Origin of the sequence: Rathayibacter sp. VKM Ac-2759, assembly GCF_009834225.1 — a bacterium.
In the GTDB taxonomy this organism is placed as follows: Bacteria; Actinomycetota; Actinomycetes; order Actinomycetales; family Microbacteriaceae; genus Rathayibacter.
Window position 1 is genome coordinate 1,469,437 of the sequence record NZ_CP047176.1, and the last position, 916,526, is coordinate 2,385,962.

Consider the following 916,526-nt stretch of genomic DNA (forward strand, 5'->3'; position numbering starts at 1 on the left):
CGAGGTCGGCGACCGCCTCGCCGTCATCGAGGGGATCGACACGATCCCCGACACCATCCCGGCCGACATGGTCGCCGGATTCGACGCGGACCTCATCGCCCAGTAGGCGGTTCCGCACCCTCCCCCTCCACCCACCGCACCCCGTTCCGCTCGCAGGGCGTCCGAGTCTCGACTCGGACGCCCTGCGGCGTTCCCGGCCGTTCTCCGGGCCCGTTAGCGTGGGGGGATGCGATTGAGCGAGTTCCGTCAGCTGGTCGACGACGAGTTCGGCCCCGCCTACGCCCGCGTCCTCGTGTCGGATCTCGTGCTGACCGAGCTCGACGGCCGCACCGCCGAGCGGGCGCTGCAGGACGGCGCAGAGGCGCGGGAGGTGTGGCAGGCCCTCTGCCGCGCCAACGACGTGCCCGAGGCGCGCTGGCACGGGATCGACCCGAAGAAGCGGCGCGACTGAGCCGTCCGGGTCTCGGCGCACCGAAGTCGTGTTCGACACGCCGCGCCACCGTGCTCGAACCCCTGTTCGATCGGGTCTAGGCTCCTCAACAGAAGCAGAAGCCGCTCGTTCTCCACTGAGCGGCTCTCGCTCGGCCCCGATGTCGGAGGTCGGGCGTACCGTCGAGAACAAGTCAACGGACCTGCTTCACCGCCTTGTCGCATCCGGCCGGCGCACCGATCGGAGACACCGATCGGCCAGCACCGGCACGACGCGACAGCCTGTAGGCGATACCACCACGAGCACGAGAGCGAGACGGCCATGCCCAGTTCTTCAGACCGCGAGAAGTCCCTCGAGACAGCACTCGCCCAGATCGACCGCCAGTTCGGCAAGGGCGCTGTCATGCGCCTCGGCAGCGACGACCGCGCCCCGGTCGAGGTGATCCAGACCGGCTCGATCGCGCTCGACGTCGCGCTCGGGATCGGCGGGCTCCCGCGCGGCCGCATCGTCGAGATCTACGGCCCCGAGTCCTCCGGAAAGACCACGCTGACCCTGCACGCCATCGCGAACGCGCAGCGCAACGGAGGCATCGCCGCCTTCATCGACGCCGAGCACGCCCTCGACCCCGAGTACGCGAAGAAGCTGGGCGTCGACATCGACTCCCTCCTCGTCTCGCAGCCCGACACGGGTGAGCAGGCGCTCGAGATCGCCGACATGCTCGTCCGCTCCGGCTCGATCGACCTGATCGTCATCGACTCCGTGGCCGCGCTGGTGCCCCGCGCCGAGATCGAGGGCGAGATGGGCGACTCCCACGTGGGTCTCCAGGCCCGCCTGATGTCGCAGGCCCTCCGCAAGCTCACCGGTGGTCTCAACACCACCAACACCACGATGATCTTCATCAACCAGCTGCGCGAGAAGATCGGCGTCTTCTTCGGAAGCCCCGAGACCACCGCGGGCGGCAAGGCGCTCAAGTTCTACGCCTCCGTCCGCCTCGACATCCGCCGCATCGAGACGCTGAAGGACGGCACCGACGCGGTCGGAAACCGCACCCGTGTCAAGGTCGTCAAGAACAAGATGGCCCCGCCGTTCAAGCAGGCCGAGTTCGACATCCTCTACGGCATCGGGATCTCCCGAGAGGGCAGCCTCATCGACTTCGGTGTCGAGCACGAGATCGTCCGCAAGTCGGGTGCCTGGTACACCTACGACGGCGACCAGCTCGGACAGGGCAAGGAGAAGGCGCGCCAGTTCCTCATCGACAACGCCGACATCGCGGCCGAGATCGAGAAGCGCATCCTCGTCAAGCTCGGCGTGATCGCCGATCCGAACGCGAAGGCCGAGGCGGCTCCCGTCGCGATCGAGACCAAGCAGCCCGTGCGCAAGGGCGCGTAGATCGTGCGCGAGAAGGCCACGGAGGGGCCAGGAGGCCGCCCCGTGGCCTTCCTGCCCTGGGTGAAGGACGAGTCGGCCACCGAGCCGGACGTCTCCGCCGAGACATCCGCTCCGGTCAGCGCGATCCGGCGGTCCGAGCCGGGTGCCGGCGATGCCGAGCGGATCGCGGAGCTGTCCGCTCATGTGGCACGGCGGTCGACGACCGATCCGCGCGAGGCGGACCCGCACGAGGCGGACCTCGAGATCGACGCTCCCGAGGAGCCCGATCCCGAGGAGATCGCCGATCGGATCGTCCGCGGGCTCTCGCGCAAGAGCCTGTCGATCGCCGAGGTCGAGGCGCGTCTCTACACCGAGGGCGTCGCCGAGAAGGACGCGCTCGAGATCGTCGAGCGGTTCACCCGGTTCGGCTACCTCGACGACTACAAGATGGCCGAGCAGCTCGTGCTGTCCCTGCGCGAGCGGAAGAAGCTCGGCCGCTCCTCGATCCAGCAGGAGCTGCGCGCCCGCAAGCTGGACGCCGACGCGATCGCCACGGCGCTCGACGAGTTCGACGGCGACGACGAGTACCGCACGGCGCTCGAGCTCGCGCGCAAGCGCCTCCCGAGCCTGCGGTCGCTGTCCGACGAGGTCGCGGAGCGCCGGTTGACGGGGTTCCTCGCCCGGCGCGGGTACTCGGGGGCGCTCGTCCAGCGTGTCGTGCGCGAGACGGTCCGCCGCCCCGGGTCGGGCGTCCGGTTCCACTGAGCCGAGCGGCCTGCCCGTCGGTCGGTGGCGCGTAGAATCGCCACCCATGAGCACGCTCGGCCCGATCCCCACCACCTCCGAGGCCCGACCGCGGACCTACGAGGTCCGCACGTTCGGCTGCCAGATGAACGTGCACGACTCGGAGCGGCTCAGCGGATCGCTCGAGGCGGCGGGCTACGTGCCCGCCGACGGCGCCGAGGCCGATGTCGTGGTCATCAACACGTGCGCGGTCCGCGAGAACGCCGACAACAAGCTCTACGGCAACCTCGGTCACCTCGCCTCGGTGAAGCGACGGCACGAGGGCATGCAGATCGCCGTCGGCGGCTGCCTCGCGCAGAAGGACAAGAACGTCATCCTCGACCGCGCGCCGTGGGTCGACGTCGTGTTCGGCACGCACAACATGGGCGCGCTGCCGAGCCTGCTCGAGCGGGCGCGGCACAACGAGGAGGCGCAGCTCGAGATCCTCGAGTCGCTGGACGTGTTCCCGTCCACCCTGCCCACCAAGCGCGACTCGACCTACAGCGGCTGGGTCTCGATCTCGGTCGGCTGCAACAACACCTGCACCTTCTGCATCGTCCCCTCGCTCCGGGGCAAGGAGAAGGACCGCCGCCCGGGCGACGTCCTGGCCGAGATCCAGGCCCTCGTGGACGACGGCGCGATCGAGGTCACGCTGCTCGGCCAGAACGTCAACTCCTACGGCGTCGAGTTCGGCGACCGGCAGGCGTTCTCGAAGCTGCTCCGCGCCGCAGGGGCCATCGACGGCCTCGAGCGCATCCGCTTCACGAGCCCGCATCCGGCGGCCTTCACCGATGACGTCATCGATGCGATGGCCGAGACGCCCGCCGTGATGCCGCAGCTGCACATGCCGCTCCAGTCCGGGTCCGACCGCATCCTGAAGGCGATGCGCCGCTCCTACCGGTCCGACCGCTTCCTCGGCATCCTCGACCGGGTCCGCGCCAGGATCCCGCACGCCGCGATCAGCACCGACATCATCGTGGGCTTCCCCGGCGAGACCGAGCAGGACTTCGCCGAGACCCTGCGCGTCGTCGAGGAGGCGCGGTTCGCCTCGGCCTTCACCTTCCAGTACTCGATCCGCCCCGGCACGCCGGCCGCGACGCTCCCCGACCAGGTGCCCAAGGCGGTCGTGCAGGAGCGCTACGAGCGCCTCACCGCGCTGCAGGACGCCATCAGCGAGAGCGAGAACCGCACCGTCGTCGGTCGCGACGTCGAGGTGCTCGTCGCCACGGGCGAGGGTCGGCGCGACAGCGAGACCCACCGGTTGAGCGGACGCGCCGAGGACAGCCGGCTGGTGCACTTCGACGTGCCGGCCGGCTCGGAGCTGCCCCGCCCCGGCGATGTGGTCTCGGTGCGGATCACGCGCGCGGCTCCGTTCTACCTCGTGGCCGACTCGCTCGACGGTGCACCGCTCCGCATCCGGCGCACGCGCGCCGGCGACGCGTGGGACCGCGCCCAGGCCGAGTCCTGCGGCGTCCCCGCGACGACACCGGCGGGTGCCGCACCGCGGGTGTCGCTCGGTCTGCCGGGTCTCCGAGTCCGCACCGCGACGCTCACCACTCCGATCTACGACACCGCCGATGGCGAGCGCTGAGGCCGAGCGCCCCGAGATCCTCGTCGTCGTCGGTGCGACCGGTACCGGCAAGTCCGAGCTCTCCCTCGATCTCGCCGACGCGATCCGGGGGGCCGGGGGAGCGGCCGAGATCGTCAACGCCGACGCGATGCAGCTGTACCGCGGGATGGACATCGGCACCGCGAAGCTCCCTCCCGCCGAGCGCCGCGGAGTGCCGCACCACCTCCTCGACGTCCTGGACGTGACCGAGGAGGCCTCGGTCGCGCGCTACCAGCAGGAGGCGCGACGGGTGATCGACGAGGTGCTCGCGCGCGGCGCGACACCGATCCTGGTCGGCGGCTCCGGCCTCTACGTCTCGAGCGTCGTCTTCGAGTTCACGTTCGCGGGGACCGATCCCGAGGTCCGCCGCTCGCTCGAGGAGGTGGGCGAACGGGAGGGCCCGGCCGCACTGTTCACCCGTCTGCGGGCGATCGACGCCGAGGTCGCCGAGCGGATCGGCCCGTTCAACCTCCGGAGGATCGTCCGCGCCCTCGAGATCGCCGAGCTCACCGGGTCGCCGCACAGCGCGCTGATGTCGGACGAGCCGGTCCCCTGGCGCCCGGCGGGCATCCTGATGCTGGAGGCGCCGCGCGAGATCCTCGTCGAGCGCCTCGATCGCCGGGTCGAGCGGATGTGGGCCGACGGGATGCTCGACGAGATCGAGCGCCTCGTCCCGGAGGGGCTCGAGCGCGGCGTCACCGCCGGTCGCGCGATCGGCTACGCCCAGGCCCTCGCGCAGCGCTCGGGGGCGCTGAGCCGGGAGGAGGCGATCGCCGCCACCCAGGCGCTCACCCGGCGCTACGCCCGCCGTCAGAACAGCTGGTTCCGGCGCTACGGGCAGGCGCACCGGATGCCGTTCGACGCGCCCGATCTGGTGGCGCGGGCGCTCCGTGCCGCACAGGTCCGAGCCTCCGCCCCTCGGTAGGCTGTCGGCCATGACGATCGAGCTGCACTTCACGAAGGGCCAGGGCACGGGGAACGATTTCGTGCTCTTCAGCGACCCGGACGGTGAGGTGGACCTCTCGCCCGCGCAGATCGCGATGATCTGCGACCGCCACTTCGGCGTCGGAGCCGACGGCATCATCCGCGCCGTCCGCTCCCGCGCCCTGCCGGAGGGCGCCGCCGCCCTCGAGCAGGAGCCGGAGGCCGAGTGGTTCATGGACTACCGCAACGCCGACGGCTCGATCGCCGAGATGTGCGGCAACGGGATCCGGGTCTACGCGGCCTTCCTCCTCGCCGGCGGTCTCGCCGAGCTGGAGCCGGGAGACACCCTCCCCATCGGCACGCGCGCCGGAGTGCGCGATGTCACGCGCAGCGGCGTCGGCTTCCAGGTCGACCTCGGACGCTGGGAGCTCGCCGGCGGCGAGCCGCTCGTGCGTGCCAAGGAGCTCAAGGTCGCGCGTCCCGGCCTCGGCATCGACCTCGGCAATCCGCACGTCGTCGTGGCGCTGAGCAATGACGAGGAGCTGGACTCCGCCGACCTGGTCTACATCCCGCAGCTCGATCCCGAGCCCGAGGACGGCGCGAACGTCGAGTTCGTCGTGCCCGGCGAGCCGCTGATCCACGACGGCATCGGCCGCATCCGGATGCGCGTCCACGAGCGCGGCAGCGGCGAGACGCTGAGCTGCGGCACGGGCGCCGCCGCGGCCGCCCTGGCCGTGCGCTACTGGGCGGGCCCGCGCGCGCCGCAGTCGTGGCGCGTGGACGTCCCCGGCGGCACGCTCGGCGTGACGATGTTCCCGACCGAGGAGGGCGAGCACGTCGGCCTGTCCGGCCCCGCCGATCTCGTCTACACCGGCACGATCCGCCTCGACTGACGCGGCGGGCGGCGGGCTCAGACCCGCGTGGTCCGCAGGATCCGGAAGCCCTTCGCGGAGGAGACCCGCTCCACCTCGAGGCGGCCCTCGAAGGCGTCCGTCATCCACGCCTGCAGCGAGTCGGAGCCGAGGTTCCGCTGCACCACGAGCCAGGCGTCCGCGCCGTCCTCGAGACGGGGCAGCCAGCGCTCCAGCAGAGCGTGCAGCTCCTCCTTGCCGACGCGGATCGGCGGATTCGACCAGACGGTGCGGAATCGCAGGCCCTCGGGAACATCCTCGGGCAGCACGGCGTTGACGTTGGTGAGGCCGAGTTCTGCGCAGTTGCGCCGGACGAGCTCGAGCGCCCGCTGGTTGACGTCGACCGCCCACACCCGGGCGTCGGGGGATTCGAGGGCGAGCGTGAGCGCGACCGGCCCCCACCCGCAGCCGAGGTCGAGCAGATCGCCCTCGGCGGGGACGTCGGGAACGGCGTTCAGCAGGACGCGGGTGCCGAGGTCGATGTGGCCCGGGCTGAAGACGCCTCCGGCGGTGGTGACCTCGAGGTCGCGACCGGCCAGACGGACCGCTATCCGGCGGGGCCGGAGATCGCCGTCGGGAGTACTCGTGAAGTAGTGCTCGCCGGCCATGAGAAGAGAACTTATCAACACCCGAGGAGTTTGTGTTATCCGGATGACCGAAGACCTGAACGAGACCGACACGACCGACGCCGTGGATGTCGTCTCGCGGGTCCTGGCGAACGCGCAGTCGCGTTCGGCGGGCTACTCGCGCTTCGTCTCGGGCGGCGCACAGGCGCTGCAGACGAGCGGGCACGGAGGCGAGAACTCCGACGGCGAGCAGTTCGACCGCGAGGACCGGCAGGCGCTGCGCCGGGTCGCCGGGCTCTCGACCGAGCTCGAGGACGTCACCGAGGTCGAGTACCGGCAGCTGCGTCTCGAGAACGTCGTCCTCATCGGCGTGTACTCGCAGAACTCGCTCGAGGACGCCGAGAACTCGCTCCACGAGCTCGCCGCGCTGGCCGAGACCGCCGGAGCGACCGTCCTCGACGGGCTGCTCCAGCGACGACCGCACCCCGACCCGAGCACCTATCTCGGCAAGGGCAAGGCCGAGGAGCTCGCCTCCCTCGTCGCCGCTCTCGGCGCCGACACCGTCGTCGCCGACACCGAGCTCGCTCCGAGCCAGCGGCGCTCGCTCGAGGACGTCGTCAAGGTGAAGGTGATCGACCGCACGGCCGTGATCCTCGACATCTTCAGCCAGCACGCCACGAGCCGCGAGGGCAAGGCGCAGGTCGAGCTCGCGCAGCTCGAGTACCTGCTGCCCCGCCTCCGCGGCTGGGGCGAGTCGATGTCGCGCCAGGCCGGTGGACAGGTGGGCTCCGGTGCCGGCATGGGCTCGCGTGGTCCGGGTGAGACCAAGATCGAGCTCGATCGTCGTCGCATCCACACGCGGATGGCGCGGCTGCGCAAGCAGATCACCGCGATGAAGCCGGCCCGCGAGGCGAAGCGCGCCAACCGCAAGCGCAACGCGGTTCCCTCCGTGGCGATCGCGGGCTACACGAACGCCGGCAAGTCGAGCCTCCTCAACCGGATGACCCACGCCGGGGTGCTGGTCGAGAACGCGCTGTTCGCCACGCTCGACGCGACCATCCGCAAGTCGCAGACCAGCGACGGGCGGGTCTACACGCTGGCCGACACCGTCGGCTTCGTGCGCGCGCTCCCGCACCAGCTGGTCGAGGCCTTCCGCTCGACGCTCGAGGAGGTCGCCGACTCCGACATCATCGTGCACGTCGTCGACGCGTCGCACCCCGACCCCGCCGGTCAGATCGCGACGGTCAGGGACGTCATCGGCGAGGTCGGCGCGCGGGGCATCCCCGAGATCATCGCGTTCAACAAGTCCGATCTGATCGACGAGGGGGCGCGCCTCGTGCTCCGAGGGCTCGCTCCCGACGCGGTCTTCGTCTCGGCCCGCAGCGGCGAGGGGATGGACGAGCTCCAGGCGAGGATCGCCGAGATCCTCCCGGAGCCCGAGATCGAGATCGATCTGCTGGTGCCCTACGACCGCGGCGACGTGGTCTCGCAGCTGCACCGCAGCGGCCGGATCCTCACGACGCAGTACGTCGAGGGCGGCACGCACGTGCGCGCGCTCGTGCACGCCGAGCTGGCGGGCTCGCTCGGCGAGTTCGCGGCGCCTCCGGCGGTCCTGGAGGCGTAGCAGGAGGCACGATCGAGCGCCCGCTCCCGGGGACACCCGGGGGCGGGCGCTTCGTCGTCCGACACACTCCGTCACGGCCGTTCACATCGCGTCACGCGAGTCGACGGCGCACCGGGGCGTTCCTACTGTGGACCGCGAGGCGCCGCCCGGCGCCCGGAGCGGGCCCGCAGCGGCCCGTGCTCGCGCTGAGGGACGGAGGGCCGCGTCGTGTCGACGAGTCGTGCGGAGTCGCCCCCGGAACCCCACTGTCCGAGTCCCGTCCCCTTCTCCTTCGAGATCTACCCGCCGCGCACCGCCGATGGCACCGCGGCGCTCCTGGGCACCGTGGACCGTCTGGCCGAGGCGGGGCCCTCCTTCATCTCGGTGACGTACGGCGCGGGCGGCTCCTCCCGGAGCTCCTCGCTCGAGATCCTGCGTCACATCCACCGGAGCACCCCTGTCGAGGCGCTCGCGCACCTCACCTGCGTCGGGTCGACCCATGCCCAGGCGAGCCGGCTCGTCCACGAGTTCCTGGAGGCGGGGGTCACCCGCTTCCTCGCGCTGCGCGGCGACCCGCCCGCCGGTACCGCCGAGGGCGAGGAGGTGCCCGGTGACCTCGGCAGCGCCGCCGAGCTCGTGCAGCTGATCCACCGCGTGCAGGCCGAGCGCGAGCCCTACGGAGCCGTGACGATGCCCGGACGGCCGAACGCTCAGCGGGTCGACATCGCGAGCCGGCCCCGCGCGCAGGTCGCCGTCGCGGCGTTCCCGAACGGGCACCCGCGCTCCCGGTCGCTCTCGCAGGACATCGACGCGCTGCTCGCGAAGGAGGCGGCGGGAGCGTCGTTCGCGATCACGCAGCTGTTCTTCCATCCCTCCGACTACGTGCGCTTCGTCGAGCGCGCCCGCATCGCGGGGGTGCGCATGCCGATCATCCCGGGAGTGATGCCCGTCACCAGCCCCGGCCGGCTCCGGCGGATGCTCGAGCTGAGCGGCGAGGACCTGCCCGCCGAGCTCGCGATCGCCCTCGATGTCGAGCCCGACGACGAGGGCCGCCGCCGGATCGGCGTCGCGCACGCCGCCGCGATGGTCAGGACCCTCCTCGAGGCCGGCGCCCCGGCGATCCACCTGTACGCCTTCAACCGCCACGAGGAGCCCCTCGCCGTCCTCGCCGAGAGCGGCCTCCTGCCTCGGGAACCCGCACTCGCGGGCGACCGGAACCCGTCACCACCCCTCACCACGGAGAGACCATCATGAGCACGACCGCAGCCGTCTTCCCCACCGGAACCGTCCTGGGCTACCCCCGCATCGGCCGGCGTCGCGAGCTCAAGAAGGCGATCGAGTCCTTCTGGGCCGGGACCCTCGACGCCGCCTCGCTCGAGGAGTCGGCCGCGGGCCTGCGCGCCGCGACCCGGGAGCGTCTGGCCGCCCTCGGGCTCGGCCGGGACGACTCGTCGATCCCCGAGGCGCACTCGTTCTACGACCAGGTGCTCGACACCAGCGTCGCGGTGGGCGCCGTCCCCGAGCGCTTCGCCGACCTGGTCGTCGACGGCTCGCTCGATCTCGCGGGCTACTTCACCCTCGCCCGCGGCGACGGCGATCGCGCCCCGCTCGAGATGACGAAGTGGTTCGACTCGAACTACCACTACCTCGTCCCCGAGATCGGGCCCGGGACGCGGTTCACGCTCGCCGACACGCGCCGCGTCCGCGAGGTCGAGGAGGCGCGCGAGGCGGGCTTCACGACGCGGCCTGTCCTCGTCGGCCCGGTCACGTACCTCCTGCTGGCGAAGCCGTCGGAGTCGGCGCCCGAGGGCTTCGAGCCGCTGTCGCGCCTGGCCGACCTGCTGCCCGTCTACGTCGAGCTGCTGGGGCGCCTCCGGGAGGCCGGGGCCGAGTGGGTGCAGCTCGACGAGCCGGCTCTGGTCTCGGAGTCGATCGAGGTCGACCGCGAGCGGGTCCTCGAGGCGACCGCCGAGGCGTACCGCGTGCTCGGCGGTGCCGAGGAGCGACCCGCGCTCTTCGTGGCGGCGCCCTACGGCGACCTCGGTGACGCGCTGCCGATCCTGGCCGCCTCGGCGGTCGAGGCGGTGGGAGTCGACCTCGTGAAGGGCTCGGCGCCCGCCTCGGCGGTCGGGGACACCGTGCTGGTGGCCGGCGTGATCGACGGCCACAACGTCTGGCGCGGCGACCTCGCGGCCGCACTCGACTCCGCGGAGGCGCTGCGGCCGCTGGCCGCGCAGGTCTCGGTCTCGACGTCGACATCGCTCTTCCACGTCCCGCACGACGTCACCGACGAGCCCGACCTCGATGCGCGCCTCGCCTCGTGGCTCGCCTTCGCCGATCAGAAGGTGGAGCAGATCGCGGTGCTGGCGCGGGGGCTCACCCAGGGTCGCGACGCCGTCGCCGCCGAGCTCTCGGACGCCGCGGCGGCGCTCGAGGACCGCCGTGCGGCGCCGGGCGTGCGCGACGGTGCCGTCCGCGCCCGCGCGGCGGCTCTCCGGCCGGAGGACTACCGCCGCGCCTCCTACGAGGAGCGCCTCGCCGCCCAGGAGGAGGCCCTCGGCCTTCCGCCGCTGCCGACGACGACCATCGGATCGTTCCCGCAGACGCGCGAGATCCGCACGGCGCGAGCGGCCGTGGGGCGGGGCGAGCTGACCGAGTCGCAGTACGTCGAGCGCATGCGCGCCGAGATCGAGCGCGTCGTGCGGCTCCAGGAGGAGATCGGGCTCGACGTCCTCGTGCACGGCGAGCCCGAGCGCAACGACATGGTGCAGTACTTCGCCGAGAACCTGGACGGCTTCGCGGTGACGCGGAACGGCTGGGTGCAGTCGTACGGCAGCCGCTGCACGCGGCCGTCGCTGCTCTGGGGCGACGTCTCGCGCCCGGCACCGATCACGGTCGAGTGGTCGAGCTTCACCCAGTCGCTGACCGAGCGGCCGGTCAAGGGCATGCTCACCGGCCCGGTGACGATCCTCGCGTGGTCGTTCGTGCGCGACGACCAGCCGCTGAAGGAGACCGCCGAGCAGGTCGCACTGAGCCTGCGCGACGAGATCGCCGACCTCGAGCGCGCGGGGATCCGCATCGTCCAGGTCGACGAGCCGGCGCTGCGCGAGCTGCTGCCGCTCGAGAAGGCGAACCAGCCCGCCTACCTCGACTGGTCGGTCGGTGCGTTCCGGCTCGCTACCGCGGGAGCCGCGACGGGCACGCAGATCCACACCCACCTCTGCTACTCCGAGTTCGGAGTCGTCATCGACGCGATCGACCAGCTCGACGCGGACGTGACCAGCATCGAGGCGGCGCGCTCGCGGATGGAGGTCGTCACCGACATCGAGCGCTCCGGCTTCGCGCGGGGCATCGGCCCCGGTGTGTACGACATCCACTCGCCGCGCGTCCCGAGCGAGGGGGAGGTGTCCGATCTGGTCGGCACGGCTCTCGGCTCCATCCCCGCGCGCCAGCTCTGGATCAACCCGGACTGCGGTCTGAAGACCCGGGGCTACGAGGAGACGGTGGCGTCGCTGCGGTCGATGGTCTCCGCGGCCTCCGGCGCCCGCGCGGCGCTCACGGGAGCGGCGGCCGTCTAGGAGGCGCGGGCCCGGACGAGCGGACCCCGGCCCGTCGAGGCGCCCTGCGCGAGCAGGCAACCTCGACGGACCGGGGTCTCCTCGTCCGCGGTCAGACGGAGCGGAGCACCGCGACGATCTTCCCGAGCACCTCGGCCTCGTCGCCGAGGATGGGCTCGAAGTTGGAGTTGCGGGGGAGGAGCCAGGTGTGGCCGTCGCGCTGGCGGAGCACCTTCACGGTCGCCTCGCCGTCGAGCATGGCCGCCACGATCTCGCCGTTCTCGGCGGTGCGCTGCGACCGCACCACGACCCAGTCGCCGTCGCAGATGGCCGCGTCGATCATCGACTCGCCGACGACCTTCAGCATGAACAGCTCGCCCTTGCCCACCAGCTGCCGGGGGAGGGGGAACACCTCGTCGATCTGCTGGTCGGCCATGATCGGGACGCCCGCCGCGATCCGGCCGACGAGCGGCACCATCGCCGCGTCACCGACGGTCACGGTCGACTCGAAGGAGCCGTCGTCCTCGGTCGAGCTCGGGACGTCGATCAGGATCTCGAGCGCGCGGGGCCGGTTGGGGTCGCGGCGGAGGTAGCCGCTCAGCTCGAGCTGGTTGAGCTGGTGCGTGACGCTCGAGAGCGAGGCGAGGCCGACGGCGTCGCCGATCTCGCGCATGCTCGGCGGGTAGCCGCGGCTCGACACCGAGCGCTGGATCGCATCGAGGATGGCGAGCTGCTTGGCGCTCAGGTTCTTGCGGCGGCGACCGGCGCCCGGCTTGGTCTTCGGCGTCTGCGCGTCGCTCACGGTGCTCCCTCTCTCGGCGCGCACCCCGCGTGCGCACCCTCCCGGCTGCGGTCCGACGTCGAATGTCGGTGGTCGCTGCTGTACTACCTCCGGGCTCTCGAAACTGTATCCGCCGCGGGTCCCCGTTCGAAACATTCGTTCGAGTGTGTCGCGAGCCGTCATCCGGAGGGCGGCACAGCGGATACGACGCGACAGGCACTTGTCCGCCGCGAAGTTCGAAGATATATTCGGAACAGAGATTCGGGGCGGCCCTCCCGGCCGAGGTCCGCCCCGAGTCCCTGCTGAGAGGAGCGATCACCATGACCGCACGGAATTCCCGCACGACACACGACTCGCACGCGACCCGGCGTCCGATCGATCCGGCGACGCCGCAGAAGTCGCACCTGCGCCTCACGCGGCGCGGGCGCGCCGTGCTCGCCACTCTCGGGGCGCTGCCGATCGTCGCCGGCGCCTTCGTCTTCGGCCTGAACGGCGGGGGAGCAGTCGCGTCCGCCGATCAGTCGGGCGTCGAGTTCCAGTACGTCACCGTCCGCGCGGGCGAGTCCCTCTGGTCGCTCGCCGAGGAGCTCGCTCCGGAGTCCGACCCCCGCGACGTGGTCGACGACATCCTGTCGCTCAACCAGCTCCCCAGCGCCGGCATCGAGCCCGGGCAGCGCCTCGCGGTCCCCTCCCAGTACGACGTCGTCCGCTGACCGGCACTCCGGCCTCGACGGGCGGCGCCGCTAGCATCTTCTGGTGACGACTCTCGATGATCTGCCCCTGCGCGACGACCTCCGCGGCAAGCACCCCTACGGTGCGCCCCAGGCCGTCGTGCCCGTCGCCCTGAACGTCAACGAGAACACCCACCCCGTCCCGGACGACGTCGTCTCGGACATCATCGAGCGGGTCGGAGTCGCGCTCCGCACCGTCAACCGCTACCCCGATCGCGAGTTCCGCGAGCTCCGCGACTCCCTCGCCGGCTACCTCGGCCACGGTCTCACCGCGGACGGCGTCTGGGCGGCCAACGGGTCGAACGAGGTCCTCCAGCACGTGCTGCAGGCCTTCGGCGGTCCCGGGCGGTCGCTCCTCGGCTTCGCGCCGACCTACTCGATGTACTCGATCCTCGCCTCCGGCAGCGGCATGGAGTGGATCCCCGCGCCGCGCGAGAGCGACTTCCGCGTCGGAGCGGCGCACGCGGCCGAGCAGGTCCGCCTGGCGCAGCCCGACATCGTGTTCCTCTGCGCCCCCAACAACCCCACGGGCACCCCGCTCGACCTCGAGACCGTCGCCGCCGTCTACGACGCGACCGACGGCATCGTGGTCGTCGACGAGGCCTACGCCGAGTTCGGAGGCCGCGGAGCTCCCACCGCGCTGAGCCTGCTGCCGGGCCGCCCCCGCCTCCTCGTCTCGCGCACGATGAGCAAGGCCTTCGCCTTCGCGGGCGTCCGCCTCGGCTACCTCGCCGCCGACCCGGCCGTGATCGACGCGCTCCGGCTCGTCCGCCTGCCCTACCACCTCTCGGCGCTCACGCAGGCGGCGGCCACGGCCGCGCTCGCCCACTCCGACGAGATGCTCGCCATGGTCGGCGACATCATCGTGCAGCGCGACCGGATGGTCGACGGGCTCCGCGCTCTCGGCTTCGACGTGCACGAGACCGGGAGCAACTTCGTCCTCTTCGGCGGTGTCGACGATCCGCGCGCGGTGTTCGAGGCGCTGCTGGCCCGCGGGGTCCTCATCCGCGACGTCGGCATCCCGAACCACCTCCGGGTGAGTGCGGGAACGGAGGCCGAGACGACGGCGTTCCTCGACGCGATGACGGAGGTCGTGGCGGCCCGAGCGGACGCACGCAGCGGGTCCTGAGGCCCGTCCCGCCACCACGGAGCGTGCGCCCCGCCGCGAATAGACTGGGTGCATGACCTCTCCGAGCGCCGCACCCGGGCGCACCGCCTCCCTCAGCCGTGCCACCAGCGAGTCGAGCATCGAGCTGTCGATCGACCTCGACGGCACCGGCGTCGCCGATCTCGAGACCGGCGTGCCCTTCTTCGACCACCTGCTGACGGCGTTCGCGAAGCACTCCCTGACCGACCTCACGGTCCGGGCCACCGGCGACATCGAGATCGACATCCACCACACCGCCGAGGACATCGGCATCGTGCTCGGCACTGCGATCAGGCAGGCGCTCGGCGACAAGGCCGGGATCTCCCGCTTCGGCGACGCGCTCGTCCCGCTCGACGAGGCACTGGTCCAGGCCGTCGTCGACATCTCCGGTCGCCCGTACCTCGTGCACACCGGCGAGCCCGAGGGCTTCGCCCTGCACCTCATCGGCGGGCACTTCACCGGATCCATGGTGCGGCACGTCTTCGAGGCGATCGCGTTCAACGCGGGCCTGACCGTCCACGTCACCGTCCTCGGCGGGCGCGACCCGCACCACATCGCCGAGGCCGAGTTCAAGGCGTTCGCCCGCGCCTTCCGGCAGGCGAAGGCCTTCGACCCGCTGGTCGCGGGAGTCCCGTCGACCAAGGGCGCGCTGTGACGACCGGCCGCCCCTCCGTCGTCGTCTACGACTACGGCTCGGGCAACGTGCACTCGGCGGTCAAGGCCCTCGAGCTCGCCGGAGCCGATGTCGAGCTGACCTCCGACCGGCAGCGCGCGCTCGAGGCCGACGGCCTGCTCGTCCCGGGCGTCGGAGCCTTCAGCGCCGTGATGGACGCGCTCACGAGAGCCCGCGGCGGCGAGATCATCGACAAGCGCCTCTCCGGCGGCCGTCCCGTCCTCGGCATCTGCGTGGGCATGCAGGTGCTGTTCGAGAAGGGCGTCGAGCGGGGCGTCGAGAGCGAGGGGCTCGGCGAGTGGCCGGGCGTCGTCGACCTCCTGCCGGCCGACGTGGTCCCGCACATGGGCTGGAACACCGTCTCGGCCCCGGCCGGCTCGGTGCTGTTCGACGGCATCGCCGACGAGCGCTTCTACTTCGTGCACTCCTACGGTGCCCGCGAGTGGTCGCTCGACGTGATCCCGCCGTTCCCGCAGCCGCACGTCACGTGGGCCGAGCACGGCGGGCCCTTCATCGCCGCGGTCGAGAACGGCCCGCTCTCGGCCACGCAGTTCCACCCCGAGAAGTCGGGAGCCGCGGGGCTGCGCCTGCTCTCGAATTGGCTGGGCAGCCTCCGCACGAACTAGGATCGGCCGGTGGTCGGCCGCCCCTGGCGATCGGCCTGCACCAGGCTCCGAGACTGAGGATGACGATGAGCGAGTTCACCAAGGCCCCGGGCCTGGTCCTTCTCCCCGCGATCGATGTGGCCGGCGGCAAGGCCGTCCGCCTGACGCAGGGCGAGGCGGGCACCGAGACCAACTACGGCGACCCCATCGACGCCGCGCGCGACTGGGCCGAGCAGGGCGCCGAGTGGATCCACCTGGTCGACCTCGACGCCGCCTTCGGCCGGGGCGACAACCACGGGATCATGAAGAAGGTCATCCGCCAGGTCAAGGGCGTGAACGTCGAGCTCTCGGGCGGGATCCGCGACGACCGCAGTCTCGAGTCCGCGCTGAGCGCCGGCGCGAAGCGCATCAACCTCGGCACGGCCGCGCTCGAGAACCCGGAGTGGGCGGCGAGCGTCATCGGGCAGTACGGCGACCAGATCGCGGTCGGGCTCGACGTGCGCGGCACAACCCTGGCCGCCCGCGGGTGGACCAAGGAGGGCGGCGACCTCTGGCAGGTGCTCGAGCGCCTCGAGGAGGCGGGCTGCACCCGCTACGTCGTCACCGACGTGACGAAGGACGGCACCCTGAAGGGTCCGAACCTCGAGCTGCTCGAGCAGGTCATGGCGCGCACCCGGCGCCCGGTCATCGCCTCCGGAGGCATCTCCAACCTCGACGACATCGCGGCTCTGCGCGACCTCGTCCCGCAGGGCCTCGAGGGCGCCATCGTCGGCAAGGCCCTCTACGCGGGCGCGTTCACGCTCGCGGAGGCGCTGGATGTCGCGTCCGAGTGACGGACGTCCGCTCCCCTCGCACCTGACCGACTCGGCCGGGACCCCGTGGGCCGGCCGGCACTTCGAGCCGAGCACCGCGGGCGACGACGACGGCAGCGCCCCCGAGAACCTGACCCGGGCGCTCGCGGGCTTCGCGGCCGGCGAGACGGGCCCCGAGGCGGTCGTCGACGCCCTGCGCGAGGCGCGGCTCCTGATCCCGCTGATCGCCCGCCTCGGCGAGGAGGCCGAGGGCGTCGCGGGGCTCCGCGCCGACAAGTCGCAGGAGTTGTCGATCGTCACGGTGGCCGGTCCCGACGGACGGAGCGTCCTCCCGGTCTTCAGCAGCGTCGACGCGATGCGGCGCTGGGATCCGGCGGCGCGGCCCGTCCCGGTCGACGGCCGGCGGGCCGCCCTCGCGGCGGTCGCGGAGAGCACGGAGCTGATGGTGCTCGACCCGGTCTCCGACCACGAGTTCGCCGTGCGGCGCCCCGCGCTGTGGGCGATCGCCGAGGGATCGCCGTGGCGGCCGAGCCCCGAGGACCCGCAAGTGCTCGAGGCGCTGCGGTCGGCCGCGCGGGCGGAGCCCTCGGTCGCGGCAGTGGAGGTCCGGTCGGGAGACCCGCGTCAGCGCCTCGTCGGCCCCGAGCTGGTCGTCGTGCTCGAGATCCGGCCGGGTCTCGACCGGGCCGCGCTCGACGCCCTCGTGGCGCGACTGGGGGAGCGCTGGGCCGCCGACCGCGTCGTCGCGGCGTGCGTCGACTCCCTGTCGCTCAGGCTCGCGGCCTCGCCGGCGGAGTGAGCGTTCGCGAGACCGTGTCCGGCAGGGCCTAGGTGACCGGCCCGGTCCACTTCTCGCCCGGGCCCTTGCCGATCGGGTCCTGGATCGGGGACGCCTCGCGGAACGCGAGCTGCAACGTCCGGAGTCCGTCGCGCAGGCTCCTGGCGTGCATGTCGCTGATGTCCGGAGCGCCGGCGGTGACGAGACCGGCGAGGGCGTTGATGAGCTTGCGCGCCTCGTCGAGGTCGATCTCGGCACCGGGCTCGTCGGCGAGCCCGCACTTCACGGCGGCGGCGCTCATCAGGTGCACCGCGGCCGTGGTGATGATCTCGACCGCCGGGACCTCGGCGATGTCCCTGGCGGCCTCGATGTCGGAGGCGTCGCCTCCGTCGCCGAAGCGGCGTGCGTAGTCGTCGTCGTACTGAGCCATGGGTCCTTCGTTCGGTGGGGTGCGGGTGCGGGTGCGGAACGCGCACGCGGAGGGCGGCGGCCGGGGAGCCGCGGCACTGCCTCCGCCGCTCTGTCGCCCGGGCCGGGAGTCTGCTATGGTGATCCGGGCTCCGGGGCATGTCCCCGGTTCGAAAGTGGAGATTCTCCCACCCGCGCTTGACCGCTTCACTAGGTTACCGGGTCAGAAGCACTCCGCCTCCGGCAACGGGGGCAGGGCTGCGGTTCCCGAGGCACGCCTCGGGATCGCGTCGTAGGGTGCGAGCGATGTGCGTCGAAAGCACCTCGCGCAAGGGAATCACCTCTCTCGGGATGCGCCGGATCACTCCGGCCGCAGAGCAGCAACTCACCGAGATCAGAGGAGAAACGCAATCAGCGATCCCCGTACCAACGACCGAATCCGCGTCCCCGAGGTCCGCCTCGTAGGTCCCGCCGGAGAACAGGTCGGCGTCGTGAAAATCGAGGTCGCCCTGCGACTCGCGCAGGATGCAGACCTGGATCTGGTCGAGGTTGCTCCCAACTCCAAGCCTCCCGTCGCCAAGATCATGGACTACGGGAAGTTCAAGTACGAGCAGGCTCAGAAGCTCAAGGAAGCCCGTCGCAACCAGGCGAACACGATCCTCAAAGAGGTCCGTTTCCGTCTGAAGATCGACAAGCACGACTACGAGACCAAACGCAAGCGCGCCGAGGGCTTCCTGAAGGCCGGCGACAAGGTCAAGGCGATGATCCTCTTCCGAGGCCGCGAGCAGTCCCGCCCCGAGATGGGCGTCCGACTCCTGCAGCGCTTCGCGGAGGACGTGGCCGAGTTCGGCCAGGTCGAGTCCACACCGACCATCGACGGTCGCAACATGGTGATGGTCATCGGCCCCCTGAAGAACAAGTCCGAGGCCAAGGCCGAGGCGAACGCCGTCCGCGCCGCTCGCCGCGAGGCCAACACGCCCGACGGCCACCCCTCCGACGACTCGGTCGAGGCCGAGACCGTCTAGTACTTCGCCGCCCCGACCTCGGGGCCGGTGCACTCCCCGCTCGCGGGGCACCCCAGCTTCGCCCCGCCCCGTGCGGGTGCGACGTCGACAAGGAGAGAACATGCCCAAGATGAAGACCCACTCGGGTGCCAAGAAGCGCTTCAAGGTGACCGGTTCCGGCAAGCTCATGAAGCAGCAGGCCGGTATGCGTCACAACCTGGAGTCCAAGTCCAGCGTCCGCACCCGCCGTCTCAACCAGGACCAGGTCCTCGCCCCGCAGGACGCGAAGGTCGCCAAGAAGCTGCTCGGCCTGTAGTCCTCGACACAGCCGACCAGAACTTCACCGACCAGGATCGATAGGAAGAAAAAGAAATGGCAAGAGTCAAGAGGGCGGTCAACGCCCACAAGAAGCGTCGCGTCATCCTCGAGCGCGCGAAGGGCTACCGCGGCCAGCGTTCGCGTCTGTACCGCAAGGCGAAGGAGCAGGTCACCCACTCCCTCGTCTACTCGTACCGCGACCGCCGCGCCAAGAAGGGCGAGTTCCGCCGCCTCTGGATCCAGCGCATCAACGCCGCGTCGCGTGCGAACGGCCTGACCTACAACCGCTTCATCCAGGGTCTCGCCCTCGCTGGAGTGCAGGTCGACCGCCGCATCCTCGCCGATCTCGCGATCACCGAGCCCGCGACCTTCGCCGCCCTCGTGGCGACCGCGAAGAACGCGCTGCCGGCCGACACCTCGGCTCCGAAGGCCGCGTAGTCAGCACTGCTTCCCGGAGGGGGTCACGACCGAGGTCGTGGCCCCCTTCGTCGTGTCCGCGACGTGTCGCAGAAGGCGGCGCGATCCGCGCCGATAGGCTCGCCGCATGCTCGACAACCCCCGTTCTCCGCGCGTCCGCTCCGTCGCCAAGCTCACCCGGCGCCCGGCGCGGCAGGAGACGGGGCTCTTCCTCCTCGAGGGTCCCCAGGCGATGTCCGAGGCGCTGCAGTACCGCCCGGAGCTCCTCGTCGAGTCGTTCGCGACTCCGACCGCTCTCGAGCGACACCCCGAGATCGTGGCGGCCGCCGAGGCCGCGGAGGTCGAGATCGAGTTCGTCACCGAGGACGTCCTCGACTCGATGGCCGACACCGTGACGCCGCAGGGCTTCGTCAGCGTCTGCCGCCAGTTCCCGACCTCGCTCAAGGACATCGTCGCCTCCGAGCCCCGCCTCGTCGCGGTGCTCGAGGAGGTCCGCGACCCGGGCAACCTGGGCACGATCATCCGGGCGGCCGACGCCGCGGGCGCCGACGCGGTCGTCCTGACCGGCCGCTCCGTCGACCTCTACAACCCCAAGGTCGTCCGCTCGACGACCGGCTCGCTCTTCCACCTGCCCGTCGCGGTCGACGCCGAGCTGGCCGACGTGCTGCAGCGGCTGCGCAGGGCCGGGCTGCGCGCCGTCGCGGCCGATGTGAAGGGCGAGGACCTGCTCGCGATCCGCGACCGCGGCGACCTCGCCCAGCCGACCGTCTGGGTGTTCGGCAACGAGGCGCGCGGGCTCGAGGACGAGTCGCTCGAGCTCGTCGACGCCGTCGTGGCCGTGCCCATCTACGGGGCCGCGGAGTCGCTCAATCTCGCGACCGCGGCCTCCGTCTGCCTCTACGAGAGCGCCTTCGCCCTGCATTCCTGAGAGAACGAGCACCCTGCCTGAGGGCAGCCTGGGCGAATCACGCGGTTGTTACTCTCTGATTAAGAAAACGCTCATGATTTGACCCGCCCATCCGCGTGTGATTCTCTGACGACATGGATGCAGCTCACGCCGGTGAACCCCTGGTCGTCCTCGACGGCGTGCAGAAGCACTACGGAGAGTTCCAGGCCCTGAAGGACATCGACCTCACCGTCCACCGCGGCGAGGTGGTCGTGGTCCTCGGCCCCTCGGGCTCCGGCAAGTCGACGCTCTGCCGCACGATCAACCGCCTCGAGACGATCTCGGGCGGCACGATCTCGATCGACGGCCAGAAGCTGCCGGAGGAGGGCAAGGGCCTCGCGGCGCTCCGGGCCGACGTCGGCATGGTCTTCCAGTCGTTCAACCTCTTCGCGCACAAGACGATCCTCGAGAACGTCACGCTCGGGCCGATCAAGGTCCGCAAGCTCGCGCGGAAGGCCGCGGAGGCCGAGGCCCAGGCGCTCCTGGATCGCGTCGGAGTCGGCCACCAGGCGGCGAAGAGCCCCGCCCAGCTCTCGGGCGGGCAGCAGCAGCGCGTGGCGATCGCCCGCGCACTCGCGATGAAGCCCAAGGTGATGCTCTTCGACGAGCCGACCTCGGCGCTCGACCCCGAGATGATCAACGAGGTCCTCGACGTGATGGTCGGCCTCGCCAAGGACGGCATGACGATGATCGTCGTCACCCACGAGATGGGCTTCGCCCGCAAGGCCGCCGACCGCGTCGTCTTCATGGCCGACGGCGAGATCCTCGAGGACACCGATCCCGAGACCTTCTTCACCGCTCCGCGCACCGACCGCGCCAAGGACTTCCTCTCGAAGCTGATCACGCACTAGTCGATCAGCCCTCCGCGCCCGAACATCCGACAGGTCGACCCCCGCAACCCTCGGGGCCGACCGGACATCGCCCGCTCCGGCGGGCCGAACCCCAGGAAGGACGATCATGCGCACCAAGCTCATGTTCATGACCGCAGGACTCGCCGCCGCGGCACTCACCCTCACCGGCTGCGCCGGCGACTCCGGCTCCGGCGAGTCGGGCTCCGGCGAGGCCGGCGGCACCTCGACCTTCGAGGTCGCCACCGACGTGACCCTCGAGGGCAGCCCCACCTTCGACGCGATGACCGACGCCGGGGGAGTGACCATCGGCGTCAAGGAGGACCAGCCGGGTCTCGGCTACCTCGACGCCGCCACCGGTGAGCGCTCCGGGTTCGACATCGAGATCGCCCAGTGGATCGCCGCGTCGCTCGGCTTCTCCGAGGACGAGATCACCTACACGTCGATCCCCTCGGCCAACCGCGAGGCGTCGATCGTGAACGGCGACATCGACTACTACGTCGGCACCTACTCGATCACCGACAAGCGCAAGGAGCAGGTCGGCTTCGCCGGACCCTACTTCGAGACCGGCCAGCAGCTGCTGGTCGCCGCCGACAACGACACCATCGAGGGTCCGGACGACCTCACGGCCGACACCACGGTGTGCTCGGCGACCGGGTCGACCCCGATCCAGAACATCCGCACCAACTACCCCGACGTGCCCACCGAGGAGTTCGACACCTACTCGCAGTGCGTGGACGCCCTGAACGACGGCCAGGTCGACGCGGTCACCACCGACGGCGCGATCCTGATCGGCTACGCGGCGCAGAGCCCCGACGAGCTGAAGGTCGTCGGCGAGCCCTTCAGCACCGAGCTCTACGGAGTCGGCCTCGCGAAGGACGACGACGCGCTCCGCGGCTTCATCAACGACATGTTCACCGAGGGTGGCGACACCTGGTCCGCCATCTACGACGAGACGCTGGGCGAGTCCGGCACCGAGGTCGAGCAGCCCGCGGTCGACGCCTACTAGGAGGCGAGCCGGGCGGCGCGAACCGCCGCCCGGCCCCTCCCCGCTGACCGCTCCCACCTCCCGATGAAAGGGCCCGCCGCATGGATGTTCTGCTGAGCAACCTCGACGTGTTCGTCCCGGCCTTCGGCAACACGCTGTTGCTGTTCGTCGTCTCGCTCGTGTTCGCCCTCCTCATCGGGACGGTCGTGGGCGCCATGCGCGTCTCCCCGGTCCCGATCGCCCGCGCGGTCGGCACCGTCTACGTCAACACCATCCGGAACACGCCCCTCACGCTCCTGATGTTCTTCTTCGCGTTCGGCTACCCCAAGCTCGACCTGCCCGACGTCGACTACACGAACCTCGCCATCTGCGCGCTCAGCCTCTACACCGCGACCTACGTCGCGGAGGTGCTGCGCTCGGGCATCAACACCGTGCCGATCGGCCAGGCCGAGGCGGCCCGCGCGATCGGCCTCGACTTCGGTCTCACGATGACCCAGGTGGTCCTGCCGCAGGCCTTCCGCTCCGTGATCCCGCCGCTGATGAGCGTGCTGATCGCGCTGCTGAAGAACACGACGGTCGCCGCCGGGTTCTCCGTCGCCGAGGCCGGCACGATCGTCCGCGAGCTGAACGAGCGCGGCGAGAACAGCCTGGTCGTGCTGCTCTGGGTCGCCCTCGTCTTCGTGGTGCTGGTCTCAGTGCTCTCGGTGATCCAACGCCAGCTCGAGAAGAAGTGGAGGGTCGCCCGATGAGCTCCGTCCTCTTCGACAACCCCGGTCCCCGCGCGATCGTCCGCAACCGCGTCCTCGGCGCGGCGGTCATCCTGCTCGTCGTGGCGCTCTTCGCCTTCATCCTCTGGCGCTTCGCCGAGTCGGGGCAGTTCTCGGCCGAGAAGTGGCGGGCGTTCCAGTACCCGCTGGTCTGGCAGAGCATCGGAGCCGCGCTCGGGCAGACGCTCGGCGCGTTCGCCGCCGCCGGCGTCGCGAGCCTCGTCCTCGGTCTGGTCCTCGCGGTCGGCCGCCTCTCGGACCGGCGCTGGATCAGCGTCCCCGTCACCGTCTTCATCGAGCTCTTCCGGGCGATCCCGGTCCTCATCCTGATGATGCTGATGTACTACGGGCTGCCGTTCGTCGGGCTGAAGCTCACTCCGTACCTCGCCGTGGTCATCGCGCTGACGCTCTACAACGGCTCCGTCTTCTCCGAGATCTTCCGGGCCGGCATCGAGGCCCTCCCGCGCGGTCAGAAGGAGGCGGGCTACGCGATCGGCCTCCGCAAGGCCGGGGTCATGCGCCTCATCCTCTTCCCGCAGGCGATCCGCTCGATGCTGCCCGTGATCATCGCCCAGCTCGTCGTCGCCCTGAAGGACACGGCGCTCGGCTCGATCATCACCTACAACGAGCTCCTCTACTACGCGAAGTACCTGGGCAACCAGTCGAGCCTCGACAGCCCGATCATCCCCGCGGCGATCGTCATCGGCGCCATCTACATCGGCATCTGCCTCCTGCTCTCGGGCCTCGCGAAGTGGATCGAGATCCGCACCAAGAGCAGCGGCCGCGGGGGCACGGGACACCCGGCCGCCCGAGCCACCACCAACACCGCCCTCATCGCCGCCCAGGACTGAGCTGATCCGTCGAGATCGCCCGAGGGCGATTTCGACCGCGGTCGGCTTCTCGGGATGATGCGTTCCGCTCTTCGCACATCACCACCCCTGGGAGCCGACCGCGGTCTCCGTCGCCCCCGGGCGATGGAGACGATCTAGACTCATGCATCGTGTCTGACAGCAACCCGATCACCGACGAGGCCGTCTCGGCCGCGGTCGCCGAGGCGCTGACCGCGATCAGCGCGGCCGGCGACTCCGCAGCCCTGAAGGCGGCCCGCGCCGCGCACCTCGGTGAAGGCTCCGCCCTCGCCCGGCTCAACGCGCAGATGCGCTCCGTCCCGCCCGAGTCCAAGGCCGCCTCCGGCAAGCTCGTCGGCGGTGCGCGCAAGCAGGTCGGCGACGCGTACGCCGCCCGCGAGGTCGAGCTCGTCGCCGCCGAGGAGGCCGCCGCCCTCGACGCCGAGCGCGTCGACGTCACCGCCGGCGCCTCGTTCGTGCGCCAGGGTGCGCGCCACCCGCTCTCGCTCCTCCAGGAGTCGATCGCCGACGTCTTCATCGGCATGGGCTGGGAGATCGCCGAGGGGCCCGAGCTCGAGAACGAGTGGTTCAACTTCGACGCCCTGAACTTCGACGAGGACCACCCGGCCCGCGCGATGCAGGACACCTTCTTCGTCGATCCGGTCGACTCGCACCTCGTGCTGCGCACGCACACGAGCCCCGTGCAGATCCGCTCGATGCTCGAGCGCACGCCTCCGCTCTACGTGATCGCGCCCGGACGCGTCTACCGCACCGACGAGCTCGACGCCACGCACACCCCCGTCTTCACGCAGTTCGAGGGTCTCGCCGTCGACCGCGGGCTCACCATGGCGCACCTGCGCGGCACCCTCGAGCACGTCGCGCGGATCATGTTCGGCGACGAGGCGAGGATCCGCCTCCGCCCCAACTACTTCCCCTTCACCGAGCCGAGCGCCGAGCTCGACATCTGGCACCCCACCTTCGTCGGCGGCGCGCGCTGGATCGAGTGGGGCGGCTGCGGGATGGTCAACCCGAACGTGCTCCGCGCGGCCGGGATTGACCCGGAGGAGTTCTCCGGCTTCGCCTTCGGCATGGGGATCGAGCGGACCCTGATGTTCCGCAACGACGTGAAGGACATGCGCGACATGGTCGAGGGCGATGTCCGCTTCAGCAAGCAGTACGGGATGGTGATCTGATGCGCATCCCGCTGAGCTGGCTGGGCGAGTACGTCGACCTCGAGCAGGGCGTCACGACCGAGGCCGTGCACGCGGCGCTCGTGTCGGTCGGGCTCGAGGAGGAGGACGTCCACCGCTTCGAGGTGTCCGGCCCCGTCGTGGTGGGCGAGGTCCTGGATCTCGTGCCCGAGCCGCAGAAGAACGGCAAGACCATCAACTGGTGCACGGTCCGCGTGGCTCCGGAGGGGGCGCTCGCGGCCGACGGCGGCGGCGACGTCCGGGGCATCGTCTGCGGTGCGCACAACTTCACGGCCGGAGACAAGGTCGTCGTCTCGCTGCCCGGTGCGGTCCTCCCCGGCCCGTTCCCGATCTCGGCGCGGAAGACCTACGGTCACGTCTCCGACGGCATGATCGCGTCGAGCCGAGAGCTCGGCCTCGGCGACGACCACGACGGCATCCTCCGCCTGGCGAGCCTCGGTATCGACCCGGAGGTGGGCGCCGACGCGATCGCGCTGCTCGGGCTGGACGACGCGGCGGTCGAGGTCAATGTGACCCCCGATCGCGGCTACGCCTTCTCGATCCGCGGCATCGCCCGCGAGTACGCCCACGCGACGGGAGCCTCCTTCCGCGATCCCGCCCAGGCGGTCGCTGTCCCCGAGCGCGCCGAGTCGGCCGCGGTCTTCCCCGTCTCGATCCAGGACGACGCCCCGATCCGCGGTCGCGACGGCGCCTCCGTCTTCGTCACGCGGGTGGTGCGCGGCGTCGATGCGAGCCGTCCGACGCCGCCGTGGATGGTCGCACGCCTGCGCCTCGCCGGTGTCCGCTCGATCTCGCTGATCGTCGACATCACCAACTACGTCATGTTCGAGCTGGGGCAGCCGCTGCACGGCTACGACCTCGACGCCCTCCAGGGCGGCCTCGTCGTCCGCCGCGCCTCGGCGGGGGAGACCCTCGAGACCCTCGACGGACAGACCCGGCGCCTGCACCCCGAGGACCTGGTCATCGCGGACGCGGGCGGAGCCGTCGGCCTCGCCGGCGTCATGGGCGGTGCGCGGACCGAGATCGGTGCGAGCACCACCGACGTCCTCCTCGAGGCCGCGAACTTCGATCCGGTGTCGATCGCCAGGACCGCGCGCCGGCACAAGCTGCCGAGTGAGGCGTCCAAGCGCTTCGAGCGCGGAGTCGACCCGCGCGTCGCCGCCGTCGCCGCAGCGCGCGCGGTCCAGCTGCTGGTCGAGCTCGCCGGCGGCACCGCGGACGAGCTGGGGTCGGCGCTCGTCGATCCCCGCGAGGCGACCGCCATCGAGCTGCCCGACGGCTACGTCTCCCGGCTCATCGGCGTCGAGTACACGGACGACGAGATCCGCGGCTCGCTCGTCGAGATCGGCGCCTCGGTGGCGTCCGGCGACGCCGGCCTCGTCGTCACTCCGCCGAGCTGGCGTCCCGACCTCACCGACAAGGCCACCCTCGCCGAGGAGGTCGCCCGCATCACCGGGTACGACCGCATCCCCTCGGTGCTGCCGGTCGCGCCTCCGGGCCGCGGACTCACCACGGGTCAGCGTCTGCGGCGCAGGGTCGCCCAGACGCTCGCGGCGAGCGGCCTGACCGAGGTGCTGTCGTACCCGTTCCTCTCGCGCGCGGTCAACGACCGCTTCGGCTCCGTCGACGGCGAGCCCCGCGAGCAGATCACGCTCGCGAACCCGCTCGACGCGACCGCTGCGCAGCTGCGCCTCTCGCTCGTGCCCGGGCTCGTCCAGATCGCCGCCCGCAACCGCTCCCGCGGGCTCACCGATCTCGCGCTCTACGAGCTCGGGTCGGTGTTCGTCCCCGAGTCCGGTCGTCCCTTCGGCTCCGGGCCGCTGCCCGAGGGTGCGGCCCGTCCCTCCGCCGAGGTCGAGGCCGAGCTCAACGCGGGGATCCCGGCTCAGCCGCTGCACGTGGCGGCGCTGCTCACCGGAGCCGCCCTCGAGCGTCAGCCCGGCGTGGCCGCCCGCGACTTCGACTGGCGCGACGCGCTCGACGTGGTCCGCGAGGTCGCCACTGCCTCCGGAGTCGACCTCGTCGTCCGCCAGGGATCGCACGCCGCGCTGCACCCCGGCCGGACCGCCGAGATCGTGCTCGACGGCGCGGTCATCGGCCACGCCGGCGAGCTGCTCCCGTCGCTGGCCGACGAGCTCGACCTGCCGCGGCGCGTCGCCGTCGTCGAGCTGGACCTCGACGCCGTCATCGCGCACGCGGGCCGGGTCGTCGTCGCCCGCCCGGTCGGTGCGCTGCCCGCGGCCACGCAGGACCTCTCGCTGGTCGTGCCGGTCGACGTGCCCGCCGGATCGCTCGCCGAGGCCGTCGCGGAGGGGGCGGGTGAGCTGCTCGAGGCGATCCGCCTCGTCGACGACTACCGCGGCTCCGGCCTCGAAGCCGGCACCAAGTCGCTCACCTTCGCTCTGCGCTTCCGGGCCGCCGACCGCACGCTGACCGCGGCCGAGGCGACGGAGGCGAAGGAGAGCGGCGTCGCCGTCGCCGCCGAGCGGTTCGGCGCGCAGCTGAGGGAGTGACGCCTGACCGGCCCGCGCCCCCGCACGGACTAGGCTCTCGGGCATGACTTTTTCCGTGGCGGTGGCCGGGGCGAGCGGGTACGCGGGCGGCGAGCTGCTGCGCCTGCTCGCCGATCACCCGGAGTTCGAGGTGCGCACGGTGACGGCGCACGCCAACGCCGGGCAGCCGCTCGTCGCGGTGCACCCGCACCTGCGCTCGCTGCGCGATCTCGTCCTCGTCGACACCTCGACCGAGAACCTGCTGGGGCACGACATCGTCTTCCTCGCCCTCCCGCACGGCAAGTCCGGTGAGATCACGGCGACCCTGCCCGACGAGGTGCTCGTCGTCGACTGCGGTGCCGACCACCGTCTGACCGACGAGCAGGACTGGGCCGACTACTACGGCGGCGAGTTCGCGGGCGCCTGGCCGTACGGCCTCCCCGAGCTCCTCCTCGCGGGGGGTGGCCGCAAGCAGCGCGACGTCCTCGCGGGAGTGCGGCGCATCGCCGTCCCCGGCTGCAACGTCACCGCGATCACCCTGGGGCTCGCGCCGGGGCTCCACGCGGGCGTCATCGAGCCCTCCGATCTGGTGTCGGTGCTGGCCGTCGGCCCGTCGGGCGCGGGCAAGAGCCTGCGCACCGACCTGCTCGCGAGCGAGCTGCTCGGCTCCGCGCACGCCTACGGGATCGGAGGCGCGCACCGCCACAATCCCGAGATCCGGCAGAACCTGGTGCTCGCCGGTGCCGGACCGGTCTCGATCTCGTTCACCCCGGTCCTCGTGCCGATGTCCCGCGGCATCCTCGCGACGTCGACCGCGCGCCTCGCGCCCGGAGTCTCCGCCGCCGATGTGCGCGCGGCGTGGGAGGCGGCGTACGGCGACGAGACGTTCGTGCAGCTGCTCCCGGAGGGGTCGTTCCCGCGGACCGCGGACGTGGTCGGCGCGAACACCGCCCTGATCGGCCTGGCCGTCGACGAGCGCGCTCGGCGCGTCGTCGCGGTGACGGCGATCGACAATCTCGTGAAGGGCACGGCGGGAGCCGCGATCCAGTCGACCAACATCGCCCTGGGACTCCCCGAGTCGCTCGGCCTCAGCGTGAACGGAGTCGCGCCGTGAGCGTCACCGCAGCAGCAGGATTCGAGGCGGCGGGGGTCGTCGCGGGCCTCAAGTCGACCGGAGCCCGCGATGTCGCGCTCGTGCGCAACCTCGGTCCGCTCCAGAACGCGGCGGCCGTCTTCACGAGCAACCGCTGCAAGGCGAACCCGGTGCTGTGGAGCGAGCAGGTCATGCGCGACGGCACCGTCGCGGCGATCGTCCTCAACTCCGGCGGCGCGAACTGCTACACCGGCGCGAAGGGCTTCCAGGTCACCCACAGCACGGCCGAGCTGGTCGGCGAGACGCTCGGCGTGTCGGCCGGAGACGTCCTCGTCTGCTCGACGGGTCTCATCGGGGATCAGCTCGACCTCGGCAGGATCACGAACGGGGTGACGGAGGCGGCGGCATCGCTCCCCGGCGCGACGGGCGTCGACGACGGCGAGGCCGCGGCGCGCGCCATCATGACGACCGACACCGTCCCGAAGCAGTCGACCGTGCGGTCGGAGCAGGGCTGGAGCGTCGGCGGGATGGCCAAAGGCGCGGGCATGCTCGCTCCGGGCCTCGCGACCATGCTCGTCGTCATCACCACCGACGCCGATCTCGACTCCGCCGACCTCGATACGGCCCTGCGCGCCTCGACGCGCGTGACGTTCGACCGCCTCGACTCGGACGGGTGCATGTCGACGAACGACACCGTCGCCCTCCTCGCGAGCGGGGCGAGCGGCGTGCGGCCGAGCGCGGACGACTTCACGGCCGCCCTCACCGAGGTGTGCCGCGACCTGACGCTGCAGCTGCAGGCCGATGCGGAGGGCGCCGCGCACGACGTCGCCATCCGCGTCGTGAACGCCGCCTCGGAGGACGAGGCGGTCGTCGTCGCGCGCGCCGTCTCGCGCAGCAACCTCTTCAAGGCGGCGATCTTCGGCAACGACCCCAACTGGGGCCGGGTCCTGGCCGCGGTCGGCACGACCGACGCGGAGTTCGACCCGTACGGGATCGACGTCGCGATGAACGGGGTCCAGGTCTGCCGGGCCGGCGAGCCGTTCGAGAGCCGCGACCTCGTCGACCTCGCGCCGCGGAAGGTGGCGGTCGACATCGATCTGCACGCCGGCGACGCGACCGCGACGATCTGGACCAACGACCTCACGCACGACTACGTGCACGAGAACTCCGCCTACTCGAGCTGAGCGAGCGATGACCGACGAGAATCACACGGAGGCCGAGAGCCTGGCGCTGCGCGACGCCGCGGCCGCCAAGGCCGGCACTCTGATCGAGGCGCTGCCGTGGCTGCAGCGCTTCCACGGCCGCACGATGGTGATCAAGTTCGGCGGCAACGCCATGGTCTCCGAGGAGCTCCAGCGCGCCTTCGCGCAGGACATCGTCTACCTGCGCTACGCCGGGATCCGGCCGGTCGTCGTCCACGGCGGCGGCCCGCAGATCTCGAGGATGCTCGACCGGCTCGGGATCGCGAGCGAGTTCCGGGGCGGCTACCGGGTGACGAGCCCGGAGGCGATGGAGGTCGTGCGGATGGTGCTCACGGGCAGCATCAGCCGCGACATCGTCCGGAGGATCAACGAGCACGGCCCGCTCGCCGCGGGGATCTCGGGGGAGGACGCCGGCCTCTTCGTCGGTCGCCGCCGCGGAGTGCTCCTCGACGGCGTCGAGCACGACCTGGGGCTGGTCGGCGACGTCGTCGCGGTCGACCCGGCCGCCGTCCTCGCGCAGCTCGAGGCGGGCCGCATCCCGGTCGTCTCGTCGATCGCGCCCGACTCCGACGACCCGACGCAGTCGCTCAACGTCAATGCCGACGCCGCGGCCGCTGCCCTCGCCGTCGCCCTCGGCGCCGAGAAGCTCGTGATCCTCACCGATGTCGCCGGCCTCTACTCCGACTGGCCGAACCGCGACTCCCTCGTCTCGCGCCTCGATTCGGACGAGCTGACGGCACTGCTGCCCTCGCTCGAGTCGGGGATGATCCCCAAGATGACGGCGTGCCTGGACGCGGTGCTCGGCGGCGTGCCGAAGGCCGCGATCATCGACGGCCGCGTGCCGCACTCGATCCTGCTCGAGGTCTTCACCTCGGAGGGGATCGGCACCGAGGTCGTGGCGTCCGAGAACCGGGAGCGAATGTCGGGCCGCTGATCCGCAGCGGCCCCGGCTCCGAGCGCCCGCCCGACAGGGGAGGGGCGCACCGACGGCCCACGAGGCCGGACCGCTCCGATCGAAAGGCTCGACAGATGACCACCGATACCGCCGACACCGCGACCGATCGGACCGACGCGGCGCGCGGGCGCTACGCCTCGGCGATGATGCGGACGTTCGCTCCGCCGCTCGCGGTGCTGGAGCGCGGGCAGGGCTGCCGGGTCTGGGACGTCGACGGGCGCGAGTACCTCGACTTCCTCGGCGGCATCGCCGTCAACTCGCTCGGTCACGCGCACCCCGTCTTCGTCGAGGCCGTCAGCCGTCAGGCCGGCAGCCTCGCGCACGTGTCGAACTACTTCGCGACGGCACCGCAGATCGAGCTCGCCGAGACCCTGCGGAGGCTGACCGGCGCCGGCGACGCGGGTCGCGTCTACTTCGCGAACTCGGGCACCGAGGCCAACGAGGCCGCGTTCAAGCTGGCGCGCCTCAACTCCGGCGGCGGCCGGCACCGCCTCCTCGCGCTGCACAACGCCTTCCACGGCCGCACGATGGGTGCGCTCGCGCTCACCGGCAAGGCCGCGATGCGGGCGCCGTTCGAGCCGATGCCCGGGGGAGTCGAGCACATCGACGCGACCCTGGAGGCGCTCGAGGCGGCGATCGACGACTCCGTCGCCGCGCTCGTCGTCGAGCCGATCCAGGGGGAGGCGGGTGTCATCCCGCTGCCCGACGGCTTCCTCGAGCGCGCTCGCGAGCTGACCCGGGAGCACGGCGCGCTCCTGATCGTCGACGAGATCCAGACGGGTGTCGGCCGCACGGGCAGCTGGTTCGCCTACCAGCGCTCCGGCGTATCGCCGGACGCGGTGACCCTCGCCAAGGGGCTGGGCGGAGGATTCCCGATCGGCGCGCTGGTGACCTTCGGCGAGGCGTCCGCGCTGTTCCAGAAGGGCCAGCACGGCAGCACCTTCGGCGGCAACCCGCTGGCCACGGCGGTCGCCGGCGCGGTGCTCGGCGAGATCGAGCGGGCGGGTCTGCTCCGCAACGCGAGCGAGCGCGGCGAGCAGATCACGCGCGCCGTCCTCGCGATCGGCTCGCCGCTGATCGACTCCGTCCGCGGCGCCGGGCTCCTGCTCGGCCTCGCCCTCACCGAGCCGGTCGCCGGCGCCCTCGCCGCGGCGGCTCTCGAGGAGGGCCTCATCGTCAACGCGGCGAACGACTCGAGCATCCGGCTCGCCCCGCCGCTCATCGTCTCCGCCGCCGAGGTCGACGAGTTCGCCGACCGCCTCGCCCGCGCACTCCGCGCGCTGAGCCTCTGACCCGACCGACCACCCCGATCGAAAGCGAACCGCACCCGTGACCCGCCACTTCCTCCGTGACGACGACATCAGCCCCGCCGAGCAGGCCGAGATCCTCGATCTCGCGCTCGAGCTCAAGCGCGACCGCTTCTCGCGCACGCCCCTCGCGGGCCCGCAGACCGTCGCGGTGATCTTCGACAAGTCGTCGACCCGCACCCGGGTGTCCTTCGCGGTCGGCATCGCCGACCTCGGCGGGAGCCCCCTGATCATCTCGACGGCCAGCAGTCAGCTCGGCGGCAAGGAGACCGCGTCCGACACGGCGCGGGTCCTCGAGCGCCAGGTCGCGGCCATCGTCTGGCGCACCTACGCGCAGTCCGGTCTCGAGCAGATGGCGGAGGGGACCCGCGTCCCGGTCGTCAACGCGCTGTCGGACGAGTTCCACCCCTGCCAGCTGCTCGCCGATCTGCTCACCATCCGCGAGCACCGCGGGCGGCTCGCCGGCCTGACGCTGACCTTCTTCGGCGACGGAGCGAGCAACATGGCGCACTCGTACCTGCTGGCCGGAGCGACGGCGGGCATGCACGTCCGCATCGTGTCGCCCGACTCCTACGCTCCGGACCCCGCCGTGCTGGCCGACGCCCAGCGCATCGCCGCGACCACCGGAGGATCCGCGACGACCACCACCGACCCCGCAGCGGGTGCCGCCGGCTCCGACATCGTGATCACCGACACCTGGGTGTCGATGGGCAAGGAGGAGGAGAAGGCCGCCCGCGTCGCGACCTTCGGCGACTACCGCGTCGACGCGGCGACGATGGCCGCGGCCGAGCCCGACGCCCTCTTCCTGCACTGCCTCCCGGCCGATCGCGGCTACGAGGTGACCGCCGACGTGATCGACGGCCCCCAGAGCGTGATCTGGGACGAGGCCGAGAACCGCCTGCACGCCCAGAAGGCGCTGCTGGTCTGGCTCCTGGAGCGGGCCGGCCGGCCGGACGCCGCTCACTAGACTCGACAGCCGATTCCGACGACGACCACTCGCGGCCTCGCGCTCCGGGGACGCAGACACCGAGGAGAACCATGACGGAACGACCCTCCGCCCGCGCAGGCGAGGCCGGCGCGCTCTGGGGCGGCCGGTTCGCCGGCGGCCCGTCGCCGGAGCTCGCCGCGCTCTCGAAGTCGACGCACTTCGACTGGCAGCTCGCCGAGTACGACATCGCCGGGTCCAGGGCCCACGCCCGAGCCCTCTCGGCGGCGGGCTACCTCGACGAGACCGAGCTGGCCGGGATGCTCGATGCGCTGGAGCGCCTCCGGATCGCCGTCGTCGACGGGAGCTTCCGCGCCGAGGAGTCCGACGAGGACGTGCACGGCGCTCTCGAGCGCGGACTGATGATCGAGGCCGGGCCCGAGCTCGGCGGCAAGCTGCGGGCCGGCCGCTCGCGCAACGACCAGATCGCGACCTTCGTGCGGATGTACCTCCGCGACCACGCCGCCGTCATCGCCGAGCTGGTGGTGCAGCTCATCGACGCCGTCGCCGCGCAGGCGTCGGCGCACCCCTCGGCGATCATGCCCGGGCGCACGCATCTGCAGCACGCGCAGCCGGTGCTGCTCGCGCACCACCTGCTCGCTCACGCGTGGGCGCTGCTGCGCGACCTCGAACGGCTCCGCGACTGGGCCGTGCGCGCCGACGTCTCCCCCTACGGGTCGGGCGCGCTCGCCGGCTCGACCCTCGGCCTCGATGCCGAGGCGGTCGCCCGCGAGCTCGGCTTCGCCGCGAGCGTCCCCAACTCGATCGACGGCACCGCGAGCCGCGACCTGGTGGCCGAGTTCGCGTTCGTCGCCGCGATGATCGGCGTCGACGTCTCGCGGATCGCCGAGGAGATCATCCTCTGGAACACCCGCGAGTTCGCCTTCGTCACGCTCGACGACGGTTACTCGACCGGGTCGTCGATCATGCCGCAGAAGAAGAACCCCGACATCGCCGAGCTGGCGCGCGGCAAGGCGGGACGGCTCCTCGGCAACCTCACCGGGCTGCTCGCCACGCTGAAGGCGCTCCCGCTCGCGTACAACCGCGACCTGCAGGAGGACAAGGAGCCGGTCTTCGACTCGGTGACCACGCTCGAAGTGCTGCTGCCCGCGTTCAGCGGCATGATCGCGACCCTCACCTTCCACACCGAGCGCATGGCGGAGCTCGCCCCCCAGGGCTACTCGCTCGCGACGGACGTGGCGGAGTGGCTCGTGAAGAAGCACGTGCCGTTCCGGGACGCGCACGAGATCACGGGTGAGCTGGTGAAGGCGGCGGAGTCGCGCGGTCTGGGTCTCGAGGAGCTCGACGACGCGGCGCTCGCCGCGGTGTCGCCGCTGCTGACGCCGGACGTCCGCTCGGTGCTCAGCATCGAGGGCTCCGTCGCCAGCCGGGACGGAGTCGGCGGCACGGCTCCGGCCCGCGTGGCGGAGCAGCTCGCGCAGCTCACCGAGCGCGTCCGGGTCGTCCGCGCCGCAGTCCGGGGGGACGCCTCGTGACGCTCCGCAAGGACGACGGCCAGGACGACGGGCGTCCTCCGCTGCGCCCCTGGGCTCAGCGCACCCTCGTCGTCGTCGCCGCGGTCGTCATCATCGCGGTGATCATCGTCACGATCGTCTCCGGGCAGAGCTTCTTCTAGCGTGGTCGGCTCGGGCGGGATGCTGCCGGATCTGTCGCGGTCGGCCGTCGAAGCGGCGCCCGAGCTGCTGGGCTGCACCCTGCTCCACCGGACGGAGGACGGCGTCGTCGGCGTGCGGCTGACCGAGGTGGAGGCGTACCTCGGGCCGGGAGCGGATCCGGGATCGCACAGCTTCCGCGGGCCGACCGCGCGCACCCTGCCGATGTTCGGTCCTCCCGGCACCGTGTACGCGTACTTCACCTACGGGATGCACACCTGCCTCAATCTCGTGTGCGCTCCGGAGGGGTCCGCCTCGGCGGTCCTGCTGCGCGCGGGGGAGATCGTCGTGGGCGAGGAGCTGGCCCGCGCGCGCCGGGGCGACGTGCCGCCCCGCGACCTCGCGAAAGGGCCGGCACGGCTGGCGAAGGCGCTCGGGGTGCTGCTCGCCGAGTCGGGCGACCCGATGGAGCGGAGCTTCGAGCTGCTGCCGCCCGAGCGCCGGGGCACGGTCGTCGCGACCGAGCGCACCGGTGTCTCGGGCCCCGGGGGCGGAGCCGAGTACCCGTGGCGCTTCCACCTGCAGGGCGAGCCGACGGTGTCGCCCTACCGCCGGGCGGTGCCGCGCCGGCGGGCCGGGGATCAGCCGGCGAGGTAGAGCCGGGCGAGCGTCCCGAGCGCCGCCGACCAGGTGAGGCTCGCCAGGGTGCCGATGATGAACCGCTCGCGCGCCTCGGGTGACGCCAGCTCGCTGAACCGGCCGACGCCCTTCACCGCCACGACGACCGCGACGCCCTCGGGCAGCCCGCTCATCAGCGCGCCCGCCGTCGCGATGCGCTCGAGCACGCCGATGGTGGTCCCGCCCCGCAGCACCTCGATCGGCTGGCCGATCGCGGTGGGGGAACCGGGTGCGGCGGAGGGGCGCTGCAGCGGGCCGGCGATCATGATGCCGCCGTGCGTGCCGCTCCGGGAGTCGGTGGTGGCGAGGTCGAGGGTCATCAGGACGACGGGGCCGCCGCCGAGGACGGCGGTCGCGAAGGCCAGCACGGCGACGGTGAGCGCCAGGACCGGGGGAGCGGCCGTGCCGGCGAGGCCGGTGAGGAGGAGGGCCGCCGCGGTGGCGCCCACGCTGATCCAGGCGAGGTGGGGACGGCTCGACCGGAGGGCGAGCACCGCCCCGACGACTCCGGCGACGAGGGCCAGCACCACACCCGTCCAGGAGGCGGACTGCACAGCGGCGGCCAGGGCGCCGGTCAGGGAAGCGGGGAGCACCGTCATCGCTCGTTCCTCTCGTCGATGGGGTCGAGCGTACGGTCGACCACCGTCAGCAGGCGCGCGAGAGCGTCGGCGGCGGGCCGGTCGAGTCGCGCATCGGCGGCGCGCACCCGGAGGCTCACCGCCTGGGGGCTGATGGACAGGTGCGCCGCCGCGTCCTTCTGCGACTGACCGGACTCGAGCAGGTCGACGATCTCCCACCCCGCAGCGGTGCGCGAATCGCGCAGTCGCAGCAGCGGGTCGAGCAGCGCCTGCGCGTCGGCGACGGAGGGGAACGGCGCGGCGGGGGAGTCGGGGTCGAGCGACAGCCGGCTCGGCCGGGTCTTCGCCGCCTCGACGGCCCGCCGGGCGGCGAAGTACGCTTCGCCGCGGGCGGCCCGCGTCGACGTCGGCAGCGGACCCTCGATGCGCCCGATCCCCAGCCCGATGCTCCAGTGCGCCTGCCGGTGCAGAGTCAGGAGCACCTCGACAGCGGCCTCGGCCCGGTCGAGCACGAACTGGAACTCGTCTCCCGCCGTCCGCTCTGGCGGGAGGACGAACGCGTCGCGGTGCTCGGCGAGCAGCCCCGCGATCGCGCGCTCGACGCGGTCGTCGTCGTGACGGCTGTCCCGCTGGTCGGCGGTGATGACGAACATGGTCGACCTCCTCCATCAAGTATCAGGACTTGATCTCAGACAATCAAGCCTCTGAGCTTCATTCGAACCCGGGCGGACCGCTGCGCCGCGCTACCCTCAGAGGGTGACAGACGAGCAGACCCGAGGATCCTCGACGACTCCCGCCCTGGACGAGTCCTTCGACACCGTCTGGGACGAGCTGCTCTGGCGGGGCTCCGTGCACGTCTCCACCGACCCGGTCGCCCTGCGCGCCCTCCTCGCCGGCGAGCCGATCACCTACTACTGCGGGTTCGACCCCACGGCGCCCAGCCTGCACCTCGGCAACCTCGTGCAGCTGATCCTGATGCGCCGCCTGCAGCTCGCCGGCCACCGGCCCCTCGGTCTCGTGGGCGGATCGACCGGGTTGATCGGCGATCCCCGGCCCACGGCCGAGCGCACCCTGAACTCCCGCGAGACCGTGCACGACTGGGTGGTCCGCCTCCAGGCGCAGGTGTCGCGCTTCCTGGCGGTCGACGGCGAGAACGCGATGCGCCTGGTGAACAACCTCGACTGGACGGCTCCGCTCTCGGCGATCGACTTCCTCCGCGAGATCGGCAAGCACTTCCGGGTCGGCACGATGCTGAAGAAGGACGCGGTCAGCGCCCGCCTGAACTCGGACGCGGGGATCAGCTACACCGAGTTCAGCTACCAGATCCTGCAGGGGATGGACTTCCTCGAGCTGTACCGCCAGTACGGCTGCGTCCTGCAGACCGGCGGCAGCGACCAGTGGGGCAACCTCACGAGCGGGACGGATCTGATCCACCGCGCGGAGGGGGTGTCGGTCCACGCGATCGGGACGCCTCTGGTGATGAACAGCGATGGGACCAAGTTCGGCAAGAGCGAGGGCAACGCCGTCTGGCTCGACCCGGAGCTCACGAGCCCGTACGCGTTCTACCAGTTCTGGCTCAACACGGACGATCGCGATGCGGTCGACCGCCTCAAGACCTTCACCTTCCTCACCCGCGCCGAGATCGAGCGGCTCGAGCAGGCCGCCGTCGAGGCTCCGTTCAAGCGGGAGGCGCAGCGCGCCCTCGCGTGGGAGGTGACGTCGCTCGTCCACGGTGACGCGGTGACGCAGGCCGTGGTCGACGCATCGGCCGCGCTGTTCGGGCGCGGTTCGCTGAGTGGGATCGACCCGGTGATCCTCCGGGGTGCGCTCGACGCGGTCCCGACCGTGGAGGTCGAGCCCGGCACGCCGGTGCTGCAGGCGTTCCTCGAGACGCGACTCGTCGCGAGCCTCGGGGAGGCGCGACGCGCACTGGCCCAGGGCGGGCTCTCGGTGAACAACGAGGTGGTCGCGGAGGAGTCGCTCGTGCTGGGCGACCTCCCCCTGATCGACGGCATCGCGGTGCTGCGCCGGGGCAAGAAGAGCTTCGCCGGCGCGTTCGTCCAGTAGGAGCCCCGCGGCGACACGCCCGGGACGCGAGCGATTTGCAGCCCCGCGAAACATCGACGTAATGTAACTCCTCGTCACCCCAAAGGAGCGGCGAGCGAGAGTCGGACGCAGAGCGTCGAGACCCGCTGGCCCACCTCAAGCGGGGACCATCCCCTCACTCCACATCCTGTTAGAGGTTCGCCTCTTGATGGTGACGGATCGTGAGCGTACGATGTAAAGCCTCCGCTGGACCTCTGGTCCGGGCTTCGGTGCGGCACGCAGAGCTTCACGCTCCTCGTTCAGCACGATGCGGCGCTCAGATCCTCGGATCGCGGCGCTGAGCATCACGAAGACGCCGACTTGACACGGCCTGCGGATGTGCTAACTTATACAAGTTGCCACGGCGGCGCAAAGAACTTCGGTTCTGACAAACGTAGCCTGAACGGCAGCCACAATCAAATCAAGAGCCTCGGCTCCTGATGCAACACTCTTCGATCACTCTCGTTGTGAAGCGCTTTCTTTGGGCGTGGAGGCGGGGTGTGTCCGATTCTTGAGAACTCAACAGCGTGCACTATGTTCAATGCCAAATTATATAACCTCGGCCATTGATTCTGTTTCAGCCTTTCGGGGTTGATTCGGTTGATTGGTTGGGTTCCTTTGGAAATTGATGTCAGTAATGACGTCTTATTTGCTAGAGGTCAAACTTGACTTCCTTCTCTTCGGGGTTGGTTGTCGTAATTTTTTTACGGAGAGTTTGATCCTGGCTCAGGACGAACGCTGGCGGCGTGCTTAACACATGCAAGTCGAACGATGAAGCCCAGCTTGCTGGGTGGATTAGTGGCGAACGGGTGAGTAACACGTGAGTAACCTGCCCTTGACTCTGGGATAAGCGCTGGAAACGGCGTCTAATACCGGATACGACCTGCCCCGGCATCGGGTGCGGGTGGAAAGTTTTTCGGTCAAGGATGGACTCGCGGCCTATCAGCTTGTTGGTGAGGTAATGGCTCACCAAGGCGACGACGGGTAGCCGGCCTGAGAGGGTGACCGGCCACACTGGGACTGAGACACGGCCCAGACTCCTACGGGAGGCAGCAGTGGGGAATATTGCACAATGGGCGAAAGCCTGATGCAGCAACGCCGCGTGGGGGATGACGGCCTTCGGGTTGTAAACCTCTTTTAGTAGGGAAGAAGGACTTCGGTTTGACGGTACCTGCAGAAAAAGCACCGGCTAACTACGTGCCAGCAGCCGCGGTAATACGTAGGGTGCAAGCGTTGTCCGGAATTATTGGGCGTAAAGAGCTCGTAGGCGGTTTGTCGCGTCTGCTGTGAAAACCCGAGGCTCAACCTCGGGCCTGCAGTGGGTACGGGCAGACTAGAGTGCGGTAGGGGAGAATGGAATTCCTGGTGTAGCGGTGGAATGCGCAGATATCAGGAGGAACACCGATGGCGAAGGCAGTTCTCTGGGCCGTAACTGACGCTGAGGAGCGAAAGCATGGGGAGCGAACAGGATTAGATACCCTGGTAGTCCATGCCGTAAACGTTGGGCGCTAGATGTGGGGACCTTTCCACGGTTTCCGTGTCGCAGCTAACGCATTAAGCGCCCCGCCTGGGGAGTACGGCCGCAAGGCTAAAACTCAAAGGAATTGACGGGGGCCCGCACAAGCGGCGGAGCATGCGGATTAATTCGATGCAACGCGAAGAACCTTACCAAGGCTTGACATATACCGGAAACTTCCAGAAATGGTTGCCCCGCAAGGTCGGTATACAGGTGGTGCATGGTTGTCGTCAGCTCGTGTCGTGAGATGTTGGGTTAAGTCCCGCAACGAGCGCAACCCTCGTTCTATGTTGCCAGCACGTCATGGTGGGAACTCATAGGAGACTGCCGGGGTCAACTCGGAGGAAGGTGGGGATGACGTCAAATCATCATGCCCCTTATGTCTTGGGCTTCACGCATGCTACAATGGCCGGTACAAAGGGCTGCGATACCGCAAGGTGGAGCGAATCCCAAAAAGCCGGTCTCAGTTCGGATTGAGGTCTGCAACTCGACCTCATGAAGTCGGAGTCGCTAGTAATCGCAGATCAGCAACGCTGCGGTGAATACGTTCCCGGGCCTTGTACACACCGCCCGTCAAGTCATGAAAGTCGGTAACACCCGAAGCCAGTGGCCTAACCGCAAGGAGGGAGCTGTCGAAGGTGGGATCGGTGATTAGGACTAAGTCGTAACAAGGTAGCCGTACCGGAAGGTGCGGCTGGATCACCTCCTTTCTAAGGAGCATCTGGACACGGCGCTCCTCGGAGCGTGTCGGTTCCAGGCGCCAGATCAAAGCGAATGTCTTTGCTGGTAGCTCATGGGTGGAACATTGAACTAGGTGCTCGGTGAGATTCGTCTCGTGTCAGTACAGCCTTCGGGTTGGGAACGCACGGACGGGTGGAGTCGGGTACATGCACGCTGTTGGGTCCTGAGGGACCGGGCCGGCTGCTTCTTCGGGAGCAGCTCGGGTCTGAACCTTCTGGATCCTTTTCTCATGCCTGGGTGCATGGGGGAGGGATACCGCCCGTATTTTGAGAACTACACAGTGGACGCGAGCATCTTAGATTCGGCACCCTTGCAGGTGTCGGATCGACAAGATTCGCATGGCGCGGCTTTCGGGCTGCGGTCATGCAAATCATTGGATCTGCAACTTTTCGAGTTGTAGTTTCTTAACTCATGTGATTAGCAAGTTCATAAGAGCAAACGGTGAATGCCTTGGCATCTGGAGCCGAAGAAGGACGTCGTAATCTGCGATAAGCCTCGGGGAGCTGATAAACGAGCTGTGATCCGAGGATTTCCGAATGGGGAAACCCCGCCAGGCCCCTTGTGGTGACCTGGTGACTCCCGCCTGAATATATAGGGCGGGTAGAGGGAACGTGGGGAAGTGAAACATCTCAGTACCCACAGGAAGAGAAAACAACAGTGATTCCGTTAGTAGTGGCGAGCGAACGCGGAAGAGGCTAAACCGAGCCATGTGTGATACCCGGCAGGGGTTGCATGGTCGGGGTTGTGGGACTTTTCGTCGTGTTCTGCCGAGCACGGAACGTTACAGCGCATCATAGACGAACAGGTTTGAATGCCTGGCCAGAGCGGGTGCGAGCCCCGTAGTCGAAATGGTGTTATGGCGTGAAGAGTATCCCAAGTAGCACGGGGCCCGAGAAATCCCGTGTGAATCCGTCAGGACCACCTGATAAGCCTAAATACTCCCAGATGACCGATAGCGGACAAGTACCGTGAGGGAAAGGTGAAAAGTACCCCGGGAGGGGAGTGAAATAGTACCTGAAACCGTTTGCTTACAAACCGTCGGAGCCTCCTTGTAGGGGTGACGGCGTGCCTTTTGAAGAATGAGCCTGCGAGTTAGTGCTCTGTGGCGAGGTTAACCCGAGTGGGGCAGCCGTAGCGAAAGCGAGTCCGAATAGGGCGATTCAGTCGCAGGGTCTAGACCCGAAGCGAAGTGATCTATCCATGGCCAGGTTGAAGCGACGGTAAGACGTCGTGGAGGACCGAACCCACTTCAGTTGAAAATGGAGGGGATGAGCTGTGGATAGGGGTGAAAGGCCAATCAAACTTCGTGATAGCTGGTTCTCTCCGAAATGCATTTAGGTGCAGCGTTGCGTGTTTCTTGCCGGAGGTAGAGCTACTGGATGGCCGATGGGGCCCAAAAGCTTACTGACGTCAGCCAAACTCCGAATGCCGGTAAGTGAGAGCGCAGCAGTGAGACTGTGGGGGATAAGCTTCATAGTCGAGAGGGAAACAACCCAGACCACCAACTAAGGTCCCTAAGCGCGTGCTAAGTGGGAAAGGATGTGGAGTTGCACAGACAACCAGGAGGTTGGCTTAGAAGCAGCCACCCTTGAAAGAGTGCGTAATAGCTCACTGGTCAAGTGATTCCGCGCCGACAATGTAACGGGGCTCAAGCACGCCACCGAAGTTGTGGCATTGACATTAGTGGTAGGCCTTCGTGGTCCAGCCGTGTTGATGGGTAGGAGAGCGTCGTGTGGCGAGTGAAGCGGCGGTGTGAACCAGCCGTGGACGCCACACGAGTGAGAATGCAGGCATGAGTAGCGAAAGACGGGTGAGAAACCCGTCCTCCGGAAGACCAAGGGTTCCAGGGTCAAGCTAATCTTCCCTGGGTAAGTCGGGACCTAAGGCGAGGCCGACAGGCGTAGTCGATGGACAACGGGTTGATATTCCCGTACCGGCGAAGAACCGCCCAAGACAATCCAGTAGTGCTAAGTATCTGAATCCCTTTGATGGATCCCTTCGGGGTGAAGCGTTGGGCCTAGCGTACGACCCCATGCTGGTGCGTTTAGCGTATTAACAGGTGTGACGCAGGAAGGTAGCCGAGCCGGGCGATGGTTGTCCCGGTCTAAGGATGTAGGGCGAACGATAGGCAAATCCGTCGTTCACACAGCCTGAGATCTGATGGGTAGACGCAAGTCGAAATCGGTGATCCTATGCTGCCAAGAAAAGCATCGACGCGAGGTTCTAGCTGCCCGTACCCCAAACCGACTCAGGTGGTCAGGTAGAGAATACTAAGGAGATCGAGAGAATCGTGGTTAAGGAACTCGGCAAAATGCCCCCGTAACTTCGGGAGAAGGGGGGCCTGAGGCGTGAACGGACTTGCTCCGGGAGCGTTCGATGGCCGCAGAGACCAGTGGGAAGCGACTGTTTACTAAAAACACAGGTCCGTGCTAAGTCGCAAGACGATGTATACGGACTGACGCCTGCCCGGTGCTGGAAGGTTAAGAGGAACGGTTAGCCGCAAGGCGAAGCTGAGAATTTAAGCCCCAGTAAACGGCGGTGGTAACTATAACCATCCTAAGGTAGCGAAATTCCTTGTCGGGTAAGTTCCGACCTGCACGAATGGCGTAACGACTTCCCAGCTGTCTCAACCGCGAACTCGGCGAAATTGCATTACGAGTAAAGATGCTCGTTACGCGCAGCAGGACGGAAAGACCCCGTGACCTTTACTATAGTTTGGTATTGGTGTTCGGTGTGGCTTGTGTAGGATAGGTGGGAGACTGTGAAGCGGGCACGCTAGTGTTCGTGGAGTCATTGTTGAAATACCACTCTGGTCACTCTGGATATCTAACTTCGAACCCTGATCGGGTTCAGGGACAGTGCCTGATGGGTAGTTTAACTGGGGCGGTTGCCTCCTAAAGAGTAACGGAGGCGCCCAAAGGTTCCCTCAACCTGGTTGGCAATCAGGTGGCGAGTGTAAGTGCACAAGGGAGCTTGACTGTGAGACTGACAAGTCGAGCAGGGACGAAAGTCGGGACTAGTGATCCGGCAGTGGCTTGTGGAAGCGCTGTCGCTCAACGGATAAAAGGTACCTCGGGGATAACAGGCTGATCTTGCCCAAGAGTCCATATCGACGGCATGGTTTGGCACCTCGATGTCGGCTCGTCGCATCCTGGGGCTGGAGTAGGTCCCAAGGGTTGGGCTGTTCGCCCATTAAAGCGGTACGCGAGCTGGGTTTAGAACGTCGTGAGACAGTTCGGTCCCTATCCGCTGCGCGCGCAGGAAATTTGAGAAGATCTATCCCTAGTACGAGAGGACCGGGATGGACGAACCTCTGGTGTGTCAGTTGTTCCGCCAGGAGCACCGCTGATTAGCTACGTTCGGAACGGATAACCGCTGAAAGCATCTAAGCGGGAAGCCGGCTTCGAGATGAGATTTCCATCCCTTCGGGGGAGAGGCTCCCAGCCAGACGACTGGGTTGATAGGCCGGATGTGGAAGACAGGACTAAAGACTGTCGGAGCTGACCGGTACTAATAAGCCGATAACTTGATAATCACTACACTCATACCGTTGTAAAGGCTGGTAGGAGTGGTCAGAGATTGCTTGCGTCCACTTTGTGGTTCCCAGAAGACGGGCACCCCACACAACCCTTTGCGGGAGTGTGGAACATAATTGAATACACGCACGGCGTGTAACCCCAGATTTGACCATCGGCCTTTGGGGCTGGTGTGTCGCCAGGGTTACGGCGGCCATAGCGAGAGGGAAACGCCCGGTCACATTCCGAACCCGGAAGCTAAGACTCTCAGCGCCGATGGTACTGCAGGGGGGACCCTGTGGGAGAGTAGGACACCGCCGGACACCATTCACGATGGCCACCCAGAAATGGGTGGCCATCGCTGTTTAACCAGCGATTCCGCGCGACCGACTCCGCACTCGATGACGAGCGCGGAAGGATGGAGCGGGACGTGGTTCTCGAAGAGACGTGGTTCTCGAAGGGCGAGGTGCGATGACGGACGAGCAGGAGACTCCAGCGGACGCGATCGACGGTCTCGTCGACCGCCTCGAGGTGATCGAGGACCAGCCTCTGCAGAGCAGAGCCGCCTCGTACTCGGAGCTCCAGGAGAGACTCCGCGTCCGCCTCGAGGGCGGGGACTCCCGACGATGAGCGAGTCCGATGACCTCCGTCTCGACACCGCTCTGGCCGAGCGCGGGATCGCGCGCTCCCGCACCCATGCGGCTCGCCTCATCGCCGACGGGCTGGTCACCGTCGACGGCGTGCCGGCGCCCAAGGCGTCGGTCCGCGTCCGCGCCGACCAGGACGTCGCCGTCGCCGGCCTCGATCACTACGTGAGCCGGGCCGCGCACAAGCTGCTCGGTGCGCTCGAGAGCTTCCCCACGGTGCGCGTCGCCGGCTCCCGCGCTCTCGATGTCGGGGCCTCGACCGGCGGCTTCTCGCAGGTGCTCCTGGAGCGCGGCGCCGCGTCCGTGATCGCTCTCGATGTCGGACACGCGCAGCTCGCACCGCGGATCAGGTCGGACGATCGCGTCCACGTCGTCGAGGGCTTCAACGCCCGGGACATGACGGCGGAGTCGCTGGCCGCCGCCTCGGGCTCGTCCGTGCCTCCCGACCTCGTGGTCTCGGACGTCTCCTTCATCTCGCTGGCGATGATCCTGCCGGCGGTCGCCTCCTCCGTCGACCCCGGCGCCGACTTCGTCGTGCTGATCAAGCCGCAGTTCGAGGTCGGCCGCACCGGGATCAAGGAGGGGATCGTGCGCGATCCGGAGCTCCGCAGGGAGGCGCTCTCGGACGTGCTCTGGTCGGCCTGGGACGTCGGGCTCGGTGTCGTCGGGCTCGCCGCCTCGCCTCTGCTGGGGAGCGCTGGGAATCACGAGTATCTCGCGCACCTCCACCGCGACCGCGGAACGATTCCGACAGAATGGAGGGACGCGGTCTCCGCGCTCACCACCGGATGACGCGACCGTGTCCGCCGCCGTCGACCCCCACCGTTCGACCAGTACCGAAGGACACCCTCTCGATGCAGTCCCCTCCTGACGAGCGCCACATCCTCGTCGTCGCCCACACCGGTCGGGCGGACTCCCTCGAAGCCGCGGTCCTCGTCGTGCGCCGCCTCCGGAACTCGGGTGCTCACCCGGTGCTCTGCGGAGACGACAAGGGCGACATCGTCGCCGCGTCCCCCGAGCTGTCCGACGTCGCCGTGCTCGGTGTCGATGTGGAGCTGGCCTCCGTCGAGCTCGTGTTCGTCCTGGGGGGTGACGGCACCATCCTGCGCGCGGCCGAGATCGCCCGCTCGGGGACGGCCCCGCTGCTGGGCGTGAACCTCGGGCACGTCGGATTCCTCGCCGAGAGCGAGAGGGACGATCTGGACGACGCCGTGGCGCGCGCGCTCGACGGCGACTACCGCGTCGAGGAGCGCCTGGCGCTGCAGGTCCGCGTGAAGATCGACGACATCGTCGTCTACGAGACCTGGGCCCTGAACGAGGCGACGGTCGAGAAGGGGAGCCGCGAGCGGATGCTCGAGGTCATGGTCGGCGTCGACGGCCGTCCGCTCTCGAGCTTCGGCTGCGACGGGATCGTCGTCTCCACTCCGACCGGATCCACCGCGTACGCCTTCTCGGGCGGGGGGCCGGTGGTCTGGCCGACCTTGGAGGCGATGCTCCTGGTGCCGCTCAGCGCTCACGCGCTGTTCGCGCGCCCGCTCGTCGTCGGGCCGGAGTCGAGTCTCGCGGTCGAGGTGAAGGAGCGCACCGACGGGGTCGGCGTGCTCTGGGCCGACGGCCGGAGGACGTACGAGCTGCCCCCGGGAGCCCGGGTCGTCTTCCGCCGCTCACCCGAGCCGGTGCGCTTCGCCCGCCTCCACGACGCACCGTTCACCGATCGCCTCGTGCACAAGTTCCAACTGCCCATCCGCGGCTGGCGCGGGTCGGCCGAGACGGAGTAGAGCCGTGCTCGAGGAACTGCAGATCAGGGATCTCGGCGTCATCGCCGAGGCCACCCTTCCGCTCGGCCCGGGGTTCACGGCCGTCACCGGTGAGACCGGCGCCGGCAAGACCATGGTCGTGACCGCGCTCGGGCTCGTGCTCGGTGCGCGGTCGGACGCCTCCGCCGTCAGGGCGGGGAGCGCCCAGGCCTGGGTGTCGGGCCGCTGGCTGGTGCCCGAGGACGGTGCCGTCGCCGATCGCGTCCGCGACGCCGGCGGCGACCTCGACGGGCCGGAGCTGCTGCTGGCCCGCTCCGTCTCGGCGGAGGGCCGCGGCCGCGCGGTGGTCGGCGGTCGCAGTGCGCCCGTCAGCGTGCTGAGCGAGCTCGCGGACCAGCTCGTCGTCGTGCACGGGCAGTCGGACCAGATCCGGCTGCGGTCGGCGGCGGCTCAGCGCGACGCGCTCGACCGCTTCGGCGGTCAGGAGCTCGCGGCGGCGCTGCGCGATTACGGATCCGCCTTCGAGCGCTGGCGCGCCAACCGCGAGGAGCTGGACGAGCTGACCATGGCACGGGAGGCGCGTGCGCGCGAGGCGGAGCGCCTCCGGAGCGCCCTGGCCGAGATCGAGGTCGTCGCCCCGCAGCGCGGGGAGGACGTGGAGCTCGCCGCGCAGTCGGAGCGGCTCGGCAGCATCGAGCAGCTGCGGCTCTCGGCGGGCGAGGCCCGCGAGGCGATCTCGTCGGAGGAGCTCGACGGCCGCGACGCCGTCGGCCTGCTCGACGCCGCCCGGCGGGTGCTCGAGCGCGCCGCCGAGCACGACGCCGCCCTGCTGCCGACCGTCCAGACGCTCGACGAGGCCTCCGTGCTGCTTGTCGACGCCGCGGGGAGCCTCTCGTCGTACCTGGCCGAACTCGATCTCGACGGGGCGCACGATCTCGAGCTGATCGAGAACCGGCGCGCCGAGCTCTCGGCGCTGGCCAGGACCTATGGGCCCACGCTCGACGACGTCCTCGACCTCGTCGACTCCTCGGGACTGCGCCTGCTGGAACTCGACGGCGACGACGAGCGGATCGCGGCCCTCGAGTCGGACACCGCGGCCGACGCCGATCTGGTCGAGCGGCTCGCCGACCGGCTCACCGCTCTTCGCACCGCCGCGGCCCAGGAGCTGGGGGAGCGGGTGAGCGACGAGCTGACCGCGCTCGCGATGGCCGATGCGCGCCTCCGCGTGCAGGTGACCAGCACGAGCGAGCCGACCGCGCACGGCCGGGACGCGGTCGAGATGCTGCTGCAGCCGCACAGCGGGGCGACGCCCAGGCCGCTCGCGCGCGGGGCCTCCGGGGGCGAGCTCTCGCGGGTGATGCTCGCGATCGAGGTCGTCGTCGCGGCCAACGACCCCGTGCCGACGTTCGTCTTCGACGAGGTGGACGCCGGAGTCGGCGGAGCGGCGGCGATCGAGATCGGGAGGCGCCTCGCGCGGCTCGCCGAGACCTCGCAGGTGATCGTGGTGACGCACCTCGCGCAGGTCGCCGCGTTCGCGACGAACCATCTCCGCGTCGAGAAGGGGTCGGACGGCTCCGTGACCTCGAGCGCGGTGACGCAGCTGGAGGCCGAGGAGCGCGTGTCCGAGATGGCGCGCCTGCTCTCGGGCCTGACCGACTCCGAGAACGCGCTCGCCCATGCCCGCGAGCTCCTGGAGACGAGTCGGCTGCGCTGATTCGGGCGCCGTCGGCGACCCGCCTGCGATTCGCTGTTAGGGTGGAAGCCCGTGGTGGACATTTCGAACTCGGGCCCTTCCTCTTCTACTCCTGACGCCTCCGGCTCCTCTTCGGCCGGATCGACGAAGGTCACGAAGCACATCTTCGTCACCGGCGGAGTCGTCTCGTCGCTCGGCAAGGGGCTCACGGCCGCCAGCCTCGGCAACCTGCTCACCGCGCGCGGACTGCGCGTCGTGATGCAGAAGCTCGACCCCTACCTCAACGTGGATCCGGGGACGATGAACCCGTTCCAGCACGGCGAGGTCTTCGTGACCGACGACGGCGCCGAGACCGACCTCGACATCGGCCACTACGAGCGCTTCCTCGACATCAACCTCAACCAGGCCGCGAACGTCACGACCGGGCAGATCTACTCGCGCGTCATCGCCCGCGAGCGGGCCGGCGAGTACCTCGGCGACACGGTGCAGGTCATCCCGCACATCACCGACGAGATCAAGCGCCGCATGCGCCTCCAGGCCGAGGACGACCCCCAGCCCGACGTGATCATCACCGAGATCGGCGGCACCGTCGGCGACATCGAGAGCCAGCCGTTCATCGAGTCGGCGCGCCAGGTGCGCCACGAGCTCGGCCGCCGCAACGTGTTCTTCGTGCACGTCTCGCTGGTGCCGTTCATGGGCGCCTCCGGCGAGCAGAAGACCAAGCCGACGCAGCACTCCGTCGCGGCCCTGCGCTCCATCGGCATCCAGCCCGACGCTCTCGTGCTGCGCAGCGACCGCCCCGTCTCGGAGTCGAACAAGCGCAAGATCGCGCTGATGTGCGACGTCGACGAGCAGGCCGTGGTGAACGCGAAGGACGTCGCCTCGATCTACGAGATCCCGGAGATGCTCAACGAGCAGGGGCTCGACTCCTACATCATCGACCAGCTCGGACTGCCCGCCGGCGAGGTCGTCTGGGACGGCTGGTCGAAGCTGCTCGAGGCGGTGCACGAGCCCAAGCACGAGGTGACCATCGGCCTGGTCGGCAAGTACATCGACCTGCCCGACGCCTACCTCTCGGTGACGGAGGCGCTGCGCGCCGGCGGCTTCGCCCAGCAGACGAAGGTCGCCATCCGCTGGATCGCCTCGGACGGACTCGAGGACCCGGAGGCGGCCGCGAAGACCCTCTCCGAGCTCGACGGCATCTGCGTGCCCGGCGGCTTCGGCATCCGCGGCATCGAGGGCAAGCTCGGAGCCCTGCGGTTCGCCCGCGAGAACGGCATCCCGACGCTGGGCCTGTGCCTCGGGCTCCAGTGCATGGTCATCGAGTACGCGCGGAACGAAGCGGGACTCGAGGGCGCCTCCTCGTCGGAGTTCGACCCGGAGACCGAGTTCCCCGTGATCGCGACGATGGCCGAGCAGGTCGAGATCCTCGCCTCCGGCGACATGGGCGGAACGATGCGGCTCGGCCTCTACACCGCCGACCTCGCCGAGGGGTCGATCGTCGCCGACGTCTACGGCGCCCCGCAGGCCGCCGAGCGCCACCGCCACCGCTACGAGGTCAACAACCGCTACCGCGACCGCATCGCCGAGGCCGGACTCTGGTTCTCGGGCACCTCGCCCGACGGGCACCTCGTCGAGTACGTCGAGCTGCCGCGCGACAAGCACCCCTACTACGTCGGCACCCAGGCGCACCCGGAGCTGCGCTCGCGCCCGAACAACGCCCACCCGCTGTTCCGGGGACTCGTGACGGCGGCGCTCGAGCGTCAGGAGTCGTCGCGCCTGTTCCCGGCGTCCGAGGCCGGCGCCGATGAGTGAGCCGCTGGCCGACGAGCGCGTCGAGCCCGAGATCCTCACCAGCGAGCGCGTCTTCGACGGGATGGTCTGGGGCGTGCGCGCCGAGACGTTCCGCTACGGCGCAGACGTGTTGCGCCGGGAGTTCCTCGACCACACGGGAGCGGTCGCCGTCCTCGCGATCGACGAGCGCGATCGCGTCGCGCTGATCAAGCAGTACCGCCACCCCGTCCGCTCCCGCGAGTGGGAGATCCCCGCGGGGCTCCTCGACATCGAGGGGGAGGACGCCCTCCTCGCCGCCCAGCGCGAGCTGGCCGAGGAGACCGACCTGCAGGCCGGCCGCTGGGATCTGCTCTCGGAGTTCGCGACCTCGCCCGGCGGCAGCGACGAGGCGATCCGGATCTACCTCGCCCGCGACCTCTCTGCCACCGACTCCGTCTTCGAGCGCGAGGCGGAGGAGGCCGACATGGAACTGCGCTGGGTCGACCTGGACGAGGCCGTCGACGCCGTGCTCGCGCGCCGCGTGCAGAACCCCTCGCTGACGATCGCGGTCCTCGCCGCCCACGCCTTCCGCGCCCGCGGCTGGGCGGGGCTCGGGGACGCCGCCTCGCCGTGGACGCGGCACCCGCGGGCCCGCCGGGGGTGACGCCTCGCGCGTGCGCCGACGCGTTCCTGCGCCAGTCGAGCGTCGAGCGCGGGCTGTCGGCCCACACGATCGCCGCGTACCGCCGCGATCTCGAGCTGTACCTCGGCTGGCTGGGCGAGCAGGGTGTGGACGATCTCGCGACCCTGCGGCGCGCGGACGTCGGCGCCTTCGCCTCCTGGCTCGCGGCCCGGACCGAGCGGCCGCTCGCCGCGTCGTCGCGGGCGCGGATCCTCTCGAGCGTGCGCGGGCTGCACCGGTTCGCGCTCGAGGAGGGGATCGTCGCCGACGACGTCGCCCACGACGTCGTGCCTCCGAAGCTCCCGATGACGCTGCCGAAGGCGATCACGGTCGAGCAGATGGCCGCACTGCTCGACGCGGCCCGCGGTGAGGAGCTCGCCGACCTGCGCGACAGGGCACTCCTCGAACTGCTCTACGCCACGGGCGCGCGCATCTCGGAGGCCGTCGACCTCAACGTCGACGACGTGTTCGACGCCGAGGTCGTGCGGCTGACCGGCAAGGGCTCGAAGCAGCGGATGGTGCCGCTCGGCCGCTTCGCGCGCGAGGCCGTCGACGACTACCTGGTGCGCGCTCGGCCCGAGCTGTCGCGGCGCGGGCGCGCGACTCCGGCGCTGTTCCTCGGTGTGCGGGGGAGCAGGCTGTCCCGGCAGAGCGCGTGGCTCGTGATCCGCGCAGTCGCCGGGAAGGCGGGGCTCGACCGCGAGATCTCGCCGCACACGTTCCGGCACTCCTTCGCGACGCACCTGCTCGCGGGCGGGGCGGACGTGCGGGTGGTGCAGGAGCTGCTCGGGCACGCCTCCGTCGCGACGACGCAGATCTACACGCTGGTGACGGCGGACTCGCTGCGCGACGTGTACACGACGGCTCATCCGCGGGCACGGCGCTGAGGCCCTCGGCCGGGCACGGCGGGGCGGAACGGCGGGCGGCAGGGGCGCCGGTACACTCGATGCAGGCCGCGCGGGAGCGCATGCCGACACGGAAGCGAGGCGACGCAGGTGACACGCAAGACGGACGACAAGGCCGAGCTCACCGGTCTCGAAGCCCCGACGCTCGGCCCGACGGGCCGCCCCCTGCGCGACTTCCCGCTGCCGGTCGAGCTCACCGGGCACGGGCCCGCGCGCATCATCTCGCTCTGCAACCAGAAGGGCGGCGTCGGCAAGACGACGACGACCATCAACCTGGGCGCGACGCTGGCCGAGTACGGCCGCCGCGTGCTGGCGATCGACTTCGACCCGCAGGGCGCGCTCTCGGCCGGCCTCGGCGTCGCGACCTACGACGCGATCACCGTCTACGACCTCCTCCTCGGCACGGTGAAGGACCCGGCCGAGGCGATCCAGTCGACGAACGTGCCCGGGCTCGACATCATCCCGGCCAACATCGACCTCTCGGCCGCCGAGGTCCACCTCGTCAACGAGGTCGCCCGCGAGCAGATCCTCGCCCGGGTCCTCCGCAAGGTGAGCGCCGACTACGACGTCATCCTCATCGACTGCCAGCCCTCGCTCGGCCTGCTCACCGTGAACGCGCTCACCGCGAGCCACGGCGTGCTGATCCCGCTCGAGTGCGAGTTCTTCGCCCTGCGCGGTGTGGCCCTCCTGATCGAGACGATCGACAAGGTGCGCGACCGCCTCAATCCGGTGATCGAGCTCGACGGCATCCTGCCCACGATGTACGACTCGCGCACGCTGCACTCGCGCGAGGTCCTCGACCGCGTCGTGGACGCCTTCGGCGACAGCGTGCTCGAGACCGTCATCGGGCGCACGGTCAAGTTCCCCGACGCCAGCGTCTCGGGGGTGCCGATCACGCAGTTCGCGCCGGAGCACAACGCCGCGAAGGCGTACCGCAAGCTCGCCAGGGAGCTGATCTCGCGTGGCGCGGTCGCCTGAGGTCGTCCTCGAGGCGCCGCCGGCCGAGGGCGGCTTCCGGGTCGCACTGTCCAACTTCGAGGGGCCGTTCGACCTGCTCCTCAGCCTGATCGCGAAGCAGCAGGTCGACATCACCGAGATCGCGCTGAGCGCGGTGACGGACGAGTTCCTCTCGTACCTGCACGGGATCGACACCCTGGAGGGCCTCGACCGCGCCTCGGAGTTCCTGGTCGTCGCCGCGACCCTCCTGGACCTGAAGATCGCCGGGCTCCTGCCGCAGGGCGAGCTCGTCGACGCGGAGGACGCCGCCCTGCTCGAGGCGCGCGATCTGCTGTTCGCCCGGCTCCTGCAGTACCGCGCGTTCAAGCAGGTCTCGGCCTGGATCGCCGAGCGGATGGAGATCGAGACGGCGCGGCACGTGCGCCAGGTCCCGCTCGAGGAGGAGTTCCGCGCGAAGAAGCCGGAGCTGGTCTGGACGCTCTCGGCGGAGGACTTCTCGGCCCTCGCGGCCCTCGCCCTCGCGCCCCGCGAGATCCCGACGGTCGGACTGGATCACCTGCACGCTCCGCTGATCAGCATCCGCGAGCAGGCCGCCCACCTCGTCCGCGTGCTCCGCGAGCGCACGACGGCCACGTTCCGCGAGCTCATCGCGGACGCAGGGGAGAAGGGCGTCGTCGTCGCCCGCTTCATCGCGGTGCTCGAGCTCTACCGTCACGCGGCGATCGCGTTCGAGCAGCCGGAGCCGCTCGGCGAGCTCACGCTGCAGTGGGTCGCCGAGTCGTGGTCGGACGCGAGCCTGGCCCACCTGGGGGCGGACTATGACGGCTGACACAGGCGCCGGCACCGTCGCGTTCGAGATCGATCGCGCGATCGAGGCGATCCTCATGGTCGCCGACGAACCGCAGTCGCTCGTCGCGCTCGCGACCGCGCTCTCCCGTCCGATCGCCGTGGTGCGCCAGTCGATCGAGCGGCTCGTCGCCGACTTCGACGGGGAGACCGGGGGAGTGCGTCGCGGCTTCGAGCTGCGCGAGGTCGGCGGCGGGTGGCGGGTCTACGTCCGCCGCGAGTACGACCCCGTGGTCTCGGACTTCGTGCTGACGCAGAACCCGACGAAGCTGTCGCAGGCGGCGCTCGAGACCCTCGCCGTGATCGCCTACAAGCAGCCGATCTCGCGCGGTCAGGTGGCGCAGATCCGCGCGGTCAACGTCGACTCCGTGGCACGCACCCTGCTCGGTCGCGGTCTGATCGCCGAGATCGGCAACGACCCGGAGACGGGCGCGATCCTCTACGGCACCACCGAGCAGCTGCTCGTGCACCTCGGCCTCACCTCGCTCGATGAGCTGCCGAAGATCTCACCACTTCTGAGCGACGGACGGGACGGATTCGATGGTCAACTCGGCTAGCAGCGAGGGCGAGCGCCTGCAGAAGGTCCTCGCCGCAGCGGGGGTCGCCTCCCGGCGCGTCGTCGAGGAGATGATCGTCGCGCGGCGGATCCGCGTGAACGGCGAGGTGGCCGCCGAGCTCGGTCGGCGCATCGATCCCGCAGCCGACCTCATCGAGGTCGACGGAGTCGCCGTGCAGCTGGACACCTCGCGCCGCTACGTGATGCTGAACAAGCCGATCGGGGTCGTCAGCTCGCTGGCGGACGAGAACGGCCGGCCCGACCTGCGCACCTACACGCAGAACTTCGAGGAGCGGCTGTTCAACGTCGGCCGACTCGACGCCGAGACCTCGGGGCTGCTGGTGCTCACCAACGACGGCGAGCTGGCGCACGTGCTCGCGCACCCGTCGTTCGGCGTGACGAAGACCTACATCGCCAAGGTGCACGGCCAGGTGCTGCCGCAGACGATCGCGGCGCTGACCGCCGGCATCGAGCTCGAGGACGGCCCGATCGCGGCCGATAAGGCGCGCCTGCTCGGCCGGCCGGAGGGCCGCTCGAACGCGTCGCTCGTCGAGATCACACTGCACTCGGGGCGCAACCGCATCGTCCGCCGGATGATGGCCGAGGTCGGCCACCCGGTCATCGAGCTGGTGCGGCGCCAGTTCGGGCCGCTGCACCTCGGCACCCTGCGCTCGGGGGATCTGCGCGATCTCACCCGGGCGGAGCTCGGCGCACTGCTCACGATCTCGCGGCAGGGCGGCGAGGCTCCGTCGACGAGCCGGCAGGCGAGTGCCGAGGAGAAGCCTCGGGCAGCTCGGCCGGCACGTTCCGACCGGCCTGCGCGGGACGACCGGCCTGCACGGGACGATCGGCCTGCACGGGACGATCGGCCTGCACGGGACGACCGGCAGCGTGCTCGGACCTCCTCCACAGGCGGCGATCGGCGCGACTCTCCTCCGCGTCGCTCGGGCGTCGACAAGCAGCGACGACCTGATCGGTAGGCTGTCGGGGTGAACGAGCTGCTGCACCCCGCCCCGCCCGCGATGCGGACGACGGGGACGGTGCGCGTGGTCGGCTCGGGACTCCTCGGCGCCTCCATCGGCCTCGGTCTCGCCTCGCGCGGCGTCGACGTCGTGCTCGACGACGCCTCCCCGGCCAGCCTCTCGCTCGCCATCGACTACGGGGCCGGCCGTGCCGCCTCCGCCGAGGACGAGCCCGCTCTGATCGTCGTCTGCGTGCCGCCCGACGTGGTCGCGAGCGTCGTCGAGCGTGAGCTCGCCGCGCACCCGACCGCGGTGGTCACCGACGTCGCCAGTGTGAAGATGCAGCCGCTGCGCGAGCTGCGGGCGCGCGGCGTCGACCTCGTCCGCTACATCGGGTCGCACCCGATGGCCGGTCGCGAGCGCGGTGGCCCGGTCGCCGCCCGCGGCGACCTCTTCGTCGGGCGGCCCTGGGTCCTGTGCCGCGACGGAGAGACGACTCCCGAGGCGCTCGCGCGCGTGGAGGCGCTCGCGCTCGACCTGGGTGCGGCGATCGTCGAGATGGACCCGGAGGAGCACGACCTCTCGGTCGGACTCGTCTCGCACGTGCCGCAGGTGATCTCGTCGCTGCTGGGGCAGCGCCTCCTGGACGCCCCCGACGACGCCCTGCGGCTCGCGGGTCAGGGCGTCCGCGACGTGACGCGACTCGCCGCGTCCGCCCCCGAGCTGTGGGTGCAGATCCTCGGAGCGAACCGCGACCACGTCGTCTCGGTGCTCGACGCGTTCCGCGACGACGTCGCCGCCGTGGCCGATGCGCTCCGCGAGCTCGACGCGCCCGGTGCGCGGCGCCTCCTCGCCGAGCACCTCGCCGCGGGCAACGCCGGCGTCGCCCGCCTCCCGGGCAAGCACGGGCAGGCCCAGCGCTTCTCGACCCTGATCGTCCTGATCGACGACCTCCCGGGGACGCTCGCCCGCCTCCTGGTCGAGATCGGCGAGGCCGGCGTCAACCTCGAGGACGTGCGCCTCGAGCACGCGGAGGGGCGCCGGGTGGGACTCGCCGAGATCTCGGTGGTGCCCGAGGCGGTCGGCCCGCTGACGGACGAGCTGACCTCGCGCGGGTGGCGGATCGCGGGATGAGCGCCGCGCCGCATCGAGGATCCTCCGGCATCGACCGGGCGAGCACAGAGCAGACGAGCACAGAGCCGACCAGCACCGAGCAGACCAGCACCGAGCAGATGAGCACCGAGAGCGTATGAGCACCGAGCAGAACAGGCAGGACGGCGGACTGAACCGGATGACCCCGGCCCGCCGCGCACAGCAGAGCATCCCGGAGGACGGCGGCTCCGCCGTCGAGCGGACGCGCGGCACGCGGATCGACGAGGCCGCCGACTTCGGCGCCGCGACCGTCGTCGCCGTCGACGGCCCCGCGGGCAGCGGCAAGTCGAGCGTCTCGCGGGAGGCCGCGCGCCGCCTCGACTTCGAGTTCCTCGACACGGGCGCCGCCTACCGCGCGCTCGCGTGGCACGGTCTCGACATCGGTCTCGACTTCTCGGACCAGAACGCCGTCGTCGACGCGCTCGACGGCTTCGACTACTCCATCGGCACCGACCCCGAGACCTACTCGGTCTGGGTCGGGCGGACCGAGGTCACGGCCGCGATCCGGGAGCCGCGCGTCACCGCCCAGGTGTCGGCCGTGGCGAAGGTGCCCGAGGTGCGCCGGAGGATCACGCTGCTCTTCCGCCGCATCATCGGCGAGACCCGCAAGGCCGGGATCATCGTCGAGGGACGCGACATCACCACGGTCGTCGCACCCACCGCTCCCGTCCGGATCCTGCTCACCGCGAGCGAAGAGGCTAGGATGGCGAGGCGTTCGCGCGAAGTCACCACGGAATCCGCTGAGGCTACGGGTCTGGCACTGCGGTCGAGGGACCGCGCCGACTCCCAGGTGGTCGACTTCATGAACGCCGCAGAAGGAGTCACTCTTCTCGACTCCACTCACCTCGACTTCGAGCAGACCGTCGATGCGGTCATCGCCGAGGTCCGATCTTCGAGAGCAAGGGCCGATCATGGCACAGGACACACGCGCCGGTGACGACGAGCTGAACTACCCGGACGACGACCTCGTGGAGCGCCTCGGCGACCTCGACGAGCAGCTCGCCGCCTCCCGCGCGCAGGCGCTGCGCAGCGGACTCCAGGACTACGACCTCGACGACGAGGACCTGACCCTCCTCGAGTACGCGGGCGGCGACTCCGACGAGGTGATCTACCTGCCGGCGCTGCCGGTCGTGGCGATCGTCGGCCGCCCGAACGTCGGCAAGTCGGCGCTCGTGAACCGCATCCTCGGCCGCCGCGAGGCCGTCGTCGAGGACACCCCCGGTGTCACCCGTGACCGCGTCTCGTACAAGGCCGAGTGGCTCGACCGCGCGTTCACGATCGTGGACACCGGCGGCTGGGAGCCCGACGCCCGCGGCATCGACGCCTCCGTCGCGATGCAGGCCGAGATCGCGATCGACCTCGCCGACGCCGTGATCTTCGTCGTCGACGCGAACGTCGGCGCGACCGCGACCGACGAGCACGTCGTGAAGCTGCTGCGCAAGACCAAGAAGCCCGTCTTCCTCGCGGCCAACAAAGTCGACGACGCCCGTCAGGAGCCCAACGCCGCGTCGCTGTGGTCGCTCGGCCTCGGCGAGCCGTACCCCGTCTCGGCCGTGCACGGCCGCGGTGTCGCCGACCTGCTCGACACGGTGCTGAAGAAGCTGCCCCTCGAGTCGGCCGTCGCCAAGCGCGAGATCGGCGGCCCCCGCCGCGTCGCGATCCTCGGCCGACCGAACGTCGGCAAGTCGAGCCTGCTGAACAAGGCCGCGGGGGAGGAGCGGGTCGTCGTCAACGAGCTCGCCGGCACCACCCGCGACCCGGTCGACGAGCAGGTCGAGATCGCCGGCAAGGTGTGGCGCTTCGTCGACACCGCCGGCATCCGCCGCCGCGTGCACCTCCAGCAGGGCGCCGACTTCTACGCGTCGCTGCGCACCTCGACCGCGCTCGAGAAGGCGGAGGTCGCGGTCGTCGTGATCGACGTCTCGCAGCCGATCTCGGAGCAGGACGTGCGGATCATCGACCTCGTCCTCGAGTCGGGTCGCGCCCTCGTCCTCGCCTTCAACAAGTGGGACCTCCTCGACGACGAGCGCCGCCGCTACCTCGAGCGCGAGATCGAGAAGGACCTCGCCCACGTGGCGTGGGCGCCGCGCGTCAACATCTCGGCCCGGACCGGACGCCACCTCGAGAAGCTGGTGCCCGCGCTCGAGCTCGCCCTCGAGTCGTGGGACACCCGCATCCCCACCGGCAAGTTCAACGCGTTCCTCGCGGAGCTCACGGCGGCGCACCCGCACCCGCTGCGCGGCGGCAAGCAGCCGCGCGTGCTGTTCGGCACGCAGGCGTCCTCGCGTCCGCCGACATTCGTGCTGTTCACGACCGGCTTCCTCGACCCGGGCTACCGCCGCTACATCCAGCGCCGCCTCCGCGAGATCTACGGATTCGAGGGGTCGCCGGTGAACGTCAACATGCGCGTCCGCGAGAAGCGGGTGCGCTGAGGGCTCCGGCTCTCGCCGGCCTGCTCCGGCTCGTCGTCCTGCGTCCGGCTCGCGGGGATCCTCGGATCCCGCGAGCCGGACGCATTTCTGCGCGCCGGCAGTGCCTGCGCCGGAGTCGATCCGTCACGAACGGTCGTCCGCGGCCGGCTGAGGCAGCCCGCCGTGACGGATCGGCCGGTTCCCGGTCAGCCCTGAGTGGCGAACGGCCACCACGACGGCAGGAGGCGGCGGTAGGCGGCGAGGTACGTGTCGGGGGAGCGGGGCGCGGGGAGGCGCAGCCACTCCTCCATGAGGCCGGTCGAGCCCGCCGCGAGGAAGGACGCGGTCCCGTCGGCGAGGAAGGTGCCGAGGACCTCGCTCTCCGGGAGGTCGAGGGTGCCCGTCTCGAGCGTGGCGATCACCGCGGCGCGGAAGTGCACGGCGAGCATCGCGCGCAGTCCGGAGTCGCCGCCCGGTGAATCGAAGGCCCGCATGTACAGGTCGCGGTGGAGCTCGAGGTGCGCGAGGATCCTCGCCGTGCCCTGGCGGATGGTCGTATCGGTGGCCGCTCCACCGCGGAGGGTGTCGAGGTAGTCGTCCCGGATCGCGTCGAGCTCGGCGTTGAGGGCGGCACAGAGCAGCTCGGCCGCCGAGGAGGCGTGCGCGTAGAAGGTGGAGCGGTTGACGCCTGCGCGATCGGTGATGTCGGAGATGGTGAGGCCGGACACCTCCCCGGCGGTGGCCAGGTCGATGATGGCTCGGTGCAGGGAGACCTGCGATCGCTTCTGCCGCGCGTCCACTACTGCTTCCTCCGTCGTCCGCGCCACCCCCGCCGGTCCGGACGGACCCACGCGCTCCGTGATTCTACGGGCGCGGGCGGAGGCTCGTTTTCACTTCCGGGACCGCGATCCGCTAAGGTAGTCGAGTTGCCCGGGCCACGGTCCGGACTGCCACGGGCTGTGGCGCAGCTTGGTAGCGCACTTGACTGGGGGTCAGGTGAGTTGGAGCGGCAATATGGCTCGAAAACTAAACAACGGGATGTGGCGCAGCTTGGTAGCGCACTTGACTGGGGGTCAAGGGGTCGCAGGTTCAAATCCTGTCATCCCGACAAAAAGCCCTGGTGAGAGGTAACTTTCACCAGGGCTTCGTCGTTTCTGGATGTGGTCACTGGCTGGTCCACTTGCTCGATCTGCTCGAGCCTTCCGCTGACTAAGTGGACCAATCCCTTTCGAGCTCGTCGCCCGTGGGGTGCACCAATAGGTGCCCATGAGGTGGACCAGAATCCGGGCAGGCCGATGCTCCGGCCCGTTCTGGAAGGGTCGGAGCGGCTGTTCAGCGGTGGTCATAGGTGGGGTCCGTCGCGGCGGATTGGGTCCCTTCTCGTGGGTGCTGCGGAGAGGAACTGGTTGGCCTGTCTGGCGGCTTCGGCGAGGTGCCGGTGGTCGGGGTGCAGGTAGCCCTTGGTGGTCTCGATCGACTGGTGTCCAAGGATCTCTTGGAGCACGTGGAGGGCGATGCCGGCGTCGGCCATCCAGGTTGCTCCGGTGTGGCGGAGCCCGTGGCGGGTGAGGTTGTCGAAGCCGAGCTTTGCCACGAGGTCGTCCCAGTGGGTTGCGTCGCGGACGGTGGCTGTGGTGAGGACTCCGCCGCGTGGCCCCCGCAGGAGCGGGTCGTCGGGCTTCTTGTCTGCGGTGAGACGCCCGAGAATCGGTTCGAGGGCGTCGAGCATCGGGACGGGGCGGTCTCGGCGACCTTTGGTCTGTTTGATGACGAGACCGCCTCTGCCGGGGTAGTGCTGGCGTCTGATCCAAACGATGCGGTTTTCCCAGTCCACGTCACCTGCCCGCAGTCCTGCGACTTCGGAACCGCGGGCTGCCAGGAGGGCGGCGAGCATGACGTGATCGGAGTAGGACTGGTGCACTTCCCCGCAGGCTGCCGCGAGCTTCTGCAACGTCTGGAGGTCTGGGAGCGCGTACTGTCGGAGCGCTCCGGTGGTCTGGGTGACGTTTTTGCCGAGGTTCCGGCGGGCGCGGTGCTTGGCGGGGTTGATGGAGATGAGGTCGTCGCGGACGGCTTCGTCTAGGACCCGGACGAGTGGGGCGATGGAGTTCTTGATGGTCGAGGCGGAGTGCTCCGTCTCCCAGGTGTCGATGGTGCGGTCGATCATTCCGGCGGTGATCTTCGCGACCCGGATGTGCCCGAGCGCTGGCAGTACGCGAAGCCGGAGCCCGGTGTCGTACAGCTCGGCGGTGGAGGTGGGGTCGAGGCCCCGCTGCCACCTCTCGCCGATCGAGGCCGCATAGTCGGCCAGCGTCACGGTGGTGTCGGTGCCGGTTTCGGTCGCCGCCCGCATCTGCTCGAAGAACTCCTCAACCTCCTCCGCAGTTCTTACATGGCTGACACGGCCGACTCGTTTATGAGTTGAGGGATCGGTCCAGCGCACGCGAGCCCGATATCCATCGACGCGGCGCTCGACGTCGGTGGTGAGTTTCACTCCAACCGGCGGCATGCGGCGGTTGCGTGGATCAGCCATGAGCCTGCTCGTTCGCTTTGACCCACGCGCGCACCGATGACGGGTTGTAGCGGGAGATGCCGCCGACCTGGAGAAACGGCGGCCCGACCTTCGCCCTGCGCCAACGCGAGAGCGTTGCCTGGGAGACGTTCAAGAACTCGGCGACGTCCCTGGCACACCACAGCGTTTCGACGTTGCCGATGCCGTCGTCAATCCTCGGTTGGACGTTCATCGTCGAGACTCGCGTAGAACTCATCCTCAGCCGCCTGCCGTTTTGCGACGTCGGCGGTCACGAACGCTTCGAAGTCTGCCGAGCGGTCTGCGAGCACGACATCATCGATCGCGGGTCCGGGTTCCTCGCCGGGCCAGGTGGTCTGCCGAGTGGGGCGATCACGATCCAGGCGGGTCCCAGAAGCGGCAACCCAATCGCGGAGCCGTTGCCGAGTGTCAGCGAAGTCGCGATGCCACCCGAGAGGCGCAGACCCGTTCTGGTCGGGGTCGTAGGCGCACAGCCAATGCAGGTGCAGAGCCGACAGTTCCCACAGCAGTTCAGGGTGTCGGTACCAGAACGGTGGGATCACCGAAGCTGGAAGGCCGTACGTGCGACGGAGCCAGTGCACCCATTGGTCGAGTTCGATCCATTCGGCGCCGGCTTCGTCGGCGGTGAGCAGATTCCAGTTCACCGGATGCGGCGGCTCGGCGATCAGGCCGGTGTCTACCAGGCGATGCTTGTCGTAGTCGTCCTCATTGAGTTGGCGCGGCTCTGGTTCGTCGAACTCGGGAGCCTCGTTGATGTCCTCCATGGCTGTATTCCTCACAGCCCGATCGCGGGCGCGTTGTCCGGGGATGTTCGTCGAGCGTTTGCGTGTTCAGTTGCGGACCGGTCGGCGGGCTCGCGGTTAGGAGCGACTTGTTCGACGGCGGTCGGGGCACGTCGTGTGCGGTCGACTTCGTAGGTGGTGCGGGCGAGGTCGTGACCGATCTTCTTGGCGACGAACTCTTCAACGTCGGTGCTCTGCCCGTCGCGCTCGCTCGTGTAGGGGTGGACGTATCCCTCGGCGACGAAGCTGTCGCCCTTGGCGAATCGTTCATGGGCTCGCTCGGCGGTGGCACGGAACGCGACGAGATCGTGGAACGTCGGCTCTAGCCGGGTGAATGTCCCATCGGCTTCTCGGCGGAAGTGTTCCTGCCCGATCCGTGCGTAGAACCTCGCCTCACCCTTGGACGTGTAGTTGAGCTGCGGATCGGACGCGATGAAGCCCGAGATGGACTGCTGAGTACGGATAGCCATCGGGCTCTCCTCCTGGTGTTCGTGGCGACCGCCGGTGCGAGGTCGCTCGTATAAGGCAGGTGCACAGCAACGCCCAGGCGCGCTTTCGTCAGGAGCCGGCTGGGCGTCGTAGCCGCGCCTCGATGCCGGCCCGCTCCTCTTTGAGTTGGGCGCTATCAGGGCGCGAGGTCCAGGCCCGCAAGTCGGTGATGATTGGTGGCGCGGAGCGGAGCAGGGTGACGCCGGTGCCGAACGGCAAGGTGCGTATGCGGTCCGGCGGAAGGATCGGCACTCGGCGGATGGAGCGCTGGTTCGAGCGGCTGCCGTGGTCGCCGAGGGTCACGCTGTCGGTGTATTCGTCGCGTTCGCCGATGAGCGTGGAGAGGTCTTGGAGGTCACGAGAGTTGGAGGCGCCGCCAAGGATGATCTTCACGATGGACGCGTCCCAGATCGCACCGGCGGCGTTGTCCGACCATTTGTCCCGAGCTTGGGCCAGTGACTGAAGGACAGGCATAGTGGTGATGCCAGTGCCGCCGCCCTCCGCCATTAGCGTGGGCAGGGACGGTAACGGGGCGAGGTTGCCGATCTCATCGAGTGCGAGCAGCAAGGGTGGGTCGAGGCGTGCGCCGGGTGACCGCGCGGCGATGCGGCGAGCGGTCTCGATGAGGTCTTCAACGAGCGCTGCCACGAGTGCGGCGGATGCGCCGGCTCCGGCGCCGGTAGCGAGGAGATAGAGGGTGCCGCGTTCTCGGATGAACGTCTCGGGGTCGAAGCCTTCGCCGGGTCCGGGTGAGACGGCGTCGAGGACGCGGGGGTCAGCGAGGGCGCCGAGGGCGAGGGCGACGCCCTGCCAGATCGAATCGCGGGTCTTGGGGTCGGAGTCGATCATCGCCCCGAGGGAGTCCGCCCAGCCTGTCGCCGCTTGAGCACTGTTCGTGAGGATCGCGACGGCTTCGGCGGCAGCCGTGGGGTCGAGGGTCCACCGGAACAGTTCTGATGGTGGCCGCTGGTCGAGGGCTGCGGCGTGGAGGAGCGCTTGGAGGGCGGTGCGGGTTTTGCCTTCCCAGAATCCGCCAGATTCGACTCCGCCGGACGAGAGTCCGGTGGCGGCGGCGAGGCCGGTGGCGCGGATCATCGCGGTTAGCGGGTCGTCGCAGCCGCGGATCGGTGACCAACGCATGCCTGCTGGGATGCCTTCGGCGAGGTGCTGGGGGTCGAACACGGCTATCGGGCGTCCGTCACGTTCCCGCGCGCGGAGAGTGGCGGTGAGGTTGTCTGGGCGTGTACTGGTGGTGACGACAGCGCCCGGCGCATCGAGGATGGCATTGATGACGAGGTGGAGGCCTTTGCCAGAGCGGGGTGGCCCGATGAGCAGGATTGAGTCCTCGACGCTGGCCCAAACATCTCGCCCCTTGGACGTGCCGATCCGGTAGCCCACATCGCCAGGGGCGGGTCTGTCGAGGGAGGGGCGGAGCGTAGATGCCCGGCGGAGAAGCGCCTTGGCTGAGGCAGCCTTGGTGACGTCGTGGGCGGTGGCGGTGCCGATCAGACGCCGCGGGTCGGCGTCGACCTTTCGGGTATGCCGTCGAAACCGGACCCACACCCAGGTCCCTGCGGTGGCGAGGCTCGCGAGCAGGATTACGGTCGTACCCCAGTACACGATCGGACTGAGGCTGTGGGCGCCCAGCGCAGTGGCCGGGTCGCCCGGATTGGCGAGCACCGCCAATCCGGATGCTAGCCCCGATGCGGGTTGCGGCGTGCCGGAGAGGAACGCTGCCACGCTTCCGGCGGCACGCAGAATGAGCGCGACGCCGAAGATCCCCACCAACCCGATGAGTGCGGCGTTGGTCAGCTCATCGCCCACCGACCCACCCTGACGTTGCTGGGATGGGTTCATGGCAGCCGCCGAACGTGAACGGTGCCGGAGATTCGCCCGAGGAGCACAACCTCGCCGGTGCCGTCGCGTAGGACGGGGTCGAGGTGAGTCTTGTCGAGAAGGGTGCGGGCGCGGCCGGTCCAGGCGGCATCGGTGTGGGAAGCGATGACGGCGACGGCAACGTCCTCGCCCGGCACGTACCCGTCCGCTGTCACCTCGATCAGCTCGGGCGTTCGCGTCCTCGTGGCGTGCTTGCCGCCTTGTTTCCCCGACTCGGGTGCTGCCGGTCCTGGCGTGATGCGCCGGCGGGTGCGGATGATGTCGGTGAACACGCTCCCGTCGGTCTCACGGACTTCGATGCGTACTGCGGTCGCCCGGGCTTCGCTGATGGCATCCAGCAGGGTTCCGAAACTGCTTCGCGTCCACGCCTGCCCGTCGGTCGGCGGCGGGAATGCGGTTCCGTCGACAGTGACGTCCAGTTCGCCATCGTCAGTGACGGTGACGACCGCGCGCGGAAGCGCGATCGGGGTCTGCTCGGGTTCCTGCCAGGTCGAACGGCGGAGGGGCTTGCGGTGCATCACTTCACCCCCTGCGTGAGCCTGGAGCTGGTGTCGAACAACTCCAGCTCGGCGGGATGCAGTTGGTGTTGGGTCACGAAGGCCCGGTCCTTGATCCGCCACAGTCCTTGCCCGACACCTAACGAGGGGAGAAGCTTCTGCTCGGTGCCAGTGAGCCCGAGGGCCTGTGCCGTGGGGCCGAGCTGGTCGGATTCCTGCCGGTAGACGATCCTGGTCTCGGCATTCGCTAGCAGCGAGTTCGCCAAGGACCGCATCGCGGAGCCGGCATCGCCGACGTTGTCGAGGTCGCTCAGCTTGTGGAAGATCAGCATGTTCGCGATTCCGTAATGCCTAGCCAGCCGCCAGTGCGCGTCCATCCTGCGCAACAGTGCCGGATGGGACATGAGCCGCCACGCCTCGTCGTAGATGACCCAGCGTTGCCCGCCGTTGGGGTCCAACAAGGCGGATTCCATCCACGCCGAAGAGCACGTCATCAGCACGGAGATCAGGGTGCTGTTCTCGGTGACACGGGACAGGTCCAGGCTAATCATCGGAAGGGACGGGTCGAATGTCACTGTGGACGGGCCATCGAACAAGCCGGCGAGGTCACCGGCGACCAGGCGGCGCAGGGCGTGGCCGGCGAGCCGTCCGTCATCTGCCAACCGGTCGTCGACATCGGCAGTAGGGCGGAGGATGCGGTCAACGACCATGGGCAGGATCGGCACGGTGTTCTCCCGCACCGTCTGCGTGAGTGCCAGGTCGATCGCGGTGTGCTCCAACGGCGTCAACCCGCGAGCCAGGACCGTCTCAGCCAGTGACCCAATCAAGTCGCGGCGGCGGGACGCAACGGTGATCGCCCATTGCTCATTGGACAGACCGGAGGGCCGGTGGCCCTCGTCGAGCGGGTTCAGGCGGGTGTTGAGTCCGTGGCCCAGGACGATCGCCCGACCACCGACGGCCTCCGCGACCGCGGTGTGCTCGCCCTTCGGATCGCCCGGAACGTACACCCGGCGGCCGAACGGAATGCTCCGCGTGTAGAGCGACTTCGCGAGGCTGGACTTGCCAGAACCGACGATCCCCGCGAGCACCACGTTCGGTGCGGTAATGATGCCTCGGGCGTAGAGCACCCAGGGGTCGTACACAAACGACCCTCCCGAGTAGAGGTCTTGCCCGACGAACACCCCGTCGGCGCCGAGCCCACCTTCCGCGACGAACGGATACGCCCCCGCCAACGTCGCAGAGGTGTCCTGATGCCGAGGCAGACGGAACCTGCCAGGGGAGCGCAGCGCTGCCGGGCCGGGCTCACCCGCGGCAGGCAGGTAGGCGGTGGCTCGTCGTTCGGCGCGCTCGGCCTCCGCTTTCGCCTTCACTTCGGCGATCTCGGTACGGCGCTGTTCAGCCTGGAGGTGGGCGGCGGCCTGCCGGCGCTGCTTACGGAGCCGGCGGCGCTCGGAGGCTGGCGCGACGAGTACGGAGGTGTGCAATTGCTCGCGTTCGTTCACAGCGACAGCTCCCGCCCAACAGAGGCGGTCCCGCCGGCAGGACCGGCGAACCAGTCCCGATCCGCCACCGGCGACGTCCGCGTCGCCTCGCGACGGTGCGTTGCACTCGATCCAGCCAGCGGCGGATCAGGCGGAACCGGGAGCGCGCGTAGCAGGCTTACGTGCCCCATCGCTCCGTTCGAAGTGAGGATGTAGTCCCCATCGGCAACCACACGGTCCAGCGGCCCCGCCGGGGGCTCCTCGTAGACGTACCCGTTCTCCATCGCGGCTGAGGTGGTCTCGTCGCCGTAGTCGAATCTCTTCAGGTGTTCGATCGCCGCGTCCGTGCCGTCCCGGTCGATCAGGTCGAGCACCCCATCGGCGTCTTCGCCTTGGAGGAACACGACAGAGACCCACCGCCGCGCGGCGGGCTCGCTCAGCGGCGCTCCTTCGAGGGCGGGTTCGGGGTGCCAGGCGATCTTTCCCGAGTGACCGAACGCTGCATCGAGCCGGTCGTGCACCTGATCCAGCAGAGTGCCCGCCTGGTGCAGCTCATCCGCAGAGGTCAGGGCACTTTCTGCTCCGGCAGCGTGATTGCCGGAGTCGTCGTGGGCGCGTTCGCGGTGGGTCAGATGAGCGTCCGCGAGCTGATCGAGGACCTGTCGCAGCGACCGCACTCCGGAGATCACATCACCGAAAACGGCGTACGTGTCGGCGGGGTTGTCGAAGGTCCGGCTGGCGTGGGCGAGGCCGCGCAGCGCTTCTGATGCATCGGCGGCATCTGCGAGTGGATCGTTGAATGTCGGCATTGCGAGTCTCCTTGGCATGTGGCGTGTCAAGCAGGTGCGCGGTGATGAGCCAAGGGTGTCCGTGGTCGGGCGTAGCGTGGCTACGAGTGGACGCAATGGAGCGAGGGGGAGTCAGATGAGCGCGAGTCAGTACCGGGGTCAGCTTGAACGGAAACGCAAGCAGCGGATCGAGGCCGAGAAGAAGGCCGGTGAGTATCGGACGAAGGAGTCCAAGAAACGTGCCGAGGCTGCCAAGGCCCGACAGTCCGCTTCGAAGACCAAGAGCGAGACGACTGCGAAGAGCAAGCTTCGCGAAGCTGATCGCAAGGACCAGGAAGCCGAAACCGCCGGTAAGGAAGCCGGCCGGTTGCAGTCGAAGGCCGCCGGGTACTCGAAAGAAGAGTCAGCATTGCTGACCAAGCTGACGCGAGCCGAGCAGTCTGAGGCAGATGCCGCGGAGCGCCGCCGTAAACGCGAACAGCAGCAGGCGGACCGGCGGACTGCCGCCGATCGGGCAACACTGGAGTCACGAATCAGTGGAACCGAATCAGCCGTCGACCAGGTTCTTCGCCAGCTTCCTTCCCCAAAACCGGAAAAACTTCGGGTACTGATTCTCGGGGCATCCTCGGAAGGAGACCTCCGAGTGGGAAGGGAACAGAAACGCATCCGGGCGGCCGTCGAATCCGCTTTGCACCGCGATCAGATCGAACTCGACGTCCGTCCGGCGGCGACCACCCATGACCTCCTCGACGGAATTACCAAGTTCCGCCCCCACGTGGTGCACTTCTCAGGCCATAGCAACGAGGACCTCATCGTGTTCGAGGACGAGCGGGACGCGCCGCACACCGGCGTGATCGTCACGGCCCGCGCGTTTGCCAACGCCATCCGCGCCACCGATGAGCCGCCGCTGCTGGTGCTGTTGAACTCCTGCAAGTCCGCAGCCCAGATCGATGACCTGGTGGACCAGGTCGTGCCGTTCGCGATCGGCATGGCCGACAGCATCGACGATGCCGACGCGATCAACTACGCGGCCCAGTTCTACGCCGCTATCGCCAACGGGCAGTCGGTCAACTCAGCCCACCTGGCCGGACAGGTCCGTCTCGAACTCGACGGACTGGACAGTGCCGATCTGCCCACGCTGGCGTGGGCAGCCGATGTCGACCCGACAACAACCATCCTCGTCAGGCCCACCGACCCCGCCTGAGCTTCACACGGTCCGGCATAGCGGCAGTGCGGCGGCCGTGAATGCGGCGGCCTGCTGACCGACGAGCGGTCTGGTCTCGCAGGAGGCTTGGATCGCTGCCTGTTCAATAGCCGCGACCGCGGCCTCCAGCTCGTCGACGGTGGGGGCCGAGACGCTGATGAGACCGGTGTAGCGCAGTACCCCGTGGCCCGCGGTGAGGTCGGCTTCCTGCTGGAGAACGTCCTGGTATTCGGCAGTGAGGGCGGCGTCCTCGATCTGGCCGATCTTTGCCCGCTGAGCGGCGTCGCTGATGTGCTCGACCTTCTTCTTGCGGATGTCCCGGGCAGCTTGGTCCGAGCGCATCGGAGTGCAGATCAGTGAGAAGCTGCGTTTGATGCCGGTGGACAGCAGCACCGGCGACAGGAATCCGGGATAGACCATCGAGCGGGGCCACTCACTGATCCACAGTGTCGTGTGGTGGGCGGAGTCGGTGCGCAAGCGTGTCCAGGACTCGTTGACTGCGACCGGGCCGGCGGTGGCGAGGTTCTGTCCCAGCTCGCCGTGACGTTCGAGGGTGGCGGCGATCGCCGGGTCGTAGGCACCGCGGAGGATGACGGCGATTTGTCCGGGGGTGAGCCATCTGGACGGTGTGAGGTCGGCGGAGCGCAGCGCTGCAACGAGGGTGGACATCTCCTGGCGGAGTACGGCCGCGCCGCCGCGGATGCCGCCCCCGGCGGTCCTGATCTGCCGGGCGGCGGCTTTCATGTCCAGTGAGAGAGACAGGGTGGTGGCGTGTCGTTCTCCGGCGGGCCCGGCGCGGTCAATGAGTTCGGCGTAGGTGGTCGCGGCCCAGGAGTCGTTGGAGATCCCGTGGGAGGCCCACCATTCGGCAAGCCCGGTCCCGGAGTCCGGAAGAGTGCGTTCGAGTACTTGCAGGGTCGCGATCCGTCCCGACCGGCAGACCGTCGCCAGGACGCGCCCCCAGGAGGTGACGCGGCGTTCCTGCTCGCCCGGGTCGAGGAGCACGAACGCGGGATGGCTGACTTCGCAGACGACGGTAAGGGTCTGCTGGTGGGGGTCGTGAATCATCCCGGCATTCGTGTCGGGGTCGGTGTATTCGCGGAGCCGCGCCGTGTCACCAGGCAGGGCGAGAGTGCCGACCGGGCGTGGTGTCACCACGCGCCGCCGGTAGAGGAGCTGCCCGCCGGTGGAACGCCACAGCCACCAGAACGCGACCGGTAGCCATTCGACAGCGGGGCGTCCGGCGATAGGTGTCCAGGTCAGGGCGGCGGCAAGGACCCAGACGGGTGCGGTGTAGGCGAGGAGAATGCCGCCGCCGGCGTACAGTGCGCCGACGATGCTCAGGATGCCGGTGGCCAAGGTGATGAGCTGGGACAGAGACAGGCCCAGCAGCACTCCCCGGCGGGTGAGGCGGGAGAACTTCACTGGTACCAGTTCCGACGACATGGCGCGCTCGTTCTTGGTCGTCATGGTTCTCACTCCTTCCCGGTCGGCTTCGGAGCCGGAGATGGGGTCTGTTTCGGTGCGGACGGTGTCTTGGGCGCCGGGGTGGATGGCGGGGGTGTCTGTGACGGTGGGGGTGTGCTGCCTGCCTGGGAGGCGGAGTCGGCGGCGGTCTCGCCGTGCCCGCCGAGCGCGGCGCCGGCTTTGGGCCCGGCGGTAGCTGCATCTTTGGCGACCTTCGCTCCGATCACTGCCGCTGCGACTGGGCCTGCTGCCGCAGCACCCGCACCGGCGGAGCTGCCGCCCGCGGCGGCAGCCTTCCCGGCTCCGGCTCCGGCAACGCCACCAGGGTCCTGGGGTGCCGTGTCCTTCGGTGGCGGCGGGGTCTTTCCACCCCCACCGCCTCTGGAGTTGTTGCCGCCGTCGAGAATCTTCTTTGGGTCGCCGCCCTGTGGCTTCGACGGTGTAGGGATGGGCCGGTTGAGGGCGTTTTTCGCGTCCTGCTCGGACCCGATCGCGTGGTACATGTCGAAGCCCACAAAGGACAGGAACTTGTACGTCAGGTAGGGAGCGAACGCGGCCATCGCCATCAGCACGATCCCGGCGATCGGATCGGCGACGGAAGATAGATCCCCGTCGATCGGCGCGGAGACTTGGGTGATGGCGACGAGGAACATGACGACCAGGACGAGCTTGGAGACGATCAGGGCGATGACGAACATCGCCCATTTGCTGATCCACCCCTTCGTGGCGTCCCATGACGCACCGGAGAACGCCAGCGGCGCGAGAACGATCGCGACCAGCAGGAGGGCTTTGCGGACGAGGAGGGAGAGCCACACGATGGCGGCGGCGGCGATGGCGAGGCCGGCGAGGAAGATCGTGATGATCGCCCCGACCCCGGGGGCGGCGATGTTGATCCCGACCAGTCCCGCAGCCAAGAGCGTGATCTTGTCTCCCATCGACTCGGTGGTCTCGCCGGCGGCTTGGACGATGCCGATGCAGAGCTGATCGACGATCTCCAAGAGCAACGCGGTCAGGGTGATGACGACGAACGATCCGAGGACGGATTTCGCCAGGCCCAGTGCCGCCCGGGACAGGGCGGTCGGATCTCGACGGATGAGGCCGGTGATGAGTTGGAGGCAGAAGAAGATCAGCATCACGAACACGGCGATGCCGAACAGGATGTTGTAGACCGCCACATACTCCGGCCGCGTGATATCGACCAGGGTGGTGGTGTCGAACACGGTCCAGACGGCCTCGAACAGCCAGCCCGCGGCGGCGCCCATCGCGGAGGCGAGCCAGTCGAACGGTGCAGCCACGAGGGACGCGGCGGCTTCGCCGGCCGTGTCGCAGACGGACGAGATGATGGGGACATCGCACACACCCACCGCAATCACTCCTCACACATAGGGTTCGAGTCGGGTGGGTGGGGTCAGACCTGCTGGCCGACGTTCCAGAAGAAGTTGATGAGCGTCACCGACGCTCCGCAGATCACTGCCGCACCGCAGGAGACGAGGACGCCGACCTTTCCCCGTCCGGCGAGGTGAGGGTTGGAGGAGTTCGCGCCGAAGCCCCACACGATCGCCGAGATGATCAGCGCCAGGACGGACAGGATCAGGCCGACGGTCATGACGGCGCCGACGATGGTGCGGAGCTGTGCGATACCGGGCAGGCCGTCGCTGTTGGGATCGATGTTGATGTCCATCGGCATGAGCGCGGGCAGGGCGGTGATGAGATCGAACACGGTGGGCCTCCTGACGAATGACCTCCGCCCCTCGGCGGAGAACATGGATGGGTTCGTCGGTCAGGTGCGCGGCCCAACCCGTGAAGCCGCGAACACGACAGGTTCGGGACGTGGGCGGCAGGGCGTCGTCAGAGTTGCTGGCCGAGGGTGATGAGCCAGTTCATCCACGCGACCCCGCCGCCGGCCACGACTGTGGTCGCGAGGGCGGTCCACGCGCCGATGCGTGCCTTGGACGCAGCGGTGTGGTTGCCGTTGGCGGTAGCGATGGCCCAGATGATGGCGGAGACGATCAGCATCAACACGGCGGTGATGAGCACGAACGTCAGTAGTGCGCCGATTACTTCGCGTAGGTCGCCGATGCCGCTCAGGCCCTCGAAGTCGGGGAACACGTCCATGGTCGTCAGCTTCCGGCCCGGACGGTGACGTGGAGGTGGTCGATGTGACGGGTGGTGATATCGGTGCCGTGGGTGTAGTCGCGCCATCCTTCGGCGTCTCGGGCCAGGGACCAGATCTTGTTCTGCCAGATCAGGTACTCGACGCCGAGGCTTTCGGCGTGGTCCTTCATCCAGTTGGTGACCTGCCATCCGGCCTCGAGCTGCGGGGGAGTGGGTGGGGTGCCGATGGCGTTGCCGAACGTGAGATCGCACGCCCGCCCCAGAGGGTGTTCGGAAACGGTGCCCGGACGTGGCGAGTAGCAGGACCACGAGGTCTCCGGGAACGCTGCGGTGGCCTGGGTGTGGAGGTTCAGGAGGCGGGCGGTGATTTGCCCGCCGGTGGTGGGGTCGTCGACCATTCGGTCTGGGTCGCCATCGACCGGTTCCGGGTCGCCGCCGGGTGTTCCGGTGGCGGGGTCGCAGCCGGCGGGTGCGCCGGTTGCAGGCTCGGGCAGGTCGGCGGCGTTGTGGGCGTTGAGCCAGGCTGCCGGGTCGGTGTGCTGGCCGTTGGTGCCGCCGTCACGGACCTCGAAGTGCAGATGTGGGCCGGTGGAGTTGCCGGCGGAGCCGACGTCGCCGATGTGCTGTCCGGCGGTCACGGTGTCGCCGGCGGTGACGTGGATGCCGGTCTCCCACATGTGCGCATACGCCGTTGCGACGACTGCTCCGTCGATGTGGTGTTCGATGACGACGAGTCCGCCGTAGCCGCCGGAGAACTCGGCGACGGTCACGGTTCCGTCTGCCGCGGCGAGGATGGGAGTGCCGTCGGGGGCGGCGAAGTCAGCACCGGTATGGAACGAGTTCTCCCCGCTGATCGGGTGGACCCGGGGCCCGTAGTCCGAGGAGGGAACCCAGGTGCCCTCCGGCAGCGGGAACACCACCCGCGACGACTCCGCCGCGGTCATCACTAGTGGCGCTACTGTGCCGCCGGTCGAAGTGCCCGCAGTGGTCGTGGTGGTGGTGAGGGTGGTCAGGATGGTCTCGGCGACGGGCTCGTAGTTGCGGTACCGGTCGGGGTAAGCAGATACCTCGACGGCCTGGGCGGCTTCGCCCTTGTCCATCGACTCCCAGCCGGGGATGTCCAGCAGCCCTCGGGGACTGGGGTAGTTCGGGCCGTGTGGTCCTCCGAAGAACGCCCGCGCCTGATAGGTGGGGTCCATGAGGTCGGCGACCGTGCCCCACCCGGACTGTGGCCGCATCTGGAACAGGCCCAGCGAGTCGTGGTCGGAGCCGTCACCGTCGTTGGGGTAGTTCCCGGACTCGGGGTAGCTGCCCGTGTTGGCGAGCATGCGCAGGGTGGATTCGGTGAGCGCGGCCATCAGCGCGATCTGGAGCCCGTCCCGGGTAACCCCGTCGATGCTCGCGCCGGTCTCGATGATCGTTGCGGCGTGGGTGAGTTGCTGGTTGTTGAGGGTGAAGGTCTCTCCGTTCGCGGTGGTCACGGTCAGCGACTCGGGGATCTCGCCGATCGTGATGTCCTTCCCGGGCAGGGTGCACGCGGCTGTGGAGGCAGGGTTCATCAGGGCCCCGATCCCGACCAACGCGAACGACGGACCGAGCAGGATTAGAGCGAGAGCGGCAGTGACGAGCTTCTTCACGAGTGATTCCCCCCGGCCCTATCGGAGGGGGTTGTCGAGCTGGGAGAGCCGCAGCAGATGGCAGGTGTCGTAGGTCGGGCCGCAGACGATGAACACCGTGAACGTCACCGGATGTTCGGAGGCGACCGGTTCGTTGTTCCAGAGGCCAGAGCGGTGGCGGGTGCCCTCGATTGTGTAGGCGGTCGTTCCCGCAGCGAGCTGTCCCGGGTGAGCCTGGCCGATGGCGGTGTCCCAGGCATCGGGGACGAACAGGGTGTCGATGGTGAGGTGCTGGGTCGTGGCGTACTGGCGCAGCTCGACCCACGCTTCCCGGGTGGGCAGGTAGGTGGCGATGTCGGAGGCAAGCCCGGCTTGCTCGGCGCCAGTGGGGTCGCCGACAGCAAGGAGAACTGAGGTGTAGTCCAGGGGCATGAATCCGGACGCGGTGTCCCAGGCGAACAGGGCGGTTGCAACGTTGCGGGCGAAGGTCTCCGGATCGTCCGACCCGGCTACGACGGGCAGGTGTGGTGTCGCAGTCGGCGCCGGGGCGGTAGGTGTCGTGGCGATTGGCCCAGGACCGGTCGAGCCGCTGTCGGTGCCTGCTGGCGTGGGTGGTCCGGTGATCAGGCCGTAGACGCCGACACCGGCCAGCACGAGAACCGCCGCGACTGCGGCGAGCACGGCGATCCACCGGCGACGGATACGGGGGTCAGTGAGGTCGGGTGTCTTCATGCCCCGTAGGTGCACTACCGGAACCCAGCGGCGCGGAGTAGTCAGAGGGCGCGCAGGTGACCGCCGACGGGCGCGAGGTCGCCGCTGGTCTGTCTGTCGTGGGCGGCACGCAGCTCGTCTGCGAACCGGCCAGTCCCGGCGACAGTGTCCAGGAAGGACTCAATCTGTTCGTCGCTGAGTTCGGCGGCGAGATGATCGGCGTCGTAGTGGGTCCACCAGTCGACCAGTTCGCCCCAGGTGAGCACGAACGCCCGTACCGGATACCGCACTGGCTCACCACCTCCATCGGAGGGCGGGATGGGGCGGGGTGTGTGTTTCTTCGTCTTGCTGTTCTTGGCTCGGGCGAGTGCGTCGGAGGCGAGTTGGTGCAGGTCAGTCTCGCGCTGATCTTGAGCGGTGGTCGCGGTGGCGCGGACGGATTCGTATATGGGATGCACCGGTGCGCCGGCATCGATGCGTGCCAACTCAGCGGTGACGTGCGCGCGGAGTTCGGTCGGTTGGGCGGGGTCGGCGGCGATCTGCTCCAGGTAGCCGATCTTGTCGAGGGTCTTGTAGGAGGCCCCGCCCGGGATCATCGCCGCGGCCTGCTCGCGGGTCTTGCCGCGAGGGCCGGGTGACGGTGGTGGAAATTTTCCACCACCGTCAGCTCCCGGCTGGTGGTCGCTGCTGAACATGGTTGCTGCTTGTCGCCGTTCGGCGTCTTCGGCCATCAGGGTTTTCAATTCCCGGTAGAGGGCGGCGGCCTCGGTCTGCGTCAGTGGCTTGTGCAGCGCGTTGTCGTCCTGTTCGGCCAGGAGATGTCCGAGGCGGTCGGATATTCCGGAGCGGACCCACACGTTGACTTTCTTCCATCCGAGACGTGTGATTGCCGCCAGTCGGCGTGCACCGCACACCAGCATCCCATCGGGGGTGATCGTGATGGGTTGCAGGAGCCCGTCGCGCTCAATAGACGCAGCAAGTTCATCGATGTCGCCCAGCTCGGTGCGATGCCGGCGTCCGACCCGAATCGAGGCGACCGTCCGCTCCAACTCGATGAACCCCGATGGCGCTCTCACCGCGACCCACCCCCGCCAGGTTCGCGAGGTGCGGCGAGAGAGACGGCGAGGACGAGGTCGTCATCACGCAGCAGCACCGCGACGGGCTCGCCGATCAGCAGCCGTAGCAGCACGCCCCGCCCGGCAGCGGTCGCGGCATAGGCCGGGTGGGGATTGCCCAGCGCCGCTTTCAATAGGGCAGTCCAAGAGGTCCGGGGGATGTCGAGCTGGGCGCGAGCGTGCTTGTCGCGTCGCAGCGCCTCGTAGGTGGCCTGGCGGGTGCCAGCCCTGGTCAGTGCCCCGCAGACGTGTTCGATCCCGGCTCGCGCGGTCGACGGCGGCCAGTCCAGCAGGGTGAAGAACGCGATGGCATCCTCTACCGCAGCCGACGCCGAGGTGGACGCCCCCGCCGAGGGCTCGTCCTCATCCTGGCTCTTGCCGTCGCCGGTTGGCGTTGGATCGGTGACGTGGAACGCGGGATCGTAGTCGATCAGGGGATTGTCGCGGTCGCTGAACCGTTCCGGGTCATGGAACGCCGACACATGCGGGCGTCGTGCCTGATGCACTGAGCACAGCAAGCCTTGGGCACGTTCCTCGAAGATGCAGGTGATCCGTACCGCATGAGTGACCACCGCCCACGGATCGATCGCGGTCCGGGCGGCCCGGGTGCGCATCACGTCGAACGCTGCGGACGCGGCCTCCCACGGGTCCAACCCGTGCTTGCGCGCCAAGGGCGCGTACTTCTCGGCTACGAATACCATCAGCTCCGCTGCCATTGGGTCGCGTCGCCATCCGCCCGGCCCTGAGTCGTGGAGCCGGTGCAGCAGGACCCGTAGGCCTTCGCTGGTTGTGTAGTCCTCGACGCTCTTGGTCGGGCGCTTGGTGGTGGTGTGCGTGTTCTCGGTCATGGTCAGGGCACCTCCTGACACACAGGTGCGCACGCGTCCCCAGCAGACGTCATCGGCGACGTGTTGGTGCTGGGGGCGCGCATCGTCAGCTCACCCCAACCCGATCCCCGAACGCGTCACCCACGACTGTGACCCACCCGAACGACCGAAGTCCGACACCGGCGGTAAACGCCGTGCCCGCTCGGCCTCGACGGCTTGTTCGTCGCTGATCCGGCGTCTGCCCGCACGGACGGCCTGTCTCGGGAGGCTACGGGTGCGGCGGGCCAGCTCGACCTCGAAATCGATACCCCGACCCGCCAACGCGGCACCGTGACGAGCCATCAAATCGGTAGGCCGCACCCACTCCACACCCCGCACACGGCTGACGGACGCTCCTGCCGGCGACGTGTCGCTGCCCGGACGGCTGACTCTTGCGGCCTGCACCGCCTCCGGGGTTTCTGTCCTATCGGCACGCTCCGATGAGGCGGGCGTCGTATCCGGTTCGGGCGCGTGTTGATGGCGCTCGTCTGGCTGGGCGAAATGGCTGCTCATGAGTTCTCCGCCTCCTCGACGTCGGCATCTTCGGTGTCGTCGGGAAGGTGCGCGCTGGCGAACCACCGGCCCACAGTCGAGGGATGCACCTGGAGCTCGCGGGCAATCTTCTTGTTAGACCACCCCCGGCCATGGAGCTCCCGGGCATGGTCGCGCCGATCCGCGGCAGCAACCGTGCGGAGCGGTGCTTCCTCAACAGCGGGGAGTCGTTTCAAGAGCGTGCTCCCAACGCGCGGCGGTGCGACGGGGCTTCGTTGCGCGGTCGTGGTGCCTGAGACTTGCGGCGTCTCCTCAGCGGTTGACGGCTCCCCAGCGGTGGGGAGGGGGCGGGTGAGGATGACGGTCAGATGGGTGATCGCCAGCAGCACAACCGGCGGGACTGCCGCCACACTCGCGGCCAGCACACCTGGGACATCGGCGTCGGCGGCGACGACGGCGTGAATCGCGTTCGCGGTCACAGACACGGCGGCCCCGCCGACCAGCAGCGCCCATGGGTACCAGGCCGACCGCTGTCCGGCCAGAGCGACGACGGCGACCGTGGCGACCACGATGATCCCGTCCACGATCAGCGGCCAAGCCCACGCTTGTTCCTCACCGATCCCGGACCGGGCGGCGAGATCCGACAACGCCGTGAAGCTGAGCCAGAACGCCCCGGCGGCGATGAACACCGTCCCGGCCACAGCCGTCACTACCGCCCAGTGCCGGCCCGCCTGCTTGTCGAGAACGGAGGTGGCCATCACAGGACCCGCGTATTCGACGGACCCACAGCAGCAGGATCTCCGGCAAACCAGATGTCTGCCTCTGAAGGTGCCAAGGCTCGCACCGAGGCCGAGGCCGCCTCCCTGTCGGGATGAGCGGCACGGTAGGCAGAACGGATGGTTGTGATGATCTCCCGTTCACCCAAACCCGCATCCGAAGCAGCAGCGCCCAGTACGTCGAGGGCATTGGAGGTTGGCAGGCCGTTCTCCGCAAGCCGGCACGCGGCCCAGAACAGGCTGCGGTTCCGCTCACCCTCCGCGCGTCCAGCGACCCACGCCGCCAACCGCGACACATCCGCACCTTGCCGCCGAGCTGTATTCATGGGCTCGCGAACTGTGGGGCGCGGGTCGAGGAAATCTCGCAACCGATCCGAGTCGAGCACCGAGGACGTTCCGGCCTCGACCCGCCGCACCCGATAACCGACAACGTCTCCGGCGATGGACATCCGTGAGGGTGGGACGACGATGTATCCGCCGTCGCCACGGAAGTCGATCCCCGCGCGCGCCGCCTGCCAGGACCGTTGCACCTGACCAGGCGTTGATCGGTAGTAGGCGTGCATCCCGCCGGACGGCGTGGATACCAGGAGCTGCCACCCGTCCAGCAGATCCGCTCGATGGGCGCGCGAGAAACCACGAAACCCATCGATAGGGCCATGGACATCGACATCCACCACGACCATTCCCGAGGGTGCGCCGGTCGGGACGCCGATGTTCGCCCCGGGAGACCGGCCCCACCATGCGGCTACTCGGTCGGCGTCGGTGGTGGCGTCGTGGAAGCCGTGCTCGGTCAGCGGTCGCTTCCCGCCCGGTATGCACGGGAACACCGGTACTCCCACGCGGGCCAGCTCTTCGGCGGCAGCAGGCAACGACTGCGGGGCGGATGGTCGCGTCAGCGCACGGGCGAACACGTCTGGAAGGGCCATCACATGCCTCTCTCTCGCGCCGTTGCGGTTGCTACGGTCGTGACCCGCGCGCCAGCGTCATGTAGTAACGCTGCGCGTTCGGGCGCTGACCGTTCGCTACCGGGCTGGGTCCGTTGCGGTGTCTCGCGGTCCAAACCCGGTGGGGTGCCGTCCCCGATCTGGGTGGTATCGAGCTGGTCGAGGATTCCCATCGCGGTCTTGCGAACCCGCTCACCGGTGGTCTTGACGATCTCGACCGGCTCCTTTCCGTCGACCCTGGCCGCCCACGTCGACACGTACGGAATCGTGTAACCAGACGTGTCCATGCCGTGGGCAGCGCCGATCATCAGCGCGACCGACTCTGCCTCGACCTCCCCGATTCCACGATGCTGGCGAGCGTTCTCGGCGTCAGGGACGTGCATGAGCACATGACCGAGTTCGTGAGCGAGAGTCTTCACCTGCGAGGCCGGGTCCATGTTTTCTCGCACCGCCACCGTCTTCGCGGTGTAGTCCGTCATCCCGTTGGCACCGTGGATCATCCCCTCATGCGGGACCCGCAGCACCTCAAACCCGCGCTCCTCGACCACGGTTGCCAGTCCGCGCCATAGACCGGCAGGTGCCTCGCCTTTCAGCAGGCGTGGTGAGGGCGGTTCCGGGATCGGGTCTCCAGCCGTCTGCGCGACATCCCACACGTAGGCAGGGCGGGCGGCGATCATCTTCGACCGCACGACCTCGCCCGGCCGGGGCCTATCGCCCTTCCCAAGCCGACGCCATGAATCGGAGGCAGCGGGATTCGATGAGGCGAAGCGTCCCGTTACCGGGGCGAAGATCATGTACCCCGACTGGCCCTTCTCCACCTGACGGCCCAACCCCTGCCACTGCCTGTAACCCGCGACAAAGGACGGCATCGGGTCGGGCACGCGACCTGCCTCGTAGGCGGCCTCATGCTGCGCCCAGATCAGCAACGTGTTGGAAAACGATCGCGCCCGAAACCGTGCCGCGAACGCGAGCGCCCGAGCCCAGTCATCACCGGAGACGAGCTGTTCCACAGCGCCGGTCAGGCGCTCATGCAGCTCGTCGAGCTTTGCCTCCCGCGCCTCCTGGGATTGCTCCCGCGTTCTGGCCATGGCCTGGTCTCCTCCCGATACCCTGAGCACCGGGCCGATCGGGCTCGGTGACCATCAGGTACGCCGGGACCACCAGCAATGAGACGGACAGCGAAACGAGCGATGTGACCGTCGGGCGCGGCGGTGAACCCAACGAGTCTTCACCGGATTACCAGCCAATTAGCCACCTCGGGCGAAGCATCGGGCGAGGATGCGGATGCATGTACCGCCGATGCGCACATGTGTATCGCGACTCAGACTGTGAACGTTTGTCGGCTCAGTTGTCGGTACCTGACCGGAGTTACTCCAACGGCTTGGCGAAACATCCTTGCGGCATGGCCCCGGCTCTGCCAGCCCACCTGCCGCATCGCCACTTCGACGGGTAGGTCTGTGTCTCGCAGCAATCGCGCTAAACCCTCGGCGCGCACGGTCGACAGGTAGGTCATTGGCGTCTTACCGTAGGCATCCACAAACACTCGGCCGAGTTGCGACGGCGACAAGTGCACAGCAGCGGCGAGAACTTGGAGTGTCCACTGTTTCTCGGGGTGGTTGTGGAGCAGTTCGAGCGCCTCTCGGGCTTCGGCGCGCAACGGTGCAAACCGGCGAAGCGACGGAGGGCCAGGCCGGCGGGTCGTCTTCCGATCGCTAGGAATGCGGCGCACTGGGGTGGTCCTCATATAGGGAGTAATCACGTCGAGCACCGCGAAAAGTAGGGCTTGCATCCGAAAGAACCGATCCGAATCTGCGCCGTCGATGCTCAGTGCCACTAGTTCGTCCAGCCAGGGCATGAGCATCCCGGCGCGCTCCTCGCCGAGGCGCACTATTTGGGCTGGTTCGGAGTACAGCTCGTTAGCGAAGCCTTGCGCATCCCATCGGTCGGCGAGCAGCGCGGCGTGCTGCCAAAACACCTGGTCGATGATGTATTCATGGTCGAGGTAAAGGGTGCTGACAGTGATTGAGCCTTCGGGCTCGCTTCCACACAGCGTGTCGGCAGCAAGAGCGATGACGTCACCGACTTTTACGGGTTTCTCGCCGAACTCACTTCGCACGATCGCGGAGCCATGACGAACGAAGATCACCTTGACACAGTCGTAGGCCACCGGCTCCATGGGGTGATGTATCGTCCGGGTGCGTGCCACTATCGGACTGAACGGACGCGCCGGACCAAGGTTGGCGTGATTCATGACGGCGGCGGTTTGTGATATCCGGACAAGTGCGGCAACTATCTGCCGGAGGCGCGTCGACGATTCAGGCCGAGTTGCCCGCGGAGGCGCGTCACGGTGCGAGCGCTGATTTGGACCTGGACTTGTTGGAGTTTGAAAGCGGTTCGAGATGCCGACAATTTGTGTTCACGGCGCATCCCTTCGATCTGCGTCTTCGCATCGCCGCCCGTCCCAGGGGGCTTCCGGTCGAGCTCGCATGATCTGTCGAGAAGTCCGGCCGCGCTGAACTGCCGGTATCGATTCACCCGCTTGGACGCGGTTGCCCGCGAGATTCCCATCTCGCGGGCAACTTGAGCGATCGGGCGGGATCGGCAGCGTTCGAGGAGCCGATGGCGGCCCTCAACCGTGAGCGGAGCGTTCGCGTGCGTGCTCGACTTGCGACGCCGTGGAGCCGGCGCCCTCTCAGTCAACGACTCAGCCGAGATGGCGGGCGAAGAAGCGGACGGCATCCTCACCTGCGAATCGCGGGACGCCTGTATGACCACCCATATTGGCGCAGAGCGTCTTCTCAGTCGATGAGAAGGCGTCGAAAAGATCGAGAGCCATTCCCCGGTCATTCCCCTCGTCATCCCACTGGAGGAGAACGTGCAGCGGGATGGTGACCTGGCGCGCCTCTTCCATCGTGACACGCGGCACGTAGCTGCCAGCGAAGAGTCCCGCTGCCGCGATACGCGAGTCGATGGCCGCGAGGCGTGTGCCAATCGCGATCACGCCGCCCGAGAAGCCAACTTTCTCGCCGATCTCGGGGAGGTCGAGGACCTCGTCGAGAGTGATCTGCCACTCTGGTACAGCCTGGTCGGTGAGCGGAAGGATCAGTCGGTCTACAAGGTCCGCTCCGGGCTGGTCGCCCGTGGAGATTGCACGGATGAGGTCTGCTCGAGCCTGCTCTACGCCGGGTAGCGGGATGCGGGTGCCCGCCCCAGGCAGCTCTATGGAGACCGCAGCGAAGCCTTGCGCTGCGGCGCTGAGCGCCCGTGCAACGAGGCGGGGATACATCCGTCGAATCCCAAACCCGCCGGGCTGGCCCAACAAAATGAGTGGAACTGGCGTGGACGAGGAAGCTGCTGCTGGCGTCCACAAAATGCCGGAGAAATCACCGAGAGTGAACTCACGCTCGGTGGTGCCGTCGTCGAGAATCTGTTCAGAAGTGAGGTGCATGGTCGTGCCTTTCGGGAGTGCTGCAAATATGCGGCGCTCCCAGACGACCTATCGCCCGACCGTGACTCCCCAGAGGAGCACCAACGTCAATTCGTTCACGGGTACCACCTCCTCAAATTCCTGCACGGACGCCTCAGCATATCAGCACCCAGCTCAGCAACAACTAGCAGTTCAGTGACGAGCCGTCGCGCGGCGAGAGTCGTAGGCGCACCCGCGCGGAGCCGCCCGGAACAAGTCCTGTCCCGGCGCTGCCAGATCCATTCACAGAGCTGCCAGATCCATTCACAGAGCTGCCACGCCTCTTGCAGGTCGAGGAGCGGCACCCGTGCCGGAGAATGGGTGAATGCCTGAATCTTGTGCTTTCTGCGGGTCGGTGGGGCCCCTGACCCGCGAGCACGTTTTCGGTCAGTGGGTGAGCAGGACTGGCTTGGATCTCGCTCCGATGCGTCATCACGCAGGCCCGTTGAATGCTCTGCCGCGCGACATGGGGGAGCAGCCCGCATTCCGGCTGACAGTGAAGAGCTTCTGCGCCTCTTGTAACAACGGGTGGATGAGCAACCTCGAAACGGTCGCGCAGCGAGTGCTCACCCCGTTGATCCTCGACGAGTCCGGGACGATCGCGCTGGAAGATCAGGCGGCGATCGCAACGTGGGTGCAGAAGACCGCGCTGACAGCGATGCTCCTCTCCAGCAAGGAGCAGCGGGAAAACGGCTACGGGCTCGCCCCGTCGGAGTACAGGGCACTCTACGAGCGCCGCGAGCTGGTGCAACCGCTGGATTTCAGCCAGTTCTGGGTCGGCCGATTCGAAGGAGTCCAGGGATTCTCGGCTGTACGCGTCACGCCGCTGACAGTTCGCATCCCAGGCTTTCCCGAGCCGCCGCGGCCTCAGGGCTACGCGATGACGATCGTCCTTGGAGCGCTCCTCCTGCACGGCGTGCGGTTCACCACTCCAGGTCTTCAGGCGGACTCGAAGACGGAGCTGGGGATGCCACCGTTGTGGCCGTCGGAAACGTCGTTGATGTGGCCGGCGGGGCAGACGTGCACGGAGAAGTCTCTGCTTGCTCTCGCGGATGGGGGGACGTTGCGTGCAACGGGTGGGGAGGTGCGACTGCAACCCTGGTCTCACGCAGCTCACCTGCCGCAGAGCGCCTTCGAGAATGGTGCAGTCAAAGTTCCGGCGCTGTGCCGTAAGCACGACATCTACTACCCCGCGGCGCTTTTGCAAGAAGCGCAGCAGGGGCGGTTCTACGCATTCATGACTTCGTGCGAGTGCAGTGCCTATCTGATCCATACGGATTCTGACCGCATCCGCTTCCGAGCCGCGGGCGAACCGGAAGGCATCGGGGCCATGTACGTGGACATGGTTGGCGACGAGTTCCTCATCGAGGACCATATCGGGGAGTTCGCCTGCAAGAGACTGCCCGCCTGACGCGACCGGCAGCGCCAAGCGCGGGCAGGTGCACCTGCTGCATGTGACGGTCTCGATGCGAGTGATGTCCGCAGGTGACGGCTACAAGTACCTCCTGCGTACGGTCGCCGCCGCAGACGGCGACAGGTCGTTCTCGACGCCCTTGACTCGCTACTACGCCGAGGCGGGAACCCCTCCAGGCCAATGGCTCGGGTCGGGCGTAGCGTCCCTCGGGAGCGGTCAGCTCGCGGTGGGTGATCGAGTGTCCGAGGCGCAGCTCCAGCTCCTCATGGGGATGGGCCGTGACCCGATCACCGGAGATCCCCTCGGGCTAGCGTTCCCGGCCTACAAATCCACCTCAGAGCGGATCGAGGCGCGGATCGCAGACCTCGCCCCAACGATGTCTCCCGGTGCAATGGGAGACGCGGTCGCGCAAATCCAGGCCGAGGAGACCGAGCGCGGGACGCGACGGGCGGTGGCGGGCTTCGATTTCACCTTCTCGATTCCGAAGTCTGCATCCGTGTTGTGGGCGGTCGCGGATGCGGGGACGCAAGCGTTGATAGGGGAGGCGCACCACACGGCGGTTGCGGAGGTAGTTGCATTCATGGAACGCGAGGTTGCAGCCACTCGCACCGGCGCGACCGCCGGCGACGGGGCCGTTGCGCAGGTCGATGTCACAGGCCTGGTCGCGACGGCCTTCGACCACTTCGACTCCCGTGCCGGTGATCCCCACCTGCACACCCATGTCGTCATCTCCAACAAGGTCCGAACCGCTCTCGACGGGAAGTGGCGGAGCCTCGATGGACGGCCGATGCACGCCGCCGTCGTCGCGCTATCCGAATTGCACGAGGCCGTGTTCGCCGACCACATGACCCGCACGTTCGGTGTCAAGTGGGAAGCCCGTGACAGGGGTCGTGACCGCAATCCCGCATGGGCGATCAGCGGCGTGCCGGAAGAGTTGGTGGCCGAGTTCTCGACTCGCGCCCGGCACATTGATACCGAGACCGACCGCCTCATCGCCGACTACGTGAGCAAACACGGCAGGCGGCCAGCCCCGGCGACGATCTTGAAGCTGCGCGCCCAAGCAACCCTCTCCACACGGCCCGACAAGGAGGTCCGATCGCTGGCTGACCTCACTACCGAGTGGCGGTCGCGCGCCACCGCCGTTCTCGGTCAGGACGCCACGACCTGGGCACGCAACCTCACAAACAACAACAGCCCGCTCCTGCTGCGCGCCGACGACGTGCCGCTGGAGAGCATCGAAGAACTCGGTACCGCGGTGGTAGAAATTGTCGGCGAGAAGCGGTCGACCTGGCGGCGATGGAATCTGATGGCTGAGGCCTCGCGGCAGACGATGCGCTGGCGCTTCGCGTCCATGCGGGATCGAGAGGCGATCGTCGGGATGATTGCTGACGCTGCCGAACAGGCGTCGCTGCGGCTGACCCCACCGGATCTTGCCACCAGTCCAGCCGCGTTTCGCCGTGTTGACGGAACCAGCGTGTTTCGGCCCAAGCACTCGACCGTGTTCTCTTCCGAGCTGTTGCTGGCCGCCGAAGACCGACTGGTCGACCGCTCTCGCACGCTGACGGCACCCGCGGTCTCGGTGGGCTCGGTCGAGAAGATCACCTCTCGCCCCGACTCCGAGGGCCGGGTTCTGAGTGAGGACCAGGCCGACGCGCTCATGAAGATTGCTGTCTCTGGCCGGATGCTCGACGTACTGGTCGGCCCCGCTGGCGCGGGCAAGACGACGGCGATGAATGCCCTGCGCCGCGCGTGGGAAGTCGAACACGGGACAGGGTCCGTGGTCGGGCTCGCGCCGTCCGCGGTGGCCGCGCAAGTGCTGGCGGACGATCTTGGCATCCAGACCGAGAACACGGCGAAATGGTGGCAGAACCACCTTGTGCACGGGACCTCGTTTGACGCAGGTCAGCTCGTCATCATCGACGAGGCGTCGCTGGCTGGCACCCTGTCCTTAGATCGGATCACGCACCTGGCTGAGCGGGCAGGAGCGAAGGTGTTGCTGGTCGGCGATTTCGCCCAGCTCCAGTCCGTAGACGCAGGCGGCGCGTTCAATCTCGTGGTGGCCGACCGGGACGAAGCGCCGGAGCTGGTTGACGTTCACCGCTTCACGAACGCGTGGGAGAAGTCAGCATCGCTGGCTTTACGGCACGGACGTACGGAGGTAATCGGCACCTACCTCGACCATGACCGCATCCGAGGCGGTGAGGCCGATCTGATGACCGATGCCGCCTACTCGGCATGGCGAGCCGACAGAGATATAGGACTGGCATCGGTGCTGGTCGCGGAGACCCGCGACCAGGCGACCGCGCTCAATACCCGCGCCCGCGCAGACCTCATTCTCGACGGCACCTTGATGCCAGGCCCAGAAGTCGAACTCGCTGACGGGACGATGACCGGCGCGGGGGACACGATCATCACCCGCCGCAACGACCGCAGACTGCGCAACGGCAAGGACTGGGTCCGCAACGGCGACACCTGGGCCATCAACGACGTCCGCGACGACGGGTCGGTCACCATCCGCCGGACTGGACGCCGCTTCGGCGGGGCGATCGTGCTTCCGGCTGCCTACGTGGCTGAGCACGTTGACCTCGGCTACGCAGTCACGGCCCATCGTGCACAGGGCATCACCACCGATACCGCGCATGTCTTGGTGGAGCCGACCACGACGAGGGAGAACTTCTACGTCTCGATGACCCGCGGCAAGCGTTCCAACCACGCATATGTGGTCCTCGACCGAGCCGACGACGGCCACGCCGCCCCGCACCCGGGCGACAACCCCGATGCCACAGCACGTTCCGTGCTCTACGGCGTCCTGCAACACGTCGGTGCCGAGCTGTCCGCGAACGAGACCATCACCAACGAACATGAACAGTGGGGCTCGATCGCCCAGATCGCCGCGGAGTACGAGACCATCGCGGCGGCCGCCCAACGAGACCGCTGGGCCACTCTCATCCGCGACTCTGGTCTCACCGACGATCAGGCAAGCTCTGCTGTCGACTCCGATGCATTCGGGGCTCTGACTGCCGAGCTACGCCGGGCCGAGGCAAACCATCACGACCTCGACCGCTTGCTCCCGCGTCTCGTGGCCGCGCGGGGATTCGGTGACGCCGACGACATCGCCTCGGTCCTCCACCACAGGGTGGCGCGGGCAACCGCACGGCCGGCACGCTCGGGCCGCGTACGCGAGGCACCGCGGCTGATTGCCGGACTTGTCCCGGCTGCGAGCGGTCCCATGGCCGACGACATGCGCCAAGCACTCGACGAACGACGCGATCTGATCAAACAGCGAGCCGATGCCGTGCTCGACAGCGCCCTGAACGATGGGGCCACGTGGACGAAAGCTCTCGGCTCGCCACCTCGCCCGCAGGCGAAGCGACAGGCCTGGTTCAGAAACTCCCGCACTGTGGCCGCCTACCGCGACCGATACGGCATCACCGACGACACTCCTCTCGGCCCCACCCCGGTGGCGACCGCGCAGAAGATCGATGCCGCCCGTGCGAAGGCGGCGCTCGACGGGGCACGTAGTGTCACAGCCGGCCAAGAAGAGGCGCTGGGGCGGCAACGTGGACGCGAGCCGTTGGGCCGTTCGTTCTGATCGCCGGCCCTTCCCGGTGTCGCCGCGAAGTCGTATCGTAGATGTCGAGGCGGCCTCTATATTGGCGCTGTCGCTCCTCGCGACAGTATGACCTTCCCGGCAACGGGCAGTCCTTTCAGGTTCTTGTCGCCGAACCCTTGAAGAGGACTGTCCATGTTCCGAATCATCTGGGCCATCAGCGTCCGCACCCGGTACTTCCTGCGCCGCTACATGCCCACCAACATCCTGCTCGACGCCATCCGCACCAGACGCGGCCTGCGATGGGGAGTCCCAGCGATGGCGCTGGCGATCCCGTACCTGTACGCCGCGAGCATCAGCGCACAGCTCGCTGAAGGTGGCGGTCCCGGGTGGCTGCACCTCTTCGTGATGCTGTTCATCTGGAACGCGCTGAAGTTCGCCTTCATCGGGCCCATCAGCCTCGCCCTGCTGATTCGTGTTCGCCTCAAGGAGGACTCACGCTCACATCGTGCCGTGGATGTCGGCGCGGCTCAGTAGCCTAATGACCGCCACCGGTAGGATTGGCGAAGGATGTCAGCACTCAACTGAGGGAGGCGAGAGATGGCGCGCGCCGACCTGCTTCTTGACCTCGTTGAGGCCGAGCGTCACGGGGACCGTGATCGGTTCCGCACCCTCGTAGAAGCGGTGATCGCCGAAGAGCGTGCCAACCAGCACCACCTCGTGGCGGACCGTCTCTCTGAGCTGATTACCACGACCGGGCAAGGGCTTGTCCGCGATGATCGCGCCACCGCGATTCGAGACCTGGTTCACGAAATCGTCCCCAGTCGTCGCCTCGATGACCTTGAACTCGCCCCCGTTCCACGGCGGGTCGTCACAGAACTGATTGAGGAGCAGAAGCGCGCTGAGCTGCTCCGCAGCTACGGGATCGAACCTCGCAACCGGCTCCTACTGTCCGGCCCCCCGGGCAACGGTAAGACCAGTGTCGCGGAGGCGATTGCTTCCGAACTGATGCTCCCCTTCTACGTGATTCGTTACGAAGGCGTCATGTCCAGCTTCCTCGGCGAGACAGCCGCCAGGCTCGACAACGCCTTCGAGTTCGCGCGCACGCGACGATGCGTATTGTTCTTCGACGAACTCGACACCATCGCGAAGGAGCGGTCAGATCAGCACGAGACGGGCGAGATCAAGCGCGTCGTGTCCACCCTGCTGCTCCAGATCGACCGGCTCCCTGCGCACGTACTCTTCGTCGGCGCGACCAACCACAGCGAACTACTCGACCGCGCCGCATGGAGGCGCTTCCAGATTCGGGCCGAACTCGAACCCCCGAGCCGCTCCGAAGCAACGCGGTTCCTAGAACGGCTCGCCGCACGGCTCGGCGGTGACCTCGGCTTCGCTCCACGCACATTGGCAGACAAACTCGCTGGCGCCAGCTACTCCGAACTGGAAGAGTTTGCTCTCGACGTGCGCCGCCGAGCGGTGCTGGAACTGCCGGACAGCAACCTACGGCGGATTGTGCAAGAACGTCTTGAGCACAGGCGCGGTCAGGCCACTGCGTGACCGCGGAGCGCCGACCGCTCCTGGCATTCGGTCCGCCAGTCGTCGCCGAACGGCCCACGCAGACTCCGCGAGACATGCCGCGCCTATCCAAACCCAGTGCGGGCAGGCAGGGAGAGCGGTTAGCGCCTCAATTCGGTGACCTGACCGCAGCGTTCGACGCCGAGCGGGTGCGTCTCTCCGCGGAAACCCCCGACGAAGTCGATCCGGCGCTGGTGGTTGTTTTCGACCTCGCAGGCAGCATCAAGGACTTCCGCAACGCGATCGACCAGATCGACGGCCTTGAGTTCCTGTCGGAGTTGCTGGGGGACCAATCCGATCCAGACGACGACTTCTACATGGCCGAACGGGAAGCTGGGCGCACGGACAAACCCATCACGCACTCCCTCTACCTCGTGATGTCGAACGCCAAGGCGATCGAAGAACTCTTGAGATTGTTCACCCTGTGGCAAGAGGATCCATCGGCCTCATTCGTGCACGGCCTTGGCAAGTTCAAGTCGGCGTTCCAACAGTTGACCGCGATCCGACGATGGGGCCCAGAGGACCGCATCCGTGAGACAGGGCTACGCGAGCAGTGGCAGGAAACCCTCGACCTCGTCGGACAGTCCGTCAGCACGGTCACGGTCGAAATCGAACTCTGGTACCGACGCGACGCGGTGCAGCGCGTCAGCGCCCAGACCCACATTGAACAAACCATCACTGCCAGCGGTGGACGGGTTATCGACCAATCGCAGATCGGCGACATCGGCTATCACGCAGTGCTCGCGGAACTTCCTATCCAACAAGTTCATTCCGTACTCAACAATGGCGCGGAATCCATCCGACTGCTCACAACCGACGAGGTCATGTTCGTCAGCCCGTTCACGCCCATGAGTGTCGCGCCACCTACCCTCGAACCCGTCGCCGAAGTTCGACTCCCACCCGGAGATCGAGTGGACGGCCTACCACGCATCGCACTCCTTGACGGGCTTCCGTTTCCGAACCACGACGCCCTCGCAGGCCGGCTAGTGGTCGATGACCCTGACGGCCTTGCTGAGCGCTACCCGCTGTCATCACGCAACCACGGCACTGCGATGGCGTCACTCATCGTGCAAGGCGACCTCTCCATCGGCGGCGAACCGCTGGACCGCCCCTTGTACGTGCGACCCATCATGCGGCCCCACGAGTTTGCCGCAGGGTACGAGCAGATCCTCCCCAACAGACTCCTCACCGACCTCCTACACCAGGCCATCAAGCGCATTGTCGAGGGCGAAGGGGGAAGGGCAGCAGTCGCACCCAGCGTCCGAATCGTCAACCTCTCCATTGGTGCCCAAGCGAGAGCCCTCGTGAGAAGGATGAGCCCCGTCGGACGTCTGCTCGACTGGCTCGCCCACTCCTACAACCTGCTTTTCATCGTCAGCGCAGGCAACCACAGCGACCCGATTATCATCCCCGCCGCGGCCCTTACGGATTCCGACGCCGCGCGGTCAGCGGCAACCCGTTCCGTCTACGACGCCGCGCTCCTGCGGGGCATCTTGCCCCCGGGCGACGCACTCAACGCACTCACCATTGGCGCTACTCACGAAGACGGACTCGGAGACATCGACGTGCCCGACACCGTCTGGGACATCACCCACCCACGCGCGCCGGCTCACTACGGTGCGACAGGTCCCGGTGTCGATCGATCCGTCAAGCCGGACCTCCACCACACCGGCGGAAGGGCGCTCTACACCCGCCCGATCACCACGCCCGGTGACGAAACAGTCACCATCGAGCCGGCCCATACAGCAATCGCGGGCCCCGGCCTCCAAGTAGCCGCTCCCGGACGAGCGGGCGCGACCAATAACACCGTGTTTACGGTCGGCACCAGCAACGCCACCGCATTGGTGACGCGCGAGGCGAGTCGCCTGTTCGACATCCTGGAAGCAGGCGCACCCGATGCTCAGGACGCAGCATTGCCCGATCCGCAATACCACCCACTGCTCGTACGCGCCCTCCTTACCCACGCAAGCAACTGGGGCGACTGGGAACCGAGACTTCGCCGCGAACTTGGACTCAGCAATCAGCAGGCCCGCCGGAGCCTGACAGCGCTTCTCGGATATGGGCGGCTCGACGCCAGCCGGCTCGGAACCGCCGCAACAAACAGAGCTGTACTCGTTGGCGGAGGACTGATCGCGCGGAACCAGCGCCACACGTACGACTTGCCGCTGCCGCGGTCTCTTCGCGCGCGAGCGGAGTGGCACCGCTTCACGATCACCCTCGCATACATGGTTCCGACCGTGGGTCAGCTCACAAGGTATCGAGGTGCCAAGGTCTACTTCGCGACACCCGATACCAGCCTCGCCGGCGGAGACCGAACGGACGCTGAGCACAACGCGGTTAGGCGGGGGAGTCTCCAGCACGAGATCGTCCAAGGGACTCGAACGATGGTCTTCGGCGACGGAGACGCGTTCCCCATCCACGTCGAATGCATGGACGATGCCCAACGGCTCCGTGCAGGCAAGACCGTCCGGTACGCGCTCGTGGTCTCCGTTGAAACGGCCGAGGAAACTTCCACGACCATCCACGATGAGGTTCGCGCGCAGCTCCGGCAGCAGATTCGCGAGCGTGCCCGCGGGCGTGTGCAAAGTTGACCCGGGAGACGGACCACGATTCCGGCGGCAGGAGTGCCGTGTCAGCGTACGAAGAGTGGTACCAGCGGGTTCTTGCCAGCCACAGCGAATCTGCGGATCTTCGTGTCGCCTCACAGAGAGTGTTGTCCATCGCGGGGGAGATCGACGGCTCACCACTCGTTGGCGACGAAAAGGCTGCGCTGAGATACGTTTGCTCGTCACTCGTCATCAACGCGGGGGCCGACCTTGCCGATGTCGGGCTCCTCACCGAAGGCCAAGAGCTTGCGTCACGCGCGCGCAGCGACACTACTCCCGAGCAGCCGCTGCACTTTCAGTGCATGTACAACGTCGCTAACGCAATCGTCACAGCATCTGACCTCGGCTTGCCCACGCAGGCAACCTCCGAAGAACGAGCGAGCGACCTTGCGGAAAATCGTCGCGCCAACCGAGTAGAGCTTCGCCGTGCGAGGCAAATGTTTCTCACCGTCGGATCTTCGCCGTACGCAGATCCACACACGCGGTCGGCTGCATACTGCAATCTTGCGAACTGTCTCGACCACTCCGGGCGATGGGCTGAAGCCTACGACTTCTACCTACATGCGCTCGAAGCCGATCCATCGAACGGCAACGCCGCAGGAAATCTTGCCCAGCTCCTCATGAACAGAGTCCAATCAGGAGTCGGACAGACCGGTCACATCGCAGCAGTCTTCGACAAGTACGTGAAGATGGCCCAGTCCCTGCGCGACGGCACCATCAGCTTCGCCGGCGCGGACACGGCCAACCGATGGGATGGACTCGAGCCCACCGAAAGCCCAGGACACCTTTCGCACGGCTTGGATGGCGTCGAGGACGAGTACCTCAAATGGATCGCCGCGTACAGACTCGCCCTGTCACCGGCCGTTGAAGGACTCGGCACCGAGGACCCACACTGGGACAGCGCCTCGATCGAAGTTTTATACGGCGGTTCTCCAGAGGAAATGTCTCCGCCGATTCTCGCCGAGATGAATGTCTTGAAATCTGACTTCCTCGTCTCGCGTCAGTTGGCGTACGAGGGGTATGTGCAAGTCGCCGAAGGCCCGGAGCAGAAGGATGACGACTCCGGATACTACGTTGAGACGCTCGACTATTCGCTCTACGGCCTTCAATATTCGAAGCTCCTTCTCGCTCAACGATCCGCCCTCGACGTTCTGGATAAAACAGCCGTCGTCGCCAACGATCACTTCGAGGTGGGAGACGAGGCGCGTCGAGTTTCCTTCCGGAAGTTCTGGGCAACCAAGGACGGCACTGTGCGGCCTGAGCTGGTGAAGGCCCCACGACACGCATTGCCCCCGTACGCGCTTTCCGAACTTGCATACGACATGGAAGATGCAGGCATGTATGCCCCCTCGCAGGCTCTTCGCAACGCCGGCACCCATCGAATCGTCCATGCGGCATTCCTAGACCCGACGGGTGTGACGGTTGACGCCCGCAGCCGGGTTGATCTCTTCGAACTCGTTGACTCAACGATGCTCGCACTCCAAGTAACTCGGTCCGCTTACCTCTACCTCATCGACCTTGTCGCGAGCTGGAACCACCCCGCCGATCATCCTGGTACGTACATGCCCTTCCCCTCCTTCGAGTACATGCAGTTCCCCGAAGACCCCGAACAAGATCCGCAGGCCGACGCGCACGAATCCAGGGAATCAGCTGGGGCACAACCAGGCCCGGACACTGACAGAGATGCAGGACCGGACTCGTAGGTGCACCCGACTCGGCGAGCCAGCGTACGGAGCACGCTAGGACAGGTCGCCCACGTTGATAGATCGCTCGGCACGCAGAATCGCTTCCAGCACCACATTCGGATTACACCGGTGCCCGGGCTCAAAGAGATGCTGGCGCAGACCGACCTACGTGCCCGAGCGGATGCCGACACGACGGTCGCGCGTCCACGCTTCGCCGAGGCGACCTGACCGCGGTGCGATATCCGCGGCACTCGTCTATGCCTGCTTCCCCCTGCTGGAGCCCGCCCCGTACAAGATGCGGTCAAATCATGCTCGTACGGCGGGGTCAGATCGGATTGGCTCGATGTGCGGAGCATCATGGGAATGTGAGTCCTCGCCACCACCTCGTTCCGCAGTTCTACCTGCGAAACTTCGCCGATAGCAACCAGCAACTGGCACTGGTCGATCGCGACCGACCAGACCGCGTCGTACGAAGCGCTGTTCGGAAAGCCTGCGCCGAAGTCGGCTTCTACCGGATTGAGACCGAGGTCCTTGCTCGCGACGAAGATCGTGCCGGCCACGACCCAGAGTCGATCGAGCACCACCTGAGCCAGTTCGAACAGGCCGCGGCTCCCGCCGTGTACAAGCTGCTCCGTACAGGCTGGGCCGACTTCACCACGGAGGACTGGTACCACCTGATCAATCACATCGCTCTCCAGACCATCCGCGGACATCGGTGGCGTGAGGACTTCAACGCGATGGCCACCCACCACATGCGGCTACAACTCGGAGAAACAGTCACAGACGACAGCGTCCGGACCTGGCTTCACGCGAACGGCCGCCCCGCCTCCGCGGATGACGTGGGCATCTTCAAGGCTGAGATGCTCGGCCCGTCCGGGCCCAAGTTGGTGGCACCCGACGCTGTGATGATCCAAGAGGGCATCAAGCTCGCTTTGGGCGAACTCGGAGAACGTCTGGCCCACCAGATGACTTGGTCACTGATCCTGAGCGACACCGAGCCCGTCCTCACCTCAGATGAACCAGTGTGCTGGTGGTCACCAGGTGATGCGCCAGTTGGCTATCTGACGGCAAGCATCGTGTGGCTTCCTTTGAGTCCGCGCGTGATACTCCAGTTGCGTGACCGCGAGGCTGAGCATGAGGAGTTGGGCCTTCCTCCGTGTTCCACTCCCGCTGGCCGCGATGAACTCGTCCGCCTAGTCAATAGTCAGATCGCGAACCAAGCACACCGATGGGTCGTCCATCACCCAGACGACCGTCCGCTCGACGGCCTCCAGATAGCGCTGCGAACAACGTGGGGCGACCAGTTCATCAGCGCTAAGAAGGACGGAAGCACGAGTCATGAGCTTTGGGTCCACCGACGGTTACCCGCGCAATAAATGATCATGTCGACATGATTGTGTCGGCCGCCGCGACAATACGGGAGGCGCATTGTCTGATCGAGATACGCTGGCTGACCAGGAACTGATGACCGCCCCGAAATCACGTTCATGTGCAGAGATCCCAGACACGGCGTCCGAGACTGCGTCTCGACGCGCGCGGTACAACCACGCAAAGACGCACCTCTCCGCCAAGATGGGCAGATGGACGATGATCCTCCTGCAGCCTTGAATCCCGACGCGCTCGCCGATCGCGCATGGGACGAGGCGCTCGCCGCGGCGGTGGCGGCGGGTGGTGACTACCACGACTACTGGACGGCTATCGGCAGTGCTGCCAAGGCGGCTCGCGAATCGGCCCCCGAGCTAGAGCGGACCTTTGCACTGTTCGCGAGTATTGCATCGCTTATGCTGCAACCCGACAAGCCGGCCGAGCCATACACCCCAGCAATCGTGATGAGCACGGGCAGGACCATGGCCGAAGAGGACTTGGGGCAGGAGGAGTTGGTGTTCCTCGGGTCGGTGGTCAGCACGCTCGAACCTCCGAAGTTACGTGCAAGGGTGGGGGACATTCTGTGGCGAAGGAGCGAGCGTGAGAGTCGATATAGGTTTGGGGTGATCGCGCTTGACGCTTTCCTGCTGGTCGACCTGACCCCTGACTCTTGGGCCGGTGATGGCGAAGACTGTTGGGCGCGGGCGATCGAAATTGCCTATCGCAGTAACGCGAAAGAGAAGCTAAGCCAGATCTGTCAGCACCTCCTGACTCTCTTCGACGAGGCCACAGTCAACGACGGCTACTACTTCATGGCGCTTGCCACCCTCCTGTTCCGGTCGCGGGTTCCGGAGGCAGACACCCACAAGGTTGCCGATCGCTTGCACGCCCTAAGCAGCGAGCTGGAGGAAAGCGGCGACCTCTGGCGCGCGAGAGATTTCCTACTTGAAGCGGAGCGCTGGTATCGCAAGCTCGGGGCGCGCGACACAATCCTCGACATCCACGTTCGCGAAGCGGACCTATGGCAGCGCGAAGCCGCCATGGCGTCGTCGGGGGAGGCAGCAAGGCCCGCGTTTGTAGTGGCAACCTATCTGGAGAGCGCGCTCAAGGCATTGCTGAAGGTTCCGCGGGCGCAGCGGGGACCACGCGGACTCGACCCCAGGATCGAAGTGATTAGGTGGGAGATCCGAGACGCACACGCCGCCGCGGTGCAGCAGATGGTTGCCTTCGACTCACCGGTCATCGACCTGACCAAGGCAGCACAGCAGGCTCGCGCCCGGGTCAAAGAACTCGACGTGATCACCGCCTTGAAGAACTTCGTGACTCTCGCACCGTATGCCTCAGACGCGGAGAGCAGGCAACAGGCGACCGCAGCGGTGAACGAGCCACGCATATTGAACCTGGTAAGCCGTGTCGTCTACACCCCGGACGCCCGAGTCGCGGCACGAAGCACGCCAACGCTCGGCGAGGAGAACCAAAACGAGCGGATCTGGCATGTCATGGTCTCAGAGTTCAGCGAACGCGCGACCCGGATAGCGCACGGGGTGATCTTGCCGGCTTTGTCCCAGCTTCACGTCGATCATGGTCTCTCACTTCGAGACTTTAAAAACATTGCTCAGTCCTCCGCCGTGGTGCCGGCCGACCGCGAGGGACTGTTTGCGCTTGCGCTGTTCCACGGGTTCAACCGAGATTTCACGTCGGCTCTGTACATCTTGGCGCCGCAGATGGAGAACCTTGTCCGGCAAGTACTGAAGTCAGCGCGGGTCTCCACCAGCACCTTCGACGCCGACAATCTCGAGACCGAGAACAGCTTGAACGCGCTGCTGGAGCGTCCTGAGGCGGCCGAAATCTTTGGCCCGGACCTCGTATTTGAGTTGCGGGCGCTCTACTGCGAGCAGGTCGGACCGAATCTGCGCAATCAGGTAGCCCACGGTCTGCTCGACGACGATGAGTCGGCCTCCTCTCACGCGGTGTATGCCTGGTGGCAAGCGCTGCGGCTGGTCTACATGCCCTACTGGAATCAGTACCGGGCAGAAGCGGTACCCACAGACGAAGACCGAGATGACCCAGATCAATAGGGCAAGCAGCGATGTTCAGGACGGAGCACGTCAGAATGGCTGAGCAACACGCACCCGACCCGGAGCAGGAGTTCGGTGTCAACGTCCTTGAGAACTTTTTTGTGACGTGGGTCGAGCCGGAGCTCGCCCGACGTCGACTGCCCGCCGATCGGAGCTTCGTGTGGGCAGCCGTCGTGGAGCTCCTTCCTGGTGGTGGCTCCAAGACGACGCTCAATAGTGAAGCCAAGATCGCCGCAAAGGCGGCCCCCTCCGCAGGGATCGCGCCGGGCACGCCGCTGACCGAGCAGAACATCGAAAGCCTCGAAAGTTTCCAACCGGCCGGAGTCGGGGCCGACAGCGGTTGGATCGTCTACGTCGTGTTCGCAGGGGCTCCGTACCTTGCGTTTGACTTCCGCTACAACAAGAGCCGCGTCGGCGAGCTACTCGATCTCGCCGACGACTACATCACGACGGCCCGGGCGTCCCACGCGACGGCCGTTCGTCCCGCTATCGATAACCTGTACTCCGCGGCCGAGCTCACCGTCCAAGCGCAGATGCTCGGCGAGTCCCAGAAGACCACCTTCCACCGAGTCCGCGCGGAGTGGCTGAAGAACGCGGCCGACATGGCGAACGTTCCGCCCACGCACAACGACGTACTCGACCGCCTGCATGGCCAGCGGGCAGCAGCCCGCTACGCAGATGGCCCACTGCACATGACGGTCACCGACGTCGCCGAAGCGCTTGAGGCAGTGACCCAGATGATCGACTTCGCGCGCCAGCGCACCGGCGTTCCTCGCCAGGATTAAGGATGCCGTCGGCTCCGCATACGGCAGCGCGGACGGGAAGCGGCGCGAGATGACGAGTCGCCGCGGCGTGTCGTCAAGGCCAAGCTTGACTGGGAGCGCGGACGGCTTTGCTTGCCCCTCGCTAGCGGCATGACACCGCCTAGTCATGTAAAAGATGAGCAGAATACCGAGTTGTGGTTCGGATTGGTTACTGGTCTGAACTGAAACCCGACTACGGCATCGCGAGGGGTTACCGGACTGCCGCACGAGTTGAGTTCATCCTCGCGCTCGTATGCTGGAACCGCGGCTCGGGCGCGGGGCTCTGCCATTTCGCGCCCGACTCGACCTGGGTGATCCTCCGCGACTCTGCCAACAAAGTGGAACGTCAGTCTGTGTAGGAAGATGAGGAGGCTTCGGTGGCTCGAGAAATCGGTGCGCACATGATGCTGGCCGAGTGGCTGTTCGTGGAGACGGTCGCCGATCTGCGCAACCGCAGCCGTGACCCAGCGTCTCGGCGCCGGTACGAGCTGCTTGGCATTGCACCGTTGCTTCGGAAGCTTCTCACCGATCGCGGTGACCCCTTGCTCGTAACCGTCAGGCGGGCACGACACGAAATCACGCCGGGATTCCGGATTCGACCGTGGCAGGTTCCTGGTAGCGCAGACGAGTCGCTCAACTATCTGATTCGCTTGAGCGGTCCTGAGCTTGTTGGCGACGCGGCGACTGACGCGCTGATGGCGGATCAATTCCTTGCGGCGAGAGTTGGGATGATTGAGGGTCAGGACCTGTCCGTCAAGCAGGTCATCCGCTACTACGCCCATGTCGAGGGTGGCGTCCACTTCGGTGACCCGGACGAAGACGGTCAAGAAGCGATGAGCAGTATGGCTCCCGTGCTGCTGGGGCACACTACGGGGCAGATCGAGATTCTTGGATACCTCGGGCAGGTCGTCGTCGACGCTCTGACGCCGCTGTGCGATTCGATTCTCACTTCGCCCACGATCGTCCCGGAGATGCACCGCCTCAACCGCTCGGGCTTCTACGACCATCACTGGACCACGGAGCACCACGCGAAACGCCAACCAAAGACAATTCGATGACAGGCCTCGCAGAGAGAGCCGAGCGGATTGCAGCACATTTGGTCGGCTACGAAACCGGTGCCAAGGTCGTTCCTCATGACATCGACGGTCGACAAAGTGCTGTCGACTATTTACTTGTCTGGCCGGACGGACGCCGTGGCGCTCTTGAAGTAACGCTCGTCATAGATAGAGCGTCAATCGCATGGCAAGGCATGGCGATGAAAGAGGGCTGGCGTTGGCCGGCGGCCAGCTCGTGGGAGTTCCGCTCAGCTGGGCCAAATTTTCCCTACAAGTTCGTACGGCGAGCGGTTTTGCGGGCAGTCGCGCTCTGCGACGCCCACGGTGCAGACCGGCCCGAAGAGCTGCCCCTGGCGGTACTTGAAGACGAGCTAGAACTGGCGCAGTTCCTCGCCGAGGAGCTCGGCACGCTCCGACGTGCGAAGCTCGATCCTGGCGTGGTGATTTACCAGTCCATGCACGCAGAGTTCGTCGACAATGCTCCTTCCGATTTCGCTCGGGTCGTCGAGACCTTGCATGGAGAACCCCACATGGCGTCGCATCTCAAGAAGCTGAGGCGCACGGCAGATGTTTCAGAGCGCCACCTGTTCTTGGTTCCGACGGACGATGTGCTGCCGGCCCGATTCTTCACCGATGATTTCCAGCCGCCCATTTCTGCTCCAGCGGGCTTCGGCTCCGTTGATGCGCTTTGGATCTGGTCGAACTACTGGCACCGGTACCTCGCGTTCCGGAACGATTCGTGGGCTTGGGTCGACTTCCCGCCCCGTGTTCAAGCACCAGCGGGTACTACATAATCGGCGGGATGAAACTCGAATTCATCCGCAAGTCGGGGAACTGAGATCACGAATATGGCAGTTCTGTGGCCCGGGAAGTGAAGTGGACCAATCAGGTGACCAACAGTCTGCAAATTATGCAAAACGTGACGCGCAGAGCATGCCGTGAAAGGTGAAACCCCAGATCAGGTGGCCCGGGAGTTTTGTTCCTGGCACCTGGGGGTCAAGGGGTCGCAGGTTCAAATCCTGTCAGCCCGACAGAAAGCCCTGATGAGACACTGTTCTCATCGGGGCTTCGTCATGTCCGGGGTGGGATCGCGCGCCTCCTGCCCGGCTGCCGGGGGATCAGCGTGCTCGAGCACCGCGACCTCATCGGCACCCGCTCCCGGCACTCTGCTCGGGCTGACCGCTCGCGGGAGTCCCTCGTGGAGAGGGCCCGAGGCGACGGACAGGACGTGCGCCCAGCGGCCAGGCCGCGCACCAGCCGAAGGCGCCCGTGGGTTCCCTGCCGGAGCCGGAGGCGCCGGGAGGCCGGCGGTGCCGCCGCGACGATCCGCCACAATCGACGCATGATCACCATCCACCTCCGCTACCAGATCGATCCCGAGCAGCTCGACACCTTCACCGAGTACGGCCGGCGCTGGATCCGTCTCGTGAACCGGCTCGGTGGTGACCACCACGGCTACTTCCTCCCGGCGGAAGGCGACAACGACGAGGCGTTCGCCCTGTTCAGCTTCCCGTCGCTCGCCGCGTATGAGCAGTACCGTCGTGCCGCCGAGACGGACCAGGAGTGCATCGACGCCTACGAGCTCGTGCGGGGCACGGGCTGCATCGTCCGCTTCGAGCGTCGCTTCCAGACGCCGCTGTTCGGTGACGCGGCGGTCATGGGCGAACCGGCCTGACCGCCCCTCGGCTGCCGCCGGCGGGCGCAGGAGGCTGCGCTGCCCGCCGTGAGACGACCTCGGCGACGCCGCAGCCGATCGGGACGCCCGAGACCGCCGCCGGGAACTCGGCCGTCCGAGTCGATCGAGCGACTCCGATCGCAGGAGCACGTCCGCGATGATGGGCGGATGTACGGGAACCGTCTCGCGCGCTGGGAGCGCGCTGCCGAGTGGCCGCTGACGATCTGCGCGTCGGTGTTCCTCGCCGCCTATGCGACCCAGATCCTCGCGCGACCGGATGGACCTCTCGAGGCCGTCGCAGAAGTACTGCTCTGGGGAACGTGGGCCGTGTTCCTCGTCGACTACCTCGCGCGCCTGGCGCTCGCGGAGGATCGCGGGCGGTGGTTCACGCGGCATCTGCTCGATCTCGCCGTGGTCGCCCTGCCGATGCTCCGGCCGCTGCGCCTCATGAGATTCCTCACGATCATCTCGCTCATCCAGCGCAACGCCGGGTCGATGCTGCGCGGCAAGGTGGTGGTCTACACCGTCGGCGCGACGGCCCTGACGATCCTGGTGGCGGCACTGGCGGTGCTGGACGCGGAACGGGGAGGCGGTGGTCCGATCCGGGACTTCGGCGACGCGATCTGGTGGGCGTTCGTCACCGTGACCACCGTCGGCTACGGCGACTTCGTGCCGGTGAGTGTGACCGGGCGCGTCGTCGCCGTCGGCCTCATGGTCGGCGGCATCGCGCTGATCGGTGTGGTCACGGCGACGCTCGCTTCATGGATCGTCGAGCAGGTCTCGCTCGAGACGGAGAAGACGGCGGCGGCGACGGAGGAGCAGGTGGAGGCGCTCCGCGACGAGATCGCGCAGCTCAAGGAGTTGATCCGCGACCTGCGTCCGTCGCTCTGAGCTCCGCCGCTTCAGCGCTCCTCTACCGACCGATCTTCGCGTGACTCCGCGAGTAGGCGAAGTAGATCGCGAAGCCGATCGCGAGCCAGATCAGGAAGCGCAGCCAGGTCTCGATGGAGAGGTTCAGCATCAGGTAGGTGCAGATCAGGGCGGAGAGGCCGGGCAGCCACGGGTTGAGCGGGACGCGGAAGCCGCGCTTGAGCTCGGGGCGCTTGCGGCGCAGGACGATGACGCCGACCGAGACGAGCACGAAGGCCGAGAGGGTTCCGATGTTCACCATCTCCTCGAGGACGCCGATCGGGGTGAAGCCGGCGAGCAGGGCGACGATAACGGTCACGACGGCGGAGGTGACCCACGGGGTGCGCAGGCGCGGGTGCACCGTCGCGAGGCTCTGGGGGAGCAGGCCGTCGCGGGACATCGCGAAGATGATGCGCGTCGCTCCGATGAGCAGGGTCAGCACCACCGTGGTGAGGCCCGCGACGGCGCCCGCCGAGATGACCGTCGCCATCCAGGTCTGGCCGTGGTACGCGAAGGCGTTGGCCAGGGCCGCGGAGGGGTCGAGCTCGCGGTAGGGGACCATCCCGGTCACGACGAGGGCGACGGCGCAGTAGAGCACGGTGCAGATGACGAGGGAGGCGATGATGCCGATGGGCATGTCGCGCTGAGGGTTGCGGGTCTCCTCGGCGGTCGTGGCGACCACGTCGAAGCCGATGTACGCGAAGAAGACCAGTGAGGCGCCGGCGATGATGCCGCCGACACCGAAGGTCGCGGGCTCGATGCCCGACACGAACTGCAGGAGCGGCTGGGTGAGCCCCGATGCGGCCTGCGTCGCCTCCGCCGGCGGGATGAAGGGCGAGTAGTTGGCCGTGTTCACGAACTGCAGGCCGGCGATGATGACGAACAGCACGATGAAGAGCTTCACGGCGACGAGCACGAGGTTGACGCGCAGCGACTCCTTGATGCCGAAGGTCATCAGGGCGCCGAGCACCAGGACCAGCAGGATCGCGGGGAGGTCGACGACTCCGCCGTACGAGACCGCCGCGGGCAGAGTGATGCCGAGCTGCTGGAGGAACGAGCCGAGATAGGCGCTCCAGCCCTGCGCGACCACGCTCGCACCGAGGAACAGCTCGAGAATGAGGTCCCAGCCGATGATCCACGCGAAGAGCTCGCCGAGCGACGCGTACGAGAACGTGTAGGCCGACCCCGAGACGGGCACGGTGGAGGCGAACTCCGCGTAGCACATGGCCGCGAGGGCGCAGGCGAAGGCGGCGACGACGAAGCTCAGCACGATCGCGGGGCCTGCGATGTCGTGGGCCGCGCGCCCGGTGAGGGTGAAGATGCCGGCGCCGATGACGACTCCGACGCCGAACACCGTGAGGTCGAGCGCGCTCAGCGACTTCTTGAGGCGGAACTCGGGCTCATCGGTGTCGGCGATCGACTGCTCGACGGACTTGGTGCGGAGGAGGCTCACGGTGGTTCTCTCTGTGTGCGGTGGATCGAGGCGCGAGGGCCACTCCGGGAATATAGCGGCGTCGGCGCCCGGAGCCCGCGAGAGCCGCTCACCGACGCGACGGCGCGCTCCACGCCTCCCACAGTCGCGCGTAGCGACCGCCGGACGCGAGCAGCTCGGCGTGGGTCCCCTCCTCGGCGATGCGGCCCGCCTCCATCAGGACGACGTGGTCGGCGGTCTCGGCCTGGGTGAGGCGGTGCGCGACGACCAGCGCGGTGCGGCCGCGCAGCACTTCCGATGCGGCGCGTTCGAGGCGCCCGGCGTCGATCGACCCCGCCTCGGCGGTGGCCTCGTCGAGGATGACGGTCGCGGGGTCGGCCAGCAGCACCCGGGCGAGGGCCAGCTGCTGCGCCTCGGCGGGAGTGAGCGCCGAGCCGGAGGCGCCGAGCACGCCCTCCAGCCCGATGCGTCTCAGCAGAGGCGCGGCACCGACTCGGCGGAGCGACTCCGTCAGGTCGGCGTCGGTCGCGGCGGGAGCGGCGAGCGTGAGGTTGTCGCGCAGTGTCCCGTCGAAGAGGTGCACCTCCTGCGTGACCAGCACCACGGGGTCCCGGCGCGCGACGGAGCCGACGGTGGGCAGGTGCATCCCGGCGGCGAGCGCCGCGAGCGTGCTCTTGCCGGCACCGGAGGCGCCGACCACCGCGACGGTTCCCCGGGCGGGCACGGTCACCGAGACGCCCGAGAGCACGGGATGCCCCGGCAGGTGGGCGTAGCCGAGATCCGTGAGCCGGAGTGCGCCGGAGGAGGCCGGGGCGGGCGCCTCGGCACCCGCCTCCTCCGCGGCGATCACGCCGACGATCCGTCCGAGGGAGGCGAGAGCCGACTGCAACTCGTCGACGATGAAGAGCAGCTGGTTGATCGGCCCGAACAGGCGCAGGAACAGCAGCATCGCGGCGGTCGTGCCGCCGAGCGTGCCGGCTCCGCTCGAGACCAGGACGAAGCCCACCACGAGCAGTGCGCTCATGCCCAGGTACTCGGCGAGGTTGAGCCGGGCGAAGAAGCCGTTCTGGATCGCGCGGGCGCGCATCGTGAGCCGCACGACCTCCCACGAGGCCGCCGCGATGAGCTGCAGATGCCGGTGCCCGAGACCGTAGGCGCGCACCGACTCGAGACCGCGCAGCGAGTCGAGGAGGTGCTGCGCGCGGTCGGACATCGCGGCGCGCTCGCCGGCGTAGACCTCGGGCGCCTCGCGGAGGTACCAGCGGACGGCGAGCACGTGCACGGGGACGACGACGAGCATCGCTGCGGCGTAGCGGAGGTCGAGGGCGGCCATGCCGACGAGGGTCACGGCGATCGTGACGAGCGCGCCGCCGAGGGCCGGGACGACGCTCGGGACGGCGCTCGAGACCTCCGCCACGTCGTCGCCGGCGCGCGCGATCAGGTCTCCGGTGCCCGCTCGCTCGACGCGCGACGGGGGGAGGCGGAACGCGGCCTCGACCATCCGCTCCCGCACGTCGGCCAGCATCCGCTCGACGAGGCGCGAGGCGGCGACGACCCCGATCGCCGACAGCACGGCGCCGGCGACGACCGCTGCCGCCATCACGAGACCCAGCCGCCCGATCAGTGCGGGGTCGTCGGCGCCCGTGCTGAGGGAGTCGACGACGAGGCCCAGCGCGACGGGCGGCACGATGCCGGCGACGGCCGCAGCGACGAGGACGAGCGCGAGCGGCAGGAGCAGCAGGCGACGACGGCCGAGCGCCCGCCACACCTCGCGGAGGACGACGCGGCCCCGCGCGACGGGGAGGCGATCGGAGGCGGCGGTCACCGGCGCGCCTCCGCGAGGCCGTCGACCACGCGGTCGGCGACGGCGAGGAGAGCGGGGGAGCGCGAGACGACCACGGTGCGGTGCTCGCCGCGCACGGAGCGCAGGCGGGAGGCGATCGCGGACTCGGTCACCGCGTCGACCGCGGTCGTGGGGTCGTGCAGCACGAGGACGGGGGCGTCCTGTGCGAGCGCGCGCGCCAGCGCCACCCGCTGGCGCTGACCGCCCGAGAGCGAGGATCCGCCTTCGCCGACGTCACCGTCCAGTCCTCCCGGGAGGATCTCGGCGAGCTCGTCGCACCCTGCGGCGGTGAGTGCCGCCGCGGCGCGGGCGGAGTCGACGCCGTGCAGTCGCACGTTCTCGAGCACGCTGCCCGAGAACAGGTGGGAGGCGTGCGGAGCGAACAGGGCGTCGGGATGCGCCGCGCGGATCCCGGCCAGGACCGCATCGGCCGCTGCTCCGTCGGTCGCGACCGCGACGATCTCGACCGCCGACATCCCGTCGATCAGCGACCGGAGCGGTAGCGAGGGCGGTTCTGGCCCGGTCGGCACGGACGCGATCGGCTCCGACTCGGTCGGCTCGGACTCCGGCAGCAGCTCGAGGAGGCGCGCGGCCGACGCGGTCGCCGTCGCCCACCACGAACCCGCCTCCCGCGCCGCGTTCTGCAGCGGGTCGACGAGGAACTGGGTCAGCCCGACCACCGTCACGAACTCACCGAGACCCAGTCGTCCCGCCACGGCCAGGAGGGCGGCCGCGACGGCGACGGCCGTGAGGAGGAGTCCCGTCGCGAGGTCCATGACCCCGCCGAGCACGCCCTCCGCGCGGCGAGCGCGCACCGTGCTCTCGAGAGCCGCCCGGCTCGCGCTGCGGTAGCGGCGGGACGCCTCCTCCTCGGCGCCGATGCCGCGGAGGACGCGGTAGCCGGCCATGAGGTCGGCCGCCCTGCCCGCCGCGGTCGCGGCCGCCTCCTGCTCGTCACCGCTGCGACGTCGCAGACCGCGACCGGCGAGCTCGGTCGCCCCCAGGAGCAGCGGCGCGCCCAGAAGCACCGCGAGACCGAGCGGCCACGACAGGGTGAGCAGCACGGCTCCTCCGAAGAGCACCGCGGCGAGCTGACCGACGGGGTGCACGCCGATCTCGACGGCCAGCGAGAGCCGGTTGACGTCGGAGGTCGCCAGCGAGAGGGCGACACCCGGCTGATCGGAGCGCCTGCCGGTGCGCGCCGAGCGCAGCAGCAGCCGCTCGGCGACGAGACTCCGGAGGCGGTGCTGCACCACGAGCATGCCGAGCTCGCCGAGACGCGAGCCGAACCGCCACGAGAACGAGAGGAGCGCGAAGTCGGCCGCGAGCAGGACGAGCCAGAGCAGCAGCTGCGCCGGGTCCCCGGTGGAGACGGCGCGTTCGATGGCGAGGCCGATCAGCACCGGGACCAGTGCCTCGCCGATCTGATGGCTGATCGAGAGAGCGGCGGCGGGCACGGTGAACCGGCGGGCGCCGGTGAGGACGCGGAGGGTCAACCGCGCCGGAGTCGTCGACGCGTCGATGCGTATCGTCCGCGCAGGGATCGGCTCCGGCGGCGCCTGGAGGAGCATGCGGCGCGTCATCGCGGCGCCCGCACCCGCGCGCGACCCCGAGGCGCCACCAGCGGGGTCCCGGTCACGGGGTCGGGGACGACCACGCAGGGCAGCCCGAAGACGTGCTCGACGAGCTCGGCGGTCACGATCTCACCCGGGGCTCCCTGAGCGACGACAGCGCCGTCCTTCATCGCGATCAGATGAGTGCCGTACCGGGCCGCCTGATTGAGGTCGTGCAGGACGGCCACCAGGGTGGTGCCCTGCTCGTGCAGATCGGTGAACAGCTCCATGAGCTCGATCTGGTGCGCGATGTCGAGGAAGGTCGTCGGCTCGTCGAGCAGCACGAGCGGGGTCTGCTGGGCCAGCACCATCGCGACCCAGACGCGCTGTCGCTGCCCGCCCGAGAGCTCGTCCACGAGTCTGCCGGCCAGCTCGGTGACGCCGGTCGCCGCCATCGCCGCGGCCACCGCCTCCTCGTCGGCGACCGACCACTGGCGGAGGAAGCCCTGGTGCGGGTACCGGCCGCGCCCCACGAGATCGGCGACCGTGATGCCGTCGGGTGCCAGAGAGCTCTGGGGCAGCAGCCCGAGCACCCGGGCGACCTCCTTCGGGCGCGAGGAGGCGATCGAGCGCCCGTCGAGCAGCACCTGGCCGGCGATCGGGGCGACGAGGCGCGAGAGCGCCCGGAGCAGGGTCGACTTGCCGCAGGCGTTCGGTCCGACGATCACCGTGAACGAGCGGTCGGGGATCTCGACCGAGAGCTCGCGCGAGACGACGCGGCGGTCGTAGCCGATCGTGAGGTCGACGGCGGCGAGGCGGGGCGAGGGGGTCATGAGCGTCTCCGTGCTTCGTGGATGAGGAGCCCGACGAGGTAGAGGCCGCCGACGACGACCGTGACGACGCCGACCGGGAGCGATCCGGGCACGACGTGCTGCGCGAGCGTGTCGGCACCGAGCAGCACCAGCGCGCCGACGAGGGCCGACGGCGCCAGGGCGAGCCCGGCGGTGCGAGTGAGGCGTCGCGCGATCTGCGGGGCGGCGAGGGCGACGAACGCGATCGGCCCGGAGGCGGCGGTCACCGCGGCGGTGAGCACCACGGCGCCGACCACGAGGAGCAGGCGGGTGCACTCGACCCCCGAGCCGAGTGCCCGCGCCGCGTCGTCGCCGAGCTCGAGCTGGCGCATCGCACGGGCGAGCAGCCCCAGCCCCACCAGGGCGACGCCGATCGCCACGGCGGCCGGGAGGAGCTGATCCGCTCCCACGGGGTTCAACGACCCCGCACCCCAGACGGAGGCGGTCATCGCGATCTCGAGCTTCGCACGCAGCACCAGGTAGGTGCTGAGCGCCTCGAGCATCGCCGAGACGCCGATGCCGATGACGATCAGCCGGAAGCCCTGCACTCCGCGTCGGTAGGCGAGGAGGTAGACGAGCGCCGCGGCGGCCAGTCCGCCGACGACGGAGCCCGCCGCGACGGGCACCGACCCGGCCCCGGCGCCGAGGACGATGATCGCGAGCAGGCCGCCGGCGTACGAGCCCGCGGTCAGCCCGATGACGTCGGGGCTCGCGAGCGGGTTGCGGGTGAGGGACTGGAACACGGCGCCCGAGGCTCCGAGTGCGGCACCGAAGACCGCTGCGGCGAGCACCCGGGGGAGCCGCCACTCGACGACGACGGTCCGTGCGATGCCGCTGCGCTGCCCCAGCAGGGTCGCGACGACGTCGGGCGCCGACAGCGGGAGGTCGCCGAGGCCGAGGGCCACGACCGAGAGGGCGACCACGCAGGCGGCGAGCGCTGCGCCGACGACGACGGTGCGCCTCCGGAAGCGCACGGAGAACGGGCCGCCCCGCAGGACGATCGCGTGCGGGCCGAGGGTGGTGCGGCTCACAGGGTGCTCACCTTCGCCCGCCGCACCAGGTGGATGAGGACGGGAGCGCCGACGAAGGCGGTGACGACCCCGACCGGCACCTCGCCCGGCCGGAGCACGATGCGGCCGACGACGTCGGCGAGCAGCAGGAGAGTCGGCGCCAGCACGATCGACAGCGCGAGGATCCAGCGCTGATCGGGTCCGGTGATCCACCGCGCGATGTGCGGGACCGCCAGCCCGACGAACCCGACCGGGCCGGCGATCGCGGTGGCCGCCCCGGCGAGGAGGGTGATCGCGAGCACCGCGAGCAGCCGGGTGCGTCCGAGGCGCGTGCCGAGGGAGGCGGCGAGATCGTCGCCGAGGCCCATCGCGGTGAGCGAGCGGGCGGAGAGCGCCGCCACGACGACTCCCGCGACCACGAACGGAGCCGCCGGGACCACGACGTCGAAGCCGCGCTCGACGAAGGAGCCCGCGTTCCAGCCTCGGAGCCTGGTGAAGGTCACGGGGTCGAGCAGCATCATGGCGGTCGTGACGCCGGTGAGGACGGCGGCCAGCGCGACGCCGGCGAGCGTCAGCCGCACCGGATCGGGGCCGCCCCTGCCGACCGAGCCGATGACCGAGACCACCCCGGTGACCACCAGGGCGCCGACGAACGCGAAGGGCAGGTACTGCACCGGCGAGCTCGCGCCGAGGGCGACTCCCACCGCGACGAAGAGCGCCGCGCCGGCGTCGACGCCGAGGATGCCCGGGTCGCCCAGAGGATTGCGGGTGAGCGCCTGGATCACGGCGCCCGAGACTCCGAGCCCGACGCCCACGACGAGACCGGCGACCGTGCGCGGGACGCGGAGGTCGACGACCACCTGGTCGGTCGTCGATCCGTCGTAGGCGGTGATCGCGTGCCAGAGCTCGGCCGGGCCGAGCGGGTTCGACCCGACGAGGATGCTGAGCGCGCACGCGAGCAGCAGGGCAGCGACGGCGGCGAGGAGGCCGAGGAGGCGGTACCGGCGCACGGTCGGCACCGCCGCCTCGAGGATCGGCGTCACGGGGAGGTCAGCCCTCGACGGTCTGCGGGGCCTCGCCGGCGACGGCGTCGACCAGGCGCGGCACGAGCTGCTCGAGCACGTGCTTCTGGCTGAGCGGGGTGAGGAAGTAAATCGCACCCGCGAGCTCGGCGTCGGTGTAGACGGCGCGGCCGCCGGTGACCGCGGAGAGGCTCGAGGTGGTGCCGAAGCCGAGCAGCTCCTGGACGGCGTCGGGCGACTCCGTCGCGAAGACGATCACGTCGGCGTCGATCAGACCGACGTTCTCGGCCGAGATCTGCGCCTGACCGCCCTCTTCGGGGACGAAGTCCTCGAGGCCCGGCGTGATCGTGAAGCCGAGATCGGTGAGGAAGTCGGTGTTGAGGCCGTCGGGATAGACCCAGAGGTCGCCGTCCCAGGGGCCGCCCTGCGAGAACGTCGCGGTGAGCCCGGCGAACTCGGGATGCGCGGCGGCGGCCTCGGCGTAGGCGTCCTCGACTCCCGTGATCAGGGCGTCGCCCTCGGCGGAGCGGCCGACCGCGCGCGCGACCTGGCGGGTCTGGTCCTGCCAGCTCGAGAAGTAGAGGCCCGACCCCTCGACGCTCGTGACGGTGGGCGCGATGTCGGTGAGCTTGTCGTACATCTCCTCGGTCATGCCCGCGTTCGTGCCCACGATCAGGTCGGGCTCGAGGGAGGCGATCTTCTCGTACTCCGGTCCGTCGGTCGCGTCGAGGACGGTCGGCTCGGCGTCGCCGAGGAGATCGGTGGCCCACGGCCAGACGGCGTGGGGCTGCTCTCCGTACCACTCGGTCGTGGCGATCGGGGTGACGCCGAGTTCGAGCAGGATGTCCTGCTCGGTGAGTCCGACGACCACCACGCGCTGCGGCTCGGCGGGGATCACCGTCTCGCCGTACTGGTGCTCGAGCGTCACCGGGAAGGAGTCGCTCGGCTCGGTCGTGTAGTCGGGGTTCTCGGCGCTCGCCGTAGCGGCGGTGCTGCAGCCGGAGAGGGCGGCCACGCTCAGGGCGAGCGCGGCCGAGGCGGCGAGGAGGCGGGATGCAGGGGTCATGGCTCTTCCGGGATCGGTCGGACGGGGGAGGCGGTCGTCAGGTTAGCCTTGCCTTACTACGCTCGCCATCACCGCGAGCGGACACCGATCCGGAAGGGAGGACGCCGCTGTGTCCGACCGCGAACATCTGCAGTCCCTTCTCGCGTCTCGCGCCGGAATCGATCACCCCGAGGGGACATCCGCCGTTCTCACCGCATCCCGGTCGAGGGTCGTCCGCGGAACGGGCTTCGACTCGCACGTGCACCAGGAGGATCAGCTCGCCTGGATGGCGACCGGGTCGATGGAGCTCGGCGTGCTCGGCGACCAGTGGCACCTGCGCCGCGAGCACCTGGCGTGGATCCCCGCGGGAGTGCCGCACGAGATGACCTTCGTCGAGCAGGGAGACCTGATCAGCGTCTACGCCGACCCGACCCTCCGACCGCCCGGCGACCGCTGGGGGAGCGCACGCACCCTCCGTCTCGAGGACCTCGCGGGGTCGCTGCTGCTCCACCTCGCCGATGCGCACCCCTCCGCGGTGCGGCGCCGGCAGTGCTGGCTGCTGCTCGCCGAGCTGCTCGCCGAGGCGCCCGACCACGACGCCGCGGTCGCGCTGCCCCGCGATCCGCGAGCGCGGACGGTGGCTGCCGCCCTGCTCGACGATCCGGCCGACCCCCGTGAGCTCGCCGACTGGGCCGCCGAGATCGGGGTGAGCAGCAAGACCATCGCGCGCGCGTTCTCGGCCGAGACCGGCAGCACGTTCCGGGAATGGCGGGTGCGGGCCAGGGTGCACACCGCGGTGGGGATGCTCGTTCGCGGAGACGCGGTGCAGGCGGTCGCGCCCGCGGTCGGCTACGACTCGGTGAGCAGCTTCATCGCCGCGTTCCGGGCCCGGCTGGGGACGACTCCCGCGGTGTACGCCGCGCAGGCCCGGGGAGAGGTGCCGCCGGTCTCGACTCGGCGTTAGCCTCCGTCGTCGCTCCGGTCTACCCTTCGACCCATGCACAGGATCTTCACGACGAGCGTCGCTTCGGTGTACCCGCACTACGTGGCGAAGGCGGAGCGGAGGGGCCGGACCCGGGCCGACGTCGACGCGGTCATCGAGTGGCTGACCGGCTACTCCGACGCCGAGTTGCGTGAGCACCTCGAGAGCGGCACGACCTTCGAGGAGTTCTTCGCTTCGGCGAGGATGAATCCGAAGTCCGATCTCGTCACCGGAGTGGTCTGCGGGGTCCGCGTCGAGGAGGTCGACGATCCCCTGATGCAGAAGATCCGCCGGCTCGACAAGCTCGTCGACGAGCTGAGGACGAGCCGCTCGATGGAGAAGGTGCTGCGCGCCTGAGCCGTCGCGGCGTGATCGGCACGCCGCTGAGGGGTCAGGAGTCGGGGTGCTCGGCGCCGCCGGCCGGGGGAGTTCGCGTCGGCGGACCCCGGCGGCGGCGGACGGCGACGACGACCAGCGCGACGACTCCGATCACCACGAGCCAGGGGAGCAGGAACCCGATGCCGATCAGTGCGCCGTTCGCGGCGACGATCAGGCCGTTCCAGCCGGCGAGGAGGCCGTCGAGGAAGCCGGCCGGCTCGGCGGTGGTGGCGGACGACTCCGGGACCACGGTGATGGTGAGGGAGGCGAGCGAGACCTGGCTCTCGAGAGCCGTGAGCTGCTGCTGGGTGGACTCGAGCGTGGCCTGACGTTCGGCGAGCGCGGACTCGGCGGCGAGCAGATCGGCGAGGCTGCCGGCCTGGGCGATGAGCTCGGTGAGGCGGTCGACCGAGGCCTGTGCCGACTCGACGCGTGCACGCAGATCGATGGCCTGCGTCGTGACGTCGGCGCGGTTGATCGAGCTCGCCGTCACGGTGCCGAGGGAGGCGAGGGAGTCGCGGGCCTCGGCCAGGCGGTCGGCGGGGACCCTGAGCGTGATCACTCCGGAGCCGTCCGGGACGGGCGCGGGGAACGACGGGTCGACGGCCATCGCGTCGGTCGTCGCCTGCAGGGCGGAGGTGGTCGAGCTCTCGACGTAGCCGCCGAGGGTGGAGGCGGAGGCGGAGAGAGCGTCGAGGGCGTCGGAGACGGAGGCGACCTCGAGCGTCGCCGACGCCGTCGAGACGATCTCGCGCGCAGACGAGTCTCCCGCAGCGGGATCGGGCGCCGCCTGCGGGTTCGACTCGAGGCCGCCGCCGGCGAAGGCGGGCGCTTCGTCGGCCGCCGAGGACCCGGCGCTCGACGACACGACCCCGGCGGAGCCGACGACGGGACCGATGACCACCGCGAGGACGAGGAGACCGGCGGCGACGCCTCCGATGCTGACGGCGCGTCGACGGCGCGCGGCGCGGGCCGCGCGCGACGCCGCGATCGAGCGGAAGACCCGGGACTCCAGGGCGGAGACCCGCTCGTCGTCGAGGGGCGCGAGGGTGATGGGGTCGGTCATGGCTGCTCCGCTCCTCGGAAGTCGTCGACCACGAGGCGCAGGCGGCGGCGCACCCGCGACAGTCGATTGCGGACGGTGGCGTGCGAGACGCCGAGGGTGGCGGCGGCCTCGTCGTAGCCGCGCCCCTCGGTGGCGCAGAGGCGGAAGATCGAGCGGTCGAGCTCGGCGAGCCCCTCGGTCTCGCGCAGGATCGCCTCGGTGAGCGCCGCCGTCACCATCTGCTGCTCGAGGTCGTGCGGCGACGCCAGCTCGTCGTCGGCCTCGACCGTCTGCTCGCGATCGCGGCGACGCGAGCGGACGCGGTTCGCCGCCTGGAAGCGGCAGATCGTCGCGAGCCACGGCAGGAGCGAGTCGCTGGCGAGCTCGAGCTCGCCGAGCTTGCTCCAGGCGACGACGAACGTCTCCTGGGTGACGTCCTCGGCCTCGCCCGCATCGTGGAGCATGCCGTGCGCGAGCCAGTAGACCGGCCGGACGTAGGCGCGGTAGAGGCTGCGGAAGGCGAGCTCGCTGCCGGCTGCGGCGCGACGCACGAGTTCGGCGTCCGTCTCCTGTACCGCTGTCACGATCCCACCTCCTCTCGCCCTCACTCTGACAGTGTCGGCGAGAGGGCGATCGTCTCAGGAAGGACTCGATCCGATGGCGGAGGCTCGTCAGCCCGGGTGGACGATCTGCTGCAGCGCCCAGGTGTTGCCGTCGGGGTCGGCGAAGTAGACGAACTCGCCCCACGGCTGCGAGTCGATCTCGGAGACCTCCGCGCCGCGCCCGCGGAGCTCGGCGTGCGCCTCCGCGGCGTCGGCGACGACCATCTGCAGGCCCTTCTGCGACCCGGGCTCCATCTCGGTGATGCCGACGCCGATCACGATCGAGCACGCCGACCCGGGAGGGGTCAGCTGCACGAAGCGCAGGCCCTCGTGCACGACCTGATCGTGGTCGGCGACGAAGCCGATCGTGTTCGTGTAGAAGTCCTTCGCGCGGTCGACGTCGGTCACCGGCACGGGGATCAGTTCGAGCTTCATGTCCACGGTGCTCTCCTCGTTCTCTTCTCGGAAGCGGTGGTGCCCCCGGACGACGACGCTAGGAGTCGATCAGGTCGCTTCCTGTCCTGATGCGGGAGCAGACTCGGCGCATGTCCCGGACGACCTCGCGCGTGCTCGCGCTGCTGGACCTGCTGCAGACCCACCAGCAGTGGACCGGGCCGGTCCTCGCCGCCCGGCTGGGGGTGACCGAGCGGACGCTGCGCCGCGATGTGGAGCGCCTCCGCGAGCTCGGCTACGAGGTGGTGGCGGCGCGCGGTGCGACCGGCGGGTACCGGCTCGAGGCCGGTGCGCGGGTCCCGCCGCTCCTCCTCACCGACGACGAGGCGGTCACGGTGGCGGTCGGGCTGCGCCTCGCGGCCGACGAGGGGCTCGAGGACGGTCAGCGGACCACCTTGAGCGCGCTGGCGAAGTTCGAGCAGGTACTGCCGGCGTCCCTCCGAGAGCGGGTGGACGCGGTGAGCCGGCTGCAGCGGTGGCGGCGCCCCCGGGAGACGGCGGTGCCGCAGGAGGTGCTGGGGCGGCTGGCTCTCGCCTGCCGCGATCAGGAGAGGATCCGCTTCCACTACACCACGGCGGACGGGAGCGAGTCGGATCGTCTGGTGGATCCGCACGCCGTCGTCTCCACCCACCGGACGTGGCTCCTGGTGTGCTGGGACCTGCGCCGAGAGGACTGGCGGACCTTCCGGCTGGATCGGATGAGCCGCCTCTTCGGCACGCGGGTGCGCTTCGAGGCCCGGATCGGCCCGGAGGCGGAGGTCGAGGCGCCGGGTGAGGGGCGCCTCCGGCTGGAGGTGCTGCTGTCGCTGCCGCTCGAGGAGGCGACCGAGATGCTCGGCCGCTGGTCGGCGGGTGCGGTCGCCGTCGGGAGCGGGCTCACCCGCTGGCCTGTCGACGCCGAGACAGCGGAGGGTCTGCTGTCGGCGCTCGTCTGGATCCCGGCGGAGGTGGACTTCCGTCTGGAGGGGCGTCCGGAGGTGCTGGAGGTCGTCTCCACCGCGCTGGAGAGGCTGCGCGGCGCCGTCGCGACGGCTGCTCAGGTCTCCTCCCCAGGCCGATCCTGACGGTGCCTCTCCACTGATCCGGACGTCGGCCGCCCACGTGCGGGAGGGACGGACGACCGTGTGGGCCATGACAGCACACCTCCGCTCCTCCGCCACCGTCCGCGAACCGGAGCTGCTCCGCGCCAGCGGCTTCGCCGACCTCCTCGCGGTCGTCCCCTCGTTGATCGGGATGAGACCCGAGAACTCCGTCGCGGTCGTCCCGTTCCGAGGAACTCGTGCCGCCGGCGGCTTCCGGCTGCCGCTCCCCGGGCGACTGCGCCGGGTCGAGATCCAGGCCGTCGCCCGCGGCTGCGTCGAGATGATGGAGGCGGTGCCCGAGGCGGACGCGGCGCTGGTCGTCGTCTACCCGGAGGCGACCTACGAGCAGTCGCGGGGGATCCCGCTGCTCGAGCTGGGCCGGGCCGTCCTCCGGCGATTGGAGAGGACGGGGCTCGGCATCGTCGGGGTGGCCTGCGTCGCGCCGGACGGCTGGGGGAGGTACACCGACCCCGCCGAGAGCCGCGACCCCCGGCCGCCGGCCGAGATCGACGACAGCGAGGCGGGGGTCCTCGCACGGGCGACGTCTCCCGACCCGCTCGACGTCGCGGTGCTCGCCGAGCTGCCGGAGGTCGCGCCGTCCGACCGCGCGGTCGTGGCGGCGATCCTCGAGCGCGGGCCGGGCGCCGTGCGCGACGTGGTCTCGATGGTCGAGCGCTGGCTGATCTCGCCTCCGGCGGCAGGAAGGGACGGCGGGATCGTCCGCATCCTGCAGTCGCCGGCCCTCCGCGACCAGGTCACCGTGCAGATCGCGCTGGGTCGCGCCGCGGCCGAGCAGTCGCGCCGGCTGCAGCACCGGCTCGAGGCGGTGCAGAGGAGGACCGGCGAGACCATGGACGAGATCGTCGCGCGGGAGACGGCAGCCGGCGAGGTGGACGATCTCGACCGCTCCTCGGCGGCCCTGCTGCTCGGGACGGGCACCGGCCCCGATCGACCCCGGGTCGAGCACGCGACCGCGGCGCTCGCCCGTCTCGCGGCTCTCGCGCCCCGGGAGGCGCGGCCTCCCGTCCTGACCGTCCTCGCGTGGTGCTGGTGGTCGCTCGGCGTGACGAGCCTGGCGGCGGTCCACCTCGAGTCGGCTCTGCGGATCGATCCCTCGTACTCGATGGCGCGGCTCTACTCCACCGTCTTCTCGTACCGTGCGCTCCCGGACTGGATCGTCGGCGCCGCCTCGCGGTCGCTCGTCGCCGCGTCGGAGCGACCGTGAGAGGCGCTGAGGCGTGGGGCCGCCGATCACGACGGCCGCGATCCGCTGCTGCGGACCCGCCGAGGTCAGCCCCTCCGCTCCCGCGTGGCGGCGCGGAGGCGCTCGCCGCCGTCGGGCAGCACCGCGAGCAGCGCCCGGAACTCGGCGTCGTGGGCGTCCTGGATGCGGCCGACGTCGAGCGGGCGATCCGTCAGCGTCTTGGCGTAGCCGTGCAGGACGACGACCTCGGGCGGCTGGGTCGCATCGAAGAGCGGCGTGTACCCGGCGGTCAGGTACAGCCGCTGGGCCTCCGGCTGGAGCGGTCCGGTCGTCAGGTAGGCCGTCGAGTAGCCGAGGCGGCGCGCCTCGGCCTCGAGCTCCGCGACCACCCGGAGCGCGAGACCCTGACGTCGATGGGACGAGGAGGTCCAGATGCGCTTGAGCTCGCAGGTGCTGTCGTCGAAGGCCTTGAACGCACCTCCGGCGATCGCCGTCCCGTCGCGCAGGAGCAGGACGAACCCGCCCTTCGGCGGGGCGAAGTCCTCTGCCGGGTACCGGCTCAGCTCCGTCGAGGCCGGCCCGCCCCAGCTGGTCCCGTACCGGGTGTCGTACTCGAGCTCGAGCTCGTCGAGCAGCGGCCTCGCCCGCGGATCGTCGGCCCGGACGTGGACGAACCCGTCCGCCGACGGCTCGGCGTCAGTCGAGGACATCGGCGGTCCGAGCGGCGGCGGCGTCGCGACGGGCGACCTCGGCGCGCACGAGCGGGATCACCTGGCGGCCGACGGGGTCGGGACCGGCGCGAGGTCGGCGGCGTACGCGGAGACCGAGCGCTGATAGCGCGGGAGTGTCGGCACGAGCGCCTCGAGGGCGATGCGCAGGGCGTCGTCGGGCCGCCCCGCGCTGTGCAGGGCGAGCGCGAGGAACACCTCCCGGGCCGCGCCGATGGCAGGATGCGGCGGCGCGGCGGTGAGCAGGTCCACCGCCTCCTCGGCCCGGCCGAGATTGCGGAGGGTCGAGGCGTACTGGATGCTCAGGCGGGCGCGGCGCTCGTCGTCGAGTCCGGCGGCGAGGGCCTGCTCGTACTCCTCGGCCGCCTCGGCCTCGTGGCCGGCGCTGTCGAGTGCGCCGCCCAGCTCGAAGTGCGCCGAGCCGTCGGAGCCGGGGAACTCTGCGGCGAGCTCGCGCATGCGGGCGAGGACGTGCTCCGGGTCGTCGTGCGCCCAGAGGGCGTCGACCGCGGTCTGCCAGGAGGCGGTGGGGTCGGAGGTCATGGTGCGACGGTAGCGGGGGTCTGCGCACGCACGACGCCCGGACGACGGTGGGTCTCGATACGCCCCCTGCGGGGCTGCTCGACCAGCAGGCAGTGGGCGGGCACAGTGGCCGGCGGCGGCCCTCCGGGTGCTGCCCGACCAGCGGGCAGCCCGAGAGCCCGGTGGGGCCGACAGGAACCGGCCGGGCGCGGCGGACGCGCGACCGGCCGGGCCCGCAGGTCAGGCCGTGCCGTCGGCGGCCGAGGTGGGGGACTCGGGGGAGGAGCCGAGCGGCGCGGCGCGGCGGCCTGCCTCGATCGCGGCGGTCGAGGCGGCGGCTCCGGCGACCAGGGCGAACAGGGCCCAGCCGGCGCCCCACTTCTTCTTGCCCAGCAGCGCGTCGAACGAGAGCGCGCCCGGTCCGTCGGCGACGATCGCGGCCGACGCGGCGACGAGCAGGCCGTTGAACTCCCACCCGCCGCCCGCGTTCCACAGGCCGTTGCTCCAGTGCACCTTGCGGACAGCGGTGACCATCGTCGCGATCAGACCGGCAGCGGCGAGCGGAGTGGCCGCTCCGAGAGCGAGGGCAGCGCCTCCGGCCGTCTCGGTGACGGCGGCCGCGACGGCGTTCCGCCTCGGCGGGTGCATCTCGAGGCTCTCCATCATCTGCTGGGTGCCGTCGAGGCCGGGGCCGCCGAACGAGCCGCGGAGCTTCTGCAGGCCGTGGCCGACGAAGAGCCCGCCGACGGCGAGACGGAGAATGAGCGAGCCGACCTTCATGGGGGACCTCCGGGGTAGCGGGACGTTGTGGACGAGCGTGACCCCGCCGTCTTGGTTGGTCAAGGGCTCGCGCGCTCCGCGATCGCGCAGTATCCGAGGGCTGCGGTCAACCGGTTGTCCTCCTATGATCAGAGCAGATCGACTCGAAGGAGAGAACGCATGACCGGTCGCCTCACTGGCAAGAACGCCCTCGTCACCGGAGCCGGCTCCGGCATCGGCCGTGCCGTCGCCGAGCGCTTCGCGCGGGAGGGCGCCCGTGTCGCCTTCTCCGATCGCGATCTCGCTGCGGCCGAGAGCGCCGCCTCCGCATTCCCCGAGGCCGTCGCCGTCGCGCTGGACATCTCGGACGAGTCGAGCGTCGAGGCCGCGTTCGCCCGGCTCGCCGACGAGGGCCGCTCTCCCGACGTCGTCGTCGCCAACGCGGGAGTGCAGCTGTTCGGCCAGGACGCGAAGGTCGCCGACCTCGACCTCGACGTCTGGCGCCGCACGATCGACATCAACCTCACGGGCACCTTCCTCACCGTCAAGCACGCGGTGCGGGCGCTCCGCGGTCGCGGCGGCTCGATCATCCTGACCGGCAGCCCGACCGGCCTGAACGGCGAGGGCCAGGACTTCACCGCGTACAGCAGCTCGAAGGCGGGCATCCACGGCCTCGCCCGCACGGTCGCCGCGGCCTACGCGGGCGAGGGCGTCCGGGTCAACACGGTCGTGCCCGGCTACACCGAGACTCCGCTCGTCACCGCGATCTCGGGCGACGCGGAGGCCCGCGCCGCCATCACCTCGCGCATCCCGCTCGGCCGCCCCGGCTCGGCCGCGGACGTCGAGGGGATCATGGTCTACCTCGCGAGCGACGAGTCCAGCTATGCGACCGGAGCGCTCTTCCGTGTCGACGGCGGCATGACCACACTCTGAGGATGGCCGCTATCCGGATCCTGACGGCGGAGCTCTCGCTCCCCGCCGACCTCCTGCTTCCGGTCGAGCGCGATGAGCAGCTGATCCGGGCGGGTCAGTGGTCGCTGCGCCTCTCGGACGGCCGCCTCGACGACCTGCGCTACGGTTCGACGCTGATCCTGCGCGGCATCCGGTTCGTGGTGAGGGACCGCGACTGGGGCACACTGCCGACCACACGCACGACCGCGGTCGCGGCGACGGGCGGCCTGCTGATCGAGGGCGAGAGCTCCGACGGCGCCGCGCGCGTCCACTGGACGCTCCGCGTCGGCGTCGAGGAGTCTGCGCTCACGGTCGCGCTCGAGGCGGTCGCCGCGTCCTCGTTCCTCCGCAACCGGCTCGGGCTCATCGTGCTGCACGCTCCGGAGGTGGCGGGCACGCCCTTCGAGGCGCGTCACTCCGACGGGTCCGTCGAGTCCCTGGCCTTCCCCGGGCGGATCTCTCCGCACCAGCCCGCGCGGGACCTCGCCGGCCTGTCCTTCCGGGCCGGCGACGTGCCGGTCGACCTGGTCTTCGAGGGCGACGTGTTCGAGATGGAGGACCAGCGCAACTGGACCGACGCCTCGTTCAAGACCTACTCCACTCCGCTCGATCTGCCCTTCCCGGTGCAGGTCGACGCGGGCGACACCGTCCGCCAGAGCGTCCGCGTCTCGTGCGCCGCGGCGCCGCGTCCCGTCGAGCAGCGGGACCCCGCTCCCGAGAGCGCCGCCGTGGTCGTCGTGGAGGTGGGAGGGGAGTCGCATCCGCTCCCCGAGATCCGCACGTCCGCGTCCACCGCCCCCGGCGCTCACCCCCCGGGGTACCGGAGCGGCCTCGGGCTGATCGTCGAGGCCGATCCGCGCGGAGCGGGCTGGCGCCGCGCACTGCGGCGCGCCGTCGAGGACGCTCCCGGCGCGATCGATCTGCGGATCGTCGCCACCGACCCCGGCGACGTCGACGCCGTGCTCGCCGAGCTGGGCGACGCTCCGCTCGCGCGGCTGGGCGCCTTCGCGGCCGTCGGGCACCGCAGCGAGCCCGACCTGCTCGCCCGGGCCCGGCGCGCGGCCGAGGAGCGCGGCATCGGACTCGTCGGCGGCGTGCGCTCGCACTTCACCGAGCTGAACCGGGGGGCGGAGGCGCTGGCCGACGTCGACGCTCCGCTCGCCTTCAGTCTCACCCCGTTCATGCACGACAGCTCCGGGCACCAGCTCGTCGAGTCGCTCGGCGTGCAGCGCACCGTCGTCCGCGATGCGTCGGTGATCGCCGCCGGTCGTCGCCTGCACCTCGGTCCGGTGACCCTCGGACCGCGGATGAACGCCGTGTCGACCTCGCCGTTCGACCCGGGCGACGCCGACATCGACCGGTTCGGCCACGGACCCGAGCTGCTGCCCGGCGCGACCGACGAGCGGCAGAGTTCACCGGCGCTCGCGGCCTGGGTGGTCGGCAGTCTCGACGCTCTCGCGCAGGACGGCGTCGACTCCCTCGCCTACTTCGAGCAGTGGGGGCCGCGGGGGATCGCCGGCCCCGACGGGCCCACGCCGGCGGGACGGGTCCTGGACTGGGCCGCGGAGCTGACCGGAGCGCCTCGGCTCGCCGTGCATGCGCCGGGTCTGCATGCGCTGGGCGCGGCCGTCGGAGGCGGTGCCGTCCTCCTCCTCGGCAACCTCGGCGGCGAGGCGGTCGAGGTCGCCGTCGACGGAGTCGTCGAGTGGCGACGAGCGGACGGAGGCGGTGCCGAGGGTGGCGCGCTCCGGCTCGCCCCGGGCGACGCCGTCAGGGTCGTGCTCGCCGGTCAGCCGAGCAGCGTGTAGGTCGACGCCTCCATGAAGACCGTGCCGTCGGTGCAGACCTCGATCGAGGCCGGTGCCCGGACGGCGGGGTCCGCCGCGTCGACGACCTCGGCGACGAGGTAGGCGGAGGTCGCGACGGGGCAGCCGAAGGCTCCGGGGGAGTGCCAGGTCACGCGGACATCGGCCTGCCCGCCGGGGATCAGCGAGAACAGCCCGTCGGGGTTCGGCCCGGTGGCGGCGGCGACTGCTCCCAGCCGGACGCCGTCGGCGTCGGTCGCGTAGACGCCGGGGATGCCGGCGAGCGTGCAGGTGACGGCGGTGGTGTTCGTGAAGACGAGGTCGAAGGCGCTGCTGCCCGCGCCGGACGCGTCGGGGTCGGGGCGGTACTCGAGCGCGAGGTCGGCGCCGGTGCAGCGCTCGATCGAGGGGACGGTGCCCGGCTCCGGTGCGGCGGTCGGCTCCGGGGCGACGCTCGGCTCCGGAGCCGCGGCGGGCGACGCCTCCGTCGGTGAGGTCTCGGGGGTGGCCGTGGGCGTGGCAGTCGCCGTGGCCGTCGCCGCGACGGTCGGAGTCGGCAGCGGCGTCTGCGACGAGGCCACGTCCGCGCGCCCCGCGCACCCGGTGACGAGGAGCGCGGTCGCCACGGCGGCGATCGTGGCGGTGCGGCGCAGGATCGGGCTCATCACCCGATCCTGCCACCGCGCATCAGCTCCCGGTGTCGGCGAGGCGCCGCGAGGCCGTGCTCATGTGCGACTCCATCGCGCGGGCCGCGGCGGCGGGGTCGCCCGCCTCCAGCGCCTCGAGCACGGCGCGGTGCTCGGTGAACGCGTCGAGGGCCTGCTGCGGGCTGCTCAGCGCGCGCTCGACCCAGAGCCGCAGCAGCGAGCGGATCGTCTGCAGCAGATCGCGCAGCACCACGTTCTCGGCGCTGAGCGCGATCTGCAGGTGGAAGCGCACGTCGGCGTCCACGAACGCGCTCATGTCGTCGAGGTGCGACTCCATCGCGGCGAGGTGCGCGCGCAGCTTGTCGAGCCCCTCGGCGTCGATCCGGATCGCGGCGAGCATGGCGGCCTGGATCTCGAGGCCGCTCCGCACCTCGATGAGCTCGGCGGTGCGCCCGGCCGAGAGCATGAGCCCCCAGCTGAGCGTCGTCGGCAGCAGCTCGGAGGTGCTGTCGCGGAGGTAGGTGCCCGAGCCGGGGCGGACGGACACGATGCCGAGGATCTCGAGGGCGGCGAGCGCCTCCCGCACGGCCGAGCGGCCGACTCCGAGGCTCTCGGCCAGCTGGCGCTCGGGAGGCAGCCGCGAGCCGGGCACGAGGTCGCCGCGGGTGAGGAGAGAGGTGAGCTGCTTCGCGACCTCGGCGACCGCCGTCCCGCGGGGCAGGGTCTGCAGCTCGAGGCGCACGAGGGACGGATCGTCTTCGGGGTACGCCGGCATGCTCCGACGGTAGCAATCACCGGCCCTGGCGCAGGGCAGCGACGCGAGACGCGAACCGGTTGACAGGAGATCCCCCGGGGGAGCATCATCTAATTGGTCAACCGGTCAGCCAATTCCCGCTGACGGCGCCCGGTGGCCCCAACACAGTCGTTGACATGGATCAGGAGATCGACGTGGACCTTCCCCCTCAGACCGGCGCTCGGCCGAACGCCGACGCCGCCGTCGAGAAGAGCACGATCAGGAAGATCTCGGTGCGCCTCGTGCCGTTCGTCGCCCTGATGTTCTTCATCAACTACCTCGACCGCACGGCGATCGGCTTCGCCGCGCCGAACGGCATGGAGGCGGACCTCGCGCTCTCAGCCGCGCAGTTCGGCTTCGCCTCGGGCGTCTTCTTCATCGGCTACATCCTCCTCGAGGTGCCGAGCAACCTGGCGCTGCACCGCTTCGGCGCCCGCCGCTGGCTCGCCCGCATCATGGTCAGCTGGGGCATCGTCGCGCTCCTGTTCACCTGGGTGCAGAACTTCGAGCAGCTCGTCGTGCTGCGCTTCCTGCTCGGAGTCGCCGAGGCCGGCTTCTTCCCGGGCGCCATCCTCTTCCTCAGCCTCTGGGTGCCCGCGAAGCACCGCTCCAAGATCCTCGCGCTCTTCTACCTGGCGCAGCCGCTCACCACGGTCATCGGAGCCCCGCTCGCGGGCCTGCTGATCGAGCAGGACGGCATCTTCGGCCTCGAGGGCTGGCGCTTCATGTTCCTCGGCGTCTCTGTCCCGGCGATCATCGTCGGCCTCATCGCCTGGTTCTACCTCAAGGACAAGCCCTCCGACGCGAAGTGGCTGACCCGCGAGGAGCAGGTCTGGCTCACCACCGCGCTGCAGCGCGAGGAGGACGTCAAGACCAAGGGCGTCACCACGCACCCCAAGATGTCGTCGGCGTTCAAGAGCGGTCGCGTCTGGATGCTGAGCTTCGTCTACTTCGGCTTCATCTACGGCCTCTACGCGCTGGCCTTCTTCCTCCCCACGATCATCGAGGGCTTCCAGGAGCAGTACGGCACGACCTTCGGCATCTTCGAGAAGGGCCTGATCACGGCGATCCCGTACGTGCCCGCCGCCATCGCGCTCTTCCTCTGGTCGCGCGACGCCACCCGCCGCGGAGTCCGCACCTGGCACATCGTCATCCCGGCGATCGCCGGCGGCCTGAGCATCCCGCTCGCCCTCTTCGCCGGCTCGCCCGCGGCGACGATCGCGGTCATCACCGTCACCGCGATGGCGATCTTCTCGGCGCTGCCCAACTTCTGGACCTTCCCGACGCGCTTCCTCACCGGAGCCGCGGCGGCCGCGGGCATCGCGCTCATCAACACGGTCGGCAACCTCGCCGGCTTCTCGGCCCCGTACATCACGGGTGCCCTGAAGGACGCGACCGGCGGCTACGAGGTGCCGATGTTCATCGTCGGGTTCTTCCTGCTGCTCTCGGCCCTGCTGATGTCGCTGCTCGCCCGCAAGTACAAGGACGCCCCGCTGGACGCGCCGACGGTCGACGTCATCGCGCACTAGCCGTCCGCCTCCTCCGCCGACACGACACCGAACAGGACCGAACGCATGACCCGGCTCTACAACGACCCGTCCGACTTCGCCGACGAGATGATCGACGGCTTCGTCGCCGCGAACCGCCGCTTCGTGCGGCGGGTGCAGGGCGGCGTGGTGCGCTCCACCGCGAGCGCCCCCGGCTCGGTCGCCCTGGTCGTGGGCGGCGGCTCCGGCCACTACCCGGCGTTCGGCGGGCTGGTCGGCCAGGGGCTCGCGCACGGTGCGGCGATGGGGAACCTCTTCGCCTCTCCGTCCGCGCAGCAGGTCCACTCGGTCGCGAAGGCGGCCGAGCACGGCGGCGGCGTGCTGCTCAGCTACGGCAACTACGCGGGCGACGTGCTGAACTTCGACGCGGCCCAGCGGCGCCTCCGCGACGAGGGGATCGACGTGCGCACCGTGACCGTGACCGACGACATCTCGAGCGCGGCGCCGCACGAGAAGCACAAGCGCCGCGGCATCGCCGGCGACCTCACGGTCTTCAAGGTCGCCGGAGCCGCGGCGGAGGAGGGCGCCTCGCTCGACGACGTCGAGCGGATCGCCGCCCTCGCCAACGAGCGCACCCGCTCGTTCGGCGTCGCGTTCTCGGGCTGCTCGCTGCCCGGAGCCTCCGAGCCGCTGTTCGAGGTGCCCGAGGGCCGCATGGCGGTCGGCATGGGCATCCACGGCGAGCCCGGCATCCGCGAGGACGACGTCCCGACGGCCGACGGTCTCGCCGAGCTGCTGGTCGAGTCGCTCCTGGCCGAGCGGCCCGACGGGGTCGAGGAGCTCGAGGGCGCCCGCCTCGTCGTGATCCTCAACGGGCTCGGCTCGGTCAAGTACGAGGAGCTGTTCGTCGTCTACTCCGGCATCGAGCGGCGCCTCCGCGCGCACGGCGTCGAAGTGCTGGAGCCGGAGGTCGGCGAGCTGGTCACGAGCTTCGACATGGCGGGCGTCTCGCTCACCTTCTTCTGGGTCGACGACGAGCTCGAGCGGCTCTGGGCGGCCCCGGCGGAGGCCCCCGCCTACCGCAAGGGCGCCGTGCGCCCCGCGGCCCCGCTCGAGGACACCGCGGAGGAGACGGCCGGCCCGGCCGCGATCGCGGAGGCGTCCGAGCACTCCCGCGCCGCCGCCGCCACCGTGCTCGCCGCCCTCGAGGCGACCGAGCGCGTGATCGACGAGAACGCCGACGAGCTCGGCCGGATCGACGCGGTCGCGGGCGACGGCGACCACGGCATCGGGATGCAGCGCGGGGTGCACGCGGCCGTCGCCGCGGCCCGCGCCGCGGTCGAAGCGGGCGCGGGCTCGGGAACGGTGCTCGCCCACGCGGGCGACGCCTGGTCCGACCGCGCGGGCGGCACCTCCGGAGCCCTCTGGGGCGCCGCGCTCGACGCGATCGGCGGGGCGCTCGGCGACTCCGATGGCCCCAGCGCCGAGTCGGTGCTCGCGGGAGTCGAGCGGGCGCGGACCGCGATCCTCGCCTTCGGCGCGACTCCGGGCGACAAGACCATGGTCGACTCCCTCGTGCCCTTCGCCGACGTGCTCGGCACCCGGGTCGGTGCCGGCGCGCCGCTCGCCGTCGCGTGGCGCGACGCCGCCCTCGCCTGCACCGAGGCCGCCGCCGCCACCGCGCAGCTGCTGCCGAAGATGGGCCGCGCCCGCCCGCACGCCGAGAAGAGCCTCGGCACACCCGACGCGGGAGCCCACTCGCTCGCGCTGATCGTCACGGCCGTCGGCGCCGTGCTGACCGAGAACGACTCCAGCACCGGCGCGTAGCGTCGACACCGCCACTTTCCCCAGACAGCACGAGGAGAACACCCATGAGCGCACCGTTCCGCCTGGTCGTCGGCTCCGACGACGCCGGCTTCGACTACAAGCAGATCATCAAGGCCGACCTCGAGAAGGACTCGCGCGTCGCGAGCCTGGTCGATGTGGGCGTCGATGCCGAGTCGCACACGCCGTACCCGAGCGTCGCCATCGCGGCCGCCGAGATGGTGGCCCGCGGCGAGGCCGATCGCGCGATCCTGATCTGCGGCACCGGGCTCGGAGTCGCGATCGCCGCGAACAAGGTCGCCGGTATCCGCGCGGTGACCGCGCACGACTCGTTCTCGGTCGAGCGCTCGATCCTCTCGAACGACGCGCAGGTGCTCTGCATGGGCCAGCGCGTCGTCGGCATCGAGCTCGCCCGCCGCCTCGTGAAGGAGTGGCTGGGGTACGAGTTCGACACCTCCTCCGCCTCGGCCGAGAAGGTGCGCGTCATCGAGGCCTACGAGGCCGGCCACCCCGCCGACGGGGTCGCCGCGTCGCCCTCGTCGTGCTGAGCCCCATCGCGGGTCCGGCCCCCGCGTTCACGATCGGCGTGAGCCTGAAGATGTACTTCGGGCACGCGCGGACGCTCGACTGGGCGCGCAGCGTCGCCGAGCTGGCGCGGACGCATCCGGCGATCACCTCCGGCGCGGTCGAGCTGTTCGTCGTGCCGACATTCCCCTCGCTGGTGCCGGTCAGCGCTCTCGTGGCGGAGGCGGGCCTCGCGCTCGGCGCGCAGGACCTGTTCTGGGAGGACGCGGGAGCGTTCACCGGCGAGGTCAGCGGTGCCGAGCTGCGCGAGGTCGGCTGCCGGCTGGTCGAGATCGGCCACGCCGAGCGCCGCGCCCTCTTCGGCGACGACGACGAGCGGATCCGCCTCAAGGTGGCCGCCGCGTTCCGCCACGACCTCGTGCCGCTGCTGTGCGTCGGCGAGACCGAGCGCGGCAGCGTCGAGGACGCGGTCGAGCTGGTGCTCGCGCAGATCATCTCCGCGCTCGAGGCGGCCGACGCGGCGGGAGCCCTCGGGCCGATCCTCGCCGCGTACGAGCCGGTCTGGGCGATCGGCGCCCCCGAGCCCGCCGAGCCGGAGTTCATCGCCGGAGTCGTCACCGCCCTCGAGGAGGCGCTCACCGCGCTCCCGGGCCGGGCCGGCAGCCGCGTGATCTACGGCGGCAGCGCCGGTCCCGGACTGCTCACCGCGCTCGAGGGCCGGGTGCCCGGGCTCTTCCTCGGCCGCTTCGCTCACGATCCGGAGGCGGTGCGCACGATCCTCGACGAGGCGCTCGCGCTCGCAGGGGCCGGCTCGTGATCGGGCTGAGCAGCTACGCGTTCTTCTGGCGCTCCTCCGACCGCGTGCCCGAGCCGCTCGGCATCGAGGACATGGTGCGCGAGACGGCCGCGCTCGGCGTCGGCCTGCTGCAGCTGTGCGACGTCCCCGCCGTCGAGGAGTTCGACGCGGAGCGGCTCGAGTCGCTGCGTGCGCTCGCCGCGGCGGAGGGCGTCGCCCTCGAGCTCGGCACGCGCGGCACCGACCCCGAGCACCTGCGGCGCTACCTCCGCCTGGCCGCCGCGCTCGACGTGACGCTGCTGCGCAGCATGTGGACCTCGGGGGCGGACCGGCCGGACCGCGAGGAGACGCTGCGGCGGCTCGGCGAGATCGCCCCCGAGCTCGAGACCGCGGGGGTCACCCTCGCACTCGAGACCTACGAGCAGGTGAGCACCGCCGCCCTCGTCGACGTCGTCGAGACGCTCGATCACCCGCGGGTCCGCATCTGCCTCGACCCGGCGAACACCGTCGCGAACCTCGAGCTGCCGGGCGACGTGACGGCGCTCTGCGCCCCCTGGGTCGCCAACTGGCACGTCAAGGACTTCGACTTCAGCCGCAACCCCGGCTGGGTCGGCTTCGTCTACACCGGCACCGCGCTCGGCGACGGACGCCTCGACTACGACGGCATGCTCGCGCTGCTCGACCCGGATGCCCGCGGCATCCACCAGATCATCGAGTTCTGGCTCCCCTGGCAGGACACCGTCCCCGCCGCGGAGCAGGCACTCGTCACCACTCGGCTCGAAGCCGAGTGGACCGCCCGCACTCTCGACCACCTGAGGAGAAGGAACCCATGACCGACACCGCTGTTTCCGAATCGGGCACCGCCGCCCCCGCCCTGACCGTCGCCGTGATCGGCGCCGGCGGCAAGATGGGCATGCGGGTCTCGAACAACCTGCAGAAGTCCGCCTACACCGCGCTCTACTCGGAGGCGTCGCCCGCCGGCCAGGAGCGCACCCGCGAGGCCGGGCGCGAGATCAACTCGACCCCGGACGCCGTCGCGGACGCCGACGTCGTCATCCTCGCCGTCCCCGACGTCGTGCTCGGCGCGGTCTCGGAGGACGTCATCCCGCAGATGAAGTCGGGCGCGATCATCCTGACGCTCGACCCGGCGGCGGCGTACGCGGGGCTGCTCGCGAAGCGCGAGGACATCCACTACGCCGTGGCGCACCCCTGCCACCCCTCGGTGTTCCTCGAGCGCACCACTCCGGAGGAGTGGGCCGACACGTTCGGAGGCATCGCGGCCCCGCAGGAGGTCGTCGCGGCTCTCGAGGAGGCGGACGACGACGTCCGGGCGATCGCCGAGGGCGTCATCTCGACGATCTACGCACCCGTCATCGCGGTGCACTGGGTCACCGTCAAGCAGCTGGCCGTGCTCGAGCCGACGCTGGTCGAGACCATCGCCTGCATGATCGGCGAGTTCCTCAAGGAGGCGCTCGAGGAGACCGTGAACGGAGTCGGCGTGCCCTACGAGGCCGCCCGCGCCATGCTCTACGGCCACACCTGGATCGCGCTGACGAACGGCCTGCGCGGCTCGAACCCCTTCTCGGAGGCGTGCCACATCGCGATGGGCTACGGCCGCGAGGCGCTCATCAAGGACGACTGGAAGAAGATCTTCGACGACTCCGAGCTCGACTCGGTCATCGCGAAGATGCTCAAGATCGACGCCGTCAAGCGCTGATCCCGCACCGCGGGAACCGCGGACCGTCGAGAGAGCCCGCTGCAGCGGGCGGTCTCGACGCTCCGGGGTTCCCTCGGTCGTGCCGCTAGAGGCGGACGACCATCTTGCCGGTGTTGCCGCCGCGCATCATCGAGAGGAACGCATCGACGGCGTTCTCGATGCCGTCCACGACCGTCTCGTCGTAGGCGATCCGGCCCTCGGCGAACCAGCCGGACATCAGGCGGTTGAATTCCGGCGCGTGGTCGAGGTAGCCGCTCAGGGTGAAGCCCTGCAGGGTGAGCCCGCGGGTGATGATGTTCGCCATGTTGTCGGGCCCGGCCGGCTTCGCGGTCGAGTTGTAGCCGGCGATCGCGCCGCACAGCGCCGCCCGCCCGCCGTCGCGGAACGCGTCGAGCGCGGCCTCGAGGTGGTCACCGCCGACGTTGTCGAAGTAGACGTCGATGCCCTCGGGCGCCGCGGCGGCGAGCTGCTCGCGCACGGGCGCCGCGTGGTAGTCGAACGCGGTGTCGTAGCCGTACCTGCCGGTGAGCAGCGCGACCTTCTCTGCGGAGCCCGCGGATCCGATCACGCGCGAGGCGCCCAGGAGGCGCGCGATCTGCCCGGCGGCCGAGCCGACGGCTCCCGCGGCACCCGAGACGAAGACGGTGTCGCCCTCCTTCATCCCGGCGATCGCGGTGAGGCCGACGTAGGCGGTGAGCCCGGTCATGCCGAGGACGCCGAGCCGGAGCGACAGCGGGACCCCGGGGATCTCGTCGACGACGCGGAACTGCGACGCGGGCGCCTGCGCGATGTCGCGCCAGCCGAGCTGGTGCAGCACGACGCTGCCGACCGGCACGGCGGGGTCGGCGGAGGCGGTGACCCGGCCGATCGCGCCTCCGGTCATGGTCTCGCCGAGCGCGTAGGGCGGGGTGTAGCTCTTGACGTCGTTCATGCGGCCGCGCATGTAGGGGTCGACCGAGAGGAACGCGTTCGCGACGCGGACCTCGCCGTCGGCGGGATCGTCGTAGCTCACCTGAGCGGTGCGGAAGTCGTCGGCGACGGGCCAGCCGTCGGGACGGCGGACGAGCTGGATCTGGGTGCTGGTGACGGTCATGGGGGCCTTTCGGGTGGAGCGGTGGATCAGGAGGCGAGCAGGCCGATCGCGAGGGCGATCACCGCGAGCAGACCCGGAGCCATCTGGGTCAGGGCGGCGCGGCGCTTCGCGGGGGCGGAGAGCAGCAGCACCAGCGCGGCGCCGACCATCGAGCCGGTGCCCGTGAAGACCAGCGCGGCGCCGACGGCGGTCGCCCCGGAGGCGAGGGCGATGATCCCGACGATCGTCACGATCGCGAGGAACAGGTTGTAGAAGCCCTGGTTGAACGCCAGCTCTCGGGTGGCCTCGGCCTCGCCCGAGGTCGTGCCGAAGGTCGTCCGCGCCCGAGGAGTCGTCCAGAGGAGCGACTCGAGCACGAAGATGTAGACGTGCAGCAGCGCGGCGAGGGCCGCGAGCACGAGTCCGATGACGATCACGGCGCCTCCTGATTGTGTAATGGCTGGTCCACAATATACTGGATCGAGCGTTACACAACCAGGGGAGGCGCGATGGGCCGGCTGCAGGGCTTCGAGACCGACGCGGTCGTCCGCTCCGCGCGCGCCGTCTTCTGGGAGCGCGGCTTCGAGGAGGCGTCCCTGCCCGAGCTCGAGAGCGCCACGGGGGTCGGCCGCTCGAGCCTCTACCACGCGTTCGGCAGCAAGCGCGGGCTGTTCGACGCGGCGGTGCAGAGCTACCTCGACGAGGTGGTGCGGCCGCGGCTGGCCCCTCTCGTGTCGGGAGCCGTCTCCTCCGGCGCACTCGAGGCCTACTTCGGCGGACTGCGCGGCGCTCTGGCCGACGCGGCGTCGATCTCGGCACGGAGCGGCTGCCTCCTGCTGAACGCGGCGGGAGCGCCGATCGCGCGGGACGACGCGGTGCGCGAGGAGATCGCCGACTACCGTGCGGAGCTGCTGGCCGCGATGCGCGCGGGAGCGGCGGCGCGCTGGCCGGGCGCCTCCTCCGCGTGGCGGGCGCAGCAGGCGGACGTGCTGGTGTCGCTGCTGGTCGCGGCGCTGGTGCTGGCGCGCGTCGACTCCGCGCAGTCGGTGGCGACGGTCGACGCGGCGCTGGCCCTGGTGCGGACGCCGCACGCCTCCTGAGACACCTCCGGCTCGTCGAATCGCGTTCGGCTCGCGCGATCCGGCGATGTCTGCGAGCCGAACGGGTTCTTGCGAGCCGGAGGTCGCCGACGCTGAGGTTCGGCTCGTGAAGTCGCGTTCGGCTCGCGGAATCCGGCGGATTCGACGAGCCGAACGGTTTCCCGCGAGCCGGAGGTGACACCGGACCCGCAGACGGAACAAGCCCACGGGCGCGCCCGGCTCCGAGGAGCGGCGTGCCCGGGGGCTTCCGGTGTGCAGGGTGTCAGTCGGTGCCGGCGTCGAACGCGGCGCCCTCGGACGCGAGGTCGGTCGCGCGGCCGAGCGCATCGGCCGCAGCGGTACCTCCGCCCTCGGTGATCGCCTCGCCCTCGCCGATCTCGAGGTGCCCGACGAGCTCGGCGGTCGGCCCGCCGACGAGACCGGCGGCCGCGTACTGCTCGAGGCGCGAGCGCGAGTCGGCGATGTCGAGGTTGCGCATCGTGAGCTGGCCGATGCGGTCCTCGGGGCCGAAGGCGGCGTCGCCGACGCGCTCCATCGACAGCTTGTCGGGGTGGTAGCTGAGCGCCGGTCCCGACGTGTCGAGGATCGTGTAGTCGTCTCCGCGGCGCAGGCGAACGGTGACCTCGCCGGAGACGGCCGAGCCGACCCAGCGCTGGATCGACTCGCGCAGCATCAGCGACTGCGGGTCGAGCCAGCGGCCCTCGTACATCAGGCGGCCGAGGCGGCGGCCCTCGGAGTGGTACTGCGCGATCGTGTCCTCGTTGTGGATCGCGTTGAGGAGGCGCTCGTAGGCCAGGTGCAGCAGCGCCATGCCGGGGGCCTCGTAGATGCCGCGGCTCTTCGCCTCGATGATGCGGTTCTCGATCTGGTCGGAGTTGCCCAGGCCGTGGCGTCCGCCGATCGTGTTCGCCTCGAGGACGAGGGCGACCGGGTCGGCGTACTCGACGCCGTTGATCGCGACGGGGCGGCCGGCCTCGAAGCGGACCGAGACCGTCTCGGCGGCGATCTCGACGTCCTCGCGCCAGGCGGCGACTCCCATGATCGGCTCGACCAGCTCCATGCCGCTGCTGAGCTCCTCGAGGCGCTTGGCCTCGTGGGTCGCACCCCAGATGTTGGCGTCGGTGGAGTAGGCCTTCTCGGTGGCGTCGCGGTAGGGGAAGCCGCGGGCGACCAGCCACTCCGACATCTCGGTGCGTCCGCCGAGCTCGTTCACGAACTGCACGTCGAGCCAGGGCTTGTAGATGCGCAGGCGCGGGTTGGCGAGCAGGCCGTAGCGGTAGAACCGCTCGATGTCGTTGCCCTTGTAGGTGGAGCCGTCGCCCCAGATGTCGACGCCGTCCTCGCGCATCGCGCGCACCAGCAGCGTGCCGGTGACCGCGCGGCCGAGCGGGGTGGTGTTGAAGTAGGTCTTGCCTCCCGAGCGGATGTGGAAGGCGCCGCACTGCAGGGCGACGAGGCCCTCCTCGACCAGCGCGCTCTTGGCGTCGACGAGGCGCGAGATCTCGGCGCCGTACTGCGCGGCGCGCGAGGGGACGCTCTCGATGTCGGGCTCATCGGCCTGGCCGATGTCGGCGGTGTAGGTGCAGGGGACCGCACCCTTCTCGCGCATCCAGGCGACAGCGACGGATGTGTCGAGGCCTCCCGAGAATGCGATTCCGACACGCTCGCCCACGGGCAGACTGCTCAACACTTTCGACATGGCTCCGATTTTAGGAGACTCCGCGGGGGTGCTTCGACGCACGCGCCCGTCGGGCCGGGGAACCGCCCGTCACTCCCCGCCCGGCAGCCCGACCGCGGGCAGCAGGATGTCGTCGATGAGCGACACCAGGTAGGCCCGCTCGACCGGCTCGCGCAGCAGCAGCACACGGTAGGCGACCATCGCCGGGGTGATCAGCGCGATCAGCTCGACGTCGATGTCCTCGCCGATCTCGCCGCGGGCGATCGCGCGGCGCAGGAGGAAGCCGTTGGCCCGCGCGCGCGGCTCGACGATCGCGGCGCGGACGGCGTCGGAGAGCTCGGGCGACTTGGAGACCATGGCCACGACTCCGGCCATGATCTGGAGCTTGCGCTCGGCGTCCTCCATCGTCCGGGGCTTGATCAGGGCGACGAGATCCCCCCGCAGCGTGCCCGTGTCGGGCAGCGCCGACTCGGTGAGATCGGCGCCCTTCATGCACGCGAGCGCCTCGACGACCAGCTCGGCCTTCGAGTCCCAGCGGCGGTAGAGCGTGGCCTTGCCGGCGCGGGCGCGGGCGGCGACCATGTCGATCGTCATGCCGTCGTAGCCCGTCTCGGCGAGGACGTCGAGCGCCGCGGTGAGGATCTCGACGTCGCGGGACGGATCGCGGCGGCGGCCGGGCCGGCTGGGCGCGTCGGGCTCGAGCAGGGGGGAGGGGGGCGGCGTCATCGCAGCGTCTCCTGTCGATCAGAGACCGCCCGGATGACGGCCACGTGAATTCTACGACGAATACAGAACCGAGCAGTTCCGAAACTCGCGAGTCTCGTATATGGTCTCCTCCATGTCGCAGACCTCCTCACTGCCGGTCGTCACCGCCCCCGCGGTCCCGGTGCCCTCGAACCGCCGCTGGTGGACCCTCGTCGCCGTCGGACTCGCCCAGCTCATGGTCGTGCTCGACTCCACCGTCGTGAACATCGCCCTCCCCGCCGCCCAGGCCGATCTCGGCTTCTCGGACGGCGACCGCCAGTGGGTGGTCACCGCCTACTCGCTCGCCTTCGGCAGCCTCCTGCTGCTCGGCGGACGCCTCTCCGACCTCATCGGACGCAAGCGCACCTTCGTCATCGGCCTGATCGGCTTCGCCATCGCCTCCGCGCTCGGCGGCGCCGCGCCGAACTTCGAGCTGCTCATCGCGGCCCGCGCTCTGCAGGGCGTGTTCGGCGCTCTGCTGGCCCCGACCGCGCTCGCGGTCCTCACCACGACCTTCACCGTGCCGAAGGAGCGGGCGCGCGCGTTCGGCGTCTTCGGCGCGATCGCGGGGGCCGGCGGCGCCGTGGGCCTCCTCCTCGGCGGCCTGCTCACCGAGAGCTTCGACTGGCGCTGGAACCTCTACATCAATGTGATCATCGCGGTCGTCGCGGTCATCGGCGCGATCGTCTTCGTGCCGGCGATCGACCGCTCCGGACCCCGCCCGAGGCTCGACGTCCCCGGAACGGTCCTCGTCTCGGCCGCCCTCTTCGGCCTCGTGTTCGGCTTCGCCAACGCCGAGACCGACGGCTGGGACTCGCCGATGACCTGGGTGCCGCTCGCCGCGGCCGTCGTGCTGCTCGTCGGCTTCGTGCAGCGCCAGCGCACCACCGAGCACCCGCTGCTGCCGCTGCAGATCGTGCTCGACCGCGACCGCGGCGCCGCCTACCTCTCGGTGCTCATCGCGGGAGCCGGGATGTTCGGCATCTTCCTGTTCGTCACCTACTACCTGCAGGTGTCGCTGGGCTACTCGCCGATCCAGACCGGTCTCTCGTTCCTGCCGATGATCGGCATGCTGGTGCTCGCCGCCCAGCTGTCGACGAACCTCCTCCTGCCGCGCTTCGGCCCGAAGACCATGGTGCCGTTCGGCATGGTGCTCGGAGTGATCGGCATGCTGCTGCTCACCCGCCTCGACCTCGACAGCGGCTACGCGGCCGATGTCCTGCCGGCGCTGATGGTGCTCGGCTTCGCGATGGGCTCGATCATGCCCGGGTCGATGCAGACGGCGACCCGCGGAGTCGACGTGCGCTTCGCCGGAGTCGCCTCGGCGATGGTCAACACGAGCCAGCAGGTCGGCGGATCGATCGGCACGGCGCTCCTCAACACGCTCGCGGCCACCGCGGTCACCGACTACCTCGCCTCCCACACCCCGGCGACGGCGGCCACGGCGGCGGAGGCGGCGGTGCAGAGCTACGCGGTGGCCTACGGCTGGGGCGCGGGGTTCTTCGCCCTCGGCGCGGTGCTGTCGGTGCTGCTGTTCCGCCGGAGGTCGGACGCGATCGCGGCGACTCCGGGAGCGGAGCCGGTGATCGCGCACTGAGACCGATCCTCCGGAGCGGACGGGGCCTTCCGGGGTCCCGTCCGCTCCGTCGTCTGCCGCGACATGTCGGCGTGTTGCGGCCGCGGTCGAGGCCCGAGTGGCCCGTCAGTAGCGTCGGGGCATGCCCGAGACCCTCGACATCGTCCACCTGCGCACGCTCGTGGCGATCGCCGACTGCGGTGGTTTCGGCCGGGCGGCGGTGGCGCTGCACATCAGCCAGCCGACGGTGTCGCAGCACGTGCGCACCCTGGAGCGCCGGCTCGAGCGCACCTTCATCGAGAAGGCGGGCAGGAAGGCCCGCTTCACTCCGGCCGGCGAGCGCCTGCTCGTGCAGGCCCGCCGCATCCTCGCCGTCCACGACGACGCGCTCGAGACCCTCGATGCGGCGAGCGAGAACCCGCTGGCCCTCGGCCTGACCGAGCCGGCCGCCGAGCAGCTGCTGCCCCGGCTGCTCGAGACCCTGCGCCGCGCCTTCGACGACCGGCCGCTGAGCTTCTCGCTCGACCGCTCCACGCATCTCGCGGAGGCGGTGGCCCGCGGAGTCGTCGACCTCGCTGTCATCCTCGGCGTCGGCGGCGACCTGCCGGGCCGCCAGGTCGCCACGCTGCCGCTCGACTGGTACGCGGCCCCCGGCTGGCAGCCGCCGGAGGGCGCGCCGATCCCGCTCGTCGCCTACTCGGAGCCGTGCGGGATGCGTCAGCGCGCCCTCCAGCAGCTCGGCGCGTTCGGGCACGAGGTGCGGGTCGTCGCCGAGTCCGCGGGGCTCGAGGGCGTCATCGCCGCGGCCAGAGCGGGGATCGGAGTCGCGGTGCTGCCGACCTCGCACCAGGGCCCCGTCGCCGAGGGCCTCGAGGCGCGGCACGACCTGCCCGCGCTGGGCTCGGTGAACCTCCGCCTGGTCTCGCGCCGCGGCCTCGCACCCGATGTCGAGGACACGGCGCTCGCCGCGCTCGCCGAGCTGTTCGGCCCCTCCCGCGGCAGGACGGCGCTGCGCGAGGTGCGCTCGTGACGCCGCGCGGACATGACGGATTCTTACCAACGATCGGGTTCGCCGATCGGAACGCATCCGGAATCATCGTTGGACGCCGGGAGCGGGCCGCCCGTAGCGTCGATGACATGACCTCCCCGCACGCCCTCGTCGAGACCGCGCCCACCGGCGCGGTCCGAGCGGCGCGCGTGGACCCCGCGGCCGGCGAAAGGCGCCCCCGGGTGCTCCCCGGCCGAATGCCGGTGGACGGGAAGCTCTCCGCGTCGGTGCGCGGGTGCTCCTGTCCGCTCTCCCGCTGACGCCTCGGCGTCGCCGGCACTGACGCGGCGGACTCCGCCGCACGCGACCCGCGCTCCTCGACGAGCGCCGTCGCCCCCTCTCCTCCGGGCCGCTCCGCCGTGCCCGCGAGCCCTCCTCCGCGCCCTCGCGCACCTCTCCTGCCGAAAGGACCGCCACCATGGCCGTCGAGTTCATCTCCGCGATCAACGTCAACAGCTCCAACGAGGTCAACGGCCTCGCCCGGTCGGCCATCGACGTCGCCCACCTCCGCCGCTACTCGCGGATCCTCGAGGACGGCGGCTTCGACTACACGCTCGTGCCCTACGGCTCGGCCGGGCACGACCCCTTCACCGTCGCCTCCGCGGTCACGCAGTACACCGAGCACCTGAAGCCGATCGTGGCGCTGCGGCCGAACACGGTCTACCCGACGGTGGCGGCCAAGGCCCTCGCCACTCTCGACCAGCTCTCCGGCGGCCGGGCCGTCGTGCACTTCATCGCCGGGGGCGACGACCACGAGCAGGCGCGCGAGGGCGACCGCCTCGGCAAGACCGAGCGCTACGCCCGCCAGGAGGAGTACATCCGGATCCTGCGACAGGTCTGGTCGGCGACCGAGCCGTTCGACCACGAGGGCGCCCACTACCGGTTCGAGGACTTCGTCTCGCGGGTCCGGCCCGTGCGCGGGAGCATCCCCGTCTCGGTCGGCGGCTCGAGCGACGAGGCCTACCGCCAGGGCGGCGCGCTCGCCGACATCTTCGGGCTGTGGGGCGAGCCGCTGGCCGACACCCAGCAGCAGATCGACCGGATCGCCGACGCCGCCCTCGCGGCCGGCCGCGCCGACACTCCGCGCACCTGGGTCACCTTCCGGCCGATCATCGCGCCGACCGAGGAGCTCGCGTGGGAGAAGGCGCACCGGATCCTCGGGATCCTGCAGAGCCGCTCGGCGACGACCGCGAACCCGCGCAAGGGCGAGAAGGGCCTCTGGGTGCAGACCCCCGGCGCGAAGGGACCTGCGAACGTCGGGTCGCAGCGCCTGCTCGACATCGCGCGCCGCAAGGATCTGCACGACCGGGCCCTCTGGACGCCGACCGCGACCGCGACCGGCGCGCAGGGCGCCTCCACCGCCCTGGTCGGCACTCCCGAGACCGTCGCCGCCGCGATCCTCGACTACGTCGACCTCGGCGCCGATCTGATCTCGATCCGCGGCTACGACAACCTCAACGACGCGGTCGACTACGGGCGCTACCTCATCCCGCTCGTCCGGGAGGAGCTCGCGCACCGCGAGGCCACCGGCCGCCGCGGCGAGATCGTCGCGCAGCCTCCGCTCGAGAGCACCGAGCTGGTCGGAGCGACCGCGTGACGCTGCTCGACGCCCCCGCCCGCGTCGTCCCCGATCTCTCGGACCGGGCGCTCGCCCGGCTCACCGCCCGCCTCGCCGAGACCGCGGAGCACTACGACCGCACCGCCGAGTTCCCGTGGGAGGGGATCCGCGCCGTCCACGACGCCGGGCTCCTCACCCTCGCGGTCGGCTCCCGCTACGGCGGCACCCCGCCCTCGACGGTCGATCTCGTCCGGATCTTCGGCGCGCTCGGGCAGGGCGACCCCGCGGTCGCGCTCATCTCGGCGATGACCGTGCTGCAGCACACCGCTCAGGACCGCGCTGCGACCTGGCCCGACGAGCTCTACCGCGCGGTCCTCGCCGACTCCGCCGAGCGCCCCGTGCTGCTGAACGCCGTGCGGGCCGAGCCCGAGTGGGGCGCCCCCGCCCGCGGCGGACTGCCCGCCACCACGGTCCGCCGCGACGGCGACGAGTGGGTGCTCGAGGGGCGCAAGGGCTTCGCCACCGGCTCCGAGGGGCTCGCCTACCACCTCGTCTGGGCGGTCGACCTGCAGGGCGCCTCGGGTGAGCCCGAGCTGGCGCACGCGATCGTCCCGGGAGACGCTCCGGGCGTCCGGATCGAGAGGACCTGGGACCACCTCGGCCAGCGGGCCTCGAGCACGCACGACGTGGTCTACGAGCAGGTGCGTCTGCCGCTCGAGCACTTCCGCGGCACGCCGCGCTCGCAGCTGCCTCCCGAGGCGGGGGCGGGCGGAGGCTTCGGCCTCGCGGTCGCGGCGCTGTACGTGGGCGTGGGGCGGGCGGCGCAGAGCTTCTTCGTCCGTTTCGCGAATGACCGCGTACCGACCTCGCTCGGGCGGCCGATCGCCACGACGGAGCGCATCCGCTCGGTCGCCGGCGAGATCGAGGCGCAGCTCGTGCAGGCCGAGGAGGTGCTGCTCTCGCTCGCCGGCCGCGTCGACGCGGGGGATCCGCGGGCCGCCGAGCGCCTCGTCGTCGGCAAGCTGCTCGCCACCCGCTCGGCGATCGCGGCGGTCGAGACCGCCGTCGCCGCCCTCGGCAACCCCGGACTCACGCGGCACCACCCGCTCGAGCGCCACCTGCGCGACGTCCTCGCCTCGCGGGTGCACCCGCCGCAGGACGACGCCGCCCTCCTGATCGCCGGCACACGCACCCTCGCCGCGCACTGACTCCTCCCGACACCCCCTGCACTGAAGGAACACCGCCATGACTCGTCGACGATCCCGCTGGGCCGGCGCCGCCGCGCTCACCCTCGCCGCCTCCCTCGCCCTGACCGCCTGCTCCGGATCCTCCGACGCGGGGACCGCCTCCGACGACGCGACCCCGGTGGCCGGTGGCCGCCTCTCGCTCGCGTTCTTCCCCGACAACGCCGCGTTCTCGTGCGTCGACCCGTTCCAGACCTACTGGATCGAGCACCGCACGGTCATCCGCAACGTCGCCGACTCCCTGACCGATCAGGACCCGGAGACGGGGGAGATCGTGCCGTGGCTCGCGACCGGCTGGAGCGTCGACGACGCCGGCACCGAGTACACCTTCGACCTGCGCACCGACGTGACCTTCTCGGACGGCACCGCGTTCACCGCCGAGAGCGTGAAGACCGCCTTCGACAACGACGCGGCGACCCTCGCGCAGCTGCCCTCGGCCTACGGCGGCGTCTACCTGGCCGGCTACTCGGGCACGGAGGTGGTCGACGCCGACACGGTCACCGTCACCTTCTCGACGCCCAACGCCGCGTTCCTCCAGGGCACCTCGACGACCAACCTCGCGATCCTCGCCGCCTCCTCGTACGAGAAGACGCCCGAGGAGCGCTGCCTCGGGGCCGTGGTCGGCTCCGGGCCCTTCACGCTGACGGACTACACGCCCGGCACCGGCATCACGCTCGACAAGCGCGTCGGCTACGCCTGGGGCTCCGCGCTCCGCGACAACGCGGGCGAGGCGTACCTCGACGGGATCGACGTCAGCTACGTCGCCGAGGACAGCGTCCGCGTCGGCCAGCTCACGAGCGACGAGATCGACATCGCCTGGGGCCGGAACCCGGTCTCCGAGAACGACCAGGCGGTGATCACGGGCAACGGCGACACCGTCGAGAGCCGGTCGCTGCCGGGCCCCGCGAGCAACTACTACCCGAACGTCTCGGAGGGGAGGATCCTCTCGGACCAGAGGGTGCGCGAGGCCGTGCAGAAGGCGATCGACCGCGAGACCTACGCGTCGACGATCTTCGGCGCCGACTACCCGGCGGTGACGAGCGTCTACACCACCACGACGCCGTTCTACGAGGACGAGTCCTCGGCGCTGGCCTTCGACGCCGACGGCGCAGGCGAGCTGCTCGACGAGGCGGGCTGGGCGCTCGGCGACGACGGCTACCGCTACCGGGACGGGCGGAGGCTCACCCTCTCGGTGCCGATCGTGGCGCAGTTCGGAGCGGGCGACCAGCTGATCCAGGACCAGCTCAAGCAGGTGGGCATCGACCTCGAGCTGAACGTGATCACGAACGCGCAGCGCGCCGACGTGCTGGGCAGCGGGGACTACGACCTGATCTCGACCTACTACACCCGTGCCGATCCGGGGGTGATCCAGTGGATCATCGACTCCCGGTACGCCGGATCGAAGGCGCAGGCCGTGAACAACTTCACCGCCGAGCAGGCCGCAGAGGTGCAGGCACTGCTCGACGAGGGCGTCCAGACCATCGACACGACCGCCAGGGCGGCGGTCTACGCCGAGCTGCAGGACCACCTGCTCGAGAACGCGCTGGTCTTCCCCTTCGCCGAGCGGGTGCAGCTGGCCGGCGTCTCGTCGGCGGTGCACGGCTTCCGCTTCACCTCCGAGGCGTTCGGCGACTTCTCCGGCACCTGGATCCAGCCGTGACGACCCTCGCGGCACCGGCGGCACCGCGGAGGCCGGGCACCCGCTCGGCCCCCTCGGGCCTCGGCCGCTACCTCGCCGGCCGGCTCGGCCAGGCGGTCCTCGTGCTGTGGGCCGCGTACACGGTGACCTTCGCGGTGCTGTGGCTGCTGCCGAGCGATCCGCTCGCGCTCCTGCTCTCGGCCAACAACGTCGAGGTCGACTCGCTCACCCCCGAGCAGCTCGCCGAGGCCCAGGCGCGCTACGGACTCGACCAGCCGGTCTGGCAGCAGTACCTGCACATGCTCGGCGACGCGCTCCGGGGCGACTTCGGCACCTCCATCACCAAGGGGATCCCCGTCAGTCAGCTGATCGCCGAGAAGCTGCCGGGCACCCTGCAGCTCAGCGCCCTCGCCATCGGACTCGCGCTCGTCGGCGGCACGGCGCTCGCCTCCCTGGCGGCGTACGTGCAGTGGCGTCCGCTCAAGATCCTGCTGAGCCGGCTGCCCTCCGCGGGAGTCGCGTTCCCCGGGTTCTGGATCGGCCTGCTGCTCATCCAGTTCTTCGCCTTCACCCTGCACGTGCTGCCCTCCACGGGCAGCGCGACACCGGCGAGCCTGATCCTGCCGGCGGTGACGATGGCGATCCCCACCTCGGCGATGCTCGCCCAGGTGCTGACCCGCAGCTTCGCCGACGTCGAGAGGGAGGCGTACATCACCACCGCCCGCGCCGCGGGGCTCTCCCGCGCCGCCGTGCAGTGGCGGCACGCGTTCCGCAACGCCTCGCTGCCCGCCCTGACGATCCTCGGCATCCTGGCAGGCAACACCGTCACGGGCGCGATCGTCGCCGAGACGATCTTCGCCCGGCAGGGCATCGGGACGCTCGCCCAGGAGTCGGTGCTCACCCAGGACGTGCCGGTGGTGCAGGCCGTCGTGGTGCTGGCCGCGGCCGTCTTCGTCGGGATCAACCTCCTCGTCGACCTGCTCTACCCCCTCCTCGATCCGCGCATCACCACGACACCGAAGGCGAGCCGGCCATGACGCTCGAACTGACCAGGACCGCGACCGCCCGGGCGCTCGCCCCGGAGACCCGCGAGCGCGCCCCGCACGGCAGGACCGCGCGGCGCCTCAGGGCAGTGAGGCTGCTCCTGCGCCGCCCGGGCTTCGTGATCGCGCTCGCCTTCGCCGTCTTCGTCCTGCTCTCGGCGATCGCCCCTGCGCTGTTCACCGGGTACGACCCGTACGCGACGGCGCCGGCCGACAAGCTCCAGGCGCCCGGCCCGGCCCACCTCTTCGGCACCGACGAGCTCGGCCGCGACCTGTTCGCGCGGGTCCTGCACGGCGGGGCGCTGACCATCCAGGCCACCGTGATCGCGATCGCGATCGCCCTGGTCGGCGGTCTTGCGCTCGGCGTCGCCTCGGGCTACGCGGGCGGAGTCGTCGACGCGGTCGTCATGCGGATCGTCGACGTTCTGCTCGCGATCCCGGGCCTGCTGCTGGCGCTCGCCATCGTCACGGCGATCGGCTTCGGCACGCTGCCGGTGGCGCTCGCCGTGGGCATCGGGATCCTGCCGGGCTTCGCGCGGACCACCCGCGCCGAGGTGCTGCGGGTCAAGACGCTGCCCTACGTCGAGGCGGCCCGCACCGGAGGCGCCACTCGCCTGCGCATCCTCGTGCGGCACGTGCTCCCCAACTCGTGGGGTCCGGTCGCCGTCCTGGCGGTGCTCGATCTGGGCACCGCGATCATCGCCGTGGCTGCGCTGAGCTTCCTCGGCTTCGGAGCGGCGCCGCCCGCCGCCGAGTGGGGGACGCTCATCTCGAGCGGACGCAACTACCTGGTGACCAGCCCGTGGCTCTCGCTCCTGCCCGGACTCTTCGTCGGCCTCCTGGTGCTGTCGCTGAACCACGTGGCCAAGACCGTCGAGGAGGTCCAGCGATGAGCGCGCTCGTGCGGCTCGAGGGCCTCTCGGTCGCCTACGGCGGGCAGGACGTCGTGCACGGGGTCTCGCTCGAGATCGCACCGGGCGAGGTCGTCGCCGTGGTCGGCGAGTCGGGGTCGGGCAAGTCGACGACCGCGAACGCCGTCCTCGGGCTGCTCCCCGCGAACGGGCGCATCACCGGCGGCTCGATCGAGATCGCCGGCGACGACGTGACGCGCGCCGGCGAGAAGGAGCTGCGACGCCTCCGCGGTCGGTTCGTCGGCCTGGTGCCGCAGGACCCGATGGTCGGACTCGACCCGACCCTCCGGATCGGCGCGCAGATCGCCGAGGCGGTGCGCCTGCGCGGCGTCGACCGCCGCTCGGTCGACGCCGAGGTGCTCGACGCGCTCGCGCAGGCGGGGATCGACGACCCGGAGCTGCGGGCACGGCAGTACCCGCACGAGCTCTCGGGGGGTCTGCGTCAGCGCGCGCTGATCGCGCTCGCGCTGGCGGGGAGGCCGCGGCTGATCATCGCCGACGAGCCCACCTCCGCCCTCGACGTCACGGTGCAGAAGCGGATCCTCGACCACCTGCAGTCGCTCGTGCGCGAGCAGGGGATCGCGCTGCTGATCATCACGCACGACCTCGCCGTCGCGGCCGACCGGGCCGACCGCGTCCTCGTGATGCGGGCCGGCCGGGTGATCGAGCAGGGTCCGCCGGCCGAGATCCTCGTCGCGCCGCGCGAGGAGTACACCCGTGCTCTGATCGACGCGGCGCCCGGCCTCGGGCACGGCGGCGCGCTCGTCCCGCGCTTCGAGCGGGTGCAGCCGGCTCCCGAGATCCTGCGGATAGAGAACGTCGTCAAGGACTTCCCGCTCCCCGGGCGGCGCGGCGGCTTCCGTGCACTCGACGACGTCTCGTTCTCGGTCCGCGCCGGGCAGACGCTCGCGCTGGTGGGCGAGTCGGGCTCGGGCAAGACGACGGCGCTGCGGATCGCCCTCGGGCTCGAGCGCGCGTCGAGCGGCCGCGTGCTCGTCGAGGGCGCCGATCTGACGCGCGCGGGCGAGACGCAGTGGCGGCCGCTCCGCCGGCGCATCCAGCTGGTGCACCAGAATCCGTTCGCCGCCCTCGACCCGCGGTTCACCGTGCTCGAGTCGGTCGTCGAGCCGCTGGTGTCCTTCGGAGTCGGCGATCGCGCCTCCCGGCTCGCCCGCGCCCAGGAGCTCCTCGACCGCGTCGGCCTGCCCGGCTCCTTCCTCTCCCGGCTGCCCGCCGAGCTCTCGGGTGGACAGCGGCAGCGGGTGGCGATCGCCAGGGCGCTCGCGCTGGGCCCCGACCTCGTGCTGCTGGACGAGCCGGTGTCGGCGCTGGACGTGTCGGTGCAGGCGCAGATCCTCGCGCTGCTGGTCGAGCTGCAGCACGACCTCGGAGTCGCCTACCTCGTCGTCTCGCACGACCTCGCGGTCGTCGCCGACGTGTCGCACGAGATCGTGGTGCTGAACCGCGGCTGGGTGGAGGAGGCGGGCACCACCTCCCGCGTCTTCCGCTCGCCCGAGGCGGAGTACACCCGGACGCTCCTGGCCGCCGTCCCCGGGGCGACGGCGGTGGCCTCGTGAGCCGGCGCTTCCTCGTCATCGGCGGCGGCGCGGTGGGCTCGGTCGTCGCCGCGCAGCTGCACCTCGCGGGAGAGGACGTCGTCCTGATCGCGCGCGGCGAGCACCTCCGCCTGCTGAGGGAGCGCGGGCTGCGCCTGCGGCGGCCGGGCGGCGACCGGACGGTGCGCGTGCCGGTGGCCGGCGGGCCCCTCGAGGCCGCGCCGCGACGAGGGGACGTCCTCGTGCTGACCGTGAAGGCGCAGGACGCCGAGGCGGCGCTCGCCGAGTGGGCGTGGACGCCGCTGGCCGACGGGGGAGCGGGCAGCGAGCTGCCGGTGCTCACCCTCCAGAACGGACTCGCGGCCGAGGATGCGGCGCTGCGCCGGTTCGCCGATGTCTTCGGCGTCTCGATCGGCATCGCGGCCAGCTTCCTCACCCCCGGCGAGGTCGTCTCGCCGTCCTTCCCGACCGTCGGCGTGCTGTGGATCGGCCGGCACCCCGACGCCGAGGATCCTCGGGCCGCGGCGTTCGCGGAGACGTTCCGCGGCGCGGGCTTCGCGGCCCGCGCCGTGCCCGACATCGGCGCGTGGAAGGCGCGGAAGCTCCTCGCGAACGCGGTCAACGGCCTCGACCTCTTCTCCGGCACCGACGCCGAGCGGGCCGCCGCCCGCGAGGCCCTCGTGGCGGAGGCGCGCCTCGCGCTCACCGCGAACGGCCGCGCGATCGCCGACGACGACGGCACCCGCCTCCGGGTCGACCCCGTCGCCGGGCACACCGCCGGCCGCCTCTCGACCTGGCAGAGCTTCGCCCGCGGCGCCGGCAGCGAGGTCGACCACCTCACGGGCGAGGTCGTGCTCCTCGCCCGCCGAGCCGGTGTCGACGCTCCCGTGAGCGAGCGCCTGCAGCTCCTCCTCGGGCTCCGCGGGCGGGAGGCGGCCGTCGCGCCGCTCCCGCTCGCCGAGCTCTCCGTCCCCTCTCCCGAAGGAGTCCCCGCATGACCCTGACCACCCCCGCCGCCCTCGCCCGGCACTTCGACGAGCCGGAGGGCATCGCGCCCCGCGGCACGCTGATCGTCCTCGGCGGCCGCGGCGAGACGCCGGCCGTCTACGAGCGCTTCGGCACCCGCCTCGCCCGCGACGCCTACCGCGTCCGCGCGCTCGGCGATGCGACCGCCGAGGGGATCCGGGAGGCCGCGCTCGAGCTCCTCCGCGACCCCGGCGCCGTCTCCCCGCTGGTGCTGGTCGGCTCGGACGCGGGCGCGGCCGTCGCCCTCGAGCTCGCCGCGACCCACCCCGACGTGGTCGACGCGGTGATCGTCGCCGGTCTGCCCGTCCGCGCCGGGGGAGGCGAGGGCATCGCCGAGCGGACCGCCTGCCCGACCCACGCGGGGGTGCTCGCCCGCGAGGCCGACGCCGGTGCGCGCGACGCGGTGCTGCCCCTGGAGCTGCTCGCCGTCGCCGCGAGCGCCGTGCGGGCGCCGCTGCTCGCGCTGCACGGTGAGGCCGATGCGATCAGCCCCGTGGCGGAGGCGGTGGCCGTCTACCGCACGGCCCCGCGCGCCGAGATCCACCTCCTCGCCGACGGCCGGCACGACGCCCTGAACGACGCGACGCACCGCTCGGCCGCGGCGACCGCGGTGCTGTTCCTCGAGCGGGTGAAGGCGTCGGCGGCGACGGCCGCGATCATCACGCGGGTGGAGGCGTGAGCGTCGCCGCGCCGGCCGTGGCCGTCGCGCCCGCCCCGGCCGTCGTACCGGCCATCGCACCGGTCGTCGCCCGCGCCGACCGCTCGGGCTGGTCGCCCGCCGGCGACCCCGTCGGAGTGGTCCGCGCCCGCGACGTCGACGAGGTCCGCGCGACGCTCGTGCACGCCTCCGCCCACGGCATCCCCGTGGTGACCCGCGGCGCCGCCTCCGGACTCGCGGGTGCCGCGAGCGCGGGGGAGGGCGCGATCGTGCTCGACGTCTCCGGGCTCGACCGCATCCTCTCGATCGACCCGGTCGACGGTGTCGCACGGGTGGAGCCCGGGGTGATCACGGCCGACCTCGACCGCGCCGCCGCCCGCCACGGCCTCCTCTACGCGCCCGACCCCGGCAGCGTCGAGATCTCGACCATCGGCGGCAACATCGCCACCAACGCGGGCGGTCTGCGCGGCGCGAAGTACGGGGTCACCCGCGACGCCGTGCTCGCCCTCGACGTCGTCCTGGCCGACGGCTCCCTGGTGCACCTCGGCCGGGACACCGTGAAGGGCGTCGTCGGCCTCGACCTGACCGCCCTCGTGGTCGGCTCGGAGGGGAGCCTCGGCGTCGTCGTCGGCGCGACCCTCCGCCTCCTGCCGCGCCCCCGCCTCACCGCGACCGCCGCGGCGTTCTTCGCCGATGTCGCCGCGGGGGCCGAGGCCGCCGTCGCCCTCGCGCTCGCCGGGCTCCGCCCGAGCGTGCTCGAGCTCGTCGACGACCGCACCCTCGAGGCGATCGACGCCCTGCGCGGCACCCACCTCGCGCAGCGGGGAGGCGCGTTCCTCCTCGTCCAGACCGACGGGTTCGGCGCGGCGGACGAGATCGAGGCCGTGCGGGCGGTGCTGGCGGAGACCGCGACCAGCGTCGAGGCGACTCTCGATGCGGCGGAGGGGCTCGCCCTCGCGTCCGCGCGCCGCGACGCTCTGCCCGCCATCGAGGCGCGGGGCCGGGTCCTGATCGAGGACATCGCCGTGCCCCGGTCGCGTCTCGCCGAGGCCGTCCGCCGCATCCACGCGATCGCCGCGGACACGGGAGCCGACGTCTACGTCTTCGCGCACGCCGGCGACGGCAACCTGCATCCGATCATCCGCCTCCGGAGCGACACCGACGAGGCGCGCGCGCAGGCCGACGCCGCGGCCGAGGCGGTGTTCGCCCTCGCCCTCGAGCTCGGCGGGACCGTCAGCGGCGAGCACGGGGTCGGCGGGCTGAAGCGCGAGTGGGCGCGGCGCGAGCTCGGCCCCGACGTCGTCGCCCTGCAGCGCGCTGTGCGGCGGCTGTTCGATCCGCAGGGCATCCTGAATCCCGGAACCGCGCTGTGAGCGCACTCGAAAGGACCGACATGACCGGCACTGCTCCCTCCGACACCGATCTCCCCGACCGCAGCGACGTGCTCGTGACCCCCGAGGAGCTGGAGGCGGCACTCGCGTCGCCCGAGCCCCCGCTCGTCCTCGACGTGCGCTGGCGCCTCGACCGCCCCGACGGACGGCCCGCGTACCTCGAGGGGCACCTGCCGGGAGCGGTGTACGTCGACCTCGACCACGAGCTCGCCGCGCACGGCGACCCGGCCGACGGGCGGCACCCGCTGCCTCCGATCGAGGCGCTCCAGGAGGCCGCACGCGGCTGGGGCCTCCGGCGGGGCCAGTCGGTGGTGGTCTACGACGACTTCAAGAACCTCTCGTCGGCCCGGGCCTGGTGGCTGCTGCGCGCGGCCGGAGTCGCCGAGGTGCGCCTGCTCGACGGGTCGCTCCGCTCCTGGACCGGGTCGGGTCGCGCCCTCGAGGCGGGACCCGTGACTCCGGTGGCCGGCGACGTGGAGCTCGCGTACGGCGCCCTGCCGGTGCTCGACATCGACGCGGCGGCTGCGCTCCCGTCCGTCGGAGTGCTGCTCGATGCGCGCGCGCCCGAGCGCTACCGCGGCGACGTCGAGCCGATCGACCCGCGCGCCGGGCACATCCCGGGAGCGCTGAACGCGCCGGCCACCCGGAACGTCGACTCCGACGGCCGCTTCCTGCCGTCGTCCGAGCTGCGCGCGCGCTTCGAGGAGGTCGGCGTGCGGGCCGGGGCGCCTGTCGGCGTGTACTGCGGCTCCGGAGTGACGGCCGCCGCCGACGCGGTCGCGCTGACCCTCGCGGGCTTCGCGCCGCGCCTGTACCCGGGCTCGTGGTCGCAGTGGTCGAACACCCCCGGCCGCCCGGTGGCGACGGGCCCTGCGGCGTAGGCCCCTCTCGAGAACGCAGGAGTTGTCGTACTCGAGGGTCGAGTGCGACAACTCCTGCGTTCTCGCTCGCCTGCGCGCCCGTTCCTCAGAGGGTGCGGAGCACGTGCGCTGCTGTCGCAGCGCGTCTCGGAGTCCGCGCCTCCCGGATCCGCTCGCGCCGCTACCCGCACTCGCCGAGAACGCAGGAGTTGTCGCACTGGAGGGTCGAGTGCGACAACTTCTGCGGAGTCGAGGTGCCGGTCGGCCCGTTCGTCAGACGTCGCCCGTCTCGACATGCGGGAGCGTCACCGGGTTCCGGGGCGGCCTCGCGGTTCGCCGTTCTCGCGCGCATCACTACTAGAGAACGCGAGAGTCGTCGTACTCGACGGTCGAGTACGACGACTTCTGCGGGCTCGCGCTGCGAGTCCGGGGAGCGGCGCGCGTCAGCTCAGGCGGGAGTGCTCGCCGAGGTGGTGCCAGGTGCGGTTGTGGTAGACGAGCGGAGCGGTCGTGTCCGAGTCCTCGGGCACGTGGGCCTCGAGCGCGTGGACGGCGACGATCGTCGACGACCCCGCCTCCATGCGGTTGATGACGGTGCCGCGGATCCACGCGGCGGCCGTCGGGAAGTACGGCTCGCCGGTGGGCAGTCGCGACCAGATCGACGTGTCGGCGAAGCGGTCGATGCCGCTGGTCGAGCCCAGTCGCGCGAGATCGAGCTGGCCGGCGCCGAGCAGGTGCACGACGAGCGTCTCGGACGCCTGGATCGCGGGCGAGCTCGACGACGCCGACGACAGGGAGAACACGAACAGCGGAGGCTCGGCGCTCACCGAGAAGACAGAGGTCGCGGTCAGCGCGACGGGGCCGGTGCCCGGGTCGGCGGTGATCAGCGCGACTCCGGCGGCGTGATTGCGGAACGCGAGCTTGAACTCCTCCGGCGACAGCCCGGCGAACGCGGCACGCGGATGCGGATCGGCGCCCGCCTCGGAGGTGGCGAGGTTCTCACGGCTCATCGGAGGCTCCTGATCGATCGGGGATGCGGCGCGGGGTCGGCTCGCCTTCGCGCCGCAGCACTGCCCCTCCAGCCTGTCGCACTGCCGGGGGAGCCCTCGCCGCATTGCGGAGTATGACACCCGAGCCTGCGGTCGCTCCCGGACTCCGCGGTGCGGTCTGCAGGAGCCCGAGGTGCGATCTGCAGGAGCCGCGGGCCGAAGAGCGCTCTCCGCTGCGCCGATCCGGGATCCGGGTCCCGACCACCTGCAGACCGCACGATCTCCTGCAGACCGCACGCGCACCCCCGCGCAACCCGTCGCGCCACGGCGCCCCGCGCGCGCACACTCGAGGCATGGCCCACCGCGTCCGCGAATCCTCCGCCCGCCCCGAGAGCAAGACCTGCGCCTCCTGCGGCCGCGAGATCGAGTGGCGCGCGAAGTGGGCGCGCGACTGGGAGAACGTCCGCTACTGCTCCGACGCGTGCCGCCGTCGCGGCGTCGGCCCCGAGGAGGCGCTCCTCGAGGACGAGATCCGCCGCGTCCTCCTCGCCCGGGCGGCCACGTCCACCGCGTGCCCGTCCGAGGTCGCCCGCACGGTCGGCGGCGAGGAGTGGCGCCCCCTGATGGAGCCCGTCCGCCGCGCCGCCCGCCGGCTCGTCGATCGCGGCGAGATCGACATCGTGCAGGGCGGGCAGATCGTCGACCCGTCGCGCGCGAAGGGCCCGATCCGCCTCCGCCGCCGCCCCGGCGGGCCCCTGTCGCCGAACGGCACCGCGGGCTAGCCTCGCAAGATGCCCAGCAGCGACGCCGTCGTCCTCACCGTCCCCGGACCGCACGGCGACCGCGAGGTCCGCCTCTCGAGTCCGGGGCGCGTCCTCTTCCCCGAGTCCGGCATCACCAAGCGCGAGCTGGCCGAGTACCTGATCGCGGTCGGCGACGCGTTCGTCGCGGCGAACGGCGACCGGCCCGTGTCGCTGCAGCGCTTCTCCTCCGGGATCGACGGCGACCAGTTCTTCTCGAAGAACCCTCCCAAGGGAGCGCCCGACTACGTCCGCTCCGTCCCCGTCACCTACCCGAGCGGGCGCGTGCATCCGCAGCTCGTGATCGACGAGCCCGCCGTGGCCGTGTGGGCTGCGCAGATGAACACGATCACCTTCCACCCGTGGGCCTCGAGGGCCGGCGACCCCGATCGGCCCGATCAGCTCCGCATCGACCTCGACCCGCAGCCCGGGACCGACGTGGCCGACGCCGTCCGTGCCGCGCACGCCCTCCGCGAGGTGCTGCGGGAGGCGGGTCTGGAGTCGTTCGTCAAGACCTCGGGCAACCGCGGGCTGCACGTGTTCGCCCCGATCGAGCCCGAGCACGAGTTCCTCGATGTGCGGCACGCCGTGATCGCGGCCGCCCGCGAGCTCGAGCGCCGGCTGCCCGAGCAGGTCACGACGGCCTGGTGGAAGGAGGAGCGCGGCGAGCGCATCTTCGTCGACTTCAACCAGGCGAACCGCGACCGCACGATGGCCGGCGCCTACAGCCCGCGACCGCTCGCGCACGCTCCCGTGTCGTGCCCTCTCGAGTGGGAGGAGCTCGACGGAGTCGACCCCACCGCGTTCACCGTCCGCACCGTTCCCGGGCGGCTCGCGTCGCAGGGCGACCCGTGGGCGCGGATGCACGAGGCTCCCGGCCGGCTCGACACCCTGCTCGGCTGGTGGGAGCGCGATGTCGAGGAGGGGCTCGGCGAGCTGCCGTTCCCGCCCGACTTCCCCAAGATGCCCGGCGAGCCGCCCCGCGTGCAGCCGAGTCGCGCGAAGAAGCCCGCCGCCGACTGACCGGCGCTCAGCCGAGCACGTCGTCGAGGTCGTAGGCGGTCGGCCGCTCGAGCTGGTCGAAGGTGCACGAGGCCGCCTCGCGGTCGGGCCGCCACCGCTCGAACTGCACGGTGTGGCGGAAGCGCGCCCCCTCCATCTGGTCGTAGCGCACCTCCAGCACCCGCGTCGGCGCCAGCCGGACGAAGGAGGTGTCGCGGCTCCCCGAGAAGCGGCTCCGCTCGCCGTCGCCGCGCACGGGCTCGCCCTCGGCGTCGCGCTCGACCGCGTCGGCGAGCTCGTCGACCAGCTCCACCCGTCGGGCGTCGGTGAAGGCGGAGGCGCCTCCCACCTGCCGCACGGTCCCGTCGGCGTCGTAGAGGCCGAGCAGCAGCGAGCCGACGCCCGGCTTCGAGGTGTGCTCGCGGTAGCCGATCGCGACGACGTCGGCCGTGCGGTGGTGCTTCACCTTCAGCATCGACCGCTTGCCGGGGGCGTACGGCGCGTCGAGCGCCTTCGCGACCACTCCGTCGAGTCCCGCTCCCTCGAACCGCTCGAGCCAGTCGCGCGCGAGCGCCTCGTCGGAGGTGGTCCGCCCGAGGTGGAGCGGAGGCGCGACACCCTCCAGCAGGTCGGCCAGCGCCGCGCGCCGCGCCGAGTACGGCTCGTCGAGCAGGCTCCGCCCGCCGACGGCCAGCAGGTCGAAGGCGACGAGCATCGCCGGAGTCTCCTCCGCCAGCATCGCGACGCGGCTCGCGGCGGGGTGGATCCGCTGCGAGAGCAGCTCCCAGTCGAGTCTCTGAGCACCGCGGTCGCCGGTGGCGAGCACGATCTCGCCGTCGAGGACGCAGCCGTCGGGGAGCAACTCGAGGAACGCGGTCACGAGCTCGGGGAAGTACCGGGTGAGCGGCTTCGAGCCGCGGCTCCCGATCTCGCACTCACCGCCGGACCGCGAGACGATCGCGCGGAAGCCGTCCCACTTCGGTTCGTAGGAGAGTCCGCCCGGCACACTGCCCTGCGCGGGCACGGTCAGCACCGCCTTCGCCAGCATCGGTGCGATCGGGAGGGCGAACGGGAGGTCCATCCCCCGATCATCGCGGGCGGATGCGGCGCCCGCACCCCCGTTCTGCGACCCTTCCGGGGGCGACACGCCGTCTCACGCGGCAATGACGGTTCGTTTCGCGCCATCGCAACCGGGAGACTGGGGCGATGCACAGGTGGGGACGACGATCCGGATCGCAGGGTGGACCAGACCGGACAGCCGGGGGGCTCCGAAGAGCAGGTATGACCAGCTCCAGTCGGCGCGCGCACGGACGGGACTCCCGCTGATGGCGCGGGGGACCACCGGCGTGGCACGCCGGCTGTTCGGACGCGGTCGGCACGACGACGGCCCGGCCCTGCACGACAACGGCTCTGCCGTGCGCGACGAGGCGATCGATCTCGATCGGACCCTCCCGCGCGCTCCCGCCGAGAGTGCGCCCGCCTGGTCGTCCGGGCTGCCCACCTTCGAGGTGCCCGCACCGTCGATCGGCCGGTACTGCGAGCTCGACCCCGACGCGATCGAGTTCCCCCACCCCGCTGTGGCCGACTTCGATCCGGACCTCCCGACCCCGATCACCTCCGTGCCGCAGGCGGTCGCCGCGCCGCCCGCCGCGGTGCCGCCTCTCGCCGCGCCGCCCGCCGCGGTGCCGCCTCGCGCCGCGCCGGCCCCCACGGTGCCGCCTCTCATCGCGCCGGCCTTCTCGCCCGAAGCGTCGCCGCAGCCCGACTCGTCGCAGCCCGCGACGACGGTTCCCGACTTCGCACCCGACCCCGTCGCGGCTCCCGTCGCGACAGTCCCACCCGTGGTCGAGCCGCTGTCGAGCTTCGCACCACCGCCCGCGCCGCGATCGGCCCTCTCCGCCGTCTCGGCTCAGGAGCAGGCGGCGGCCGCCGAGCGCGCCGCCGTCGTCGAGCGCATCGCCGAGGCCGAGCGCCTGGCGGAGGCCGAGCGTGTCGCGGAGGCCGAGCGTATGGCTGAGGTCGAGCGTCTGGCTGAGGTCGAGCGTCTGGCTGAGGCCGAGCGTCTGGCTGAGGTCGAGCGTCTGGCTGAGGCCGAGCGTCTGGCGGAAGCGGAGCGTCTCGCCGAGGTCGAGCGTGTCGCGGAGGCCGAGCGTGTGGCTGAGGTCGAGCGTCTGGCTGAGGCCGAGCGTCTGGCGGAAGCCGAGCGTCTCGCCGAGGTCGAGCGTGTCGCGGAAGCCGAGCGTGTGGCTGAGGTCGAGCGTGTGGCTGAGGTCGAGCGTGTGGCTGAGGTCGAGCGTGTGGCTGAGGCTGAGCGTGCCGCTGAGGACGAGCGTCTGGCCGAGACCGAGCGTGTTGCCGAGGTCGAGCGTCTGGCGGAGTCCGAGCGCGTCGCCGAGGCCGAGCACCGTGCCGAGGCCGAGCGCCTCGCGGAAGCCGAGCGCCTCGCCGAAGCCCAGCGAGCCGCCGCTGTCGAGCGCGACGAGCGCGACGAGCCCGCCGCGCCGTCCGCCTTCGAGCGTCCCGCGACCACCCCCCTGAGCGCCCCCTCCCTCGCCGCCGTGTCGACGTTCGGGGTCGCTCCGGCGATCGGGGAGGTCTGCGCGCTCGACCCCGACGCGATCGAGTTCCCGCACCCGGCGGTCGCCTCGTTCGTCCCGGAGACCATCCACCACCGGCCCTCCGAGCCCTCGCGCTCCTTCGTGTCGCGCCAGCGCTCCGCCGCGCCGGCTCCCCGCGCCGAGACCTCCGCCGACCCGTTCGACGCCCTGCTCGCCGACGACCGGCCGCCGGCCCCGCCGACCTATCCCGAGCACCTGCTGAACCTCGCCGACGCGCCCGACAACCGCAATGACTCGCCGCCCGTCGAGGAGCGCGCCCCGCGCTCGCGTCGCGGCCTGCTCCTGGTCGGCATCGGGATCGGTGCCGCGGTCCTCGTCATCGGCGGGACTCTCGTCGCCGTCCCGCTGCTCTCGCAGGGAGACTCGGGAGACGCCGCACCCGCCGCCGACCCCGGCCTGACGGCCGCCGCCGTCTCGTGGATCGCCTCCTCCCTCGACCCCTCGTCGGTGCTGCTCGTGCAGGACGACCTGGTCGACCAGGTCAACGAGGGGGGATTCCCGGCCGACACCATCGTCTCCGAGTCCACTCTCGCCGCCGCAGCCCCCGACTCGGCGTGGCGAGCGGCCGACTACGTCCTGGCCACGCCCGCGCTGACCTCCACGGCGACCGGCGAGGTCTCGACCGCCCTCGAGAACTCGGAGCCCGTCGCCCGGTTCGGCGGCGGCGACTCCGGTGTCGAGGTGCGGCGCGTGCTCGACCAGGGGCCCGACGCCGCCGCCGCCCAGGAGGTCGTCCTGACCGCCGCACGCGCCTCCGCCGGAGCACAGCTCGCCGCGAACCCGGCCCTCACCAGCACTCCGGCCGCGCGCGCCCTGCTCGAGGAGGGGCGCGTCGACTCCCGGCTGCTCCTGCTCCTCGGCCAGCAGCTCGCCGCCGCCCCGCTCTCGGTCGCCGACTTCCCGCTCGGCACCAACGAGACGGAGGGAGTCCGGCACCGCCTGCTCCTCTCCGGCTACAACGGCGCGAGCATCCCCTCGGACGCCACCGCGACCGCCGAGGCGACGGCCTGGCTCGGCAGCCAGACCGGCGACTTCGTCCCCCGCTCGGTCGACTCGAGTGCTGCGGGACTCCTCGTGACCCTCGACCTCGACGAGCCCGCCGGACTCCTCCCGAACGCCCCCTAGCGCCACCCACCGAAGGACCACTCATGCACCCGCTCGCCCGCTCCGCCCGCACGCCCCGACGTCTGCCGCGGATGGCGATCGGCCTGGTCGCGGCGGCCGCGCTGGCGGCGCTGGGTGCGGCGCCGGCGTCGGCGGAAGAGGCGGCGCCCTCGACGGGCTGGGTGCGGGTCGCGCACCTGTCGCCCGACACGAAGTCGGTCGACGTCACACTCACCGCTCTCGCGGGCGGAGGCGCGGCCTTCGAGCTCGACGACGTCGCCTACGGTGCGGTCTCGCCCTACTGGACCCTGCAGCCGGGCACCTACGTCGTGTCGATGGTCCCCTCCGACGCTCCCGACGGCACGGCTCCCGTGATCCAGCAGTCGGTCGACGTCTCGGCGGGGACTCCGCTGACCGTCGCCGCCCTCGGCCGGAACGCGGTCCTGTCCACCACCGTCTTCACCGACGACCTCACGCCGCCGGCCGACGGCCAGGCTCGCGTCCGCGTCGTCCAGGCCTCGACCACCGCCTCGCAGGTCGACGTCGTCACCACCACGGGAGCGGTCATCGCGAGCGATGCGCAGCAGGGCACCGCCACCTCCTACAAGAACGTCCCGGCCGGCCCGTGGACGCTCGACGTCAGCACCACGTCCGCCACGGCGAAGGCGGATCTCGACCTCGCTCCCGGATCCGTCGCCTCCCTCTTCGTGCTCGACGACGCGTCCGGCGGTCTCGTCGTCTCGCCGGTCCTCGACTCCGCCGCGGTCGGCGATCTGCCCACGGGCGGCATCCAGACCGGAGGAGGCGCGACGGCCGTCCACGTCTCGTCGACCGGATCGCCGGTCGTCCCCGGCCTCCTCGGCGTCGGCTCCGTGCTCGCCCTCCTCGCCGCCGCGGTGGTCGTGTTCGCGCGCCGGAGCGCCGCGCGAACGCACTGATGCGCGGGACACCGGCGGTCGCGGCCGCCGCTCTGCTGCTCGCGGTGCTCGCGGGCTGCGCGTCGGCGCCCGCCGCGGAAGCTCCTCCGGCGCCGGCGGAGACGACGGCCGTCGCCACGCCGGTCGCGACCCCCGGTCCTGCCGACGCCGGCCGCCTGCAGGACCCGGTCGCCGCTCCCGCTCCTGCCCGCTCCGCCCTCGTCCCCGAGCGCGTGATCATTCCCGCACTCGGCGTCGACTCGACCCTCGAGTCGCTGACCCGGGACGACACCGGCTGGATCCAGCCGCCCGAGCTCGTGGACGAGGCCGGCTGGTACCGCGACGGCGTGGTGCCCGGCGACATCGGCCCCTCCGTCATCGCCGGCCACGTCGACTCGCGGATCGGCCCCGGCGTGTTCCTCCGCCTGTCCGAGCTCGCCCCCGGCGACACCGTCGACGTCGTCCTCTCGGACGGCAGCACGCGCACCTTCTCGGTCACCGGGTCCGTGACGGTCCCGAAGGAGGACTTCCCGACCGAGGACGTCTACGGTCCGGCTCCGACCGCGCAGCTGCGGCTGATCACCTGCGGAGGCGTCTTCGACGATTCCTACGGCCACTACGTCGACAACGTGGTGGTCTCGGCCGTGCGCGTGGCGTGAGGCGCGGCGCGCCACGATTCGCAGCCGTCTCGACGTTTCGGCGCGTACCCTCCCCGGGTATGAGCACCTCCTGGAAGCGCTGGACCCCGTTCGCCGCCGTACCCCTGGTCGTCGTCGCGGCGGCCGTGGCGCTTCCCCTCTCGGCCAGTGCGGCCGGAGACCTCCCCGAGAAGTCGGCCGCTGAGCTGCTGGCCTTCGTCGCGGAGAACGACGTGACCGCGTTCTCGGGCGAGATCGAGCAGACCTCCGACCTCGGCCTCCCCGATCTCTCCGCGCTCGGCGGGTCGGGTGCCTCCACCGGCTCCGGTGAGACCTCGAGCACCGATGCGCTCCTCGAGCTCGCGACCGGCTCGCACCAGGCCCGCGTGTTCGTCGACGCCGAGCAGGGCGCCCGCCTGCAGATCCTCGACCGGCTCGCCGAGCGCGACATCGTCGCCTCGAAGGGCGAGGGCGTGTGGATCTACGACTCCTCCGAGAACACCGCCACCCATCTGCTGCCCGCCGAGGGCGACGGCACCGCTCCCGAGTCCGCTCCCGCCGCCGAGGTGCCCACCCCGTCGAGCGCCGCCGAGCAGATCCTCGCGTCGATCGACCCCACCACGACCGTCGCCGTCGGCTCCGACGTCAGCGTGGCCGGCCGCGACGCCTACGAGCTCGTGCTGACCCCGCGCGACTCCGGCACTCTGGTCGGCTCCGTCACCGTCTCGGTCGACGGCGAGACCGGACTGCCCCTCGGTGTCGCGGTGACCGCCGTCGGTGCCACCTCGCCGGCGTTCAGCGTCGCCTACTCGAGCATCGACTTCGAGGCGCCCGACGCCGCCATGTTCGACTTCACCGCCCCCGAGGGCGCCACCGTGACGGAGGAGACGGCTCCCGCGCACGACGACACCACCGCTCCCGAGGCCACCGATCCCGGCGCCACGGCGCCCGACGCCTCCGCCGACGACTCGGGTGTCACGAGCACCGGCACGGGCTGGGGCACCGTCGTCGAGCTGCCCGCGGGCGACGCCGAGGCGCTCTCCGCTCTCGACTCGGTGACCACCCCCGTCGCCGGTGGCCGAGTGCTCTCGTCCGCGCTGCTGAGCGTGCTGATCACCGACGACGGCCGCGTCCTCGCCGGGGCGGTCCCGACCGACGTCCTGCTCGACACGGCCGCCGGGCGGTGACGACGGCCGAGCTCGCGGTCGAGACCCGCGGTCTCACCAAGCGCTTCGGGCGTCAGGAGGCCGTGTCGGGTCTCGATCTCGCGGTGCCGCGCGGGGCCGTCTTCGGCTTCCTCGGCCCCAACGGCTCGGGCAAGACGACCACCATCCGGATGCTCCTCGCCCTCGCCGCGCCGACGGAGGGGAGCATCACGGTGCTCGGCTCCGCGATGCCGCGCCGTGCGGCCGACGTGCTCCCGCGGGTCGGCGCGCTGGTCGAGGGCCCCGGCTTCTACCCGTTCCTCTCGGGCGCCGCGAACCTCCGCCGCTTCGACGCGGCCGAGTCCGGCACCTCCTCCCGCACCCGTGGCGCCCGGACCGCGGAGGCGCTCGCCCGCGTCGGACTCTCGGCCGCAGCCCGCAAGAAGGTCGGCTCGTACTCGCTCGGCATGAAGCAGCGCCTCGGCATCGCCGTCGCCCTGCTGTCGCCGCGCGACCTGATCGTGCTCGACGAGCCGACCAACGGACTCGACCCGCAGGGCACCCGCGAGGTGCGCTCGCTGGTGCGCGGGCTCAACGAGGACGGCACCACCGTGCTCGTCTCGAGCCATCTGCTCGCCGAGATCGAGCAGCTCTGCACGCACGCCGCGGTGATGCGGACGGGCCGCCTCGTGGCGCAGGGCGGTCTCGACGAGCTCCGCGGCGACGCGGCGTCCGTCGAGCTGCTCACGCCCGACCCCGAGCGCGCGCTCGGCGAGCTCGCGGCACGCGGACTCGAGCCGCGGGTGGCGGCGGCCGCGCATCCGACCGATCCGCCGCTCCTCGTCGCGGCGCTCCCGCCGGGCACGGCACCGGAGGCGCTCGTCGCCGCGCTGGTCGCCGCCGACGTCCGCGTCCGCGGCTTCGCGGTCCGCAGGCCCTCTCTCGAGGAGCGCTTCGTCGAGCTGACGGGGGAGGGCTTCGATGTCGAGCGCTGAGGCGGTGCGGGGGCGCGGAGGCGTCGGCGCGCTCCTCGCCTCCGAGCTGGCCCTGCTCTTCCGCCGCCGGCGCACGTGGGCGCTCCTGGCGGCCCTCGCCGCCATCCCGGTCCTGCTCGCCGTCGCGGTGCGCCTGTCGGGGAGCGAGGGCGGCGGCCCCTCCTTCGTCGGCTCGATCGCCGGCAACGGGCTGTTCGTCGGCTTCGCCGCGATCACCGTCGCGGTGCCGCTCTTCCTCCCGCTGACCATCGGTGTCGTCGCGGGCGACGCGATCGCGGGGGAGGCGTCGCTCGGCACGCTCCGCTACCTGCTCGTCACCCCGGTGGGCCGGGTGCGGCTGCTCGCCGTCAAGTTCGCCGCGTCGGTCGCGTTCTGCCTCGCCGCGGCGCTCACGGTCATGGTCGTGGGCATCGTGATCGGCCTCGCCCTGTTCCCGGTGGGGCCCGTCACCCTGCTGTCGGGGAGCAGCGTGCCGCTCGGGGCCGCGATCGGGCGTGCGCTCCTGATCGCCGTCTACGCGGCGCTGTCGCTGGTCGGGCTCGCCGCGATCGGCCTCTTCATCTCGACCCTCACCGATGTGCCGGTCGGAGCGATGGCCGCCACGGTTGTCGTGTCGATCGCCGCGCAGATCGTCGGCTCGCTCTCGCAGCTCGACGCTCTGCACCCGTTCCTGTTCACCGACCGCTGGTTCGACTTCGCCGATCTGCTGCGCGATCCGATCGCGTGGGGGTCGCTCGGCGAGAACGCGCTCCTGCAGCTGGCCTACGTGCTCGTGTTCGGGTCGCTCGCGATCGGCCGCTTCACCACGCGGGACGTGCTGAGCTGACGGCAGCGGCCGCCCTCCCGTGACGGGAGAGCGGCCGCGGTCCTCGCCCGGCGTCAGTCCTGCGGGGCGACGCCGAAGCTGACTGAGCCGGCCTCGTCGACCTGCGCGTCGAGCACCTTGTCCTCGAGCGCGACCGAGGCGGCGACGTCGAGGAACACCCGCGCGCCGTCCTGCACGACGACGGCGTCGGTCGTCTCGGGCGCCGCCGCGACGGCGACGGCGAAGTTGCGGGCGTCGAGGTCGTCTCCGCTGATGCGGAGTCCGCCCTCGGCGGGGGTCTCGGTCTGGCTGGTGATGGTCGTGACGATCGAGCGGGCACTGTCGGTGAGAGTGAGCATCGCGTCGTTCCTTCCGTCGGGGTCGATGAGGGGGCCACGATGCCGGGATCCGGCCCCCGTCTCAACCCGTGCCCCGGGACACGGAGGCGATGCACACCTCCCCGCAACACTCGCGCTCCTCAGCAACATCCGGCAAACCTTTCCTTGACGCGGCAAATTGCCGCAAGCTACCGTGGGCGCATCGCGGCGATCGCCTCCGACCCGGCCGCGTCTCGACGACGAGAGGACGAACCGTGAGCTTCCCCGCCCGCCGCGTCACGCTCAGCGACGTCGCCACCGCGACCGGCGTCTCGGTCGGCACCGTCTCGAAGGCGCTGAACAACCGCGGGCAGCTGCGCGAGGACACCCGCGACCGCATCCTCGCGGCCGCCCGCGAGCTCGGCTTCGCCCTCCCCGCCGCCGCTCTCGGCCCGGTCGCCGAGCAGCGGCTGCTCACGATCGGCCTCGTCACCTCCGACGACATCGGCCGCTTCAGCATCCCCGTGATGTGGGGGCTCGAGGACGCGTTCCCCGCCGAGCAGGCCTCGGTGCTCCTCAGCAACTCCCGCGGCGATCGCGTGCGCGAGCGGCACTGCGTCGAGATCCTCGCGGCCCGCGGAGTCGACGCGATCGTCGTCATGACCAACCTCACCGGCCCGCGGCCCGCGCTGCCCGCGAGCAGCGTGCCGATCGTCTACGTGATGGGCTCCTCCGACGACCCGGCCGACATGTCCGTCGTCGTCGACCAGACCCAGGGCATGCTCCTCGCCCTCGAGCACGTCGCCGCCCTCGGCCGCCGCGACATCGCCTACGTCGCTGGACCCCGCCTCGACTACTCCGCCCGGATCCGCGCCGAGGCCGTGCAGGAGCACGCACCCTCGTTCGGCCTGCGCCTGGTCGGCGACCGCTCGCTCTACGGCACCTGGACCGAGACCTGGGGCCGGCAGGCGGCGCAGATGCTGCGCCAGCGCGTCGAGCCGATCGACGCCGTGCTCTGCGGCAGCGACGAGATCGCCCGCGGAGTCTCGGACGGGCTCCGCGAGGCCGGCGTCGTCGTGCCGCACGACGTCTCGATCGTCGGCTTCGACAACTGGGCGGCGGCGGCGCTGAACGCGCGCCCGGCCCTCACGACTGTCGACATGAACCTCGAGGAGCTCGGCCGGGCCGCCGGCGCCCGCGCCCTCGAGGCGATCGAGGGCCGCTCCCGCCCGGGCATCGACGCCCACCCGTGCCAGCTGATCGTCCGCGACTCCACCTGACCCGCTTCCGCCCACCGACCGATGAGGGATCGATGATGCACTCTCCTCTGCTCCTCCCCGACGTCTCGCGGCGTCGCGCGCTCGCCCTGGGCGGCGCCGGCCTCGCGAGCGTCCTGGGACTCGCCGGCTGCTCCGCCGTGCTCCCCGAGGCCGACGTGTCGGCATCCTCCTTCGCCGCGGATCCGCAGGGCACCATCCGCTTCTGGTGCCGCAGCGTCGCCTACAAGCCCGCCCAGCTGATCGTCGAGAAGTACCACGCGGCCCAGAGCGCGGTGCGCGTCGAGCTGACGGTGCTGCCCGAGGGGCAGATGGTGACCAAGCTCGCCACGGCGATCCGCGCCGACGCGGTGCCCGACGTGGTCGCTCCCGACTCGGTGACGACCCCCGTCTTCAGCTCGCGCGAGGCGCTCACCGACCTCACTCCGCTGATCGACGCCCTGCCCTACGCGGCGCAGCTGAACCAGCCGCTCGTCGACGTCGCCTCCTACGGCGGCCGGAAGTACGGCCTGCCCGCGCTGTCCAACGTGTCGCAGCTGTTCTGGAGCAGGTCGCTCTACGAGCAGGCGGGACTCGACCCGGACACGGGCCCCGCCGACTTCGACGAGTACCTCGCCCACGCCCGAGCACTCCAGCGCCTCGACGGCGTCTCGGGGGTGACCTTCACCGGCAACTCCGCGGGCATCCTCGGCTACGTGATCCAGCCGCACTTCTGGGCCGACGACAGTCCGTTCTACGACGGCGAGGTCGGCCGCCAGCGCGCGACCGTCACCGGCAACGACGCCCTGCGGCGCACGCTCGAGCTGTACCGGACCTTCGAGCAGGAGGGACTCGCGCAGCCGGGGGCCTCGGCCGACAGCGGCGCCGCGTGGGGCAAGGACTTCCTCGACGGCACCGTCGGTCTCTTCCCCGGCTCCTACGACCTCATCGTCGGCGGCGCGACACCCGAGTTCCTCGCCGACCTCGGTGTCAGCGCGTTCCCCGGCCCCGACGGAGGCGTCTCGCAGTTCTCGGGAGGCGCCGTGCTGTCCATCCCGCGCGGGGCCCGCAATCCGGAGGCGGCCTGGGACTTCATGCGCTTCGTCACCGAGCTCGAGCAGCAGTCCGAGCTCGCCGCCCTCGGCTGGTACCCCGTCCGCAGCGACGTCCTCGACACCGACTTCCCCGAGCGCTTCCCGCTGATGGTGCCGGGGATGGAGCGGATGAACGAGGGCTTCGCCGCTCCCACCACCCTGTACACCCAGCTCACCAACACCGTGCAGTCCCCGTGGCTCGCGATGTTCCGCGGAGCGGTCTTCGGCGACGAGGACCTCGGTGCGGTCCTCGATCGCGGCCAGGAGGAGACGGCCCGCGTCCTCGAGGTGAACCAGGCATGACCACGACGACCGACCTCCGCTCAGCCGCCGCGCCGGCGACCGAGACGCCCCCGCCTCCGCCGCGCCGCAGCAGCCTCGGCCGCAAGGACGCCCGCACCGGCCTCCTGATGATCCTCCCCGCCCTCGTGCTCGTCGTCGTCTTCGTCGTCGTCCCGCTCGTGTTCGCGATCGTGATCTCGGTCACGAACTGGCCGCTGGTCGGCTCCGTCGACTTCGTCGGCGCCGACAACTACGCGACCGCCTTCTCGGACACGACGTTCTGGGCCTCCGTGCTCTACACGCTCGGCTTCGCCGTCGTCTCCACCGTGCTCGGCATCGTCGTCGGCTACCTCCTGGCCGTGCTGGTGCGCTCCAACCGTCGCGGCTCTGGCATCATCCGCACCGCCGTCTTCGTGCCCTACGTCATCGGCATCACCTCGCTGAGCTTCGTGGCGCTCCTCGAGTTCCGCCCCGACAGCGGGGCGCTCGACCAGGTGCTGATGGCGGTCGGGCTCACCGATGCGCCCACCGCCTGGCTGCTCGACGCGACCAGCGCGACCACTCTGATCGTCCTGCTCGGCGCCTACGTCGGCTCCGGCTTCACGATGATCATCCTGATGTCGGGCATGCAGGGCATCGACGAGGCCCTCTACGAGTCGGCCGCGATCGACGGCGCAGGACGGTGGAAGCAGGAGTTCCTCGTGACGGTGCCGCTCGTGAAGCGCTACCTCGGGCTCCTGAGCGTGCTCGGCTTCGTCGGCGCGATCCTGGCGTTCACGCAGTTCTACATCATCACCGGCGGCGGTCCCGGCACCGGGACGCTGACCGTGATGCTCTACGTCTACAACAAGGCGTTCGGCGACCTGCAGGTGGGCTACGCGACCGCGCTCTCGTTCGTGGTCGTCGTGATCGCCGCCGTCCTCACCCTCATCCAGTTCCGCGTCATGCGGGACGACTGACCGCGCCGCGTCTCGAAGGAGAGAACCGTGACCACCACCCTCGCCGCGGCGCCCCGCCGCCCCACCACGCCCGCCCAGCGCGTGCGGACCGCCCTCTACGTCGTCCTCGGCGTCGTCGTCTCGGTCGCGTTCGTCGCCCCGGTCGCCTGGTCGATCCTCCGCTCGTTCCAGCCGGGTGCGCAGATCACCGCGCCCGCCGCCGAGCAGTCGTTCGCGAACCTGACTCTCGACAACTACATCGGGCTGCTCGGCTCGATCGGAGCGGGCACCTACGTCGTCAACTCGCTGATCATCGCCCTCGGCACCGCGGTGCTGAGCGTCGTGGTGACGACGTTCGCGGCCTACGCGCTCGTCCTGTTCCCGTTCCGCGGGTCGAACGTCGCGTTCGGGCTCATCCTGCTGACGATGATGGTGCCGTTCCAGGCGGTGCTGACGCCGCTGTTCCTCGAGATGAACGCGCTCGGACTCACCGACACGCACCTGGGCATCATCCTGTTCTACCTGACATTCAACCTGCCGTTCGGGGTGTTCCTGATGCGCAACTCCTTCGCGCAGATCCCGAAGGAGGTGTCGGAGGCGGCGCGGATCGACGGGGCCGGCCCGTTCCGCATCCTGTTCTCGGTGCTGCGGCCGATGATCGTGCCGGGGGTCGCGACGGTGTTCCTGTTCGCGTTCCTCGGCGCCTGGAGCGACTTCCTCGGCGCGCTGACCTTCCTCACCCGGCAGGAGCTGTTCACGCTCCCCGTCGCGATCCAGAACATCTCCTCCGGAGCCTTCGGCCAGACCGACTTCGGCTACGTCATCGCGGGCGCCGTGCTGCTGATGCTGCCCTGCCTGCTGCTCTACGCCGCCATCCAGAAGTACTACGTCCGCGGGCTCGTCGCGGGCGCCGTCAAGGGCTGAGAGGTCACCCGCATGCTCCGACGCTTCCCGCTCGGCTCCGTCCGCCTGCTCCCCGGCGAGTTCGCCGACGCCCAGGCGACGGGGCTCCGCTACCTGCTCGACCTCGATCCCGACCGTCTGCTCGCGCCGTTCCTCCGCGAGGCCGGGCTGCCGGCGGGGGAGGGGTACGGCAACTGGGAGTCGGGGGGCCTGGACGGCCACATCGCGGGCCACGCGCTCTCGGCCGCCGCCCTGATGCTGGCGGCCACGGGCGAGCCGGCGGTGCGCGAGCGGATGGAGACCCTGCTCGACGGGTTCGAGCGCGCGCAGGAGGCGGACGGCACGGGCTATCTCGGCGGCATCCCCCGCGGGCGCGCCCTGGGCGAGGAGCTGTCGCGCGGAGAGGTCGACGCCGATCTCTTCAGCCTCAACGACCGCTGGGTGCCCCTGTACAACCTGCACAAGACCCTCGCCGGGCTCCTCGACGCGGCGCAGCACGGCGGATCCGCGCGCGCGCTCGACATGGCCGTCCGCCTCGCCGACTGGTGGCTCGGGGTCTCGGCCGGGCTCGACGACGCGGCCTTCGAGACGATGCTGCACACCGAGTTCGGCGGCATGAACGACGCCCTCGCGAGGCTCGCGGAGGCGGTCGATGATCCGTCGCGCGCCGCCGCCTACCGCGCCGAGGCGCACCGCTTCTCGCACCGCGCGCTCCTCGATCCGCTGCTCGCCGGGCGGGACGAGCTCGACGGTCTGCACGCGAACACCCAGATCCCGAAGGTGATCGGCTACGCCCGCCTCGCCGGAGAGCTGCTGCCCGCCGCGCGCTTCTTCTGGGAGACGGTGACCCGCGACCGCACCGTGGCGATCGGCGGCAACAGCGTGCGCGAGCACTTCCACCGCGCCGCGGACTTCACGTCGATGGTGACCGACCGCGAGGGCCCCGAGAGCTGCAACACCTCCAACATGATCGCCCTGAGCGGCAGCCTCTTCGAGCAGAGCGGAGACGCGCGCTACCTCGACTACATCGAGCGGGCGCTCTACAACCACATCCTGTCGACCCAGCACCCCGACGGCGGCGTCGTCTACTTCACGTCGCTCCGGCCCGCGCACTACCGCGTCTACTCGAGCACGCACGAGTCGATGTGGTGCTGCGTCGGCTCGGGGCTCGAGAACCACGCGCGCTACGGCGAGCACGCCTACGCCCGCGACGGCGACGACCTGGTGATCGGCCTCTACCTGCCCTCGACCCTCGACTCGGCCGAGCACGGCGTCCGCGCGCGGATCGAGACCGCCTTCCCCGCCTCCGACGAGGTGGTGATCACGGTCGAGCTCGAGCGTGCGTGCCGGGTCCGGCTGCGCCGCCCCTCCTGGGCCGAGACGTTCGACGTGAGCACCGCGGTCGAGGAGGCGGGACCCGGCTTCGTCAGCACGGGGCCGCTCGCTCCCGGTCGGCACGAGCTGCGGGTGCGCCTGGGGCTCGAGCTCCGGGCGGAGGCGCTCCCCGACGGATCCGCGTGGTCCGCCTTCTCGTTCGGCCCGGTCGTCCTCGCGGCGCGCGCCGACTCCGACGACCTCGACGGGCTGCGCGGCGGCGGCGAGCGGATGGGCCACGTGGCGGCGGGACCGCTCCGCGACCTCGCGGCCACCCCGGTCGTGACGGCCGAGCGCCCCCTCGACGCCGTCGCCGTGCTCGACCGCCACGCGCTGACCGCGACCCTCGAGACCGACGCCGGCTCCGTCCTCCTCGAGCCGTTCGTGCGGATCCACGACACCCGGTACACCGTCTACTGGCCGACCGGCGCGGATCCGCTCGCGCGCCGGGCCGAGCTCGCCGCGGCCGACCGCATCGCCGCCGACGACGCGGCCGTGATCGACTCCGTCGCGGCGGGGGAGCAGCAGCCCGAGTCGGACCACGCCCTGGTGGGGCACGGTTCCCGCGCCGGCGGCTCCGGCGGCGGACACTGGCGGAGTGCTCAGGGCCCGGACGGCTGGTTCGGCTACACCCTGACCGACCCGGAGCAGCTCGCCGCGATCCTCCGGGTGCGACTGCGCTCCACCCACGGTGAGCAGGAGTTCCGGATCGACGACCGCCCGCTCGGCGAGCCCGTCGCCCGCGTCGAGGGCGACGGAGTGATCGCCCTCGACTTCGCGATCGAGCCGGAGCCCGGCCGCGACGGTCCCGTCCGCTTCTCGGTGCACGCGGTCGGAGCGGGCCCCACGCGGGAGCTGCTCGGCGTGTCCCTGCTGCGCGCCGCCGGCCTGCCACACTGACCGGATGCACCCCGCCGACGCCTGCCCCTGCGGAAGCCGCAGCCACTACGCCGACTGCTGCCGGCCCGCGCACCTCGGCGAGACCCCGTCGCCGACCGCGGAGCGCCTGATGCGCAGCCGCTACAGCGCCAACGTGCTCGGCAGCGCCCCCTACCTGCTCGCGAGCTGGCACCCCTCGACGCGCCCGCCGAGGGTCGACCTCGACGACGATGTCCGCTGGCGGCGCCTGCAGATCGTCGACACGGCGTTCGGAGCCGAGGACGACGACGAGGGGCTCGTCGAGTTCCGCGCGTCGTACCGCTCGTCGACGGGTGCGGGCCTCGTGCACGAGCGCAGCCGCTTCCTCCGCGAGGACGGGCGCTGGTACTACGTGGACGGCGATCTGCTCGACGGAGTCTGACCGCAGCCGCCCGACGCCGCCGGCTCCGATCTACGCTGGAGTCATGGCCAAGGAGTTCCGCCGGGCGGACGACGCGTCGCGCTACGAGCTGCATCTCGACGGGACGCTCGTGGGCGTCCTCGACTACCGCGAGAACGACGAGAGCGTGTCGCTCGTGCGCTCCTTCACATCTCCGCCGTTCCGCGGCCGCGGCCTCGCGGGCGAGCTCGTGGCGTTCGCGGTCGACGACATCGAGTCCTCGGGCGAGCGCGCGGTCGTGCCGATGTGCTGGTACGTCGGCCAGTGGTTCGAGCAGCACCCCGAGAAGTCCGGCCTGCTGAGTCGCGGGGCCTGACGCCGGGCGGTCCCGACCGTCGGGCAGTCCCGGCCGTCGGGCAGTCCGGACCGTCAGACGGTGACGAGCGGTTCGACGCCGGCGAGGTCCGGGCCGAGCCCGAGGTCGACCAGACGGATCCGGCCCGCGTAGGAGGAGCCCGGCGGCAGCAGCAGTCCCGCCTTGATCGCGCCGAACGTCACGGTGAGATCGGCCCGCAGCACCGTCGGATCGGGGACCGCGCCGTCGTCGGGGCCGATCCCGCTCGGCAGGTCGACCGCCAGGACGGTCGGCGGAGACTCGCGCCGGGCGACGTAGTCGATGACGACGGCGACCACGTCGCGCGCCCGGCCGCGCAGCGCGGGAGCCGCCGTGCCGATCCCGAGGATCCCGTCCACGACGACGTCGGCCCGGGCGACCGCGGCGGCGAGGGCGTTCGCGTCGCCGGCGCTCACCGTGCTGCAGCCCTCGTCGAGAGCGACGGCGAAGCCGCGCGGGTGCGCCCGGTCGCCGGTGAGCACCAGGGTCACGTCGCTCCCGGAGGCGGCGATCTCGGCGGCCGCGTACAGAGCGTCGCCGCCGTTGTTGCCCGGCCCGACCAGGACGAGCACGCTGCCGGCGCCCCGGCGGTCGGGCCGCGCCGCGAGGACGGCGCGCAGCTCGCGCGCGAGACCGCGCGCGGCCCGCTGCATCAGCGGTTCGCGCCGCGCCAGATGCGGCGCCTCGGCGGCCCGCACCTGCGCCGCGGAGTATCCCTCGACCATCCCTCCAGTCTCTGCCCGTGCCGTCCGATCGGCAACCGTGTGCGCCTCCGCGGCTTCCACGGCGAGTCACGGGCCCTGGCGGTCGAGCAGCCCGCAGGGGCGGATCGAGACCCGCAGGCGTCAGCAGGAGCGTCGGCGGGCTCGGCCCCGGCGGGCCAGTGGATCTCCCAGCGCCGCGCTGCGTGATCAGCGGGCGGCCGGCGCCGCGGCCGTCAGGACTCCTGGACCGCGCGGTCCGCCTCCTCGACGATCGCCCGCATGGCCCGCTCGGCGGCCTCGGCGTCGCCGTCCGCGACCGCTGTCGCGACCGCCCGGTGCAGCCGCACGGCCTCGGAGTCGGCCTCGCGCGGCATCAGCGCGTTGCGCGTGCGGCCCGCGAGCACCTCCGACACGAGGTCGGCGAGCTGGGCGAGCAGCGGATTCCCGGACGCTGCGAGCAGCGTCCGGTGGAAGGCCGTGTCGGCGGCGAGGTAGGCGGCCTGATCGGCCGAGTGCGCCTCCGCCGCCATCTCGCGCACCGCCTCCACCAGCGCCGAGCGGTGCAGGGCGGTGGCGTTCACCGCGGCGAGGCGCGCCGCGAGCGGCTCGACGCCCAGGCGCAGCTCGCTCAGCCGGTGCAGCTGCAGCTGACGATCGGGGCCGTCGAGACTCCACGCGATCACGCGCGGGTCGAGCGCGTTCCAGAGCTCCTGCGGCTGCACCCGCGTCCCGGCGCGCCGGCGCGAGACGACCAGTCCGAGCGACTCGAGGACGCGGACCGCCTCGCGCATCACCGACCGTGACACTCCGCTGCGCTCGGCCCGCTCATCGGCGCTGAAGGCGGTGCCGGGCGCCAGCTCGCCGCGCACGATCTGCGATCCCAGCTCGTCGAGGATCGAGGAGTGCAGGGAGCGGGGTGACGGCGCGGTCATGCGATCAGTATTCACGACGGAGGGTGGCGAAGCTGCAAATCGTCCGACATAATCGAGCAGCAATCTGGTTATGTCGGACATATCGTCCGCTGACCGTCGGACCGACCAAGGACGCTCATGACACCGACTCTCCCCACCCTCCTCCGCGCCGCCGGCGAGACAGAGGCCACGACCACCGCGCCCCAGGGGCAGCTCATCGCCGCCGCGATCCTGGGCATCGCCGTGATCGTCGTGCTGATCACCTGGCTCAAGCTGCACCCGTTCGTCTCGCTGCTGATCGGCGCGCTGACCACCGGCCTCGTCGCCGCCATGCCCGCCGCCGACGCGGTGGCGAGCTTCGCCCTCGGCTTCGGCAACACGATGGGCGGCGTCGGCATCCTGATCGGCCTCGGCGCCATGTACGGCAAGCTGCTCGCCGACTCCGGCGGCGCCGACCGCATCGTCGACACCCTGATCGCCCGCTCCAGCACTCGGGCGCTGCCCTGGATGATGGGCTTCGTCGGCGCGCTGATCGGCCTGCCGATGTTCTTCGAGGTCGGCCTCGTCCTCCTCATCCCGGTGGTCATCCTGGTCGCCCGCCGCAGCGGACTCCCGCTCATGAAGATCGCGATCCCGACCCTCGCCGGCCTCTCGGTCATGCACGGGCTCGTGCCGCCGCACCCCGGTCCGCTCGTCGCGATCGACGCGCTCGGCGCGAACCTCGGCGTGACCCTCGCGTTCGGCGTGCTCGTGGCCATCCCCACGGTCGTCGTCGCCGGCCCGCTCTTCGGCCGCCTCGCCGCGAAGTGGGCGCCCGTCGAGACTCCGCCGCTCTTCGGCGAGGGCGCGGGCGACGCTCGCGAGCACCGCCCCGGCTTCGTCGCTGCCGTCGCGAGCATCCTGCTCCCCGTCGTGCTGATGCTCGGCAAGGCGATCGCGGACATCGCGGCGCCCGGATCGACCGACGCGTGGAAGTCGCTGCTCGACTTCCTCGGCACCCCGACCATCGCGCTCGGCATCGCCCTGCTGGCCGGCCTCGTCCTCCTCGGCCGCGGCGGGCGGATGAACCGCGCCGAGCTGCAGACCTCTCTCTCGAGCTCGCTCCCTCCCATCGCCGGCATCCTGCTGATCGTCGGCGCCGGCGGAGGCTTCAAGCAGGTCCTCGTCGACACCGGCATCGGCAGCGTGGTCGCCCAGCTCGCCGAGGGCAGCGGCGCGTCGGCCCTGCTGCTCGCCTGGCTCGTCGCGGTCGTGATCCGCATCGCCACCGGTTCCGCGACCGTCGCCACGGTGACCGCAGCGGGCATCCTCCAGCCGCTCACCGAGACGATGGACGGTCCGATGGTCGCGCTGATGGTCCTCGCGATCGGCGCCGGATCGGTGTTCCTCTCGCACGTCAACGACGCCGGCTTCTGGCTCGTCAAGGAGTACCTGGGACTGAGCATCGGCCAGACACTGAAGACGTGGACAGTGATGGAGTGCCTCGTGTCGGTGACCGGTCTCGCCGGAGTCCTGATCATCGGCCTGTTCGTGGGAGGCCTCTGATGGCGCGGGAGGGCGCGGGCACCGTCCGCGCGATCGTGGTCATGGGCGTCTCCGGCAGCGGCAAGTCGACGGTCGCCGCCCTCCTCGCGGGCCAGCTGGGCTGGAGCTTCCTCGAGGGCGACGACCTGCACCCGCAGGCCAATGTCGCCAAGATGGCCGCCGGCACGCCGCTCACCGACGACGATCGCGCGCCGTGGCTCGCCGAGATCGCCCGCACCGTCGATGAGCGGATCGACGGGGGCGGATCCGTCGTGATCACCTGCTCGGCGCTGCGGCGCCGCTACCGCGACGTGCTCCGCCGGCCCGACCTGGTCTTCGTGCACCTCGCCGGCTCGCGCGAGGTCGTCGCCTCCCGGCTCGCCTCCCGTCTCGACCACTTCATGCCGACGACGCTGCTCGACTCGCAGTTCGGTACCCTGGAGCCGCTCGGCGCCGACGAGCGCCACCTCACGGTCGACGTCGGCCGTGCTCCCGAGGAGGAGGTCGCCGAGATCGTCGAGACGCTCGGGCTGCGCTGATCCTCGCTAGGCCAGGAGGTCCTCGAGGGCGGTCGCGGGCAGGCCGAACGCCTCCGCCACGGCGGAGTTGACGACCTGGCCGTCGTGCGTGCTCAGGCCCTTCGCCAGGGCCGGGTCCGCCGCCAGCGCGGCCTTCCAGCCGCGGTCCGCGAGAGCGACCACGTAGGGGAGGGTCGCGTTGGTCAGCGCCCGGGTCGAGGTCTCGGGCACCGCGCCGGGCATGTTCGCCACGCAGTAGTAGACGCTGTCGTGCACCGCGAAGACCGGGTCGTCGTGAGTGGTCGGGCGCGAGCCCTCGAAGCAGCCGCCCTGGTCGATCGCGATGTCCACGAGCACCGAGCCGGCCTTCATCGTCGCGACCATCTCGTCGGTCACGAGCTTCGGCGCCTTCGCACCGGGGATGAGGACGGAGCCGATCACGAGGTCGGCCTCGGCGATCTGCGCCGCGATCTCGTACGTCGAGGAGGCGCGGGTCTGGATGCGGCCGTCGAAACGGTTCTCGAGCTCGCGGAGGCGGGGGAGGGAGAGGTCGACGATCGTGACGTCGGCGCCCATCCCGAGGGCGTTCGCGGCGGCGTGCTCGCCCGCGACGCCTCCGCCGATCACGACGACCTTCGCCTTGGGGGTGCCGGGCACGCCGCCGAGCAGGGTTCCGCGGCCGCCCGCCGCGCGCATGAGGTGGTACGCGCCGACCGTGATCGACAGGCGGCCGGCGACCTCGCTCATCGGCGAGAGCAGCGGGAGCTGGCGGTTCGGCAGCTGGACCGTCTCGTAGGCGATCGCGGTGGTGCCGGCCGCGAGCAGCGCCTCCGTGCACGGCCGCGACGCGGCGAGATGCAGGTAGGTGAAGAGGATCTGGCCCGAGCGCATCCGCGGGTACTCGGCCTCGATCGGCTCCTTGACCTTCACGACGAGGTCGGCCTCGGCCCAGACCTCGTCGGCGTCGGCGGCGATCCGCGCGCCGGCTGCAGCGAAGTCCTCGTCCGACAGGCGGGAGCCCAGGCCCGCGCCCGACTGGACCAGCACCTCGTGCCCGCGGCGGACCAGCTCGTGCACGCCGGCCGGAGTGGCGGCGACGCGGTTCTCGTTGTTCTTGATCTCGGTGGGGATGCCGATGCGCATGACGACTCCTTGTCCTCGCGACCCGCACTGCGGCGGTCGGCGCCGATCCTGCGCCGGCACTGCCCCTATCGTGCGAAGATCGTGTTTCCTGCGCGTGACATTCCGCAGGATCGGTGGATTCGGCGTCCTCTTCCGCAGGATCGACGAACCGGAGGCGGGAGACGCGCATGAGAGCGAAGGATCTGCACGACCTCGGCGACCTCGACACCGTCGACCGGGCGCTCGTGCGCCTGCTCCGCGCCGACGCCCGCACGCCCAACAGCCGCCTCGCCGAGCAGGCGGGCATCGCCCCGTCGACGTGCGTCGCGCGGGTCCGCTCGCTGATCGACCGCGGCATCATCACCGGCTTCACCGCCGAGCTCGACCCGGCCGCTCTCGGCCTCACGCTGCAGGCCCTGATCAGCGTCGGCATCCGCGTCGGCCAACGGCAGGCGATCACCCGCTTCGCCGACGAGATCCGCGCCCTCCCCGAGGTGGTGCAGCTGTTCTTCCTGGGCGGATCCGAGGACTTCATCATCCACGTGGCCGTCCGCGACTCGAACGACGTGCGCGACTTCGTGGTGTCGAACCTCTCGGCGCACCCGGCGGTCGCGTCGACGCGCACGAGCATCGTCTTCGACCATCACCGCAAGGGGCCCGCGGTCCCGGAGTAGCGGCGCGCACCGCCGGCTGACTGCGGGACGTTCGGCCTGTCCGCCGATCACCGTGCGGGCGACTCTGAGGGGAGCCGGAACCGGCTGCCAGCAAGGGATGCCTGATGAATGCACAGCTCGTCGTCGGATGGGACGGGTCCGCCTCGGCGCGACGCGCACTCGAGTGGGCCCTGGACCAGAAGGCCGCGTCGCTCCTGCTCGTCGAGGTCGTCGACGGTCTCGACCGCTTCAGCGGCGACGACCTCAGTGCGGACCCGCGCGCCGACGGAGCCGTCTCCGTCGAGACCGCGGCCGCCGATGGGGAGCGGGCGCACCCGGGCGCCGTCGTCGACACCCGCGTGCTCGTGGGTCACCCTGTCGAGGAGCTCGCGCGCCTCTCGGGACCCGGCATTCTGCTCGTCGTCGGCGACCGTCGGCGCAGCCTCCTGCCGATGCGCGGTGGCTGGAGCGTCGGCGCCCGCCTCGCGGCGAAGGCCACCGGACCCGTCGCGATCATCACCGAGGACGCCCCGAGCGACGGATCCGGCGTGCTCGTCGGGATCGACGACTCCGACGACGCCCGCGCCGCCCTCGAGTTCGCCGCCGCCTGGGCGGCCCGCACACAGCAGACGCTGCACGTGCTGCACGCCTGGCGCACCCCGTACCTCTTCAACGACCGCGTGCCGCAGGAGGTCCTCCTCGAGGAGATCGCGACCGAGCACGCCGAGCTCCTGGCCGACGCGGTCGCCGAGGCCCGCGGGCTGCACCCGGAGCTCGCGGTCGAGGGCCACGAGGTCGACGGAGTGGCCGCGCGGTCGCTCCTGGAGGCGGCTGCCGGTCGGGCGCTGCTCGTGGTCGGCGACGGAGGCGTCTCGCGCCTCGAGCGGATGCTGATCGGCTCCGTCGGTCACGACATCCTGGTGAACCTCGCCGTTCCCACCGTGATCATCGGCCGGAAGAGCCGTGCGCCGAAGCCGAAGCCCGCCGCCGCCGCGCCCGTGCCGCCGCCGCGTCCGCCGACGCGGACGATCGTCGCCTGGGGCGGCGACGAACCGTCGCGGTCCGCGGTCGAGTGGGCGCTGGCCCGCCAGTCCTCCGGCAGCATCGAGGTGGTCATGATCGCCGACGAGTCGGCCGTGGTCCCCGGTTCGGAGGCCGCCGCGGAGTCGGTCGCCCTCGACGAGCGCGCGGTCGCCCGCATGATCGAGCAGGTCGGGACCGGCGGTGTCGCTCTGCACGGCCGCGTCGTGCGCGGCTTCGTGCTGCACACCCTCGCCGGGCTGACGGACCCCGACACCCTCCTGGTCGTCGGCACCGAGGACCGCCGGGGCCCGCGCCTCCGCTTCGGACTCTCGGTCGGCGCCCACCTGCCGGCTCTCGCCCGCGGTCCGATCGCGATCGTCCCGCAGACCGTCGACACCTCGCTCGTCGGAGTCGCTGTCGGAGTCGACGGATCGCAGTCGTCGCACGCGGCGGTCGTGGTCGCGGCCGCCGAGGCCGCCCGCCGCGGTGAGACGCTGCACCTCGTGCACGCCTGGACCGAGCCGGCCCTCTACGATCGCGCGTTCCTCCTCGACGAGGAGTTCCTCCGCTCGCTCGAGACCGAGCACCGGCGGATCCTCGACGCCGCAGGGCTGATCGCCTCGACGAGCGGCTTCGAGGGGAGGATCGAGACGCATCTGGTCGGCGGCGACCCGGTCCGGGCCCTCGTCGAGGTCGGGGCGGCGATGATCGTCATCGGCACTCGCGGCCTGACGGGATGGCGGCGCCTCCTGCTCGGCTCCGTCGGTCGCGGCCTCGTTCTGAACCTCGGCGTCCCCCTCATCGTGGTGGCCCATCCGGAGGCGGCGCAGCCGATCGCCCGTCCCGCCCGCGATCTGACGGTGACGGCATGAGCGTCCTCGATCTGCCCGCGGTCGCCTGGCCGGCCCGCCCGCCCGAGCCGCTCTCCGAGCGCTCGCTCGACGAGCTCGACGCGTGGTGGCGGGCCGCGAACTACCTCTCCCTCGGGCAGATCTACCTGCTCGACAACCCGCTCCTGCGCGAACCGCTCGCAGCACACCACATCAAGCCGCGCCTCCTCGGGCACTGGGGGACCACTCCGGGACTGAACTTCGTCTACGCCCACCTCAACCGGGTGATCCGCGAGCGCGACCTCAACGCGATCTTCGTGACGGGACCGGGACACGGCGGTCCGGGGATGGTCGCCAGCACCTACCTCGACGGCACCTACGGCGAGGTGTACGACGACATCGACCGCAGCGTCGAGGGCCTGCGGAAGCTCTTCCGGCAGTTCTCGTTCCCCGGCGGCATCCCCAGCCACGTCGCTCCCGAGACGCCCGGATCGATCCACGAGGGCGGCGAGCTCGGCTACTCGCTCTCACATGCCTACGGCGCCGTGTTCGACAACCCCGACCTGCTTGTCGCGGCGGTCGTCGGAGACGGCGAGGCCGAGACCGGCCCGCTCGCGACGAGCTGGCACTCGAACAAGTTCATCGACCCGCTCCACGACGGAGTCGTCCTGCCGATCCTGCACCTCAACGGCTACAAGATCGCCAACCCGACCGTCCTCGCCCGGATCCCCGAGCGCGAACTCGAGCAGCTGATGCGCGGCTACGGGCACACGCCCTACCTCGTCTCCGGAGGCTTCGACGGCGAGGATCCGCGCGCCGTCCACCGCCGACTCGCCGCCGCGATGGACCTGGCGTTGAACCACATCGCCGAGATCAAGGCCGATGCCCTGTCGGGGCGGCTCGACGGCCGGCCCGCGTGGCCGATGATCATCCTCCGCACCCCGAAGGGCTGGACGTGCCCCGCGGTCATCGACGGCCTGCCCGCCGAGAACAGCTGGCGCTCGCACCAGGTGCCGCTGGCGAACGTGCGCGAGCGGCCCGATCACCTCGCGGTCCTCGAGCAGTGGATGCGCTCGTACCGGCCCGAGGAGCTGTTCGACGAGGCGGGTGCTCCCGTGCCCCTGGTCACCGCACTCGCCCCGGTCGGGGCGCGCCGCATGAGCGCCAACCCCGTCGCCAACGGCGGGCTGCTGCGGAAGCCGCTGCACCTGCCCGACTTCCGCGACTACGCGGTCGACGTGCCCTCGCCCGGAGCGACGACCAGCTCGGCGACGACCGTGCTCGGCACGTGGCTGCGCGACGTCATCGCCGCCAACCCGCACGACGTCCGCCTGTTCGGGCCGGATGAGACGGCGTCGAACCGGCTGCAGGCCGTCTTCGAGGTCACCGACAAGCAGTGGGACGCCGAGGTGCGCGTCGCCGACGCCGACAACCACCTCGCCCGCTCCGGCCGTGTCGTCGAGATGCTGAGCGAGCACCAGTGCCAGGGCTGGCTCGAGGGCTACCTGCTCACCGGCCGCCACGGGCTGATCAACTCCTACGAGGCGTTCGTCCACATCGTCGACTCGATGGTCAATCAGCACGCGAAGTGGCTGAAGTCCGCGAAGGAGGTGCCGTGGCGCAGCCCGATCTCCTCGCTCAACTACCTGCTCAGCTCCCACGTCTGGCGGCAGGACCACAACGGAGCGTCCCATCAGGATCCCGGCTTCATCGACTTCGTCGCGAACAAGAAGGCCGGCATCGTGAGGGTGTACCTGCCGTTCGACGCGAACACGCTGCTCTCCACCTACGACCACTGCCTCCGCTCGGTCGACTACGTCAACGTCGTCGTCGCCGGGAAGCAGCCGGAGGCGAACTGGCTCTCGATGCCCGCGGCGATCGAGCACTGCACCCGCGGCCTGGGCGTCTTCGACTGGGCCGGCTCGGAGACCGCGGGGGAGGAGCCCGACGTCGTGCTCGCCTGCGCCGGCGACGTGCCCACCCTCGAGGTCCTCGCCGCCGCGGCTCTGCTGCGGGCCGAGGTTCCGACGCTGAGGGTACGGGTCGTGAACGTGGTGGACCTGATGCGCCTGCAGAGCGAGAGCGAGCATCCGCACGGGCTGAGCGACGCCGACTACGACGCCGTCTTCACCACCGACAAGCCCGTGATCTTCGCGTACCACGGCTACCCGTGGCTGATCCACCGGCTCACCTACCGCCGGCACGGTCACGCGAACCTGCATGTGCGCGGCTTCATCGACGAGGGCACGACGACGACTCCGTTCGACATGGTGATGCTGAACGACCTCGATCGCTACCGGCTCGTGCTCGACGTGCTCGATCGCGTGCCCGGGCTCGCTGCGCGCGAGGCGGCCTTCCGTCAGCGGATGCAGGACGCGCGCCTCGAGGCCCGCGCCTACACGCGGGAGCACGGCGAGGACATCCCCGCGGTCGCCCGGTGGAGCTGGACCGGGAGCGGGCCGCAGGGCGCGGCGTACCACCTCGTCGACGCGCGCTCGCACGAGCACGAGGCAATGGAACGCGCGGCGGCGCTGCAGTGACAGGGCACGCTGTCGATCGGCGCCTCAGCGGCACGGCTCGCTGAGGGCGGGCTCGAGCGTCAGAGCGGAGGCGGCTCGTCGTCCGCCCGGGGTGACGGGGGCGGCGCGGGCGGTCGTCCGGGGAGCGCGGGTGGTCGGGTGGTGACCCGCCGTCCGGTCGGAGTGGTCCACTCGGCGGTCCCGTCGGGGTGCAGGCGGTAGGTCCAGCGGTCGCCGTGGCGCACGTGGTGGTGGGCCGTGCAGAGGCAGGCCAGGTTCTCGAGGGCCGTCTCGCCTCCGTTCCGCCACTCCACCGTGTGGTCGCTCTCGCTGGTGGAGGCGGGTCGGGTGCAGCCCGGGAAGCGGCAGGTCTGGTCGCGCAACTGGAGGTGGAGGCGCATCCGGTGCGGGGGCACGCGGTGGGTGCGGCCGACGGAGGCGACGGCACCGGTGTCCGGGTCGGTCAGGATCCGCGTGAAGGAGGCGCCGACCCCGACGAGTTCTCGAGCGGTGTCGGCGGGGATGCGTCCGTACCCGTCGAGGTGCGCGGGGGCGTCGTCGACCTCGGAGGCGGTGCTCGCGGCGACGGTCAGCCGCACCTCGGCGCGGACACCCGGCACGAGCGTCGGCGGCGTCTTCGGGCCGTCCCCGGCAGGAGTCGTGCCGGCGACGTCGCCGTCGCAGAGCAGGTCGGCGAGCGCGTCGGCCCGCAGTTGCGCGAGGGTGCGCGCGTCGCCCGTGCCCTCGGCATCGCCGTCGCGGAGGGTGCGGGCGATCCGGTCCAGACGGTCGTAGGCGCCCATCGCGGCCGGTGCCGGCAGCAGCGCGCACAGCGTCGCCATCCCGTCGATCTCCGGCGAGACCCACACCGCACGGTCCTGCCGAGCGCGCAGGTGCCGCACGGCCAGGGGCTCGTCGTGCAGTTCGTCCCGCATCCGCGCGACCGCTCGCCGCAGCTGGGTCAGGTTCGATGTCGACGCCGCTTCGACCGCGCGCTCGTCCAGCGCTCCGCGGGCCGCGGCCGGCAGGGTGGCGGCGGCGTCGCAGATCGCCTCGACCGCCTCCCACAGCAGCCGCCCCTCCGCGAGCGCCGTGCGGGTGCGGGGAAGGTCCTCGAACAGCAGCCTCGCGAGCTCGAGGTTCCGCTTCACCATCCACTCCGTCATGCCCTGACCCACCGCCAGCTCGGCTCGGATCGACCGCCCCACCAGCTCCTGCGAATCCCTGTGCGACGAACGGCCGCCGCGCGCGAACGCCTCCGGGATCTCCGATGCCACCCGATACGCGAGGTGCAGCGCCGTGGCCCGCGTGAACTGGAGCTGCGCCGACGAGAACCCCGCGCGCGCCGCCAGATCGGTGAGCGACCCGACCGCGCCGAGCTGCGCCTTCACCGATCCTGTTCCACCCGTTCCGTCCATACGGGAATCGAAGCAGGGACCCGCGGCAGCCGACCGGCCCCGCGGCCCGAACCGGACGACTCGACCCCGGGACGCACCTGTGGAGGAGGACCCGCGCCGGTCACCGACGCCCGGACGCCCCGCCCCGGGCCAGTGCCGCCCGCGTGCTCTCGCTCGGACGCAGGTCCAGTCGCCGCAGCAGCTGCGCGTTCACCGCGACCACCACGGTGGAGGCCGACATCAGCAGCGCCCCGACCGACATCGGCAGCACGAACCCGATCGGCGCGAGGACCCCGGCCGCCAGGGGGACCGAGAGCAGGTTGTAGCCGGCCGCCCACCACAGGTTCTGCGACATCTTCCGGAAGCTCGCCCGCGACAGATCGATCACCGACAGCACCGAGCGGGGATCGTCGGAGGCGAGGATCACCCCGGCCGAGGCGATCGCGACGTCGGTTCCCGCGCCGATCGCGATGCCGACGTCGGCCTGCGCGAGCGCAGGGGCGTCGTTCACGCCGTCGCCGACCATGGCGACCCGGCGGCCCTCCTTCTGCAGTGCGGCCACCGTCGCGGCCTTGTCCTCGGGCTTCACCCCGGCGAAGACCCGGCCGATGCCGAGCTCCGCGGCGACGGAGGCGGCGACGGCCTCTGCGTCCCCCGTGACCATCACGACCTCCACGCCGACGGCGTCCAGGGCGCGCACGGCCTGGCGCGACTCCTCCCGCACCTCGTCGGCGAGACCGAGAGCGCCGATCACCGCGCCGTCCCGGAGCACGTGCAGGATGATCATCCCCTCCGCCTCCCACGCCCCGGTCTGCTCGAGCGCGGACGCTCCGTGAGCGTGCAGCAGGCTCGGCCCGCCGACTCCGATCGCGACGCCGTCGACCACAGCGGTGACCCCCACCGAGGTCGACGCCTCGAACGCCGTCGCGACCGGTACCCGCAGGCCGCGCCTCGCCGCCGCGGAGGTGATGGCGCGCGCGAGGGGGTGCTCGCTGTCCGCCTCGACGGCCGCCGCGATCGCGAGGACGTCGTCCTCGGTCAGCGGTCCCTCGGCGAGGACGGCGGACACGGTGGGCTCGCCCTTCGTGAGCGTGCCGGTCTTGTCGAAGAGGACCGTGTCGACGGTGCGCATGCTCTCGAGCGCGAGCCGGTCCTTCACCAGGACCCCGCCCTTCGCCGCCCGCTCCGTCGCGATCGACACGACGAGGGGGATCGCGAGGCCCAGCGCGTGCGGGCAGGCGATCACGAGGACGGTGATGGTGCGGATCACGGCGTCGTCGGGGCGTCCCAGGAGGCTCCACACGAGCGCGGTGATCGCGGCCGAGCCGAGCGCGAACCAGAACAGCCGGCCGGCGGCGACGTCCGCGATCCGCTGAGCACGCGAGGTCGAGTCCTGGGCCTGCGTCACCAGGCGACGGATGCCCGCCAGGGCGGTCTCGTCGCCGACCGCGGTCACCTCGACCCGCAGGGCGGTGTCGGTCGAGACCGTGCCCGCGACGACGGAGGCGCCCGGGCCGCGGCTCACGGGGCGCGACTCGCCCGTGATCATCGACTCGTCCACCTCCGCGGTGCCCTCGACGACTCGGCCGTCCGCCGGGATCCGCCCGCCTGGACGGACGACGACGACGTCTCCCCGCTCGAGAGCGGAGGGGGCGACCCGTTCGACGGCGCCGTCGCGCAGCCGTTCGGCCTCGTCGGGCAGGAGTGCGGCGAGGGACTCGAGCGCGGTCGAGGTCTGGGCGAGAGAGCGCATCTCGATCCAGTGCCCGAGGAGCATGATCACGATCAGGAGCGCGAGCTCCCACCAGAAGTCGAGTGCGTGGTCGAGCACGCCGACGCTCGCGCCCCACGAGGCGACGAACGCGACCGTGATGGCCAGGGCGATCAGCAGCATCATCCCGGGAGTCCGCGCCCGCAGCTCCGACACCGCCCCCTGGAGGAACGGCCGCCCGCCCCAGAGGTACATCACGGTCCCGGCGACCGGTGAGATGCACGCCGTCCACGCCCCCGGGAGGGAGTAGCCCACGATCATCGCGAACATCCCGCTGAACCCGATCACCGGCGCCGCCAGCGCGAGCATGATCCAGAACAGGCGCCGGAACTGCGCGACGTGGTCGCCGTGCCCGCCCGCGTGTCCGTCGCTCATCGTGTGACCCGAGTGCACGTCCGTGCTCCCGGTGTGCTGCACCTCGTGCTGCGTCATGGTCGTCCTCCCGATCGCCGTGCGGGGCACTGATACCCCCGGGGGGTATAGCGTCCACCGGGCTGGAACATTCCCGCAGCGACCGATCGACGTCACGGGCGGGCGTGTCGCCGCCCGGGACGCTCCCCGCTCCGAGCTGGTCGACGGAGAAGACGACGGAGCGGACCGCGGAGCCGACGACGGAGGAGCTCGCCGAGCGATCCCTCCGTCACACCCGGTCGTCGGCCCGCGGCCGCACGAGGATCTTCACCGCGGTCTCCCTGTGGTCGATGAGGGTGTGGAAGCCGCCGTCGATGAGGCGGTCCAGCGGGATGCGCGCGGTGATGAAGGGAGCGAGGTCGACCTTGCCGGACTGCACCAGGGCGATCGTCGCGGGGTGGTCGTCGACGTAGGCGATGGTGCCGCGGAGGTCGATCTCCTTCAGCACCAGCTTCTGCATGTCGATGCTCGCGCGGCTGCCCCAGATCGAGACGTTCACGATCACCCCGGCGGGCTTCACGGCGTCGATGAGCTGGTCGAGGACGGCGTTGATGCTCGAGCACTCGAAGGCGACGTCCACTCCGTTCCCGCCGGTGAGCTCGTGCACGCGCGCCAGGAGGTCCTCGGTCATCGGATCGACGACGACGTCGGCGACTCCGGTCTCTCGTGCCATCGCCTGCCGCGCGGCGCCCGGCTCGGAGATGATCACCCGGACGCCCTCCGCGGTGAGGACCGCGGCGAGCAGGAGCCCGATCGGCCCCGCTCCTCCGATGAGCGCCGTGTCGCCGCGCCGGGCGCCGCTGCGGGTGAACGCGTGGTGCCCGACCGCGAGCGGCTCGATCAGCGCCGCCTGGTCGAGCGGGATGTCGCCGATCGGATGCACCCAGCGCCGGTCGACGACGACCTTCTCGCTGAGCCCGCCTCCGCCTCCGGCGAGCCCGATGAAGCCCATGCTCGTGCAGAGGTTGTAGTGGCCGGCCAGGCACGGAGCGCAGTGCCCGCAGACGAAGTAGGGCTCCACGACGACGTTCGCGCCGACCTCCAGGTCGGTGACCCCGTCGCCGAGGGCGCTGACCGTGCCGCTGAACTCGTGCCCCATCGTGACCGGCACCTGCTCGTGCGTCAGCGGATGCGGGTGGCCCGCCGGCGGGATGAAGATCGGGCCCTCGAGGTACTCGTGCAGGTCGGTGCCGCAGATGCCGCACCAGGCGACGTCGATGGCGACGGCTCCGGGGCGGAGCTCCGGCTCGGCGACGTCGTCGATGCGGATGTCGTGGGGGCCGTGGAAGCGTGCTGCTCTCATGAGGGTCTCGTTCCGGGTCGTGGGGCGTGGGGTGGTCCGGGAGTCGCGACGACGGCTCGACGAGGACGACGACTGCCTCCGACGCTAGGTCCCTCCCGGCGCGGCCCCGGTGCCGAAGGTCCCCCCCTCGTGACGAGGCGGGACCTTCGCCTCTGCCGCGCCACCCCGCGGGCGCGCAGACTCGACGCAGGACCCCACCGCCGCACCGCGCGGCACCGGGCCGGAATCGAGCGTCGTGAACGCGCCCATCGTCGTCGGACTCTCCGACTCCTCCCACAGCCGCGCCGCCCTCGACTGGGCGCTGCACCGCGCCACGCGCTCCGGCGCTCCGGTCCTGGCCGTCTTCGTCTCCGACACGGACGCCGCGGCCGGCCACCCCGGCGCCGCCGCCGTCCAGGCCGCCCACGGCGAGGTCGTCCTCGCCCGTGACGCGTTCGGCTCCGCGGCGAAGGCGCCCGACATCGAGGTCACCACGGCCCTCCGCCGGGGCCGCCCCGTCGATGTGCTGACCGAGGACGCCCGCGGCGCCCGGATGATCGTCGTCGGCACCCACGACGACCACGGCGGATCCGGGACCAGCACCCGGCACTCGCCCGCCGTGGATCTCGCGGCCCGCTCCACCGCGCCGGTCGCGGTCGTCCCGCTCCCCGAGTCGGGGCACCACGGAGGCGTCCTCGTCGGCATCGACGGATCGCCCGCCGCCCGCGCGGCCGTCCTGTTCGCCGCCCGCGACGCCGCCGAGCTCGACGAGCCGCTCACCATCGTCCACGTCTGGACGCCGCTGCAGGCCTGGGTCCCCGGCTTCGTGCCGGATCAGGGCTTCTACGATCTGCTCCGCGTCGCCAGCCTCGACATGCTCGCCGACGAGGTCGCGGCCGTCCGCGAGCAGTTCCCGCGGCTGCTCGTGCACACCGTGTCCGAGACGGGCGACCCCGCGACCGTCCTCACGCGTCTCGGCAGTCACGCCCTCGAGATCGTCGTCGGCGCGACGGCACGGCACGGCCTCGAGCGCCTCCTGCTCGGCTCCGTCGCCCACGACACCCTCCGCGGCGCCTCCCGCCCCGTGATCGTCGTCCCCGACCCCGCCGTCGCCTCGTGACTGCGACCCGGACACCCCGGAAGGGCCCCATGACCACCGACTCCAACACGACCCTGCGCGAGCTGACCGCCGACGAGTGCTGGCGCCTCGCGCGGTCGAGCGACATCGGCCGCCTCGCGGTCATCGATCACCGCCCCGCCCCCCGCGGCCCGAGTGCCGCGATCGTCCCCGTCAACTTCCTCGTGCACGACGGAGCGATCTACTTCCGCAGCGGTCCGGGCAGCAAGATGATCGACATCACCCAGCACCCGCGTGTCGCCTTCGAGTTCGACGGCCACCGGGGTCGGCGCCACTGGAGCGTCGTCGTCCACGGCGACGCCCACCGCCTGAACTCCGACATCGACATCGAGAACTCCGGCATCCAGCAGCTCGAGGCGTTCCACGATGACGACAAGAACAACTTCGTGCGCATCGACGTCGAGTCGATCACCGGACGGTCCTTCTTCCGCTGGCCCGTCTACCGGCTTCGCCGGGCACTCCGCGAGTTCCGGGCGCGCCGCCCCGACCCGGCCAGCCTGCGCACCGCGGAGTAGGCGCGACGACCCCCGGACGGCGGCGCTCGAGAACCTCGGCGTCGCCGTTCGGCGTGCCAGGACGCTCCCGCGGCGCGTCGCCCGCACCGGGATCGTCGAGTCCTCGGCCGCGAGCGGAGGCGGTCCTGCGGGACGGCCGCAGAGCCCGGGCGCAGGAGACTCTTGCGCGCCTGGTACTCAGCGATACTATGTACCGGTAGTCAGCATCGCTGAGTAGCAGTCGCCCAGGAGGATCCGTGCCGAAACAGGAGACCGAGATGCTCAAGGGCATCCTCGAGGGGATCGTCCTCGCCGTGCTCGTGGACCGTCCGGCCCACGGGTACGAGATCACCGCCTGGCTCCGGGAGCAGGGCTTCGCCGACATCGCCGAGGGCACGGTCTACGCGCTGCTCGTCCGGATCGAGCAGCGCGGATTCGTCGATGTCGAGAAGGTCCCGTCCGAGAAGGGCCCGCCTCGCAAGGTGTTCTCCCTGAACGCCCGGGGCCAGGAGCAGCTCGACGGCTTCTGGCAGGCGTGGAGCTTCCTCGCCGCTCGACTCGACCACCTCAAGAGCCGCACGAACGGACAGGACTGATCATGGCCATCTCCTTCTCTGACATCACCACGAAGCTCATCGGCGACAAGAAGCGCTGGCGGGCGTACAAGGCACGGACGGCCTCGCTGCCGACGAGCCACCGCACGGCGATCGACGGCGTCGAGCGCTACCTCATGGTCACCGGCCCCGCCGACGGTGAACAGCTCATGAGGATGCTGGACGACCTCGCCGATCTGTTCGAGCAGAGTGCCGCGGACGGCACCACGGTCCGGGCGGTGGTCGGCGAGGACGCCGTCGCCTTCGCGGAGGACTTCAAGGCGAACTACGGTCTGGGCGCCTGGCTCGGCAAGGAGCAGCAGCGCCTCCTCACGGCGATCGACCAGGCCGACGGCGCTGAACGCAGCGGTGAGCCGTCATGACCTCCGCCGTCCGCGTCCGCGGGCTCGAGAAGTCCTTCGGTGCCCTCCACGTCCTCCGCGGTGTCGACCTCGATGTCGAGTCCGGGAGTGTCCACGCCCTGCTCGGATCCAACGGCGCAGGCAAGACGACCCTCATCCGGATCCTCGCCACGCTCGCCAGGGCCGATGCGGGCACCGCGAGCGTGGCCGGCCACGACGTCTCCGCTGAGCCCGGAGCCGTTCGCGAGGCGATCAGCCTCACGGGCCAGTCCGCCGCCGTCGACGGGATGCTCACGGGGCGCGAGAATCTCGTCCTGGTGGCCCGCCTGCGCCACCTCCGCCGGGCGGGCCGGATCGCCGACGACCTGCTCGCCCGCTTCTCCCTGACGGGTGCGGGCCGGCGCCGCGTCTCGACGTACTCGGGAGGCATGCGCCGTCGGCTGGACATCGCGATGAGCCTGATCGGCGCACCCGCCGTCGTGTTCCTCGACGAGCCGACGACCGGGCTCGATCCCGAGGGGCGTCTCGAGGTCTGGGACGCCGTCCGCGCTCTCGCGGCCTCGGGCGCCGCCGTCCTGCTGACCACCCAGCTTCTCGACGAGGCCGAGCAGCTGGCCGACCGCCTCTCGATCCTGCACGAGGGCCGCATCATCGCCGAGGGAACCCTCGCCGAGCTCCGGAGCCTCCTCCCGCCCGCCGAGATCGAGTACATCGAGAAGCGGCCCACGCTCGAGGACGTCTTCCTCGCCGTCATCGGGCACCGGTCCGACACCGACAGGAAGGACGTCGCGTGATGTCCGCGCATCCCCTCCGCGACACGGCCGTCCTGACCGGCCGCTCGCTGACCCACATCGTCCGCAGTCCCGACACGATCATCACGACGGCGGTGATGCCGATCGCCTTCCTGCTGCTGTTCGTCTTCGTCCTCGGCGGCGCGATCGACACGGGCGCCACGCCCTACGTCGACTACCTGCTGCCGGGGATCCTCCTCATCACGGTCGCCTCCGGGGTCGCGTACACCTCGTACCGGCTGTTCCTCGATCTGCAGTCCGGCATCGACGAGCGCTTCCGCTCGATGCCCATCGCCCGCCCCGCCGTGCTCTGGGCGCACGTCCTCACCTCGCTCGTCGCGAACCTGGTGTCGCTGGTCGTCGTCGTCGCGGCCGCGCTGCTCATGGGGTTCCGGAGCCCAGCGGGAGTCGGCGAGTGGCTGGCCGTCCTCGGGATCCTGGTCCTGTTCACGCTCGCACTCACCTGGGTCGCGATCATCGCGGGACTGTCGGCGAGCTCGGTGGACGGCGCGAGTGCGTTCTCCTACCCCCTCATCCTCCTGCCCTTCATCAGCTCGGCCTTCGTCCCGACGGAGACCATGCCGGCGCCGGTGCGCTGGTTCGCCGAGCACCAGCCTGTGACGCCCCTCGTCGACTCGCTCCGTGCGCTGCTCGGGGGCCGGTCGCCCGACAGCGACCTGTGGGTCGCCGTCGCCTGGTGCGCCGGCATCCTCGTCGTCGCCGTCGTCAGCGCGGTCCTCCTCCACCGGCGTCGCACCGGCTGACGCTCTCACCCTCGTCGCCGCCGTCCGCACCGACCCGCACGGCGCCCGGAAGGCGTTCTCCGCGCGCCGCGATCGCGCTCGGACAGGCGAGCCGACCGGTCGGATCCCGATCCCGAGCCCGCCACTCGCGTCCGTCTCCCGCCTGTCCTACCCTCGGCCCATGGCCGAGCTCCTCCGCACTCCCGCCGCGGGACCCGTCGGCCACGGGACGAACGGACGCCGGACCAGGGACGATGTCATCCACTCGCCGATGCGCGTCCGCGACCACGGCGTCACCGAGGTCGATCCGGAGGCGCGGTGCGGGGTCGAGCGAGTGCCCGGATCGAGTCCGCAGCTCCTCGTGCTGCGACGGGAGGCGACGTGACCGAGGCCCCTCAGGTGCACGCGGAGACCCGGGAGGACTGGCGCCGCTGGCTGGTCGAGAACCATCGATCGGAGCGGGCGGTGTGGCTGGTGTCGTGGAAGAAGGCGACCGGACGGCCCGCGGTGAGCTACGACGACGCGGTCTCCGAGGCGCTCGCCGTCGGGTGGGTCGACAGCCGGCCGCGCAGGCTCGACGACGAGCGGACGATGCTCTCCTTCACCCCGCGGAAGCCCACGAGCGCCTGGTCCCGGCCCAACAAGCTGCGCGTCGACCGGCTCCGGAGCGAGGGAGCGATGCTCCCGTCTGGCGAAGAGGTCATCGCCGCGGCGATCGCCAACGGCGCCTGGGCGCTCCTGGACGACGTCGAGGATCTGGTGATCCCTCCGGACCTGGCCGTCGCGTTCGCCGAGCACGAGAACGCGGAGCGGCACTGGAACGCGTTCCCCCGCTCGGCGCGCCGGGGGATCCTCGAGTGGATCGTCCAGGCGAAGAGGCCCGAGACCCGGGAGCGCCGCGTGCGCGAGACCGCTCGGCTCGCGGAGAGCGATCAGCGCGCTGCGCAGTGGAGCCCGAAGGAGCGTCCCTGAGGGGAGCGGTGCCCGGCGGTCGGGCGGGCGCTCAGTGCGCCCCGGGGCTCAGATCCCCACCGCCGCGCTGCGTCAGCCCGGGGATCCGCTTCGCGAGCCCCGGGATGCTCTCCTCCGCGATCTCGATGCGGGTGTCGCGCAGGCGCTGGCGCAGCAGCGCCTCCACGTCCTCCTCGGGGCGCAGCTGCGAGTCGCCGGCGACCTGCAGCAGCACGCCGCGGAGCTTCTCGTCGAGCACCGCGTCGTCGCTGCCGTGCTGGATCGGGTGGTCCTGGGATGCGTTCGTCATGCCCCCATGCTCACACTCCCGCCGGGCACCGGAGAGACCTTGCGGGCAGGATGGACTCATGCCCTTCAGCCGCGCCGAGCTCGCCTCGTACCGCGACCGCACCGTCGAGGATCTCCTCGGCGACGACGTCCGCCTCCTCTTCGTCGGCATCAACCCCGGCCTCTGGACGGCGGCGACCGGAGCCCACTTCGCGCACCCCGGCAACCGCTTCTACCCGGCGCTCGTCGCGGCGGGCATCCTCGAGGAGCCGTTGCGGGTCTCCGAGGGGATGAGCGCGGCCGATCGCCGCACCCTGATCGACCGCGGTGTCGGCATCACGAACCTCGCGTCGCGGGCGACCGCGCGGGCGGACGAGCTCACTCCCGAGGAGCTGCGCGAGGGCGCCGACCGCCTCGTCCGCACCGTCGAGCGCGTCCGCCCGCGCGCCGTCGCGATGGTCGGCATCACCGCCTACCGCGCCGCCTTCGGGCGAGGGAGGGCGCGGCAGGGCCGGCAGGAGGAGCCGATCGCCGGGGCCCCGCTCTGGGTCCTGCCGAACCCCAGTGGCCTCAACGCCCACGACACCGTCGCGTCGCTCGGCCGCGCCTACCGCGAGCCCGCCGTCGCGGCCGGCATCGTGCCCCAGGAATAGTCGGCGTCCGGCCGAGGTTGGAGAAGTCCATGAGTACGCATGAAGTCAAGTTCGGTGTCGACACCTTCGGAGACGTGACGGCGGGGCCCGACGGCACCCCGCTCCCGCACGGCCAGGTCCTCCGCGACGTGGTCGAGGAGGGGGTGCTCGCCGACCAGGTGGGCCTCGACTTCTTCGGAGTCGGCGAGCACCACCGCGCCGACTTCGCCGTGAGCGCGCCCGACGTGGTCCTCGCCGCCATCGCCGCGCGGACCGAGCGGATCCACCTCGGCTCGGCCGTGACCGTCCTCTCCTCGGACGACCCGGTGCGCGTCTACCAGCGCTTCGCCACCCTCGACGGCATCTCGAACGGCCGCGCCGAGGTCATCCTCGGCCGCGGCTCGTTCACCGAGTCCTTCCCGCTCTTCGGCTACGACCTCGCCCAGTACGAGCTGCTCTTCGAGGAGAAGCTCGAGCTCTTCCACGCCCTCGTGCAGGGCGGCCCGATCACGTGGCAGGGCACGACCCGGCCCGGCCTCACGGAGCAGAACGTCTACCCCACGGTCGAGAACGGTCCGCTCCGCACGTGGATCGGCGTCGGCGGCAGCCCCGAGTCGGTCGTCCGCGCCGCCCGCTTCGGCTTTCCGCTGGTCCTCGCGATCATCGGAGGCTCGCCCGCGCGCTTCCGCCCCTACGTCGACCTCTTCGGCCGCGCCCTCGACCAGCTCGAGCAGCCCCGCCTCCCGGTCGCCGTGCACTCTCCCGGCTTCATCGCCGACACGGATGAGGAGGCCCGCGAGCTGTACTACCCGCACCACAAGGCGATGATGGACGCCATCGGCCGCGAGCGCGGCTGGTCGCCCATGACCCGCGACCGCTTCGAGGAGGAGGCGGGCCCCGACGGCGCCCTGCACCTCGGCTCGCCCGAGACCGTGGCGCAGAAGATCGCGAGCACCGTCTCCGCGCTGGGGATCGACCGCTTCGACCTCAAGTACAGCGCGGGCACGCTGCCGCACCCGGCGATCATGCGCAACATCGAGCTCTACGGCACGCAGGTGATCCCGCGGGTGCGCGAGCTGCTCGGCTGAGCCCCGGCGCGCGCTGAGCGTCCTCCCACCGGGCGCTCGGCGCGCGCCGATATGCTCGAGGGCCCGGTGCCCGCACCGCCCCCGACCCTCCGGAAGACCATGCCCGACAGCCACGCCGCCCGCACCCCCTACGAGGTGCTGGGCGTCGCCCCCTCCGCCTCCGACGACGAGCTCCGCCGGGCCTACCGGCGACTCCTGCGCGAGACGCACCCGGACACGGGAGGCGACGCCGCGTCGTTCCACGCCGTTCAGCTCGCGTGGGAGCGGATCGGCAGCACCTCGGCACGCGTCGACTACGACCGCGGCGCCCCCGCCGCCGGCCACGCCTCGCCGCAGCAGCCCTACACCGGCTCGCCGCGTCCGCAGAGCGCGTCGGCGGTGCGCGCCCGGTCCTACGGGCACCCCGGAGGCGCCGCGCGCGAGTACTACCTGCGTCTCGTCCGCGAGTGGGTCGGCCGGGGAGTCGAGATCGACGATCCGTTCGACCCGGCGCTCGTCCGCTCGGCGCCCCGCGAGGTGCGCTCGTGGCTCGCGAAGGCGCAGGCCGAGGAGGCCACCGCCTCCCTGGTCGGCGCGCTCGGCATCGCCTACACGATCTGGAACGACGTCGCCGTGGGCGACGGCGGCCTGAAGATCGACCACCTCGTGCTCGGGCCGTCGGGCCTGCTCGCGCTCACCTCCGCCGACTGGGGCGACCCGGTGCGCCTGCGCAAGGGCGAGCTCGAGGGCGCGGGCATCGCCGACGACGAGAAGCCGTTCGCCTCCCTCTCCCGCGCCGCCCGCCGGCTCGGGCGTGAGCTCGGCGTCCGCTTCTCGGCCTGCGTCGTCGTGGTCCCCGACGACGCCCTCGAGCAGCCCTACGAGCAGGTGGAGCGCGGCCGGCACCAGGGCGCGGTCGTCATCCGCCGCTCCCTCCTGCCCCAGCTGCTGCGCTCGGGGACGGACGACCCGCGTCTCGGCGGCTACGGCGAGTCCTTCGAGGTCCGCACCCGCGTCCAGAGCCGCGTCCGCTTCGTCTGACCCGCGCCGATCCCTTCCGCGAGACGCCTCTCCGGTGCGCGGCACTCCGGAGAAGGCGTACCGGAGAGGCGTCCCGCCGAGGCCGATAGCCCGACCCCGCCCACCGGGCAAGGGGCTACCCGCCCCGGCCGAGGCCGCTCACGATGAAGTCGTACCCCCACGACGAACGGAACGAGGACGGAACGATGGTGCGATTCGGCTACACCCTGATGACCGAGCAGAGCGGGCCCAAGCAGCTGGTCGGCTACGCGGTCGACGCCGAGAGGCTCGGCTTCGAGTTCGCGGTCTCGAGCGACCACTACTCGCCGTGGCTGACCGAGCAGGGTCACGCCTCCTACGCCTGGACGATGCTCGGAGCCGTCGCGCAGGCGACGTCGAGGATCGACCTCGCCACCTACGTCACCGCGCCGACCATCCGGTACCACCCGGCCGTCGTCGCGCAGAAGGCGGCGACGCTCGCGATCCTCTCGGACGACCGCTTCCTGCTCGGCCTCGGCTCGGGCGAGAACCTCAACGAGCACGTGGTCGGGGAGGGCTGGCCGGCCGTCGCCGCGCGCCAGGACATGCTCGAGGAGGCGGTGCACATCATCCGCGCCCTGCACTCGGGCGAGCTCGTGACGTGGGAGGGCGAGTACTACCGCGTCGACTCCGCGCGCCTCTGGGACCTGCCGGAGAAGCCCCTGCAGATCGGCCTCGCCGTGAGCGGCGAGAAGTCGATCGAGCGCTTCGCCCCGCTCGGCGACCACCTGATCTCCACCGAGCCCGAGGCCGAGCTCATCACGCAGTGGACCGCGACCCGCGGGGCCGACGCCGCGCCGTCGCGCACCATCGGCCAGATCCCGATCTGCTGGGCGCCCGACAAGGAGCAGGGCATCGCCCTCGCGCACGAGCAGTTCCGCTGGTTCGCGGGCGGCTGGTCGGTCAACGCCGATCTGCCCACGACCGCGGGCTTCGCGGGCGCGAGCCAGTTCGTCCGCCCGGAGGACGTGGCCGAGACCATCGCGTGCGGTCCCGATCTCGACGAGCTCGCCGAGAGCTTCGTCCCCTACATCGAGGCGGGCTACACCGACATCGCCCTCGTGCAGGTCGGCGACGCGCTGCAGCAGCGCTTCCTCGACGAGGCGGCGGAGGGGCTCCTCGAGCGCCTGCGCGCCCTCGTCCCCTGAGCCGCCGCGGTCAGAACCCGCGCAGCCGCTCGATCTCGCGCCGGTCGCGCTTCGTCGGGCGGCCCGCACCGCGGTCGCGCACCAGCACCCCCGGAGCCGCCTCGCGGGGCGGCGGCGGGGGAGTGCGGTCCTCGACGCACTCGGCCGCGACCGGGGCGCCGACGCGCTTGACGATCAGGCCGCGCACGACGAGCTCGCGGTCGAAGCCGCCGATGCGCGCGCGCACCTCGTCACCGACGCGGACGGTCTGCGCCGCCTTCGCCCGCTCGCCGTTCACCCGGATGTGGCCGGCACGGGCGGCGGTCGTCGCGGCCGAGCGGGTCTTGTACACGCGGACCGCCCAGAGCCACGCGTCGACCCGCACCGAGCCTGTCGTCGGGATCTGCATCCGATCAGTCTACGAAGCCCTCTCCCGGCGGTGCAGCACCCCGGGAGGCCCACATCACGCGGTCCTACACTGGCCGCCGACAAGGAGGTCCATCCCATGACCACAGACGACACGACGGACGGCATCGCGAGCGGCAGCTCCTACACCGGTGCGGACGACGACGAGAGGATGCTGGCGGCGAACGGCACGAGCGCCCCCGGGGGCACCCGCGGCGACGTCGGCATGAGCGCGGCGAGCGGGGCCGAGGCCGACGGGACGTCAGGAGTCCCGACCCGCGGAGCACCCGCGCACAGCGGCTCCCCGTCGGAGCTGCGCGACACGGCCTTCCCGCACGCCGGCCTCGAGTTCGCGCTCGTCCCCTCCGGCCACGAGGAGTGGCGCATCCAGCACCCCGACGGCCGCACCGTCGGCCTCCTCGCCGTCATCTCGCACGCGGGCGAGGAGTCGGAGGCGGTCTTCGTGACCCGCCGCGTCGGCTCCGACGACGCCGTCGCCGAGGGCACCGACTGGCGCGGCATCGTCTCGGCCGTGATCAACGACGAGGCCGCGGATCAGCGCGATCCCGTGCAGCTCGATCCCACGGTCGACCACGTGCGCGGCGGACTGATCAGCCGCGGTCCGGCCGACCTGACCGGACTCTCCTGACCGGCACCCCTCAGCGGGCGAGCAGCGCCGCGTTGATCCGGGCCGAGAGCTCCTGGTCGACGCGGCGCTCCCGTCCGTCCACCGCGCGGATCGGTGCCGCGTTCCGCGCGCTCGACACCAGCCAGGCGGCGTCCGCCCGCTCCAGGTCCTCGGCCCGCAGCGCGCGGTAGGCGCTCTCGAGACCGAGTCCGCCCGCCAGGGCGAAGAGGTCGGCCTGCGTCGTGCCGGGCAGCAGCCCGAGGCTCGGCGGAGGCGTCACCAGCGTCCCCGAGACCAGCAGCACCAGGTTCGAGGTCGGCCCCTCGAGCAGGAACCCGTCGCTCGAGACGAAGAGCGCGTCGTCGGCCCCGCGCCGCACCGCCTCCCGCGACGCCGCCCGGTTGACCGCGTACGAGAGCGTCTTCGCTCCCGCCAGCAGCCACGGCGACGTCTGCTGCACGTCCGAGCGCAGCCCCCGGTCGAGCAGCACGACCCGGACGCCCTCGCGCCGCGCGGGGCCGAAGTCGGGGCTCGTCTGCACGAACACCAGCCCGGTCGGCCGGCCGTCGCCCTCGACGCCGCGGGTCAGGATCGTCTTGACCATCGCCTCCGGGACCCGCGGGTGCTCGGCCACGGCCAGGGCGATCGCCTCGAGCCAGGCGTCGCGGTCCGGGGCGGGCAGCTCCAGCATCCGCGCCGACCTCGCGAACCGGTCGAGGTGCGCCTCGAGCGCCTGCAGCCGCCCGTCGACGAGGTTGATCGTCTCGAAGACGCCGTCGCCGCGCGTGAAGCCGAGATCGGTCGCGTCGACGCCGCCGGTGCCGGTCGGGTCGACGGCGGGCCCGCCGCCGTGCCCCTCGGTCTCGAGCGAGGGGCGGGCGAGGCGGACGAGGGTCTCAGCGGGCATGGGCGGTGCGGTCCTTCCGGAGGGGGCGGCGGGGGAGGAGGACCACGATCAGCAGTGACCCGAGGAGGGAGCCGGTGCCGTTCGAGACGAGGTCGCGCATATCGGCGACCCGCGAGGGCAGCCAGAGCAGCTGCACCGTCTCGACCAGCACCGAGACGCCGAGCCCGATGAGCGCGGCGAGCAGGCGGCGCCGCGGAGGCAGCTGCGCGGCCACGAGCGCTCCGAGCGGCACGAACATCAGCACGTTCGCGGTGAACTCGGCGACGTCGTAGTCGAACCAGCCGGTGAGGGGAGTGGACCCCAGGAACGCGATGATCGCGCGCACGAGGTCGGAGGACTCGCCCGGAGGACGCGGGTTCGGTGTCAGCGTGATCAGGGCGATCACGCCGAGCCAGGCGAGCGTCGCGAGGAGGAGGACACTCGAGCGGCGCATCGTCCGATTCTGCCATCCGCCGGAGCGGCCGGCCGTCGGGGCCGCTCCGTGCGGTGTGGGAGGCTGGAGGGCATGACGCGCGAGGACTCAGGCGGCGGCCCCGTGCCCCCGCGCCCGCACTTCGACCCCGCGCTCGGCGACGGCTGGGTCGAGATCGGCGACGGACGGCGCTTCTGGGGACGCTTCGGCGCGGCGGGCCTGCTCCTGCGCGACCCGGCGGGCCGCGTCCTGCTGCAGCACCGGGTCAGCTGGAGCCACTTCGGCGACACCTGGGGGCTCCCGGGCGGCGCCCGGCACCCGGAGGAGACCGCCTTCGAGGCGGCGCTGCGCGAGTCGGCGGAGGAGGCAGGGGTCCCGCCCCGGCTGGTGCTCCCGGTGCTGTCCAGCGTCGTGACCATCGGCCCGTGGAGCTACACCACCGTCGTCGCCTCGGCCGTCGAGCACTTCGAGCCGCGGATCATGGACGCCGAGAGCAACGAGCTGCGCTGGGTCGCCCCGGACGAGGTCGACGCGCTGCCGCTGCACCCGGGCTTCGGCGCGTCCTGGGCGGGCCTGCGCGGGCTCGACTCCGCGATGCCCGTGCTCGTCGTCGATGCCGCGAACGTCGTCGGCTCGCGACCCGACGGATGGTGGCGCGATCGCCCGGGAGCCGCCCGGCGCCTCCTCGAGGGCCTCGGCCGCCTCGCCGCCCTCGGCCTCCCCGGCGACCTCGTGGGGCTCGAGGCGCACACCGTCTGGCCGCGCCTCGTCGTGGTCCTCGAGGGCGAGGCGCGAGCGGCGGACGCTGCCGGCGCCGTCGCCTCCGCTCCGCAGGGCCGCCTGGTCGTCGAGACGGCCGCCGGCTCCGGTGACGACGCGATCGTCGACGTGGTCGCCGCGCTCGGCCCGCTCGCCCGCGTCGTCACCGCCGACCGCGGCCTGATCGCGCGCGTGCAGGAGCTCGGCGCCTCCGCCGTGGGCCCGCGCACTCTGCTCGACCTGCTCGACCGCGGGGAATAGCCCGCGTCGCGGCCCGGTTGCATCCTCCATGGCCACGACCACGATGACTCTCGACACCCACGACCAGACCGTCTCCGACGGCATCGTCCTGATCGACTTCTGGGCCGCCTGGTGCGGTCCGTGCCGTCAGTTCGCCCCCGTCTTCGAGGCGTCGAGCGAGAAGAACGCCGACGTCACCTTCGCGAAGGTCGACACGGAGGACCAGCAGCAGCTCGCCGCGAGCTACGGCATCTCCTCGATCCCGACCCTCGTCGTCTACCGCGACGGCATCCCCCTGATGGCCCAGCCCGGCGCGCTGCCGGCCCCGGCCCTCGACAGCCTGATCGAGCAGGTCCGCGGCCTCGACATGGACGAGGTCCGCAAGCAGTACGACGAGGCGAAGGCCGCGCAGGAGTCCGGCGCCCCGCAGACCTTCGACGACGGCGCGCAGATCTGACGCTGATCCCGACACGACGGAACCCCCGGCAGCCGCACTGGCCGCCGGGGGTTCCGTCGTTCGAGGGCTCCGATCAGCCCGTGTTCTGAAGGCCCGCCGCAACGCCGTTGACGGCCAGCAGCAGCAGCCGCTGGTTCTGCTCGGTGCCCGATCCGCCCGGGTCCGTGCGCAGCGCGCGCAGGGCGCGCAGCTGCAGCAGCGAGAGCGCGTTGACGTACGGGGTCCGGAGGCGCACGGCCCGGCCGAGCACCCGGTGGCCGGTCAGCAGGCTCTCCTCGCCGGTGATGGAGAGCACCCAGCGGCGGGTGAGCTCCATCTCCTCGAGCACGAGGTCGGCGAGATCGCGGCGCTCGTCCAGTGCCAGGTAGCGGCGCGCGATGCCCTCGTCGGTCTTCGCCAGCGACATCTCGACGTTGTCGATCATCGTCGTGAACAGCGGCCACGAGGCGTAGGCGTCCCTCAGCACGTCCAGGTCGCCCACGGCCTCGAGCGCGCTGCCGAGGCCGAACCAGCCCGTGAGGTTCACGCGAGCCTGCGTCCACGCGAAGACCCACGGGATCGCCCGCAGATCCTCGAGCGACTCGACCGAGAGACCGCGGCGCGCGGGGCGGGAGCCCAGGGCGAGGAGCCCGACCTCCTCCTGGGGCGTCACGCGAGCGAACCACGGAGCGAAGCCGGGGGCCTTCACGAGGTCGAAGAAGCGGCGGCGCGATTCGCGGTCCATCGTCGCCGCGACGTCCTCGAAGCGCTCGGCGGCCGACGCGTTCCGCTCGCCCACCGAGGGGGAGGAGGCGAGGAGCGTCGCCCCCGCCACCTGCTCGATGTGCCGCGTCGCGATGTCCGGGTTGCCGTAGCGGGCGAAGATGACCTCGCCCTGCTCGGTGAGCTTGAAGCGGCCGTCGACCGATCCGGGCGGCTGCGCGAGCACTGCTCGGTTCGCCGGCCCGCCGCCGCGGCCGAGGGCGCCGCCGCGGCCGTGGAACAGCGTCAGCACGATGCCCTCGTCGTCGGCCCACTTCGCGATGCGCGCCTGCGCGTCGTAGAGGGCGAGCGTCGCCGAGACCGGTCCGACGTCCTTCGACGAGTCGGAGTAGCCGAGCATCACCTCGAGCCGGTTGCCGGTCGCCTCCAGGCGCGCCCGCACCTGGGGGAGGCGGATCATCTCGGCGAGGATGTCGACCGAGGCGTCGAGGTCGGCGAAGGTCTCGAACAGGGGGATCGCGTCGATGATCGGCGGGTGCCCGTCGGTCGCCGCCTCGGCGAGCTCGAACACCGTGCGGAGGTCGTCGGCCGACTGCGTGAACGAGACGATGTAGCGCCGCGCGGCGTCCGTGCCGAAGCGCTCCTGCACCGTCGCGATCGCGCGGTACACCGCGAGGACCTCGGCGCTGCGCTCGTCGAGCTCGCCGCCGGCGCGCACCGCCGCGAGGGTCTCTCGGTGCACCTGCGAGTGCTGGCGCACCTCGATCTCGGCGAGGTGGAAGCCGAAGGTCTCGACCTGCCAGACGAAGTTCTGCAGGTCGCCGTAGGCCGAGCGCACGTCCCCGGCCTCGACCAGCGACTCCTGGAGCGTCCGCAGATCGGCGAGCAGCTCGGCGGCCGAGCCGTACGCCAGCGCTCCACCGGAGCGGGTCGCCGCGAGCCGGTCGGCGGCGAAGAGCAGCACGCGCCGGTGCGTCTCGCTCGGCGAGCGCTCGGCGATCACCGAGGCGAGGTGCGCGTCGCGCGCGGTGCACGCGTCCCACAGCGCGAGGGCCTCGGCCGAGGGCGGAGTGGTCGCCGCGTCGAGGGTGAGCGCGCGGCCCACGCGGCGGGCGACCCGTTCCAGGCCGATCAGCACGTGCTCGGAGGCGATGTCGACGGCCTCGAGGGTGGTCGCGGCGGTCACGAAGGGGTTGCCGTCGCGGTCGCCGCCGATCCAGGTGCCCATGCGCACGAAGGCCGGTGCGATCGGCGCCCGCGTCCCGGAGGCGTCGCCCAGCAGTGCGTCGTCGAGGCGGCGGTACACGCGCGGCAGGACCGAGAACAGCGACTCGTCGAAGACGCTCATCGCCGTGCGGACCTCGTCCAGCGGCGACGGCTTCGACTCCCGCAGCGGCGCGGTGCGCCAGAGCGTGTCGACCTCGGCGAGGAGCCGGCGGCGGTTCTCGAGGAGGACCACGCCCCCGGTGCGCGGGTCGTCGCGCTGCTCGAGCAGGGCGCTGATCCGGCGGATCGTCGAGGCGATCGCCCGGCGGCGCGCCTCCGTCGGGTGCGCGGTGAGCACGGGGCGGAACTCGAGGCGCGAGAGGCGCGCGAACGCCTCGTCCTCGCCGAGCTCCTGGGTGAGCCGCGCCATCGAGGCGGTGATCGAGTCCTCGGGCGACTGCGCACCCGCCTCGGCCTCGCGGCGGCGGAGGACCCGCACGCGGTGGAACTCCTCCGCCACGTTCACGAGGTGGAAGTAGCAGGTGAAGGCCCGCGCCACCTCCTCGGCGCGCTCGAGCGAGAGCGCGGCGACGAACTCCTCCGCCGTCGCCATGTCCTCGGGCGCCGCGCTGTCGTACGCGCCGATCGTCAGCGCGCGCAGGCGCTCGACGTCGTCGTAGAGCGAGGGATCGCCCGACTCCCGGAGGACCTGGCCGAGCAGCTCGCCCAGCAGGTGGACGTCGCCGCGGATGCGGTCGTCCATCGGGGGAGCGACGGTTCCGTCGGCGGAGGGGGCGGGTGCTGCGGTCGCGTCTGGCGCGTCGGAGTACGGAGGCACCCGACAGACTTTAGCGATGCCGTGTATCGGGCGGATGACAGGCCCGTCATCGACCGTCCCTCGGGCCGCCCGGCCCTCCCGGCGAGCGGACCTGGGATGATCGAGAGGTGACCGTGACTCCTGCACCTCCCGCACCCGCCGTCCAGACCGAGCAGGCGGCGCCCCACGTGGTCGTCCTGTTCGGAGCGGTCGGCGATCTGGCCCGGCGCAAGCTCATCCCGGGCATGGCGCACCTGGCGCTGTCCTCGCTCGCGCCCGACCTCCAGATCGTCGGCACCTCGCTCGAGGAGCACGACGACGAGTCCTTCCGCGCCTTCGCGAAGCTCGCCTACGACGAGTTCGGCAGCCGCTCGCTGACCCCCGCGCAGTGGGACGAGTTCGCCTCGAAGCTGCGCTACGTCCCGCAGTCGGCGGGCCCCGCCGCGCTGGCCGAGGCCGTCACCGAGGCCGAGAAGGTCCTCGGCCCGGACGTCAGCCGCCTGCACTACCTCAGCGTCCCGCCGAAGGCCGCGCTGTCCGTGGTCCGGATGCTCGCCGAGGCGGGCCTGGTCGAGCGCTCGCGGATCATCATGGAGAAGCCCTTCGGCGTCGACCTCGAGAGCGCCGTGATCCTCAACGCCGAGCTGCACGAGACGTTCGACGAGGAGCAGATCTTCCGGATCGATCACTTCCTCGGCAAGGAGCCGGCGCAGAACATCCTCGCCTTCCGCTTCGCGAACGGCCTGTTCGAGCCGATCTGGAACCGCAACTTCATCGACCACGTCCAGATCGACATCCCCGAGAAGCTCACCCTCGACCGCCGGGCCGAGTTCTACGAGTCCACCGGCGCCTACAAGGACATGGTCGTCACCCACCTCTTCCAGGTGCTCGCGTTCATGGCGATGGAGCCGCCGACGGCGCTCGAGCCGAAGGCGATCAGCGAGGAGAAGAACAAGGTCTTCCGCTCGATGCGGCTGCTGAACCCCGAGAACGTGGTGCGCGGGCAGTACATCGGCTACCGCGAGGAGCCGGGAGTCGCGCCCGACTCCGAGACCGACACCTTCGTCGCCCTCAAGTGCGAGATCGACAACTGGCGCTGGGCGGGCGTGCCCTTCTACCTGCGCACGGGCAAGCGCATGGCGGAGGGGCAGCGCATCATCTCGATCGCGTTCCGCGAGCCTCCGAAGAGCATGTTCCCGCAGGGCTCGGGAGTCGGCGCCCACGGACCGGACCACCTCACGTTCGACCTGGCCGACGCCTCCAAGGTCTCGCTCTCGTTTTACGGCAAGCGGCCGGGGCCGGGGATGCGCCTCGACAAGCTGAGCATGCAGTTCGCCCTGCAGGAGACCGATCGCGCCGGCGACGCCCTCGAGGCGTACGAGCGCCTGATCCTCGACGCGATGCGCGGAGACCACACGCTCTTCACCACGGCCGAGGGCATCGAGCGCCTGTGGGAGGTGTCGGCGCCGCTGCTGCAGGACCCGCCGCCCGTCCGCCTCTACGCCCCCGGCTCCTGGGGCCCGAACGCCATCCACCAGCTGATCGCCCCGCACGCCTGGCGCCTCCCCTTCGAGCGCGTCTGGCGCGACAAGCGCTGACCGCGCCCCGCCTAGGCTGACGGCATGGTGCGCGCGGGCGAGGATCGGATCTGGACGGTCCCCAACGTCCTGAGCATGGTGCGCCTCGCACTGGTGCCGGTGTTCCTGGTGCTCGTCGTGCAGGGCGAGGACGCGCTGGCGCTGGTCACTCTCGTCGTCTCGAGTCTCACCGACTACCTCGACGGCTGGATCGCGCGCCGGTTCGACCAGATGACGCGCCTGGGCCGCATCCTCGACCCGGCCGCCGACCGGCTCTACATCTTCGCTACCGTCATCGGCCTGGCGTTCCGCGACCTCGTGCCCTGGTGGCTCGTGGCGGTGCTCGTGGCGCGCGACCTGCTGCTGGTCGTGCTCGCCGTGATCCTCGCGAACCACGGGTACGGCCCGCTGCCGGTGCATCACCTGGGCAAGTTCGCGACCTTCTGCCTCTTCTACGCCCTGCCGCTGATCATGCTGGGCCAGGCGTTCCCCGCGATCGCCGCGGCGTCGATGCCGATCGCCTGGGCGTTCGCACTGTGGGGAGCGTTCCTCTACTGGTGGGCGGGAATCGTCTACGCCGTGCAGACCCGGGATCTGATCCGCGGCGCCGGGAGCGCGATTCCGGCGTCCGAGGGCCCCTCCGATTCGGATACGCTGGACAGGTAGGAGGTACGTCTTGGTCGAGCCCGTGCGTGGAGCATCATCCGCCGAACCGCTGAAGTCCGAGTCCGTCGAGCCGTCGACCGACACGACTCTCACGTTCACCGACGACATCGGTGCGCAGCTCGCTGCGCTCGACAACCGCGCGTCCCGAGAGGAGGCGGAGGCGGTCGGCGCCCTCCCGTCCGGATCGGCGCTCCTGGTCGTCCGCCGGGGTCCCAACACCGGTGCGCGGTTCCTGCTCGACATCGACTCGACGACCGTCGGCCGTCACCCCGATGCGGGCATCTTCCTCGATGACGTCACCGTCTCGCGCCGTCACGCGGAGTTCGTCCGCCGCGGCACCTCGTTCGAGGTCCGCGACCTCGGCTCGCTCAACGGCACCTACTTCGACGGGGTCCGGATCGAGTCCGCGATCCTGACCGACGGCTCCGAGGTCCAGGTCGGCAAGTTCCGCCTCACCTTCTACGCGTCCCGCGCCGACCTCGTCGCCGCTCCGGACGCGTAGACCGTGGGTCGTTCCACCGCGCGGGCCCTCCCGTCCGGCTCGACTGCCCTCCTCGGCATCGGTCAGGTCCTCGCCCGGCTGACGACCGAGTTCCCCGACGTCACGCCGTCGAAGCTGCGCTTCCTCGAGGAGCAGGGACTCGTCTCGCCGGCGCGCACCGACTCCGGCTACCGCAAGTTCTCCTCGGCCGACGTCGAGCGGCTGCGGATGATCCTCGCGCTGCAGCGCGACCACTACCTGCCGCTCAAGGTGATCCGCGCCTACCTCGACGACGTCGACGCCGGCCGCGAGCCCTCGCTCCCCGCGGGGGTCGGCGGCGCGCCCGCGTCGCTGCTCGCCCCCGCCACCCGTCTCACCCGCGAGCGGCTCGCGGCCGAGTCCGGCGCGAGCAGCTCCCTCGTGCAGGAGGCGATCGCGGTCGGCCTCGTGCGCGGAGGCGAGTTCTTCGGCGAGGAGGCGGTCACGACCCTCCGAGCGCTCGTCGAGCTCGGACGCTCGGGCGTCGAGCCCCGGCACCTGCGCCCTCTGCGCGTCGCGGTCGAGCGCGAGATGTCCCTGATCGAGAGCGTCGTCGCCTCGAGCGCTCGGCGGCAGGACGCCTCCGGATCCGTCGGCGCCGCCGAGACCGCGATGGCGCTCGCCTCGCAGCTCGGCACCATCCGCGGCGCCATGGTGCGCAGCGCCCTCTCCCGGCTCTCGCGCTCGTGAGGCGCGCCGGGCGCTCGGTCGGCGCGGGATCCGCGCGACACGCCACCTCCGTGGACCGGATGTCGTTTACTCGGCACCCGGCGGTGGGTACCTTAGGGAGCGCGTTCGGAGGATCCGGCGATCGGAACCGAGAGGCAACGGAATGAGAGAAGTCAGCCGCGACACCAGCGGCCAGCGCGACCTCGTCCTGTTCACCGACGGTCTGCCCGACCTCGACGCCCACGCCGGCTACCGCGGTGCCGTCGCGGCTCGTGCCGCCGGCATCACCTACCGCCAGCTCGACTACTGGGCCCGCACCGAGCTCGTCGCCCCCACCGTCCGCGGGGCATCCGGCTCCGGCACGCAGCGGCTGTACGGCTTCCGCGACATCCTGGTGCTGAAGCTCGTCAAGCGCCTGCTCGACACCGGCATCTCGCTCCAGCAGATCCGCACCGCGGTCAACCAGCTCCGCGAGTCGGGAGTCGACGACCTCGCGCAGACGACGCTCATGAGCGACGGCGCGAGCGTCTACCTCTGCACGTCGAACGACGAGGTCATCGACCTCCTCAGCCGCGGCCAGGGCGTCTTCGGCATCGCCGTCGGCAAGGTCCTCCGCGAGGTCGAGTCGAGCCTCGTCGACCTCGATCACCAGACGCTCGACCCGATGGACGAGCTCGCGCAGCGCCGGGCCTCCCGCAAGGTCGGCTGACCGCACCCTCCTGCCCGCCCGCAGGAGGACGTCGATCTTGATGCACCCGTTGCGCGGGCTGGTCGATCAGAGGGCCGCAACGCCTGTTGCACGCCTCCCGGTCCAGCAGCCACCGCGGGCGGCGCATCGATCCCGCCGTCGTCAGCACGCCGGCGACCGGTCGGCGCGTCGCTCACCGAACGACAGCGGCGCCGCGGCTCCCGCCGCGACGCCGCCCGATGCCGTGCGTGCTACTTGGCCGCGGGGACCTGCTCGCCGATGCGGCCGGTGCGGATGACGCGGTCGAGCAGCAGGTCGAAGTTGTGCGCCATCTCCTGCGCGCTCTCGCCCGGCCAGACGTGCACGGGCTTCGCGGCGCCCTGCGCCTGCTGCAGCGACGTGCGCTCCGGCAGCTGGGGGCTGAGCACGAGCGGTCCGAACATGTCGCGCAGCTCCTTGATCCGGAACTGGTGCTCGAGCGACTGCACGCGGGCGCGGTTGACGATGATGCCGAGGGGCTGGAGGCGCGGGCTGAGTCCGCGGCGGATCTCCTCGATCGCGCGGAGGGCCCGGTCGGCGGCCGCGACCGAGAAGAGTCCCGGCTCCGTGACGACGGCGACGCGGTCGCTGGCCGCCCACGCGGTGCGGGTGAGCGCGTTGAGCGACGGGGCGCAGTCGATGAGGACGAGGTCGTAGTCGGCCTCGACGCTCGCGAGCGCCTCCTCGAGCTTCCAGATGTCGCGGATGCTGGGGTGCGGTCCGTCGAAGTTGATCGCCGACGGGCTCCCGATCAGCACGTCGATCGTGCCGTGGTGCTCCTTCGTCCAGCCGGAGGGGGCGATCGCCGAGCGGACGATCTTCTCCTTGGGGGAGGTCAGGACGTCCGCGATGTTGAGGTGCCCGGCGACGTTGATGTCCATCCCGGTCGACACATCGGACTGTGGATCGAGGTCGACGACCAGCGTTCGCAGACCCTTCGAGAACGCCGCGGAGGCGAGGCCGAGGGTCACCGTCGTCTTGCCGACGCCGCCCTTGAGGGAGCTCACGCTGAGTACATGCATGGCTGACTACTTTACGTTCACTAGGGTGGAGAACCTAACCGTTCCCTGCGTGCCCACCCGGCCCGGGATGCGGAGGCGGGAATCGCACGGTCGCGACTCCGGCTCCCTCGTCGCCCGCGGAGGACCCACCCGAAGGACTGCCATGTTCTCGAAGATCCTTGTGGCCAACCGCGGCGAGATCGCGATCCGGGCGTTCCGCGCCGCCTACGAGCTCGGCGCCCGCACGGTGGCGGTGTACCCCTACGAGGACCGCAACTCGATGCACCGGCTGAAGGCCGATGAGGCGTACCAGATCGGCGAGCGGGGGCACCCGGTGCGCGCGTACCTCGATGTCGCCGAGATCGTCCGGGTCGCCCGCGAGAGCGGTGCCGACGCGATCTACCCGGGCTACGGCTTCCTCTCCGAGAACCCCGAGCTCGCGCGCGCCGCCGCCGATGCCGGCATCGCCTTCATCGGCCCGCCCGCGCGGGTGCTCGAGATGGCGGGCAACAAGGTCACCGCCAAGGAGCACGCGACGGCGGCCGGCGTCCCCGTCCTCCGCTCGACCCCTGCCTCGCGCGACATCGACGAGCTGATCGCGGGCGCCGAGGCGATCGGCTTCCCGATCTTCGCCAAGGCCGTCGCGGGCGGCGGGGGACGCGGCATGCGGAGGGTCGGCACCGCCGAGGAGCTGCGTCCCGCGCTCGAGGCGGCGATGCGCGAGGCCGACAGCGCCTTCGGCGACCCGACCATGTTCCTCGAGCAGGCGGTGGTCCGGCCCCGCCACATCGAGGTGCAGATCCTGGCCGACGGGACGGGCGAGACCGTCCACCTGTTCGAGCGCGACTGCTCGGTGCAGCGGCGGCACCAGAAGGTGGTCGAGATCGCGCCGGCGCCGAACCTCGACGAGGCGACGCGGCAGGCGATGTACCGCGACGCGATCGCCTTCGCGCGCTCGATCGGCTACGAGAACGCGGGGACGGTGGAGTTCCTCCTCGACACCGCGGGGGAGCGGGCGGGGGAGCACGTCTTCATCGAGATGAACCCGCGGATCCAGGTCGAGCACACGGTGACGGAGGAGGTCACCGACGTCGATCTCGTGGCCAGCCAGATGCGCATCGCCTCGGGGCAGACGCTCGCCGAGCTCGGGCTCACCCAGGGGGAGCTGCGACTGCACGGAGCGGCGCTCCAGTGCCGGATCACCACCGAGGACCCGGCAGCGGGCTTCCGTCCCGACACCGGCAAGATCACCACCTACCGCTCGCCGGGTGGCGGCGGCATCCGCCTCGACGGCGGCACCATCAACCCCGGCGCGCAGATCAGCCCGCACTTCGACTCGATGCTGGCCAAGCTGACCTGCCGCGGTCGCGACTTCCCGGCCGCGGTCGGCCGCGCCAAGCGCGCGCTGGCCGAGTTCCGCATCCGCGGCGTGTCGACGAACATCCCGTTCCTGCAGGCGGTGCTCGATGATCCGGCGTTCGCGGCGGGCGATCTCAGCACCTCCTTCATCGACGAGCGCCCCGGCCTGCTCGCGGGCCGCGAGTCGCGCGACCGCGGCACGAAGCTGCTGACCTGGCTCGCCGAGGTGACGGTCAACCAGCCCAACGGGGCACGGCCGTCCGGCCTCGCGCCGGTCGAGAAGCTGCCGGCGGTCGACACCGCGGCACCCGCTCCGGAGGGATCGCGCCAGCGCCTGCTCGAGCTCGGCCCGCGCGGGTTCGCCTCCGCCCTCCGCGCGCAGACCGCCCTGGCGGTCACCGACACGACCTTCCGCGACGCGCATCAGTCGCTGCTCGCGACGCGGGTGCGCTCGCGCGACCTGATCGCGGTCGCACCGGCGGTCGCGCGCCTCACTCCCGGGCTGCTCTCGGTCGAGGCGTGGGGAGGCGCGACCTACGACGTCGCCCTGCGCTTCCTCGGCGAGGACCCCTGGGAGCGCCTGGCCTCCCTGCGCGAGGCGCTCCCGAACGTCGCGATCCAGATGCTGCTGCGCGGGCGCAACACGGTGGGCTACACGCCGTACCCGACCGAGGTGACCGACGCCTTCGTCCGCGAGGCGGCCGGCACCGGGGTCGACGTCTTCCGCATCTTCGACGCCCTCAACGACGTGTCGCAGATGCGGCCGGCGATCGACGCCGTCCTCGCCACCGGCAGCACGGTCGCCGAGGTCGCGCTCTGCTACACCGGCGATCTGCTGGACCCCGCCGAGGACCTCTACACGCTCGACTACTACCTGCGGCTCGCCGAGCAGATCGTCGAGGCCGGAGCGCACATCCTCGCCGTCAAGGACATGGCCGGGCTCCTCCGCCCCTACGCCGCGTCGACTCTCGTCGCGGCGCTGCGCGAGCGGTTCGACCTCCCGGTGCACGTGCACACGCACGACACCCCCGGCGGTCAGCTGGCGACCCTCCTCGCCGCGGCGGAGGCCGGAGCCGACGCGGTCGACGCCGCCTCCGCCCCGATGGCGGGCACCACCAGTCAGCCGTCGCTGTCGGCGCTCGTCGCCGCCCTCGCGCACACGCCCCGCGACACCGGGCTGAGCCTCGCCGCCGTCTCGGACCTCGAGCCCTACTGGGAGGCCGTCCGCGCGCTGTACCGCCCCTTCGAGTCCGGGCTGCCCGGACCGACCGGCCGCGTGTACCGGCACGAGATCCCGGGAGGACAGCTCTCGAACCTGCGCCAGCAGGCGATCGCGCTCGGCCTCGCCGACCGCTTCGAGGTCGTCGAGGACCTTTACGCCGCGGCCGACCGGATCCTCGGCCGGGTGCCGAAGGTCACCCCGTCGTCGAAGGTCGTGGGCGATCTGGCCCTGCACCTGGCGGCGGTGGACGCCGATCCGGCCGACTTCGCCGAGAACCCGCAGAACTACGACATCCCCGACTCGGTGGTCGGCTTCATGGCGGGCGAGCTCGGCGAGCTGCCCGGCGGCTGGCCGGAGCCGTTCCGGTCGCGCGTGCTCGAGGGTCGCGACGTCCGGATCGGCGTCACCGCGGTGTCGGACGAGGACGGAGCGGTGCTCGCGGGCGAGGACTCGGCCGCCCGTCGCGCGACGCTGAACCGGCTGCTCTTCCCCGGCCCGGCGAAGCAGTTCGACCAGGTGCGCGAGACCTACGGGGACGTCTCCGCGCTCGGCACCGCCGACTACCTCTACGGGCTGCGCCAGGGCGAGGAGCACGTCGTCGAGATCGCCCGGGGCGTGCGGCTGTTCGTCGGCCTCGAGGCGATCGGCGACGCCGACGACCGGGGCATGCGCACGGTGATGACGACCCTCAACGGTCAGCTCCGCCCCGTGTTCGTCCGTGATGCGACCATCACCGTCGACACGGTCAGCGCAGAGCGCGCCGACCGCGCCGACCCCGGCCAGGTCGCGGCCCCGTTCGCCGGAGTGGTGACGCTGAAGGTGGCGGTCGGCGACCGGATCGAGGCGGGCGCGGCGGTCGCCACGATCGAGGCGATGAAGATGGAGGCGGCGATCACCTGCTCCGTCGGCGGAGTCGTGAGGCGCCTCGCCGTGCCGCTCACCCAGCAGGTGGATGCGGGCGACCTGCTGGTGGTCGTCGAGCCGTCCTAGCGCGTGGTGGACGAGAGAACGCCGAGGCGGGCACGGTCGACCGGACCGGGCGGAGCACGCGAGATCGTGCTCGACACGTCCTAGCAGGACTCCTTGGCCGGGCTCCAGCCCACGGGCCCGCCAGGAGGCCCTCGGTAGACTGACCCCAAGCGGAAGGAGGCTCGTTCGCATGGATGAGCGCAACGACGAACAGCCCGACACCGACACCGGCCCCACGCCCCGTACCGCGCTCGACGCGGCCCGGGAGTCGGCGCAGTACGTGCCGCGGGCGAGCGACACCGCTCCGACGCGCATCCCGGACGGCATCCGCCTCGATCCGCCGCCGATGCGGCGGTCGAGCGCACCCGCTCCCGTCGAGGACGAGTCGATCGACGTCGGCACGCTCGGCATCCCGTCGACCCGGCCGGTGGACGTCGCTCCCGCTCCTGCGGACGCGTCCGGCGCCATCCGCCCGGTCTCGGCCGGCTACCCGTCGCGCGACGACGTCTCGGTCCTGCCGGAGGACACGGGGGAGCGTCCGAGGGGCCGCGGCGAGAACCGCGAGTCCGAGCCCGCCGACACCGAGACCGCCCGGGGCGAGACGCGGCGCGACCGGCTGCGGGCCGAGCACGGCGCCGCGGGATCCGGCGCGCCGGAATCGTCCTCGATGCTCACCCCCGACCGCCTCCTCGAGGTCAACCGCAAGACCCGGCCGGCGCCGACCGGAGGCTGGAACCGCTTCGTCTACGGCCTCACCTTCCACGCCGTCAACCTCGGCGACTCCGCCAAGGTGCAGGCCTACAAGGCTCTCGACGAGCGGATCGGCCGCCAGTTCGAGGGCGGGACCCGCTTCGTCCCGGTGATGACGCGCAAGGGCGGGGTCGGCAAGACCACCGTCACGACCCTCCTCGGCATGGCCCTCGCCGACGCGCGCGAGGACCGCATCATCGCGGTCGACGCCAACCCCGACCGCGGCACGCTCGCCGAGCGCGTGCCGAAGCAGACCCGCTCGACCGTCCGCGACGTGGTGAACCGCGCCTCCGGAGTCACCGGGTTCACCGACTTCTCGACCATGGTGTCGCGCGACGAGACCCGTCTCGACGTGCTCGCCTCCGACACCGACCCGCAGCTGTCCGAGGCGTTCGACGAGGACGACTACAACGTCGTCGCCGATCTCGTCGAGCGCTTCTACTCGATCATGCTCACCGACTGCGGGACGGGGATCGTGCACTCGGTCATGCGCCCCACGCTGCAGCGCGCCGACACCGTGGTGATCGTCTCCGGCGGCAGCATCGACGAGGCCCGGCTCGCCTCCGAGACTCTGACCTGGCTGGACGCCAACGGCCACGGCGACCTGGTCAAGAACGCCGTCGTCGCGCTCAACACGGCGACCGACAGCGCCAGCCTCGTCAAGCTCGAGGAGATCGAGTCGCACTTCCGGTCGAGGGTGCGCGACATCGTCCGCATACCCTACGACCCCGTGCTGGCCGCCGGCTCCGTCGTGAAGTGGCAGCAGCTGCGCCCGGCGACCAAGGACGCGGCGCGCCGTCTCGCCGCGCTCGTCGTCGAGGGCATGCCGGTCCGTCGTGCCTGAGGTCCTCGACTCCCGCGGAGTCGAGGCCGACGGGATCGACGCCCCGCGCTCGTTCGACCTGATCGTCATCGGTGCGGGATCGGGCAACTCGATCGTCGGGCCCGAGTTCGCCGGCCGGCGGGTCGCCCTCCTCGACGACGGCGAGTGGTTCGGCGGCACCTGCCTCAACGCGGGCTGCATCCCGACCAAGATGTTCGTGCACGTCGCCGACGTGGTGACCGATGTCGACCAGGCCGATCCGATCGGGCTGCACGCCTCGGTCGCCCGCCCGAGCTGGCCCGAGGTGCGCGACCGCGTCTTCGGGCGCACCGACTCGATCAGCGAGGGCGGCCTCGACTACCGCGCGCACCGCTCCGAGAACGTCACCCTCTACCGAGAGAGCTTCGGCTTCGAGTCCCTCGGCGACGGCACGACGCCGCACGTGCTCGCGAGCGCGAGCGGCACCCGCATCAGCGCGCCGACCGTCGTCGTCGCCGCGGGCTCCCGCCCCCGCCCGCTCCTGGCCGCCTACGATCCCGACCCGCGGATCCACGACTCCTCGTCGATCATGCGGATCGGCGAGCTCCCGCGGCGGATGGTGATCCTCGGAGGCGGTGCCGTCGCCGTCGAGTTCGCCCACGTGTTCGCGGCGTTCGGCACCGCGGTGACGATCGCCGTGCGGAGCGACCGCCTCCTCCGCGCGCTCGACGAGGACATCGCCCGGCGCTTCACCGCGCTGGCGCGCGAGCGCTGGGACGTGCGCACCGGAGTCTCGGCCTCGGGCATCGACGCGGTGGGCGACTCCCTCGTGGTCGCCTTCGACGACGGATCGAGCGTCGAGACGGACGTCGTGCTGGTCGCCCTCGGACGCGAGCCCAACAGCGACACCGTGGCGGCGGCCTCCGTCGGCATCGACCTGCACGACGACGGCCGCATCGCGGTCGACACCGAGCAGCGGGTGCTCTCGGGAGGGCGGCCTGTGCCCGGGATCTTCGCCCTCGGCGACGTCTCGTCCGAGTGGCAGCTCAAGCACGTCGCGAACCACGAGGCCAGGATCGTCGCGCACAACCTGCTGCACCCCGCCGAGCTGCTCTCGAACACGCTCTCGCCCGTCCCGTCCGCGATCTTCGCCCACCCGCAGCTCGCCTACTTCGGCATGACGGCGGCGGAGGCGGCGGAGGCGGGTGTCGAGGCCGTCTCGGTCACGCAGGAGTACGGCTCCACCGCTTACGGCTGGGCCCTCGAGGACGACTCGAGCGTGTGCACCCTCGTCGTCGGTCTCGACGGCGCACTGCTCGGCGCCCACCTGATGGGGCCGCAGGCGAGTATCCTCATTCAGCCGCTCGTCCAGGCCGCCAGCGCCGGGGTCGGCATCCGCGGACTCGCCCGCAGCCAGTACTGGCCGCACCCCGCGGCGAGCGAAGTCATCGAGAACGCCCTCCTGTCGGCGGAGGAGGCCCTGAGGGAGCGCACCACATGACCGAACGCCAGATCCGACTCTTCGGGGACCCGGTGCTCAAGACCGTCTCCGACCCGATCGGAGCGATCGACGACGGCATCCGCGGCCTGGTCGAGGACCTCGTCGACAGCGTCCGGCCCGACGGCCGCGCCGGCGTCGCCGCTCCCCAGATCGGCGTCAACCTCCGCGCGTTCAGCTACAACGTCGACGGCGTCATCGGCTACATCCTCAACCCCGAGATCGTCGAGCTCAGCGGAGAACCGCAGCCCGTCGACGAGGGCTGCCTCTCCGTCCCCAACCTCTGGTACCCCGCGATCCGCTACCCGCACGCCAAGGTGCGCGGGACCGACCTCGACGGCAACGAGATCGTCCTCGAGGGCGACGGCCTGATGGCCCAGGCCCTCCAGCACGAGTGCGACCACCTCGACGGCCGCCTCTACCTGGACCGCCTCTCCAAGGAGGACCGCCGGGCCGCGATGAAGTCCGTCAGGGCCCAGCCCTGGTTCTGAGTCCGCATGCCTTCTTCTGAGCCGGAGGCCGGCTCAGCGCGGCGCCGCCCCCGGACGTCGGGAGCCCACGCCGCACCTATCGGAGCGAGATGCCTTCGGTAGCCGGCGCCGCCGAGTACACCGCCGCGATGGTGTCCGCGTAGTCGGCGAGGATCACGCTGCGCTTGATGCTCATCTTCGGGGTGAGGTGTCCGCTCGCCTCGGTGAACTCGGTGGGCAGGATGACGAACTTGCGGATCGACTCCGCGCGGGACACGGTCGCGTTGGCGGCGTCGACGGCGCGCTGCACCTCGGCGAGGACCGCCGGGTTCACGGCCGCGTCCTCGAGCGAGAGGCTCGAGCTCTGTCCGTTGTTGCCGAGCCACGTCGGCAGCATCTCGGGGTCGAGAGTGATCAGCGCGGCGATGAACGGCCGCTGGTCGCCCACGACGACGACCTGCCCCACGAGCGGGTTCGCGCGGATCGGATCCTCGAGGGCGGCCGGGGCGACGTTCTTGCCGCCGGCGGTGACGATGATCTCCTTCTTGCGCCCGGTGACGCGGAGATAGCCGTCCTCGTCGAGCGTCCCGAGGTCGCCGGTGCGGAACCACTCGCCGTCGAAGGCCTCGGCCGTCGCCGCCTCGTTGTTCCAGTAGCCACCGAACACGTCGATCCCGCGCACCTGGATCTCGCCGTCGTCCGCGATGCGGATCGACACTCCGGGCATCGCCGGGCCGACGGTGCCGATCTTGAAGCGCTCGGTGCGGTTGACGCTCGCGGGCGCCGTGGTCTCGGTGAGGCCGTAGCCCTCGAGGATCTTGATCCCGAGGCTGTGGAAGAAGTGGCCCAGGCGGTCGCCCAGCGGAGCGGATCCCGACACGGCGAAGCGCACGTTGCCGCCCATCGCCGTCCGCAGCTTCGAGTAGACGAGACGGTCGAAGAGGAGGAACTGCAGCTTGAGCGCGAGCGGGACCGATCCGGCCTCCACCGCGATCGAGTGGGCCACGGCGACATCGGCCGCCCGCCGGAAGATCTTGCCCTTGCCACCCGCCTCGGCCTTCTGCTCGGCGGAGTTGTACACCTTCTCGAAGACCCGCGGCACGGCCAGGAGGAAGGTCGGCTTGAACGATCCGAGCGAGGGCAGCAGCTGCTTGGTGTCGGCCTGGTGCCCGACCTTCACTCCGCCGTGCACGCAGAGGATCGAGATGAAGCGGGCGAAGACGTGGGCCGTCGTGATGAAGAGCAGCGTGGAGGCGCCGGGCTGGTGGATCAGCTCGGTCAGCGCGACCGCCGAGTTCCGGCTCAGCTCGACGAAGTTCGAGTGGCGGATGATGCAGCCCTTGGGGCGGCCGGTGGACCCGGAGGTGTAGATGATCGTCGCGATGTCGGAGCCCGTGGCGAGCGAGCGTCGGCGCTCGATCTCGGCGTCCGGGACGTCGACTCCGCGCCGCGCGAGCTTGTCGAGGTCGCCCAGTCCGATCTGCCAGGCGGTCCGCACCTCGGGCAGGTCGGCGCGGACCTCGTCGAAGCGGGCGAAGTGGTCGGCCGTCTCGACGATGACGGCGTGGGCTCCGGAGTCGGCCAGGTTCCACTGCACCTGCGCGGGGGAGGAGGTCTCGTAGACCGGCACCAGGACGCCGCCCGCGAACCAGACGGCGAAGTCGATCAGCGTCCACTCGTACCGGGTCTTGCAGATCAGCCCGATCTTCTCGCCCGGCTCGATGCCCGAGGCGACGAAGCCCTTGGCGAGCGCGACCACCTGGTCGAGGAACTGCTGAGCGGTGACATCGCGCCAGCCGTCGCCGTCGGGGAGGGCGAAGAGGGGGCGGTCCGGACTCTCGCGCACGCGGTCGAGCAGCAGCGCCGTCGTGTTCGCATGCGGGTCTGCGGCCACCACGAGGGGGGAATCGAACTGTTCCACGGCAACTCCTTCGTAACCTGAACGAACGTCGGCTCCAGCCTACCTGCGGAGCCGAAGCTGTACATCCACTCAGGCTGTGCGTCACGGTCGCGCTCGTGGACGGCGGCGGCCCTGCTCCTCCGACACGATCACCCGACCGCTTCGGGGCGTCACCCGGTCACTACACTCGTTGTGGTCGCCGAACGAGGCGGATCGACGGCGCTCCGGCGTCGACGGGGCGAGGGAAGGGCGGTTCGCGTGCACGCGATCGGTATCGACATCGGCGGCACGAAGATCGCGGGAGCGCTCGTCGACGAGTTCGGGGGGATCCTCCGGGAGGACCGCCAGCCGACGCCCGCCGGTCATCCCGAGCTCATCGTCGACGTGGTGGTCGAGATGGTCGAGCGACTGCGCGAGGGTCTGCCGGCCGGCGACGTCGCGGCCGTCGGTGTCGCGGCCGCCGGCTTCATCGACGCCTCGCAGTCGATCGTCTACTACGCCCCCAACATCAACTGGCGCAACGAGCCGTTCCGCGAGAAGCTCTCGGCCCGGATCGACCTGCCGATCATCATCGAGAACGACGCGAACGCGGCCGGGTGGGCCGAGTTCCGCTACGGCTCCGGCCGCCTCGTCAGCGACATGCTCATGCTGACCATCGGCACCGGGGTCGGCGGCGCGATCGTCATCAACGACCGCCTCCTGCGCGGCGGCTTCGGCGCCGCCGCCGAGATCGGCCACATGCGGGTCGTCCCCGGCGGCCTGCCGTGCGGCTGCGGCGCCCGCGGCTGCATCGAGCAGTACGGCTCCGGGCGGGCCCTGCAGCGCTTCGCCGGCGAGCTGGCCGACGCCGGCGGCATCGGGCAGGGCATCGCCGACGCGCGCACCCGCAACGGCGGCACGCTCGACGGCCGCGTCATCTCGGAGCTCATCACGAGCGGCGACCTCGGGGCCCTCGCGGCGCTGCGCCAGCTCGGCCACTGGCTCGGCGAGGCCGCGGCCAGCCTGAGTGCCGTGCTCGACCCCCAGATGTTCGTGATCGGAGGCGGAGTCGCGCAGGCGGGCGACCTCCTGCTCGACCCGATCCGTCAGGCCTATCTCGACAACCTGCCCGCCCGGGGCTACCACCCCGAGCCGGAGTTCCGGATCGCGGAGCTGGTGAACGACGCAGGCGTCGTGGGGGCGGCCGACCTGGCCCGCCTGCACGCCAGCACCCTCTGAGCGCCGCTCGAGATGCTGCACCGACAGATTCGCTGAGGAGTCGACCGTTGTTCTACTGGTTCATGAAGCACATCGTCGCGGGACCCCTCCTGAAGACGATCTTCCGCCCCTGGGTGGTCGGCGCCGACCGCGTCCCGCCGACGGGAGGCGTGATCCTCGCGAGCAACCACCTCTCGTTCATCGACTCCGTCTTCCTGCCACTGGTGATCGAGCGCAACATGGTGTTCCTCGCCAAGAGCGACTACTTCACCGGCAGGGGCCTCAAGGGCTGGGCGACGAAGATGTTCTTCACGGCGACGGGGATGCTGCCGATCGACCGCTCGGGCGGCAAGGCGTCGGAGGCGTCGCTCAACACGGGCCTGCGCGTCCTCTCGCGCGGCGAGGCGCTCGGCATCTACCCGGAGGGCACCCGCAGTCCCGACGGGCGCATGTACCGCGGCCGCACCGGAGTCGCCCGCATGGTCCTCGAGGCGCGGGTCCCCGTGATCCCCGTCGCGATGATCGACACCGCGCGGATCATGCCCATCGGCAGCCGCCTCCCCAAGCTCGGCCGCATCGGGATCGTCTTCGGCGAGCCGCTCGACTTCAGCCGCTTCGAGGGCATGGAGGGCGACCGGTTCATCCTGCGCTCGATCACCGACGAGATCATGTACGAGCTGCTCGCCCTCAGCGGTCAGGAGTACCTCGACGTCTACGCCACGTCGGTCAAGGAGAAGCGCGCGGCGCTCACCCGCTGAGCACGCGCCGAGCGCTCCGGCCGACGCCCGGGGGAGCCCCTCGCGAGGCGATAAGCTCGTCAACCGCTGCCGTCCGTCCGGACGGCCGTATCCTGCGCCCCGCGCGCCCGTCAGAACCAGGACACCCTCGTGGTCATCGATCCGAACGAACCGTACGTCCAAGCCGCCCCCTCCGTGGTCGCCGGCCTGGACTATTGGCGCGAGCTCGAGATCAAGCAGCAGCCGCAGTGGCCCGACGCCGACGCGGTGAAGGCGGCGTCCGCCGAGGTCGCGGGGCTGCCTCCGCTGGTCTTCGCGGGCGAGGTCGACCAGCTGCGCGAGCGCCTCGGCAACGCGGCCCGCGGAGAGGCGTTCCTCCTGCAGGGCGGCGACTGCGCCGAGACCTTCGCCGGCGCCACCGCCGACCAGATCCGCAACCGCGTCAAGACGGTGCTGCAGATGGCGGTCGTCCTCACCTACGGCGCGAGCATGCCCGTCATCAAGATGGGGCGCATGGCCGGCCAGTTCGCCAAGCCGCGCTCGAGCGATCTCGAGACGCGCGGCGACGTGACCCTGCCCGCGTACCGCGGCGACATCGTGAACGGCTACGAGTTCACTCCGGAGTCGCGCACCGCCGACCCGCGCCGCATCGTGCAGGGCTACCACACGGCCGCGTCGACGCTGAACCTGATCCGCGCGTTCACCCAGGGCGGCTTCGCCGATCTGCGCCTCGTGCACTACTGGAACAAGGGCTTCACCGAGAACCCGCAGAACCAGCGCTACGAGCAGCTCGCCCGCGAGATCGACCGCGCGGTGAAGTTCATGGTCGCGTGCGGCGCCGACTTCGAGGGGATGAAGCGCACCGAGTTCTACACCGGCCACGAGGGCCTGCTCATGGACTACGAGCGCCCCATGACGCGGATCGACTCGCGCACCGGCACGCCCTACAACACGTCGAGCCACTTCATCTGGATCGGCGAGCGGACCCGCGAGCTCGACGGCGCGCACGTCGACTTCCTGTCGCGCGTCCGCAACCCGATCGGCGTGAAGCTCGGCCCCTCGACGACACCCGAGACGATGCTCGAGCTGATCGAGAAGCTCGACCCGGACCGCGAGCCCGGCCGCCTCACCTTCATCACGCGGATGGGCGCGGGGAAGATCCGCGACGCCCTCCCGCCGCTGCTCGAGGCGGTCAAGCGGAGCGACGCACTGCCGCTCTGGGTCACCGACCCGATGCACGGCAACGGCCTCACGACGCCCACCGGCTACAAGACCCGTCGTTTCGACGACGTCGTCGACGAGGTCAAGGGCTTCTTCGAGGCGCACCGCGCCGTGGGAACGCACCCCGGCGGCATCCACGTCGAGCTCACCGGCGACGACGTCACCGAGTGCCTCGGCGGCTCCGAGCAGATCGACGAGGCCGACCTCGCCACCCGCTACGAGTCGGTCTGCGACCCGCGCCTCAACCACATGCAGTCGCTGGAGCTCGCGTTCCTCGTCGCGGAGGAGCTGCGGCAGCGCTGAGCGCTGCCGTAGCGCCTCCGCGACGAGGGTGCCATTCGGTGAGGGGGGCGCGAGCGCTCCCCTCACCGCGGTCGGCTCCCAGCGTGGTTGCGTCCCGGAGAGCGTCCCGCGTTCGGCTAGGGCGAATCGCGGTCACGCGATTCACCCGTTCGCCTGAGACGGGGTCGGCTGGTCGGGCGGCGGCGTGTCCGAACGTTGTGGCGTCCGACGCTGGACGTCCGGCCCGCGTGACGCTCGCTGCCGGCCTGCCGGTCGAGTGAACCCGCGGGGTTCAGGAGGAGGGGACCGCAGCCCTCGCCTTCCGGGGACGGTGGATCTCGATACGCCCTCTGCGAGGGCTACTCGATCAGCAGGGGTGGCGCGCCGGCGAAGCGCCCGGGACTGGGCGCCCGTCATGTCGCTGCCGGCCTGCTGGTCGAGTAGCCCCGCAGGGGCGTATCGAGACCCCACCCCCTCAGCAGGACGGTCATCAGCCTCAGCCCTCTGAGGGGCGGGATCTCGTTACGCCCGCTCCACGGGCTACTCGATCAGCAGGGATGGTGCGATGGGACCTGCGGCGTTTGCGGTGACCCGCCGGCCTGCTGGTCGAGTAGCCCCGCAGGGGCGTATCGAGACCCCACCCCCTCAGCAGGAGGGTCATCAGCCTCAGCCCCCTGAGGGGCGGGATCTCGATACGCCCGCTCCCCGGACTACTCGATCAGCAGGGGTGGTGCGCCGGAGAAGTGCCCGGGACTGGGCGCCCGTCACGTCGCTGCCTGCATGCTGGTCGAGTAGCCCCGCAGGGGCGTATCGAGACCCCACCCCGTCCGCAGGAGGGTCATCACCCTCAGCCTTCTGAGGAGCGGGATCTCGATACGCCCGCTCTGCGGACTACTCGATCAGCAGGGGTGGTGCGCCGGCGAAGCGCCCGGGACTGGGCGCCCGTCACGTCGCTGCATGCCTGCCTGCTGGTCGAGTAGCCCCGCAGGGGCGTATCGAGACCCCACCCCGTCCGCAGGAGGGTCATCAGCCTCAGCCCTCTGAGGGTCGGAATCTCGATACGCCCGCTCCATGGGCTACTCGATCAGCAGGGATGGCGCAGCGGCGAATCGCCCGGGACTGGGCACCCGTCACGTCGCTGCATGCCTGCCTGCTGGTCGAGTAGCCCCGGAGGGGCGTATCGAGACCCCACCCCCTCAGCAGGAGGGTCATCAGCCTCAGCCTTCTGAGGGTCGGGATCTCGATACGCCCGCTCCACGGGCTACTCGATCAGCAGCTGGGGCGTATCGCGATCGAGCTGTCAGCGGCGCACCTGCAGACCACCCGCCCTCTCCGAGGCGAACGGGTGAATCGCGTGCCAGCGATTCGCCCTAGCCGAACGCAACACGCTCTGCGGATCGCGACCACTTCGGAGCGCTGACTGCGGCGGAGGCGGCGCCCGCGCCGGCTCCGCGTGGAAGCACTGCCGAACGGGTGAATCGCGTGCCAGCGATTCGCTCTAGCCGAAGGCGACACGCTCTCTGGAGCGCAACCACCTCGCCCGCCGACTGCGGTGGAGAGGGCGCTCGCGCTCTCTCCACAAGACGATTCGGACTCAGATCGTGATGGTGATCGAGAGCTGGACGCTGGTGCCGCGCTGGACGGGCGCGCCGGCCGCGTACGACTGCGCGGTCACCTTCGTGGCCGCGTCGGGCACCGCGTCGATCAGCGAGCTCGACAGGAGGTAGCTCCACGTCAGGTCGACGGCGTCGAGGGCCGCCTTCGCCTGGTCGCGGGTCATGCCGACGACGTTGGGGACGGCGACGGGCTCCGGTCCCTTCGACACGACGACCGAGATGGTGTCGCCGGTGGTCGCCGGCGCCTCCGGGTTCGCCTGCGTCAGCACGACGCCGGCGGGGACGGTGTCGCTCCAGTCCTCGCCGCTGCTGTCGATGGCCAGTCCCGCCTTCTCGGCGGCGTCGGTCGCCTCCTCGAGCGACAGGCCGACGACGTCGGGGATCGAGCCGAGGCTGACGACTATCGCGATGGTGCTGGTCTCGGACATGGTGGCGGGCAGGGCCGAGCCGTCGGGCAGCGACGCCGAGATGACCACTCCGGCCGCCACGTCGGCGTCGAAGATCTTCGTCACCTCGCCCGGGGTGAACGAGCCGTTCGTGATGGCGGCCGTCGCCTCGTCCTGCGAGAGGCCGGCGAGGGCGGGCACCTCGAGCTGCCGCGGCCCGCTCGAGACGGTGAGCGTGATGACCGATCCCTTGTGCACGCCCTGGCCGCCGGGCGGATCCGAGCTCATCACGAGACCCGCGGGCACGGTGAGGTCCGGCATCTGCTGAGGGGAGACCTCGAAGCCCTGCGCCTGCAGCTCCGCCGTGGCCTCGTCCTGCGACTTGCTGACGACGTCCGGGATCGACACGATCGCGCCCGGTCCCTCGCCGAACCACCAGGCGGTTCCTCCGCCGAGGAGCGCCAGGAGCAGGACGACGACGGTCAGGAGGACCCCGCGGCGGCGGCGCACGCGGCGCCGAGCGGCGAGCCGGGCGACGGCGTCCTCGTCGGCGGCCTCCTCGACCGGCTCGTCGAGCACGGTCGTCTGACCGGGGGTGGCCGGATCGAAGATCGCGGCGGTCGCGGGGCCGGGGTCCGCCGGCAGCGGGGTGAGGGCCTGGGTGTCGCCTCGCCTGTCGGTCGGAGTGATGCCCATCAGCCGCTCGGCCTCGAGCAGCTGCGAGAGCATGACGCCCGCGTCGCGGGGGCGCATGTCCGGGTCGCGCTCCGTCGCCCACAGCACGAGCTCGTCGAGGGAGGTGGGGACCGAGGGGACCTTGGCGCTCGGGTAGGGCACGGAGTCGTTCGCGTGCTGGTACGCGATCTGCATCGGCTGCTCGCCCGTGAAGGGCTGCTCGCCGGTGAGCATCTCGTAGATCATGATGCCGATGGCGTAGATGTCGCTGCGGGTGTCGGCGGTGCCGCGGGTGACCAGCTCGGGGGAGAGGTAGGCGATGGTCCCGAGCAGCGCCTGACCCGAGGCGGTGTTGGCGGAGGCCGCGCGCGCGAGGCCGAAGTCGCCGATCTTGATGCGGCCGTCGTCCGCGAGCAGGACGTTCTCGGGCTTGAGGTCGCGGTGGAGGATCCCCGCCCGGTGCGCCGCCGCGAGCCCCGACAGCACGGAGTGCATGATGTCGACCACCTGCTGGGCCGTCAGCCGCCCGCGCTCCTTGAGCAGGTCGCGCAGGGTGAGACCCGGCAGGTACTCCATGACGAGGTACGCCATGTCCGAGTCCTGGCCCTGATCGAAGACGCTGACCACGTTGGGGTGCGCCAGACGTGCGGCCGAGCGCGCCTCCTGGACGAAGCGGTTCTTGAAGACCTGGTCGTCCGAGAGGTGCCCGTGCATGATCTTGATCGCGACCCGGCGGTCGAGGCGCTGGTCGTTCGCGAGGTAGACCGTCGCCATGCCGCCGCGGGCGATCTTCGAGCGCACCTCGTAGCGGCCGTCGACGAGACGGCCGAGGAGGGGATCGAGCTGGCTGGTGGTCACGCGACGAGTCTAGGCAAGAGCGTTCGGCGAACCCGTGAGCAACGCGGGGGAGCGGCCTCTCCGGCGGCCGGGTGAGCTTGGAAGGCCCCTGGGAGCGTGGCACTCTTGACGGGTGACCGACTCGTCCGCTTCCGCAGCCCCCTCGCCCGATTCCGACACCGAGTGGCTGACGATCCCCGATCTCGTCGAGCTGACCGGGTTGAACGTGAGCCGGGTCCGCCGGCTGCTCGACGAGCGGCATCTGATCGCCACCCGCCGCGACGGGGTCCTCAAGGTGCCGTCCCTGTTCCTCCGCGACGGCGAGCCCATGAGCGAGATCCGGGGAACGGCGATCCTTCTCGGCGACTCGGGCTTCTCCGACGACGAAGCCGTCCGGTGGATGCTGTCGACGGAGGAGAGCCTCGGCACGAGCCCCGTCCTCGCCCTCCGCGCCGGCCGCAAGGCCGAGGTGCGCCGGGTCGCGCAGGCGCTGGCCTGATCAGCGCCGGCTGACGAGACGCACCCGGGTCCGATCAGGCCGCGCGGACGCTGACGCGCTCGGCGAGCTCGCGCAGCTCGGCCACGCCCTCCTCGCGCAGCGGAGCACCGGGCAGCACGTCGAGCGCGCTGTCGACCTCGCGGCGGATGCGCTCCTCGAGCAGGTCGAGCGCTCCGCTCGCCGAGACGATCTCCTGGGCGCGGGCGATGTCGGACGCCGAGGCGTCGGTGCGACCCACGACGGCGTCGAGCTCGGCCCGCTCCGCCTCCGATGCCGCCGCCCTGGCGAGCCCGAGCAGCACGGTGCGCTTGCCCTCGCGGAGGTCGTCGCCGGCCGGCTTGCCGGTCACGGCCGGATCGCCGAAGACTCCGAGCACGTCGTCGCGGAGCTGGAAGGCGATGCCGAGCGGCAGGCCGAAGCGCCGGAGGGCGTCGAGCTGCGCGTCGTCCCCTCCGCCGAGGGAGCCGCCGATGGCGAGGGGGGCCTCGATGCTGTACTTCGCGCTCTTGTAGACGACGACCCGCTCCGCCCGGGCGAGGTGCTCGTGCTCGGGGTGCCCGACCCAGGCGTTCTCCTCGAGGATGTCGAGGTACTGGCCGAGGGTCACCTCGGTGCGCATCAGGTTGAACTCGGCTCGCGCTCGCGCGGCGCTCGCGCGGTCCTCGAGCGACCACTCGGCGTCGGCGAAGATCTCGTCCGACCAGACCAGCAGCAGATCGCCGAGCAGGATCGCGGAGGAGCGGCCGAACTCGTCGGCGGAGCCCGTCCAGCCGCCGGCTCCGTGCAGCGCGGCGAAGCGGCGGTGGGCCGCCGGGGCCCCTCGGCGGGTGTCGGAGTTGTCGATCACGTCGTCGTGGACGAGGGCGGCGGCGTGGAAGAGCTCGAGGCTCGCGCCCACCCGGGCGATCGGGTCGGAGCCGCTCGGATGCTGCTCGCTGGGGACGGCCGAGACAGCGGTCCAGCCCGCCTCGCAGAAGCGCGCCCGGAACCGCTTCCCCCCGCTGAGAAAGTCCCGCGAAAGGTCGCCGAGGGCCCGGACGTCCTCTCCGAGGGAGCGCAGAATTGGCGTGCGCCCGGCGAGGAAGTCTTCGATTCGGAACTGGACGCGATCGACCAGACGAGTGCTGTGGTTCACCCGACCAGCCTATGCACGACCGGGCGTCGCCCGAGCGGCGTCTAGCGCCCGTGCAGAGCCCCGGTCTACACTGAAGCGCTACCCGCGCGGTCGTGATCAGTTTCCGCACACCCGCCGACGCACTCCCGCCGACGCCACACCCTGAGAGGGTAACGATGCCGCTTTCGGAACACGAGCAACGGCTCCTCGACGAGATGGAGCGCAACCTCTATCAGAACGACGCCGATTTCGTGGCAGCGGTCAGCAAGGGGCGCGGCGGTACCAACTACCGGGCGCTCGTGCTCGGCATCCTCCTCGCGATCGTGGGCCTCGCGGTCCTCGTGACCGGAGTCGCGATCCGCCAGCCCCTGGTGGGCGTCGGGGGCTTCGCCCTCATGCTCGCGGGTGTCGTCGTCGCCATGCGCCCCGCCGCCGGCGGCTCCGCCGAGTCGGGACTGCCGACCGCCGGACGCACGGCCAAGCCGCGACCGTCGAGCGGTCGCCAGGGCTCGGGTTTCATGGACCGCCTCAACGAGCGGTGGGACAACCGCGGGGACGGCCGCAGCTAGCCCCACTCCGTACCACCCACAGGGTCGATCCTCACGGATCGGCCCTTTTTTCGTGCCCGGATCCTCCCTGGGCGGCTTCTCCTCCTCCACTCCGCTCCACCGCTGGAGTCCCGCGGAATCTCGCGGATGACGGGGCACTCTTCGGCGCGCCGCGGCGCGCGCCGGGGTTGTGGGTGGGGGGAAGTGGAGTACTGTGGAGGACACACCATCCTTGGCCGGAAGAAGTGGGGGGCAGCCAGTGTTCCTCGGCACCTATTCCCCCAAGCTCGACGAGAAGGGCCGCGTGATCCTCCCCGCTAAGTTCCGCGACGAGCTCTCCTCCGGAGTCGTCGTCACGCGCGGGCAGGAGCGGTGCCTCTACGTGTTCAGCCAGAGCGAGTTCGAGGTGATGCACGAGAAGATCCGCCAGGCGCCCGTCACCAGCAAGCAGGCTCGCGACTTCCTCCGCGTCTTCCTCTCCGGCGCCAGCGCCGAGACTCCCGACAAGCAGAACCGCGTCACGCTTCCGGCCCCGCTGCGCGCCTACGCGGGTCTCGACCGCGACCTCACCGTCATCGGTGCGGGCAACCGCGCCGAGATCTGGGCGCAGGGCGCCTGGGAGACCTACCTGCAGGAGCAGGAGTCCGTGTTCTCCGACACCCAGGAGGAGGTGATCCCCGGCCTGTTCTAGCTCCTGCCGCGCGACTCCCAGCCACTCGGCGCCCGGACGCACCTTCCCCGGTGTCCGGTCGTGAGCTGGATGGGGATCGGGCGGCAGGAACGGGACGACGGGACCACCATGACCGAAGACTCCGAGAAGCCCGAACGCTCCCAGAAGAAGGGCGTGCGCCCGACCGAGGAGCGCCACGTCCCGGTGCTGCTCGAGCGCTGCATCGAACTGCTCGCTCCGGCGCTCGAGCGCGACGGCGCCGTCCTCGTCGACGCGACTCTCGGCATGGGCGGGCACTCGCTCGCCCTGCTCGAGCGCTTCCCCCGGCTGCACCTCGTCGGGCTCGATCGTGACCCGGAGGCGCTCGAGCTCGCGGGGGAGCGGCTCGCGGCCCACTCGTCGCGGATCGACCTCGTGCACGCCGTCTACGACGAGCTGCCCGAGGTGCTCGACGGGCTCGGCATCGACGAGATCGACGGCGCTCTCTTCGACCTCGGCGTCTCGTCCCTCCAGCTCGACGAGACCGAGCGCGGCTTCTCCTACTCCAAGGACGCGCCGCTCGACATGCGGATGGACGCCACGGCGCCGCTCACGGCGGCGAGCATCCTCGCCGACTACGACGAGATCTCCCTCCGCCGCATCTTCCACGAGTACGGCGAGGAGCGCCTTGCCGCCCGGTACGCGAAGCGGATCGTCGAGGCGCGGAGCGCGGCTCCGATCGAGCGCTCTGGGCGGCTCGTCGAGATCATCCAGGCGGCGACCCCGGTCGCGATCCAGCGCAACGGGCACCCGGCCAAGCGGGTGTTCCAGGCTCTGCGCATCGAGGTCAACCAGGAGCTGTCGGTGCTGGAGCGCGCGATCCCCGCGGCGCTCGAGCGCATCGCCGTCGGCGGGCGGATCGTCGTCGAGGCCTACCAGTCCCTCGAAGACCGCATCGTCAAGCGCGCGCTGCACGCCGCCTCCTCGTCCACAGCGCCGGAGGGGCTCCCCATGGAGCTCCCCGAGCACCGACCCGAGTTCCGGCTCGTCATCCGCGGCGCAGAACTCGCGTCCGACGACGAGAAGGCACACAACCCCCGAGCAACACCCGTGCGCCTGCGCGCGGCCGAGAGGATCAGGAGGACCGCATGAGCGCCACCGCAGTCATCGAACCCGTCATCGACATCGAGCACGCCGCACGGCCGGCCCGGACCGGTGCTCCCGCCGAGCGGCCCCGCATCGAGGCCGTGCCCGACGCGGCCAAGACCCCGCGCCCGAAGCTCGTCTACGGGATCGTGGCCGTCGCCGGCCTCTTCGCGATCATCGTGGTCCAGCTCCTCGTGAGCGTCGGGCTCTCGCAGGGCGCGTACCAGATCTCGGCGCTGCAGACCGAGCAGAAGACGCTCACCCGCAGCAACGCCGAGAAGCAGGACGCGGTCGACACCCTCAGCTCGCCGCAGAACCTGGCCACGGCCGCGCAGGGGCTCGGGATGGTCGCGAACACCGCTCCCGTCTACCTCCGGCTGTCGGACGGCGCCGTGCTCGGCGACCCGACCTCGGCGGCCGCGAGCGAGGTCGGCACCACGGCCGCCTCGACGCTGGTGCCGAACGCGCTGATCGCGCCGGCGGCGTCCGTCGACGCGAGCGCGTCCTCCGCCGCCTCGGCGACCTCGGCCGTACCGTTGCAGGGCGAGCTCCCCGCTCCGATCACCCACTGACCACCGCCCGCTCGATCCGCCGCGACCCGGTCCGGCCACGACGAAGGACGGCGCCGCCGCCCGGAGGAAGAAGGACAGCTCCGCAGTGAGACACCACCGGTCAAGCAGGCGACGCACCGCCGTCACCTTCGTCATCATCATCGCGATCGTCGGCCTCTTCATCGGCAAGCTGGTCGACATCCAGATCGTCCGGGCGAACGAGCTGACCGACGAGGCGGCGCAGAACCAGTCGAACAGCGTCGTCACCTACGGCACGCGCGGCACGATCGTCGACCGCTCGGGGACCGTCCTCGCCGACACGACCACGCGCTACCGGCTCACGACGTCGCCGAAGAACGTGGCGCCGTTCCTCCGCGAGATGGCGGACGGCCAGGAGGTCGTCGTCAGCGTGGAGCAGGCCGCCTCGGAGATCGGCGCGATCACGGGCCAGACGGTCGAGCAGATCACGGCGGCCGTGAACGGTGCGCTGGCGCAGGACGCGAAGTCGAACTACCTGATCCTCTCGGAGGGCCTCGACCTCGAGGCGTACCAGAAGCTCATCGCGCTCGACATCCCGTGGACCTACTTCGAGACGCAGCAGGGCCGGACCTATCCCAACGGCGCGGTCGCGGGCAACCTCATCGGCTACGTCGGAGCGGACGGCGCCGCCCAGGAGGGCATCGAGTACGCGGACAACACCTGCCTGGCCGGCGCGAACGGCTCCGAGAGCTACGAGCGCAGCGCCGACTACGTCCGGATCCCCGGCAGCACCGTCTCCGAGACGCCCGCCGTCGACGGCGGACAGGTGCAGCTCACCATCGACGCCGATCTGCAGTACTACGCCCAGCAGGTGCTCTCGGCCCGCGTGGCCGAGGTCGGCGGCAGCTACGGGATCGTCGTCGTGCAGGAGGTCAAGACCGGCAAGCTGCTCACCGTCGCCGAGACGCCCACGGTCGACCCGAACAACGTCTCCGGCAGCGCGGCGGCCGACCGCGGCTCGCGCGCGTTCCAGAGCCCGTTCGAGCCCGGATCGACGTTCAAGCCGATGACCGCGGCCATGCTCATCGACCAGGGTCTCGCGACTCCCACCACTCAGGCGGTCATCCCCGACACGTTCGAGAAGGACGGCGCCTCCTTCAGCGACGACTTCGCGCACACTCCGACGAACTACACGCTGACGGGGATCCTCAAGGACTCGTCCAACGTCGGCATCGCGACGCTCGGCTCGAAGCTCTCGGCCGAGAAGCGCTACGACTACATGACGAAGTTCGGCCTCGGCACCGCCACCGCGGTCGACTTCCCCGGCGAGTCCGGCGGCCAGCTGGCCGACTACCAGGACTGGGACAACCAGACGAACTACACGACCATGTTCGGCCAGGGCGTCTCGGCCACGGCCATCCAGGTCGCCGGGATCTATCAGACGCTCGGCAACGGCGGCGTGCGCCTGCCCGCTCAGCTCGTGTCCGGCTGCACGATGGCCGACGGCTCCGTCGTCGACGTGCCCGACTCGACGGGGACGCAGGTCGTCTCCGCGTCCGCGGCGGAGGACGTCGTCGACATGCTGCAGACGCACTACAACGAGGGCTGGCTCGCCGACTACATCCACGTGGACGGCTACAACATCGCCACCAAGACGGGCACGGCGCAGCAGCCGGACGGCAACGGCGGCTACTCGTCGAGCTACACGGTCTCGCTCGCGGGTCTCGCGCCGGCGGAGGACCCGGAGTACGTCGTGACGGTCACCATCGCCGATCCGGTTAAGATGAACACGTCCCAGGCGACCGCCCCCGTGTTCCAGCAGGTCATGACGCAGGTGCTGAAGACGAACAGGGTGGAGCCGTCGACGGTGCCGCCGGTGGAGTACCCCACCACGTGGTGACCCCTCCGGACACCCACGCACCACACGCACCACACGCACCAGATCGAGAGAAAGAGCGGGCATTGCACGACACTCGCCCGCAGACCTCCCTCCGCCCGGAGCACCCGGTGCCCCGCTCGCTGTCGCAGCTGGTGACGGAGTTCTCGCTCGGCCCGGTCCGCGGAGTCGAGGGCGTCGAGGTCAGCGGTGTCACGCTCGACTCGCGCCGCGTCGAGGCGGGCGACCTCTACGTGGGAGTCGCGGGACGGTCGGCGCACGGAGCGGCGTTCGCCGCCGACGCCGCCGCCTCCGGAGCGGTCGCGGTCCTGACCGACCCCGAGGGCGCGGCCCTGGCGGGCGCGTCCGGACTCCCCGTCCTCGTGACCCCCGACCCTCGCGCGGCGCTCGGCGACGTCGCCTCCTGGATCCACCGCACCCGGGAGGACGTGCCCACGCTGTTCGGCGTGACGGGCACCAACGGCAAGACGAGCGTCGTCTACATCCTGGACGCGCTGCTGCGCCGCCTCGGGGTCGTCTCCGGCCTCAGCTCGACGGCGGAGCGGCGCATCGGCGACCTCGCCGTGGCGAGCTCGCTGACGACACCGGAGGCCAGCGAGCTGCACGGCCTGCTCGCCCGGATGCGGGAGTCGGCCGTGCGGGCCGTCTCGATCGAGGTGTCCGCTCAGGCGCTCAGCCGCCACCGGATCGACGGCCTCGTCTTCGACGTCGTCGGCTTCACCAACCTCAGCCACGACCATCTCGACGACTACGCCGACATGGAGCACTACTTCGACGCGAAGGCCGACCTCTTCCAGCCCGATCGTGCGCGTCGCGGAGTCGTCACGGTCGACAGCGTCTGGGGCAGGCAGCTCGCGGAGCGCAGCCGCATCCCGGTCGCGACCCTCGCGAGCTCGCCGGTCGTGGGCGCTCCGCCCACGACCGACGCCGACTGGTCGATGACCGTGATCCGCAGCACCTCCGAGCAGACCACGTTCCGCCTCGACGGCCCGGAGAACCGCTCCGTCGAGGTGAGCGTCCCCCTGATCGGCTGGTACATGGCGGCGAACGCCGCGCTGGCGATCGTGATGCTCGTGGAGTCGGGCTTCGACCTCGACGCGATCGCGCACGTGCTCGAGGAGGGACGGCTCGACGTCTACATCCCCGGCCGCGCCGAGCGGGTGTCGGGCGATCGCGGACCGAGCGTCTACGTCGACTACGGGCACACCCCCGACGCCTTCACGAATGCGCTCGAGGCTCTGCGCGCCCTCACCCCCGGCCGCCTGATCATGGTGTTCGGCGCCGACGGCGACCGCGACACGACGAAGCGCGCCGACATGGGCGCGATCGCGGCCCGGCTCTCCGACGTCGTCGTCGTCACCGACTTCCACCCGCGCTGGGAGGACCCGGCGGCCATCCGCGCGGTCCTCGTCCAGTCGGCGGCCTCGGCCGTCCCGGATCGGGAGATCCACGAGATCCCCGACCCGCGCGCCGCCGTGCGCGCCGCCGTCGCGCTCGCGCGCGAGGGCGATTCGATCCTCTACGCCGGACCCGGTCACGAGGACTACCAGGAGATCGCAGGAGTGCACATGCCGTATTCGGCCCGAGACGACGTCCGTCAGGCCCTGCGTGAGGCGGGCTGGCTCTAGATGATCGCCCTGACCCTCACCGAGATCGCCGCCGCCGTCTCCGGTCGGCTCCACCTCGCCGGCGCGTCCTCGAACGCGTCGACCGTCGTCAGCGGAGCGACCGAGACCGACTCCCGCGAGATCGCGCCGGGCGGGATCTTCGTCGCCAAGCGCGGCGAGCACACCGACGGCCACCTCTTCGCGCCGGTCGCCGTCGAGAACGGCGCGGCCCTGCTGATCGTGGAGCGCCCGCTCGACCTCGACGTCCCGCAGGTGCTGGTCGAGGACTCCGTCGAGGCGCTCGGCGCCCTGGCGACCGAGGTCGTCCGCCGCGTGCGCGCCCTGGGCGGCCTCACCGTCGTCGGCGTGACCGGCTCGAACGGCAAGACCACGACCAAGAACCTGCTGCGCACCGTGCTCGAGCGGGTCGGCGAGACCGTCGCGCCCCGAGGCTCCTTCAACAACGAGGTCGGTGCGCCGATCACGATGCTCCAGGTGTCGGAGTCGACACGGTTCCTCGTCGCCGAGATGGGCGCCAGCGCCGTGGGCGAGATCCGCCGCCTCGTGCGGATGGCCAAGCCCGACGTCGGCGTCGTCCTCGCCGTCGGCCTGGCGCACGCAGGGGAGTTCGGTGGGATCGAGCGCACCCTCGAGGCCAAGACCGAGATGGTCGCCGACCTCACGGCCGACGACGTCGCCGTGCTCAACGTCGACGACGGCCGTGTCGCGTCGATGGCGGGCCGCACCGCCGCCCGCGTGCTCTGGTTCGGGCGCGGCGAGGGCGCCGATGTGCGCGCCGTCGATGTCGAGTCCTCGGCTGAGGGCACGCGCTTCACCATCGAGGTCACCGCCGGCGAGGGCCGCGAGGCGGGCCGGGCCGAGCTGTTCCTCCGCGTCCTCGGCGAGCACCACGTCATGAACGCCCTCGCGGCGACGGCTGCGGCGCTCTCGGTCGGCGTCCCCCTCCCGTCGATCGTCGAGGCGCTCTCGACGGTCACGCTCGCCGAGCGCTGGCGGATGCAGGTCCTCGGCGGCCCGGACGTGACCGTCGTCAACGACGCGTACAACGCCTCGCCCGACTCCACCGCCGCCGCCCTGCGGACCCTCGCGCAGATCGCGAGGCCCGGCGGCCGCACGGTCGCCGTGCTCGGCGAGATGAGCGAGCTGGGGGAGTGGGCCGACGAGGAGCACGACCGCGTGGGACTCCTGGCCGTGCGCCTGAACATCGCGCAGATCGTCGTCGTCGGCGCCGGAGCGCGCCGCATCCACGTGGCCGCCGAGCGCGAGGGGTCCTGGAGCGGCGAGTCCGTCTTCGTCGAGACCGCCGACGAGGCGTACGCGCTCCTCGAGGGCTACCTGCAGAGCGGTGACACCGTGCTGGTGAAGTCGTCCAACTCCGCCGGCCTGCGATTCCTCGGCGACCGACTCGGGGAGCGTCACCGATGAGAGCACTCCTGCTGGCCGGGGCCTTCTCCGGCGCCTTCACGCTGCTGCTGACGCCGCTGTTCATCCGGCTCTTCCACCGGCTGAAGTGGGGTCAGTTCATCCGCGAGGACGGACCGCAGTCGCACCACGTCAAGCACGGCACGGCGACGATGGGCGGCATCGTCATCATCATCGCCACCGTCGCGGGCTACTTCCTCGGGATGCTGTTCGGCAACCGGGCGGTCGCCCCCTCGGCGCTGCTCGTGCTGTTCATGATGGTCGGGCTCGGCTTCGTCGGCTTCATCGACGACTTCCTGAAGACCCGCAACCAGCGCAGTCTCGGCCTGGGCGGCTGGGCCAAGATCGCGGGACAGGTGATCGTCGCGGCGGCCTTCGCCGTGATCGCGATCATGGTCCGCGACTCCAACGGCCTGACTCCGGCCTCGACCTCGATCTCGTTCATCCGCGATCTGCCGCTCGACTTCGCCTCTCTCGGCTGGATCGGCATCGGGCTCTTCGTGCTCTGGATCTGCGTGATCGTCACGAGCACCTCGAACGGCGTGAACGTCGCCGACGGCCTCGACGGCCTCGCGACCGGATCGTCGATCCTCGCCATCGGCTCCTACGTCATCATCGGCTTCTGGCAGTCGAACCAGTGGTGCTACGACGCGCAGCTGAACCCCGAGGTCGCCGACAAGTGCTACCAGGTCAGCGACCCCTTCGACCTCGCGATCATCGCCGCGGCGATCTCGGGCGCGCTCGTCGGCTTCCTCTGGTGGAACACCTCTCCCGCGCAGATCTTCATGGGAGACACCGGGTCGCTCGGCCTCGGCGGCGCGCTCGCGGCCCTCGCGATCCTCACCCGCACCGAGCTGCTGGTCATCCTGATCGGCGGCCTCTTCGTGATCGTCACCGGCTCGGTCATCCTGCAGCGGATCTACTTCAAGATCACCCGGGGCAAGCGGATCTTCCTGATGAGTCCGCTCCACCACCACTTCGAGCTCAAGGGCTGGGCCGAGATCACGGTGGTGGTCCGCTTCTGGATCATCGCCGGCATCCTCGTCGCCGCAGGCGTCGGGCTCTTCTACCTCGAATGGCTCTCCCTGGCATGACCGATCCCGCTCTCGTCGCCCGCCTCGATGCCCTCCGCAGCTGGCACTCCGACTGGCGCGGTCTCCGCGTCGCCGTGCTCGGACTCGGCGTGACCGGGTTCTCGGTCGCCGACACCCTGACCGAGCTCGGCTCGGACGTGCTCGTCCTCGCCGATCGCGCGGACGAGCAGCGCGAGCGCCTCCTCGAGGTGATCGGCGCCCGACTGCACCGCGCGGAGCACCTCGACGCCGTTCCCGCGGAGCTCACCGGCTTCGACCCCGAGCTCGTGATCGTCTCGCCCGGCTTCCGCCCGACGCATCCGATCGTCGAGTGGGCCGTCTCGGCGGGCATCGCCCTCTGGGGCGACGTCGAGCTGGCCTGGCGGGTGCGCGACAAGGTCACCCGGGCCGACGGCACGCCCGCGGAGTGGGTGGCCGTCACCGGCACGAACGGCAAGACCACGACGGTGCAGCTGACGGCGAGCATGCTCGTCGCGGGCGGTCTCCGCGCCGCCCCGTGCGGCAACATCGGCGTCCCGGTGCTCGACGCCGTCCGCGATCCCCAGGGCTTCGACGTGCTCGTGGTCGAGCTCTCGAGCTACCAGCTGCACTACCTCGGTGCCATCGAGCCGATCGCGAGCGCCTGCCTCAACATCGCCGACGACCACCTCGACTGGCACGGCTCGTTCGAGGAGTACCGCGCGGCGAAGGCGAAGGTCTACGCGAACACGCGGGTCGCCTGCGTCTACAACCGGTCCGACGCGGCGACCGAGCAGATGGTGCTCGACGCCGAGGTGATCGAGGGCGCGCGCGCCATCGGCTTCGGGCTCGGCGTCCCCGGTCCGAGCGACTTCGGCGTCGTGGACGGCATCCTCTGCGACCGCGCGTTCCTCGAGGACCGGCGGACCAGCGCGATCGAGATCGCCACGGTCGAGGAGCTGGCGGCCCGTCACCTCGCCGCGCCCCACATCGTCCAGAACGTCCTCGCCGCGGCCGCCCTCTCGCGCGCCTGCGGCATCGAACCGGGCGCCGTCCGGCGCGCACTGGCCGTCTTCGAGCTCGACGCGCACCGCATCCAGGTCGTCGCCGAGAACGCGGGAGTGACCTGGGTCGACGACTCCAAGGCGACCAATCCGCACGCCGCGGACGCCTCCCTCCGCGCCTACCCGTCGGTGGTCTGGCTGGTCGGCGGGCTGCTGAAGGGCGTCGACGTCGGCTCCCTGGTGGCTGCCCACGTCGGCCGTCTGCGGGGTGCCGTGGTCATCGGAGTCGACCGCGCGGCCGTCCTCGAGGCATTCCGGCGACACGCGCCCGAACTCCCCGTGACCGAGGTGGTGGCGGATGAGACTGGGGCGGTGATGCAGGCGGCCGTCGAGGCCGCGGCGACTCTCGCCCTGCCGGGTGATGTCGTGCTGCTCGCGCCCGCCGCGGCGTCGATGGACCAGTTCCGCGACTACGCGGCCCGAGGCCGCTCGTTCGCGGCCGCGGTGACGACGTATCTGGGAGGAGGGGCCGATGACCGCTCCGACGACGAGCAGGCTCCCGGGTCGCTCCCGCACTGAGTCCGGCAAGGCCGCGGCGAAGGGCTCCCGGAAGGGCGGCGCCCGCACGGCGCGGATCGTGCTCTCGCGCGTCTTCGCCTCGGAGTCGCCGAACTTCTACCTCCTCTTCGGCACGACGCTCTTCCTCGTGCTCTTCGGTCTCACGATGGTGCTCTCGTCCTCGTCCGTGACCTCCTACGTCAGCAGTGACGACTCGTTCGGCGGCTTCTACCGCCAGGGCGGCTTCGCGCTGCTCGGCGTCCCGCTGATGCTGGTCGTCTCGAGGCTCCCGGTCGCCTTCTGGAAGAAGGCGACGCCGGCGATCCTCGCGGTCGGCTGCTTCTTCCAGGTGCTCGTCGTCTTCACCCCTCTGGGCTGGTCGGTCGGCGGCAACACCAACTGGATCCGCCTCGGCGCCTTCACCATGCAGCCCTCCGAGGTCATCAAGCTCGGTCTCGCACTCTGGCTGGGCCTGCTCCTCGCCCGTCGCTACCGCGGTCCGAAGGACTGGAAGGACGCGCTGATCCCGGTCGGGATCGTCGCGGGCGGCTCGATCGGGCTCGTCCTGCTCGGCGGCGACCTCGGCACGGTCGTGATCATGGCGGGCATCGTCCTCGCGGCGCTGTTCTACGCGAACATGCGGATGCGGGTCATCATCCCCATCGTGCTCATCGGCGCCGTCGGAGCCGTGCTCTTCGCGGTCTCGAGCGAGAACCGGCTGACCCGCATCATGTCCTTCCTCGGCGACTGCTCGAACATCGAGGACTACCAGAACTCGTGCTGGCAGCCGGTCCACGGCACCTGGGCGATGGCGTCCGGCGGGATCTTCGGGGTCGGTCTCGGCAACTCGAAGGCGAAGTGGTCGTGGCTCCCCGCCGCGGACAACGACTACATCTTCGCGATCATCGGCGAGGAGCTCGGCCTGATCGGTGCGATCGTGGTGCTCGCGCTCTTCGTCGTCCTGGCCGTCGCCTTCTTCCGCGTGATCCACGCCTCGACGGATCCCTTCGTCCGCATCGCCACCGGCGCGGTCATGGTCTGGCTCATCGGCCAGGCGTTCGTCAACATCGGCGTCGTGCTGGGGGTGCTCCCGGTCCTCGGGGTCCCTCTGCCGCTCATCTCCTCGGGAGGCACCGCCCTGGTCAGCTCGCTGATCGCGATCGGCGTCGTCCTCTCCTTCGCGCGCACGCAGACCGCGCCTCTCCCCGTGCTCGGCGCCGGTCGCCGCCACGGCGAGGCGGTCGCGAAGTGACCCGCTTCCTCCTGGCCGGCGGAGGCACCGCCGGGCACGTGAATCCGCTGCTCGCGACCGCCGACGAGATCCGCGCCCGCCGCTCCGACGACGAGGTCCTCGTCCTCGGCACCGCGGAGGGGCTGGAGGCGCGGCTCGTCCCGCTGCGCGGCTACGAGCTCTCGGTGATCCCGCGCCTGCCCTTCCCGCGCCGGCCGAACGCCGCCGCGCTGCGTTTCCCGGCCGCCTTCCGGTCGACGGTCGACGGCATCGTGCGGACGATCCGCGAGCGCCGGATCGACGCGGTCGTCGGCTTCGGCGGCTACGCGGCCGCTCCCGCGTACCTCGCCGCCCGGCGCGCCCGGGTCCCCTTCGTCGTCCACGAGGCGAACGCCCGCCCGGGCCTCGCCAACCGCCTCGGCGCCCGCTCCACGCCCTGGGTCGGCGTCGCCTTCGACGGCACGCCGCTCCCGCACGCGCGGACGGTCGGCATGCCGCTCCGCCGCGAGATCGCCGGACTGGATCGCGCGGCGCAGCGCGACGCGGCCGTGCGCGAGTTCGGGCTCGACCCCGGGCGCCCGACCCTCCTCGTGACCGGCGGCTCCCTCGGAGCCCGCCGGATCAACGCCACGGTGCACGCCTCCGCCCCGGCCGTCCTCGCGACCGGCTTCCAGATCCTGCACATCACGGGCGACCGCGCCGAGATCACCGACCCCGGGCTCGAGGGCTACCACCTCCTCTCGTACTGCGACCGGATGGATCTGGCGCTCTCGGCCGCCGATCTCGCCGTCTCGCGGGCCGGTGCCGCGACGGTGAGCGAGCTGAGCGCGCTGGGCCTGCCCGCGGTCTACGTCCCCTACCCGGTCGGCAACGGCGAGCAGCGCTTCAACGCGCGAGGCGTCGTCGATGCGGGCGGGGCGGTCCTCGTCGAGGACGCCGCCTTCCTGCCGGCCTGGGTCGACGCCTCCCTCGTCCCCCTGCTCCACGACGCGGCGCGGCGCGACGAGATGGGTCGCCGAGCGGCCTCGGTCGGCGTCCGCGACGGCTCCGAACGGCTCGTCGACCTCGTCGAGCTCGCGCTGCAGTCGCGCCGATGACGCTCCTCCGCGCGGCTCGGAGAACCCCTCCCGGTCACCGTCTACACTGATCCGGCGCAGGGCGCGCGGCACCTCTCGCGCCCCGTCGTCCACCCGAAAGCGAGAGCCCCGTGATCAAGCCCGACCTCGGCATCACCGTCCCCGACGAGCTCGGCTCGGTCCACTTCATCGGCATCGGCGGATCGGGGATGAGCGGCATCGCGCGCCTGTTCCACCACGCGGGCCACCGCGTCACGGGCTCCGACGTCCGCGAGTCCCACCCGATCGAGCAGCTCCGCGAGCTCGGCATCCCGGTCGCCATCGGGCACGACGCCGCGCACCTCGGCGACGCGGAGGCGGTCGTCGTCACCTCCGCCCTCTGGCAGGACAACCCCGAGTACGTCCTCGCCCAGCAGCGGGGTCTGCCGGTGCTGCACCGCTCGCAGGCGCTCGCCTGGCTCGTCCGGGGGCACCGCCTCGTCGCGGTCGCCGGTGCGCACGGCAAGACCACCTCCACCGGCATGATCGTGACCGGTCTGCTCGGAGTCGACGCGGACCCGAGCTTCGTGAACGGCGGCATCATCGAGAGCCTCGGCACCTCCTCCGCCGCGGGCTCCGGCGAGGTCTTCGTGGTCGAGGCCGACGAGTCGGACGGCAGCTTCCTCCTCTACGACGCCGCGGTCGCCCTGATCACCAACGTCGATCCCGATCACCTCGACCACTACGGCTCGCTCGAGGCGTTCGAGGAGGCGTTCGTCACCTTCGCCTCGAACGCGGGCGAGCTCGTGGTCATCTCCTCCGACGACCCCGGTGCCGTCCGGGTCTCCGAGAAGCTGTCGGGCAAGCGCGTGCTGACCTTCGGCGAGGCGGAGGGCGCCGATGTGCGCGTCGTCGACCTCGAGCTCGTCGGACCGGTCGGCTTCTCGCTCGAGTACGAGGGCCGTCGCTACTCCGCGCGCCTGCGCATCCCCGGCCGCCACAACGCCGTCAACGCCGCCGGGGCCTTCGCGGTGCTGGTCGGCCTCGGCTTCGAGCCCGCCGCGTCGCTCGAGGCGATCGCCGCGTTCGGAGGGACCGAGCGGCGCTTCGAGCTGCACGGCTCGGTGCGCGGCGTGAGCGTCTACGACGACTACGCGCACCACCCGACCGAGGTCGCCGCGGCACTCTCCGCCGCGCGGACCGTCGTGGGGGAGGGGCGCATCATCGCCGTCCACCAGCCCCACCTGTACAGCCGCACCCGGCTCTTCGCGCAGGAGTTCGCCGAGACCCTCGAGCGCTTCGCCGACGAGACCGTCGTGCTCGACGTGTACGGGGCGCGCGAGGACCCGGAGCCGGGCGTCACCGGCGCCCTCGTCAGCGGCCGTTTCGCCGACCCGTCGCACGTCTCGTTCATCGCCGACTGGCAGGAGGCGGCCCGCCGCACCGCCGAGATCGCGCGAGAGGGCGACTTCGTGATCACCCTCGGCTGCGGCGACGTCTACCGCATCATCCCGCAGCTGCTCGAGTCGCTCGGGGCGAGCGAGGGCGCCCCGGTCGCTCGATGACGGCGAGCCAGGCCTGCGGGAGCCGCGCGTGAAGCGCCCCGACGGAGTCCGGCCGGCCCGGACCGCGAGCCGCCCCGCACCGGCGGAGCCGGACGCGACCGGCGAGCCCACGGAGCCGATCCGCATCGTGTCGCCGCTCGCGGCGAAGAAGGGTCCGGCGAAGAAGAGTCCGGCGCCGAAGAGCTCGGCGCCGGGGAGCTCGGCGAAGAAGAGCCCGGAGCCGAAGGGCTCTGCGCCGAAGAGCGAGGCCCCGACGCCCGAGGCGCCCGCCCGACCGTCGGCGGCAGCGCGGGTCGGTGCCCGGCTCGGCGCGATCCGCCTCCCGGGCGGTGAGCGGCGCGACATCGCGCGAGCGGCGAGGGAGCGGCGCCGCTTCGAGCGCGGCGAGGTGCGGCGCTTCACCAAGCGCGCCCGCCGCCGGCGCATCATCGCGCTGGTCACAGCCGGATCGCTGGCGCTCCTCGCGCTCGTGGTGGCGATCGCGGCCTACTCGCCCCTGATGGCGGTCCGGACCATCGAGGTCACCGGGACGCAGCGCGTCGACGCCGCGGCGATCCAGTCCTCCCTCGCCGACCAGGTCGGCGTCCCGCTCACGCTCGTCGACCGCTCGGAGGTCGGTGCCGTCCTCGGCGCGTACCCCCTCGTGCAGAGCTACTCGGTGCAGACGCGCCCGCCGAGCACCCTCGTCGTGACCGTCGTCGAGCGCACCCCGCTCGCCGTTCTCGCGAACGCCGGTCGATTCGACCTGGTCGACGCGGCCGGAGTCGTCATCGAGACGTCCGACACCGCGCAGACCGGGTACCCGATCGTCACGACGCCCACGGGAGGGGCGTCGGGCGCGGCGTTCCGCGTGATCGCCCAGGTGCTCCGCACCGTGCCCGCGAGTCTGGCCGGCACGGTCACCGCCGCGGGCGCGACCACCGGCGACGACGTCTCGCTGACCCTCTCGAACGGCTCCGTCGTGATGTGGGGCGGCTCCGACGACTCGGCGCTCAAGGCGGTCGTGCTCGAGAAGCTGATGGCGGCCACCGATCCGGCGACCGTCGCGACCTACGACGTGTCGTCCCCGCAGGCCGCCGTGGTGGCACCCCGGTGAGCGGATCCGCTCGGCTCTTTGCCGAATGCGGGCGTGTCTGCTGGGGGCAGCGCCGCAACCCGCCTACCGTCAGACGAACCCCACATGCATACTCAGTATAACTTTAAGCCTCAACTACAGGTTTAAGGTTCAGCCCGGAGGCCGGAGACGTGACGTCAAACCAGAACTATCTCGCCGTGATCAAGGTCGTCGGCATCGGCGGTGGCGGCGTCAACGCCGTGAACCGCATGATCGAACTCGGCCTGCGCGGCGTCGAATTCATCGCCATCAACACCGACGCACAGGCGCTCCTTCTCAGTGACGCGGACGTCAAGCTCGACGTCGGACGCGAGCTCACCCGCGGACTCGGCGCCGGCGCCGACCCCGAGGTCGGCCGTCGCGCCGCCGAGGACCACGCGGAGGAGATCGAGGAGGTGCTCGCGGGCGCCGACATGGTCTTCGTCACCGCGGGCGAGGGCGGCGGAACGGGCACCGGCGGTGCTCCCGTCGTCGCGCGCATCGCGAAGTCGATCGGCGCGCTGACCATCGGTGTGGTCACGAAGCCGTTCGGCTTCGAGGGCCGCCGTCGCCAGACCCAGGCCGAGGCGGGTGTCGCGACCCTGAAGAACGAGGTCGACACCCTCATCGTCGTCCCCAACGACCGCCTCCTCGAGATCAGCGACCGCGGCATCTCGATGCTCGAGGCGTTCGCGACGGCCGACCAGGTCCTCCTCGCCGGTGTCCAGGGCATCACCGACCTGATCACCACCCCGGGCCTGATCAACCTCGACTTCGCCGACGTCAAGTCGGTGATGCAGGGCGCGGGCTCGGCGCTGATGGGCATCGGCTCGTCGCGGGGAGCCGATCGCGCCATCAAGGCCGCCGAGCTGGCGGTCGCCTCACCGCTGCTCGAGGCGAGCATCGACGGTGCCCACGGCGTGCTCCTCTCGATCCAGGGCGGATCGAACCTCGGCATCTTCGAGATCAACGACGCCGCCCGCCTGGTCCAGGAGGCGGTGCACCCCGAGGCGAACATCATCTTCGGTGCCGTCATCGACGACACGCTCGGCGACGAGGTGCGCGTCACCGTCATCGCCGCGGGCTTCGACGGCGGCGAGCCCGGTGCGCAGGCGCCGGCCCAGGTCGCGGCTCCGCGGGCGCAGCAGAGCGCGGCCGTCGAGAGCGCGGCCGAGCCCGCGCCCGTCCCGATCGCCGCCCCGGCCACCGGCTCCATCTGGTCGAGCACCCCGGTCGCCGCCCCCGCTCCGGTCGCCGACCCGTCGTTCGACGACGACGAGAGCGACCTGGACATCCCCGACTTCCTCAAGTAGTCGTGGCCGACCCGGGGCTGTCCGAGCGCTGGAGGACCGTCTCCGAGCGGGTCGCCGACGCGGCCCGCTCGGCAGGGCGGGATCCGTCCGAGCTGACGACGATCGTGGTGACGAAGTTCCACCCCGTCACCCTCCTCCGCGACCTGCTCGAGCTGGGCGTCGTCGACTTCGGCGAGAACCGGCACCAGGAGGCGCAGGAGAAGGCCGCCGTCCTCGACGGCACCGCTGCGCGCTGGCACTTCATCGGGCAGCTGCAGAGCAAGAAGGCGCGGCAGGTTCGGCGCTACGCGCACGCCGTGCACTCGGTCGACCGCCTGGCGCTCGTCCCCCTGCTCGATGTCGAGGGCGACCCGCTCGACGTGTTCCTGCAGGTCGATCTGAGCGGCGATCCCGACCGCGGCGGGGCCGCTCCCGGCGACGTCGACGCCCTGGCCGAGGCGATCGTGGCGGCTCGCGGCCTCACTCTGCGCGGCGTGATGGCGGTCGCTCCGCTGGGCGAGGAGCCGCGACCGGCCTTCGCCCGCCTCCGCGCTCTCTCGGAGCGCGTCCGCGCCATCGACCCGGCGGCCTCCGCCATCTCGGCGGGCATGTCGAACGACTTCGCCGACGCGATCGCCGAGGGCGCGACACACCTGCGAATCGGGTCGGCAATCACCGGCAATCGGCCCGCTCGCCCGTAATCTCATCACGACCCACCGTGCACGAACACCTGTGCACGATCGACCCGTGGGAGTGACGACGACACGGAGGACACTCATGGCCAACCCGCTGAAGAAGACGATGGTCTACCTCGGACTCGCCGACGAAGAGATCGAGTACGAGCGCGCCGACACCGTCGAGGCGGCCCCGGCCACAGCCCACCGTGCACCGGTCTCCCCGGTCCAGCCCGTCCCCCCGGTCGAGCAGACCCCGCAGCCCCGCGCGACGGTCACCCCGCTCCGCAAGCCCACCCCCCAGACTCCGAAGGCGACGGCACACGCCGAGATGAACGAGATCCTCACCGTCCACCCCAAGCAGTACCGAGACGCCCAGGTCATCGCCGAGAACTTCCGCGACGGCATCCCGGTCATCATCAACCTCTCGCAGATGAGCGACGCGGACGCCCGCCGCCTCATCGACTTCGCGAGCGGCCTCTCGCAGGGCCTCTACGGCCGGATCGAGCGCGTCACGAGCAAGGTCTTCCTGCTCTCGCCGTCGCACATCACGGTCGCCGGCGATTCGGCCTCCGCCGAGAGCGACGCCGACGCGTCGTTCTTCGCGAAGTCCTGACCCCGGGAGCACTGTTCAGAGGTGACCTCCGCCGTCTCGCTCCTCGGGAGCGTCCTCTACTTCCTCCTCCTGCTCTACTTCTTCGCCATGTGGGCGCGGTTCGTGCTCGACCTGGTCCGCGTGATCCGTCGCGACTGGCGCCCGCGCGGTGCCGGTCTCGTGGCGGCGGAGACCGTCTACACGGTCACCGACCCTCCGATCTCGTTCTTCCGCCGGCTGATCAAGCCCGTCTCGATCGGGCCGATCGCGCTCGACTTCGGCTGGAGCCTCACCATGCTGTGCGTGATCGTGGGGATGTACATCGCCACATGGCTCCAGGCGGCGTGACGGCCCTCCCGGGTGGGCCCGCTTCGCGTGCCACAGCCCCCGCGCTGTCGCCGTCGGTGCGGTTGCCCCGGTAAGATCGGTGGTCGTGCAGGCCACCCTGCAGCGTCGGCGCCGAATCGTCGGCGTCGATCAGACGTTGTCCGCGGTGCTCGCACTGCGCCGCGCGCTCGAAGTTGCTAGCTTTAGTCGAACGTTTGTCAACGTGTACCTACTTGAAATCGAAGGTGGAAAGCCATGGCGCTCACTCCCGAAGATGTTGTCAATAAGCGGTTCCAGCCGACCAAGTTCCGTGAGGGATACGACCAGGACGAGGTCGACGACTTCCTCGACGAGGTCGTCGTCGAGCTGCGTCGCCTGAACCAGGAGAACGAGGAGCTGCGCCAGCGCCTCTCCGCCGGCGACTCCCGCATCTCCGACCTCCAGCGCGACGGCGGAGCAGCCGCCGCGCCGGCCCCGGTCGTCGACGAGGCCCCCGCACCGGAGCCCGAGCCGGAGCCCGAGCCCGAGCCGGCTCCCGCCCCGGTCGCCGCTCCCGCCGCCTCGCAGGCCGCTCCGGTCGACGAGGCCGAGAGCTCCAGCGGACTGCTGCAGCTCGCGCGCCGTCTCCACGAGGAGCACGTGCGCGAGGGTGCCGAGAAGCGCGACGCGCTGATCGCCGAGGGGCGCGCCACGGCCGCCCGTCTCGTCGCCGAGGCCGAGGCCAAGCAGCGTGCGCAGATCGCCAAGCTCGACGAGGAGCGCGCCGCGGTCGAGGAGCGCATCGACGGTCTCCGCACCTTCGAGCGCGAGTACCGCCAGAAGCTGAAGAGCTACATCGAGGGCCAGCTCCGCGACCTCGACACCCAGCCGGTGTCGGCCGAGGCGTCCTCCTTCCCCGGTTTTGGGGCGTAGTTCCGCCGCAGCGAACGTCAGGCCGAGGGTGCTGGTCACCCTCGGCCTCGTTGCGCTCGCGGTGTTCGCGATCGACCAGATCGCGAAGCACCTGGTCACGACGAACCTCGTCCTCGGCGAGGACGTCCACATCCTGGGCGACGTCCTGATCTTCCACTACGTGAAGAACCCCGGAGCCGCGTTCTCGCTCGCGAGCGGCTCCACCTGGATCTTCTCGATCATCGCCGCGTGCGTGGTCGTCGCCGTCCTCTGGTTCTCTCGGCGCATCCGGTCGACGGCCTGGGCGGTGTTCTTCGGGCTGCTGCTCGGAGGCACGCTCGGCAACCTCTTCGACCGCCTGTTCCGCGAGCCGTCGTTCGGCCTCGGGCACGTGATCGACTTCGTCTACACGCCGTGGCTGCTGCCCGCGATCTACAACATCGCCGACATCTCGATCTGCACGGCGATGGCGATCTTCGTGATCCTCAGCCTGCGCGGGATCGGGCTCGACGGCACGAAGGCGTCGCACACCGACGACGCTCCGCCCGCCGCGGTCGACGCCGGGCCCGAGGGCAGCGACTCCGACCCGCGCGGCGGCGCCTGATGGTCCAGTCCCGCTCCCTCCCCGTCCCGGACGGGCTCGAGGGCCTGCGCGCCGATGCGGCCGTGGCGAAGCTGCTCGGTTTCTCGCGCACCTTCGCGGCCGAGGTCGCCGAGGCCGGGGGAGTGACGGCCGACGGCCGTGTGCTCGACAAGAGCGACCGCGTCTCGGCGGGCTCCTGGCTGGTCGTCGAGTGGTCGCCGAGGGAGGAGCCGCGGATCGTCCCGATCGCGGTCCCGGAGCTCGGCATCGTCCACGACGACGACGACATCGTCGTGATCGACAAGCCCGTCGGCGTCGCCGCCCACCCCGCCGTCGGCTGGGAGGGTCCGACCGTCCTGGGCGCCCTCGCCGCGGCCGGCTTCACGATCGCCACTTCGGGAGCCGCGGAGCGGGCCGGCATCGTCCACCGCCTCGACGCGGGCACGAGCGGACTCATGGTCGTCGCCAAGTCGGAGCGGGCGTACACGCACCTCAAGAGGGCGTTCCACGACCGCACGGTCGAGAAGGTCTACCACGCCGTCGTGCAGGGGCACCCCGATCCGCTCGCGGGCACGATCGATGCTCCGCTCGGCCGCCACCCCTCCTCCGACTGGAAGTTCGCGGTGCGCGCCGACGGCAAGCCCTCGGTCACCCACTACGAGACCATCGAGGCGTTCCCCTTCGCCTCCCTGCTCGAGATCCACCTCGAGACGGGTCGCACCCACCAGATCCGCGTGCACATGGCCGCACAGCGACACCCCTGCGTGGGCGACGCGATGTACGGCGCCGATCCGACGCTCTCGAAGCGCCTCGGTCTCACCCGGCAGTGGCTCGACGCCGTCCGCCTCGGCTTCACGCATCCGGGATCGGGGGAGTGGGTGCAGTTCGAGGCGTCCTACCCCGACGACCTGGACCACGCGCTCGAGGTCCTGCGCGGCGAGTGACACGCCCGGTGACGGCGTCGCCGGGGAGCGGATCGCGCGCTCCCGGCCGATGCCTCCCTCGGCGCGGTTAGACTTTCTGCCGCCCCGGTCGCGACCCTCCCCAGGTCCCCGGTCCCCCCGCCCGCAGTCCGTCGGAGGCGCATCCTTGCCGAGTAACGATTCCTTCGTCCACCTGCACGTGCACAGCGAGTACTCGATGCTCGACGGCGCGGCCCGGGTGAAGCCGCTCATCGAGGCGGCGGTGGAGGAGGGCATGCCGGCGATCGCCGTCACCGACCACGGCAACGTCTTCGGCGCCTTCGACTTCTGGCGGACGGCCACGGCGGCGGGGATCAAGCCGATCATCGGCACCGAGGCCTACCTCACGCCCGGGACGCACCGCTCCGACAAGACCCGCATCCGCTGGGGCGACGGCGGGCAGGACGACGTGTCGGGATCGGGTGCCTACACCCACATGACGCTGCTCAGCTCGACGACCACCGGGATGCACAACCTGTTCCGGCTCTCCTCGCGCGCGTCGATCGAGGGCTACTACTTCAAGCCGCGGATGGACCGCGAGATCCTCGCCGAGCACTCGGAGGGCCTGATCGCCACGACCGGCTGCCCGAGCGGCGAGGTGCAGACGCGCCTGCGTCTCGGGCAGTACAAGGAGGCGCGTCAGGCCGCCGCCGACTACCGGGACATCTTCGGCAAGGAGAACTTCTTCGCCGAGATCATGGACCACGGCCTCGACATCGAGCGCCGCGTCATCGGAGACGTGATCCGCCTCGCGAAGGACCTCGACCTGCCGCTGGTCGCCACGAACGACCTGCACTACACGCACGCCCACGACGCGACCTCGCACGCGGCGCTGCTGTGCGTGCAGTCGGGCACGACGCTGGACGACCCGAAGCGGTTCAAGTTCGACGCCGACGAGTTCTACCTCAAGTCGCCGCGCGAGATGCGCCAGGTGTTCCGCGACCACCCGGAGGCGTGCGACAACACGCTGCTGATCGCCGAGCGCTGCGACGTGCAGTTCGACACCTCCGCCAACTACATGCCCCGCTTCCCCGTCCCCGAGGGCGAGACCGAGGACACGTGGTTCGTGAAGGAGGTCGAGGCGGGCCTCAACGAGCGCTACCCCGACGGCATCTCGCAGGAGGTGCGCGACCGCGCCGACTACGAGACCCGCGTCATCCTGCAGATGGGCTTCCCTGGCTACTTCCTGGTCGTCGCCGACTTCATCAACTGGTCCAAGCGCAACGGGATCCGGGTCGGCCCGGGCCGAGGCTCGGGAGCCGGCTCCATGGCCGCCTACGCGATGAAGATCACCGACCTCGATCCGCTGCGCCACGGGCTGATCTTCGAGCGGTTCCTCAACCCCGACCGCGTCTCCATGCCCGACTTCGACGTCGACTTCGACGACCGTCGCCGCGGCGAGGTCATCCGCTACGTCACCGACAAGTACGGCGACGAGCGCGTCGCGCAGATCGTCACCTACGGCACGATCAAGGCCAAGCAGGCCCTGAAGGACGCCTCGCGGGTGCTCGGCTTCCCGTTCGGCATGGGCGAGAAGCTCACCAAGGCCATGCCGCCCGCGATCATGGGCAAGGACATCCCGCTCACCGGGATCAACGACCCCGAGCACCCCCGCTACAAGGAGGCGCTCGACGTCCGGAACGTGATCGCCGAGGACCCGCAGGCGAAGCTCGTCTTCGACACCGCCCTCGGGCTCGAGAACCTCAAGCGCCAGTGGGGCGTGCACGCCGCGGGCGTCATCATGTCGAGCGACCCGCTCAAGGACATCATCCCGATCATGAAGCGGGAGCAGGACGGCCAGATCGTCACGCAGTTCGACTACCCCGCGTGCGAGTCGCTCGGCCTGATCAAGATGGACTTCCTGGGGCTGCGCAACCTCACGATCATCGACGACGCCCTCGACAACATCCGGGCGAACCGCGGCGAGGACCTCGTCCTCGAGGACCTCGAGCTCGACGACACCGCCGCCTACGAGCTGCTCGCCCGCGGCGACACCCTCGGCGTGTTCCAGCTCGACGGCGGGCCGATGCGCGGGCTCCTGCGGCTGATGAAGCCCGACAACTTCGAGGACATCTCGGCCGTCCTCGCGCTGTACCGGCCCGGCCCCATGGGCGCCGACTCCCACACCAACTACGCGCTGCGCAAGAACGGCATCCAGCAGATCACCCCTATCCACCCCGAGCTCGAGGAGCCCCTCGCGGAGGTGCTCGGCGGCACCTACGGCCTGATCGTGTACCAGGAGCAGGTGATGTCGATCGCGCAGAAGCTCGCCGGCTTCACGCTCGCGCAGGCCGACCTGCTCCGCCGCGCGATGGGCAAGAAGAAGAAGTCCGAGCTCGACAAGCAGTTCGAGGGCTTCTCGGGCGGCATGGCCGACAACGGCTACTCCATGGCCGCGGTGAAGACCCTCTGGGACATCCTGCTGCCCTTCTCCGACTACGCCTTCAACAAGGCGCACTCGGCGGCGTACGGAGTCATCTCGTACTGGACCGCCTACCTCAAGGCGCACTACCCCGCGGAGTACATGGCCGCGCTCCTCACGAGCGTCGGCGACTCCAAGGACAAGATGGCCGCCTACCTCAACGAGTGCCGGCGGATGGGCATCAAGGTGCTCCCGCCCGACGTGAACGAGTCGATCGGCTTCTTCACCGCCGTCGGCACCGACATCCGGTTCGGCCTCGGCGCCGTGCGCAACGTCGGCACCAACGTCGTCGAGGGCATCCGCGCCTCCCGCGAGGAGAAGGGGCGCTTCGAGAGCTTCCACGACTTCCTCCGCAAGGCGCCGCTGCCGGTGGCCAACAAGCGCACGATCGAGTCGCTGATCAAGGCGGGCGCGTTCGACTCGCTCGGCTCGACCCGGCGCGCGCTGGTCGAGATCCACGAGGCCGCCGTCGAGGCCGCGGTCGGCGACAAGCGCAACGAGGCGAACGGCCAGGTCGGCTTCGACTTCGACAGCCTCTGGGACGAACCGCAGGCGGCGATCCAGGTGCCGGAGCGACCCGAGTGGGCCAAGCGCGACAAGCTCGCCTTCGAGCGCGACATGCTCGGCCTCTACGTCTCGGACCACCCGCTCGCCGGGCTCGAGACCGAGCTCGCCAAGCACTACAGCACGACGATCGTCGACCTGCTCGGCTCCGACACGATCGCCGACGGAGAGACCGTGGTCGTCGCCGGGCTCGTGACCAGCGTCCAGCACCGGATGGCGAAGACCTCCGGCAATCAGTACGGGATGATCCAGGTCGAGGACTTCGGCGGCGAGATCACCTGCATGTTCATGGGCAAGGCGTACCAGGAGTTCGCACCGGCCCTCACGAACGACTCGATCGTCGTCGTCCGAGGCCGGGTGAGCATGCGCGACGACGGGATGAACCTGCACGCGTTCAGCCTCTTCGCCCCCGAGCTCAACCAGGACGGCGACTCCGGGCCCCTGACCGTCTCGATGCCGGAGTCGCGCGCGACGACCGACACGGTCTCCCAGCTCAGCGACGTGCTCATCCGGCACTCGGGCCGCACCGAGGTCCGCCTCAAGCTGATCAAGGGCGACACCGCCCGCATCTTCGAGGTGCCGTTCCCGGTCCGCATCACCCCCGACCTGTTCGGCGAGCTCAAGTCCCTGCTGGGGCCGAACTGTCTGTATTGATGTGAAGCCGGTCCCTGCCCGGCTTCGCGCGGTCGGCTCGTCGAGGTGGTCGCGTTCGGTGGAGCGTGGTGCGAACGGCTAGGCCGATTCGCTGGAACGCGAATCGACCGTTCGCCTCGAAGGGGGGCGCCGGCGCCTGCTGAGGAGGGTCCGGCTGCGCCGAGACATGCGTGGGGGAGCAGGGCGCTGGGGGAGGTCCGGCTGCGCCGAGACGGGCTCCGTGTGTTGAGTCCGCTGAAGGGGGTCCGGCTGCGCCGAGACAGGCTTCGTCCGATGTGCCTGCTGGAGGGGTAGCCGCGGAGGGGTGTGTCGAGACCCGTGGGTGTCGGCAGGGCCGTCGGAGAGCACGCGGCGGCCTCGCCTGCCTGCTGGTCGAGTAGCCCCGGAGGGGCGTATCGAGACCCCGCCGGCTTCGGAGACGGGTTCTGCGCGCCGTCCCCTACGCGGTACCGAGGGAACCCGGGACCGTCGAGGGAGCCCGCCCTCTCGGGCGGCCTCGACGGTCTAGGGCTCCCTCGCTGAGGCGGGGGTGAGAGGAGAGCCGTGCCCGCCGGAGGGGGCGGGGGCGGGCCGGTAGACTGGGGCGGCCATGATCCAGACTCTCGACCTCCGGGGCCGTCGTCCGTCCGCGACCGAACTGCTCGCTCTCGTCCCCCGCAATCCGGGCACCAGCGCGAACGTGGGGCCGATCGTCGCCGAGCTGATCGCCGACGTCCGCGCCCGCGGTGCGGAGGCGCTGCTCGAGCAGTCCGAGCGCCTCGACGGAGTCCGCCCGCCGCACCTGCGCGTTCCCGCCGAGCACATCGCCGACGCCGTCCGCGACCTCGACCCGGCGATCCGCCGCGCCCTCGAGGAGGCCATCGACCGGGTCCGCCGGGCGAGCGCCGCGCAGATCCCACCCGCCCGCACCACGCGCCTGGACGACGGGGCCACCGTCACCCAGCGGTGGCAGCCGGTCGGGCGCGCCGGCCTCTACGTCCCGGGCGGCAAGGCCGTCTACCCCTCGAGCGTGATCATGAACGCCGTCCCCGCGCAGGCGGCCGGAGTCGCCTCCGTGGCGATCACCTCGCCCCCGCAGAAGGCGTTCGGCGGCAGCGTGCACCCGACGATCCTCGCGGCCGCCGGTCTCCTCGGCGTCGACGAGGTCTACGCCGCCGGGGGAGCGGGTGCCGTCGCGGCCCTCGCCTACGGCGTCGACTCGATCGGCCTCGAGCCGGTCAACATCGTCACCGGTCCCGGCAACGTCTGGGTGACGACCGCGAAGCGCCAGGTGCTCGGCCAGGTCGGCATCGACTCCGAGGCCGGGCCCACCGAGATCCTCGTGATCGCCGACTCCTCCGCCGACCCGCGACTGGTCGCCGCCGACCTGATCAGCCAGGCCGAGCACGACGAGTCCGCCTCGGTCGTGCTCGTCACGGACGACATCGACCTGGCCCGCGCCGTCGAGCGCGAGGTGGAGGAGCAGGCGGCCCGCACGCACCACGCCGAGCGCGTGGCGATCGCCCTCGGCGGGCCGCAGTCGGCCCTCGTGATCGTCGACGACCTCGACATCGCCTGCGCCTTCAGCGACGCCTACGGCCCCGAGCACCTCGAGCTGCACACCGTCGACCCGGAGGCGACCGCCGAGCGGATCCACGACGCCGGCGCGATCTTCCTCGGCCCCACCTCGCCCGTGAGCCTCGGCGACTACCTGGCCGGCTCGAACCACGTCCTGCCGACCCTCGGTCAGGCGCGCTTCTCGTCCGGACTCGGCGCCTACACGTTCCTCCGCCCGCAGCAGCTGATCTCGTACGACCGCGCAGCCCTCGAGCGCGTCGCCCCGCACATCCGCGCGCTCAGCGACGCCGAGGCGCTGCCCGCGCACGGCGATGCGGTCGACGCTCGCTTCGCCTGACCTCGAGAGGCCCTTCCGATGTTCTGCCCCTTCTGCCGGCACCCCGACTCGCGGGTCATCGACTCGCGCACGAGTGACGACGGCCTGTCGATCCGCCGCCGCCGCCAGTGCCCCGCGTGCGGCCGGCGCTTCTCGACCACCGAGACCGCCAGCCTCGTCGTGATCAAGCGCAGCGGAGTCGTCGAGCCCTTCAGCCGCGAGAAGATCGTGAGCGGAGTGCGCAAGGCGTGCCAGGGCAGGCCGGTCACCGACTCCGATCTCGCCGTCCTCGCGCAGCGGGTCGAGGAGAGCATCCGCTCGACCGGCGCGTCGCAGATCGACGCGAACGACATCGGCCTCGCGATCCTCCCGCCGCTGCGCGAGCTCGACGAGGTCGCGTACCTGCGGTTCGCCAGCGTCTACCAGGCGTTCGACTCGCTAGACGACTTCGAATCGGCCATCCTGCTGCTCCGCGCCGAGCGCGCCGGCGTCGCCCCGAGCGCGGACGAGGTCTGATCGCCGTGTACCCGCTGCTGTTCTCGACCGTCCTCCGCCGGATCGATCCGGAGCGTGCCCACCACCTCGCGTTCCCGGTCATCCGGGCGCTCGGAGTCGTCGCGCCGCTCGTGCGCCGCCTCACGGTGCCGCGCGAAGACCTCTCCGTCGAGACGCTCGGCCTGCGCTTCGAGACGCCCTTCGGAGTCGCCGCAGGCTTCGACAAGGACGCGACCGCCGTCCTCGGGCTCGGGGCGCTCGGGTTCGGCCACGTCGAGGTCGGCACGCTCACCGCGCAGGCGCAGCCCGGCAACGACCGGCCCCGCCTCTTCCGCCTCATCGCCGATCGCGCCGTGATCAACCGGATGGGATTCAACAACCACGGGGCCCGTGCCGCCGCGGGGCGTCTCGCCCGCCTCCGCAACGCCCGCCGGCGCCCGGTGATCGGCGTGAACATCGGCAAGAGCCGCGTGGTCGCCGTCGACGACGCGGTCGAGGACTACCTGATCAGCGCGCGGATGCTCGCGCCGCTCGCCGACTACCTGGTCGTCAACGTGAGCTCGCCCAACACGCCGGGCCTTCGCGGACTGCAGGAGATCGACAAGCTCGAACCCCTGCTGTCCGCCGTGAAGGACGCGGCCGACACCACTCCGCTGCTCGTGAAGATCGCCCCCGACCTCTCGGACGACGAGGTCGCGCGCGTCGCCGGGCTCGCGGTGCGCCTCGGGCTCGACGGCATCATCGCCACCAACACGACGCTCTCCCGCGACGGTCTGCAGACCGATCCCGCGGTCGTCGAGCGCGCCGGAGCCGGCGGACTCTCGGGCGCGCCCCTCGCCGCCCGCTCGCTCGAGGTCCTGCACCTCATCCGCGCCGTCGTCCCGGCCTCGTTCTGCGTCGTCTCGGTCGGTGGAGTCGAGACCGCCGCTGACGTCCAGGCCCGCCTCGACGCCGGCGCCACCCTCGTCCAGGGCTACACCGCCTTCATCTACCGCGGGCCCCTCTGGGGACGTGCCGTCAACCGGGGGCTGCGCGAACTCCGCGGCGCCGTGCGCTGAGTCCGTCCCCGCCGCTGGCACGCGAATCCCTGGTTCGGCTCGCTGAACGACGCTGATACGGAGTCTCCGGACCGAGCGGGAGTCGGTACCCGCTTTCCGCGACCGGGGCCCGTCGGGCGCTCAGCCGTCGTCAGCGGTTCATCGAGCGGAGAAGCCGCTTCGCGTCGGCTTCCGCTCAGGGGAACGGCCCCCGCAGCTGCACGACGGCTCGCTCCCGAGCATCGGGCGGACGGACCTGCACGGAGCGAGGTGCAGCCGAACGCCGGAATGGCGTGCCAGCGATTCCGGCCGGGTGGTCACAGGACCGGAATCGCCTGCCAGCGATTCCGGCCGGGCGGTCGCAGGACGCTCTGTGGAACGCGACGACCTCCGCGAGCCGACCGCGCTGAGGGCGGCAGGGACGCCCTCAGGCTGATCGCGGCTCCGCCGCGATCAGGACGGGTACTGCCGGCGCTTGACCTGGGGCTTCGGGAGGCGCATGACGCGGAGCTGGAGGGCGCGCATCGCGGCGTACCAGCGGATGCCCTTCTCGACCTTGTCGGCTCCGTAGCGCTCGGCCAGCTTCTTGCGCAGGCGGATGCCGAGCAGGATGCAGTCGATGACCGCGAGGAGGAAGAAGAGCCAGAGGATGACGAGCGTCGCGTACTGCAGCTCGGGCTGCGGGAAGAAGCTCAGCAGCAGCACGACGACCATGACCGGGATGAGGAACTCGCCGAGGCTGAAGCGCGCGTCCACCCAGTCGCGGACGAACTTGCGCTGAGGGCCCTTGTCGCGCAGCGGAAGGTAGCGCTGGTCGCCGGCGGCCATGCCCACGCGGGCCTGCTCGCGCTGGACGGCGGCCTTCTCGCGGGCGTCGCGGGCGGCCTGCTTGCGGTCCGTGACGACGAGGGGGCGCTTGCGGGCCAGCTCCTGCTCGCGACGCGTCGGCGTCGGCCGGCCCTTGCCGGACGCAGCGGGGGTCGCGTCGTCGGGGCTGTCGGTTGCGATCGGGGGCTTGGCCACGGGGAACGTCCTTGGTATCGAGGGAGTTTCCTAAGATTACCTCCATGGTCCACGACGCTCCGACTCCGCCGTCCACACTCTCCGCCGACGAGGAGGCGGTGCTCGCCGCCGTCCGCGACGACCTGCCCCGCTCGCTCGCCGAGCTCGGCCGGCTCGTGCGCATCCCCTCCGTCTCCTGGGACGGCTTCGACGCCACGCGGGTGGCCGCCAGCGCCGAGGCGATCGCCGAGCTGGCACGCGAGACCGGTGCCTTCGACGACGTGTCGATCCGCCGCTCGACCATCGGCGACTCCGGAGTCCTGGGCCAGCCCGCGGTGCTCGCGACCCGTGCCGCCCGCAACGGTGCGCCCACGGTCCTCCTCTACGCGCACCACGACGTGCAGCCGCAGGGAGCCGAGTCGTCGTGGGACACCCCTCCGTTCGAGCCGACCGTGCGGGGCGACCGTCTCTACGGGCGCGGTGCCGCCGACGACAAGGCCGGGGTCGTCTCGCACCTCGCCGCGGTGCGGGCGCTGCGCGAGGTGGCGGGCGAGGATCACGACCTCGGGCTCGTTCTCTTCATCGAGGGCGAGGAGGAGTTCGGCTCGCGCTCGTTCCCGACCTTCCTCCGCGAGCACCACGACGCGCTGCGCGCCGACGTGATCGTCGTGGCCGACAGCGACAACTGGGACATCGACACTCCGTCGCTCACGGTGGGTCTGCGCGGCAACGTCACCTTCACCCTCAACGTCCGCACGCTCGACCACGCGTCGCACTCGGGCATGCTCGGCGGTGCGGTCCCGGACGCGATGCTCGCGACCCTCCGCCTGCTCTCGACGCTCTGGACCGAGACGGGCGCCGTCGCGGTCGAGGGCCTCACCGAGCACGACGGTGCCGTGCCGGACGTCGAGGAGGCCGAGTTCCGGCGGGACGCGGGAGTCCTGGAGGGCGTGTCCCTGATCGGGGGCGGGCCGATCCTCTCGCGCGTCTGGTCGAAGCCGTCGATCACGGTGACCGGCATCGACGCGCCGAGCGTCGTCGACGCGTCGAACACGCTCAGCCCGGCGATCACCGTCAAGATCAGCGCCCGGATCGCTCCCGGTCAGGCCGCGCCGGAGGGCTTCGCCGCTCTCGAGCGCCACCTGCGCGCGCACGCGCCGTTCGGTGCCCACCTCGAGATCGACGACGTCGACACGGGGGAGCCCTTCCTCGTCGACACCTCGGGCTGGGCCGTCGGACTCGTGAAGGACGCGATGGCCGACGCCTGGGGGCGCGACGCCCTCGAGACGAGCGCGGGAGGCAGCATCCCCTTCATCGCCGACCTCGTCCGCGAGTTCCCGGCCGCGCAGATCCTCGTCACCGGAGTGGAGGACCCCGACTCGCGGGCGCACAGCCCGAACGAGTCGCTGCACCTCGGAGTCTTCAAGCGGGCCGCGCAGACGGAGGCGCTGTTCCTCCTCCGTGCGGCCGCGCACCGCGACGAGTGAGTCACCGGATCCGGAATACCCGGGTCCGTCCGCCGGTTGCCACCGTAGAATCGGAGGCTCACGCCGTCCGATCCGGCCCGTTCCCCGAGGAGTGACATGTCCGACACGACACTGACAGCCGAGACGACGCCCGCGACCAGCGCGCACGGCGTCTCGATGACCGAGACGGCCGCGGCCAAGGTGAAGAGCCTCCTCCAGCAGGAGGGCCGCGACGACCTGCGCCTGCGCGTCGCCGTCCAGCCCGGCGGCTGCTCCGGTCTCATCTACCAGCTCTACTTCGACGAGCGCACGCTCGACAACGACGCGGTGGTCGAGTTCGAGGGCGTCGGCCTCGTGGTCGACAAGATGAGCGTCCCCTACCTCGACGGCGCCTCGATCGACTTCGAGGACACCATCCAGAAGCAGGGCTTCACGATCGACAACCCGAACGCCCAGGGCAGCTGCGCCTGCGGCGACAGCTTCCACTGATCGGCGACACGCCGCACGGATCACGGCGCCCGACAGCCCCCTCGAGGGGCCGTCGGGCGCCGTTCGTCGTCCCTGCCACTGCGAGCCCCGGGCGTCAAGAGCGGGCTCGTTGCACCGGGGTCCGGGACCGGCAGAGTAGACTAACGACGGTCTAATACAGTTTCGTGTGAACTGGTCCCCAGTCTTCCGAAAGGTCACCGGTGCGCTTCAATCGCCGTATCCGCAGATGGGTCGCTGCCCCCGTCGCAGGAGCCCTCGCCCTCGTTCTCGCGGGCTGCACGCAGGAGCAGCTCCAGGGCTGGCTCCCCACCGAACCCGGGACGACGAACCACGTCGACCGCGTCATCGGACTCTGGGTCACCTCCTGGATCGTCCTGCTGGCGGTCGGTGTGATCACGTGGGGTCTCACCATCTGGGCGGTCGTCGTCTACCGCCGCCGGAAGGGCCAGACCGGCCTTCCCGTGCAGCTGCGGTACAACATGCCGATCGAGATCTTCTACACGATCGTGCCCCTCATCCTCGTGATCGGCTTCTTCGCCTTCACCGCGCGCGACCAGGCCGCCATCGAGCAGCCCTACGACGACCCCGACGAGACCATCCAGGTCTACGGCAAGCAGTGGGCGTGGGACTTCAACTACGTCGACGAGGACGTCTACTCCGCCGGCATCCAGGGCCAGTACGAGGGAGGCGGCGACGCCGCCGGTTCGCTCGTCGAGTCCGAGGTGCCGACCCTCTACCTGCCCGTCGGCAAGAAGATCACGATCCAGCTCGATGCTCGCGACGTGATCCACTCCTTCTGGGTCGTGGACTTCCTCTACAAGAAGGACATGATCCCCGGCAAGACGAACTTCATGTACGTCACGCCGCTCAAGGAGGGGACCTACGCCGGCAAGTGCGCCGAGCTCTGCGGCGAGTACCACTCCGCGATGCTCTTCAACGTGAAGGTCGTCTCCGAGGGCGAGTACGAGGACTACATCCAGTCGCTGCGCGACGCGGGCCAGACCGGCCAGCTCGGCGCGGAGTACGACCGCAACAGCAACCTGCCCGGCACCGACGCGCCGGTCCGCACCGAGAACGAGGAGTAAGGGAGCATGAGCACCGCGACAGCACCCGCACCGTCCCGCGCGTTCGGTACACCACCGGTCGAGCGCAAGGCGAACGTCCTCGTTCGCTGGATGACGTCCACCGACCACAAGGTCATCGGGTACATGTACCTGATCACCTCGTTCATCTACTTCTGCATCGCGGGAGTGATGGCCCTGGTCATCCGCGCGCAGCTCTTCGAGCCCGGCCTCGCCGTGGTCGAGACGCGCGAGCAGTACAACCAGCTCTTCACGATGCACGGCACGATCATGCTGCTGATGTTCGCGACGCCGCTCTTCGCCGGCTTCGCCAACGTGCTGATGCCGCTGCAGATCGGCGCCCCCGACGTCGCCTTCCCGCGCCTCAACGCGTTCGCCTACTGGCTCTACAGCTTCGGCTCGCTCATCGCGGTCGCCGGCTTCGTCACCCCCCAGGGAGCGGCGTCCTTCGGCTGGTTCGCCTACGCGCCTCTGTCGAGCACGACGTTCTCACCGGGCCTCGGCGGCAATCTCTGGGTCTTCGGGCTCGCGCTCTCGGGCTTCGGCACGATCCTCGGCGCCGTGAACTTCATCACGACGATCATCACGATGCGCGCGCCGGGCATGACCATGTTCCGCATGCCGATCTTCACGTGGAACATCCTCGTGACGTCGATCCTCGTCCTGCTGGCCTTCCCCGTCCTCGCCGCCGCGATGTTCGCCCTCGGGGCCGACCGCGTGTTCGACGCGCACATCTACGACGCGGCCAACGGCGGCGTGCTGCTCTGGCAGCACCTGTTCTGGTTCTTCGGCCACCCCGAGGTGTACATCATCGCGCTGCCGTTCTTCGGCATCGTGTCCGAGGTCTTCCCGGTGTTCAGCCGCAAGCCGATCTTCGGGTACAAGACGCTGATCTACGCGACGATCGCGATCGCGGCCCTCTCGGTCACCGTCTGGGCGCACCACATGTACGTGACCGGCTCGGTCCTCCTGCCGTTCTTCTCGCTGATGACGATGCTCATCGCGGTTCCGACCGGCGTGAAGATCTTCAACTGGATCGGCACGATGTGGCGCGGATCGGTGACCTTCGAGACCCCGATGATCTGGGCGATCGGCTTCCTGATCACCTTCACCTTCGGCGGCCTCACCGGCGTCATCCTCGCCTCGCCCCCGCTCGACTTCCACGTCTCCGACTCCTACTTCGTCGTGGCGCACTTCCACTACGTCGTCTTCGGAACCGTCGTCTTCGCGATGTTCTCGGGCTTCTACTTCTGGTGGCCCAAGTGGACCGGCAAGATGCTGAACGAGACGCTGGGCAAGTGGCACTTCTGGCTGCTCTTCATCGGCTTCCACACCACGTTCCTCATCCAGCACTGGCTCGGCGTCGTGGGCATGCCCCGTCGCTACGCCAGCTACCTTCCTGAGGACGGCTTCACCTGGATGAACCAGCTGTCGACCATCGGAGCGATGATCCTCGCGGTCTCGCTGATCCCGTTCTTCCTCAACGTGTACATCACGGCACGGAAGGCGCCGAAGGTCACCGTGAACGACCCGTGGGGCTTCTCGCGGTCGCTCGAGTGGGCGACCTCCTGCCCGCCGCCCCGGCACAACTTCACGTCGATCCCGCGCATCCGCAGCGAGGCTCCGGCCTTCGACCTCAACCACCCCGAGGCCGGCATCCCCGTCGGAATCGGTCCGGCCAAGGATGCGCCCGACGCCCCCACGTACGACAAGTCCGAAGGCACGGTGAAGTAGGGCCATGCGCGCGAACGTCAATCTCTTCTGGCTGCTGGCAGGCTTCTTCCTCCTCGCCGACGCCATCTACGTCACCTGGTCCCTGATCGACACCGGTCAGGTGGAGTGGGTCGGCACCGTGGGCATCGCGCTCTCGGCGGTGCTGGGCGCGTTCATCGCGTTCTACGTCGGCCGCGTGCACAAGGCGCAGGGCGCCGAGCTGCCCGAGGACCGCCTGGACGCGGACATCGACGACGGCGACCCCGAGCTGGGCTTCTTCAGCCCGTGGAGCTGGTGGCCGCTGATCCTCGGCGGGTCCGCTGCGCTGGCCTTCCTCGGCCTCGCAGTCGGCTTCTGGATCACCTACATCGCGGTCGGGCTGTTCCTCGTCGCGATCGCCGGCTGGGTCTACGAGTACTACCGCGGGTACTTCGCCCGCTAGACACGACGCACGGCCTCGAGGGCCGGGTGCGGAGGATCCACTCCTCTGCACCCGGCCCTTCGTGGTTTCCGCCGCGGCGACTGCTCCGGGGCGCGGACTCCGACGGGCGCATCGGCGGGTGACGGCGGAGGCGGGCCTGAGTAGCCTCGTCGCATGACCGACCGCGCCGTGCCGAACCTGCCGTCCCGCGACTTCGACGTCACCACGGAGTTCTACGGAGCGCTCGGGTTCGCCCCGGCGTACCGTGACGACGGCTGGCTGATCCTGCTCCACGACGGGCTCGAGCTCGAGTTCTTCCGATTCCCGGGCCTCGAGCCGGAGACGAGCTCGTTCCGCTGCAGCATCCGCGTCGACGACGTCGACGCTCTGTACGCGCGCCTTCTCGCTGCCGGTGTCGCGGAGACGGACATCGGACGACCGAGGCTCCAGCCCGTGCGCGCGCAGCCCTGGGGGCAGCGCGTGGGCTTCCTCGTGGACCCCGATGGGACGCAGCTGCAGCTGATCGAGGAGAGCGCTCCACCCGTCTCCTCGTCGCTGTCCGGACGCGCTCCCGGCGCGATTCCCTACCTCTTCCTCTCCGGTTGCGCTCGGGAGGCGCTGGAGTTCTACCGCAGTGTGTTCCGCGGCGAGCTCGAGGTGCACACGCGCTCGGAGTTCGGACGTCTGGACGGGTCGCCCGAGGCCATCGCCCACGGTGCGCTCCACGGGCCGGTCCCGCTCTTCGCCGCGGACGAGGACGCCTCCGCACCGATCCGGACGTCCGGGATGGCCCTGTCGCTGCTCGGGGCCGCTGATCCGGAGACGACCGAGCGGTGGTTCGCTCTGCTGTCGGAGGGAGCGACCGACACGGATCCGCTCCAGGAGCGTCCGTGGGGCGACCACGACGGCCAGCTGACCGACCGGTTCGGCGTCCGCTGGCTGCTCGGCTACTCGGGGTGACCGGCGGCACCGCGGGAGAGGCAGGAGGAGCCCTCTCCTCGAACTCGTCGACTCAGCCTGACCGGCTGAGGTGTCGCTGCTGACCTCCGCGGTGCGCAGCGTCGAAGCGCGACTCGCCGCGCTCGTGCATCCGGTCGTCGTCGGGATCGGGCGCTCAGGGCGCCTGTGGGGCGTGGAGAGCATCTGACGCACTCTCGCTGCCGCGGGTCAGCGGTCGCATCCGATCGTCGATGAGGAGGCCGGTCAGCGGGTCGCGGATTCGCTCCTGCTGCTCACCTACCGCGTGGACCGCGGGGGAGCCCGGAGCCGGCACTCGTCGCTACAGGACCACTCGGGCGGCTCTCCGCGCCTCCGCTTCCTCCAGGGGATGTCGGTCGCGGACCGCGACGGCTGAGGCCCCTCCGCAGGCAGGGGCGAGCATCACGGGACGCGAACGCCGAAGGGCCCGGACGACGGATCGTCCGGGCCCTTCGGCGAGAGGGAGTGTCAGTGCTCGCTGTGCGAGGACTCCAGCTCCTTCTGGGTGACGGGGGTGATGCGGTCCTCGAAGAACCAGCGCGAGAGACCGGCACGCACACGCTGCGGGGCGGTGATGCGACCGCGCGCGTCGGGACGGATCATCAGCGGCTGGTACTCGTCCTGGCTGACCAGCTTCCAGCGCTCGTACTCGTCGAGCTGCTGGTGCACCTCGATGAACTCCCCGCCGGGGAGGCGGACGATGCGGCCCGACTCGAAGCCGTGCAGGGCGATCTCGCGGTCCTTCTTCTGCAGGGCGAGGCAGATGCGCTTCGTGATGAAGAACGCGATGAAGGGGCCGACGATGACCGCGAACTGCAGGGCGTGGATGACGCCCTCCATCGTGAGGTGGAAGTGCGTCGCGATGATGTCGGACGACGCGGCGGCCCAGAGGCCGGCGTAGAACGTGACACCGGCGGCGCCGATGGCGGTGCGGGTCGCGGCGTTGCGCGGGCGGTCGAGCAGGTGGTGCTCGCGCTTGTCACCGGTGATCCAGGCCTCGATGAACGGGTAGAGCATCACCAGGACGATGAACAGCCCCAGGCCGCCGAGCGGGATCAGGATGTTGAACGACAGCGTGCCGATGCCCGGGATGGCCCACTCGAGTCCCGGCGGGATCAGGCGCAGAGCGCCGTCTGCGAAGCCGATGTACCAGTCGGGCTGGGTTCCCGCGGAGACGGGGGAGGGGTCGTAGGGTCCGTAGTTCCAGATCGGGTTGATCGTGAATAGCGACGCGATGAGGACCACGACACCGAAGACGATGAAGAAGAATCCACCGGCCTTCGCGGCGTAGACCGGGAGCACCGGGTAGCCGACGACGTTCTGCTCGGTCTTGCCCGCACCGGGGAACTGGGTGTGCTTGTGGACGACCACGAACACGAGGTGCAGCGCGATGAACGCGAGGACCAGCGCCGGCAGCAGCAGGATGTGCAGCGTGTACAGGCGTCCGACGATGTCGGTACCGGGGAACTCGCCGCCGAAGAGGAGGAACGAGATCCAGGTGCCGACGATCGGGATGCCCTTGACCATGCCGTCGATGATGCGGAGGCCGTTGCCCGAGAGCAGGTCGTCGGGGAGGGAGTAGCCGGTGAAGCCCTCGGCCATCGCGAGGATGAAGAGGACGAAGCCGATGACCCAGTTGAGCTCGCGCGGCTTGCGGAACGCACCGGTGAAGAAGATGCGGAGCATGTGCAGGCCGATCGAGGCCACGAACAGCAGGGCCGCCCAGTGGTGGATCTGGCGCATCAGCAGGCCGCCGCGGATGTCGAACGAGATGTCGAGCGACGAGGCCATCGCCGCGGACATCTCGATGCCCTTGAGCGGCAGGTAGCTGCCCTCGTAGTGCGTCTCGACCATCGAGGCCTGGAAGAAGAACGTGAGGAAGGTGCCCGACAGCAGGATGATGACGAAGCTGTAGAGCGCCACCTCACCCAGCAGGAAGGACCAGTGGTCGGGGAAGATCTTGCGACCGAACTCCTTGACGACCGCGGAGATGCTGGTGCGCTCGTCGATGTAGTTCGAGGCGGCTCCGACGTAGCCCTTCTGCAGCTTGCCGCTGCCGAGGATGACGCCGTCGCCCTGCTCGGCGGGGGAGCCGGCGGGGCGGGAGGGGGTGGTGGTGGACATGTGAGTCATCGCTCCCAGAAGGACGGACCGACGGGCTCCGTGAAGTCGCTCTGCGCGACCAGATAGCCCTCGTCGTCGATGGTGATGGGCAGCTGCGGAAGCGGGCGCTTCGCGGGTCCGAAGATCACAGCGGCTTCACGCGTGATGTCGAACTGCGACTGGTGGCACGGGCACAGCAGGTGGTGGGTCTGCTGCTCGTACAGCGCCACGGGGCAGCCGACGTGCGTGCAGATCTTGGAGTAGGCGACGATCCCGTCGTAGTTCCAGGTCTCGCGACCCTCGCTGACGATCAGGTCCTCCGGCTTCAGGCGCATCAGGAGGACGGAGGCCTTGGCCTTCTCCTCCAGCTTGCCCTCGACCTCGTCCAGCCCCTCGGGGATGACGTGGAAGGCGGAGCCCAGGGTGACGTCCGACGCGAGGATCGGGGCACCGGAGGGGTCCAGGGTGAGCCTCGTGCCCTCGCGCCACATGGTGGTCTTGAGGAGGGCGACGGGGTTCTGGTCCTGCGGGCCGAGGCCGCGGAACAGGATCACGGCGGGCAGGGGGAAGACGACCAGGGCGCCGATGAGGCTGTTCCGGACGAGGGAGCGGCGGCCGAAGCCGGACTCCTTGTCGGACTGGTCGAAGATCTCGAGCGCACGGGCACGGGTGTCCTCGGCGCTGCGGACGGGGTGGCGGATGTCGATGCCCTCGTGGTCGGACATCAGCTGCTTGCCCCAGTGGACGGCGGCGATGCCGATGCCCAGCAGCGCGAGCGACATGCCGAGCCCGATGAACAGCGTGTTCAGGCGGACCGACGAGACGTCCTCCGTGATCGGGAAGGCCATGTACGCGGCGACCGCGAAGATGGAGCCCGCGAACGACAGGTAGAAGAGCGTGTACACCGTGCGCTCGGCACGCTTCTCGACCTTGGGGTCGAGATCGGTCATCCGGGGGCGGTGCGGCGGGAGACCCGGGTCCTGGACGCGTCCCCGCGTCACGACCGCGGTGCCGGCCGGAGCCGTCCCGTGCCCGGTGGCCGACGAGGTGGCGAGGTCCGTGCCACCCTCATCGTGCTCTGCCATGGTTCTCCTTCTCACGCCGTGGTCTCCGGCGCCTCATCGGCACGGTCGGTGCCTGTCTTCAGTTCGATGCCGTGCGGGGAGCGCCCGTCGGGGCGCAGGTGCTCGCTAGTTCGATCGGGCGGTGATCCAGACCGTCAGCGCCACGATGGCGCCGAGGCCGAAGATCCAGAGGAAGAGGCCCTCTGCGACCGGTCCGAGGGAGCCGAGCGCGAATCCGCCCGGGGAGGGGTTGTTCTCGATGTACTTGAGGTACGAGATGATGTCGCGCTTGTCTTCCGGCGAGATGTTGAGGTCGTTGAAGACGGGCATGTTCTGCGGCCCGGTCACCATCGCCTCGTAGATGTGCGCCTCGGTCACGCCGCCCAGCGGGGGAGCGAACTTGCCCTCGGTCAGCGCGCCACCGGCACCGGCGACGTTGTGGCACATCGCGCAGTTGATGCGGAAGAGCTCGGCGCCGTTGGCGGTGTCGCCCTGGCCGTCGAGGACCTCGCCCTCGGGGATCGCGGGGCCGGGAGCGAGGGAGGCGACGTAGGCGGCCAGCTCGGCGACCTGCTCGTCGGTGAACTGGACGGGCTTCTCGAGCGCCTGCGGCCCCTGCATCTGCATGGGCATGCGACCGGTGCCGACCTGGAAGTCGACCGAGGCGGCGCCGACGCCGATGAGCGACGGGGCGTTGTCGGTGCCGGCGGCGTCGAGACCGTGGCAGGTCGCGCAGTTCGCGGCGAAGAGCTTCGAGCCCTCGTCGATCGTCTGCTGGCTGTTCGCCGACGTCTCGGCGGAGGCCGAGGTGGCGACGCCGACGGCCGCGTAGGTGCCGCCCGTCAGGCCGAGGCCGATGGCGATCAGGGCCAGCGTGGCGAGAGGGTGGCGGCGACCCTTCTTGGCGCGGCTCTTCGTCTTCGGGGAGGCCATCGAGGCAACCTTCCTGCGGGGATCGGGGGTGGAGTCCATCGGTGCCACTCGGGTCACTTGAGGAAGTAGATGACGACGAACAGGGCGACCCAGACGACGTCGACGAAGTGCCAGTAGTAGGAGACGACGATCGCGCTGGTCGCCTCCTTGTGGCCGAAGTTCTTGACCGCGAAGCCGCGGCCGATGACGAGGAGGAAGGCGATCAGACCGCCGGTGACGTGCAGCGCGTGGAACCCGGTGGTGATGTAGAACGCGGAGCCGTAGGCGTTGCTCGAGAGGCTGACGCCCTCGGAGACGAGGGTCGCGTACTCGAAGACCTGACCCGAGACGAACACGGCGCCCAGCGCGTAGGTGAGGAAGAACCACTCGACCATGCCCCACTTGAGCGGGCTCATGCCCGTGGCGCGCGGCTGGAGGCGCTCGGCGGCGAACACTCCCGCCTGGCAGGTGAAGGAGGACGCGACCAGGATGATCGTGTTCACCGTCGCGTAGGGCACGTTGAGGATGCCCGTCTCGGCCGCCCAGAGCTCGGGCGACGTGCTGCGCAGGGTGAAGTAGATCGCGAAGAGGCCCGCGAAGAACATGACCTCGCTGCCCAGCCAGACGATCGTTCCGACCGCGACCGGGTTGGGTCGGTTCACTACGGGCGCGGAGGCCGTGGGGGAGAGAGAGGTGCTCGTCACACAGACCATTATGGCCGATGGCAGGAGGGTGAACTCGCACTTCCCGTACCGCCTTCGCCGTCGCATAATCTGAGAGCCATGTCGGAAACCCTGTCTTGGCCGCGCATTCTCAGCTCGCTCCTCGAGTCCTCCGATCTCAGCGTCTCGGAGGCCACCTGGGCCATGGAGCAGGTCATGCAGGGGGCTGCGACCCCCGCGCAGGTCGCGGGCCTCCTCGTGGCGCTGCGGGCGAAGGGCGAGACGGTCGACGAGATCGTCGGCTTCCGCGACGCGATCCTCGAGCACGCGGTGCCGCTGGCCGTGGACCCGATGGCGCTGGACATCGTGGGGACGGGCGGGGACCGCTTCGGCACGGTCAACATCTCGTCGACCGCGTCGATCATCGCCGCGGCTGCCGGGACACCGGTGATCAAGCACGGCAACCGCGCGGCGTCCTCCTCCTCGGGGTCCTCCGACGTCCTCGCCGCCCTCGGGGTCGACCTGACGCTGTCGTCCGAGCGGGTCGCCGAGGCGTTCCGGCGCACGGGGATCGCCTTCGTCTTCGCCGCGATGTTCCACCCGGGCTTCCGCCACGCCGGCGCCGTGCGCGCCGAGCTCGGAGTGCCCACGGTCTTCAACCTGCTCGGGCCGCTGTGCAACCCGGCCCGCCCGGAGGCGTCGGCCGTCGGCGTGGCGCACCTCGACCGGGTCCCGCTCTTCGTCGGCGTGTTCCAGACGCGCGGGGCGACGGCGCTGGTGTTCCGCGGCGACGACGGCCTCGACGAGCTGACCACCACCGGGCACAGCCACATCTGGGAGGTCTCGCGCGGGTCCGTCGTCGAGCACGACCTCGATCCCCGCGATCTCGGGGTGCGCCGGGCGCGCATCGACGAGCTGCGCGGACGGGACGCCGCCTACAACGCGAGCGTCGTGCGCGCGGTGCTGGGGGGAGAGGAGGGAGCGGTGCGGGACATCGTCCTCCTCAACGCGGCTGCGGGCCTCATCTCCTTCGACCTCGCCCGCGACCCCTCGCTGATCAGGACGCCGATCCTCGACCGCTTCCGCGCGGCGATGGAGCGGGCCGCCCAGGCCGTCGACTCCGGAGCCGCGACCGCGAAGCTCGAGGAGTGGGTGCAGGAGACGCGGCGCGTCGACTGACCGGCGGTCCGAAAGTCCCGATCCCACGGGGAGCCAGGGCGTAACGTGGGAGCGCTGTCCGCGACGGTGCGGACCGCGCTCCACCACGCGCCGGATCGCCCGAGGACAGGGCCGCCGACCGCGGTGGGCGGACCCTGGAGGAGACCTCGATGAAGAAGCTCATCAACGACCCGAAGAACGTCGTCACGGAGTCGGTGGCCGGATTCGGCCTCGCGCACGCCGACCTGGTACGGGTCGAGACCGACCCGCTGTTCGTCGTGCGCAGCGACGCTCCCCGCTCGGGGAAGGTCGGGATCGTGAGCGGCGGCGGCAGCGGGCACGAGCCGCTGCACGCCGGCTTCGTCGGTCACGGGATGCTCGACGCCGCCGTGCCCGGAGCGGTGTTCACCTCGCCCACCCCCGACCCGATCGTGGCCGCCACGCAGGCCGTCGACGGGGGCGCGGGCGTCCTGCACATCGTGAAGAACTACACGGGCGACGTGCTCAACTTCGAGACGGCGGCCGACCTCGCCGGTGCCGAGGGCATCGAGGTGCGCTCGGTCGTCATCGACGACGACGTCGCGGTGAAGGACTCCCTCTACACGGCGGGTCGCCGCGGTGTGGCCGGCACGGTGCTCGTCGAGAAGATCGCGGGAGCGGCCGCCGAGCGGGGCGACACCCTCGACGAGGTGGCGTCGATCGCCGAGGCGGTGAACGCCGGCGTCCGCTCGATGGGCGTGGCACTGACGCCGTGCATCGTGCCGCACGCGGGCGAGCCGAGCTTCGAGCTGGGCGAGAACGAGATCGAGATCGGCATCGGGATCCACGGCGAGCCCGGGCGCGAGAAGATCGCTCTCGAGCCGGCCGACCGGATCGTGGACCGCATCCTCGGGCCGATCCTCGAGGATCTGCCCTTCTCCTCCGGCGACGAGGTGCTGCTCTTCGTGAACGGCATGGGCGGCACTCCGCAGATCGAGCTGTACATCGCCTACCGGCGCGCGGCCGAGGTCCTCGAGGAGAAGGGGATCCGCGTCGTGCGCAGTCTCGTCGGGAACTTCGTCACGTCGCTCGAGATGCAGGGCTTCTCGCTGAGCGTGCTGAAGCTCGACGACGCGCTCACCGAGCTGTGGGACGCCCCGGTGCAGACCGCGGCGCTGCGATGGGGACGATGACGGGCCGGGAGCGACCCACCACGGACGACACCGGTGCGGATGCACCGCACAGCGAAGGAGCGACGATGCAGGACGGACACGGAGCCCCGGCTCTCGATGCGGGATGGGCGACGGCCTGGATGCGGAGGGCCGCGGACTCGATCGCGGAGCACCGCGTCGAGCTGATCACCCTCGATCGGGCGATCGGCGACGGCGACCACGGCGAGAACATGGACCGCGGGTTCCAGGCGGTGCTCGCGAAGCTGGACGCCGCCTCCGTCGCGACCCCGGGCGACGTGCTGAAGCTCGTGGCGACGACGCTGATCTCGACGGTGGGAGGCGCCTCCGGACCGCTGTTCGGGACGGCGTTCCTCAAGGCGTCCGGGGCGATCGCGGGCAGGGACGCCCTCGAGGGCGCCGATGTGGTCGCCCTGCTGACCGCGGCGCGCGACGGGATCGTGCTCCGGGGCAAGGCCGAGGTCGGCGACAAGACGATGATCGACGCGTGGACGCCGGCCGTGGACGCGGCCGACGCGGTGGTCGCGGCCGGCGGGTCGCCGCAGGCCGTGCTGGCCGCCGCGGTCGAGGGCGCCGAGCGCGGGTCGGAGTCGACGGATCCGCTCGTCGCCCGGAAGGGTCGCGCGAGCTACCTGGGGGAGCGGGCTATCGGGCACCGCGATCCGGGCAGCGTCTCGACGGTCCTGCTGCTGCGCGCCGCGGCCGAGGCCGCCGCGTGAGCGTCGGGCTGGTCCTCGTCTCGCACAGCTCCCTGATCGCCCGCGGGCTGGTCGAGCTGGCGGCGCAGATGGCCCCGTCCGTCGCCCTCGTGGCCGCGGGCGGCACCGACGACGACGGCATCGGCACGAGCTTCGAGAAGATCGCGGCGGCGCTCGAGGAGGCCGACTCCGGTGACGGCGCCGTCGTGCTCTGCGACCTCGGGTCGGCCATCATGACCGCCGAGACCGCGGTGGAGTTCCTCGACGACGAGGCGCGGGAGCGGGTCCGCATCGTCGACGCCCCGCTGGTCGAGGGTGCGGTGGCCGCGGCCGTCGCCGCCGCGACCGGGGCGTCCCTCGACGAGGTGGTGAGGGCGGGGGAGTCGGCGCGGGGGTCCTCCGCCGAGGAGCCGGTCGCGCCGGTCGAGCAGTCGGGAGGTGTGCGGCGCAGCGTCCGGCTGATCAATCCCAACGGACTCCACGCCCGCCCCGCCGCAGAGTTCGTGACGCTCGCGACCACCTTCGACGCGCGGATCGATGTGAACGGCAAGGACGCCACGAGCCTGCTCGGCGTGATGTCGCTCGGACTCGACCGCGGCGACGACGTCCTGATCTCGGCGACCGGTGCCCAGGCGGACGAGGCCGTCTCGCGGCTCGCGGGGCTGATCGAGTCGGGGTTCGGCGAGGTCTGAGCTCGGGCTCGGCGACCTCTCGGCGGTGACTCCTAGTCTGGGGCGATGGCTCTCCGCGGCACCCGTCCTCCGACCGTCCTGCTCCGGAGGATCGGAGCGATCCCGAGGCGGGTGCGGCGGATCGACGCGCGGGCGGCTCGGCGGCTCAACGCGCGCCGTCCCTCCGCGGTCGTGGACGGCGTGCTGGTCGCGGCGTCCAGGGCGGCCGACCACGGCGTGCTGTGGTTCGGGCTCGGGGCGCTGCTGGTGCTCGCAGGACGGCCCAGGGAGGCGCTGCGCGGCACGGGGTCGCTGCTGGTCGCGAGCGCTCTCGCGAACGCCATCGGCAAGAACGTCTTCGGAGGCGCCCGACCGCTGATCGTGGACGTGCCGGTCGGCCGGCGGTTGGCGACGGTGCCGTCCTCGCCCTCGTTCCCCTCCGGTCACGCGGCGAGCGCCGCCGCCTTCGCGGTCGGCGTCGCCCTCGAGTCGCCGCGTGCCGGCGCGCTGGTCGCGCCGCTCGCGGCCACGGTCGCGTTCTCGCGGCTGCACGTCGGGGTGCACTGGCTGTCGGACGTCGTCGGGGGCGCGGCTCTCGGCGCCACCGTCGCCGGGCTCGGGAGGCTCCTGGTTCCGGCGTCGCCGCGGCACGTCCCCGTGTCGGAGCGGGCGGGTCGGCCTCCCGTCGACCGGCGCCCCCTCGGCGACGGCGCGGAGCTGCTCGTCGTGCTGAACCCCAGCGCCGGGCGCGACTCGCACCGGCCGGATCCGGAGCCGATGATCCTCGGGCGCTTCCCCGCGGCGACCGTGCACCGTCTGACGGAGGGGGAGGACCTGGCGGAGGTCGTGCGGGCCGCGCGAGCCGGCGACGCGCCTCCGGAGGTTCTCGGGGTCTACGGAGGCGACGGCACGATGGCGGTCGGCGCGGCCCTCGCGCGGAACGAGGGGATGACGCTCCTGGTGCTCCCCGGCGGGACGATGAACCACTTCGCCAAGGCGCTCGGGCTCGTCACCGTCGAGGACGCCCTCGACGCCGCCGCGTTCGGCGAGCGGCGGGACGTGGACGTGGCCGAGGTGCGCGCCGGCGACGGGGAGCCCGTCACGGTGCTGAACACCGTGTCGATCGGGATCTACCCGGAGTTCGTCGCCGCTCGGGAGAAGCACGAGAAGGTGATCGGGAAGCCGCTGGCAGCGGTCCTCGCGGCGTTCCGGGTGGTGCGCGGCGCCGATCCGTTCGATCTGAAGCGCGATGAGGGCACCGACCGGGTCTGGTCGTACTTCGTCGGGGTGAACCAGGAGCACCCGCGGACCGCCGCGCCCCTCGCCCGCCGGCGCCTCGACGACGGCCAGCTCGACGTGCGGATCCTGCACGCCGGGCGCTCTCCGCGCACCCGCGGCGCGCTCTCGCTCGTCCTCGGACGCACCGCCACGCCCGTCGTCAGCCGGGTGCCCGGCTGGCGCGCGCCGGTCGTCGAGTCGTTCTCGACCGACCGGCTCACCGTCCAGGCCCGCCGACCCGGCGGCGACGACCCGGGCTGGGCGCACGACGGCGAGACCGAGGAGTTCGACGGCGAGCCCGACGGCTTCGAGCGCACGAGCGTCCGCATCGTCCCTCTGGGACTCCGGGTCTACTCCGCGGCCGACTGACGCCGGGCCGCGCACGCCCGGCCGTCGCTGTAAAGCCCCCGTCGGATGTCCGCCCCGCCGCCGCCGGGCGGGTGGCCGCGTGCGACTCTGGAGTGCAGGCAGGGGCACGGATCCCGCCGCAGAGGGGCAGACCGTGAGACGCATCCACTACGCGGAGGAGAGCGTCGTCACGGGCGACGACATCGCCCTCGCCGTGATCGAGTACGCGCGCGTCCTCGCGATGACGTCGACGGCCGACACGGTCGACGTGCCGGCCCTGCACGAGGGCGCTGTCGGCCACGTGCGGCTCCTGCTCGGCCCGGCGAGCCAGATGCTCGTGTCGGAGGAGCACACTCTCGCCGACGAGATCGTGGACGAGACGCTCGTCGCCGAGCTGCGCGCACGCACGGGCCGCCTCAGCGGACCGTCGCCGGTCTACTCGGACGACGACGTGTCGGTGCCCCTGACGCCGGCGGACCTCGACCTGTACTGAGCTGTCGAAGGGCCGGGACCTCGAGAAGGGGCGCCCGCTGGCGGCGACCACCGGTGTTCTTGCTGCCGCGGCTCTCCAGGGGCTTCGCCGGGATCTGGCGTCGGTGGGGGCTGCGGGGTCCGGCTGTTGACCGTGCGGGATCCCGATGCGCGCGCTCCTCGATCGGCGGGGTGGGCGAGCGTGCAGCCGGGTCCGCGAACGCGGGCCGCAGGCGGGGACGACCGGACCCGCCGCGTCAGCTCTCCGGAGGGCAGGAGCCGCGGGTCCTACCCGGCGGGCAGGGACGACTCGAGGGCGTCGAGGGCGGGGAGCTGCCCGGCGACCAGGAGGGTGCGGGCCTCGGCGAGGGGGACCCAGCGGGCCGTCTCGATCTCGGGGAAGTCCCGGACGACTCCGGAGCCGCGCGGCCACTCGAGCGCGAAGGTGTTGCTCGCGACGAAGACGACCCGGTCGTCGCCGGGCCCGGCGAACACCGTCACGAGCTTGCCGCTGCTCTGGCGGAACGTGCCGAGCAGGGCGTAGTCGACATCGGGCGGCGGGGCGCCGATCTCCTCCTCGAACTCCCGGCGGGCCGCGGCGAGCGGCTCCTCCTCGGGGGTGTGCAGTCCCTTCGGGATCGACCAGGCGCGCGGACGGCGGACCCAGAAGGGGCCGCCCATCCTGCCGAGGAACACCTCGGCACCGCCCGGCCCCGCCCGGTGCAGGAGCAGGCCCGCGCTCGTGAGTGCCGTCATCCCTCCATCCTGCACCGCCGCCGTGGAAGGATCGGGGGACCCGACCGCGAGCACCCGGAGTGGACCATGAGCACGCAGATCCCGGCGAGCACCGACCTCCTGGCGCTGCTGCGCGACGAGCTGGGGGAGGCCGTCTCCACCGACGGACCCGGCTTCGAGGCCGTGCACACCGACAAGTCCGGCTGGACGAGCGAGGGGCGAGCGCTCGCGCTGGTCACCGCGCGCTCGATCGGGGACGTGCAGGCGACCCTCCGGTTCGCGACGCGGCACCGGGTGCCGGTCGTGCCGCGCGGAGCGGGGACGGGGCTCGCCGCGGGCGCCGTCGCGACCGCCGGGGCGATCGTGCTCTCGACGGCGCGGATGGACCGGATCCTCGAGATCTCGCTCGAGGACGAGCTCGCGGTCGTCGAGCCCGGCGTGCTCAACCAGGCGCTCTCGGACGCCGTCGCCGCCGACGGGCTGGTCTTCTCGCCCGATCCCGCGAGCAAGGCGATCTCGAGCATCGGCGGGAACATCGCGACGAACGCGGGCGGGCTGCTGTGCGCGAAGTACGGGGTCACCCGCGAGGCCGTGCTCGGGCTCGCGGTGGTGCTCCCCGACGGCCGCCTGGTCCGCACCGGGCGCCGCAGTGTCAAGGGAGTGACCGGCTACGACCTCACCGCGCTGCTCACCGGCTCGGAGGGGACCCTCGGCGTGATCGTCGAGGCGACGGTGAAGCTGCGGCCGATCCCGGTCGGCGCCGTGGTGACGATCGGCGCCTACTTCGAGAGCGTGGTCGACGCGGCCTCCGCCTCCGCCGCGATCACGGCGGCGCGCCTCCGCCCGGCCGTGATGGAGCTGATGGACGAGGCGGCGCTCGCGGCGATCTCGCGGCACACCGGCGTCGCGATGGACCGCGGACGCTCCTACCTGCTCATCCAGACCGACGGCGGGGGAGCGGCCGAGGAGGCGCGGCGGATCCTCGACATCGTGACCGGGGCCGGGGGCGTCGCCGAGTCGACCGACGACCCCGTGGCGGGCGAGGCGCTGCTGGCGGTGCGGCGCGGATTCCATCCGGCCCTCGAGGCCGTGGGCGAGGTGCTGATCGAGGACGTCTGCGTGCCGCGCTCGGCGCTGCCGGCGATGTTCGCCGCGATCCGGGACATCGAGGCGCGCACAGGACTCAGCATCCCGACCGTCGCCCACGCGGGCGACGGCAACCTGCACCCGAACTTCGTCCTGCCCGCCGGTGCCACGGTCGTCGGCGAGGAGGTCTGGGAGGCGGCCGCCGAGCTCTTCCGCACGGCCGTCGCCCTGGGCGGCACGCTGACGGGGGAGCACGGGGTGGGGCTGCTCAAGCGGCGCTGGCTGGCGGAGGAGCTGGGCGAGGACTCGATGGCGCTGCAGCAGGGCATCAAGGCGGTCTTCGACCCGCTCGGGATCATGAACCCGGGGAAGGTGTTCTGAGGAGCGCGTCGAGCCCTCAGGAGAGAGCGGCGGTGACGCCGGCGGCGGTCAGGACGATCGTCGCGCCCGACATCAGCCAGTAGAGGATCGTCTCGCGCCAGGAGCCCGCCGATCCGAGCACGGGGACCGCGGCGTAGCCGCCGGAGGTCCAGAGGTGGCGCAGCGGCGTGCGCCGCACCCAGCGCGGCGAGCGGATGCGGAGGGGCCAGAGCCAGTTGATCCCCTCGGTCGTGAGGGCGTCGCCCGCCACGTGCACGAGGTAGCCGAGGGTCGCGGCGACCCGGAGCCACGCCCAGGTGCCGTCGGCGAGGCCGATCAGGAGGGCCGTGACGACGACCGCGCCCGCCCAGGCGATCGGCCAGGACGGTGCCGCCCTGATCGCCTTCGCGGCGAACGCCAGGGCGGGGAGCGTCAGGAGGGCGGCGAGCGAGACCGGTCCGACGAGCGGCACCGGGAAGCGGAGCTCCGTCAGGACCGGCACCAGGTACCAGACCACCGCGATCGCCAGGAGCGAGTGCATCCCGTGCCGGTGGCCGCCGCTGATGCGCCCGGCGGTCGCTGTCAGCAGCGAGGCGCCGGGCGCCGAGCGGGAGATCGTGGCGCGCGCGTGGTCGGCATCCGGTGCGAGGGCCCAGCCGGCGGTGACACCGAGGCCCACGAGCTGCAGATCGAGGGGCAGGGAGCCGAGCCCGAGCGGCCCCGCGATCGCCGGCACGGAGGTGGCGATCGCCCAGGCGAGGGCGCCGGAGACGGCGTGCGAGCGGCCCATCATCGCGGGGTCGACCTCCGGGGGCACGAGAAAACCCCCGGCGGGAGGCCGGGGGTGAGGGTGGGCGATACCGGACTCGAACCGATGACCTCTTCCGTGTGAAGGAAGCGCGCTACCAACTGCGCCAATCGCCCAGGAGGCCGTCTTGTGGACGACCCGAGTAAGGATCGTAGCGGATCCGCCGGGGCGCGATGCACCACTCCGGGGCACCACGCCCGGGTGAACGGGATGTGTCGGGCGGGTTTCGCGCGGAAAGACGGGGAAGGCGCCACCGCGGCCGAGATCGGCGCGCGCTCGATTTGGATTCTCGTGCGGCCGTCGGATACAGTCTTCTAGGTCGAGCCGGGGAGCGAAAGCGCCGGGTGAGACAGGCAAGAAGCAAGACAGGCAAGAAGCAAGACCGGCGAAGTGCACGACAAACCAGCAAGACCAGCAAGACCTCCATGCGGATGTGGCGCAGCGGTAGCGCATCACCTTGCCAAGGTGAGGGTCGCGAGTTCGAATCTCGTCATCCGCTCGAATACCGGCCTCCGGGCCGGTATTTCTGAAGAACAGTGGTCGGGAGCACCCCAGGGTGTCCTCCCGCCTGGTCGGCCCTCGGGCCGCCGACACCGAATCCCGTACACGGTGGATTGGCCGAGAGGCGAGGCAGCGGCCTGCAAAGCCGTATACACGGGTTCGAATCCCGTATCCACCTCGATCGTTCACCGAGCGAGGCGCTCTTCACGGAGCAACGGGCGATTGGCGCAGCGGTAGCGCGCTTCCCTGACACGGAAGAGGTCACTGGTTCGATCCCAGTATCGCCCACCACCAGAACCCCCGGCCCCCGCGGCCGGGGGTTCTCTCGTTCCCGGAGGTCCCCGACCGAGGAGTGGCGGGAGCCGGCTGCTCCGGCGACGGCGCCCCTTCTGCCCGGTTCCGCGCGAGCCGACCGGGTAACGACTACTCTCGTCGCGATGACCGCCCCGATCGCACTCGACGACTCCACCTGGCTCCGGCTGATCGCCCGCGAGGACGGTCCCGCGCTCGCGAGCGCCTACCGTCGCAACCGCCGGCACCTCGAGCCCTGGGAGCCCGTGCGCTCGGTGCGCTTCTTCGAGGCGGGCGGACAGACCGACGCCATCGCCGACGTCCTCTTCGCTCACCGGGCCGGCAGTGTGCTGCCGCTGGTGCTCGAGCGCGGCGGCGAGATCGTCGGACGCCTCACGCTGTCGAACGTGGTCCGCGGCGCCTTCGACAGCGCCGACCTCGGCTACTGGCTCGACGCGTCCCTCCAGGGCCGCGGGCTGATGACGCGGGCCGTCGGGGAGACGCTCCGGATCGCGAGGGACGAGCTGCGGCTGCACCGCGTGCAGGCCGGGACGCTCCTGCACAACCGCGGATCGCAGACGGTGCTCGAGCACAACGGGTTCGAGCGGATCGGTATCGCCCGCCGGTACCTCCGGATCGCCGGCGAGTGGCAGGACCACGTGCTGTTCCAGGTGCTCCTCGAGGGCGAGCAGCGACTCGACCCGCCGCATCCGGCGAGCGACGATCCGGGCATCAGCCCCGCCAGGGGTCGGCTCGTCTAGGGTGGGCGGCGCCGACGACCGATCGGCACGGGGATCCCGAGAGGACGACTGGACGATGACGCGCATCATCGGCGCACGCGAGTTCGACTTCGAGCGCGAGGTCGCCGTGATGGCGGTGGTGAACCGCACTCCCGACTCGTTCTACGACAGGGGGTCGACGTTCGCGCTCGACCGGGCGGTCGACGCCGCCGTGCGGGCCGCCGAGCTCGGGGCCGACTGGGTCGACATCGGCGGAGTGCCGTTCGGCCGGGGACCGGCGGTGTCGCTGCAGGAGGAGATCGACCGGGTCGTGCCCGTGGTCGCGGGCATCCGCGAGCGGAGCGACGTGGTGATCTCGGTCGACACGACCCGCTCCGAGGTGGCCCGAGCGAGCATCGACGAGGGCGCCTGCGTCGTCAACGACACCAGCGGGCTGCACGATCCGCGGATGCTCGAGGTCGTCGCCTCCTCGGCGGCTCAGCTGGTCGTCACGCACAGCATGGGCGCGCCGCGGAGCGAGCCGACCCGGCCGGAGTACGACGACGTCGTCGCGACGGTGGTCGCCTTCCTCCGGGACCGCGTGGAGCGCGCGCTGGCCGCGGGAGTGCCCCCGGAGCGGATCATCGTGGACCCCGGGCACGACCTGAACAAGAACACCCTGCACACCCTGGAGCTGACCCGCCGGCTCGGCGAGGTGGCGGCGCTGGGGTACCCGGTGCTGGCGGCGGTGTCGAACAAGGACTTCATCGGCGAGACGCTCGACCGGCCGCAGGGGGAGCGGCTCGAGGGCTCCCTCGCGGCCGCGGTGATCTGCATTCTGAACGGGGCGCGGATCGTGCGGATGCACGACGTGCGGCAGGCGGTCGACGCGGTGCGGCTGACGGAGGCCGTGCTCGGCTGGCGCGCGCCGGCCTACCTGCGGCACAACATCGAGGAGGCGGGCGCGTGAGCGCGGCGATCGACCTCCTGCACCCCTCTGCGGGCGCGGACCTCGACGACGACGCGCTGCTCGCGCTGTACTCCCGGGAGGCGGCCGAGCGGTGGCTCCGCGTGAACTTCGTCTCGAGCATCGACGGAGCGGTGACGCACGACGGAGTGTCGGGCGCCCTCGGAGGCGAGGCCGACCTGCGCGTCTTCGATCTGCTGCGCCGGCTGGCCGATGTGGTCCTGGTGGCCGCGGGCACGGTGCGCGCGGAGGGCTACGGCCCGATGGTGCTGGGCGAGGAGGCCGCGACCGCACGCGCGGCGGCGGGGCTGCCTCCGCACCCGGTCTTCGCGATCGTCTCCGGCTCGCTCGAGCTCGACGCGGGGTCGCGGATCTTCACCGAGGCGCCGGTGCGGCCGGTGGTGGTGACCACGGGGCGCTCACCCGTGGGCCGGCGCGACCGGCTCGCGGAGGTCGCCGAGGTGCTCGTCTGCGGCGAGGACGCGCTGGACGCCCCGCGGATGCGCGACGCCCTGGCCGAGCGCGGGCTGGCCCGGATCCACTGCGAGGGCGGACCGGCGCTGCTCGGCGCGCTGCTGGCGGACGACGCGGTGGACGAGCTCGACCTGACGCTGAGCCCGACGCTCGAGTCGGGCGACGCCGGCCGCATCGCGCGCGGGGCGCTGCCGGGTGCCCGGGATCAGCGGCTGGCGCACGTGCTCGCCTCCGGCGACACCCTTCTGCTGCGCTACCTCCGGCGCCGCTGACCCGCGCCCGCCGACGGGCTCCGCGAGATGCCACTCCGGTACGCCCCGCACGGCGTGCGGCGTACCGGAGTGGCATCTCGCGGAGGGGATCAGAGGGTCAGCTGAGGGGAGAGGGCGCGCGGGGCCAGGCGCTGGAGCTGGGTGACGTGCTCGGGGGTCAGCTCCTCGAGCGAGGTGACGCCCAGGAGGCGCATCGTGCGGGTGATCTGCTCGGAGAGGATCTCGATCATCCGGTTGACGCCCGCCTCGCCGCCGGCCATCAGGCCGTAGAGGTACGCGCGGCCGACGAGCGTGAACCGGGCGCCGTGCGCGATCGCGGCGACGATGTCGGCTCCCGACATGATGCCGGTGTCGAGGTGGACCTCCATGCCCGACGAGCCGACCTCGCGGACCACCTCCGGGAGCAGGTGGAACGGGATCGGGGCGCGGTCGAGCTGGCGGCCGCCGTGGTTCGAGAGCACGATACCGTCGATGCCCAGCTCGGCGACGCGGCGGGCGTCGTCCACCGTCTGGATGCCCTTGACGACGACCTTCCCGGGCCACTGGTCGCGGATCCAGGCCAGGTCGTCGAAGCCGACCGTCGGGTCGAACATGGTGTCGAGCAGCTCGCCGACGGTCCCCGACCAGCGGTCGAGGGAGGCGAACGAGAGCGGCTCGGTGGTGAGGAAGTCGATCCACCACCAGGGGCGCGGCAGAGCGTTGACGACGGTGCCGCGGGTCAGCTGCGGGGGGATGGAGAAGCCGTTGCGCTTGTCGCGGAGGCGCGCGCCGGCGACGGGGACGTCGACGGTGACCAGCAGGGTGTCGTAGCCGGAGGCGGCGGCACGGTCGACGAGCGCCATCGAGCGGTCGCGGTCCTTCCACATGTAGAGCTGGAACCAGTTGCGGCCGTGCGGATTCGCCGCCTTCACATCCTCGATGGCGGTCGTGCCCATCGTGGAGAGGGAGAACGGGATGCCCCACTTGGCGGCGTTCCGGGCTCCGGCGATCTCGCCCTCCGTCTGCATCATCCGGGTGAAGCCGGTCGGGGCGATGCCGAAGGGGAGTGACACGGGGGCGCCGAGGACGTCCCAGCCGGTGCGCACCTGGGACACGTCGCGCAGCACCGCCGGGTTGAACTGGATGTCCTCGAAGGCCTGGCGGGCGCGACCGAGCGAGATCTCCGCCTCCGCGGCCCCCTCCGTGTAGTCGAAGGCGGCCTTCGGCGTGCGGCGCCGGGCGATGCGCTGGAGGTCGTAGACGGTCAGCGCCTTGTCGAGCCGGGCCTTCTTGAGATCGAGCTCGGGCGTCTTGAACTGCATCAGGGGCGCGAGATCGCGCACCTTCGGGATTCGGCGGTCGACCATGGTCAGTCCTTCTTCGCGGTGAGGTGGGTCTCGGCGTAGTAGCCGGAGATGTGGCGGTGGACGAGGGAGCGGGCGAGCTCGGGGTCGGCGGCGTCGATGGCGTCGACCAGGGCGCGGTGCTCGCGGCGGAGGCGGTCGCGGGTGCTCGCCCAGTCGGGCAGCGAGCGGGCCGCCTCGAGCACGTAGCTCTCGACGGCGTCGCGGAGACCCGCGGTCATCGCGGCGATCACGGCGTTGCCCGACGCCTCTGCGAGCGAGAGGTGGAACTGCTGGTCGAGGGCGAGGAAGGCGTCGTGGTCGAGCGTCCCGGCGTCCATCGCGTCGAGGAGCTCGCGGCTGTCGTCGAGCGCGATGCCCACGGTGCGGGCGAGATCGTCGACGACGGCCGTCTCGAGCACGAGGCGGGTGCGCACCACGTCCTCGACGGCGAAGCCGCTCGCGGCGACCTGGAGGCGCAGCAGCGCGCTCATGCCGCCGGTGGGGCGCGCGACGATGACGGCGCCCGCGGTGGGCCCGGAGCCGGCTCGGGTGCGGACGAGGCCCATCACCTCGAGGACGCGGACGGCCTCGCGGACGGAGGAGCGGCCGACTCCGAGCTCGAGGGCGAGCACGCGCTCTCCGGGGAGGCGGTCGCCCGGCGAGAGGACGCCGGTGAGCAGCAGGCCCTCGACGTGCGCCAGCACGGTCTCCCAGGCGCGGTCGCTCATCCGCCTCACCCCTCTCTGTGGTCGGACCACACGATATCCTGTGGTCCGACCACAGACAAGACCGTTCGGTAGCCTGGCGCGATGACCGGTCCGGATCTCTCGCGGCAGTGGTCCCTCGGCGACCTCGCTCTCCCTCCGATCGCGCTCGCGAGGAACGGCGGTGCCGCTCCGCGGCTCGTCTGGCGGAACCAGCTCGACGGGCTCACCTTCCGCGTGCGGGACGGCTACCTGAAGTGGAGCCCCGACTCGGCCGGCGTCGATCTCGGCCGGGAGGCGGAGCGGCTGCGCTGGCTCGAGGGCAGGATCCCGGCTCCGGTGCTGCTCGAGCACGGGCGCGGGGACGGCGGGGAGTGGCTGCTGACGCGGGCGCTGCCGGGGGAGAGCGCGGTCTCGCCGCGGTGGATCGCGGAGCCCGGGACAGCGGTGCGGGCGATCGCGGCGGGACTGCGCGCGGTGCACGCGCTGCCGGTGGCCGAGGTGCCGGCCTCGCTGCGCGGGGGCTCGTGGTTCGATCGCCGCGTCGAGCGGCTGGGCGCGCCTCCGCTGCCCGCCGACCCCGTGGTGGTGCACGGCGACGCCTGCGCGCCCAACACGCTGCTGGACGACGACGGGCACTGGAGCGGGATCGTGGACGTCGGAGACCTGGGGGTCGGCGACCGGTGGGCCGACCTCGCGATCGCGGCGATGAGCCTCCGCTGGAACTACGGCGACGGGCTCGAGCCCCTGCTGCTGGAGGAGTACGGCATCGCGCCGGACGACGAGCGCGCGGCCCGCTACCGCGCCCTGTGGGACGCGGAGTCGTGAGCGGTCAGCTCTTCGCGGCCTCGTCGTCCTGGGCCGGGGCGTCGGAGGAGCGGTTCTCGTTCGAGAGCCGGATCCACTTGCCGTCGCGGACGTCCTGCTCGTGCACGGCCTGCTTCTTCTCGCTCGCCGCGGTGTCGCGGGGCGGGAGCTGCAGGGTCTCCTCGGCCTCGATGCCGGCCTGGAGCTGACGGCCGCGCTCGAGCTCGGCGTCGAACTCGGCGCCGAAGAGCAGGGCGATGTTCGTGATCCAGATCCAGAGGAGGAAGACGATGACCGCACCCAGCGAGCCGTACGTCTTGTCGTAGTTCGAGAAGTTCGCGACGTAGAAGGCGAAGCCGACCGAGGCGATCAGCCAGATCGCGAGGGCGAGGAACGCCCCGGTGCTGATCCAGCGGAACTTCGGCTGCCGGATGTTCGGCGCGAAGTAGTACAGGACCGCGATGATCACGACGGCGATCAGCAGGAGGACCGGCCACTTGACGATGTTCCACACCGTGAGCGCCGCCGGGCCGAGGCCCACGACATCGCCGACGGCCGAGGCGACCGGGCCGCTCAGCACGAGCAGGAGTGCCGCGACGACGATGAGGACCACGGTGACGACGGTGACGCCGAGCATGGTGGGACGGAGCTTCCAGAAGGGGCGGCCCTCGTCGATCTCGTAGATGCGGTTCATCGCCCGGCCGAACGCGCCGACGTAGCCGGATGCGGACCAGATCGCGCCGACGATTCCGGTGATGAGGGCGAGGCCGGCGGCGGGGGAGCTGGTCAGCGACTCGATCGGGTCGCGCAGCAGGTCGACCACCTGGGCCGAGGCGAGGTTGCCCACGAGCTCGAGGACGGTGTCGGTGGTGGCCTGCGCCTGGCCGAAGACGCCGAGGACGGAGACGATCGCGAGCAGCGCCGGGAAGAGGGCGAGCACGGCGTAGTACGTGAGTGCGGCGGCGAGGTCGGTGCACTGGTCGGCGCCGAACTCGCGACCCGTCTTCTTCAGGACGTACAGCCAGGAGCGCTTGGTGATGTCGCTGACCTCGTCGGGCTTGCGCGCGTCATCGGGCTCGGGCGCGGTCTTCTCACGGGTCGTGCTCTTCTCGGCCATGCCGACACGCTATTGCCCCGGGGGCGCCGGCGGAGGGCCTTGACGGGGGTCAGGCGGTGCGGGAGTGGCGCGCCGCGGCGAAGACGCCGAAGAGGAGGAACGAGATCGTGGCGCCGAGCACCACGGCGAGCGGCGCGTCCCAGCCGCCGCTCGCGTCGTGGGCGAAGCCGAGCACGGTGGGGGCGGTCGCGGCGACGGCGTAGCCGATGCCCTGCACGGTCGCGGACAGGCGGGAGGCGTGCGCATCCGACTGCGAGAGCCGGACGACGAGGACGAAGACGACGGTGAATCCGCCGCCCTGCGCGATGCCGCCGAGGATGCACCAGAGCGCCCAGAGCTGTGGTGCGAGCAGCAGCCCGGCGGGGACGGTGCACCAGAGCACGCCGACCAGAGCGATGCTGCCCAGAGGCCGGAGGCGCTTCACGAGCAGGGGGACGCCGATCGCTCCGACGACCGCGGCGAGCTGGAAGACCGACGAGCTGGCGCCGGCCGTCTCGATCGTGAAGCCGTTGCGGTCGACGAGGAGCGTGGGCAGCCACGCGGTGACTCCGTAGTACGAGAACGCCTGGCTCGAGAAGCACACGGCCAGGGCCAGGACGGTGGCGCTGCGCCAGATGCGCGGAGCGGGGGCGGCGGGACCGCGATCGGCGGTGCGGCGCGGGGCGGGCTTCAGCGCCCGGGCCGGACCGACGGCGAGCAGCCAGCCGAGCAGCGCGAGGGCGTTCAGCACGAGCCAGACGAGCAGGGCGCCGCGCCAGCCGATCGCGAGCGCGAGGGGCGCGGTGCCGAGCGAGGTGATCGTCGAGCCGATGTTGAGCGCGGCCGTGTAGACGCCGGTCGTGAGGTCCACGCGCTCCGGCGAGACGTCTCGGCGGATGACGACGGGCACCACGACGTTGCCGATGGTGATGAACACGCCGATCACGACGGTACCGGCGACCACTGCGACCACGTCTCCGGCCGAGCGGAGGATCGTGCCCAGCGCGACTCCGAGGACCGTGACGACGACCGCGGCGTCGGGCCCCGCCCGGCGGATCACGACGAGGGCGAGCGGTGTCGCCAGGGCGAAGCAGAGCACGGGGATGCTGGTGAGCACGCCCGCCTGGCCGGAGGAGAGGGAGAGGTCGTCGCGGATCGCGTCGATCACCGGCGCCAGAGCGACGATCGGTCCGCGCAGGACGAAGGCGACCAGGGCGACCGCGACGACGAAGAGCCAGGGGGCGCTCCGGCGCGCGGTCATCGGCGCATCGACTTGGGACCCCCGGCTCACCCCGCGAGCCCGGCGAGATCGGACAGGTTGGAGAGGAAGGAGAGGACGCCGGTGACGATGCCGACGATGCCGGTGATGAGGCCCGCGGTCGCCAGACCGCGTCCGCCGCCCAGGCTCTCGGCGGCCGCGCGTCCACGAACGCCGAACACGATCGCGAGGATCGAGGGGACCAGGAGCGGGTTGATCAGGATGCTGATGATGCCGAGCACGAGGCTCGCGATCGCCATCGGATTGCGGCCGGCGGACGAGGACGGGGCCGACGGGTAGGCGTAGAGCTCGGGCTGCTGGGCCGGCTGATCGGGAGCGCTCGGCGTGCCGTAGAGCGGGACGGAGGGCGCCGGCGCGGCGGCGGGGCGGGAGCGGTCCGTCCACGACGTGCCGTCCCAGTAGAGCTCGGATCCGATGTCGGCGGGGTGCGGGTACCAGCCGGGCGCGGGAACGGGAGCGGAGTCGTCGGGCATGCGCCGATTCTAGAGCGGGCGGGCGGTGCCGACGGGCGCCCGGGAGAATGGCCGGGGCTCCGCGCGGCGGAGCGGAGAGGCGGAGCCGGATGGACTGGAGCATCGAGGACGTGGCGTGGACGCATCCGGCGGCGGAGGAGCTGCGGGCCGCCCAGCGCCGCGAGCTCGACGAGCGCTACGGGAGCGACGACCACGAACCGGGGCAGGCGCCGTCGGCCGAGGACGTCCCGGTGTTCGTCGTGGCGCGCGACTCGGGCGGTGAGGCGGTGGCGTGCGGCGGACTGCGCCCGCTCGACGACTCCGTGCTCGGGCCGGGGTCGATCGAGGTGAAGCGGATGTTCGTGGCGCCGGGAGCGCGAGGCTCGGGGGTGTCGACCGCGGTCCTGCGGGCGCTGGAGGAGCGGGCACGGGCCAGGGGCGCGGCGCGGCTGGTGCTCGAGACGGGCACGCTGCAGCCGGACGCGATCCGCTTCTACTCGCGCGAGGGCTATGCGCCGATCCCGCTGTTCGGGGCCTACGAGGGGTCCGATCTGTCGGTCTGCTTCGGGCGCGAGCTGTAGGGCGCGCGGGGCGCTGCGGTCCGGCCGAGGACACCGCCCGCAACCATCCGTCCGCCGACGTCGACGCTCGCGCCGAGGTGGGGGCCGGGACGACCAGCGTGCCGCCGAGCGCAGCTGTGGCGGCACCGTCGAGGAGACCACGGCGAGCTCGATCGGGTGGGCGGTGGTGCCCGCCGGCCGGGTGAGGCCGGGGCGGCCGGGGCGGCGCGTCGGGTGTCGTCCCGCGCCCTCTCCGCTCGGTCGGTCGTCGTCCCGAGGGCGACTAAAGTCGAGGGGTCTGCGAAGCCTGAGGAGTGTCCGCGCGTGTCGAACGAATCGTCGAATCCCCCCGAGAACGAGTCGTCCCTCGAGGTGACCGAGGCCGGAACGGGGTTCACGCACTTCACCGATCGGGCCGTCGTCGCCCTCCGGGTCAACGGGGAACTGCGCGATCTGGCCGCCGACGTCGTCCCGGGCGACCGCATCGAGCCCGTCCTGATCTCCTCGCCCGACGGGCTGGACATCCTCCGCCACTCCGCCGCCCACGTGCTCGCCCAGGCCGTGCAGCAGATCAACCCGGAGGCGCGGCTCGGCATCGGCCCGCCCGTCACCGACGGCTTCTACTACGACTTCGACGTCGAGGAGCCCTTCACCCCCGAGGCGATGAAGGCCCTCGAGAAGGCGATGGACCGCATCATCCGCCAGGGCCAGCGCTTCGTGCGCCGCGTCGTGACCGAGGACGAGGCCCGCGCCGAGCTGTCGGCCGAGCCCTACAAGCTCGAGCTGATCGGGCTGAAGGGCGGAGGCTCCGACGGCGAGTCGGTCGAGGTCGGCGGTGCGGAGCTGACGATCTACGACAACGTCGACCCCCGCACCGGCGACACCGTGTGGAAGGACCTCTGCCGCGGCCCGCACCTCCCGAACACCCGGATGATCGGCAACGGCTACGCCCTGACCCGCAACGCCGCGGCCTACTGGCGCGGCTCCGAGAAGAACCCGCAGCTCCAGCGCGTCTACGGCACCGCCTGGCCGACCAAGGACGAGCTGCGCGCGCACCAGGCGCGGCTCGAGGAGGCGGCCCGCCGCGACCACCGCAAGATCGGGCACGAGCTCGACCTCTTCTCCTTCCCCGACGAGATCGGCTCCGGACTCGCGGTCTTCCACCCCAAGGGCGGCATCATCCGCTACGAGATCGAGCAGTACATGCGCGAGCAGCTGCTCGCCCACGACTACGAGCTCGTCTACTCGCCGCACATCACCAAGGGCGACCTCTTCATGACGAGCGGCCACCTGCAGTGGTACTCCGAGGGGATGTTCCCCCCGATGCACCTCGACGAGCTGCAGGACGAGGACGGCACGATCACGCGCCAGGGCCAGGACTACTACCTCAAGCCCATGAACTGCCCCTTCCACAACCTGATCTTCCGTTCGCGGGGCCGCAGCTACCGCGAGCTGCCGCTGCGTCTGGCCGAGTTCGGCACCGTCTACCGCTACGAGAAGAGCGGAACGCTGCAGGGCCTCACGCGTGTCCGCGGACTCACCCAGGACGACGCGCACATCTACGTCGCCCAGGAGGACGTGGCGGCCGAGCTGACCCGCAACCTCGAGTTCGTGCTGCAGGTCCTGCGCGACTACGGCCTCGACGACTTCTACCTCGAGCTCTCGACGAACGAGGAGGGCAACCCCAAGTTCGTCGGCGACCCCGAGCAGTGGGAGGCGGCGATCGAGTCGCTGCGCGCCGTCGCCGTCGCCTCCGGCCTCGAGCTCGTGCCCGACCCGGGAGGAGCCGCGTTCTACGGTCCCAAGATCTCGGTCCAGGCGCGCGACGCCATCGGCCGCACCTGGCAGATGTCGACGATCCAGCTGGACTTCAACCAGCCCGAGCGCTTCGAGCTCGAGTACACCGCGTCCGACGGCACGAAGAAGCAGCCGGTGATGATCCACCGCGCGCTGTTCGGGTCGATCGAGCGCTTCTTCGCGATCCTCACCGAGCACTACGCGGGTGCGTTCCCGGTCTGGCTCTCGCCCGTCCAGGTGATCGGCATCCCGATCGCCGACGAGTACCTGCCCTATCTCGAGGGCGTCATCGGCGAGCTGAAGAAGTCCGGCGTCCGCGCCGAGATCGACTACTCGAGCGACCGGATGCAGAAGAAGATCCGCAACGCGACGCTGCAGAAGGTTCCCTTCCAGCTCATCGTCGGCGAGAAGGACCGCGACGCCGGAGCCGTCAGCTTCCGCTTCCGGGACGGCACGCAGGAGAACGGGATCCCCGTCGCCGACGCCGTCGCCCGCATCCGGGAGGCCATCGCGTCGAAGGCGCAGGTCTGATGGCCGGCGATCCCCGGGCGGCGGAGTCCGCCGCCGAGGAGCGCGTCCCCGAGGGCGCGGAGGGCTCCGCGCACCTCGCGGGCGTCCCCGACGAGTTCCAGCGCCTGTGGACCCCGCATCGCATGGTCTACATCCAGAAGGGTCAGCCCGGTGCCCACGACTGCCCCTTCTGCGTCGCTCCCACGCTCAGCGACGAGGAGGCGCTCATCGTCGCCCGCGGCGAGCACGCCTACGTGCTGCTCAACCTCTTCCCCTACAACTCCGGCCACCTCCTGGTCTGCCCGTACCGCCACATCCCGCTGTACGACGAGGCCACCCCCGAAGAAGTGGCCGAGATCGGGGCGCTCACCCAGACCGCGATGCGCGTCATCCGCGAGGTGTCGAACAACGACGGCTTCAACCTCGGGATGAACCAGGGCGCGGTCGCCGGAGCCGGGATCGCCGCGCACCTGCACCAGCACGTGGTGCCGCGCTGGGCGACCGACGCCAACTTCTTCCCGATCATCGCCCGCACCAAGGCGCTGCCGCAGCTGCTCGGCGACGTCCGGGCGAGCATCGCCGCAGCCTGGCCGGTCGACTAGACCGCGGAGGCCTGCGTGTCCAGCGCCGCGGGCATCCGACACCCTCTCGTAGACTTAGCTGCCGTCGGCGGAAGACGCCGCACAGAACAGGACACCGCGAACATGACTGACACCACTCCTTCGTCCTCGTCCGCCCCCGAGCAGTTCGGCTCGAGCCGCGTCAAGCGCGGGCTCGCCGAGATGCTCAAGGGCGGCGTCATCATGGACGTCGTCAACGCCGAGCAGGCCCGCATCGCGGAGGACGCGGGAGCGGTCGCCGTCATGGCGCTCGAGCGCGTCCCCGCCGACATCCGCTCGCAGGGCGGCGTCGCGCGGATGAGCGACCCCGACCTCATCGACGGCATCGTCGCTGCGGTCTCCATCCCCGTCATGGCGAAGGCGCGCATCGGCCACTTCGTCGAGGCGCAGATCCTGCAGGAGCTCGGCGTCGACTACATCGACGAGTCCGAGGTCCTGTCGCCCGCCGACTACGTGAACCACATCGACAAGTGGAAGTTCACGGTCCCCTTCGTCTGCGGTGCCACGAACCTGGGCGAGGCGCTGCGCCGCATCACCGAGGGCGCGGCGATGATCCGCTCCAAGGGCGAGGCGGGCACCGGCGACGTCTCCGAGGCCACCAAGCACATCCGCACCATCTCGGCCGAGGTCAACCGCCTGAAGTCCCTCACCCACGACGAGCTCTACGTCGCGGCGAAGGAGCTGCAGGCCCCCTACGACCTGGTCGTCGAGATCGCGCGCACCGGCAAGCTGCCCGTCGTGCTGTTCACGGCCGGCGGCGTCGCGACTCCGGCCGATGCCGCGCTGATGATGCAGCTCGGCGCCGACGGCGTGTTCGTGGGCTCCGGTGTCTTCAAGTCGGGCGAGCCCGCGAAGCGCGCCGCGGCGATCGTGAAGGCGACGACGTTCTACGACGACGCGAAGGTCGTCGCGGAGGCGTCCCGCGGACTCGGCGAGGCGATGGTCGGCATCAACGTGGCCGATGTGCCCGCGCCGCACCGCCTCTCCGAGCGTGGCTGGTAGCGCGCAGGCGCCCGTCGCGGGGGAGGGCGAGACGCGCGAGTCCCTCGAGGGCCTCCGCGTCGGTGTCCTCGCCCTCCAGGGCGACTTCCGCGAGCACGCCCACGTGCTGCGCGAGCTCGGCGCCGACGTCGTGCTGGTCCGCCGCCCTTCCGAACTGGAATCGGTCGCCGGTCTCGTGATCCCGGGCGGCGAGTCCACGGTGATGGACAAGCTGTCGCGGCTCTTCGGCCTCGCCGATCCGGTCAAGGAGGCGATCGCCGCGGGCCTGCCGGTCTACGGCACCTGCGCCGGGCTCATCATGCTCGCCGACCGCGTCCTCGACCGCATCGACGGCCAGTCGAGCTTCGGCGGTCTCGACGTGACCGTGCGCCGCAACGCCTTCGGCAACCAGCTCGACTCCTTCGAGACGGATCTCGACATCCCCGCCATCGGCGACCCGCCGATGCACGCGGTGTTCATCCGCGCGCCGATCGTCGAGGACGTGGGGGAGCGGGCGACCGCGCTCGCCTCCGTCGCGGACGGCCGCGTCGTCGCCGTCGAGCAGGGCAGCCTGCTCGGCACCTCCTTCCACCCCGAGATCACCGGCGACTACCGCTTCCACGAGCTGTTCCTGCGGAAGGTCGCGGCGACCCGCTTCGGGGCCTGACGCCCTCCAGCGTCGTCCGCCAGGGGTGGACCGTGTCGGACGTGCGGTCCACAGTGGTCGCATGCCCGAACTCCCCGAAGTGCAGGCGCTCGCGCGCGACCTCGACGAACGGCTCGGCGGCCGCGTCCTCGAGAGCCTCAGCGTGTACGCGATCTCGGCGCTCAAGACCGTCGCGATCCCGCCGTCGTCCCTCGCGGGGCGGACGGTCCACGGAGTGACCCGGCACGGCAAGTTCCTCGACCTGGCGATCGGCGACGCCCACGTGCTCCTGCACCTCGCGCGCGCCGGCTGGGTGCGCTGGCGTCCCGAGCGGCCCACCGCTCCCGTCAAGCCCGGCCGCGGCCCGCTCGCGGCGCGCCTGGTCCTCGAGGACGGCTCCGGCTTCGACATCACCGAGGCGGGCACCAAGAAGAGCCTCGCGCTCTCGATCGTCGCCGACCCGCGCGACGTCCCCGGCGTCGCCCGCCTCGGACCGGACCCGCTCGATCCCGCCTTCACCGAGGAGATCCTCGGAGCGATCCTCGCGACGGCGGGCCGCGCCCAGCTCAAGGGAGTCCTCCGCGACCAGTCGCGCATCGCGGGGATCGGCAACGCCTACTCCGACGAGATCCTGCACGTCGCGCGCATGTCGCCGTTCAAGCCCGCCTCGGTGACACCCGAGGAGCTCGACCGCCTCTACACCGCCCTCCGCTACACCCTCGAGGAGGCGCTGACGCGCGCCGAGGGCCTGCACGCCGCCGACCTCAAACGCGAGAAGAAGCTCGGCATGCGGGTCCACGGCCGCACCGGCGAACCGTGCCCGGTCTGCGGCGACACCGTCCGCCAGGTGATCTTCGCCGACTCCACCCTCCAGTACTGCCCCACCTGTCAGACGGGCGGGAAGCCGCTCGCCGACCGCGTCCTCTCGCGGTTGCTGCGCTGAGCGCAACGACCGCGTCCGCACCGATCCCCGCCCGGCGCGGCGCAGTCGGCTCCCAGAGGTGGTCGCGCAGGTGGAGCGTCCTGCGAACGGCTACGCCGATTCGCTGACACGCGAATCGCCTGTTCGCCTCGCGGATGGTCGCCGATCTGCAGGCCATCCCTTCAGATGAGCATCTTCGACACCACGGCTGTCCCTTCGCTGCTGGTCGAGTAGCCCCGCAGGGGCGTATCGAGGCCCGCCTCGGAGGCGGTCGCCGATCTGCAGGTTGACCGCCAGAGACGCACTGTTCGGCGGAGGCCCAGGACAGCGATCGATCCGTCGAAGATGCACCGTGTTCGCGATTATCACGGGGCGTCTCTGACGGATCGACCCGGGAATCGGAGTCGGATCCCACTTCTGCGAGGCGAACCGATGATTCGCGTTCCAGCGAATCGTCGTAGCCGGGCGCATGACGCTCCATCTGCGCGACCACCTCGGTGAGCCGACTGCGCGGAGCCGGGCGGGGACCGGCTCCGGTGCCGCACGGCCGGCGGGGACCGGCTCCGGTGCCGCACGGCCGGCGGGGACCGGCTCCGGTGCGGCACGGCGGGCGGGCGGCTCCGGCGCGGTACTGCGGGCAGGGACCGACCCGGAAGTTAGACTGGGCCAGCTATTGGGCGGCGCCTCCGGGGGTCGCGTCGAAACGAACATTCCGAGGGAGCACCGTGTCCGGGCATTCCAAGTGGGCCACGACCAAGCACCAGAAGGCGATCAAGGACTCGCGTCGCGCGAAGTCGTTCGCCAAGCTGATCAAGAACATCGAGGTGGCCGCCAAGATCGGCGGCGCCGACCTCTCCGGCAACCCGACGCTCGTCGACGCCGTGCAGAAGGCGAAGAAGACCTCGGTCCCGAACGACAACATCGACCGCGCGATCAAGCGCGGCGCCGGCCTCACCGGTGAGGTCATCGACTACACGACGATCATGTACGAGGCCTACGGCCCCAACGGGATCGCACTCCTCGTCGAGTGCCTCACCGACAACAAGAACCGTGCCGCGGCCGACGTCCGCACGGCGATGACCCGCAACGGCGGCACGATGGCCGATCCGGGCAGCGTCGCCTACAACTTCGCGCGCAAGGGCGTCATCTCGGTGCCGCACGGCGACAGCGTCTCCGAGGACGACGTGCTGGGCGCGGTCCTCGACTTCGGCGTCGACGACGTCATCGACCACGGCGAGAGCTTCGAGGTCCGCACCGAGCCGAGCGAGCTCGTCCCGGCGCGCTCGGCGCTCCAGGAGGCCGGCATCGACTACGACTCGGCCGACGTCGAGTTCGTCGCCTCCCTCCAGGTCGAGGCCGACGCCGACACCGCCCGCAAGGTGTTCCGCCTCATCGACGCGCTCGATGACTCGGACGACGTGCAGAACGTCTACACGAACCTCGACATCACGCCCGAGGTGCGCGCCGAGCTCGAGAACGACGAGGAGTGACGCGGTGACCCCGGTCCGTTCCTGGCGGGCGCTCTGATGCGCGTCCTCGGGATCGATCCGGGGCTCACCCGCTGCGGAGTCGGGATCGTCGACGTCGCCCGTGACCGCCGGGCGACGCTCGTGCACGTCAGCGTGCTGCGGACCCCGACCGACGACGCTCTCGAGCGCCGGCTGCTCGCACTCGGTGACGGCATCGAGGCGCTGCTCGACGAGCACCGGCCCGACGCGGTCGCCATCGAGCGCGTGTTCGCGCAGAACAACGTGCGCACCGTGATGGGCATCGCGCAGATCAGCGGAGTCGCGCTCGTCGCCGCCGCCCGCCGCTCGCTCCCGGTCGGCATGCACACCCCGAGCGAGGTGAAGGCGGCCGTGACCGGCTACGGAGCCGCCGACAAGCGGCAGGTCACCGCGATGATCCAGCGCGTCCTGCGCCTGGACGCCCCACCGACTCCGGCCGACGCCGCGGACGCCCTCGCGCTGGCGGTCTGCCACGCCTGGCGCGCCCCGCTCGCCACCCCGGGCGGCGCCGGAGACGAGACTCCGGCGCAGCGGGCGTGGCGCGCCGCGGAGGCCTCCACTCGAACGCCTGTTCGAGCACCTAGACTGACGCGGTGATCTCCTCCCTCCGCGGCACCGTCCTCTCCGCCCGCGGGAGTCTCGCCGTCGTCGACGTCCACGGCGTCGGCTACGCGGTCAACGTGACCCCGCAACACGCGCTCGAGCTGCGCGTCGGAGACGAGACGACCCTCACCACGACGCTGATCGTCCGCGAGGACTCGCTGACGCTCTACGGCTTCCCCGACGCCGAGCAGCTCGAGATCTTCGAGCTGCTCATCGGAGTGACGGGAGTCGGCCCGAAGTCCGCTCTCGGCGTCCTCGGCGCGATCGAGCCCGACCGCATCGCGCAGGCCGTCGCCGACGAGGACGACGCCGTGTTCCGCAAGGTGACCGGCATCGGGCCCAAGACCGCGAAGCTCATCGTGCTGAGCCTCGCCGGCAAGCTCGCCGTGCGACCGCGGGCCGCTCGCGGGTCGGGGCCCGGAGCCACCGCCGCGCAGAGCGTCCTCTCGGCCCTGGTCGGCCTCGGCTGGCCCGAGCGCACCGCCGCCGAGGTCGTCGACGAGATCCTCCTCGATGCGCAGGCCTCCGACACCGCGAACGTCCAGGCGCTCCTCCGCCTCGCTCTCGCCCGCCTCGGCCCGGCGGCGCGCTCGTGAGCGACGACGTGCTCGGCCCCGAGGTCGCCTCCGAGGCCGAGATCGCGTTCGAAGGGGCGCTGCGCCCCAAGAGCCTCAGCGAGTTCGTCGGGCAGCGGAAGGTGCGCGGCCAGCTCGAGCTGCTGCTCAAGGCGGCTGCGATGCAGGGCCGCACGCCGGACCACATCCTGCTCGCGGGCCCTCCCGGTCTCGGCAAGACCACGCTGGCGATGATCGTGGCCGAGGAGAGCTCCTCGCCGCTGCGCCTCTCGAGCGGCCCGGCGATCCAGCACGCGGGCGACCTCGCGGCGGTGCTGTCCTCGCTCCTGCCGGGCGAGATCCTCTTCATCGACGAGATCCACCGGATGGCGCGCTCGGCGGAGGAGATGCTCTACCTGGCGATGGAGGACTTCCGCATCGACATCATGGTCGGCAAGGGCGCCGGAGCCACCTCCGTCCCGCTCGACCTCGCCCCCTTCACCCTGGTCGGAGCCACGACCCGCTCGGGCCTCCTGCCGAATCCGCTGCGCGACCGCTTCGGATTCACGGCCCACCTCGAGTTCTACGCGGAGGACGAGCTGCGGCAGGTCCTCACTCGTGCCGCGCGTCTGCTCGATCTCGACATCGACGGCGAGGCCGTCGCCGAGATCGCCGGCCGCTGCCGGGGCACCCCGCGCATCGCCAACCGGCTGCTGCGCCGCGTCCGCGACTTCGCCCTCGTGCACGGCGGACGCGCCGATGTCACCGCGGTCCGCGCTGCGCTGGATCTCTACGACGTCGATCCGCTCGGACTCGACCGCCTCGACCGCGCGGTGATGGACATCGTGCTGACCCGCTTCGACGGCGGCCCGGTCGGCCTCAACACCCTCGCCGTCTCGGTGGGGGAGGAGGCCGAGACCGTCGAGGCCGTCGTCGAGCCGTTCCTCGTGCGGATCGGGCTGCTGACCCGCACGCCGCGGGGGAGGGTCGCGACTCCGGCCGCGTGGCGCCACTTCGGCCTGGAGCCTCGCGGCGGCCCCTCGGCGGGGCCCCAGCAGTCCCTCTTCGGAGATGACCTATAATCTTCAAGGCCCGACGGGCCGCTCGATCCGCTCACGACCGGCACTGACGCCGAGGATCGCCACCCACTCCGGAAGGCTCACCCATGGATCCGACGATCATTCTGCTCGTCCTTCTTCTCGCCGTGATGATCATCTTCATGTTCCGCAACAACAAGAAGCGGCAGCGTGATGCGGAGAAGATGAAGAGCGGCCTCGTCCCCGGAGCCGAGCTGATGACGGGCTCCGGTCTGTTCGGCACCGTCGTCTCGATCGACGACGACGAGAACAAGGTCGTCATCGAGTCGACCCCCGGCACGCTCCTGACGATCCACCGCCAGGCGATCGCCCGCATCATCGACCCGGCCGAGAACGAGGTCGCCGTCACCGACGAGGACGAGGCCGAGCCGGTCGTCGCCGGCGAGTCGCCCGCGTTCGGCGAGCGCGACGCCGCGCACCAGGACCCGCTGGTCGACCCCCTCGACCGCGACCGCAAGCCGGACGCGCAGTAGTCTCCAGGGCGGGCCGGGCGCGAGAGCGCCTCGCCCGCCCTTCCACGTCCGGGGCGCATCCCTGGCCGATCACCGTCGAACGAAGAGAAAGCTGAGCCCTGGGTGGCCGCATCAACCCCCGTCCGGAAGGCCCGGCGCTCTCTGAGCTGGCTCGGTGTCCTGATCCTCGCTCTCGTCGGGCTCAACACCGCTGCCGTCCTCTGGGGCGGTGGCTCCTGGACTCCGAAGCTCGCACTCGACCTCGAGGGCGGCACGCAGATCGTCCTCCAGCCGCAGCTGACCGACGGTGAGACCGTCTCGTCGGAGCAGCTGACCCAGGCCGTCTCGATCATCCGACAGCGCATCGACGCGTCCGGCGTCTCCGAGGCCGAGATCACGACTCAGGGCTCGAGCAACATCGTCGTCTCGATCCCGGGCACGCCCGATGACGAGACGCTGCAGCGCATCGAGGCCTCGGCGAAGCTCGACTTCCGCCCCGTGCTGGTCGCCAGCCAGGCCACGAACACCGCGGTCGGAGGCGATTCGACCGCCTCCCCGACGCCGACACCCGTCGACCCGTCGCTCTCGACCACGCCGACCGCGTCGCCGTCGAACGCGAGCGACCTCGCCTACGTCACCCCGGCGCTCGAGGCGCAGTACACGTCGTTCGACTGCGCGTTCCTCAACAGCCAGGACCCGAACCTCGCGCCCGCCGATCAGCCGCTGATCACCTGCGACGACAGCGGGACCGTGAAGTACATCCTCGGCCCGGTCGAGATCACCGGCGAGGACATCTCCGACGCCTCGAACGGCCTGATGACGACCTCCTCGGGCGCCAGCACCGGCACCTGGGCCGTCAACCTCTCCTTCGACGATCAGGGCACCGAGGCCTTCGGCGCCGTCACCTCGCGTCTGGTCGCGCTGACCGGCTCGCAGAACCAGTTCGCGATCGTCCTCGACGGCCGGGTCATCTCGGCCCCGTCCACGAACGCCGCGATCACCGACGGCAACGCCCAGATCTCGGGCTCGTTCACCCAGGAGTCGTCCAAGACCCTGGCCGACCAGCTCAAGTACGGCGCCCTGCCGATCGGCTTCCAGGTGCAGAGCTCCGACAGCATCTCGGCGACGCTCGGGTCGACGCAGCTCGCCAGCGGCCTGCTCGCCGGACTCATCGGCCTGATCCTCGTCGTCGTCTACTCGATCGCCCAGTACCGCGTGCTCGGCGCCGTGACCATCGCGTCGCTGATGGTGGCCGCGATCGTGACCTACCTCGTGGTGACGATCCTGTCGTGGCGGGAGGGGCTGCGTCTCTCCCTCGCGGGAGTCGCCGGTCTGATCGTGGCGATCGGCATCACGGCCGACTCGTTCATCGTCTACTTCGAGCGCATCCGCGACGAGCTGCGCGACGGGCGGGGGCTCGAGTCCTCGGTCGAAGCCGGCTGGCGGCGGGCGCTGCGCACGATCTTCGCGTCCGACATGGTCAACCTCCTCGCGGCCGTCGTGCTGTTCGCCCTCGCGGTCGGCAGCGTCCGCGGCTTCGCACTCACGCTCGGCATCACGACGCTGATCGACCTCGTGGTCGTGATCCTGTTCACGCACCCGATGCTGCAGCTGCTCGCGACGACGAAGTTCTTCTCCGAGGGGCATCGGGCGTCCGGGCTCGACCCGCGCGCCCTCGGCGCCGTGTACCGCGGTCGGGCGGCGTTCCGTCCACAGGACGCGGTCGTCGCGGGCAGGGGCTCCTCGGCCGCCCGCGAGGCCGCCAAGCGCCAGACCATCGCCGAGCGCAAGGCCGCTGAGGCGGCCGGCCGGTCGACGTCCAACGATGCGAACGGGAAGGACGCGTGATGGCCAGCTTCTCGCAGTTCGGAAACGACCTCTACACCGGCAAGCGCTCGGTCGACTTCGTCGGCCGCCGCCGCACCTGGTACCTGATCTCGATCGCGATCATCCTCCTGACCGTCCTCGGGACGGCCGCTCGCGGAGGATTCAACTTCAGCATCGAGTTCACCGGCGGCTCGGAGTTCACGGTCACCTCGCCGTCGAGCCTCGACCAGGCCGCCGCGACCGATGCGGTGACCTCGGTGTCGGCCGACGCCGTCCCGCGCGTCTCGGTCGTCGGCGACGACTCGATCCGCGTGCAGACCAGCCAGCTCTCGACCGACGAGTCGACCGCCGTCCGCAACGCCCTGGCCGAGGCCTACAGCGTCCCGAACGACCAGGTCGCCTCCTCCTTCATCGGGGCGGCCTGGGGCTCGGACGTCACGCAGCAGGCGGTGCGCGGCCTGATCATCTTCGTGGTGCTGGCGGCTCTGGCCATGTGGGCGTACTTCCGCACCTGGAAGATGTCGCTGGCGGCGATCGTCGCCCTGCTCCACGACCTCGTGATCGTGGCCGGCGTCTACGGCATCACCGGCACGGAGGTGTCGCCTGCCGCAGTCATCGGCCTCCTGACGATCCTCGGCTACTCGCTCTACGACACGGTCGTGGTCTTCGACAAGATCCGCGAGAACACGGCGGAGGCGCTCGGCAGCACGACGAAGACGTTCTCCGAGACGGTGAACCTCGCCGAGAACCAGACCCTGGTGCGCTCGATCAACACGTCGATCGTGGCCGCACTCCCGGTCGCCGCGATCCTCGTCATCGGAGCGTTCGTCCTTGGAGCCGGGACGCTGCGCGACATCTCCCTTGCGCTGCTGATCGGCATCATCGTGGGCACCTACTCCACGATCTTCGTGGCGGCTCCGCTCTACGCGCAGCTGCGCAGCCGTGAGGCCGACGTGGCCAAGCACGACAAGCGCGTCGTCACCGCTCGCGAGCGGGCCGTCACGCCCGTCGTGCAGGGCTCGTAGGAGGCGTCGTGGCCGAGTACGCACAGGTCTCCGCCGCCGATGCGGTCGGCCTCGTCGGGCGCGACGAGGTCTGGCTGCTCGACGTGCGCGAGCCGCACGAGTGGGAGGCGGGCCACGCGCCCGCCGCCCACCACATCCCGATGGGCGAGCTGGGCGGGCGGCAGGACGAGCTGCCCGCGGAGGCGGCGATCCTCGTCGTCTGCCACTCGGGCGTCCGATCGGCCATGGTGACGCAGGCCCTCGACCGGGCCGGGTACGAGGTCGCCAACGTCGAGGCCGGCATGACCGCCTGGGCGGCGGCCGGAGGCGCTGTCGTCGCGGGCGACGGGACTCCCGGCCGGATCGACTGACGCCGCTCCCGTCCGCCCTGGGCGGAGCGGTCACGGGAGCGGCCGACGCGGGCGATAATGGGGCGATGGAGATGCCCGCGTGAGCGACACCACGACCACGTCCTCGACGGCTGCCCTGCGCAGACTGGTCCCGCGGATCTTCTCGCGCGCTCAGCCCTCCGGGGCGGTCGACACCCTGGTGCGCACGGTGCGGATGCACCACCCCAAGAGCGACATCGCGCTGATCGAGCGGGCCTACTCGGTCGCCGAGCGCGCGCACTCGGGGCAGAAGCGCCGCAGCGGCGAGCCGTACATCACGCACCCCCTCGCGGTCGCGCAGATCCTCGCCGATCTCGGCATCGGCTCGAAGACGATCGCCGCCGCGCTCCTGCACGACACGGTCGAGGACACCGACTACAAGCTCGATGAGCTGCGCGCCGACTTCGGCGACGAGGTCGCGATGCTGGTCGACGGCGTGACCAAGCTCGACAAGGTCAAGTACGGCGACAGCGCCCAGGCCGAGACCGTCCGCAAGATGATCGTCGCGATGTCGAAGGACATCCGCGTGCTGATCATCAAGCTCGCCGACCGGCTGCACAACGCGCGCACGTGGGGCTTCGTCCCGGCGGAGTCGGCTGCCCGCAAGGCCACCGAGACGCTCGAGATCTACGCCCCCCTCGCCCACCGCCTCGGCATCCAGGCGATCAAGTGGGAGCTCGAGGACCTCTCGTTCGCCGTGCTCTACCCCAAGATCTACAACGAGATCGAGAGTCTCGTGAAGGTGCGCACGCCTCAGCGCGAGGAGTTCGTGCAGAGCGTCATCGACCTCATCAGCGAGGATCTGCGCGCCGGCAAGATCCGAGGCCGCGTCGTCGGACGGCCGAAGCAGTACTACTCGATCTACCAGAAGATGGTCGTTCGAGGGCGCGAGTTCGACGAGATCTACGACCTCGTCGGCATCCGCGTGCTCGTCAACTCGGTGCGCGACTGCTACGCGGTCCTCGGTTCGATCCACGCCCGGTGGACCCCGATGCCCGGGCGCTTCAAGGACTACATCGCGACTCCGAAGTTCAACCTCTACCAGTCGCTGCACACGACGGTCGTCGGCCCGAAGGGCCGCGCGGTCGAGATCCAGATCCGCACGAACGAGATGCACCAGCACGCGGAGTTCGGCATCGCGGCGCACTGGAAGTACAAGGAGCAGATGGCCACCGGCAAGGTGCCCACGAACGGCTCGAACGACACCGATCTCGCCTGGCTCGCCCACCTCTCCGACTGGCAGTCCGAGACGACCGACCCGAACGAGTTCCTCGACTCCCTCCGCTTCGAGATCGGAGCGAAGGAGGTCTACGTCTTCACGCCGAAGGGCCGGGTCATCGGGCTGCCGACCGGCGCGACTCCGGTCGACTTCGCCTACGCCGTGCACACCGAGGTGGGCCACCGCACCATGGGCGCGAAGGTCAACGGGCGTCTCGTCCCGCTCGAGTCCTCGCTCACCACGGGGGACGTCGTCGAGGTCTTCACCTCGAAGAACCCCGACTCCGGCCCGAGCCAGGACTGGCTGAACTTCGTCCAGAGCCCGCGTGCGCGCAACAAGATCCGCCAGTGGTTCACCAAGGAGCGCCGCGACGAGGCCATCGAGCAGGGCAAGGACTCGATCGCCCGCGCGATGCGCAAGCAGAACCTCCCACTGCAGAAGCTGATGAGCCAGGACACCTTCACCGAGGTGGCCAGCCAGCTCCGCTACAACGACGTCGAGGCCCTCTACGCCGCCGTCGGCGAGGGCCACGTGTCGACGCAGTCGGTGCTCGAGAAGGTCGTCGCCTCGATCCAGGGTGATCCGGAGTCGGACGAGAACGAGGTCACCCTCCCGCGCTCTCCGCGCCCGCGCAGCCGCAGCAGCGAGTCGGGTGTGCTGGTCAAGGGCGCCCCCGACATCCTGGTCAAGCTCGCCAAGTGCTGCACGCCGGTCCCGGGGGACCAGATCGTCGGCTTCGTCACCCGCGGTGCGGGCGTCTCGGTGCACCAGGCCAACTGCCACAACGTGCAGGAGCTGCTCAAGGAGCCGGAGCGGATCGTCGACGTCGAGTGGGCGCCGTCGTCCAAGAGCATCTTCCTGGTGCAGATCCAGGTCGAGGCGCTCGACCGCTCGGGACTGCTCAGCGACGTGACCCGCGTGCTCTCGGAGCACCACGTGAACATCCTCTCGGCGACCGTGTCGACCTCGAGCGACCGCCTGGCGATCAGCCGCTTCGTCTTCGAGATGGGCGACACCACCCACCTCGACCGCGTGCTGAACGCCGTGCGCCGGATCGACGCGGTCTACGACGTCTACCGGGTCAACGCCGGCTGAGCCGCTCACCGCGCCGAGGGGGCGAGCGCCGTGGACAGCCTGTCGACGGCGATCCGCCTCCCGGCGACGGCCGGCCGGCCCTCGGGGCGGAGGCGCTCGAGCAGCCGGTCGAGCGTGACACCGGTGGCAGCCGCCAGAGCCCGGAGCAGCGCGTCGTCGCACTCGCCCCGCGTCCGCGCGAGGTCGACGAGCGTGCGCTCCGGCGTCGTCACGGAGCAGCCGCCGACGATCACCACGTCGTCGTCCGCCAGCCGGACCTCGTGGTAGCGGATCCGGGAGAGGACGGGCGGGTGCAGCCGGTGCCGACGGTCGATGGAGGCGCTGTGCACCGGCGGCGGGTCGACCGACGCGCCGTGCACCCACGCCGCCGATCGGCGATCGGCCACCGTGCCGCGGGGGAGGACCGCGAGTAGGGCCGCCCCGCGCTCGGCCGGGCCGAGGGGGAGATCGGCGACGAGGTACGCCTCGTCGACGGCGATCAGCTCGCCGTCGAGCCGGGCGGCGCAGAGCTCGGTGAGGGGCAGGCGCCCGGGGAGGGTCTCGGACCCCGGAAGCAGAACGGAGGGGAGGCGCGTCATCCACTCAGCGTGGACGAGGCGCCTCCCCTCCGGTGCGCCGCCGGCCGATCTGTGGAGGGATCGGCCTCGGGCGTCGAGGTGGTGGAGACTCAGCCGAGGGCGTCGAGCCAGACCTTGCGAGCGTCGAGAGCCTCCTGGGCCTGACGGATCGCGGTCTGGTCGCCGCGGGCCTTCGCCTCGTCGAGCTCGTCCTGGAGCTTCTGGATCGCCGCGGTCAGCTGCGACGCGAGCCCCTCCGAGCGCGCCTTGCGCTCGGGGTTGCTGCGGTTCCAGTGCTCCTCGTCGAGCTTGCGGACGTGGGCCTCGACCTTGCGCAGGCGGTCCTCGATCGTGCGGACCTGCTCGCGCGGGACCCGGCCGATCGCGTCCCAGCGCTCCTGGATCGAGAGCAGGACGCGCTTGGACTTCTCGCGGTCCTCCTCCTGCAGCAGGGGCTCGGCCTCCTCGAGCAGGGCGAGCTTGAGGTCGAGGTTCTCGGTGTACTCGACGCTCTCCTGCGCGACGATCTCGGCCTTCGCGCCGTAGATCGCGTCGCCCGCCGCCTTGAAGCGGGCCCAGAGCGCGTCGTCGAACCGCTTGCCGGCCCGGCCTGCGACCCGCCACTGCTCGAGGAGCGCCCGGTACTCCGGGATCGCCTCGGCGCCGCGGGACACGAGGCCCTCCGCCTGATCGATGAGCGCCTGCTTGGCCGACTTGGCCTCGCGGTGCGCCGAGTCGAGGTCGGCGAAGAAGGCCTTGCGGTTCTGCTCGATCGTGGTGCGGGCGCCGCGGAACCGGCGCCAGAGGTCGTTCGCCTCGTTCTTGGGCAGTCGCGGACCCTGCTGCTGGTGGCTCTGCCAGCGGGCGAACAGCTCGTCGATCGCGGCGCTGGCCTGCTTCCACTGCGTCTTGGCGGGGTCGACGGCCGCGAGGGCCTCCGCCTCCGTGACGATGGCCTCGCGGTACGCGAGCGCCTCGGCCAGGGCGGCCTTGGACTCCGCGGCCTGCTGCTCGGTGAGGTCCTCGACGGAGCCGCCGAGGGCGCCGATTCGCGCCTGCAGGGCCTCGAGGTCGCCGACGGCCCGGGCCTCGGCGATGGCCGCGGTCAGCGTCTGCACCGCGCGGGCGACGTCGCCCGCGGGAGCACCCCTCTTCGCACGCTGCTCGAGCAGGGAGACCTGCCCGGCCAGCTCGACGTACTTGCGCTCGTAGTAGGCGAGCGCCTCCTCGGGAGACGCATCGGGGTACTGGCCGACCTCGCGCTCCCCGTCGCCGACGCGGACGTAGACCGTCCCGTCATCGCCGACTCGTCCCCACGGCTGCTGGTCACTCATCGCTCGGAGCCTCACCTTGCTGTTCGATGTCGTGCTGTTCGATATCGGAACCGCCCCGCCGCGCTCTCCGACAGGGGACCGCTCCGACGCTGGGTTTTCCGACACTGGGCATACCGACAACTGGCTTGTCGATCACTGACCCGGTCCTCGGCCGGGGTGGCGCGACGGCCGGTGGGCCGGTCACCGCGCTCGACCGCGAACGGGCAGTGACGTTCAGCCTATTGCACTCCCCGCATCCGGGGTTCGTGCCCCCGACGCCAGTCGCCGCGCGGGGCTACTGGACGGTGACCGAGGTGATCGAGACCGGCTCCGCGGGGGCGCCGTCGCCGGACCCGTCCGCCGTGCCCTTCGCGACGACGTCGGCGGTGAGGGCGTCCAGCCCCGAGGTGACCTGGCCGATGACGGTGTAGCCGCCGGCGGCGTCGCTCGGCAGCGTGGTGTCCTGGTAGACGAGGAAGAACTGGCTGCCCTGGCTGTAGCCGTTGCCCGACTGGCGGGCCATGGCGATCGTCCCGGCCGGGTAGACGCCGTCGGCCGGCGCGTTCTCGACGGGCCCGTAGCTGTAGCCCGGTCCGCCGGTGCCGTCGCCGTCGGGGTCGCCGCACTGGAGCACGTAGAGGCCCTCGGTGGTGAGGCGGTGGCACGAGACTCCGTCGTAGAAGCCCGACTGCGTGAGCGAGATGAACGAGGACACCGCCTGCGGGGCGGCGGCGCCCGCCAGAGTGATGCCGAGCGCGTCGGTGTTGATCGTCATCGTGCCCGTCCAGTCGCGGCCCTCCGCGATGTCGCTCGAGGGCACGTCGCCGGTGTTCTGGCCCGTCGCGGCGGGCGTCGGCGTCGCGCTCTCGGAGGAGGTCGGCTCGGCGACCGGGGTGCCCGGACCGCCCGAGAAGTAGAGGAGCTGGGCGATGACGGCCAGGGCGATCACGACGACCCCGGCGACGGCCGCGATCACGTTGTCGCGGGTGCGGCGCTTCGCGCGGGTCCGGTGCAGGCTCTGACGGGCCTGGTAGGCCCGGAGCCGGGTGCGCGCCTCGCGGTCGTTCGACTTGCCTTGAGCCACGTGTTCCTCCGCCGTGTCCGATCGCGCCCCAGTCCGGCGCGGCGGTCCGCGCGAGCGCGGACGGCGTAGAGCCTACGAGAAGCGGCTCGGCGCCGACAAAACGCATCGCCGGGAGGACCCGGGGAGCCCGGCGCCCCGGCCACTGTCGGAGGCCGTCGTTACGCTGGTCGCCATGACCATGCAGCAGGCCGGACTCCGCTCGGGCGCGACTCCGCTCGCCGTGCGGATGCGCCCGCGCAGCCTCGAGGAGGTCGCCGGTCAGCGCCACCTGCTCACCCCCGGCTCGCCCCTCGTCGCCCTCGCGGCCGACCTCACCGGAGAGAGGGGAGCGGTCTCGGTCATCCTCTGGGGCCCTCCCGGCACGGGCAAGACGACGCTCGCCCAGGCCGTCGCGCACTCGAGCGGGCGCCGTTTCGTCGAGCTCTCCGCGGTGACCGCCGGCGTGAAGGACGTGCGCCAGGTGATGGAGGAGGCGCTGTCCACCCGCGATCTCTACGGCACCTCCACGGTCCTCTTCCTCGACGAGATCCACCGCTTCACCAAGGCCCAGCAGGACGCGCTTCTACCGGGAGTCGAGAACGGCTGGGTCATCCTCATCGCCGCCACCACCGAGAACCCGTCCTTCTCGGTGATCGCCCCGCTGCTCTCGCGGTCCCTGCTGCTCACCCTCGAGCCGCTCAGCGACGACGACCTGGGCGTCCTCGTCGACCGCGCGCTGCACGACGAGCGCGGCCTGCGCGACTCCGTCCGCCTCGACGAGGAGGCGCGCGCGAGCATCGTGCGGCTCGCCTCGGGAGACGCCCGCCGGGCGCTGACGGCGCTCGAGGCCGCGGCGACCTCCGCCCGGTCCGAGGGGCGCGAGGCCGACCGCGTCTCCCGGGCCGAGGCGGAGGGCGGCGGCGCCGACGAGGACGACGAGGACGAGGACGACGAGCCCGCCGCACCGGAGGAGCCGGAGCTGCCGCTCATCACCACCGAGGTCGTCGCCCGCGCCGTCGACCGTGCGCTGCTGCGCTACGACCGCAACGGCGACGAGCACTACGACGTCATCAGCGCCTTCATCAAGTCCATCCGCGGATCCGACGTCGACGCGGCGCTGCACTACCTGGCGCGGATGATCGAGGCGGGGGAGGACCCGCGCTTCATCGCCCGCCGCATCATCGTCTCGGCGTCCGAGGACATCGGGATGGCCGACCCGCAGGCGCTCGTCGTCGCGATCGCCGCGGCCGACGCGGTGCAGTTCATCGGCATGCCGGAGGGGCGCATCCCGCTGGCCCAGGCCGTCGTGCACCTGGCCACCGCGCCGAAGTCGAACGCCTCCTACTCGGCCATCGACGCCGCCATCGCCGACGTGCGCGCGGGCAGGGCGGGCCGGGTGCCGGCGCACCTCCGCGATGCGCACTACCCGGGCGCGAAGCGGCTCGGTCACGGCAAGGGCTACCGCTACCCCCACGACGCCGAGCTCGGCGTCCTCGAGCAGCAGTACCTCCCCGACTCCCTGCAGGGCGCGCGCTACTACGCGCCGACCGAGCACGGCAACGAGCGCGACGTCTCGGCCCGGCTCGCGAAGCTGCTGCGGATCATCCGCGGCCGAGGGTGACGCCTCCGAGCCGAGGTGGTAGTCTTGCGAGGTTGCCCACCGCTCTGTAGCCGAGCGGAGCAGCGATCCCTCTGAATCGCGCAGTCCGCCACCGAGGTCACCCTTCCGCCCGCACCCGCGAGTGGACACGACCACGGCGACCGCCCTCCTCCCGGAGCCGGCGGCCGAGGGCTGCGACCGAACCTCTCAGACCTTGGAAGGACCACAGTGTCGACCACCTCCCGTACCCGTTCGAAGACGCGCCTCTCGCGCGCCCTCGGCATCCCCCTGACCCCGAAGGCCGCCCGCTACCTCGAGAAGCGTCCCTACGCTCCCGGTGAGCACGGCCGCTCGAAGCGCAAGGCCGACTCCGACTACGCCGTGCGTCTTCGTGAGAAGCAGCGTCTGCGCGCCCAGTACGGCATCCGCGAGAAGCAGCTGCGCATCGCCTTCCAGGAGGCGCGCCGCACCCAGGGCCTGACCGGTGAGAACCTGGTCGAGCTCCTCGAGATGCGCCTCGACGCCCTCGTCCTGCGCTCGGGCTTCGCCCGCACCACCGCGCAGGCCCGCCAGTTCGTCACCCACCGCCACATCATGGTGGACGGCAAGACGGTCGACCGTCCCTCCTTCCGCGTGAAGCCGGGCCAGGTCATCCACGTCAAGCCGCGCTCCGAGGGCACCGACCCCTTCCAGGTCGCCGCCGCCGGTGGACACGTCGACGTGCTCCCCAAGACCCCGGGCTACCTCGAGGTCGAGATCGACAAGCTCCAGGCCACGCTCCTGCGCCGCCCGAAGCGCGCCGAGGTCCCCGTGACCTGCGAAGTGCAGTTCGTCGTCGAGTACTACGCGGCTCGCTGAGTCGACTCCCGTACGAGGAAGGCCCCGGTTCACGCCGGGGCCTTCCCCGTTAACCGGCGGCCCCGGCGCGGCCCGGCCCCGGCCCTCCCCGCGTCTAGGCTGGAGTGCCGCACTCGAGCGGCGTCGAAACGGAGGTCACCGTGTCCGGTGGAGACATCGCGGGACTCATCGCCGCGGGCGTGTTCGCGATCCTGGTCGCGATCGCGGCCATCCCCCTCTGGAAGCTCGGTCGCGTGTTCGACAGCACCAGCGAGGCGATCAAGCAGGCCAGCGACGGCCTGACCCCGATCCTCGACGAGTCGGCCTCGACGATCCGCGAGGCGAACCAGCAGCTCGCCCGCGTCGACACGATCACGAAGGACGTCGCCGAGGTCACCGGCAACGTCAACGCGCTCATCGCCCTCACCGCCGCCACCATCGGCGGCCCGCTGATCAAGCTCGCCGGCTTCACGGCGGGCGTGCGCGCCGTCCTCGTCGCGGGGCGCACCGCCGAGAAGGTCGGCGACTCCGTCGGCCGCGGCGCCGCGAAGAGCTCCCGGCGCACCCGCAGGTCCTCCTCCAGGTAGGCCCGGGCTCGCGCCCTAGAATCGAGAAGGCCCGCGCTCCCCGCCGCCGTGGAAGGAACACCCGTGAAGAACCTCGCCCTGATCGTCGTCGGGATCGGCCTCGGCTTCGCCCTGGCGCACCAGGTCGCCCGGACCCCCGCCGGAGCCCGGCTCTTCGAGGACCTCAACCGCAGGGCGAAGGAGCTCGGCGAGGCCGTCTCCGAGGGCTACCACCAGCGCGAGGCCGAGCTCAAGGCCGCCATCGGCGAGGGCTGAGACCCCGCCGCCCGACATCCGCGTCGATCACCGACCGAACCGTAACGGAACCCATGCAGACCGCTGACATCCGCAACCGCTGGCTCGACTTCTTCGGAGGCCGGGGGCACACCGTGGTCCCCTCCGCCTCCCTCGTGAGCGAGGACCCGAGCCTCCTCTTCACCGTCGCCGGCATGGTGCCGTTCGTGCCATACCTGACCGGAGTCGTCCCCGCGCCGTTCCCGCGCGCGACGAGCGTGCAGAAGTGCATCCGCACGAACGACATCGAAGAGGTCGGCAAGACCCCGCGGCACGGCACGTTCTTCCAGATGAACGGCAACTTCTCGTTCGGCGACTACTTCAAGGAGGGGGCGATCGGGTACGCCTGGGAGCTCCTCACCGGCCTCGAGAGCGAGGGCGGCCTCGGCTTCGACGAGAAGGACCTCTGGGTCACCGTCTACAAGGACGACGACGAGGCGATCGCGCTCTGGAAGAAGATCGCGGGCCTGCCCGACGAGCGCATCCAGCGCCTCGACAAGGACACCAACTACTGGTCCACCGGACAGCCCGGCCCCGCCGGGCCCTGCTCCGAGATCTTCTTCGACCGCGGACCCGCGTACGGCATCGACGGCGGCCCCGCCACCGACGACGACCGCTACGTCGAGATCTGGAACCTCGTCTTCATGCAGTACCTGCGCGGAGAGGGCACGAGCAAGGTCGACTTCGACATCCTCGGCGAGCTGCCGCGCAAGAACATCGACACCGGCATGGGCCTGGAGCGCGTCGCGTTCCTCAAGCAGGGCGTCGAGAACATGTACGAGATCGACCAGGTGCGCCCGGTCCTCGACCGAGCGGCCGAGCTCTCGGGCCGCCGCTACGGCGCCGTGCACGAGGACGACGTGCGCATGCGCGTCATCGCCGACCACGTCCGCTCCTCGCTGATGCTGCTCTCCGACGGCGTGACGCCGTCGAACGAGGGCCGCGGCTACATCCTCCGCCGCCTCATGCGCCGCACGGTGCGCGCGATGCGCCTGCTCGGAGTCGACACCGCCACGTTCCCCGAGCTGTTCGCGGCCTCCCGCGACGCGATGTCCGCCGCCTACCCCGAGGTGCGGGACGAGTACGAGCGCCTGTCGACCAGTGCCTTCGGCGAGGAGGAGGCGTTCCTGCGCACTCTCGCGGCCGGCACCGAGATCCTCGACCTCGCGGTGCTGAAGACCAGGAAGGCCGAGGCCACGACGCTGCCCGGCGACACGGCGTTCCTCCTGCACGACACCTTCGGGTTCCCGATCGACCTGACCCTCGAGATCGCCGAGGAGTCGGGGCTCAGCGTCGATCGCGAGGCGTTCGACTCCCTGATGACCGCTCAGCGCACCCGGGCGAAGGCCGACGCGAAGTCGAAGAAGTCGGCCCTCGCCGACCTCTCGGTCTACGCCGACTTCCGCGCCCGCGGCGAGACCCTGTTCACCGGCTACGACGTCCTCGAGACCGAGTCGCGCATCGTCGGCCTGATCGTGGGCGGCCACGTCGTCACGAAGGCCGTCGCCGGCGACATCGCCGAGGTCGTCCTCGAGGCCACCTCGCTCTACGCCGAGTCCGGCGGTCAGGAGGCGGACGCCGGCCGCATCATCGGCTCCGGCTTCGACCTCGAGGTCCTCGACGTGCAGAAGCCCGTGAAGGGGCTCATCAGCCACACCGTCCAGGTCGCGAGCGGCGAGGTGGGCGTCGGCGACGCCGCCACCTCCGTCGTCGACCGCGACTGGCGCCGCGGCGCCACGCAGGCCCACTCGGGCACGCACCTGATCCACGCGGCGCTCCGCCAGGTCCTCGGCCCGCAGGCGCACCAGTCGGGCTCCTACAACAAGGCCGGCTACCTGCGACTCGACTTCTCGTGGAACCAGGCGCTCTCGCTCGAGACCCGCAGCGAGATCGAGGACATCGCCAACACCGCGATCCGCGACAACCTCGAGGTGGTCACCCGCGAGCTCCCGCTCGACGAGGCGAAGGCGCTCGGCGCGATGGCCCTGTTCGGCGAGAAGTACGGCGACGTCGTGCGCGTCGTCGACATCGGCGGACCCTGGTCGCGCGAGCTCTGCGCCGGAACCCACGTCGGCAGCTCCGCCGAGGTGGGCCTGATCAGCCTGGTCAGCGAGTCGTCGGTCGGATCCACGAACCGCCGCGTCGAGTCGCTGGTCGGCCGCGAGGCGTTCAAGGACCTCGCCGCCGAGCGCGCCCTGGTCGGCACGATCTCGGCCTCGCTCAAGACGCCGCGCGAGCAGCTGCCCGAGCGCATCTCCGAGCTCGTCGCGAGCCTCAAGGCCGCCGAGAAGAGGATCGCCGCCTTCGAGGCGCGCGCCCTCGCCGACCGCGTCCCCGCGATCGCGGCGAACCGCCGCACGATCGGAGGCGTCACCGTCGTGGCCGAGAACATCGGCACCGCGGGCTCCACCGACGAGCTGCGCTCGCTGGTCACCTCCGTGCGCGAGCGCCTCGGCCAGGAGGCGGCGGTCGTCGCTCTCGCCGCCGACGTGTCGGGCAAGCCGGCCGTCATCGTCGCCACGAACCAGGCGGCCCGCGACCTCGGCCGCAAGGCCGGCGTGCTCGCCCGCCGCGCGGCCGGGATCCTCGGGGGCGGCGGGGGCGGCAAGGACGACCTCGCGCAGGGCGGCGGCTCGGACGTCTCGGCGATCGGCGCGGCACTCGACGCGGTCGTCACGGAAGCGACCAGCTGAATGGAGCGGTTCGGCGTCCGGCTCGGCATCGATGTGGGTCGCGCCCGCATCGGGGTCGCGCGCTCGGACGCCGACGGCCTGCTCGCGGTGCCGGTCGAGACCGTCGCGCGCGCGAGCGACGACTCCGACATCGCCCGCATCGCGGCGATCGCCGGCGAGTACGCGGCCCGGGGGATCGTCGTCGGCCTGCCCCTCTCCCTGTCGGGCGGCGAGACCGCCTCGACCGACGACGCGCGCTCGTTCGCGTCCCGGGTGGCCGCGGCCGTCCCCTCCGCTCCGGTGCGCCTCGTCGACGAGCGGCTCTCGACCGTGTCGGCGCAGGGTGCGCTGCACCTCTCCGGCCGCAGCACCCGCGGCTCCCGCACTGTGATCGACCAGATCGCCGCCGTGGTGATCCTGCAGCACGCCATCGATTCCGAGCGCTCCTCCGGTACCCCGGCGGGCAGCGCGCTCGAGACGAACGAAGGACGACCAACCCGTGACCGACGTCCCCCCGAGCCGCCGCGCCGCCCGCGCAGCCGAGGCCGATCAGCAGAGTCCGCCGCCCCAGGAGAACGCCTCCGCTTCGAGTGACGGCGCTCCCGCGCACGACCCGCTCGGCCGGCTCTTCTCGGGCCCCGAGGTGCCGGCTCCCCGCGACCGCGGCGAGACCGTCGCGGCCGCGCACCCCGAGGCCGCCACGGCTCCCAAGCGCCGTCCGCGTCAGCGCAGGCAGCGCAACCACCGCGGTCTGATCGGCGGGCTCCTCGCGTTCGGCGTGTTCGTCGCGCTGGTCGCGGTCGCGGTCACCATCTTCATCGAGCCCGTGCGCGCGCTGTTCGCGGAGCCGGAGCCCACCGACTACACCGGGACCGGCACCAGCGAGGTCGTCTTCACGATCCACCAGGGCGACGCCGGGAGCGACATCGCGACCAACCTGGTCTCGGACGGCGTGATCAAGTCGTACACGCCCTTCTACGAGCTGCTGGTCTCGCAGAGCCCCGAGCCCGTCTTCCAGCCGGGCGCCTACTCGCTGAAGGCCGAGATGAGCGCGAAGGCGGCGCTGTCGGCGCTGCTCGACCCCGAGGCCACGAGACTGGCCAACACGTTCGTGATCCCGGAGGGGACGGCTCTCGCGGCCGCGCTGCCGCTGATCGCCGACGGCTCCGGAGTGCCGCTCGCCGATCTGCAGGCCGCCGCCGCCGACTGGGGGTCGTTCGGCCTCCCCGCCGAGGCGACCAGCCTCGAGGGATTCCTGTTCCCGGCGACCTACGACATCGATCCGAGCACCTCGGCCCACGACATCCTGCAGACGCTCGTCGACCGGATGTACCAGTCGCTGGATGCGGCGGGAGTGCCCGTCGACCAGCGCTACCGCACCGTGGTGTTCGCCTCGCTCGTGCAGCGGGAGGCCCGCGTCGCGGAGGACTTCCCGAAGGTCGCGCGCGTGTTCCAGAACCGCCTCGACCAGGGCTGGCGCCTGCAGTCGGACGCGACCGTCGCCTACGGCACGGGCGCGACCGACCGGGTCACGACGACCGACGCCGAGCGGAACGACGCGAACAACGTCTACAACACCTACCAGCGCGACGGTCTGCCTCCGGCCCCGATCTCGAACCCGGGCGACGTCGCCATCGACGCGGTGCTGCACCCCGCCGACGGCACCTGGCTGTACTTCGTCACCGTGAACCTCGAGACCGGCGAGACCGTCTACTCGACGACCGACGCCGAGCACAACGCCGCCGTCGCGCAGTGGCAGGCCTGGATGCGGGACCACCCGGAGTACCAGTGACCACCCGCCTGGCGGTCCTCGGGTCGCCCATCGCGCACTCGAAGTCGCCGGCTCTGCACGCGGCGGCCTACGGCGTGCTCGGGCTCGAGTGGAGCTACACCGCCGTCGAGGCGACGGAGGCGACGCTCGCGGAGGTGATCGGCAGCGAGCGCTGGCGCGGGCTGTCGCTCACGATGCCGCTCAAGCACGCCGTCCGGCCGCTGCTCGCCGAGGAGGACCTGGTGGCCCGGGCGACGGGCGCCGTCAATACGGTGCTCGTCGAGGGGGAGCGGCTGCGCGGCTTCAACACCGACGTCGCGGGCATCGTCCGCGCCCTCGCGGAGGCGGGCGTCACCTCGGCCGAGCGGGTCGACGTGCTCGGCGGAGGCGCGACCGCCGCCTCCGCGATCGCCGCGGCCGCGGAGCTCGGGGCCTCGCGCGTCACCGCGACGCTGCGCTCACCGGAGAAGGCGGCGGCGCTCGAGCCCGTCGCGACGGCCCTCGGCGTCGCCCTCGACGTCCGCTCGTTCGCCGAGTGGGGGCGCGGCGAGCCGCATCCGCTCGTCGTCTCGACGCTGCCCGGGGGAGCGGCCGACGCGCTCGAGGTGCCCGACGCGGTCGCCGGCTCCTCGACGCTCTTCGATGTGGCGTACTCGCCGTGGCCCAGCGCACTGGCGCTGCGCTGGCGTGCGGCCGGCTCACCGGTGGTGTCGGGGTTCGGCATGCTGCTGCACCAGGCGCTCGTGCAGGTGCGGATCTTCGTCGGGGGAGACCCGGCCGTGCCGCTTCCGCAGGAGGACGCGGTGCTCGCGGCGATGCGCACAGCGGTCCCGGCCGATCCCGCCCCCTGAGCGAAGGCCCCCGGCGCGCATGTGCGAGAATCGTGGGATGCTCCGTTGGCTCACGGCCGGGGAATCCCACGGTCCCGAACTCGTCGCCGTCCTCGAAGGACTCCCCGCAGGCGTCCCCGTCTCCCTCGACGACATCCGGGCGGATCTCGCCCGCCGCAAGCTCGGCTACGGCCGCGGGGCGCGGATGAACTTCGAGCAGGACGAGCTGGCGGTGTCCTCCGGCATCCGCCACGGCGCGACGATGGGCAGCCCCATCGCGCTGCGCATCGGCAACACGGAGTGGCCGCGCTGGGTCGACGTGATGTCGGCCGAGCCGCGCGACCCCGAGACCCTGCCCAAGGGCCGCGGCGCCGCGCTGACCCGCCCGCGCCCGGGCCACGCCGACCTGGTCGGCATGCAGAAGTACGGCTTCCCGGAGTCGCGCAACGTCCTCGAGCGCGCCTCCGCGCGCGAGACGGCCGCCCGGGTCGCGCTCGGAGCCGTGGCCCGCCGCTTCCTCGGCGAGCTCGGCATCACGCTCGTCAGCCACACCCTCGCCATCGGCCCCGTCCGCGTCCCGGAGGGCTCGGCGCTGCCCACCCTCGCCGACGTCGACGCGCTCGACGCCGATCCGCTGCGCTGCCACGACCCCGCCACGAGCGCGCTGATGGTCGCCGAGGTCGACCGGGCGCACGACGACGGCGACACTCTCGGCGGCGTGGTCGAGGTGCTCGCCTACGACCTCCCGCCCGGGCTCGGCTCGTACGTGCACTGGGACCGCCGGCTCGACGCGCAGCTCGCGGCGGCGCTGATGGGCATCCAGGCGATCAAGGGCGTCGAGGTCGGCGACGGCTTCCTCACCACCACCCGCCGAGGGTCGGAGGCGCACGACGAGCTGTTCCAGGCGACCGGAGGCATCGGCCGCTCGAGCGACCGCGCGGGCGGCACCGAGGGCGGGATGAGCACCGGCACCGTGCTGCGGGTCCGCGCCGGCATGAAGCCGATCGCGACCGTTCCGCACGCGCTCCGCACCGTCGACGTGTCGACCGGCGAGGCGGCGGGGGCGCACCACCAGCGCTCCGACGTCTGCGCCGTCCCCGCCTCCGGCGTCGTCGCCGAGGCCATGGTCGCCCTCGTGCTCGCGAACGCCGTGCTCGAGAAGTTCGGCGGCGACAGCGTCACCGAGACCCGCCGCAACCTCCAGGGCTACCTCGCCGCCATCCCGGAGGAGCTGCGCACCCTGCCCGCGAGCGATCCGGCCCTCGGTCTCGCGTGATGCCCGCCGACTCCCGGGCGACGGCCCGCTGATGGCGGGTCACGATACCGGCGCGACCCGCGCGCGCGTCGTCTTCATCGGGCCGATGGGCGCCGGCAAGACGACGATCGGCAAGCGGGTCGCGAAGTCCCTGGCGGCCCGGTTCGTCGACTCCGACGCCGAGTTCATCCGCCGGCACGGGCCGATCGCGGCGTACTTCGATCTGCACGGCGAGGCCGCGTTCCGCCGCGAGGAGCGCTCGATCGTCGAGCACCAGGTGCGGCGCGACGTAGTGCTGAGCCTCGGCGGCGGCGCAGTGCTCGATCCGGACACCCGGGCCGACCTCGCCGGCGTCCCCGTCGTCCTCCTCACGACCACGGCCGAGGCCGTCGCCTCGCGCCTGGGCTCGGGCGTCCGCCCGCTGGTGCGCGGGGGAGTGGCCGACTGGACGCGGATCCACGAGGCCCGGCGGCCGATCTACGAGGCCCTGGCCGATCACACCGTCGACACCTCGCGCCGGCCGATCACCCTGATCGCGGCCGAGATCGCCGACTGGCTGCGCGAGGGCCGCGAGGCGCCGGCAGACCGCACCGACGACGCGACCGCCGCCGGCGGACCCGCACCGACAGAACCGGCGGCCGCGACCGGCCGCCCGAGTGGAAGACAGTCATGACCGACGGCACCACCGCCCTCACCGTCCCCGGGAACAACGGCTACGACATCACCGTCGGCCGCGGGCTCCTCGACGGCCTCGCCGATGCGATCGGACCCCGCGCCGCCAAAGTGCTGATCGTGCACCCGCCGACCCTCGCGGTGCTGGCCGCCGAGATGCGCGAGAGCCTCCTCGAGCGCTACGAGGTGCTCCTCGCCGAGGTCCCCGACGCGGAGCCGGCCAAGCGCGTCGAGGTCGCCGCCTTCTGCTGGCAGGTGATGGGGCAGTCCGACTTCACCCGCACCGACGTCGTGGTCGGCTTCGGCGGCGGGTCGATCACCGATCTCGCCGGCTTCGTGGCGGCCACCTGGCTCCGCGGCGTCGACCTCGTGCAGGTGCCGACGACGGTGCTCGGCATGGTCGACGCGGCGATCGGCGGCAAGACCGGCATCAACACGGCCGAGGGCAAGAACCTCGTCGGAGCGTTCCACGCGCCCCGCGCGGTGGTCGCCGACCTCGACGTGCTCACGAGCCTGCCGCGCAACGAGATCCTGGCCGGCTTCGGCGAGATCGTGAAGTACGGCTTCATCGCCGAGCCCGAGATCCTCGACATCATCGAGTCCGACGTCGACCTCGCGACCGACCCGACCTCGGAGGAGTTCCGGCGCCTGGTCGAGCTGTCGATCGGCATCAAGGCGCGGGTCGTCGGGGAGGACTTCACCGAGCAGGGCGTCCGCGAGATCCTGAACTACGGGCACACCCTCGGCCACGCGATCGAGCACGCCGAGCGCTACCAGTGGCGGCACGGAGCGGCGGTGTCGGTCGGCATGGTGTTCGCCGCCGAGCTGTCGCGACTGACCGGCACCCTGAGCGACGCCGTCGTCGACCGGCACCGCAGTGTGCTCGAGTCGCTGACGCTGCCCACGAGCTACCCGCTCGGCCGGTGGGAGACCCTGCTGGCCTCGATGCAGCGCGACAAGAAGTCGCGCGCGGGCATCCTGCGCTTCGTCGTGCTCGACGATCTGGCGCGACCGAGCATCCTGCAGGGACCCGAGACCTCGCTGCTGTTCGCGGCGTACCAGGAGATCGGCGCGTAGCAGCGCCTAGGCGCCGCCGCCCAGGGCCGAGGTCCGGGCGGCGGTGTACTCCGCCTCGGTGATGGTGCCCGCGGCGCGCAGGCCCTCGAGCTCGGCGAGGCGCTCGGCCAGCGGGCGCTGACCGCCCAGGCCGTCCTTCGCGAAGCGGGCGGCGACGTCGGTCTGCAGCGTGAGCGGGTTCACTCCGAGCTTCTTCGCGCGGCGGATGTTGGCCACGACGATCACCGCGATGATCACGACGACGGCGACGACGACCAGCGGAACGATCGTCGCGAGGACGCCGAAAGCGCCCGAGAATCCGGGGTCCGAGGGGATGCCCATGGTGTCTCTCCTTCTCGTTCCTGATCCTCCACCGTCTCGCGGGAGGCACCGGGGGTCAAGGCATTCGGACGCGGCGTCCAGGCTGGGGCGGGCGCTCGCCCCTCGGCTTCGAGGCGCGCGTCGACTACACTCGACGGGTTGGCCGTACCGGCCGATATCGCCGTGCCCCGGAGTCGGGCGACGCGGCAGCAGACTTCCACCGAAACGGATCCCCCTTCGCATGGCCTCTACCACCGACATCAAGAACGGCACCGTCCTCAACATCGACGGTCAGCTCTGGAACGTCATCGACTTCCAGCACGTGAAGCCGGGCAAGGGCGGCGCGTTCGTCCGCACCAAGATGAAGAACGTGCTCACCGGCAAGGTCGTCGACAAGACCTTCAACGCGGGCGCGAAGATCGAGACCGCCAACGTCGACCGCCGCGACTTCCAGTACCTCTACCGCGACGGCGCCGACTTCGTCTTCATGGACACCAGCGACTACGACCAGATCACCGTTCCCGAGGCCGTCGTGGGCGACGCCGCCAACTTCATGCTCGAGAACCAGAACGTGACGCTCGCGCTGCACGAGGGCGACCCGATCTACATCGACCTCCCTGCCTCCGTGGTGCTCGAGATCACCTACACCGAGCCGGGCCTGCAGGGCGACCGCTCCACCGGTGGCACCAAGCCCGCCACCGTCGAGACCGGCTACCAGATCCAGGTCCCGCTGTTCCTCGAGCTGGGCACGAAGGTCAAGGTCGACACCCGCACGGGTGACTACCTCGGCCGCGTCAGCTGAGCCGGCCCGCCCGTGAGTGCTCGCACGAAGGCGCGCAAGCGCGCCCTCGACATCATCTACAACGCCGACGTCCGGCAGATCCCGTTCGACCAGTCGCTGCGGGCCGAGGCCGAGCGCGCCGCCCACGAGCCGGCGCGCGAGGCCTCCTGGCTGTACGCCCGCGAGATCGTCGACGGCGTCATCGACCACCACGACGAGATCGACGCGCTGATCGCCGAGCTGGCGAAGGGCTGGACCCTCTCGCGCATGCCGATGGTCGACCGCGCGATCCTCCGGATCGGCGTGTGGGAGATCCTCTACAACGACGCGGTCCCCGACGGTGTCGCGATCTCGGAGGCGGTGGAGGCGGCCACGGTCCTCTCGACCGACGACTCCGCCGGCTTCATCAACGGACTGCTGGCCTCGGTCGTGGAGTCGCGCGCGACGGCGTGACCTCGAGCGGCCCGGTCTGCGACGAGAGTCGCGCTCGGGCCGCGTTCGTGCAGGAGGCGCCACCTCACGCGGATGACCGGGCGGCGGGGGAGCACCTCCGACCGGATCGGCGCCCGGTGTCCTCGAGAGGGGACGTGCGCCGGCGCCGTCTCGCGCGTACCGTCAGCGGTGGCGCCGGCTCGCCCAGAGCCGCGACCGCCGCGCGGAGGGAGGGTGCGATGTCCGGCCCACACGCGTCGGGTCCGACCGGCCCGCGCGGAGACCCGCCGACGGAGGGCGACTCCGCTCTCTCCCCGGCGCCCGGCCGCCGGCCGCCGGGGGTCACCTTCGCCGTCGTGCTGATGTACCTCGGCGGCCTGGCGCAGATCGCGCTCGGCATCGGGACGATCTTCCTCCGCTACACACCCGGTGCCTCCGCCGACGGCCTCGGCACCGTGGTGACCCTGCTCGGTGCGGGGATGATCCTGTTCGGGCTGTTCGTGATCGCCCTCGCCTCGGGCGTGGCGCGGGGGAGCCGCGCCGCACGGACGAGTGCCACGGCCGTCATGCTGCTCGGCCTCGCGCTGATGCTGGCCGATGCTCTGACGGCGGGCGACGGCGACTGGTCCGGCGTGGTGATCCAGTCGATCGCGGTGCTGGCGGTCGTCGCGCCGCTCCGGATCGGTCGCGGGCGTCGCTACTTCCTCCGCTGAGCCGCCGCCTCGGTGTCGCGGCGGGTGACGCGCCGGTGCGCGAAGCGGACGACCTCGATGAGCGCGATCGACGCCAGGGAGGCGCCGAGCACCAGGGCGGCGGTGGGCAGCGTGGGATCGACGAGCTGCAGGAAGTCCCGGCTGAGCGGCACGGTGTAGACGAGCACGAGACCGACCATCATCGTGCCGATCACGAGGCCCTTGAAGCGCGTGACGGGGCGCGAGAGCACCACCAGGATCCAGAGGCCGATCACGGTCAGGATGAGCGTGGACCCGCTCCGGATCTCGGGCTCGGGGATCCCGAGATCGGCCGCGAGGCGCGAGTAGGCGGCGATCCCGAGCGTCACCGAGAGACCCGCCGGCACGGCGAAGGTCAGCGAGCGGCGGAGGAACCCGGGCACGTAGCGCTGCGCGTTCGGCAGCAGAGCGAGGAAGAACGCGGGGAGTCCGATGGTCAGCCCGTCGGTCACCGACAGCTGCCGGGGGAGGAACGGGAAGGGCAGCAGCAGGATCCCGAAGGTGATCGCGAGGAAGGTCGCGTAGGCGGTCTTGGTCAGGAAGAGCATCGAGACGCGCTCGATGTTCGCGATCACCTGCCGGCCCTCCGCGACGACGGCGGGCAGGTGCGAGAACCGCCCGTCGAGCAGCACCAGCCGGGCGACGGCCTTCGTCGCGGCGGCGCCGGAGTTCATGGCCACGCCGATGTCGGCCTCCTTGATGGCGAGGGCGTCGTTCACGCCGTCGCCGGTCATCGCGACGGTGTGGCCGGCCGACTTGAGGGTCACCACGATCCTGCGCTTCTGATCCGGCGTGACGCGGCCGAAGACGATGTGGTCCTCGAGGACGCGCAGCAGATCGGCGTCGCCCTCCGGCAGGTCGCGGGCGTCGAAGCCGGTCGGCGCGTCCAGGCCCACATCGCGGGCGATCGCCGCGACGGTCTGCGGATTGTCGCCGGACACGATGCGCACGGCGACGCCTTGCGACGCGAAGTACGCGAGCGTCTCCGCCGCGTCCGGCCGGATGTTCTCACGGAACGTCAGGAGCGCGACCGGGACGGCGTCCCCGGGGACGGTCTCGTCGGCGGTGGGTGATCCGTGGGCGAGCACGAGGGTCCGCCGGCCCGTCGCGGCGAGGTCGGCCGCGCGCGCGGCGAGCCCGCCCCGCTCCGCGCCGTCCTGCGCCCCCGCCCGGAAGACCATCTCCGGGCCCCCGAGGATCCACATCCCGTCGTCGAAGACCACGGCGCTCCACTTGCGGGCGGAGGAGAAGGGCACCCGGTCGCGCGGCTCCTCGTCGGGCATCCCGGTGAAGCGGCCGGCGAGACTCCTGGCGGTCGCGTTGGCGTCGCTCTGCACGCCGTACCAGGCCAGCACGCGCTCCCAGCCCGGCACCGGAGCGAGCGGGTGCACGGCGTCGAAGACGATGTCGCCCTGCGTGAGCGTCCCGGTCTTGTCGAGGCAGATGATGTCCACCCTCGCGAGGCCCTCGACGGCGGGAAGCTCCTGCACCAGCACCTGCTGCCGCGCGAGCTTCACCGCACCGACCGCGAAGGTGATGCTCGTCATCAGCACCAGGCCGAGCGGGACCATCGCCACGACCGAGGCGATGGTCGCCGTGGCGGCCTCCCTCCAGGCTCCACTCGCGCTCGCCTCCGCCCATCCGCCCTGCGCGGTCATCTGCGCGTTGAGGACCAGGAGGGTGACGGGTCCCACGATCCAGGTGACCCAGGTCAGAACGCGGTCGATCGAGGAGCGCAGCTCGGACGCGACGAGGGAGAAGCGCTTCGCATCGGCGGCGAGGGTGTTGGCGAACGACTCGGCACCGACCTTGTCGACGACCGCGGACCCCTCGCCCGCCACGACGACCGACCCGGAGAGCACCCGGTCACCGGGCTGCTTCTCGACGGGATCGGATTCGCCGGTCAGCATCGACTCGTCGAGCTGCAGCGCCCGCGCGTCGGCCACGACCGCGTCGGCCGCCACCTGGTCTCCGGCCCGCAGGACGAGGAGGTCGTCGACGACGACATCGGCGATCGCGATCTCCGTCGGGCTCCCGTCGCGCCGCACCCGCGCGCTCGGCGCGTTCAGCAGCGCCAGCCTGTCGAGAGCGCGCTTCGCGCGGTACTCCTGCACGGTCCCGATGACGGCGTTCGCGATCGCGCTGAAGCCGAACAGCGCATCCTGCCAGCGGCCGATCGCGACGAGCACGAGGAAGCAGGTCAGGATGATCCCGTTGAAGAGCGTGAGCACGTTGGCGCGGAGGATGCTCGACACGCTCCGGCTGCTGTCCGGGACGAACGCGTTCGTGCGGCCCGCCGCGACCCGCTGCGCGACCTCGTCGGCCGTCAGACCGGCCTCGGTCGACGATCCGGTCATGCGGGCATCCCTTCCGCTGCGGGTGACTGCTCAGGAGGCGGCGCCGTGCTCGCGCCGGTGCGGGCCGGTCCCGACGGGCCGACGGTGTGCTCCGGGGGGAGCGATGACGGCCGTCGTCAGCGGGCGGTCCGATCCGCGGGACGCGGGAACGGTCCGGGAGGCCGGGCGGAGCGCGCTCCGCGCCGGCACCTCGTCCTCCGATAGTGCGGGCCGCACCCCGGATGAGCAAGCGATTCCGGCAACCCGGGCACACCCGCGTCGTCGGTCGTCGGCGGCTCCGCGGCCCGGCACGGTGGTCGCGCGCGGAGGGCGGGACCGCGCCCGAGGAGCGGAGGCGGCCGCCGCGGCTCCCCTATACTCGACGAGGCATTTCCTTTAACAGCCGTCCTGTGAGGCGGGGAAGGAGGTCGGTGTGACGGCACGAATCGTGCTCAACGACGCTGACATCACGCGTGCGCTCACGCGCATCGCCCACGAGATCCTCGAGTCGAACCGCGGCGCCGAGTCGCTGGTGATCCTCGGGATCCCGACGCGCGGCGTGGTCCTCGCCCGCCGCATCGCCGAGACGATCGCCCGCATCGAGCCCGGTGCCGAGCCGGTGTTCGCAGGCTCCCTCGACGTGACGATGCACCGCGACGACCTCTCCCGCCACCCGGTCCGCACTCCGGCGCGCACCGCCGTCCCGGCGAGCATCGACGGCCGGACGGTCGTCCTCGTGGACGACGTGCTCTTCTCGGGCCGCACCATCCGCGCCGCCCTCGATGCGCTGAGCGACATCGGCCGCCCCCGCGCCGTCCGGCTCGCCGCGCTCGTCGACCGCGGTCACCGCGAGCTGCCCATCCGCGCGGACTTCGTCGGCAAGAACCTGCCGAGCAGCCTCAGCGAGCGGATCAACGTCCGCCTCGTCGAGACCGACGGCGAGGATCTCGTGGCCATCGAGTCCGTCCGGCCGGACGGGAGCACCCCGTGAAGCACCTGCTCTCGACCAGGGACCTCGGCCGCGCCGAGGCGATCGCGCTGCTCGACATCGCCGAGGACATGGCCGAGGTGCAGAACCGCGAGGTGAAGAAGCTCCCCACCCTGCGCGGGAGGACGGTCGTCAACCTCTTCTTCGAGGACTCGACCCGCACCCGCATCTCGTTCGAGGCCGCGGCGAAGCGGCTCTCGGCCGACGTCATCAACTTCAGCGCCAAGGGCTCGAGCGTCTCGAAGGGCGAGAGCCTCAAGGACACCGCGCAGACGCTCGCCGCGATGGGCGCCGACGGCGTGGTGATCCGGCACAGCGCCTCCGGAGCGCCCGCCGTGCTCGCGGCGAGCGGCTGGATCGACGCGTCGATCCTGAACGCGGGCGACGGCACCCACGAGCACCCGACCCAGGCCCTGCTCGACGCGTTCACGATCCGCCGGCGCCTGCACGGCGCGCAGGCCTCGCGCGGCAAGGGGCTCGACGGAGTCGCGGTGACGATCGTCGGCGACATCCTGCACTCGCGGGTCGCCCGCTCGAACGTCTGGCTGCTCACGACCCTCGGGGCCGAGGTGACGCTGATCGCGCCGCCCACCCTGGTGCCGGTGGACACGCGGGACTGGCCGGCGACGATCCGCTTCGACCTCGACGACGCGATCGACACCGGCCTGCCGGACGTGGTCATGCTGCTGCGCATCCAGCTCGAGCGGATGTCGAGCGGGTTCTTCCCCAACGGGCGCGAGTACGCGCGCATCTGGGGCCTCGACGACGAGCGGCTCGCCCGTCTGGGCCCGGATACCATCGTCATGCACCCCGGACCCATGAACAGGGGCGTCGAGATCTCCTCGGCCGCCGCCGATTCGAGCCGCTCCACGGTGCTCGAACAGGTCGCGAACGGGGTCTCCGTCAGGATGGCCGCGCTCTACCTGCTGCTGTCCGGCGAACGGGAGGTCTACTGATGAACCGCATCCTCATCTCGGGAGCTGCGCTCGCCGACCAGTCCACGGCCGACATCCTGGTCGACGGCGGCACGATCGTCGAGATCGGCACCGACCTCGACTCGAGCGGCGCCCGCGTGATCGACGCCGACGGCCTGCTGGCGCTGCCCGGTCTCGTCGACCTGCACACGCACCTCCGCGAGCCCGGCTTCGAGCAGAGCGAGACCGTGCTGACCGGCACGCGCGCGGCCGCGGCCGGCGGCTTCACCGCCGTCTTCGCGATGGCCAACACGTCGCCCGTGCAGGACACGGCCGGCGTCGTCGAGCAGGTGCAGAGCCTCGGCGAGGACGCGGGGTACGCGACCGTCCGGCCGATCGGCGCCGTCACCGTCGGCCTGGCGGGGGAGTCGCTCGCCGAGCTCGGCGCGATGGCCCGCAGCCGCGCCGCGGTCCGGGTCTTCTCGGACGACGGGAAGTGCGTCTCGGACGCGCTGCTCATGCGCCGCGCGCTCGAGTACGTGAAGGCGTTCGACGGAGTCGTGGCCCAGCACGCGCAGGAGCCGCGCCTCACCGTCGGCGCGCAGATGAACGAGGGCGCCGTGTCGAGTGCTCTCGGCCTGCAGGGCTGGCCCGCCGTGGCGGAGGAGGCGATCATCGCCCGCGATGTGCTCCTCGCCGAGCACGTCGGGTCGCGCCTGCACGTCTGCCACGTCTCGACCGCCGGCTCGGTCGACGTGATCCGCTGGGCGAAGGCCCGGGGGATCGATGTGACGGCCGAGGTCACGCCGCACCACTTGCTGCTGAGCGAGCAGCTGATCGCCGGCGGCGGAGACGGCGCTGCCTACGACGCCCGCTTCAAGGTCAATCCGCCGCTGCGCCGCGATGAGGACGTGCTCGCGCTCCGCGAGGCCCTCGCGGACGGCACCATCGACATCGTCGCCACCGATCACGCCCCGCACCCGGTCGAGGCCAAGGACTGCGAGTGGGACGCGGCCGCGTTCGGCATGGTCGGCCTCGAGAGCGCGCTGAGCGTCGTGCACGCCGCGGTCGTCGACGACGGCCGGCTGTCGTGGGCCGACGTGGCGCGCGTGCTCTCCTCCGCCCCCGCCCGCATCGGCCGCCTCGACGGCTACGACCGCGGCCTCGTGGCCGGCGCCCCGGCGAACGTCGTGCTCTACGACCCGGAGGCGCGCCGGCGCTTCTCGACCGAGCACCTGCGCGGCCGCAGCGTCAACTCGCCCTATCTCGGCCGCGAGCTGCCGGGCCGCGTCGTCGCGACGCTGCACCGCGGCTTCCCGACCGTGCTCGACGGCGAGCTGGTCGACGCGTCGACGGTCGCCGAGGCGGCGAGGTCGGCTCGTGGATAGGACCGCCATCACGATCGTCTTCATCGTCTTCCTCGTGCTGGTCTTCGGGGGCATGGCGCTGTCGTGGCGCGCGCGCCGCCGCCGCTCGGCCGACCTCGCCCCGGAGGCCGTCCCCTCCGCGTCGCTCGGCGCCGAGGTCGAGGCGGTCGAGCTGCCGTACGTGGCGACCACCCGCTTCGAGCAGCCGCTCGAGCGCGTCGTCCTGCCCGGCCTCGGCTTCCGCGGCCGGTCGACGCTGCGCCTGCACGAGCGCGGGGTCGTCATCGCCCCCGTCGGCGAGCGCGAGACCGTCATCCCGGCCGCGCTCCTGCGCGGTGCCGGCGAGGGCAGCTACGTGATCGACCGCGCCGTCGAGGAGGGCGGGCTGCTCGTCGTCTCGTGGTCGCCCCGCGGAGACGAGACCGTCGACAGCTACCTCCGCGTCGCCGAGCCGCGCCTGCGCTCGCACCTCGTCGCCGAGATCCGCCGGCTCGCCGGCCCCGACTCCTCCCCCTCCGACGCCGCCGACGGCGGCTCCACCCCGACCCAGAAGGGCTCCTAGTCCGTGCCAACCACACGCCTCAGCACCGAACCCACCGCCGTCCTCGTCCTCGAGGACGGGCGACGATTCTCGGGTCAGGCCTACGGCGCGCGCGGCCGCACGCTCGGTGAGATCGTCTTCGCGACCGGCATGACCGGCTACCAGGAGACCCTCACCGACCCGTCCTACGCCGGGCAGATCGTCGTGCAGACCGCCCCGCACATCGGCAACACCGGGACCAACGACGAGGACAAGGAGTCGCGCCGCATCTGGGTCGCCGGCTACGTCGTCCGCGACCCCTCCCGCGTCGTCTCCAACTTCCGCGCGCAGCGCTCGCTCGACGACGACCTCGAGGCCGACGGCATCGTGGGCATCTCGGGCGTCGACACCCGCGCGATCACCCGCCACATCCGCTCGGCCGGCTCGATGCGCTCGGGCGTCTTCTCGGGGGAGGACCTCGCCCTCTCCGCCGACGAGCAGCTCGCGCTGGTGCTCGGCGGCGACCGGATGGAGGGCCTCAACCTCTCCTCCGCGGTCTCGACCGGCGAGCAGTACACCGTGCCCGCGCAGGGCGAGCGGGTCGGCTCCGTCGCGGTCATCGACCTCGGCGTCAAGACCTCGACCGTCCACTACCTCTCCGAGCGCGGCTTCGACGTGCATGTCCTGCCCGAGTCGGTGACGGCCGAGCAGGTGCTCGCGCTCGACCCCTCCGCGCTGTTCTTCTCGAACGGGCCGGGCGACCCGGAGGCGTCCGACCGCCACGTCGAGCTGCTGCGCACCACGCTGCGCGCCGACCTGCCGTTCTTCGGCATCTGCTTCGGCAACCAGCTGCTCGGCCGCGCGCTCGGCTTCGGCACCTACAAGCTGCCCTTCGGCCACCGCGGGATCAACCAGCCGGTGCTCGACAAGCTCACCGGCCGCGTCGAGATCACATCGCAGAACCACGGCTTCGCGGTCGACGCGCCGATCGAGGGCGAGCTCGACTCGCCAGAGGGCTTCGGCCGCGTCGAGGTCAGCCACTACAGCCTCAACGACTCGGTCGTCGAGGGCCTGCGCTGCCTCGACATCCCCGCCTTCTCGGTCCAGTACCACCCGGAGGCGGCGGCCGGCCCGCACGACTCCAACTACCTCTTCGACCGGTTCCGCGCCATGGTCGTGCAGCGCACGGCCGAGCAGGGCGGCGCCGAGCCCACCTCCACCGCTATCGACTCCGGAGACCAGAACTGATGCCCCGCAGAGAAGACATCAAGAGCGTCCTCGTGATCGGCTCCGGGCCGATCGTCATCGGCCAGGCCGTCGAGTTCGACTACTCGGGCACGCAGGCCTGCCGCGTGCTGCGCGAGGAGGGCGTGCGCGTCATCCTCGTCAACTCGAACCCGGCGACGATCATGACCGACCCCGACTTCGCCGACGCGACCTACGTCGAGCCGATCACGCCGAAGGCGATCGAGGCGATCATCGCCAAGGAGAAGCCGGACGCGATCCTGCCGACCCTCGGCGGCCAGACCGCGCTGAACGCCGCGATCCAGCTGCACGACCTCGGGATCCTCGAGAAGTACGACGTCGAGCTGATCGGCGCGAGCTTCGAGGCGATCAACCGCGGTGAGGACCGCCAGATCTTCAAGCAGCTCGTGCTCGACGCGGGCGCCGGCGTCGCCCGCTCGTACATCGCGCACACGGTGGAGGAGGCGGTGGAGTACGCCGAGGACCTCGGCTACCCGCTCGTCATCCGTCCGTCCTTCACGATGGGCGGCCTCGGCTCCGGCTTCGCGTACACCCGCGACGAGCTCGTGCGGATGGTCGGCGACGGCCTGCACCAGAGCCCGACCACCGAGGTGCTCCTCGAGGAGTCGATCCTCGGCTGGAAGGAGTACGAGCTCGAGCTGATGCGCGACACCGCCGACAACGTGGTCGTGGTCTGCTCGATCGAGAACGTCGACCCGGTGGGCGTCCACACGGGCGACTCGATCACCGTCGCTCCGGCGCTGACGCTCACCGACCGCGAGTACCAGAAGATGCGCGACATCGGCATCCGCATCATCCGCGATGTGGGCGTGGACACCGGCGGCTGCAACATCCAGTTCGCGGTCGACCCGGCCGACGGCCGCATCATCGTCATCGAGATGAACCCGCGCGTCTCGCGCTCGTCGGCGCTGGCGTCGAAGGCCACCGGCTTCCCGATCGCCAAGATCGCCGCGAAGCTCGCCATCGGCTACCGGCTCGACGAGATCCCCAACGACATCACCAAGGTGACGCCCGCGAGCTTCGAGCCGACGTTGGACTACGTGGTCGTCAAGGTGCCCCGCTTCGCCTTCGAGAAGTTCCCGGCCGCGGATCCGACGCTCACCACCACCATGAAGTCGGTCGGCGAGGCGATGGCGATCGGCCGCAACTACGCGCAGGCGCTGCAGAAGGCGCTCCGCTCGCTCGAGAAGCGCGGCTCCTCGTTCCACTGGGGCGCCGAGACGCGCTCGGTCGACGAGCTGCTCGAGATCGCGAAGACCCCGACGGACGGCCGCATCGTGACCGTGCAGCAGGCGCTGCGCCTCGGCGCGAGCGTCGAGCAGGCGTTCGAGGCGACCAAGATCGACCCGTGGTTCCTCGACCAGATCGTGCTGATAAACGAGATCGCCGAGCTCGTCCGCGAGCACCCGTCGCTCGACGCGGGCGTGCTGCGGCTCGCGAAGGACCACGGCTTCTCGGACGTGCAGATCGCTCAGCTGCGCGGGCTCGACGAGGCCGAGGTGCGCCGCACCCGCTACGACCTCGACGTGCGCCCGGTCTACAAGACCGTCGACACCTGCGCGGGCGAGTTCCCGGCGCTCACGCCGTACCACTACTCCTCGTACGACGAGGAGACGGAGGTCATCGCGGCCGACCGCCGCAAGGTCGTCATCCTGGGCTCGGGCCCCAACCGCATCGGGCAGGGAGTCGAGTTCGACTACTCCTGCGTGCACGCGTCGTTCGCGCTCTCGGCCGCGGGCTACGAGACGATCATGATCAACTGCAACCCCGAGACGGTGTCGACCGACTACGACACCTCCGACCGCCTCTACTTCGAGCCGCTGACCCTCGAGGACGTGCTCGAGGTCATCCACGCCGAGTCGCAGTCGGGCGAGCTCGTCGGTGTCGTCGTGCAGCTGGGCGGCCAGACCGCCCTCGGCCTCGCCTCCGGTCTCGAGGCGGCCGGCGTCCCGATCCTGGGCACCACTCCCGCGGCGATCGATCTCGCGGAGGAGCGCGGCGCGTTCTCGCGGATCCTCGACGAGGCGGGGCTGCTCGCTCCCAAGAACGGCACCGCGACCGATCTGGCCGGCGCCCTCGAGGTCGCCGCCGGCATCGGCTTCCCCGTGCTCGTGCGCCCCTCGTTCGTCCTCGGCGGACGCGGCATGGAGATCGTCTACGGCACCGACCAGCTCGAGGACTACTTCGACCGCATGGCCGACCAGGGCATCATCGACGCCACTCACCCGCTGCTGGTCGACCGCTTCCTCGACGACGCGATCGAGATCGACGTCGACGCGCTCTACGACGGCGAGCAGCTCTACATCGGCGGCGTGATGGAGCACATCGAGGAGGCCGGCATCCACTCCGGCGACTCGGCCTGCACCCTGCCGCCCGTGACGCTCGGCCGGACGCAGATCGACCGCGTCCGCGACGCGACGCTCGCCATCGCGCAGGGAGTGGGCGTCCGCGGTCTGCTCAACGTGCAGTTCGCGATCGGCCAGGGCGTGCTCTACGTCCTCGAGGCGAACCCGCGCGCGTCGCGCACCGTCCCGTTCGTGTCGAAGGCGCTCGGCATCCCGCTCGCGAAGGCCGCCTCGCGCCTGATGGTCGGCGAGACGATCGCCGAGCTCAAGGCCGAGGGCCTGCTGCCCGAGCGCGACGGCTCCGACGTGCCGATGGACTCGCCGATCGCCGTGAAGGAGGCGGTCCTGCCGTTCAAGCGCTTCCGCACCAAGGACGGCCAGATCGTCGACTCGCTGCTCGGCCCCGAGATGCGCTCGACCGGTGAGGTCATGGGCATCGACCGCGACTTCCCGCGGGCGTTCGCGAAGAGCCAGGACGCGGCCTACGGCGGCATGCCCGCGAGCGGCACCGTGTTCATCTCGGTCGCCGACCGCGACAAGCGCGCGATCGTGCTGCCCGCGCTCCGGCTCCGCCAGCTCGGCTTCGAGATCCTGGCGACCGAGGGCACCGCGGAGGTGCTCAACCGCAACGGCATCCAGGCGCGCGTGGTGCGCAAGTACAGCGAGGAGGCGGTCGACGACGCTCCCTCGATCGTCGAGCTCGTGAGCCGCGACGAGGTCGACGTCGTGATCAACACGCCGAGCGGAGGCGCCTCCCGCGCCGACGGCTACGAGATCCGCGCCGCCGCGGTCGCCGCCGACAAGCCGCTGTTCACCACGATCGCCCAGCTGGCGGCCGCGGTGGCCTCGCTCGACGCGGCCGCCGAGCCGTTCGAGGTGACGAGCCTGCAGGACTACGCGCTGCGCCGGGCGGAGCGCACGGCGTGACCTCGTTCGGCGCGCGGCTCGAGCAGGCCTTCGACGCGCACGGGCAGCTCTGCGTGGGGATCGACCCGCACGCGTTCCTGCTCGACGCGTGGGGACTCTCGGACGACGCGGCCGGACTCGAGTCGTTCGGCCGCGCCGTCGTCGAGGCGGCGGCCGGCCGGGCGGGGATCGTCAAGCCGCAGGCGGCGTTCTTCGAGCGCCACGGCGCGGCCGGCTACCTCGCCCTCGAGCGCGTGCTCGCCGACGCGCGGGCGGCCGGCCTCGTGGTGATCGCCGACGTCAAGCGCGGCGACATCGGCACGAGCGTCACCGCGTACGCCGAGGCGTGGCTCCGGCCGGGATCGCCGCTCGAGGCCGACGCCATGACGGCCTCGGCGTACCAGGGGGTCGGCTCGCTCGACGGCATGCTCGCTCTCGCCGAGGAGGCCGGCAAGGGCGTGTTCGTCCTCGCCGCGACCTCCAACGCGGAGGCGGCGCCGCTCCAGCGCGCGATCCTCCAGCACGGCCCGCGGGCCGGATCGAGCGTGGCCAGCGCCGTGCTGGCCGACGTGGCATCCTGGAACGAGGGACACGCGCACTCGTCGATCGGCTCGATCGGCGTCGTGCTCGGCGCCACCGTCGCCCTCGGCGACTACGGCATCGACACGGCCTCGCTCCTGCGGCCCGCACTCCCGGTGCTGGCGCCCGGCTTCGGCCACCAGGGTGCGACGGTCGCGGACGCGTCGCGGCTGTTCGGCGAGCTGGCCGCGGCGACGATCGTGAGCGAGTCGCGCAGTGTCCTCGGCGCGGGCCCCCAGGGGATCGCCGCCGAGATCGACCGACGCGCCACACACATCCAGGAGACCCTTGTCCGCTGAAACCGTCAGCCCCCAGAGCGTCGAGGCCCAGAGCGTCGAGGCGGTCGTCTCCGCGCCGGCCTCCCGTCGACCGTCCCCGCCCGAGGTCGACCGCCGGGCCGCGTCCGTCGCGGCGATCGCCGCCCGCCGTGCCCGCGCCGAGGTGAAGAAGGACGTCGCCTCGGGCGCGCGAGCCGCGACGGCCGTCCTCGCGGCGGCCCAGGCCGATCCGACCGGAGTCGAGGGGCGGATGCGCGTCAGCGAGCTGCTGCGCTCCGTCCCGGCGCTCGGTGTCGTCAAGACGCCGCGGGTGATGGAGCAGCTGCAGATCGCGCCGTCCAAGCGGCTCGGCGGCCTCGGCCGTCGCCAGGTCGAGGGCCTGCACGGGTTCCTGGAGCAGCGGGAGTCGCGCCAGCGCCGCGCCGAGCGCAACCGCCTCGTCGTGCTCGCCGGCCCGACCGCGGTCGGCAAGGGCACCGTCTCGACCTACATCCGCGAGAACTACCCCGACGTGCTGCTCTCCGTGTCGGCCACGACCCGGTCGCCGCGTCCGGGCGAGATCGACGGGGTCAGCTACTACTTCGTCGACGACGCGGCGTTCGACCGCATGGTCGAGGCGGGGGAGTTCCTCGAGTACGCCACCGTGCACAACGCCTACCGCTACGGCACGCCGCGCGGTCCGATCGACGCCGCCCTCGCGCAGGGGCGCCAGGTGATGCTCGAGATCGACATCCAGGGCGCGCGCCAGGTGCGCGAGCGGATGCCCGACGCCCGGCTCGTCTTCCTCCTGCCGCCCAGCTGGGACGAACTCGTGCGCCGGCTCGTCGGCCGGGGCACCGAGAGCCCGGAGGAGCAGGAGCGCCGACTCGCCACCGCCCGCGTCGAGCTCGCGGCGCAGGACGAGTTCGATTTCGCCGTCGTGAACAGCACCGTGCCCGAAGCGGCCCGCGAGGTCGTAGAATTGATGTCGCCTCGTGCCGACGGCGCGCCCGCCGACGCGGGACGCTGAGACCCGGGCCACCGACCACCTCCGGGCCGACGCCCCGGCCGCCGCAGGGTTCACGCCCGGGTCGCCGCGCGTCGTGCCGCTCCGGAGCCGCAGATCGGCGCTGATGCGCCACCAGCGCTCACGCGCCACACAAGGAGACACCATGGCCAACAACCTCGGCATCATCGACCCGCCCATCGACGAGCTGCTCTCGAAGGTCGACTCGAAGTACGCGCTCGTCATCTTCGCCTCCAAGCGCGCGCGCCAGATCAACGACTACTACGCCGACCTCCACGAGGGCAGCCTGTTCGACAACGTCGGCCCGCTGGTCGACTCGACCATCGACGACAAGCCGCTCTCGGTCGCGCTGCACGAGATCAACGAGGACAAGCTCGTCGCGACCCCGCTGGCCGAGTAGCACGGCCGGGTGCGCACCTCGCGGAAGGACGTGCGGCGGCTGAACGTCGTCGTCGGCATCACCGGCGGCATCGCCGCGTACAAGGCCGTCGGAGTCGTGCGCTCCCTGGTCCTCGAGGGTCACGACGTCCACGTCGTGGCCACCGAGGCCGCCCTGCGCTTCGTGGGCAAGCCGACCCTCGAGGCGATCTCCCGCAACGCGGTGCACACCGAGCTCTACGAGGGCGTCGCCGAGGTCCGCCACGTGGCCATCGGCCAGGCGGCCGACCTCATCGTGATCGCCCCGGCGACCGCGCACACCCTGGCGAAGCTCGCGACCGGCCTCGCCGACGACCTCCTCGGCAACACGGTGCTCGCCTCGACCGCCCCGCTCGTCGTCGCCCCGGCGATGCACACCGAGATGTGGGCGAACCCGGCCACCGTCGCCAATGTGGCGACCCTCCGCTCGCGGGGAGTGCACGTCGTCGGCCCCGCGGTGGGTCAGCTCACCGGCGCCGACTCGGGGGCCGGCCGCATGGAGGAGCCCGCGACCATCGTCGCCGAGGCCCTCGCGGTGCACGCCCGCTCCACGGCCACCCGCCGCGACCTCGAGGGCCTGCGTGTCCTCGTCACCGCCGGCGGCACCCGCGAGCCGCTCGACCCGGTCCGCTTCGTCGGCAACCGCTCCAGCGGCCGGCAGGGCGTGGCCCTCGCCCTCGCGGCCGCGAACCGCGGCGCGCAGGTGAGCGTCATCGCCGCGAACCTCGACATCGACGCGCCCCGCGGGGTCGAGGTGACCACGGTCGGCACGGCTCTCGAGCTGCGGGAGGCGGTCGTCGCCGCCGCGGAGGACGCCGACATCGTCATCATGGCGGCCGCGGTCGCCGACTACCGGCCCGCGAGCGTCGCCGAGGCGAAGATCAAGAAGGAGCAGCAGGGCGACCGGCTGGTCCTCGAGCTGGTCAAGAACCCCGACATCCTGGCCGAGATCTCGGCCGCGAGGACCGAGGGACAGCTCATCGTCGGCTTCGCCGCCGAGACCGAGCCCGACCGCGAGGCGATGCTCGAGCTCGGGCGGGCCAAGATCGCCCGCAAGGGCTGCGATCTGCTCGTCCTCAACAGGGTGGGCTGGGCCGAGGGTTTCCAGAGCGACAGCAACACGGTCGTGGTCCTCGATCGGGCCGGAGATATAGTGATCGAGGCTTCCGGCACCAAGTCGTCGGTCGCCGATCGCGTCCTCGACGTGGTCGCGCGCTGACCGACGCCCCGCCCGCTCGACGGGTCGGTGCAGCCGCGCATCGTCGGCTCATCCCGCCCGACCGCTCGCGCACCCCGGCGCGGGACGACACCGCTCCGGCGCGGCGACGCGGGGAGACCCGGCCCGACGAGAAGACCCGGCACGACACGATCCGGTACGAAGAGAGACGCCAGCCATGACCTCCGGTCCCCTCCGCCTGTTCACCTCCGAGTCCGTGACCGAGGGCCACCCCGACAAGATCTGCGATCAGATCTCGGACCGGATCCTCGACGCGCTGCTCCGGGAGGACCCGCACAGCCGGGTCGCCGTCGAGACGCTCGTGACCACCGGTCTCGTCCACGTCGCCGGCGAGGTCTCCACCTCCGGCTACGTCGAGATCCCGGCGATCGTCCGCGACACGATCGTCGAGATCGGCTACGACTCCTCCGAGAAGGGCTTCGACGGCCGCTCGTGCGGTGTCTCGGTCTCGATCGGCCAGCAGTCTCCGCAGATCGCCGCCGGCGTCGACACCGCGCTCGAGGTCCGCACCGACAGCGCCGACGACGACGCGTTCGACCGCCAGGGCGCCGGCGACCAGGGCCTGATGTTCGGCTTCGCGACCGACGAGACCCCCGAGTACATGCCGCTGCCCAGCTGGCTCTCGCACCGCCTGGCCGAGCGCCTCGCCGCCGTCCGCAAGTCGGGCGAGCTCGACTACCTCCGGCCCGACGGCAAGACCCAGGTCACCGTCGGCTACGAGGGCACGACGCCCCGGTCGATCGACACCGTCGTGCTCTCGACCCAGCACGCCGAGCACGTGAGCACCGAGCAGATCCACGCCGACATCGAGGCGCACGTCATCCGCCCCGTCCTCGAGACCGTCGAGCTCGACTCCTCCGCGGTGCGCCTGCTCATCAACCCGACCGGCCGCTTCGAGATCGGCGGGCCCCAGGGCGACGCGGGCCTCACCGGTCGCAAGATCATCGTCGACACCTACGGTGGCGCGTCCCGCCACGGCGGAGGCGCGTTCTCGGGCAAGGACCCGTCGAAGGTGGACCGCTCGGCCGCCTACGCGATGCGCTGGGTGGCGAAGAACGCGGTCGCCGCGGGCCTCGCCTCGCGGATGGAGGTGCAGGTCGCCTACGCGATCGGCAAGGCCGCTCCCGTCGGCCTCTACGTCGAGACCTTCGGCACCGGGACGCTGCCGGACGAGCTGATCACGGAGGCGATCCGCTCGGTCTTCGATCTGCGGCCCGCCGCGATCATCCACGCGCTCGACCTCCTCCGCCCGATCTACTCCCAGACCTCGGTCTACGGCCACTTCGGCCGCGAGCTGCCCGACTTCACCTGGGAGCGACTGGACCGCGTCGACGACCTCCGCTCCGCCGCGGGTCTGTCGTAGCGAGCGCCGGGATGGCGGGCGCCGATCCTGCGGGGGCCGCGCCCGTCGCGCGGGTCCTCCTCGACTCCCCACTGCCGCAGCTCGACCGGCTGCTCGACTACGCGATCCCCGAGGCGATGCGCGCCGAGGTGCGGCCGGGCGTGCGCGTGCGCGTCCCGCTGCGGACGGGCGGGCGGATCGCCGACGCCTTCGTCGTCGAGGTGGGCGAGGGCTCCGAGCACGCCGGCGCGCTGAGCGCGATCGAGGAGCTCGTCTCGCCGCTGCCCGTGCTGACGCCCGAGGTCTGGGCGCTGGCGCGGCGGGTGGCCGACCGCGCCTCCGGCGGGGCGAGCGATGTGCTGCGGCTCGCCGTGCCGCGCCGGCACGTGCGGGTCGAGCGCGCGTTCCTCGCCGACGAGCAACCGAGCGCACCGGTGCCGATCGAGGCGCGCGGGGTCTCCGGCTACCCGGCCGACTCCTTCGCGTCGCTCGGCGGCGGCGGGCGGCTCGCGGTCGGCGCCGTGCCGACCCCGGTGCGGCTCGACTCCGGCGCGTGGGTCGGCGGCTGGGCCCTCACCCTCGCCGAGCTCGCCCGCGACACGCTCGCGGGAGGCCGCGACGCGATCCTCGCCGTCCCGGACTACCGCGACCAGGAGCAGCTCGAGCTCGCCCTCGCCGAGACGGTGCCGGCCGAGTCGGTGGTGCGCCTCGACGCCCGGCAGAAGGGCGCCGGGCGCTACGCCGCGTTCCTCGGCTGCCTGCGGCCCGGCCCCCGGGTGGTCGTCGGCAACCGCTCCGTCGTGTACGCGCCCTCCTCCGCCCTCGGGCTGATCGCGCTCTGGGACGACGGCGATCCGCTGTTCGCCGAGCCGCTGGCTCCCTACGCGCACGCCCGCGACGTCGCACTGGTGCGCCAGGAGCAGAGCGGAGCCGGGTTGGTGCTGCTCGGCAACACCCGGACCGTCGACGTGGAGCGGCTCGTCGAGATCGGTTTCGCCGCCGAGGTCGCGCCCCGGCCCTCGAAGCGACCGCACGTCGTCCCCACCGCTCAGCAGCCGTCGGCCGACGAGCACGACGCCGCGGCGCGCATCCCGTCGTCGGCGTGGCGCCAGGCCCGGATCGGGCTCGACAGCGGCCCGGTGCTGGTCCAGGTCGGGCGGCCCGGCTACGCGCCGGTCGTGGCGTGCGCCCGCTGCCGCACGGTGGCGCGCTGCAACCGCTGCCAGGGCCCGCTCGCCGTGCACTCCGCGGGCGCCCGGCCGAGCTGCGGCTGGTGCGGGCTGATCGCGGCGGAGTGGACCTGCTCGGTCTGCGAGGCCACGTCGCTGCGGCTGGTGACCCTCGGCGCCGGGCGCACCGCGGAGGAGCTCGGCCGCGCCTTCCCCGGGGCGAAGGTGGTCGTGGCCGACGGTCAGCGGCCGGTGCTGACCCTCCCCGACGAACCCGCGCTCGTCGTCGCCACCCGCGGGGCGGAGCCGCGGGTCGACGGCGGCTACCACGCCGTGCTCCTGCTCGACGGCGAGCGGATGCTCGCGCGCGAGAGCCTGCGCGTCGCCGACGACGCCCTGCGCACGTGGTCGAACGCCGCCGCACTCGCGCGCCCCGGAGCCCCGGTGCTCCTGGTCGGCGTCGGCGGCCGCCTCGCGACCGCCCTCGCGACCTGGCGGCAGGCCGAGTACCTCCGCGGCGAGCTGGTCGAGCGCCGGTCGCTGCGCTTCCCGCCCGCGGTGCGGCTCGCGACGGTCAGCGGCGACGCCCACGCGGTCGAGGAGGCGCTCGAGACGCTCGACGAGTCCGATCGCCACGAGGTGCTCGGCCCGGTGGGCCTCGAGGACGGCTCCGTCCGGGCCATCGTGCGCTTCGACTACGCTCGCGGAGCAGAGGTGGCCGCCCGCCTGCGGGCCGCGGTCATCCGCAACGCCACCCGTCGCCGCCGCCCGCCGACCACACCGGGCCGCTTCCGCCCGGCCCCGAAGCTCCGCGTGCGCCTCGACGACCCCGACATCCTCTGATCCCTGGAGCCCCCCGTGCGCCTCGTCTTCGCCGGCACGCCGGCCGCCGCCGTCCCGACTCTGCGCGCCCTCGCCGACTCCGAGCACGAGGTCGTCGCGGTCGTCACGCGCGAGGACGCCCCCGTCGGCCGCAAGCGCGTGCTCACGCCCTCGCCGGTCGCGACCACCGCCGTCGAGCTGGGCCTCCCGGTGATCCGGGCGAACCGGCTCGACGAGGCGGTCACCGACCGGGTCGCGGCCCTCGAGCCCGACCTCGGCGTCATCGTCGCGTACGGCGGACTCGTGAGGGAGCGCCTCCTCGCCGTGCCGCGGCTCGGCTGGATCAACCTGCACTTCTCGCTCCTGCCGCGCTGGCGGGGTGCGGCACCGGTGCAGCGCGCGCTGATGGCGGGGGAGTCGCCCATCGGGGCGAGCGTGTTCCAGCTGGTGGCCGAGCTCGACGCGGGCGACGTCTACGCCGAGGTCCCGGAGGAGGTGGGGGAGCGCTCGGCGGGCGAGCTGCTCGAGGCGCTGGCCGCCTCCGGCGCCGCCCTGACCCTCTCGGTCGTCGACTCCCTCGACGCCGGGACGGCCGTCGCCGTTCCGCAGACGGGCGAGGTCACGCTCGCGCCCAAGCTCGACGTCTCGGACGGTCGCCTCGACTGGAGCGCACCGTCGGCGCGGATCCTCGCGCTCGTGCGCGGAGTGACACCGGAGCCCGGAGCCTCCACCGCGGTCGGCGAGGCGCGGCTGAAGGTCCTCGCGCTGCGGACGGCCGGCGAGGCGCCGTCCCTCGCTCCGGGCGAGGTGCGGCTCGACGCGGGCCGGGCGCTGGTGGGCACCGGCGACGGAGCCGTCGAGCTCGTGAGCGTCCAGCCCGCGGGCAAGAACCCGATGCCCGGCGCCGCCTGGGCGAGGGGCCTGCGCGAGAGCACGGTGCTCGCGTGAGCGCCGTGGCGGCCGCCCGGCAGGTCGCGTACGACGTCCTCCGCGCGGTGAGCGGCTCCGACGCCTACGCGAACCTGGTGCTCCCTGCGCGGATCCGCGCGGCGGGCCTCTCTCCCGCCGACGCCGGTCTCGCGACCGAGCTCTGCTACGGCACGCTGCGCCTCTCCGGCTACTACGACCGCGTCATCGCCCTCGCCGCCGGCCGCGCCGTGGACGCGATCGACGCGCCCGTGCTCGACGCCCTGCGCCTGGGCGTGCACCAGCTGCTCGGGACCCGCGTCGCCCCGCACGCCGCCGTCAACGAGAGCGTCGCGCTCGTCGCGGCCGACTCGTCCCGGGGCGCGGTCGCCTTCGCCAACGCCGTGCTGCGCACGGTGTCCCGCTCGAGCGCCGAGGAGTGGCGCGAGCGGGTCTCGACCGCGGCCTCCTCCGGAGACGACCGCCTCGCCGCGCTCAGCTCGCACCCCGTCTGGATCGTGAAGGCGCTGCGCCGGGCCCTCGCCGCGGAGGGCGCGGCCGACGAGCTCGACGCGCTGCTCGCCGCCGACAACGCCGCCCCGCGGGTGAACCTGGTGGCACTGCCCGGCCTCGCCGGGGCGGCCGAGATGCCCGACGCCGAGGGCGATCGCTACTCGCCCGTGGGGCTCGTGAGCACCGGTGGCGATCCGGAGGCGTTCCCCGCGGTCCACGAGGGCCGCGTCCGGGTGCAGGACGAGGGGTCGCAGCTGGCGGCCCTCGCCCTGTCGCGGGCGCGCCCGGTCGTCCCCGGCGAGCGCTGGCTCGACCTCTGCGCGGGGCCCGGCGGCAAGGCGGCCCTCCTCGCCGCGGAGGCGCGAGGCGGGGGAGCGATGCTCCTCGCGAACGAGGTGGTGCCGGGGCGCGCCGGTCTGGTGCGCCAGGCGCTGGCGGCCGTCGATCCGTCGGTCGAGGTGCGCGTGGGCGACGGCCGCGAGATCGGGCGCGAGCACCCCGGTGCGTTCGACCGCATCCTCCTCGACGCCCCGTGCACCGGGCTCGGCGCGCTGCGGCGCCGCCCGGAGGCGCGCTGGCGGAAGTCGGCCGACGACGTCGCGCAGCTGGCCGCGCTGCAGGGCGAGCTGCTCGACGCCGCGCTCGAGGCGCTGGCGCCCGGCGGGCTGCTCGCGTACGTCACCTGCTCGCCGCACCTCGGCGAGACGCGGCGCGTCCTCGCGCTGGCCGAGGAGCGCCACCCGGGCGCGCTCGAGCCGCTCGACACCCCCGCGGTCCTGCGCACGATCACCCGCGAGCCGCTCCCGCTCGGCGGCGACGGGTCGCACGTGCAGCTCTGGCCGCACCGTCACGGCACCGACGCGATGTTCATCCAGCTCCTGCGCCGCACCTGACCCGCGGAGGTTCAGCCGGGGTGAGGACCCGGGGTCCCCGCCTAGGCTGGGAGGCATGCCCGCACGGATCAACCCCAGCATCCTGTCCGCCGACTTCGTCAACTTCGAGGCCGAGCTCCAGCGGATCGCGACGGCCGATCTCGTGCACGTCGACGTGATGGACAACCACTTCGTGCCCAACCTCACCTTCGGGCTGCCGATGGTGCAGCGCCTCCAGGAGGTGTCGCCGCGCCCGCTCGACGTGCACCTGATGATCGACGACCCCGACCGCTGGGCGCCGGGCTACGCCGAGACGGGCGCGTACTCCGTCACCTTCCACGCCGAGGCCGCGCGCGACGCGGTCGCCCTGGCGCGCCGCCTCCGCGAGATCGGCGCGCGCGCGGGCATCGCCCTCAAGCCCAGCACCCCGGTCGACGAGTACCTCGACCTGCTGCCCGAGTTCGACCAGGTGCTCGTGATGACCGTCGAACCCGGCTTCGGCGGCCAGTCGTTCATGGCGGAGACGATGCCCAAGCTGCATGCGCTCCGCTCGGTGGTCGACCGCACGGGTCTCGACGTCTGGCTGCAGGTCGACGGCGGCATCGCCCCCGGGACGATCGAGATCGCCGCCGAGGCGGGCGCCGACACCTTCGTCGCCGGCTCCGCCGTGTTCGGCGCCGACGACCCGGAGGCGGCCATCGCCGCCCTCCGCGACACCGCGACGGCGCACCTGCACCGGCACTGACCGTCCGCCCCGGGCCGCCGTCCGCGGCGTATAGACTTCCCCGGTGAAAACTTTCGACGACCTCTTCGCTGAGCTGGGCGAGAAGGCCGCCGCGCGCCCCGAGGGCTCGGGCACCGTCCGCGAGCTCGACGCCGGAGTGCACTTCATCGGCAAGAAGATCGTCGAGGAGGCCGCCGAGGTCTGGATGGCCGCCGAGTACGAGGGCGACGAGCGCACGGCCGAGGAGATCTCGCAGCTGCTCTACCACCTCCAGGTGCTGATGCTGGCGAAGGGCCTGTCGACCGCCGACGTCTACCGGCATCTGTGAGCCCGCTGCCCGCGGTCCGTCGTCGCTCAGCGCCGTCGCGTCCGCACGCACCGCGCGCCGGACGGCCCGCGCCCACCGATCCACCGTCGAGCTCCCGAGGACCTTCCGCCGTGACCACCACCCCTCCCGCCACGACCGCACTCCTGCGCGTGGCCGTGCCCAACAAGGGCTCCCTCTCCGAGACCGCCGGCCAGATGCTGGCCGAGGCCGGCTACGCCGGTCGCCGCGACCCCAAGGAGCTGCACGTCGTCGACGAGCGCAACGGGGTCGAGTTCTTCTACCTCCGCCCGCGCGACATCGCGACCTACGTCGGCTCCGGTGCCCTCGATGTCGGAGTGACGGGGCGGGATCTTCTCATCGACTCCGGTTCCGAGGCGCGCGAGATCGCGAGCCTGGGCTTCGCGGACTCGACGTTCCGCTTCGCCGGCCCGGCCGGCCGCTACACCGCCCTCGAGGAGATCGACGGCCTCCGCGTCGCGACCAGCTACCCCGGGCTGGTCGGCGGCTTCCTCCGTGAGCACGGCGTCGACGTCACCCTGATCCGCCTCGACGGCGCCGTCGAGTCGGCCATCCAGCTCGGAGTCGCGGATGTGATCGCCGACGTCGTCGAGACGGGCACCACGCTCCGCAAGGCCGGCCTCGAGATCTTCGGCCCCGTGATCCTCGACTCGACCGCCGTGCTGGTCTCGTCCGCGGGCGAGCCCGCCGGCATCCCCGTGCTGCTGCGCCGCCTCCAGGGCGTGCTGGTCGCCCGCGAGTACGTGCTGCTCGACTACGACTGCCCCGCCTCGCTGCTCGAGGAGGCGACCGCCATCGCGCCCGGCTTCGAGTCGCCGACCGTGTCGCCGCTGCACGACCCCGAGTGGCTCGCCGTGCGGGTCATGGTCACCCGCGCCGACATGAACCAGGTGATGGACCGCCTCTACGACCTGGGCGCGCGCGCGATCCTCGTCACGTCGATCCACGCCGCTCGTCTCTAGGGAGGCGCCGTGAGTCTCGCCGTCCGCGTCATCCCCTGCCTCGACGTCGCCGCCGGGCGCGTCGTCAAGGGCGTCAACTTCCAGAACCTGCGCGATGCGGGCGACCCCGTCGAGCTCGCGCGCCTCTACTTCGAGCAGGGCGCCGACGAGCTGACGTTCCTCGACGTCACCGCGACCGTCGACGACCGCTCCACCACCTACGACGTGGTCCGCGCGACCGCCGAGCAGGTGTTCATCCCGCTCACGGTCGGAGGCGGGGTGCGCGGCGTCGAGGACGTCTCCCGCCTGCTCGCCCACGGCGCCGACAAGGTGGGGGTCAACTCGGCCGCGATCGCCCGGCCCGAGCTCGTCGGCGAGATCGCCGACGTCTTCGGTGCGCAGGTGCTCGTCCTCTCGCTCGACGTCAAGCGGAGCGACGCCACCGCCTCCGGCTTCGTCGTCACCACCCACGGAGGCCGCCGCGAGACCACCCTCGACGCCCTGGCCTGGGCGGCCGAGGCGGTCGAGCGCGGCGCGGGCGAGCTGCTGGTCAACTCCATCGACGCCGACGGCACCAAGCAGGGCTTCGACCTCGAGCTGATCGCCGCCATGCGCGAGCTCAGCTCCGTCCCCGTCATCGCCTCCGGGGGAGCCGGCGCCGTGGAGCACTTCGCCCCCGCGATCGAGGCCGGCGCCGACGCGGTCCTGGCCGCCTCCGTCTTCCACAATCGCGAGCTGACGATCGGCGACGTCAAGCGCGCCCTCGGCGACTCCGGGATCGAGATCCGATGACGAACCCCTCCGACCTCACCGCCGTGCTCGACCGCGCCGCCTTCGACGCGAACGGGCTGCTGCCGGCGATCATCCAGCAGCACGACAGCCGCGAGGTCCTGATGATGGGCTGGATGGACCGCGAGGCCCTCCGCCGCACGCTCACCGAGGGCCGGGTGACCTTCTGGTCGCGCTCGCGTCAGGAGTACTGGCGCAAGGGCGACACCTCGGGGCACGCCCAGTACGTGCGCGGGGCCGCGCTCGACTGCGACGCCGACACCCTCCTGGTGCAGGTCGAGCAGGTCGGGGCCGCCTGCCACACGGGCGCGCACGCCTGCTTCGACGTGGACCCGCTCGACCCGGTCGCCGACCTCGAACCGGGGGAGTGAGACCGTGACCGGCCGGCGCCTGAAGTCCGCGGTGATCCTCGGGATCGTCCTGCTCGCGGCGCTCGAGCTCACCTCCTCCACGCAGACCTGGTTCACGCTCGGCCTCACCGCCACGGAGGGCGACGGCGCGTCCCTCGACGTGGTCGGCACGGTCGCCGCTCCGGCGCTCTCGGCGCTGGCCCTGGCGGGCCTCGCCCTCGCGGCCGCCCTCGCCATCGCCGGCCCCGCCTTCCGGGTCGTCCTCGGCGTCCTGCAGGTGGTCCTCGGCGGCTCCGTCGTCCTCGCCGCGTCGACCGCGCTCGGAGATCCGGTGCGGGCGGGCTCCTCGCTCGTCACGAACGCCACCGCGATCGCGGGCCAGGAGTCGGTCGCCGCCCTCGTCGACTCGTCCTCCTCGACCGCCTGGCCGTTCGTCGCGCTCGTGTCCGGAGTGGTGACCGCCGTCCTCGGTGCCGCGGTCGTCGCGACCGTCCGCCGCTGGCCCGACGCGGAGAAGAAGCGCGTCTCCCGCTTCGAGCCGGCCGACGGCTACGGGCACGGCGCGTCGACCGTCGAGACCGAGGAGGGCACCATCGATCCCGTCGTCTCGTGGGACGAGCTCTCGCGCGGCGACGACCCCACCTCCTCCCGCTGAGGCGCGGGCCGCTCGGGCGCCGCACGCTAGACTGCTGGGGTCCCGATGCACGTCCAGGAGGAGACCCATGAGCACCGAGCACGACGACGACAACCACGGCCACTCGCCCGCAGCGTGGACGGCCATCGTCATCATGCTGCTGGGATTCACGGTCGGCACGGTCGCGTTCTTCTTCGACCAGGCGCTCGTGGTCTGGCTCTCGGCCGGCCTCGTCGTGGTGGGCCTGCTCGTCGGCATCGTGATGGCCCGGATGGGCTACGGAGTCGACGGCGCCAAGGCCAACCCGAAGGCGCGCGCGTAGAGTGCTCACCGATCTGACCTCCGGCGCCCTGGCCGACGCGGCCCGTCGCCGCGAGAGCGTGCCCCTCGAGGTCCTCGAGCGTCTCGCCGCCGATCGCGCCCCGGCACTCGACGCCCTCGCCGCTCTCGCTCCTGCGGAGCGCGTGCGCATCATCGCCGAGGTGAAGCGCTCGAGCCCCTCGCGCGGCGCCCTCGCCGAGATCCCCGATCCGGCGGAGCTGGCCTCGAAGTACGAGCTCGGCGGCGCGAGCGCCATCAGCGTCCTCACCGAGGAGCGCCGGTTCAAGGGCTCGCTGGCCGACCTCGAGGCGGTGCGCGAGCGCGTCGCGATCCCCGTGCTGCGCAAGGACTTCATCGCCGAGCCGTACCAGGTGCTCGAGGCGCGCGCCGCTGGCGCCGATCTCGTGCTCCTGATCGTGGCCGCGCTCGAGCAGAGCGTCCTGGCCGAGCTGCACGAGCTGGTCCTCCAGCTCGGCATGACGCCGCTGGTCGAGACGCACTCGGCCGACGAGCTCTCCCGAGCGGCCGACATCGGGGCCCGCCTCATCGGCGTCAACGCCCGCGACCTCTCGACCTTCGAGCTCGACCGCGACCTCTTCGGCCGTCTCTCCGAGAGCTTCCCGTCCGACGCGGTGAAGGTCGCCGAATCGGCGGTCCTCTCGGCCGACGACGTCGCTCACTACCGCCGCTCCGGCGCCGACGTCGTCCTCGTGGGCGAAGCGCTCGTCACCGGCGGCGACCCCGTCTCCACCCTCGCCGGCTTCCTGGCGCACTGAACACTGTCTGGCGGTATGACCATGGCTCTCCGAGATGAACTCGGTCCCTACTTCGGCGACTTCGGCGGGCGCTACGTCCCCGAGTCGCTCGTGGAGGCGCTCGACGAGCTGAGCGCCGAGTACGAGCGCACCAAGGTCGACCCCGCGTTCCAGGCCGAGCTGATGGAGCTGCACCGCAGCTACACCGGCCGGCCCTCGATCATCACCGAGGTGCCTCGCTTCGCCGAGCACGCCGGCGGCGCGCGGATCATCCTCAAGCGCGAGGACCTCAACCACACCGGCTCGCACAAGATCAACAACGTGCTGGGCCAGGCCCTGCTGACCAAGCGCATCGGCAAGACCCGCGTGATCGCCGAGACGGGCGCCGGCCAGCACGGCGTCGCCACGGCCACCGCTGCGGCGCTCTTCGGGCTCGACTGCGTGGTCTACATGGGCGAGGTCGACACCGAGCGCCAGGCGCTCAACGTCGCCCGGATGCGCCTGCTCGGCGCCGAGGTCGTCTCGGTCACGACCGGCTCGCGCACCCTCAAGGACGCGATCAACGACGCGATGCGCGACTGGGTCACGAACGTCGAGACCACCAACTACATCTTCGGCACGGTCGCGGGCCCGCACCCGTTCCCGGCGCTCGTGCGCGACTTCCAGAAGATCATCGGCGAGGAGGCGCGCGAGCAGGTCCTCGAGCTCACCGGCTCCCTGCCCACCGCGGTCACCGCCTGCGTCGGCGGCGGCTCGAACGCGATGGGCATCTTCCACGCCTTCCTCGACGACCCCGAGGTGCGCCTCGTCGGCTTCGAGGCGGGCGGCGACGGGATCGACACCCCGCGCCACGCCGCGACCATCAGCAAGGGCCGCCCCGGCGTCCTGCACGGTGCGCGCACGTACCTCCTCCAGGACGAGGACGGGCAGACCACCGAGTCGCACTCGATCTCGGCGGGTCTCGACTACCCGGGCGTCGGCCCCGAGCACTCCTGGCTCGCCAGCATCGGCCGCGCCGACTACCGCGCCGTCACCGACTCCGCGGCCATGGACGCCCTGATGCTGCTCAGCCGCACCGAGGGCATCATCCCCGCCATCGAGTCGGCGCACGCCCTGGCCGGCACGCTCGAGCTCGGACGCGAGCTGGGTCCGGAGGCGACCATCCTCGTCAACCTGAGCGGTCGCGGCGACAAGGACATGACCACCGCCGCCCACTACTTCGGTCTGATGGACCAGGGCGCGGTGCAGTCGTGAGCGGCATCGGGCCGAGCGTCGCCGAGACCGTCCGGCGTCGCAACGAGGAGGCGGCGGGCGCGCTGATCGGCTACCTCCCCGTCGGCTTCCCCGACCTCGCGACGAGCATCGACGCGGCGGTCGCCCTCGCCGAGAATGGCGTCGACGCGATCGAGCTGGGCCTGCCCTACTCCGATCCCGTGATGGACGGCCCCGTGATCCAGGAGGCGACCCAGGCCGCGATCGCGGGCGGATTCCGCCTCCGCCACGGCTTCGAGGCCGTGCGCGAGATCCGCGCCCGGGTCGACGTGCCCGTGCTGGTGATGACCTACTACAACCCCGTGCTGCAGTACGGCATCGAACGCTTCGCCACCGATCTCGCGGAGGCGGGCGGCTCGGGCCTGATCACGCCCGACCTCATCCCAGACGAGGGAGCGGAGTGGATCGCCGTGTCCGAGCGCCTCGGCCTCGACCGGGTGTTCCTCGCGGCGCCCTCCTCCACCGACGAGCGCCTGCGCCAGACCGTGGAGCAGAGCCGGGGCTTCGTCTACGCCGTCTCGACGATGGGCATCACGGGTGCCCGCGCCGACGTCGACCGTGCCGCCCGGACGCTCGTCGACCGCCTGCGCGCGGCCGGCTCCGAGAGCGCCTGCGTCGGCGTCGGAGTCTCGACCGGAGCGCAGGTCGCCGAGATCCTCGCCTACGCCGACGGCGCCATCGTCGGCTCCGCGCTCGTGCGCGCGCTCGCCTCCGGGGGAGTGGCGGCGGTCGCCGAGACCGCGCGCGGCCTCGCCGAGGGCACGCGCGCCACCTCCGCTCGCTGACGAGCTCCCACTACACTCGGGATGCCCACCGGGCGCGATGTCGTCGCGCCCGTGGGAATCCCTCCTTCGAAAGGTCGACCCGACGGTGTCCCTCCCGCTGAGCATCCCCAGCCCGCCCGAGGCGTGGAGACAGTACGACTTCTCCATCGCGAACTTCACGTTCTCGATCCACGCCTACGCGCTGTGCATCCTCGCGGGCATCGTCGTCGCCACGATCATGACCAACCGGCGCCTCGTGCGCCGCGGCGCCGAGCCGTGGGTCGTGCTCGACATCATCATCTGGGCCGTGCCGCTCGGCATCGTCGGCGCGCGGATCTTCCACGTGCTGACCCACCCCGGCGACTACTTCTACGCGGGCGCCGACCCGTGGGAGGTCATCCGGATCTGGAACGGCGGCAACGCGATCTTCGGCGGCCTGATCGGCGGCGCGGTCGGCGCCTGGATCGGCTGCCGCTGGACCGGTGTCCGCTTCTGGACCTTCGCCGACGCCCTCGCGCCCGGAATGCTCGCCGCGCAGGCCCTCGGCCGCCTCGGCAACTGGTTCAACGCCGAGCTGTTCGGCCTCCCGACGACGCTGCCCTGGGGCCTGCAGATCTCCTCCGACAACCCCGCCTTCCCGAAGGGGCTGCCCGAGGGCACGCTGTTCCACCCGACGTTCCTCTACGAGATCCTCTGGAACGTCGTCGGCATCGCCGTCATCCTGCTCCTCGAGCGCCGCCTCAAGCTGCAGTGGGGCACCGTCTTCGGTGCGTACCTCGTCTGGTACGGCATCGGCCGCGTCTGGTTCGAGTCGATCCGCATCGACCCGAGCGAGGTCTTCTGGGGCATCCGCACCAACGTCTGGGCCGCGCTGATCGCCGCCGTGATCGGCCTCGTCCTCATCGTGATCCAGCACCGCGAGCACACCGGCGCAGAGCCCTCCGCGTACCGCCGCGGTCGCGAGTGGACGCCCGCCCCGGCTGCGGTAGAATTCGAGGACGTCGACTCCGATCCGACGCAACCCTCCACTGCTGACTCCGGCGACGACGCCGAGAAGACGACGGTCTCCCGCACCTGACGGAGGCCACGGGGCCACCCGTGACCACCCGACCGATGCCCGATGATCGCTCGATCATCCCGCGGGGCCGATGCCACAAGCGCTGCCCCGGGCCCGATCGATCAGGTGCTCGAATCGATCGGGCGCTCGACCCCCTCCAGACGTGACATCCACCTCCGTCACCTCGCAGACACGGCCCTCCCGATCGGGGAGCCGCTCCTCCATCACCACCGCGGGCCAGCGACGTCCCGATCCGCCACAACACTCGTGAGGACGGTTCCCATGGCACCTGCCCAGCCCTCGCCCCGCGTCTCCTCCGTGCCGTTCCTCGGCACTCCGGCGGCCCAGGGGATGTACGACCCGTCGGCCGAGAAGGACGCCTGCGGCCTCGCGATGGTCGCCACCATGCGCGGCACCGCCGGGCACGACATCATCGACCTCGCCCTCGAGGCGCTGCGCCACCTCGAGCACCGCGGAGCCGTCGGCTCGGACGCCGGCACCGGAGACGGCGCGGGCATCATCACGCAGATCCCGGACGAGTTCCTCCGCGCGGTCGCGCCCTTCGACCTGCCCGCGGTCGGCCGGTACGCCGTCGGCAACGCGTTCCTCCCGGTCGACGTCTTCGAGCGCGAGCGCGTGAAGTCGACGATCGCCGAGATCGCCAAGGAGGAGAACCTCTCCGTCCTCGGCTGGCGCTCCGTCCCCGTCCAGCCCGACGAGATCGGCACGCTGGCCCGCGCCGCGATGCCCGCCATCGAGCAGCTCTACCTCACGAGCGACCTCACCGACGAGGCAGGGGTCCCGCTCGCGTCGCTCCGCCTCGACCGGCTCACCTTCCGCCTCCGCAAGCGCGTCGAGCGCGAGCTCGAGGTGTACTTCATGTCGCTCTCGAGCCGCACCCTGGTCTACAAGGGCATGGTCACGACGCTCCAGCTCGAGCCGTTCTACCCCGACCTCTCGGACGAGCGCTTCGCCTCGAAGCTCGCCCTCGTGCACTCGCGCTACTCGACGAACACCTTCCCGTCCTGGCCGCTCGCCCAGCCGTTCCGGATGATCGCGCACAACGGCGAGATCAACACCGTGCAGGGCAACCGCAACTGGATGCGCGCGCGCCAGTCGCAGCTGAAGAGCGCCGCGCTCGGCGACCTCTCGCCGCTGTTCCCGATCGTCTCGCCCGGCCGCAGCGACTCCGCCTCGTTCGACGAGACCGTCGAGCTGCTGAACCTCGCCGGCCGCTCGCTGCCGCACGCGATCATGATGATGGTGCCGGAGGCGTGGGAGAACCAGGCCGCCGCGATCGACCAGAAGCGCCGCGCGTTCTACGAGTACCACTCGATGCTCATGGAGCCGTGGGACGGTCCGGCCGCGATCGTCTTCACCGACGGCGAGCTCGTGGGAGCCACCCTCGACCGCAACGGCCTGCGCCCCGGCCGCTACGTCGTCACCGACGACGGCCTCGTCGTGCTCGCGAGCGAGATCGGCGTGCTCGACATCGACCCCGCGAAGATCGTCCGGAAGGGCCGTCTCCAGCCGGGACGCATGTTCCTGGTCGACACCGAGCAGGGCCGCATCGTCGAGGACGAGGAGATCAAGGCGCAGCTCGCCGAGTCCGGTCCCTTCGAGGAGTGGCTCGACGCGGGCCGCATCAACCTCAAGGACCTGCCCGAGCGCGAGCACATCGTGCACACGCCGGCGTCGGTCAACCGCCGCCAGCGCACCTTCGGCTACACCGAGGAGGAGGTCCGCCTCCTGCTGCTGCCGATGGCCAAGGCCGGAGCCGAGCCGCTCGGCGCGATGGGCTCCGACACCCCGGTCGCGGTGCTCTCCAAGCGCCCGCGCCTGCTCTTCGACTACTTCACGCAGGCGTTCGCGCAGGTGACCAACCCGCCGCTCGACTCCATCCGCGAGGAGGTCGTCACCTCGCTGCGCCTGGGCCTCGGACCGGAGCGGAACCTGCTCTCCTCCGGCGCCGAGCACGCCCGCCAGGTGGTCCTCGACTTCCCCGTGATCGACAACGACGAGCTGGCGAAGATCCAGCACATCGCGCCGCGCCCGCTCAGCCACATCACCACGACGATCCGCGGGCTCTACCGCGTCGACGCCGGCCCCCGCGCCATGCAGGACCGGATCGACGAGATGTGCCGCGAGGCCGACGAGGCGATCACGGCCGGCGCGCAGTTCCTCGTGCTGTCCGACCGCGACTCCACCAAGGACCTCGCGCCGATCCCGTCGCTGCTGATGCTCGCCGCCGTGCACCACCACCTGATCCGCACCGAGAACCGGATGCGCGTCGGGCTGGTCGTCGAGGCCGGCGACGTCCGCGAGGTGCACCACGTCGCCACGCTGATCGGCTACGGCGCCTCCGCGGTCAACCCGTACCTCGCGATGGAGACCTGCGAGGAGCTCGTGCGCAGCGGCATGCTCTCGGACATCTCGCCCGAGAAGGCCGTCAAGAACGTGATCAAGGCGCTCGGCAAGGGCGTGCTCAAGATCATGTCGAAGATGGGCATCTCGACCGTGTCGAGCTACGCCGGTGCGCAGACGTTCGAGGCCGTCGGCCTCAGCCAGCAGTTCGTCGACCAGTACTTCACCGGCACCGTCTCGAAGCTCGGCGGCATCGGGATCGACGTGGTCGCCGAGGAGAACGCCGCCCGCCACCGCGCCGCGTACCCCGAGGACGGCGCGATCATCGCGCACGAGCGCCTCGCGGTCGGCGGCGAGTACCAGTGGCGCCGCGACGGAGCCCCGCACCTGTTCAACCCCGACACGGTGTTCCGCCTGCAGCACTCGACCCGCAACCGCCGCTACGACGTGTTCCGCGAGTACACGAAGATGGTCGACGACCAGTCGACCTCGCTGATGACCCTCCGCGGCATGTTCGCCCTCGACACCGCGGGTCGCACGCCGACCCCGATCGACGAGGTCGAGCCGGTCGAGTCGATCGTCAAGCGCTTCTCGACGGGCGCGATGAGCTACGGCTCGATCTCCCCGGAGGCGCACGAGACGCTCGCCATCGCGATGAACCGCCTCGGCGCGAAGTCGAACACCGGCGAGGGCGGCGAGGACACGGAGCGGCTGCTCGACCCCGAGCGCCGGTCCGCGATCAAGCAGGTCGCCTCCGGGCGCTTCGGCGTCACGAGCATGTACCTGACGCACGCCGACGACATCCAGATCAAGCTCGCCCAGGGTGCGAAGCCCGGCGAGGGCGGTCAGCTGCCGCCGACGAAGGTGTACCCCTGGATCGCGCGCACCCGTCACGCGACCGCGGGCGTCGGCCTCATCTCGCCGCCTCCGCACCACGACATCTACTCGATCGAGGACCTCAAGCAGCTGATCTTCGACCTCAAGCGGGCGAACCCGTCGGCGCGCATCCACGCCAAGCTGGTCAGCCAGTCGGGCATCGGAGCGGTCGCCGCGGGCACTGCGAAGGCCCTCGCCGACGTCATCCTGGTCTCGGGCCACGACGGCGGCACCGGCGCGAGCCCCGTGAACTCCCTCAAGCACGCCGGCACGCCGTGGGAGCTCGGTCTCGCCGAGACGCAGCAGACGCTCATGCTCAACGGCATGCGCGACCGCGTGGTCGTGCAGGTCGACGGTCAGATGAAGACCGGCCGCGACGTCGTGATCGGCGCGCTGCTGGGTGCCGAGGAGTTCGGCTTCGCGACGGCTCCGCTGATCGTCGAGGGCTGCATCATGATGCGCGTCTGCCACCTCGACACCTGCCCGGTGGGCGTCGCGACCCAGAACCCCGAGCTGCGCAAGCGCTTCTCGGGCAAGCCGGAGTTCGTGGTCAACTTCTTCGAGTTCATCGCGCAGGAGGTGCGCGAGTACCTCTCGCAGCTCGGCTTCCGCAGCATCGACGAGATCGTCGGGCACCGCGAGCTGCTCGACGTCGACCAGGCGATCGAGCACTGGAAGGCGAGCGGTCTCGACCTCACGCCGATCCTCGTGGGCCCCGTCTTCTCGGCGGAGGAGCCGCGCCGTCACGGCCGCGCGCAGGAGCACGAGCTCGAGCACCACTTCGACAACGAGCTGATCCGCCTCTCGGCGAACGTGCTCGACCACCGCGGGACCGTCGTCATCGAGCGCGAGATCAAGAACACCGAGCGCGCGGTCGGCACGATGCTGGGTCACGAGGTGACCGTCCGCTACGGCGAGAACGGCCTGCCCGCCGACTCGATCACCGTGGTCCTCCGGGGCTCCGCCGGCCAGTCGCTCGGCGCGTTCCTCCCCGCGGGCATCACCCTGCGGCTCGAGGGCGACTCGAACGACTACGTCGGCAAGGGCCTCTCGGGCGGTCAGATCGTGGTGCGGCCCGACCGCCTCAGCACGTTCGACGCGTCGGCCAACGTCATCGCGGGCAACGTCATCGGCTACGGGGCGACCCAGGGCACGATGTTCATCCGCGGGATGGTCGGCGAGCGCTTCCTGGTCCGCAACTCCGGGGCGACCGCGGTCGTCGAGGGAGTGGGCGACCACGCGCTCGAGTACATGACCGGCGGTCTCGCCGTGATCCTCGGCGCGACCGGGCGCAACCTCGGCGCGGGCATGTCCGGCGGCACGGCGTACGTCCACGATCTGCAGCGCGAGCTCGTCAACCGCGACGCCCTCGCCTCGGGCGAGCTCACGCTCTCCGAGCTCGGCAGCGCCGACGTCGAGATCCTCCGCGATCTCCTCGAGCGGCACGTGGCCGAGACCGAGTCGACCCTGGCCCAGGGGATGCTCGACGATTTCGACGGAACCGTCTCGCGTTTCGTCAAGGTACTGCCCCGCGACTTCGCGGCCGTGCTCGCGACGCGCGCAACGGCCGTGGAGGAGGGGCTCGACCCCGACGGCGACGTCGTCTGGGGACGGATTCTGGAGGTGACCGGTGGCTGATCCCAAGGGGTTCCTGAAGGTGCAGGACCGGGAGCTGCCCAAGCGGCGCCCCGTGTCCGTCCGCCTGATGGACTGGAAGGAGGTCTACGAGCAGGGCGACTCCGCCGTCCTGCGCCGTCAGGCCGGCCGCTGCATGGACTGCGGCATCCCGTTCTGCCACAAGGGCTGCCCGCTCGGGAACCTCATCCCCGAGTGGAACGACCTGATGTGGCGCGGCGAGGGCCGCCAGGCCATCGAGCGCCTGCACGCGACGAACAACTTCCCGGAGTTCACGGGCCGGCTCTGCCCGGCACCGTGCGAGTCGTCGTGCGTGCTCGGCATCAACCAGCCCGCGGTCACGATCAAGCAGATCGAGGTCTCGATCATCGATCAGGCCTTCGGCAACGACTGGGTGCAGCCGCACCCGCCCGAGCGCCTGACCGGCAAGACGGTCGCGGTCGTCGGCTCCGGCCCCGCCGGACTCGCCGCCGCCCAGCAGCTCACCCGCGCCGGCCACACCGTCGCGGTCTACGAGCGCGACGACCGCATCGGCGGGCTCCTGCGCTACGGCATCCCCGACTTCAAGATGGAGAAGAAGCACCTCGAGCTGCGTCTGAACCAGATGAAGGCCGAGGGCACCCGCTTCCGGGCCGGAGTCGACATCGGCACGGACATCACCTGGGACGACCTCCGCGCGCGCTACGACGCCGTCGTGGTCGCCACCGGGGCCCTCGTGCCGCGCGATCTGCCGATCCCCGGCCGCGACCTCTCCGGCGTCCACTTCGCCATGGAGTACCTCGTCCAGTCGAACCACGCCATCGCGGGCGACCGCGTCTTCGAGCAGATCTCGGCCGAGGGCAAGCACGTCGTGGTCCTCGGCGGCGGCGACACCGGTGCCGACTGCATCGGCACCGCCCACCGCCAGAAGGCCGCCTCGGTGACCAACCTCGCGATCGGCAAGCAGCCGCCGTCCGAGCGCCCCGACAGCCAGCCGTGGCCGATGGACCCGGCGGTCTTCGAGGTCTCGAGCGCTCACGAGGAGGGCGGGGAGCGCGTGTTCCTCGCCTCGACCGTCGAGTTCCTCGCGAACGAGGTCGGCGAGGTGCGCGCGGTCCGCGTGGCCGAGACGGAGTACCTCGACGGACGCCGCGTCCCCAAGGCCGGCACCGAGCGCGAGATCCCGGCCGACCTGGTCCTGCTCGCCCTCGGCTTCACAGGACCTGAGTCCCACCAGCTCGCCGGACAGCTCGACGTGCCCTTCACGGCCCGCGGCAACGTCGACCGCGGCGCGAACTTCGAGACCAGCGTGCCCGGAGTGTTCGTGGCCGGCGACGCCGGTCGCGGCCAGTCCCTGATCGTCTGGGCGATCGCCGAGGGCCGCTCCGTCGCGGCCGAGGTCGACCGCTACCTCGAGGGCACGACCCAGCTGCCCGCACCCGTCGGGCCGAACGACCGGGGCTTCACGCTCTAGTCGCGGGGACGCGATAGTCTCTGCCCGCCAGCAAACCCAGCTCACCCTCCCCGCTAACGACGCGCCTCCGGGCGCAGAACAACGGAGCACCCCCTCAATGAGACGAGCGAAAATCGTCGCCACCCTCGGCCCGGCAACGTCGTCGTACGAGACCATTCGTGCGATCATCGACGCCGGCGTGGACGTGGCCCGCATGAACCTCAGCCACGGCAGCTACGACGTGCACGAGGCCGTCTACCGCACGGTCCGCCAGGCGGCGGACGACGCCGGCCGCGCCGTCGCGATCCTCGTCGACCTCCAGGGTCCGAAGATCCGCCTGGGCAAGTTCGAGGGCGGCCCGTACGCGCTCGCCGAGGGCGACGTCTTCACCATCACCACCGAGGACGTCCTCGGCACCAAGGAGCTCTCGGGCACCACGTTCAAGGGCCTGCCCGACGACGTGAACCCGGGCGACATGCTGCTCATCGACGACGGCAAGGTCGCGGTGCGCGTCACCGCCGTCGACGGCCCCCGCGTCATCACCGAGTGCGTGGTCCCCGGCAACATCTCCAACAACAAGGGCATCAACCTGCCCGGCGTCGCGGTCAACGTCCCCGCCCTCTCGCAGAAGGACGAGGACGACCTGCGCTGGGGCATCCGCCTCGGCGCCGACATCATCGCGCTGTCGTTCGTGCGCAACGCGAGCGACATCGTCCGCGTGCACGAGATCATGGCGGAGGAGGGTCGCAAGGCCCCCGTCATCGCCAAGATCGAGAAGCCGCAGGCGGTCGACAACCTGCAGGAGATCATCGACGTCTTCGACGGCATCATGGTCGCCCGTGGCGACCTCGGCGTCGAGCTGCCCCTCGAGGCCGTGCCGATCGTGCAGAAGCGCGCCGTCGAGCTCGCCCGCCGGTGGGCGAAGCCCGTCATCGTGGCGACGCAGATGCTCGAGTCGATGATCGAGAGCCCGCGCCCCACCCGCGCGGAGGCCTCCGACGTCGCGAACGCGATCCTCGACGGAGCCGACGCGGTCATGCTCTCGGGCGAGACGAGCGTCGGCGCCTGGCCGGTCGTCACCGTCCAGACGATGGCCCGCATCGTCGAGTCGACCGAGGAGCACGGCCTCGAGCGGATCCCCCCGCTCGGCAGCAAGCCGCGCACCCAGGGCGGATCGGTCACCCTGGCCGCCGCCGAGGTCGCCGAGTTCGTCGAGGCCAAGTTCCTCTGCGTCTTCACCGAGTCGGGCGACTCCGTCCGCCGCATGACGCGCCTGCGCCACGGCATCCCGATCATCGGATTCACGCCCGAGGCCGCCGTCCGCCGCCGCATGGCGCTGAACTGGGGCGTCCAGTCCTTCGTGACGCCCCGCGTGAACCACACCGACGCGATGTTCGCGCAGGTCGACGAGGTCCTCCTCCGCGAGGGCCTCGCCGAACCCGGCGAGACCGTCGTCGTCGTCTCCGGATCCCCTCCCGGACGCGCCGGCACCACGAACGACATGCGCGTGCACGTCGTCGGCTCGTTCAGCTCGGACAAGCCCGTGGAGAACTGGGACCACTGAGCTGGTTGCAAAGGGCCCGGCCGCATCGCGGCCGGGCCCTTTGTCGACGGTCTCCTCGCGTTGCTCGTCGACCGTCGCGCGGTCGGCTTCCGCGGATGGTCGGGCTGGGAGGAGCGGGGTGCGTTCCGGGTACGACGATCCGCTCGCACGCGGATCGCCGGTGACCCTGCGGGACGGCCGGCTGGTCTGCCGATCGACCTCTCCGGCTCGGTGGCCTGCCTGCTGGTCGAGTAAGGCCCGCAGGGGCGTACCTCTCCGTCGGCAGGGCGCTCTCGGAGCCGGCCTCTCCGGCTCGGTGAGCAGCCTGCTGGTCGAGTAGGCCCGCAGGGGCGTATCGAGACCTGCTCCGCCAGCAGGGTGCCCTCGGAGCCGCTCGCGACGGTGGCGTCTTCGTGGTGGAGGGGCCGTCGCAGGCCTGCTGGTCGAATAGCCCCGCAGGGGCGTATCGAGACCCACCAGCGTCAGCAGGGTGCTCTCGGAGCCGGCTTCTCCGGCTCGGTGACCAGCCTGCTGGTCGAGTAGCCCCGCAGGGGCGTATCGAGACCCACCAGGGTCAGCAGGGCGGTCTGCACACCTCTCCTCTGGAGGGTGGTGGATCTCGATGCGCCCGTTGCGCGGGTCGGTCGATCAGCAGGAGGTCGGCACACACGAGTCGGGCGCGCTGCCTGCGGGGAGGGTCGGAGCGCGGTTCCGTCCGGCTGCTCAGCGTCCCGGGTAGAAGCCGGACTCGATGTCCTCGAGCAGGGTGGGGCCGGTCGGGGTCCAGCCGAGAGCCCGACGGGTGAGGGTGCTCGAGGCGGCGGCGTCCCTGCCGAAGAACGCGCCGATCCAGCCGAAGTGCCCGGTCGCCTCCTCACGCGCGATCGAGCGGACGGGGACGCCGAGGGCCGCGCCGAGCGCTTCGGCGATGCGCCGCGTCTCGAGCCCCTCCTCGGCTGCCGCGTGCACGGCGGAACCCGCGGGCGCCGACTCCAGAGCGAGAGCCACGAGGCGGGCCGCATCGCGGCGATGGACGGCGGCCCACCGGTTCGCGCCGTCGCCGACGTAGCCGGCGACGCCCGTCGCCCGCGCCACGGCGGCGAGCGTCGCGGTGAACCCGTGGTCGCCCTCCCCGTGCACGGTCGGAGCGAAGCGCAGGCGGACGGTGCGGACTCCTCGCTCCGCGTACTCCTCGGCGAGGCCCTCGCTCCCGCCGCGCGGCGCATCGGGCCCGCTGAACGGCGAGGGGTCGTGCTCGGTCGCAGGCCGCCCGCTCACGATCCCGGCCAGGCCGGCGGCGAGGAGGAGCGGGCGATCGGAGCCGACGAGAGCCTCCCCGAGCGTCGTCACGGCGGCGCGCTCGGTGCGGCCCGCACCGGCGTAGTCGGAGAAGTCGTGCCTGAAGGCGAGGTGGATCACGCCGTCGGCAGCCTGCGCTCCGGAGCGCAGGCTCTCGAGATCGTCCAGGCTGCCCCGGTGGGGAGTCGCGCCGGCTGCGACGAGGGCGTCGGCCGAGGCCCGGGAGCGGGCGAGGCCGACGACCTGGTGGCCGGCGTTCAGCAGTTCGGGGACGACGGCGGAGCCGATCCATCCGGAGGCACCGGTGACGAAGACGCGCATGAGGACTTCCTTCCGTCCGGAGGACCGGACCATGTCAGTGAGTGACATGACCGTACACCCTGATGACGGCCTCTGACATCACTAGGATCGGATCATGGGACGATGGCAACCCGGAGCGCAGGGGCGGCTGAGCGCGGCCGCGCTCGAGCTCTACAGCGAGCGCGGCTTCGACGAGACGACGGTCGGCGACATCGCCGAGCGCGCCGGAGTCACCGAGCGCACGTTCTTCCGCTACTTCGCCGACAAGCGCGAGGTCCTGTTCGGGACCTCGGCGCTGCTGCAGTCCGCCGTGGTCCGGGCGATCGAGGCGGCGGATCCCGCGCTCTCCCCGCTCGAGACGGCGATGGCCGGGATGGACGAGGCCGCCGCGATGGTGGGGGAGAGCCACGAGCACGGGCGGCGTCGTGCCGCGGTGATCGCCGCGCACAGCGGCCTCGAAGAGCGGGAGCTGCTGAAGATGGCGCGCATCGCCGAGGCCGTCGCCGGCGCGCTGCGCGATCGGGGAGCCCCCGAGGCCGGCGCTCGCCTCGCCGCGGACCTCGCGGTGCTGGCCTTCACCACCGGCTGGAGCCGCTGGGCGAGGGCGGCGCAACCCGACGACCTGCGCGCGGTCGTCCGCGCGACGTACGACGAGCTCCGCCACGCCGCCTCGACGGCCTGACGCTCCGCCGCGGCACGGGGCCCCGCTCCGCCCGCGCTACCGTGGGGGCATGCGACTCGGCGTGCTCGACATCGGCTCCAACACGGTCCACCTGCTGCTCGTCGACGCTCACCCCGGCGCCCGGCCCGTGCCGTACCGCTCGCACAAGCGCAGCCTGGCACTGGTCGCGTACCTCGACTCCACCGGCGACATCACCGAGGAGGGGCAGCGCGAGCTGATCTCCTTCGTCGCGGAGGCGCACGAGGTCGCCCGCGATCACCGGGCGGAGGACCTCCTCGCGTTCGCGACGTCCGCGATCCGCGAGGCGGGCAACGGTGCGGCGGTCCTCGACCGCGTGCGCACCGAGACCGGTGTGCACCTCCAGGAGCTGGGAGGCGAGGCCGAGGCGTCCGCGACGTTCCTCGCGGTCCGCCGCTGGTTCGGCTGGGGAGCCGGCTCCATCCTCGACCTCGACATCGGCGGCGGCTCGTTCGAGCTGTCGCAGGGCGTCGACGAGGTCCCCGAGCTCGCCGTGTCCGTCCCGCTCGGCGCCGGTCGCGTCACCCGCGACCTACTGGTGGGCGATCCGGCGTCGGCCACCAGCGTCAAGGCCGCACGCCGCCACGCCCGCGAGGTCCTCGCCGAGCCGGTGCGCGCCTTCCTCGCCCTCGGGCGCCCCGACCTGGTCGCCGGTACCTCGAAGACGTTCCGCTCGCTCGCGCGCATCGCCGGTGCCGCTCCGAGCGCCGCGGGTCCTCTCGCCCGCCGCGAGCTGCACCTCGTCGACCTGCGGCTGTGGTCCTCGCGCCTGGCCGCCATCAGCGCCGCCGATCGCTCGGCCCTCCCGGGCGTCTCCGTCCTCCGCGCACCGCAGCTCCTGGCCGGCGCCCTGGTCGCCGAGGCCGCGATGGATGCACTCGGCGTCGAGAAGCTGGTCATCTGCCCCTGGGCGACGCGCGAGGGGCTGATCATCCGGCGCTTCGAGCTCCTCGACGCGCAGCTGCAGCGCGAGGACCTTCAGGCCAGCGTGATGCTGTAGGAGAAGGCCCGCTGCTCGCCGGGCTCGAGCACGAACTGGCCCGGCTTGTCGACGATGTCGCCGTCCCAGCCCTCGGGGGTCGGGATGCTCCGCCACGGCTCGATGCACACGAACGGCGCCCCGACGGGCTTCCACACTCCGACGACGTCGAAGTCGCCCGAGTCGACCTCGATCGCGCGCGCACCGTCGGCTTCGAGCCGCAGTGTCCGGCGGCGTGGCTCGTCGAAGATCATCACGCCGTCCTCGAAGTGCGCGTCGTCGACCGTCAGCACGCCGTCCTCGAGCGGGGCCGGGTGGCGCTCGTCGACGAGGAGGTTCTCGGGCGCGCGGCGGAACCCCTCCGGTTCGGGCTGCGCGAAGCGGATGCGGTGCTCGCCCGTCGCACCGGGGATCGGGAGGGCGAAGGCGGGGTGGTTGCCGACGGAGGCGCCGAGAGGCGTCGTCCCGCGGTTCTCGACGGTCTGGGTGATCCGGAGCGTCGATCCGGTGATGGCGTAGGCGATCAGCAGGGTCCAGTCGAACGGGAAGACGGCGCGGGTCGCGTCGTCGCTGCGCAGCCGGAACACCGCCTCGTCGCCCGAGACGCCGGCGAGCTCGAACACGCGGTCGCGGGCGACGCCGTGCTGGCCCATCCGGTAGTCGACGCCGTCGTGGTGCAGGGTGTCGCCCGGCAGGCGCCCGATGATCGGGAAGAGCACGGGAGCGTGCCGGCGCCACTCGGGGCCGGCCTGCCAGAGGTACTCGCGGCCGGAGTCGTCGCGGAGGGAGGTCATCTCGGCGCCCGCGGTGGTCAGGGCGATGCGGAGGTCGTCCCCGCCGATCGTGAGGACAGTGGGGTCGGGGGAGGCGCTGCTCGTCATGCTCCGATTCTGCTCCTCCGGGCCGTGCGGCGTCCGTGTCGGAGGCTCGTGACAGCATGGTCCGGTGCCTCCCGACCCGACCTCCGCCTCCGCCTGGCGCGCCCGCGTCGGCGAGCTGAGCGGGGGAGCGGAGGCCGAGAGCGCCGGCCCGCTCACGCCCATCGGGCTGCAGTTCGAGCTGCGCCGGCTCGTGCGCCGCCCCGACGACCCGTGGCGCGCTCCCTCGAGCGAGCGGGTGACCGCCAAGGGGTACGACCCCGCCGATCGCGACGACCACCGCCTGGCGACCCGACCGGTCGTCGCCGGGCGCGGCGGCGCCTGGAACCGCACGACCCTCACCTGGAAGTCGCTGAACCACCAGACCCACCGGCTGTCGCTCGACCCCGCGCACCAGCGCTGGTTCGCCGAGTTCGCGGCGCTGCACCGGGCGACGCGGACGGTGCACCTCGGGCAGGACCCCGACTGGATCCACCTCGACGAGTACGAGAGCCCGCTGCTCTGGCAGCTGCTCGCGCAGGCCGAGGGTCTGCGGATCCCGCTGCTCGCGCCCGAGAAGGGCACCGTCGCGCTCGGCTCGTCCGCCGCCGTCTCGCTCCGGGCAGCGTCGAGCGGGGGCGCGCTCGAGCTGCGTCCCGTCCTCCGGCTCGACGACGGCGAGCCGCCGGTCGAGTCGGCGCGCCCGATCGCGCGGCACGGCGTCTACGCGGTCGTCTCCGGCGATCCGTCGGCGCTCGTGCTCGCTCCGACGCCGCGCCCTCTCGACGACGAGGAGCTGCGGCTCCTCCGCCACCCCGAGCCGGCGCTGGTGCCGCAGGGCGACGTCGACGAGTTCCTCCGCGACCATCTCCCGGCGCTGCGCGAGCGGGTCGCGGTGCGCAGCGCCGACTCCGGCCCGGATCTCGACGAGCCCGAGCCGCCGCGCCTGGTGTGCACCGTCTCGTTCGAGCCGCGCCGCGTCGTCCGGGTGGGCTGGCACTGGCGGCGCACCCCCGATCGCGCCACCGAGCTCGACGGAGGCGGGCCGATCGATCTCGAGGCCGCGATCCTCCGCCGCGCGGGATCCGTGCTGGCCGAGGCGGGATCCTCGGTGGTCCCCGGCGCCGAGCGGCCCGCCGTGCTGCGCGGGGCGGACGCCGCGGTGTTCGTGGTCGAGCAGCTCCCGCTCCTCGAAGCGGTCGGCGGTGTGCGGATCGAGCGCGAGGGCGTGCCGCCCGACTACCGACTGCTGACCGGTCCGCTCACGCTCACCCTGACCGCCGTCGACACCGAGAGCGCCGACTGGTTCGACCTCGGAGTCGTCGTGAGGATCGGAGACGCGGAGGTCCCCTTCGGTCCGCTGTTCCGCGCCCTCGCCACGGGAGGGAACCGCATCCGCCTCGTCGACCACTCGTACCTCTCGCTCGCGCACCCCGGTCTCGACCGGCTCCGCGAGCTGCTGGACCGCGCCGACGAGATCGACGAGTGGGAGACGGGCCTGCGCATCGGACGCCATCAGACCGCGCTCTGGGACGAGCTGGAGGAGCTGGCCGACGAGTCGGTCCCCTCCGATGCCTGGAGGCGGGTGCTCGAGAGCGCGCTGGCCGCCGGCGCCCCCGTGGAGGTGCCTCCGCCCGCCGGGCTGGCCGGCGAGCTCCGGCCCTATCAGCGTGACGGCTACGCCTGGCTGGTGCACCGGCGCCGGCACGGGCTGGGCGGCGTCCTCGCCGACGACATGGGTCTCGGCAAGACGCTGCAGACCCTGGCGATGATGCTCGAGGCCGTCGAGGAGTCGCGTGCGAGCGGCTCGCGGCGCGCTCCCTTCCTGGTCGTCGCTCCGACCTCCGTCGTGCCCGGCTGGCTGTCGGAGGCGGCGCGCTTCGCCCCGGGTCTCCGCGTGCACGCGGTCACCAGCACGCGCGGGGGCGCGAGCCTCGCCAGCGTCCCCGCCGAGGCCGACGTCGTCGTGACCAGCTACGCGGTGCTGCGGCTGGCCGCCGAGCAGTGGGGCACCCGGGAGTGGTCGGCCCTCGTCCTCGACGAGGCGCAGTTCGCGAAGAACCCGGGCTCGCAGACGCACCGCGCGGCCCGGGGAGTCGGCGCGCCGATCACCCTCGCGCTCACCGGCACGCCGCTCGAGAACTCGCTCGACGAGCTGTGGGCGATCCTCGCGCTCGTCGCGCCCGGGCTGCTGCCTCCGCTCCGGCGCTTCCGCGAGGAGTACACCCGCCCGATCCAGCACGCCGAGGCGCCGGTCGGCATCGCCTCACCCGATCTCTCCGACGGCCGGACCGTCCCGCAGTCCGAGGGCGCGCGCCGGCGCCTCGACCGGCTCCGGTCCCGCATCCGCCCCTTCCTGCTGCGCCGGACCAAGGAGGCCGTGGCCCCGGAGCTGCCCGAGAAGCAGGAGCAGACCCTCGAGGTCACCCTCGCTCCCGGCCACCGCGTCCTCTACGACACCTACCTGCAGCGCGAGCGCCGCAAGCTCATGGGCCTCGTGGAGGATCTCGACCGGCAGCGCTTCACCGTGTTCCGGTCGCTGACCCTGCTCCGCCTCCTCGCCCTCGACGCGTCGCTGGTCGATCCCGCCTACCGGCACGTCCCCTCCGCCAAGCTCGACGCGCTGCTCGAGCACCTCGACGACGTGCTCGCCGAGGGGCGCCGCGCCCTGGTCTTCAGCACCTTCACCTCGTACCTGGAGCGCGCGGCCGAGCGGCTCCGCGCGCGGGGGATCCCGTTCGTGCAGCTCGACGGCTCGACCCGCGATCGCGAGAGCGTGATCGCGTCGTTCCGCTCCGGAGACGCACCGGTGTTCCTGATCAGCCTCAAGGCGGGCGGCACCGGTCTCACCCTCACCGAGGCCGACCACGTCTTCATCCTCGATCCGTGGTGGAACCCGGCGGCCGAGGCCCAGGCGATCGACCGGACGCACCGGATCGGGCAGCGGCGCCGGGTCAACGTCTACCGGCTCGTCGCGAAGGACACGATCGAGGAGAAGATCGTGCGGCTCCAGGCGCGCAAGTCGCGGTTGAGCACCGCGGCGCTCGACGAGGGCGAGCTGTTCGCGCAGGCGCTGACCGCGGACGACTTGCGGGAGCTGCTGGCGGAGTAACACCCCACGAAGGGGCACGCAATAGCCAGCGCGATCCAGGATCCGCGCGCAGACTGACCGGATGAGCACGCGCCGTCCCCGACCCCGACCCGACTGGGTCGCCGCACTCGAGACGGGAGACGACGCGGGGCTGTTCGGCCCCGGCAGCGCCGTGTGGGCCGTGAACGGCGGCATGCCGACGATGATCGCCGGAGTGCGGGCGCTGCTCATGCAGACCCTCCACGCCGGGGCGATGGCCGGTGTCCACGACCACTCCCGCTACCGCGAGGATCCGATGGGGCGCCTCGACAACACCGTCCGCTGGGTGCTGACGACGAGCTTCGGCGACACGAGCGCGGCGAGCGGCGCGGCGCGCTGGGTGACCGGCGTGCACGAGCGGATCGTCGGCTCGTACGAGGACGCGGCGGGCGCCGAGCGCGCCTACTCCGCGCAGGACCCGCGGCTGCTGCTCTGGGTGCACGATGCCTTCACCGACGCGTTCCTCGGTGCGCACGAGCTCTGGGGGCGGCCGATTCCCGGCGGGCCGGACGCGTACGTCCGCGAGTGGGCGGCGTCCGGTCGGCTCCTGGGGGTGGATGCGCCGCCCGAGAGCGTCGCCGAGCTCCGCGAGCAGCTCGCCGGATTCGCGGGGGAGCTCAAGCCCGACGATCGGGTCCGGGAGGCGGTCGGCTTCCTCCGCCGCGTGAAGCTGCCCGGTGAGGCGGGGCTCGTCTACCCTCTGCTGTTCGCGGGCGCCGTCGCGTCCCTCAGCCCCGAGGTGCGGCGCCTGCTCGGACTCCGGCGCGCCTGGTGGCCGGCGATCACCGCCAACCGCCTCCTGATGCGCTTCCTCGAGCGCTACCTCGGACGGGTCTCGCCGAGTGAGCGCGCTGCACGCACCCGCCTCGCGCGTCTCGAGCGATCCCGCGCCGAGGTGGGCTGAGCGCACCTGCGCCCTTTTCCGAACACCTGTCCGGGAAGTGGTAGACTGGCGTCGATGACTTCCGCTCGCCTCGCCTCCCTGCCCGGAGCGGAACCCCATCTCAGCCCGCGCGCGGGTGATCCCCGTGCCAGGCGCACCCGCCGTCGCGTCTTCGACGCGGTCGAGCGCCTCGTCATGCAGGCCGAGGGCGAGAGGGCCGAGGGCATCGCCGTCAGCGACATCGTGCGCGAGGCCGGCATCAGCCGCAGCTCGTTCTACGCGCACTTCGACGACGCGGCGGACGTCGCCTCCGCCCTCCTCCGCGAGGACCTCGTGATCGCCGAGGTCGCCGGAGGCGATGCCGAGGACCGCACCGGAGCGCTCGCGCTGCGCCGCGGCTACGCGCGCCTGATCGACCGGCTCGTCGACCGCCACGCCTTCCACGCGCGCCTGCGCGCCCGCGCCTCCGCCCGGGTGGCCTCCGACGACGCCGTGCTCGACACGGTCCTCGCCCTGCACCGCGAGGTGCTCGCGCGCGTCGAGGTCCCCGACTCCGTCGATCCCGAGCTGACCGCGACCTTCGCCGCCGGCGGCGTCCTCGCCGTCGTCGGCTCCTGGCTCGCCGGCTCCCTCGACGGCACCGACGAGGAGCTCGTCGAGCGCCTCGTCGCCCTGCTTCCTCCGTGGCTGGCCGATGCGCCGCTGCGGAGCCTCGACCCCACCACAGGCCCCACGACGAAAGGCACGACATGATGTTATTCGAGGTCGGCGAGACGCTGGTCTACCCGCACCACGGAGCGGTGACGATCACCGGGCTCGAGAAGCGCTCGGTCAAGGGCGTCGAGAAGACGTTCATGACGATGAACGTGCACACGAGCGAGCTCACGATCACCCTGCCCGTCGAGAACGCTGAGCTCGTCGGCGTCCGCGAGATCATCGACGACGCCGGCGTGCAGGCCGTCTACGACGTGCTGCGCAGCGATGTCGCGGAGGAGGCCAGCAACTGGTCGCGCCGCTTCAAGGCCAACCAGGAGAAGATGGCGAGCGGCAGCGTCTACCGCGTCAGCGAGGTCGTCCGCGACCTGTGGCGTCGCGAGCAGGCCGGCGGAGTCTCGGCCGGCGAGAAGCGCATGCTGCTCAAGGCCCGTCAGATCCTCGTGTCCGAGCTCTCGCTCGCGCTCAAGGGCACCGACGAGGAGGCCTCGGCCAAGCTCGACGAGGTCCTCGCCTCGGCGATCTGATCTCCCGTCGCGGTGTGCCCGGTCACTCGGCCCGGCACGCCGCGACGACCTGGCGTGAGACCTCGTCCTGCGCGGCACTGCCGTCGATGCGGACGAGGATCCCCGCCTCGGCGTAGACGTGCTCCAGCGGTGCCGTCTCGCGCTCGTAGACCGCGATCCGGTGGCGGATCACGTCCGGATCGTCGTCGGCGCGGTTCTGCTCCGCCGCACGCGCGAGCAGCCGCTCGACGACCACCTCCGTCTCGGCGGTCAGCATCACGACGCGGGCGAGCGCTTCGCCGCGCTGGGCGAGCAGACGGTCGAGCTCCTCGACCTGCGCCGGAGTCCGCGGATAGCCGTCCAGGATGAACCCGTCGTGCGCGTCCGGCTCGTCGATGCGCTCGGCGACGAGGGCGTTCGTCAGCTCGTCGGGCACGTAGGCCCCGGCCTCGACGATGTCGCGCAGCCGCTGTCCGAGCTCCGTGCCGTCGGCCACGTGCGAGCGGAAGAGCTCGCCGGTCGAGATCGCCGGCACCCCCAGCACCTCGGCCAGGATCGCCGCCTGGGTGCCCTTGCCCACGCCGGGCGGTCCCATCATGATGACGCGCATCGCTCGTCCTCCTCGTGTCGTCAGGTGATCGTAACGGTGCGGAGGCGACGGCTCCGAGCAGCGCGTCACCCGTTCTAGGCTGGCTCTGATCGAGGGGAGCCGCATGTCGCGAGACGCGGAGCGCGCGGCCGAGCGCCTGGCCGGCCTCCTCGCCGACGTCTCGAGCGAGCTCGAGCGGCGCGGCGTCGCAGACCAGGCCCTCGCGGAGCTCCGGCGCCCGCGCGCGATCCTCGGATTCCGGCGCGCGCCCGTGATGGCGCCCGTCGGCCGCGCCTGGCGACTAGGCGTCGTGCTGCTCGAGAGCTCCGGGTCGCTCGTCGCGACGGGGTCGGTGACCCGGGCGGTCGCTCCGCTGCACGCCAACAACCAGTCGGAGTCGCAGGAGGCGCGCCGCGAGATCCGGCGCGCCGCGTTCGACGGTCCGTTCCGCGAGGGCGAGATCGTCAACTACGGCTGGCGCCGGCTGCGCACCGACGCCGAGGGCCTCCTCGAGGCGCAGGATCCCCTGGCCCTCAGGGGCGACGAGGTGCTCGTGCGCTGGGCGCCCGGCCTCGGCGACCAGGGCCTCCTGCCGATCGAGCGCTACCTCGCCGACCGGATCGATCTGCTCGACTAGCGCCCGGGGAGGTCACTCCTCCTCGGTCACCGGGTGGAACCACGGCGGGTAGACCGCGACGCGCGGTGACGCGGTGCTCCCCTCGAAGAGCGCCTTCACCTTGTTCTTCATGGTCACCGACGGCACACCGACCACGGCGATCTCCTCGAGCGGGAAGCGCTCGGGCACGAGCGCCTCGGCGCTGCGCAGAGCCGGCTCGTCGACCAGGAGGCGGGCGAAGGTGCGCACGAGGGCGTCGCCCTCGCTGAAGCGGGTGAGGACGTGCGAGGCGTCGCCGTCGCTGAGCACCGGAGCGGAGGCGAGCGAGCCGACCAGCACCACGTACTGCGAGGCGGTCGTGCTCTGGGCCCGCGGCGACCAGTGCGGAGCGATCCGCTCGCCGCGCAGATCGGCCCAGAGGGCGGCGTCGGGAGAGAGGAAGAAGGGGACGAAGCCGGCGACGCTCGCGCCGTCCTTGATCTGCACCGCGCGGCGGTGCTCACGGGTGGTCTCGGCGCTCACGTCGATCGCGGGGCGCTCGGTGAGGTGCTCGTCGGCGATGAGGGCGCCGGAGGCGACGATCGCGGCGAGGTTGTCGAGGTGGGTCACGTGGTAGATCCGCTGAGCGGCGATGTCGACCTTGGGCAGCGGCTTCTCGCGGGCGGTGCCGCGCGCCGCGGCCCGGGCGGTCGCCGCGCGGGAGGTCCCGGGCACGCGCACGGGGGTGCGGGGGGTCCGGGCCGCCGGCTCGGGGAGCTTGGCGGGCGAGCAGACGTCGCAGAGCGCGATGTCGAGGCCGTGGATGCATTCGGTGGGCACTCTGTAGTCCTTCTGCACCTGGTCTCGGGGTTCCGGGCGCAAGGACGACGTTACGCGACCGCGGACCCCCCGCGGGGCTGGCGTCGGTGATCCGCGACCCCCGGTCCGGGAGCCGCCGGGCATCGGCTGGGAGCCGAGTGCTCGCGCAGGACCGCCGCGTAGCGTGGACGGCATGAAGCGCGAGGTGCCCGCCGAGGGCCAGGAATCCGTCTGGGACTACCCGAGGCCGCCGAGGGTGGAGCCGAGCGCCGAGCACGTCGTGGTCCGGCTCGGGGGAGTGGTGGTCGCGGAGTCGCGCGGCTCCTTCCGGGTGCTCGAGACCAGTCATCCGCCCGTCTACTACCTGCCCCGCGGCGACTTCGCCGAGGGGGTGCTCTCGCCTGCGCCCGGGCGCAGCATCTGCGAGTTCAAGGGAGCGGCGTCCTACCTGTCGGTCCGGGGCGGGGGCGCCGTCGCCGAGGCCGCGGGCTGGACCTATCCGGAGCCGATGCCGGGCTTCGAGGTGCTCCGCGACACGATCGCCCTGTACCCGGGGCGGATGGACTCCTGCACGGTGGACGGCGAGGTCGTCGAGCCGCAGCCCGGCGACTTCTACGGCGGCTGGATCACCTCCCGCGTGGTCGGACCCTTCAAGGGGGCGCCCGGCACGATGTTCTGGTGACGACGCCGCCGCGTCGTAACGCCGGGTAACCGCCCGGCGCCCCGCGCGCCTCCCGTGCGACTGTTGTCCGCGCCGGACGACGGCGACGAGGAGGCGGAGACCATGGACGCGGACGACGCACGCGCGGGACACGGCGAGTGGGGCTTCTCGACCCGGCAGCTGCACGCCGGGACGGCCGAGGACGCCCTCCACGCCCGCCGCACCCCGGTCTACCTCACCGCCGGCTTCAGCTTCGACTCCTTCGACGAGGCGCGCGACCGCTTCGCAGGCGCCGACGGCTACACCTACACCCGCGTCGCCAACCCGACGACCGATGCCGTCGAGCGCCGCATCGCCGCGCTCGAGGGCGGCCGGGAGGCGCTCCTCGTCGGCAGCGGGCAGGCGGCCGTCTCCGTCGCGCTGCTCACCCTCGCCTCCGCGGGCGATCACGTCGTCGCCGCCGCGAGCCTCTACGAGGGGACGCGGAACCTCCTGCTCGAGAACCTCGCCCGCCTCGGCATCACCACCACCTTCGTCGAGGACGCCGACGACCCGCTCGCCTGGGAGCAGGCGATCACCTCGCGGACGCGCGCCGTTCTCGTCGAGTCGATCCCCAATCCGCGCAACGACGTCGTCGATCTCCAGCTGGTCGCCGACGCGGCGCACCGCGCGGGCGTGCCCCTCGTCGTCGACAACACCTTCGCGACGCCCTACCTGCTGCGGCCCCTCGAGCACGGAGCCGACGTCGTCGTGCACTCGGCCAGCAAGTTCCTCGCCGGGCACGGCGCGGTCATCGCCGGGGTCGTCGTCGACGCCGGCCGCTTCGACTGGGCGGCCCGAGCCGCCGAGTACCCGCACCTCGCCGCGGGCCCCCTCGCTCCGGAGCGCGCCTTCCTGGCCTACGCCCGCGACGTCGTCGCCGGCCGGATGGGCCCGACCGTGTCGCCGCTCACCTCGTTCCTCCTCGAGCAGGGGCTCGAGACGCTCTCGCTGCGCGTCCGCCACCAGTCGCGCAGCGCGCTGCTCGTGGCGCGCTGGCTCGAGGCGCGACCCGAGGTCGCGAGCGTCGACTACAGCGGCCTCGCCTCGAGTCCGTCCCACGCCCTCGCGCAGCGCTACCTCCCGCTCGGTCAGGGCTCGGTCTTCTCGTTCACGCTGCACGGGGGGCTCGACGCGGCCCGCCGCTTCTCGGACGCCCTCGACGTCTTCACGCGGATGACGCACCTCGGCGACGTCCGCTCGCTGATCCTGCACCCCGCCAGCACGACGCACACCGGCCGGACCCGCGAGCAGCTCGAGGCAGCCGGCATCGGCCCAGGCCTCCTGCGCCTGTCGATCGGCATCGAGGATCTCGAGGACCTCCTCGCCGATCTCGAGCAGGGCCTCCGAGCGGCGGCCCCGCATCCGCTGCAGCTGGCGGAGGCGTCGTGAGCGATCCGCAGCACTTCGCCTGGTTCCTCTCCCGCGGCTTCGGTCCTCAGGCGTGGGGCCAGCCGATCTGGGACTGGGACCGCTCGTGGACCGGCCCCGAGCTCTACCGCCAGAGTGCACGCGAGCTCGAGCAGGCGGGCTTCGACCTCGTCATCATCGAGGACGCCCTCTCGCTCGGGAACGCGAGCACCCTCGACCTCCGGGTGCGCCGAGCGTACGGCGGGCCGAAGCACGACCCGATGCTGCTCGCTCCGTACCTCTTCGAGGCCACCCGGCATCTCGGGGTGGCGCCGACCGTGAACCCGATGGCCTACAGCCCCTACCAGGCGGCCCGTCAGTTCGCCTCGCTGCAGCACCTCAGCGGGGGCAGGCTCGGCCTCAACGTCGTGACCGACGTCGGCAGCAGCCGCCACTTCGGGCTCGATCCCGTGCCGCACGATGTGGCGTACGACCGCGCGCACGAGTGGCTCGACTCGATCCGTGAGCTCTGGCGCAGCTGGGACGACGGCGCGCTGATCCAGGACCCGTCCACCGGTCGCTTCGCCGACGGCACCCTGCTGAGGCCCGTGCAGCACCGCGGCATGCACTACCGGTTCGACGGCCCGCTCAACGCGCTGCCCTTCGACGGCGCGGAGCCGGTGATCGTCTCGCCCGGGGGCTCGCCGCGCGGCATCGACTTCGCGGGCGCCCAATCCGAGATCCAGCTCGCACTGGCCTCCCTCGACACCGGCACCGTCCGCGCCTACCGCGAGCGGGCCCGCGCAGCGGCGGCGGCGCACGGCCGCGACCCCGACGACCTCACCGTCCTCTTCGTCTTCAAACCGATCGTCGTCGCGAGCCGCGACGAGGCGGAGCGGCTCGTCGCCGCCTCCGCCCATCCCGACGACGAGACCCTGCTCGCCGTCGCCGCGGCGCAGTCGAGCGATCTCGAGACGGACCTCACCGCGCTCGACCTCGACCGTCCCGTCGACCCCTCGGTGTTCGGCGAGCACGTCTCGCGCGGCAGCATCGCCGGGCTCTACGGCGGGGCGGAGGCGGACGCTCCGCTCCGTGCGCTGCTCACCGCCAAGGCCCGGCTCGGCCTGATCGCCGACCGCCGCGGAGTCGTCGGCACCGCGGAGGAGGTCGCCGACTTCATCCAGGAGCTCGGCGACGACGCCGCCAACGACGGCATCGCCTTCTCGGGCGACTTCCACCCGGTCACCCTGCACCGGATGCTCGACGAGCTCGTCCCGATCTTGCGCCGGCGCGGGATCCTCCGCCGCGATCACCCGGGCGGCGGTCTGCGGGGGAGTCTCGCCGGCTTCTGAGGATCAGGGCGCCGCGAGCAGGACGGCTCGCGCCGCCTCGATCCCCTCGACCTCGAGCGCCCAGTCGGGTCTGCGGAGCGTCGCCGGCGTCACCCGGAACCGCGTCTCGTCGACCGCGACGCCGTCGGCTCCGACCGTGCGCTGCGTGCCGTTCGGCCGGTAGCCGAGCGCGGTCGAGACTCCGATGGACGCGGAGTTCCAGGCCAGCGCGCTGCTCTCCGCCACCTCGGCGCCGAGATGGTCGAAGGCGAGCAGGAGCACCGCCGCGCGCATCTCGCGCCCGAGCCCCCTGCCCTGCGCGCGGCGGGTCAGCCACGAGCCCGACGACACCGTGCGGGTGGCGGCGAAGTGGTCGGCGACGAGGTCCTGGGAGCCGATGACGACTCCGTCCTCGACGATCGCGAAGGCCACCCGCCAGGCGTCGGCGGTCGTCGCGGCCCGGAGCGACCAGTGGTAGCGGGCGAGGTCGGCGGGGAGCTCCTCGGCGGGCGCCTCGGCCCAGGGAGAGGGGAACGGCGAGCGGCCCGCCTCGTGGATGCCGGCCGCGGCGGCCGCGCTCAGGCCGGCGAGATCGCCGTCGCGCACCGGATGCAGCTCGAGCCGCGGCGTGCGCAGGACCAGCGAGAAGAGGGGCCAGACGGCCGAGGGATCGCTCATCCGACGACGCTAGCGAACGGCGCGGCCGGAGCGGGTCGGAGCTGTGCCGGTGGCGGGACTCGAACCCGCACGCCCTCTCGGACAGAGCATTTTGAGTGCCCCGCGTCTGCCATTCCGCCACACCGGCGCACAACAAGCCCGTTGAGAATACCGTAGGCTCGTCGGCGTGACAGACCAGGAACCCACGTCGACCGCACCCCGCCGGGTCGTCGTCGCCGAAGACGAATCGCTCATCCGCATGGACATCGTGGAGATCCTCCGCGACAACGGCTTCGAGGTCGTCGGCGAGGCGGGCGACGGCGAGACGGCCGTGGCCCTCGCCACCGAGCTCCGCCCCGACCTGGTCATCATGGACGTCAAGATGCCCCAGCTCGACGGCATCTCCGCTGCCGAGCGCCTGTCGAAGGCCCACATCGCCCCCGTCGTCCTCCTCACGGCCTTCAGCCAGAAGGAGCTCGTCGAGCGCGCGAGCGAGGCGGGCGCCCTCGCCTACGTCGTCAAGCCGTTCACGCCCAACGACCTGCTGCCCGCGATCGAGATCGCCCTCTCGCGCTACGCGCAGATCATCACCCTCGAGGCCGAGGTCGCCGACATGGTCGAGCGCTTCGAGACCCGCAAGCTCGTCGACCGCGCCAAGGGCCTGCTGAACGAGAAGATGGGCCTCTCCGAGCCCGAGGCGTTCCGCTGGATCCAGAAGGCGTCGATGGACCGCCGCCTCACCATGCACGACGTCGCCCAGGCGATCATCGAGCAGCTCAGCCCCAAGAAGTAGGGCCGGCCGCCCGGCCGCTGCCGGATCCGATCACGGCCAGAGGCGGGTGCGCTCCCAGGGGGAGCCACCCGCCTCCGTCGTTCCCGGGCGGTACTCGAGCCGCACGTGGTCCTGCTCGGGCGAGGTGGAGCCCTGCCAGAACTCGATCCGCTCGGGGACGACGCGGTAGACGGCCCAGTCGCGGTCGAGCACGGCGGGGGAGCAGCCCACGGCCACGCTGGTCTGCAGCGTCACGAGGCCGAAGTCGGCGGAGCTGCGCATCGGCTCGCTCTGCCGGCCGACGAGGAGCGCGGTGCGTGCCGCCTCCGACCGTCGGCGGAAGTCATCGGCCGACTCCTCGGCGGTGCCCCGCTCGGCGCGGCCCTCGACCCTGACCTGCCTGCCCTGCACCGGCCAGAAGAAGGTGAGTGCGGCGTGCGGGTTCGCGGCCATCGCCCGGCCCTTGGGGCTGGTCGCGTGCGTCGAGAAGGCCCAGCCGCGGTCGTCGATGTCGCGCAGCACGAGGACCCGTGCCGAGACGTCCCCCTCGGCGTCGGCGGTCGAGAGCGTCGCGCCGTGGGGGAGGAGCTGACCGGCCGCCGCCGCCTCCTCGAGCCACTGCGAGAACAGCTCGACGGGGTCGGCCGGTGCTGCCTCCGCCTCGAATCCGGGCAGTTCGGACGGCATGGACGGCAGGGAACGCAGCAGGTCACGGAAGCTCACGCCCCGAGCCTAGGTCGCCCCCGCGCCTCGAGCCCGGGCTTGCGGGCCCGCCCGTCGGGCCCACAGAGCGGCGAGCATTGTCAGCGTTGCCATTGGCAGACCAGCCGAGCGCCGCGAGGCGAATCGGGAAAACGCGTGTCAGCGTTTTCCCGTAGCCGCTCGCACCACGCTCCGCCCGACGCAACCGCCTCGTCGAGCCGACTGCGCCGCGGCGGGCGGGGACCGCCGCGGGAAAGGTGCCGCGACTGCGCCGCGGCGGGCGGGGACCGCCGCGGAAAGGGCTCAGCGGCTCCGGATGATGTTCGTGATCCGCACCGTCGAGAGGCGGCGCCCCTCCTCGTCGCGGATCACGATCTCGTGGGTCGTGAGCGTGGAGCCGAGGTGGATCGCGTCGCACGTGCCGATGACGAATCCGGAGCGGATCGAGCGGCTGTGGCTCGCGTTCAGCTCGATGCCCATCGCGACGCGCCCCTCGCCCGCGTGGACGTTCGCGGCGATCGAGCCCATCGACTCCGCGAGCACCACGTGTGCTCCTCCGTGCAGGATCCCGAACGGCTGGCGGTTGCCCTCGACCGGCATCGAGGCGACCGAGTGCTCGGGGGTGAGCTCGTGCCAGAGGATGCCCATCGTGTCGGCGAGCTCGCCGCCGCCGCGGCCGATGGAGCCGACGAGATCGAGCGCCGGCGGGCGGGTCCAGGCGGTGGTGGGGGGCGCGGAATCGGTCACGGTACTCCTCGTCGTGGAGCCTCGCGCGGGTCCCGGCCGGCGGGCTGCACCGGGCCTGATCCGGTGTCGGAGGCGCTGTGTAGTCTTGCCCTGTGTCAGATCCGGAACAGCCTACCCTCCTGCTCATCGACGGTCATTCGCTGGCTTTCCGCGCCTTCTACGCGCTCCCGGTCGACAGTTTCCAGACCCGCGACGGCCAGCACACGAACGCCATTCACGGCTTCCTCTCGATGCTGATCCTGCTGCTCAAGAACGAGAAGCCCACCCACCTGGGCGTCGCGTTCGACATCTCCCGCTTCTCGTTCCGCACCCGCGAGTACCCCGAGTACAAGGGCACCCGCGGCGAGACCCCGCCGGAGTTCAAGGGCCAGGTCCCGCTGCTCGAAGAGGCGCTCCACGCCATGAACATCCGCACCGTCTCGAAGGAGGACTTCGAGGCCGACGACATCCTCGCGACGCTCGCGAAGCAGGGCGCCGACGCCGGCTTCCGCGTGCTGGTGGTCTCCGGTGACCGCGACACCATCCAGCTCGTCACCCCCGAGGTCACGCTGCTCTACCCGTCGACCCAGGGCGTCTCGCAGCTCACCCGCTACGACCGCGACAAGGTGTTCGAGAAGTACGGGGTCGAGCCCCACCAGTACCCCGAGATCGCGGCCCTCGTCGGCGAGACGAGCGACAACCTGCCCGGAGTCGACAAGGTCGGCCCGAAGACGGCCGCGAAGTGGGTCAACCAGTACGGGACGGTGGCCGACATCATCGCCCACGCCGACGAGATCAAGGGCGTCGTCGGCGAGAAGCTGCGCGAGCAGAAGGAGAACGCGCTCCGCAACCGCCGGCTCAACCGCCTCATCACCGACGTCGAGCTGCCCCTCGGCCCCGCCGATCTCGACCGGCGGCCGATCGACGTCGACGCGGTCCGCGAGATCTTCAGCCGCCTCGAGTTCAAGACCCTGCAGGAGCGCGTGCTGACGATCGCCGCCGAGGAGGGCGTCGAGGGTGCAGCCTCCGCTCTGGCCGGCGACACCGTCGTGACCGCCGCGCCCGCCGTGCGCACTCTCGTCGACGAGGAGCTGGCGCACTGGCTCGACCGCGTCTCCGCGAAGGGGACGACCCCGGTCGCCGTGCAGGTGCAGCTCGGCCCCGACGGGCTCGACGGCCTGGGGCTCGCGACGGAGACCGAGTCGGCGTTCGTCCCCTGGGCGGCGGGCCGCCCCGACTACACCGCTCTCGAGGAGTGGCTCGCGAGCGACGCCCCCAAGGTCTTCGCCGACGCGAAGCCGCAGATCAAGGCGCTGCGCCGGGCCGGGCTCACGGTCTCCGGCCTCGCCTTCGACACCCGGGTGGCGGCCTATCTCCTGCAGCCCACCGGACATGCGGCGACGCTCCCGGCGCAGGTCGCGCAGTACCTCGACGAGACCATGGCGCAGGGCGACCCGAACCAGCTCGTGCCGAGCGTCGAGCCGATGGGCCCGGCGACCGAGGCTTGGTACGCGTTCCGCCTGGTCGCGCCGCTCACCGAGCTGCTCGGCGAGGGCATGCTCTCGGTGCTCGTCGACATCGAGCTGCCGATCGTCCAGGTGCTCGCGACGATGGAGCTCACGGGCGTCGCGATCGACTCGGCGGTGCTGGCGCGCCTCCGCGGCGAGCTGACGACCACGGCCGCCGAGCTCGCGAGCCGCGCCTTCGCCGAGATCGGCCACGAGATGAACCTCGGCTCGCCGAAGCAGCTCCAGCAAGTGCTCTTCGAGGAGCTCGCGATGCCGAAGACCAGGGCGACCAAGACCGGGTACACGACCGACGCCTCCGCCCTCGCCGACCTGCAGGACTCGCACCCGCACCCGTTCCTGGGCCTCCTCCTCGAGCACCGCGACGCGACGAAGCTTAAGCAGATCATCGAGACGCTCGAGAAGTCGGTGACCGCCGATCAGCGGATCCACACCAGCTACGACCAGACCGGCACCGCGACCGGCCGCATCTCCTCGAACGACCCCAATCTGCAGAACATCCCGGTGCGCAGCGAGGTCGGGCGCCGCATCCGCACCGCGTTCGTGCACAGCGCGGGGGCGAGCACGCTGCTCACCGCCGACTACTCGCAGATCGAGATGCGGATCATGGCGCACCTCTCGGGCGACGCCGGGCTGATCGAGGCCTTCCACAGCGGCGAGGATCTGCACCGCTTCGTCGGCGCGCGCATCTTCGGCGTCGAGCCGGCCGACGTCACCCCGGCGATGCGCAACAAGGTGAAGGCGATGTCGTACGGCCTCGCGTACGGGCTCAGCGCGTTCGGCCTCTCGAAGCAGCTGCGGATCTCGAGCGCCGAGGCCAAGCAGCTGATGACCGACTACTTCGTCCGCTTCGGCGCGGTCCGCGACTACCTGCGGAGCGTCGTGGAGCAGGCGCGCGAGGCCGGCTACACCGAGACGATCTTCGGCCGGCGCCGGCCGTTCCCCGAGCTGCAGAGCGCCAACCGCGTCCTCCGCGACAACGCCGAGCGCGCGGCGCTCAACTCGCCCATCCAGGGCTCGGCCGCCGACATCATGAAGATCGCCATGATCGGCGTGCAGTCCGACCTCGACGAGCAGGGCCTCGCCTCGCGGATGCTGCTGCAGGTGCACGACGAGCTGATCTTCGACGTCGCACCGGGGGAGGAGGAGGCCCTCGAGGCCGTCGTCCGCTCGCGGATGACCGGCGCCGTCGACCTCCGCGTGCCGCTCGAGGTGCAGGTCGGCCACGGCGCCGACTGGGACGACGCCGCGCACTGACCGCGAGCCGCGCGAGGGCCTGGCTAGGCTCGAGCGCATGACCTCCGACACCCCCCGTCAGCCGACCGCCGTCGATCTCGTCGCCGAGCGCTGGGTCGACACCCTGGTCGAACTCGACCCGACGATCGGCACGTACATCGGCCGGGCGGAGTCGAACGGTCGCCTCGGTGATCTGTCGCCGGAGGGCCGCGCGCGCTCGCGGGAGGCGGTGGCGGCGGCGCTCGTCGAGCTCGAGAGCGCGGAGCCGGTCGACGCGGTCGACCGTGTGACGGTCGCCGATCTCGGCTCGGAGCTCCGGCTCACTCTCGAGGCCCACGACGCCCGGCTCCCGCTGCGCGACCTGAACGTGATCGCGTCCGCTCCGCAGGAGCTCCGCGACGTCTTCGACCTGATGCCCACCGCCGAGGTCGCCGACTGGGAGGCCGTCGCCGACCGGCTCCACGCCGTCCCCGCCGCTCTCGCCGGGTACGTCGAGACGCTCCGCGAGGGTGTCCGCTCCGGAGTGACCCCCGCGGTGCGCCAGGTGCGTCTCGTCGCCGAGCAGGCCGACTCGATCGCGGCGCCGCGCGGCTTCTTCGCCTCGCTCGCGGCCGATGCCGCACCTGCCTCCGGATCGCTGCCGGCGTCGCTCGCGGTGCGCCTCGAGGAGGGCGCGCGCCGGGCCGCCGCCGCGTACGACGGCCTCGGCCGCTTCCTCCGCGAGGAGCTCGCGCCCGCCGCGCGCGAGGAGGACGCGGTGGGCCGAGACCTCTACGCGCTGCAGTCGCGGCGCTTCCTCGGCGCGGTCGTCGATCTCGACGAGACCTACGAGTGGGGGATCGAGGAGCTCGCGCGGATGACGGCCGAGCAGGAGGCGATCGCCCGCGAGATCCTGCCGGGCGCCTCCGTCGCCGAGGCGATCGCGCACCTCGACGCCGACCCCTCGCGCACCCTGCACGGCGTCGACGCCCTCCAGCGCTGGATGCAGGAGACGAGCGACCGCGCCGTGCAGGAGCTCGCGGGCACCGCCTTCGACATCCCGGACGAGCTCCGCCGGCTCGAGTGCCTGATCGCGCCCACCCACGAGGGCGGCATCTACTACACCGGACCGAGCGACGACTTCGCGCGACCCGGGCGGATGTGGTGGTCGGTGCCCGAGGGAGTGACGGAGTTCGCCACATGGCGCGAACTGACCACCGTGTACCACGAGGGCGTGCCCGGTCACCACCTGCAGGTGGGCCAGGCGGTCGTGAACCGCTCGCGGCTCAACACCTGGCGCCGGCAGCTCGCGGGCAGCTCGGGGCACGCCGAGGGCTGGGCCCTCTACGCCGAGCGGCTGATGGAGGGCTTCGGCTACCTCGACGACCCGGCCGACCGTCTCGGGATGCTCGACGGGCAGCGGATGCGGGCGGCCCGCGTGGTCCTGGACATCGGCGTGCACCTGGGCAAGCGGATGCCGGGCTCGAGCGAGGTCTGGAGCGCCGCCTCCGCCCTTGCGTTCATGCGGGCGAACGTCAACATGGACGACGCGTTCATCCGCTTCGAGGTGAACCGCTACCTCGGCTGGCCGGGTCAGGCGCCCTCGTACAAGATCGGCCAGCGGATCTGGGAGGAGCTGCGCGACGAGGCTGCGGCCCGCGAGGGCGCCGCCTTCTCCCTCGCCGCGTTCCACCGCCGCGCACTCGATCTCGGCGGGGTCGGACTCGACACGCTGCGTGCGAGCCTCGCGAGCTGACTCCTGGCCCTCGATCCGCGCGGATCCGGCGCGGAACGGGGCCCTGGGAGATTGCTAGCACCCTGCTGGGTCGGATAGTCTGGAACGTCACGTTCGTGGCGCCGCTGTGCCCACGGTGCGCGACGAGGTCCCGGAGTCATCCTCCGGAGCATCGTCCCGTCGCCGGGTGCACCGCACACCCCATCACTCCGCGGCTCCCGCCACTCCGCCCGTCCTCGGGCATCCGGCGGACGCCGCCCGACATCCATCCATCCTGGAGCATCCCTTAATGACAACCGCAACGACCGAAAAGGCAGCCAAGCAGGTCGCGATCAACGACATCGGGTCTGCTGAAGACTTTCTTGCCGCGGTCGAAAAGACTCTGAAGTTCTTCAACGACGGAGACCTCATCGAAGGCACCGTCGTGAAGATCGACCGCGACGAGGTCCTCCTCGACGTCGGCTACAAGACCGAGGGCGTCATCCCCTCGCGCGAACTCTCCATCAAGCACGACGTCGACCCCTCCGAGGTCGTCAACGTGGGCGACAGCGTCGAGGCTCTCGTCCTGCAGAAGGAGGACAAGGAGGGTCGCCTGATCCTCTCGAAGAAGCGCGCTCAGTACGAGCGTGCGTGGGGCGACGTCGAGAAGATCAAGGAGTCCGACGGTGTCGTCACCGGTTCGGTCATCGAGGTCGTCAAGGGCGGGCTCATCGTCGACATCGGCCTCCGCGGCTTCCTCCCGGCCTCGCTCATCGAGCTGCGCCGCGTCCGCGACCTCACGCCGTACCTCGGCCAGGAGATCGAGGCCAAGATCCTCGAGCTCGACAAGAACCGCAACAACGTGGTCCTGTCGCGTCGCGCGCTCCTCGAGCAGACGCAGTCCGAGAGCCGCACCACGTTCCTGAACAACCTGCACAAGGGTCAGGTCCGCAAGGGCGTCGTGTCGTCGATCGTCAACTTCGGTGCGTTCGTCGACCTCGGCGGCGTCGACGGTCTCGTCCACGTCTCCGAGCTCTCCTGGAAGCACATCGAGCACGCCTCCGAGGTCGTCGAGGTGGGCCAGGAGGTCACCGTCGAGATCCTCGAGGTCGACCTCGACCGCGAGCGCGTGTCGCTCTCGCTCAAGGCGACCCAGGAGGACCCGTGGCAGGTCTTCGCCCGCACCCACGCGATCGGTCAGGTCGCCCCGGGCAAGGTCACGAAGCTGGTCCCGTTCGGTGCGTTCGTCCGCGTCGCGGACGGCATCGAGGGCCTCGTCCACATCTCCGAGCTCTCGGGCAAGCACGTCGAGCTCGCCGAGCAGGTCGTGTCGGTCGGTGAAGAGGTCTTCGTCAAGGTCATCGACATCGACCTCGACCGTCGCCGCATCTCGCTCTCGCTCAAGCAGGCGAACGAGAACGTCGACCCCGAGGGCACCGAGTTCGACCCGGCCCTCTACGGCATGGCGACGGAGTACGACGACCAGGGGAACTACAAGTACCCCGACGGCTTCGACCCCGAGACCAACGAGTGGCGCGAGGGCTTCGAGTCGCAGCGCGAGGCCTGGGAGCAGGACTACGCCGCGGCGCAGGCCCGCTGGGAGGCCCACAAGGCCCAGGTCGCCAAGTCGCAGGAGGAGGCGGCCACCGTCTCCGAGGGCGTCTCGGTCGGCGGCGGCTTCACCAGCGAGGCGACCGGAGCCGGCACCCTCGCCGACGACGAGTCGCTCGCCGCACTGCGCGAGAAGCTGTCCTCGAGCAACTGATCGAGTGCACGCACACGAACGGCCGGTCCCCTCGGGGGCCGGCCGTTCGGCGTTCCCCCTCCTCTCCGCGGGGCTGAGTAGGGTGTGCGCGTGCATCTCGTAGCCCTCACCGGAGGCATCGCCTCCGGCAAGTCGACCGTCGCCCGCCGTCTCGCCGAGCACGGAGCGGTCGTCGTCGACGCCGACGTGCTCGCCCGCGAGGTCGTCGAGCCGGGGGAGCCCGCCCTGCTGGCGATCGTGGAGCGGTTCGGCCCGTCGATGCTGCGGCCCGACGGCTCCCTCGACCGGGCGGCCCTCGGCGCCGTCGTCTTCGCCGACGCCTCCGCCCGCGCCGATCTGAACGCGATCACGCACCCCGCGGTGGGGGAGCGCTCGCAGCGCCTCTTCGCGCAGGCGGCGGAGGCCGATCCCGGGGCCGTCGTGGTCTACGACGTGCCGCTGCTGGCCGAGGGCCGCGGTGCGGGGGAGTTCGACGAGGTCGTCGTCGTCCACGCGCCCGAGGCCGCGCGCGTCGACCGGCTCGTGCGCCTCCGGGGCATGTCCGAGCCGGAGGCGCGGGCCCGCGTCGGCGCGCAGGCGACCGACGAGCAGCGGCTCGCCCTCGCCGACGTCGTGATCGACTCCTCCGGCACCCTCGACGAGACCCTGGCGCGCACCGACGCGCTGTGGGAGCAGCTGCGCGCTCGGGGCTGACGCGGTCTGCTGCACCTCTGCAGGTGCTGGTGCGATCTGCAGGTGTCGCGGGCGGAAGAGCGCTCTGCTCCGCCTGGAAGCGCAGGACCGGCCGATCTCGTGCAGAACGCCGTGCGCTGCCCGCGGTCCGCGGTGCACCAGCCCGTTCGCGGCGAGCGCACGCCGGGCTCCGTGTCGGTGGTCGCAGCTACGCTTCGAGCATGGAGCCCACCCGTGCCGTGCACCCCTTCGAGGTCGTCAGCGAATACAAGCCGAGCGGCGATCAGCCCGCCGCGATCGCCGATCTGAGCGCCCGGATCCAGGCCGGCGAGGCCGACGTCGTGCTCCTCGGCGCGACGGGCACGGGCAAGTCCGCCACCACCGCGTGGCTCGTCGAGGCGGTGCAGCGGCCCACGCTCGTGCTCGCCCACAACAAGACGCTGGCGGCGCAGCTGGCGAACGAGTTCCGCGAGCTGTTCCCCAACAACGCGGTGGAGTACTTCGTCTCCTACTACGACTACTACCAGCCCGAGGCCTACGTCCCGCAGACCGACACCTTCATCGAGAAGGACAGCTCGGTCAACGCCGAGGTCGAGCGCCTGCGCCACTCGACGACCAACTCGCTGCTCAGCCGTCGCGACGTCATCGTCGTCTCGACGGTCTCGTGCATCTACGGCCTGGGCCAGCCCGAGCAGTACCTCGAGGCGATGGTGGCGCTGCAGGTCGGCCAGCGCGTCGACCGCGACCGCCTCATCCGCAAGTTCGTGTCGATGCAGTACGCCCGCAACGACGTCGACTTCGCCCGTGGCACCTTCCGCGTCCGCGGCGACACGATCGAGATCATCCCGATGTACGAGGAGCTCGCGATCCGCATCGAGATGTTCGGGGACGAGATCGAGGCGCTGTACACCCTGCACCCGCTCACCGGCGACATCGTGCGCAAGCTCGACTCCGTCTCCGTCTTCCCCGGTTCGCACTACGTCGCCAGCCAGGACGTCATGCACCGCGCGATCGACACGATCCAGCAGGAGCTCGAGGTGCGGCTCGCCGATCTCGAGAAGCAGGGCAAGCTGCTCGAGGCCCAGCGGCTCCGGATGCGCACCACGTTCGACCTCGAGATGATGCAGCAGATCGGATTCTGCTCGGGCATCGAGAACTACTCCCGGCACATCGACGGCCGCGAGTCGGGCGAGGCGCCGCACTGCCTCCTCGACTACTTCCCCGACGACTTCCTCGTCGTGATCGACGAGTCGCACGTGACCGTGCCGCAGATCGGCGCGATGTACGAGGGCGACGCCTCCCGCAAGCGCACGCTCGTCGAGCACGGCTTCCGCCTGCCCTCGGCGATGGACAACCGTCCGCTCAAGTGGGAGGAGTTCAAGCAGCGCGTCGGCCAGACGGTCTACCTCTCCGCGACCCCCGGCCGCTACGAGATGGGCATCGCCGACGGCATCGTCGAGCAGATCATCCGCCCCACCGGCCTCGTCGACCCGGAGATCGTCGTCAAGCCGACCAAGGGCCAGATCGACGACCTGCTCGAGGAGATCAAGCGCCGCACCGAGCGCGACGAGCGCGTCCTCGTCACCACGCTCACCAAGCGGATGGCCGAGGAGCTCACCGACTTCCTCACCGAGGCCGGAGTCCGCGTCCGCTACCTGCACTCCGACGTCGACACGCTCCGCCGGGTCGAGCTGCTGTCCGAGCTGCGCGCGGGCGTGTACGACGTCCTGGTCGGCATCAACCTCCTCCGCGAGGGCCTCGACCTGCCCGAGGTGTCGCTCGTCGCCATCCTCGACGCCGACAAGGAGGGCTTCCTCCGCTCCTCGACGTCGCTCATCCAGACGATCGGCCGCGCGGCCCGCAACGTCTCGGGCGAGGTGCACATGTACGCCGACAAGGTGACCGACTCGATGCGGCTCGCGATCGACGAGACCGACCGCCGCCGAGAGAGGCAGGTCGCCTACAACCTCGAGCACGGCATCGATCCGACTCCGCTCCGCAAGAAGATCGCCGACATCACCGACGCCCTCGCCCGCGAGGGGGCCGACACGGCCAAGCTCCTCGCCGGCCGCGACGCCAAGAAGAAGAGCCCGACCCCCAACCTCCGTCGGCAAGGTCTCGCCGCCAACGGCGGCAACGACCTCGAGGCGATCATCTCGGACCTCAACGGCCAGATGCTGCAGGCCGCGGGCGAGCTCAAGTTCGAGCTCGCGGCGCGACTGCGCGACGAGGTCCAGGAGCTCAAGCGCGAGCTCCGCCAGATGGAGAAGGCGGGCCACCTCTCCTGATCGGGAGCGGCGGAGCGCGGCCGGAGGCGACCGCCGCGGTCCGCGACGGGGTGCGCGATCCGCAAGACCGCGCGCCCCGGATCAGCGCCCAGCGAACGTCCCCGGGCGATGTCGGTGGCTCCGCATACACTTTCGAGGTGTCGATCGCGAATGCCGTAACAGACCCCTCGTCCGCCCCCTCTCCCTCCTTCCACCGCTTCGTCTCCTCCCTCGACGAGTCGGTCTCGAAGCTGGTGGTGAGCGGTGCCCGGGTGCACAACCTCCACGATGTCGACCTCGAGATCCCGCGCGACTCGATGGTCGTCTTCACCGGTCTGTCGGGGTCCGGCAAGTCGTCGCTGGCCTTCGACACGATCTTCGCCGAGGGTCAGCGCCGCTACGTCGAGTCGCTGTCGGCCTACGCGCGCCAGTTCCTCGGCCAGGTCGACCGCCCCGACGTCGACTTCATCGAGGGGCTGAGCCCCGCGGTCTCGATCGACCAGAAGTCGACGAACCGCAACCCGCGCTCGACCGTCGGCACGATCACCGAGATCTTCGACTACATGCGTCTGCTCTGGGCGCGCATCGGCGTGCCGCACTGCCCGATCTGCAGCGAGAAGATCTCGGCGCAGACCGTTCAGCAGATCGCCGATCAGATGATGGAGCTCGAGAGCGGCACCCGCTACCAGATCCTCAGCCCGGTCGTCTCGCAGAAGAAGGGCGAGTTCGTCGACCTCTTCAAGGAGCTCACCGCCGGCGGGTACTCCCGTGCGATGGTCGACGGCTCGCTCATCCAGCTCAGCGACCCGCCCACGCTCAAGAAGCAGTACAAGCACGACATCTCGGTCGTGGTCGACCGTCTCGTCGCGGGTCCCGACATCCTCGGCCGGCTCACCGACTCCCTCGAGACCGCTCTCCGCCTCACCGACGGCATCGTGCAGATCAACTTCGTCGACGGTGAGGGCGAGGGCGCCTGGACGACCTTCTCCGAGAAGCTCTCCTGCCCCAACAACCACCCGATCTCCCTCACCGAGATCGAGCCGCGCACCTTCTCGTTCAACGCCCCGTTCGGCGCCTGCCCCGAGTGCTCGGGCCTCGGCACGCGCATGTCGGTCGACGACGACCTGCTCCTGGGCGACCCCGATCTCAGCATCGCCGAGGGCGTCATCATCCCCTGGACCACGCAGGGCAAGGGCCTCTTCCAGTACTACGAGAAGCTGCTCGACGGCCTCTCGCGCGATCTCGGCTTCAAGCTGACCACGCCGTGGAAGCGGCTCAGCTCCGAGGTCCAGCAGGCCGTCCTGCACGGCGACAACTTCGAGGTCAAGGTCAAGTGGAAGAACCGCTACGGCCGTGAGATGAGCTACACGTCGGGCTTCGAGGGTGTCGTGCCCTACATCGAGCGCCAGTACGTCCAGGCCGAGACCGATGTGCAGCGCACCCGCTGGTCCGAGTTCCTCCGCGAGGTGCCCTGCCCCGTCTGCAAGGGCTCGCGGCTCAAGCCCGAGGTCCTCGCCGTCCTCGTGCACGGCGCGAGCATCGCCGACATCGCCGACCTCAGCCTCGGCGACGCCCAGGACTTCATGGCGCGCCTCGAGCTGACCGACCGGGAGGCGCACATCGCCGCGCAGGTCCTCCGTGAGATCCGCGCGCGCCTCGACTTCCTGATCGAGGTCGGACTCAACTACCTCAACCTCTCCCGCGCCGCCGCGTCGCTCTCCGGCGGCGAGGCCCAGCGCATCCGGCTCGCTACGCAGATCGGCTCCGGGCTCACCGGCGTGCTCTACGTGCTCGACGAGCCGAGCATCGGCCTGCACCAGCGGGACAACCGCCGCCTCATCGACACGCTGCTGAAGCTGCGCGACCTCGGCAACACGCTGATCGTCGTCGAGCACGACGAGGACACCATCCGCACCGCCGACTGGATCGTCGACATCGGCCCGGGCGCCGGCGTCAACGGCGGCGAGGTCGTGCACTCGGGCTCCTACGACTCGCTGCTCGAGAACACCGACTCGCTCACCGGCGACTACATCTCGGGCCGCCGCTCCATCGACATCCCGAAGAAGCGGCGCAAGATCGACCGCAAGCGGATGATCAAGGTCGTCGGGGCGAACGCCAACAACCTGCGGAAGGTCGACGTGGAGTTCCCGCTCGGCACCTTCGTCGCCGTCACGGGCGTCTCGGGCTCGGGCAAGAGCACCCTGGTCAACGACATCCTCTACCGGGTGCTCGCCAACCAGCTCAACGGGGCGCGCAAGGTCCCGGGCAAGCACACCCGCGTCACCGGCCTCGAGAACCTCGACAAGGTCGTGCACGTCGACCAGAACCCGATCGGCCGCACCCCGCGCTCCAACCCCGCCACCTACACCGGCGTCTTCGACCGGATCCGCAACCTGTTCGCCGAGACGACGGAGGCGAAGGCCCGCGGCTACCTGCCGGGCCGGTTCAGCTTCAACGTCAAGGGCGGCCGCTGCGAGGCCTGCTCGGGCGACGGCACCATCAAGATCGAGATGAACTTCCTGCCCGACGTCTACGTCGCGTGCGAGGTCTGCGGGGGAGCGCGCTACAACCGCGACACCCTCACGGTCCATTACAAGGGCAAGAACATCGCCGAGGTCCTCGACATGCCGATCGCCGAGGCGGCCGAGTTCTTCGAGCCGATCACCTCGATCCACCGCTTCCTCAAGACGCTCGTCGAGGTCGGCCTCGGCTACGTGCGGCTCGGGCAGAGCGCGACGACGCTCTCGGGCGGCGAGGCGCAGCGCGTCAAGCTCGCCACCGAGCTCCAGCGCCGCTCCAACGGCCGCAGCGTCTACGTGCTCGACGAGCCGACCACCGGCCTGCACTTCGAGGACGTCCGCAAGCTCCTCCTGGTGCTGAACTCGCTCGTCGAGAAGGGCAACACGGTGATCACCATCGAGCACAACCTCGACGTCATCAAGTCGGCCGACTGGCTGATCGACATGGGACCCGAGGGCGGTGCGGGCGGCGGCCAGGTCGTCGCGGTCGGCACGCCCGAGCACGTCGCGAAGGTCGCCGCGAGCCACACGGGCGGGTTCCTCGCCGAGATCCTCGGTTGACGACGCGGACGGGCGCGCGCACGGCATGACGCAGACACTCGACTACCGGCCCAAGGCCGGTGAGATCCCGACCCTCCCGGGCGTCTACCGGTTCAAGGACGCCAGGGGCCGGGTCCTCTACGTGGGCAAGGCCAAGAACCTCCGCGCACGGCTCAGCAACTACTTCGCGCCGCTGCCGAGCCTGCACGAGCGGACCCGGCGGATGGTCACCTCGGCCTCAGGCGTGGAGTGGACCGTCGTCGGCACCGACGTCGAGGCGCTCCAGCTCGAGTTCACCTGGATCAACGAGTTCGACCCGCCCTTCAACGTCAAGTTCCGCGACGACAAGTCGTACCCCTACATGGCGGTGACGCTGGGTGACGAGGCCCCGAGGGTGATGGTGACCCGCAACGCCAAGATCCGCGGGGCGCGGTACTTCGGTCCCTACCCGAAGATCTGGGCCATCCACGAGACCATCGACCTGATGATCAAGGCCTTCCCGATCCGCACCTGCAACGACTCGAACTACAAGCGGGCCATGCAGAGCGGGAAGCCCTGCTTCGCCTCCCAGATCGGCCGGTGCGGCGGTCCGTGCTCGCACCGCGTCACGTTCGCGGAGCACCGCGAGATGGTCGACCGCTTCGTCGCGTTCATGGGCAGCCACGATCGCAGGATGATCGGCGAGCTCGAGCGCGAGATGCGCGAGGCCGCCGGCGAGATGCAGTACGAGCGCGCCGGGAAGCTCCGCGATCAGGCCGCGGCACTCGACGCCGTGCTCGCCAAGAGCGCCGTCGTGCTCAAGGACAACGTCGACGTCGACCTCTACGCGATCGTGCACGACGAGCTCGCCGCCTCGGTGCAGCAGTTCCGCGTGCGGGGCGGCCGCATCCGCGGAGAGCGCGGCTGGGTCGTCGACAAGGAGCTCGACATGACCACGGCAGAGCTCGTCGACACCGCGCTCCAGGCCGCCTACGAGAACGGCGACATCCCGCCCAAGGAGGTCGTCGTCCCCGAGCTGCCGGAGGACAGCGAGGCGCTCGAGGAATGGCTCTCGAGCATCCGCGGGGCGAACGTGCGACTCCGTGCGGCGCAGCGCGGGGACAAGGCGGCGCTGCTCGAGACGGCCACGCAGAACGCCGGCCACTCGCTGATGCTCTACAAGACCCGCCGCTCCGCCGACTTCACCGCGCGGACCCAGGCGCTGGAGGACATCCGCGACGCCCTGGGCATGGCCGAGGCGCCGCTCCGGATGGAGTGCTACGACGTCTCGCACCTCAGCGGCACCAACATCGTCGCCTCGATGGTCGTCTTCGAGGACGGACTCGCCCGCAAGGACCAGTACCGGCGGTTCTCGATCGCGGAGTCGACCGACGACACGGAGTCGCTCCACCAGGTCCTCACGCGGCGCCTCGCGTACCTGAAGGAACCGGTCGAGCCGGCCGTCGTCGATCCCGAGACGGGGGAGGCGAAGCGCCGCAAGTTCGCCTACCCGCCGCACCTGCTGATCGTGGACGGCGGCCAGCCCCAGGTCGCCGCAGCGCAGCGCGCGCTCGACGAGTCCGGAGTCACGGGGATCACGCTGTGCGGGATCGCCAAGCGCCTCGAGGAGATCTGGCTCCCCGACTCCGACTTCCCGGTGATCCTGCCGCGCAACAGCGACGCGCTCTTCCTCTTCCAGCGGATCCGCGACGAGGCCCACCGCTTCGCCATCACGCACCAGCGGCAGCGGCGCAAGCGCGACATCGCGTCGCAGCTGAGCGAGATCCCCGGGCTCGGCGGCACGCGGGTGCGCGACCTGCTCAAGCACTTCGGGTCGGTCGCCCGGCTGCGGGAGGCCTCCGACGCCGAGATCGCCGAGGTCAAGGGCATCGGGCCGACGCTCGCCGCGGCCGTCCACGGGCACCTGCACCCCTGACGCCCCGGTCCGGCGCCCGAGCCCACGCCCTAGGCTGGACACCCGGACCTCCCCGAAGGAGGGCCCGAGACACCGGCACGAGCGACACCGTCCTGAGCACCACAGACACGAGCACGGAGAACCCAATGAGCACGGAGAGCGAGCAGCAGGACGTGCTGATCGTCACGGGGATGTCGGGCGCGGGCCGGTCCACGGCCGCGAACGCCCTCGAGGATCTCGGCTGGTACGTGGTCGACAACCTGCCGCCGCAGATGCTCCGCCCCCTGGTCGACCTCGCCCAGCGCGCGGGCGACACGCTGCCCAAGATCGCCGCCGTCGTCGATGTGCGCGGGCGCGACTTCTTCGCCGACCTCGGTGAGATCGTGCGGGAGCTGCGGGCCGGGGTCGACATCCGCGTCGTCTTCCTCGAGGCGACCGACGCGGCGCTCGTCCGCCGGTTCGAGCAGGTCCGCCGCCCGCACCCCCTCCAGGGGCGGGGCACACTGCTCGACGGCATCTCGGCCGAGCGCGGTCGACTGGCGCAGCTGCGCGAGTCGGCCGACATCGTGATCGACACCTCCGACCTCAACATCCACCAGCTCGCCACGAGCATCACCGAGCGGTTCGCCGAAGCGGGCCGTGCGGGTCTGCAGATCACCGTGATGAGCTTCGGCTTCAAGTACGGGCTGCCGACCGACGCCGACATGGTCGCCGACGCGCGCTTCCTGCCGAACCCCTACTGGATCCCGGAGCTGCGCCCGCACACCGGGCTCGACGAAGAAGTGCGAGAATACGTCCTGGCCCAGCAGGGGGCGGAGGAGTTCATCGATTCCTACTCGCGTGCCCTGCGCCCGGTGCTCGACGGCTACCAGCGCGAGAACAAGCGCCATGCGACGATCGCCATCGGATGCACGGGGGGCAAGCACCGCTCCGTCGCGGTCGCCGGCCGCATCGCGGCCCGACTGGCCGAGCTGCCGGGAGTCGCCGTCAACGTGGCGCACCGCGACCTCGGCCGAGAATGATTCCCGCGCGCTCCGCCGCGCACCCGACGTAAGGAAGACTCCGTGGCCCTCACCGCAGACGTCAAGGGCGAACTGGTCGCGATCGTGTCGCGCAAGAACACCGTCCGTGCCGCTGAACTGGCGACCGTCCTCCGCTTCTCCGGCGGACTGCACATCATCTCCAACCGCCTCGCGGTCGAGGTCGAGCTCGACTCCGCGGCGCTCGCGACCCGCGTGCGCCGCGACCTCGCCGAGCTCTACGGCGTCCGCAGCGAGGGGACGATCATCTCCGCCGGCGGGTCGCGCCGCACGACGAGCTGGCTCGTCCGGGTGGTCGAGGGCGGCGACACGCTCGCCCGCCAGACCGGTCTGCTCGACCAGCGCGGCCGGCCCGTGCGCGGTCTGCCCAACCGGCTGACCACCGGGGCGCGCGACGAGCTCGCGGCCGTCTGGCGCGGCGCGTTCCTCGCCCAGGGCTCGCTGACGGATCCCGGCCGCTCGGCGGCGCTCGAGATCGTGTGCCCCGGCAACGAGGCGGCGATGGCCATCGTCGGCGCGGCCGGACGCCTCGGCGTCCAGGCGAAGTCGCGCGAGGTGCGCGGCGTGCATCGCGTCGTCGTCCGCGACGGCGAGAGCATCAGCGCGATGCTCACGCTGATGGGCGCCACCTCGACCGTGGCGAGCTGGGAGGAGCTGCGCCAGCGCCGCGAGGTGCGGGCGACCGCGAACCGGCTCGTGAACTTCGACGACGCCAACCTCCGCCGGTCGGCCCAGGCCGCCGTCGCCGCCTGCTCGCGGGTCGAGCGCGCGATGGAGATCCTGGGGGAGGACATCCCCGAGCACCTGCGCTACGCCGGTCGCCTCCGCCTCGCCCACCGCGACGCGAGCCTCGACGAGCTCGGCCACCACGCCGACCCGCCGATGACGAAGGACGCGGTCGCGGGACGCATCCGCCGGCTCCTGGCGATGGCCGACAAGCGCGCCGCCGACCTCGACATCCCCGGCACCGACGCGAACCTGCCGGCCGAGCTGCGCGATCTCTGACCGGTCCACTCGGCGAACGCTGAGTGTCTCCTGGTTGAACGGGGGAGACCGTCCGAGTGCGGCGGGGCCTCGTCACTAGACTGGAAACGTCGCTCGGAACACGCCGGCGCCCGCTCCAGCGCCTCGCGCCGGACGGTCGGAGCCGGTGGGACTGCCGAGGTCGACGACCACGAACAGGAGATCGCACATGGCTGACTACACGCTCGCCGAACTGCCCTACGACTACTCGGCCCTCGAGCCGAACATCAGTGGGCGGATCATGGAACTGCACCACGACAAGCACCACGCCACCTACGTCACGGGCGCGAACACCGCCCTCGCCGCGCTCCAGGACGCCCGCGACAGCGAGAACCTCGCGAACGTCAACAAGCTCCAGAAGGACCTGGCGTTCAACCTCGCCGGGCACGTGAACCACACCGTGTTCTGGAACAACCTCTCGCCCGACGGCGGCGACAAGCCGGTCGGCGAGCTCGCCGCGGCGATCGACGACAACTTCGGCTCGTTCGACAAGTTCCGCGCCCACTTCACCGCCTCCGCCCTCGGCATCCAGGGCTCCGGCTGGTCGATCCTCGCGTGGGACTCGCTCGGCGAGAAGCTCATCATCGAGCAGCTGTACGACCACCAGGGCAACCTCGCCGCGGCCACCGTGCCCGTGCTGCTGCTCGACATGTGGGAGCACGCCTTCTACCTCGACTACGTCAACGTGAAGGCCGACTACGTCAAGGCGTTCTGGAACATCGTGAACTGGGCCGACGTGTCCGCGCGCTTCGAGAAGGCCCGCGAGAAGACTTCGGGCCTGCTGCTACTGTCGTAGCGATCTCGGCGTCCCGGGCCCCTGCCCGGGACGCTCGGGCCGCTCCACGGCCCTCTGCGATCCACCCCTCCACTGCACCGTCGAGGTGCCCTTCCTCATCAGGAGATATCTGTGTCCGTCAAGATCGGCATCAACGGCTTCGGTCGTATCGGCCGTAACTTCCTCCGTGCGGCCCTCGCCAAGGGCAGCGACCTCGAGATCGTCGCGGTCAACGACCTCACCGACAACAAGGCGCTCGCGCACCTCCTGAAGTACGACTCCATCACCGGCCGCCTCGACGCGACGGTGGAGCTCGACGGCGACAAGATCGTCGTCAACGGCAAGCCGATCATCGTCCTCGAGGAGCGCGACCCCGCGAACCTCCCCTGGGCCGAGCTGGGCGTCGACGTCGTCATCGAGTCGACCGGCCGCTTCACCAAGTCGGAGGACGCGCGCAAGCACATCACCGCCGGCGCCAAGAAGGTCATCGTCTCGGCCCCCGCGACCGGCAACGACGTCGCGACCATCGTGCTCGGCGTCAACGAGGGCACCTACGACCCCCAGGTCCACGACATCGTCTCGAACGCGTCGTGCACCACGAACTGCCTCGCGCCGCTCGCGAAGGTCCTGCTCGACAACTTCGGCATCGAGCGCGGTCTGATGACCACGGTCCACGCCTACACCGCCGACCAGAACCTGCAGGACGGCCCGCACAGCGACCTCCGCCGCGCGCGAGCCGCCGCGGTCAACATCATCCCGACGTCGACCGGTGCCGCCAAGGCCCTCGGCCTCGTCATCCCCGAGCTCGTCGGCAAGCTCGACGGCTACGCGCTGCGCGTCCCGGTCCCGACCGGCTCGATCACCGACCTCACCGTCGAGCTGACGAACCCGGCCACGGTCGAGGAGATCAACGCGGCCTACAAGGCCGCCGCCGAGGGTGACCTCAAGGGCATCCTCAAGTACACCGAGGACCCGATCGTCTCGAGCGACATCGTCACCGACCCGCACTCCTCGATCTTCGACGCCGGCCTCACCAAGGTCATCGGCAACCAGGTCAAGGTCGCCTCCTGGTACGACAACGAGTGGGGCTACTCCAACCGCCTCGTCGACGTCACCGAGCTCGTCGCCGGCAAGCTCTAAGGCCTGCAGCCTGTGACTTCGAACACCGTGGCGTTCCGCACTCTGGACTCACTGGGTTCCCTGACGGGCAAGTGCGTCGTCGTCCGCTGCGATCTGAACGTCCCCCTGAAGGACGGTTCGATCACGGACGACGGTCGCGTGCGCGCGTCGGTCCCCACGCTCCAGCGGCTCGTCGCCGAGGGTGCCCGAGTCGTGGTCGTGAGCCACCTCGGGCGCCCCGACGGTGAGCCCGACCCGAAGTACAGCCTCGCGCCCGTCGCGAAGCGCCTCGGCGAGCTCATCGACGCGCCGGTCGCCTTCGCCGAGGACACCGTCGGCGACGCCGCGACCTCGGCGGTCGACGGGCTCGGCGACGGCGAGATCGTCGTCCTCGAGAACCTGCGCTTCAACGCCGCCGAGACGAGCAAGGACGCGGACGAGCGCCGCTCCTTCGCCGAGAAGCTGGCCGCCTTCGGCGACGCCTTCGTCTCGGACGGCTTCGGCGTCGTGCACCGCAAGCAGGCGAGCGTCTACGAGCTCGCCCAGCTGCTCCCGAGTGCCGCCGGCACGCTCATCGCGGCCGAGCTCGACGTCCTCGACCGCCTCACCGAGAAGCCGGAGCGCCCCTACACGGTCGTGCTCGGCGGCTCGAAGGTCTCGGACAAGCTCGGCGTGATCGAGCACCTGCTGCCGCGGGTGGACTCGATCCTCATCGGCGGAGGCATGCTCTTCACCTTCCTCAAGGCCCAGGGCCACGAGGTCGGCGCGAGCCTGCTCGAGGCCGACCAGGTCGACGTCGTCCTCGGCTACCTCGCGAAGGCGGAGGAGCTGGGCGTCGAGATCGTGCTGCCGACGGACGTCGTGGTCGCCTCGAAGTTCGGGGCCGACGCGGAGTACGAGACGGCTGCGGCCGACGCGATCGAGGGCACCCCCTTCGGAGCGAGCGGCCTCGGTCTCGACATCGGCCCGGACACCGCGAAGCGCTTCGCCGAGATCGTCGCGGCGTCGAAGACGGTGTTCTGGAACGGCCCCATGGGCGTCTTCGAGCTCGAGCCGTTCGCGGCCGGCACGAAGGCCGTCGCCCAGGCCCTCACCGAGGTCGACGGACTCAGCGTCGTCGGCGGAGGAGACTCGGCCGCCGCGGTGCGCGCCCTCGGCTTCGAGGACGCGCAGTTCGGCCACATCTCGACGGGAGGCGGCGCGAGCCTCGAATTCCTCGAGGGCAAGCGACTCCCCGGACTGGAGGTCCTCGGATGGCAGTAGACAGCACGGGAGGCGTTCCCTCGTCCCTCGAGCGGACGCCCCTCATCGCCGGCAACTGGAAGATGAACCTGGACCACCTCCAGGCCATCGCGTTCGTCCAGAAGCTGGCGTGGAGCCTGAAGGACGCGAACCACGACTTCGACGGTGTCGAGGTCGCGGTCTTCCCGCCCTTCACCGACCTCCGCCCGGTCCAGATCCTCGTCGACTCCGACAAGCTGCCGCTCAAGTACGGCGCGCAGGACCTGTCCAAGTTCGACAGCGGGGCCTACACCGGCGAGATCTCGGGTCAGTTCCTGAAGCAGCTCGACTGCGACTACGTGATCGTCGGCCACTCGGAGCGTCGCACGCTCCACGGCGAGACGGACGCGGACATCGCGGCGAAGTCGGCCGCGGCGGTCAAGCACGGCGTCGCACCGATCATCTGCGTCGGCGAGACCGCGGAGGACCTCGAGAAGCACGGCCCCTCGGCCGTGCCCGTCGCGCAGCTGAAGGAGGCCCTCACCGGCCTGCCCGCGGACGCCGACCTCGTCGTCGCCTACGAGCCCGTCTGGGCCATCGGCTCCGGCCAGGCCGCGACGCCCGAGCAGGCCCAGCAGGTCTGCAAGGCGCTCCGCGACGTCGTCGCCGAGATCCTCGGAGCCGACACCGCGGCGAAGACCCGGATCCTCTACGGCGGCTCCGTGAAGTCCGGCAACATCGCCGGCTTCATGCGCGAGCCCGACGTCGACGGAGCCCTCGTCGGAGGCGCCAGCCTCCAGGTCGACGAGTTCGCGGCGATCGCGCGCTTCCGCAATCACGTAGGCGTCTGAGTTCCTGCGACGAAGGGGCGGGCCCGCCGGGCCCGCCCCTTCGTCGTCCACGCCGCTCCCCGCGCGGCGTGGCGCAGTCGGCCCCCAAGCATGGTCGCGCTCTGAGGAGCGTCCTGCGTCCGGCTACGCCGATTCGCTCGCACGCGAATCGTCGGTTCGGCGGTGCCCTTCTTCACGCCGCTCGTCGCGCGGCGTTACGCGGTCGGCTCCCACGGATGGTCGCGCTCTGAGGAGCGTCCTGCGTCCGGCTACGACGATTCGCTCGCACGCGAATCGTCGGTTCGGCGGTGCCCTTCTTCACGCCGCTCGTCGCGCGGCGTTACGCGGTCGGCTCCCACGGATGGTCGCGCTCTGAGGAGCGTCCTGCGTCCGGCTACGACGATTCGCTCGCACGCGAATCGTCGGTTCGCCTCGAACAGAGGGCGATCTGCAGGCTGACCTTCAAGGGTCGGGCTGTCGCGATCATGCTGTCGAGTAGCCCCCGAAGGGGTGTATCGAGACCCCTCCTGCGTCACAGGGCGGTGGGGAGACCGCCGTACTGATCGTGGGGGTCTCGATGACCGGACGTCGACGCGAGCTGCCCGCGCCGTCTCCGCCGTGCTCCGGACGCGGACGGGAGGGGTGGCCTCGTCGCAGCGCCTGGCTCGGGTCTGGCGGGCGCCGCGCAGCGGCGCGGGATGGCGCTGTGGCGAGGCCACCCCTCCCGTCCCACTGCCAGCACCGACCCTCATCGGCCGCGACGTATACCGCCGCCGGAACAGGGGGCGTGGTTTCGTCGGGGGATTCGCAGGCGCCCGTTATACTCGACGGGGCGCGCAACGCGCCAGAACTTCGAAAGGTACCGCGTGGACATCCTCCAGGTCGTGCTCCAGGTCGTCCTGGGCATCACGAGCCTCCTGCTCACCATGCTGATCCTGCTCCACAAGGGGCGCGGCGGCGGTCTGTCCGACATGTTCGGCGGCGGAGTGACCTCCAACCTGGGCGCCTCCGGCGTCGCAGAGCGCAATCTGAACCGCATCACCGTGATCCTCGGCCTCGTCTGGGTCGCGAGCATCGTGGTTCTCGGTCTCATCACCAAGTTCGACACCGGAGCATAGGGGTACACGGAATGGCATCAGGCGGCAGTGCAATCCGCGGTTCGCGCGTCGGCGCGGGACCCATGGGCGAGCAGGACCGGGGCTTCCACGCGGAGCGCGTCGCGGTCTCCTACTGGGACGCCCTCGGCAACGAGACGGTGCGCCACTTCTCGGCGGCCCTCCCCGAGGACGAGATCCCCGAGGTCATCGACTCCCCGCAGTCGGGACTTCCGGCCGGTCGTGACCGGGCGAACCCCCCTCAGGTCGCGAAGACCGAGCCCTACAAGACGCACCTCGCCTACGTGAAGGAGCGTCGCACCGAGGCCGAGGCCGCGCAGCTCCTCGAGGAGGCGCTGCAGCAGCTCCGTGCACGCCGCGGGACCGCGACGCCGTCCTGATCGGCGTCACGGCCGACGAACGCCGAAGGGCCCGACCCCCGCGAGGGAGTCGGGCCCTTCGGCGTTCCGGACTCAGTAGCTCGGAGCGATGAGCGACTCGGGGACCTCGGCCGCAGCCTCCTGGTCGACGAAGAACACCGTGCGCTTGCGTCCGAAGGCGCCCGCCGCCGGCACCTCGTTGGTGCTCGCGCCGGCGAGCGCGAGTCCGAGGGCCGACGCCTTGTCGGCGCCCGCGAGGACCATCCAGATCCGGTCGGACTGATTGATCAGCGGGAGCGTGAGCGTGAGGCGCTCCGGCGGCGGCTTGGGCGAGTTGCGGACCGGCAGGACGCCCGGCTGCGGGTGGCGGATGGCGGAGCGCTCGGGGAAGAGCGAGGCGATGTGCCCGTCGGGCCCGACGCCGAGGAAGGTGATGTCGAAGCGCGGGTACTCGCGCCCCTCCGTCGCGTGGGCGCGGAGCTCGGAGTCGTACACCGCCGCGGCGGCGTCGAGGTCGATGCCCTCGTCGGACGCCGGGTAGGAGTGGACGTTCTCGCTCGGCACGCCGAGCGTCGTGAAGAGGTCGCCCGCCTGCACGTCGTTGCGGTCCTCGTGCCCGCGGGGCACCCAGCGCTCGTCGCCCCACCAGAAGTGGACCCGCGACCAGTCGACGTTCCCCGCGGCCGACGAGGTGGCGATCTCCTTGAGGGTCGCCGCTCCCATCGTGCCGCCCGTGAGGACGACGTTCGCCGACCCGAGGTCGTCGAGGATGTCGATCGTCTTGGTCAGGAATCGCGCGGCGACCGAGCCGGCGAGGGTCTGCTTGTCGCGGTGGACGAGGACACGACGTTCGGTGGTCATGCAGGGTCTCCTTGGGGTGGTCGCCGATCGGCGGATGGTCGACTCCGGGGCAGGATGCGCCGGCCTGCAGTGCAGGCCGGCGGCATCAGGACGCGGTGCGGGCTCCGGACTTCTCCGAGAGCATGTCCACACCGCGCGAGATGACTTCACCGTACAGGTCATCCGGGTCGAGCCTGCGCAGCTCCTCCGCCAGGCAGTCCCGGAGGCTGCGGCGGGGGAGGGAGATGTCGTGAACGGGCTGATCCGGCTGGGTCAGCGTCGCCACGTTGGGGATGGAGCGCTCGAGCTCGATGACGCCCGACTCGCGGAAGAGCCGCACGCCGTGGATCCCGCTGGAGCCGGTCGCGCTGATGGTCAGCTCGTGGTCGACGGGGATGTCGAGCTCGAGCTGCAGCCAGGCGGCGAGCAGGATCGTCGAGGGCGAGTCCGGGGCGCCGGAGACCTCGACCGCGGTGATCGGCTCGTAGGGCGGCTGGTCCAGCACGGCCGCCAGCTGGGCGCGCCACAGGGTCAGCCGCGTCCAGGCGAAGTCCGTGTCGCCGGGGGCGTAGGTGGAGGCGAGGTGGTGCAGCGCCTCCGCCGGGTTGGACTGCGCGGAGGCGTCGGTGATGCGGCGGGTCGCGATGCGTCCGATGGGCGACTGCGAGGCGCTCTCGGGCGCACTGTTGGGCCACCAGGCGACCACGGGGGCGTCGGGCAGGAGGAGCCCGGTGACGAGGCTCTCCTCGTCGCTCGCGGCGTCGCCGAACGGGCGGAGCACGACGACCTCGCTCGCGCCCGCGTCGCCGCCGACGCGGATCTGCGCGTCGACCCGGGGGGTCGCGTCGACGGGGACGGTGGTGAGCCCGTCGTCCTTCGAGACGACGATGACGCGCATCGGGTGCTCGCGCGAGGCGTCGTTGGCGGCGTCGATCGCCTCCTCCTCGTGGCCCCGCGAGGTCGCGATGATGAGGGTGAGGACGCGGCCGAGGGCGACGGCGCCGCCCTCCTCGCGGATCTTGACGAGGGTCTTCGAGACCTCGCTCGTCGTGGTGTCGGGCAGATCGACGATCATGGGCGCCTCCAGGTGCGGCCGTCGCGGGCGAGGAGCTCGTCGGCGGATTCGGGGCCCCAGGTTCCGGGGCGGTACTGCTCGGGCTGTCCCTGCGTCGTCCAGTACTCCTCGATCGGGTCGAGGATCTTCCAGGACAGCTCGACCTCCTCGTGCCGCGGGAACAGCGGCGGCTCGCCCAGGAGGACGTCGAGGATGAGGCGCTCGTACGCCTCCGGGCTGGCCTCGGTGAACGCGTGGCCGTAGCCGAAGTCCATCGTGACGTCGCGCACCTGCATGCCGGCGCCGGGCACCTTCGAGCCGAAGCGCATGGTCACGCCCTCGTCGGGCTGCACGCGGATGACGAGCGCGTTCTGGCCGAGCGACGTGGTCTGGCTCTCGGCGAAGAGCTGCTGCGGCGCGCGCTTGAAGACGACCGCGATCTCGGTCACGCGACGGCCGAGGCGCTTGCCCGCTCGCAGGTAGAAGGGGACACCGGCCCAGCGGCGGGTGCCGATGTCGAGGCGCATCGCGGCGAAGGTCTCGGTGGTCGAGGTGGGGCTCATGCCGTCCTCCTCGAGGAAGCCGAGGACCTTCTCGCCGCCCTGCCATCCTCCGGAGTACTGTCCGCGCGCGGTGACCGTGGAGAGGTCCTTCGGCAGACGGACGGCGGCGAGCACCTTCTCCTTCTCGGCGCGCAGGTCGGCGGCGTCGAAGGAGATGGGCTCCTCCATCGCCGTGAGGGCGAGGAGCTGCAGCAGGTGGTTCTGGATGACGTCGCGGGCGGCGCCGATGCCGTCGTAGTAGCCGGCGCGGCCGCCCACTCCGATGTCCTCGGCCATCGTGATCTGCACGTGGTCGACGTAGTTCGAGTTCCAGAGGGGCTCGTACATCATGTTGGCGAAGCGCAGCGCCAGGATGTTCTGGACCGTCTCCTTGCCGAGGTAGTGGTCGATCCGGAAGACGGAGTCGGGCGGGAAGACCGACTCGACGACGGAGTTCAGCTCACGGGCGGTCTTGAGGTCGCTGCCGAAGGGCTTCTCGATGACGACGCGTCGCCACTGGCCCTCCTTCTGCTCGGCGAGTCCGGAGTTGCGGAGCTGCTCGGTCACCTGGGGGAACGACTTGGGCGGGATCGAGAGGTAGAAGGCGAAGTTGCCGTTCGTCCCGCGCTCGCGGTCGAGCTCGTCGACGGTGGTCTTCAGGCGCGCGAAGGCGTCGGGGTCGTCGAACTCGCCCTGCACGAAGCGGATGCCCTGCGCGAGCTGGGTCCAGACCTCCTCGTGGAACTCGGTGCGCGCGTACTTCTTGACGGAGTCGTGCACGACCTTCTCGAAGTCCTGGTCGTCCCAGTCGCGCCGGGCGAAGCCCACGAGCGCGAACCCGGGCGGGAGGAGGCCGCGGTTGGCCAGGTCGTAGACCGCCGGCATGAGCTTCTTGCGGGAGAGGTCGCCGGTGACTCCGAAGATCACGAGGCCGCTGGGGCCCGCGATCCGGTTCAACCGGCGATCGAAGCTCAACCGCAGGGGGTTGAACTCGGGGGTGATGTCCACAGACATGTGCAGTGTCCTTCTGTGTGCCGGGGCGGCCGGTGGTGCCGGCCGCTTCGGCGCACTGCTATCGGTGACGGAGGGGGAGGGGACGCCCGCCCGCTCCGGTGAGGGCTTGCGATCGCGACCCGGGAGGAGCCGCGCGGACGACCGCGGGCACGCCGCACCGGCTCCCGGGGGAGCGCGGGGCGGCGTGCCCGTCTGGTCAGGTGTTGAGCGCCTCGAAGAGCGCCTCGAGGTCGGCCTCGGGGTCGGTCAGCGTGAGCGTGAGCACCGGGCGACCGTGCTCGGCGAGCACGCTCGCGTCGCCGGCGGCCTGGGCCAGGATCAGCTGTCCGAAGGTGAACGGGCTCTCGGGGATCTCGAGATCCGTGCTCGCGCGCTCGGTGATCTGGAGGAAGACGCCGGTCGGCGCTCCGCCCTTGTGGTACTGACCGGTCGAGTGCAGGAAGCGAGGGCCCCAGCCGAAGGTCACGGGACGCTGCGCCTGCGCGGCCAGGAGGTCGCGGACGCCCTCCAGCTGCGGGAGGGCGAGGCGGTCGACGTAGGCCTGGATCGAGACGTAGCCGCCCTCGCCCAGCTGCGCGAGCAGGAGGTCGACGGCCTGGGCCACGGTCGAGACGCCCTCGGTGACGGCGGCGGTCCCGGTGACCTCGATGCCGGCATCGGTGAAGGCCGGCGCGGCCGGCTCCGGGCGCTTCTCGAGCAGGGCGCGGGTCGCGATCTTCGCCGACTCGACGTCGGGCTGGTCGAACGGGTTGATCCCGAGCAGACGACCCGCGACGGCGACGGCGTACTCCCACGTCAGCATCTGCGCGCCGAGCGAACCGGAGAGGAGGATCTCGCCCTCGTGCCGGTCGCGGGGGAACAGGTGGAGCGCGGTCGCGTCCTCGACGAGACGGACGACCTGCACGTCGGGCAGATCCTCCGAGAGCTCGGGCGCGAGGGTGCCGAGGACGACGGGGAGGATCCCCGTGCCGTCCTTGCCGGTGGACTCGGCGATGAGCTGCTCCGCCCAGTCGGCGAAGCCCACGATGTGGGTCCCGTCGGCGACGATCGCGAGCTTGTCGCGTCGCGGGCTGGTCGCGGCGATCGCCGCGCCCAGGATCAGCCCCGGGTTCTCGGGGGTGTCCACCGCCAGGCCGAGCGACGCCTCCGACGCCTCGTCGAGCAGCGCCTCGATGTCGGCGCCGGCGAGACCGGACGGCACGAGGCCGAAGGCCGAGAGCGCCGAGAAGCGGCCGCCGATGTTCGGGTCGGCGTTGAAGACGCGGTAGCCCGCCTCGCGCGAGGAGGAGTCGAGCGGGGAGCCCGGGTCGGTCACGATCACGATGCGGTCGAGCGGGTCGATCCCGGCCTCGGTGAACGCCTTCTCGTAGGCCTTCTTCTGGCTCGCGGTCTCGACGGTCGAACCCGACTTGGACGAGATCACGACGGCCGTCGTGGCGAGGCGGTCCTGCAGCGCGGCCAGGACCTGACCGGGGGCGGTCGAGTCGAGGACGGTGAGCTCGACGCCCGCGGTGCGGGTGATGACCTCGGGCGCGAGTGACGAGCCGCCCATGCCGCCGAGGACGATGTGGTCGATGCCCTTCGCCTGGAACTCCTCGCGGAGGGCGAGGATCTGCGGGATGAGGGGACGCGAGACGGTGGTCGACTCGGTCCAGCCGAGGCGCTTGGCCGCCTCCTCCTCCGCCGCGGCGCCCCAGAGCGTGGGGACCTGGGCGGTGATGCCGGAGGCGACCTCGTCGGCGACGAGATCGGGGACGACGCGGTCGACGGCCTTCTCGGCGTCACCGCTGACGTGGATCTGGATCGTCATGGCTCAGGCCTGCGCCTTCGCGCCCTCGAGCGCGGCGGTGACGGTGTCGAGCAGCTCGTTCCAGGAGACGATGAACTTCTCGACGCCCTCCTTCTCGAGCAGCTCGGTGACGTCGGCGTACGAGACGCCCTGCGCGGCCACGGCGTCGAGGACGGCGTTCGCGTCGGCGTAGGAGCCGGTGACGGTGTCGCCGGTGATCTCGCCGTGGTCGAAGGTCGCCTCGAGGGTCTTCTCGGGCATCGTGTTGACGACGCCGGCCGCGACGAGCTCGGTCACGTAGAGGGTGTCGGGGAGGTCGGTCGACTTGACGCCGGTCGAGGCCCACAGCGGGCGCTGGCGGTTCGCGCCCGACTCCTGCAGCAGGAGCGCGCGCTCGGTGGCGAACGCCTCGACGAAGACCTCGTAGGCGAGCTGCGCGTTGGCGACGCCCGACTTGCTCTTGAGCGCGCGGGCCTCGTCGGTGCCGACGGCCTCGAGGCGCTTGTCGATCTCGGTGTCGACGCGCGAGACGAAGAACGAGGCGACGGAGTGGATGGTCGACAGGTCGATGCCGGCCTCCTTGGCCTTCTCGAGGCCGGCGAGGTACGCGTTGATGACCGCGCGGTAGCGGGCGAGCGAGAAGATCAGGGTCACGTTGACCGAGATGCCGGAGCCGATGACCTCGGTGATCGCCTCGAGGCCCTCGACGGTCGCGGGGATCTTGATCATCGCGTTGGGGCGGTCGACCTTGGCCCAGAGGGCCTTGGCCTGCTCGATGGTGCCCTGCGCGTCGTGCGCGAGGCCCGGCTCGACCTCGATCGAGACGCGGCCGTCGTAGCCGTGGGACGCGTCGTAGATCGGGCGGAAGATGTCGGACGCGGCGGCGACGTCGTCGGTCGTGATCTCGAAGACGGCGTCGGTCACCGAGGCGCCGGAGGCGGCGAGCTCGCGCACCTGGGCGTCGTAGGACTCGCCGTTCGCGAGGGCCGCGGCGAAGATCGTGGGGTTGGTGGTGACTCCGACGACGTTCTTCTCGTCGATCAGCTTCTGCAGTCCTCCGGAGGAGATGCGCGAGCGCGACAGGTCGTCGAGCCAGATGCTGACGCCGGCGGCGGAGAGCTCTGCGGTGGGGGTGTTCTCAGTCATGTCTCTTCTTCTTCGTGCGTAGGTGGAACGGGTAGCGGGGGGAGTCGTCGGGCTGACGGCGAAGGCCGCGTCCGTGGTGGACGCGGCCTTCGGGGTCAGGAAGCCTCGATCGACTCCTTCGCGGCGGTGAGGGCCGCGTCGGTGGTGATCCCGAACTCGCGGAACAGGGTCTTGTAGTCGGCGGAGGCGCCGAAGTGCTCGATGGAGACCGAGCGGCCGGCGTCGCCGACGTACTTCTGCCAGCCGAGGCTCAGTCCGGCCTCGATCGACACGCGCGCCTTCACGGAGGAGGGGAGCACCTTCTCGCGGTACTCCGCGTCCTGCTCCTCGAACCACTCGAGCGAGGGAGCCGAGACGACGCGGGCGTTGACGCCCTCGCCCTTCAGCAGCTCGCGCGCCTCGACGGCGATCTGCAGCTCGGAGCCGGTGGCGATGAAGATGACGTCCGGGGTGCCGTTCGGGGCCTCGGCCAGGATGTACGCGCCGCGGGCGACGTTCGAGGCGTGAGCGAAGGTCTCGCCCTCGGCCTCGCCCTCGCCGCGCTCGAACACCGGGATGTTCTGACGGGTGAGCGCCAGACCGGCCGGTCCCTCACGGCGCTCCAGGATGGTCTTCCAGGCGTAGGCGACCTCGTTCGCGTCGCCGGGGCGGACGATGTCCAGTCCCGGGATCGCGCGCAGGGCGGCCAGCTGCTCGACCGGCTGGTGCGTCGGGCCGTCCTCGCCGAGGGCGACGGAGTCGTGCGTCCAGACGTAGATCGCCGGCGCCTTCATGAGCGCGGCGAGACGGACAGCCGGGCGCATGTAGTCGGAGAAGATCAGGAACGTGCCGCCGAAGGGGCGGGTGTTGCCGTGCAGGACGATGCCGTTGAGGATCGCGCCCATGGCGTGCTCGCGGATGCCGAAGTGCAGCACGCGGCCGCCCTTCTTGCCGGTCCACTCGTGCGTCGAGAACTCCGTCGGGACGAAGGAGCCCGCTCCCTCGATCGTCGTGTTGTTCGACTCGGCGAGGTCGGCGGAGCCGCCCCAGAGCTCGGGCACGACGCCGGCGAGGGCGTTGATGACCTTGCCGGACGCGGCGCGGGTCGAGACCTCCTTGCCGGGCTCGAAGACCGGCAGCGCCTCCTGGACGCCCTCGGGGAGCTCGCCGCTGAGGACGCGGTCGAGGAGGACCTTCTTGTCGGGGTTGGCGCTCGCCCACGCGTCGAACTGCTCGTTCCACTCGGCGTGCGCCGCCTGGCCGCGCTCGACGGCCTTGCGGGTGTGCTCGATGACCTCGTCGGCGACGTCGAAGGTCTTCTCGGGGTCGAAGCCGAGCACCTCCTTGAGGCCGCGCAGCTCGTCGGCGCCGAGCGCCGAGCCGTGGATCTTGCCGGTGTTCTGCTTCTTCGGCGACGGCCAGCCGATGATGGTGCGCAGGATGATGAGCGACGGCTTGTCGGTCTCGCCCTTGGCGGCCTCGATGGCGGCGTGGAGCTCGGCGACGTCCTCGTGGTACTCGCCGGTCTTCTTCCAGTCGACGACCTGCACCTGCCAGTCGTAGGCCTCGTAGCGGGCCTTGACGTCCTCGGTGAAGGCGATGTTGGTGTCGTCCTCGATCGAGATCTGGTTGGAGTCGTAGATGACGACGAGGTTGCCGAGCTTCTGGTGGCCGGCCAGCGAGGAGGCCTCGCTGGTCACGCCCTCCTGCAGGTCGCCGTCGCCGGCGATGACGTAGACGAAGTGGTCGAACGGCGAGTCGCCGGCGGCGGCCTCGGGGTCGAACAGGTCGCGCTCGAAGCGCGAGGCGTAGGCGAAGCCCACGGCGGAGGCGAGGCCCTGGCCGAGCGGGCCGGTCGTGATCTCGACGCCGTCGGTGTGGCCGTACTCGGGGTGGCCCGGGGTCTTCGAGCCCCAGGTGCGCAGCGCCTTGAGGTCGTCGAGCTCGAGGCCGTAGCCGCCCAGGTAGAACTGGACGTACTGCGTCAGCGAGGAGTGGCCGACCGACAGGATGAAGCGGTCGCGTCCGATCCAGGTGGCGTCGGACGGGTCGCGGCGCATGACCTTCTGGAACAGGAGGTAGGCGGCGGGCGCGAGGCTCATGGCGGTTCCGGGATGGCCGTTGCCGACCTTCTCGACCGCATCCGCGGCGAGGACCCTCGCCGTGTCGACTGCCTTCTCGTCAATGGATTCCCATTGCAGTTCTGACACTTGGTACTGACCCTTCTCGAGACGTGGGGGAGACGGGGACCGTCCGCCCTCTCGCATGGTGGAGCACGCCGCATGACGACATCGGCACGATGCTCCGGCGACGACCCTCTCCGGTGCGCGTCGCGACCGATCGGTCGGATGCGCCGGGGTGCGTGCCGGGGGCTCTGGCGAGCACCTCCGATCATACCGAGGGGGGTGCGCCCGCCCGCGGGGGTTGCGGCATCGCATATGTCGGCGATCGATTGGACAAGCGTGCACTCGCGGCGTCCTCCTGGTCACCGCGCATTACACTCGTTCGGGATCGTTCGAACGTTAGAGGAGCAATGGACCTAGTCGTGGAGACCACCGCCGTCGAGCGAGGCGGGCCTTCGCGGTCGTCCCTCTCGCGCAAGGTGAAGGCCTTCGTCTCGCTGACGAAACCGCGCGTGATCGAGCTGCTCCTCGTCGTCACCGCTCCGACGATGATCCTGGCGCAGGGGGGCATCCCGAACCTCCTGCTGGTGCTGAACGTCCTGATCGGCGGCGCGCTGAGCGCCGGATCGGCCGGCGCCTTCAACTGCTACTTCGACCGCGACATCGATCGCGTGATGAACCGGACGAAGAACCGCCCGCTCGTCACGGGCGAGATCTCGGACCGCGCGGCGCTCGTGTTCGCCACCACCATCGGCGTGCTGTCGATCGTCTGGCTCGGTCTCACCGCCAACTGGCTCTCCGCGGGGCTCTCGCTCGCCGCGATCCTCATCTACGTCGTCTTCTACACGCTCTTCCTCAAGCGCCGGACCCCGCAGAACATCGTCTGGGGCGGCATCGCGGGCTGCATGCCCGTCCTGATCGGCTGGGCGGCGGTCACGAACTCGCTCGACTGGGCGCCGATCATCCTCTTCTCGGTGATCTTCCTCTGGACCCCGCCGCACTACTGGCCGCTCTCGATGAAGTACCGCGACGACTACCGCGCCGCCGGCGTGCCGATGCTGGCCGTCGTGCGGGGCCGCACCATCGTCGGCCTGCAGGTCATCCTGTACGCCTGGGCGACGGTCGCGTGCTCGCTCCTGCTGATCCCCGTCGCCGGGATGGGCGTGCTCTACAGCGTCGTCGCGCTCGCGAGCGGCGTCTGGTTCATCGCCGAGACGCACCGCCTGTACAGCCTCGCGATCCGTCACGAGCACGTCTCGCCTATGCGCGTGTTCCACGGCTCGATCGGGTACCTCACCCTGCTCTTCCTGGCCGTCGGCATCGACCCGCTGCTGCCGTTCTGATGAGGACCCCGTTCTCGTTCCTCGCCGAGCGGGTGACCCTGTCGCCGCGCGCGCTGCGCTGGGGCACGACCGCGGCGCTCGTCGCCAGCATCCTCATCATCTTCTTCGGGGGAGTGGTGCGCCTGACCGGCTCCGGCCTCGGCTGCCCGACCTGGCCGGCGTGCGACGCGGGATCGCTGACGTCCACGCCGGAGCTCGGGATCCACGGCTTCATCGAGTTCACCAACCGCGCCTTCACGGGCGTCCTGATCGTCGCGGTCGGCTGGGCGATCACAGCCGCTCGGCTGCAGAAGCCGCGCGACCGCACGATGACCCGCCTCGCCTGGTCGCAGTTCTGGCTCGTGGTGGCGAACGCCCTCGCAGGCGGTGCGACCGTGCACTCGGGGCTGAACCCCTACATCGTCGCCGGCCACTTCGTCCTGGCGATCGCCCTGCTCACGACGACCTCGCTGACCTGGCACCGCGCGCACCGGTCGCAGTCGACGGCGTTCGAGCCGGACGCCCTCACCCGGGGCACGAGCATCGCGCTCGTCGTCGCGACGCTCCTCGTGATCCTCGTCGGCACGCTCGTGACCGGGACGGGGCCGCACGCGGGCGACTCCGCCGAGGTTCCGCGGATGCAGTTCCACTGGGAGAGCGTCACCGTCGTGCACGGGGTCCTCGGCACGGCCTCGCTCGTACTGGGCGTCGTGCTGTACGTGCTGCTCGGCCGCGCCCCCGGCTCCGAGCTCGCCCGCCGTCGCGTCCTGGCCTTCGTGGTCGTCGTGGTGCTGCAGGCGCTCGTCGGCGTCGCGCAGTCGCTCCTGGCCCTCCCGGAGGCGCTCGTCGCCGTCCACCTACTCGGCTCCGCCCTGGTCTGGGTGGGCGCCGTCCGCGTCCTGCTGGACGTCAATCCCAGGCTCTTCACGGTCGGCTCGCAGCGGCGCCGTGCCGCCGAGGAGCTGCAGCCGGCGCACTGAGCACCGTCGCGCGCGACCGTCCCCGCGGAGGTGGCGTCGGAGCCGCAGCAGCGCGAGCGGCAGCGCCGACACCGGCAGCTCGTGGGCGAGCGCGTCGGCGAGCAGCTCGAAGGCGGGTGCGTCGGCCGAGCGCCTCGGCCGCACCAGGGCGATCAGCAGTCGGGGGAGTGGGCGGGTCCTGTCGTCGTTCGGCATGACCGCACTCCATCACGGACCACCGACACTCGTATGGCCATGCGCATCTGACCACGCCGGAGGCCTACCCGGCCGACACCCAGGTGCGGAGGTTCCGCTCGGCGCGCCCCGTCCGTAAGATGAGTAGTTGGTTCAGGTTCGGCGCGGGACGCGCCCTCCGCGCACACCGCGGGAGCCGGGACCGATGGCCCGACGGAGCGCCGCATCACGCCTCAGGACATCCAGGGACGCACATCACCCGCACCGCGCATCGATCCGATCGCGTGACCGGCCGGAATGCACCTCGCGGGTCGAACCCGGGGGAATGACTCCGGAGCCCGACCGGTTAGCAGTGGGTAGGAAACGAGGTACACATGTCAGACATCCTGATCGACCGTCCCGAGCTCGAGAGCCTCGGCGTCTACGAGTTCGGCTGGTCCGACTCGGACTCCGCAGGCGCGTCCGCGCGCCGCGGCATCTCGCCCGAGGTCGTCTCCGACATCTCCGCGCTCAAGAACGAGCCCGCGTGGATGCGCGAGCGCCGCATGAAGGCCCTCGCGCTGTTCGAGCGCAAGCCCATGCCGACATGGGGCGCCGACCTCTCGGCGATCGACTTCGACAACATCAAGTACTTCGTCCGGTCGACCGAGAAGCAGGCCCAGACCTGGGACGACCTCCCGGACGACATCAAGAACACGTACGAGCGCCTGGGCATCCCCGAGGCCGAGCGCCAGCGCCTGGTCGGCGGCGTCGCCGCGCAGTACGAGTCCGAGGTCGTCTACCACCAGATCCGCGAGGACCTGGAGGAGCAGGGCGTCATCTTCATGGACACCGACACCGCGCTGCGCGAGCACCCGGAGATCTTCCAGGAGTACTTCGGCACGGTCATCCCCGCGGGCGACAACAAGTTCGCCGCGCTGAACACCGCCGTCTGGTCGGGCGGCTCGTTCGTCTACGTCCCCAAGGGCGTGCACGTCGACATCCCGCTCCAGGCCTACTTCCGGATCAACACCGAGAACATGGGCCAGTTCGAGCGGACGCTGATCATCGCCGACGAGGGCAGCTACGTCCACTACATCGAGGGCTGCACGGCGCCGATCTACAAGTCGGACTCGCTGCACTCGGCCGTCGTCGAGATCATCGTGAAGAAGAACGCCCGCGTGCGCTACACGACGATCCAGAACTGGTCGAACAACGTCTACAACCTCGTCACCAAGCGCGCCGTCGCACACGAGGGCGCGACGATGGAGTGGATCGACGGCAACATCGGCTCGAAGGTGACGATGAAGTACCCGTCGATCTTCCTGGTCGGCGAGCACGCCAAGGGCGAGACGCTCTCCGTCGCCTTCGCGGGTCCCGGTCAGCACCAGGACGCCGGCGCGAAGATGATCCACATGGCGCCCTACACGCAGTCGTCGATCGTCTCCAAGTCGATCGCCCGCGGCGGTGGACGCGCCGGCTACCGCGGTGAGGTGCGGGTGGACGCCAACGCGCACCACTCGGCGAACACCGTGCGCTGCGACGCGCTCCTGGTCGACACGATCTCGCGATCGGACACCTACCCCGCGATCGACATCCGCGTGGACGACGTCCAGCTGGGCCACGAGGCGACCGTCTCGAAGGTCAGCGAGGAGCAGCTCTTCTACCTGATGTCCCGGGGGATGCCCGAGGACGAGGCCATGGCCATGATCGTCCGCGGCTTCATCGAGCCGATCGCCCGCGAGCTGCCGATGGAGTACGCCCTCGAGCTCAACAAGCTCATCGAGATGGGGATGGAGGGCAGCGTCGGATGACCGTCGCCGCCCCCGTCCCCGGGTCGGCCCTCGCGGCCGGCCCGCTCTCTTCGAAAGGAACCACCGCCTGATGACGGTCCCCACGACCGCCCCGACGACCTCCGAGGTCGACGGTGCGGATGCCGCCGCGCGCCTGGGCATCCGTGCCCACTCGGACGGCGCCTTCACGCCCGTGCAGACGCGCTCCGAGCGCTTCGCCTCGACCGACGTCGACGCCTTCGAGGCCGTCACCGGTCGTGAGGTCGCCTGGAAGCTGACCCCCGTCGCGCGACTCGCCGATCTGATCGACGGCGAGCTCGACGGGTCGGCCACGCCGATCGAGACGACCCCCGTTGACGGCGTCGACGTCTCGTGGGTGGGCCGCGACGACCAGCGGATCGGCACCGCCGGCCTCCCCGAGGACCGTGCCGCCGCCAACGCCTGGTCGCGGTTCGAGCAGGCCCTCGCCGTCCGCGTGACCGGCGAGGACGAGAAGGTCGCCACGATCGTGCGCTCCGGCCTCGGTTCCGCACCGCGCGCCGCGCACACGATCATCGAGGCGGCTCCGTACGCGCGCGGTGTCGTCGTCCTCCAGAACGAGGGTGCGGCGACGCTGGCCGAGAACGTCGAGATCCTCGTCGGCGAGGGCGCGCAGCTCACCGTCGTCACCCTGCAGGAGTGGGACGACGAGGCGCGCCACCTCGCCAACCACTTCCTCCGCGTGGGCCGCGACGCCAAGGTCAAGCACATCGTCGTCACCCTCGGCGGCTCGATCGTGCGCGTGAACCCGTCGGCGCACCTCGTCGAGCGCGGTGCGGACGGCGAGCTGTTCGGCCTGTACTTCGCCGACGGCGGCCAGCACCTCGAGCAGCAGGTCTACGTCGACCACGACGCCCCCGACACCCGCAGCCGTGTCACCTACAAGGGCGCGCTGCAGGGCGAGGGCGCGCGCACGGTGTGGATCGGCGACGTTCTCATCCGCAACAGCGCCACCGGGACCGACAGCTACGAGCAGAACCGCAACCTGGTGCTCTCGGACGGCACGCGTGCCGACTCGATCCCGAACCTCGAGATCGAGACCGGCGACATCGCCGGCGCGGGCCACGCCTCCGCGACCGGCCGGTTCGACGACGAGCAGCTCTTCTACCTGCAGTCGCGCGGCATCGCCGAGGACGAGGCGCGCCGCCTCGTCGTCCGCGGCTTCCTCAGCGAGATCGTGCAGCAGATCAAGGTCGCCGAGCTCGAGGACCGCCTCCAGCTCGCGATCGAGGCCGAGCTCGCCGGCAGCGCCGGCCAGACCGGCTCGCACTCGGCGGAGGCGTCGGCATGAGCAACGCCGCGATGATCTGCTCGGTCTCCGAGCTGGTCCCGAACCAGGCCATCCGAGTCGAGGTCGACGGCGTCGCCATCGCCGTCGTCCAGGACTCGGCCGGCGACATCCACGCCATCGGCGACACCTGCACGCACGGCGAGATCTCGCTGGCCGAGGGCTTCGTCGAGGGCGAGACCCTCGAGTGCTGGGCGCACGGCTCGCAGTTCTCGCTCCGCACCGGAGTCCCCCTCAACCTCCCGGCCTACGAGCCGGTCCCCGTCTTCGTCGTCGAGATCATCGACGGCGACGTGTACATCGACCCCGCAGTCACGAAGGAAGTCTGAATGTCCGTTCTCCAGATCACCGATCTCCACGTCAGTGTCGAGACCGAGCAGGGGACCAAGCAGATCCTCCGCGGTGTCGACCTCACCATCAACCAGGGCGAGATCCACGCGATCATGGGCCCGAACGGGTCCGGCAAGTCGACCCTCGCGTACACGATCGCCGGTCACCCCAAGTACCACGTCGACGGCGGCTCCATCACGCTCGACGGTGTCGAGGTGCTCGACATGAGCGTCGACGAGCGCGCCCGCGCAGGACTCTTCCTCGCGATGCAGTACCCCGTCGAGATCCCCGGTGTGACCAACACCAACTTCCTCCGCACCGCGAAGACCGCGATCGACGGTGAGGCGCCCGCGATCCGAACGTGGACCAAGGACGTCAAGGCCGCCATGACGAACCTCAAGATGGACCCGTCGTTCGCGTCGCGGAACGTCAACGAGGGCTTCTCGGGCGGCGAGAAGAAGCGCAACGAGATCCTCCAGCTCGAGCTGCTCGCCCCGCGCTTCGCCGTTCTCGACGAGACCGACTCCGGTCTCGACGTCGACGCGCTGAAGATCGTCTCCGAGGGCGTCAACCGCGCCCACGCGACGACCGGCCTCGGCGTCCTGCTGATCACGCACTACACGCGGATCCTGCGCTACATCGAGCCCGACTTCGTGCACGTCTTCGTGGCCGGCCGCGTGGCCGAGCAGGGCGGCAAGGAGCTCGCCAGCCGCCTCGAGGACGAGGGCTACGACCGTTTCCTCACCCCCGCGACGGTCTGATCATGGCCGTCACGACACTCGAGCCCAAGCTCTTCGACCAGGTCGAGGAGGCGCTCAAGGACGTCATGGACCCGGAGCTCGGGGTCAATGTCGTCGATCTCGGCCTGATCTACGACCTCGGCTGGGACGACGAGAACGACGCGCTCGTGATCCACATGACACTCACCTCCGCCGGCTGCCCGCTCACCGACGTGCTCGAGGAGCAGACCGCGGAGTCGCTCGACGGCATCGTCGAGGCCTTCCGGATCAACTGGGTCTGGATGCCGCCGTGGGGTCCCGAGCGGATCACCGAGGACGGCCGCGACATGATGCGCGCGCTCGGCTTCTCGATCTAGCCACGCGACGACGAAGGGCCCGGAGGATCATCCTCCGGGCCCTTCGTCGTGCGGGTCGGCGTCAGCGCGTACGGCGCGAGAGCAGGGCCCAGCCGGTGGGCAGCAGGGCCGCCGCGACCAGGGCCTTGAGCGCGTCGCCGACGAGGAACGGCACGAGACCGGCGTTCAGCACCGAGCCGAGGTCGGACGGGTAGCCGAACGAGGCGAGCGCGGTCGCGAGCCACGGGAGGCCGACGAGGTAGATCGTGGCCGTGCCGGCGAGGAAGGTGACCAGCGTGCCGACGAAACGGCGGTCCCACTGGCGCTGGGCGAGCCAGCCGGTGACGACCGCGGCCAGGACGAAGCCGATGATGTAGCCGCCGGTCGGACCGGCGATCACCGACCAGCCGCTGGACGCCTCCGTGAAGACCGGGGCGCCGAGCGCTCCGACCAGTGCGTAGACGAGCATCGACAGCGCGCCGCGGAGAGCCCCGAGGGTCGTGCCCACCAGGAGGACCGCGAAGGTCTGCCCCGTGAACGGCACGGGCCACATCGGGATGTAGAGCTGCGCCATGGCGGCCGTCAGGCCGGCCCCGGCGAGGACCAGCACGAGGTCGGTGACGAGCGACCGTGCGAACAGGCGGTCCGCGAGGACCGGACGTGACGGAGCGAGCGAGTAGTTGGACATGTCTGTTCTCCCAAGACCGTGTCGCCCGAGAGCGAGGACCGAACGCGTCCGCGGGTAGCGGACGTGGATCCACCCCGCGGCTCAGGAAATATACTAGGGGGCTGCCGCGTCGCGGCTCCTTGCCCCACACCTCTCGAACGGACCGCCATTTCTTGGCGAGAACGGACAGCACAGTGCTCAGCGTGCACGACCTCGAACTCCGAGTCGGCGCCCGACTCCTGATGGAGAACGTCTCCTTCCGGGTCGGCGACGGCGACAAGGTCGGCCTCGTCGGCCGCAACGGAGCCGGGAAGACGACGCTGACCAAGGTGCTCGCCGGCGACCTGATCGCGGCGAAGGGCTCCGTCGACCGCGGCGGTGAGATCGGCTACCTCCCGCAGGACCCGCGCTCCGGCGACCCCGAGGAGCTGGCGCGCACGCGCATCCTCGACGCCCGCGGCCTCGGCCAGCTGGTGCTGGGCATGCAGGAGGCCACGGTCGCCATGTCGAGCGCCGACACGGCGGTCAGCGAGGCCGGGATGAAGAAGTACGGCAATCTGACGGACCGCTTCCTCTCGCTCGGCGGGTACGCGGCCGAGGCCGAGGCCGCGTCGATCGCCAGCAACCTCAACCTGCCCGACCGCATCCTCGACCAGCCGCTGAAGACCCTCTCGGGTGGTCAGCGCCGCCGCATCGAGCTCGCGCGCATCCTCTTCTCGGACGCGAGCACCCTCATCCTGGACGAGCCGACCAACCACCTCGACGCCGACTCCGTCGTCTGGCTCCGCGAGTTCCTCAAGGGCTACCGCGGCGGGTTCATCGTGATCAGCCACGACATCGAGCTCGTCGGCGAGACGGTCAACCGCGTCTTCTACCTCGACGCGAATCGCCAGGTCATCGACGTCTACAACATGAACTGGAAGAACTACCAGCGCCAGCGCGCCGCCGACGAGGAGCGCCGCAAGAAGGAGCGCGTCAACGTCGAGAAGAAGGCCGGGGCGCTCCAGCTGCAGGCGGCCAAGTTCGGCGCGAAGGCGTCGAAGGCGGCGGCGGCGCACCAGATGGTCGCCCGCGCCGAGCGGATGCTCAGCGGGCTCGAGGAGGTCCGCGCGGTCGACCGCGTGGCGAAGCTCCGCTTCCCGACCCCGTCCGCCTGCGGACGCACGCCGCTGCAGGCGCAGAACCTCTCGAAGAGCTACGGCTCGCTCGAGATCTTCACCGCGGTCGACCTCGCGATCGACCGCGGCTCGAAGGTGGTCATCCTGGGGCTGAACGGTGCCGGCAAGACGACGCTGCTCCGGATCCTCGGCGGGGTCGACGAGCCCGACACCGGCTCGATCGAGGCCGGCCACGGCCTCCGCATCGGCTACTACGCGCAGGAGCACGAGACGATCGACGTCAAGCGCTCGGTGCTCGAGAACATGGTGTCCGCGAGCCCGAACCTGACCGAGACCGAGGCGCGCCGCGTGCTGGGCTCGTTCCTGTTCACCGGAGACGACTCGCACAAGCCCGCCGGCGTGCTGTCGGGTGGCGAGAAGACCCGGCTCGCGCTGGCGATGATCGTCGTGTCGGGAGCCAACGTGCTGCTGCTCGACGAGCCGACCAACAACCTCGACCCGGCGAGCCGCGACGAGATCCTCGACGCGCTCGCGCACTACGAGGGCGCCGTGGTGCTCGTCAGCCACGACGAGGGCGCCGTCGAGGCGCTGAACCCCGAGCGCGTGCTGATCATGCCCGAGGGCACGGAGGACCACTGGACCACCGACTACCTCGACCTGATCACGCTGGCCTGACGGAGGCGGTCAGCGCCGCGCGTCGAGCAGCTCGTCCTCGATCTCGGCGTCGGTGCGGCCGCGCTTCAGGCGGCGCTCCTCGCGCCGCTCCTCGGCGGCGATGACCTCGGGGTCGTCGGCGTTGCGGAGGCGGTACTCGTGCCGGACGGCCCAGCCGAGTCCGCCGAAGCCCATCAGGGCGAAGAGCACCCACTGGATGGCGTAGCTGATGTGCAGCCCCTCGTCGGCGACAGGCTTGAGCGCGGCGAGCGGAGCGGTGTCGACCGGCGCGGGCGACTCGGCGACGAGGAGCCCGTACGCGGAGGTGCGCAGCGGCTCGTCGAGCTGTGCCGAGAGGTCGTCGAGCTGGATCGTGGCGATCTGGCCGGCGGGCGCCGAGCGGCCCTCGATCCGTCCCTCTCCCGGCTTCAGGCGCGCCACGACGGTCACCTCGCCCTCCGGGGGAGCGGGGATGACATCGGGGGAGTCCTGCTCGGAGCCGACGGGGACCCAGCCGCGGTCGACGACGAAGACGCTGCCGTCGTCGAGACGCAGCGGGGTCAGGATCTCGAAGCCCGGGTTGCCGTTGTAGGGCCGGTTGCGCACCAGCGTCTGGTCGTCGGTCTCGTAGACACCGGTCACCTCGACCGGACGGTACTCGAGGGCGTCGTCCCACGGCGACTCCGCCGCCAGGAGGCTGTCGAGCGCGACCGGATCCGCCGTCCAGTTGGCCGTCACGAGCCGGTTGGTGGTCGCGGCCTCATCGAGCCGCCCCACCTGCCAGCGCGACAGGAGCACGCAGGCGACGGCGAACACCACGGTGAGGGCGAGATAGCCGAACCAGCGGCGCGAGAACGCGAAACGCCAGGACGCGCGGGGAACCATGCCCGTCACGGTACAGGGCCCGTCACTGGGAAGGCGCCGTCACCGGCCCCGGTCACTGCGCCGCTCCCCGGTCCATCGTCTGTAGCGGCGTCACCTCGAGCGGGAACTCGCGTGCGGCGAGGAACTCGCGCAGGTAGTCGAGGTGCTCGCCGCAGGCCAGCCAGGTCTTCCGCCGGTCCTCGGCGTGGATGCGGGGGTTCCGCCACTCCACGGCCCAGCTGGCGACCCGGGTGCAGCCCGCGCGTGAGCAGGTCTGCGCGTGCGGAGTGGTCCCGAGCGGGATCACGACCGGTCGCCGGTCGGCTCGCCGCCCTGGGGAGCGCCGGCGTCGGGAGCGGGCGCCGCGGAGGGCACGGGACGCGCGAGCACGACGGCGCCGGGCCGCTGCACCGTGCCGCTCTCGCCGAGGCCGCCGACATTGGCGAGCACGACGGCGAAGTACGGCAGGACGATCGCTCCGACGGCGAAGAACGCGAGCCACCAGCCCTGCGCGAAGATCAGGCAGATCACGCAGATCATCCTGATGCTCATCGCGATCGAGTACTTGATCACGCGGGAGTGCCGCGCATCGGTCGGCGACGGCGGGAGAGTGGTGAGCGATTCGCGAGGTTTCACAGCCCTGCAAGCCTACGTCTCCGTGAACGGCGGAAGGCTTCTGCGCCGGCTTCCCGGAATCTGTTGCGCGCCGCGCCTCTAGGATGTACGGGTCGTCCGGCGCCATCTGCGCACCGGCAGGAGGGACACCATGACCACGCCGCGCACCGTCCTCGTCACCGGAGGCAACCGGGGGATCGGCTACGCCATCGCCGAGGAGTTCGTGGCGGCCGGTCACCGCGTCGCCGTCACCGCCCGCTCGGGATCGGGGCCCGAGGGCACGCTGACCGTCGTCGCCGACGTGACCGACAGCGCCTCCGTCGACGCCGCGTTCACGCAGATCGAGGCCGAGCTCGGCCCGGTCGAGGTCGTCGTCGCGAACGCCGGGATCACCCGCGACATGCTGCTGCTCCGCATGACGGAGGAGGACTTCACCTCGGTGATCGACACGAACCTCACCGGCGCCTTCCGGGTGGTCAAGCGCGCCTCGAAGGGGATGCTGAAGAAGCGCTTCGGCCGCATCGTCCTGATCTCGAGCGTCGTGGGTCTGTACGGCTCGCCCGGTCAGATCAACTACTCCTCGTCGAAGGCGGCGCTGGTCGGCTTCGCCCGCTCGCTGACCCGCGAGCTGGGCGCCCGCAACATCACCGCGAACGTCGTCGCCCCGGGCTTCATCGAGACGGACATGACCGCCGAGCTCTCGGCCGAGCAGCAGGCCGAGTACCGCTCGAGCATCCCGCTCGCCCGCTACGGCACCGCGACCGAGGTCGCCCGCGTGACCCGGTGGCTGGCGAGCGAGGAGGCCGACTACATCTCCGGCGCCGTGATCCCGGTCGACGGCGGCCTCGGAATGGGCCACTGATCCTCACCGGAAGATGAGCCGAGAGCTCGTCTCGGGCGGTCATCAGCTCGATGCTCTTCGAGTGACCACGGGTGATCGGCTCGGGACGCTCGGGGGCTCTCCAGGACGGACCGGGAGCGTCAGCGTCAGCCGCGCAGGCCCAGCACGGGCAGCAGCTGGCTGAGGTCGAGGCCGTCGACGACGAGGTCGGCGCGCTCGCGCACCACCGGCTTCGCGTTGAAGGCGACCGACAGCGCCGCAACGGCCATCATCTCGAGGTCGTTCGCACCGTCGCCGATCGCGACGGTCCGGCAGAGGGGGACACCCGACTCCACCGCCCACTCCTGGAGCGCGGCGGCCTTCGCCGACGCGTCGATGATCGGGCCGTCGACGTCGCCGGTGAGACGCCGGCCGGCGCTCGCGAGGCGGTTCGCGCGGACGAAGTCGAGCCCGAGCCCGCCGGCGACCGGATCCAGGATCTCGTGGAACCCACCGGAGACGACTCCGATGCGCCCACCCGCGGCGTGGACGCCCTCGATGAGGTTCTCGACACCCGGAGTGACGCGCACGGCGTCGCTGACGCCCGCGCACACCTCGGCCTCGAGGCCCCGGAGGGTCGCCACGCGCTCGCGGAGGCTCTCGCCGAAGTCGATCTCGCCGCGCATGGCCCGCTCGGTCACCGCGGCCACCCGCTCCTCGGAGCCGGCATGGGCGGCGAGGAGCTCGATCACCTCGTCCTGCAGGAGGGTCGAGTCGGCGTCGAGGACGACGAGGAAGCGGGCAGGCGTCGTGGGACGCTCACTCATGGACGGTCCGATCGATCGGTCCGCGGCGTGCACGGGAGACACCGTGCGGCCCGCGAGGGGTCTGTGCGGCCCGCGGGGGTGCTACGGGCGGACGACGACGCCCTTGCCGACGACGGTGATGCCCGACTCGGTGACGGTGAACCCGCGCTCGCGATCGTGGTCGTGGTCCACTCCGACACGGGCACCGGGTTCGACGACGACGTCCTTGTCGAGAATAGCGCGCACCACCAGGGCGTCCGGGCCGATCCGCACCTTGTCGAAGACCACGGAGTCGGCGACGGTCGCGTTCGACTCGATGACCGTCCAGGGGCCGACGACGCTGCGCTCGATGTGCGCACCCGAGATGACGGTGCCGAGCGAGACGACCGAGTCGACGGTCGAGCCCATGTTGCCCTTGCCGTCGCGAACGATCTTGGCCGGGGGCGAGTTGAGCTGCGACGAGAAGATCGGCCACTGCTGGTTGTAGAGGTTGAAGACCGGGAGCGCCGAGATCAGGTCCTGGTGCGCCTCGTAGAACGAGTCGATGGTGCCCACGTCGCGCCAGTAGTAGCGGTCGCGATCCGTCGAACCGGGGACCTCGTTGAGCTTGAGGTCGTAGACGCCCGCCTCACCGCGCGCGACGAAGTCGGGGATGATGTCGCCGCCCATGTCGTGATCGGAGGTGGAGAGCTCGCCGTCGCGGATGACCGCGTCGATCAGGGCGTCGGCGTCGAAGACGTAGTTGCCCATCGAGGCGAGCACCTCGTGCGGGGAGTCGGCCAGGCCGACCGCGTCCTTGGGCTTCTCGAGGAACTCGGCGATCTTGGTGGGGACGATGCCGTCGCCGGCCTCGTCGCCGGCGAGCTGGATGACCCCGAACTGGTCGGCGAGCTCGATGGGCTGACGGATCGCGGCGACGGTGGCCTTGGCGCCCGACTTGATGTGCGCCTCGATCATCTGCGAGAAGTCCATGCGGTACACGTGATCGGCTCCGACCACGACGACGATGTCGGGCTTCTCGTCGCGGATCAGGTTGAGGCTCTGCAGGATCGCGTCGGCGGAGCCGCTGAACCAGCGCTTGCCGAGCCGCTGCTGCGCGGGGACCGAGGCGACGTAGGAGTTGAGCAGCCCCGACAGGCGCCAGGTCTGCGAGACGTGGCGGTCGAGGGAGTGCGACTTGTACTGGGTCAGCACGACGATCTGGGTGAGCCCGGAATTGATGAGGTTCGACAGTGCGAAGTCGATGAGACGGTACTGCCCGCCGAAGGGCACCGCGGGCTTCGCCCGGTCGGCCGTGAGGGGCATGAGCCGCTTGCCCTCGCCGCCGGCGAGGACGATGCCGAAAATCTTCTTTGACTGCATGGCTCAACAGTAGGGGTGCAGAACGCGTGCGCGGACCGGGTGTCCTGCCGAGTCGGCGCTGTACTACGGTTCGGGTGTGCGAGTCGATCTGCTGACCAAGGAATATCCGCCCGAGGTGTACGGGGGAGCCGGTGTGCACGTGGCCGAGCTCACCAAGGCTCTGCGCACCGACATCGATGTCGTGGTGCGCTGCTTCGGTGCGCCGCGCGATGAACCGGGGGCGTTCGCGTACCCGGTGCCCGCCGAGCTCGCGAAGGCGAACGGCGCGCTGCAGACCCTCGGGGTCGACCTGCAGATCGCGCAGGACACCGCCGGTGCCGATCTGGTCCACTCCCACACCTGGTACGCCAATGCGGCCGGCCGGCTCTCGCAGCTGCTGCACGGTATCCCGCACGTGGTCTCGGCGCACAGCCTCGAGCCGCTGCGACCGTGGAAGGCCGAGCAGCTCGGCGGCGGCTACCGCGTGTCGAGCTGGATCGAGCGGGAGTCGTACGAGAGCGCCGACGCGGTCATCGCGGTCTCGGGAGGCATGCGGAACGACATCCTGCGCTCCTACCCCGCGCTGGACCCCGCGAAGGTGCACGTCGTGTACAACGGCATCGACCTCGACGCGTGGCACCCGGTCGACGACGAGGCCGTGCTGCACGAGCTCGGCATCGACCCGTCGCGCCCCTCCGTCGTCTTCGTCGGCCGAATCACCCGCCAGAAGGGACTCCCGTACCTCCTGCGCGCGGCGGCGACGCTGCCCCCCGAGGTCCAGCTGGTGCTCTGCGCGGGCGCGCCCGACACCCCCGAGATCATGGCCGAGGTCACCGCCCTGGTCCGCGGGCTGCAGGAGGAGCGCACCGGCGTCGTCTGGATCGACCGCCATCTCCCGCGCCACCAGCTGTCGGCCGTGCTCACCGCGGCCACCACGTTCGTCTGCCCGTCGATCTACGAGCCGCTCGGCATCGTGAACCTCGAGGCGATGGCGTGCGGCGCCGCCGTCGTGGGCACCGCCACCGGAGGCATCCCCGAGGTCGTCGTCGACGGCGTCACCGGGCGGCTCGTCCCGATCGAGCAGGTCTCGGACGGCACAGGCACGCCCGTCGACCCCGACCGCTACGTGGCCGACCTCGCCGAGGCCCTCGCCGAGGTCGTGTCCGACCCGGAGGCGGCCAAGCGGATGGGCGCGGCGGGCCGCGAACGAGCGCAGAGCGACTTCAGCTGGACCCAGATCGCCCGGGACACCCGCGCGATCTACGCGTCGCTCGTCTGACCGGCTCCGCTCCTCCGCCTAGGATTGGTCGCATGCCCAGCGTTGTCTCGTTCGTCGATGTGTCCTTCGTCCGGAACGGCAAGCGGATCCTCGACCACGTCGAGTGGGCCGTCGCCGAGGAGGACCGCTGGGTCGTCCTCGGGCCGAACGGTGCCGGGAAGACCTCGATCCTCCAGATCGCGGCGGCGCAGAACTACCCGTCGACCGGGCAGGCCCACCTCCTCGAGGAGACCCTCGGCCGCGTCGACGTCTTCGAGCTGCGCCCGCGGATCGGCTACGCCTCGACCGCGATGGCCCGCCGCCTGCCCGCGGGCGAGACGGTGCTCGATGTCGTGATGACCGCCGCCTACGCCGTCACCGGCCGCTGGAACGAGGGCTACGACGAGATCGACGAGCGCCGCGCGCGCCGCGTCCTGGCCGAGTGGAAGCTCGACCACCTCGCCGACCGCACCTTCGGCACGCTCTCGGACGGCGAGCAGAAGCGCGTCCAGATCGCCCGCGCGATCATGACGGACCCGGAGCTGCTCCTGCTCGACGAGCCGGCCGCGAGCCTCGACCTCGGTGCGCGCGAGGAGCTGGTGCAGCTGCTCAGCGGCTTCGCGAAGGACCCGGCCTCGCCGGCCATCGTGATGGTCACGCACCACGTCGAGGAGATCCCCGACGGCTTCACGCACGCGCTCCTGCTGCGCGACGGCCGCGTCGTCTCCGCGGGACCTCTCGACGAGGCTCTGACCGAGGCGACGCTCGCCGAGACGTTCGGCCTCGACATCGCGCTCAGCCGCGAGAACGGCCGCTTCTCGGCGCGAGCGCGCTGAGCCCCGCTGCAGAGCCGGGCTGCGTGGCGCTCCTTCTCGGGCCGGACATGATCTGGTAGCTTTGGTAGCTGGTTCGGGCCCGTCCGCGACGCGCCCACCACCCTTCCACCCGTTCCCGTCGACGACAGGTGCGGTTCAGGACCACTCAGCGACAGGAAACGACCATGAAGACCGACATCCACCCCGTGTACGAGGCCATCGTCTTCCGCGACCTCGCGTCCGGTGAGACCTTCCTCACCCGTTCGACGGCGAAGAGCAGCAAGACCATCGAGCTCGACGGCGTGACGTACCCCGTCATCGACGTCGAGATCTCGTCCGCCTCGCACCCGTTCTACACGGGCAAGCAGCGCATCATGGACTCGGCCGGTCGCGTCGAGAAGTTCAACAGCCGCTACAAGAACTTCGGCAAGTAGGACGCTCCTCCGAAGGGCCCTCGACCTCACGGTCGGGGGCCCTTCGTCGTGCGGTGCGGCTGCCCGACGCGCACCGGCGGGTTTCGGCTCGTCAGAACCGCTTCGGCTCGCGGGAAGTCCCGCGTCCTACGAGCCGAACGCACTTCTGCGAGCCGGAGCTGCTCGGACGGATGCGGAACCGGAACTCGGGCTCGTCGAATCCGGTTCGGCTCGTGGAGATCGGCGGATCCTGCGAGCCGAGTCGTGTTCTGCGAGCCGAAGGTTCTCGGCCGGATCCTCAGCGGAGAACTCGGGCTCGTCGAATCCGGTTCGGCTCGCGGAGATCCGCGTCGTCCGCGAGCCGAACGCGATCCTGCGAGCCCGAGGTGCGGGGGCGGGGCGTTCCGGTGGGGGAGCGGGTGCGGTAGCGTCCGGGCATGGTGTCCTGGGCCGACAAGCCGATCCTGCCGTTCGTCACCGCCGAGGAGTGGGACGCGTACCTCAGCGGTGATCCGGACCCGGGCGGCGTGCGGCTGAAGATGCGCAAGAAGGCGGCGGTCGATCCCGGGATCACCTACGCCGAGGCGCTCGACGTGGCGCTCTGTCACGGCTGGATCGACGGGCAGGCCGGCGCGTTCGACGAGCAGTTCAGCCTCCAGGCGTTCACGCCGAGACGCCGAGCCAGCCCCTGGTCGAAGGTGAACCAGGAGCACGTCGCCCGTCTGATCGACGCGGGGCGGATGCTCCCGGCCGGCCACGCCGAGATCGAGCGGGCGAAGGCCGACGGGCGGTGGGACGCCGCCTACCGCCAGAAGGGCGCGGAGGTGCCTGCCGATCTGCAGGAGGCGATCGATGCGGATCCGGCCGCGAAGGCGTTCTTCGCGACCGTCACCGGGCAGAAGCGGTTCGCCTTCCTGTTCCGGCTGCAGCAGCTGAAGCGCCCGGAGTCGCGCGCGAAGCGCATCACCGAGTACGTCGCGCTCCTCGCGGAGGGACGCACGCTCACCTGACCGGACGCGGTCAGTGGCGGACGGGCCACGCGCGGTCGGCGACGAACGCCTCGTCGCGGACGCGGCGCATGTACTCCTGGAAGGACTCGGCCTGGGTGCGGCACCAGTCGATCTGGAGGGCGTGCAGGGCGCGGGCGTCGGTGCCCAGCTCGTCGGCGAAGGTGCGGCCGAGGGCCTGGGCGAGCCGCCCGGCGGCGACGGCGTCGGCTCCCGCGTCGTGGGCGTCCGTGAGCGCGACTCCGTAGTGCTCGGCGGCGTGCACCAGCGTGCGCTTGCCCTTGCGGTATCGGTCGACCGCCTTGTCGATGACCAGCGGATCGATGACGGGGCTCGGGTCGAGCAGCACGGGGACGCCCCAGCGGCGCGACTCGTGGGCGAGGAGCGAGAGATCGTAGGGGGCGTTGTAGACGACCACGGGGATCTCGCGCTCGAGGAGCGAGCGGAGCGCCTCCGAGATCTCGGCGACGACCTCGCCGGCCGGCCGCCCGTGCTCGCGGGCGTACTCGGTGCTGATGCCGTGGACGGCGCTGGCGCCCGCGGGGATCTCGACCCCGGGGTCGGCGAGCCAGGTGGTGGCTTCGACGGGCGTGCCCGAGGCGTCGATCACGCCGACGTGCGCGGTGACGATCCGGCTCGTCCGCACGTCGATCCCGGTGGTCTCGAGGTCGAAGACGGCGAGCTCGTCGAACCAGCGGCGCGCCACCGGATCGGGAGCGGCGACCGAGCCGAGCGCGCGGCCGAACGAGGGGTCGAGGGCGACGGCGGAGGCGTGATCGGCCCGGGAGCCGTGCTCGCCCTCCGTCTCGAGGTCGAACAGCGTCGCGTCGGTGCCTGTCTCGGTGATGCTCACCCGATCAGACTAGGCGGGGCCTCCGACATCGCCAGGAGGCCCCGCGGCGTGCTGTCGTCCCGCGTCAGCGGGACTCGGGCGCCTTGGTGACGTGCAGCCAGAAGAACCCCTGCGTGCCGAGGGTCATCGTGAGCGTCCCGTCGTCGGAGAAGCCGGGGAAGCGGCCGCCGCCGAAGAGGTCGGAGAGGGCCGACCCCGGGTTCTCGGGGTCCGTGATCGTCACCGAGACCGGGTTGTGGTTGAAGCTGAAGACGCACAGCACGTCCTCCGGCTGGTCGCCCATCGCGGTGCCCGAGCCCGCGTACTCGCGGACGAAGGCCAGCACCGACTCGTGGTCGGTCTCGAGGACCCGCATCCCGCCGAGGCCGAAGGCCGGGTGACCGCGCCGCACGTGCAGCACGTTGCGCATCCAGTGCAGGAGCGAGCGCGACTGGGCGAGCTGCGCCTCCACGTTGACCTGGTTGTAGTGGTAGACGAGCGACTGCACGACGGGCTGCACGAGCTTGCCGGGGTCGGCCGCCGAGAATCCGGCGTTGCGGTCGGGCGTCCACTGCATGGGGGTGCGGGAGGCGTCGCGGTCGTTCAGCCAGATGTTGTCGCCCATCCCGATCTCGTCGCCGTAGTACAGGAACGGGCTGCCGGCGAGGGAGAACAGGAGCGCGTTGATCAGCTCGAGCTCGGCGCGGGAGTTGTCGAGCAGCGGCGCGAGCCGGCGCCGGATGCCGATGTTCGAGCGCATCCGCGGGTCGTAGGCGTACCAGCCGTACATCGCCTGCCGGTACTCCTCCGAGACCATCTCGAGGGTGAGCTCGTCGTGGTTGCGGAGGAAGACGCCCCACGCGGCTCCGGAGGGGATGTCGAAGGTCTCGGAGAGCACCTTCGTGAGCTCGTTCGCGGTCTGGGCGCGCAGGGAGTAGAAGATGCGCGGCATGACGGGGAAGTCGAAGGCCATGTGGCACTCCGGCTCCTCCTCCGTGCCGAAGAACGCGGCGACCTCGCGCGGCCACTGGTTCGCCTCCGCGATGAGGATGCGGCCGGGGTAGTCGCGGTCGACCATCGTGCGCAGGTTCTTGATGAAGTCGTGCGTGGGCGGCTCGCCCTCGCCGTTGCCCTCGTCGGACTCGTAGAGGTAGGGGATCGCGTCGAGCCGGATGCCGTCGACGCCGAGATCGAGCCAGAACCTGACGATGTCGTGGATCGCCTCGTGCACGGCCGGGTTCTCGAAGTTGAGGTCGGGCTGGTGCGAGAAGAAGCGGTGGAAGTAGAACTGGCGGCGCTCGGAGTCGAACGCCCAGTTCGAGTCCTCGGTGTCGACGAAGATGATGCGGATGTCGGGCCACTTGTCGTCGGTGTCGTTCCAGACGTAGAAGTCGCCGTAGGGCCCCTCGGGGTCGGAGCGCGACTGCTGGAACCACTCGTGCTGGTCGCTGGTGTGGTTCAGCGGGAAGTCCATCACGATGCGCATGTTGCGCTCGTGGGCCTTCCGCACCAGGTCGCGGAAGTCCTCCATCGTGCCGAACTCGGGCAGGATCGCCTTGAAGTCGGAGACGTCGTAGCCGCCGTCGCGCAGCGGCGACAGGTAGAACGGCGGGAGCCAGAGGGCGTCGATGCCGAGCCACTGCAGGTAGTCGAGCTTCGACGCGAGTCCGTTGATGTCACCGGCGCCGTCCCCGTTCGAGTCGACGTACGTCCGGATCATCACTTCGTAGAACACCGCCCTGCGATACCACTGGGGGTCGAGGGCGAGGCCTGGGAGTTGGATCGGCGACGTGAAGCTCACGGTGCTCCTTCTGCTGCGTCCTGAGCGGGTGACGGTCAGGGTGACGGGCGGCGCGACGCGGTGCGAGCGCGTCCTCATGCTCCCGGCTGGGATCGAGTGAGGCAAGGCGTTGCGGCGAGAAGTTCACCGGGCGGTGCCTACGATGGGGAACGCCATGACCACTGCCTCACCCTATGCGGACGACCTCGCACGCCTCGCCATCATCGAGGGTGTCGTGAGCGTGTCCGGGACGCCCACCGCGTACTGGACGTACGGATCGGCCTCGGCTCGCACCGTCCTCGTCCTCGTGCACGGCTTCCGCGGCGAGCACCACGGCCTCGAGCCCGTCGTCGCCCGGCTGCTGGCCGGGGGAGCGGACGTCCGCGTGATCGCGCCCGATCTGCCCGGCTTCGGCGCCTCGCCGCCGATGACCGCCCACGCGCACGACGTCGAGGGGTACGCCGCCTGGCTCGGCGAGTTCCTCGACGCGCTCGGCGTGCGGGGCGGCGCGGTCGTGCTCGGCCACTCCTTCGGCTCGATCGTCGCGGCCGCCGCCGTCGCGGGCGGGCTGCCGACGCCCCTCCTGGTGCTCGTGAACCCGATCGCGGCGCCCGCGCTGGCCGGCCCGCGCGGCGTGCTCACGCGGCTCGCAGTGCTCTACTACCGCCTCGGCGCTGTGCTGCCGCGCGCCCTCGGCTTCGCCCTGCTGCGCGACCCGCGGATCGTGCGCGTGATGAGCCTGACGATGGTGAAGACCAAGGATCCCGTGCTGCGGCGCTTCGTCCACGACCAGCACGACCGCTACTTCAGCGCCTTCGCCTCGCGCGACACGGTGCTGGAGGCGTTCCGCGCCTCGGTCTCGCACGACGTGAGCGAGTACGCGCGGGACATCACGGTGCCGACGCAGCTGATCGCCGCGGCGCAGGACGACATCACGCCGCTCCCCGCGCAGCACCGGCTCCTCGAGGCACTGCCGCACGGACGGCTGCACGTGATCGACGGAGTGGGCCACCTGATCCACTACGAGACTCCGGACGAGGCGGCCGCCGTGCTGCGCCGCGCGCTCGACGAAGGGATCGACCGATGAGGATCGTCGTGGACTGCCGGTACACGCGGCTCGGACGCCACGACGGCATCAGCCGATACACGGCCGAGATCGTGAGCGAACTGGCGCGGCTGCACGACGTCACGATGCTGATCAGCGACCGCCGGCAGCTCGCGATGCTGCCGTCCCTGCCGTGGGAGAAGGTGACGAGCCCGACCGGTCCGTTCGAGCCGTTCGTCGCTCTGCTGGTCAACCGGCTGAAGCCGGACGTCGTGTTCTCGCCGATGCAGACGATGGGCTCGCTCGGCCGCCGCTACCGCCTCGTGCTCACGGTCCACGACCTGATCTACTACCGCCACCGCACGCCTCCGCGCGACCTGCCGGCCCCGGTGCGGGCGCTCTGGCGGCTCTACCACCTGGCCTGGTGGCCGCAGCGCCGGCTGCTGCAGCGGGCGGACGCGGTCGTCACCGTCTCGGAGACGACGCGCGCGCTGATCCGCGAGCACCGGCTGACGACCCGCCGCGTGGTGGTCGTGCCGAACGCCGCGGGGGAGGTCGACGAGGCGAGCGCCGCTCTCGCGGCGTCGCTGCCCGATCGCTCGGACGCACGATCGCTCGTCTACATGGGCTCGTTCATGCCCTACAAGAACGTCGAGTCGCTGGCCCGCGCCATGCGGCTGCTGCCGGACTACGAACTGCACCTGATGAGCAGGGCGGGCGAGGAGACGGTGGAGACCCTCCGGTCGCTCGCGCCCACGGCGAGGCTCGTGTTCCACCAGGGCGCGGACGACGCCGAGTACCGGGCGGTCCTCGCCCGCGCGACCGCCCTGGTCACCGCGAGCCGGGACGAGGGCTTCGGCATCCCGCTCGTCGAGGCGATGGCGCTCGGGACGCCGGTCGTGGTGAGCGACATCCCCATCTTCCGCGAGATCGGAGGCGACGCCGCGGTCTACGTGGAACCGACGAGCGCGAAGGCCATCGCCGACGGGGTCCGCTCGCTCGAGGACCCCGCGGTGTGGGCGGAGCGGTCGAGCCGCTCGCGCGAGAGGGCCGCCGCGTACTCGTGGCGCGACTCCGCCCGCGTGCTCTACGGGCTGCTGACGGAGCTCGGAGGCCGCTGAGCGCTCGGAGCACGGACGCTCCGGGCGGCGCTCAGGCTCCGGGGACGGGGTTGAGGACGTCCTCGAGGTCGGTGTCGGCGACGAGCACGTCACCCGAGTCGTCGAACGCGACGATCCGCAGCGCGCCGTCGACGATCGCGAAGTCGTGGCGCGAGCCGTTGCCGACCGTGATGCCCTGCGGCGGCAGCGCGTCCTCGCTCAGCGAGCGGAGGAGGCTCCCGATGACGGCTCCGTGGGTCGCCACGATCACGCGCGAGCCGGGGAAGCGCTCGGCGACCTCCAGGAGCGCCGCCGTCGCCCGCTCGACGACCTGAGGGCGCGTCTCGCAGCCCGGGACCCGCTGCCCCTCGATGCCGCCGGGGAACAGCTCGCGGAGATCCGCTGCGGTCATCCCCTCGGCCTCGCCGTAGGCGCGCTCGGCGAGCCCCGGGACGACCAGGGGCTCGTCGAGCCCGAGGCCGCGGGCGATGATCGCGCCGGTCTCGTAGGCCCGGCCCAGCGGGCTCGCGACCACCGCGTCCCACGGGCGCTCGCGCAGGAGGCGCGCCGCGGCCCTCGCCTGCGAGCGGCCGATCTCGTTCAGGGGGATGTCGCTCGCGCCCTGGATGCGGCGGGCGGCGTTCCAGTCGGTCTGCCCGTGTCGGACGAGGGTCAGCTGGGTCACGTGTGCCTTTCGAGTGGTCAGAGGGAGGGGAGGCGGTCCGCGAGGACGCGGAGGACCTCGCTCGTCCCACCGTCGATCTTGACGCTGGCGCGCGAATCGCCCTTGGTCGTGCCGCGGTTGACGATCACGATGGGCAGCTTGCCGCGGCGGGCGATCTCGAGGAAGCGGATCCCGGAGTTGACGACCAGCGAGGAGCCGGCCACCAGGAGCGCTTCGGCGCCGGCGACGATGGCCCGCGCCTCCTGGAACCGCTCGGTCGGGATGAACTCGCCGAAGAAGACGATGTCGGGCTTGAGGACGCCGCCGCAGACGGTGCACTCGGGAACGGTCATCGCCGACACGTCGTGCACCTCGGCGTCGCCGTCGGGGTTGAGGGAGGAGATGTCGGGGTCGTCGAGCCAGGGGTTGAGCGTCTCGATCCGCTCGGCGATCGCGTCGCGGGCGAAGTACTGCCCGCAGGTCATGCAGCGCACGCGGTCGGCGGAGCCGTGCAGATCGACGACGCGACGCGAGCCGGCACGCACGTGCAGCCCGTCGACGTTCTGCGTGACGACGCCCGTGAGCAGGCCCCGCTCCTCGAGCCGGGCGAGGGCCCGGTGGCCGTCGTTGGGGAGCGTCGCCGTGAAGCGGCGCCAGCCGAGCTGGCTGCCGGCCCAGTAGCGGCGGCGGTAGTCGGGATCGGCGACGAACTGCGAGTAGGTCATCGGCGTGCGGACGGGAGCGCCCGCCCCCCGGTAGTCGGGGATGCCCGAGTCCGTGCTCACGCCGGCTCCCGTGACGGCGGCGATGCGCCGACCGCCCAGGAGTTCGACGGCCTGCTCGATCGCGGCGGCTCGCGTGCCGTCGGCGACCGGTGTCGGACTCGACTCCATCCGCGCCTCCTGTCAGAGGGCCACCGCACGCGCGGAAGCCCCCAGACGACTTTAGTCGCGCCCCGTGCCCTAGGGTGCCGGGATGCCGATCGTGCACATCGCGGACCTGGACCACCCCCTCCTCGCGGACTACCACCGCCTCACCGACGTCGCGCTGCGCCGCGTGCTCGAGCCGGAGGGCGGGCTCTACATCGCGGAGTCCGCCAAGGTGATCGGGCGGGCGCTCGACGCCGGCCACCGGCCGCGCTCGGTGCTGGTGCAGGAGAAGCGGCTGCCGGATGCACAGGAGGTGCTCGAGCGCTTCCCCGACGTGCCCGTCTTCGTGGGCCCGGACGCGGTGATCGAGGAGCTGACCGGATTCCACCTGCACCGCGGCGCGCTCGCGTCCATGCACCGGCCGGCCCTCCCGCCGCTCGGCGCGCTGCTGGCGGAGGCGCGGCTCGTCGTGATCCTCGAGGACCTCGTCGACCACACGAACGTCGGCGCCGTCTTCCGCGCGGCGGCGGGGATGGGGGCCGACGCGGTCCTGGTCACTCCGCGCTGCGCCGACCCGCTGTACCGCCGCAGCGTCCGGGTGAGCATGGGCACGGTGCTGCAGGTGCCGTGGACGCGGACGCCGGAGTGGGGCGGCACCCGCGCGGAGCTGCTCGCGGCCGGCTTCTCGGTCGCCGCCCTCGCGCTGGCGCCCGACGCCGTGCCGCTCGACGAGTACGCGGACGAGCGACCGGAGCGCGTCGCCCTCGTGCTCGGTGCGGAGGGGGACGGCCTGTCGCGGGCGGCGCTGGACGCGGCGGACACCGTCGTCACCATCCCGATGCTGCACGGGGTCGACTCGCTCAACGTCGCCTCGGCGAGCGCGGTGGCGCTGTGGGCGCTCACGAGGCCGCCACGGGTCGCCCGTCCTACGATGGCCGGGTGACCTCCCCGACGAGACCCGACGCCTCGCCTCTCGACGTCTTCGGCCCGCTCGAGGGCGAGGCTCCGGCCGTGCGCCCCCGCCGCCGCCGTCCCGCCGCGATCGCCGCGGCCGTGGCCGGCGCGGTCCTGCTCAGCGCGGGCGGCGCCTACGGAGTGAACGCGGCGAGCGCCGAGCTGCCCGCGGCGAGCGCCGTCGTCGAGGCGCCCGCGGCCGTCACGGTCGACGCCCCGGTGCTCGCGTGGCCGTCGTACGGGTCCGGAGCCGTCGCCGCCGTGGGGTTGGACGGCACGGGCGAGGGCGGCGTGCTCGCGAGCTACGGCTCCGCCGATCCCGTGCCGACCGGGAGCATCGCCAAGGTGGTCACGGCGCTGGTGATCCTCGCCGCGAAGCCGATCGCCGACGGCACCGACGGCGAGACGATCACGTTCACGAGCGCCGACGTCGGCTACTACAACGACTCGGTGGCCGAGAACGGCTCGGTCGCCCCGGTCTCGGCCGGGCTCGAGCTGACGGAGCGCGAGGCGCTGACCGTGCTGATGCTGCCCTCCGCCAACAACTACGCGAAGTCGCTCGCGATCTGGGCCTACGGCTCGGAGGAGGCGTACCTGGCCGCGGCGCGCACCTGGCTCGACGGGCAGGGGCTCACCCGCACCGTGGTGACCGACACGAGCGGGCTCTCGCCCGACACGGTGAGCACCACCTCCGAGATGGTGCGCCTGGGCGAGCTGCTGGTGGCCGACCCGGTGCTGGCGCCGATCGTCGCCCTGCCGACCGCGGTCATCCCCGGCGTCGGCGAGGTGGAGAACACCAACACGCTGCTCGGGCGCGCGGGAGTGGACGGCATCAAGACCGGGACGACGGACGAGGCCGGTGCGTGCCTCCTGTTCTCGCTGGACACCGTCGTCGAGGGGCAGCCGATGACGCTGGTCGGCGTCGTGGTCGGAGCGCGGACGCATCCGCAGCTCGCCGCCGACATCGAGACACTCATCCCGACGGTCGAATCCGGGTTCCACTCGGTCGCGCTGACCGCCGAGGGCCAGGACTTCGGGTCGTACACCAGCGCGTGGGGCGAGTCGGCGGTCGCCGAGACCCCGGAGGCTCGATCGGTGCTCGTCTGGGGCGGCGTCTCGACGTCGACGACCGTCGCGCTGGACCCCGTCGAGACCGTCGCGGACGCCGAGCGGATCGGCACCGCGACCGTCGACGTGAACGGGACCCCGTACGAGCTGCCGCTCATCGCGGACGGGACGATCGAGGATCCGGGTCTCGGCTGGCGCCTCTCGCACCCGGCCGAGCTGTTCGGCTAGGGGCGGGCGTCGCCGACGGTGCGGATGCCCGCCGTGGCGATGTCCTCGGCGACCTGCTGGGGAGTCGCGTTGCCCTCGACCGCGGTCCCCGGGACGCTCGGGCGCAGGTACGGCTCCGCCGAGGGGCGCTTCGCCGTGATGAAGTCGCCCGACGACTGGTGCCGCACGCGGCGGACCACCCACGGCACGAGGTACTCGCGCGCCCACTGCAGATCCTCGGTGCGCGCGGTGCGCCAGGTCACGTCGTGCAGCGGCTCCGGAGCGAAGGGCTGCAGCGAGTTCTCGACGCCGAGCGCCTCGAGGACCATCCGGGCGACCTCGTGGTGCCCGTGCGGATTGAGGTGCAGGCGGTCCGGCGCCCACATCCGCGCGTCCTGGATCTCGTCCAGCGACCAGAGGTCGGCCACGATGCAGTCGTAGCGCTTCGCGAGGGCGCGGAGGTTCTCGTTGTAGATCGCGACCTTGCCGCGGATCCGGCTGAACACCGGTGAGAAGCCGACGTCGACACCGGTGAACAGGACCACGGTGGCGCCGCCCGAGCGCAGCCGCGCGAGCCCCGCCTCGAACCGCGCCGTGATGTCGTCGGGGTCCGTCCGCGGGCGGATGACGTCGTTGCCCCCGGCGGAGATCGTGATCAGGTCGGGCTTCAGGGCCAGGGCGGGTTCGATCTGCTCGTCCAGGATCTGCTGGAGCAGCCGGCCGCGGACCGCGAGATTGGCGTACGTGAAGTCGTCGTCGGTGCTCCCGAGGACCTCGGCGACCCGGTCGGCCCAGCCGCGGTGCCCACCCGGGCTCCCGGGCGCGGGGTCGCCGATGCCCTCGGTGAAGGAGTCGCCCAGGGCGACGAAGCGGGACCAGGTGTGAGGGGACTCGACCATCCCTCCATTCTGCTCCGGCCCGGGGCCGAGGGGATCCGCCGGGCGACCGATCGCGACACGCCGAGGCTGCCCCGGAGGGGCGCGGAGGCCGACCCGGTGTCGGTGCCGTCGCGTAGCCTTGGCCCACGTGAACAGTCCCTCGAGCTTCGGTCATCAGGTCGGCACCTCCGCGGCCGAGCACCTGTCCCCGTCGTTCCCGGGCCGGGCTCCGTGGGGCACCGCGAACAAGCTCCGCGCCTGGCAGGCGGAGGCGCTCGAGTCGTACTTCGAGCACGAGCCGCGCGACTTCCTCGCGGCCGCGACCCCGGGCGCCGGCAAGACGACCTTCGCCCTCCGGCTCGCCGCCGAGCTGCTGCACAACCGCACCGTCGACCGCATCACCGTCGTCGCTCCGACCGAGCACCTCAAGCGCCAGTGGGCCGAGGCGGCGCACCGGGTCGGCATCCGTCTCGACCCCACCTTCACCAACCGGATGGGCCGGCACGCCCGGCACTACCACGGTGTCGCGGTGACCTACGCCCAGGTGGCGGTCCGCGCCGAGCTGCACCGCGAGCTGACCCTCTCGGGGCGCACGCTCGTCATCCTCGACGAGGTGCACCACGCCGGCGACGCGATGAGCTGGGGCGACGCGGTCCGCGAGGCGTTCGAGCCCGCGGTGCGCCGGCTCTCGCTCACGGGGACGCCCTTCCGCTCCGACACGGCTCCCATCCCGTTCGTCAGCTACCTCGCCGACGAGGAGGGGATCCGCACCTCGCTCACCGACTACTCCTACGGCTACGGCCGTGCGCTCGCCGACGGCGTCGTGCGCCCGGTGCTGTTCATGGTCTACGCCGGCCAGATGCGCTGGAAGTCGAAGGCCGGCGACGAGATGGAGGCGCGCCTCGGCGAGGGCAACACCAAGGACATCACCTCGCAGGCGTGGCGGACGGCGCTCGACCCGAAGGGCGACTGGATCCCCTCGGTCCTGCGCGCCGCGAACACCCGGCTGACCGAGGTGCGGCGCGCGATCCCCGATGCGGGCGGGCTCGTGATCGCCACCGACCACTACACCGCGCGGGCCTACGCCGCGATGCTCCGCGAGATCAGCGGCGAACCCGTCACCGTCGTCCTCTCGGACGAGAAGGAGGCGAGCGACCGGATCGAGGGGTTCGCGAAGGACACCTCGCGCTGGATGGTCGCCGTCCGCATGGTGTCGGAGGGGGTCGACGTGCCGCGCCTGGCCGTGGGCGTCTATGCCACCTCCGCCTCCACCCCGCTGTTCTTCGCCCAGGCGATCGGCCGCTTCGTGCGGGCCCGGCGGCGCGGCGAGACCGCCTCGGTGTTCCTCCCCAACGTGCCGGGGCTGCTCGCGCTGGCGAGCACGATGGAGCTGCAGCGCGACCACGCGCTCGACCGCCGCTCCTCGGACGACGAGGAGTACCCCGAGGCCGATCTGATGGCCGACGCGGAGCGCAGCGAGAAGGCCTCCTCCGAGCTGCTGGAGGAGGGGCGGTTCGAATCGCTCGGCTCCGCGGCGACCTTCGACCGGGTCGTCTACGAGGGCGCCGAGTTCGGGATGGAGGTCGAGGTCGAGAGCGAGGAGGAGCTCGACTTCATCGGGCTGCCGGGGCTGCTCGAGCCCGACCAGGTGCGCGAGCTGCTGCAGCACCGGCAGCAGCGGCAGGCGAAGCGCGCCGGCGGGCGCACGGCGGCGCAGGCGGCTCCGGAGGCGAAGACGGCCGAGATCCCGGCGCCGCTCTACCGCACGCTCAAGGAGCAGCGCAGCCTGCTCAACTCCCTCGTCGGGCTCTGGGCCCGCAACACCGGCGAGACGCACGGCGCGGTGCACACCGAGCTCCGGCGCCTGTGCGGCGGGCCCGCGGTCGCCCAGGCGAGCGTGACCCAGCTCCAGGCGCGGATCGACCTCCTGCGCCGCCGGATGGGATCGCACTGACCGGACGGCACTACCGGATCCACTCGACGCGGCGCCAGCCCTCCCGCCGGGTGGAGGGCGGCCGTACTGTTCGAGCGTGACCTCCACCGCCGCGCCCGTCCGCTCGTGCGCGGGTGCCGGAGCGTGAGCGCAACCACCCCGGTGACCACGCAGGCGCCCCTCGCTAAGGTGGACAGTCGGTCCGTCGCGAAGGTGATGGACCATCACCCCCGACGTCGGGCATCCGCAGACCGCACGACGGCCTCTCCCGGAATGCCCGAGACCAGAACTCAGAGGAGTCTCGTGGAGACCTGGCCCGGAACCGCCTACCCCTTGGGCGCCACTTTCGACGGAAGCGGCACGAACTTCGCACTGTTCAGCGAGATCGCAGAGCGCGTCGAGCTGTGCCTCTTCGACGAGGACGGCACCGAGACCCGCGTCGACGTGCTCGAGTCGGACGCCTACGTCTGGCACTGCTACCTGCCGCAGGTGCAGCCCGGCCAGAAGTACGGCTACCGGATCCACGGCCCGTACGACCCGGCCGCCGGTCGTCGCTGCAACCCGAACAAGCTGCTGCTCGACCCCTACGCCAAGGCGGTCGCGGGCGAGATCGACTGGGACCAGTCGCTCTTCTCGTACACGTTCGGCGACCCCGACTCGATCAACGACGAGGACTCGGCGTCGCACATGATGATGGGCGTCGTCATCAACCCGTTCTTCGACTGGGCCGGTGACCGCCGCCCGCGCACCTCGTACGACAGCACCGTGATCTACGAGGCGCACGTCAAGGGCCTCACCAAGACGCACCCCGACATCCCGGAGGAGCTGCGCGGCACCTACGCCGGCGTCGCGCACCCCGCGGTCATCGCGCACCTCAAGCACCTGGGCATCACGGCGATCGAGCTGATGCCGGTCCACCAGTTCGTGAACGACTCCACGCTGATCGACAAGGGCCTCTCGAACTACTGGGGCTACAACACGATCGGCTTCTTCGCTCCGCAGAACACCTACTCGTCGACGGGCGACCAGGGCCAGCAGGTGCAGGAGTTCAAGAGCATGGTCAGGGCGCTGCACGCGGCCGGCATCGAGGTCATCCTCGACGTGGTCTACAACCACACGGCGGAGGGCAACCACCTCGGACCGTCGCTGTCCTTCCGCGGGATCGACAACGAGGCCTACTACCGCCTCGTCGACGACGACAAGCGCTACTACATGGACTACACGGGCACCGGCAACACGCTGAACGTCCGCCACCCCCACTCGCTGCAGCTGATCATGGACTCGCTGCGCTACTGGGTGACCGAGATGCGCGTCGACGGCTTCCGCTTCGACCTCGCCTCGGCCCTGGCCCGCGAGTTCTACGACGTCGACCGGCTGTCGACCTTCTTCGAGCTCGTGCAGCAGGACCCCGTGGTGTCGCAGGTCAAGCTCATCGCCGAGCCGTGGGACGTCGGACCCGGCGGCTACCAGGTCGGCAACTTCCCGCCCCAGTGGACCGAGTGGAACGGCAAGTACCGCGACACGGTCCGCGACTTCTGGCGCGGCGAGCCCTCGACGCTGGGCGAGTTCGCCTCCCGCCTGACCGGTTCGGCCGACCTCTACGCGCGCTCCGGCCGCCGCCCGGTCGCCTCGATCAACTTCGTCACCGCGCACGACGGCTTCACCCTCCGCGACCTCGTCTCGTACAACGAGAAGCACAACGACGCGAACGGCGAGGACGGCAACGACGGAGAGTCGCACAACCGCTCCTGGAACCACGGCGTCGAGGGTCCGACCGACGACGCCACGGTGCTCGGCCTCCGCGCCCGCCAGCAGCGCAACTTCCTCGCGACGATGCTCATCTCGCAGGGCGTGCCGATGATCCTGCACGGCGACGAGCTCGGCCGCACGCAGAACGGCAACAACAACACCTACGCGCAGGACAGCGAGCTGACCTGGATCGACTGGGCGAGCGCCGACCGCCCCCTGCTCGAGTTCACCGCTGCGCTCATCCGCCTGCGGGCCGAGCACCCGACCTTCCGCCGCGGGCGCTTCTTCGACGGGCGCCCCGTGCTGCGCGGCTCCGGCGAGCCCCTGCCCGACATCGTCTGGTTCAAGGCCGACGGCACCGAGATGACGCCGTCGGACTGGGACTCGGGCCTGGACCGCTCGGTCGGCATCTACCTCAACGGCAACGGGATCCGCGAACGCGACGAGCGCGGCCAGGCCGTGATGGACGACAGCTTCCTCCTCTACTTCAACGCCGACGACGTCGACGTCGAGTTCACGATCCCGAGCGACGAGTACGCGCTCGAGTGGGCCGTCCTCGTCGACACCGCAGGAGCGGAGGCCGATTCGATCCCGCGACCGGCCGGCGCGATCCTGACGGTGCAGGCGAAGTCGCTCGTGATCCTCCAGGAGCACAGTGCCCCCGAGCCCGAGGTCGACCACTCGGTCGCCGCGTCGCTCGCCTCGCAGGCCGCCACCTCGGCGATCCCGATCATCACCACCACCGGCCACACGAGCCCCCACGCGGAGTCGACCGACGCCGCCACTGCCCCCTCGACAGGAGACTGACGTGCGACTGCCCGCTTCGACCTACCGACTCCAGATCCGCTCCGGCTTCGATCTCGACGAGGCGGCGCAGATCGCCGACTACGTGCGCTCGCTCGGCGCCGACTGGCTCTACTTCTCGCCGCTGCTGACCGCCGAGCCCGGATCGGACCACGGCTACGACGTCGTCGACCACGATGCCGTCGACCCCGCTCGCGGCGGAGCCGAGGGGCTCGCGCACGCCTCGGCCGCGGCTCGCAAGGAGGGGCTCGGCGTCCTGATCGACATCGTGCCCAACCACATGGGCGTCGCGACTCCGGTCGAGAACGCGTGGTGGTGGGATCTGCTGAAGCACGGGCGGTCGTCGCGGTACTCGACCGCGTTCGACATCGACTGGGAGGCGGGCGGCGGCCGCCTGCGCGTGCCGATCCTCGGCGACGGGGCGGCGGAGGGCGACAGCGACTCCGAGCTCGACGCGCTGGAGGTCGTCGGCGACGAACTGCACTACTACGAGAACCGGCTGCCGATCGCCCCCGGGACCGCCGAGCCCGGCGACTCCGGCCGCACGGTGCACGCGCGGCAGAGCTACGAGCTCGTCAACTGGCGCCGGGCCGACGCCGAGCTCAACTACCGGCGCTTCTTCGCCGTGAACACGCTCGCCGCGATCACGGTCGAGCGCCCCGAGGTGTTCGACGCGTCGCACCGCGAGATCGTCCGCTGGTTCACCGAGGGACTCGCCGACGGCCTCCGGGTCGACCACCCGGACGGACTCGCCGACCCGGGCGGATACCTCGACGACCTGGCGCGCGCCATCGGCGGCGCGCCGGTCTGGGTCGAGAAGATCCTCGAGGGCGACGAGCAGCTGCCCGCGCACTGGGCGACCGTCGGCACGACCGGGTACGACGCGCTGGCCGACGTGGACCGCATCCTCGTCGACCCGGACGCGCGTCCCGTGCTCGAAGGCCTCGACGCGGAGCTCGGCGGCGGCGGATCGCCGGTCGTCTGGGCCGACCTCATCCACGACACGAAGCGCGGGATCGCCGACGGCATCCTCCGCTCCGAGGTGCTCCGGCTCGCCCGCCTGATCCCCGAGGTCGACGGAGCCGACGACGCCCTCGCGGAGCTGCTCGCGACCTTCCCCGTCTACCGCAGCTACCTCCCGGTGGGTGCGGAGCACCTCGAGCACGCTCGACGCGACGCCGTGCACCGCCGTCCCGAGATCGCGCCGGTCATCGACCGCGTCGCGGAGCTCCTCGGCGAGACCGGGACCCCGGTCTCGGTGCGGTTCCAGCAGACCTCGGGGATGGTCATGGCCAAGGGCGTCGAGGACACGGCGTTCTACCGCTACAGCCGGCTCACGTCGCTGAACGAGGTCGGCGCCGACCCCGACGAGTTCTCGATCGAGCTCGACGAGTTCCACCGCCGCCAGTCCGTCCGCCAGGCCTCCTTCCCCGCCTCGCTGACGACGCTCTCGACGCACGACACCAAGCGCGGCGAGGACACCCGCGCGCGCATCACCGCGCTGGCCGAGGACCCCGAGGCGTGGGCGGAGACCCTCCGTTCGCTGCACGAGCTGGTCGGCTTCGGCGACGGACCGATCGAGCACCTGCTCTGGGAGGCCGTCGTCGGCACCTGGCCCGCGACCCGCGAGCGTCTGCACGCGTACGCCGAGAAGGCGTCGCGCGAGGCCGACAGCTCGACGCACTGGACGGCGCCGGACGAGGCGTTCGAGAAGCGGATGCACGCGGCGATCGATGCGGCCTTCGACGAGCCGGCCGTGCGCCGCCTCGTCGAGGAGACGGTCGCGCGGGTGCAGGCGGCCGGATGGTCGAACGGACTCGCGGCGAAGCTGGTGCAGCTGACGGCCCCCGGCATCCCCGACGTGTACCAGGGCAGCGAGCTCTGGGAGACCTCGCTCGTCGATCCCGACAACCGGCGCCCGGTCGACTTCGCCGAGCGGCGCGCGCTGCTCGAGCGGATCGACGGCGGCTGGCTGCCTCCGATCGATCAGGAGGGAGCGGCCAAGCTGCTCGTCACGTCGCGTGCCCTCCGGCTGCGCCGCGACCGGCCTGAGCTGTTCACCCGCTACGTCCCGGTCTCGGTCGTCGGTCCGGCCTCCGATCACGCGATCGCCTTCGACCGCGGCGGCGCGGTGACGGTCGCGACGAGGCTCCCCGCGGGCCTGGCCTCGGCCGGCGGCTGGGACGACACCGTGATCGTCCTGCCCGGGCACCCGGTCGAGGACGTCCTGACCGGACGCACCTTCGCGGGCGGTCCGACGCCGGTCGCCGAGATCCTCGCCGATCTCCCGGTCGCCCTCCTCGCCCCGGTCGTCTGACCGGCGCATCCTCCCCGTTCCTCTCTCGATCGACTCTGGAGACACCCGTGACCAGCACGACTCCCTACCGCTACGCCCTGCCCACGACGGGGCCCGAGCGCTTCGACGTGTGGGCGCCCGACGCCTCCTCGGTCGAGCTCGTGATCGGCGGCGGCTCCGCCGTGCCGATGGCGGCGACCGGCGACGGCGGCTGGTGGCGCGTGTCGGGCACCGTCGCGGCGACCGGTGAGGTCGACTACGGCTACCGGATCGACGGGTCGGGCCCCTTCCCCGACCCGAGGTCGCGACGTCAGCCGAGCGGCGTGCACGAGCTGTCGCGCACCTTCGACCCGGCGGACCACGAGTGGGGCGATGCGGGCTGGACCGGACGCCAGCTCGCGGGTGCCGTGATCTACGAGCTGCACATCGGCACCTTCACGCCCGAGGGGACGCTCGACGCCGCGGCCGGCAAGCTCGAGCACCTGCGGTCGATCGGCGTCGACTTCGTCGAGATCCTGCCGGTCAACGCGGTGAACGGGACGCATAACTGGGGCTATGACGGAGTGCTCTGGTACGCCGTGCACGAGCCGTACGGCGGACCGGAGGCGTACCAGCGCTTCGTCGACGCGGCGCACCGCGCGGGCATCGGCGTGGTCCAGGACGTGGTCTACAACCACCTCGGACCGAGCGGGAACTACCTCCCCGAGTTCGGTCCGTACCTCAAGAGCGAGAAGGCCAACACCTGGGGCAGCTCGATCAACCTCGACGGCTCGGGAGCCGACGTCGTGCGCGGCTACATCATCGACAACGCGCTGATGTGGCTCCGCGACTACCACGTCGACGCCCTGCGGCTCGACGCGGTGCACGCCCTCTCGGACGAGAGCGCCGTGCACGTGCTCGAGGAGATGGCGGCCGAGGTCGCCGTGCTGTCGGCGCACGTCGGGCGCCCCCTGACGCTGATCGCGGAGTCCGACCTCAACGACCCGAAGCTGATCACGCCGCGCGAGGCGGGCGGCTACGGCCTCGACGCCCAGTGGAGCGACGACTTCCACCACGCCGTGCACGTGGCGCTCACCGGAGAGACGACGGGCTACTACGAGGACTTCGCCCCGCTCGGCGCTCTGGCGAAGGTGCTGACGCGCGGCTTCTTCCACGACGGCACGCTCTCGACCTTCCGCGGCCGTCACCACGGCCGCCCCGTCGACGTGGAGCACATGCCGGCCTGGAGGCTCGTCGTCTGCAGCCAGAACCACGACCAGATCGGCAACCGCGCCATCGGCGACCGCCTGACCGCGACCCTCGACGAGGGCCGGCTGGCGATCGCCGCGGCGCTGACGCTGCTCGGCCCCTTCACGCCGATGCTGTTCATGGGCGAGGAGTGGGCCGCCTCGACGCCGTGGCAGTTCTTCACCTCGCACCCCGAGAAGGATCTGGGCGAGGCCACGGCCAAGGGCCGCATCGAGGAGTTCGCGCGGATGGGGTGGGACCCGGAGGTCGTCCCCGACCCGCAGGACCCCGAGACCTTCACCCGCTCGCGTCTCGACTGGTCGGAGGTCGAGGAGGGCCGCCACGCGCGGATCCTGGACGTGTACCGCGAGCTCGCCGCGCTCCGCCGCCGCTTCCCCGAGCTGACCGATCCGCGCTTCGGCTCGGTCCGGGTCTCCCTCGACGAGGAGCAGCGCTGGCTGACGCTCGGCCGCGGCCGTGTGACGATCGCGATCAACGTGGGTGACGCCGCGGCGCGGGTCCCGCTGCCCGAGGTGGCGGAGTCGCTGCTCGGCGTGGGCGAGTACGCCGTGCAGCCGGGGGACACCGAGGTCGACCTCGGCGCCTCCTCGCTGCTGATCACCCTGGCCGCATCCGCCTGAGGCGCGGACGCCGGCACCGCTGCCGTCACCGCGCCGCCGCCCCGTACTCTCCCGCCGCGATGATCCGCACCCCCTCGTCGTGCACGAGCAGGAGGGCGCGGAGGGGGATGGCGCGGCGGTGGCAGGCGGCGGCGAGGTGACGGGCCAGCACCCGGTCGGACTCGCCGAGGAAGGCCCTCCCGGGGCGTTCGAGGGCGAAGGCGAGCGCGCCGACGTCCTGGTGGGCGACGGCCTTCGCGAGCGTCGCGACGATGCGCTCGGTCCTCTCCTCGTCGGGGTGCACGGGCAGCCCGTCGACCGGGTAGAGGATCGGCAGCTGGTAGCCCTCCCGGTCGAGGAAGAGCGGCCAGAGGGCCCTGCGGTAGGCGGGCCCGATCAGCGAGGAGACGCGGTCGCGCAGCTCGCGATCCTCGACGAGGGGCGCATCGAGCGGGGCGGTGGGGACGTGATCGGTGTGCGTCATGGTGTCGCTTCCTCGTGGGTCGAGCGGTGGTCGGTGCGGTCGTCGGTGCGGCCGTGGCGTGCGAGCGGTCATCGGAAGTTGCGGGAGGTGGTGCGGGCGCCGACCGTGAGCGCCTCGAAGCGGTCGGCGAGGAGGTTGGTCACTCCCTCGTCCGAGCGCTCGAGGATCCCTCTGACGAGCAGAGCGGGCGCCTCCCTGGCGGTGCGCCGGTAGCGGTTCCATACTCCGACGGAGCAGATCACGTTGAGGATCCCGTGCTCGTCCTCGAGGTTCATGAAGGTCACTCCGCCGGCTGTGGAGGGACGTTGACGGTGGATGACGACCCCGCCGACCTCCACGCGGGTGCCGGAGGGGGTGCCGGGGAGGTCCGCCGTGGAGCGGGATCCGCGATCGCGCAGACTCGCTCGCAGGTGCCGGAGGGGGTGGTCGTCGGGGGAGATCCCCGTGGCCCAGAAGTCGAAGACGACGCGCTCCTGCGCCGAGAGCATCGGGAGCAGGGGAGGCTGCACGGCGACCACGGAGTCGGGCAGGAACTCCTCGCGGTCGGCCGATGCGGTCCCCGCCTCCCACAGCGCCTGGCGCCGGTCGAGTCCGAGCGAGTCGAACGCCCCCGCCGCCCCGAGCGCCTCGAGCTGGCTCGCGGTGAGGCCCGCTCGTCGTGAGAGATCGGCCATGCTCGCGTACGGACCGCCGCGCTGCCGTTCGGCGACGACGTGCTCGGCGAGCGCCGCTCCGATGCCCTTCACCTCGGCGAGCCCCAGCCGCACCAGGAACCCGCCGTCCCGGCGGTGGTCGTCGGTGTCGAACGGCTCGGAGCGGTCGAAGAGGCCCGTCGGCGGCTGGTCCTGCGCGAGGCAGTCGTCGTGACCGAGTGGTGCGCCGTTCCGGCGGGGGGAGGGCCCGTCGGCGATCGCTTCGAGACCGGGGTGGGAGAGCGACAGGTTGACGTCGGGGGAGCCGATGCGCACTCCGTGCCGACGGGCGTCCGCGACCAGCGTGTGCGGCGCGTAGAAGCCCATCGGCTGCGCGCGCAGCAGCGCGGCGGTGAAGGCGGCCGGGTAGTGCAGGCGCAGCCAGGCGCTGGCGTAGACGAGCAGCGCGAAGCTGATCGCGTGGCTCTCGGCGAAGCCGAAGTTGGCGAACGCCTGGATCCGTCGGTAGATGTCGTCCGCGACCTCGCCGGTGATCCCGTTGCGCTCCATGCCCTCGTAGAGGCGTCCGCGCAGGGTCTCGATCTTCTCCGTTCCCCGTTTGGAGCCCATGGCACGGCGGAGCAGGTCGGCGTCCTCCGCGCTGCAGTCGCCGACCGCGACCGCGACCTGCATCAGCTGCTCCTGGAACAGCGGCACCCCGAGGGTGCGCTTGAGGGGCGTGACGAGGAGGGGGTGCTGGTAGGTGACCGGCTCCTCGCCGAGCTTGCGCCGGATGTAGGGGTGCACCGCGCCGCCCTGGATGGGACCGGGGCGGATCAGGGCGACCTCGATCACCAGGTCGTAGAAGCGCCGTGGCTGGAGTCGGGGGAGCGTGCCCATCTGGGCCCGGCTCTCGACCTGGAACACTCCGATGGAGTCGGCCCGGCAGAGCTGGTCGTACACGCCCTTCTCCTCGCGCGGGATCGTCGAGAGGTCCCACTTCTCGCCCACGTGCTCGGCGACGAGGTCGAAGGTGTACTGGAGGGCGGCGAGCATCCCGAGGCCCAGGAGGTCGAACTTGACGAGCCCCATCCAGGCGCAGTCGTCCTTGTCCCACTGCAGGACCGTCCGCTTCTCCATCCGCGCGGGCTCGATCGGGCACACCTCGCCGACGGGCCGGTCGGTGAGCACCATCCCGCCCGAGTGGATGCCCAGGTGGCGGGGCGCCCCGAGGACGCGGGTGGACAGGGCCACGACGTCGTCCGGGATGTCGTGGTCGGCGCTGCTCTCGGTGATCGCCCCCCACCTCTCCACCTGCTTCGACCAGCCGTCCTGCTGCCCGGCGCTGTAGCCGAGCGCCTTCGCCATGTCGCGCACCGCGAACTTGGGGCGGTAGGTGATCACGTTCGCCACCTGGGCGGCGTTCAGCCGGCCGTACTTCTCGTAGACGTGCTGGATGACCTCCTCGCGCCGCTCGGAGTCGAAGTCGACGTCGATGTCGGGCTCCTCGTCGCGGATGCTCGAGAGGAAGCGCTCGAAGGGGAGGTCGTAGAAGATCGAGTCCACCGCCGTGATGCCCAGGACGTAGCAGACCGCGGAGTTGGCGGCGGATCCCCGCCCCTGGCAGAGGATCCCCCTGCCCTTGGCGAAGTGGACGATGTCGTGCACGATCAGGAAGTAGCCGGGGAAGTCCTTGGCCTCGATGACCGCGAGCTCCTTCTCGAGGCGGTCGAGCACATCGGAGTCGGCCCGGGGGTACTTCCGGGGCACGGCCTCGCGCACCAGCTCGCGCAGCCAGCTCATCGGGGTGTGCCCCTCGGGGACCTCCTGCCGGGGCAGCCGGGGCCGCACCCGGCTCAGCTCGAAGGCGATCTCGTCCGCGACGCGGACCGTGTTCTCGACCGCCCCGGGATAGCGGGCGAAGCGCTCGGCCATCTCGGCTCCGGAGCGCAGGTGCGCGCCCCCGGCGGCGGGGAGCCAGCCGTCCATCTCGTCCAGGCTCCGCCGGGCGCGGACGGCCGCCAGGGCGGTCTGCAGCGGGCGGTCCTCCGGGCGGGCGTAGTGCACGTTCCCGGTGGCGACGACGCGGAGGCGGAGGCGGCCGGCGATCTCGGCGAGGAGGTCGTTGTGCAGCGAGGCGAGCGGATCGCCGTGGTCGACGAGCTCCACGAGGACGTTGGAGGCGCCGAACAGGCGCACCAGCTCGCGCACCTCGTCCTCGGCCGCCCTCGCCCCCTCGGAGACGAGGGCCTGGCGCACTCGGCCCTTCCGGCATCCGGTGAGCACGATCCAGTGCCCGTCGGCCGCACGTGCGAGCTCGTCGAGGTCGTAGCTCGGCTTGCCCTTCTCCGCTCCGGCGAGCTGGGCGGTCGTGATCGCCCGGGCCAGCCGGTGGTAGCCCTCCTCGCGGCGGGCCAGGACGAGCAGGTGCGATCCCTCCGGGTCGGCGACGCCGTTCTGCGGGGCGCGCAGCCCGAGCGAGAGCTCGGCGCCGAACGCGGTCCGCACCTCGTTGCCGAGGGCTCTCTGCCCCTGCGCCGCCTCCGCCATCCGCACGATGCCGTAGAGGCCGTCGTGATCGGTCAGGGCGAGGGTGTCGATCCCGAGGCGGACCGCCTCCTCGATCAGCTGCTCCGGGCGGCTGGCGCCGTCGAGGAAGCTGAAGTGGGAGTGGGCGTGCAGCTCGGCGTAGGGGACCTTCTCGTCGGGCGCCGTGACGTCGTCGCCGGGGGAGTAGGCGCCGCGCTTGTGCGACCAGGCCGGGCTGTCGCCGCCGTCGCCGCGGACCACGGTGCCGTCGGAGCGGCGCCCGGTGGACAGGCGCCGTTCGAACTCCGACCAGGGGATCGGCGGGTTGTTCCAGCCCATGGGGCTCCTTCGTCGGGATCGGGAGTGCGGGTGGGTCAGTCGTAGCGGGCCTCGGCCGCCCACTCGCCGTCGAGGCAGAGCAGCAGCCAGGCGACGCCTCCGGAGTCGACCACCTGGAAGCGGTCGTAGCGGACGGCCGTGCGCGCGTCCCACCACCGCTCGTCGATCGGCCAGGGGCCGGCCCAGCCCGTCACCGGCTCGAGCCGGGCCTGCGAGCTGCCGGGGGTGAAGTAGGCGGGGACGGAGGTGAGGGTGCCGCGGTCGTCGACCGAGACCGGTTCGCCGCGCGGGCCGCGCACCAGGACCGCCGCCGGCTCGGGGAAGACCGTGGGCGGCAGCGGCGGCGGGAGCGAGCCCGGCCACGGCAGGCCGCGCGGGCGGGCGTCACCCGGCTCGCGGTCGCCCCACGGGACCAGGTGCTGGCGGTCGCGCAGGGCCCGCCCGCCGCCGACCGACGCGGTGAGCACCGCCTCGTGGCCCAGCACGCTCTGCACCCGGCTCAGACCGTGGTGCACGCGTTCTTCGGGAGCCGTGCCCCACAGCCCCTGCTCGTGGTGGCCGATCGCGTCGACGGCCTCCGGCTCGACGTGGATGCGGGAGATGGGGGAGCGCAGCCCCGCGTCGATCGCGCCGCTGCCCTGCAGCTGCCAGCGCACGCGGTCGAGGACGTCGGCGGGCGTGAACCAGCGCGGGTGCAGCCAGCTCCGCGACGAGAGCTCTCCTCGATCGCTGGTGACCTCGATCCGGATCGCCGTGGCGACCAGCATCGAGCGGGTCAGTCCGTCCACGAACTCCTCGGCGGGGACGCGGAACGCGAAGGCCGCCTGGTCGATCCGATCGAGCGGCGGCTCGAACTCGAGCGCTCTGTCGAGGCGCTCGGGAGGCAGCCGGGGGACCACCGTCTCGGTCTCGGCGCCCGAGGCCAGGAGGTGCGCGCGGGCTCCGTCCGGGCCGAACCTGGCCGTCACGTCCTCTCGCGGCAGGCCGGCGAAGGCGCCGAGCGTCCGCACTCCGAGTCGACGCAGGAGGGTCACCAGGTCCTCTCCTCTGACGGGGGCTCGCGAGCGCATCGCGACGGCCTCCGTCTCGAGGGCGTCGAGGGGGAGGGGGGAGAGGAAGCCCGCGGTCTCGCCGGCCGGCACGATGGCGACGGGCTCGCCGGAGTGCTTCGCCGCGAGCTCGGAGGCGAAGAGCCCGTCGGCGATCCCGATGCGCGCCCGCGCCACTCCCAGCTCGGCGAGCCGGCGCAGCACCGCCTCCGCCGCGGACCGCTCGCTCCCGTAGTACCGCCGCGGCCCTCTGGCCCTGATCGCGCAGAGTCCGGGACGGATCAGCTGGACACCCGGAGTGATCTCCTCGAGCGCCTGGACGAGAGGCTCGAAGGCGCGGTGGTCGAGCACCGGATCGTAGGGCAGGACCGTGAGGCCCGTGCAGCGCGACTGCGCCTCGCGGATCCGCATCCCCCGGCGCACACCCTCGGCACGGGCCGAGGGCGAGCAGGCGAAGACCCGGCTCTTCTCGGTCAGGACCAGCGGGGCCTCCGCGGCGAGACCGGCGTCGGCGGCCGCCGCGAGCAGGGGCCAGTCGGGGCACCAGACCAGGATGGTCCGGCGCAGCTCGGGGGTGCTCGTCATCTCACACCGCCCGCTCGTGCAGGCGCGAGCGCTCGTGGAGGACCCCGAAGGACCCGCCCGTGCCCGGCATGCTCATCCGCACCGTGCGCACCCGCGTCCCCGCGCGGCCGACGACGTCGACGAGCGCCTCGCGGGAGCGGAGGTAGCCGTGCCCGGAGCCCAGGCCCTCCCACCGGCTGCTGCGCAGGCTGAGCCGCGCCTCGGCCTGGGGCCACTCGCCGAGGACGACGAGGGCGGCCCCCCGCTGCCTCAGCCGGGCGCCCAGCCGGGAGACGTCGGCCGAGGACACGGAGGCGGGCGGACGGGTGAGGACGACCGTCAGGACGTCGACCAGCGCCGCGGTGACGGTGAGCCAGTGCTCGGCCGGCGAGGGCACGAGGACCAGCCTCTCGAGATCGATGCCGATGCCGGCCGCCGCCTCGGCCCCGAACTCGGGCACGCCGACGACCCCGCACCAGGCGCCCTCGGCGGAGGGGCCGGCGAGCAGCCCCATCGCGAGGCTCATCGAGCCCTCGACCGAGTAGGCCGCGCCCTGCTTCAGCGAGCCGCCGGGGAGGGCCGCGGCGAACGCCGGCAGGGTCGCCAGGCTCTTCGTCTCGAGCGTGGTCGCCTGCATGTCGCGGATCCGCGACTGCAGCTCCTTCACCGACGCGAGCTGCCGCAGAAGGGGTTCTGCGGCCTCGGTCGTCCCTGCGGAGAGGGGGCGGGAAGGGGTACTCATCTGCCCATGTTCGAACATGTGTTCGAGTATGTCAATCGCCACCGACATCGCGGCGGGTCGTGCTCCGAACCGCGGGAGAACCCCGTTCCGCGGCCCTGTGGAGGAGCGTTCCCGACCGGTGCGGGGCGGCCCCCGAGCCCCCCTCTCCCGGAGGGGAGACCCCCTCTAGAGAGTGAGCCCGTGACCGAAGCGGAACAGCGGATCCGCCGTGTCGAACGGCACGTCGGGGCGCCGAGCCTCCGCCGCGGCCATCGACCGCGGAAGGTCCATCGGCAGCCTGCCACGTGCCTCCGACATCCCGAACACCACGTCGAGCAGGGCCGCCCCCGAGGCGCCGAAGTCGCCCAGAAGCGCGGCGACCGTCCCGGCGAACGGCGTCAGGATCGCCGGCCGGTCCAGGAACACGTCGACGACAGTGGGGACCCTCCCCGCCACCGACACGACGTGCTCCACCACCTCCGCAGGGAAGTCGAGCGACCCCGCGTGGAAGAAGTTCTCGAACGCCGTCGCCCGCTGCTCGAACGGGGCCTGGAGCCGGATCACCGCGAGGTCGGCCTCCTCCGGTGAGTCGACGACCGTCCCGTAGGACGCGGCCACCGCCTCGTCCAGCCCCTCCACGTACAGCCGCAGCCCGCGCTGCGCCGGGAGAACGCTGTCGTGCGCCAGCACGGTGATCGCCGCGCGCTGAGCCTCCTCGCCCGCCGCCCGGAACTCCGCCGATCCGACGACGGACTCCGCGGCCGCGGGGTCGACCGCCCGCTGGTCGAACAGCCCCAGCACGAACTTCTCGCGCAGCAGCCGGCGCGCCGAGACGTCGAGCCGCTCCTCGCTGATCGCCCCCTCCTCGACCAGCGCGACCAGCACCTCGGGGATCGCCTCGCCGCCGAACTGGTCGACTCCCGCCTCGATCGCCTTCCGCATCCGCTCGGGCACCGACAGGTGCTCGACGCCCCAGGCGCGCGCGGGGTGGAGGTCGCCCATGATGTGCGCGTCCGAGAGGAGGCCCCAGTCGGTGCAGACGATCCCGTCGAACCCGAACCGCTCGCGCAGCAGCCCCGTGATCACCGATCGGTTGAAGCCGAAGCCGACCTCCTCGAGCGGCGTCCCGACGGGCATCCCGTAGTACGGCATGATCTGGCTCGTACCGGCCTCGAACGCCCGCTCGAACGGCCGGAGGTGGTACTCGGCGTTGCCGCCGGGGTAGACCTGCTCGCGGCCGTAGGCGAAGTGCGGGTCCTCTCCGTCCTTCTGCGGTCCGCCGCCGGGGAAGTGCTTGGTCATCGTCGCCACCGACTCCGATCCGAGCACCTCGCCCTGGAAGCCGCGGATGTACGCCGCCCCGAGCCGTCCGGTGAGCTCGGCGTCCTCGCCGAAGGTGCCCACCTGCCTGGCCCAGCGCGACTCGGTGGCGAGGTCGATCTGCGGGTGCAGCGCGACGCGAAGCCCCACGGCCAGGTACTCCCGGCGGGCGATGTCGCCGAAGCGCCTCACCAGCTCCTCGTCGCCGATCGCGCCGAGGCCGAGCGGCTCCGGCCACTGCGAGAACGCGGCCGCCTGAGCGCCCGTCCCCGGGTTGTCGGTGAAGGAGTGCCGCGGGTCGGTCGACAGGGTCACCGGGATGCCGAGGCGGGTGCTCGAGGCGAGCTCCTGCAGGCGGTTGTGCCACTCGGCGATCTCGCGCGCCGTCGCGCTCCCGCCGCCCAGGAGGTTGAAGTGGGTCATCCGCTTCTCGAGCACCATCGACGAGGTCGAGGGCAGACCGAAGGCCCCGTCGGCCTCGGCCAGCGCGCCGCCCTCGCCCATCACGATCATGGTCTGGAAGAAGAGGCCCGCCTTCTCCTCCACGGTCATCTGCGCGAGGAGGATCTCGACCCGCTCCTCCACCGGGCGGAGCGCGTCGAGGTAGCGGCGGTCGACGTTCGCGGGAGTTGACGACGGTGTCACGGGAGGTCCTTCCGAAGGGGGAGCCCTCTTCGGCTCCTCTCGCAGGCTACCCGCAGAAACCGATCAACAGTAGGTAATCATCGCTCCTGCCGTGCCCGAGCGCGCCTCTACCATGGGAGCCATGCCCGACGCCCTGCCCGATTCCGCCGAGCCCTCGACCGACTCCCGGAGGCGGACCCTCGTGGTCAAGATGGGCTCCAGCTCGGTGACGAAGCAGTCCGGCCCGGATCCCGTGCTGCTGGCGAGCGCTCTCGAGAGCGCGTTCGCCGCTCGCGCCGCCGGCTGGGACGTGGTCCTCGTCTCCTCCGGGGCCGTCTCGTCGGGGCGGGCCCTCTTCGCCCGCTCGCAGGACGCCCCGATCAGCCCCCGCCTCGCGGCCGCCGTCGGTCAGACCGTCCTGATGGGCTTCTACCGCTCGGTGGCGGAGCTCTCGGGCTCCCTCGTCGCGCAGATCCTGATCGGCGAGTCCGATCTCGCGTCCCCGTCGCAGATGGCGCACGTGGCGGAGGCGATCCGCCACGCTCTCGACGCCGGCGTCGTCCCCGTGGTCAACGGCAACGACACCATCGACTCGGCCGGCTCCGACAACGACGGCGTGGCCGGCGCTCTGGCCATGCTCCTCGGCGCCGACCTGCTCCTGCTGCTCACCGATGTGCCGGGCGTCTTCGCCGGGAGCATCGCCGAGGGCGTCCACCTCGACGAGCTGGGCATCGCCGAGCTGCGCGGCATCGGCGTCCAGAAGGGCGGCACCGGCCGCGGCGGGATCCGCTCGAAGCTCCGGGCGGCCGAGCTGGCCGCGCACAACGGCGTCTCGACCCGGATCGCCGGCTCCCGCACACCCGAGGTGATCCTGAGCGCGCTGAGCGACCCGGGCCCCGGCACCCTCGTCCGCGCGGTCCACGCGCATCCCGTCGTCGAGCAGCGCTGGATCTCCGGAGTCGCGACCGCCCGCGGACGCGTCGAGATCAACCTCGAGGCCGAGCGCAGCATCGACGCCGGCTCGAGCCTGTTCGCCTCGGGGATCAAGCGCGTCTCGGGCGACTTCGTCGGCGGGGACGTCATCGAGGTGCGCGCACTCAGCGGCGAGCTCCTCGCCCGGGGGGTCTCCCGCGTCTCGTCCCGTCTCCTGACCCTGGTCCGGGCCCTGCGGGTCGACGAGATCGCGCGCGTGTTCGTCGCCGTCCTGGCCCATGCCGCCGATCCGGGATCGGCGTCCGGGCCGTCCGCGGGCGAACGGCCCCAGCTCGCACGGGCGCTGGAGTACGCGCACGCCCTCTCGTTCGAGCACGCCCGCGCGGTCGCGATGGAGATCGTCGGACTGTTCCCCGCCGAGAGCATCTCGGCCCTGCTCGGTCAGGGGTCGGAGGAGGCGGCGCTGGTCGAGCGCTACACGCGGCTGGTGCGCACCCTCGCGATCATCGGGAACGAGCAGCTCTCGGTCTTCCGGGGCTGACGAAGCCCGCGGGCACTTCGCGCCACTTTGGCGGTGCATTCCGCGCCACTGCGTCATCGTCGACGGTTCTGCGTGTCTCCCTGGGGACGGCGCCGCTGACGGGCGCCCCGATGGATCGGATCACCATGAGCACCTCCGCCCGCACCACCCGCCACCCGAACGAGGACCGGATCTCCGCCGAGACCTTCGAGTCGGACCGTCTCGCCCACCGACTCGAGCTCCTCGAGGAGTCGATCGCCGAGGGGGAGCGCACCCTGCGCGGTTTCGTCGATCCCCGCTCCGGCGAGGTCGTCCCGCCCGCCCGCGGCGGGCATCGCGAGCAGGTGCTCAGCAACCTCGCCGTCGAGCGGGCCCTCGCCGAGCGGATCCGGAGGGCGGATCCCCTCCGGACGTGACGACGCCGGATGCGGCACGATGGGGCGATGGCCACCATCACCGTCGCTGGGAACGCTCAGCACTTCCTGCCCGCCGAGCGAGGCACCGTCCGTCTCGAGATCCGGCGCGAGTCGCGGTCGCGGTCGCAGGCGCTGTCCGAGGTGACCTCGGTGCACGCGAGGGTCCGCGAGGAGGCGGTCGCCGAGCAGGCGGCGGGTGTCGCGACCTGGTGGTCCGCCGACCAGGTCTCCGTCTCGACGGTGCACCGCTACCTCAAGGACTCCGACGTCACCGAGCTCTTCCACGTCGCCGCGGCGAGCGTCCGGGTGAAGTACCGCGACTTCGACGCGCTCGGACGCTGGGTGGCGTCGGTGTCGGAGCTGCCGGGTGTGGTGGTGTCGGGTGTCGACTGGGACGTGACGGCCGCGCATCGGGCGACGGCCGAGCGCGAGGTCCGGATCGCGGCGGTGCGCGACGCCCGTGAGCGCGCCGCGGCCTACGCCTCCGCACTCGGCCTCGGCGAGATCCGTGTGCTGACGCTCTTCGAGCCCGGCCTCCGGCCGCACACCCGCAGCGAAGGGGGCTCCGCCCTGATGAGCCGAGCGGCGAAGTTCGGCGGTCAGGAGGAGCCCCTCGCCCTCAAGCCGGAGGACATCGAGGTCTCGGCGTCTGTCTCCGCCGACTTCGAGGCGGTCTGAGCGCTGCCGTTCACACGCCGTGCGCCTGTGCCCAGGTGCGGCCCGGCAGCCCGAAGAGGTCGATGAATCCGATCGCACTGCTCTGGTCGAAGGTGGAGCCCTCGCCGTAGGTGACCAGGTCGCGTCGGTACAGAGGATTGGGCGCCTCGCGCCCGACGACCGTCGCCGACCCCTTGAACAGGCGCAGCCGGATGGTGCCGTCGACGTACTGCTGGGTGGAGGCGACGAACGCGTCGAGCGCCGACCGGAGTGGGCCGTGCCACAGTCCGTCGTAGACGAGCTTCCCGTAGGCGCCGTCGAGGCCGCGCTTGTGGTGGAGCACATCCGGTGGCAGGACCAGCATCTCGAGTTCGAGGTGCGCGCGGAGGAGGACGGTCAGCGCGGGTGCCTCATAGAGCTCTCGCGAGAGGACGCCGACCACGCGGTTCTCGAGCATGTCGATGCGCCCGACGCCGTGCGCTCCCGCCCGAGCGTTCAGCGCTTCCACCAGCGAGAGCGGGTCGAGGCGCTGTCCATCGAGGGCGACCGGTCGGCCGTTCTCGAAGGTCACGTCGACGTAGTCGGCCTCGTCGGGGGCATCGGAGGGCGCCGTCGTCAGCGCCCAGACATCCTCGGACGGCTCCCAGTCGAGATCCTCGATCGGACCCGCCTCGATGTTGCGGCCGAGGATGTTCAGATCGATCGCCCAGGGCCGGTCAGGAGTGACATGGGGCGGAACGCCGAACGACTCGGAGTAGGCGATCGTCTGTGCGCGCGTGAAGCCCCACTCGCGGGCCGGAGCGAGGACGACGAGGTCCGAGTCGCGCAGCGCGACGCCGAGGTCCATCCGCACCTGGTCGTTGCCCTTGCCCGTCGCGCCGTGAGCGACGGCCTCGCAGCGGTACGCCCGGGCGGTCTCGACCAGCAGCTCGGCGATCAGCGGTCGTCCGAGCGCTGACGCGAGCGGGTAATGCAGGTCATGGACGGCGTTGGCGGCGAGCGCGGCGAACCCGTACTGATCGACGAAGCGCTCCTTCGCGTCGAGGACGATCGCCTCGTCGGCTCCTGCGAGGAGCGCCTTCTGGCGAATCGGCTCCAGCTCGTCGCCCTGCCCCAGATCCACCGCCATCGCGACGATGTAGTCGCAGCCCATCTCGTGCCGGAGGTAGGGGATGCACGCGGTGGTGTCCACGCCTCCGGAGTAGGCGAGGACGACGCGGTACCCCGATCCGGTCATCGGATGCTCCGCTCTCCGGCAGGCGTCCTCGTCGGATCCTCCGCGGCGAGGGCTCGGAAGGCGGACACCGCCAATCGCACCCGGTCGGGCGCGGTTCCTCCGGTCGAGTCGCGGCGGTGAAGAGCGCTGTCGACACTGAGCACGGTGGCGGGGAGGTCGCGGAAGTGATCCGAGTACTCGACGAGGAGGTCCGGATCGGCGTCGCGCAGCTCCAGCCCGCGGGTCTCGAGCGCGCGGATCGCGGCGCCGACGACGCCGTGCGCGTCGCGGAACGGCAGTCCACGCTTCTGCACCAGCCAGTCGGCGAGCTCCGTGGCGAGCGAGCCGCCCCGAGAGGCGTCGTCTCGGGTGCGATCGGTGTCGAAGGTCAGTCCGCGGACGATCGCCGTCATCGTGCGGAGACAGATCTCGAGAGTGTCGGAGGCGTCGAAGACCGCGGACTTGTCCTCCTGCATGTCCCGGCTGTAGGCGAGTGGCAGGCCCTTCATCACGACGAGCAGGGACACCAGATCGCCGACCAGCCGTCCGGACTTCGCCCGCACGAGTTCGGCCGCGTCCGGATTGCGCTTCTGCGGCATGATCGAGGATCCCGCCGTCAATCCGTCGGGCAGCGTGACATAACCGAACTGGGGAGTGCTCCAGATCACCAGCTCCTCGCAGATCCGCGAGAGGTGGATGCCGAGCATCGCTCCGGCCGCGAGGAAGTCGAGCAGGAAGTCCCGGTCCGAGACCGCGTCGATCGAGTTGCGCATGGGTCGGCTGAAGCCGAGGGCCGCTGCGGTGGCGGTGGGGTCGATCGGGAAGCCCGTGCCTGCCAGAGCGGCTGCACCGAGCGGGGACTCGTCCGCCCGGGCGTTCGCGCAGAGGAAGCGGTCGCGATCGCGCTGGAACATCTCGGCGTAGGCGAGGAGGTGGTGCCCGATCGTCACCGGCTGCGCGACCTGCAGGTGGGTGAAGCCGGGCATCGCCGAGCCTGCCTCCGTCTCGGCACGGTCGAGGAGCGCGTCGATCAGCCCTTCGAGCAGCTGATCGGCTCGTGTCGCCGCGTCGCGGACCCAGAGGCGCGAATCGAGAGCCACCTGATCGTTCCGTGATCGAGCGGTGTGGAGCCTCCCCGCGACGGGTCCGACGAGTGTCTGCAGTCGGGCCTCGATGTTCATGTGGATGTCCTCGAGGGAGCGGTCGACGGGGAACGTCCCTGTCCGGATCTCCTCCTCGACCGTCCGAAGACCGTCGGCCAGGATGTCTGCCTCGTCCTCCTGGAGGATGCCGCAGCGCCGGAGCATGTCGAGGTGGGCGAGCGAGCCGCGGACGTCGACGGAGGCCAATCGGACGTCGACGTCGATCGATGCATTGATCTCGACGAGCAGGTCGTCCGCCTCTCCCTCGAAGCGGTGTTCGCGCAGTCGGTCGAGCGGGGTGTCGGTGGAGTTCATGGCAGGTCCTTCGTGATCGGGTGGTCTCGGCGGTCGAGTGTGGCGAGGGAGAAGTCGAACGAGCAGCCGTACCGCTCGCGCTTGCGCCTCATCTCCGACCGCCGGTAGGCGTCTGCACGCCACTGGAGCGGGTAGAGGATCGAGAAGAAGACACGATCGGCCCACGACCTGCGGGTGATGTCTGAGGGATCCGCGTGGACGGTGAACCCGGCCTCCGTGGCGAGACGGGCCATCCGGTCCTCGCAGAAGTAGAGGAGGAGCCTGTCCGAGGGAAGTTGCCGCACGACTTCGGCGAGCAGGCCGGCACCGGTGCCCACGCCGCGGTGAGGCTCTCGGACGAACAGCACGGCCACTTCGCTCCAGCCGCCGATCAGGCGGTGGACGAGTGCCGCGCCGACGAGCGCGCCGGACGCGGAGTCTCGCGCGGAGAAGACGATCCTGCGACCGCTCCACTCCGCCCGGCTGTATCCCGTGATCGTCAAGGAGGAGCGGATCTCCTCCATCAGATCGTGAGCCTCCGGCAGAGTGAGCGCCTCCCGCTCGAAGACGACCCGGGAACCGGCCGGTCTCCGGTGCCCTGCCGGAGAGGTCTCCCCGACGGTGCGCGGCGCGCTCATCCCGCCACCGCGATCGTGACGACGGCGCCGGTCGCGAGCGCCATGCCCAGCCACTGGCCCGGACCGAGGCGTTCGCGCAGCACGGCGACGGCGAGTCCCACGGTGACGGCGGGGTAGAGCGCGATGAGGACGCTCACGAGCGAGAGCATGCCGTCGCGGAAGGCGTAGAGCATGCCGATGTTCGCGACGACGTCGAGGAGCCCGACGCCGACGGCGAGCACGAGGAGCCGTCCGCGGAGCGGTGCCGTGCGCGTCGTCCGCGTCGCCGCGACCGCGACGAGGCAGGAGGCGACCACACGCGCGGCCACGAGCGCCCAGAGCCCGGAGCCGCCGTCGATGCGGTCGGTGAAGACGAAGCTCAGCGCGAAGCAGGTACCCGCTCCGAGGGTGAGTCGTGCCACCCTCGGCGTGAAGCGGCGCCCCTGCCCCGATGCCGCTGCTTCGCGGCTCACGAGGACGATCGCGGCGACGGCCAGGAGGATGCCGACCAGCGAGACCGGGGACGGCCGCTCGCCGAGTGCGACTCCGACGACCACTGGCACTCCGGCCACCATCACGGCCGTCACCGGCGAGACGATGCTCATCGGGCCCTCGGCGAGCGCCAGGTAGAAGCACCACATGGCCACGGCCATCACGGCGCCGGACGCCGCTCCCCACAGCAGGGACGCCGTGTCGAGGCGCCCTCCGGCGAACGGCGCCAGGGCGGCGATCACGAAGGCGGACACGGGGTACGAGACCAGGACGACCCGGAGCGCGGCGACCCTCCTGGAGGCGAGCCCGCCGAGGAAGTCGCTGACTCCGTAGGCGACGGCGGAGAGGAGGGCGAGCAGGAGAGCGGCCATGGGGTTCGATCCGATCGTTCGACCCGCGGAGCGCGGCTGGTCGGGGAGGGAGGCGGGGTCCGGACACCATACGGGTATCGAACGGGCCTCGGCCGGTCTGTCACGGAGCGTCTGCATGCGGAAGACCCTAGGAACGGCGGGGGAGCGTCCAGGGTCGAGAACAGCGATCTGTGGACAACTCGCGCGTCATCGCCTCTGTGGAGGAGCGTCCGAGGGAATAGCGCGGGCCACTCCGACGCTGAGGACGACATGGTCTCGCGCATCGGCTTCCTCTCCTTCGGCCACTACCAGGCGGTGCAGGGCTCGCTGACGCACACCGCGCGCGACGTCCTGCTCCAGACCATCGAGCTCGCCGAGGCGGCGGAGGAGATCGGCATCGACGGCGCCTACGTCCGCGTCCACCACTTCGCCCCGCAGCTGGCCTCGCCGTTCCCGCTGCTGTCGGCCATCGCCGCCCGTACCCGCCGCATCGAGATCGGCACCGGCGTCATCGACATGCGCTACGAGAACCCGCTCTACATGGCGGAGGAGGCCGCGGCCACCGACCTCATCTCGGGCGGCAGGCTCGAGCTCGGCGTGAGCCGGGGATCACCCGAGACTGCGCTGCGCGGCTCCGAGGCGTTCGGCTACGTGCCCCAGGAGGGCACGACGGACGCCGATCTCGCCCGTCGCAAGGTGCAGCTCTTCCGCGAGGCGCTCGCCGGAGCCCCCGTGGCCGAGTCCGACCCCTCCCGCACCGGGGTCTCGGCCCCGCTCGCGATCGAGCCGCGCTCCCCGGGCCTCGAGGACCGCATCTGGTGGGGTGCCGGCAGCTTCGCGACGGCGCGCTGGGCGGCCGAGCAGGGCATGAACCTGCAGTCGTCCACGCTGCTGCTCGAGGAGGAGGGGATCCCCTTCGACGAGCTGCAGGCCCGCCAGATCCGCGAGTACCGCTCGGCGTGGGCCGACGCCGGCTGGGAGCGCACTCCGCGCGTCTCCGTCTCGCGGAGCGTCCTCCCGATCACGAGCGACCTCGACCGCCTCTACTTCGGCGGCCGCGGCGAGCGCGACCAGGTCGCCTCCCTCGAGGGAGTGCGAGCGCGCTTCGGCCGCAGCTACACCGGCGAGCCCGACGTGATCGCCGCCGAGCTCGCGGCCGACGTCGCGGTGCAGGAGGCGGACACGCTCCTGCTCACCGTCCCCAACCAGCTCGGCGTCGAGTACAACGCCCGCCTGCTGCAGACCGTCGCCGACTCCATCGCCCCGGCGCTCGGCTGGTCGTCGGCAGCGCTCACGCCCGCCTCCTGAGCACCGGGGAACCGGTTCCCGGCGAGACACCGGCGTCAGCACGGTGTCTCGCGAGGATCCGGTTCCCCGGCGAGGGGAGTCCGTCAGGCGCGACGCCGTCGAGCGAGCAGCAGCGCACCGCCGGCGGCGAGCAGCATCGCCGCCGTTCCGAGGGGCAGGGAGGCGGAGGCGCCGGTCTCGGCCAGCGCGCCTCGGTGCGGTCCTGAGCCCGCGGCAGGAGCGGCGGTCGGCGCGGTCGTCGGAGACGATGCGGTCGGCTCGGGAGTCGCGGTCGGAGAAGCGGTGGCGGTGGGCTCGGGAGTCGCGGTCGGCTCGGGGGTCGCGGTGACGGTGGGCTCCGGAGTCGCGGTGGCGGTCGGCTCGGGGCTCGGCTCCGACGTCCGCGCGTGTGCTGCGAAGAAGTCCCACATGATCTCGGAGGCGCTGATGCTGCGGTTCACCACGCCCAGGCCCGAGGCCTCCAGATCGACGGCCGTCCCGGGCCAGGTGTGCCCGCCGCCCTCGATCGCGTAGGCCTCCACGCTCGTGCCGTCGGCGCAGTCGTCCAGGACGGCGCGACCGACCTCGGCGGTGACGGCCGTCGTGACCGGCTCGCCCCCGCAGTCGTCGAGCGACGCCCAGCCGGCCGTCGCTGTCGCGACGCTGTACCCCCAGCGCGGATCCTCGTTGCCGTCGAACGGATTCACGGCGTCGGCGGTGCCGTGGAAGGTGAGCACCGACACCGGCCGGGCGGGTGCGCAGGATCCGGCCTCGATGGTGGTGAGGTCGTCGAGGTCCGCTCGTCCGGCGCGGAGCCCTGCGACGGGTGCGACGGCGGCGAAGAGGTCCGCGCGGGTGCAGGCGAGCGCGGACGCCATCCGGCCGCCGCCCGAGAACCCGGTCGCGAAGACGCTGCCGGGGTCGACGCAGCCCTGGGCCGAGAGGGTCTCGACGACGCTCGAGAGGAAGGCCACGTCGTCGCGGGATCCCTCGGGCGGGAAGGTGCCGGAGGTGAGGGGGACTCCCGGGACGTTCCAGGCCCAGTTGCCGTCCTCGAGCGTCTTCTCGAACTCGATCGCCCCGGTCGGATTCGCGACGATGAAGTCCTTCTGGTCGGCGACCGATGCCAGGTCGGAGATGCCGGCCTGGACGCCTCCGTTGCTGTTCGACCCGTGCAGATCGAGGACCAGGGGGAGCGCGCCGTCGCCGGCGTCGGCGGGCACGTGCACGAGCACGTCGTAGGTCGTCCCGCCGAAGGGGACGCCGACGGTGGAGTCGCCCGCCGGGAGCGAGCGGACGCAGTCGGCGACGGTGGCCGCGGAGGCGGATCCGGCGGCGACCAGTCCTCCTGCGCCGAGCGCGGAGGCGGCGAGGAGCGAGAGCAGGCCCAGGCGCGTGCGCCGGGCGGAGGGAGAGAGTGACACAGAACGTCCTTACTCGTCGTTGAGCGGTGTGCGTTCCGAACCCTAGCGTTCTTCGGTTTTGGTGAGAAGAGCGGATCGACCGCCCGACACGAAGAAACCCCCGCACCTTCTCACGAAGATGCGGGGGTTCTGATCGGTGTCCGAGGGGGGACTTGAACCCCCACGCCCTATACGGGCACTAGCACCTCAAGCTAGCGCGTCTGCCATTTCCGCCACCCGGACGAGTGTTGTTTCCAGCCTGCGTTTCCGCGGCCGAAGAAGACATTAGCACGGTTTGAGGGGCCCGTACGCCACCGTCCGGGCGCCCGCGTCCGACCCCCGCGGTACCGTTGCTCGCATGACGACGCCCCACCGCGACGACCTGCCCGCGCCCACCGAGATCGCCCTCGACGAGGCCGGCCTCGACGAGACCGCGCGGATCGCACGCGACCTCATCCGCTTCGACACGAGCAACTACGGCGACGGCCGGGCCGAGCCCGAGCGCGAGGCGGCCGAGTACGTGGCCGCGCACCTGCGCGATCTCGGTCTCGAGCCGGTCCTGATCGACTCCGATCCCGGTCGCACGAGCGTCGTCGCGCGAGTCGCGGGGGAGGACCGCGAGCGAGGCGCTCTCGTCGTGCACGGCCACCTCGACGTGGTGCCCGCGATCGCGGACAACTGGAGCGTCGATCCGTTCGGCGGGGTGGTCAAGGACGGCATGCTCTGGGGCCGGGGTGCCGTCGACATGAAGAACATGGACGCGATGATCCTCGCCTCCCTCGGCGACATCCTCCGCTCGGGCAGGAAGCCCTCGCGCGATCTCGTCGTGGCCTTCTTCGCCGACGAGGAGGCGGGCGGAGTCCGCGGCTCCGCGCACCTCGTGAAGACGCAGCCCGAGCTCTTCGCGGGAGCGACCGAGGCCATCAGCGAGGTCGGCGGCTACTCGATCGAGCTCGACGGGAAGCGCGCCTACCTCGTGCAGACCGGCGAGAAGGCCCTGATGTGGCTGACCCTCCGCGCCCACGGCACTGCGGGGCACGGCTCGCAGATCAACCGCGAGAACCCGGTGACCCGCCTGGCCGAGGCGATCGCGCGCATCGGCAGCGAGGAGTGGCCGACGCGCCTCACCGACACGACCCGCCAGCTGCTCGACGAGGTCGCGCGCATCCTCGGCCACGACCCTCAGCGCAGCACTCCGGAGGAGCTCGCTCTCGCCACCGGCACCGCCTCGCGCTTCATCGCGGCGACCCTGCGCACGACGGCCAATCCGTCGATGCTGTCGGCCGGCTACAAGGCGAACGTGATCCCCGACACCGCCGAGGCGACGATCGACGTCCGGGTGCTCCCGGGGGAGGAGGACGTCGTGCTCGAGCGCATCAGGGTCCTCGCCGGCGAGCACGTCGAGATCCTGGTCCAGCACCGCGACATCGGGCTCGAGGTGCCCTTCGCCGGTCCGCTCGTCGAGAGCATGGCCGCCTCCCTCCGCCGCTTCGACCCCGGCGCCGAGGTGCTGCCCTATCTGCTGTCGGGAGGCACCGACAACAAGGCCCTCTCGCTGCTCGGGATCACCGGGTACGGGTTCGCTCCGCTCCAGCTCCCGGGCTCGCTCGACTTCCCGGCGCTGTTCCACGGGGTCGATGAGCGGGTCCCACTCGACGCACTAGTGTTTGGCAGGAAGGTCCTGACCGATCTCCTCCTGCGATCCTGAGGTCAGATCCGACCGCCACCGACCGCCTGCTGGCCGACGACGCCCCAGCCCTCCTCGAAAGTGACGCATGGGCCTGCTCGACGCGCTGATCCTGGGACTCGTCCAGGGTCTGACCGAATTCCTCCCCATCTCCTCCAGCGCCCACCTGCGGATCGTCAGCGAGCTGCTGCCGGGTCTCGACGGGCGGGACACCGGAGCGGCGTTCACCGCCATCACGCAGCTGGGCACCGAGACCGCGGTCATCATCTACTTCTGGCGCGACATCGTGAAGATCGTGTCGAACTGGTGCCGCTCGCTCGTCGGACGGGTCCCGCGCACCGACGCCAACGCCCGCATGGGCTGGCTGATCATCATCGGCAGCATCCCGATCATCGTCCTCGGTCTGCTCTTCCAGGACGCGATCGAGACCACGCTCCGCTCGCTCTGGGTCGTCGCGACGACGCTGATCGTCTTCGGCATCCTGCTCGGCATCGCCGACGCCGTCGGCGCGAAGAAGCGCCGCCTCCGCGATCTGAACGTGCGCGACGGCCTCATCTACGGAGGCGCGCAGGCGCTCGCTCTCGTCCCGGGCGTCTCGCGGTCGGGCGGCACCATCACCGCCGGCCTGTTCATGGGCTACGAGCGCAAGGCGGCGGCGCGCTACTCGTTCCTCCTGGCGATCCCCGCCGTCTTCGGCAGCGGTCTCTACCAGCTCTACAAGAGCCTCAGCGACCCCGAGGTCCTGCCGAACCAGATCCAGGTCGGCGGGCTCGAGACCCTCGTCGCGACCGTGGTCGCGTTCGTGGTCGGCTTCGTGGTCATCGCGTTCTTCATGGGCTACATCTCGCGCCGCAGCTTCCTGCCGTTCGTGATCTACCGCATCCTCCTCGGCGTCGCCCTCATGATCGCGCTGTCCACCGGCGCCATCGCCGCCTAGTGCGCGCCTGGACCGCCGCGGCCGTCCCCGTCCTCCCGGGGCGGGGCAGCGCTCCCCGCGTGCACGACACCGCGACCGGCGGCCTCGTCGAGGCGGCGGGCACCGACGGAGTCGCCCGCCTCTACGTCTGCGGGATCACGCCGTACGACGCCACCCACCTCGGCCACGCCTCCACGTACCTCGCCTTCGACACCCTTCAGCGGGTGTGGCTCGACGCCGGCAGCACGGTCGAGTACGCGCAGAACGTCACCGACGTCGACGACCCGCTGCTCGAGCGCGCCGCGGCGACCGGAGTCGACTGGCGAGAGCTCGCCGAGCAGCAGGTGGAGCTGTTCCGCGGCGACATGGCCGCGCTGCGCATCCTGCCGCCCGCGCACTACGTCGGCGTCACCGAGACGATCGAGCCGATCGCGGAGGCGGTGGCGCGTCTCGAGCGCGACGGTGTCGCCTACCGCGTGCCGACTCCCGACTCGGCCGTCGACGGAGGCGAGGACGTCTACTACGACATCGCGGCCGCCGAGGGCGCGGTCTGGCACCTCGGCGCCGAGAGCCGGCTCGATCGCGGGACGATGTCCCGCCTGTTCGCCCAGCGCGGCGGCGATCCCGTTCGCGCAGGCAAGCGCGACCCCCTCGATCCGCTGCTCTGGCGCGCCGAGCGCACGGGCGAGCCGGCCTGGGACTCGCCGGTGGGACGCGGCCGCCCCGGCTGGCACATCGAGTGCTCGGTGATCGCGCTCGACCGCCTCGGCGCCGACTTCACCGTGCAGGGCGGCGGGAGCGACCTCGTCTTCCCGCACCACGAGTTCAGTGCCGCGCACGCCGCCTCCCTGTCCGGCCGGCCCCTCGCCGGCGCCTACGCGCATGCCGGGATGGTCGCCTACCAGGGCGAGAAGATGAGCAAGTCGCTCGGCAACCTCGTGCTGGTCTCCCGCCTGCGGGCCGAGGGCGCCGATGCCCGCGCGATCCGGCTGGCCCTGCTCGCGCACCACTACCGCTCCGACTGGGAGTGGCTCGCCGGCGACCTGCCGAGCGCTGTCGACCGCCTCGCGCGATGGGAGGCGTCGCTCGAGCGGCCCGGACCCGTCTCGGCTCTCGACACGCTCGCGAGCCTCCGCGCGGCTCTGGCCGACGACCTCGACACCCCGGCGGCCCTCGCCGTGGTCGACGAGGCGGCCCTCGGCGGAGTCGACGACCCGGCGCTCCTGCGCGCCGCGGTCGACGCCCTGCTGGGCGTCAGACTCGCCTGATCGCGGCGGAGGCGCCCCGGCCGGAGTGAACCGCCCTCAGGAGCGCCAGGGCTCCTCGCCGGAGCGGCCGTCGCCGCGGCGGCGGAGGTAGCGCTCGAACTCCTGCGCGATCGCCTCGCCGCTCGCCTCGGGGGAGTCGACGGTGTCGCGCGCCTGCTCGAGCTGCGCGATGTAGGCGGCCATCTCCTCGTCGTCGGCGGCGAGCGCGTCGATGCCGTGCTCCCACTCCTGGGCCTCCTCGACGAGGTCGCCGCGCGGGATCGCTATTCCGACGACCTCCTCGAGCTTCTCGAGCAGGGCGAGCATCGCCTTGGGCGACGGCGCGTTGTGCACGTAGTGCGGCACGGAGGCCCAGACCGAGACGGCGGGGATGCCCACCTTCGCGGCGGCCTCGCCGATCACGCTGAGGATCCCGACCGGGCCCTCGTAGCTCGAGCGCTCGAGCTCGAACTCGGTGCGCAGCTCGGCGTTCTCGCTCGAGGCGAAGATCGAGATCGGCCGGGTGTGCGGCACGTCGGCGAGCATCGCGCCGAGGAAGACGACGGTGGAGATGTCGATCGCGAGCATCGCGTCGACGACCTCGGCGGCGAAGCTCTTCCAGCTGCGCGAGGGCTCGGTGCCGATCATCACGTAGAGGGCGCTCTCGGCGTCGACCGAGGTGTCGGCGGGGCCGAAGATCTGGGTGCCGGGCCACGAGAGGGTGCGCCGGCCGTCCTCGCCGATCGAGAGCATCGGACGGGTGTACTGGAAGTCGTAGTACTGCTCGGCGTCGACGGCGAACAGGGGGACGTAGTCGCCGTCGTCCTTGACGAGGCGCACGGCTCCGCTGGCGGCGTCGCCCGCGTCGTTCCAGCCCTCGAAGGCCACGACCAGGACGTTCCCCTTGATCACGTTCATAGGTGAGGTCTCCGCGTTCGGCTCGTCGTCCGGGGCGCGCAGGCTGCGCCGGTCCCCGTCCGACCAGGATAGGACCCGGCCTCCGACCGCTCCGCCGCCCCCGGGGCTTTCCGCTGTCCGCGTACCGGGACCGCCCCACGGCCGCCCGGTACCATGGACGCTCGTGACTGCCGACACCACCGCCCCGACGTCCCCCGGCCGGACCCCCGCCTCCGTGGACGCCCCGGCCGCCGTCCTCTGGGACATGGACGGCACGCTCGTCGACACCGAGCCCTACTGGATGGCGTCCGAGCACGCCCTCGTCGCCTCCTTCGGCGGCGTCTGGACCCACGAGGACGCGATGAGCCTCGTCGGCTCCGGCCTGCCCGCCTCCGCCCGCATCCTGCAGGGCAAGGGCGTCGATCTGCCGATCGAGGCGATCATCGACCGCATGACCGACGAGGTGATCGCCCGCCTCGCGGAGAGCATCCCGTGGCGCCCCGGCGCCCTCGAGCTCCTCGGGGCCGTCCGCGGCGCCGGAGTCCCGCAGGCGCTCGTCACGATGTCGATCGGACGCATGGCGCACGCGGTCGTCGACCGCCTCCCGTTCGCCGCCTTCGACACGGTCGTCAGCGGCGACATGGTCGAGCAGAGCAAGCCGCACCCGGAGGCGTACCTCCTCGCTGCGCAGACGCTCGGCGTCGAGGTGGCGCACTGCGTCGCCATCGAGGACTCGCACGCGGGTCTCGCGTCGGCCGTCGCCTCGGGTGCCGCCGCCATCGGAGTCCCGCACCAGCTCGACCTCGACGTCGACGCCCCCTACGCCCTCTGGCCCACCCTCGTGGGCCGCACTCTCGCGGACCTCGCGCAGGTGTCCACCGAGCACCGCGGCACCCCGCCGCGCCCCACCGAGACGGAGGCCCGCCGATGACCGGTGAGGCACTGCAGCATTCCGGACCCTTCCGCGCGGGCGACCGCGTCCAGCTGACCGGCCCCAAGGGCCGCATGAACACGATCACCCTCGTGCCGGGCAAGGTCTTCCACACGCACCGCGGAGGCATCGAGCACGACACGGTGATCGGGCTGCCCGACGGCTCGGTGGTCACCAACACCGTCGGGGTGGAGCACCTGGCGCTGCGGCCCCTCCTGGCCGACTTCGTCATGTCGATGCCGCGCGGAGCCGCGATCGTCTACCCGAAGGACGCCGCGCAGATCCTCGCCCTGGCCGATGTCTTCCCCGGCGCCCGCGTGGTCGAGGCCGGGGTCGGATCGGGTGCGCTCTCGCTCTGGCTGCTGCGCGCCGTCGGCCCGACCGGCCGTCTGTCGTCGTTCGAGCGGCGCGAGGAGTTCGCAGAGGTGGCCCGCGGCAACGTCGAGACCTTCCTCGGCTACACGCCCGACAACTGGAGCGTCACCGTCGGCGACCTCGTCGACGCGCTCCCCGAGGCGGTGGCGCCCGGCGAGGCCGACCGCGTGGTCCTCGACATGCTCGCCCCCTGGGAGTGCCTCGACGTCGCCGCCGACGCCCTCACCCCGGGCGGAGTGCTGCTCTGCTACGTCGCCACCGTGACGCAGCTCTCGCGCACGGCCGAGGCGATCCGCGCCTCCGGACTGTTCACCAACCCGGCCTCGAACGAGACGATGGTGCGCGGCTGGCACGTCGAGGGCCTCGCCGTCCGACCCGACCACCGGATGATCGGCCACACCGGCTTCCTCATCACCGCGCGCCGCCTCGCGCCGGGTGCGGTCCTCCCGGAGCTCAAGCGCCGGCCGTCCAAGACCGACTTCAGCGACGAGGACGTCGAGGCGTGGACGCCCGGCGCCCTGGGGGAGCGGGTGGTCAGCCCGAAGAGCCTGCGCAAGCGCGTCCGCGAGTCGGCGACCAGCGCCGAGCTCTCGCGCGCCCGCGGCTTCGGCGAGGACGCGGCCGAGCCCGGTGACGACGAGGGCATCGTCTAAGCTGAGTGCGGCTTCTCGGCCCCTCCCGATCGTCTCGCACTCGGGCATCACCACTCCCACCCCGACGAATAGAGGACCCGTGCGCAGGACCGTCGCGCTCATCGCCAGCATCGGCATCGTCGCCGCTCTCACGGGATGCACCGCGTCCTCGTCGTCGGCCGACTGCGACGCGCCGTTCGGCTCGGGCGACTCGTCCTCGGCCGTCGCCGCGAGCGGTGACTTCGGCACCGCTCCCGAGGTGACGGTCCCCACTCCGCTGAAGGCGAGCAGCTCGCAGGTCAGCACCCTCATCGAGGGCTCGGGCGACCGGATCGAGAAGGGCCAGCTGATCACCCTCGACTACACGCTGGTCAACGGAGCCGACGGCTCGGTGCTCGAGGCCTCGCCCTACGACGGCGAGAGCCGCGCCAGCTTCGTCGCCGGAGGCGCGGGCCTCGTCGGCCTCAACGAGGGCCTGCTCTGCACCCAGGTCGGCTCGCGGGTCGCCATCGCGATCGCCCCCGAGGACGGCTTCGGCGACTCCTCCGCCCAGCTGGGCATCTCGGCCGACGACACCCTCGTGCTCGTCGCCGACATCCAGACCGCCGCGCTCGCCCGCGCCGACGGCGAGGCCCAGCCCGCGCCGAACGGCTTCCCGACGGTCACCCTCGGCGAGGACGGCACGCCCGGGCTCGCGAAGCCCTCGGGCGACGCCCCCACCGAGCTGGAGATCGCGCAGCTGAAGAAGGGCGACGGCGCCGTCGTCGAGGAGGGCGACCAGGTCGTCGTCCACTACACCGGATGGCTCTGGAGCACCGGCGAGATCTTCGACTCCAGCTGGGAGAAGGGCTCGCCCGCGACCTTCACCGCGGCGGAGGGCTCCGTCATCCCCGGGTTCGCCCAGGCGCTGATCGGCCAGCCCGTCGGCTCGCAGGTCATCGCGGTCATCCCGCCCGACGAGGGCTACGGCGACACGGAGCAGCAGGGCATCCCCGCCGGGTCGACCCTCGTCTTCGTCGCCGACGTGCTCGCGATCAGCTGAACGGGCCCGCCCCTAGACTGGAGGGCGTGCCTGCCGACGTCTCGTCCTCGAGCCGCATCCCGGCCGAGGAGCGTCTCTTCAATCTCGTGCTCGCGCTCGTCGCGGCCGAGAACGGTCTGACGAAGTCCGACGTGCTCTCGACGGTGCAGGGCTACCGGCAGCGCTCCGACGCCGGCGATCGTGCCGCTCTCGAGCGGCAGTTCGAGCGCGACAAGGACGACCTGCGCGAGCTCGGCATCCCGATCGAGACCGTCGACGCGCCCGGCGACCCCGGGAACACGCAGACCGTGCGCTACCGGATCGCCAAGCGCAGCTACGACCTGCCGGCCGACATCTCGTTCGACCCCGAGGAGGTCGCCCTGCTGCGCCTGGCCGGCGCGGTCTGGCGCGAGGGGACGCTGTCGGCCGAGTCCCGGCGCGCGCTGATCAAGCTCCGCTCGATCGGGGTGGAGTCCGTCGACCCGGTGATCGGCGTCAGCCCGTCGATCCGCGTGCGGGAGGCGTCGTTCGAGCCCCTCAGCGCCGCGCTCGACCGCGGGCAGGTCGTCCGGTTCCCGTACCTCAAGCCGGGTGCGGACGAGCCGCGGCTCCGCACCGTCCGTCCGCGCGCCCTGGTGAACCACCAGGGTCGCTGGCACCTGCACGCCTGGGACGAGGCGGCCGAGGGCACGCGCACCTTCCTCCTCGCCCGCATCGTCGGCCCGGTCGCCTCGGCGGGGCGGACCGCGCCGGTCGAGGAGGGCGACCACGCGGCGACGGCGCTCGCGCAGCTCGACGAGATCCTGCGGCGCAACACCGCCCTCGTGCGGGTCGCCGCCGACTCCGACGCCGCCCTCCGCCTCGGCCGTCGCGCCGAGTCCGAGGGGGAGGGAGCAGCCACGCTGCGCCTCCACTTCACCGATCCCGACATCCTCGCCGACGAGCTGGCCGGCTACGGTCCGGAGGTGCTCGTGCTGGAGCCGGCGGAGCTCCGCCGGAAGGTCGTCGATCGTCTGCGCCGCTCCCTCGCCGATCACGGTGGTGCCCTCGATGGCTAGGCCCCGCACCCTGCAGGCGCGCGATCGGCTCGCCGTGCTGCTCTCCCTCGTCCCCTACCTCCTCGACCGCGGCCGCGTGAGCGTCGAGGAGGTGGCGCAGCACTTCGACATCGCCCAGGAGGAGGTCCGCCGCGCCGTGCGGCTCATCGCCGTCTCCGGCGTGCCGGGGGAGACCTCGCAGTACCAGGCCAACGACCTGTTCGACATCAGCTGGGACGACCTCGAGGAGAACGACCACATCGTCCTGACCCAGCAGGTCGCCATCGACGACTCGCCGCGCTTCTCGGCCCGCGAGGCGGCGGCGCTCATCGCCGGGATGCAGTACCTGGCCGCTCTGCCCGAGAACCAGGGCAACGACCGGATCGCCGCGCTGATGGGGAAGCTCGCGCGCGGCGCCTCCTCCGCCCCGAGCGCGGTCGCGGTGGCGCGGGGGACGGGTGCCGACGCCGCGGTCTCGACGATCCGCACCGCTCTGGCGACGGGGACGCAGCTCGCCTTCGACTACCGCAACGCGCGCGGCGAGACGGAGTCGCGCGTCGTCGACCCCTTCCTGCTCGAGTCGGTCGACCGCGACTGGTACCTCCGGGGCTGGTGCCACCTGCGCGAGGGAGTCCGCACCTTCCGCGTCGACCGGATGCGCTCGCTGACCGACACCGGGTCCCCGATCGTGCGCAGGCGCAACGAGGTCACCCTGTCCGAGCGGCTCTTCGAGGCCTCGGCCTCGGACCTCGTCGTCGACCTGCGGATGGCGCCCGGCTCCGTGGCGCTCCTGGGTGACTACGCGGTCGACGCCGAGTTCCCCGACCCACCGGCGGGGGAGGCGGGCGGCGGAGTCGTCGTCCGCATCCGAGTCGCCCACCTCGAGGGGCTCACGCGGCTCGTCGCCTCGCTGCCCGGGCTCGTCGCGGTCGTCGCCCCGGACACCGCCCGTCGAGCGGTGGCCGACTGGACCCGCGCGGCACTGCGCGCCTACGACGAGGAGTCGACGTGACCTGGTGGTCCTGGATCCTGATCTGGCTCGGACTCGCCCTGCTCGCCCTCGGCGTGCTGGTGCTCTTCGCGCTCTCCTACTGGCGCAAGGGCCGGGAGCTCCTCGGGCGGATCGACGAGCTCACGGCGAAGCTCGACGCGCTGTCGCCCGACGGCGCGGACACCGCCGAGGCGAGGCCGCCCTCGTCGCTCTTCGCGAACCGCGACGCCGTCCGGCGTGCTCACGAGACACGTCGCGACGCTCGCCGCGACAGGGCTGAGGATCGACGGTCAGCGCGCATCGAACGGGGTAAGCTCCTGGTACACCGCAACCGACAAGTGAAGTGAGTCTGCAATGTTCGCTGGCCTCCAGGGGTGGCACCTCCTCATCATCCTCGCCGTGATCCTCCTCCTGTTCGGTGCGCCCAAGCTCCCGCAGCTCGCCCGCAGTGTCGGGCAGTCGATGCGGATCTTCAAGAGCGAGGTCAAGACCATGAAGGACGAGGACGGCACTGAGCGTCCCGCCGACGGCACCGTCCCCGGCTCGACCGCGACCGGCACCACCAGCGCCGGCACGACCACGCCGCCCGAGACCCCGATCAAGTAATGACGTCTGTGGCAGCGAAGAAGCCACGGACGAAGCGCTCGAAGAAGAACCCCGAGGGACGCATGTCCCTCGGGTCTCATCTGATCGAGCTTCGGAACAGGCTCTTCATCGCGGCTATCGCGATCGCAGTGTGCTGCATCGCCGGCTGGTTCCTCTCCGACTGGGTGCTCGAGGCGCTCAAGGCGCCCATCGCCGAGGTGGCGCGCGATCAGAACAAGACGGCGGTCCTCAACTTCGAGACGATCACCGGCGCGTTCGACCTCAAGCTGCAGATCGCGATGACCATCGGCATCGTGATCGCGAGCCCGATCTGGCTCTACCAGATCTGGGCCTTCCTGGTCCCCGGTCTCACCGGCAAGGAGATGCGCTACGGTCTCGGCTTCATCCTGACCGCGATCCCGCTGTTCTTCGCCGGCTGCGCCTCCGGATGGTTCGTGTTCCCGCACATCGTCGAGCTCCTGACGAGCTTCACCGGCTCCGATGCGGCCAGCGTGCTGAGCGCGAAGACCTACTACGACTTCGTGCTCAAGCTGGTGCTCGTGGTGGGCGTCGCCTTCGTGCTGCCGGTGTTCCTGGTGCTGCTCAACTTCGTCGGCATCCTGCCCGGCATGGTGCTCATCAAGTCGTGGCGCATCGCGATCATGGTCATCGTCCTGTTCACCGCCATCGCGACCCCGGCCGCCGACCCGATCTCGATGTTCCTGCTGGCGATCCCGATCACCATCCTGTTCTTCGCCGCCTGCGGCATCGCGATCCTGCACGACAAGCGCGTCGCCAAGCGCCAGGTGGTCTTCGACGGCAGCCCGTCCGACCTCCCCGCGTGACCGAGCCGTCTCCGGCGGAGCGCTTCGCGGCGTTCCGGACACGACAGGGCCACGCCAGGGTCGAGACGTTCCGCTCGACCCTGGCGTTCGACCTGGACCCCTTCCAGTACGAGGCCTGCAGCGCCCTGGACGAGGGCCGCAGCGTCCTCGTGGCCGCGCCGACCGGCGCCGGCAAGACGGCCGTCGCCGAGTTCGCGATCCACCTGGCGATGCAGGACCCGGTCGCGAAGGTCTTCTACACGACGCCGATGAAGGCGCTCAGCAATCAGAAGTTCCAGGAGTTCGTCGCCGAGTACGGAGCGTCCGAGGTCGGTCTGCTGACCGGCGACTCGAACGTGAACGCCCGGGCACGGATCGTCGTGATGACGACCGAGGTCCTGCGGAACATGCTCTACGCCGACTCCGACCTCCTGCGCGATCTCGCCTACGTCGTGATGGACGAGGTGCACTACCTCGCCGACCGCTTCCGCGGCGCCGTGTGGGAGGAGGTCATCATCCACCTCCCGCAGCGGGTGCGGCTCGTCTCGCTCAGCGCCACGGTGTCGAACGCCGAGGAGTTCGGCGACTGGCTGCAGACCGTCCGGGGCGAGACCGAGGTCATCGTCTCCGAGGAGCGTCCCGTCCCGCTCGATCAGCACGTGCTGGTGGGCGGCAAGCTCCTCGACCTCTTCGACTCCTCGGGGCGCGCGGCGACCAACCGCGTCAATCCCGAGCTCGCCCGTCTGGCGCAGGGCGGCTCCCGGGTCGAGCGCGGCGGCCGCGGCTCGCAGCGCGGAGGCCGTGGGCGCTACGCGGAGTCGCGCACCGAGGATCTCGTCCCGCGCTCCGAGGTCGTCGAGATCCTCCGCGGCAAGAACCTGCTGCCCGCCATCTTCTTCGTCTTCAGTCGCGCCGGCTGCGACCAGGCCGTCCGCCAGGTCCTCCGCTCGGGAGTGCGGCTGACCGAGCGCCACGAGCGCGACGAGATCCGCGAGATCGTCGAGGAGCGCTGCCGGACCATCCGTGACGAGGACCTCGCCGTGCTCGGCTACTGGGAGTGGCTCGACGGTCTGCAGCGCGGAGTCGCCGCGCACCACGCGGGGATGCTGCCGGCGTTCAAGGAGGTCGTCGAGGAGCTGTTCCTCCGCCGCCTCGTCCGGGTCGTCTTCGCGACCGAGACGCTGGCGCTCGGCATCAACATGCCCGCCCGCACGGTCGTGCTCGAGAAGCTCGAGAAGTTCAACGGCGAGGCGCGGGTCCCGATCACCCCGGGGGAGTACACGCAGCTCACGGGGCGGGCCGGCCGGCGCGGGATCGACGTCGAGGGCCACTCCGTCATCCAGTGGCGCGGAGGGATGAATCCGCAGGCGGTCGCCTCGCTCGCCTCCCGCCGCACCTACCCGCTCAACTCGAGCTTCCGGCCCAGCTACAACATGGCGGCGAACCTCATCGAGCAGTTCGGCCGGACCCGCACGCGGGAGATCCTCGAGTCCTCGTTCGCGCAGTTCCAGGCCGACCGCTCCGTCGTCGACCTCGCGCGCCGCGTGCGGCAGCAGGAGCAGTCGATGGAGGGGTACGTCACCGCGATGCAGTGCCACCTCGGCGACTTCGAGCAGTACGCGGCGATCCGCCGTGAGATCGGCGAGCTCGAGCGCAGGGGTGCGGTCCGCAAGGAGTCGGCCTCCCACAGCGAGCGCGAGAAGCGCCAGGGTCAGCTCAACGTCCTTCGCAAGCGGATGAAGGCGCACCCGTGCCACGCCTGCTCGGACCGGGAGCAGCACGCCCGCTGGGCCGAGCGCTGGTGGAAGCTCCGCAAGGAGACCGATGAGATCGAGCGCCAGATCCGCTCGCGGACCGGGGCCGTCGCGCGGATCTTCGACCGCATCACCGAGGTCCTGCTGGAGCTCGGCTACTTCCGCCGGGACGACTCCGGCGAGCTCTCGCTCACCCCGAACGGGCGCACCCTGCGCCGGATATACGGCGAGCGCGACCTCCTGATCGCGGAGTGCCTTCGCAAGCAGGCCTGGACCGAGCTCGATCCCGCCGGACTCGCCGCCATGGCCTGCTGCCTCGTCTTCGAGCCGCGGCGCGAGGAGGGGACGCTCGGGGAGAAGCACCTGCCCCGCGGCACCTTCCCCGAGGCGCTCGAGAAGACCCAGCTGCTCTGGGCGCGACTCGACGACGTCGAGCGCGAGCACCGCCTGCCCGGCAGCAACCCGATCTCGACCAGCCTCGCGCTGGCGATGAACATGTGGGCCCGGGGGATGCCGCTCGACGCGGTGCTGCGCGAGGCCGACATGGCGGCGGGCGACTTCGTCCGCTGGTCGAAGCAGACCATCGACCTCCTCGACCAGCTCTCCGTCGTCGCCGAGGGCAAGGTCGGGCGTGCCGCTCGCACCGCGCTCGAATCCGTCCGCCGGGGGATCGTCGCCTACTCCTCGGTCGCATGAGGGACGCGATGACGCCGCCCGCGGGGCGGACCGCTCCGCTGTGGCTGGCGCTGCCGCTGGCGGCACTCGGCGGCGCCGTGCTCGACCAGGGCTTCCCCGACGCCGACGTCTGGCCGCTCGCGATCGTCGGCGCCGCCGCGATCCTCCTCGCCCTCGCGGGGCGCGGCTTCTGGAGCGGCGCTCTCGTCGGCCTCGTCGGCGGCGGCGTGTTCTGGGGCGTCCACATCTCGTGGCTCACGCTCTACCTCGGCCTCGTCCCGTGGGCGGCCCTCGCGGGCCTCCAGGCGATCTTCTTCGCGCTCTCGGCCGGCCTGATGGCGGTGGTCTCGACGCGGGGTCACCGCGTGTGGACCGGACCCCTCGGGCGGATGGTCGGGCTCCCCGCGCTGCTGGCCGCGCTGTGGGCGGGCCGCGAGACGATCACGAACGTGTGGCCCTACGGCGGGTTCGCCTGGGGGAGGCTCGCCCTCTCGCAGTCGACGGGCCCGCTCGCGGAGCTCGCGGCCTGGGTCGGCTTCGCCGGTCTCAGCTTCGTCGTCGCGTTCCTCGCCGCCACGCTCGCCCAGGCGGTGCGCGAGGTCGCGGTACCGGCCACCGGCCGGGTCGCCGTCGTCGCCGGCTTCGCGATCGTCGCCCTCGTCTTCCCGGCGTGGCCCGCGCCGACGGAGGGCACGGCACGGATCGCCGCGATCCAGGGTGACTCGGACGCCGGCCTCTTCTCGCAGAGCTACCGCGGGCAGATCCTCGAGGATCACACCTCGGCGACCCTGCCCATCCTCGACGAGGACGTCGACATGGTCGTCTGGCCCGAGAACGGCGTCGACATCGACCCGACGAGGAACGCGCAGTCGGCGGCCGTGCTCGACTACCTGAGCCGCACGATGGACGCGCCCTTCATCGTGGGCACGATCACGAACCCCGAGGACGACGTCTTCTACAACAGCTCGCTGCTCTGGAAGGCGGGGGAGGGGGCGACCCAGATCTACGACAAGGTGCACCCCGTGCCGTTCGCGGAGTACATGCCCGACCGGGCGTTCTGGCGGATGTTCGCCCCGGACCTCGTCGACCTGGTCAGTCGCGACTACTCGATCGGCACCCGCTCCAACGTCTTCGACATCGACGGCATCCTCGCCGGCATCGCGATCTGCTTCGACATCTCGGACGACGCGCTCACCGACGCGATGGTCGACGGCGGCGCGCAGGTCATCCTCGCGCAGACGAACAACGCCGACTTCGGCCGGACCGACGAGAGCGTCCAGCAGCTGGCGATCGCGCGCCTGCGGGCCATCGAGACGGGCCGGAGCGTCGTCAACATCTCGACGGTCGGCACCAGTGCCATCATCGGCCCCGACGGGGAGACGATCGACTCCCTGACATGGTTCGAGCCGGGTGCCATGGTGGACGAGGTTCCCCTCGCCTCCACCACGACCCCGGCTCTGGTGTGGGCCCGCGACCTCGGCTGGTACTTCCTGGCCGCCGGTCTGATCGCCCTGGTCTCGTTCGTCCTGCGGACGCGCGAGCCCCGGCGACGGGCCCGGGACCGGCGCTAAGCGCCGATCTTGTGCTCGCCGCGCCGAGCACGGAGGAAGGCGAGCCGCTCCTCGAGCAGCTCCTCCAGCTCCGCGCGGGTGCGACGTTCGAGCAGCATGTCCCAGTGGGTCCGGACGGCCTTCTGCTCGCCCCGATCCACGACGACGGGCTTCGAGTCCACCATCAGGACGGCCTCGTGGCCGCAGGAGCGGCACTCCCAGGTCTCCGGCGCTTCGGCGTCGGCCGAGAACACCATGTCGGTGTCGTAGCCGCAATTCGAGCAGTGGTACTCGTACGTCGAACGCGGTGAGAAGACGACGCCTTCTTCGCTCTGCAGGCTCTGGGATCCGAGCCTCATGCCGCGCAAGCTTCGATCTGCCATTGTGTGGTCTCCTCTCGCTGTGCTCCGACCAGTGTCGACCGCCTACCTGGGGGTGGTCCGGCGGTGCCCGCCTTTGCCAGAGAACAGTCAGGTGGGAGCGGATTTCCGCGGTCGTCAGGAGCGCTGCGCCGGGCCCCGGAGATACGCGTCGACGGCGTCGCGCGCGAGATCGGTCCGGTCGGTGACGAGGCCGTCGACTCCGAGCGCGAGCAGCTCGGTCATCCGGTCGGGATCGTCGATCGTCCACAGGTGGATCTCGCATCCGGAGGAGTGCAGATGCGCCAGGATGCGCGGTGTCGCGACGCGCAGACCGAGGGCGCTCTCGGGGACCTGGAGGGCGTCGATCCCGGCGAGCACGCGCCGCACGAGCCACGGCGCGTTCGCGTGGGCGGACACGAGGGCGGCCACGAACAGGGGAGCGGAGGCGGAGGTCGCCGACCCGGGGAGAGAGCGGCGAGTGCGTCGACGGCGCGATTCGGAGAACGAGGTGACGAGGACGCGTCTCTCGGCGCCGGCGGCGCGGACGGCCGCGATCGTCGGGCCGATCGCGTCGCGCGCCTTCACGTCCAGGTTGAAGCGCGCCTCGGGGAGGCGTTCGAGCGCCTCGGTGAGGGTGGCCGGATGCTCGCCGCCCTCGAGGGTCAGCAGCGAGAGCTCCTCGGCGCGGGTCCGGTCGACCCGGTGCCGCCCTCCGGCCCGGTCGACGATCTCGGCGTCATGCTGCAGGAACGCCACCCCGTCGAGCGAGGCCCGGACATCGGTCTCGAGCAGATCCGCGCCGGCGTCGAGGGCCCGCTCGAACGCGGCGAGGGTGTTGCCCGGACCGTGCCGGCCGAAGCCGCGGTGGGCGATGACGCGGGGCCGCGGGCCCTCGAGGAAGGGCGCGCGGCCCCGGACGTCCACAGCGGGGAGGCGGATCAGACCGTCGGGCTCGGGGGAGTAGAGCCCGCATCACGCGAGCGATCGCCCCGTGCGGCGTTCTGCCCGAAGGCCTGGCCGACGCCCTTGAGCGCCTCGGTCAGCTCGCTCGGCACGACCCAGAGCTTGTTCGCGCTGCCCTCGGCGATCTTGGGCAGCGTCTGCAGGTACTGGTAGGCGAGGAGCTCGGCGTCGGGGCGTCCGTCGTGGATCGCCTGGAACACCGTGGTGATGGCCTTCGCCTCACCCTCCGCGCGCAGGACGGCGGCCTTGGCCTGACCCTCCGCCGCGAGGATGGCGGCCTGGCGCTGTCCCTCCGCGTTGAGGATCTGCGACTGCTTGGTGCCCTCAGCGGTGAGGATCACGGCGCGGCGGTCGCGCTCGGCGCGCATCTGCTTCTCCATCGAGTCCTGGATGGACAGGGGCGGATCGATCGCCTTGAGCTCCACGCGTCCGACGCGGATGCCCCACTTGCCGGTGGCCTCGTCGAGGACGATGCGCAGCTGCCCGTTGATGTTGTCGCGGGAGGTCAGCGCCTCCTCGAGGTTCAGGCCGCCGACCACGTTGCGGAGGGTGGTCGTCGTCAGCTGCTCGACGGCACCGAGGTAGTTCGCGATCTCGTACGTCGCGGCGCGAGCGTCGTTGACCTGGAAGTAGACGACCGTGTCGATCGACACGACCAGGTTGTCCTCGGTGATGACCGGCTGCGGCGGGAAAGAAACGACCTGCTCGCGGAGGTCGATCAGCGGGCGGACCCGGTCGACGAAGGGCACGACGAGGTTCAGACCCGGCAGCAGCGTCTTGTGGTACTTGCCGAGCCGCTCGACGACTCCCGCGGTCGCCTGCGGGATGATCCGGATCGACCGGAAGAGGACGACCAGGACGAAGAGGACGATGACGGCGACGATCACCGTCGTCACGATGGCGGAGGTGTTCACGAGGAGCTCCTTTCGGCGGGGACGACGACAGCCGTCGCGCCTTCGATGGCGGTGACGACGACACGTTCGCCGACACCGAGCGGGCGGTTCTCGACGAGGGGGGACAGGCGGGCCGTCCACGTCTCGCCGTTGGCGAGCTTGACCTGGCCCGGGCCCGAGCCCGCGACGACGACGCTGCCCGCGAGGCCGAGCAGGGCGTCAGAGCCGGACGGCGTCGGATCGCCACCGCGCTTGAGGAGTCTCAGCAGCGGTGGGCGGACCGTGAACAGGAGCAGCGCTGCGAGGACGGCGGCGACCGGGACCTGCACCCAGAAGGGCGCCCCGACGAGACCGGCCAGGAGACCGCCGACACTGCCCACTGCGAGCATCAGGAAGGTGAATTCGAGAGTGATCATCTCGACGATCACGAAGATCAGAATGAGCGCGAGCCAGAGGATCCACGCGTACTGGGTGACAGCATCCATTGCCGTTGCTCCTTCCCCACGATGAGCGCTCTCACGGTATCAAGGCCCCCCGTCAACGGGCTGGGAGGGGGTTGGTAGGGTTTCGTCGGGCCCTGGCGCCCGTCATCGTGCCCGATCCGGCCCCGCGTCGGCGTCCTGGAGGATCTCCTCGTGTCCAACCCCCTCGCTCCCGGTTCGCTCGACGGCAAGCGCATCCTCGTGACCGGCTCGTCCCGCGGCATCGGCGCCGACACGATCCGCTACTTCGCCGAGGCCGGCGCGCGCGTCGTCGTCAACTACCGCTCGAAGGCGCCCCGCGCCACGAAGCTCGTCGACCAGATCACCGCCGCGGGCGGCTCAGCCTTCGCCGTGGGTGCCGACCTCACGGACACCGAGTCGCGCACGGCGCTCTTCGCGCGCATCGAGGAGGAGCTCGGCGGACTCGATGTCCTCGTGCTCAACGCCTCGGGCGGCATGGAGAGCAACATGGGGGAGGACTACGCGATGGTCCTCAACCGCGACTCCCAGGTCGCTACCCTCGAGGCGGCGCTCCCGCTCCTCGGCGCCGGATCCCGCATCGTCTTCGTGACGAGCCACCAGGCGCACTTCATCCGCACCACCCCGACCATGCCCGAGTACGAGCCGGTCGCGCTGTCCAAGCGCGCCGGTGAGGACGCGCTGCGCTCGCGGATCGCGGAGCTCGCCGAGCGGGGCGTGGAGTTCGTCGTCGTCTCGGGCGACATGATCGAGGGCACGATCACCGCGACGCTGCTCGAGCGCTCGAACCCGGGCGCGATCAGCTCGCGCCGCGAGTCGGCCGGGAAGCTGTACAACGTGGGGGAGTTCGCGGCGGAGGTCGCTCTGGCCGCGGTCGAGCCGATCCCGGCGGACAACACGCGTCTCGTCGGCGACACGTCGGACTTCGCCGCGGAGTGACGGCGGCGGCTCGCGGAGCCGTCTTTCCTGAGTGTTCGCTGGACACGTCTGTGACCGCCGACCGCTGAACGGCTCGCGCGCTGACGCCGGTGGGACTCGCTGCGCGCGCTGCTCGATCAGCAGGTGAGCGGCGCCTGCGGAAGCCGCAGCGCAGAGACGCCTGGGCGAGCAGCCGGGCAGCAGGAATGCAGCCTGCGGGACCGGCTCGATCAGCCGTCATCGGCGACGAAGCCGTTATCCGATAATGCACATTATGTCAGTTCACTGTGCGGAAGATGCACGGACGGGCTCTCCTGCGACGAGTCAGCGAGTGGGACGCTCTCGACGGAGTGAAAGCCTCCTGCCGGGCCGTTCTTGCGTGGACGCGCGCGAACACGATGCCCCCACCGGCGCCGTGGAAGCTTCGCGCTCCTCGATCAGCGAGAGGACATAAGCTCGCACACATGGCAGCCGGCGCAGTGATGTACACCTTCGCGTTGCAGCTGGCTGATGTGGACCGCGGGGTCTACGAAGACATCACGCTGCGGGCCGCTCGGCACCCTTCCGAGACCGACGCGTACATGATGACGCGCGTGCTCGCGTACTGCCTCGAATACGTGGAGGGAATCACCTTCAGCGAGGGGATCTCGTCGACGGCGACCGAGCCGGCGGTGCTGGTCCGCGATCTCACCGGCAGGCTCACCACGTGGATCGAGGTGGGCGCGCCGGATGCCGAGCGACTGCACTTCGGGAGCAGGCTGGCCGACCGCACGACGGTCTACACGCATCGCAACCCGGAGAAGGTGATCGCGGCGTGGTCCGGCAAGCGCGTCCACCAGCTCGAGAAGATCACCGTGCAGAGCTTCGACCAGGGATTCCTGGATGCCGCGGTCGCGGTACTCGAGCGCCGCAACACGCTGACCGTGTCGGTCGTCGAGGGGCAGCTGTATCTCGAGTTCAACGGCGTGACGTTGAACAGCGACATCCACGTGCATCAGCCGGGCTGAGCCGGCGCCGAGTGTCACTGGGTTCGTGTCCAGAAGACCTGTCGCGAGCGTGCACGTCCGGGCGGTTGTGACCTGGCTGGCGATCTTTCCTCTGGTCACCATCGGGATGACGGTGCTGGCCCTCGTCGCCGACCAGTGGCCTCCTGTCTTGCGAGCCTTCGTCCTGACCGCCGTCGTGGTGCCGCTCGCCGTCTACCAGATCGTGCCGCGGCTGCTCGGACTGCACGGCCGGATCGTCGCCTTCCGCGGACGTCGCCGAGCGGCCCGTGGCTGAAGTCGGACGCTGACGGCTCCGGGTGCTGGGGGGCTCGAGGTCTCTGCTGGCGATCCTCACGCAGATCGGAGCCGTGCCGGACCCGGCAGCGAGCTAGCCGCGGTCCGAGCACCGGCGCTCAGCTCGAGCTGCGCTGGATCAGGATCGGCCCACCCGGCCGGACGGCGGCGTGCCTCCCCTGCTCAGGGTGTCGCGCGACGGTGCTCGAGCTCCAGCACCGCCGCCTGGGTGCGCCGCTCGAGGCCGAGCTTGGCGAGGAGGCTCGAGACGTAGTTCTTGACGGTCTTCTCGGCGAGGCCGAGCTCGACGCCGATCTGCCGGTTCGTCATCCCCTCGGCGATGTGCCCGAGGATCTGCCGTTCGCGGAGGCCGAGCCCGGCGAGGCGCGGGTCGGTCGACTGCGTGTCGGTCAGCGCGGTGGTGGCGGCTCGTCGGAGGGTCGGATCGAGGAGGCGGCGGCCGGCGGCCACGGCGCGCACCGCGTCGACCAGTCCTGTCCCGCGGATGTCCTTGAGCACGTATCCGGCGGCGCCGGCGAGGACCGCGGCGTAGACCGCCTCCTCGTCGTCGTAGGCGGTGAGCATGATGCACTGCACTCCCCCGACGTTCTGGAGCACGTCGCGGCAGACGTCGATGCCGCTGCCGTCGGGGAGGCGCACATCGAGCAGCGCGATCGCAGGGCGGACCGCCCGGATGCGGGTCATCGCCTGCGCAGCGGTGCCGGCCTCCCCCACGACCTCGATGTCGTCGTTCGCCGAGAGCAGGTCGGACACCCCGCGGCGGACGATCTCGTGGTCGTCGAGGAGGAAGACGGTGATCGGTGTCATCTCGGGGATCCGTTCGGTGGGAGGGGGGCGGCGAGGGGCGCGCTCCAGCGGATCGTCGTGCCGGAGGGGTCCGTCTCGATCGAGAGGGACCCCTCCCGACGGTCCGCCCGGTCGGCCATGTTCTGGAGCCCGCTGCGGCGAGTCGAATCGCGGGGCATCCCGTGGCCGTCGTCGCTCACCTCGAGGTGCACGGCGTCCTCGGCCAGCGAGACGGAGACGCGGGCGCTCCCGGCGTCGGCGTGGCGGGCGATGTTGGTGAGCGCCTCCCGCGCGACCGCGACGACGTCGTCGGCGAGCGAGCCGCGCACGAGCAGATCGAGAGGACCGGAGAAGGCGATCGCCGGGGTCGAGGAGAGCCCGGTCGCGCCCGGCTCGGCGAGGGCGAGGAGGCGCTGGCGCAGCGACTCCCCCGCCTGGTGCCCGCGAGAGCTGAGGGCGAAGATCGCAGTGCGGATCTGCGCGATGCTGCGGTCCAGCCGGTCGACGGCCCGGAGCACCCGCGCCGCGGAGGCGGGCGGCAGCACGGACGTGGCGTTCTGCAGGTCGAGCCCCGTGGCGAACAGCTCCTGGATCACGTGGTCGTGCAGATCGCGGGCGATGCGTCCGCGATCCTCCAGGACCAGCATCCGCTGCTGGGCGGAGCGGGCCGAGGCGAGCTCCATCGCGACCGTCACCTGTCCGGCGAGGTCCGCGGCCCGGTCGACGTCGGAGGGCCGGTACACGGGCCGGCCCGGGGCCCGGGCGATGAAGAGGACGCCGAGCCGGCGGTCCTCGGCGCGCAGGGGCAGGGCCATCACCGAGCCGATGTTCCTCCCCGTCCAGAGCGGTTCGTCGGTGGTGAGCCGCGCATCGGCGAGGGGGTCGAGGAGTGTCGGCTGACCCGACTCGAGGACGGTCGCGGCGAGGCTGTGGGCGTCGAGTCGGGTCCCCTCGACGCTCTCCGCGCCGAGGCCGCGCGCCACCGCCACGACGAGTCCGTCGATCGGCCCCGCCGCGGCGTCGTCCGGGTTCTCGGGAAGGACCAGCGACACCAGGTCGGCGGCCGCCACCTCGCGGATCCGGTCGGCCAGGCCACCCAGCCGGTCGACCTCGTCGAGCGAGAGGACGCGGGCGGTCAGATCCGCCGACGCGGCCATCCAGGCCTCCCTCTCCCGCGTCTCGTCGAAGAGGCGGGCGTTCTCGATCGCGATGCCGGCGGTCGCGGCGAGCGCCACCACGAGCTCCTCGTCCTCGGCACTGAACGCGCCGTGACGCGACTCGGTCAGGTAGAGGTTGCCGAAGACCTCGTCGCGGACGCGGATCGGCACCCCGAGGAAGGACTCCATGACGGGGTGGTGAGCCGGGAACCCCGCGGAACCGGGACTCCCGGCGAGGTGCGCGCGACGGATGGGCCGCGGATCGTCGATCAGCGCTCCGAGGAGCCCGTGGCCCTCGGGCAGGTGACCGATCTCCTCCACCGCCGCCGGATCCATCCCCACGTGGATGAACTGCTCGAGCCCGCCGTGGGGAGAGATCACTCCGAGAGCGCCGTAGCGGGCGCCGACGAGGACGACGGCGGCCTCGGCGATGCGGCGCAGAACGACGGGGAGGTCGATCTGCTCGACCACGGAGGCGTTCGCATGCAGGAGGGCGCGCAAGCGCTCCTCCGTGCCCACCGGACCGCCGGGGGACGGCGGAGCGGAAGCACGGAGCGGCGCGTCGGGCGACGTCGGCGGATCGTCTGCAGCCACGAGGGCCTCCCAGGTCACGGGCGATGCTACTCCCGCGCGGCGTCGACGGGACCTTCGCCTCTGCATCCCGTCGACACCGCGGCGCAGGCTGACGGGAGGGAGGGCGCCATGACACCCCATCTCCTCGTAGGAGTCGACGGGTCGAGCCCGAGCCGGGCGGCGGCGCGCTGGGCGGGCGAGCGCGCCGCCGCTCTCGGACGGGGCGTCCTCCTCCTGCACGTGCTCGACGACGAGTGGGGCGGGGTCGGGCACGACGTCGCCGAGGATCTGCAGCGCCGTGCGGAGGCGACCCTGGAGGAGGAGCGCGGACGTCTGCTCGCGCTCCACCCCGGACTCGCGGTGGAGGTGCGCTCGGTGCACGGGAACCCGATGGACGAGCTGGCCGAGTGCTCGCGTTCCGCAGCGATGGTCGTGGTCGGCACGCATCGGACCGGTTTCGTCCGAGGCCGGGTCGTCGGCTCCCGGAGCCTGCAGCTCGCGGCGGCGGCCGACGTCCCCGTCGCAGTCGTTCCGGAGCTGCTCGGCCGCCACCGCCACGGCGTGGTCGTCGGCCTGGACGAGAGTGCGGCGTCCCGCGCCGCGCTCGAGTTCGCCCTCGACGAGTGCCTCCGCGCACGCGGGGAGCTGACCCTCCTGCGTGCCGAGCCGAGGGACGCACCGAGCGGCGACCTGGTCTCCGACCCCGTCCTGCTCGCGGCCGTCGCGACCGCGCGGGCGGAGCTCCCCGACGGTGTGTTCCTCCGCGCCCGGCTGACACGACGCGATCCCGCCGAATCACTGCTCGACGCGGGCCGCGGAGCGGACATCCTGGTCGTCGGCAGCTCCCGGCGCGTCGGAGCCGCGCGGTGGACGCTCGGTCATGTGAGCCACGACGTCCTCCTGAACCTCACCGGACCGACGGTGGTCGTCCACGCTCCGCAGTGACCCGGGCGCGGGCCTCCCGCGGTCGGCGGCAGCGGTCACCTGCTCGCGAGCTCGGCGGGGGCACTCGCACGATCCCGGCCGTGCCGGCCCTCGGCGGGCACCACGAGGACCGGACGGAAGGCGCCCAGCACCACGTCGTGGCTGACGGAGCCGAGCATCAGCCGCTTCAGGCCTGTCCGCCCGCCGGCCCCGACCACGACGAGCCCCGCCCCGGGGTCGGCCTCGACGAGCACCGCCGCCGGTTCGCCCCTCAGCAGATCACTCCGGACCTCGAGCCCGGGGTGCGCGAGGCGCACGGCGGCGACGGCCTCGTCGAGGACTCTCCGGTGCGCGCGGCGGAGCGCCGTCAGCGTCTCGGGATCGATCGCGGAGGAGTCGTCGGGCAGCAGGGGCTCCTGCCAGACGTGGACGAGGTGGAGGACCTCCCTGCGCCGGGACGCCTCCCGCGCCGCGAGGTCCAGCGCCGTCGAGACGCCGGGAGAGTCGTCGACGCCCACGACGACCCGGCCGGGAGGCAGGGACTGAGCCGCCTCCGGGACGACGGCGAGGGGACCGCGCGTCGCACCGGCGAGGCGGACGCCGAGCGACCAGCCGAAGCGCGGGAGGAAGCCGCCCCGATCGTGAGTGCCGAGGACGAGCAGCGTGTCGGGGGCGCTCTCCGAGCACAGCACGGTGATCAGATCGCCGAGGACCACCCGGGCCGAGATGCGGGCGTTCGGAGTGGACTCCCGGGCTGCGGCGGCCGCTCGCTCCACCGCGGCTCGTGCGTTCGAGATCAGGGCGGCATCGACGGTCAGACCGGGAGCCGTGCGGGTCTCGTCGAGGACGGCGACCAGGGCGACGTCGCCCTGCGGATCACGGTCCAGAGCCCAGCGGAGCGCCGCGCGTCCGGGGCCGGTGTCCTCCCACGCGACGACGGTCCGGACGATGCCGGTCATCAGGTCTCCTTCAGGTCGGCGACCGCTCGGAGAGGAGCGGAGTGCCGGAGGTCGCGGGTGCTCTCGCCACGACGGTCCCCCACCGGGTCGCCCGGGACGATGATCGTGGGCGTCAGGATCCTGGTCAGCAGCTCCTGGCTCACGGACCCCAGCAGCAGACGCTGGAGACCGCGGGTGCTGCGAGTGCCGGCGACGACCAGGGCCGGTGTCGGATGCGCGTTCAGCAGCGCTCGACCCGCTGTGGACCGGACGGCCTCGCCGCGCACGCGGAGCATCGGGTACAGGGCGCGGATCTCCTCGACGAGGCGATGGACGATGTGCTCGTGCGCGCGCTCGAGCTCGTCGAGGAGTGTGCTGTCGTGGGCCAGGCCGTCGGCCCAGACCGGCGGAGGCTGCCAGGCGTTCACGAGCCACAGCGGCTCCTCCTGCAGCACGGCCTCGGACGCGGCGACGAGTGCTGCCGTGCGGGAGACCGGAGTGTCGTCGACCCCGACCAGGATGCCGGTGGGTGCGTCCGGGGGCTCGCGCGGCTCCGGGATCACCGCCACCGGCCCGCTCGCACGCGCCGCCAGCCGGGCACCGAGGGACCAGCCGTAGCGTCGTCGCGGGCCCTGCCGAGGACCGGTGCCGACGACGAGGAGCGTGGACGGGCCGGTGAGAGCGGTGAGCTCGTGGAGGGCGTCGCCCACTCGGAGCTCGGTCTCGACCCCGATCTCCGGGGACGACTCGACGACGTCGGCGGCCGCGATCTCGAGAGCGGCGGCGGTCCCCCCGCCGGCACTGCCGATGGAACGACGTGCCGTGAGGGTGGTCCCGTCGAGGACCGCGACCAGCCGGACCACGCCCGCGCGACGCCGCTCCCTCGCGACGGCCCACTCGAGAGCCCGCCTCGACGGTCCGGATCCGTTCCAGGCGACGATCGTCGACTCCATCGGCGTCTCCTCCCTCAGCGCGGCGCCACGACTCCGCTGCCCCACCCTGACCGGGGAGGACACCCGCACTCCGGGTCGAAGGTCCCGGCAGTGGCGGAAGGGAGGACCAAAGACCTGGAGTGGCGACGAGCGAGGGGGCATCCTCGGGGTGACGATCGCGACACTGCCGTCGCCGTCGGACGGGACGCCGTTCGCGCCGTCGGGGAGGCTCCCCTCCTCCCCGGCGGCGCCCGCCGCCGCCCCTCCCCGCATCAGGAAGGACACACCGCCATGTGGACCAGTGAGAGCCCGGTCGCCGAACTCGACTCAGCGGAGTGCCGTGCGCTGCTGCGCTCGGCGGGCGTCGCGCGCCTCGCCGTGGCAGTGCGCGACGAGGTCGAGATCTTCCCCGTGACGATCGCCGCCGACCAGGAGGGCCGTTACGTCTTCCGCACGGCTCCCGGGACGAAGCTGCTCGAGCTCACGATCAACGCGGGTGTGGCGCTCGAGATCGACGGCGCCACCGAGGACGAGGTGTGGAGTGTGGTCGTGAAGGGCCGCGCGGCCGAGGTGGAGAGTCAGCGGGAGATCGACGAGGTCGACCGGCTCCCGCTGACCTCGTGGACGGCGACGCCGAAGTACCGCGTCGTCCGGGTGACTCCCGAGTCGATCACCGGCCGCCGGTTCCAGCGTCGGCCGGAGGTGGACCGCTACAGCTGAGCAGGGCCGGCGGCGAGGCGCGAGGCGTCGTCCGACGCGCGCCGGAGGGCCGTGGCGGCGAGGTCCGATCCCCAGGCCCGGGCACGCTCGAGCTCGCCGGGGAGGAGCCGGTTGCCGGTCGAGACGTGGAAGCTGACCGGCTCGGTCACCGCGGTGCCCGCGCGCCGGGCGAGGAGGCGGGCGGCCGCGCGACCGGCGGAGCCCGTGACGACCGGGTCGGTCCCCATGCAGGTGTCGAACACCGCCATCAGAGCACGGTCGTCCCAGCCGCCCTCGCCGAGCAGATCGCGCAGACCGCGGCCCGGGGCGTCGCGGTCCAGGCGCAGCGAGTCGCCGTGCGCCCGCGCCCACGCCTCCGCCTGCAGGCGCGAGCTCCGATCGGAGAGACCGTGCTTGTGCGTCGGTCCGCCGAAGACCACGAGATCGGCCGCTCGGAAGCTCGTCCCGGTGATCGCGTCGACGTCGAGCAGATCGACGGAGGCGAGATCCGAGATCCCGTCGGCCACCGCCTCCGCGACCGCGTGGGTGTTGCCGAACAGTGACTCGTAGGCGACGACCGCTCTCATGCGGTCAGCATGGGAGGCGGCCGACGTGCTCGGCGGGACCAACGTCCCGCGGCGATCACGGCTCGAGGCGGAGGCGGTCCTTCCCGTCGCGGGCGTGCGGCGGGCCCTTCGTCCCGTGGACGTGCGATCGCTCGCCGGAGGGTGGAGGTGGCGCCGTGGCGGTCGCGGCCGCGGGCGAGAGGACAGGACATGGCTCCGGACAGGATCGTGGTCGGCGCGGCGAGTACTCGCGAGGGCCGGTTCGCCGTCGACTGGGCGCTCCGGCGCGCGGAGCGGCTCGGGCTGCTGGTGGTGACCGTGCACATCCAGGAGGACCTCGCCTCCCGCCATCGACAAGATTCACCCGAGCAGGATCTCGTGCCCTCGGCGAGCGCCTTCTCGGCCGACGTGATCGCACCTCATGTCAGTGTCACGACGCACATCCGGCGGGGGCGCGTCGTCGACCAGCTCGTCGAGGAGTCCCGCACCGCGCGACTGGTCGTCGTCGGCCGCCACTCGCGCGACGACGGGACGCACGAGATGAGGCACTCCCCCGGTCTCGAGCTCGCCCTGCGTGCCGAGTGCCCCGTCGTGATCGTGCCGGCACCCCGCCCGGGCCACCACTCGGGCGTGGTCGTCGGAGTGGACGGATCCGAGCGCTCGGCGGCTGCCCTGCGCCTCGCGGCGGAGGACGCGGTCGCCCTCGACGAGGAGCTCACCGTGGTCACCGCGTGGTCGCCCGTGGACATGGGTGTCCCCGGCCTGATGCCCGAGCTCTCCTCCTCCGATCGCCTCGCCGCAGCGAGCCGGGAGCTCGTCGACCGCGCGCTGCTCCCGGTGCAGGCGGCCCACCCGGGGCTGCGCGTCCGCGTGGTCGTCGACCGGGGTTTCCCCGCGGCCGTGCTCTCCCGCGCATCGGAGCACGCATCGGAGCTCGTCGTGGGGAGCCGCGGTCTGCACGGGATCACCGAGCTCGTGCTGGGCTCGGTGTCCCACGAGCTCGTCGTCGCGCCGCCGTGCCCGGTGGTCGTGCTGCCGTCGAGGATCACCGCTGCCGTCACGGCCTGACGCCGCCCTCGGCCCCGTCGCGGGACCGGGGTCTCGGACACCCCTCAGGAGACCGCCATGCCGTCCTCCACTCTCGTCGCCTGGAATCCCTCGCATCCTCCGACCGCCGCGCTCGACTGGGCGCTCCGCCGCGCCCGGGCGCTCCACGGCCCGGTCGAGCTCGTCCAGGTCCTCGACGACGTGCTGACCGCCGACGGAGACGTCCCCTCGGGGCCCGTCGCGGCGCTCGAGGGCGCGATCGAGCGGATCAGGGAGGAGCATCCGGGCATCCCGATCAGCGGGCGGGTCGTCCACGGCTTCGTGGTCCCCGCTCTGGCCCGCGAGACCGCGATGGACCGGCTCCTCGTCATCGGACGTCCCGAGCGGGCGTTCCGCCTGGGTTCCCGCTGGTCGTTCGGGTCCGAGGTCTCGGCGGTCGCCCACGGTCCTGTCTCGGTGGTGCCGGCCGCGAGCGCGCCCGATCGCTCCGGTGTGGTGGTCGGGGTCGACGGGTCCCCCGGATCGTGGGCGGCCGTCGTGTTCGCCGCCGAGGAGGCCGAGCGGACGGGGCAGCCCCTCCGGATCGTGCACGGCGGAGAGGACCGCGGCAGCGGAGAGGTCGTCCGGGCCCGGCTCGCGGACCACGAGCACACGATCCGCGACATCGCCCGCCGTCTGCGGACCGCGATCCCGGGATCGACTCTGCAGCCCGAGCTCGTCCTGTCGTCGGAACCGCCGGCGCGTGCACTGCTGCGCGGCGAGCCCGCTCCGGCGCTCGTGGTGATCGGGAGCCGCCGCCTGACGGGGCTCTCGAGGCTCCTCCTCGGCTCCGTGAGTGACGACCTGCTCGCAGCCCTCGAGACCGCCCTCGTCGTGGTGTGCCCACCGGAACGGCAGCATCCGTCGCCCGTCCGCGAGGTCGCGCGGACAGGATCCGTCAGGGGGCCGGAGGGTGCACTGCACGTCCTGGGCGCACCGCGTGGTCGCGCGGAGCCGGCCGGAGGGCACGAGTGACGGAGGCTCCGACCGCGGCGGTGATCGGGCCGGTCGGAGGGGCGCTGTCGACCGGGGGCGCCGTCACCGCCTGAGGCGTCGCGGCAGCACGTCGAGGGGCGCTCCCCTCGACCCGAGCCGCTCGACCGAGGCGGCGGCTGCTCGGTGCGCGCCTCAGGGCTCGAACCGCAGGCGCCGGGCGACCACGTCCGTGGCGGTCTCCCTGACGCTGCGGCCCGACTCCGCTGCGCGGCTGCGGAGGAGGATCATGGCCTCCTCGACTCCGATCGACATCTGGACCGCGATCATCCCCGCCGCGTGGTGCATCTCGCGCAGTCCTGTCGACTCGGTCTCCGTCTCCTCGCCGAAGCTCTTCACCGCGATCGCCAGCTCGGTCCTGCTCCGCACGGCCAGGCGGCGCAGGACCACGGTGACGTGGCTCTTCACCGTGGCGTGGCTGACGAACAGCCGGGCCGCGATCTCGCCGTTGGTCATCCCCTCGGCGACGAGGTGGGCCACGGCCCGCTGGCGCTCGGTCAGCCGGTTGAGCGGGGTCGGACCCGATCCGGCCTCCGCGACGGTCGTCGGGGCGGTGCTCAGGAACTGCACGAGGTGCGGGGCGAACAGGCGGTCGAGGACGAGCTCGTCCTGCGACAGGGCCCGGATGCCGTCGAGCAGCCTCGGCGCGGCGACCGAGTGGGGCAGGCAGCCCCTCACTCCGGCCCGCATCATGCCGACCAGGTCGAACTCCGCCTCGATCCCCGCGAGGATCAGCACCGCTCGGTTGCGGCTGCACAGCTCGCCGAGCGGTTCCCCCCGCGTCTGGTCGAGCAGGCCCAGCCGGACGATGACGACGTGCGGGTCCAGCTGCTCCGCGATCGAGCACGCCGATTCGACGTCCGCCGCCTCCCCCACTACCGAGAGGCCGGCCTCGGGATCGATGAGCGCGCGCAGCCCGACACGGGAGATCTCGTGGTCGTCGCAGAGCAGCACCCGCACGTTCTCCGCCGGAGGACCGGCGTCGACGGGCTGCGGGGCCCGGACACCGCGAGCACGGGACGCGCCCGCCGCGGCCTGCACGGTCATCGGGCACCGCTCGCCGTCGCGGGAGCGGTGCAGCAGTCGAGCACCGGGAGCCGGAGGCTCCGTCCGGTCGTCCTCGGTCCTCCGGCGCTCGCGCCTGCGTCATCCCCCATGCGGTGATCCTGGCCGTCGCAGCGGTCGGGCACGGGCCGAAGGTCCCGTGGGACGGACCGATCGGCCCGGACGGTCCGAGCGACCGGGGCCGGAGGGACGCCCCCTCCGGTCGCGGACTCCCGGTCCGATGCCCGTCACGCGGACTGCGACCTCCGGACGCCGGCAGTCGACCCGGGCGGGGGTCCGCCCCCGTCGGCCGGATGAGGGGCGGTCCAGGAGGAGGTGCCCGGCTCCTCCGTCCGGCCGGTGTGGGGGTCCACCGAGTCCCGCTCTCCGGCGGATGCCCGCACCTATGAGGCGTCTTAGCGTTCTCTATGTCCGAGCGGCCAGGTCGCCCGGCACTGTCGCCGGCGACACCCGCTCGGCCGACATCGTCCGAGTGAAGGGGAGCCAGTGATGCAGCAGGTCATGATCGTCGCGAAGATGCGTCCGGAGGACGCACCCGATGTGGCCGACATCTTCAGCCGGTCCGATGCGACAACGATGCCCGAGGAGATCGGGGTGGTCGGCAGGTCGCTCTACCGCTTCCACGGGATCTACGTGCACCTCATCGACTTCGCGGTCCCGGCCGGCGACGCCATGCGGGTCGCCCAGCGGCTGCCCGCGTTCCGAGCGGTCAGCGACGAGCTGCGTCCGCACATCGAGGCGTACGACCCGGATTGGGCGTCGCCGCTCGATGCGATGGCCGAGCGCTTCTACCACTGGTCGGCGCCGAGTCGTCGAGCCTGACCCGGTCCTCCCCCGTCGGCCTCGCGTCGACGGTGGGGTACCGGGAGCCGCCGGACACGCGGTGCTCCGAGGTCTGCGGACCGGACGTGTCCGCTGTGAACACACGAGGACGTGCGAGAAGGGGATGCGATGATGCACACGACGGAGTCGACGGCACCGGCCGCCGGACAGGCCGAGTGGACGAAGTGCCCGGGCTGCGGGAGTCTGCTCTACCGCAAGCGGCTCGACAGGAATCTGTCGGTCTGCCCGGAGTGCGAGCACCACGTGCGGATGGGGGCGCGGGCCCGGATCGACTCGCTGGTCGATCGGGACAGCTTCAGAGAGTCGGTCTTCGACGACGTCCTGCCGGATCCGCTCGAGTTCGTCGACTCCCGCTCGTACTCGGATCGGCTGGTCTCCGCGCACCGCGCGTCCCGCGAGTCCGAGGCGGTCGTCGTCGGCACGGCGCTCCTCGGCGGGCGCCGAGTGGTTCTCGCTGTCATGGAGTTCTCCTTCATGGGCGGAAGCATGGGCCTGGAGGTCGGCCGACGCGTGAGCGAGGCGGCCGAGCTGGCGCTCCGCTCGCACGACCCGCTGATCGTCGTCTGCGCCAGCGGCGGGGCGCGCATGCAGGAGGGCGTCTTCTCGCTGCTGCAGATGGCCCGCACGGCGGTCGCGTTCGCCCGGCTCCGGGAAGCCGGCGTCCTGTCGGTGTGCGTCCTCACCGACCCGACCTACGGAGGCGTCTCCGCCTCCTTCGCGAGCCTGGGCTCGGTCGTGATCGCGGAGCGGGGCGCCCACGTCGGATTCGCCGGCCCCCGGGTCGTCCGCGAGACGATCCACGCCGCCCTTCCCGCCGACTTCCAGGCTGCGGAGTCGCAGCTGCGGCACGGCCTGATCGACCGGGTCGAGGACAGGGCCGATCTGCGGTCCCTCCTGCAGCGGCTGGCCGCCCTGCACTCCCCCCGGAGCGCGTTCCCCACGGTGGATCCCGATTCCGAGCCCGAGCCCGACATCGCGGTGGCGACCGGGTCGAGCGCTCCGCGGGACCCGTGGGAGGTCGTCCAGGCCGCGCGCTGCGTCGACCGTCCGACCGCGTCCGACTACCTCCGGCTCGTCTTCGACGACGTCGTCGAGCTGCACGGCGACCGCGCCTCCGCCGACGACCCCGCCGTCATCGGCGGAGTGGCGTCGATCGGGGGGCGGTCGGTCGTCGTCATCGGGACCCAGAAGGGCCACACGGTCAAGGAGCTCGTCGCGCACAACTTCGGCATGGCCCACCCCGAGGGCTACCGCAAGGCCATGCGGTTGATGGCGCACGCCGAGTCGTTCGGGCTGCCGGTCGTGACCTTCGTCGACACCCCCGGCGCCCACCCCGGCCCCGAGGCGGAGGAGCACGGGCAGTCGACGGCGATCGCCGAGACCATCCTCCGCAGCTCCCGCCTGCGGGTACCGGTGGTCGCCGTGATCACGGGCGAGGGCGGCAGCGGGGGCGCGCTCGCCCTCTCCACCTCCGATCGGCTGCTGGTGCTCGAGAACGCGTTCCTCTCGGTGATCAGCCCCGAGGGCTGCGCGGCCATCCTCTGGCGCAGCGCGGCGTCCGCACCGGACGCGGCACGCGCGCTGCGGCTCGGGGCCGGGCATCTGCTCGAGAGCGGAGTCGCCACCTCGGTGGTCCCCGAGCCCTCGGGCGGCGCGGGGGCGGACCCCGCCGCCTGCGCTCGGACGCTCCGCGCGGCCGTCGTCCGAGAGCTGGACGAGCTGCGGGGCGTCTCCCCGGCCGATCTGCTCGCGAGCCGGGAGGAGCGGTTCCGCCGCCTCGACGGCTCGGTGCTCACGGCTCCGCTCCTGGACGACCTGGCCGTCTGAGGGGTGCCGAGATGACGATGGACGGCTCGACCGCGACTCCGGAGGACGGCGTCCCCGCGGAGCCGACTCCGGACACGGGTGCCGCCGACTCGATGGGCGGACTCCGGCAGGAACTGGCGGAGCTCGCCCGGATCCTGCCCGGCGACCTCCGCAGGCTCCGCGTGCGCGGCGGCGACCGCGAGATCGAGGTCGAGTGGGCCGACCGGGCTGCTCCGAGCGATCCGCTCGCCGAGAGGCAGTGGGCGCCGCGACCGGAGGATCCGACCACCGCGGTCCCGTCACCGGCGCAGGACGAGACGCTCGCGGCGGTGCGGGCGCCGCTCGTGGGCTCCTACTTCTCCGCCCCGTCGCCGGGCGCCGAGCCGTTCGTGCAGGTCGGCGACCGGGTGGAGGCGGACACGACGGTGGCGATCATCGAGGCGATGAAGCTGATGAATCCGATCCCGGCCGGCCGGGCCGGCATCGTGGCCGAGCTGCCGGTGGGCAACGGCGACGCCGTCGAGTACGACCAGGTCATCCTCCGCCTCCGTCCGACGGGGCAGACGCCGTGATCCGCCGGCTGCTCATCGCCAATCGCGGCGAGATCGCCCTCCGGATCCTCAGGACCTGCCGAGAGCTCGGCATCGAGGTCGTCGCCGTGCACAGCTCCGCCGACTCCGACTCCGAGGTGGTCCGTCTCGCCGACATCGCCGTGAACATCGGGCCCCCGGCACCGCGCCGGAGCTACCTCAACATCCCCAACATCGTCGAGGCGGCCCTGCAGACCGGTGCCGACGCCGTCCACCCCGGCTACGGATTCCTCTCCGAGGACCCGGACTTCGCGGAGATCTGCGAGGCGGCGGGACTCGTGTTCATCGGGCCTCCGTCCTCGGTGATGCAGAGCATGGGGAACAAGGCCACCGCACGCGGGCTGATGCGTGCGGCGGGGCTGCCGATGCTGCCGGGAGTGGTGGAGCCGGTCCGCTCGGTCCGCGAGGGCCAGCAGATCGCCGACGCCATCGGCTATCCGGTCATCATCAAGGCCGCTGCCGGCGGCGGAGGTCGGGGGATGACCGTCGTCCGCACCCGCGAGCAGTTCAGCGACGCGTACCTCACCACTCGCGAGGTCGCCAGGGCGGTGTTCAGCGACCCGGCGGTCTACGTGGAGCGCTTCCTCCCCGGCGCCCGTCACGTCGAGGTGCAGGTGCTCTGCGACCAGCACGGCAACGGAGTCTCCCTCGGCGAGCGCGACTGCTCGCTGCAGCGCCGCCACCAGAAGCTCCTGGAGGAGGCGCCCGCCGCCCGCCTGACCCCCGCCCGGCGGGAGCGCCTCGGGGCGCTGGCCGTCCTCGGTGCGCTGTCGGTCGGCTACACGGGGGCGGGAACCGTGGAGTTCCTCATCGACGGAGCCGACGAGCCGTACTTCATGGAGATGAACGCCAGGATCCAGGTCGAGCACCCGGTCACCGAGCTGGTGACGGGCATCGACCTCGTCCGCGAGCAGATCCTGATCGCGGACGGAGTACCGCTGTCCTTCGGGCAGGAGGACGTCCGCTGCCTCGGCACCGCCATCGAGTGCCGCATCAACGCGGAGGACCCGGCCCGCGGCTTCGCGCCCGCCCCTGGTCGACTCGAGGACTTCCGGGCACCGGGCGGGCCGTGGACGCGCCTGGACACCGGGTACCGGGAAGGGGATCGGGTGAGCCCGCACTACGACTCCCTGATCGCCAAGCTCATCGTCTGGGCCCCGACCCGCGATCAGGCGCTGGACCGCATGGACCGGGCGCTCGCCGAGATGACGCTGGAGGGTCCGGGCCTGACGACCACGGCCGACCTGCACCGCGCCCTGGTGAGCCACCCCGACATCCGCGCCGACCGCCACGACATCCAGTTCCTCGACCGGGAGATGCCTGACCTCATCGTCCGCGCCGCCGAGATCCACTCGAGGGAGCTCGGCTCCCCTCCCCCTGCAGTCGGCCTCCGTGCCGGCGGACCGGCGCACGAGGGGCCGCCGGCCGTCGCCCTCCCACCCACTCCCCTCACGACGGAGGTCCTACCGATATGAACGACACCTTCACCCTCGACGCCCTGATGACGCTGCTGACCCGGAAAGCGGGTCTGCCGCTCTCGGCGCACACCGACGACCCGGACGCACGGTTCTCGGACGTCGACCTCGACTCTCTGGCCTTCCTCGAGATGCAGACCGCTCTCGCGGAGACCTACGGTGTCGAGCTGCCCGACGACCAGACGGAGCGGTACACGTTCGGCGAGATCGTCGACCTGGTGCAGGACCGACTGGCGGAGCGCTCCGTCGAGCGGGCCCGGTGACCGGCGTGTCCACGACGAGCAGCGGCCCGACGAGCGCCGACCGGGCGACCGGATCGGCACCTCCGGACGCCTCGACCGCGGGACCCGCCGACGAGTCCGTCGACACCGAGGGCCACACGGACAACTCCGTGGTCATCGAGGCGCCGCTCGAGCTGGTCTGGCGGATGACCAACGACCTCTCCACGTGGCCGACGCTCTTCACCGAGTACTCCTCGGTCGACGTCCTCGAGAGCCGGGACGGGAGCTGGTTCCTGTTCCGGCTGGCCCTGCACCCCGATGCCGACGGGACCGTGTGGAGCTGGATCTCGGAGCGGACGCTCGATCCGATCGCCCACCGGGTCACGGCCCGGCGGGTCGAGCCCGGCCCGTTCGAGTTCATGGACATCGAGTGGACGTTCCGCTCCCTCCCGGGCGGGACGGTCATGCGATGGGTGCAGGACTTCCGCATGCGGGACGACGCGCCGATCGACACCGCCGCGATGACCCGGCGCATCAACGGCACCAGCCGTCAGCAGATGGCCGTCATCGCCGAGAAGGTGCGCGACGCCGCCGACCGCGTCTCATGACCGCTCCGGCGCACCCGCGCCCCCTCCCCTCCGAATCCCGCACTGCCGAGGAGTCCCGATGACCATCACTGCGCACCCCGTCACCCCCGTCGCCTGCGGCCCCGTCGTGCACCGCGACGACGCCCCGTCCAACCGCCGACGCGGTGGCGACATCCGCACTCTGCTCTCGCCCGCCAGCGTCGGCGCCACGGCGGGATTCCTGGGGACGCTCACCCTCGAGCCGGGTGAGATCGTGACCGAGCACTGGCATCCGTACTCCGAGGAGTTCCTCTACTGCGTCCGCGGCGACGTCTCGATCACCGTCGACGCCGAGGAGCGCCGGCTGACCGAGGAGTCGGCGATCCACATCCCGGTGGGGGTGCGGCACCGCATCGTCAACGACGGCGCGGAGCCCGCCTTCTTCGTCTTCACCTGCGGGCCGCTGGCGCCTCGCCCCGAGCTGGGCCACGTCGACACCGAGGTGCCGCCGGGAGCCGGTGGCGCGCGATGAGCGCGGGACGACGGGTCGTGGTCACCGGGGTCGGTGTCGTCGCACCGGGCGGCATCGGGAAGCAGGCCTTCTGGGGCATGCTGACGGAGGGGCGCACGGCCACCGCCAGGATCAGCTTCTTCGACGCCTCCCGGTTCCGGTCGCAGATCGCCGCGGAGGTCGACTTCGATCCGCTCGCCTGCGGCCTGACTCCGCAGGAGGTCCACCGGAACGACCGCTTCGTCCAGTTCGCCCTCGTCGCGGCCGATGAAGCCGTCGCCGACAGCGGGCTCGACCTGCAGTCGGGGGAAGGAGTCGATCACGACCGGCTCGCCGTGAGCCTCGGCAGCGCCGTCGGCGCGACGACCCGCCTCGAGGACGAGTACGTCGACGTCAGCAACCACGGCAGGGACTGGCTGGTCGATCCCGCCTACGGCTCGAGGTTCCTCTACAACGCCCTGGTGCCCAGCAGCGCCGCGACCGAGCTCGCGGTCCGCTTCCACGCTCACGGGCCGGCGTCCGTCATGTCGACCGGATGCACCTCGGGCCTGGACGCCGTCGGCTACGGCGCCCAGCTGATCGAGGACGGCGACGCCGACATCGTCATCGCCGGGGCGAGCGACGCGCCCATCTCGCCGATCTCGCTCGCGTGCTTCGACACGATCCACGCCACCTCGGCCCGCAACGACGATCCCGAGCACGCGTCCCGTCCGTTCGACGCCACCCGGGACGGATTCGTCATGGGAGAGGGCGGTGCCGTGCTGATCCTGGAGGAGTACTCGCACGCTCGAGCCCGCGGCGCCCACGTGTACTGCGAGGTCGGCGGCTTCGCGAACAGGTGCAACGCGTTCCACATGACCGGACTCCGGCCCGACGGCGCGGAGATGAGCGCGGCGATCGACGCGGCGCTGCGGCAGGCGGAGCTCGACCCCTCCTCCGTCGACTACGTGAACGCCCACGGCTCCGGCACCAAGCAGAACGACCGGCACGAGACCGCAGCGGTGAAGCGCAGCCTGGGCCGCCACGCCTACGAGACCCCGATGAGCTCGATCAAGTCGATGGTCGGGCACTCGCTCGGCGCGATCGGCTCGATCGAGCTGGTCGCCTGCAGCCTCGCCATCGAGCACGGTGTCGTCCCGCCCACGGCGAACCTCGAGCAGCGCGACCCGGAGTGCGATCTGGACTACGTGCCCAAGACCGCGCGGGACATGCCGGTCGACGTCGTCCTCTCGGTGGGCAGCGGCTTCGGAGGCTTCCAGTCGGCTGTCGTGCTCGCGAAGCCCGGGGTGACGGCATGACCCGCGCGGTGATCACCGGCCTCGGTGTGATCGCTCCGAGCGGAGTCGGCGCGGACGCCCACTGGCGCAGCACCATCGCCGGCGACCTGAGGGTCCGCCGCATCACGGCCTTCGATCCGACGCGCTACTCCACGACCCTCGCGGGGCAGGTCGACGACTTCGAGGTCACCGACCACGTCGACCCGCGGCTGGTGGTGCAGACCGACCGCTGGACCTGGATGTCCCTGGCCGCGACCCGGATGGCCCTCGACGACGCCGGGTACGACCCGGCCGACCACGACCCGTTCGCGACGTCGGTGGCTCTGGCCGCCGGCTCCGGCGGCAACGAGTTCGGTCAGCGGGAGCTGACCGGCCTCTACACCCGAGGACCTCGAGCGGTCGGCGCGTACCAGTCCATCGCGTGGTTCTACGCGGCGAGCACCGGGCAGTCCTCCATCCGCCACGCCACGAAGGGCCCGGCGAGCGTGCTGGTCTCCGAGGGGGCCGGCGGTCTGGACAGCCTCGGGCACGCGAGGCGGGTGATCCGCCGGGGCACCCCCGCGGTGATCGCCGGCGGAACCGAAGCTCCGCTGACGCCCTACGGCCTGACCTGCCACACCAGCAGCGGTCGCACGACCTCCGCCGCGGATCCCCGTGACGGGTACAAGCCGTTCGACGAGCGCGCCGGCGGCTACGCACCGGGCGAGGGCGGTGCCGTGCTCCTCGTCGAGGATCTGCAGACCGCGCTCACCCGCGGGAGCCCGCAGATCTACGGCGAGATCGCCGGCTACGCCGCGACCCACGACGCGTTCGACTCCAACACTCCCTCGCCCGAGCCGACGCAGCTCGCCCGGGCGATGAGGCTCGCGATCGCGGACGCGGGACTGGAGGCCGAGGACATCGATCTCGTGGTGGCGGACGGCGCAGGAGTGGCCGAGCTGGACGCTCTCGAGGTCGCCGCGCTGCGCCTGGTCTTCGGCGATCGGATCGACGCCGTGCCGGTCACCGCTCCCCAGGGCTTCGTCGGCCGGCTGAGTGCCGGCGGGTCGGCGCTCAGCGCGGCGACGGCGCTCCAGGCCATCCGCGAGGGTCTGGCGCCCGCCGTCGGCAACCTCGACCGGCCCGACCCGGCCTACGGGCTCGACTTCGTGCGGGCACCACGCGAGCTCGATCTCGAGAACGTGCTGGTCAACGCCCGCGGGTTCGGCGGCTTCAACAGCTCGATGGTGCTGCGCCGGGTCACCGCATCCGATCTCGACCACCGCACCGAGGAGCCCCGCTCATGAGCAGTCCCGCGATCAGAACAGTGCTGCGCATGCGCGCCCGCGAAGGGAGGGAGACGGAGTTCCAGGAGGCCTGGGCGCGGGCCGCGGCCGACATCAGCCACGTGCCCGGCAACGTGAGTCAGGAGCTCACGCGTGATCTCGACGACCCGCGGACCTTCGTGATCACGAGTGAGTGGATCGACAGGGCGGCGGTCGACGCGTTCGGCCGCAGCGAGCAGCGGGAGGGCCTGACCGCGAGCCTGCGCGATCTGCGCGACGACGCCTCCCGGAGCACCTACGAGCTGCTGAGCGTCGTCCCCGCGACGACGACTCCGCACGTGCGCATCGACCTGACCACGCGGGTCGCGCCGGGCGAGGAGGAGGCGTTCGAGCGCGCCTACCGGATCGTCGCCTCGCGGCTGCTGGGCACCCCCGGGCTCGTGCGGGAGGAGCTCCTCACCGAGCCCGGCTCGCTCGTCTACCACATCTTCGCGGAGTGGGAGTCGGAGCAGTACTTCATCGACTGGGTGGAGGATCCGTCCCACGCCGATCAGAGCGGTCCGCTCGCGCGGTGGCTGTCGGTCGAGTTCGCCCGGCGCGTGCTCGAGATCCGCTTCCGCCCGCCGGAGCGCCTCGGCGCGGCGGGTGCGCAGGAGTTCGGCGCGGCGTCCCCGCCGCCGAGGCTCCCGGCACGGACACGTCCCGTGCCGGCCGCCTCCGCGCCAGCCACCGCCGCGCGGACCGCTCCTGCGCCGACCGCCTCTGCGCCGGCCGCCGCCGCGCCGATCGCTCCTGCGCCGACCGCCCCCGTTACCGTCCCGTCCGAGCCGGCGAGCGCCGAGAGACCAGAGCACTCCTCGGAGGCGCAGCCGCCGGCCGTGGCGCCGGTCGCACCGCCGTCCGCGGCGGGCGGCCGAGCCTCGAGCCGAGCCGCCCGCAGGACCGGCGATCCCGACGTCCTGATCATCGGCGGTGGCCCGGTCGGGCTCACCTGCGCCATCGAGCTCGCGCGGAGGGGCGTGGCCGTCCGCATCGTCGACAAGCGCTCCGGACCGGCCGACCGCGCCGACAAGGCGATCGGCATCCACTGCCGCACCATGGAGATCTGGGAGGACCAGGGCGTCGTCGCCGACGCGATCCGCGCCGGCATCTGGCTGCACGGTCAGACGGTCTACGTGAACGGGAAGAGGACCCACCAGGTCGACTGGTCGGGGCTCGACGAGCTGCCCTTCGCCCACCTCGGACTGCCGCAGTACGACACCGAGCGGATCCTCACCGAGCGGCTCGCAGGCCTCGGAGTGACGGTGGAGCGCGGTGTCGAACTGCTGTCCTTCGAGCAGGACGCCGAGGGAGTGGACGCGACGCTGGGCAGCGCCGACGGCACGACGACGGCACGAGCGCGGTTCCTGGTCGGCTGCGACGGCGGGCACAGCGCGGTCCGTGCCGGGCTGGGGCTCACGTTCGAGGGCGGCCTGTCGATGTTCCCGCAGCTGTTCATGCTCGGGGACGTCCGACTGGACTGGTCGATGCCGCCGGGCCACCTCCTGCGCTTCGTGCGGATCGAGGACGACGGCGACTTCACGGGCATGCTCGTCTGCGTCCCCCTCCCGGGTGCCGGGCGCTATCGCGTGGCGACCCTCGCCCCGCGGTCGCTGCAGAAGACCATCGGGGCGGGAGTGGTTCCCGCCGGGTTCTGGAGGGAGTACGCACCGCCCACGCTCGCCGACATCCAGGCGGTCCTCGACGACCTCGCGCCGGAGCCGACGAGAGCCAGCGACCTGCGGTGGTCCTCGACCTTCCGGGTCAAGCACGGCATCGTCGACCACTACCGCGTGGGCAGTGTCTTCGTCGCCGGGGACGCCGCGCACCTGCATCCCCCCGCCGGTGGTCAGGGGATGAACACCGGGATCCAGGACGCCTGGAATCTGGGGTGGAAGCTCGCGCTCGCCGTCCAGGACAACGCCGCACCCGATCTGCTGGACAGCTACGAGGCCGAGCGCCGACCCGCCGGCCGGGCGATCGTCGACCGCGCCGTCTCGCTGGCCTTCACCGACGAGATGGACATGGAGGACGAGAAGGCGCAGTTCCTGCTCGACATGCAGATGACCACGAGCTACGCCGGCAGCGCCCTCGTCGGTGAGGACGTCGCCGTCGAGGGAGCGCTGCGCGGACCGGCGCCGGGCGAGCGGGCGCCCGACGTGCACGGCCTCACGGCGTTCGGGGTCGGCCACGACCTCCGTCTCTTCGACCTCACCCGCGGAACGAGATCCACGCTGCTGCTCCACGCCGACGACTCCGTCGACGAGAACGGACTCGTCGAGGCCGGCGCGCTGGCCCGGACGGCGCGGCACCGGTCCTCGGGCGAGGTCGACGCCTTCCTGATCACCGGTCCGGAGTCGCGGATCCCGGCGGATCTGGGCGTGCCCGTCCTGCGGGACGGCTCGGGCGAGTTCGCGAGGACCTACGGCGGGCCGGGTCTCACGGTCCACCTGATCCGTCCGGACGGCCACGTCGGGTACCGCAGCGCCGGTGCGGTCCCCGACGGCCTCGACGCTCACCTCCGGCAGCTCTTCGGCGACATCTCGCCGATCGACCGACCCTCCGAGAGAAATGAGAAGCCATGACCTTCCGTCCGTTCCGCAACGTCATCGTCTGCCGTATGGCCCCGGGAAGCGAGGACACGGTGGGAGCCGTCTTCGACCACTACGACCGGATCACGCGACCCCAGGACCTCGGCGTCGTCGGGCGCACTCTGCTCTCGCACGACGACCTCTACCTCCACGTGCTCGACCGCAAGCAGGATCCCGCGATCTCGGGTCAACGGCGCGGGCTGCCTGCTTTCGAGAAGATCGCCGAGGAGATCGGTCCGTTCGTCACGCCGTACCCGAGCTACTGGGAGAACCCGTCGCACTCGGTCGCCAAGCAGTTCTACAGCTGGGTCCCCGAGGGGGACGTCCCCGAGGACCGGACGCTGACGGTCATCGTCCAGCGGATGAAGCCGGACTCTGAGGCCGACATCGCCCGGGTCTTCGCCGAGTCGGACGCCGGTCCCCTTCCCGTGGCGACCGGGGTCGCCGGCCGCTGGCTCTTCTCCATCGAGGACGTCTTCGTGCACCTCCTGGAGCAGGACAGCGCGCAGGCGGCCGCGGTGCGGCAGAACCACGAGTCGCTCCGGCCCGCCTTCGCGCGCGTGATGACGGATCTGAAGCCGTACGTCTCGCCGTACAGGCCGGAGGGATGGCAGACGCCGAGGGACTCGGTCGCCGCTTCCTTCTACCGGTGGGAGGCCGACGACTGGACGCCGCCGACCGACGCGTGACCGGCGTGCTCGCGCTCCGAGGCCGCCCCCGCGTGCATCCTGCCCGCGGCCGGTGGAGGGCGGACGCGGCCGATGAGCAGAGGAGAGGAGGCCCGTGATCACCGGGATCGGGGTGGACGTCGTGGGGATCCCGCGCTTCGAGCGCGTGCTGGAGCGCTCCCCCGGCCTGCTGCTGCGGCTCTTCGCGCCCGACGAGCGGACCCTCGCTCCCCGATCCCTGGCCGCGCGCTTCGCCGCCAAGGAGGCCCTCGTCAAGGCTCTCGGCGGGCCGAACGGCATGCGGTGGACCGATGTCGAGGTGGTCGGGGAGCCCTCGGGACGCCCGGCCTTCTCTCTCCGCGGTCCGACGGCCGACGTCGTCACGGCACTCGGGATCACCGCTCTGCACCTCTCGATCACGCGCGACGGCGGAGTCGCCGTCGCCTCCGTGATCGCGGAAGCCGGAGGGCCGGACATCGATCGACGGCAGAGGTGACCGAGGGAGCTGCTCGCGAGAGGCAGTGGTCCGTCACCGCCGTGGGCGCGGGAGGATCCCCAGGCAGAGCACGGTGAGCGCGAGCTGGAGCACCGAGGCCGCGAAGATCGCCGGCTGCAGGAGCGAGTACTCCTGGAGGACCAGGACCTGGACGAAGATCCAGATCAGCAGTCCGAAGCCCGCGACCGCGGCCGCGGCGAGGTACCAGACGCTGTTCCGCAGCTGGAGCACGACGGCCAGCGCCTGAGTGCCGCCGACGACGATCGCGAGGATGAGGCCGGGGCCGACGAAGGAGTCGAAGGGGCTCGTCTCGAGTGCGGACAGCGACAGGCCGAGACCGCCGGTCGCGATGAGCCCGATCCCCCTCCGATCGCCGCGAGGGCGAGCAGCGACTGCAGCACGACGAGCGATGTCCACGCTCCGTCGGCCGCCTCGCGCCACGCCGCCTTCCGGGTCGTGACCCGGTCCTCCCGCGCAGCTGCGGCCGTTCCGGTGGCGGTGCCTGATCTCATGAGGAGGTCTCCTCTCCTGGTTCTCGTGCAGGGGATCCTCCCTCGCGCCGGAGCGTCGCGGCGGGGCCTTGGTCCTCCGGGTCTCGGGCGCGGGATCGGTCGGAGGGGTCCCGCGAAGGTGCTGCCCGCGCCCTCGGCCCCCGTGTGACCTTCGGCCCCTCCCGGTGCGCTCCGGCGAGCGAGCGTCGTCGCATGACACCTTCATCGTCACCCACCGCCTCGGGCACCGTCGTCCGTCCGTCGCACCCTCGCATCGTCGTGGGGGTGGACGGCTCCGAGCACTCCCGCGCCGCGCTCCGCTCCGCCGACCGCCTCGCGCACGCGTTCGACGCCTCCATCGAGGCCGTCGCGGTCTGGCACTACCCGGTCAGCTACACGCCGCTCCCCGTCACCTGGTCTCCTCGGGACGACGCGGAGTCGCTGGGCCGGGCCGCGCTCGACGACGTCTTCGGGCCGACTCCGCCCGACTCGGTGACGCTGACGGTCCGGGAAGGAGCGACCGCCCGGGTGCTGATCGAGGAGGCCGCGGGCGCCGACTACCTCGTCGTCGGCAGCCGCGGTCACGGCGGCTTCGCCGGGCTGCTCCTCGGCTCCGTCAGCGCGCAGTGCGCCGAGCACGCCCCGTGCCCGGTCCTGGTGGTCCACGAGAGCGAGGCGGCCGCGCCGGCTCGGCACTGACCTCCTGCGCGGCGGTCGGAGCAGCGCCCCGATGGCCGGTCGCGGGCACGGTCGTGAGCACCCGGGCTCGATGGGGGGACGTAGGACCCCCGCTCCTGCCGGACCGTCCGGTCGACTGGGAGCGCACCGCACCGCGGTGCCGGAGGGAGAGCAGGATGACAGGCAGCCACGACACCCGGCTCCGCGCTGATCGGGTCGTCGACGGTGCTCCCGCCCGGCATCGCGTCTCCGAGCAGCCCGGCCGGACAGCCCTCCTGCGCCGGTCCCCGTGGTTGACGCTGGCCGTCAGCGCCCTCGCCGTCGCAGGACTCTGGTGGCTGGTCGTGCCCGACCCGGATCTGCGCGCGGCCGGCGGCGCCGCTCTCGCCGGCGCGACCGCGGCGGCCGTCGCCACCCGGTCCGTCGTGCGCATGATCGTCCGGCTCCGCGCCGGGGCGTTCGGCGTCGACCTGCTGGCGGTGCTCGCGATCGGAGCGACGCTCGCCGTGGGCGAGCACCTCGCGGCGCTGATCGTCGCGGTGATGCTGACGGGGGGCGAAGCGCTCGAGAGCGGCGCGGAGGCGCGGGCCCGGCGTGCGCTCGATGCGCTGCTGAACGGCGCTCCTCGGCTCGCCCACCGGCTCGGCGGGGCGGGGGTCTACGAGGACGTGCGGGCGGAGGAGATCGCCGTCCGAGACATCGTGCTCGTCCGTCCGGGCGAGCTGGTTCCGGTCGACGCGACCCTCCTCGGCCCGGCCGCCGCCTTCGACGAGTCGTCGCTGACCGGCGAGAGCCTGCCGGTCGAGCACCTGCCGGGCGATCCGCTGCTGAGCGGGTCGGTGAACGGCACCGTCGCCGTCACGGCGACCGCGACAGCGGCGGCCGCGGCGAGCCAGTACCAGGTGATCGTCGCTCTCGTGTCGGAGGCGCAGCGAGCGCAGGCTCCCGTCGTGCGGCTCGCGGACCGCTTCGCCCTCCCCTTCACCGTCGTCTCCGTCGCGATAGCGGCCACCGCCTGGGCGATGTCGGGAGAGGCGGTCCGCTTCGCCGAGGTCCTCGTGCTGGCGACGCCCTGCCCGCTGCTGATCGCGGCTCCGGTCGCCTACATCGGCGGTCTCGGGCGCGCCGCCCGCCGCGGTGTCATCGTCAAGGGAGGCGCGGTGCTCGAGACGCTGTCCCGCGCCCGGACGGTCGTCTTCGACAAGACCGGGACGCTCAGCGCGGGCCGGCCGGCGGTGGAGCGCGTCGAGCCGCGACCCGGCGTCGATGCCGACGAGCTGCTGGCGGTGGCCGCCGCGGCGGAGCAGTACTCGACCCACGCCTACGCGCAGAGCATCCTCGAGCGCGCCCGTGCCGCCCGGCTCCCGGTCCCGGCCGCGACCGGAGCCTCGGAGTCCGGCTCCGACGGTGTGGGCGCCCTCGTCGACGGCGCCACCGTCTTCGTCGGCAAGCCCGGCATCGCGGAACGCACCAGCACCGGCTACCGGCCGGCGACCCTGCGCGCCGGTGAGAGCTCGATCGCCGTGACCCGCGACGGTCGCTTCGCAGGCTCCATCGTCGTCACCGATCCGGTCAGGACCGAGGCGGCGAGCACGATCGCGCGGCTGCGGCGAGCCGGCGTCGAGCGGATCCTCCTGCTCAGCGGAGACGCCGAGCGCACGGTCGCACGGGTCGCCGCCGAGCTCGCCGTCGACGACTTCCGCAGCGGTTGCCGCCCGGCGGAGAAGGTCGCGGCGCTGCACGACGTGCGCGAGCGGCCCGCGATCATGGTGGGCGACGGCGTGAACGACGCACCCGCCCTCGCCGCCGCGGACGTGGGCGTCGCGATGGGCGCACGCGGTTCGACCGCCGCAGGCGAGGCCGCCGATGTCGTCGTCCTGATCGACGATCTGTCCCGGGTCGCCGACGCGGTCGAGATCGGCCGGCGGACCACCCGCATCGCCCTCCAGAGCATCGCCGTCGGCATCGGGCTCAGCACGGCGCTGATGCTGATCGCGACGACGGGGGTCGTCCCCGCTGTCGCGGGCGCGCTGCTGCAGGAGGCCGTCGACGTCGCCACGATCCTCGGCGCTCTCCGCGCCTCCGCCGCTCCCCTCTCGTGGCGACCCACTCTCCGAGCACGAAGGACGGCGTCATGACGACCGACATCCCCCACCGCAGCGCACGACCCACTCCGGCGGCGACCTGGCACGAGCGGCTCGGAGCCTCGCTGTCGCCCGGCGAGCGCGCCGCGGATCTGCTGCGGAACGGCATGGGCAGCTGGCGCTTCGTCGGCGCCTTCGTGCTCTTCATGCTCCTCTGGGCGCTCGCCAACACCTTCTGGGTGGGCTGGGACGACTACCCGTTCATCCTGCTGAACCTCTTCCTCAGCATGCTCGCCGGCCTCCAGGGCGCGATCCTGCTGATCGCCGCGAAGCGCCAGGACGCCATCTCCGCGGCCCTCGCCCAGCACGACTTCGACACGAACCTCGCCGCGAAGACCGACATCGAGGTCCTCCTCGAGATCAACCGGCGGCAGCTGCTGCTCCTCGCCGAGCTCCAGGAGGCGCTCGCGCTCCTGGGCGATCCCGCGGCGGGGATCCCGGGGTCGCGCGGCGCGGTCCTGCAGGCCGAGGCGGTGCGGACATGACCACAGGCCCCGAAGGCCGTCGCGGACGCCGCAGCGCAGGCGCGCCGAGCCGCTCCGGAGATCGCCGTCACCGCGGTGCTCGACTCCGTGGTGCGGGCGGCCCGACTCCGCGAGGTGCCGGCAGTGCCCGGCCCGCGGAGTAGCTCCACGGTCGTGGACGCCGTCACGATCCGGGGACTCCGGAAGTCCTACGGCAGGGTCGTCGCGCTGGACGGGCTCGACCTGAGCGTCGCGGCCGGCGAGATCCACGGCTTCCTGGGGCCGAACGGCGCCGGCAAGTCGACCACGATCCGCATCCTCCTCGGTCTCGCGCGTGCGACCGGAGGCGTGGCGACGGTGCTCGGCGGCGACCCGTGGCGGCAGGCGGTCGCGCTGCACCGGCGCATCGCCTCCGTGCCCGGCGATGTCAGCGTCTGGCCCAACCTGTCGGGCGGCGAGGCGATCGACCTGCTCGCCCGGCTGCGCGGCGCCGGCGCGCTCGGCGACTCCTACCGGCGCGAGCGCGCCCGCCTGCTCGAGGCGTTCGACCTCGACCCGCGGAAGAAGGGCCGCGCCTACTCGAAGGGGAACCGGCAGAAGGTGGCGCTCGTCGCCGCTCTCGCCGTGCCCGCCGAGCTCTACCTGCTCGACGAGCCGACCAGCGGGCTCGATCCCCTGATGGAGCTCGTGTTCCAGCGGGAGCTGCGGCGGGTGCGCGAGAGCGGAGCGACGGTCCTGCTCTCGAGCCACCTCCTGTCGGAGGTCGAGCAGCTCTGCGACCGGGTCAGCATCGTCCGCGCGGGCCGGGTCGTCGAGTCGGGGACGCTCGCGGACCTGCGGCATCTCACGCGCACCGAGGTGTCGTTCGCCGGCAGCGTCGTGCCCGAGCTGGCGGGCGTGCACGACGCCGCGGTGGTCGACGGGCGGGTGCGGTTCACGGTCGACAGCGACGCGGTGGCCGGCCTGCTGCCGGTGCTCGGGCGGTGGGGGGTCGAGGGGCTGCGGGTGCAGCCTCCGTCGCTCGAGGAGCTGTTCCTGCGGAACTACGGCGCCCCGTGAGCGCCGTCGCGGCGCTGCTGCGCCTGCGCCTGCGCCGCGACGCGGTGCAGCTCGCCGTCTGGATCCTCGGCACGGCCTCCCTCGCCGGGGCCGCCCACGCCGGCGTCACCGCCTCCTACGGAACGCAGGCCGACCGGTCCGCGCTGCTCGCGACCGCCGCCGCGAACCCCGTGATCCTGCTCTTCCGGGGGCTGCCCTCCGGTCCGGGTGAGGGTGCGTTCCTCGCGTTCCTGATCGTGCCGTTCCTCGCGATGACCGCCGCCTTCATGAGCAGCTTCCTCGCCGTCCGGCACACCCGGGCGGAGGAGGAGACCGGTCGCGCGGATCTCGTCGGCGCCACGTCCGCCGGCCGCTCGGCACCGCTGGCCGCGACGATCGTGCACGCGGTGCTCGCGAACGCGGTGCTGGCCCTGCTGTGCACCGCGGTGCTGCTGCCGACCGGGCTCGGAGCGCGCGGCGCGGTGACCACGGGGCTCGGCGCGGGGGCTTCGGGTCTGGTCTTCTTCGGCCTCACCCTCCTCGCTGCGCAGCTCGTGCGCGGCTCGCGTGCGGCGAACGCGGCGGGTGTGTGGATCATCCTCGGCACCTTCGTCCTGTGCGGTGTCGGCAACGCGGTCGGGACGCCGAGCGCCGATGCGCTGCGGATCGAGAGCGCGTGGCCGGCGTGGCTCTCGCCGTTCGGCTGGGTCGAGAACACGAGGCCGTACGACGTCGACGACCTGCGCCCGCTGCTGCTCTGCGCGGTGGTCGCGATCGCCGCGACGGGAGGAGCGTTCGCGCTGCACGCGAGCCGCGACTCCGGTGCGGGGCTGCTGCCCGAGCGGCGGGGTCGAGCGTCCGCGGGTGCCCTGCTGGGCGGCCCGCTCGGGCTCGCCTGGCGGCTCGGCCGCGGCGCCGTGCTCGGCTGGGCGGTCGGCGGGGTGCTGACGGGGCTGCTGGCCACGCGCCTCGCGGCGGTGCTCGGCGAGGTCAGCGCGCAGATCCCCTCCGTGCAGGAGCTGACCCGCGCCCTCGCGGAGAACGGCTCGCTCGAGCAGGGCGCGGTCGTGATCTTCTTCACCCTGCTCGGCGTTCTCGCGTCGTGCTGCGCGGTGCAGACGGTCTGCCGCGCGCGTCAGGAGGAGGCCCGCGGCACGGCCGAGCCGGTGCTCTCGGGTGCGGTGGGGCGGCTCCGCTGGCTCGCGTCGTTCGCGGGGGTGGCGTCGGCCGGCGTCGTGCTCACCATGTCGGGCGGAGTCGTGGGAGCCGCACTCGGACTCGCCTCCCTCCCGGATCCCGACTGGTCGCTGATGGCGACCGTGCTGGTCACCGGCGCCGGTCAGGCCGTCGCCGCGGCGGTCCTCCTCGTGGCGACGGCCCTGCTGGTCGTCGCGGTGCCGAGACTCACGATCCCGGGCGGCTGGACGCTCGTCGCGCTCGCGACGGTGCTCGGCCTCTTCGGTCCGCTGTTCGCCGCGCCGCAGTGGCTGGTCGACGTCTCGCCGATCGCGGTGGCGCCGACCCTCGCGGGAGACAGCGTGGAGGCGCGCGGGCTGGTGTGGCTGGTCGTCGCCGTCGCCGCCGGCGCGACCGCAGTGGTGCTCCTCCTGCGGCGGAGGGAACTGACCCCGGACGAGTGACCCCGGAGTTCGGATCGCCGGCGTCGTCGGCAGCGCGGGGAAGAGCCCTGCACCCGTCGAGCGGGGTGCAGGGCTCTCGCTGATCGCCTCGGGCGGGTCCGGTCGATCAGCCGCTGGTGCGACCTCCCCCCTCGCGGTCGGCCGCTTCTCCCGCGACAGCCGGTCCGGGCGTCGTCGCGGTCGAGATGCGGGTGCACCAGGTCAGGGAGTCCGGGTTGTCGGCCGGTCCGATCAGGTACTCCTCCCAGGTCGTCTCCGAGCTCTGGAGTCCGTGGGAGTGTGCCCACGACTCGAGCCGGTCGTAACTCCGGGCGAGAGTGGCGTAGTCGCCGTAGTGCTTCGTCGTCACGGCGGTGCAGGCGGGGAGGACGTCGGCGAGGAGGTCTCCCCTGCCTCCGGCCGCCGCGCGCGCGTCGGCGAGGGTCGTCGCAGGCAGCGCGGCGGTCACGTCGACGATCCCCTCGGAGTCGGGGCCGCCGTGGTAGATCGCGGTCGGTTCGCCTGCGACGGCGTCCTCCTCGAGGGCCTCGTGCAGCCGCGCGAAGCCGATCGCGAGGAAGTCGCTGAGGTGCGCGAGGGGAACCCTCCGCCGCTCCCCCAGGTAGGGGAAGCCGGAGAAGGCGGCGCGGCGGACGTCGCCGCGGGTCCAGCGGGCGTTCGCCAGCGTCGTCATCGGCTCGCTCCGATCGGGGCGGCCGCGACGACCTCGATCGGCACGGTGTAGGTGGTGCACCGGCTGTACGCGTCGATCAGAGCCGGATCGCCGACCGCTCGACGGCCGTCCACCGACAGCACCCGTCCGACGACGGCGAGCGTGTCGTCGGTGACCACGGCGACGGCGCACGACTCGGCGGGAAGCCGCCAGAGGTCGTCGTTCTCCTCGAGCCACCGCACACCCCGGGATCCGGCGTCCTGCTCGATCCCGTTGCACAGCTCCCGCACCGCGGGCGCCACAGGCTCGGTGAGCAGGATCGCGACGGTATTGCCGGCACTCCTCGCGGCAGCGACATGGGCGAGGACGGTCTCGCGCGCCGGGTCCGGTCCGAAGGCGAGGACGACGGTTCCGATGGGAGCGAGGACGTCGACGCACGCGCCTCCTGCGCCGTACTCGATCCGCCCGTGCGCGCTTCTCGCGAACGATCTCATCGCCGCGAGGTAGTCGGCCGTCGCGGCCGTCCGGCCTCGTGCGTGTGCTGTCCGCTCCCCCGAGACGGCGGGGAGAGGAGCCGTGTGCTGCAGCAGCATGGTCAGCGCAGACGGTTCGTGGGGTCGTCGTCGACCCGCGGATGCCGGGCGAGCTCCTGCTCGACGCAGTCGCGGACGGCACTGTCCGTGCGGCGCTCTGCCGTGATCGTCATGATCATGACCTTTCTTCTGTTCGGGGTCCGACGCCCTGTGGCGCCGGACTCGAGTGTCCGTCCTGCTCGGGCGGCCCAGGTGGGTCCAAGGTCCCCTCGGCCGGAGCGCGGCCGGCGGGGCGTGCGAGCCGCGGGCAGAGTCGACGGGAGCCCGCCGCGATCACCCGGCACTGCGGACGCCGTGCCGGCCGTGCGCACCCGTCAGCGCGGGCCCACGCGCTCCCCGCCCGCGACCGCCGCCCTGATCGCGTGCGCCGGTGGGATGCTGCCCGGCCCGATCCGCCGCCGGAAGACCCAGTAGGTCCACGCCTGGTACGCGATCACGAGCGGGAGCCCGAACGCCGTCACGACGCTCATGACCGCGAGCGTGTAGTCACCGCTCGACGCGTTCGCCACGGTGAGGTCGTACGCCGGATCGAGGGTCGACGGCAGGACGACGGGGTACACGGCGGCGAAGATCGAGGCCGTCCCGAGGAGGAGGAAGACCCCGAACCCGGCGAACGCGCGGCCCTCCCGTCCCGCTCTCGCCGACGACCAGGCCGCGACCACGGCGACGACCGCGAGGGCGACGAGCGCCCAGGTGAGCCACGAGCCGGTGCGCAGCTGCACCAGCAGCACCCAGCCGACGATCGGGAGCAGCGCCACGGGCGACCACCGCCAGGCGAAGGACCCTGCGGCGCGGCGGACGGGACCCTCGGTCTTCAGCGCCAGGAACGCTGCCGCGTGCACGAGGCAGAAGCCGACCACGGCGAGACCGCCCAGGACCGCGGTGCCGGTGAACCAGACGAAGGGCCCGCCGACGCGGTCGCCGTTCGCATCCAGCGGCAGCCCGGTGGTGGTCAGCGCCAGCGCCGCTCCGACCCCGAAGGCGGCGAGGAACGCCCCGATGCCGTGCAGGAGGTCCCAGGTGAGGATCCATGCGCGCGAGCGCCCCTTGCCCCGGTACTCGATCGACACCGCCCGCACGATCAGCCCGAGCAGCACCACGACCAGAGGGACGTAGAGGGTCGAGAAGAGGGAGGCGTACCAGAACGGGAACGCGGCGAACGTGGCGGCACCGGCCGTCAGCAGCCAGACCTCGTTGCCGTCCCAGACCGGGCCGATGGTGTTCAGCATCACGCGGCGGTCGGAGTCGTTCCGGGCGGTGAGGAGCAGGTGCATCCCGACCCCGAGGTCGAAGCCCTCGAGGAACAGGTAGCCGGTCCACAGCGCCGCGATGGCGACGAACCAGACGGTGGGGAGGAAGTCCACGGGCGGCCCTTCAGTAGGCGAAGGCGAGCACGTCGCCGTCGCGGTGGTCGTCGGAGTCGTCGAGCTCCGGCATCACGCCGGACACGCCTGCCCGCACGAAGCGCACCAGCAGCGTCACCTCGACGACCATCAGCGCGCCGTACACGAGGCCGAGGCTGATCAGCGAGAACAGGAGCTCCCCCGTGGTCACCCCCGGTGAGACGGCGGCCTGCGTGAAGAGGTAGACGCCGTCGACCCCGGACGGGTTCGGAGCGACCGCGAACGGCTGCCGCCCCATCTCGGTGAAGATCCAGCCCGCCGAGTTGGCGGCGAACGGCGCCGCGATCCCGAGGAGCGCCAGGCGCATGAGCCAGGCCGACCGCGGCACCGTCCCCCTGCGCGTGATCCAGAGCGCGACCACCGCCGCGAAGGCGGCGAGGGCGCCGAAGCCGATCATGATGCGGAAGCCCCAGTAGGTGACCGCCATCACCGGCACGTACTGGACGGGCGTGCCCGCCGCGTCGCCGTAGGCGGGGTCGTCGGGGACGGTCGTGCCGTACTCGGCCTGGTACCGGGGAACGAGCTCGTTCACCCCGGCGACGGGTGTGTCGACGTCTCCGTTGGCGAGGAAGGAGAGCAGCCCCGGCACCTCGATCACGTTCACGACCTGATCGCAGTCCTGCGCTCCGACGTCGCCGATCGCGAAGAACGAGAAGGAGGTGCCCGACTCGCAGGCCGCCTCCGCCGCGGCCATCTTCATCGGCTGCTGCTCGAACATCAGCTTCGCCTGGAGGTCGCCGGTGACGGCGACTCCGGCGAAGCCGATGACCGCGACGACGGCACCGATGCGCAGCGAGCGGATCCACACACTGTGGTCGGTCGCGTCCCTGCCCGGGATCGAGGGGTTCTCGCCGACGATCACGCGCTTGTCCGCGCCGACCGTGTCGATCCCGTCGCGGCGGCGCTGCCAGAGCTGGTACCAGGCGATGCCGATCAGGAACGCCGCCCCGACGCCGAGCGACCCGAAGAGGGTGTGCGTGTAGGCACCGACCGCGGTGCTGTTGAACAGGACCGCCCCGATGTCGACGAGGACCGGTCGACCGTCGACGAGCTCGACTCCGACGGGGTGCTGCATCCACGAGTTGGCGACGATGATGAAGAACGCCGAGACGATCGAGCCGGCCACCGCGATCCAGAGAGCGGCGAGGTGCAGGCGCTTGGGCAGCCGGTCCCAGCCGAAGATCCAGAGCCCCAGGAACGTGGACTCGAAGAAGAACGCGAGCAGCCCCTCCATCGCGAGCGGAGCGCCGAAGACGTCGCCGACGAAGCGGGAGTAGGTGCTCCACGCCATCCCGAACTGGAACTCCTGGACGATGCCGGTGACGACGCCCATCACGAAGTTGATCAGGTAGAGCTTCCCCCAGAACTTCGTCATCCGCAGGTAGCGGTCCTGGCCGGTTCGCACCCACAGGGTCTGCATGATCGCGACGACGGGACCGAGCCCGAGGGTCAGCGGGACCATCCAGAAGTGGTAGACGGTGAGAACGCCGAACTGCCATCGGGCGATGTCGACGGGATCCATCAGGACCTTCCTTCTCGAGGAGAGCGGGGCGGGCAGCAGCGGGGTGATGCGCCCCGGCCATGGTCGGGGAGGCGCGGGAGGGGGGACCGGGACGAAGGTCCCGTGCCGTTGCGCGGAGGATCACCTCCGTCCCGGCCGGCTCGGGACTTTCGTCCCTTGACTCCGCTCCGCGCACCGAGGACAGTTCCCCGCGTGTTCCTCCGGGGTTTCCCGGCACACCGGTGGGACACGGCACATCGTCGAAGGAGCGCGTCGTGGAAGTCCCGAGAACAGACGCTCGCGCCGAGCAGCGACGCGCCGTGCGAGTGGCAGCGCCTGCCGTGACGACGAGCCGACTCCCCGCGGTGACGGACGAGGGGCCCGGCCCCGGGGAGTCGGTGTGACCGGCGCGTAGTCGCGTCGGCTCGCGACTCGTCCGGGCTGAAGAGTGAGACCGGCGACGACGCACGACGGCACGCACCCGGTCGACGACGCGGACGCGCGGCTGCTCGAGAGTGACGACGAGGTCCCGCCGCGAGCGGCGGACGAGGGGTGGCCCCCGTCGGCCTCGGTCCTCAGCCGGCCCGCGACGCGTCTCCGATCGATCACGGGAGGGTGCAGCTGCTGCGCCCGGAGAGGCCGGCATGGGCCGCTTGCACTACGGCTCGTCCCTCGAGGCGGACTTCGACGATCGCCTGCTCGCCCACCTGCAGATCGTCATCGGCGTGAAGCTGGGCAGGAGCGAGTCCTTCTACTTCTCGTGGAGGAATGCGCGCGGCGGTGGGAACGGGCGCACGAGCATCTGGATGCACCCCTCGATCCCGCTGCGGTTCGAGTACGGGGCCGCCCCTGCGCCCGGCATCAATCCGACCTGGATCCGCCGGCTCCTCATCGACTCCCACACCGCGTCCGGCCTGCGCATCACTGCCGAACCGGAGTGTCTCCCCGACCGCGACGACGCGGCCTGATCCCTCCGATCACCGTGCTCCTGCTCCCCTCGGCCCTGACGGCAGGGCGCAGATGCTGGTGCCGGCGGCGAACCCGGTGATCGCCGCTCCGGGCATCGACCTCGCCGGACTGCCGTCCCCCGCTGGGAGCCCGCGGGCCCGGCCCCGGACGCCGTCGGTGACGGCGGCTCGCCCTGCGAGAACCACTCCTCGATAGCCCCGTGACCACCTGTGCTGCGGCGACGAGCGATCCTCTGCTCGACTACCCCCCGAGCGAGGCAGGGGGCCGTAGCCGGTACTCCCTACTCTCGGAGGAGGCGCAGGACCTCTTCGCCGACCGAGTGCTGTGCGCTGGTTCCGACCCTCGTGGTGACGCGAGCACGGTCGTCCCGCACGTCACCGGTGCTGCCGGCGGCGTCGGCGCCAGCGCCTCGACCCTGCTGACCGGCAGACGCTGATCCCGACCGCCTCCACTGCACGGCCGTGCGACCTGCTCCCGCAGCAGGACGGCGGCTACTCCCCGCACCACCCCGCCCGGAACGCAGTGACGCGTGCACCGAGGCTCCTCCCGCCGGAGAAGCCTCGATCCGCCGACCGCTGCGATCCTTCCGCCGCGATGCGCTCCGGGCGTCCCACTCCCGCACGAGCCGATCGGACGACACCCCCATGGCAAGACCCGCACGCACCAGGACCTCGCCTCAACGTCCCCTCCGCTGGGCGGAGAGGATCCTCCTGCGGGTACTGGCGGCAGCGGTCGTCGCGGGTCTCGCCGTGACGGCGACGTCGATCCTCCCGGCACAGGCCGCCTCGGCCGCCGTGAGCGGCACGACCTACGGGCCGGACGGCACGCACTACCCCTCGGACACGCCCGACATCCGCTCCGGGTTCTCCGACTACACGGTGGTGGAGGTCCCGGCGTCGGGCACGGCGATCCGCAAGGCCCTCGACGCTCTGAAGCCCGCCGAGATCGCGGCCGGGGCCGTCGTCCGGGTGGCGCCGGGGCACATCGCCGATCTGTCGGCACTCAACGGCTACACGAACAAGGGACGCGTCAAGGTGCTGATCACGGCGCGCGACGGCTTCCGCTCGGTCACTGGCGGCAGCTGGGCTCTGCGGGCGGTGACGGGGATCACGCTCATGCGCTTCGACATCGCCTCGATCGATGTGAAGGGCGCGACGCACGCGTCGTTCGCCTGGCTGCGGGTCAGTGAGAACTGGGTCGGCCTCGCCGCCTCGTCGGGCGTTCCCGTGCGCGACGTGGAGCTCATCGAGGTCGTCGAGCCCGAGTCGAGCCTGAAGAGCAGCGACTCGGCGCAGATCAAGTCGTTCGCTCCGCAGGTGATGAGCGACGTGCTGATCGAGGGCGGCTACATCGCCCCGTCCTACTACGTCGACGCGCCGTACGGAGGCGTGAACGCCGCGCGGCCCCACACCGACAGCCTCCAGATCGAGGGCAGCGGCGTGACCGGCCAGGTCACGGTCAGGGACACCGTCGTGTTCAGCTCGAACAACAGCGCCGTCATCATCGGAGGCGTGAAGCACGTCGCGTTCGAGGAGGCGTTCATCGTCGGCGGCGCCGTCACTGCGGCGCGCTACCCGTTCCTCCCCGGCGGGGCCGGACACGAGGGAGCCCTCAACGGCGCCGGCAGCCTGAGCGCCGTCCAGGGCTCGGGCGGCGGCAACGTCGACGCGTCCGACTCGACCTTCATCGGCTCCCTCCAGCCGACGTGGGACACGGTCTCGAACTCGTGGACGAGTCTCCCCGGGAAGGTCGCCCGGTCGGGCGCCTTCGCCGTCGACGCGGCCCTCGCCTCGATGACCGCCGCCGACCTCGACGCGGTGAGCACCCGGCCCACCACGGCCTACCTCGAGGCCATCTGGGACGACGTCGCGACTCCCCCGGAGCTCCCCACCGGTGAGGCCACCTCCGCGCCCACCGCGACCCCCGTGCCGACCGTCACCGCGGCACCCACCGCGGCACCCACCGCCGCACCGACCGTCGCCCCCACGGCAGAGCCCACGGCAGAGCCCACCGCTGCACCCACGGCAGAGCCCACCGCCGCACCCACGGCTGTACCCACGGCAGAGCCCACCGCAGAGCCCACTGTCACACCCACCGCAGAGCCCACCGTCGCGCCCACAGCAGTGCCGACCGCCGCACCCACGGCAGTGCCCACCGTCGCACCGACCGCTGCACCGGTCGACCGCGCCGCTCCGACCGTCGCGATCGTCTCGCCGACGTCCGGATCCTCGGTCGCCGGCGCGGTGACGCTCGAGGCCTCGGCCTCCGACGACGTCGCGGTGACGGGAGTGGGCTTCTGGGTCGGCACGACGCGACTCGGCGCCGCCTCCCTCGCCTCGGACGGCACCTGGACGCTCCCGCTGAACACCGCGACGTTCGCCAAGGGCACCTACGTCCTGACCGCGAAGGCGGCCGACGCCGCCGGCAACACCACCACGAGCGCACCGATCCGGCTGACGGTCGCAGCCGCTGCGACGCCTGCGCCGACGGCGACCGCCACTCCGACGGCGGCGCCCACCGCGACCCCGACTCCGACCGCGACCCCGATTCCGACGGCGACGCCCACCGCGACCGCGACTCCGACGCCCACCGCGACGCCGACGCCGACGGAGACCCCGACCGCGACGCCGACGCCCACCGCGACCCCGACCGCCGAGCCGTCGCCCGTCCCGACCGTGACGCCGACCCTCGCGCCGACGCCCGAGCCGTCCGGCGCTCCGGCTCCGGTCGACCCCGCGGCTCCGACCGTCGCCATCGTCTCGCCGAGCTCCGGCTCATCGGTGACCGGCATCGTCACCCTCGTCGCCACCGTCTCGGGCGACACGGAGACCGCCGGCGTCGCCTTCTGGGCCGGGACCACCAGGATCGGCGACGCGACCCTCGGCGAGGACGGCACCTACTCCCTCGCCGTGAACACCTCGGCCTTCCCGCGGGGGACGTACTCGGTGACCGCGGTGGCCGTGGACACCCGGGGCGGCACGACCACGAGCGCACCGGTCCTGCTGAGACGGGTCTGATCCGGTCGGGGGTCGAGGAGCGCCGGCTCCGCGACCCCGCACTCCGGGTCGCGGGCATCGTGCACGGTGCCGATTCCCGCCCCGGCTCGGCGTGGCGTCGTCCCGGAACCGGCGGAAACGCTCGCGGCATGAGGGGATGGAGTCGGCGGGATCGGACCCGCTCCCCCGCACTCGACTCAGAAAGCCAGGCCATGTCACTCAGCGTGCTGTTCATCGGCGGGACGGGCATCATCAGCTCGGCCTGCGTCGTCCGCTCCCTCGCGCTCGGATTCGAGGTCACCGTCCTGAACCGCGGCACGACCGCGATCCGCCCGCTGCCCGACGGCGTGCGGCAGGTCCGCGGCGACATCCGCGACCCCGACTCCGTCCGCGCCGCGCTCGGGGACGAGAGCTTCGACGTCGTCGTCGAGTTCGCCGCCTTCACCCCGGAGCACGTGCAGCAGGACATCGACCTGTTCGCCGGCCGCACCGCCCAGTACGTCTTCATCAGCTCGGCCTCGGCCTACCAGACGCCGCCGACCCGGCTCCCGATCACGGAGTCGACACCGCTGCGGAACCCCTTCTGGGAGTACTCGCGGGACAAGATCGCCTGCGAGGACCTCCTGGTGGCGGAGTACCGCCGCAGCGGCTTCCCGATCACCATCGTCCGCCCCTCGCACACCTACGACCGCACCGCGCTTCCCGTCGACGGCGGCTGGACCGTCATCGATCGGATGCGCCGCGGAGACGAGGTCGTCGTGCTGGGAGACGGCACCTCGCTGTGGACGCTCACGCACACCGACGACGTCGCCGTCGGCCTCGTCGGGCTGTTCGGCGCGTCCGCGGCGATCGGCGAGGCGTTCCACATCACGGGCGACGAGACGCCGACGTGGGATCAGATCCACCGCGCACTCGCGGCGGCGGCCGGAGTCGAGGCGCGCCTCGTGCACGTGACCTCGGACGCGATCGCGGCGGCCGACCCGGCGCTCGGTGCGGGGATCGTGGGCGACAAGGCCCACTCGATGGTCTTCGACAACGCGAAGATCCGCAGCGTGGTGCCCGCCTTCTCCCCCTCCGTGCGCTTCACCGCCGGCGCCCGGGAGATCATCGAGTGGTACGACGCCGACCCGGCGCGCCAGGTGGTCGATGCGCGCCTGGACGCGCTGTTCGACTCTCTGATCGAGACCTACCGGCCCCGCCCGCTCTGACGCCGGGTCAGCCGCGCGCGGATCTCAGCGCGTCGGCCGACTGCTGCGCGACCCGGCGCACGTCTCGGTCGGGATCGCGCAGCATCGCGGTCAGCGTCTGCTCGACGCTGGCGGCGAACTCGCCCTTCTCGTCGCGACCCGACGTGGTTCCCGCCACCGCGACGGCCGAGAGGGCGCGCGCGCCGGCCGCTCGGACGCGGGGGTGCTCGTCGGTGGTGAGACGGGCGAGCTTCTTCTGCCCGCCGAGGAGGCGCTCGGCGCAGACCCGCGCGCACATCTCGCGCACGCGCCACGACGCGTTCGCGAGGCCCGCGGTCACGGCCTCCGCCGCGTCGTCGTCCCAGACGTAGAGCAGAGCGCGGGCGCCCCACAGCTCGGGCCAGTAGAGCGACGGCGCGCCCTTCAGGATGCCGTCCGCGTGCTCACCGCCCACGGTGAGGAGGAAGGACTCGCCCTCGTAGCCCCCCGTGAGCAGCGCCGCGGAGCGCAGGGCGACCGTCCGCTCGCCCTCGCGGGCGACCTGGGCGCGCAGGCGGTCCTCGAGGGAGTCGGACAGGGTGACGGGTGGTTCGCTGTCGGGAGTCATGTGGCCTCCAGGGTATCCGGACGCCGGCCGGGACCGCCCCTGGTGAGCGGCCCCGGCCGGTCGGCGTCAGAGGATGAAGAGCATCTCCTGGTAGGTCGGCAGCGGCCACAGGTCGTCGGCGATGATGCCCTCGATCGCGTCCGCTGCGGTACGCACCGCCGTCATCGCGGGCAGCAGCGCGTCCTTCGCGTGCTGGGCCTCGGCGAGTGCGTCGTGCCCCACCTCGTCGCCGAGCGCCGCCGCGAGCGTCGCCAGGGCGGCACGCAGCTCGGCGACCGCGTCGCTCACCTCGGTGAGCGGTGCGAGGTCGGCCTCGACCCCGGCGGCCTTCAGCGCCCCGACGTTCACGGCGAGCTCGGTCTGGTGCCGGACGGCCGCGGGCAGGATCGACGTGCGCCCCATCTCGAGCGTCAGCCGCGCCTCGACGCCGATGCTCAGGCTGTACTGCTCGAGCCCGATCTCGTAGCGGCTGTGCATCTCGCGGTGGTTGAAGACCCGGTACTTCTCGAAGAGCGCGAGCGCCTCGTCGGTGATCAGCTCGGGCAGGGCGTCGAGCGTGGTGCGGAGGTTCGCGAGCCCGCGGCGCTCCGCCTCGACGGGCCAGGCGTCGGCGTAGCCGTCCCCGTTGAAGACGACGGCGCCGTGCTCGGTGATGATCCGGGTCAGCAGCTCCTGGACCGCGGCGTCGAAGTCGGCGCCGCCGGCGATCGCGGTCTCGAGCTCGGTCGCGGCGTAGTCGAGCGAGTCGGCCATGATCGTGTTGATGGTGACCATCGGCCCGCTCACCGACTGCATCGAGCCCGGAGCGCGGAACTCGAAGCGGTTGCCGGTGAAGGCGAACGGGCTGGTGCGGTTGCGGTCGCCCGGGTCCGTCGGCAGGACGGGCAGGGTGTCGACTCCGATCTGCATCGTGCCCTTGCCCTTCGACGAGGTCGCCGGACCCTTCGCGAGCTGCTCGAAGACGTCGCCGAGCTGGTCGCCGAGGAAGATCGAGATGATCGCCGGCGGAGCCTCGTTCGCGCCGAGCCGGTGGTCGTTCGACGCCGACGCGACGGAGGCGCGCAGCAGCCCGCCGTAGAGGTGCACCGCGCGGATCACCGCGGCGCAGAACACGAGGAACTGCGCGTTCTCGTGCGGGGTGTCCCCGGGGACGAGGAGGGACCCGAGCTCGCTGTTGCCCAGCGAGAAGTTGACGTGCTTGCCCGACCCGTTGACGCCCTGGAACGGCTTCTCGTGGAAGAGGCACTCCATCCCGTGCTTCTTCGCGATCGTCTTGAAGGTCGTCATCAGCAGCTGCTGGTGGTCGGCCGCGATGTTGCCGCGCTCGAACATCGGCGCGATCTCGAACTGGCCGGGCGCGACCTCGTTGTGCCGGGTCTTCGCCGGGATGCCGAGCTTGAACAGCTCCCGCTCGGTGTCCATCATGAAGCCGAGGACGCGCTCGGGGATGGCGCCGAAGTAGTGGTCGTCGAACTCCTGGCCCTTCGGCGGCGTGGTGCCGAACAGGGTGCGGCCGGCGTTCAGCAGGTCGGGGCGCGCGAGGAAGAAGTGCCGGTCGATCAGGAAGTACTCCTGCTCCGGGCCGCAGAACGACACGATCCTGGCCGGGTCGGTGTGCCCGAAGAGCCGGAGGATCCGCTCCGCGTGCTCGCCCATGGCCTGCTGGGAGCGCAGCAGCGGCGTCTTGTGGTCGAGGGCCTCCCCTGTCATCGAGACGAAGACGGTGGGGATGCAGAGGGTGTTGCCGTTCGGGTTCTCGAGCACGTACGCCGGGCTGGTGACGTCCCAGCCGGTGTACCCGCGGGCCTCGAAGGTGTTGCGCAGGCCGCCGTTGGGGAAGCTCGACGCGTCCGGCTCGCCCTGGACGAGGGTCTTGCCGGCGAACTCGGCGAGCGCGGAGCCGTCGCCGACGGGCTCGAAGAACGAGTCGTGCTTCTCGGCGGTCAGGCCGGTGAGGGGGTAGAACACGTGCGCGTAGTGGGTCGCGCCCTTCTCGAGCGCCCAGTCCTTCATCGCCGAGGCGACGGCGTCGGCGACCAGCGGGTCGAGCTTCGCCCCGTGCTCGATCGTGGCCATGACGGACTTGAAGACCGACTTCGGCAGGCGCTGGCGCATCACGATGGTGCTGAAGACGTTCTCGCCGAAGATCTGCCCCGGTGCCTCTGCCTCCGTGAAACTGACGGCGGGGGGCACGTACGCCTCGACGTCCTTGATCGCATCACGACGGACGGTATTTCCACTCATTGCAGCCCCTTTGCGCGGCGGTCTGCGGCCCGTCGGGTCGCGGGACGCTGAGGCCCAAGCTACGGACGGGGTGTGGCGAGGGCGTTTCAGCGGTGTGACGGTCTCCGCATCCCGAAAGGCACCTGGCTGGTCGCCGGTGCGCCTCCTCGATCACCTCGCCGGCGACCGCACCTCCGGCGTCATCCGCGCAGGCGGGACAGCTCCGCGGCCAGGACGCCGACCGCCCACTCCCCTTCTCCGTCGCGGAGGAGCAGGTGCACGGCGAGGCCGTCGACGAGCGCGTGCAGGCGCTTCGCCGCATCGACCAGCGCGGTGTCGGCCGGCCGGCCGGAGACGCTCTGGGCCAGGGTGAGGCACAGCTCGGCGAGCTGTCGGTGCGCCTCGTCGCGGATCTCGCGGAGGACCGGGAGCGCCGGCGTCTCGGCGATCAGGGCGATGTTCACCTCGAGCTCGGCACGACTGTCGGGCTCCAGCGGGAGCAGGTGGCGCAGGAAGGCGACCGCATCGGCGAGGGCGTCTCCGGTGCGGGGCGTGGCGATGATCCGCTCCGTGGCGCGCAGCACCATCAGCTCGGCCGAGAAGGCCAGCAGCTCGGCGCGGGAGGGGAACACGTGCCGGAGCGAGCCGACGACGACGCCCGCCTCCTCGGCGACGGTGCGGACCGACACGGCGCCGATGCCGCGCTCGCGCACCACACGCCAGACGGCCTCGGCGAGCTGCTCCTTGCGGGCGTCGCGATCGATGGTCCGGGGCACGACGCGACCGTAGCACGGCCATGCTAGCTTCATGGGAAGAAGCACAGCCGTGCTACCAAGGAGGAAGCATGATCCTGGCCGTCGTCATCGCCTGCGAGGTCGGGTTCTGGGTGGTCATCGCGCTCGGACTCCTGGCGCGCTACGTCCTGCGGTAGCAGCGGGCCGGAGCCGTCCTCCTCGCCCTGACCCCGGTGGTCGACCTCGTGCTGCTCGTCGCGACCGCGATCGATCTGAGGAGCGGAGCGACGGCCTCCTTCGCGCACGGGCTCGCTGCCCTCTATCTCGGCTTCTCGATCGCGTACGGTCACGCGCTGATCCGCGCCGCGGATGTCAGGTTCGCCCACCGCTTCGCAGGAGGCCCCGCTCCGCGGAAGCTCTTCGGCGGCGCCTACGCGCTCGCCTGCTGGAAGGACCTCGCCCGCTCGAGCCTCGGAGCCGCGATCGCGGCGGGAGTCGTGCTCCTGCTCCGCTGGATCGCCGGGGACGCGGAGCGGACGGCCCCGCTCGACTCGGTCTTCTCGATCCTGCTGATCATCTGCGCGGTCGAGCTCATCACCGCGGTCGGCTACACCCTCTGGCCGCGCCGCGCCCCGGCGCCCGCCCGCTGATCGCGGCATCCGCGGAAGGAGGGGCGCGGAGCGTCCGCCTCCGCGCCCCCGCAGCTCACCAGCCCTCGGGTCCGCGGCTTCCCGCCGGGTACTCCTCGAGCGGAGCGTCGCCACGCGCCCACTCCGAGAGCACCGGGGTGACGATGCGCCAGCACTGCTCCGCGACGTCCCCCGGCACCGACAGAAGGGTGTCGCCCTGGAGGATGCCGGCCAGGACCTGGGCGTAGGCGTCCAGCGTGGCCTCGCCGGGGCTCGCCTCCAGCGTCACCCGCTCGAGGTCGGTCGGGTCGTCGGCGGAGTTGACGAAGAGGTCCAGCTCGACGTCTCCGCCCTTGAGCGACATGCGGAGCACCGTCCCCGACTCGTCCGTCGTGGTGCGGAGTCCCCGGGGCGGTGACGAGGGACGGAAGTGCACCGCCACCTCGGTGCGCGGATCGCCGATCCCCTTGCCGGAGCGCAGGACGAACGGCACTCCGTCCCAGCGCGGCGTGTCGATCTGCAGCAGCACCTGGGCGAGCGTCTCCGTGCCCGCGGAGGCGTCCACGTCGGGCTCGTCGACGTAGGAGGGGAAGAAGCGGCCGTCGACCCGCCCCTCGGTGTACCGGGCGCGACGCGCGGTGCTCGGGTCGTCCCGCCAGAGTCGGACGGCTCCGAGGACCTCGGCCATGCGCTCGTGGACGTCCCGGGCCACGATCTCGTCGGGCCGCTCCATGGTGGTCAGGGCGAGGACCATCAGCAGGTGGCTCTGCAGCATGTCCCGCAGGGCACCGGTCGAGTCGTAGAACGCAGCCCGCCCCTCGATACCGAGTGTCTCGTCGTAGACGATCTCGATCTTCTCGATGTGCTCGGCGCTCCAGCTCGTCTCGAGCAGCCGGTTGCCGAAGCGCAGCCCGAGCATCCCCATCACGGTCGCGTTGCCGAGGAAGTGGTCGACCCGCCAGAGCCGGCCGTCGGGGACGACTCCGGCGAGCGCCTCGTTCAGGGCGACGGCGTCCTCGAGGTCCTCGCCGAACGGCTTCTCGATGGCGACGACGAGATCGTCGGGCAGCTCGATCCGCGCCAGCGACTCGGCGATCGCATGGCCCATCGCCGGAGGGAGCGCGACGTACAGCACGGGCGCCGACGGGCACGCGTCGATCAGCGCCTTCAGCTGCTCGGGGTCGGAGGCGTCGGTCGCGAGGAAGCGGGCGCGCGAGACGAGCGACTCCACCGTGTGCGCCGGGATCTCCGCGTCCTCGAGGCTGCGGCGCACCAGGGCCTTCCACTCGTCGTCGCTCTGCGGCGTCCGCGCCGCTCCGATCAGCGTGAACTCGGAGTCGCGGGCGAGCTCGGCCACTCGTCCGAGTCCGGGCAGGAGGAGGCGCTCGGTGAGGTCGCCGCCGGCACCGAGGATCGCGATGCTGCGCTTCGCCCCCTCCAGCGTGGTGGCGTCGGGGATTCCGGCCTGATCGGTCATCGTGTCTCCTTCATCGCGTCGTGAGGTCGCGCCACCGGATCAGTCGCTGTCCGCGCCGGCGCCCCCGTCAGTGTTCCCGACCAACCTGACCGCGGGAGTCAGGGAGCGTCACGCTTCCGCGCGCTCCGCGGCGACCCCGGCCACTCTTCGGAGCGCCGACAGGACCGTGCGCACCGGCGTGCGGGCGAGTGAGTCCGGACGGGCCAGCACGTCGACGTGGCGGGCGAGCGAGGCGCCGACGACCGGACGCAGCACCAGCCCGTCGACGGCGAGGGCGGCGGCCGTGGTCCGCGGCATCACCGCGACGGCGGCGCCGGCGCGCACGATGTGAGCGGCGACCGAGAACTCGTTGATGCGGTGGTCGATGCGCGGCGCCTCGCCGATCATCGCCCCGAGGTGGTCGAGGACACCGGTGAGCGGGAAGCCCTCGTGCGTCGAGATCCAGTGCTCGCCGCGCAGCTGCTCGGGGCGGATGCCGGCCTGCCGGGCGAGGAGGTGGTCGGCGGGCAGCGCGATGTCGAGGGGCTCGATGAACAGCTCGGTCACGACCAGGCGCGCGAGCGGCCAGGGAGGGTCGTGGGCGAGGCGGTGCGCGATGACGAGATCGTGGTCGGCGGTGAGTCCGGCGAACGCGTCCTGGGCCACGTCGGCGTCGGCGAGCGAGACCCGCGGGCGACCGTCGAGCTCGCGCAGCAACGGGCCGAAGAGCGCGAGACCGGCGCTGTGGAAGGCGGACACGCCCACCGGTCGCTCCTCCTGCTCGAGGAAGGACTCGACGGCGTCCCGCGCCTCGGCGAGCGCCTCCTCGACGCGGGTCGAGGCGACGGCGAGCGCCTCCCCCGCCGCCGTGAGCACGAGGCGGCGGCCGTCCTTGATCGTCAGCGGGATGGGGATACCCGCCTGCAGAGCGGCGAGCTGCTGCGAGACGGCGGAGGCGCTGACGCCGGAGGCGAGGGCGACGGCGGCGACGCTCCCGCGGTCGCCGAGCTCGCGGAGGAGACGGAGGCGCGTCGGATCCATAAGGCGAACCTACTGTGTGCATGCAGAGAACGGCCGTTGTTCTTGGGGGTCATCGCAGTCGAGAGTGTCACCATGCCCTCCCGCTCCCGCACCGCACCCGTCGTCGACGTCCTCCTCCTCGGCGTCGCCGCGGTCTGGGGGGCCAGCTTCCTCGCGGCGAAGGATCTCGCCGCCGACACGGGAGTGCCCTCGGCGATCGCCCTCCGCTTCCTCGTCGCGGGTGCGGCGACGGCTCTGCTGTGCCTCGCGCGGCGGGAGCGGCTCCCCCGCGGCCGCGGTCTGCTGATCGCCGCCGCCCTCGGCTGCTCCCAGGCCGTGATCATCGGCCTCGAGACCTGGGGCGTCCACCTCACCTCCGCGACCAACGCGGGGCTGCTGATCAGCCTGGCGCTCGTGATGACGCCGGTGCTCGAGGGCGTCGCGTCCCGCTCGTGGCTCCCCCGCTCGTTCTTCGTCGCCACCGTCGCCGCGGTCGTCGGGGTCGCGCTCCTCGTCTCCGAGGGGGGCCTCCGCACACCGACCTGGGGCGACGGCCTGGTGATCGCGGCGGCCGTGGTGCGCGCGGTGCACGTCACCGCGAGCGCTCACCTCACGCGAGGCCGCAGAGAAGGATCCCTCGGAGTGGTGCTCGTCCAGCTGGTCGTCTGCGCCGGCGTCTTCTCGGCGCTGGCCGGCGCCCGGCTGCCCTCCGCGGTCGCGCAGCTGGACGCTCGCGGCTGGGCCGACGTGCTCTTCCTCGGACTGCTCTGCTCGCTGTTCGCGTTCGTCGTGCAGCTCTGGGCCGTCCGCCGCACCTCGGCGTCCCGGGCGAGCATCCTGATGGGGACCGAGCCCGTCTGGGCGCTCCTCGTCGGAGTGGTCCTCGCCGGCGACGTGATCGGCCCGATCGGGATCGCCGGCGCGGCTCTGATCGTGACGGCCGGCTACGCCGGTCAGGCGATCGAGCGCCGCCACCGCGAGCGGCCGTCGGATCGGGAGGCGCCCCGGGTGACGGCCGGCGCGCACTCCTGACACGAGAGAGCGCCGCCCCCGAACGGGTACAGTGCGACGATGCGCCGCCGAGGAACCCGATGACCGCCGTCCGTCTCGTCGCGATCGGCGACTCCTTCACGGAGGGCGTCGGCGACGAGCTGCCCGACGGCACGGCGCGCGGCTGGGCCGACATCGCCGCGCAGGGCTGGGCGGATGCGACGGGCGAGCGCATCCACTACGCGAACCTCGCTATCCGCGGGCGCCTCATCGCCCCCATCGTCGCCGAGCAGCTCGAGCCCGCCCTGGCGCTGAAGCCCACCCACCTCTCCTTCAACGGAGGCGGCAACGACATGCTGCGCCCGCGCGCGGACATCGGCAGCATCGCCGACTCGTACCTCCGGGTCCTCGAGCGCTGCGACGAGGAGGGGGTCACCCTGATCGCGCTGGCCGGCGCGGACCCCTCGGCCCGCCTCCCCCTCGGGCGCCTGATCAAGCGCCGGGGAGACGCGCTGACCGCGGCGGTCCTCCGGCGGCTCGACGGGCGCACCGACGTCGTCGTGGCCGACAACTGGAGCGATCCCGAGTTCCAGCGGCCCGATCTGTGGTCGGAGGACCGTCTGCACATGGGTCCGCGCGGGCACCACCGCGTCGCCTCGCGCGTGCTGACGGCACTCGGGCTCACGCCTCCGGCTCCGGTGCAGGAGGTTCCGGAGCAGCCCGCGTCGGCGCGCGGAGGCTCGGCCCAGTACTACCGGCAGTACGTCGCCCCGTGGGTCAGGCGCCGGCTGACGGGGACGTCGTCGGGCGACGGACGCTCGGCGAAGTACCCCGAGCTCGTGCCGATCGATCCGGTCGCCGGAGCTCAGCGCCAGCCGTAGCGGGCCGAGACCGTCCTCGCGACGGAGTCGAAGCGCGCGCGGTCCAGCGCCGCCCCCTCGCGCCGCATCCCGGCGGGGTGCACGCGGAAGACGCGCTCCGGATCGACGTAGCTCGGGCGCCCCTCCTGATCCCAGGCCCCCGTGCCGATCGGCAGGTAGTCGTCGTGCTCCTTCGAGCTCAGCCGCACAGCCAGCACCGTTCCCGCCTTCTCGACGGCGAGCACGAGCACGGGCCGGTCCTTGCCGCGGCCGTCGTCCTCCTCGTAGGGCACCCAGGTCCAGACGATCTCCCCCGGGTCGGGGTCGCCGTCGGCGGTGGGCGCGTAGCCGAGGTGGACGCCGCGGACGCGGGTCGGATCGACCTCGGTCGTGCGGCCGACTCCGCTCGCACCCGGCGCGGCCTCCGGAGTCGTCAGGAAGGGCCGCTGCGGAACCGGCGACGCATCGGGTCGGGAGGGCCTCACCCGCCCGAGCAGTCGGAGGAGGAGGGATGCGACCGAGCGTGAGGAGGGCACCCCGGAACCCTAGCCCGGAACGCGCGCCCGGCGCGCAGGCCGCACGCACCGCGAAGGGGTGCCGACTCGTGTGAGCCGGCACCCCTCCGGTGCTGTGGTGCGGTGCGGTGCCAGGGCTAGTCGGCCAGGACGTAGCCGTTCTCGCCGTGGATCGCGGTGTCGATGCCCGCGACCTCGTCCTCGTTCTTGACGCGGAATCCGATGGTCTTCTGGATGACCCAGCCGATGAGGAGGGTCATGAGGAAGGAGTAGGCCAGGACGGTGAAGGCCGCGAGCGCCTGCTTGCCGAGCTGGTCGAATCCGCCGCCGAGGAACAGGCCGACATCGGTGCCGAAGAAGCCGATGTAGAGCGTTCCGATGAGGCCGCCGACGAGGTGGACGCCGACGACGTCGAGCGAGTCGTCGTAGCCGAGCTTGTACTTGAGGTCGATCGCCAGCGCGCAGACGGCACCGGTGATGATGCCCAGCACGATCGCCCAGAACGGCGAGAGGCTCGCGCAGGCCGGGGTGATGGCGACGAGACCCGCGACGGCACCGGAGGCGGCACCGACCGAGGTGGGCTTGCCGTCCTTGATCTTCTCGATGACGAGCCAGCCGAGGATCGCTGCCGCGGGGGCGGCGATCGTGTTCAGGAAGGCGATGGCCGCGAAGCCGTCGGCAGCGAGCTCGGAGCCGGCGTTGAAGCCGAACCAGCCGAACCAGAGGAGTCCGGCACCGAGGAGCACGAAGGGCGGGTTGTGCGGCTGGTGCGCACCCTTGGTGAAGTTGACGCGCTTGCCGAGGACGATCGCGAGGGCGAGAGCGGCCGCACCGGCGTTGATGTGGACGGCGGTGCCGCCCGCGAAGTCGATCGCTCCGACGTTGTAGGCGATCCAGCCGCCGTCGACCACGCCCTCGTCGCCGAGGGTGAAGTTGAAGACCCAGGAGGCGACGGGGAAGTACACGACGGTGGCCCAGACGCCGGCGAAGACCATCCACGCGCCGAACTTGGCGCGGTCGGCGATCGCACCCGAGATCAGGGCGACGGTGATGATGGCGAACGTCGCCTGGAAGGCGGCGAAGGCGAGGACCGGGTACGCACCCGTCTGCTCGCCGAGCGCGTCGTTGTAGACGCCCTGCAGACCGATCTGCGCGACGTCGATCCCGAGGAAGCCGTCGATGCCGAAGAAGGTGTCGGTGCCGGCGGGGCCCGCGGGGCCGTTGCCGAACGCGATCGCGTACCCGTAGAGCACCCAGAGGACTCCGATGAGCCCCATGGCGCCGAAGCTGAGCATCATCATGCTGATGACGCTCTTGGCGCGGACCAGTCCGCCGTAGAAGAACGCCAGTCCTGGCGTCATCAGCAGCACGAGTGCCGCCGCGATGAGAAGGAAGGCAGTATTGCCTTGATCCATTCTGAAACCTTTCCTCGGGTGCGCAGGAGCGGCCCGGTGAACGCCAGGGCGTCAGCGGAGGCGGGTCGCTTGAGTACGCCCGTCAGTCTGGCGGGGCGAGGTTTCGTGCCGAGGGGCTCGACGTTTCCAACGTGTTACAGGCGAGGCGCCCTCGTAAACAACGCATTACACGGCCCTGCCAGAGAGCCGTCCGCGAGCGGGGAATCCCTCGAGCGGACCGCGGATCCTACGAACCCCGCGGGCCGAAGGGATCCATCGAGGTCAGCGCGATGAGGCGCGACATCGATCGGAGGTACTTCTTGCGGTATCCGCCGCTGAGCATGTCGCCGCCGAAGACCTCGTCGAGGGCGACTCCGGAGGCGAGGACCGGGATCTGCGCGTCGTAGACCCGGTCGATGAACGCGACGAGCCGCAGGGCGTCGGTCTGGTCGGTCAGCGCGGCCACGTCGCGCAGCACGATGGCGTCGACTCCGTCGATCACCTTGATGTAGCGCGAGGGGTGCACCGAGCCGAGGTGGTCGACCGCGGCGCGGAACGGGTCGTCCGTGACGACCGCCCCCGCGGGGGCCTGGGCGAGCAGGTCGGCGATCTCGGCGTCGCTGCGCGTGAGGGCGTGGCCCTCGATCTCGCGGCGGCGGTAGTCGGTGCCGTCGATGCGCATCGTCTGGAAGTGCTCGGCCATCGCCTGGATCTCGCGGAGGAAGTCCGCGGCGGCGAAGCGCCCCTCGCCCAGGGCGTTCGGCGGGGTGTTCGAGGTCGCGGCGATCCGCGTCCCGGAGGCGACCAGCTCGCCCAGCAGACGGGTCATCAGCATCGTGTCGCCCGGATCGTCGAGCTCGAACTCGTCGATGCACAGCAGCGCCGACCCCTTGAGCAGCGACACGGTCGCGGCGTAGCCGAGCGCGCCGACGAGGGCGGTGTACTCGATGAAGGTGCCGAAGTACGTGCGGCCCGGCACCGCGTGCCAGATGGCCGCGAGGAGGTGCGTCTTGCCGACTCCGAACCCGCCGTCGAGGTAGACGCCCGGCTTCACCTCGGGGGCCTTCTTACGGCCGAAGCCGAAGAACCCGCCGCCGCCCCGCGAGCCGCCGCCCGCCGCGAAGACGCGGAGGGCCTCGACCGCCTCGGCCTGCGAGGGGTACTCGGGGTCGGGCCGGTAGCTCTCGAACGTCGCGCCCTCGAACTGACGGGGCGGGACGAGCGTCGACGCGATCTCGTTGCCGCTGATCTGCGGCGAGCGAGTGGTGAGACTGCTCGTGGATCGGACGTCGTCGTGGGTCACGCGCACCTCGCATCATGCGTCCGGAGGGGCCGGCCGCGGGGGTCCGACAGGGTGTCGGAGTACTGTGTCGAACTCTTACGGCGCCTTCCGTGCACCTGCGCGCGGGGGCGCGTACTGTCGCTGAAGGGCGGGCTCCAGCGTAGCCCGATCCCGGAATCACGCCCGCGCTCCGCGCACCACCCTGGAGGTCCTCCTTGTCCGTTGAACTCGATCCGTCGCCGAAGTTCGCCGCCTACGCGCACCCCGAACGACTCGTCAGCGGTGAGTGGCTCGAGCAACGACTGGGCACGCCCGGCCTGGTGGTGGTCGAGTCCGACGAGGACGTCCTGCTCTACGAGACCGGTCACATCCCCGGCTCGGTGAAGATCGACTGGCACACCGACCTCAACGACCCGGTCGAGCGGGACTACATCGACGGCGCGGCCTTCGCCGCTCTCGTCGGCGCCAAGGGCATCTCGCGCGACAGCACCGTCGTGATCTACGGCGACAAGAACAACTGGTGGGCCGCCTACGCCCTCTGGGTCTTCACCCTGTTCGGCCACGAGGACGTCCGCCTCCTCGACGGCGGCCGCGACAAGTGGATCGCCGACGGCCGCCCGATCACCACCGACGCCTCCACGCCCGAGGCGGTCGAGTACCCGGTCGTCGAGCGCCGCGACGCCGACATCCGCGCCTTCAAGGAGGACGTGCTCGCGCACTTCGGCAACCCGCTGATCGACGTGCGCTCCGCCGAGGAGTTCTCGGGCGAGCGCACCACGGCCCCCGCCTACCCCGAGGAGGGCACCCTCCGCGCCGGCCACATCCCGAGCGCGCAGAACGTGCCGTGGGGCAAGGCCGCGGCCGAGGACGGCACGTTCCGCTCGCTCGAGGAGCTCGACGGCATCTACCGCGACGGCGCGGGTCTCGCCGACGGCGACACCGTCATCGCGTACTGCCGGATCGGCGAGCGCTCCTCGCACACCTGGTTCGTGCTGACCCACCTCCTCGGCTTCGAGGGCGTCAAGAACTACGACGGATCGTGGACCGAGTGGGGCAGCGCCGTGCGCGTCCCGATCGTCAAGGGCTCCGAGCCCGGCGAGGCCCCCGCGGCCCGCTGACGATCCCCCTGAGGACCCCGACCGTCTCGACGGCCGGGGTCCTCTCCTCTGAGAGAATGACCCCGATGACTTCCGAACCACTCCCCTCCGCGCTCCGCGACATCCGCGACGAGTTCCTCGCCCTCGAGAAGCCGGAGCGTCTGCAGCTGCTCCTCGAGTTCTCGAACGAGCTGCCCGAGCTCCCGGAGCGCTACCGCGACCACCCCGATCTCTTCGAGCGCGTCGAGGAGTGCCAGTCGCCGGTGTTCATCGTCGTGGAGTTCGACGGCGACCTGATCCACCTGCACGCGACCGCTCCGCGCGAGGCGCCGACCACGCGCGGGTTCGCGTCGATCCTCGCCCAGGGGCTCGACGGGCTGACCGCCGAGCAGGTGCTCGCCGTGCCCGACGACTTCCCGCAGACGATCGGCCTGTCGGAGGCGGTCTCGCCGCTGCGCCTGCGCGGCATGAGCGCCCTGCTCGGCCGCACCAAGCGGCAGATCCGCGCGCACCTGGCCGCATGATCCTCCAGCCCCTCGTGCCGGCGGGCGCGACCGTGCGTCTCGGCGAGGAGGGGGCGCGCGAGGCGATCGCCTACGCGTACCGGCCGGCCGCCGAGGTGCGGGTGCGGCTCAACATGATCGCGAGCCTCAACGGGTCGAGCATCGGCTCCGACGGCACCAGCGAGACCCTGACCAATCGGGTCGATCGCACCATCCTCGGCGTGATCCGCGCGCAGGCCGACGTCGTCCTCGTCGGCGCGGCGAGCGTCCGCGCCGAGGGCTACCGCGTCCCGAAGCGCGTGCCGCTCGCGATCGTGTCCGCCTCGGGCGATCTCGCCGGCCACCGGCTCGAGTTGCAGGAGGGATCGCGCGTCCTCCTGCTCGTGCCGGAGGAGAGTCGGGGCGTCCCGGAGCTCCCCCGCGGAGTCGAGATCGTCCGCGTCCCGTCGGACGGCGGGCGTCTCAGTGTCGACGCGATGCTCGGCGCGCTGGCCGCGCGCGGACTCCACCGAGTCGTCTGCGAGGGCGGAGCGACGCTCTCGGGTCAGTTCCTCGCCTCCGGCCGGGTCGACGAGGTCTGCCTGACGACCGCCCCGCGGGTCGTGCTGCCCGGGCTGCCGGTCGCCGCGACCCCGGCCGTGGTCGACGAGGGCTACTCCCTGACGATGCTGGCCGTCGACGACTCGGGCTTCACCTACGCGCGCTGGAGTCGGAGCGGCTGAGGCCGTGCCGCGCGAGCCAGCGCTCCACCGACGACTCCCAGAGCACCGGATCCTCGTTCCACAGCCGCGTGTGCCGTGCACCGCGGAAGAGCACCAGCTCGACCAGATCGGTCCGTGCCGCGGCCAGCGCCTCCGAGGGTCCGCTCGGCACGAAGTCGTCGTCGACGCTGTGCATCAGGAGGATCGGGGTCTCGAGCTCCGCCGCGCGCGTGACGAGGTCGAGGCCCGCCAGGGGGATCGGCGTGCTCTGACCCGTCAGCGCGGTCGACCACGGCCGCTGCATCACCGTGATCGCGAGGGCCGCGATGACCGGCGGGATGCGGCGCAGCCGCGCCTGACCGCGCAGGGTCTCGCGCCAGTCGACGACGGGCGAGTCGAGCACGAGACCCGCGACGAGGGCCCGGCGGGACGAGCGGAGCACCGTCTGCAGCGCGATGGCGCCGCCCATCGACCAGCCGACGAGCACGACGGACCGGGCGCCGCGCCGCTCGGCGAACCGGATCGCGGCGTCCACGTCCCGCCACTCCGTGTCGCCCAGCCCGTAGCGCCGGTCGGGGCTCGCCGGGGCGTCGCCGTCGTTGCGGTACGACACCACGAGCGAGGTGAGCCCCGCGCGGTGGAGGACGTCGACGCCGCGGAGGGTCTCCTCGCGCGTCGTCGCGCGGCCGTGCACGTGCACGGCCCAGACGTCGCCGGTGCCACCGGGAGCCGGGAAGAGCCAGGCGGGGGCCGCCCCGAACTGCGTCGGCACCTCCTCCGTCGTGAACGGGAGCCCGGTCTCGCGCGGCCCGAGCAGCAGCCAGCCGTTGATGCGGGCGCGCGCCCCGGCACGCAGGCTCCCCCGGTCGACCCGCTCGAGCTCGCGCACCACACGCCCCTGCCCGGTCGCCAGCAGCCGCCCGACCCGGGCGTGCCCGCGTCCGCGGTCGAACCAGAGGCTGAACCCGCCCCGCACCGATGTGTCGGCGTCGGCCGCGAGCTCGATCTCGCGCGCCTCCGGGCGCACGGCGAGCACGCGGGTGTCCTGGGAGCGGCGGGACGGCGGGATGACGACCCCGCGGACGAAGGCGGCGACGAGCGCGGAGGCGCCGACCGCTCCCGCCGCGGCGAGGGCGGGGGCCGCGAGGATCGCGAGCAGGAGCAGACCGGCTCGACGCCCGCCTTCCGCGGCGTGCCTGCGGGCTTCGGGCATGCGGGAACTCTAGTCTGCGATCGTGCCCGAATTCTCAGCGCCGTCCCAGCTCCCGGAGGAGTTCCGGGTCGCGACGGAGTCGATCCGCGCGGTGTCGCCGCGGTCCGAACTCACCGTGTCCGAGATCGCCTCGCCGACCGGCCTCGCGCCCTGGGCGCTCGCGCTCTCGGGAGACGTCTCGCCGCGGACCCACGGCCGCGACTCCGAGCTGGGCACCGGGCGCTTCATCCTCCTCTACGACCCGGAGGAGCCCGAGCAGTGGGGCGGGCCGTTCCGCGTCGTCTGCTTCGCGCAGGCTCCGCTCGAGATCGAGATCGGCACCGACCCCTTCCTCGCGGAGGTCGCCTGGTCCTGGCTGATCGACGCCCTCGACGTCCGGGGTGCGACCTACACGGCGGCGTCCGGCACCGCGACCAAGGTCCTCTCGACCGGGTTCGGCGAGCTCGCGGCCCAGGGCGACGGCGCTCAGATCGAGATCCGCGCCTCCTGGAGCCCCGACGACGCACAGCTCGCCGCACACGTGGAAGGCTGGGGGGAGCTGTTGTGCATGCTGGCGGGCCTCCCGCCGGTGTCGGGCGACGGCGTGACCTCACTCGCCCTCCGACGGAACACTCGTGACTGACTACCGCGTCCTCTCCACTCCCGCCGAGTTCCTCGCTGCGGTCGACTCCCTCGCGGCGGGCCACGGGCCGGTCGCCGTCGACGCCGAGCGGGCGTCCGGCTTCACCTACTCGCAGCGCGCCTACCTGATCCAGATGTACCGGCGGGGCTCGGGCGCGTTCCTCTTCGACCCGCCGGCGATCGGGCGGATGGACGCTCTGCAGGACGCCATCGGCGACGAGGAGTGGGTGCTGCACGCCGCGAGCCAGGACCTGGCGTGCCTGCGCGAGGTCGGACTCGACCCGTCGCGCATCTTCGACACCGAGCTCGCCGCCCGGCTCCTCGGCCTGCCCAAGGTGGGTCTCGGCGCCGTCGTGGAGGACCTGCTGGGCATCCACCTCGCCAAGGAGCACTCGGCCGCCGACTGGTCGACGCGGCCCCTGCCGCAGAGCTGGCTCGTCTACGCCGCGAAGGACGTCGAGCTGCTCGTCGACCTGCGCGACCGGATGGAGGAGATGCTCGTCGAGGCCCGCAAGACCCGCATCGCCCGCGAGGAGTTCGAGGCGACGCTGGCCCGCCGGCCCAAGGTCGTGCCGCCCGACCCGTGGCGCCGCCTCTCCGGGGTGCACTCGCTGCGCGGACTCCGTCCGCTCGCCGTCGCCCGCGAGCTCTGGCTGGAGCGCGACGCCTTCGCTCGTGAGCGCGACATCGCGCCCGGCCGCCTGATCCCCGATGCCTCGATCATCGCGGTGGCGCGCAACATCCCCACCAGCCTCAGCCAGCTCTCGGGCCGGAGGGACTTCACCGGCCGCGCCAGCCGCGGCGAGGTCGAGCGCTGGTGGTCGGCCATCGAGCGCGGCACCACGACCGAGGATCTGCCGAGCGCCGTCCGCCCGGCGGCCGACACGCTGCCTCCGCCGCGGGCCTGGGGCGACCGCAACCCCGCCGCCGACGCGCGCCTGAAGGCCGGTCGGGCGGTGGTGATCGAGATCGCCGAGCTGCTGTCGCTGCCGGTCGAGAACCTCCTCACCCCCGAGCTGCTGCGCCGGCTCGCCTGGAGCCCGCCGGAGCCGCTCGACGCCGCGTCCGTCGCCGCCGAGCTCGAGCGGGCCGGAGCGCGCTCCTGGCAGATCGACGCGACCGCGGCCTCGCTCGCCACCGCGTTTGTCGAAGCGGGCCAAGCCCCGGCGGAGAGCACGGAAACCGGTTCGTAGGAAGCGGCAAAGGATTCCGGCCCGGCGCACGCCCTTCCTACGCTCGACGGCGACCGTGAGTTCCTGGGAGGCATTGTGGCCGAGAGATCCGAAGTCGTTTTCGTCGATGGAGTCCGTACTCCGTTCGGTCGAGCCGGTGAGAAGGGCATGTACTGGCAGACCCGAGCCGACGACCTGGTCGTCAAGGCGATGATCGGTCTGCTCGAGCGCAACGCGTCGCTCCCGAAGGAGCGGGTCGACGAGGTCGCCATCGCCGCGACCACGCAGCAGGGCGATCAGGGCCTCACCCTCGGGCGCACGAGCGCCCTGCTGGCCGGACTCCCCCGCTCCGTCCCGGGCTACGCCATCGACCGGATGTGCGCCGGAGCGATGACCTCCGTCACGACGACCGCCGGCGGCATCGCCTTCGGCGCGTACGACGTCGTCATCGCGGGCGGCGTCGAGCACATGGGCCGGCACCCGATGGGCTTCAACGCCGATCCGAACCCCCGCTTCCTCTCGGAGCGCCTCGTCAGCGAGGACGCCCTGAACATGGGCAAGACGGCGGAGCGGATCCACGACCGCTTCCCCCAGCTCACCAAGGAGCGCTCGGACCGCTACGCGCTGCGCAGCCAGCAGAAGCTGGCGGCCGCCTACGAGGCGGGGAACGTGCAGCCCGACCTGGTGCCCGTCGCGACGCGCAGCGCCTCCGGCTGGGGTCTCGCCACCGCCGACGAGGCTCCGCGACCCGAGACGACCCTCGAGGGTCTCGCGGGCCTCCGCACGCCGTTCCGGCCGCACGGCCGCGTGACGGCGGGCAACTCCTCCGGCCTGAACGACGGTGCCGCCGTCTCGCTGCTCGCGAGCGCCGACGCCGCGAAGGAGCTGGGGCTGCCCGAGAAGATGCGGCTCGTCAGCTTCGCGTTCGCCGGAGTCGAGCCCGAGATCATGGGCATCGGCCCGGTCCCCTCGACCGAGAAGGCGCTGAAGAAGGCGGGCCTCGGCATCGAGGACATCGGCCTGTTCGAGCTGAACGAGGCGTTCGCCGTGCAGGTGCTCTCGTTCCTCGACCACTTCGGCATCGACGACGACGACCCGCGGGTCAACGAGTACGGCGGCGCGATCGCCGTCGGCCATCCGCTCGCCTCCTCGGGGGTGCGCCTGATGATCCAGCTCGCGCGGCAGTTCGAGTCGCACCCCGAGGTGCAGTACGGCCTCACGGCGATGTGCGTCGGACTCGGCCAGGGCGGCACGGTCGTCTGGGAGAACCCGCACTTCGACGGCAAGCGCGCCAAGCGGAAGGGACGCTGATCATGCTCGAAGGATTCGAGAACCTCGTCGATCTCGCCGAGGGCGAGGTCGTCACCCACTCCTACGTGCGCGACGTGCCGCTCCCCAGCGGCCGCGTCCTCGCCCTGATCACCCTCGACAACGACCGCGACCACACCCGCCCCAGCACGTTCGGCCCCGCCGGTCTGTTCGAGCTGGCCGAGGTGCTCACCGCCCAGAAGGCGCGGGCCGCGGCCGGAGAGATCCAGGGCGTCGCCCTCACCGGCAAGCCGTTCATCCTCGCCGCCGGCGCCGATCTGAGCAAGGTCGGCAGCATCCCGAGCCGCGAGCTCGGGCGCCAGCTCGCGCGGCTCGGGCACCGCACCCTCGGCATGCTGAGCGAGCTGGGCGTCCCCTCCTTCGTCTTCATCAACGGACTCGCACTCGGCGGCGGCACCGAGGTCGCGCTGAACGCCGACTACCGGACCGTCGACTCCTCCATCGCCGCACTCGGGCTGCCCGAGGTGTTCCTCGGGATCATCCCCGGCTGGGGCGGGGCGTGGCTCCTGCCGAACCTCATCGGGATCGAGAACGCCCTCAAGGTCGTAGTCGAGAACCCGCTCAAGAACAACAGGACCCTCAAGGGCCAGGACGTCTTCGACCTCGGCATCGCCGACGCGATCTTCCCGCCCGCCGCCTTCCTCGAGGACTCCCTGCGCTGGGCCGACGGCGTGCTCGGCGGCTCGGTGAAGGTCGAGCGCCCGAACGCTCCCGGCAAGCTCGAGCGCCTCGTGAAGTGGGACGTCGCGATCTCGATCGCACGCAAGCAGCTCGAGGCGAGGATCGGCACCGTGGCGGCCTCGCCGTACCGTGCGCTCGACCTGCTGAAGGCCGCGAAGAACACCACCCGCGACGAGGGCTTCGCCGCCGAGGACGAGGCTCTCGCCGATCTCGCGTCGGGGGATCAGTTCCGCGCGAGCATCTACGCGTTCGACCTGGTGCAGAAGCGCACGAAGCGGCCCGCCGGGGCTCCCGACAAGGCGCTGGCCAAGCCGGTCTCGAAGGTCGGAGTCGTCGGAGCGGGTCTGATGGCCACGCAGTTCGCTCTGCTGTTCCTGCGCCGGCTGCAGGTGCCCGTCGTCATCACCGACCTCGATCAGGAGCGGGTCGACAAGGGCGTCGCGACGATCGTCCGCGAGATCGACACGCTGCTGTCGAAGGGGCGGATCTCGGCCGACGAGTCGAACCGGCTCCGCGGTCTGATCACCGGTACGACCGATCGCGCCGACTTCGCCGACGCCGACTGGGTGATCGAGGCGGTCTTCGAGGAGCTGTCGGTCAAGCAGGAGGTCTTCGCCGACATCGAGCGCTACGTCTCCCCCACCGCCGTCCTGGCGACGAACACGTCGTCCCTCTCGGTCGAGCGGATCGGCGAGCGGCTCGCCCATCCCGAGCGCCTCGTCGGGTTCCACTTCTTCAATCCCGTCGCGGTGATGCCGCTGATCGAGGTCGTCCGCACGCCGCACACCGACGACGAGACGCTCTCGACCGCGATGGTGACCGCGTCGAAGCTGAAGAAGAACGCCGTGATCACGCGCGACACTCCGGGCTTCGTCGTCAACCGCGTTCTCGCCAAAGTCCTCGGAGAGGCGATGCACGCCGTCGACACCGGCACCCCGTTCGAGGTCGTCGAGCAGTCGCTGGCGCCGTTCGGCCTGCCGATGACTCCGTTCGAGCTGCTCGAGCTGGTCGGCCTCAAGGTGGGCGCGCACGTGCTCGACACGCACCACGCCGCGTTCCCCGACCGCTTCTTCGACAGCGCGAACCTGCACCGCCTCGCCGAGCTCGGTCACGTCTTCGAGCGCGACGCGAAGGGCCGGGTGAAGGGCGTCGACAAGCGCGCCGTCGCGATCGTCGCGGGCGGGACCGAGCCGATGACGGCGGAGGAGCTGCGCCTGCGCGTCGAGACCGGTCTCGCGGACGAGGTCAAGCGGATGCTGGACGACGACGTCGTGCACGCCGCCGAGGACATCGACCTGTGCCTCATCCTCGGCGCGGGCTACCCGTTCCAGATGGGCGGGCTCACGCCGTACCTCGACCGCGTCGGCGCGAGCGAGCGCGCCTTCGGCGACACCTTCCACCACCCGGTCATCCGCGGCGTCGCCTGACGCGGCGACCGGCCCCGGTGCGGCCTGCGGACGAGACTCCGCAGGCCGCACCGGTGCGTCTGCCGGCTCGTGCTCCGCGCGGAGGCGGCTGAGCTCCTGCCCGCGATCCGTGGGAGCGCGCAGGGCGGCACCGCACGGGGAGTCCGGGGCGGACTTGACGCCGCGCGGGGTCAGTCGCTCCGGGCGTCGTCGTGGGCCGCGACCTCGTCGGGCAGCGGACGAGCCACGGGGATCTTGCTGCCGAGCACCTGCGCCACGACATCGCGCGCGATGTGCTGCGGAGTGAGGCCGACGTCCTCGAGGATCTCCTCGCGCTTCGCGTGGTCGAGGAACTGGTCGGGCAGCCCGAGCTCGGTGACGGCGGTGTCGACTCCGGCCTCGCGCAGATCCTGGCGGATCCGCGTCCCGATGCCGCCGACCCGCACGCCGTCCTCGATCGAGACGACGATTCGGTGGTCGCGTGCGAGCTCGATGATGCTCGCCGGCACCGGCACGACCCAGCGCGGATCGACCACGGTCGCGCCGATCCCCTGCGCCGCCAGGCGGCGGGCGACATCGAGGCCCATCGTCGCCATCGGTCCGACGGTGACGATCAGCACGTCCTGGCGCTCGGCGCGCGACAGCACGTCCACGCCGTCGTCGAGGCGCTCGAGCGCATCGATCTCGTCTCCGACGTTGCCCTTCGAGAAGCGCACCACGGTCGGGGCGTCGGTCACGCCGACCGCTTCCCGCAGCTCCTCGCGCAGGCGCACCGAGTCGCGCGGTGCGGCCAGCCGGATGTTCGGCACCACCTGCAGGATCGCGAGATCCCACATGCCGTGGTGACTCGGCCCGTCGGGGCCCGTGACGCCGGCGCGGTCGAGGACGAACGTGACGCCGGCGCGGTGGAGCGCGACGTCCATCAGGATCTGATCGAAGGCGCGGTTGACGAACGTCGCGTACAGCGCGACGACGGGGTGCAGACCGCCGAAGGCGAGGCCCGCGGCCGAGGTCACCGCGTGCTGCTCGGCGATGCCGACGTCGAAGACGCGGTCGGGGTACTTCTCGGCGAGGCGGTCGAGCCCCACGGGGCGGAGCATCGCCGCGGTGATGCCGACGATCGTCGGATCCTCGTCGGCGAGCGTCACGATCTCGTCGGCGAAGACCGAGGTCCACGAGCGGGCGCCGCCCGCACTCAGCGGCTCGCCGGTCTCGGGGTCGATCTGCCCGACGGCGTGGAACTGATCGGCGAGGTCCTGGACGGCCGGGCCGAAGCCCTTGCCCTTCTGGGTGATCGCGTGGACGATGACCGGCGAGCCGTAGTCCTTGGCCTGCTGGAGCGCCTCCTCCATCGCGGTCACGTCGTGACCGTCGATCGGGCCGAGGTACTTGATGTCCAGGTTGGAGTACAGCGCCTCGTTGTTGATGAAGCGGCTGAGGAACCCGTGCATGCCGCCGCGCATGCCGCGGTAGACGGCGGCGGCGGGCCCGCCGAGGCGCTCCGAGACCGCGCGCGATCCGCGGTGCAGGGTGCGGTAGCTGCGGCGGGTGCGCACTCCGTTGAGGAACCGCGCCATGCCGCCGATGGTCGGGGCGTAGGAGCGGCCGTTGTCGTTCACCACGATGACGAGGCCGCGGGAGTTGTCGTCGCTGATGTTGTTCAGCGCCTCCCAGGTCATGCCGCCGGTCAGGGCGCCGTCGCCCACGACCGCGACGACGTGCCGATCGGTCTGCCCGGTCATCGTGAAGGCGCGCGAGATGCCGTCGGCCCACGAGAGCGAGCTCGAGGCGTGCGAGCTCTCGACGATGTCGTGCGGCGACTCCGAGCGCTGCGGGTAGCCGGCGAGGCCGCCGCGCTGGCGCAGCTTCGAGAAGTCCTGCCGCCCGGTCAGCAGCTTGTGCACGTATGACTGGTGCCCGGTGTCGAAGATGATCGAGTCGCGGGGCGAGTCGAAGACGCGGTGGATCGCGATCGTCGTCTCGACGACGCCCAGGTTCGGCCCGAGGTGGCCGCCGGTCTTCGAGACCTCCCGCACCAGGAAGTCGCGGATCTCCTGCGCCAGTGTCTCGAGCTCGGCCGTGGTCAGGCGATCGAGGTCGCGCGGGCCGCCGATGGTCTCGAGAACAGCCATTCGCGCCGCCTTCCGGGTCGAGTGATGGGGAGTGGAGGTCTCCCGAGTCTACGCACGGAGGCCCCCGGGAACGCGTGTGCGCCTCCCCCTTGCGGGGAGGCGCACACCTTGCTCCGACGCTAGACGAGCGACCGCAGGACGTACTGCAGGATGCCGCCGTTGCGGTAGTAGTCGGCCTCGCCGGGCGTGTCGATGCGCACCACGGCGTCGAACTCGATCGGCTGCTTGCCCTCGGCCGAGTGCGCGGTCGGCACGGCGGTGACGTGCACCGTCTTGGGCGTGACGCCCTCGTTCAGCGCCTCGATGCCCGAGATGCTGATCGACTCGGTGCCGTCGAGACCGAGCGAGGCCCAGGTCTCGCCGGCCGGGAACTGCAGCGGGACGACGCCCATGCCGATCAGGTTCGAGCGGTGGATGCGCTCGAAGCTCTCGACGATGACCGCCTTGACGCCGAGGAGGCTCGTGCCCTTCGCCGCCCAGTCGCGCGAGGACCCGGAGCCGTACTCCTTGCCGCCGAGGATGACCAGCGGAGTGCCCTCGGCCTGGTAGTTCTGCGAGGCGTCGTAGATGAACGACTGCGGCGCATCGGGCTGAGTGAAGTCGCGGGTGTAGCCGCCCTCCACGCCGTCGAGCAGCTGGTTCTTGAGGCGGATGTTCGCGAACGTGCCGCGGATCATCACCTCGTGGTTGCCGCGACGCGAGCCGTAGGAGTTGTAGTCCTTGCGGTCCACGCCGTGCTCGGCGAGGTACTGACCTCCCGGGCTGTCGCCCTTGATCGAGCCCGCCGGGCTGATGTGGTCGGTCGTCACGGAGTCGCCGAGCTTGGCGAGCACGCGGGCGTCCGAGATGTCGGTGACCGGGGTCGTCTCCATCGTCATGCCGTCGAAGTACGGGGGCTTCCGCACGTAGGTCGACTTCGGGTCCCACTCGAAGATGGAGCCTTCGGGGGTCTGCAGTGCGCGCCAGCGCTCGTCGCCGTCGAACACCCCGGCGTACTGGGTGTCGAACATCGACTTGTCGATCGACGAGTCGATCGTGGCCTGCACCTCGGCGGCGTCCGGCCAGATGTCCTTGAGGAACACGTCGTTGCCGTCGCCGTCGGTGCCGAGAGCGTCGACCTCGAAGTCGAAGTTCATCGATCCGGCGAGCGCGTAGGCGATGACCAGCGGCGGGCTCGCCAGGTAGTTCATCTTCACGTCGGGATTGATGCGGCCCTCGAAGTTGCGGTTGCCCGAGAGCACCGCGGTGACGGCGAGGTCGTTGTCCTGCACCGCGGCCGAGATCTCGTCGAGCAGCGGGCCGGAGTTGCCGATGCAGGTGGTGCAGCCGTAGCCGACGGTGTAGAAGCCGAGGGCCTCGAGCGACTCGGTGAGTCCCGCCTTCTCGTAGTAGTCGGTGACGACCTTCGAGCCGGGCGCGAGGGTGGTCTTAACCCACGGCTTGGCCTTCAGGCCCTTCTGCGCCGCGTTGCGGGCGAGCAGGCCTGCCGCGAGCATGACCGAGGGGTTCGACGTGTTGGTGCACGAGGTGATCGCCGCGATGGCGACCGCTCCGTGGTCGATCGTGAAGGTCTCGCCCTTGTCGCCGAGCTCGACCGTGGTCGGCTTCGACGCCGTCGACGGAGCGTGCGAGCGGTGCACGTGCTCGTGCGTGCTGTGCGCGTCCTGCGGCTGGAGCTCGCCCGGGTCCGAGGCGGGGAACGACTCCGAGATCGTCAGGTCGACGATGTCGTGCGAGACGTCGGCGTAGTTGTTGAGGTCGGCCTCGAACTGGGTCTTCGCCGAGGTCAGCTCGATGCGGTCCTGAGGGCGCTTCGGGCCGGCGATCGAGGGGACGACGGTACTGAGGTCGAGCTCGAGGTACTCGCTGAACACGGGCTCGACGTCGGCGTCGTGCCAGAGCTTCTGCAGCTTCGAGTACTGCTCGACGAGGGCGATCTGCTCGTCGCTGCGGCCGGTGAGGCGCAGGTAGTCGAGGGTGACGTCGTCGATGGGGAACATCGCCGCGGTGGAGCCGAACTCGGGGCTCATGTTGCCGATGGTGGCGCGGTTCGCGAGCGGGACCTGGGCGACGCCGGCTCCGTAGAACTCGACGAACTTGCCGACGACTCCGTGCTTGCGGAGCATCTCGGTGATGGTGAGGACGACGTCGGTCGCGGTGACGCCGGCCGGGATCGCTCCCGCGAGCTTGAAGCCCACGACCTTCGGGATGAGCATCGACACGGGCTGGCCGAGCATGGCCGCCTCGGCCTCGATGCCGCCGACGCCCCAGCCCAGCACGCCCAGGCCGTTGACCATCGTGGTGTGCGAGTCGGTGCCGACGCAGGTGTCGGGGTAGGCGCGGAGCGCGCCGCCGACCTCGCGCGTCATCGTGACGCGGGCGAGGTACTCGATGTTGACCTGGTGGACGATGCCGGTTCCCGGCGGGACGACCTTGAAGTCGTCGAACGCGGTCTGGCCCCAGCGCAGGAACTGGTAGCGCTCGCCGTTGCGCTCGTACTCGAGCTCGACGTTGCGCTCGAGGGCGTCCTCGGTCCCGAACAGGTCGGCGATGACGGAGTGGTCGATGACCATCTCGGCCGGTGCGAGCGGGTTGATCTTGTTCGCGTCGCCGCCGAGGGCGGCCACCGCCTCGCGCATGGTCGCGAGGTCGACGATGCACGGCACGCCGGTGAAGTCCTGCATCACGACGCGCGCGGGCGTGAACTGGATCTCGGTGTCGGGCTCCGACTCCGGGACCCACTCGCCGAGGGCGCGGATGTGGTCGGCGGTGATGTTCGCGCCGTCCTCCGTGCGGAGCAGGTTCTCGAGCAGCACCTTCAGGCTGAACGGGAGCTTCTCGTGACCGGGGACCCGGTCGATGCGGAACACCTCGTAGTCGGTCGAACCGACCGTCAGAGTGTCTTTCGATCCAAAGCTGTCTACCGCGGACACGTCGCCCTCTCCTTCGCTGACGTGGCTCCGCCGACGGGCGGACCCACATATCCGTGTCCATCTTGGCGACCGCGCACAGCGGGCTGCCACCAAGGAGGACCTAACACCGAGACGTCGTCGCACCGGCGGATCCGCGCCGGACGGACCGGGGCGGGCGGGCGCTATTTATCTCGACGTCGAGACAATTCTACGCACGTTCCGCGTCGGCCCCGGCATCGGGCCCCTCTGCGGCGGCGCGGTACTCGGCGCGGACGGCGAGCACCGTCAGCACCAGGAGCGGTGCGTAGAGGGGCAGTCCGAGGATGAGCTTCCAGGTGCCGAGCGCCGTCGTGTCCTCCGCGAGGAAGAGCGGGTACTGCACCGCCAGGCGCAGGAGGAAGAGTCCGGCCCAGGCGAGGGTCAGCACCGAGAAGAGGCGGCGCTTGCGCCGGTCGTCGCGCCAGGCGGTGCCGTCCCCCATCAGGTACCCCGCCGCGACGCCGATGAGCGGCCAGCGCACGAGGACCGAGACGAGGAACACGAGCCCGTAGGCGAGGTTGGTGATGAGCCCCGGCACGAAGTTGTCGACGGCGCGTCCGGTCAGCAGGGCCAGCGCCGCGGAGACCACGACCCCGAGCAGCCCCCCGACGGCCTGGATCACCGGGGTGCGCCCGAGGATCCGCGCCACCGTGAACAGCACGGCCATGCCGACGGAGGCGACCAGCGAGAGGACGAGCTCCCCCGTGACGGTGAAGAGGAGGACGAAGGCGACACCGGGCACGACGGCCTCGAGGATGCCGCGCACACCGCCCATGGTGCGCAGCAGCGCGCGGCCGTCGAACGGCTCGCCGTCCGCGAGGGCGCCCAGACCCGATCGCTTCGCCGCCTGGGTGATCGCGTCCGCCACCTCCGGGCGGCTCTCCCCCGGCTCCTGCTCGTCCGGGCGGCGCGGCTCCATGCCGGTCAGCTCGCGCTCTGCTGGGTCTGGCCGCCGGTCGGGACCTTGAGCGGGATGAGGTCGCGAGGCGGCATCGGCCCCGTGCCCCGGACGACGACGACGCTCCGGAAGAGCTCCTCCACCGAGGCGGCGGCCTGCTCGTCGACCGCTCCGGCTCCGGCGATCACACCGCGGAGGAACCAGCGGGGGCCGTCGACTCCGACGAAGCGCGCGACGCGGGTCTGACCGCCCGCGATCGGCAGCTCGGCCACCAGCTCGGGGCCGAAGGCGCCCTCGCGCTCGGTGGTGGTGCCGCCCTGCTTGGCGATCTGATCCGCGATCTGTCCGCGGATCTCGTGCCACAGACCGGACGAGCGGGGAGCCGCGAAGGGCTGCACCTGCAGGGTCGAACCGGCGTAGTCGAGACCGACGGCGATGACGCGCTTGGTCCCCTCCTCGACCTCGAGGCGGATGTGCATGCCCTCCCGCGGGAGGACCTTCACGCCGCCGAGGTCGATGTAGGGGCGCACCGGGTTGGCCTCGCGCTCGTCGAGGGGGCCGGCCTCGGCGCGGTCGGCGGGCGCCGACTTCTCGAAGTCCTGCTCGACGAGCTCGGCGGCCGCGTCGACGGGCTGGATGTCGCTCATGCGTTCTCCTTGGGGGTTCGGGCCGTCTCGGGATCGACGGCGTACCCGGTCGAGCCGAATCCGCCCGTTCCCCGGACGGAGTCGGGCAGCTCGTCGACGGCGACGAAGCGGGCGCGGACGACCGGCACGACGACGAGCTGGGCGATCCTGTCGCCCGCGGTGATGCGGTAGCTCTCGCGGGTGTCGGTGTTCAGCAGCGCGACGCGGATCTCGCCGCGGTAGCCGGCGTCGATGGTGCCCGGCGCGTTCACGATCGTCAGGCCGTGCTTGAAGGCGAGACCGCTGCGCGGCACGACGAAGCCGACGTGGCCGTCGGGCAGGGCGATGGCGACTCCGGTGCCCACGCTCGCGCGCTCGCCGGGAGCGAGGACGACGTCCTCGGTGGAGCGGAGGTCGGCACCGGCGTCACCCGGGTGCGCGTACGAGGGCAGCGACTCCGCCCGGATCGGGACGTCGACGGATTGATTCACGTGACGAGGCTAGACCAGTTGTCTGATGCAATAGGGACATGGAACCGCCCTACCGAGAGAGGCTGTGGCCCGCGCCCTGGCTCTTCGTCTCCACAGCCCTCGTCATCCCCGCCAGCATCCTGGTGTTCGCGCCGATCGACTTCGTCGTCGGCGTTCTCGTGGCGGCCGTCCTCTACGCCGGATGCGTGGTCTCGCTGCTGACGCTGTCGCCCACGATCGAGGTCGTCGACGGCGAGCTGCGGGCGGGGCGGGCCCACATCCCGCTCGAGCTGGTCGGCGAGCCGACGGCGCACACCGGCGATCGGGCTTTCGCGCAGCGCGGCCCGAAGCTCGACGCCCGGGCCTTCCTGGTGATCCGCGGCTGGATCAAGGACGTGGTGCGGGTCCCCATCGAGGACCCGGCCGACCCGACTCCGTACTGGCTGCTGTCGAGTCGTCGCCCCAACGACATCGTCGCCGCGATCCAGGGATCACGGCGACGGAGCGGTCGTTCGTCGGAGCGAGGAGAGGCCTAGGCGGCGCACTCCAGGCAGATCGGTCCGAGCTTCTCCTCGTGGTCGATCTGCGAGCGGTGCTTCACGAGGAAGCAGCTCACGCACGTGAACTCGTCCGCCTGGGGCGGGAGCACCACGACATCCAGATCGAGGTCGGAGAGATCGGCGCCGGGCAGTTCGAACCCGCCCGGGTTGTCGGCATCATCGACGTCGACGCTTCCGGACATCTTGTCGGGGACTCGCTCCTTCAGGGCCTCGATCGACTCGGAGTCGTCATCGGTCTTGCGGGGGGCGTCGTAGTCCGTAGCCATTCCCATTCCACTTCTTATTCAGCTGTTCAATAAATCGGCGGGGTCAGTGTGCATCAAGACGTATCGATTCGCAAACCGCATCGAAGCGCTCTTGACAGGCTCCTCGGGGCCGCCTCGGCAAGGGTCGGCGCGCCTGCCCCGAAGGGTGAGCGGCGCCGTCCATCCGCCCCAACTTCCGACCCGCCCGGGGTATTCCCGGGCATCGGGCACCAGGCGTGTCATCCTTGCGGCGATCGCGTCCAGAAGGAGGTCCCGCACGATGATGGAACTGAAGGTGATCGGCGTCGAGAGCGGATCGCTCGTCCTCGTCTCCGACGGCGGCGAACGGTTCTCGGTGCGGATCGACGAGACGCTGCAGAGCCAGCTCCGCCCCCGCGTCCACTCCCTGCCGCCGCGCGAGAAGCGCGTCTCGCCTCGCGAGATCCAGGCCCACATCCGCGCAGGACTCTCGGCCGACGAGGTCGCCGAGCTGACCGGCGCGTCCCTCGACTACGTCGAGCGCTTCGAGGGTCCCGTCACGGCCGAGCGCGAGCACATCGTCGCGTCCGCGCTCTCGGTCCGCGTCTACACGAGCGCCGACCCCGATCCCCTCGAGGAGGGCACGCCCTTCGGCGACGTCATCCGCGAGCGCCTCGCGGCACTCGGGGCCGACGGTGAGCAGTGGTCGAGCTGGAAGGAGGAGGAGGGCTGGGTCGTCAAGCTCCTCTTCCGCTCCGACGAGATCGATCACGACGCCCGCTGGCGCTTCGACCCCAAGAAGGCCGTCCTCTCGCCGATCACTCCCGAGGCGACCACCCTGTCCCAGCAGGGCGAGATCCGTCCCACCCTCATCCCGAGGCTGCGCGCGGTCATCCCCGCCGCGGTCGACGAGCTGGCGACCCGCTTCGACACCGACTCGTTCGCGAAGCCGGCACCGGAGGCGCAGCGCGCCGAGCAGCCCGCCGCCCGGCCGTCCGTCGTCCGGCAGCACGCCCGCCCGGCCGCGACCCGCCCGTCCGACACGGAGCCGCAGCCGGCCCTCTCGGACGCTCCGCGCCCGGTCTCGACGCTGCCGCGTCCCGTCTCGAGCACGACCGAGCAGCGCGAGCGCAACCTCAACGACACCGCCGATCTCCTCGACGCCCTCCGTCGTCGCCGGGGCGAGCGCGACCACGCCTCGTCGATCCGCGTCCGCGAGGAGCCGAAGCAGGAGGAGCCCGTCGCCGAGCGGGCTCCCGAGCCCGAGCGGCCCGCCGCACCGGCGAACGACCACCCGGCGGCCGGGCTCCGCTCCTCCTCCCTCCGCAAGGGACGAGCGGCGATGCCGAGCTGGGACGAGATCGTCTTCGGAGCCCGCAGCGACGACTGAGCGGTGGCTCAGACTCCCGAGAGGGCTCCGAAGCCGATCAGGGGCACCTGGATCTCCTCGGGAGTGAGCGAGCCGTGCTGGCCGATCATGGACCGTCCGGAGGAGTCGGCGGCGTCGTAGTACGCGATCGCCTTCCGCGCGGCGACGAAGACGTCCCCCATCCGCTCGGCCGCGGCCTCGCCCACGTCTCCGAACCAGCCGCTCGCGGCGATCTGGGCGCGGGTGGCGATCCACGCCCGCGCGCCCTCCGCCTCGGTCCAGCGCGCCGCGACGGCGTCGACGTCGGCACCCTCTTCGAGGTGCAGCTGCAGGCAGCGGGGCTCGCCCGCCAGATGCCGCACGCCCTCGAGGAGCGGCCCTCGCTCGACCAGCACGTGCGAGGAGGCGGGGACGTCGAGCACACCGTGGTCGGCCGTGACCAGCGCGGCCTCGCGACCGGAGAGGCCGCGGGTGAACGACGAGATCTCACCATCGACCGACTCGAGCGCTGCCGTCCACTCCGGCGACTCCCAGCCGCGGGCGTGGGCCGTCATGTCGAGCTCGGGGACGTAGAGGTACACGAGCTGCCGTCCGCCCTCGTCGAGCAGGGCGCGGGCGGACGCGAACCGCTCCGCGACGCTCTGGGCCGGGCGGTAGTCCGCGCCGCGCAGGATGGCTCGGGTGAGACCCGACTGGGCGTAGCGCGAGGGCCCGACGACGCTCGCGCGCACTCCCTCGTCGCGGGCCCGCTCGAACACCGTCGGGTGCGGCTGCCACTGCTCGGGGAGCATGCGGTCGTCCCACCCCGACAGCTGGTTGACGAGCCGGTCGGAGGCGCGGTCGAGGACGCGGTAGCCGACCATCCCGTGCTCCCCCGGCCGGAGCCCCGTGGTGAGGCTGGCCAGAGCCGACGCGGTGGTCGTCGGGAAGCCGGAGGCGAGGGTGCTCGCCTTCGTCAGCGCGGGGGCGAGCGTGCGGGCGTGGCCGGCGCGCTGGCGCAGGCTCGAGGCTCCGAGCCCGTCGACGAGGACGACGACGATCCGCTCGATGCGGGAGGCGCCGAAGAGGCCGGGGCGACCGAGGACGGCGTCGAGGGCCGCGGGCAGGACGTCGGCGAGGCTCCGCCGCCCGGCGGGGGCGACCGGTAGCATGTGGGTCATCGCGCCCAGTTTCGCACGGCGTCCCCGCCAGCGGGGTGCGCCTCGCGGGCCGAGCGGTCCGGGATCGGCGCCGACCATCCCCGCCCGGCTCGTGGCGCGGTCCGTCCATCGCACCGGCGCGGCCCACCCGCGAACGCCCCGGCACCGCGCGCCGGGAGACTCCGTCGCCCCGCGCCCGCCACCGAAGTGAGTCATGAACGCTGCAGCCCCCTCCTCCGGATCCTCCCTCACCGAGCGCATCGAGGACGTCGACGTCTCGTCCGAGATGGAGGGCTCGTTCCTCGAGTACGCCTACTCCGTCATCTACTCCCGCGCGCTGCCCGACGCCCGCGACGGCCTCAAGCCCGTGCAGCGCCGGATCCTCTACATGATGAGCGAGATGGGCCTGCGCCCCGACCACGGCCACGTGAAGTCGGCCCGCGTCGTCGGCGAGGTGATGGGCAAGCTGCACCCGCACGGCGACGCCTCCATCTACGACTCCCTGGTGCGGCTCGCGCAGCCCTTCACCCTCCGGGTGCCGCTCGTCGACGGGCACGGCAACTTCGGCTCGCTCGACGACGGACCGGCCGCCGCGCGCTACACCGAGGCGCGTCTCGCACCGGCGGCGCTGGCGATGACGGAGCATCTCGGCGAGGACGTCGTCGACTTCATCCCGAACTACGACAACCAGTTCACGCAGCCCGAGGTGCTCCCGGCCGCGTTCCCGAACCTCCTCGTCAACGGAGCGAGCGGCATCGCGGTCGGCATGGCCACCAACATGGCGCCGCACAACCTGGTCGAGGTGATCGGCGCGGCCCGGCACCTGATCGCGCACCCCGACGCCTCCCTCGACGACCTGATGTCGTTCGTGCCCGGCCCCGACTTCCCGAGCGGAGGCACGATCGTCGGCCTCGCCGGGGTCCGCGACGCCTACGCGACCGGTCGCGGCAGCTTCAAGACCCGCGCCCGGGTCTCGGTCGAGAGCATCACGGCCCGCAAGTCCGGACTCGTGGTCACCGAGCTCCCCTATCTCGTCGGCACCGAGAAGGTGATCGACAAGATCAAGGACGGCGTCCAGAACAAGAAGCTGAGCGGCATCTCGGACGTCACCGATCTCACGGACCGCGACAACGGACTCCGCCTGGTGATCGGCATCAAGACCGGCTTCAGCCCGGAGGCGGTGCTCGAGCAGCTCTACCGCTACACGCCCCTCGAGGACACCTTCGCGATCAACAACGTCGCGCTCGTCGACGGCGGACCACGCACCCTCGGGCTCAAGGAGCTGCTGCAGGTCTACGTGGGGCACCGCGTGCAGGTCGTGACGCGCCGGTCCCGCTACCGCCTCCGCAAGCGCCAGGAGCGCCTGCACCTCGTGGAGGGCCTGCTGATCGCGATCCTCGACATCGACGAGGTCATCCAGCTGATCCGCGGGAGCGACGACACGGCGTCCGCGCGCGCCCGGTTGATCGAGGTGTTCGACCTGAGCGTCGTCCAGGCCGACTACATCCTCGAGCTGCAGCTGCGCCGCCTGACGAAGTTCTCCCGGATCGAGCTCGAGGCCGAGCGCGACACCCTCCTCGCCGAGATCGCCGAGCTCGAGGCGCTGCTCGCGAGCCGAGCCCGGATCGACGCGCTGGTCTCGGACGAGCTCGACGACGTCGCGCAGCGTCTGGGCACCCCGCGGCGGACCCTCCTCACCGAGGCCCGGCCCTCGATCGCGACCACCGGCCGCAAGGCCGCCGCCGCGGTCCTCGAGATCGCCGACGTCCCGAGCCGGGTCCACCTCAGCACGACCGGGCGCATGGTCCGGGTCGACCGCGATCCGGAGGCGGCGCCGCACCCCGAGCGCGCCACCCGCCGGAGCAAGCACGACGCCGTGCTCAGCATGATCGACACCACGACGCGGACCGAGATCGGCGCCGTCACGACGGCGGGCCGGCTGCTGCGGTTCTCCCCCGTCGACGTGCCCTCGGTGCCGTCGACCTCGGTGCAGCTCGGCGCCGGCGTCCGGATGGCCGACTACCTCCCCGGTCTCGCGAAGGACGAGCGGGTGCTCGCCCTCGTGGCGTTCGACGACCCGCGGCCGATCGCCCTCGGCACTCTGCAGGGTGTCGTGAAGCGGGTGTCCCTCTCCGATCTGCCGGTGAAGCCGGACCTCGAGCTGATCGCGCTGCGCCCGAAGGACGCGGTCGTCGGAGCCGCACTCGCGGGCGATGAGGACGAGCTGGTCTTCGTCACCGGCGAGGCGCAGCTCCTGCGCTTCTCCGCCTCCTCCGTGCGCCCGCAGGGACGGACCGCGGCGGGGATGGCGGGCGTGAAGCTCGGCGAGACCGACGAGGTCGTCCACTTCGCCGTGGTGACCGAGGACGAGCGCGAGGAGGCGGTCGTCGCGACCGTCGCCGTCGACAGCTGGGCGCTCACGGGCACGGACACCGGCAGCGCCAAGGTGTCCGCCTTCTCCGAGTTCCCGGCGAAGGGGCGCGCCACCGGCGGCGTCCGGGCGCAGCGGTTCCTCAAGGGCGAGACGGCTCTCGGAGTCGCGTGGGTCGGCCCCGCGCCGGCGCACGCTCTCGAGGCCGACGGCTCGGTCGCCGCCCTGCCCGAGTCGGGCATGAAGCGCGACGCCTCCGGAGTGCCGCTCGCGGCGCCGATCGCGAGCATCGGAGCCGCTCCCGAGCTGATCTGACCCGTCGGCCGTGCGGGCGGCGGGTCAGACGTCGATGCGGTCCCGCGACAGGGTCTCGGAGCCGCGGACGATGAACTCCTTGCGCGGCGCGACGTCGTTGCCCATCAGGAGCTCGAACACGCGGCCGGCGTTCTCGGCGTCGGCGACCCTGACCCGCCGGAGCGTCCGACGCGAGCGGTCCATCGTCGTGGTCGCGAGCTGGTCCGCATCCATCTCGCCGAGGCCCTTGTAGCGCTGGATCGGGTCCTGGTACCGGCGCCCCGCCTTGGCGAGCGCGGCCAGCACGCTCTGGAGCTCCTTCTCGGAGTAGGTGTAGATCGTCTCGTTCGGCTTCTTGCCCGCGTTCATCACGACGACGCGGTGCAGCGGCGGCACGGCGGCGAAGACCCGTCCGGCCTCGACCAGCGGCCGCATGTAGCGGAAGAAGAGGGTCAGGAGGAGGGTGCGGATGTGCGCACCGTCGACATCGGCGTCGCTCATCAGGATGATCTTGCCGTAGCGCGCCGCCGCGAGGTCGAACGAGCGGCCGGACCCCGCTCCGATGACCTGGATCATCGACGCGCACTCGGCGTTCGAGAGCATGTCGGCGATGCTCGCCTTCTGCACGTTCAGGATCTTGCCGCGGATGGGCAGCAGCGCCTGGTACTCGCTGTTCCGAGCGCTCTTGGCCGTGCCGAGGGCGGAGTCGCCCTCGACGATGAAGAGCTCGCTGTTCTCCACGTCGTTGCTGCGGCAGTCGACGAGCTTCGCGGGCAGGGAGGAGGACTCGAGCGCGTTCTTGCGCCGCTGGGTCTCCTTGTGGGCGCGGGCCGAGATCCTCGACTTCATCTCGGTGACGAGCTTCTCGAGCAGCTGCGACATCTGCGCCTTGTCCTCGCGCTTCGTCGAGGAGAAGATCGCGCCGAGCGTCGAGGTGATCGTCTGCGCGACGATCGCGCGCACGGCCGGTGTGCCGAGCACCTCCTTCGTCTGCCCCTCGAACTGCGGCTCGGGGAGGCGCACCGTCAGCACGGCGGTGAGACCGGCGAGGACGTCGTCCTTCTCGAGCTTGTCGGAGCCGACCTTCAGGCGCCGGGCGTTGGCCTCGACCTGCGAGCGCAGCAGCTTGAGCAGTCCCTGCTCGAAGCCGTTCTGGTGCGTGCCTCCCTTGGGCGTCGAGATGATGTTCACGAAGCTGCGCACGACCGTCTCGTACCCGGTGCCCCAGCGCAGGGCGATGTCGACCTCGCAGGAGCGCTCCACCTCTGTCGGCACCATCGCGCCGCCGGGCGTGAGGACGGGGACGGTCTCGGTGAAGGAGCCCGTCCCGGTGAGCCGCAGGACGTCGGTGACCGCCGCGTCCGGAGCGAGGAACTCGACGAACTCCGAGATCCCGCCGTCGTAGCGGAACATCTCGGCGCGGCGCTCGGCCTCGCGGTCGTCGACGATGTCGATCGTGAGCCCGGGGACGAGGAACGCGGTCTGGCGGGCGCGGGTGACGAGATCGTCGGTCTGGAACGCCGCGCCCCGGGTGAAGATCTGGCGGTCGGCCCAGTACCGCACGCGCGTTCCGGTGACGCCCTTCTTCACCTTGCCGACGATGTCGAGCTCGGAGCCGTTCTCGAAGGGAGTGAACGGCGCATCCGGAGTCGGCTCGCCCGTGTCGGCGAAGCGGCCGGGCTCTCCGCGGTGGAACGACATCCGGTAGGTGCGGCCGTCCCGGTCGACCTCGACGTCGAGCCGCTCGGACAGGGCGTTGACCACGGACGCGCCGACGCCGTGCAGTCCGCCCGAGGCGGCGTACGAGCCCGAGCCGAACTTGCCGCCGGCGTGCAGCTTGGTGAAGACGACCTCGACGCCCGTGAGCCCGGTCTTCGGCTCGATGTCGACGGGGATGCCTCGCGCACGGTCCCGGACCTCGACGCTGTCGTCGGAGTGCAGGACGACGCTGATCTCGGAGCCGTGCCCGGCCAGGGCCTCGTCGACGGAGTTGTCGATGACCTCCCACAGGCAGTGCATCAGACCGCGGGAGTCGGTCGAGCCGATGTACATGCCCGGGCGCTTCCGGACCGCCTCGAGACCCTCGAGAACGGAGAGGTGCCGAGCGGAGTAATCGGAAGAGGCCATTCCTCCAGTTTACTTTCGGACGGCCTCTCCCCTGTCGCGACGCGGCAGCGCGCACGACGTCCAGTTCCGCGGGGTACCTACGCGCACAGCGAAATGCCGCGGGATCGTCTCTACGTGGAAACATTCGCGTGCTTTGATGGTTCCACTAAGCAGAGATCGAAGACCGAGTGCAGGAGGCCAAGTCATGTCGACCACAGCAACCCAGAACGGCGTGGACGAACTCGCTGGCGCCCACCAGCTCTCCGCCGCCGACCGCTGCGACAGCTGCGGCGCGCAGGCGTACATCCGAGTCGTCGTGAACAGCGGAGAGCTCCTCTTCTGCTCGCACCACGGCAAGAAGTACCAGGAGAAGCTCTCGAGCATCGCGCAGAGCTGGCACGACGAGTCCGCGCGGCTCTTCGAGGAGCAGCGCCCCTGAGCCACGACGAACGAACGGTGCGGCGCTGACGCGTCCTACCGAACGACACCGAGCCGCTTCGCGATCACTTCGCGGGCGGCTCGTGCCGTTTCATCGGCGGCACGGAGGCGGGCGTCGGTCGTCGTGTAGACGAGTGAGCGGCGCCCGGAGATCCGAGTGAGGATCGCGTCGGCGAGGACCGGGTTCTTAGCCAGGACGGGGCCGTGCAGGTGCGTGCCGAGCAGGCCGCCGTCGCGGTAGCCCTCGACTCCGCCCCCGTCGCCCACGCCGTGCAGCACCGTGCCGAGCACGTGCGCCGGGTCGATTCCTTCGACGCGCCGGACGTGGTTCTCGAAGCCGACCAGCGTGTCGGCACCGGAGGACACGACGAGGTCGTCGGTCACCCGCTCCCCCGCGACGGAGCGCCCGGGGAAGACGCCGACGCCGGCCACGACCCCCGTCGGCGTGGTGAACGACTCGGTGAGGAGCTGCCAGCCGGCGCCGACCGCCACGATCTCGGTCCCATCGGTGACCCAGCCCCTCAGAGCTGAGGCGTTCTCGAGCAGCAGGCCGAGCACGTCGGGAAGGTCCTGGTCGGCCCCGGTGCCCGCCACCACGACGTCCGGTCGGATCGCGAAGCCCTCCGCCGTGCGGAGCGGGACGAGTTCGGCGTCCAGCCCCGACCATCGGGCACGGGCCACGAGGACGCGGGCGTTGGCCGCGTCGCCGTTGCTGTCGAGGACCTCCGGCGCCAGAACGCCGATGCGGAGAGCGGTCACGAGTCCTCCTCGCGGTTGGAGGCCAGCTGCAGGTGCGCACGGGTCCGGCGCATCGAGTCGGCCGAGAAGACGATCGTCTTGCGACCGGTGGACGGCGCGGGGAGGGCGAGGAACGCATCGAGCGCGCGGCCGAGATCCTCGTCCACGGAGTCGATCGCGACTCCGTCGTAGCGCAGCTGCAGCGCGGCCTCGTGCGCCTTCGACCCCGAGACGATGCGGACGCGGCCGAGTCGCGACGTGTCGACGGGCCAGAAGTAGGACGGGTCGCGGACGTCGGAGCCGATCGCGAGCATCACCTGCTCGGTGCCCTCCGGGATCTCCGCGAGATTCAAGCGGTAGCTCGCCGGGTTCTGCACCAGCACGAACTCCACCTCCTGCCCGCGCACGGTGACGACCTCCCCGCGTCCGAAGACCGGGTCGATCGACGAGAGGGCGGCGGAGGCGGTGCCGGCGTCGAAACGCTCGCCGAGCACAGCGCGCGCCGCCGAGACCGCTGCGGCCGCATCGACGGCGTAGTGGACGCCACGGGCCGGCAGGCGCAGTCGGAGCGAGGTGCCGTCGGTGACGATCGTCGCGGCCGCGCCGGAGGTGCTCTCGACGACGGTGGTGGCGCGGTCCGCACCGGAGTCCGCGACGGACGCGTAGCCGAGCCCGCCCGCGGCGCCGTCCTTGACGGCCGAGGAGACGCCGTACCAGCGCACGGAGTCGGCGGGGAGCGCGGACGCGATGTCGGCGACGTGCCGGTCGTCGGCGTTCAGGACGACCGGTCCGGTGGCCCTCGTCGCGATGGCGGCGAGCATCCGCGCGACCATGGCGGGGTCGAAGAAGCGGTCGATCTGGTCGACGACGACGTTCGTCAGCAACACGACGCGCGGGCTCATCCGCGGCGCCAGGCGGGCTCCGTGGCCCTCGTCCATCTCCAGGACGGCGATGTCGGCGTCGATGCGACCGCGCAGGTCCGCGCGCTCGAGGAGTGCCGAGGTCAGGCCCTGCGCGATGTTCGCGGTCGAGGGGTTCGTGAAGACGCTCAGGCCGTGGGCGCGCAGCACCGCGACGAGCATCTTCGTCGTCGTCGACTTGCCGGCGGAACCGGTGACGACGACGAGCCCCTCGGGGAAGCCGTCGAGGACGGCGGGGAGGAATCCCGGCGCGATGCGGTTCACCACCAGGCCGGGGACGGCGGATCCGCCGCCCGGCTTCCTCACTCGCGCCGCGAAGCGGGCGGCCCTCCCCAGGAGGACCGCCGGCGCGTAGCGGATCACCGGCCTACTCGAGGTAGTCGCGGAGCGACTGCGAGCGCGAGGGGTGGCGGAGCTTGGCCATCGTCTTCGACTCGATCTGACGGATCCGCTCGCGCGTGACGCCGAACGTGTCGCCGATCTGGTCGAGCGTCTTCGGCATGCCGTCGCCGAGGCCGAAGCGCATGCGGATCACGCCCGCCTCGCGCTCCGAGAGAGAGTCGAGGAGCGACTCGAGCTGCTTCTGCAGCATCGTGAAGCCCACCGCGTCGGCGGGCACGACGGCCTCGGTGTCCTCGATGAGGTCGCCGAACTCGCTGTCGCCGTCCTCGCCCAGGGGGGTGTGCAGCGAGATCGGCTCGCGACCGTACTTCTGCACCTCGATGACCTTCTCGGGGGTCATGTCGAGCTCGCGCGACAGCTCCTCCGGGGTGGGCTCGCGCCCCAGGTCCTGGAGCATCTGGCGCTGCACGCGGGCGAGCTTGTTGATGACCTCGACCATGTGCACCGGGATGCGGATGGTGCGCGCCTGGTCTGCCATCGCGCGGGTGATCGCCTGGCGGATCCACCAGGTCGCGTAGGTCGAGAACTTGAAGCCCTTGGTGTAGTCGAACTTCTCGACGGCCCGGATGAGACCGAGGTTGCCCTCCTGGATGAGGTCCAGGAACTGCATCCCGCGGCCCGTGTAGCGCTTCGCGAGGCTCACGACGAGGCGGAGGTTGGCGCCGAGCAGGTGGCTCTTGGCGCGCTGTCCGTCCTTGGCGACCCAGCGCAGCTCGCGGACGAGCTCCGGGCTGAGGTCGCTCGAGTTCGCGAGCTTGTCCTCGGCGAAGAGGCCCGCCTCGATGCGCATCGCGAGCTCGACCTCCTCGGCCGCGTTCAGGAGCGCGACCTTGCCGATCTGCTTGAGGTAGTCCTTGACGGGGTCGGCGGTCGCTCCGGTGATCGCGGTCGAGTAGACCGGGACCTCGTCGTCGTCGCCGCCGAACGACAGCACCAGGGCACCGCTCGGGAGGGGCTCCGCGGGGGCGGCGACGACCGCGACCGGGCTGTCGGGGGTCTCGGAGTCGTCCTTGGCGTCGGCCTCGGGCTCGTCGACGACCGTCTCGGTCTCGTCGTCGTCCGGGGCGTCCGCCTCGTCGGGCTCGGGAGCGTCGGCGGTCTCCTCGTCGACGGCGGGTGCAGCCGTCTTCGCGGAGGCGCGGGCGCGCGGGGTCTTCGCAGCGGCGGGCTTGCGCGCGGCCGGCTTCTTGGTCGTCGTCGTCGCGTCGTCGTCGACGGCGTCGAGGGTGGCTGTCTTGGTAGTCCTGGTGGCCATAGCGGCACCTCTCCATCCGTTGCGTCCCGGTAGCGGACGGCGCCGGGAGAGCGTCGTCCGTCGGTGGGCATTACGAGGACCCATGTCAAGTCGGGGACGTCGCACGCCGGATGCCGACGTGGTGCTCCTCGACCCGAACGGGTCCTATTGACAATTATTGCACGCCTGGGTAGTGCGATCGTGCCGCTCGGCAGTTCGGCGAGCGCGGATCCGCCGATCCGCCCGTCAGGACGCCGATCCGAACGGGACATCGTGTGTCGAGACGGTCCCGATGCGGCGGTCAGCGTCCCGAGCGTCCACGACGGAGCCGGTCACTCAGTGCAACCCAGAGAGGGGCCACCATTATTCCCTCGTCCTCCGCGAGACGACGGCGGGTCCGGCGCCGCGCACTGACGAGTCCGACGACTCCGGCGCCGACGACGACGTACTGCACGCACCAGGCGAGCCGGAAGTGCTCCATCGAGTAGAGGTCGGCGGAGTCCGCTCCGGGGCCGGCGAGGGCGTCGAGCACGAGGCCCATCAGGAACATCATCGTGAAGCTGGCGAGGAACCCGCCGACGTTCACGACGCCGTTCGCGGCACCGAGACTGCGCTTCGGGTTGAAGGTGCGGGCGAAGTCGAAGCCGATCATCGAGCCGGGACCGCCCGCGCCGATGACGATCAGCAGGAGGACGATCAGCCAGTACGGCGGGACGCCCGGCCAGAGCAGGACGACGGTCCAGGCCACGGCCATGGTCGAGACGATGGCGATGACGAGGTTGCTCCGGCGCATCGGGTGCCGCGCGGTCAGGACGCCGAGCACCGGTCCGACGACGATGCCGGCGACAACGACGATCGTCAGGGTCGGCGCGGCCGTGCCCGGCGGGAGGCCGATCGCGTAGACGAGGAACGGGTAGCCCCAGAGCAGCGTGAAGACGGTGCCCGAGGACTGCGTCACGAAGTGCGACCAGAAGCCGAGCTGCGTCCCCGGCCGGCGGAGGCTGACGGCGAGCTGCGCGACGGTCGCCCGCAGCGTCGGCGGCACCAGGACGATCGGCTCCGTGCGCGGCGGGACGTCGCTGACGAACAGGATCACCCCGAGGATCGCGACGGCGCCCAGACCCGCAGCCGAGAGGAAGGCCGGGGTCCAGCCGGCGGAGTGCAGGAGGGCCGCGAAGGGCAGCGCCGAGAGGATCTGCCCGATCTGGCCGATGTTGCCGATCCACTGCGAGAGCTGCGGGACGAGCGGCCCGCTGAACCAGGTGACGGTGAGACGGATGACCGACGTGAAGATCGCCGCGTCCCCCGCCCCGACGAGGATGCGGCCGCCGATCGCGACGCCGATCGAGGGAGCGATCGCGAGCACGATCTGCCCGGCCATCATCAGCGCCGTCCCGCTCACGATCAGCGTCTTCGGCCCGAAGCGGTCGATCAGGATCCCGACGGGGATCTGCATCGCCGCGTAGACGATCAGCTGGACGACGGCCAGCGAGGACAGGACGGCGGCCGCCACTCCGAACCGGGCAGCGGCATCGACTCCCGCGACACCGAGCGTCGTGCGGTCCAGGACCGCGACCAGGTACGCGAACGCGCCGGCACCGAAGACGAACCAGGCTCGAGAAGATCGCACTCGTGGGAGCCTAGCGGCGGCTCAGGAGGCGGCGGGCTCGTCCCCGGGGCGGCGGATCGCGAGGAACTTCTCGAGCTCGGCGGCGAGGGCGTCCGCGCTCGGCACGAAGCCGTCCTCGTCGGTGAGGGGCGAGCGGAGGCTCGTCCCCTCCATGTAGGTGTCGTGCCGGGCCTCGAGGGCGGCGACCAGCTTCTGCAGCTCCTCGTTGCCCGCGACCTGCTCGTCGACCTTCGCGAGGAACTCCCGCCCGCTCTCGCGCAGGCGATCGGTCGGGAAGATCAGCCCCGTCGACGCCGAGATGCTCTCGAGCGCGGCGACGGCCGCCTGCGGGTACTCGGTGTCCGAGAGGTAGTGCGGGATGAGCAGCGCGAAGCCGACCGCGGGCAGTCCGCGCTCGTAGAGCCGGTACTCGAGCAGGTGCAGCACGTTGGAGGGGACCTGGGTGTGCGGCTTCCACACCGACATCGCCTCGATGAGGTCCTCGCGGTTGCCGCTCACGGTGACTCCGACCGGTCGCGTGTGCGGGACGGGCATCGGGATGGCGTGCACCCAGGTGGTGCTCGCGATCCCGAGCCGGTCGACGAGTGCGAGCACCGCCCGGGTGAACCGCTCCCACTGGAAGTCGGGCTCGAAGCCCGTCAGCAGCAGGAACGGCTGGTGCAGCTCGTCGTGCGCGAGCGAGAGGCGGAGGGTGGCCGGGCGGTAGTCGGTCAGGTGGTCCTGATCGAAGGTGATGATCGGGCGACGGGCGCGGTAGTCGAGCAGCTGGTCCTGGTCGAACTCGACGACCACGCGGTGCTGCAGCGTGTCGAGGAGGTACTCCCCCAGCTGCCCCACGGCGCCTCCGGCGTCGGCGAAACCGGTCAGCCCCGCGACGAGGTGCAGCCCGCGCGGAACCTCCGACAGGTCGCCCTCGATCTCGAACAGGTCTTCCGGATCCAGCATGCGATCCACTGTAGACGGCGGTGCTCCGGGGCCCGGGCGACGGCGCTGAGCCCTCAGCGAACAGCGCCTAGCATTGCGCGCATGCCCCTCTCCTCTCTCGAGTTCTCGACCGCTCCCGTCTCCGACATCGACTCCGACGCCCTCGTCCTCGGGGTCGCACCGGGACCGGACGGCCCGCGGCTGGTCGGCGTGGACGGCCTCGACGAGCTCACCGCCGCTCTCCCTTCTCTCGGAGTGACGGGCGCCGTCGAGACGCTCGTCCGCGTCCCCTCCCCGCTGCGAGCTGGGGTCGTCGTGCTCGTCGGCCTCGGATCCGCGGAGCCCTCGGCGACGGTCCTCCGGGCCGCCGCCGGGCTGGCCGTGCGCTCGCTCGCGGGCACCGCCTCCGCGGCCCTGGCCCTGCCCGTCGCCGCCGAGGGCGCTCTCGCGGCCGTGGCCGAGGGCGCCGCGCTCGGTGCGTACGCCTTCTCGGCCTTCCGCAGCAGCACCGCGGAGTCGGTCAAGCAGCCGGTCCGGGACGTCGTCGTCGTCGCTCCCGAGGGTGCCGACACGGCCGTACTCGAGCGCGCGCTGGCGATCAGCCGCGCCGTCGCCGCCGTGAAGGACCTCGTCAACACCCCGCCGTCGCACCTGTACCCGCAGACCCTCGCCGAGGCCGTGCAGAGCGGAGTCGAGGGTCTCCCCCTCGAGGTCACCGTGTGGGACGAGGAGGCGCTCGAGGAGGAGGGCTTCGGCGGGATCCTCGGAGTGGGAGCCGGATCCTCCCGGCCGCCGCGCCTCGTGAAGGTGGCGTACGACCCCGAGGGCGCCGGCGCGCACCTCGCGCTGGTCGGCAAGGGCATCACCTTCGACAGCGGCGGACTCTCGCTGAAGCCGCCGACCTCGATGATCGGCATGAAGTACGACATGACCGGCGCCGCGACCGTCTACGCGGTCGCCAGGGCCGTCGCCGAGCTGCGGCTGCCGGTGCGGGTGACCGCCTGGCTCTGCCTCGCCGAGAACCTGCCGTCCGGGACGGCGATCCGCCCGAACGACGTCCTGACCATCCGCGGCGGCACGACCGTCGAGGTCCTCAACACCGACGCCGAGGGCCGGCTCGTCCTCGCCGACGGCCTCGTCGCCGCGAGCGAGGAGCAGCCCGACGCGATCATCGACGTCGCGACGCTGACCGGCGCCGCCTCCGTCGCGCTCGGCAACCGCTACACGGGCGTCATGGGCGAGGACGAGCTGATCCGCACCGTGCTGAGCGCGGCCGCGCGGGCCGGCGAGCCGTTCTGGCACATGCCCCTCCCCGCCGAGCTGCGCCCGCTGCTCAACTCCGACATCGCCGACATCGCGAACGTGAAGCCGGGCAACACCGCGGGCGGCATGCTGATCGCCGGCCACTTCCTCCGCGAGTTCGTCGGCACGCGCGGCGAGGGCGACGACGCCACCACCATCCCCTGGGCGCACCTCGACATCGCCGGCGCCGCGAACAACGCGGGCGGGGCGTACGGCTTCACCGCCGGCGGCCCGACCGGCGTCTCGGTGAGGGCGCTCCTCGCCCTGGCCGAGCACTTCGCGAGCGCGTAGTAGGGTCGACGGGGCGGGAGATCCCGCCTCGTCCCCCGTCCTCGGCCCCGTGCGCACTGCGCCGGACCGGTCAGGAAGCGAGGGGGACCGCACGTCGCAAGGGAGTCACTCGGTGTCGGAAGAGCGCTACGACCTCGTCGTGCTCGGTGGTGGCAGCGGCGGGTACGCAGCGGCCCTCCGGGCGACCCAGCTCGGCATGAGCGTCGCGATCGTCGAGCGCGACAAGCTCGGCGGCACGTGCCTGCACCGCGGCTGCGTGCCCACCAAGGCCCTGCTGCACGCCGCGGAGCTCGCGGACGGCGCGAAGGACGCGCAGAAGTACGGAGTCCTGGCCTCGTTCCAGGGCATCGACATCGCGCAGGTCACGCGCTACCGCGAGGGCGTCGTCGCCGGCAAGTACAAGGGCCTGCAGAGTCTCGTCTCGGCCCGCGGCATCACCGTCGTGAGCGGAGACGGCCGCCTCACCGGACCGACGACGGTCACGGTCGGCGAGCACGTGCTGCACGGCACCTCCGTCGTCCTCGCCACCGGCTCCTCCTCGCGCACGCTCCCCGGCATCGAGATCGGCGGCCGCGTGATCACCAGCGACCAGGCCCTCGAGCTCGATCACGTCCCCGAGCGCGTGGTCGTGCTCGGCGGAGGCGTCATCGGTGTCGAGTTCGCGAGCGTGTGGCGCTCCTTCGGCGCCGAGGTCACTATCATCGAGGCGCTGCCCCACCTGGTCCCCAACGAGGACGAGAGCGTCAGCAAGCAGCTCGAGCGGGCCTTCCGCAAGCGCGGGATCTCCTTCACCCTCGGCTCCCGCGTGTCGTCGGTCTCCCAGTCCGACGCGGGCGTGACCGTCTCGCTCGAGTCCGGCGCGTCCGTCGAGGGCGACCTGCTGCTCGTCGCCGTCGGTCGTGGGCCGGTCACGGCCGGGCTGGGCTTCGACGAGGTGGGCGTGAGCCTCGACCGGGGCTACGTCGTCACCGACGAGCGCCTGCAGACCTCGGTCCCCGGCGTCTACGCGGTCGGCGACATCGTCCCCGGCCTCCAGCTGGCGCACCGCAGCTTCCAGCAGGGGATCTTCGTGGCGGAGGAGATCGCGGGCCTCGGCCCGCAGGTGGTCGCCGACGTCAACGTGCCCAAGGTGACGTACAGCGACCCGGAGGTCGCCTCCGTGGGACTCACCGAGGCGCGGGCCGTGGCCGAGTACGGCGCCGACCGGGTCGCCAGCTACGACTACGGTCTCGGTGGCAACGCGAAGAGCACGATCATCGGCACCACCGGATCCGTCAAGGTCGTCCGGCTCGTCGACGGCCCGGTCGTAGGTGTGCACATGGTGGGCGCCCGCGTGGGAGAGCTGATCGGCGAGGCGCAGCTCATCGTCAACTGGGAGGCCCATCCCGAGGACGTCGCCCCCCTCGTGCACGCGCACCCCACGCAGAACGAGGCGCTCGGCGAAGCGCACCTCGCCCTGGCCGGGAAGCCGTTGCACGCCCTCTAGAACCACCGGGAGCGGCGACCCGCTGCTCCCGTTTCCATACACTGAAGATCGAACAACGCGTCTTAAGGAGACAGGCTCATGAGCGAATCCGTCAGCCTCCCGGCACTCGGAGAGAGTGTCACGGAAGGAACGGTCACCCGCTGGCTGAAGAACGTCGGGGACCGCGTCGAGGTCGACGAGCCCCTGCTCGAGGTCTCGACCGACAAGGTCGACACCGAGATCCCGTCGCCCGTCGCCGGTGTCATCGAGGAGATCCTCGTCCAGGAGGACGAGACGGTCGAGGTCGGCGCCGAGCTGGTGCGCATCGGCGACGGCTCGGGAGCCGCTGCGGCGGCCGAGCCCGAGGCGCCCGCGGAGGAGGCCCCCGAGGTCGCCGCCGCCGAGGCCGAGCCGACCGAGGTCGCGACGCCGTCGGTCGACGCCGACAGCGAGGAGGAGGCGCCCGCCCCCGCCGAGCCCGAGCCCGCTCCGGCGGCGGAGAAGCCGGCCCCCGAGGTCTCCGCTCCCGCTCCGTCCACCCCGGCACCCGCCGCGGCCGCCCCGGCCCCCGCTGCTGCGGCTCCCGCTGCTGCGGCTCCCGCCGCGACGCCCGAGCCGACCGACTCGAACCCCGGCTACGTCACGCCGCTGGTGCGCAAGCTCGCGAGCGAGCACGGCATCGACCTGACGACCCTCACCGGAACCGGTGTCGGCGGTCGCATCCGCAAGCAGGACGTGCTCGACGCCGTCGAGGCCGCGAAGTCGGCTCCGGCTCCCGTGTCGGCCCCCGCCGCCGCTGCCGCGAAGGCCGCTCGCACGCCGCTCGAGACCTCGCCTCTGCGCGGGACCACCCAGCAGATGTCGCGCCTGCGCAAGGTGCTCGCGCAGCGCGCCGTCGAGTCGATGCAGTCGACCGCTCAGCTCACCTCGGTGGTCGAGGTCGACGTCACGGCCGTCGCCCGCTTCCGCGACTCGGTCAAGAAGAGCTTCCAGGAGAAGACCGGCGCCAAGCTGTCCTTCCTCCCGTTCTTCGCCCTCGCGGCCGCCGAGGCGCTGAAGGCCTACCCGGTCATCAACTCCACGCTCGACGGCGACTCGATCGTCTACCCCGACCACGAGAACATCAGCATCGCGGTCGACACCGAGCGCGGGCTGCTGACCCCGGTGCTCAAGAACGCGGCGGACCTCTCGCTCGCGCAGATCGCCTCCACCATCGGCGACCTGGCCGAGCGCACCCGCAACAACAAGCTGAAGCCCGACGAGCTCGCCGGGGGCACCTTCACGCTGACCAACACCGGTTCGCGCGGCGCGCTCTTCGACACCCCGGTCGTCTTCCTCCCGCAGACCGCGATCCTCGGCACCGGCATCGTCTCGAAGAAGCCGGCCGTGGTGCAGGTCGACGGACAGGACGCGATCGCGATCCGCTCCACCGTCTACCTCGCGCTGTCGTACGACCACCGCACGGTCGACGGCGCCGACGCGGCCCGCTTCCTGGTGGCCATCAAGGAGCGCCTCGAGGAGGGCTCGTTCGAGAACGACCTCGGCATCTGACGCCGCCTCCGCCGGTGACGCCCGCTAGGGCGGATCACCGGCGAAGACGTCGCGGATGAGCCAGCCGGCCTCCGTCCTGATGATCAGGACGGAGGCCGCTGTCGTTCCCTGCTCCGAATCGAGGGAGACGAGCGCCGAGCCGCCGTTCTCGTCGGCGACCACGGCGCGGACCTCCGCCTCGACGGGGACCAGTGCGTCGAACCGTGCCGCCCCTCCCGAGCGCAGCGGCGAGTCCGGAGTCGTCAGAGCGGCCAGGCAGGACGCGGTCGATCGCGAGCAGGCGGAGGCCCGGGAGAGCAGCTCCGTCGCGGCCGACTCGGGAGTCGCCTCGGCGTCCGGAGGTGTCGGCGCGGGCGTGGGGCGGGCGGTCGCGGCGGTCCGCGGAGGGGCCGAGGGACCGGGCGCGGGGCTCGCGCCCACGGCAGTGGCGACGGCGGCTCCGATCACGATCACCACTGCGGCAGCGAGCGGTCCGCGGCGCTTCCTCGCCGCGTCGGCCACGCGGACCTGCCAGCCGTCCAGCGGGTGCGCCCGACGATGGCGCCCCGGTTCCGACGGCGCGATGCTCCCGCGACGTACCGCGATCGCTCCGCCCCGGGCAGACCGGCGGGCCCGCAGTCGCGCCCACGGCGGCGTCGCCTCGACCGGCGCCTCCGTCGCTACCGCGACGAGCGGCCGGGCGCGCAGGAGGCGCCCCACGGGCAGCGGAGGCGCCGCCCGGTAGAGGAAGCCCTCGAGCGCCTTCAGATCGGACCCCGCCTCCGGAACACCGAGTCGATCGGCGCACCGGCCCCCGCACCTCGCGATCAGCGAGCGCAGCGCCTCGGCGGGCGACTCCTCTGACGCTGCGAGGTCCGCGGTGAGCACGACCGGTGCCCCCTCGGCGGTCAGACCGACCGACTCGGCTCCGACGACGAGCTCGACGCCGAGAGCCGACGCCTCCCGGACCGCCTCGACGACGGGGCCGAGGATCGTGACCACGACACCGGCCGTCAGCGGCTCGTGCGAGGCCAGGACCGTCTCGAGTGTGGTGACCGTCGGCGGCGCGGTCACGAGCACGAGGGCCTCGTGCGCCGCGGCGACCTCGACGAGCGACTCCCGGTGCTCGTGAGGCGGGAGCCGCACGAGCGGGCCCCGCAGCACCGCGGCGGCCCTCTCTCTCGTCGTCACCAGGGCGGAGAGCACCGCGCCGTCGCCTCCGACGACCAGCGCACCCCGGGGCGTGGAGCCGACGACCTCGAAGCCGCCGAGCCGCTCCGTCCCGCGCTGCCGCGCTGCTGCGTCCGATCCCATGCTCCGAGACTGGACCGTCCCGGCGGCCGGCCGGTCCGGCAGCGCCGCTCCGGTGGACGGATCGGAGGAGCGCGGGCCTGGGGAGGACTCCCGATCCGGACGATCGGTCTCCTCGCGCGGGTCCGCTCGGTATCCTTGACCCCATGGCACGCAGCACGGAACCGTCGACGAAGGCGGTCAAGGAACCCGGACGTCTCAAGCAGATGTGGCAGGTGTTCCAGATGACCCGCCGCTACGACAGCAACGCGATCTGGATCATCCTGCTCGCGGCGCTGCTGCCGGTCCTGCTCGGCGTCCTCCTCGGCGTTCTGCTCGGCGACGGCAACGGCTTCGTCATCGCGCTCTGGATCCTCGTCGGCGTCATGGCCGGTCTGGTCGCCGGGCTCGCCGTGCTCTCGCGCCGGGCCGAGCGCGCCGCCTACGGGCAGATCGCCGGCCAGCCCGGTGCGGTCGGCGCGGTGCTCCGCAGCGGGCTGCGCGGCACCTGGACCGGAGGCGAGATGCCGGTGGCCGTCAACGGCAAGACCCAGGACGCCGTCTACCGGGCCGTCGGTCGCGGCGGGGTCGTCCTGATCGCGGAGGGGCCCTCCGGCCGCACGAAGCGCATGCTCGAGGACGAGCGCCGCAAGGTGACCCGCATCCTCCCGAACGTCCCCGTGACCTTCGTGCACGTCGGCCCCGACGCCGACGCCGTGCCGCTGCACCGCGTGCCCCGCACCCTCGCCAAGACCAAGAAGGTGCTGACCAAGGCCGAGGTGCTGGCCGTCAAGAACCGTCTCGCGTCGCTCAACACGTCGCTGCCGATCCCCAAGGGCGTCGACCCGTTCAAGGTGCGCCCGCAGCGCTCCCGCTGACGATCCACGCGAAGAGCCCGCACCTCGGCGGTGCGGGCTCTTCGCCGTCCGGGCTCAGTACCGGACGAGGACCGTGCCCGCGACCTTGTCGTGGAAGCCGCGCTGGTCCGAGTCCCAGACGAGGGCCGGGACGAGGACCGCGAGGAGCACCGATCGCACCAGCGGCCGCCACACACCGACCCAGCCGCCGCCGAGGCGGATGACGCGCATCCCGAGGAGCCGGTGGCCGATGCTGCCCCCGATCGTCGGGATGAAGACGGCCTGCAGGACGACGAAGAGGATCAGGCTCGCCCAGCGGTCGTAGTCGAAGAACGCCAGCGAGAGCAGGGCGGCGACGGCGAGGTCCACCGCGAGGGCGGCGGACCGCCGACCGACCCGGCCGACCGACATGCGGCCCCGTTCGGGAAGACCGAGGCGCTCCCCCGGCCACGAGCTCGGGCCGACATCGGCGAACGTTCTGCGGTCGGATCCTGGCATCCTCCGATCCTATCCGCGGTGCCCGCGCGCCGATCGGGAGCGGGCTGCGAGCCGCACCGACGCCCGTCCGTAACATGCCGGAAACAATGGGGACACAGCAGGGAAACCCCCTGTCACTACCCTGGGACGGCTGCGTCCCGCAGCAACCCGTTATGCCATTGGAGACCTTTGCATGTTTAAAGATTCTTCCGAGGTGCTCAAGTTCATCAAGGACACGGACGTCAAGTTCCTCGACATCCGGTTCACCGATCTTCCCGGTGTCCAGCAGCACTTCAACATCCCCGCATCGACCGTGGACGAGGAGTTCTTCTCCGTCGGCCAGCTGTTCGACGGGTCGTCCATCCGCGGATTCGCGAACATCCACGAGTCGGACATGCAGCTGATCCCCGATGTGACGACGGCCTACGTGGACCCGTTCCGCGTCGAGCGCACGCTCATCCTCGTCTTCGACATCTACAACCCGCGCAACGGCGAGATCTACTCGAAGGACCCGCGCCAGGTCGCCAAGAAGGCCGAGAAGTACCTCGCCTCCACCGGCATCGCGGACACCGCGTTCTTCGCCCCCGAGGCGGAGTTCTACATCTTCGACGACGTCCGCTACGAGGTCACGCAGAACGCTGCGTTCCACGTCGTCGACTCGGTCGAGGGCGCCTGGAACTCGGGCCGCGTCGAAGAGGGCGGCAACCTCGGCAACAAGACGCCCTACAAGGGCGGCTACTTCCCCGTCAGCCCGGTCGACAAGCAGGCCGACCTCCGCGACGACATCTGCCTCAAGCTGATCGACGCCGGCCTCATCCTCGAGCGCTCGCACCACGAGGTGGGCACCGGCGGCCAGGCCGAGATCAACTACCGCTTCGACACCATGGTGTCGGCGGCCGACGACATCCTGAAGTTCAAGTACATCGTCAAGAACACGGCCGAGCAGTGGGGCAAGACCGCCACGTTCATGCCGAAGCCCCTCTTCGGCGACAACGGCTCGGGCATGCACACCCACCAGTCACTGTGGAACGACGGCGTGCCGCTGTTCTACGACGAGAACGGCTACGGCGGACTCTCCGACGTCGCCCGCTGGTACATCGGCGGCCTGCTCAAGCACGCCCCCGCCGTCCTGGCCTTCACCAACCCGACCGTCAACTCGTACCACCGCCTGATCCCGGGCTTCGAGGCGCCGGTCAACCTGGTCTACTCGGCCGGCAACCGCTCCGCGTCGATCCGCATCCCGATCACGGGCACGAACCCGAAGGCCAAGCGCATCGAGTTCCGTGCGCCCGACGCCTCGGGCAACCCGTACCTCGCGTTCGCCGCGCAGCTCATGGCCGGCATCGACGGCATCAAGAACCGCATCGAGCCGCACGAGCCCGTCGACAAGGACCTGTACGAGCTGCCCCCGGAGGAGGCCAAGCTCATCCCGCAGGTTCCCGCGACGCTCGAGGAGGCCCTGGCCGCCCTCGAGGCCGACCACGACTTCCTGCTGCAGGGCGGCGTGTTCACCCAGGAGCTCATCGACACCTGGATCGACTACAAGCGCGAGAAGGAGATCAAGCCGCTGGCCCAGCGTCCGCACCCCTTCGAGTTCGAGCTGTACTACGGGGTCTGATCCTCGAGCACGACCACGAGGGCCGCTCTTCTCCGGAAGGGCGGCCCTCCGTCGTTCCCGCGGTGCCGCTCGACCGGATCGGGCGTCAGCGGTAGGTGGGCGCGTCGCCCTCCACCGGGCCGTAGAAGCGGCGCTCGAAGACGGCGCGCGCGCGGCGCGTGATCCCGAGGTAGTCGTCCTCGAGACGGGTGGCCGAGCCCGCCGGGTACTCCAGCAGGCGGGCGATCCCGTCGAGCTGGCCGCGATCGGTGGGCAGGACGTCGCTGGTGCGGTTCGACCAGAGCGTCATCGCCGAGCGCACCCGGGAGGAGAACCGCCACGCCGCGCGCAGGCGCTCCGCGTCGGAGCCGGTCACCAGCTCCGCCTCCTCCGCGACGGCGAGAGCGGTGAGCGTCGACGTCGTCCGGAGCGCCGGCATCGAGCGGGCGTGCTGGAGCTGCAGCAGCTGGACGAGCCACTCCACATCGCTCAGCGAGCCGCGACCGAGCTTGAGGTGGCGCATCGGGTCCGCGCCCTGGGGCAGGCGCTCCTTCTCGACGCGCGCCTTGATGCGCTTCACCTCGCGCACGTCGCGGTCCGGGATCGCCGCCGGGTAGCGGACGCCGTCGGCGAGGGTCTCGAAGTCGGCGACGAGCGCCGCGTCTCCCGCGACGCCGCGGGCGCGCAGGAGGGCCTGCGCCTCCCACGTCAGCGACCAGCGCGCGTAGTAGGCCCGGTACGAGTCGAGTGAGCGCACGAGCGGCCCGTTCTTCCCCTCGGGGCGCAGATCGGCGTCGAGGTCGAGCGGGAGGCGGGAGTCCTCGGTCAGGCGCACCAGCTCGGCGACCAGGAACTGCGAGTAGAGCTGCGCGTCCCGCGGCTCGCCCGCTCCCGGGCGCTGCACGTACATCACGTCGGCGTCGGAGCCGAAGCCCAGCTCCGCTCCCCCGTAGCGGCCCATCCCGATGACGGCGAACTCCGCGTCGGACCCCGGCCGGTGCGCGCTCGAGCGCCGCACGGCGGTGAGCACCCCGTTCAGGAGCGCCGTGATGATGTCGGTGAGGCTGCGCGCGGTCTCCTCGATCGTGCTCAGCCCGAGCACGCCGCCCATGGCCGTCCGGAGCACCTCCCGGCGGCGCATCGCGCGGAGGACCCCGGCGACCGCCTCCGGAGTGTCGTGCCGCGACAGCACGGCGCGGACCTCCTCACCGAGGGCGGCGGCGCTCCGGGGCCGCAGGGCGTCGTCGTCCTCGAGCCAGGCCGCCGACTCGGGGATGCGGTCCAGCAGCTCGCCGACGAAGCGCGAGCCCGAGAGCACCGTCGTCAGGCGCTTCGCCGCCCCGGAGGAGTCGCGCAGCATCCGCAGGAACCACGGCGTGCCGCCGAGCGTGTCGCTCAACCGCCGGAAGGCGAGGAGCCCGTAGTCGGGGTCCGGGCCGTCGGCGAACCACTGCAGCATCACGGGCACGAGGTGCCGCTGGATGCTCGCGCGCCGCGACACTCCGGAGGTCATCGCCGCGATGTGGGAGAGCGCGCCGCGGGCGTCCGAGAAGCCGATGGCGGCCAGGCGCGCCTCGGCCTGCCCGGCCGACAGCTCCGCTCCCCCGTCGGAGAGAGCGGCGACCGCCGACAGCAGCGGGCGGTAGAAGAGCCGCTCGTGCAGGCCGCGCACGCGGTGCTTGATGCCGTTCCAGACGACGAGGAGGTCCTCGGCGCTCCTCGCGAGACCGCTCGACCGGGCGAGGGTGCGCAGCTCGTGCTCGTCGCGCGGCATCAGGTGCGTGCGTCGCAGCCTCCGCAGCTGGAGGCGGTGCTCGAGCAGCCGCAGCGCGCGGTAGTCCTCCGCGAACTCGTCCGCCGCCGACCGGCCGATGTAGCCGCGGTCGGCGAGGGCGCCCAGGGCGAGCAGCGTGCCCGGCATGTGGATCTCGTCGTCGGTCTGCCCGTGCACCAGCTGCAGGAGCTGCACCGTGAACTCGATGTCGCGCAGCCCGCCCGGGCCGAGCTTGATCTGGTAATGCACGTCGTTCTGCGGGATGTTCTCGGTGACGCGCTCGCGCATCCGCTGGACCGACTCGACGAAGTTCTCGCGGGAGGCGCTCGACCAGACCTTGGGCGCGACGGCCTCGACGTAGGCGCGGCCGAGCTCCGGGTCGCCCGCGAGCGGGCGAGCCTTGAGCAGGGCCTGGAACTCCCAGCTCTTCGCCCACCGGTCGTAGTAGGTGATGTGCGACTCGAGAGTGCGCACGAGCGCCCCCTGCTTGCCCTCGGGCCGGAGGTTCGGGTCGACCTCCCACAGCTCGGGCTCGAGAGCGAGAGCGGAGGTGCCGCGCATCAGGAGCACCGCCATCCGGGTCGCGATGTCGATCGCCCGGGCGTTCGACAGCTCGCGCTCCGGGTCGCCCTCGGCGACGAAGATGACATCGACGTCGGACACGTAGTTGAGCTCCGACGCGCCGGCCTTCCCCATGCCGATGACGGCGAAGCGCGTCGCCTCGACCTCGGCGCGGGTGAACCTTCCGGGGCCGGAGCCCTCGACGAGGTCGGTGCGCGCCACGGCCAGGGACGCCTCGAGGGCGGCTCCCGCGAGATCGGCGAGGGTGCGAGTGACCCGGTCGATCGCCGCGACCGGGTCGGCCTGGCTCAGGTCGTGCACGACGATGCGGGTCAGGAGGCGGCGGTACCGGATGCGCAGGGCGGTCCAGCCCTCCTCCTCCCGCAGCGCCGCGAACCCGTCCACGGCACCGACGGAGTCGAGGAGGTCGCGCCGCAGCTCGGCGCGGCCGGGGAGCGTGAGGACGGGGTCGCGGAACCCCGCCAGCTCTGGGGGACGCCGCTGCAGGAAGTCGGCGAGACCGGAGGACGCTCCGAGCACCAGCAGGAGCCGGGTGAGCGCCTGGTCGTCGTCGAGGAGGAGGTCGAGGTGCTCCCGATGGCTCCGGAGCAGGTCGATCAGGGCGCGGAGCGCCGCATCCGGATCGGCGGCGCGGGCGAACGCGGCATCGAGCGACGCGAGCGAGCGGCCCGCGAGCTCCTCCGCCTCGGCGAGGCGCGCCCCGGTCTCGCCGAGTTCGGCGAATCCGAGGCGCGCGAGGTCGCTGAGAGTGCGTTCGCGAGGCATGGTGCGGAGAGGGTCAGAGCATCTCGAGGTTGCTGCGCAGCTCGTACGGAGTGACCTGAGCGCGGTACTCGGCCCAGTCCTTCCGCTTGTTGAGCAGCACGAAGTTGAACACCTGCTCGCCGAGCGTCTCGGCGACCAGCTCCGAGTCCTCCATCAGCGAGATGGCGCGGTCCAGGCTCGCCGGCAGCGGGCTGTAGCCGAGCGCGCGGCGCTCGGCGTCGGACAGCGACCAGACGTTGTCCTCGGCCTCGGCGGGGAGCTCGTAGCCCTCCTCGATGCCCTTGAGCCCGGCCGCCAGCAGCAGCGAGTACGCCAGGTAGGGGTTCGCTGCGGAGTCGAGCGCGCGGTACTCGATGCGCGACGACTGGCCCTTGTTGGGCTTGTAGAGCGGGACGCGCACGAGGGCCGAGCGGTTGTTGTGACCCCACGAGACGTAGCTCGGGGCCTCGTCGCCGCCCCAGAGGCGCTTGTAGGAGTTGACGAACTGGTTCGTCACCGCGGTGATCTCGGGGGCGTGCTTGAGAAGCCCCGCGATGAACTGGCGGCCGAGCTTGGACAGCTGGTACTGCGCGCCCTGCTCGTAGAACACGTTGACGTCGCCCTCGAAGAGCGAGAGGTGCGTGTGCATGCCCGAGCCCGGGTGGCCCGAGAGCGGCTTCGGCATGAAGGTCGCGTAGACCCCCTGCTCGATCGCCACCTCCTTGATGACCGTGCGGAACGTCATGATGTTGTCGGCGGTCGTCAGCGCGTCCGCGTAGCGCAGGTCGATCTCGTTCTGACCGGGGCCCGCCTCGTGGTGGCTGAACTCGACCGAGATGCCGAGGTCCTCGAGCATCCGGACGGAACGGCGGCGGAAGTCGTGCGCCGTGCCTCCGGGGACGTTGTCGAAGTACCCGGCGGAGTCGACGGGCTCGGGGCCCTCGGCGCCGAAGGTCGACGACTTGAGCAGGTAGAACTCGATCTCGGGGTGCGTGTAGAAGGTGAACCCGCGCTCCGCGGCCTTCGCGAGCGTGCGCTTGAGCACGTTGCGCGGGTCGGCGACGGCCGGCTGCCCGTCGGGAGTCGTGATGTCGCAGAACATGCGCGCGGTCGGGTCGATCTCGCCGCGCCACGGGAGGATCTGGAAGGTCGACGGGTCCGGGTGCGCCAGGACGTCGGCCTCGAACGAGCGGGTGAGACCCTCGATCGCGGAGCCGTCGAAGCCGAGGCCCTCGGCGAACGCGCCCTCGACCTCGGCCGGCGCGATGGCGACCGACTTGAGAGTGCCGACGACGTCGGTGAACCAGAGGCGAACGAATTTGATCCCTCGCTCTTCGATCGTGCGAAGAACGAAGTCCCGTTGCTTGTCCATCAAGGCCCTTCCTGTTTCGCCCCTAAGGCTAGTGGCTCCGCGCGGGTGCGGCGGAGGGCTCCCCCGCCCGATGCGCGACCCGCGCCTAGACTGGCGGCTATGTCAGCGCAGCCCGTGAAACGCGTTCGAACCCGCCACTTCCAGAACGCGAAGGAATCGGGAGTGCGCATCACCGGACTCACGAGCTACGACCAGCTCACCGCGCGGATCTTCGACGAGGCGGGCATCGACTTCCTCCTCGTCGGCGACTCCGCCGGCAACAACGTGCTCGGCTACGACACGACGCTGCCGGTCACCGTCGACGAGCTCATCCCGTTCGCCCGCGCGGTCGCCGGCGCGGTGGAGCGCGCGTTCGTCGTCGCCGACATGCCGTTCGGCTCGTACGAGTCCGGTCCCGACGACGCGCTGCACACCGCCTTCCGCTTCATGAAGGAGACGCAGGCGCACGCCGTCAAGCTCGAGGGCGGTGTCCGCTCGGCCGAGCAGATCCGGCGGATCGTCGACGCCGGCATCCCGGTGATGGCGCACATCGGCTTCACGCCCCAGAGCGAGCACGGACTCGGCGGTCACATCGTGCAGGGGCGCGGCGACGGCCTCGAGCAGCTCCTCGCCGATGCTCGCGCCGTGCAGGAGGCCGGCGCGTTCGCCGTCGTCCTCGAGATGGTGCCGAGCGAGGCCGCCCGCCAGGTGACCGAGGAGCTGCGCATCCCGACGATCGGCGTCGGTGCAGGACCCCACGTCGACGGCCAGCTGCTCGTCTGGACGGACTTCGCCGGCTTCACGACCGGCCGCGTCCCGCGCTTCGTCAAGCAGTACGCCGATCTCCGCGGCGTCCTGACCGGAGCGGTCACGGCGTACCGCGACGACGTCGAGTCGGGCGCCTACCCGGCACCCGAGCACAGCTACGAGTAGGAGTCAGCGGTCCTCGGCCGCGTCCTCCTCGGCCCACCTGCGGCTGTTCTCGTGCAGCTTCTCGAGCGCGTGCTCCGCCTCCTGCCGGGACGGGAAGGGCCCGACGCGATCGACGGAGGGGGACACGAATCCCTGCTCCACCGCGCCGGACTTGAGGTTGTACCACCAGGAGTTCGCGTCACCGTCAGACATGCGGCCGATCATACGCCGCGGTCGGAGCGGCGGTCCCTCCCCCGATCCCGCGCGTCCCGCTTCGCTAGCATGACCGGTATGACTGCTGCGACGACCGCCATCGGAATCGACATCGGGGGGACCGGCATCAAGGGGGCGCTCGTCGACCTCTCGGAGGGGACGCTCCTCAGCGACCGGATGAAGGTCGCGACACCCGAGGGCGGCCGCCCGAAGGACATCGTCGACACGGTGCAGCAGATCCTCGCGATGATCCCGGACGCCGCACCCGACACCCCCGTCGGGATCTGCTTCCCGGCCGCCGTCGTCCACGGCCGGACGATGTCGGCGGCGAACGTCTCGGACGAGTGGATCGGCCTCGAGGCCGAGAAGCTGTTCGAGGACGCGATCGGCCGCGACATCTTCTTCGTCAACGACGCCGACGCCGCAGGCTACGCGGAGTCGCGGTTCGGTGCCGCGAAGGACAAGAAGGGCCTCGTCCTGATGACCACGCTCGGCACCGGCATCGGCACCGCGCAGATCTACGACGGCGTCCTCATCCCGAACGCCGAGCTCGGGCACCTCGAGATCCACGGCGGCGACTACGAGAAGAAGGCGTCGTTCGCCGCGAAGGAGCGCGACGACCTCGACTACAAGCACTGGGCGAAGCGCCTCCAGCGCTACTACTCGCACCTCGAGGCCCTGCTCTGGCCCGACCTCATCATCGTCGGCGGAGGCGTCTCGAAGCACCACGACGAGTTCCTCCCCCTCCTCGACCTGCGCACCCCCATCGTCCCCGCGACCCTCCGCAACAACGCCGGCATCCTCGGCGCCGCGGCCCTCGCCGGAGGCGGCGTGCGGCGCTGAGCTCGTTCCGCGGCGGTCCCCGCCCGCCGCGGCGCGGTCGGCCGGTCACGCGGTGCGTTCCAGAGTGCGTGTCGCGTCCGGCTACGACGAAACGCTGCAACGCGTTTCGCTTGTTCGCCTCGTAGAGGGCGGAGGGTGTGAAGGCGGACCTGGCCGAGGCGAGGCACCCAGGCACCGATCCTGCTGGCGCCTTTGCTGGTCGAGTAGCCCCGGAGGGGCGTATCGAGACCCACCACCGCCAGCAGGCAGGGTCCGCAGTCCTCCTGTGCTGACGCCGGTGGATCTCGATACGCCCGCTGCGCGGGCTACTCGATCAGCAGGACCGCCGCGACGGGTCTCGAGGGCGCGCGTTCTGACGTCAGTCGATCTGCCTACGCCTCCTGCGCGGGTCAGCAGGGCCGCCGCGAGGAGTCTCCTGAGTGCGCGTTCTGGAGTAGTGGATCTGGGTACGCCCTCTGCGAGGACAACTCGATCAGCAGGCGGGCAGAACCCCCTCCGTTGCGTGCCCCGCAAGGAGCCGACGGCGCAGCCGAGCCCTCCCGCACACGCACCTCACCACCCACCTCGAGCCGCACAGGCAGTTGTGCGGCAAGAGGGCCGAGGCGAATCGGGAAAACGCGTGTCAGCGTTTTCCCGGAGCCGGACGCTGGACGCTCTGCGGAACGCGACCACCTGAACGAGCCGACTGCGCCGCGGCGGGCGGGGACCGCCGCGGTAGAGGGCACTCAGCCGGCCCCTGAGCCCGCAGAAGCCCGCTGCGCTAGGGCGCAACGGGCTTCTGCGGGCGAAGGGGTCGGCTGATACGCCGGGTTCTGTTCACGCCGCGCCTCTCGGCGGGCGCTGGACGGCCATCTCTCTCGGAGTCACGTTGCCGTGACCCTCCAGCGGTCTACCCGAGGACGCGACGAGCAGCCGCATCGTCCTCTGTCTGACCTTGCTCCGGGCGAGGTTTACCGAGCGGACCGGATCACTCCGGCCCCTGGTGGTCTCTTACACCACCGTTTCACCCTTACCGCGGGCCGGAGCCCGTGGCGGTCTGCTTTCTGTGGCACTGTCTCGCGGGTCGCCCCGGGTGGGTGTTACCCACCGCCCTGCTCTGCGGAGCCCGGACGTTCCTCGGCGCCGGGGCTCTCGCTCCGGCGACGCGACCGTCTTGCCGGCCCGTTCGCGACCCCAGTGTACGGCTCCGGTCAGGCGAGGGTCGACTCGTCGCCGCGGACGAGGATGCACTGGCTGTCGGGGCAGAGCACGACGTCGTCGGGAGCGGAGGCGCGGATCCAGGACAGGTCGGACTCGGTGAGGGCGACACCGCTGCCCTCGGAGACCTTCCCGCGGAGGAGGGCCGCGCCGATGCCGTAGCGGGCGCGCTGCTTCTCGTAGAGCTCGACGAGGTCCTCGGGGATCGTGGCGACGACCGAGGCCCGGTCGCGGGCGAGCGCCTCCTGCTTGTCGGCGAGCTTCGCGGCCTGCGCGTCGCGCTCCTCGGCGAGGGTCTGCAGGGCGGCGACGACCTCGTCGCGCTCGGCCTGGGCGGCGGCGACCTCGGCCTCGATGCCCTCGATGCGCTCCATCAGGGTGAGCTCGATGTCCTCGAGGTCGCCGCGGCGCTTGACCAGCGAGGTGATCTCGCCCTCGAGCGCCGAGATGTCCTTGGTGGAGGAGGCGGTCTGCAGCCGCTCGCGGTCGCGCGCGAGGCGCTTCTCGACCACGGTGACATCGGACTCGATGCGGCCGAGCTCCGTGCGGACGTCCTCGACGCGCCCCACCCGCTCGGCGAGGGTGCGCCGGGTCTGGGCGTCGCGGGCCTGCATCGCCTGGATCTTCGCGATCTGCGGCAGGGTCGCGATCGCGTGGCGCAGCTGGGCGCCTCGCGTGTCGAGACTCTGCAGGGTCAGGAGCTCGCGCTGGTCTGCGGGGCTGGCTTTCACGTCGCGGTCCTCGTTCCCGGCACAGAGGGGGCGTGCCGCACCCATTCTCCCGTGCCGGCCGGCCCTCAGTGGACGATCGCGAAATCCCAGGGGTCGGTGCGGGTCTCGCTGACGGTGACGGAGACGGTGGGGAGGGCCTTCCGCAGCGCCGCGGCAGCGACGTCGAGCCACAGCCACTCGCTCGCCCAGTGCGAGACGTCGATGAGGGCGGGTCCGGTGCCGTGGAGCGCCTTCTCGCGCGCCTCCGACGCCGGGTGGTGCCGCAGATCGGCGGTGACGTACACGTCGCTGGTCCTGACGGCGGGCTCGTCGAGCAGGGAGTCGCCGGCGCCTCCGCAGAGCGCGACACGGCGGACGGGAGCGTCGTAGCCTCCGGCGACCCGCACTCCCCCGGCGGTGGCGGGGAGCAGCTCGGCGACGGCCCGGGCGAGTCGCCCGAGCGTCACCTCCTCGGGGAGGTCGCCGACGCGGCCGAGACCGACGGACGGGTCGGCTCCGGGGACGATGGGTGTCGTCCCGGTGAGCCCGAGCCGCGTCGCGATGACGTCGGAGACGCCGTCGGCGACGATGTCGGCGTTCGTGTGCGCGGAGACGAGGGCGCAGCCGCCCCGGATCAGATCGGCGAGCAGACGGCCCTTGTAGCCGTCCTCGGCGATCGAGGTGACCCCGCGCAGCAGGAGCGGGTGGTGGGCCAGGAGGAGCTGGTGACCCCCGGCGACGGCCTCGGCGACGGTGTCGGAGACGACGTCGACGGCCAGCAGGATCCGCTCGACGGGGGCGTCGGGGTCACCGGTCACGAGGCCCGGTGCGTCCCAGCCCTCCGCGGCCTCCTCGGGCCAGAGTCGGTCGATGACGGCGTGGACGTCGCGCAGGCTGGGCATGACTCCAGGGTAGGGGCGGCGGTCAGTGCGCGTGATCCGACTCGACGGCGCGGATCTCGGCGTCGGAGGCGGAGGCGTCCTCGTCGAGATCGGCGGCGAGGAAGTCCTCGGACTCCGGCAGGCGGACGGCGATGCCTCCGTACTGCTCGACGGCCAGCTCGCCGTGGAGCCCGGAGGCGGCCAGAACGTGGCCGCCGACGGCGCCCGTCGTGTCGACGAAGTGGGTGTGCAGTCCGGCGACGCTGATCCCCTGGAACGGCTTCGGTCCGATGAATCCGACCAGGGTGCCCTCGACTCCGTGCAGGTGCATCTCGCGCTGGTCGTGCATCGCGTCGGCGAGCCGGAGGTAGGGCTTGATCTGCGCGATGGGCTGGCGGAGGGTCAGCCGGTCGAAGCGGCCTCGGAGACGGACGCCGACGAAGACGTTGGGGCTCGGCACCGCGCGCCTGACCGCTCCGAGCAGCGCGTCGAGCGAGTCGACACCCTCGACCAGCTCGGAGGACCCCGGAGTGAATCGAGCGATCTCGGCGAACGCGATGGTGTCCTCCGGCTCGAGGATCCTGACCGACCCGTCGCCGCGGAAGAGACGGTGGACCCCGTCGAGGACGACGAGCTCACCGTCCATGTGGTCGCCGCAGCCGAGACCGAAGTCGCCCGCGAGATCGACCTCGGCTCGCGAGACGACTCCGTCGAAGAGGCCGGCGAGCAGCGCGTCGACGATCGAGAACTGGGTGATGAGGCCGCGCGGCGCGGTCGGGGTCGGCATGCAGCCAGTCTGGCGGAGGGACCGGGCGGCGGGTGACCCCTCTTCGGCACCCGGCCGCCGCCGCACGGGGCCGTTAACGACGGAAGCCGCCCGGAGGCGGCTTCTGTCTTCGGTGGATCCGAGGGGATTCGAACCCCTGACCCCCTGCATGCCATGCAGGTGCGCTACCAGCTGCGCCACGGACCCTTGGTGCGCTTCTCGGACTCGAGGTGCGGGCCCTGCGGCCTGCTCCTCCGCCCGGCGGAAGCAACTCGAATAAACTACAACACGAAGCGCGTGAGGAGAAATCGAGCGCGGCCGCCGGGCGTGTTCGTCAGTTCGCGGAGGCGGCGGAGTCGACGGCGACGGGGTGGTCGACCCCGGGGCGGTCGACACTGAAGGGGACGGTCGGGCAGTCCTTCCAGAGGCGCTCGAGCGAGTAGTACATGCGGTCCTCCTCGTGGAAGACGTGGACGACGAGGTCGCCGAAGTCGAGGAGGATCCAGCGACCCTCGGCGCGGCCCTCGCGACGCAGGAGCTTGGCTCCGGAGTCGTTCAGCCGGTCCTCGACCTCGTTGGCGATCGCGACGACGTTGCGCTCGGAGCGCCCCGTGACGAGGAAGAAGATGTCGACGAGCGGGAGCGGACCCGACACGTCGAGCGCGACCAGATCCTCTCCGCCCTTGGAGTCGGCGGCGGCGGCCGCGAGCTGGAGCAGTGCGCGGGCGGAGTCGGTCGCAGTCATGAAGCCTTCAGTGTCGGTGGTGGGTCAGAAGATGTTGAGGACGAAGCCGCCGATGAACAGCGCGATCGAGGCCACGAGGAGGACGGCCGCCGTGATGGCGAGCACGACGGGGGTGCTGATGCCGCTCCGCTTCTGCGGGGCGATCATCGCGGTCCCGGCGGCGTGCGTCGAGACGGCGCTCGAGGCCCGGACGGGTTCCGAGTCGGCGGCGGGCTGCTCCCGGTCGATGCGGTCGACGTAGCGGTCGACGTCCGGGGAGTCGTAGAGGTTGGGGTGCTGGCCCGTCGAGCCGAGACTGCGCGGGAGGTCGAAGGAACCGGTGACGAGGACCTCGCCGGTGTCGACCTTCGTCTCGCCGGAGGTCGGGAGGATGAGCGCGTTGGTCGTGGTGACCGCGCCCGTCGAGGCGACTCCGCTCGCGATGAGGGAGTCGAAGGAGGCGTCGACCTCCTCCTTCGACTTGCTGTCGAGCTCGTCGGTGATCGCGAGGTGCTCGATCGGCGGGTGGAAGCTGCCGGTGATCTCGGTGGCCTTCTCGTCGGCGATGTCGAGGGAGCCGACGGTGGCGAAGAGAGCGGTGTTCAGCTTCGGCTGCTCGGCGGGCGCGAACTCGCCGGTGGTGCTCGAGGAGGAGGGCAGTGCGGAGGCGCGGTCGAGCGCGCCGGCGACCTCGGACTCCTCCTCGCGGGGCTGCTCGACCGGAGCGGGGGTCTCCTCCGCGACCTCGGCGACGGCCGGCGCGGGATCGTCGACGGGTGTCGCGGCGACCTGCTCGGCCTGCTGCTTCGCCAGGAGGGCGCGCAGCTCGCGACGAGTGAGTGGGCGCTCCCCGTCGGGAGTGACGATGTCGATCGACGAGGTGCGCAGCTCGGGCTCGCCCGCCGGGGTCGGCTCGACCGGTGCGATGCGGATCGCCTGCGTCGGCGTGAGGACGGGCATCTCGCCGGCGGCGGTCACGGACGCGGTCGCGGCCCGTCGGGACGTGGTCGGCACGGCCGCCGGAGCGGCACCGGCCTCTTGCCGCTCGCGCTCGCGGATCTCGCGCCGGGTGAGCGGCTTCTCCTCGGGCTGAACTGTCATGACGTACTCCGATACAGGTGGTGCTTCGAGATGTACTGGACGACACCATCGGGAACCAGATACCAGACCGGATCACCCCGGTTCACGCGGCTCCGACAGTCCGTCGAGGAAATCGCTAGCGCCGGAATTTCCAACAAGGATACGTCCTGGGCCGGTAATCCCGAAACGTTGAGCACGTGGCCGGGGCGGCTCACCGCGACGAAATGGGCGAGCTCCCACAGTTCGTCGTAGTCCTTCCAGCTCAGGATCTGCGCGACGGCGTCGGCTCCGGTGATGAAGAACAGCTCGGCGTCGGGGTGCGCGGCGTGGATGTCGCGCAGCGTGTCGATCGTGTAGGTGGTGCCGATCCGGTCGACGTCGACCCGGCTGACCGTGAAGCGCGGATTGGAGGCGGTGGCGATCACCGTCATCAGATAGCGGTGCTCGGCCGAGGTCACCGTCTTCTTGTGCCACGGCTGACCGGTGGGCACGAAGACGACCTCGTCGAGATCGAACGACTGCGCCACCTCGGAGGCGGCGACGAGGTGCCCGTGGTGGATCGGGTCGAACGTGCCGCCCATCACGCCGATGCGGGGACGCCGCGGGTCTCCGCTGACGGCGGACGTCACGATCGTGGCGCCTCCGGACTAGTGGCCGTGGCCGTGCTGGTCGTGCGAGGCTCCCGCGGTCTTGTGGGAGTGGCGGTTCGCCACGTCGCGGTAGCTCCAGGTGACGAAGCCGAGCGCGGTGAAGGCCACGGCGGCGATCAGGCCGAAGACGATGGCCGGGAAGGGCAGCTCCACATGGGTCGAGGCTTCTGCGAGGACGGTCGTCGCCAGGGTCATGCGATGCTCCTTGAAGGTCGGGGGCCCCGAGGGGCTCCGTCGAGTCTAGTCGGACCCTACGCGCGGACCTGTCCGGCGCCGCGCAGGAGCCACTTCGTGCTGGTCAGCTCGGGCAGGCCCATCGGGCCGCGGGCGTGCAGCTTCTGCGTCGAGATGCCGACCTCGGCGCCGAAGCCGAACTCGCCTCCGTCGGTGAAGCGGGTGGAGGCGTTGACCATCACGACCGCGGAGTCGACCTCGGCGAGGAAGCGCTCGGCACTGCCCAGGTCGTTGGTGACGATGGACTCGGTGTGGTGCGTCGAGTACCGGGCGATGTGCTCCATCGCGGCGTCGAGGTCGTCGACCACGGCGACGGCGATGTCGAGCGAGTAGTACTCGGCCGACCAGTCCTCCTCCGTGGCCTCGACCGCGTCGGGGAAGAGCGCGCGGACGCGCTCGTCGCCGTGCACGGTGACGCCCGCGCTCGCGAGCCGGCCGAGGACCGGAGGCAGGAGGCGCTCGGCCGCATCGCGGTGGACCAGCAGGGTCTCGAGCGCGTTGCAGGTGCTCGGGCGCTGGGTCTTGGCGTTGTGCACGATGTCGACCGACCACTGCTCGTCGGCGCTCGCGTCGAGGAAGACGTGGACCACTCCCGCGCCGGTCTCGATGACGGGCACGGTCGACTCCGTCACCACCGACTCGATGAGGCCGGCGCTCCCCCGCGGCACGAGGACGTCGACGTAGCCGCGGGCGCGCATCAGCGCCCTCGCGCCCTCGCGCCCGTGGTCGTCGACCGTCTGGATCAGCTCGGCCGGGAGCCCGACGGAGGCGACCGCCTCCTGCAGGAGCTCCACGAGGATCCCGTTGGTGTTCTCCGCCGCGCTGCCGCCGCGCAGGATCACCGCGTTGCCGCTCTTGAGGGCGAGCGCGGCGATGTCGATCGTCACATTGGGCCGGGCCTCGTAGATCGCGCCGACGACGCCGAAGGGCACCCGGACCTGGGTCAGCGAGGCGCCGTTCGGCAGATGGGAGCCGCGGACGGTCTGCCCGACGGGATCGATGAGCCCCGCGACCGCGACCACGGCGTCGGCCAGCGAGCCGAGGCGCGCCTCGTCGAGACGGAGGCGGTCCTGCAGACCCGCGCTCATGCCGTTCTCACGGCCGTTGGCGAGGTCGAGCTCGTTCGCGGGGACGATGCGCTCGGCGCCGGCGCGGACCGCCTCGGCGATCGCCAGGAGCGCGCGGTTCTTGAGGTCGGTGGTGGCGCTGCGGAGCGAGCGGGACGCCCGGCGCGAGGCGGCGAACCGCTCGGTGAGGACGGCGCTGCTCTCGAGGGTGGTCTGCGGCATCCGGCCAGTGTATTCGCTGCCGCGAGAGAGGGAGCGGGCTCCCGCGCACCGCGCGGGAGCCCCTCGCTCAGTCCTCGACGGGGTCGCCCTCGTCGGCGACGCGCCACACGCCGCCCAGGCGCTCGCGCTCGAGGTCGGCGCGGGCGGCCGCCTTCGCGTCCATCCGCTCGAAGTACTCCTCGCGGCGCTCGTTGCGGGTCTTGCGGCCGTTCTCGTCGAGGCGCACGTCGGTGCCGCGCGGCGCAGTGATGAGCTCGGCGGTCGAGGTGAGCGTCGGCTCCCAGTCGAAGACGACTCCGTCGCCTCGGCCGATGACCACCGTGGAGCCCGCGACGGCACCGGCCGAGAAGAGGCCGTTCTCGACGCCGAGCTTCGCCAGGCGGTCGGCGAGGAATCCGACGGCCTCGTCGTTGGTGAAGTCGGTCTGGGCGACCCAGCGCACCGGCTTCGTGCCCAGCACCCGGTAGATGTTGCCGTAGGACCCGCCCTCGACGCGGATCTCGAAGTCCTTCTCGTCCACGGCGCGCGGGCGGATCGTGATCCGCTCGACCTTCGGCACCGCGGCGAGCTCGGCCCGGTGCTGCTCGACGATCTCGGCGAGCGCGAAGGTGAGCTGGCGCAGTCCTGCGTGGCTGACCGCGGAGATCTCGAACACGCGGTAGCCGCGGCCCTCGAGATCGGCGCGGACGAACGCGGCGAGCTCCTTCGCCTCCGGCACGTCGACCTTGTTGAGGGCGATGAGCTGGGGACGCTCGACGAGCGGGATCTGGCCGTCGCCGACCGGGTAGGCGGCGAGCTCACCCAGGATGACGTCGAGATCGCTGAGCGGGTCGCGACCGGGCTCGAGAGTGGCGCAGTCGAGCACGTGGACCAGCGCGGTGCAGCGCTCGACGTGGCGGAGGAACTCGAGGCCGAGGCCCTTGCCCTCGCTCGCGCCCTCGATCAGCCCGGGGACGTCGGCGACGGTGTAGCGCGACTCCCCCGCCTGGACCACGCCGAGGTTGGGGGCGAGCGTCGTGAACGGGTAGTCGGCGATCTTCGGCTTCGCGGCCGAGATGGCGGCGACGAGGCTCGACTTGCCGGCGGACGGGAAGCCGACCAGCGCGACGTCGGCGACGGTCTTCAGCTCGAGGACGACATCGCCCTCCCAGCCGGGGGTGCCGAGCAGTGCGAAGCCGGGCGCCTTGCGCTTGGTGGTCGCGAGGGACGCGTTGCCGAGCCCGCCCTGACCGCCGGGGGCGATGACGTACCGGAGCCCCGGCTCGTCCATGTCGATGAGCTCGTCACCCTCGGGGGACTTCACGACGGTGCCCAGCGGCACGGGCAGCTCGAGGAGCTCGCCGTTGCCTCCGGCGCGGTGGTCGCCCATCCCGGGCCCGCCGTTGTCGGAAGAGCGGTGCGGGTGGCGGTGGTAGGCGAGGAGCGTGGTGGTCTGCGGGTCGGCGACGAGCACGATGTCGCCTCCGTGACCGCCGTTGCCGCCGTCGGGACCCGCCAGGGGCTTGAACTTCTCGCGGCGGACGGAGACGCAGCCGTTCCCGCCGTGGCCGGCACGCAGGTGCAGCGTGACGTTGTCGACGAAGGTGACCATGGGTGAGATTTCCGTCCGATGTGTAGTGGAGAGGCTCCGGAGTGCCCGGATGCCGGTGTGCGGGGCCGTACAACGCGCAAGGGGCGAGCCGAAGCCCGCCCCTTGCGTCCTGAGCCTGTCCGGCCGAGGTGTCTGACTCTGGAGGAGTGGACCTACAGGGCCGCCGCCACGATGTTGACGACCTTGCGGCCGCCCTTGGTGCCGAACTCGACCGAACCGGCCGAGAGGGCGAACAGGGTGTCGTCGCCACCGCGACCGACGTTCGCGCCGGGGTGGAAGTGGGTGCCGCGCTGGCGGACGATGATCTCGCCCGCGTTGACGACCTGACCGCCGAAGCGCTTCACGCCGAGACGCTGCGCGTTCGAGTCGCGCCCGTTGCGAGTGGAGCTCGCGCCCTTCTTGTGTGCCATTTCTCATCTCCTCGAGACCGGGGGGCCGCAGCCCCGTGCTGATTCCCCGCGGACGATGGCTCGCTCCGCAGGACAGCTGATGTGCTGTAGGGCTGGATCAGCCCGACGGCAGGGTTACTTGATGCCCGTGACCTTGACGCGCGTGAGGTCCTGACGGTGCCCCTGACGCTTCTTGTAGCCGGTCTTGTTCTTGAACTTCTGGATGATGATCTTCGGACCGCGGAGATCCTCGAGCACCTCGGCCGTGACCGAGACGCCCGCGAGGGTCGCTGCATCCGAGGTGATCGACTCTCCGTCGACGAGGAGCACGGCAGGAAGCTGCACGGTGCTGCCCTTGCCGGCCTTGATGCGGTCCATCGTCACGATGGTGCCGATCTCGACCTTCTCCTGCCGACCGCCGGCGCGCACAACTGCGTAAACCACTTCTCGTACCTGTTTCTCGTCTGGACGGAGCGAGTGCGCCATCCGGGGCTTGTAGGGACGGGGCGGAGCCCCGATCTTCCGACTCCCGCGTCGCACACGACGCGAGGGAACCGGCACCGCGGCTCACCCTCCCGGAGGAGGCGAGCGACAGCGGAAATCTGCGTGAGCACATGGATCGCGCCACACCAACGGTCAAGAGTACGGGATGCGCAGCCGCTGGTCAAACGCCCCAGCTCCGAGCGCCGCCCTGTACCGGCGACTCCGTCACGATAGTCGAGCGCCGGCGATCGGCGGCCGCGGCACGCCGCCTACGATCGACGGATGGCGATCCTCCTCGACGCGGCGCGCTGGCCGGCCCACGGCCGGCTGTGGGCCCATGTCGTCAGCGACACCTCTCTGGAGGAGCTGCACGGCTTCGCTCGACGGGTCGGTCTGCCGGAGCGCAGCTTCGACCTCGACCACTACGACGTTCCGGAGGAGCGGCGGGCGGAGCTGCTCGCGGCCGGAGCGGTCGCGGTCGGTGCCCGCGAGCTGGTGGAGCGCCTCCGGGACAGCGGGCTGCGGGTGAAGGGCCGGGACCGCGAGACGGAGAGGGCCCGGCGCCGGCTCTCGCCGGGCACCGGGCCCCACTGACGACCTGACGGCCGGCTACTGCTGCTCGGCCCGCCGCGGCGTCTGCTCGGGGATGACGGCGATGCCCGTCAGGGCGGCGGTCGTCACGCGGCGGCTCTTCGCGCGGCCCTGTCCCGGCTGCTTCGGCGCCGGCAGGGCGTCGAGGACGGAGTCGAGCAGGTGCTCGGCGACCTCGCTGCGCACGCGGCGCTCGACCACCGGCGCGGGCGGGATGGGGATGTCGAGGATCGGCACCGCGGGGGCCGTCTCGACGGGGGCGGGAGCGCTCGCCTCCTCGGCAGGGGCGTCGACCGTCTCGGGGCGCGGCTCGCGATCGCGACCGCGACGGCGGCGCTCACCGCGGGCGGGGCGCTCGCTCCGGCGGGAGGAGGTCTCGGCGGGCGCCTGCTCCTCCGTCGCCGTCTCGGGCGCCTCGGTGCGGGCCGACTCGCCGGCCGCCTCGTCGACGAGCGCTGCGGCCTCCTCCGCGGCCTGACGCACCGCCGGCGGGTGGATCGTGCTGGCGGCGATCTGCGCGAGCGCGTTCTTGGCGTCGTCGGTGATGGCGTGGGTGCTGGCGGCCTTGGAAGACGAGCCGTTCTGGCCGTTGCCGTTCTGACCGTTGCCGTTCTGCTGGTTCGAGCGCCTCGACGGCGCCTGGTCGCCGCCCGAGCCACCGCGGCGGCGCTCCTGCTGGGGAGGCGTGGTCGAGCGGTGCTTGAGGACGGGATCGTGGTGCACGATCACGCCGCGGCCGGCGCAGACCTCGCAGTTCTCGCTGAAGGTCTCGAGGAGCCCGAGACCGAGCTTCTTGCGGGTCATCTGGACGAGCCCGAGCGAGGTGACCTCGGCGACCTGGTGCTTGGTGCGGTCGCGGCTGAGGCACTCGACGAGACGGCGCAGCACGAGGTCGCGGTTGGACTCGAGGACCATGTCGATGAAGTCGACGACGATGATGCCGCCGATGTCGCGCAGACGCAGCTGGCGGACGATCTCCTCCGCCGCCTCGAGGTTGTTCTTCGTGACGGTCTCCTCGAGGTTGCCGCCGGAGCCGACGAACTTGCCCGTGTTGACGTCGACGACGGTCATCGCCTCGGTGCGGTCGATGACCAGGGAGCCGCCGCTCGGCAGCCACACCTTGCGCTCGAGGGCCTTCTCGATCTGCTCCGTGATGCGGAACGCGTCGAACGCGTCCTCGTCGCCGGTGTAGACCTCGACGCGCTCGAGCAGATCGGGGGCGACCTGGCTGAGGTACAGCTCGATCGTCTCGCGGGCGTCGTCGCCGGCGATGACCATCTTCTCGAAGTCCTCGTTGAAGACGTCGCGCACGATCTTGATGAGCAGGTCCGGCTCGCTGTGCAGGAGCGCGGGGGCCTGGCCGGTCGCCGCCTTCTCGCTGAGGGCCGTCCACTGCGCGGTGAGGCGCTCGACGTCGACGGTGAGCTGCTCCTCGGTGGCGCCCTCGGCGGCCGTGCGCACGATGACGCCGACGTTCTCGGGGAGGACCTCCTTGAGGATCTTCTTCAGGCGCGCCCGCTCGGTGTCGGGGAGCTTGCGGGAGATGCCGTTCATCGAGCCGTTGGGCACGTAGACGAGGTAGCGGCCCGGGAGCGAGATCTGGCTCGTGAGGCGCGCGCCCTTGTGACCGATCGGGTCCTTCGTCACCTGGACGAGGACGCGGTCGCCCGGCTTGAGGGCGAGCTCGATGCGGCGCGGGCCGCCGGCGTTGTTCGCTGCGTCCCAGTCGACCTCGCCGGAGTAGAGGACGGCGTTGCGCCCGCGACCGATGTCGACGAACGCGGCCTCCATGCTCGGGAGGACGTTCTGCACGCGGCCGAGGTAGACGTTGCCGATCAGCGACGCCTCCTGCGAGCGGGCGACGTAGTGCTCGGCGAGGACGCCGTCCTCGAGGACGCCGATGCGGATGCTCTCCTGCTGCGAGCGGACGACCATCACGCGGTCGACGGCCTCGCGGCGGGCGAGGAACTCGGACTCGGTGACGACGGTGCGGCGCCGTCCGGCGTCGCGACCGTCGCGACGTCGCTGCTTCTTGGCCTCGAGGCGCGTGGAGCCCTTGATGCGCTGCGGCTCGGTGATGAGCTCGGGCTCGCGCTGCTCCCGCTGCTCGCGCGGCTGCCGGACCCGGACGACCGTGTTCTCGGGGTCGTCCGAGCCGTTGCGGTCGGTCTCGCCGCTGCGACGTCGCGAGCGGCGGCGGACGGAGCCCTGCTCCTCGGCCGGGGCCTCGCGCTCTTCGCGGACGTCGAGAGGTGCGCCGCGCGGAGGGAGCGGCGTCAGCTCGACGTACGCGGGCAGGTCCGGCGCCTGGAAGAGCAGCGACGTGCTCGGGAGGGCCGGACGCGCCGGCCGCTCCTCGGCCATCGGAGTCTGCGGGAGCGCGTTGAAGAACACCGCACCCGTCGACGTCGACGGCTCGTCGACGCCCTGCTGCTCGGTCTGGTCGGTCTCGTCGGTATCGATGATCGTTCCCCCTGTCGCTGGCGCGCTCGACTCGGTCCGTCGGGAAGCCCGACGGCCACCGAAGAGGCGGCTGATCTTCTTGGCCCCGCTGCGGGGCTCGTCGCGGTCCGGATCGGATCCGCTCGTGCTCTTGTCTTCCACCATTCCTGGTGCACTCCTCGGCCGGGTCGTCCGCCGCGCCTTCTCACCCGGATGCTCTTCTCGTGCGAGCGGGCCGCCTGGGGCCCGTCGCGAATCCTTCCGCTCCCCCGGTTCCGTCGCTCACGTGGCGCGGACTCTGGGTGCAGCTTCTCTCGGAACTGACTATCCGACACGTGCCCCGCCGCGGTGCGACCGTCGGTCGTCTCGCGGTGGAGCGCTGATCCGTCGCGTCCATTCGCGGAACGCTGTCGATCTCCTGTGGCCCGGTACTCGCCCGGTAAACCTTCTTCGCGTCGGTGCGGGCTCTTGCCGACCGACGGATCCGATTATCGCACGCATTCCCAGAGCCGCCGATCCGCCGCATGCCATAATCCCCCGGTGTCCAGCGATCACGCGGTGTCCCGCGCCCCGAGCCGTCGTCGACCGATCGGATTCGCAGTCCTCCTGATCGTGCTCGGAGCGATCGGCTGGACGGCCGCGTTCGCGCTCACCCTCGACAAGTTCACGGCCCTCACCGACCCGACGACGGGGCTCGGCTGCGACTTCAGCCTGCTCGTGCAGTGCAGCGCCAATCTGAACTCGCCGCAGGGCGCCGTGTTCGGCTTCCCGAATCCGCTCATCGGAGTCGCGGCGTGGATCGCGCCCATCGTCGTGGGCGCCGGGCTGCTCGCCGGGGCGCGCTTCGACCGGTGGTTCTGGGCCGTCTTCAACCTGGGCTTCGTCTTCGCCCTCGGCTTCGTGTGCTGGCTGATCGCCACGAGCATCTTCGCCCTCGGCACTCTCTGCCCGTGGTGCATGCTCACCTGGTCGGTCGTGATCCCCGGGTTCTGGCTGGTGACCCTCCGCAACCTCCGCGAGGGCGTGTTCCCCGTCCCGGAGCGCGTCCGCCGCGCCGCCGCAGCCGCCTACGGCTGGATCCCCTTCATCACGCTGATCTGCTACCTGGCGATCGCGGTGCTCGCGCAGTTCCGTCTGAACGTGCTCTCGTACCTGTAGTCCTCTGCACCGCTTCCGCGGTGCCGCGGTCGGCTCATACAGGTGGTCGCGTCGCAGAGAGCGTCCTGCGTGCGGCGACGGGAAAGCGCTTGGACGCGCCTTCCCGGATACGCCTCGCGGGTGGCGGATGATCCGCAGGCTACGAGTCCGGATACGGCGGGGGCGAAGCGGGCGTCCGCTCGCCGAGCAGGGCCCGCGGGTGCGCATCGAGACCGACTTGCTTCAGCAGATCCGCCTTCACACCTGGCCTTCTGGCGCTGGTGGATCTCGATACGCCCTCTGCGAGGGCTACTCGATCAGCAGGCAGGGAGTGACGGCCGAGAGCGAACGCCGGTCCTGTCCGTCACTCAGCAGAATCGGCGACCCCCTCGGAGGCGTATCCGGGAAAGCGCGTCCAAGCGCTTTCCCGTCGCCGAACGCGGGACGCTCCTGGGAGCGCTACCGCCTCTGAACGCCGACCGCGGTGGCGCGGGTCACCGCGGCACAGACGACACGGCGTATCCGGGAAAGCGCGTCCGAGCGCTTTCCCGTCGCCGAACGCAGGACGCTCTCTGGAGCGCTACCGCCCCGGGAAGCCGACTGCGGTTCCGCGGATCACCGCGGAACACAGAGGCGGCTGCGGTTCGCCTCTAGGCGAACCACAGAGCGAGCTCGCGAGCGGCCGATTCTGCGGAATCACTGCCATGAACCAGGTTCTGCTGCACCTTGAGGCCCCAGTCGCGGCCGAGGTCGCCGCGGATGGTGCCGGGGGCGGCGGTGGTCGGGTCGGTGGTGCCGGCGAGGGCGCGGAAGCCCTCGATGACGCGGTCGCCCGCGATGCGGAGGGCGACGATGGGGCCGCTCTCCATGAACTCGACGAGCGGCTCGTAGAACGGCTTGCCCTCGTGCTCCGCGTAGTGCGCGGCGAGCAGCTCGCGGTCGGCGTCGACGAGCTTGATGTCGACGAGCGAGTAGCCCTTCGCCTCGATGCGGCGGAGGATCTCGCCGGTGAGGTTGCGGGCGACGCCGTCGGGCTTGACGAGGACGAGTGTCTCCTGGATGGCCATGGTTCAGCGGTCTCCTTCGGTGGGGTCGGTGGGCCCGGGCGCCGGGGGGCGGCCCTGAGCGTCGAGTCGGGTGCCGGTCACCATGCAGTAGGTCCACAGGGCGACGAAGGCCGCTCCGATGACGAACATGATCGGGACGATCAGACCCGAGGCCACGATAACGAACTGGAGGGCCCAGCCGATCCGGAAGCCGACGGGGCGGTTCAGGAGGCCGAGGGTCGCGACCATCGCGAGGCAGACGACTCCGCCGCCGACGAGCACGACGACGGGGTCGGCGGCCTTCAGGCCGAAGGCGACGAGGGTCGCCAGGAACACGATGACCGTCTCGAAGCCGAGCACGATCGAGCCGAGGCTCTCGCGGACCGTCCTGGTGCGCCGAGGACGCCCCGCTCTCACGCGCCGAGCCAGTTCTCGTCGCGGGCGACGGTGATCGTGCGGCCGACGAGGGTGATCGAGCCCGTCACGACGAGCGCGCCCTTGTCGGTGCGCGCGGCGAGGAGGCGGCCGGCCGTCAACGCGCCGTGCGGGTCGTCGGCGACGTGGACCGCCTCCTCCGGGAACACGGTGCGCGCCAGCGCGGCGAGCTCGTCGGCGGGGAGGGCCCGGTCGCTCGGAGCCGTCGTGACGATCAGCTCGTCGACGACGGGGAGGAGGGCGCGCAGGATCCCCTCGGCGTCCTTCTCGGCGAGCACTCCGACGACCGCCGTCACGCGGTCGAAGTCGAAGTAGCGGCCGAGCGCGGCGGTGAGCGACGCGGCGCCGTGCGGGTTGTGCGCGGCGTCGACGATCGTGCGCGGCGAGAGGCCGACGAGCTGGAGCCTTCCCGGGGACGTGGCGCCCGCGAAGCCCTCGTCGAGCACGTCGCCGGTGAGCTGCTGCGTGCCTCCACCGAGGAAGGTCTCGACCGCCGCGACCGCGACAGCGGCGTTCTCGGCCTGGTGGTCGCCGAAGAACGGCAGCAGGAGCTGCTCGTACGTGGTGACGAGCCCGCGGACGGACACCAGCTGGCCGCCGACGGCGACGGTCGTCGAGGCGACGTCGAAGTCGGTGCCCTCGAAGACGATCGTCGACTCGGTGACGGAGGCGGCGTTCCGCAGCACCGCCTCCGCGTCGGGGGCCTGCTTCGCCGACACGACGGACGCGAGCGGCTTCACGATGCCGGACTTCGTGCGCGCGATCTCCTCGATCGTCGAGCCGAGACGGTCCGTGTGGTCGAGCGCGATCGGCGTGAAGACGGCGACCTGCGCGTCGGCGACGTTGGTCGAGTCCCACTCGCCGCCCATGCCGACCTCGACGACGGCGACGTCGATCGGAGCGTCGGCGAAGGCCGCGTAGGCCAGCACCGTGATCACCTCGAAGAACGACAGCGGCGCCTCGCCCTGCTCGGCGAGCTCGGCGTCGGTCATGCGGACGTAGGGCTCGACGTCCTGCCAGTTCGCGACGAGGCTCTCGTCCGAGATCGGCTCGCCGTCGATCACGATGCGCTCGTTGAAGCGCTCGAGGTGCGGACTGGTGAAGAGCCCCACTCGCAGTCCGTGGGCCCGCAGCAGGCTCTCGATCATGCGGCTGGTCGAGGTCTTGCCGTTCGTCCCCGCGATCTGGATGACCGGGTAGGCGCGCTGCGGGTCGCCGAGGATCTCGACGGCACGGCGGGTCGGGGCAAGGCGCGGGCGCACGTTCGCCTCGCCCAGCCGCTCGAGCAGGGTCGCGTAGACGGCGTCGGCGGCCCGGCGCGACTCGTCGTCGAAGAGATCAGACATCGGCGCTCTCGACCTTCTCGATGCGGATGATCGCGGTGCCGGCGGGACCGAACGCCACAGCGCCCTCGCCGCCCTCGAGCGCCGTGGTGAGCGGGGCGAAGGCGAAGCCGGTCGCGAGGGTCTCCTCCGCGATCCAGACCGCGTGCGGCTCGAGCGCCGCGAGACTCGGCTCGTCGAGCACCACCTCGAGGACGATGCGGTCGCTGACGTCCAGTCCGGCACCCTTGCGGGCGTCCTGGACCGCGCGGATGAGGTCGCGGGCGAGCCCCTCGGCCTCGAGCTCGGGCGTGGTCGCCGTGTCGAGCAGCACGAAACCCCCGCGCGGCAGCAGCGCGATGGCGCGGTCGTCGGAGCCGCCGCCGACCTCCAGGGTGAGCTCGTACTCGCCGTCGGCCAGCTCCACGCCGCCGGCGGTGACCACGCCGTCCGTCTCGCTCCAGTCGCCGGACTTGGCGGCCCTGATCACCGTCTGCACGCCCTTGCCCAGGCGCGGGCCGGCGGCGCGCGCGTTGACCGAGAGCCGCGAGGTGACGCCGTAGTCGGCGGCGCTGGATTCGACCATCGGCACGAGCACCACCTCCTTGACGTTCAGCTCGTCCCTGAGGATCGACTCGAACGGGGCGAGCTCGTCCGCCTCCGCCACGACCACGGTGAGCCGGGCGAGCGGGAGCCGGACGCGAAGCCCGGCCTGCTTCCGCAGCGAGAGCGCGGTCGACGAGATGGCGCGCACGGCGTCCATCGCGTGCACGAGCTCCTCGTCGACCGGGAACTCGTCCGCGGTCGGCCAGTCGGCCAGGTGCACGCTGCGCCCGCCCGTGAGGCCCTGCCAGATCTCCTCCGAGATCAGCGGGAGCAGCGGCGCGGCCACGCGGCACACCGTCTCGAGGACGGTGTAGAGCGTGTCGAACGCCTCGGAGCCGTGGCCCTCGTCGTCGACGCCCTGCCAGAAGCGGTCGCGCGAGCGGCGCACGTACCAGTTGGTGAGCACGTCGGCGAAGTCGCGCAGGGCTGCCGCGGCGAGGGTCGAGTCGAGCGACTCGAGGTGAGCGGTGAGCGTCTCGATCAGGTCGTGGGTCTTCGCCAGCAGGTAGCGGTCGAGCACGTCGCCGGAGTCGGTGCGCCGGGTCGCGCGGTAGCCGCCCGCCCCGGACGCGTTGGCGTAGAGGGAGAAGAAGTACCACGTGTTCCACAGCGGCAGCAGCACCTGGCGGACGCCCTCGCGGATGCCCTCCTCGGTGACGACGAGGTTGCCTCCTCGCAGCACGGGGCTCGACATCAGGAACCAGCGCATGGCGTCGGAGCCGTCGCGGTCGAAGACCTCGGCCACATCGGGGTAGTTGCGCAGCGACTTCGACATCTTCTGCCCGTCGTTGCCGAGGACGATGCCGTGGCTGACGACGTTGCGGAACGCGGGCCGGTCGAAGAGCGCGGTCGAGAGCACGTGCAGCGTGTAGAACCAGCCGCGGGTCTGCCCGATGTACTCGACGATGAAGTCGGCCGGGTTGTGCGAGTCGAACCAGTCGGCGTTCTCGAACGGGTAGTGCACCTGCGCGAACGGCATCGAGCCGGAGTCGAACCAGACGTCGAGGACGTCGCTGATCCGCCGCATGGTGGAGCGGCCGGTCGGGTCGTCGGGATTGGGCCGCGTGAGCTCGTCGATGAACGGTCGGTGCAGGTCGTCGGGTCGCACGCCGAAGTCGCGCTCGAGCTCGTCCAGCGAGCCGTACACGTCGATGCGCGGGTACTCGGGGTCGTCGCTCTTCCAGACCGGGATGGGCGAGCCGAAGTAGCGGTTGCGGCTGATCGACCAGTCGCGGGCGCCCGAGAGCCACTTGCCGAACTGGCCGTCCTTGACGTTGCCGGGCACCCAGGTGATCTCCTGGTTGAGCTCCTCCATCCGGTCGCGGATCGCGGTGACCCGGACGAACCAGCTCGAGACGGCCTTGTAGATCAGCGGATTGCGGCAGCGCCAGCAGTGGGGGTACGAGTGCTCGTAGCTCGCCTGGCGGAGGAGGCGGTGCTCGGCGCGCAGCAGCTGCGTGAGCGGCTTGTTCGCCTCGAAGACCTGGAGCCCCGCGACCTCGGCGATCTGGGGCAGGAAGCGCCCGCCGTCGTCGACGGAGATGATGACGGGGATGCCCGCCGCCTCGCACACCTTCTGGTCGTCCTCGCCGTAGGCGGGAGCCTGGTGCACGATGCCCGTGCCCTCGCTGGTCGTGACGTAGTCGGCGACCAGGATGCGCCACGCGTTCTGCGTGCCCCACGCTTCGGTGTCGGCGTAGTGGTCCCAGAGGCGGTCGTAGCTCACGCCCTCGAGCTCCGCGCCGCGGTGCGTGCGCGAGACGGCGGCCAGAGCCCCCGCCGCGTCGGCGTAGCCCAGGTCCTTCGCGTAGGCGCCGACCTGGTCGATCGCGAGCAGGTACTCGGCGGCGAGCTCGCGCTCCTCCGGCTCGCCCTTGCCGTCGGCGGCGCCGTTCGGGCCGGCCGGGACGACCGCGTACTCGATCTCGGGGCCGACCGCGAGGGCCAGGTTCGTCGGGAGGGTCCACGGAGTCGTCGTCCACGCGAGCGCGCGCACCGCGGTCAGGCCGAGGGCCTCCGCCGTCTCGCCCACGAGCGGGAAGGTCACGGTGACCGTCTGGTCCTGGCGCATCTTGTAGACGTCGTCGTCCATCCGCAGCTCGTGGTTCGAGAGCGGGGTCTGGTCGCGCCAGCAGTAGGGCAGCACCCGGTGGCCCTCGTAGGCGAGGCCCTTGTCGTAGAGCTGCTTGAACGCCCAGATGACCGACTCCATGAAGGTGGGGTCGAGCGTCTTGTAGTCGTCGTCGAAGTCGACCCAGCGGGCCTGGCGGGTGACGTAGTCCTGCCACTCCCCCGTGTAGCGCAGCACCGACTCCTTCGCCGCGGCGTTGAACGCGGCGACGCCCATCTCCTCGATCTGCGACTTGTCGGTGATGCCGAGCTGCCGCTCCGCCTCGAGCTCGGCGGGCAGACCATGGGTGTCCCAGCCGAACCGGCGGTGCACCTGCTTGCCGCGCATCGTCTCGAAGCGCGGGAAGACGTCCTTCGCGTAGCCCGTCAGCAGGTGCCCGTAGTGCGGGAGTCCGTTCGCGAACGGCGGGCCGTCGTAGAACACCCACTCCGGAGCGCCCTCGCGGGCGCGGATCGACTCCTGGAAGGTGTCGTCGGCCTTCCAGTAGGCGAGGACCCGCTCCTCGATCTCGGGGAAGCGCGGCGAGGCGCTCACTCCACGCCCGAAGGCGGAGTCTCGGCGGGCGGGCGGGGTCAGCGGATAGCTCACGTGCGGTCTCCTGGCAATGATGCTGGTCTGCACGAGGACGGCCCGCCCGGATCTTCAATCCCGGGCCGGGTCGCGGTACCACCTCGCTTGGTCCGCACAGCTCGCGCTGCGACGTTCCCACTCGATCGGCTGTCACGGGCCGTACCCGTCCGGGTCTACTGGGCGGAGGCCGGGGCCCTCGCCGTTCTTCCGGAGACTCGCCGGTGATGGCCGGGTCGATGTCGTCCACCCGATATCGTAGCGCGTCGGCGGAGGCGGGGCAGGAGCGGTGATGGCGCGGTCAGCAGCACGAGGACGGCCCCGGGCGTCCTCGCGATCGATGCTCGAGGACGCGGCGCTCGACCTCTTCGTCGAGCAGAGCTACGCGGGGACCACGGTCGAGCAGATCGCCCAGCGCGCGGGAGTCTCGCGCAACACGTTCTTCAACTACTTCGAGTCCAAGAGCGACGTCTTCTGGGTGCTCGTCGACGACCGCCTCGCCGAGCTGCCGGAGGCGCTCGCCGCGGTCGATCCCTCGCTTCCGGTCATGCCGGCGCTCCGCGAGGCGCTGCTCGCGGTCGGGGCGGGCTTCGGGCCGTCGACAGTGCCCTGGGCGCTCACCCAGACGGAGCTGATCGGGAGCGTGCACGAGCTGCAGGCCTCCGCCCTCTCGCGGCTCGTGCGGCAGGCCGAGGTGGTCGCCGCGTTCGCCGAGCGGCGGTCCGCGCATCCGCTGCCCTCCCACCTCACCCGGGCGCTCGCGTACGCCGCCGTCGGCGCCGCCGTGGCCGCCGTGCAGGCCTGGGCCGCCGCAGGGCCCACCCGGGGAGAGCTCGTGCCCTACCTCGACGAGGCGCTCGCTCCGGTCTGCAGCGGCTTCGCGCCGATCGTCGGCTGAGCCCCTCCCCGACCGGAACCGGGCCGCTCCCCGCGTAGAATCGACGCGGCCGTCGAGCGATCCCGCTCCAGCGCCGCCATCCAGGCATCATCACCACCGACACGGTGCCGCCCATATCGAACCGGAGAACCATGACTTCCGCCGCGCAGATCCCCGCCAAGCCCGCCCTCGAGGGGCTCGAGAGCAAGTGGGGCCTCGTCTGGCAGACCGACGGCACCTACCGGTTCGACCGCACCGGCCTCACCCGCGACGACGTCTACTCGATCGACACGCCGCCGCCCACCGCCTCGGGCTCGCTGCACATCGGCCACGTCTTCTCGTACACGCACACCGACGTCGTCGCACGGTTCCAGCGGATGCGCGGCCGGAGCGTCTTCTACCCGATGGGCTGGGACGACAACGGGCTCCCCACCGAGCGCCGCGTGCAGAACTACTACGGGGTCCGCTGCGACCCGACACTCCCCTACGAGGCCGGATTCACGCCTCCGTTCGAGGGCGGCGACAACAAGAGCAGCAAGGCGGCCGATCAGAAGCCGATCTCGCGCCGCAACTTCATCGAGCTGTGCGAGCGGCTGACAGTCGAGGACGAGAAGCAGTTCGAGGACCTCTGGCGCACCCTCGGGCTCTCTGTCGACTGGACGCAGAGCTACCGCACCATCGGCGAGGAGTCGCAGGCCGCCTCCCAGCGGGCGTTCCTGCGCAACCTCGCCCGCGGCGAGGCGTATCAGGCCCAGGCCCCGACCCTGTGGGACATCACGTTCCGCACCGCCGTCGCCCAGGCCGAGCTGGAGGACAAGGACCAGCCCGGCGCCTACCACCGCATCGCCTTCCACGGCGCGGAGGACGTCTTCATCGAGACCACGCGGCCCGAGCTCCTCCCCGCCTGCGTCGCCCTCGTCGCCCACCCCGACGACGAGCGCTACCAGGCCCTCTTCGGCACCACGGTGCGCACTCCGCTCTTCGACGTCGAGGTGCCGGTGCTCGCGCACCACCTCGCGCAGAAGGACAAGGGCTCGGGCATCGCGATGATCTGCACCTTCGGCGACGTCACCGACGTCGTCTGGTGGCGCGAACTCGACCTCCCCAACCGCGCGATCCTCGGCTTCGACGGCCGGATCATCTCAGAGGCGCCGGCCGCCATCACGAGCGAGAGCGGCCGCGCGGCCTACGAGCAGCTCACCGGCAAGACCGTGTTCTCGGCCAAGCAGGCCGTCGTCGCGCTCCTGAAGGAGTCGGGCGAGATGGTCGGCGACCCCCGGCCGATCACCCACCAGGTCAAGTTCTTCGAGAAGGGCGACAAGCCGCTCGAGATCGTCTCGACCCGCCAGTGGTACATCACCAACGGCGCCCGGGACGCAGGGCTCAAGGAGCGCCTGCTCGAGCTCGGCCGCGACGTGCGCTTCGTGCCCGAGTTCATGCGGGTCCGCTACGAGAACTGGGTCAACGGCCTCTCCGGCGACTGGCTGATCTCGCGCCAGCGCTTCTTCGGCGTGCCGATCCCGGTCTGGTACCCGCTCGACCGCGACGGCAACCCGGTCTTCGACTCCCCGCTCGTCCCCGACGAGTCGGCGCTGCCGGTCGACCCCTCCTCCGACGCGGCGCCCGGCTACTCGGAGGAGCAGCGCGGCGTGCCCGGCGGCTTCCAGGGCGAGCTCGACGTGATGGACACCTGGGCGACCTCGTCGCTCACCCCGCAGCTCGCCGGCGGCTGGGAGCGCGACCCGGAGCTCTGGGACCTCGTCGCCCCGTACGACCTGCGCCCCCAGGGCCAGGACATCATCCGCACGTGGCTGTTCTCGACCCTCCTGCGCTCGCAGCTCGAGGACGGCCGTGCCCCGTGGCGCAACGCGACCGTCTCGGGGTTCATCGTCGACCCCGACCGCAAGAAGATGTCGAAGTCGAAGGGCAACGTCGTGACGCCGGCCGGCATGCTCGAGCAGCACGGCTCGGACGCGGTCCGCTACTGGGCCGCCTCCTCGCGCCTGGGCACCGACGCGGCGTTCGACCCGCAGAACCCGACGCAGATCAAGATCGGCCGGCGCCTCGCGATCAAGGTGCTCAACGCGGCCAAGTTCATCCACGGATTCGCCCTGCCCGAGGGCGCCCCGATCACCGATCCGCTCGACCTGAGCATGCTCGCGACACTCGACCGGGTCGTGGCGGAGGCGACGACCGCCCTCGAGAACTACGACCACGCCCGCGCGCTCGAGATCACCGAGGCCTTCTTCTGGACCTTCTGCGACGACTACCTCGAGCTGGTCAAGGAGCGCGCCTACGGCGAGGACGGCGCGTCGGCGGCCGCCGCGCTGCACCTGGCGCTCGACGTGCTGCTGCGCCTGTTCGCGCCGTTCATCCCCTTCGCGACGGAGGAGACCTGGTCGTGGTCGCACGAGGGCTCGGTGCACGTGCAGCCGTGGCCGGAGGCGGGCGGCCTCGGAGGCGACCCGGTCGTGCTCACAGCGGCCAGCTCGGTGCTCACCGCCGTGCGGCGCGCGAAGACCGACGCGAAGGCCTCGCAGAAGACGCCGGCGCGCCGGGCGGTCGTGACGGCCCCCGCCGAGCTGGTGGCGCCGCTGCGGCTCGCGGCGGCCGACCTCGCCGCGGTCGGCCGGATCGCGGAGCTCGAGGTCGTCGACGGTGCGACACTGGCCGTCGAGATCGAGCTCGAGACCGAGTAGTCCCTCGCGAGGGGCCGCCCGGAGCGGTCCCTCGCCCGATCGACCTGACGAGAGGAACCCCCGATGCAGCTCGGAACCCGCTGGCCCGTCGGCCAGCAGCCGCCGCACACCCTGCCCGAGATCGTGGTGACCGCGATCCGCGACGTCGAGGAGGAGCTGGGCTCCTCCGGCACCGACGCCACCGACTGGCGCTGGCAGCTGACCTGGCTCGAGGGCAAGCCGGTGCTCGAGCTCGACGACGGCACGACGATCACGTACAAGCCCGACGAGGACGCGGCGTACATCACGCAGCCGCAGGGCCGCGTCGAGGGCGAGGACGACGACTGGGGCTGAGGAGCCGTCTCGCCGCGGCACCATCGACTGCCGGCGTCACCGTGCCGGTCGAGCAGCCCCGCAGGGGCGTATCGAGACCCACTGGCACCAGCGCGCCGGCTGACGAGCCGGGCCCGCTGACGTCGGTGGACCTCGACACGCCCGCTTCGCGGGCTCGACGATCAGCAGGCACGTGCAGTGGATCGAACGCGCATCCCCTGTCGGCACTCACGTCGGCGGCCGCGAGACCGGACGCCCTTAGGCTCGCAGGATGAGCGCCTCAGACACCGTCGCCGTCCTGCTCGAGCCGAGCACTCTGCCGCACGGGCTGCCCGACTTCGCCGCGGTCGACCCGGACGCATACCGTCCGGCGTTCGAGGAGGCGCTGCGCCGCCACCGGGCCGAGATCGAGACGATCGCCGGCTCCCCCGACGAGCCCACGATCGAGAACACCCTCGTCGCGCTCGAGCGCTCCGGCCGCGCGCTCCGCCGCGTGAGCGCCGTCTTCTTCACGGTCAGCGCCTCCGACCGCACCGAGCTCACCGATGCGCTCGAGGCGGAGCTGGCGCCGCTGCTCTCGGCGCACGACGACGCGATCACGCTCGATCCGCGACTCGTGTCGCGCCTGCGCGCCCTGGCCGACCGCGCGCCGTCCCTCGATCTGGACGCCGAGACCGCCTACCTCCTCGAGCGCGTGCTGACCCGCTTCGAGCGGGCCGGCGCCCTGCTCGACGATGCGGGGAAGTCGCGGCTGAGCGCGCTCAACGAGCAGCTCTCGACCCTGACCACCCGCTTCGAGAAGAACCTGCTGGCCGAGACCAACGAGCGCGCGGTGCTGCTCGACTCCGCCGCCGAGCTCGACGGTCTCGACGAGTCCGAGATCGCCGCGGCCGCCCGCGCCGCCGCTGACCGGGGAGCGGAGGGCCACCTGGTGACCCTCCCCCTCTACTCGGGCCACCCGTGGCTGGCGAGGCTCCGCGACCGCGGCGTCCGCGAGCGGATCCTGCGCGCCTCCGTCGGCCGTGCGGGCGAGGGAGGCGCGCACGACAACCGCGAGGTCCTCCAACGGATCGCCGCCCTCCGCGCCGAGCGGGCGCAGCTGCTCGGCTCCGCCTCGCACGCCCACTTCGTGATCTCGGGCCAGACGGCGGGCTCCCCCGAGCGCGTCCGCAGCCTCCTCGAGGAGCTCGCCGCTCCGGCCTCGCGGAACGTGCGCGCCGAGCTCGGGCGGATGCAGGAGCTCGCGGACGCCGACCAGGACGCGGCGGGCGCCGCGCGGTTCCCGATCGAGGCCTGGGACCGCGCGTACTACGAGGAGCGCGTCAGGGCCGCGAGCTACAGCGTGGACTCCAGTGCGCTGCGGCCCTACTTCGAGCTCGAGCGCGTGCTCCGCGAGGGCGTCTTCGCCGCCGCACAGGGCCTCTACGGCGTCCGCTTCGAGGAGCGCGGCGGTCTCGTCGGCTACAGCGCGCACGTCCGCGTCTTCGAGGTGCTCGAGGAGGACGGCACGCCGCTCGGACTCTTCCTGTTCGACCCGTTCACCCGCGACTCCAAGCGGGGCGGTGCCTGGATGAACTCGCTCGCGACCCGCACGACGCTGCTCGGCGACTCCGCGGTGGTCGTCAACAACCTCAACATCAGCGACCCCGGACCCGGCCGCCCCGCCCTGCTCAGCATCGACGAGGTCGAGACGCTCTTCCACGAGTTCGGCCACGCCCTGCACGGGCTCTTCGCGACGACCCGCTACCCGCGCTTCGGCGGAACGAGCGTGTTCCGCGACTTCGTCGAGTTCCCGAGCCAGGTGAACGAGATGTGGGTGCGCTGGCCGTCGCTGCTCCCGCTGTACGCGCGGCACGTCGAGACCGGCGAGCCGCTGCCCGCCGAGACCGTCGCCCGGCTCGAGGCCGCCGCGCTGTGGGGCGAGGGCTTCGCGACCGCGGAGTACCTCGCCTCCGCTCTGCTCGATCTCGCCTGGCACGAGCTCGAGGCCCCGGTGGCCGAGCGGGACGTCGCCGCCTTCGAGTCGACCGTGCTGGAGCGGGCGGGTCTGCTCCTGCCCGCCGTCCCTCCGCGGTACCGCAGCAGCTACTTCGCGCACGTGTTCTCGGGCGGCTACTCCGCCGGCTACTACTCCTACATCTGGAGCGAGATCCTCGACGCCGACACCGTCGAGTGGTTCGCCGAGAACGGCGGACTCGACCGTGCGGCCGGCGAGCGGTTCCGCCGGATGATCCTCGGCATCGGCGGCTCGCGCGACCCGCTCGCCGCCTACCGCGAGTTCCGCGGGCGCGATGCCCGCACCGAGCCGCTCCTGCGGCGCCGCGGTCTCGCCTGATCAGGCGGTGCCGCGGGGCCGGAGCCACGCCAGCACGACCAGCCCGACCACCAGGCCCCAGAAGGCCGAGCCGATCCCGGCGATCGCTGTTCCGGAGGCGGTGACCAGCAGCGTCGCGGCCGCCGGCAGCCGCAGCCGCGGCTCGTCGACCGCCGCCTGCACCGCCGAGACGAAGACCCCGAGCAGGGCCAGGCCCGCGACGGCCTCGATCAGCAGCGGGCTGGCCGAGGAGACCAGCGCGCTCGCCGCTCCCGCCACGACTCCGAGCACCAGGTACGACGCGCCCGCGCTGACGGAGGCGATCCACCGCCTCCCGGGGAGCGGCGACGCTTCCGGGCCCGCGGTCAGCGCGGCGCTGAGCGCGGCGAGGTTGATCGGGACTCCTCCGAATACGGCGGCGACGCCGGACAGCGCGCCGGAGGAGACGATGGCGGGTCGGGAGTGCGCCTCGTAGCCGAAGCTCGACAGCACGGCGATGCCGGGGATGTTCTGCCCGGCCATCGTCACGACGTAGAGCGGCAGACCGATGCCGACGACGGCTCCGAGCTCGAAGACCGGCGGCACGAACTCGAGGCCCGGCAGCAGCGGGGCACCCGAGAGAGCGGCGCCGTCGGTGGCGAGGAGCAGCACGATGGCGAGGGCGATCGAGGCCGGCACGGCCCAGCGCGGCAGGACCCGGAGGAGGATCAGCCAGACCAGGATCACCGGCAGGGCGAGCAGCGGGATCTCGACGGCGGCGCGCACGGGTGCCAGCACCAGGGGGAAGAGGATCCCCGCGAGCATCGCGTTGGCGATCGGGCGCGGGATCCTCGCGACCAGGCGCCCGAGTGCGGGCCACAGTCCCGTGACCACGAGCAGGGCGGAGGCGACCAGGAACGCCCCGACCGCCCGGTCGAACCCGCCGGGCAGCGTCGCCGTGGCGGCGAGCAGGGCGGCGCCGGGAGTGCTCCACGCGAAGGTCATCGGGATGCGGTAGCGGATGCTCAGCGCGATGCACAGCACACCCTGGAGCACGCAGACGGCCAGGAGCCCCGACGCGGCCTGCCGATCCGTGGCGCCGACGGCGACGACTCCGGCCAGGACGATCGCGAACGAGCTCGAGAAGCCGGTGAGCGCGGCGACGATCCCGGCGAGGAGCGGCTGGACGATGAGTGGCCTCCGGTCGCGGTCACCGCACGGTCAGAGACGGCGGGCGCCCGTCGGAGGCGCTCCGCCAGAGTAGGGAAGGCCGTCGGCAGCCGATGGCCGCCGGGCGTGCCAATCGGCGCGAACTGGCCGCGACCTCAGGAGGTCAGGCGCTCTTCTCCTGGCGACGGGGGGCGTGCGGCACGATCGTGGGCGCGGCGTTGTCGAGCACCGCGGCGCGGGTGACGACGACGCGGGCGACCTCGTCCGAGGAGGGCACCTCGAACATGATCGGCCCGAGCACCTCCTCGAGGATCGCGCGGAGGCCGCGGGCGCCGGTCTGCCGCAGCACGGCGAGATCGGCGATGGCCTCGAGGGCGCCGCGATCGAACTCGAGCTCGACGCCGTCGATCTCGAACATCCGCTGGTACTGCTTGACGAGCGCGTTGCGCGGCTCGGTCAGGATCTGCATCAGCGCGTGCTGGTCGAGCTGCGTCACGGTCGTCACGACCGGGAGGCGCCCGATGAACTCGGGGATCAGACCGAACTTGTGGAGATCCTCGGGGAGGACCTCGCTGAAGATGTTGATCTCGTCGTCCTTGTTGTGCAGCGGGGCGCCGAAGCCGATGCCCCGCTTGCCCGCCCGCGACGAGATGATGTCCTCGAGGCCGGCGAAGGCTCCCGCGACGATGAACAGGACGTTCGTCGTGTCGATCTGGATGAACTCCTGGTGCGGGTGCTTGCGGCCGCCCTGCGGCGGGACCGACGCGACCGTGCCCTCGAGGATCTTCAGCAGCGCCTGCTGCACTCCCTCGCCCGACACGTCGCGCGTGATCGAGGGGTTCTCGGCCTTGCGGGCGATCTTGTCGACCTCGTCGATGTAGATGATGCCGGTCTCGGCGCGCTTGACGTCGTAGTCGGCGGCCTGGATCAGCTTCAGGAGGATGTTCTCGACGTCCTCGCCGACGTAGCCCGCCTCGGTGAGGGCGGTCGCGTCGGCGACGGCGAACGGCACGTTGAGCCGCTTCGCGAGCGTCTGCGCGAGATAGGTCTTGCCGCAGCCGGTCGGGCCGATCAGCAGGATGTTGCTCTTGGCGATCTCGACCTCGTCGTGGATCGCGTCGGCGGCCGTGATGGTGTTGCGCGCGCGCACGCGCTTGTAGTGGTTGTAGACGGCGACCGCGAGGGCCTTCTTCGCCTGCTCCTGGCCGATCACGTACTCCTCGAGGAAGCCGAAGATCTCCTTCGGCTTCGGGAGGTCGAACTCGTGGCTCGTCTCCTCGCTCGACTCCGAGAGGCGCTCCTCGATGATCTCGTTGCAGAGCTCGACGCACTCGTCGCAGATGTAGACGCCGGGGCCCGCGATGAGCTGCTGGACCTGCTTCTGGCTCTTGCCGCAGAACGAGCACTTGAGCAGATCGGCGCTTTCGCCAATTCGAGCCACGGGGAGCCCCACTTCCTTGTCGTCCGTCATGACGGCGAGCGTCGATTCGTCGGTCGTGTCGTGCGCCCTTCGGCACGGATCCGGCGCGGTCTGCGGGGACCGCCGATCTCTGCCTCCGAGCCTAGCCGCTCGCTCGCACAGGCCCGGCAGGCGGGCCGGTTTCCGCGCCCATTGCCGCAGAGGTGTCGGTTTGCTACGGCGATCGGGCTCCGGTGCACCGCTCGGAGCCCGGGAGACGCCGAAGGGGCCGGGCGGCGGATCGCTCCGCCTCCCGGCCCCTCGGATGCTGCGTCAGGCCGTGAGCGCGGGGACGCTCTTGCGGCTGGTCAGGATCTGGTCGATCAGGCCGTACTCGAGCGCGTCGTCGGCGCCGAGGATCTTGTCGCGGTCGATGTCCTTCTTGACCTGCTCCGGAGTGCGGTTGGAGTGGTGCGACAGCGTCTCCTCGAGCCACTCGCGCATCCGCATGATCTCGGCGGCCTGGATCTCGATGTCCGAGGCCTGGCCTCCGCCCTGCTGCACGGCGGGCTGGTGGATGAGGATGCGCGCGTTCGGCAGGGCGAGGCGCTTGCCCGGCGTGCCCGCGGCGGTGAGCACGGCGGCGGCCGAGGCGGCCTGACCGAGCACGACCGTCTGGATGTGCGGGCGGATGTACTGCATCGTGTCGTAGATCGCCGTCATCGCGGTGAAGGAGCCACCGGGCGAGTTGATGTACATGACGATGTCGCGGTCGGGGTCCTGGCTCTCGAGCACGAGCAGCTGCGCCATGATGTCGTCGGCCGACGCGTCGTCGACCTGCACGCCGAGGAAGATGATGCGGTCCTCGAAGAGCTTGGCGTAGGGGTCCTGGCGCTTGTAGCCGTAGGCCGTGCGCTCCTCGAACGTGGGCAGGATGTAGCGCGAGCTCGGCGCGGCACCCGAGCCGAACGCCGTGCCGCCGAAGGTGGGGATGGTCATTGTCTGTTCCTGATCTCTCGGCTCGTCTGGTGCGTCAGTCGTCGATGGCGGTTCCGCCGCCGCCGGCGACGTCGGTCGCGGAGGAGCGGATGTGGTCGACGAATCCGTAGGCCAGGGCCTCCTCGGCGCTGAACCAGCGGTCGCGGTCGCCGTCCTCGTTGACCTGCTCGACGGTCTTGCCGGTCGCCTTGGCGGTGATCTCGGCGAGGCGCTTCTTCATGTCGAGGATGAGCTGCGCCTGGGTCTGGATGTCGGACGCCGTTCCGCCGAAGCCGCCGTGCGGCTGGTGCAGCAGGACGCGCGCGTTCGGCGTGATGTAGCGCTTGCCCTGGGTGCCCGCGGTGAGCAGGAGCTGACCCATGGACGCCGCCATGCCGATGCCGACGGTCACGATGTCGTTCGGGACGAACTGCATGGTGTCGTAGATCGCCATGCCCGCCGTGATCGAGCCTCCGGGCGAGTTGATGTAGAGGAAGATGTCCTTCTCGGCGTCCTCCGCCGCGAGAAGCAGCAGCTTCGCCGCGATCTCGTTCGCATTCTCGTCGCGCACCTCAGAACCGAGCCAGATGATCCGGTCCTTGAGAAGGCGGTCGAAAACACTGTTGGGCATAACCATGTCGGCCATGTGTCGCTCCGTTTCAGTTGTCGCTTCGGAGGCGAATCTATCGGACGGCACCTGAGGGACCCGGCCGTGTTCGCCGGGGGCGGAGCCTGAGCCGCCGGTGTTCGCCCGGGGCGGATTCCCGCGTCGCCGGAGACGACGAGAGCCGCCCCCGACGGATCGGGAGCGGCTCTCGGAGGAGTGCTGGCGTCGACTACTCGGCGGCCGGGGTCTCCTCGGCGGCGACCTTCTTCTTGGCCGGCGCGCGCTTGCGCTTGGGGGCGGGAGCGGGCTCCTCCTCCGCGGCGGGCTCGGGCTCGGCGACGACCTCGGGCTCGGCCTCGGCGTCCGCCGCGACCTCGTCGGCGGCGACGGCCTCATCGGCCGCGTCCTCGTCCCCGGGGACCGCGGTGAAGCTGGTGAGGTCGACCGGGTTGCCCTCGGAGTCGGTCACCTTCGCCTTGCCCAGGACGATCGCGAGCGCCTTGTTGCGGGCGACCTCGCCGACCATCTGGCCGATCTGGTTGTTCTCGGACAGGATCTTGATGAACTCGTTCGGCTCCATGCCGTACTGCGCCGCACCCTGGATGAGGTACTGCGTGAGCTCGTCCTGGCTGACCTGGACCTTCTCCTGCTCGACGACGTGGTCGAGGAGGATCTGGGTCTTGAAGGTCTTCTCGCTGGCCTCGGTGACCTCGGCGCGGTGCTCGTCGTCCTCGAGGCGGTTCTCGCCCTCGAGGTGACGGTGCACCTCGTCCTCGACGAGCGACGCGGGGACGGGGACCTCGACGAGCTCGAGGAGCGCCTCGACGAGCTTCTCGCGGGCCTGACCGCCCTGGCCGAACACCTTCTGCTGCGACGCCTGCTCCTTGAGCGACTCGAGCAGCTCGCCGATGGTGTCGAACTCGCTGGCGATCTGGGCGAAGTCGTCGTCGGCCTCGGGGAGCTCGCGCTCCTTGACCGCGGTCAGCGTGACGGCGATCTCGGCCTGCTCGCCGGCGTGGTCGCCACCGAGGAGCGGGGCGGTGAACGTGGTGCTCTCGCCGGCGGTGAGCGAGTCGAGCGCCTCGTCGATGCCCTCGATCAGCTCGCCCGAGCCGAGCTCGTACGAGATGGCGTTGGCGGTGTCGACCTCGACGCCGTCGATGCTGGCGATGAGGTCGATCTGGGCGAAGTCGCCGGTCTTCGCCGGGCGGTCGACGGTGACGAGCGTGCCGAAGCGGCTGCGCAGCGTGTCGAGCTCGGTGTCGACATCGGCGTCGGTGACCTCAGCGGCGTCCACGGTCAGCTCGATGCCGTCGTAGTCGGGAACGGTGATCTCGGGGCGCACGTCGACCTCGATGGCGAGCTCGAGGTCGCCGGTGAAGTCCTTGTCGCTCGGCCAGCTGACGATGTCCGCCTGCGGGCGGCCCAGCGGACGCACCTCGCTCTCGCGGACGGCCTCGCGGTAGAAGCCGTCGAGGCCCTCGTTCACCGCGTGCTCGAGGACGGCCGCCTTGCCGACGCGCTGGTCGACGATGGCCGGCGGGACCTTGCCCTTGCGGAAGCCGGGGACGTTGATCTGCTCGGCGATGTGGCCGTAGGCGTGCTTGATGCTGGGCCCGAGCTCGTCCGGGCTGACCGAAATCGCGAGCTTCACGCGGGTCGGGCTGAGCTTTTCTACCGTGGTCTTCACGTGAGGGGATCTCCTGTGCTGGTTGGTGTCGGCGCCGTGTGACCGGTCGTCACGGGTCGATGTCGTCACGATGAGTTCTCGTGGTCGGGGCGACAGGATTCGAACCTGCGACCTCCCGCTCCCAAAGCGGGCGCTCTAGCCAAGCTGAGCTACGCCCCGGAGTGCCGGGCCGGCGGACCGCACCACCCCGGGACCGTTTCGTCCGGGGACCGCGCTGACCGTGGACCCTGCCATGAGGACTCTCGTCGAGCCCTTCCCGCAGGTCCGCTCGCGCGACACGCCGAAATGGCCTTCGCAAGTGTACTCCACAGCGGGTCCGTCGCCGGGGACGCCGTGCGTCGTCCGGCACGACTCCGGCCGTGCACTAGGGTATTCTCGGACCTGATGCGGAGACGCTCCGCTCGGGACCACCGGACTGCTCCTCCGACGATGATCGGGGCGGCGATTCGGGGCTGTAGCTTAGTGGTAAAGCCTCTGTCTTCCAAACAGATGATGCGAGTTCGATTCTCGTCAGCCCCTCTCCTGACATGAGACCCCCGGTCCGCCGAACCCCTGGTGCGCCGGGGGTCTCGTCGTCCTCCGGCCCTCTCGCCCCTCCGTCCGTCGCCGGGTGGATCCTCCGAGGGGCGGATCAGTCGATCGGCTCCGCTCCGCGGTGCAGCTCGGCGAGGGCGAGGTAGGAGGCGGCGTTCCGGCGGATGCCCTCGCGCTCCTCGGCCGTCAGCTCGCGCCGGACCTTGCCCGGGACCCCGGCGACGAGAGATCCCGGCGGGATCACCGCAGCCTCGAGCACGACGGCCCCGGCCGCGACGAGCGAGCCGGCTCCGACGACGGCGCCGTTGAGGACGGTGGCGCTCATGCCGACCAGCACCTCGTCCTCGAGCGTGCAGCCGTGCAGCACCGCGTTGTGGCCGACCGAGACGCGTGCGCCGATGGTCGTGTCGAATCCGGCGTCCACGTGCACGACCACGCCGTCCTGCAGATTGCTGCCCCGGCCCAGACGGATGCGGGCGCTCTCCGCGCGCAGGACCGCGCCGTACCAGACGCTCGACTCCTCCTCCAGCTCGACCGATCCGACGAGGGTGGCGCCGGGAGCGACCCAGGCGGACGGGGCGACGACGGGTGCGCGCCCGGGTCCGAGAGCCAGCACGCGCGGTCGCGAGGGAGTGGGTGAGGCCATGGTTCCGGTCCTTCTGCAGGGGCGAGAGCGTCGCCGGTGATCGAGCGCGCTCAGCGCCCGTTGCGCAGCCACGCGAGCACGGCGAGCACCCGGCGGTGGTCGGAGCCCGAGTCCTCGAGGCCGAGCTTCTGGAAGATCGACGTCACGTTCTTCTCGACCGCGCCGACACCGATGAACAGGGCGGAGGCGATGCCCTGGTTCGTCCGGCCCTCGGCCATCGCCTCGAGCACCTCGCGCTCGCGCGGAGTGAGACCGGCGAGCGGGTCGCGGTTGCGCTGCAGGAGGGAGGCGACGACCTGCGGGTCGAGCACCGTTCCTCCCGCGGCCACGCGCTCCACCGCGTCCCGGAGCTCGTCGACGGAGGCGACGCGGTCCTTGAGCAGGTACCCCATGCCGCCCTCCCCCGAGCCCAGGAGCTCGTGCGCGTAGGTGACCTCGACGTACTGGCTGAGCAGGAGCACGGCGACGCCCGGGTGCCGCCGGCGGATCTCGAGGGCGGCACGGACCCCCTCGTCGCGGAACGTCGGCGGCATGCGCACGTCGAGGACGGCGACGTCGACTCCGGCCGGTTCCGCGTCCAGGGCGGCGAGCAGCCCGACTGCGTCGCCGTGGGCGCCGACCGCGTCGAAGCCGGCGTCCTCGAACAGGCGGACGAGGCCCTCCCGCAGCAGGACCGAGTCCTCGGCGATGGCGACACGGATGGGAGCTGCGGGCGGCACGCACTCAGGATAGGGCGCGGGGCCGGAAGGGCACGTGGACCCCGACGGTCGTGGGGCCGCCCTGAGGCGATTCGACGGTGAGGAGGCCCCGGAGACCCCGGACGCGGCCCTCGAGCCCCTCGAGTCCGTGGCCCGCGAGGGGCGCGGCACCACCGACCCCGTCGTCGACGACCCAGACGTCGAGCCAGCGCTCCCCCGCCGAACCCGCATCGCGCACGTCGAGGTGCACCCGCACTGACCGGGCCGATGCGTGCTTGGAGGCGTTCGCGAGCAGCTCGGCGACCACGAAGTAGACGCTGCGCTCGATCTCGGGAGGGACGTCGTCGATCGCGTGCTCGGTCAGCACCTGCACCGGGACGGGGCTCATCGCGGCCAGCGAGTGCACGGCGGCCTCGAAGCCGCGGTCCTGGAGGATCGGCGGGGCCACTCCCCTCGACAGCGCACGGAGCTCGTCGAGAGCGGAGCGGACGTGCTCCCGGGCCTCGTCGATCAGCACCGCCGCGGAGTCGGGATCGGTGCGGACGCGGCTCCGCGCGGAACCGAGATCCATCTGCACCCGGATCAGCCGCTGCTGCGGTCCGTCGTGGATGTCGCGCTCGAGCTGGCGGAGGGCCCGGTCCTCGGCTGCGACGGCGGCGCCGCGGGAGGCGCTGAGCTCCGCGACCTCGCGCTGCAGCGCCTCCGATCCCCACGGGCCGAGCAGGAGCCGATCGACGAGGTAGCGCGCGAGGGTGAGCCCGCGGGTCGCGAACGGGAGGGTCGAGACGAAGAGGACGACCATCGCGGCGCCCGCGAGCGCGACGAGGACGGGCGGCGGCTCCGGCAGGCCGAGAACGGCGACGGAGCGCTCCGCCACCCACTGCGCGGCGCCGCCCGAGCCGTCGAGCATCGAGACGAGCGTTCCGAGACCCGCCCAGATCCAGAGCCCCAGGACTCCCGCGAACAGGAGCGCGAGCAGCGGCGCGACCACGAGCGTGTGCAGCAGTGCCAGCCAGTAGTGCCCGTCGATCACGGGGCCGTAGAGCGAGAAGGTCGCCGGAGTGACGGAGGCGGGCGCGCGCCGCCACTGCGGCTCGGGGATGGCGGGGCGGCCCGCCAGAGTGTCGAGGCCGCAGGCGACGCGGGAGAAGTAGCGCGCCATGACGAGGGCGAGCGGGAGGAAGACCAGACCGATCAAGACGCCGACGAGAGCGAGGGCGAGCGCGAGCGCCAGTCCGGCGGCGAACGCTCCGATCGCCGAGAGCGGGACCGCGAGGAGGAGGGCGAGCGCCTCGCGCGGCAGCTCCCGCCAGAGACGGAGGTAGGCGCGGGTCGCCTCGCCGAGAGCGGACGGCGCAGTGCTCATCGGAGCCTCCCCACCTCTGCTCGATCGGTCGCCGGGCACCCTGTCGAGGGTATCGGCGCGGGCGGTGCCGGGCGCGGGGGCTGACCCCCTGAACGAGGTCCGCGAGCGCTGCGGGCGCTCAGGCGAGGCTCCCCTTCACCGGCCTTAGCGGAGCCTCCGCTTCCTTGCGGGCGCTGGGCTGCGGCGTACAGTTGACGATCAGTCACCCCCTCTCGAAAGGAACAGACGATGTCCACTGCATCCGTCACGTCGCTCACCTCGTCGAACCCGGATGTCGCATCCGGAGTCGCCCAGTTCCTCAGCCCCGTCGTCGTCGAGATGACCGCGCTGGCCGTCAACGGCAAGCAGGCGCACTGGCACGTGCGCGGTGCCAACTTCATCGGCGTCCACGAGCTGCTCGACACGATCGTCGCCCACTCGATCGAGTGGGCCGACCTCGCCGCCGAGCGCGTCGTCGCCCTCGGCCTGCCGGTCGACGCGCGCATCCAGACCGTCGCCTCCGCCACGCGGACCGCGCCGCTCACCCCGGGCTTCCAGCGCTCCGAGAACGCGATCGTGGAGGTCATCACCCTCATGGACGTCGCGATCACCACGGTCAACACCGCGATCGCCGAGCTCGCCGACATCGACGCGAGCAGCCAGGACGTCGCGATCGAGATCGGCCGCGGCCTCGAGAAGGACCGCTGGTTCCTCTTCGCCCACGTCAGCGAGAGCTGAGCCGACTCCTCCCGACGGCCCGCTGGATCCCGGATCCGGCGGGCCGTTCGTCGTCCGCGCGGCGGACGGCCGCCGGCGTCAGAGCTCGTGCGTGAAGCGGCCAGCGACCAGGGTCGCGGCGACGGGCATCGTCCGCAGCTCCTCGGGGTCGGACGCGAGCGGGTCGCGGTCGAGCACCACGAGGTCGGCCGGGTCGCCGGGCTCGGGGCGGAGCAGGCGGGCGCGCGTCGACGCGACGAGCGCCTCCGCGATCGTGAGGCGCTGCTCCGGATGCCACGGCTCCTCCCCCGCCCGCGCCCGCGAGACCGCCGCCGCGACGGCGACCCACGGGTCCAGCGGCGCGACCGGCGCGTCCGATCCGAGCACGACGGTCGCTCCGGAGTCGACGAGCGAGCGGAGCGCGAACGCCCGGCCGGTCTGCCCACGCCAGTACCGCTCCGCCACCTCCCGGTCGTCCAGCGCGTGGGCCGGCTGCACGCCGGCGACGACACCGAGCTCAGCGAAGCGCGGCAGGTCGGCCGCGGTCACCAGCTGCGCGTGCTCGATCCGGCCGCCGCCGACCCGCGCCAGGGAGTCGAGCGCGATCGAGACCGCGGCGTCGCCGAGAGCGTGCACCGTGGGACGGATGCCCGCGGCCGCCGCGCGCGCCAGGAGCCCGTCGAGCTCGTCCGGCTCGACCGTCAGCACTCCACGGCCCGCGTCCTCCCCCTCGTACGGATGCGTGCAGTACGCGGTCCGCGTGTTCAGCGAGCCGTCGATCAGCACCTTCAGCGGGCCCATCCGGAGGAGCCCCTCTCCTCCCGCGAGCTCGTCGCCCGAGCGCAGACCCTCCGCGATCGCGCGCTCGAGATCGCCGCGGTAGACCCCGGTGTCGACCCGGAGCGAGCGGATGCCGCGCGAGACGCGCCGCGTCCAGTCGCCGACGTTCCAGCGCATCTCGAGGTCGACGACGCCGACGACTCCGCGGGCCGCAGCGCGACGAGCGGCGTCGTCGACCAGATCGTCCAGGTCGTCGTCGCTGAGCGCCTCGAGCGCCGAGACGAGACGGAAGCACGCGTCCTCGCGCAGGATGTCGTCCTGCGGTGAGACGCCGTAGCGGCGCTGCGCCGCCGTGTTCGCCCAGGCCGAGTGCAGATCGCCGCTGACGAGCACGACGGGGTGCTCCGGAGCGACCTCGTCGAGCAGCGTCGTCGTCGGCAGGTCCGGCCACAGCCCGTCGCGGAATCCGTAGCCGACGAGGGTGGCGGCCGTGTCGGTGGAGGAGGCGAGGCGCCCGCGGACCGCGTCGACCGCCTCCCGGGCCGACAGCGCGGCCGAGACGTCGAGCCGCGGGGCCGTCATCGCCCACTGCGAGAAGTGCACGTGCTCGTCCCAGAGCCCCGGGATCAGCCAGCGCCCGTCGAACTCGCGCACCTCGTCGGCGGCGAGCGAGCCGTCGGGGCCGATGGCCGCGACCGATCCGTCGCGCAGGAGGACCGACACCGGCTCCTGCCCGCCGAGCAGCCGTGCTCCGCGCAGGAGCAGATCGCCGATCACCGCGCGTCCCGGCGCGCGCGACGCATCTCGCGGGCGAGCGGCGCGGAGGCGTAGGGGCCGTCACCGTCGAGTTCGGCGAGGATGCGGTCGACGATCGCCGGCGGCTTGTTCTGGCTCATCTTGCGCTTCGCGACGATCCGGGTCGCGCGGAGCCGGAAGCCGACCGTACCGCTCGAGATGCGGGCGGCGTAGGCGGCGTCCTCGGGCGTGCCCTCCATCCGGCGCGGATCGGGCAGCACCTCCTCGAAACGGTCGACGAGGTCGGCGAGGGCGCGCAGGTTCTCCTCGGGCGTGAGGATCTCAGGCGTGCCCGTCAGGTGCGCGGTGACGAAGTTCCACGTCGGCACGGCCGGATCGGCGTCGTACCAGCCGGGCGAGATGTACCCGTGGGGCCCCTGCACGATCATCAGGATCTCGTGCTCGCCGAGCTCGTGCAGCAGGTCGTCGGGGCGGCCGACATGGCTGAAGACGACGACCTCCTCCTCCGTCTCGTCGAGGACGACGGGGTAGTGCGAGGCCAGCGTCTCCCCCGCCGCCGTCGTGCTGACGATCGTCGCCCACGGGTTCTCGCGGATCAGCTGCTTGATGTCGTCGGTGTCGCTGAGCACGAAGCTCGGGTTCTGGCGCATCGGGTCCTCTCGCGGGTCAGACGGTCACGACTGGCACACCGGGCACCAGTAGAGCTTGCGCGCCCCGATCTCCTCGATCAGGACGTTCGTGCCGCAGACCCGGCACGGCAGGCCCTCGCGCTTGTAGACGTAGTTGCGCTCGGCGCGGCTCCTGACCGCCTTCGAGCGCTCCGTCTTCGTGAGTCCGCGGCGGGTGATCATCATCCCGGTGCGGATGCCGTCCTCGAGCAGGAGCGCCCAGTCGGCCCAGAGCTCGCGCGCCAGCTCGAGCGGCACCTGCTTGCCCGGCGTGTGCGGGTCGAGCCCGGCCCGGTAGAGCAGCTCGGCGCGGTAGATGTTGCCGATCCCGCTGACCACCGACTGGTCCATCAGCACGAGGCCCACCGGGGTCGCGGTCTTGCGCAGGCGGTTCACGAAGCGGTCGCGCGCCTCGTCGGAGTCGTCGTCGGCCGGGTCAGGACCGAGCCGCGCGAGCAGCGCCTCGACCTGCGAGGGGTCCATCACCTCGCACGCGGTCGGACCGCGCAGGTCGGCGACCGTCTCCTCCGTCCGGATGCGCACCCGCACCGCGCCGATCGGCGGCGGCGGGAACTCCTCGAGGTCGGTGTCGGTCTCGTGCTCCGTCTCGGACAGGCGGACCGCTCGGCGCCGCCGGGGCGCGCCGATGCTGCTGCCCGCCTGCCCGTCCGGGAACAGCGGAGACACGTGGCCGAGGAAGTCCCAGGCCCCGTAGAGCCCGAGGTGCACGTGCAGCGTCGCCTCCCCCTCGAAGCTCAGGAGCAGATGCTTGCCGACCGCGGTCGACCCGACGACCTCGCGCCCGTCGAGCAGCGCGGCGCCCTCGGCGAAGCGCCCCTGCGGGCTGCTCGTCGCGACGCGGTGCCCGACGACGTCGCGCTCGAACTGCAGCGCGATGCGGTGGACGGAGTGCCCCTCCGGCACCTAGCGGCCGCTCGCGGCGGAGTCGACGACGCGGCCGGCGATGTCGCCGGTGGCCTCGTACTCGGCCAGCTGCGCGATGCGGCGCACGTGGCGCTCCTCGAACGAGAACGGCTCGGCGACGAAGGCGTCGATGAAGCCGGTCGCCTCCTCGACGGTGTGCTGGCGCGCGCCGATCGAGATCACGTTCGCGTCGTTGTGCTGACGCGCGAGCACCGCGGTGCTGAGGCTCCAGACGAGCGCGGCGCGCACGCCGGTGACCTTGTTGGCGGCGATCTGCTCGCCGTTGCCCGATCCTCCGAAGACGATGCCGAGCGCCTCGACCCCCGCCTCCTGATCGCGCACGACCGCGGCCGCCGCGTTGATGCAGAACGAGGGGTAGTCGTCGAGGGGGTCGTACGAGGTCGGTCCGTGGTCGACCACCTCGTGGCCGGCCGCACCGAGGTGCTCGATCAGGTGCCGGCTGAAATCCAGCCCTGCGTGGTCCGTTGCGATGTGGATGCGCACGCGCTCGTCCTCCGGAAGTGCCGTTCGATGCCCGTGGAGCCGGGGCCGGATGTCAGGGTAGCGAAGGATCGCTCAGTCGAAGATCGGATCGCGGGTGCGCGAGCGCTTGAGCTCGAAGAAGCCGTCGTAGGAGGCGGCGGCCACGATGCCGTCCCACAGCGCCAGCGCCTGCTCGCCGCGCGGGGCGGGCGAGAGGACGGGGCCGAAGAAGGCGACGTCTCCGATCGCGATGACGGGGGTGCCGACGTCCTGGCCGACGCGCCCGATGCCGTCGAAGTGCGAGGCGCGCATCGGCTCGTCGTACTCGTCCGTGTCGGCGAAGGCGGCGAGACCGGCGTCGAGGCCGACCTCGGCGAGCGACTCGGCGATGATCGCGTCGGCGTCCTTGCGGGCCTCGACGTGGATCCGGGTGCCGAGCGCGTCGTAGAGCGGCTTGACGTGCTGCTCGCCCTCGCGTGCGGCGACGGCGGCGACGAGGCGCGTGAAGCGCAGGGCGCGCGGGAAGAAGGCGCGGTACGACTCGTCCACGTCGTTGTCCTCGTTGAGGACGGCGAGGCTCATGATGTGCCAGCTCACCTCGAGCTCGCGGGCGGGGGTCACCTCGTCCACGAACCGCGAGGTCATCCAGGCCCAGGGGCAGGAGGGATCGAACCAGAAATCGACGGTGGTCATGGCACAACGCTACCTCCCGGCGCGCATCCCCCAGGCGGCTCTAGGGTAGATCGGCGGCGCCAGCACCCCGGCGCCCGGCAATGCCGCGCCCGCGACGAACGGATGGAGCACCACGTGCCAGGAGACAACCTCACCCGCAGCGAAGCGCAGGAGCGCGCCTCACTGATCCAGGTCACCGACTACGACGTCACCCTCGACCTCACCCGGGGCGCCGAGACGTTCCTCAGCACGACGACCGTGCGGTTCACGGCGACGCCCGGAGCCTCGAGCTTCATCGACGCGATCACGAGGACCGTGCACTCGGTGACGCTGAACGGCGCCGAGCTCGACCCCTCCGACGTGGCCGACGGCGTGCGCATCCGCCTCGACTCCCTCGCGGCCGACAACGAGCTGACCGTCGTCTCCGACGCGCTCTACACGAACACCGGCGAGGGCCTGCACCGCTTCGTCGACCCGGTCGACGGCGAGGTCTACCTCTACTCCCAGTTCGAGGTCCCCGACTCGCGACGCATGTTCGCCGTGTTCGAGCAGCCCGACCTCAAGGCAGCGTTCCGCTTCACGGTGACCGCGCCCGCCGCCTGGCAGGTCGTCTCGAACCAGCCCACGCCCGAGCCGGTGCCCGCGGGCGACGGCGTCGCGACCTGGAGCTTCGAGCCCACCCCGCGCATCTCCTCGTACATCACCGCGCTCATCGCCGGGCCGTACGTGGTCGAGACCGACTCCCTCGTCTCCTCCGACGGCCGCACCGTCCCGCTCGGCGTCTTCGCTCGCGCGTCTCTCGCTCCGTACCTCGACGCGGACTACGTGTTCGAGAAGACGAAGCAGGGCTTCGCGTTCTACGAGGAGAAGTTCGGCGTCCCGTACCCGTTCGACAAGTACGACCAGCTCTTCGTCCCGGAGTTCAACGCCGGCGCGATGGAGAACGCGGGAGCCGTCACCTTCACCGAGACCTACGTCTTCCGCTCGAAGGTCACCGAGGCGGTCAAGGAGCGCCGGGTCGTCACCATCCTGCACGAGCTCGCCCACATGTGGTTCGGCGACCTGGTGACGATGACCTGGTGGAACGACCTCTGGCTCAACGAGTCGTTCGCCGAGTACGCGTCGACCCTCGCGACCGCCGAGGCGACCGAGTGGACCGAGGCCTGGACCACCTTCGCCGCGATGGAGAAGAGCTGGGCCTACCGTCAGGACCAGCTGCCCTCGACCCACCCGATCGTCGCGACGATCAACGACCTCGAGGACGTCCAGGTCAACTTCGACGGCATCACCTACGCCAAGGGCGCCTCGGTGCTCAAGCAGCTCGTGGCGTGGGTCGGCGAGGAGGAGTTCCTCGCGGGAGTGCACGAGTACTTCGTCAAGCACGCCTTCTCGAACACCGAGCTGCGCGACCTGCTCGTCGAGCTCGAGGCGACCAGCGGACGCGACCTCACCGAGTGGTCCTCGCTCTGGCTCGAGACCGCCGGAGTGAACACCCTCCGCCCCGAGATCTCCGTTGACGACGCCGGGTCGATCGCGTCCTTCGCGATCCTGCAGACGGCCGTCGAGGAGTACCCGACGATCCGCCCGCACCGTCTGGCGATCGGCCTCTACGACTTCGACGGCGACCGCCTCGTGCGCGTCGACCGCCTCGAGCTCGACGTCGACGGCGACCGGACCGAGGTGCCCGAGCTCATCGGGCGCACCCGTCCCGCCCTCGTGCTGCTGAACGACGACGACCTCGCCTACGCGAAGATCCGCCTCGACGACGAATCGCTCGCCGTCGCGATCGAGCACCTCGCGAGCATCGAGAGCCCGCTCGCGCGCTCGCTCGTCTGGGGATCGGTCTGGGACGCGACGCGGGACGCCGAGGCGGCGCCGCGCGACTTCGTGCGCCTCGTCCTCGGGAACATCGCGACCGAGACGGAGTCGACCACGCTCCGCACGGTGCTGGGCCAGCTCGTCACCACGGCGACCCAGTACGTGGCTCCCGAGCACCGCACCGCGGTCGTCGAGGAGGTCGGCGACCGGCTCTGGGCGATGGCCCGGGCGGCCGAGGCCGGCAGCGACGCGCAGTTCCAGTTCGTCAAGTTCTTCGCCGCGGTGGCCTCGACTCCGGCGCACCTCGATGCCGTGCAGTCGCTGCGCGACGGCGGGACGACGCTCGACGGACTCGAAATCGACACCGACCTGTCCTGGGAGCTGCTGATCGCACTCGTCGCCGGCGACCGGGCCGGAGCGAGCGAGATCGACGCCGCGCTGGCCGCCGACAACACGGCGACGGGCGCGCAGTCCGCGGCGAACGCCCGTGCCGCCATCCCCACCGCAGAGGCGAAGCGCGCGGCCTGGGACTCGGTCACGCTCGACGACTCGGCTCCCAACACCATCGTCCGCGCGACGGGCCTCGGCTTCCAGCGCACCTCGGACCCCGAGCTGCTGGACGCGATGGTGCCGGTGTACTTCGGCTCGCTGCGCGAGCTGTGGGACAGCAAGAGCTACAAGATCGCGGAGTACCTCGTCGTCGGCTTCTACCCGGCGGCCACCGCGTCGCAGGAGATCGTCGACGCGACCCGCGAGTGGCTCGCCGCCAACCCCGAAGTGCCGGCGCTGCGCCGCCTGGTGATCGAGAACCTCGCGGGCGTCGAGCGCGCCCTCCGCGCGCAGGCGCGCGACGCGCAGGACTGACCCCTCCGGCGTGCCGGGAGCGACCGTCTCCCGGCACGCCCCGGCCGCTCGGTCAGCGGGCCTCGCCCGGCACCGATCGGCGGGCGGGCCCGTCGTACGCCGACAGCGGCCGGATCAGCGCGTTGGAGGCGCGCTGCTCGAGGACGTGCGCGGTCCAGCCGACGACGCGGGCGGCGACGAACAGCGGGGTGAAGATCTCGGTGTCGAACCCCATCAGCCGGTACGCCGGCCCCGACGGGTAGTCGAGGTTGGGGAGGATCCCCGTGCGCTCGCTCATCGCCTCCGCGAGGGCGTCGTAGAGCTCGAGCATCTCGGCGGCACCCTCGTGCTCGGCGACGCGGCGCAGCGCCGCCTCCATCGTCGGCACCCGCGAGTCGCCCGACTTGTACACGCGATGGCCGAAGCCCATCACCTTGCGGCGCTCCCCGAGCGCCGTCGCGAGCCACTCCCGGGAGCGCGGCCCCGCCGCCGGACCCAGCCCGATCTCGTCGAACACGTGCAGGACCGCCTCGTTCGCGCCTCCGTGCAGGGGCCCCTTCAGCGCGCCGATCGCCGCCGTCACGGCCGAGTAGACGTCGGACAGGGTCGAGGTCACCACCCGCGCGGTGAAGGTCGACGCGTTGAAGGAGTGCTCGGCGTAGAGCACGAGCGAGACGCGGAAGGCGTCGACGACCACCCGGTCGGGCACCTCGCCGAAGGTCATCCAGAGGAAGTTCTCGGAGTAGTCGAGGTCGCGGCGCGGGGCGATCGGCTCCTCGAGGCGGCGTCGGCGCTGCGCATAGGCGACGACGGCCGGCAGTGCCGCCCACAGCCGCACGGAGCGCTCGAGCACCTCGCCGGGCGCGTCCGCGCCGGGGTCCTCGTCGAGGGCCCCCATCGCGCTGACGGCCGTCCGCACGACGTCCATCGGGTGCGCGGTGGTGGGCAGCAGATCGATGACCGCGCGGATCCCGGGCTCCAGCGCGCGGTGCGACCGCTCGAACGAGCGCAGGCGCGCCGCCTCCTCCGCCGTCGGCAGCTCGCCGTTCCACAGCAGCCAGGCGACGTCCTCGAAGGAGCGCTGCTCCGCGAGCTCCTGCACGGGGTAGCCCCGGTACAGGAGCGAGTTCGACTCCGGGTCGACCTTCGAGATGGCCGTGGTGTCGACGACGACGCCCACGAGTCCCTTCCGGATGTCCTGGTCGGTGGTGCTCATGTCCGCTCCTTCGCGAGATGGGCCGGGGCGCGCCGGAGTCGGCGCGCCGTCGTCAGGCGCCGTGGTGGTCGGCGAGGCTGAAGTCGAAGATGCCCTCGTCGAACCGGCTGTACGAGGCGTAGTCGAGCAGCTCGTAGAGCTCGGCCCGCGTCTGCATCCCCGGCACCTCGGCGCGGAGGGACCCGTCGGCCTTCAGCGTGTCGAGAGCACGCATCGCCGCGCCCATCGCGATGCGCAGGAGGGAGACCGGGTAGATGACGATGTTCACGCCGACGTCGGCGAGCTGGCGCGCGGTGAAGAGCTCGCTCTTGCCGAACTCGGTCATGTTGGCCAGGACCGGCACGTCGACGGCCGAGCGGATCGCCTCGAACTCGCCGAGGTCGCGCATCGCCTCGGGGAAGACGGCGTCGGCACCCGCGTCGACGAGCCGCTTCGCCCGGTCGATCGCGGCCTGCAGGCCGTCGAGGGCGCGGATGTCGGTCCGCGCCATGATCACGAGGTCCGGGTCGCGACGCGCGTCGACCGCCGCGGCGATGCGGCGGACGGACGTGCTCTCGTCGACCACCGCCTTGCCGTCGAGGTGCCCGCAGCGCTTGGGGTTGACCTGGTCCTCGATGTGCAGCGCCGCGACTCCCGCGTCCTCGAGCATCTGCACGGTGCGGGCGACGTTGAGCGGCTCGCCGAAGCCGGTGTCCGCGTCGACGAGGACGGGCAGGTCGGTCATCCGCGCGATCTGCTGACCACGCCCCGCGACCTCGCTGAGAGTCGTGAGCCCGATGTCGGGCAGGCCCAGCTCGGCCGAGAGCACCGCGCCCGAGACGTAGACGCCGTCGAAGCCCTTCTCCTCGATCAGCCGCGCCGAGAGCGGAGTGAAGGCGCCGGGCAGCTGCAGCAGCTCGCCGCTCGCGAGGCGCTCGCGGAAGAGCCGGCGCTTCTCGGCGGGGGTCCGGGTCGAGTGGAGCATCGGTCGTCCTCGAGATCTGGAGTGGGCGGGCGGAGGCGAGGCGACGCCTCCCGTCGAATCTATACGGCGGCCTGCGGGGCGGTGCGAGAGGGCCCCGAAGTGGGCCACCGCCCGCCGGTCCCGCAGTTGCGGTCCCGTAGCCTGGACGAGTCATGCTGCTTCTCGAGACCTCCACCCCCGATCCCGTCGCCGCCACGATGTCGTTCTTCGACTCCGATGTCTTCTGGACCATCGTCCAGGTGCTGAGCATCGTCATCGGCGCCCTCGTCGTCCGTGTGATCGCGCACTTCGTGATCGGCCGCGTCGTCGACCAGGTCGTGTCCGGCGTCAAGAAGCGCCAGCGCGTCGAGGACACACAGGCGATCGCGGCGTCGCCCCTGGCCGCCGTCCGCGTCGTGCAGCGCACGCGCACCCTCGGCTCGATCCTCAACAACATCTCGTCGATCCTGATCGTGATCATCGCTCTCGTGATGCTCGTCGGCGCCATCAGCCCCGACCTCATCGGCTCGTTCGCCCTGCTCACCGCCGCGCTCGGCGCCGGGCTCGGCTTCGGCGCCCAGAACATCGTCAAGGACGTGCTGAACGGGCTGTTCATGGTGGCGGAGGACCAGCTCGGCGTCGGAGACGTCGTCGACACCGGCCAGGCCACGGGAGTCGTCGAGTCGGTGGGAGTCCGCATCACCCAGATCCGCGATGTGAACGGCACGCTGTGGTTCGTCCGCAACGGCGAGATCATCCGGGTCGGCAACATGTCGCAGGGCTGGTCGCGGGTGATCATCGACCTCGCCGTGCCCTACGAGACCGATCTCGAGACGGTGCAGTCCTCGATCCTGCAGACCGCGAACGAGCTCGCGGCGAGCAGCCGGTGGCGCGCTCGCATCATCGACAAGCCCGAGCTGTGGGGGCTGGAGTCGATCGCGGACGACGCGCTCGTCGTCCGCCTGGTGCTGAAGACCCGGACGACGGCCAAGGACGACGTGGCCCGCGAGCTCAAGGTCCGCCTCAAGCGGGCGCTGGACGCGCTCGACGTGAAGCTGCCGTCGCTCTCCGCGGTCGTCCTCAGCGGCTTCGAGGGCGCGGCGAGCGTGGGAGGCGCCAAGGGCCCCCGCACGACCCCGTCGCCGACCGTCACCACCGAGCACGGCAAGCCGGTGCGACTCCCCCGGGCTCTGCGGAGGCAGAAGGACCCGCGGCCCGCGGACGCCGGCCCGCCACGGCCCGCGGACGGCGGCACGGACGCGCCGAAGCAGGGACCGCGCTCGTGACCGGCCTGCAGATCGGCGGGACGCCTCCGATGCGCAGCTTCTGGGAGCACCTCGGCGGCCGCCCGACCTTCGAGCGCCTCGTCCGCCGCTTCTACGAAGGGGTCCGCGAGGACGCGGTCCTCTGGCCGATGTACCCCGAGCACGACCTCGAGGGCGCGATCCAGCGGCTCACCGGCTTCCTGGAGCAGTACTGGGGCGGCCCGACCACCTACAGCCAGGAGCGCGGCCACCCGCGACTGCGGATGCGGCACCAGCCCTTCCACATCAACCCGGAGGCGCGCGACCACTGGCTCCAGCACATGCGCACGGCGGTCGACGAGCTCGAGCTCTCGCCCGCCGACGACGCGATGCTCTGGGACTACCTCGAGCGCGCCGCCCACGCCATGGTGAACACCTTCGAGGAGTGACGCGGTCCTTCTCCGGGCGACTCAGGCCGGGGTGCGCACCAGCACGTGACCGCGCTTGGAGGTGAGCCGTCGCCACGGCCCGCTCTCGAGCAGGGCCACCGGATCGGCGGGATCGAGGAAGCCGAGCGCGAAGAGCGCGAAGGCGGCACCGGCGGGCACGTCCTCGAGACCGTCCAGCGGGCGGCCCCAGACCGAGGAGCGCACACGCGAGACGATCTGCTCGCCGGTCTCGGAGCCGACGGCCGCGGCGATCTCGTCGATCCCGTCGCGCGCCACCCGCTCGAGGAACGCCGGATCGACGGGCTCGCGCCGCAGCCAGCCGCCGCGGGGAGGCGCGATGCCGGCCCAGGCGCCCGCGGTCGCGTCGTCGCCGTCGGGCAGCGGCACCGGCTTGCCGTCGGCGCCTCCCGGCTCCCACTGCAGGCGGGCGAGCCGGTCCGAGAGCGCGCGGATGGGGACGACGCGGTCGAACGCGGCGGGCTCGTCGAGTGCGAACACCCGGAGGCCGAGCACCGTCGACGAGCGGTCGAGGATCCCGCGCGGCTGCAGGATCGCGGTGTAGGCGGCCAGGATCCGATCCTGTGCGAGCAGCCGGACGGCGCCGTCGTCGACTCGGGCGGACCTGCCGAGGAAGACCCGCAGATCGGACAGGCTGGGTGGATCTGCAAGCGAGAAGGACGCACTCATCGCGTCGATAAACTTACCCCGAGGCCCGCCCTCCCGGCAGGTCGACACCCCGGAGGTACCGTGCCCGATCCCCTGTCCTCGTTCCTCGCCGCCCTCGATCTGACCGACACGGGGGCCCGCACCAGCGAGGACATCTTCACGGGCCCGTCGCAGTGGATGCCCGAGGGACGCGTCTTCGGTGGCCAGGTGCTCGCGCAGTCGCTGATCGCCGCCGGCCGCACCGTCGGCGACGACCACGGTGTCCACTCGATGCACGGCTACTTCCTCCGCCCCGGAGACGTGAGCCTGCCGATCACGTTCTCGGTCGACCGGATCCACGACGGCCGGTCGTTCTGCACCCGGCGCACGCAGGCGTACCAGAACGGCGCGCCGATCCTCTCGATGATCGCGTCGTTCCAGACCGACGACGAGGGGCTCGACCACCAGACGCCGATGCCCGAGGGAGTCCCCGATCCGGAGTCGCTGCCCAGCACCGCCGAGGTGCTCGCGGGCGTCGACCACCCCGTCGGCAGCTTCTGGGCCACGCAGCGCCCATTCGACGTGCGGCATGTCGAGCAGCCCGTCTACCTCCGCGCCGACCCCGAGCGGGTCGCGCACCAGAGCGTGTGGATGCGCGCTCTGGGCCCCCTGCCCGACGACCCGATGCTGCACCGCGCGGCCCTCGCCTACGCGAGCGACTACACGATCCTCGAGTCGACGCTGCGCCGCCACGGTGCGGCCTGGATCACGCCGGGGCTGCGCATCGCGAGCCTCGACCACGCCATGTGGTGGCACCGCCCGGCCCGCGTCGACGAGTGGCTTCTCTACGTGCAGGAGGCGCCGAGCGCCTCGGGCGGGCGCGGCCTGTCGCTGGGGCGCATCTACTCGCGCGACGGCGTCCTGGTCGCGAGCGTCGCCCAGGAGGGCATGGTGCGCGTCCCGCGGTGACCTGCGGCGTCCGGAGGATCTCGGGCTCGCAGAAGCGCACGGGGCTCGTCGATTGTCGGCTCGTCGAATGACGTTCGGCTCGTCGAATCGCGTTCGGCTCGTCGAGTCGCGTTCGGCTCGCAGAGAGCCGCGGATCCCACGAGCCGAAGCGGTCTCCGCGAGCCGGAGGTGCTGCGGCGGCCCGTCCGGCTCGGAGAAGCGCGCTCGGCTCGCCGGATCCGGTCGATCCAGCGAGCCGGACGGCATTCTTCGAGCCGGAGGGACGACGAACGAGCGCCGGGCCCGGAGCGCGCCGGGTCAGCCGCGCTTCGAGAACGCGACGGGCTCGTCGACGTACGGCGCCCAGACGGCGCGGAGCTCCTCCGGGATGCGCTCGGGCCGCCCGGTCGCGGCGGTGACCATGACGAGCGTGGTCGCCGCCTTCGTGTAGAGCACGCGCGGAGCGACGCCGGCGGGCGAGTAGAGCTCGTAGCAGACCTCGAGGCTCGCCCCGCCGATGCGCCCGATCCACAGCTCGATGTCGAGCGGTGCGCGCATGTACGGGATCGGCGCCAGGTACTCGATCTCCTGCCGCGCGATGAGACTGATCGTGCGGGCGCCCGGTCTCGCGTCGAGCACCGCCGTCGCCATCCCGCCCGCCTCCGGGGAGTCGGGCGCCCAGAACGCCTGGATGCGCGCCTCCTCGAGCAGGCGCAGCATCTCGGCGTTGTTGACGTGCGCGTAGGCGTCGAAGTCCGACCAGCGCAGCGGGATGGCGACGTGCAGGCGCATCAGTCGCGCGTCAGCTTGCGGTAGGCCGAGCGGTGCGGCTTCGCGGCGTCGGGGCCGAGGCGCTCGATCTTGTTCTCCTCGTACGCCTCGAAGTTGCCCTCGAACCAGTACCAGTTGGCCGGGTCCTCCTCGGTGCCCTCGTAGGAGAGGATGTGGGTCGCGATCCGGTCGAGGAACCAGCGATCGTGGGTGATCACCACGGCGCAGCCGGGGAACTCGAGGAGCGCGTTCTCGAGGCTGCCGAGCGTCTCGACGTCGAGGTCGTTGGTGGGCTCGTCGAGCAGGAGCAGGTTGCCGCCCTGCTTGAGGGTCAGCGCGAGGTTGAGGCGGTTGCGCTCACCACCCGAGAGCACTCCGGCCTTCTTCTGCTGGTCGGGCCCCTTGAAGCCGAACTGCGAGACGTAGGCGCGCGAGGGGATCTCGGTCTTGCCGACCGTGATGTAGTCGTGGCCGTCCGAGACGACCTCCCACAGGTTCTTGTTCGGGTCGATGCCGCCGCGGCTCTGGTCGACGTACGAGATGTCGACCGTCTCGCCGATCTTGAGGTCGCCGGAGTCGAGGGGCTCGAAGCCCACGATCGTCTTGAAGAGCGTGGTCTTGCCGACGCCGTTCGGGCCGATGACGCCGACGATGCCGTTGCGCGGGAGGGTGAAGCTGAGGTCCTCGATGAGCACGCGCTCGCCGAACGCCTTGTGGAGCTTCTTCGCGTCGATGACCTGGGAGCCGAGGCGGGGACCGACGGGGATGACGATCTCCTCGAAGTCGAGCACGCGCGTCTTCTCGGCCTCCGACGCCATCTCCTCGTAGCGGGCGAGGCGCGCCTTCGACTTGGCCTGCCGGCCCTTCGCGTTGCTGCGGACCCACTCGAGCTCGGTCGTGAGGCGCTTGGCGAGCTTCGCGTCCTTCTTGCCCTGCACCTCGAGGCGCGCGCGCTTCTTCTCGAGGTAGGTGGAGTAGTTGCCCTCGTACGGGTACAGGTGGCCGCGGTCGACCTCGGCGATCCACTCCGCGACGTTGTCGAGGAAGTACCGGTCGTGGGTGACGGCGAGGACGGCGCCGGGGTACTTCGACAGGAACTGCTCGAGCCAGAGCACGCTCTCGGCGTCGAGGTGGTTGGTGGGCTCGTCGAGGAGCAGCAGGTCGGGCTTCTGCAGGAGCAGCTTGGTCAGCGCCACGCGGCGCTTCTCGCCTCCGGAGAGGTTGGTGACGAGGGAGTCGCCCGGCGGCGTGCGCAGCGCGTCCATCGCCTGCTCGAGCTGCGAGTCGAGGTCCCACGCGTCGGCGGCGTCGATGGCCTCCTGCAGGGTGCCCATCTCGGCCAGGAGCGTGTCGAAGTCGGCGTCGGGGTCGGCCATCGCCAGCGAGATCTCGTTGAAGCGGTCGATCTTGCCCTTGATCTCGCCGACGCCCTCCTGGACGTTCTCGAGCACGGTCTTCGTCTCGTCGAGCTCCGGCTCCTGCATGAGGATGCCGACGGAGTAGCCGGGGCTCAGTCGCGCCTCGCCGTTGCTGGGGGTGTCGAGCCCCGCCATGATCTTGAGGATCGTCGACTTGCCGGCGCCGTTGGGGCCGACCACGCCGATCTTCGCGCCGGGCAGGAACGACATGGTGACGTCGTCCAGGATCAGCTTGTCGCCGACCGCCTTGCGGGCGCGCACCATCGAGTAAATGTATTCAGCCACTTCAGTCCTCAACCGCTCGTACGTTCTCGGTGCCCCGCTCTGGGCCGGGCAGGTCCCGTGGATCGGGAGGGCCTCGGCCGGATGACGCCGTGCGTCGACCGCCGTACCGCTCGATCGAGCGGCGGAGTCGATGGCCGGGGGCCCGTTCGAGGATACCGGCTGGGGGGCGCGGAGCGGGTCAGCCCTCGAGAGAGACGGTCTGGCCGATGAGGCAGGCGCCCGTCGCGATCGGAGCCGCGACGACGACGTGCACTCCCCCGCTCTTGGGTCCGTACTGGCCGATGAGGCAGGCGTCGGACATCTTGACCGACACCTGGACGGAGTCGGCCTCGAGGCCGACCGAGGTCTCGTCGGCCGTCAGCTGCATCGACTCCTTCGCGAAGCCGTTCGCGACGAGTGCGTCCACGACGCTGCGCCCGGGGGCCGAGGCGTCGGAGCCGACGACACCGGTGACGACCTGCTCGAAGAACGCCCGGTTCTCCTCCGCGGTCCCCCCGGGGACGAGGGCGACGGGCGCGGGGGCGGCCTCGGAGGCACTGGGCTCGGCCGCCGCCGCCGTCGGCGGGACGGACGGCGCGGGAGCGTCGGGGCTCGTGCAGCCGGCGAGGAGGGCGACCGACCCGAGGACGAGCGCGCCCCGTGCGAGAGCGGCGCGCATCGTGGTCCGTGTCGTCACTGGGCTCCTCCCGGCGGCAGCGGATCTCGTGCCGGACACGCCGTCCGCGGACGCTCGCGAGCGGATCTCAGAACGGGGTGTCGACCGATTCTAACGACGGCTCCGCGAGCTCGAGGGCCGAGCCGGGAGCCACGGCTCCCCAGTCGCCGCCGGTCTCCGCGGCGGTCTCGGGAGGAGTGCTCTCGCTCCACGCGGGTGCGGCGGTCGGAGCGGCGGGAGACGACGCCCTGCCCACCGTCTTGCTGAGGCTGGTCGTGCCCCAGGCGAGGTCGTGTCCGATCCCGTCGGCGTTCACCGCGACATCGGTGCCCGTCTTGCCGCCCGCCTCCCACGCCCGGACGGTGAGCCGCCCGGTGACGATGATGCGGTCGCCGCGGGCCAGCGAGCCGAGCGCGTTGCCGGCGAGGGCGTTGAAGGCGTTCACGGTGTACCAGTTGGTCGCGCCGTCGACCCAGCGCTGGGCCGTGCGGTCGTAGCGCCGCTGGGTGGACGCCAGGCGGAAGGTGGTCATCGCCGTGCCGTTCGCCGTGTCGATGCTGCGCGGGTCGGTGCCGATGACTCCGATGACGGTCAGGGTGTCGGTCATGGTCGTGTCCTCTCGTCGGTGATCGCGGTCGCGATCGGGCGGCGCCCGGCCGGAGGGGGCTGGTACCGGTCGGGCGCCGCGGGGACAGTGTCACGACGAACGGCCCGCCTCCGTGGGGAGTGCGGGCCGTTCTGGGGAGGACGCGGTGCTGATCGCTTCTGGGGAGGAGCGCTAGGACGCGGTGATGTACTTCGAGTAGGACTTGCGGATCTTGTTCACCTTCGGCAGCGCGACGGCGAGGCAGTAGCCCTGGCCGGGGTTCTTGGCGAAGAAGTCCTGGTGGTAGTCCTCCGCCTCGAAGTAGACGCCCAGCGGCGAGATCTCGGTGACGATCGGGCCGTCCCACCACTCGGCGGCGCGGTCGCGGGCGGTCTCGAAGAGCTCCTTCTCCTCGTCGCTCGAGTAGTACATCGCCGAGCGGTACTGGGTGCCGACGTCGTTGCCCTGGCGGTTGAGCTGGCGCGGGTCGTGCAGCGTGAAGAAGACGTCGAGGACGACCGACTCGGGGATGACATCGGGGTCGAACGTCACGGCGACCGCCTCGGCGTGTCCGGTGCGGCCCGTGCAGACGGCCTCGTACGAGGGGTTCGGCGTGTCTCCGCCGGTGTAGCCGGAGACGACGTCGGTCACGCCGTCGAGGACGCGGTAGACGGCGTCGAGACACCAGAAGCATCCTCCGGCGAGTACGAATGTGCGCATTGCGTGTGACTCACTTCCTGTCGCAGCGACGCAGCCGGGGCGCCGGTCGCGTCACTCGAGTCAACACCCCGCGTCCCCTGCGCATTCCGCGCGGAGGAGGGCCTGGAATAGAGTCCACGGGTGAGCTATGACGCCGCCTCCGACCGCTACGACCGCATGGACTACCGACGAGTGGGACGGAGCGGGCTGCAGCTGCCCGCCCTCTCGCTCGGACTGTGGCACAACTTCGGTTCCGACCGCCCCCTCGACACCCAGCGCGCGATCCTGCGCCGCGCCTTCGACCTCGGGATCACGCACTTCGATCTCGCGAACAACTACGGCCCGCCGTACGGCGCGGCCGAGACCGCGTTCGGGCGGATCTTCGCCGAGGACTTCCGGCCCTACCGCGACGAGATCGTCCTCTCCTCCAAGGCGGGCTACGACATGTGGCCCGGCCCCTACGGCGACGGAGGCTCGCGCAAGTACCTGCTCTCCTCGCTCGATCAGAGCCTCCTGCGCCTCGGCGTCGACTACGTCGACGTCTTCTACTCGCACCGACCCGACCCCTCGACCCCGATCGAGGAGACGATGGGCGCTCTCGCCTCCGCCGTCCAGCAGGGCAAGGCGCTCTACGTCGGCATCTCGAACTACGACCCGGAGCAGACCCGCGCCGCGCAGGCCGCCCTCGCCGCGACCGGCGTGCCGCTGCTGATCCACCAGCCCCGCTACTCCATGTTCGACCGGCACATCGAGGACGGCCTCTTCCCCGTCCTCGAGGAGGTCGGAGCGGGCTGCATCGTGTTCTCGCCGCTCGCTCAGGGCCTGCTCACCGACCGCTACCTCGACGGCAGCGTCCCGGAGGACTCGCGCGCCGCGACCTCGAGCTTCCTCTCCTCCGACCGCATCGACCAGGTCTACCTCGACCGCGTCCGGGGTCTCGCGGCGATCGCGCAGGACCGCGGGCAGTCGGTGGCCCAGCTCGCCCTGAGCTGGGTGCTGCGCACCCCCGCCGTCACGAGCGCGGTCATCGGGGCGTCCAGTGTCGGCCAGCTGGAGCAGAACGTCGCCGCCCTCGACGCGGGCCCCCTCAGCCCCGAGGAGATCGAGGCGATCGAGGAGTTCGCGGTGCACGGCACCGGCCTCTGAGCCGGCCTCAGGGAATGTCGGTGGTCGCTCGTAGTCTGCGAAGGCACTCGGCCGCGGGGTGCGCCGAGCACTCGAGCAGGAGGTACCCATGTCCCTGTCCACCTTGCACGCCACCCGCGTCCCGCCCACGCTGACCCGGGTGAACGGCCGCCTCTGGCGGGTCACCACGTCCTCCGGCGCGATCGTCGGCCACATCGAGCTGGTCGACGATCCGCGGGGCGAGAGATTCCGCGCGCGGCTCCTGCGCGACGGGATGCCCTCCGGCGCCGAGATCGGCGAGTTCTGGAGCGTCGACGACGCGATCGAGGTCTTCCGCGTCGCCTGAGCCCCCGCTCCGCGCCGATCGTCCCGCGGTCGGCGCGGCACGCGGGCGCCCGAACCGGTGCGGGCTAACGTTCGGCTCATGCAGTGGTGGAACGAGTTCGTGACCTGGATCCAGACGACCGACGGGCACCGGTCGGTGTTCCTCGCGGTCATCGTCCTGCTCGCCGTGGTGATCGGAGTGGTCGTGACGGCCGCGGTCTTCCGCGGCGCGATCGCGCGGCTGATCCGTCAGCAGGAGCACGAGCGCAAGAACGCGGTGATCGCGACCCTCATCGACGCCGCGGTCGACGCCTCCGCGTGGAACGTGCTCACGCAGTCGGAGCGCATCATGAGCGACCGCGCGTCGGCGCAGGCCGAGACGCACCTCCGCCTGCTCCCGATCAAGGGCTCCGGAGTGGCGGCCAACTGGGCGGCGCACGAGCTCGCCGAGCTCAAGCACACGTCCTCGACCGGCGGCTACCAGACCCAGGCGAGCATCGGCGAGTTCCGCGACCGCCTCGTGCAGTGGCGCGACAAGCCGAACCGCGCCCGCAAGGCGTTCCTCGCCGATCTCGAGCGCTGGCGCTTCTCCGAGACCTCGCGCCCCGAGACCCCCGCGGCGCCCGGTGCGGACTCCTCCACGGCCGAGGCCGCCCCGGCGGCCCGCGTCGCCGCTCCGGCCGTGACCGCGCAGCCCGCCGCCTCGGCAGGCCCCGTGATCATCGGCGGCTCCGACGACGCGACCGACACCTCCTACCAGCGCCCGTCGACGCCCACGATCGTCCTGCCGCCCGCGCCCACCGGCGCATCGCACGACGAAACGCGCCGACTTCTCGACGACGTGGACCGTCTCGAGGTTCCCTCGCGGGAGCGTCCCGTGGAGGAGCTGCCCCCGGTCGAGTCGGCGCCGGCGGCCTCGAACGACGAGTCGCGCGAGGAGCCGACGGACCCGCCGCAGAGCGCCACCGCCCCGCGCAGCGCGGACTGACCGTCCCGGAACGCAGAGAAGGCCCCTACCGCTGGTGCGGTAGGGGCCTTCTCCGTGGTGCGGATGGTGCGGGTTGTACGCCTAGACGTGTGCATCGCGTGCACGCGCCACTCGGCCGACCAGCACGGCGAGGGGCGCCGCGACGATCGTCCACGCAACGGCGATTCCACCGAGGATGGCGAGGAGCAGCATGGTCGTACCTCCGTTCCTTACGTCGTTGTAATTCCGGACACCTCAAGACTAGGTGCCTGGCACACACTCAAGACGCCGATGCTCGGAAACACGCCGATGTTGCCTCGATATTCGAGATGTGTTAGGTGACTTTGCGCCGTGGATCGGACGCGGCACCAGCGTCCGGCGGTCTCCGGATGGGGTGCCCCCGGCAGGAATCGAACCTGCGGCCAAGAGATTAGAAGGCTCCTGCTCTATCCGCTGAGCTACGGGGGCGTCGGAGAACGAGGATACCGGGCGGGCCGCAGAGGAGAGGATCCCGACGCGGCGGGCCTCCGATCCGGAGTGGCGTCAGGCGCCTCGGACGAGCCCGAGAACGCCGACGACCAGCGAGACCGCGGCCAGCAGGAGCGAGATCCCGATGAGGACCGTGTGCACCCGGAGGAACGTCGTCGCGTTCCCGTTAGCGTCGCGGGCGCGAGGGTCCTTGCGGACCCGGCGGAGGAACGGCGGCCAGACCACCGCGTTCCACACGGCGTTGGCGATCAGGATCCAGCAGACGAGCGTCATCACGAGGTCCGATTGTAGGAGGCGGCGCCGCACGATCGCCGCCCCCGGGGGGCCTGTCGGCGGTCGCCGATACACTTCTGACATGAGTAGCGCCCCCGATCGTCTTGTCTGGATCGACTGCGAGATGACGGGGCTCGACCTCGGCGTCGACGAGCTCGTCGAGATCGCCGTCGTCGTCACCGACTTCGACCTCGAGCCCCTCGACGAGGGCCTGTCGATCGTGATCAAGCCCAGCGACTCCGCGCTGGCGAACATGGGCGACTTCGTGCGCACCATGCACGAGACGTCCGGGCTCCTCGAGGAGATCCCCTCCGGTGTCGGAGTGGCCGAGGCCGAGTACGAGGTGCTCGAGTACGTGCTGAAGCACGTCCCCTCCGAGCAGCACGCGCCGCTCGCCGGCAACTCCATCGGCACAGACCGCGCCTTCCTGGTCAAGTACATGCCCAAGCTCGACTCCCACCTCCACTACCGCAACGTCGACGTCTCGACCGTCAAGGAGCTCGCCCGCCGCTGGTTCCCGCGCGTCTACTTCAACGCTCCGGCCAAGCACGGCGGCCACCGCGCCCTCGCCGACATCCTCGAGAGCATCCGCGAGCTGCGCTACTACCGCAGGGCCGCGTTCATCGCGGAGCCCGGCCCGACCACCGCCGAGGTGCAGGCCGTCTCGGCCGCCGTCGTGGACGAGTTCGCGTCACGGATGTAGTACTCTCGTACAGTTGCTTCGCGGGGGTCACCCCGCGGATCACGATCCTGGTGGGTATAGCTCAGTTGGCAGAGCGCCTGGTTGTGGTCTAGGAGGTCGCGGGTTCGAGCCCCGTTACTCACCCCAGTCGCCAGGATGCACCGGACGGTGCACACGGAGCACGGGCACCTCGGCGAGAGCCGGGGACCTGTGCGAAGGGCCCGGAGTCGCAGGACTCCCGGCCCTTCGTGCTATCGGCAAGGAGAGAGGTGCGAGCGTGCTCCAGCTGGACGAAGCCGCCTTCGAGGCACTCGTCGTCGCCGAGCTCGACGCCCTGCCCGACGACATGGTCGACGGGCTCGACAACGTCGTCTTCGTCGTCGAGGACCGTCCCGAGGACGGCTCCCTCGACCTCCTCGGCCTCTACGACGGCGTCGCCCTCACCGAGCGCGAGCGCTACGGCTTCGGCGAGATGCCCGACCGGATCATCCTGTTCCGCGAGCCGCACCTCGCGGCGTGCGACGACCTCGACGAGCTGCGCGACGAGATCCACGTCACCCTCGTCCACGAGATCGCCCACTTCTACGGCATCGACGACGACCGGCTCCACGAGCTCGGCTGGGCCTGACTCGTCGCAGCGGAACCCGTGTCGACCACCAGATCCGCGCCCTCTCTCGGCTCCTCGCGGGCGCAGTAGCGTCGGAACTGCTCGTCCCAGTCGTCCCAGTGCGGCTCGAACAGGGCACCGTCGCGGGCGAGTGCGCGAGCGCGGCGCTCCTGCTCCCCCGCCTCGACCCACACGGTGAGATCGGCGTGGGCACGGTTCGCCCGGCCCGCCGCGCCGCAGCCCTCGAGCAGGAGGAGCGGAGCCGTCACCCGGCGTGATCCGGCGGTCGTCCCCGCCGCCCAGTTCCAGGGCCGCCAGTGCGCCGTCAGACCGAGCGCGTGCGGGCGGACGAGCTCACGGTGACTGGAGTCGACGGCGCGATCGAGTCCCGACCAGCCCGGGTAGAGGTCGTCCATGCGCACCAGCGCCGCCTTCGGTGCCCGCGTGGTCGATCGGATCGCGCGGAGGAGGTCGCCGGCGAAGGTCGACTTGCCCGACCCGCTCGGCCCGTCGATCAGGAGCGTCCGCACCCGGTCGTCGACGACCCGGCGCGCGAGAGCCCTGATGACTCCGGCCCGCTCAGACATCGAGGAGGAAGCTCCAGGTCCCCGCGAGCACTGCGGCCACGACAGCGAGGGCCGCGATGACGACCCCGCCGAGGACGAGCAGCAGATCCCCGGGAGCGAGCCTGGACTCGCGAGCCCAGGTGCGGGGCGTGTCCGACCCGAAACCCTTCGCCTCCATCGCGGTGGCGAGCCTGCTCCCCCGCCGGATCGCGAGGACGAGCAGCGAGAAGGCGCGCGAGACGAGGCTCCGCACCGCGTGCACCGGGCCCCGGCCGTCGGCCAGACCCCGCGCGCGCCGCGCCATCGCGAGAGTGCGCCAGTCCTCGACCAGCAGGCCGACCAGCCGCATGCCCGCCAGGCCGCCCAGCACGAAGCGGGAGGGCAGACGGAGGATCTGGGCGAGTCCGTCTGCCAGGTCGGTCGGATCGGTGGTCGCGATCAGGACCACGCTCGGCAGGCCGATGGCGAGCACTCTCAGCGCGATCGCCGCACCCAGCGCGAGAGACCCCTCCGTGACGCTGATGAAGAGGAACTGGGCGAGGACGCTCCCCTCGTCCCGCCCGTAGAGGACCGTGGTGACGCCGGCGAGGGGCGCGGCGATCCAGAGCGGCGAGGTCCGGCGGAGGAGCTCGCCGGGGCGGAGGCCTGCGAACGGCAGCACCAGCAGCTCGAGGACGAGGGCGGTCGCGGCAGACACCGTGTCGACGGTGAGAACGAGGACGAGGGCGATCACCAGGCTCGCCAGGAGCTTCGCGACCGGATTGGCGCGGGCGATCGGCCCGCGGGCGGGAACCGCGTCGAGGAGCGTCACCGCTCGGCCCCGGCCGGCTCGCCGATCAGGACGGTCTCGTCGGCCAGAGCCGCGACGAGGTGCTCGTCGTGGGTGACCGCGAGCACGGCTCGGCCGTCGTCGCGCAGCTCGGCCAGCAGATCGACCACGACCTGCCAGGTGAGGCGGTCCTGGCCGAAGGTCGGCTCGTCGAGCACGACGACGGACGGGCGACGGACCAGCGCCGACGCCACGGCGAGCCGGCGCTTCTCACCGCCCGAGAGGGTGAAGGGATTCGCGTCGGCCAGCGCCGCGAGACCCAGCCGCTCGAGCAGCTCCTCCGCGCGTCGCCGCTCGTCGTCGTCGCGCGCGCCGAGCGAGAGCTCCTGGCGCACGCGGGCGGTGAGGAACTGGTGCTCCGGCTCCTGGAAGACCATCGCCACCCGGTCGGCGAGCTGGGCCGAGCTCCAGCGGTGCGGATGCGGCGAGGCCCCGCGACTGACCGCCGCCGCCGCGACGACCTCGCCCGCCACGGGCGGCAGCAGGCCGGCGAGGGTGAGCGCGAGCGTGGACTTCCCCGCGCCGTTGGGCCCGAGCACCGCGGCCACCCGGCCGGCGGCGATCTCGAGGTCGAGCCCGGACACGACGGGCACCGGGCGGCGCCGGCCGAGGACGGGCCTCCCGACGGCGAGATCGCGCGTGCTCAGAGCTGTCGATGCGGGTCCGCCGCCCGCGGTGACACGCACGGGGACCTCACCCGGCACCCACACCCCGGCCGCGACGAGGACCTCGTGCGCCTCGACGAGGACCGTCCACGGGTCGCCGTCCGCGATGACCGCGCCGTCGGATCCGAGCAGGACGATGCGATCGACGAGGTCGACCCAGACGTCGACCCGGTGCTCGACGACCACGAGCGTGGCGCCCGACCGCGCCGTGCTGCGCTCGACGGCGGCGCGCACCTCGCGCACCCCCGCCGGGTCGAGGTTGGCCGTCGGCTCGTCGAGGAGGAGGAGCCGCGGCTGCATGGCGAGCACTCCTGCGAGCGCGAGGCGCTGCTTCTGCCCGCCCGAGAGCGCCGAGGTGGAGTGATCGAGCGCGACCTCCAGGCCCACGTCCTCGAGCGCGAGGCGCACGCGCTCCGCGATCCTCTCGCGCTGGACTCCGAGGTTCTCGCAGGCGAACCCGACGTCGTCGCCGACCCGGGCGAGGACCGCCTGAGTGTCGGGATCCTGCAGCACGAGCCCCGCGCTCCCGCGGCTCTCGAGCGGAGACCGGCCGTCGATGCTCAGCTCGCCGGCGGAGGCGCCGTCCTCCTCTCCGCCGAGGACCCCGGCGAGCGCGTGCAGGAGCGTGCTCTTCCCGGCACCGGAGGGACCGAGCAGCAGGACGCGCTCGCCCGGCTCGACCGAGAGGTCGAGGCCGGTCACCGCGGTGCGGGAGCGGCCGGCGTGACGCCAGCTCCACCCGCGCGCCCGGACCGAGGCACCCGTCATCGGCCGCTCGCGCCCACTCCCTCGACGACCCGGCCCTCTCTGCCCGACGCGAAGCGATCGAGCGCTCCGGAGGCGGCGAGCGAGCGGACCGCGAACCACGGCAGGAGACCCGCGAGCACGACTCCGGAGACGATCGACGAGACGACGTAGACGGTCGCGAAGAGCCCGTCGACCCCGGCGTAGTAGACGATCAGATCGTTGATCGCGAGCGCGAGACCGGAGGCGGCCCCCGCCAGCATCGCGACGAGCGGACGGCCGCTGCGGTAGAGGAAGAGCGCGAAGACGATCTCGGCTCCGAGCCCCTGGACCAGACCGGACAGCAGGACGAAGAAGCCCCACTGGGTGCCGATCAGCCCGGAGACCAGGGCGGCGAGCAGCTCGGTGAAGAGTGCGGCACCGGGCTTGCGGATGATCAGACCGCCGAGGACGCCGGCGAAGAGCCAGCCGCCGCCGAGGATCCCGCCGAGGCCGGGGAGGAAGTCGAAGGCGATGCCGAGGACGTTCGTCGCGAGGCCCCAGGCCCAGAAGACGATGCCGCTGGCGACCGCGACGACGCTGGCGATGACGATGTCGACGACCCGCCAACGGAGGACGCGGCCGGGACGGCCCGATGAGGAGGTGGAGAGCGCTGAGTTCTGCGCGGCTGAGTTCTGCACTGACGTGCCCTTTCGTGGAAGCGAATGGAGGGCACGGGTAGGAAGAGGAGATCGAAACGTTCCTTCGCTGGCATGACCCAGATCAGGTTCGACGGTCGAAGGCTGCGTGCCTTCCTCTCAGTCCGGTGCACCGGACTCCCGTGTTCGTCAGCAATCATAGACAGCATGTCGTGGTCGGTGGTCGTCGTGCTCGCGGTGATCCTGCTGGTGTTCCTGCAGGTCCTGCTCTGGCAGCGCCGTCGGCGCATCCGGCGCGAGCTGCTCACCTACGGCACCCGCGTGACGGGGCGGGTGCTCGCGCACGACCCCGCCCGGGGGGACCGGACGGCGGCGACGGAACTCGGGCGGCTGCTGGTCGCCTACCGCCTCGCGGACGGCGAGGAGCGCCGGGCGCTGAAGGTCCCGCAGCGCCGGGGAGACGCCTGGATGGCGGGTGAGCCGGTCGCGGTGATCTACGATCCGCGCCGACCGGACGACACCGAGCGCCTGATCGTCGGATTCGGACGCACGCAGAAGAAGTGGTTCACGGCGCGGCAGCAGCGGAGGCGCTGAGCCGCCCGCCGCCTACTTCTTGAGGGCGCGGATGATGCGGGCGAGCGCCTTGCCGGTGACCCAGACGAAGGGGATGCCGACGGCGAGGACCGAGACGACGTTCGGCTGGAAGCGGAGGCCCAGGTCGTCCTTGATGTAGGCGCCGATCGGGATGACGGCTCCGCCGCCTCCTCCGCCGCCGCCCTCCTGGCCGTCCTCGGAGCCGCTGCCGCCGCCGAAGCCGAACCAGCGCAGGGCGACGGGCACGAGCGACACGCCGTCGACCGTCACCGGCTCTCCGTAGATCGTCGCGGCACCCGCGGAGGTGACGGAGTCGGCCAGGGAGACGGCGATGTTGGGCATGCCCGAACGCTACTCCGCGGCTCTCGAGGGCGACAAGCGACGCTCCGACTCGCACAGGACTCCCCCACCCCCGGCCCTGCGTCAGCGGCCATACTCGTCGGATGTCCCCGCGTCCCCGCCGCCGCCGACCCGCTCGCGCGGGCGTCGTGATCGGAGCGAGTGCCGCTCTGGCGGCGTTCCTGGCGTTCCACCGGGCGCTCCCCGAGGCCGCCGGCTGGCTGTCCGTCGTCGAGACGGGGATCCCGTGGACCGGACTGCTCGTCCTGCTTCTCGTCTCGGGTGCGATCGCGCTGCGCTCGCGCGCGGCGGGTGCGGCGGTCACCGTGCTCGTCATGGTCTACGGCGTGCTGGTGCTCCCCGTCGCCCTGCCCGCGCCCGAGGTGCGCTCGGGGCGCTTCACCGTCGTCAGCCAGAACATCGCCGCGAGCGGTGCCGACGCGGCGGGGCTCGTCGCCGAACTGGCGGCGAGCGACCCCGATGCCATCGCCCTCCAGGAGCTCGACGGCGACGCCCGGTCGGTGGTCGACGACGAGCTGGCCGAGCAGTACCCGTACTCGTACGTCGTCGGCACGGTCGGCGTCTGGAGTCGCACCGCGCTCTCGGACGGCGGTGCGCTCGATCTCGGCCTCGGCTGGGACCGCGCACTCGCGGTCGACATCGACACTCCGCTGGGCCCGACCCGCCTCTTCGTCGTGCACCTCGCCTCCTTCCGGCTCGGCGACCACGAGGAGCGCGACACCATGCTCGGCGGGCTCGCGTCGGCCCTCGCCGAGGACGCCTCCGATCGGACGGTCGTCGTCGGCGACTTCAACACCGCGACCGACGACCACCTGCTCGCGCCGGTCCTGGCGCAGGCCGGCCTCGTCCGCAGCTCCGGCCCGGGCTTCCCCGCCACCTGGCCCTCGCTCCTGCCGGTGGTCTCGCTCGATCACGCGCTGGCGGACGGGATCCCGGCGGCGACGCTGCGGGTGCTGCCCGGGAACGGCTCCGACCACCGGCCGATCAGTCTGACGATCGGTTCCGCGTAGCGAGCGTGTCGCTGAGATCGATGCCCTTCGCCGACTCGGGCGCGGACTTCGAGATCAGCGACGCCGGTCGGACGGCTCCGGTGCCGAACCGGGCCGAGACCCCGTCGACCGCCAGCTCAGCATCGCGCCAGTCGTCGGAGTCGCTCCACAGCGAGAACGCGACCTCGTCGCCCTCGACGAGCTGCTCGCCGCGGACGCCGATGAGCCTCACGGGCCGGCGGAGCGGATTGGCCGACTCGAGCAGTGCCGAGGACGCCTCGTAGAGCACCCGGGCGACATCGCTCGGCTCGGTGAGGGTCCGCGAGCGGGTGAGCGTGGTGAAGTCGCCGAAGCGGACCTTCACGGCGACCGTGCGGCAGCGCACGCCCCCGCGGCGCAGGCGCACCGCCACCTTGTCGCACAGGCGCAGCAGCTCGCGCCGCACCAGCTCGGGGTCGGCGACGTCGTCGGCGAAGGTGATCTCGTGGCCGGCGCTCTTCTCGACCTGGCGGGTGTCGACCGAGCGCGGGTCGACTCCGCGGGAGAGCGCGTGCAGCCTGCGCCCCGTCGCCTCGCCGAGCGAGGAGACGAGCACCGGCAGCGGAGTCGCGGCGACGTCGGCGACCGTGCGCAGGCCTCGCCGCAGCAGCGCCTCCTCGGTGCTCGCGCCGACGCCCCAGAGCGCGCTCACCGGCAGCGGGTCGAGGAACGCCTGCACGCCGTCGGAGGGGACGACGAGCAGCCCGTCGGGCTTGGAGCGGCTCGAGGCCAGCTTGGCGACGAACTTGGTGCTCGCGATGCCGACCGAGCAGGTCAGGCCGAGCTCGGAGAGGACCTGTGCGCGGATCGCCGTGCCGATGGCGAACGGCGAGCCGGAGATGCGGCGGGCGCCGGCCACGTCGAGGAACGCCTCGTCGATGCTGAGGCGCTCGACGAGCGGCGTGAAGGAGTCGAAGATCGCCATCACCCGCCGCGACGCGTCGCGGTAGCGGTCCATGTGCGGCTCGAGCACGATCGCCCGCGGGCAGCGGCGGAGGGCGACCGCCATCGGCATCGCCGAGTTCACTCCGTAGCGCCGCGCCTCGTACGTGGCGGCCGTGACCACCGAGCGGGCGCCGTGATGGCCGACGATGACCGGCAGCCCGCGGAGCTCCGGGTGCTCGAGGAGCTCGACCGAGGCGAAGAACGCGTCCATGTCGATGTGGAGGATGCTCGCGCGGGGGTCGTCGAAGGGCTCGGTGGTGACCTGCCGCCCCGTGCCGTCCTGTTTGCTCACGTACCGTCCTGATCGCTCGACTCGCGCCCTCCCTCGATGGTCGCACGCACCTCCGACATCCCGGTGCCCTCCCTCGGAGGGAATGACGAGGGGACCCCTGAGGTTGACCCGAGCACCCACGACGACGCTCCGGAGAAGACATGACGCACGAGCAGCCCGACTCCCCCACCGCCGATGACGACACGACCACCCGCGACACGAGCACCGACGAGATGAGCCGCTGGCTCGACCTGCAGGAGCGCGCCCACACCGCGTTCGAGATCCGCCTGGCCCTGGTCGCCGACTGGTCGGCACCCACCCCCGACACCGAGTGGGACACCAGGGCGCTCGTGCTGCACGTCGTGCGCGAGCAGCAGCGGGCGCACACCCTGCTCACCGGGGGCGACGAATCGCCCATCCGCCTCGAGCCGGTCGCGGCCGATCTCCGCAGCGAGTGGCGCCGGGTCACCGACCGCGCCCGCGAGGCCGCCCGCGCGGTCGACCCCGCCGCCGTGCTCAGGATCGGCCGCGACACGGTCACGGCCCTCGAGCTCGTGCGCGAGCAGGTGTCGGACGTGACGATCCACGCGTGGGACCTCGCCCGCGCGACCGGGAGCGACGAGCGCCTCGACGACGAGCTCGTCGCAGCCGTCTGGGAGCTGTTCGCGCCCCAGGAGGCGACGCTGCGGGCCAGCGGCCTGTACGCGCAGCCCGTGGCGGTAGACGGCGACGCTCCGCTGCAGAGGCGCCTGCTCGCGATCACCGGCCGCGACGACCGCCTCGCGGCCTGACACTCCTCCCACCTGCGACCGGCAGGATGGGAGGACCGGAACAGGGGCCATGAGCCCCCTCGACGAGAGGAACCACCCATGACACGCGTCGCCGTCATCGGAGCCCACGGCAAGATCGGCCAGCGGATCCTGCACCTGCTGTACGACGCCGGACACGAGTCCGTCGGAGTCGTCCGCAATCCGGACCACGCCGAGGACATCATCCGGCTCGGGAGCGAGCCGCTCGTGCACGACCTCGAGTCCTCGAGCGCTGCCGAGTTCGCCGCGGCCCTCGAGGGCGTCGATGCTCTCGTCTTCACCGCGGGAGCGGGCCCCGACTCCGGAGTCGAGCGCAAGCGCACCGTCGATCTCGGCGCCTCCGTCCTCAGCCAGGAGGCGGCCGCCCTGGCCGGTATCAGCCGTTTCGTCCAGATCAGCGCGATCGGAGTCGACGACCCGCTCGCCGACGACACCGAGGAGGGCTGGCGCGCCTACGTCGAGGCGAAGCGCGATGCCGACACGGCTCTGCGCGCCACGGATCTCGAGTGGACGATCCTGCGCCCCGGCGCCCTCACGACCGACGACGGCACGGGCCGGATCGCCCTCGGCGAGACCGTGGAGCGCGGGAGCATCCCCCGCGACGACGTCGCCGCGACCGTCATGGCCGTGCTCGCCGACCCCTCCTCGATCGGCCGCACCTGGGAGCTCGTCTCCGGCGACGTCCCGATCGAGGACGCCGTCGCCCAGGCCGACTGACCGCTCGGCCCACACCTAGAGTGGGGCGGGTGAGCACTCACCCGCCCCGCCCCTGGCTCCGCAGCTACGCACCCGGAGTCCCCACCGACCTCGACCTCCCGACCGGCTCGCTCGTCGACATCGTCACGGAGTCGGCAGAGCGCTACCCGCACACCGTCGCCCTCGAGTTCTTCGGCCGCGCCACGAGCTACGCGCAGCTCGCCGACGACGTCGAACGGGCGGCGGAGGGCCTGCGCCGCCTCGGCGTCCGCGCGGGCGATCCGGTCGCGCTGATCCTGCCGAACTGCCCGCAGCACGTCGTCGCGTTCTACGCGGTCCTGCGCCTGGGCGCGGTCGTCGTCGAGCACAACCCGCTCTACACGCCGCGGGAGCTCCGTCACCAGTTCGAGGACCACGGAGCGCGCGTCGCGATCGCGTGGGACCGCGTCGTCCCGACCGTTCAGGACCTCCCCGACGATCTCGGCGTCGAGACCGTCGTCGCGGTCGACCTCACCCGCGCCATGCCGGCGCCGATGCGCGCCGCACTGCGCCTGCCGATCAGGAAGGCCCGCGAGTCGCGCGCCGCGCTGACCGGCCCGGTCCGCGGCGCGGTCGAGTGGGAGTCGCTCCTGCGCCGCCGCCTCGACCCGCAGCACCCCGGGCCGGTCGCCACCGACCTCGCCGTGATCCAGTACACGAGCGGCACCACCGGCGCGCCGAAGGGCGCCGAGCTCACCCACCTCAACCTGACCGCCAACGCGGCCCAGTCGCGTTCGTGGGTCCCGCAGGTGCGACGCGGCGACTGCGTGGTCTACGCCGTCCTGCCGATGTTCCACGCCTACGGACTGACGCTCTGCCTCACCTTCGCGATGAGCATGGGCGCGCGACTCGTGCTGTTCCCCAAGTTCGACCCCGACCTCGTCCTCAAGGTCGTCCGCAAGCATCCGGCGACGTTCCTACCGGCAGTGCCGCCGATCGCCGAGCGGCTCGCGGCGCGCGCGCGGGAGCGGGGCGAGTCGCTGCAGGGCATCGAGATCGCGATCTCGGGAGCGATGCCGCTCGACCCCGCGCTCGTCGAGGGCTTCGAGCAGCTCACCGGAGGCACGCTGGTCGAGGGCTACGGTCTCTCCGAGACCTCGCCGGTGCTGATGGCCAACCCCGTCGGCCCGACCCGGCGTGCGGGCACCGTCGGCCTCCCGCTGCCGGGCACGGACGTGCGGATCGTGGATCCGGAGGACCCGGAGGTCGACGTCGCGCCCGGAGAGCAGGGCGAGCTCGTGGTCCGCGGGCCGCAGGTGTTCCGCGGCTACCACCGCAAGCCCGAGGAGACCGCCGCGTCGTTCACGGGCGACGGCTGGTTCCGAACGGGCGACATCGCGACGATCGACGACGACGGCTTCGTCAGCCTCGTCGACCGCATCAAGGAGCTCATCATCACGGGCGGGTTCAACGTCTCGCCGTCGGAGGTGGAGGAGGTGCTGCGCCGGCTCCCCGCCGTGCGCGACGCCGCCGTCGTCGGGCTCCCCGACGCGCACAGCGGCGAGTCGGTCTCCGCGGCGGTCGTCCTCGAACCGGGAGCGTCCTTCGACCCGGACGAGGCGCGCGCCCTGGTGCGGGAGGCGCTCACGCCCTACAAGGTGCCCAAGCGGATCGTCGTGGTCGACGAGCTGCCGACGAGCATGATCGGCAAGGTGCTGCGCCGCCAGGTCAAGGCGATGCTGCTCGACGAGAGCTGACCCGCGACGCGCGAGCGAGCCCCCGGCCGAGGGCTCGCTCGCGGGCGTCACATGTCGAAGCCGCCGAAGTCCCCTCCGAAGTCGCCGCCGCCCCCGAAGTCACCACCGCCGAAGTCGCCGCCACCGGAGTCACCGCCCCAGTCGCCGCCGCCCGCGTCCGCCCCGGCGTCGCCGCCGTCGGCTCCCGCGTCTCCGCCGTCACCCGCGGCCATGTCGCCTCCGGCATCCGGGAGGAACGCATCGGCGATCGCGGACCCGATCACGAAGCCCGCGATCGTACCGAGCATCGAGGAGGCGAGCACGCCTCCGAAGCCCATGCCGCCGCCCCCGCCCGAGAAGCGGCGCTCCATGAAGCCGGGCTGCCGCAGCTCGCTCCGGGTGGCCGACTGCGCGAGGGCCTGCGGGTCGTCGCTGCGGGGGGCGTCGCCGACGGGCGCTCCCTCGCTGAGCTCGCGGAACACCTGCTGGCGTTGCTCGGGGGTCAGCTGCTCGAACGCCTCGCGGTGGACCTGCTCGATCGCCTCGGGCGGCGCGGTCTTGAGCAGGTAGCGGTAGCGCTCGATCGCGATCTCGTCCTCGCTGCGAGCGGAGCGGCCCGGCGGCGTGCCGTACGCGGGTCGAGGCTCGGTCGGCGAGCCGTAGCCGGAGGCGCGGCGCGCGTCCTCGGGACGCTCCTCGCGCCCCAGCAGTCGGTCCAGGAATCCCATGATCTCCTCCTCGGCGACGACGGGAGTCGACGCACGGCCTCACGCTATGCCTCCCCGCACGGCCGCCGCTGAGGGTTCTCTCAGAGCGGGCGGGGAATCGCGGGCCTCAGGCCGACTCGCGGACGATCAGCTGGTGCCGCACCGTGCGCACGACCTCCGGACCCGTCCGCGGCAGCTCGCCCGCGATCATCTCGATCGCCAGCCCGAGCGCGTGCCCGGCGAGCTCGTCGAGGTCGACCGCGAGGGTCGTGAGGGTCGGGGCGAGCAGCCTGCCCAGCGCGAGGCCGTCGATCCCGACCACGCGGACGTCGCCCGGCACGTCCACGCCCGCGCGCCGGCAGGCCGAGAGCACCCCGATCGCGCACAGGTCGTTGAACGCGACGATCGCATCGGCGGTGCGGGGGCGTGCGACGATCCGCTCGGTCGCCGCCGCGGCCGCCTCGGCCGTCGCCGTCGACGCCCTGACCACGGACGCCTCGAGCCCGTGCTCGGCGAACGAGGCCAGCAGTCGCCGCGCGCGCGGGCTCGGCACCGGCCCCGAGGCGACGTCGAGCACCACCGGACGCCGGATTCCGGCGTGCACGAGATGCTCGGTCAGCGCGTCGATGGCCTCGGAGGGGTCGAGCAGCACGGCCGCGCGCTCCGGGGCCCCCGGCGGGTCGAGCTCGACCACCGGGACGGAGCCGAGGTGCCCGATCCACTCGGACGCCCTACCGCCGAAGGTGCCGATGACGGCGTCCGACTGCGCTCCGAGCGCCTGCACCATGCGATCGGAATCGCCCGGCGAGCTGACATCGGCGAGAGCGACGTTCCACCCTCGCGCCGCGGCGAGCCGGACGACGGCCGACGCGAGCTCCGGCGACCACGGATTCCGCAGATCGTCGACGACGAGACCGAGCTGGCGGTCGCCTCCCGTCGCGAGACCGCGGCCGAACCGCGACGGCCGGTAGCGCAGCTCCTCCGCGGCATCGAGGACGCGCTGCTTGGTGGCCTCGCTGATGCCCGGCATACCGTTCATCGCGCGGGTCACGGTCTGCCGCGACACCCCGGCCGCCGAGGCGACGTCGTGGATCGTCGCCCGGCCGCCGGGGTCGGATCCGCTCAGTCGCGGAGATCGAGCCACGCCACCTGCTCCGGAGTCAGCTCGATCGACAGGCCTCGCATCGACGAGCGGACCTCGGTCAGAGTGCGCGGACCGAAGAGCGGGAACGTCGGGAACGGCTGCGCGAGCACGTACGCGAGCGCGATCGCCGTCGCATTCACTCCGTGCTCGGCGGCCAGCTGCTCGGCCCGGCGGAGGCGCTCGAAGTTCTCGGGCCCGTAGTAGCAGCGCACGAGCTCGGCGTCGCTCGTGTCGTCGGGCCGGGCGCGCCCGGTGAAGAAGCCGCGAGCCTGCGACGACCACGGCAGCAGGGGGACCTGGCGCTCGACCAGCCACGCCTTCGACGCCGGATCGGTGACGTGCACGCAGCCCTCCCACGGCACGTCGTACGCCTCCGCGAGTCCGAAGTGGTCGCTCAGGGCCTGGAAGCCGGCCCGCCCGTTCGCCCGGGCGTAGGCCTGCGCCTCGTCGAAGCGCGCCGGGGTCCAGTTCGACACGCCGTAGGAGCGGATCCGGCCGGCGCGCTGGTGCTCGTCCATCACGTCGACGAACTCGCCGACGGGCACCGCCGGGTTGTCGCGGTGCATCAGGTAGATGTCGGCGTAGTCGGTCCCCTGGCGCTCCAGGCTCTCGAGCAGCTGGCGGGTCAGCGACTCCGGATCGCAGTGCGGCGTGTGCGCGCCCTTGGTGATGACGACGACGTCCTCGCGGATCCCGCGGTTGGCGATCCACTTCCCGAGGCGCCCCTCGAGCACGCCGCCTCCGTAGATGTAGCCGGTGTCGAAGGCGTTGCCGCCCTGCTCGACGAAGAGGTCGAAGATCGCCGACGCGTGAGCGAGATCGGGCTGGTTGTCGACGCCCATCACGAGGCGCGACATGCGCTTGCCGACGCCGGGGATCGCTCCGTAGAGCATCGGGGCGTCGTCCGCCGTGCGGAGCGCGCGCCCCGAGACGGTGGGGATGTCCGCGTCCTCCGCCTCGAACGGGTAGCGCAGGCCGATCTCGGCGCGCCAGCGGTCGAGCGTGCGGGCGGTCGCGAGGGTCTCGTCGAGCGTCATCGCCGGGGCGTCGACGGCGCCGGCCGCCAGCGCGTCGGTCGTGGCGTCGGCTTCTCGCGCGTACGGGTCGGAGGGGGCGAAGGCGAGCGAGCGCTGCTCCTCCCCCGCGACGTCGATCTCGATGCCCGACTCCGCACCGAACCACGGGTCGCGGAGGCGGAGGCGGCCGCGCGAGCCGAGCACCGTGATCTCGTTCGCGTCCTGCAGCGCCACGCCCGTGCGGAGGGTCGCCGTGATGCCGTCGCGGTAGGTCAGGCGCGCGACGCTCCACTCGTCGACGCCGGTGGGTCCGATGCTCCCGCTCGCCCGGAGCTCGACGGGCTCGGCCGCGGCGACCCCGGTCGCGGCCTGGACGACGGCGGCCGCAGCCGTGACCGTGTACCCGCCGACGTCGAGGATCCCGCCGCCCGCCGTCGCGACGTCGTACAGCCTCCCCGAGCGGGAGCCGGTGCGGAACGAGAACGACGCGTCGATGTGCAGGACCTCGCCGACGGCGCCCTCGCGGACCAGGTCGAGCAGCGCCTCCGTCTGCGGGTGGAACCGGTACATGTAGGCCTCGACCAGGGGCAGGCCGGCCTGACGGGCCGCGTCGACGAGCGCCATCGCCGTGCCGTGGTTGACGGCGAGCGGCTTCTCGCAGAGGACGGCCTTGCCGGCCTCGAGGGCCTGCAGCACGAGCGCGGCGTGACCGGTGTGCACGGTCGCGATGTACACGGCGCTCACCCGCGGGTCGGCCAGCGCCGTCGCGTAGTCGCCGCTCGTGACATCCGTGAAGCCGAACGCGGCGGCCTCCTCGGCGAAGGCCGAGGCGCGCTGCGGATCGGAGCTGCCGACGGCGACGAGTCGCGCGCCACGCTCGCTCGCGGGCAGCTGCGACAGGAACCGGCGCGCGATGCCGCCGGGGCCGAGGACGGCCCAGCCCGTCCCGGTCGTGGTGGGAGTGGTGTCGGTCATCTCAGCCTCGCATCATCGTCGACGTGAACGTTCACGGACGACGATACGAGGAGCCGATCGAAGGAGTCAAGCTCGCTCGCGTCACTCGACGTGAGCGTTCACGAGGCCGTGCACACGAAAGAGCCTCCCCCGCCGGCGGTCTGTCGACCGCGGGAGAGGGAGGCGCGGGATCACCTCCGCCGTGTCACCTCTGCTTGGGGATGAGGATCCACATGACGAGGTACGCGATGATCTGCGGGCCCGGGAGCAGGCACGAGAGCACGAAGAGCAGCCGGACCAGGAAGGGGCTCCAGCCGAAGCGGTGGGCGAGGCCGGCGCAGACGCCGGCGATGATCTTGCCCTGACGAGGGCGGACGAGAGTAGCCATGGGTCCACTCTGGCCGAGAGCGCCTGACCACGGCATCCGGGGAACCCCCTAATGAGGGCTGGGGGTGGCGGCGACGCTGCGCGCGAAGGCGGCTGCCCGCTCGGCCTCGTCGGCGGGCCAGACCAGCTCGAAGCGCTCGAACACCACGTCGCCGATGCCGCCGGGCGACTCCCTCGCGAAGTAGCGTCGGTGGCCGGCGAGCCACGACTCCCGGCTGCGGTCGCCCTCGCCCTCCGCCCAGGCGAAGTCGTCGTCGACCGAGTCGAGCGATCCGATCCGGATCTCGGCGGTGCGGAGCACGACGCGCGCGACTCCCGCGCCGTCGCAGACGATCCAGTGATCCCCGGCCCGCGGCACGGGATCGTGCCCGACCAGGGACGCGGTCGCGGTCTTCACCCCGCGGCGCACGAGGGCCAGCAGCTCGTCGGCCATCTCGACGGAGTCGCCGAACGACTCCACCGGAGGCAGTGCCTCCGAGCCGCCGCGGTACTCGGCCCACAGTCGCGAGGCGCTCTCGGTGTCGGTCTCGGGGAGCGGGGTCCGATCCGGTCGCTCGGGCAGGAGGGGGACCAGGTTGGCGCCCGCGATCGCGGCGGGGTCCTCCGGGTGGTTGTCGGGCGTGTCGATGTCGTCGATCGACCAGCGCAGCCGGAGCCACTGCCTCGCGTAGGCGTCGAGCTCCTCCTCGAGGCGGGACGCCTGCAGCGTCGGCACGACCCACCACGAGACCACCGCGGGACCGTCCTGCGCGGGACGGACGCTGAGGGCGCCGAGCGCCTGCCGCCAGTCGGCACCGACGAGGAGGTAGGCGAACGCCGAGCCGTCGCGGGCCGCCTCCTCGAGGAGCGCGAGGGCGCGGACGTCGTCGCCGGGGGACGCCGACGGCAGTGCACTGGGGTGACCCTCCGGGAGGAGGCCCGCCAGCCAGGAGCGCTGCTCCCCGAGCACGGGGTGCAGGAGCTCGACGTCGCTCGTGACGAGCGGGCGGAGGAACGCCCCGCCCGGCAGGTCGAGCCGCGAGGGGACGGAGTCGCCAGGAGTGCTCATGTCGATCCGTCCCCGCGCGCCGGCTCAGCCGGCGGCGCGCTCCAGCACGAGCTCGCGGACGCGGGCCGCGTCGGCCTGGCCCTTCATGGCCTTCATGACGGCGCCGATGACGGCTCCGGCCGCCTGGACCTTGCCGTCGCGGATCTTCGCGAGCACGTCCGGCTGCGAGGCGAGAGCCGCATCGATCGCCGCGATGAGCGCGCCGTCGTCCGAGACCACGGCGAGCCCGCGGGCGTCGACGACCTCCTGCGGAGTGCCCTCGCCCGCGATGACACCCTGCAGCACCTCGCGCGCGAGGCGGTCGGTGAGCACGCCCTTCTCGATCAGACCCGCCAGCTCGGCGACCTGCGCGGGCGTGACGAGTGCCGCGGCGTCCTGTCCGGCCGCGTTCGCGAGGCGCGCGATCTCGCCGGTCCACCACTTGCGGGCGGCCTGCGGAGTCGCGCCCGCAGCGACGGTCTCGGTGATCTCGGCGAGCAGACCGCTGTTCGCGACATCCTGGAACTCGAGGTCGGTGAAGCCCCAGTCGGCCTTGAGGCGGCGGCGGCGGACGGCCGGCTTCTCGGGCAGGGCGGCGCGCAGCTCCTCGATCAGCTCGGCGCTCGGCACGACCGGCAGAAGATCGGGCTCGGGGAAGTAGCGGTAGTCGTCGGCGTCGCTCTTGGGGCGGCCCGCGGAGGTGCGGCCCGTGTCCTCGTGCCAGTGCCGCGTCTCCTGCGTGATCGTGCCGCCCGCGGCGAGGATCGCCGCCTGACGCTGGATCTCGTAGCGCACGGCGCGCTCGACGGAGCGGAGGGAGTTGACGTTCTTGGTCTCGGTACGGGTGCCGAGCTTCTCCTGCCCGATCGGCCGGAGCGAGACGTTCGCGTCGCAGCGCAGGTTGCCGCGCTCCATCTTCGCGTCCGAGATGCCGAGGGCGAGGACGATGTCGCGGATGGTGGCGACGTAGGCCTTCGCGAACTCGGGAGCGCTCTTGCCCGCTCCGTAGATCGGCTTCGTGACGATCTCGACGAGCGGGACGCCCGCCCGGTTGTAGTCGACCAGCGAGTACTCGGCGCCCTGGATGCGACCGGTGGAGCCGCCGACGTGCGTCAGCTTGCCGGCGTCCTCCTCCATGTGCGCGCGCTCGATCGGGATCTCGACGAGCGTGCCGTCGGCGAGCTCGACCTCGACCGAGCCCTCGAAGGCGATCGGCTCGTCGAACTGCGAGATCTGGTAGTTCTTCGCGAGGTCGGGGTAGAAGTAGTTCTTCCGCGCGAAACGGCTCGACGGCGCGATCGAGCAGCCCAGCGCGAGGCCGAGGCTGATCGAGTAGCGGACGGCCTGCTCGTTGACGACCGGGAGCGAGCCCGGGAGCCCGAGGTCGACGGGGGTGACGTTCGTGTTGGGCTCGGAGCCGAACTCGTTCGGAGCGTCCGAGAACATCTTCGTCTTCGTGTTGAGCTCGACGTGGACCTCGAAGCCGAGGACCGGCTCGAAGGTCTCGAAGACCTGGTCGTAGTCCATCAGCTCGGGGGCGGACGTGTGCGCGGAGGCCATCAGACGGCACCTTCCTCGGTGGCGGAGAGCGCGGCGGCGGCCAGCTCGGGAGCCCTCGTGAGCAGCGGGTGGCCCCACTTCTCCTCGAGGAGCGTCTCGAGTGCCGCGCCGACGGTGTAGAGACGGACGTCCTCGCGAGCCGGGGCGAGGAACTGGATGCCGACGGGCAGCCCGTCCTCGTCGGCGAGGCCCGCGGGGACGGAGATGCCGGGGATGCCGGCGAGGTTCGCCGGGATGGTCGCGACGTCGCCGCGGTACATCGCCAGCGGGTCGTCGAGCTTCTCGCCCAGGCGGTAGGCCGTGGTCGGCGCGGTCGGCGAGGCGATCACGTCGACGGAGGCGAAGGCCGCGTCGAAGTCGCGCTGCACGAGGGTGCGGACCTTCTGCGCGCTGCCGTAGTAGGCGTCGTAGTAGCCGGCCGAGAGGGCGTAGGTGCCGAGGATGATGCGGCGCTTGACCTCCGGACCGAAGCCCTGCTCGCGGGTCGCGGCCATGACCTGCTCGACGGTGCCGCCCCCGGGAGGGGACACCCGCAGCCCGAAGCGGACCGAGTCGAACTTCGCGAGGTTGCTGGACGCCTCCGCCGGGAGGATCAGGTAGTAGGCGGCGACCGCGTGCTCGACGCTCGGGGCGCTGACCTCGACGATCTCGGCTCCGGCGCCCTCGAGCACCGCGAGGGCCTCGTGGAAGCGGGCGAGGACGCCGGGCTGGAAGCCCTCTCCCCCGTCGAGCTCCTTGAGCACGCCGATGCGCAGGCCCCTCACGTCGGCACGGCGGACCGCGTCGGCGAAGGAGGGCCACGTGTCGCGGAGCGAGGTCGAGTCGCGCGGGTCGTGCCCGGCGATCACGTCGTGCAGGAGGGCGGCGTCGAGGACGGTCCGCGAGACGGGGCCGATCTGGTCGAGGCTCGAGGCGAGGGCGATGGCGCCGTAGCGCGAGACGCCTCCGTAGGTCGGCTTGACGCCGACGGTGCCCGTGACGTGCGCGGGCTGGCGGATCGAGCCGCCGGTGTCGGAGCCGAGGGCCAGCGGTGCCTCGTAGCTCGCGACGGCCGCGGCGGAGCCTCCGCCCGAGCCGCCGGGGATGCGGTCGAGGTCCCACGGGTTGTGCGTCGGTCCGTACGCCGAGCGCTCGGTGGTCGAGCCCATCGCGAACTCGTCCATGTTGGTCTTGCCGATCGGCACGAGGCCGGCCGCGCGGACCTTCGTCATCACGGTCGCGTCGTACGGCGGGCGCCAGCCCTCGAGGATGCGCGAACCGCTGGTGGTCGGCATGTCGTTCGTGACGATGACGTCCTTGACGGCGAGCGGGACGCCGGCGAGGGCGTGCAGCGGCTCCCCGTCGGCGCGGCGGCGGTCGATCGCGCCCGCGGTCGCGAGCGCGTCCTCGCCCGCGACGTGCAGGAAGGCGTGGACGGCGCCGTCGACCGAGGCGATGCGGTCGAGGTGGGCGCGCGTGGCCTCGACCGACGACACGGAGCCGTCGGCGAGCTTCTCGGAGAGCGCGGAGGCGCTCAGGCGGATGATCTCGTCGCCGTGCGCGCTCACTGCTCCTCCCCCAGGATCGCGGAGACCTGGAAGCGGCTGCCGTCGTGCTCGGGCGCTCCCGAGAGCGCCTGCTCGCGGGTCAGCGTCTCGCCGACCACATCGGGCCGGAACACGTTCTCGAGCGGGATCGGGTGGCTGGTCGCCGGCACGTCGGGCGTGGCGACGGCCTGGACCGCGCGCACGGAGTCGACGATCTGGCCGAGCTCCCGGGTCATGGTCTGGATCTCCTCGGTGGTGAGGTCGATCCTGGCCAGCTGGGCCAGATGGGCGACCGTATCGGCCGTGATCTCGGACATGCGTCTCCGTCGGGTGGTTCGTGAGGAATCGGCGACCAGTCTAGCCGCGGGCCCCGACGCGCCTCTGCCCGGGGCGGCGCGCTCAGGAGGCGGGCGTCGGCGAGGCGGACGCGGCGCCCGCTCCGCCGCCGAAGAGGCTCGAGCCGCGCGCGAGCAGGGCGTTGTAGGCGCCCTCGTAGGTGGTCGGCAGGTCTTCGCCCGGCTCGCCGTAGCGGGCGAGGAGCAGGCCCATCAGGCCGAGGGCCGGCGGGCTGAGCGGCTTGTCGCGGTTGGCGTTCGCCGGGTGGGGAGGCGTCGCCTCCGGGTTCGGCGGCAGGTACTGCGGCACGGTGGTCGGCCAGTCGCCGATCTGCCGCGGGGTCGGCATGTTGACGATCCCGAAGAGGTCGGGCGCGGAGGCGTCGCGGTCGGTGAGCGGTTCGAGCCCGTGCAGCCGGCTCAGCGTGCGGACCAGGGCGCCGTGGTGCATCTCGTCGTGCACGATCGTGCCCGCCCGCGTGTACGCCGAGATCGCGATCGCCGGCACGCGGCAGCCGAGGCGGTCGAAGGCGAAGCCCATCTCGCCGTCCTTGCCGTCGCCGGGAGGAGTGGCCGCAGGCGGCGGCACGTGGTCGTAGAGGCCGCCGTGCTCGTCGAACGTGACCAGCAGCAGAGTGTTGATCGCGTTCGATCCGGTCGGGCTCGCGCTCTCGCGGACCGCCGAGTACACCTGGTGCAGCAGCAGCTCGCCGGCGCGGACGTCGGAGAGCGCGCTGTCGTAGAGGGGCTGCCCGTCGAGCTCGTCCTCGTGGAAGGACCCCGTCGGCGGATGCATGTCGTTGTGGTCGAAGACCAGCCGGGGCTCGATGAAGGCGTAGTCGGGGAGGTCGCCGCTCTCCGCGTCGGCGAAGAACTGCTCCATCGTCGCGAAGTGGGTCTTCCAGTACTTCTCGAGGACCGGGGCGTGGAGGAATCCCGTGTACGACACGACCTGCAGCGCGTCGAAGTAGACCCGCCAGGTCTTCCCCGCCTCCTCGAGCCGGTTGAAGACGGTCGGCGCGTCGGAGAGATCGTCGGCCAGCCACTTCTCGTAGCCGCCGCCGTGCTTGTTGGTCACGAAGCCGTGCGAGGTCGAGGCGTGGAAGAACGAGCGGTTGCAGAACGTCTGCGACGGCACCGCGCAGAACCAGTGGTCGAACACCGCGAACTCGCGCGCGAGGGTCGAGAACACCGGGAGCATCTCGGGCGAGAACCCGCCCATGATCGTCCGGTACTCCTCGGCGGTGGGGTCCTCCCCCTTCTTCAGCGCCCGGATGCTCTGGATGTAGTCCTCGAGGAAGCCGCCCATCGTCGGCGCCGAGGCGTCGGCCGGGGCGTTGTAGGGCGCCGCCATCTCGCCGACCGTCCTGCCCGCGTTCGACGGCGGATCGATCGTGCCGAAGAGCTGCGTGTTGACGTGCGGGAACTCCTCGCCCGGGTCGGGGTCGGGCTGGCGCATGACCGTGTCGGTGGCGCCCTCGTAGACGTGCGCGGCGACGGTGTCTCCCGCGGCGCTCGTGTTGGAGTGCTCCGCCGACTGCAGGCCCTCGAAGGTCTCGCCGGCCGGCAGCGAGCCGTCGGCGTAGAGCTGCCCGAGGACGTTGTCGAACGAGCGGTTCTCGAACATGATCACGACGACGTGGTCGAAGCCCGGCTCGTCGCGCGCGGGCAGGGGCGCGTCCTCCTCGCGCACCCCGGCGGAGGCGACGGCCGCGCCGATCGCGCCTCCCGCGACGCCCGAGGCGACGACTCCGCCCGCGATCGCGCTGCCCGCGAGGAAGCGGCGGCGCGAGCGCGACCGGGGGTCGCCCGCCGGCCGTGTCCCACCGGAGTCGTCGCGCTCGGTGCTCATCGTTCCCACCCTCCCCGCGTCTCGCGGATGCGTGCCTCGTCGGAGTGTATCGACGCCCACGGCGCGGCGGCTCGGAGACGGGCGAGGGCGTGATCGGCCGTCTCACCGGGGGTCTCAGCCAGACCCGCGCGCCGCAGCGCGGTGCTCAGCCTGGGTGGCACCGCGGGCTCCGGACGCGCCGGGGCGAACGCGGGAGCCGTCCGCGGCCAGCGCGAGAGCGGCCGCAGCGCGCCCGAGGCCGCCTCCGCCAGCGCGAGGACTCCGTCGTCGGCGAGCGCGCCGCGATCGGCGGCCCACCGCGCCCGCAGCAGGAGCGCCGGCGTCGCGGCGCCGAGTCGCGCACCGATTCTCGCGCCGGTTCCCGCACCGGAGGCGACCAGGAGGGCGGGGACGTCGGCGTCCTCGCCCCGGGCCGTGACGAGCAGGAGGACCCGGCGCCCCGCGCGCTCGAGGCTCCGAGCCGTGTCGTAGACCTCGTGCAGCAGCTGCTCCGCTCGGCGGGCGTCGGCCGACCGCGGCTCGCGGAGCTCCTCGGCCGAGGCGAAGTCGGCGGGGTCGATCAAGGAGCGCGGCTCGACCAGGACGACGGGCGGGAGCTCTCCGGCTGCGGCGTCGTCCCTGAGGCCTCCACGGGTGAGGAGCGAGCCCCCGGCCGCTGCGACCGCCCGCGGCCGGCCCCACGCCGGATCGTCGAGGAGGGTGGTCGAGACGCCCTGGTCCTCGTCGACGACGAGCGCCCAGGGCGTCGAGGTGTCGCGCGCTGCACGGAGGAGGAGCTGCAGCGGGTCGCGCCCGTCGCCCGACCAGCGGTCGGCGCGGGCGAACGAGCGCGCGAGCAGGGTGTGCACCGGCAGCATCTCGGGTGCGAAGCGCTGCCCGAGCGCATGCTCGCTGAGCCCCGGCGCCGTCATCACCTCGTCCGTGCCGCCCGAGAACTCGATGCCCGGATCGCCGTCGAGGGCGCCGAAGACCTGGGCGCGGTCGCGACCGGCGAACGACAGCACCAGGAGGTGGTCGATCCGGGCGAGCGCGGCCGCGGCCGCCCTCTCGCGGGGCGTCAGCGGCGCCGCTCTCACGACGGCGTCCAGGGCCGCCGCGGCGGCCTCGCCGAACGAGCGGCGGAGGAAGGCGCGACGCGCTCCCCCGTCGCCGTCAGGCATCGCCGTCGGTCGCCTCCTGGGCTGTCGTGGTCTCGGCGGTCGAGGTCTCGGCGGTCGCGGTCTCTCCCGAGCCCTCGACGGCGTCCGGTCCGGCCGCGGCCTCCGCCGTCTCGGCGGCACCCTCCTCGGGGAGCGCGATCGCCTCGGGCCCCTGCGTCACCAGGAGGTGGAACTGGGCGGCGTCGATGATCCGCACGCCGAGCTGCTCGGCCTTGCCGAGCTTGCTGCCGGCGCCCGGGCCGGCCGCGACGTAGTGCGTCTTCTTCGAGACGCTGGAGCCGGCCTTGCCGCCCGCCTGCATGATCGCCTCCAGGGCGCCCTCGCGGGAGTAGCCCTCGAGCGAGCCTGTCGCGACGACGGTGAGTCCGGCGAGGACACCGCCCGCGGCGTCCGCGGCTCCCGGGCCGGGATGCCCCGGGGTCGAGAAGCGCACGCCGGCGGCGGCCCAGCGGTCGACGATCTCGACGTGCCAGTCGACGGCGAACCAGTCGAGCAGCGCGTCGGCGATGATGCCGCCGACACCGTCGACGGCGGCCAGCTCCTCGCGGCTCGCGGCGCGGATCGCGTCGAGCGAGCCGAAGTACCCGGCGAGGGCTCGCGCCGCGACCGGGCCGACGTGCCGGATGCTCAGCGACACCAGCAGACGCCACAGCTCCTTGGTCTTCGCCCGGTCGATGTTCTCGATGAGGCGCACCGCGTTGGTCGACGGCACGGAGGCGGCGTCGCCGGCGAACTCGGGATTCTCGGGGTCGAACGCGCCGTCCTTCGCGAGCTGCCGCTTGCGCTTGAACGGCGTCACCACCTTCGGCTCGCCCGATGCGTCGAGCTTCTGCAGCCCGGTCTCGGAGTCGCGCACGACGACCTCGATCGGGAACAGATCGGCGAGGGTGAGCTCGAACAGGCCCGCCTCGGTGCGCAGGGGCGGGTCGGAGGGGACCAGCGGCTGCGTGAGCGCCGCGGCGCTGACCTCGCCGAGCGCCTCGATGTCGAGGGCGCCCCTGCTGCCGATGTGCTCGACGCGGCCGCGCACCTGCGCGGGGCACGACTCCGAGTTGGGGCAGCGCAGGTCGACGTCGCCCTCCTTCGAGGGCGCGAGCGTCGTGCCGCACTCGGGGCACTGCGTCGGCATGACGAACTCGCGCTCGGTGCCGTCGCGCAGCTCGACCACCGGGCCGAGCACCTCGGGGATGACGTCGCCCGCCTTGCGCAGCACGACCGTGTCGCCGATCAGCACGCCCTTCGCCTTCACGACGTCGGCGTTGTGCAGGGTGGCCTGACGCACCTCGGAGCCGGCGACCTTGACCTTCTCCATCTGGGCGAAGGGGGTGGCCCGGCCGGTGCGGCCGACGCTGACGACGATGTCGAGGAGCTTCGTGTGCACCTCCTCTGGCGGGTACTTGTAGGCGATGGCCCAGCGCGGAGCGCGGCTGGTCGCCCCCAGCTCGTCGTGCAGCGCGAGCTCGTCGACCTTGACGACGACTCCGTCGATCTCGTGCTCGACCGAGTGCCGTTCGCGCCCGTAGCGCTCGACGAACGCGACGACCTCGTCCACCGACGCCGACACGCTGTTGTGCGCGCTGACCGGCAGCCCCCACGACGAGAGCAGCCCGTAGACCTCGGACTGCGTCGCGACCGGCGGATCCGGCCAGGCGCCGATGCCGTGCACGTAGAGGGCGAGCGACCCGACGCGCGCCTCGCCGGCCCGCAGGTCGAGGCCCGACTTCTTGTCGAGCTGCTGGCGCAGGCCGCCGCTCGCGGCGTTGCGGGGGTTCGCGAAGGTCGGGAAGCGCCGCAGCGCGCTCGTGCGCGCCTTCTCCTCCTCGAACGCGCCGCGGGTGGCGGCGGGGCGGGCCGCCCAGCGGGCGCGCGCCTCCTCGACCGCCTCGTCGCGGAGCGTCTCCTGCAGACGGTTGAGCGCCTCGAAGGCCGCGACGGGGATGAAGACCTCTCCCCGCACCTCGACCAGCGCCGGGTGGCCCTCGCCGGCGAGCTGCTGCGGGATGCCCGCGACCTGCAGGGCGTTGACCGTGACGTCCTCGCCGGTGCGGCCGTCGCCGCGGGTCGCCGCGGTGACGAGGCGGCCGTTCTCGTAGTGCAGCGAGATCGCGAGGCCGTCGATCTTGAGCTCGGTCAGCCACGCGATGGGGCGGGCGGAGGAGGCGACCGTCTTCTCGCACCACTCGCGCAGCTCCTCGGCCGAGAAGACGTTGTCGAGTGAGAGCATCCGCTCGGCGTGGTCGATCGGCGCCAGACCGGCGCCGACGATGCCGCCGACCGTCTGCGTGGGCGAATCGTCGGTGGCGAGCTCGGGGTGCGCCGCCTCGAGCTCGCCGAGCTCGCGCACCAGCGCGTCGTACTCGGCGTCGGCGAGCGGCGACGAGTCGGCCGCGTAGTAGTCCTCGCTCGCGGAGCGGATCCGCGCGCGGAGCTCGTCGACCCGCTCGGCCGGATCGACCACCCTGCCGCTCATCGGACGGCTCCCACGACGTCGGCCGCCACGGTGCGGTCGATCGTGCACTGCCCCAGCACCCGCGTGCCGAGGTAGACGACGGCCGTCTGGCCGGGGGCGACGCCGTCGAGCGGCGAGTCGGGAGTGATCACGAGCTCCACCCTGCCATCGACCTCCGACACCACGGCCTCGGCCGGGACAGGGTCGGCGTGAGCGCGGATCTGCACGTCGCAGCGGAACGGCGTCGTCGGATCGATCGGCGCCGCACCCGCCCAGGTGAAGCGCGATCCGGCGATCTCGCCGATGCGCAGCGCCTCGCGCGGGCCCACCACGACCTCGTTGGTCTTCGGCCGCACCTCGAGGACGAAGCGCGGTCGCCCGTCGGGTGCCGGCACGCCGAGGTGCAGGCCGCGCCGCTGACCGACGGTGTAGCCGTGGGCGCCCTCGTGCGCGCCGACGACGGCGCCGTCGCGATCGACGATCGACCCCGCCTCCGGAGCGACCCGCTCCGAGAGCCAGCCGCGGGTGTCGCCGTCGGGGATGAAGCAGATGTCGTAGCTGTCGGGCTTGCTCGCGACGCTCAGGCCCCGCCGCGCCGCCTCGGCCCGCACGATCGCCTTCGACGGCGTCGAGCCGAGCGGGAACATCGAGTGCGCCAGCTGCTGAGCGGTCAGCACGCCCAGCACGTAGGACTGGTCCTTGGCCTCGTCGCTCGCCCGGTGCAGCTCGGGGGCGCCGTCGGGCCCCGTCTCGAGGGAGGCGTAGTGGCCCGTGCACACCGCGTCGAAGCCGAGGTCGAGCGCCTTCTCGAGGAGCGCCGCGAACTTGATCCGCTCATTGCAGCGCATGCAGGGGTTCGGGGTGCGTCCCGCGCTGTACTCCGCGACGAAGTCGTCGACGACATCGAGCTTGAAGCGCTCCGAGAAGTCCCAGACGTAGTACGGGATGCCGAGCACGTTCGCGGCCCGCTGGGCGTCCATCGAGTCCTCGATGGTGCAGCAGCCGCGGCTGCCGGTGCGCAGCGTCCCGGGCATCCGGCTCAGCGCCAGATGGACGCCGACGACCTCGTGGCCCGCCTCCACCGCCCGCGCTGCGGCCACCGCCGAGTCGACACCACCGCTCATCGCCGCCAGAACCTTCACCGCTCGAGTCTACGAGCGGTCGGCGGAGGCGCCCAGCCCTCCCCGCGGTCGGCCCGCGGTCAGACGGCGCGGTTCGAGAGCCCGGCCCGAGCCGCGCGGGCGTACGCCTCGGGCACGGCGGCGACGAACGCATCGACGTCGGCCTCGGACGTGGTGCGCCCGAGGGTCATCCGCAGGACTCCGCGCGCCTCGTCCTGGCTCCGGCCGAGCGCGAGCACGACGTGCGAGGGCTCGGGGATGCCCGCGGTGCAGGCCGATCCGGTCGAGACCGAGAAGCCCGCCATGTCGAGGAGGAAGAGGAGCGAGTCGCCCTGGGCCCCCGGGAAGGCGAGGTGGGCGTTGTTCGCGACGCGACGGCCGGAGTCGACGGCCGGACCGGTCAGTGTCGCGCCGGGCACCGCGTCGAGCACGCCCGCGACGAGCCGATCGCGCAGCGCGGCGAGCCGAGGAGCCTCCCGGGCCATCTCGTCGACCGCCTCCGTGACGGCCGCCGCGAACGCCGCGGCGCCCGGGACGTCCTGGGTGCCCGAGCGGACGCTCCGCTGCTGTCCCCCGCCGTGCAGGACGGGCACGACCCGGGCGTCGCGCGCCAGGAAGAGCGCACCCGTGGCGATCGGCCCGCCCACCTTGTGACCCGAGACGCTGACGGCGACGAGCCCGGAGCCCGCCCGGGAGGAGGACGCCCGACGCGCCGCGCCGATCTCGAGCGGCACGTGCCCGAGCGCGGCGACGGCGTCGAGGTGCAGCGGGACTCCGGCGCCGGCGCAGACGGCGGCGAGCTCGACGACCGGCGCGACGGTGCCGATCTCGTTGTTCACCCAGAGCGCCGAGACCAGGGCGACGGAGTCGGGGTCGCGCGCGATCGCCTCGGCGAGCGCCTCCGGTCGCAGAGTGCCCTCGTCGTCGAGGGGCAGCCACTCGAGCTGCGCGCCCTCGTGCGCGGCCAGCCACTCGACGCTGTCGATCGTGGCGTGGTGCTCGCCGCCCGGCACGAGGATGCGGGTGCGCGCCGGATCCTCCGCGACGCGCTGCCAGTAGAGGCCCTTGAGCGCGAGGTTGATCGCCTCGGTGCCGCCCGCGGTGAGCACGACCTCGATCGGCTCGCAGCCGAGGGCCGCCGCGATGCCGGCGCGGGCGTCCTCGAGCCGGCGGCGCGCCTCCTGACCCGACCCGTGGACGGAGGAGGGGTTGCCGGGATGCGCGGACGCCTCCGCGAAGGCGGCGAGAGCGCAGGCGCGGAGCGGGGTCGTCGCGGCGTGGTCGAGGTAGATCACTGCAGCCCTCCGTCCCGCGTCCTGGGCGCGGAGGTGGCCCTCGCCCCTCACTACTGTAAGTCGCATGATCTCTCGCGACCCCCTGGCCCGGCTCGGAGTCACCGTGGACGCGGAGGGCGGCGAGCTGCGGATCTGGTCGGCCCACGCGAGCGCGATCGACCTCCTCCTCTACGACGAGAAGGACCCGACCTGGGTCGCCCGCACCGTGCCGCTCGAGCGCGACGCCGAGTGCGTGTGGTCGGCGCGGTCGCCGCTGCTGACGCCGGGCCGCCGCTACGCCGTCCGCGTCGACGGACCGGCGGGTCACCGCTTCGATCCCCGCACGGCGCTGCTCGAGCCCTACTCGCGCGGTCTGCACCGCGTGGCCGAGAACGAGTGGCGCTCGGTCGTGGTCGACGACTCGTTCGACTGGGGCGCCTCCGAGAAGCCGCGGACCCCGCTCGACCGCACGGTCGTGTACGAGGCCCACGTGAAGGGCCTCACCAAGCTCAACCCGGTGCTGCCCCCGGAGCTCCGCGGCACCTACGCGGGACTCGCGCACGAGTCGACGCTCGCCTCCCTCCTCGATCTCGGCGTCACGGCGGTCGAGCTGCTGCCGGTGCACGCGTTCGTGTCGGAGCAGCGGCTCCTGCGCCAGGGGCTCACCAACTACTGGGGCTACAACACGCTGAACTTCTTCAGCCCACACGCGGCGTACGCCTCGCCGACCGCCCAGCGCGGCGGGCCGACGGCCGTGCTGCGCGAGTTCAAGGGCATGGTCAAGCTGCTGCACGAGGCGGGTCTCGAGGTGATCCTCGACGTCGTCTACAACCACACCGCCGAGGAGGGGCCGAACGGACCGCGCTCGAGCCTGCGCGGCATCGACGACCGCAGCTACTACCGCCAGAGCGACGAGGGCCACTACATCGACGTCACCGGCTGCGGCAACACGATCGACTTCGGCAACCCGGTCGCCCAGCGCCTCGTCCTCGACTCCCTCCGCTACTGGTCGGGCGAGGTGGGCATCGACGGATTCCGCCTCGACCTCGCTGCGACGCTCGGGCGCGACGAGATCGCGCACTTCCGGACCGACCACCCGCTGCTGACGGCGGCCGTCGAGGATCCGGCACTCGCCGACGTGAAGATGATCGCCGAGCCGTGGGACGTCGGCATGGGCGGCTGGCAGACCGGCAACTTCCCGGTCGGCTGGTCGGAGTGGAACGACCGCTACCGCGACCGGGTGCGCAACTTCTGGCTCTCGGACATCGACTACTCCCGTCGGGCGGGCACGGCGCCCGTCGGAGTCGGGGGCTTCGCGACCCGCCTGTCGGGCTCGTCGAACACGTTCTCGCTCGAGCGCGGCCCCCTCGCCTCCGTGAACTTCGTGACGGCGCACGACGGGTTCACCCTGGCCGATCTCGTCTCGTACAACGTCAAGCACAACATCGGCAACGGCGAGTCGAACCGCGACGGAGCCGACAACAACCGCTCCTTCAACCACGGCTTCGAGGGGCCCTCGGCCGACGAGGGCGTCACCCTGGCTCGGCGCAAGGCGATGCGCAACCTGCTCGGCACGCTCCTCCTCTCGGCGGGCGTGCCGATGATCACCGCCGGCGACGAGTTCGGCCGCAGCCAGCGCGGCAACAACAACGCCTACTGCCAGGACTCCGACCTGACGTGGCTGCGCTGGGAGGGGCTCGGCGACTGGCAGGAGCACCTCCGCGAGCACACCCGCACCCTGCTCCGCCTCCGGCGCGAGCATCCCGCCCTCCGTCCGTCCCGCTACGGCCGCGGCGGCGCAGTGACCCCGGGGGCGAGCAGCATGCGCTGGTTCGACGCGCACGGCCACGGCATGTCCGACCACGACTGGACCTCGGCCGAGAACCGGACTCTGCAGTACCTCGCCTCCTCCACTCCCGAGTTCGAGGAGTTCGACCGGATCCTGCTCGTCGTCCACGGCGTCGAGCACGAGACGAGCGTGGTGCTGGCCGAGAGCGACGGCGTCACCGGCTACACGCGGCTCTGGAACAGCGAGGAGGCCGTGCCGCTCGGGCACGGCGAGTCGTTCGAGCCGGGGCAGGTGATCCGCGTCGCGGGCACCTCGATCCAGCTCTTCGCCGCCCACGGGGAGCCGACGGCGGCCGAGACCGTGGACGGGTCGTGAGCTCGGCGCGCCAGGGGCCCGGCACCCCGGCGACCGTCGCGCTCACGGCCGCCGGGATCCCCTTCGTCGCGCGGGAGTACCGGCACGATCCCGCGGCGGCGAGCTACGGAGGCGAGGCGGCCGAGGCGCTCGGCGTCGAGCCGGAGCGGATCTTCAAGACCCTGCTGGTCGACGTGGACGGCGAGCTCGTCGTCGGGATCGTCCCCGTCACGGGGTCGCTCGGGCTCAAGGAGCTGGCGTCGGCCGTCGGCGGCAAGCGCGCGGCGATGGCCGACCCGGCGCTCGCGCAGCGGCGAACGGGCTACGTGCTCGGCGGGATCTCGCCGGTCGGGCAGAAGACGCGGCACCGGACCGTGCTCGACGAGACGGCGGAGCTGTTCGACACCGTCCTCGTCTCGGGCGGCCGGCGAGGATTCGACATCGAGCTCTCCCCCGCCGATCTCGTCGCGGCCACCGGCGCGATCCTCGCGGACATCGCGCGCTGACCCCGCACGCGAGAAGTGGCCTCCTCCGGCGGAGAGCCCGCCGTGCTGCTGCTGATCGGGTGGACCGCGGAGCGGGCGCATCGAGATCCACCGGCGTCAGAAGACCAGTCCCCGAGAGAGACCTGCTGACGCCGGTCGGTCTCGATACGCCCCGGCGGGGCTGCTCGACCAGCGGGCCGGGCGGGCGTCCCCACTCCCTCCCGAGCGCGGCCGCTCAGCCGGCGGCGGCGACCAGTCCGAGCTCGGACGAGCGTGCGAGGAGCGGGTGCTGCGGCACCACGCGGACGGTGTAGCCGAACGTCCCGCTGCGGTCGAGCGTGACCACGCCCGCGTAGGGCACGCGGCCCACCGCGTCGGCCGGCACGACGGCGCCCGCCGACTCCGCCACCTCGAGCTCCTGGAGCCGGACGTCGGTCAGCGATCCGTCCGCGGCGGCCGTGCCGTACACCACCTGGACCGTGACGTCCTCGGGGTGCAGATCGCCGAGGAGCACGCCCGCGCGCACCGCCAGCCGGTCGCCGCGCTGCGGCACCGCGTCGATGCCGCCCGACTCGACCGAGGCCACGGAGACGCCCGGCCAGCCCGCTCGGACCCGCAGCTTCCACGCCGAGAGCTCCTTCGCGGGCTCGAAGTGGTCGACGACGATCGCGCGACCGGCCGCGGCCGCCGGGCGGTACAGATCGTCGACGTACTGGCGCACCATCCGCTCCGCGGAGAGCTCGGGCGAGAGCGTCGCCAGCGTGTGCCGGATCGAGCGCACCCAGCGCCGCGGGACTCCGTCGTGGTCGCGCTCGTAGAAGCGGGGCACGACCTCGCTCTCGAGCAGCTCGTAAAGCGCGTCGGCCTCGAGGGTGTCGCGCGCCTCCGGGTCGAGGGCGCGATCGGAGGAGGGGATCGCCCAGCCGTTCTCGCCGTCGAAGTACTCGTTCCACCAGCCGTCGAGGATCGAGAGGTTGAGCGATCCGTTGAGCGCCGCCTTCATCCCGGAGGTGCCGCACGCCTCGAGCGGGCGGAGCGGGTTGTTGAGCCAGACATCGGTGCCGGGGTAGAGCAGCTGCGCCATCGCGATGTCGTAGTCGGGGAGGAAGACGATCCTCCGCCGCACGTCGGGCTCCTGGGCGAACCGCACGAGCTTCTGGATGAGCCGCTTGCCCTCCTCGTCGGCGGGGTGCGACTTGCCCGCGATCACGATCTGGATCGGGTGCTCGGGGTGGGTGAGCAGGGCGCGCAGCCGCTCGGGGTCGTGCAGCATCAGCGTGAGCCGCTTGTAGGTGGGCACGCGGCGTGCGAAGCCGATCGTCAGGACGTCGGGATCGAGCAGGTCGTCGAGCCAGGCCGGGGTGAGACCGCCCGGGTTCTGCTCGCGCCACGATCTCGCCGCGCGGACGCGGGCGTCGCGCACGAGCTGCTCGCGCATCGTGCGCCGGGCGTGCCAGATCTCGCCGTCGCTGAGCGCGCCGGACGCCCAGTCGGCCTGCGTCGTGTCCTCGGTCCCGAGGCGGTCGCGGGCCAGCGCGGTGAGCACCGGATCGGTCCAGGTGGCCGCGTGGACGCCGTTGGTGACGGAGCCGATCGGCACCTCCGCCGTGTCGAACCCGGGCCAGAGCGGCGAGAACATCGAGCGGCTCACCTCGCCGTGGAGCTTCGACACCCCGTTCGAGCGCTGGGCGAGGCGGAGGCCCATGAACGCCATGTTGAAGCGGCCGTCCGAGCCGTCCTCGGCGCCGAGGGCGAGAACGTCCTCGACCTGGACCCCGGGCAGCAGCTCGGTCGAGAAGTACTCCTCGATGAGCCCGCGGTCGAAGCGGTCGATCCCGGCGGGCACCGGGGTGTGGGTGGTGAAGACCGTGCTCGCGCGCACGACCTGCAGGGCCTGGTCGAAGTCGAGGCCGGAGCCGATGAGGCCCGAGATGCGCTCGAGGCCCTGGAAGCCCGCGTGACCCTCGTTGGTGTGGAACACCTCGGGCAGCGGCGCGCCCGACACCTCGGACCACAGCTCGAGGGCGCGGACGCCGCCGATGCCCAGCAGCAGCTCCTGGAGGAGGCGGTGCTCGCCGCCGCCGCCGTAGAGCCGGTCGGTGGTGGCCCGCAGCGAGTCCTCGTTCTCGGGGATGTCGGTGTCGAGGAGGAGGAGGGTCACGCGGCCGACCTCGGCCCGCCACACCCGCGCGTACAGCGCACGGCCGTCCGGCAGCGCGAGGACGATCCGCGCCGGAGAGCCGTCGGCCAGGCGCACGACCCGCAGCGGCAGGCCGTCGGGGTCGAGCGAGGGGTAGGACTCGAGCTGCCAGCCGTCGGCCGTGAGACCCTGCGAGAAGTAGCCCGACCGGTAGAAGAGGCCGACTCCGGTCAGCGGGATCCCGAGGTCGGAGGACGCCTTGAGGTGATCGCCCGCGAGGATGCCGAGACCGCCCGAGTACTGCGGCAGGGCGGCGGCGATGCCGAACTCGGGCGAGAAGTAGGCGATCGCCCGCGGCGCCGACTCGGGCAGCGACTGGTACCAGCGCGGCTCGGTGCGGTAGCGCTCGAGGTCGTCGCGCAGGCGCCACGCGTCGTCGACGAAGCCCTGGTCGCCGGCGAGCTCGGCGAGGCGCTCGGGGCTCACGGCTCCGAGCAGCGCGGTCGGGTCGGCGCCGCCGCGTCGCCAGAGCTCGGGATCGACCCGCTCGAACAGGCGGCGGGTGGGCTCGTGCCAGGCCCAGCGGAGGTTGCCCGCGAGCTCGCCGAGCGCCGAGAGCGCGGGCGGGAGGACGGATCGGACGGTGAAGCGGCGGATGGCCTTCACGGCACTCCTCGACTCTCTGCGGACCCCGGCGGACACAGGCGCGGGAGCGCCGGGGCGGTCGCGCGAGCACACCCTACTGGACCGCTCGTCCGCCGCGAGGTGCGGTCGCCGGACGCACGGGACGGACGTCTCCGCCGGCGACGCGGCGACGTCTCCTCCCCCGCGCTCGTGAGAGCGCACTCCGGCGGGTGACACGCACCGTGCGCCGCCGGTCGGCGGGAACGAGGAGGGCGGGCAGCCCCGGAGGGCCGCCCGCCCGTGTCACGAGCCGATGATCAGCGGACCGTGGTGCTCACCGTGTCGGAGTTGCTGCGGATCGACGGGTCGGGCGTCTTCACCGAGAACGTGGTCGCCAGAGCGGTGCCCCGACCTGTGCTCGTGGCCTTGACGGTGATCTTCTCCGTCACGGTCTGCCCGTTGCTCAGGCTCGAGCGCTGGAAGACGACGATGTTCCCGATCCGGGTGTACTTCCCCGTCGCGGACACGAACTGCACGGTCGAGGGCAGGATCACCTTCGAGTAGACCGACGTCGAGGCGGCCGGTCCGGCGTTGGTCGTGACGACCGTGTACGTGGCGGTCCTGCCCTTCACGGCCGAGCCGGGCCCGGAGAGATCCACCCGCAAGTCGGCCTTCGGGGTGGTGGCCCTCTGCGGTGAGACGGTCAGCGTGCTGGTCGCCTGCGCGGTCCCGGCCGAGTTCTCCGCTCGCGCGGTGAAGGTGTAGGTCCCTGCGATGGTCGGGGTGCCGGTGAGGCGCCCGGCGGTGCTCAGGGCGAGTCCCGGAGGCAGCGTGCCCGAGACCACCGAGCGGTGGGAGTAGGGGTGCCGGTGACGGTGTACGTGCAGTCGTACGCGGAGCCGACCATCCCGGCCGCCACTACGCCGGAGATGGCCGGCGCGACGCCGGCGGCGGCGATGGCGATGGCGATGGCGATCGTGTCGCCGACCTGTGCGGTGCCGGCGCCGTTCGCGGCCGAGAGTGTGAACGTGTAGCTCCCCGGAGTGGTCGGCGTGCCGGTGAGGCGCCCGGCCGTGCTCAGGGTGAGACCCGGAGGCAGGGTGCCCGAGGTCACCGACGCGGTCGGGGTCGGGGTTCCGGAGACGGTGTAGGCGAAGTCGTACGCGGAGCCCACGGTCCCGCCAGGAGCATCGCCGGAGACGGCCGGAGCGATGTCCGCGGAGGCGATGGTGACCGAATCGGTGACCTGCGCGGCACCGGCCGCGCTGACGGCCTCGAGGGTGAACACGAACGTGCCGGCGGTGGTCGGCGTGCCGGCGAGGCGCCCGGCCGGGTCGAGGGTGAGGCCCGGAGGCACCGTGCCGGAGGACACGGAGACCGTGGGGGTCGGGGTGCCGGTGACGGTGTAGCCGAAGTCGTACGCGGAGCCGACGATCCCGTCGCCTGCGGAACCGGAGAGCACCGGAGCAGCAGGCGCCGGTGCGATGGTGACGGTGCTGGTCGCGTCGGCGGTCCCGGACGCGTTCTCGGCGCGAACGGTGAAGGTGGACGTTCCCGCGGCGGTCGGGGTGCCGGTCAGACGCCCGGCCGAGTCGAGGCTGAGCCCCGCAGGCAGCCGGCCCGACAGCACCGAGACGTCGGGAGTGGGGCTCCCGGTGACGGTGTAGGTGAAGTCGTACGGGGTGTCGACCGTTCCCGGTCCCGGGGCACCGGTCACGGTCGGCGGGGTCGCCGACGCCTCGACGGTGATCGTGTGGGACGCACCGTCGGTCGTGCCGAAGGGGTTCCGGGCGGCGACGGTGAAGACGGACTCCCCGGCGGTGGTGGGTGTCCCGGAGAGGACCCCGGCTGAGCTGAGGGCGAGTCCGTCGGGAAGGGTCCCCGACGACACCTCGAACGTCGCGGCGCTGTCCCGAGCGGCGAACGAGTAGGAGGATCCGGTGCCGACGGAGGCCGTCGTCGGCGGCGCATCGGCCGTCAGGACGGGCCGAGGACCCACCGCGAGGTGGTGGGATTCGCTGGTCGAGATCGCGGTGACGCCGGCGACTCCCGCGGGGACCACGGCCTGCCCGAAGCGGTTGTCCCCCCAGGCCGCGACGGTGCCGGCGCTCGTGAGCGCGAGGCTGTCGGAGCCGCCGGCGGCGACGGCGGTGACGCCGGTCAGTACCGCGGGAACGGTGCTCTGCCCGGAGAAGTCGCCGCCCCAGGCCGTGACGGTGCCGGCTGACGTGACCGCGAGGCTGTGGGAGCTCCCGGCGGCGATGGCGGTGACTCCGGTGAGCCCTGCGGGAACGGTGCACTGCCCGGAGTAGTCGTCACCCCAGGCCGTGACGGTGCCGTCGCTCGTCAGTGCGAGGGCGTGACCGCTGCCGGCCGCGATGGCGGTGACGCCCGTGAGACCCGCGGGAACGGCGATCTGCCCGGTCGAGTTGCTCCCCCAGCCGGTGACGGTGCCGTCGCTCTTCAGCGCGAGGCTGAAGTAGCGACCGGCGGCGATGGCGGTGACGCCCGAGAGACCCGCAGGAACGGTGGCCTGCCCGAAGGTGCTGTCGCCCCAGGCGGTGACGGTGCCGTCGCTGTTCAGCGCGAGGCCGTGATAGAGGCCGGCGGCGATGGCGGTGACGTCCGTGAGCCCGGTGGGGACCCTGGTCTGTCCGGCACCGTTGTACCCCCAGGCGGCGACAGTGCCGTCGCCGCGCAGCGCGAGGCTCCAGTCGGGGCCGGCGGAGACGGCGACGACGTCGGTCAGTCCGGCCGGCCGGCGCGATGGTCTGCCGGTCGAGGTTCTTGCCCCAGCCGGCGACTCCGTTCGCCGTCGGAGCCGCGGCGATCGGATCGGCTGCCGTGGCGAGAGGCGCGAGGAGGCCCGCGAGGAGCGCGAGCAGCGCCGTCGACGCGAAGAGGCTGCGCCCCTGGACGCGACGCGCTCGTCGCCGCGGAGCGGCCCAGGAGGGGGAGCCCTCCTCGGGCATGGTGGGAGGCAGGGCGGAGAGGGCGGGCATGGGGGCCTCCGGGTCGAGTCTGGTCGACCGGCGTGGGTCGCCCCAGCACCGTGTCACCCGGAGACGCCCGCTGACAATCACCGCTACCGGACATGTCCGCAAGGGGACGCTCGGGCTCGCTGCCGCGAACGGCCCGCGTGCGATCGGCCCGCCGGCAGAGGGTCGGACGGGATCGCAGCCCGAGGTCGCGCGAGCGAGCGAGAGGTCCGGCCGACCCTTTTGCACAGCCCCGAGCACGGGCGCAACCGGCGTGCCAAAGGCTGCCCCGGTCGCTACTGTCGAGTCGTGGCTCAGACACCTTTCTTCAAGGCCCCGCACGGCAAGGACGCACGACGAGCAGGACGCGGGCGACCCGCGCCGGAGGAGGTGACGACGCCTCCGGAGCCGGCTCCCGCTCCCGCTCCCGCTCCCGAGGAGGCGGCCGCAGCCGCACCGCCGGTCGCCGCGGCCCTCTCCACTCCCGAGACGGCGCCGCCCGCCCCGCCGACGGGCAGCGGCTACGAGGTCCGCGCCGAGCGGATCCCGATCATCGACCCGCAGCCGCGACTCGAGGACGACCGCTGGCCGGCCAAGGCCTTCGTCGGCGAGGTCGTCCCGTTCGCCGCCACGGCGTTCCGCGAGGGCCACGACCTCATCGGCGTCGACCTCCTCCTCACCTCGCCCGAGGGCGCCGAGTCGGAGCACCGGATGTCGCTGCTCGCGACCGGCACCGACCGCTACGGCCGGCTCGTGCTCCTCGACGCCGAGGGCGACTGGACGTACCGCATCCGCGCCTTCGCCGACGACTGGGCGACCTGGCTGCACACTGCCGAGGTCAAGATCCCCGCCGGCCTCGACCTCGACGTGACCTTCGCGCTCGGCGCGGGGCTCCTCCGCAGCGCCGCGGAGGACGAGGAGCGGCCTGGTGCCGAGCGCACGCTGCTCACCGAGGCCGCCTCCCACGTCGCCGACGCCTCCCTCCTGCCCGAGGAGCGCCTCGCTGCGGCCACCGACGCCGCCGTGCACGGAGCACTCGACGCACGTCCCGTGATGAGCCTCGCGAGCGTCTCCGCGCCGCGCACCGTCCACGTGGAGCGCACGCGCGCCGGGGTCGGCGCCTGGTACGAGTTCTTCCCTCGCTCCGAGGGCGCCGTCCAGAACGAGGACGGCTCCGTCACCAGCGGCTCCTTCCGCACCGCCGCCCTGCGCGTCCCCGCGGTCGCCGAGATGGGCTTCGACGTCCTCTACCTGCCGCCGATCCACCCGATCGGCCGCACGTTCCGCAAGGGTCCGAACAACACGCTGAACGCCTCCGAGACCGACCCCGGCTCGCCGTGGGCGATCGGCTCGAGCGACGGCGGCCACGACGCCATCCACCCGGACCTCGGCACGGTGGACGACTTCCGCGCCTTCCACGCGGCGGTCACCGGAGCGGGCCTCGAGCTGGCGCTCGACTTCGCCCTGCAGGCCTCGCCCGACCACCCGTGGGTGACCAGCCACCCGGAGTGGTTCACGACCCTCCCCGACGGCACGATCGCCTACGCCGAGAACCCGCCGAAGAAGTACCAGGACATCTATCCGATCAACTTCGACAACGACCCGGCCGGCATCCGGCAGGAGTCGCTGCGGATCCTCGAGTACTGGATCTCGCTCGGCGTGTCGATCTTCCGGGTCGACAACCCGCACACCAAGCCGCTCGACTTCTGGGAGTGGGTCATCCACGAGGTGAACGCGAAGCACCCCGAGGTCGTGTTCCTCGCGGAGGCGTTCACCCGCCCCGCGATCATGCGTGCGCTCGGCAAGGTGGGCTTCCAGCAGTCGTACTCGTACTTCACCTGGCGCAACACCAAGGAGGAGCTCACCGAGTTCTTCACGAGCATCTCGCAGGAGACGGCCGACTACATGCGGCCGAACCTCTTCGTGAACACGCCCGACATCCTCACCGAGTACCTCCAGTACGGCGGCCCCTCCGCCTACAAGGTGCGCGCCGCGCTCGCCGCGACGGCCTCGCCGCTCTGGGGCGTCTACTCCGGCTTCGAGCTGATCGAGAACGTCGCGCGCCCCGGCGCCGAGGAGAACATCGACAACGAGAAGTTCCAGTACAAGGTGCGCGACTGGGCCGCGGCGGAGGCCGCGGGCCGCTCCATCGCCCCGTACATCACCCGCCTCAACGAGATCCGCCGAGCGCACCCCGCGCTCGGCCAGCTGCGCAACCTGCTGGTGCACGGCAGCGACGACGACGCGATCCTCGTCTACTCGAAGCACCTCGACCGCGCCTTCACCGGCACGGGGTCGGCCGACACGATCCTCGTGGTCGCGAACACCGACCCGCACTCGGCGCGCGAGACGACGGTGCACCTCGACCTCCCGGCGCTCGGGCTCGACTGGGGCGCGAGCTTCGAGGTCGAGGACCTGATCACCGGCGCGGTCTGGACCTGGGGCAGCGACAACTACGTGCGACTCGACTCCTTCGTCGAGCCCGTGCACATCCTGAGCGTGAAGGCGGACGAACGATGAGCGACACGGTTCCCGAGAACGACGGAACGAGCGCCGCCGAGGCCGCGGGGCTGACCCCGCGCGTCGAGACGGTCGTCACCACCGGCACGAGCGCCGCGACGACCACCGTGGCGACCCCGCGGCACGCGGCGGACCCCGCTCCGGTCTCCCCTGAGACGGACGAGCCCGCGGCCGAGGCCGCTCCGGTCCCCGTCGAGACGGACGAGGTCGCTCCGGCACAGGACGGCGACGACTCCCCGGCGCCCGCCGCCTCCGCGGCCCCGGCCGCCGAGTCCGGCCCGGTCGAGGGGTCCGCGGCCATCGCGCTCCCCGAGATCCCGGAGTGGATCCTGCAGCAGGTCGCGACCGGCAGCAACGCGCTCCCCCACGACGTCCTCGGCCAGCACGTCGTCTCGGCCGCCGGCATCGCCGACGAGGTGACCGTGGTGCGCACCCGCCGCCCGCTCGCCGACCGCGTCGTCGCCGTGCTGTCCACCGGAGCCCGGGTCGAGCTGACCCACCTGCACAGCGGGATCTGGCAGGGCTTCCACATCCTCGGACCGCAGGCGTACACGATCGAGGCGAGCTACGGCGACGACGCCTCGTGGACGGCGGAGGACCCCTACCGGTTCTCGAAGACCGTCGGCGACTTCGACCTCTACCTGATCGGCGAGGGCCGCCACGAACGGCTCTGGGAGGCGCTCGGCGCTCGGCACCGCGAGCACGAGGGCGTCTGGGGCACCTCCTTCTCGGTCTGGGCGCCGCACGCGCAGGCCGTCCGCGTCGTCGGCGACTTCAACGAGTGGAGCGGCGAGGGGCACTCGCTCCGCAACCTCGGCGTCACCGGCGTGTGGGAGATCTTCGTGCCCGGCCTCGAGCCCGGCGCGTCCTACAAGTTCGACCTGCTCTCGCGCGACGGCCGCTGGGTCCGCAAGGCCGACCCGATGGCGCGCGCCACCGAGGTCCCTCCCGCCACGGCCTCGCGCATCCCGGTGTCGCACCACCACTGGAACGACTCCGCCTGGATGCAGCAGCGCGCCGCCGTCGACCCGCACACGCAGCCGATGAGCGTCTACGAGATGCACCTCGGCTCGTGGAAGCCGGGGCTCGGCTACCGCGACGTCGCCGATCCGCTGATCGAGTACATCACCGCCCTCGGCTTCACCCACGTCGAGTTCATGCCGCTCGCCGAGCACCCCTTCGGAGGCTCGTGGGGCTACCAGGTGACCGGCTACTTCGCCGCGTCGAGCCGCTTCGGCACCGCCGACGACCTCAAGTACCTGATCGACCGCCTGCACCAGGCGGGCATCGGCGTGATCGTCGACTGGGTCCCCGGCCACTTCCCCAAGGACGACTTCGCGCTCGCCCGCTTCGACGGCGAGCCGCTGTACGAGCACCCCGACTGGCGCCGCGGCGAGCAGATGGACTGGGGTACCTACGTCTTCGACTTCGGTCACACGCAGGTGCGCAACTTCCTGGTCGCGAACGCGCTGTTCTGGCTCGAGGAGTTCCACGTGGACGGCCTCCGGGTCGACGCCGTCGCCTCGATGCTCTACCTCGACTACTCCCGCAAGGAGGGCGAGTGGCTGCCGAACGAGCACGGCGGGCGCGAGCACCTCGAGGCGATCAGCTTCCTCCAGGAGGTGAACGCCACGGCCTACAAGCTCTACCCCGGCATCATGATGATCGCCGAGGAGTCGACGAGCTGGCCGGGCGTCACGCAGCCCACCGTCTCGGGCGGGCTCGGCTTCGGGCTCAAGTGGAACATGGGCTGGATGCACGACTCGCTCGACTACATGGCGAACGATCCGCTCTGGCGCCAGTACCACCTGGGCGAGCTGACCTTCTCGTTCGTCTACGCGTTCAGCGAGAACTTCGTCCTGCCCATCAGCCACGACGAGGTCGTGCACGGCAAGGGCTCGCTGATCAACAAGATGCCCGGCGACCACTGGCAGCAGCTCGCGAACGTGCGCGCCTACCTGGCGTTCATGTGGGCGCACCCCGGAAAGCAGCTGCTCTTCATGGGGCAGGAGTTCGGGCAGTACTCCGAGTGGAGCGAGGAGCGCGGACTCGACTGGTGGATCCTCGACCAGCCGAGCCACAAGGGTCTGTGGAGCCTCGTCGGCGAGCTGAACCGCGTCTACCGCGAGTCGACCTCGCTGTGGGAGCTCGACAACGAGCAGGCCGGCTTCGAGTGGATCGACGGCGGGTCCGCGGCGCCGAACGTGATCTCGTTCCTCCGCCGCGACCGCGAGGGCCGCTCCGTGGCGATCATCGCGAACTTCTCGGGGTCGCCGGTCCACGGCTACCGGGTCGGTCTGCCTCAGGCGGGCCGCTGGGAGGAGCTCGTCAACACCGACGCCGAGATCTACGGCGGCTCCGGTGTCGGCAACTTCGGTGCGGTCGAGGCCCGGGAGGAGCCGTGGGCCGGTCGCCCCGCGTCCGCCGAGCTGATCCTGCCTCCGCTCGGGGTGCTCTACCTCCGCCCCACCGACTGACGACCGAGGGAGCCCGGACCGCGAGACAGCCCCTCGCCCGGGCTCCCTCGACGTTCCGGCTTCCCTCACCCGGAACACGAGAACCCCCACCGCACATGAGCGGTGGGGGTTCTTCGCTGTCGAGGAGCCGCGGACCCGCCGCTCGGCCGGCACGTCCTGCAGCACCGTCGCTGACGTACCGAAGGTACGAGGCGACGGTGAGAAACGCGTTCCAGCGTTTCGAACGAGCCGGCCGCGACCCGCTCCTCGGTACCCGACCCCTCGCGGAGCCGACCGCGGCAGGGTGAGCGCTAGCGCTCACCCTGCAGACCGACTCAGTAGAGGAGGCCGGTCAGCCGGGCTCGCGCCTTGTTCACGCGGGGGTCGGTCGTGCCGACGATCTCGAAGAGCTCGAGGAGGCGCGCACGGGTCGCCGCCTTCCCCTCGGCGTCGAGCCTCGGGAAGATCAACAGGAGACGGTCGAAGGCGTCCTCGACGTGGCCGCCCGAGACGTCGAGGTCGGCGACGGCGAGCTGCGCGTCGAGGTTCGACGGCTCTGCCGCCGCCGTCGAGCGGACCTCCTCGAGGGTGCGGCCCTGCAGCCGCGACAGCAGCCGCACCTGCGCGAGTCCCGCCACGGCGAGGTCGTCGCGCGGGTTCTGGGCGATGGCCGTCTCGTACTCCGCGATCGCGGCGGAGTAGTCGCCGCGGTCGATCGCGTCGTACGCCTCCTGGTGGTGCGGGGGCAGCGGAGCCGGCTCGGGCTCCCCCGGCTCGGCGGTCGCGTCGACCGGCACCGTGCCCGTCACGCCGTTCTGCGCGGCGAGCTGGAGCACCTGCTCGAGCAGGTCGCGCAGCGCCTCCTCGGCGACGAGGCCGCTGAACAGGGGCACGGGACGCCCGCCGAGGATGGCGGCGATGGTCGGCACCGACTGCACCTGGAACGCCTGCGCCAGCTGCGGGCTCGACTCGACGTCGACTCCGACGAGCACGAAGGCGCCCGCGTACGAGACGATCACGCGCTCGAGCAGCGCGGTCATGCTCGTGCTCTGCTCGGACCACGAGCCGCGGAGATCGACGATCACCGGCACGCGGGACGAGAGCTGCACGACCTGGTCGAACTCGGCGTCGCCCGCGGTCAGGAGCAGCGGGTTCGCACCGGGCGGGGGCCCGGCAGGAGCCTCACCGGGGGCGGTGGGGGCGGCCGGAGCCGGCGGACGCCGGTTCACGAGGGAGGACAGGTCGACGGCGCCGCGGAGGTTTCCGGGCAGGGGCGGGAGCGTGCTCACGGCAGCTGCACCACCGAGACGAGTCCTTGGCTCCATCCGAGCATCACGATCTTCTCCTCCGATCCGACGGGCGGTACGTAGAACAGCAACTGGTAACCGTAGGTGGTCTCGATCCCGGTCGTCGACTTGTCGGTGCCGAGCAGGGTCTGCGAGGCACCGGAGGTCGAGACGGTCGATCCTTCGGCGGTGGGCTTCACCGTCGACACCTCGGCGATGCTCGCGGCGACGAGGGCGCCCGAGTCGTTCGTGGCGAGAGCGACGGTGGAGGAGGTGCCGGCCTTGTTCGAGAACTCGATCGAGGCCGTGTCGGGCAGGGCGGCGCGGTCGGCGTTCTTCTTGTCGATGCCGACCTGGCCGCGCAGCGTGTCCCCGTCGGCCGAGAACGTCTCGGCGTAGGCGCTGGCGTCGCCGTTGGCGAGGATGTCGGCGTAGGCCGAGCCCACGGTCTCCGGGGCGAGCTTCATCAGCTTCGAATCGGGCGCGACGATCGACGTGCCGACGGTGACCGGGGCGACATCGGGGATCCGCGCGTTGGCCTCGAGCGAGATGGCGTAGTCGACCTTGTAGTCGACGCGCGGGCTCGCCTGGCTCATCACCAGCGCGATCGGCGCCTGCGTGCTGTCGGCCGAGTTCTGCACGACGGCGGTGACGAGGCGGGGCCAGGACTCGGTGTCCTGCGGGAGCACGAGGCTGACGGGCGTCGCGGGGATCGCCTGCGGCGGGTCGATCGTGCCGCCCTTGACGACGACCTCGTAGTTGGTGGTCCGCTCCGTCAGGGCCTCGCCCTGGAAGCGCTCCGCGAGCGCGGTGGCGTCGTGCGCCGCGTCGGCGGCGGCCGCGACAGCGGAGACGGACGCGACGATCGCCTCGGCCTGCTGCGTCGTGACGACCGGGGTCGCCACCTCGGCAGCGGGCTCGGCCGTCGACGTGGCCGAGGCGGTCGGGGTCTCGGTGGCGCCGGCGGCGAGGTCGGGCCAGTAGTCGGAGCTGCAGCCGGCGAGGAGCACGCTCGTGCCGACCACGACCGGGAGCACGAGGAGTCCGCGGCGACGCGACGGACGGGGCGAGGCGACCGAGGCCTGGATTCCGGCGCGGGCGCGCGGGCGGCGGGCGCCGCGCGGCACCTTGCCCTGCGGACCCTTGCGGCGCGGGCCGTGCTGGCGCCGCAGGTGCAGGAACGCCCAGATGTACAGGGCGAGACCGACGAGCAGGAACACGGCGCCGCCGAGCAGCAGCGGGCCGGCGAGCGGAGTCGCGGTGTCGACGGGCCAGCTGACCCGGATGTCGCTCGCCGCGGGAGCCGTGCCGTCGGACGCGATCAGGATCGACACGTCCTCGGGCACGTCGAGCGCCACCGTGATGCTGCCCGTGCCCTCGAACTGCTCGAGCCACAGGTCGGAGCCGCGCGGATCGACGACCGCCGCGTCGGCGGTGGCGACGTCGGAGGAGAGCTCGATGGCCGTGCCGGTCTCCTCGGAGGCGGTCAGGGCGGAGGGCTCGGCGGCGTAGCCGATCGCCTCGTAGTCGGAGCCGCCCACCCAGCCGAGCACGTCGGAGGTCCGGGCGTAGGCCAGCACCAGGTCGCCGTCGCCCTCGACGGTGATCGTCTGCCGACCGGGATTCGCGTCGAGCGTGCTGCCGTCGATGACCGCGTAGGGGGCACCCGATTCGAGCGCGGTCTCGGCCGTGAGCGATTCCGGAGGCGCCCAGACGGTCCGTTGACCGATGCCGAGGGCTATCAGCGCCGCAGCGATGACGGTGGCGATGATGGCGAAGACGAACCGCACGAAAGAACTCCTCCTGTGTCGCCCGATCAGGGTGGCGACCTCGGCCGGCCAGGGTGACGCGGCCGGCCCGCAGCGCGAGGGCGACAGACAAAGACAGTCCAGAGTAGCCGATGGCCTCCGACGAACCCAGGAGAAGTCCGAGAGCTCCCCCGGCACGCGACCGGTGGGGTGTCGCCCCCGGGCGGCGAGGCACCCGCTGACTAAACTTCCCGGAGTGCCGCGGCCCCGACGCGGACCTACCTTCCGGAGGAGACGACGTGGCAAGCGACGAGGCCGAATTCACCCAGGTGTTCCGTGGTTACGACCGGGACGAGGTCGACAAGGCCATCCAGGGTCTGCGGCGCGAGCTGATCCACGCGAACACGCAGGCCGCCGAGAGCGGCCGCGAGGTCAAGCGGCTCTCCTCCCGCATCGACGGCCTCGAGAAGGAGCTGCAGCAGGTCGGCGCACCGACCTACGCGGGCCTCGGAGCCAAGCTCGAGCACACGCTCCGGGTCGCGGAGGAGCAGTCGGAGCGGCTGATCGCCCAGGCCGAGAACGACGCCTCCGCGCTCCGTCGCTCGACCCGCGACGACGGCGACCGCATCCTGCAGGAGGCGCGCGACGAGGCCGAGCGCCTGATCACGGAGGCGCGCCGCCGAGCCGACCGCAACCGCAACGAGTCCGAGGCGCAGGCCGCGGCGACGCTGGGCAAGGCGGCGGACGACCGCGACGTGATGACGCAGGACGCCGTTCGCGAGGCCGCTGCGATCCGCGGCACCGTGGCGACCGAGGCCGCCGAGACGCGCGCCACCGCCAAGCGCGAGGCCGCCGCCATCCGGTCCGAGGCGGAGCGGGAGGCCGCCGAGATGCGCGCCGTCGCCGCCCGCGAGGTCGAGGTGGCGCGCGCCGAGGCCGCCCGGCTCACCCAGAGCACCGAGCTGCTGCGCGCCGAGGTCGCCTCCGAGGTCGACCGCCTGCGGGCCGCGGTCGCCGCCGAGGTCGCCGAGGCGCGCGCCGCCGTCGAGGCCGAGATCCTCACCGCTCGCGCCGACATCGAGGCCGAGCTCGCCGGAGGACGCGCGAACGCCGCCCGCGAGCTGGCCGATCAGCGCACCCGCCTCGCGCAGGAGCGGGCGGACGCCGTGGCGCTGCTCGACGCCGAGCTGGCGGGCCTCCGCGCCGCTGCGAACGACGAGGCCGCGGCCCTGTCGCGCGACGTCGAGCAGGCGCGCATCGACCTGGTGGTCGAGCTCGCCGCCCGCCGCGAGGAGGCCGACCGCGACTACCTCGTCCGCCACCAGGAGGCGGTCGCGCAGACCCAGCGCTACCTCGACGAGTCGAACCTGCAGCTCGCCGACGCGATCCGCCGCGCGAACGACAAGCGGCTCGAGGCCGACGAGCTGCGCAGCGACGCGCTCGACGAGACCACCCGGCTCCGCCGCGACGCGCAGGACGAGTCGGACCGGCTGCTCGACGAGGCGCGCGACCGGGCGCAGAAGATCGTCGCCGACGCGGAGCGCCGCACCCGCGAGCTCGTCTCGTCGGCGGAGGGGCGACTGGACGAGATCCGCACCGAGCGCGACGCCATCGCCGGCTACGTCACGGGTCTGCGCGGCCTGATCGGCCACATCGACGGGATGTCGGACGAGGGCTCGAAGGACTCGGACGACTCCGGCGCCTCGCAGGACTCCGACGACTCGCAGGACTCGGACGCCGACGAGAAGCACGGCGACTCGAAGGCCTGAGACCGGAAGAGGCCCGGTCCGTCGAGCACATCGACGGGCCGGGCCTCTTCTCGGTTCGGGTCAGGCCGGCTCGCCCGCCCACTCCGTCGGCAGCGGCGAGGAGGCGGGAGCGACGACGCGGACGATCTCGTCCAGCACCCGGCGCGTCTGCGCCTCACCCACCCACAGGTGCTTGCCGCCGTCGACGGCCACGAGCTCGAGCTGCGGCACCGCGGCGAACCGCTCCGCCGCCTCCGGAGGTCGCAGGTAGTCGTCGAACTCGGGGATCAGCGCGACGAGCGGCCGACCGTCCTCGGCCCACGCCGCGACCTCGTCCGCCGACGCGCGGTGCAGCGGCGGCGAGAGGAGGATCGCGCCCTCGATCGGGTGCTCCCTCCCCCACTTGAGGGCGAGCTCGGTGCCGAACGACCAGCCGACGAGCCACGGGTGCGGCAGTCCGCGCTCGGCGACGAACGCCATCGCGGCCTCGACGTCCGCGCGCTCGTCCGTCCCGTGGCCGAAGCCGCCCTCGCTCGCGCCCCGGGGCGAGCTCGTGCCGCGGGTGTTGAAGCGCAGCACCGCGAGATCGGCGAGAGCCGGCAGTCGCGCCGCGGCCTTCCGCAGGATGTGGGAGTCCATGAATCCGCCGTGCGTGGGCAGCGGGTGCAGCGTGACGAGCGTCGCGACCGGCTCGCGGTCGAGCGGCAGGGCCAGCTCGCCGACCAGCGTCAGGCCGTCGGTCGTGTGCAGCTCGATGTCCTCGCGCCTGGCGGGCAGGACGACTCCGCCGCGGATCTCGGTCGTCATCGGGCTCCTTCGATTCTCCAGCAGTGGGTGTGCCAGTGGCGGCGGCCCGCGAGGTCGGCCGCGTTGCCGAGGGCGCCGTCGGCGCGCCAGACCACCACGTGAGCGAGACCGACGTCGATCGTCAGACCGCAGCCCGGGCAGAGGTAGTTCTTGACGGCGCGGGCCGCCGAGACGGGTTGCACGTTCCACTCGCGACCGCGGTGCGACTCGGTACGGCGCCAGCCGGCGAGCATCTGCGAGAGGTCGCGCTGCTCCTCGCCGTCGTCGTCGCGCCGGCTCCCCCGGGGTCTGTTGCTGCGCGGCATCGCACCAGTCTAGGAGGCGGTCGGATCGCCTCCCCGGTCAGTGCGAGCTGTCGTCCATCTCGAGTCGCGTCTCCTCGGCGTCGAGCATCAGCTGCGCGCGGCGCAGGATGCGGGAGGAGTAGACGCCGCGGCTGCGCGCCTCCAGCAGGGCCTCGCGCTCGGCGAGCAGCACCGCGCGCCGCAGGTGGAGGTACTGCCCGTGCGGGCCGAGCGGCTCGTCGTCGCGCCGCTCCACCTGCTCCCACGCCACCTGCGACCGGGTGAGGGTGTCGCGGCGGACGCGCTCGAGCACCCGCGGGCCGACGCTGCCCTCGGGGAGCTCGTCCACCGCCTCCGGGAGCGCCTGGATGCCGGTCGACGCCACCTCGTCGAGGAGCGTCGCGAGCTCGCGGCGGTCGGCCTCGCCGTCGCTTCCCTGGATCCCGGTCAGACGGATCAGCGCGGGCAGCGTCGCTCCCTGCAGCAGGAGGGTCACCACGGCGACCGTGAACGCGATCAGGATCAGCTGCGAGCGGTAGGGCGTGCCCTCCGGGAGCGACTGCGCCGCGGCGAGCGTGACCACGCCGCGCATCCCCGACCACGACAGGATCACCCCGCCCCGCCAGCCGAAGGCCTCGCTCGTGGTCGCCGCCAGGTCGGTCTCGCGGCGCTGGTAGAGCTTCTCGGCCCGCTGCTGGCGCCTCCGGAACCGCTCGTCGCTCGTCGCGCTGTTGCGCAGCCGCATCACCCCGACCTTCAACCGCCGGTTGATGCGCTCGGCCCGGCGCCCCGAGCCGCGGAGCCACAGCAGCAGCGGCCAGACGAAGAGGGACCGCAGCACGATCAGGATGACCACCGTCGCAAGGCCCAGGTACACCGCGGTGTCGGCTCCGAGCCCACCCTCGACCTCGCCGATGATCGCCTTGATCTCGGCGCCCATCAGGAGGAACACGCCGTTCTCGAGGAGGAACTGCGCCGTCCGCCAGTTGATCCGCTCGCTGAGGCGCGACTGCGGACTCAGGAAGCGGGCGCTGTTGTGGCCGGTGTAGATGCCGGTGACCACGACGGCGAGGACGCCCGAGGCGCCGAGCTCCTCCGCGGGGATGTAAGCGAGGAACGGCACGGCGAACGAGACGGCGGTGTCGAGCACGGGGTCGCTGAGCTTCGAGCGCACGAACACGGTGAGCACGCCCATCACCAGCCCGAGCGCGATCGCCATCAGCACGGAGTAGACGAACAGCACTCCGACCTCGCCGATGTCGATCGCGTCGGTCGTCACGGAGTCGCCCACCACGGCGGCCGCGGCCGTCGCGGCCCGCAGCAGCACCAGGGCGGAGGCGTCGTTCACGAGGCTCTCGCCCTCGAGCACGGTCACGAGGCGGGGAGGCAGCCCGAGCTTCTTGCCGATCGAGGTCGCGGCGACCGCATCCGTGGGACTGACGACAGCGCCCAGCGCGATGGCGGCCGGCAGGCTGAGGTCCGGCAGCACGAGGTAGAGGAACAGGCCGACGACCAGCGCCGTCACGAAGACGAGCAGGACCGAGAGCCCGAAGATCGAGCGGAGGTTGCGGCGGAAGTCGGTCAGCGGCACCTGGATCGCCGCCGAGTACAGCAGCGGCGGGAGCACGCCCGCGAGGATCAGCTCCGGCTCCACCTCGATCTCGGGGACGCCCGGGAGGTAGGAGGCGCCGATGCCGACGACCACGAGGATCAGCGGGGCCGCGATGCCCAGCCGGCTCGAGAAGCGCGCGACCGTGACGACGGTGATGATCCCGGCGATCCCTAGCAGCGCGTAGTCCACGCCACCAGGGTAGCGAGGCGGTCAGCGCCGACCGGTCGCCGCCGTCAGCGGATCAGTACCAGCCGACGTCCTCGGAGTGCGCCCACGCGCCGCACGGCGATCCGTAGCGGCCCGAGATGTAGCCGAGACCCCAGGTGATCTGGGTGCTCGCGCTGGTCGCCCAGTCGCCGCCCGCACTCGCCATCTTGCTGCCGGGCAGGGCCTGCGGGATGCCGTAGGCACCGCTCGACGTGTTCTCGGCGTACACGTTCCAGCCGGACTCGCGGTTCCAGAGCAGGACCAGGCAGTCGTACTCGCTGTCGGCCCAGCCACGCTGCACGATCATGTCGTACGCGATCGCCTTGGCCGAGCCGGGGTCGGGAGCGGCGGCACGGGCGACGGGGGTCGAGGTCGCCTCCGACTCGTCCTCCTCCTCGGCCTCCGCCGTCTCGGTGGGGGTCGGGGTGGGAGTGGGGGTCGGCGTGGGCTTCGCCTGCGCGTCGAACGTGTCGCGCTGGACCGTGCGCTCGATGTCGCCGGCGACGATGAGACGCTGCGCGGGATCGCCGTCGAAGCGGGCGGGGGCCTGGTAGTACGGCGAGGCCACGGCTCCGCTGGAGGGATCGACGACGTTGACCATCACGAAGGCGATGGAGGCGGCGAAGGCGAGGAACGCGAGGGGCACGCGGGCCCGGGATCCGGTGCGGCGAGGGGCCGGCGCCTTGACGGCCGAGGGCCGGGAGACGGGTGCCGGGGTGACGGGTCGTTCCTGATGCATAGCCACGATCACGAAAGCATAACGGACTATGGCCTGATCGGCCAGGCTATCGGCGCCGCATCAGCGGACCGCCAGCATCACGTCGACCACGGTGTCGAGCACGAGGTCGACCTGCGGCTCCGAGTACCCGCCGCGCTGGGGAGCGAAGGAGACGGTGCGGACGTCGTCGACCGTGAGGACGGAGCCGTCGCGGAAGTAGCCGGAGATGCGGTCCGCGAAGGCGTCGACCTGTCGGATGTTGTAGCCGGTGGTGAGCACACCGGCGTGCTGGAAGCGCTCCCGGGCGGGGCGCGCGAGCCGGTTGACGACCTCCTGCGCCGTCGAGCGCGCCTCCTGCAGCCACTGCTCCTCGCCCTGCGCCGAGATCGCGTACTGGCGCTCGCGGAGCGCGAACGCGTCCTCGAGTCGCTCGAGGGCGGCGTCGACGTGCGGGGCGGAGTAGCCGCCCTTCTTGAGCGAGAACGCCGTGTGGCGGAGGTCGGCGGCCCGCAGGTCGGCCGGTCCGCCGGAGAGCTGCGCGTACGCCTCGCGGGCCGACGCCAGGAACGAGTCGACCTCGGCGGTGTCGTAGCCGGGGCGGGACTCGCGCGCGTAGGGGAAGGGAGCGTCCATCCCGACATTGTGCCAAGCCCGGAGGCCGGTCGCCGACAGCGGCGCGCTCACGGGGCATCGGAGCACTGCTCGGGCTCGGAGCTCCCGGAGCGCCTCAGCGGGCGAAGACGGAGTACAGCACGTACGCCGCGGCGGCCGACGGCAGGATCGAGTCGAGCCGGTCGAGGATCCCGCCGTGACCCGGGAGCCACGTGCTCATGTCCTTGATGCCGATGTCGCGCTTGATGAGCGACTCGGCGAGATCGCCGACGGTCGCGGTCAGGAGGATGACGGCGCCGAAGAGCGCGCCCACCCACCACTCCTGGCCGAGCAGGAGCACGGCGAGCAGGACGCCCGCCACCACGCCCGCGACACCGGCGCCCGCGAAGCCCTCCCAGGTCTTCTTCGGGCTGATGCGCGGGGCCATCGGGTGCTTGCCCCAGGTGAGCCCGCTGGCGTACGCGCCCGTGTCGACCACGATCGCCAGGACGAGGAACGACAGCGCCCAGAGCTGTCCGCCCGGCTCCGCCACCAGGCGGATCGCGAACGCGCCGAGGAACGTGACGTAGGCCTGCACGAACGCGCCGAGGCCGAGATCGAGCAGAAGGTCGCGGCGCGTCGACGAGGTGTGCTTGACGAGCTGCTCGACGAGACGCCAGAGCGCGATGACGAGGGAGCCCAGGAGGACCGCGAGGAACCCGCCCGAGATGCCCCCGTAGTAGGCGGCCGGCACCGCGACGACCGCGACGATCCCCGTCGGGATGCGCGGGATGTCGCGACCGGCGTGGCGCAGTGCATTGGAGAGCTCGAGCGCCGCGAGGAGCACGAGCGCGCCGGCGAGCACCATGAAGAGCTCTTTGACCACGAGCAGGCTGACGAGCATCACGCTCACGCCGACGATCCCGATGAGCGTCGCCGACACGAGGTTGCGCCCGGACCGCGCCGTCAGGCGGTCGTTCGTGGCCTCGAGCTGCGCCCGGGTAGCCTCGAGCTGCCTCTCGACGTCCGCTCGGCCCTGCTGGGCGCGCGCCCTCAGGGCGTCGCGCGTGACCATCCGCGAGCCCCGGGCTCCCGGGACGTGAGGACCTGGCCGCTCCTCGCCGCCTTCGGGTTCCACGGGGTGCTCTGACACGGCCGACTACACCTCGAGGAGTTCGGTTTCCTTGCGCTTGAGCGCCTCGTCGATCGCGTCGACGTGCTGCTTCGTGAGCGCCTCGAGCTCCTTCTCGCCGCGCGAGAGCTCGTCGTCGCCGATGTCGCCCTTCAGCGCGTCGAGGTCGTCCTTCGCCTTGCGGCGGATGTTGCGGACGGCGATCTTCGCGTCCTCGGCCTTCGTGCGGACGACCTTCACGAACTCCTTGCGGCGCTCGGTCGTGAGCTCGGGGAGGGTGACGCGGATGACCGAGCCGTCGTTGGTCGGGTTGGCGCCGAGGTTCGGCATGTCCCGGATGGCCTGCTCGATGTCGCGCAGCGAGCCCTTGTCGTAGGGCGTGACGAGGAGCGTGCGCGCCTCCTGGTTCTGCATCGACGCGAGCTGCGCCAGCGGCGTCGGGGTGCCGTAGTAGCTCACCAGCACCTTCTGGAACATGCCGGGGTTCGCACGGCCGGTGCGGACCGACGAGAAGTCCTCCTTGGCGACCTCGACGGCCTTGCCCATCTTGGTCTTCGCGTCGGCCAGTACATCCGAGATCACAGGGGACTCCTTAGGAAGTGGGAAGTGGTCAGTCTAGTTCGAGACGAGGGTGCCGAGCTGGGCCCCCCGGATGGCCTTGGCGACGTTGCCGGCGGGCTCCATCCCGAAGACCTGCATCGGCATGCCGTTGTCCATGCAGAGGCTGAACGCGGTCGAGTCGACGACCTTGAGGCCCCGCTGGAGCGCCTCCTGGTACGTGAGGGTGTCGAGCTTCTTGGCGTCGGGGTTCGTCCGCGGGTCGGCGTCGTAGACGCCGTCGACGCCGTTCTTCGCGACGAGGACGACGTCGGCGTGCGTCTCGAGTGCGCGCTGCGCGGCGACCGTGTCGGTCGAGAAGAACGGGAGGCCGGCGCCGGCGCCGAAGATGACGACGCGGCCCTTCTCCATGTGGCGGATCGCGCGGCGGGGGATGTAGGGCTCGGCGACCTGCGTCATCGCGATGGCCGACTGCACACGCGTCTCCGCTCCGGCCTGCTCGAGGAAGTCCTGAAGGGCGAGGGAGTTCATCACGGTGCCCAGCATGCCCATGTAGTCGGCGCGGCCGCGGTCCATGCCGCGCTGCGACAGCTCGGCGCCGCGGAAGAAGTTGCCGCCGCCGACCACGACCGAGATCTCGACCTCGGTCGCCGCATCGGCGATCTCGCGCGCGAGGGCGCTGATGACATCCGGGTTGACGCCGAGCGTCCCGGCTCCGAACGCCTCTCCCGACAGCTTCAGAAGCACCCTGCGGCGCTTGCCCGTCGTCATCGCATCCGTCTGCGTCATGGACGTTTCCTCCCGTAGACCCGTACAAACCTATCCCGCGCGGGACGCACCCGCGACCAGGCCCGGGGCACCCGACCCCGGGCAGAGCGAAGGGAGCCCGGGTCGACTGAACGACCCGGACTCCCCTCGTGTGTCTTACGCGCCGACCTTGAAGCGGGCGAAGCCCGACACGGTCAGACCCGCGTCGCTCAGGACCTTGGCGACGGACAGCTTGTTGTCCTTCGCGTAGTCCTGGTCGAACAGCGCGACCTGCTTGAAGTACGCGTTGACGCGTCCCTCGATGATCTTCGGGAGGGCGGCCTCGGGCTTGCCCTCACCGCGCGAGATCTCCTCGACGATGCGGCGCTCGTTGTCGACCTCGGCGGTCGGGACGTCGTCGCGCGAGAGGTACGTCGGGTTGGCGAACGAGATGTGCTGCGCCACGGAGCGCGCGGTCTCGGCGTCGTCGCCCGAGTAGCCCACGACCACGCCGACCTGCGGGGGCAGGTCCTTGTTGGTCTTGTGCAGGTAGACGGCGAAGTGCTCACCGGTCACGGTGGCGACGCGGCGGAGCTCCACCTTCTCGCCGAGGATCGCGGCCTCGTCGTTGATGATGTCGGCGACGGTCTTGCCGTCGGCGGGGGCCGCGAGGGCCTCCTCGACGGTGGTCGCGCCGGCGGCGACGACCGCGGCGAGCACGGCGTCGGCGAGTGCGATGAACTTCGTGCCCTTGGCGACGAAGTCGGTCTCGCACGCGAGCTCGATCATTGTCGCGACTCCGCCGTTCTCCGCGGCGGCGACGAGGCCCTCGCTGGTGGAGCGGTCGGCGCGCTTCGCGTTGCCCTTGGCGCCCTTGAGGCGGAGGATCTCGACCGCCTTGTCCAGGTCGCCGTCGGCCTCGACGAGAGCGTTCTTCGTGTCGACCATGCCGGTACCGAGCTGCTCGCGCAGCGTCTTGACGTCAGCGAGGCTGAAAGTAGCCATAGTTCTGCGAACTCCTTCGTGGTTCTGCGGACCCCGGTCGCCGTCGCGGCGCACCGGGTCCCCAGCGATTCTGTTACGTGGGTGTCGTGCTCTACCGAACGGGGGCCGAACGTTCTGCATCCGCAGAACGTCCGACCCCCGACTCAGGAGGTGGTGTCAGGCCTTGGCGGTCTCGTCGGTCGAGGACTCGACCGTGGTCTCGTCGGCGGCGGGCGCCTCGTCGGCAGCGGTCTCGGCGGCGGGCGCCTCGGCGTCGGCGACGGCCTCGTCGATCGTCTCGGACTCGGCGTCGGCGACCTTCTCGGTCTCCGCGCCGGCCTGCTCGTTCGGCTCCTCGACGGCGGCATCGGGGGTGCCCGACGTGAGCAGCTCCTTCTCCCACTCGGCGAGGGGCTCGACGGCGGAGACGTTGCCCTCGGCCTCGGGCTTCTGGTGACGCTGGATGAGGCCCTCGGCCGCGGCGTCGGCGACGATGCGGGTGAGCAGGCTCACCGAGCGGATCGCGTCGTCGTTGCCCGGGATCGGGTACTGGACCTCGTCGGGGTCGCAGTTCGTGTCGAGGATGCCGATGACCGGGATGCCCAGCTTCTTGGCCTCGTCGATCGCGAGGTGCTCCTTCTTGGTGTCGACGACCCACAGGGCCGACGGCGTCTTCGAGAGGTTGCGGATACCGCCGAGCGACTTGTGCAGCTTGTCGAGCTCGCGCTTCTTGATGAGGAGTTCCTTCTTCGTGAAGCCGCTCTTGGCGGTGTCGTCGAAGTCGAGCTCCTCGAGCTCCTTCATGCGCGCGAGGCGCTTGGAGACGGTCTGGAAGTTGGTCAGCAGACCACCGAGCCAGCGCTGGTTGACGTAGGGCTGGCCGACGCGGGTCGCCTGCTCCGAGATCGCGTTCTGCGCCTGCTTCTTCGTGCCGACGAAGAGGATGGTGCCGCCGTGGGCGACCGTCTCCTTGACGAAGTCGTAGGTCTTGTCGATGTAGGCCAGCGACTGCTGGAGGTCGATGATGTAGCTGCCCGAGCGCTCGGTCAGGATGAAGCGCTTCATCTTGGGGTTCCAGCGACGGGTCTGGTGCCCGAAGTGGACGCCGCTGTCGAGCAGCTGGCGCATGGTGACGACTGCCATGAGTCGTTCTCCTTGTCTCGGGGCTCGGGCGCACGACGGCGCCGAACTCCCGTTCGGTTGTCTGCGACGGCCGGTCGGCACGTCGCCCTGGCGCCCGGCGCACTCCCGCCCGTCCGTGTGAGCGGAGGGACCGTGGGGAGCGTAGGCCGAATGGGCGCGCGTAGTCACCCCGACGAGCGAGGTGCTCCGGAGATTCTAGCACCAGGGCGGGGTGGCGGCGGGCTGTGCCACGGGTGGGCGGCACCTCCGGCTCGCAGGACCACGTTCGGCTCGCGGAAACACGTTCGGCTCGCAGGAATCGAGGATTCCGACGAGCCGAACGTGCTCTCGCGAGCCGAGGGTGGCGCGAGCTACTTGCGCGCGGACTTCATGACGGTGCGGATGTGCAGCGTGTCCATCTCCTCGAGCGACCGACCCTTGGTCTCCGGCACGAACATGAAGACGAAGATGAACGACAGCGCGGCGAACGTCGCGTACAGGCCGTAGGCGAGGGTCAGCGAGACGTCCTGCGAGAGGATCGGGAACGTCACCGTGATGGCGAAGTTGGCGATCCACTGCGCGGAGGCGGCCAGGCCGAGGGCGGCGGCGCGGATGCGGTTCGGGAAGATCTCGCCGAGGAGGACCCAGACCAGCGGTCCCCAGGTCGCGCCGAAGAAGACGACGAAGGCGTTGGCCGAGACCAGGGCGATCGGACCCCAGGCGCCGGGCAGCGAGACGTCCTCGCCGCTGATCGTCGACTGGCTGAACGCGATGGCCATGAGAGCGAGCGAGATCGCCATGCCCGCGGAGCCGACCAGCAGCAGCGGCTTCCGGCCGACCTTGTCGACGAGGAAGATCGCGACGAACGTGACGACGACGTTGACGACCGAGGTGAACACCGAGATGGCGAACGAGTTCGACTCGTCGAAGCCGACCGCGCTCCACAGCGAGGTGGAGTAGTAGAAGATCACGTTGATGCCGACGAACTGCTGGAACACCGAGAGCAGGATGCCGACCCAGACGACGGGCAGCAGGCCCAGCGCCGGTCCGCGGAGGCTCGACTTCTGCGCGTTCTCGGCGTCCTCGTTGATCTTCTTCTGGATGTCGTTGAGCGCGTCGTCGACCTCGTCACGGGGCGTGACGGTCGCGAGCACCTTGCGCGCCTCCTCCGTCTTGCCGCGGGTCGCGAGGTAGCGCGGCGACTCCGGCAGCGTGAGGGCGAGCAGCCCGTAGACGACAGCGGGGACGGCGCAGGCGATGAACATCCAGCGCCAGGCGGCCACGCCGAACCAGTACGGCTCGGAGGCGCCGTCGGCGCCGTTCGCGATGAGGGTGTCCGAGAGCAGCGCGGCGAAGATGCCGAGCGTGATCGCCAGCTGCTGGAGCGACGCGAGCGCGCCGCGGATCGCCTTGGGCGCGATCTCGGAGATGTAGGTCGGCGCGATGACCGAGGCGATGCCGATGCCGAGTCCGCCGACCACGCGCCAGAGCACGAGGTCCCAGACGGCGAAGGCGGCGCCGGCGCCGATCGAGGAGACGAGGAAGAGGACGGCGCCGAGCAGCATCACCTTGATGCGACCCCAGCGGTCGGCCAGACGTCCCGCGAGGTACGCGCCGAGCGCGCAGCCGAGCAGAGCGGAGGCGACCGCGAAGCCGATCAGCGCGGCCGACAGCTCGAACTCGCCCTGCACCGCCTCGACCGCGCCGTTCACGACGGAGGAGTCGAAGCCGAAGAGGAATCCGCCGACCGCCGCGGCCACTGCGAGGCCGATCACCTTCCTCCGCAGCTTCGCCGCCGAGGGGTTCGGGGTGGTGTCAGATCGTCCGCTGGTCATGGTCGTCTCCGATTCTCGCCGCCGGTGGGTGCGCTGGTCTCGCCCCGCTCCGGATCACAGGCACGTTACTCCCGGCTCGGAATCCACCGAGACGGGTTGTGCTCGGGAGGATTCTGCGTTCCTCCTCCCCAGGACCCGGTGCCGTGCGCTTCTCCCCCGGTCGGGCCGCCGGTCGCCCGCGTCGCCGCGCCTCTCGGCACGGTGGGCGGATGAGTCGTCTCTTCCTTCCTCGCCCGGGCGTGTTCCTCGTGCTCGCTCTGCTCGCTCCGGTGCTCTGGACCCCGCCCGTCGCGGACGTCACGGTGGTCGCACCCTGGTCGGCGCCGGCGCACCGCTACGCGTCGGGGCACCGCGGGATCGACCTGGCCGCGTCACCCGGCGCCGTCGTCGTGGCGGTGGCCGACGGGACGGTGTCGTTCGCCGGACCGGTGGTCGATCGCCCGGTCGTGAGCATCGAGCACGCCGACGGGCTGGTGTCGAGCATCGAGCCGGTGGTCGCGAGCGTGACGAAGGGGCAGGTCGTCGCGGCGGGTGACGCGATCGGAGTCGTCGGCGCCGGCGGGCACTGCGACGGATCGTGCGTGCATCTCGGCGTCCGGGAGGGCGGGGAGTACGTGTCGCCGATGCGGTTCTTCGGCGGGATACCGCGGGCGGTGCTGCTGCCGATGGACGACGTCGCGTCAGGCGCGCGGGTGCGCGAGCCGGTAGGCCTCGCGGATGCGCTCGGTCGAGACGTGCGTGTAGATCTGCGTGGTGCCGAGGCTCGCGTGGCCGAGCATCTCCTGGACCGCCCGGAGGTCGGCCCCGCCGTCGAGGAGGTGGGTGGCGGCGGTGTGCCGGAGGGTGTGCGGGCCCGACGGGCCGGAACCCTGCCCGCCGTCGAGCAGGCGCGCGACGACGCCGTAGACCGTGCGCGGCGTGAGGCGGGCGCCGCGGCGGCCGAGGAGGAGGGCGTCGGTGCGCTCGGAGACCAGCGTGGGGCGGGCCTTCTCGAGGTAGGCGACGAGCGCCTCCTTCGCGGGGACGCCGAACGGGACGACGCGCTGCTTCGAGCCCTTGCCGGTGACGAGGACGGTGAGCCGGGAGAGGTCGAGGTCGGCCGTGTCGATGGCGACCAGCTCCGAGACGCGGATCCCCGAGGCGTAGAGCAGCTCGATGATCGCGAGGTCGCGGAGCGCGACCGGATCCTCGGTCGCCCCCTGCGCCGAGACGATGTCGATGACGTGCTCGGTCTGCGGCTGCGTGAGCACGCGGGGAAGGGAGCGCCCGGCTTTCGGGGTGCGCAGCCGTGCCGCGACGTCGGTCGCGAGGCGCTCGGAGCGGAGTGCCCACGACGAGAAGGAGCGGACCGCGGCCGTCCGCCGCGCGAGCGTCGCCCGCGCGGCCCCGGTCTGCGATTCGTGCCAGAGCCAGTCGCGCAGGAGCTCGAGGTCGAGCTGGTCCATGCGGTCGGTGTGCTTCGTGCCCGCGAACTCGACGAGCTTGGCGAGGTCACCGCGGTAGCCCTTGGCGGTGGCGGGTGAGAGCGAGCGCTCGTCGAGCACGTAGCGGAGGAAGTCGTCGACCGCTCCCGCGATCGTGTCGTCAGGCATCGGGCATCCGCGACCAGAGGTCGATGCGGCCCTGCTCGTCGAGGCTCTCGAGCTTCTCGATGAGGTCGGTGCCGAAGCGGGTGGCGACCGCGGCGGTCGCCGTCGGGACGAGCGAGGTCGCGACGGTCTCGGGGTGGACGTGCACGAGCGAGAAGCTCTGGGCGCCGTCGATCCCGCGGAGCTCCCGCTCGGGGGCGCCGAGGTCCATCGTGTAGCTGGTCGCGCCGGCGACGAAGACAGGGACACCGGCGAACGTCGCTGCGGTCGGGTAGTGCAGGTGGCCGCCGAGGATCGCGCGCACGTCGGTGCCGCGGACGACCTCCTCGAGCCGGTCCATCCCGCGCAGCTCGAGCACCGTCATCGCCCCGAGCGGGGTCGGCAGCGGCGGGTGGTGCAGCGCGAGGATCGTGCCGAGCGGCGCCGGCATTGCGAGGACGTCGGCGAGGCTGTCGAGCTGGGCGTCGGTGAGCGCACCGTGGTGGAAGCCGGGCACGGCGCTGTCGAGCGCGATGAGGCGGAGCCCGTCGAGGTCGACGACCTGGTCGATGGGCGCCTCGTTCTCGTCGGTCTCGTCTAGGAGGACTCTGCGGAAGGCGCTGCGCTCGTCGTGGTTGCCCATCCCCCAGATGATCGGGCACCCGAAGCGCTCCCCCAGCGGGCCGAGCGCGGCGCGGACGCGTCGGTACGCGTCCTCCTCCCCGCGGTCGGCGACATCGCCGGTGACGACGATCGCGTCGAGCGCACCCCCGCGCTCGACGAGCCGCTCCACGGCCTCCGCGAGCCGGGTGACGGTGTCGACCCGCCCGTAGAGAGGAGCGCCCTCTGCGAGGAAGTGCGTGTCGCTGAGGTGGGCGATGATGCGGTCGGCCGCCCTGAAGTGACCGAGCTGCGGCCTCACCGCCTGTGCTGTCTCGTCGCCCACTGCCACTCCCCTTCGCCGATGCGTCTTCAGCGTAGGGCGGACGACCGACACGGCCGGAGGGGCGCACGGGCGGGCACCGGCCGAGACAGTCAGACGGGTCGCCCGACGGACAGCCTCGCTCCACCAAGGCACGCGGTGCCCGAACGCTCGCCGGATCGGACCGGCCCGTGGGGGCACCGACCTACCTCGCCGACGGAGCGGGACTGACGCGTGTCATCGATCGACGCCGACCCTCCGACCGAGAGGGCACCAGCGGAGAAGGTGCACGCTCCGCCCGGTGCCGGCCCGGCGCCGCTCGCCTCACCTCGGCGCGGCGCGCCACCCTCCGTCCTCGCCGCGCTCGACGAAGCCGTCGGCGAGGAGCGCCCCGAGCATCGCCAGCGCGTCGGCCACCGAGCAGCCCGCCGCTCGCGCGATCGAGTCGGTGTCGTGTGCGCCTCTCCCCCGCAGGGCGTCCATGATCCGGGTGGCGGGCCCGGCGGGCTCAGCCACCTCCGCACTCTGCTCGCGCGCTCCGAGGAGTTCGAGGACGTCGGCCGCCGAGGTGACGCACGTCGCCGCGTACTCGCGGAGGAGACGGTGGCAGCCCGCGGAGGAGGAGCTCGTCACCGGTCCGGGAACAGTTCCCAGCGGCCGACCGAGCGCGGCCGCATGCCCCGCGGTGTTGAGCGAACCGGAGCGGGCACCGGCCTCGACGACGACCGTGGCCGCCGTCGACGCCGCGATCAGCCTGTTCCGCTGGAGGAACCTCCACCGCGTGGGTGTCGTGCCCGGGGGCACCTCCGTCACCACGGCGCTGCCGGGCGTCGCGATGATGCGGTGCAGCAGGTCGGAGTGGGCCGTCGGGTAGAGCCGGTCGGCGCCTCCGGCGAGGAACGCCACCGTACGACCACCCGTGCCGAGCGCTGCGCGATGAGCGACGGCGTCGATCCCGAAGGCGCCGCCCGAGACGACGAGCACCCCTCGATCCGCGGTTCCCGCGGCGAGTTCCGCGGCGACGTGCTCGCCGTAGCCGGTGGCCGCTCTCGCACCGACGAGCGCGAGTCGACGAGGCGTCGTGAGGGCGGAGGCGTCGCCCCGTACCCAGAGGACGAGTGGCGCGTGCGGACCGAGGTCGTCCAGCGACTCGGGCCATCCGGCCGACCCCGGCACCAGCAGGTGGGCATCGAGACGGTGCGCGATCTCGAGTCGCCGCCGCAGAAGCGCCCGGTCCACCCGGGGGCGCCATCGCTCGAGTCCCACCGCGAGAGCGGTCGGCTCGAGGGGAGGCTCCTCGGTCGAGGCCAGGATGTCGGCGGCGGTCGAGGTCGTGATCACGTGAGCGAGCGCCGCGGCGGCACCGATGCCGTCGATCAGCGTCGCAGCGACGGCGTCCCCGGGCTCGGTGAGCGAACTCCAGGCGGCGCGGGCCAGCACCTCGACGGGATCGATCGCGGTCCCCTCCGTCAGCAGGGGACGGACCGCGCGGATCTCCGTCCGGTCGAACAGCTCGGCAGTGCGCATCACGCGGCACCTCCTCGCAGCACGAGGGCCCGCCCGAGATGAGCGGCCGTGGGGCGGTCGACGCCGTCGAGGTCGGCGAGCGTCCAGCCGAGGCGGAGGACGCGGTCGTAGCCGCGCATCGTCACGAGCCCTCTCTCCAGCGCACGATCGAGCACCCGAGACTCGCCGGCCGTCGGGCGGTGCGCGGTCGAGCGGAGCCAGTTGCCGGCGACCTCCGAGTTGGTCGACCAGGGCGTGCGGCGCCACCGCTCGGCGGCGCGGGCTCGGGCAGCGACGACGCGTGCTCGTGCCTCCGCCGTCGAGAGGCCGGGCTCGTCGCGGCGGGCCGCCAGCTGCGCCGCGCCGATCCGGCGGACCGTCAGCCGGATGTCGACCCGGTCGAGCAGCGGACCACTGAGCCGTGCGAGATAGCGGCGCCTCAGGGCCGGAGCGCAGGTGCACGTCTCCCCCGGGATCCCGTGCCGACCGCACGGGCACGGGTTCGCCGCGAGAACGAGCTGCACCCGGGCCGGGAACTCCGCGACGGCGTTCGCGCGGTGGATGCGGATCACCCCGGACTCGAGCGGCTGGCGCAGCGCATCGAGCGCCACCGCCGAGAACTCCGGAGCCTCGTCGAGGAAGAGGATTCCGCGGGTGGCGCGCGCGACGGCGCCGGGCCGGATGCGTCCGCTGCCGCCCCCGACGATCGCCGCGGCGGAGGCGGAGTGGTGCGGGCTCTCGAACGGCGGGCGCCGTACGAGATCACCGCCGGTCGGCGCGCCGGTCAGCGAGCGCATGCACGTCGCCTCCAGAGCCGCCTCGTCGTCGAGATCGGGCAGGATCCCCGGCAGGCGAGACGCGAGCATGGTCTTGCCCGCGCCGGGCGGTCCGAGCAGGAACACGTGGTGACCGCCCGCGGCCGCGACGACCATCGCCTCCGCCGCCTCCTCGTTGCCGATCACATCGGCGAAGTCGAGCCGCGCCTCCGGCTCGATCGTCGCCGCGGGCGCTGACGTCTCCTCCGGCAGGACCGGAACGTCCCACTCGGCGCCGTGCCACACCGCAGCCGCGGCGAGCGAGGAGACCGCGATGACCTCGACACCATCGACCAGCTCGGCCTCGAGCCGGTCGTCGGAGGGGACCATCACGCGCCGCCGCCCCTCCCGCGCCGCCGCGAGCACCGCCGGAAGCACCCCCGGCACCGACCGCAACCGCCCGTCCAGACCCAGCTCGCCGACGTGCACGACCGACGCGACCGACTCCGGATTCACCTCACCCAGCGCTGCCAGCGTCGCGAGCCCGATCGCGAGGTCGAACGCCGACCCGTGCTTGGGCATCGCCGCCGGCGACAGGTTCACCGTGATCTTGTACTCCGAGACCACGCTCCCGGAGTTGATCGCCGCCGACCGCACCCGCTCCTTCGCCTGCGACAGCGCCGCATCCGGCAACCCGATGATCACCATCCCCGGCGTCCCATCGGCCGAATGCGCCTCCACCCCGACCACCGCGCCCGCGAACCCCACGAGCCCCACCGACGACGTCCTCCCGATGCCCATTACGCCACCGCCCGCAGATGACGCACCTGCGTCGGCACACCCTCGGGCGCGATGATCCCCACCGCATCGATCCGCAGATGCCGCGACCGCTCGTGATGCTCATGCGCCCACGCATACGCCAACCGCCGCAACCGCGCCGCCTTCGCCCGCGTGATCGCCTCCACCGGCAACCCGAACCGCGTCGACGACCTCGTCTTCACCTCCACCACCACCAGCGCCGCACCCTCACGCGCCACGATGTCCAGCTCGCCCTCCCGCACCCGCCAGTTGCGATCCAGGATCTCGAACCCGTGCGCCCTCAGATGCGCCGCCGCGATCTCCTCGCCCCGCCGCCCCAACTCGTCCTTGTCCATGCAGAACCTCCCGCACGAAGAATCGCGGAGACCGCGCTAGCCCGCGGGGGCGAGCGAGAGAATTGGGGACGGAGACCTCGATCAGCGGCTGTGGAGGAATGCCGGGTGTTGCAGTTTCGAGGACGAACTTGGGTCTGGTCGACCTAGCCAAGCTCGCTGCCATCGTCGTCGGCACTTGCCTCCTCTAGCTCAGCGCGCGGGTCGCAAAGGACCGTAGCGATCGGGTCAGCGACGCGATCGGCTCAGCCCCGATGGAGTCGGCCTCGTCGCGCATGCTCTTGATGAGGAAGCTGGCGTCCTTCGTGTCGAGCCCGCCGCTCTCGAAGCTCAGCGCCAGAGCGTTGCGGTTCGCCGGGATGGCAACGACGCTCACTTCGAGCAGCTCGTTGTCCTTGAGCAAGGGCACGTCGTCCTCGAACTCCATCGTGTGAGGGATGAAGCCAGCGGAGACGGTGCGCCGCGTGCCCGCCTTGACCTGGCGGTAGATGAGATCGGCCTTCGGGTTGATTCCGGCCGCGTCGAACTGGGCAGTCAGCTGAGACTTGCCGCTCTGGTCGAGCTGGATGTCGACGGCCTTGCCGAGGATGTTCTGCGGCTCAGAAGGATCGTGGCCCAGAGCACGACGGGGTTGTTCTTGTAGTGCGTGACGTCCCAGGTCTTCTGGTCGACCTTCTCGCCGTAGCGGTCGATCGAGTCGTCGCTGAACACGAAAGTCACTGTTCGGTTCTCGTCGTCGATTGACTTGAGGTTGATGTTGTACAGTTTGTTGATCTTCTTGTTCAGTTGTGCCTTCATGCTGCCACTACTTATAGGGAAGTGGCGCAGTTATTGCAAGGACTACATCTCGCTCGACAGATCATTGAACGACAGCTCAGGTTCGTCAGCAGGCTTCGCCTTCTTCAACTTCCCGCTCTCATAATCGAAAACCCAGCGCTTCCCGCGAAAATCGTTAAAATACACGAGGACTTGCCGATCCTCGAACTCGGGAGTGTAGAAGATGGCCGCTGCCTTCTCATTACGAGGCAGGATGTCAAACGTGATCGTCATCGCCCCTCCATCGTTGTCTTTCCTCGAGAGAGTGCGATCGTCGAAGCCTCCGAGATTGAACTCAGGAAAAGTCAGCGTTGGGAAGTCGATTCCGCCCTTCGATCCCTCGGTCATGTGCACCTTGATGCGCGATTTCGCGCGACCATCTTCGTTGAGCAGCTTGACTGCGGTCCCGTATAGGTAACGGTGGTGGTTCATCGCGACGCTCTGAACGAGACTGACGCGAAGTCCTTCCGCGTCAGCATTCCTCCGATCGAAGAACTGGATAAATTGCGTGATACTCGCGACCGCCAGAGCAACGAATGCCACGAGTCCAGCGGTCCAGTCGGCCCAAGTACCAAGTTCCATGCGCTCACCGTACCGGCAGCGAACCTGCCGCCAACGTCGAGTCTGACTCGAACAGCTTGCTGGTGTGTATCCGCAGACGGACGCGCAGCCTCCTAGACAGCATCCGTTTTTTCTTTATGTCCCAGGCCCAGGACTGACCGAGGCTGTCCTCGAAGGCCACGACCAGCAGCTTGACCCCCTCCTCGATCGGCAGATCCAGCTCGAAGCCATCCGCTGGCGAGATGGTGCCGACGGACTCGATCGCGTAGTGCGGCGTACGCCGATGTACCTCCCAGTAGAGCCGAGCGCCGTGCCAGGCCCCGATCACCCGGGCCCTGACGTTGGCTCTGATCTCCCTGCGGAAGCCCTTCATCACACCCTGCCAGGATCGCCGGCCCGCCAGCATCTTCTCTGGCGTGACGTCGTAGATGACGCAGACGTCTACGAATTCCGACTCTGAGCGGTTGTCGAGCATCACGGAGTGGGTCCAGGGGTCATCGTCTCGGTTGAACCTCGTCTGGATTCGCAGCAGACGTGCCTGAGACTTCCTGTGCTGGGCGCGGTCGTGTCTGAACGCCAGTGCAGCGATCCAGACAGCGACGGCCGTCACGATGCCTGTCACCCAGTCAGCGGTGGAGCCCCAGTTCCACTGCCGCATGTCTGCCTCGCCGGTGAGTAGCTCCGAGAGCCAACCGACGACAGCGTTCAATCGACCCCCGAAGTCCACGCGTGAACCCTAGCGTCAGGGTGAGTTCTAGATGACCCTCCACGCGCTCGGGAACGCCTTGAGCGTGACGGCGGCGCCGGACGGCAGCGTGTAGGTGTTGGCCGTCGTCACGTTGCCGATCAGCTCGGCGCCGTTGCCCTTGATGGTCGCGGCGGCGGCGTTGATGTTGACGAAGTCGTACATGCGGCCCTGGCACGTCGCGAGGGCTGGCAGGGTCTGGGTGGCGGTCGTGTTCAGCTCGACGGCGAAGTGACCGGACTCCAGCGTCTCGACGTCGAGCTGAGGTACTGACTTCGGGTCGGTGGCTAAGTGCGTGAAGTTGGTGTTGTCACGGACGTCAACGGTTGGTGACAGTGCCGCCCCGTTGTTGAGGTAGACGGAAGGAGTTGAGGTCTCTGTCGCGAGAGAATTGTTCACGATTTGAACGTCGGACCAAGTCAATGCCCCGTCAAAGACGATGGCATGCCTTTGGAACTTCGAACCCGGCGCCCCCGACCGTGATGACCTCGATCTGCGTCTCGTCGACGCTGACGTGGACGACGTCCTCGAGTACATGAATCACATCGCTCATACGGTGACCTCTTGGTCGAGCGTGATCACACCCTTGAGGAGACGCTTCACGACTGAGGTGCCTTCGGTGATCTCTAGGTCGTAGTTCGCGGTGTCGAAGCTCAGTGCGGTCGTCTGCGCGCTGCTGAGCACGATGATGATCGTGCCTGCTATACCTCCGAGAACGAGACCCGCCGTATCGGTGAGGGTCAGGATGATGGACTACTCAGCGTCGCGCACCTGCATGCGCGCGGTCTTGTTCGTGAGGTTGACGAGGGCGCCCGAGGCGTCCTTCCATGTGACGACGCGGGTGAAGGCGACGCCTTGCTCAATTGTGAAGTTGTACTTGCCTGCCATATGCCGCCCAATATGACGGAGCGTCAAGCTTCTGGCAAGGAGTTTACTTTCGCTTCTGCCGCCCGGGACCACTTATCGAAAAACTTATAGGAGACAGGCAAGCACTCGTCGTGGGAGAAGAGGCGGATCCATCTCCGGTTATGCGCATCCTTGAACGCGACTGCACCATAGTTTACCGCGTAGGGTTCTTTCAGTTCTATCGAGTGGGAGAGAGTTTCTCCGAATTTCAGAGGGGCATAGGACGATTTCACCGCCTCATCTCCATCCTCTTTCGTTTTTCTGGTTAGGGGCGGCATGGCCGTATGCACTTGGGCGACGGGTCTCCACCGCGAGCTGCAGAGCGCTGGCTCTACCATTAGAAAGAATGCATCAGATATTCGCTTATCAGTGAGGTTCTCGACTGAAAAGTGTGCCTTGCCAGAATAATGCTGAACATTAAAGAACACCTGATCGGCCTGATCTCGTTTTAGGCGCAGCGCTTCACCCCGATACACGAACGCAACGGCAACGAAACCGGCAGTCGTGGCGACCGCGGCCAACCAGTCGGGCCATGTGCCCAGCCCAATGACGGGGTCTTCAGACCTATTGGCGACCGCAATCATGAAGGTGTAGGCAGTATGCACCAGGCCAATGTAGCGGTCTGTGCCTAGCGGACACGCACCGGCAGCAACGTGCACCTGCACCGCGGGTGCAGCGGAGCGCCTGCCACATCGTCGTAGTCGTGGTTGTAGACGTAGGTCGTCTCCTCGCCCTTCCGGTTCGTACCGGCCTCAGTCTGGACGTCGCCCTTCGAGTGGAAGTTCTTGTCCAGGCCGATCACGCGGCCATGCATCGGTACACAGAACTTACAGACGCGCTCGTCCTGGGCGGTGTACCACTCCTTCGCCGTGACGATGCCGCTCTGGTCCCACGCCTGCACGTCGGCGAAGCTCTGAGCACGGGCGATCTCGGTCTGGGCGATTAGGTCAGCGCGTAGCGTCGAGACGAGCCCCATGACAGCTTCGATGCGCGCCTGGAGCTGGTAGCTGCTCTCCCCCGCGTTGGCACCTTCGGTCAGCGTCGCTCGGAGCTGCTTCTCCGTCTCGTCGTTGACATCCTCAGCGATCTTCGTGGTGCGCTGCTGGTACCAAGCGTTGATGGCGTCGCTGTACGGGTCGTAGGTGCTCGGCTGCATGCCGATCTGCTGCATGGCGTCCATGCCGGTCTCGATGATCACGGCGAGAAGGGCTGGTTCTACGGCAGCCTTCATGGCCACGTTGGCTTGCTCCCAGTTGAGGAGCGAATCGACGTAGTCCTTCGTGCGCTGTCCGGTGAAGGTGCGCTGCACCGTAGCGACGCTGGCTAACACCTCGTCACGCTGGCGGTTGAACTCCCGCTGGATCCCGGTGAGGAGGCTCGTCTAGCACGCCATAGTCCCGGATCTCCGCGATGCTCTTCGGTTCGGAGGAGTCCGCGATCGTCAGCGTGTGGGTGCGACCGATGTACGCCCCGTCCTGGGCGGCAGGCGTCAGCCCCCCGGCCGTGCGGATTGCGTTGGCCAGCGCCTTGTTCTTCTGGTCCGTTAGGTACAACTGCTCATCGAGCAGGAAGCCGCCCTCGTAGCGGTACAGGTCCACCAGAGCGGATGGGTCGTTGGTGAAGCCGAAGTCCAGGGTGTGCCGGAAGAGCTGAGCGCCCTCGGGCACGGCCTCGACCGGCTCCCAGTTCTCGTAGATGACGCCCTCCGGGAGACCGATCTCCCCCAGGCCGTACACGCGCCAGTAGTTCGCGTCGTGCATGCGGCTCTCGACCGAGCGCACGATGGCCGGCTCCAGCGCCTCGTTGTCTCGGTACGTCAGCTTGAGAAAGTCGTGCGGGTTGTGCGGCTCGACCTCTGTGTGGACCCAGAACTCACTGGTCGGGTTGTAGTCGAGGACGACGAGCTTGCGCGTACGCGTCTCGAGCTGCGTGTAGACCTCGTAGGTGACGTTGTTGCACTCGTTCAAGAAGAGCACGTCGCGGCGTGGCCCGTGCGCCTTCGAGGAGTCGACGGAGAAGAACTCCAGCACCGCCCCGTTCGGGAACGTGTAGTACAGGTCTCCCTTCGACCACTCGTCCTCGCGCCAGTAGCGCTGCGCCTTTATGATGAACCGGAAGTCGCGGATCGCGCCGAGCTTGAGGTGCGGCAGCGACTCGCCTTGCCCACGTCAGGAGAAGCCCCTGATGCGAGAAGCTTCGGTGCCAGATTCCTGCGTGTAGAGCCTTCTGTCATATGGCTCTAGTTATCGCGCAAGCTGCGAAAAATTGGAATAGTCAGCGCGCGTCACCGACGCGAAAACTGCCTTCACAATGCGTGAGCGTGCATCCGAAGTTCACGATCCGTTGCGGGGAACCCCCGGGTATAATGATGAATTGAATCCTTGGTCGAGTCCGAATTTTTTTCGACGCTTGCTGGACAGATATTTGCCGCTCGCTAGATCACGCACCCAAACCGAATTAGATGCGTCAATAAACATCACGCAGATTTGAAGATTACGACTGTTCGGCACTAAATTGATCGACCCATAGGCAGTCATGCCGCTCGCGAGCACAGGCGAGTAGCTGTGCTGAGTTTTCGTCTGCAAGTGAAAGAATGTCCGCACGACCGGCTTGCCGTCGATCTCCAGTAGGCAGATCACATCAGCCTTTGGAACCGGGGCTGTTCCAGCATTGTACGCCCGGACCGAAAGCACATTGGCGTCAGGTCCCCCTTCGCGCTTCTCCCACTCTGGCCACGTCGCAAATTCATCTGCGTGCTTTCTGGTCGCTTTAACTCGGTCGTTCGCGAGAATGCCTAGACCGAGGAAGAACGCAGACACCGTTCCAACGGCTGCAAACCAGTCGGGGACAGTGCCCCACGCTTGGCCATCCCACCATGTACTAAACCACTCCATGCGCTACCACCGTCGATCTGCCGAACAACTCATCATCGATCATTTGCCCGGTACCCCTCTATCCGCTTGTCTCGCCTGCCCTCACGAGTAAATAGATACCAACGCGCAAGTTGTCGCTTCCACTTTCGCTCTTCCTTCTCAGAATTTTTGAGCCACTTCTGACCCTCACCTGTCTTCAAGAACGCTGCATGTTCCCGTTCGTTCTTATCACCGATCTCTTTCATCCGCTTGGCAATTTTTGATTGGTTCCACGAGCTGAATAGAAAATGATAGAGCCCGATACCAGTGTCGCCATGCGCGCGATACCATTTCTTCACTTGACGACGAGAAACATACCTGTTTGTCTGCAAGTCTCGTAGCCAGCCTTTACCGTGCGCATCACGAAAGTAGAGCAACAGCGGCGAGTCGGATGGGTCGTTCTCAAAACCAACCTTCGTTTCGATTTCTGCCCCCGGTTGAATCGGCTCTCGCTGGAACGCCCGGAGGACATGCTGAGGGCTGCCGGGCTTGACCATTAGCATCGTGAAGGGAATCGGTTTCGCACCGGCATTAAACCCGTGAACGTGGATGTACCAGTCAGGCATCTCTACGACTGCCCTGCTGCTCACCACCTCGCGCCACGTCACGAAGCCGTCTGCACTCGAACGTGCATCTTTCAGGCGATCCTTTTGAAGGACGAGGAGCGCTACGAGCAGCGTGGCGAACGTGAGGAGCCCAGTGACCCAGTCCGCTGCGGATCCAGGTTCGAGGCCGAGTACGTCATTCACCCAGTCCCAGATTGCGTCCACGCCGCGATCCTAGCGACCACCCTCCACCACGTAGTCCACCGCACCTTCACCTTGCAGCGCCTGCACCCGCGCACGACGAACCACGCCGTGCCCGTGAAGCCGACGTTCTCGGCCGTCACGGTCTGCTCGAACGTCTCCCGCCCGTGAGCGCAGGTCGTCGGCTTGGTGCGAGCCACGCGTCGGGCCTCAGCCCAGAGGCGGATGCGAGCGCGGAGGGCGGAGCGGAGGGTGTCGAGGTGGTCGGTCACTCGAGGAGGTCCGGGTTCTCGTGGATGTTGCCTACGACCGCAAGCTCACCCGGAGTCGTGTCCTCAAAGTTGAAGTTGTCCACGGGCTGAACACCCCGCATGTACCAGTAGTGGTCTGACCACTCGACGACCGCATGGAAACTCCATTCCCCGTTTAGGTACTCGACTATGTCGCCTTCGTATATTTCGACGCTTTTCTTGTCAAGGAGGCCGGTGAACTGCTCTAACGTGTACATCTGTCGGTCATGAGGTAGCGAGACTTGCACAAGGAGATCGCGCTCGTTGTGCCAGTTACGATCGAACAGGCCTCGAAAGATAAATGCGTTGTTGCTGTCACTCCACGCTCTGAACTTGATCTTGCGGCTCATCGCTCGTTCCTCTGGTCGAACCAGACGGCGATGCCGGTGACGATGAAGATGATGGCGAAGATAATTCCGACGACGATGTAGCTCTGTAGTGTGACAATGAGGATGTTCCTTGTTTAGTTATGCTTTCACTATGCGCCTATGGCTTCAAATAGTCAATACTATTCTTGCGCCATAGGTACTGCTGATACTTGCCGCTCGTATAGACCGACCACGGCGTGAACGAACCGCGCGCCTCGTAGATGCGCCACGCGTTCGCCACGTTGGTCGCCGCGTCTAGCAGCGCGTCGCAGTCCGGTCGGCCGGCCAGCACGCGGACCTGCATGAGCCCGCAGCTCATCCCCTCGCGCCGACCGTCGCCCTGGTAGGTGAGACTCAGGTCGCCGATCGCGCTCGGGTTACAGCCACTCTCGGCCTGCATGATTGCGAGGGTCCTTCTGTCAAGACGGGCACCCGGTGTGCTCCTCATGCCATTACTAAGAAGCATTTGGATCGCGCCGTAAAGAGTGGAAATTACAACAGACTTAATGACCCCCGTTCGAGACAATAGAAGTACACATGCAAGACCAGTTCGACCTCACCACCTACGTCACCGCCTCCACTCACGCAAGCGGTATTCCTCTGAAGGTCGAAGACCAATCGGTGATCACCTCGACCGCGACCATGGCGGGAGACGGAGACCGCAGCACCCCCTGTGGAGGAACGCCGGTCACACCGTCGACGCGAGCGCTCCCCGCCGAGACAGCCGTTCGAACGACCGGATGATGACCACCGCCGACGCCCCGAACCACAGCCAGGTGAGCAGATCCGCCACGAACCCCGTCACGAAGAAGCCCAGCACGAGGGCGACGACCCAGCCGACGGCCACGATCACGACCAGACCGAGAACCGCGAGCACCGAGCCGCCCACCCGCCCGCGCAGCGCACGGAGGGTCGCCGCCACCGGCCGAGCCTCTCCCGCCGCCACCGCCGGCAGGAACGCGGCGCCCAGCAGCGGAACCACGACGGCCCACGGCGCGACCACCGCCACCAGCGCCGTCACCACCAGGATCCCCGCCACCCACAGCACGAGCCGCACCGACGGCCTTCCGCTGATTAGCACCCCGGTCACCAGGACCGACAACACCGACACCGCCACGAGCACGACGAAGACGGGTGACGCCGTCACGTCCGGGTCACCGATCACCAGCAGCGCCTGCACCACCGCGTTCACCGCGACCGCGACCCAGCTCCGCAGCATCACGACCCGCCCTGCATGAACGAGGCGATGGCGTCGTCGAGGGACCCGTCGTAGAGGGTGTCCGACCCGACCGTGACCGTGAGCGTCGCGTCGTCGGACGAGCTCGACGCGACGGCGACGTCCTCGCCGTCGACCGTCGAGCCGGTGCAGGTGATCGCCTCGCCGTCGAGCGTGCAGAACGGCGCATCGAAGATCTCGACCCCCTGAGCCACCAGGACGTCGATCGCCGCGAATCGCACCTTCGCGACGTCGTCGCCTCCGACCGGCGCGAGCGCGGCGACCTGCGAGCAGCCCGCGAGCAGTGGCACGACGAGCAGCAGCCACACGAAGCGCCTCACGAGAGATGCCCCGCTTCGTACTGAGCGAGCCGGGTCCGGGCACCCATCTGCTGCGTCTCGAGCACACCGTCGCCGATCGCCGACAGATCGAAGGGAGCCGGCAGCAGCAGCTCCGTGTTGCGGTCGAGCGGCGATCCGCGGCGCATGAGCGGGTCCTCGGCCCAGTCGTTCGCGGCGAGCTCCCTGCTCTGCGAGGCGAGGTCGAGATAGCCGCCGCTCGTGCCCGGCACGACCGGCGAGGCATGGTCGAGCACGGTGGTGAAGATCGAGAGCGTGCCGTCGCGGTTGTCGACGAGCTCGACGGTCTGCTGCTGCTGAGGGAAGTCGATGCACGAGGCCGTGGTGATCTCCCAGAACCCGCCCCGCTCGCCGCGGTGCGGGAGGATCTGGTTCAGGTGGGTGTGGCCGTTCAGCCAGCCCACGACGACCGGGTACTGCAGCAGCAGGTCGACGAACTCCTCCGCCCCGTGCAGGGTCTGGGTCTGACCCGGGCGCTGGGCGCGGTTCTCGAGTGTGAGGCTGTTGTGGTGGCTGAAGATCAGTACGAGCTTCTCCTCGGCCTGCGCCTTGGCGAGCTCGCCCTTCAGCCACTGGAACTGGTCGTCGGGTACGGCGCCGTCGGGCCCGGCGACCTGGTTGCAGGTGTCGAGTCCGAAGGCGCGGATGCTCGGCGTCAGATCGTTCGCCCACCAGGTCTCGCCGCTGTCGAGGTTGTGCTGGGTGAAGCCGTGGCCGGCCGGCCCGGGCGTGGGCTGCGTGTCGAAGTGCTCCACCATGAAGTCGCGCTGCGAGAACAGCCGGCGGCGAGTGTCGCTCGACACAGCGCGGAAGCCCGAGCCTCCGAGCTGCACGCCGAGAGCATCGAGCAAGCGCTGCACCGGGCTCGCCGACGCCGCATAGCCCCCGAGGACCGCGGAGGCGGTGCCCTCGAGTGAGAACGACTTCTGCCCACCGACGGCGAGGGCGCGCAGCTGCGAGCCGATGTCGAAGGTGCCCAGCAGCAGCGTCTCGTGGTTGCCGTAGACCGTGTACCAGGGCACGGGGAGACCGACCGAGTCGACGGGCGTCGAGCTCGCCTGCGCGAGCAGATCCGGGAGGCGGGGGAAGCCGTAGTCGCCGAAGTCGCCTCCGGTCGGATCCGCCGGACGGTAGGCCCAGGCCGCCTCCGGCCAGGCCTGCACGCCCTCGAACACCGAGCCGGATCCGCTGGACGGAGTGACGCTGACGCCGTCGAGGATGTCGATGTACCAGCGGAGCTCGTGGTGCGAGTGCATGTCGGCGCTGTCGCCGGTGACGATCGCCGCCTCCATCGCCGCTCCGGTCAGCGGGCTGTAGCGCACGTCGGCGAACGCCTTCACCATCGCCGCGGTGGCGTGCACGGTGAGCGCGTCCTGCGGGTGGAACGCCGACCCCCACGCGGCGTGGTCCTGGACGATCATCGGCTCGATGCGGCCGGGCGACTCCGAGTCGATGACGTGCAGATCGGAGAGGTGTCCCAGGTACAGGAGCGAGCGCCGGGCGGCGGTACGGCCGGCAGCGGGCGCCGTCCGCAGCACGTCGATGCGCGCGACGTAGGGCTCACCCGGTCCGGCGCGGAGCCCGCGGTACTGCCCCGAGATCACGGAGCCCTGGAGGATCGTCTGCGTCAGGGTGCTGGGCGCCTCGGCCGCCGCGGCGACAGGGGCCGAGAGGAGTGCTCCCAGCCGGTCGAGGCCGAGCCCGCTCGCCGCGGCGAGGAGTCCGACCGTCGTCGTGAACCGGCGACGGGACAGACCGGGCACAGTTCGTCCTCTCGGAGACGCGGGGCACCAGTATCGGGCACCCGGGTCGCCGGAGGTTCCCCCCAGAAGACGTGGCGGTGAGCCCTACTCGTCGAGCGCGAGCTCCTTGGGCAGCTCGAACTCCTTGCGCGAGAGCTCCTCGACGTTGACGTCCTTGAAGGTCAGCACGCGCACCGACTTCACGAAGCGGTCGGAGCGGTAGACGTCCCAGACCCACACGTCGCGCATGGTCAGCTCGAAGTAGAAGTCGTGCTCGGTGTCGCGGCGGACCAGCTCGACCTCGTTCGCCAGGTAGAACCGGCGCTCGGTCTCGACGACGTACGAGAACTGCGAGACGACGTCGCGGTACTCCCGGTACAGTGCCAGCTCGACCTCGCGGTCGTAGTCCTCGAATTCGTCTTCATCCATCGTCCGTCAATCCTACGCCGGTGCGAGGGGGCCGGACGCCGAGGGCGAGAGCTCGTCGGGCTCCACGGCCGAGCGCGACTTCGACAGCCACGTGACGCGGTGCAGCGGCGACGGCCCGACGCGGTCGATGCCGGCCCAGTGCGCGGCGCTGCCGTAGCCCTTGTTGCTGTCCCAGGCGTAGTCGGCGAAGTCGTCGTGGTGGCGCACCATCTGGCCGTCGCGGCCGACCTTCGCGAGCACGGAGGCGGCGGACACCGACGCGCAGTCGCGGTCGGCCTTGATGCGGGTCACGATGGTGAGCTCCGACGCCCACGGCCCGAGGGCGGGGCTCAGCCAGTCGTGCTTGCCGTCGAGCAGCACCACGGCCTTCGAGAGGTCCACGCCCTGGTCGACCAGGCGCTCGATGCCCCGGGAGGCGGCGCGCGCGAGTCCGGCGATGATGCCGGTCTCGTCGATCTCGTCGGCGGAGGACTCGCCGATCGCCCAGCCGGACACCCACTTCACGACTCCCGGCAGCAGTGCCTCGCGCCGCGCGGGGGCGAGGAGCTTGGAGTCGCGCAGCCCCTCCGGGAAGCGGCCGCAACGGGAGCCGATCGAGACGACTCCGACCGAGACGGGGCCGGCGATCGCGCCGCGGCCGACCTCGTCGCAGCCGATGACGCTCTCGTAGCCCTGGCGGAACAGCCGGCGCTCGAGCGTGAGGGTGGGGTCGGCGACGACCACCTAGCCCTCGCTGCTCTCGGTCTCGTCGGAGCTCTCCTCGGACGCCTCGTTCTCGACGCCCTGGAACACCGAGGGGTAGTCGTCGAGCCAGGCCCACTGCTCGATCGGCCAGGTCACGAGGATCGCGCGGCCGACGACGTTGTCGATCGGCACGAAGCCGCCTCCGGGCTTGTCGGTGTTGTAGCGGGAGTCGGCCGAGTTGTAGCGGTTGTCTCCCATCACCCACAGCGAGCCCTCGGGCACGACGACGTCGAAGGGCGTCGCCGAGACGGCCTGGACGCCGTCGGGCAGCTTCACGTAGGGCTCGTCGATCGGGTTGCCGTTGATCTCGATCTGGCCGAGCGGCGTGCAGCAGGTGACGTGATCGCCGGGCAGCCCGATGACCCGCTTGATCAGGTGGTCGTTGCTGTCGGGCGCCGTCAGGCCGACGATCGCGAGAGCGGAGTCGACGGCCGCCTGGAACGCGGGCACCTGTGGCTCGACGGTGGGCGACAGCCATCCGCCGGGATCGCGGAAGACGACCACGTCGCCGCGGGAGATCGGGACGACTCCGGGCACGAGCTCGTTGACGAGGATGCGGTCGTTCTCGATCAGCGTCTGCTCCATCGAGGACGACGGGATGTAGAACGAGCGGATCAGGAACGTCTTGACGAGGAACGACACCAGCACCGCGACGAGGAAGATGATCAGCACGTCGCGGAGGAAGAGCAGGAACCCGCGGCGGCGGCGAGGGCGGCGCGACTCCCCCGGCTCGGCGCTGTGACGGGCGTGCTCGCCATCGCCGGGGAGGCGGACCGGGGTCGTGCTGTCTGTCATCGCTGGCGTGGCCCCTACTGCGCTGTCGTGCATCGAGCTCGTGTGCGCGGTGCTTGATCGGCACCGCGCGTCGTCGTCACGGTGCGTCCCGGCGAGCGGCCGGTCGTCGTGCGTCGCGGGGCCGAGATCCCGGACGGGAACGGCCCCTGGACAAGGTCGAACCCCGGCCCATTCTAGACGGGCCGGGGTTCGGGAGATCCTGTGCGGAGACCGCTTAGGAGCGCTTCTCCTTGATCTTCGCCTTCTTGCCGCGGAGGTTGCGGAGGTAGTACAGCTTCGCGCGACGCACGTCACCGCGGGTGACGACCTCGATGTGGTCGATCACCGGGGAGTGCACCGGGAAGGTGCGCTCGACGCCGACCTGGAAGCTGACCTTGCGGACCGTGAAGGTCTCGCGGACGCCCTCGTTGGAGCGGCCGATGACGACGCCCTGGAAGACCTGGATGCGCGAGCGCGAGCCCTCGACGATGTTGACGTGGACCTTGACGGTGTCGCCGGCGCGGAAGTCGGGGATGTCGGTCCGGAGTGACGCCGCATCGACGGAATCGAGGATGTGCATGGTGTATCGCTCTCCGTGCCCGCCACAGGTCGAACACCGTTTCGTTGAATGGGAGTCGGTGCGTGCCTCGCGTCGTCGCGGCTCCCCTGTGGCAGAGCCTGCGCCAGGCACAAGCGCTTATTCTGTCACGCCGCGCGAGCCCGCGTCAAAGCGGGCCGAGCCTGCTCAGAGGACGATCGTCTGCCCGTCCTGCGGACGCTCCGGATCGAAGCCGTCGCGGGCGATCGGAGCCTGCGCTCCCGTCTGCACCGAGCTCGCCTCCGCGAACGCGAGGAGGGTCGCGCGGGCGTCGGTGGCGAAGCGCCACGTGGAGTGCCAGAAGGCGACCAGGCCGAGCAGCACCGAGAGCAGGCCGATCGCCCAGGCGCCGGGAGGGAAGAAGCCGAAGGCGAAGAGGGAGGCGTGCCAGGCGCCCAGCGCGGCGACATCGCCCCACGCGGGGGTCCGCGTCGGCCGCACAGTCACCCGGAATGACACGATCCCGGCCACGACGGCGAGGCAGACCGCCAGAATGGGGAGGGCGATGACGAGACCGAGGACGGTCCACCCGCTCGATCCCCCGAAGAGTCCGTACCCGAGGAGGATCCACAGGGGCAGGACGATCGCGGCCGGATACTGCCAGGAACCGAAGGCCCGTCGCGTGCGCATGCACCGACCGTATACACCAGCGCTGAACAACGCCTCAGCGACTCCCGAGAGGATCAGGATGATCGAGCTACGCACCCCCGCCGAGATCGAGGAGATGCGCCCCGCCGGCCGTTTCGTCGCCGAGGTCCTCCAGGCGACGGCCGCCGCCGCCGGAGTGGGTGTGAACCTCCTCGAGCTCGACCGCCTCGCGCACGACATGATCCGCTCGGCCGGCGCCGAGTCGTGCTACATCGACTACCACCCGTCGTTCGGCGCGAGCCCGTTCGGCAAGGTGATCTGCACCTCGGTGAACGACGCCGTGCTGCACGGCCTGCCGTTCGACTACCGGCTGCGCGACGGCGACCTGCTCACCCTCGACTTCGCGGCGTCCGTGGACGGCTGGGTCGCCGACTCCGCCATCAGCGTCGTCGTCGGGACCCCGCGCGCGGAGGACCTCGCCCTCATCGACACGACGACCCGCGCGCTCGACGCGGGGATCGCCGCGGCCCGTCCCGGCGGGAAGATCGGCGACATCTCGGCCGCGATCGCGGCGGTCGCGCGGGCCGAGGGCCTCTCGATCAACACCGACTTCGGCGGCCACGGCGTCGGACGCACCATGCACGGCGACCCGCACATCGCGAACGACGGCCGCGCCGGCCGCGGCTACCCGCTCCGCCCCGGACTCGTCGTCGCGATCGAGCCGTGGTTCCTGCAGACGACCGACAAGATCTTCACGGACAAGGACGGCTGGACGCTGCGCAGCCGCGACGGGTCGCGCGGGGCGCACATGGAGCACACGATCGCGATCACCGAGACGGGCGTCGAGGTGCTGACGGCGCGCAGCTGAGTCTCCTCGGCTCGGAGAACACGGTTCGGCTCGCAGAACGCGGTTCGGCTCGCAGAACACGGTTCGGCTCTAAGGAATCCGCGGATCCTGCGAGCCGAACGTGTTTCTGCGAGCCCGAGGTGAAGGGTCTCGGACCTTCGGCTCGCGGAATGTCGTTCGGCTCGCCAGAAACGTCTGATTCCGCGAGCCGAACCGGTTCTGACGAGCCGGACGTCGAGGGCGTCCCGGTTCGGCTCGCAGGATGCGGTCCGGCTCGCTGGATCGCGTTCGGCTCGCAGGATGCGGTTCGGCTCGCTGGATCGCGTTCGGCTCGCAGGATGCGGTTCGGCTCGCTGGATCGGGTTCGGCTCGCTGGAATCGCCGGATTCTGCGAGCCGGAGGCGTTTCTGCGAGCCGAACGTCTCGGAGTACTGGACAGCAGCACTATCGGATAGTCATACTCTCCACATGCGCATCTCCGAGCTCAGCGACGTCAGCGGCATCAGCGTGGCGACGATCAAGTACTACATCCGGGAGGGGATCCTCGCGCCGGGGGTCTCCTCCGGCCCCCAACGGGCCGACTACGGCGACGAGCACCTGGCTCGGCTGCGACTGCTCCGTGCGCTGATCGAGAGCGGCGGAGTCGGCATCGCCGGAGCCAAGCGCATCACCACCGTCCTCGACCGCGGGGATCCGCCCTCGGTCGCGTTCGAGGTCGCGCAGGACGTCGTCTCGGCCGGCGCCGACTCCGCGACGCCCGCATCGCCGGCCTCGGTCGAGCGGATCCGGTCCCTCGTCGGCGATTCCGTCTGCGAGCACCCCGCGGTCGTCACGGCGGCCCGCGCGCTCGACGCCCTCGAGCTCACCAGCGGCGCCATGACCCCGGCGTGGCTCGAGAGCTACGCGGAGGCGGCTCGGATCGTCGCGCGCGCCGATCTGGACGAGCTGGAGGCGCGCACGAGCGTCAGCGAGCAGGCGTCGATCGCCGCGGTCGGGACGGCGATGGGCGATGTCGTGCTGCAGTCGCTGCGGCGGATCGCCCAGGCGCACGAGACGCAGACCCGCTTCGGCGCGGGAGCGGCCCGATGAGCGCGACGATCACGGGAACCGCGACGACGCGCGACTCCGCCCGCCCCGCTCCGCACCGGCCGCTCCTCGTCCTGGCGGTCGCCATGGCGGTCGGCGCCGCCCTCTGCGTCGTGGCCCTGATCCTCGATCCGCGCGAGCTCGGCGGTCAGCCGCTCTGGGCGAAGCCGCTCAAGTTCTGCCTGTCGATCGCGGTGTACTCGGTGACCCTCGCGTGGCTGATCGGGCTCCTCCCCCGCCGCCGGCGCCTCGCCTCGGCGCTCGGGAGCATCGCGGTGGCCGGTCTCGCGATCGAGATGGTGATCATCGCCGGTGCCGCGGCCGTCGGCGTCACCAGCCACTTCAACGTCTCCACACCGCTGCACTCGGTGCTGTGGGGAGCGATGGCCGTCTCGATCGTGGTCGTCTGGCTCGTGACGCTGGTGCTGGCCGCTCTGCTCGCGCGGGTGCGGCTCGCCGATCCGGCCCTCACCCTGGCCGTGCGCGGAGGGCTCGTCATCGGCCTCATCGGGATGGCGCTCGCCTTCCTGATGACCGGGCCCACGGCGTCCCAGCTCTCGGACTACCAGGGCATCGTCGGAGCGCACGCGGTCGGCGTCGACGACGGCGGGGCGGGGCTGCCCCTCCTCGGCTGGAGCACGACCGGCGGCGATCTGCGGATCCCGCACTTCGTCGGCATGCACGCGCTGCAGGGTCTGCCGCTGCTGGCGATCGCGCTGGAGAGCCTCGCGCCCCGGGTGCGGGTGCTGCGGGACGCGGCGAAGCGCCTCCGCCTGGTCGCGCTGGCGTCGATCGCCTGGGCGGCCGTTGTCGCCCTGACCTGCTGGCAGGCGCTGCGCGGTCAGTCGATCGTCGCTCCGGATGCGCTCACGCTCGTCGTGGGCGGGGTCGTCGCGACGCTGCTCGTCGCGAGCACGGTCGTGGTCCTGGCGCGCCGACAGGAGGCGTCGCGATGAGCGCGCTGGGCCGCGGCTGGACACCGCTCGCCCTCGTCTACCTCGCGCTCGCGATCGCGGGCCTCGTCGGGACCTGGACGTGGAACCTCCGCGCCGTGCTCGAGAGCGCCGACTTCCTCGGCGATCTCTCCGGAGGAGGCCCCGCGGTGTCCTCGATCACCACCGACCTGCTCGTCGTCGCCATCGCGGCCGTGGCGTTCATGGTCGTCGAGGGCCGCCGGGTCGGGATGCGGCGGGTCTGGATCCTGGTGCTGCTCGCACCGCTGGTCGCCCTCGCGTTCGCGTTCCCGCTGTTCCTCGCACTGAGGGAGCGGCACCTCGCGCTGCGGAGTGACCGGGACGGCCGGCCGGACGCCTAGGGCAGCAGCTCGGGCCGCACGCGGCGCGTGCGCTCGACGCTCTGCTCGTGGCGCCAGGCGGCGATCGCTCCGTGATTGCCGCTGAGCAGCACCGGAGGGACGTCGAGGCCGCGCCACGAGGCGGGCTTGGTGTAGCTGGGGTACTCGAGCAGGCCGTCGGAGTGGCTCTCCTCGACCAGGCTCGCCGGATTGCCGACGACGCCGGGCACGAGTCGCCCGATCGCCTCGATCATCGCCATCACGGCGACCTCGCCGCCGTTGAGCACGTAGTCGCCGAGGCTGATCAGGCGCACGCGCGCGCGGGACGCGGTGTGGTCGACGACCCGCTGGTCGATGCCCTCGTAGCGACCGCAGCCGAAGACGAGCGACGACTCCTCGGCGAGCTCCCGGGCGGTGGCCTGGGTGAACAGCTCGCCGGCGGGCGACGGGAAGACGACGACGGGATCCGCCTCGGGATCGACGAGGGAGTCGAGCGCCTCGCCCCACGGCTCCGGCCGCATCACCATCCCGGCGCCGCCGCCGTAGGGCGTGTCGTCGACGGTGCGGTGCCGATCGTGGGTGAAGGAGCGCAGATCGTGCACGCCGAGCTCGATCAGCCCGCTCTGGCGCGCACGCCCGAGCAGGCTGATGTCGAGCACTCCGAAGAACTCGGGGAAGATCGTGACGATGTCGATCTTCACGACCGGGGCTCCTCCTGGGCGGAGGCGTCCGGCGCGGACTCGGCGGGAGCGTCGGTCGCGGGAGCGTCGGTCGCGGCCTCTGCGGGAGCGTCGGTCGCAGGCGCGTCCTCGGCGGGCTCGTCCTCGACCGGCTCCTGCGCGGTGAGCGCCGGATCGGTGAGATCGACGCCCGAGAGGTCGACCTCGGCGGGCTCCTCCTCCGGCGCCTCCTCGAAGAGGCCGATCGGAGGGGTCACCGTGACGACACCCGCGACGGGGTCGATCGACGGGACGATCGCGTTGACGAACGGCACCATCACCTCGCCCGCGGGCGTGCCGACGATCAGCAGGTCCTGCGCCGGGAAGTGGTCGACACGGCGGACCGTGCCCACCTCGACTCCGTCGCGCACGACCTTGAGGCCGACGAGCTGGTAGTCGTACCAGCTGTCGTCGTCGCCCGGCTCGGTCTGCAGGTCCTCGTCGATCCAGAGGATCGCCTTGAGGAGCGTCTCGGCCGCGCTGCGGTCCTCGATGCCCTTGAAGAAGGCGACGGCGTGGCTGTTGTACCAGCGCAGCTCGACGAGCTCGAGCTTCTTGCCGTGCCACTCGGAGGTGCGGGGCACCTGCAACGTGAAGGAGGCACCGGGCGTGAAGCGCTTGTCGGGCTCATCGGTGTAGAGCTCGAGCTTGATCGCGCCCTTGAGTCCGTGGGCCTTGGTCAATCGGGCGACGCGGAGCTGCGTCGTGCCCGTCTCGGGGATCGACACCTCTACTTGTCGGTGTCGACGACGTCGACGCGCACACGGCGACCGTCGGCGAGGGCGGCGACCAGGGTGCGGACGGCCTTGGCGGTGCGGCCGGAACGTCCGATCACGCGGCCGAGGTCCTCGGGGTGCACACGCACCTCGAGGACCTCGCCGCGCGGGGAGCTCGCAGCCACGACACGGACCTCATCGGGGTTCTCGACGATCCCCTTGACGAGGTGTTCGACGGCGGGAGCGAGCATCGACTACGCCTCGGTGGAGGTCTCGTCGGCAGCGGCCTCGGGCGCAGCAGCCTTGGCCGGAGCCTCGGACTTCGGCTTGAGGACGGGCTTCTTCTTGGCGTCGACGACGTAGGGAGCCTTGGGCTCCTTGACCTTGACGGTGCTGACGGCGTCGGCGTCGCCCTTGAAGCGGCCCCAGTCGCCGGTCAGCTTGAGGATGGCGGCGACCTGCTCGGTCGGCTGCGCGCCGACTCCGAGCCAGTACTGCGCACGCTCCGAGTCGACCTGGATGAACGAGGGCTCCTCGGTCGGGTGGTACTTGCCGATCTCCTCGATCACGCGGCCGTCGCGCTTGGTGCGCGAGTCGGCGACGACGATGCGGTAGTAGGGCGCCCGGATCTTGCCGAGGCGCTTCAGACGAATCTTGACAGCCACAATTCTCCTGTGTGGTCGTTGACCATGAGTGGTCGAGATGGATGAACTGAGCCGTGAGCGTGGGGGCACACCCGGCCGGAAGCTCGAGGGGGTTTCGTCGGCGGTGAGTAGAGGGTCGACCGCCTCGGACCCGACGGATCATTCTGCCAGAAAAACGCCCGGCGCGCGGGCCCGACACCCGCGCGACTCCCGGGGAGTCCCGCCGCGAGCCCCTGAGCGCACCCGGATGCGCGTCGGAGGCGGCGGTCGGCCACCGGATGCGAGGATGTGCAGGCGCGTCCCGACCCTGGGGACGCCGGATCGACGAGGACGCCGTCATGGAGATCAGCTTCGCCACATCCGCCCGCTCGACCCTCGGGATCGAGTGGGAGGTCGCCATCGTCGACCGGGAGACCGGCGACCTCGCCAACGTCGCCGACGTCGTGCTCGAGGCGCTCCGAGGGGAGGACGGCGAGCCGCACCCGCAGATCACCGGCGAGCTGCTGCGCAACACGGTCGAGCTGGTCTCGGGAGTGCACCGCACGGTCCGCGACGGGGTCGCCGACCTGCAGGACCAGCTGCGCCAGGTGCGCGAGATCACCGATCCGATGGGACTCGACCTCGTCTGCTCGGGCACGCACCCCTTCGCCCAGTGGTACGACCAGACCGTCACCGACAAGGAGCGCTACCACCGCTTGATCGACCGCACCCAGTGGTGGGGCCGGAACATGATGATCTGGGGCATCCACGTGCACGTCGGCATCGAGGACCGCGACAAGGTGCTGCCGATCCTGAACTCCCTGCTCGACTACTACCCGCACCTGCAGGCGCTCTCGGCGTCGAGCCCGTTCTGGGGCGGGGTCGACACGGGCTACGCGTCGAACCGCGCGCTGATGTTCCAGCAGCTCCCGACCGCCGGCCTGCCGCCGCAGTTCGGTGCGTGGGCGAACTACGAGGAGTACGTCGACGACATGATGCGCACCGGCGTCATCGACGACCACACCGAGGTGCGCTGGGACATCCGCCCGTCGCCGCAGTGGGGGACGCTCGAGATGCGGGCCTGCGACGGACTGTCGTCGGCGGAGGAGATCGGCGCGGTCGCCGCGCTCATCCAGTGCCTCGTCGAGCACCTGTCCTCCCGCCTCGACGCGGGCGAGGACCTGCCGACGATGCAGCCCTGGTACGTGCGCGAGAACAAATGGCGCGCGGCGCGCTACGGGCTCGACGCCGAGATCATCCTCGACGCGGCCGGCGCCGAGCGGCTCGTCACCGACGACATCCGCGATCTGCTGCAGACCCTCGCACCGGTCGCCGAGCGGCTCGACTGCGTGAAGGAGCTCGCCGACGTCGAGCTGATCCTCGTCGCCGGAGCCAGCTACCAGCGGCAGCTGCGGACGGCCGCCGCGCACGACGGCGACCTCACCGCCGTCGTCCGGGCACTGGCGGGCGAGCTGCGCGACGGACTCCGGGACCCTCGGGCGTGAGGCGCGCTGCCGCGGCGACCGCACTGCTCGGGGTGCTCGTGCTCGCGGGCTGCTCGACGGCGGCTCCGGAGGCGGAGACCGGCGCGACCGCGACCGCCCGAGCGACCGCGACGACCGCGTCCGCCCCGCCCGCCGACGACTCCGCTCCCCTCTCCCTGGGCGCGGAGATCCCGGTCGGCGCGCGCGTCACCGTCGTCGGCGACAGCATCGTGCGCGGCTACGGACTAGCACCCGAGGCGGCCTGGCCGATGCTCGCCGGCGACGCCTTCGGCTGGAGCGTCACGAACCTCGGCTGCGACGGCGGGGGCTTCCTGCAGCCCGGGGCCTGCGGCGAGCCGATCGGCGACCGGGGCGACGAGATCGCCGGGACCGACCCGGACGTCGTGGTGATCGTCGCGAGCAGCAACGACCTGGGGTCGCCGAGCGACGAGGTCGCCGAGGCGATCCCTCCGGCGGTCACGGCGATCACGGAGGCGGTGCCGTCGGCGCGGCTCATCGCCCTCGACGCGGTCTGGGGGCCGGACCCGCGCCCCGCCGACCTCGACGCCTACGACGCCGCGCTCGTCGCGTCCGTCACCGCCGCGGGAGGCGTCGCGCTCGAGTACCCCGACCCGCTGCGCGAAGACGGCCTCCTCGCGCCCGACGGCGTGCACCCCACCCAGGCGGGGCAGCTCGCACTCGCCGAGGCGTTCGCGCTCGCCGTCGAGAAGGCCGGGCTCGCGCAGACGGCGCCCACCGATCTGAGGGCGACGGACGCGCCCGGCTGACCGCGCCGGCCGGGAGGGTGTCGCACCGTCGACCCCGCTCCCGGCGGACGACGCGCGTCAGGCGTTCTTGCCGTCGCGCCAGGAGAGCAGGTCGCGGACCGGCTCCAGGTCGATGTCCGGGCCGGTGATGCCGAGCGTGAACAGGCGGGCGCCGAGCTCGAACTGCTCATCGAGCACGCCGAAGGAGGCGTCGCCGACTCCGCCGCGCACGCTCGCGCCGGTCGAGATCTCGATGGCGGACATCTCGCGGTCGACCTTCCCGCACCACTCCGAGAGCACCCCGAGCTTGCGCTCGAGGGTGGGGACGTCCGAGAAGCTGTGCCAGATGTCGGCGTGCTCGGCGACGATGCGCAGCGTCTTCTTCTCGCCGCCTCCGCCGATCATCACCGGGATGTCGCGGGTGGGAGCGGGGTTGAGCTTCTCCCAGCGGCTCCGGATGCGCGGCATGGCCTCCGACAGCTCGTCGAGGCGCGAGCCGGCCGTGCCGAACTCGTAGCCGTACTCCTGGTAGTCGCGCTCGAACCATCCGGAGCCGATGCCGAAGATCAGGCGGCCCTCGGCGCCCTTCGCGCTGATGTGGTCGACGGTGCGCGCCATGTCGGCGAGCAGATCGGGGTTGCGGTAGCTGTTGCAGGTGACGAGCGGACCGAACTCGATGCGGCTGGTCTGCTCGGCCCAGGCCGCGAGCATGCTCCAGCCCTCGAAGTGCAGGCCGTCGGGCTCACCCGACAGCGGGAAGAAGTGGTCCCAGTTGAAGGCGATGTCGACGCCGAGGTCCTCGATCTCGGCGAGCGTGTCGCGGATGACCTCGTAGGGGACGTGCTGAGGGGCGATCTGGACGCCGATGCGGACGGGGCGCGAGGGTGCGGTTGTCATGCCTTCACGCTAGACCTCGACCGTGACGGGGAGGGGACCGCACGTGCTCACGAGGGCGGATCTCCGTCGAAGAGACCGGCCGCACACCTGCTGGTCGAGTAGCCCCGCAGGGGCGTATCGAGACCGACCGACGTCAGCAGATCGAGCTTCTGATCCGGCCTTCTGAAGCTGGTGGATCTCGATACGCCCGCTGCGCGGACTACTCGATCAGCAGAGAACGCCGCGCACGGGGCGGTGTCTCCTGGGAGACCCGGAGAGCCGTCAGAGCTGGAGGGGTGCTACTCGCCGGCGGGGTCGGGGGCCGTCGTCGGGGCCTCGTCGGTGGTCGAGCGGGCGAGCTTCACCGTGGTCGCACCGGCGTCGTCGAAGAGGCGGAGGCGTCCGCCGTCGATCGAGGCCATCGCCGACTCGGTGAAGATCGCGGGCAGCGCGACTCCGTCGCAGGCGATCTGCGTGCTCATGCCGGCCTCGACCGTGAGGGCGCCCTCGGCGTCGATCGACCACTCCCCCTGGGCGCCGTTGCAGCCGTCCGACCCGGTCCAGGTGCCGTCGCCGGCGATCAGGAGGAAGGGCACCTCCGGCGAGTCGTAGGCGACACCGGTCACCCAGCGGCCGACCAGGTCCTCGGGCGCGGGGGCCGACATGGCGTCGACTCCGGAGCCCTCGGCGCAGCCGGCCAGGCCGAGCGCGAGCGCGAGCACCGCGGACGCACTGAGCGCGCGGCGGATCATCGGCCGAGGAGCTTCTGCAGCTGCTCCAGCTCCGCGGGGGTGGGCTGCGCCGCACCCTTGCCACCGCCGAGCCCGAAGCCCGAGCCGCCGGCGTCGGTCGGACGGGGCCCCGCGGCCAGCGCCGCGTTCTCGGCCGCGCGCTTGGCCGGGTTACCCGACTTCGAGCCGGCCTTCTTCTTCTGCGGCTTCGGCTTGCCTCCGTAGCCGGCGCCGGGCACCGGGCCCATGCCGGGGACGTTGGGCACGCCGCCCTTGGCGACGGTCTTCATCATCTTCGCGGCCTGCTCGAAGCGGACCACGAGCTGGTTGACGTCGGTGACGGTCATGCCCGAGCCGCGCGCGATGCGCAGGCGACGGGAGCCGTTGAGCAGCTTGGGATTGACGCGCTCGGCCTTCGTCATCGACTGGATGATCGCCTCGGTGCGCACGATCTCGCGCTCGTCGAACTGGTCGAGCTGCTCGCGCATGCCCTTCGCGCCCGGGAGCATTCCGATCATCTTCTTGATCGAGCCCATGTTGCGCAGCTGCTGCATCTGGCTGAGGAAGTCGTCGAGCGTGAACGAGTCGCTCATGATCTTCTCGGCGACCTTGCGCGCCTCGTCCTCGTCGAACGCGGACTGCGCCTGCTCGATGAGGGTCAGCACGTCGCCGAGGTCGAGGATGCGGCTCGCCATGCGGTCGGGGTGGAACTGCTCGAAGTCGTCGAGCGACTCGCCCGTCGAGGCGAAGAGGATCGGGCGGCCGGTGAGGGAGGCGACCGACAGTGCCGCGCCTCCGCGGGCGTCGCCGTCGAGCTTCGACAGCACGACGCCGGTGAAGTCGACGCCCTCCTGGAACGCCTTCGCGGTCGCGACGGCGTCCTGGCCGATCATCGCGTCGATGACGAACAGCACCTCGTCGGGGTTCGTGACACGGCGGATGTCGGACGCCTGCTTCATCATGTCGGCGTCGACGCCGAGACGGCCGGCGGTGTCGATGATGACGGTGTCGTACTGCTTGTCGGTGGCGTAGCGGATCGCCTCCTGGGCGACCTTGACCGGGTTCCCGACTCCGTTGCCGGGCTGCGGGGCGAAGACCGCGACTCCGGCCTGCTCGCCGACGACCTGCAGCTGCTGCACCGCGTTGGGGCGCTGGAGGTCGGCCGCGACGAGGAGCGGGGTGTGGCCGTCCTTGCCGAGGTACTTGCCGAGCTTGCCCGCGAGGGTCGTCTTTCCCGCGCCCTGGAGGCCGGCGAGCATGATGACGGTCGGCGGGCGCTTGGCGAACTCGAGGCGGCGCGACCGGCCGCCGAGGATCGCGACGAGCTCCTCGTTGACGATCTGCACGACCTGCTGCGCCGGGTTGAGCGCCTTGTTGACCTCGTCGCCGAGGGCGCGCTCGCGCACCTTGCCGGTGAACTCCTTGACGACCTCGAGCGCGACGTCGGCGTCGAGCAGGGCGCGCCGGATCTCGCGGACAGTGCCGTCGACGTCGGAGGCCGAGAGCTTGCCCTTGGTGCGGAGGTTCTTGAACGTCTCGACGAGTCGATCGGAGAGGGTGCCGAAAGTAGCCATGATGCCCGGAATTCTACCGGAGGCCGAGCGGGGGTCGGTCGGCACACCTCGCCTCCCGATTAACTGGACCGAGTGCAAGAACGCGCATAGGGTGGCGGCGTGATCGAGACACTGGTGGCGGGCGACTCCGCCGACCCTCTGGACTACCGCGACGGCTGGGAGCTGCAGCGCCGCCTCCACGCCGAGATCGTCGCCGGTGCGCGGCCGAGCACCCTGGTGCTGTGCGAGCACGCCTCCGTCTACACGGCGGGCAAGCGCACGGAGGCGCACGAGCTGCCGAGCGACGGCTCCCCGGTCGTCGACGTCGACCGCGGCGGGCGCATCACCTGGCACGGGCCGGGACAGCTCGTCGGCTACCCGATCGTGCGGCTGCGCGAGCCGGTCGACGTGGTCGCCTACGTCCGCTCGCTCGAGGGCGTCCTGATCCAGGTGCTCCGCGACCTGGGCGTCGAGGGCGTGCGGGTCGACGGCCGATCGGGGGTCTGGATCCCGCGTCCGACGGGAGCCGACAAGATCGCGGCCGTCGGGATCCGCGTCGCGAGCGGAGTGACGATGCACGGCTTCGCGCTGAACGTCGCGAACAGCCTCGAGCCCTACGCCCGCATCGTCGCGTGCGGCATCGCCGACGCCGGCGTGACGACGATCGAGCGCGAGCTCGGCAGCGCGCCGTCGATGGCCGCGGTGCGCGCGCGCGTGAGGGCGAGGTTCTCGGAGGCGGCTCCCGCCTTCACTGCGCAGCCCGGCGCCTCCGAGGGGGTCGCCGCGTGAGCGCCGACACCGGGGGCCGCAAGCTGCTGCGCCTCGAGGTCCGCAACGCCGAGACGCCGATCGAGCGCAAGCCCCCGTGGATCCGCACGAAGGCCACGATGGGGCCGGAGTACCAGCAGCTGCAGTCGCTCGTGAAGAGCGAGGAGCTGCACACGGTCTGCCAGGAGGCGGGCTGCCCCAACATCTTCGAGTGCTGGGAGGACCGCGAGGCGACGTTCCTCATCGGCGGCGCGCAGTGCACGCGGCGCTGCGACTTCTGCCAGATCGACACCGGGAAGCCCGCCGACTACGACGCCGACGAGCCGCGGCGGGTCGGCGAGTCGGTGGCGCGGATGAACCTCCGCTACGCCACCGTCACCGGGGTCGCCCGCGACGACCTGCCGGACGAGGGCTCGTGGCTCTACGCCGAGACGATCCGGCAGATCCACGCGCAGTCGCCCGGGACGGGTGTCGAGATCCTGGTGCCGGACTTCACCGGGTGCGCCGAGCACCTGGGCCGGGTGTTCGATGCGGAGCCGGAGGTGTTCGCCCACAACGTCGAGACGGTTCCGCGGATCTTCAAGCGGATCCGGCCCGCCTTCCGCTACGAGCGCTCGCTCGACGTGCTGACCCAGGGGCGCGAGGCCGGGCTGATCACGAAGTCGAACCTCATCCTCGGCATGGGCGAGGAGCGCGAGGAGATCTCGCAGGCGCTGCAGGACCTGCACGACGCGGGCACCGACATCGTCACGATCACCCAGTACCTGCGGCCGACGCCGCGGCACCTGCCGGTGGACCGCTGGGTGCACCCGGAGGAGTTCGTCGCGATCAAGGAGGAGGCGGAGGACATCGGGTTCCTCGGCGTCCTCTCGGGGCCGCTCGTGCGCTCCTCCTACCGCGCGGGCCGGCTCTGGGCCCGCTCGATGGAGTCGAAGGGCCGTCCGGTGCCGGAGCACCTGCAGCACCTGGCCGACGCGGCGCTCGGCTTCGCGCAGGCGGTCTGACGCGCTCCGCGAGATGCCGCTCCGGTACGCCTGCTGCGGCGTGTCGCGTACTCACGTGGCATCTCGCGGGACGACCGGCAGAACGAGGTTCTCGCGCGAATCCTGACCCCGTGTCCACGGTCACGGAGCGAGCGCGCGTGCTGCGCGCAGCAGTGGACGCCCGCCGTGATGTGGTGACGGCCGTCCTCACTCGCTACGGCGCGAGCAATCCGAGACGCGAGCCGGTGTCCATCACCGCCCACCGCGACATGGTCGCCCTGTGAGCAGGTCGCCGGACGAGCGCTTCTCCGACATCCTCGCGGCGATCGAGCGCTGCCTCGAGTGCCGGGCGCATCTCGACGCCGAGGACGTCCCTCTCGCGGCATGGCACTCGATGCCGTACTCCGCGATCCGGCGGTGATCGGAGAGGCGGTACGCATGCTCCCCGACGCAGAGCTCACGTCCTTCGCCGACGTTCCCTGGGCGTCGATCGCCGGGCTCCGGAACGTCATCGTGCACGAGTACTTCCGGATCCAGCCCGCACTGATCGTCGAGATCCTCGACGACGAGCTCGCTCCCCTGGCCGGCGCCCTGCGCGACCGCCTCTCCTGACCGGAGCCGGCAGCTCCGGCGGCGAGCCGGCCGCTCCGAGCGACCTGCGTCAGCCGACGAGCTGCTGCGCGAAGACGTGGGGGGTGAAGCCGGTGAGGTCGCCGATCTTCTCGCCCTGGCCGACGAGCTTGATCGGGATGCCGGTCCGCTCCTGCACGGCGAGGACGAAGCCGCCCTTGGCCGAGCCGTCGAGCTTGGTGATGACGAGACCGGTGACGCCCGCGTGCTCGATGAACGCCTCGGCCTGGCTCAGGCCGTTCTGACCGGTGGTCGCGTCGAGCACGAGCAGGATCTCGGAGATGGGCGCCTGCTTCTCGATGACGCGCTTGATCTTGGTCAGCTCGTCCATCAGGCCGCCCTTGGTGTGCAGGCGGCCGGCGGTGTCGATGATGACCATCTCGATGCCGTTGTCCTTCGCGAACTGCACGGTCTGGAACGCGACGGACGCCGGGTCCTGCCGCTCCTGCTGCGGGCGCACGATCTGCGCGTCGGCGCGCTGCGCCCAGGTGGCCAACTGGTCGACGGCGGCGGCGCGGAACGTGTCGGCGGCACCGACGACGACGCTGCGGTCGAAGTTGCGGAGGAACTTGGCGAACTTGCCGATGGTCGTGGTCTTGCCGACTCCGTTGACCCCGACGACGAGGATCACGGCGGGGCGCTCGCTGAGCTTGAGGGTCGTGTCGTACTTCGACAGCCGCTCCTCGAGCGACTCGCGGAGCATGCGCTGCAGATCGCGCGGGTCGGTCGTGCTGTAGCGCTCGACCTTGGCGCGGAGGTCGGCGACCATCTCCTCGGTGATGTCCGGACCGAAGTCGGCGGTGATCAGAGCGGTCTCGAGGTCGTCCCACGTCTGGTCGTCGATCGTGCGCTTCTCGAACAGGCCGCGCAGTGCGCGACCGAGCGACCAGGAGGTGCGTTCAGCCATGGGTCCAGGCTACCGGGGCGCGCGGGCGAGGCGGTCTGGGGCGGGACGGTGCGATCGGCAGGTGGTGGCGGCGCTGTCGCGGGATCCGCGCGGATGATCGCGCTCTCCCGCTTCGATCTCCTGCACATCGCACGAACGCCTGCGCACGGCACCTGCGCCGTCAGACCGCCGGTGCCTCCACGCGCTGACCCACCACGGCCGACACTCCGTTCTGCCGCATCGACACGCCGTGGAGGGCGTCCGCGATCTCCATCGTGCGCTTCTGGCGGTGCGGTCGATGGTCCCCCGGATCTGCACGCGATCGCGGGCATCTGCGATGAGCCGAGCGAGCGACGACGAGCCGGAGGGTGTCCGAGGCGGGCACCCGCCCCTCCCCTACGCCGCGCTCACTGACACTTCCACGACCGCCCACGACAGCGCGGGCAGCGCCAGTGTCACGACCGAACCGTCGACCGCCACTCCCGCGAGCGGCACGAGCCCGACGGCGTCCTGCGCATCGAGCGTGTTCGCCGTGTGGCGCGTGCCGCCCGACGGCACCTCCAGCACTTCGGCGCGCAGCACCCGGCCGCCCGTGAAGCCGCGCAGCGAGATCGAGACGGCCGATGCGTCGTCGAGTCCGCGGTTGGCGAGGAAGAACGCCACGACGCCACGGTCGGCGTCGTAGGTCGCGGAAACGTCGACCTGGTCGGCGTCGCCGAACGTTCCCGCGTCGACCTTGTCGGAGGTCACCGCCGTGCGCAGGATCTGCCCCTGCGCGAGCGCCGCCATACGGGCGAACGGCCAGAAGATCGTCTGCTTCCACGCCGGCCCGTTCTCCTCCGAGCGGATCGGCGCGATGACGTTGACGAGCTGCGCCTGGTTGGCGATCGAGACACGATCGCCGTGACGCAGCAGCGAATTGAGCAGGGTGCCGACGACGACGGCGTCGGTCACGCTGTACGTGTCCTCGATGAGGCGGGGATGCTCGCGCCACGACTGCGAGACAGCGCTCGGCTGGTCGTCGGTGTCGAGCCCCGACTGGTACCAGACGTTCCACTCATCGAACGAGAGGTTGATGTACTTCTTCGCCTTGCGCTTGGCCCGCACGGCATCGCAGGTCGCGACGACCGACTCGATGAAGTAGTCCATGTCGACGGAGGAGGCGAGGAACGACGCCGCATCACCGTCGTGCTCCTGGTAGTAGGCGTGCATCGACATGTAGTCGACCTCGTCATAGGCGTGCGAGAGGACGGTGTGCTCCCACGAGCCGAAGGTCTCCATCCCCGAGTTGGACGATCCGACGGCCACGAGCTCGATGGACGGATCGACGAAACGCATGGCCTTGCCGGCCTCCTGAGCGAGCCGACCGTACTCGTCGGCTGTCTTGTGGCCGATCTGCCACGGGCCGTCGAGCTCGTTGCCGAGGCACCAGAGCTTGATGTCGAACGGATCCGCGGCGCCGTTGGCGATGCGGCGATCCGACAGGGCGGTGCCGCCGGGGTGGTTGGCGTACTCGACGAGCTCGCGTGCGGCGTCGACGCCGCGGGTACCGAGGTTGATGGCCTCCATGATCTCGACGCCGGCCTCTCTCGACCAGTCGACGAACTCGTGGAGACCGAAGGCGTTGCTCTCCACCGTGTGCCAGGCGCCGTCGAGGCGGCGGGGGCGCTCGGATGCGGGGCCGACCCCGTCCTCCCAGTTGTACCCGGAGACGAAGTTGCCACCCGGGTAGCGGACGACGGTGGCGCCGAGCTCCTTGACGAGGGCGAGGACGTCACGGCGGAAGCCGCGCTCGTCGGCCTGCTCGTGGCCGGGCTCGTAGATGCCGGTGTAGACGCAGCGTCCCATGTGCTCGACGAACGAGCCGAACAGGCGACGCGGCACCGGCCCGATCGTGAAGTCGCGGTCGATGACGATGTGTGCCGTGGGCATGGAGTTCCTAACGTAGGTGTGACAGAAGGGTGCGCACCCGCCTGGAGGCGAGGCGAGGAGGTCAGCCCTTGAGGCCCGAACCGGTGACGCCTTCGACGATCTGACGCTGGAACGCCAGGTACATGATGATCAGCGGGAGTGCCGCCAGCAGGGCGCCGGCCTGGATGTCGGCGAAGCGCTGGCCGAACGAACCCTGCACGGTGGCGAGGCCGACCGGGATGGTCATCAGGTTCGGGTTCGAGAGCACGAACAGCGGCAGCAGAAGGTTGTTCCACACCCCGACGAACGTGAGGATCACGACGGCCGCGATCACGGGGCGCGAGAGCGGCATGATGACCGACCAGTAGATCTTCCACAGGCCGGCGCCGTCGATGCGGGCGGCCTCCTCGAGTTCCTTCGGGATCCCGTCGAAGAACTGCTTGAAGATGAACACCGCGATCGCCGCGGGAACCTGCGGGAAGATCACCGACCAGTAGGTGTTGAGCAGGTTGAGGGCGCCGAGCTCCTGGAAGATCGGGATGATCAGCACCTGGCCGGGGATCATGATCCCGAACAGGATGAGCAGCAGCACGACGTTCGAGCCGCGGAACGTCAATCGCGACAGCGCGAAGGCGGCCATCGAGGCGAAGAGGACGGTCAGCACGGCCGTGACGACCGAGGTGATGCCCGAGGCGAGGTACCAGTTCCAGATGTCGCCGGCTCGGAAGAGCGTGGCGTACGAGTAGAGGGTGGGGTTGAGGTCCTTCATGATCTCCGGGGCACCGAGCGCAGCCACCCCGTTCGCGGTCAGCGACGTCTTGAGCGCGAACAGGCTGGGGATGAGCCAGATGATCGCGAAGACGATGAGCACGGTGGCCGAGACGATGCTGAAGGTCCGGTTGCCCGCGCCCACGCGGGCTGCGGTCGGCCTGGCCATGGGAGCGGCACCGGAGATCGGCGACTTCGTGGCGCGAGGAGCGTCGGTGATGGCCATGATCAGGCCGCCTTTCGGGTGGCAGCGCGGTCGATGTACTGACGGATCAGCGCGATGGCGACGATGACGATGAGGAGGAGGACCGATGCGGCGGAGGCCGCGCCCAAGCGGTTGTCGGTGAAGCCGACGTTCGTGACGAGTCCGAGTGCGACCTGGGTCGAGATGCCGGGGCCGCCGGACGTCATCAGGTAGACCTGGTCGAAGATCTTCAGGGACGCGATGATCTGCAGCAGGATCACGAGCGTCGTGGTGCGGTTCAGCAGCGGCAGCGTGATGAAGCGGATCTGCTGCCAGGGCGTCGCCCCGTCGATGGCCGCGGCTTCGTACAACTCACGCGGGATCTCCTGGAGTCCGGCGAGGTAGAGCACGAAGTTGAAGCCGAGAGTCCACCAGACGGTGGCGATCGCGATGCCGATCATCGCGGTGTTGGGGTCCGCCAGCACGCCGGTCGCGCCGGTGATACCGAACCAGCCCTGCGCGGTCGCCCACAGGCCCGTGCCCGGCGTGAAGATGAACAGCCAGATCAGCGAGATGGTCGCCGACGGGAGGATGTACGGCAGGAAGAACGCGAGGCGGAAGAACCACTGCCCGTGCCGAACCCGGTTGGTGAGGATCGCGAAGACGAAGGCGATGATCACGAGCGGGGGCACCGTGTACAGCGTGAACTGGAGCGTGTGCCACATCGCGCTCCAGAAGTCGGCGCGCGAGAGCATCTCGGCGTAGTTCGCGAAGCCGGCGAACGAGCCCAGGCCCGTCCGCACTGTCGAGGTGTTGAAGAAGCTGGAGATGACCATCCAGACGGCCGGTCCGAGGAGGAAGGCCAGATAGAAGAGTCCGAAGGGAGCGATGAAGAGCCAGGCTCCCCGGCTCTCGCCGCGGGTGCGGCGGGATCCCGTGGTGCCGCGACTCGATGGCGATGTCGGGGCGGGGCGGATGAGGGCAGGTGCGGCGGTCACGTCGTTGTACCTCCAGGGGTCAGCGGTCGAGAGCAGGTCAGAGGGGGCTGGGGGTGTTGGTGTAGATCGCGAGCTGATCCTTGATGGCCTTCAAGGCGCCCTCGGGCGACAGCGACAGCTGCTGGACGAGTGCGAGCTGCGCGCCCACGGTGACCTCGAAGGTCGATCCTGATCCGCCGTACCAGGCCGGGTCGTCGTAGACGGCGTAGTCGGCCGCGGACGAGTAGTCGGCTTGAGGCTCGAGCGCCTTGTAGTCGGCGCTCTCGAGGGTCGGAAGGTACGCGGGAACGTGGCCGCCCATCGCCCAGGTCTGGCCTTGGTCGAGCATCGACTTGATGAAGCCCATCGCCTGCAGGCGCTGCTCCGGGGTGCGGTCCTTGCGAGGCAGAACGAAGGTGTGCGAGTCGGCCTGCACGGCCGGCCTGTCGAACAGTTGCGGAACCGGCACCATCCCGAAGGTGAGGCCCTCGATCGACTCCGCCGTGGTGATCTCCCACTCCCCCTGGAGGAAGATGCCGGACTGTCCCGTGAACATCGCCGTCTGCGCACCGGCGTAGTCGAGGCCCGTGTTCAGCCAGCCCTTGTTCACCCAGTCCTGGATCTTCGTGGTCACCTGGATGAAGGCGTCCTCGTCGACCGAGATCGTCGCTCCGTTGTCGGAGAGGAACGGCGTCACGCCGTCGATCTGGTTGTAGAGCGTCCAGAACACACGCCAGGGAGTCGCGGTCTCATTGACGTTTCCGAAGGTGATCGCCGTGCCGCCGGTGACCCCGGCGATCGCGTCGAGCGCGGATTCGAACGTCTCGAGGCCGGTGAGGTCCTTCAGCTTCCCGTCCGGATCGAGCAGCCCCGCCTGGCCGCAGACGTCGGAGTTGAAGAACATCACGAGCGGGTGGGTGTCGAGCGGGATCGCGATGTTCTTGCCGTCCGTCTTCTGGGCGTCCCAGGAGGCCGGGTTGAAGTCGGTGGAGGACATGCCGACCGAGGCGAGGTCCTCTTCGGTGATCGGGTCGAGGATTCCGCCGTCGTACAGCGGCTTCGCCCGCGTGAGGTGCGCGACCGCGACGTCCGGCGGCTTGTTGCCCACGGTGGCGAGCGTCAGTTTGGAGTAGTACGGGTTGCCCCACGCGAAGACGGTGGCCTGGAGCGAGCCGGGACCGCCGTTCGCGTCCGCGTAGCCCGCCTGCATCTCCTGCATCCGGGTGCCGTCGCCGCCGCCGAAGAGGCTCCAGAAGATGAGCTGCTCGGGGTTGAGCGGGCTGCCGAAGAGCCCGGCTCCGATCGGACTGCTCGCGCAGCCGGCGAGAGCGAGAGAGCTCGCCGCGGCGAGAGAACCGCCCAGAAATGCCCGTCGGGTGAATGGTGACACCATGTCGACCTCCTCGTCGTGTGGCAGCGCCCGTGACAGAACTGTGTTCGACGGCCCGCGAGCGAGTCGGTCGTAGCGCTTGATCAGCAGCGTTACATCGTTGTAACGGGGAGTCAAGGATTTCTTGCGAGTCGCCTCGCAGAATCAGTCCGCGGCGGCTCGAGCCGTCGCGGTGGACGCCCGCGCGATGATCTCGTGCGGGATGAAGATCTGGCGCGGTGGGAGGGACCGGTCGGCGATCCGCTCCGCGAGCATCGACAGCGCGGCCTCAGCGAAGGCTCGCTTGTCGAAGGACACCGTGGTCAGCGGAGGGGACGCGAAGCGGCCGCCGCGCACGTCGTCGAAGCCGGCGACGGCGATCTGCTCCGGCACCCGGATGTGCCGCGCGAACAGGATGCTCAGAACTCCCACCGCCATGGAGTCGGTGAAGCAGAAGACGGCATCCATCTCGACTCCCGCGTCGAGCGCGCGGGCGAACGCTTCCCCGGCCACGCTCGGAACCCAGTCCACCGTCATGATCTCGAGGGCCGGGTCGTTCGGCACACCCGCAGCCGCCAGGGCCTCGCGGTAGCCCTGCGTCCGCGCTCGCGCTGACGCCCGATCGGAGCCGGGGCCGTCCGTTCCGACGACGGCGATACGCCGATGGCCGCGCGCGAGGAGGTGCTCGGTCATCTCCCGAGCGGCGGCGACGCTGTCGACGGCCACCCTGTCGACGAGATCCTGCTCCACCTCACCGATCACGACGATCGGGGGCAGCTCGGCGGCACCGACGATGGCGCTCAGTTTCAGGCTGACCGGGTTGAGGATGAGGCCGTCGATGAGGTGCTCGCGCGCGCGCGAGAGCAGTTCACCTTCGCGGTCGGGTCGCCTGCCGGTCTGCTCCATCTGGATCGACCACCCGCGCTCATGGGCGGCCTCGACGAAATTGTCGAGCATGGCGGCGGAGTACTCGGTGGTCAGGTCGGGGAAGGCGAGGGCGACCGCACCGGAGCGGCCGTTGCGCAGACCGCGCGCGCTGAGGTTGGGCACGTAGTGCAGGTCGGCGATGGCGGCCTCGACGCGCTCCCGGGTGCCGGGCCTCACGAACACGACGCCGTTGATGACGTTCGAGACGGTCTTCGGGCTCACCCCGGCACGAGTGGCGACATCCCGGACGGTTGCGCGCATGCGGCCCAGATTAGCGCGGCGCTCGGCCCGGGCGCCGCGGCGGAAGGTGCATCCTCGTCGGACTCGGCTCGGCGGGTGCGGAGGAGGAGGCAGAGCTGAGCACGCTCGCGCGGCCGGTGTCGGTGGGGGTCGTGATCCGTTCGTCTGCTCGGCTCGGTAGCGGGACGGTTCCGCGTACTCGTCGGCGCCCCAGATCCCGGGACAGGTCAGACGGGATCGTGCCCGCACTCCGCACAGACCTGCACACCCGCACGGGTGCCCGCAGACCGCACATCGCGCGTCAGACCGCCGGCGCCTCCACGCGCTGGCCGACGACGGCCGACACTCCGTCCTGCCGCATCGAGACGCCGTAGAGGGCGTCCGCGATCTCCATCGTGCGCTTCTGGTGCGTGATCACGATCAGCTGGCTCGAGGTCCGCAGGTCCTGGAAGATGCTCAGCAGGCGTCCCAGGTTGGCGTCGTCGAGGGCCGCCTCGACCTCGTCCATGATGTAGAACGGGCTCGGCCGCGACTTGAAGATCGCGACCATGAAGGCGACCGCGGCGAGCGAGCGCTCGCCTCCCGAGAGCAGCGAGAGCCGCTCGATCTTCTTACCCGCCGGGCGCACCGCGACCTCGATGCCGGTCGTCAGCAGGTTGGCGGGGTCGGTGAGGCGGATGCTGCCGGTGCCGCCCGGGAAGAGCACCGGGAACACGTCGGCGAACGCGGCCTGGGTGTCGTCGAACGCCGAGGCGAAGACCGTCTGCATGGTCTCGTCGAGCTCCTCGATGATCGTCATCAGGTCTCGGCGGGTGTTGGTCAGGTCGGTCAGCTGCTCGGTGAGGAACACGTGGCGCTGCTCGAGCGCGGCGAACTCCTCGAGGGCGAGCGGGTTCACGCGGCCGAGCTGGCCGAGCTGCTTCTCGGCCCGGTCGAGGCGCCGGCGCTGCTCGTCGCGGACGAACGGGCGGTCGGGGGCGTCGTCGTCGGTCTCGTCCGGCACGCCGACCTCCGGTCCGTACTCGGCGACGAGCACGTCCTCGACGAGCCCGAGCTCGGATCCCGCGCGCTCGAGCAGACCGGACAGCTGCAGCCGCTTCTCGTAGATCTGCAGCTCGAGCCCGTGCACGCTCTCGGTCACCGACTGCAGGCGGTCGCGGAGCACCGCCTCCTCGCGCCGGAGCACCTGGAGCTCGGCGTTCTGCTGCGAGCGGGCGGCCTCGGCCTGCACCAGCTCGGCGCGCGCCTGCTGCACCGAGCGGTCGACGGAGGCGAGCACCGCGGGGATCGCGCCGACGACATCGGCCGCGGCGTCGTGCTGACGCCTCCGGATCACCGCGCGGCGGGCGGCCTCGTCGGCGGCGGCGCGGTCGGCCGCGAGCTGACGGGCGAGGGCCTCGCCGCGGGACTGCTCGGCGCGGACGCGCTCCTTCGCCGTCTCCACTCCGAGCCGCGCCTCGATCTCGCGCTCGCGGGCCGCATCCACCTCGCCCTGCAGACCGTCCCGGCCGCTGACGTCGAGGATCGGCCGGGGCCGCGAGCGTGCGACGTCGAGCTCGCTCTTGGCCCTGTGCGCCGCCTGCTCGGCATCGCCGACCCGCTCGGAGGCGATCGTCAGCGCCTTCTCACCGCGGCCGTGCTCGGCGACGGAGGCCTCGAGCTGCGCGCGCACCCGGCCGAGTCGCTCGGTGTGGGCGGCCCGGGCGGCGTCGTGCTCGCGGAGAGCCGCGAGGGCGAGCCGGGACTGCTCCTTCGCTGCCTTCAGCGCGCCGGTCTGCTCGGCGAGCTCGAAGCGGAGGCGGTCGATGCTCCCCTCGATCTCGTCGAGGCGGCTCGCGGCGGAGTCGCGCTCGGAGACGAGCTCGAGGCGGCTCCGCTGCCCGCCGGCGCCGCCGCTGAGGACGACGTCCGAGACGGCCGCTCCGTCGCGGGTGACCACGGTGACGGGGTGCTCGCCTCCCGAGAACGCCGGCCACAGCCTCCGTGCCGCGGCGAGGTCGTCGACGACCACGATCTGCTCGAGGAGCGCGAGGACTCCCGCGGGACCGGAGACGAGGTCGCCCGCGCGCACCGCCCCCTCGGGGACGTCGAGAGCGAGCGGGGGCCGTGCCGCGTCGGCGACCAGCAGCTCGACCCGGCCGAGCTCACGGCGGACCGCCTCGTCGAGCGCCGCCTCCGCGTGCTCGAGGGTGTCGGCGAGCACGGCGTCGGCGGCGACCCCCAGCGCGGCGGCGATCGCGGCCTCGTAGCCGGGGCGCACCTGGATCCGCTCGGCGACCCGGCCGCTGATGCCGTCGAGGCGCGTCGCGATCAGCTCGGCCGAGCCGTCGCTCACATCGAGGGCGAGCGAGAGGGCGCTGGTGCGGGCGGCGAGCCCGTCGCGCTCGCGCTCGAGCGCGTGCAGATCCTCGCGGAGGCGCTCGATCTCGCCCTCCGCCTCGAACACCGAGGACTGCGCGAGCTCGTAGCCCTCATCGAGGGTGCCGTCGGTGCCCCCGCCCGCCTCGCCGATCTCGTCCTCGAGCGCATCGAGCTGGCGCTGGGCGGCCTCGCGCCGCTGCACGGCGGAGTCGAGGGTGTTCTGCGCGCGGAGGACCTCGCCCCGCACCGCCGCGAGCCGCGACGCCGCGGTGTCGGCCTGGCCGGTGAGCTTCGAGATCTCGAGATCGTGGCGGGAGACCAGGGCCGACTGCGCGGCGATCTCGTCGTCGACCGCGTCGAGGGCGCGGCGGGCCGCGAGGGTCGCCTGCTGCGCCGCGGCCCAGCCGGCCTCGGCGTCGATCACGCCCTGCCGAAGGCGCTCCAGCTCGTCCCGCGCCTCCTCGATCAGCTGCGGAGTGACGCGCGGCTGCGCCTGCGGCTGCTCCGACTCGAGCTCGAGCAGCGCGAGACGCTGCCCGGCGAGCGCCGACAGATTGCGCAGCCGCTCCTGCACCGACTCGAGCTCGAAGGTCGTGCGGCGGGCGTCGTCGACCGCATCGCCGACCATCTCGGACTCGATGCGCGCCATCCGCAGCGTCGACTGCTCGAGCTTCTCCTGCAGCACGATCCGCTCGCTGTGCCGCTCGCTCTCGGAGCGGGCGAAGCCGTCGAGGGCGGTGCGGAGGGTCACCACGTCGTCGGCGAGCAGGCGCGCGCGGGCGTCGCGCACGACCGCGGCGATGGTCTGGGCCTGGCGGGCCACCTCCGCCTGGCGGCCGAGCGGCTTGAGCTGGCGCCGGATCTCTCCGGCGAGGTCGGAGAGGCGAGTGAGGTTGGCCTGCATCGCGTCGAGCTTGCGGAGGGTCTTCTCCTTGCGGCGGCGGTGCTTGAGGATCCCCGCGGCCTCCTCGATGAAGCCGCGGCGCTCCTCCGGAGTCGCGTGCAGGACCGCGTCGAGCTGTCCCTGGCCGACGATCACGTGCATCTCGCGCCCGAGACCGGAGTCGCTCAGCAGCTCCTGCACATCGAGCAGACGGCAGGAGCGGCCGTTGATCGCGTACTCGCTGCCGCCGTTGCGGAAGAGCGTGCGGGTGATGGTCACCTCGGTGTACTCGATCGGCAGCGCGCCGTCGGTGTTGTCGATGGTGAGCGCGACCTCGGCGCGACCGAGGGGGCCGCGGGTGGAGGTGCCCGCGAAGATGACGTCCTCCATCTTGCCGCCGCGGAGGGTCTTGGCGCCCTGCTCCCCCATCACCCAGGCGAGCGCGTCGACGACGTTGCTCTTGCCCGAGCCGTTGGGGCCGACGACGCACGTCACGCCGGGCTCGAAGGCGAACGTGGTCGGCTGAGCGAAGGACTTGAACCCCTTGAGGGTCAGGCTCTTCAGATACACCCGTGCCCGCCTCGCTCCCGGTCGAAAACACCCCTACGGTACTCGACGGGCGCCGCTGGGCCGGGAGGCTGGTGCGCCGACCCGCCCGGGACGGCGCGGCGCGAGGTCGGGCGCTGGTCGCCTCCGGACCGACGCGGGCGCAGAAGGCGCCGACGGAGCCTCCGCCAGGGGGCGGAGCAGGAGCCCCGCTGCGGTGACGAGGGCGATGTCGACGACGGCGATCAGGACCGCCCTCCACCACCCGCCCCTGTCCCAGAAGCCGCGCCGGCCGCGGGTCGCGGGTCGGTCGTGCTCTGTCGTCTGCGTCATGGGGAGCTCCTCGCCGTCGTGCGGTTCGAGAGCGGTGCGACCGCTGCGCGGAGGACGGGACTGTCGCCGGAGGCGAGTGCCGGTCGTCGGGAGCAGGACCTGTGGCCGGAGGGAGAGGACCGGTCCTGGGGCGACCTGCCGCCCGTCAGGAGAAGAATCGATCGGCGCGGGCGGTGTAGAGCAGCAGCAGACCGATGAGGGCCAGCACTCCCGTGATCACCGCACCGACGACGGCGTCGGGCGAGGACGAGAGGAGCGCCTGCAGGATCGCGCTCACCAGGGAGAGCGACAGCGAGATCGTCACCAGGACCCGCGCGGCGTTGCTGCCGCCGAACAGGCCGAAGCTCACGAGAAGCGTGACCGCACCGACGACGATCATCAGCCAGATCGCCGGACGGGAGACGCCCGACGGAGCGAGGACGCCGGCGAGGACCAGGGTCCCGAGTCCGACCTGGGTCACGCCGGCCAGCCAGGCGAGCACGGCGACCACCGTCACGCTGGCGGGGCGTCCCGGCGATTTCATGCGTTCCCCGGTCCGGTCGGCGACCCTGCCGGAAGCGGGCAGCGTGTGCTCATCGGTCGCTCGGGGACCCGGGGAGCGCTACTTGTCGAGCTCTGCGAGGAGGTCGCCGAGACCGAGGCCGCCGACGTTCTGCGCTTCGAACTCGAGCGATGTGCCCGTCGTCGTGTCCTTCAGCTCGATGACCCGGACCGTGCCGCTGTGGCGGCGGGAGACCTCGAGGTCGCTCCGATCGATGTGCGCCACCGGGTGCAGGTTCTTCCACCCGCCGACCAGACCTGTGGAGGTGCGGCCGAGAACGTAGAGCCTGGTCGCCGAGACGGCGAGGACGATCGACGGGTAGCTGCCCTTCGACGCGCTCGCGGCCCGCTGAGCGATCATCCCGCCGGCGACTCCCCACGCCGCGTGATCGCCTCCCCCCAGGCCGACGCCCACCGCTGCTCCCAGCACGCTGGAGCGGGTCGACCCCCGGGGCATCACCACCGCGACGTCGAGGATCTCGTCGTCCGGGATGACCGACTGCGCGCCCTCGCGTGCGTGCTCTTCTCGTGACATCGTCCGCCTCCTTCCCTGCCGCGTCGGTAGGGACGACAACGGCGAACCCTAGGACGACCGTAGACAGATTCAAGACAGATCCGAACGTCATCTCCCGACACCACGGCCCCCTTCTGCGGCACGTCGGAATGCGCCTGTGCTCGAATCGGGCCCTCTGGACCCGATCTGTCGCTCCGCAGGATCTCAGCGACGTCGCCGAGCAGCTGGGGCGGTTCAGCGACGAGATGACCCTCGCTGTCGATCGCGCCTTCGGAAGCGACTGGGCCGACAATGAGGAGATCCTCGCGCTCGTGACCATCGCGACGTCGGACGGAGTGTCCTCCGGGGCCGTCGCCGAGGCCAGCGGGTGGGGACGTCGAGCGGTCTCACGGCTGGTCGCGCGCCTCGAGAGGGACGGCCTCGTCGAGACGGGTCCCTCGGCGGCGGACGGACGGGTCGTCGTGATCGCGTGCACCGAGGAAGGCGCACGCAGAGCCGAGCATCTCCGCGGTGCCCGAGGACCGACGAGCCGTCGTCCTCGTCGCCACCGCCGACGGGCACGACGTCGCCGCTCTCGTCGCCTCCGCGATCCGCTGCCAGGCGGACAGCCTCTCCGCGGCGCTCCTGGAGATCGCGATGGGGGATTCGCGCGCCAGCGGGCGAGACTCCCGCAGGGCGGGGTGAGCGCGGCGACGACGGCGAGGGGAACCGGACCGCTCCAGTCGCGATCGATGCCTCCGGCCTCCGCCACGAGCAGCACGACTCCGATGACCGCTTGGGCCGCCGCCTCCAGGAGGATCAGCGCTGCTGATGATCGAGACGGCGCGGGGCGATCTGCTGTCTTGGGCCGTCCGTTCGCGGGGGCCGCGATCCGGTCGCGGCGTCGAGGATGTCCGGAGTGCACGTGGAGCCGGCAGGGGCGCCGAGAGGAGCTCCGCCGATCCGGGTGGTGCCCGGATCGTGACCGAGAGCCCGGGCGTGCGATCGGCCGGGCTCTGTCGCTCCGGCGCTCGTGGATGGTTCGATGGGCCGGGCAGCTCGCACAGCCCGCACTGCCGTCGCCGCTCGAGAGGTCGCCGTGGCCGCCACTGTTCTCATCGTCCTCCTGGCGGTGCTCTCCGCGCTCGCCGTGGGTGCCGTCAGCCGTCGCGTCCTCGGTGCGCCGGTCGGGTGGCCGCGGAGCGTGGTCGTCGGCCTGCTGGTCTTCGCGACCGGTCTCCCCTTCGGAGTCTGGGTCAGCGAGCAGACAGGGATCGTGTCGGCCGGCCGCGCGACGGACGCCACTTCGGCGTGGGTCGCGATCCTGACCGTCGTGGTGGCGGTCGCGTGGATCTTCGCCCTCGGCGTCGGCGCCCTGGTCGCCCTGGAGCTCTTCTGGCCCACCGCCTCCCTCCGCAATCCGATCGAGGTCGTTCGCGGCGCAATCCGGCGACGCCGGCGCACGAAGCGCTACCTCCAGATCCTCGCGATCGCCTCGCGGCACGGCCTCGGCTGGATCTTCCACGACCGGTCGAGCACGGGGCCGAGTGCGACCACGGCCCAGCAGCGTGCGAGAGCGATCGTCGACGCCATCAACGCCTCGGGGGTGACGTTCGTGAAGCTCGGGCAGGTGCTCTCGACGCGCCGCGACCTGATCCCCGAGCCCTACCTCGGCGCGCTCGCGTCTCTGCAGTCGGGCGCGACGACGCTGCCCTGGGAGACGATCCGATCGGAGATCGCGGACGAGCTCGGCCGCCCGATAGAGGAGGTGTTCGCCTCCATCGACGAGACGCCCCTGGCCGCGGCATCCGTCGCTCAGGTTCACACGGCCCGGCTGCTCGACGGACGGGACGTCGTGATCAAGGTGCAGCGGCCGACCGCCCGAGCGCAGGTCGAGGCCGATGTCGACATCGTCCTCCGTCTCGCCGAGAGCGCCGAGCTCCACACGCGGCAGGGCCGCGAGCTGCGGGCCGTCTCCGTGGCCCGGGGCTTCACGAGCACCCTGCTCGATGAGCTCGACTACGGCGTCGAACTCCGCAACACCGAGATGATCCGCGCCACTCTCGCCGCCGTCGCCCAGCACTCGGACGTCGAGGACGTGCGGATCTCGGTGCCCGAGGTCCACCCGGAGGCGAGCGGGCGGCGGATGATCACCATGGACCGCGTCGACGGTCTTCCGCTCAGCCGCGCCGCAGGCCGTCTCGCACAGCTCCCGGAACCCCGGAGAGAGGCTCTCGCGCTCGGCCTCATGAACGTCGTCCTCGAGCAGATCCTCGTGCACGGCGTCTTCCACGCTGATCTGCATCCCGGCAATGTGATCCTCCGGGAGGACGGCACGCTGGGCCTGATCGACTTCGGAGCGGTCGGAGTCGTCGAGCGGAGTCAGCGCGAGTACCTCGCCGCTCTGCTGCTCGCGGCGGCGAGCGAGGACGACATCGCCGCGACGGACGCCCTGCTGCTGATCGTGGACGTGCCGGACGGGGCCGACCTCGACGGGTTCCGCCACGACATCGGGCAGGTGCTGACACGGGCGCGGTACCAGAGCGGCGAGCACGACTCGATCTTCACGATGATGCTCGACGTCATCCGGCAGCATCGGATCGCGCTTCCCTCGACGCTGAGCTCCGCCTTCCGCAGCTTCGCGACGCTCGAGGGCTGCCTCCACGTGCTCGTCCCGGACTTCGATCTGATGGAGCGGGCGCTCGAGCGGGTGCCGACGCTGGTGAAGCGGATGCTGAGCCTCAAGCGGATCGCCGCGTCGGCTCAGGCGCAGGCCGCCGTCGGGGCCGCGTACGCACGACGGATCCCCCGACGGATCGAGAGGCTGTCCGAGCATCTCGAGCGAGGGACTCTCGGGGTGCGGCTGCGCACCTTCGCCGAGGAGGGGGACCGGGGATTCGTCGGCGGACTGGTGGCCGAGGTGGTCGGTGTGCTGATCTCCCTGACCGCGGTCGTCCTGGCGATCGTCCTGGTCGTCAGCGACTCCGGCCCGCTGCTCGCACCGAACCTGCGCCTGTTCGACCTGGGCGGTGCGTTCGTCGGGCTGCTCGGGTTCCTCGGAGTCCTGCGGATCCTGCGGCGCCTCCAGCGGGCGCCCTGAGCGCGCCTGCCCGAGACGACCCCGAGCGAGGGAGGACGCCGGTCCAGCGCACGCGCCGGAACCCGTGCGGGAGTGCACACTGGGGAGGTGACCCGCCTCTCCGTCCGCGCCCTCCCGATCCCCGAGCGCCCGGGCGCCGCGGGCTGGGACGACTTCGTCGCGCTGACCGCGATCGGCAACGCGGTCGAGGCGGAGGGCACGGGCACCGACGATCTCGGCTACTCCCCCGAGACGAACCTCGGGGAGTGGCGGCAGCAGGAGTTCTCGCCCCAGCGCGCCTACCTCGCCGAGGTGGAGGGCCGCGCCGTCGGCAGCGGCGAACTGCACTGGAGCGCCGAGGCGCAGGACGACGCCGCGTGGCTCTCGATCGCGGTGCTCCCCGAGCAGCGGCGACGCGGCGTCGGGACGGCGCTGCTCGATCGGCTGAGCGCGGACGCGGCCGACCTCGGCCGCCGCGTGCTGCAGACCTGGACCTCGCACCGCGCGGACGCGGCGGGCGACCGGCGGGAGCCGCTGTCCGGAGCGGGCTCGGTCCCCTCCGCCGACCCCGGCGCGCGCTGGCTGATCGCACGTCGCTGGAGTCTCGAGCAGGTCGAGCGGGTCAGCGTCGCGCGGCTGCCTCTCGAGGCGTTCGAGGACCGCCTCCGAGCGGCTCTCGGGCACAGCGCCGGGTACGACGTGCTGCACTGGCGCGGCCGGACTCCCCCGGAGTGGATCGACGACCTGCTGCTGCTCCGGACCGCGATGAGCACGCAGGCGCCGTCGGCCGGGCTCTCGGTGCCGGAGGAGACCTGGACCCGCGAGCGCCTCGCAGCCCACGAGCGCGGTGCCGAGGCGGGAGGACGTGTCGAACTCGCCTCCGCTGTCCTGCACCGCGGCAGCGGCAGGCTCGTCGGCTACTGCACGATCGATCTGCTCCCGGGCCGCCCCGCGCTGTGGGGCGACACGCTCGTGCTGCCCGAGCACCGCGGGCACCGCCTGGGCATGCTGCTGAAGCTCGACGCCCTCGGGCAGCTGACCGCGACGGGCTGCCGCGCCGTCTACACCTGGAACGCCGAGGAGAACCGACCGATGCTCGCTGTGAACGAGGCCGTGGGCTTCACCGCCGTCGCCGTCGAGGGCCAGTGGAAGACGGTGCTCGCATGAGCCTGACCGACAGCGACCGGGAGCGCTTCGCCCGCCAGATCAGGCTGTTCGGCGAGCAGGGCCAGCTGCGGCTGGCGAACGCGCGCGTGCTGGTGCTGGGCGCGGGAGGCATCGGCTCGCCGGTGATCACGGCGCTCGCCGCGGCGGGCATCGGCCGCCTGGGCATCGTCGACTCCGACGTCGTCGAGCCGTCCAACCTGTCGCGGCAGACCGCGCACGACAGCGGCTCGGTGGGCCGCTCGAAGGCGGAGTCGGCCGCCGCGACCGCGCGGCGGCTCTCGCCGGGGATCGACGCGCGCGCCTACTCCGTCGCCTTCACCTCGGCGAACGCCGACGAGCTCGTCGAGGGCTGGGACGTCGTCGTCGACGGCTTCGACACCTTCGGGTCGCGCTACCTCGCGTCGGACGCGACGACCCGCGCGGGGATCCCGCACGTGTGGGGGTCGGCGCTCGGCTTCGACGGGCAGCTCTCGACGTTCTGGGTCGCGGCGCCGGGCGGAGGCGTCACTCTGCGCGCCCTGCACCCGGGAGCGGAGGACTCGGCCGACAGCTGCGCCACGGTCGGCGTGCTCGGGACGCTGTGCGCGACGATCGGCTCGGCGATGGCGAGCGAGGTGGTCAAGCTGGTGACCGGGGTCGGCACGCCGCTGTTCGGCCGGGTGCTGGTGCACGACGCGCTCGACGGATCGTGGACGGAGCTGCCGCTCGTGCGCGCGGTGCCGGTCGTGCCTCCACGGGTCGTGGGCGCGGGGTCGGTGACGGCCGCGGAGCTGCGGGCCCGGCTGGCGGGGGCGGTGCCGCCGACGGTGGTCGACCTGCGCGAGGACGCGGAGGACCGGTCGGTGACGGTGCCCGGTGCGGTGCGGATGCCGATGTCGCGGTTCGACCCGGGGACGCTGCCCGCGGGGCCGCTGGTGCTGTACTGCGCGTCGGGGGTGCGCTCGCGGGCGGCGGCGGAGCGCGCAGCGGCGGCGGGAGTCGCGGCGGACTCGCTGGTGGGCGGCGCGGCGGCCTGGGGCTGAACGGCCGTGCGGTCTGCAGGAGCTGATCGCACCGACGCCTGCAGACCGCACGCGCACTCGAACGAGCGCGCGCCTCAGCCGCCCGCGAACGGAGGCAGCACGTCGACAGTCGCGTCCGCCTCAAGCGGAGTCGCCCGATCCGTCGTCGACACGCCGCCCACGAGGTACGTGCACCGCTCCAGCACCGCGGCGGCCGACGGCGCGGAGGCGACCAGCCGCGCCTCCAGCGCACCCAGGTCGCGCACGTCGTCGAACTCGTCGCCGGCGCGCCCCAGAGCGGCCTTCGCCGCGGCGAAGTAGCGGACCCGCACGCTCATCCGCCGATCGCGCTCATCGTGCGCTCGGGCTGCACGAAGCCCACCCGGTTCATCTCGTGGCCCGCCGGCTTAGCCCACATCGCGCCGCGCCAGAGCTGCGCGACCTCGTGGTCGTCGGCGCCCGCACGCATCGGGCTCAGCAGGTCGGTCTCCTCGTTCGAGAAGAGGCAGCTGCGCACACCGCCCTCGGCGGTGAGCCGGGTGCGCCGGCAGTCGCCGCAGAACGGCTCGGTCACGGAGGCGATGATGCCCACCTGCCCGAGGACCGGCCCCTCGAGGACGCCCGCCTCGTGCACGTCGAACAGCTCGGCCGGCGCTCCGTCGCGCGGAGCCGCGTGCGGGGTGAGGGTGAAGCGCTCGGAGAGCAGCGCGCGGATGCCCTCGGCGGTGATCATCGTGTCGCGATCCCAGCCGTGATCGGCGTCGAGGGCCATCTGCTCGATGAAGCGGAGCTGGTGGCCTCCGGCGAGCGCCCAGGCGAGCAGCTCCGGAGCCTCGTGGTCGTTGATCCCGGGGAGCAGCACGGCGTTGATCTTCGTCTGCGCGAGCCCCGCGGGGCCGAGGGCGTCGATGCCGGCGAGCACCCGATCGAGGAACGGGCGCCGGGTGACCTTGGCGAAGGTCTCGGCGCAGATCGAGTCGAGCGACACGTTGACCCGGTCGAGCCCGGCCGCGGCGAGCGCCTCCGCCCGGCCGGAGAGGCCGATCGCGTTCGTGGTCAGCGAGATCTCGGGGCGGGGCTCGATCGCGGCGACGTCGCGGATGATGTCGACGAGGTCCTTCCGCAGCAGCGGCTCGCCGCCCGTGAAGCGGATCTGGCGCACGCCGAACTGCTCGACGGCGATGCGCGCGAGACGCACGATCTCCTCGCGGGTCAGCAGCGACGCCGGCGCGAGGAACGGCAGGCCCTCGGCGGGCATGCAGTAGGTGCAGCGCAGATTGCACTTGTCGGTCAGCGAGATGCGCAGGTCGTCGGCGACCCGGCCGTAGGTGTCGAGGAGCAGCGGAGTCGCAGGGCGATCGGCGGGGAGCTCGGATCCGCGCTGCCGGGGCCGGATGCCGGGAATCCCGAGTGCTGTGCTCATCCGGACAGACTACGCGCCGGATCTGCGCGCGACCCGGCAGGATGGACTCCGGCCCCGACCACCACCGGGGCGAGCGCCGGAGAGGACGCGATGACCTCGATCGACATGCACGCCGCCCGGGTGCGCGCGCTGCTGGCCCCCCTCGCCGAGCGCGGCGCCCGCGAGCCGCTGACGCTGGATCCCGCCTCCGTCGCCGCCGACCCGGGCGCCTACGACCGCCGGGTGCTCGCCCGCTCGGTCAGCGCCCCGCTCGATCTGCCGCGCTTCGACAACTCGCAGATGGACGGCTACGCCGTGCGCGCCGCCGATCTCGACGCGGCCACCGCCGACAGCCCGGTCGTGCTGCCGGTCGTGGCGCCGATCCCGGCGGGCGATCGCGCGCCCCGCCTCGAGCCCGGCACCGCCGCTCCGATCATGACGGGCTCGCCGCTGCCCGTCGGCGCCGACGCCGTCGTGCCGATCGAGCGGGTCGATCCGCCGCGGTTCCCCGGGACCGGCTCCGGCGACGCGCGGGTCGCCTTCTCGGCGCCGGTCGTCGCCTCGACCTACGTCCGCACCCGCGGCAGCGACGCCCGGAGCGGCGATCTCGCACTGCCCGCCGGGACGACCCTCCGCGCCGCGCACTACGGGCTGCTCGCCTCCCTCGGCCTCAACGAGGTCGAGGTCCTCCCCCGGCTCCGCGTCCTCGTCGTGCCGACCGGGCACGAGATCCGCCCCGCGGGCGCGCTGCTCGAGGACGCGCAGATCTACGACGCGAACGGCTCCCTGCTCGCCGAGGCCGTGCGCGAGGCGGGGGCCCTGCCGATCGTCGTGCCGTGCGGCAGCGACCGGGCCGAGGACCTCCTGGAGCTCCTCCGGGAGCACGCGGCGGAGGCGGACCTCGCGATCACGGTCGGCGGAGTCAGCGCCGGCGCCTACGAGGTCGTCCGCGACGCGCTCGGGCCGGCCGGGTCGGAGTTCGGCCACGTCGCGATGCAGCCCGGCGGGCCGCAGGGCCTGGGCCTCGTGAAGGTGTCCGACGACGCGCATCTCGCGATCGTCTCGCTGCCCGGCAATCCGGTGAGCGCGCTGGTGTCGTTCGAGGTGTTCCTCCGCCCGGTGCTGCGCTCGCTCGCCGGACGGCTGCCGGCCGAGCGCCCCCGGCTGCGGGCGCGGCTCGGCGCCCCGCTCGACTCGCCCGCGCACCTGCACCAGATCAGACGCGGGGTCCTCGACGACGAGGGCCTCGTGCACGCGGTCGGAGGCCCGAGCTCGCACCTGCTCGCGTCCTACGCGCGCTCGAACGTGCTCATCCACGTCCCCGTCGGGACGGAACGCGCAGCGACCGGCGACACGGTCGAGATCTGGAGGATCGATGACTGAGGGAACCAGCCTCACCCACGTCCGCGGCGACGGCGCCGTGCACATGGTCGATGTCGGAGGCAAGGAGGTGACCGCCCGCACCGCGGTCGCCGAGGGGTTCGTCGTGACGACCGCCGAGGTCGTGCGGCTGCTCGCGCAGGGCGAGCTGCCCAAGGGCGAGGCGCTGGGAGTGGCCCGGATCGCCGGGATCATGGGCGCGAAGGCGACCTCGACGCTGATCCCGCTGTGCCACCCGCTCGTGCTCGACGGGGTCGACATCGATCTCGAGCCGAGCGGCGACCGGGTGCGGATCGAGGCGCGGGTGCGCACGAGCGGCCGCACCGGAGTCGAGATGGAGGCGCTCACGGCCGTCACCGTCGCGGCGCTGACCGTCTACGACATGCTCAAGGCCGTCGACCGCGGCGCCGTCATCACCGACGTCCGCGTGCTCGCCAAGGCCGGCGGCCGCAGCGGCTCGTGGAGCGCGGCGTGACCCGGCGCGCGGTCGCGGTGGTCGCCTCCACCCGCGCCGCCTCGGGGGTCTACGAGGACCGCACCGGGCCGGCGCTGCTCGCCTGGTTCGAGAGCCGGGGCTGGGCGGGACGCGTGGTCGTCGTCGCCGACGGCGACGCGGTCGGCGAGGCGATCTCGGACGCGATCGGCGCCGGAGTCGACATCGTCGTCACGACCGGAGGGACGGGGGTCGCCCCGAGCGACGTCACCCCCGAGCAGACGGCGCCGCTGATCGAGCGCGAGCTGCCCGGCCTCGCCGAGGCGATCCGCGCCAGAGGGGCGGGGCACGTGCCGACGGCGATCCTCAGCCGCGGCAGGGCGGGAGTCTCGGGCTCGAGCGTGATCGTCAACCTCCCCGGCTCCCCCGGCGGGGTCCGCGACGGCATCGGCGTGCTCGACCCGGTCATCGGCCACCTTCTCGACCAGCTCGGAGGCGGCGATCATGTCCGCTGAGTCCGTCGCGCTCGCCCGCATCGCCCACGAGGCCGTCACGGTCGACGAGTGCGAGCACGCCGTCGACTCGCCCGCCCACGGCGCGGTCGTCACCTTCGCCGGGGTCGTCCGCGACCACGACGAGGGGCGCGGCGTGCTCCGCCTGCACTACGAGGCGCACCCGGAGGCGCCCGCCGCGCTGCTCGCGTCGGCCCAGCGGATCGCGGAGCGCTTCCCCGCGGTGCGGATCGCGGCGGTGCACCGGGTCGGCGACCTCGTCGTGGGCGACCTGGCGCTGGCGTGCGCGGTCGCCTCTGCGCACCGCGCGGCGGCCTTCGAGGCGTGCGCGGCGCTGGTCGACGACATCAAGGCGTCGGTCCCGATCTGGAAGGAGCAGTCGTTCGTCGACGGCAGCTCGGAGTGGGTGGCGTCGCTCGGCTGAGCGCGGGCGGGGGAACCCGCTCTCGTCGAGGCCGCCCGCTCCTCCCGGCCGCCTCGATGGGCGCGGCTTCCCTGGACTGGCGGATCCGCCAGGGGGTGCGCCGGGCCGGGCTCCCGGCGACAGGCCCGGGTAACACGGGTGTCACACGTCTGAGGTTGACTGGAGGGGTCCGCATCCCGCGGGCTCCGGCGAGAGGTGCGGCATGGACCTGAACACCATCCAGCGCGTCCGCGTCGTGCACGAGCGCGCCGACCTGGCGGCGATGGGGCCGCGCACCGCGGTGATCGGAGGCGGCTCCTGGGTCTTCTCCCTCCCGCACGACCACCTCGAGGAGCTCCTCGACCTGCAGGGCTTCGGCTGGGAGCCGATCCGCGGCACTCCCGCAGGCCTCTCGATCGCCGCGACCTGCACCTTCACCGAGCTCGCGGCGATGCCCGACCGCGGCCCGCTGTTCTTCCAGTGCTGCACAGCCCTGCTCGGCTCGTTCAAGATCTGGAACGTCGCGACGGTCGGCGGCAACATCGCCAACGCGCTCCCCGCCGGCCCCATGATCGGCCTGGCCGCCGCCCTCGACGCCGAGGCGCTGATCTGGCGGGCCGACGGCTCCGACGACCTCGTCCCGGTCGCCGAGCTCGTGATCGGCAACATGACGACGACGCTGGGCCACGGCGACGTGATCCGCTCGATCGAGTTCCCCGCGCACGCTCTGGAGGCGCGCACCGCGTTCCGCAAGATCGCCCTGTCGCCGCTCGGCCGCTCCGGCGCCGTGGTGATCGGCCGGGTCGACGCGGACGGCGGCTTCGTGCTCTGCGTGACCGGCGCGACGATCAGGCCCGAGGTCCTGCGGTTCGCCGCGGTCCCCTCCGCCGGCGAGCTGGCCGAGGGAGTCGACGCGATCGCGACCTGGTTCACCGATCCGCACGGCGCCGCCGACTGGCGGCACGCCGTCGTGCTCGTGCTGGCCGAGGAGATCCGCCGGGAGCTCGGAGGGAGCGCCGCATGAGGTTCACCGTCAACGGCGAGGCGGTCGACGCGACACCGCGCCCCGGTCAGGTGCTGCGCACCCTGCTGCGCGACCACGATCACTTCGAGGTCAAGAAGGGCTGCGACGCGGGCGACTGCGGCGCCTGCTCGGTGCTCGTCGACGGCACGCCCTTCCACTCCTGCCTCTACCCCGCGCACCGCCTCGAGGGCCGCGAGGTGACGACGGCCTCGGGTCTCGGCACCGCGGAGGAGCCGAGCGCCGTGCAGCAGGCCTTCGTCGACTCCGGCGCGTTCCAGTGCGGATTCTGCACGGCGGGCATGGTGGTGACGGCCACAGCGATCGAGGGCGCGCGCCCCGAGGACGTCCCGCGGCTGATGAAGGGCAACCTCTGCCGTTGCACCGGCTACCGCGCGATCCACGAGGCGGTGACCGGCGGGCACTCGTGCGGAGGCTCGTGCGAGCACCCGAGCGGCCTGTCCCCCGTCCGCCGCACCGGACGCCCGACCGCCGACGAGTCCCGGGTCGGCCGCTCGCTCGGCGCCCCCGCCGGCCGCCGGATCGTCTCGGGCCGTGAGCCCTACACGCTCGACGTCGCGGTGCCCGGGCTCCTGCACCTGAAGGTGCTGCCGAGCCCGCACGCGCACGCGCGCATCGTGTCGATGGACACCCGCGCGGCCGCCGCGATGCCGGGCGTCGTCGCCGTGCTCACCGCCTCCGACGTGCCGGATCTGCTCTACTCGACGGCCCGTCACGAGTCGCGGCTCGACGACCCCGACGACACGCGGATGCTCGACACCGTCGTGCGGTTCCGCGGGCAGCGGGTCGCCGTCGTGGTCGCCGAGTCGGTCGCCCGGGCCGAGATCGCCTGCCGCGCGATCGAGGTCGAGTACGAGGTGCTGCCGGCCGTCTTCGACCCGGAGGAGGCGCGCTCGCCCGGCGCACCCCTCCTGCACGGCGAGAAGGACCCGATCGCGTCGCGGATCGCGGACCCGGGCTCGAACGTCGTCGCCGAGCTGCACGGCGAGTACGGCGATGTCGCGCAGGGGCTGGCCGAGGCCGACGTGGTCGTCGAGGGACGGTTCCGGACCTCGCGGGTCGCGCACACGGCGCTCGAGACCCACGGCACGGTCGGCTGGCTCGAGGGGGACCAGCTCGTGCTGCGGACCTCGACCCAGGTGCCGTTCCTCGTCCGCGACGAGATCGCCCGGATCTTCGACCGCTCGCCCGACAGCGTCCGCGTGTTCACCGCGCGGGTCGGCGGCGGCTTCGGCGGCAAGCAGGAGATCCTCACGGAGGACGTGGTCGCGCTCGCCGTGCTGGCGACGGGGCGTCCCGTGCAGTACGAGTTCACCCGCACCGACGAGTTCACGATGGCCCCGTGCCGGCACCCGATGCGCGTCGACGTGACGCTCGGCGCCCGCCGCGACGGGACGCTGACGGCGATGACGGTCGACGTCCTCTCGGACACCGGCGCCTACGGCAACCACGGGCCCGGAGTGATGTTCCACGGCACGTCGGAGTCGGTCGCGACCTACAACGCGCCGAACAAGCGCGTCGACGCGCAGGCGGTGTACACGAACAACCTCCCCTCCGGCGCGTTCCGCGGCTACGGACTCGGGCAGGTGATCTTCGGCATCGAGTCGGCGATGGACCAGCTCGCCCGCGAGCTCGGCATCGACCCGTTCGAGCTGCGCCGGATCAACGCGGTGCGCCCCGGCGACCCGCTCGTCGTGACGCACGTCGAGGGCGACGACATCGGCTTCGCCTCCTACGGACTCGACCAGTGCCTCGACCTCACGGAGGCGGCGCTCGCGCGCGGCCGGGCCGACGCGGGCCCCGAGGGGCCCGACTGGCGGATCGGCGAGGGCATGGCGGTCGCGATGATCGCCACGATCCCTCCGCGCGGCCACTTCTCGGAGGCGACCGTCGAGGTCGACGCCGAGGGCGTGCTCACGATCGGGGTCGGCACCTCCGAGTTCGGCAACGGGACGACGACCGTGCACACCCAGCTCGTCGCGAGCGCGTTCGGCGCCTCGGCCGACCGGGTGCGCATCCGGCAGTCCGACACCGCGGCCGCGCGCTACGACACCGGCGCGTTCGGGAGCGCGGGGACGGTCGTCGCCGGCAAGGCGGTCTACGCCGCGGCCGTGCGGCTGCTCGCCGACCTGCGCTCGCTCGCGAAGCGGCTCACCGGGGTCGAGGGCGGCGAGTTCGAGCCCGACGACGAGGGGCTGCTCGCGCCGGACGGCACGCGGGTGACCTTCGGCGATCTCGCGCTCGCGGCCGGCGGACCGGTCAGCGCGACGGGGACGGAGGACGGCGCTCAGCGCTCGCTCGCGTTCAACGTCCAGGGCTTCCGCGTCGCCGTCCGCGAGTCGACCGGCGAGGTCCGCATCCTGCAGTCGGTGCAGGCCGCGGATGCGGGCTTCGTCATCAACCCGGAGCAGTGCCGGGGGCAGGTCGAGGGCGGAGTCGCCCAGGCGATCGGCTCGGCGCTCTACGAGGAGGTGATCCTCGACGGCGCGGGCACGGTCACCACGGCGATCCTCCGGAACTACCACATCCCGCAGATGGCGGACGTGCCGACGACGGAGGTGCTCTTCGCCGACACGGCCGACGAGCTCGGCCCGTTCGGCGCGAAGTCGATGAGCGAGGCGCCCTACAACCCGGTCGCCCCGGCGCTGGCGAACGCCGTCCGCGACGCGATCGGCGTGCGCCCGCACGAGCTGCCGCTGTCGCGCGACCGGGTGTGGCGCCTCCTGCACCCCGACGCCGCCCCCGTCCGCTCCGTCTCGGCGGAGGCGCCCCCGGGCTGAGCCGGGTGGCCGGGGTCCGCTCCGCTCCTCTCTCGAGGGAGGTGGATCTCGATACGCCCGCTGCGCGGGCTACTCCATCAACGGGCCGGCGACGTGCCTGCCAGGACTCGTCATGCCTCCTGCCTGCTGGTCGAGTAGCCGCCGCAGGCGGCGTATCGAGACCCCACCACCGCCAGTAGGACAGCCCGGCCGATCGCTCAGACCCGGGAGGCCAGCTCCGCGCTCGCGCGGGCCACCTCGCGGGCGATCGCGTCCTCGTCCGCGTGGACGAGCCGCCCCTCCGTCACGGCAGGCCGCCCATTGACCAGCAGCAGCGTCAGCGGGGGCTGCGACCCGAGCGCGAGCGCTGCGACCGGATCCGCGATCCCCGCGTGCTCGATCCCGTCGACCCGCCAGAGCGCGAGGTCGGCCAGCTTGCCGACCTCGATCGAGCCGATCTCGTCCTGCCGGCCGAGCACCCGCGCGCCTCCGATCGTCGCGACCGACAGCGCCTGCCGGGCGCTCATCCGGTCGGCGCCGGCGCGCAGCCGGTTCATCAGGACCGCCTCGCGGATCTCGATGCCGAGCTGACCCGACTCGTTCGACGCCGCACCGTCGACACCGAGCCCCACCGGCGCCCCGGCCGCCAGCAGCTGCGGGATCGGCGCGATCCCCGCCGCGAGCCGGCCGTTCGACGACGGGCAGTGCGCGACTCCGGTGCCCGTGGCCGCGAACTTCGCGATCGCGTCGTCGTCGAGGTGCACGCAGTGCGCCATCCAGACGTCGTCACCGAGCCAGCCGAGCGACTCGAGGTAGTCGGTGGGCGACATCCCGAACGCCTCCCGGGTGTAGGCGTCCTCCTCGATCGTCTCGGAGCCGTGGGTGTGCAGCCGGACGCCGAGCTGCCGGGCGAGCACCGCCGACTCGCGGAGCAGATCCGGAGTGACCGAGAACGGCGAGCACGGCGCGATCGCGACGCGCACCATCGAGTCGAAGGAGGCGTCGTGGTAGCGCTCGACGGCCGCGCCGCTCGCCTCCAGCGCCGCCGCGGTCGTCTCGACGGCGAAGTCCGGCGGCAGTCCGCCCTGCGACTCGCCGAGGTCCATCGAGCCGCGGGTGGCGTGCAGCCGGAGCCCGAGGGTCGAGGCCGCGTCGACGATCCCGCCGACGATGTCGCCGGATCCGCGAGGGAACACGTAGTGGTGGTCGCCGACGGTCGTGCACCCGGAGCGCGCGAGCACGCCCATCGCGCCGAGGGCCGCCGAGCGGGTGAGGTCGGCGTCGATCCGCGACCACGCGGGGTACAGCGCGACGAGCCAGTCGAAGAGGATCGAGTCCTGCGCCCAGCCCCTGGTGAGCCACTGGTAGAGGTGGTGGTGCGTGTTGACGAGGCCCGGGGTGAGCAGGTGTCCGCGTCCGTCGACGCGCGTGATCGTCACCGGCTCCTGGGCCGGCAGCCCGGTGGGGGCGCGGCCCTCGAGGGCCCAGGCCGGAGGCGCCCCCGCGCCGACCGCCGTGATCAGCCGGTCGTCGACGACGACGTGTCCGCCCGCGTGCTCAGTGCCCGCCGCGTCGACCGTGGCGACGTGGGCTCCGGTGATGATGTGCCGCTGCATCCCCCGAGCATGGCACCGCCGTGTTTCCCGTCGGTTTCCGCCCGGCCCCCGATCGGCCCCCGCCGGTCTCTGCTCGGGCGCACGTACGCCGAGGCGCCGTGGCCCCGTGCGGAGTCTGCGCGGAGCAGGTCAGCGCGCGGCGTGGATGGGCCCGGCGCGGCCGGCGAGCGGCGTGCCGGAGGCACCGGAGCGCACGGCGAGCACCTCGGCGAGGATCGACACCGCCGTCTCCTCCGGCGTGGACGCTCCGATGTCGAGTCCGATCGGCGAGTGCAGGCGGGCCAGCGCCTCCTCGGCGACCCCCGCCGTGCGCAGCAGCCCCAGCCGGCGCTCGTGGGTGCGCCGCGAGCCCATCGCGCCGACGTACGCGACCGGCAGCGTCAGTGCGAGCTCGAGCAGCGGGATGTCGAACTTCTCGTCGTGGGTGAGCACGGCGATCACCGTGCGCCTGTCGACGGACGTGCTCGCGAGGTAGTCGGAGGGCCACTCGACGACCACCTCGTCGGCGGCGGGGAAGCGCTCGGCGGTCGCGAAGACCGGGCGGGCGTCGCAGACGGTCACGCGGTAGCCGAGCAGCGCGCCCGCGGCGCAGAGGGCGGCCGAGAAGTCGACGGCGCCGAAGACGAGCAGGCGCGGCTTCTCGGCGTGGACGATGTAGGTCACCTCGAGCTCGGTGCCCTGGCAGTCGATCTCGACGCTCGCGGAGCGGCCCGACAGCATGCGGGCCGTCCGCTCGGCGAGGATCCGGCGCACGGTGTCGTCGTCGAGGTGGGGGCCGACCACGTCCTGCGCGCGCGTCGCGCCGGTGAGGACCAGCCCGACGAGCTCCTGGGGACCGCCGACGATCATCGCGAGCCCGGCTGGACGCCCCGCCCTGGCCGCCCGCAGCTCGGCCAGCACCGCCCCGGACGACGCGTCGACGGAGTGCCCGAGCACCCGCAGCTGCCCGCCGCACGAGAGGCCGGCGGCGAACGCCGCCTCGTCGTCGAAGCCGAAGTGCTCGGAGGCGCTGCCGCCCTCGCCGAGCACCTCCTGCGCCAGCGCGTACGCCTGCGCCTCGACGCAGCCGCCGGAGATCGAGCCGATCGCGGCACCGTCCGCGTCGACCGCCATCGACGAGCCGAGGGCCCGCGGAGCGGATCCGAAGACGTGCGTCACGGTCACCACGGCGACGCGCTGACCCGCCTCGACGCGCTCGAGGATCGGCACGGCCAGTTCGAGCACGGTGACCTCCTCGCGGCGACGGTGGGAGGCGTCGCTGCCGGGGGCGAGGAGCGGCCGGCGGGCGCTCACACGCAGGAAACATGCCGAGTATAGGGTCGATCCATGCCTTCCGACGCTCCCTCGCTCGACCTCGTGATCCGCTCCTCCGCTGTGCTGACCGAGCACGGCCGGCAGCCGGCGAGCGTCGCGATCGCCGAGGGCCTGATCGTCGCGGTCGGCGCGTTCGACGCCCCGTGGCGGACCGCCCAGGAGGTCGTGCTGCCCGAGGGTCAGGTGCTGATCCCGGGGGCCGTCGACACGCACGTGCACGTCAACGAGCCGGGCCGCGCCGAGTGGGAGGGCTTCGCCTCCGCCACGAGGGCCGCCGCGGCCGGAGGCGTCACCACGATCATCGACATGCCGCTCAACTCGATCCCGCCGACGACCACCGTGGCGGGTCTCGAGGCCAAGCGCGCCGCCGCCGGCCCCCAGGCCCTCGTCGATGTGGGCTTCTGGGGCGGGGCGGTCCCCGGCAACCTGGGGACGCTCCGCGAACTGCACGACGCCGGCGTCTTCGGCTTCAAGTGCTTCCTCTCGCCGAGCGGTGTCGACGAGTTCCCGCACCTCAGCACCGAGCAGCTGTTCGAGGCGATGCACGAGATCGCCGCGTTCGACGGCCTGCTGATCGTCCACGCCGAGGACCCGGCCGAGCTCGAGTCGAGCGCGAACGACGGAGGCACCTCCTACGGCGCCTTCGTCGACTCGCGGCCGCCCGCCTCCGAGAAGAGCGCGATCCTGCACGTGATCGAGGCGGTCCGCGAGACCGGCGGCCGCGCGCACATCCTGCACCTCTCCTCCGCCGACGCCCTGCCCCTGCTGCGCGAGGCGAAGGCCGAGGGCCTGCGGATCACCGCGGAGACCTGCCCGCACTACCTCACCTTCGACGCCGCCTCGATCCCCGACGGCGCGACCGAGTTCAAGTGCTGCCCGCCCATCCGCGACGAGCGCAACCGCGAGCTGCTCTGGAAGGGCCTGCTCGACGGCACGATCGACATCATCGCCTCCGACCACTCCCCCGCCACCGCCGAGCTGAAGTTCGCGCACGACGGCGACTTCGGCCTCGCCTGGGGCGGCATCTCGGGACTCGAGCTGAGCTTCCGCGCGATCTGGACGGGCGCGCACGAGCGCGGGATCCCGCTCGAGCAGGTCGTCGCCTGGATGTCGACCGGCACCGCCGCCTTCGCCGGACTCGGGCAGAAGGGTCTGCTGCGAGCGGGCGCCGACGCCGATCTGGTGGCGTTCGATCCGGAGGCCCAGGCCAGAGTCGATGTCGGTGCTCTCGCGCACAAGAACAAGGTCTCCGCCTACGACGGCCGGGTCCTCCGCGGGGCCGTCGCGGCCACCTGGGTCGGCGGAGTCGCGGTGACCGCGTCGACGCAGGCTCCGGTCGGCCGCCTCCTGGCCCGCCCGCACCTCTGACGTCCTCGAGAGGCCGCTCCGGCACGCGACGCGCCGCGGAGCGCGTCCCGAAGAGGCGTGTTCCGGGGACGTTTCGAGCGTGTGAACTCGCGCGGTTCTCGGAGCCCGCGCGGGCGGATCGCACAAGACTGGCCGAGCGGCGGCGGCGGATTCGGCGCATCGGGAGGCGCGAGCCGCACCTCGGCCGCGGGATCCTGACAGACGGGGTCACGCCCACCACGACCCGAACAGGAGCGGACATGTCGATCATCCTCGGAGACCACCAGTACGGGAAGGCCGAGAACCGCGTCGTCCGGATCTACCGCGACAGCCCGCGGCACGAGATCCACGACGTCAACGTGTCGACCGCGCTCCGCGGCGACTTCGACGCCGCGCACCTCGAGGGCGACCAGTCGGCGGTCCTGCCCACCGACACGCAGAAGCAGACCGCCTACTCCTTCGCCAAGGAGAAGGGCCTGCGCTCGATCGAGGCCTACGGACTCGAGCTGGCCCGGCACTTCGTCGACGGCTACGCGCCCGTGCACGGCGCCCGCATCGAGATCGAGGAGTTCGCCTGGGAGCGCGTGCTCGTCGACGGCGAGGAGCACGACCACACCTGGGTCCGGAAGGGCCAGGAGGTGCGCATCGCCTCCGTCACCGTCGAGGGCGCGGGCGACGAGCAGCGCGTGTGGGTGACCGGCGGCTTCAAGGATCTGACCATCCTCAAGTCGACCGGCAGCGAGTTCCACGGCTTCCTCACCGACCCCTACACGGTGCTCCAGCCGACGAACGACCGGGTGATGGCCACCTCCCTCGTCGCCAAGTGGCGCTTCGCCCTGACCGAGGAGGAGCTCGCCGCCACCGACTGGGAGGGCGTCTACGCCGGCGTCAAGGCGCTGATGATCAGCCGCTTCGCCACCGTGCACTCGCTCGCTCTGCAGCAGACCCTCTTCGAGATGGGGAAGGCCGTGCTGGAGGAGTACCCGCAGATCGTCGAGATCCGCCTGTCGGCGCCCAACAAGCACCACTTCGTCTACGACCTCTCGCCGTTCGGAGTCTCGAACGACAACGAGGTCTTCCACGCCGACGACCGGCCGTACGGCCTCATCCAGGCGAGCGTCATCCGCGACGACGCGCCCGACGCGGGGCCCGCGTGGTACGCCTACACGGGTCTGGTGTGAGCCGGGGCGTCCACCGCGGGCACCTCCTGCACGTCGCCGGTCGGCCCTCGCTCGCCGAGGCCGAGGCGGCACTCGTGTCGGTCCCGGACGGCGCCCTCGTCGTCGACGACGCCGGCACGATCGCCTGGGCCGGGCCCTTCCGCTCGCTCCCGGGCGACTACGCCGACTGGCCGGTGACGGGCGACGCGTCCGCGTTCCTCCTGCCCGGTTTCGTCGACACCCACGTGCACTTCCCGCAGACCTTCACGACCGATGCGTTCGGCGGCGGTCAGCTGCTCGAGTGGCTCGACACCGCGGTGTTCCCGGCGGAGGCGCGCCTCGCCGACGAGGCGTTCGCGACCCGGATCGCGCGCGCATTCACCCGCCGGCGCGTGCAGGCCGGGACGACCGCGGCGATGGTCTTCGGCTCGGCGTTCCCGCACGCGCAGGACGCGCTGTTCGAGGCGAGCCGGTCGGCGGGCCTGCGGACCGTGTCCGGCCGCGGCATCCAGACCGTCGGCCCCTCCTCCGCCGCGCCGCTGCTCACCTCGGAGGAGGACGCGCTCACCCTCGTGTCCGACGAGATCGAGCGCTGGCACGCGATCGACACCGGAGACGCCGTGACGGCGCTGCTGCAGGTCGCGATCGTGCCGCGCTTCTCCCTGTCGGTCACCCCGACGACGCTCGCCGGACTCGGCGAGCTCTACGACTCCGTGCGCGACCGCGGCGTCTACGTGCACAGCCACCTCAACGAGAACGACCGGCCGGGAGACGGCGAGATCGCCGCCGTCCGCGAGCTGTACGGCACGCGCAGCTACCTCGACACCTACGACGGACTCTTCCTGCCGGGATCCGCGCGGGGCGGCTCCTCGCTGCTCGGCCGCCGGACGATCCTGGCGCACGCCGTGCACTGCCAGGACGCGGAGCTGCACCGGATGGCCGAGACGGGCACCTCCATTGCGCACTGCCCCACCTCGCAGCAGTTCCTCGGCTCGGGGACGATGCCCTGGCGCCGGACGACCGGCTCCGGAGTGACCGTCGCGCTCGGCAGCGATGTGGGCGCGGGCGACGAGTGGCTGCTCTCGCGGGTCGCGAACGACGCCTTCAAGGTCCACCTGTCGGAGGAGGGCGGCGCGGCGGTCGCGCTGCACCCGGCCGAGCTGCTGTTCACGGCGACGCTGGCGGGAGCGCGCGCCCTCGACATGGAGGAGCGCTTCGGCAACTTCGACCTCGGCAAGGACGCGGACTTCCTCCGCATCGAGCCCGACCGCTGGGAGCCGCTCGCCGATGTGCTCGCGCACGGGGTGCGGGCCGACGACGAGGAGCGGGCGACCGCGCAGCTGCTGTTCGCGCTGCTGATGGGGCTGCGCGAACCGGCGATCGCGGCGGTGCACGTGCGGGGGCGGCGGGTCGCGGCTCCGGAGTAGCGGGGCGCGCCACCTGCCGTCGTCACCGGCGCGACTCGCCTCAGCCATGGGCGCACCGCGAGCCGCGCGCTAGCGTCGGTGCATGCGCCTCCGCTCCGCGTCCCTCGCCGCCGCACTGCTCGCTCTCGGGCTCACCGGTTGCGCGAGCACGGCGCAGACCGGAGCCTCCTCCCCCGTGCCGACTCCCGGCCAGTGGGTCGCCGCCGGAGTCGACGTCTGGTTCGAGGGCGACTCGGCCCGGATCTGCAGGCACGACATCGATCCCGGCTTCAGCACGGGCCTCCCGCCGTGCGAGGGACTCGCTGTCACCGGGATCACCGCGGAGGACCTCCGCGCCCGGCTGGCGGCTCAGGGCATGCTCGTCCGCACCGAGGAGGGCGTCGACATCGTTCCCGCCTTCGTCATCGGGACCCTCTCCGGCCGGACGTTCCAGCTCGAGAGCCTCGACGACGAGCGCTACGCGCCGTCCACCTCGACCCCGACGCCGGATCCGGCTCCGAGCTTCGCGACCGACGAGGAGAAGCTCGCGTCCACGAGCGCGCAGCCCTTCCCCCCGCCCGTCGGCTGCACCACGCCCGAGGGCGGCTGGGCGTCGATGTCGGCGCTGGGCACGGGAGCCGCCGCCGAGTACCAGCGCGCGCACCCCGACGTCCTCCTCGGCAACGGGCAGACCTTCCTCGATGACGACACCGCGATCGTGCTCCTCGCCGTCGCCGCCGACGCGGATCCGGAGCAGGTCGCCGCCGATCTCGCCGGCGCCTTCCCCGACGCGCTGTGCGTCCGGCAGTCCGCGTTCACCGCGGCCGACCTGCGCGAGGTCGAGAGCGATCCGGTCTTCGCCCCGTCCGGGACCGTGCTCGACTCCGGCCTCCGGCAGCCGACCGACGGCTTCAGCGACGACCCCGAGCCGGTCTTCACCGTCTTCACGACAGTGCTCACCGACGAGCTCGTCCAGCGGGCCGCCGCCTACCCTGACGGTCTCGTCGAGCTCGTCCCGTGGTTCGAGCCCGTCACCGCCCGCTAGCGCAGCTGCAGCGCCAGGAAGAGGTCCGCCCGGTCCGACGTGTCCGACATGTCGCGCTGCGTCAGCTCCTCGACCCGGGCGATCCGGTAGCGGACCGTGTTGAGGTGCAGGTGCGTCTGCTCCGCGGTGCGCACCCACGAGCCTCCGCACTCGAGGAACGCCGAGAGCGTCGCCACGAGCTGCGAGTTGTAGCGGGCGTCGTGCTCGACGAGCCGGCCGAGCACGAGCTCTACGAACACGGAGCGGAGGTGGTCGGGGACCGCGGTCAGCAGCTGCACGGCCGAGGTGACCTCGCCCGAGTCGCTGATCCGCACCGCCGAGGCGTCGCCGGGGGCGCCCGGAAGCAGCATCCCGTAGCGGGCCGAGCGGAGCGCGCCACCGAGTGCCGACAGCCCGGTCGCAGCGCTCGTCCCCACGCGCAGCACCGGTCCATCGAGTCCGACTCCCGCCCGGCGCAGGGCCGCGGTGACCACGGCGAGCGGATCCGCTCCGATCGGGATCTCGGCCGAGCCCTCGATCGGCACGATCGCGACCGCGCAGCCCTGGGCGTCCTGGCCGACGACGGCGCGGCCGAGGTGCGAGGCCGCGTCGGTGAGCAGCCAGCGCGCGAGATCGGAGGAGGCTCCCTCCTCGAATCCCGCCGCCACCACCACGCAGCGTCCCCCGCCCGCGAGGCCGAGCTGGCGCAGGTACACCGCCGTCTCGGGCTGCTCGCTGTCCTCCTCGATCAGCTCGAGGAGCCGGTCGGCGAGGGCGGAGTCGGCGAGCATCGCGGAGTCGCGCTGCAGCCGGTAGAGGCCGACGACTCCGGTGAGCTCCGTGACCGCGTCCAGCAGCGAGGGGTGCCACTCGTTCCAGTCGCCCGCGACCACGACGAACCAGGAGGTCGCCCGGTGCTCGCCGGCTCCGGCGACGACGAAGACCGACAGCACACCGCCGTGGGCGTCGGGCACCGTCACGGGGTTCCGCCGAGCGCTGAGCCCGGCGCGCACGACGCGCTCGATCTCGGTCAGTCCGATCGGCTCGGCGGAGGCGGCGACGCGGCCGGTCGAGGTCAGCACGCGCACGGGACGGCCGAGCTCGGTCGAGGTGCGGGTGATCAGCTCGTCGAGCAGCTGACCGCGGTACACCTCGGTGAGCAGCTCCCGCTGGCGTGCGAGGCCGGCGGTCAGGCGGGCGACGCGGTCTCCCGCGAGCGTGTTCGAGAGGTGCGTCGTGATCGAGGCGAACGAGACGTCGGCGGGGACGGCGAACAGCGCGACTCCGTGGGCGCGGCACGCGGCGATCACGTCGTCGGGCACGAAGCCGTAGAGCCCCTCTCCGGCCAGCAGCGCGACCGCGCCCGAGGCGGCGACCGCCGAGACGAAGGTCTCGCTGTCCTCGGGGGTGCGGCGCCAGACCAGCCCGGTGAGCACCAGCTGGTCGCGGGCGAGGTAGCGGCGCGGATCGAGCAGGTCGGTCGTGAAGGTCCAGTTGACCGGTCGCGCGAGCGCCTCCGGGGTGGTGTAGACGGCGCGGATCCGGAGCTGGGGGGCGTCGAGGACGTCCTGGAGCTGCACGCTCAGCTCCCCCGGTAGGTCGAGTAGGCGAACGGGCTGAGCAGGAGGGGGATGTGGTAGTGCGCGTCGACGTCGTCGAGACGGAAGGCGACCACGACCTCCGGGTAGAACGCGTCGGGGCCGAAGTAGGCGCCCGTGTCGAAGACGACGCGGTAGACCCCTGCGGGCAGCGCCTCCGGACCGAAGACCCCGACGCGCCCGTCGGGGTCGGTCCTCGCCGTCGCCACGGAGGACCAGCCGGAGTCGGTGCGCGCCTCGAGCGCGACCGGCACGTCGCGCGCCGGGCGCCCGAGCACCGCGTCGAGCACGTGGGTCGTGACGTGGCTCGCGTGCGCGCTCACGAGTGCGCCTCCGCCACGATCGCGCCCGTCTCGGGGCCGAGTGCGCGGACGCGCAGCACCGTGATCTCGCGCAGCTGGTCGGCGACGATCGCGCGCTCGGTGTCGTCGTCGAGGCCGAGCCGGCGCTCGAGCTCCGCGACGATCGCGGCCCGGTCGCGGCCGGCCGCGCGGATGAGGAACACCCGCTCGAAGCGCTCCTCGTAGGCGCGGTTGCCGGCGAGCAGGCGCTCGGCCAGCACCTCGTCGCTCGAGAGGCTCGAGGCCTGCTCGGCGGCGGAGAACTCGGAGGAGCGCCCCGCGCCCGCGTGCCGCTCTCCGATCCGGGGGTGGTCGGCCAGCGCCGCCTCCACCTCCTCGGCGGTCAGCGAGCGCGCGACCCGGTCGGCCGCGTCCGCCAGGGCGTCGGTCGAGGCGTAGGGCGCGCCGGCGGCGACCTCGTCGGCCCAGCGCGGAACGGCCAGGCAGGCGAGCAGGGCCTCGCGCGTATCGGGGGTGGCGGACATGGAGTCTCCTCGTCGGGTGGCGGGGTGGGGCACGATGAACGGATGGATGCGCGCGCGGTGACCGGGATCGTGCTCGCGGCGGGCGCGGGGCGTCGCGCGGGCGGACCGAAGGCGCTGCGTCACTCCGAGGACGGCACGCCGTGGGTCGAGAGCGCGGTGCGCCGGCTCGAGGCGGTCGGCTGCGCGCGCGTGCTGGTGGTCCTCGGCGCCGAGGCGGCCCGGGCGCGGGTGCTCGTTCCACCGAGCGCCCGGATCGTCGTGGCGGCCGAGTGGGCGGACGGACTGTCGGCGTCGCTCCGCGCCGGGCTCGCGGCGGCCGACGGCGACGCCGCTCTGGTGACGCTCGTGGACCTGCCCGACGAACCGGCCGAGGTCGGCGCGCGCATCCTCGACCGCTCGCCCGACGGACCCGGCGCGCTCGCCCGCGCGGTCTACGGCGGGCGCCCCGGCCATCCCGTGCTGCTCGGCGCGGCGCACTGGCCCGCGATCGCGCGCGGGGCGAGCGGGGACACCGGGGCGCGCGAGCTGCTGCGCTCGGCGGGCGCCCTCGAGATCGAGTGCGGCGATCTCTCCGAAGGACTCGACGACGACGAGCCCGCTCACGCCAGCTCCCCCGCGTCGAGCGCACCGAGCAGCGCCCGCCAGGCGAGCGTCGCGCAGACCGAGCGCACCGGGTTGCCCGCCACGGCGAGCAGCGCCGACTCCTGACCGAGCCCCGCGTCGGCCTCCCGACGCCCCATCGCGTCGAGGAAGGAGTCGATGCGCGCGCGGATGTCGGAGGCGCTGCGCCCGTCGAGCTCGTCGGCCATCAGCGACGCCGATCCCTGCGAGACCTCGCAGCCGCGACCGCTCCAGGCGAGATCGACGTGCGACGCCGAGCCGCTCACCCTCACCTCGAGGCGGTCGCCGCAGGTCGGGGTGATCAGCTCGCTGCGCCCGAGCGCGGGGGTGGCCGCGTCGGACCGGCCGACGGGATGCCGGGCGTGATCGCGGATCAGCTCGGCGGCGGCGCTCACGCGCGGTCCTCGATCTCGGACAGCTCCGAGTAGACCGTGCTGATGCCGGCGATGCGCTCGCGGGCGTCGCGCGGCGCCGCGCCGAGCACTCCGGAGGCGAGCAGGGCCGCCGCGCTCATCGCCGCCGCGTAGCTGTCGAAGGGGGCGTCGCTGTCGACCGGGCACTCGAGCCAGACCGAGACGCGGTCGGCGAAGCGCCGCGCCTGCGGGTCGGCGAGGAGGACCACCGGCACGCCGTGCGCGGCGAGGACCTCGACGAGCGCCGAGAACGAGGCGGGCCGGCGGCGGAAGCCGACCAGCACGACGACGTCCTGGGCGTCGAGGCCGGCGATCTCCTCGCCGAGCGACTGGCCCGGCTGCGGGGCGATCCTGACCCGGGTGCGCGCCTGGGCGAGCTGCTGCCGGAGGTGCAGCGCGACGGGGTAGCTGTTGCGCATCCCGATCACGACGACCTCCCGCGCCTCGGCGAGCAGGGTCACCGCCGCCTCCAGCCGGCCGCCCGAGAGGGTGGTCGCCAGGCGGAGCAGGTTCGCGCGCTCGCTGTCGAGGTGGGCGGCGAGCGCGTCGCCCGGCTCGCCGGCGGAGGCGGGGCCGACCGGGACACCGGAGCTGCGGAGCGCGCGGGCGTGCTCGCGCACCTCCTGCGAGTTCGAGAAGCCGAGGCGACGGAACAGACGCGAGACCGTGGCCTTCGAGACTCCGCTGTGCTGCGCGAGCTCGGTCGCGGTGTAGATCGCCAGGTCGCCGAGGTGGTCGAGGATGAAGTCGGCCGCGCGCTGCTCCTGACGCGACAGCGAGGCGTAGCTCGCGTCGATCCGGTGCCCGATCGAGGGCGCGGCCGTCTCGGTCACGCCCGAGCCTCGGCGAAGGCGTGCACCGCGGCCTCGAACGCGTCGAGCGCGGTGGCCACGTCGGCCTCGGTCACGTTCTCGTCGGGGTGGTGGCTCACTCCGCCCTCGCAGCGGACGAAGAGCATCGCGTACTCGGTGAGCTCGGCGATCGCCATCGCGTCGTGCCCGGCCTTCGAGAAGAGCACCATCGGCTCCGCATCGCCGGTCGCGCGGATGCCCTGCCGGACGACGTCCTGCAGCCGCTCGGCGGCGACCACGGCCGGGGCGGAGTGGGTCTCCTCGACGGTGAGGGCGAGCCGGCGGAGACGGGCCGACTCCGACATCGCGTGCTGGATCTCGTCCCACACGCGATCGCGGACGTCGTCGAACTCGGCGCGCAGGTCGAGGCTGAACTCGACGCGCCCCGGGATCACGTTGACCGCTCCGGGGAACGCCTCGAGGCGCCCGACGGTGGCGATGGCGCCGTGCTCGCGCGCGATGCGCTCGACGGCCAGCACGGCCTCGGCCGCCCCCGTCAGCGCGTCGCGGCGGCGGTCGAACGGCACGCCTCCCGCATGGCCGGCCTTGCCGGTGAGAGTAAGCGCGAAGCGGCGCGCGCCCGCGATGGAGGAGACGACGCCGAGAGCGCGGTCGGCCTCCTCGAGGTACGGGCCCTGCTCGATGTGCGTCTCGAGGTAGGCGAGCACGTCGTCGGCGTCCCGCGCGGCGGTGGCGATCCGCGAGGGGTCGAGGCCGAACTCGTGGAACGCCTCGACGAGGGTCGTGCCGTGCGCGTCCTCGAGCTCCCACCAGTGCTCGTCCCAGGTGCCCGCGACGGCGCGCGAGCCGAGCAGCGCCGTGCCGAAGCGGGTGCCCTCCTCGTCGCCGAACGCGACGACCTCGATCGCGAACGGCAGCCGGGTCCCGGAGGCGTGCAGCCGCGAGACGACCGCGATCGCCAGCACGACGCCGAGGATCCCGTCGTAGCGGCCCGCGTTCGGCACGGTGTCGAGGTGCGAGCCGAGCAGCAGCGCCGGCAGACCCGGCGTCGATCCCTCGTAGCGCCCGCACTGGTTGCCCGCGGCGTCCTGCCACGAGCGCATCCCGGCGTCCTCCATCCAGCGCGCCGCCATCGCGTTGACGCGGGCGTGCTCGGGCGAGAGGTAGACGCGCTCGATCGCGCCGCGCGTGCTCGAGACGGCGGCGAGCTCGTCGCAGCGCGCCATGATCTCGGCGGCGTCGACGCTGCTCACCGTGCGCCCTCGTACACCTCGTAGGCGCCCGCGACTCCGCCGCCCGCGGCCACGGAGGCACCCGCGCGCCGCAGCACCGCCTCCAGCGCGGCGAGCGTGGTCAGCACCGCGTCGGTGCGGGCGTTGTAGCCCATCGTGCCGATGCGCCAGACCCTGCCGTGCAGCGGTCCGAAGGAGGTGCCGATCTCGATCCCGAAGTCCTCCAGCATCGTGCCGCGCACCGCGTCGCCGTTCACTCCCTCGGGGATGTGCACCGCGACGACGTTGTTCATCTTGTGCGCGACGTCGCCGAACACCTCGAGCCCGAGGCCGCGGACTCCCGCGAGCATCGCGGCGCCGTGCAGCACGTGCCGCTCGATCGTGTTCTCGAGGCCCTCCTCGACGATGATCCGCGCGCACTCCCGCGCGCCGAACAGCATCGTCGTCGCCTCGGTGTGGTGGTTGAGCCGCCGCGGGCCCCAGTAGTCGAAGATCATGCCGAGGTCGAAGTAGTTCGAGCGGATCGGGTGCGCGTTCACGGCGTCTCCCGCGTCGCGGATGCCCGCCTCGATCGACTTGCGCGACTCGATCACCGCGACGGCCTTCGGCGAGAACGTCGCCGGGGCCGAGCCCGAGGGCCCGCCGAGGCACTTCTGCAGGCCGGCCGTGACCGCGTCGAGCCCGAGCTCGTCGGCGTGGAAGACGTTGCCCGCGAGCGACGCGGTGACGTCGGTGTAGAAGAGCACGCCGTGCTTGTCGCACAGCGCGCCGAGCTCCTCGAGCGGCTGCGCCATCGTCGTCGAGGTGTCGCCGTGCACGACGGCGAGCACCTTCGGCCTCACCCGCTCGATCGCCTCGGCGATGACCGAGACCGGGAAGACCTGCCCCCACTCCGCCTCGATCACGTGCACCTCGGCTCCGCAGCGCTCGGCGATCTCGCGGAGGAGGTGCCCGAAGCGGCCGAAGACCGGCACGAGCACGCGGTCGCCCGGCTCGAGCATCGAGACGAGCGCGGCCTCGATGCCCGCACGGCTGGTGCCGTCGACGAGCAGCGTCTTCTCGTTCGCGGTGTCGAACACGCGGCGGTAGAGCTCCTGCGTCTCGTTCATGTAGGCGGTCATCGCCGGGTCGTACTGGCCGACGAGCTGAGCCGACATCGCACGCAGGACGCGCGGATCCGCGTTGATCGGGCCCGGGCCCATCAGCAGCCGCGGCGGCGGGTCGATCGGGAGGAACGTCGAGGGCGCGGGCACGGACGGGATGGGGACCACCTCTTCACAGACGGACGGGCAGAGAAAAACCTGTTTCAGTCGCCCATTCTACGCAACAGACGTTTCTCCGGTGTTTCGGGATCCTGCACGCGGAGGCGGGTCTCGAGACGGCGCTGCCTGCTGGTCGAGTAGCCCGCGAAGCGGGCGTATCGAGACCCTCGCACCCCGGAAGCGAGCTAGCCGGCGAGCCCCGCCGCCACCTCCAGCAGCGCCCGATCCGTCCCCCGCGGCCCCACCAGGCACAGCCCGACGGGCTTCCCGTCGACCACCAGTCGCGGCACCGACAGCGCCGGGTATCCGCCGATCCCCGCGAGGCACGTCAGCCCGAGCGTCGCCGTCCGCGCCGCGTCGATGACCTCGGCCGAGGCGTCGAGCGCCGGAGCGACCGACGACGCGGACGGCAGGAGCAGCACCCGCCCGTCGAGCGCCTCGTCGAGCGCCGCGCGGAACCCGACGAGCCGCGCCCGCGCCTCCGCCTCCGTCGCCGCGTCCACCCGCGCCGCCGAGTCGAACCGGGCCTGCACGTCCGCCGCCAGCACGCCGGGATGTGCCGCGACCCACTCGCCGTCGGACGCCCACGCCTCCGCCGCCTGCACCAGCCGGAACGCCTCGAACATCTCGGCCACCGTCGGCAGCGTGATCCGCTCCGGCGAGAGCTCGTCGACCACCGCCGCGAACGCCGCGCGCACCGGGGCGTCGACCCGCTCGAGCAGCGCCTCCGCCACCACGAAGCCCCCGGCCGCCTCCTGAGCGGCCCCGCCCAGCCCGACGGCCGCGACCCGGCGCAGCGTCGCGAGGTCGCGGGTGAGCCAGCCGACCGTGTCGAAGCTCGGCGCCAGCGGCAAGAGTCCCGCGACGGGCACCGCGCCGTGCGTCGTGCGCAGGCCCCACAGGCCCTGGTACGACGCCGGCACCCGGATCGACCCCGCCGTGTCCGTGACGAGCCCGACCGACGCCTGCCCGAGCGACACCGCGGTCGCCGGTCCGCTGGAGGAGCCGCCGGGGATCGCCCCCGGCACCGCAGGATTCGGCGGGGTTCCGTAGCCGGAGTTGCGCCCCGCGATGCTGTACGCGAACTCGTCGGTCTGCGCGATCCCGCGCACCGCGGCTCCGGCGCGCAGCAGCATCGCCACCGCCGGCGCCGTCGTCGTCTCGAGCGGCGCCTCCGCCAGTCGCGCCGGCAGCCCGGCGCCGATCCGCTGCCCCTCGATCGCGAAGAGGTCCTTCACCGCGACGTCGAGGCCGTCGAGCGCGCCGGAGGCGGCGGCCGGCACGAGCGGCGCCCCCACCGCGCGCCAGACCCGCGCGTCCAGCGCGGGAGCCGGTGCCTGCACCTGAGCCGCCCGCACGCGCCAGACCCCGGAGTCGCGCGCCCACAGCTGCGTGACGAGCCCCCGCCCGCCCCGGGCGGGCAGATTCACGGTGACGACCAGCGCCGTGTCCGCGTCGACCGCCCGCACGTGCAGCTCGGCCAGGGCGCGCGGAGGCGTCCCGCCCCGCCGCCCGCGGAAGCCGGTGATCGCCTCGTGCCCCACGAGCAGTCCGGAGGCGTCGCCGCGGAGCGTCGTCGGCGCACGGACGAAGGCGTCCGCGAGGGCCGGCACGTCGTCGGCCGCGAGCGCCGCCTCGTACGCCTCGACCGCGTCGACGAGGCCGTCCGGCAGCTCGCCCTCGAGCGAGGTCACCCGCGGGTCAGTCATCGAAGTCCGCGGTCCGCACGCGGGCGTGCACGCCCTTCACCAGGTCGACGACCTGCGAGATGTTGAAGTCGGTCGCGGCGCTGAGATACGCGTAGGCGAGGCTCGCGTCCATCCCGTAGCGGGCCTGCAGCAGCGCGATCGCGGCGCGCACGCAGTTCTGCACCGCCACGTCGAGGTCCTCGTCCATCCCTGTCGGCACGAGGAACTCGGTCGTCTCGCCGAGCGGTCCGACGAGCGAACCGAACTCGGCCAGCGCCTCCGCCTGCGGCACGGCCTCGAAGCGCACCCGGACCCGCAGGCTCGCCTCCATCGCCGTCAGCGCCACCTCGCCGTCGCCCTGCGCGAAGTGCGGGTCGCCGACGTAGGCGAGTGCGCCCTCCACCTGCACCGGCAGGTAGAGGCTCGCGCCCGCGGTGAGCAGCGAGATGTCGATGTTGCCGCCGTGCGCTCCCGGAGGCACGGAGTGCGGCCGCACGTCGCCCGCGACCGCGACGCCCATGATCCCGAGGAACGGGTGCAGCTCGAACCGTGCCGAGCGCTCGCCTCCGGGCACCAGGGGCAGCACCCCGCGCCGCACGCCGTCGGCCCCGTCCTCGACCCGGGCGAACGCGCTGAACGGACCGGCCTGCAGCGGGTACTCCCCCGGCAGCGCGCCGCGCCCGTGCCGGTTCGAGATCACTCCGTAGGGCACGCGCGGCTCGGCCTCGAGCAGCGTCATCCTGAGCAGGTCGCCGGGCTGCGCGCCGCGGACAGCGATGGGCCCGGTGACGACGTGCGGTCCGTCGACCGCGGGGTCGCGGAAGGGCCCGGAGGCGGCGAGCTCGATCGCATCGCGCAGCACGCCCTCGGGAGCGACGCCGTGCCCACCGAAGAAGGCGAGCGGGTCGCGGCCCTGATCCTCCAGGACGCCCTCGTGGCTCAGCGTGTCGATGACGACCTCGGTGCCGGAGTCGATCGTCAGCGCCGGCAGGTCGGCCGCGCAGGGCAGGCGCCCCCAGAGCACCGACCGCGGTGTCGCCGCGAGGTACTCGACCCCGTCGGGCACCGATTCACCGGGCTGGACCGCCCATTCCGCCTGCAGCATCCGCCGCCGCCTTCCCGCGCGGGTCCGCCCCGCGATCGCTTCGAGGCTAGCGGCGGTGTGTTTCGGGCCTGTGGCGCATCCGTGGCAGGATCGGCGGCGCACCCCCTCCGCTCCTCGCGACCTGCCGCCTGCGCACGCGACACGCCGGCAGAGGCGTGCAGAAGTGGTGTCTCGCACGCCCGCCCCTCCCCTCCGACGACAGGACTCCCGTGTTCAAACGCCTGCGCACGCGCCCCGACAACGTCCACCTCGGGCTCATGCTCGCCCTGACCTTCTCGACCGGCATCATCGACGCCGTCGGCTACCTCGGGCTCGACCGCGTCTTCACCGGCAACATGACCGGCAACGTCGTCATCCTCGGCATGGCCCTCGCCGGAGCGGACGACCTGCCCGTCGTCGGCCCGATCATCGCGCTCGCCGGCTTCATGCTGGGCGCCGCGATCGGCGGCCGCGTGCTGCGCCCGGTGAAAGCCGGCTGGACCACCCGCTCCACCTGGCTCTTCACCGTCGTCGGCATCGTGATGGCCGTGCTGGCGATCGTGCTCGGAGTCGTCCCGCAGCACCCGGAGCCGCTCGCCCTCACCGTGACCGGGGTCCTCGGTCTCGCGATGGGCCTCCAGGCCGCGACCGCCCGCCACATCGCGGTGAAGGACGTCACGACCGTCGTCGTCACCTCGACGATCACCGGTCTCGCCGCCGACTCGCGCCTCGGCGGAGGCAAGGGCCAGCCGTGGTTCCGCCGTCTGACCGCCGTCGTCCTCATCGGCGCGGGTGCCGGCGTCGGCGCCCTCGCGTTGAACGCCGGCCTCTGGCTGGGTCTGGCACTCGCCGCCGCGATCACGCTGATCGCCTCCCTCTTCGGCCACCTCGTGGCGCACGCCAAGCACGCCCCCGTCGCCGAGAAGACGACCGCCTGACCCCTGCCGCGAGAGGGCGTCAGCGCGGCAGCTGCTGGCAGTGCGGGCAGAGGTGCGACGAGCGGTTCATGAACGGCACCCGCACGATCGCCTCGCCGCAGCGCGGGCAGGGCTTCCCGGTCTGCCCGTAGGCGTTCAGCGAGTGCGAGAAGTAGCCGGACGCGCCGTTCACGTTGACGTACTGCGCGTCGAAGCTGGTGCCGCCCTCGGCCAGCGCGCGCTCGAGCACCGAGCGCACCTCGGCGAACAGGCGGCGGATCCGCGCCTCGCCGAGCGAGGAGCTCGGCCGCTCCGGATGCAGCTCGGCGGCCCACAGCGACTCGTCGGCGTAGATGTTGCCGATGCCGCTGACGAGCGTCTGGTCGAGCAGCGCGCGCTTGATGCCGCTGTTCCGCCTCCCGAGCACCGCGACCACGGCCGCGAGATCGAAGAACGGGTCGAGCGGATCGCGGGCGATGTGCGCGACCTGCGACGGCACCGCCCGCAGCCACTCGCCGGCGGAGGCGTCGTCGCCCGCGAATCCGCCGGGCGCACCGTCACTCGTGGGAACGAGGGCATCGACCGCCATCGAGCCGAAGATGCGCTGGTCGACGAAGTGCAGGGCGAGCTCCCCGTGATCGGGGTTCTCGATCGCGATGCGGATGCGCGTCAGCCGGGCCAGCGGCGCGTCGGCCGTCCGCAGCAGCACCTGACCGCTCATGCCGAGGTGCACGAGCAGCGCCTCCTCGCGCCCCGCGGGCAGCCAGAGGAACTTGCCGCGCCGCACGGCGCCCTGCAGCCGGCGTCCGACCAGCAGCCGCTCGAACGGGTGCGCGTGCACGTGGCGCTTCAGCGAGCGCTCGTCGACGATCTCGACCCCCGTGACCAGCGAGCCGGTGACGGCCGGCGCGAGGCCGGCGCGCACCACCTCGACCTCGGGCAGCTCGGGCACGCTCAGCCCTCGGCGGAGGCGCGGACCGCTTCGCCGGGCGCGGTCTCGGCCAGGCGCGTCCAGGCGTCGAGAGCGGCGGCCATCTCGGCCGCCTTCTTGCTGGTGCCCTCGCCGCGCGCGGTGACGAGTCCGCCGACGATGACGGTGGCCACGAACACCTTGTTGTGGTCGGGCCCCGTGGCGGCGATCTCGTAGCGCGGGGCCGGTGCGCCGCGCTCGGCCGCCGCCTCCTGCAGGCTCGTCTTGGGGTCCATCGAGACGCCGAAGCGCAGCGGATCGGCACGCAGCGGCGCGATCAGGCGCAGCACGAGATCGCGGGCCTCGTCGGGCCCGGTGCCGAGGTAGACGGCTCCGATGATGGCCTCGACGGTGTCGGCGAGGATCGACGCCTTGTCGCGACCGCCGGTCAGCTCCTCGCCGCGACCGAGTCGGAGGTGCTCGCCGAGCCCGATGCCGCGGGCGATCTCGGCGAGGGCCACCGTCGAGACGAGGCTCGCGCGCCGCTTCGCCAGATCGCCCTCGGAGAGCGCCGGGTACTCGGTGTAGAGCATGACCGTCACGGCCTGCCCGAGGATCGAGTCGCCGAGGAACTCGAGGCGCTCGTTGTGCGGGAGTCCGCCGTGCTCGAAAGCGAACGACCGGTGCGTCAGGGCGAGCTCGAAGAGCTCACCGTCGAGGCTCACGCCGAGCGTGGCCTCCAGACGCGACCGGTCGTCGCTGGAGTGTGTTGCGGGGGTCTGGTTCACCATGGACCGCACGACTCGCACCGACGAGCGGTGCGATGCCGAATCAGACGTCGGCGACCTTGCGGCCCTTGTACTCGAGGAACAGCGCGGTGCCCGCAGCGTCCTCGACGACCTTGGCGCGGTGGGGGAGGCTGTAGACGACCTTGCCGTTGGGCTCGATGGTCTTGACGAGCGCGGGAGCCGTGGCCTTCCACTGCGAGCGGCGCATGTGGGTGTTCGCGCGGGACTTCTTCCTCTTGGGAACAGCCATGATTCTCTCTTCTCTACCTCTGGTTGGATTCGGTGCGGGCACTCTCGCCCGCGCCGTTGTCTGTGGTCGTGCCCGTGACGGACGCGCTGTCTGCGGAAGCTCCGGGCGCTGCGGCCCCACCGGACCCCGCGTCTCCCAGCCCGGCGAGCGCGGCCCACCGGGAGTCGCGCGGTGCCTCGGGCTCGGGCACGGAGGATTCGGCCAGCCGCTCCCCCGTGACGGGGTCGAGGCCCGGACAATCCGGCCGGCACACCGGCTGGAACGGCAGCGACAGAACCACCGCATCCCTGACCAGAGGTTCAAGATCCACGTGGTCGTCGTGAACCTCATAGTCGAAAGCTTCGTCAGAAGAGTACGCGAAAAGTTCCTGGAACTCGACATCGACAGGCAGGGAGATGTCGGTGAGGCAGCGGCTGCACTCGCCGACGGCCTCGGCCGAGACCTCGACGGAGGCGAGGATGCCCTCGTGGACCGACTCGAGACGGATGTCGAGATCGAGCGCCGCGCCCTTGCGGACAGCGACGATCCCCTCGCCGAACTGCTCCGGCGCGTCGAGGTCGAGACGGTGCTCGCGCATCTCGCCCGGGCGGCCCAGGAGGTCGCGCACGTTCACGGTGAACGGCGTCTTCTTGAAAGTAGTCACAAGGGTCCAGCCTACTCCCCCGGATCGGCCTGCGGCCGGATGGTCCGCGATCCGCCCGGGCTCCGATCGGAGGGACTCGGCAGCACGATCTGCAGGTGCACGCACGGTCTGCAGGTGTTCGTACGATCTGCAGGAGCTTGTGCGATCTGCAGGAGTTCGGAGGCCGAGAGCGCTTCCATCCGCATCCTCGGCTCGAGAAGTGCGGTCATCACCTGCAGACCGCACCGGCACCTGCAGACCGCACCGTCGCGCGCGACCCGAACCCGCAGAAGCCGCGGCGGACACGAGCGTCCACCGCGGCTTCTGGAGGGCGCCCCGTCAGAGCGCCGGCGAGGAGGCGTCAGGCGCCGCCCTCCTCCAGGGTCACCTCGATCGGCTCGTAGTCGGCACCGCTGGTGTCGACGCCCTCGTCGGCGAGCTCCGCCAGCGCCTTCTCGACGTACTCGTTCGAGTAGGCGGTCGCGGGCGGGTCCTCGCTGATGATGGTCGCGCCGGTCTCGTTCGTCGTCTCCTTCGCGATGTCGACCGTCTGCTGCCAGGCGGCCTCGTCGATCACGCCGACGCCGCTCGTGGAGGGCCAGATCAGCTTGTTGACCTCGTTGGTCATCCAGAGCTGGTGGCTGGTGCCGAGCGTCGACCCGGCCGCGGTGACGATGTCGGCCGCCTCCTCCGGGTTGTCCTTCGCGTAGATCCAGCCCTTGATCGACGCCTTGATGAAGGCGACGGTCTGGTCGGCGTACGCGTCGTCGCTCTCGAGCTTGTCGGCGTCGGCCCAGATCGCGTCCTGGAGCATCGCGGTGCCGACGTCGTTCCAGTTGATGACGTCCAGGTCCTCGGGCTGGTACAGCTCTCCGGTGTCCGGGTTCACCGTCTCGAGCACCTGCGCGTACTCGTTGTAGGTCATCGCCTGCGCCGCGTCGATGTCGCCCGCGAGGAAGCCGTTCATGTCGAACTGCTGCTGGACGAGCGAGATGTCCTCGAGCGCGACTCCGTCCTTCTGCATGCCGGCGAAGAGCTCCCACTCGTTGCCGTAGCCCCAGCTGCCGACGGTCTTGCCCGACAGGTCGGCGGGAGACGTGATGCCCTTGTCCTTGAACGAGATCTGCGTGGTCGCGCTGCGCTCGAAGATCTGGGCGACGTCGGTGATGTTCGCGCCCTGCTCGATCGAGCCGAGCACCTTGGGCACCCACGAGATCGCGTAGTCGGCGTCTCCTGAGGCGAGGACGTCCTGCGGGACGATGTCGCCGCCGCCCTCGGCGATGGTCACGTCGAGGCCCTCGTCCTCGTAGTAGCCCTGGTCGACGGCGGCGTAGTAGCCGGCGAACTGGGCCTGGGCGACCCACTGCAGCTGCAGGGTCACGGGCGTGAGGTCTCCCGAGGAGCCGGAGCCCCCGGAATCGCCGCCGGATGCGCTGCAGCCGGTGAGTGCGAGGCCGACGACGGCGAAGCCCGCCGTCGTGGTCATCGCGATGCGTGTGCGTCTGTTCACTGTTCCTCCTGGTGCGGTGTGGTGCAGGACGTGCCCGCGAACGGGCGGTGCTGTGGAGCGGCGGTGCAGTGGAGCGGGTCGTGCGGGTGGGAGAGGAGTTCGCGGCCGAGGGATCAGCGCGCGCGACTGCGTCGGAGCGCGACGGCCTCGAGGCCGGCGGTGACGCAGTAGAAGAGGAGGCCGACGAGCACGGCGCCGAGCACGTAGGCGTAGGCGAGCGCGTAGTCGCTGCCCGATGCCGCCGTGGTGATCGACTTGCCGAGCCCGCCGACCGGTCCGCCGAAGTACTCGGCGACCAGAGCCGAGATCACGGCGAGGGAGGAGGCGATGCGCAGTCCCGTGAAGAAGAACGGCACCGCGCCGGGCAGGGTGATCGTGCGCGCGGTCTGCCACGGCGAGGCCGCGTACGCGCGCATCAGATCGCGGTGCACCGGGAGCGCCTGGCGGAGCCCGCGCAGGGTGTTGATGTAGACGGGCACGAACACCGCGAGCGCCGCGACCAGCTGCCGGGCGGTCTCGACGTTCGCGCCGAACATCGTGTAGAGCACCGGAGCGAGCGCCACGATCGGCACGACGGCGGCGGCGGCCACGATCGGAGCCACGAGACCGTCGAACACGCGCGCCAGCGCCGAGAGCCCCGCGACGAGCACGGCGAGCACCGCGCCCGCGACGAGCCCGACGAGGGCGTTCCGCCCGGTCACGACGCTCCCCGAGACGACGGAGGCGAGGTTCGCGCCGAACTCGGTGCCGATCGCGACCGGAGACGGCAGGACGAACGGCTTCACGTCGAGCGCCGTCACGCCGACCTGCCAGAGCAGGACCGCCGCGAGCCCGAGCAGCAGCGGCGCGAGGATCGTCCGCGCGAGCGCCGGGGTGCTCACCTGTTCTCCACCCCGCGCGGCACGGCGGCAGCGTCGCCGTGCAGCAGCTCGCGCACGGCGCCGACGTCGCGGAAGAAGGCGGTGTCCTCGCGGACTCCGGCGTTCCGCTCCGAGGAGTCGGGCAGGGCGATGTCGAGCACGTCCCTGATCCGGCCCGGCCGCGGCGACATCACGACGACGCGGTCCGAGAGGAACACCGCCTCCGGGATCGAGTGCGTCACGAACACGACGGCGGCGCCGGTCTCCTGGCGGATCCGCAGCAGCTCGGTCTGCATCCGCTCGCGCGTCATCTCGTCGAGCGCGCCGAACGGCTCGTCCATGAGCAGCAGACGGGGGCTCTCGGCGAGCGCCCGCGCGATCGCGACGCGCTGCTGCATCCCGCCCGACAGCTGGTCGGGGTACGAGTCGGCGAAGTCGCCGAGCCCGACCAGCGCGAGCAGCTCGTCGACGCGGGAGCGGCGGGCCGCGGTCGCGACTCCGTGCAGCTCGAGCGGCAGCGCGATGTTGGCCCGGATGGTGCGCCAGGGCAGCAGCCCCGCCTGCTGGAACGCGATCCCGTACTCCTGGTCGAGGCGCGCGCGGCGGGCGGTCTTGCCGAACACCGTGATCGAGCCGGAGCTCGGCTCGTCGAGATCGGCGATCAGGCGGAGCAGCGTCGACTTGCCGCAGCCGGACGGGCCGATCAGCGAGACGAACTCCCCCGGCGCGATCTGGAGCGACACGTCCTGCAGGGCGGTGACGCTCGCCGCCTTCTTCGCGGCGAACGTCTTGGTGACCGCGTCGACGACGACCGCCGCCTGCGTGGTGCTCTCGGCTGCTGCGGTGCTCGTGCGGGCTGTCGCGCTCATGCGGGCTGCTCCCCTCGACGGAACGGACGGAGGACGGTGCCGATCAGGGCGACGGCACCGGCGGCCGCGAGGCCCACCAGCACCGCGCCGAGGATCGGGGCCCAGGGCTTGGCGGGATCGCCGCCGGCGGCGGAGGCGAACTCGATGATCATGCGGCCGATCCCGCCGCGCAGGCCGATCGAGACCTCCGCGACGACCGTGCCGACGACGGCGCTCACCGCACCGAGCCGCAGCGCGGGGATCAGGTACGGCACGCTGGCCGGCAGGCGCAGGCGCAGCAGGGTCTTCCACCAGCCGACCCCGTAGACCCGCATCAGCTCGATCTGGCTCGCCGACGGCGAGCCGAGACCGCGCAGCGCCCCGATCGAGACGGGGAAGAACGCGAGGTACGAGGCGATCAGCGCCACCGACATCCAGTTCTCCCAGCTGAAGGCTCCCAGCTCGAGCTGCGAGCCCCAGCGGCGCACGAGCGGCGCGATCGCGATCAGCGGCACGGTCTGGCTGAGCACGATCCACGGCAGGACCGCCGACTCCGCCGTCCGGAACCGCTGCATCAGCAGCGCCAGCAGCAGGCCGACGACCACTCCGACGACCCAGCCGACGGCGGCCACGCCCAGCGAGAACGCGCTCGCCTGCAGCACCGCGAGCCACAGCGCGGGAGCGTTCCGCGCGCCGGTGACCGGCTCGACGAGCCGCCCCGCGATCTCCCACAGGTGCGGCATCGCGATGGCGCTCGTGCGCGGCAGCACCGTGACACCGCCGAGGACCACACCGGTCTCGGGGCCGAGCGCCTTGTACGCCTCCCAGAGCAGCGCGAGCAGGAGGAGGCCGGCCGCGCCGAGGAGCACGCTGCGCGTCGCGACCCGCGAGGTCATGCCTTCGCCACGATGTGCTGGCTCAGCGCCGGGATGACGGTCTCGCCGTACACCCGCAGCGTCTCCTCCTTGTTGTCGTGCTGGAGGTAGCCGGCGAACTGCGTCACGCCGATCTCGGCGAGCGCCTTCAGCTTCTCGATGTGCTCGTCGGCCGTGCCGAGCACGCAGAAGCGCTCGACGATCTCGTCCGGCACGAACGTCGTGTGGCTGTTGCCGGCGCGGCCGTGCTCGTTGTAGTCGTAGCCCTCGCGCCCGGCGATGTAGTCGGTCAGCGCCTGCGGCACGGCTCCGGAGGTGCCGTAGCGGCCCACGATGTCGGCCACGTGGTTGCCGACCATCCCGCCGAACCAGCGGCACTGGTCGATCATGTGCTCTCGGTCGGTCCCGATGTACATCGGCGCCGCGACGCAGAACTGCAGCGACTCCGGGTCGCGGCCGACGTTCGCCGCCGCCTGCTTGACCGTGTCGATCATCCAGCGCGCGATGTCGAGATCGGCCAGCTGCAGGATGAAGCCGTCGCCGACCTCGCCCGCGAGCTTGAGGGCGAGCGGACCGTACGCCGCCACCCACATCTCGAGCGATGAGCCGCGGCTCCACGGGAACTGCAGGGTCGAGCCGTTGTACTCGACCGAGCGGCTGTTCGCGAGCTCGCGGATGACGTGGATCGACTCCCGCAGCGTCTTGAGCGTCGTCGGAGCGCCGCCGGTCACGCGCACAGCGGAGTCGCCTCGGCCGATCCCGCACACGGTGCGGTTGCCGTACATCTCGTTGAGGGTCGCGTGCAGCGAGGCGATGACCGTCCAGTCGCGCGTCGCCGGGTTGGTCACCATCGGCCCCACGGTGATCCGGTGCGTCTTCTCGAGGATCTGCGAGTAGATGACGTACGGCTCCTGCCACAGCAGGTGCGAGTCGAACGTCCACGCGTAGTCGAAGCCGTAGGTCTCGGCGAGGACGGCGAGGGCGACGGTGCGCGAGGCGGGCGGGTTGGTCTGGAGGACGACTCCGAAGTCCATGGGGTTCCTTTGGTCGAGCGTGTGGTGCAGGTGCTCAGTGAGATTCACGCGACCCATTGAGGGTCGCCGTTGCGTACCGCGGTCTTCCGCGAGATCGGCGACAGAAGTCGCCGCGGCTGCCGCCTTTCTTGATCTAGGTCGAAGCGATGCTTCGACCTAGATCAAGTACTGAGAGAGGCCCCGCTTGATGTACTTGCCGTCGCCCTTCGTCCCGACGTAGTCGCCGTCGTCGACGACGACCTTGCCGCGCGAGATCACGGTGTCGACGTGTCCGTCGATCTCGTACCCCTCCCACGCCGAGTAGTCCATGTTCATGTGGTGCGTGCGCCCCTCGCCGATGCCGATCGAGGTGTGCCCGTTCGGGTCGTAGATGACGACGTCGCCGTCGGCTCCGGGCTGGATCACGCCCTTCTTCCCGTACATCCCGAACATCCGCGCCGGAGTCGTCGACGTCAGCTCCACCCAGCGCGGCAGCGTGATCTGCCCCGACACGACGCCCTGGTACATCAGGTCCATCCGGTGCTCCACCGAGCCGATCCCGTTGGGGATCTTCGAGAAGTCGCCGAGACCCATGTCCTTCTGGCCCTTCATGCAGAAGGGGCAGTGATCGGTCGAGACCATCTGGATGTCGTTGGTGCGCAGCGACTGCCACATGTGGTGCTGGTGCCCCTCCGCCTTCGAGCGCAGCGGAGTGGAGCACACCCACTTCGCGCCCTCGAAGTCGCCCCACTCCTCGCTCGAGGCGCCGAGCTGCTCCTCGAGGGAGAGGTAGAGGTACTGCGGGCAGGTCTCGCCGAACACGTTCATCCCGCGGTCGCGCGCCGCCGCGATCTGCTCGACCGCCTGCTTGGCCGACACGTGCACCACGTAGAGAGGAGCGCCCGTGAGGTCGGCGATCATGATCGCCCGGTGCGTCGCCTCCTCCTCGGCCTGCCACGGCCGGGTGAGCCCGTGGAAGTACGGAGAGGTCCTGCCGGCGGCGACCGACTGCTTCACCAGCTCGTCGATGATCGCCCCGTTCTCGGCGTGCATCATCATCATCGCGCCGTTCTCGGCGCCCTTCTGGAACGCCCGCAGGATCTGCCCGTCGTCCGAGAGGAACACGCCCTTGTAGGCCATGAACAGCTTGAAGCTGGTCACGCCCTCGGCGATCAGCTCGTCCATCGCGACGAGGGACGAGTCCTGCACATCCGAGAGGATCTGGTGGAAGCCGTAGTCGATCGCGCAGTTGCCCGCGGCCTTCTCCTGCCATGCGCCGTAACGCTCGACGACGCTCTCGCCCGGGTACTGGACGACGAAGTCCACGATCGACGTCGTCCCGCCCCAGGCGGCCGCCCGCGTCCCGGTCTCGAACGTGTCGGAGGCGTTGGTGCCGCCGAACGGCATCTCCATGTGCGTGTGCGCGTCGATCCCGCCCGGGATGACGTACTTGCCGCTCGCGTCGATCACCCGGTCGACGTTCGAGGCCAGGTCGAAGCCGAGCAGGGTCGAGCCGGGTGCGAGCACCGCGGCGATGGTCTCCCCGTCGATCAGGACGTCGGCGGCGGCGGTCCCGGTCGCGTTGACGACCGTCCCGTTCGTGATGAGGGTCTTCATCGATGCTCCTCGGTGTCGCAGCTCGGGTCAGGGCTTGGGGATGCTCGTGTACGAGTCCGGACGGCGGTCGCGGTAGAACTGCCAGTCGTCGCGCATCTCCTGCACCATGTCGAGCTCGAGATCGCGGATCAGGATCTCCTCACGCTCGCCCGAGCCCCGGTCGCCGACGAAGTTGCCGCGCGGGTCGATGACCTGGCTGGTCCCGTAGAAGTCGACGGCGAGCTCGCCGTACTCGTTGTCCTCGCGCCCGACGCGGTTGGGCTGCAGCACGAAGTAGCCGTTGGCGACGGCGGCGCAGGGGCCCTCCACCTCCCACAGGCGGTTCGAGAGGCCGGGCTTGGTCGCGTTCGGGTTGAACACCATGTGGGCGCCGTTCAGCCCCAGCTCCCGCCAGCCCTCGGGGAAGTGCCGGTCATAGCAGATGTAGAGCCCGACCTTGCCGACGGCCGTGTCGAACACCGGGTAGCCGAGGTTGCCGGGACGGAAGTAGAACTTCTCCCAGAAGCGGTCGAGGTGCGGGATGTGGTGCTTGCGGTACTTGCCGAGGATCGTCCCGTCGGCGTCCACCACGACCGCGGTGTTGTAGTAGACGCCGGTGATGTCCTCCTCGTAGATCGGGAGGATCGTGACCAGGTTCAGCTCCTTCGCGAGCGCCGCGAAGCGCTGCACGATCGGACCGTCGGCCGGCTCCGCGTAGCGGTAGTACTTCTTGTCCTCGGTGATGCCGAAGTAGGGGCCGTAGAAGAGCTCCTGGAAGCAGATGATCTGCGCTCCCTGCGCCGCCGCGTCGCGGGCGAACTGCTCGTGCTTGTCGAGCATCGACTCCTTGTCGCCGGTCCAAGTGGTCTGCGTGATTGCCGCGCGGACGATGGTCATCGGTACCTCCATGCCTTGGGCGACCCGGGGCGGGTCTCCGCGGTGGGTCTTGTGCGGATGCGGAGCCGAGGGGCCGTGGTCCCACTGTGGTCCGCACTCCACCCGAAGGCAATCGCGGACCCCGTCCGACTCCGTGGACAGGGGACCATCGTCGTCCTCCGACGTTTCCCGGGTGTTTCCGGCGGAGATCCGCAGCATTAAGGCATCAGAACTGAGGAATCCGTCGCGCCCTCTCCCGCGCGGTACCGTGACCGGATGCGCATCACGATCCTGGCCGGCGGCGTCGGCGGAGCACGTTTCACCTCCGCCGTCCGCGAGCACCTCCGCGACCTCGAGGCGGCGGGGGGTGAGGCCTCCGAGATCACGGTCGTCGCCAACACCGGTGACGACATGTGGCTGGCAGGTCTCAAGGTCTGCCCCGACCTCGACTCCCTCACCTACTCGCTCGGAGGCGTCAACGACACCGAGCGCGGCTGGGGTCGCGCGGGCGAGACGGAGCGCGTGTCGGCCGAGCTCGAGGCCTTCGGGGTCGGCTGGCCCTGGTTCACCCTGGGCGACCTCGACATCGGCACCCACCTCGCCCGCACCTCGATGCTGCGCGACGGCCTCACGCTCTCGGAGGCGACCGCCCGCATCACCGCGCGCTGGCCGCTCGGCGTCCGCCTCCTCCCGATGTCCGACGACGACGTCGAGACCCACGTCGAGGTCGACCTCCCCGGCGAGGGCGTCCGCGAGATCCACTTCGAGGAGTGGTGGGTGCGGCTGCGCGCCTCCGCCCCCGCCCGCCGCTTCCTCCAGACGAACGTCTCCGAGGCCCGCCCCGCCCCGGGGGTGCTCGACGCGATCGCCGACACCGACGCCGTCCTGATCGCCCCCTCGAACCCGGTCGTCTCGATCGGCACGATCCTCGGCGTCCCCGGCATCGCGGACGCCGTCCACCGCACGTCCGCACCCGTCGTCGGCGTCTCCCCCATCATCGGCGGGCGCGTCGTCCGCGGCATGGCCGACGCCTGCCTCGCCGCGATCGGCGTCGACACCTCGGCCGAGGCCGTCGGGCGCCACTACGGCTCCCGCTCCGCCGGCGGCCTCCTCGACGCCTGGCTCGTCGGCGAGGAGGACGCGGCCGCCGTCTCCGCGCTCGCCGACACGGGCCTCCGCGTCCACTCCGTCCCCCTCTGGCTCCGCGACCGCCCCGCCTCCGTCCGCCTCGCGGCCGACACCCTGGCCGCCGCCCGCGCCTGACCCCGCCGCCTCCCCGACTCCTCCGGAAAGTCCTGCCGCCTGCCCTCCACTCCGGCCGCACCCTCCTCCAACTCCCCTCCAGCACCCGCTCCCTCTCCCGAACCCGAGGAGCGGGCGGGGTGCCTCGTCGCGGCTCCTGGCTCGGGTCTGGCGGGAGCGCCGCAGGCGCTCGGGAGGGAGCCGTGACGAGGCACCCCACCCGATCCGACGCCTTCTGCACTCCCCCGGCCGCGCGAAGCGCGCCGCCCTGCACTCCCCCGGCCGCGCGAAGCGCGCCGCCCTGCACTCCCCGGCCGCGCGAAGCGCGCCGCCCTGCACTCCCCGGCCGCGCGAAGCGCGCCGCCTGCACCTGCTCGCCCGCGCGAAGCGCGCCGCCCTGCACTCCACCCGCTCGCGCACAGCGCCCCGCCCCGCACTCCCGCCGCCCGACCCCCACCCCCGCACACCACCCGCAGGCCCCGCCCGACCGCGCCAGGGCAGACGACCGGAAGCCCGGAGAACACGGCGGAGACGGGGGCGAGCCGACACGGGAGAGCGGCGGCCTCCGATCCCTTGTACGGTCGGGGTCGGACGGCCACGGTACCGACCCGCCACCAGGAGGACTCCATGCAGCTCAGCACCGAGAAGATCGAGCCCGACATCGTCGTCGTCCGGCCCGTCGGCCGCCTCGATCTCACGAGCGCGACCGAGTTCGAGGCCGTGGTCCTGCGGGCGATCACCGACGGCGATCTGCGGATCGTCGTGGACCTCTCCGGCGTCGGCTTCCTCGACTCCTCGGGTCTCGGCGCACTGGTCGCGTGCCTCAAGGAGGCGCGTCGCGCGGGCGGTGACATCCGGTTGGCCTCCCCCGGCGAGCAGCCGACGATGGTGCTCCGCCTGTCGAACCTCGACCGCCTGCTCGCGACCGTCGAGAGCGTCGAGGACGCCTACCGTGTCTGAGCGCTCGCTGGTCATCCGGACCCCTCCGGACGACGGCGTGACCGCCGTGCACGACGCGCTGAGCGAGATCTGGGCGGAGTCGCCCGGGGTCGGCTCCTGGGACCGCATGGCGTTCGAGACCGCTCTCGCCGAGCTGACCTCGAACGTCGTGCAGCACGCGCACTCGACCCGTCACACGATCTGCGTCATCCGGATCAGCGTCGACGAGCACGAGCTGAAGGCCGTGCTGAACGACTCCGCTGCGGCCGCCGACGTCGACGTCAGCGAGCCCCGCGACATGCCCGACGAGTGGGCCGAGGCCGGCCGCGGCATCCCGTTCATCCAGGCGCTCGTGACCCGGTTCGAGTACAGCCGCGTCGACGGCCGGAACATCTGGTCGATCGTCCGAGAGCGGCGCCAGTCGTGATCGACGAGCGCGAGCGCGTCCGTCTGGCCGCCGTCGCGTCGCTCGACTTCTCGGGGTCGGGGCCGCAGGAGCGCTTCGACCGGATCACCCGGGTGGCACGCCAGCTGCTCAACGTCCCGTCGGCCGAGATCAACATCATCGAGGAGTCGACGCAGTTCACGAAGTCGCCGCAGCGGCCCGCTCACTCCGATCGCATCGCGCGCGCCGACTCGATCTGCGACGTCACCGTCCAGCAGCCGGATCTCCTCGTCATCGAGGACGCCTCCGCCGACGCGCGCTTCGCCCAGCGCGGTTCGGTGACCGGCGACACCCACCTGCGGTTCTACGCCGGCCGCCCGCTGACGGTCGGCGACGGCGTCCGCGTCGGGACGATCTGCGTCTTCGACCGGGTCCCCCGCGACTTCTCCGAGGAGGAGGGACGCGTCCTCGAGGAGCTCGGGCGGTGGGCGGAGCGCGAGCTGCGCGAGATCGCCTCGGCGAGCCGTGCTGCCGAGCTGCAGCGGCGCCTCCGCCCGGCTGCTCTCGTCGTCGACGGCTGGAGCGTCGCCGGCTCGACGCTGCCCGCTCACGACGTCGCGGGCGACTACGCGTCGTGGCGGTCGGTCGACGACGGCATCGCGCTCGAGGTGGTCGACGTGATGGGCAAGGGGACGGGAGCGGCCATCATCGCCGCCGCGATCCGGTCCGCGTTCCAGGCCAGGCCGGAGGCGGCGCCCGCTGCCGCCGTCGACGCCGTCAACGCGCAGCTGCTCGAGGATCTGACGGCCACGGCGACCTTCGCGACCGCCTTCATCGGACGGATCGATCTCGCGGCCGGTTCGGTCTCGTTCGTCGACGCCGGGCACGGCCTCTCGCTCCTCGTCCGCGCCGACGGTTCGGTCGAGCGGCTCAGCACCGCAGGGCTCCCGCTGGGCATCGACAGCGACGTCGAGTGGGAGGAGGCGCAGCGGACCCTCCACCCCGGCGACGCCCTGTTCTCCTGCAGCGACGGCGTGCTCGACCTGTACGACGGCACGCTCGGAGCCCTCGATCACCTCGCCGAGCTGGTCTGCCGTCTCGGGGACGAGGAGCTGTTCGACCACCTCGCCGAGCTCGCGCTCAGCACCGACGTCCAGGACGATGTGACAGCGTTGGTGGTGCGGCGGCGCTGACCGCGTCGGCGGTCGCCGCCTCCCCCTGAACGTGAACGGAAGGACCATCGTCATGCCCGGAGCCCTCGTCCTCGCCGGAGGCGGCCTCGCCGGAATCGCGTGGGAGCTCGGTGTCGTCCGCGGCATCGCCGACGCGTCGCCCGAGACGGCCGGGCTCCTGCTCGACCCGGAGACGACCTTCGTCGGCACCTCGGCCGGCTCCGCGGTCGCCGCTCAGCTGAGCACCTCCGTCGGTCTGGACGAGTCGTACGCCGCGCAGCTGCGCGAGGAGTCCGCCGAGATCGGCGCCGATGTCGACGCGCTGGCGCTGCAGGCGCTGTTCGCCGCGGCGATCGAGGGCGCGACGAGTCCCGAGGACGCGCGGCGCCGCATCGGCACCCTCGCGCTCGAGACCGCGACCCTGCCCGAGGAGACGCGGCGGGCCGTGATCGCCGCCCGGGTCGCCGACGCCGGCTGGCCCGAGCGCCGCCTCCTGATCACCGCCGTCGACACGGCGACCGGCGCACTCGAGGTCTTCGACCGCGAGAGCGGCGTCGAGCTCGTCGACGCGATCTCGGCCAGCTGCGCGGTGCCCGGAGTCTGGCCGCCCGTCACCATCGCGGGCGTGCGGTACATGGACGGCGGCGTCCGCTCGGGGAGCAACGCCGATCTCGCCGCGGGCGCCGAGTGGGTCGTGGTCATCACCCCGCTGCCCGGTGTCGGCGCTCCCGGTGTGGGGACCCTGCCGACCGGTGAGCTCGACGCCCTCGAGGGCTCGCGCGTCGAGGTCGTGTACGCCGACGAGGCGTCCGTCGCCGCGTTCGGCCCGAACTCGCTCGACCCCGCCGTCCGTGCCGCCTCGGCCGAGGCCGGTCGTGCGCAGGGCGCGCGCATCGCCTCGCGGATCGCCGCACTGGTCGGCGCCGACGAGGCCGATCAGCGGCGCACGGCGTAGCGGAGGTAGACGGTCCCGTCGGGGAACCGGCGCTCCTCGAGCAGGTCGAGCGCGACCTTCAGACCGGGAGGGAACACGGGAGTGCCCCCGCCGACGGCGACCGGGACGACGAACCAGCGGATCTCGTCGACGATCCCGGCCAGGAGTGCGGTCGCGGCGAGCCCGGCTCCCCCGATGGAGGTGTCGTGGTCGCGGGAGCGCGCCTCGGCGGCGACGACGGCCGGGTCGAACTCCTGCTCGCGCCGGGTGCGTCGCGTGGTGATCGCGGACAGCGTCCTCGAGTAGACGATCTTGTCCGCCGCCTGCCAGTGCCTCTGGAAGTCGTCGATGAAGGCGAACTCCTTCGCCAGCTCGAAGCCCGTGTCCCAGTCGCGCATGGTCTCGTACATGCGACGTCCGAAGAGCATCGTCCCGACGGACGCCTCGCTCTCGTTGATGAAGCGGTGCACCGCGGGGCGCGGTTCCGCCCAGGTGAATCCGCCCGACTCGTCGGCGGTGAAGCCGTCGAGCGATGCGATAGCGCTGTAGACGAGCGCGCCCACGTCGGCCTCCTCTGCGGGAGGCTTCGGGTTCCACCCACCTCGCGAGGTTAAACCTGAGAGCGCTCTCCTTCAACCACATCCGGACGCCGGGACGGGAATCGGCGGAGCTGCGCCCGCAGGAGTCGCGGATCCCGGACCGTCGGCGAGCCGGACGGCTCAGGACGGCGTCCGCCGGGTGGCCCGTCCGCCGGCCGCTCCTCGGCGCGCGGGACCGCGTACGGTGGGGAGGTCGCAGAGCGCGGCCGTGGAGGGTTCCGGATGAAGATCAGTCAGCTGCGTCATTTCGTGGTGGTCGCCGAGGAGCTCCACTTCGTGCGCGCCGCCGAGAAGCTCGGGATCTCGCGGAAGAGGCTCGACTCCTCCGTCGAGGCCGTCGAGCTCGACGACGGCCGCGTCCTCTTCGAGCCCGGAGCCGCCGCCACCACTCTCACCGCGGCCGGCCGCCAGCGTCTCGCCTCCGCGCGCGAGGAGCTCGCCGCTCTCGGCGCCGAGGAGGCCGCACCGCCCAAGAGCGGAGGCAAGGCCAAGGCATCCAAGGGCACCGGCCGCGCCCCGATCGTCAAGGGCCAGCCGAAGCCGTACAAGCGCCGCCAGTCCCGCTGACGCGCCACCTCAGCACGGCGGCACCGCAGTGATCCGCATCGCGCGGCACCGGGACGGAGCGCGATCGGGAGCGGGACGCGCATACGGGAGTGGGCCCTACCGGGCTCGAACCGATGACATCCACGGTGTAAACGTGGCGCTCTACCAACTGAGCTAAAGGCCCCCGTCGCGGCCGCGCCGCGGACGATCGCCTCGATCCTACGACACGCTCGCGCTCCCCCGACCCGGGGCCGGGCGGGGCTCCAGCGTCGTAGCGGCCGGGCGCCGCTACCCTCGGCACATGTCCGACAGCAGTGGCGACGGCGCGCGATCGCGGCGCCGGGCCGAGAGCCGGTGGCCCGCCTCCGCCGCGATCGTGGTCGCGGTCGCCCTGAACGTCGTCGGGCACAACGACGGCACCTCGATCGTCAGGCTGGTCGCGGCGGGGATCACGCTCGCGCTGCTGGTGCCGCTGTTCGTCGTGAATCCGCACCGGCTCGACTCCGAGACGCGCTGGTCGCGCGGCGTCTCGATCACGCTCGCGGTCGTACTGACCGTCGCGAACCAGGTCAACGTCGTCGTGGTGATCGGCGATCTCGTCGACGGCTCCGCCGACGGTCCGCTCCTCCTGCTCACCGCGCTGCAGGTCTGGGTGACGAACGTGGTCGCCTACGCACTGCTCTACTGGGAGATCGACCGGGGCGGACCGGTCGCGCGCGGGACGCTCCCCCGCGCCGAGCTGCCGCCGGCCGACTTCGCGTTCCCGCAGGACGCCTACCGGGACACGGTGGGCGAGGTGTCGGTCTCCTCCTCCGAGCGCGCCGACTGGCGACCGGGCTTCGTCGACTACCTCTACGTCTCGACGACGAACACGATGGCGTTCAGCCCGACCGACACGATGCCGCTGTCGAGCCGCGTGAAGCTCCTGATGTCGCTCGAGGGCTTCACCGGCTTCGTCCTGCTCGCCCTCGTCATCTCGCGCGCGGTCAACATCCTGAACTGACTCCGCGAGGGCGGGCGGGAGCGACCGGACGCGTCAGGCGTGCGCCGGGGCCAGGGCGTCGATGGCGGCGCGGTACGCGTCGATGGAGCGGGCCTCGCCGGGAGCCGTCATGAAGGTGTCGCGGATGACGCCCTCCTTGTCGATGAGAAAGGTCGCGCGCGTGGCGTAGCCCTTCGCCTCCATGAACACTCCGTACTGCTTGGCGACGTCGCCGTGCGGCCAGAAGTCCGACAGGAGGGTGAAGTCGTAGCCCTGCTTCTCGCCCCAGGCGCGCAGAGTGTGCTTCGAGTCGACCGAGATGCCGATCAGCTCGACGTCGGCGTGCTCGAACAGCGCCAGGTTCTCGCGCAGCGCGCAGAACTCACCGGTGCAGGTGCCCGAGAAGGCGAGAGGGAAGAAGACGAGGGCGACGTTGCGCCGCCCGAGGAAGTCGCCGAGCTGGATGCGCTCGCCGTACTGGTTCGCGAGTTCGAAATCGGGGGCCAGCGTGAGCTTCTCGAGAGCCATCGGTCCGAGGTCCTTCCGTGCGCACGAGAGTCGCGCGAGCACGAGGGGCAATGCTAGACCCGCTCCGGGCATCCACCAAGGACAGCGGCGATCGGGCCTCCGGCTGGTGCGATCCCACAGACACCTGAGCGGTTCCGTCGTGGATCGTCACAGATGGCTGGAATCGCTAGGCTGATCCAGGTGCTCGCGCGCGTCCCGTCATCCGGGTCGTGAATGCGCGGATCCGCACCGCTTCATGAGAGTGATGTCTCGGGCACGATCTGCCCCCAGAGAGAGGTCGAGGGTGACTGTTAACGATCAGGACCCGTATTCCGTCGGACACGTTGACTCGGATCCCGAGGAAACGTCGGAGTGGAACGAGTCGCTGGACGCGCTCGTCGAGGAGCGGGGGGCGGGTCGCGGACGTGACGTCATGCTCAGCCTCCTCAAGCGCTCCAAAGAGCTGCACCTCGGCGTGCCGATGGTCCCGACCACGGACTACATCAACACGATCGCTGCCGAGAACGAGCCCGACTTCCCGGGCGACGAGGACGTCGAGCGCCGCTACCGCGCCTGGATCCGCTGGAACGCGGCCATCCTGGTGCACCGCGCGCAGCGCCCCGGCATCGGGGTCGGCGGCCACATCTCGACGTACGCGTCGAGCGCGTCGCTCTACGAGGTCGGCTTCAACCACTTCTTCCGCGGCCAGGACCACCCGGGCGGCGGCGACCAGATCTTCATCCAGGGCCACGCCTCCCCCGGCCCCTACGCGCGCGCCTTCCTCGAGGGACGCCTGAGCGAGCACCAGCTCGACGGCTTCCGCCAGGAGAAGTCGCACCAGGGCGGCGGACTCTCGAGCTACCCGCACCCGCGCCTCATGCCGGAGTTCTGGCAGTTCCCGACCGTCTCGATGGGCCTCGGCCCGATCAACGCGATCTACCAGGCGCAGGCCAACAAGTACCTCACCAACCGCGGCATCAAGGACGCCTCCGACCAGCAGGTCTGGGCGTTCCTCGGCGACGGCGAGATGGACGAGGTCGAGTCGCGCGGTCAGCTGCAGGTCGCGGCGAACGACGGACTCGACAACCTCAACTTCATCGTCAACTGCAACCTGCAGCGCCTCGACGGCCCCGTCCGCGGCAACGGCAAGATCGTCCAGGAGCTCGAGTCGTACTTCCGCGGCGCCGGCTGGAACGTCATCAAGCTCATCTGGGGCCGCGAGTGGGACGACCTGCTCGCCCGCGACACCGAGGGCGCGCTGCTCGACCTGATGAACAAGACGCCCGACGGCGACTTCCAGACCTACAAGACGGAGGACGGCGCGTACGTCCGCGAGAACTTCTTCGGCCGCGACGAGCGCGCCAAGAAGCTGGTCGAGGACTACTCGGACGAGCAGATCTGGGGCCTCCGCCGCGGTGGTCACGACTACCGCAAGATCTACGCCGCCATGAAGGCCGCGACCGAGCACAAGGGCCAGCCGACGGTCATCCTCGCGCACACCATCAAGGGCTACGGTCTCGGCCGCAGCTTCGAGGGCCGCAACGCGACCCACCAGATGAAGAAGATGACGCTCGACAACCTGAAGGGCTTCCGCGACACGATGCGGATCCCGATCACGGATGCGCAGCTCGAGGAGAACCCCTACCTCCCGCCGTACTACCACCCCGGTCAGAACGACGAGGCGATCGAGTACCTGCAGGAGCGCCGCCGCGCGCTCGGCGGCTACCTGCCCGAGCGCCGCTCGAAGTACACGCAGCTCAACCTGCCGGACGACTCCGCCTACGCGATCGGCAAGAAGGGCTCGGGAACGCAGGAGGTCGCCACCACCATGGCGTTCGTGCGCATCCTGAAGGACATCCTCCGCTCGAAGGACTTCGGCAACCGCGTCGTCCCGATCATCCCCGACGAGGCGCGCACCTTCGGGATGGACGCGTTCTTCCCGAACGCGAAGATCTACAACCCCCGCGGGCAGCACTACACCTCGGTCGACCGCGAGCTGCTGCTGGCGTACAAGGAGAGCCCCCAGGGGCAGATCCTGCACGTCGGCATCAACGAGGCGGGCGCCCTCGCGGCGTTCACCGCGGTCGGCACCTCCTACTCGACGCAGGGCGAGCCGCTCATCCCGGTCTACGTCTTCTACTCGATGTTCGGGTTCCAGCGCACGGGCGACGCCATCTGGGCGGCGGGCGACATGATGACCCGCGGCTTCATGATCGGCGCGACGGCCGGTCGCACGACGCTGACCGGTGAGGGCCTCCAGCACGCGGACGGCCACTCGCCGATCCTCGCGGCGACCAACCCGGCCGTGGTCAGCTACGACCCGGCGTACGGCTACGAGATCGCGCACATCGTGCAGTCCGGTCTCGACCGCATGTACGGCGGGAAGCACGACGACCCGAACGTCATGTACTACATCGCCGTCTACAACGAGCCGATCGTGCAGCCGAAGGAGCCGGAGGACGTCGACGTCGAGGGCATCGTCCGCGGCATCCACCGGGTCTCGTGGGGCCAGTGGGACGGCCCGAAGGCGCAGATCCTCGCGTCCGGAGTCGCCGTGCCGTGGGCGATCGAGGCGCAGAAGCTCCTCGCCGACGACTGGGGCGTGTCGGCCGACGTATGGTCGGTCACCTCGTGGAACGAGCTGCGGCGCGACGGCATCAAGGCCGAGCACCACAACTTCCTCCACCCCGAGGACGAGGCGCAGGTGCCCTACGTGACGCAGAAGCTCGCCGACGCGAAGGGTCCCTTCGTCGCCGTCTCCGACTTCTCGCACCAGGTCCCCGACCAGCTGCGGCAGTTCATCCCGGGCGACTTCGCGACGCTCGGAGCGGACGACTTCGGCTTCTCGGACACCCGCGCCGCCGCGCGCCGCTACTTCAAGATCGACGGTCCGTCGGTCGTGGTGCGCACGCTGCAGCTCCTGGCCAAGCGCGGCGAGGTCGACCCCTCGCTCGCGGTCCAGGCGATCGAGAAGTACCAGCTCCTCGACGTCAACGCCGGCACCACCGGCAACGCGGGCGGCGAGAGCTGACGGACGGCTCCGTGCTCTCCTCCGACGACGCATCGTCGGTCGCGCGAGATCTGCCCTCGGAGCGCTCGGCCCCCCGGCCGGGCGCTCCGAAGACCAAGGAGCAGACCCTCGCGTGGCTGCGCACGATCGCGGGCGAACTCGCGACGCAGACCATCAAGCGCCTCGAGGACACGCTGCCCTGGTACGGCAGCATGCCTCCTGGGCGGCGCTCCTCCGTGGGGCTCGTCGCCCAGGCCGGCATCACGTCGTTCATCTCGTGGTTCGACGACCCGTCGGCCACGGCGTGGATCGCGGCCGACGTGTTCGGCGCGGCTCCGCGCGAGCTGCTGCGCTCGGTCTCACTGACCCAGACGCTCCAGCTCATCAAGGTCACCGTCGAGGTGGTCGAGGACCGGGTGAAGAACGGCGGAGTCGACCTCCGCGAGGCGATCCTGCTCTACTCCCGCGAGATCGCCTTCGCCGCGGCCGACGTCTACGCTCGGGCCGCCGAGGCCCGCGGCCTGTGGGACGCCCGCCTCGAGGCCCTCGTCGTCGACTCGATCCTCACGGGCGAAGCCGACGACGAGCTCCCGAGCCGGATCGCGGCCCTGGGCTGGCACGGTCACGGCGAGGTCGCCGTGCTCGTCGGCACCGCGCCCAAGATGCTCGACGTCGACCAGCTGCGCCGGACGGCGCGCCACATGGCCGCCGACGTCCTCATCGGCGTCCAGGGCAGCCGGCTCGTCCTGGTCATCGGCCGGGCCGAGCCGAGCGAGAGCGCCACGGAGGAGAGCGGCCCGCCGGTCGCGTTCCTCGAGATCGCGGAGGCGCTCGAGCCGGGATTCGGGACGGGTCACCTCGTCCTCGGCCACGAGGTCCCGACGCTCGTCGAGGCGTCGCGCAGCGCCCGTGCCGCCCTCGCCGGCTTCGCGGTCGCCCGCTCGTGGCGCAACGCGCCGCGCCCGGTCAACGCCGACGATCTGCTCCCGGAGCGGGCCCTCGCGGGCGATCCCCTCGCCCGCCAGAGCCTCATCACGCAGATCTACCGCCCGCTGCAGAAGCACTCGACCGAGCTGCTGACGACGCTGTGGGCCTATCTCGACAACGGCCGCTCCCTCGAGGCGACCGCACGCGAGCTGTTCGTGCACCCGAACACCGTGCGCTACCGCCTCAAGCGGGTCGCCGAGGTCATCGGCTGGGATGCGACGGGCGCACGCGAGGCCCTCATCCTCCAGTCGGCCCTCATCCTCGGCTCGATGAGCGATCCGGACGGCGCCGTGCGCAGGCGCCCCACGCGCAAGTGACACCGCGGCCGCCGGGGCCGTGTTGTAGAACCGCCACAAGCTCTTTGTGGTTTGTCAGTACGTCAGAGCGCCGCACTCGGCGGCGCGGATCGGAAGACTGAGAACTGTGATCGTCGTCGTCGCCCCGGGTCAGGGCTCCCAGACCCCCGGATTCCTCGCGCCCTGGCTGGCCGACCCCTCGGTGGCCGAGCAGGTCGCCTCGCACTCGGAGGCGGTGGGGATCGATCTCGCGGCCCACGGCACGGACTCGGATGCGGACACCCTCCGCGACACCGCCGTCGCCCAGCCGCTGATCGTCTCCGCCGGCCTCGTCACCTTGACCGCGCTGCTCGGCGACGGCCGACGCGACCGCATCGCGGGCATCGCCGGTCACTCGGTCGGCGAGATCACGGCCGCCGCCGGCGCCGGAGTGCTCAGCGAACCGGACGCTCTCGTCTTCGTCCGCGAGCGGGCCCGCGCCATGGCCGCCGCCGCGGCGACGACTCCGACCGCGATGAGCGCCGTCCTCGGCGGTGACGAGGAGGCGCTCCTCGCGCGCCTCGCCGAGCTCGGTCTCGAGCCCGCCAACTACAACGGCGGCGGCCAGATCGTCGTCGCCGGTGCCACGGACGCGCTCCAGGCCCTCAAGGACGAGCCCGTCCCCGGGACCCGCGTGATCCCGCTGCAGGTCGCCGGCGCCTTCCACACCCGCTACATGGCGCCCGCGCGCGACGAGCTCGCCTCCGTCGCGGCCGCGATCACGCCCTCCGACCCGACGCTGCGCCTCTGGACCAACCGCGACGGCTCTGTCGTCACCTCCGGAGCGGCGTTCCTCGATCTGCTCGTCGGTCAGGTCGCCTCCCCCGTGCGCTGGGACCTCTGCATGGCGGCGTTCGCCGACGCGGGCGTCACCGGCCTCATCGAACTCGCGCCGACCGGAGCCCTCGTCGGCCTGGCCAAGCGCGGCCTCAAGGGCCTCCCGACCCTTGCCGTGAAGACACCTGACGATCTGGGCGCCGCCCGCGCCTTCATCGACGAGCACGCCGCGTAGCAGGAGAGACAGATGACCACCCCCGCCCTCACCCAGTCCAGCGGCAGCGCGTACACGCGCATCCTCGGCATCGGAGCCGCACGCGGCGATCTCGTCGTGCCGAACGACGACCTCGTCGGCCCGATCAACTCGTCCGACGAGTGGATCCGCCAGCGCACCGGCATCATCGAGCGCCGCCGCGCCTCGGCCGACGTCCAGGCCGTCGACCTCGCGACCACGGCCGCACTCGAGGCGATCGAGAAGGCGGGCATCCGCCCCGACCAGATCGGCGTCGTCCTCGTCTCGACGATCAGCAACACGGTGCAGACCCCGTCGCTCGCGGCGCTGCTCGCCGACCGCATCGGTGCGAACCCCGCACCGGCCTACGACATCTCGGCCGCCTGTGCCGGCTACACCTACGGCATCGCCCAGGCCGACTCGTTCGTCCGGTCCGGCCTCGCCGAGTACGTGCTCGTCGTCGGCACCGAGAAGCTGTCGGACCTCGTCAAGGCGACCGACCGCAGCATCTCGTTCCTGCTGGGCGACGGCGCGGGCGCCGCGGTCGTCGGCCCCAGCGACTCCGCCGGGATCTCGAAGACCGTCTGGGGCTCCGACGGCTCCAAGTGGGACACGGTCGGCATGGACAACCCGCTGCAGGCCTACCGCGACGGCGTCGCCGAGTGGCCGACCCTCCGCCAGGACGGCCCCTCGGTCTTCCGCTGGGCGGTCTGGGAGATGGCGAAGGTCGCGAAGCAGGCGCTGGCGGAGGCGGGGGTCGAGCCCTCGGACCTCGCCGCGTTCATCCCGCACCAGGCCAACATGCGCATCATCGACGAGCTCGCCAAGCAGCTGAAGCTGCCCGAGACCGTGGCGATCGGCCGCGACATCGAGACGACCGGGAACACCTCAGCGGCGTCCATCCCGCTGGCGACCCACCGCCTGCTCGAGGAGCACCCGGAGCTCAGCGGCGGACTCGCCCTGCAGATCGGATTCGGCGCCGGACTCGTCTTCGGCGCGCAGGTCGTGGTGCTCCCTTAGGGGGCGCGGGGCCACCCCTAAACTGACTCACGGTCACGACGACTCCCTGTTCTGCGACGAACAACGAATCCTCGACGAACAACCTCACCACACCCTCAAGGAGAGAACCATGGCACTGTCCACCGAAGAAGTCCTCGCCGGCCTGGCCGAACTGGTCAATGACGAGACGGGCATCGCGACCGATTCCGTCGAGCTGGACAAGTCGTTCACCGACGACCTCGACATCGACTCCATCTCGATGATGACCATCGTCGTCAACGCCGAGGAGAAGTTCGACGTCAAGATCCCGGACGACGAGGTCAAGAACCTCAAGACGGTCGGCGACGCGGTCACCTTCATCGTCAACGCCTCCGCGTAGTCCGCGCCTCGCGCACCCCGTCCTCGAGGCGGACACCCCGGCCCGGGCATCCGCTCGGCCCGGGGTGCGCCCGGCACCCACCCGTCACGGAACAGAGAACTCGTCATGACCAAGAAGATCGTCGTCACCGGAATCGGTGCCAGCACCCCCCTGGGTGGGACCGCCCGGGCCTCCTGGGACGCCCTGCTCGCCGGCGAGTCCGGGGTCCGGACCATCGAGGCCGACTGGGTCGCCCAGCACGATCTCCCCGTCACGTTCGCTGCACAGGCCAAGGTGCGCCCGGAGGAGGTGCTCTCCCGCCCCGAGGCGAAGCGCCTCGATCCGTCCAGCCAGTTCGCGCTGATCTCGGCGCGCGAGGCGTGGGCCGACTCCGGTCTCGCCGACGCCGACGTCGACCCGCTGCGCGTCGGAGTGGACTACTCGACCGGGATCGGCGGTCTCTGGACCCTGCTCGACGCCTGGGACACCCTCCGCGAGCGCGGACCCCGCCGGGTCCTCCCCATGACGATCCCGATGCTCATGCCCAACGCCGCAGCAGCCGCGATCAGCATGTCCATCCCCTCCCGCGCCTACGCGCGCACCGACGTGTCGGCCTGCGCCTCGAGCACGGAGGCGATCGCCAACGCCTACGAGCACCTCCAGCGCGGCCTCGCCGACGTGGTCATCGCGGGCGGCACCGAATCGGTCGTGCACCCGCTGCCCATCGCCGCCTTCGCCGCGATGCAGGCCCTGTCGCGCCGCAACGACGATCCGGCGACCGCCTCCCGCCCCTACGACGTCTCCCGCGACGGCTTCGTCCTCGGCGAAGGCGCCGGGACCCTCATCCTCGAGACCGAGGAGCACGCCCTCGCCCGCGGCGCCCGCATCTACGCCGAGCTCGCCGGCGGAGCCGTGACCAGCGACTCGTACCACATCACCGCGCCCGACCCCGAGGGGTCCGCGGCCGCCCGCGCCATGATCGAGGCCCTCGAGCAGGCCGGAGCCGAGCGCACCGACGTCACCCACGTCAACGCTCACGCCACCAGCACCCCCGTCGGCGACATCGCCGAGTACCGGGCCCTCGCCCGCGTCTTCGGCGACCACCTCCCGAACATCGCCGTCTCGGCCACCAAGGCCGCCACCGGCCACCTCCTCGGCGGGACCGGAGCCCTCGAGGCGATCTTCACGGTCCTCGCGCTCCACGAGCGCACCGCCCCGCCCACGATCAACCTCACCGAGCAGGACCCGCAGATCCCGCTCGACGTGGTCACGAGCCCGCGGCCGCTCGGCGACGGACCGCATGTCGCCCTTTCGAACTCGTTCGGGTTCGGCGGGCACAATGCTGTCGCCGCGTTCCGGTCGGTGTAGCGGGGCGTAATGGTGCCTCTGCCACGTTCCTGACGGAACGCGGGCTGCGCCGCACAGTGCGCGGCGCAGGCGCGTCCGCTCCCGGAGTGGTCGCGATCCGCAGGGCCGGTGCGGTGCGACGACGCCGATTCGCTGGAACGCGAATCGCCGGATACGCCTCGTGCCGCGAGGGTGGTCTGCAGGCTCGCGTGGTGGTAGCGCGAGCTTCGCCGCGCGCTTCCGCAGGGAGGTGCCGGCAGAAGTGCTGGTGTCAGTGACCGTTGTACAGGGGCTCAGGTCTCGGCGCGGGTGTCGGTTCGGTGAGCCGCACGCTGGCCAGGTCGCGGGCTGCGCCGCGTTGCCCGCTCACGGGGTGCGGGCCTCTCAGCGGAGGATCCGCCAACTCTGCTGATCGAGTAGCCCGCGCAGCGGGCGTATCGAGATCCACCAGCATCGGAGGGCGGGGCTTCCAGGCTCTTCCTCTGAAGGAGGTCGGTCTCGATACGCCCCTGCGGGGCTACTCGACCAGCGGGCTTGCAGTAGTCCGCTGGCGACGATCCGATCCTGCACCCCGGTCGGCAAAGGCGCATCCGGCGATTCGCGTCCCAGCGAATCGACGTCGCCGAACGCAGGACGCTCTCGAGAACGCCACCACCTCGACAAGCCGACCGCGCGACGCCGCGCAGGGAGCGGCGTCGACGATGCACAGCCTCGGCTGATCAGCGCAGCTGGTCAGCCGACGCTGTGCATCCAGATCACCGGCGCGAAGTCGCTCGCGTAGCGGAAGGGCTCGAGTTCGTCCTCCCAGGCCTGGCCGAGGGCGAGGCGGAGCTCGCGGTGGAGCTCGATCGGGTCGGCGCCGGCGGTCTCCATGGCGGAGCGGATGCGGTCCTCAGGGATGACGGTGTTGCCGGCGCTGTCGGTCTGCGCGTAGAAGATGCCGAGGGCGGGCGTGTGCATCCAGCGTCCGCCGTCGATGCCGGGGGACGGCTCCTCGGTGACCTCGTAGCGGACGTCCTCCCAGCCGCGGAGGGCGGAGGCGATCGTCGCTCCGGTGCCGGGCGGGCCCTCCCAGACGAACTCGGCTCGCTGGGTGCCGCGCAGCACGGGCTGCTCGATCCACGTGAAGTTCACGGGTCGACCGAGAGCGCGACCCGCTCCCCACTCGAGGTGGGGGCAGAGCGCGCGGGGGGCGGAGTGCACGAAGAGCACACCCCGGGTCTGTTGCGCCACCATGCTGTCCTCCGTCCGTCCCGGTGCGTCTTCCCCAACGACCCGGACCACGTGATGACTAGCGGTGCATTCTTCGATTAGACGGTGGACGAGCCACCACGTCGAATTATGCAACACCCTCTCCGCGCCGACAAGGCGGCTCGCCGCGCCTGGAGACCGGGTCACCGGATCCCCTGCCTATACTCGGGATCGTCCGCCCCTCCCTCTCTCCGACAGGAGCTCCGTGTCGGTCCGCGACGGTCTGCTGGCTCTCCTCACCCTCGGGCCGGCCTACGGTCTCCAGCTGCACGCCGAGCTGCTCGATCGGGCGGCGCATCGGCGCCGGGTGAACGTCGGGCAGATCTACTCGACGCTCGAGCGCCTCCGCGAGCGGGGGCTCGTCACGGGCGCCGGCTCCACCGAGGACGGCCTGCCTCTGCACGCGTTGACCGAGAGCGGCCGGGCGGAGGCGATCGCCTGGCTGACCGGCGTGGGCGCCTCCCCCGCCGAGGACTGGGACGACGTGCTCGACCGGATCCTGCTCGCCTCGAGCCTGCCCGGCGCCGATCTCGACTCCGTGCTGGAGGCCTACTCGAGCGCCCCGCTCGACGGCTCCGATCCGCTCGACGAGCATCCGCAGCGCCGCCTCGCCGCTCGCGCCTCCCTCGTGCGCGACGAGGCCCTGCGCCACCTCCTCGATGCCGCTCGCGACGAGCTGTCGAAGGGCGAGGCGTCGTCGGGCGTGCGCGGCTTCGCCGTCGAGCGCCCGCGTCGCGGCCGGCGGGCGGGGAGCCGGGACGAGACAGGGACGGGCGCCGTCGCCTAGGGTGGATCGCATGTCCCGCTCCCCCCTCGGCGTCCGCGCTCCCTCGCGCGCGCGTCGGCGCCTCGTGGCGGCGGGTGCGGGCACCGTCCTCGTCCTCTGCGCAGCGCTGGCCTCCCCGCTGACCGCGTCCGCCGCCTACGACCCGTCCGACTATCCGTCGTGGTCGGATGTCGAGGCCGCGAAGTCGAGCGAGTCCGCCACCTCGGCCGAGGTCGACCGGATCACCGCCTTCCTCGCCGATCTCCGCGATCAGGCCGCCGCGCTCACCGACGCGGCGATCACCAAGGCCTCCGAGGCCGACGCCGCGAAGAGCGCCCTCGACGAGGCGACGCAGAAGGTGACCGCGCTCGAGGAGCGCGCCGACGCCGCGCGTGCCGACGCCGATGCCGCCAAGGAGCAGGCCGGGCGCCTGGCCGCCCAGCTCTACCGCAACGGCGGGACCGACGCGACCCTCAACCTCCTCATCGGGGGGCAGGAGTCCGACGCCCTGCTCTACCGCCTCGGCACGATGAGCCAGCTCACCCTGCAGACCAGCAGGCTGCAGACCGAGGCCGAGTCGACCGAGAACCAGGCCGGTGCCCTCGCCGCTCAGGCCGAGCAGGCTCGCACCGAGCGCGCGACGCTCGCCTCCGCCGCCGAGGACGCTCTCGCCTCGGCGCAGGCCGCTCAGGCCGCCGCCGATGCGAAGGTCGCCGAGCAGGAGCAGTACAGCGCCCAGCTCTACGAGCAGCTCGCGTCTCTGAAGAACACCACGGCCGCCCTTGAGGAGGAGTACGCCACCGGTCAGGATGCGAAGGCCGCGTTCGAGGAGCAGGAGCGTCAGGCCAGGCTCGCCGCAGAGGCGGAGGCGCGCCGCCAGGCCGCTGCCAACGCCCCCGCGGCCTCCGCACCCGTCTCCGCACCGGCGGCGCCCGCGTCCTCGTCCGGAGGCGGCCCCCTGCAGCTCGGCAACGACGACCCGACCGGGGCGACCAACAGCTCGGCCCAGACCATCGCCGCCCTCAGCACGTACGCGGGCCGCACCGACGGCATGTCGCCGTCGCAAGCGCAGGCGTACGCCCGCTCGGTCCTCGGCAACCACGGTTGGGGACAGGACCAGATGGACTCCTGCCTCATCCCGCTCTGGAACGGCGAGTCGGGCTGGCGCTGGAACGCGCTGAACCGCTCCTCCGGCGCCTACGGGATCCCGCAGTCCCTCCCCGCCAGCAAGATGGCGTCCTACGGCTCCGACTACCAGACCAACGCGGCGACCCAGATCGACTGGGGTCTCGCCTACATCAAGAGCGTCTACGGCTCGCCGTGCACCGCGTGGTCGAAGTGGAACTCCCGCTCGCCGCACTGGTACTGATCGCTCGTCGGGCGGGCGTCACTTCGCCTGGTCGTAGGAGTCGACGACCGCGACGGTGACCGGGAAGTCGACCTCCGAGTCGCCGAAGAGGGCGCGGCCCGCGCGCGCCGCCGACTCCCGGACGATCGTCGCGACCCGGTCGGCCTCCTCCTCGGGCGCGTGGACGATGACCTCGTCGTGCAGGAAGTACACGAGGTGCGCGTCGCCCTCGCGGATCCGCGCGCGCAGCTCCCCCATCCAGCAGAGCGCCCACTCGGCCGCCGTCCCCTGCACCACGAAGTTGCGGGTGAAGCGCCCCCACTCGCGGGCGCGCTGGCCGCTCCGGGCGTCGGTCGCATCGGAGTCGAGAGCCGCCCCCGGAGGCGAGCTGCGGCCGAGCCACGTCGACACCGGCTCACCGCGCTCGCCGGCCCGCGCCGCGGCCTCGACGTGGGCGACCGAGCGCGGGTAGGCCCGCGCGAGCCGCGGGAGCAGCCGTCCCGCCTCTCCGCTCGTCGCCCCGTACATCGCGCCGAGCATGGCGACCTTGGCCCGCGGGCGGTCGGGGACCACTCCCGCGTCGACGATGCCCTGGTAGAGGTCGCGGCCCCGGCCGGCGGCCGCCATCGCGGAGTCGCCCGACACCGCCGCGAGGATCCGAGGCTCGAGCTGCGCGGCGTCGGCGACGACGAGCTTCCAGCCGGGATCGGCGACCACGGCGGCCCGGATCTGGCGGGGCAGCTGCAGCGCGCCTCCGCCCGATGTCGCCCACCGGCCGGTGACCACGCCGCCCACCACGTACTCGGGCCGGAAGCGCCCGCCGCGGACCCACGCGTCGAGCCAGGCCCAGCCGTTGGCGGTCAGCAGCCGCGAGAGCTTCTTGTACTCCAGCAGCGGCTCGATCACCGGATGCTCCAGCGACTGCAGCTCCCACGAGCGGGTGGACTCGACGGCGAGCCCACCGCGTCGGAGCGCTCGGATCAGGTCGGCCGGAGAGTCGGGGTTCAGCTCGGGAGCAGCGAGTGCGGAGCGGACGCGGTTCACCAGCGCCTCGAGGCGCTCGGGCCGTCCGCCGAAGTGCGGTCTCGGGCCGAGCGCCTCGGTGAGCACCCGGTCGTGGACGTCCGCCCGCCACGGCAGGCCGGCGGCGGCGATCTCTCGGGCGATGAGGGCGCCGACCGACTCGGCCGCGAGCAGGAGGCGGAGCCGCCCCGATCCGGCGGCACCCGCGAGAGCCGCCTCCTGGCGGGCGAGCTCCTCGAGCGGATCCCGCTCCCCCTCCTCGCCCGACGCCTCCTCGAAGCCGAGGAGCGTGTCTCCCGACGCGGGCACGGCGGCGCCCGCATCCCAGGCGTCACCGGGCGCCCGCGCGAGCGTCGAGCCGGCCGTCGCCACCGAGCGGCGGAGGATCGCCCTGGCCAGACGCAGATCGTGGCAGCGCGCGACCCGCACGCCCGCGTCGAGGAGGGCGGGATACCAGCGCGCGGTGTCGTCCCACACCCAGCGGGGCCGCTCCCGCTCGCGAACCCGCACCAGCTCTGCGAGCTCGCGCGCGCCACGACCCGCCGCCACCGTCTCGCCGGTGTCGACGGAGAGGACCTGCCACTCCCCGGTGGGGCCGCCGGCGAGTGCGAGGAGCATCCGCTCATTCTCCCCCGCCGAGAGCACCCGCGTCCGCGTCATCGGGGAGAGGCCTCTGTCGACGGCGGATAGCCCGGGAACGGCTTCTCCTGCGCGGTGGGCGGCTGCCGCTTCCACAGCGCCTCGGCGATCGCCTCCATCGACGGCGAGTAGCCGACGAGCTCGCGCCGGCTCGGGTCGGCCGACCAGGTGACGGCCCGGAACCACGCCTCGCGGTACGGCCCCGTCTCGATCCGCCGGACGAGGCCGATCCTGCCGGTGCGCATCGCGTCGACCATCACCCACTCGTCGGGGCCGCTGCTGCGCAGCATCTGGAGGGGACTCCACTCGATCATCACGCCTCCTGCCCGGTCGATCCGCGGCCGTGGCGAGCACGGGCGCCGCGGCGTACACTCGCAGACTATCGAACACATGTTCGAACGACCAACCGGTACGGCGGGTCGCGCGGAGGGAACGGAGGCCGTCGATGGCGGTGATCGAGGAGACGGCGGTGGTCTCGACCGATGGCGACGGCGTGCCCGTCTCGCTGGAGTGGCGGGGAGGTCGCTACCGGGTCTCGGACCGGCCGACGGTGTGGACGTGCACGAGCGAGTGGTGGGCACCGCTCGAGGGATTCCCGCCGACGTTCGGGGGGACGCCGGTCAGCATCGGCGGCTGGCGCTTCCAGGCCACCGACCTCGAGACCGGCGGAGCGTTCGTGCTCGACGTGGTCGCGTCGACGGATCCGTGCTGGAGCGTCGTGCGGATCTACCAGTGAGGGCGTGCCCGCTGACGAGAGCCGCCGCCTACTTGTCGGACCAGGGCGCCTTCGTCATGGCGATCAGGGCGGCGGTGCCGGAGACGAGGCCGACACCGGCGATAGCGGCCACGACGAGCCAGAGCACGAGTTCCATACGACGAGTCTACCGAGCGCGTCGAGCCCTCATTCCATACCCCGGCTCTGCAATAGCGTGGGGGGAATGACCGACGCCCCCACTCGCGCGAGCGTCGGACTGCGCTCCGAACGCGGTCCGATCCTCCTGGCGCTGATGATCTCGACGGCGCTGGTCGCCCTCGACGCCACGATCCTCGCGACCGCCGTCCCCTCGATCGTCGAGGACCTGGGCGGCTTCGAGCAGTTCCCCTGGCTCTTCTCGGTCTATCTGCTCGCTCAGGCCGTCTCCGTCCCCCTCTACGGCAAGCTCGCCGACGTGGTGGGCCGGAAGCCCATCATGCTGATCGGGATCGGCCTGTTCCTGCTGGGGTCCCTGCTCTGCGGTCTCGCCTGGAGCATGCCGGCGCTGATCGTGTTCCGCGCCCTCCAGGGCCTCGGCGCCGGAGCGATCCAGCCGATGGGCATCACGATCGCCGGAGACATCTACACCGTCGCGGAGCGGGCGAAGACCCAGGGCTACCTCGCGAGCGTCTGGGGCATCTCCTCCGTCGTCGGGCCGACCCTCGGCGGCGTGCTCTCGGACCTCGGCGCCTGGCGCGGGATCTTCCTCGTGAACATCCCGCTCTGCCTGCTCGCGGCGTTCCTCCTGGTGCGCAACTTCCGCGAGACCACCCGGGGTGAGCGTCAGCCGATCGACCTGGCGGGCGCCTCCGTGCTCGCGGTCGGCACCGCCCTGCTGATCCTCGGGCTGCTCGAGGGCGGCAGCGCCTGGCCGTGGCTCTCCCCCGCCGGCATCGGCGTCTTCGTGCTCGCCGGCGTCGCCTTCGTGGTCTTCGTCGCGATCGAGCGCCGAGCGGCGGCACCGGTGCTGCCGCTCTGGGTGCTCACCCGCCGCATCCTGATCTCGACGAGTCTCGTGTCGGTCTGCGTCGGCGCGATCACCCTCGGCATCACCTCGTACTTCCCCACCTTCGCGCAGGGCGTCCTCGGCAGCTCGGCCCTCGGCGCGGGCTTCGCCGTCGCGGCGATGACGCTCGGCTGGCCCGTCGCCGCGAGCCTCTCGGGCCGGCTCTACCTCCGGATCGGCTTCCGCACCACGGGCTTCATCGGCGCGACGCTGGTCGTGATCGGGACGGCGCTGACCATCCTGCTCGGGACGTCCTCGTCGCTGTGGGAGATCGCCGGCTTCTGCGTCGTCATCGGCGCGGGGATGGGCCTCGTCGCGACTCCGACCCTCATCCGCGCTCAGTCGAGCGTGGAGTGGAACGAGCGCGGCGTCGTCTCGTCGACCAACTTCTTCGCCCGCAACATCGGCAGTGCGGTCGCGGTGGCGGTCTTCGGCGCGATCGTCAACTCGGCCACGGGAGACGGCACTCCCGCCGCCGCCGACCTCGCCGCGGGCACCCGCTCGGTCTGCATCGCCCTCACGGTCCTCGCCCTCGGCATGCTCGCCGCGGTCTGGGCGATGCCCCGGGAGGAGCGGACGAGCGCCTAGCCGCGCCTCGCGGCGGCGACGGCCCGGAGGCGGTCGATCCGGTTGCGGCGGACGAGGTGCGTCCAGCGCTGCACCGGGGCGCCGAGCCCGCGATGGCGCCGCAGCGTGTGCAGGGCCCGGTCGAGCCGGCGGAGCATGTCGGCCGGCGCTCCGAACGGCCGCGCCGAGATGCCGACCACGAGGTGGCGGTCGAGCACGATGCGGTGCCGCAGCCCGAGGTGCACGCTGATCTCGACGTCGTCGTGCACGTAGGGATCGTCGCGGTGCATCTCGTCCGCGATCTCCTCCCACGCCGAGCGCCGGACGGCGCAGTTCGAGCCGAACAGCGGCCAGTTCGCCAGGGCCGAGCCCATCAGGACGAAGTAGGCGTCCATGTAGACCACGCGCGCCACGACTCCGGCCACCGGTCCGAGCTCGAGGAAGCGGCCGGGTCCGGTGACCGCGCCGACGGCCGGATCCGCGAAGTGGCCGGCGAGGCGCGCGACCCAGTCGGGCCCCGGCTGCGAGTCGGCGTCCAGACGCGCGAGCACCGCCCCGCGGGCGACGTCGAAGCCGTACGCCGTGCTCGCCGGGATCCCCGCGCCCTCGTGCACGACCACGCGCGCACCGGCCGCGCGGGCGACCTCGGCGCTGTCGTCGGTGCTGCCGTCGTCGACGACGACGATCTCGTAGGGGGCGAGCGTCTGCTCGGCGAGAAGGGAGAGCAGCTGCTCGAGATGCCGGGCGTCGTCCTTGACGGGGACGACGACCGAGATGCGCCGGTGATCCATCCGCTCAGTCAACGCGATCAGGACGCCTGAGGAGGTGTCCGCCACGCGGTTCCGCGGGTCCCGTCCGCAGACGCCCTCCTCCGCGGTCTGCTGATCGCGGGGACCATCACGATCGCCCGCCCGTCCTGTCCGCCCTGCGGGTATTCTCGGAGGGGTGCTCCGGCGGGCGGGGCACGCGATCGGGATGCAGGTGACGCGCGTGTGGTTCCGCCGTCGACGCCGCTTCAAGATGGAGCCGTTCGACCCCGATGAGAACCCGGTCCGCGATCCGGTCTCGGTCGAGGAGGCCACGGAGGAGGGCCTGATGCTCGCGCAGTACGCGAGCAGGATGGCCGTCAAGAACCGGGTGCTGATGGACGGCCTCACCGCCGATGTCCCCTTCGACGTCGGCCACTACTCCGTCATCGCCGCGGCCGAGCTCGAGAAGCTCGCCGACGAGTCGGAGGCGGCGGCGCAGCGCCTGCACGCGATCTCGGCCGACGCCACCTACGTCGACGGCCGCTCCGACCACGTGCACGACTACCGCTCGGCGGACATCGACAACCTCGACCACCGCGAGAAGCTCTCGCTCGCCGTCGCCGACGCGCTGCGCGAGCGGGCCCGCGACGAGCAGCACCTCGCGGCTCTGGTCGACGACGCCCGTCTCGACGCCTGGCGCGAGCTCGCGCAGTCGATCGAGGAGACGCTCGACCGGGTGCCGAGGATCGACGCCGACGACGAGGACTACCGCCGCGACCGCTCCGTGCGGATGGCGCTCGTCATCGTCGACGACCTCGCGCGGCTCGCCGAGGAGCGCGGAGTCGCACTGGAGGGCTGAGGCTCACGCCCAGCCGGCGCGGAACGACTCCGTCGCCTCGGCCGAGCGCTCGCGGACGGACTCGAGCAGCTCCTCCATCGACGTGCTGCGGAGGAAGGCCAGCCGGTCGATCTCGGTGACCGGGGCGACCCCCGCGAGCTGCCAGGCGTGCGCGGCCGGATCCTCGGCCAGCTCGACCACCGCGCCGTAGCGCTGCTCGACGAACTCGCTGGCCACGGCGAGAGCCATCCGGACGGCGGCCTCCGCCTCCTGCAGCTTCTCGTCGAGACTCGAGCTCCACTCGAGGGGGTCGAGGAAGCGCACCTCGGCCTTGGGGTACGGATCGTCCTCGTACCAGCGGACGACCTCGAAGCGGTCCTCGCCCACCGAGTCCAGGGTGACGAACGCCTCCTCGCCGTCGATGTTCAGGATGCGCGCGACGGTGCCGACCGCGAAGCGCTGGTCGCCGCCGCCGACCTCCTGACCGCGCTCGATCAGGACGACGCCGAAGGAGGGACTGTCGTCCTCGAGGACGTCGCCGAGCATCCGCAGGTACCGCGGCTCGAACAGCCGGAGCGGGAGCGGCATGTGCGGCAGGAGCACGGAGCCGAGCGGGAACATCGGGAGATCAGGCACGAGATCAGGCAATCACGTCCGGCTCTGAGCAGCCAGTACGGGCATCGGTGCGCCGGACGTGCTAGCGGATCAGGCGCCCGTGGGCGACTGCCCGCCCAGCACGACGGCGATGAGCTCCTCGGCGTCGGCGAGGTACCCGGCGAGCTCCTGCTCGTCGCGTGCCGCGGCGAGCTCGGCGACGGTCGGCGAGACGTACACGCCGTCGACCGGGTCCTTCACGAGGATGCCGCCGCGAGCGAGGGCGACGGCGGTCGCGTCGTCGAGGGCCCAGGCGTTGACTCCCGAGGTCTGGACGGTGTCGTCCTCCGCGCGCCGCCGTCCGCCTCGACGGCCGACCGAGGGCGAGACGGAGCGGACCGACAGGGGCGCGACCGTGAGGTCGCCGCGGTTGACGGCGCGGGTCACCGCATCCGACAGCGAGGTCCTCGCCAGTGCGTGCAGAGTCGTCGCGAGCTCCGTGCGATCCATCGATGATCCTCCGTCGTCCGTCCCGGCGGAGCGGTGCAGACCGTGCGGCTGCCGCCCACCGCGAAGCCGTACTGCAGTGCGGGCGAACGCGACGTCGCATCCGCGTCAAGAGTAGGGAGAAGCGGGCGATCGCCGCGCCCCCCGTAGAGGACTCAGCGCGCCTGCGCGGATCACCAGGAACGGGCTCGCCGGCTCGCACCTGCTGTTAACCCTGCCGGTGCATGCTCTCCCGGTGACCACCGAAGTGAACCTCGACGAGATCGTGTCCGAAGTGTCCGCGCGCCTGAAGGGCCGCTTCCCCGATCGCCCCGCGGCCGAGGTGGAGTCGGTCGTCCGCACCGAGCTCGACGCTCTCGCCGACCGCCCGGTGCAGGACTACCTCTCGGTGCTGACCGAGCGCGCGGCCAAGTCGCGCCTCAAGAAGTCGCGCCCGGACGCCTGAGGGCCGGGCGACCCACGCGACTCTCCAGGAGTTGTCGTACTCGGCAGCCGACGACGACAACTCCTGCGTTCTCGATCCGCCGGTGCGCGCGTGTGGCGCGGGGTGGGACGGGCCGGCGCGCTGCGGGCACCGACGGCGCTGCCACCGCAGCACTCGTCTTCGGCGTCCTCGGCGTCTTCCTCGCGCCGATCCCGCTGTTCATCGGGCTCGTGCTCGGCGGCCTCATGGTCCTGGCGATCTTCGTCGGAGCCGGCACGATCCGGTGACGCTCGGCCGCTTCGGCGAGACACCGGATTCTCACCGAGGTACCACTGCGACCACGGCGTCTCGCCGCGGAGCACGGCGTCTCGACTCCCGGGAGTAGGGCGTACGGGACTTGAACCCGTGACCGACGGATTATGAGTCCGCTGCTCTGACCAGCTGAGCTAACGCCCCGCGGCGACCCGCAGGGCGGGATCCGTCAGGATCGGCCGGCCGGAGCGGACGCTGCGTCGGCGGCCGGATCGGTCACCGGCTCCCCACGATACAGGCTCTCGAATGTGCTGATCGTGCGGTTGATGTCGTGCGCGGCGACGATCCGGAGGGAGGCCCGCTTCATCGATTCGAGCGCCTCGGGGCCGGCGGTGAGGACGTCGGTGAGGCGGTCGGCGAGGGCCTGGGCGTCGCCCGGGGCGAAGAGGTAGCCGTTCTCGCCGTCGTGCACGAGGTGCGGGAGGGCCATCGCGTCGGCGGCGACCACGGGCAGGGCCGAGGCCATCGCCTCCATGGTCGCGATGCTCTGCAGCTCGGCGATGGAGGGCATCGCGAAGACGGTGGCGCGGGTGTAGGCCCTCTTGAGCTCGGCGTCGTCGACGTAGCCGGTGAAGTGGACGCGATCGGCGATGCCGAGGGTCGACGCGAGCTGCTGCAGGTTGCGCATCTGGTCGCCTCCGCCCACGATCTCGAGCTTGGCGTCGAGTGACGGATCGAGCAGCGAGACGGCCCGCAGCAGGACGTCGATGTGCTTCTCGCCCGTGACCCGGCCGACGAACAGGATGCTGTTGCCGGTGCGCTCGGTGAAGTCGGGCGTGTAGTTGTCGGCGTCGATGCCGCAGGAGATGGCGAGCACTCCGCGGAGGCCGGTGTACTTCTCGAGGAACTGGGCGGCCTTGCGCGTCGGCGTGGTGATCGCCTCCGCGCGGCCGAACGTGCGCCGGGCGGCGCGCCACGCCATCTGCACGGCCTTGGCCTGGACGGCCTTGGGGAGCAGGGTGAACTCGAGCATGTTCTCGGGCATGAAGTGGTTGGTGCCGACGACGCGGATGCCGCGCTTGGCGGCCTCCATGCCGAGACCGCGGCCGACGATGATGTGCGACTGGAAGTGCACGACGTCGGGCTTCACCTCGTCGAGGATCCGCGCGCTGTTCTGCCGGATGCGGAACGGCATGGCGAACCGCAGCCAGTCGTGCGGGTACCAGCGGAGGCTGAAGAGGCGGTGCACGATCATCCGCTGGCCCTCGTGCGTCTCGACCCGGGTGCCGCTCCAGCCGTCGGCCGACGGCGCGACGACGTGGACCTCGTGGCCGCGCTGCACCAGACCGGCGGCGAGGCGCTCGGCGAACTTGGCGGCTCCGTTGACGTTCGGCGCGAACGTGTCGCAGCCGATCACCACGGTCAGCCGCTTCGCATCGGCGGACGCGGGCGCCTCGGGCTGGGCTGCGTCGCGGGGGTCTGACACGGGAGGGTTCCTTACGGGGTCGTGTCGCTCCAGCGGCAGAGGAGGAGGAGCGATCGGCTTCGGGTCGGTGTCGTGGCTTCTCGGCGCGGGGCCCAGTGTAGCGAGGGGGCTCAGCGGATCGCGGATTGCGGCCGCGGGAGGCACCCCGCGTCGCCCTGCGGGTCAGTGGGCTTGCGGGTGGTGCTTGGCGAGGAGGAAGACGCCCCAGATCGCGACGACACCGGCGAGGATGAAGAGCGGGATGGCCCAGGGAGCCGCGTACTGCGCCTCCCCCAGCACGACGATGCCGATCGCGACCGCGACCAGCGGATCGATCACCGTGAGGCCGGCGACAACGAGGTCGGGCGGACCGGACGAGTACGCGTTCTGCACGAAGTAGCCGCCGAGCGCCGTCGCCGCGAGCAGCGCGACGATGCAGACCACGGTCAGCGGATCGAACTCGCCGAACTTGATGCGGTTGAGCACCACCTTCGCGAGCGTCGCGACGAAGCCGTAGACGACTCCGGCGCCGAGGATGTAGAAGATCGCCTTCGCGCCCTTGCGGAACACCCGGAACGCGATGATGAAGACCGTCAGCACCACCGCGAGGATCACCAGGATCGTGATCAGCTGCGACGTCTGGATCGACTTGTCGACCGCGTTGAAAGCGGCCACGAGCACGAAGGTGCCGACGCCTCCGACGCACAGCATGATCGCGCGGATCGACGCCTTGTTGAGCCGGACCCTGCTGACCCGGGCGTTCACCACCGCCGTGATGACGAGCGCGACGGCTCCGAGCGGCTGCACCACGATGAGCGGCGAGAAGCCGAGGCTCGTGAGCTGGAAGACGATCGCGAGCGCGAGCATCAGGGTGCCGACCACCCAGGAGGGGCGCGAGAGCAGGGCGAAGAGCTGACCGCCGCTGAGGCCCGCCGAGCCGGAGCGCTTCGAGAACCGCTCGACCTTGACGACTCCGCGGTGCTGGAACTGCGCGCCGAGAGAGAGGAACACCGCGCCGACGAGGGCGATCGGGATGCCGATGAACTGCGCCGGGTCGAGCGTGAACTGCTCGGTCAAGTCGGCGATGGCGGAAGGCATGGTTTCGACCCTACCCAGATTCGATCCGGGGGTCCTCCGACGCACGGGTGACGGGGGAAGACCACCGGATGACGGTCAGGACGGCCCGGGAGGAGCCCCGCGATACCCTGGTCGGCATGGCCGTCCTCCCCATCCGCATCGCCGGCGACCCCGTCCTGCACGCCCCCGCCGCCCCCGTCACCGAGTTCGACGACTCGCTCCGGACCCTGGTCGCGGACATGTTCGAGACGATGGACACCGCACCCGGAGTCGGCCTCGCCGGCCCCCAGGTCGGGGTGCCGCTGCGGCTCTTCGTCTACGACTACGCGGCCGACGACGGCACCCCCCGCCGCGGAGTCGCGATCAACCCCGTGCTCTACATCACGCCCACTCCGCTCGGCGAGGCCGACGAGGACACCGAGGCGGAGGGGTGCCTGTCGTTCCCGGGCGAGCGGTTCCCGCTGCGGCGCTCGGAGCGGGCGATCCTGCGCGCGGTCGACCTCGACGGGAAGGCCTTCGAGATCGAAGCCGAGGGCTGGTTCGCCCGGGTGTTCCAGCACGAGTTCGACCACCTCGACGGGGTGCTCTACACCGACCGCCTCGAGCACGAGTACCAGAAGCCGGTGGCGAAGATCACGCGCAAGCGCGGCTGGGGCGTGCCCGGTCAGTCGTGGCTGCCGGGGGTCGAGCACCTGGAGGACTGAGGTCCGAGGGGCGCTGCCCGCTGAGCGAGGGGCTCGCGGGGCGGGCGGCGTCCGCGCCGGGTCAGGCGAGGTCGACGCCGTGGACTCCGTTGTGGTGGCGCAGCGCCGGGAAGGAGGCGGTGACCGAGCGGCCGACGCCCGGGGTCCGCTTCTCGCTGATGTCGCCTCCGAACAGGGCCGCGCGCTCGCGCAGCTCGGCGAGGGCCGGGCTGTCGATGCGCTCGGTGAGGGCGCGCAGATCGGCGTCGACGGCGCTCTCGTCACGCTCGGCGGCTCCGTGGCGCTCGCGGTCGTCGTCGACATCGACGCGCAGGCCGGTCGCGGTCCAGTTCGAGGTGATCCGCACCTCGGTCCCGGTTCCGCCCGAGGAGAGGGCCGCGTCGAACGCGTACTCGAGCACGCGCAGCACGGCCACCTCGGCGCCGTCCTGCAGCGGGAAGGGCTCGCCGTGACTCTGCTCGGCGACGACCAGCCCGCGCTCGCGGGCGTCGGCGAGGAGCGGCTCGCTGCTGCCGGTGAGCGGCAGCTCGCCCGGATCGACGGCGGCGACGGTCGCGATGCGGCGCAGCTGGGCGAGGGACGTCTCCGCCGCGCGCACCGCCCTGACGGCCGAGCGCGTCGCGGCGGCCGGGTCGCGCTCGATGGTGAGGCGGACGCTCTCGGCTTCCTCGACGACGTGCGAGGCGCTGCGGACGGCGAGCTGCTCGAGCTCGCCGACGATGCGGAGCCTGGCCTCCTGCTCGCCGACGACCATCTCGAGGCGCGCGGTACGGGCGGCCGCCTCCTCCTGCGACGCTCGGGCCTCACGCTCGGCGGCGACCGAGCGGCGCCAGAGCACCACGGCCGCGACGGCGACGATCAGGGCGAGGACGAGGACGACGATCTCGAGCACGACGGCCTCCGGTTCGGGTCGAGGGGAACGGCGCGGGGGGACACCGGAGAGCGATGGTACTCGGGAGCGGAGGGCGCTGCCCGCCGCGCGGGTGGGGCTTGCGGTCAGGTCGCGTCGACGCGGGTGGAGCGGGTGACCGTGAACTTCCGGTCGCGGGCGACGACCTTCGTCGGCCCGACCGAGCGGCGCAGCTCGGAGGGGTGCGCGAGGTGCGAGTTGAAGACCGTCCAGAGCTGGCCGCCCGGGCGGAGGATGCGGCCGGCCGCCCGGATCATGCGGTGCGCGACGAGGTCGGTGACGGCGCCGTCGGAGTGGAACGGCGGGTTGCAGAGGACGACGTCGACCGAGCCGTCGGCGAGCGTCGAGGCGTTGTCGTCGCGGAGGACGCGGATCCGATCGCCGAGGCCGTTCGCGCTCGCGGTGGCGAGGGCCGACTCCGTCGCGGCTCGCGAGGTGTCGGTGGCGATCACGGCGAGGTCGGGGCGCGAGCGGGCCAGCACGGCGGCCAGGACCCCGGTGCCGCAGCCGAGATCGACGGCGGTCCCCGCGGGCAGGGCGGAGAGGTCGAGCGCGGCGAGCAGGGCCCGGGTGCCGAGGTCGAGGCGCGCGCCGGAGAAGACCCCCGCGAGGGCGACCACGTCGAGGTCGGACTCGGGGAGCCTCCGCCGCTCGGCCTGCGGCGCCGGCGGCTGGTCGGCCCGCGCGGTGCTCGCGATCAGGGCGCGCGACTTCTGCCGCGCCAGGCTCACGTCGACGCGCTCGTAGCGGGCGGCGAGCACGTCGTTCATCCCGTGCGACATGTGCTTGATGCGGCCGGCGCCGATCAGCGCGGCCTCGGGTGCTGCGACGGCGGTCTCCGCCGCGATCGACGCCAGCGCGTCGAGGGAGCGCGGGAGCCGGAGAAGGACGGCCTCGGCGCCCCGGGCCGCGGCGGACGCCGACTCGACGATCTCGAACGGCGCGAGCTCGATGCCCGCGGCGCGCACCGCCTCGGCGTTGGCCGCGAGGGCGAGCTCGGCGGTGATCGTGTCCTGGTTGACGCGGACCGGCACTCCGTCGGCCGCGAGGGCGAGGGTCAGAGCGCCGAACGCGTCGCCGACGACGCCGATCGGGCCGGTGAGCCCGCGCTCGACGACGAGATCGAGCAGGAGGCGATCGCTCGCGTCGACCGCGACGAGGGACACGCCCTCGACGTCGGGACGGCGGCGGAGGAGGTCGAGCACGTCGTCGCGCATCGCGCCTCCGTTCGGGTTCGGGCCGCTCGGATCCGGGCCGCTCGCGCGCTTCCGGGCAAAGAAAAAGGGCCCGAGAGTGGAGTCCCAGGCCCTTCGCTCCCCGACTTGGACTCGAACCAAGAACCTACCGGTTAACAGCCGATTGCTCTGCCAATTGAGCTATCGAGGATCATCCGCTCACCCGGAGGTGAACAGCGCGTAGCTACTTTACCAAACTCTGCGCGCAGACCAAATCGGCGGCGGCCCGTGCCCCGTCGTCCGGTTCAGTAGCCCGCGACCGCATCGACGACGCCGAGGAGCGGCTCGCCCGAGGCGAAGGCGGCGACGTTCGCGCGCACCCGCTCGGCGAGCAGCGGCGCCGTGATCTCGGGGGTGTCGGCGGTGTGCGGCGTGATCAGGCAGCGCGGCTCGCTCCAGAGCGGGTGCCCGTCGGGCAGCGGCTCCGGGTCGGTGACGTCGAGGGCGGCACCCGCGAGGCGTCCCCCGGCGAGGGCCGCGACGAGCGCGTCGGTGTCGATCAGGGTGCCCCGGGCGACGTTGACGAGGACGCAGTGGTCGGGCATCCGCTCGAGGATCTCCGCATCGACGAGTCCCGCCGTCGATCCCGTGGCCGCCGCGGCGAGCACGACCACGTCGGCGTCGGCGACGGCGTCGGCCAGGCGGTCGGCGGTGACGGTCCTGTCGGCGCCCGCCATCGGCTCCGCCGTGCGCCGGACCACCGTGACGTGCGCGTCGAAGACGCTCAGCAGCCGCAGCAGCTCCGTGGCGATCCCGCCGGCGCCCACGACGACGACCCGCGAGCGGTGCAGGGTCGCCGCGCGCTTCGCGCCCCAGGAGTGCGCGCGGGCGCGCTCGGGCAGAGCGCGCAGCAGTGCGAGGGTCAGTGCGAGAGCGTGCTCGGCCACCGGCTCGGCGTAGGCGCCCTTGGCGCTGGTCCACAGCAGGTCCGAGCCCTCGAGGATCGCGGAGAACGCGTCCACCCCGGCCCAGGGCAGCTGCACCCAGCGGATGCCGGGGTGCGCCGCGAGGACCGCCGACAGCTCGTCGATGCGGCCGTACGAGAGCCAGAGCAGCGCCTCGGGGTCGTCGTCCACGCCGACGACCCGGCCGCCGCCCGCCTCGACGGCGTCTGTGAAGACCGGCTTGGTGCGGGGCAGGACCGCGACGCGCGGACCGCTCACGCCTGCTCCTCCGCCTGAACGACGCGCAGCGCCCGGCTCGCGTCGAAGCGCTCGTACTCGGCGAACGCGGAGCCGAGCTCGCGCACGTACGGGTGCTGCGCGCCGGTGAGCACCTCGAGGAGCGGACCGTAGGCGACGACCTCGCCGCCGACCAGGACGGCGACGCGGTCGGTCGCCCGGCTCAGCACGTCGATGTCGTGGCTGACGACCACCGCCGCGAAGCCCTCGCGCCGGCGCAGATCGGCCAGGAGGTCGACGATCGACTCGCGGACGGTCGCGTCGATGCCCGAGGTCGGCTCGTCGGCGATGAGCACCTTCGGGCCGAGCACGAGTGCGCGGGCGATCGCGACGCGCTGACGCTGACCGCTCGAGAGCTCGTAGGGGAAGCGGTCGAGCAGGAACAGCGGGAGGTGCACCGAGTCGAGCAGCGTCGCGACCCGCACGGCGGCCTCGCGCGGGTCGTAGTGCCGGTCGCGGAGGAAGATCGGCTCGGCGATCAGCTCCGACACGGTCAGCTCGGGCCGGAGGACCGCGCCGGCGTCCTGGGCGAGGTACGCGACGTCGAAGGTGAAGCGCTTGATCGCGCGAGCGGGCAGGTGGCGGAGGCGGTGCCCGGCGACGGTCGCGTCGCCTCCGACGATCACGGGCCGCACGCGCGCACTGTCGCCGCCGAGCCCCTCGCCGCCGAGGACCCGCGCCAGCGTCGACTTGCCCGATCCGCTGCCGCCGAGCACGCCGAGCACCTCGCCGGGCTCCACGCGCAGGCTCACCCCGCGCAGCGCCGTCCAGCGCCGGCTGATCCCGCGCGGCGGGTACTCGACGCTCAGGTCGTCGACGACGATGGGCGCCTCGGCGGCTGCGCTCATGCCGTCCGCTCCGCCCGGGTGATGCGGCGGAGGAGCTCGCGGCGCTCGGCCTGCTCGGCCGGATCGGGCACGGGCAGGGAGGCGAGCAGGCGCTGGGTGTACGGGTGCTTCGGTGCCGAGAGGACCTCCTCCCCCGTGCCCTCCTCGACCAGCTCGCCGCGGTAGAGCACCGCGATCCGGTCGGCCAGCAGGTCGACGACCGCGAGGTCGTGGCTGATGAAGAGCGACGCGAAGCCGAACTCCTTCTGCAGCTCCGCGAACAGCTCGAGCACCCTCGCCTGCACCGAGACGTCGAGCGCGGAGGTGGGCTCGTCGGCGATCAGCAGCTTCGGCTCCAGCGCCAGGGCGCGCGCGAGGCTGGCGCGCTGACGCTGCCCGCCCGAGAGCTCGTGCGGGTAGCGGTCGCCGTAGGAGCGCGGCAGCTGCACCGCCTCGAGCAGCTCGTCGACGCGGCCGCGGGCCGATCCGGTGTCGCGGGAGCGCCCGTGCACGATCAGCGGCTCGGCGACGCCCTCCGCGATCGTCAGCAGCGGGTTGAAGCTCGAGCCCGGGTCCTGGAACACGAAGCCGATGTCGCCGCGGACCGGGCGGAAGCTGCGCTCGCGGATCCCGCGCATCTCCTTGCCGAGCACGCGGAGCGAGCCTCCGGTGACCGTGGTGAGACCGGCGATCGCACGCCCGATGGTCGTCTTGCCCGAACCGCTCTCGCCGACGAGACCGAGCACCTCGCCCGCGCGGATGCGGAAGGAGACGCCGTCGACCGCGACGAAGCCGGGGCGGCCGAGACGGCCGGGGTACTGGATCCGCAGACCGTCCGCCTCGACGAGGACCTCGGCCTCGGGTGCCTGCGCCCGTTCGATCGCTCGCACCTTGGCGCGCTCGACTCCCTGGCCGACGTGCGGGACGGCCGCGAGGAGCTTCCTCGTGTACTCGGCCTTCGGAGCCGAGAACAGCTCGGCGACCGGTGCCTGCTCGACCAGCTCGCCCTGGTACATCACGGCGACACGGTCGGCGAGGTCGGCCACCACGCCCATGTTGTGCGTGATCAGGACGATCGAGGTGCCGAAGTCGTCGCGGCAGCGGCGGAGCAGGTCGAGGATCTCGGCCTGCACCGTCACGTCGAGCGCGGTCGTCGGCTCGTCGGCCACGATCAGCCCGGGGTCGAGGACCAGCGCCATCGCGATCACGACGCGCTGCTTCTGCCCGCCCGAGAACTGGTGCGGGTAGTAGTCGACCCGCTTCTCGGGATCGGGGATGCCGACGGTCCGGAGGACGTCGATCGCGCGGGCCCGCGCCTCCTTCTTCGACACCGTGCCGTGGGCGCGGAGCCCCTCGGCGATCTGCCATCCGACGGTGAAGACGGGGTTCAGCGCGGTCGACGGCTCCTGGAACACCATCGCCACATCGGTGCCGCGGATCTCGCGCAGGCGCGACTTCGGCACCGAGACGACGTCGGTCGCCGAGCTCCCGTCCTTCTTCGAGAGCAGCACGACGCCCGAGGCGGTGGCCGTCTCGGGCAGGAGCCCGAGGATGGTCTTCGCGGTCACGGTCTTGCCGCTACCCGACTCCCCCACGATCGCGAGCACCTCGCCGCGCTCGACCCGGAGGCTGACTCCGGCGACCGCGCGCACGGCGCCCCGGTCGCTGGCGAAGGCGACCTCGAGATCGGTGATGTCGACGATCGGCCGGTCGCCCGCGGCGTCGTGCGGTCGGGTCTCGCTCATCGGGTCTGCTCCGTTCCGGCGCTGGGATCGTGCCCCGGCGTCTCGAGGCCGTCGGCGACGAGCACGCCGCCCGGGACGACCGAGGTCGCGGCGATGTCGCCGGCACTCGCGGCCACCGCGCGCCGGCCGCGCAGGCGCGGGTCGGCGAGGTCGTTCAGGCTCTCGCCGACGAGGGTGATGCCGACCACGACGAGGACGATCGCGAGGCCGGGGAACACCGAGGTCCACCAGATCCCGCTCGTGACGTCGGACAGCGCCTTGTTGAGGTCGTAGCCCCACTCGGCCGCCGACGTCGGCTCGATGCCGAAGCCGAGGAAGCCCAGGCCCGCCAGGGTGAGGATCGCCTCGGACGAGTTGAGGGTGAAGATCAGCGGGAGGGTGCGGGTGGCGTTCCGCAGGACGTGACGGAACATGATCCGCGGCGTCGAGGCTCCGATGACCTTCGCCGACTCGACGAACGCGTCGCCCTTGATGCGCACCGTCTCGGCCCGGATCACGCGGAAGTACTGCGGGATGTAGACCACGGTGATCGAGATCGCCGCGGCGAAGATGCCCGCCCACAGGTTCGACTGGCCTCCCGAGATCACGATCGACATGACGATCGCGAGCAGCAGCGTCGGGAACGCGTAGATCGCGTCGCAGATCACGACGAGGACGCGGTCGAGCCAGCCGCCGAGGTAGCCGGAGACGAGGCCGAGGAACACGCCCGCGAAGATCGAGAGCACGACGGCCACGACGATGACGAGGAACGCGGTCTGCGCTCCCCAGAGCACCCGCGAGAGCACGTCGTAGCCGCCGACGGTGGTGCCGAGGAGGTGCTCGGCGCTCGGCGGCTGCTGGGCGCCGAACGCTCCGTCGTCGGAGCGCAGCTGCGAGTAGCCGTAGGGCGCGAGCAGCGGAGCGAAGAGCGCGACCAGCAGGAACGCTCCGGTGATCACGAGGCCGGCGACGAGCATCCCGCGCTGGAGGCCGACGCTCTGCCGGAGCTGGTGGACGACCGGGAGCCGGTCGACGAGGCGACGGCGCGGGCGTGCCGGTGCGGTGGTGGCCATGGTCAGTACCTCACTCGCGGGTCGATGAGCGCCGCGATGACGTCGACGATGAAGTTGGTCAGCGCCACGATCACCGCGAGCAGGGCGACGATGCCCTGGACGGCCACGAAGTCGCGTGCCTGGAGGTACTCGGCGAGCTGGAAGCCGAGGCCCTTCCACTCGAAGGTGGTCTCGGTCAGGACCGCGCCGCCCAGGAGCAGGGCGATCTGGAGGCCGATGACCGTGATGATCGGGATCAGCGCCGGCCGGTACGCGTGGGTGCGCACGAGGCGGAACTCGCTGACACCGCGCGAGCGGGCCGCGTCGACGTAGTCGGTGCCGAGGGTGCCGATCACGTTCGTGCGCACCAGGCGGAGGAAGATGCCGGCGGTCAGCAGGCCCAGCGCGATCGCGGGCAGCACCGCGTGCGAGAGCACGTCGGCGACCGCAGCAGGATCGCCGGTCTGGATCGCGTCGATCAGGTAGATCCCGGTCTTGTTCTCGAGGAACTGCAGCGAGAGCTCGGTGCCGGTGGTCGCGCGACCCGCCACCGGGAACCACTTGAGCCAGACCGAGAAGACGAGCTTCAGCAGCAGGCCCGCGAAGAAGACGGGAGTCGCGTAGCAGAGGATCGCGAAGATGCGCAGGACCGCGTCGGGCGTGCGGTCGCGGTGGTACGCGGCGAGCATCCCGAGCGGGATGCCGACCACGAACGCCACGATGAGGGCGTAGAACGCGAGCTCGACCGTCGCGGCGCCGTAGGTGAGCAGCACCTCGGTGACGGGCCGGTTGTCGCTCAGCGTGGTGCCGAAGTCGCCGGTGAGCAGCTGGCCGAGGTACTCGACGTACTGCACGATCAGCGGCCGGTCGTAGCCGGCGGCGGCGACGCGCTCGGCGAGCTGTTCGGCCGTGAGGCGCCCGCCGAGGGCCGCCGTGATCGGGTCGCCCGTCGTGCGCATGAGCAGGAACACCAGCGTCACGAGGATGAAGACGGTCGGGATGATGAGCAGGAACCGGACGAGCAGGTAGCGCCCGAGTCCGCCTCCCGAGCCCCGCGAGCGCCGGGTGGGCGCAGGCGGTGCCGCCGTGGCTGTCGTCACGTGATGCCTTTCGTGGAGAAAGGCCGGCGCCTCCCGAGGAGGAGGCGCCGGCCCGAGGGGTGGATCAGCTCTTGCTGAGCGCTCCGTAGCGGAACTTGAACGAGGCGTCGAGGGTGTCCTCGGTGCCGCTCACCGTGCTGCCGACGACGGCGACCTGCGAGCCCTGGAGGTAGGGCACGGTCGACAGCTGAGCCGCGACCTTGTCCTGGATCTCCTCGATCAGCGCGGTGCGCGCCTCCGGATCGGTCGTCGAGACCTGCTCGGCGATCAGACCCTGCACCTCGGCGTCGTCGAAGTGGTTCGCGAGGAAGTTGTCCTCGATGAAGAACGGCGACAGGTAGTTGTCGGCGTCGGAGTAGTCGGGGAACCAGCCGAGCTGGTACGCCGGGTAGACGTCGCTCGAGCGGTCCTTCGAGTACTGCACCCACTCGGTGGTCTGCAGGTTGACCGTGAACAGGCCCGACGACTCGAGCTGGTCCTTGATCAGCGCGTACTCGTCGCCCGAGGACGGACCGTAGTGGTCGTTCGAGTACTGCAGGTTGAGGGTGACCGGACCGGTCACGCCGGCGGCATCGAGGGTCGCCTTCGCCTTCTCGGCGTCGGGGCCGCCCTCTCCGTCGCCGTAGAGGCCCTTGAGCGACTCGGTCGCTCCGGTGAGCCCTGCGGGGACGTAGGAGTAGAGCGGGGTGTAGGTGCCCTTGTAGACCTGGTCGGCGATCTCGTCGCGGTCGATCAGGTCGGCCACCGCCTGGCGCACGGCGAGCGACTTGGTGGCGTCCGCCTCCGGGGTCGTGGCGCCGAACGGCTGGGTGTCGAAGTTGAAGACGATGTAGCGGATCTCGCCGCCGGGGCCGTCGACCACCTTGACGGAGTCGTTGCCGCGGAGGTCCTCGACGTCGGTCGCGGAGAGGCTCCGGAACGCCACGTCGATGTTGCCCTCCTGGATGTCGAGCTTGAGGTTCGACGAGTCGGCGTAGTACTTGACGTTGATGGTGCCGGTGCGGGCGGCGCCGAGCACGCCCTCGTAGCCCTCGTACGCCTTGTACTGGATCAGGTTGTTCACGTCGTAGTTCGTGATCGTGTACTGACCCGCGAAGGCGTCGCCCGAGACGATGTCGGCGTCGGCGGTGAGCGAGTCGGCCGAGAAGACGTCCTCGTCGACGATCGGGCCGGCGGGGCTCGACAGGATCTGCGGGAAGGTCTGGTCGTTCTCGGACTTCAGCGTGAAGACGACGGTGGTGTCATCGGGGGCCGCGACGCTGTCGAGGTTGGCGAGCAGCGAGGACGGGCCGTTCGCGTCGGCGATCGCCAGCTGGCGGTCGAACGAGAACTTGACGTCGGAGGAGGTGAGGTCGTTGCCGTTGGCCCACTTCAGTCCCTCCTTGAGCTTCACCGTGTACTCGGTCGGAGCCGAGAACTCGGCCGACTCGGCGATGTCCGGCTCGACGTCGGGCGTGCCGTACGGCGTGTTCATCAGGAACGGGAAGACCTGGTTCATCACCGCGAACGAGCCGTTGTCGTAGGAGCCGGCCGGGTCGAGGGTGGTGATCTTGTCGGTCGTGCCGATGGTGAGCGTGCCGCCGGCGGCGCTGTCGCCGGACGAGTCGTCACCGCCGGCGGAGCAGCCCGCCAGCACCAGTGCGACCGCGGCGAAGCCTGCGGTCGCGGTGAGTGCGCGAGTAGCCCGGGTGGATGCGGATGTCATCTCCGTCTGCCTCTTCCTGTCAGGGATGGGATGCGGGCGCGCACACGGCGCGCAGCCTCTCGGCACACAGTTCTCCTGTGGGCTGTAGCGCCACGACACTGGGCGCCCGCATTGCTGTTCCTCAGTCGTAACACAGTCGGGAGCGCTCTCAGGACCGCGGGGGCACCGCACTCGATTTCTTCACACGACTGCAACACGTCCCTCATCGTGGGTGCACCCGCCCGCTCACTCGTTGCGCAGAGCGCGCTTCTCGCGCTCGAGCTCGACGAGTCGGACCTGCACGGCGCGCGCCATCACGGGGTCGGCGGAGGCGCGCTGCAGCGCTCCGCGGAGCTCGGCGATCTCGCGCAGCAGGTCGCGCTCGATCAGCGAGATCGCGACATCGCGGGAGTAGCGCGCGAGCCCCGCCTCGTCGGCCGCCGGGATGGGCGCGACCGCGAGCTGCCGGACGAGGGACGCGAACGGGCCGGGGACGTCGGCCGCGACGTGCTCCACCCAGTCGCGGTCCTGCGCGCGCTCGAGATTCGCCACCACGGCGTCGCGGACGACCCGGAGCGTCTCGTTGGTGACGGCGGCGTGCGCTGCCCGGGTCAGGAGCTCCTCCCCCATCATCTGCGGCAGCTGCAGCATCGCCATCAGGGCCTCGCGCTCGATGCGGGTGACGACGTCGAGCGGGAGGTCGGTGATGCGGGCGCCGGCGGGCGCCTCCTGCGCGGGGGTCTCCCCCTGGTCGGTCTGCCGGGCGGGAGCGCGGGAGCCGGCCGAGCGCACTGCGGAGTTGACCTCGGACATGTCGAGGCCGAGCATGCGGGCGAGCTCGCGGGAGTAGCCGGGCCGGAGCGCCGGGTCGCGGATGTCGGCGACGACCGGCGCGGCGGCGCGCAGGGCAGCGATCCGCCCCTCGACCGTCTCGAGGTCGTAGCGCGCGAGGAGCTGCCGGATGACGAACTCGAACATCGGCTTCTTGTCGTCGATCAGTCTGCGGACGGCGTCGTCGCCCCGGTTCAGGCGCAGGTCGCAGGGGTCGAGGCCCTCGGGCGCGACCGCGACGAAGGTCTGCGCGGCGAAGCGGTGCTCCTCCTGGAACGCGCGCATCGCCGCCTTCTGGCCGGCCGCATCGGGGTCGAAGGTGAAGACGACCTCGCCGACGCTGCTGTCGTCGCCGAGCACTCGGCGGAGCACCTTGATGTGGTCGACGCCGAAGGAGGTGCCGCAGGTGGCGACCGCGGTCGTGACGCCCGCCAGATGGCAGGCCATCACATCCGTGTAGCCCTCGACGACGACGACCTGGTGCCCGCGCGAGATGTCGCGCTTGGCGAGATCGAGCCCGTAGAGCACCTGCGACTTGTGGTAGACGGGCGTCTCGGGGGTGTTCAGGTACTTCGGGCCCTTGTCCTCCTCGAGGAGCCGCCGTGCGCCGAAGCCGACGGTCTGCCCGGTGACGTCGCGGATCGGCCAGACCAGCCGGCCGCGGAACCGGTCGTAGACGCCTCCGCGGTTGCTGCTGCTGACGAGGCCCGCGGCGGTCAGCTCGGGCTCGGTGAAGCCCCGGCGCTTCAGGGCGGTGGTCAGGCCGTCCCAGCCGTCGGGGGCGAAGCCGACGCCGAACCGGTCGGCCGCCGCGCGATCGAACCCGCGCTCGCCGAGGAACCGGCGGCCGACATCGGCTCCCGGAGTCGTCAGCTGCTCGCGGAAGTACTCCTCCGCCGCGTCGTTGGCGGCGAGGAGGCGCGCGCGGCCACCGGTCTCGGGAGCCTGCCCGCCGCCCTCCTCGTACTGGATCTGGTAGCCGATGCGGGCGGCGAGGCGCTCGACGGTCTCGCTGAAGGAGCCGTGATCCATCTTCATGACGAAGCTGTAGACGTCGCCCGACTCCTGGCAGCCGAAGCAGTGGTAGAAACCGGCCTGCGGGCGCACGTGGAAGCTCGGGCTGCGCTCGTCGTGGAACGGGCAGAGGCCCTTCAGCGATCCGACGCCGGCCGACTTGAGGGTGACGTACTCGCCGATGACGTCGCCGATGTTGACCCGGGCTTTGACCTCTTCGACATCTTGTTGTCGGATCCGAGGCATGGGGACCATCGTATCCGCGGCACTGCACCCCTTGGCCGGGTGCCCGATCTTCGGCTCGCAGAACGGGCTCCGGCTCGCAGAACGGGCTTCGGCTCGCAGGAATCCCCCGTGTGAACGAGCCGGACCGGTTCTTGCGAGCCGAGCGCGCCTCCGCTCCGTCTTCGGCTCGCAAGAACCGTTTCGGCTCGCGGGAACCGCTCGATTCGGCGAGCCGAACGCGATCTCGCGAGCCGGACCTGCAGCCGCCCGAACTCCGGCTCGCAGGAACCGACTCGGCTCCCAGGAACCGACTCGGCTCGCAAGAACCGTCTCGGCTCGCCGGCACCGCCGCATTCCACGAGGCCGACGTGATTCGACGAGCCTGAGGTGACTTCGTCAGCTCCGATCGAGCCGCCACGCCGCGCCACAGCTCAGTCGAGCGGTGAGGGAGGGGCGCCCGGTGGTCGAGCAGCTCGGCAGGGTGCATCGAGACCCGGCATCAGCAGATCGGTGCCGTCACCAGGCCTCCTGGCGTTGGTGGATCTCGATACGCCCGCAAGCGGGCTACTCGATCAGCAGGCAGAGCCCACCCCCGACAGGTGACCAGGAGACCCACCAGCGTCAGCAGATCGGAGCCCCCACCAGGCCTCCTGGCGTTGGTGGATCTCGATACGCCCGCAAGCGGGCTACTCGATCAGCAGGCAGAGAGCGCCGATCGGGAAGGCGGCTTCTCTCTGTAGGCGCACCCCTCGGGCACAGCCGCAAGCGTGATTCGCGTGCCAGCGAATCGCCCTAGGCGGTCGCGACCCGCTCTGCGGAACGCACCACCTCGACAAGCCGACCGCGCGGACGCCGGGCAGGGACCGGCGTCCGAGGTGAGCAGGGCCGCGCCCTGCTCACCTCAGGAGCACAGCCGCTCGAACGCGGCCAGCGCGCTCTGGTCGGTGAGGTTCGCGACCTGGTCGACGACGACGCGGCGGCGCGCGTCGTCGGTGGGCGCGGCGCGCCAGTCCTCGGCGAAGCCGGGTTCGAGGGCGTCCGGGCCGCGGTCGAGGAGGGTGTCGGCGAGGCGGGTGAGGACCTCGCGCTGCTGGGCGTAGATCGGCTGGCGGGTGTTGCGCGACATCACGAAGGTCGCGACGATGCCCTTCAGCACGGCGATCTCGGCCTGCTGCTCGCGGGGCACGACGACGTGGCCGCCGAAGCGGACGAGGTCGGGGTGCGCGTACGCGTCGCGGGTCGCCTCGGTCGCCGCGCCGGCGAAGCGGCCGATGAGCTGGCTCGTGAGGTTCTTGAGACGGGCCTGGTCGCGGCGCGAGGCGTCCCAGGAGTCGACCCACACGTCGAGCGAGTCGAGGCGGTCGAAGGCGGCGACCAGCTCGTCGTGCGCGATCTCGCCCCCCACCCACGAGTGCATCGACTCGACGAGGTCGTCGTGGTCGGCGCGCGAGCCGAGGGCCTCGACGTCGATGTAGCCCGAGAAGACCGCGTCCTCGAAGTCGTGCACCGAGTAGGCGATGTCGTCCGAGAGGTCCATGACCTCGGCCTCGATGCAGCGCACGCCCTCGGGGGCGCCCTCGCGCATCCAGGCGAAGGCGGGCTCGTCGTCGTCGTAGAAGCCGAACTTGGCGCGACCCGAGGGGTCGGCCACCGAGCGGGTGTCCGGCCAGGGATACTTGCAGCTCGCGTCGAGGCTCGCCCGCGTGAGGTTCAGGCCGTAGGGGCGCTCATCGTCGCCGAAGACCTTCGGCTCGAGGCGGGTGAGCAGCCGGAAGGTCTGGGCGTTGCCCTCGAAACCTCCGATGCCCGCCGCCCACGCGTTGAGCGCGCGCTCGCCGTTGTGCCCGAACGGCGGGTGCCCGATGTCGTGGGCGAGGCAGGCCGTGTCGACGACGTCGGGGTCGAGGTCGAGGCTCGTCGCGAGCTCGCGGCCGATCTGCGCCACCTCGAGCGAGTGGGTGAGCCGGTTGCGCGCGAAGTCGACTCCGGCGGTCGGGCTCAGGACCTGCGTCTTGGCGGCGAGTCGCCTGAGCGAGCTGGAGTGGAACAGCCGCGCGCGGTCGCGGGCGAAGTCGGAGCGGCGGGTGGAGTGGTCCTCCGGCAGGAAGCGCTCGGTGTCGACGAGCGAGTACCCCCAGAGCGCGCGGTCATCCACCGCTGTGGTGGATCTCGGCGGCCGACACGGCGTCGCGCTGCGCGGCGTTCAGCTCGCGCGACTCGAGCCAGCGGTCGGGCAGCGACGGCACCTTCGGCGAGCCCGCGCGACCGCGCTGACCCTCTGCGTCGACACCGGGGTACGGCACGTCGGGGTCGAGCGTCGCGAGCAGCTCGTCGAGCTCGGCGAGGGTCACCACGGACGCCATCCTGGCCCGCAGGTCGCCGCCGACCGGGTACCCCTTGAAGTACCAGGCGACGTGCTTGCGGATGTCGCGGCAGCCGCGCTCCTCGCTCTCGAAGAACTCGACGATCAGCTCGGCGTGGCGGCGGAAGGCCACGGCGACCTGGCCGAGCGTCGGCCGGAACCGCTCGTCGGATCCGGCGAAGGCGGCGGCGAGATCGCCGAACAGCCACGGGCGACCGAGGCAGCCCCGCCCGACCACGACGCCGTCGCAGCCGGTCTCGGAGATCATCCGCAGGGCGTCCTCGGCCGACCAGATGTCGCCGTTGCCGAGCACGGGCACGCTCGTGATCGCCTCTTTCAAGGTCGCGATCGCCGACCAGTCGGCGTGGCCGCTGTAGAACTCGGAGGCGGTCCGCGCGTGCAACGCGATCGACGCGACCCCCGCGCCCTCGGCGGCACGGGCGGCCTCGAGGTAGGTGAGGTGGTCGGCGTCGATGCCCTTGCGCATCTTGATCGTGAGCGGGATGTCGCCGGCGGCCTTCACGGCGCCCTCGACGATCGCGCGGAAGAGCGGGAGCTTCCAGGGCAGCGCGGCTCCTCCGCCCTTGCGGGTGACCTTGGCGACCGGGCAGCCGAAGTTGAGGTCGATGTGGTCGGCGCGGTCCTCGGCGACGAGCATCGTGACGGCCTCGGAGACCGTGCGCGGGTCGACTCCGTAGAGCTGGATCGACCGCACCGACTCGCTCGGGTGGTGGCGGATGAGGCGCATCGACTCGGGAGTGCGCTCGACCAGAGCGCGCGAGGTGATCATCTCGCTGACGAACAGCATCCCGCCGACACCGGGCGTCTCGCCGGCACCGGGCGTCTCGCCGGCGGTCGGCGTCCCCCCGGCGACGGGACCGTCGCCGAACTCGCGGCAGAGGCGGCGGAACGCCGTGTTGGTGATCCCGGCCATGGGCGCGAGGACGACCGGCGCGTCGAGTTCGAGGGGGCCGATGCGCAGCGCGGGCGCGGGTGGGGCGGCCAGAAGTGTGGAGGACATCGGTAACGATTGTCCCAGATCCTGTGTTGGGGAAGGCGAGTCGAGCCGAGAGGGTGCAGAGATGGTCGAGAGAGAGCCTGTGGAGGGCGGAGCCGAGAGGTTCGGAGCGGATGCGCGGGCGCGCGGACTCGAGGTCGAGATCGTGGAGCGGCCCGAGGCGCACAGCCTCGCCGAGGCGGCGGAGCTGCTGGGCATCGAGCCCGGCGAGATCGTGAAGTCGCTCGTCGTGAAGCGCCACGACGGCGAGTACCTCTTCGCTCTGATCCCGGGCGGCCGGCAGATCTCGTGGCCGCTGCTGCGCGCCGTGGTCGGAGTCAACAAGCTGCGGCTGCCCGACGAGCAGGCGGCCCTCGAGGCCACCGGCTACCGGCGGGGCACCATCACGCCGATCGGATCGACGACGGCCTGGCCGGTCGTCGCCGACGAGCGGATCGTGGGCCGGCGCATCGCGATGGGTGCCGGCGAGGGAGGTCGCAGCGCGTTCGTCGACGCCGACGCGCTGATCGCCGCCTACGGGGCGACGGTCGCCGACATCAGCGTGGAGGAGCCTCCGCGCTGACCTGCTCGGCGCTGACCTGCTCGGCGCTGACCTGCTGGGTGCCGACCTGCTCGGCGCCGACCTGCACCGGGCCGACCTGCTCGGCGGAGGGGACGACGCACACGCCGTCCTCGCACACCGGCACGTCCGAGGCGCCGAGCATCACGAAGCCGCTCACGCCACGACCGCCCGCTGCGAGAGGACGTGCTCGAGCACCTCGGTGAACGCGGCCGGCTCCTGCGCCCCCGAGACCCCGAAGCGCCCGTCGAGCACGAAGAACGGCACGCCGTTGATCCCGTACTCGCGCGCCTGGGCGATGTCGGACTGCACATCGGCGAGGTGCCGCTGCTCCTCGAGCACCCGCAGCACCTCGTCGGAGTCGAGTCCGACCTCGGCGGCGAGCGACGCGAGCACGGCGGGGTCGGCGAGGTCGCGGCCCTCGACGAAGTAGGCGCGCAGGAGGCGCTCCTTCAGCTCGAGCTGCAGCCCGGCCGACTTCGCGTGGTGCAGCACCTGGTGGGCGGTGACGGTCTTGACGTGCCGCACCGTCTCGAAGTGGTAGTCGAGCCCGACGCCCGCCGCGATCGCGGTGACCGAGTCGAGCATCTGCTGCGCCTGCGCCTCGGGGATGCCCTTGTGCTCGGCGAGGAAGGCCGCCTCGCCGCCGCGGTAGTCCTCGGGAGTGTCGGGCGAGAGCTCGAAGCTGCGGTACTCGATCGCGACGTCGGGGGCCTCGGGGTGGGCGAGGCGGAAGGCCTCGAGCCCGCGCTCGAACTTCCGCTTGCCGATGTAGCACCAGGGGCAGGCGATGTCCGACCAGATGTCGACGGTGATGGGGGTCTGCGCGTCACTCACTCCGAGGACAACCGCGCCGATCCGGCCGTATTCCCGTCAGCGGCCGAGGACCCGGACGAGCTCGTCGACGTCGGACTCGTCGTTCCAGACGTGGAAGGCGACGCGGAGGCGGCCGCCGCGACCCGAGACCCGGATGCCGGACGCCGTCAGTCGCGCGAGGTCGGCGCCGTCGGCGTCGGGCCACGACACGATCGCCCGGTGCTGCGGCTCGCGGTCGAGGCGCGCGCAGAGCGCGTCGCCGAGCCCGGAGGCGTGCTCCCACACCGCGGTCGGGTCGAGCGAGCGGAACAGCTCGAGCGACGCCTCCGCGCCGACGAACGCCTGCCAGGCGGGTGAGACGTCGAACCGGCGGGCGCTCTCGGCGAGGTGCATGGCCGGTCCGTAGCAGGACGACCAGACGTCCTCGCCCGAGTACCAGCCGGCCTGCACGGGGATCAGCTCGGCGGCGTACGAGGGTGAGACCGTGAGGAACGCGACTCCGCGGGGCGAGCAGAGCCACTTGTAGGCGTGCGTGAGCGTGGCGTCGAAGCGCGTCGCGTCGACGGGGAGGACACCGGCGGCCTGGGTGAGGTCGCAGGCGGTCCGGACCCCGTGGCGCGCCGCCGCCTCGACGATCGCGTCGAGATCGGCGAGGGCCCCGCTGGAGGACTGCACGGCCGAGAAGACGACCAGGGAGTCACCGGCCTCGACGGAGTCGGCCAGCGCCTCGAGCGGCACGCTGCGGACCCGGACACCGCGGTGCGCCTGCGCCAGGAACGGGAAGACGATCGACGAGAAGTCGCCGTCGACGCAGAGCACCGCGGCGCCGTCGGGGAGGGACGCCGCGAGCACCGCGGCCATCGCCGAGGTCTGGGAGCCGATCGCCACCTGCGAGACGGGCGTCCCGACGATGCCGGCGAAGGCCGCCCGCGCCCGCTCCGCGACGTCGCCGTAGCCCGCGGCCGTGTTGTCGCCCGCCGACCAGCTGTCGAGGTCGGCGCGCAGCGCGTCGACGCTCTCGCGCGGAGGCAGGCCGAGGGTGCAGGCGTTGTGGTAGCCGCGGGCACCGGCGAACCGCTCGCGCAGGGCGGACGACGGCAGGGGTGCGGTGCTCATCCCTCGAGGATCCCCCCGCCACCTCCGATCGCCAAGATGCGCCGGGTGCCGGGCGAGTCGTGTCAGCGCGCGGCCAGGGCGTGCGCCTGCTCGAGCAGGGCGACGACCTCCCGCGCCTCGCGGACGTCGACGGGAGGCGCGGCGCCCTCGAGGAGCGAGCGCGCGACTCCTTCGGCGAACGCCGCGTACCGGCCGCGCTCGCTCGGGACGCGGTGAGCACCGCTCTCGTCGTGGAGGGTGCCCAGGGCATCGGAGGGGACCACTCCGAAGTCGGCGTCGCGCGGGTCGGCGCCTCCCGAGCGCAGGGCGCCCTCCTGGGGGTCGAGACCGTCGACGGTGAAGGCGGCGCGCGTGCCGAGCACGCGGAACCGCGGCCCCGTCGCGCGGGCCACCCGGCTCATCGTGAGGTGCGACCGCACTCCCCCGGCGTGCAGGAGCGAGACGAACGCGTCGTCCTCGCTGGCGCCTCCGGTGTGCACGATCCGCGTCTCGGCCGCGGTCACCTCGGCCGGACCGAACAGGACGAGCGCCTGGTCGACGAGGTGACTGCCGAGGTCGAACAGGATCCCGCCGCCCTCGGCCGGTGTCACCCGGGTCTGCCAGCGGCCCGTCTTCGGCGCGCTCCAGCGCTCGAACGACGATTCGAAGCGCACGACGTCTCCGAGCGCGCCGTCGGCGAGGAGGCGCCGGAGGGTCAGGAGGTCAGCGTCCCACCGGCGGTTCTGGAAGACGAAGACGGGTGCGCCCGCGGCCTCGGAGGCGGCGATGATCGCGTCGGCGTCGGCCGCGGTCGGCGCGAACGGCTTGTCGATGATCACGGCGACTCCGGCGCCGAGGACCGCCTCGGCCTGCGCGCGGTGCACGGAGGGAGGGGTGGCCAGCACCACGACGTCGGGCCGCTCGGCGAGCACCGCGTCGAGGTCGGGGACCACCCGGGCCCCGGGGTGCGCGGAGGCGGCCGCGGCCGCACGGGACGCATCGGAGGTGGCGATCGCGACGATCGAGAACGCCGGATCGGCGGCGAGGAACGGCGCGTGGAAGACGCTGCCCGCGAGCCCGTACCCGACGATGCCGGCGCGGATCACGCGGAGGCTCCCGGCACGTCGACCGCACCGCCGAAGCGCCGCGAGCGGCCGGCGTAGTACTCGACGGCCTCCCACAGGTCGGTGCGGCTGAAGTCGGGCCACAGCCGGTCGAGGAACACCATCTCGGCGTAGGCGCTCTGCCAGAGCAGGAAGTTGCTGGTGCGCTGCTCGCCGGAGGAGCGCACGAAGAGATCGACGTCGGGCATGTCGGGCACGTAGAGGGCCCGCGAGATCGTCTTCTCGGTGATGCCGGAGGGCTTCAGGCGCCCCGCCGCGACCTCGCCCGCGAGGCGCTGCACCGCATCCGCGATCTCGGTGCGGCCGCCGTAGTTGACGCACATCGTGAGCGTCAGGACGTCGTTGCCCTCGGTCAGCCGCTCGGCGAACTGCAGCTCGTTGATCACCGACGCCCAGAGCCGCGGCTTCCGCCCCGCCCAGCGCACCCGCACGCCCCACTCGTTCAGCTGATCGCGCCGGCGGTGCAGCACATCGCGGTTGAAGCCCATCAGGAAGCGCACCTCGTCGGGCGAGCGCTTCCAGTTCTCGGTCGAGAACGCGTAGACGCTGAGGTGCTTCACGCCGATCTGGATCGCTCCGGCGACCACGTCGAGCAGCGCCGCCTCGCCGCGCTTGTGCCCCTCGACGCGGGTGAGGCCGCGCGAGTTGGCCCATCGGCCGTTGCCGTCCATCACGATCGCGACGTGCCCGGGAACCGCCTTGCGCGGCAGCTCGGGCGGATGCACGCCCGTCCAGTCGAGGGGGCGGAAGGGCTCGGCGTCCTTGTGGGTGAAGGGCTTCATCGGGTGACGTGCTCCAGGGATCTGAGTCCGCGTTCGAGGTGGAACTGGGTGTAGGCGGCGACGACTCCGCTGGCCCGCGACCGGGTCGAGGGCTCGGTGGACTCGGCGTGCACCCAGTCTCCCGTGAGCAGAGCGCCGAGGAGGACGACGACCTCGGGAGCGACCCGCGGGGCTCCCGGCGGGGTGCAGTCGGCGCAGACGACGCCTCCGAGCTGGACGACCACCGCGCCGTGCGGCCCCGGGGCGCCGCACCGGGCGCAGTCGTCGAAGCTCGGGGCCCAGCCCGCGATCGACAGCGCGCGCAGCAGGTAGGAGTCGAGGGTGAGCACGGCCTCGTGCTCGTGCCGCGAGAGCGAGCGCAGCGCGCCGACGAGCAGCAGGTACTGCTGGAGGGAGGCGTCGGCGTCGGTCAGCCGATCGGCCGTCTCGACCATGGCGTTCGCCGCGGTGTAGCTGTCGTAGTCGGCGGCGATCAGCGCACCGTAGGCGCCGAGCGACTCGGCCTGCGTGACGATGTCGAGACTCCGCCCCTCGTAGAGCTGGAGGTCGGCGACCATGAACGGCTCCAGCCGCGAGCCGAACTTGGAGCCGGTCTTGCGGACGCCCTTGGCGACGGCGCGGATCTTGCCGTGCCCGCGCGAGAGCAGGGTGACGATGCGATCGGCCTCGCCCAGCTTGTGCGTGCGCAGCACGACGGCTTCGTCACGGTAGGTGGGCATGACCCCGATTATCCTCCCGACCACCGACACCGGCCTGGACGCGGGGCCGCGCGTGGAACGATGGACGGGTGGCAGCGACCCTCTTCGTGATCCCGGCCTGGGCCGATCTGCTCGCGATCGCCATCGGCTGCCTGCAGGGCGCGATGTTCGCGGGCGAGTTCCGCGACCGACGGATCGACCTGCTGGGCGTCACGATCATCGGCACCGCGACCGGGCTCGGTGGCGGCGTGCTGCGCGATCTGCTGCTCCAGACTCCGCTGGTCGCCCTGCACACGAACGCCTACCTGCTCGTGGCGGTCGCCGCCTCCCTCCTCGGGATGCTGCTGCAGCACGTGCTGAACCGGGTGGACGGCACGATCACCGCGCTCGACGCGCTCACACTGGGCCTCTTCGGTGCGATCGGCACGACGAAGGCGCTGGCGCTCGGGGTCCCGGAGGTGCCCGCCGTGTTCGTCGGCACCGTCTCGGCGGTCGGCGGATCGGTCGTGCGCGACATCCTGCTCAACCGGCCGATCGCGCTGATGCACGTCGGATCGCTGTACGCGATCGCGGCGACCGCGGGCACGGTGGTGCTCGTGACGGGTCTGCGCTTCGGCATGATCATCGACTACGCGGCTCCGCTGGCCGTGGCGGTCACGACCGTGATCCGGCTGCTGGCGGTGCGCTACGGGTGGAGCCTCCCCGAGCAGCGCGCGCTGAACCGCGTGCCGCGCCTGCGCTGGCGCCGCCCCTCCTGACGGTCCCTCCGCCGAGGGAGCCCGCACCCGCCGAGGGAGCCTCGGAGTGCCGGCTCCCTCGACGGTCAGGGGCTCCCCCGCGGTGTGCGAGGGTCAGACGGAGGCGGTGGCCAGCTCGAGAGCGGGCGTCGTCTCGCGCAGAGCGCGGTTGACGGCCGAGACGATCGCCTTCAGGGAGGCGGTCGAGATGTCGGCGTCGACGCCCACGCCCCAGAGGGTGCGGCCGTTCACCGAGCACTCGACGTACGAGGCGGCGAGCGCGTCGCCACCGGCGCTGAGAGCGTGCTCGACGTAGTCGAAGACGCGCACCTCGACGCCGTGCTGGGCCAGGACCGCCTCGAAGGCGTTGATCGGGCCGTTGCCCGTGGCGCTCGCGGTCACCATCTCGTCGCCGACGCGCAGCACGGCGTCGAGGGCGATGCTGCCGCCCAGGTCGCTCGACGTGCTGGTGCGGGTGAGCTCGAAGCGCCCCCACTTCTCGTCCGCGCGGTGCGCGGGCGCCGGCAGGTACTCGTCCTGGAAGATCGCCCAGATCTGCTCGCTGGTGACCTCGCCGCCCTCGGCGTCGGTCTTGGCCTGGACGACTCCGGAGAACTCGATCTGCAGGCGGCGCGGCAGGTCGAGCGCGTGGTCGGTCTTCAGCAGGTAGGCGACGCCGCCCTTGCCCGACTGCGAGTTGACCCGGATGACCGCCTCGTAGGAGCGGCCGAGGTCCTTCGGGTCGACGGGCAGGTAGGGCACGGCCCAGGTCAGCTCGTCGACGCTGCGGCCGGTGCGCTCGGCCTCGGCCTCCATCGCCTCGAAGCCCTTCTTGATGGCGTCCTGGTGCGAGCCGCTGAACGCGGTGAACACCAGGTCCCCCGCCCAGGGGCTCCGCTCGGGGACGGCCAGCTGGTTGCAGTACTCGGCGGTGCGCTTGATGCCGTCCATGTCGCCGAAGTCGATCTGCGGGTCGATGCCCTGCGTGAAGAGGTTGACCCCCAGCGCGACCAGGTCGACGTTGCCCGTGCGCTCGCCGTTGCCGAAGAGGCAGCCCTCGATGCGGTCCGCGCCGGCCAGGTAGCCCAGCTCGGCGGCGGCGACGGCGGTGCCGCGGTCGTTGTGCGGGTGCAGCGACAGGATGATGTTCTCGCGCTGGGCGAGGTTGCGGCTCATCCACTCGATCGAGTCGGCGTAGACGTTGGGAGTGGCCATCTCGACCGTCGCGGGCAGGTTGAGGATGACCTTGCGCTCGGGAGTGGGCTCGAAGACCTCGACCACGCGGTCGCAGATGTCGCGCGCGAACTCGAGCTCGGTGCCGGTGTAGCTCTCGGGCGAGTACTCGTAGTAGACCGCGGTGCCGGGGACGGACGACTCCATCTCGCGGCACTTCCGCGCACCCGCCAGGGCGATGTCGATGATGCCCTGCTTGTCCTTGCGGAACACGACCTCGCGCTGCAGCACGCTCGTCGAGTTGTAGAGGTGCACGATCGCCTGCCGCGCCCCGCGGATGGACTCGTAGGTGCGCTCGATCAGGTGATCGCGCGCCTGGGTCAGCACCTGGATGGTGACGTCCTCGGGGATCGCGCCCTCCTCGATGAGGCTGCGCACGAAGTCGAAGTCGGTCTGGCTCGCGCTCGGGAACCCGACCTCGATCTCCTTGTAGCCCATGCGGACCAGCAGATCGAACATGATGCGCTTGCGCTCCGGGCTCATCGGGTCGATGAGGGCCTGGTTGCCGTCGCGCAGGTCGACGGCGCACCAGCGCGGCGCCGTCGTGATGCGCTTCGTCGGCCAGGTGCGGTCGGGCAGCTCGACGGTGATCTGCTCGTGGAAGGGCTTGTACTTGCCGATCGGCATGGGCGACGGCTTCTGGGTGTTCTTCATGGGGTGCTCTCCTGCGCGCGAAGGCGCGTCTCTCGTGTCGCGGGGATCCGGATGCGGATCAGACCACGCGGGTGGAACTCGGTTCAGCCGACGACGAACACCGCGACGAGGGAGGCCTGAGGATCAGATCTCGTCGCGGCGGCTAAGAAGGAGCAGGCCGTAACGCACGGGGCCAGGGTAGCACTGCGCCCCCGGGCCGTGCGGTGTCAGGCGACGAGTCCGTTCTCGTACGCGTAGACGACGAGCTGGACGCGGTCGCGCAGGCCGAGCTTGCCGAGGGTGCGGCTGATGTGCGTCTTCACCGTGGCCTCGCTGAGGAACTCGGCGCGGGCGATCTCGGTGTTGCTCAGGCCGCGGGAGGCGAGGTGGAAGATCTCCCTCTCGCGGTCGGTGAGCGTCCCGAACTCGGGCGGCGTCTCGCGACCGCTGCCCGGCGCTCCGAAGTGCTCGAAGAGCTCGCGGGTCGCGGAGGCGGCGACCACCGCGGTCCCGGCGTGGACGGTGCGGACCGAGGCGAGCAGGAAGCCGGGCTCGGTGTCCTTGAGGAGGAAGCCGCTCGCGCCGGCGCGGATGGCGCGCGCCGCCGCCTCGTCGAGGTCGAAGGTCGTGAGCACGAGGATCCGGGGCGGCGCGACCCCGGTCTCGGTGGCGTGCGCCAGGATCCGCCGCGTCGACTCGATGCCGTCGACCCCGGGCATCCGGATGTCCATCAGGACGACGTCGGGCGAGACGCGGCCGACCAGCTCCGCGCCCTCGGCACCGTCGGACGCCTCCCCCACCACCTCGAGATCCGGCTGGGAGCTCAGGAGCATGCGGATGCCGGCGCGGAACAGCGCCTGGTCGTCGACGAGGACGATGCGGATGGTGTCGGTCATGCGGGGCGGCCTCCAGAGGCGACGGGTCGGGCGGGCGGCGGGTCGAGGGGACCCGCGGTGATCGGGATCGGTGACGTCGCGAGGGCGGGCAGGCGGGCGTCGACGACGAAGTCCTCGCCGTCGGGTCCGGCCGTGAGGACGCCGCCGACGAGCGCGGCGCGCTCGTGCATCCCCACGAGACCGTGCCCCTCCCCGGGCGGTGCGAGGGACTCGGCGTCGGAGCAGCGCGCGTTCCGCACGGTGAGGACCACCTCCCCCGCCTCCCGCCGCAGCGCCACGTCGAGCGGGCTCCCGGGGCGGCCGTGCCGGAGGGCGTTCGTGGTCGCCTCCTGCGCGATGCGGTAGAGCGCGAGTCCGGTCGCCCGCGGGACCGAGTCGAGATCGACCTCGAGCTCGGACTGCACCCGCGCACCGGCCCCCGACACGCTCTCGAGCAGCGCCGGCAGATCCCGCGCCTCGGGCTGAGGGCCGTCGCTCTGGCTGTGCCGCAGCTGCGCGAGCAGCACCCGGACGTCGCCGAGGGCGTCGCGCGCGACGCTCGAGATGGTGAGCAGGGCCGCATCGGTCTGCTCAGGGCTCGCCGCGCCGAGGTAGCGGGCGCCGTCGGCCTGCGCGATCACGACGGCGAGGGAGTGCGCCACGACGTCGTGCATGTCGCGGGCGATGCGGTTGCGCTCCTCGACGGTGTCGAGCTCGCGCTGGGCCCTGGCGCGCTCGCGCTCCGCCTCGGCGCGCAGACTCTGCCCCTCGCGGGCACGGCGGACCGAGCGCGAGAGCAGTCCGACGGTCCAGGACAGGCCGAGGGTCGCGAGGATCCCGCCGAAGGTCGTCGAGAGGGTCAGGGCGGCGTCGACCGTGTTCGCGATCAGGTCGAAGGCGAGGACGAGGTAGGCGACCGCGGCCACCGAGCCGAGGACCGCCGAGAGCGCTCCGGCCCTCCTGATCCGACGCGAGGAGGAGGCTCCCGCGCCGAACAGCACGGCGAGGATCGCGAGATCGGCGACCCCGGGGGCGAGGTGGAGCGCCATCTGCAGGAGCGCGGCGGTCCAGGCTGTGGCGAGCGCGAGTCCCGGCGAGCGGCGGTGGAGGACGAGCGCGACGGCGAGGACGCCCGCGACGAACGCGTCCTGGGTCCCCTCGAGGCCCGGGAGCGTCAGAGCCGACAGCCCGAGGAGGAGGAGCGCCTGGCCCCCCGCCGCTCCGACCGTGAAGTGGTCCTGCGGTCCGGCGACGCGGTTCATCAGCGACTCGATCCGGTCGTCGGGACCGACCGGCGAGCGGATGCCGAGCACGAAGGAGAGCACCTTGAGCCCGCAGAGCAGCGAGGTGACGAGGAGGGCCACGACCGCCCGGACGAGGAACTGGATGTTCGAGGGCAGAGCACCGAGCCCGACCGCGCCGCCGAGGTCGAGTCCGGCCGAGAGGCCGCCGATCGCCGAGAGGACCAGGGCGCCGGCCAGGGCGAGCGAGCGGGTCCAGGGACCGAGCCGCCGCGCCGTCGACCAGAGCACGACCATGCCGACGAGGACGCCGTCGACCGGCACTCCGACCACGACGACTCCGCCTCCCGCGATCACCGCGAGAGCGACGAGCGAGGGAGCGAGGGCGGGCAGGAGCCCCGCGACGGCGAGCGCGAGCCCGATCAGCAGTCCGGCGGGGACCGTGTCCATGGCCTCGAGGCCGACCAGACCCGCGATCAGGTGCAGGGCGGCGAGGGTCGCTCCCGCGACCGGGAGCGTCGCCGGTCGATCGAGGAGGGCACGCATGCTCCTCACGCTAGAGGGCCGAGCGGGCCGTGTCGTCGTCCTCCGGGGTGATCGACGTCACCCTGCGTGCGGTCAGAAGCCGAGGCGTCCGAGCAGCTTGGGGTCGCGCTGCCACTCCTTCGCGACCTTCACGCGGATCGAGAGGAACACCCGGCGGCCGAGGAGCCGCTCGATCTGCTCGCGCGACACGGCGCCCACCTCGCGCAGGCGCTGGCCGCCCTTGCCGATGATGATGCCCTTCTGGCTGTCGCGCTCGACGAACACGTTCGCGTAGATGTCGATCAGCGAGCCGTCCTCCCGCTCGACCATGTCGTCGAGCGTCACGGCGAGCGAGTGCGGCAGCTCGTCCGAGACGCCCTCCAGCGCGGCCTCGCGGATGAACTCGGCGATGCGGGACGAGAGGTCCTCGTCGGTCACCGCCTCCTTCGGGTAGAGGGCGGGCGACACCGGCATCAGCGCCAGCAGCTCGGAGGCGAGCACGTCGAGCTGCTCGGCGGTCACGGCCGAGATGGGGACGATGGTGTCCCACTCGCGCAGCTCCGACACGGCGAGCAGCTGCTTGGCGACCGACTTCTTCGACATCAGGTCGACCTTCGAGACGATCGCGACCTTGCGCGCCCGGGGGAACGCGTCGAGCTGTTCGTTGATGAAGCGGTCGCCCGGCCCGATCGGCTCGTCGGCCGGGAAGAGCATGCCGATCACGTCGACGTCGCCCAGCGTCGAGGTGACGAGCGAGTTGAGGCGCTCGCCCAGCAGGGTGCGGGGGCGGTGGATGCCGGGGGTGTCGACGACGATCAGCTGCCCCGCGTCGCGGTGGACGACTCCGCGGATCGCGCGCCGCGTCGTCTGCGGCTTCGAGCTCGTGATCGCGATCTTCTCGCCGACGAGCGCGTTGGTCAGCGTCGACTTGCCGACGTTGGGCCGGCCGACGAACGACACGAATCCCGCCCGGAAGGGCGTCGTGGGAGGGGTGGTGTCGGTCATCGTGCGTCCTCGTTCGGTGCTGTCGTCATCGGTGCCGCTTCGAGCACCGGTGATGCGGTCGCGGGAGCCTTCTTGCGGCTCTTCGCGTCGTCGGTCTTCGGCTTCCTGGTCTTCTTCGCGGACGTCGGGCCCTTCGGCCTCTCCTCCGCGGGATCCGCGTCCGATCCGCGCGAGGCGTCGTCCGCGCGGTCGCTGTCGCGGGCGGCGGTCCCGCCGTCGTCGGTGACGACGGGGATGGGTCCGGTGCCCGGCTCGCGTGTCGGATCGTAGTCGGGATCACGGCGCACGATCACCGTCGAGATGGTTCCGCGGCGGGGATCCGCCTGCTCGGCCTCGAGGATCACGCCGTCGATGCGCGCGACCGCGCCGCGCTCGGGCAGGCGACCGTAGGCCTTGGTGAGCAGGCCGCCGACGGAGTCGACGTCGTCGTCCTCGAGGTCGAGCTCGAACAGCTCGCCCAGCTCGTCGACCGGCAGGCGCGCCGAGACGCGGTAGACGCCGGGCTCGGTCTCCTCGAAGAGGTCCACCTCGCGGTCGTACTCGTCCGAGATGTCGCCGACGAGCTCCTCGATGAGGTCCTCGAGCGTGACGAGGCCGGCGATGCCTCCGTACTCGTCGACCACCATCGCGAGGTGGTTCGACTCGAGCTGCATCTGCCGCAGCAGCTCGTCGGCCTTCATCGACTCGGGCACGAAGAGCGCCGGCCGGGCGAGCTCGGAGACCGCGTCGGCGTCGTCGGGCCGCTCGTAGGTGTGCCGCGCGACGTCGCGGAGGTAGAGGACCCCCAGGACGTCGTCGACTCCGTCTCCGATCACCGGCAGGCGCGAGATCCCGCGGCTGAGCAGGAGGCCCATGCCCGCGCCGACCGACGCCGTCGCCTCGATCGTGACCATGTCGGTCCGGGGCACCATGACCTCGCGGACGAGGGTGTCGTTGAACTCGAAGATCGAGTGGATGAGCGCGCGGTCGTCCTGCTCGAGGACGTCCTGCTCGGTGGCCTCGTCGACCATGCTGAGCAGCTGCTCCTCGGACGAGAACCCGGCGGAGCGCCCCGTGCCGGGAGTGACGCGGTTGCCCAGGGCGACCAGACCGTGCGCGACGGGGCCGAGACCGACGCGCAGGACGTGCACGAGCGACGCGCTCGTGCCGAGCACCGCGCGGGCGTGCGCCCGGCCGACGCTGCGCGGGCTCGAGCCCACGAGCACGAACGAGACGGCCGCCATGATCAGGATCGCGAGGAGCAGCGCCAGCCAGAGCTGCTCGACGACCACGACCAGCACGGCGGTCACGAAGACGGCCGCCGTCGTCTCGGCGGCGATCCGCGTGAAGTTGACGACGTTGACGTGGGCGCTGAGGTCGCCGGCGATCGCCCGCAGCGCCCGCGCGCTCCGCGAGTGGTTCGCCATGTCGAGCACGTCGCTCCGCGAGAGCACGCCGAGGGCGGCGTCGGTCGCCGCGAGCCAGCCGCCGACGGCGACGAGGGCGAGCGCGGCGACGAGCAGCTGGAGGGTCAGCACGAGCGGCCTATCGTCGTCGTTCGCTGATGTGGAAGCCCACGAGGATGTCGCGCTGGATGCCGAACATCTCGCGCTCCTCCTCGGGCTCGGCGTGGTCGAAGCCCAGCAGGTGCAGGAGACCGTGCGCGGTCAGCAGCTGCAGCTCGTCGAGCACCGAGTGCCCGGCGGCCTCGGCCTGCGTCTGCGCCACCTGCGGGCAGAGCACGATGTCGCCGAGGAGCCCGGCCGGCGTCTGCTCGTCCTCGGTCCCCGGGCGCAGCTCGTCCATCGGGAAGCTGAGCACGTCGGTGGGCCCCGGCTCGTCCATCCACTGGACGTGCAGCTGCTCCATCGCCCCCTCGTCGACCAGCACGATCGCGAGTTCGGCGTCGGGGTGCACGTGCAGCGAGTCGAGCGCGTAGCCGGCGAGGCGCAGCAGCGCCGTCTCGTCGACGGGGACGCTCGACTCGTTGTTGATCTCGATGCTCACGGGGTGCGGGATTCCTTCGGTCGGGCGGGGTCAGCCGCGGGGTCGCTTGGGCTGGCTGTCGCCGACGGCGCGGGCGGGGCCGCCCCGCCTCTCGGCTCGGTTCGCGAACTCGCGCGCCTGCTCGCGCTCGAAGTGCTGCGCCTGCTTCTGCTGGTCGTACTCGGTGTAGGCGTCGACGATGCGGCCGACGAGAGTGTGCCGCACGATGTCCTCACTCGTGAGGCGCGAGAAGTGGATGTCGTCGATGCCGTCGAGCACCCGGGTGACGAGGCGGAGCCCGCTCGCGCCGGTCGGGAGGTCGACCTGGGTGATGTCCCCCGTGACCACCATCTTCGAGCCGAAGCCCAGCCGCGTCAGGAACATCTTCATCTGCTCCGGAGTCGTGTTCTGCGCCTCGTCGAGCACGACGAACGAGTTGTTGAGCGTGCGGCCGCGCATGTAGGCGAGGGGCGCGACCTCGATGGTGCCTGCCGCGAGCAGCTTCGGGACGTTCTCCGGATCCATCATCTCGTTGAGCGCGTCGTACAGCGGGCGGAGGTAGGGGTCGATCTTGTCGGTGAGCGAGCCGGGCAGGTAGCCGAGCCGCTCCCCCGCCTCGACGGCCGGCCGCGTCAGGATGATGCGGTCGACCTCCTTGCGCTGCAGGGCCTGAACGGCCTTCGCCATCGCGAGGTACGTCTTGCCCGTGCCTGCGGGGCCGATCCCGAAGACGATCGTGTTCTCGTCGACCGCGTCGACGTACTCGCGCTGGCCGAGCGTCTTGGGGCGGATGCTCTTGCCGCGCGCGGTCAGGATCGCCTGCCCGAACGCCTCCGCCGGCGACACGGGGCCGCCGTTCTGGAGGATCCGCGCGGATTCGCGTACGCCGTCGGGATCGAGGTCGTGGCCGCCTGCCGTCATGAGCACCAGTTCTTCCACCAGGCGCGCCGCGGAGGCGACGGGGTCGCGCTCGCCGTCGAGCGTCACCTCGTTGCCGCGCACGTGCACCCGGACATCGGGGAATCGTCCTTCGACCGCTCGGATGAGGCGGTCCTGAGGTCCGAGGAGGCGCACCATCGCGACTCCGTCGACGGCGATGACGCGGTGCGCCGGGCCGGTGAGGGGCGGGGTGGCGGCAGGGCCGCCGGGGAGATCGGGAGTCGGAGCTGCCGGGCTGTCGCCCGAGTGGTCAACCGGTGGCAAGGGAGCCTTCCGTCAGGTGCCCGCCCAGGACGTGGGCGTGGACGTGGAACACGGTCTGGCCGGCCTGTTCTCCCGAGTTGAAGACGAGGCGGAACTGCCCGCCCGAGTGGGCGTCGGCGAGCGTCTGCGCGACCGTCACCAGCTCGGCGAGGAGGGAGGGGTCGGCGGCGGCCAGGGCGGCGACGGTCGCGTACTCCTGCGTCTTGGGGAAGACGAGGAGGTGGACCGGCGCCTTCGGCGCGATGTCGGTGATGGCGAGGATCCGCTCGTTCTCGAACACCACGTCGGCAGGGATCTCTCCCCGGACGATGCGGGTGAAGACGGTGGGTTCGCTCATGCGTCCATCGTAAAGGCGGGCACCGTCACGCGGGCGCGCCGTTCGCCGAGGGCGCGCGTCACCGGCGGCCCGTGTCACCAACGGCCCAGGCGGGCCGACAGCACCGCGATGGCGGCCGGTCCGGCCGTCGAGGTGCGCAGCACGGAGTCGCCGAGCGCGACGGCCTCGGCCCCCGCCTCCTGCAGCGCGCGGAGCTCCTCCGGTGCGATCCCGCCCTCGGGGCCGACCACGAGCACCAGGTCGCGGTCGTCGGGCTCGACCGACGAGAGCCGTGACGCGGCACCGGGCTCGAGCACGAGGATCCGGGCGGAGGCGGCGCGCTCGACGACACCGCGCAGAGCGACGAGACCCGACACCTCGGGGACCCGCGCGCGCAGCGACTGCTTGCTCGCCTCGCGGACGATGCTGCGCCAGCGCTCGCGGCCCTTCTCCTCCTTGCTCCCCGCCCAGCGCGAGACGGAGCGGGCGGCCTGCCACGGCACGACCTCGTCGACGCCCAGCTCGGTCGCCGCCTGGATCGCGAGCTCGTCGCGATCGCCCTTGGCGAGGGCCTGCACGAGCACGAGACGGGGCGAGGGGGCGGCCACCTCCTCGATCGAGTCGACGAGCAGCGCGACGCGCGACGCCTCCGCCGACTCGACGGTCGCCGTGGCCACCCGGCCGCGGCCGTCGCCCACGCGCACCGACTCGCCCGCGCGGAGGCGGCTCACCGTGGCGGCGTGCCGCGCCTCGGCACCGGTCAGCACGAGCCGCCCGCCGCGCACGAAGTCGCCGGAGTCGAGCGACTCGTCGATGTAGTGGTGCGCCACGCCGGTCTCAGCCGAGGAAGCGGTCGCGGAGCTTGGAGAACAGCCCCTGCTGGAAGTGGGTCAGCGCCGGCTTCTGAGGCTTGTAGTGCTTCGCGAACTCCTGCACGAGCTCCCGCTCGCGGTGGCCGAGCTTGGTCGGCGTGACGACCTGGATGCCGATGCGCAGGTCGCCGCGCCCGTTGCCGCGCAGGCGCGTGACTCCGCGGCCCTTGATCGTGACGATCTCGGTGCTCTGCGTGCCCGGCTTGACCTCGATCTCGATGTCGCCGTCGAGGGCGGCGAGAGTCGCCGTGGAGCCGAGGATCGCATCCGTCATCTGCACCTCGAGGGTGCAGAGCAGGTCGTCGCCGTTGCGGCTGAAGACGTCGTGGTGCTTGACCTTGATCTCGAGGTAGAGGTCGCCGTTGGGTCCTCCGGCGGGGCCGACCTCGCCGCTGCCCGGCATCTGCAGGCGGAGGCCCGTGTCGACGCCCGCGGGGACGTCGACGGGGATCGTGCGGCGCGCGCGGACGCGGCCCTGGCCCTGGCAGGTGGAGCACGGAGTCGCGATGACGGTGCCGTAGCCGCGGCAGGTCCCGCAGGGGCTGGCCGTCATCACGTTGCCCAGCAGCGAGCGCACGGTGCGCTGGATCTGGCCGGAGCCGTGGCAGATGTCGCAGGTGACGGGCGACGTGCCCGGCTGGCAGCACGAGCCGTTGCAGGTCTCGCACAGCACGGCGGTGTCGACCTCGAGGTCGCGGTGGGTGCCGAAGATGACCTCGTCGAGCGAGACCTCGACCCGCAGCAGCGCGTCCTGGCCGCGCTCGCGACGCGACCGCGGACCCCGAGACGAGCCCTGCGCGCCCTGGCCGAAGAACGTCTCGAAGATGTCGCCGAACCCGCCGAAGCCCTGCGCGCCTCCCCCGAAGCCCTCCTGCGGACCGCGGTCGTACTGCTGGCGCTGCTGCGCGTCGCTCAGGACGTCGTAGGCGTGGGTGACGAGCTTGAAGCGCTCGGACGCGTCGGCGCTGGGATTGACGTCGGGGTGCAGTTCGCGAGCGAGGCGGCGGTACGCCTTCTTGATCTCGTCGGCGGAGGCGTCGCGGGCGACGCCCAGCACTTCGTAGTGATCGGCCACAGGTGGCTTCGTCCTTCGTTCGTGGGTCGGTGCGCCGGGCACGGCGGACCTGGCGGGAGCCGGAGGGACCGGCGGAGGATCGGGGTCACTCCTCGCCGAGGAGGCGGGAGAGGTAGCGGGCGACGGCTCTGACCGCCGCGATGTTGCCGGAGTAGTCCATCCGGATCGGACCGAGGACGCCGAGGCGCGAGACCTGGCCGCCCGCGGTGTTGTAGCCGCTGGTGAGGACGGAGGTCTCCTGGAGGCCGAACGGCGCGTTCTCGCGGCCGATGCGGACGGAGATGCCGCGCGGGTCGGGGGTCATCTCGGCGAAGAGGCGCAGCAGCTCGACCTGCTCCTCGATCGCCTCGAGGACGGGGTAGATGCTCCCCGAGAAGTCCTCCTCGGTGCGCACCAGGTTCGCCGCGCCGGCCATCACCAGGCGGTCCTGCCGATTGGCGCCGACCTGCTCGAGCAGCGTCTGCACGATCGGGGTGAGCGTCTCGCGCCGCTCGGGAGCGAACTTCTCGGCGGCCGTCCGGAGCGTCTCGGCGGCGGCCTGGAGGCCCAGGCCGAGCACGGCGGTGTTGAGCTTCGCCCGGATCTCGCCGAGGAGCTCGTCGTCGACGTCGGCCGGAGTCTCGAGCACGCGCTGGTCGACCCGGCCGGTGTCGGTGATCAGCACCGAGAGCAGGCGCCGCGGCGCGAGCGCGACCAGCTCGACGTGGCGGATGCGGGCGGCCCCGAACGACGGGTACTGCACGAGGGCGACGCTGTTCGTCAGCTGCGAGAGCAGCCGCACGGTCTTCACGAGGACCTCGTCGAGATCGGGGCTCTGGCCGAGGAAGGTCTCGATGGCCTGCCGCTGGGCCGCGGTCAGCGGGCGCAGATCGGTCAGCTGGTCGACGAAGAGGCGGTAGCCCTTGTCGGTGGGCACGCGGCCGGAGGAGGTGTGCGGGGCCGCGATGAGCTCCTCCTCCTCGAGCTGCGCCATCTCGTTGCGGATGGTCGCCGCCGAGACCCCGAACGCGTGGCGCTCGACGATCGACTTCGAGCCGACCGGCTCGCGATGCGCGACGTAGTCCTGCACGATCACGCGCAGCACCTGGAGACCCCGCTCCGTCACCATGCGATCGACCTCCCGTCGGGCTCCGCCTGCACCTCGTCGCAGCTCCTGGCACTCCGCGACAATGAGTGCCAATCATACCCGCGCGCGAGGGGGTGAGGACGGGGTTGCCTCCTCATCGGCGTGGTGCTCGCTCATTGCCCGCGGGCGGCGGCGGCAGTACCGTGAGCGCGCGGTCGGAGGCGGTCGACGCGCGGCCGGCCGGTGCGCACGTCGATCGACGCGCGCCGGAGCGCGTCTTCTCGAGAGGAAAGGCCATGTCACTCCCCGAGTCCGGTCCGTCGCCGGAGCCCGCACCCCGCCCCACCGCCCCCGCTCCGCTGACCGAGTCGGAGGACCGCCAGTGGGCGTCGTTCGCCCACCTCGGCGGCATCCTGTCCTTCCTCCCCTCGCTCATCATCTGGCTCGTCTTCAAGGAGCGCGGCCGGTTCACGGAGGAGGAGGCGAAGGAGGCGCTGAACTTCCAGATCACGCTGCTGGGCGTCCACGTGATCGCCTGGATCCTCTCGGCGACGCTCGTCGGGGCGATCGTCGGCATCCCGCTCGACCTGGCGGCCTGGGTCGTCTCGATCGTGTTCTCGATCCTCGGATTCCTGAAGGCGAAGGACGGGACCCCCTACCGGTACCCGTTCGCCGTCCGACTCATCAAGTAGGACGACTCGCCGGACGCTCGTGCATGCCACGATGGACGCCGAGCGCTCGGGGTCGCCCGAGGCTCAGACCTCGGAAACGGAGACCTCTCATGTCGGCCACCCCTCCCCCGCCCCCCGCCTACGGGACTCCCGCGCCGCCGCTCAACCCGGCGGACGAGAAGACCTGGGCGATCGTGACCCACGTGCTCGGCATCTTCTTCAGCTTCCTGCCGTCGCTGATCGTGTTCCTGGTGTTCAAGGGCCGCGGGCCGTTCCTCGAGGCGCACGCGAAGTCGGCGCTCAACTTCCACCTGACGACGCTCATCGCCTACGTCGCGGGCACGATCCTGACCTTCGTGTTCGTCGGCGTGATCGTGTTCTTCGTCGTGCCGATCCTGGTCATCATCTTCGGGATCATCGCCGCGGTGCGGGCGAGCGCGGGCGAGTACTACACGTACCCGCTGAGCATCCCGTTCTTCAAGTAGGAACGTCCGCGCAAGAAAGGCCGGAAGCCCCGTTCCTCCCGAAGTCTCGGGATCCGGGGATTCCGGCCTTGCTTGTGAGCCTCAGCCGTCTGTGAGGCGGCGGACGACCGCGTCGGCCAGCAGGCGGCCGCGCAGCGTCAGCACGATGCGGCCCTGCAGGGCGGCGCGGCCGTCCACGAGACCGTCGGCGATGAGACCCGCGACCTCGCGCCGATGCCCGGGGTCGACCGCGTCGAGCGGCAGCCCGTCGGACAGCCGCGATCGCAGTAGGACGTCCTCGACCCGCCGCGTCCCGGCGTCGAGCGTCTCGCGCCCGGCCGCCGGCGAGTCTCCCGCGCGGAGGCGGTCGGCGTAGGCCGCCGGGTGCTTCACGTTCCACCAGCGCACGCCGCCGACGTGGCTGTGCGCGCCCGGTCCGACGCCCCACCAGTCGTGGCCGAGCCAGTACGACAGGTTGTGCCGCGAGCGGTGCGCGTCGTCGCGGGCCCAGTTGCTCACCTCGTACCAGGAGTAGCCGGCGGCGGCGAGGCGCGCGTCGGCCAGCTCGTACATGTCGGCGGTGAGGTCGTCGTCCGGAGTCGCGACCTCGCCCCGGCGGATCTGCCGGGCGAGCTTGGTGCCGTCCTCGACGATCAGCGCGTAGGCCGAGAGGTGATCGGGGCGGTTCGCGAGGGCGGAGTCGAGCGAGCGCTCCCAGTCGGCGAGCGACTCCCCGGGCGTGCCGTAGATCAGGTCGAGGCTGACCTGCAGGCCGGCCTCGCGCGCCCACTGCACCACGAGCGGCACGCGCTCGGGATCGTGGGTGCGCTCGAGAGTCGCCAGCACGTGCGGGACGGCCGACTGCATGCCGAAGCTGACTCGGGTGAAGCCGGCGTCGGCCAGTGTGCGGAGGTAGGCGGCGTCGACCGAGTCGGGATTCGCCTCCGTCGTGATCTCAGCGCCGTCGGCGATGCCGAAGCTCGCACGGAGCCCGTCGAGCATGCGCACGAGATCGCCCGCGGGCAGGAGCGTCGGGGTGCCGCCTCCGAAGAACACCGTCGCGGCCGGGCGGCGGGGCAGGCCGGCCGACTCGAGCACGGAGGCGCCGAGCACCATCTCGCCGATCGCCTGGTCGGCGTAGTCCTGCTGCTTCGCGCCGCGCAGCTCCGTCGCCGTGTAGGTGTTGAAGTCGCAGTAGCCGCAGCGCACCCGGCAGAACGGCACGTGCACGTAGAGACCGAGGTCGCGCTGCTCGACCCCCTCGGCGACGGACGCGGGCAGGAGGCCGTCGAGCGGGGCCGGATCGGCGAGCGGGAGGGCGCTGCCCACGTCAGCTGACGCGCGCCGGCAGCAGGGCGCGCAGGTACTTCTTGACCTGGCGCTTCTGCACGGCGCGCAGCACGGGGGTGCCGAGGCGGTAGAGGCGGGTGGAGGGGCGCGAGAACACGCGGATGACGAGCCAGACGGAGTCGTCGGCGCGCTTCTCGACGACGAACGACTCCTCGCCGCTCTCGGGGTGGCCCTCGAGAGTGCCGTACGCGAAGCCGACCTGGTCGGGCTCGTCGACGACGTAGACGACACGCACCGGGGCGTCGACCGTGCGACCGAGGAGGGTGACCTTGAGCACCGCGGTGACGCCCGCGGTGATGTACGGCGTGCCGTCGGGAGCGAAGTGCTCCTCCGTCGGGCGGCTCGCGAGGTCGATCGGGGTGCCGGCGGAGTCGAAGTTGACCCCCGTGTACTGCACGCCGCTGCCGCTCGTGATGTCGGTGACCGCGATGCCGCTGCCGCGCTGCACGCCCCACGTCATCAGCGACGCGGTCGTGATGGCGAAGCGCTCGGCACCGGAGCCGAGGCGGGCCTCGAAGCGCTCGGCCGTGAATCCGTCCGGCGGGTACTCGAGGAGGTCCGGCGCGAGGGTCCCGCCGACCGCCGCGTAGGTGACCTGCGGCTGCCCCTCGAAGCTCGAGCGTCGGATGCTCACGGCGTGCTCCTGTTCTCGACTGCGGTGATCGAACTCGCAGTGCTGCTCTCGGCGACGAGCCGTGACGGGCCCGTGCGCAAGGCTCCAGGGTATCCGATGCGTCCGGGGAGGAGCCGGACCCCGGAGCAGCGCCCCGCTAGTGTTCAGGAGGCTGCTCCCGCTCTCGCGGGAGGACCGCGGATCGTGGGGGTTCAGTGCGGATGAGAGCGACGACATCGGGTGCGTTCCGGCCTGCGGCGTGGGGTCTCGTGCTCCTGACCGTCGGAGGCGCGCTCGCGGGCTGTCAGGGCCGCTCGGACGCGGGCCGGGCCGCTGCTCTCGCGCCGTCGACCACTCCGGCCCCCGTGCAGACCTCCGCCGAGCCGATCCCGGAGACACCGGCGCCCGTCGAGCCCACGCTCGCTCCGACTCCGGCACTGCTCGAGACGCTGCCGCGCGAGGACGTCACGGGTCAGCCGATCCACGACCTCCACTCCGACACCGCGGCCTTCGTCTACCCCGACTCGCTCGACGAGAGCGAGCGCGCGAATGCGACGATCTGGATCGAGCAGCAGCGGATCGTCGCGCAGTGCATGCTCGACGAGGGCTTCGACTACACCTACACGCTCTGGTGGGAGCGCCCGAGCGGCCCCCGCCCGGCCGAGGACCCGCTGTCCAGTGCGCTCTACCCCGCCGGCTCACCGGGGTCCACCGCCCTGTACGGCGAGGAGACCGGCCTGCCCTACGACTGGACGACCGCCGGCTGCCACGGGTACGCGGTGCACGCCACCGGCCAGGACGACGCGAACTGACGAGCAGCGCGCTCCGTCAGCGCGTCCGCCCGGGGAGGCGAGCCGCTACTTCTTGTCCTTGGTCTCGACGTCGCCGGAGAGCGCGGCGATGAACGCCTCCTGGGGGACCTCGACACGGCCGACCATCTTCATGCGCTTCTTGCCCTCCTTCTGCTTCTCGAGGAGCTTGCGCTTGCGGGTGATGTCGCCGCCGTAGCACTTGGCGAGGACGTCCTTGCGCATCGCGCTGATCGACTCGCGCGCGATGATGCGGGCGCCGATCGCCGCCTGGATGGGCACCTCGAACTGCTGGCGCGGGATGAGCTTGCGCAGCCGTCCCGTCATCAGCACGCCGTACGCGTAGGCCTTCTCGCGGTGCACGATCGCGCTGAACGCGTCGACCTGCTCGCCCTGCAGCAGGATGTCGACCTTGACCAGGTCGGCCTCCTGCGAGCCGGCGGGCTCGTAGTCGAGCGAGGCGTAGCCCGCGGTCTTCGACTTGAGGTTGTCGAAGAAGTCGAAGACGATCTCGCCGAGGGGCATGTGGTACCGGATCTCGACCCGGTCCTCGCCCAGGTACTCCATGCCGATCAGCGTGCCGCGGCGGCTCTGGCAGAGCTCCATGATCGTGCCGACGTAGTCCTTGGGCGCGAGGATCGCGGCCTTGACGATCGGCTCGGTCACGGAGGCGATCTTGCCGACCGGGAACTCGCTCGGGTTGGTGACGGTGACGGTCTTCTTGTCCTCCGTCGTGACCTCGTAGATGACCGAGGGCGCGGTGGTGATCAGGTCGAGGCCGAACTCGCGGTCGAGGCGCTCGGTGACGATCTCGAGGTGCAGGAGCCCGAGGAACCCGCAGCGGAAGCCGAAGCCGAGCGCGACCGAGGTCTCGGGCTCGTAGACCAGCGCGGCGTCGGAGAGCTTGAGCTTGTCGAGGGCCTCGCGGAGGTCGGGGTAGTCGCTGCCGTCGATCGGGTACAGACCCGAGAAGACCATCGGGAGCGGCTCGGTGTAGCCGGGCAGCGCCTGGGTCGCGGGCTTCGACGCCGTGGTGACGGTGTCGCCGACCTTCGACTGCCGCACGTCCTTCACGCCCGTGATCAGGTAGCCGACCTCGCCGACTCCGAGGCCCTTCGTCGACGACGGCTCGGGGCTCGACACGCCGATCTCGAGGATCTCGTGGGTGGCGCGGGTCGACATCATCTGGATCTTCTCGCGCGGCGAGAGCTGGCCGTCGATCATCCGCACGTAGGTGACGACGCCGCGGTACGAGTCGTAGACGGAGTCGAAGATCATCGCGCGGGCGGGAGCGTTCTTGTCGCCCACCGGCGCGGGGACGAGCTCGGTGACGCGGTCGAGCAGCGCCTCCACCCCGACCCCGGTCTTGCCCGAGACGCGCAGCACGTCGGAGGGGTCGCCGCCGATCAGGCTCGCGAGCTCGGCCGCGTACTTGTCGGGGTCGGCCGCGGGGAGGTCGATCTTGTTGAGGACCGGGATGATCGCGAGGTCGTTCTCGAGCGCGAGGTAGAGGTTGGCGAGCGTCTGGGCCTCGATGCCCTGAGCGGCGTCGACCAGGAGGATCGCGCCCTCGCACGCGGCGAGCGAGCGGCTGACCTCGTACGAGAAGTCGACGTGACCGGGGGTGTCGATCATGTTGAGGGCGAAGGTCCGCCCGTCGCGCTCCCACGGCATGCGCACGGCCTGCGACTTGATCGTGATGCCGCGCTCGCGCTCGATGTCCATCCGGTCGAGGTACTGCGCGCGCATCGCCCGGTCCTCGACCACGCCCGTGATGCCGAGCATGCGGTCGGCGAGGGTCGACTTGCCGTGATCGATGTGGGCGATGATGCAGAAGTTGCGGATCGACGCCGGGTCGGTCGCGGCGGGCTCGAGAGCGGTGAGGGCACGTGGAGACATTGTGCGTCCAGTGTCCCATGCCCGTGGGGCGGGCCGGTCGACGGGCCTAGAGGTCGAGTCCGTAGGTGCGGGTCGGCTCGACGCCGGGCGGGTTCTCGCGGTCGGGCAGGCGGGTGAAGCCCATGCTCTCGTAGAGCGCGTGGGCGGCGAGCATGTCGCTGCCGCTGTTCATCACGACGCGCTCGAGGCCGCGCTCCGTCGCGAGCATGACGACGAACTCGGTGAGGAGGCGGCCGAGACCGCGTCCGCGCGCGTCCGGAGCGACGGCGAGCAGCCGCCAGTCGAGCTCGCCCGGCCGGCCGAGCTCGTAGAGGCTGCGCCCCTCGGCGGCAGTGGTGACGGTGGCGAGGAGGCGGCCGTCGCGATCCTCCGCCACCCACACCTGGCCCTCGCGGTCGTGCCGAGCGACGTCCGCCACGTCGGCGGCGTACTCCTCCCCCAGTTCGTAGTCGTGCGAGTAGGCCGTCACGCGCAGGCGCGAGACCTCGTCGTACTCGCTCGCCCGCACGCGGCGGACGAGGATGCCGTCGCCGCTCACGCCGGTGCGGGGAGGGTTCGGAGGCCGTGCTCGATGTCGGCGGGGTCGGCGGCGAGGCAGATGCGGATCCAGCCCTCGCCGCTGCGCCCGAAGGCGCTGCCCGGCGCGACGGCGACGAGGGTCTCGAGCAGGAACGCCTCGGCCCAGCTCGCGACATCGCCCTGGCTCGCGTGCGAGACGTCGACCCAGAGGTAGAAGGCGCCCTCGGGCTCGCGGAAGCGGATGCCGCGCTCGTCGAGCAGACCGGTGGCGAGCTTCAGGTTCGAGAGGTAGTGGGCGGAGGCGGCGGCCACCGCGTCCTGCGGTCCCGTCAGCGCCGCGAGGGCCGCGCGCTGGTCGGGCGTCGCGACGCAGCTGATCGCCGCCTCCTGCACGGTGACCATCGTCTTCGTCATGCCGGGAGGCGTGACGAGGTAGCCGACGCGGACGCCCGTCATCGCGTAGGTCTTCGAGAGCGAGAAGACGCTGAAGACGCGGTCGTCGTCGTGTCCGAGCTCCTCCGCGATCGCCGCCAGGCTCACGTGCGGGCGGCCGTAGGTGAAGTACTCGTAGACCTCGTCGCTGATGACCCAGAGGTCGTGGCGGCGGGCGAACTCGAGGAGGCGCTCGAGGAGCGGACGCGGGTAGACGACTCCGAGCGGGTTGGACGGGCTGTTGACGATGATGACGCGGGTGCGGTCGGTGACGATGCGCTCGAGCTCGTCGAGATCGGGGAAGAAGCCGTTCTCGGGGCGAAGCGTGTAGGGCACCGGGACGGCACCGATCATCCGCGCGTTCATCGTGAAGGTCGTGTAGCCGGGATCGGGCAGCAGGACCTCGTCGCCCGCGGCGAGGGTGAGCGTCATGGCCTGGTACAGCGCCTGGGTGCCGCCGATGGTGAGCCAGACCTGCTCGACGTCGGCGTGGATCCCGTTGTCGCGGACGAGCTTCTCGACGATCGCGCGACGCAGCTCGGGGATGCCGCCGTTCGGCCCGTAGTTCGTGTCGTCGGCGGCCCACGCGGCGCGCGCGGCCTCGATGATGTGCGGCGCGAGCGGGACGTCGGGCTCGCCGACGGCGAGGAACGTGACCCCCTCGAGCCGGAGGGCGATCTCGAACAGACGGCGGATGCCCGAGGGCGGCACCGCGGGGATGTGATCGGCGAGACGTGGCATCGCTGCCCAGAGTATCGGCGCGCGCCCCCCGCCCCGCGCGATGACGCCCGTGTCGCGACCGCGCGGCGCAGTTGAACGGGGACGACGGGTGCGCTAAAGTTCCTTGTTGGCTTGCGCTCCCACCCGGACTACCGGAGTTGTGGAGTGATCACTGGCCGGCGACCTCCAGTCGCACCGCGCGGCGATCGCACTGACGCCCGCGGAAGGGGCACTCCGTCGAGTAGCCGGCTGCACACACGCACATCCGAGAAGAAGGTAATCCACGTGGCAAACATCAAGTCGCAGATCAAGCGCAACCTCACCAACAAGAAGGCGAACGACCGCAACAAGGCGGTCAAGAGCGAGCTGAAGACCGCCGTCCGCGCGGTCCACACCGCCATCGCCGCCGGCGACTCCGAGAAGGCCGCCACCGCGCTGGCCTTCGCCGCGAAGAAGCTCGACAAGGCCTCGAGCAAGGGCGTCATCCACAAGAACCAGGCCGCGAACCGCAAGTCGGCCATCGCGAAGCAGGTCGCTGCGCTGTAAGGCTGCGTTTCACTGCAACGACGAAGGGTCCGGCCTCTGGCCGGGCCCTTCGTCGTTTCCGCTCGCCGTCGACGAGCTCCTCGTTCCTCGTCGCTCGTCGCGCGGTCGGCTCCCTGAAGTGGTCGGCTAGGGAGGAGCGGGTCGCGTTCCGGGTACGACGATCCGCTGACACGCGGATCGCCGGTGCCCCTGCGGAGGAGCGGCTGGTCGTCCCCCGCTGGTCGAGTAGGCGCGCAGCGCCGTATCGAGACCCCACCCCTCCACAACGGCGGATCTCGATACGCCCGCTCCGCGAGCTACTCGATCAGCAAGCACGAGAACCCCGGCCCGCACGCCGCCTGCTGGTCGAGTAGCCCCGCAGGGGCGTATCGAGACCCACCATCCTCAGCAGATCAGAGCTGTGACCCGGCCCTCTGACGGTGATGGATCTCGATACGCCCGCTCCACGGGCTACTCGATCAGCAGGCGGTGGCCACGGTCACCAAGGACGTGCGGCCCGAACGGGCCGGGTCAGGCGCGGCCCTTGAGGATGAGGTTCCAGTACACCCACGGGAGCACGTAGCGGTCGGCGAGGTAGGTGAAGCGGCGCTCCTTCGCGAGGCCCTTCCAGAAGGGGATCGTGGGCATCGGGCGGTAGCGGTCGTCGAACTCGGCGAAGACCACCGTCGAGCGGGACACGACGAACGGGCAGACCGAGTAGCCGTTGTAGACCTGCGGCAGGGCCTTGCCCTTGCGAGCGGCGACGAGGTTCTTCGCGAGAGCCTTCGTCTGGGGCCGGAGCGCGCCTCCGGACTTCGAGTTGGTGGTGGCGGCAGCGTCGCCCAGCGCCCACACGTCGGGGAAACGAGGGTGCCGCAGCGTCAGAGGATCGACCTCGACGAAGCCGCCCGCGTCGCCGGGCGCGCTGAGACCGGTGTCCCGCAGCCAGTCGGGTGCCGACTGCGGAGGCACAGCGTGCAGCACGTCGTACGAGAGCGTCTCGCGGCGGTCATGAGTGCCGGGCAGGTCCACGGCGCTGTCGGGGCCGAGGAGCGCGGCGGACCGGTCGTCTCCGGCGATCACGAGCGTCTGCGCACCGGCGTCGACCTCGACCAGCTCGCGGCCGTAGCGCACGTCGATGCCGTACTCGCGCACCTTGCGCTCGAGCTCGGCGTCGATGAGGGGCATCCCGAAGAGCGTCGGAGTCGGCACCACCAGCACCACGCGGATGTCGGCCAGCACACCCGCCTCGCGCCAGTAGTCGCAGGCCAGGTACATCGGCTTCTGCGAGGCGCCCGAACAGGTGGCGGGACCGCTGGGCTGCGTGAAGACGACGGTCCCGCTGCGGACGTCGCGCAACACGCTCGACGCCTTGCGCGCGTAGTCGTACTCGTAGTTCGAGACGCCCACAGGCGACTCCATCGCCTCGCTCAGACCGGGGACCGCCGCCCAGTCCTTCTGGATGCCCGGGCAGACGACGAGCTGGTCGTACCCGATCCGCCGACCGGACGAGAGGGTGACGCTCTTCCCGACCGGATCGATGGTCTGCACCCGGTCCGCGATCAGCGTCACGCCCTTCGGCATCACCGAGGCCTGAGGCCGTGTCGCCTTCGACGCCGGCGCGGTGCCGCCCGCGACGTGGGAGAACATCGGCTGGTAGAAGTGCGTCTCGCGCGGCTCGATCACCGCGACGTCCGAGATCCCGTAGCGCCGCAGGCGCCCCGCGACCGAGAGGCCGGCGTTGCCTCCGCCCACGATCAGGACGTCGTGTCGATCGGCGTCTGCAGGCAAGGCTGATTCGGTCATCTCCCCACCGTAAGGGCCGGGATCCCCTCGCGAACGGACTGGACAGCGCGCGCGGATCCGCCCGGTGGTCGGTCAGACGCCGCGGGAGGAGACGATCGAGACCATGCGCTCGAGGGCGTAGACGGGGTCGCGGGTGGCGCCCTTGACGTTGGCATCGGCGTCGGCGACGGTGATGATCGCGGTGCCGAGGCCGTCGCCGGTCCAGCCCTGCAGGTCGCGGCGGGCGCGATCGACCTGCCAGGGCGCGAGGCCGAGCCGGGAGGCGATCTGGCCGGATCCCTCGCGGGAGCCGGCGACCTTCGCCATGGTGCGGAGCTTGCTCGCGAAGGCGGCGACGATGGGGACGGGATCGGCTCCCGAGGCGAGGGCGTGGCGGAGGCCGAGCAGCGCCTCCCCGTGGCGACCCGCGATCGCCGAGTCGGCGACGGTGAACGCGGTCGTCTCGACGCGGCCGCCGTAGTACTTCGCGACGGTCGCCTCCGTGATCTCGCCCGGGGAGTCGGAGATGAGCTGCTGGCATGCCGACGCCAGCTCGTCGAGGTCGTCGGAGAACGCGGACACGAGGGCGCGGATCGCTCCCGTTGTGGCGGTGCGGCCCGCCGTGCGGAACTCGGCGACCGTGAAGTCGACCTTGTCGCTCTCGCGCTTGAGCTCGGCGCAGACGATCTCGATGCCTCCTCCGGTGCCGGACCGGATCGCGTCGAGCAGCTTCTTGCCGCGGTTGCCGCCGGCGTGCCGGAGCACGAGCGTCGTGCCGTCGGCGGGAGAGGCGAGGTAGTCGAGGGTCTCGAGGAGGAACGCGTCGGTGCACTTCTCGACGCCCGAGACGCGGATGAGTCGCGGCTCGTCGAACAGCGACGGGCTCGCGAGCGTGATCAGCTCGCCGGGCGCGTAGCCGGCGGCGTCGATGTCGCTGACCTCGAGACTCGGATCCTCCGCCCGCAGGAAGTCGCGGAGGAAGCGGAGGGCGCGGTCCGCGAGGAACTGCTCCGGCCCGGTGATCAGGACGATCGGAGCGGGTCGCGTCTGGTTCCACGCGAGCTGCGGGATCGCCGCCTTCGACGGCGCCGCCTTCGCGCGCGCCGGGGCCCTGCCTGCCATGCCGTCGTCCTTCCGTGACCGTCCAACCCTAGGGTCTGCTCGCTCGCCGACCGTATCCCCGACCCCCGACACCGCTCACCGGGGAGCCTCCGGGGCGGCGGACTCCCCCCTCTCCGAATCGAGCGCGCCCGGGCCCACGACCGCCCCCGGCCGCTGACCCACGTGCTGCGACTGCGCTCCCCGAGACGGGTGCGAGCCCCTCTGCCGTCGCGGAGACCGATGCGCCACTCGACCACACCGCCACTCCGTCGCGACGGGACGAGAGGACGACCGTGCCGTCGAGGTCGGTCCGGAGCACCTCGGTGCCGCGCTCGGCGAGCAGCGCCAGCAGCGCGGGGTTCGGGTGGCCGTAGTCGTTGCCCGCGCCGACGGAGATGAGCCCGATCCGGGCGCCGAGCGCGTCGTAGAGGGCGGGCGACTGGTCGGACGAGCCGTGATGCGCGACCTTCACCACGTCGACGCCGCCCGGATCGAGACGGGCGACCCTCCCCTGCTCCTCCTCCCCCAGGTCGCCGAGCATCGCGATCGAGAGCGGCGCACCGATCGCATCCGCGCCGATGTCGACCCGGAGGGTGACGCTCGCCGGATTGCCGCGCAGGGTGCCGCCGCGCTCGGGCCACAGCACGCGCCACTGCAGCGAGCCGAGTGCGCCCGAGTCGCCCCGCACGGCCTCGCGGACACTCGCGCCTCCGCTCTCGAGATCGCGGCGATCGCGCTCGTCGTCGGGGCTGTCGGCGGGTCCGACCAGCGCGGTGTCGACGCGCCCGACCGCCGCCTCCAGACCGCCCACGTGGTCGAGGTCGTAGTGCGTCAGCACGAGCAGAGCGATGCGGTCGATGCCGAGCAGATCGAGGCAGGCGTCGAGCGGCTCGGGGAGCGGACCCGTGTCGACCAGGAGGACGCCGGCGTCGCCGCGGAGCAGCAGGGCGTCGCCCTGACCGATGTCGCACATCGCGATCCGCCAGTCGTCGGGGATCGCGGCGGAGCGGAGCAGGGGTGTCGCGACCGTCGACGCGCCGCCGACCACCAGTGCTCCCGCGAGCACGAGCGCCGAGATCCTGCGCAGTGCCACGAGCCGGGAGGAGCGGGTCACGAGCACCAGACCCAGAACGGTGAGCACTGTGAGCGCGAGCACTCCGCCCGCCCCCGGCCACCAGGCGAGTCGCGGGGAGGGCCAGGAGGCGACGGCGCGGGCGATCGAGGCGATCCACCACGCCGGCACCGCCGCGAGACCGATCGCGGCGTCGGCCGCCGCCGGCCACCAGGGGGCGAGCAGGCACCCGATCAGACCGAGGCCGGTCGCCGCCGGTGCGGCGGGCTCGGCGAGCAGGTTGGCGAGCACGCCGTAGACCGGCACGGAGGGATCCACCAGCAGAACGACGGGCTGGCACGCCGCCTGGGCGGCGATCGGCACCGCGAGCACGAGCGCGAGCGGGCGGGGCAGCACCTCGCCGAGCCGACGCGCGATCGGCTCGGCGACGAGGAGGAGACCCGCGGTCGCCAGGACGGACAGCACGAATCCGAGCTGTCCCGCGATGCCCGGATCGAGGACGACGAGGACGATCACGCTCGCGAGGAGGGAGGGGACGGCGGCTCCCGAGCGGCGACCGAGCCTGGCGAGCAGGACGACCGTCGCCATCGCCGCTGCGCGCACGACGCTCGGCTCGGGAGTGACAAGCACGACGAAGGCGGCCAGCGTGGCCAGCGCGGCACCGGTCCGGAGGCGTCGCCCCGCGCCGAGGAGCGCGGCGAGCGTCCACCCCCCAACCACGACGACCGCGCAGTTCGCCCCGGAGACCGCGGTCAGGTGCGTCAGAGACGCCGTCCGCATGTCGTCCTCGAGCCCCGCGTCGAGTGCTGAGGTGTCGCCGGTCGCGAGCCCGGGCAGGAGGCCTGCGACGTCTCCCCCGAGCCTGCCGGCACGCTCGAGGAAGGTCGCTCGGAGCAGCTCGGCCACGGCCGCGACTCCCGTCGGGGCCCTCCGCTCGACGACGGCCGACGCCGTGAGGAGGGTGTCGTCGCCGACGGCGCCCCCTCCCCCGTCGGCTCGCCCCTCGAGCACGACGTCGGAGGCGACGGGCAGCCGGCCGCCCGGCTCGGCGAGGAAGACGCGCACCGGCGCCGAGACCGCGTCGCCGTCGAGGCGCAGCGCCGTCGCGTCGAACCAGACGCCGCCCGTGGCGAGCGGACGGGCCGCGGTGTCGACGCGCACGAGCGCGGTGACGGCGGCCCGCGACTCCGCGGCCGCGACCAGCTCCGGCGGATGCCGCTGCGGCACGGAGACCACGACCGATGTCACCGCGAGCGCCGCTCCCGCCAGCGCGACGACGACGACACCAGCGACCCCCGCGCCCCGACGATGACGCATCGCGACCACGAGGGCGAGTGCGAGACCAGCGACGCTCCAGGCTCCCGCGACGATCACTCCGCCCCACTCGAGAACACTCGCGATCGGCAGGCGTCCCGTGAGTGCGGCCGCCGCCCAGACCGCGAGGGCGGCGGGGAGGAGTCGCAGATCGTGCCCGCGCACGCCGGTCACGGCGCGACCAGATCGCGGAACGCCTCGAGCGTCTTCTCGCCGATGCCGGGCACCTCGAGCAGCTGGTCGACGGAGGTGAAGGGACCGTTCGCGTCGCGGTAGGCGATGATCTTCGCCGCGGTCGACGGGCCGATCTCGGGCAGCTCCTCTAGCTGAGCCGCCGTCGCGGTGCTGAGGCTGACGAGCCCGCCCCCGCCGCCGGCCGGTGCCCCTCCCGCGACCGGCGCCGCGCCCTGCTCCGGCACCAGGAGCTGCTCGCCGTCGACCAGCCGCCGGGCGAGATTGACCGCCGCGCGGTCCGCGACCTCGGTGAAGCCTCCCGCCGCCGCGAGTGCATCCGCCACACGGGCGCCCGGATCGAGGAGGTAGAGCCCCGGCTTCTCGACCTCGCCCGCGACGTGGACGTAGAGCAGCTCGACGGACACGGCGACCGTCGGAGCAGCACTGCCCACGGGCGGCAGCACCCGGGTGCGCCCCGCCGCCTGCGCCCCTGCGACCAGGACCGCGACCACCGCCGCCGCGATCACCAGCACGACCGCCGCCCCGAGCCCGATCCGCCACCGCGGCCGCGAGCGTCGTGGTCGCCGCAGCAGCGCGGACAGCTCCTCCTCGTCCGTCGCCTCGGTCTGCTGCATCCGCCGACGGTAGGCCGGCGAGCGAGACCCCCGCGGGCCGGGTCCGCGCATCCGTGGAACGACGAAGGGGCCCCTCCGCTGTGGAGGAGCCCCTTCGGGAGCGGACTACGCCGGCTTCGTCACCAGGTTCACCAGGCGCGGAGCCCGCACCACCGCGGTCACGACCTCGCGGCCCTGCAGAGCGCGGGAGACACCCGCCGACGCGCGGGCCTTCGCCTCCAGCTCGTCCGACGAGATCTTCGGCGACACCTCGAGTCGGTCACGGACCTTGCCGTCGACCTGGAGGATCGCGGTGACCTTCTCCTCGACGAGGAGCGTCGGGTCGGCCTTGCGCCAGAGCACGTGCGCGACGGTCCCCTGGTAGCCGAGCCGCTGCCACATGTCCTCGGCCGTGTAGGGCGCGAACAGGTTGAGCGCCATGGCGACGACCTCGGTCGCCTCGCGGACGGCGGGGTCGCCCGCACCGGCACCGGAGTCGATCGTCTTGCGCGTCGCGTTGACGAGCTCCATCAGGCGCGCGATGACCACGTTGAACTTGAACGCCTCGACCAGGCCGGGGGCCTCGGCGAGGAAGCGGTGCGTCTGGCGGCGCAGAGCGGCGTCGCCGTTCCTCCACTCGACGTCGGGCCTGGTGGTGACGTCCTTGGCGAGGCGCCAGGCGCGCGCGAGGAACTTCGCGCTGCCCGAGGGCGACACGTCGGCCCAGTCGATGTCGTCCTCCGGCGGGCCGGCGAACGCCATCGTGAGGCGCACGGCGTCGACGCCGAACTCGTCGAGCTGGTCGGACAGGCGGACGATGTTGCCCTTCGACTTCGACATCGCGGCGCCGTCCATCTGCACCATGCCCTGGTTGAGCAGCGCGGTGAACGGCTCGGTGAACGAGACGTAGCCGAGGTCGAAGAGGACCTTGGTGATGAACCGCGCGTAGAGCAGGTGGAGGATCGCGTGGGTGACGCCTCCGACGTACTGGTCGACCGGCGCCCACTTCTCGGCGAGCTTGGGGTCGAACGCCTGCGTGGCATCGTTCGGCGAGAGGAAGCGGAGGAAGTACCACGACGAGTCGACGAAGGTGTCCATCGTGTCGGGGTCGCGGCGCGCGGGGGTGCCGTCGACGGGGTTCGTCACGTTCACCCAGTCCTCGGCAGCGCCCAGCGGCGAGGAGCCCTTGGGCTGCAGGTCGAGGCCGTCGGTGGAGGGCAGGACGACCGGCAGCTGGTCCTCGGGGACGGGGATCAGCTCGCCGTTCTCGCCGTGGATGATCGGGATCGGCGTGCCCCAGTAGCGCTGGCGCGAGATCAGCCAGTCGCGGAGGCGGTAGTTCTTGGCCGAGCGGCCGCGGCCGCGCTCCTCCAGCAGCTTGATGACGCGCTCGATCGCGGTGCGCTTCGAGAGCCCGTCGAGCGGCCCCGAGTTCATCAGGCGGCCGTCTCCGGTCAGCGCCTCACCGGTGACGACGGGGTCGACGGAGTAGCGCTTCTCGAGCTCGGCGAGCTCGTCCGGGTCCTCCGGGATGACCGGGATCGCGCCGGTGACGGGCGCGGTGGTGTCGACGACGACCCGCACGGGCAGGTCGAAGGCGCGGGCGAAGTCGAGGTCGCGCTGGTCGTGCGCGGGCACGGCCATCACCGCGCCGTGACCGTAGTCGGACAGCACGTAGTCGGCGGCCCAGATCGGCAGGCGCTCGCCGTTGACGGGGTTCACCGCGTAGCGGCCGAGGAACACGCCGGTCTTGGGCCGGTCGACCGTCAGGCGCTCGATCTCGCTCGACTTCTGCACCTTCTCGAGGTAGCTGCGGAACGCCTCGCGCACCTCGGGGTCGGCGTCCTCGACGAGCTCGGCCGCGAGGTCGGAGTCGGGAGCGACGACCATGAAGGTGGCGCCCCAGAGCGTGTCGGGGCGCGTGGTGAAGACCGTGACGCGCTCGTCGCGACCCTCGATCTCGAACTCGACATCGGCTCCGATCGAGCGGCCGATCCAGTTGCGCTGCATGGCGATGACCTTCGACGGCCAGGAGCCCTCGAGCTGGTTGAGGTCGTCGAGCAGGCGGTCGGCGTAGTCGGTGATCTTGAAGTACCACTGCGTGAGCTTCTTCTTGACCACGATCGCGCCGGAGCGTTCGGAGGTGCCGTCCGCGAGCACCTGCTCGTTGGCGAGCACCGTCTGGTCCACCGGGTCCCAGTTGACCCAGCTGTCCTTGCGGTAGGCGAGGCCCTTCTCGTACATCTTGAGGAACAGCCACTGGTTCCACTTGTAGTACTCGGGGTCGGAGGTGTGGATGACGCGGTCCCAGTCGAACGACGCGGCGTAGCGCTTCATCGAGCGCTTCTGCTGCTCGATGTTGTCGTAGGTCCAGGAGACGGGGTTCAGGCCGCGCTTGATCGCCGCGTTCTCGGCGGGCAGGCCGAAGCTGTCCCAGCCGATCGGGTGCAGCACGGTGAAGCCCTGCTGGCGCCAGTAGCGGGCGATCACGTCGCCGAGCGCGTAGGCCTCGGCGTGCCCCATGTGCAGGTCGCCGGAGGGGTACGGGAACATGTCGAGCACGTACTTGCGCGGGCGCTTGTCGCCCTCGGCGTCCGTCGCGAACGGGCGCGTCTCCTCCCAGATCGGGAGCCACTTCTCTTGGAGGGCGCGGAAGTCGTAGCGGTCCTCGTCGTGGGGGCCGGTGTGCGCGGAGCTGTCTTCTGCCACGGGTGTGTCTCACTTCTGAAGGGAGGGGAGGACGCGCGCGACCACGCGCCGGCGTCCGACGAACCACCCTACTGGCCTCTAGCGGCCGGGCGACGAATCCTCCGCGGCCTCGGTGGCGACTCCGAGGACGGCGAGCAGCGCGCGGGCCTTGAGCCGCGTCTCCTCGACCTCCTCGGCCGGCACGGACAGCGCGGTGATGCCGCCGCCGGTGCCGATGCGGGCCCGTTCGGCGTCGAGGACCACGGTCCGGATCGTCATCGCGAGGTCGAGCGAGCCGTCGGAGCCGACGCGGCCGAAGGCACCGGAGTAGACGCCGCGCGGGCCGCCCTCGAACTCGCGGAGGAGCTGCACGGCCCGGCGCTTCGGCGCGCCCGTCATCGATCCGGCGGGGAACGCGGCCGCCAGCAGCTCCGCGACTCCCGCTCCGGGCGCTCGCTGCGCCGAGACCTCGCTGACCAGCTGGTGCACGTGCGGGTAGCTCTCGACCTCGAGGAGGCGGTCGACCCGTACCGAGGACGGCTCGGCGATCCGAGCCAGATCGTTGCGGACGAGATCGACGATCATGACGTTCTCGGCGCGCTCCTTGACGCTGCCGAGCAGATCGTCGCGCAGCCGGGCGTCCTCGCCGGGGTCCTCCGAGCGGGGCCGGGTCCCCTTGATCGGATGCGTCGCCACCCGCCCGTCGACGTCGCCGGTGAGGAAGCGCTCGGGCGATGCGCTGACGAGGGCGCGCTCGCCGACGCGGATCAGCCCGCCGTGGTGGCTCGGGCTCGAGCGGCGGAGCCTGCGGTAGCACTCGACCGGATCGAAGCGGCCCTCGACGACCACCTCGTTCGTGAGGCACAGCTGGTAGGCGTCGCCCGCGCGGATCGCGGCCTGGCAGCGCTCGATGAGCGCGAGGTAGCGGGCGGAGTCGTGCCGCCAGCGGACGGCACCGGCCGGCTCGGGCTCGCGCGGAGGTGCGACCGCCGCGGGCAGCACGGCGAGCGCCGCGGCGAGCCGCTCCGCCTCGTCGCGGCGCTGCTCGGTGAAGACGAGGGCGAGCGAGTGAGCGGAGTGGTCGAACTCGAGCACGGGGTCGCCGCGGAGCAGGGCGACGGCGGGCGGGCCGTCGGCGCCGGCGGGGGCGGGAGGGAGGGAGACGAACGACGCGCCGGCCTCGTAGGTGATCCAGCCGTAGTGGCCGAGGGCCCGGTCCCCGACCCCGTCGGGCTCGGGCCACTCGTCTCCGATCACCACGTCGTCGAGGGCGCACGCCCCCAGGTACGAGCGGCCCGCTGTCGCGTCGATCCCGGAGTCGAGCCAGAAGGAGGCGGGCGCGTCGCGGAACAGGGCGAGATAGGCCCGCTCGGGGTCGACCCACGGCAGGGGGCGACGGTGCGCAGTGATGCGCGGAGGTGCGGCGCCGATCACTCGGATAGCGTAGGCCGTCGTGGACGACGACCGGGTGCTGAGGTGGGACGGGAGCGGTCTCGCTCCCGCTCCGGACGACTCCTCCCCTCTCGAGGCGGCCGACTCCTGGCTCGTGGTCGACGGCCGCGTGCGCGGGCTCGACCTGCACCGCGAGCGGTTCCTCGCGGCCGCCGGATCGACCGACGCCTCCGCTTTCCTCGACGCGGCGATCGCCGCGCTCCCCCGCACCGGCGACCACTTCCCCCGCGTCGAGCTCACCGAGGGGGCCCTGCAGTTGCGCCTCCGCCCGGCTCCCCCGCGCGGCCGCACGGTGACCCTCTGGACCAGCCCCGTGGATCCGCGGCGCGCACCCGAGCGGAAGGGACCCGACATCGGCCGCCTGGCCCTGCTGCGCACGCGGGCCGCCGCGGCCGGAGCCGACGAGGCGGTGATCCTCGGACCGGACGGGGCGATCGTGGACGGAGCGTCGAGCGCGGTGATCTGGTGGCTCGGCGACGCGCTCGTGATGCCGCCGGCCGACTCCCCCCGCGTCTGGAGCGTGACCGCGCGCACCCTGTCGGTGCTGGCCGGCGCCCTGGGAGTCGACGTCATCGAGGCTCCGGCCGAGCCCGACGCGCTCGACGGCCGCGAGGTCTGGACCGCGAACGCGCTGCACGGCCTCCGCCTCGCCACCTCGTGGGTGGACGGACCGGCGCTCGCCGCGGAGCCCGGCCGCCTCGACGCCTGGCGCCGGCGCCTCGACGCGCTGCGGCGGCCGCTGCCCTGAGCGGCGCCCGGCCCTCGGGAGAGGGGGACGTCGACCCGTGTGAGAGCCTTTCGGACGATCTCCGGTCCGCCGGGACCGCCGGCGATCCGGGGCGACTGAGCCGACGGTCCACCCGATCACCTCGAGACAGGAGCCGACGGATGACGACCACGAACCGGGGCGTGACGGCCGCGACGCTCGCCGCGCTGGCGCTCGCCACAGCCGGCTGCTCGGCGACGGAGGCCGCCGCGCCGGAACCGACGAGCACGGCGGAGACGGCCATCGACTACCTGTACTACGACCTCCCCGAGCTCGTCGCCTCCGCCGACCGCATCGTCGAGGGCACGGTCGTGTCCACGAGCTCGGTGACGGTCTACCCGACCGTCGAGGAGGGTGACGATCCGCTGCTGAACCCGATGTCGGACGCGACGCAGGAGGAGCGGGAACAGGCTCGGCTCGAGGGAGCGATCGCGGGGACCGAGGTCGTGATCGACGTGACGGCGACGCGGAAGGGCGACTCCGACTCCCGGATCACCCTCATGCAGACCGGCGGGGTCCTCGACGGAGTGCTCTACCGGAGCGACTCGGCTCCGCTCCTGGTCGAGGGCGAGGACTACCTGCTCTTCCTCTCCGAGGGCGATCGTCCGAGCACGCTCGGCGGCGGAGCGGGCACGTACACCGTCGACGATGACGAGTACCTCGCGATGGCGAGCCATGCACCGGTCGAACGGCTGTCGGCGGAGGAGCTGGATCGGCTCCTTGGCTGAGCGCGCCCGGCGTCACGCTGCATGATGGACGGATGAGCGGCGCCGGCGACTTCATCCGCGCCGCGCTCGAGTACGAGGGCGACGTCTGGCGCGCCCAGGACGTGCGGGAGCGGCTCGGGCTCGAGGCGACCGGCGCGTCGGTCGGGGCCGTCCGCGGGACGGTCCGCGACGCGCTGATCAAGTTCCCCGGTCTCGACCACGACGAGATCACGGCGCTCTCCTCCGAGCTCTGGGCGCCGCCCGTGTTCGAGCCTCGGCTCGCGGCCGTCGTGCTGCTGCAGTCGCGGGTCCCGCTGCTGCGCGCCTCCGACCTGACCCGCCTCGAGGGCTTCCTCCGCGACTCCCGGATCGACGCGCTGACCGACCCGCTCGCCCACGAGGTCGTGCGGCCGCTGCGGGCGCGCCTCGACGGCCAGGCCCGGTCGCGCGCCGAGACCGTGCTCGACCGCTGGGCGACCGAGGGCGGCCGGCTCGCTCGGGCCGCCGAGATCGTCAGACGCTGACGGCCGTACCGCCGCCGACCGCGATCCTGCGGTCGAAGGCGAGCGACGGATCGACGCGGTGCGCGATCAGCACGACCGTGCGTCCGCCCGCGGCGCGCAGCAGATCGGCGAGCAGCGCATCCGCGACAGGCGCGTCGACCGACGCGGTCGGCTCGTCGAGGATCAGCACGTCGAAGTCGGCGAGCAGGGCGCGCGCGAGCGCGAGCCTCTGCGCCTGGCCGCCCGAGACGAGGGCTCCGCGCTCGCCGACCCGCGCATCGAGGCCGCCGCGCGCCGCCGTCCAGGAGGCGAGACCCACGCGGCCGAGGACGTCCTCGAGGACCGCGTCGTCCGCCTCCGGCCGGGCGAACAGCAGATTCTGACGGATGGTGTCGTCGAAGAGGTAGGGCTGCTGCTCGACGAGGCCGACGACTCGGCGGACCTCCGCCTGGGGCAGCGTCCGCGCCTCCACTCCCCCGATCCGGTACGAGCCGGAGTGCTCGAGGAAGCGCACGAGGACGTGGGCGAGCGTGGTCTTGCCCGAGCCGCTGCCCCCGGTCACGAGCGCGCGGGCTCCCGCCGGGAGGTCGAGGGTGACGCCCACGAGGGCCGGTGCCGCCGCTCCCGGCCAGCCCGCCGAGACGTCGCGGAGGACCAGGTCGCGCCCGCTCGGCATCCGAGCGGCGCGGTCGACCGCGTCGTCGGTCGCGAGGGCCGGCGAGGAGGCGTCGCGATCGAGGTCGGCCAGGCGCTGCGCGCCGGAGAGAGCCGTGCGCGCCGACTGGACGGCCAGCGGAGCCGCGGCCATCACCTCGAAGACCGCGAGCGGGACCAGGACGATCACGCCGAGCGCCGGGCCGCCGAGATCGGTGACGGACGGGATGCCGAGGGCGAGGGCCGCCCACACCGCGCCTCCTGAGCAGAGGGCGAGCACGGCCGCGGTGAGGCCCGCCGAGACCGCCCGGCGGCGAGCGCTGCGGGCGAGCGCCGCCTCCGCCTCCGCGACGTCGGCGACCGCCTGCTCGGCCGCACCGAACGCGATCAGCACGTCGAGCCGGGTCACGAGCAGGTTCACGCGCTCGGCGAGCTCGCCGCGCAGGGGTGCCAGCTCGCGATCGGCCCGCGCAGACATCAGCCCCGCCCCCACGGCCGATCCCGCGAAGCCGAGCACGAGGAGCACGAGCAGCACGAGCCCCATCGCGGGCAGGAGCAGCCCCACGCCGACGACCGCCGCCGTCGCCACGACTCCTGAGACGATCAGCGGCTGCACGACGCGCAGCGGTACGTCCTGCTGCGAGTCGACGTCGGCGATCACCCGCGAGACGAGGTCGCCGCGGCGCACCCGGCCCAGGCCGTCGGGCGCGATCGGCACCAGGCGCTCGTAGACCCCGGCGCGCAGCTCGGCGAGCGCGCGGAAGGCGGCGTCGTGTCCGCTGAGCCGCTCGAGGTAGCGGAAGAAGGCCCGCGCCAGCGCGAACGCGCGGACGCCGACGACGGCCATCGAGAGGAAGAGGATCGGCGGCTGCTCGGCGGCGCGCACGATCAGCCACGCGGAGCAGGCGAGCAGCGCCACGACGGAGGCGGAGGAGAGCAGCCCGAACGAGAGGCCCGGGAGGAAGCGGCGCGCGGGCGGCATCGCGGCGCGGAGGACGTCGGCGCGCCTCATCGGAGCACCGCCTCGGCCGGCTGCAGCGCGAGCACCGTGTCGGCCGCGGCGAGGGTCGACGGCCGGTGGCTCGCGATGATCACGATCGCTCCGTCGTCGGCGAGCGTGCGCAGCCCGGCGAGCAGCGCCCGCTCGGCCCCCGCGTCGAGTGCCGCGGTGGGCTCGTCCAGGGCCAGCACGCGGCAGCCCCGCTCGAGCAGCCGGTGGATCGCCCGTGCCGCCGCCACCCTCGCGCTCTGCCCGCCGGAGAGACCGGTGCCCTCCGCGTCGATCCGGCGCTCGGGCTCGAGATCGACGCCGGCGAGCGCGAGGGCCGCGGCGACCCGGGCGGCATCGGGCGAGCGGGTGCCGAGCGCCACGTTGGACGCGACGGTGCCCGGCAGCAGGTCGGCCCGCTGACCCGACCACGCGAGCCAGTCGCGGCCGGCGCCGGGGAGCACGGGCTCGCCTCCGAGTGCGATCGCGCCGGTCGCCGCGACGAAGCCCGCGAGGGCGGCGAGGAGGGTGGACTTGCCCGATCCGCTCGGCCCGGCGATCGCCGTGATCGTCCCCGGCGAGAACACGGCGTCGACCGGGGCGAGCACGCGCCCGGCACCGTCGTCGACCGCGAGAGCACGCACCTCGAGCGGGCCGGATCCCGCGGGAGACGGAGTCGGCGCGGGCAGCACCGCCGCGCGCTCGATGACGGCGAACGCCTCGTCGGCCGCCTGCACCCCGTCGGCCGCCGCGTGGAACTCGGCGCCGACCTGTCGCATCGGCAGGAACACGTCGGGCGCGAGCACGAGCACGAACAGCCCGATCGCCAGCCCGAGCGAGCCGTCGACCAGCCGCAGTCCGATCGAGACGGCGACCAGAGCGACCGAGAGCGAGCCGGCGAGCTCGAGCACGAAGCCGCTCACGAAGGTGACCCGCAGCACCTTCATCGTGTGCACCCGGTACTCCTCGGTCAGAGCCCGGATCCGCGCGCCCTGGCGCTCAGCGCGACCGAAGATCTTGAGCGTCGCGAGCCCGCCGACCGTGTCGACGAATCCGGAGGCGAGCGCCTGCAGCCGCGACCACTGCCGCTTCTGCACCGCCTGCGTCGCCCAGCCGATCAGCACCATGAAGACGGGGATGAGCGGCAGGGTGACCACGAGGAAGAGGGCGCTGAGCGGATCCGCGAGGAAGACGACGAGGGTGAGCAGCGGAGTCGCGACGGCGGTCGCGATCAGCTGCGGCAGGTAGCGCGCGAAGTAGCCGTCGAGGGCGTCGAGGCCGCCGCCGACCAGCGCCACGACTCCGCCCGAGCTGCCTGCCGAGCGACCGGACGGACCGAGCGCGACGAGCGCCTCCAGGACCGCGTGGCGCAGCTGGGCCTTGGCGCCGACTCCGCCGCGGACGGCGTTCACCTCGCTCGCCCACGCGATCGCCGCCCGCGCCGCCACCACGGCGAGCAGGGCGGCGAGCAGCGGCGCGAGCTCGGCGGCACCGCGCCCGTCGACCGCCCCCGCCACCAGCTGCGCGACCAGCCAGGCGAAGGCGATGATCGCCAGCGTCCGCGCCAGCGCCAGCGCGCCGCCCAGCACCAGGAACAGGCGGGCCGAGCGGGCGAAGCGGAGCAGCCGCGGATCGAGGGGCTTCACGTCAGTGGGCGTCGACCGGGATGTGAGTGCGGGTGATGCGCTTGCGGAAGATCCAGTAGGTCCAGGCCTGATAGCCGACGATGAGCGGCACGAACACCAGCGCGGTCCAACTCATGACGGTCAGCGTATAGGGCGTGCTCGAGGCGTTCTCGATGGTGAGGCTGTTGGCGATGTCGTTCGAGGCCGGCATGACGGCCGGGAAGAGCGTCGTGAACAGGGTCAGGACCGCGAGCGCGATCGTGACCGCGAGGAGGGCGAAGGCCCGCCCCTCCCTCCCGCGCACGTTCGCCAGCCACGAGAGGATCAGCGTGGCCGCCGCCGCGGTCGCGAGCAGCCAGGAGGCGCTGCTGCCCTGCGCGAGGTTCGTCCAGGCGAGGAACACCGCAGCGACCGCGATCGTGACGAGCCCGGCGCGCGAGGCGAGCCTCCGTGCGCGCTCGCGGATCTCGCCGTCGGTCTTGAGCGAGACGAACACGACTCCGTGCGTGAAGAACAGCAGGAGGGTCGTGGCGCCGCCGAGCAGCGCGTAGGGGTTCAGCAGGTCGAGGACGGTGCCGATGTAGTTGTGGTCGGCGTCGAGCGGCACGCCCTGCACGATGTTGGCGAACGCGACGCCCCAGAGGAACGCGGGGACCGCCGAGCCGACGACGATCATCGTGTCGAACCGCTTCTTCCAGGCCGCCTCCGGCCGCTGGTGCCGGTACTCGAACGACACCCCTCGGAGGATGAGCGCCAGGAGGATCGCGAGCAGCGGCAGGTAGAAGCCGCTGAAGAGCGTCGCGTACCACTCGGGGAACGCGGCGAACAGCGCGGCGCCCGCGACGATCACCCAGGTCTCGTTGAGATCCCAGACCGGGCCGATCGTGTTGATCAGGACCCGGCGGTCGGTGTCGTCCCTCCCGAGGAAGGGCAGCGACATCCCGACCCCGAAGTCGAAGCCGTCGAGCACGAAGTAGCCGATGAAGAACACGGCGACGATCCAGAACCAGAGCGTGGGGAGATCCATCAGCGCGAGCGCCTTCCTCTAGTAGACAGTGCCGACGAGCTGCGGGCGACCGCTCTCCTCGTCGATCTCGGGGGCGTCATCGGGGCCGGCCTGCGCCGCCTTCAGGATGAGCCGGAACTCCACGACCGCGAGGGTCCCGTAGATCGCGGTGAACGCGATCAGCGAGATCAGGACCTCGAGGCCGCTCACGCCGGGCGAGACGCCGTCCTCGGTCTTGAGCAGGCCGAAGACGAGCCAGGGCTGGCGGCCCATCTCGGTGAAGACCCAGCCGACGATCATCGCGAGCAGCGGGAGCGGAGCCGCCCAGGTCGCGATCCTCCACATCCACTTCTTGGGCTCGCGGCCCTTGCGGGTGAACCAGAGGCCGGCGGCCGCGACGCCGATCGCGAGGACTCCGAGCGCCATCATCCAGCGGAACGACCAGTAGGTGACCCAGATGATCGGCGTGTAGTCACCGGGGCCGTAGACCTGCACGTACTGCGCCTGCAGGTCGTTGATGCCCTCGACGGTGCCGGTGAACGTGTGCGTCGAGAGGAAGGAGAGGAGGTACGGGATGCGGATCGAGAACAGCTCGCTCGAGCCGTCCGGCGTGCCCCAGGTGAAGATCGAGAACGAGGCCTCGGCGCCGGTCGAGGTCTTGTAGAGCGCCTCGGCGGCCGCCATCTTCATCGGCTGGGTGTCGACCATCGCGAGGCCGAGCGAGTCGCCCGTGAAGAGGGTGAGACCGCCGCTGACGAGCATCATCCAGGCACCGAACTTCAGCGCCGGGCGCATGGTCTCGAGGTGCTGGTTGCGCGAGAGGTGGTAGGCGGCGACGCTGATGATCACGGCCGCCGAGACCATGAAGCACGCGAAGATCGTGTGCGGGAACGCGGCGAGCGCGACCTTGTTCGTGAGCAGGGCCCAGATGTCGGTGAGCTCCGCGCGCCCCTTGGTCTCGTTGATCTCGAAGCCGACCGGGTTCTGCATGAACGCGTTGGCGGCGATGATGAAGTACGCCGACAGGGTCGTCCCGAGGGTCGTCAGCCAGATGGTCGCCAGGTGCAGCTTCTCGGGGAGCTTGTCCCAGCCGAAGATCCACAGGCCGATGAACGTCGCCTCGAGGAAGAACGCGAGCAGGCCCTCGAACGCGAGCGGCGCACCGAAGACGTCGCCGACGAAGCGCGAGTAGTCGCTCCAGTTCATGCCGAACTGGAACTCCTGGACGATTCCGGTGACGACGCCCATCGCGAAGTTGATGAGGAAGATCTTCCCGAAGAACTTCGTCAGCTGCAGGTAGTGGATGCGGCCGGTGCGCACCCAGCAGGTCTGGAAGATCGCGACGGTGAGCGCCATGCCGATCGTGAGCGGCACGAACAGGAAGTGGTAGATCGTCGTCAGGCCGAACTGCCACCTCGACAGCAGGAGTGGATCCAGGAGTTCGTTCACGGCCCCGAGCATAGGTCGCAGCGAGCGCCTCGATGCCCGCCGATCCCAGTACTGGGGCGGATGTGCGGGCCTCGGACGCCCTCGAGCGACACCCTTTCCGGGGTGCTCGCCCGCCGCCTCCGAACGGCCGCCGTCCACGACAAGCTCGACGTCGAGACAGTCCGTCTCGACGTCGAGGGACCCCGCCGCGAGGACGGTGCCGAGCAGGCCCCTCGACCGTCGGCGGCGTCCCGGAGACCGTCTCGACGGCGAGCGACCGCGGTCGCGGGCCGATCCTCCGGAACTCGCGAACGAATACTCAGCAGTTTCACAGTCGACGCCTCGCCGAGCGGGCGGGTGGGAATCCGTTCGCGGGTCGTGCCCCGGGCGCTCACGAGGCGCCACTGCTCAGGCGCGGCACCGTACGATCGACCCATGCCGAGCAAGGGGAGCTACGCCAAGGGTGTCGCCAAGCGCGAGGAGATCCTGCAGACCGCACTCGAGGTGTTCTCGCGGCAGGGGTACCGCCGAGCGTCGCTGCGCGAGATCTCCGAGGCGGTCGGGCTGACGCAGGCCGGGCTGCTGCACTACTTCGACTCCAAGGAGGAGCTCTTCGCCGAGGTCCTCCGCAAGCGCGACGACGTCGATCGCGCGACGTACGACCTCGACGACAGCGGCGATCCCGCGATCGCCGGCCTCGTCCGCCTGATCCGCCACAACAGCGAGGTCCCCGGTCTCGTGCACCTCTACGCGACGCTGTCGGCCGAGGGCACGGACGAGGGGCACGCCGCGCACGAGTTCTTCGTCGACCGCTACCGGACGACGACCGAGGTGCTGGCCGAGAGCGTGCGCGCCGACCAGCGCGAGGGGCTCATCGCCGCGGACATCGATCCCGAGGTGGCGGGCCGGATGATGACCGCGCTCGCGGACGGTCTGCAGATCCAGTGGCTGCTCGACGACGGGGTCGACATGGGCAGCATCGTCGAGACCTTCTGGGCGCTGCTCAAGCGCGTCCGCTGACGGGCTCCTGGCGTGAACGACCTGCTGACCGGGATCCTCGCCTTCGTGGTGAGCGTGCCGCCCGTCTGGCGGACGCTGCTCGCGGGGCTCGCCATCTTCTTCGAGACGACGATCCTCGCCGGCCTGATCGTGCCGGGCGACACCGTCGTGATCGTCAGCGCCACCGGTGTCACCACTCCCCTGCAGTTCGTCGCCCTCGCGCTCACCGTGATCGTCGGCGCCCTCTGCGGCGAATCGGTCGGCTTCTACCTCGGCCGCTGGTTCGGCCCGCGGATCCGCGCGTCACGACTCGGCCGCAGGCTCGGCGAGAAGAACTGGGTGCGCGCCGAGCGCTACCTCGCCCGCCGCGGCGGCATCGCGGTGTTCCTCTCGCGCTTCCTGCCGGTGCTGCACTCGCTCATCCCCCTGACCGTCGGCATGAGCGGGATGCGCTACCGCACCTTCATGGCCTGGACGACGCCCGCGTGCATCCTCTGGTCGTTCGCCTACGTGGGAGTCGGCGCGGCGGCCGCCGGCGGCTACCGCGAGCTGTCCGACAGCCTGCACTACGCCGGCTACCTCTTCGTCGGCGCCATCGTGCTGTTCGCGCTGATCGTGTTCGGCGCGAAGAAGCTCCTGAAACGAGCGGAGGCGCGTCACCTCGACGAGTGACGCGCCCCGCGCGGGTGGTGCCGGTCGATCAGTCGACGAGACCGGCCGACTCCAGCCACTCGGTCGCGATCGACGCGGCCGACTTCTCGTCGTTCACGCTCTCGGCGTTGAGCGACACGAGGTCCTCGGCGGTCAGCTTCGCGCTGACCGCGTTGAGCACCTCGGCGGCGTCGTCGTCGATCTTGTCCGAGACGATCGGCACGACGTTGTCGGCGACGAACAGTCCGTCCGGGTCCTCCAGGGCGACGAGGTCGTTCGACTGGATGTTGGGATCGGCGGTGTAGATGTTCGCCAGCTGGATCTGGTCGCTGGTCAGGGCGTTGACCGTGGTCGATCCGCCGCTGTCCTCGATCGCCTGGAACGTGGTGTCGATGCCGTACTTCTCCTTGAGCGCGTCCGGGCCGTAGGGGCGCGTCTGCAGCTCGGAGTTGCCGCCCAGCACGATCGGGTCGGTGACGTCGGCGAGCGAGGCGATGTCGGTGAGGCTCCACTTGTCGGCGAAGGCCTGGGTGACGGTGTACGAGTTCTGGTCGCTCGCATCGGCGGCGTCGAGCGCGCGGAGGCCGTCCGGCAGCGCATCGGTCAGAGCGGAGTAGACGTCGTCGGCGGTCGTGGCCGTGGTGTCGGGCTCGAGCGCCTGCAGCAGGCTGCCGTCGTACTCGGGGAAGACGTCGATCGATCCGCTCTCGATCTCGGGCAGGTAGATCTCGCGCTGGCCGATCCGGAGCTGCCTGTCGACGGTGTAGCCGTCGTTCTCCAGGGCCTGGGCGTAGATCTCGGCGATGATCTCGTTCGAGTAGTAGTCCTGCGAGCCGACGACGATCGTCTCGGAGCCGGCGGAGGCGCCGGAACCCGATCCCGAATCGAGCGGATCGCTGGACGAGCACCCTGCCAGTGCCACGACGGCACCGACCGCGAGTGCGCTGAGCGCGACACGGCCCTTCTTGTTTGCTGTGGACATCACTGTTTCCCTTCGTCGATGGGGATTCCCACCACCGCGCGTCGTCGGGTCGACGAGGCGCGGAAACTCGAGCGGCCGGAGGTCCCGGCCAGGCCCAGCACGACACCGCGCGGGACGGCGATCCGCTGCAGGACCGCGAACAGGATCTCGCTGAGCAGCGTGAGCGCGATCACGATGATCGAGCCCGCGAGCATCTGCGGATAGTCCCCCGCCTTCACGCCCTGGAAGATGTAGCGGCCGAGACCGCCCGCGCCGATGTAGTCCGCGAGCGTCGCCGTCGCGATGATCTGCAGGGCGGCCACCCTCAGCCCGCCGAGGAGCAGCGGGAGACCGAGGGGGATCTCGACCTTCGCGAGGATCTGCCACTCGGTCATCCCGACCGAGCGCGCGGCGTCGACGGTCCGCCGGTCGACCGCCTCCAGACCCGAGTACGCGCCGGCGAGGACCGACGGGATCGCGAGGATCACGAGCGCGATCAGCGGCGCGCCGAGGCCGAGGCCGAGGCTCATCGCCGCGAGCACCAGCACACCGAGGGTCGGCAGCGCGCGCAGCCCGCCGGCGACGGGGACCGCGATGCCCTTGCCGCGACCGGTGTGCCCGATCAGGTAGCCGAGCGGGATGGCGATCGCGGACGCGATGACCAGCACCAGGAGGCTGATGCCGAGGTGCTGGGCGACCCGGGTCGGGATCCCCTCGGGGCCCGTCCAGTGCGTGGCGTCGCCGATCCACGCGAACGCCTCGATGATCAGGTTCACGTCGTCACCGCCTGCTCGACGCGCAGGGCGCGCCGCTTCGAACGTGCACGGTCGACGGCGGTCCACGGCATCAGGAGGCGCCCGAGCAGCACGAGGATCCCGTCGAGCACGAGCGCCAGCGCGATGGTGAGCACGATGCCGGTGACGATCTCACCCGAGATGCCGCGCTGGAAGCCGTCGGTGAACAGCAGCCCGAGGCTCTGGATGCCGAGCACGGCGCCGACCGTCACGAGCGAGACCGTGCTCACCGTCACGACGCGCAGCCCCGAGAGCAGGACCGGACCGGCGAGCGGGAACTCGACCCGCCAGAACCGGGCCCAGGCGGAGTAGCCCATCGCCGTCGCCGACTGGGTCACGTCCTCCGAGACGGCGCCCAGCGCGTCCGACGTGGTCCGCACCATCAGCGCGATGCCGTACAGCGTGAGCCCGATGATCACGTTCGCGGTCGAGCGCAGCGGGATGGCGAGGATCGCCGGGAGCAGGATGAACATCGCCAGCGACGGGATCGCGTAGAGGACGCCCAGCGCCGTGAGGACGGTGCCGCGGCTCCAGCGGTACCGGTTCGCGAACCAGCCGAACGGCAGCGAGATCACGAAGCTCAGGATGATCGGCGGCACCGACAGGAACAGGTGCGCGATCAGGTTCGTGATGATCGAGTCGGTGTTGTTGACGACCCAGTTCACGCGCCGCCGCCGTCCTGCGCGCGCAGCACGCCGGTCGGCCGCCCGTCGCCGTCGACCACGATGCTCGCGCCGTCGCGCTCCTCGATGCGGAGCGACCGCTTGCCGCGGTCGGCTCCGATGAAGCCCGCGACGAAGTCGCTGGCGGGGGCGGCGAGGATCTCGGCGGGAGATCCCTTCTGCGCGATCCGGCCGCCCTTCTCGAGGATGACGACCTGATCGCCGAGCAGGAACGCCTCGTCGATGTCGTGCGTGACGAAGACGACGGTCTTGTCGAGCTCGCGCTGGAGGCGGAGCGTCTCGCGCTGCAGATCGGCACGGACCAGGGGGTCGACGGCACCGAACGGCTCGTCCATCAGCAGGATGTTGGGGTCCACCGCGAGCCCGCGGGCGACTCCGACGCGCTGCTGCTGCCCGCCGGAGAGCTGGCTCGGGTAGCGCGCGGCGAGGGAGCGGTCCAGGCCCACCGTGTCCATCAGCTCGAGGGCGCGGTCGTGCGCCGGCTTCTTTGCGACGCCGTTGAGGCGGGGCACGGTGGCGATGTTGTCGATGACGCGGCGGTGCGGGAGCAGACCCGAGTTCTGCATCACGTAGCCGATGCGGCGACGCAGCGAGACGGCCGGGAGAGTGGAGATGTCCTCGCCGTCGATCTCGATGGTGCCGCCGGTCGGCTCGATCATGCGGTTGATCATCCGGAGGATCGTGGTCTTGCCGCAGCCGGAGGAGCCGACGAAGACGGTCGTCTGCCGCGACGGCAGCACGAGCGAGAAGTCGTCCACCGCCCGGGTGCCGTCGGGGTACTGCTTGCTGACTCCGCGGAACTCGATCACGACGTCTCTCACCCTCGTTGCGCGGTCCCGTGCAGAACCTCTGCGACAGCCAAACACCATTCGGAGACCGCTGCCAACCTGGATGGCACAGTGTTGCGCCCGAGCCCTCGGCCGACTAGGGGCCGGCCGCGGGCCCGTTCCGCAGCGTGCGCTCGACCTCCCCGACGGCGTCGGGTCCCGCTACGCCCCTCCGGGCCTGCTCGACCAGCGAGCGGGCGCCTGCTGCCCGCTGCCTGCTGATCGAATCGCCCTCGCAGAGGGCGTATCGAGATCCACCACCCTCGGACGACGACGCGTGCAGACCCCTTCTGACGAACGCGGGTCTCGATACGCCCCTGCGGGGCTACTCGACCAACGGGCGGGCGGCCGAGCAGGCGCCTATTCACCCCGAAGCGTCCGGCTTCAGGCCCTGGCCCCACGAGGCGAACGGGTGATTCGCGTGTCAGCGAATCGCCCTAGCCGTTCGCACGACGCTCCACCCGCGCAACCACCTCGGAAAGCCGACCGCGCCGAGCCGGGCAGGGACCGGCTCGGACGACGGCACAGCCCGACCGCGCCGAGCCGGGCAGGGACCGGCTCGGAAGACGGCACAGCCCGACCGCGCCGAGCCGGGCAGGGACCGGCTCGGACGACGAAGGGGCGGGCCCGCAGGCCCGCCCCTTCGTCGCAGTTCACACAGCGCCGTAGTGCATCGACAGGTAGTTGCGGAGCAGGGCGCGGCTCTCGTCGATGAAGCGCTGGTCGCCCTGGGGGTCCATCAGGAAGGCGCGCGTGAGCATCGCGTCGGCGACCTCGACCGTCACCTCGAGGCGGAACGAGAGCTGGGCGCCGCCGGGCAGGCCGTACTCGGACGCGAGGATCTCGGCGAAGCGCCGCGCGAAGAAGCCGGCCTCGAAGGCCTCGCCCGCCACCTCCGGCGCGTGGATCGTGTCGACGAAGCGGATGGAGCGGAAGCCGGGCTCGGTGCGGTGCATCTCGCAGAACGCGTCGACCGCGCAGTCGACGGCACCCCACCAGTTGGCGGGGTGCGTCTCGCGGATCTCGGTGATGACCTTCTTGCGGAAGCGCTCGAGGGCACGCTCCCGGAGGGCCTGGAGCACGGCGATGCGGTCCGGGAAGTAGCGGTAGACGGTGCCGATCGCGGCGCCCGCGCGCTCGGCGACCATCGCCGTCGTCAGGCGGTCGAAGCCGACCTCGTCGACGACGGCCGCGGCGGCGTCGAGCAGGGAGGCGAGGCGCGCGGCGCTGCGGACCTGCACGGGCTCGTTCCGGACCTGGGGGGATTCGCCGAAGGGTCGGTCGACGAGATTTCCAAGAGGCACGGCAGGCTCCTTCGGTGACGGTTCCTACAATCGTACGCAGGCGGACGCGACCTCCGCGTCCATTCGCCGAACGTCTCTCGCGTTTCCTGCCCCCGGAAGGGCGGCGGGAACGCGGACCCCCACCGTGCCAGGAGGACCCATGTGCGGACGCTTCGTCCTCTCGCAGACCACCGCCGATCTCGTCGCGCTGTTCGACATCGACGACCAGGGTCCGGACCTCCCCGAGCCCTCGTGGAACATCGCGCCGACCCAGCGGATCCCGGTGGTCGCCGAGTCGATGAAGGGGGTCGAGGAGGGCGAGCCTCCGCGCCGGCGCCTCGCGGCCGCGCGCTGGGGTCTGGTCCCCCGCTCCGCGGCGGATCCGTCGGCGGGCGCGCCCCTCTTCAATGCGCGCATCGAGTCGGTGGCGGAGAAGCCCGCGTTCCGCGAGTCCTACGCCGCGCGCCGCGCGATCGTGCCCGCCTCCGGCTGGTACGAGTGGCGCGTCGGGGCCGACGGGGTGAAGTCCCCCGTCTTCATCGCACCCGAGGGCGGGGCACTGGTGCTGTTCGCCGGCGTGTACGAGTGGTGGCGCTCGGCCGAGCCGGGGGCTCCCTGGCTGCTCTCGGCGACGATCCTGACCCGGCCGTCGGCGGGCACGGTGGCGGACGTGCACGAGCGGATGCCCGTGCTTCTCCAGCCCGAGCTCATCGAGGACTGGCTCGACCCGAACGCGGAGGGCGACGGCTCCCTGCTGCGCGCGGCGTCCGACGGAGCCGGCGAGCTGGCCGAGGAGCTCGATGTGCGGCCGGTGGGCGACGCCGTCGGGTCGGTCCGCAGCAACGGCCCGGAGCTCATCGCGCCGCTCTCCTCCTGACGCAGCGCTCGCGGGTGGAGGCTCCTGCGGGCGGAGGCTTCGGCGGGCGGAGGAGCATCTGCCAGACTGGGCGGATGCCGCTGACGCCTGAGAGCAAGCCGATGAGCGCCGGGGCGGCCGAGGTCCTGCACCGCGCCGCCCGCCTCGAGGACCGGATCCACGCGTTCCGGATGCGGCGGGTGAAGCGCAAGGGCTACGTCGCCCGGGTCATCCCGTACACCGGCTACGGGACGACCGTGCAGCTGAGGGTCCTCGCCCGCGTGCTCTACACCCGGCCGACCCCGCCCGGTGCCGACGAGGTGCGGCCGGTCGAGGGCGTCCGGGGCTGGCGGAGCTTCACCAGCGTCTTCGTGAACGGCGCGAAGGTGACGGTCGAGGTCGACGGCCAGCGTCACGAGATCATCGCCGACCGTGGCGGAGTCGTCGACGCCGACATCCCGATCACGCTCGACCCGGGATGGCACACGATCACCTTCCTCACCGCGGGCGCGACTCCGGTCGAGGCCCCCGTCTTCATCGCCAGCCCCGAGGCGCGCATCGGCCTCGTCTCGGACGTCGACGACACGGTGATGGTCACCGCGCTCCCCCGGCCGTTCATCGCGTTCTGGAACACGTTCGTCCTCGACGAGCACGCCCGGATGCCCACCCCGGGCATGGCCGTGTTCCTCGACCGGTTCGCCCGGCGGAACGAGGGCTCTCCTGTGATCTACCTCTCGACCGGGGCGTGGAACGTCGCGCCGGCGCTCACCCGGTTCCTCTCGCGGCACCTCTACCCGTCGGGCGCGCTGCTGCTCACCGACTGGGGGCCCACGCACGACCGCTGGTTCCGCAGCGGGAAGCAGCACAAGGAGGAGAACCTCCGCCGTCTCGCCGCCGAGTTCCCGGACGTGCGATGGCTCCTCGTCGGCGACGACGGCCAGCACGACGAGGAGATCTACTCCGACTTCGCGCACGAGCACCCCGACAGGGTCGCAGCGATCGCCATCCGGCAGCTGTCGACCGGTGAGGCGGTGCTCGCCGGTGGACGCTCGAAGGCGGCCGACCGCTCCGAGACGAGCGGCACGACCTGGGTGTACGCACCCGACGGCGCGGGCATCTCGGAGCAGCTGGCCGAGCTCGGCATCGTCTGAGCCCACTCCGGGCCGCGCCGGTCCTGCGAGCCGGAGGCGCTTCCGGCGGGAACGACGACGCCGCCCGGTCCCGGAGGGACGGACGGCGTCGTGGACGGAGCGGACTACGCCTGGTGCGCGGCCTGCAGGTCGAGGGTGATGGTGACCTTCTCGCCGATGAGCACGCCACCGGTCTCGAGGGCGGCGTTGTAGGTGAGACCGAAGTCGGTGCGGTCGATCGTCGTCTTGGCGGTCAGACCGGCCTTGTAGTTGCCGTAGGGGTCCGAGCCGAAGCCGCCGAACTCGACCTCGAACGTGACGGGCTTGGTGACGTCCTTGATGGTCAGCTCGCCGTCGACGAGGAAGTCGTCGCCGTTCGCGCGGACCGCGGTCGACACGAAGTGGATCTCGGGGTACTTCTCGGCCTCGAAGAAGTCGCCGGTGCGGAGGTGGCCGTCGCGGTTGGGCTCGTTGGTGTTGACGGAGGCGACCTCGGCGGTCGCCTCGACCTTGGAGTCGAGCGGGTTCTCACCGGTGGTGAACGTCGCGGTGAAGCGCTCGAACTTGCCCTTGACCTTGCTGATCATGAGGTGACGGACGCTGAAGCCGACCTCGCTGTGCGTGGGGTCGATGACCCAGGTGCCGGCCTTGTAACCGGGGATGGTGATCGTGTCCGTCATGATGTCTCCTCGAGAGTCGTCGTCGTGGGGAGTGCTCCCCGTCCGATACATGCAAGCGTATCGACGATCCGAGTATTCCATGTAGCGACAACCTTTTTTTGCGAGTTTTTCGCGTGCGAAGAACTCACCGCGGTCGGCTGTTGCAGGTCGTCCGGCCCCATGGAGCGGGGTGCGAGCGGCTCGATCAGGTGACGGTGTGGCAGGGACCGCGGCCGGGGCCGGCGGTGCTCCCGCTCCGCGCGCGTGATCGATCCGGCGGAGATGCACCGTTGCAGGCTGCTGGACGGTGATTCCGTGACGGATCGGATCGGGCGGGTCAGGCGCGCGACGGGTTGCGGATGCCGACCAGGGAGACGAGGCCGCCGCCGACGAGCAGGGCGGCGGTCGCGAGGGCGGCCCGGGCGAAGCCGCCCGCATCGAGGGTGTCGCCGACGATGAGGGAGGTGGCGGCGATGGCGACCAGGCCCGCGATGCGCGAGACCGCGTTGTTGACGGCGGAGCCGACTCCGCTGTGCTCGCTCGACACCGCACCGAGGATCGTCGCGGTCAGCGGGGCGACGGTCACCGCGAGGCCGAGACCGAACAGGACGATCCCGGGCAGCAGCCGGGTCAGGTAGTCGCCCGGCTCGCTCGCTCCGACCATCAGGAGGAATCCCCCGCCCGCGACCAGTGGACCGAGCCCCATGAACAACCGCGGGCCGAAGCGCGCCGAGAGCGAGCCCGCGTACTGCGACAGCAGGAGCAACAGGATCGTCGGCGGCAGCGTCGCCACTCCCGCGAGGGTCGCCGAGAAGCCGAGACCCTGCTGCAGGAACAGCCCGAGCGCGAAGAAGCCGAACGAGAGCGCGCCGTAGATCAGCGCGGTCGCCACGTTGCCCACGGTGAAGTTGCGCGTCGCGAACAACGACAGCGGCAGCATCGGATGCGGTGCGCGCCGCTCCCACAGCACGAAGGCGACGAGCGCCGCCACTCCGCCGATCAGGGCGGTGAGCACGAGCGGGTCGCCGAAGCCGAGCCGCTCCTGCTCGATGAGCGCGAAGACCGGACCGCCGAGCCCCACCACTCCGAGGACCGCACCGACGCCGTCGATCGGCACCCGGGTCCCGGAGTCGACGTGTCCGAGCCGCCGCAGCAGCACGAGCGTGACGGCGATCGGCACGACGTTCAGGGCGAAGACGTAGCGCCAGGAGCCGGCGTCGACCAGGAGTCCGCCGATGACGGGACCGGCGATCGTCGCGGTGCCGGTCCAGGCGGTCCAGGCACCGATCGTCTTCGCCTGGGCGGCGCCGCGCACCGTCGCGATGATCAGGGCGAGGGAGCTCGGGACGAGGATCGCCCCCGCCGCGCCCTGCAGCATCCGCGCCACGATCAGCACCTCGGCCGTCGGAGCCGCGGCGCACAGGAGCGACGTCACACCGAAGCCGATCAGACCGATGGTCATGCTCCGGGCGCGGCCGATGCGGTCGGCGAGGGATCCCGCCACCAGGATCAGCGCGCCGAGCGTGATCAGGTACCCGTCGACGACCCACTGCTGGGTGACGAGGCCGCCGCCCAGCTCCCGCGAGATCGCCGGGAGCGCCACGTTGACGACCGTGCCGTCGAGGAAGGCGACGAAGGAGGCGAGGACCGCCACGACGAGGACGGCGCGACGCCCCTTCTCCGCGGGGTCGACGTCGGCGCTCACTGCGGGTCCCGGCTCATCCGCTCACCGTACTCCGAGCGCCACGACAGGAGGCGGCGCCGCGGATCCAGACTCGTCGCCTACTCTCGTAGCCATGTCTGCGCAAGGAACCACCCGCGGCGGCATGCTCGCCCGCGTGCTCGCGATCGCCGGAGCGAGCATCGCCGGCGGTCTGCTGATCACCGTCGGCGTCACGCCCGCCCTCGCCGTCACCGGCCTCGCCGAGAACAACCCGATCGGTCTGTTCGAGACCGTGCCGGAGTACCTCGAGCTGGGCCAGCTGGCGCAGAAGACCGAGATCTACGCCAAGAACACCGACGGCTCCGACCAGCTGCTCGCCTCCTTCTACGCGCAGAACCGCGAGGAGGTGGCCTTCGACCAGGTCAGCCAGTTCGTGAAGGACGCCGCGGTCGCCACGGAGGATCCGCGCTTCTACGAGCACGGCGGAGTCGACCTGCAGGGCACGATCCGCGCGGTCCTCAGCAATGTGTTCGGCGGCGACCTGCAGGGCGGATCCTCGATCACGCAGCAGTACGTGAAGAACGTGCTCGTGCAGAAGGCCGAGTCGCTGAGCGACACCGACCCCGCCGCCTCCGAGGCCGCCTACGCGGAAGCGACCGCGACCACTCCCGAGCGCAAGCTCAAGGAGATGAAGCTCGCCGTCGACCTCGAGAAGAAGTACAGCAAGGACGACATCCTCCTGGGCTACCTGAACATCGCCGGCTTCGGCGGGCAGGTCTACGGGATCCAGGCGGCGGCCGAGTACTACTTCTCGACGACGGCCGCGAACCTCACGCTGGCGCAGTCGGCGAGCCTCATCGCCACGGTCAACAACCCCAACAACCTGCGCATCGACGTGCCCGAGAACATCCCCGAGAACAAGGTCCGCCGCGACTACGTCCTCGACCAGATGCTCCAGGAGGGGAAGATCGCCCAGGCCGACCACGACGCGGCCGTCGCGGAGGAGGTCGTCCCGGCGATCAATCCGATCCAGACCGGCTGCCAGACCGCCGGGAACGCGGCCTTCTTCTGCGACTACGTCACCCGGGTGATCCAGAACGACCCGGCCTTCGGCGACACCGAGAACGCGCGCTTCGCGAACTTCCAGCGCGGCGGCTACAAGATCTACACGACGCTCGACCGCGACCTCCAGGACGTCGCGACCTCGGCGACGAACCAGTGGGTCCCGAAGACGCCCGTCGACGACGTGAACATCGGCAGCGCGACCGTGTCGATGGAGGTCGGCACCGGGCGCGTGCTCGCCATGGTGCAGAACAAGGACTACGACGCCGCCGGCTCGGTCAACGGCGAGAACTTCTCGGCGATCAACTTCAACACCGACACCGCCTACGGAGGGTCGGCCGGGTTCCAGGTCGGCTCGACCTACAAGGTCTTCACCCTCGCGCAGTGGCTCGCGAACGGGCACACCATCTACGAGACCGTGAACGGCCGCGAGCGCACCTTCGAGGACTTCCCCGCCTCCTGCGCACCCGGGGGCGAGTGGAACGGCGAGTTCGAGGTCAACAACGACGAGAGCGAGAACGGGACCTTCAGCGTTCTCCAGGGCACCATGCGCTCGATCAACACGGTCTTCGTCGCGATGGCGCAGCAGCTGGACCTCTGCTCGATCCGCGACCAGGCGGCCGCGTTCGGCGTGAAGACGGCGTCCGGTGCGGAGCTGAGCTACTTCCCCTCGGCGATCCTCGGCTCGGCCGACCAGATCGCCCCGCTCTCGATGGTGACGGCGTTCGCCGGCTTCGCCAACAACGGCACGGCCTGCAGTGCGATCGCGATCGACTCGATCACCGACTCGGCCGGCGCCGCTGTGCCGCCTCCCGTCTCGACCTGCAACCAGGCGCTCTCCCCCGAGCTGACGGCGGTCGCGACGGACGCCCTCCAGGACGTCGTCACGGGCGGTACGGCCGCCGCGTCCGATCCCGAGGACGGCATCGAGCACATCGGCAAGACCGGGACGACAGACGAGGCGGTGCACACCTGGATGGACGGAGCATCGACGCGCGTCGCCACGGTCGTCTGGGTCGGCAACATCACCGGTGACGCCTCGATGCGGAACGTCCTCGTGCGGAACACCGAGTCCGGCACCCGCGCGTACGCCTCGAACCTCCGGCACTACATCTGGAACGCGGTGATGACCCGCGCCGATGAGAAGTACGGCGGAGACGACTTCGCCGAGCCCTCCAGCGCCCTGCTGAACGGACGCCAGGTCACCGTCCCGAACGTGACCGGCCAGTCGATCGACGACGCGACCGAGACCCTCGAGGACCTCGGCTTCGACGTCGAGGAGGGCGCGACCGTCGACTCCGCGGCAGCCGCCGGCACCGTCGCGGGCACCGATCCCGGTGCGGGGACGACCGCTCCGCGCTACTCGAGCATCACCCTGCTCGTGAGCAACGGCTCGCAGATGCCGGCACCCGCGACGCAGGCGCCCACGACGGCGCCGTCCGCGACCGAGACACCGGAGGCGACTCCCGCGCCGGCCGCCACGGAGACACCGGCCGTGACCCCGACGCCCACGTCGACCGGGGACGTCGAGGAGTGACCGGCTTCGACGGCTCGTTCCTCGGCCCGGTGGTCGGCCCGCTCCGCCCCGCCTCCGAGCGCGAGACCCGCGAGCTGCCGTACACGCACTTCGAGGTGCTGCTCGACCCCGAGCGGCGGCTGGCCCTGTCGACCGCGGTGAACATCGACGGCGCCCAGCTGGTCGAGCTCGGCCGCGGCGACGACTGGCACCTCGACGACCGCGTCCCCGCCTCCGAGCAGACGGGCCCCGAGGTCTACGCCCGCAACGACTTCGACCGCGGCCACCTCGTCCGCCGCCGAGACCCGGTGTGGGGCGAGCCGGCCGAGGCGCGCGCGGCGAACACCGACAGCTTCTGCTACACGAACGCGGCGCCGCAGGCGAGCGGCTTCAACCAGTCGAAGGAGCTGTGGCTCGGCCTCGAGACGCTGGTGCTCGACTACGCGCAGACGTGGCGCACCCGCCTCGACGTCTTCACCGGGCCCGTGCTCGCCGACGACGACCCGGTGTACCGCGGAGTCGGCATCCCGCGCCGGTTCTGGAAGATCGCGGCCTGGAGTCCCGACGGCGAGACCCTCGCGGCCAGCGCCTATCTCCTCGACCAGTCCGACCTCGTCGAGGGCATCACCCGCGAGGGCCTCGTGCCGCTGGGCGGGTTCCGCACCTTCCAGGTCGCCGTCTCGCAGATCGGCGAGCTGACGGGGCTGGACGTCGACGTGCTCGCGGCGGCGGACGTCCGCGGAAACGAGGGCCTGCGCCCCTCTCCGCCGCGCGAGCTGACGGCTCCGCAGGACGTCGCGGCCGGTCTCGCCGCCCGCTGATCCACAGGGGGTCCAGGATGGGGGCATGAGCTCCCCCGTCCTCGTCGAGATCGTCTCCGGTGCCGCACTGCTGCGTGATCCCGATGCGGGGCTCGTGCGCGTCGACGAGCCCGGCTACCTGCGGGGCGACGGCGTCTTCGAGACCCTGGCGGTGATCCACGGCCGGCCGCACGGGCTCGACGAGCACCTGCGCCGGCTCAGGGCCTCTGCGGAGGCGATCGGTCTGCCGCTCCCCGACGACGAGGCGTGGACCGCCGCCGTGGCGCTCGCGCTCGACGAGCACGACGAGGGCGAGGACCTCTCGGTGCGCCTGGTCGCCGGATGGCGCGACGCCGACGGGGCGCGCTGCACCGTCCGCGTCGAGCCGACCGCCGATTCCCGCGCCCTCCGCACGAGCGGAGTCGCGGTGGCCGTCCTCGACCGCGGATACGCGCGCGGCGCGACCGACGCGGCGCCGTGGCTGCTCGGCGGCGTGAAGACGACCTCGGGAGCCGTCACCCGCGCCGCTCTGCGCGAGGCCCGCCTCCGCGACGCCGACGACGTGGTCTGGCGCACGAGCGACAGCTGGCTGCTCGAGGGCGCGACGTCGAGCCTGGTGCTGCTGCTCGACGGTGCGCTGGTGACTCCCGATGCCGGCCGCGGCATCCTCGACGGGACGACGGTGGAGCGGGTGCTGGCGATCGGTGCCGACCGCGGCCTCGCCTCGGCGCGCCGCGCCCTGCCGGTCGCCGCCCTGACCGGGGCGGAGGCGGCCTGGCTCGTCTCGAGCACGCGTCGCGCGATCCCGATCCGGGCGGTCGACGGCACCCCGCTGGCGATCGACCACGCCCTCACCGCCGCCTTCGAGGCCGGCCTGCTCGCCGGCTGACACGGACGGCTCTGCGGTGGCAGTGAGGGAACCCCGAACCGTCGAGGCCGCCCGTGAGGGAGGGACCCCTCGACGGTCCGGGGTTCCCTCGGTGTCCCGTCAGGCCGCGGCCTCGAGGGCCCGGGCGGTGCGCGGGCCGACGCCGGCCGCCTCCGCGTCGCGCAGGTCGTCGACGGTGTCGACGTCTAGCCGCAGGGTGGAGGAGCGCGGCACGTCGACGGCCGTGCAGCCGGCCGCGAGATGACGCGCGAACGAGCCGGGGCCGAAGGCGGGCGTGACCGTCGTGCGGGCATCGAGGAGCAGCGCCGTGGTCCCCGTCCCCGCCCGGTCGGGAACGACGGCCGGCAGAGCGACGGGCGTGCGGAGCGCGCGGTCGAGATCGGCGGGCGCGAGCGCGGGAAGGTCGCCGGTGAGCGCGATGACGCGTGCCGACGGCCGTGCGGTCAGCGCGTGCGCCACTCCGATCGCCACGGCTGCGTTCAGGGTGCCGGGATCGGCGACCACGACGACGCCGGGATCGGCCGCGACCGCCCGGGCCGCCGCCTCCGCGTCGGAGGTGACGAGCACCAGTGTCGCGACGTCGTGCGCCGAGCGCACGGCCGCCAGAGTGTCGAGGAGGAACGCCTCGGCCAGCGCGGACCGCGCCTCGAGCTCCAGCCGCGTCTTCGACGAGCCGCGGCCCTTGAAGACGACGACGGCGCTCCAGCCGGTGCTCACCGCTCCCCCGCGGCGGCCCTGCCCGCTGCGAAGCCCTCGGCGTACGCCTCGTCGGCGCCGAGCCGGAACATGTCGTCGGGGCCGGTGCGGGTCAGCGTGCGCGCCCCGGGCGCGTCGAGCCCGGTCACGAGCCGCTCCAGCCCGCGGACGATCGCGACCGGGCGGCCGCTCGACTTGCCCTTCACCAGGTCGCCGAGCGCCGCGATCTCGTCGGCGACGGCCGGCATGGTGACGCCGAGAGTGCGCCCGAGCGCGTCGGTCGCTCCGCGGAGGTCGTCGACGACGTCGAGACCGGCCGCTCCGATCGCCGCGTCGGTCTGGCCCACGCGCCACGCCCGGCCCAGGGTGTCGCTGACGATCACGGCGACCCGGGCGCCGAGGCGCTCGCGCAGACCCGCGCAGAGGCGACGGGCCGAGTCGTCCGGATCCACCGGCAGGAGCAGCACCGTGCCGTCGGCGACGTTGCTCGAGTCGACGCCCGCCGCGGCCTGGACGATGCCGAGCCGGTTCTCGACGATGCGCGTGACGCCGTGGGCGTGCGCGCGGGTGGCGACGACGCGGACGGTCTCGGCGGTGATCGCGTCCTCGCGGTCCTCGGCGGCGACGAGCCTGCCCTCCGCCTTCGAGACGATCTTGCTGGTCACCACGAGGATGTCGCCGTCGATCGGGCGGTCCTCCTCGGCAGCCGAGGCGACGGAGGCGAGGATCAGCTCGAGGAGGTCGTCGCCGGGCACGACCTCGGGGATCCCGTCGAGGGTCCAGGCCTGCACTCGCGTCGCACTCACCCCTCCATTCTCGCGGGCGGTGAGGCGCTCACGGGACCGCGGGATCAGGAGGTGAGGAACGCGGCGACCGCGGGCGGCACGTACGGCGAGATGTCGCCGCCGAGGCTCGAGACCTGGCGGACGAGCGAGCTCGAGACGTGCGCGTGCGCGGGGTCCGGCAGGAGGAACACCGTCTCGACGTGGGCGAGGTTGCGGTTCACGATCGCCATCGGCGTCTCGTACGCGACGTCGACCTGCGAGCGGATGCCCTTGACGAGGACGCTCGCCCCGACGTCCGTGCAGTAGTCGACGAGGAGCCCCATGCTCCACGACGAGACGACGAACGACCCCTCGAGGCCCGCCTCCTCGATCGACTGCTCGATCAGCGCGACGCGCTGCGTGATCGGCAGGAGGGCGGTCTTGGCCGGGTTGTGCACGACGACGACGTGCAGCTCGTCGACGAGGCGCGCGGCGCGCTCGATGACGTCGAGATGCCCGAGCGTGACGGGGTCGAACGAACCGGGGACGACGGCGATGCGGACCATTCCGAAAGCGTAGCCGCCGAGGGCGACGCCTCCTTGGACGGGGGTCGTTCAGCTCTTGGCGAGGAACTCGCGGTCGCGCTCCTGCACTCGGCGCTCGAGCGCCGCGCGGAGGCGGTCGTGACCCGCGAGCACCGGATCCCCCTCGAGCAGCCGCTCGGCCAGCGCCCGGGCCTCGACGATGAGCGGCGCGTCCTGCACCACGCGCAGCAGACGGAGGGAGGAGCGCCCGCCCGACTGCGAGTCGCCGAGCACGTCGCCCTCGCGCCGCAGCTCCAGGTCGACCTCGGCGAGCTCGAAGCCGTCGAGCGTCGCCGCGACCGCCTCGACGCGCTCCCGCGCGATCGTCCCCGCCTCCGATGCGGTGACGAACAGGCACACGCCCGGCACGCCGCCGCGCCCGATCCGCCCGCGCAGCTGGTGCAGCTGCGAGACGCCGAAGCGCTCGGCGTCGAGGACGATCATCATCGACGCGTTCGGCACGTCGACTCCCACCTCGATCACGGTCGTCGAGACGAGCACGTCGATCTCCCCCGCCGCGAAGGCCCGCATCACGGCGTCCTTCTCGTCGGTCGTCATGCGGCCGTGCAGGGCGGCCGAGCGGCGCTGGGACAGCAGGGCGTGCGCGCGCACCCCCTCGATCGTCTGGGCGACGGTCGAGAGCGGGGTGGCCGCGTCCTCGGGAGCGACGGCACCCTCCGCGACCTCGCCCGGCTCGATCGCGGGGCACACGATGTAGATCTGGTGACCCGCCCGGATCTCCTCCTCGGCCCGCTCCCACGCCCTGGCGATCAGCCCGGGCTTGTCGGTGAGGGACACGACGTGGCTCGTGATGCCGGGGCGCCCCGCGGGCAGCTCGCGGATGGTCGAGGTGTCGAGATCGCCGAAGACGGTCATCGCGACCGTCCGCGGGATCGGAGTCGCGGTGAGCACGAGCACGTGGGGCGGCGTCGCTCCCTTGCGGCGCAAAGTGTCGCGCTGGTCGACTCCGAAGCGGTGCTGCTCGTCGATGACGACGAGGGCGAGATCGTAGAACGAGACCTTGTCGCCGAGGAGCGCGTGCGTGCCGACGACGATCTTCGCGGTCCCCGAGACGATGCGCAGCAGCGCCGCTCGTCGCTCCGCGGCGCCGAGGCCGCCGGTGAGCAGCGTCGGCACCAGCTCGGCCGAGAGCGCGGGGCCGAGGGTCTTCACGATCGAGCGCAGGTGCTGCCCGGCGAGCACCTCGGTCGGCGCGAGCAGGGCGGCCTGACCGCCGCTCTCGGCCGCCGTCAGCATCGCGCGCAGCGCCACCAGCGTCTTGCCCGAGCCGACCTCGCCCTGCACCAGCCGCGACATCGGGCTCTCGGTCGCCAGGTCGTCCGCGATCTCGGCTCCGACGGCCCGCTGGTCGCCGGTGAGGTCGAACGGCAGGGCGGAGTCGAAGCGCTCCAGCAGACCGCCGGGCGAGGGCGTCCGCGCCGTCGCCGGGGTGGCCTTCGCGGCCAACCGCCGCTCGAGCAGGGCGAGCTGCAGGAGGAACGCCTCGTGGAAGCGCAGGGTCTCGCGCGCCTGCGCTTCCTCGCCCTCGCGCTGCGGCCGGTGGATGAGCTCGAGCGCCTCGCCGAGGGGCATCAGCGACCGGCCGGCGCGCACCGACTCGGGTATCGGGTCGGGGACCTCGCCCAGACCGTCGAGCAGGACGGCCATCGCGGCCTGGAGCTGCCAGCTCGAGATCGCGCTCGTCGCGGGGTAGATCGGGATCGGCCGCTCCGCCCAGTCCTTCGCGAGCTCGACCCCGCCGGCCGCGACGGCCTCCTCCTCGTCGAAGAGGCGGTAGTCGGGGTGGGTGAGCTGCTTCGTGGTGCGGAACATCGAGACGGTGCCGGCGAAGATCCCCCGCGCGCCGCGGTGCAGCTGCGCCTTCCGCCACGGCTGCCCGAAGAAGGTGAGCGAGAGGGTGCCCGTGCCGTCCGAGATGATCACCTCGAGCAGACTCCCCCTGCGGTTCTTCATCGGCCGCTCGTGCACCTCGCGCACCTCGGCCACGATCGTGACGCTCTCGCCGACCGGAAGCTGCGAGAGCGCGGTCAGCTCGCCGCGCTTGGCGTACCGGCGCGGGTAGTGCCCGAGCAGCTCGCCGACCGTGCGGTAGCCGAACGCCTTCTCGACGGCGGCCGCCGTGCGCGGGCCGACCGCCGCCGCGAGGCCGGCGTCGAGGGGGTCCTGGATCACCTTGCGATCATAGGGCGGGGGTCCGACGCTGCTGCGGGGCGAACACCGAGCGCGGCAGCACTGCGGCGAACACCCGGCGCGGGACGCCGGCCTCGGCGCGGAGCTCGGCGACCACCCGGGTCGACGCGTCCCACGACGAACCGGAGCCGGCCGCGACGGGCGCGTACCGCACCCGCTCCAGGGTCTGGCGGAGGGTCCTCAGGTCCGCCCGCGCCTCGTCGCTCCCGAGGGACGAGGCGATCAGGGCCTCCTGCGAGCGAGGAGTCGCGGTCGACTCGACCGGGATCCCGAGGTCGCGCGCGCTCGCGAGCAGCTCGGTCCAGGCCGCCTCCGTGGATCCGCCCGCCGCCGATCGCCGCCGCAGCGCCCGCTGGACGACCCGCAGCAGCCACGGCACCAGCAGGACCAGCAGGAGGAGCACCCACGCGGTCACCGCGGGCGCGCTCGTCGCGGCCGATCCGCCCAGCGCACCGGCGGTGGCCGTCGGGGTCGCCGCGCTCGCTGTCGGAGCCGCGCTGGCCTCGGCGGTCGTTCCCGGAGCCGCACTCGCCTCGGCACCCGGCGTGCTCGACCCCGTCGAGGAGGTCGCGCTCGGGAGGGTGTACGACGCGGGAGCGCCGCGGCTCGGGGTCGGTTCGAAGGGCAGCCAGCCGACGCCCTCGAAGTAGAGCTCGGGCCACGCGTGCAGGTCGGAGGACATCACGCGGTACGTGGTGAGGTCGCTGTCGCTCGAGGGCACGACCGAGCCCGGCTGGTAGCCGATGGCGAGTCGTGAGGGGATGCCGAGCTCGCGCGCCATGACCGCCATCGCCGAGGCGAAGTGCACGCAGTAGCCCTCGCGGACCGTCAGGAACGCCTCCAGCACGCCGACTCCGTCGCCGTCGTAGCCCTCCTCGGCCGGGGTGTCCTCGGAGTAGGTGAACTCCGACGAGCGGAAGTACGACTGCAGCGATCGCGCCTGGTCGTACGCGGTGGTGTCGTCGGCGGTCACGTCGGCGGCCGTGGCCCGCACGATCTCCGGCACGTCGTCGGGGAGCGACAGGTAGCGCTCGAGTCCGGCGGGCGCCGGAGCGTCGAGGAGCTGCTGGGGATCGGGCTCGAGGCGGAGCGCCTGCACATCGTAATCGTCGCCCGCGCGCGTGGTCGCGTCACCGCGGATCGAGCCGTCCTGCACGTCCTGCAGCCAGCCGTCGCCGACCCCGCTGAGCGACTCGACCGGGTACGGCACCGGCAGCCACTGGCTCCTGAGCGTCTCGACCGAGACGTCGACCTCCTCGCTGAGCCGCGGCACGCTCTCGGAGAGCCCCTCCGGCGCGATGGGGGCGTCGATCGGAGCCGTCTCCTCCGTGGCGCTCGGCGCCCAGTTCTCGCCCTCGAAGTCGGAGACGGTGAGCACCCGGAGGTACACGGGGAGATCGGAGTCGGTGGCGTAGCGCAGCACCGTCACCGGGTCCGGCCGGCGCAGGTCGGCGCCGAGCGCGACCACGGGGTCGATCGACCCGTTGAAGAGCGTGCCGGAGACCCCGGAGGAGGTGGAGCTGCGGACGTACCCCGAGGCCGACCCCGCGAGCAGGCCCGCGGCGACCACCACGACTCCCACGACCGCGAGAGCCGGGGCCGCGGACGGGAACGACGGCCGGCGCGCGCCCGTGCGGCGCGGGCGCGCGCTCACCGCGAGGATCGCGGCGTAGGCGAGCGCGGTGAGGACCAGACTCGGCCACGAGACGTCGGCCGGATCGATGACCGCGGGCACCGCCAGCAGCGCCGCCGGGAACAGCCCGGCCAGCGCGGGGAGCCGCACCGAGAACGCGAAGAGGTCGGTGGCCCACGCGAGCACCACGACACCGCCGACCAGCAGGAACGCGATGCCGTCGTCGGCGACGGCCGGGAGTCCCTGCTGCGCGATCGACGTGAAGCCCGACTGCGCGAGCGCCCGCGCGTCGGCCAGTGCCGACGGCGTCGGGACGACGAAGAGGAGCGAGCGCGCGGGCACGAACATCGCCGTCACGACCACGACGGCCGTGAGGGTGGCGAGGATCGGCGGCACGACGGGATGCGCGCGCAGCGCCCGGGCACCCGCGGGGACGGCGAGGACGAGGCCGACCGCGATGCTCAGCTGCACGAGCCAGCCGACTCCGGTGAGCAGCCGACCGGTGCCCGAGGCCGCCGCCACGATCGCCACCCAGAAGAGGACGCTCAGCAGCACGGAGCCGGCGCGGCCGTCGCGGCGCGTCATGCGACCACCCGGAGCGCCAGGGCGTCGGCCCACGCCTCCTCGATGCGGGTGCTCGGCGTCACGGAGACGGCGTACCAGCCGAGCGAGGTCAGCACCGCCTCCTCCTCGGGGCTGGCGTCGACCACGAACGCGAGCGCGGGCCGGGCGTGCGCGGCGAGCGAGGCGAGGGAGGCCAGGTCCTCCTCGCGCAGCCGGGAGAGCACGGCGAAGACGGGGCGCACGCCTCCGGCCTCGCGCATCTCGCTCGCGATGCGGCCGACGGCCTCGACGGAGTCGGTGGCAGCCTCGAGCTCGGCGAGGCGGAGGAGCACGTCGTGCGCGACCTCGCGCTCGTCCTCGGAGGGCGCGAGAGCGCCTGTCGACCCCGTCTCGACCAGGTGGGTCTCGAAGCCGCGCTCCAGGAGGTGGACGGCGAGCGAGGCGGTCATCGAGACGGCCCACTCGAACCGCTCGTCGCGGCGCCCGTCGAGCATCCTGCTCGCCCGCGTCTCGAGCAGGATCCAGGCGTGCGGGTCGGTGTTCTGCTCGTCCTGACGGACCTTGAGCTCACCCGATCGTGCACTGGCGCGCCAGTGCACGCGCCGCATCGCGTCGCCCGGCCGGTAGTCGCGCGGAATGACGTCGTCGGTCCCCGCCCCCGCCGTCGCGTGCGCGACCGGGCTCGACCCGCCGGCGCCGTGGGCGTCGAGCACGTCGCTCTGCAGCGGCGCGGCCCGCGGAGTCACGACGAAGGGCTGCGCCGCCCCCGCGGAGGTCTCGCGCAGCGCCATGCCCAGCGCGTCGCCGCGCACGAGCCGGAGCGGGCCGATCCGGTGGATCCCGCGACGCCCCGCGGGCAGCCGGTAGCGGGCGCGGACGCGGCCCGAGCCGCTTCCCGCCGCGCCGACGGGAGGCAGGGTGAACCCGCCGCGCGCGACGATCCAGCCCGCGGCCTCGCCGCGCTCGATCCGCTCGAGACGGTCCTCGGCGCGCGCACCGGCCCGGAGCGGCCCGCCGCGGTTCTCGAGCAGCACATCGACATCGACCACGTCGCCCACCGCGACCACGCGCGGCGCGAAGCGGCGCTGCACCTGGAGTGCCGGGCTGCCCGGGATCAGCGAGACGACGGCTCCGAGCGGGAGCCCCAGCAGCACGAGCCCGACGAACAGCAGCTCGCGGAAGCCGAGCAGCGGAGCCGCGATGACGGCCGCCGTCCCGACGGCGACGAACGCCCAGCCGCGCACCGTCAGTGCGACGCCCGCGAGGGCCGGCAGCGCACCGATGCGCGTCGAGGGCGCGTCGCCCCCGCGCGGATCAGGCGCCACGGCCGCTGAAGGGCACGGGGGTCGCGGCGATGATCCGCTGCACGATCTCGGTCACGGAGTGGGAGGCGCTCGTCCCGGAGCGTCCGGGCAGGCGCGTCGCCGGCAGCAGACGGTGGCCGAGCACCGGCACCGCGAGGGTGTCGATGTCGTCGGGCACGACGAAGTCCCGGTCGTTGATCGCCGCGAGCGCCTTCGCCGCGGCGATGAGCTGCAGGGTCGCGCGCGGGCTCCCTCCGAGGCGCAGCTCCGGGTCGATCCGGGTGGCCTGCATGATCGCCACCACGTACTCCTGCACCGGCGGTGCGACGTAGATCGACTGGACGTAGTCGATCATCCGCTCCAGCTGGTCGCGCGTGACGACCGCGCGCAGCTCCTCCAGCGGGCTCCGCGCGTCGCGCGTGCGGATCATCTCGAGCTCGGCGCGCTCGTCGGGGTAGCCCAGAGAGAGACGCGCCATGAAGCGGTCGCGCTGCGCCTCGGGGAGGCTGTAGGTGCCCTCCATCTCGACCGGGTTCTGGGTCGCGACGACCGCGAAGGGCCGCGACAGGAGGTGCGTGATGCCGTCGACCGAGACCTGGCGCTCCTCCATGCACTCCAGCAGCGCCGACTGCGTCTTGGGCGAGGCGCGGTTGATCTCGTCGCCGATCAGCACGTTCGCGAAGACGGGGCCGGGCTTGAACTCGAAGTCGCGCGTCGCCTGGTTGTAGACCGAGACCCCCGTGACGTCGGAGGGGAGCAGGTCGGGGGTGAACTGGATCCGCGAGACGGTGCCCCCCACGGAGGCGGCGAGCGACTTGGCGAGCACCGTCTTCCCGGTGCCGGGGACGTCCTCCATCAGGAGGTGCCCGCCCGCGAGGAACACCGTGAGCGCCATCGAGACCTCGGCGTCCTTGCCGTCGATCACGCGGGTCAGATTCGACAGGATCGCGGCGCAGTGCTCGGTGAACTCCTCCCGCGACATCGACGCTCCCGTGCCAGGGGCGGAGCCGACGGTGGAGGGGTGCGAGTCGAGGGACGTCATAGCTGGTGATTCTCGCAGTCCGAGCCGGAAAACGGCTCAGGGTTCGCAGGGGTCTCCCGGGCGGCCGCGGCGCCGTATGCTCGGGTCGGTGACCAGGATCATCGCCGGCTTCGCCGGGTCCCTCACCCTCCGCGTCCCCCGCACGGGCACCCGGCCGACCAGCGACAGGGTCCGCGAGGCGGTCTTCTCGGCCCTCGAGGCCCGTGACGCGCTCGACGGGGCGACGGTCGTCGACCTGTACGCGGGATCGGGCGCCCTCGGGCTCGAGGCCGCGAGCCGGGGCGCGAGCGCGATCGTGCTGGTCGAGCGCGACCCGAAGGCGGCGCGCACCGCGGGTGAGAACGCTCGGGCCATCGTCTCGGCCGCCGCCTCGAACCGGGTGACCCGGCCGAGGATCGAGGTCGCGACCGCGTCCGTGCGCTCGTTCCTCGACGGCTCCCCCGCCCTCAACGTCGACACGGTGTTCCTCGACCCGCCCTACGACCTCGGCGAGGACGACCTCGCCGCGGATCTGGCCGGGGTGCTGCCGCTCCTCCGCGAGGACGCGGTCGTGGTCGTCGAGCGCAGCTCGCGCAGCCCCGAGCCGCGGTGGCCGGCCGGACTCGTGCGCGACAAGCGCAAGGACTACGGCGAGACGACGATCTGGTGGGCGACGCCCGCGAGCGATCAGCCCGCCGCGCCGTCCCAGCCCAGGTAGGGGTCCCAGCCGCCGCGATCGAGGAGGGCCTCGCCGCCGAGCCGCACCTCCGGCTCGCCCTCGCGCACCGCGCCGAGCGCGGTGAATCCCGGAGGCAGTGCCGCCGCGCGCGGGAAGCAGGCGAGCATCGCGTGGTCCTCGCCGCCGCCGAGGACCAGGGTGCGGGCGAGCGCCGCCTCGGTCCCGGGCAGCAGTCCCGCGTGGCGGTCGACCGCGGCGGGATCGAGATCGATCACCACTCCGCTCGCCCGCGCCATCCGGCGGGCGTCGAGCACGACGCCGTCCGAGACGTCCATCATCGCCGTCGCGGAGTCGCCCGCCGCGATCCCGGCCGCGATCGGCGGGGTCGGCCGCAGCTGGGCGTCGAGCACCTCCGGGAACCGCTCGCGGAGGCCTCTCGCCAGCGCCGCCGACGGCTCCCCCGCGGTGGTCGCCTGCTCGAAGAGGAGGCGCAGGCCGAGCCCCGCCGCGCCGAGGGTTCCCGCGGTCGCGACCACGTCGCCGGGCCGGGCTCCACTGCGCAGCACGGGCGCGCGACCGTCGAGCGAGCCGAAGGCGGTGATCGCGAGGGTCAGGGTCGCGGAGGCGGAGAGGTCGCCGCCCACGACCGCGCATCCCGGTGCCATCGCGGCGCAGCCGGCCGCGAGGCCGTCGGCGATGCCCTCGAGCACGTCGACCCCGAGGCCCTGCGGTGCGGCGATCGCCACGACGAGGGCCGTCGGCCGAGCCCCCATCGCGGCGACGTCCGACAGGTTCGACGCCGCCGCCTTCCAGCCGAGGTCGAACGGCGTCGACCAGGCGAGGCGGAAGTCGGGGCCGTGCACCATCATGTCGGTGGTCACGACGAAGCGGCCGTCGGGGGCGCGCAGCACGGCGGAGTCGTCGCCCGGCCCCACGAGCGTCTCCGCTCCGGAGGCGCCGCCGAGTCTCGTCAGCACCCTCGCGAGGACCTCGCCCTCGCTGAGCTCGGCCAGGGTGGGGCTCGGATGAGGTGCCATGGTTCACACGCTAGCGTTGCCCTCGATGTCCGCTCGCCGCCTCCGCACCCCGCTCGTCGCCCTCTCCGCGGTGCTCCTGCTCTCGGGATGCTCCGCCGCCGTCGCTCTCGAGCCGGCCGCCGAGGCGACGGACCCCGGGTGCGCCGAGGTCTCGGTGCGCCTGCCCGACGTGGTGGCCGACCAGCCGGAGCGCGAGACGAACGCACAGGGCACGGCCGCCTGGGGCACGCCGGCCGCCGTCATCCTGCACTGCGGAGTCGAGCCGCCCGGGCCGACGACCGACCTCTGCGTCTCGGTCAACGGCGTCGACTGGATCATCGACGAGACCCGGGCCGACGAGGACATCTACACGCTGACCACCTACGGCCGCGATCCGGCCGTGGAGATCACGGTCGACCAGAGCCGCGCCTCCGGCACGTCGGCGGTCACCGACCTCGCCAACGCCGTGTCCTACCTCCCGCAGGACCGGCAGTGCACGGACGTCTCCGACAGCGACACCCTCGACACGACGGGCACCCCCTCCGGCTGACTCCGCCGGAGTGACTCCCCTGTGGGCTGCTCGACCAGCAGGCGCTCGCGGGCTCGCGCCCTCAGGCGTCGAGCGCGCTGCTCACCACGCGGAGCGCCCGGTCCGCCGGCGCGCCGAGCGACCGCGCCCGCTCGGCGTAGACGGCGGCGGCGAGCTGCAGCTCGCGCTCGACGCCCTCGATGCCGCCCGCGACGACCGTTCCTGCCCGTCCGCGCGTCTCGACGACTCCCGCCGCCTCCAGCTCCTTGTACGCGCGGGCGACCGTCCCCGGAGCCACGCCGAGCTGCTCGGCCAGCGCCCGGACCGCGGGCAGACGCGTGCCCAGCGGCAGCGCACCCGCGGCGACCCGCGCCGCGATCTGCTCGCGGATCTGCTCGAACGGCGAGGCTGGCGCCTCCGGATCGACGCGGAGGTCGAGGGTCACCGTGCGGCGACCGGGAGCCGCTCGAGGGCGAGGTCGATGAGCTCGCCGATCAGGTCGGGGTAGTCGACTCCGCTCGCGCCCCACATGCGCGGGAACATCGAGATCGGCGTGAAGCCGGGCATCGTGTTGATCTCGTTGATGACGAAGCCCTCGGCGGTGAGGAAGAAATCGACCCGGGCGAGCCCCGCCGCTCCGATCGACTCGAACGCCTTCACGGCGAGCCCGCTCATCTCGGCGAGCTCCTCGGCACTCAGCTCGGCCGGGCAGACCAGGTCGATGCCCGCAGCGCCGAGGTACTTGGCCTCGAAGTCGTAGAAGCCGCCTCCCGAGACGACGACCTCGCCCGCCACCGAGGTGCGCGCCGGCGCGCCCCCGAACGCGCCGAGCACGCCGATCTCGATCTCGCGGCCGGCCATGCCCGACTCGATGAGCACGCGCGAGTCGTGCACGAACGCCTCGTCGAGCGCGGCGCCGAGCTGCGAGCGCTCGTCCACTCGGCTCACGCCGACGCTCGAGCCGGCGCGGGCCGGCTTCACGAACACGGGCAGACCGAGGTCGTCGAGTGCCGCGGAGGCGTCGCCCGGATCGGCCCGCCACTCGGCCTCGGTGACGGTGTACCAGGGCGCGACCGCGATGCCGGCCGCGCGGAGGACCGTCTTGGTGAAGTGCTTGTCCATCCCGAGCGCCGACGCGAGCACGCCCGACCCGACGTAGGGCAGGCCGATCAGCTCGAGGAGCCCCTGGATCGTGCCGTCCTCGCCCCACGGGCCGTGCAGGATCGGGAAGACGACGTCGACATCGCCCAGCGAGCGCACGGAGCCGCCGTCGGCGACCGTCAGCTCGCGCGACAGGGCCGACTCCGGCCAGCGCACACGGCTGCCGTTGTCGACGACCTCGGGCAGCGCCGCGGCGTCGAGCGCGAACTTCTCGGGCCGGTCCTCCTCGAGCACGAACGCCCCGTCGCGGGTGATCCCCACGGGGATCACCTCGAAGCGGTCACGATCGATCGCCCGCAGCACCCCCGCCGCCGTTGCGCAGCTGATCGAGTGCTCGCTTGAGCGCCCCCCGAACAGAACGGCCACGCGGAGCTTGCTGGTCATCGAGGTTCCTCTCACCCTGGGGCTCGTCCGAATCCGTGGTCAGGTGCGGCGCGATGTCCTTCGGATCGAGCGTACCGGCGAGCACCTGCGACACCTGCTCGACGATGGGCATGTCGACGCCCCTGGCGCGAGCGAGCTCGAGCACCGGCGCCACCGAGGCGAGCCCCTCCGCCGTCTGCTGCATCGACTTCACGACGTCGGTGAAGCTGTAGCCCTGGCCGAGCAGCCGCCCCGCGGTGTTGTTGCGCGACAGCGACGAGCTCGAGGTCGCGATCAGGTCGCCGAGGCCCGCGAGCCCCGACATGGTCTCGGCCTTCGCTCCGTAGGCGACCGCGAAGTCGGTCATCTCGGCGAGGCCGCGCGTCATGATCGACGCCTTCGTGTTCTCGCCGTAGCCGACTCCGTCCACGATGCCGATGGCGACCGCGATCAGGTTCTTCAGCACCCCGCCGAACTCGGTGCCGATGACATCCGTGTTCACGAACGAGCGGAAGTAGCGGTTGGTGGCCGCGAGCGCCACCTCCTGGGCCGTGACCAGGCTCTCGGAGGCGATGACCGCGGCGGTCGGCTGCTCCTTCGCGATCTCGAGGGCGAGGTTGGGCCCGGAGGCGACCGCGATCCGGCTCGGGTCGATCGGCAGGACCTGCGAGATCACCTCGCTCATCCGCAGGCCCGAGCTCTTCTCGACGCCCTTCATCAGGCTGACGAGGACGGTGCGCTCGGTGAGGAACGGGGTGATCGCCTCGAGGTTGCCGCGGAGGGTCTGCGACGGGATCGAGAGGTAGATGTGGTCGGCGCCCTCGAGCGCCTCCTCGATGCGCGGCGTGGCCCGGATGTTGCGCGGCAGGTTGATGCCGGGGAGGTAGTCGCTGTTGCGCTTGGCCTCCGTGATCTCGCGGGCGAGCTCGGCGCGCCGCGCCCACATCACCACCTCGGATCCGCCGTCGGCGAGGATCTTGGCGAAGGTGGTGCCCCAGCTGCCGGCGCCCAGCACCGCCACGCGGCGCGGAACCGGGATCGGGCGCTTCTGGCTCCTACTGCTCGGACTCAAAGCGTCCCGTCCCCTTCTGGTTGTGCTCGGCCGGATTCCAGCGCTTCTCGGGAGCCGTCTCGCCGCGCAGCTCCTCGAGGAGCGCGGTGATCGCGGCCATCACGACGGCCGAGGCCTCGTTGAGGGTCGCGGAGTCGAGGCTCCGCCCGCGGAACGCGGACAGGTCGACCGGGTCGCCGACGAGGACGTCGACGCGCTTCCGCCGGAACAGCGTGACCTTCTTGGAGTAGCGCCCCATCAGCTGCTGGGTGCCCCAGTGCGCGACGGGGACGACCGGCAGGCCGTACTGCAGCGCCATCCGCACCGCGCCGGTCTTGCCGCGCATCGGCCAGAGCTCGGGGTCGCGGGTCAGCGTGCCCTCGGGGTAGATCAGCACCGATCCGCCCCGGTCGACCAGCTCCTTCGCCGCCTTGAGCGGCTCGCTGCCCCGCACCGAGCCCGCGCGCTCGACCGGGATCTGCCCGGAGGCGCGGAGGATCGCTCCGACGACGGGGACCGAGAAGAGCGACGCCTTCGCGAGGAACCGCGGCGCGCGACCGGCTCGCCACAGCGTCCAGCCCGTGATGAACGGGTCGATCTCGCTGTAGTGGTTCGGCGCGAACACGAACGCGCCGGTCTTGGGGATCTTGTCGATGTCGCGGACCCGGAGATCGACGGAGGCGGTCAGCGTCGGGACCACCGCCGCCGCGAGGAACCAGAAGACGGAGGGACGACTGCGTTCAGACACCCGCCCATCCTCGCATCCCGGGGCGGGCACCCCGGCTGCCCGCGCCCGCGCATCGCGAGACCGGGCGCTACCGTGGCGGCGTGACTCCCCTGCACCTCGCCCTCGCGACCGCCGCCGGCGCGGCTGCCGACGGCCGTCCTCTCGTCGTGTACGCGGTGGCGGCCGTGCTCATCGTCGCCCTCCTCCTCGTCCTCGTCGTCTCCCGCCTCATCGCGGCGCCGCGGGCTCTGGTCGAGGCCGGAGAGACCGGAGGCGTCGTGATCGCCGGCGGGGCGGACGTCACGCGCCTGCTCCGCTTCGGCGACCCGACCCTCCCGACCCCGGATCTCCACCCCTACCTCGTGGTCGATCCGACCGCCGAGGTGCTGATCGTGCGGGTCGCGGGCCGGCGGATCGAGATCCTCTGGGACGAGATCCGCACGGTGGAGCGGCGGACCGTGGGTCTTCGCGGGCGCAGCGCCGTCGTCGTCTCGGTCTCCCGCGGACGGCGGCCGAGATCTGCTGTCCTGCGTCTGGTCGAGGAGCCCGGGATCCTCGGCCTCCGCCCCGCCCCGGAGGCGAGCGTCGACCGCTTCCACCGGCGCCTGCTCGCGCGCATCGAGGCCGCCCGGCCCGCTCCGTGGGGCAGCCGCTGACCGAGGACCGGACACCGCCGGGAACGACGGAACCCCGGACCGTCGAGACGACCTGCGGGAGCAGGCGGCCTCGACGGCCCGGGGTTCCGGGGAGCGGTGGCTACGCGTCGAGCGAGAAGTCGGCTCCGAGCAGCTCGAGCTTGGTGAGGAAGTTCTCGTAGCCGCGGCTGATGATGCCGACGTTCGAGACGGAGGAGGTGCCCTCGGCCGAGAGCGCCGCGATCAGGTGCGAGAAGCCTCCGCGCAGATCCGGCACGACGATGTCGGCGCCGTGCAGCTTCGACGGGCCCGAGATGACCGCCGAGTGCATGAAGTTGCGCTGACCGAAGCGGCAGGCCTGCCCGCCGAGGCACTCGCGGTGGATCTGGATGGTCGCACCCATCTCGACGAGGGCGTCGACGAATCCGAAGCGCTGCTCGTAGACCGTCTCGTGCACGATCGAGACGCCCTTGGCCTTGGTCAGCGCGACGACGAGCGGCTGCTGCCAGTCGGTCATGAAGCCGGGGTGCACGTCGGTCTCGATGATGACCGGCTTCAGCTCGCCACCGGGGTGGTAGAAGCGGATGCCGTCCTCGGCGATCTCGAACGCGCCGCCGACCTTGCGGAAGACGTTGAGGAAGGTCGTCATCTCCTGCTGGCGGGCACCGCCGACGAAGATGTCGCCGTCGGTCGCGAGCGCCGCGGCGGCCCAGGAGGCGGCCTCGTTGCGGTCGAAGAGCGCGCGGTGGGTGTAGCCCGTGAGGCGGTCGACACCCTCGATGCGGATCACGCGGTCGGTGTCGACCGAGATGATGGCGCCCATCTTCTGCAGGATGTTGATGAGATCCATGATCTCGGGCTCGATGGCCGCACCCGAGAGCTCGGTGATGCCGGAGGCGCGCACCGCGGTCAGCAGGACCTGCTCGGTCGCTCCGACACTCGGGTACGGGAGCGAGACCTTGGCGCCGTGCAGGCCCTCGGGGGCCGACATGCGGATGCCCGAGGGCAGCTTCTCGACGATGGCGCCGAAGTTGCGGAGCACCTCGAGGTGGTAGTCGATCGGGCGGTCGCCGATGCGGCAGCCGCCGAGGTCGGGGATGAACGCCTCGCCCAGACGGTGCAGGAGGGGTCCGCAGAACAGGATCGGGATGCGGCTCGAGCCGGCGTGCGCGTCGATGTCGGCCATGTGCGCCGACTCGACGTTCGAGGGGTCGAGGATCAGCTCGCCGACCTCGGGGCCCTGCTTCACCTTGACGCCGTGGACCTCGAGCAGGCCCTTCACGACGCGGACGTCGCTGATGTCCGGCACGTCGCGCAGGGTCGACGCGGTCTCGCCGAGCAGAGCCGCGACCATGGCCTTGGTGACCAGGTTCTTCGCGCCCTTGAGCTCGATCCGGCCCTTGAGCGGGCGACCGCCGTTGATGGTGATCCGCTCGGTCGTCATCCCCACTCGGGCTCCCGCCGCCTTGGCATCCTGAAGCGCCGTCCTGGCGTCCTGAAGAAGTGTGTTCACGCTATTTCACCGGCAATGTCTTGGGCCGCCAGCTCTCGCGACGGGTCTCGAATTCGGAAATGAGCGCTTCGTCGCGCAGGGTCAGTCCGATGTCGTCCAGCCCCTCGATCAGGCGCCATCGAGTGTAGTCGTCGATCTCGAAGGGGAAGGTCTCGCCACCGGCGGTGACCGTACGGGCAACCAGATCGACGGTCAGTTCTATTCCCGGCCGCGACTCGATGATCGCCCAGATGCGCTCGATGTCGTCCTCGGCGACCGCGGCGGCGAGCAGGCCCTGCTTGCCGGAGTTGCCGCGGAAGATGTCGCCGAAGCGCGAGGAGAGCACGACGCGGAAGCCGAAGTCGCGCAGCGCCCAGACGGCGTGCTCGCGGCTGGATCCCGTGCCGAAGTCGGGCCCGGCGACGAGGATCTGCGCGCCCAGGTACGGCCCCTGGTTGAGGACGAAGTCCTCCTCCTGGCGCCAACCGTGGAACAGCGCGTCCTCGAAACCCGTCTTGGTGACGCGCTTGAGGAACACCGCGGGGATGATCTGGTCGGTGTCGACGTTGCTGCGCTTCAGCGGCGCGGCGATGGCCGTGACGGTCTCGAACTTCTCCATGATCAGGCCTCCACCAGTTCGCGAGCGGGCTCCAGATCGGACGGGCTGGAGAGGGTGCCGCGCACGGCGGTCGCCGCGGCGACCAGCGGCGAGACGAGGTGGGTGCGACCGCCCTTGCCCTGGCGGCCCTCGAAGTTGCGGTTCGACGTCGAGGCGCAGCGCTCACCCGGCGCGAGCTGGTCGGGGTTCATCCCGAGGCACATCGAGCAGCCGGCGAAGCGCCACTCGGCCCCGAAGTCGGTGAAGACCTTGTCGAGGCCCTCGGCCTCGGCCTCGATGCGCACGCGGGCGGAGCCGGGGACCACCATCACGCGGACGCCGGGCGCCTTGGTGCGTCCCGCGATCACGGAGGCGAAGGCCCGGAGGTCCTCGATGCGCGAGTTGGTGCAGGAGCCCATGAAGACCGCGTCGACCGGGATCTCCTTCATCGGAGTGCCCGCCTCGAGGTCCATGTACTCGAGGGCGCGCCGGGCGTTGGAGCGCTCGTTCGGGTCGTCGATCGACTCGGGGTCCGGGACGGCCTGCGAGAGCGAGACGCCCTGACCGGGGTTGGTGCCCCAGGTGACGAACGGCTCGAGCGTGTCGGCGTCGAGCACGACCTCGGCGTCGTAGACGGCGCCCTCGTCGGTGGGCAGCGTGCGCCAGTACGCGACGGCGTCGTCCCAGTCCTGGCCGGAGGGGGCGTGCGGACGGCCCTCGAGGTAGGCGAAGGTCGTCTCGTCGGGGGCGACCATTCCCGCGCGGGCGCCGGCCTCGATCGACATGTTGCAGATCGTCATGCGGCCCTCCATCGAGAGCGCGCGGATCGCGGAGCCGCGGTACTCGAGGACGTAGCCCTGCCCGCCTCCGGTGCCGATCTTCGCGATGACGGCCAGGATGATGTCCTTCGCCGTCACTCCCGGCTTGAGCGTGCCGTCGACGGTGATCGCCATCGTCTTGAACTGCTTCAGCGGCAGGGTCTGGGTCGCCATCACGTGCTCGACCTCGCTGGTGCCGATGCCGAAGGCCATCGCGCCGAACGCGCCGTGCGTCGAGGTGTGCGAGTCGCCGCAGACGACGGTGATGCCCGGCATCGTCAGGCCGAGCTGCGGCCCGACGACGTGCACGATGCCCTGCTCGACGTCGCCCAGCGAGTGCAGGCGCACGCCGAACTCGGCGCAGTTGCGGCGCAGTGTCTCGATCTGGGTGCGGCTGGTCAGGTCGGCGATCGGACGGTCGATGCCGACCGTCGGGGTGTTGTGGTCCTCCGTGGCGATCGTGAGATCGGGGCGGCGGACGGGGCGGCCGGCGAGCCGGAGGCCGTCGAACGCCTGCGGGCTGGTCACCTCGTGCACGAGGTGCAGGTCGATGTAGATCAGGTCGGGGGTGCCGTCCTTGCCCTTCGAGACGAGGTGGTCGTCCCAGACCTTCTCGGCCAGGGTCCGCGGTCGGGCGGGCACGGCGTCGTGGATCGTACTGTCGTTCATGTCGGTGGATTCTCTTCCTCGGGAAGGATGGTCAGCCCACGAGAGACACCGCGACGAGAGAGGCCTGTCAGATCGAGGTCTCGTCGCGGCGGAGAAGGAGGAGCCGGCCGAACAGCATTCCCCGAGGATAGCACCGCGCACGAGCGCGGCCCGGGGTCGCGCGACCGCCTGTCGCGAGCGCCGTCGGCGTCAGGGAGTGGCGAGCATGGCGATCAGCACCGCCGGCACCACGAGCAGCGCGGCCGCTCCGACGACCACGCCGCCGACGACGAAGACCGCGGCGGCCGCGGCTCCGAGCATGCCGACGATCCCGCCGCGCCGGGCGACCGGCAGAGCCTCGTGCTCGAACCACTCGCCGTCGAGCGGGTCGGGAGCCTCGGCCTGGTACCGGGCCGCCTCCTCGAGGCGCTGCGGGAGATCGGCGAGCATCCGCGCGGCGTGGGGCGACTCCGACGCGAGCTCGAGGGGCTCCACCAGCGCGCGCTCGGCCAGCTCGAAGGGGTCCTCGTCGGTGCTGACCAGCGCCCGCTCGAACGCGTTGAGCTCCTCCGGTGCCGCACCGCTCTCGATGAGGTAGCCCCACCGCCCCGCCTCGATCAGATCGCCGGAGCGGCGGTAGAGCTCGGAGAGGAGGATCCGCGGGTCGAGCCAGGTGGGATCGGCGGCGACGCAGCGCTCGAGCAGCGAGACGGCTCCACGGACGTCGCCCTCTGCGAAGCGCACCTTCGCGCGATCGAGGGCTTCGGCGGTGTCCATCCCTTCAGTATGCCTTTCGACAGCCGGGCTCTGCAGTCGAGGACACACGATGATGCGACCTGTTCGGGGGGCACGACACGATCGGGACGAGCGTCGTCAGCCCCTCGGGTCGAGGACCGCGTCGACCACGACGACGGTCACGTTGTCGCGCCCGCCGGCGGCGATCGCCTCGCGGACCAGGGACTGCGCGAGATCGACGGGGGCTATCCCGCCCGCATCGCGCCGCTCGAAGAGGTCGGCGATCCGCTCGTCCGAGAGCTCCTTGGTCAGCCCGTCCGAGCAGAGGAGGTAGCTCGCGCGCGGCACGATCGGCAGGGTCCACACGTCGGTCTCCACCTCGTCGTCCGCGCCGAGTGCCCGCGTGACGATGTTGCGGTCCGGATGCGACTCGGCGAGCTCGCGGCTGAGCAGTCCCGCCGCGACCAGCTCCTGCACGGCGGAGTGGTCGACCGTCAGCTGCTGCATCCCGGTGCCGTCCCAGCGGTAGACCCGCGAGTCGCCCACGTTGAACAGCGCCCAGCGGGCCGGGCCCGTCTCCTCCGGACGCACGAGGGTCAGCCCCGTGAGGGTCGTGCCGCACAGAGCGCCGCCCACGTCGAGACCGCGGACCGCGGTGTTCGCGGCCTCGACGAGGTCGAACACGGCATCGATCGGCCCGATCGCCGCCGGAGCGTTCGCGCGCAGGGTGTCGACCGCCGTCGAGCTGGCCAGATCGCCCCGAGCGTGACCGCCCATGCCGTCGGCGACCGCCAGGAGGATGTCGTCGGCGAGGAGGGCGTCCTCGTTGACCCGGCGCACGGTCCCGACATCGGTGCTGCTGGTCACCGACAGCCGCAGCACTCCCTGCGGGAGCTCGACGCTCGTCGCGCTCATCGTGCGGTCACTTCTCCTCGGCGCCCGACCGGGGCGCATCGGAGTCGGAGACGACCTCCGGGTGCCCGTCGTGCAGCTCGATGTGGCTGTGCTCGCGCCGCATCTTGAGCAGGCTCGCCGCCGTCGCCACCGTCATGCTGACCACGATCACGGCGAGGGACGTCCACGTGTCGATGTCCCAGACCGGGACGGGCTCGCCGCCGTTGAGGAACGGCAGGTCGTTCTCGTGCAGGGCGTGCAGCACGAGCTTCACGCCGATGAAGGCGAGGATGAACGCGATGCCGTACTTGAGGTACTCGAGCTTGTCGATGAGACCGCCCAGGAGGAAGTAGAGCTGGCGCAGCCCCATCAGCGCGAAGATGTTCGCGGTGAAGACGATGAAGGGGCTCTCGGTGATGCCGAAGATCGCCGGGATCGAGTCGAGCGCGAAGAGCAGGTCGGTCGAGCCGATCGCCAGGAACACGATCAGCATCGGCGTGAAGTAGCGCGTGCCGTCGATCGTCGTGCGGATCTTCGAGCCGTCGAAGCTGTCCGAGATCTTCACCCGGCGGCGGAGGAGGCGGATCAGCAGGTTGTCGGTGCCCTCGCTCTCGTCCTCCTTGCCGAACGCCTGGTTGTAGGCCGTGTAGACGAGGAACGCGCCGAAGAGGTAGAAGATCCAGCTGAAGCTCTCGATGAGCTGGGCTCCGAGCAGGATGAAGACGCCCCGGAAGACCAGCGCGATGATGATGCCCACCATCAGCACTTCCTGCTGGTACTTCGGAGGGACCGCGAAGCGCCCCATGATGATGACGAAGACGAACAGGTTGTCGATCGACAGGCTGTACTCGGTCAGCCATCCGGCGAGGAACTGCCCCGCCGTCTCGCCGTCGCCCAGCACCAGCATCGCCAGCGCGAACAGCAGCGCGAGGCTCACGTAGAAGCCGACCCAGAGTCCCGACTCCTTCAGGCTCGGGACGTGCGGGCGCTTGTAGACCAGCAGCAGGTCGGCCGCGAGGATCAGGCTCAGGACGACGAAGGAGCCGACCACGAACCAGACGGGCAGATCGATCATGGGGAGGGCCTTTCGGGGTGGGTGGGGGTCCGACGGTCTCTCCCCGGACGATCGGACGGCCTGGCCTGTCCGCTCACCCGCCCGCTCCCGGCATCGCGACGACGCGAGGCGTGCTGACGGGGGCGGGAAGGTCGGGATACTCCCCTTCGCGGATGCGAGCCTAGCGTCGATCGTGCGCGGGTTAAACGGAGAAGACCCCCGGCGGACCGGGGGCCTTCATCGTGTCGTGCACGCACGAAGGCCCCCGGCGAACCGAGGGCCTTCGTGATGTTGCCGTGGTGACCCCAGCGGGATTTGAACCCGCGTTACCGCCGTGAGAGGGCGACGTCCTAGGCCGCTAAACGATGGGGCCGCGTTTTTGCAACTCGAAGAGTGTTGCACACGGATCCGCATCGGTGCAAATCGAGGCCGGCGGCCGCCTTGCACCCGGCCGCCGGCCGCGCTTAGCTCGGGGCATGAGACTGACCAAGCTCGAGCACGCCACCGTCCTGGTCGAGGAGGCGGGCGCCCGCCTCGTGATCGACCCCGGCTCCTTCACCCGCCCCGTCGACGGCACCGCCGACACGGTCGCGGTCGTCATCACCCACGAGCACGCCGACCACTGGACCCCGGAGCAGCTGGAGCGGCTGCGCGCGGCGAACCCCGCGCTCCGCTTCTTCGGGCCCGCCGGCGTCGCCGCGGCCGCCGACGGCTTCGACATCGAGACCGTCGCGGACGGCGACGTGATCGAGGTCGGTCCGTTCGAGCTGCGCTTCTCGGGCTCCCGCCACGCGGTGATCCACCGCTCGATCCCGGTGATCGACAACGTGGGCGTGCTCGTGAACGGACGCCTGTACTACGCGGGCGACTCGTTCACCGTGCCGACCGGCGTCGACGTCGAGATCCTGGCCGCCCCCTCCGGCGCCCCGTGGATGAAGATCGCCGAGTCGATCGACTTCGTGCTGGAGCTGGCACCGCGGCACGTCTTCGCCACGCACGAGGCGGTCCTCTCGGAGGCGGGACAGAAGCTCGGCCACGACCGGCTGGGCTGGGCGACCCGCGAGGGCGGCGGCGAGTACCACGCGCTCGCGGCCGGAGACGTGCTCGAGGTCTAGCCGCCGGTCCAGCCCGGGGCGTCGGAGTCGACGACGCTCGCGAGGTCCGCACCGAACTCGAAGCTCCAGCGGGCGGCCTCGCCCGCCGTCAGGACGCCGGGGAGCCAGAACCGAGCGTCGTCCCACATGGCGGAGTAGGGGACCTCGGCGACCTGGACGAACCCGGCCGCCAGCTCGCTGGAGGCGACGACCTCGCCCTCGAAGCGCCGGCAGACGAAGACGTGGGAGCGCTGGCTCCAGGCCGGGCGGTGCGGGAAGCGGTAGTCGAGACGGCCGCGCGGCTCGAGATCGCGGGGCTCCGCACGGAGCCCCACCTCCTCCGCGAGCTCGCGCACGGCCGCCCGCACGGGTGACTCGCCGGGCTCGAGCTTGCCGCCCGGCGCGACGATCCGCCCCTCGCCGAGACCGCGGCGCTTGCGTCCGAGCAGCACCTCGGCTCCGCCGCCGGGCGACTCGCGGAGGACGTAGACGACGCAGACCTCGGGCAGGACGCTCACGCTCACCTCCGGTCGCCGCGGCAGGGGGCTCCGGACCGCCGTCGTAGGCTAGCCGGGTGACGACGACCGCGCTCGAGCGCTTCCAGGCCCTGCTGCGGGTCGACACGGTGTCGCACTCGGACGAGACGAAGACGGACTGGAGCCGGTTCCACGTGTTCGTCGAGCTGCTCGAGCAGCTCTACCCCGCCCTGCACGCGGCCCTCGACCGCGAGATCGTCGCGGGGCACTCCGTGCTCTGGCACTGGAAGGGCGCCGAGTCCGGCGACCCCTCGGTGCTGATGGCGCACTACGACGTGGTCAGCGTGACCCCCGAGGACTGGTCGAGCGCCCCCTTCGCCGCCGACACGGTCCTGCGGCCCGACGGGCGCACGGCGATCATCGGCCGGGGCGCCGTCGACGACAAGGGCTCGCTGGTGACCCTGCTCGAGGCCGTCGAGGCCGCGGTCGTCCGCGGCGAGCGGCCTCAGCGCGACGTCTACCTCGTCTCCACCCACAACGAGGAGACCGCGGGCGACGGCGCCCCCTCGGTCGTCGCCCTGCTCGCCGCCCGCGGGATCCGCCCGCGCTTCGTCCTGGACGAGGGCGGGAACGTGCGGCGCGGCATCCTGCCCGGCGTCACGACTCCGATCGCCGTCGTCGGCGTGACCGAGCGCGGCATCATGAACCTCGAGCTCACCTGCCACGACGCCGGAGGGCACGCCTCCGCTCCCCCGCCCCTGCCGGGGATGCTCGCGACGCAGCGCCTCGCCCGCGCGATCCACCGGCTCACCGAGAGCCCGTTCCCCTCGACGCTGCCCGAGCCGATCGCCGAGCTGGTCAGGGCCGCCGCCCCGCACGCCGACGCGGCGCACGCCGTCTGGTACGCGCACCCCCACGAGCACCCGGACGCGGTCATCGGCGCTCTCGCCGCGCACTCGAACCGCTCCGCCGCGATGCTGCGCACCACCGTCGCCGTCACCCAGCTGCGCGGCAGCACCGGAGCGAACGTGCTCGCCTCGACCGCCAGCGCCGTCGCGAACGTGCGCATCAATCCCGGCGGGACGGTCGCGGGAGTCGTCGAGCGGATCCGCGCGGTCATCGACGACCCCGAGGTCGAGATCTCGGTGCAGGTCGCGCACGAGCCCTCCCCCGTGTCGCCGACCGGCGAGCCGGGCGACGGCGGCCCGTACGACGTGCTGCACGGCGTCGTGCGCGAGGTGTTCCCGGAGGCGATCGTCGCACCGTACGTGCAGACGGGCGGCAGCGACGCCCGCCACTTCCACGCGATCAGCGACGGTGTGTACCGCTTCATCCCGTTTGAGATCAGCCCACAGCAGCAGCTCGGCATCCACGGCGCGGACGAGTCGATCGAGGTCGACCAGTTCGAGCGGGCGATCGTCTTCTACGCGACGCTCCTCACCCGGCTCTGAGCCGGCCCCGCTCCGAGCGCCCGGCGCGACAACGCGCCCGATTCTGGGAAAACCGTTCGATGACGCGCCGGATCGTGTTGGCCGCCCGTTCACCCCGCGATGATGGACTGGCGTTCGCGGGTGCACCTCTGGATCCCGTGGAGAAGCTCCGCTAGTGTCGATGCTGAAACATCCGATTCAGCTCTTGCAGATCGTGAAACTCGAGGATCATGACCGTCCGTCAGGCCGAGTACCCCCGGCCCCACCACTTCATCCTTCATCTGAGCGACACGCACTTCATCGCCGGAGACGGGGGCCTCTACGGCTCCGACGTCGACAGTGAGGCGCAGCTCCGCCGGCTCTTCGACGAGCTCGAGGAGTCGGGCGGCCGCCCCGAGGCGATCGTCATCACCGGCGATCTGGCCGACAAGGGCGAGCCGGCGGCGTACGCCAAGCTCCGCGCCGTCGTCGAGCCCGCCGCCGCGCGACTCGGCGCCGAGGTCATCTGGGTGATGGGCAACCACGACGACCGCGGAGCGTTCCGCTCCGGTCTGCTCGACCAGCTGCCGACCACGCAGCCCGTCGACCGCGTGCACGACGTGAACGGCCTGCGGATCATCGCCCTGGACTCGACCGTCCCCGGCGCCCACTACGGCGAGATCTCCGACGCCCAGCTCGACTGGCTCGCCGAGGAGCTCTCGAGCCCCGCGCCGCACGGCACGATCCTCGCCCTGCACCACCCGCCGGTCCCGAGCGTCCTCGACCTGTCGGTGCTCGTGGAGCTCCGCGACCAGCCCGCGCTGGCCGAGGTGCTCGAGGGGTCCGACGTCCGCAGCATCATCGCCGGGCACCTGCACTACTCCTCGACCGCGACCTTCGCGGGCATCCCCGTCTCGGTGGCGTCGGCGACCTGCTACACGCAGGATCTCAACGTCCCGGTGGGCGGCACCCGCGCCCGCAACGGCGCGCAGGCCTTCAACCTCATCCACGTCTACGACGGCACCGTGCTCCACTCGGTGGTGCCGATCGGCGCGTCGACCGAGGTGTCGTACGTCTCGGCGAACGAGACGCAGCGGATCCTCGCGGAGCACGGAGTCGAGATCCGGCCCGCCACCGTGGGTCCGGTGCGGCGCGACGAGGCGCTCTACCCGCCGATCGCCGAGCCCGTCAGCGCGTAGCTCGACTCGCCTCGAGGGGACCCCGGTCCGGGGCTCCCTCGGCGAGCGAGGGGGTGGAGTCAGCTCCCCGAGCCGCGCGCGCGATCCTTCGCGAACAGGTGGCCGGCGAACGCCAGTGCCGCACCGAGTGCGAGGCCGACGCCGAGGCCGGCCCCGACTCCGATGCCCGGGAACACGAGCGCGCTCGCCAGCCCGAGCAGCAGCCCCAGAACTCCCCCGACGACGGCCCAGACCACGGTCAGTCCTCGCGCTCCCAGGGGGCCGGGATCGGGTAGTACTCCTCGAGGAACCCGATGACGGCCTTGGTGCGCGCCTCCGCCGAGATCTCGGGGAAGCTGCCGTCGTTGAGGCAGAAGAAGTCGACGCTGCGGTTCTTGAGCAGCTTCTTCATGTCCTTCAGCCCCTGGTGCATCGTCGTGTCGACGTACTTGACCGAGGCGTTCTCCTGGACCACGGCGCGCCCCGTCATCAGCGCGTAGTAGTGGTAGAGGGAGTTCGTCACCGAGACGTCGCTGGCCGAGCGGAAGCGGCTCGCCGCGGTCGCGGTGAACTCCGGCTCGAACTCGGCCTCGAGCTCGGCCATCACGGACTTGCGGAGCGGCGTCGCGGCGTGCTCGAGGTGGCGCGTGGTCATCGCGCCGAAGCGCTCGCGCAGGAGCCGGCGGTTCACGCGGGCGGCGTTCTCGAATCCGCTGCGGGCCGCGTTGCTGTCGCCCATGCCGATGCGGGTGGTCGCCTCGATGAACTTGGTGATGCCTCCCGGCGAGAAGAAGATCGACGGGTTCACGGGGCGCCCGAAGAACATGTCGTCGTTCGAGTACAGGAAGTGCTCGGCGAGGCCCGGGATGCGGTGCAGCTGGCTCTCGACCGCGTGCGAGTTGTGGGTCGGCAGCACCGACAGGTCGCGGAAGTGGTCCTCGCTGCGCACGAGCGTGACGTCGGGGTGGTCCTCGAGCCAGCGCGGGCGCGGGGAGTCGGTCACGATGAAGATCCGGCGGACCCACGGCGCGTACATGTAGACGCTGCGGAGCGCGTACTTGAGCTCGTCGATCTGGCGGAAGCGCGCGGGGGCGTCGTCGCCCTCGCCCACGACGTAGCTGGCCATGCGCGCCGCACGGGCGCGCTGGAACTCGAGGTCGGTGCCGTCGACCCACGAGAAGACCATGTCGACGTCGAACCGGATGTCGCTGACGAGCGGTTCGAACATGCCCTCGAAGGTCGGCCAGGTGCGTCCGTAGAGCTCGACGTGCGCGTCGATGGCCTCGGCGACGGGCAGGCTGTTGCGCATCAGAGCGTTCTCGGCGGGGGTGATGATCTCCTCCTCGCCGACCTTCCAGAACTCCAGGCGCACCCCGCTGCGCGCACCGTAGCGGAGCGAGCCGTTCGAGGAGACGCGCGGGCGGAAGAGCGAGAACACGGCGGCGCGCGGGTACGGCGCGATCATGCCCTCGGCGAGCAGCTGCGGAGGCGTGCCCCGCTTGTCGAGGGTCTTCACGTAGAAGGGCTCGGTCGCGAAGGCGCGGGCGAGCAGCGTGGCCAGCTCGGCCCCGAGCGAGCGGTCGATCGCGAGGAACGGCGAGCCGTCGTTGCCGCGGATGAGGCGGTAGGGGAACTCGGCCTGGTCCAGGACCTCGCCGAGGGCGGTCAGATCCTCCGTCCACGCCGCGCGCGGGGTCGTACTCGAGTTCACCAGTGAGAACAGGCCGGCATGGACCACGACGTCGTCGCGGTCGAAGTGGCGCGGACGCAGGAGGGGTGAGGGCAGAGCACGGACGGAAGGCATGATGCACATTATCCGCCGTCGGAGTTTCCCCTGTGTTACCGGCGGTTCACCTTGACAGGGAGTGCAGTCGCGCCAGGGCCTCGTCGCCCTCCCCGGACGCCTCCCGCTGCCGCCGCATCTGCTCCGCCACGACGACTCCGAGCAGGAACGCGGGCTCGCCGCGCTTCTCGGCCGCGACAGCGTAGGCGCGCACGGTCTCGCGCAGCGCGGAGGCGTCCCGCTCCTCCCCCAGCGCGTCCGCGACGCGCTCGGCGGCCGATGCCAGGGCCCGGTGCCGCTTCTTCACGGCCGAGGGCACGACGGACGACCAGGCCTGCACGAGGTAGCGGAGGCGCTTGGCGGCCTTGCGGACGTCGTGCCTGGCAGTGCCCGCCTCCTCCTCCGGCGCGCTCCGCGCCGCCTCGAGCCGCGCCAGCTCCTTCGCGACCGAGCGGTCGACGAGCTTCTTCGCGCTCGAGCCGGCGCGCCGCGTCAGCGGAGGCTCGGCGAGCAGGGCGTCGAGCGAGGCCAGCAGCGCGAGGTACCGGCCGCCGCGCAGGGTCCGCGAGACGCGGGCGAGGGCCGTGGCGTGTCTGCGCTCGCCGGCGTCGAGCAGGGCGGCGTGCGCGGCAGCGGCGCCCGGCGCCTCCCGCGCGGCCTCGTCGAGCGCGGTGCGCAGCCGATCGGCGAGCACCTCCTCGTCGCGGGCGGCGCCGAGGACGCCGGCGAGCCAGCGCAGCTCGTCGCGGATCGGATCGGTCGAGGCGCGCTCGAGCACCGACCGGGATCCGGCGAGAACGGTGCGCAGGCGTCGGGTGAGCACGCGCATCCGGTGGAGGGCGTCGTCGGTCTCGAGGCGCACGTGTGGATCGATCGCGCGGAGATCGCGCAGCAGGAGGCGGATCGCGGCGAGCGCCGCCTCCCCTCCGTCACGAGGAGCGGGGACCGTGTCGTCGATCGGGCCCCCGGTGGCCCGGGCGAGCTTGGAGGCGCTCGCGGCGGGTCGCGCGCCGGCATCGGCGAGGCGGGCCTCGATCGCGTCCAGCGCGGCCTCCCCCTCGGCGCCGTGCACGTCGACCAGCTCGACCTCCCACTCGCGCCAGCGCCGCTCCTCCCCCGAGCGCACGTCGAGGGCGATCACGAGGTCGTCGGCGATCTCGGCGAGCAGGCGCCCCTCCGCATCGACCGCGCGGGTGATGCCCCTCACCGTCTCGAGGACGGCGAGAGGCTCGAGCCGAGCGCGGGCGACGTGGGCCAGGACGGGCTCGCGCACCGCGGCGGGCACCGTGCTGGTCGCCGTCAGCGGCACGTGGATCTCGGTGCGTCCCGCCGACCCGGGGAGCTTCACGTGCCAGCCCTCGTCCGCACCGCCCGCGCGGCGGCGGAGGGTGATCCGGCCCCGCGAGAGCGCGCGGTCGGCGGTGTCGAAGTACTCGGCCCGTAGCGTCACCGGCTCCTCGCGCTCCACGGTCGAGACCGCCCCCGCCCCCGCCAGATCCGGCAGCTCCGCCGAGGCGTCGACGTCGTACTTGCGCTCGACCTCGGTCTGCACGCGCCGGGACGCGTCCTTCTTCTTCGCTGCATCGCTGGCCATGCTCCATTGTGCGCACGGCGGAGCGCTCTCCCGCACCATCCGAGCCCCGGTGTGCAGGCGCCGCCTAGGCTGGTGCGATGACTGCGCCCGTCCCTCCCGTCGCCCGCCGCATCCCGCTCGAACGCCGTCATCACGGCGATGTCGTCGTCGATCAGTACGAGTGGCTGCGGCAGAAGGAGGACCAGGAGGTCCTCGCCCACCTCGAGGCCGAGAACGCCTACACCGATGCCGTGCTCGAGCCGCTCGCGCCGCTGCGCCAGACGATCTTCGACGAGATCCGCTCGCGGACCAAGGAGACCGATCTGTCGGTGCCGGTGCGCGAGGGCGCCTGGTGGTACTTCTCGCGGTCGTACGAGGGCCGCCAGTACGCGGTGCACTGCCGCGCCCCGATCTCGAGTGCGGACGACTGGACGCCTCCGTCGATCGCCGAGGGCGGCCCGCTCGAGGGCGAGCAGGTCGTGCTCGACGGCAACGCGGAGGCGGAGGGCCACGACTTCTTCTCGCTCGGCAGCTTCGATGTCTCCAGCGACGGGCGCTACCTCCTCTTCGGCACCGACGTCGAGGGCGACGAGCGCTACACGCTGCGCATCCGCGATCTCTCGAGCGGCGAGGACCTGCCCGACGTGGTCGAGGGCACCGGGGGCGGCGCGACCTTCGGGGCCGACGCGCGCTTCGTCTTCTACCCGACGGTCGACGAGTCGTGGCGCCCCGACACCGTCTGGCGCCACGAGGTCGGCACCGACTCCTCCGCTGACTCCGTGGTCTTCTCGGAGCCTGACGAGCGCTACTGGATCGGCATCGGCCTCACCCGCAGCCGCCGCTTCCTGGTGATCGAGATCGGCAGCAAGATCACGAGCGAGTGCCTGCTGCTCGACGCCGACGACCCGACCGGCGAGTTCCGCTCCGTCTGGCCGCGTCGCGAGGGAGTGGAGTACGAGGTCGAGCACGCCGTGATCGACGGGCGCGACCGCCTCCTGATCGTGCACAACGACGGCGCGCTCGACTTCGAGGTCGTCGAGGAGCCGGCCGACCTCGACCGCAGCCCCGAGGAGCGCGCCGCCGACCGCCGCGTCGTCGTGCCGCACTCGCCCGGTCGCCGGATCGAGGGCGTCGACGCGTTCGCGCAGCACGTCGTCGTCTCGTACCGCTCCGAGGGCGCGACCCGCCTCGGGCTCCTCCGCGACGCCTCCGCCGACGCGGCGCTCGAGGAGATCGTGTTCGACGAGCCGCTGTACGACGCGGGTCTCGCCGGCAATCCGGAGTGGGAGCAGCCCGCCCTCCGCCTCGCCTACACCTCGTTCGTGACGCCCTCGACGGTGCTGGCCCTCGAGGTGGCGACCGGCGAGCGCACGGTGCTCAAGCAGCAGCCGGTGCTCGGCGACTACGACCCCGAGCGCTACGTGCAGCGGCGCGAGTGGGCGACGGCCGGCGACGGCACGCGGATCCCCCTCTCGCTGGTGTGGCGACGCGACGCGGCCGACCCCGACTCGGCTCCCGCGCCGCTCCTCCTCTACGGCTACGGGTCCTACGAGGCGAGCATCGACCCCGGCTTCTCGATCGCGCGGCTCTCGCTGCTCGACCGCGGAGTCGTCTTCGCGATCGCGCACGTGCGCGGCGGCGGCGAGATGGGCCGCTCCTGGTACGAGAACGGCAAGACGCTCACCAAGCGCAACACCTTCACCGACTTCGTCGACGCGGCCCACCACCTCGTCGAGGCGGGGTTCACGACGCCGGAGCGGCTCGTCGCCCAGGGCGGCTCGGCGGGAGGCCTGCTGATGGGCGCTGTCGCGAATCTCGCCCCGGAGTCCTTCGCCGGGATCCTCGCGCAGGTGCCGTTCGTCGACGCGCTCACCTCGATCCTCGACCCGTCGTTGCCGCTGACCGTGATCGAGTGGGACGAGTGGGGCGACCCGCTGCACGACGCGGACGTCTACGCCTACATGAAGTCGTACTCGCCCTACGAGAACGTGAAGGAGGGGGTCCGCTACCCGCGGATCCTCGCGACGACGAGCCTCAACGACACCCGGGTGCTCTACGTCGAGCCGGCGAAGTGGGTGGCGAGGCTCCGCGAGGTCGGGGCTCCCGCGCTGCTCAAGATCGAGATGACGGCCGGGCACGGCGGCGTCAGCGGGCGCTACGAGCGCTGGCGCGAGGTGGCCTTCGAGTACGCGTGGACCCTGGACGTGCTCGGCCTGTCGTGACCGAGCGGACCTGATCCGCGGGGCGCGCCGCAAGCCCCAGCCGCACGACGCCCGCGCCGCGTAGGGTCGGGGTGCCGACGAAGGGGAGAGCCGACCAATGAGCGCAGGCCTATCGATCGACCGGGCCACGGCCTGGGTGGCGCAGCAGCGGTGGTACGCGAGCAAGGGGCGCAGTCCCGTGCTCGAGGTGCGCGGCGAGTGGACGCTGCGGCGCGAGGGCGGGGACGTCGTCGTCATGCTCGTCATCGACCGTGCGGGGACGAGCCCCGTGCTGTACCAGGTGCCCGTGACCGTCCACACCGAGCCCGTCGAGGGCCTCGAGGACGCGCTGATCTCGAGCGAGGGCGGTCGCTACGTCTACGACGGCCCGCGCGACGAGTTCTTCGCCAGGGCTCTGCTCGAGATGATCGCCGACGACGGCGCCTCCGACGCCGAGGGCGCCCTCGGGCACGCCCGCGCCGACGGCCACCGCCAGCCGGGAGCGGTGATCGGCGCCTTCGCGTCCTCCCGCATCCTGAGCGGCGAGCAGTCGAACACGTCGATCATCGTGCAGACCACCGCGGAGGACGGCTCGGCCGGCACCCCCGTGATCGTGAAGGTCTTCCGGGCCCTGCACCACGGCGACAACCCGGACGTCACCGTGCAGTCGGCGCTGAACGCGGCCGGCAGCACGCTCGTGCCGCCGGTGATCGGCAACGTCACCGGCGAGTGGGACGACCGCGGCGAGGAGTCGGGCCGCGCGTTCGGCCACCTGGCCTTCGCCCAGGAGTTCCTCCCCGGCGTCGAGGACGCCTGGCGCGTGGCCCTGGAGGCCGTGGGCGCCGACTCCGACTTCACCGGCCCCGCCCGCGAGCTGGGCATCGCGACCGCCGAGGTCCACTCCGTGCTCGCCGAGGTGATGCCGACCGAGGGCGCCTCACCCGAGGTGATCGAGCGGATGATCGCCAGCATGCGCCGCCGGCTCCGGATCGCCTCCGCCGAGGTGCCTGTGATCGCCGAGGACGCGGAGGCGATCGACGCGGTGTTCCGCGCCGCCGCCACGGCGCCGTGGCCGACGCTCCAGCGCATCCACGGCGACTACCACCTCGGGCAGGTGCTGTCGGTGCCCGGTCGCGGCTGGGTGCTCCTCGACTTCGAGGGCGAGCCCCTGCGGCCGATGAACGAGCGGCGGATGCCCGACGTCGCCCTCCGCGACGTCGCGGGCATGCTCCGCTCGTTCGACTACGCCGCAGGTGCCTACGAGCAGGACTCCCCCGGCACCTCGCGAGCCGCCTGGGCGGCGGCGACGCGCGCGGCGTTCCTCGAGGGCTACACCGAGCGGGCGGGCGACGCGGTCACCGCGCACCGGGCCGTGCTCGACGCGTTCGAGCTCGACAAGGCCGTCTACGAGGCGATCTACGAGGCCCGCAACCGCCCCGGCTGGCTGTCCATCCCCGTCGCCGCGGTGCAGCGGCTCGCCGCGCACTCGTAGGGTTCAGAGATGAGCGAACGCGACACGACCCCCGAGCCCCTCGACCCGCTGAGCGACTTCTCGCTCCCGGGCGACGCCGATCTGCACGTGGAGGGCGACGCCTCCGGAGCGGACGGCACCGAGATCGACGAGCCGGGCGACGACGACGACTGACGCCCCCGCCGACGCTCCGGCACTGAGGGAACCCCGGACCGTCGAGGCAGCCCGCTCTTCCGGGAGGCCTCGACGGTCCGGGGTTCCCTCGACAGGACTCGGCCCGGAAGAGCGGTCCAGGCCCTAGAGCCAGCCCCACTTCTTGAAGAGGCGGTGCAGCACGACGCTCGAGGCGAGCATCGCGGCCAGGGCGGCCGGATAGCCCCACGCCACGTGCAGCTCGGGCATCACGTCGAAGTTCATCCCGTACACGCTCGAGATCATCGTCGGCGCGAAGAAGATGGCGGCCCACGCCGAGATGCGCTTGACCTCGTCGTTCTGCTGGTTGCCCGCCTCCGCCAGCTTCTTCATGTCCTCGTTCTGCCGCTGCGCGACGAGGGTGGCGTTCACGGCGAGGATCTCGCGGAGGGTCGTGCGGAACCCCTCCACCCGCTCGTTCACGACGGCGACGTGGTCGGCGACGTCGCGGATGTAGCGGCGCAGCTCGACGTCCGACTGGAAGACCTCGAAGTCGGTGACGAGGCGGCCGAGCATGCCCACGAGCGGCGCGACGGCCCGCTGGAAGTCGAGGACCTCCTGGCTGAGCTCGTAGATGCGACGGGAGACCGCGGGATCCCCCTCGAACACCTGCGCCTCGATCTCGTCGATGTCGTTCTCGAGTCCCGCGACGACCGGCGAGTACTGATCGACCACGGCGTCGAGGATCGCGTAGAGCACTGCGACGGGGCCGACCCGCAGGAGCGCGGGGTCGGACTCCATCCGTCGGCGCACGAGCGAGAGGTCGGGCTTCTCGGAGTGGCGGACCGTCACGACGAAGTTCGGGCCGACGAACAGGTGCAGCTCGCCGAAGTCGACCTCCTCGCGCTGGTCGGAGTAGCTGGCCGCGCGGAGGACGACGAACATGTCGCTGCCGTAGCGCTCGAGCTTGGGCCGCTGGTGGGCGCTGATCGCGTCCTCGATGGCGAGCGGGTGCATCGAGAACTCCTCCTCGAGGGAGGAGAGCTCGGCCTCGGTCGGCCGGTAGAGGCCGATCCACGCCATCGCGTCGGGCAGCTTCTGCAGCGCGGTGAGCGCCTCCGGGATGCTGCGCGGCGAGACGACGCGGCGGCCGTCCTGGTAGATCGCGTTGTCGACGGTGCTGGTGCGGGCGGGCTCCTCGGCCGGGAGGATCCGCTCGATCGGGCTCGTGTCCTCGGCGGCGGCCCGGGTGCGCGAGCCGATCCCGAGGATCGTCGAGGGGACGCGGGGCAGTCTCATCCCTGGCTCCTCTCGTCGTCGCCGACGACCCATTCTGCACCCGCGGGTGAACGGGAGGTGACGTCGTGCGCGGTGGGTGTCGGAGGTGCTCAGTAGCCTGGACGAGCACGACGGCACCCTCGCGAAAGGACGGATGTGAAGCTCCTGCACACCTCCGACTGGCACATCGGGCGCACGTTCCACGGTCACTCGAGCGTCGCGGCGCTCTCGAGCGTGCTCGATGCGCTCGTCGAGACGGTGCGGGCGGAGGCGGTCGACGCGGTCCTCCTCGCCGGCGACGTCTTCGACTCCGCCGTCCCCGCCGCCGAGCACTACACGCTCCTCACGCGCACGCTCGAGGCGATCCGCGGCGCGGGAGCCGAGGTGGTGCTCACGAGCGGCAACCACGACTCCCCCGCGCGGCTGGGCTTCCAGGCGGGGCTGCTGCGCACCTCGGGGGTGCACGTGCTCACCGATCCCGAGCGCTACACCGAGCCGGTCGTGCTGCGCGGCGCCGACGGGTTCGAGCTGGGCGTGTACGGCATCCCTTACCTCGAGCCCGCGCTGTACCGCCACCGGCATCCGGAGGAGTCGCTGCGGCGTCACGAGGAGGTCCTCGCGTTCGCGATGCGGCGGGTGCGGGCGCACGCCGAGGCGGCCGGGAGGCGCTGGGTCGTGCTCTCGCACTGCTTCGCCGTGGGGGCGCCCGCGGGGACGGTCGAGCGCGACATCACCGCGGGCGGCATCGACTACGTCTCGGTCGACCACTTCGCCGCGGCCGACTACGCGGCGCTCGGGCACATCCACGGGCGGGCGACGCTGCTGCCGAACGTCCGCTACTCGGGCGCTCCCCTGCACTACTCGTTCGGCGAGGCGTCGAAGCCCCGCGGCGGCTGGTTGGTCGAGCTCGGCTCCTCCGGCCTCGGCGAGGTCGCGTGGTCGCCGCTGCCGGTGCCCCGGCGCCTCAGCGTGATCGAGGGCCCGCTCGACCGGCTGCTGAGCGATCCCTCCCTCGCCGAGTTCGAGGGCGACTGGGTGTCGGCGGTGCTCACCGACGAGGTGCGCCCGCTCGATGCGATGGCGCGGCTGCAGTCGCGGTTCCCGGGCTGCGCGACGCTCGAGCACCGGCCGCCGCACGTTCCCGGCGAGCGGCGGGAGTACGCCGAGCGGGTGCGGGGGCGCAGCGACGTCGAGGTGGTCGACGACTTCCTCGCGCACGTGCGCGGCGGGCACGGCGCGACCGAGGTCGAGCGGGCGCTCGTGCTCGATGCCCTCGCCGCGGTCGACGCCGAGGCGATGCGGTGAGGATCCGGCGTCTCGCCTTCGCGGGCCTCGGCCCCTTCCGCTCCCCGCAGTGCATCGACTTCGACGCGCTCGAGGACGTCGGCATCTACCTCATCGCGGGCCGCACGGGGGCGGGCAAGTCCACGATCCTCGACGCGATCAGCTTCGCCCTCTACGGCTCGGTCCCGCGCTTCGACGGCACGGCGACGCGCCTCCGGAGCGATCACAGCGCCCCCGAGGACGAGACCTTCGCCGAGCTCGACTTCGAGGCGGCCGGACGGCTGTACCGGATCCGCCGCTCCCCCGAGTACGAGCGCCCCGCCAAGCGCGGCGGAGGCACCACGAGGCAGGCGGCCAAGGTCGCGCTGCTCGAGCACGTCGACGGCGAGTGGACGGGCCTGTCCTCGAGCGCGCGCGAGACCGGCGTCGACATCGGCCACATCGTCGGGCTGACGAAGGACCAGTTCCTGCAGGTGATCCTGCTCGCGCAGAACCGCTTCCACGAGTTCCTGCTCGCGAAGAACGACGACCGGCAGAGGCTGCTGCGCACCCTCTTCGCCACCGAGCGCTACGAGCAGCTGCGCAGGCGCCTGCTCGAGCAGCGGCAGCAGAGCGGAGCGGCGCTCGAGGAGGAGCGCGCGACCGTGACCGCGCTCGCCGACGAGGCCCGACGGATCGCCGGAGCAGACGAGACCGGCGCCGCCGACCTCCCCTGGTTCTCGGGTCTCGTCGCGCGGCTCGAGCCGCTGCTGGAGTCCGCGCGCGCCGAGGCGACGACGGCCGACGACGCCGATCGCGAGGCGCGCACCGCTCTCGACGCGGCGCGGATCCTCCGCCGCGCCCAGGAGCGGCGCTCCCGTGCGCTGCGCGAGGCCGAGGAGCTCGCCGTGGCCGAGCCGGCTGCGGCCGAGCACCGCGAGCGGATCGAGAGCCCGTCGTGCCGACACCGTGCTCCCGGTGCTGCGCAGCGCACGCGCGGCGCGCACGGCGGCCGACAGCGCGGCGGCGAAGCGCGAGGAGGCGGGCGAGCGGTTCCGCGCGGCCTTCGGGCTCGCGCCCGATCGCACCGCCGCGGCGGAGGCGGTCGAGGCGCTCACGGCTCGCCTCGGCGCACTCGCCGGCGTGCTGGCCGACGAGCAGCGCCTGCCCGAGGCGAGCGGCCTCGCCGAGCGGGCGCAGGAGGCCCGCGCGGCGGCGGAACGCGCCCTCGAGATCGTCGAGAGCGAGGCACGCGAGCTGCCGGCGCGGCTCGATGCGCTCGAGAGCGAGGAGACGGTCCTCACTCCCGAGGCCACGGCGGTCGCGAGCCGTGCGGAGGAGCTCGCCGCCCTCGACCGGCGGATCGCCCTGCTCGCCGAGCGGGCCGCCGCCGCGGCGACCCTCGACGCCGGGCGCGCCGCTCACGCCCGTGCCGTCCAGCGGCACGGGGAGCGCGCCGCCGAGCACGCCCGCCTCGTGGCGCAGCGCTTCGCAGGATTTGCCGGAGAGCCTCGCCGCCGCGCTGCGCGAGGACGAGCCCTGCCCGGTCTGCGGATCGACGGAGCACCCGGCGCCCGCGGGCCACGGCGATACCGCTCCGATCGGCGCGGAGGATCTCGATCGGGCACGCCTCGAGGTCGAGCGCGCCGCCTCCGCGATGGACGCCGCCCGCGCCGACGAGAACGCGGCCGCGCTCGCCTGGGCCGCGCTCGACGAGCGCGCCGGACGCGAGGGCGCGGACGAGCTCGAGAGCGCCCGCGCCGACGCTCGCGGGCGCCTGGAGACCGCGCGGGGTGCCGCCGGCCGCTGCGAGACGCTGCGCCGCGAGCGCACCGCCGTCCGGGCGCGTGCCGAGGAGCTGACCGCGCTGATCGACTCGGCGCGCGAGCAGCGCGACCGCCGCGTGAGCGAGGCGACCGTCGCCGAGGAGTCGCTGCGGAACCTCCGCGAGCGGGTCGACGCCCATCGCGACGGAGCCGCCGGCATCGCCGACCTGGTGGAGGGGCTCCGCCGGGAGCGGCGCCTCGCGGAGGCGCTGCTCGAGGCGGAGGAGCTCGCCTCGTCGCGCGCCGAGGCCCGCGAGGCGGCGGAGGCGCACCTCGCGGAGGTCCTCGACGAACGGGGCTTCCCCACTCCCGACGCCGCCGAGGCGGCCGCCCTCTCGAGCGGGGAGCGCGCCCGCGCCGAGGCCGTCGTCGCCGAGCACGAGCGCCGCCGCTCCGCGGTCGACTCCGTGCTCGCCGAACCCGAGCTGCACGAGCTGCCGACCGCGCCCGTCGACGTCTCCGCGGCCGAGGAGCAGGCGCGCCTCGCCTCCGCCCGGCGCGACGACGCCCGACGCGAGCTGTCGCTGCTCGAGGATCGAGCGAGCCGCCTCGAGGAGATCGCGCGTCGGGCCGAGTCGCGGCTCGCCGCGCTCGAGGGCCGCCTCCGCCGCTACGACGAGCTGCGCGCCCTCGCCGAGACGATCGACGGGCACGGCCAGAACTCGCGGCGGATGGACCTCGAGGCGTTCGCGCTCGCGGGACGCCTGGAGGAGATCGTCGCCGCCGCGAACCTCCGCCTCGACGCCATGACGAGCGGCCGGTACACCCTCGCTCACGACGACTCCCTCGCCTACCGCGGCGCCGCCTCCGGCCTCGGGATCGACGTGCTCGACGCGTTCACGGGCGCGCGCCGTCAGCCCGCGTCGCTGTCGGGCGGCGAGACGTTCCTCGCCTCCCTCGCGCTGGCGCTCGGCCTCGCCGACGTCGTGACCATGCAATCGGGCGGGATCTCGCTCGAGACCATGTTCATCGACGAGGGCTTCGGCTCGCTCGACGCCGAGACCCTCGAGACGGCGCTGGGCACCCTCGACGCGCTCCGCTCGGGCGGCCGGACCATCGGCCTGATCAGCCACGTCGACGCCATGCGCGAGCGCCTCCCGACGGGCCTGCGCGTCGTCGTCACCGACCGCGGCGACAGCACCATCCTGACGGCCTGAGAGACGGGCGGCGAGGGAACCCCGGACCGTCCAGGGAGCGTGCACTCGGAGGCGGCCTCGACGGTCCGGGGTTCCCTCGCGACCCTCCACGGCCCGCTGCTAGGGTCGTCGGCAGTGACACGGGGTGCCCTCCAGGGCTGAGATGAGACCCGTCGAACCTGATCTAGTTCGTACTAGCGAAGGGATGTCGCGAATGAGCATTCGCACGCCTGTCCACCCGACCCTCCACGACCGGGCGACGGCCGTCGGCCGCGACCTCGACGCACTGCGGCTGCGCCCTCCGCTCGTGCAGTGCATCACGAACGCCGTCGTCACCGGCTTCACCGCCAACAGCCTCCTCGCGCTCGGCGCGAGCCCCGCGATGTGCGACCTGCCCGGCGAGGCGGGCGTCTTCGCCGAGATCGCCTCCGCGACGCTCGTGAACCTCGGCACGCCCGGTGCCGAGCAGCGCGACGGGGCGCGCGAGGCGGTCGCCGCCGCGCAGCGCTCCGGGACCCCGTGGGTGCTCGATCCCGTCGCCGTCGGCCCGCTGCCCGTCCGCACCGCGCTCGCGGCCGAGCTGCTCGAGGCGCGCCCGGCGATCATCCGCGGCAACGCCTCCGAGATCCTCGCTCTCGCCGGACTCGGCGCCGGCGGACGCGGAGTCGACGCGGTCGACGGAGCCGAGGACGCGCTCGAGGCCGCATTCGCGCTCGCCCGCCGCACCGGCGGCGCGGTCGCCGTCTCGGGAGCCGTCGACGTGGTCACCGACGGCGCGACCGTGATCCGCATCACCGGCGGCCACCCCCTCCTCACCCGGGTGACCGGAGGAGGCTGCGCCCTCGGAGCCGTCATGGCCGCGTTCCTCGGCACCGGCGCCGATCCCCTCGCGTCCGCCGTCGCCGCCTCCGTGGTCTGGGGCGTCGCCGCCGAGCGCGCCGCCGTCACCGCCGCCGGCCCCGGCTCCTTCGCCGTCGCGCTCCTCGACGAGCTCGCCGCGCTCGACGCGGACGGCGCCGTCGAGGCGGCGAGGCTCTCATGAGCGCGCTCGACCTCTCGCTCTACCTCGTCACCGACACCCGCCAGTGCGGCGAGCGGGGAGTCCCCGCCGTCGTCGCCCGGGCGGTGTCCGGCGGCGTCCGCACCGTGCAGATCCGCGACCACGACGCCTCCGCCGCCGAGCTGGTCTCGCTCGTCGTCGCGGTCGCCTCCGTGCTCGACGAGCACACGACCCTGGTCGTCGACGACCGCGTCGACGTCGTCCTCGCCGCCCGCCTGACCGGAGCGCTCGTGCACGGCGTGCACGTCGGCCAGTCCGATCTGCCCGCCACGGCCGCCCGCGCGATCCTCGGCGCCGACGCCGTCGTCGGACTCACCGCCGACGCCCCCGAGCACCTCGAGGCCGCGCACGCGCTGCCGCCCGGCACCGTCGACTACCTCGGCGTCGGCGTGATCCGGCCGACCGCGACCAAGGCCGACCATCCGGCTCCGCTCGGTCTCGACGGCTTCGCCCGGTTCGCCGCCGCCAGCCGCTACCCCTGCGTCGCGATCGGCGGAGTCGCGCTCGGCGATGCCGCTCCCCTGCGGCAGCGCGGCGCGGCCGGTCTCGCCGTCGTGTCGGCGATCTGCACGGCCGACGACCCCGCCGCCGCCGCGCGCGCCTTCCGCGAGGAGTGGGACCGATGACCACCGCGATCCCCCGCGTCCTCAGCATCGCGGGCACCGACCCGACGGGCGGCGCCGGCATCCAGGCCGACCTCAAGTCGATCGGCGCTCTCGGCGGCTACGGCATGGCCGTCGTGACCGCCCTCGTCGCGCAGAACACCCACGGGGTGCGCTCGGTTCACCTGCCGCCGGCCGCCTTCCTCCGCGAGCAGCTCGACGCGGTGAGCGACGACGTGCGGATCGACGCCGTGAAGATCGGGATGATCGCGACCGCCGAGCTCGGCGCGGTCATCGCCGACTGGCTCGACGCCGTCCGTCCTCCGCTGGTCGTCGTCGACCCCGTGATGGTGGCGACGAGCGGGCACCGCCTGCTCGACGAGGCGGCGGAGGACGCCGTCCGCGACCTCGTCCGGCGCGCCGATCTGGTGACGCCGAACCTGCCCGAGCTCGCCGTCCTCGTCGGCGAGCCGACCGCGTCGCAGTGGCCGGAGGCGCTCGCGCAGGCCGCCCGCCTCGCCGGGTCCCTGGGCACCACGGTCCTCGTCAAGGGCGGCCATCTCGAGGGCGGGGCCGCTCCGGATGCGATCGTCACGCCCGCGGGCGAGGTGCGGGAGGTGCCGGGCGAGCGGGTGGAGACCTCGAACACCCACGGCACGGGCTGCTCGCTCTCCTCCGCGATGGCGACGCTGCTGGCCGGGCGCCACCGCGACGCCGCCGCCGCGCTTCTCGAGGCGAAGGAGTGGCTGACCGGGGCGCTGCGCGGTGCCGACGCCCTCGCGATCGGGTCGGGCAACGGTCCGATCGACCACTTCCACCGCCTCCGCACGCCGCCGTTCTGCTCGGCCGTCTGGGACGAGACCCGGGAGCTCCGCAGCGAGATCGACGCCCTGCCGTTCGTCCGAGCGCTCGGCGACGGCAGCCTGGCCCGCGACGACTTCGAGTGGTACCTGGAGCAGGACGCCCTCTACCTCACCGAGTACGCACGCGTGCTCGCCGTCGCGGCGCAGCGGGCGCCCTGCACCGCCGAGCAGGTCTTCTGGGCGGAGTCGTCGGCATCGGCCCTCGCGGCGGAGGCGCAGCTGCACCGCGACCGCCTGGGCGGAGACCGCGGCTCCGTCGCCTCCCTCACCACGCGCGGCTACGTCGACCATCTGCTCGCGGTCGGCTCGCGCGGCGGCTACGGCGAGCTGGTCGCCGCACTCCTGCCGTGCTTCCAGCTCTACGCCGACGTCGGCGAGCGCCTCGCCGCTGCCTCGCGACCGGGCCACCCCTACGAGGACTGGCTCGCGACCTACTCCGAACCGGAGTTCGCCGCGGCGACCGAGCGGGCGATCGCGATCACGGAGGAGGCGGCGCGCCGGGCCTCCCCCGCGGAGCGATCGGCGATGCGCGACGCGTTCCTGCGGTCGAGCCGCTTCGAGCGCGACTTCTTCGCGGCGCCCCTCCTGCGCTGAGGAGCGCCGCCCGCGTCAGCCGATCGCCTCGCGCAGGACGTGCATGAGCGCATCGAGCTGCACCGTGTCGGCCGAGGCGGTCTCGGCGTCCGCGCCGTCGAGCGCGCGGGCGGCGAGGCCCGCCTTCGCGTCGATCAGCTCGGCGATCTTCGCGTCGATCGTGTGAGCCGCGATGATGCGCCAGGCGGTGACGGGCTCCTCCTGGCCGATGCGGTGCACGCGGTCGATCGCCTGCGTCTGCTCGGCCGAGGTCCACGACAGCTCGGCGAGGACGACGTTGGAGGAGGCCTGCAGGTTGACGCCGACGCCCGCCGCGGTCAGCGAGCAGACCGCGACCGAGACGTCGGGGTCCTCGTTGAACGCGTCGATCTGGGTCTGCCGGAAGGTCGCGGTCTGGTCGCCGCGGATCGAGACGGAGGTGAGCTCGCGCTTCTCGAAGGTGTCCTCGGCCTGGTCCATCACGTCGACGTGCTTCGCGAAGAACACGACCTTGCCGACCGAGCGGGCCAGCTGCGAGGCGTAGTCGGCCGCCAGGGCCGCCTTCGCCTGGCCGATGCGGCGCACCATGGTGAAGACGTTCTCGCCCGTCTTCGCCGACTTCGACTCCTCCAGCTCGCTCTGCGCGACGATGCGGATGAACCGCTCCTGCTCGGTGTCGTCGAGCTCGTGGGTGATCGAGGCGGTGACCGCCTTGAAGCGCTGCAGCATCCGTGCGCCGAGCTCGCGCTCCGCCTTCTGGATCGAGCGGCCGAGGTCGTCGTCGAGCTCGACGGGCAGATCGACGATCCGCTTCGAGGGCAGGTCGGCGGCGACGTCGATCTTCTTGCGACGGACGATGCCGAGATCGATGACCGCCTCGCGCGCCTCCGGGTAGAAGGCCGTGTCGGCCGGAGTGAGCCCGGTGTCCTCGAGCTGGCGCATCAGGTCGGGCCCGGGCTTGGTCTCGTCGATCCAGCCGAGGAACCGCCAGATGGCGCGGAAGTCGTCGACGTCGTTGATGAGCGGGGTTCCCGTGAGGGCGATCATCAGCGGGTCGTGGCCGGGAGTGGTCTCGCGGATCTTCGCCGCGAGCGCGAGCACGCTCTGCGAGCGCTGCGAGCGCAGGTTCTTGATGAAGTGCGCCTCGTCGACGACCATGCCGCGGAAGCCGAGGCTGCCGAGCCAGCCGCTGTGGCGGTCGAGGATGTCGTAGTTGACGATCACGACGTCGGCGAACGCGTCGAGCGTGGTGCCGTCGCCGTGGATGACCGTCGCGCGGCGCTGAGGAGTCCAGTGCTCGACCTCGCGGGCCCAGTTCATCTTCACGACGTTGGGGACCACGGCGAGCAGGGGGTAGGAGCCGGTGACGGAGGCGGCGAGGAGGCTCTGCGCCGTCTTGCCCAGACCCGGCTCGTCGGCGAGGAGGAAGCTGCGGTGCCCCTCCCGCGCGCTCTCGATGAAGCGCGCCTGGTGCGGCATCAGCTCGCGACCGCGCGGAGTGACGCGGTCGATGGCGGGGGGCTCCGGAAGCTCCATGCTGGCGGCCCGTCCACCGGCGCCGTACTCGAACGCCTTGAACAGCGGGCCGAGAAGCTCCCAGTCGTCCAGGCGCCGACGGGGCGCGGGAGCGGGAGCCGCGAGGGAGAAGTCGGGCGGCAGGAACGGATTGGCGAGCTGACGGGCCCGCACCGACTGCGGCACGACCTGATTGACCGGCACCTCGGGCTTGGGCTCCGGCTCGGTCACGATCAGCAGCTCGTCGGGGCTCAGCTCGGCGCCGGCCTCGAGCAGCCAGTCGCGGCGCAGCTTCTGCGCGGCGGCGGTGATGCCGGCCTCCGACTCGAGCAGCGCGATGAGGCTCGTATCGCGGGCGGCGGTCTTCGCGAGGATCGTGGCGATGCCGTCGAGGCGCTTCATCTCCTCCGCGCGCTGCGAGTCGCTGAGCTCGGTGTCGACCTTGACGCGCTTGCGCTCCTCGCGCATCAGCAGCGCGATGACGAGGAACTTGGTCCGGTTCGTCGGCCCGACCTTGCCGGTCTGGGCCTTCGCCTCGACCTCTCGGACCCGGCGGGCGAGGATCGGGATGATCCCCGAGTTGTCCACGCCGCGCGACCGCGAGCGCGGTCGGCTCCCGGCGGCGTTCGTGGTTCGACGCGTCTGACCGGACTGACGCTGGCCGCTGCGAGCCATGCTCCTCCTCCACGTGTGACGGGGCGGAGGAGGGGTTCCCGCGCTCTGCCGTCGCAGTGCACTCGCCACGCTGCTCGCGAGGAGCGACGGGCTTCGATGCGTCCGGTGGCCGTCGGGAGCTCTGAGCAGCGGGTCTGAGACCCGGTCGGAGCATCCCCGGCGTGCGGTCGCTCCCCCAGTCTACTCCCCGGGACGGCGCGGCCGGGTCAGTCGGCGACCGGCACCTTGATGAGCAGCCCCGCGGCCACGACGACCCCCACCGCGGCGAGCTGCAGCGAGGACCAGACGGCGTCGGGGAACGAGAACGGCAGCACGGGGTTCCAGAGCACGACGATCGGCACGAGGCCCACCAGCCAGAGGTACGACTTCGCCTGGATCGCGAACCAGCCGATCACCGCTGCGAGGATCGCGACGGGGTAGCGCACGAAGTCGTACGCGTCGCCGCCGACGAGAGCGAGGCCGGCGAGCAGGATGATCGCCGTCAGGATCCCGGGCGCCAGTGCCATCTTCGCGATCCCGCGGGACGGGTAGCGGTCGGTCGCTCCGGAGCCGGCTCTCTGCGCATTCACCCTCCGATGGTACGGGCCGTACCCCCGCCCGGTATCCGGGAGCGGCGTAGGCTGGCGGCGTGATCGAGGACCTCAAGAAACGCTCCCTGCACCGAGCGCGCATCCTGGGGGGCCAGATGCGCGGGCTCGAGAAGATGATCGAGAACGAGGACTACTGCGTCGACATCGTCACGCAGTCCCTCGCGATCCAGAAGTCGCTCGGCTCGCTGAACAAGCTGATCGTCGAGAACCACCTGCGCACGCACATCACCGCGATGTTCGAGGAGGGCGGCGACGCCCGCGAGGCGGCCATCGCCGAGCTCGTGAAGATCTTCGAGCTCTCCAACAACCGGTCGTGACGGCAGCGTGACCACCCTCACCGCCGTCCGCGGCGACATCACCCGACAGCGGGTCGACGTGATCGTGAACGCCGCGAACTCGTCCCTCCTCGGGGGAGGCGGAGTGGACGGTGCGATCCACCGCGCCGGCGGCCCCGGGATCCTGGCCGAGTGCCGCCGCCTCCGCGAGAGCGATCTGCCCGACGGACTGCCGGCGGGCTCGGCCGTCGCCACGACCGCCGGGCGCCTGCCCGCCCGCTGGGTGGTGCACACCGTGGGGCCGGTCTTCTCGGCCCGGGAGGACCGCGGCGATGTCCTCGCCTCGGCCTACACCGAGTCCGTCCGCACGGCCCGCGACCTCGGCGCTCGCACGATCGCGTTCCCCGCGGTCTCGGCCGGGGTCTACGGCTGGCCGATGGAGGACGCGGCGCGGGTCGCCGTCGAGTCGGTGCGCGCCGCCACCGTCGACGGCGCGCTGGAGGAGGTGCGCTTCGTCCTCTTCTCCGACGACGCGCTCGCGGCCTTCACCACCGCGCTCAGCCCGCAGTCGTCCCCGATGTGACGCCGGTGCCCGACTCCGTCCCGTCGGGGATCTCGAGCTGCGATCCCGGACCGCCGCCCTGCCCGAACCCGCCGTCCGGCATCTGGCCCCGCGGGTCGAAGCCGGTCGGGGAGGAGGAGCCGGTCGAGCTCCCCACGGCGTAGCCGATCCCGAAGCCGCCCCCGAGCAGGAGGAGGCCGGCGACGACCGCGGCGACGGTCAGACCCGCCCGGCGCCGCCACCAGGGTCGGCGCGGCGCCGCGACCGACGGCCCGGCACCGCCGGACACCTCCGCCGCGGCCGGAGCCGCCCATTCCGGGTGCTCGGTCGCCGCCTCGCGCCGCTCGTTCCCGATCGTGTCGCTGCCTGTGCTCATGATGCCTCCGCCTCTCGTCCCGCACCCCGGACGGGGTGCGGAACCGAGAATCGCGCCGAGCGCTATGCGGACACTGAGCGGAGCCGATCAGCGGGCTCTGAGCTCACGCCGTCTTGGGGCGCGCGAACTCGTCGAAGGGCAGCGTGATCGGCCGCGTGCGCGGCGGCATGCGCAGGACGGAGTCCAGTGCCGGCCCGAGGGCCTCGCGCCACGCCCGGTAGCCGCTCTCGGTGAGGTGCAGCCCGTCCTCCGAGTACTCGGGAAGGATCCCGCCGTCCTCGCCGGCGAGCACCGGCCAGAGGTCGAGGTAGCCCGCGTGCGCCGTCGGCGCGAACTGCCAGAGGTGCCGGTTGATCTCGCGGATCTGCGGGGCGAACTCGTGCCCGCGCGGCAGCACCGAGATCACCAGGATCCGGATGTCGGGCAGGTCGCGGCGGAAGGTCGCCACGATCGTCTCGATGTTCCGCACGACGTGCTCGGTCGTGCGGTGCCAGGCGAGGTCGTTGGTGCCCACGAGCACCACGACGGTGTCGGGTGCCTGCTCGATCAGCTCGGGCAGCCGGGCGACGACATCGGCCGTGGTCGCTCCTCCGACGCCCTCGTCGACGACGGTCGACGCCGTGAGCCACTCGGCCCAGGCACCGCCCTGGATGATGCTGTCCCCGATGAAGAGGACCTTCCCCAGCTGGAGATCGCGCCCCGCGTCCGTGTCCGACCGTTCGCTCATCGTGCTCCTCTCGGTAGCGTCCGGGCCGGCGTCGCCGTCCGCGGACCCTCCCATTGTCACCGCTGGACCGTGAGACCGCCAGGCGAGCGCTCGTCGCCGGTGTCCTCGAGGCCCGCCGCGGTGGCCGTGATGCGGTTCGCCATGCCGTTGAAGATGACGCCGTGGAAGGGCAGGACCGCGAACCAGTACAGCCGTCCCGCGAGCCCCTGCGGGAAGAAGACGGCTCGCTGGGTGTAGATCGACCCGCCCCCGTCGGCGGGCTCCGCGCGCATCTCGAGCCACGCGCCTCCGGGCACCTTCATCTCGGCACGCAGGCGCAGGAGCGTCGGCCGCTCGATGGCCTCGACCCGCCAGAAGTCGAGCGCGTCGCCCGCGTGCAGCCGCTCGGAGTCGCGGCGCCCGCGCTGCAGGCCCACTCCCCCGACGAGCTTGTCCATCCAGCCCCTGATCGCCCAGGCGAGGGGGAACGAGTACCAGCCGTTGGTGCCGCCGATGCCCTCGATGACCCGCCACAGCTTCGCCGCGTCGGCGTCCGTCCGGCGGACCTTGCGGTCGACGTACACCGTGTGGCCGGCCCACTCGGGGTCGCTCGGCAGCGGATCGCTCGGCGCCCCGACGACCTCGGAGTTCTGCCAGCTCGTCTCGATCTCGCCCGACTGCATCTTGCCGAGCGCGAGCCGCACCGAGCGGCGGTAGCCCGTGAGCCCGCCCTCGGGGTCGGGGATCAGCTCGCGGATGTCCTGCTCGCGCACGATGCAGTCGTACTGCAGCGAGGCGATGATCGGCACCGCGAGCGAGCGCGGGATCGGGGTGACCAGGTTGACCCACTGCGAGGCCAGCCAGGGCGTGAAGACCGGGAGGGAGGCGATCGGCCTCTGCGGCAGACCCGCCTCGACCGCGTAGCCGTTCATCATCTGCCCGTAGCGGAGCACGTCGGGGCCGCCGATGTCGAAGGTGCGGTTCAGCGTGCGGTCCTCGAGCGAGGCGGCGCCGATGAGGTAGTGCATCACGTCGCGGACGGCGATCGGCTGGATGAAGTTGCGGACCCACTGCGGCGCGGGCATGTACGGGAGGATGTCGGTCAGGTGGCGCACCATCTCGAACGACGTCGAGCCCGAGCCGATGATGACGCCCGCCTGCAGCGCGATGGTCGGGACGCCCGACTCCATCAGGATCCGCCCCACCTCCGCGCGGGAGCGCAGGTGCTTCGAGAGCTCCTCGCCGTCGGGGTGCAGGCCGCCCAGGTACACGATGCGCTCGATGCCCGCCGCGAGCGCGGCCTCGGCGACGTTCGTCGCGGCCCGGCTCTCGATCTCCTCGAAGTGCGCGTGGTCGTTGCCCGACCCCATCGAGTGCACCAGGTAGTAGAGGACGTCGACGCCCTCGAACGCCGCGGTCAGCGACTCCGGATCGGCGAGATCGCCCCGGGCGACCTCGACCTGCTCGGCCCACGGGACCTCGGCGAGCCGGCGGGGGTCGCGCACGAGCACGCGCACGCGGAACCCCGCCTCGAGCAGGCGCGGGGTGAGGCGCCCGCCGATGTAGCCGGTGGCACCGGTGACGAGCGCGAGAGGGCGCGACGGGGCCGGGGAGGATTCGCTCATGCCTGCCACGCTACGCCGCACCTCCGACGGCCTCGCGGCCTGGTGCGGGGCGGCGACCGCTGCTATGCGGGCCGGGGTCAGGCGATGCCGAGGACGGTGCGCACGCGGCTCACGTCGTCGTTCATCTGGCGGATGAGCGGTTCGACGCCCTCGTAGGCGACCTGCCCGCGGATCCGCGAGACGAACGCCACGTCGACGACCAGGTCGTAGAGGTCGAGCGTCTGGTCGAGCACGAACGCCTCGACCTGCTTCGGGGGCACGCCGACGAAGGTCGGGTTGCTGCCCACCGAGATCGCGGCCGGGTAGGTGCGGCCCTCGGCGGTCAGCCTGCCCGCGTAGACGCCGTCGGCGGGGATGAGCCCCTGCGACTGCGGAGACAGGTTCGCGGTCGGGAAGCCGAGCTCGCGACCGCGCTTGGCGCCGTGCACGACGAGTCCGCGCACCACGGGCTCGTGGCCCAGCAGGCTCGTCGCGTGCTCGATGTCGCCGTCGGCGAGCAGCTCGCGGATCCACGTCGACGAGACCCGTCGGCCGTGCTCGGGTCGCACGTCGTCGATCAGCTCGACGGTGAAGCCGTGCAGCTCGCCGAGCTCGCGGAGGCGGTCGACGTCGCCCGCCCCGCGCGCGCCGAAGCGGAAGTCGGAGCCGACGAGCACGGTGCGCGCCTCCAGGGCGTCGACCAGCACCTGCTGCACGAACTCCTCCGGAGTCAGCGAGCGGAACTCCTCGTCGAAGGTCAGCAACAGCGTCGCGTCGACACCGGTGCCGGCCAGCAGCTCGAGCTTCTGCTCGTTGCCGACGAGCGCCGTCGGGCACTTCTCGGGCGCGATCACGCTGAGCGGGTTGCGGTCGAAGGTGACCACCACGGCGGCCAGGCCCTGCTCGCGCGCCCGCTCGTGCAGCGTGCCGATGACCGCCCGGTGGCCGGAGTGCACGCCGTCGAACTTGCCGATGGTGACGGCGGACGGGCCGATCCCGGCGAGGTCCTGCGGAGTCGTCTCGACGCGCATCACGCCGCGCCCCGGCGGCCCTGCACCCGGAGCCACCACAGCCCGAGGACGGGCAGGACGAGCGGGATGAGGAGGTAGCCGGCGCCGAAGGCCGACCACACCGTGGCCTGACGGCCGAACGGGTCGACGCTCGACAGGCCCAGCAGCTGCGGAGCCAGCACGCTGATCGCGCCGACGACGACCACTCCGATCAGCTCGAAGGTGATGGTCGCCCACGCGACCCGCTGCCAGAAGCGGCCGGGGGCGACGAGCGCGACGGTCGCGACGATGTAGACGACGGCCGAGAGCGCCGAGAGCGAGAAGGCGAGCGGCGCCTCGTCGAAGCGGTCGATGATCTGGAAGACGGAGCGGCCGGTCGCGGCGAGCGCGAGGATCGCGTAGACCACGACGAGGAGACTGCCGATCCCCCTCGCCCGCGTCGAGCGGGCGGTCCGGGTGCGGGGGTCTCGGGGAGTGGTCGCCCGTCCGGGCGCATCGCTGGCTTGATTCGACATCGCAGGGTCAATGGTAGGCGCTGGCTGCGGGGTGCTCACGCGACCTGGAAGAACCAGATCTGGTGCATCCGGTAGACCATCACCGCGACCGAGAGGCACACCACGCCCAGGATGACCGTGCTCCACCGGCTGCGCTCGATCAGAGCCCAGAAGCCCGCCGCGAGCGGCAGGATCAGCGCCGAGATCAGGTAGACGTAGTACTCGGGGAGGCTGCCGCTCGGGCTGTTGCCGACCTGCGGCGACACGATCGCCACGGCGAGCTGGACGATGAGCAGCAGCTCGACGATCGCGGTCGCCCCCACGGAGACGTCGGAGGGGCGCCGGCCGACGAGCCCGAGCACGAGGCAGAGCAGCCCGGCGACGACGGCGACGCCGACCTGGAGCGTCGTGAACCAGTCGATCACGGGGCGACCGCCCGGGTCTGCTCGGTGGGGAAGTTGACGACGCTCTTGAGCAGCTGCCCCCGCCGCTCCGCCAGGCCGATCAGGCGGCCGGAGGGGTCGACCGCGGCGAGCAGTCCCGTCTCGCCGAGCGCCTCCTCCGGGGACGCGATGCGCTTGCCGTTCGCCAGGCGGACGGCCGCCTGCGCGTCGAGGTGCAGGAGGGGGAACAGCTCGCCCGCGACCGTCGTCGGCGTGAGCAGAGCGGAGGGGACGTCGAGCTCGTCGATGTCGCCCGCGGCGTCGATCGCGAACGGACCCACGCGCGTGCGGCGCAGCGCCGTCAGGTGCCCGCCGACCTCCAGCGCGGCTCCGAGGTCGCGGGCGAGGGCGCGGATGTAGGTGCCGGACGAGCAGTCGATGCGCACGTCGAGGTCGAGGAAGCCCTCGGCCTCGCGGCGCGCGAGCACGTCGAAGGCGCCGACCGTGACGGGGCGCGCGGGGAGGACGACCTCCTCGCCGTCGCGGGCGCGGGCGTAGGCGCGGCGGCCGTCGACCTTGATGGCGCTGACCGAGCTGGGCACCTGCTCGATGGCACCGGTGAGGGTCGCGACGACCGCGTCCACCGCCTCCGCCGTGATCGCCTCGACGCGGCCCGGGTCCGCGGTCGCGAGCGTCTCGCCCTCGCGGTCGTCGGTGCTGGTCGATGCACCGAGGCGGATCGTCGCCTCGTACTGCTTGTCGAGCCCGACGAGGTAGGTGAGCAGCCTGGTCGAGGGGCCGAGCCCGAGGATCATGAGCCCGGTCGCCATCGGATCGAGGGTGCCCGCGTGCCCGACCTTCCGCGTGCCGGCGCGGCGGCGGGTGCGCGAGACGAGGTCGTGACTGGTGATGCCGCCCGGCTTGTCGAGCAGGAGGATCCCGTTCGGAGCCGTCGCGATCGGGTCACCGGGGGTCTCGAGCACGGGTGCGAGGATACACGCGCCGTTCGGGAGTCGGCCCCGGAGCGAGACCCACCCCGCGCGCGGCCTCGCGGCGGGCCCGTCCTAGGCTGTCCGGATGAGGATCGCAGTACTCGGAGCGGGCGCCGTGGGCGGCACCGTCGCCGCACTCCTGGATCGCGCGGGGCACGACGTCGAGGTGACGGCACGAGGGGCGCATCTGACGGCGATCCGCCGCTCCGGCCTCCGCCTCGACGGCGCCTGGGGCGAGCACACCGCCTGGGTGCGCAGCGGCGAGACTCTCGATCTCGTCCCCGACCTCGCCGTGCTCGCCACCAAGGCCCAGGACGCCGAGGACGCGCTCCGGGCGAACCGGCGCACCGTGGACGGCACGCTGCTCGTCGTCGTGCAGAACGGGCTCGACGGGCTGCAGGCCGCGGCCCGGCAGGTCCGCGACGCCCGACTCGTCGGCGCGCTCGCGCTCTTCGCCGCGAGCCACCTCGAGCCCGGGCGGGTGAGCGTCACCGCCGCCGCGACCACGACGCTCGGAGTGCCGGGCCGCCCGGCCGACGACGACGTCCGCCGAGCCGCGGCGATCCTCGGCGAGGCGATCCCGATCGAGACGACCGACGACTTCGTCGGCGCGCAGTGGACGAAGCTGCTCATCAACGAGGTCAACGCACTGCCGGCGATCACCGGCCTGTCGGTGCAGGAGACGGTCGCCGACGCCGGGCTCCGCCGGCTGCTCGCGCGGGCGATGAAGGAGGCGGCGCGCATCGGGATCGCGTCCGGCGTGCGCTTCGGCGCCCTGCAGGGCCTCACCGACGCGCGCGTGCGCACACTCGCAGCCGCTCCGCTCCCCGTCGTCGAGCTGCTGCCGCGCCGCATGGCGACCCGGATGGGCGACGTGCCGAATCCGGGATCGACCCTGCAGAGCGTGCGCCGCGGCGTCCCCAGCGAGATCGACCACCTCGCCGGTGCCGTCGTGCGGACGGCGCACCGGCTGGGCCGGGAGGCGCCCGTCAACCAGCTGCTCGTCGATCTGGTGCACGAGGTCGAGCGCGCAGGAGCGTTCCTCCCGCCCGCCGAGGTCGTGCGACGGGCCGCCGCGCTCTAGCGGGTCAGCACGAGTCGGCGAACACGCGCCGGGGGTGCTCGGGGTCGCGGATGTCGACGAGCACGGGCGCCAGGCGGCGAGGATCCACGGTGGTGCGGTAAGCCTCGTCGACCGGCGGCTCCTGCGTGTCGAGACGGATGCTCAGATTCCACGCCCCTCGGATCTCGGGCCGCAGTGCGAACTCGCCGTCGACCAGGAGGACCGCATCCCTGCCCGCCGTCCGCCACTTGGGCTGACGGGGCTCGTCGCGGACGGCGTCGAAGCCCGCCAGGACGAACCCGGTGCTGCCGCCCATCTTGAAAGGTCCGATCAGCACGCGCCGCAGCAGCTCGTAGTCGTAGCGCCCCAGGTAGGCGCGCTGCGCCTCCGGGATCTCCGCGTCCTCCCGGTCGACCCGCGGTCGCTGGAAGTCGGCGAGGTGCGCGACCATCGCGTCGTGCCCGGCGCGACGGATCGCCTCCGCGAGCTCGAGGGCGAAGGCGGCGCTCACCTCGGGGTCGTCCCCGTCGATGCCGACGGCGACGCGGCCGCGCCCGTAGTTGTGCAGCACCTCCGCCGCCAGAGCGTCGAGCACATCGGCCTTCTGGGGCGCCCACTTGGTCATGCCCTCACGATACGCGGCACCCCTTAGGGTGAGCCGATGCCCACAGGATTCGCACCCGCGATCATCGACTGGTTCCGCTCCAGCGCTCGCGACCTCCCCTGGCGTCGCGAGGGGTTCCCTGCCTGGGGCACCCTCGTCAGCGAGTTCATGCTCCAGCAGACCCCTGTGGTCCGCGTGATCCCGCGGCTCGAGGAGTGGCTCGCGCGCTGGCCGACTCCCGCCGCCCTCGCCGCTGTCCCGCCCGGCGAAGCCGTCCGGGCCTGGCAGTCGCTCGGCTATCCGCGGCGGGCGCTCCGACTGCACGCCTGCGCCACCGCGATCGCCGAGCAGCACGGCGACGTCGTCCCCGACGACGTCGACACGCTCCTCGCGCTGCCCGGGATCGGCGACTACACCGCGCGCGCGATCGCCGTCTTCGCCTACGGCCGCCGCCACCCCGTCGTCGACACGAACGTGCGCCGCGTGATCGCCCGCGCGGTCGACGGAGTCGCCGAGGCGGGCCCGCCTCGCGCCAAGCCGGATCTCGCGGCGATGGACGCCCTGCTCCCGGCGGGCCTCGAGGAGGCCGCGGCCTTCAACGCCGGGATGATGGAGCTCGGTGCGATCGTCTGCACGGCGCGCGCCCCGCGCTGCGACTCCTGCCCGATCCGCGACGCCTGCCGCTGGCGGGCGGCCGGGTACCCCGCCTACGACGGCCCGGTGCGGGCCCGGCAGAAGGCCTTCGAGGGCTCCGACCGCCAGGTCAGGGGCCTCATCCTCGCCGAGCTGCGGGCGGCGCACGGCCCCGTCACGGCCGCCGAGATCGACTCGGTCTGGCCCGACCCCGAGCAGCGCGCCCGAGCCCTCGCCGGCCTGCTCGCCGACGGACTCGCGGTCGGCGACCCCGTCGAGGGCTATCTGCTGCCCCACTCCTGACCGCCGTGTCGGAGGCGCCGGGTAGCGTGACGCCGTGACCGATCGCCGCCTCCGACTCCCCCGCCCCGACGACGACGTCGCCGCCGCTCTCGCCGCGCTGCGGAGCGAGCTGCCGGCGGAGTTCCCTCCGGCCGCCCTCGCCGAGGCGGAGGAGGCGAGCCGTCTCGCCGACGACACCGGCCGCCTCGACCTCACCGCGGTCCCGTTCGTGACCATCGACCCGCCCGGCTCCCTCGACCTCGACCAGGCCGTGCACCTCGAGCGCACCGCCGAGGGCGTCGTCCTCCGCTACGCGATCGCCGACGTCCCCGCGGTGGTCCGCCCCGGAGGCGCCCTCGACGCCGAGACCCGCCGCCGCGGTCAGACGTACTACCTCCCCGACGGCCGCATCCCTCTGCACCCCGCCGTCCTGTCCGAGGGCGCCGCGTCACTGCTCCCCGGGCAGGCGCGCCGCGCTCTCGTGTGGACGCTCGCACTCGACGAGCGTGCCGAGCCCGGCTCCGTCCGGCTCGAGCGTGCGCTCGTGCGCAGCACGGCCCGCCTCGACTACGAGTCCGTCCAGCGGGACGTCGACGCCGGCACGACGCATCCGTCGATCGCGCTGCTGCCCTGGTTCGGCCGCGAGCGCCTCGAGCGCGAGGCCGAGCGCGGCGGAGCGAGCCTCACCCTCCCCGAGGAGGAGATCGTCGCCGTCGACGCCGGCTACCGCATCGAGCGCCGCGCTCCCCTGGCCGTCGAGGGCTGGAACGCGCAGGTGTCGCTCCTCACCGGCATGGCCGCCGCCTCGCTCATGCTCGACGCCCGCGTCGGGATCCTCCGCACCATGCCCGCCGCCGACGCCTCGACCCTCGCCGCCTTCCGCGGCCGCGCCGAGGCGCTCGGCACCCCGTGGGCGGCGGACGAGCCCTACGGCGCGTACCTGCGCCGTCTCGACACCGCCGACCCGCGACAGCTCGCGATCATGTACGCGGCCGCGACGCTCTTCCGCGGCGCGGGCTACACCGCGTTCGACGGCACCGCTCCCGAGCAGCCCGACCAGGCCGCGCTCGCCGCCCCCTACGCCCACGTGACGGCGCCGCTGCGCCGTCTGGTCGACAGGTTCGGGCTCGCCGTCTGCCTCGCGATCTCCTCCGGTGCCGAGATCCCCTCCTGGCTGCGCACGGCCCTGCCCGAGGTCCCGCCCCTGATGGCCGCGAGCGACCGCCGTGCGGGAGCAGCGACCCGAGGCGCGACCGCCGTCGTCGAGGCCGCGATCCTCCGTGGCCGGGAGGGTTCGAGCTTCGAGGGGATCGTCGTCCAGACCTCGAGGAAGCGCTCCTCCGTGCAGCTCCTCGACCCCGAGATCACCGTCGACGTGCAGGCCCCGCTCACGCCGGGAGCCCGTGTCGACGTCGACCTGGTCTCGGTCGATGTCGCCACGGGCTCCGCGGTCTTCGCGCTCAGCGCCTAGTCCTCGTCGTCGTCCTCACGGGGCTTCACGTACGGATCGGCGTCGCCGGCGTAGTCCGCCTTCGCGGCCAGCGTCTGCACCTGCGAGTCCTGATTGCGCGCCGCAGCGAGGAGGTCCTCGATGTGCTTCGCGTTCTCGGGAACGGCGTCGAGGATGAACTCGAGCGACGGCGTCAGACGCGACGTGATGTTCTTGCCCACCTCGGTGCGCAGCATGCCGGTCGCCGCCTTCAGAGCCGCGGCCGAATCGGTGCGCTCCTCGTCGGTGCCGTACACCGTGTAGAACACGGAGGCGTGCTGCAGGTCGCCGGTCACCTGCACATCGGTGATGGTGACGAAGCCGAGCCGCGGGTCGCGGAGTCCGCGCTCGAGCCGCTTGGCGACGATCACCTGAATCCGTTCGGCGAGCTTCCTCGCCCGTGCCGGATCTGCCATGGCTGGTCCTCACTTCTCTCTCGACGGGCCTCTCGGCTCGTCCTCTCATCATGACCGTTCCGGGTCCCCGGGTCGTTCGGTTCCCGACCGGAACGGGCGGGGTGCCTCGTCACGGCTCC

At 71.5% G+C, this 916,526-nt stretch carries 847 protein-coding genes, 16 tRNA genes, 3 rRNA genes, 1 other RNA gene, 4 pseudogenes and 2 riboswitches (1 of these 873 running past the window's edge); of the genes and pseudogenes, 466 read left to right on the forward strand and 405 right to left on the reverse strand.

Annotated features, from left to right (window positions below; all coding sequences use genetic code 11):
* The 7 genes from GSU68_RS06720 to dapF form a co-directional block, all read left to right on the forward strand.
* Positions 1-106, forward strand: partial view of a helix-turn-helix transcriptional regulator gene (locus GSU68_RS06720; RefSeq protein WP_056042334.1) — the final stretch only. The gene continues 203 nt to the left of window position 1, outside the view; the window shows 106 of its 309 coding nt (coding positions 204-309); the start codon falls outside the window, past its left edge; it ends in the stop codon at positions 104-106.
* A 120-nt stretch (positions 107-226) separates the two neighbouring features.
* Entirely contained in the window at positions 227-451 is a 225-nt protein-coding gene (locus GSU68_RS06725) for a DUF3046 domain-containing protein (protein ID WP_159906664.1), read from the forward strand.
* Positions 452-751: 300 nt separating this feature from the next.
* A complete protein-coding gene (recA, locus tag GSU68_RS06730; RefSeq protein WP_159906666.1) occupies positions 752-1,819 on the forward strand; it encodes a recombinase RecA in 1,068 nt (355 codons plus the stop codon).
* Between the two features lie 42 nt (positions 1,820-1,861).
* Positions 1,862-2,563 (forward strand): regulatory protein RecX, encoded by a 702-nt coding sequence (locus GSU68_RS06735; RefSeq protein WP_159906668.1) that lies wholly within the window; start codon positions 1,862-1,864, stop codon positions 2,561-2,563.
* 46 nt (positions 2,564-2,609) lie between these two features.
* Entirely contained in the window at positions 2,610-4,172 is a 1,563-nt protein-coding gene (miaB, locus tag GSU68_RS06740; RefSeq protein WP_159906670.1) for a tRNA (N6-isopentenyl adenosine(37)-C2)-methylthiotransferase MiaB, read from the forward strand.
* Entirely contained in the window at positions 4,159-5,115 is a 957-nt protein-coding gene (miaA, locus tag GSU68_RS06745; protein WP_159906672.1) for a tRNA (adenosine(37)-N6)-dimethylallyltransferase MiaA, read from the forward strand. Before miaB ends, miaA begins: the two co-directional genes overlap by 14 nt.
* Positions 5,116-5,125: 10 nt before the next feature.
* On the forward strand, positions 5,126-6,007 hold the full coding sequence (dapF, locus tag GSU68_RS06750) for a diaminopimelate epimerase (protein ID WP_159906674.1): 882 nt from the start codon (positions 5,126-5,128) through the stop codon (positions 6,005-6,007).
* Between the two features lie 17 nt (positions 6,008-6,024).
* Here dapF and GSU68_RS06755 read toward each other — a convergent pair whose 3' ends face one another.
* Positions 6,025-6,633 carry a methyltransferase gene (locus tag GSU68_RS06755; protein ID WP_159906676.1) on the reverse strand — a complete coding sequence of 203 codons (609 nt, stop codon included), beginning with the start codon at positions 6,631-6,633 and terminating at the stop codon, positions 6,025-6,027.
* Positions 6,634-6,676: 43 nt separating this feature from the next.
* Between GSU68_RS06755 and hflX the strand changes: the two genes are divergently transcribed.
* The 3 genes from hflX to metE all read left to right on the forward strand — a co-directional run bounded on the left by hflX (position 6,677) and on the right by metE (position 11,772).
* Positions 6,677-8,215: a GTPase HflX gene (gene hflX, locus GSU68_RS06760; protein WP_159906678.1), complete on the forward strand. Its 1,539-nt coding sequence runs from the start codon at positions 6,677-6,679 to the stop codon at positions 8,213-8,215.
* A gap of 207 nt (positions 8,216-8,422) precedes the next feature.
* Entirely contained in the window at positions 8,423-9,448 is a 1,026-nt protein-coding gene (locus GSU68_RS06765; RefSeq protein WP_159906680.1) for a methylenetetrahydrofolate reductase, read from the forward strand.
* Positions 9,445-11,772: a 5-methyltetrahydropteroyltriglutamate--homocysteine S-methyltransferase gene (gene metE / locus GSU68_RS06770; protein WP_159906682.1), complete on the forward strand. Its 2,328-nt coding sequence runs from the start codon at positions 9,445-9,447 to the stop codon at positions 11,770-11,772. Before GSU68_RS06765 ends, metE begins: the two co-directional genes overlap by 4 nt.
* A 91-nt stretch (positions 11,773-11,863) precedes the next feature.
* Here metE and lexA read toward each other — a convergent pair whose 3' ends face one another.
* Complete coding sequence (gene lexA, locus GSU68_RS06775; protein WP_167305278.1) at positions 11,864-12,553, reverse strand: transcriptional repressor LexA; 690 nt, start codon at positions 12,551-12,553, stop codon at positions 11,864-11,866.
* Between the two features lie 299 nt (positions 12,554-12,852).
* Between lexA and GSU68_RS06780 the strand changes: the two genes are divergently transcribed.
* The 6 genes from GSU68_RS06780 to GSU68_RS06805 all read left to right on the forward strand — a co-directional run bounded on the left by GSU68_RS06780 (position 12,853) and on the right by GSU68_RS06805 (position 17,299).
* A complete protein-coding gene (locus GSU68_RS06780) occupies positions 12,853-13,245 on the forward strand; it encodes a LysM peptidoglycan-binding domain-containing protein (protein ID WP_159906686.1) in 393 nt (130 codons plus the stop codon).
* Positions 13,246-13,285: 40 nt separating this feature from the next.
* Complete coding sequence (locus GSU68_RS06785; protein WP_159910165.1) at positions 13,286-14,392, forward strand: histidinol-phosphate transaminase; 1,107 nt, start codon at positions 13,286-13,288, stop codon at positions 14,390-14,392.
* A 52-nt stretch (positions 14,393-14,444) separates the two neighbouring features.
* Positions 14,445-15,065 carry an imidazoleglycerol-phosphate dehydratase HisB gene (gene hisB / locus GSU68_RS06790; protein WP_159906688.1) on the forward strand — a complete coding sequence of 207 codons (621 nt, stop codon included), beginning with the start codon at positions 14,445-14,447 and terminating at the stop codon, positions 15,063-15,065.
* Entirely contained in the window at positions 15,062-15,709 is a 648-nt protein-coding gene (hisH, locus tag GSU68_RS06795; RefSeq protein WP_159906690.1) for an imidazole glycerol phosphate synthase subunit HisH, read from the forward strand. The genes hisB and hisH overlap by 4 nt, the downstream gene beginning before the upstream one ends.
* 65 nt (positions 15,710-15,774) lie before the next feature.
* On the forward strand, positions 15,775-16,521 hold the full coding sequence (gene priA / locus GSU68_RS06800) for a bifunctional 1-(5-phosphoribosyl)-5-((5-phosphoribosylamino)methylideneamino)imidazole-4-carboxamide isomerase/phosphoribosylanthranilate isomerase PriA (RefSeq protein ID WP_159906692.1): 747 nt from the start codon (positions 15,775-15,777) through the stop codon (positions 16,519-16,521).
* The gene (locus GSU68_RS06805) at positions 16,505-17,299 is read left to right on the forward strand and encodes an SseB family protein (protein ID WP_159906694.1); all 795 of its coding nucleotides are present in this window, start codon (positions 16,505-16,507) and stop codon (positions 17,297-17,299) included. The genes priA and GSU68_RS06805 overlap by 17 nt, the downstream gene beginning before the upstream one ends.
* A 28-nt stretch (positions 17,300-17,327) precedes the next feature.
* On the opposite strand, the gene GSU68_RS06810 is transcribed toward GSU68_RS06805, so the two are convergent.
* Positions 17,328-17,708 (reverse strand): DUF1844 domain-containing protein, encoded by a 381-nt coding sequence (locus GSU68_RS06810; RefSeq protein WP_244259420.1) that lies wholly within the window; start codon positions 17,706-17,708, stop codon positions 17,328-17,330.
* 388 nt (positions 17,709-18,096) lie between these two features.
* Between GSU68_RS06810 and infC the strand changes: the two genes are divergently transcribed.
* The 18 genes from infC (at position 18,097) to GSU68_RS06900 (ending at position 35,337) form a co-directional block, all read left to right on the forward strand.
* The gene (gene infC / locus GSU68_RS06815; protein ID WP_159910166.1) at positions 18,097-18,711 is read left to right on the forward strand and encodes a translation initiation factor IF-3; all 615 of its coding nucleotides are present in this window, start codon (positions 18,097-18,099) and stop codon (positions 18,709-18,711) included.
* 100 nt (positions 18,712-18,811) lie between these two features.
* Positions 18,812-19,006, forward strand: coding sequence for a 50S ribosomal protein L35 (rpmI, locus tag GSU68_RS06820; protein ID WP_056042364.1), 195 nt, complete (start codon positions 18,812-18,814; stop codon positions 19,004-19,006).
* Between the two features lie 56 nt (positions 19,007-19,062).
* Positions 19,063-19,446: a 50S ribosomal protein L20 gene (rplT, locus tag GSU68_RS06825; RefSeq protein ID WP_159906696.1), complete on the forward strand. Its 384-nt coding sequence runs from the start codon at positions 19,063-19,065 to the stop codon at positions 19,444-19,446.
* A 106-nt stretch (positions 19,447-19,552) separates the two neighbouring features.
* Positions 19,553-20,353 carry an RNA methyltransferase gene (locus tag GSU68_RS06830; protein ID WP_159906698.1) on the forward strand — a complete coding sequence of 267 codons (801 nt, stop codon included), beginning with the start codon at positions 19,553-19,555 and terminating at the stop codon, positions 20,351-20,353.
* Positions 20,354-20,493: 140 nt separating this feature from the next.
* Positions 20,494-21,222: an amino acid ABC transporter ATP-binding protein gene (locus tag GSU68_RS06835; protein WP_208544698.1), complete on the forward strand. Its 729-nt coding sequence runs from the start codon at positions 20,494-20,496 to the stop codon at positions 21,220-21,222.
* Positions 21,223-21,328: 106 nt separating this feature from the next.
* Complete coding sequence (locus GSU68_RS06840; protein ID WP_208544659.1) at positions 21,329-22,228, forward strand: glutamate ABC transporter substrate-binding protein; 900 nt, start codon at positions 21,329-21,331, stop codon at positions 22,226-22,228.
* Between the two features lie 80 nt (positions 22,229-22,308).
* Complete coding sequence (locus tag GSU68_RS06845) at positions 22,309-22,956, forward strand: amino acid ABC transporter permease (RefSeq protein WP_159906702.1); 648 nt, start codon at positions 22,309-22,311, stop codon at positions 22,954-22,956.
* A complete protein-coding gene (locus tag GSU68_RS06850) occupies positions 22,953-23,825 on the forward strand; it encodes an amino acid ABC transporter permease (RefSeq protein WP_159906704.1) in 873 nt (290 codons plus the stop codon). The genes GSU68_RS06845 and GSU68_RS06850 overlap by 4 nt, the downstream gene beginning before the upstream one ends.
* 149 nt (positions 23,826-23,974) lie before the next feature.
* Positions 23,975-25,015 (forward strand): phenylalanine--tRNA ligase subunit alpha, encoded by a 1,041-nt coding sequence (gene pheS, locus GSU68_RS06855; RefSeq protein WP_159906706.1) that lies wholly within the window; start codon positions 23,975-23,977, stop codon positions 25,013-25,015.
* Entirely contained in the window at positions 25,015-27,546 is a 2,532-nt protein-coding gene (gene pheT / locus GSU68_RS06860) for a phenylalanine--tRNA ligase subunit beta (protein ID WP_159906708.1), read from the forward strand. The genes pheS and pheT overlap by 1 nt, the downstream gene beginning before the upstream one ends.
* Before the next feature lie 43 nt (positions 27,547-27,589).
* Complete coding sequence (gene argC / locus GSU68_RS06865; RefSeq protein ID WP_159906710.1) at positions 27,590-28,639, forward strand: N-acetyl-gamma-glutamyl-phosphate reductase; 1,050 nt, start codon at positions 27,590-27,592, stop codon at positions 28,637-28,639.
* Positions 28,636-29,802, forward strand: coding sequence for a bifunctional glutamate N-acetyltransferase/amino-acid acetyltransferase ArgJ (gene argJ, locus GSU68_RS06870; protein ID WP_159906712.1), 1,167 nt, complete (start codon positions 28,636-28,638; stop codon positions 29,800-29,802). The genes argC and argJ overlap by 4 nt, the downstream gene beginning before the upstream one ends.
* Positions 29,803-29,809: 7 nt before the next feature.
* On the forward strand, positions 29,810-30,754 hold the full coding sequence (argB, locus tag GSU68_RS06875) for an acetylglutamate kinase (RefSeq protein WP_159906714.1): 945 nt from the start codon (positions 29,810-29,812) through the stop codon (positions 30,752-30,754).
* Positions 30,755-30,849: 95 nt separating this feature from the next.
* Positions 30,850-32,067, forward strand: a complete 1,218-nt coding sequence (locus tag GSU68_RS06880; RefSeq protein ID WP_159906716.1) for an acetylornithine transaminase — start codon at positions 30,850-30,852, stop codon at positions 32,065-32,067.
* A 37-nt stretch (positions 32,068-32,104) separates the two neighbouring features.
* The gene (gene argF, locus GSU68_RS06885) at positions 32,105-33,049 is read left to right on the forward strand and encodes an ornithine carbamoyltransferase (protein WP_159906718.1); all 945 of its coding nucleotides are present in this window, start codon (positions 32,105-32,107) and stop codon (positions 33,047-33,049) included.
* Between the two features lie 71 nt (positions 33,050-33,120).
* The gene (argH, locus tag GSU68_RS06890; RefSeq protein ID WP_159906720.1) at positions 33,121-34,563 is read left to right on the forward strand and encodes an argininosuccinate lyase; all 1,443 of its coding nucleotides are present in this window, start codon (positions 33,121-33,123) and stop codon (positions 34,561-34,563) included.
* On the forward strand, positions 34,560-34,703 hold the full coding sequence (locus tag GSU68_RS06895; RefSeq protein ID WP_159906722.1) for a hypothetical protein: 144 nt from the start codon (positions 34,560-34,562) through the stop codon (positions 34,701-34,703). The genes argH (GSU68_RS06890) and GSU68_RS06895 overlap by 4 nt, the downstream gene beginning before the upstream one ends.
* A gap of 19 nt (positions 34,704-34,722) precedes the next feature.
* Complete coding sequence (locus GSU68_RS06900; protein ID WP_159906724.1) at positions 34,723-35,337, forward strand: DNA-3-methyladenine glycosylase; 615 nt, start codon at positions 34,723-34,725, stop codon at positions 35,335-35,337.
* On the opposite strand, the gene GSU68_RS06905 is transcribed toward GSU68_RS06900, so the two are convergent.
* Positions 35,322-35,957, reverse strand: coding sequence for a hypothetical protein (locus GSU68_RS06905; RefSeq protein WP_208544660.1), 636 nt, complete (start codon positions 35,955-35,957; stop codon positions 35,322-35,324). The genes GSU68_RS06900 and GSU68_RS06905 overlap by 16 nt on opposite strands.
* A complete protein-coding gene (locus GSU68_RS06910) occupies positions 35,954-36,589 on the reverse strand; it encodes a DNA-binding protein (protein WP_208544661.1) in 636 nt (211 codons plus the stop codon). The genes GSU68_RS06905 and GSU68_RS06910 overlap by 4 nt, the downstream gene beginning before the upstream one ends.
* Before the next feature lie 103 nt (positions 36,590-36,692).
* On the opposite strand from GSU68_RS06910, the gene tyrS reads away from it, so the two are divergent.
* The 19 genes and pseudogenes from tyrS (at position 36,693) to der (ending at position 58,155) form a co-directional block, all read left to right on the forward strand.
* The gene (gene tyrS / locus GSU68_RS06915; RefSeq protein ID WP_159906726.1) at positions 36,693-38,003 is read left to right on the forward strand and encodes a tyrosine--tRNA ligase; all 1,311 of its coding nucleotides are present in this window, start codon (positions 36,693-36,695) and stop codon (positions 38,001-38,003) included.
* A 721-nt stretch (positions 38,004-38,724) separates the two neighbouring features.
* Positions 38,725-40,247: ribosomal RNA gene (locus GSU68_RS06920) — 16S ribosomal RNA — on the forward strand.
* 449 nt (positions 40,248-40,696) lie between these two features.
* Positions 40,697-43,812 (forward strand): 23S ribosomal RNA (locus tag GSU68_RS06925).
* A 187-nt stretch (positions 43,813-43,999) separates the two neighbouring features.
* Positions 44,000-44,116, forward strand: a 5S ribosomal RNA gene (gene rrf, locus GSU68_RS06930).
* Together the 16S, 23S and 5S rRNA genes form the textbook arrangement of a ribosomal RNA operon.
* A gap of 148 nt (positions 44,117-44,264) precedes the next feature.
* Positions 44,265-44,423: a hypothetical protein gene (locus GSU68_RS19620; protein ID WP_167305279.1), complete on the forward strand. Its 159-nt coding sequence runs from the start codon at positions 44,265-44,267 to the stop codon at positions 44,421-44,423.
* A complete protein-coding gene (locus GSU68_RS06935) occupies positions 44,420-45,232 on the forward strand; it encodes a TlyA family RNA methyltransferase (protein ID WP_159906728.1) in 813 nt (270 codons plus the stop codon). Before GSU68_RS19620 ends, GSU68_RS06935 begins: the two co-directional genes overlap by 4 nt.
* 62 nt (positions 45,233-45,294) lie before the next feature.
* Entirely contained in the window at positions 45,295-46,218 is a 924-nt protein-coding gene (locus tag GSU68_RS06940) for an NAD kinase (RefSeq protein WP_159906730.1), read from the forward strand.
* Positions 46,219-46,222: 4 nt separating this feature from the next.
* Positions 46,223-47,911 carry a DNA repair protein RecN gene (recN, locus tag GSU68_RS06945; RefSeq protein WP_159906732.1) on the forward strand — a complete coding sequence of 563 codons (1,689 nt, stop codon included), beginning with the start codon at positions 46,223-46,225 and terminating at the stop codon, positions 47,909-47,911.
* Between the two features lie 141 nt (positions 47,912-48,052).
* Positions 48,053-49,705, forward strand: a complete 1,653-nt coding sequence (locus tag GSU68_RS06950) for a CTP synthase (protein ID WP_244259468.1) — start codon at positions 48,053-48,055, stop codon at positions 49,703-49,705.
* Entirely contained in the window at positions 49,698-50,327 is a 630-nt protein-coding gene (locus tag GSU68_RS06955; protein ID WP_159906736.1) for an NUDIX hydrolase, read from the forward strand. The genes GSU68_RS06950 and GSU68_RS06955 overlap by 8 nt, the downstream gene beginning before the upstream one ends.
* Positions 50,294-51,232, forward strand: a complete 939-nt coding sequence (gene xerD, locus GSU68_RS06960) for a site-specific tyrosine recombinase XerD (RefSeq protein ID WP_208544662.1) — start codon at positions 50,294-50,296, stop codon at positions 51,230-51,232. Before GSU68_RS06955 ends, xerD begins: the two co-directional genes overlap by 34 nt.
* Before the next feature lie 108 nt (positions 51,233-51,340).
* Positions 51,341-52,228, forward strand: coding sequence for a ParA family protein (locus tag GSU68_RS06965; protein WP_159906738.1), 888 nt, complete (start codon positions 51,341-51,343; stop codon positions 52,226-52,228).
* The gene (locus tag GSU68_RS06970; protein WP_159906740.1) at positions 52,212-53,036 is read left to right on the forward strand and encodes a ScpA family protein; all 825 of its coding nucleotides are present in this window, start codon (positions 52,212-52,214) and stop codon (positions 53,034-53,036) included. The genes GSU68_RS06965 and GSU68_RS06970 overlap by 17 nt, the downstream gene beginning before the upstream one ends.
* Positions 53,026-53,610 carry an SMC-Scp complex subunit ScpB gene (gene scpB, locus GSU68_RS06975; protein ID WP_159906742.1) on the forward strand — a complete coding sequence of 195 codons (585 nt, stop codon included), beginning with the start codon at positions 53,026-53,028 and terminating at the stop codon, positions 53,608-53,610. Before GSU68_RS06970 ends, scpB begins: the two co-directional genes overlap by 11 nt.
* Positions 53,594-54,343: pseudogene (locus tag GSU68_RS06980) on the forward strand (pseudouridine synthase); the annotation flags it as partial. The gene scpB and the pseudogene GSU68_RS06980, both read left to right, overlap by 17 nt.
* Positions 54,344-54,631: 288 nt before the next feature.
* Positions 54,632-55,705 (forward strand): prephenate dehydrogenase, encoded by a 1,074-nt coding sequence (locus tag GSU68_RS06985; protein ID WP_159910170.1) that lies wholly within the window; start codon positions 54,632-54,634, stop codon positions 55,703-55,705.
* Entirely contained in the window at positions 55,702-55,824 is a 123-nt protein-coding gene (locus tag GSU68_RS20045; protein ID WP_279631059.1) for a hypothetical protein, read from the forward strand. The genes GSU68_RS06985 and GSU68_RS20045 overlap by 4 nt, the downstream gene beginning before the upstream one ends.
* A complete protein-coding gene (gene cmk / locus GSU68_RS06990; protein WP_244259421.1) occupies positions 55,821-56,660 on the forward strand; it encodes a (d)CMP kinase in 840 nt (279 codons plus the stop codon). Before GSU68_RS20045 ends, cmk begins: the two co-directional genes overlap by 4 nt.
* Positions 56,635-58,155, forward strand: coding sequence for a ribosome biogenesis GTPase Der (der, locus tag GSU68_RS06995; protein ID WP_159906746.1), 1,521 nt, complete (start codon positions 56,635-56,637; stop codon positions 58,153-58,155). The genes cmk and der overlap by 26 nt, the downstream gene beginning before the upstream one ends.
* 185 nt (positions 58,156-58,340) lie before the next feature.
* On the opposite strand, the gene GSU68_RS07000 is transcribed toward der, so the two are convergent.
* Positions 58,341-58,934: a TetR-like C-terminal domain-containing protein gene (locus GSU68_RS07000; RefSeq protein WP_159906748.1), complete on the reverse strand. Its 594-nt coding sequence runs from the start codon at positions 58,932-58,934 to the stop codon at positions 58,341-58,343.
* Positions 58,935-59,168: 234 nt separating this feature from the next.
* Here GSU68_RS07000 and GSU68_RS07005 point away from each other — a divergent pair.
* Positions 59,169-59,242 (forward strand) — tRNA-Pro (locus tag GSU68_RS07005).
* A gap of 234 nt (positions 59,243-59,476) precedes the next feature.
* Here GSU68_RS07005 and GSU68_RS07010 read toward each other — a convergent pair.
* The 8 genes from GSU68_RS07010 to GSU68_RS07045 form a co-directional block, all read right to left on the reverse strand.
* Positions 59,477-60,667 (reverse strand): tyrosine-type recombinase/integrase, encoded by a 1,191-nt coding sequence (locus GSU68_RS07010; RefSeq protein ID WP_167305280.1) that lies wholly within the window; start codon positions 60,665-60,667, stop codon positions 59,477-59,479.
* On the reverse strand, positions 60,660-60,878 hold the full coding sequence (locus GSU68_RS07015; RefSeq protein WP_159906750.1) for a helix-turn-helix domain-containing protein: 219 nt from the start codon (positions 60,876-60,878) through the stop codon (positions 60,660-60,662). Before GSU68_RS07015 ends, GSU68_RS07010 begins: the two co-directional genes overlap by 8 nt.
* A complete protein-coding gene (locus GSU68_RS07020; RefSeq protein WP_159906752.1) occupies positions 60,856-61,449 on the reverse strand; it encodes a hypothetical protein in 594 nt (197 codons plus the stop codon). Before GSU68_RS07020 ends, GSU68_RS07015 begins: the two co-directional genes overlap by 23 nt.
* A gap of 11 nt (positions 61,450-61,460) precedes the next feature.
* Positions 61,461-61,937 (reverse strand): single-stranded DNA-binding protein, encoded by a 477-nt coding sequence (locus tag GSU68_RS07025; RefSeq protein ID WP_159906754.1) that lies wholly within the window; start codon positions 61,935-61,937, stop codon positions 61,461-61,463.
* Between the two features lie 88 nt (positions 61,938-62,025).
* Positions 62,026-63,813, reverse strand: coding sequence for a type IV secretory system conjugative DNA transfer family protein (locus tag GSU68_RS07030; protein WP_159906756.1), 1,788 nt, complete (start codon positions 63,811-63,813; stop codon positions 62,026-62,028).
* Positions 63,810-64,370 carry a hypothetical protein gene (locus GSU68_RS07035; protein ID WP_159910173.1) on the reverse strand — a complete coding sequence of 187 codons (561 nt, stop codon included), beginning with the start codon at positions 64,368-64,370 and terminating at the stop codon, positions 63,810-63,812. The genes GSU68_RS07030 and GSU68_RS07035 overlap by 4 nt, the downstream gene beginning before the upstream one ends.
* The gene (locus GSU68_RS07040; protein ID WP_159906758.1) at positions 64,370-65,851 is read right to left on the reverse strand and encodes an ATP-binding protein; all 1,482 of its coding nucleotides are present in this window, start codon (positions 65,849-65,851) and stop codon (positions 64,370-64,372) included. Before GSU68_RS07040 ends, GSU68_RS07035 begins: the two co-directional genes overlap by 1 nt.
* Positions 65,848-66,639 (reverse strand): hypothetical protein, encoded by a 792-nt coding sequence (locus GSU68_RS07045; protein ID WP_159906760.1) that lies wholly within the window; start codon positions 66,637-66,639, stop codon positions 65,848-65,850. Before GSU68_RS07045 ends, GSU68_RS07040 begins: the two co-directional genes overlap by 4 nt.
* A gap of 115 nt (positions 66,640-66,754) precedes the next feature.
* On the opposite strand from GSU68_RS07045, the gene GSU68_RS07050 reads away from it, so the two are divergent.
* Complete coding sequence (locus GSU68_RS07050; protein ID WP_159906762.1) at positions 66,755-67,822, forward strand: CHAT domain-containing protein; 1,068 nt, start codon at positions 66,755-66,757, stop codon at positions 67,820-67,822.
* A 3-nt stretch (positions 67,823-67,825) separates the two neighbouring features.
* Here the strand turns inward: GSU68_RS07050 and GSU68_RS07055 are convergent, their stop codons facing one another.
* The 13 genes from GSU68_RS07055 to GSU68_RS07120 all read right to left on the reverse strand — a co-directional run bounded on the left by GSU68_RS07055 (position 67,826) and on the right by GSU68_RS07120 (position 81,372).
* The gene (locus tag GSU68_RS07055; RefSeq protein ID WP_159906764.1) at positions 67,826-69,292 is read right to left on the reverse strand and encodes an SCO6880 family protein; all 1,467 of its coding nucleotides are present in this window, start codon (positions 69,290-69,292) and stop codon (positions 67,826-67,828) included.
* Between the two features lie 5 nt (positions 69,293-69,297).
* Positions 69,298-70,653: a conjugal transfer protein TrbL gene (locus tag GSU68_RS07060; RefSeq protein ID WP_159906766.1), complete on the reverse strand. Its 1,356-nt coding sequence runs from the start codon at positions 70,651-70,653 to the stop codon at positions 69,298-69,300.
* A 44-nt stretch (positions 70,654-70,697) separates the two neighbouring features.
* On the reverse strand, positions 70,698-71,009 hold the full coding sequence (locus GSU68_RS07065) for a DUF6112 family protein (protein ID WP_120773564.1): 312 nt from the start codon (positions 71,007-71,009) through the stop codon (positions 70,698-70,700).
* Positions 71,010-71,137: 128 nt separating this feature from the next.
* Positions 71,138-71,404: a DUF6112 family protein gene (locus GSU68_RS07070; RefSeq protein WP_159906768.1), complete on the reverse strand. Its 267-nt coding sequence runs from the start codon at positions 71,402-71,404 to the stop codon at positions 71,138-71,140.
* Positions 71,405-71,409: 5 nt separating this feature from the next.
* Positions 71,410-73,041, reverse strand: coding sequence for a M23 family metallopeptidase (locus GSU68_RS07075; RefSeq protein WP_159906770.1), 1,632 nt, complete (start codon positions 73,039-73,041; stop codon positions 71,410-71,412).
* Between the two features lie 18 nt (positions 73,042-73,059).
* On the reverse strand, positions 73,060-73,752 hold the full coding sequence (locus GSU68_RS07080) for a hypothetical protein (RefSeq protein WP_159906772.1): 693 nt from the start codon (positions 73,750-73,752) through the stop codon (positions 73,060-73,062).
* Between the two features lie 41 nt (positions 73,753-73,793).
* Entirely contained in the window at positions 73,794-74,807 is a 1,014-nt protein-coding gene (locus tag GSU68_RS07085) for a ParB N-terminal domain-containing protein (RefSeq protein ID WP_159906774.1), read from the reverse strand.
* Positions 74,804-75,694, reverse strand: coding sequence for a hypothetical protein (locus GSU68_RS07090; RefSeq protein ID WP_159906776.1), 891 nt, complete (start codon positions 75,692-75,694; stop codon positions 74,804-74,806). The genes GSU68_RS07085 and GSU68_RS07090 overlap by 4 nt, the downstream gene beginning before the upstream one ends.
* Positions 75,695-76,221: 527 nt before the next feature.
* Entirely contained in the window at positions 76,222-76,962 is a 741-nt protein-coding gene (locus GSU68_RS07095; protein ID WP_159906778.1) for a DUF2637 domain-containing protein, read from the reverse strand.
* Positions 76,962-77,906 (reverse strand): bifunctional DNA primase/polymerase, encoded by a 945-nt coding sequence (locus GSU68_RS07100; RefSeq protein WP_159906780.1) that lies wholly within the window; start codon positions 77,904-77,906, stop codon positions 76,962-76,964. The genes GSU68_RS07095 and GSU68_RS07100 overlap by 1 nt, the downstream gene beginning before the upstream one ends.
* A complete protein-coding gene (locus GSU68_RS07105) occupies positions 77,906-79,012 on the reverse strand; it encodes an ImmA/IrrE family metallo-endopeptidase (RefSeq protein WP_159906782.1) in 1,107 nt (368 codons plus the stop codon). The genes GSU68_RS07100 and GSU68_RS07105 overlap by 1 nt, the downstream gene beginning before the upstream one ends.
* A gap of 233 nt (positions 79,013-79,245) precedes the next feature.
* Positions 79,246-80,100, reverse strand: coding sequence for an AraC family transcriptional regulator (locus GSU68_RS07110; protein ID WP_244259422.1), 855 nt, complete (start codon positions 80,098-80,100; stop codon positions 79,246-79,248).
* 528 nt (positions 80,101-80,628) lie between these two features.
* Positions 80,629-81,372 carry an alpha/beta hydrolase gene (locus GSU68_RS07120; RefSeq protein ID WP_159906788.1) on the reverse strand — a complete coding sequence of 248 codons (744 nt, stop codon included), beginning with the start codon at positions 81,370-81,372 and terminating at the stop codon, positions 80,629-80,631.
* 550 nt (positions 81,373-81,922) lie between these two features.
* Between GSU68_RS07120 and GSU68_RS07125 the strand changes: the two genes are divergently transcribed.
* The 13 genes from GSU68_RS07125 (at position 81,923) to GSU68_RS07185 (ending at position 100,087) form a co-directional block, all read left to right on the forward strand.
* Positions 81,923-82,801 (forward strand): hypothetical protein, encoded by an 879-nt coding sequence (locus tag GSU68_RS07125; protein ID WP_159906790.1) that lies wholly within the window; start codon positions 81,923-81,925, stop codon positions 82,799-82,801.
* 55 nt (positions 82,802-82,856) lie between these two features.
* Complete coding sequence (mobF, locus tag GSU68_RS07130) at positions 82,857-86,396, forward strand: MobF family relaxase (RefSeq protein ID WP_159910174.1); 3,540 nt, start codon at positions 82,857-82,859, stop codon at positions 86,394-86,396.
* A 153-nt stretch (positions 86,397-86,549) separates the two neighbouring features.
* Positions 86,550-86,891, forward strand: coding sequence for a sulfate permease (locus tag GSU68_RS07135; protein ID WP_159906792.1), 342 nt, complete (start codon positions 86,550-86,552; stop codon positions 86,889-86,891).
* Positions 86,892-86,954: 63 nt separating this feature from the next.
* Positions 86,955-87,911: an ATP-binding protein gene (locus GSU68_RS07140; protein ID WP_159906794.1), complete on the forward strand. Its 957-nt coding sequence runs from the start codon at positions 86,955-86,957 to the stop codon at positions 87,909-87,911.
* Between the two features lie 74 nt (positions 87,912-87,985).
* Entirely contained in the window at positions 87,986-90,520 is a 2,535-nt protein-coding gene (locus GSU68_RS07145; RefSeq protein WP_244259423.1) for a S8 family peptidase, read from the forward strand.
* Positions 90,521-90,558: 38 nt separating this feature from the next.
* Complete coding sequence (locus tag GSU68_RS07150; protein WP_159906798.1) at positions 90,559-92,238, forward strand: LA2681 family HEPN domain-containing protein; 1,680 nt, start codon at positions 90,559-90,561, stop codon at positions 92,236-92,238.
* A 347-nt stretch (positions 92,239-92,585) separates the two neighbouring features.
* The gene (locus GSU68_RS07155) at positions 92,586-93,596 is read left to right on the forward strand and encodes a DUF4238 domain-containing protein (protein ID WP_159906800.1); all 1,011 of its coding nucleotides are present in this window, start codon (positions 92,586-92,588) and stop codon (positions 93,594-93,596) included.
* A 204-nt stretch (positions 93,597-93,800) separates the two neighbouring features.
* Positions 93,801-95,663: a DUF4209 domain-containing protein gene (locus tag GSU68_RS07160; protein ID WP_159906801.1), complete on the forward strand. Its 1,863-nt coding sequence runs from the start codon at positions 93,801-93,803 to the stop codon at positions 95,661-95,663.
* Positions 95,664-95,698: 35 nt separating this feature from the next.
* Positions 95,699-96,448: a hypothetical protein gene (locus tag GSU68_RS07165; RefSeq protein WP_159906803.1), complete on the forward strand. Its 750-nt coding sequence runs from the start codon at positions 95,699-95,701 to the stop codon at positions 96,446-96,448.
* A 395-nt stretch (positions 96,449-96,843) separates the two neighbouring features.
* On the forward strand, positions 96,844-97,524 hold the full coding sequence (locus tag GSU68_RS07170) for a hypothetical protein (protein WP_159906805.1): 681 nt from the start codon (positions 96,844-96,846) through the stop codon (positions 97,522-97,524).
* Positions 97,521-98,315, forward strand: a complete 795-nt coding sequence (locus GSU68_RS07175; RefSeq protein ID WP_159906807.1) for a hypothetical protein — start codon at positions 97,521-97,523, stop codon at positions 98,313-98,315. The genes GSU68_RS07170 and GSU68_RS07175 overlap by 4 nt, the downstream gene beginning before the upstream one ends.
* Before the next feature lie 548 nt (positions 98,316-98,863).
* Positions 98,864-99,196 (forward strand): NIPSNAP family protein, encoded by a 333-nt coding sequence (locus GSU68_RS07180; RefSeq protein ID WP_159906809.1) that lies wholly within the window; start codon positions 98,864-98,866, stop codon positions 99,194-99,196.
* Positions 99,197-99,364: 168 nt separating this feature from the next.
* Positions 99,365-100,087: a potassium channel family protein gene (locus GSU68_RS07185; RefSeq protein ID WP_159906811.1), complete on the forward strand. Its 723-nt coding sequence runs from the start codon at positions 99,365-99,367 to the stop codon at positions 100,085-100,087.
* Positions 100,088-100,109: 22 nt separating this feature from the next.
* On the opposite strand, the gene GSU68_RS07190 is transcribed toward GSU68_RS07185, so the two are convergent.
* The 7 genes from GSU68_RS07190 to GSU68_RS07220 form a co-directional block, all read right to left on the reverse strand.
* Positions 100,110-101,558, reverse strand: coding sequence for an amino acid permease (locus tag GSU68_RS07190; RefSeq protein ID WP_159906813.1), 1,449 nt, complete (start codon positions 101,556-101,558; stop codon positions 100,110-100,112).
* A gap of 88 nt (positions 101,559-101,646) precedes the next feature.
* Positions 101,647-103,362 (reverse strand): ABC transporter ATP-binding protein, encoded by a 1,716-nt coding sequence (locus GSU68_RS07195; RefSeq protein WP_159906815.1) that lies wholly within the window; start codon positions 103,360-103,362, stop codon positions 101,647-101,649.
* The gene (locus GSU68_RS07200; RefSeq protein ID WP_159906817.1) at positions 103,359-104,963 is read right to left on the reverse strand and encodes an ABC transporter ATP-binding protein; all 1,605 of its coding nucleotides are present in this window, start codon (positions 104,961-104,963) and stop codon (positions 103,359-103,361) included. Before GSU68_RS07200 ends, GSU68_RS07195 begins: the two co-directional genes overlap by 4 nt.
* Entirely contained in the window at positions 104,960-105,766 is an 807-nt protein-coding gene (locus GSU68_RS07205) for an ABC transporter ATP-binding protein (RefSeq protein ID WP_159906819.1), read from the reverse strand. Before GSU68_RS07205 ends, GSU68_RS07200 begins: the two co-directional genes overlap by 4 nt.
* Positions 105,763-106,815: an iron chelate uptake ABC transporter family permease subunit gene (locus GSU68_RS07210; RefSeq protein WP_159906821.1), complete on the reverse strand. Its 1,053-nt coding sequence runs from the start codon at positions 106,813-106,815 to the stop codon at positions 105,763-105,765. The genes GSU68_RS07205 and GSU68_RS07210 overlap by 4 nt, the downstream gene beginning before the upstream one ends.
* Entirely contained in the window at positions 106,812-107,837 is a 1,026-nt protein-coding gene (locus tag GSU68_RS07215) for an iron chelate uptake ABC transporter family permease subunit (RefSeq protein WP_208544663.1), read from the reverse strand. Before GSU68_RS07215 ends, GSU68_RS07210 begins: the two co-directional genes overlap by 4 nt.
* A gap of 7 nt (positions 107,838-107,844) precedes the next feature.
* A complete protein-coding gene (locus GSU68_RS07220; RefSeq protein ID WP_159906823.1) occupies positions 107,845-108,882 on the reverse strand; it encodes an ABC transporter substrate-binding protein in 1,038 nt (345 codons plus the stop codon).
* A gap of 238 nt (positions 108,883-109,120) precedes the next feature.
* On the opposite strand from GSU68_RS07220, the gene GSU68_RS07225 reads away from it, so the two are divergent.
* Positions 109,121-109,825, forward strand: coding sequence for an AraC family transcriptional regulator (locus tag GSU68_RS07225; RefSeq protein ID WP_159906825.1), 705 nt, complete (start codon positions 109,121-109,123; stop codon positions 109,823-109,825).
* A gap of 33 nt (positions 109,826-109,858) precedes the next feature.
* Positions 109,859-110,200 (forward strand): DUF2200 domain-containing protein, encoded by a 342-nt coding sequence (locus GSU68_RS07230; protein WP_159906827.1) that lies wholly within the window; start codon positions 109,859-109,861, stop codon positions 110,198-110,200.
* A gap of 34 nt (positions 110,201-110,234) precedes the next feature.
* Here the strand turns inward: GSU68_RS07230 and GSU68_RS07235 are convergent, their stop codons facing one another.
* The 3 genes from GSU68_RS07235 to GSU68_RS07245 all read right to left on the reverse strand — a co-directional run bounded on the left by GSU68_RS07235 (position 110,235) and on the right by GSU68_RS07245 (position 112,309).
* Positions 110,235-111,287: a DUF4349 domain-containing protein gene (locus GSU68_RS07235; protein WP_159906829.1), complete on the reverse strand. Its 1,053-nt coding sequence runs from the start codon at positions 111,285-111,287 to the stop codon at positions 110,235-110,237.
* Positions 111,284-111,850: a sigma-70 family RNA polymerase sigma factor gene (locus GSU68_RS07240; RefSeq protein ID WP_208544664.1), complete on the reverse strand. Its 567-nt coding sequence runs from the start codon at positions 111,848-111,850 to the stop codon at positions 111,284-111,286. The genes GSU68_RS07235 and GSU68_RS07240 overlap by 4 nt, the downstream gene beginning before the upstream one ends.
* Before the next feature lie 87 nt (positions 111,851-111,937).
* A complete protein-coding gene (locus tag GSU68_RS07245) occupies positions 111,938-112,309 on the reverse strand; it encodes a VOC family protein (RefSeq protein ID WP_159906831.1) in 372 nt (123 codons plus the stop codon).
* A gap of 104 nt (positions 112,310-112,413) precedes the next feature.
* Between GSU68_RS07245 and GSU68_RS07250 the strand changes: the two genes are divergently transcribed.
* Together GSU68_RS07250 and GSU68_RS07255 are read left to right on the forward strand one after the other, a co-directional pair.
* Positions 112,414-113,385, forward strand: coding sequence for a WYL domain-containing protein (locus GSU68_RS07250; RefSeq protein WP_159906833.1), 972 nt, complete (start codon positions 112,414-112,416; stop codon positions 113,383-113,385).
* Positions 113,386-113,452: 67 nt separating this feature from the next.
* Complete coding sequence (locus tag GSU68_RS07255; protein WP_159906835.1) at positions 113,453-114,628, forward strand: DUF4192 family protein; 1,176 nt, start codon at positions 113,453-113,455, stop codon at positions 114,626-114,628.
* A gap of 65 nt (positions 114,629-114,693) precedes the next feature.
* Here GSU68_RS07255 and GSU68_RS07260 read toward each other — a convergent pair whose 3' ends face one another.
* The 3 genes from GSU68_RS07260 to GSU68_RS07270 form a co-directional block, all read right to left on the reverse strand.
* On the reverse strand, positions 114,694-115,317 hold the full coding sequence (locus tag GSU68_RS07260; protein ID WP_159906837.1) for a GNAT family N-acetyltransferase: 624 nt from the start codon (positions 115,315-115,317) through the stop codon (positions 114,694-114,696).
* A 57-nt stretch (positions 115,318-115,374) separates the two neighbouring features.
* Positions 115,375-115,878 carry a tetratricopeptide repeat protein gene (locus GSU68_RS07265; RefSeq protein ID WP_159906839.1) on the reverse strand — a complete coding sequence of 168 codons (504 nt, stop codon included), beginning with the start codon at positions 115,876-115,878 and terminating at the stop codon, positions 115,375-115,377.
* A gap of 219 nt (positions 115,879-116,097) precedes the next feature.
* Complete coding sequence (locus tag GSU68_RS07270) at positions 116,098-116,637, reverse strand: DoxX family protein (RefSeq protein WP_159906841.1); 540 nt, start codon at positions 116,635-116,637, stop codon at positions 116,098-116,100.
* A 159-nt stretch (positions 116,638-116,796) separates the two neighbouring features.
* Between GSU68_RS07270 and GSU68_RS07275 the strand changes: the two genes are divergently transcribed.
* Together GSU68_RS07275 and GSU68_RS07280 are read left to right on the forward strand one after the other, a co-directional pair.
* A complete protein-coding gene (locus GSU68_RS07275) occupies positions 116,797-117,549 on the forward strand; it encodes an SDR family NAD(P)-dependent oxidoreductase (RefSeq protein WP_159906843.1) in 753 nt (250 codons plus the stop codon).
* A gap of 2 nt (positions 117,550-117,551) precedes the next feature.
* Positions 117,552-119,375 carry a hypothetical protein gene (locus GSU68_RS07280; protein ID WP_159906845.1) on the forward strand — a complete coding sequence of 608 codons (1,824 nt, stop codon included), beginning with the start codon at positions 117,552-117,554 and terminating at the stop codon, positions 119,373-119,375.
* On the opposite strand, the gene GSU68_RS07285 is transcribed toward GSU68_RS07280, so the two are convergent.
* Together GSU68_RS07285 and GSU68_RS07290 are read right to left on the reverse strand one after the other, a co-directional pair.
* Entirely contained in the window at positions 119,357-120,037 is a 681-nt protein-coding gene (locus GSU68_RS07285) for a DUF4232 domain-containing protein (RefSeq protein ID WP_159906847.1), read from the reverse strand. The genes GSU68_RS07280 and GSU68_RS07285 overlap by 19 nt on opposite strands.
* 22 nt (positions 120,038-120,059) lie before the next feature.
* The gene (locus tag GSU68_RS07290) at positions 120,060-120,794 is read right to left on the reverse strand and encodes a FadR/GntR family transcriptional regulator (protein ID WP_159906849.1); all 735 of its coding nucleotides are present in this window, start codon (positions 120,792-120,794) and stop codon (positions 120,060-120,062) included.
* Positions 120,795-120,949: 155 nt separating this feature from the next.
* Between GSU68_RS07290 and GSU68_RS07295 the strand changes: the two genes are divergently transcribed.
* Genes GSU68_RS07295 through GSU68_RS07320 form a run of 6 tightly spaced genes read left to right on the forward strand, consistent with a single transcriptional unit; the run spans position 120,950 to position 127,161 of the window.
* Positions 120,950-122,341: an MFS transporter gene (locus GSU68_RS07295; RefSeq protein ID WP_159906851.1), complete on the forward strand. Its 1,392-nt coding sequence runs from the start codon at positions 120,950-120,952 to the stop codon at positions 122,339-122,341.
* A 45-nt stretch (positions 122,342-122,386) separates the two neighbouring features.
* Positions 122,387-124,126, forward strand: a complete 1,740-nt coding sequence (locus GSU68_RS07300) for a dihydroxyacetone kinase family protein (RefSeq protein WP_159906853.1) — start codon at positions 122,387-122,389, stop codon at positions 124,124-124,126.
* Positions 124,127-124,170: 44 nt separating this feature from the next.
* Positions 124,171-124,671 (forward strand): ribose-5-phosphate isomerase, encoded by a 501-nt coding sequence (locus GSU68_RS07305; RefSeq protein WP_159906855.1) that lies wholly within the window; start codon positions 124,171-124,173, stop codon positions 124,669-124,671.
* A gap of 38 nt (positions 124,672-124,709) precedes the next feature.
* Positions 124,710-125,465, forward strand: coding sequence for a triose-phosphate isomerase family protein (locus GSU68_RS07310; protein WP_244259424.1), 756 nt, complete (start codon positions 124,710-124,712; stop codon positions 125,463-125,465).
* Entirely contained in the window at positions 125,462-126,277 is an 816-nt protein-coding gene (locus tag GSU68_RS07315; protein ID WP_244259425.1) for a sugar phosphate isomerase/epimerase family protein, read from the forward strand. Before GSU68_RS07310 ends, GSU68_RS07315 begins: the two co-directional genes overlap by 4 nt.
* Entirely contained in the window at positions 126,274-127,161 is an 888-nt protein-coding gene (locus GSU68_RS07320) for a phosphogluconate dehydrogenase C-terminal domain-containing protein (RefSeq protein WP_159906857.1), read from the forward strand. The genes GSU68_RS07315 and GSU68_RS07320 overlap by 4 nt, the downstream gene beginning before the upstream one ends.
* An 85-nt stretch (positions 127,162-127,246) precedes the next feature.
* On the opposite strand, the gene GSU68_RS07325 is transcribed toward GSU68_RS07320, so the two are convergent.
* Together GSU68_RS07325 and GSU68_RS07330 are read right to left on the reverse strand one after the other, a co-directional pair.
* A complete protein-coding gene (locus GSU68_RS07325; protein WP_159906859.1) occupies positions 127,247-128,254 on the reverse strand; it encodes an NADP-dependent oxidoreductase in 1,008 nt (335 codons plus the stop codon).
* A gap of 26 nt (positions 128,255-128,280) precedes the next feature.
* Positions 128,281-128,670 carry a DUF1304 domain-containing protein gene (locus tag GSU68_RS07330; RefSeq protein ID WP_159906861.1) on the reverse strand — a complete coding sequence of 130 codons (390 nt, stop codon included), beginning with the start codon at positions 128,668-128,670 and terminating at the stop codon, positions 128,281-128,283.
* A 72-nt stretch (positions 128,671-128,742) separates the two neighbouring features.
* Here GSU68_RS07330 and GSU68_RS07335 point away from each other — a divergent pair, with 72 nt between their 5' ends.
* A complete protein-coding gene (locus GSU68_RS07335) occupies positions 128,743-129,333 on the forward strand; it encodes a TetR/AcrR family transcriptional regulator (RefSeq protein WP_159906863.1) in 591 nt (196 codons plus the stop codon).
* Positions 129,334-129,595: 262 nt separating this feature from the next.
* Here the strand turns inward: GSU68_RS07335 and argG are convergent, their stop codons facing one another.
* Entirely contained in the window at positions 129,596-131,032 is a 1,437-nt protein-coding gene (argG, locus tag GSU68_RS07340) for an argininosuccinate synthase (RefSeq protein WP_159906865.1), read from the reverse strand.
* Between the two features lie 69 nt (positions 131,033-131,101).
* A complete protein-coding gene (locus tag GSU68_RS07345) occupies positions 131,102-131,737 on the reverse strand; it encodes a TetR/AcrR family transcriptional regulator (RefSeq protein ID WP_159906867.1) in 636 nt (211 codons plus the stop codon).
* A gap of 112 nt (positions 131,738-131,849) precedes the next feature.
* On the opposite strand from GSU68_RS07345, the gene GSU68_RS07350 reads away from it, so the two are divergent.
* From GSU68_RS07350 to GSU68_RS07405, 12 genes are all read left to right on the forward strand, one after another.
* The gene (locus GSU68_RS07350; protein WP_159906869.1) at positions 131,850-133,352 is read left to right on the forward strand and encodes an MFS transporter; all 1,503 of its coding nucleotides are present in this window, start codon (positions 131,850-131,852) and stop codon (positions 133,350-133,352) included.
* A 121-nt stretch (positions 133,353-133,473) separates the two neighbouring features.
* Complete coding sequence (locus GSU68_RS07355; RefSeq protein ID WP_159906871.1) at positions 133,474-134,361, forward strand: LysR substrate-binding domain-containing protein; 888 nt, start codon at positions 133,474-133,476, stop codon at positions 134,359-134,361.
* A gap of 436 nt (positions 134,362-134,797) precedes the next feature.
* Positions 134,798-135,976 carry an LLM class flavin-dependent oxidoreductase gene (locus GSU68_RS07360; protein ID WP_159906873.1) on the forward strand — a complete coding sequence of 393 codons (1,179 nt, stop codon included), beginning with the start codon at positions 134,798-134,800 and terminating at the stop codon, positions 135,974-135,976.
* Positions 135,973-137,145, forward strand: coding sequence for an acyl-CoA dehydrogenase family protein (locus GSU68_RS07365; protein ID WP_244259426.1), 1,173 nt, complete (start codon positions 135,973-135,975; stop codon positions 137,143-137,145). Before GSU68_RS07360 ends, GSU68_RS07365 begins: the two co-directional genes overlap by 4 nt.
* Positions 137,146-137,182: 37 nt before the next feature.
* The gene (locus GSU68_RS07370) at positions 137,183-138,841 is read left to right on the forward strand and encodes an ABC transporter substrate-binding protein (protein WP_159906875.1); all 1,659 of its coding nucleotides are present in this window, start codon (positions 137,183-137,185) and stop codon (positions 138,839-138,841) included.
* Positions 138,838-139,857, forward strand: a complete 1,020-nt coding sequence (locus GSU68_RS07375; protein ID WP_159906877.1) for an ABC transporter permease — start codon at positions 138,838-138,840, stop codon at positions 139,855-139,857. Before GSU68_RS07370 ends, GSU68_RS07375 begins: the two co-directional genes overlap by 4 nt.
* Entirely contained in the window at positions 139,854-140,756 is a 903-nt protein-coding gene (locus tag GSU68_RS07380; protein WP_159906879.1) for an ABC transporter permease, read from the forward strand. Before GSU68_RS07375 ends, GSU68_RS07380 begins: the two co-directional genes overlap by 4 nt.
* A complete protein-coding gene (locus tag GSU68_RS07385) occupies positions 140,753-142,351 on the forward strand; it encodes an ABC transporter ATP-binding protein (protein WP_159906881.1) in 1,599 nt (532 codons plus the stop codon). The genes GSU68_RS07380 and GSU68_RS07385 overlap by 4 nt, the downstream gene beginning before the upstream one ends.
* On the forward strand, positions 142,348-143,328 hold the full coding sequence (locus GSU68_RS07390) for a 2-dehydropantoate 2-reductase N-terminal domain-containing protein (RefSeq protein WP_159906883.1): 981 nt from the start codon (positions 142,348-142,350) through the stop codon (positions 143,326-143,328). Before GSU68_RS07385 ends, GSU68_RS07390 begins: the two co-directional genes overlap by 4 nt.
* Positions 143,325-144,035: a lysophospholipase gene (locus GSU68_RS07395; RefSeq protein ID WP_159906885.1), complete on the forward strand. Its 711-nt coding sequence runs from the start codon at positions 143,325-143,327 to the stop codon at positions 144,033-144,035. Before GSU68_RS07390 ends, GSU68_RS07395 begins: the two co-directional genes overlap by 4 nt.
* Complete coding sequence (locus tag GSU68_RS07400) at positions 144,032-145,387, forward strand: FAD-linked oxidase C-terminal domain-containing protein (RefSeq protein WP_159906886.1); 1,356 nt, start codon at positions 144,032-144,034, stop codon at positions 145,385-145,387. The genes GSU68_RS07395 and GSU68_RS07400 overlap by 4 nt, the downstream gene beginning before the upstream one ends.
* A 20-nt stretch (positions 145,388-145,407) precedes the next feature.
* A complete protein-coding gene (locus GSU68_RS07405; RefSeq protein ID WP_159906888.1) occupies positions 145,408-146,286 on the forward strand; it encodes a sulfurtransferase in 879 nt (292 codons plus the stop codon).
* A 422-nt stretch (positions 146,287-146,708) separates the two neighbouring features.
* Here GSU68_RS07405 and GSU68_RS07410 read toward each other — a convergent pair whose 3' ends face one another.
* Positions 146,709-147,275, reverse strand: a complete 567-nt coding sequence (locus GSU68_RS07410) for a flavin reductase family protein (RefSeq protein ID WP_159906890.1) — start codon at positions 147,273-147,275, stop codon at positions 146,709-146,711.
* A 332-nt stretch (positions 147,276-147,607) separates the two neighbouring features.
* Between GSU68_RS07410 and GSU68_RS07415 the strand changes: the two genes are divergently transcribed.
* Together GSU68_RS07415 and ligD are read left to right on the forward strand one after the other, a co-directional pair.
* Positions 147,608-148,036 carry a DUF2256 and DUF3253 domain-containing protein gene (locus tag GSU68_RS07415; protein ID WP_159906892.1) on the forward strand — a complete coding sequence of 143 codons (429 nt, stop codon included), beginning with the start codon at positions 147,608-147,610 and terminating at the stop codon, positions 148,034-148,036.
* 9 nt (positions 148,037-148,045) lie between these two features.
* Positions 148,046-149,077, forward strand: a complete 1,032-nt coding sequence (ligD, locus tag GSU68_RS07420) for a non-homologous end-joining DNA ligase (protein ID WP_159906894.1) — start codon at positions 148,046-148,048, stop codon at positions 149,075-149,077.
* 7 nt (positions 149,078-149,084) lie between these two features.
* On the opposite strand, the gene GSU68_RS07425 is transcribed toward ligD, so the two are convergent.
* Positions 149,085-150,137 carry an ATP-dependent DNA ligase gene (locus tag GSU68_RS07425; protein ID WP_159906896.1) on the reverse strand — a complete coding sequence of 351 codons (1,053 nt, stop codon included), beginning with the start codon at positions 150,135-150,137 and terminating at the stop codon, positions 149,085-149,087.
* A 265-nt stretch (positions 150,138-150,402) separates the two neighbouring features.
* On the opposite strand from GSU68_RS07425, the gene GSU68_RS07430 reads away from it, so the two are divergent.
* Genes GSU68_RS07430 through GSU68_RS07455 form a run of 6 tightly spaced genes read left to right on the forward strand, consistent with a single transcriptional unit; the run spans position 150,403 to position 157,299 of the window.
* The gene (locus GSU68_RS07430; RefSeq protein WP_159906898.1) at positions 150,403-152,799 is read left to right on the forward strand and encodes a hypothetical protein; all 2,397 of its coding nucleotides are present in this window, start codon (positions 150,403-150,405) and stop codon (positions 152,797-152,799) included.
* A gap of 23 nt (positions 152,800-152,822) precedes the next feature.
* A complete protein-coding gene (locus tag GSU68_RS07435; protein ID WP_159906900.1) occupies positions 152,823-153,716 on the forward strand; it encodes a DUF4397 domain-containing protein in 894 nt (297 codons plus the stop codon).
* Positions 153,716-154,354 carry a class F sortase gene (locus GSU68_RS07440; RefSeq protein WP_159906902.1) on the forward strand — a complete coding sequence of 213 codons (639 nt, stop codon included), beginning with the start codon at positions 153,716-153,718 and terminating at the stop codon, positions 154,352-154,354. The genes GSU68_RS07435 and GSU68_RS07440 overlap by 1 nt, the downstream gene beginning before the upstream one ends.
* Positions 154,355-154,413: 59 nt before the next feature.
* Positions 154,414-155,520: a hypothetical protein gene (locus GSU68_RS07445; RefSeq protein ID WP_159906904.1), complete on the forward strand. Its 1,107-nt coding sequence runs from the start codon at positions 154,414-154,416 to the stop codon at positions 155,518-155,520.
* Positions 155,517-156,473 (forward strand): ATP-binding cassette domain-containing protein, encoded by a 957-nt coding sequence (locus GSU68_RS07450; RefSeq protein WP_159906906.1) that lies wholly within the window; start codon positions 155,517-155,519, stop codon positions 156,471-156,473. The genes GSU68_RS07445 and GSU68_RS07450 overlap by 4 nt, the downstream gene beginning before the upstream one ends.
* Positions 156,460-157,299: an ABC transporter permease gene (locus GSU68_RS07455; RefSeq protein ID WP_159906908.1), complete on the forward strand. Its 840-nt coding sequence runs from the start codon at positions 156,460-156,462 to the stop codon at positions 157,297-157,299. The genes GSU68_RS07450 and GSU68_RS07455 overlap by 14 nt, the downstream gene beginning before the upstream one ends.
* Positions 157,300-157,352: 53 nt before the next feature.
* On the opposite strand, the gene GSU68_RS07460 is transcribed toward GSU68_RS07455, so the two are convergent.
* Positions 157,353-157,637 carry a hypothetical protein gene (locus GSU68_RS07460; protein WP_159906910.1) on the reverse strand — a complete coding sequence of 95 codons (285 nt, stop codon included), beginning with the start codon at positions 157,635-157,637 and terminating at the stop codon, positions 157,353-157,355.
* A gap of 233 nt (positions 157,638-157,870) precedes the next feature.
* On the opposite strand from GSU68_RS07460, the gene GSU68_RS07465 reads away from it, so the two are divergent.
* From GSU68_RS07465 to GSU68_RS07495, 7 genes are read left to right on the forward strand one after another with little or no spacing between them, the layout of a single operon-like run.
* Entirely contained in the window at positions 157,871-158,875 is a 1,005-nt protein-coding gene (locus tag GSU68_RS07465; protein ID WP_159906912.1) for a LacI family DNA-binding transcriptional regulator, read from the forward strand.
* Positions 158,876-158,907: 32 nt separating this feature from the next.
* Positions 158,908-160,248: an extracellular solute-binding protein gene (locus GSU68_RS07470; RefSeq protein WP_159906914.1), complete on the forward strand. Its 1,341-nt coding sequence runs from the start codon at positions 158,908-158,910 to the stop codon at positions 160,246-160,248.
* The gene (locus GSU68_RS07475) at positions 160,245-161,186 is read left to right on the forward strand and encodes a sugar ABC transporter permease (RefSeq protein ID WP_159906916.1); all 942 of its coding nucleotides are present in this window, start codon (positions 160,245-160,247) and stop codon (positions 161,184-161,186) included. The genes GSU68_RS07470 and GSU68_RS07475 overlap by 4 nt, the downstream gene beginning before the upstream one ends.
* Positions 161,187-161,213: 27 nt before the next feature.
* Positions 161,214-162,089 (forward strand): carbohydrate ABC transporter permease, encoded by an 876-nt coding sequence (locus GSU68_RS07480; protein WP_159906918.1) that lies wholly within the window; start codon positions 161,214-161,216, stop codon positions 162,087-162,089.
* 12 nt (positions 162,090-162,101) lie between these two features.
* The gene (locus GSU68_RS07485; RefSeq protein WP_159906920.1) at positions 162,102-164,342 is read left to right on the forward strand and encodes a beta-L-arabinofuranosidase domain-containing protein; all 2,241 of its coding nucleotides are present in this window, start codon (positions 162,102-162,104) and stop codon (positions 164,340-164,342) included.
* Between the two features lie 4 nt (positions 164,343-164,346).
* A complete protein-coding gene (locus GSU68_RS07490) occupies positions 164,347-164,742 on the forward strand; it encodes a YchJ family protein (protein WP_159906922.1) in 396 nt (131 codons plus the stop codon).
* 43 nt (positions 164,743-164,785) lie between these two features.
* A complete protein-coding gene (locus tag GSU68_RS07495) occupies positions 164,786-165,076 on the forward strand; it encodes a GNAT family N-acetyltransferase (protein WP_159906924.1) in 291 nt (96 codons plus the stop codon).
* A 53-nt stretch (positions 165,077-165,129) separates the two neighbouring features.
* Here the strand turns inward: GSU68_RS07495 and GSU68_RS07500 are convergent, their stop codons facing one another.
* Both GSU68_RS07500 and GSU68_RS07505 read right to left on the reverse strand, forming a co-directional pair.
* Positions 165,130-165,819 carry an NAD(P)H-hydrate epimerase gene (locus tag GSU68_RS07500; RefSeq protein WP_159906926.1) on the reverse strand — a complete coding sequence of 230 codons (690 nt, stop codon included), beginning with the start codon at positions 165,817-165,819 and terminating at the stop codon, positions 165,130-165,132.
* 212 nt (positions 165,820-166,031) lie between these two features.
* Complete coding sequence (locus GSU68_RS07505) at positions 166,032-166,730, reverse strand: FCD domain-containing protein (RefSeq protein ID WP_159906928.1); 699 nt, start codon at positions 166,728-166,730, stop codon at positions 166,032-166,034.
* A 117-nt stretch (positions 166,731-166,847) separates the two neighbouring features.
* Here GSU68_RS07505 and GSU68_RS07510 point away from each other — a divergent pair, with 117 nt between their 5' ends.
* On the forward strand, positions 166,848-168,254 hold the full coding sequence (locus GSU68_RS07510) for a gluconate:H+ symporter (protein WP_159906930.1): 1,407 nt from the start codon (positions 166,848-166,850) through the stop codon (positions 168,252-168,254).
* Positions 168,254-168,772, forward strand: coding sequence for a gluconokinase (locus GSU68_RS07515; protein WP_159906932.1), 519 nt, complete (start codon positions 168,254-168,256; stop codon positions 168,770-168,772). Before GSU68_RS07510 ends, GSU68_RS07515 begins: the two co-directional genes overlap by 1 nt.
* A 6-nt stretch (positions 168,773-168,778) precedes the next feature.
* Here GSU68_RS07515 and ald read toward each other — a convergent pair whose 3' ends face one another.
* Positions 168,779-169,894, reverse strand: coding sequence for an alanine dehydrogenase (gene ald, locus GSU68_RS07520; protein WP_159906934.1), 1,116 nt, complete (start codon positions 169,892-169,894; stop codon positions 168,779-168,781).
* Positions 169,895-170,061: 167 nt separating this feature from the next.
* On the opposite strand from ald, the gene GSU68_RS07525 reads away from it, so the two are divergent.
* The 3 genes from GSU68_RS07525 (at position 170,062) to GSU68_RS07535 (ending at position 174,919) form a co-directional block, all read left to right on the forward strand.
* Positions 170,062-170,547 (forward strand): Lrp/AsnC family transcriptional regulator, encoded by a 486-nt coding sequence (locus tag GSU68_RS07525; protein ID WP_159906936.1) that lies wholly within the window; start codon positions 170,062-170,064, stop codon positions 170,545-170,547.
* A gap of 104 nt (positions 170,548-170,651) precedes the next feature.
* On the forward strand, positions 170,652-172,421 hold the full coding sequence (locus tag GSU68_RS07530) for a universal stress protein (protein ID WP_159906938.1): 1,770 nt from the start codon (positions 170,652-170,654) through the stop codon (positions 172,419-172,421).
* Positions 172,418-174,919 carry a phosphoketolase family protein gene (locus tag GSU68_RS07535; RefSeq protein ID WP_159906940.1) on the forward strand — a complete coding sequence of 834 codons (2,502 nt, stop codon included), beginning with the start codon at positions 172,418-172,420 and terminating at the stop codon, positions 174,917-174,919. Before GSU68_RS07530 ends, GSU68_RS07535 begins: the two co-directional genes overlap by 4 nt.
* Before the next feature lie 59 nt (positions 174,920-174,978).
* Here GSU68_RS07535 and GSU68_RS07540 read toward each other — a convergent pair whose 3' ends face one another.
* The 3 genes from GSU68_RS07540 to GSU68_RS07550 form a co-directional block, all read right to left on the reverse strand.
* Complete coding sequence (locus GSU68_RS07540) at positions 174,979-176,316, reverse strand: HNH endonuclease signature motif containing protein (protein ID WP_159906942.1); 1,338 nt, start codon at positions 176,314-176,316, stop codon at positions 174,979-174,981.
* A gap of 100 nt (positions 176,317-176,416) precedes the next feature.
* On the reverse strand, positions 176,417-178,441 hold the full coding sequence (locus tag GSU68_RS07545; RefSeq protein WP_244259469.1) for a heavy metal translocating P-type ATPase: 2,025 nt from the start codon (positions 178,439-178,441) through the stop codon (positions 176,417-176,419).
* Positions 178,442-178,706: 265 nt separating this feature from the next.
* Positions 178,707-179,780 (reverse strand): 2,3-butanediol dehydrogenase, encoded by a 1,074-nt coding sequence (locus GSU68_RS07550; RefSeq protein WP_159906946.1) that lies wholly within the window; start codon positions 179,778-179,780, stop codon positions 178,707-178,709.
* Positions 179,781-180,015: 235 nt separating this feature from the next.
* Here GSU68_RS07550 and GSU68_RS07555 point away from each other — a divergent pair, with 235 nt between their 5' ends.
* From GSU68_RS07555 to GSU68_RS07590, 8 genes are all read left to right on the forward strand, one after another.
* A complete protein-coding gene (locus GSU68_RS07555; protein WP_159906948.1) occupies positions 180,016-180,879 on the forward strand; it encodes a universal stress protein in 864 nt (287 codons plus the stop codon).
* Positions 180,880-180,908: 29 nt separating this feature from the next.
* Complete coding sequence (locus tag GSU68_RS07560) at positions 180,909-181,412, forward strand: pyridoxamine 5'-phosphate oxidase family protein (protein WP_159906950.1); 504 nt, start codon at positions 180,909-180,911, stop codon at positions 181,410-181,412.
* Positions 181,413-181,648: 236 nt separating this feature from the next.
* Positions 181,649-181,987: a PadR family transcriptional regulator gene (locus tag GSU68_RS07565; RefSeq protein ID WP_159906952.1), complete on the forward strand. Its 339-nt coding sequence runs from the start codon at positions 181,649-181,651 to the stop codon at positions 181,985-181,987.
* Positions 181,988-181,989: 2 nt separating this feature from the next.
* On the forward strand, positions 181,990-182,367 hold the full coding sequence (locus GSU68_RS07570) for a DUF1048 domain-containing protein (RefSeq protein WP_159906954.1): 378 nt from the start codon (positions 181,990-181,992) through the stop codon (positions 182,365-182,367).
* The gene (locus GSU68_RS07575; RefSeq protein WP_159906956.1) at positions 182,364-183,140 is read left to right on the forward strand and encodes an ABC transporter ATP-binding protein; all 777 of its coding nucleotides are present in this window, start codon (positions 182,364-182,366) and stop codon (positions 183,138-183,140) included. The genes GSU68_RS07570 and GSU68_RS07575 overlap by 4 nt, the downstream gene beginning before the upstream one ends.
* The gene (locus GSU68_RS07580) at positions 183,140-183,901 is read left to right on the forward strand and encodes an ABC transporter permease (protein WP_159906958.1); all 762 of its coding nucleotides are present in this window, start codon (positions 183,140-183,142) and stop codon (positions 183,899-183,901) included. Before GSU68_RS07575 ends, GSU68_RS07580 begins: the two co-directional genes overlap by 1 nt.
* Before the next feature lie 160 nt (positions 183,902-184,061).
* Entirely contained in the window at positions 184,062-184,265 is a 204-nt protein-coding gene (locus GSU68_RS07585) for a hypothetical protein (protein WP_159906960.1), read from the forward strand.
* Positions 184,262-184,852, forward strand: coding sequence for a YdeI/OmpD-associated family protein (locus tag GSU68_RS07590; protein WP_159906962.1), 591 nt, complete (start codon positions 184,262-184,264; stop codon positions 184,850-184,852). Before GSU68_RS07585 ends, GSU68_RS07590 begins: the two co-directional genes overlap by 4 nt.
* A gap of 31 nt (positions 184,853-184,883) precedes the next feature.
* On the opposite strand, the gene GSU68_RS07595 is transcribed toward GSU68_RS07590, so the two are convergent.
* Positions 184,884-185,141 carry a hypothetical protein gene (locus GSU68_RS07595; protein WP_159906964.1) on the reverse strand — a complete coding sequence of 86 codons (258 nt, stop codon included), beginning with the start codon at positions 185,139-185,141 and terminating at the stop codon, positions 184,884-184,886.
* Between the two features lie 58 nt (positions 185,142-185,199).
* On the opposite strand from GSU68_RS07595, the gene GSU68_RS07600 reads away from it, so the two are divergent.
* The 4 genes from GSU68_RS07600 to GSU68_RS07615 all read left to right on the forward strand — a co-directional run bounded on the left by GSU68_RS07600 (position 185,200) and on the right by GSU68_RS07615 (position 189,025).
* Positions 185,200-185,772, forward strand: coding sequence for a mismatch-specific DNA-glycosylase (locus GSU68_RS07600; protein WP_159906966.1), 573 nt, complete (start codon positions 185,200-185,202; stop codon positions 185,770-185,772).
* 29 nt (positions 185,773-185,801) lie between these two features.
* The gene (locus tag GSU68_RS07605) at positions 185,802-186,839 is read left to right on the forward strand and encodes an LLM class flavin-dependent oxidoreductase (protein WP_159906968.1); all 1,038 of its coding nucleotides are present in this window, start codon (positions 185,802-185,804) and stop codon (positions 186,837-186,839) included.
* 66 nt (positions 186,840-186,905) lie between these two features.
* Positions 186,906-187,859 carry a DnaJ domain-containing protein gene (locus GSU68_RS07610; protein ID WP_348272516.1) on the forward strand — a complete coding sequence of 318 codons (954 nt, stop codon included), beginning with the start codon at positions 186,906-186,908 and terminating at the stop codon, positions 187,857-187,859.
* A 185-nt stretch (positions 187,860-188,044) separates the two neighbouring features.
* On the forward strand, positions 188,045-189,025 hold the full coding sequence (locus GSU68_RS07615) for a TIGR03557 family F420-dependent LLM class oxidoreductase (protein ID WP_159906970.1): 981 nt from the start codon (positions 188,045-188,047) through the stop codon (positions 189,023-189,025).
* Between the two features lie 10 nt (positions 189,026-189,035).
* On the opposite strand, the gene GSU68_RS07620 is transcribed toward GSU68_RS07615, so the two are convergent.
* Positions 189,036-189,413, reverse strand: coding sequence for a S4 domain-containing protein (locus GSU68_RS07620; protein ID WP_159906972.1), 378 nt, complete (start codon positions 189,411-189,413; stop codon positions 189,036-189,038).
* 96 nt (positions 189,414-189,509) lie between these two features.
* Between GSU68_RS07620 and GSU68_RS07625 the strand changes: the two genes are divergently transcribed.
* On the forward strand, positions 189,510-190,058 hold the full coding sequence (locus GSU68_RS07625; RefSeq protein WP_159906974.1) for a hypothetical protein: 549 nt from the start codon (positions 189,510-189,512) through the stop codon (positions 190,056-190,058).
* Between the two features lie 10 nt (positions 190,059-190,068).
* On the opposite strand, the gene GSU68_RS07630 is transcribed toward GSU68_RS07625, so the two are convergent.
* Positions 190,069-190,944: an aminodeoxychorismate lyase gene (locus GSU68_RS07630; protein ID WP_159906976.1), complete on the reverse strand. Its 876-nt coding sequence runs from the start codon at positions 190,942-190,944 to the stop codon at positions 190,069-190,071.
* On the reverse strand, positions 190,934-191,377 hold the full coding sequence (locus GSU68_RS07635; protein WP_159906978.1) for a VanZ family protein: 444 nt from the start codon (positions 191,375-191,377) through the stop codon (positions 190,934-190,936). The genes GSU68_RS07630 and GSU68_RS07635 overlap by 11 nt, the downstream gene beginning before the upstream one ends.
* A gap of 72 nt (positions 191,378-191,449) precedes the next feature.
* Here GSU68_RS07635 and GSU68_RS07640 point away from each other — a divergent pair, with 72 nt between their 5' ends.
* Together GSU68_RS07640 and trxA are read left to right on the forward strand one after the other, a co-directional pair.
* Positions 191,450-192,376, forward strand: coding sequence for an NUDIX hydrolase (locus tag GSU68_RS07640; RefSeq protein ID WP_159906980.1), 927 nt, complete (start codon positions 191,450-191,452; stop codon positions 192,374-192,376).
* Between the two features lie 28 nt (positions 192,377-192,404).
* Positions 192,405-192,812 carry a thioredoxin gene (gene trxA, locus GSU68_RS07645; RefSeq protein WP_159906982.1) on the forward strand — a complete coding sequence of 136 codons (408 nt, stop codon included), beginning with the start codon at positions 192,405-192,407 and terminating at the stop codon, positions 192,810-192,812.
* 73 nt (positions 192,813-192,885) lie between these two features.
* On the opposite strand, the gene GSU68_RS07650 is transcribed toward trxA, so the two are convergent.
* Positions 192,886-195,483 (reverse strand): phosphoenolpyruvate carboxylase, encoded by a 2,598-nt coding sequence (locus GSU68_RS07650; RefSeq protein ID WP_159910181.1) that lies wholly within the window; start codon positions 195,481-195,483, stop codon positions 192,886-192,888.
* Positions 195,484-195,671: 188 nt separating this feature from the next.
* On the opposite strand from GSU68_RS07650, the gene zwf (GSU68_RS07655) reads away from it, so the two are divergent.
* The 5 genes from zwf (GSU68_RS07655) (at position 195,672) to GSU68_RS07675 (ending at position 199,678) form a co-directional block, all read left to right on the forward strand.
* Positions 195,672-197,135 carry a glucose-6-phosphate dehydrogenase gene (gene zwf, locus GSU68_RS07655; protein WP_159910182.1) on the forward strand — a complete coding sequence of 488 codons (1,464 nt, stop codon included), beginning with the start codon at positions 195,672-195,674 and terminating at the stop codon, positions 197,133-197,135.
* A 24-nt stretch (positions 197,136-197,159) separates the two neighbouring features.
* The gene (locus GSU68_RS07660; protein WP_159906984.1) at positions 197,160-197,780 is read left to right on the forward strand and encodes a CDP-alcohol phosphatidyltransferase family protein; all 621 of its coding nucleotides are present in this window, start codon (positions 197,160-197,162) and stop codon (positions 197,778-197,780) included.
* A gap of 49 nt (positions 197,781-197,829) precedes the next feature.
* Positions 197,830-198,282 carry an FHA domain-containing protein gene (locus GSU68_RS07665; protein ID WP_244259470.1) on the forward strand — a complete coding sequence of 151 codons (453 nt, stop codon included), beginning with the start codon at positions 197,830-197,832 and terminating at the stop codon, positions 198,280-198,282.
* 3 nt (positions 198,283-198,285) lie between these two features.
* Positions 198,286-198,990 carry a MerR family transcriptional regulator gene (locus tag GSU68_RS07670; protein WP_159906986.1) on the forward strand — a complete coding sequence of 235 codons (705 nt, stop codon included), beginning with the start codon at positions 198,286-198,288 and terminating at the stop codon, positions 198,988-198,990.
* A gap of 142 nt (positions 198,991-199,132) precedes the next feature.
* Positions 199,133-199,678 (forward strand): MerR family transcriptional regulator, encoded by a 546-nt coding sequence (locus GSU68_RS07675; protein WP_159906988.1) that lies wholly within the window; start codon positions 199,133-199,135, stop codon positions 199,676-199,678.
* A gap of 230 nt (positions 199,679-199,908) precedes the next feature.
* Here the strand turns inward: GSU68_RS07675 and GSU68_RS07680 are convergent, their stop codons facing one another.
* Complete coding sequence (locus GSU68_RS07680; protein WP_097166986.1) at positions 199,909-200,718, reverse strand: ParA family protein; 810 nt, start codon at positions 200,716-200,718, stop codon at positions 199,909-199,911.
* A 142-nt stretch (positions 200,719-200,860) separates the two neighbouring features.
* Here GSU68_RS07680 and GSU68_RS07685 point away from each other — a divergent pair, with 142 nt between their 5' ends.
* From GSU68_RS07685 to def (GSU68_RS07700), 4 genes are all read left to right on the forward strand, one after another.
* Positions 200,861-204,268, forward strand: coding sequence for a pyruvate carboxylase (locus GSU68_RS07685; protein WP_159906990.1), 3,408 nt, complete (start codon positions 200,861-200,863; stop codon positions 204,266-204,268).
* A 169-nt stretch (positions 204,269-204,437) separates the two neighbouring features.
* Positions 204,438-205,841 (forward strand): MinD/ParA family protein, encoded by a 1,404-nt coding sequence (locus GSU68_RS07690; RefSeq protein WP_244259427.1) that lies wholly within the window; start codon positions 204,438-204,440, stop codon positions 205,839-205,841.
* Positions 205,834-207,300: a mycothione reductase gene (locus GSU68_RS07695; RefSeq protein ID WP_244259428.1), complete on the forward strand. Its 1,467-nt coding sequence runs from the start codon at positions 205,834-205,836 to the stop codon at positions 207,298-207,300. Before GSU68_RS07690 ends, GSU68_RS07695 begins: the two co-directional genes overlap by 8 nt.
* Positions 207,297-207,788 carry a peptide deformylase gene (def, locus tag GSU68_RS07700; RefSeq protein ID WP_159906992.1) on the forward strand — a complete coding sequence of 164 codons (492 nt, stop codon included), beginning with the start codon at positions 207,297-207,299 and terminating at the stop codon, positions 207,786-207,788. The genes GSU68_RS07695 and def (GSU68_RS07700) overlap by 4 nt, the downstream gene beginning before the upstream one ends.
* 76 nt (positions 207,789-207,864) lie before the next feature.
* On the opposite strand, the gene GSU68_RS07705 is transcribed toward def (GSU68_RS07700), so the two are convergent.
* Positions 207,865-209,688 (reverse strand): AMP-dependent synthetase/ligase, encoded by a 1,824-nt coding sequence (locus GSU68_RS07705; protein WP_159906994.1) that lies wholly within the window; start codon positions 209,686-209,688, stop codon positions 207,865-207,867.
* A 237-nt stretch (positions 209,689-209,925) separates the two neighbouring features.
* Here GSU68_RS07705 and GSU68_RS07710 point away from each other — a divergent pair, with 237 nt between their 5' ends.
* From GSU68_RS07710 to GSU68_RS07720, 3 genes are all read left to right on the forward strand, one after another.
* A complete protein-coding gene (locus GSU68_RS07710; protein ID WP_159907006.1) occupies positions 209,926-210,885 on the forward strand; it encodes an ROK family glucokinase in 960 nt (319 codons plus the stop codon).
* A gap of 47 nt (positions 210,886-210,932) precedes the next feature.
* Positions 210,933-211,622, forward strand: coding sequence for a lysophospholipid acyltransferase family protein (locus GSU68_RS07715; protein ID WP_159907008.1), 690 nt, complete (start codon positions 210,933-210,935; stop codon positions 211,620-211,622).
* A gap of 174 nt (positions 211,623-211,796) precedes the next feature.
* The gene (locus GSU68_RS07720; protein ID WP_159910186.1) at positions 211,797-213,125 is read left to right on the forward strand and encodes a 3-deoxy-7-phosphoheptulonate synthase class II; all 1,329 of its coding nucleotides are present in this window, start codon (positions 211,797-211,799) and stop codon (positions 213,123-213,125) included.
* 1,573 nt (positions 213,126-214,698) lie between these two features.
* Here GSU68_RS07720 and pknB read toward each other — a convergent pair.
* On the reverse strand, positions 214,699-216,639 hold the full coding sequence (gene pknB, locus GSU68_RS07725) for a Stk1 family PASTA domain-containing Ser/Thr kinase (protein ID WP_159907010.1): 1,941 nt from the start codon (positions 216,637-216,639) through the stop codon (positions 214,699-214,701).
* Between the two features lie 112 nt (positions 216,640-216,751).
* Here pknB and GSU68_RS07730 point away from each other — a divergent pair, with 112 nt between their 5' ends.
* On the forward strand, positions 216,752-217,117 hold the full coding sequence (locus GSU68_RS07730; protein WP_244259429.1) for an Rv2175c family DNA-binding protein: 366 nt from the start codon (positions 216,752-216,754) through the stop codon (positions 217,115-217,117).
* Between the two features lie 34 nt (positions 217,118-217,151).
* Here GSU68_RS07730 and GSU68_RS07735 read toward each other — a convergent pair whose 3' ends face one another.
* Entirely contained in the window at positions 217,152-218,252 is a 1,101-nt protein-coding gene (locus GSU68_RS07735) for a polyprenyl synthetase family protein (protein WP_159907012.1), read from the reverse strand.
* Between the two features lie 155 nt (positions 218,253-218,407).
* Here GSU68_RS07735 and GSU68_RS07740 point away from each other — a divergent pair, with 155 nt between their 5' ends.
* From GSU68_RS07740 to GSU68_RS07855, 24 genes are all read left to right on the forward strand, one after another.
* Complete coding sequence (locus GSU68_RS07740; RefSeq protein WP_159907014.1) at positions 218,408-218,800, forward strand: DUF3040 domain-containing protein; 393 nt, start codon at positions 218,408-218,410, stop codon at positions 218,798-218,800.
* Between the two features lie 238 nt (positions 218,801-219,038).
* Positions 219,039-219,470 (forward strand): division/cell wall cluster transcriptional repressor MraZ, encoded by a 432-nt coding sequence (gene mraZ, locus GSU68_RS07745; protein WP_056043126.1) that lies wholly within the window; start codon positions 219,039-219,041, stop codon positions 219,468-219,470.
* 108 nt (positions 219,471-219,578) lie between these two features.
* Positions 219,579-220,580, forward strand: coding sequence for a 16S rRNA (cytosine(1402)-N(4))-methyltransferase RsmH (rsmH, locus tag GSU68_RS07750; protein WP_159907016.1), 1,002 nt, complete (start codon positions 219,579-219,581; stop codon positions 220,578-220,580).
* A complete protein-coding gene (locus GSU68_RS07755; protein ID WP_159907018.1) occupies positions 220,577-221,146 on the forward strand; it encodes a hypothetical protein in 570 nt (189 codons plus the stop codon). The genes rsmH and GSU68_RS07755 overlap by 4 nt, the downstream gene beginning before the upstream one ends.
* 85 nt (positions 221,147-221,231) lie before the next feature.
* Positions 221,232-223,004: a penicillin-binding protein 2 gene (locus tag GSU68_RS07760; protein ID WP_244259430.1), complete on the forward strand. Its 1,773-nt coding sequence runs from the start codon at positions 221,232-221,234 to the stop codon at positions 223,002-223,004.
* Between the two features lie 62 nt (positions 223,005-223,066).
* Positions 223,067-224,629, forward strand: a complete 1,563-nt coding sequence (locus tag GSU68_RS07765) for a UDP-N-acetylmuramoyl-L-alanyl-D-glutamate--2,6-diaminopimelate ligase (RefSeq protein ID WP_159907020.1) — start codon at positions 223,067-223,069, stop codon at positions 224,627-224,629.
* Complete coding sequence (gene murF / locus GSU68_RS07770) at positions 224,630-226,054, forward strand: UDP-N-acetylmuramoyl-tripeptide--D-alanyl-D-alanine ligase (RefSeq protein WP_159907022.1); 1,425 nt, start codon at positions 224,630-224,632, stop codon at positions 226,052-226,054.
* A complete protein-coding gene (gene mraY / locus GSU68_RS07775) occupies positions 226,051-227,145 on the forward strand; it encodes a phospho-N-acetylmuramoyl-pentapeptide-transferase (RefSeq protein WP_159907024.1) in 1,095 nt (364 codons plus the stop codon). Before murF ends, mraY begins: the two co-directional genes overlap by 4 nt.
* Positions 227,142-228,686 carry a UDP-N-acetylmuramoyl-L-alanine--D-glutamate ligase gene (gene murD, locus GSU68_RS07780; RefSeq protein ID WP_159907026.1) on the forward strand — a complete coding sequence of 515 codons (1,545 nt, stop codon included), beginning with the start codon at positions 227,142-227,144 and terminating at the stop codon, positions 228,684-228,686. The genes mraY and murD overlap by 4 nt, the downstream gene beginning before the upstream one ends.
* On the forward strand, positions 228,640-229,917 hold the full coding sequence (ftsW, locus tag GSU68_RS07785) for a putative lipid II flippase FtsW (protein WP_159907028.1): 1,278 nt from the start codon (positions 228,640-228,642) through the stop codon (positions 229,915-229,917). The genes murD and ftsW overlap by 47 nt, the downstream gene beginning before the upstream one ends.
* The gene (locus tag GSU68_RS07790; RefSeq protein ID WP_159907030.1) at positions 229,914-230,993 is read left to right on the forward strand and encodes a UDP-N-acetylglucosamine--N-acetylmuramyl-(pentapeptide) pyrophosphoryl-undecaprenol N-acetylglucosamine transferase; all 1,080 of its coding nucleotides are present in this window, start codon (positions 229,914-229,916) and stop codon (positions 230,991-230,993) included. The genes ftsW and GSU68_RS07790 overlap by 4 nt, the downstream gene beginning before the upstream one ends.
* A 110-nt stretch (positions 230,994-231,103) precedes the next feature.
* Positions 231,104-232,516, forward strand: a complete 1,413-nt coding sequence (gene murC / locus GSU68_RS07795) for a UDP-N-acetylmuramate--L-alanine ligase (RefSeq protein ID WP_159907032.1) — start codon at positions 231,104-231,106, stop codon at positions 232,514-232,516.
* A 28-nt stretch (positions 232,517-232,544) separates the two neighbouring features.
* Positions 232,545-233,612 carry an FtsQ-type POTRA domain-containing protein gene (locus tag GSU68_RS07800; protein ID WP_244259431.1) on the forward strand — a complete coding sequence of 356 codons (1,068 nt, stop codon included), beginning with the start codon at positions 232,545-232,547 and terminating at the stop codon, positions 233,610-233,612.
* Between the two features lie 149 nt (positions 233,613-233,761).
* Positions 233,762-234,922, forward strand: a complete 1,161-nt coding sequence (ftsZ, locus tag GSU68_RS07805; RefSeq protein WP_159907034.1) for a cell division protein FtsZ — start codon at positions 233,762-233,764, stop codon at positions 234,920-234,922.
* A gap of 2 nt (positions 234,923-234,924) precedes the next feature.
* Entirely contained in the window at positions 234,925-235,602 is a 678-nt protein-coding gene (locus GSU68_RS07810; RefSeq protein WP_159907036.1) for a YggS family pyridoxal phosphate-dependent enzyme, read from the forward strand.
* A gap of 76 nt (positions 235,603-235,678) precedes the next feature.
* On the forward strand, positions 235,679-236,191 hold the full coding sequence (sepF, locus tag GSU68_RS07815; RefSeq protein WP_056043091.1) for a cell division protein SepF: 513 nt from the start codon (positions 235,679-235,681) through the stop codon (positions 236,189-236,191).
* A 21-nt stretch (positions 236,192-236,212) separates the two neighbouring features.
* Positions 236,213-236,518, forward strand: a complete 306-nt coding sequence (locus tag GSU68_RS07820) for a YggT family protein (protein ID WP_279631060.1) — start codon at positions 236,213-236,215, stop codon at positions 236,516-236,518.
* 234 nt (positions 236,519-236,752) lie between these two features.
* Positions 236,753-237,409 carry a DivIVA domain-containing protein gene (locus tag GSU68_RS07825; RefSeq protein ID WP_159907038.1) on the forward strand — a complete coding sequence of 219 codons (657 nt, stop codon included), beginning with the start codon at positions 236,753-236,755 and terminating at the stop codon, positions 237,407-237,409.
* Between the two features lie 28 nt (positions 237,410-237,437).
* A complete protein-coding gene (lspA, locus tag GSU68_RS07830; protein WP_244259432.1) occupies positions 237,438-237,992 on the forward strand; it encodes a signal peptidase II in 555 nt (184 codons plus the stop codon).
* On the forward strand, positions 237,992-238,915 hold the full coding sequence (locus tag GSU68_RS07835; protein ID WP_159907040.1) for an RluA family pseudouridine synthase: 924 nt from the start codon (positions 237,992-237,994) through the stop codon (positions 238,913-238,915). The genes lspA and GSU68_RS07835 overlap by 1 nt, the downstream gene beginning before the upstream one ends.
* Before the next feature lie 145 nt (positions 238,916-239,060).
* Complete coding sequence (gene dnaE / locus GSU68_RS07840) at positions 239,061-242,573, forward strand: DNA polymerase III subunit alpha (RefSeq protein WP_279631061.1); 3,513 nt, start codon at positions 239,061-239,063, stop codon at positions 242,571-242,573.
* A 589-nt stretch (positions 242,574-243,162) separates the two neighbouring features.
* Positions 243,163-244,467, forward strand: coding sequence for a histidinol dehydrogenase (hisD, locus tag GSU68_RS07845; RefSeq protein WP_159907044.1), 1,305 nt, complete (start codon positions 243,163-243,165; stop codon positions 244,465-244,467).
* Between the two features lie 18 nt (positions 244,468-244,485).
* Entirely contained in the window at positions 244,486-244,962 is a 477-nt protein-coding gene (gene nrdR, locus GSU68_RS07850; protein WP_159907046.1) for a transcriptional regulator NrdR, read from the forward strand.
* Positions 244,963-244,967: 5 nt separating this feature from the next.
* Positions 244,968-245,999 (forward strand): quinone-dependent dihydroorotate dehydrogenase, encoded by a 1,032-nt coding sequence (locus GSU68_RS07855; RefSeq protein WP_159907048.1) that lies wholly within the window; start codon positions 244,968-244,970, stop codon positions 245,997-245,999.
* A gap of 432 nt (positions 246,000-246,431) precedes the next feature.
* Here GSU68_RS07855 and GSU68_RS07860 read toward each other — a convergent pair whose 3' ends face one another.
* Positions 246,432-247,001: a DUF3043 domain-containing protein gene (locus tag GSU68_RS07860; protein ID WP_208544665.1), complete on the reverse strand. Its 570-nt coding sequence runs from the start codon at positions 246,999-247,001 to the stop codon at positions 246,432-246,434.
* A gap of 44 nt (positions 247,002-247,045) precedes the next feature.
* Here GSU68_RS07860 and GSU68_RS07865 point away from each other — a divergent pair, with 44 nt between their 5' ends.
* The 6 genes and pseudogenes from GSU68_RS07865 to GSU68_RS07890 all read left to right on the forward strand — a co-directional run.
* Entirely contained in the window at positions 247,046-248,467 is a 1,422-nt protein-coding gene (locus GSU68_RS07865) for a dipeptidase (protein ID WP_159907050.1), read from the forward strand.
* Between the two features lie 96 nt (positions 248,468-248,563).
* Positions 248,564-248,935, forward strand: coding sequence for an iron-sulfur cluster insertion protein ErpA (erpA, locus tag GSU68_RS07870; RefSeq protein ID WP_159907052.1), 372 nt, complete (start codon positions 248,564-248,566; stop codon positions 248,933-248,935).
* Between the two features lie 200 nt (positions 248,936-249,135).
* Entirely contained in the window at positions 249,136-250,020 is an 885-nt protein-coding gene (coxB, locus tag GSU68_RS07875) for a cytochrome c oxidase subunit II (protein WP_159907054.1), read from the forward strand.
* 6 nt (positions 250,021-250,026) lie between these two features.
* On the forward strand, positions 250,027-251,751 hold the full coding sequence (gene ctaD, locus GSU68_RS07880; RefSeq protein WP_159907056.1) for a cytochrome c oxidase subunit I: 1,725 nt from the start codon (positions 250,027-250,029) through the stop codon (positions 251,749-251,751).
* A 4-nt stretch (positions 251,752-251,755) separates the two neighbouring features.
* Entirely contained in the window at positions 251,756-252,172 is a 417-nt protein-coding gene (locus GSU68_RS07885; RefSeq protein ID WP_159907058.1) for a cytochrome c oxidase subunit 4, read from the forward strand.
* A 153-nt stretch (positions 252,173-252,325) separates the two neighbouring features.
* Positions 252,326-252,679 (forward strand): annotated as a pseudogene (locus GSU68_RS07890) (bleomycin resistance protein); the annotation flags it as partial.
* Positions 252,680-253,597: 918 nt separating this feature from the next.
* Here the strand turns inward: GSU68_RS07890 and GSU68_RS07900 are convergent.
* The 4 genes from GSU68_RS07900 to GSU68_RS07915 form a co-directional block, all read right to left on the reverse strand.
* Positions 253,598-255,253, reverse strand: a complete 1,656-nt coding sequence (locus tag GSU68_RS07900; protein ID WP_159907060.1) for a ubiquinol-cytochrome c reductase cytochrome b subunit — start codon at positions 255,251-255,253, stop codon at positions 253,598-253,600.
* A 5-nt stretch (positions 255,254-255,258) separates the two neighbouring features.
* Positions 255,259-256,317, reverse strand: coding sequence for a Rieske 2Fe-2S domain-containing protein (locus tag GSU68_RS07905; RefSeq protein WP_159907062.1), 1,059 nt, complete (start codon positions 256,315-256,317; stop codon positions 255,259-255,261).
* A 105-nt stretch (positions 256,318-256,422) separates the two neighbouring features.
* Entirely contained in the window at positions 256,423-257,229 is an 807-nt protein-coding gene (locus tag GSU68_RS07910; RefSeq protein WP_159907064.1) for a c-type cytochrome, read from the reverse strand.
* 53 nt (positions 257,230-257,282) lie between these two features.
* Entirely contained in the window at positions 257,283-257,921 is a 639-nt protein-coding gene (locus tag GSU68_RS07915; protein ID WP_159907066.1) for a heme-copper oxidase subunit III, read from the reverse strand.
* A gap of 69 nt (positions 257,922-257,990) precedes the next feature.
* Here GSU68_RS07915 and trpD point away from each other — a divergent pair, with 69 nt between their 5' ends.
* From trpD to GSU68_RS07940, 6 genes are all read left to right on the forward strand, one after another.
* Entirely contained in the window at positions 257,991-259,049 is a 1,059-nt protein-coding gene (gene trpD / locus GSU68_RS07920) for an anthranilate phosphoribosyltransferase (protein WP_159907068.1), read from the forward strand.
* A 149-nt stretch (positions 259,050-259,198) separates the two neighbouring features.
* Positions 259,199-260,200 (forward strand): dihydroxyacetone kinase subunit DhaK, encoded by a 1,002-nt coding sequence (gene dhaK, locus GSU68_RS07925; RefSeq protein ID WP_159907070.1) that lies wholly within the window; start codon positions 259,199-259,201, stop codon positions 260,198-260,200.
* A 65-nt stretch (positions 260,201-260,265) separates the two neighbouring features.
* Complete coding sequence (gene dhaL / locus GSU68_RS19670) at positions 260,266-260,916, forward strand: dihydroxyacetone kinase subunit DhaL (protein WP_208544666.1); 651 nt, start codon at positions 260,266-260,268, stop codon at positions 260,914-260,916.
* Positions 260,913-261,587: a dihydroxyacetone kinase phosphoryl donor subunit DhaM gene (gene dhaM, locus GSU68_RS19675; protein WP_208544667.1), complete on the forward strand. Its 675-nt coding sequence runs from the start codon at positions 260,913-260,915 to the stop codon at positions 261,585-261,587. The genes dhaL and dhaM overlap by 4 nt, the downstream gene beginning before the upstream one ends.
* Before the next feature lie 45 nt (positions 261,588-261,632).
* Positions 261,633-263,213, forward strand: coding sequence for a bifunctional phosphatase PAP2/diacylglycerol kinase family protein (locus tag GSU68_RS07935; protein ID WP_159907074.1), 1,581 nt, complete (start codon positions 261,633-261,635; stop codon positions 263,211-263,213).
* A 133-nt stretch (positions 263,214-263,346) separates the two neighbouring features.
* Positions 263,347-263,685 carry a hypothetical protein gene (locus GSU68_RS07940; protein WP_159907076.1) on the forward strand — a complete coding sequence of 113 codons (339 nt, stop codon included), beginning with the start codon at positions 263,347-263,349 and terminating at the stop codon, positions 263,683-263,685.
* A 266-nt stretch (positions 263,686-263,951) separates the two neighbouring features.
* Here GSU68_RS07940 and GSU68_RS07945 read toward each other — a convergent pair whose 3' ends face one another.
* On the reverse strand, positions 263,952-264,419 hold the full coding sequence (locus GSU68_RS07945) for an NUDIX domain-containing protein (RefSeq protein WP_159907078.1): 468 nt from the start codon (positions 264,417-264,419) through the stop codon (positions 263,952-263,954).
* A 66-nt stretch (positions 264,420-264,485) separates the two neighbouring features.
* Here GSU68_RS07945 and GSU68_RS07950 point away from each other — a divergent pair, with 66 nt between their 5' ends.
* The gene (locus GSU68_RS07950; protein ID WP_159907080.1) at positions 264,486-265,865 is read left to right on the forward strand and encodes an FAD-linked oxidase C-terminal domain-containing protein; all 1,380 of its coding nucleotides are present in this window, start codon (positions 264,486-264,488) and stop codon (positions 265,863-265,865) included.
* Positions 265,866-265,881: 16 nt separating this feature from the next.
* On the opposite strand, the gene GSU68_RS07955 is transcribed toward GSU68_RS07950, so the two are convergent.
* Entirely contained in the window at positions 265,882-266,661 is a 780-nt protein-coding gene (locus GSU68_RS07955) for a metal-dependent hydrolase (RefSeq protein ID WP_159907081.1), read from the reverse strand.
* Positions 266,662-266,695: 34 nt separating this feature from the next.
* A tRNA-Val gene (locus tag GSU68_RS07960) sits at positions 266,696-266,768 on the reverse strand.
* Positions 266,769-267,079: 311 nt separating this feature from the next.
* Here GSU68_RS07960 and GSU68_RS07965 point away from each other — a divergent pair.
* The 6 genes from GSU68_RS07965 to GSU68_RS07990 all read left to right on the forward strand — a co-directional run bounded on the left by GSU68_RS07965 (position 267,080) and on the right by GSU68_RS07990 (position 269,876).
* Positions 267,080-267,151 (forward strand) — tRNA-Gly (locus GSU68_RS07965).
* Between the two features lie 109 nt (positions 267,152-267,260).
* A tRNA-Cys gene (locus GSU68_RS07970) sits at positions 267,261-267,331 on the forward strand.
* A 38-nt stretch (positions 267,332-267,369) separates the two neighbouring features.
* Positions 267,370-267,444 (forward strand) — tRNA-Val (locus GSU68_RS07975).
* A 146-nt stretch (positions 267,445-267,590) separates the two neighbouring features.
* Positions 267,591-268,205 (forward strand): GNAT family N-acetyltransferase, encoded by a 615-nt coding sequence (locus GSU68_RS07980; RefSeq protein ID WP_159907083.1) that lies wholly within the window; start codon positions 267,591-267,593, stop codon positions 268,203-268,205.
* A 55-nt stretch (positions 268,206-268,260) separates the two neighbouring features.
* Positions 268,261-269,133, forward strand: a complete 873-nt coding sequence (folP, locus tag GSU68_RS07985; protein WP_159907085.1) for a dihydropteroate synthase — start codon at positions 268,261-268,263, stop codon at positions 269,131-269,133.
* A complete protein-coding gene (locus tag GSU68_RS07990; RefSeq protein WP_244259433.1) occupies positions 269,130-269,876 on the forward strand; it encodes a pyrimidine reductase family protein in 747 nt (248 codons plus the stop codon). Before folP ends, GSU68_RS07990 begins: the two co-directional genes overlap by 4 nt.
* A gap of 89 nt (positions 269,877-269,965) precedes the next feature.
* On the opposite strand, the gene GSU68_RS07995 is transcribed toward GSU68_RS07990, so the two are convergent.
* Entirely contained in the window at positions 269,966-271,222 is a 1,257-nt protein-coding gene (locus tag GSU68_RS07995; RefSeq protein ID WP_159907087.1) for an alpha-hydroxy acid oxidase, read from the reverse strand.
* 2 nt (positions 271,223-271,224) lie between these two features.
* Positions 271,225-271,929: an FCD domain-containing protein gene (locus GSU68_RS08000; protein ID WP_159907089.1), complete on the reverse strand. Its 705-nt coding sequence runs from the start codon at positions 271,927-271,929 to the stop codon at positions 271,225-271,227.
* Between the two features lie 81 nt (positions 271,930-272,010).
* Here GSU68_RS08000 and GSU68_RS08005 point away from each other — a divergent pair, with 81 nt between their 5' ends.
* The gene (locus tag GSU68_RS08005) at positions 272,011-272,733 is read left to right on the forward strand and encodes an aminoglycoside 3'-phosphotransferase (protein ID WP_159907091.1); all 723 of its coding nucleotides are present in this window, start codon (positions 272,011-272,013) and stop codon (positions 272,731-272,733) included.
* Between the two features lie 4 nt (positions 272,734-272,737).
* On the opposite strand, the gene GSU68_RS08010 is transcribed toward GSU68_RS08005, so the two are convergent.
* Genes GSU68_RS08010 through GSU68_RS08020 form a run of 3 tightly spaced genes read right to left on the reverse strand, consistent with a single transcriptional unit; the run spans position 272,738 to position 275,560 of the window.
* Positions 272,738-273,829, reverse strand: coding sequence for a YihY/virulence factor BrkB family protein (locus tag GSU68_RS08010; protein WP_159907093.1), 1,092 nt, complete (start codon positions 273,827-273,829; stop codon positions 272,738-272,740).
* A gap of 49 nt (positions 273,830-273,878) precedes the next feature.
* Positions 273,879-275,069, reverse strand: a complete 1,191-nt coding sequence (locus GSU68_RS08015; protein ID WP_159907095.1) for an MFS transporter — start codon at positions 275,067-275,069, stop codon at positions 273,879-273,881.
* Between the two features lie 26 nt (positions 275,070-275,095).
* Complete coding sequence (locus GSU68_RS08020; protein WP_159907097.1) at positions 275,096-275,560, reverse strand: DUF4190 domain-containing protein; 465 nt, start codon at positions 275,558-275,560, stop codon at positions 275,096-275,098.
* 89 nt (positions 275,561-275,649) lie between these two features.
* Here GSU68_RS08020 and GSU68_RS08025 point away from each other — a divergent pair, with 89 nt between their 5' ends.
* The 15 genes from GSU68_RS08025 to GSU68_RS08095 all read left to right on the forward strand — a co-directional run bounded on the left by GSU68_RS08025 (position 275,650) and on the right by GSU68_RS08095 (position 291,323).
* Entirely contained in the window at positions 275,650-276,120 is a 471-nt protein-coding gene (locus GSU68_RS08025) for a GNAT family N-acetyltransferase (protein ID WP_159907099.1), read from the forward strand.
* Positions 276,121-276,471: 351 nt separating this feature from the next.
* On the forward strand, positions 276,472-278,427 hold the full coding sequence (gene thrS, locus GSU68_RS08030) for a threonine--tRNA ligase (RefSeq protein ID WP_244259472.1): 1,956 nt from the start codon (positions 276,472-276,474) through the stop codon (positions 278,425-278,427).
* Positions 278,427-279,008: an HIT domain-containing protein gene (locus tag GSU68_RS08035; protein WP_159907103.1), complete on the forward strand. Its 582-nt coding sequence runs from the start codon at positions 278,427-278,429 to the stop codon at positions 279,006-279,008. The genes thrS and GSU68_RS08035 overlap by 1 nt, the downstream gene beginning before the upstream one ends.
* 102 nt (positions 279,009-279,110) lie before the next feature.
* Positions 279,111-280,028, forward strand: a complete 918-nt coding sequence (gene pdxS, locus GSU68_RS08040; protein ID WP_159907105.1) for a pyridoxal 5'-phosphate synthase lyase subunit PdxS — start codon at positions 279,111-279,113, stop codon at positions 280,026-280,028.
* Complete coding sequence (gene pdxT, locus GSU68_RS08045) at positions 280,018-280,674, forward strand: pyridoxal 5'-phosphate synthase glutaminase subunit PdxT (protein ID WP_279631062.1); 657 nt, start codon at positions 280,018-280,020, stop codon at positions 280,672-280,674. Before pdxS ends, pdxT begins: the two co-directional genes overlap by 11 nt.
* Positions 280,675-280,735: 61 nt before the next feature.
* Positions 280,736-281,596, forward strand: a complete 861-nt coding sequence (locus GSU68_RS08050; RefSeq protein WP_159907109.1) for a DNA-formamidopyrimidine glycosylase family protein — start codon at positions 280,736-280,738, stop codon at positions 281,594-281,596.
* 704 nt (positions 281,597-282,300) lie between these two features.
* A complete protein-coding gene (locus GSU68_RS08055) occupies positions 282,301-283,065 on the forward strand; it encodes a YebC/PmpR family DNA-binding transcriptional regulator (protein ID WP_159907111.1) in 765 nt (254 codons plus the stop codon).
* Between the two features lie 36 nt (positions 283,066-283,101).
* On the forward strand, positions 283,102-283,680 hold the full coding sequence (gene ruvC, locus GSU68_RS08060; protein ID WP_159907113.1) for a crossover junction endodeoxyribonuclease RuvC: 579 nt from the start codon (positions 283,102-283,104) through the stop codon (positions 283,678-283,680).
* Complete coding sequence (gene ruvA, locus GSU68_RS08065; RefSeq protein WP_159907115.1) at positions 283,677-284,282, forward strand: Holliday junction branch migration protein RuvA; 606 nt, start codon at positions 283,677-283,679, stop codon at positions 284,280-284,282. Before ruvC ends, ruvA begins: the two co-directional genes overlap by 4 nt.
* On the forward strand, positions 284,279-285,322 hold the full coding sequence (ruvB, locus tag GSU68_RS08070) for a Holliday junction branch migration DNA helicase RuvB (protein WP_159907117.1): 1,044 nt from the start codon (positions 284,279-284,281) through the stop codon (positions 285,320-285,322). The genes ruvA and ruvB overlap by 4 nt, the downstream gene beginning before the upstream one ends.
* Before the next feature lie 83 nt (positions 285,323-285,405).
* Positions 285,406-285,810, forward strand: coding sequence for a preprotein translocase subunit YajC (yajC, locus tag GSU68_RS08075; protein ID WP_159907119.1), 405 nt, complete (start codon positions 285,406-285,408; stop codon positions 285,808-285,810).
* A 102-nt stretch (positions 285,811-285,912) separates the two neighbouring features.
* Positions 285,913-287,637, forward strand: coding sequence for a protein translocase subunit SecD (gene secD, locus GSU68_RS08080; protein WP_159907121.1), 1,725 nt, complete (start codon positions 285,913-285,915; stop codon positions 287,635-287,637).
* A complete protein-coding gene (gene secF, locus GSU68_RS08085) occupies positions 287,637-288,641 on the forward strand; it encodes a protein translocase subunit SecF (RefSeq protein ID WP_159907123.1) in 1,005 nt (334 codons plus the stop codon). Before secD ends, secF begins: the two co-directional genes overlap by 1 nt.
* A gap of 8 nt (positions 288,642-288,649) precedes the next feature.
* Positions 288,650-288,991, forward strand: coding sequence for a rhodanese-like domain-containing protein (locus tag GSU68_RS08090; protein ID WP_159907125.1), 342 nt, complete (start codon positions 288,650-288,652; stop codon positions 288,989-288,991).
* A 79-nt stretch (positions 288,992-289,070) separates the two neighbouring features.
* Complete coding sequence (locus GSU68_RS08095; protein WP_159907127.1) at positions 289,071-291,323, forward strand: bifunctional (p)ppGpp synthetase/guanosine-3',5'-bis(diphosphate) 3'-pyrophosphohydrolase; 2,253 nt, start codon at positions 289,071-289,073, stop codon at positions 291,321-291,323.
* 5 nt (positions 291,324-291,328) lie between these two features.
* Here GSU68_RS08095 and GSU68_RS08100 read toward each other — a convergent pair whose 3' ends face one another.
* From GSU68_RS08100 to GSU68_RS08110, 3 genes are all read right to left on the reverse strand, one after another.
* Positions 291,329-291,901 (reverse strand): type IV toxin-antitoxin system AbiEi family antitoxin, encoded by a 573-nt coding sequence (locus GSU68_RS08100; protein WP_159907129.1) that lies wholly within the window; start codon positions 291,899-291,901, stop codon positions 291,329-291,331.
* 89 nt (positions 291,902-291,990) lie between these two features.
* On the reverse strand, positions 291,991-293,214 hold the full coding sequence (locus GSU68_RS08105) for a DUF349 domain-containing protein (RefSeq protein ID WP_159907131.1): 1,224 nt from the start codon (positions 293,212-293,214) through the stop codon (positions 291,991-291,993).
* Positions 293,215-293,488: 274 nt separating this feature from the next.
* A complete protein-coding gene (locus tag GSU68_RS08110) occupies positions 293,489-294,277 on the reverse strand; it encodes a peptidylprolyl isomerase (protein WP_159907133.1) in 789 nt (262 codons plus the stop codon).
* Positions 294,278-294,449: 172 nt separating this feature from the next.
* Here GSU68_RS08110 and GSU68_RS08115 point away from each other — a divergent pair, with 172 nt between their 5' ends.
* The 11 genes and pseudogenes from GSU68_RS08115 (at position 294,450) to aroB (ending at position 305,830) form a co-directional block, all read left to right on the forward strand.
* On the forward strand, positions 294,450-295,877 hold the full coding sequence (locus GSU68_RS08115) for a replication-associated recombination protein A (RefSeq protein WP_159907135.1): 1,428 nt from the start codon (positions 294,450-294,452) through the stop codon (positions 295,875-295,877).
* A 207-nt stretch (positions 295,878-296,084) separates the two neighbouring features.
* A complete protein-coding gene (gene rpsD, locus GSU68_RS08120) occupies positions 296,085-296,714 on the forward strand; it encodes a 30S ribosomal protein S4 (RefSeq protein WP_056042936.1) in 630 nt (209 codons plus the stop codon).
* Between the two features lie 140 nt (positions 296,715-296,854).
* Positions 296,855-297,280, forward strand: a complete 426-nt coding sequence (locus tag GSU68_RS08125; RefSeq protein ID WP_159907137.1) for a DUF948 domain-containing protein — start codon at positions 296,855-296,857, stop codon at positions 297,278-297,280.
* Between the two features lie 63 nt (positions 297,281-297,343).
* Positions 297,344-297,535, forward strand: a complete 192-nt coding sequence (locus GSU68_RS08130) for a Na+ dependent nucleoside transporter N-terminal domain-containing protein (protein WP_159907139.1) — start codon at positions 297,344-297,346, stop codon at positions 297,533-297,535.
* Between the two features lie 53 nt (positions 297,536-297,588).
* Entirely contained in the window at positions 297,589-300,246 is a 2,658-nt protein-coding gene (gene alaS / locus GSU68_RS08135; protein WP_159907141.1) for an alanine--tRNA ligase, read from the forward strand.
* Positions 300,247-300,699 (forward strand): annotated as a pseudogene (gene ruvX, locus GSU68_RS08140) (Holliday junction resolvase RuvX); the annotation flags it as partial. It lies immediately after the preceding gene.
* A gap of 25 nt (positions 300,700-300,724) precedes the next feature.
* Positions 300,725-302,017, forward strand: a complete 1,293-nt coding sequence (gene mltG, locus GSU68_RS08145; protein WP_208544668.1) for an endolytic transglycosylase MltG — start codon at positions 300,725-300,727, stop codon at positions 302,015-302,017.
* On the forward strand, positions 302,014-302,847 hold the full coding sequence (locus GSU68_RS08150; RefSeq protein ID WP_244259434.1) for a shikimate dehydrogenase: 834 nt from the start codon (positions 302,014-302,016) through the stop codon (positions 302,845-302,847). Before mltG ends, GSU68_RS08150 begins: the two co-directional genes overlap by 4 nt.
* A gap of 37 nt (positions 302,848-302,884) precedes the next feature.
* Positions 302,885-304,102, forward strand: a complete 1,218-nt coding sequence (gene aroC / locus GSU68_RS08155) for a chorismate synthase (protein WP_159907145.1) — start codon at positions 302,885-302,887, stop codon at positions 304,100-304,102.
* A 31-nt stretch (positions 304,103-304,133) separates the two neighbouring features.
* On the forward strand, positions 304,134-304,754 hold the full coding sequence (locus tag GSU68_RS08160) for a shikimate kinase (RefSeq protein ID WP_159907147.1): 621 nt from the start codon (positions 304,134-304,136) through the stop codon (positions 304,752-304,754).
* On the forward strand, positions 304,751-305,830 hold the full coding sequence (gene aroB / locus GSU68_RS08165; protein ID WP_159907149.1) for a 3-dehydroquinate synthase: 1,080 nt from the start codon (positions 304,751-304,753) through the stop codon (positions 305,828-305,830). The genes GSU68_RS08160 and aroB overlap by 4 nt, the downstream gene beginning before the upstream one ends.
* Before the next feature lie 6 nt (positions 305,831-305,836).
* Here the strand turns inward: aroB and GSU68_RS08170 are convergent, their stop codons facing one another.
* Positions 305,837-306,151, reverse strand: a complete 315-nt coding sequence (locus GSU68_RS08170; RefSeq protein ID WP_159907151.1) for an SHOCT domain-containing protein — start codon at positions 306,149-306,151, stop codon at positions 305,837-305,839.
* A 220-nt stretch (positions 306,152-306,371) separates the two neighbouring features.
* On the opposite strand from GSU68_RS08170, the gene efp reads away from it, so the two are divergent.
* From efp to GSU68_RS08185, 3 genes are all read left to right on the forward strand, one after another.
* A complete protein-coding gene (gene efp / locus GSU68_RS08175; protein WP_056042923.1) occupies positions 306,372-306,932 on the forward strand; it encodes an elongation factor P in 561 nt (186 codons plus the stop codon).
* A 12-nt stretch (positions 306,933-306,944) separates the two neighbouring features.
* On the forward strand, positions 306,945-307,364 hold the full coding sequence (gene nusB / locus GSU68_RS08180) for a transcription antitermination factor NusB (RefSeq protein WP_159907153.1): 420 nt from the start codon (positions 306,945-306,947) through the stop codon (positions 307,362-307,364).
* A gap of 218 nt (positions 307,365-307,582) precedes the next feature.
* Positions 307,583-308,056, forward strand: a complete 474-nt coding sequence (locus GSU68_RS08185) for a hypothetical protein (protein WP_244259435.1) — start codon at positions 307,583-307,585, stop codon at positions 308,054-308,056.
* On the opposite strand, the gene GSU68_RS08190 is transcribed toward GSU68_RS08185, so the two are convergent.
* Complete coding sequence (locus tag GSU68_RS08190) at positions 308,041-310,431, reverse strand: HAD-IC family P-type ATPase (RefSeq protein WP_159907155.1); 2,391 nt, start codon at positions 310,429-310,431, stop codon at positions 308,041-308,043. The genes GSU68_RS08185 and GSU68_RS08190 overlap by 16 nt on opposite strands.
* Positions 310,432-310,843: 412 nt before the next feature.
* Here GSU68_RS08190 and pyrR point away from each other — a divergent pair, with 412 nt between their 5' ends.
* The 28 genes from pyrR (at position 310,844) to pyk (ending at position 343,681) form a co-directional block, all read left to right on the forward strand.
* Entirely contained in the window at positions 310,844-311,401 is a 558-nt protein-coding gene (gene pyrR / locus GSU68_RS08195; RefSeq protein ID WP_159907157.1) for a bifunctional pyr operon transcriptional regulator/uracil phosphoribosyltransferase PyrR, read from the forward strand.
* Positions 311,398-312,354, forward strand: coding sequence for an aspartate carbamoyltransferase catalytic subunit (locus GSU68_RS08200; RefSeq protein WP_159907159.1), 957 nt, complete (start codon positions 311,398-311,400; stop codon positions 312,352-312,354). Before pyrR ends, GSU68_RS08200 begins: the two co-directional genes overlap by 4 nt.
* Positions 312,354-313,700, forward strand: coding sequence for a dihydroorotase (locus GSU68_RS08205; RefSeq protein ID WP_208544669.1), 1,347 nt, complete (start codon positions 312,354-312,356; stop codon positions 313,698-313,700). The genes GSU68_RS08200 and GSU68_RS08205 overlap by 1 nt, the downstream gene beginning before the upstream one ends.
* The gene (locus GSU68_RS08210; RefSeq protein WP_159907161.1) at positions 313,693-314,241 is read left to right on the forward strand and encodes a hypothetical protein; all 549 of its coding nucleotides are present in this window, start codon (positions 313,693-313,695) and stop codon (positions 314,239-314,241) included. Before GSU68_RS08205 ends, GSU68_RS08210 begins: the two co-directional genes overlap by 8 nt.
* 3 nt (positions 314,242-314,244) lie before the next feature.
* Entirely contained in the window at positions 314,245-315,447 is a 1,203-nt protein-coding gene (gene carA, locus GSU68_RS08215) for a glutamine-hydrolyzing carbamoyl-phosphate synthase small subunit (protein ID WP_159907163.1), read from the forward strand.
* On the forward strand, positions 315,447-318,737 hold the full coding sequence (carB, locus tag GSU68_RS08220; protein ID WP_159907165.1) for a carbamoyl-phosphate synthase large subunit: 3,291 nt from the start codon (positions 315,447-315,449) through the stop codon (positions 318,735-318,737). The genes carA and carB overlap by 1 nt, the downstream gene beginning before the upstream one ends.
* Positions 318,734-319,594 (forward strand): orotidine-5'-phosphate decarboxylase, encoded by an 861-nt coding sequence (gene pyrF, locus GSU68_RS08225; protein ID WP_159907167.1) that lies wholly within the window; start codon positions 318,734-318,736, stop codon positions 319,592-319,594. The genes carB and pyrF overlap by 4 nt, the downstream gene beginning before the upstream one ends.
* Positions 319,584-320,582: a guanylate kinase gene (gene gmk / locus GSU68_RS08230; RefSeq protein WP_279631063.1), complete on the forward strand. Its 999-nt coding sequence runs from the start codon at positions 319,584-319,586 to the stop codon at positions 320,580-320,582. Before pyrF ends, gmk begins: the two co-directional genes overlap by 11 nt.
* A gap of 142 nt (positions 320,583-320,724) precedes the next feature.
* A complete protein-coding gene (gene rpoZ, locus GSU68_RS08235; protein WP_056042902.1) occupies positions 320,725-320,979 on the forward strand; it encodes a DNA-directed RNA polymerase subunit omega in 255 nt (84 codons plus the stop codon).
* 39 nt (positions 320,980-321,018) lie between these two features.
* A complete protein-coding gene (gene coaBC, locus GSU68_RS08240; RefSeq protein ID WP_159910200.1) occupies positions 321,019-322,215 on the forward strand; it encodes a bifunctional phosphopantothenoylcysteine decarboxylase/phosphopantothenate--cysteine ligase CoaBC in 1,197 nt (398 codons plus the stop codon).
* A 175-nt stretch (positions 322,216-322,390) separates the two neighbouring features.
* Positions 322,391-323,596, forward strand: coding sequence for a methionine adenosyltransferase (gene metK, locus GSU68_RS08245; RefSeq protein ID WP_159907169.1), 1,206 nt, complete (start codon positions 322,391-322,393; stop codon positions 323,594-323,596).
* Between the two features lie 11 nt (positions 323,597-323,607).
* Complete coding sequence (locus GSU68_RS08250; protein ID WP_159907171.1) at positions 323,608-325,587, forward strand: primosomal protein N'; 1,980 nt, start codon at positions 323,608-323,610, stop codon at positions 325,585-325,587.
* A gap of 15 nt (positions 325,588-325,602) precedes the next feature.
* Positions 325,603-326,514, forward strand: a complete 912-nt coding sequence (locus GSU68_RS08255) for a methionyl-tRNA formyltransferase (RefSeq protein WP_159907173.1) — start codon at positions 325,603-325,605, stop codon at positions 326,512-326,514.
* Positions 326,511-327,878: a transcription antitermination factor NusB gene (locus GSU68_RS08260; protein ID WP_159907175.1), complete on the forward strand. Its 1,368-nt coding sequence runs from the start codon at positions 326,511-326,513 to the stop codon at positions 327,876-327,878. The genes GSU68_RS08255 and GSU68_RS08260 overlap by 4 nt, the downstream gene beginning before the upstream one ends.
* Before the next feature lie 55 nt (positions 327,879-327,933).
* Positions 327,934-328,602 (forward strand): ribulose-phosphate 3-epimerase, encoded by a 669-nt coding sequence (gene rpe, locus GSU68_RS08265; protein WP_159907177.1) that lies wholly within the window; start codon positions 327,934-327,936, stop codon positions 328,600-328,602.
* 43 nt (positions 328,603-328,645) lie between these two features.
* The gene (locus GSU68_RS08270; protein WP_056042887.1) at positions 328,646-328,909 is read left to right on the forward strand and encodes a phosphoribosyl-ATP diphosphatase; all 264 of its coding nucleotides are present in this window, start codon (positions 328,646-328,648) and stop codon (positions 328,907-328,909) included.
* 110 nt (positions 328,910-329,019) lie between these two features.
* Positions 329,020-329,889: an ATP phosphoribosyltransferase gene (hisG, locus tag GSU68_RS08275; protein ID WP_208544670.1), complete on the forward strand. Its 870-nt coding sequence runs from the start codon at positions 329,020-329,022 to the stop codon at positions 329,887-329,889.
* 9 nt (positions 329,890-329,898) lie between these two features.
* Positions 329,899-330,660 carry an imidazole glycerol phosphate synthase subunit HisF gene (hisF, locus tag GSU68_RS08280; protein ID WP_159907178.1) on the forward strand — a complete coding sequence of 254 codons (762 nt, stop codon included), beginning with the start codon at positions 329,899-329,901 and terminating at the stop codon, positions 330,658-330,660.
* The gene (gene hisI / locus GSU68_RS08285) at positions 330,657-331,028 is read left to right on the forward strand and encodes a phosphoribosyl-AMP cyclohydrolase (protein WP_159907180.1); all 372 of its coding nucleotides are present in this window, start codon (positions 330,657-330,659) and stop codon (positions 331,026-331,028) included. Before hisF ends, hisI begins: the two co-directional genes overlap by 4 nt.
* 4 nt (positions 331,029-331,032) lie before the next feature.
* Positions 331,033-331,662 carry a Trp biosynthesis-associated membrane protein gene (locus GSU68_RS08290; protein ID WP_159907182.1) on the forward strand — a complete coding sequence of 210 codons (630 nt, stop codon included), beginning with the start codon at positions 331,033-331,035 and terminating at the stop codon, positions 331,660-331,662.
* 67 nt (positions 331,663-331,729) lie between these two features.
* Positions 331,730-331,963, forward strand: coding sequence for a DUF6704 family protein (locus tag GSU68_RS08295; RefSeq protein WP_159907184.1), 234 nt, complete (start codon positions 331,730-331,732; stop codon positions 331,961-331,963).
* A 1-nt stretch (position 331,964) separates the two neighbouring features.
* Positions 331,965-332,738: an indole-3-glycerol phosphate synthase TrpC gene (gene trpC / locus GSU68_RS08300; protein ID WP_159907186.1), complete on the forward strand. Its 774-nt coding sequence runs from the start codon at positions 331,965-331,967 to the stop codon at positions 332,736-332,738.
* Positions 332,739-332,759: 21 nt separating this feature from the next.
* A complete protein-coding gene (gene trpB / locus GSU68_RS08305; RefSeq protein WP_159910202.1) occupies positions 332,760-333,971 on the forward strand; it encodes a tryptophan synthase subunit beta in 1,212 nt (403 codons plus the stop codon).
* Positions 333,968-334,774 carry a tryptophan synthase subunit alpha gene (trpA, locus tag GSU68_RS08310; protein ID WP_159907188.1) on the forward strand — a complete coding sequence of 269 codons (807 nt, stop codon included), beginning with the start codon at positions 333,968-333,970 and terminating at the stop codon, positions 334,772-334,774. Before trpB ends, trpA begins: the two co-directional genes overlap by 4 nt.
* Before the next feature lie 85 nt (positions 334,775-334,859).
* Positions 334,860-335,831, forward strand: a complete 972-nt coding sequence (gene lgt, locus GSU68_RS08315; RefSeq protein WP_244259436.1) for a prolipoprotein diacylglyceryl transferase — start codon at positions 334,860-334,862, stop codon at positions 335,829-335,831.
* Positions 335,832-336,161: 330 nt separating this feature from the next.
* Positions 336,162-340,688 carry a glutamate synthase large subunit gene (gltB, locus tag GSU68_RS08320; protein ID WP_244259477.1) on the forward strand — a complete coding sequence of 1,509 codons (4,527 nt, stop codon included), beginning with the start codon at positions 336,162-336,164 and terminating at the stop codon, positions 340,686-340,688.
* On the forward strand, positions 340,681-342,138 hold the full coding sequence (locus GSU68_RS08325; protein ID WP_159907194.1) for a glutamate synthase subunit beta: 1,458 nt from the start codon (positions 340,681-340,683) through the stop codon (positions 342,136-342,138). Before gltB ends, GSU68_RS08325 begins: the two co-directional genes overlap by 8 nt.
* A gap of 97 nt (positions 342,139-342,235) precedes the next feature.
* Positions 342,236-343,681 (forward strand): pyruvate kinase, encoded by a 1,446-nt coding sequence (gene pyk, locus GSU68_RS08330; protein ID WP_159907196.1) that lies wholly within the window; start codon positions 342,236-342,238, stop codon positions 343,679-343,681.
* 702 nt (positions 343,682-344,383) lie between these two features.
* Here pyk and GSU68_RS08335 read toward each other — a convergent pair.
* A complete protein-coding gene (locus GSU68_RS08335) occupies positions 344,384-345,280 on the reverse strand; it encodes an SDR family oxidoreductase (protein ID WP_159907198.1) in 897 nt (298 codons plus the stop codon).
* Between the two features lie 94 nt (positions 345,281-345,374).
* Between GSU68_RS08335 and GSU68_RS08340 the strand changes: the two genes are divergently transcribed.
* Positions 345,375-345,941, forward strand: a complete 567-nt coding sequence (locus tag GSU68_RS08340; protein ID WP_159907200.1) for a TetR/AcrR family transcriptional regulator — start codon at positions 345,375-345,377, stop codon at positions 345,939-345,941.
* Between the two features lie 49 nt (positions 345,942-345,990).
* Positions 345,991-346,959 carry a Ppx/GppA family phosphatase gene (locus tag GSU68_RS08345; protein WP_159907202.1) on the forward strand — a complete coding sequence of 323 codons (969 nt, stop codon included), beginning with the start codon at positions 345,991-345,993 and terminating at the stop codon, positions 346,957-346,959.
* Here the strand turns inward: GSU68_RS08345 and GSU68_RS08350 are convergent.
* Positions 346,938-347,819: an aldose 1-epimerase family protein gene (locus tag GSU68_RS08350; RefSeq protein WP_159907204.1), complete on the reverse strand. Its 882-nt coding sequence runs from the start codon at positions 347,817-347,819 to the stop codon at positions 346,938-346,940. The genes GSU68_RS08345 and GSU68_RS08350 overlap by 22 nt on opposite strands.
* A 64-nt stretch (positions 347,820-347,883) precedes the next feature.
* On the opposite strand from GSU68_RS08350, the gene GSU68_RS08355 reads away from it, so the two are divergent.
* The 4 genes from GSU68_RS08355 to GSU68_RS08370 all read left to right on the forward strand — a co-directional run bounded on the left by GSU68_RS08355 (position 347,884) and on the right by GSU68_RS08370 (position 353,049).
* Complete coding sequence (locus GSU68_RS08355) at positions 347,884-350,907, forward strand: DEAD/DEAH box helicase (protein WP_159907206.1); 3,024 nt, start codon at positions 347,884-347,886, stop codon at positions 350,905-350,907.
* A gap of 61 nt (positions 350,908-350,968) precedes the next feature.
* Positions 350,969-351,829 carry an oxygenase MpaB family protein gene (locus GSU68_RS08360; RefSeq protein WP_159907208.1) on the forward strand — a complete coding sequence of 287 codons (861 nt, stop codon included), beginning with the start codon at positions 350,969-350,971 and terminating at the stop codon, positions 351,827-351,829.
* Positions 351,830-351,883: 54 nt separating this feature from the next.
* The gene (locus GSU68_RS08365) at positions 351,884-352,561 is read left to right on the forward strand and encodes a TetR/AcrR family transcriptional regulator (protein WP_159907210.1); all 678 of its coding nucleotides are present in this window, start codon (positions 351,884-351,886) and stop codon (positions 352,559-352,561) included.
* The gene (locus GSU68_RS08370; protein ID WP_056043500.1) at positions 352,561-353,049 is read left to right on the forward strand and encodes a CarD family transcriptional regulator; all 489 of its coding nucleotides are present in this window, start codon (positions 352,561-352,563) and stop codon (positions 353,047-353,049) included. The genes GSU68_RS08365 and GSU68_RS08370 overlap by 1 nt, the downstream gene beginning before the upstream one ends.
* Before the next feature lie 22 nt (positions 353,050-353,071).
* Here GSU68_RS08370 and GSU68_RS08375 read toward each other — a convergent pair whose 3' ends face one another.
* The gene (locus GSU68_RS08375) at positions 353,072-353,638 is read right to left on the reverse strand and encodes an adenylate kinase (protein WP_159907212.1); all 567 of its coding nucleotides are present in this window, start codon (positions 353,636-353,638) and stop codon (positions 353,072-353,074) included.
* A 103-nt stretch (positions 353,639-353,741) separates the two neighbouring features.
* Here GSU68_RS08375 and GSU68_RS08380 point away from each other — a divergent pair, with 103 nt between their 5' ends.
* On the forward strand, positions 353,742-354,254 hold the full coding sequence (locus tag GSU68_RS08380; protein ID WP_159907214.1) for a hypothetical protein: 513 nt from the start codon (positions 353,742-353,744) through the stop codon (positions 354,252-354,254).
* Positions 354,255-354,266: 12 nt separating this feature from the next.
* Here the strand turns inward: GSU68_RS08380 and GSU68_RS08385 are convergent, their stop codons facing one another.
* Complete coding sequence (locus tag GSU68_RS08385; protein WP_159907216.1) at positions 354,267-355,052, reverse strand: DarT ssDNA thymidine ADP-ribosyltransferase family protein; 786 nt, start codon at positions 355,050-355,052, stop codon at positions 354,267-354,269.
* Positions 355,053-355,224: 172 nt separating this feature from the next.
* Between GSU68_RS08385 and GSU68_RS08390 the strand changes: the two genes are divergently transcribed.
* The 3 genes from GSU68_RS08390 (at position 355,225) to GSU68_RS08400 (ending at position 358,433) form a co-directional block, all read left to right on the forward strand.
* Positions 355,225-355,713 carry a DUF427 domain-containing protein gene (locus tag GSU68_RS08390; RefSeq protein ID WP_159907218.1) on the forward strand — a complete coding sequence of 163 codons (489 nt, stop codon included), beginning with the start codon at positions 355,225-355,227 and terminating at the stop codon, positions 355,711-355,713.
* 102 nt (positions 355,714-355,815) lie between these two features.
* On the forward strand, positions 355,816-357,123 hold the full coding sequence (locus tag GSU68_RS08395) for an aminotransferase class I/II-fold pyridoxal phosphate-dependent enzyme (RefSeq protein WP_159910203.1): 1,308 nt from the start codon (positions 355,816-355,818) through the stop codon (positions 357,121-357,123).
* On the forward strand, positions 357,120-358,433 hold the full coding sequence (locus GSU68_RS08400) for an LLM class flavin-dependent oxidoreductase (RefSeq protein ID WP_159907220.1): 1,314 nt from the start codon (positions 357,120-357,122) through the stop codon (positions 358,431-358,433). The genes GSU68_RS08395 and GSU68_RS08400 overlap by 4 nt, the downstream gene beginning before the upstream one ends.
* A gap of 3 nt (positions 358,434-358,436) precedes the next feature.
* Here the strand turns inward: GSU68_RS08400 and GSU68_RS08405 are convergent, their stop codons facing one another.
* A complete protein-coding gene (locus GSU68_RS08405; protein ID WP_159907222.1) occupies positions 358,437-359,090 on the reverse strand; it encodes a GNAT family protein in 654 nt (217 codons plus the stop codon).
* A gap of 44 nt (positions 359,091-359,134) precedes the next feature.
* Positions 359,135-359,217: transfer RNA gene (locus tag GSU68_RS08410), tRNA-Leu, on the reverse strand.
* Between the two features lie 39 nt (positions 359,218-359,256).
* On the opposite strand from GSU68_RS08410, the gene GSU68_RS08415 reads away from it, so the two are divergent.
* Entirely contained in the window at positions 359,257-359,862 is a 606-nt protein-coding gene (locus GSU68_RS08415) for a response regulator (protein WP_159907224.1), read from the forward strand.
* Between the two features lie 30 nt (positions 359,863-359,892).
* On the opposite strand, the gene GSU68_RS08420 is transcribed toward GSU68_RS08415, so the two are convergent.
* Both GSU68_RS08420 and GSU68_RS08425 read right to left on the reverse strand, forming a co-directional pair.
* Positions 359,893-360,528 carry a pyridoxal 5'-phosphate synthase gene (locus GSU68_RS08420; RefSeq protein WP_159907226.1) on the reverse strand — a complete coding sequence of 212 codons (636 nt, stop codon included), beginning with the start codon at positions 360,526-360,528 and terminating at the stop codon, positions 359,893-359,895.
* 318 nt (positions 360,529-360,846) lie between these two features.
* Positions 360,847-361,224 carry a hotdog fold thioesterase gene (locus tag GSU68_RS08425; RefSeq protein WP_244259478.1) on the reverse strand — a complete coding sequence of 126 codons (378 nt, stop codon included), beginning with the start codon at positions 361,222-361,224 and terminating at the stop codon, positions 360,847-360,849.
* Between the two features lie 158 nt (positions 361,225-361,382).
* Here GSU68_RS08425 and polA point away from each other — a divergent pair, with 158 nt between their 5' ends.
* The 15 genes from polA (at position 361,383) to GSU68_RS08500 (ending at position 382,884) form a co-directional block, all read left to right on the forward strand.
* Positions 361,383-364,052: a DNA polymerase I gene (gene polA, locus GSU68_RS08430; protein ID WP_159907228.1), complete on the forward strand. Its 2,670-nt coding sequence runs from the start codon at positions 361,383-361,385 to the stop codon at positions 364,050-364,052.
* 37 nt (positions 364,053-364,089) lie between these two features.
* A complete protein-coding gene (locus GSU68_RS08435; protein ID WP_159907230.1) occupies positions 364,090-365,766 on the forward strand; it encodes a DUF885 domain-containing protein in 1,677 nt (558 codons plus the stop codon).
* 268 nt (positions 365,767-366,034) lie between these two features.
* A complete protein-coding gene (gene rpsA, locus GSU68_RS08440; RefSeq protein WP_159907232.1) occupies positions 366,035-367,489 on the forward strand; it encodes a 30S ribosomal protein S1 in 1,455 nt (484 codons plus the stop codon).
* A 90-nt stretch (positions 367,490-367,579) separates the two neighbouring features.
* Positions 367,580-368,182: a dephospho-CoA kinase gene (gene coaE, locus GSU68_RS08445; RefSeq protein ID WP_159907234.1), complete on the forward strand. Its 603-nt coding sequence runs from the start codon at positions 367,580-367,582 to the stop codon at positions 368,180-368,182.
* A 200-nt stretch (positions 368,183-368,382) separates the two neighbouring features.
* Positions 368,383-370,449 (forward strand): excinuclease ABC subunit UvrB, encoded by a 2,067-nt coding sequence (gene uvrB / locus GSU68_RS08450; RefSeq protein ID WP_159907236.1) that lies wholly within the window; start codon positions 368,383-368,385, stop codon positions 370,447-370,449.
* A gap of 233 nt (positions 370,450-370,682) precedes the next feature.
* On the forward strand, positions 370,683-373,508 hold the full coding sequence (uvrA, locus tag GSU68_RS08455; protein ID WP_244259479.1) for an excinuclease ABC subunit UvrA: 2,826 nt from the start codon (positions 370,683-370,685) through the stop codon (positions 373,506-373,508).
* A gap of 25 nt (positions 373,509-373,533) precedes the next feature.
* Entirely contained in the window at positions 373,534-375,402 is a 1,869-nt protein-coding gene (uvrC, locus tag GSU68_RS08460; protein WP_159907238.1) for an excinuclease ABC subunit UvrC, read from the forward strand.
* A 125-nt stretch (positions 375,403-375,527) separates the two neighbouring features.
* On the forward strand, positions 375,528-376,403 hold the full coding sequence (rapZ, locus tag GSU68_RS08465; protein ID WP_159907240.1) for an RNase adapter RapZ: 876 nt from the start codon (positions 375,528-375,530) through the stop codon (positions 376,401-376,403).
* Between the two features lie 42 nt (positions 376,404-376,445).
* Positions 376,446-377,426 carry a DNA-binding protein WhiA gene (gene whiA, locus GSU68_RS08470; protein WP_159907242.1) on the forward strand — a complete coding sequence of 327 codons (981 nt, stop codon included), beginning with the start codon at positions 376,446-376,448 and terminating at the stop codon, positions 377,424-377,426.
* A gap of 187 nt (positions 377,427-377,613) precedes the next feature.
* Positions 377,614-378,240 carry a superoxide dismutase gene (locus GSU68_RS08475; RefSeq protein ID WP_056042809.1) on the forward strand — a complete coding sequence of 209 codons (627 nt, stop codon included), beginning with the start codon at positions 377,614-377,616 and terminating at the stop codon, positions 378,238-378,240.
* 111 nt (positions 378,241-378,351) lie between these two features.
* A complete protein-coding gene (gene gap, locus GSU68_RS08480) occupies positions 378,352-379,359 on the forward strand; it encodes a type I glyceraldehyde-3-phosphate dehydrogenase (protein ID WP_159907244.1) in 1,008 nt (335 codons plus the stop codon).
* 27 nt (positions 379,360-379,386) lie between these two features.
* Entirely contained in the window at positions 379,387-380,601 is a 1,215-nt protein-coding gene (locus GSU68_RS08485) for a phosphoglycerate kinase (RefSeq protein ID WP_159910206.1), read from the forward strand.
* Entirely contained in the window at positions 380,592-381,410 is an 819-nt protein-coding gene (tpiA, locus tag GSU68_RS08490) for a triose-phosphate isomerase (RefSeq protein ID WP_159907246.1), read from the forward strand. Before GSU68_RS08485 ends, tpiA begins: the two co-directional genes overlap by 10 nt.
* Before the next feature lie 845 nt (positions 381,411-382,255).
* Positions 382,256-382,507 (forward strand): preprotein translocase subunit SecG, encoded by a 252-nt coding sequence (gene secG / locus GSU68_RS08495; protein ID WP_056042800.1) that lies wholly within the window; start codon positions 382,256-382,258, stop codon positions 382,505-382,507.
* A gap of 11 nt (positions 382,508-382,518) precedes the next feature.
* Complete coding sequence (locus GSU68_RS08500) at positions 382,519-382,884, forward strand: RNA polymerase-binding protein RbpA (protein WP_055791968.1); 366 nt, start codon at positions 382,519-382,521, stop codon at positions 382,882-382,884.
* 72 nt (positions 382,885-382,956) lie between these two features.
* Here the strand turns inward: GSU68_RS08500 and pgl are convergent, their stop codons facing one another.
* The 6 genes from pgl to tkt form a co-directional block, all read right to left on the reverse strand.
* On the reverse strand, positions 382,957-383,724 hold the full coding sequence (gene pgl / locus GSU68_RS08505) for a 6-phosphogluconolactonase (RefSeq protein WP_159907248.1): 768 nt from the start codon (positions 383,722-383,724) through the stop codon (positions 382,957-382,959).
* 85 nt (positions 383,725-383,809) lie between these two features.
* Positions 383,810-384,778: a glucose-6-phosphate dehydrogenase assembly protein OpcA gene (locus tag GSU68_RS08510; protein WP_159907250.1), complete on the reverse strand. Its 969-nt coding sequence runs from the start codon at positions 384,776-384,778 to the stop codon at positions 383,810-383,812.
* Positions 384,775-386,313, reverse strand: coding sequence for a glucose-6-phosphate dehydrogenase (zwf, locus tag GSU68_RS08515; RefSeq protein ID WP_159907252.1), 1,539 nt, complete (start codon positions 386,311-386,313; stop codon positions 384,775-384,777). Before zwf (GSU68_RS08515) ends, GSU68_RS08510 begins: the two co-directional genes overlap by 4 nt.
* A 196-nt stretch (positions 386,314-386,509) precedes the next feature.
* Positions 386,510-388,123 (reverse strand): glucose-6-phosphate isomerase, encoded by a 1,614-nt coding sequence (locus tag GSU68_RS08520; RefSeq protein WP_159907254.1) that lies wholly within the window; start codon positions 388,121-388,123, stop codon positions 386,510-386,512.
* Positions 388,124-388,126: 3 nt separating this feature from the next.
* Positions 388,127-389,248 (reverse strand): transaldolase, encoded by a 1,122-nt coding sequence (gene tal / locus GSU68_RS08525; RefSeq protein WP_159907256.1) that lies wholly within the window; start codon positions 389,246-389,248, stop codon positions 388,127-388,129.
* 95 nt (positions 389,249-389,343) lie between these two features.
* Positions 389,344-391,437: a transketolase gene (gene tkt, locus GSU68_RS08530; protein WP_159907258.1), complete on the reverse strand. Its 2,094-nt coding sequence runs from the start codon at positions 391,435-391,437 to the stop codon at positions 389,344-389,346.
* A gap of 323 nt (positions 391,438-391,760) precedes the next feature.
* Here tkt and GSU68_RS08535 point away from each other — a divergent pair, with 323 nt between their 5' ends.
* From GSU68_RS08535 to GSU68_RS08565, 7 genes are all read left to right on the forward strand, one after another.
* Entirely contained in the window at positions 391,761-392,693 is a 933-nt protein-coding gene (locus GSU68_RS08535) for a heme o synthase (protein ID WP_159907260.1), read from the forward strand.
* Positions 392,693-393,652 carry a COX15/CtaA family protein gene (locus GSU68_RS08540; protein ID WP_159907262.1) on the forward strand — a complete coding sequence of 320 codons (960 nt, stop codon included), beginning with the start codon at positions 392,693-392,695 and terminating at the stop codon, positions 393,650-393,652. The genes GSU68_RS08535 and GSU68_RS08540 overlap by 1 nt, the downstream gene beginning before the upstream one ends.
* 548 nt (positions 393,653-394,200) lie before the next feature.
* A complete protein-coding gene (sufB, locus tag GSU68_RS08545) occupies positions 394,201-395,619 on the forward strand; it encodes a Fe-S cluster assembly protein SufB (RefSeq protein WP_159907264.1) in 1,419 nt (472 codons plus the stop codon).
* Between the two features lie 70 nt (positions 395,620-395,689).
* On the forward strand, positions 395,690-396,928 hold the full coding sequence (gene sufD / locus GSU68_RS08550) for a Fe-S cluster assembly protein SufD (protein WP_159907266.1): 1,239 nt from the start codon (positions 395,690-395,692) through the stop codon (positions 396,926-396,928).
* On the forward strand, positions 396,925-397,254 hold the full coding sequence (locus GSU68_RS08555; RefSeq protein WP_208544671.1) for a non-heme iron oxygenase ferredoxin subunit: 330 nt from the start codon (positions 396,925-396,927) through the stop codon (positions 397,252-397,254). Before sufD ends, GSU68_RS08555 begins: the two co-directional genes overlap by 4 nt.
* Positions 397,255-398,016, forward strand: a complete 762-nt coding sequence (gene sufC, locus GSU68_RS08560; RefSeq protein WP_159907268.1) for a Fe-S cluster assembly ATPase SufC — start codon at positions 397,255-397,257, stop codon at positions 398,014-398,016.
* A gap of 2 nt (positions 398,017-398,018) precedes the next feature.
* Positions 398,019-398,351 carry a metal-sulfur cluster assembly factor gene (locus GSU68_RS08565; RefSeq protein WP_068207993.1) on the forward strand — a complete coding sequence of 111 codons (333 nt, stop codon included), beginning with the start codon at positions 398,019-398,021 and terminating at the stop codon, positions 398,349-398,351.
* A gap of 61 nt (positions 398,352-398,412) precedes the next feature.
* On the opposite strand, the gene GSU68_RS08570 is transcribed toward GSU68_RS08565, so the two are convergent.
* A complete protein-coding gene (locus tag GSU68_RS08570) occupies positions 398,413-399,018 on the reverse strand; it encodes a biotin transporter BioY (RefSeq protein WP_159907270.1) in 606 nt (201 codons plus the stop codon).
* A gap of 173 nt (positions 399,019-399,191) precedes the next feature.
* Between GSU68_RS08570 and GSU68_RS08575 the strand changes: the two genes are divergently transcribed.
* Positions 399,192-400,790, forward strand: a complete 1,599-nt coding sequence (locus GSU68_RS08575; RefSeq protein WP_159907272.1) for an ABC-F family ATP-binding cassette domain-containing protein — start codon at positions 399,192-399,194, stop codon at positions 400,788-400,790.
* 9 nt (positions 400,791-400,799) lie between these two features.
* Here the strand turns inward: GSU68_RS08575 and GSU68_RS08580 are convergent, their stop codons facing one another.
* The 3 genes from GSU68_RS08580 to GSU68_RS08590 are packed head-to-tail and all read right to left on the reverse strand — an operon-like array spanning position 400,800 to position 402,269.
* On the reverse strand, positions 400,800-401,654 hold the full coding sequence (locus tag GSU68_RS08580) for an SURF1 family protein (protein ID WP_159907274.1): 855 nt from the start codon (positions 401,652-401,654) through the stop codon (positions 400,800-400,802).
* A 52-nt stretch (positions 401,655-401,706) separates the two neighbouring features.
* The gene (locus tag GSU68_RS08585; RefSeq protein WP_159910208.1) at positions 401,707-401,937 is read right to left on the reverse strand and encodes a hypothetical protein; all 231 of its coding nucleotides are present in this window, start codon (positions 401,935-401,937) and stop codon (positions 401,707-401,709) included.
* A complete protein-coding gene (locus GSU68_RS08590) occupies positions 401,937-402,269 on the reverse strand; it encodes a DUF3099 domain-containing protein (RefSeq protein WP_159907276.1) in 333 nt (110 codons plus the stop codon). The genes GSU68_RS08585 and GSU68_RS08590 overlap by 1 nt, the downstream gene beginning before the upstream one ends.
* Before the next feature lie 130 nt (positions 402,270-402,399).
* On the opposite strand from GSU68_RS08590, the gene GSU68_RS08595 reads away from it, so the two are divergent.
* Positions 402,400-403,110, forward strand: a complete 711-nt coding sequence (locus GSU68_RS08595) for a beta-ketoacyl-ACP reductase (RefSeq protein WP_159907278.1) — start codon at positions 402,400-402,402, stop codon at positions 403,108-403,110.
* A 125-nt stretch (positions 403,111-403,235) separates the two neighbouring features.
* On the opposite strand, the gene serB is transcribed toward GSU68_RS08595, so the two are convergent.
* Together serB and GSU68_RS08605 are read right to left on the reverse strand one after the other, a co-directional pair.
* Positions 403,236-403,895 (reverse strand): phosphoserine phosphatase SerB, encoded by a 660-nt coding sequence (gene serB / locus GSU68_RS08600; protein WP_159907280.1) that lies wholly within the window; start codon positions 403,893-403,895, stop codon positions 403,236-403,238.
* An 81-nt stretch (positions 403,896-403,976) separates the two neighbouring features.
* On the reverse strand, positions 403,977-405,236 hold the full coding sequence (locus tag GSU68_RS08605; protein ID WP_159907282.1) for a glucose-1-phosphate adenylyltransferase: 1,260 nt from the start codon (positions 405,234-405,236) through the stop codon (positions 403,977-403,979).
* Between the two features lie 76 nt (positions 405,237-405,312).
* On the opposite strand from GSU68_RS08605, the gene glgA reads away from it, so the two are divergent.
* The 4 genes from glgA (at position 405,313) to GSU68_RS08625 (ending at position 408,711) form a co-directional block, all read left to right on the forward strand.
* Positions 405,313-406,494: a glycogen synthase gene (gene glgA / locus GSU68_RS08610; protein WP_159907284.1), complete on the forward strand. Its 1,182-nt coding sequence runs from the start codon at positions 405,313-405,315 to the stop codon at positions 406,492-406,494.
* 32 nt (positions 406,495-406,526) lie between these two features.
* A complete protein-coding gene (locus GSU68_RS08615; RefSeq protein WP_159907286.1) occupies positions 406,527-407,309 on the forward strand; it encodes an ABC transporter ATP-binding protein in 783 nt (260 codons plus the stop codon).
* Positions 407,310-407,473: 164 nt separating this feature from the next.
* Complete coding sequence (locus GSU68_RS08620; protein WP_056042757.1) at positions 407,474-407,722, forward strand: type B 50S ribosomal protein L31; 249 nt, start codon at positions 407,474-407,476, stop codon at positions 407,720-407,722.
* A gap of 416 nt (positions 407,723-408,138) precedes the next feature.
* Complete coding sequence (locus GSU68_RS08625; protein WP_159907288.1) at positions 408,139-408,711, forward strand: YdeI/OmpD-associated family protein; 573 nt, start codon at positions 408,139-408,141, stop codon at positions 408,709-408,711.
* A gap of 10 nt (positions 408,712-408,721) precedes the next feature.
* On the opposite strand, the gene GSU68_RS08630 is transcribed toward GSU68_RS08625, so the two are convergent.
* Together GSU68_RS08630 and treS are read right to left on the reverse strand one after the other, a co-directional pair.
* On the reverse strand, positions 408,722-409,414 hold the full coding sequence (locus GSU68_RS08630; protein ID WP_159910209.1) for a 3'-5' exonuclease: 693 nt from the start codon (positions 409,412-409,414) through the stop codon (positions 408,722-408,724).
* 211 nt (positions 409,415-409,625) lie between these two features.
* Positions 409,626-411,341, reverse strand: a complete 1,716-nt coding sequence (gene treS, locus GSU68_RS08635) for a maltose alpha-D-glucosyltransferase (protein ID WP_159907290.1) — start codon at positions 411,339-411,341, stop codon at positions 409,626-409,628.
* A 154-nt stretch (positions 411,342-411,495) separates the two neighbouring features.
* Here treS and GSU68_RS08640 point away from each other — a divergent pair, with 154 nt between their 5' ends.
* Both GSU68_RS08640 and GSU68_RS08645 read left to right on the forward strand, forming a co-directional pair.
* Complete coding sequence (locus GSU68_RS08640; RefSeq protein WP_159907292.1) at positions 411,496-412,407, forward strand: alpha/beta hydrolase; 912 nt, start codon at positions 411,496-411,498, stop codon at positions 412,405-412,407.
* Entirely contained in the window at positions 412,404-413,486 is a 1,083-nt protein-coding gene (locus GSU68_RS08645; protein WP_159907294.1) for a glycosyltransferase family 1 protein, read from the forward strand. Before GSU68_RS08640 ends, GSU68_RS08645 begins: the two co-directional genes overlap by 4 nt.
* Before the next feature lie 31 nt (positions 413,487-413,517).
* Here GSU68_RS08645 and GSU68_RS08650 read toward each other — a convergent pair whose 3' ends face one another.
* Both GSU68_RS08650 and GSU68_RS08655 read right to left on the reverse strand, forming a co-directional pair.
* Entirely contained in the window at positions 413,518-414,150 is a 633-nt protein-coding gene (locus tag GSU68_RS08650; RefSeq protein WP_159907296.1) for a histidine phosphatase family protein, read from the reverse strand.
* A 17-nt stretch (positions 414,151-414,167) separates the two neighbouring features.
* Positions 414,168-415,022, reverse strand: coding sequence for a Sir2 family NAD-dependent protein deacetylase (locus GSU68_RS08655; RefSeq protein WP_159907298.1), 855 nt, complete (start codon positions 415,020-415,022; stop codon positions 414,168-414,170).
* Positions 415,023-415,104: 82 nt separating this feature from the next.
* Between GSU68_RS08655 and GSU68_RS08660 the strand changes: the two genes are divergently transcribed.
* On the forward strand, positions 415,105-415,941 hold the full coding sequence (locus GSU68_RS08660; protein ID WP_159907300.1) for an RNA methyltransferase: 837 nt from the start codon (positions 415,105-415,107) through the stop codon (positions 415,939-415,941).
* Complete coding sequence (locus tag GSU68_RS08665) at positions 415,938-417,248, forward strand: D-alanyl-D-alanine carboxypeptidase (protein ID WP_159907302.1); 1,311 nt, start codon at positions 415,938-415,940, stop codon at positions 417,246-417,248. Before GSU68_RS08660 ends, GSU68_RS08665 begins: the two co-directional genes overlap by 4 nt.
* Here GSU68_RS08665 and GSU68_RS08670 read toward each other — a convergent pair.
* Positions 417,245-418,126 (reverse strand): SGNH/GDSL hydrolase family protein, encoded by an 882-nt coding sequence (locus GSU68_RS08670; protein WP_159907304.1) that lies wholly within the window; start codon positions 418,124-418,126, stop codon positions 417,245-417,247. The two genes, GSU68_RS08665 and GSU68_RS08670, sit on opposite strands and share 4 nt — an antisense overlap.
* 127 nt (positions 418,127-418,253) lie before the next feature.
* Here GSU68_RS08670 and GSU68_RS08675 point away from each other — a divergent pair, with 127 nt between their 5' ends.
* The 4 genes from GSU68_RS08675 to treZ all read left to right on the forward strand — a co-directional run bounded on the left by GSU68_RS08675 (position 418,254) and on the right by treZ (position 426,755).
* Entirely contained in the window at positions 418,254-420,059 is a 1,806-nt protein-coding gene (locus GSU68_RS08675; protein ID WP_159907306.1) for a DEAD/DEAH box helicase, read from the forward strand.
* A 282-nt stretch (positions 420,060-420,341) separates the two neighbouring features.
* Entirely contained in the window at positions 420,342-422,594 is a 2,253-nt protein-coding gene (gene glgX, locus GSU68_RS08680) for a glycogen debranching protein GlgX (RefSeq protein ID WP_159907308.1), read from the forward strand.
* A gap of 1 nt (position 422,595) precedes the next feature.
* Positions 422,596-424,908 (forward strand): malto-oligosyltrehalose synthase, encoded by a 2,313-nt coding sequence (gene treY / locus GSU68_RS08685; protein WP_159907310.1) that lies wholly within the window; start codon positions 422,596-422,598, stop codon positions 424,906-424,908.
* Between the two features lie 47 nt (positions 424,909-424,955).
* A complete protein-coding gene (treZ, locus tag GSU68_RS08690; protein WP_244259437.1) occupies positions 424,956-426,755 on the forward strand; it encodes a malto-oligosyltrehalose trehalohydrolase in 1,800 nt (599 codons plus the stop codon).
* A gap of 25 nt (positions 426,756-426,780) precedes the next feature.
* On the opposite strand, the gene GSU68_RS08695 is transcribed toward treZ, so the two are convergent.
* From GSU68_RS08695 to GSU68_RS08715, 5 genes are all read right to left on the reverse strand, one after another.
* Complete coding sequence (locus tag GSU68_RS08695) at positions 426,781-427,218, reverse strand: hypothetical protein (RefSeq protein WP_159907312.1); 438 nt, start codon at positions 427,216-427,218, stop codon at positions 426,781-426,783.
* Positions 427,219-427,286: 68 nt separating this feature from the next.
* Complete coding sequence (locus GSU68_RS08700; protein WP_159907314.1) at positions 427,287-430,718, reverse strand: error-prone DNA polymerase; 3,432 nt, start codon at positions 430,716-430,718, stop codon at positions 427,287-427,289.
* Between the two features lie 35 nt (positions 430,719-430,753).
* The gene (locus GSU68_RS08705) at positions 430,754-432,352 is read right to left on the reverse strand and encodes a DNA polymerase Y family protein (protein ID WP_159907316.1); all 1,599 of its coding nucleotides are present in this window, start codon (positions 432,350-432,352) and stop codon (positions 430,754-430,756) included.
* Between the two features lies 1 nt (position 432,353).
* Positions 432,354-433,073 carry a hypothetical protein gene (locus GSU68_RS08710; protein WP_159907318.1) on the reverse strand — a complete coding sequence of 240 codons (720 nt, stop codon included), beginning with the start codon at positions 433,071-433,073 and terminating at the stop codon, positions 432,354-432,356.
* Positions 433,074-433,238: 165 nt separating this feature from the next.
* Positions 433,239-435,017, reverse strand: coding sequence for a glycoside hydrolase family 3 N-terminal domain-containing protein (locus tag GSU68_RS08715; RefSeq protein WP_159907320.1), 1,779 nt, complete (start codon positions 435,015-435,017; stop codon positions 433,239-433,241).
* Positions 435,018-435,138: 121 nt separating this feature from the next.
* Between GSU68_RS08715 and proB the strand changes: the two genes are divergently transcribed.
* The 3 genes from proB (at position 435,139) to GSU68_RS08730 (ending at position 437,543) form a co-directional block, all read left to right on the forward strand.
* Complete coding sequence (proB, locus tag GSU68_RS08720) at positions 435,139-436,470, forward strand: glutamate 5-kinase (RefSeq protein WP_159907322.1); 1,332 nt, start codon at positions 435,139-435,141, stop codon at positions 436,468-436,470.
* Between the two features lie 125 nt (positions 436,471-436,595).
* Positions 436,596-436,865: a hypothetical protein gene (locus GSU68_RS08725; RefSeq protein WP_159907324.1), complete on the forward strand. Its 270-nt coding sequence runs from the start codon at positions 436,596-436,598 to the stop codon at positions 436,863-436,865.
* Between the two features lie 27 nt (positions 436,866-436,892).
* Positions 436,893-437,543, forward strand: a complete 651-nt coding sequence (locus GSU68_RS08730; RefSeq protein ID WP_159907326.1) for an SIMPL domain-containing protein — start codon at positions 436,893-436,895, stop codon at positions 437,541-437,543.
* Between the two features lie 10 nt (positions 437,544-437,553).
* Here the strand turns inward: GSU68_RS08730 and GSU68_RS08735 are convergent, their stop codons facing one another.
* From GSU68_RS08735 to GSU68_RS08750, 4 genes are all read right to left on the reverse strand, one after another.
* Positions 437,554-438,759, reverse strand: a complete 1,206-nt coding sequence (locus tag GSU68_RS08735; RefSeq protein WP_159907328.1) for an argininosuccinate synthase — start codon at positions 438,757-438,759, stop codon at positions 437,554-437,556.
* Complete coding sequence (gene argH, locus GSU68_RS08740; protein WP_159907330.1) at positions 438,756-440,195, reverse strand: argininosuccinate lyase; 1,440 nt, start codon at positions 440,193-440,195, stop codon at positions 438,756-438,758. Before argH (GSU68_RS08740) ends, GSU68_RS08735 begins: the two co-directional genes overlap by 4 nt.
* A complete protein-coding gene (locus GSU68_RS08745) occupies positions 440,192-440,677 on the reverse strand; it encodes a hypothetical protein (RefSeq protein ID WP_159907332.1) in 486 nt (161 codons plus the stop codon). Before GSU68_RS08745 ends, argH (GSU68_RS08740) begins: the two co-directional genes overlap by 4 nt.
* Before the next feature lie 131 nt (positions 440,678-440,808).
* Positions 440,809-441,654 carry an EamA family transporter gene (locus GSU68_RS08750; protein WP_159907334.1) on the reverse strand — a complete coding sequence of 282 codons (846 nt, stop codon included), beginning with the start codon at positions 441,652-441,654 and terminating at the stop codon, positions 440,809-440,811.
* A 249-nt stretch (positions 441,655-441,903) separates the two neighbouring features.
* Between GSU68_RS08750 and GSU68_RS08755 the strand changes: the two genes are divergently transcribed.
* On the forward strand, positions 441,904-442,941 hold the full coding sequence (locus GSU68_RS08755; protein ID WP_159907336.1) for an LLM class flavin-dependent oxidoreductase: 1,038 nt from the start codon (positions 441,904-441,906) through the stop codon (positions 442,939-442,941).
* A gap of 83 nt (positions 442,942-443,024) precedes the next feature.
* On the opposite strand, the gene GSU68_RS08760 is transcribed toward GSU68_RS08755, so the two are convergent.
* Both GSU68_RS08760 and GSU68_RS08765 read right to left on the reverse strand, forming a co-directional pair.
* On the reverse strand, positions 443,025-444,344 hold the full coding sequence (locus tag GSU68_RS08760; RefSeq protein WP_159907338.1) for a PHB depolymerase family esterase: 1,320 nt from the start codon (positions 444,342-444,344) through the stop codon (positions 443,025-443,027).
* A 137-nt stretch (positions 444,345-444,481) separates the two neighbouring features.
* Positions 444,482-444,566, reverse strand: a tRNA-Leu gene (locus tag GSU68_RS08765).
* A gap of 115 nt (positions 444,567-444,681) precedes the next feature.
* Here GSU68_RS08765 and GSU68_RS08770 point away from each other — a divergent pair.
* The 3 genes from GSU68_RS08770 to mshC all read left to right on the forward strand — a co-directional run bounded on the left by GSU68_RS08770 (position 444,682) and on the right by mshC (position 448,194).
* Positions 444,682-446,031, forward strand: a complete 1,350-nt coding sequence (locus tag GSU68_RS08770) for a M20/M25/M40 family metallo-hydrolase (protein ID WP_159907340.1) — start codon at positions 444,682-444,684, stop codon at positions 446,029-446,031.
* A gap of 67 nt (positions 446,032-446,098) precedes the next feature.
* Positions 446,099-446,947, forward strand: a complete 849-nt coding sequence (locus GSU68_RS08775; protein WP_159907342.1) for an undecaprenyl-diphosphate phosphatase — start codon at positions 446,099-446,101, stop codon at positions 446,945-446,947.
* The gene (gene mshC, locus GSU68_RS08780) at positions 446,947-448,194 is read left to right on the forward strand and encodes a cysteine--1-D-myo-inosityl 2-amino-2-deoxy-alpha-D-glucopyranoside ligase (protein ID WP_159907344.1); all 1,248 of its coding nucleotides are present in this window, start codon (positions 446,947-446,949) and stop codon (positions 448,192-448,194) included. The genes GSU68_RS08775 and mshC overlap by 1 nt, the downstream gene beginning before the upstream one ends.
* 36 nt (positions 448,195-448,230) lie before the next feature.
* Here mshC and GSU68_RS08785 read toward each other — a convergent pair whose 3' ends face one another.
* Positions 448,231-449,091 (reverse strand): PAC2 family protein, encoded by an 861-nt coding sequence (locus GSU68_RS08785; RefSeq protein WP_159907346.1) that lies wholly within the window; start codon positions 449,089-449,091, stop codon positions 448,231-448,233.
* Between the two features lie 163 nt (positions 449,092-449,254).
* On the opposite strand from GSU68_RS08785, the gene GSU68_RS08790 reads away from it, so the two are divergent.
* The 10 genes from GSU68_RS08790 (at position 449,255) to lnt (ending at position 459,466) form a co-directional block, all read left to right on the forward strand.
* Complete coding sequence (locus tag GSU68_RS08790) at positions 449,255-450,001, forward strand: HAD family phosphatase (protein ID WP_279631064.1); 747 nt, start codon at positions 449,255-449,257, stop codon at positions 449,999-450,001.
* Positions 449,998-451,029 carry a tRNA (adenine-N1)-methyltransferase gene (locus tag GSU68_RS08795; RefSeq protein WP_159907348.1) on the forward strand — a complete coding sequence of 344 codons (1,032 nt, stop codon included), beginning with the start codon at positions 449,998-450,000 and terminating at the stop codon, positions 451,027-451,029. The genes GSU68_RS08790 and GSU68_RS08795 overlap by 4 nt, the downstream gene beginning before the upstream one ends.
* A 79-nt stretch (positions 451,030-451,108) precedes the next feature.
* Positions 451,109-452,050 (forward strand): FKBP-type peptidyl-prolyl cis-trans isomerase, encoded by a 942-nt coding sequence (locus GSU68_RS08800; RefSeq protein WP_159907350.1) that lies wholly within the window; start codon positions 451,109-451,111, stop codon positions 452,048-452,050.
* A gap of 26 nt (positions 452,051-452,076) precedes the next feature.
* Entirely contained in the window at positions 452,077-453,087 is a 1,011-nt protein-coding gene (locus GSU68_RS08805; protein ID WP_159907352.1) for a WYL domain-containing protein, read from the forward strand.
* Positions 453,080-454,078 carry a WYL domain-containing protein gene (locus tag GSU68_RS08810; protein ID WP_159907354.1) on the forward strand — a complete coding sequence of 333 codons (999 nt, stop codon included), beginning with the start codon at positions 453,080-453,082 and terminating at the stop codon, positions 454,076-454,078. Before GSU68_RS08805 ends, GSU68_RS08810 begins: the two co-directional genes overlap by 8 nt.
* Positions 454,075-454,404 carry a hypothetical protein gene (locus GSU68_RS08815; RefSeq protein ID WP_159907356.1) on the forward strand — a complete coding sequence of 110 codons (330 nt, stop codon included), beginning with the start codon at positions 454,075-454,077 and terminating at the stop codon, positions 454,402-454,404. Before GSU68_RS08810 ends, GSU68_RS08815 begins: the two co-directional genes overlap by 4 nt.
* Before the next feature lie 7 nt (positions 454,405-454,411).
* Positions 454,412-454,663 carry a Sec-independent protein translocase subunit TatA gene (tatA, locus tag GSU68_RS08820; protein ID WP_159907358.1) on the forward strand — a complete coding sequence of 84 codons (252 nt, stop codon included), beginning with the start codon at positions 454,412-454,414 and terminating at the stop codon, positions 454,661-454,663.
* Positions 454,663-455,487 (forward strand): twin-arginine translocase subunit TatC, encoded by an 825-nt coding sequence (tatC, locus tag GSU68_RS08825; RefSeq protein WP_348272517.1) that lies wholly within the window; start codon positions 454,663-454,665, stop codon positions 455,485-455,487. Before tatA ends, tatC begins: the two co-directional genes overlap by 1 nt.
* On the forward strand, positions 455,484-457,916 hold the full coding sequence (locus GSU68_RS08830; protein WP_159907360.1) for a DEAD/DEAH box helicase: 2,433 nt from the start codon (positions 455,484-455,486) through the stop codon (positions 457,914-457,916). Before tatC ends, GSU68_RS08830 begins: the two co-directional genes overlap by 4 nt.
* Before the next feature lie 8 nt (positions 457,917-457,924).
* Positions 457,925-459,466: an apolipoprotein N-acyltransferase gene (gene lnt, locus GSU68_RS08835; protein ID WP_159907362.1), complete on the forward strand. Its 1,542-nt coding sequence runs from the start codon at positions 457,925-457,927 to the stop codon at positions 459,464-459,466.
* Here lnt and GSU68_RS08840 read toward each other — a convergent pair.
* The 4 genes from GSU68_RS08840 to GSU68_RS08855 form a co-directional block, all read right to left on the reverse strand.
* Positions 459,463-459,828 carry an RNA polymerase-binding protein RbpA gene (locus tag GSU68_RS08840; protein WP_159907364.1) on the reverse strand — a complete coding sequence of 122 codons (366 nt, stop codon included), beginning with the start codon at positions 459,826-459,828 and terminating at the stop codon, positions 459,463-459,465. The two genes, lnt and GSU68_RS08840, sit on opposite strands and share 4 nt — an antisense overlap.
* A gap of 114 nt (positions 459,829-459,942) precedes the next feature.
* Positions 459,943-460,731, reverse strand: coding sequence for a glycerophosphodiester phosphodiesterase family protein (locus tag GSU68_RS08845; RefSeq protein WP_208544672.1), 789 nt, complete (start codon positions 460,729-460,731; stop codon positions 459,943-459,945).
* Between the two features lie 14 nt (positions 460,732-460,745).
* Positions 460,746-461,684, reverse strand: a complete 939-nt coding sequence (locus GSU68_RS08850) for an SPFH domain-containing protein (protein ID WP_159907366.1) — start codon at positions 461,682-461,684, stop codon at positions 460,746-460,748.
* The gene (locus GSU68_RS08855) at positions 461,681-462,148 is read right to left on the reverse strand and encodes an NfeD family protein (protein ID WP_159907368.1); all 468 of its coding nucleotides are present in this window, start codon (positions 462,146-462,148) and stop codon (positions 461,681-461,683) included. The genes GSU68_RS08850 and GSU68_RS08855 overlap by 4 nt, the downstream gene beginning before the upstream one ends.
* Positions 462,149-462,298: 150 nt before the next feature.
* Between GSU68_RS08855 and GSU68_RS08860 the strand changes: the two genes are divergently transcribed.
* The 3 genes from GSU68_RS08860 (at position 462,299) to GSU68_RS08870 (ending at position 464,323) form a co-directional block, all read left to right on the forward strand.
* Entirely contained in the window at positions 462,299-463,063 is a 765-nt protein-coding gene (locus tag GSU68_RS08860) for an SDR family oxidoreductase (protein WP_159907370.1), read from the forward strand.
* Between the two features lie 443 nt (positions 463,064-463,506).
* The gene (locus GSU68_RS08865; protein ID WP_159907372.1) at positions 463,507-464,049 is read left to right on the forward strand and encodes a YaeQ family protein; all 543 of its coding nucleotides are present in this window, start codon (positions 463,507-463,509) and stop codon (positions 464,047-464,049) included.
* A gap of 25 nt (positions 464,050-464,074) precedes the next feature.
* Positions 464,075-464,323, forward strand: coding sequence for a hypothetical protein (locus tag GSU68_RS08870; protein WP_244259438.1), 249 nt, complete (start codon positions 464,075-464,077; stop codon positions 464,321-464,323).
* A gap of 182 nt (positions 464,324-464,505) precedes the next feature.
* Here the strand turns inward: GSU68_RS08870 and GSU68_RS08875 are convergent, their stop codons facing one another.
* Together GSU68_RS08875 and GSU68_RS08880 are read right to left on the reverse strand one after the other, a co-directional pair.
* Positions 464,506-465,150, reverse strand: coding sequence for a response regulator transcription factor (locus GSU68_RS08875; RefSeq protein ID WP_159907374.1), 645 nt, complete (start codon positions 465,148-465,150; stop codon positions 464,506-464,508).
* Complete coding sequence (locus tag GSU68_RS08880; protein ID WP_159907376.1) at positions 465,147-466,787, reverse strand: GAF domain-containing protein; 1,641 nt, start codon at positions 466,785-466,787, stop codon at positions 465,147-465,149. The genes GSU68_RS08875 and GSU68_RS08880 overlap by 4 nt, the downstream gene beginning before the upstream one ends.
* A 201-nt stretch (positions 466,788-466,988) precedes the next feature.
* Here GSU68_RS08880 and GSU68_RS08885 point away from each other — a divergent pair, with 201 nt between their 5' ends.
* A complete protein-coding gene (locus GSU68_RS08885; protein ID WP_159907378.1) occupies positions 466,989-467,804 on the forward strand; it encodes a universal stress protein in 816 nt (271 codons plus the stop codon).
* 35 nt (positions 467,805-467,839) lie between these two features.
* On the opposite strand, the gene GSU68_RS08890 is transcribed toward GSU68_RS08885, so the two are convergent.
* Both GSU68_RS08890 and GSU68_RS08895 read right to left on the reverse strand, forming a co-directional pair.
* Positions 467,840-468,742, reverse strand: coding sequence for a universal stress protein (locus tag GSU68_RS08890; RefSeq protein ID WP_159907380.1), 903 nt, complete (start codon positions 468,740-468,742; stop codon positions 467,840-467,842).
* Positions 468,742-469,674 carry a universal stress protein gene (locus GSU68_RS08895; RefSeq protein ID WP_159907382.1) on the reverse strand — a complete coding sequence of 311 codons (933 nt, stop codon included), beginning with the start codon at positions 469,672-469,674 and terminating at the stop codon, positions 468,742-468,744. Before GSU68_RS08895 ends, GSU68_RS08890 begins: the two co-directional genes overlap by 1 nt.
* Before the next feature lie 270 nt (positions 469,675-469,944).
* On the opposite strand from GSU68_RS08895, the gene GSU68_RS08900 reads away from it, so the two are divergent.
* Entirely contained in the window at positions 469,945-470,373 is a 429-nt protein-coding gene (locus tag GSU68_RS08900; protein WP_159907384.1) for a pyridoxamine 5'-phosphate oxidase family protein, read from the forward strand.
* On the opposite strand, the gene GSU68_RS08905 is transcribed toward GSU68_RS08900, so the two are convergent.
* Entirely contained in the window at positions 470,364-470,939 is a 576-nt protein-coding gene (locus GSU68_RS08905; protein WP_159907386.1) for a flavodoxin domain-containing protein, read from the reverse strand. The genes GSU68_RS08900 and GSU68_RS08905 overlap by 10 nt on opposite strands.
* 189 nt (positions 470,940-471,128) lie before the next feature.
* Here GSU68_RS08905 and GSU68_RS08910 point away from each other — a divergent pair, with 189 nt between their 5' ends.
* Together GSU68_RS08910 and GSU68_RS08915 are read left to right on the forward strand one after the other, a co-directional pair.
* Positions 471,129-471,986 (forward strand): universal stress protein, encoded by an 858-nt coding sequence (locus GSU68_RS08910; RefSeq protein WP_159907388.1) that lies wholly within the window; start codon positions 471,129-471,131, stop codon positions 471,984-471,986.
* Between the two features lie 57 nt (positions 471,987-472,043).
* Entirely contained in the window at positions 472,044-472,979 is a 936-nt protein-coding gene (locus GSU68_RS08915) for a universal stress protein (RefSeq protein ID WP_159907390.1), read from the forward strand.
* 153 nt (positions 472,980-473,132) lie between these two features.
* Here GSU68_RS08915 and GSU68_RS08920 read toward each other — a convergent pair whose 3' ends face one another.
* Positions 473,133-474,044: a response regulator transcription factor gene (locus tag GSU68_RS08920; RefSeq protein WP_159907392.1), complete on the reverse strand. Its 912-nt coding sequence runs from the start codon at positions 474,042-474,044 to the stop codon at positions 473,133-473,135.
* Between the two features lie 507 nt (positions 474,045-474,551).
* Here GSU68_RS08920 and GSU68_RS08925 point away from each other — a divergent pair.
* The 12 genes from GSU68_RS08925 (at position 474,552) to GSU68_RS08980 (ending at position 486,410) form a co-directional block, all read left to right on the forward strand.
* Positions 474,552-474,884, forward strand: coding sequence for a TcmI family type II polyketide cyclase (locus GSU68_RS08925; protein WP_159907394.1), 333 nt, complete (start codon positions 474,552-474,554; stop codon positions 474,882-474,884).
* A gap of 129 nt (positions 474,885-475,013) precedes the next feature.
* The gene (locus GSU68_RS08930; RefSeq protein ID WP_159907396.1) at positions 475,014-476,732 is read left to right on the forward strand and encodes an acetyl-CoA carboxylase carboxyltransferase subunit alpha/beta; all 1,719 of its coding nucleotides are present in this window, start codon (positions 475,014-475,016) and stop codon (positions 476,730-476,732) included.
* Positions 476,733-476,743: 11 nt separating this feature from the next.
* Positions 476,744-477,283: a biotin/lipoyl-containing protein gene (locus tag GSU68_RS08935; RefSeq protein ID WP_208544673.1), complete on the forward strand. Its 540-nt coding sequence runs from the start codon at positions 476,744-476,746 to the stop codon at positions 477,281-477,283.
* Complete coding sequence (locus GSU68_RS08940; protein WP_159907398.1) at positions 477,280-478,776, forward strand: acetyl-CoA carboxylase biotin carboxylase subunit; 1,497 nt, start codon at positions 477,280-477,282, stop codon at positions 478,774-478,776. Before GSU68_RS08935 ends, GSU68_RS08940 begins: the two co-directional genes overlap by 4 nt.
* The gene (locus GSU68_RS08945) at positions 478,773-479,039 is read left to right on the forward strand and encodes a phosphopantetheine-binding protein (protein WP_159907400.1); all 267 of its coding nucleotides are present in this window, start codon (positions 478,773-478,775) and stop codon (positions 479,037-479,039) included. Before GSU68_RS08940 ends, GSU68_RS08945 begins: the two co-directional genes overlap by 4 nt.
* Before the next feature lie 5 nt (positions 479,040-479,044).
* Entirely contained in the window at positions 479,045-479,605 is a 561-nt protein-coding gene (locus GSU68_RS08950) for an SRPBCC family protein (RefSeq protein ID WP_159907402.1), read from the forward strand.
* 58 nt (positions 479,606-479,663) lie between these two features.
* Positions 479,664-480,095, forward strand: a complete 432-nt coding sequence (locus tag GSU68_RS08955) for a cupin domain-containing protein (protein WP_159907404.1) — start codon at positions 479,664-479,666, stop codon at positions 480,093-480,095.
* Positions 480,092-481,372, forward strand: coding sequence for a beta-ketoacyl-[acyl-carrier-protein] synthase family protein (locus GSU68_RS08960; protein ID WP_159907406.1), 1,281 nt, complete (start codon positions 480,092-480,094; stop codon positions 481,370-481,372). The genes GSU68_RS08955 and GSU68_RS08960 overlap by 4 nt, the downstream gene beginning before the upstream one ends.
* Positions 481,369-482,637 (forward strand): beta-ketoacyl synthase N-terminal-like domain-containing protein, encoded by a 1,269-nt coding sequence (locus tag GSU68_RS08965; RefSeq protein ID WP_159907408.1) that lies wholly within the window; start codon positions 481,369-481,371, stop codon positions 482,635-482,637. Before GSU68_RS08960 ends, GSU68_RS08965 begins: the two co-directional genes overlap by 4 nt.
* Entirely contained in the window at positions 482,634-485,240 is a 2,607-nt protein-coding gene (locus tag GSU68_RS08970; RefSeq protein WP_208544674.1) for an FAD-dependent oxidoreductase, read from the forward strand. The genes GSU68_RS08965 and GSU68_RS08970 overlap by 4 nt, the downstream gene beginning before the upstream one ends.
* On the forward strand, positions 485,237-485,935 hold the full coding sequence (locus tag GSU68_RS08975) for a TcmI family type II polyketide cyclase (protein WP_159907410.1): 699 nt from the start codon (positions 485,237-485,239) through the stop codon (positions 485,933-485,935). Before GSU68_RS08970 ends, GSU68_RS08975 begins: the two co-directional genes overlap by 4 nt.
* Positions 485,936-486,029: 94 nt before the next feature.
* A complete protein-coding gene (locus GSU68_RS08980; protein WP_159907412.1) occupies positions 486,030-486,410 on the forward strand; it encodes a holo-ACP synthase in 381 nt (126 codons plus the stop codon).
* A 33-nt stretch (positions 486,411-486,443) separates the two neighbouring features.
* Here GSU68_RS08980 and GSU68_RS08985 read toward each other — a convergent pair whose 3' ends face one another.
* The gene (locus tag GSU68_RS08985) at positions 486,444-486,827 is read right to left on the reverse strand and encodes a hypothetical protein (protein ID WP_159907414.1); all 384 of its coding nucleotides are present in this window, start codon (positions 486,825-486,827) and stop codon (positions 486,444-486,446) included.
* Between the two features lie 287 nt (positions 486,828-487,114).
* Here GSU68_RS08985 and GSU68_RS08990 point away from each other — a divergent pair, with 287 nt between their 5' ends.
* From GSU68_RS08990 to GSU68_RS09010, 5 genes are all read left to right on the forward strand, one after another.
* Positions 487,115-487,600, forward strand: a complete 486-nt coding sequence (locus GSU68_RS08990) for a universal stress protein (RefSeq protein WP_159907416.1) — start codon at positions 487,115-487,117, stop codon at positions 487,598-487,600.
* A 155-nt stretch (positions 487,601-487,755) separates the two neighbouring features.
* On the forward strand, positions 487,756-489,717 hold the full coding sequence (locus GSU68_RS08995) for a heavy metal translocating P-type ATPase (RefSeq protein ID WP_159907418.1): 1,962 nt from the start codon (positions 487,756-487,758) through the stop codon (positions 489,715-489,717).
* On the forward strand, positions 489,714-490,208 hold the full coding sequence (locus GSU68_RS09000) for a DUF1003 domain-containing protein (RefSeq protein ID WP_348272518.1): 495 nt from the start codon (positions 489,714-489,716) through the stop codon (positions 490,206-490,208). Before GSU68_RS08995 ends, GSU68_RS09000 begins: the two co-directional genes overlap by 4 nt.
* 153 nt (positions 490,209-490,361) lie before the next feature.
* The gene (locus GSU68_RS09005) at positions 490,362-491,246 is read left to right on the forward strand and encodes an ABC transporter ATP-binding protein (protein WP_159907420.1); all 885 of its coding nucleotides are present in this window, start codon (positions 490,362-490,364) and stop codon (positions 491,244-491,246) included.
* A complete protein-coding gene (locus GSU68_RS09010) occupies positions 491,243-492,865 on the forward strand; it encodes a polyketide antibiotic transporter (protein ID WP_159907422.1) in 1,623 nt (540 codons plus the stop codon). Before GSU68_RS09005 ends, GSU68_RS09010 begins: the two co-directional genes overlap by 4 nt.
* 106 nt (positions 492,866-492,971) lie before the next feature.
* On the opposite strand, the gene GSU68_RS09015 is transcribed toward GSU68_RS09010, so the two are convergent.
* From GSU68_RS09015 to GSU68_RS09030, 4 genes are all read right to left on the reverse strand, one after another.
* Positions 492,972-493,538, reverse strand: coding sequence for a hypothetical protein (locus tag GSU68_RS09015; protein WP_159907424.1), 567 nt, complete (start codon positions 493,536-493,538; stop codon positions 492,972-492,974).
* On the reverse strand, positions 493,535-494,011 hold the full coding sequence (locus tag GSU68_RS09020; RefSeq protein WP_159907426.1) for a hypothetical protein: 477 nt from the start codon (positions 494,009-494,011) through the stop codon (positions 493,535-493,537). The genes GSU68_RS09015 and GSU68_RS09020 overlap by 4 nt, the downstream gene beginning before the upstream one ends.
* 413 nt (positions 494,012-494,424) lie before the next feature.
* Entirely contained in the window at positions 494,425-495,474 is a 1,050-nt protein-coding gene (gene cydB, locus GSU68_RS09025; protein WP_159907428.1) for a cytochrome d ubiquinol oxidase subunit II, read from the reverse strand.
* Positions 495,475-495,484: 10 nt separating this feature from the next.
* Positions 495,485-497,035, reverse strand: a complete 1,551-nt coding sequence (locus GSU68_RS09030; RefSeq protein WP_159907430.1) for a cytochrome ubiquinol oxidase subunit I — start codon at positions 497,033-497,035, stop codon at positions 495,485-495,487.
* Positions 497,036-497,658: 623 nt separating this feature from the next.
* Here GSU68_RS09030 and GSU68_RS09035 point away from each other — a divergent pair.
* From GSU68_RS09035 to GSU68_RS09045, 3 genes are all read left to right on the forward strand, one after another.
* Entirely contained in the window at positions 497,659-497,982 is a 324-nt protein-coding gene (locus GSU68_RS09035; RefSeq protein WP_159907432.1) for an ATP-dependent DNA ligase, read from the forward strand.
* Positions 497,983-498,627: 645 nt separating this feature from the next.
* Positions 498,628-501,000, forward strand: coding sequence for an Ig-like domain-containing protein (locus GSU68_RS09040; RefSeq protein WP_159907434.1), 2,373 nt, complete (start codon positions 498,628-498,630; stop codon positions 500,998-501,000).
* A gap of 191 nt (positions 501,001-501,191) precedes the next feature.
* The gene (locus GSU68_RS09045; protein WP_159907436.1) at positions 501,192-502,187 is read left to right on the forward strand and encodes an SDR family oxidoreductase; all 996 of its coding nucleotides are present in this window, start codon (positions 501,192-501,194) and stop codon (positions 502,185-502,187) included.
* Between the two features lie 7 nt (positions 502,188-502,194).
* Here the strand turns inward: GSU68_RS09045 and GSU68_RS09050 are convergent, their stop codons facing one another.
* The 3 genes from GSU68_RS09050 to GSU68_RS09060 form a co-directional block, all read right to left on the reverse strand.
* Complete coding sequence (locus GSU68_RS09050; RefSeq protein ID WP_244259224.1) at positions 502,195-502,773, reverse strand: HEAT repeat domain-containing protein; 579 nt, start codon at positions 502,771-502,773, stop codon at positions 502,195-502,197.
* A gap of 66 nt (positions 502,774-502,839) precedes the next feature.
* A complete protein-coding gene (locus tag GSU68_RS09055) occupies positions 502,840-505,017 on the reverse strand; it encodes a glutamine synthetase III (protein WP_159907438.1) in 2,178 nt (725 codons plus the stop codon).
* Positions 505,018-505,196: 179 nt separating this feature from the next.
* Positions 505,197-505,772, reverse strand: a complete 576-nt coding sequence (locus tag GSU68_RS09060) for a TetR/AcrR family transcriptional regulator (RefSeq protein ID WP_159907440.1) — start codon at positions 505,770-505,772, stop codon at positions 505,197-505,199.
* A gap of 191 nt (positions 505,773-505,963) precedes the next feature.
* Here GSU68_RS09060 and GSU68_RS09065 point away from each other — a divergent pair, with 191 nt between their 5' ends.
* Positions 505,964-506,380, forward strand: coding sequence for a hypothetical protein (locus GSU68_RS09065; RefSeq protein ID WP_348272486.1), 417 nt, complete (start codon positions 505,964-505,966; stop codon positions 506,378-506,380).
* Positions 506,381-506,435: 55 nt separating this feature from the next.
* On the opposite strand, the gene GSU68_RS09070 is transcribed toward GSU68_RS09065, so the two are convergent.
* Together GSU68_RS09070 and GSU68_RS09075 are read right to left on the reverse strand one after the other, a co-directional pair.
* Positions 506,436-507,836, reverse strand: coding sequence for a glucose-6-phosphate dehydrogenase (locus GSU68_RS09070; RefSeq protein WP_159907442.1), 1,401 nt, complete (start codon positions 507,834-507,836; stop codon positions 506,436-506,438).
* A 108-nt stretch (positions 507,837-507,944) separates the two neighbouring features.
* A complete protein-coding gene (locus GSU68_RS09075) occupies positions 507,945-508,856 on the reverse strand; it encodes a LysR family transcriptional regulator (protein WP_159907444.1) in 912 nt (303 codons plus the stop codon).
* Positions 508,857-508,928: 72 nt separating this feature from the next.
* Here GSU68_RS09075 and GSU68_RS09080 point away from each other — a divergent pair, with 72 nt between their 5' ends.
* Positions 508,929-509,867 carry a DMT family transporter gene (locus tag GSU68_RS09080; RefSeq protein WP_159907446.1) on the forward strand — a complete coding sequence of 313 codons (939 nt, stop codon included), beginning with the start codon at positions 508,929-508,931 and terminating at the stop codon, positions 509,865-509,867.
* A 59-nt stretch (positions 509,868-509,926) separates the two neighbouring features.
* Positions 509,927-510,706 (forward strand): SGNH/GDSL hydrolase family protein, encoded by a 780-nt coding sequence (locus GSU68_RS09085; RefSeq protein WP_159907448.1) that lies wholly within the window; start codon positions 509,927-509,929, stop codon positions 510,704-510,706.
* On the opposite strand, the gene GSU68_RS09090 is transcribed toward GSU68_RS09085, so the two are convergent.
* From GSU68_RS09090 to zapE, 3 genes are all read right to left on the reverse strand, one after another.
* The gene (locus tag GSU68_RS09090) at positions 510,691-511,221 is read right to left on the reverse strand and encodes a type II toxin-antitoxin system PemK/MazF family toxin (protein ID WP_159907450.1); all 531 of its coding nucleotides are present in this window, start codon (positions 511,219-511,221) and stop codon (positions 510,691-510,693) included. The genes GSU68_RS09085 and GSU68_RS09090 overlap by 16 nt on opposite strands.
* Positions 511,222-511,337: 116 nt before the next feature.
* The gene (locus GSU68_RS09095; protein WP_159907452.1) at positions 511,338-512,615 is read right to left on the reverse strand and encodes an ammonium transporter; all 1,278 of its coding nucleotides are present in this window, start codon (positions 512,613-512,615) and stop codon (positions 511,338-511,340) included.
* A 226-nt stretch (positions 512,616-512,841) separates the two neighbouring features.
* Complete coding sequence (gene zapE / locus GSU68_RS09100; RefSeq protein WP_159907454.1) at positions 512,842-513,897, reverse strand: cell division protein ZapE; 1,056 nt, start codon at positions 513,895-513,897, stop codon at positions 512,842-512,844.
* A 194-nt stretch (positions 513,898-514,091) separates the two neighbouring features.
* On the opposite strand from zapE, the gene GSU68_RS09105 reads away from it, so the two are divergent.
* From GSU68_RS09105 to GSU68_RS09115, 3 genes are all read left to right on the forward strand, one after another.
* Positions 514,092-514,994 (forward strand): sulfurtransferase, encoded by a 903-nt coding sequence (locus GSU68_RS09105; protein ID WP_159907456.1) that lies wholly within the window; start codon positions 514,092-514,094, stop codon positions 514,992-514,994.
* A 65-nt stretch (positions 514,995-515,059) separates the two neighbouring features.
* Positions 515,060-515,497, forward strand: a complete 438-nt coding sequence (locus GSU68_RS09110; protein WP_159907458.1) for a SufE family protein — start codon at positions 515,060-515,062, stop codon at positions 515,495-515,497.
* Positions 515,494-516,198 (forward strand): dihydrofolate reductase family protein, encoded by a 705-nt coding sequence (locus GSU68_RS09115; RefSeq protein ID WP_159907460.1) that lies wholly within the window; start codon positions 515,494-515,496, stop codon positions 516,196-516,198. The genes GSU68_RS09110 and GSU68_RS09115 overlap by 4 nt, the downstream gene beginning before the upstream one ends.
* Here the strand turns inward: GSU68_RS09115 and GSU68_RS09120 are convergent.
* The gene (locus GSU68_RS09120) at positions 516,167-517,390 is read right to left on the reverse strand and encodes an alpha/beta fold hydrolase (protein WP_159907462.1); all 1,224 of its coding nucleotides are present in this window, start codon (positions 517,388-517,390) and stop codon (positions 516,167-516,169) included. The two genes, GSU68_RS09115 and GSU68_RS09120, sit on opposite strands and share 32 nt — an antisense overlap.
* Positions 517,391-517,412: 22 nt before the next feature.
* On the opposite strand from GSU68_RS09120, the gene GSU68_RS09125 reads away from it, so the two are divergent.
* The 4 genes from GSU68_RS09125 to GSU68_RS09140 all read left to right on the forward strand — a co-directional run bounded on the left by GSU68_RS09125 (position 517,413) and on the right by GSU68_RS09140 (position 522,620).
* On the forward strand, positions 517,413-518,012 hold the full coding sequence (locus tag GSU68_RS09125) for a DUF3000 domain-containing protein (protein WP_159907464.1): 600 nt from the start codon (positions 517,413-517,415) through the stop codon (positions 518,010-518,012).
* Positions 518,005-519,204 carry a ribonuclease D gene (locus GSU68_RS09130; RefSeq protein WP_159907466.1) on the forward strand — a complete coding sequence of 400 codons (1,200 nt, stop codon included), beginning with the start codon at positions 518,005-518,007 and terminating at the stop codon, positions 519,202-519,204. Before GSU68_RS09125 ends, GSU68_RS09130 begins: the two co-directional genes overlap by 8 nt.
* 75 nt (positions 519,205-519,279) lie before the next feature.
* Positions 519,280-520,494, forward strand: a complete 1,215-nt coding sequence (locus GSU68_RS09135; protein WP_159907468.1) for a thiolase family protein — start codon at positions 519,280-519,282, stop codon at positions 520,492-520,494.
* 2 nt (positions 520,495-520,496) lie between these two features.
* Complete coding sequence (locus tag GSU68_RS09140; RefSeq protein ID WP_159907470.1) at positions 520,497-522,620, forward strand: 3-hydroxyacyl-CoA dehydrogenase NAD-binding domain-containing protein; 2,124 nt, start codon at positions 520,497-520,499, stop codon at positions 522,618-522,620.
* 170 nt (positions 522,621-522,790) lie between these two features.
* On the opposite strand, the gene dxs is transcribed toward GSU68_RS09140, so the two are convergent.
* The 5 genes from dxs to dut all read right to left on the reverse strand — a co-directional run bounded on the left by dxs (position 522,791) and on the right by dut (position 529,697).
* Complete coding sequence (dxs, locus tag GSU68_RS09145; protein ID WP_159907472.1) at positions 522,791-524,731, reverse strand: 1-deoxy-D-xylulose-5-phosphate synthase; 1,941 nt, start codon at positions 524,729-524,731, stop codon at positions 522,791-522,793.
* A 119-nt stretch (positions 524,732-524,850) separates the two neighbouring features.
* Complete coding sequence (gene acnA / locus GSU68_RS09150; protein WP_159907474.1) at positions 524,851-527,664, reverse strand: aconitate hydratase AcnA; 2,814 nt, start codon at positions 527,662-527,664, stop codon at positions 524,851-524,853.
* A gap of 187 nt (positions 527,665-527,851) precedes the next feature.
* Positions 527,852-528,601 carry a DUF3159 domain-containing protein gene (locus GSU68_RS09155; protein ID WP_159907476.1) on the reverse strand — a complete coding sequence of 250 codons (750 nt, stop codon included), beginning with the start codon at positions 528,599-528,601 and terminating at the stop codon, positions 527,852-527,854.
* 5 nt (positions 528,602-528,606) lie between these two features.
* Positions 528,607-529,227, reverse strand: a complete 621-nt coding sequence (locus GSU68_RS09160) for a DUF3710 domain-containing protein (RefSeq protein ID WP_159907479.1) — start codon at positions 529,225-529,227, stop codon at positions 528,607-528,609.
* A complete protein-coding gene (gene dut / locus GSU68_RS09165; RefSeq protein ID WP_159907482.1) occupies positions 529,224-529,697 on the reverse strand; it encodes a dUTP diphosphatase in 474 nt (157 codons plus the stop codon). Before dut ends, GSU68_RS09160 begins: the two co-directional genes overlap by 4 nt.
* 38 nt (positions 529,698-529,735) lie before the next feature.
* On the opposite strand from dut, the gene GSU68_RS09170 reads away from it, so the two are divergent.
* A complete protein-coding gene (locus tag GSU68_RS09170) occupies positions 529,736-530,212 on the forward strand; it encodes a DUF3093 domain-containing protein (RefSeq protein ID WP_159907484.1) in 477 nt (158 codons plus the stop codon).
* On the opposite strand, the gene GSU68_RS09175 is transcribed toward GSU68_RS09170, so the two are convergent.
* A complete protein-coding gene (locus GSU68_RS09175) occupies positions 530,209-530,502 on the reverse strand; it encodes a DUF4193 domain-containing protein (protein ID WP_056043739.1) in 294 nt (97 codons plus the stop codon). The genes GSU68_RS09170 and GSU68_RS09175 overlap by 4 nt on opposite strands.
* A 259-nt stretch (positions 530,503-530,761) precedes the next feature.
* Between GSU68_RS09175 and sepH the strand changes: the two genes are divergently transcribed.
* The gene (gene sepH, locus GSU68_RS09180) at positions 530,762-531,850 is read left to right on the forward strand and encodes a septation protein SepH (protein ID WP_159907487.1); all 1,089 of its coding nucleotides are present in this window, start codon (positions 530,762-530,764) and stop codon (positions 531,848-531,850) included.
* A gap of 8 nt (positions 531,851-531,858) precedes the next feature.
* Here sepH and GSU68_RS09185 read toward each other — a convergent pair whose 3' ends face one another.
* Complete coding sequence (locus GSU68_RS09185; protein ID WP_244259225.1) at positions 531,859-532,989, reverse strand: nucleotide pyrophosphatase/phosphodiesterase family protein; 1,131 nt, start codon at positions 532,987-532,989, stop codon at positions 531,859-531,861.
* Between the two features lie 193 nt (positions 532,990-533,182).
* On the opposite strand from GSU68_RS09185, the gene GSU68_RS09190 reads away from it, so the two are divergent.
* The gene (locus tag GSU68_RS09190) at positions 533,183-535,654 is read left to right on the forward strand and encodes a DNA topoisomerase (ATP-hydrolyzing) (RefSeq protein ID WP_159907490.1); all 2,472 of its coding nucleotides are present in this window, start codon (positions 533,183-533,185) and stop codon (positions 535,652-535,654) included.
* A gap of 24 nt (positions 535,655-535,678) precedes the next feature.
* On the opposite strand, the gene GSU68_RS09195 is transcribed toward GSU68_RS09190, so the two are convergent.
* Complete coding sequence (locus GSU68_RS09195) at positions 535,679-537,760, reverse strand: DNA topoisomerase IV subunit B (RefSeq protein WP_159907493.1); 2,082 nt, start codon at positions 537,758-537,760, stop codon at positions 535,679-535,681.
* Positions 537,761-537,944: 184 nt separating this feature from the next.
* Between GSU68_RS09195 and GSU68_RS09200 the strand changes: the two genes are divergently transcribed.
* Complete coding sequence (locus tag GSU68_RS09200; RefSeq protein ID WP_056043754.1) at positions 537,945-538,178, forward strand: hypothetical protein; 234 nt, start codon at positions 537,945-537,947, stop codon at positions 538,176-538,178.
* A 35-nt stretch (positions 538,179-538,213) separates the two neighbouring features.
* Here GSU68_RS09200 and GSU68_RS09205 read toward each other — a convergent pair whose 3' ends face one another.
* The 5 genes from GSU68_RS09205 to GSU68_RS09225 all read right to left on the reverse strand — a co-directional run bounded on the left by GSU68_RS09205 (position 538,214) and on the right by GSU68_RS09225 (position 544,046).
* Complete coding sequence (locus tag GSU68_RS09205) at positions 538,214-538,936, reverse strand: cobyric acid synthase (protein ID WP_159907496.1); 723 nt, start codon at positions 538,934-538,936, stop codon at positions 538,214-538,216.
* Positions 538,933-540,198, reverse strand: coding sequence for a MurT ligase domain-containing protein (locus GSU68_RS09210; protein WP_159907499.1), 1,266 nt, complete (start codon positions 540,196-540,198; stop codon positions 538,933-538,935). Before GSU68_RS09210 ends, GSU68_RS09205 begins: the two co-directional genes overlap by 4 nt.
* Positions 540,199-540,202: 4 nt before the next feature.
* A complete protein-coding gene (locus GSU68_RS09215; protein WP_159907502.1) occupies positions 540,203-541,492 on the reverse strand; it encodes an RNA polymerase sigma factor in 1,290 nt (429 codons plus the stop codon).
* Positions 541,493-541,772: 280 nt separating this feature from the next.
* Positions 541,773-543,101 (reverse strand): MFS transporter, encoded by a 1,329-nt coding sequence (locus GSU68_RS09220; RefSeq protein WP_159907504.1) that lies wholly within the window; start codon positions 543,099-543,101, stop codon positions 541,773-541,775.
* Positions 543,102-543,122: 21 nt separating this feature from the next.
* Positions 543,123-544,046, reverse strand: coding sequence for a PAC2 family protein (locus GSU68_RS09225; protein ID WP_159907506.1), 924 nt, complete (start codon positions 544,044-544,046; stop codon positions 543,123-543,125).
* Between the two features lie 81 nt (positions 544,047-544,127).
* Here GSU68_RS09225 and GSU68_RS09230 point away from each other — a divergent pair, with 81 nt between their 5' ends.
* The 3 genes from GSU68_RS09230 to sucB all read left to right on the forward strand — a co-directional run bounded on the left by GSU68_RS09230 (position 544,128) and on the right by sucB (position 548,634).
* Entirely contained in the window at positions 544,128-545,618 is a 1,491-nt protein-coding gene (locus GSU68_RS09230) for a leucyl aminopeptidase (RefSeq protein WP_159907508.1), read from the forward strand.
* Between the two features lie 112 nt (positions 545,619-545,730).
* Positions 545,731-547,104: a dihydrolipoyl dehydrogenase gene (lpdA, locus tag GSU68_RS09235; RefSeq protein ID WP_159907509.1), complete on the forward strand. Its 1,374-nt coding sequence runs from the start codon at positions 545,731-545,733 to the stop codon at positions 547,102-547,104.
* Between the two features lie 78 nt (positions 547,105-547,182).
* A complete protein-coding gene (gene sucB / locus GSU68_RS09240) occupies positions 547,183-548,634 on the forward strand; it encodes a 2-oxoglutarate dehydrogenase, E2 component, dihydrolipoamide succinyltransferase (protein ID WP_159907512.1) in 1,452 nt (483 codons plus the stop codon).
* A 24-nt stretch (positions 548,635-548,658) separates the two neighbouring features.
* On the opposite strand, the gene GSU68_RS09245 is transcribed toward sucB, so the two are convergent.
* A complete protein-coding gene (locus GSU68_RS09245) occupies positions 548,659-549,927 on the reverse strand; it encodes a hypothetical protein (RefSeq protein ID WP_159907527.1) in 1,269 nt (422 codons plus the stop codon).
* Between the two features lie 143 nt (positions 549,928-550,070).
* On the opposite strand from GSU68_RS09245, the gene GSU68_RS09250 reads away from it, so the two are divergent.
* On the forward strand, positions 550,071-550,781 hold the full coding sequence (locus GSU68_RS09250) for a DUF4191 domain-containing protein (protein ID WP_159907529.1): 711 nt from the start codon (positions 550,071-550,073) through the stop codon (positions 550,779-550,781).
* A 54-nt stretch (positions 550,782-550,835) separates the two neighbouring features.
* Here the strand turns inward: GSU68_RS09250 and GSU68_RS09255 are convergent, their stop codons facing one another.
* Positions 550,836-551,258, reverse strand: a complete 423-nt coding sequence (locus tag GSU68_RS09255; RefSeq protein ID WP_159907531.1) for an RDD family protein — start codon at positions 551,256-551,258, stop codon at positions 550,836-550,838.
* 172 nt (positions 551,259-551,430) lie between these two features.
* Between GSU68_RS09255 and glnA the strand changes: the two genes are divergently transcribed.
* A complete protein-coding gene (gene glnA / locus GSU68_RS09260; protein ID WP_159907533.1) occupies positions 551,431-552,855 on the forward strand; it encodes a type I glutamate--ammonia ligase in 1,425 nt (474 codons plus the stop codon).
* Positions 552,856-552,940: 85 nt separating this feature from the next.
* Here the strand turns inward: glnA and GSU68_RS09265 are convergent, their stop codons facing one another.
* On the reverse strand, positions 552,941-555,955 hold the full coding sequence (locus GSU68_RS09265; protein ID WP_159907535.1) for a bifunctional [glutamine synthetase] adenylyltransferase/[glutamine synthetase]-adenylyl-L-tyrosine phosphorylase: 3,015 nt from the start codon (positions 555,953-555,955) through the stop codon (positions 552,941-552,943).
* 13 nt (positions 555,956-555,968) lie between these two features.
* Complete coding sequence (locus GSU68_RS09270) at positions 555,969-557,306, reverse strand: glutamine synthetase family protein (protein ID WP_159907538.1); 1,338 nt, start codon at positions 557,304-557,306, stop codon at positions 555,969-555,971.
* Positions 557,307-557,405: 99 nt separating this feature from the next.
* Here GSU68_RS09270 and panB point away from each other — a divergent pair, with 99 nt between their 5' ends.
* Positions 557,406-558,218: a 3-methyl-2-oxobutanoate hydroxymethyltransferase gene (gene panB / locus GSU68_RS09275; RefSeq protein ID WP_159907541.1), complete on the forward strand. Its 813-nt coding sequence runs from the start codon at positions 557,406-557,408 to the stop codon at positions 558,216-558,218.
* A gap of 3 nt (positions 558,219-558,221) precedes the next feature.
* Here the strand turns inward: panB and GSU68_RS09280 are convergent, their stop codons facing one another.
* Complete coding sequence (locus GSU68_RS09280; protein ID WP_159907543.1) at positions 558,222-558,410, reverse strand: SPOR domain-containing protein; 189 nt, start codon at positions 558,408-558,410, stop codon at positions 558,222-558,224.
* Between the two features lie 78 nt (positions 558,411-558,488).
* Between GSU68_RS09280 and ppgK the strand changes: the two genes are divergently transcribed.
* Positions 558,489-559,253, forward strand: a complete 765-nt coding sequence (ppgK, locus tag GSU68_RS09285) for a polyphosphate--glucose phosphotransferase (protein WP_159907545.1) — start codon at positions 558,489-558,491, stop codon at positions 559,251-559,253.
* A gap of 785 nt (positions 559,254-560,038) precedes the next feature.
* On the opposite strand, the gene rnpB is transcribed toward ppgK, so the two are convergent.
* The 13 genes from rnpB to rplU all read right to left on the reverse strand — a co-directional run bounded on the left by rnpB (position 560,039) and on the right by rplU (position 569,208).
* An RNA gene (gene rnpB / locus GSU68_RS09290) (RNase P RNA component class A) lies at positions 560,039-560,417 on the reverse strand.
* Positions 560,418-560,443: 26 nt separating this feature from the next.
* Positions 560,444-561,181, reverse strand: coding sequence for a hypothetical protein (locus GSU68_RS09295; protein ID WP_159907548.1), 738 nt, complete (start codon positions 561,179-561,181; stop codon positions 560,444-560,446).
* Positions 561,182-561,246: 65 nt separating this feature from the next.
* Positions 561,247-562,062: a Nif3-like dinuclear metal center hexameric protein gene (locus tag GSU68_RS09300; RefSeq protein WP_159907568.1), complete on the reverse strand. Its 816-nt coding sequence runs from the start codon at positions 562,060-562,062 to the stop codon at positions 561,247-561,249.
* Between the two features lie 22 nt (positions 562,063-562,084).
* Positions 562,085-562,828 carry an acetolactate decarboxylase gene (locus GSU68_RS09305; protein ID WP_159907571.1) on the reverse strand — a complete coding sequence of 248 codons (744 nt, stop codon included), beginning with the start codon at positions 562,826-562,828 and terminating at the stop codon, positions 562,085-562,087.
* A 113-nt stretch (positions 562,829-562,941) separates the two neighbouring features.
* Positions 562,942-563,014, reverse strand: a tRNA-Ala gene (locus GSU68_RS09310).
* A gap of 127 nt (positions 563,015-563,141) precedes the next feature.
* Complete coding sequence (gene rsfS / locus GSU68_RS09315) at positions 563,142-563,552, reverse strand: ribosome silencing factor (RefSeq protein WP_159907574.1); 411 nt, start codon at positions 563,550-563,552, stop codon at positions 563,142-563,144.
* Positions 563,553-563,576: 24 nt separating this feature from the next.
* Entirely contained in the window at positions 563,577-564,632 is a 1,056-nt protein-coding gene (locus GSU68_RS09320; RefSeq protein WP_159907577.1) for a hypothetical protein, read from the reverse strand.
* Complete coding sequence (gene nadD, locus GSU68_RS09325; protein WP_159907579.1) at positions 564,629-565,240, reverse strand: nicotinate-nucleotide adenylyltransferase; 612 nt, start codon at positions 565,238-565,240, stop codon at positions 564,629-564,631. The genes GSU68_RS09320 and nadD overlap by 4 nt, the downstream gene beginning before the upstream one ends.
* A gap of 18 nt (positions 565,241-565,258) precedes the next feature.
* Positions 565,259-565,456, reverse strand: a complete 198-nt coding sequence (locus GSU68_RS09330) for a hypothetical protein (RefSeq protein WP_159907582.1) — start codon at positions 565,454-565,456, stop codon at positions 565,259-565,261.
* 56 nt (positions 565,457-565,512) lie between these two features.
* A complete protein-coding gene (locus GSU68_RS09335; protein WP_159907585.1) occupies positions 565,513-566,784 on the reverse strand; it encodes a glutamate-5-semialdehyde dehydrogenase in 1,272 nt (423 codons plus the stop codon).
* A 67-nt stretch (positions 566,785-566,851) separates the two neighbouring features.
* The gene (gene obgE, locus GSU68_RS09340) at positions 566,852-568,375 is read right to left on the reverse strand and encodes a GTPase ObgE (RefSeq protein ID WP_159907588.1); all 1,524 of its coding nucleotides are present in this window, start codon (positions 568,373-568,375) and stop codon (positions 566,852-566,854) included.
* 152 nt (positions 568,376-568,527) lie between these two features.
* Positions 568,528-568,785, reverse strand: a complete 258-nt coding sequence (gene rpmA / locus GSU68_RS09345; RefSeq protein WP_159907590.1) for a 50S ribosomal protein L27 — start codon at positions 568,783-568,785, stop codon at positions 568,528-568,530.
* 114 nt (positions 568,786-568,899) lie between these two features.
* Complete coding sequence (rplU, locus tag GSU68_RS09350) at positions 568,900-569,208, reverse strand: 50S ribosomal protein L21 (protein WP_159907592.1); 309 nt, start codon at positions 569,206-569,208, stop codon at positions 568,900-568,902.
* A gap of 321 nt (positions 569,209-569,529) precedes the next feature.
* Between rplU and GSU68_RS09355 the strand changes: the two genes are divergently transcribed.
* On the forward strand, positions 569,530-569,841 hold the full coding sequence (locus tag GSU68_RS09355; RefSeq protein WP_159907595.1) for a DUF4031 domain-containing protein: 312 nt from the start codon (positions 569,530-569,532) through the stop codon (positions 569,839-569,841).
* A 15-nt stretch (positions 569,842-569,856) separates the two neighbouring features.
* Here GSU68_RS09355 and GSU68_RS09360 read toward each other — a convergent pair whose 3' ends face one another.
* The gene (locus GSU68_RS09360; protein WP_244259226.1) at positions 569,857-572,445 is read right to left on the reverse strand and encodes an Rne/Rng family ribonuclease; all 2,589 of its coding nucleotides are present in this window, start codon (positions 572,443-572,445) and stop codon (positions 569,857-569,859) included.
* 375 nt (positions 572,446-572,820) lie between these two features.
* Between GSU68_RS09360 and GSU68_RS09365 the strand changes: the two genes are divergently transcribed.
* Positions 572,821-573,438 (forward strand): vitamin K epoxide reductase family protein, encoded by a 618-nt coding sequence (locus tag GSU68_RS09365; RefSeq protein ID WP_244259227.1) that lies wholly within the window; start codon positions 572,821-572,823, stop codon positions 573,436-573,438.
* A gap of 629 nt (positions 573,439-574,067) precedes the next feature.
* On the opposite strand, the gene ndk is transcribed toward GSU68_RS09365, so the two are convergent.
* Genes ndk through ileS form a run of 4 tightly spaced genes read right to left on the reverse strand, consistent with a single transcriptional unit; the run spans position 574,068 to position 579,545 of the window.
* The gene (gene ndk, locus GSU68_RS09370) at positions 574,068-574,484 is read right to left on the reverse strand and encodes a nucleoside-diphosphate kinase (protein WP_159907598.1); all 417 of its coding nucleotides are present in this window, start codon (positions 574,482-574,484) and stop codon (positions 574,068-574,070) included.
* Positions 574,485-574,487: 3 nt separating this feature from the next.
* Complete coding sequence (locus GSU68_RS09375) at positions 574,488-574,880, reverse strand: DUF4233 domain-containing protein (RefSeq protein WP_244259228.1); 393 nt, start codon at positions 574,878-574,880, stop codon at positions 574,488-574,490.
* The gene (locus tag GSU68_RS09380; RefSeq protein WP_159907601.1) at positions 574,877-576,244 is read right to left on the reverse strand and encodes a folylpolyglutamate synthase/dihydrofolate synthase family protein; all 1,368 of its coding nucleotides are present in this window, start codon (positions 576,242-576,244) and stop codon (positions 574,877-574,879) included. The genes GSU68_RS09375 and GSU68_RS09380 overlap by 4 nt, the downstream gene beginning before the upstream one ends.
* Positions 576,237-579,545, reverse strand: a complete 3,309-nt coding sequence (gene ileS / locus GSU68_RS09385; protein ID WP_159907603.1) for an isoleucine--tRNA ligase — start codon at positions 579,543-579,545, stop codon at positions 576,237-576,239. Before ileS ends, GSU68_RS09380 begins: the two co-directional genes overlap by 8 nt.
* 271 nt (positions 579,546-579,816) lie before the next feature.
* On the opposite strand from ileS, the gene GSU68_RS09390 reads away from it, so the two are divergent.
* From GSU68_RS09390 to GSU68_RS09405, 4 genes are all read left to right on the forward strand, one after another.
* Positions 579,817-580,422 (forward strand): TetR/AcrR family transcriptional regulator, encoded by a 606-nt coding sequence (locus GSU68_RS09390; protein WP_159907606.1) that lies wholly within the window; start codon positions 579,817-579,819, stop codon positions 580,420-580,422.
* Between the two features lie 131 nt (positions 580,423-580,553).
* Positions 580,554-583,100, forward strand: coding sequence for a valine--tRNA ligase (gene valS / locus GSU68_RS09395; RefSeq protein WP_159907608.1), 2,547 nt, complete (start codon positions 580,554-580,556; stop codon positions 583,098-583,100).
* A gap of 63 nt (positions 583,101-583,163) precedes the next feature.
* Positions 583,164-583,433 (forward strand): hypothetical protein, encoded by a 270-nt coding sequence (locus GSU68_RS09400; RefSeq protein WP_159907611.1) that lies wholly within the window; start codon positions 583,164-583,166, stop codon positions 583,431-583,433.
* 250 nt (positions 583,434-583,683) lie between these two features.
* Positions 583,684-585,747: a M3 family metallopeptidase gene (locus tag GSU68_RS09405; RefSeq protein WP_159907614.1), complete on the forward strand. Its 2,064-nt coding sequence runs from the start codon at positions 583,684-583,686 to the stop codon at positions 585,745-585,747.
* On the opposite strand, the gene GSU68_RS09410 is transcribed toward GSU68_RS09405, so the two are convergent.
* From GSU68_RS09410 to GSU68_RS09435, 6 genes are all read right to left on the reverse strand, one after another.
* Positions 585,748-586,896 carry a benzoate/H(+) symporter BenE family transporter gene (locus GSU68_RS09410; protein ID WP_159910222.1) on the reverse strand — a complete coding sequence of 383 codons (1,149 nt, stop codon included), beginning with the start codon at positions 586,894-586,896 and terminating at the stop codon, positions 585,748-585,750. It lies immediately after the preceding gene.
* Between the two features lie 142 nt (positions 586,897-587,038).
* The gene (clpX, locus tag GSU68_RS09415) at positions 587,039-588,316 is read right to left on the reverse strand and encodes an ATP-dependent Clp protease ATP-binding subunit ClpX (RefSeq protein WP_097165886.1); all 1,278 of its coding nucleotides are present in this window, start codon (positions 588,314-588,316) and stop codon (positions 587,039-587,041) included.
* A 291-nt stretch (positions 588,317-588,607) separates the two neighbouring features.
* Positions 588,608-589,273: an ATP-dependent Clp protease proteolytic subunit gene (locus tag GSU68_RS09420; protein WP_159907631.1), complete on the reverse strand. Its 666-nt coding sequence runs from the start codon at positions 589,271-589,273 to the stop codon at positions 588,608-588,610.
* A gap of 34 nt (positions 589,274-589,307) precedes the next feature.
* A complete protein-coding gene (locus tag GSU68_RS09425; RefSeq protein ID WP_279631028.1) occupies positions 589,308-589,949 on the reverse strand; it encodes an ATP-dependent Clp protease proteolytic subunit in 642 nt (213 codons plus the stop codon).
* A 139-nt stretch (positions 589,950-590,088) separates the two neighbouring features.
* Complete coding sequence (gene tig / locus GSU68_RS09430; RefSeq protein ID WP_159907636.1) at positions 590,089-591,549, reverse strand: trigger factor; 1,461 nt, start codon at positions 591,547-591,549, stop codon at positions 590,089-590,091.
* A gap of 81 nt (positions 591,550-591,630) precedes the next feature.
* Positions 591,631-591,708, reverse strand: a tRNA-Pro gene (locus GSU68_RS09435).
* A gap of 289 nt (positions 591,709-591,997) precedes the next feature.
* Between GSU68_RS09435 and GSU68_RS09440 the strand changes: the two genes are divergently transcribed.
* Positions 591,998-592,068: transfer RNA gene (locus GSU68_RS09440), tRNA-Gly, on the forward strand.
* Positions 592,069-592,180: 112 nt separating this feature from the next.
* Here GSU68_RS09440 and GSU68_RS09445 read toward each other — a convergent pair.
* Genes GSU68_RS09445 through GSU68_RS09455 form a run of 3 tightly spaced genes read right to left on the reverse strand, consistent with a single transcriptional unit; the run spans position 592,181 to position 594,793 of the window.
* On the reverse strand, positions 592,181-592,729 hold the full coding sequence (locus GSU68_RS09445) for a gamma carbonic anhydrase family protein (protein ID WP_159907639.1): 549 nt from the start codon (positions 592,727-592,729) through the stop codon (positions 592,181-592,183).
* 50 nt (positions 592,730-592,779) lie between these two features.
* Positions 592,780-593,448 carry a response regulator transcription factor gene (locus GSU68_RS09450; RefSeq protein ID WP_167305266.1) on the reverse strand — a complete coding sequence of 223 codons (669 nt, stop codon included), beginning with the start codon at positions 593,446-593,448 and terminating at the stop codon, positions 592,780-592,782.
* 4 nt (positions 593,449-593,452) lie between these two features.
* A complete protein-coding gene (locus tag GSU68_RS09455; protein WP_159907644.1) occupies positions 593,453-594,793 on the reverse strand; it encodes a histidine kinase in 1,341 nt (446 codons plus the stop codon).
* 228 nt (positions 594,794-595,021) lie between these two features.
* Between GSU68_RS09455 and GSU68_RS09460 the strand changes: the two genes are divergently transcribed.
* Positions 595,022-595,510 (forward strand): DNA starvation/stationary phase protection protein, encoded by a 489-nt coding sequence (locus GSU68_RS09460; protein WP_159907646.1) that lies wholly within the window; start codon positions 595,022-595,024, stop codon positions 595,508-595,510.
* Between the two features lie 78 nt (positions 595,511-595,588).
* Here GSU68_RS09460 and GSU68_RS09465 read toward each other — a convergent pair whose 3' ends face one another.
* The 5 genes from GSU68_RS09465 to GSU68_RS09485 all read right to left on the reverse strand — a co-directional run bounded on the left by GSU68_RS09465 (position 595,589) and on the right by GSU68_RS09485 (position 599,793).
* A complete protein-coding gene (locus GSU68_RS09465; RefSeq protein WP_348272487.1) occupies positions 595,589-597,046 on the reverse strand; it encodes an amidohydrolase family protein in 1,458 nt (485 codons plus the stop codon).
* Entirely contained in the window at positions 597,043-597,675 is a 633-nt protein-coding gene (locus tag GSU68_RS09470; RefSeq protein WP_159907649.1) for an FMN-binding negative transcriptional regulator, read from the reverse strand. The genes GSU68_RS09465 and GSU68_RS09470 overlap by 4 nt, the downstream gene beginning before the upstream one ends.
* A gap of 24 nt (positions 597,676-597,699) precedes the next feature.
* On the reverse strand, positions 597,700-598,617 hold the full coding sequence (locus GSU68_RS09475) for a DNA-formamidopyrimidine glycosylase family protein (RefSeq protein WP_159907651.1): 918 nt from the start codon (positions 598,615-598,617) through the stop codon (positions 597,700-597,702).
* Positions 598,618-599,121, reverse strand: a complete 504-nt coding sequence (locus tag GSU68_RS09480; protein ID WP_159907654.1) for a ribose-5-phosphate isomerase — start codon at positions 599,119-599,121, stop codon at positions 598,618-598,620. It abuts the gene before it with no gap.
* A 72-nt stretch (positions 599,122-599,193) separates the two neighbouring features.
* Positions 599,194-599,793 carry a DsbA family protein gene (locus GSU68_RS09485; protein ID WP_159907656.1) on the reverse strand — a complete coding sequence of 200 codons (600 nt, stop codon included), beginning with the start codon at positions 599,791-599,793 and terminating at the stop codon, positions 599,194-599,196.
* A gap of 114 nt (positions 599,794-599,907) precedes the next feature.
* Between GSU68_RS09485 and pepN the strand changes: the two genes are divergently transcribed.
* Positions 599,908-602,454 carry an aminopeptidase N gene (gene pepN, locus GSU68_RS09490; protein ID WP_159907659.1) on the forward strand — a complete coding sequence of 849 codons (2,547 nt, stop codon included), beginning with the start codon at positions 599,908-599,910 and terminating at the stop codon, positions 602,452-602,454.
* A 52-nt stretch (positions 602,455-602,506) separates the two neighbouring features.
* On the opposite strand, the gene GSU68_RS09495 is transcribed toward pepN, so the two are convergent.
* On the reverse strand, positions 602,507-603,649 hold the full coding sequence (locus tag GSU68_RS09495) for a bifunctional 2-methylcitrate synthase/citrate synthase (RefSeq protein WP_159907661.1): 1,143 nt from the start codon (positions 603,647-603,649) through the stop codon (positions 602,507-602,509).
* Between the two features lie 52 nt (positions 603,650-603,701).
* Positions 603,702-604,613 (reverse strand): methylisocitrate lyase, encoded by a 912-nt coding sequence (gene prpB, locus GSU68_RS09500; RefSeq protein WP_159907664.1) that lies wholly within the window; start codon positions 604,611-604,613, stop codon positions 603,702-603,704.
* A gap of 152 nt (positions 604,614-604,765) precedes the next feature.
* Between prpB and GSU68_RS09505 the strand changes: the two genes are divergently transcribed.
* Complete coding sequence (locus GSU68_RS09505; RefSeq protein ID WP_167305281.1) at positions 604,766-605,878, forward strand: mechanosensitive ion channel family protein; 1,113 nt, start codon at positions 604,766-604,768, stop codon at positions 605,876-605,878.
* Positions 605,879-605,907: 29 nt separating this feature from the next.
* Positions 605,908-606,285, forward strand: coding sequence for a globin (locus GSU68_RS09510; RefSeq protein WP_159910225.1), 378 nt, complete (start codon positions 605,908-605,910; stop codon positions 606,283-606,285).
* Positions 606,286-606,306: 21 nt separating this feature from the next.
* On the opposite strand, the gene GSU68_RS09515 is transcribed toward GSU68_RS09510, so the two are convergent.
* Positions 606,307-606,972 (reverse strand): hypothetical protein, encoded by a 666-nt coding sequence (locus GSU68_RS09515; protein ID WP_159907666.1) that lies wholly within the window; start codon positions 606,970-606,972, stop codon positions 606,307-606,309.
* Positions 606,973-607,032: 60 nt separating this feature from the next.
* Between GSU68_RS09515 and GSU68_RS09520 the strand changes: the two genes are divergently transcribed.
* On the forward strand, positions 607,033-607,899 hold the full coding sequence (locus GSU68_RS09520; RefSeq protein WP_244259229.1) for an acyl-CoA thioesterase II: 867 nt from the start codon (positions 607,033-607,035) through the stop codon (positions 607,897-607,899).
* A gap of 297 nt (positions 607,900-608,196) precedes the next feature.
* Here the strand turns inward: GSU68_RS09520 and GSU68_RS09525 are convergent, their stop codons facing one another.
* From GSU68_RS09525 to msrA, 5 genes are all read right to left on the reverse strand, one after another.
* Positions 608,197-608,670, reverse strand: a complete 474-nt coding sequence (locus GSU68_RS09525) for a thioesterase family protein (RefSeq protein WP_159907668.1) — start codon at positions 608,668-608,670, stop codon at positions 608,197-608,199.
* Positions 608,670-610,352, reverse strand: coding sequence for an energy-dependent translational throttle protein EttA (gene ettA / locus GSU68_RS09530; RefSeq protein ID WP_159907671.1), 1,683 nt, complete (start codon positions 610,350-610,352; stop codon positions 608,670-608,672). Before ettA ends, GSU68_RS09525 begins: the two co-directional genes overlap by 1 nt.
* 178 nt (positions 610,353-610,530) lie before the next feature.
* Positions 610,531-611,028, reverse strand: a complete 498-nt coding sequence (locus tag GSU68_RS09535; RefSeq protein WP_159907673.1) for a hypothetical protein — start codon at positions 611,026-611,028, stop codon at positions 610,531-610,533.
* Positions 611,029-611,095: 67 nt separating this feature from the next.
* Entirely contained in the window at positions 611,096-611,614 is a 519-nt protein-coding gene (locus GSU68_RS09540) for a single-stranded DNA-binding protein (RefSeq protein ID WP_159907675.1), read from the reverse strand.
* A gap of 171 nt (positions 611,615-611,785) precedes the next feature.
* A complete protein-coding gene (gene msrA / locus GSU68_RS09545; RefSeq protein ID WP_159907678.1) occupies positions 611,786-612,313 on the reverse strand; it encodes a peptide-methionine (S)-S-oxide reductase MsrA in 528 nt (175 codons plus the stop codon).
* A 120-nt stretch (positions 612,314-612,433) separates the two neighbouring features.
* Between msrA and GSU68_RS09550 the strand changes: the two genes are divergently transcribed.
* The 3 genes from GSU68_RS09550 to GSU68_RS09560 all read left to right on the forward strand — a co-directional run bounded on the left by GSU68_RS09550 (position 612,434) and on the right by GSU68_RS09560 (position 614,729).
* A complete protein-coding gene (locus GSU68_RS09550) occupies positions 612,434-613,438 on the forward strand; it encodes an aldo/keto reductase (protein WP_159907680.1) in 1,005 nt (334 codons plus the stop codon).
* A gap of 88 nt (positions 613,439-613,526) precedes the next feature.
* Positions 613,527-613,763 carry a hypothetical protein gene (locus GSU68_RS09555; protein WP_159907682.1) on the forward strand — a complete coding sequence of 79 codons (237 nt, stop codon included), beginning with the start codon at positions 613,527-613,529 and terminating at the stop codon, positions 613,761-613,763.
* A 78-nt stretch (positions 613,764-613,841) separates the two neighbouring features.
* Positions 613,842-614,729 carry a hypothetical protein gene (locus GSU68_RS09560; RefSeq protein ID WP_159907685.1) on the forward strand — a complete coding sequence of 296 codons (888 nt, stop codon included), beginning with the start codon at positions 613,842-613,844 and terminating at the stop codon, positions 614,727-614,729.
* A gap of 374 nt (positions 614,730-615,103) precedes the next feature.
* Here GSU68_RS09560 and GSU68_RS09565 read toward each other — a convergent pair.
* A tRNA-Arg gene (locus GSU68_RS09565) sits at positions 615,104-615,176 on the reverse strand.
* Positions 615,177-615,251: 75 nt separating this feature from the next.
* On the reverse strand, positions 615,252-615,470 hold the full coding sequence (locus GSU68_RS09570) for a hypothetical protein (RefSeq protein WP_159910227.1): 219 nt from the start codon (positions 615,468-615,470) through the stop codon (positions 615,252-615,254).
* A gap of 82 nt (positions 615,471-615,552) precedes the next feature.
* Here GSU68_RS09570 and orn point away from each other — a divergent pair, with 82 nt between their 5' ends.
* From orn to GSU68_RS09585, 3 genes are all read left to right on the forward strand, one after another.
* Entirely contained in the window at positions 615,553-616,173 is a 621-nt protein-coding gene (orn, locus tag GSU68_RS09575) for an oligoribonuclease (RefSeq protein WP_159907687.1), read from the forward strand.
* Between the two features lie 50 nt (positions 616,174-616,223).
* Positions 616,224-616,299, forward strand: a tRNA-His gene (locus GSU68_RS09580).
* A 130-nt stretch (positions 616,300-616,429) separates the two neighbouring features.
* Positions 616,430-616,780, forward strand: a complete 351-nt coding sequence (locus tag GSU68_RS09585; RefSeq protein WP_159907689.1) for a metallopeptidase family protein — start codon at positions 616,430-616,432, stop codon at positions 616,778-616,780.
* Here the strand turns inward: GSU68_RS09585 and GSU68_RS09590 are convergent.
* The 4 genes from GSU68_RS09590 to GSU68_RS09605 are packed head-to-tail and all read right to left on the reverse strand — an operon-like array spanning position 616,735 to position 620,243.
* Positions 616,735-617,346 carry a hypothetical protein gene (locus GSU68_RS09590; protein WP_159907691.1) on the reverse strand — a complete coding sequence of 204 codons (612 nt, stop codon included), beginning with the start codon at positions 617,344-617,346 and terminating at the stop codon, positions 616,735-616,737. The two genes, GSU68_RS09585 and GSU68_RS09590, sit on opposite strands and share 46 nt — an antisense overlap.
* The gene (locus GSU68_RS09595) at positions 617,339-618,136 is read right to left on the reverse strand and encodes an energy-coupling factor transporter transmembrane component T (protein WP_159907693.1); all 798 of its coding nucleotides are present in this window, start codon (positions 618,134-618,136) and stop codon (positions 617,339-617,341) included. Before GSU68_RS09595 ends, GSU68_RS09590 begins: the two co-directional genes overlap by 8 nt.
* Positions 618,133-619,587: an ATP-binding cassette domain-containing protein gene (locus tag GSU68_RS09600; protein WP_159907695.1), complete on the reverse strand. Its 1,455-nt coding sequence runs from the start codon at positions 619,585-619,587 to the stop codon at positions 618,133-618,135. The genes GSU68_RS09595 and GSU68_RS09600 overlap by 4 nt, the downstream gene beginning before the upstream one ends.
* Positions 619,584-620,243, reverse strand: coding sequence for an ECF transporter S component (locus GSU68_RS09605; RefSeq protein WP_159907697.1), 660 nt, complete (start codon positions 620,241-620,243; stop codon positions 619,584-619,586). The genes GSU68_RS09600 and GSU68_RS09605 overlap by 4 nt, the downstream gene beginning before the upstream one ends.
* Before the next feature lie 42 nt (positions 620,244-620,285).
* A riboswitch (TPP riboswitch) is annotated at positions 620,286-620,394 on the reverse strand.
* 14 nt (positions 620,395-620,408) lie between these two features.
* On the opposite strand from GSU68_RS09605, the gene GSU68_RS09610 reads away from it, so the two are divergent.
* Positions 620,409-620,795, forward strand: a complete 387-nt coding sequence (locus tag GSU68_RS09610) for a DUF3592 domain-containing protein (protein WP_159907699.1) — start codon at positions 620,409-620,411, stop codon at positions 620,793-620,795.
* A gap of 12 nt (positions 620,796-620,807) precedes the next feature.
* On the opposite strand, the gene GSU68_RS09615 is transcribed toward GSU68_RS09610, so the two are convergent.
* Complete coding sequence (locus GSU68_RS09615; protein WP_159907701.1) at positions 620,808-621,137, reverse strand: hypothetical protein; 330 nt, start codon at positions 621,135-621,137, stop codon at positions 620,808-620,810.
* Between the two features lie 101 nt (positions 621,138-621,238).
* Between GSU68_RS09615 and GSU68_RS09620 the strand changes: the two genes are divergently transcribed.
* The gene (locus GSU68_RS09620; protein WP_159907703.1) at positions 621,239-622,165 is read left to right on the forward strand and encodes an endonuclease/exonuclease/phosphatase family protein; all 927 of its coding nucleotides are present in this window, start codon (positions 621,239-621,241) and stop codon (positions 622,163-622,165) included.
* Here GSU68_RS09620 and dinB read toward each other — a convergent pair.
* Positions 622,140-623,420 (reverse strand): DNA polymerase IV, encoded by a 1,281-nt coding sequence (gene dinB, locus GSU68_RS09625; RefSeq protein WP_159907717.1) that lies wholly within the window; start codon positions 623,418-623,420, stop codon positions 622,140-622,142. The two genes, GSU68_RS09620 and dinB, sit on opposite strands and share 26 nt — an antisense overlap.
* Before the next feature lie 140 nt (positions 623,421-623,560).
* On the opposite strand from dinB, the gene GSU68_RS09630 reads away from it, so the two are divergent.
* The 3 genes from GSU68_RS09630 (at position 623,561) to GSU68_RS09640 (ending at position 626,640) form a co-directional block, all read left to right on the forward strand.
* Positions 623,561-624,190, forward strand: coding sequence for a TIGR03086 family metal-binding protein (locus tag GSU68_RS09630; RefSeq protein WP_244259230.1), 630 nt, complete (start codon positions 623,561-623,563; stop codon positions 624,188-624,190).
* A gap of 78 nt (positions 624,191-624,268) precedes the next feature.
* Entirely contained in the window at positions 624,269-624,925 is a 657-nt protein-coding gene (locus GSU68_RS09635; protein WP_159907720.1) for an SDR family oxidoreductase, read from the forward strand.
* Positions 624,926-624,954: 29 nt separating this feature from the next.
* On the forward strand, positions 624,955-626,640 hold the full coding sequence (locus GSU68_RS09640) for a long-chain-fatty-acid--CoA ligase (RefSeq protein WP_159907723.1): 1,686 nt from the start codon (positions 624,955-624,957) through the stop codon (positions 626,638-626,640).
* A 47-nt stretch (positions 626,641-626,687) separates the two neighbouring features.
* Here GSU68_RS09640 and GSU68_RS09645 read toward each other — a convergent pair whose 3' ends face one another.
* The 13 genes from GSU68_RS09645 to GSU68_RS09705 form a co-directional block, all read right to left on the reverse strand.
* A complete protein-coding gene (locus GSU68_RS09645) occupies positions 626,688-627,347 on the reverse strand; it encodes a hypothetical protein (RefSeq protein ID WP_159907726.1) in 660 nt (219 codons plus the stop codon).
* A 106-nt stretch (positions 627,348-627,453) separates the two neighbouring features.
* Positions 627,454-628,470, reverse strand: a complete 1,017-nt coding sequence (locus tag GSU68_RS09650) for a LacI family DNA-binding transcriptional regulator (protein WP_159907728.1) — start codon at positions 628,468-628,470, stop codon at positions 627,454-627,456.
* Complete coding sequence (locus GSU68_RS09655; RefSeq protein WP_159907730.1) at positions 628,449-630,461, reverse strand: aldo/keto reductase; 2,013 nt, start codon at positions 630,459-630,461, stop codon at positions 628,449-628,451. The genes GSU68_RS09650 and GSU68_RS09655 overlap by 22 nt, the downstream gene beginning before the upstream one ends.
* A gap of 184 nt (positions 630,462-630,645) precedes the next feature.
* On the reverse strand, positions 630,646-630,828 hold the full coding sequence (locus GSU68_RS09660) for a PspC domain-containing protein (protein WP_159907734.1): 183 nt from the start codon (positions 630,826-630,828) through the stop codon (positions 630,646-630,648).
* Between the two features lie 48 nt (positions 630,829-630,876).
* On the reverse strand, positions 630,877-631,875 hold the full coding sequence (locus tag GSU68_RS19680; protein ID WP_208544549.1) for an ASCH domain-containing protein: 999 nt from the start codon (positions 631,873-631,875) through the stop codon (positions 630,877-630,879).
* Between the two features lie 24 nt (positions 631,876-631,899).
* Positions 631,900-633,414, reverse strand: coding sequence for an Asp-tRNA(Asn)/Glu-tRNA(Gln) amidotransferase subunit GatB (gatB, locus tag GSU68_RS09670; RefSeq protein WP_159907737.1), 1,515 nt, complete (start codon positions 633,412-633,414; stop codon positions 631,900-631,902).
* Complete coding sequence (gatA, locus tag GSU68_RS09675) at positions 633,414-634,961, reverse strand: Asp-tRNA(Asn)/Glu-tRNA(Gln) amidotransferase subunit GatA (protein ID WP_159907740.1); 1,548 nt, start codon at positions 634,959-634,961, stop codon at positions 633,414-633,416. Before gatA ends, gatB begins: the two co-directional genes overlap by 1 nt.
* A complete protein-coding gene (gatC, locus tag GSU68_RS09680) occupies positions 634,958-635,257 on the reverse strand; it encodes an Asp-tRNA(Asn)/Glu-tRNA(Gln) amidotransferase subunit GatC (RefSeq protein WP_159907743.1) in 300 nt (99 codons plus the stop codon). The genes gatA and gatC overlap by 4 nt, the downstream gene beginning before the upstream one ends.
* A gap of 82 nt (positions 635,258-635,339) precedes the next feature.
* Positions 635,340-637,127 (reverse strand): alkaline phosphatase family protein, encoded by a 1,788-nt coding sequence (locus GSU68_RS09685; protein ID WP_159907746.1) that lies wholly within the window; start codon positions 637,125-637,127, stop codon positions 635,340-635,342.
* A complete protein-coding gene (locus GSU68_RS09690; RefSeq protein WP_159907748.1) occupies positions 637,124-638,287 on the reverse strand; it encodes a hypothetical protein in 1,164 nt (387 codons plus the stop codon). Before GSU68_RS09690 ends, GSU68_RS09685 begins: the two co-directional genes overlap by 4 nt.
* Positions 638,280-640,757 carry an NAD-dependent DNA ligase LigA gene (gene ligA, locus GSU68_RS09695; protein WP_159907751.1) on the reverse strand — a complete coding sequence of 826 codons (2,478 nt, stop codon included), beginning with the start codon at positions 640,755-640,757 and terminating at the stop codon, positions 638,280-638,282. The genes GSU68_RS09690 and ligA overlap by 8 nt, the downstream gene beginning before the upstream one ends.
* A complete protein-coding gene (mnmA, locus tag GSU68_RS09700) occupies positions 640,754-641,878 on the reverse strand; it encodes a tRNA 2-thiouridine(34) synthase MnmA (protein ID WP_208544550.1) in 1,125 nt (374 codons plus the stop codon). Before mnmA ends, ligA begins: the two co-directional genes overlap by 4 nt.
* 59 nt (positions 641,879-641,937) lie before the next feature.
* Positions 641,938-643,218, reverse strand: coding sequence for a cysteine desulfurase family protein (locus GSU68_RS09705; protein ID WP_159907753.1), 1,281 nt, complete (start codon positions 643,216-643,218; stop codon positions 641,938-641,940).
* Here GSU68_RS09705 and glgX (GSU68_RS09710) point away from each other — a divergent pair.
* Both glgX (GSU68_RS09710) and ybaK read left to right on the forward strand, forming a co-directional pair.
* Complete coding sequence (glgX, locus tag GSU68_RS09710; protein WP_159907755.1) at positions 643,217-645,295, forward strand: glycogen debranching protein GlgX; 2,079 nt, start codon at positions 643,217-643,219, stop codon at positions 645,293-645,295. The two genes, GSU68_RS09705 and glgX (GSU68_RS09710), sit on opposite strands and share 2 nt — an antisense overlap.
* Entirely contained in the window at positions 645,292-645,780 is a 489-nt protein-coding gene (gene ybaK / locus GSU68_RS09715; RefSeq protein WP_159907759.1) for a Cys-tRNA(Pro) deacylase, read from the forward strand. The genes glgX (GSU68_RS09710) and ybaK overlap by 4 nt, the downstream gene beginning before the upstream one ends.
* Positions 645,781-645,994: 214 nt before the next feature.
* On the opposite strand, the gene glgP is transcribed toward ybaK, so the two are convergent.
* The 3 genes from glgP to GSU68_RS09730 form a co-directional block, all read right to left on the reverse strand.
* On the reverse strand, positions 645,995-648,565 hold the full coding sequence (gene glgP / locus GSU68_RS09720) for an alpha-glucan family phosphorylase (protein ID WP_159907762.1): 2,571 nt from the start codon (positions 648,563-648,565) through the stop codon (positions 645,995-645,997).
* A gap of 275 nt (positions 648,566-648,840) precedes the next feature.
* Positions 648,841-649,368: a DUF11 domain-containing protein gene (locus tag GSU68_RS09725; protein ID WP_159907764.1), complete on the reverse strand. Its 528-nt coding sequence runs from the start codon at positions 649,366-649,368 to the stop codon at positions 648,841-648,843.
* Complete coding sequence (locus GSU68_RS09730) at positions 649,332-650,585, reverse strand: putative Ig domain-containing protein (protein ID WP_159907767.1); 1,254 nt, start codon at positions 650,583-650,585, stop codon at positions 649,332-649,334. Before GSU68_RS09730 ends, GSU68_RS09725 begins: the two co-directional genes overlap by 37 nt.
* 1,465 nt (positions 650,586-652,050) lie before the next feature.
* Here GSU68_RS09730 and GSU68_RS09750 point away from each other — a divergent pair.
* Both GSU68_RS09750 and glgB read left to right on the forward strand, forming a co-directional pair.
* The gene (locus GSU68_RS09750; RefSeq protein ID WP_244259481.1) at positions 652,051-654,021 is read left to right on the forward strand and encodes an alpha-1,4-glucan--maltose-1-phosphate maltosyltransferase; all 1,971 of its coding nucleotides are present in this window, start codon (positions 652,051-652,053) and stop codon (positions 654,019-654,021) included.
* Complete coding sequence (glgB, locus tag GSU68_RS09755) at positions 654,018-656,498, forward strand: 1,4-alpha-glucan branching protein GlgB (RefSeq protein WP_159907770.1); 2,481 nt, start codon at positions 654,018-654,020, stop codon at positions 656,496-656,498. The genes GSU68_RS09750 and glgB overlap by 4 nt, the downstream gene beginning before the upstream one ends.
* A 314-nt stretch (positions 656,499-656,812) precedes the next feature.
* Here the strand turns inward: glgB and GSU68_RS09760 are convergent, their stop codons facing one another.
* Both GSU68_RS09760 and GSU68_RS09765 read right to left on the reverse strand, forming a co-directional pair.
* Positions 656,813-657,766, reverse strand: coding sequence for a tetratricopeptide repeat protein (locus GSU68_RS09760; protein WP_159907773.1), 954 nt, complete (start codon positions 657,764-657,766; stop codon positions 656,813-656,815).
* A complete protein-coding gene (locus tag GSU68_RS09765) occupies positions 657,763-659,553 on the reverse strand; it encodes a hypothetical protein (RefSeq protein WP_159907775.1) in 1,791 nt (596 codons plus the stop codon). The genes GSU68_RS09760 and GSU68_RS09765 overlap by 4 nt, the downstream gene beginning before the upstream one ends.
* Before the next feature lie 257 nt (positions 659,554-659,810).
* Here GSU68_RS09765 and GSU68_RS09770 point away from each other — a divergent pair, with 257 nt between their 5' ends.
* Complete coding sequence (locus GSU68_RS09770) at positions 659,811-661,280, forward strand: DivIVA domain-containing protein (protein ID WP_159907779.1); 1,470 nt, start codon at positions 659,811-659,813, stop codon at positions 661,278-661,280.
* Between the two features lie 60 nt (positions 661,281-661,340).
* Here GSU68_RS09770 and GSU68_RS09775 read toward each other — a convergent pair whose 3' ends face one another.
* The 11 genes from GSU68_RS09775 to GSU68_RS09825 all read right to left on the reverse strand — a co-directional run bounded on the left by GSU68_RS09775 (position 661,341) and on the right by GSU68_RS09825 (position 671,856).
* Positions 661,341-662,066, reverse strand: coding sequence for an alpha/beta hydrolase (locus tag GSU68_RS09775; protein ID WP_159907782.1), 726 nt, complete (start codon positions 662,064-662,066; stop codon positions 661,341-661,343).
* Positions 662,063-662,371, reverse strand: a complete 309-nt coding sequence (locus tag GSU68_RS09780) for a hypothetical protein (protein ID WP_159907785.1) — start codon at positions 662,369-662,371, stop codon at positions 662,063-662,065. Before GSU68_RS09780 ends, GSU68_RS09775 begins: the two co-directional genes overlap by 4 nt.
* A 37-nt stretch (positions 662,372-662,408) precedes the next feature.
* Complete coding sequence (locus GSU68_RS09785; protein ID WP_159907788.1) at positions 662,409-664,151, reverse strand: sodium:proton antiporter; 1,743 nt, start codon at positions 664,149-664,151, stop codon at positions 662,409-662,411.
* A 52-nt stretch (positions 664,152-664,203) separates the two neighbouring features.
* Positions 664,204-664,908 (reverse strand): lytic transglycosylase domain-containing protein, encoded by a 705-nt coding sequence (locus tag GSU68_RS19865; RefSeq protein WP_244259482.1) that lies wholly within the window; start codon positions 664,906-664,908, stop codon positions 664,204-664,206.
* Positions 664,909-664,968: 60 nt separating this feature from the next.
* On the reverse strand, positions 664,969-665,520 hold the full coding sequence (locus GSU68_RS09795) for a DivIVA domain-containing protein (protein WP_159907791.1): 552 nt from the start codon (positions 665,518-665,520) through the stop codon (positions 664,969-664,971).
* Positions 665,521-665,614: 94 nt separating this feature from the next.
* Complete coding sequence (locus tag GSU68_RS09800; RefSeq protein WP_159907793.1) at positions 665,615-666,553, reverse strand: phosphatidate cytidylyltransferase; 939 nt, start codon at positions 666,551-666,553, stop codon at positions 665,615-665,617.
* An 84-nt stretch (positions 666,554-666,637) separates the two neighbouring features.
* Positions 666,638-667,192, reverse strand: a complete 555-nt coding sequence (gene frr, locus GSU68_RS09805) for a ribosome recycling factor (protein WP_159907796.1) — start codon at positions 667,190-667,192, stop codon at positions 666,638-666,640.
* A gap of 33 nt (positions 667,193-667,225) precedes the next feature.
* Positions 667,226-667,939 carry a UMP kinase gene (gene pyrH, locus GSU68_RS09810; RefSeq protein WP_244259483.1) on the reverse strand — a complete coding sequence of 238 codons (714 nt, stop codon included), beginning with the start codon at positions 667,937-667,939 and terminating at the stop codon, positions 667,226-667,228.
* Between the two features lie 153 nt (positions 667,940-668,092).
* A complete protein-coding gene (gene tsf / locus GSU68_RS09815) occupies positions 668,093-668,920 on the reverse strand; it encodes a translation elongation factor Ts (RefSeq protein WP_159907801.1) in 828 nt (275 codons plus the stop codon).
* A gap of 156 nt (positions 668,921-669,076) precedes the next feature.
* Positions 669,077-670,042, reverse strand: coding sequence for a 30S ribosomal protein S2 (gene rpsB / locus GSU68_RS09820; protein ID WP_159907804.1), 966 nt, complete (start codon positions 670,040-670,042; stop codon positions 669,077-669,079).
* Between the two features lie 350 nt (positions 670,043-670,392).
* Complete coding sequence (locus GSU68_RS09825) at positions 670,393-671,856, reverse strand: sugar porter family MFS transporter (RefSeq protein ID WP_159907807.1); 1,464 nt, start codon at positions 671,854-671,856, stop codon at positions 670,393-670,395.
* A 209-nt stretch (positions 671,857-672,065) separates the two neighbouring features.
* Between GSU68_RS09825 and GSU68_RS09830 the strand changes: the two are divergent.
* A pseudogene (locus GSU68_RS09830) lies at positions 672,066-672,419 on the forward strand (M23 family metallopeptidase); the annotation flags it as partial.
* 117 nt (positions 672,420-672,536) lie between these two features.
* Here the strand turns inward: GSU68_RS09830 and GSU68_RS09835 are convergent.
* From GSU68_RS09835 to GSU68_RS09950, 27 genes are all read right to left on the reverse strand, one after another.
* Complete coding sequence (locus GSU68_RS09835; RefSeq protein ID WP_159907810.1) at positions 672,537-673,448, reverse strand: tyrosine recombinase XerC; 912 nt, start codon at positions 673,446-673,448, stop codon at positions 672,537-672,539.
* Positions 673,441-674,370, reverse strand: coding sequence for a phosphodiesterase (locus GSU68_RS09840; RefSeq protein WP_244259231.1), 930 nt, complete (start codon positions 674,368-674,370; stop codon positions 673,441-673,443). The genes GSU68_RS09835 and GSU68_RS09840 overlap by 8 nt, the downstream gene beginning before the upstream one ends.
* A gap of 300 nt (positions 674,371-674,670) precedes the next feature.
* On the reverse strand, positions 674,671-675,873 hold the full coding sequence (gene dprA / locus GSU68_RS09845) for a DNA-processing protein DprA (protein ID WP_159910233.1): 1,203 nt from the start codon (positions 675,871-675,873) through the stop codon (positions 674,671-674,673).
* Positions 675,873-677,408, reverse strand: coding sequence for a YifB family Mg chelatase-like AAA ATPase (locus GSU68_RS09850; protein ID WP_159907813.1), 1,536 nt, complete (start codon positions 677,406-677,408; stop codon positions 675,873-675,875). Before GSU68_RS09850 ends, dprA begins: the two co-directional genes overlap by 1 nt.
* Positions 677,408-677,761, reverse strand: a complete 354-nt coding sequence (locus GSU68_RS09855) for a YraN family protein (protein ID WP_159907815.1) — start codon at positions 677,759-677,761, stop codon at positions 677,408-677,410. Before GSU68_RS09855 ends, GSU68_RS09850 begins: the two co-directional genes overlap by 1 nt.
* Positions 677,762-677,945: 184 nt before the next feature.
* The gene (locus GSU68_RS09860; RefSeq protein ID WP_348272521.1) at positions 677,946-678,377 is read right to left on the reverse strand and encodes an HK97 family phage prohead protease; all 432 of its coding nucleotides are present in this window, start codon (positions 678,375-678,377) and stop codon (positions 677,946-677,948) included.
* A complete protein-coding gene (locus tag GSU68_RS19870; RefSeq protein ID WP_244259232.1) occupies positions 678,293-678,556 on the reverse strand; it encodes a hypothetical protein in 264 nt (87 codons plus the stop codon). The genes GSU68_RS09860 and GSU68_RS19870 overlap by 85 nt, the downstream gene beginning before the upstream one ends.
* Positions 678,557-678,598: 42 nt before the next feature.
* On the reverse strand, positions 678,599-679,156 hold the full coding sequence (locus GSU68_RS09865; protein ID WP_159907818.1) for a hypothetical protein: 558 nt from the start codon (positions 679,154-679,156) through the stop codon (positions 678,599-678,601).
* Between the two features lie 4 nt (positions 679,157-679,160).
* Positions 679,161-679,862 (reverse strand): hypothetical protein, encoded by a 702-nt coding sequence (locus GSU68_RS09870; RefSeq protein ID WP_159907820.1) that lies wholly within the window; start codon positions 679,860-679,862, stop codon positions 679,161-679,163.
* Positions 679,863-679,889: 27 nt separating this feature from the next.
* Positions 679,890-680,279, reverse strand: coding sequence for a hypothetical protein (locus GSU68_RS09875; RefSeq protein ID WP_159907823.1), 390 nt, complete (start codon positions 680,277-680,279; stop codon positions 679,890-679,892).
* A gap of 150 nt (positions 680,280-680,429) precedes the next feature.
* Positions 680,430-680,564 (reverse strand): hypothetical protein, encoded by a 135-nt coding sequence (locus GSU68_RS20050; RefSeq protein WP_279631029.1) that lies wholly within the window; start codon positions 680,562-680,564, stop codon positions 680,430-680,432.
* Between the two features lie 69 nt (positions 680,565-680,633).
* Entirely contained in the window at positions 680,634-680,768 is a 135-nt protein-coding gene (locus GSU68_RS20055) for a hypothetical protein (RefSeq protein WP_279631030.1), read from the reverse strand.
* 23 nt (positions 680,769-680,791) lie between these two features.
* Entirely contained in the window at positions 680,792-681,391 is a 600-nt protein-coding gene (locus GSU68_RS09880; protein WP_159907825.1) for a hypothetical protein, read from the reverse strand.
* A 23-nt stretch (positions 681,392-681,414) separates the two neighbouring features.
* The gene (locus tag GSU68_RS09885; protein ID WP_159907828.1) at positions 681,415-682,095 is read right to left on the reverse strand and encodes a phage minor head protein; all 681 of its coding nucleotides are present in this window, start codon (positions 682,093-682,095) and stop codon (positions 681,415-681,417) included.
* Positions 682,096-682,120: 25 nt separating this feature from the next.
* Positions 682,121-682,936, reverse strand: a complete 816-nt coding sequence (locus GSU68_RS09890) for a terminase family protein (RefSeq protein ID WP_348272522.1) — start codon at positions 682,934-682,936, stop codon at positions 682,121-682,123.
* 183 nt (positions 682,937-683,119) lie between these two features.
* Entirely contained in the window at positions 683,120-683,680 is a 561-nt protein-coding gene (locus GSU68_RS09895; protein WP_159907833.1) for a hypothetical protein, read from the reverse strand.
* A 32-nt stretch (positions 683,681-683,712) separates the two neighbouring features.
* A complete protein-coding gene (locus tag GSU68_RS09900) occupies positions 683,713-684,468 on the reverse strand; it encodes a hypothetical protein (protein ID WP_159907835.1) in 756 nt (251 codons plus the stop codon).
* A gap of 244 nt (positions 684,469-684,712) precedes the next feature.
* On the reverse strand, positions 684,713-685,084 hold the full coding sequence (locus GSU68_RS09905) for a YopX family protein (RefSeq protein ID WP_159907838.1): 372 nt from the start codon (positions 685,082-685,084) through the stop codon (positions 684,713-684,715).
* Between the two features lie 136 nt (positions 685,085-685,220).
* Positions 685,221-685,502: a hypothetical protein gene (locus GSU68_RS09910; RefSeq protein ID WP_159907840.1), complete on the reverse strand. Its 282-nt coding sequence runs from the start codon at positions 685,500-685,502 to the stop codon at positions 685,221-685,223.
* A 288-nt stretch (positions 685,503-685,790) separates the two neighbouring features.
* Entirely contained in the window at positions 685,791-686,324 is a 534-nt protein-coding gene (locus tag GSU68_RS09915; RefSeq protein ID WP_159907843.1) for a hypothetical protein, read from the reverse strand.
* A complete protein-coding gene (locus GSU68_RS09920; RefSeq protein ID WP_159907845.1) occupies positions 686,321-686,659 on the reverse strand; it encodes a hypothetical protein in 339 nt (112 codons plus the stop codon). The genes GSU68_RS09915 and GSU68_RS09920 overlap by 4 nt, the downstream gene beginning before the upstream one ends.
* Positions 686,656-688,440, reverse strand: coding sequence for a TIGR03767 family metallophosphoesterase (locus GSU68_RS09925; protein WP_159907848.1), 1,785 nt, complete (start codon positions 688,438-688,440; stop codon positions 686,656-686,658). Before GSU68_RS09925 ends, GSU68_RS09920 begins: the two co-directional genes overlap by 4 nt.
* 84 nt (positions 688,441-688,524) lie before the next feature.
* A complete protein-coding gene (locus GSU68_RS09930) occupies positions 688,525-688,848 on the reverse strand; it encodes a DUF2469 family protein (RefSeq protein ID WP_056044100.1) in 324 nt (107 codons plus the stop codon).
* Positions 688,849-688,860: 12 nt separating this feature from the next.
* Entirely contained in the window at positions 688,861-689,571 is a 711-nt protein-coding gene (locus GSU68_RS09935) for a ribonuclease HII (protein ID WP_159907850.1), read from the reverse strand.
* Positions 689,572-690,387, reverse strand: coding sequence for a signal peptidase I (gene lepB / locus GSU68_RS09940; protein WP_159907852.1), 816 nt, complete (start codon positions 690,385-690,387; stop codon positions 689,572-689,574).
* Positions 690,388-690,601: 214 nt separating this feature from the next.
* Positions 690,602-690,946, reverse strand: coding sequence for a 50S ribosomal protein L19 (gene rplS, locus GSU68_RS09945; protein WP_085475685.1), 345 nt, complete (start codon positions 690,944-690,946; stop codon positions 690,602-690,604).
* A gap of 165 nt (positions 690,947-691,111) precedes the next feature.
* Complete coding sequence (locus GSU68_RS09950; protein ID WP_159907855.1) at positions 691,112-691,594, reverse strand: hypothetical protein; 483 nt, start codon at positions 691,592-691,594, stop codon at positions 691,112-691,114.
* 58 nt (positions 691,595-691,652) lie between these two features.
* On the opposite strand from GSU68_RS09950, the gene map reads away from it, so the two are divergent.
* The 4 genes from map to GSU68_RS09970 all read left to right on the forward strand — a co-directional run bounded on the left by map (position 691,653) and on the right by GSU68_RS09970 (position 694,800).
* The gene (map, locus tag GSU68_RS09955) at positions 691,653-692,420 is read left to right on the forward strand and encodes a type I methionyl aminopeptidase (protein ID WP_159907858.1); all 768 of its coding nucleotides are present in this window, start codon (positions 691,653-691,655) and stop codon (positions 692,418-692,420) included.
* A 447-nt stretch (positions 692,421-692,867) separates the two neighbouring features.
* Complete coding sequence (locus tag GSU68_RS09960; protein ID WP_159907861.1) at positions 692,868-693,488, forward strand: MerR family transcriptional regulator; 621 nt, start codon at positions 692,868-692,870, stop codon at positions 693,486-693,488.
* Entirely contained in the window at positions 693,485-694,441 is a 957-nt protein-coding gene (locus GSU68_RS09965; RefSeq protein WP_159907864.1) for a hypothetical protein, read from the forward strand. The genes GSU68_RS09960 and GSU68_RS09965 overlap by 4 nt, the downstream gene beginning before the upstream one ends.
* Positions 694,438-694,800, forward strand: a complete 363-nt coding sequence (locus GSU68_RS09970; RefSeq protein WP_159907866.1) for a DUF2834 domain-containing protein — start codon at positions 694,438-694,440, stop codon at positions 694,798-694,800. Before GSU68_RS09965 ends, GSU68_RS09970 begins: the two co-directional genes overlap by 4 nt.
* On the opposite strand, the gene trmD is transcribed toward GSU68_RS09970, so the two are convergent.
* From trmD to rpsP, 4 genes are read right to left on the reverse strand one after another with little or no spacing between them, the layout of a single operon-like run.
* Positions 694,797-695,480: a tRNA (guanosine(37)-N1)-methyltransferase TrmD gene (gene trmD / locus GSU68_RS09975; RefSeq protein ID WP_159907869.1), complete on the reverse strand. Its 684-nt coding sequence runs from the start codon at positions 695,478-695,480 to the stop codon at positions 694,797-694,799. The two genes, GSU68_RS09970 and trmD, sit on opposite strands and share 4 nt — an antisense overlap.
* Complete coding sequence (gene rimM, locus GSU68_RS09980; protein ID WP_159907872.1) at positions 695,477-696,226, reverse strand: ribosome maturation factor RimM; 750 nt, start codon at positions 696,224-696,226, stop codon at positions 695,477-695,479. The genes trmD and rimM overlap by 4 nt, the downstream gene beginning before the upstream one ends.
* A gap of 2 nt (positions 696,227-696,228) precedes the next feature.
* On the reverse strand, positions 696,229-696,465 hold the full coding sequence (locus tag GSU68_RS09985) for an RNA-binding protein (protein WP_056044115.1): 237 nt from the start codon (positions 696,463-696,465) through the stop codon (positions 696,229-696,231).
* Positions 696,466-696,468: 3 nt separating this feature from the next.
* On the reverse strand, positions 696,469-696,879 hold the full coding sequence (gene rpsP, locus GSU68_RS09990) for a 30S ribosomal protein S16 (protein WP_159907875.1): 411 nt from the start codon (positions 696,877-696,879) through the stop codon (positions 696,469-696,471).
* Between the two features lie 317 nt (positions 696,880-697,196).
* Between rpsP and GSU68_RS09995 the strand changes: the two genes are divergently transcribed.
* Both GSU68_RS09995 and GSU68_RS10000 read left to right on the forward strand, forming a co-directional pair.
* Positions 697,197-698,342 (forward strand): glutamate--cysteine ligase, encoded by a 1,146-nt coding sequence (locus tag GSU68_RS09995; protein ID WP_159907877.1) that lies wholly within the window; start codon positions 697,197-697,199, stop codon positions 698,340-698,342.
* Positions 698,339-699,109 carry an SGNH/GDSL hydrolase family protein gene (locus GSU68_RS10000; RefSeq protein WP_159907879.1) on the forward strand — a complete coding sequence of 257 codons (771 nt, stop codon included), beginning with the start codon at positions 698,339-698,341 and terminating at the stop codon, positions 699,107-699,109. The genes GSU68_RS09995 and GSU68_RS10000 overlap by 4 nt, the downstream gene beginning before the upstream one ends.
* 57 nt (positions 699,110-699,166) lie before the next feature.
* Here GSU68_RS10000 and GSU68_RS10005 read toward each other — a convergent pair whose 3' ends face one another.
* From GSU68_RS10005 to ffh, 3 genes are all read right to left on the reverse strand, one after another.
* The gene (locus GSU68_RS10005) at positions 699,167-699,985 is read right to left on the reverse strand and encodes an LLM class F420-dependent oxidoreductase (protein ID WP_159907881.1); all 819 of its coding nucleotides are present in this window, start codon (positions 699,983-699,985) and stop codon (positions 699,167-699,169) included.
* 278 nt (positions 699,986-700,263) lie between these two features.
* Positions 700,264-700,716 (reverse strand): META domain-containing protein, encoded by a 453-nt coding sequence (locus tag GSU68_RS10010; protein ID WP_159907884.1) that lies wholly within the window; start codon positions 700,714-700,716, stop codon positions 700,264-700,266.
* On the reverse strand, positions 700,713-702,269 hold the full coding sequence (ffh, locus tag GSU68_RS10015; RefSeq protein WP_159907887.1) for a signal recognition particle protein: 1,557 nt from the start codon (positions 702,267-702,269) through the stop codon (positions 700,713-700,715). The genes GSU68_RS10010 and ffh overlap by 4 nt, the downstream gene beginning before the upstream one ends.
* 99 nt (positions 702,270-702,368) lie before the next feature.
* Here ffh and lipB point away from each other — a divergent pair, with 99 nt between their 5' ends.
* The 5 genes from lipB (at position 702,369) to GSU68_RS10040 (ending at position 704,611) form a co-directional block, all read left to right on the forward strand.
* Positions 702,369-703,037, forward strand: a complete 669-nt coding sequence (gene lipB / locus GSU68_RS10020; protein ID WP_159907889.1) for a lipoyl(octanoyl) transferase LipB — start codon at positions 702,369-702,371, stop codon at positions 703,035-703,037.
* Positions 703,034-704,020 (forward strand): lipoyl synthase, encoded by a 987-nt coding sequence (gene lipA, locus GSU68_RS10025; RefSeq protein WP_208544551.1) that lies wholly within the window; start codon positions 703,034-703,036, stop codon positions 704,018-704,020. Before lipB ends, lipA begins: the two co-directional genes overlap by 4 nt.
* Positions 704,021-704,130: 110 nt before the next feature.
* On the forward strand, positions 704,131-704,283 hold the full coding sequence (locus GSU68_RS10030) for a hypothetical protein (protein WP_159907891.1): 153 nt from the start codon (positions 704,131-704,133) through the stop codon (positions 704,281-704,283).
* The gene (locus GSU68_RS10035) at positions 704,280-704,420 is read left to right on the forward strand and encodes a hypothetical protein (protein ID WP_159907894.1); all 141 of its coding nucleotides are present in this window, start codon (positions 704,280-704,282) and stop codon (positions 704,418-704,420) included. Before GSU68_RS10030 ends, GSU68_RS10035 begins: the two co-directional genes overlap by 4 nt.
* 17 nt (positions 704,421-704,437) lie before the next feature.
* The gene (locus tag GSU68_RS10040) at positions 704,438-704,611 is read left to right on the forward strand and encodes a HepT-like ribonuclease domain-containing protein (RefSeq protein ID WP_244259233.1); all 174 of its coding nucleotides are present in this window, start codon (positions 704,438-704,440) and stop codon (positions 704,609-704,611) included.
* A gap of 49 nt (positions 704,612-704,660) precedes the next feature.
* On the opposite strand, the gene ftsY is transcribed toward GSU68_RS10040, so the two are convergent.
* The 10 genes from ftsY to GSU68_RS10095 form a co-directional block, all read right to left on the reverse strand.
* Positions 704,661-705,536 carry a signal recognition particle-docking protein FtsY gene (ftsY, locus tag GSU68_RS10045; RefSeq protein WP_159853985.1) on the reverse strand — a complete coding sequence of 292 codons (876 nt, stop codon included), beginning with the start codon at positions 705,534-705,536 and terminating at the stop codon, positions 704,661-704,663.
* 375 nt (positions 705,537-705,911) lie between these two features.
* Positions 705,912-707,447, reverse strand: coding sequence for an alpha-N-arabinofuranosidase (locus tag GSU68_RS10055; protein ID WP_159907903.1), 1,536 nt, complete (start codon positions 707,445-707,447; stop codon positions 705,912-705,914).
* 61 nt (positions 707,448-707,508) lie between these two features.
* The gene (locus tag GSU68_RS10060; RefSeq protein ID WP_159907906.1) at positions 707,509-708,420 is read right to left on the reverse strand and encodes a carbohydrate ABC transporter permease; all 912 of its coding nucleotides are present in this window, start codon (positions 708,418-708,420) and stop codon (positions 707,509-707,511) included.
* A 2-nt stretch (positions 708,421-708,422) separates the two neighbouring features.
* Positions 708,423-709,376 (reverse strand): sugar ABC transporter permease, encoded by a 954-nt coding sequence (locus GSU68_RS10065; protein WP_208544552.1) that lies wholly within the window; start codon positions 709,374-709,376, stop codon positions 708,423-708,425.
* Positions 709,377-709,413: 37 nt separating this feature from the next.
* Positions 709,414-710,748 (reverse strand): sugar ABC transporter substrate-binding protein, encoded by a 1,335-nt coding sequence (locus GSU68_RS10070; protein WP_159907909.1) that lies wholly within the window; start codon positions 710,746-710,748, stop codon positions 709,414-709,416.
* A gap of 141 nt (positions 710,749-710,889) precedes the next feature.
* A complete protein-coding gene (locus GSU68_RS10075; protein WP_159907912.1) occupies positions 710,890-711,912 on the reverse strand; it encodes a LacI family DNA-binding transcriptional regulator in 1,023 nt (340 codons plus the stop codon).
* A 280-nt stretch (positions 711,913-712,192) separates the two neighbouring features.
* Positions 712,193-715,705 (reverse strand): chromosome segregation protein SMC, encoded by a 3,513-nt coding sequence (gene smc / locus GSU68_RS10080; RefSeq protein WP_159907915.1) that lies wholly within the window; start codon positions 715,703-715,705, stop codon positions 712,193-712,195.
* A 33-nt stretch (positions 715,706-715,738) separates the two neighbouring features.
* Positions 715,739-716,014 (reverse strand): hypothetical protein, encoded by a 276-nt coding sequence (locus GSU68_RS10085; RefSeq protein ID WP_159907918.1) that lies wholly within the window; start codon positions 716,012-716,014, stop codon positions 715,739-715,741.
* A 145-nt stretch (positions 716,015-716,159) separates the two neighbouring features.
* On the reverse strand, positions 716,160-716,537 hold the full coding sequence (locus GSU68_RS10090; protein WP_159907920.1) for a hypothetical protein: 378 nt from the start codon (positions 716,535-716,537) through the stop codon (positions 716,160-716,162).
* 78 nt (positions 716,538-716,615) lie between these two features.
* Complete coding sequence (locus GSU68_RS10095; RefSeq protein WP_159907923.1) at positions 716,616-717,089, reverse strand: hypothetical protein; 474 nt, start codon at positions 717,087-717,089, stop codon at positions 716,616-716,618.
* 489 nt (positions 717,090-717,578) lie between these two features.
* On the opposite strand from GSU68_RS10095, the gene GSU68_RS19625 reads away from it, so the two are divergent.
* From GSU68_RS19625 to GSU68_RS10115, 4 genes are all read left to right on the forward strand, one after another.
* Positions 717,579-717,752, forward strand: a complete 174-nt coding sequence (locus GSU68_RS19625; RefSeq protein WP_167305267.1) for a hypothetical protein — start codon at positions 717,579-717,581, stop codon at positions 717,750-717,752.
* A gap of 394 nt (positions 717,753-718,146) precedes the next feature.
* The gene (locus GSU68_RS10105) at positions 718,147-720,147 is read left to right on the forward strand and encodes an AarF/UbiB family protein (RefSeq protein ID WP_159907929.1); all 2,001 of its coding nucleotides are present in this window, start codon (positions 718,147-718,149) and stop codon (positions 720,145-720,147) included.
* Positions 720,148-720,234: 87 nt separating this feature from the next.
* Complete coding sequence (locus GSU68_RS10110; protein WP_159907932.1) at positions 720,235-721,293, forward strand: GNAT family N-acetyltransferase; 1,059 nt, start codon at positions 720,235-720,237, stop codon at positions 721,291-721,293.
* Positions 721,290-722,315, forward strand: a complete 1,026-nt coding sequence (locus GSU68_RS10115; RefSeq protein WP_159907935.1) for a HesA/MoeB/ThiF family protein — start codon at positions 721,290-721,292, stop codon at positions 722,313-722,315. Before GSU68_RS10110 ends, GSU68_RS10115 begins: the two co-directional genes overlap by 4 nt.
* A gap of 74 nt (positions 722,316-722,389) precedes the next feature.
* Here the strand turns inward: GSU68_RS10115 and GSU68_RS10120 are convergent, their stop codons facing one another.
* Complete coding sequence (locus tag GSU68_RS10120) at positions 722,390-722,632, reverse strand: MoaD/ThiS family protein (protein ID WP_159907937.1); 243 nt, start codon at positions 722,630-722,632, stop codon at positions 722,390-722,392.
* Positions 722,629-723,717, reverse strand: coding sequence for a GTP 3',8-cyclase MoaA (gene moaA / locus GSU68_RS10125; RefSeq protein ID WP_159907939.1), 1,089 nt, complete (start codon positions 723,715-723,717; stop codon positions 722,629-722,631). Before moaA ends, GSU68_RS10120 begins: the two co-directional genes overlap by 4 nt.
* A 90-nt stretch (positions 723,718-723,807) precedes the next feature.
* On the opposite strand from moaA, the gene glp reads away from it, so the two are divergent.
* The 6 genes from glp (at position 723,808) to GSU68_RS10150 (ending at position 730,246) form a co-directional block, all read left to right on the forward strand.
* On the forward strand, positions 723,808-725,079 hold the full coding sequence (gene glp, locus GSU68_RS10130; RefSeq protein ID WP_159907942.1) for a gephyrin-like molybdotransferase Glp: 1,272 nt from the start codon (positions 723,808-723,810) through the stop codon (positions 725,077-725,079).
* Complete coding sequence (gene moaC / locus GSU68_RS10135; RefSeq protein ID WP_159907944.1) at positions 725,072-725,551, forward strand: cyclic pyranopterin monophosphate synthase MoaC; 480 nt, start codon at positions 725,072-725,074, stop codon at positions 725,549-725,551. The genes glp and moaC overlap by 8 nt, the downstream gene beginning before the upstream one ends.
* On the forward strand, positions 725,548-726,024 hold the full coding sequence (locus GSU68_RS19630; protein WP_167305282.1) for a MogA/MoaB family molybdenum cofactor biosynthesis protein: 477 nt from the start codon (positions 725,548-725,550) through the stop codon (positions 726,022-726,024). Before moaC ends, GSU68_RS19630 begins: the two co-directional genes overlap by 4 nt.
* On the forward strand, positions 726,014-726,445 hold the full coding sequence (locus GSU68_RS19635) for a molybdenum cofactor biosynthesis protein MoaE (RefSeq protein WP_167305283.1): 432 nt from the start codon (positions 726,014-726,016) through the stop codon (positions 726,443-726,445). The genes GSU68_RS19630 and GSU68_RS19635 overlap by 11 nt, the downstream gene beginning before the upstream one ends.
* 202 nt (positions 726,446-726,647) lie before the next feature.
* Positions 726,648-727,448 (forward strand): FAD binding domain-containing protein, encoded by an 801-nt coding sequence (locus GSU68_RS10145; RefSeq protein ID WP_159907947.1) that lies wholly within the window; start codon positions 726,648-726,650, stop codon positions 727,446-727,448.
* Positions 727,445-730,246 carry a molybdopterin-dependent oxidoreductase gene (locus GSU68_RS10150; protein WP_159907950.1) on the forward strand — a complete coding sequence of 934 codons (2,802 nt, stop codon included), beginning with the start codon at positions 727,445-727,447 and terminating at the stop codon, positions 730,244-730,246. Before GSU68_RS10145 ends, GSU68_RS10150 begins: the two co-directional genes overlap by 4 nt.
* A 197-nt stretch (positions 730,247-730,443) precedes the next feature.
* On the opposite strand, the gene GSU68_RS10155 is transcribed toward GSU68_RS10150, so the two are convergent.
* Positions 730,444-731,841, reverse strand: a complete 1,398-nt coding sequence (locus tag GSU68_RS10155; protein ID WP_159907953.1) for an 8-oxoguanine deaminase — start codon at positions 731,839-731,841, stop codon at positions 730,444-730,446.
* A gap of 129 nt (positions 731,842-731,970) precedes the next feature.
* Complete coding sequence (locus GSU68_RS10160) at positions 731,971-733,065, reverse strand: XdhC/CoxI family protein (protein WP_159907956.1); 1,095 nt, start codon at positions 733,063-733,065, stop codon at positions 731,971-731,973.
* A gap of 102 nt (positions 733,066-733,167) precedes the next feature.
* On the opposite strand from GSU68_RS10160, the gene allB reads away from it, so the two are divergent.
* The 4 genes from allB (at position 733,168) to GSU68_RS10180 (ending at position 738,113) form a co-directional block, all read left to right on the forward strand.
* Positions 733,168-734,523 carry an allantoinase AllB gene (gene allB, locus GSU68_RS10165; protein WP_159907959.1) on the forward strand — a complete coding sequence of 452 codons (1,356 nt, stop codon included), beginning with the start codon at positions 733,168-733,170 and terminating at the stop codon, positions 734,521-734,523.
* A gap of 239 nt (positions 734,524-734,762) precedes the next feature.
* On the forward strand, positions 734,763-735,683 hold the full coding sequence (gene pucL, locus GSU68_RS10170) for a factor-independent urate hydroxylase (RefSeq protein ID WP_159907962.1): 921 nt from the start codon (positions 734,763-734,765) through the stop codon (positions 735,681-735,683).
* Complete coding sequence (locus GSU68_RS10175) at positions 735,680-737,089, forward strand: amidohydrolase family protein (RefSeq protein WP_159907964.1); 1,410 nt, start codon at positions 735,680-735,682, stop codon at positions 737,087-737,089. Before pucL ends, GSU68_RS10175 begins: the two co-directional genes overlap by 4 nt.
* Positions 737,090-737,171: 82 nt before the next feature.
* Positions 737,172-738,113 (forward strand): hypothetical protein, encoded by a 942-nt coding sequence (locus tag GSU68_RS10180; protein WP_159907967.1) that lies wholly within the window; start codon positions 737,172-737,174, stop codon positions 738,111-738,113.
* Here the strand turns inward: GSU68_RS10180 and GSU68_RS10185 are convergent.
* From GSU68_RS10185 to uraD, 3 genes are read right to left on the reverse strand one after another with little or no spacing between them, the layout of a single operon-like run.
* The gene (locus GSU68_RS10185; RefSeq protein WP_159907970.1) at positions 738,110-739,672 is read right to left on the reverse strand and encodes a PucR family transcriptional regulator; all 1,563 of its coding nucleotides are present in this window, start codon (positions 739,670-739,672) and stop codon (positions 738,110-738,112) included. The two genes, GSU68_RS10180 and GSU68_RS10185, sit on opposite strands and share 4 nt — an antisense overlap.
* A 2-nt stretch (positions 739,673-739,674) precedes the next feature.
* On the reverse strand, positions 739,675-740,013 hold the full coding sequence (gene uraH, locus GSU68_RS10190) for a hydroxyisourate hydrolase (RefSeq protein WP_159907972.1): 339 nt from the start codon (positions 740,011-740,013) through the stop codon (positions 739,675-739,677).
* Positions 740,010-740,516, reverse strand: coding sequence for a 2-oxo-4-hydroxy-4-carboxy-5-ureidoimidazoline decarboxylase (gene uraD, locus GSU68_RS10195; RefSeq protein ID WP_159907975.1), 507 nt, complete (start codon positions 740,514-740,516; stop codon positions 740,010-740,012). Before uraD ends, uraH begins: the two co-directional genes overlap by 4 nt.
* 42 nt (positions 740,517-740,558) lie before the next feature.
* Between uraD and GSU68_RS10200 the strand changes: the two genes are divergently transcribed.
* On the forward strand, positions 740,559-741,224 hold the full coding sequence (locus tag GSU68_RS10200) for an NTP transferase domain-containing protein (protein ID WP_159907978.1): 666 nt from the start codon (positions 740,559-740,561) through the stop codon (positions 741,222-741,224).
* Here GSU68_RS10200 and GSU68_RS10205 read toward each other — a convergent pair.
* The 6 genes from GSU68_RS10205 to GSU68_RS10230 all read right to left on the reverse strand — a co-directional run bounded on the left by GSU68_RS10205 (position 741,116) and on the right by GSU68_RS10230 (position 747,649).
* Entirely contained in the window at positions 741,116-741,532 is a 417-nt protein-coding gene (locus tag GSU68_RS10205; RefSeq protein WP_159907980.1) for an iron-sulfur cluster assembly scaffold protein, read from the reverse strand. The two genes, GSU68_RS10200 and GSU68_RS10205, sit on opposite strands and share 109 nt — an antisense overlap.
* Positions 741,529-742,383, reverse strand: a complete 855-nt coding sequence (locus GSU68_RS10210; RefSeq protein ID WP_159907983.1) for a MurR/RpiR family transcriptional regulator — start codon at positions 742,381-742,383, stop codon at positions 741,529-741,531. The genes GSU68_RS10205 and GSU68_RS10210 overlap by 4 nt, the downstream gene beginning before the upstream one ends.
* Complete coding sequence (locus GSU68_RS10215; RefSeq protein ID WP_244259234.1) at positions 742,380-743,615, reverse strand: allantoate amidohydrolase; 1,236 nt, start codon at positions 743,613-743,615, stop codon at positions 742,380-742,382. Before GSU68_RS10215 ends, GSU68_RS10210 begins: the two co-directional genes overlap by 4 nt.
* Complete coding sequence (locus tag GSU68_RS10220; RefSeq protein WP_159910238.1) at positions 743,612-744,796, reverse strand: alanine--glyoxylate aminotransferase family protein; 1,185 nt, start codon at positions 744,794-744,796, stop codon at positions 743,612-743,614. The genes GSU68_RS10215 and GSU68_RS10220 overlap by 4 nt, the downstream gene beginning before the upstream one ends.
* Before the next feature lie 245 nt (positions 744,797-745,041).
* A complete protein-coding gene (locus tag GSU68_RS10225; protein ID WP_159907985.1) occupies positions 745,042-746,565 on the reverse strand; it encodes an AtzH-like domain-containing protein in 1,524 nt (507 codons plus the stop codon).
* Positions 746,558-747,649, reverse strand: coding sequence for an acetamidase/formamidase family protein (locus GSU68_RS10230; protein WP_159907988.1), 1,092 nt, complete (start codon positions 747,647-747,649; stop codon positions 746,558-746,560). Before GSU68_RS10230 ends, GSU68_RS10225 begins: the two co-directional genes overlap by 8 nt.
* 209 nt (positions 747,650-747,858) lie before the next feature.
* Here GSU68_RS10230 and GSU68_RS10235 point away from each other — a divergent pair, with 209 nt between their 5' ends.
* A complete protein-coding gene (locus GSU68_RS10235; RefSeq protein ID WP_244259235.1) occupies positions 747,859-748,566 on the forward strand; it encodes a YoaK family protein in 708 nt (235 codons plus the stop codon).
* A gap of 19 nt (positions 748,567-748,585) precedes the next feature.
* Here the strand turns inward: GSU68_RS10235 and mutM are convergent, their stop codons facing one another.
* The 11 genes from mutM to GSU68_RS10290 all read right to left on the reverse strand — a co-directional run bounded on the left by mutM (position 748,586) and on the right by GSU68_RS10290 (position 758,714).
* Positions 748,586-749,497, reverse strand: a complete 912-nt coding sequence (mutM, locus tag GSU68_RS10240) for a bifunctional DNA-formamidopyrimidine glycosylase/DNA-(apurinic or apyrimidinic site) lyase (protein WP_159907990.1) — start codon at positions 749,495-749,497, stop codon at positions 748,586-748,588.
* A gap of 2 nt (positions 749,498-749,499) precedes the next feature.
* Positions 749,500-750,246 carry a ribonuclease III gene (gene rnc, locus GSU68_RS10245; RefSeq protein WP_159907992.1) on the reverse strand — a complete coding sequence of 249 codons (747 nt, stop codon included), beginning with the start codon at positions 750,244-750,246 and terminating at the stop codon, positions 749,500-749,502.
* A gap of 40 nt (positions 750,247-750,286) precedes the next feature.
* Positions 750,287-750,493 (reverse strand): 50S ribosomal protein L32, encoded by a 207-nt coding sequence (rpmF, locus tag GSU68_RS10250; protein ID WP_056044186.1) that lies wholly within the window; start codon positions 750,491-750,493, stop codon positions 750,287-750,289.
* A 13-nt stretch (positions 750,494-750,506) separates the two neighbouring features.
* Complete coding sequence (locus GSU68_RS10255) at positions 750,507-751,070, reverse strand: YceD family protein (RefSeq protein WP_159910240.1); 564 nt, start codon at positions 751,068-751,070, stop codon at positions 750,507-750,509.
* Between the two features lie 406 nt (positions 751,071-751,476).
* Positions 751,477-752,625 carry an ABC transporter substrate-binding protein gene (locus tag GSU68_RS10260; RefSeq protein ID WP_244259236.1) on the reverse strand — a complete coding sequence of 383 codons (1,149 nt, stop codon included), beginning with the start codon at positions 752,623-752,625 and terminating at the stop codon, positions 751,477-751,479.
* Positions 752,626-752,738: 113 nt separating this feature from the next.
* Positions 752,739-753,506, reverse strand: coding sequence for an ABC transporter permease subunit (locus tag GSU68_RS10265; protein ID WP_159907994.1), 768 nt, complete (start codon positions 753,504-753,506; stop codon positions 752,739-752,741).
* Positions 753,503-754,354 (reverse strand): ABC transporter ATP-binding protein, encoded by an 852-nt coding sequence (locus GSU68_RS10270; RefSeq protein WP_159907996.1) that lies wholly within the window; start codon positions 754,352-754,354, stop codon positions 753,503-753,505. The genes GSU68_RS10265 and GSU68_RS10270 overlap by 4 nt, the downstream gene beginning before the upstream one ends.
* Positions 754,351-755,229, reverse strand: a complete 879-nt coding sequence (locus tag GSU68_RS10275; protein ID WP_159907998.1) for an ABC transporter permease subunit — start codon at positions 755,227-755,229, stop codon at positions 754,351-754,353. The genes GSU68_RS10270 and GSU68_RS10275 overlap by 4 nt, the downstream gene beginning before the upstream one ends.
* Positions 755,226-756,242 (reverse strand): TIGR03842 family LLM class F420-dependent oxidoreductase, encoded by a 1,017-nt coding sequence (locus tag GSU68_RS10280; RefSeq protein WP_159910242.1) that lies wholly within the window; start codon positions 756,240-756,242, stop codon positions 755,226-755,228. The genes GSU68_RS10275 and GSU68_RS10280 overlap by 4 nt, the downstream gene beginning before the upstream one ends.
* A 156-nt stretch (positions 756,243-756,398) precedes the next feature.
* On the reverse strand, positions 756,399-757,838 hold the full coding sequence (gene hydA, locus GSU68_RS10285) for a dihydropyrimidinase (protein WP_159908000.1): 1,440 nt from the start codon (positions 757,836-757,838) through the stop codon (positions 756,399-756,401).
* 27 nt (positions 757,839-757,865) lie between these two features.
* On the reverse strand, positions 757,866-758,714 hold the full coding sequence (locus GSU68_RS10290; protein WP_159908002.1) for a nitrilase-related carbon-nitrogen hydrolase: 849 nt from the start codon (positions 758,712-758,714) through the stop codon (positions 757,866-757,868).
* Between the two features lie 255 nt (positions 758,715-758,969).
* On the opposite strand from GSU68_RS10290, the gene cofD reads away from it, so the two are divergent.
* The 5 genes from cofD (at position 758,970) to GSU68_RS10315 (ending at position 763,386) form a co-directional block, all read left to right on the forward strand.
* Positions 758,970-759,956 carry a 2-phospho-L-lactate transferase gene (gene cofD, locus GSU68_RS10295; protein WP_159908004.1) on the forward strand — a complete coding sequence of 329 codons (987 nt, stop codon included), beginning with the start codon at positions 758,970-758,972 and terminating at the stop codon, positions 759,954-759,956.
* Between the two features lie 606 nt (positions 759,957-760,562).
* Positions 760,563-760,895 (forward strand): STAS domain-containing protein, encoded by a 333-nt coding sequence (locus tag GSU68_RS10300; protein ID WP_159908006.1) that lies wholly within the window; start codon positions 760,563-760,565, stop codon positions 760,893-760,895.
* Positions 760,888-761,301, forward strand: a complete 414-nt coding sequence (locus tag GSU68_RS10305) for an ATP-binding protein (protein ID WP_159908008.1) — start codon at positions 760,888-760,890, stop codon at positions 761,299-761,301. Before GSU68_RS10300 ends, GSU68_RS10305 begins: the two co-directional genes overlap by 8 nt.
* A complete protein-coding gene (locus tag GSU68_RS10310) occupies positions 761,298-762,452 on the forward strand; it encodes a GAF domain-containing SpoIIE family protein phosphatase (RefSeq protein WP_159908010.1) in 1,155 nt (384 codons plus the stop codon). Before GSU68_RS10305 ends, GSU68_RS10310 begins: the two co-directional genes overlap by 4 nt.
* A gap of 52 nt (positions 762,453-762,504) precedes the next feature.
* Positions 762,505-763,386, forward strand: coding sequence for a patatin-like phospholipase family protein (locus GSU68_RS10315; RefSeq protein ID WP_159908012.1), 882 nt, complete (start codon positions 762,505-762,507; stop codon positions 763,384-763,386).
* On the opposite strand, the gene GSU68_RS10320 is transcribed toward GSU68_RS10315, so the two are convergent.
* A complete protein-coding gene (locus tag GSU68_RS10320; RefSeq protein ID WP_159908014.1) occupies positions 763,368-763,928 on the reverse strand; it encodes a dihydrofolate reductase family protein in 561 nt (186 codons plus the stop codon). The two genes, GSU68_RS10315 and GSU68_RS10320, sit on opposite strands and share 19 nt — an antisense overlap.
* Positions 763,929-764,186: 258 nt before the next feature.
* Between GSU68_RS10320 and GSU68_RS10325 the strand changes: the two genes are divergently transcribed.
* Positions 764,187-764,531 (forward strand): LysR family transcriptional regulator, encoded by a 345-nt coding sequence (locus GSU68_RS10325; protein WP_159908016.1) that lies wholly within the window; start codon positions 764,187-764,189, stop codon positions 764,529-764,531.
* Between the two features lie 90 nt (positions 764,532-764,621).
* Here the strand turns inward: GSU68_RS10325 and GSU68_RS10330 are convergent.
* A tRNA-Val gene (locus GSU68_RS10330) sits at positions 764,622-764,694 on the reverse strand.
* A gap of 117 nt (positions 764,695-764,811) precedes the next feature.
* Here GSU68_RS10330 and GSU68_RS10335 point away from each other — a divergent pair.
* Entirely contained in the window at positions 764,812-765,513 is a 702-nt protein-coding gene (locus GSU68_RS10335) for a hypothetical protein (RefSeq protein ID WP_159908018.1), read from the forward strand.
* Positions 765,514-765,546: 33 nt separating this feature from the next.
* Here the strand turns inward: GSU68_RS10335 and GSU68_RS10340 are convergent, their stop codons facing one another.
* Positions 765,547-766,020 carry a peroxiredoxin gene (locus GSU68_RS10340; RefSeq protein WP_159908020.1) on the reverse strand — a complete coding sequence of 158 codons (474 nt, stop codon included), beginning with the start codon at positions 766,018-766,020 and terminating at the stop codon, positions 765,547-765,549.
* Between the two features lie 283 nt (positions 766,021-766,303).
* Between GSU68_RS10340 and aceE the strand changes: the two genes are divergently transcribed.
* From aceE to fabF, 6 genes are all read left to right on the forward strand, one after another.
* Positions 766,304-769,030, forward strand: coding sequence for a pyruvate dehydrogenase (acetyl-transferring), homodimeric type (aceE, locus tag GSU68_RS10345; protein ID WP_159908022.1), 2,727 nt, complete (start codon positions 766,304-766,306; stop codon positions 769,028-769,030).
* Positions 769,031-769,080: 50 nt separating this feature from the next.
* Complete coding sequence (locus GSU68_RS10350) at positions 769,081-770,313, forward strand: helix-turn-helix domain-containing protein (RefSeq protein ID WP_159910243.1); 1,233 nt, start codon at positions 769,081-769,083, stop codon at positions 770,311-770,313.
* Between the two features lie 106 nt (positions 770,314-770,419).
* Complete coding sequence (locus tag GSU68_RS10355) at positions 770,420-771,343, forward strand: ACP S-malonyltransferase (RefSeq protein ID WP_159908024.1); 924 nt, start codon at positions 770,420-770,422, stop codon at positions 771,341-771,343.
* Between the two features lie 12 nt (positions 771,344-771,355).
* On the forward strand, positions 771,356-772,360 hold the full coding sequence (locus tag GSU68_RS10360) for a beta-ketoacyl-ACP synthase III (RefSeq protein ID WP_159908026.1): 1,005 nt from the start codon (positions 771,356-771,358) through the stop codon (positions 772,358-772,360).
* A 109-nt stretch (positions 772,361-772,469) separates the two neighbouring features.
* A complete protein-coding gene (locus tag GSU68_RS10365; RefSeq protein WP_159859490.1) occupies positions 772,470-772,718 on the forward strand; it encodes an acyl carrier protein in 249 nt (82 codons plus the stop codon).
* A gap of 105 nt (positions 772,719-772,823) precedes the next feature.
* Positions 772,824-774,065, forward strand: a complete 1,242-nt coding sequence (gene fabF, locus GSU68_RS10370; RefSeq protein WP_159908028.1) for a beta-ketoacyl-ACP synthase II — start codon at positions 772,824-772,826, stop codon at positions 774,063-774,065.
* A gap of 711 nt (positions 774,066-774,776) precedes the next feature.
* Here the strand turns inward: fabF and GSU68_RS10375 are convergent.
* Positions 774,777-775,280 carry a DUF3145 domain-containing protein gene (locus GSU68_RS10375; RefSeq protein ID WP_159908030.1) on the reverse strand — a complete coding sequence of 168 codons (504 nt, stop codon included), beginning with the start codon at positions 775,278-775,280 and terminating at the stop codon, positions 774,777-774,779.
* A gap of 220 nt (positions 775,281-775,500) precedes the next feature.
* On the opposite strand from GSU68_RS10375, the gene GSU68_RS10380 reads away from it, so the two are divergent.
* Together GSU68_RS10380 and GSU68_RS10385 are read left to right on the forward strand one after the other, a co-directional pair.
* Positions 775,501-776,082 carry a helix-turn-helix transcriptional regulator gene (locus GSU68_RS10380; RefSeq protein ID WP_159908032.1) on the forward strand — a complete coding sequence of 194 codons (582 nt, stop codon included), beginning with the start codon at positions 775,501-775,503 and terminating at the stop codon, positions 776,080-776,082.
* Positions 776,083-776,092: 10 nt separating this feature from the next.
* Positions 776,093-777,430 carry a hypothetical protein gene (locus GSU68_RS10385; RefSeq protein WP_159908034.1) on the forward strand — a complete coding sequence of 446 codons (1,338 nt, stop codon included), beginning with the start codon at positions 776,093-776,095 and terminating at the stop codon, positions 777,428-777,430.
* An 18-nt stretch (positions 777,431-777,448) separates the two neighbouring features.
* Here GSU68_RS10385 and GSU68_RS10390 read toward each other — a convergent pair whose 3' ends face one another.
* Together GSU68_RS10390 and GSU68_RS10395 are read right to left on the reverse strand one after the other, a co-directional pair.
* Positions 777,449-779,050 (reverse strand): bifunctional 3'-5' exonuclease/DNA polymerase, encoded by a 1,602-nt coding sequence (locus GSU68_RS10390; protein WP_159908036.1) that lies wholly within the window; start codon positions 779,048-779,050, stop codon positions 777,449-777,451.
* Between the two features lie 38 nt (positions 779,051-779,088).
* Positions 779,089-779,385: a hypothetical protein gene (locus GSU68_RS10395; RefSeq protein WP_159908038.1), complete on the reverse strand. Its 297-nt coding sequence runs from the start codon at positions 779,383-779,385 to the stop codon at positions 779,089-779,091.
* 155 nt (positions 779,386-779,540) lie between these two features.
* On the opposite strand from GSU68_RS10395, the gene GSU68_RS10400 reads away from it, so the two are divergent.
* Complete coding sequence (locus GSU68_RS10400) at positions 779,541-779,807, forward strand: hypothetical protein (RefSeq protein ID WP_244259237.1); 267 nt, start codon at positions 779,541-779,543, stop codon at positions 779,805-779,807.
* A 202-nt stretch (positions 779,808-780,009) separates the two neighbouring features.
* Entirely contained in the window at positions 780,010-781,419 is a 1,410-nt protein-coding gene (locus tag GSU68_RS10405; RefSeq protein ID WP_159908042.1) for an MDR family MFS transporter, read from the forward strand.
* On the opposite strand, the gene GSU68_RS10410 is transcribed toward GSU68_RS10405, so the two are convergent.
* The gene (locus GSU68_RS10410) at positions 781,416-782,189 is read right to left on the reverse strand and encodes a glycosyltransferase family 2 protein (protein ID WP_159908044.1); all 774 of its coding nucleotides are present in this window, start codon (positions 782,187-782,189) and stop codon (positions 781,416-781,418) included. The two genes, GSU68_RS10405 and GSU68_RS10410, sit on opposite strands and share 4 nt — an antisense overlap.
* Positions 782,190-782,343: 154 nt before the next feature.
* On the opposite strand from GSU68_RS10410, the gene GSU68_RS10415 reads away from it, so the two are divergent.
* Entirely contained in the window at positions 782,344-783,006 is a 663-nt protein-coding gene (locus tag GSU68_RS10415) for a hypothetical protein (RefSeq protein WP_159908046.1), read from the forward strand.
* A 3-nt stretch (positions 783,007-783,009) separates the two neighbouring features.
* Here the strand turns inward: GSU68_RS10415 and GSU68_RS10420 are convergent, their stop codons facing one another.
* Both GSU68_RS10420 and GSU68_RS10425 read right to left on the reverse strand, forming a co-directional pair.
* Positions 783,010-783,621 carry an LON peptidase substrate-binding domain-containing protein gene (locus tag GSU68_RS10420; RefSeq protein ID WP_159908048.1) on the reverse strand — a complete coding sequence of 204 codons (612 nt, stop codon included), beginning with the start codon at positions 783,619-783,621 and terminating at the stop codon, positions 783,010-783,012.
* Between the two features lie 69 nt (positions 783,622-783,690).
* Complete coding sequence (locus GSU68_RS10425) at positions 783,691-784,089, reverse strand: hypothetical protein (protein WP_159908050.1); 399 nt, start codon at positions 784,087-784,089, stop codon at positions 783,691-783,693.
* Between the two features lie 232 nt (positions 784,090-784,321).
* On the opposite strand from GSU68_RS10425, the gene GSU68_RS10430 reads away from it, so the two are divergent.
* On the forward strand, positions 784,322-784,531 hold the full coding sequence (locus tag GSU68_RS10430) for a hypothetical protein (RefSeq protein ID WP_159908052.1): 210 nt from the start codon (positions 784,322-784,324) through the stop codon (positions 784,529-784,531).
* A 92-nt stretch (positions 784,532-784,623) separates the two neighbouring features.
* Positions 784,624-784,797 (forward strand): hypothetical protein, encoded by a 174-nt coding sequence (locus GSU68_RS10435; protein WP_159908054.1) that lies wholly within the window; start codon positions 784,624-784,626, stop codon positions 784,795-784,797.
* A 95-nt stretch (positions 784,798-784,892) separates the two neighbouring features.
* On the opposite strand, the gene GSU68_RS10440 is transcribed toward GSU68_RS10435, so the two are convergent.
* The 3 genes from GSU68_RS10440 to GSU68_RS10450 all read right to left on the reverse strand — a co-directional run bounded on the left by GSU68_RS10440 (position 784,893) and on the right by GSU68_RS10450 (position 787,325).
* Positions 784,893-784,966, reverse strand: a tRNA-Ile gene (locus tag GSU68_RS10440).
* Between the two features lie 25 nt (positions 784,967-784,991).
* Entirely contained in the window at positions 784,992-786,248 is a 1,257-nt protein-coding gene (locus GSU68_RS10445; RefSeq protein ID WP_244259238.1) for a glycosyltransferase, read from the reverse strand.
* Positions 786,249-786,410: 162 nt separating this feature from the next.
* Positions 786,411-787,325 (reverse strand): DMT family transporter, encoded by a 915-nt coding sequence (locus GSU68_RS10450; RefSeq protein ID WP_159908056.1) that lies wholly within the window; start codon positions 787,323-787,325, stop codon positions 786,411-786,413.
* A gap of 116 nt (positions 787,326-787,441) precedes the next feature.
* Here GSU68_RS10450 and def (GSU68_RS10455) point away from each other — a divergent pair, with 116 nt between their 5' ends.
* On the forward strand, positions 787,442-788,008 hold the full coding sequence (def, locus tag GSU68_RS10455) for a peptide deformylase (protein WP_159908058.1): 567 nt from the start codon (positions 787,442-787,444) through the stop codon (positions 788,006-788,008).
* Between the two features lie 61 nt (positions 788,009-788,069).
* Here the strand turns inward: def (GSU68_RS10455) and GSU68_RS10460 are convergent, their stop codons facing one another.
* The 12 genes from GSU68_RS10460 to dusB all read right to left on the reverse strand — a co-directional run bounded on the left by GSU68_RS10460 (position 788,070) and on the right by dusB (position 803,174).
* Entirely contained in the window at positions 788,070-788,900 is an 831-nt protein-coding gene (locus tag GSU68_RS10460; protein ID WP_159908060.1) for a hypothetical protein, read from the reverse strand.
* A 104-nt stretch (positions 788,901-789,004) separates the two neighbouring features.
* Positions 789,005-790,135, reverse strand: a complete 1,131-nt coding sequence (locus GSU68_RS10465; protein ID WP_159908062.1) for a class I SAM-dependent methyltransferase — start codon at positions 790,133-790,135, stop codon at positions 789,005-789,007.
* Between the two features lie 96 nt (positions 790,136-790,231).
* A tRNA-Asn gene (locus GSU68_RS10470) sits at positions 790,232-790,304 on the reverse strand.
* 94 nt (positions 790,305-790,398) lie between these two features.
* Positions 790,399-791,316 (reverse strand): NAD(P)-dependent oxidoreductase, encoded by a 918-nt coding sequence (locus tag GSU68_RS10475; protein WP_159908064.1) that lies wholly within the window; start codon positions 791,314-791,316, stop codon positions 790,399-790,401.
* Positions 791,313-792,182: an ATP-binding cassette domain-containing protein gene (locus GSU68_RS10480; protein ID WP_159908065.1), complete on the reverse strand. Its 870-nt coding sequence runs from the start codon at positions 792,180-792,182 to the stop codon at positions 791,313-791,315. The genes GSU68_RS10475 and GSU68_RS10480 overlap by 4 nt, the downstream gene beginning before the upstream one ends.
* Positions 792,179-793,906: an ABC transporter ATP-binding protein gene (locus tag GSU68_RS10485; RefSeq protein ID WP_159908067.1), complete on the reverse strand. Its 1,728-nt coding sequence runs from the start codon at positions 793,904-793,906 to the stop codon at positions 792,179-792,181. The genes GSU68_RS10480 and GSU68_RS10485 overlap by 4 nt, the downstream gene beginning before the upstream one ends.
* The gene (locus tag GSU68_RS10490; RefSeq protein ID WP_159908069.1) at positions 793,903-794,958 is read right to left on the reverse strand and encodes an ABC transporter permease; all 1,056 of its coding nucleotides are present in this window, start codon (positions 794,956-794,958) and stop codon (positions 793,903-793,905) included. The genes GSU68_RS10485 and GSU68_RS10490 overlap by 4 nt, the downstream gene beginning before the upstream one ends.
* Before the next feature lie 2 nt (positions 794,959-794,960).
* A complete protein-coding gene (locus GSU68_RS10495; protein WP_159908071.1) occupies positions 794,961-796,037 on the reverse strand; it encodes an ABC transporter permease in 1,077 nt (358 codons plus the stop codon).
* Positions 796,038-796,101: 64 nt separating this feature from the next.
* Positions 796,102-797,742 carry an ABC transporter substrate-binding protein gene (locus tag GSU68_RS10500; protein WP_159908073.1) on the reverse strand — a complete coding sequence of 547 codons (1,641 nt, stop codon included), beginning with the start codon at positions 797,740-797,742 and terminating at the stop codon, positions 796,102-796,104.
* 225 nt (positions 797,743-797,967) lie between these two features.
* On the reverse strand, positions 797,968-799,812 hold the full coding sequence (gene dnaG, locus GSU68_RS10505; RefSeq protein ID WP_159908075.1) for a DNA primase: 1,845 nt from the start codon (positions 799,810-799,812) through the stop codon (positions 797,968-797,970).
* Positions 799,813-800,692: 880 nt separating this feature from the next.
* Positions 800,693-801,946 carry a deoxyguanosinetriphosphate triphosphohydrolase gene (locus tag GSU68_RS10510; protein WP_159908077.1) on the reverse strand — a complete coding sequence of 418 codons (1,254 nt, stop codon included), beginning with the start codon at positions 801,944-801,946 and terminating at the stop codon, positions 800,693-800,695.
* Complete coding sequence (gene dusB / locus GSU68_RS10515) at positions 801,939-803,174, reverse strand: tRNA dihydrouridine synthase DusB (RefSeq protein WP_159908079.1); 1,236 nt, start codon at positions 803,172-803,174, stop codon at positions 801,939-801,941. Before dusB ends, GSU68_RS10510 begins: the two co-directional genes overlap by 8 nt.
* A gap of 61 nt (positions 803,175-803,235) precedes the next feature.
* Between dusB and GSU68_RS10520 the strand changes: the two genes are divergently transcribed.
* Positions 803,236-803,733, forward strand: coding sequence for a YbaK/EbsC family protein (locus GSU68_RS10520; RefSeq protein WP_159908081.1), 498 nt, complete (start codon positions 803,236-803,238; stop codon positions 803,731-803,733).
* Here GSU68_RS10520 and GSU68_RS20060 read toward each other — a convergent pair.
* The 6 genes from GSU68_RS20060 to recO form a co-directional block, all read right to left on the reverse strand.
* Entirely contained in the window at positions 803,708-803,890 is a 183-nt protein-coding gene (locus tag GSU68_RS20060; RefSeq protein ID WP_279631031.1) for a hypothetical protein, read from the reverse strand. The genes GSU68_RS10520 and GSU68_RS20060 overlap by 26 nt on opposite strands.
* Entirely contained in the window at positions 803,887-804,567 is a 681-nt protein-coding gene (locus GSU68_RS10530) for a DsbA family oxidoreductase (protein ID WP_159908083.1), read from the reverse strand. Before GSU68_RS10530 ends, GSU68_RS20060 begins: the two co-directional genes overlap by 4 nt.
* A 36-nt stretch (positions 804,568-804,603) precedes the next feature.
* Entirely contained in the window at positions 804,604-805,662 is a 1,059-nt protein-coding gene (locus GSU68_RS10535; RefSeq protein WP_159908085.1) for an aminotransferase class V-fold PLP-dependent enzyme, read from the reverse strand.
* Positions 805,663-805,724: 62 nt separating this feature from the next.
* Positions 805,725-806,747, reverse strand: a complete 1,023-nt coding sequence (locus tag GSU68_RS10540; protein WP_159908087.1) for a Gfo/Idh/MocA family oxidoreductase — start codon at positions 806,745-806,747, stop codon at positions 805,725-805,727.
* Positions 806,744-807,547 carry an isoprenyl transferase gene (locus tag GSU68_RS10545; RefSeq protein WP_159908089.1) on the reverse strand — a complete coding sequence of 268 codons (804 nt, stop codon included), beginning with the start codon at positions 807,545-807,547 and terminating at the stop codon, positions 806,744-806,746. Before GSU68_RS10545 ends, GSU68_RS10540 begins: the two co-directional genes overlap by 4 nt.
* The gene (gene recO / locus GSU68_RS10550) at positions 807,544-808,266 is read right to left on the reverse strand and encodes a DNA repair protein RecO (protein ID WP_159908091.1); all 723 of its coding nucleotides are present in this window, start codon (positions 808,264-808,266) and stop codon (positions 807,544-807,546) included. Before recO ends, GSU68_RS10545 begins: the two co-directional genes overlap by 4 nt.
* 68 nt (positions 808,267-808,334) lie before the next feature.
* Between recO and GSU68_RS10555 the strand changes: the two genes are divergently transcribed.
* A complete protein-coding gene (locus GSU68_RS10555) occupies positions 808,335-809,003 on the forward strand; it encodes a TRIC cation channel family protein (protein WP_159908093.1) in 669 nt (222 codons plus the stop codon).
* A gap of 93 nt (positions 809,004-809,096) precedes the next feature.
* On the opposite strand, the gene leuA is transcribed toward GSU68_RS10555, so the two are convergent.
* The 11 genes from leuA to hrcA form a co-directional block, all read right to left on the reverse strand.
* Positions 809,097-810,869, reverse strand: coding sequence for a 2-isopropylmalate synthase (gene leuA, locus GSU68_RS10560; protein ID WP_159908095.1), 1,773 nt, complete (start codon positions 810,867-810,869; stop codon positions 809,097-809,099).
* Positions 810,870-811,075: 206 nt separating this feature from the next.
* Positions 811,076-811,744, reverse strand: a complete 669-nt coding sequence (locus GSU68_RS10565; protein WP_159908097.1) for a response regulator transcription factor — start codon at positions 811,742-811,744, stop codon at positions 811,076-811,078.
* Complete coding sequence (locus tag GSU68_RS10570; RefSeq protein WP_159908099.1) at positions 811,741-813,510, reverse strand: histidine kinase; 1,770 nt, start codon at positions 813,508-813,510, stop codon at positions 811,741-811,743. Before GSU68_RS10570 ends, GSU68_RS10565 begins: the two co-directional genes overlap by 4 nt.
* 72 nt (positions 813,511-813,582) lie before the next feature.
* Positions 813,583-814,494 carry a GTPase Era gene (era, locus tag GSU68_RS10575; RefSeq protein WP_159908101.1) on the reverse strand — a complete coding sequence of 304 codons (912 nt, stop codon included), beginning with the start codon at positions 814,492-814,494 and terminating at the stop codon, positions 813,583-813,585.
* The gene (locus GSU68_RS10580; protein ID WP_244259239.1) at positions 814,491-816,011 is read right to left on the reverse strand and encodes a hemolysin family protein; all 1,521 of its coding nucleotides are present in this window, start codon (positions 816,009-816,011) and stop codon (positions 814,491-814,493) included. Before GSU68_RS10580 ends, era begins: the two co-directional genes overlap by 4 nt.
* A 7-nt stretch (positions 816,012-816,018) precedes the next feature.
* Complete coding sequence (ybeY, locus tag GSU68_RS10585; protein WP_159908103.1) at positions 816,019-816,480, reverse strand: rRNA maturation RNase YbeY; 462 nt, start codon at positions 816,478-816,480, stop codon at positions 816,019-816,021.
* Positions 816,481-816,510: 30 nt separating this feature from the next.
* The gene (locus GSU68_RS10590) at positions 816,511-817,536 is read right to left on the reverse strand and encodes a PhoH family protein (RefSeq protein ID WP_159910245.1); all 1,026 of its coding nucleotides are present in this window, start codon (positions 817,534-817,536) and stop codon (positions 816,511-816,513) included.
* Positions 817,537-817,648: 112 nt separating this feature from the next.
* Positions 817,649-817,999: an HIT domain-containing protein gene (locus GSU68_RS10595; RefSeq protein ID WP_159908105.1), complete on the reverse strand. Its 351-nt coding sequence runs from the start codon at positions 817,997-817,999 to the stop codon at positions 817,649-817,651.
* A gap of 74 nt (positions 818,000-818,073) precedes the next feature.
* On the reverse strand, positions 818,074-818,808 hold the full coding sequence (locus GSU68_RS10600; RefSeq protein WP_159908107.1) for a 16S rRNA (uracil(1498)-N(3))-methyltransferase: 735 nt from the start codon (positions 818,806-818,808) through the stop codon (positions 818,074-818,076).
* Between the two features lie 7 nt (positions 818,809-818,815).
* Positions 818,816-819,925 (reverse strand): molecular chaperone DnaJ, encoded by a 1,110-nt coding sequence (gene dnaJ, locus GSU68_RS10605; protein ID WP_159908109.1) that lies wholly within the window; start codon positions 819,923-819,925, stop codon positions 818,816-818,818.
* A gap of 85 nt (positions 819,926-820,010) precedes the next feature.
* A complete protein-coding gene (gene hrcA / locus GSU68_RS10610; protein WP_159908111.1) occupies positions 820,011-821,033 on the reverse strand; it encodes a heat-inducible transcriptional repressor HrcA in 1,023 nt (340 codons plus the stop codon).
* A gap of 254 nt (positions 821,034-821,287) precedes the next feature.
* Between hrcA and GSU68_RS10615 the strand changes: the two genes are divergently transcribed.
* Positions 821,288-821,683 carry a DUF4870 domain-containing protein gene (locus GSU68_RS10615; protein ID WP_159908114.1) on the forward strand — a complete coding sequence of 132 codons (396 nt, stop codon included), beginning with the start codon at positions 821,288-821,290 and terminating at the stop codon, positions 821,681-821,683.
* Between the two features lie 89 nt (positions 821,684-821,772).
* Complete coding sequence (locus GSU68_RS10620; protein WP_056044312.1) at positions 821,773-822,147, forward strand: DUF4870 domain-containing protein; 375 nt, start codon at positions 821,773-821,775, stop codon at positions 822,145-822,147.
* An 81-nt stretch (positions 822,148-822,228) separates the two neighbouring features.
* On the opposite strand, the gene hemW is transcribed toward GSU68_RS10620, so the two are convergent.
* Positions 822,229-823,455, reverse strand: a complete 1,227-nt coding sequence (hemW, locus tag GSU68_RS10625) for a radical SAM family heme chaperone HemW (protein WP_159908116.1) — start codon at positions 823,453-823,455, stop codon at positions 822,229-822,231.
* Position 823,456: 1 nt separating this feature from the next.
* The gene (locus GSU68_RS10630) at positions 823,457-824,110 is read right to left on the reverse strand and encodes a DUF1990 domain-containing protein (RefSeq protein WP_244259240.1); all 654 of its coding nucleotides are present in this window, start codon (positions 824,108-824,110) and stop codon (positions 823,457-823,459) included.
* Positions 824,111-824,310: 200 nt separating this feature from the next.
* Between GSU68_RS10630 and GSU68_RS10635 the strand changes: the two genes are divergently transcribed.
* Positions 824,311-824,901 carry a hypothetical protein gene (locus GSU68_RS10635; protein ID WP_159908118.1) on the forward strand — a complete coding sequence of 197 codons (591 nt, stop codon included), beginning with the start codon at positions 824,311-824,313 and terminating at the stop codon, positions 824,899-824,901.
* A 45-nt stretch (positions 824,902-824,946) separates the two neighbouring features.
* Here GSU68_RS10635 and lepA read toward each other — a convergent pair whose 3' ends face one another.
* From lepA to GSU68_RS10650, 3 genes are read right to left on the reverse strand one after another with little or no spacing between them, the layout of a single operon-like run.
* On the reverse strand, positions 824,947-826,797 hold the full coding sequence (gene lepA, locus GSU68_RS10640; RefSeq protein WP_159908120.1) for a translation elongation factor 4: 1,851 nt from the start codon (positions 826,795-826,797) through the stop codon (positions 824,947-824,949).
* A gap of 46 nt (positions 826,798-826,843) precedes the next feature.
* The gene (locus tag GSU68_RS10645; protein WP_159908122.1) at positions 826,844-827,335 is read right to left on the reverse strand and encodes a GNAT family N-acetyltransferase; all 492 of its coding nucleotides are present in this window, start codon (positions 827,333-827,335) and stop codon (positions 826,844-826,846) included.
* Positions 827,332-828,489 carry an aminotransferase class I/II-fold pyridoxal phosphate-dependent enzyme gene (locus GSU68_RS10650; protein WP_159908124.1) on the reverse strand — a complete coding sequence of 386 codons (1,158 nt, stop codon included), beginning with the start codon at positions 828,487-828,489 and terminating at the stop codon, positions 827,332-827,334. The genes GSU68_RS10645 and GSU68_RS10650 overlap by 4 nt, the downstream gene beginning before the upstream one ends.
* A gap of 264 nt (positions 828,490-828,753) precedes the next feature.
* Between GSU68_RS10650 and rpsT the strand changes: the two genes are divergently transcribed.
* Entirely contained in the window at positions 828,754-829,014 is a 261-nt protein-coding gene (gene rpsT / locus GSU68_RS10655; protein WP_056044322.1) for a 30S ribosomal protein S20, read from the forward strand.
* Positions 829,015-829,524: 510 nt separating this feature from the next.
* On the opposite strand, the gene GSU68_RS10660 is transcribed toward rpsT, so the two are convergent.
* The 6 genes from GSU68_RS10660 to GSU68_RS10685 all read right to left on the reverse strand — a co-directional run bounded on the left by GSU68_RS10660 (position 829,525) and on the right by GSU68_RS10685 (position 839,175).
* Entirely contained in the window at positions 829,525-830,799 is a 1,275-nt protein-coding gene (locus GSU68_RS10660; protein ID WP_159908126.1) for an FAD-dependent oxidoreductase, read from the reverse strand.
* A 72-nt stretch (positions 830,800-830,871) separates the two neighbouring features.
* Entirely contained in the window at positions 830,872-831,900 is a 1,029-nt protein-coding gene (gene holA, locus GSU68_RS10665; RefSeq protein ID WP_159908128.1) for a DNA polymerase III subunit delta, read from the reverse strand.
* A 28-nt stretch (positions 831,901-831,928) separates the two neighbouring features.
* Complete coding sequence (locus GSU68_RS10670; RefSeq protein WP_159908130.1) at positions 831,929-834,439, reverse strand: ComEC/Rec2 family competence protein; 2,511 nt, start codon at positions 834,437-834,439, stop codon at positions 831,929-831,931.
* Positions 834,436-835,074, reverse strand: a complete 639-nt coding sequence (locus GSU68_RS10675; RefSeq protein ID WP_159908132.1) for a ComEA family DNA-binding protein — start codon at positions 835,072-835,074, stop codon at positions 834,436-834,438. Before GSU68_RS10675 ends, GSU68_RS10670 begins: the two co-directional genes overlap by 4 nt.
* A 105-nt stretch (positions 835,075-835,179) precedes the next feature.
* Entirely contained in the window at positions 835,180-837,762 is a 2,583-nt protein-coding gene (leuS, locus tag GSU68_RS10680; protein ID WP_159908134.1) for a leucine--tRNA ligase, read from the reverse strand.
* Between the two features lie 78 nt (positions 837,763-837,840).
* Complete coding sequence (locus tag GSU68_RS10685) at positions 837,841-839,175, reverse strand: anthranilate synthase component I family protein (protein ID WP_244259241.1); 1,335 nt, start codon at positions 839,173-839,175, stop codon at positions 837,841-837,843.
* A gap of 19 nt (positions 839,176-839,194) precedes the next feature.
* Between GSU68_RS10685 and GSU68_RS10690 the strand changes: the two genes are divergently transcribed.
* The 3 genes from GSU68_RS10690 (at position 839,195) to GSU68_RS10700 (ending at position 841,190) form a co-directional block, all read left to right on the forward strand.
* The gene (locus GSU68_RS10690; RefSeq protein ID WP_159908136.1) at positions 839,195-839,941 is read left to right on the forward strand and encodes an aminotransferase class IV; all 747 of its coding nucleotides are present in this window, start codon (positions 839,195-839,197) and stop codon (positions 839,939-839,941) included.
* A gap of 140 nt (positions 839,942-840,081) precedes the next feature.
* On the forward strand, positions 840,082-840,687 hold the full coding sequence (locus GSU68_RS10695; protein WP_159908138.1) for a hypothetical protein: 606 nt from the start codon (positions 840,082-840,084) through the stop codon (positions 840,685-840,687).
* Positions 840,688-840,719: 32 nt separating this feature from the next.
* Entirely contained in the window at positions 840,720-841,190 is a 471-nt protein-coding gene (locus GSU68_RS10700) for a DNA alkylation repair protein (RefSeq protein ID WP_159908140.1), read from the forward strand.
* On the opposite strand, the gene cydC is transcribed toward GSU68_RS10700, so the two are convergent.
* Genes cydC through GSU68_RS10720 form a run of 4 tightly spaced genes read right to left on the reverse strand, consistent with a single transcriptional unit; the run spans position 841,180 to position 846,891 of the window.
* Positions 841,180-842,835, reverse strand: a complete 1,656-nt coding sequence (gene cydC / locus GSU68_RS10705; RefSeq protein ID WP_159908142.1) for a thiol reductant ABC exporter subunit CydC — start codon at positions 842,833-842,835, stop codon at positions 841,180-841,182. The two genes, GSU68_RS10700 and cydC, sit on opposite strands and share 11 nt — an antisense overlap.
* Complete coding sequence (gene cydD / locus GSU68_RS10710; RefSeq protein WP_159908144.1) at positions 842,832-844,457, reverse strand: thiol reductant ABC exporter subunit CydD; 1,626 nt, start codon at positions 844,455-844,457, stop codon at positions 842,832-842,834. Before cydD ends, cydC begins: the two co-directional genes overlap by 4 nt.
* Before the next feature lies 1 nt (position 844,458).
* Positions 844,459-845,463: a cytochrome d ubiquinol oxidase subunit II gene (gene cydB, locus GSU68_RS10715; RefSeq protein ID WP_159908146.1), complete on the reverse strand. Its 1,005-nt coding sequence runs from the start codon at positions 845,461-845,463 to the stop codon at positions 844,459-844,461.
* Positions 845,464-845,481: 18 nt separating this feature from the next.
* Positions 845,482-846,891, reverse strand: a complete 1,410-nt coding sequence (locus GSU68_RS10720) for a cytochrome ubiquinol oxidase subunit I (protein WP_159908148.1) — start codon at positions 846,889-846,891, stop codon at positions 845,482-845,484.
* 414 nt (positions 846,892-847,305) lie between these two features.
* Here GSU68_RS10720 and GSU68_RS10725 point away from each other — a divergent pair, with 414 nt between their 5' ends.
* Positions 847,306-847,890 carry a TetR/AcrR family transcriptional regulator gene (locus GSU68_RS10725; protein ID WP_159908150.1) on the forward strand — a complete coding sequence of 195 codons (585 nt, stop codon included), beginning with the start codon at positions 847,306-847,308 and terminating at the stop codon, positions 847,888-847,890.
* A gap of 12 nt (positions 847,891-847,902) precedes the next feature.
* On the forward strand, positions 847,903-848,541 hold the full coding sequence (locus GSU68_RS10730) for a DedA family protein (protein ID WP_159908152.1): 639 nt from the start codon (positions 847,903-847,905) through the stop codon (positions 848,539-848,541).
* 28 nt (positions 848,542-848,569) lie between these two features.
* Here GSU68_RS10730 and GSU68_RS10735 read toward each other — a convergent pair whose 3' ends face one another.
* The 5 genes from GSU68_RS10735 to GSU68_RS10755 all read right to left on the reverse strand — a co-directional run bounded on the left by GSU68_RS10735 (position 848,570) and on the right by GSU68_RS10755 (position 853,089).
* Positions 848,570-849,502, reverse strand: a complete 933-nt coding sequence (locus tag GSU68_RS10735) for an ABC transporter substrate-binding protein (protein ID WP_159908154.1) — start codon at positions 849,500-849,502, stop codon at positions 848,570-848,572.
* Positions 849,502-850,257 (reverse strand): ABC transporter permease, encoded by a 756-nt coding sequence (locus GSU68_RS10740; protein ID WP_159908156.1) that lies wholly within the window; start codon positions 850,255-850,257, stop codon positions 849,502-849,504. The genes GSU68_RS10735 and GSU68_RS10740 overlap by 1 nt, the downstream gene beginning before the upstream one ends.
* Positions 850,254-850,940: an ABC transporter permease subunit gene (locus tag GSU68_RS10745; protein WP_159908158.1), complete on the reverse strand. Its 687-nt coding sequence runs from the start codon at positions 850,938-850,940 to the stop codon at positions 850,254-850,256. The genes GSU68_RS10740 and GSU68_RS10745 overlap by 4 nt, the downstream gene beginning before the upstream one ends.
* Positions 850,937-851,767, reverse strand: coding sequence for an ATP-binding cassette domain-containing protein (locus GSU68_RS10750; protein ID WP_159908160.1), 831 nt, complete (start codon positions 851,765-851,767; stop codon positions 850,937-850,939). The genes GSU68_RS10745 and GSU68_RS10750 overlap by 4 nt, the downstream gene beginning before the upstream one ends.
* Positions 851,768-852,438: 671 nt before the next feature.
* Positions 852,439-853,089 (reverse strand): TetR family transcriptional regulator, encoded by a 651-nt coding sequence (locus GSU68_RS10755; protein ID WP_159908162.1) that lies wholly within the window; start codon positions 853,087-853,089, stop codon positions 852,439-852,441.
* 139 nt (positions 853,090-853,228) lie between these two features.
* Between GSU68_RS10755 and GSU68_RS10760 the strand changes: the two genes are divergently transcribed.
* On the forward strand, positions 853,229-853,945 hold the full coding sequence (locus GSU68_RS10760; protein ID WP_159908164.1) for an SOS response-associated peptidase: 717 nt from the start codon (positions 853,229-853,231) through the stop codon (positions 853,943-853,945).
* A 74-nt stretch (positions 853,946-854,019) separates the two neighbouring features.
* Positions 854,020-855,075 carry a phosphatase domain-containing protein gene (locus tag GSU68_RS10765; RefSeq protein ID WP_159908176.1) on the forward strand — a complete coding sequence of 352 codons (1,056 nt, stop codon included), beginning with the start codon at positions 854,020-854,022 and terminating at the stop codon, positions 855,073-855,075.
* Between the two features lie 104 nt (positions 855,076-855,179).
* Here GSU68_RS10765 and GSU68_RS10770 read toward each other — a convergent pair whose 3' ends face one another.
* Together GSU68_RS10770 and GSU68_RS10775 are read right to left on the reverse strand one after the other, a co-directional pair.
* On the reverse strand, positions 855,180-855,734 hold the full coding sequence (locus GSU68_RS10770) for a YceI family protein (protein ID WP_159908177.1): 555 nt from the start codon (positions 855,732-855,734) through the stop codon (positions 855,180-855,182).
* Positions 855,735-856,050: 316 nt separating this feature from the next.
* Entirely contained in the window at positions 856,051-857,418 is a 1,368-nt protein-coding gene (locus GSU68_RS10775) for an MFS transporter (protein ID WP_159908179.1), read from the reverse strand.
* A 91-nt stretch (positions 857,419-857,509) separates the two neighbouring features.
* On the opposite strand from GSU68_RS10775, the gene GSU68_RS10780 reads away from it, so the two are divergent.
* Genes GSU68_RS10780 through GSU68_RS10790 form a run of 3 tightly spaced genes read left to right on the forward strand, consistent with a single transcriptional unit; the run spans position 857,510 to position 861,643 of the window.
* Entirely contained in the window at positions 857,510-859,975 is a 2,466-nt protein-coding gene (locus tag GSU68_RS10780) for a transglycosylase domain-containing protein (protein ID WP_159908181.1), read from the forward strand.
* The gene (locus GSU68_RS10785; protein ID WP_159908183.1) at positions 859,972-860,775 is read left to right on the forward strand and encodes a DNA/RNA non-specific endonuclease; all 804 of its coding nucleotides are present in this window, start codon (positions 859,972-859,974) and stop codon (positions 860,773-860,775) included. Before GSU68_RS10780 ends, GSU68_RS10785 begins: the two co-directional genes overlap by 4 nt.
* 25 nt (positions 860,776-860,800) lie before the next feature.
* Positions 860,801-861,643: an aminotransferase class IV gene (locus GSU68_RS10790; RefSeq protein WP_159908185.1), complete on the forward strand. Its 843-nt coding sequence runs from the start codon at positions 860,801-860,803 to the stop codon at positions 861,641-861,643.
* Between the two features lie 99 nt (positions 861,644-861,742).
* Here the strand turns inward: GSU68_RS10790 and cofC are convergent, their stop codons facing one another.
* From cofC to GSU68_RS10825, 7 genes are read right to left on the reverse strand one after another with little or no spacing between them, the layout of a single operon-like run.
* Positions 861,743-862,360: a 2-phospho-L-lactate guanylyltransferase gene (gene cofC / locus GSU68_RS10795; protein WP_159908187.1), complete on the reverse strand. Its 618-nt coding sequence runs from the start codon at positions 862,358-862,360 to the stop codon at positions 861,743-861,745.
* Complete coding sequence (cofE, locus tag GSU68_RS10800; protein ID WP_244259242.1) at positions 862,357-863,145, reverse strand: coenzyme F420-0:L-glutamate ligase; 789 nt, start codon at positions 863,143-863,145, stop codon at positions 862,357-862,359. The genes cofC and cofE overlap by 4 nt, the downstream gene beginning before the upstream one ends.
* Positions 863,146-863,189: 44 nt before the next feature.
* The gene (gene coaD, locus GSU68_RS10805) at positions 863,190-863,669 is read right to left on the reverse strand and encodes a pantetheine-phosphate adenylyltransferase (RefSeq protein WP_159908189.1); all 480 of its coding nucleotides are present in this window, start codon (positions 863,667-863,669) and stop codon (positions 863,190-863,192) included.
* 48 nt (positions 863,670-863,717) lie between these two features.
* Positions 863,718-865,877, reverse strand: a complete 2,160-nt coding sequence (locus GSU68_RS10810; protein ID WP_159910249.1) for an ATP-dependent DNA helicase RecG — start codon at positions 865,875-865,877, stop codon at positions 863,718-863,720.
* A gap of 10 nt (positions 865,878-865,887) precedes the next feature.
* Positions 865,888-868,116, reverse strand: a complete 2,229-nt coding sequence (locus tag GSU68_RS10815; RefSeq protein ID WP_159908191.1) for a DUF3488 and transglutaminase-like domain-containing protein — start codon at positions 868,114-868,116, stop codon at positions 865,888-865,890.
* Positions 868,113-869,420, reverse strand: a complete 1,308-nt coding sequence (locus tag GSU68_RS10820; RefSeq protein WP_159908193.1) for a DUF58 domain-containing protein — start codon at positions 869,418-869,420, stop codon at positions 868,113-868,115. Before GSU68_RS10820 ends, GSU68_RS10815 begins: the two co-directional genes overlap by 4 nt.
* Positions 869,410-870,381 (reverse strand): MoxR family ATPase, encoded by a 972-nt coding sequence (locus GSU68_RS10825; protein ID WP_159910250.1) that lies wholly within the window; start codon positions 870,379-870,381, stop codon positions 869,410-869,412. The genes GSU68_RS10820 and GSU68_RS10825 overlap by 11 nt, the downstream gene beginning before the upstream one ends.
* A 148-nt stretch (positions 870,382-870,529) precedes the next feature.
* Here GSU68_RS10825 and GSU68_RS10830 point away from each other — a divergent pair, with 148 nt between their 5' ends.
* On the forward strand, positions 870,530-871,138 hold the full coding sequence (locus GSU68_RS10830; protein ID WP_159908195.1) for an RsmD family RNA methyltransferase: 609 nt from the start codon (positions 870,530-870,532) through the stop codon (positions 871,136-871,138).
* Here the strand turns inward: GSU68_RS10830 and thiL are convergent.
* The gene (gene thiL / locus GSU68_RS10835) at positions 871,108-872,136 is read right to left on the reverse strand and encodes a thiamine-phosphate kinase (protein WP_159908197.1); all 1,029 of its coding nucleotides are present in this window, start codon (positions 872,134-872,136) and stop codon (positions 871,108-871,110) included. The genes GSU68_RS10830 and thiL overlap by 31 nt on opposite strands.
* 25 nt (positions 872,137-872,161) lie before the next feature.
* Between thiL and GSU68_RS10840 the strand changes: the two genes are divergently transcribed.
* Complete coding sequence (locus GSU68_RS10840) at positions 872,162-872,665, forward strand: DUF3515 domain-containing protein (protein WP_159908199.1); 504 nt, start codon at positions 872,162-872,164, stop codon at positions 872,663-872,665.
* A gap of 61 nt (positions 872,666-872,726) precedes the next feature.
* On the opposite strand, the gene GSU68_RS10845 is transcribed toward GSU68_RS10840, so the two are convergent.
* The 4 genes from GSU68_RS10845 to GSU68_RS10860 are packed head-to-tail and all read right to left on the reverse strand — an operon-like array spanning position 872,727 to position 875,967.
* The gene (locus tag GSU68_RS10845) at positions 872,727-873,089 is read right to left on the reverse strand and encodes a GntR family transcriptional regulator (RefSeq protein ID WP_159908201.1); all 363 of its coding nucleotides are present in this window, start codon (positions 873,087-873,089) and stop codon (positions 872,727-872,729) included.
* Positions 873,086-874,189: a D-alanine--D-alanine ligase family protein gene (locus GSU68_RS10850; RefSeq protein ID WP_159908203.1), complete on the reverse strand. Its 1,104-nt coding sequence runs from the start codon at positions 874,187-874,189 to the stop codon at positions 873,086-873,088. Before GSU68_RS10850 ends, GSU68_RS10845 begins: the two co-directional genes overlap by 4 nt.
* The gene (locus GSU68_RS10855) at positions 874,086-875,240 is read right to left on the reverse strand and encodes an NAD(P)H-dependent glycerol-3-phosphate dehydrogenase (protein ID WP_244259243.1); all 1,155 of its coding nucleotides are present in this window, start codon (positions 875,238-875,240) and stop codon (positions 874,086-874,088) included. The genes GSU68_RS10850 and GSU68_RS10855 overlap by 104 nt, the downstream gene beginning before the upstream one ends.
* On the reverse strand, positions 875,224-875,967 hold the full coding sequence (locus GSU68_RS10860; protein ID WP_244259244.1) for a lysophospholipid acyltransferase family protein: 744 nt from the start codon (positions 875,965-875,967) through the stop codon (positions 875,224-875,226). Before GSU68_RS10860 ends, GSU68_RS10855 begins: the two co-directional genes overlap by 17 nt.
* 80 nt (positions 875,968-876,047) lie before the next feature.
* Here GSU68_RS10860 and GSU68_RS10865 point away from each other — a divergent pair, with 80 nt between their 5' ends.
* The gene (locus tag GSU68_RS10865; RefSeq protein ID WP_159908207.1) at positions 876,048-876,602 is read left to right on the forward strand and encodes a hypothetical protein; all 555 of its coding nucleotides are present in this window, start codon (positions 876,048-876,050) and stop codon (positions 876,600-876,602) included.
* Between the two features lie 100 nt (positions 876,603-876,702).
* Here the strand turns inward: GSU68_RS10865 and murA are convergent, their stop codons facing one another.
* The 7 genes from murA to GSU68_RS10900 form a co-directional block, all read right to left on the reverse strand.
* Positions 876,703-878,025, reverse strand: a complete 1,323-nt coding sequence (gene murA / locus GSU68_RS10870) for a UDP-N-acetylglucosamine 1-carboxyvinyltransferase (protein ID WP_159908209.1) — start codon at positions 878,023-878,025, stop codon at positions 876,703-876,705.
* Between the two features lie 70 nt (positions 878,026-878,095).
* A complete protein-coding gene (gene leuD, locus GSU68_RS10875) occupies positions 878,096-878,692 on the reverse strand; it encodes a 3-isopropylmalate dehydratase small subunit (protein ID WP_159908211.1) in 597 nt (198 codons plus the stop codon).
* A gap of 2 nt (positions 878,693-878,694) precedes the next feature.
* The gene (leuC, locus tag GSU68_RS10880) at positions 878,695-880,158 is read right to left on the reverse strand and encodes a 3-isopropylmalate dehydratase large subunit (RefSeq protein ID WP_159908213.1); all 1,464 of its coding nucleotides are present in this window, start codon (positions 880,156-880,158) and stop codon (positions 878,695-878,697) included.
* A gap of 189 nt (positions 880,159-880,347) precedes the next feature.
* Positions 880,348-880,914, reverse strand: coding sequence for a DUF6584 family protein (locus GSU68_RS10885; protein ID WP_159908215.1), 567 nt, complete (start codon positions 880,912-880,914; stop codon positions 880,348-880,350).
* 96 nt (positions 880,915-881,010) lie between these two features.
* Entirely contained in the window at positions 881,011-881,787 is a 777-nt protein-coding gene (locus GSU68_RS10890) for a protein phosphatase 2C domain-containing protein (protein ID WP_159908217.1), read from the reverse strand.
* A 7-nt stretch (positions 881,788-881,794) separates the two neighbouring features.
* Positions 881,795-882,841 (reverse strand): TerC family protein, encoded by a 1,047-nt coding sequence (locus GSU68_RS10895; protein WP_159908228.1) that lies wholly within the window; start codon positions 882,839-882,841, stop codon positions 881,795-881,797.
* A 276-nt stretch (positions 882,842-883,117) separates the two neighbouring features.
* Positions 883,118-883,193: transfer RNA gene (locus GSU68_RS10900), tRNA-Glu, on the reverse strand.
* A gap of 103 nt (positions 883,194-883,296) precedes the next feature.
* Between GSU68_RS10900 and GSU68_RS10905 the strand changes: the two genes are divergently transcribed.
* Positions 883,297-883,935: an MBL fold metallo-hydrolase gene (locus tag GSU68_RS10905; RefSeq protein ID WP_159908230.1), complete on the forward strand. Its 639-nt coding sequence runs from the start codon at positions 883,297-883,299 to the stop codon at positions 883,933-883,935.
* On the opposite strand, the gene GSU68_RS10910 is transcribed toward GSU68_RS10905, so the two are convergent.
* Entirely contained in the window at positions 883,932-884,432 is a 501-nt protein-coding gene (locus GSU68_RS10910) for an NUDIX domain-containing protein (protein WP_159908232.1), read from the reverse strand. The genes GSU68_RS10905 and GSU68_RS10910 overlap by 4 nt on opposite strands.
* Positions 884,433-884,488: 56 nt before the next feature.
* On the opposite strand from GSU68_RS10910, the gene GSU68_RS10915 reads away from it, so the two are divergent.
* Complete coding sequence (locus tag GSU68_RS10915) at positions 884,489-885,841, forward strand: M20/M25/M40 family metallo-hydrolase (RefSeq protein ID WP_159908234.1); 1,353 nt, start codon at positions 884,489-884,491, stop codon at positions 885,839-885,841.
* A gap of 209 nt (positions 885,842-886,050) precedes the next feature.
* Entirely contained in the window at positions 886,051-886,998 is a 948-nt protein-coding gene (locus GSU68_RS10920; protein ID WP_159908236.1) for a phosphodiesterase, read from the forward strand.
* Positions 886,999-887,057: 59 nt separating this feature from the next.
* Here GSU68_RS10920 and GSU68_RS10925 read toward each other — a convergent pair whose 3' ends face one another.
* The 3 genes from GSU68_RS10925 to GSU68_RS10935 are packed head-to-tail and all read right to left on the reverse strand — an operon-like array spanning position 887,058 to position 890,354.
* A complete protein-coding gene (locus GSU68_RS10925) occupies positions 887,058-887,234 on the reverse strand; it encodes a hypothetical protein (protein ID WP_159908238.1) in 177 nt (58 codons plus the stop codon).
* Between the two features lie 2 nt (positions 887,235-887,236).
* Positions 887,237-888,781 carry a stealth conserved region 3 domain-containing protein gene (locus GSU68_RS10930; RefSeq protein WP_244259245.1) on the reverse strand — a complete coding sequence of 515 codons (1,545 nt, stop codon included), beginning with the start codon at positions 888,779-888,781 and terminating at the stop codon, positions 887,237-887,239.
* Positions 888,782-888,827: 46 nt separating this feature from the next.
* The gene (locus tag GSU68_RS10935; RefSeq protein WP_159908242.1) at positions 888,828-890,354 is read right to left on the reverse strand and encodes a CYTH and CHAD domain-containing protein; all 1,527 of its coding nucleotides are present in this window, start codon (positions 890,352-890,354) and stop codon (positions 888,828-888,830) included.
* Between the two features lie 77 nt (positions 890,355-890,431).
* On the opposite strand from GSU68_RS10935, the gene GSU68_RS10940 reads away from it, so the two are divergent.
* The 3 genes from GSU68_RS10940 (at position 890,432) to GSU68_RS10950 (ending at position 894,179) form a co-directional block, all read left to right on the forward strand.
* Positions 890,432-892,555 (forward strand): S9 family peptidase, encoded by a 2,124-nt coding sequence (locus tag GSU68_RS10940; RefSeq protein ID WP_159908244.1) that lies wholly within the window; start codon positions 890,432-890,434, stop codon positions 892,553-892,555.
* 97 nt (positions 892,556-892,652) lie between these two features.
* Positions 892,653-894,026: a phosphotransferase gene (locus GSU68_RS10945; RefSeq protein WP_159908246.1), complete on the forward strand. Its 1,374-nt coding sequence runs from the start codon at positions 892,653-892,655 to the stop codon at positions 894,024-894,026.
* Positions 894,027-894,035: 9 nt separating this feature from the next.
* Complete coding sequence (locus GSU68_RS10950; RefSeq protein ID WP_159908248.1) at positions 894,036-894,179, forward strand: hypothetical protein; 144 nt, start codon at positions 894,036-894,038, stop codon at positions 894,177-894,179.
* Positions 894,180-894,302: 123 nt separating this feature from the next.
* On the opposite strand, the gene GSU68_RS10955 is transcribed toward GSU68_RS10950, so the two are convergent.
* Positions 894,303-895,436 (reverse strand): magnesium and cobalt transport protein CorA, encoded by a 1,134-nt coding sequence (locus GSU68_RS10955; RefSeq protein WP_159908250.1) that lies wholly within the window; start codon positions 895,434-895,436, stop codon positions 894,303-894,305.
* 135 nt (positions 895,437-895,571) lie between these two features.
* Here GSU68_RS10955 and GSU68_RS10960 point away from each other — a divergent pair, with 135 nt between their 5' ends.
* A complete protein-coding gene (locus tag GSU68_RS10960; protein WP_159908252.1) occupies positions 895,572-896,720 on the forward strand; it encodes an exonuclease SbcCD subunit D in 1,149 nt (382 codons plus the stop codon).
* Positions 896,721-896,922: 202 nt separating this feature from the next.
* Here the strand turns inward: GSU68_RS10960 and GSU68_RS19640 are convergent, their stop codons facing one another.
* A complete protein-coding gene (locus GSU68_RS19640; RefSeq protein WP_167305268.1) occupies positions 896,923-897,132 on the reverse strand; it encodes a hypothetical protein in 210 nt (69 codons plus the stop codon).
* Between the two features lie 1,044 nt (positions 897,133-898,176).
* Here GSU68_RS19640 and GSU68_RS10970 point away from each other — a divergent pair.
* From GSU68_RS10970 to thiD, 4 genes are all read left to right on the forward strand, one after another.
* Positions 898,177-899,661, forward strand: a complete 1,485-nt coding sequence (locus GSU68_RS10970) for an SMC family ATPase (RefSeq protein WP_244259246.1) — start codon at positions 898,177-898,179, stop codon at positions 899,659-899,661.
* A gap of 110 nt (positions 899,662-899,771) precedes the next feature.
* Positions 899,772-899,863: riboswitch (TPP riboswitch) on the forward strand.
* On the forward strand, positions 899,855-900,682 hold the full coding sequence (gene thiM, locus GSU68_RS10975; RefSeq protein ID WP_159908258.1) for a hydroxyethylthiazole kinase: 828 nt from the start codon (positions 899,855-899,857) through the stop codon (positions 900,680-900,682). Its footprint overlaps the riboswitch before it by 9 nt.
* Positions 900,679-901,326 carry a thiamine phosphate synthase gene (thiE, locus tag GSU68_RS10980; protein WP_159908260.1) on the forward strand — a complete coding sequence of 216 codons (648 nt, stop codon included), beginning with the start codon at positions 900,679-900,681 and terminating at the stop codon, positions 901,324-901,326. Before thiM ends, thiE begins: the two co-directional genes overlap by 4 nt.
* Positions 901,323-902,759, forward strand: coding sequence for a bifunctional hydroxymethylpyrimidine kinase/phosphomethylpyrimidine kinase (thiD, locus tag GSU68_RS10985; RefSeq protein WP_244259247.1), 1,437 nt, complete (start codon positions 901,323-901,325; stop codon positions 902,757-902,759). The genes thiE and thiD overlap by 4 nt, the downstream gene beginning before the upstream one ends.
* A gap of 15 nt (positions 902,760-902,774) precedes the next feature.
* On the opposite strand, the gene GSU68_RS10990 is transcribed toward thiD, so the two are convergent.
* Both GSU68_RS10990 and GSU68_RS10995 read right to left on the reverse strand, forming a co-directional pair.
* Positions 902,775-904,928, reverse strand: coding sequence for a DEAD/DEAH box helicase (locus GSU68_RS10990; RefSeq protein ID WP_159908262.1), 2,154 nt, complete (start codon positions 904,926-904,928; stop codon positions 902,775-902,777).
* 206 nt (positions 904,929-905,134) lie between these two features.
* Positions 905,135-905,497, reverse strand: coding sequence for a DUF6804 family protein (locus GSU68_RS10995; RefSeq protein WP_159908264.1), 363 nt, complete (start codon positions 905,495-905,497; stop codon positions 905,135-905,137).
* A gap of 59 nt (positions 905,498-905,556) precedes the next feature.
* Between GSU68_RS10995 and GSU68_RS11000 the strand changes: the two genes are divergently transcribed.
* Positions 905,557-905,835 carry a metal-sensitive transcriptional regulator gene (locus tag GSU68_RS11000; RefSeq protein ID WP_056044456.1) on the forward strand — a complete coding sequence of 93 codons (279 nt, stop codon included), beginning with the start codon at positions 905,557-905,559 and terminating at the stop codon, positions 905,833-905,835.
* A 7-nt stretch (positions 905,836-905,842) separates the two neighbouring features.
* Positions 905,843-906,376: an O-acetyl-ADP-ribose deacetylase gene (locus GSU68_RS11005; RefSeq protein WP_159908266.1), complete on the forward strand. Its 534-nt coding sequence runs from the start codon at positions 905,843-905,845 to the stop codon at positions 906,374-906,376.
* On the opposite strand, the gene GSU68_RS11010 is transcribed toward GSU68_RS11005, so the two are convergent.
* The 7 genes from GSU68_RS11010 to truB form a co-directional block, all read right to left on the reverse strand.
* Positions 906,351-906,731: a hypothetical protein gene (locus GSU68_RS11010; RefSeq protein ID WP_159908268.1), complete on the reverse strand. Its 381-nt coding sequence runs from the start codon at positions 906,729-906,731 to the stop codon at positions 906,351-906,353. The two genes, GSU68_RS11005 and GSU68_RS11010, sit on opposite strands and share 26 nt — an antisense overlap.
* Before the next feature lie 103 nt (positions 906,732-906,834).
* Positions 906,835-907,458 carry a GDSL-type esterase/lipase family protein gene (locus GSU68_RS11015; RefSeq protein ID WP_159908270.1) on the reverse strand — a complete coding sequence of 208 codons (624 nt, stop codon included), beginning with the start codon at positions 907,456-907,458 and terminating at the stop codon, positions 906,835-906,837.
* 56 nt (positions 907,459-907,514) lie between these two features.
* The gene (locus tag GSU68_RS11020; protein ID WP_159908272.1) at positions 907,515-909,062 is read right to left on the reverse strand and encodes an SDR family oxidoreductase; all 1,548 of its coding nucleotides are present in this window, start codon (positions 909,060-909,062) and stop codon (positions 907,515-907,517) included.
* 77 nt (positions 909,063-909,139) lie between these two features.
* The gene (locus GSU68_RS11025; protein ID WP_159910253.1) at positions 909,140-910,072 is read right to left on the reverse strand and encodes a bifunctional riboflavin kinase/FAD synthetase; all 933 of its coding nucleotides are present in this window, start codon (positions 910,070-910,072) and stop codon (positions 909,140-909,142) included.
* Positions 910,072-910,566, reverse strand: a complete 495-nt coding sequence (locus GSU68_RS11030; RefSeq protein ID WP_244259248.1) for a hypothetical protein — start codon at positions 910,564-910,566, stop codon at positions 910,072-910,074. Before GSU68_RS11030 ends, GSU68_RS11025 begins: the two co-directional genes overlap by 1 nt.
* Positions 910,567-910,601: 35 nt before the next feature.
* Complete coding sequence (locus GSU68_RS11035; RefSeq protein WP_159908274.1) at positions 910,602-910,970, reverse strand: hypothetical protein; 369 nt, start codon at positions 910,968-910,970, stop codon at positions 910,602-910,604.
* On the reverse strand, positions 910,967-911,911 hold the full coding sequence (truB, locus tag GSU68_RS11040) for a tRNA pseudouridine(55) synthase TruB (RefSeq protein WP_159908276.1): 945 nt from the start codon (positions 911,909-911,911) through the stop codon (positions 910,967-910,969). The genes GSU68_RS11035 and truB overlap by 4 nt, the downstream gene beginning before the upstream one ends.
* Positions 911,912-912,005: 94 nt before the next feature.
* Here truB and GSU68_RS11045 point away from each other — a divergent pair, with 94 nt between their 5' ends.
* On the forward strand, positions 912,006-913,004 hold the full coding sequence (locus GSU68_RS11045) for a ketopantoate reductase family protein (protein ID WP_159908278.1): 999 nt from the start codon (positions 912,006-912,008) through the stop codon (positions 913,002-913,004).
* A 4-nt stretch (positions 913,005-913,008) separates the two neighbouring features.
* Here GSU68_RS11045 and GSU68_RS11050 read toward each other — a convergent pair whose 3' ends face one another.
* Positions 913,009-913,608: a hypothetical protein gene (locus GSU68_RS11050; RefSeq protein ID WP_159908280.1), complete on the reverse strand. Its 600-nt coding sequence runs from the start codon at positions 913,606-913,608 to the stop codon at positions 913,009-913,011.
* A 36-nt stretch (positions 913,609-913,644) separates the two neighbouring features.
* On the opposite strand from GSU68_RS11050, the gene GSU68_RS11055 reads away from it, so the two are divergent.
* Together GSU68_RS11055 and GSU68_RS11060 are read left to right on the forward strand one after the other, a co-directional pair.
* Positions 913,645-914,523: an A/G-specific adenine glycosylase gene (locus GSU68_RS11055; protein WP_159908282.1), complete on the forward strand. Its 879-nt coding sequence runs from the start codon at positions 913,645-913,647 to the stop codon at positions 914,521-914,523.
* A gap of 34 nt (positions 914,524-914,557) precedes the next feature.
* Entirely contained in the window at positions 914,558-915,973 is a 1,416-nt protein-coding gene (locus GSU68_RS11060; protein ID WP_159908284.1) for an RNB domain-containing ribonuclease, read from the forward strand.
* On the opposite strand, the gene rbfA is transcribed toward GSU68_RS11060, so the two are convergent.
* Complete coding sequence (rbfA, locus tag GSU68_RS11065; protein ID WP_159859219.1) at positions 915,970-916,407, reverse strand: 30S ribosome-binding factor RbfA; 438 nt, start codon at positions 916,405-916,407, stop codon at positions 915,970-915,972. The two genes, GSU68_RS11060 and rbfA, sit on opposite strands and share 4 nt — an antisense overlap.
* Positions 916,408-916,526 lie beyond the last annotated feature (119 nt).

Coding starts and splice junctions, on each gene's coding strand:
- GSU68_RS07755 (WP_159907018.1), top strand. CDS start 220,577: ATGAGCGCCACCGCAGTCATCGAACCCGTCATCGACATCGAGCACGCC.
- GSU68_RS07495 (WP_159906924.1), top strand. CDS start 164,786: ATGGCCAAGGAGTTCCGCCGGGCGGACGACGCGTCGCGCTACGAGCTG.
- GSU68_RS10275 (WP_159907998.1), bottom strand. CDS start 755,229: ATGACCTCGCGGGTCGCGACGCGCAGCGTGCTCCTCGGCGCGGCCGGC.
- GSU68_RS10490 (WP_159908069.1), bottom strand. CDS start 794,958: ATGGCCACCACCGCACCGGCACGCCCGCGCCGTCGCCTCGTCGACCGG.
- GSU68_RS10390 (WP_159908036.1), bottom strand. CDS start 779,050: ATGCTCCTCGCACTCGCCGGCGGCCCCACCGGGGAGTGGCAGGTCCTC.
- GSU68_RS07110 (WP_244259422.1), bottom strand. CDS start 80,100: ATGGAGCCGGTGGCCTACGACTGTGTCAAGGTGATCTTCGTTCGTCAT.
- era (WP_159908101.1), bottom strand. CDS start 814,494: ATGACCGACACCACCCCTCCCACGACGCCCTTCCGGGCGGGATTCGTG.
- GSU68_RS07510 (WP_159906930.1), top strand. CDS start 166,848: ATGACACCGACTCTCCCCACCCTCCTCCGCGCCGCCGGCGAGACAGAG.
- GSU68_RS08770 (WP_159907340.1), top strand. CDS start 444,682: ATGACGACGCCCCACCGCGACGACCTGCCCGCGCCCACCGAGATCGCC.
- GSU68_RS07305 (WP_159906855.1), top strand. CDS start 124,171: ATGAGCGCACCGTTCCGCCTGGTCGTCGGCTCCGACGACGCCGGCTTC.
- GSU68_RS06840 (WP_208544659.1), top strand. CDS start 21,329: ATGCGCACCAAGCTCATGTTCATGACCGCAGGACTCGCCGCCGCGGCA.
- GSU68_RS09035 (WP_159907432.1), top strand. CDS start 497,659: ATGGGCCGCTTGCACTACGGCTCGTCCCTCGAGGCGGACTTCGACGAT.
- GSU68_RS10325 (WP_159908016.1), top strand. CDS start 764,187: ATGAAGATCAGTCAGCTGCGTCATTTCGTGGTGGTCGCCGAGGAGCTC.
- GSU68_RS07945 (WP_159907078.1), bottom strand. CDS start 264,419: ATGACGGCACTCACGAGCGCGGGCCTGCTCCTGCACCGGGCGGGGCCG.
- hydA (WP_159908000.1), bottom strand. CDS start 757,838: ATGAAGACCCTCATCACGAACGGGACGGTCGTCAACGCGACCGGGACC.
- ftsW (WP_159907028.1), top strand. CDS start 228,640: ATGACCGCTCCGACGACGAGCAGGCTCCCGGGTCGCTCCCGCACTGAG.
- serB (WP_159907280.1), bottom strand. CDS start 403,895: ATGAGTGAGCGTCCCACGACGCCTGCCCGCTTCCTCGTCGTCCTCGAC.
- GSU68_RS07415 (WP_159906892.1), top strand. CDS start 147,608: ATGGCCCACCGCGTCCGCGAATCCTCCGCCCGCCCCGAGAGCAAGACC.
- dhaK (WP_159907070.1), top strand. CDS start 259,199: ATGAAGAAGCTCATCAACGACCCGAAGAACGTCGTCACGGAGTCGGTG.
- GSU68_RS09835 (WP_159907810.1), bottom strand. CDS start 673,448: ATGCCTGACGACACGATCGCGGGAGCGGTCGACGACTTCCTCCGCTAC.
- GSU68_RS09985 (WP_056044115.1), bottom strand. CDS start 696,465: ATGCTCGCTCCCGCCGTCGAACACCTCGTCAAGGGGATCGTCGAGAAC.
- GSU68_RS08970 (WP_208544674.1), top strand. CDS start 482,634: ATGAGCAGTCCCGCGATCAGAACAGTGCTGCGCATGCGCGCCCGCGAA.
- GSU68_RS07260 (WP_159906837.1), bottom strand. CDS start 115,317: ATGTCCTCGACTGACGCCGAGCCGTCGGCGGACGGGTTCGTCCACGTC.
- GSU68_RS08615 (WP_159907286.1), top strand. CDS start 406,527: ATGCCCAGCGTTGTCTCGTTCGTCGATGTGTCCTTCGTCCGGAACGGC.
- GSU68_RS08900 (WP_159907384.1), top strand. CDS start 469,945: ATGTGGACCAGTGAGAGCCCGGTCGCCGAACTCGACTCAGCGGAGTGC.
- GSU68_RS08375 (WP_159907212.1), bottom strand. CDS start 353,638: ATGCGCGTCATCATGATGGGACCGCCCGGCGTGGGCAAGGGCACCCAG.
- GSU68_RS06845 (WP_159906702.1), top strand. CDS start 22,309: ATGGATGTTCTGCTGAGCAACCTCGACGTGTTCGTCCCGGCCTTCGGC.
- GSU68_RS19680 (WP_208544549.1), bottom strand. CDS start 631,875: ATGAGCACTCCTGGCGACTCCGTCCCCTCGCGGCTCGACCTGCCGGGC.
- rpmA (WP_159907590.1), bottom strand. CDS start 568,785: ATGGCACACAAGAAGGGCGCGAGCTCCACTCGCAACGGGCGCGACTCG.
- GSU68_RS07950 (WP_159907080.1), top strand. CDS start 264,486: ATGAGCACGCAGATCCCGGCGAGCACCGACCTCCTGGCGCTGCTGCGC.
- sufC (WP_159907268.1), top strand. CDS start 397,255: ATGTCCGTTCTCCAGATCACCGATCTCCACGTCAGTGTCGAGACCGAG.
- GSU68_RS07455 (WP_159906908.1), top strand. CDS start 156,460: ATGTCGAGCGCTGAGGCGGTGCGGGGGCGCGGAGGCGTCGGCGCGCTC.
- GSU68_RS07530 (WP_159906938.1), top strand. CDS start 170,652: ATGAATGCACAGCTCGTCGTCGGATGGGACGGGTCCGCCTCGGCGCGA.
- GSU68_RS09555 (WP_159907682.1), top strand. CDS start 613,527: ATGTCCCTGTCCACCTTGCACGCCACCCGCGTCCCGCCCACGCTGACC.
- GSU68_RS07410 (WP_159906890.1), bottom strand. CDS start 147,275: ATGAGCCGTGAGAACCTCGCCACCTCCGAGGCGGGCGCCGATCCGCAT.
- GSU68_RS08945 (WP_159907400.1), top strand. CDS start 478,773: ATGAACGACACCTTCACCCTCGACGCCCTGATGACGCTGCTGACCCGG.
- folP (WP_159907085.1), top strand. CDS start 268,261: ATGACGCGCATCATCGGCGCACGCGAGTTCGACTTCGAGCGCGAGGTC.
- GSU68_RS08370 (WP_056043500.1), top strand. CDS start 352,561: ATGTTATTCGAGGTCGGCGAGACGCTGGTCTACCCGCACCACGGAGCG.
- GSU68_RS07300 (WP_159906853.1), top strand. CDS start 122,387: ATGACCCGGCTCTACAACGACCCGTCCGACTTCGCCGACGAGATGATC.
- GSU68_RS10270 (WP_159907996.1), bottom strand. CDS start 754,354: ATGAGCGCGACAGCCCGCACGAGCACCGCAGCAGCCGAGAGCACCACG.
- rbfA (WP_159859219.1), bottom strand. CDS start 916,407: ATGGCAGATCCGGCACGGGCGAGGAAGCTCGCCGAACGGATTCAGGTG.
- ftsY (WP_159853985.1), bottom strand. CDS start 705,536: ATGGCTGAACGCACCTCCTGGTCGCTCGGTCGCGCACTGCGCGGCCTG.
- GSU68_RS09445 (WP_159907639.1), bottom strand. CDS start 592,729: ATGGCCTCACCCACTCCCTCGCGACCGCGCGTGCTGGCTCTCGGACCC.
- GSU68_RS11020 (WP_159908272.1), bottom strand. CDS start 909,062: ATGAGCGAATCCTCCCCGGCCCCGTCGCGCCCTCTCGCGCTCGTCACC.
- GSU68_RS09160 (WP_159907479.1), bottom strand. CDS start 529,227: ATGAGCGACATCCAGCCCGTCGACGCGGCCGCCGAGCTCGTCGAGCAG.
- GSU68_RS07500 (WP_159906926.1), bottom strand. CDS start 165,819: ATGGTCGAGGGATACTCCGCGGCGCAGGTGCGGGCCGCCGAGGCGCCG.
- GSU68_RS09705 (WP_159907753.1), bottom strand. CDS start 643,218: ATGCGACTTACAGTAGTGAGGGGCGAGGGCCACCTCCGCGCCCAGGAC.
- GSU68_RS10725 (WP_159908150.1), top strand. CDS start 847,306: ATGCCGAGCAAGGGGAGCTACGCCAAGGGTGTCGCCAAGCGCGAGGAG.
- GSU68_RS08015 (WP_159907095.1), bottom strand. CDS start 275,069: ATGACCGCGCGCCGGAGCGCCCCCTGGCTCTTCGTCGTCGCGGTCGCC.
- GSU68_RS08905 (WP_159907386.1), bottom strand. CDS start 470,939: ATGAGAGCGGTCGTCGCCTACGAGTCACTGTTCGGCAACACCCACGCG.
- GSU68_RS08190 (WP_159907155.1), bottom strand. CDS start 310,431: ATGACCGGATCGTCGACCGAGGCCGGTCTGACGGCCGACGAGGTCGCG.
- GSU68_RS10480 (WP_159908065.1), bottom strand. CDS start 792,182: ATGAGCGCAGCCGCCGAGGCGCCCATCGTCGTCGACGACCTGAGCGTC.
- GSU68_RS10300 (WP_159908006.1), top strand. CDS start 760,563: ATGCAGCTCAGCACCGAGAAGATCGAGCCCGACATCGTCGTCGTCCGG.
- GSU68_RS10815 (WP_159908191.1), bottom strand. CDS start 868,116: ATGACGCGCCGCGACGGCCGCGCCGGCTCCGTGCTGCTGAGCGTCCTC.
- GSU68_RS08695 (WP_159907312.1), bottom strand. CDS start 427,218: ATGACGCACACCGATCACGTCCCCACCGCCCCGCTCGATGCGCCCCTC.
- GSU68_RS09910 (WP_159907840.1), bottom strand. CDS start 685,502: ATGCAGGCCGAGAGTGGCTGTAACCCGAGCGCGATCGGCGACCTGAGT.
- GSU68_RS09620 (WP_159907703.1), top strand. CDS start 621,239: ATGTCCCCGCGTCCCCGCCGCCGCCGACCCGCTCGCGCGGGCGTCGTG.
- GSU68_RS08295 (WP_159907184.1), top strand. CDS start 331,730: ATGAGCACCGAGCACGACGACGACAACCACGGCCACTCGCCCGCAGCG.
- hisB (WP_159906688.1), top strand. CDS start 14,445: ATGACCTCTCCGAGCGCCGCACCCGGGCGCACCGCCTCCCTCAGCCGT.
- GSU68_RS09040 (WP_159907434.1), top strand. CDS start 498,628: ATGGCAAGACCCGCACGCACCAGGACCTCGCCTCAACGTCCCCTCCGC.
- pdxS (WP_159907105.1), top strand. CDS start 279,111: ATGACTGACACCACTCCTTCGTCCTCGTCCGCCCCCGAGCAGTTCGGC.
- GSU68_RS10230 (WP_159907988.1), bottom strand. CDS start 747,649: ATGCTGCAGGCGGAATGGGCGGTCCAGCCCGGTGAATCGGTGCCCGAC.
- GSU68_RS08910 (WP_159907388.1), top strand. CDS start 471,129: ATGGCTCCGGACAGGATCGTGGTCGGCGCGGCGAGTACTCGCGAGGGC.
- GSU68_RS09615 (WP_159907701.1), bottom strand. CDS start 621,137: ATGCCCAACATCGCCGTCTCCCTGGCCGACTCCGTCACCTCCGCGGGT.
- GSU68_RS09470 (WP_159907649.1), bottom strand. CDS start 597,675: ATGCGCCAGAACCCGAGCTTCGTGCTCAGCGACACCGACGACATCAAG.
- GSU68_RS09655 (WP_159907730.1), bottom strand. CDS start 630,461: ATGACCGACACCACTCCCACCACGACCGGGACGGGCTGGGCCGTCCTC.
- secF (WP_159907123.1), top strand. CDS start 287,637: ATGGCCAGCTTCTCGCAGTTCGGAAACGACCTCTACACCGGCAAGCGC.
- GSU68_RS10930 (WP_244259245.1), bottom strand. CDS start 888,781: ATGCCTTCCGTCCGTGCTCTGCCCTCACCCCTCCTGCGTCCGCGCCAC.
- GSU68_RS08570 (WP_159907270.1), bottom strand. CDS start 399,018: ATGTCCAACTACTCGCTCGCTCCGTCACGTCCGGTCCTCGCGGACCGC.
- holA (WP_159908128.1), bottom strand. CDS start 831,900: ATGGCAGGCAGGGCCCCGGCGCGCGCGAAGGCGGCGCCGTCGAAGGCG.
- GSU68_RS07525 (WP_159906936.1), top strand. CDS start 170,062: ATGAGAGCGAAGGATCTGCACGACCTCGGCGACCTCGACACCGTCGAC.
- efp (WP_056042923.1), top strand. CDS start 306,372: ATGGCCTCTACCACCGACATCAAGAACGGCACCGTCCTCAACATCGAC.
- GSU68_RS07090 (WP_159906776.1), bottom strand. CDS start 75,694: ATGACCGAGAACACGCACACCACCACCAAGCGCCCGACCAAGAGCGTC.
- GSU68_RS11030 (WP_244259248.1), bottom strand. CDS start 910,566: ATGTCGAATCAAGCCAGCGATGCGCCCGGACGGGCGACCACTCCCCGA.
- GSU68_RS08920 (WP_159907392.1), bottom strand. CDS start 474,044: ATGACCGTGCAGGCCGCGGCGGGCGCGTCCCGTGCTCGCGGTGTCCGG.
- GSU68_RS20055 (WP_279631030.1), bottom strand. CDS start 680,768: ATGGCAGGCAAGTACAACTTCACAATTGAGCAAGGCGTCGCCTTCACC.
- trpD (WP_159907068.1), top strand. CDS start 257,991: ATGTCGGAAACCCTGTCTTGGCCGCGCATTCTCAGCTCGCTCCTCGAG.
- GSU68_RS10225 (WP_159907985.1), bottom strand. CDS start 746,565: ATGACTGACCCGCGGGTGACCTCGCTCGAGGGCGAGCTGCCGGACGGC.
- GSU68_RS10780 (WP_159908181.1), top strand. CDS start 857,510: ATGTCTGCGCAAGGAACCACCCGCGGCGGCATGCTCGCCCGCGTGCTC.
- GSU68_RS08565 (WP_068207993.1), top strand. CDS start 398,019: ATGGCCGTCACGACACTCGAGCCCAAGCTCTTCGACCAGGTCGAGGAG.
- GSU68_RS07355 (WP_159906871.1), top strand. CDS start 133,474: ATGCCCGAGACCCTCGACATCGTCCACCTGCGCACGCTCGTGGCGATC.
- GSU68_RS07900 (WP_159907060.1), bottom strand. CDS start 255,253: ATGTCCACCACCACCCCCTCCCGCCCCGCCGGCTCCCCCGCCGAGCAG.
- GSU68_RS08725 (WP_159907324.1), top strand. CDS start 436,596: ATGAGCACCTCCGCCCGCACCACCCGCCACCCGAACGAGGACCGGATC.
- GSU68_RS10410 (WP_159908044.1), bottom strand. CDS start 782,189: ATGGATCACCGGCGCATCTCGGTCGTCGTCCCCGTCAAGGACGACGCC.
- rplT (WP_159906696.1), top strand. CDS start 19,063: ATGGCAAGAGTCAAGAGGGCGGTCAACGCCCACAAGAAGCGTCGCGTC.
- def (WP_159908058.1), top strand. CDS start 787,442: ATGGCCGTCCTCCCCATCCGCATCGCCGGCGACCCCGTCCTGCACGCC.
- GSU68_RS09960 (WP_159907861.1), top strand. CDS start 692,868: ATGCGCATCTCCGAGCTCAGCGACGTCAGCGGCATCAGCGTGGCGACG.
- GSU68_RS08540 (WP_159907262.1), top strand. CDS start 392,693: ATGAGGACCCCGTTCTCGTTCCTCGCCGAGCGGGTGACCCTGTCGCCG.
- GSU68_RS09380 (WP_159907601.1), bottom strand. CDS start 576,244: ATGTCTGATCTCTTCGACGACGAGTCGCGCCGGGCCGCCGACGCCGTC.
- dprA (WP_159910233.1), bottom strand. CDS start 675,873: ATGCGCACTGCCGAGCTGTTCGACCGGACGGAGATCCGCGCGGTCCGT.
- cmk (WP_244259421.1), top strand. CDS start 55,821: ATGAGCACCGAGCAGAACAGGCAGGACGGCGGACTGAACCGGATGACC.
- GSU68_RS10735 (WP_159908154.1), bottom strand. CDS start 849,502: ATGTCCACAGCAAACAAGAAGGGCCGTGTCGCGCTCAGCGCACTCGCG.
- GSU68_RS10155 (WP_159907953.1), bottom strand. CDS start 731,841: ATGCAGCGGCACATCATCACCGGAGCCCACGTCGCCACGGTCGACGCG.
- GSU68_RS07660 (WP_159906984.1), top strand. CDS start 197,160: ATGGTGCGCGCGGGCGAGGATCGGATCTGGACGGTCCCCAACGTCCTG.
- GSU68_RS09420 (WP_159907631.1), bottom strand. CDS start 589,273: ATGACCATCCCCACCTTCGGCGGCACGGCGTTCGGCTCGGGTGCCGCG.
- ffh (WP_159907887.1), bottom strand. CDS start 702,269: ATGGCTACTTTCGGCACCCTCTCCGATCGACTCGTCGAGACGTTCAAG.
- hflX (WP_159906678.1), top strand. CDS start 6,677: ATGACCGAAGACCTGAACGAGACCGACACGACCGACGCCGTGGATGTC.
- GSU68_RS09455 (WP_159907644.1), bottom strand. CDS start 594,793: ATGAGCACTGCGCCGTCCGCTCTCGGCGAGGCGACCCGCGCCTACCTC.
- GSU68_RS10375 (WP_159908030.1), bottom strand. CDS start 775,280: ATGGTGGCGCAACAGACCCGGGGTGTGCTCTTCGTGCACTCCGCCCCC.
- uraD (WP_159907975.1), bottom strand. CDS start 740,516: ATGTCCGCCACCCCCGATACGCGCGAGGCCCTGCTCGCCTGCCTGGCC.
- GSU68_RS09030 (WP_159907430.1), bottom strand. CDS start 497,035: ATGGATCCCGTCGACATCGCCCGATGGCAGTTCGGCGTTCTCACCGTC.
- GSU68_RS06900 (WP_159906724.1), top strand. CDS start 34,723: ATGCTGCCGGATCTGTCGCGGTCGGCCGTCGAAGCGGCGCCCGAGCTG.
- GSU68_RS07825 (WP_159907038.1), top strand. CDS start 236,753: ATGGCGCTCACTCCCGAAGATGTTGTCAATAAGCGGTTCCAGCCGACC.
- GSU68_RS07025 (WP_159906754.1), bottom strand. CDS start 61,937: ATGGCTATCCGTACTCAGCAGTCCATCTCGGGCTTCATCGCGTCCGAT.
- GSU68_RS09305 (WP_159907571.1), bottom strand. CDS start 562,828: ATGCCGACCCCGACCGCGCCGCGCGGCCTCATCACCCAGTTCTCGATC.
- mraY (WP_159907024.1), top strand. CDS start 226,051: ATGAGAGCACTCCTGCTGGCCGGGGCCTTCTCCGGCGCCTTCACGCTG.
- GSU68_RS09795 (WP_159907791.1), bottom strand. CDS start 665,520: ATGGACGCTCCCTTCCCCTACGCGCGCGAGTCCCGCCCCGGCTACGAC.
- GSU68_RS09610 (WP_159907699.1), top strand. CDS start 620,409: ATGTCGTGGTCGGTGGTCGTCGTGCTCGCGGTGATCCTGCTGGTGTTC.
- GSU68_RS10090 (WP_159907920.1), bottom strand. CDS start 716,537: ATGAAATCGCCGGGACGCCCCGCCAGCGTGACGGTGGTCGCCGTGCTC.
- aroB (WP_159907149.1), top strand. CDS start 304,751: ATGACCGACGGCACCACCGCCCTCACCGTCCCCGGGAACAACGGCTAC.
- GSU68_RS09280 (WP_159907543.1), bottom strand. CDS start 558,410: ATGTCTGACGGTGACGCGAACTCCTGGTGGTACAACCTCAAGTCCGGC.
- rpsB (WP_159907804.1), bottom strand. CDS start 670,042: ATGGCAGTCGTCACCATGCGCCAGCTGCTCGACAGCGGCGTCCACTTC.
- GSU68_RS09075 (WP_159907444.1), bottom strand. CDS start 508,856: ATGGATCCGACGCGCCTCCGTCTCCTCCGCGAGCTCGGCGACCGCGGG.
- argG (WP_159906865.1), bottom strand. CDS start 131,032: ATGTCGAAAGTGTTGAGCAGTCTGCCCGTGGGCGAGCGTGTCGGAATC.
- GSU68_RS10790 (WP_159908185.1), top strand. CDS start 860,801: ATGAGCTCCCCCGTCCTCGTCGAGATCGTCTCCGGTGCCGCACTGCTG.
- GSU68_RS07460 (WP_159906910.1), bottom strand. CDS start 157,637: ATGCTCACTCTCACCGACAGTGCCCGCTCGATCGTCACGACCATCACC.
- GSU68_RS10895 (WP_159908228.1), bottom strand. CDS start 882,841: ATGATCGATCTGCCCGTCTGGTTCGTGGTCGGCTCCTTCGTCGTCCTG.
- GSU68_RS08645 (WP_159907294.1), top strand. CDS start 412,404: ATGAGGATCGTCGTGGACTGCCGGTACACGCGGCTCGGACGCCACGAC.
- allB (WP_159907959.1), top strand. CDS start 733,168: ATGCCTTCCGACGCTCCCTCGCTCGACCTCGTGATCCGCTCCTCCGCT.
- GSU68_RS07165 (WP_159906803.1), top strand. CDS start 95,699: ATGGCTGAGCAACACGCACCCGACCCGGAGCAGGAGTTCGGTGTCAAC.
- argH (WP_159907330.1), bottom strand. CDS start 440,195: ATGAACTCCACCGACACCCCGCTCGACCGACTGCGCGAACACCGCTTC.
- GSU68_RS10885 (WP_159908215.1), bottom strand. CDS start 880,914: ATGGACACCGCCGAAGCCCTCGATCGCGCGAAGGTGCGCTTCGCAGAG.
- GSU68_RS06755 (WP_159906676.1), bottom strand. CDS start 6,633: ATGGCCGGCGAGCACTACTTCACGAGTACTCCCGACGGCGATCTCCGG.
- GSU68_RS08595 (WP_159907278.1), top strand. CDS start 402,400: ATGACCACGCCGCGCACCGTCCTCGTCACCGGAGGCAACCGGGGGATC.
- GSU68_RS10500 (WP_159908073.1), bottom strand. CDS start 797,742: ATGACATCCGCATCCACCCGGGCTACTCGCGCACTCACCGCGACCGCA.
- GSU68_RS10590 (WP_159910245.1), bottom strand. CDS start 817,536: ATGGTGCGCCTCCTCGGACCTCAGGACCGCCTCATCCGAGCGGTCGAA.
- GSU68_RS10635 (WP_159908118.1), top strand. CDS start 824,311: ATGAGAGCGACGACATCGGGTGCGTTCCGGCCTGCGGCGTGGGGTCTC.
- GSU68_RS07675 (WP_159906988.1), top strand. CDS start 199,133: ATGAGAGAAGTCAGCCGCGACACCAGCGGCCAGCGCGACCTCGTCCTG.
- GSU68_RS09270 (WP_159907538.1), bottom strand. CDS start 557,306: ATGGACAAGCAACGGGACTTCGTTCTTCGCACGATCGAAGAGCGAGGG.
- GSU68_RS07290 (WP_159906849.1), bottom strand. CDS start 120,794: ATGCCGGCGTACCCCGAAGACGATCCGTCCCTCGTGCGCCTCGAGCTG.
- tsf (WP_159907801.1), bottom strand. CDS start 668,920: ATGGCTACTTTCAGCCTCGCTGACGTCAAGACGCTGCGCGAGCAGCTC.
- ruvC (WP_159907113.1), top strand. CDS start 283,102: ATGCGCGTCCTCGGGATCGATCCGGGGCTCACCCGCTGCGGAGTCGGG.
- GSU68_RS10055 (WP_159907903.1), bottom strand. CDS start 707,447: ATGCCCACGGCACACATCGTCATCGACCGCGACTTCACGATCGGGCCG.
- GSU68_RS08025 (WP_159907099.1), top strand. CDS start 275,650: ATGGACTGGAGCATCGAGGACGTGGCGTGGACGCATCCGGCGGCGGAG.
- GSU68_RS09505 (WP_167305281.1), top strand. CDS start 604,766: ATGCTGCTTCTCGAGACCTCCACCCCCGATCCCGTCGCCGCCACGATG.
- GSU68_RS09055 (WP_159907438.1), bottom strand. CDS start 505,017: ATGAGTGGAAATACCGTCCGTCGTGATGCGATCAAGGACGTCGAGGCG.
- GSU68_RS06805 (WP_159906694.1), top strand. CDS start 16,505: ATGTCGCGTCCGAGTGACGGACGTCCGCTCCCCTCGCACCTGACCGAC.
- GSU68_RS08100 (WP_159907129.1), bottom strand. CDS start 291,901: ATGACGCGCCTCCCCTCCGTTCTGCTTCCGGGGTCCGAGACCCTCCCC.
- GSU68_RS10650 (WP_159908124.1), bottom strand. CDS start 828,489: ATGCCACGTCTCGCCGATCACATCCCCGCGGTGCCGCCCTCGGGCATC.
- GSU68_RS09930 (WP_056044100.1), bottom strand. CDS start 688,848: ATGGATGAAGACGAATTCGAGGACTACGACCGCGAGGTCGAGCTGGCA.
- moaA (WP_159907939.1), bottom strand. CDS start 723,717: ATGAGCACAGCACTCGGGATTCCCGGCATCCGGCCCCGGCAGCGCGGA.
- GSU68_RS08995 (WP_159907418.1), top strand. CDS start 487,756: ATGACAGGCAGCCACGACACCCGGCTCCGCGCTGATCGGGTCGTCGAC.
- zwf (WP_159907252.1), bottom strand. CDS start 386,313: ATGTCTGTGGACATCACCCCCGAGTTCAACCCCCTGCGGTTGAGCTTC.
- murA (WP_159908209.1), bottom strand. CDS start 878,025: ATGACGACCGAGCGGATCACCATCAACGGCGGTCGCCCGCTCAAGGGC.
- leuA (WP_159908095.1), bottom strand. CDS start 810,869: ATGAAGAACACCCAGAAGCCGTCGCCCATGCCGATCGGCAAGTACAAG.
- GSU68_RS09905 (WP_159907838.1), bottom strand. CDS start 685,084: ATGAGCCGCAAGATCAAGTTCAGAGCGTGGAGTGACAGCAACAACGCA.
- uvrC (WP_159907238.1), top strand. CDS start 373,534: ATGACGCAGACACTCGACTACCGGCCCAAGGCCGGTGAGATCCCGACC.
- GSU68_RS07255 (WP_159906835.1), top strand. CDS start 113,453: ATGACAGCACACCTCCGCTCCTCCGCCACCGTCCGCGAACCGGAGCTG.
- rnc (WP_159907992.1), bottom strand. CDS start 750,246: ATGGTGAACCAGACCCCCGCAACACACTCCAGCGACGACCGGTCGCGT.
- GSU68_RS10120 (WP_159907937.1), bottom strand. CDS start 722,632: ATGAGCGTGCGGGTCCGCTACTTCGCCGCGGCGAAGGCCGCTCTGGGG.
- tatC (WP_348272517.1), top strand. CDS start 454,663: ATGACGTCTGTGGCAGCGAAGAAGCCACGGACGAAGCGCTCGAAGAAG.
- GSU68_RS09045 (WP_159907436.1), top strand. CDS start 501,192: ATGTCACTCAGCGTGCTGTTCATCGGCGGGACGGGCATCATCAGCTCG.
- GSU68_RS08010 (WP_159907093.1), bottom strand. CDS start 273,829: ATGGCCGAGAAGAGCACGACCCGTGAGAAGACCGCGCCCGAGCCCGAT.
- rpoZ (WP_056042902.1), top strand. CDS start 320,725: ATGGCCAACAACCTCGGCATCATCGACCCGCCCATCGACGAGCTGCTC.
- GSU68_RS07435 (WP_159906900.1), top strand. CDS start 152,823: ATGCACCCGCTCGCCCGCTCCGCCCGCACGCCCCGACGTCTGCCGCGG.
- GSU68_RS07575 (WP_159906956.1), top strand. CDS start 182,364: ATGACCTCCGCCGTCCGCGTCCGCGGGCTCGAGAAGTCCTTCGGTGCC.
- GSU68_RS20045 (WP_279631059.1), top strand. CDS start 55,702: ATGAGCGCCGCGCCGCATCGAGGATCCTCCGGCATCGACCGGGCGAGC.
- GSU68_RS09215 (WP_159907502.1), bottom strand. CDS start 541,492: ATGGCCACCAGGACTACCAAGACAGCCACCCTCGACGCCGTCGACGAC.
- GSU68_RS08705 (WP_159907316.1), bottom strand. CDS start 432,352: ATGACGAGCACCCCCGAGCTGCGCCGGACCATCCTGGTCTGGTGCCCC.
- GSU68_RS07015 (WP_159906750.1), bottom strand. CDS start 60,878: ATGAACGTCCAACCGAGGATTGACGACGGCATCGGCAACGTCGAAACG.
- GSU68_RS09590 (WP_159907691.1), bottom strand. CDS start 617,346: ATGTCTGAGCGGGCCGGAGTCATCAGGGCTCTCGCGCGCCGGGTCGTC.
- orn (WP_159907687.1), top strand. CDS start 615,553: ATGAGTAGCGCCCCCGATCGTCTTGTCTGGATCGACTGCGAGATGACG.
- GSU68_RS08000 (WP_159907089.1), bottom strand. CDS start 271,929: ATGAGCGACCGCGCCTGGGAGACCGTGCTGGCGCACGTCGAGGGCCTG.
- GSU68_RS07070 (WP_159906768.1), bottom strand. CDS start 71,404: ATGGACGTGTTCCCCGACTTCGAGGGCCTGAGCGGCATCGGCGACCTA.
- GSU68_RS08930 (WP_159907396.1), top strand. CDS start 475,014: ATGATGCACACGACGGAGTCGACGGCACCGGCCGCCGGACAGGCCGAG.
- GSU68_RS08005 (WP_159907091.1), top strand. CDS start 272,011: ATGACCGGTCCGGATCTCTCGCGGCAGTGGTCCCTCGGCGACCTCGCT.
- GSU68_RS10660 (WP_159908126.1), bottom strand. CDS start 830,799: ATGACCGAATCAGCCTTGCCTGCAGACGCCGATCGACACGACGTCCTG.
- GSU68_RS07160 (WP_159906801.1), top strand. CDS start 93,801: ATGGACGATGATCCTCCTGCAGCCTTGAATCCCGACGCGCTCGCCGAT.
- GSU68_RS07630 (WP_159906976.1), bottom strand. CDS start 190,944: ATGCCCGCTGAGACCCTCGTCCGCCTCGCCCGCCCCTCGCTCGAGACC.
- GSU68_RS08935 (WP_208544673.1), top strand. CDS start 476,744: ATGACGATGGACGGCTCGACCGCGACTCCGGAGGACGGCGTCCCCGCG.
- GSU68_RS09140 (WP_159907470.1), top strand. CDS start 520,497: ATGCTCGAAGGATTCGAGAACCTCGTCGATCTCGCCGAGGGCGAGGTC.
- murF (WP_159907022.1), top strand. CDS start 224,630: ATGATCGCCCTGACCCTCACCGAGATCGCCGCCGCCGTCTCCGGTCGG.
- GSU68_RS08250 (WP_159907171.1), top strand. CDS start 323,608: ATGGCGGGCGCCGATCCTGCGGGGGCCGCGCCCGTCGCGCGGGTCCTC.
- trpB (WP_159910202.1), top strand. CDS start 332,760: ATGGCTCTCCGAGATGAACTCGGTCCCTACTTCGGCGACTTCGGCGGG.
- GSU68_RS10825 (WP_159910250.1), bottom strand. CDS start 870,381: ATGTCGCGGGAGGAGTTCACCGAGCACTGCGCCGCGATCCTGTCGAAT.
- rpmF (WP_056044186.1), bottom strand. CDS start 750,493: ATGGCTGTTCCCAAGAGGAAGAAGTCCCGCGCGAACACCCACATGCGC.
- GSU68_RS07570 (WP_159906954.1), top strand. CDS start 181,990: ATGGCCATCTCCTTCTCTGACATCACCACGAAGCTCATCGGCGACAAG.
- GSU68_RS19865 (WP_244259482.1), bottom strand. CDS start 664,908: ATGCATCAGGAACGACCCGTCACCCCGGCACCCGTCTCCCGGCCCTCG.
- GSU68_RS09405 (WP_159907614.1), top strand. CDS start 583,684: ATGAGCGCCTCAGACACCGTCGCCGTCCTGCTCGAGCCGAGCACTCTG.
- GSU68_RS10095 (WP_159907923.1), bottom strand. CDS start 717,089: ATGTCACGAGAAGAGCACGCACGCGAGGGCGCGCAGTCGGTCATCCCG.
- GSU68_RS09540 (WP_159907675.1), bottom strand. CDS start 611,614: ATGACCGACACCCTGACCGTCATCGGAGTCATCGGCACCGACCCGCGC.
- alaS (WP_159907141.1), top strand. CDS start 297,589: ATGCAGACCGCTGACATCCGCAACCGCTGGCTCGACTTCTTCGGAGGC.
- GSU68_RS07100 (WP_159906780.1), bottom strand. CDS start 77,906: ATGGCCCTTCCAGACGTGTTCGCCCGTGCGCTGACGCGACCATCCGCC.
- murD (WP_159907026.1), top strand. CDS start 227,142: ATGACCGATCCCGCTCTCGTCGCCCGCCTCGATGCCCTCCGCAGCTGG.
- GSU68_RS09265 (WP_159907535.1), bottom strand. CDS start 555,955: ATGCCTCGCGAACGCACTCTCAGCGACCTCGCGCGCCTCGGATTCGCC.
- GSU68_RS09250 (WP_159907529.1), top strand. CDS start 550,071: ATGGCACGCAGCACGGAACCGTCGACGAAGGCGGTCAAGGAACCCGGA.
- GSU68_RS08810 (WP_159907354.1), top strand. CDS start 453,080: ATGGCTAGGCCCCGCACCCTGCAGGCGCGCGATCGGCTCGCCGTGCTG.
- GSU68_RS09355 (WP_159907595.1), top strand. CDS start 569,530: ATGGCGATCCTCCTCGACGCGGCGCGCTGGCCGGCCCACGGCCGGCTG.
- GSU68_RS08785 (WP_159907346.1), bottom strand. CDS start 449,091: ATGAACGTGATCAAGGGGAACGTCCTGGTCGTGGCCTTCGAGGGCTGG.
- GSU68_RS07045 (WP_159906760.1), bottom strand. CDS start 66,639: ATGCCGACATTCAACGATCCACTCGCAGATGCCGCCGATGCATCAGAA.
- GSU68_RS08390 (WP_159907218.1), top strand. CDS start 355,225: ATGAAGCGCGAGGTGCCCGCCGAGGGCCAGGAATCCGTCTGGGACTAC.
- GSU68_RS08655 (WP_159907298.1), bottom strand. CDS start 415,022: ATGGAGTCGAGTCCGACACCGGTCGCCGACGGCACGCGAGCCGCCGCG.
- GSU68_RS07140 (WP_159906794.1), top strand. CDS start 86,955: ATGGCGCGCGCCGACCTGCTTCTTGACCTCGTTGAGGCCGAGCGTCAC.
- GSU68_RS07635 (WP_159906978.1), bottom strand. CDS start 191,377: ATGCGCCGCTCGAGTGTCCTCCTCCTCGCGACGCTCGCCTGGCTCGGC.
- GSU68_RS10405 (WP_159908042.1), top strand. CDS start 780,010: ATGACCGACGCCCCCACTCGCGCGAGCGTCGGACTGCGCTCCGAACGC.
- GSU68_RS07180 (WP_159906809.1), top strand. CDS start 98,864: ATGATCACCATCCACCTCCGCTACCAGATCGATCCCGAGCAGCTCGAC.
- pucL (WP_159907962.1), top strand. CDS start 734,763: ATGTCGATCATCCTCGGAGACCACCAGTACGGGAAGGCCGAGAACCGC.
- GSU68_RS08050 (WP_159907109.1), top strand. CDS start 280,736: ATGCCCGAACTCCCCGAAGTGCAGGCGCTCGCGCGCGACCTCGACGAA.
- GSU68_RS07345 (WP_159906867.1), bottom strand. CDS start 131,737: ATGACGCCGCCCCCCTCCCCCCTGCTCGAGCCCGACGCGCCCAGCCGG.
- GSU68_RS08365 (WP_159907210.1), top strand. CDS start 351,884: ATGACTTCCGCTCGCCTCGCCTCCCTGCCCGGAGCGGAACCCCATCTC.
- GSU68_RS07620 (WP_159906972.1), bottom strand. CDS start 189,413: ATGCAGATCCCGACGACAGGCTCGGTGCGGGTCGACGCGTGGCTCTGG.
- GSU68_RS09965 (WP_159907864.1), top strand. CDS start 693,485: ATGAGCGCGACGATCACGGGAACCGCGACGACGCGCGACTCCGCCCGC.
- erpA (WP_159907052.1), top strand. CDS start 248,564: ATGTCCGACACGACACTGACAGCCGAGACGACGCCCGCGACCAGCGCG.
- GSU68_RS08435 (WP_159907230.1), top strand. CDS start 364,090: ATGACCTCCGACACCCCCCGTCAGCCGACCGCCGTCGATCTCGTCGCC.
- GSU68_RS07595 (WP_159906964.1), bottom strand. CDS start 185,141: ATGACGAACGCATCCCAGGACCACCCGATCCAGCACGGCAGCGACGAC.
- hisI (WP_159907180.1), top strand. CDS start 330,657: ATGACGAACCCCTCCGACCTCACCGCCGTGCTCGACCGCGCCGCCTTC.
- carB (WP_159907165.1), top strand. CDS start 315,447: ATGCCCCGCAGAGAAGACATCAAGAGCGTCCTCGTGATCGGCTCCGGG.
- GSU68_RS08500 (WP_055791968.1), top strand. CDS start 382,519: ATGGCATCAGGCGGCAGTGCAATCCGCGGTTCGCGCGTCGGCGCGGGA.
- GSU68_RS09660 (WP_159907734.1), bottom strand. CDS start 630,828: ATGGCTACTCTCGTCCGCCCTCGTCAGGGCAAGATCATCGCCGGCGTC.
- GSU68_RS09645 (WP_159907726.1), bottom strand. CDS start 627,347: ATGGGATTCCTGGACCGACTGCTGGGGCGCGAGGAGCGTCCCGAGGAC.
- GSU68_RS09485 (WP_159907656.1), bottom strand. CDS start 599,793: ATGACCACCGTCGATTTCTGGTTCGATCCCTCCTGCCCCTGGGCCTGG.
- cydB (WP_159908146.1), bottom strand. CDS start 845,463: ATGGATCTCCCCACGCTCTGGTTCTGGATCGTCGCCGTGTTCTTCATC.
- GSU68_RS09190 (WP_159907490.1), top strand. CDS start 533,183: ATGAACGCTGCAGCCCCCTCCTCCGGATCCTCCCTCACCGAGCGCATC.
- GSU68_RS07120 (WP_159906788.1), bottom strand. CDS start 81,372: ATGCACCTCACTTCTGAACAGATTCTCGACGACGGCACCACCGAGCGT.
- GSU68_RS10615 (WP_159908114.1), top strand. CDS start 821,288: ATGTCACTCCCCGAGTCCGGTCCGTCGCCGGAGCCCGCACCCCGCCCC.
- GSU68_RS09995 (WP_159907877.1), top strand. CDS start 697,197: ATGGAGATCAGCTTCGCCACATCCGCCCGCTCGACCCTCGGGATCGAG.
- GSU68_RS10180 (WP_159907967.1), top strand. CDS start 737,172: ATGCGCCTCCGCTCCGCGTCCCTCGCCGCCGCACTGCTCGCTCTCGGG.
- metE (WP_159906682.1), top strand. CDS start 9,445: ATGAGCACGACCGCAGCCGTCTTCCCCACCGGAACCGTCCTGGGCTAC.
- recO (WP_159908091.1), bottom strand. CDS start 808,266: ATGCCCACCTACCGTGACGAAGCCGTCGTGCTGCGCACGCACAAGCTG.
- GSU68_RS09070 (WP_159907442.1), bottom strand. CDS start 507,836: ATGACCGATCAGGCCGGAATCCCCGACGCCACCACGCTGGAGGGGGCG.
- GSU68_RS06725 (WP_159906664.1), top strand. CDS start 227: ATGCGATTGAGCGAGTTCCGTCAGCTGGTCGACGACGAGTTCGGCCCC.
- tpiA (WP_159907246.1), top strand. CDS start 380,592: ATGGCAGTAGACAGCACGGGAGGCGTTCCCTCGTCCCTCGAGCGGACG.
- GSU68_RS08580 (WP_159907274.1), bottom strand. CDS start 401,654: ATGGTTCCCCGCGCGTCCTGGCGTTTCGCGTTCTCGCGCCGCTGGTTC.
- GSU68_RS10150 (WP_159907950.1), top strand. CDS start 727,445: ATGAGGTTCACCGTCAACGGCGAGGCGGTCGACGCGACACCGCGCCCC.
- GSU68_RS08335 (WP_159907198.1), bottom strand. CDS start 345,280: ATGCGCGTCTTCGTCACCGGTGCCTCCGGATGGATCGGCTCCGCCGTC.
- GSU68_RS11045 (WP_159908278.1), top strand. CDS start 912,006: ATGAGGATCGCAGTACTCGGAGCGGGCGCCGTGGGCGGCACCGTCGCC.
- GSU68_RS07270 (WP_159906841.1), bottom strand. CDS start 116,637: ATGAAGGTCGGCTCGCTCATTCTCCGTCTCGCCGTCGGCGGGCTCTTC.
- GSU68_RS10485 (WP_159908067.1), bottom strand. CDS start 793,906: ATGAGCGAGACCCGACCGCACGACGCCGCGGGCGACCGGCCGATCGTC.
- GSU68_RS09320 (WP_159907577.1), bottom strand. CDS start 564,632: ATGACAGTTCAGCCCGAGGAGAAGCCGCTCACCCGGCGCGAGATCCGC.
- rplS (WP_085475685.1), bottom strand. CDS start 690,946: ATGCACATCCTCGATTCCGTCGATGCGGCGTCACTCCGGACCGACATC.
- argH (WP_159906720.1), top strand. CDS start 33,121: ATGACGGAACGACCCTCCGCCCGCGCAGGCGAGGCCGGCGCGCTCTGG.
- GSU68_RS08380 (WP_159907214.1), top strand. CDS start 353,742: ATGTCGCGAGACGCGGAGCGCGCGGCCGAGCGCCTGGCCGGCCTCCTC.
- rpe (WP_159907177.1), top strand. CDS start 327,934: ATGCCCGCACGGATCAACCCCAGCATCCTGTCCGCCGACTTCGTCAAC.
- GSU68_RS10115 (WP_159907935.1), top strand. CDS start 721,290: ATGAGCCTGACCGACAGCGACCGGGAGCGCTTCGCCCGCCAGATCAGG.
- GSU68_RS07885 (WP_159907058.1), top strand. CDS start 251,756: ATGCGCGCGAACGTCAATCTCTTCTGGCTGCTGGCAGGCTTCTTCCTC.
- GSU68_RS07030 (WP_159906756.1), bottom strand. CDS start 63,813: ATGAACCCATCCCAGCAACGTCAGGGTGGGTCGGTGGGCGATGAGCTG.
- GSU68_RS08890 (WP_159907380.1), bottom strand. CDS start 468,742: ATGACCGGCATCGTCCGGACCGTCGTCGCGTGGGAGGACACCGGCCCC.
- panB (WP_159907541.1), top strand. CDS start 557,406: ATGTCAGCGCAGCCCGTGAAACGCGTTCGAACCCGCCACTTCCAGAAC.
- GSU68_RS10200 (WP_159907978.1), top strand. CDS start 740,559: ATGGATGCGCGCGCGGTGACCGGGATCGTGCTCGCGGCGGGCGCGGGG.
- GSU68_RS08855 (WP_159907368.1), bottom strand. CDS start 462,148: ATGGATGCTGTCACCCAGTACGCGTGGATCCTCTGGCTCGCGCTCATT.
- GSU68_RS10010 (WP_159907884.1), bottom strand. CDS start 700,716: ATGATCCGCCGCGCGCTCAGTGCGTCCGCGGTGCTCGCGCTCGCGCTC.
- GSU68_RS08700 (WP_159907314.1), bottom strand. CDS start 430,718: ATGGGCTGGAACAACCCGCCGATCCCCTGGTCGGAGTTCGAACGGCGC.
- GSU68_RS10280 (WP_159910242.1), bottom strand. CDS start 756,242: ATGGACTTCGGAGTCGTCCTCCAGACCAACCCGCCCGCCTCGCGCACC.
- GSU68_RS10060 (WP_159907906.1), bottom strand. CDS start 708,420: ATGGCCATCACCGACGCTCCTCGCGCCACGAAGTCGCCGATCTCCGGT.
- GSU68_RS08420 (WP_159907226.1), bottom strand. CDS start 360,528: ATGCCGTCCGAACTGCCCGGATTCGAGGCGGAGGCAGCACCGGCCGAC.
- dxs (WP_159907472.1), bottom strand. CDS start 524,731: ATGGCTGTTCTCGAGACCATCGGCGGCCCGCGCGACCTCGATCGCCTG.
- recA (WP_159906666.1), top strand. CDS start 752: ATGCCCAGTTCTTCAGACCGCGAGAAGTCCCTCGAGACAGCACTCGCC.
- GSU68_RS07535 (WP_159906940.1), top strand. CDS start 172,418: ATGAGCGTCCTCGATCTGCCCGCGGTCGCCTGGCCGGCCCGCCCGCCC.
- GSU68_RS07055 (WP_159906764.1), bottom strand. CDS start 69,292: ATGACGACCAAGAACGAGCGCGCCATGTCGTCGGAACTGGTACCAGTG.
- GSU68_RS07650 (WP_159910181.1), bottom strand. CDS start 195,483: ATGGACGACCGCATCCGCGGCGACGTCCACCTGCTGGGCGAGCTGCTC.
- GSU68_RS07680 (WP_097166986.1), bottom strand. CDS start 200,718: ATGCATGTACTCAGCGTGAGCTCCCTCAAGGGCGGCGTCGGCAAGACG.
- sepH (WP_159907487.1), top strand. CDS start 530,762: ATGATGGAACTGAAGGTGATCGGCGTCGAGAGCGGATCGCTCGTCCTC.
- rsfS (WP_159907574.1), bottom strand. CDS start 563,552: ATGACTGCGACCGACTCCGCCCGCGCACTGCTCCAGCTCGCGGCCGCC.
- GSU68_RS09170 (WP_159907484.1), top strand. CDS start 529,736: ATGGAACCGCCCTACCGAGAGAGGCTGTGGCCCGCGCCCTGGCTCTTC.
- GSU68_RS11010 (WP_159908268.1), bottom strand. CDS start 906,731: ATGAGCACAGGCAGCGACACGATCGGGAACGAGCGGCGCGAGGCGGCG.
- ligA (WP_159907751.1), bottom strand. CDS start 640,757: ATGAGCGGCAGGGTGGTCGATCCGGCCGAGCGGGTCGACGAGCTCCGC.
- GSU68_RS07325 (WP_159906859.1), bottom strand. CDS start 128,254: ATGACCGTCACCAGCACCCAGATCCAGCTCGTCCGCCGTCCCGACGGC.
- GSU68_RS10945 (WP_159908246.1), top strand. CDS start 892,653: ATGAGCGCAGGCCTATCGATCGACCGGGCCACGGCCTGGGTGGCGCAG.
- GSU68_RS19620 (WP_167305279.1), top strand. CDS start 44,265: ATGACGGACGAGCAGGAGACTCCAGCGGACGCGATCGACGGTCTCGTC.
- GSU68_RS10950 (WP_159908248.1), top strand. CDS start 894,036: ATGAGCGAACGCGACACGACCCCCGAGCCCCTCGACCCGCTGAGCGAC.
- ndk (WP_159907598.1), bottom strand. CDS start 574,484: ATGGCCATCCAGGAGACACTCGTCCTCGTCAAGCCCGACGGCGTCGCC.
- GSU68_RS09230 (WP_159907508.1), top strand. CDS start 544,128: ATGCCCCTCTCCTCTCTCGAGTTCTCGACCGCTCCCGTCTCCGACATC.
- GSU68_RS09950 (WP_159907855.1), bottom strand. CDS start 691,594: ATGCGCACGCGACGGGCCTTCGGTTCCTGGCAGTATCCGGCCGCGATC.
- GSU68_RS09020 (WP_159907426.1), bottom strand. CDS start 494,011: ATGAGATCGTTCGCGAGAAGCGCGCACGGGCGGATCGAGTACGGCGCA.
- GSU68_RS10890 (WP_159908217.1), bottom strand. CDS start 881,787: ATGAGCGCGACGAGCGTCGAGCTCCCGCAGGGAGTGCTGCGGCTGTCG.
- GSU68_RS10395 (WP_159908038.1), bottom strand. CDS start 779,385: ATGATCGAGTGGAGTCCCCTCCAGATGCTGCGCAGCAGCGGCCCCGAC.
- GSU68_RS09600 (WP_159907695.1), bottom strand. CDS start 619,587: ATGACGGGTGCCTCGGTCCGGGCGCGCGGGTGGAGCTGGCGTCACGCC.
- GSU68_RS09970 (WP_159907866.1), top strand. CDS start 694,438: ATGAGCGCGCTGGGCCGCGGCTGGACACCGCTCGCCCTCGTCTACCTC.
- GSU68_RS07265 (WP_159906839.1), bottom strand. CDS start 115,878: ATGACCTCCGACCCCACCGCCTCCTGGCAGACCGCGGTCGACGCCCTC.
- GSU68_RS09850 (WP_159907813.1), bottom strand. CDS start 677,408: ATGGGCATCGGGAGGACGTCGTCGGTGGGGCTCGTGGGGTTCGCGGGC.
- glgB (WP_159907770.1), top strand. CDS start 654,018: ATGAGCGACACGGTTCCCGAGAACGACGGAACGAGCGCCGCCGAGGCC.
- GSU68_RS08620 (WP_056042757.1), top strand. CDS start 407,474: ATGAAGACCGACATCCACCCCGTGTACGAGGCCATCGTCTTCCGCGAC.
- GSU68_RS10920 (WP_159908236.1), top strand. CDS start 886,051: ATGACCGTCCGTCAGGCCGAGTACCCCCGGCCCCACCACTTCATCCTT.
- GSU68_RS07320 (WP_159906857.1), top strand. CDS start 126,274: ATGACCGACACCGCTGTTTCCGAATCGGGCACCGCCGCCCCCGCCCTG.
- GSU68_RS07580 (WP_159906958.1), top strand. CDS start 183,140: ATGTCCGCGCATCCCCTCCGCGACACGGCCGTCCTGACCGGCCGCTCG.
- glp (WP_159907942.1), top strand. CDS start 723,808: ATGACCTCGATCGACATGCACGCCGCCCGGGTGCGCGCGCTGCTGGCC.
- GSU68_RS10700 (WP_159908140.1), top strand. CDS start 840,720: ATGAGCGGCGCCGGCGACTTCATCCGCGCCGCGCTCGAGTACGAGGGC.
- GSU68_RS07335 (WP_159906863.1), top strand. CDS start 128,743: ATGGGCCGGCTGCAGGGCTTCGAGACCGACGCGGTCGTCCGCTCCGCG.
- GSU68_RS09800 (WP_159907793.1), bottom strand. CDS start 666,553: ATGGTCACGCGCGACGCCCTGAGGGCGCGCGCCCAGCAGGGCCGAGCG.
- nrdR (WP_159907046.1), top strand. CDS start 244,486: ATGTTCTGCCCCTTCTGCCGGCACCCCGACTCGCGGGTCATCGACTCG.
- GSU68_RS09115 (WP_159907460.1), top strand. CDS start 515,494: ATGATCCTCCAGCCCCTCGTGCCGGCGGGCGCGACCGTGCGTCTCGGC.
- GSU68_RS08795 (WP_159907348.1), top strand. CDS start 449,998: ATGACCGGTGAGGCACTGCAGCATTCCGGACCCTTCCGCGCGGGCGAC.
- GSU68_RS10935 (WP_159908242.1), bottom strand. CDS start 890,354: ATGGCCAGCGATGCAGCGAAGAAGAAGGACGCGTCCCGGCGCGTGCAG.
- rpmI (WP_056042364.1), top strand. CDS start 18,812: ATGCCCAAGATGAAGACCCACTCGGGTGCCAAGAAGCGCTTCAAGGTG.
- GSU68_RS07470 (WP_159906914.1), top strand. CDS start 158,908: ATGATGCACTCTCCTCTGCTCCTCCCCGACGTCTCGCGGCGTCGCGCG.
- GSU68_RS09895 (WP_159907833.1), bottom strand. CDS start 683,680: ATGGAGTGGTTTAGTACATGGTGGGATGGCCAAGCGTGGGGCACTGTC.
- map (WP_159907858.1), top strand. CDS start 691,653: ATGATCGAGCTACGCACCCCCGCCGAGATCGAGGAGATGCGCCCCGCC.
- pgl (WP_159907248.1), bottom strand. CDS start 383,724: ATGACCACCGAACGTCGTGTCCTCGTCCACCGCGACAAGCAGACCCTC.
- sufD (WP_159907266.1), top strand. CDS start 395,690: ATGACGGTCCCCACGACCGCCCCGACGACCTCCGAGGTCGACGGTGCG.
- GSU68_RS09635 (WP_159907720.1), top strand. CDS start 624,269: ATGACACGCGTCGCCGTCATCGGAGCCCACGGCAAGATCGGCCAGCGG.
- GSU68_RS09630 (WP_244259230.1), top strand. CDS start 623,561: ATGACGCACGAGCAGCCCGACTCCCCCACCGCCGATGACGACACGACC.
- GSU68_RS07105 (WP_159906782.1), bottom strand. CDS start 79,012: ATGGCCAGAACGCGGGAGCAATCCCAGGAGGCGCGGGAGGCAAAGCTC.
- GSU68_RS10255 (WP_159910240.1), bottom strand. CDS start 751,070: ATGCGCGAGCACCGTCTCGACCTCGACGCGCCGGAGCAGTTCGGCGAG.
- GSU68_RS10840 (WP_159908199.1), top strand. CDS start 872,162: ATGTCCGCTCGCCGCCTCCGCACCCCGCTCGTCGCCCTCTCCGCGGTG.
- ligD (WP_159906894.1), top strand. CDS start 148,046: ATGCCCAGCAGCGACGCCGTCGTCCTCACCGTCCCCGGACCGCACGGC.
- fabF (WP_159908028.1), top strand. CDS start 772,824: ATGACCAAGAAGATCGTCGTCACCGGAATCGGTGCCAGCACCCCCCTG.
- GSU68_RS09255 (WP_159907531.1), bottom strand. CDS start 551,258: ATGCCAGGATCCGACCGCAGAACGTTCGCCGATGTCGGCCCGAGCTCG.
- GSU68_RS10465 (WP_159908062.1), bottom strand. CDS start 790,135: ATGCGCGACGACGTGCTCGACCTCCTCCGCCGCCGTCCCGACGTCGAG.
- GSU68_RS08730 (WP_159907326.1), top strand. CDS start 436,893: ATGGCCACCATCACCGTCGCTGGGAACGCTCAGCACTTCCTGCCCGCC.
- lnt (WP_159907362.1), top strand. CDS start 457,925: ATGACGCCGCCCGCGGGGCGGACCGCTCCGCTGTGGCTGGCGCTGCCG.
- GSU68_RS19870 (WP_244259232.1), bottom strand. CDS start 678,556: ATGAAGGCACAACTGAACAAGAAGATCAACAAACTGTACAACATCAAC.
- GSU68_RS07020 (WP_159906752.1), bottom strand. CDS start 61,449: ATGGAGGACATCAACGAGGCTCCCGAGTTCGACGAACCAGAGCCGCGC.
- GSU68_RS10085 (WP_159907918.1), bottom strand. CDS start 716,014: ATGACGCAGACGACAGAGCACGACCGACCCGCGACCCGCGGCCGGCGC.
- GSU68_RS08105 (WP_159907131.1), bottom strand. CDS start 293,214: ATGAGTGACCAGCAGCCGTGGGGACGAGTCGGCGATGACGGGACGGTC.
- scpB (WP_159906742.1), top strand. CDS start 53,026: ATGACGGCTGACACAGGCGCCGGCACCGTCGCGTTCGAGATCGATCGC.
- GSU68_RS07135 (WP_159906792.1), top strand. CDS start 86,550: ATGTTCCGAATCATCTGGGCCATCAGCGTCCGCACCCGGTACTTCCTG.
- GSU68_RS07690 (WP_244259427.1), top strand. CDS start 204,438: ATGGATGAGCGCAACGACGAACAGCCCGACACCGACACCGGCCCCACG.
- GSU68_RS10760 (WP_159908164.1), top strand. CDS start 853,229: ATGTGCGGACGCTTCGTCCTCTCGCAGACCACCGCCGATCTCGTCGCG.
- GSU68_RS10545 (WP_159908089.1), bottom strand. CDS start 807,547: ATGAAGCCCTTCACCCACAAGGACGCCGAGCCCTTCCGCCCCCTCGAC.
- GSU68_RS11015 (WP_159908270.1), bottom strand. CDS start 907,458: ATGAGCGAACGGTCGGACACGGACGCGGGGCGCGATCTCCAGCTGGGG.
- GSU68_RS08670 (WP_159907304.1), bottom strand. CDS start 418,126: ATGGTCGAGTCCCCTCACACCTGGTCCCGCTTCGTCGCCCTGGGCGAC.
- GSU68_RS10145 (WP_159907947.1), top strand. CDS start 726,648: ATGGACCTGAACACCATCCAGCGCGTCCGCGTCGTGCACGAGCGCGCC.
- GSU68_RS08960 (WP_159907406.1), top strand. CDS start 480,092: ATGAGCGCGGGACGACGGGTCGTGGTCACCGGGGTCGGTGTCGTCGCA.
- GSU68_RS06780 (WP_159906686.1), top strand. CDS start 12,853: ATGACCGCACGGAATTCCCGCACGACACACGACTCGCACGCGACCCGG.
- GSU68_RS10070 (WP_159907909.1), bottom strand. CDS start 710,748: ATGGTGTCACCATTCACCCGACGGGCATTTCTGGGCGGTTCTCTCGCC.
- pheT (WP_159906708.1), top strand. CDS start 25,015: ATGCGCATCCCGCTGAGCTGGCTGGGCGAGTACGTCGACCTCGAGCAG.
- GSU68_RS07350 (WP_159906869.1), top strand. CDS start 131,850: ATGTCGCAGACCTCCTCACTGCCGGTCGTCACCGCCCCCGCGGTCCCG.
- GSU68_RS08735 (WP_159907328.1), bottom strand. CDS start 438,759: ATGACCGGATCGGGGTACCGCGTCGTCCTCGCCTACTCCGGAGGCGTG.
- GSU68_RS09335 (WP_159907585.1), bottom strand. CDS start 566,784: ATGCCGCAGACCACCCTCGAGAGCAGCGCCGTCCTCACCGAGCGGTTC.
- GSU68_RS08885 (WP_159907378.1), top strand. CDS start 466,989: ATGACACCCCATCTCCTCGTAGGAGTCGACGGGTCGAGCCCGAGCCGG.
- GSU68_RS07615 (WP_159906970.1), top strand. CDS start 188,045: ATGGTGCGATTCGGCTACACCCTGATGACCGAGCAGAGCGGGCCCAAG.
- GSU68_RS08205 (WP_208544669.1), top strand. CDS start 312,354: ATGAACCGCATCCTCATCTCGGGAGCTGCGCTCGCCGACCAGTCCACG.
- lepA (WP_159908120.1), bottom strand. CDS start 826,797: ATGTCTCCACGTGCCCTCACCGCTCTCGAGCCCGCCGCGACCGACCCG.
- GSU68_RS07405 (WP_159906888.1), top strand. CDS start 145,408: ATGACCGGCACTGCTCCCTCCGACACCGATCTCCCCGACCGCAGCGAC.
- GSU68_RS08035 (WP_159907103.1), top strand. CDS start 278,427: ATGGCCGGCGATCCCCGGGCGGCGGAGTCCGCCGCCGAGGAGCGCGTC.
- prpB (WP_159907664.1), bottom strand. CDS start 604,613: ATGCTCCACTCGACCCGGACCCCCGCCGAGAAGCGCCGGCTCTTCCGC.
- thiE (WP_159908260.1), top strand. CDS start 900,679: ATGAGCGCGCTCGACCTCTCGCTCTACCTCGTCACCGACACCCGCCAG.
- glgX (WP_159907755.1), top strand. CDS start 643,217: ATGATCTCTCGCGACCCCCTGGCCCGGCTCGGAGTCACCGTGGACGCG.
- GSU68_RS08115 (WP_159907135.1), top strand. CDS start 294,450: ATGACCATGCAGCAGGCCGGACTCCGCTCGGGCGCGACTCCGCTCGCC.
- gatB (WP_159907737.1), bottom strand. CDS start 633,414: ATGGCCTCCGCGCACACGTCCGCCCCCGAGCTGATGGACTACGACCAG.
- aroC (WP_159907145.1), top strand. CDS start 302,885: ATGCTCCGTTGGCTCACGGCCGGGGAATCCCACGGTCCCGAACTCGTC.
- GSU68_RS07640 (WP_159906980.1), top strand. CDS start 191,450: ATGACGCGCGAGGACTCAGGCGGCGGCCCCGTGCCCCCGCGCCCGCAC.
- GSU68_RS19635 (WP_167305283.1), top strand. CDS start 726,014: ATGTCCGCTGAGTCCGTCGCGCTCGCCCGCATCGCCCACGAGGCCGTC.
- GSU68_RS08895 (WP_159907382.1), bottom strand. CDS start 469,674: ATGGAGTCGACGATCGTCGCCTGGAACGGATCCGGACCGTCGAGGCGG.
- GSU68_RS08170 (WP_159907151.1), bottom strand. CDS start 306,151: ATGGGCATCCCCTCGGACCCCGGATTCTCGGGCGCTTTCGGCGTCCTC.
- GSU68_RS07145 (WP_244259423.1), top strand. CDS start 87,986: ATGCCGCGCCTATCCAAACCCAGTGCGGGCAGGCAGGGAGAGCGGTTA.
- GSU68_RS08350 (WP_159907204.1), bottom strand. CDS start 347,819: ATGACGAGCAGCGCCTCCCCCGACCCCACTGTCCTCACGATCGGCGGG.
- GSU68_RS08360 (WP_159907208.1), top strand. CDS start 350,969: ATGAGCACGCGCCGTCCCCGACCCCGACCCGACTGGGTCGCCGCACTC.
- GSU68_RS07205 (WP_159906819.1), bottom strand. CDS start 105,766: ATGACCCCCTCGCCCCGCCTCGCCGCCGTCGACCTCACGATCGGCTAC.
- GSU68_RS09000 (WP_348272518.1), top strand. CDS start 489,714: ATGACGACCGACATCCCCCACCGCAGCGCACGACCCACTCCGGCGGCG.
- gatC (WP_159907743.1), bottom strand. CDS start 635,257: ATGTCCGAGATCACGGCCGATACGGTCGCCCATCTGGCCCAGCTGGCC.
- GSU68_RS07200 (WP_159906817.1), bottom strand. CDS start 104,963: ATGACGCGCCGCATGCTCCTCCAGGCGCCGCCGGAGCCGATCCCTGCG.
- GSU68_RS09195 (WP_159907493.1), bottom strand. CDS start 537,760: ATGGCCTCTTCCGATTACTCCGCTCGGCACCTCTCCGTTCTCGAGGGT.
- GSU68_RS10765 (WP_159908176.1), top strand. CDS start 854,020: ATGCCGCTGACGCCTGAGAGCAAGCCGATGAGCGCCGGGGCGGCCGAG.
- sufB (WP_159907264.1), top strand. CDS start 394,201: ATGTCAGACATCCTGATCGACCGTCCCGAGCTCGAGAGCCTCGGCGTC.
- GSU68_RS07095 (WP_159906778.1), bottom strand. CDS start 76,962: ATGGCCACCTCCGTTCTCGACAAGCAGGCGGGCCGGCACTGGGCGGTA.
- GSU68_RS07835 (WP_159907040.1), top strand. CDS start 237,992: ATGGTCCAGTCCCGCTCCCTCCCCGTCCCGGACGGGCTCGAGGGCCTG.
- GSU68_RS09330 (WP_159907582.1), bottom strand. CDS start 565,456: ATGACCCTGGCGACGACCGTCCTCGCAGAAGCCTCGACCCATGTGGAG.
- GSU68_RS09200 (WP_056043754.1), top strand. CDS start 537,945: ATGTCGACCACAGCAACCCAGAACGGCGTGGACGAACTCGCTGGCGCC.
- GSU68_RS08865 (WP_159907372.1), top strand. CDS start 463,507: ATGGCAGCCGGCGCAGTGATGTACACCTTCGCGTTGCAGCTGGCTGAT.
- GSU68_RS08395 (WP_159910203.1), top strand. CDS start 355,816: ATGGACGCGGACGACGCACGCGCGGGACACGGCGAGTGGGGCTTCTCG.
- GSU68_RS07080 (WP_159906772.1), bottom strand. CDS start 73,752: ATGAAGACACCCGACCTCACTGACCCCCGTATCCGTCGCCGGTGGATC.
- miaA (WP_159906672.1), top strand. CDS start 4,159: ATGGCGAGCGCTGAGGCCGAGCGCCCCGAGATCCTCGTCGTCGTCGGT.
- ppgK (WP_159907545.1), top strand. CDS start 558,489: ATGACTGCTGCGACGACCGCCATCGGAATCGACATCGGGGGGACCGGC.
- GSU68_RS07995 (WP_159907087.1), bottom strand. CDS start 271,222: ATGGTCGACCGCCGAATCCCGAAGGTGCGCGATCTCGCGCCCCTGATG.
- GSU68_RS07370 (WP_159906875.1), top strand. CDS start 137,183: ATGACTCGTCGACGATCCCGCTGGGCCGGCGCCGCCGCGCTCACCCTC.
- GSU68_RS08535 (WP_159907260.1), top strand. CDS start 391,761: ATGGACCTAGTCGTGGAGACCACCGCCGTCGAGCGAGGCGGGCCTTCG.
- priA (WP_159906692.1), top strand. CDS start 15,775: ATGAGCGAGTTCACCAAGGCCCCGGGCCTGGTCCTTCTCCCCGCGATC.
- GSU68_RS08710 (WP_159907318.1), bottom strand. CDS start 433,073: ATGAGTACCCCTTCCCGCCCCCTCTCCGCAGGGACGACCGAGGCCGCA.
- GSU68_RS06910 (WP_208544661.1), bottom strand. CDS start 36,589: ATGTTCGTCATCACCGCCGACCAGCGGGACAGCCGTCACGACGACGAC.
- GSU68_RS07485 (WP_159906920.1), top strand. CDS start 162,102: ATGCTCCGACGCTTCCCGCTCGGCTCCGTCCGCCTGCTCCCCGGCGAG.
- GSU68_RS08340 (WP_159907200.1), top strand. CDS start 345,375: ATGGGACGATGGCAACCCGGAGCGCAGGGGCGGCTGAGCGCGGCCGCG.
- proB (WP_159907322.1), top strand. CDS start 435,139: ATGCCCGACGCCCTGCCCGATTCCGCCGAGCCCTCGACCGACTCCCGG.
- GSU68_RS06955 (WP_159906736.1), top strand. CDS start 49,698: ATGAGTGAGCCGCTGGCCGACGAGCGCGTCGAGCCCGAGATCCTCACC.
- GSU68_RS07980 (WP_159907083.1), top strand. CDS start 267,591: ATGACCGCCCCGATCGCACTCGACGACTCCACCTGGCTCCGGCTGATC.
- GSU68_RS07550 (WP_159906946.1), bottom strand. CDS start 179,780: ATGAGAGCAGCACGCTTCCACGGCCCCCACGACATCCGCATCGACGAC.
- thiD (WP_244259247.1), top strand. CDS start 901,323: ATGACCACCGCGATCCCCCGCGTCCTCAGCATCGCGGGCACCGACCCG.
- GSU68_RS08160 (WP_159907147.1), top strand. CDS start 304,134: ATGGCGGGTCACGATACCGGCGCGACCCGCGCGCGCGTCGTCTTCATC.
- GSU68_RS07605 (WP_159906968.1), top strand. CDS start 185,802: ATGAGTACGCATGAAGTCAAGTTCGGTGTCGACACCTTCGGAGACGTG.
- GSU68_RS07685 (WP_159906990.1), top strand. CDS start 200,861: ATGTTCTCGAAGATCCTTGTGGCCAACCGCGGCGAGATCGCGATCCGG.
- GSU68_RS09245 (WP_159907527.1), bottom strand. CDS start 549,927: ATGGGATCGGACGCAGCAGCGCGGCAGCGCGGGACGGAGCGGCTCGGC.
- GSU68_RS07490 (WP_159906922.1), top strand. CDS start 164,347: ATGCACCCCGCCGACGCCTGCCCCTGCGGAAGCCGCAGCCACTACGCC.
- GSU68_RS10695 (WP_159908138.1), top strand. CDS start 840,082: ATGACGACCACGAACCGGGGCGTGACGGCCGCGACGCTCGCCGCGCTG.
- GSU68_RS10220 (WP_159910238.1), bottom strand. CDS start 744,796: ATGGGCCCGGGCCCGATCAACGCGGATCCGCGCGTCCTGCGTGCGATG.
- argC (WP_159906710.1), top strand. CDS start 27,590: ATGACTTTTTCCGTGGCGGTGGCCGGGGCGAGCGGGTACGCGGGCGGC.
- GSU68_RS07540 (WP_159906942.1), bottom strand. CDS start 176,316: ATGGACGGAACGGGTGGAACAGGATCGGTGAAGGCGCAGCTCGGCGCG.
- GSU68_RS07185 (WP_159906811.1), top strand. CDS start 99,365: ATGTACGGGAACCGTCTCGCGCGCTGGGAGCGCGCTGCCGAGTGGCCG.
- pyrH (WP_244259483.1), bottom strand. CDS start 667,939: ATGACGACGGGCAAGCGCCGCAGGGTGCTTCTGAAGCTGTCGGGAGAG.
- GSU68_RS10595 (WP_159908105.1), bottom strand. CDS start 817,999: ATGAGCGAACCCACCGTCTTCACCCGCATCGTCCGGGGAGAGATCCCT.
- GSU68_RS10005 (WP_159907881.1), bottom strand. CDS start 699,985: ATGACAACCGCACCCTCGCGCCCCGTCCGCATCGGCGTCCAGATCGCC.
- GSU68_RS06880 (WP_159906716.1), top strand. CDS start 30,850: ATGACCACCGATACCGCCGACACCGCGACCGATCGGACCGACGCGGCG.
- GSU68_RS08510 (WP_159907250.1), bottom strand. CDS start 384,778: ATGATCGTCGATCTGCCCGACACCACGACGAGCGAGGTCTCGAAGACC.
- GSU68_RS08750 (WP_159907334.1), bottom strand. CDS start 441,654: ATGGCCGCTCTCCTGCTCGCCCTCCTCTCCGCCGTCGCCTACGGAGTC.
- GSU68_RS07380 (WP_159906879.1), top strand. CDS start 139,854: ATGACGCTCGAACTGACCAGGACCGCGACCGCCCGGGCGCTCGCCCCG.
- GSU68_RS07010 (WP_167305280.1), bottom strand. CDS start 60,667: ATGGCTGATCCACGCAACCGCCGCATGCCGCCGGTTGGAGTGAAACTC.
- uvrB (WP_159907236.1), top strand. CDS start 368,383: ATGGAGCCCACCCGTGCCGTGCACCCCTTCGAGGTCGTCAGCGAATAC.
- sucB (WP_159907512.1), top strand. CDS start 547,183: ATGAGCGAATCCGTCAGCCTCCCGGCACTCGGAGAGAGTGTCACGGAA.
- GSU68_RS08975 (WP_159907410.1), top strand. CDS start 485,237: ATGACCTTCCGTCCGTTCCGCAACGTCATCGTCTGCCGTATGGCCCCG.
- sepF (WP_056043091.1), top strand. CDS start 235,679: ATGGCCAACCCGCTGAAGAAGACGATGGTCTACCTCGGACTCGCCGAC.
- dapF (WP_159906674.1), top strand. CDS start 5,126: ATGACGATCGAGCTGCACTTCACGAAGGGCCAGGGCACGGGGAACGAT.
- GSU68_RS10570 (WP_159908099.1), bottom strand. CDS start 813,510: ATGCGTGCCCTCCTCGATCGACCGGCGACGCTCCCGGTCGCGGGAGCG.
- GSU68_RS06940 (WP_159906730.1), top strand. CDS start 45,295: ATGCAGTCCCCTCCTGACGAGCGCCACATCCTCGTCGTCGCCCACACC.
- GSU68_RS07275 (WP_159906843.1), top strand. CDS start 116,797: ATGACCGGTCGCCTCACTGGCAAGAACGCCCTCGTCACCGGAGCCGGC.
- GSU68_RS07445 (WP_159906904.1), top strand. CDS start 154,414: ATGAGCACCTCCTGGAAGCGCTGGACCCCGTTCGCCGCCGTACCCCTG.
- GSU68_RS09825 (WP_159907807.1), bottom strand. CDS start 671,856: ATGACCAGCGGACGATCTGACACCACCCCGAACCCCTCGGCGGCGAAG.
- GSU68_RS07585 (WP_159906960.1), top strand. CDS start 184,062: ATGGCCGAGCTCCTCCGCACTCCCGCCGCGGGACCCGTCGGCCACGGG.
- yajC (WP_159907119.1), top strand. CDS start 285,406: ATGGATCCGACGATCATTCTGCTCGTCCTTCTTCTCGCCGTGATGATC.
- GSU68_RS09560 (WP_159907685.1), top strand. CDS start 613,842: ATGCAGTGGTGGAACGAGTTCGTGACCTGGATCCAGACGACCGACGGG.
- GSU68_RS09515 (WP_159907666.1), bottom strand. CDS start 606,972: ATGAGTGCGTCCTTCTCGCTTGCAGATCCACCCAGCCTGTCCGATCTG.
- GSU68_RS08990 (WP_159907416.1), top strand. CDS start 487,115: ATGACACCTTCATCGTCACCCACCGCCTCGGGCACCGTCGTCCGTCCG.
- GSU68_RS07560 (WP_159906950.1), top strand. CDS start 180,909: ATGACCACCGACTCCAACACGACCCTGCGCGAGCTGACCGCCGACGAG.
- GSU68_RS06935 (WP_159906728.1), top strand. CDS start 44,420: ATGAGCGAGTCCGATGACCTCCGTCTCGACACCGCTCTGGCCGAGCGC.
- GSU68_RS08625 (WP_159907288.1), top strand. CDS start 408,139: ATGGTGTCCTGGGCCGACAAGCCGATCCTGCCGTTCGTCACCGCCGAG.
- metK (WP_159907169.1), top strand. CDS start 322,391: ATGACCTCCGGTCCCCTCCGCCTGTTCACCTCCGAGTCCGTGACCGAG.
- GSU68_RS11055 (WP_159908282.1), top strand. CDS start 913,645: ATGCCCACAGGATTCGCACCCGCGATCATCGACTGGTTCCGCTCCAGC.
- GSU68_RS07385 (WP_159906881.1), top strand. CDS start 140,753: ATGAGCGCGCTCGTGCGGCTCGAGGGCCTCTCGGTCGCCTACGGCGGG.
- rpsA (WP_159907232.1), top strand. CDS start 366,035: ATGACAACCGCAACGACCGAAAAGGCAGCCAAGCAGGTCGCGATCAAC.
- tal (WP_159907256.1), bottom strand. CDS start 389,248: ATGACTGAGAACACCCCCACCGCAGAGCTCTCCGCCGCCGGCGTCAGC.
- GSU68_RS08775 (WP_159907342.1), top strand. CDS start 446,099: ATGGGCCTGCTCGACGCGCTGATCCTGGGACTCGTCCAGGGTCTGACC.
- GSU68_RS08965 (WP_159907408.1), top strand. CDS start 481,369: ATGACCCGCGCGGTGATCACCGGCCTCGGTGTGATCGCTCCGAGCGGA.
- GSU68_RS08875 (WP_159907374.1), bottom strand. CDS start 465,150: ATGACACCGATCACCGTCTTCCTCCTCGACGACCACGAGATCGTCCGC.
- GSU68_RS07935 (WP_159907074.1), top strand. CDS start 261,633: ATGGCTCTCCGCGGCACCCGTCCTCCGACCGTCCTGCTCCGGAGGATC.
- miaB (WP_159906670.1), top strand. CDS start 2,610: ATGAGCACGCTCGGCCCGATCCCCACCACCTCCGAGGCCCGACCGCGG.
- GSU68_RS09175 (WP_056043739.1), bottom strand. CDS start 530,502: ATGGCTACGGACTACGACGCCCCCCGCAAGACCGATGACGACTCCGAG.
- gltB (WP_244259477.1), top strand. CDS start 336,162: ATGTACGACCCGTCGGCCGAGAAGGACGCCTGCGGCCTCGCGATGGTC.
- GSU68_RS07285 (WP_159906847.1), bottom strand. CDS start 120,037: ATGAGCCCGATCCTGCGCCGCACCGCCACGATCGCCGCCGTGGCGACC.
- GSU68_RS07545 (WP_244259469.1), bottom strand. CDS start 178,441: ATGAGCGACGGACACGCGGGCGGGCACGGCGACCACGTCGCGCAGTTC.
- GSU68_RS08660 (WP_159907300.1), top strand. CDS start 415,105: ATGCCGATCGTGCACATCGCGGACCTGGACCACCCCCTCCTCGCGGAC.
- GSU68_RS06985 (WP_159910170.1), top strand. CDS start 54,632: ATGCGGACGACGGGGACGGTGCGCGTGGTCGGCTCGGGACTCCTCGGC.
- GSU68_RS07050 (WP_159906762.1), top strand. CDS start 66,755: ATGAGCGCGAGTCAGTACCGGGGTCAGCTTGAACGGAAACGCAAGCAG.
- GSU68_RS09400 (WP_159907611.1), top strand. CDS start 583,164: ATGCAGCTCGGAACCCGCTGGCCCGTCGGCCAGCAGCCGCCGCACACC.
- GSU68_RS08020 (WP_159907097.1), bottom strand. CDS start 275,560: ATGCCCGACGACTCCGCTCCCGTTCCCGCGCCCGGCTGGTACCCGCAC.
- cydC (WP_159908142.1), bottom strand. CDS start 842,835: ATGAGGCGCGCCGACGTCCTCCGCGCCGCGATGCCGCCCGCGCGCCGC.
- GSU68_RS07740 (WP_159907014.1), top strand. CDS start 218,408: ATGCCGCTTTCGGAACACGAGCAACGGCTCCTCGACGAGATGGAGCGC.
- GSU68_RS07175 (WP_159906807.1), top strand. CDS start 97,521: ATGACAGGCCTCGCAGAGAGAGCCGAGCGGATTGCAGCACATTTGGTC.
- GSU68_RS07915 (WP_159907066.1), bottom strand. CDS start 257,921: ATGGTCTGTGTGACGAGCACCTCTCTCTCCCCCACGGCCTCCGCGCCC.
- GSU68_RS09460 (WP_159907646.1), top strand. CDS start 595,022: ATGTCCACTGCATCCGTCACGTCGCTCACCTCGTCGAACCCGGATGTC.
- obgE (WP_159907588.1), bottom strand. CDS start 568,375: ATGGTCACCTTCGTCGACAACGTCACGCTGCACCTGCGTGCCGGCCAC.
- thiL (WP_159908197.1), bottom strand. CDS start 872,136: ATGGCACCTCATCCGAGCCCCACCCTGGCCGAGCTCAGCGAGGGCGAG.
- hrcA (WP_159908111.1), bottom strand. CDS start 821,033: ATGGTGACGGAGCGGGGTCTCCAGGTGCTGCGCGTGATCGTGCAGGAC.
- GSU68_RS08520 (WP_159907254.1), bottom strand. CDS start 388,123: ATGACGATCCAGATCCACGTCAGCGGTGACGCCGAGAAGGCCGTCGAC.
- GSU68_RS07625 (WP_159906974.1), top strand. CDS start 189,510: ATGACCACAGACGACACGACGGACGGCATCGCGAGCGGCAGCTCCTAC.
- GSU68_RS10535 (WP_159908085.1), bottom strand. CDS start 805,662: ATGAGCACCGCACCCCTGCCGTCGTCCGCCCTGCGCGAGCGGTTCGCC.
- GSU68_RS07475 (WP_159906916.1), top strand. CDS start 160,245: ATGACCACGACGACCGACCTCCGCTCAGCCGCCGCGCCGGCGACCGAG.
- GSU68_RS07505 (WP_159906928.1), bottom strand. CDS start 166,730: ATGACCGCGCCGTCACCCCGCTCCCTGCACTCCTCGATCCTCGACGAG.
- GSU68_RS09155 (WP_159907476.1), bottom strand. CDS start 528,601: ATGGAGCCGCGCCGCCCGGACGAGCAGGAGCCGGGGGAGAGCCGCCCG.
- rsmH (WP_159907016.1), top strand. CDS start 219,579: ATGACCGAAGACTCCGAGAAGCCCGAACGCTCCCAGAAGAAGGGCGTG.
- tatA (WP_159907358.1), top strand. CDS start 454,412: ATGTTCGCTGGCCTCCAGGGGTGGCACCTCCTCATCATCCTCGCCGTG.
- valS (WP_159907608.1), top strand. CDS start 580,554: ATGACTTCCGCCGCGCAGATCCCCGCCAAGCCCGCCCTCGAGGGGCTC.
- GSU68_RS09110 (WP_159907458.1), top strand. CDS start 515,060: ATGACTTCCGAACCACTCCCCTCCGCGCTCCGCGACATCCGCGACGAG.
- GSU68_RS10425 (WP_159908050.1), bottom strand. CDS start 784,089: ATGGATCGCACGGAGCTCGCGACGACTCTGCACGCACTGGCGAGGACC.
- GSU68_RS07600 (WP_159906966.1), top strand. CDS start 185,200: ATGCCCTTCAGCCGCGCCGAGCTCGCCTCGTACCGCGACCGCACCGTC.
- hisD (WP_159907044.1), top strand. CDS start 243,163: ATGATCCAGACTCTCGACCTCCGGGGCCGTCGTCCGTCCGCGACCGAA.
- GSU68_RS07280 (WP_159906845.1), top strand. CDS start 117,552: ATGGCCGCTATCCGGATCCTGACGGCGGAGCTCTCGCTCCCCGCCGAC.
- GSU68_RS10520 (WP_159908081.1), top strand. CDS start 803,236: ATGGTCGAGAGAGAGCCTGTGGAGGGCGGAGCCGAGAGGTTCGGAGCG.
- GSU68_RS09085 (WP_159907448.1), top strand. CDS start 509,927: ATGACCGCCGTCCGTCTCGTCGCGATCGGCGACTCCTTCACGGAGGGC.
- GSU68_RS10905 (WP_159908230.1), top strand. CDS start 883,297: ATGAGACTGACCAAGCTCGAGCACGCCACCGTCCTGGTCGAGGAGGCG.
- GSU68_RS07235 (WP_159906829.1), bottom strand. CDS start 111,287: ATGACCGACCCCATCACCCTCGCGCCCCTCGACGACGAGCGGGTCTCC.
- GSU68_RS09510 (WP_159910225.1), top strand. CDS start 605,908: ATGCGCAGCTTCTGGGAGCACCTCGGCGGCCGCCCGACCTTCGAGCGC.
- GSU68_RS07865 (WP_159907050.1), top strand. CDS start 247,046: ATGGTCCACGACGCTCCGACTCCGCCGTCCACACTCTCCGCCGACGAG.
- GSU68_RS07360 (WP_159906873.1), top strand. CDS start 134,798: ATGGCCGTCGAGTTCATCTCCGCGATCAACGTCAACAGCTCCAACGAG.
- ctaD (WP_159907056.1), top strand. CDS start 250,027: ATGAGCACCGCGACAGCACCCGCACCGTCCCGCGCGTTCGGTACACCA.
- der (WP_159906746.1), top strand. CDS start 56,635: ATGGCACAGGACACACGCGCCGGTGACGACGAGCTGAACTACCCGGAC.
- GSU68_RS07395 (WP_159906885.1), top strand. CDS start 143,325: ATGACCCTGACCACCCCCGCCGCCCTCGCCCGGCACTTCGACGAGCCG.
- GSU68_RS08345 (WP_159907202.1), top strand. CDS start 345,991: ATGCGACTCGGCGTGCTCGACATCGGCTCCAACACGGTCCACCTGCTG.
- GSU68_RS09775 (WP_159907782.1), bottom strand. CDS start 662,066: ATGACGACCGAGATCCGCGGCGGAGTCGTCCTGCCCGCCAGGCGCGAG.
- argB (WP_159906714.1), top strand. CDS start 29,810: ATGACCGACGAGAATCACACGGAGGCCGAGAGCCTGGCGCTGCGCGAC.
- GSU68_RS09525 (WP_159907668.1), bottom strand. CDS start 608,670: ATGCGCCTGCACGTCGCCATCCCGCTGCGCTGGTCGGACTTCGACGCC.
- dusB (WP_159908079.1), bottom strand. CDS start 803,174: ATGTCCTCCACACTTCTGGCCGCCCCACCCGCGCCCGCGCTGCGCATC.
- GSU68_RS09225 (WP_159907506.1), bottom strand. CDS start 544,046: ATGCTGGATCCGGAAGACCTGTTCGAGATCGAGGGCGACCTGTCGGAG.
- GSU68_RS07295 (WP_159906851.1), top strand. CDS start 120,950: ATGGATCAGGAGATCGACGTGGACCTTCCCCCTCAGACCGGCGCTCGG.
- coaD (WP_159908189.1), bottom strand. CDS start 863,669: ATGGTCCGCATCGCCGTCGTCCCCGGTTCGTTCGACCCCGTCACGCTC.
- GSU68_RS10955 (WP_159908250.1), bottom strand. CDS start 895,436: ATGAGACTGCCCCGCGTCCCCTCGACGATCCTCGGGATCGGCTCGCGC.
- GSU68_RS08185 (WP_244259435.1), top strand. CDS start 307,583: ATGTCCGGCCCACACGCGTCGGGTCCGACCGGCCCGCGCGGAGACCCG.
- GSU68_RS10450 (WP_159908056.1), bottom strand. CDS start 787,325: ATGCCTTCCGCCATCGCCGACTTGACCGAGCAGTTCACGCTCGACCCG.
- GSU68_RS11025 (WP_159910253.1), bottom strand. CDS start 910,072: ATGCGCGTCGAGACGACTCCGCAGGACCTCGCCGGGATCGGCCCGTCC.
- GSU68_RS08915 (WP_159907390.1), top strand. CDS start 472,044: ATGCCGTCCTCCACTCTCGTCGCCTGGAATCCCTCGCATCCTCCGACC.
- GSU68_RS09690 (WP_159907748.1), bottom strand. CDS start 638,287: ATGCCTGACGGCGACGGGGGAGCGCGTCGCGCCTTCCTCCGCCGCTCG.
- GSU68_RS10075 (WP_159907912.1), bottom strand. CDS start 711,912: ATGCGCGCAACCGTCCGGGATGTCGCCACTCGTGCCGGGGTGAGCCCG.
- ald (WP_159906934.1), bottom strand. CDS start 169,894: ATGCGCATCGGCATCCCCACCGAGATCAAGAACAACGAGAACCGCGTC.
- GSU68_RS06810 (WP_244259420.1), bottom strand. CDS start 17,708: ATGGCTCAGTACGACGACGACTACGCACGCCGCTTCGGCGACGGAGGC.
- GSU68_RS09120 (WP_159907462.1), bottom strand. CDS start 517,390: ATGCCCGAAGCCCGCAGGCACGCCGCGGAAGGCGGGCGTCGAGCCGGT.
- GSU68_RS07425 (WP_159906896.1), bottom strand. CDS start 150,137: ATGGACCTCCCGTTCGCCCTCCCGATCGCACCGATGCTGGCGAAGGCG.
- GSU68_RS06850 (WP_159906704.1), top strand. CDS start 22,953: ATGAGCTCCGTCCTCTTCGACAACCCCGGTCCCCGCGCGATCGTCCGC.
- cofD (WP_159908004.1), top strand. CDS start 758,970: ATGCGCATCACGATCCTGGCCGGCGGCGTCGGCGGAGCACGTTTCACC.
- GSU68_RS19640 (WP_167305268.1), bottom strand. CDS start 897,132: ATGTCGACGCCGGTCTCGCGCGCGCTCGAGGACAGGCCCGTCCACTCG.
- GSU68_RS07035 (WP_159910173.1), bottom strand. CDS start 64,370: ATGCACCGCAAGCCCCTCCGCCGTTCGACCTGGCAGGAACCCGAGCAG.
- moaC (WP_159907944.1), top strand. CDS start 725,072: ATGACTGAGGGAACCAGCCTCACCCACGTCCGCGGCGACGGCGCCGTG.
- GSU68_RS07910 (WP_159907064.1), bottom strand. CDS start 257,229: ATGGCCTCCCCGAAGACGAAGAGCCGCGCCAAGAAGGGTCGCCGCCAC.
- leuC (WP_159908213.1), bottom strand. CDS start 880,158: ATGAACGACAGTACGATCCACGACGCCGTGCCCGCCCGACCGCGGACC.
- pyk (WP_159907196.1), top strand. CDS start 342,236: ATGAGACGAGCGAAAATCGTCGCCACCCTCGGCCCGGCAACGTCGTCG.
- GSU68_RS10940 (WP_159908244.1), top strand. CDS start 890,432: ATGACTGCGCCCGTCCCTCCCGTCGCCCGCCGCATCCCGCTCGAACGC.
- GSU68_RS09360 (WP_244259226.1), bottom strand. CDS start 572,445: ATGGTGGAAGACAAGAGCACGAGCGGATCCGATCCGGACCGCGACGAG.
- GSU68_RS06830 (WP_159906698.1), top strand. CDS start 19,553: ATGCTCGACAACCCCCGTTCTCCGCGCGTCCGCTCCGTCGCCAAGCTC.
- mobF (WP_159910174.1), top strand. CDS start 82,857: ATGCGAGTGATGTCCGCAGGTGACGGCTACAAGTACCTCCTGCGTACG.
- GSU68_RS09495 (WP_159907661.1), bottom strand. CDS start 603,649: ATGAGCACCACCGACCAGGACATCCGGAAGGGACTCGTGGGCGTCGTC.
- GSU68_RS07230 (WP_159906827.1), top strand. CDS start 109,859: ATGCACAGGATCTTCACGACGAGCGTCGCTTCGGTGTACCCGCACTAC.
- GSU68_RS10040 (WP_244259233.1), top strand. CDS start 704,438: ATGCTCCCCGACGCAGAGCTCACGTCCTTCGCCGACGTTCCCTGGGCG.
- GSU68_RS10290 (WP_159908002.1), bottom strand. CDS start 758,714: ATGACCATCGTCCGCGCGGCAATCACGCAGACCACTTGGACCGGCGAC.
- GSU68_RS10385 (WP_159908034.1), top strand. CDS start 776,093: ATGTCCCGCTCCCCCCTCGGCGTCCGCGCTCCCTCGCGCGCGCGTCGG.
- GSU68_RS09570 (WP_159910227.1), bottom strand. CDS start 615,470: ATGACGCTCGTCTGCTGGATCCTGATCGCCAACGCCGTGTGGAACGCG.
- GSU68_RS07220 (WP_159906823.1), bottom strand. CDS start 108,882: ATGACCCCTGCATCCCGCCTCCTCGCCGCCTCGGCCGCGCTCGCCCTG.
- GSU68_RS10620 (WP_056044312.1), top strand. CDS start 821,773: ATGTCGGCCACCCCTCCCCCGCCCCCCGCCTACGGGACTCCCGCGCCG.
- GSU68_RS10850 (WP_159908203.1), bottom strand. CDS start 874,189: ATGACCAGCAAGCTCCGCGTGGCCGTTCTGTTCGGGGGGCGCTCAAGC.
- msrA (WP_159907678.1), bottom strand. CDS start 612,313: ATGCGCACATTCGTACTCGCCGGAGGATGCTTCTGGTGTCTCGACGCC.
- GSU68_RS07440 (WP_159906902.1), top strand. CDS start 153,716: ATGCGCGGGACACCGGCGGTCGCGGCCGCCGCTCTGCTGCTCGCGGTG.
- GSU68_RS09865 (WP_159907818.1), bottom strand. CDS start 679,156: ATGGAACTTGGTACTTGGGCCGACTGGACCGCTGGACTCGTGGCATTC.
- GSU68_RS09390 (WP_159907606.1), top strand. CDS start 579,817: ATGGCGCGGTCAGCAGCACGAGGACGGCCCCGGGCGTCCTCGCGATCG.
- GSU68_RS09050 (WP_244259224.1), bottom strand. CDS start 502,773: ATGACTCCCGACAGCGAACCACCCGTCACCCTGTCCGACTCCCTCGAG.
- GSU68_RS10315 (WP_159908012.1), top strand. CDS start 762,505: ATGCCCGGAGCCCTCGTCCTCGCCGGAGGCGGCCTCGCCGGAATCGCG.
- GSU68_RS09855 (WP_159907815.1), bottom strand. CDS start 677,761: ATGGACAAGGACGAGTTGGGGCGGCGGGGCGAGGAGATCGCGGCGGCG.
- thiM (WP_159908258.1), top strand. CDS start 899,855: ATGAGCATTCGCACGCCTGTCCACCCGACCCTCCACGACCGGGCGACG.
- GSU68_RS10335 (WP_159908018.1), top strand. CDS start 764,812: ATGTCCGACAGCAGTGGCGACGGCGCGCGATCGCGGCGCCGGGCCGAG.
- GSU68_RS10675 (WP_159908132.1), bottom strand. CDS start 835,074: ATGCAGCAGACCGAGGCGACGGACGAGGAGGAGCTGTCCGCGCTGCTG.
- glnA (WP_159907533.1), top strand. CDS start 551,431: ATGTTTAAAGATTCTTCCGAGGTGCTCAAGTTCATCAAGGACACGGAC.
- leuD (WP_159908211.1), bottom strand. CDS start 878,692: ATGGAGAAGTTCGAGACCGTCACGGCCATCGCCGCGCCGCTGAAGCGC.
- GSU68_RS08555 (WP_208544671.1), top strand. CDS start 396,925: ATGAGCAACGCCGCGATGATCTGCTCGGTCTCCGAGCTGGTCCCGAAC.
- GSU68_RS09300 (WP_159907568.1), bottom strand. CDS start 562,062: ATGCCCAGCCTGCGCGACGTCCACGCCGTCATCGACCGACTCTGGCCC.
- GSU68_RS09015 (WP_159907424.1), bottom strand. CDS start 493,538: ATGACGACGCTGGCGAACGCCCGCTGGACCCGCGGCGACGTCCGCCGC.
- GSU68_RS08755 (WP_159907336.1), top strand. CDS start 441,904: ATGGTCTCGCGCATCGGCTTCCTCTCCTTCGGCCACTACCAGGCGGTG.
- GSU68_RS08955 (WP_159907404.1), top strand. CDS start 479,664: ATGACCATCACTGCGCACCCCGTCACCCCCGTCGCCTGCGGCCCCGTC.
- GSU68_RS09685 (WP_159907746.1), bottom strand. CDS start 637,127: ATGAGCACCGAGCGCGACGACTCCGGTGGGACACGGCCGGCGGGCGAC.
- def (WP_159906992.1), top strand. CDS start 207,297: ATGACCGAACGCCAGATCCGACTCTTCGGGGACCCGGTGCTCAAGACC.
- GSU68_RS07125 (WP_159906790.1), top strand. CDS start 81,923: ATGAGCAACCTCGAAACGGTCGCGCAGCGAGTGCTCACCCCGTTGATC.
- lepB (WP_159907852.1), bottom strand. CDS start 690,387: ATGACAGACAGCACGACCCCGGTCCGCCTCCCCGGCGATGGCGAGCAC.
- GSU68_RS10770 (WP_159908177.1), bottom strand. CDS start 855,734: ATGACGGACACGATCACCATCCCCGGTTACAAGGCCGGCACCTGGGTC.
- GSU68_RS09780 (WP_159907785.1), bottom strand. CDS start 662,371: ATGCCGCGCAGCAACAGACCCCGGGGGAGCCGGCGCGACGACGACGGC.
- GSU68_RS10565 (WP_159908097.1), bottom strand. CDS start 811,744: ATGACCGACACCATCCGCATCGTCCTCGTCGACGACCAGGCGCTGTTC.
- GSU68_RS08840 (WP_159907364.1), bottom strand. CDS start 459,828: ATGGCAGATCGAAGCTTGCGCGGCATGAGGCTCGGATCCCAGAGCCTG.
- dhaL (WP_208544666.1), top strand. CDS start 260,266: ATGCAGGACGGACACGGAGCCCCGGCTCTCGATGCGGGATGGGCGACG.
- trxA (WP_159906982.1), top strand. CDS start 192,405: ATGGCCACGACCACGATGACTCTCGACACCCACGACCAGACCGTCTCC.
- GSU68_RS06905 (WP_208544660.1), bottom strand. CDS start 35,957: ATGACGGTGCTCCCCGCTTCCCTGACCGGCGCCCTGGCCGCCGCTGTG.
- dnaG (WP_159908075.1), bottom strand. CDS start 799,812: ATGCCTCGGATCCGACAACAAGATGTCGAAGAGGTCAAAGCCCGGGTC.
- GSU68_RS10340 (WP_159908020.1), bottom strand. CDS start 766,020: ATGGCTCTCGAGAAGCTCACGCTGGCCCCCGATTTCGAACTCGCGAAC.
- GSU68_RS07250 (WP_159906833.1), top strand. CDS start 112,414: ATGTCCCGGACGACCTCGCGCGTGCTCGCGCTGCTGGACCTGCTGCAG.
- GSU68_RS08405 (WP_159907222.1), bottom strand. CDS start 359,090: ATGAGCGATCCCTCGGCCGTCTGGCCCCTCTTCTCGCTGGTCCTGCGC.
- GSU68_RS09185 (WP_244259225.1), bottom strand. CDS start 532,989: ATGACCCACATGCTACCGGTCGCCCCCGCCGGGCGGCGGAGCCTCGCC.
- GSU68_RS08475 (WP_056042809.1), top strand. CDS start 377,614: ATGGCTGACTACACGCTCGCCGAACTGCCCTACGACTACTCGGCCCTC.
- GSU68_RS09080 (WP_159907446.1), top strand. CDS start 508,929: ATGCCCTCCCGCTCCCGCACCGCACCCGTCGTCGACGTCCTCCTCCTC.
- GSU68_RS09095 (WP_159907452.1), bottom strand. CDS start 512,615: ATGGATCAAGGCAATACTGCCTTCCTTCTCATCGCGGCGGCACTCGTG.
- GSU68_RS11050 (WP_159908280.1), bottom strand. CDS start 913,608: ATGACCAAGTGGGCGCCCCAGAAGGCCGATGTGCTCGACGCTCTGGCG.
- GSU68_RS07905 (WP_159907062.1), bottom strand. CDS start 256,317: ATGGCAGAGCACGATGAGGGTGGCACGGACCTCGCCACCTCGTCGGCC.
- GSU68_RS08640 (WP_159907292.1), top strand. CDS start 411,496: ATGACCACTGCCTCACCCTATGCGGACGACCTCGCACGCCTCGCCATC.
- GSU68_RS10360 (WP_159908026.1), top strand. CDS start 771,356: ATGACCACCCCCGCCCTCACCCAGTCCAGCGGCAGCGCGTACACGCGC.
- GSU68_RS07515 (WP_159906932.1), top strand. CDS start 168,254: ATGGCGCGGGAGGGCGCGGGCACCGTCCGCGCGATCGTGGTCATGGGC.
- GSU68_RS10365 (WP_159859490.1), top strand. CDS start 772,470: ATGGCACTGTCCACCGAAGAAGTCCTCGCCGGCCTGGCCGAACTGGTC.
- GSU68_RS10990 (WP_159908262.1), bottom strand. CDS start 904,928: ATGGCTCGCAGCGGCCAGCGTCAGTCCGGTCAGACGCGTCGAACCACG.
- GSU68_RS08605 (WP_159907282.1), bottom strand. CDS start 405,236: ATGCAGTCAAAGAAGATTTTCGGCATCGTCCTCGCCGGCGGCGAGGGC.
- rapZ (WP_159907240.1), top strand. CDS start 375,528: ATGAGCACGGAGAGCGAGCAGCAGGACGTGCTGATCGTCACGGGGATG.
- GSU68_RS08925 (WP_159907394.1), top strand. CDS start 474,552: ATGCAGCAGGTCATGATCGTCGCGAAGATGCGTCCGGAGGACGCACCC.